This window comes from Pseudomonas sp. 8BK, assembly GCF_902506475.1.
Taxonomy (GTDB): domain Bacteria; phylum Pseudomonadota; class Gammaproteobacteria; order Pseudomonadales; family Pseudomonadaceae; genus Aquipseudomonas; species Aquipseudomonas anguilliseptica.
The window spans coordinates 285,506-1,190,616 of sequence record NZ_LR733252.1 but is presented as its reverse complement, the minus strand read 5'-3'; the positions used below and the strand labels follow the sequence as shown (position 1 = coordinate 1,190,616).

Annotated in this window: 812 protein-coding genes, 15 tRNA genes, 1 other RNA gene, 6 pseudogenes and 3 riboswitches (2 of these 837 running past the window's edge); of the genes and pseudogenes, 412 read left to right on the top strand and 422 right to left on the bottom strand. The window is 61.4% G+C overall.

Annotation, left to right across the window (positions count from 1 at the left end):
- The 3 genes in view from nuoM to ACIN8IBEIGE_RS05395 are tightly spaced (at most 24 nt apart) and all read left to right on the top strand, a layout consistent with a single transcriptional unit that may run on beyond the window.
- Window positions 1-1,362, top strand: partial view of an NADH-quinone oxidoreductase subunit M gene (gene nuoM, locus ACIN8IBEIGE_RS05405; RefSeq protein WP_160013752.1) — the 3' portion only. The gene continues 168 nt to the left of window position 1, outside the view; only the last 1,362 of its 1,530 coding nucleotides appear in the window; the start codon falls outside the window, past its left edge; the stop codon is at window positions 1,360-1,362.
- A gap of 7 nt (window positions 1,363-1,369) precedes the next feature.
- Window positions 1,370-2,845, top strand: coding sequence for an NADH-quinone oxidoreductase subunit NuoN (gene nuoN, locus ACIN8IBEIGE_RS05400; protein ID WP_160013751.1), 1,476 nt, complete (start codon window positions 1,370-1,372; stop codon window positions 2,843-2,845).
- Between the two features lie 24 nt (window positions 2,846-2,869).
- Complete coding sequence (locus tag ACIN8IBEIGE_RS05395) at window positions 2,870-3,721, top strand: SDR family oxidoreductase (protein ID WP_160013750.1); 852 nt, start codon at window positions 2,870-2,872, stop codon at window positions 3,719-3,721.
- A gap of 19 nt (window positions 3,722-3,740) precedes the next feature.
- Here the strand turns inward: ACIN8IBEIGE_RS05395 and ACIN8IBEIGE_RS05390 are convergent, their stop codons facing one another.
- The 6 genes from ACIN8IBEIGE_RS05390 to ACIN8IBEIGE_RS05365 all read right to left on the bottom strand — a co-directional run bounded on the left by ACIN8IBEIGE_RS05390 (window position 3,741) and on the right by ACIN8IBEIGE_RS05365 (window position 9,132).
- On the bottom strand, window positions 3,741-4,475 hold the full coding sequence (locus tag ACIN8IBEIGE_RS05390; protein WP_160013749.1) for a hypothetical protein: 735 nt from the start codon (window positions 4,473-4,475) through the stop codon (window positions 3,741-3,743).
- Window positions 4,476-4,523: 48 nt separating this feature from the next.
- Complete coding sequence (locus ACIN8IBEIGE_RS05385; protein ID WP_090250570.1) at window positions 4,524-4,904, bottom strand: RidA family protein; 381 nt, start codon at window positions 4,902-4,904, stop codon at window positions 4,524-4,526.
- A 147-nt stretch (window positions 4,905-5,051) separates the two neighbouring features.
- Window positions 5,052-7,160 (bottom strand): bifunctional GTP diphosphokinase/guanosine-3',5'-bis pyrophosphate 3'-pyrophosphohydrolase, encoded by a 2,109-nt coding sequence (spoT, locus tag ACIN8IBEIGE_RS05380; RefSeq protein ID WP_160013748.1) that lies wholly within the window; start codon window positions 7,158-7,160, stop codon window positions 5,052-5,054.
- A gap of 60 nt (window positions 7,161-7,220) precedes the next feature.
- Window positions 7,221-7,484: a DNA-directed RNA polymerase subunit omega gene (rpoZ, locus tag ACIN8IBEIGE_RS05375; protein ID WP_090250565.1), complete on the bottom strand. Its 264-nt coding sequence runs from the start codon at window positions 7,482-7,484 to the stop codon at window positions 7,221-7,223.
- Between the two features lie 114 nt (window positions 7,485-7,598).
- A complete protein-coding gene (gmk, locus tag ACIN8IBEIGE_RS05370) occupies window positions 7,599-8,219 on the bottom strand; it encodes a guanylate kinase (protein WP_090379740.1) in 621 nt (206 codons plus the stop codon).
- A 49-nt stretch (window positions 8,220-8,268) separates the two neighbouring features.
- Window positions 8,269-9,132 carry a YicC/YloC family endoribonuclease gene (locus ACIN8IBEIGE_RS05365; RefSeq protein WP_160013747.1) on the bottom strand — a complete coding sequence of 288 codons (864 nt, stop codon included), beginning with the start codon at window positions 9,130-9,132 and terminating at the stop codon, window positions 8,269-8,271.
- A gap of 142 nt (window positions 9,133-9,274) precedes the next feature.
- On the opposite strand from ACIN8IBEIGE_RS05365, the gene rph reads away from it, so the two are divergent.
- On the top strand, window positions 9,275-9,997 hold the full coding sequence (gene rph, locus ACIN8IBEIGE_RS05360; protein WP_090379746.1) for a ribonuclease PH: 723 nt from the start codon (window positions 9,275-9,277) through the stop codon (window positions 9,995-9,997).
- Window positions 9,998-10,037: 40 nt separating this feature from the next.
- On the top strand, window positions 10,038-10,409 hold the full coding sequence (locus ACIN8IBEIGE_RS05355) for a DUF4870 domain-containing protein (protein ID WP_160013746.1): 372 nt from the start codon (window positions 10,038-10,040) through the stop codon (window positions 10,407-10,409).
- 138 nt (window positions 10,410-10,547) lie between these two features.
- On the opposite strand, the gene ACIN8IBEIGE_RS05350 is transcribed toward ACIN8IBEIGE_RS05355, so the two are convergent.
- On the bottom strand, window positions 10,548-11,327 hold the full coding sequence (locus ACIN8IBEIGE_RS05350; RefSeq protein ID WP_160013745.1) for an exodeoxyribonuclease III: 780 nt from the start codon (window positions 11,325-11,327) through the stop codon (window positions 10,548-10,550).
- Between the two features lie 93 nt (window positions 11,328-11,420).
- On the opposite strand from ACIN8IBEIGE_RS05350, the gene pyrE reads away from it, so the two are divergent.
- Window positions 11,421-12,062, top strand: a complete 642-nt coding sequence (gene pyrE / locus ACIN8IBEIGE_RS05345) for an orotate phosphoribosyltransferase (protein WP_160013744.1) — start codon at window positions 11,421-11,423, stop codon at window positions 12,060-12,062.
- 24 nt (window positions 12,063-12,086) lie between these two features.
- The gene (locus tag ACIN8IBEIGE_RS05340) at window positions 12,087-12,680 is read left to right on the top strand and encodes a DUF4124 domain-containing protein (RefSeq protein ID WP_160013743.1); all 594 of its coding nucleotides are present in this window, start codon (window positions 12,087-12,089) and stop codon (window positions 12,678-12,680) included.
- A 2-nt stretch (window positions 12,681-12,682) separates the two neighbouring features.
- Here ACIN8IBEIGE_RS05340 and ACIN8IBEIGE_RS05335 read toward each other — a convergent pair whose 3' ends face one another.
- The 5 genes from ACIN8IBEIGE_RS05335 to coaBC form a co-directional block, all read right to left on the bottom strand.
- Complete coding sequence (locus ACIN8IBEIGE_RS05335; RefSeq protein WP_160013742.1) at window positions 12,683-13,129, bottom strand: thioesterase family protein; 447 nt, start codon at window positions 13,127-13,129, stop codon at window positions 12,683-12,685.
- Window positions 13,130-13,401: 272 nt separating this feature from the next.
- On the bottom strand, window positions 13,402-14,307 hold the full coding sequence (argB, locus tag ACIN8IBEIGE_RS05330) for an acetylglutamate kinase (protein WP_160013741.1): 906 nt from the start codon (window positions 14,305-14,307) through the stop codon (window positions 13,402-13,404).
- A gap of 31 nt (window positions 14,308-14,338) precedes the next feature.
- Window positions 14,339-16,936, bottom strand: a complete 2,598-nt coding sequence (locus tag ACIN8IBEIGE_RS21120; protein WP_160013740.1) for a phosphomannomutase/phosphoglucomutase — start codon at window positions 16,934-16,936, stop codon at window positions 14,339-14,341.
- Between the two features lie 44 nt (window positions 16,937-16,980).
- Window positions 16,981-17,436: a dUTP diphosphatase gene (gene dut, locus ACIN8IBEIGE_RS05320; RefSeq protein ID WP_160013739.1), complete on the bottom strand. Its 456-nt coding sequence runs from the start codon at window positions 17,434-17,436 to the stop codon at window positions 16,981-16,983.
- Window positions 17,437-17,462: 26 nt separating this feature from the next.
- Entirely contained in the window at window positions 17,463-18,671 is a 1,209-nt protein-coding gene (coaBC, locus tag ACIN8IBEIGE_RS05315) for a bifunctional phosphopantothenoylcysteine decarboxylase/phosphopantothenate--cysteine ligase CoaBC (RefSeq protein ID WP_160013738.1), read from the bottom strand.
- Window positions 18,672-18,861: 190 nt separating this feature from the next.
- Between coaBC and radC the strand changes: the two genes are divergently transcribed.
- Entirely contained in the window at window positions 18,862-19,536 is a 675-nt protein-coding gene (radC, locus tag ACIN8IBEIGE_RS05310) for a DNA repair protein RadC (RefSeq protein ID WP_160013737.1), read from the top strand.
- Here radC and ACIN8IBEIGE_RS05305 read toward each other — a convergent pair.
- Window positions 19,533-21,122: an ABC transporter substrate-binding protein gene (locus tag ACIN8IBEIGE_RS05305; RefSeq protein ID WP_160013736.1), complete on the bottom strand. Its 1,590-nt coding sequence runs from the start codon at window positions 21,120-21,122 to the stop codon at window positions 19,533-19,535. The two genes, radC and ACIN8IBEIGE_RS05305, sit on opposite strands and share 4 nt — an antisense overlap.
- 346 nt (window positions 21,123-21,468) lie before the next feature.
- On the opposite strand from ACIN8IBEIGE_RS05305, the gene rpmB reads away from it, so the two are divergent.
- Both rpmB and rpmG read left to right on the top strand, forming a co-directional pair.
- Window positions 21,469-21,705, top strand: a complete 237-nt coding sequence (gene rpmB, locus ACIN8IBEIGE_RS05300; protein ID WP_090240685.1) for a 50S ribosomal protein L28 — start codon at window positions 21,469-21,471, stop codon at window positions 21,703-21,705.
- Window positions 21,706-21,715: 10 nt separating this feature from the next.
- Entirely contained in the window at window positions 21,716-21,871 is a 156-nt protein-coding gene (gene rpmG, locus ACIN8IBEIGE_RS05295) for a 50S ribosomal protein L33 (protein ID WP_007894709.1), read from the top strand.
- 191 nt (window positions 21,872-22,062) lie between these two features.
- Here rpmG and ACIN8IBEIGE_RS05290 read toward each other — a convergent pair whose 3' ends face one another.
- Window positions 22,063-22,428 carry a cupin domain-containing protein gene (locus ACIN8IBEIGE_RS05290; RefSeq protein WP_160013735.1) on the bottom strand — a complete coding sequence of 122 codons (366 nt, stop codon included), beginning with the start codon at window positions 22,426-22,428 and terminating at the stop codon, window positions 22,063-22,065.
- A gap of 261 nt (window positions 22,429-22,689) precedes the next feature.
- On the opposite strand from ACIN8IBEIGE_RS05290, the gene ACIN8IBEIGE_RS05285 reads away from it, so the two are divergent.
- A complete protein-coding gene (locus tag ACIN8IBEIGE_RS05285; RefSeq protein WP_160013734.1) occupies window positions 22,690-24,183 on the top strand; it encodes an aldehyde dehydrogenase in 1,494 nt (497 codons plus the stop codon).
- Between the two features lie 151 nt (window positions 24,184-24,334).
- On the top strand, window positions 24,335-25,483 hold the full coding sequence (locus ACIN8IBEIGE_RS05280) for an MFS transporter (protein ID WP_160013733.1): 1,149 nt from the start codon (window positions 24,335-24,337) through the stop codon (window positions 25,481-25,483).
- Here ACIN8IBEIGE_RS05280 and ACIN8IBEIGE_RS05275 read toward each other — a convergent pair.
- A complete protein-coding gene (locus ACIN8IBEIGE_RS05275; RefSeq protein WP_160013732.1) occupies window positions 25,473-26,930 on the bottom strand; it encodes a PLP-dependent aminotransferase family protein in 1,458 nt (485 codons plus the stop codon). The genes ACIN8IBEIGE_RS05280 and ACIN8IBEIGE_RS05275 overlap by 11 nt on opposite strands.
- Before the next feature lie 178 nt (window positions 26,931-27,108).
- On the opposite strand from ACIN8IBEIGE_RS05275, the gene ACIN8IBEIGE_RS05270 reads away from it, so the two are divergent.
- Entirely contained in the window at window positions 27,109-27,354 is a 246-nt protein-coding gene (locus tag ACIN8IBEIGE_RS05270) for a DUF1127 domain-containing protein (protein ID WP_160013731.1), read from the top strand.
- Between the two features lie 202 nt (window positions 27,355-27,556).
- Here ACIN8IBEIGE_RS05270 and ACIN8IBEIGE_RS05265 read toward each other — a convergent pair whose 3' ends face one another.
- The gene (locus ACIN8IBEIGE_RS05265; RefSeq protein WP_160013730.1) at window positions 27,557-28,870 is read right to left on the bottom strand and encodes an FAD-binding oxidoreductase; all 1,314 of its coding nucleotides are present in this window, start codon (window positions 28,868-28,870) and stop codon (window positions 27,557-27,559) included.
- 175 nt (window positions 28,871-29,045) lie between these two features.
- Between ACIN8IBEIGE_RS05265 and ACIN8IBEIGE_RS05260 the strand changes: the two genes are divergently transcribed.
- The gene (locus ACIN8IBEIGE_RS05260) at window positions 29,046-29,399 is read left to right on the top strand and encodes a YkgJ family cysteine cluster protein (RefSeq protein WP_160013729.1); all 354 of its coding nucleotides are present in this window, start codon (window positions 29,046-29,048) and stop codon (window positions 29,397-29,399) included.
- 120 nt (window positions 29,400-29,519) lie between these two features.
- On the opposite strand, the gene dadR is transcribed toward ACIN8IBEIGE_RS05260, so the two are convergent.
- Window positions 29,520-30,008, bottom strand: a complete 489-nt coding sequence (gene dadR / locus ACIN8IBEIGE_RS05255; protein WP_090250512.1) for a transcriptional regulator DadR — start codon at window positions 30,006-30,008, stop codon at window positions 29,520-29,522.
- Window positions 30,009-30,163: 155 nt separating this feature from the next.
- On the opposite strand from dadR, the gene dadA reads away from it, so the two are divergent.
- The 5 genes from dadA (at window position 30,164) to ACIN8IBEIGE_RS05230 (ending at window position 34,153) form a co-directional block, all read left to right on the top strand.
- The gene (gene dadA / locus ACIN8IBEIGE_RS05250; protein WP_160013728.1) at window positions 30,164-31,462 is read left to right on the top strand and encodes a D-amino acid dehydrogenase; all 1,299 of its coding nucleotides are present in this window, start codon (window positions 30,164-30,166) and stop codon (window positions 31,460-31,462) included.
- Entirely contained in the window at window positions 31,437-31,787 is a 351-nt protein-coding gene (locus ACIN8IBEIGE_RS05245) for a RidA family protein (RefSeq protein ID WP_160013727.1), read from the top strand. Before dadA ends, ACIN8IBEIGE_RS05245 begins: the two co-directional genes overlap by 26 nt.
- Before the next feature lie 89 nt (window positions 31,788-31,876).
- Window positions 31,877-32,950 carry an alanine racemase gene (alr, locus tag ACIN8IBEIGE_RS05240; RefSeq protein WP_160013726.1) on the top strand — a complete coding sequence of 358 codons (1,074 nt, stop codon included), beginning with the start codon at window positions 31,877-31,879 and terminating at the stop codon, window positions 32,948-32,950.
- Window positions 32,951-33,052: 102 nt separating this feature from the next.
- The gene (locus ACIN8IBEIGE_RS05235) at window positions 33,053-33,601 is read left to right on the top strand and encodes a cupin domain-containing protein (RefSeq protein WP_090250501.1); all 549 of its coding nucleotides are present in this window, start codon (window positions 33,053-33,055) and stop codon (window positions 33,599-33,601) included.
- Between the two features lie 129 nt (window positions 33,602-33,730).
- Window positions 33,731-34,153, top strand: a complete 423-nt coding sequence (locus ACIN8IBEIGE_RS05230; protein WP_090379812.1) for a cytochrome c5 family protein — start codon at window positions 33,731-33,733, stop codon at window positions 34,151-34,153.
- A gap of 84 nt (window positions 34,154-34,237) precedes the next feature.
- On the opposite strand, the gene ACIN8IBEIGE_RS05225 is transcribed toward ACIN8IBEIGE_RS05230, so the two are convergent.
- Both ACIN8IBEIGE_RS05225 and rep read right to left on the bottom strand, forming a co-directional pair.
- Window positions 34,238-34,810: a xanthine phosphoribosyltransferase gene (locus ACIN8IBEIGE_RS05225; protein ID WP_160013725.1), complete on the bottom strand. Its 573-nt coding sequence runs from the start codon at window positions 34,808-34,810 to the stop codon at window positions 34,238-34,240.
- Window positions 34,811-34,928: 118 nt separating this feature from the next.
- Window positions 34,929-36,938 carry a DNA helicase Rep gene (gene rep, locus ACIN8IBEIGE_RS05220; protein ID WP_160013724.1) on the bottom strand — a complete coding sequence of 670 codons (2,010 nt, stop codon included), beginning with the start codon at window positions 36,936-36,938 and terminating at the stop codon, window positions 34,929-34,931.
- Between the two features lie 266 nt (window positions 36,939-37,204).
- Between rep and ACIN8IBEIGE_RS05215 the strand changes: the two genes are divergently transcribed.
- Window positions 37,205-38,878, top strand: coding sequence for a bifunctional diguanylate cyclase/phosphodiesterase (locus ACIN8IBEIGE_RS05215; protein ID WP_160013723.1), 1,674 nt, complete (start codon window positions 37,205-37,207; stop codon window positions 38,876-38,878).
- A gap of 57 nt (window positions 38,879-38,935) precedes the next feature.
- On the opposite strand, the gene pbpG is transcribed toward ACIN8IBEIGE_RS05215, so the two are convergent.
- The gene (pbpG, locus tag ACIN8IBEIGE_RS05210) at window positions 38,936-39,853 is read right to left on the bottom strand and encodes a D-alanyl-D-alanine endopeptidase (RefSeq protein ID WP_160013722.1); all 918 of its coding nucleotides are present in this window, start codon (window positions 39,851-39,853) and stop codon (window positions 38,936-38,938) included.
- 142 nt (window positions 39,854-39,995) lie between these two features.
- Between pbpG and chrA the strand changes: the two genes are divergently transcribed.
- On the top strand, window positions 39,996-41,339 hold the full coding sequence (gene chrA / locus ACIN8IBEIGE_RS05205) for a chromate efflux transporter (RefSeq protein WP_160013721.1): 1,344 nt from the start codon (window positions 39,996-39,998) through the stop codon (window positions 41,337-41,339).
- Between the two features lie 72 nt (window positions 41,340-41,411).
- On the opposite strand, the gene ACIN8IBEIGE_RS05200 is transcribed toward chrA, so the two are convergent.
- The 9 genes from ACIN8IBEIGE_RS05200 to dibA all read right to left on the bottom strand — a co-directional run bounded on the left by ACIN8IBEIGE_RS05200 (window position 41,412) and on the right by dibA (window position 55,168).
- On the bottom strand, window positions 41,412-42,758 hold the full coding sequence (locus ACIN8IBEIGE_RS05200; protein ID WP_178124386.1) for a glutamine synthetase family protein: 1,347 nt from the start codon (window positions 42,756-42,758) through the stop codon (window positions 41,412-41,414).
- A gap of 23 nt (window positions 42,759-42,781) precedes the next feature.
- Entirely contained in the window at window positions 42,782-43,339 is a 558-nt protein-coding gene (locus tag ACIN8IBEIGE_RS05195; protein WP_160013719.1) for a helix-turn-helix domain-containing protein, read from the bottom strand.
- Window positions 43,340-43,350: 11 nt separating this feature from the next.
- A complete protein-coding gene (locus ACIN8IBEIGE_RS05190; protein ID WP_160013718.1) occupies window positions 43,351-44,640 on the bottom strand; it encodes an FAD-binding oxidoreductase in 1,290 nt (429 codons plus the stop codon).
- A gap of 85 nt (window positions 44,641-44,725) precedes the next feature.
- Entirely contained in the window at window positions 44,726-45,181 is a 456-nt protein-coding gene (locus ACIN8IBEIGE_RS05185) for a GNAT family N-acetyltransferase (RefSeq protein WP_160013717.1), read from the bottom strand.
- A gap of 8 nt (window positions 45,182-45,189) precedes the next feature.
- Window positions 45,190-46,842, bottom strand: coding sequence for a diguanylate cyclase (locus ACIN8IBEIGE_RS05180; protein WP_160013716.1), 1,653 nt, complete (start codon window positions 46,840-46,842; stop codon window positions 45,190-45,192).
- Window positions 46,835-47,221 carry a response regulator gene (locus ACIN8IBEIGE_RS05175; protein ID WP_160013715.1) on the bottom strand — a complete coding sequence of 129 codons (387 nt, stop codon included), beginning with the start codon at window positions 47,219-47,221 and terminating at the stop codon, window positions 46,835-46,837. Before ACIN8IBEIGE_RS05175 ends, ACIN8IBEIGE_RS05180 begins: the two co-directional genes overlap by 8 nt.
- The gene (locus ACIN8IBEIGE_RS05170; protein ID WP_256665037.1) at window positions 47,214-51,695 is read right to left on the bottom strand and encodes a PAS domain S-box protein; all 4,482 of its coding nucleotides are present in this window, start codon (window positions 51,693-51,695) and stop codon (window positions 47,214-47,216) included. The genes ACIN8IBEIGE_RS05175 and ACIN8IBEIGE_RS05170 overlap by 8 nt, the downstream gene beginning before the upstream one ends.
- Before the next feature lie 40 nt (window positions 51,696-51,735).
- A complete protein-coding gene (locus tag ACIN8IBEIGE_RS05165; protein WP_160013714.1) occupies window positions 51,736-52,869 on the bottom strand; it encodes an HDOD domain-containing protein in 1,134 nt (377 codons plus the stop codon).
- A gap of 10 nt (window positions 52,870-52,879) precedes the next feature.
- Window positions 52,880-55,168: a phosphodiesterase DibA gene (dibA, locus tag ACIN8IBEIGE_RS05160; RefSeq protein WP_160013713.1), complete on the bottom strand. Its 2,289-nt coding sequence runs from the start codon at window positions 55,166-55,168 to the stop codon at window positions 52,880-52,882.
- Window positions 55,169-55,336: 168 nt separating this feature from the next.
- Between dibA and desA the strand changes: the two genes are divergently transcribed.
- A complete protein-coding gene (gene desA, locus ACIN8IBEIGE_RS05155) occupies window positions 55,337-56,524 on the top strand; it encodes a delta-9 fatty acid desaturase DesA (RefSeq protein WP_160013712.1) in 1,188 nt (395 codons plus the stop codon).
- Between the two features lie 161 nt (window positions 56,525-56,685).
- On the top strand, window positions 56,686-57,657 hold the full coding sequence (locus ACIN8IBEIGE_RS05150) for a sensor domain-containing diguanylate cyclase (RefSeq protein ID WP_160013711.1): 972 nt from the start codon (window positions 56,686-56,688) through the stop codon (window positions 57,655-57,657).
- A gap of 78 nt (window positions 57,658-57,735) precedes the next feature.
- Here the strand turns inward: ACIN8IBEIGE_RS05150 and ACIN8IBEIGE_RS05145 are convergent, their stop codons facing one another.
- Entirely contained in the window at window positions 57,736-57,903 is a 168-nt protein-coding gene (locus ACIN8IBEIGE_RS05145; protein ID WP_160013710.1) for a hypothetical protein, read from the bottom strand.
- A 230-nt stretch (window positions 57,904-58,133) separates the two neighbouring features.
- On the opposite strand from ACIN8IBEIGE_RS05145, the gene ACIN8IBEIGE_RS05140 reads away from it, so the two are divergent.
- From ACIN8IBEIGE_RS05140 to ACIN8IBEIGE_RS21110, 8 genes and pseudogenes are all read left to right on the top strand, one after another.
- A complete protein-coding gene (locus ACIN8IBEIGE_RS05140) occupies window positions 58,134-59,396 on the top strand; it encodes an OprD family porin (RefSeq protein ID WP_160013709.1) in 1,263 nt (420 codons plus the stop codon).
- Between the two features lie 177 nt (window positions 59,397-59,573).
- Window positions 59,574-59,900, top strand: coding sequence for a helix-turn-helix transcriptional regulator (locus ACIN8IBEIGE_RS05135; RefSeq protein WP_090379987.1), 327 nt, complete (start codon window positions 59,574-59,576; stop codon window positions 59,898-59,900).
- Window positions 59,897-60,328 (top strand): YeeE/YedE family protein, encoded by a 432-nt coding sequence (locus ACIN8IBEIGE_RS05130; protein WP_160013708.1) that lies wholly within the window; start codon window positions 59,897-59,899, stop codon window positions 60,326-60,328. Before ACIN8IBEIGE_RS05135 ends, ACIN8IBEIGE_RS05130 begins: the two co-directional genes overlap by 4 nt.
- Window positions 60,329-60,330: 2 nt before the next feature.
- Window positions 60,331-60,747 (top strand): DUF6691 family protein, encoded by a 417-nt coding sequence (locus ACIN8IBEIGE_RS05125; protein ID WP_160013707.1) that lies wholly within the window; start codon window positions 60,331-60,333, stop codon window positions 60,745-60,747.
- A 38-nt stretch (window positions 60,748-60,785) separates the two neighbouring features.
- On the top strand, window positions 60,786-61,649 hold the full coding sequence (locus ACIN8IBEIGE_RS05120) for an MBL fold metallo-hydrolase (RefSeq protein WP_160013706.1): 864 nt from the start codon (window positions 60,786-60,788) through the stop codon (window positions 61,647-61,649).
- Entirely contained in the window at window positions 61,639-63,360 is a 1,722-nt protein-coding gene (locus tag ACIN8IBEIGE_RS05115; RefSeq protein ID WP_160013705.1) for a SulP family inorganic anion transporter, read from the top strand. Before ACIN8IBEIGE_RS05120 ends, ACIN8IBEIGE_RS05115 begins: the two co-directional genes overlap by 11 nt.
- A 106-nt stretch (window positions 63,361-63,466) precedes the next feature.
- Window positions 63,467-64,243 (top strand): annotated as a pseudogene (locus ACIN8IBEIGE_RS21115) (PAS domain-containing protein); the annotation flags it as partial.
- Window positions 64,244-64,342: 99 nt separating this feature from the next.
- Window positions 64,343-64,783 carry a methyl-accepting chemotaxis protein gene (locus ACIN8IBEIGE_RS21110; RefSeq protein ID WP_372240003.1) on the top strand — a complete coding sequence of 147 codons (441 nt, stop codon included), beginning with the start codon at window positions 64,343-64,345 and terminating at the stop codon, window positions 64,781-64,783.
- 104 nt (window positions 64,784-64,887) lie between these two features.
- Here ACIN8IBEIGE_RS21110 and aguA read toward each other — a convergent pair whose 3' ends face one another.
- From aguA to ACIN8IBEIGE_RS05085, 5 genes are all read right to left on the bottom strand, one after another.
- On the bottom strand, window positions 64,888-65,994 hold the full coding sequence (gene aguA / locus ACIN8IBEIGE_RS05105) for an agmatine deiminase (RefSeq protein WP_160013703.1): 1,107 nt from the start codon (window positions 65,992-65,994) through the stop codon (window positions 64,888-64,890).
- A gap of 74 nt (window positions 65,995-66,068) precedes the next feature.
- Window positions 66,069-66,950 (bottom strand): N-carbamoylputrescine amidase, encoded by an 882-nt coding sequence (aguB, locus tag ACIN8IBEIGE_RS05100; RefSeq protein WP_160013702.1) that lies wholly within the window; start codon window positions 66,948-66,950, stop codon window positions 66,069-66,071.
- A 301-nt stretch (window positions 66,951-67,251) separates the two neighbouring features.
- On the bottom strand, window positions 67,252-67,461 hold the full coding sequence (rmf, locus tag ACIN8IBEIGE_RS05095; RefSeq protein WP_090380019.1) for a ribosome modulation factor: 210 nt from the start codon (window positions 67,459-67,461) through the stop codon (window positions 67,252-67,254).
- 150 nt (window positions 67,462-67,611) lie between these two features.
- Window positions 67,612-69,192 carry a glutamate--cysteine ligase gene (gene gshA, locus ACIN8IBEIGE_RS05090; protein WP_160013701.1) on the bottom strand — a complete coding sequence of 527 codons (1,581 nt, stop codon included), beginning with the start codon at window positions 69,190-69,192 and terminating at the stop codon, window positions 67,612-67,614.
- 208 nt (window positions 69,193-69,400) lie between these two features.
- Window positions 69,401-71,740, bottom strand: a complete 2,340-nt coding sequence (locus ACIN8IBEIGE_RS05085; RefSeq protein WP_160013700.1) for a Tex family protein — start codon at window positions 71,738-71,740, stop codon at window positions 69,401-69,403.
- 225 nt (window positions 71,741-71,965) lie between these two features.
- Here ACIN8IBEIGE_RS05085 and ompR point away from each other — a divergent pair, with 225 nt between their 5' ends.
- The 3 genes from ompR to ACIN8IBEIGE_RS05070 all read left to right on the top strand — a co-directional run bounded on the left by ompR (window position 71,966) and on the right by ACIN8IBEIGE_RS05070 (window position 77,962).
- Window positions 71,966-72,700 (top strand): two-component system response regulator OmpR, encoded by a 735-nt coding sequence (gene ompR / locus ACIN8IBEIGE_RS05080; protein ID WP_160013699.1) that lies wholly within the window; start codon window positions 71,966-71,968, stop codon window positions 72,698-72,700.
- Window positions 72,701-72,795: 95 nt separating this feature from the next.
- A complete protein-coding gene (locus ACIN8IBEIGE_RS05075) occupies window positions 72,796-74,109 on the top strand; it encodes an ATP-binding protein (RefSeq protein ID WP_160013698.1) in 1,314 nt (437 codons plus the stop codon).
- 67 nt (window positions 74,110-74,176) lie between these two features.
- Window positions 74,177-77,962 (top strand): EAL domain-containing protein, encoded by a 3,786-nt coding sequence (locus ACIN8IBEIGE_RS05070; protein WP_160013697.1) that lies wholly within the window; start codon window positions 74,177-74,179, stop codon window positions 77,960-77,962.
- Window positions 77,963-77,965: 3 nt separating this feature from the next.
- Here ACIN8IBEIGE_RS05070 and rimK read toward each other — a convergent pair whose 3' ends face one another.
- Both rimK and ACIN8IBEIGE_RS05060 read right to left on the bottom strand, forming a co-directional pair.
- Window positions 77,966-78,871, bottom strand: coding sequence for a 30S ribosomal protein S6--L-glutamate ligase (rimK, locus tag ACIN8IBEIGE_RS05065; protein ID WP_090380038.1), 906 nt, complete (start codon window positions 78,869-78,871; stop codon window positions 77,966-77,968).
- Window positions 78,868-79,302, bottom strand: coding sequence for an ATP-dependent zinc protease (locus ACIN8IBEIGE_RS05060; protein ID WP_256665262.1), 435 nt, complete (start codon window positions 79,300-79,302; stop codon window positions 78,868-78,870). The genes rimK and ACIN8IBEIGE_RS05060 overlap by 4 nt, the downstream gene beginning before the upstream one ends.
- Window positions 79,303-79,434: 132 nt before the next feature.
- Here ACIN8IBEIGE_RS05060 and ACIN8IBEIGE_RS05055 point away from each other — a divergent pair, with 132 nt between their 5' ends.
- Window positions 79,435-79,866 carry an RNA-binding S4 domain-containing protein gene (locus ACIN8IBEIGE_RS05055; RefSeq protein WP_160013695.1) on the top strand — a complete coding sequence of 144 codons (432 nt, stop codon included), beginning with the start codon at window positions 79,435-79,437 and terminating at the stop codon, window positions 79,864-79,866.
- Between the two features lie 53 nt (window positions 79,867-79,919).
- Here ACIN8IBEIGE_RS05055 and ACIN8IBEIGE_RS05050 read toward each other — a convergent pair whose 3' ends face one another.
- On the bottom strand, window positions 79,920-80,714 hold the full coding sequence (locus ACIN8IBEIGE_RS05050; RefSeq protein WP_160013694.1) for a phosphatase PAP2 family protein: 795 nt from the start codon (window positions 80,712-80,714) through the stop codon (window positions 79,920-79,922).
- Window positions 80,715-80,930: 216 nt separating this feature from the next.
- Here ACIN8IBEIGE_RS05050 and hslO point away from each other — a divergent pair, with 216 nt between their 5' ends.
- From hslO to ACIN8IBEIGE_RS05035, 3 genes are all read left to right on the top strand, one after another.
- Complete coding sequence (gene hslO / locus ACIN8IBEIGE_RS05045) at window positions 80,931-81,818, top strand: Hsp33 family molecular chaperone HslO (RefSeq protein WP_160013693.1); 888 nt, start codon at window positions 80,931-80,933, stop codon at window positions 81,816-81,818.
- Between the two features lie 159 nt (window positions 81,819-81,977).
- On the top strand, window positions 81,978-83,519 hold the full coding sequence (locus tag ACIN8IBEIGE_RS05040; protein ID WP_160013692.1) for a phosphoenolpyruvate carboxykinase: 1,542 nt from the start codon (window positions 81,978-81,980) through the stop codon (window positions 83,517-83,519).
- Between the two features lie 702 nt (window positions 83,520-84,221).
- Window positions 84,222-86,141, top strand: a complete 1,920-nt coding sequence (locus ACIN8IBEIGE_RS05035) for an ATP-dependent DNA helicase RecQ (protein ID WP_160013691.1) — start codon at window positions 84,222-84,224, stop codon at window positions 86,139-86,141.
- A gap of 21 nt (window positions 86,142-86,162) precedes the next feature.
- Here the strand turns inward: ACIN8IBEIGE_RS05035 and ACIN8IBEIGE_RS05030 are convergent, their stop codons facing one another.
- Window positions 86,163-86,906 carry a helix-turn-helix transcriptional regulator gene (locus tag ACIN8IBEIGE_RS05030; RefSeq protein WP_160013690.1) on the bottom strand — a complete coding sequence of 248 codons (744 nt, stop codon included), beginning with the start codon at window positions 86,904-86,906 and terminating at the stop codon, window positions 86,163-86,165.
- A 74-nt stretch (window positions 86,907-86,980) separates the two neighbouring features.
- Between ACIN8IBEIGE_RS05030 and ACIN8IBEIGE_RS05025 the strand changes: the two genes are divergently transcribed.
- Window positions 86,981-87,328: an NIPSNAP family protein gene (locus ACIN8IBEIGE_RS05025; RefSeq protein ID WP_160013689.1), complete on the top strand. Its 348-nt coding sequence runs from the start codon at window positions 86,981-86,983 to the stop codon at window positions 87,326-87,328.
- On the top strand, window positions 87,325-87,675 hold the full coding sequence (locus ACIN8IBEIGE_RS05020) for an antibiotic biosynthesis monooxygenase (protein WP_160013688.1): 351 nt from the start codon (window positions 87,325-87,327) through the stop codon (window positions 87,673-87,675). The genes ACIN8IBEIGE_RS05025 and ACIN8IBEIGE_RS05020 overlap by 4 nt, the downstream gene beginning before the upstream one ends.
- A 34-nt stretch (window positions 87,676-87,709) precedes the next feature.
- Here the strand turns inward: ACIN8IBEIGE_RS05020 and ACIN8IBEIGE_RS05015 are convergent, their stop codons facing one another.
- The 6 genes from ACIN8IBEIGE_RS05015 to ACIN8IBEIGE_RS04990 are packed head-to-tail and all read right to left on the bottom strand — an operon-like array spanning window position 87,710 to window position 92,630.
- Complete coding sequence (locus ACIN8IBEIGE_RS05015; protein WP_160013687.1) at window positions 87,710-88,147, bottom strand: nucleoside deaminase; 438 nt, start codon at window positions 88,145-88,147, stop codon at window positions 87,710-87,712.
- A 28-nt stretch (window positions 88,148-88,175) separates the two neighbouring features.
- A complete protein-coding gene (locus tag ACIN8IBEIGE_RS05010) occupies window positions 88,176-88,799 on the bottom strand; it encodes an ABC-type transport auxiliary lipoprotein family protein (protein WP_160013686.1) in 624 nt (207 codons plus the stop codon).
- Entirely contained in the window at window positions 88,796-89,713 is a 918-nt protein-coding gene (locus ACIN8IBEIGE_RS05005) for an MlaD family protein (protein WP_160013685.1), read from the bottom strand. Before ACIN8IBEIGE_RS05005 ends, ACIN8IBEIGE_RS05010 begins: the two co-directional genes overlap by 4 nt.
- A complete protein-coding gene (locus ACIN8IBEIGE_RS05000) occupies window positions 89,714-90,502 on the bottom strand; it encodes an ABC transporter ATP-binding protein (RefSeq protein WP_160013684.1) in 789 nt (262 codons plus the stop codon).
- The gene (locus tag ACIN8IBEIGE_RS04995) at window positions 90,499-91,644 is read right to left on the bottom strand and encodes an ABC transporter permease (protein ID WP_160013683.1); all 1,146 of its coding nucleotides are present in this window, start codon (window positions 91,642-91,644) and stop codon (window positions 90,499-90,501) included. Before ACIN8IBEIGE_RS04995 ends, ACIN8IBEIGE_RS05000 begins: the two co-directional genes overlap by 4 nt.
- A 59-nt stretch (window positions 91,645-91,703) precedes the next feature.
- Window positions 91,704-92,630, bottom strand: coding sequence for an exopolyphosphatase (locus tag ACIN8IBEIGE_RS04990; RefSeq protein WP_160013682.1), 927 nt, complete (start codon window positions 92,628-92,630; stop codon window positions 91,704-91,706).
- 191 nt (window positions 92,631-92,821) lie between these two features.
- Here ACIN8IBEIGE_RS04990 and ACIN8IBEIGE_RS04985 point away from each other — a divergent pair, with 191 nt between their 5' ends.
- Window positions 92,822-93,163: a cupin domain-containing protein gene (locus tag ACIN8IBEIGE_RS04985; protein WP_160013681.1), complete on the top strand. Its 342-nt coding sequence runs from the start codon at window positions 92,822-92,824 to the stop codon at window positions 93,161-93,163.
- Window positions 93,164-93,195: 32 nt separating this feature from the next.
- Here the strand turns inward: ACIN8IBEIGE_RS04985 and ACIN8IBEIGE_RS04980 are convergent, their stop codons facing one another.
- Window positions 93,196-93,849: a DUF3313 domain-containing protein gene (locus ACIN8IBEIGE_RS04980; RefSeq protein ID WP_160013680.1), complete on the bottom strand. Its 654-nt coding sequence runs from the start codon at window positions 93,847-93,849 to the stop codon at window positions 93,196-93,198.
- 77 nt (window positions 93,850-93,926) lie between these two features.
- Window positions 93,927-94,886, bottom strand: a complete 960-nt coding sequence (locus ACIN8IBEIGE_RS04975) for a class I SAM-dependent methyltransferase (RefSeq protein WP_160013679.1) — start codon at window positions 94,884-94,886, stop codon at window positions 93,927-93,929.
- A 152-nt stretch (window positions 94,887-95,038) separates the two neighbouring features.
- On the opposite strand from ACIN8IBEIGE_RS04975, the gene ACIN8IBEIGE_RS04970 reads away from it, so the two are divergent.
- The 4 genes from ACIN8IBEIGE_RS04970 (at window position 95,039) to ACIN8IBEIGE_RS04955 (ending at window position 98,380) form a co-directional block, all read left to right on the top strand.
- Window positions 95,039-95,641 carry a nitroreductase family protein gene (locus tag ACIN8IBEIGE_RS04970; protein WP_160013678.1) on the top strand — a complete coding sequence of 201 codons (603 nt, stop codon included), beginning with the start codon at window positions 95,039-95,041 and terminating at the stop codon, window positions 95,639-95,641.
- A 174-nt stretch (window positions 95,642-95,815) separates the two neighbouring features.
- Window positions 95,816-97,306 (top strand): NAD(P)/FAD-dependent oxidoreductase, encoded by a 1,491-nt coding sequence (locus tag ACIN8IBEIGE_RS04965; protein WP_160013677.1) that lies wholly within the window; start codon window positions 95,816-95,818, stop codon window positions 97,304-97,306.
- A 181-nt stretch (window positions 97,307-97,487) separates the two neighbouring features.
- Window positions 97,488-97,658: a hypothetical protein gene (locus ACIN8IBEIGE_RS04960; RefSeq protein WP_178124327.1), complete on the top strand. Its 171-nt coding sequence runs from the start codon at window positions 97,488-97,490 to the stop codon at window positions 97,656-97,658.
- Window positions 97,659-97,876: 218 nt separating this feature from the next.
- Complete coding sequence (locus tag ACIN8IBEIGE_RS04955) at window positions 97,877-98,380, top strand: hypothetical protein (RefSeq protein WP_160013676.1); 504 nt, start codon at window positions 97,877-97,879, stop codon at window positions 98,378-98,380.
- On the opposite strand, the gene ACIN8IBEIGE_RS04950 is transcribed toward ACIN8IBEIGE_RS04955, so the two are convergent.
- From ACIN8IBEIGE_RS04950 to ACIN8IBEIGE_RS04940, 3 genes are all read right to left on the bottom strand, one after another.
- Window positions 98,337-100,739 carry a bifunctional diguanylate cyclase/phosphodiesterase gene (locus tag ACIN8IBEIGE_RS04950; protein WP_160013675.1) on the bottom strand — a complete coding sequence of 801 codons (2,403 nt, stop codon included), beginning with the start codon at window positions 100,737-100,739 and terminating at the stop codon, window positions 98,337-98,339. The genes ACIN8IBEIGE_RS04955 and ACIN8IBEIGE_RS04950 overlap by 44 nt on opposite strands.
- The gene (locus ACIN8IBEIGE_RS04945; RefSeq protein ID WP_160013674.1) at window positions 100,736-101,380 is read right to left on the bottom strand and encodes a methylamine utilization protein; all 645 of its coding nucleotides are present in this window, start codon (window positions 101,378-101,380) and stop codon (window positions 100,736-100,738) included. The genes ACIN8IBEIGE_RS04950 and ACIN8IBEIGE_RS04945 overlap by 4 nt, the downstream gene beginning before the upstream one ends.
- 68 nt (window positions 101,381-101,448) lie before the next feature.
- Window positions 101,449-102,348 carry a LysR family transcriptional regulator gene (locus ACIN8IBEIGE_RS04940; RefSeq protein WP_160016310.1) on the bottom strand — a complete coding sequence of 300 codons (900 nt, stop codon included), beginning with the start codon at window positions 102,346-102,348 and terminating at the stop codon, window positions 101,449-101,451.
- Window positions 102,349-102,468: 120 nt separating this feature from the next.
- Here ACIN8IBEIGE_RS04940 and ACIN8IBEIGE_RS04935 point away from each other — a divergent pair, with 120 nt between their 5' ends.
- The 4 genes from ACIN8IBEIGE_RS04935 (at window position 102,469) to ACIN8IBEIGE_RS04920 (ending at window position 107,289) form a co-directional block, all read left to right on the top strand.
- Complete coding sequence (locus ACIN8IBEIGE_RS04935) at window positions 102,469-103,722, top strand: 3-hydroxyacyl-CoA dehydrogenase (protein ID WP_160013673.1); 1,254 nt, start codon at window positions 102,469-102,471, stop codon at window positions 103,720-103,722.
- Window positions 103,719-105,509 carry an acyl-CoA dehydrogenase C-terminal domain-containing protein gene (locus tag ACIN8IBEIGE_RS04930; protein WP_160013672.1) on the top strand — a complete coding sequence of 597 codons (1,791 nt, stop codon included), beginning with the start codon at window positions 103,719-103,721 and terminating at the stop codon, window positions 105,507-105,509. Before ACIN8IBEIGE_RS04935 ends, ACIN8IBEIGE_RS04930 begins: the two co-directional genes overlap by 4 nt.
- Window positions 105,510-105,579: 70 nt before the next feature.
- A complete protein-coding gene (locus ACIN8IBEIGE_RS04925) occupies window positions 105,580-106,743 on the top strand; it encodes an iron-containing alcohol dehydrogenase (protein ID WP_160013671.1) in 1,164 nt (387 codons plus the stop codon).
- Between the two features lie 102 nt (window positions 106,744-106,845).
- Window positions 106,846-107,289, top strand: coding sequence for a thioesterase family protein (locus tag ACIN8IBEIGE_RS04920; RefSeq protein WP_160013670.1), 444 nt, complete (start codon window positions 106,846-106,848; stop codon window positions 107,287-107,289).
- A gap of 86 nt (window positions 107,290-107,375) precedes the next feature.
- Here the strand turns inward: ACIN8IBEIGE_RS04920 and ACIN8IBEIGE_RS04915 are convergent, their stop codons facing one another.
- From ACIN8IBEIGE_RS04915 to ACIN8IBEIGE_RS04900, 4 genes are all read right to left on the bottom strand, one after another.
- Window positions 107,376-107,801 (bottom strand): glycine zipper domain-containing protein, encoded by a 426-nt coding sequence (locus tag ACIN8IBEIGE_RS04915; protein ID WP_160013669.1) that lies wholly within the window; start codon window positions 107,799-107,801, stop codon window positions 107,376-107,378.
- A gap of 144 nt (window positions 107,802-107,945) precedes the next feature.
- Window positions 107,946-110,267, bottom strand: coding sequence for an FdhF/YdeP family oxidoreductase (locus ACIN8IBEIGE_RS04910; RefSeq protein WP_160013668.1), 2,322 nt, complete (start codon window positions 110,265-110,267; stop codon window positions 107,946-107,948).
- Window positions 110,264-111,109: a formate dehydrogenase accessory sulfurtransferase FdhD gene (fdhD, locus tag ACIN8IBEIGE_RS04905; RefSeq protein ID WP_160013667.1), complete on the bottom strand. Its 846-nt coding sequence runs from the start codon at window positions 111,107-111,109 to the stop codon at window positions 110,264-110,266. The genes ACIN8IBEIGE_RS04910 and fdhD overlap by 4 nt, the downstream gene beginning before the upstream one ends.
- A gap of 120 nt (window positions 111,110-111,229) precedes the next feature.
- Window positions 111,230-112,123, bottom strand: coding sequence for a LysR family transcriptional regulator (locus ACIN8IBEIGE_RS04900; RefSeq protein WP_160013666.1), 894 nt, complete (start codon window positions 112,121-112,123; stop codon window positions 111,230-111,232).
- 193 nt (window positions 112,124-112,316) lie between these two features.
- Between ACIN8IBEIGE_RS04900 and lysM the strand changes: the two genes are divergently transcribed.
- Window positions 112,317-112,754 (top strand): peptidoglycan-binding protein LysM, encoded by a 438-nt coding sequence (lysM, locus tag ACIN8IBEIGE_RS04895; protein ID WP_160013665.1) that lies wholly within the window; start codon window positions 112,317-112,319, stop codon window positions 112,752-112,754.
- A 62-nt stretch (window positions 112,755-112,816) separates the two neighbouring features.
- Here lysM and yrfG read toward each other — a convergent pair whose 3' ends face one another.
- A complete protein-coding gene (gene yrfG, locus ACIN8IBEIGE_RS04890) occupies window positions 112,817-113,491 on the bottom strand; it encodes a GMP/IMP nucleotidase (RefSeq protein ID WP_160013664.1) in 675 nt (224 codons plus the stop codon).
- A 133-nt stretch (window positions 113,492-113,624) separates the two neighbouring features.
- Here yrfG and nudE point away from each other — a divergent pair, with 133 nt between their 5' ends.
- Together nudE and cysQ are read left to right on the top strand one after the other, a co-directional pair.
- On the top strand, window positions 113,625-114,191 hold the full coding sequence (gene nudE, locus ACIN8IBEIGE_RS04885) for an ADP compounds hydrolase NudE (protein ID WP_160013663.1): 567 nt from the start codon (window positions 113,625-113,627) through the stop codon (window positions 114,189-114,191).
- Complete coding sequence (gene cysQ / locus ACIN8IBEIGE_RS04880) at window positions 114,188-115,021, top strand: 3'(2'),5'-bisphosphate nucleotidase CysQ (protein ID WP_160013662.1); 834 nt, start codon at window positions 114,188-114,190, stop codon at window positions 115,019-115,021. The genes nudE and cysQ overlap by 4 nt, the downstream gene beginning before the upstream one ends.
- Before the next feature lie 43 nt (window positions 115,022-115,064).
- Here cysQ and ACIN8IBEIGE_RS04875 read toward each other — a convergent pair whose 3' ends face one another.
- Window positions 115,065-116,975, bottom strand: coding sequence for a beta-ketoacyl synthase (locus ACIN8IBEIGE_RS04875; protein ID WP_160013661.1), 1,911 nt, complete (start codon window positions 116,973-116,975; stop codon window positions 115,065-115,067).
- Window positions 116,976-117,217: 242 nt separating this feature from the next.
- On the opposite strand from ACIN8IBEIGE_RS04875, the gene ACIN8IBEIGE_RS04870 reads away from it, so the two are divergent.
- The 9 genes from ACIN8IBEIGE_RS04870 (at window position 117,218) to ACIN8IBEIGE_RS04830 (ending at window position 131,028) form a co-directional block, all read left to right on the top strand.
- Complete coding sequence (locus ACIN8IBEIGE_RS04870) at window positions 117,218-118,867, top strand: acyl-CoA synthetase (protein WP_160013660.1); 1,650 nt, start codon at window positions 117,218-117,220, stop codon at window positions 118,865-118,867.
- Window positions 118,868-119,005: 138 nt separating this feature from the next.
- Window positions 119,006-120,007, top strand: coding sequence for an extracellular solute-binding protein (locus ACIN8IBEIGE_RS04865; RefSeq protein WP_160013659.1), 1,002 nt, complete (start codon window positions 119,006-119,008; stop codon window positions 120,005-120,007).
- Between the two features lie 121 nt (window positions 120,008-120,128).
- On the top strand, window positions 120,129-121,745 hold the full coding sequence (locus ACIN8IBEIGE_RS04860) for an iron ABC transporter permease (RefSeq protein WP_160013658.1): 1,617 nt from the start codon (window positions 120,129-120,131) through the stop codon (window positions 121,743-121,745).
- Between the two features lie 195 nt (window positions 121,746-121,940).
- The gene (gcvT, locus tag ACIN8IBEIGE_RS04855) at window positions 121,941-123,023 is read left to right on the top strand and encodes a glycine cleavage system aminomethyltransferase GcvT (protein WP_160013657.1); all 1,083 of its coding nucleotides are present in this window, start codon (window positions 121,941-121,943) and stop codon (window positions 123,021-123,023) included.
- A 143-nt stretch (window positions 123,024-123,166) separates the two neighbouring features.
- Window positions 123,167-123,556: a glycine cleavage system protein GcvH gene (gcvH, locus tag ACIN8IBEIGE_RS04850; protein WP_090380154.1), complete on the top strand. Its 390-nt coding sequence runs from the start codon at window positions 123,167-123,169 to the stop codon at window positions 123,554-123,556.
- A 329-nt stretch (window positions 123,557-123,885) separates the two neighbouring features.
- On the top strand, window positions 123,886-126,201 hold the full coding sequence (locus tag ACIN8IBEIGE_RS04845; protein ID WP_160013656.1) for an Orn/Lys/Arg decarboxylase N-terminal domain-containing protein: 2,316 nt from the start codon (window positions 123,886-123,888) through the stop codon (window positions 126,199-126,201).
- Window positions 126,202-126,373: 172 nt separating this feature from the next.
- Window positions 126,374-128,674, top strand: a complete 2,301-nt coding sequence (locus tag ACIN8IBEIGE_RS04840; RefSeq protein WP_160013655.1) for an Orn/Lys/Arg decarboxylase N-terminal domain-containing protein — start codon at window positions 126,374-126,376, stop codon at window positions 128,672-128,674.
- 74 nt (window positions 128,675-128,748) lie between these two features.
- Window positions 128,749-130,077 (top strand): putrescine-ornithine antiporter, encoded by a 1,329-nt coding sequence (gene potE, locus ACIN8IBEIGE_RS04835; protein WP_160013654.1) that lies wholly within the window; start codon window positions 128,749-128,751, stop codon window positions 130,075-130,077.
- A gap of 45 nt (window positions 130,078-130,122) precedes the next feature.
- A complete protein-coding gene (locus ACIN8IBEIGE_RS04830) occupies window positions 130,123-131,028 on the top strand; it encodes an amino acid ABC transporter substrate-binding protein (protein WP_160013653.1) in 906 nt (301 codons plus the stop codon).
- A gap of 75 nt (window positions 131,029-131,103) precedes the next feature.
- On the opposite strand, the gene ACIN8IBEIGE_RS04825 is transcribed toward ACIN8IBEIGE_RS04830, so the two are convergent.
- From ACIN8IBEIGE_RS04825 to ACIN8IBEIGE_RS04805, 5 genes are all read right to left on the bottom strand, one after another.
- Window positions 131,104-131,412 (bottom strand): EthD family reductase, encoded by a 309-nt coding sequence (locus tag ACIN8IBEIGE_RS04825; RefSeq protein WP_160013652.1) that lies wholly within the window; start codon window positions 131,410-131,412, stop codon window positions 131,104-131,106.
- A gap of 35 nt (window positions 131,413-131,447) precedes the next feature.
- Window positions 131,448-132,731, bottom strand: coding sequence for a triacylglycerol lipase (locus tag ACIN8IBEIGE_RS04820; RefSeq protein ID WP_160013651.1), 1,284 nt, complete (start codon window positions 132,729-132,731; stop codon window positions 131,448-131,450).
- Window positions 132,732-132,749: 18 nt separating this feature from the next.
- The gene (locus ACIN8IBEIGE_RS04815; RefSeq protein ID WP_090380170.1) at window positions 132,750-133,205 is read right to left on the bottom strand and encodes an NfeD family protein; all 456 of its coding nucleotides are present in this window, start codon (window positions 133,203-133,205) and stop codon (window positions 132,750-132,752) included.
- A 3-nt stretch (window positions 133,206-133,208) separates the two neighbouring features.
- On the bottom strand, window positions 133,209-134,129 hold the full coding sequence (locus tag ACIN8IBEIGE_RS04810; protein WP_090380173.1) for an SPFH domain-containing protein: 921 nt from the start codon (window positions 134,127-134,129) through the stop codon (window positions 133,209-133,211).
- A 124-nt stretch (window positions 134,130-134,253) separates the two neighbouring features.
- Window positions 134,254-135,840 (bottom strand): murein L,D-transpeptidase, encoded by a 1,587-nt coding sequence (locus ACIN8IBEIGE_RS04805; protein ID WP_160013650.1) that lies wholly within the window; start codon window positions 135,838-135,840, stop codon window positions 134,254-134,256.
- 128 nt (window positions 135,841-135,968) lie between these two features.
- On the opposite strand from ACIN8IBEIGE_RS04805, the gene ACIN8IBEIGE_RS04800 reads away from it, so the two are divergent.
- The gene (locus ACIN8IBEIGE_RS04800) at window positions 135,969-136,688 is read left to right on the top strand and encodes a murein L,D-transpeptidase catalytic domain family protein (RefSeq protein ID WP_160013649.1); all 720 of its coding nucleotides are present in this window, start codon (window positions 135,969-135,971) and stop codon (window positions 136,686-136,688) included.
- Window positions 136,689-136,702: 14 nt separating this feature from the next.
- Here the strand turns inward: ACIN8IBEIGE_RS04800 and ACIN8IBEIGE_RS04795 are convergent, their stop codons facing one another.
- Together ACIN8IBEIGE_RS04795 and rpiA are read right to left on the bottom strand one after the other, a co-directional pair.
- Complete coding sequence (locus tag ACIN8IBEIGE_RS04795) at window positions 136,703-138,487, bottom strand: GspE/PulE family protein (RefSeq protein WP_160013648.1); 1,785 nt, start codon at window positions 138,485-138,487, stop codon at window positions 136,703-136,705.
- Between the two features lie 117 nt (window positions 138,488-138,604).
- Window positions 138,605-139,279: a ribose-5-phosphate isomerase RpiA gene (gene rpiA / locus ACIN8IBEIGE_RS04790; RefSeq protein WP_090250294.1), complete on the bottom strand. Its 675-nt coding sequence runs from the start codon at window positions 139,277-139,279 to the stop codon at window positions 138,605-138,607.
- Between the two features lie 156 nt (window positions 139,280-139,435).
- Between rpiA and ilvA the strand changes: the two genes are divergently transcribed.
- Together ilvA and ACIN8IBEIGE_RS04780 are read left to right on the top strand one after the other, a co-directional pair.
- Window positions 139,436-140,950, top strand: coding sequence for a threonine ammonia-lyase, biosynthetic (ilvA, locus tag ACIN8IBEIGE_RS04785; protein WP_160013647.1), 1,515 nt, complete (start codon window positions 139,436-139,438; stop codon window positions 140,948-140,950).
- A gap of 18 nt (window positions 140,951-140,968) precedes the next feature.
- Entirely contained in the window at window positions 140,969-141,409 is a 441-nt protein-coding gene (locus ACIN8IBEIGE_RS04780) for a DUF2269 family protein (RefSeq protein ID WP_160013646.1), read from the top strand.
- 56 nt (window positions 141,410-141,465) lie between these two features.
- Here ACIN8IBEIGE_RS04780 and ACIN8IBEIGE_RS04775 read toward each other — a convergent pair whose 3' ends face one another.
- Window positions 141,466-142,119, bottom strand: coding sequence for an HAD family phosphatase (locus ACIN8IBEIGE_RS04775; protein WP_160013645.1), 654 nt, complete (start codon window positions 142,117-142,119; stop codon window positions 141,466-141,468).
- 144 nt (window positions 142,120-142,263) lie between these two features.
- Between ACIN8IBEIGE_RS04775 and ACIN8IBEIGE_RS04770 the strand changes: the two genes are divergently transcribed.
- Genes ACIN8IBEIGE_RS04770 through ACIN8IBEIGE_RS04760 form a run of 3 tightly spaced genes read left to right on the top strand, consistent with a single transcriptional unit; the run spans window position 142,264 to window position 145,915 of the window.
- The gene (locus tag ACIN8IBEIGE_RS04770) at window positions 142,264-142,743 is read left to right on the top strand and encodes an RNA pyrophosphohydrolase (protein ID WP_090380193.1); all 480 of its coding nucleotides are present in this window, start codon (window positions 142,264-142,266) and stop codon (window positions 142,741-142,743) included.
- Window positions 142,744-142,761: 18 nt separating this feature from the next.
- On the top strand, window positions 142,762-145,041 hold the full coding sequence (gene ptsP, locus ACIN8IBEIGE_RS04765; RefSeq protein WP_160013644.1) for a phosphoenolpyruvate--protein phosphotransferase: 2,280 nt from the start codon (window positions 142,762-142,764) through the stop codon (window positions 145,039-145,041).
- Between the two features lie 37 nt (window positions 145,042-145,078).
- Window positions 145,079-145,915: a hypothetical protein gene (locus ACIN8IBEIGE_RS04760; RefSeq protein WP_160013643.1), complete on the top strand. Its 837-nt coding sequence runs from the start codon at window positions 145,079-145,081 to the stop codon at window positions 145,913-145,915.
- 15 nt (window positions 145,916-145,930) lie between these two features.
- Here ACIN8IBEIGE_RS04760 and ACIN8IBEIGE_RS04755 read toward each other — a convergent pair whose 3' ends face one another.
- Both ACIN8IBEIGE_RS04755 and ACIN8IBEIGE_RS04750 read right to left on the bottom strand, forming a co-directional pair.
- The gene (locus ACIN8IBEIGE_RS04755) at window positions 145,931-146,677 is read right to left on the bottom strand and encodes an NRDE family protein (RefSeq protein WP_160013642.1); all 747 of its coding nucleotides are present in this window, start codon (window positions 146,675-146,677) and stop codon (window positions 145,931-145,933) included.
- Window positions 146,678-146,680: 3 nt separating this feature from the next.
- A complete protein-coding gene (locus ACIN8IBEIGE_RS04750; RefSeq protein WP_160013641.1) occupies window positions 146,681-147,049 on the bottom strand; it encodes a hypothetical protein in 369 nt (122 codons plus the stop codon).
- Between the two features lie 122 nt (window positions 147,050-147,171).
- On the opposite strand from ACIN8IBEIGE_RS04750, the gene ACIN8IBEIGE_RS04745 reads away from it, so the two are divergent.
- Genes ACIN8IBEIGE_RS04745 through ACIN8IBEIGE_RS04735 form a run of 3 tightly spaced genes read left to right on the top strand, consistent with a single transcriptional unit; the run spans window position 147,172 to window position 149,559 of the window.
- Window positions 147,172-147,954, top strand: coding sequence for a sulfite exporter TauE/SafE family protein (locus ACIN8IBEIGE_RS04745; protein ID WP_090380206.1), 783 nt, complete (start codon window positions 147,172-147,174; stop codon window positions 147,952-147,954).
- 10 nt (window positions 147,955-147,964) lie between these two features.
- Window positions 147,965-148,768: a prolipoprotein diacylglyceryl transferase gene (gene lgt, locus ACIN8IBEIGE_RS04740; protein ID WP_160013640.1), complete on the top strand. Its 804-nt coding sequence runs from the start codon at window positions 147,965-147,967 to the stop codon at window positions 148,766-148,768.
- A complete protein-coding gene (locus ACIN8IBEIGE_RS04735) occupies window positions 148,765-149,559 on the top strand; it encodes a thymidylate synthase (protein ID WP_160013639.1) in 795 nt (264 codons plus the stop codon). The genes lgt and ACIN8IBEIGE_RS04735 overlap by 4 nt, the downstream gene beginning before the upstream one ends.
- A 104-nt stretch (window positions 149,560-149,663) precedes the next feature.
- Here the strand turns inward: ACIN8IBEIGE_RS04735 and ACIN8IBEIGE_RS04730 are convergent, their stop codons facing one another.
- Both ACIN8IBEIGE_RS04730 and ACIN8IBEIGE_RS04725 read right to left on the bottom strand, forming a co-directional pair.
- Complete coding sequence (locus ACIN8IBEIGE_RS04730; RefSeq protein WP_160013638.1) at window positions 149,664-151,031, bottom strand: GTPase/DUF3482 domain-containing protein; 1,368 nt, start codon at window positions 151,029-151,031, stop codon at window positions 149,664-149,666.
- A complete protein-coding gene (locus ACIN8IBEIGE_RS04725; RefSeq protein WP_256665035.1) occupies window positions 151,024-152,418 on the bottom strand; it encodes a DUF2868 domain-containing protein in 1,395 nt (464 codons plus the stop codon). The genes ACIN8IBEIGE_RS04730 and ACIN8IBEIGE_RS04725 overlap by 8 nt, the downstream gene beginning before the upstream one ends.
- A 171-nt stretch (window positions 152,419-152,589) precedes the next feature.
- Here ACIN8IBEIGE_RS04725 and ACIN8IBEIGE_RS04720 point away from each other — a divergent pair, with 171 nt between their 5' ends.
- The 3 genes from ACIN8IBEIGE_RS04720 to ACIN8IBEIGE_RS04710 all read left to right on the top strand — a co-directional run bounded on the left by ACIN8IBEIGE_RS04720 (window position 152,590) and on the right by ACIN8IBEIGE_RS04710 (window position 155,162).
- A complete protein-coding gene (locus tag ACIN8IBEIGE_RS04720) occupies window positions 152,590-153,765 on the top strand; it encodes a diguanylate cyclase (RefSeq protein ID WP_160013637.1) in 1,176 nt (391 codons plus the stop codon).
- A 71-nt stretch (window positions 153,766-153,836) separates the two neighbouring features.
- Window positions 153,837-154,349 carry a dihydrofolate reductase gene (locus ACIN8IBEIGE_RS04715; RefSeq protein ID WP_178124326.1) on the top strand — a complete coding sequence of 171 codons (513 nt, stop codon included), beginning with the start codon at window positions 153,837-153,839 and terminating at the stop codon, window positions 154,347-154,349.
- Window positions 154,350-154,514: 165 nt separating this feature from the next.
- Entirely contained in the window at window positions 154,515-155,162 is a 648-nt protein-coding gene (locus ACIN8IBEIGE_RS04710) for a YitT family protein (protein WP_160013636.1), read from the top strand.
- A gap of 49 nt (window positions 155,163-155,211) precedes the next feature.
- Here the strand turns inward: ACIN8IBEIGE_RS04710 and ilvD are convergent, their stop codons facing one another.
- The gene (gene ilvD, locus ACIN8IBEIGE_RS04705; protein ID WP_160013635.1) at window positions 155,212-157,059 is read right to left on the bottom strand and encodes a dihydroxy-acid dehydratase; all 1,848 of its coding nucleotides are present in this window, start codon (window positions 157,057-157,059) and stop codon (window positions 155,212-155,214) included.
- A 439-nt stretch (window positions 157,060-157,498) separates the two neighbouring features.
- On the opposite strand from ilvD, the gene ACIN8IBEIGE_RS04700 reads away from it, so the two are divergent.
- Window positions 157,499-159,529, top strand: a complete 2,031-nt coding sequence (locus ACIN8IBEIGE_RS04700; RefSeq protein WP_160013634.1) for a hemopexin repeat-containing protein — start codon at window positions 157,499-157,501, stop codon at window positions 159,527-159,529.
- 36 nt (window positions 159,530-159,565) lie between these two features.
- On the opposite strand, the gene ACIN8IBEIGE_RS04695 is transcribed toward ACIN8IBEIGE_RS04700, so the two are convergent.
- The 5 genes from ACIN8IBEIGE_RS04695 to ACIN8IBEIGE_RS04675 all read right to left on the bottom strand — a co-directional run bounded on the left by ACIN8IBEIGE_RS04695 (window position 159,566) and on the right by ACIN8IBEIGE_RS04675 (window position 165,412).
- Complete coding sequence (locus ACIN8IBEIGE_RS04695) at window positions 159,566-160,417, bottom strand: ABC transporter permease (RefSeq protein WP_160013633.1); 852 nt, start codon at window positions 160,415-160,417, stop codon at window positions 159,566-159,568.
- A 10-nt stretch (window positions 160,418-160,427) separates the two neighbouring features.
- A complete protein-coding gene (locus tag ACIN8IBEIGE_RS04690) occupies window positions 160,428-161,660 on the bottom strand; it encodes an ABC transporter permease (protein WP_160013632.1) in 1,233 nt (410 codons plus the stop codon).
- Window positions 161,661-161,714: 54 nt separating this feature from the next.
- The gene (locus ACIN8IBEIGE_RS04685) at window positions 161,715-162,788 is read right to left on the bottom strand and encodes an ABC transporter substrate-binding protein (protein WP_160013631.1); all 1,074 of its coding nucleotides are present in this window, start codon (window positions 162,786-162,788) and stop codon (window positions 161,715-161,717) included.
- Window positions 162,789-162,825: 37 nt separating this feature from the next.
- Entirely contained in the window at window positions 162,826-163,941 is a 1,116-nt protein-coding gene (locus tag ACIN8IBEIGE_RS04680; RefSeq protein ID WP_160013630.1) for an ABC transporter ATP-binding protein, read from the bottom strand.
- A gap of 274 nt (window positions 163,942-164,215) precedes the next feature.
- Window positions 164,216-165,412, bottom strand: coding sequence for a class I SAM-dependent rRNA methyltransferase (locus ACIN8IBEIGE_RS04675; protein ID WP_160013629.1), 1,197 nt, complete (start codon window positions 165,410-165,412; stop codon window positions 164,216-164,218).
- Between the two features lie 185 nt (window positions 165,413-165,597).
- Between ACIN8IBEIGE_RS04675 and ACIN8IBEIGE_RS04670 the strand changes: the two genes are divergently transcribed.
- The 4 genes from ACIN8IBEIGE_RS04670 to ACIN8IBEIGE_RS04655 all read left to right on the top strand — a co-directional run bounded on the left by ACIN8IBEIGE_RS04670 (window position 165,598) and on the right by ACIN8IBEIGE_RS04655 (window position 168,382).
- Window positions 165,598-166,410 (top strand): HDOD domain-containing protein, encoded by an 813-nt coding sequence (locus ACIN8IBEIGE_RS04670; protein WP_178124385.1) that lies wholly within the window; start codon window positions 165,598-165,600, stop codon window positions 166,408-166,410.
- Window positions 166,411-166,493: 83 nt separating this feature from the next.
- Window positions 166,494-167,306, top strand: coding sequence for a bifunctional DNA-formamidopyrimidine glycosylase/DNA-(apurinic or apyrimidinic site) lyase (gene mutM, locus ACIN8IBEIGE_RS04665; RefSeq protein ID WP_160013627.1), 813 nt, complete (start codon window positions 166,494-166,496; stop codon window positions 167,304-167,306).
- An 82-nt stretch (window positions 167,307-167,388) separates the two neighbouring features.
- On the top strand, window positions 167,389-167,967 hold the full coding sequence (locus tag ACIN8IBEIGE_RS04660; RefSeq protein WP_160013626.1) for a lysophospholipid acyltransferase family protein: 579 nt from the start codon (window positions 167,389-167,391) through the stop codon (window positions 167,965-167,967).
- A 76-nt stretch (window positions 167,968-168,043) separates the two neighbouring features.
- Window positions 168,044-168,382, top strand: coding sequence for a multidrug transporter (locus ACIN8IBEIGE_RS04655; RefSeq protein ID WP_160013625.1), 339 nt, complete (start codon window positions 168,044-168,046; stop codon window positions 168,380-168,382).
- Between the two features lie 83 nt (window positions 168,383-168,465).
- On the opposite strand, the gene ggt is transcribed toward ACIN8IBEIGE_RS04655, so the two are convergent.
- From ggt to ACIN8IBEIGE_RS04620, 7 genes are all read right to left on the bottom strand, one after another.
- A complete protein-coding gene (gene ggt / locus ACIN8IBEIGE_RS04650) occupies window positions 168,466-170,178 on the bottom strand; it encodes a gamma-glutamyltransferase (RefSeq protein WP_160013624.1) in 1,713 nt (570 codons plus the stop codon).
- On the bottom strand, window positions 170,175-170,426 hold the full coding sequence (locus tag ACIN8IBEIGE_RS04645) for a YfhL family 4Fe-4S dicluster ferredoxin (RefSeq protein WP_090250215.1): 252 nt from the start codon (window positions 170,424-170,426) through the stop codon (window positions 170,175-170,177). Before ACIN8IBEIGE_RS04645 ends, ggt begins: the two co-directional genes overlap by 4 nt.
- A 114-nt stretch (window positions 170,427-170,540) precedes the next feature.
- A complete protein-coding gene (gene coaD, locus ACIN8IBEIGE_RS04640; protein ID WP_160013623.1) occupies window positions 170,541-171,020 on the bottom strand; it encodes a pantetheine-phosphate adenylyltransferase in 480 nt (159 codons plus the stop codon).
- A 78-nt stretch (window positions 171,021-171,098) separates the two neighbouring features.
- A complete protein-coding gene (locus ACIN8IBEIGE_RS04635; RefSeq protein ID WP_256665033.1) occupies window positions 171,099-171,482 on the bottom strand; it encodes a phosphopantetheine adenylyltransferase in 384 nt (127 codons plus the stop codon).
- Window positions 171,483-171,501: 19 nt separating this feature from the next.
- The gene (locus ACIN8IBEIGE_RS04630) at window positions 171,502-173,094 is read right to left on the bottom strand and encodes a GMC family oxidoreductase (protein WP_160013622.1); all 1,593 of its coding nucleotides are present in this window, start codon (window positions 173,092-173,094) and stop codon (window positions 171,502-171,504) included.
- Between the two features lie 230 nt (window positions 173,095-173,324).
- A complete protein-coding gene (locus ACIN8IBEIGE_RS04625) occupies window positions 173,325-173,870 on the bottom strand; it encodes a twin-arginine translocation pathway signal protein (protein ID WP_160013621.1) in 546 nt (181 codons plus the stop codon).
- A 62-nt stretch (window positions 173,871-173,932) separates the two neighbouring features.
- Window positions 173,933-175,375, bottom strand: coding sequence for a coniferyl aldehyde dehydrogenase (locus ACIN8IBEIGE_RS04620; protein ID WP_160013620.1), 1,443 nt, complete (start codon window positions 175,373-175,375; stop codon window positions 173,933-173,935).
- Window positions 175,376-175,611: 236 nt separating this feature from the next.
- Here ACIN8IBEIGE_RS04620 and ACIN8IBEIGE_RS04615 point away from each other — a divergent pair, with 236 nt between their 5' ends.
- From ACIN8IBEIGE_RS04615 to ACIN8IBEIGE_RS04595, 5 genes and pseudogenes are all read left to right on the top strand, one after another.
- Entirely contained in the window at window positions 175,612-176,271 is a 660-nt protein-coding gene (locus ACIN8IBEIGE_RS04615; protein WP_090380273.1) for a TetR/AcrR family transcriptional regulator, read from the top strand.
- 176 nt (window positions 176,272-176,447) lie between these two features.
- Window positions 176,448-177,740, top strand: coding sequence for an HlyD family secretion protein (locus ACIN8IBEIGE_RS04610; RefSeq protein ID WP_160013619.1), 1,293 nt, complete (start codon window positions 176,448-176,450; stop codon window positions 177,738-177,740).
- Between the two features lie 64 nt (window positions 177,741-177,804).
- Window positions 177,805-178,055: pseudogene (locus ACIN8IBEIGE_RS04605) on the top strand (LuxR C-terminal-related transcriptional regulator).
- A 189-nt stretch (window positions 178,056-178,244) separates the two neighbouring features.
- Window positions 178,245-179,330 (top strand): pitrilysin family protein, encoded by a 1,086-nt coding sequence (locus ACIN8IBEIGE_RS04600; protein WP_160013617.1) that lies wholly within the window; start codon window positions 178,245-178,247, stop codon window positions 179,328-179,330.
- Window positions 179,331-179,381: 51 nt separating this feature from the next.
- Complete coding sequence (locus tag ACIN8IBEIGE_RS04595) at window positions 179,382-179,525, top strand: hypothetical protein (RefSeq protein ID WP_160013616.1); 144 nt, start codon at window positions 179,382-179,384, stop codon at window positions 179,523-179,525.
- Between the two features lie 220 nt (window positions 179,526-179,745).
- Here ACIN8IBEIGE_RS04595 and ACIN8IBEIGE_RS04590 read toward each other — a convergent pair.
- Both ACIN8IBEIGE_RS04590 and ACIN8IBEIGE_RS04585 read right to left on the bottom strand, forming a co-directional pair.
- Window positions 179,746-179,819 (bottom strand) — tRNA-Arg (locus ACIN8IBEIGE_RS04590).
- A 72-nt stretch (window positions 179,820-179,891) separates the two neighbouring features.
- A tRNA-Arg gene (locus ACIN8IBEIGE_RS04585) sits at window positions 179,892-179,968 on the bottom strand.
- A gap of 172 nt (window positions 179,969-180,140) precedes the next feature.
- Between ACIN8IBEIGE_RS04585 and ACIN8IBEIGE_RS21105 the strand changes: the two genes are divergently transcribed.
- Both ACIN8IBEIGE_RS21105 and ACIN8IBEIGE_RS04565 read left to right on the top strand, forming a co-directional pair.
- The gene (locus tag ACIN8IBEIGE_RS21105; protein ID WP_160013615.1) at window positions 180,141-184,049 is read left to right on the top strand and encodes a cadherin-like domain-containing protein; all 3,909 of its coding nucleotides are present in this window, start codon (window positions 180,141-180,143) and stop codon (window positions 184,047-184,049) included.
- 72 nt (window positions 184,050-184,121) lie between these two features.
- Window positions 184,122-184,460 carry a tryptophan synthase subunit beta gene (locus ACIN8IBEIGE_RS04565; protein ID WP_090387759.1) on the top strand — a complete coding sequence of 113 codons (339 nt, stop codon included), beginning with the start codon at window positions 184,122-184,124 and terminating at the stop codon, window positions 184,458-184,460.
- Window positions 184,461-184,547: 87 nt separating this feature from the next.
- On the opposite strand, the gene lapD is transcribed toward ACIN8IBEIGE_RS04565, so the two are convergent.
- The gene (lapD, locus tag ACIN8IBEIGE_RS04560) at window positions 184,548-186,482 is read right to left on the bottom strand and encodes a cyclic di-GMP receptor LapD (protein WP_160013614.1); all 1,935 of its coding nucleotides are present in this window, start codon (window positions 186,480-186,482) and stop codon (window positions 184,548-184,550) included.
- 374 nt (window positions 186,483-186,856) lie between these two features.
- Between lapD and ACIN8IBEIGE_RS04555 the strand changes: the two genes are divergently transcribed.
- Window positions 186,857-187,495 carry a potassium channel family protein gene (locus ACIN8IBEIGE_RS04555; protein WP_178124325.1) on the top strand — a complete coding sequence of 213 codons (639 nt, stop codon included), beginning with the start codon at window positions 186,857-186,859 and terminating at the stop codon, window positions 187,493-187,495.
- Between the two features lie 14 nt (window positions 187,496-187,509).
- Here ACIN8IBEIGE_RS04555 and ACIN8IBEIGE_RS04550 read toward each other — a convergent pair whose 3' ends face one another.
- On the bottom strand, window positions 187,510-187,761 hold the full coding sequence (locus ACIN8IBEIGE_RS04550) for a DUF1145 domain-containing protein (RefSeq protein ID WP_160013613.1): 252 nt from the start codon (window positions 187,759-187,761) through the stop codon (window positions 187,510-187,512).
- A gap of 97 nt (window positions 187,762-187,858) precedes the next feature.
- Window positions 187,859-189,646: an alkyl/aryl-sulfatase gene (locus ACIN8IBEIGE_RS04545; protein WP_160013612.1), complete on the bottom strand. Its 1,788-nt coding sequence runs from the start codon at window positions 189,644-189,646 to the stop codon at window positions 187,859-187,861.
- Between the two features lie 97 nt (window positions 189,647-189,743).
- On the opposite strand from ACIN8IBEIGE_RS04545, the gene ACIN8IBEIGE_RS04540 reads away from it, so the two are divergent.
- Window positions 189,744-190,670, top strand: coding sequence for a LysR family transcriptional regulator (locus tag ACIN8IBEIGE_RS04540; protein WP_160013611.1), 927 nt, complete (start codon window positions 189,744-189,746; stop codon window positions 190,668-190,670).
- A gap of 18 nt (window positions 190,671-190,688) precedes the next feature.
- Here ACIN8IBEIGE_RS04540 and ACIN8IBEIGE_RS04535 read toward each other — a convergent pair whose 3' ends face one another.
- A complete protein-coding gene (locus ACIN8IBEIGE_RS04535; RefSeq protein ID WP_160013610.1) occupies window positions 190,689-191,135 on the bottom strand; it encodes a hypothetical protein in 447 nt (148 codons plus the stop codon).
- Window positions 191,136-191,383: 248 nt separating this feature from the next.
- Window positions 191,384-191,508: riboswitch (guanidine-I (ykkC/yxkD leader) on the top strand.
- A 54-nt stretch (window positions 191,509-191,562) separates the two neighbouring features.
- Between ACIN8IBEIGE_RS04535 and ACIN8IBEIGE_RS04530 the strand changes: the two genes are divergently transcribed.
- From ACIN8IBEIGE_RS04530 to ACIN8IBEIGE_RS04475, 12 genes are all read left to right on the top strand, one after another.
- The gene (locus ACIN8IBEIGE_RS04530; RefSeq protein ID WP_160013609.1) at window positions 191,563-192,639 is read left to right on the top strand and encodes a putative urea ABC transporter substrate-binding protein; all 1,077 of its coding nucleotides are present in this window, start codon (window positions 191,563-191,565) and stop codon (window positions 192,637-192,639) included.
- Window positions 192,640-192,815: 176 nt separating this feature from the next.
- Window positions 192,816-192,923: riboswitch (guanidine-I (ykkC/yxkD leader) on the top strand.
- Window positions 192,924-192,989: 66 nt separating this feature from the next.
- Window positions 192,990-194,057 carry a putative urea ABC transporter substrate-binding protein gene (locus ACIN8IBEIGE_RS04525; protein WP_160013608.1) on the top strand — a complete coding sequence of 356 codons (1,068 nt, stop codon included), beginning with the start codon at window positions 192,990-192,992 and terminating at the stop codon, window positions 194,055-194,057.
- A gap of 79 nt (window positions 194,058-194,136) precedes the next feature.
- On the top strand, window positions 194,137-194,952 hold the full coding sequence (locus ACIN8IBEIGE_RS04520; protein WP_160013607.1) for an ABC transporter permease: 816 nt from the start codon (window positions 194,137-194,139) through the stop codon (window positions 194,950-194,952).
- The gene (locus ACIN8IBEIGE_RS04515) at window positions 194,949-195,734 is read left to right on the top strand and encodes an ABC transporter ATP-binding protein (protein WP_160013606.1); all 786 of its coding nucleotides are present in this window, start codon (window positions 194,949-194,951) and stop codon (window positions 195,732-195,734) included. The genes ACIN8IBEIGE_RS04520 and ACIN8IBEIGE_RS04515 overlap by 4 nt, the downstream gene beginning before the upstream one ends.
- A gap of 2 nt (window positions 195,735-195,736) precedes the next feature.
- The gene (locus ACIN8IBEIGE_RS04510; protein WP_160013605.1) at window positions 195,737-196,465 is read left to right on the top strand and encodes an urea amidolyase associated protein UAAP1; all 729 of its coding nucleotides are present in this window, start codon (window positions 195,737-195,739) and stop codon (window positions 196,463-196,465) included.
- 11 nt (window positions 196,466-196,476) lie between these two features.
- Window positions 196,477-197,112, top strand: a complete 636-nt coding sequence (locus tag ACIN8IBEIGE_RS04505; protein WP_160013604.1) for an urea amidolyase associated protein UAAP2 — start codon at window positions 196,477-196,479, stop codon at window positions 197,110-197,112.
- 158 nt (window positions 197,113-197,270) lie between these two features.
- Window positions 197,271-200,918 carry an urea carboxylase gene (gene uca, locus ACIN8IBEIGE_RS04500; RefSeq protein WP_160013603.1) on the top strand — a complete coding sequence of 1,216 codons (3,648 nt, stop codon included), beginning with the start codon at window positions 197,271-197,273 and terminating at the stop codon, window positions 200,916-200,918.
- Window positions 200,919-201,137: 219 nt separating this feature from the next.
- On the top strand, window positions 201,138-202,610 hold the full coding sequence (locus ACIN8IBEIGE_RS04495; RefSeq protein WP_160013602.1) for a sensor domain-containing diguanylate cyclase: 1,473 nt from the start codon (window positions 201,138-201,140) through the stop codon (window positions 202,608-202,610).
- Window positions 202,607-202,822 carry a cysteine-rich CWC family protein gene (locus ACIN8IBEIGE_RS04490; RefSeq protein WP_160013601.1) on the top strand — a complete coding sequence of 72 codons (216 nt, stop codon included), beginning with the start codon at window positions 202,607-202,609 and terminating at the stop codon, window positions 202,820-202,822. Before ACIN8IBEIGE_RS04495 ends, ACIN8IBEIGE_RS04490 begins: the two co-directional genes overlap by 4 nt.
- Before the next feature lie 2 nt (window positions 202,823-202,824).
- The gene (locus tag ACIN8IBEIGE_RS04485) at window positions 202,825-203,517 is read left to right on the top strand and encodes a pseudouridine synthase (RefSeq protein WP_160013600.1); all 693 of its coding nucleotides are present in this window, start codon (window positions 202,825-202,827) and stop codon (window positions 203,515-203,517) included.
- Window positions 203,518-203,918: 401 nt separating this feature from the next.
- Window positions 203,919-204,803, top strand: coding sequence for an alpha/beta fold hydrolase (locus ACIN8IBEIGE_RS04480; protein WP_160013599.1), 885 nt, complete (start codon window positions 203,919-203,921; stop codon window positions 204,801-204,803).
- A 95-nt stretch (window positions 204,804-204,898) separates the two neighbouring features.
- Window positions 204,899-204,972: transfer RNA gene (locus ACIN8IBEIGE_RS04475), tRNA-Gly, on the top strand.
- 195 nt (window positions 204,973-205,167) lie between these two features.
- On the opposite strand, the gene ACIN8IBEIGE_RS04470 is transcribed toward ACIN8IBEIGE_RS04475, so the two are convergent.
- Window positions 205,168-205,242 (bottom strand) — tRNA-Arg (locus ACIN8IBEIGE_RS04470).
- Window positions 205,243-205,376: 134 nt separating this feature from the next.
- Between ACIN8IBEIGE_RS04470 and ACIN8IBEIGE_RS04465 the strand changes: the two genes are divergently transcribed.
- Complete coding sequence (locus ACIN8IBEIGE_RS04465) at window positions 205,377-205,856, top strand: GNAT family N-acetyltransferase (protein WP_160013598.1); 480 nt, start codon at window positions 205,377-205,379, stop codon at window positions 205,854-205,856.
- A 142-nt stretch (window positions 205,857-205,998) separates the two neighbouring features.
- On the opposite strand, the gene ACIN8IBEIGE_RS04460 is transcribed toward ACIN8IBEIGE_RS04465, so the two are convergent.
- Window positions 205,999-207,051, bottom strand: coding sequence for a Glu/Leu/Phe/Val dehydrogenase dimerization domain-containing protein (locus tag ACIN8IBEIGE_RS04460; RefSeq protein ID WP_160013597.1), 1,053 nt, complete (start codon window positions 207,049-207,051; stop codon window positions 205,999-206,001).
- Between the two features lie 221 nt (window positions 207,052-207,272).
- Entirely contained in the window at window positions 207,273-210,740 is a 3,468-nt protein-coding gene (locus ACIN8IBEIGE_RS04455; RefSeq protein ID WP_160013596.1) for an indolepyruvate ferredoxin oxidoreductase family protein, read from the bottom strand.
- 201 nt (window positions 210,741-210,941) lie between these two features.
- Between ACIN8IBEIGE_RS04455 and ACIN8IBEIGE_RS04450 the strand changes: the two genes are divergently transcribed.
- Window positions 210,942-211,409 (top strand): Lrp/AsnC family transcriptional regulator, encoded by a 468-nt coding sequence (locus ACIN8IBEIGE_RS04450; RefSeq protein ID WP_160013595.1) that lies wholly within the window; start codon window positions 210,942-210,944, stop codon window positions 211,407-211,409.
- A gap of 95 nt (window positions 211,410-211,504) precedes the next feature.
- Here the strand turns inward: ACIN8IBEIGE_RS04450 and phnP are convergent, their stop codons facing one another.
- The 13 genes from phnP to phnC form a co-directional block, all read right to left on the bottom strand.
- A complete protein-coding gene (gene phnP / locus ACIN8IBEIGE_RS04445; protein WP_160013594.1) occupies window positions 211,505-212,269 on the bottom strand; it encodes a phosphonate metabolism protein PhnP in 765 nt (254 codons plus the stop codon).
- Window positions 212,260-212,898, bottom strand: coding sequence for a phosphonate metabolism protein/1,5-bisphosphokinase (PRPP-forming) PhnN (gene phnN, locus ACIN8IBEIGE_RS04440; RefSeq protein ID WP_160013593.1), 639 nt, complete (start codon window positions 212,896-212,898; stop codon window positions 212,260-212,262). The genes phnP and phnN overlap by 10 nt, the downstream gene beginning before the upstream one ends.
- Window positions 212,898-214,043, bottom strand: coding sequence for an alpha-D-ribose 1-methylphosphonate 5-triphosphate diphosphatase (locus ACIN8IBEIGE_RS04435; protein ID WP_160013592.1), 1,146 nt, complete (start codon window positions 214,041-214,043; stop codon window positions 212,898-212,900). Before ACIN8IBEIGE_RS04435 ends, phnN begins: the two co-directional genes overlap by 1 nt.
- Window positions 214,033-214,746: a phosphonate C-P lyase system protein PhnL gene (gene phnL / locus ACIN8IBEIGE_RS04430; protein ID WP_160013591.1), complete on the bottom strand. Its 714-nt coding sequence runs from the start codon at window positions 214,744-214,746 to the stop codon at window positions 214,033-214,035. The genes ACIN8IBEIGE_RS04435 and phnL overlap by 11 nt, the downstream gene beginning before the upstream one ends.
- Window positions 214,747-214,877: 131 nt before the next feature.
- Window positions 214,878-215,687, bottom strand: a complete 810-nt coding sequence (gene phnK / locus ACIN8IBEIGE_RS04425; protein ID WP_160013590.1) for a phosphonate C-P lyase system protein PhnK — start codon at window positions 215,685-215,687, stop codon at window positions 214,878-214,880.
- The gene (locus tag ACIN8IBEIGE_RS04420; protein WP_160013589.1) at window positions 215,684-216,562 is read right to left on the bottom strand and encodes an alpha-D-ribose 1-methylphosphonate 5-phosphate C-P-lyase PhnJ; all 879 of its coding nucleotides are present in this window, start codon (window positions 216,560-216,562) and stop codon (window positions 215,684-215,686) included. Before ACIN8IBEIGE_RS04420 ends, phnK begins: the two co-directional genes overlap by 4 nt.
- Window positions 216,559-217,650: a carbon-phosphorus lyase complex subunit PhnI gene (locus ACIN8IBEIGE_RS04415; protein WP_160013588.1), complete on the bottom strand. Its 1,092-nt coding sequence runs from the start codon at window positions 217,648-217,650 to the stop codon at window positions 216,559-216,561. Before ACIN8IBEIGE_RS04415 ends, ACIN8IBEIGE_RS04420 begins: the two co-directional genes overlap by 4 nt.
- Window positions 217,650-218,261: a phosphonate C-P lyase system protein PhnH gene (gene phnH, locus ACIN8IBEIGE_RS04410; RefSeq protein ID WP_160013587.1), complete on the bottom strand. Its 612-nt coding sequence runs from the start codon at window positions 218,259-218,261 to the stop codon at window positions 217,650-217,652. Before phnH ends, ACIN8IBEIGE_RS04415 begins: the two co-directional genes overlap by 1 nt.
- Window positions 218,261-218,737: a phosphonate C-P lyase system protein PhnG gene (gene phnG / locus ACIN8IBEIGE_RS04405; RefSeq protein WP_160013586.1), complete on the bottom strand. Its 477-nt coding sequence runs from the start codon at window positions 218,735-218,737 to the stop codon at window positions 218,261-218,263. The genes phnH and phnG overlap by 1 nt, the downstream gene beginning before the upstream one ends.
- 13 nt (window positions 218,738-218,750) lie before the next feature.
- Window positions 218,751-219,455, bottom strand: coding sequence for a phosphonate metabolism transcriptional regulator PhnF (gene phnF / locus ACIN8IBEIGE_RS04400; RefSeq protein ID WP_160013585.1), 705 nt, complete (start codon window positions 219,453-219,455; stop codon window positions 218,751-218,753).
- 36 nt (window positions 219,456-219,491) lie between these two features.
- The gene (gene phnE, locus ACIN8IBEIGE_RS04395) at window positions 219,492-220,286 is read right to left on the bottom strand and encodes a phosphonate ABC transporter, permease protein PhnE (RefSeq protein ID WP_160013584.1); all 795 of its coding nucleotides are present in this window, start codon (window positions 220,284-220,286) and stop codon (window positions 219,492-219,494) included.
- A 66-nt stretch (window positions 220,287-220,352) separates the two neighbouring features.
- Window positions 220,353-221,357, bottom strand: coding sequence for a phosphonate ABC transporter substrate-binding protein (gene phnD / locus ACIN8IBEIGE_RS04390; RefSeq protein ID WP_160013583.1), 1,005 nt, complete (start codon window positions 221,355-221,357; stop codon window positions 220,353-220,355).
- A 56-nt stretch (window positions 221,358-221,413) separates the two neighbouring features.
- Entirely contained in the window at window positions 221,414-222,250 is an 837-nt protein-coding gene (phnC, locus tag ACIN8IBEIGE_RS04385) for a phosphonate ABC transporter ATP-binding protein (RefSeq protein WP_160013582.1), read from the bottom strand.
- A 393-nt stretch (window positions 222,251-222,643) separates the two neighbouring features.
- Here phnC and ACIN8IBEIGE_RS04380 point away from each other — a divergent pair, with 393 nt between their 5' ends.
- Window positions 222,644-222,961 (top strand): Arc family DNA-binding protein, encoded by a 318-nt coding sequence (locus tag ACIN8IBEIGE_RS04380; RefSeq protein ID WP_160013581.1) that lies wholly within the window; start codon window positions 222,644-222,646, stop codon window positions 222,959-222,961.
- A 167-nt stretch (window positions 222,962-223,128) separates the two neighbouring features.
- Here the strand turns inward: ACIN8IBEIGE_RS04380 and ACIN8IBEIGE_RS04375 are convergent, their stop codons facing one another.
- The 4 genes from ACIN8IBEIGE_RS04375 to mgtE all read right to left on the bottom strand — a co-directional run bounded on the left by ACIN8IBEIGE_RS04375 (window position 223,129) and on the right by mgtE (window position 227,947).
- Window positions 223,129-224,265 (bottom strand): sodium ion-translocating decarboxylase subunit beta, encoded by a 1,137-nt coding sequence (locus ACIN8IBEIGE_RS04375; RefSeq protein WP_090382955.1) that lies wholly within the window; start codon window positions 224,263-224,265, stop codon window positions 223,129-223,131.
- A gap of 12 nt (window positions 224,266-224,277) precedes the next feature.
- Window positions 224,278-226,053 (bottom strand): sodium-extruding oxaloacetate decarboxylase subunit alpha, encoded by a 1,776-nt coding sequence (gene oadA, locus ACIN8IBEIGE_RS04370; protein WP_160013580.1) that lies wholly within the window; start codon window positions 226,051-226,053, stop codon window positions 224,278-224,280.
- Between the two features lie 25 nt (window positions 226,054-226,078).
- The gene (locus ACIN8IBEIGE_RS04365; RefSeq protein ID WP_090382939.1) at window positions 226,079-226,330 is read right to left on the bottom strand and encodes an OadG family protein; all 252 of its coding nucleotides are present in this window, start codon (window positions 226,328-226,330) and stop codon (window positions 226,079-226,081) included.
- A 174-nt stretch (window positions 226,331-226,504) separates the two neighbouring features.
- Complete coding sequence (gene mgtE / locus ACIN8IBEIGE_RS04360) at window positions 226,505-227,947, bottom strand: magnesium transporter (RefSeq protein WP_160013579.1); 1,443 nt, start codon at window positions 227,945-227,947, stop codon at window positions 226,505-226,507.
- Between the two features lie 322 nt (window positions 227,948-228,269).
- Here mgtE and ACIN8IBEIGE_RS04355 point away from each other — a divergent pair, with 322 nt between their 5' ends.
- On the top strand, window positions 228,270-228,785 hold the full coding sequence (locus ACIN8IBEIGE_RS04355; RefSeq protein ID WP_160013578.1) for a DUF4124 domain-containing protein: 516 nt from the start codon (window positions 228,270-228,272) through the stop codon (window positions 228,783-228,785).
- 102 nt (window positions 228,786-228,887) lie between these two features.
- Here ACIN8IBEIGE_RS04355 and ACIN8IBEIGE_RS04350 read toward each other — a convergent pair.
- The 16 genes from ACIN8IBEIGE_RS04350 to ACIN8IBEIGE_RS04275 all read right to left on the bottom strand — a co-directional run bounded on the left by ACIN8IBEIGE_RS04350 (window position 228,888) and on the right by ACIN8IBEIGE_RS04275 (window position 245,131).
- A tRNA-Arg gene (locus tag ACIN8IBEIGE_RS04350) sits at window positions 228,888-228,964 on the bottom strand.
- A gap of 72 nt (window positions 228,965-229,036) precedes the next feature.
- Window positions 229,037-229,113: transfer RNA gene (locus ACIN8IBEIGE_RS04345), tRNA-Arg, on the bottom strand.
- A gap of 53 nt (window positions 229,114-229,166) precedes the next feature.
- Window positions 229,167-229,257: transfer RNA gene (locus ACIN8IBEIGE_RS04340), tRNA-Ser, on the bottom strand.
- Between the two features lie 62 nt (window positions 229,258-229,319).
- Window positions 229,320-229,505 (bottom strand): carbon storage regulator CsrA, encoded by a 186-nt coding sequence (gene csrA / locus ACIN8IBEIGE_RS04335; RefSeq protein WP_025165378.1) that lies wholly within the window; start codon window positions 229,503-229,505, stop codon window positions 229,320-229,322.
- Between the two features lie 188 nt (window positions 229,506-229,693).
- Window positions 229,694-230,932 (bottom strand): aspartate kinase, encoded by a 1,239-nt coding sequence (locus ACIN8IBEIGE_RS04330; protein WP_160013577.1) that lies wholly within the window; start codon window positions 230,930-230,932, stop codon window positions 229,694-229,696.
- Between the two features lie 114 nt (window positions 230,933-231,046).
- Window positions 231,047-233,671: an alanine--tRNA ligase gene (gene alaS, locus ACIN8IBEIGE_RS04325; protein ID WP_160013576.1), complete on the bottom strand. Its 2,625-nt coding sequence runs from the start codon at window positions 233,669-233,671 to the stop codon at window positions 231,047-231,049.
- 121 nt (window positions 233,672-233,792) lie between these two features.
- Window positions 233,793-234,797, bottom strand: a complete 1,005-nt coding sequence (ltaE, locus tag ACIN8IBEIGE_RS04320; protein WP_160013575.1) for a low-specificity L-threonine aldolase — start codon at window positions 234,795-234,797, stop codon at window positions 233,793-233,795.
- 174 nt (window positions 234,798-234,971) lie between these two features.
- The gene (gene astE / locus ACIN8IBEIGE_RS04315) at window positions 234,972-235,982 is read right to left on the bottom strand and encodes a succinylglutamate desuccinylase (protein ID WP_160013574.1); all 1,011 of its coding nucleotides are present in this window, start codon (window positions 235,980-235,982) and stop codon (window positions 234,972-234,974) included.
- Between the two features lie 10 nt (window positions 235,983-235,992).
- Complete coding sequence (locus tag ACIN8IBEIGE_RS04310; RefSeq protein WP_160013573.1) at window positions 235,993-236,280, bottom strand: topoisomerase II; 288 nt, start codon at window positions 236,278-236,280, stop codon at window positions 235,993-235,995.
- Between the two features lie 16 nt (window positions 236,281-236,296).
- Window positions 236,297-237,646, bottom strand: coding sequence for an N-succinylarginine dihydrolase (astB, locus tag ACIN8IBEIGE_RS04305; protein WP_160013572.1), 1,350 nt, complete (start codon window positions 237,644-237,646; stop codon window positions 236,297-236,299).
- Window positions 237,643-239,106 (bottom strand): succinylglutamate-semialdehyde dehydrogenase, encoded by a 1,464-nt coding sequence (gene astD / locus ACIN8IBEIGE_RS04300; protein ID WP_160013571.1) that lies wholly within the window; start codon window positions 239,104-239,106, stop codon window positions 237,643-237,645. Before astD ends, astB begins: the two co-directional genes overlap by 4 nt.
- Window positions 239,107-239,181: 75 nt before the next feature.
- A complete protein-coding gene (astA, locus tag ACIN8IBEIGE_RS04295; RefSeq protein ID WP_160013570.1) occupies window positions 239,182-240,198 on the bottom strand; it encodes an arginine N-succinyltransferase in 1,017 nt (338 codons plus the stop codon).
- 11 nt (window positions 240,199-240,209) lie between these two features.
- Window positions 240,210-241,226: an arginine/ornithine succinyltransferase subunit alpha gene (aruF, locus tag ACIN8IBEIGE_RS04290; protein ID WP_090382898.1), complete on the bottom strand. Its 1,017-nt coding sequence runs from the start codon at window positions 241,224-241,226 to the stop codon at window positions 240,210-240,212.
- A 173-nt stretch (window positions 241,227-241,399) separates the two neighbouring features.
- Window positions 241,400-242,620, bottom strand: coding sequence for an aspartate aminotransferase family protein (locus tag ACIN8IBEIGE_RS04285; protein ID WP_160013569.1), 1,221 nt, complete (start codon window positions 242,618-242,620; stop codon window positions 241,400-241,402).
- Window positions 242,621-242,887: 267 nt separating this feature from the next.
- Window positions 242,888-244,090 (bottom strand): patatin-like phospholipase family protein, encoded by a 1,203-nt coding sequence (locus tag ACIN8IBEIGE_RS04280; RefSeq protein WP_160013568.1) that lies wholly within the window; start codon window positions 244,088-244,090, stop codon window positions 242,888-242,890.
- Window positions 244,091-244,204: 114 nt separating this feature from the next.
- Window positions 244,205-245,131, bottom strand: coding sequence for a lipid A biosynthesis lauroyl acyltransferase (locus ACIN8IBEIGE_RS04275; RefSeq protein WP_160013567.1), 927 nt, complete (start codon window positions 245,129-245,131; stop codon window positions 244,205-244,207).
- A 158-nt stretch (window positions 245,132-245,289) separates the two neighbouring features.
- Between ACIN8IBEIGE_RS04275 and minC the strand changes: the two genes are divergently transcribed.
- The 5 genes from minC to ACIN8IBEIGE_RS04250 all read left to right on the top strand — a co-directional run bounded on the left by minC (window position 245,290) and on the right by ACIN8IBEIGE_RS04250 (window position 248,462).
- Window positions 245,290-246,015 carry a septum site-determining protein MinC gene (gene minC / locus ACIN8IBEIGE_RS04270; RefSeq protein WP_160013566.1) on the top strand — a complete coding sequence of 242 codons (726 nt, stop codon included), beginning with the start codon at window positions 245,290-245,292 and terminating at the stop codon, window positions 246,013-246,015.
- Between the two features lie 101 nt (window positions 246,016-246,116).
- On the top strand, window positions 246,117-246,932 hold the full coding sequence (gene minD / locus ACIN8IBEIGE_RS04265; RefSeq protein WP_090251774.1) for a septum site-determining protein MinD: 816 nt from the start codon (window positions 246,117-246,119) through the stop codon (window positions 246,930-246,932).
- Window positions 246,929-247,183 carry a cell division topological specificity factor MinE gene (gene minE, locus ACIN8IBEIGE_RS04260; protein ID WP_025165363.1) on the top strand — a complete coding sequence of 85 codons (255 nt, stop codon included), beginning with the start codon at window positions 246,929-246,931 and terminating at the stop codon, window positions 247,181-247,183. Before minD ends, minE begins: the two co-directional genes overlap by 4 nt.
- Window positions 247,184-247,239: 56 nt before the next feature.
- Complete coding sequence (locus tag ACIN8IBEIGE_RS04255; RefSeq protein WP_160013565.1) at window positions 247,240-247,875, top strand: RluA family pseudouridine synthase; 636 nt, start codon at window positions 247,240-247,242, stop codon at window positions 247,873-247,875.
- A gap of 11 nt (window positions 247,876-247,886) precedes the next feature.
- Window positions 247,887-248,462 (top strand): trans-aconitate 2-methyltransferase, encoded by a 576-nt coding sequence (locus tag ACIN8IBEIGE_RS04250; protein ID WP_160013564.1) that lies wholly within the window; start codon window positions 247,887-247,889, stop codon window positions 248,460-248,462.
- Window positions 248,463-248,483: 21 nt separating this feature from the next.
- Here the strand turns inward: ACIN8IBEIGE_RS04250 and ACIN8IBEIGE_RS04245 are convergent, their stop codons facing one another.
- Both ACIN8IBEIGE_RS04245 and ACIN8IBEIGE_RS04240 read right to left on the bottom strand, forming a co-directional pair.
- Window positions 248,484-250,085, bottom strand: a complete 1,602-nt coding sequence (locus ACIN8IBEIGE_RS04245) for an ATP-binding protein (RefSeq protein ID WP_160013563.1) — start codon at window positions 250,083-250,085, stop codon at window positions 248,484-248,486.
- Between the two features lie 10 nt (window positions 250,086-250,095).
- Window positions 250,096-250,818 carry a response regulator gene (locus tag ACIN8IBEIGE_RS04240; RefSeq protein WP_160013562.1) on the bottom strand — a complete coding sequence of 241 codons (723 nt, stop codon included), beginning with the start codon at window positions 250,816-250,818 and terminating at the stop codon, window positions 250,096-250,098.
- Between the two features lie 717 nt (window positions 250,819-251,535).
- Between ACIN8IBEIGE_RS04240 and ACIN8IBEIGE_RS04235 the strand changes: the two genes are divergently transcribed.
- From ACIN8IBEIGE_RS04235 to ACIN8IBEIGE_RS04220, 4 genes are all read left to right on the top strand, one after another.
- Window positions 251,536-254,445, top strand: a complete 2,910-nt coding sequence (locus ACIN8IBEIGE_RS04235) for a ribonucleoside-diphosphate reductase subunit alpha (RefSeq protein ID WP_160013561.1) — start codon at window positions 251,536-251,538, stop codon at window positions 254,443-254,445.
- 378 nt (window positions 254,446-254,823) lie between these two features.
- Complete coding sequence (locus tag ACIN8IBEIGE_RS04230) at window positions 254,824-256,074, top strand: ribonucleotide-diphosphate reductase subunit beta (protein WP_160013560.1); 1,251 nt, start codon at window positions 254,824-254,826, stop codon at window positions 256,072-256,074.
- Window positions 256,075-256,188: 114 nt separating this feature from the next.
- Window positions 256,189-256,896, top strand: a complete 708-nt coding sequence (locus tag ACIN8IBEIGE_RS04225; protein WP_160013559.1) for a cyclodeaminase/cyclohydrolase family protein — start codon at window positions 256,189-256,191, stop codon at window positions 256,894-256,896.
- Between the two features lie 639 nt (window positions 256,897-257,535).
- Entirely contained in the window at window positions 257,536-257,937 is a 402-nt protein-coding gene (locus ACIN8IBEIGE_RS04220; protein ID WP_160013558.1) for a hypothetical protein, read from the top strand.
- A gap of 744 nt (window positions 257,938-258,681) precedes the next feature.
- Here the strand turns inward: ACIN8IBEIGE_RS04220 and ACIN8IBEIGE_RS04215 are convergent.
- Both ACIN8IBEIGE_RS04215 and ACIN8IBEIGE_RS04210 read right to left on the bottom strand, forming a co-directional pair.
- Window positions 258,682-258,906: an osmotically-inducible lipoprotein B gene (locus ACIN8IBEIGE_RS04215; RefSeq protein WP_160013557.1), complete on the bottom strand. Its 225-nt coding sequence runs from the start codon at window positions 258,904-258,906 to the stop codon at window positions 258,682-258,684.
- Window positions 258,907-259,107: 201 nt separating this feature from the next.
- Window positions 259,108-260,007 carry a LysR substrate-binding domain-containing protein gene (locus ACIN8IBEIGE_RS04210; protein ID WP_160013556.1) on the bottom strand — a complete coding sequence of 300 codons (900 nt, stop codon included), beginning with the start codon at window positions 260,005-260,007 and terminating at the stop codon, window positions 259,108-259,110.
- Between the two features lie 118 nt (window positions 260,008-260,125).
- Between ACIN8IBEIGE_RS04210 and ACIN8IBEIGE_RS04205 the strand changes: the two genes are divergently transcribed.
- Window positions 260,126-260,827, top strand: coding sequence for an FMN-dependent NADH-azoreductase (locus tag ACIN8IBEIGE_RS04205; protein ID WP_160013555.1), 702 nt, complete (start codon window positions 260,126-260,128; stop codon window positions 260,825-260,827).
- Between the two features lie 390 nt (window positions 260,828-261,217).
- Entirely contained in the window at window positions 261,218-262,603 is a 1,386-nt protein-coding gene (locus ACIN8IBEIGE_RS04200) for an FAD-binding oxidoreductase (RefSeq protein WP_160013554.1), read from the top strand.
- A 75-nt stretch (window positions 262,604-262,678) separates the two neighbouring features.
- Here ACIN8IBEIGE_RS04200 and ACIN8IBEIGE_RS04195 read toward each other — a convergent pair whose 3' ends face one another.
- On the bottom strand, window positions 262,679-263,422 hold the full coding sequence (locus ACIN8IBEIGE_RS04195; RefSeq protein WP_160013553.1) for a class I SAM-dependent methyltransferase: 744 nt from the start codon (window positions 263,420-263,422) through the stop codon (window positions 262,679-262,681).
- Window positions 263,423-263,592: 170 nt separating this feature from the next.
- Here ACIN8IBEIGE_RS04195 and ACIN8IBEIGE_RS04190 point away from each other — a divergent pair, with 170 nt between their 5' ends.
- The 3 genes from ACIN8IBEIGE_RS04190 (at window position 263,593) to eco (ending at window position 266,439) form a co-directional block, all read left to right on the top strand.
- Complete coding sequence (locus ACIN8IBEIGE_RS04190) at window positions 263,593-264,279, top strand: GNAT family N-acetyltransferase (protein WP_160013552.1); 687 nt, start codon at window positions 263,593-263,595, stop codon at window positions 264,277-264,279.
- A gap of 139 nt (window positions 264,280-264,418) precedes the next feature.
- Entirely contained in the window at window positions 264,419-265,762 is a 1,344-nt protein-coding gene (locus tag ACIN8IBEIGE_RS04185) for a sensor domain-containing diguanylate cyclase (RefSeq protein ID WP_160013551.1), read from the top strand.
- A gap of 200 nt (window positions 265,763-265,962) precedes the next feature.
- Window positions 265,963-266,439: a serine protease inhibitor ecotin gene (gene eco, locus ACIN8IBEIGE_RS04180; protein ID WP_160013550.1), complete on the top strand. Its 477-nt coding sequence runs from the start codon at window positions 265,963-265,965 to the stop codon at window positions 266,437-266,439.
- A 47-nt stretch (window positions 266,440-266,486) separates the two neighbouring features.
- Here the strand turns inward: eco and ACIN8IBEIGE_RS04175 are convergent, their stop codons facing one another.
- Window positions 266,487-267,461 carry a cyclase family protein gene (locus ACIN8IBEIGE_RS04175; RefSeq protein WP_160013549.1) on the bottom strand — a complete coding sequence of 325 codons (975 nt, stop codon included), beginning with the start codon at window positions 267,459-267,461 and terminating at the stop codon, window positions 266,487-266,489.
- Between the two features lie 123 nt (window positions 267,462-267,584).
- Between ACIN8IBEIGE_RS04175 and ACIN8IBEIGE_RS04170 the strand changes: the two genes are divergently transcribed.
- Complete coding sequence (locus ACIN8IBEIGE_RS04170) at window positions 267,585-268,496, top strand: LysR family transcriptional regulator (protein ID WP_160013548.1); 912 nt, start codon at window positions 267,585-267,587, stop codon at window positions 268,494-268,496.
- Window positions 268,497-268,856: 360 nt separating this feature from the next.
- On the opposite strand, the gene ACIN8IBEIGE_RS04165 is transcribed toward ACIN8IBEIGE_RS04170, so the two are convergent.
- A complete protein-coding gene (locus ACIN8IBEIGE_RS04165) occupies window positions 268,857-269,162 on the bottom strand; it encodes a putative quinol monooxygenase (RefSeq protein ID WP_160013547.1) in 306 nt (101 codons plus the stop codon).
- Window positions 269,163-269,315: 153 nt separating this feature from the next.
- On the opposite strand from ACIN8IBEIGE_RS04165, the gene ACIN8IBEIGE_RS04160 reads away from it, so the two are divergent.
- Window positions 269,316-269,897, top strand: a complete 582-nt coding sequence (locus ACIN8IBEIGE_RS04160) for an NAD(P)H-dependent oxidoreductase (RefSeq protein ID WP_160013546.1) — start codon at window positions 269,316-269,318, stop codon at window positions 269,895-269,897.
- Between the two features lie 10 nt (window positions 269,898-269,907).
- On the opposite strand, the gene ACIN8IBEIGE_RS04155 is transcribed toward ACIN8IBEIGE_RS04160, so the two are convergent.
- Window positions 269,908-270,417: a DUF2938 domain-containing protein gene (locus tag ACIN8IBEIGE_RS04155; protein ID WP_160013545.1), complete on the bottom strand. Its 510-nt coding sequence runs from the start codon at window positions 270,415-270,417 to the stop codon at window positions 269,908-269,910.
- A 72-nt stretch (window positions 270,418-270,489) separates the two neighbouring features.
- Here ACIN8IBEIGE_RS04155 and ACIN8IBEIGE_RS04150 point away from each other — a divergent pair, with 72 nt between their 5' ends.
- From ACIN8IBEIGE_RS04150 to ACIN8IBEIGE_RS04135, 4 genes are all read left to right on the top strand, one after another.
- A complete protein-coding gene (locus ACIN8IBEIGE_RS04150; RefSeq protein ID WP_160013544.1) occupies window positions 270,490-270,915 on the top strand; it encodes a helix-turn-helix domain-containing protein in 426 nt (141 codons plus the stop codon).
- A 253-nt stretch (window positions 270,916-271,168) separates the two neighbouring features.
- Entirely contained in the window at window positions 271,169-273,289 is a 2,121-nt protein-coding gene (locus ACIN8IBEIGE_RS04145; protein ID WP_160013543.1) for a hypothetical protein, read from the top strand.
- Window positions 273,290-273,364: 75 nt separating this feature from the next.
- A complete protein-coding gene (locus ACIN8IBEIGE_RS04140) occupies window positions 273,365-273,664 on the top strand; it encodes a hypothetical protein (protein ID WP_090382794.1) in 300 nt (99 codons plus the stop codon).
- Window positions 273,665-273,730: 66 nt separating this feature from the next.
- Window positions 273,731-276,520, top strand: a complete 2,790-nt coding sequence (locus tag ACIN8IBEIGE_RS04135) for a hypothetical protein (RefSeq protein ID WP_160013542.1) — start codon at window positions 273,731-273,733, stop codon at window positions 276,518-276,520.
- Between the two features lie 7 nt (window positions 276,521-276,527).
- Here ACIN8IBEIGE_RS04135 and ACIN8IBEIGE_RS04130 read toward each other — a convergent pair whose 3' ends face one another.
- From ACIN8IBEIGE_RS04130 to ACIN8IBEIGE_RS04090, 9 genes are all read right to left on the bottom strand, one after another.
- Window positions 276,528-277,379 (bottom strand): CAP domain-containing protein, encoded by an 852-nt coding sequence (locus ACIN8IBEIGE_RS04130; protein WP_160013541.1) that lies wholly within the window; start codon window positions 277,377-277,379, stop codon window positions 276,528-276,530.
- A 140-nt stretch (window positions 277,380-277,519) separates the two neighbouring features.
- Window positions 277,520-277,990, bottom strand: a complete 471-nt coding sequence (locus tag ACIN8IBEIGE_RS04125; protein ID WP_160013540.1) for a hypothetical protein — start codon at window positions 277,988-277,990, stop codon at window positions 277,520-277,522.
- 255 nt (window positions 277,991-278,245) lie between these two features.
- The gene (locus ACIN8IBEIGE_RS04120; RefSeq protein WP_090375279.1) at window positions 278,246-278,659 is read right to left on the bottom strand and encodes an HPF/RaiA family ribosome-associated protein; all 414 of its coding nucleotides are present in this window, start codon (window positions 278,657-278,659) and stop codon (window positions 278,246-278,248) included.
- 172 nt (window positions 278,660-278,831) lie between these two features.
- A complete protein-coding gene (locus tag ACIN8IBEIGE_RS04115; protein WP_160013539.1) occupies window positions 278,832-279,260 on the bottom strand; it encodes a nuclear transport factor 2 family protein in 429 nt (142 codons plus the stop codon).
- Between the two features lie 17 nt (window positions 279,261-279,277).
- A complete protein-coding gene (locus tag ACIN8IBEIGE_RS04110) occupies window positions 279,278-280,063 on the bottom strand; it encodes a DUF899 domain-containing protein (RefSeq protein ID WP_160013538.1) in 786 nt (261 codons plus the stop codon).
- 48 nt (window positions 280,064-280,111) lie between these two features.
- A complete protein-coding gene (locus ACIN8IBEIGE_RS04105; protein WP_160013537.1) occupies window positions 280,112-280,456 on the bottom strand; it encodes a YciI family protein in 345 nt (114 codons plus the stop codon).
- 134 nt (window positions 280,457-280,590) lie between these two features.
- Window positions 280,591-281,820: an RNA polymerase sigma factor gene (locus ACIN8IBEIGE_RS04100; RefSeq protein WP_160013536.1), complete on the bottom strand. Its 1,230-nt coding sequence runs from the start codon at window positions 281,818-281,820 to the stop codon at window positions 280,591-280,593.
- Between the two features lie 159 nt (window positions 281,821-281,979).
- Window positions 281,980-282,741 (bottom strand): ABC transporter permease, encoded by a 762-nt coding sequence (locus ACIN8IBEIGE_RS04095; protein WP_160013535.1) that lies wholly within the window; start codon window positions 282,739-282,741, stop codon window positions 281,980-281,982.
- Entirely contained in the window at window positions 282,738-283,667 is a 930-nt protein-coding gene (locus ACIN8IBEIGE_RS04090) for an ABC transporter ATP-binding protein (protein ID WP_160013534.1), read from the bottom strand. Before ACIN8IBEIGE_RS04090 ends, ACIN8IBEIGE_RS04095 begins: the two co-directional genes overlap by 4 nt.
- A 160-nt stretch (window positions 283,668-283,827) precedes the next feature.
- Here ACIN8IBEIGE_RS04090 and ACIN8IBEIGE_RS04085 point away from each other — a divergent pair, with 160 nt between their 5' ends.
- Window positions 283,828-284,127 carry an I78 family peptidase inhibitor gene (locus tag ACIN8IBEIGE_RS04085; protein WP_160013533.1) on the top strand — a complete coding sequence of 100 codons (300 nt, stop codon included), beginning with the start codon at window positions 283,828-283,830 and terminating at the stop codon, window positions 284,125-284,127.
- A 41-nt stretch (window positions 284,128-284,168) separates the two neighbouring features.
- Here the strand turns inward: ACIN8IBEIGE_RS04085 and ACIN8IBEIGE_RS04080 are convergent, their stop codons facing one another.
- Complete coding sequence (locus ACIN8IBEIGE_RS04080) at window positions 284,169-285,995, bottom strand: long-chain-acyl-CoA synthetase (RefSeq protein ID WP_160013532.1); 1,827 nt, start codon at window positions 285,993-285,995, stop codon at window positions 284,169-284,171.
- A gap of 158 nt (window positions 285,996-286,153) precedes the next feature.
- On the opposite strand from ACIN8IBEIGE_RS04080, the gene ACIN8IBEIGE_RS04075 reads away from it, so the two are divergent.
- Window positions 286,154-287,221 (top strand): AraC family transcriptional regulator, encoded by a 1,068-nt coding sequence (locus ACIN8IBEIGE_RS04075; protein WP_160013531.1) that lies wholly within the window; start codon window positions 286,154-286,156, stop codon window positions 287,219-287,221.
- Between the two features lie 21 nt (window positions 287,222-287,242).
- The gene (locus ACIN8IBEIGE_RS04070; protein ID WP_160013530.1) at window positions 287,243-288,781 is read left to right on the top strand and encodes a sigma-54-dependent transcriptional regulator; all 1,539 of its coding nucleotides are present in this window, start codon (window positions 287,243-287,245) and stop codon (window positions 288,779-288,781) included.
- 9 nt (window positions 288,782-288,790) lie between these two features.
- Here ACIN8IBEIGE_RS04070 and ACIN8IBEIGE_RS04065 read toward each other — a convergent pair whose 3' ends face one another.
- The 7 genes from ACIN8IBEIGE_RS04065 to ACIN8IBEIGE_RS04035 form a co-directional block, all read right to left on the bottom strand.
- A complete protein-coding gene (locus ACIN8IBEIGE_RS04065; RefSeq protein WP_160013529.1) occupies window positions 288,791-289,558 on the bottom strand; it encodes a crotonase/enoyl-CoA hydratase family protein in 768 nt (255 codons plus the stop codon).
- Between the two features lie 108 nt (window positions 289,559-289,666).
- Entirely contained in the window at window positions 289,667-290,578 is a 912-nt protein-coding gene (locus ACIN8IBEIGE_RS04060) for an SDR family oxidoreductase (protein ID WP_160013528.1), read from the bottom strand.
- 107 nt (window positions 290,579-290,685) lie between these two features.
- Window positions 290,686-291,216, bottom strand: coding sequence for a DUF1569 domain-containing protein (locus ACIN8IBEIGE_RS04055; RefSeq protein ID WP_160013527.1), 531 nt, complete (start codon window positions 291,214-291,216; stop codon window positions 290,686-290,688).
- On the bottom strand, window positions 291,195-292,100 hold the full coding sequence (locus tag ACIN8IBEIGE_RS04050) for an alpha/beta fold hydrolase (protein ID WP_160013526.1): 906 nt from the start codon (window positions 292,098-292,100) through the stop codon (window positions 291,195-291,197). Before ACIN8IBEIGE_RS04050 ends, ACIN8IBEIGE_RS04055 begins: the two co-directional genes overlap by 22 nt.
- Window positions 292,097-292,879 carry a class II aldolase/adducin family protein gene (locus ACIN8IBEIGE_RS04045; RefSeq protein WP_160013525.1) on the bottom strand — a complete coding sequence of 261 codons (783 nt, stop codon included), beginning with the start codon at window positions 292,877-292,879 and terminating at the stop codon, window positions 292,097-292,099. The genes ACIN8IBEIGE_RS04050 and ACIN8IBEIGE_RS04045 overlap by 4 nt, the downstream gene beginning before the upstream one ends.
- Before the next feature lie 99 nt (window positions 292,880-292,978).
- Window positions 292,979-293,446: a cupin domain-containing protein gene (locus ACIN8IBEIGE_RS04040; protein ID WP_160013524.1), complete on the bottom strand. Its 468-nt coding sequence runs from the start codon at window positions 293,444-293,446 to the stop codon at window positions 292,979-292,981.
- The gene (locus ACIN8IBEIGE_RS04035) at window positions 293,446-293,898 is read right to left on the bottom strand and encodes a flavodoxin (RefSeq protein WP_160013523.1); all 453 of its coding nucleotides are present in this window, start codon (window positions 293,896-293,898) and stop codon (window positions 293,446-293,448) included. Before ACIN8IBEIGE_RS04035 ends, ACIN8IBEIGE_RS04040 begins: the two co-directional genes overlap by 1 nt.
- Before the next feature lie 112 nt (window positions 293,899-294,010).
- Between ACIN8IBEIGE_RS04035 and ACIN8IBEIGE_RS04030 the strand changes: the two genes are divergently transcribed.
- A complete protein-coding gene (locus ACIN8IBEIGE_RS04030; protein WP_090375320.1) occupies window positions 294,011-294,472 on the top strand; it encodes a PAS domain-containing protein in 462 nt (153 codons plus the stop codon).
- Window positions 294,473-294,523: 51 nt separating this feature from the next.
- Window positions 294,524-295,135 (top strand): PilZ domain-containing protein, encoded by a 612-nt coding sequence (locus ACIN8IBEIGE_RS04025; RefSeq protein WP_160013522.1) that lies wholly within the window; start codon window positions 294,524-294,526, stop codon window positions 295,133-295,135.
- Window positions 295,136-295,285: 150 nt separating this feature from the next.
- Here ACIN8IBEIGE_RS04025 and ACIN8IBEIGE_RS04020 read toward each other — a convergent pair whose 3' ends face one another.
- On the bottom strand, window positions 295,286-297,064 hold the full coding sequence (locus ACIN8IBEIGE_RS04020) for an acyl-CoA dehydrogenase C-terminal domain-containing protein (RefSeq protein WP_160013521.1): 1,779 nt from the start codon (window positions 297,062-297,064) through the stop codon (window positions 295,286-295,288).
- Between the two features lie 208 nt (window positions 297,065-297,272).
- Window positions 297,273-298,226, bottom strand: a complete 954-nt coding sequence (locus tag ACIN8IBEIGE_RS04015) for a MerR family transcriptional regulator (RefSeq protein WP_160013520.1) — start codon at window positions 298,224-298,226, stop codon at window positions 297,273-297,275.
- A gap of 91 nt (window positions 298,227-298,317) precedes the next feature.
- Between ACIN8IBEIGE_RS04015 and ACIN8IBEIGE_RS04010 the strand changes: the two genes are divergently transcribed.
- Entirely contained in the window at window positions 298,318-298,743 is a 426-nt protein-coding gene (locus tag ACIN8IBEIGE_RS04010; RefSeq protein WP_160013519.1) for a thiol-disulfide oxidoreductase DCC family protein, read from the top strand.
- Window positions 298,744-298,747: 4 nt separating this feature from the next.
- On the opposite strand, the gene ACIN8IBEIGE_RS04005 is transcribed toward ACIN8IBEIGE_RS04010, so the two are convergent.
- Window positions 298,748-299,044, bottom strand: coding sequence for a hypothetical protein (locus tag ACIN8IBEIGE_RS04005; protein WP_160013518.1), 297 nt, complete (start codon window positions 299,042-299,044; stop codon window positions 298,748-298,750).
- Between the two features lie 265 nt (window positions 299,045-299,309).
- Between ACIN8IBEIGE_RS04005 and folM the strand changes: the two genes are divergently transcribed.
- The 6 genes from folM (at window position 299,310) to ACIN8IBEIGE_RS03975 (ending at window position 302,481) form a co-directional block, all read left to right on the top strand.
- Complete coding sequence (gene folM / locus ACIN8IBEIGE_RS04000; RefSeq protein ID WP_160013517.1) at window positions 299,310-300,020, top strand: dihydromonapterin reductase; 711 nt, start codon at window positions 299,310-299,312, stop codon at window positions 300,018-300,020.
- A gap of 22 nt (window positions 300,021-300,042) precedes the next feature.
- On the top strand, window positions 300,043-300,603 hold the full coding sequence (gene folE / locus ACIN8IBEIGE_RS03995; RefSeq protein WP_160013516.1) for a GTP cyclohydrolase I FolE: 561 nt from the start codon (window positions 300,043-300,045) through the stop codon (window positions 300,601-300,603).
- Entirely contained in the window at window positions 300,603-300,974 is a 372-nt protein-coding gene (gene folX / locus ACIN8IBEIGE_RS03990; protein WP_090375336.1) for a dihydroneopterin triphosphate 2'-epimerase, read from the top strand. Before folE ends, folX begins: the two co-directional genes overlap by 1 nt.
- Before the next feature lie 99 nt (window positions 300,975-301,073).
- Window positions 301,074-301,364, top strand: coding sequence for a DUF1244 domain-containing protein (locus tag ACIN8IBEIGE_RS03985; protein ID WP_160013515.1), 291 nt, complete (start codon window positions 301,074-301,076; stop codon window positions 301,362-301,364).
- Window positions 301,364-301,708, top strand: a complete 345-nt coding sequence (locus ACIN8IBEIGE_RS03980; protein WP_090375341.1) for a HopJ type III effector protein — start codon at window positions 301,364-301,366, stop codon at window positions 301,706-301,708. The genes ACIN8IBEIGE_RS03985 and ACIN8IBEIGE_RS03980 overlap by 1 nt, the downstream gene beginning before the upstream one ends.
- 185 nt (window positions 301,709-301,893) lie before the next feature.
- The gene (locus ACIN8IBEIGE_RS03975; RefSeq protein ID WP_090375343.1) at window positions 301,894-302,481 is read left to right on the top strand and encodes a putative glycolipid-binding domain-containing protein; all 588 of its coding nucleotides are present in this window, start codon (window positions 301,894-301,896) and stop codon (window positions 302,479-302,481) included.
- 183 nt (window positions 302,482-302,664) lie between these two features.
- Here the strand turns inward: ACIN8IBEIGE_RS03975 and trxB are convergent, their stop codons facing one another.
- Entirely contained in the window at window positions 302,665-303,612 is a 948-nt protein-coding gene (gene trxB / locus ACIN8IBEIGE_RS03970) for a thioredoxin-disulfide reductase (protein ID WP_160013514.1), read from the bottom strand.
- 268 nt (window positions 303,613-303,880) lie between these two features.
- Between trxB and cysZ the strand changes: the two genes are divergently transcribed.
- Window positions 303,881-304,633 (top strand): sulfate transporter CysZ, encoded by a 753-nt coding sequence (gene cysZ, locus ACIN8IBEIGE_RS03965; RefSeq protein WP_160013513.1) that lies wholly within the window; start codon window positions 303,881-303,883, stop codon window positions 304,631-304,633.
- Window positions 304,634-304,637: 4 nt separating this feature from the next.
- Here the strand turns inward: cysZ and ACIN8IBEIGE_RS03960 are convergent, their stop codons facing one another.
- A complete protein-coding gene (locus ACIN8IBEIGE_RS03960; protein WP_160013512.1) occupies window positions 304,638-305,759 on the bottom strand; it encodes an SRPBCC family protein in 1,122 nt (373 codons plus the stop codon).
- Window positions 305,760-305,841: 82 nt separating this feature from the next.
- Here ACIN8IBEIGE_RS03960 and ACIN8IBEIGE_RS03955 point away from each other — a divergent pair, with 82 nt between their 5' ends.
- Together ACIN8IBEIGE_RS03955 and ACIN8IBEIGE_RS03950 are read left to right on the top strand one after the other, a co-directional pair.
- Window positions 305,842-306,744: a LysR family transcriptional regulator gene (locus tag ACIN8IBEIGE_RS03955; RefSeq protein WP_160013511.1), complete on the top strand. Its 903-nt coding sequence runs from the start codon at window positions 305,842-305,844 to the stop codon at window positions 306,742-306,744.
- Between the two features lie 58 nt (window positions 306,745-306,802).
- Entirely contained in the window at window positions 306,803-307,981 is a 1,179-nt protein-coding gene (locus tag ACIN8IBEIGE_RS03950; RefSeq protein WP_178124324.1) for a glycosyltransferase family 1 protein, read from the top strand.
- A gap of 22 nt (window positions 307,982-308,003) precedes the next feature.
- Here the strand turns inward: ACIN8IBEIGE_RS03950 and sfsA are convergent, their stop codons facing one another.
- Both sfsA and ACIN8IBEIGE_RS03940 read right to left on the bottom strand, forming a co-directional pair.
- A complete protein-coding gene (gene sfsA, locus ACIN8IBEIGE_RS03945) occupies window positions 308,004-308,711 on the bottom strand; it encodes a DNA/RNA nuclease SfsA (protein ID WP_160013510.1) in 708 nt (235 codons plus the stop codon).
- A complete protein-coding gene (locus ACIN8IBEIGE_RS03940; protein ID WP_160013509.1) occupies window positions 308,701-309,882 on the bottom strand; it encodes a pyridoxal phosphate-dependent aminotransferase in 1,182 nt (393 codons plus the stop codon). The genes sfsA and ACIN8IBEIGE_RS03940 overlap by 11 nt, the downstream gene beginning before the upstream one ends.
- 196 nt (window positions 309,883-310,078) lie before the next feature.
- Between ACIN8IBEIGE_RS03940 and dksA the strand changes: the two genes are divergently transcribed.
- A complete protein-coding gene (dksA, locus tag ACIN8IBEIGE_RS03935) occupies window positions 310,079-310,522 on the top strand; it encodes an RNA polymerase-binding protein DksA (RefSeq protein ID WP_090251641.1) in 444 nt (147 codons plus the stop codon).
- A gap of 60 nt (window positions 310,523-310,582) precedes the next feature.
- Complete coding sequence (gene gluQRS / locus ACIN8IBEIGE_RS03930; RefSeq protein WP_160013508.1) at window positions 310,583-311,470, top strand: tRNA glutamyl-Q(34) synthetase GluQRS; 888 nt, start codon at window positions 310,583-310,585, stop codon at window positions 311,468-311,470.
- Between the two features lie 33 nt (window positions 311,471-311,503).
- Here gluQRS and ACIN8IBEIGE_RS03925 read toward each other — a convergent pair whose 3' ends face one another.
- Window positions 311,504-311,866: a winged helix-turn-helix domain-containing protein gene (locus tag ACIN8IBEIGE_RS03925; RefSeq protein ID WP_160013507.1), complete on the bottom strand. Its 363-nt coding sequence runs from the start codon at window positions 311,864-311,866 to the stop codon at window positions 311,504-311,506.
- A gap of 16 nt (window positions 311,867-311,882) precedes the next feature.
- Complete coding sequence (pgm, locus tag ACIN8IBEIGE_RS03920; RefSeq protein ID WP_160013506.1) at window positions 311,883-313,535, bottom strand: phosphoglucomutase (alpha-D-glucose-1,6-bisphosphate-dependent); 1,653 nt, start codon at window positions 313,533-313,535, stop codon at window positions 311,883-311,885.
- 128 nt (window positions 313,536-313,663) lie between these two features.
- On the opposite strand from pgm, the gene ACIN8IBEIGE_RS03915 reads away from it, so the two are divergent.
- A complete protein-coding gene (locus ACIN8IBEIGE_RS03915; RefSeq protein WP_160013505.1) occupies window positions 313,664-314,197 on the top strand; it encodes a hypothetical protein in 534 nt (177 codons plus the stop codon).
- A 33-nt stretch (window positions 314,198-314,230) separates the two neighbouring features.
- Here the strand turns inward: ACIN8IBEIGE_RS03915 and ACIN8IBEIGE_RS03910 are convergent, their stop codons facing one another.
- The 3 genes from ACIN8IBEIGE_RS03910 to ACIN8IBEIGE_RS03900 are packed head-to-tail and all read right to left on the bottom strand — an operon-like array spanning window position 314,231 to window position 316,190.
- Window positions 314,231-314,464: an anti-sigma factor gene (locus ACIN8IBEIGE_RS03910; RefSeq protein ID WP_160013504.1), complete on the bottom strand. Its 234-nt coding sequence runs from the start codon at window positions 314,462-314,464 to the stop codon at window positions 314,231-314,233.
- The gene (locus tag ACIN8IBEIGE_RS03905; RefSeq protein ID WP_160013503.1) at window positions 314,458-315,069 is read right to left on the bottom strand and encodes an RNA polymerase sigma factor; all 612 of its coding nucleotides are present in this window, start codon (window positions 315,067-315,069) and stop codon (window positions 314,458-314,460) included. Before ACIN8IBEIGE_RS03905 ends, ACIN8IBEIGE_RS03910 begins: the two co-directional genes overlap by 7 nt.
- Window positions 315,069-316,190 (bottom strand): beta-ketoacyl-ACP synthase III, encoded by a 1,122-nt coding sequence (locus ACIN8IBEIGE_RS03900; RefSeq protein WP_160016304.1) that lies wholly within the window; start codon window positions 316,188-316,190, stop codon window positions 315,069-315,071. Before ACIN8IBEIGE_RS03900 ends, ACIN8IBEIGE_RS03905 begins: the two co-directional genes overlap by 1 nt.
- A gap of 355 nt (window positions 316,191-316,545) precedes the next feature.
- Between ACIN8IBEIGE_RS03900 and ACIN8IBEIGE_RS03895 the strand changes: the two genes are divergently transcribed.
- The 7 genes from ACIN8IBEIGE_RS03895 to ACIN8IBEIGE_RS03865 all read left to right on the top strand — a co-directional run bounded on the left by ACIN8IBEIGE_RS03895 (window position 316,546) and on the right by ACIN8IBEIGE_RS03865 (window position 322,215).
- On the top strand, window positions 316,546-317,619 hold the full coding sequence (locus ACIN8IBEIGE_RS03895; RefSeq protein WP_160013502.1) for a hypothetical protein: 1,074 nt from the start codon (window positions 316,546-316,548) through the stop codon (window positions 317,617-317,619).
- Window positions 317,620-317,767: 148 nt separating this feature from the next.
- Window positions 317,768-318,379 (top strand): LysE family translocator, encoded by a 612-nt coding sequence (locus ACIN8IBEIGE_RS03890; RefSeq protein ID WP_160013501.1) that lies wholly within the window; start codon window positions 317,768-317,770, stop codon window positions 318,377-318,379.
- Between the two features lie 29 nt (window positions 318,380-318,408).
- The gene (locus ACIN8IBEIGE_RS03885) at window positions 318,409-319,137 is read left to right on the top strand and encodes an ABC transporter substrate-binding protein (RefSeq protein WP_256665032.1); all 729 of its coding nucleotides are present in this window, start codon (window positions 318,409-318,411) and stop codon (window positions 319,135-319,137) included.
- A 91-nt stretch (window positions 319,138-319,228) separates the two neighbouring features.
- Window positions 319,229-319,654 carry a MarR family winged helix-turn-helix transcriptional regulator gene (locus ACIN8IBEIGE_RS03880; protein ID WP_178124323.1) on the top strand — a complete coding sequence of 142 codons (426 nt, stop codon included), beginning with the start codon at window positions 319,229-319,231 and terminating at the stop codon, window positions 319,652-319,654.
- A gap of 26 nt (window positions 319,655-319,680) precedes the next feature.
- Window positions 319,681-321,042 (top strand): MATE family efflux transporter, encoded by a 1,362-nt coding sequence (locus tag ACIN8IBEIGE_RS03875; protein WP_160013500.1) that lies wholly within the window; start codon window positions 319,681-319,683, stop codon window positions 321,040-321,042.
- A complete protein-coding gene (locus tag ACIN8IBEIGE_RS03870) occupies window positions 321,039-321,314 on the top strand; it encodes a hypothetical protein (RefSeq protein WP_160013499.1) in 276 nt (91 codons plus the stop codon). The genes ACIN8IBEIGE_RS03875 and ACIN8IBEIGE_RS03870 overlap by 4 nt, the downstream gene beginning before the upstream one ends.
- 118 nt (window positions 321,315-321,432) lie before the next feature.
- Window positions 321,433-322,215 carry an ABC transporter substrate-binding protein gene (locus tag ACIN8IBEIGE_RS03865; protein ID WP_160013498.1) on the top strand — a complete coding sequence of 261 codons (783 nt, stop codon included), beginning with the start codon at window positions 321,433-321,435 and terminating at the stop codon, window positions 322,213-322,215.
- A 302-nt stretch (window positions 322,216-322,517) separates the two neighbouring features.
- On the opposite strand, the gene ACIN8IBEIGE_RS03860 is transcribed toward ACIN8IBEIGE_RS03865, so the two are convergent.
- The 3 genes from ACIN8IBEIGE_RS03860 to ACIN8IBEIGE_RS03850 all read right to left on the bottom strand — a co-directional run bounded on the left by ACIN8IBEIGE_RS03860 (window position 322,518) and on the right by ACIN8IBEIGE_RS03850 (window position 327,119).
- Complete coding sequence (locus ACIN8IBEIGE_RS03860; protein ID WP_160013497.1) at window positions 322,518-324,866, bottom strand: M48 family metallopeptidase; 2,349 nt, start codon at window positions 324,864-324,866, stop codon at window positions 322,518-322,520.
- Between the two features lie 77 nt (window positions 324,867-324,943).
- On the bottom strand, window positions 324,944-326,278 hold the full coding sequence (locus tag ACIN8IBEIGE_RS03855) for an NAD(P)/FAD-dependent oxidoreductase (RefSeq protein ID WP_160013496.1): 1,335 nt from the start codon (window positions 326,276-326,278) through the stop codon (window positions 324,944-324,946).
- Between the two features lie 82 nt (window positions 326,279-326,360).
- Window positions 326,361-327,119 carry an SDR family NAD(P)-dependent oxidoreductase gene (locus tag ACIN8IBEIGE_RS03850; RefSeq protein WP_160013495.1) on the bottom strand — a complete coding sequence of 253 codons (759 nt, stop codon included), beginning with the start codon at window positions 327,117-327,119 and terminating at the stop codon, window positions 326,361-326,363.
- 140 nt (window positions 327,120-327,259) lie between these two features.
- Between ACIN8IBEIGE_RS03850 and ACIN8IBEIGE_RS03845 the strand changes: the two genes are divergently transcribed.
- A complete protein-coding gene (locus ACIN8IBEIGE_RS03845; protein WP_160013494.1) occupies window positions 327,260-328,162 on the top strand; it encodes a LysR family transcriptional regulator in 903 nt (300 codons plus the stop codon).
- A 25-nt stretch (window positions 328,163-328,187) separates the two neighbouring features.
- On the opposite strand, the gene ACIN8IBEIGE_RS03840 is transcribed toward ACIN8IBEIGE_RS03845, so the two are convergent.
- Both ACIN8IBEIGE_RS03840 and ACIN8IBEIGE_RS03835 read right to left on the bottom strand, forming a co-directional pair.
- Window positions 328,188-328,613 carry a 3-isopropylmalate dehydratase gene (locus ACIN8IBEIGE_RS03840; protein WP_090387586.1) on the bottom strand — a complete coding sequence of 142 codons (426 nt, stop codon included), beginning with the start codon at window positions 328,611-328,613 and terminating at the stop codon, window positions 328,188-328,190.
- A 127-nt stretch (window positions 328,614-328,740) separates the two neighbouring features.
- The gene (locus tag ACIN8IBEIGE_RS03835) at window positions 328,741-329,178 is read right to left on the bottom strand and encodes an HIT family protein (RefSeq protein ID WP_160013493.1); all 438 of its coding nucleotides are present in this window, start codon (window positions 329,176-329,178) and stop codon (window positions 328,741-328,743) included.
- A 134-nt stretch (window positions 329,179-329,312) separates the two neighbouring features.
- On the opposite strand from ACIN8IBEIGE_RS03835, the gene ACIN8IBEIGE_RS03830 reads away from it, so the two are divergent.
- Window positions 329,313-330,017: a glutathione binding-like protein gene (locus tag ACIN8IBEIGE_RS03830; protein ID WP_160013492.1), complete on the top strand. Its 705-nt coding sequence runs from the start codon at window positions 329,313-329,315 to the stop codon at window positions 330,015-330,017.
- A gap of 89 nt (window positions 330,018-330,106) precedes the next feature.
- Window positions 330,107-331,816, top strand: a complete 1,710-nt coding sequence (locus ACIN8IBEIGE_RS03825; RefSeq protein WP_160013491.1) for an amidase — start codon at window positions 330,107-330,109, stop codon at window positions 331,814-331,816.
- Window positions 331,817-332,003: 187 nt separating this feature from the next.
- Here the strand turns inward: ACIN8IBEIGE_RS03825 and ACIN8IBEIGE_RS03820 are convergent, their stop codons facing one another.
- The 3 genes from ACIN8IBEIGE_RS03820 to ACIN8IBEIGE_RS03810 all read right to left on the bottom strand — a co-directional run bounded on the left by ACIN8IBEIGE_RS03820 (window position 332,004) and on the right by ACIN8IBEIGE_RS03810 (window position 334,730).
- Window positions 332,004-332,699 (bottom strand): tRNA (adenine(22)-N(1))-methyltransferase TrmK, encoded by a 696-nt coding sequence (locus ACIN8IBEIGE_RS03820; RefSeq protein WP_306109726.1) that lies wholly within the window; start codon window positions 332,697-332,699, stop codon window positions 332,004-332,006.
- 229 nt (window positions 332,700-332,928) lie between these two features.
- The gene (locus ACIN8IBEIGE_RS03815; RefSeq protein ID WP_160013490.1) at window positions 332,929-334,005 is read right to left on the bottom strand and encodes an ATP-binding protein; all 1,077 of its coding nucleotides are present in this window, start codon (window positions 334,003-334,005) and stop codon (window positions 332,929-332,931) included.
- Window positions 334,002-334,730 carry a response regulator gene (locus ACIN8IBEIGE_RS03810; protein ID WP_160013489.1) on the bottom strand — a complete coding sequence of 243 codons (729 nt, stop codon included), beginning with the start codon at window positions 334,728-334,730 and terminating at the stop codon, window positions 334,002-334,004. The genes ACIN8IBEIGE_RS03815 and ACIN8IBEIGE_RS03810 overlap by 4 nt, the downstream gene beginning before the upstream one ends.
- Window positions 334,731-334,891: 161 nt before the next feature.
- Between ACIN8IBEIGE_RS03810 and ACIN8IBEIGE_RS03805 the strand changes: the two genes are divergently transcribed.
- From ACIN8IBEIGE_RS03805 to ACIN8IBEIGE_RS03785, 5 genes are all read left to right on the top strand, one after another.
- Window positions 334,892-336,046, top strand: coding sequence for an efflux RND transporter periplasmic adaptor subunit (locus ACIN8IBEIGE_RS03805; protein WP_160013488.1), 1,155 nt, complete (start codon window positions 334,892-334,894; stop codon window positions 336,044-336,046).
- A gap of 16 nt (window positions 336,047-336,062) precedes the next feature.
- Window positions 336,063-339,200, top strand: a complete 3,138-nt coding sequence (locus ACIN8IBEIGE_RS03800) for a multidrug efflux RND transporter permease subunit (protein WP_160013487.1) — start codon at window positions 336,063-336,065, stop codon at window positions 339,198-339,200.
- Entirely contained in the window at window positions 339,200-340,696 is a 1,497-nt protein-coding gene (locus ACIN8IBEIGE_RS03795; RefSeq protein ID WP_256665031.1) for an efflux transporter outer membrane subunit, read from the top strand. The genes ACIN8IBEIGE_RS03800 and ACIN8IBEIGE_RS03795 overlap by 1 nt, the downstream gene beginning before the upstream one ends.
- 159 nt (window positions 340,697-340,855) lie before the next feature.
- The gene (locus ACIN8IBEIGE_RS03790) at window positions 340,856-341,380 is read left to right on the top strand and encodes a GNAT family N-acetyltransferase (RefSeq protein WP_160013486.1); all 525 of its coding nucleotides are present in this window, start codon (window positions 340,856-340,858) and stop codon (window positions 341,378-341,380) included.
- Window positions 341,381-341,635: 255 nt separating this feature from the next.
- Window positions 341,636-341,962 carry a hypothetical protein gene (locus tag ACIN8IBEIGE_RS03785; protein ID WP_160013485.1) on the top strand — a complete coding sequence of 109 codons (327 nt, stop codon included), beginning with the start codon at window positions 341,636-341,638 and terminating at the stop codon, window positions 341,960-341,962.
- Window positions 341,963-342,056: 94 nt separating this feature from the next.
- On the opposite strand, the gene ACIN8IBEIGE_RS03780 is transcribed toward ACIN8IBEIGE_RS03785, so the two are convergent.
- Window positions 342,057-343,556 (bottom strand): PLP-dependent aminotransferase family protein, encoded by a 1,500-nt coding sequence (locus ACIN8IBEIGE_RS03780; RefSeq protein ID WP_160013484.1) that lies wholly within the window; start codon window positions 343,554-343,556, stop codon window positions 342,057-342,059.
- Window positions 343,557-343,680: 124 nt separating this feature from the next.
- On the opposite strand from ACIN8IBEIGE_RS03780, the gene ACIN8IBEIGE_RS03775 reads away from it, so the two are divergent.
- Entirely contained in the window at window positions 343,681-344,886 is a 1,206-nt protein-coding gene (locus ACIN8IBEIGE_RS03775; RefSeq protein WP_160013483.1) for an NAD(P)/FAD-dependent oxidoreductase, read from the top strand.
- Between the two features lie 302 nt (window positions 344,887-345,188).
- Window positions 345,189-347,825, top strand: coding sequence for a CHASE domain-containing protein (locus tag ACIN8IBEIGE_RS03770; protein ID WP_160013482.1), 2,637 nt, complete (start codon window positions 345,189-345,191; stop codon window positions 347,823-347,825).
- A 96-nt stretch (window positions 347,826-347,921) separates the two neighbouring features.
- Here the strand turns inward: ACIN8IBEIGE_RS03770 and hrpA are convergent, their stop codons facing one another.
- From hrpA to ACIN8IBEIGE_RS03725, 9 genes are all read right to left on the bottom strand, one after another.
- Window positions 347,922-351,971, bottom strand: a complete 4,050-nt coding sequence (hrpA, locus tag ACIN8IBEIGE_RS03765) for an ATP-dependent RNA helicase HrpA (protein WP_160016300.1) — start codon at window positions 351,969-351,971, stop codon at window positions 347,922-347,924.
- Window positions 351,972-352,105: 134 nt separating this feature from the next.
- Window positions 352,106-352,315: a cold-shock protein gene (locus ACIN8IBEIGE_RS03760; protein ID WP_090375586.1), complete on the bottom strand. Its 210-nt coding sequence runs from the start codon at window positions 352,313-352,315 to the stop codon at window positions 352,106-352,108.
- Window positions 352,316-352,553: 238 nt separating this feature from the next.
- Window positions 352,554-352,742, bottom strand: a complete 189-nt coding sequence (locus ACIN8IBEIGE_RS03755; protein WP_090251538.1) for a 4-oxalocrotonate tautomerase — start codon at window positions 352,740-352,742, stop codon at window positions 352,554-352,556.
- A 263-nt stretch (window positions 352,743-353,005) separates the two neighbouring features.
- Window positions 353,006-354,841 carry a Gldg family protein gene (locus tag ACIN8IBEIGE_RS03750; RefSeq protein WP_160013481.1) on the bottom strand — a complete coding sequence of 612 codons (1,836 nt, stop codon included), beginning with the start codon at window positions 354,839-354,841 and terminating at the stop codon, window positions 353,006-353,008.
- An 8-nt stretch (window positions 354,842-354,849) separates the two neighbouring features.
- Window positions 354,850-355,584, bottom strand: a complete 735-nt coding sequence (locus tag ACIN8IBEIGE_RS03745; protein WP_160013480.1) for an ABC transporter permease subunit — start codon at window positions 355,582-355,584, stop codon at window positions 354,850-354,852.
- Window positions 355,581-356,504, bottom strand: a complete 924-nt coding sequence (locus ACIN8IBEIGE_RS03740) for an ABC transporter ATP-binding protein (protein WP_160013479.1) — start codon at window positions 356,502-356,504, stop codon at window positions 355,581-355,583. The genes ACIN8IBEIGE_RS03745 and ACIN8IBEIGE_RS03740 overlap by 4 nt, the downstream gene beginning before the upstream one ends.
- Window positions 356,505-356,687: 183 nt before the next feature.
- The gene (locus ACIN8IBEIGE_RS03735) at window positions 356,688-357,857 is read right to left on the bottom strand and encodes an iron-containing alcohol dehydrogenase (protein ID WP_160013478.1); all 1,170 of its coding nucleotides are present in this window, start codon (window positions 357,855-357,857) and stop codon (window positions 356,688-356,690) included.
- 8 nt (window positions 357,858-357,865) lie between these two features.
- A complete protein-coding gene (locus ACIN8IBEIGE_RS03730) occupies window positions 357,866-359,254 on the bottom strand; it encodes an aldehyde dehydrogenase family protein (protein WP_160013477.1) in 1,389 nt (462 codons plus the stop codon).
- Between the two features lie 186 nt (window positions 359,255-359,440).
- Window positions 359,441-360,814 (bottom strand): glutamine synthetase family protein, encoded by a 1,374-nt coding sequence (locus ACIN8IBEIGE_RS03725; protein WP_160013476.1) that lies wholly within the window; start codon window positions 360,812-360,814, stop codon window positions 359,441-359,443.
- A 316-nt stretch (window positions 360,815-361,130) separates the two neighbouring features.
- On the opposite strand from ACIN8IBEIGE_RS03725, the gene ACIN8IBEIGE_RS03720 reads away from it, so the two are divergent.
- Window positions 361,131-361,937, top strand: a complete 807-nt coding sequence (locus tag ACIN8IBEIGE_RS03720) for an ABC transporter substrate-binding protein (RefSeq protein ID WP_160013475.1) — start codon at window positions 361,131-361,133, stop codon at window positions 361,935-361,937.
- A 77-nt stretch (window positions 361,938-362,014) separates the two neighbouring features.
- Here ACIN8IBEIGE_RS03720 and ACIN8IBEIGE_RS03715 read toward each other — a convergent pair whose 3' ends face one another.
- The 7 genes from ACIN8IBEIGE_RS03715 to ACIN8IBEIGE_RS03685 form a co-directional block, all read right to left on the bottom strand.
- Window positions 362,015-363,067 carry a TRAP transporter substrate-binding protein gene (locus tag ACIN8IBEIGE_RS03715; RefSeq protein ID WP_160013474.1) on the bottom strand — a complete coding sequence of 351 codons (1,053 nt, stop codon included), beginning with the start codon at window positions 363,065-363,067 and terminating at the stop codon, window positions 362,015-362,017.
- Window positions 363,068-363,276: 209 nt separating this feature from the next.
- Window positions 363,277-364,602, bottom strand: coding sequence for a TRAP transporter large permease subunit (locus ACIN8IBEIGE_RS03710; RefSeq protein WP_160013473.1), 1,326 nt, complete (start codon window positions 364,600-364,602; stop codon window positions 363,277-363,279).
- Complete coding sequence (locus ACIN8IBEIGE_RS03705; RefSeq protein WP_160013472.1) at window positions 364,602-365,108, bottom strand: TRAP transporter small permease subunit; 507 nt, start codon at window positions 365,106-365,108, stop codon at window positions 364,602-364,604. The genes ACIN8IBEIGE_RS03710 and ACIN8IBEIGE_RS03705 overlap by 1 nt, the downstream gene beginning before the upstream one ends.
- A 166-nt stretch (window positions 365,109-365,274) precedes the next feature.
- Window positions 365,275-366,222: an alpha/beta fold hydrolase gene (locus ACIN8IBEIGE_RS03700; RefSeq protein WP_160013471.1), complete on the bottom strand. Its 948-nt coding sequence runs from the start codon at window positions 366,220-366,222 to the stop codon at window positions 365,275-365,277.
- 552 nt (window positions 366,223-366,774) lie between these two features.
- A complete protein-coding gene (locus ACIN8IBEIGE_RS03695) occupies window positions 366,775-367,884 on the bottom strand; it encodes an NADH:flavin oxidoreductase (protein ID WP_160013470.1) in 1,110 nt (369 codons plus the stop codon).
- A 36-nt stretch (window positions 367,885-367,920) separates the two neighbouring features.
- A complete protein-coding gene (locus tag ACIN8IBEIGE_RS03690) occupies window positions 367,921-368,523 on the bottom strand; it encodes a TetR/AcrR family transcriptional regulator (RefSeq protein ID WP_178124322.1) in 603 nt (200 codons plus the stop codon).
- A gap of 164 nt (window positions 368,524-368,687) precedes the next feature.
- Complete coding sequence (locus ACIN8IBEIGE_RS03685; protein ID WP_160013469.1) at window positions 368,688-368,975, bottom strand: PA4642 family protein; 288 nt, start codon at window positions 368,973-368,975, stop codon at window positions 368,688-368,690.
- Between the two features lie 183 nt (window positions 368,976-369,158).
- Here ACIN8IBEIGE_RS03685 and dauA point away from each other — a divergent pair, with 183 nt between their 5' ends.
- Window positions 369,159-370,898 (top strand): C4-dicarboxylic acid transporter DauA, encoded by a 1,740-nt coding sequence (gene dauA / locus ACIN8IBEIGE_RS03680; RefSeq protein ID WP_256665027.1) that lies wholly within the window; start codon window positions 369,159-369,161, stop codon window positions 370,896-370,898.
- A gap of 41 nt (window positions 370,899-370,939) precedes the next feature.
- Here dauA and ACIN8IBEIGE_RS03675 read toward each other — a convergent pair whose 3' ends face one another.
- A complete protein-coding gene (locus tag ACIN8IBEIGE_RS03675; RefSeq protein ID WP_160013468.1) occupies window positions 370,940-371,497 on the bottom strand; it encodes a hypoxanthine-guanine phosphoribosyltransferase in 558 nt (185 codons plus the stop codon).
- A gap of 246 nt (window positions 371,498-371,743) precedes the next feature.
- On the opposite strand from ACIN8IBEIGE_RS03675, the gene upp reads away from it, so the two are divergent.
- Together upp and ACIN8IBEIGE_RS03665 are read left to right on the top strand one after the other, a co-directional pair.
- Window positions 371,744-372,382, top strand: coding sequence for a uracil phosphoribosyltransferase (upp, locus tag ACIN8IBEIGE_RS03670; RefSeq protein ID WP_160013467.1), 639 nt, complete (start codon window positions 371,744-371,746; stop codon window positions 372,380-372,382).
- Between the two features lie 2 nt (window positions 372,383-372,384).
- Window positions 372,385-373,653, top strand: a complete 1,269-nt coding sequence (locus ACIN8IBEIGE_RS03665; protein WP_160013466.1) for a uracil-xanthine permease family protein — start codon at window positions 372,385-372,387, stop codon at window positions 373,651-373,653.
- A 54-nt stretch (window positions 373,654-373,707) separates the two neighbouring features.
- On the opposite strand, the gene ACIN8IBEIGE_RS03660 is transcribed toward ACIN8IBEIGE_RS03665, so the two are convergent.
- From ACIN8IBEIGE_RS03660 to ACIN8IBEIGE_RS03650, 3 genes are all read right to left on the bottom strand, one after another.
- Window positions 373,708-375,039, bottom strand: coding sequence for an MFS transporter (locus tag ACIN8IBEIGE_RS03660; protein ID WP_160013465.1), 1,332 nt, complete (start codon window positions 375,037-375,039; stop codon window positions 373,708-373,710).
- Window positions 375,040-375,195: 156 nt separating this feature from the next.
- Window positions 375,196-376,218: a ferrochelatase gene (gene hemH / locus ACIN8IBEIGE_RS03655; RefSeq protein ID WP_160013464.1), complete on the bottom strand. Its 1,023-nt coding sequence runs from the start codon at window positions 376,216-376,218 to the stop codon at window positions 375,196-375,198.
- A 263-nt stretch (window positions 376,219-376,481) separates the two neighbouring features.
- The gene (locus ACIN8IBEIGE_RS03650) at window positions 376,482-377,396 is read right to left on the bottom strand and encodes a TIGR01777 family oxidoreductase (protein WP_160013463.1); all 915 of its coding nucleotides are present in this window, start codon (window positions 377,394-377,396) and stop codon (window positions 376,482-376,484) included.
- Between the two features lie 194 nt (window positions 377,397-377,590).
- Here ACIN8IBEIGE_RS03650 and ACIN8IBEIGE_RS03645 point away from each other — a divergent pair, with 194 nt between their 5' ends.
- The 12 genes from ACIN8IBEIGE_RS03645 to ACIN8IBEIGE_RS03590 all read left to right on the top strand — a co-directional run bounded on the left by ACIN8IBEIGE_RS03645 (window position 377,591) and on the right by ACIN8IBEIGE_RS03590 (window position 387,744).
- Entirely contained in the window at window positions 377,591-378,583 is a 993-nt protein-coding gene (locus ACIN8IBEIGE_RS03645; RefSeq protein WP_160013462.1) for an NAD(P)/FAD-dependent oxidoreductase, read from the top strand.
- Window positions 378,580-378,822, top strand: coding sequence for a TIGR02450 family Trp-rich protein (locus ACIN8IBEIGE_RS03640; protein ID WP_160013461.1), 243 nt, complete (start codon window positions 378,580-378,582; stop codon window positions 378,820-378,822). Before ACIN8IBEIGE_RS03645 ends, ACIN8IBEIGE_RS03640 begins: the two co-directional genes overlap by 4 nt.
- Before the next feature lie 124 nt (window positions 378,823-378,946).
- On the top strand, window positions 378,947-379,912 hold the full coding sequence (locus ACIN8IBEIGE_RS03635; protein ID WP_160013460.1) for a DUF523 and DUF1722 domain-containing protein: 966 nt from the start codon (window positions 378,947-378,949) through the stop codon (window positions 379,910-379,912).
- Complete coding sequence (locus ACIN8IBEIGE_RS03630) at window positions 379,909-380,847, top strand: MerR family transcriptional regulator (protein WP_160013459.1); 939 nt, start codon at window positions 379,909-379,911, stop codon at window positions 380,845-380,847. Before ACIN8IBEIGE_RS03635 ends, ACIN8IBEIGE_RS03630 begins: the two co-directional genes overlap by 4 nt.
- A gap of 14 nt (window positions 380,848-380,861) precedes the next feature.
- Window positions 380,862-382,301, top strand: coding sequence for a deoxyribodipyrimidine photo-lyase (gene phrB, locus ACIN8IBEIGE_RS03625; RefSeq protein ID WP_160016297.1), 1,440 nt, complete (start codon window positions 380,862-380,864; stop codon window positions 382,299-382,301).
- Window positions 382,298-382,720, top strand: coding sequence for a nuclear transport factor 2 family protein (locus ACIN8IBEIGE_RS03620; protein ID WP_090375640.1), 423 nt, complete (start codon window positions 382,298-382,300; stop codon window positions 382,718-382,720). The genes phrB and ACIN8IBEIGE_RS03620 overlap by 4 nt, the downstream gene beginning before the upstream one ends.
- Entirely contained in the window at window positions 382,717-383,496 is a 780-nt protein-coding gene (locus ACIN8IBEIGE_RS03615; RefSeq protein WP_160013458.1) for an SDR family oxidoreductase, read from the top strand. The genes ACIN8IBEIGE_RS03620 and ACIN8IBEIGE_RS03615 overlap by 4 nt, the downstream gene beginning before the upstream one ends.
- Window positions 383,493-384,740 (top strand): NAD(P)/FAD-dependent oxidoreductase, encoded by a 1,248-nt coding sequence (locus ACIN8IBEIGE_RS03610; protein WP_160013457.1) that lies wholly within the window; start codon window positions 383,493-383,495, stop codon window positions 384,738-384,740. The genes ACIN8IBEIGE_RS03615 and ACIN8IBEIGE_RS03610 overlap by 4 nt, the downstream gene beginning before the upstream one ends.
- Window positions 384,741-384,757: 17 nt before the next feature.
- Complete coding sequence (locus ACIN8IBEIGE_RS03605) at window positions 384,758-385,558, top strand: DUF1365 domain-containing protein (RefSeq protein ID WP_160016296.1); 801 nt, start codon at window positions 384,758-384,760, stop codon at window positions 385,556-385,558.
- A complete protein-coding gene (locus tag ACIN8IBEIGE_RS03600) occupies window positions 385,545-386,819 on the top strand; it encodes a cyclopropane-fatty-acyl-phospholipid synthase family protein (RefSeq protein ID WP_160013456.1) in 1,275 nt (424 codons plus the stop codon). The genes ACIN8IBEIGE_RS03605 and ACIN8IBEIGE_RS03600 overlap by 14 nt, the downstream gene beginning before the upstream one ends.
- Window positions 386,812-387,339 carry a DUF2878 domain-containing protein gene (locus ACIN8IBEIGE_RS03595; protein WP_160013455.1) on the top strand — a complete coding sequence of 176 codons (528 nt, stop codon included), beginning with the start codon at window positions 386,812-386,814 and terminating at the stop codon, window positions 387,337-387,339. The genes ACIN8IBEIGE_RS03600 and ACIN8IBEIGE_RS03595 overlap by 8 nt, the downstream gene beginning before the upstream one ends.
- A 93-nt stretch (window positions 387,340-387,432) precedes the next feature.
- Window positions 387,433-387,744 carry a YkgJ family cysteine cluster protein gene (locus ACIN8IBEIGE_RS03590; RefSeq protein WP_160013454.1) on the top strand — a complete coding sequence of 104 codons (312 nt, stop codon included), beginning with the start codon at window positions 387,433-387,435 and terminating at the stop codon, window positions 387,742-387,744.
- Between the two features lie 11 nt (window positions 387,745-387,755).
- Here ACIN8IBEIGE_RS03590 and rtcR read toward each other — a convergent pair whose 3' ends face one another.
- The gene (gene rtcR, locus ACIN8IBEIGE_RS03585) at window positions 387,756-389,366 is read right to left on the bottom strand and encodes an RNA repair transcriptional activator RtcR (protein WP_160013453.1); all 1,611 of its coding nucleotides are present in this window, start codon (window positions 389,364-389,366) and stop codon (window positions 387,756-387,758) included.
- Window positions 389,367-389,647: 281 nt separating this feature from the next.
- Here rtcR and ACIN8IBEIGE_RS03580 point away from each other — a divergent pair.
- The 7 genes from ACIN8IBEIGE_RS03580 to rtcA all read left to right on the top strand — a co-directional run bounded on the left by ACIN8IBEIGE_RS03580 (window position 389,648) and on the right by rtcA (window position 394,814).
- Window positions 389,648-389,720, top strand: a tRNA-OTHER gene (locus tag ACIN8IBEIGE_RS03580).
- Window positions 389,720-389,789, top strand: a tRNA-OTHER gene (locus tag ACIN8IBEIGE_RS03575). The genes ACIN8IBEIGE_RS03580 and ACIN8IBEIGE_RS03575 overlap by 1 nt, the downstream gene beginning before the upstream one ends.
- A gap of 259 nt (window positions 389,790-390,048) precedes the next feature.
- A complete protein-coding gene (locus ACIN8IBEIGE_RS03570) occupies window positions 390,049-391,194 on the top strand; it encodes a slipin family protein (protein WP_160013452.1) in 1,146 nt (381 codons plus the stop codon).
- A gap of 61 nt (window positions 391,195-391,255) precedes the next feature.
- Window positions 391,256-391,618 (top strand): zinc-ribbon domain-containing protein, encoded by a 363-nt coding sequence (locus ACIN8IBEIGE_RS03565; protein ID WP_160013451.1) that lies wholly within the window; start codon window positions 391,256-391,258, stop codon window positions 391,616-391,618.
- A gap of 48 nt (window positions 391,619-391,666) precedes the next feature.
- A complete protein-coding gene (locus ACIN8IBEIGE_RS03560; protein WP_160013450.1) occupies window positions 391,667-392,893 on the top strand; it encodes an RtcB family protein in 1,227 nt (408 codons plus the stop codon).
- A 38-nt stretch (window positions 392,894-392,931) separates the two neighbouring features.
- Window positions 392,932-393,732 (top strand): nucleotidyltransferase domain-containing protein, encoded by an 801-nt coding sequence (locus tag ACIN8IBEIGE_RS03555; RefSeq protein ID WP_160013449.1) that lies wholly within the window; start codon window positions 392,932-392,934, stop codon window positions 393,730-393,732.
- A 44-nt stretch (window positions 393,733-393,776) separates the two neighbouring features.
- The gene (gene rtcA, locus ACIN8IBEIGE_RS03550; protein WP_160013448.1) at window positions 393,777-394,814 is read left to right on the top strand and encodes an RNA 3'-terminal phosphate cyclase; all 1,038 of its coding nucleotides are present in this window, start codon (window positions 393,777-393,779) and stop codon (window positions 394,812-394,814) included.
- A gap of 51 nt (window positions 394,815-394,865) precedes the next feature.
- Here the strand turns inward: rtcA and ACIN8IBEIGE_RS03545 are convergent, their stop codons facing one another.
- The 6 genes from ACIN8IBEIGE_RS03545 to hemA form a co-directional block, all read right to left on the bottom strand.
- The gene (locus ACIN8IBEIGE_RS03545; RefSeq protein WP_160013447.1) at window positions 394,866-395,381 is read right to left on the bottom strand and encodes an acyloxyacyl hydrolase; all 516 of its coding nucleotides are present in this window, start codon (window positions 395,379-395,381) and stop codon (window positions 394,866-394,868) included.
- An 89-nt stretch (window positions 395,382-395,470) separates the two neighbouring features.
- Entirely contained in the window at window positions 395,471-396,268 is a 798-nt protein-coding gene (murI, locus tag ACIN8IBEIGE_RS03540) for a glutamate racemase (protein WP_256665026.1), read from the bottom strand.
- On the bottom strand, window positions 396,261-397,019 hold the full coding sequence (locus tag ACIN8IBEIGE_RS03535; RefSeq protein ID WP_160016295.1) for a molybdopterin-synthase adenylyltransferase MoeB: 759 nt from the start codon (window positions 397,017-397,019) through the stop codon (window positions 396,261-396,263). Before ACIN8IBEIGE_RS03535 ends, murI begins: the two co-directional genes overlap by 8 nt.
- A gap of 19 nt (window positions 397,020-397,038) precedes the next feature.
- On the bottom strand, window positions 397,039-397,872 hold the full coding sequence (gene prmC, locus ACIN8IBEIGE_RS03530; RefSeq protein WP_160013445.1) for a peptide chain release factor N(5)-glutamine methyltransferase: 834 nt from the start codon (window positions 397,870-397,872) through the stop codon (window positions 397,039-397,041).
- 133 nt (window positions 397,873-398,005) lie between these two features.
- A complete protein-coding gene (prfA, locus tag ACIN8IBEIGE_RS03525) occupies window positions 398,006-399,088 on the bottom strand; it encodes a peptide chain release factor 1 (protein WP_160013444.1) in 1,083 nt (360 codons plus the stop codon).
- 9 nt (window positions 399,089-399,097) lie between these two features.
- A complete protein-coding gene (gene hemA / locus ACIN8IBEIGE_RS03520) occupies window positions 399,098-400,393 on the bottom strand; it encodes a glutamyl-tRNA reductase (RefSeq protein WP_160013443.1) in 1,296 nt (431 codons plus the stop codon).
- 183 nt (window positions 400,394-400,576) lie between these two features.
- Here hemA and ACIN8IBEIGE_RS03515 point away from each other — a divergent pair, with 183 nt between their 5' ends.
- The 11 genes from ACIN8IBEIGE_RS03515 (at window position 400,577) to ACIN8IBEIGE_RS03465 (ending at window position 408,455) form a co-directional block, all read left to right on the top strand.
- Window positions 400,577-402,307 carry a tetratricopeptide repeat protein gene (locus tag ACIN8IBEIGE_RS03515; protein WP_160013442.1) on the top strand — a complete coding sequence of 577 codons (1,731 nt, stop codon included), beginning with the start codon at window positions 400,577-400,579 and terminating at the stop codon, window positions 402,305-402,307.
- On the top strand, window positions 402,307-402,924 hold the full coding sequence (lolB, locus tag ACIN8IBEIGE_RS03510; protein WP_160013441.1) for a lipoprotein insertase outer membrane protein LolB: 618 nt from the start codon (window positions 402,307-402,309) through the stop codon (window positions 402,922-402,924). Before ACIN8IBEIGE_RS03515 ends, lolB begins: the two co-directional genes overlap by 1 nt.
- Window positions 402,921-403,796: a 4-(cytidine 5'-diphospho)-2-C-methyl-D-erythritol kinase gene (ispE, locus tag ACIN8IBEIGE_RS03505; RefSeq protein WP_160013440.1), complete on the top strand. Its 876-nt coding sequence runs from the start codon at window positions 402,921-402,923 to the stop codon at window positions 403,794-403,796. The genes lolB and ispE overlap by 4 nt, the downstream gene beginning before the upstream one ends.
- Window positions 403,797-403,839: 43 nt before the next feature.
- Window positions 403,840-403,914: transfer RNA gene (locus ACIN8IBEIGE_RS03500), tRNA-Gln, on the top strand.
- 52 nt (window positions 403,915-403,966) lie between these two features.
- Window positions 403,967-404,041: transfer RNA gene (locus tag ACIN8IBEIGE_RS03495), tRNA-Gln, on the top strand.
- 45 nt (window positions 404,042-404,086) lie between these two features.
- Window positions 404,087-405,028, top strand: a complete 942-nt coding sequence (locus tag ACIN8IBEIGE_RS03490; RefSeq protein WP_090251437.1) for a ribose-phosphate pyrophosphokinase — start codon at window positions 404,087-404,089, stop codon at window positions 405,026-405,028.
- A 114-nt stretch (window positions 405,029-405,142) separates the two neighbouring features.
- Window positions 405,143-405,745 carry a 50S ribosomal protein L25/general stress protein Ctc gene (locus ACIN8IBEIGE_RS03485; protein WP_160013439.1) on the top strand — a complete coding sequence of 201 codons (603 nt, stop codon included), beginning with the start codon at window positions 405,143-405,145 and terminating at the stop codon, window positions 405,743-405,745.
- Between the two features lie 69 nt (window positions 405,746-405,814).
- Window positions 405,815-406,405, top strand: coding sequence for an aminoacyl-tRNA hydrolase (pth, locus tag ACIN8IBEIGE_RS03480; protein ID WP_160013438.1), 591 nt, complete (start codon window positions 405,815-405,817; stop codon window positions 406,403-406,405).
- Between the two features lie 33 nt (window positions 406,406-406,438).
- Window positions 406,439-407,539 carry a redox-regulated ATPase YchF gene (gene ychF, locus ACIN8IBEIGE_RS03475; RefSeq protein WP_160013437.1) on the top strand — a complete coding sequence of 367 codons (1,101 nt, stop codon included), beginning with the start codon at window positions 406,439-406,441 and terminating at the stop codon, window positions 407,537-407,539.
- A gap of 77 nt (window positions 407,540-407,616) precedes the next feature.
- A tRNA-Met gene (locus ACIN8IBEIGE_RS03470) sits at window positions 407,617-407,693 on the top strand.
- A gap of 96 nt (window positions 407,694-407,789) precedes the next feature.
- Window positions 407,790-408,455 carry a hypothetical protein gene (locus tag ACIN8IBEIGE_RS03465; protein ID WP_160013436.1) on the top strand — a complete coding sequence of 222 codons (666 nt, stop codon included), beginning with the start codon at window positions 407,790-407,792 and terminating at the stop codon, window positions 408,453-408,455.
- 460 nt (window positions 408,456-408,915) lie between these two features.
- Here the strand turns inward: ACIN8IBEIGE_RS03465 and ACIN8IBEIGE_RS03460 are convergent, their stop codons facing one another.
- From ACIN8IBEIGE_RS03460 to ACIN8IBEIGE_RS03405, 12 genes are all read right to left on the bottom strand, one after another.
- Complete coding sequence (locus tag ACIN8IBEIGE_RS03460; RefSeq protein ID WP_160013435.1) at window positions 408,916-409,815, bottom strand: DMT family transporter; 900 nt, start codon at window positions 409,813-409,815, stop codon at window positions 408,916-408,918.
- A 3-nt stretch (window positions 409,816-409,818) separates the two neighbouring features.
- Window positions 409,819-410,463 (bottom strand): carbonate dehydratase, encoded by a 645-nt coding sequence (gene can / locus ACIN8IBEIGE_RS03455; RefSeq protein WP_160013434.1) that lies wholly within the window; start codon window positions 410,461-410,463, stop codon window positions 409,819-409,821.
- Between the two features lie 102 nt (window positions 410,464-410,565).
- On the bottom strand, window positions 410,566-412,476 hold the full coding sequence (locus tag ACIN8IBEIGE_RS03450) for a bifunctional UDP-sugar hydrolase/5'-nucleotidase (protein ID WP_160013433.1): 1,911 nt from the start codon (window positions 412,474-412,476) through the stop codon (window positions 410,566-410,568).
- Between the two features lie 139 nt (window positions 412,477-412,615).
- On the bottom strand, window positions 412,616-413,068 hold the full coding sequence (rimI, locus tag ACIN8IBEIGE_RS03445; protein WP_160013432.1) for a ribosomal protein S18-alanine N-acetyltransferase: 453 nt from the start codon (window positions 413,066-413,068) through the stop codon (window positions 412,616-412,618).
- 57 nt (window positions 413,069-413,125) lie between these two features.
- The gene (locus tag ACIN8IBEIGE_RS03440) at window positions 413,126-413,944 is read right to left on the bottom strand and encodes an energy transducer TonB (protein ID WP_160013431.1); all 819 of its coding nucleotides are present in this window, start codon (window positions 413,942-413,944) and stop codon (window positions 413,126-413,128) included.
- Window positions 413,941-415,488 carry a 2-isopropylmalate synthase gene (locus ACIN8IBEIGE_RS03435; RefSeq protein ID WP_160013430.1) on the bottom strand — a complete coding sequence of 516 codons (1,548 nt, stop codon included), beginning with the start codon at window positions 415,486-415,488 and terminating at the stop codon, window positions 413,941-413,943. The genes ACIN8IBEIGE_RS03440 and ACIN8IBEIGE_RS03435 overlap by 4 nt, the downstream gene beginning before the upstream one ends.
- A 360-nt stretch (window positions 415,489-415,848) precedes the next feature.
- Window positions 415,849-417,093: a saccharopine dehydrogenase family protein gene (locus tag ACIN8IBEIGE_RS03430; RefSeq protein WP_160013429.1), complete on the bottom strand. Its 1,245-nt coding sequence runs from the start codon at window positions 417,091-417,093 to the stop codon at window positions 415,849-415,851.
- A gap of 136 nt (window positions 417,094-417,229) precedes the next feature.
- Window positions 417,230-418,327, bottom strand: a complete 1,098-nt coding sequence (locus ACIN8IBEIGE_RS03425) for a carboxynorspermidine decarboxylase (protein ID WP_160013428.1) — start codon at window positions 418,325-418,327, stop codon at window positions 417,230-417,232.
- A gap of 251 nt (window positions 418,328-418,578) precedes the next feature.
- A complete protein-coding gene (locus ACIN8IBEIGE_RS03420; RefSeq protein ID WP_160013427.1) occupies window positions 418,579-420,900 on the bottom strand; it encodes a DUF6160 family protein in 2,322 nt (773 codons plus the stop codon).
- Window positions 420,901-420,911: 11 nt separating this feature from the next.
- Window positions 420,912-421,511 (bottom strand): DUF6160 family protein, encoded by a 600-nt coding sequence (locus tag ACIN8IBEIGE_RS03415; protein ID WP_160013426.1) that lies wholly within the window; start codon window positions 421,509-421,511, stop codon window positions 420,912-420,914.
- Entirely contained in the window at window positions 421,501-422,544 is a 1,044-nt protein-coding gene (locus ACIN8IBEIGE_RS03410) for a hypothetical protein (RefSeq protein ID WP_160013425.1), read from the bottom strand. Before ACIN8IBEIGE_RS03410 ends, ACIN8IBEIGE_RS03415 begins: the two co-directional genes overlap by 11 nt.
- Before the next feature lies 1 nt (window position 422,545).
- Complete coding sequence (locus ACIN8IBEIGE_RS03405) at window positions 422,546-423,586, bottom strand: DUF6160 family protein (RefSeq protein ID WP_160013424.1); 1,041 nt, start codon at window positions 423,584-423,586, stop codon at window positions 422,546-422,548.
- Between the two features lie 270 nt (window positions 423,587-423,856).
- On the opposite strand from ACIN8IBEIGE_RS03405, the gene mksB reads away from it, so the two are divergent.
- From mksB to mksF, 3 genes and pseudogenes are all read left to right on the top strand, one after another.
- Window positions 423,857-425,107 (top strand): Mks condensin complex protein MksB, encoded by a 1,251-nt coding sequence (gene mksB / locus ACIN8IBEIGE_RS03400; RefSeq protein WP_160013423.1) that lies wholly within the window; start codon window positions 423,857-423,859, stop codon window positions 425,105-425,107.
- Entirely contained in the window at window positions 425,104-425,799 is a 696-nt protein-coding gene (gene mksE, locus ACIN8IBEIGE_RS03395; protein ID WP_160013422.1) for an Mks condensin complex protein MksE, read from the top strand. Before mksB ends, mksE begins: the two co-directional genes overlap by 4 nt.
- Window positions 425,796-428,646, top strand: a pseudogene (gene mksF / locus ACIN8IBEIGE_RS03390) (Mks condensin complex protein MksF); the annotation flags it as partial. The gene mksE and the pseudogene mksF, both read left to right, overlap by 4 nt.
- Window positions 428,647-428,682: 36 nt before the next feature.
- Here the strand turns inward: mksF and ACIN8IBEIGE_RS03385 are convergent.
- Genes ACIN8IBEIGE_RS03385 through ACIN8IBEIGE_RS03375 form a run of 3 tightly spaced genes read right to left on the bottom strand, consistent with a single transcriptional unit; the run spans window position 428,683 to window position 432,248 of the window.
- Window positions 428,683-430,986, bottom strand: a complete 2,304-nt coding sequence (locus ACIN8IBEIGE_RS03385) for a PqiB family protein (protein WP_160013420.1) — start codon at window positions 430,984-430,986, stop codon at window positions 428,683-428,685.
- Window positions 430,979-431,602 (bottom strand): paraquat-inducible protein A, encoded by a 624-nt coding sequence (locus ACIN8IBEIGE_RS03380; protein WP_160013419.1) that lies wholly within the window; start codon window positions 431,600-431,602, stop codon window positions 430,979-430,981. The genes ACIN8IBEIGE_RS03385 and ACIN8IBEIGE_RS03380 overlap by 8 nt, the downstream gene beginning before the upstream one ends.
- Window positions 431,589-432,248: a paraquat-inducible protein A gene (locus ACIN8IBEIGE_RS03375; RefSeq protein ID WP_160013418.1), complete on the bottom strand. Its 660-nt coding sequence runs from the start codon at window positions 432,246-432,248 to the stop codon at window positions 431,589-431,591. The genes ACIN8IBEIGE_RS03380 and ACIN8IBEIGE_RS03375 overlap by 14 nt, the downstream gene beginning before the upstream one ends.
- A 167-nt stretch (window positions 432,249-432,415) precedes the next feature.
- Between ACIN8IBEIGE_RS03375 and ACIN8IBEIGE_RS03370 the strand changes: the two genes are divergently transcribed.
- The 3 genes from ACIN8IBEIGE_RS03370 (at window position 432,416) to ACIN8IBEIGE_RS03360 (ending at window position 433,911) form a co-directional block, all read left to right on the top strand.
- The gene (locus tag ACIN8IBEIGE_RS03370) at window positions 432,416-432,592 is read left to right on the top strand and encodes an integrase core domain-containing protein (RefSeq protein ID WP_160013417.1); all 177 of its coding nucleotides are present in this window, start codon (window positions 432,416-432,418) and stop codon (window positions 432,590-432,592) included.
- A 420-nt stretch (window positions 432,593-433,012) separates the two neighbouring features.
- Window positions 433,013-433,225: a cold-shock protein gene (locus ACIN8IBEIGE_RS03365; protein WP_090248782.1), complete on the top strand. Its 213-nt coding sequence runs from the start codon at window positions 433,013-433,015 to the stop codon at window positions 433,223-433,225.
- Window positions 433,226-433,416: 191 nt separating this feature from the next.
- Complete coding sequence (locus ACIN8IBEIGE_RS03360; RefSeq protein WP_160013416.1) at window positions 433,417-433,911, top strand: RDD family protein; 495 nt, start codon at window positions 433,417-433,419, stop codon at window positions 433,909-433,911.
- A gap of 61 nt (window positions 433,912-433,972) precedes the next feature.
- On the opposite strand, the gene lptG is transcribed toward ACIN8IBEIGE_RS03360, so the two are convergent.
- Window positions 433,973-435,034, bottom strand: coding sequence for an LPS export ABC transporter permease LptG (gene lptG / locus ACIN8IBEIGE_RS03355; RefSeq protein ID WP_160013415.1), 1,062 nt, complete (start codon window positions 435,032-435,034; stop codon window positions 433,973-433,975).
- Window positions 435,027-436,148: an LPS export ABC transporter permease LptF gene (lptF, locus tag ACIN8IBEIGE_RS03350; RefSeq protein ID WP_090383466.1), complete on the bottom strand. Its 1,122-nt coding sequence runs from the start codon at window positions 436,146-436,148 to the stop codon at window positions 435,027-435,029. Before lptF ends, lptG begins: the two co-directional genes overlap by 8 nt.
- Window positions 436,149-436,291: 143 nt before the next feature.
- Between lptF and ACIN8IBEIGE_RS03345 the strand changes: the two genes are divergently transcribed.
- The 9 genes from ACIN8IBEIGE_RS03345 to rlmF all read left to right on the top strand — a co-directional run bounded on the left by ACIN8IBEIGE_RS03345 (window position 436,292) and on the right by rlmF (window position 447,032).
- Window positions 436,292-437,782 (top strand): leucyl aminopeptidase, encoded by a 1,491-nt coding sequence (locus tag ACIN8IBEIGE_RS03345; protein ID WP_160013414.1) that lies wholly within the window; start codon window positions 436,292-436,294, stop codon window positions 437,780-437,782.
- Between the two features lie 55 nt (window positions 437,783-437,837).
- Window positions 437,838-438,257 carry a DNA polymerase III subunit chi gene (locus ACIN8IBEIGE_RS03340; protein ID WP_160013413.1) on the top strand — a complete coding sequence of 140 codons (420 nt, stop codon included), beginning with the start codon at window positions 437,838-437,840 and terminating at the stop codon, window positions 438,255-438,257.
- Between the two features lie 195 nt (window positions 438,258-438,452).
- Window positions 438,453-438,857 carry a DNA polymerase III subunit chi gene (locus ACIN8IBEIGE_RS03335; protein ID WP_160013412.1) on the top strand — a complete coding sequence of 135 codons (405 nt, stop codon included), beginning with the start codon at window positions 438,453-438,455 and terminating at the stop codon, window positions 438,855-438,857.
- Window positions 438,858-438,963: 106 nt separating this feature from the next.
- A complete protein-coding gene (locus ACIN8IBEIGE_RS03330; RefSeq protein WP_160013411.1) occupies window positions 438,964-441,795 on the top strand; it encodes a valine--tRNA ligase in 2,832 nt (943 codons plus the stop codon).
- 136 nt (window positions 441,796-441,931) lie between these two features.
- Complete coding sequence (gene nhaC / locus ACIN8IBEIGE_RS03325; RefSeq protein ID WP_160013410.1) at window positions 441,932-443,395, top strand: Na+/H+ antiporter NhaC; 1,464 nt, start codon at window positions 441,932-441,934, stop codon at window positions 443,393-443,395.
- Window positions 443,396-443,606: 211 nt separating this feature from the next.
- Window positions 443,607-444,983, top strand: a complete 1,377-nt coding sequence (gene nhaD, locus ACIN8IBEIGE_RS03320; RefSeq protein WP_160013409.1) for a sodium:proton antiporter NhaD — start codon at window positions 443,607-443,609, stop codon at window positions 444,981-444,983.
- A gap of 54 nt (window positions 444,984-445,037) precedes the next feature.
- Window positions 445,038-445,334, top strand: coding sequence for a helix-turn-helix domain-containing protein (locus ACIN8IBEIGE_RS03315; RefSeq protein WP_160013408.1), 297 nt, complete (start codon window positions 445,038-445,040; stop codon window positions 445,332-445,334).
- Between the two features lie 15 nt (window positions 445,335-445,349).
- Window positions 445,350-445,913, top strand: coding sequence for a VTT domain-containing protein (locus ACIN8IBEIGE_RS03310; protein WP_160013407.1), 564 nt, complete (start codon window positions 445,350-445,352; stop codon window positions 445,911-445,913).
- 90 nt (window positions 445,914-446,003) lie between these two features.
- Complete coding sequence (gene rlmF / locus ACIN8IBEIGE_RS03305; protein WP_160013406.1) at window positions 446,004-447,032, top strand: 23S rRNA (adenine(1618)-N(6))-methyltransferase RlmF; 1,029 nt, start codon at window positions 446,004-446,006, stop codon at window positions 447,030-447,032.
- Between the two features lie 139 nt (window positions 447,033-447,171).
- On the opposite strand, the gene ACIN8IBEIGE_RS03300 is transcribed toward rlmF, so the two are convergent.
- Window positions 447,172-448,410: an SLC13 family permease gene (locus ACIN8IBEIGE_RS03300; protein WP_160013405.1), complete on the bottom strand. Its 1,239-nt coding sequence runs from the start codon at window positions 448,408-448,410 to the stop codon at window positions 447,172-447,174.
- A gap of 230 nt (window positions 448,411-448,640) precedes the next feature.
- The gene (locus ACIN8IBEIGE_RS03295) at window positions 448,641-450,008 is read right to left on the bottom strand and encodes a hypothetical protein (protein WP_160013404.1); all 1,368 of its coding nucleotides are present in this window, start codon (window positions 450,006-450,008) and stop codon (window positions 448,641-448,643) included.
- 172 nt (window positions 450,009-450,180) lie between these two features.
- Here ACIN8IBEIGE_RS03295 and ACIN8IBEIGE_RS03290 point away from each other — a divergent pair, with 172 nt between their 5' ends.
- Together ACIN8IBEIGE_RS03290 and ACIN8IBEIGE_RS03285 are read left to right on the top strand one after the other, a co-directional pair.
- On the top strand, window positions 450,181-450,975 hold the full coding sequence (locus ACIN8IBEIGE_RS03290; protein ID WP_160013403.1) for an ABC transporter substrate-binding protein: 795 nt from the start codon (window positions 450,181-450,183) through the stop codon (window positions 450,973-450,975).
- A gap of 121 nt (window positions 450,976-451,096) precedes the next feature.
- Window positions 451,097-452,239 (top strand): ABC transporter substrate-binding protein, encoded by a 1,143-nt coding sequence (locus ACIN8IBEIGE_RS03285; RefSeq protein WP_160013402.1) that lies wholly within the window; start codon window positions 451,097-451,099, stop codon window positions 452,237-452,239.
- Here ACIN8IBEIGE_RS03285 and ACIN8IBEIGE_RS03280 read toward each other — a convergent pair.
- The 5 genes from ACIN8IBEIGE_RS03280 to ACIN8IBEIGE_RS03260 form a co-directional block, all read right to left on the bottom strand.
- Window positions 452,236-453,522, bottom strand: a complete 1,287-nt coding sequence (locus ACIN8IBEIGE_RS03280) for an AarF/ABC1/UbiB kinase family protein (RefSeq protein WP_160013401.1) — start codon at window positions 453,520-453,522, stop codon at window positions 452,236-452,238. The two genes, ACIN8IBEIGE_RS03285 and ACIN8IBEIGE_RS03280, sit on opposite strands and share 4 nt — an antisense overlap.
- 69 nt (window positions 453,523-453,591) lie before the next feature.
- Window positions 453,592-454,383 carry an ABC transporter substrate-binding protein gene (locus tag ACIN8IBEIGE_RS03275; protein WP_178124321.1) on the bottom strand — a complete coding sequence of 264 codons (792 nt, stop codon included), beginning with the start codon at window positions 454,381-454,383 and terminating at the stop codon, window positions 453,592-453,594.
- A 271-nt stretch (window positions 454,384-454,654) separates the two neighbouring features.
- Window positions 454,655-458,089, bottom strand: a complete 3,435-nt coding sequence (locus tag ACIN8IBEIGE_RS03270; protein WP_160013400.1) for an SbcC/MukB-like Walker B domain-containing protein — start codon at window positions 458,087-458,089, stop codon at window positions 454,655-454,657.
- Window positions 458,086-459,306, bottom strand: a complete 1,221-nt coding sequence (gene sbcD, locus ACIN8IBEIGE_RS03265; RefSeq protein ID WP_160016293.1) for an exonuclease subunit SbcD — start codon at window positions 459,304-459,306, stop codon at window positions 458,086-458,088. The genes ACIN8IBEIGE_RS03270 and sbcD overlap by 4 nt, the downstream gene beginning before the upstream one ends.
- 8 nt (window positions 459,307-459,314) lie before the next feature.
- On the bottom strand, window positions 459,315-459,734 hold the full coding sequence (locus ACIN8IBEIGE_RS03260; protein ID WP_160013399.1) for an Lrp/AsnC family transcriptional regulator: 420 nt from the start codon (window positions 459,732-459,734) through the stop codon (window positions 459,315-459,317).
- A gap of 129 nt (window positions 459,735-459,863) precedes the next feature.
- Between ACIN8IBEIGE_RS03260 and yjeH the strand changes: the two genes are divergently transcribed.
- On the top strand, window positions 459,864-461,132 hold the full coding sequence (gene yjeH, locus ACIN8IBEIGE_RS03255; protein WP_160013398.1) for an L-methionine/branched-chain amino acid transporter: 1,269 nt from the start codon (window positions 459,864-459,866) through the stop codon (window positions 461,130-461,132).
- A 9-nt stretch (window positions 461,133-461,141) separates the two neighbouring features.
- Here yjeH and ACIN8IBEIGE_RS03250 read toward each other — a convergent pair whose 3' ends face one another.
- Window positions 461,142-461,990 carry a lipopolysaccharide kinase InaA family protein gene (locus ACIN8IBEIGE_RS03250; RefSeq protein WP_160013397.1) on the bottom strand — a complete coding sequence of 283 codons (849 nt, stop codon included), beginning with the start codon at window positions 461,988-461,990 and terminating at the stop codon, window positions 461,142-461,144.
- A 179-nt stretch (window positions 461,991-462,169) separates the two neighbouring features.
- On the opposite strand from ACIN8IBEIGE_RS03250, the gene ACIN8IBEIGE_RS03245 reads away from it, so the two are divergent.
- Entirely contained in the window at window positions 462,170-463,498 is a 1,329-nt protein-coding gene (locus ACIN8IBEIGE_RS03245) for a TAXI family TRAP transporter solute-binding subunit (protein ID WP_160013396.1), read from the top strand.
- Window positions 463,499-463,503: 5 nt separating this feature from the next.
- Here ACIN8IBEIGE_RS03245 and ACIN8IBEIGE_RS03240 read toward each other — a convergent pair whose 3' ends face one another.
- Together ACIN8IBEIGE_RS03240 and ACIN8IBEIGE_RS03235 are read right to left on the bottom strand one after the other, a co-directional pair.
- The gene (locus tag ACIN8IBEIGE_RS03240) at window positions 463,504-468,327 is read right to left on the bottom strand and encodes a C39 family peptidase (RefSeq protein WP_160013395.1); all 4,824 of its coding nucleotides are present in this window, start codon (window positions 468,325-468,327) and stop codon (window positions 463,504-463,506) included.
- A 401-nt stretch (window positions 468,328-468,728) separates the two neighbouring features.
- Window positions 468,729-470,339, bottom strand: coding sequence for a M28 family metallopeptidase (locus tag ACIN8IBEIGE_RS03235; protein WP_160013394.1), 1,611 nt, complete (start codon window positions 470,337-470,339; stop codon window positions 468,729-468,731).
- 379 nt (window positions 470,340-470,718) lie between these two features.
- Here ACIN8IBEIGE_RS03235 and yejK point away from each other — a divergent pair, with 379 nt between their 5' ends.
- Genes yejK through ACIN8IBEIGE_RS03220 form a run of 3 tightly spaced genes read left to right on the top strand, consistent with a single transcriptional unit; the run spans window position 470,719 to window position 472,911 of the window.
- Window positions 470,719-471,726, top strand: a complete 1,008-nt coding sequence (gene yejK / locus ACIN8IBEIGE_RS03230; RefSeq protein WP_160013393.1) for a nucleoid-associated protein YejK — start codon at window positions 470,719-470,721, stop codon at window positions 471,724-471,726.
- A 2-nt stretch (window positions 471,727-471,728) separates the two neighbouring features.
- Window positions 471,729-472,547 carry a PPK2 family polyphosphate kinase gene (locus ACIN8IBEIGE_RS03225; RefSeq protein WP_160013392.1) on the top strand — a complete coding sequence of 273 codons (819 nt, stop codon included), beginning with the start codon at window positions 471,729-471,731 and terminating at the stop codon, window positions 472,545-472,547.
- 46 nt (window positions 472,548-472,593) lie between these two features.
- Window positions 472,594-472,911: a glutaredoxin domain-containing protein gene (locus tag ACIN8IBEIGE_RS03220; RefSeq protein WP_160013391.1), complete on the top strand. Its 318-nt coding sequence runs from the start codon at window positions 472,594-472,596 to the stop codon at window positions 472,909-472,911.
- A 33-nt stretch (window positions 472,912-472,944) separates the two neighbouring features.
- Here ACIN8IBEIGE_RS03220 and ACIN8IBEIGE_RS03215 read toward each other — a convergent pair whose 3' ends face one another.
- The 3 genes from ACIN8IBEIGE_RS03215 to ACIN8IBEIGE_RS03205 all read right to left on the bottom strand — a co-directional run bounded on the left by ACIN8IBEIGE_RS03215 (window position 472,945) and on the right by ACIN8IBEIGE_RS03205 (window position 474,775).
- Window positions 472,945-473,880: a glutathione S-transferase family protein gene (locus ACIN8IBEIGE_RS03215; RefSeq protein WP_160013390.1), complete on the bottom strand. Its 936-nt coding sequence runs from the start codon at window positions 473,878-473,880 to the stop codon at window positions 472,945-472,947.
- Between the two features lie 66 nt (window positions 473,881-473,946).
- Window positions 473,947-474,267 carry a GIY-YIG nuclease family protein gene (locus ACIN8IBEIGE_RS03210; protein ID WP_160013389.1) on the bottom strand — a complete coding sequence of 107 codons (321 nt, stop codon included), beginning with the start codon at window positions 474,265-474,267 and terminating at the stop codon, window positions 473,947-473,949.
- A gap of 37 nt (window positions 474,268-474,304) precedes the next feature.
- Entirely contained in the window at window positions 474,305-474,775 is a 471-nt protein-coding gene (locus ACIN8IBEIGE_RS03205; RefSeq protein WP_160013388.1) for a nuclear transport factor 2 family protein, read from the bottom strand.
- Between the two features lie 119 nt (window positions 474,776-474,894).
- Between ACIN8IBEIGE_RS03205 and ACIN8IBEIGE_RS03200 the strand changes: the two genes are divergently transcribed.
- From ACIN8IBEIGE_RS03200 to ACIN8IBEIGE_RS03180, 5 genes are all read left to right on the top strand, one after another.
- On the top strand, window positions 474,895-475,842 hold the full coding sequence (locus tag ACIN8IBEIGE_RS03200) for a GlxA family transcriptional regulator (protein ID WP_160013387.1): 948 nt from the start codon (window positions 474,895-474,897) through the stop codon (window positions 475,840-475,842).
- Between the two features lie 99 nt (window positions 475,843-475,941).
- Complete coding sequence (locus ACIN8IBEIGE_RS03195) at window positions 475,942-476,895, top strand: ornithine cyclodeaminase family protein (protein ID WP_160013386.1); 954 nt, start codon at window positions 475,942-475,944, stop codon at window positions 476,893-476,895.
- Window positions 476,895-478,025 carry an FAD-binding oxidoreductase gene (locus ACIN8IBEIGE_RS03190; protein WP_160013385.1) on the top strand — a complete coding sequence of 377 codons (1,131 nt, stop codon included), beginning with the start codon at window positions 476,895-476,897 and terminating at the stop codon, window positions 478,023-478,025. The genes ACIN8IBEIGE_RS03195 and ACIN8IBEIGE_RS03190 overlap by 1 nt, the downstream gene beginning before the upstream one ends.
- A gap of 131 nt (window positions 478,026-478,156) precedes the next feature.
- Window positions 478,157-478,789 (top strand): transcriptional regulator, encoded by a 633-nt coding sequence (locus ACIN8IBEIGE_RS03185; protein WP_160013384.1) that lies wholly within the window; start codon window positions 478,157-478,159, stop codon window positions 478,787-478,789.
- A gap of 29 nt (window positions 478,790-478,818) precedes the next feature.
- Window positions 478,819-479,271, top strand: a complete 453-nt coding sequence (locus tag ACIN8IBEIGE_RS03180; RefSeq protein ID WP_160013383.1) for a hypothetical protein — start codon at window positions 478,819-478,821, stop codon at window positions 479,269-479,271.
- Window positions 479,272-479,290: 19 nt separating this feature from the next.
- Here the strand turns inward: ACIN8IBEIGE_RS03180 and ACIN8IBEIGE_RS03175 are convergent, their stop codons facing one another.
- The 7 genes from ACIN8IBEIGE_RS03175 to dmeF form a co-directional block, all read right to left on the bottom strand.
- Window positions 479,291-479,788, bottom strand: a complete 498-nt coding sequence (locus ACIN8IBEIGE_RS03175) for a hypothetical protein (protein WP_090376476.1) — start codon at window positions 479,786-479,788, stop codon at window positions 479,291-479,293.
- A 201-nt stretch (window positions 479,789-479,989) separates the two neighbouring features.
- Window positions 479,990-480,766, bottom strand: coding sequence for an ABC transporter substrate-binding protein (locus tag ACIN8IBEIGE_RS03170; RefSeq protein WP_160013382.1), 777 nt, complete (start codon window positions 480,764-480,766; stop codon window positions 479,990-479,992).
- Between the two features lie 277 nt (window positions 480,767-481,043).
- Window positions 481,044-481,502 (bottom strand): molybdopterin synthase catalytic subunit MoaE, encoded by a 459-nt coding sequence (moaE, locus tag ACIN8IBEIGE_RS03165; protein WP_160013381.1) that lies wholly within the window; start codon window positions 481,500-481,502, stop codon window positions 481,044-481,046.
- Between the two features lie 2 nt (window positions 481,503-481,504).
- A complete protein-coding gene (locus ACIN8IBEIGE_RS03160) occupies window positions 481,505-481,747 on the bottom strand; it encodes a MoaD/ThiS family protein (protein ID WP_160013380.1) in 243 nt (80 codons plus the stop codon).
- Window positions 481,744-482,220: a cyclic pyranopterin monophosphate synthase MoaC gene (moaC, locus tag ACIN8IBEIGE_RS03155; protein ID WP_160013379.1), complete on the bottom strand. Its 477-nt coding sequence runs from the start codon at window positions 482,218-482,220 to the stop codon at window positions 481,744-481,746. The genes ACIN8IBEIGE_RS03160 and moaC overlap by 4 nt, the downstream gene beginning before the upstream one ends.
- A gap of 144 nt (window positions 482,221-482,364) precedes the next feature.
- Window positions 482,365-483,756: a PhoH family protein gene (locus ACIN8IBEIGE_RS03150; protein WP_090376488.1), complete on the bottom strand. Its 1,392-nt coding sequence runs from the start codon at window positions 483,754-483,756 to the stop codon at window positions 482,365-482,367.
- A gap of 301 nt (window positions 483,757-484,057) precedes the next feature.
- Window positions 484,058-485,065, bottom strand: coding sequence for a CDF family Co(II)/Ni(II) efflux transporter DmeF (dmeF, locus tag ACIN8IBEIGE_RS03145; RefSeq protein ID WP_160013378.1), 1,008 nt, complete (start codon window positions 485,063-485,065; stop codon window positions 484,058-484,060).
- Window positions 485,066-485,203: 138 nt separating this feature from the next.
- Between dmeF and yaaA the strand changes: the two genes are divergently transcribed.
- The 16 genes and pseudogenes from yaaA (at window position 485,204) to ACIN8IBEIGE_RS03065 (ending at window position 504,639) form a co-directional block, all read left to right on the top strand.
- Window positions 485,204-485,983 (top strand): peroxide stress protein YaaA, encoded by a 780-nt coding sequence (gene yaaA, locus ACIN8IBEIGE_RS03140; RefSeq protein ID WP_160013377.1) that lies wholly within the window; start codon window positions 485,204-485,206, stop codon window positions 485,981-485,983.
- A 601-nt stretch (window positions 485,984-486,584) separates the two neighbouring features.
- Window positions 486,585-487,895, top strand: coding sequence for a nucleotide sugar dehydrogenase (locus tag ACIN8IBEIGE_RS03135; RefSeq protein ID WP_160013376.1), 1,311 nt, complete (start codon window positions 486,585-486,587; stop codon window positions 487,893-487,895).
- Window positions 487,896-487,976: 81 nt separating this feature from the next.
- On the top strand, window positions 487,977-489,464 hold the full coding sequence (alg8, locus tag ACIN8IBEIGE_RS03130) for a mannuronan synthase (protein ID WP_256665025.1): 1,488 nt from the start codon (window positions 487,977-487,979) through the stop codon (window positions 489,462-489,464).
- Window positions 489,465-489,498: 34 nt separating this feature from the next.
- Window positions 489,499-490,665 (top strand): alginate biosynthesis protein Alg44, encoded by a 1,167-nt coding sequence (locus ACIN8IBEIGE_RS03125; protein ID WP_160013374.1) that lies wholly within the window; start codon window positions 489,499-489,501, stop codon window positions 490,663-490,665.
- A gap of 11 nt (window positions 490,666-490,676) precedes the next feature.
- Window positions 490,677-492,062, top strand: a complete 1,386-nt coding sequence (gene algK, locus ACIN8IBEIGE_RS03120; protein WP_160013373.1) for an alginate biosynthesis TPR repeat lipoprotein AlgK — start codon at window positions 490,677-490,679, stop codon at window positions 492,060-492,062.
- Entirely contained in the window at window positions 492,059-493,561 is a 1,503-nt protein-coding gene (locus ACIN8IBEIGE_RS03115) for an alginate export family protein (RefSeq protein WP_160013372.1), read from the top strand. Before algK ends, ACIN8IBEIGE_RS03115 begins: the two co-directional genes overlap by 4 nt.
- A 12-nt stretch (window positions 493,562-493,573) precedes the next feature.
- A complete protein-coding gene (gene algG, locus ACIN8IBEIGE_RS03110; RefSeq protein ID WP_160013371.1) occupies window positions 493,574-495,163 on the top strand; it encodes a mannuronan 5-epimerase AlgG in 1,590 nt (529 codons plus the stop codon).
- An 11-nt stretch (window positions 495,164-495,174) separates the two neighbouring features.
- Window positions 495,175-496,599, top strand: a complete 1,425-nt coding sequence (locus ACIN8IBEIGE_RS03105; RefSeq protein WP_160013370.1) for an alginate O-acetyltransferase — start codon at window positions 495,175-495,177, stop codon at window positions 496,597-496,599.
- 17 nt (window positions 496,600-496,616) lie between these two features.
- Window positions 496,617-497,717, top strand: coding sequence for a mannuronate-specific alginate lyase (locus tag ACIN8IBEIGE_RS03100; protein WP_160013369.1), 1,101 nt, complete (start codon window positions 496,617-496,619; stop codon window positions 497,715-497,717).
- A 145-nt stretch (window positions 497,718-497,862) separates the two neighbouring features.
- Complete coding sequence (locus ACIN8IBEIGE_RS03095) at window positions 497,863-499,350, top strand: MBOAT family protein (RefSeq protein ID WP_160013368.1); 1,488 nt, start codon at window positions 497,863-497,865, stop codon at window positions 499,348-499,350.
- A gap of 11 nt (window positions 499,351-499,361) precedes the next feature.
- A complete protein-coding gene (locus ACIN8IBEIGE_RS03090; RefSeq protein ID WP_160013367.1) occupies window positions 499,362-500,504 on the top strand; it encodes an alginate O-acetyltransferase in 1,143 nt (380 codons plus the stop codon).
- Window positions 500,505-500,569: 65 nt separating this feature from the next.
- Window positions 500,570-501,214, top strand: coding sequence for an alginate O-acetyltransferase AlgF (locus tag ACIN8IBEIGE_RS03085; protein WP_160013366.1), 645 nt, complete (start codon window positions 500,570-500,572; stop codon window positions 501,212-501,214).
- A gap of 168 nt (window positions 501,215-501,382) precedes the next feature.
- Window positions 501,383-502,822 carry a mannose-1-phosphate guanylyltransferase/mannose-6-phosphate isomerase gene (locus ACIN8IBEIGE_RS03080; protein ID WP_160013365.1) on the top strand — a complete coding sequence of 480 codons (1,440 nt, stop codon included), beginning with the start codon at window positions 501,383-501,385 and terminating at the stop codon, window positions 502,820-502,822.
- A gap of 108 nt (window positions 502,823-502,930) precedes the next feature.
- Window positions 502,931-503,358 (top strand): annotated as a pseudogene (locus ACIN8IBEIGE_RS03075) (multidrug transporter).
- A gap of 34 nt (window positions 503,359-503,392) precedes the next feature.
- The gene (locus tag ACIN8IBEIGE_RS03070) at window positions 503,393-504,223 is read left to right on the top strand and encodes an SDR family oxidoreductase (protein ID WP_160013364.1); all 831 of its coding nucleotides are present in this window, start codon (window positions 503,393-503,395) and stop codon (window positions 504,221-504,223) included.
- A gap of 11 nt (window positions 504,224-504,234) precedes the next feature.
- Window positions 504,235-504,639 carry a hypothetical protein gene (locus ACIN8IBEIGE_RS03065; RefSeq protein ID WP_160013363.1) on the top strand — a complete coding sequence of 135 codons (405 nt, stop codon included), beginning with the start codon at window positions 504,235-504,237 and terminating at the stop codon, window positions 504,637-504,639.
- On the opposite strand, the gene ACIN8IBEIGE_RS03060 is transcribed toward ACIN8IBEIGE_RS03065, so the two are convergent.
- A complete protein-coding gene (locus ACIN8IBEIGE_RS03060) occupies window positions 504,636-506,633 on the bottom strand; it encodes a U32 family peptidase (protein WP_160013362.1) in 1,998 nt (665 codons plus the stop codon). The genes ACIN8IBEIGE_RS03065 and ACIN8IBEIGE_RS03060 overlap by 4 nt on opposite strands.
- Window positions 506,634-506,786: 153 nt before the next feature.
- On the opposite strand from ACIN8IBEIGE_RS03060, the gene ACIN8IBEIGE_RS03055 reads away from it, so the two are divergent.
- Window positions 506,787-509,156: a DNA polymerase II gene (locus ACIN8IBEIGE_RS03055; protein ID WP_160013361.1), complete on the top strand. Its 2,370-nt coding sequence runs from the start codon at window positions 506,787-506,789 to the stop codon at window positions 509,154-509,156.
- Between the two features lie 124 nt (window positions 509,157-509,280).
- Window positions 509,281-510,462: an AAA family ATPase gene (locus tag ACIN8IBEIGE_RS03050; protein ID WP_160013360.1), complete on the top strand. Its 1,182-nt coding sequence runs from the start codon at window positions 509,281-509,283 to the stop codon at window positions 510,460-510,462.
- A gap of 100 nt (window positions 510,463-510,562) precedes the next feature.
- On the opposite strand, the gene ACIN8IBEIGE_RS03045 is transcribed toward ACIN8IBEIGE_RS03050, so the two are convergent.
- The 5 genes from ACIN8IBEIGE_RS03045 to ACIN8IBEIGE_RS03025 form a co-directional block, all read right to left on the bottom strand.
- Window positions 510,563-511,462, bottom strand: coding sequence for a DMT family transporter (locus ACIN8IBEIGE_RS03045; protein ID WP_160013359.1), 900 nt, complete (start codon window positions 511,460-511,462; stop codon window positions 510,563-510,565).
- Window positions 511,463-511,705: 243 nt separating this feature from the next.
- Window positions 511,706-512,944, bottom strand: coding sequence for an organoarsenical effux MFS transporter ArsJ (arsJ, locus tag ACIN8IBEIGE_RS03040; RefSeq protein WP_160013358.1), 1,239 nt, complete (start codon window positions 512,942-512,944; stop codon window positions 511,706-511,708).
- Window positions 512,945-513,039: 95 nt separating this feature from the next.
- Window positions 513,040-514,044, bottom strand: coding sequence for an ArsJ-associated glyceraldehyde-3-phosphate dehydrogenase (locus tag ACIN8IBEIGE_RS03035; RefSeq protein ID WP_160013357.1), 1,005 nt, complete (start codon window positions 514,042-514,044; stop codon window positions 513,040-513,042).
- 24 nt (window positions 514,045-514,068) lie between these two features.
- Entirely contained in the window at window positions 514,069-514,395 is a 327-nt protein-coding gene (locus ACIN8IBEIGE_RS03030) for a YnfA family protein (RefSeq protein WP_160013356.1), read from the bottom strand.
- Between the two features lie 69 nt (window positions 514,396-514,464).
- A complete protein-coding gene (locus ACIN8IBEIGE_RS03025) occupies window positions 514,465-514,818 on the bottom strand; it encodes a metalloregulator ArsR/SmtB family transcription factor (RefSeq protein ID WP_160013355.1) in 354 nt (117 codons plus the stop codon).
- Window positions 514,819-515,061: 243 nt separating this feature from the next.
- On the opposite strand from ACIN8IBEIGE_RS03025, the gene ACIN8IBEIGE_RS03020 reads away from it, so the two are divergent.
- From ACIN8IBEIGE_RS03020 to ACIN8IBEIGE_RS03010, 3 genes are all read left to right on the top strand, one after another.
- Complete coding sequence (locus ACIN8IBEIGE_RS03020) at window positions 515,062-515,820, top strand: ABC transporter substrate-binding protein (protein ID WP_160013354.1); 759 nt, start codon at window positions 515,062-515,064, stop codon at window positions 515,818-515,820.
- A gap of 86 nt (window positions 515,821-515,906) precedes the next feature.
- On the top strand, window positions 515,907-516,785 hold the full coding sequence (locus tag ACIN8IBEIGE_RS03015) for a helix-turn-helix domain-containing protein (protein WP_160013353.1): 879 nt from the start codon (window positions 515,907-515,909) through the stop codon (window positions 516,783-516,785).
- Between the two features lie 175 nt (window positions 516,786-516,960).
- Window positions 516,961-519,597 carry a DEAD/DEAH box helicase gene (locus ACIN8IBEIGE_RS03010; RefSeq protein ID WP_160013352.1) on the top strand — a complete coding sequence of 879 codons (2,637 nt, stop codon included), beginning with the start codon at window positions 516,961-516,963 and terminating at the stop codon, window positions 519,595-519,597.
- A gap of 13 nt (window positions 519,598-519,610) precedes the next feature.
- On the opposite strand, the gene ACIN8IBEIGE_RS03005 is transcribed toward ACIN8IBEIGE_RS03010, so the two are convergent.
- From ACIN8IBEIGE_RS03005 to ACIN8IBEIGE_RS02975, 7 genes are all read right to left on the bottom strand, one after another.
- Complete coding sequence (locus ACIN8IBEIGE_RS03005) at window positions 519,611-520,117, bottom strand: phosphate-starvation-inducible protein PsiE (RefSeq protein WP_160013351.1); 507 nt, start codon at window positions 520,115-520,117, stop codon at window positions 519,611-519,613.
- A 120-nt stretch (window positions 520,118-520,237) separates the two neighbouring features.
- Window positions 520,238-520,558: a DUF3325 domain-containing protein gene (locus tag ACIN8IBEIGE_RS03000; protein WP_160013350.1), complete on the bottom strand. Its 321-nt coding sequence runs from the start codon at window positions 520,556-520,558 to the stop codon at window positions 520,238-520,240.
- Window positions 520,558-522,084 (bottom strand): PepSY domain-containing protein, encoded by a 1,527-nt coding sequence (locus ACIN8IBEIGE_RS02995; protein WP_160013349.1) that lies wholly within the window; start codon window positions 522,082-522,084, stop codon window positions 520,558-520,560. Before ACIN8IBEIGE_RS02995 ends, ACIN8IBEIGE_RS03000 begins: the two co-directional genes overlap by 1 nt.
- Window positions 522,081-522,389 carry a DUF3649 domain-containing protein gene (locus tag ACIN8IBEIGE_RS02990; protein ID WP_160013348.1) on the bottom strand — a complete coding sequence of 103 codons (309 nt, stop codon included), beginning with the start codon at window positions 522,387-522,389 and terminating at the stop codon, window positions 522,081-522,083. Before ACIN8IBEIGE_RS02990 ends, ACIN8IBEIGE_RS02995 begins: the two co-directional genes overlap by 4 nt.
- The gene (locus ACIN8IBEIGE_RS02985; protein WP_160013347.1) at window positions 522,379-524,907 is read right to left on the bottom strand and encodes a TonB-dependent siderophore receptor; all 2,529 of its coding nucleotides are present in this window, start codon (window positions 524,905-524,907) and stop codon (window positions 522,379-522,381) included. The genes ACIN8IBEIGE_RS02990 and ACIN8IBEIGE_RS02985 overlap by 11 nt, the downstream gene beginning before the upstream one ends.
- Window positions 524,908-524,992: 85 nt before the next feature.
- Window positions 524,993-525,937, bottom strand: coding sequence for a FecR domain-containing protein (locus ACIN8IBEIGE_RS02980; protein WP_160013346.1), 945 nt, complete (start codon window positions 525,935-525,937; stop codon window positions 524,993-524,995).
- A complete protein-coding gene (locus tag ACIN8IBEIGE_RS02975; RefSeq protein ID WP_160013345.1) occupies window positions 525,934-526,440 on the bottom strand; it encodes a sigma-70 family RNA polymerase sigma factor in 507 nt (168 codons plus the stop codon). The genes ACIN8IBEIGE_RS02980 and ACIN8IBEIGE_RS02975 overlap by 4 nt, the downstream gene beginning before the upstream one ends.
- A gap of 219 nt (window positions 526,441-526,659) precedes the next feature.
- On the opposite strand from ACIN8IBEIGE_RS02975, the gene ACIN8IBEIGE_RS02970 reads away from it, so the two are divergent.
- Window positions 526,660-526,920, top strand: coding sequence for a YebG family protein (locus ACIN8IBEIGE_RS02970; protein ID WP_090380848.1), 261 nt, complete (start codon window positions 526,660-526,662; stop codon window positions 526,918-526,920).
- A 161-nt stretch (window positions 526,921-527,081) separates the two neighbouring features.
- On the opposite strand, the gene ACIN8IBEIGE_RS02965 is transcribed toward ACIN8IBEIGE_RS02970, so the two are convergent.
- Both ACIN8IBEIGE_RS02965 and ACIN8IBEIGE_RS02960 read right to left on the bottom strand, forming a co-directional pair.
- The gene (locus tag ACIN8IBEIGE_RS02965) at window positions 527,082-528,101 is read right to left on the bottom strand and encodes a Glu/Leu/Phe/Val dehydrogenase dimerization domain-containing protein (protein WP_160013344.1); all 1,020 of its coding nucleotides are present in this window, start codon (window positions 528,099-528,101) and stop codon (window positions 527,082-527,084) included.
- A gap of 66 nt (window positions 528,102-528,167) precedes the next feature.
- The gene (locus tag ACIN8IBEIGE_RS02960; protein ID WP_160013343.1) at window positions 528,168-528,896 is read right to left on the bottom strand and encodes a hypothetical protein; all 729 of its coding nucleotides are present in this window, start codon (window positions 528,894-528,896) and stop codon (window positions 528,168-528,170) included.
- Window positions 528,897-529,009: 113 nt separating this feature from the next.
- On the opposite strand from ACIN8IBEIGE_RS02960, the gene ACIN8IBEIGE_RS02955 reads away from it, so the two are divergent.
- Window positions 529,010-529,813, top strand: coding sequence for a transglutaminase family protein (locus ACIN8IBEIGE_RS02955; protein WP_160013342.1), 804 nt, complete (start codon window positions 529,010-529,012; stop codon window positions 529,811-529,813).
- Between the two features lie 47 nt (window positions 529,814-529,860).
- Here the strand turns inward: ACIN8IBEIGE_RS02955 and ACIN8IBEIGE_RS02950 are convergent, their stop codons facing one another.
- The 3 genes from ACIN8IBEIGE_RS02950 to ACIN8IBEIGE_RS02940 form a co-directional block, all read right to left on the bottom strand.
- A complete protein-coding gene (locus tag ACIN8IBEIGE_RS02950; protein ID WP_160013341.1) occupies window positions 529,861-532,398 on the bottom strand; it encodes a LuxR C-terminal-related transcriptional regulator in 2,538 nt (845 codons plus the stop codon).
- 156 nt (window positions 532,399-532,554) lie between these two features.
- Complete coding sequence (locus ACIN8IBEIGE_RS02945; protein WP_160013340.1) at window positions 532,555-533,925, bottom strand: DUF1329 domain-containing protein; 1,371 nt, start codon at window positions 533,923-533,925, stop codon at window positions 532,555-532,557.
- Window positions 533,926-533,954: 29 nt separating this feature from the next.
- Window positions 533,955-535,706 carry a DUF1302 domain-containing protein gene (locus ACIN8IBEIGE_RS02940; RefSeq protein ID WP_160013339.1) on the bottom strand — a complete coding sequence of 584 codons (1,752 nt, stop codon included), beginning with the start codon at window positions 535,704-535,706 and terminating at the stop codon, window positions 533,955-533,957.
- Window positions 535,707-536,275: 569 nt separating this feature from the next.
- Between ACIN8IBEIGE_RS02940 and gcvH (ACIN8IBEIGE_RS02935) the strand changes: the two genes are divergently transcribed.
- The 5 genes from gcvH (ACIN8IBEIGE_RS02935) (at window position 536,276) to gcvT (ACIN8IBEIGE_RS02915) (ending at window position 543,575) form a co-directional block, all read left to right on the top strand.
- Window positions 536,276-536,659, top strand: coding sequence for a glycine cleavage system protein GcvH (gcvH, locus tag ACIN8IBEIGE_RS02935; RefSeq protein WP_160013338.1), 384 nt, complete (start codon window positions 536,276-536,278; stop codon window positions 536,657-536,659).
- A 9-nt stretch (window positions 536,660-536,668) separates the two neighbouring features.
- Complete coding sequence (gene gcvP / locus ACIN8IBEIGE_RS02930) at window positions 536,669-539,521, top strand: aminomethyl-transferring glycine dehydrogenase (protein WP_160013337.1); 2,853 nt, start codon at window positions 536,669-536,671, stop codon at window positions 539,519-539,521.
- 118 nt (window positions 539,522-539,639) lie between these two features.
- Window positions 539,640-540,893 (top strand): serine hydroxymethyltransferase, encoded by a 1,254-nt coding sequence (glyA, locus tag ACIN8IBEIGE_RS02925; protein ID WP_160013336.1) that lies wholly within the window; start codon window positions 539,640-539,642, stop codon window positions 540,891-540,893.
- Window positions 540,894-540,992: 99 nt separating this feature from the next.
- The gene (locus tag ACIN8IBEIGE_RS02920; protein ID WP_160013335.1) at window positions 540,993-542,369 is read left to right on the top strand and encodes an L-serine ammonia-lyase; all 1,377 of its coding nucleotides are present in this window, start codon (window positions 540,993-540,995) and stop codon (window positions 542,367-542,369) included.
- Between the two features lie 81 nt (window positions 542,370-542,450).
- The gene (gene gcvT, locus ACIN8IBEIGE_RS02915; protein ID WP_160013334.1) at window positions 542,451-543,575 is read left to right on the top strand and encodes a glycine cleavage system aminomethyltransferase GcvT; all 1,125 of its coding nucleotides are present in this window, start codon (window positions 542,451-542,453) and stop codon (window positions 543,573-543,575) included.
- 51 nt (window positions 543,576-543,626) lie between these two features.
- Here the strand turns inward: gcvT (ACIN8IBEIGE_RS02915) and ACIN8IBEIGE_RS02910 are convergent, their stop codons facing one another.
- The gene (locus tag ACIN8IBEIGE_RS02910; protein ID WP_160013333.1) at window positions 543,627-544,760 is read right to left on the bottom strand and encodes a M14-type cytosolic carboxypeptidase; all 1,134 of its coding nucleotides are present in this window, start codon (window positions 544,758-544,760) and stop codon (window positions 543,627-543,629) included.
- Window positions 544,761-545,000: 240 nt separating this feature from the next.
- Between ACIN8IBEIGE_RS02910 and ACIN8IBEIGE_RS02905 the strand changes: the two genes are divergently transcribed.
- Window positions 545,001-545,546 carry a tetratricopeptide repeat protein gene (locus ACIN8IBEIGE_RS02905; RefSeq protein WP_160013332.1) on the top strand — a complete coding sequence of 182 codons (546 nt, stop codon included), beginning with the start codon at window positions 545,001-545,003 and terminating at the stop codon, window positions 545,544-545,546.
- Between the two features lie 9 nt (window positions 545,547-545,555).
- On the opposite strand, the gene ACIN8IBEIGE_RS02900 is transcribed toward ACIN8IBEIGE_RS02905, so the two are convergent.
- Window positions 545,556-545,852, bottom strand: coding sequence for a hypothetical protein (locus ACIN8IBEIGE_RS02900; RefSeq protein WP_160013331.1), 297 nt, complete (start codon window positions 545,850-545,852; stop codon window positions 545,556-545,558).
- Between the two features lie 352 nt (window positions 545,853-546,204).
- On the opposite strand from ACIN8IBEIGE_RS02900, the gene ACIN8IBEIGE_RS02895 reads away from it, so the two are divergent.
- Window positions 546,205-546,960 (top strand): ABC transporter substrate-binding protein, encoded by a 756-nt coding sequence (locus ACIN8IBEIGE_RS02895; RefSeq protein WP_256665023.1) that lies wholly within the window; start codon window positions 546,205-546,207, stop codon window positions 546,958-546,960.
- Between the two features lie 243 nt (window positions 546,961-547,203).
- Complete coding sequence (locus ACIN8IBEIGE_RS02890) at window positions 547,204-547,416, top strand: hypothetical protein (protein ID WP_160016291.1); 213 nt, start codon at window positions 547,204-547,206, stop codon at window positions 547,414-547,416.
- Between the two features lie 57 nt (window positions 547,417-547,473).
- Here ACIN8IBEIGE_RS02890 and ACIN8IBEIGE_RS02885 read toward each other — a convergent pair whose 3' ends face one another.
- Window positions 547,474-548,973 carry a helicase HerA-like domain-containing protein gene (locus ACIN8IBEIGE_RS02885; RefSeq protein WP_160013330.1) on the bottom strand — a complete coding sequence of 500 codons (1,500 nt, stop codon included), beginning with the start codon at window positions 548,971-548,973 and terminating at the stop codon, window positions 547,474-547,476.
- A gap of 128 nt (window positions 548,974-549,101) precedes the next feature.
- Here ACIN8IBEIGE_RS02885 and ACIN8IBEIGE_RS02880 point away from each other — a divergent pair, with 128 nt between their 5' ends.
- Window positions 549,102-550,979: a methyl-accepting chemotaxis protein gene (locus tag ACIN8IBEIGE_RS02880; protein WP_160013329.1), complete on the top strand. Its 1,878-nt coding sequence runs from the start codon at window positions 549,102-549,104 to the stop codon at window positions 550,977-550,979.
- Window positions 550,980-551,022: 43 nt separating this feature from the next.
- Here ACIN8IBEIGE_RS02880 and ACIN8IBEIGE_RS02875 read toward each other — a convergent pair whose 3' ends face one another.
- The 3 genes from ACIN8IBEIGE_RS02875 to purU are packed head-to-tail and all read right to left on the bottom strand — an operon-like array spanning window position 551,023 to window position 552,558.
- Window positions 551,023-551,208 carry a hypothetical protein gene (locus ACIN8IBEIGE_RS02875; protein WP_160013328.1) on the bottom strand — a complete coding sequence of 62 codons (186 nt, stop codon included), beginning with the start codon at window positions 551,206-551,208 and terminating at the stop codon, window positions 551,023-551,025.
- 27 nt (window positions 551,209-551,235) lie between these two features.
- Window positions 551,236-551,661, bottom strand: coding sequence for a CBS domain-containing protein (locus tag ACIN8IBEIGE_RS02870; RefSeq protein ID WP_160013327.1), 426 nt, complete (start codon window positions 551,659-551,661; stop codon window positions 551,236-551,238).
- A 45-nt stretch (window positions 551,662-551,706) separates the two neighbouring features.
- Window positions 551,707-552,558: a formyltetrahydrofolate deformylase gene (purU, locus tag ACIN8IBEIGE_RS02865; protein WP_160013326.1), complete on the bottom strand. Its 852-nt coding sequence runs from the start codon at window positions 552,556-552,558 to the stop codon at window positions 551,707-551,709.
- 301 nt (window positions 552,559-552,859) lie between these two features.
- Between purU and mvaT the strand changes: the two genes are divergently transcribed.
- Window positions 552,860-553,234 carry a histone-like nucleoid-structuring protein MvaT gene (gene mvaT / locus ACIN8IBEIGE_RS02860; protein ID WP_160013325.1) on the top strand — a complete coding sequence of 125 codons (375 nt, stop codon included), beginning with the start codon at window positions 552,860-552,862 and terminating at the stop codon, window positions 553,232-553,234.
- 103 nt (window positions 553,235-553,337) lie between these two features.
- Here mvaT and sbcB read toward each other — a convergent pair whose 3' ends face one another.
- Window positions 553,338-554,768 (bottom strand): exodeoxyribonuclease I, encoded by a 1,431-nt coding sequence (sbcB, locus tag ACIN8IBEIGE_RS02855; protein WP_160016290.1) that lies wholly within the window; start codon window positions 554,766-554,768, stop codon window positions 553,338-553,340.
- Window positions 554,769-554,938: 170 nt separating this feature from the next.
- Here sbcB and ACIN8IBEIGE_RS02850 point away from each other — a divergent pair, with 170 nt between their 5' ends.
- The 7 genes from ACIN8IBEIGE_RS02850 to ACIN8IBEIGE_RS02820 all read left to right on the top strand — a co-directional run bounded on the left by ACIN8IBEIGE_RS02850 (window position 554,939) and on the right by ACIN8IBEIGE_RS02820 (window position 562,773).
- On the top strand, window positions 554,939-555,700 hold the full coding sequence (locus ACIN8IBEIGE_RS02850) for a hypothetical protein (RefSeq protein ID WP_160013324.1): 762 nt from the start codon (window positions 554,939-554,941) through the stop codon (window positions 555,698-555,700).
- Between the two features lie 90 nt (window positions 555,701-555,790).
- Window positions 555,791-556,513 (top strand): RDD family protein, encoded by a 723-nt coding sequence (locus ACIN8IBEIGE_RS02845; protein ID WP_160013323.1) that lies wholly within the window; start codon window positions 555,791-555,793, stop codon window positions 556,511-556,513.
- Window positions 556,510-557,490 (top strand): stage II sporulation protein M, encoded by a 981-nt coding sequence (locus ACIN8IBEIGE_RS02840; protein WP_160013322.1) that lies wholly within the window; start codon window positions 556,510-556,512, stop codon window positions 557,488-557,490. The genes ACIN8IBEIGE_RS02845 and ACIN8IBEIGE_RS02840 overlap by 4 nt, the downstream gene beginning before the upstream one ends.
- A complete protein-coding gene (locus ACIN8IBEIGE_RS02835; protein WP_160013321.1) occupies window positions 557,477-559,054 on the top strand; it encodes a DUF4129 domain-containing protein in 1,578 nt (525 codons plus the stop codon). The genes ACIN8IBEIGE_RS02840 and ACIN8IBEIGE_RS02835 overlap by 14 nt, the downstream gene beginning before the upstream one ends.
- A complete protein-coding gene (locus ACIN8IBEIGE_RS02830; protein WP_160013320.1) occupies window positions 559,051-560,298 on the top strand; it encodes a DUF4350 domain-containing protein in 1,248 nt (415 codons plus the stop codon). Before ACIN8IBEIGE_RS02835 ends, ACIN8IBEIGE_RS02830 begins: the two co-directional genes overlap by 4 nt.
- Window positions 560,295-561,401 carry a MoxR family ATPase gene (locus ACIN8IBEIGE_RS02825; protein WP_160013319.1) on the top strand — a complete coding sequence of 369 codons (1,107 nt, stop codon included), beginning with the start codon at window positions 560,295-560,297 and terminating at the stop codon, window positions 561,399-561,401. Before ACIN8IBEIGE_RS02830 ends, ACIN8IBEIGE_RS02825 begins: the two co-directional genes overlap by 4 nt.
- Window positions 561,402-561,441: 40 nt before the next feature.
- Window positions 561,442-562,773, top strand: coding sequence for a DUF58 domain-containing protein (locus ACIN8IBEIGE_RS02820; protein ID WP_160013318.1), 1,332 nt, complete (start codon window positions 561,442-561,444; stop codon window positions 562,771-562,773).
- A 125-nt stretch (window positions 562,774-562,898) separates the two neighbouring features.
- On the opposite strand, the gene ACIN8IBEIGE_RS02815 is transcribed toward ACIN8IBEIGE_RS02820, so the two are convergent.
- The 3 genes from ACIN8IBEIGE_RS02815 to ACIN8IBEIGE_RS02805 form a co-directional block, all read right to left on the bottom strand.
- Window positions 562,899-563,636 (bottom strand): nitroreductase family protein, encoded by a 738-nt coding sequence (locus ACIN8IBEIGE_RS02815; RefSeq protein WP_160013317.1) that lies wholly within the window; start codon window positions 563,634-563,636, stop codon window positions 562,899-562,901.
- 96 nt (window positions 563,637-563,732) lie between these two features.
- Window positions 563,733-564,215, bottom strand: a complete 483-nt coding sequence (locus ACIN8IBEIGE_RS02810; RefSeq protein WP_160013316.1) for a glutathione peroxidase — start codon at window positions 564,213-564,215, stop codon at window positions 563,733-563,735.
- A 223-nt stretch (window positions 564,216-564,438) separates the two neighbouring features.
- Window positions 564,439-564,924, bottom strand: coding sequence for a peptidylprolyl isomerase (locus ACIN8IBEIGE_RS02805; protein WP_160013315.1), 486 nt, complete (start codon window positions 564,922-564,924; stop codon window positions 564,439-564,441).
- Between ACIN8IBEIGE_RS02805 and ACIN8IBEIGE_RS02800 the strand changes: the two genes are divergently transcribed.
- The 4 genes from ACIN8IBEIGE_RS02800 to ACIN8IBEIGE_RS02785 all read left to right on the top strand — a co-directional run bounded on the left by ACIN8IBEIGE_RS02800 (window position 564,893) and on the right by ACIN8IBEIGE_RS02785 (window position 569,717).
- Window positions 564,893-565,264 carry a DUF3565 domain-containing protein gene (locus tag ACIN8IBEIGE_RS02800; protein ID WP_160013314.1) on the top strand — a complete coding sequence of 124 codons (372 nt, stop codon included), beginning with the start codon at window positions 564,893-564,895 and terminating at the stop codon, window positions 565,262-565,264. The two genes, ACIN8IBEIGE_RS02805 and ACIN8IBEIGE_RS02800, sit on opposite strands and share 32 nt — an antisense overlap.
- The gene (locus ACIN8IBEIGE_RS02795) at window positions 565,265-566,452 is read left to right on the top strand and encodes an acetate kinase (protein ID WP_160013313.1); all 1,188 of its coding nucleotides are present in this window, start codon (window positions 565,265-565,267) and stop codon (window positions 566,450-566,452) included.
- A 27-nt stretch (window positions 566,453-566,479) separates the two neighbouring features.
- Complete coding sequence (gene pta / locus ACIN8IBEIGE_RS02790; RefSeq protein ID WP_160013312.1) at window positions 566,480-568,573, top strand: phosphate acetyltransferase; 2,094 nt, start codon at window positions 566,480-566,482, stop codon at window positions 568,571-568,573.
- Window positions 568,574-568,811: 238 nt separating this feature from the next.
- Window positions 568,812-569,717, top strand: a complete 906-nt coding sequence (locus ACIN8IBEIGE_RS02785) for an acyltransferase (protein ID WP_160013311.1) — start codon at window positions 568,812-568,814, stop codon at window positions 569,715-569,717.
- A 28-nt stretch (window positions 569,718-569,745) separates the two neighbouring features.
- Here ACIN8IBEIGE_RS02785 and ACIN8IBEIGE_RS02780 read toward each other — a convergent pair whose 3' ends face one another.
- The 5 genes from ACIN8IBEIGE_RS02780 to ACIN8IBEIGE_RS02760 form a co-directional block, all read right to left on the bottom strand.
- The gene (locus ACIN8IBEIGE_RS02780) at window positions 569,746-571,896 is read right to left on the bottom strand and encodes an EAL domain-containing protein (RefSeq protein WP_160013310.1); all 2,151 of its coding nucleotides are present in this window, start codon (window positions 571,894-571,896) and stop codon (window positions 569,746-569,748) included.
- Window positions 571,897-571,967: 71 nt separating this feature from the next.
- Window positions 571,968-575,750 (bottom strand): response regulator, encoded by a 3,783-nt coding sequence (locus ACIN8IBEIGE_RS02775; RefSeq protein WP_160013309.1) that lies wholly within the window; start codon window positions 575,748-575,750, stop codon window positions 571,968-571,970.
- Window positions 575,751-575,926: 176 nt separating this feature from the next.
- Window positions 575,927-576,583, bottom strand: a complete 657-nt coding sequence (locus ACIN8IBEIGE_RS02770; RefSeq protein ID WP_090376438.1) for an OmpA family protein — start codon at window positions 576,581-576,583, stop codon at window positions 575,927-575,929.
- A gap of 112 nt (window positions 576,584-576,695) precedes the next feature.
- A complete protein-coding gene (locus ACIN8IBEIGE_RS02765; protein WP_160013308.1) occupies window positions 576,696-577,343 on the bottom strand; it encodes an MBL fold metallo-hydrolase in 648 nt (215 codons plus the stop codon).
- Window positions 577,344-577,345: 2 nt separating this feature from the next.
- Window positions 577,346-578,365, bottom strand: a complete 1,020-nt coding sequence (locus ACIN8IBEIGE_RS02760) for an AraC family transcriptional regulator (protein WP_160013307.1) — start codon at window positions 578,363-578,365, stop codon at window positions 577,346-577,348.
- A gap of 391 nt (window positions 578,366-578,756) precedes the next feature.
- Here ACIN8IBEIGE_RS02760 and ACIN8IBEIGE_RS02755 point away from each other — a divergent pair, with 391 nt between their 5' ends.
- The gene (locus ACIN8IBEIGE_RS02755) at window positions 578,757-579,596 is read left to right on the top strand and encodes a metal-dependent hydrolase (RefSeq protein WP_160013306.1); all 840 of its coding nucleotides are present in this window, start codon (window positions 578,757-578,759) and stop codon (window positions 579,594-579,596) included.
- A gap of 108 nt (window positions 579,597-579,704) precedes the next feature.
- Here ACIN8IBEIGE_RS02755 and ACIN8IBEIGE_RS02750 read toward each other — a convergent pair whose 3' ends face one another.
- Both ACIN8IBEIGE_RS02750 and ACIN8IBEIGE_RS02745 read right to left on the bottom strand, forming a co-directional pair.
- Window positions 579,705-580,646: an alpha/beta fold hydrolase gene (locus tag ACIN8IBEIGE_RS02750; RefSeq protein WP_160013305.1), complete on the bottom strand. Its 942-nt coding sequence runs from the start codon at window positions 580,644-580,646 to the stop codon at window positions 579,705-579,707.
- A 79-nt stretch (window positions 580,647-580,725) separates the two neighbouring features.
- Window positions 580,726-581,406 carry a TetR/AcrR family transcriptional regulator gene (locus ACIN8IBEIGE_RS02745; protein ID WP_160013304.1) on the bottom strand — a complete coding sequence of 227 codons (681 nt, stop codon included), beginning with the start codon at window positions 581,404-581,406 and terminating at the stop codon, window positions 580,726-580,728.
- Window positions 581,407-581,490: 84 nt separating this feature from the next.
- On the opposite strand from ACIN8IBEIGE_RS02745, the gene ACIN8IBEIGE_RS02740 reads away from it, so the two are divergent.
- On the top strand, window positions 581,491-582,360 hold the full coding sequence (locus tag ACIN8IBEIGE_RS02740; protein ID WP_160013303.1) for a hypothetical protein: 870 nt from the start codon (window positions 581,491-581,493) through the stop codon (window positions 582,358-582,360).
- On the opposite strand, the gene ACIN8IBEIGE_RS02735 is transcribed toward ACIN8IBEIGE_RS02740, so the two are convergent.
- From ACIN8IBEIGE_RS02735 to ACIN8IBEIGE_RS02720, 4 genes are all read right to left on the bottom strand, one after another.
- On the bottom strand, window positions 582,349-585,072 hold the full coding sequence (locus tag ACIN8IBEIGE_RS02735) for a LuxR C-terminal-related transcriptional regulator (RefSeq protein WP_160013302.1): 2,724 nt from the start codon (window positions 585,070-585,072) through the stop codon (window positions 582,349-582,351). The two genes, ACIN8IBEIGE_RS02740 and ACIN8IBEIGE_RS02735, sit on opposite strands and share 12 nt — an antisense overlap.
- A gap of 280 nt (window positions 585,073-585,352) precedes the next feature.
- Window positions 585,353-586,720: a DUF1329 domain-containing protein gene (locus ACIN8IBEIGE_RS02730; RefSeq protein WP_160013301.1), complete on the bottom strand. Its 1,368-nt coding sequence runs from the start codon at window positions 586,718-586,720 to the stop codon at window positions 585,353-585,355.
- 35 nt (window positions 586,721-586,755) lie between these two features.
- On the bottom strand, window positions 586,756-588,753 hold the full coding sequence (locus ACIN8IBEIGE_RS02725) for a DUF1302 domain-containing protein (RefSeq protein WP_160013300.1): 1,998 nt from the start codon (window positions 588,751-588,753) through the stop codon (window positions 586,756-586,758).
- Between the two features lie 370 nt (window positions 588,754-589,123).
- Complete coding sequence (locus ACIN8IBEIGE_RS02720; protein WP_160013299.1) at window positions 589,124-590,806, bottom strand: fatty acid--CoA ligase; 1,683 nt, start codon at window positions 590,804-590,806, stop codon at window positions 589,124-589,126.
- A 182-nt stretch (window positions 590,807-590,988) separates the two neighbouring features.
- Here ACIN8IBEIGE_RS02720 and ACIN8IBEIGE_RS02715 point away from each other — a divergent pair, with 182 nt between their 5' ends.
- Entirely contained in the window at window positions 590,989-592,164 is a 1,176-nt protein-coding gene (locus ACIN8IBEIGE_RS02715) for an acetyl-CoA C-acyltransferase (protein ID WP_160013298.1), read from the top strand.
- Window positions 592,165-592,239: 75 nt separating this feature from the next.
- Here the strand turns inward: ACIN8IBEIGE_RS02715 and ACIN8IBEIGE_RS02710 are convergent, their stop codons facing one another.
- The 6 genes from ACIN8IBEIGE_RS02710 to ACIN8IBEIGE_RS02685 form a co-directional block, all read right to left on the bottom strand.
- Entirely contained in the window at window positions 592,240-592,851 is a 612-nt protein-coding gene (locus tag ACIN8IBEIGE_RS02710; RefSeq protein WP_160013297.1) for a DUF2846 domain-containing protein, read from the bottom strand.
- A 90-nt stretch (window positions 592,852-592,941) separates the two neighbouring features.
- Window positions 592,942-594,099: a phosphatidylserine/phosphatidylglycerophosphate/cardiolipin synthase family protein gene (locus tag ACIN8IBEIGE_RS02705; protein WP_160013296.1), complete on the bottom strand. Its 1,158-nt coding sequence runs from the start codon at window positions 594,097-594,099 to the stop codon at window positions 592,942-592,944.
- Window positions 594,100-594,221: 122 nt separating this feature from the next.
- A complete protein-coding gene (locus tag ACIN8IBEIGE_RS02700; protein ID WP_160013295.1) occupies window positions 594,222-594,554 on the bottom strand; it encodes an amidase in 333 nt (110 codons plus the stop codon).
- Window positions 594,551-595,675 carry a serine hydrolase gene (locus tag ACIN8IBEIGE_RS02695; protein WP_160013294.1) on the bottom strand — a complete coding sequence of 375 codons (1,125 nt, stop codon included), beginning with the start codon at window positions 595,673-595,675 and terminating at the stop codon, window positions 594,551-594,553. Before ACIN8IBEIGE_RS02695 ends, ACIN8IBEIGE_RS02700 begins: the two co-directional genes overlap by 4 nt.
- A gap of 253 nt (window positions 595,676-595,928) precedes the next feature.
- Entirely contained in the window at window positions 595,929-596,714 is a 786-nt protein-coding gene (locus ACIN8IBEIGE_RS02690) for an MBL fold metallo-hydrolase (protein WP_160013293.1), read from the bottom strand.
- An 87-nt stretch (window positions 596,715-596,801) separates the two neighbouring features.
- Window positions 596,802-597,689 carry an acyl-CoA dehydrogenase family protein gene (locus tag ACIN8IBEIGE_RS02685; RefSeq protein ID WP_160013292.1) on the bottom strand — a complete coding sequence of 296 codons (888 nt, stop codon included), beginning with the start codon at window positions 597,687-597,689 and terminating at the stop codon, window positions 596,802-596,804.
- A gap of 148 nt (window positions 597,690-597,837) precedes the next feature.
- Between ACIN8IBEIGE_RS02685 and olsB the strand changes: the two genes are divergently transcribed.
- From olsB to ACIN8IBEIGE_RS02640, 9 genes are all read left to right on the top strand, one after another.
- On the top strand, window positions 597,838-598,587 hold the full coding sequence (gene olsB, locus ACIN8IBEIGE_RS02680; RefSeq protein ID WP_160013291.1) for an L-ornithine N(alpha)-acyltransferase: 750 nt from the start codon (window positions 597,838-597,840) through the stop codon (window positions 598,585-598,587).
- A 196-nt stretch (window positions 598,588-598,783) separates the two neighbouring features.
- Complete coding sequence (locus ACIN8IBEIGE_RS02675) at window positions 598,784-599,557, top strand: 1-acyl-sn-glycerol-3-phosphate acyltransferase (protein ID WP_160013290.1); 774 nt, start codon at window positions 598,784-598,786, stop codon at window positions 599,555-599,557.
- 238 nt (window positions 599,558-599,795) lie between these two features.
- Window positions 599,796-600,467, top strand: coding sequence for a helix-turn-helix domain-containing protein (locus ACIN8IBEIGE_RS02670; RefSeq protein ID WP_256665022.1), 672 nt, complete (start codon window positions 599,796-599,798; stop codon window positions 600,465-600,467).
- Window positions 600,468-600,500: 33 nt separating this feature from the next.
- Complete coding sequence (locus ACIN8IBEIGE_RS02665) at window positions 600,501-601,316, top strand: sterol desaturase family protein (protein WP_160013288.1); 816 nt, start codon at window positions 600,501-600,503, stop codon at window positions 601,314-601,316.
- A 259-nt stretch (window positions 601,317-601,575) separates the two neighbouring features.
- Window positions 601,576-601,872, top strand: coding sequence for a hypothetical protein (locus tag ACIN8IBEIGE_RS02660; protein ID WP_160013287.1), 297 nt, complete (start codon window positions 601,576-601,578; stop codon window positions 601,870-601,872).
- Window positions 601,873-601,989: 117 nt separating this feature from the next.
- On the top strand, window positions 601,990-603,144 hold the full coding sequence (locus tag ACIN8IBEIGE_RS02655) for a hypothetical protein (RefSeq protein WP_160013286.1): 1,155 nt from the start codon (window positions 601,990-601,992) through the stop codon (window positions 603,142-603,144).
- A gap of 131 nt (window positions 603,145-603,275) precedes the next feature.
- Window positions 603,276-604,451: a hypothetical protein gene (locus tag ACIN8IBEIGE_RS02650; RefSeq protein WP_178124320.1), complete on the top strand. Its 1,176-nt coding sequence runs from the start codon at window positions 603,276-603,278 to the stop codon at window positions 604,449-604,451.
- A 41-nt stretch (window positions 604,452-604,492) separates the two neighbouring features.
- Window positions 604,493-604,861 (top strand): DUF3703 domain-containing protein, encoded by a 369-nt coding sequence (locus ACIN8IBEIGE_RS02645; protein ID WP_160013285.1) that lies wholly within the window; start codon window positions 604,493-604,495, stop codon window positions 604,859-604,861.
- Window positions 604,862-604,943: 82 nt separating this feature from the next.
- Window positions 604,944-605,582, top strand: coding sequence for a hypothetical protein (locus ACIN8IBEIGE_RS02640; RefSeq protein WP_160013284.1), 639 nt, complete (start codon window positions 604,944-604,946; stop codon window positions 605,580-605,582).
- 83 nt (window positions 605,583-605,665) lie between these two features.
- Here ACIN8IBEIGE_RS02640 and ACIN8IBEIGE_RS02635 read toward each other — a convergent pair whose 3' ends face one another.
- A complete protein-coding gene (locus tag ACIN8IBEIGE_RS02635) occupies window positions 605,666-606,250 on the bottom strand; it encodes an ACP phosphodiesterase (protein WP_160013283.1) in 585 nt (194 codons plus the stop codon).
- Window positions 606,251-606,377: 127 nt separating this feature from the next.
- Between ACIN8IBEIGE_RS02635 and ACIN8IBEIGE_RS02630 the strand changes: the two genes are divergently transcribed.
- Genes ACIN8IBEIGE_RS02630 through ACIN8IBEIGE_RS02620 form a run of 3 tightly spaced genes read left to right on the top strand, consistent with a single transcriptional unit; the run spans window position 606,378 to window position 608,953 of the window.
- Entirely contained in the window at window positions 606,378-606,680 is a 303-nt protein-coding gene (locus tag ACIN8IBEIGE_RS02630) for a helix-turn-helix transcriptional regulator (protein ID WP_160013282.1), read from the top strand.
- A gap of 39 nt (window positions 606,681-606,719) precedes the next feature.
- On the top strand, window positions 606,720-607,886 hold the full coding sequence (locus tag ACIN8IBEIGE_RS02625; protein WP_160013281.1) for an MFS transporter: 1,167 nt from the start codon (window positions 606,720-606,722) through the stop codon (window positions 607,884-607,886).
- Window positions 607,887-607,903: 17 nt separating this feature from the next.
- Window positions 607,904-608,953 (top strand): alkene reductase, encoded by a 1,050-nt coding sequence (locus tag ACIN8IBEIGE_RS02620; protein WP_160013280.1) that lies wholly within the window; start codon window positions 607,904-607,906, stop codon window positions 608,951-608,953.
- A 169-nt stretch (window positions 608,954-609,122) separates the two neighbouring features.
- On the opposite strand, the gene ACIN8IBEIGE_RS02615 is transcribed toward ACIN8IBEIGE_RS02620, so the two are convergent.
- On the bottom strand, window positions 609,123-609,968 hold the full coding sequence (locus tag ACIN8IBEIGE_RS02615) for an ATPase (RefSeq protein ID WP_160013279.1): 846 nt from the start codon (window positions 609,966-609,968) through the stop codon (window positions 609,123-609,125).
- Between the two features lie 391 nt (window positions 609,969-610,359).
- Here ACIN8IBEIGE_RS02615 and ACIN8IBEIGE_RS02610 point away from each other — a divergent pair, with 391 nt between their 5' ends.
- On the top strand, window positions 610,360-610,671 hold the full coding sequence (locus ACIN8IBEIGE_RS02610; RefSeq protein WP_090382581.1) for a hypothetical protein: 312 nt from the start codon (window positions 610,360-610,362) through the stop codon (window positions 610,669-610,671).
- A gap of 17 nt (window positions 610,672-610,688) precedes the next feature.
- Here the strand turns inward: ACIN8IBEIGE_RS02610 and ACIN8IBEIGE_RS02605 are convergent, their stop codons facing one another.
- A complete protein-coding gene (locus ACIN8IBEIGE_RS02605; RefSeq protein ID WP_160013278.1) occupies window positions 610,689-611,681 on the bottom strand; it encodes an NAD(P)-dependent oxidoreductase in 993 nt (330 codons plus the stop codon).
- A 168-nt stretch (window positions 611,682-611,849) separates the two neighbouring features.
- Between ACIN8IBEIGE_RS02605 and ACIN8IBEIGE_RS02600 the strand changes: the two genes are divergently transcribed.
- Window positions 611,850-612,905: a trans-acting enoyl reductase family protein gene (locus tag ACIN8IBEIGE_RS02600; RefSeq protein WP_160013277.1), complete on the top strand. Its 1,056-nt coding sequence runs from the start codon at window positions 611,850-611,852 to the stop codon at window positions 612,903-612,905.
- Here the strand turns inward: ACIN8IBEIGE_RS02600 and ACIN8IBEIGE_RS02595 are convergent.
- Window positions 612,895-613,800, bottom strand: a complete 906-nt coding sequence (locus ACIN8IBEIGE_RS02595) for a LysR family transcriptional regulator ArgP (protein ID WP_256665259.1) — start codon at window positions 613,798-613,800, stop codon at window positions 612,895-612,897. The genes ACIN8IBEIGE_RS02600 and ACIN8IBEIGE_RS02595 overlap by 11 nt on opposite strands.
- A gap of 89 nt (window positions 613,801-613,889) precedes the next feature.
- On the opposite strand from ACIN8IBEIGE_RS02595, the gene ACIN8IBEIGE_RS02590 reads away from it, so the two are divergent.
- The 3 genes from ACIN8IBEIGE_RS02590 to ACIN8IBEIGE_RS02580 all read left to right on the top strand — a co-directional run bounded on the left by ACIN8IBEIGE_RS02590 (window position 613,890) and on the right by ACIN8IBEIGE_RS02580 (window position 615,678).
- Window positions 613,890-614,291, top strand: coding sequence for an ACT domain-containing protein (locus ACIN8IBEIGE_RS02590; protein ID WP_160013275.1), 402 nt, complete (start codon window positions 613,890-613,892; stop codon window positions 614,289-614,291).
- Between the two features lie 5 nt (window positions 614,292-614,296).
- Window positions 614,297-614,908: a LysE/ArgO family amino acid transporter gene (locus ACIN8IBEIGE_RS02585; protein ID WP_160013274.1), complete on the top strand. Its 612-nt coding sequence runs from the start codon at window positions 614,297-614,299 to the stop codon at window positions 614,906-614,908.
- A gap of 188 nt (window positions 614,909-615,096) precedes the next feature.
- Window positions 615,097-615,678, top strand: a complete 582-nt coding sequence (locus ACIN8IBEIGE_RS02580) for a superoxide dismutase (protein ID WP_090249029.1) — start codon at window positions 615,097-615,099, stop codon at window positions 615,676-615,678.
- A 64-nt stretch (window positions 615,679-615,742) separates the two neighbouring features.
- Here the strand turns inward: ACIN8IBEIGE_RS02580 and ACIN8IBEIGE_RS02575 are convergent, their stop codons facing one another.
- Both ACIN8IBEIGE_RS02575 and ACIN8IBEIGE_RS02570 read right to left on the bottom strand, forming a co-directional pair.
- Window positions 615,743-616,387, bottom strand: coding sequence for a hypothetical protein (locus ACIN8IBEIGE_RS02575; protein WP_160013273.1), 645 nt, complete (start codon window positions 616,385-616,387; stop codon window positions 615,743-615,745).
- A gap of 1 nt (window position 616,388) precedes the next feature.
- Window positions 616,389-617,684 (bottom strand): ammonium transporter, encoded by a 1,296-nt coding sequence (locus tag ACIN8IBEIGE_RS02570; RefSeq protein ID WP_160013272.1) that lies wholly within the window; start codon window positions 617,682-617,684, stop codon window positions 616,389-616,391.
- A gap of 333 nt (window positions 617,685-618,017) precedes the next feature.
- Between ACIN8IBEIGE_RS02570 and ACIN8IBEIGE_RS02565 the strand changes: the two genes are divergently transcribed.
- Complete coding sequence (locus tag ACIN8IBEIGE_RS02565; protein ID WP_160013271.1) at window positions 618,018-620,081, top strand: bifunctional diguanylate cyclase/phosphodiesterase; 2,064 nt, start codon at window positions 618,018-618,020, stop codon at window positions 620,079-620,081.
- Between the two features lie 59 nt (window positions 620,082-620,140).
- On the opposite strand, the gene ACIN8IBEIGE_RS02560 is transcribed toward ACIN8IBEIGE_RS02565, so the two are convergent.
- Together ACIN8IBEIGE_RS02560 and ACIN8IBEIGE_RS02555 are read right to left on the bottom strand one after the other, a co-directional pair.
- Complete coding sequence (locus ACIN8IBEIGE_RS02560; RefSeq protein WP_160013270.1) at window positions 620,141-621,037, bottom strand: GIDE domain-containing protein; 897 nt, start codon at window positions 621,035-621,037, stop codon at window positions 620,141-620,143.
- A 3-nt stretch (window positions 621,038-621,040) separates the two neighbouring features.
- Entirely contained in the window at window positions 621,041-621,613 is a 573-nt protein-coding gene (locus ACIN8IBEIGE_RS02555) for a LemA family protein (RefSeq protein WP_160013269.1), read from the bottom strand.
- Between the two features lie 201 nt (window positions 621,614-621,814).
- Here ACIN8IBEIGE_RS02555 and ACIN8IBEIGE_RS02550 point away from each other — a divergent pair, with 201 nt between their 5' ends.
- The 7 genes from ACIN8IBEIGE_RS02550 (at window position 621,815) to ACIN8IBEIGE_RS02520 (ending at window position 633,331) form a co-directional block, all read left to right on the top strand.
- Window positions 621,815-623,149: an imelysin family protein gene (locus ACIN8IBEIGE_RS02550; protein ID WP_160013268.1), complete on the top strand. Its 1,335-nt coding sequence runs from the start codon at window positions 621,815-621,817 to the stop codon at window positions 623,147-623,149.
- A 362-nt stretch (window positions 623,150-623,511) separates the two neighbouring features.
- Window positions 623,512-624,927, top strand: coding sequence for a di-heme oxidoredictase family protein (locus ACIN8IBEIGE_RS02545; RefSeq protein ID WP_160013267.1), 1,416 nt, complete (start codon window positions 623,512-623,514; stop codon window positions 624,925-624,927).
- 10 nt (window positions 624,928-624,937) lie between these two features.
- Entirely contained in the window at window positions 624,938-625,999 is a 1,062-nt protein-coding gene (locus ACIN8IBEIGE_RS02540; protein ID WP_160013266.1) for an imelysin family protein, read from the top strand.
- A gap of 9 nt (window positions 626,000-626,008) precedes the next feature.
- Window positions 626,009-627,118, top strand: a complete 1,110-nt coding sequence (locus ACIN8IBEIGE_RS02535) for a DUF1513 domain-containing protein (protein WP_178124383.1) — start codon at window positions 626,009-626,011, stop codon at window positions 627,116-627,118.
- 676 nt (window positions 627,119-627,794) lie between these two features.
- Window positions 627,795-628,937 (top strand): methyl-accepting chemotaxis protein, encoded by a 1,143-nt coding sequence (locus tag ACIN8IBEIGE_RS02530; protein ID WP_372240002.1) that lies wholly within the window; start codon window positions 627,795-627,797, stop codon window positions 628,935-628,937.
- 189 nt (window positions 628,938-629,126) lie between these two features.
- Window positions 629,127-630,257 (top strand): efflux RND transporter periplasmic adaptor subunit, encoded by a 1,131-nt coding sequence (locus tag ACIN8IBEIGE_RS02525; RefSeq protein WP_160013263.1) that lies wholly within the window; start codon window positions 629,127-629,129, stop codon window positions 630,255-630,257.
- A gap of 26 nt (window positions 630,258-630,283) precedes the next feature.
- Window positions 630,284-633,331: a multidrug efflux RND transporter permease subunit gene (locus tag ACIN8IBEIGE_RS02520; protein WP_160013262.1), complete on the top strand. Its 3,048-nt coding sequence runs from the start codon at window positions 630,284-630,286 to the stop codon at window positions 633,329-633,331.
- Window positions 633,332-633,389: 58 nt separating this feature from the next.
- Here ACIN8IBEIGE_RS02520 and ACIN8IBEIGE_RS02515 read toward each other — a convergent pair whose 3' ends face one another.
- The 5 genes from ACIN8IBEIGE_RS02515 to ACIN8IBEIGE_RS02495 all read right to left on the bottom strand — a co-directional run bounded on the left by ACIN8IBEIGE_RS02515 (window position 633,390) and on the right by ACIN8IBEIGE_RS02495 (window position 637,690).
- A complete protein-coding gene (locus ACIN8IBEIGE_RS02515; protein ID WP_090382500.1) occupies window positions 633,390-633,614 on the bottom strand; it encodes a hypothetical protein in 225 nt (74 codons plus the stop codon).
- Window positions 633,615-634,210: 596 nt separating this feature from the next.
- On the bottom strand, window positions 634,211-635,854 hold the full coding sequence (groL, locus tag ACIN8IBEIGE_RS02510) for a chaperonin GroEL (protein WP_160013261.1): 1,644 nt from the start codon (window positions 635,852-635,854) through the stop codon (window positions 634,211-634,213).
- A gap of 59 nt (window positions 635,855-635,913) precedes the next feature.
- Window positions 635,914-636,207, bottom strand: coding sequence for a co-chaperone GroES (locus ACIN8IBEIGE_RS02505; RefSeq protein WP_090249058.1), 294 nt, complete (start codon window positions 636,205-636,207; stop codon window positions 635,914-635,916).
- A 223-nt stretch (window positions 636,208-636,430) separates the two neighbouring features.
- A complete protein-coding gene (locus tag ACIN8IBEIGE_RS02500; RefSeq protein WP_160013260.1) occupies window positions 636,431-636,895 on the bottom strand; it encodes an FxsA family protein in 465 nt (154 codons plus the stop codon).
- Window positions 636,896-636,958: 63 nt separating this feature from the next.
- Entirely contained in the window at window positions 636,959-637,690 is a 732-nt protein-coding gene (locus tag ACIN8IBEIGE_RS02495; protein ID WP_160013259.1) for a HugZ family protein, read from the bottom strand.
- A 93-nt stretch (window positions 637,691-637,783) separates the two neighbouring features.
- Here ACIN8IBEIGE_RS02495 and ACIN8IBEIGE_RS02490 point away from each other — a divergent pair, with 93 nt between their 5' ends.
- On the top strand, window positions 637,784-638,542 hold the full coding sequence (locus ACIN8IBEIGE_RS02490; RefSeq protein WP_090382479.1) for an SDR family oxidoreductase: 759 nt from the start codon (window positions 637,784-637,786) through the stop codon (window positions 638,540-638,542).
- A gap of 295 nt (window positions 638,543-638,837) precedes the next feature.
- Here ACIN8IBEIGE_RS02490 and ACIN8IBEIGE_RS02485 read toward each other — a convergent pair whose 3' ends face one another.
- Window positions 638,838-639,842, bottom strand: coding sequence for a DUF481 domain-containing protein (locus ACIN8IBEIGE_RS02485; RefSeq protein WP_160013258.1), 1,005 nt, complete (start codon window positions 639,840-639,842; stop codon window positions 638,838-638,840).
- A 110-nt stretch (window positions 639,843-639,952) separates the two neighbouring features.
- Window positions 639,953-640,951, bottom strand: a complete 999-nt coding sequence (locus tag ACIN8IBEIGE_RS02480; protein ID WP_160013257.1) for a DUF481 domain-containing protein — start codon at window positions 640,949-640,951, stop codon at window positions 639,953-639,955.
- A gap of 1 nt (window position 640,952) precedes the next feature.
- Here ACIN8IBEIGE_RS02480 and ACIN8IBEIGE_RS02475 point away from each other — a divergent pair, with 1 nt between their 5' ends.
- The 3 genes from ACIN8IBEIGE_RS02475 to ACIN8IBEIGE_RS02465 are packed head-to-tail and all read left to right on the top strand — an operon-like array spanning window position 640,953 to window position 643,710.
- Window positions 640,953-641,342, top strand: a complete 390-nt coding sequence (locus ACIN8IBEIGE_RS02475) for an MGMT family protein (RefSeq protein ID WP_160013256.1) — start codon at window positions 640,953-640,955, stop codon at window positions 641,340-641,342.
- A 43-nt stretch (window positions 641,343-641,385) separates the two neighbouring features.
- On the top strand, window positions 641,386-642,933 hold the full coding sequence (locus tag ACIN8IBEIGE_RS02470; protein WP_160013255.1) for an AmpG family muropeptide MFS transporter: 1,548 nt from the start codon (window positions 641,386-641,388) through the stop codon (window positions 642,931-642,933).
- 51 nt (window positions 642,934-642,984) lie between these two features.
- Window positions 642,985-643,710, top strand: a complete 726-nt coding sequence (locus tag ACIN8IBEIGE_RS02465; protein ID WP_160013254.1) for a lipopolysaccharide kinase InaA family protein — start codon at window positions 642,985-642,987, stop codon at window positions 643,708-643,710.
- 12 nt (window positions 643,711-643,722) lie between these two features.
- Here the strand turns inward: ACIN8IBEIGE_RS02465 and ACIN8IBEIGE_RS02460 are convergent, their stop codons facing one another.
- Entirely contained in the window at window positions 643,723-644,556 is an 834-nt protein-coding gene (locus ACIN8IBEIGE_RS02460) for a mechanosensitive ion channel family protein (protein WP_090382456.1), read from the bottom strand.
- A 112-nt stretch (window positions 644,557-644,668) separates the two neighbouring features.
- Window positions 644,669-645,148, bottom strand: a complete 480-nt coding sequence (locus ACIN8IBEIGE_RS02455) for a YajQ family cyclic di-GMP-binding protein (protein WP_090382450.1) — start codon at window positions 645,146-645,148, stop codon at window positions 644,669-644,671.
- Window positions 645,149-645,290: 142 nt separating this feature from the next.
- On the opposite strand from ACIN8IBEIGE_RS02455, the pseudogene ACIN8IBEIGE_RS02450 reads away from it, so the two are divergent.
- The 4 genes and pseudogenes from ACIN8IBEIGE_RS02450 to ACIN8IBEIGE_RS02435 form a co-directional block, all read left to right on the top strand.
- Window positions 645,291-646,167, top strand: a pseudogene (locus ACIN8IBEIGE_RS02450) (response regulator); the annotation flags it as partial.
- A gap of 110 nt (window positions 646,168-646,277) precedes the next feature.
- The gene (locus ACIN8IBEIGE_RS02445; protein WP_160013252.1) at window positions 646,278-647,186 is read left to right on the top strand and encodes a putative 2-dehydropantoate 2-reductase; all 909 of its coding nucleotides are present in this window, start codon (window positions 646,278-646,280) and stop codon (window positions 647,184-647,186) included.
- A gap of 45 nt (window positions 647,187-647,231) precedes the next feature.
- A complete protein-coding gene (locus ACIN8IBEIGE_RS02440; RefSeq protein ID WP_160013251.1) occupies window positions 647,232-649,250 on the top strand; it encodes an ATP-binding protein in 2,019 nt (672 codons plus the stop codon).
- A 2-nt stretch (window positions 649,251-649,252) separates the two neighbouring features.
- Entirely contained in the window at window positions 649,253-649,837 is a 585-nt protein-coding gene (locus ACIN8IBEIGE_RS02435; RefSeq protein WP_160013250.1) for a cob(I)yrinic acid a,c-diamide adenosyltransferase, read from the top strand.
- A gap of 39 nt (window positions 649,838-649,876) precedes the next feature.
- Here ACIN8IBEIGE_RS02435 and ACIN8IBEIGE_RS02430 read toward each other — a convergent pair whose 3' ends face one another.
- From ACIN8IBEIGE_RS02430 to ACIN8IBEIGE_RS02400, 7 genes are all read right to left on the bottom strand, one after another.
- Window positions 649,877-650,770: an RluA family pseudouridine synthase gene (locus ACIN8IBEIGE_RS02430; protein ID WP_160013249.1), complete on the bottom strand. Its 894-nt coding sequence runs from the start codon at window positions 650,768-650,770 to the stop codon at window positions 649,877-649,879.
- 54 nt (window positions 650,771-650,824) lie between these two features.
- Window positions 650,825-651,925: an HPP family protein gene (locus tag ACIN8IBEIGE_RS02425; protein WP_256665258.1), complete on the bottom strand. Its 1,101-nt coding sequence runs from the start codon at window positions 651,923-651,925 to the stop codon at window positions 650,825-650,827.
- A 69-nt stretch (window positions 651,926-651,994) separates the two neighbouring features.
- Complete coding sequence (locus ACIN8IBEIGE_RS02420) at window positions 651,995-652,936, bottom strand: Nudix family hydrolase (protein ID WP_160013248.1); 942 nt, start codon at window positions 652,934-652,936, stop codon at window positions 651,995-651,997.
- Window positions 652,933-653,565: a glutathione S-transferase family protein gene (locus tag ACIN8IBEIGE_RS02415; RefSeq protein WP_160013247.1), complete on the bottom strand. Its 633-nt coding sequence runs from the start codon at window positions 653,563-653,565 to the stop codon at window positions 652,933-652,935. Before ACIN8IBEIGE_RS02415 ends, ACIN8IBEIGE_RS02420 begins: the two co-directional genes overlap by 4 nt.
- Before the next feature lie 126 nt (window positions 653,566-653,691).
- Complete coding sequence (gene argJ / locus ACIN8IBEIGE_RS02410) at window positions 653,692-654,909, bottom strand: bifunctional glutamate N-acetyltransferase/amino-acid acetyltransferase ArgJ (protein ID WP_160013246.1); 1,218 nt, start codon at window positions 654,907-654,909, stop codon at window positions 653,692-653,694.
- A 137-nt stretch (window positions 654,910-655,046) separates the two neighbouring features.
- Window positions 655,047-657,779 (bottom strand): preprotein translocase subunit SecA, encoded by a 2,733-nt coding sequence (gene secA / locus ACIN8IBEIGE_RS02405; protein WP_160013245.1) that lies wholly within the window; start codon window positions 657,777-657,779, stop codon window positions 655,047-655,049.
- Between the two features lie 117 nt (window positions 657,780-657,896).
- Window positions 657,897-658,823, bottom strand: coding sequence for a M23 family metallopeptidase (locus tag ACIN8IBEIGE_RS02400; RefSeq protein ID WP_160013244.1), 927 nt, complete (start codon window positions 658,821-658,823; stop codon window positions 657,897-657,899).
- A gap of 81 nt (window positions 658,824-658,904) precedes the next feature.
- On the opposite strand from ACIN8IBEIGE_RS02400, the gene ACIN8IBEIGE_RS02395 reads away from it, so the two are divergent.
- Window positions 658,905-659,360: a DUF721 domain-containing protein gene (locus ACIN8IBEIGE_RS02395; RefSeq protein ID WP_090382381.1), complete on the top strand. Its 456-nt coding sequence runs from the start codon at window positions 658,905-658,907 to the stop codon at window positions 659,358-659,360.
- Window positions 659,361-659,443: 83 nt separating this feature from the next.
- Here the strand turns inward: ACIN8IBEIGE_RS02395 and lpxC are convergent, their stop codons facing one another.
- From lpxC to rsmI, 18 genes are all read right to left on the bottom strand, one after another.
- The gene (gene lpxC, locus ACIN8IBEIGE_RS02390; RefSeq protein ID WP_090382376.1) at window positions 659,444-660,355 is read right to left on the bottom strand and encodes a UDP-3-O-acyl-N-acetylglucosamine deacetylase; all 912 of its coding nucleotides are present in this window, start codon (window positions 660,353-660,355) and stop codon (window positions 659,444-659,446) included.
- Between the two features lie 112 nt (window positions 660,356-660,467).
- Window positions 660,468-661,655 carry a cell division protein FtsZ gene (gene ftsZ / locus ACIN8IBEIGE_RS02385; protein ID WP_160013243.1) on the bottom strand — a complete coding sequence of 396 codons (1,188 nt, stop codon included), beginning with the start codon at window positions 661,653-661,655 and terminating at the stop codon, window positions 660,468-660,470.
- A gap of 43 nt (window positions 661,656-661,698) precedes the next feature.
- Entirely contained in the window at window positions 661,699-662,946 is a 1,248-nt protein-coding gene (gene ftsA, locus ACIN8IBEIGE_RS02380; RefSeq protein ID WP_160013242.1) for a cell division protein FtsA, read from the bottom strand.
- Between the two features lie 20 nt (window positions 662,947-662,966).
- Window positions 662,967-663,842, bottom strand: coding sequence for a cell division protein FtsQ/DivIB (locus ACIN8IBEIGE_RS02375; RefSeq protein WP_160013241.1), 876 nt, complete (start codon window positions 663,840-663,842; stop codon window positions 662,967-662,969).
- A gap of 3 nt (window positions 663,843-663,845) precedes the next feature.
- Window positions 663,846-664,796, bottom strand: a complete 951-nt coding sequence (locus tag ACIN8IBEIGE_RS02370) for a D-alanine--D-alanine ligase (RefSeq protein WP_160013240.1) — start codon at window positions 664,794-664,796, stop codon at window positions 663,846-663,848.
- Window positions 664,793-666,202: a UDP-N-acetylmuramate--L-alanine ligase gene (murC, locus tag ACIN8IBEIGE_RS02365; RefSeq protein ID WP_218579712.1), complete on the bottom strand. Its 1,410-nt coding sequence runs from the start codon at window positions 666,200-666,202 to the stop codon at window positions 664,793-664,795. The genes ACIN8IBEIGE_RS02370 and murC overlap by 4 nt, the downstream gene beginning before the upstream one ends.
- Window positions 666,203-666,236: 34 nt before the next feature.
- The gene (murG, locus tag ACIN8IBEIGE_RS02360) at window positions 666,237-667,307 is read right to left on the bottom strand and encodes an undecaprenyldiphospho-muramoylpentapeptide beta-N-acetylglucosaminyltransferase (protein WP_160013238.1); all 1,071 of its coding nucleotides are present in this window, start codon (window positions 667,305-667,307) and stop codon (window positions 666,237-666,239) included.
- Window positions 667,297-668,523 carry a putative lipid II flippase FtsW gene (gene ftsW / locus ACIN8IBEIGE_RS02355; RefSeq protein WP_160016288.1) on the bottom strand — a complete coding sequence of 409 codons (1,227 nt, stop codon included), beginning with the start codon at window positions 668,521-668,523 and terminating at the stop codon, window positions 667,297-667,299. Before ftsW ends, murG begins: the two co-directional genes overlap by 11 nt.
- Window positions 668,523-669,869: a UDP-N-acetylmuramoyl-L-alanine--D-glutamate ligase gene (gene murD / locus ACIN8IBEIGE_RS02350; protein WP_160013237.1), complete on the bottom strand. Its 1,347-nt coding sequence runs from the start codon at window positions 669,867-669,869 to the stop codon at window positions 668,523-668,525. Before murD ends, ftsW begins: the two co-directional genes overlap by 1 nt.
- Before the next feature lie 7 nt (window positions 669,870-669,876).
- Entirely contained in the window at window positions 669,877-670,959 is a 1,083-nt protein-coding gene (gene mraY / locus ACIN8IBEIGE_RS02345) for a phospho-N-acetylmuramoyl-pentapeptide-transferase (protein WP_160013236.1), read from the bottom strand.
- Window positions 670,959-672,329, bottom strand: coding sequence for a UDP-N-acetylmuramoyl-tripeptide--D-alanyl-D-alanine ligase (gene murF / locus ACIN8IBEIGE_RS02340; protein WP_160013235.1), 1,371 nt, complete (start codon window positions 672,327-672,329; stop codon window positions 670,959-670,961). The genes mraY and murF overlap by 1 nt, the downstream gene beginning before the upstream one ends.
- Window positions 672,322-673,785: a UDP-N-acetylmuramoyl-L-alanyl-D-glutamate--2,6-diaminopimelate ligase gene (locus ACIN8IBEIGE_RS02335; RefSeq protein ID WP_160013234.1), complete on the bottom strand. Its 1,464-nt coding sequence runs from the start codon at window positions 673,783-673,785 to the stop codon at window positions 672,322-672,324. Before ACIN8IBEIGE_RS02335 ends, murF begins: the two co-directional genes overlap by 8 nt.
- The gene (locus ACIN8IBEIGE_RS02330) at window positions 673,785-675,527 is read right to left on the bottom strand and encodes a peptidoglycan D,D-transpeptidase FtsI family protein (protein ID WP_372239978.1); all 1,743 of its coding nucleotides are present in this window, start codon (window positions 675,525-675,527) and stop codon (window positions 673,785-673,787) included. Before ACIN8IBEIGE_RS02330 ends, ACIN8IBEIGE_RS02335 begins: the two co-directional genes overlap by 1 nt.
- Window positions 675,524-675,817: a cell division protein FtsL gene (gene ftsL, locus ACIN8IBEIGE_RS02325; protein WP_160013233.1), complete on the bottom strand. Its 294-nt coding sequence runs from the start codon at window positions 675,815-675,817 to the stop codon at window positions 675,524-675,526. The genes ACIN8IBEIGE_RS02330 and ftsL overlap by 4 nt, the downstream gene beginning before the upstream one ends.
- The gene (rsmH, locus tag ACIN8IBEIGE_RS02320; protein WP_178124319.1) at window positions 675,814-676,755 is read right to left on the bottom strand and encodes a 16S rRNA (cytosine(1402)-N(4))-methyltransferase RsmH; all 942 of its coding nucleotides are present in this window, start codon (window positions 676,753-676,755) and stop codon (window positions 675,814-675,816) included. Before rsmH ends, ftsL begins: the two co-directional genes overlap by 4 nt.
- 2 nt (window positions 676,756-676,757) lie before the next feature.
- Window positions 676,758-677,213, bottom strand: a complete 456-nt coding sequence (gene mraZ / locus ACIN8IBEIGE_RS02315; protein ID WP_090249128.1) for a division/cell wall cluster transcriptional repressor MraZ — start codon at window positions 677,211-677,213, stop codon at window positions 676,758-676,760.
- Window positions 677,214-677,521: 308 nt separating this feature from the next.
- An RNA gene (rnpB, locus tag ACIN8IBEIGE_RS02310) (RNase P RNA component class A) lies at window positions 677,522-677,880 on the bottom strand.
- A gap of 41 nt (window positions 677,881-677,921) precedes the next feature.
- Complete coding sequence (gene rsmI, locus ACIN8IBEIGE_RS02305; protein ID WP_160013231.1) at window positions 677,922-678,794, bottom strand: 16S rRNA (cytidine(1402)-2'-O)-methyltransferase; 873 nt, start codon at window positions 678,792-678,794, stop codon at window positions 677,922-677,924.
- A 125-nt stretch (window positions 678,795-678,919) separates the two neighbouring features.
- On the opposite strand from rsmI, the gene ACIN8IBEIGE_RS02300 reads away from it, so the two are divergent.
- The 4 genes from ACIN8IBEIGE_RS02300 to ACIN8IBEIGE_RS02285 are packed head-to-tail and all read left to right on the top strand — an operon-like array spanning window position 678,920 to window position 682,256.
- Window positions 678,920-680,731 (top strand): penicillin-binding protein activator, encoded by a 1,812-nt coding sequence (locus ACIN8IBEIGE_RS02300; RefSeq protein ID WP_160013230.1) that lies wholly within the window; start codon window positions 678,920-678,922, stop codon window positions 680,729-680,731.
- Window positions 680,728-681,102, top strand: a complete 375-nt coding sequence (locus tag ACIN8IBEIGE_RS02295) for a YraN family protein (RefSeq protein WP_178124318.1) — start codon at window positions 680,728-680,730, stop codon at window positions 681,100-681,102. The genes ACIN8IBEIGE_RS02300 and ACIN8IBEIGE_RS02295 overlap by 4 nt, the downstream gene beginning before the upstream one ends.
- 30 nt (window positions 681,103-681,132) lie before the next feature.
- A complete protein-coding gene (locus ACIN8IBEIGE_RS02290) occupies window positions 681,133-681,726 on the top strand; it encodes a phosphoheptose isomerase (protein WP_090249136.1) in 594 nt (197 codons plus the stop codon).
- On the top strand, window positions 681,723-682,256 hold the full coding sequence (locus ACIN8IBEIGE_RS02285) for a BON domain-containing protein (protein ID WP_160013229.1): 534 nt from the start codon (window positions 681,723-681,725) through the stop codon (window positions 682,254-682,256). Before ACIN8IBEIGE_RS02290 ends, ACIN8IBEIGE_RS02285 begins: the two co-directional genes overlap by 4 nt.
- 66 nt (window positions 682,257-682,322) lie before the next feature.
- Here the strand turns inward: ACIN8IBEIGE_RS02285 and ACIN8IBEIGE_RS02280 are convergent, their stop codons facing one another.
- From ACIN8IBEIGE_RS02280 to rplM, 7 genes are all read right to left on the bottom strand, one after another.
- Window positions 682,323-682,736 carry a ClpXP protease specificity-enhancing factor gene (locus tag ACIN8IBEIGE_RS02280; protein WP_160013228.1) on the bottom strand — a complete coding sequence of 138 codons (414 nt, stop codon included), beginning with the start codon at window positions 682,734-682,736 and terminating at the stop codon, window positions 682,323-682,325.
- A 15-nt stretch (window positions 682,737-682,751) separates the two neighbouring features.
- Window positions 682,752-683,369: a glutathione S-transferase N-terminal domain-containing protein gene (locus ACIN8IBEIGE_RS02275; protein ID WP_160013227.1), complete on the bottom strand. Its 618-nt coding sequence runs from the start codon at window positions 683,367-683,369 to the stop codon at window positions 682,752-682,754.
- Window positions 683,370-683,458: 89 nt separating this feature from the next.
- Window positions 683,459-684,238, bottom strand: a complete 780-nt coding sequence (locus ACIN8IBEIGE_RS02270) for a cytochrome c1 (RefSeq protein WP_160013226.1) — start codon at window positions 684,236-684,238, stop codon at window positions 683,459-683,461.
- Window positions 684,238-685,449 carry a cytochrome bc complex cytochrome b subunit gene (locus tag ACIN8IBEIGE_RS02265; RefSeq protein ID WP_160016285.1) on the bottom strand — a complete coding sequence of 404 codons (1,212 nt, stop codon included), beginning with the start codon at window positions 685,447-685,449 and terminating at the stop codon, window positions 684,238-684,240. The genes ACIN8IBEIGE_RS02270 and ACIN8IBEIGE_RS02265 overlap by 1 nt, the downstream gene beginning before the upstream one ends.
- The gene (gene petA, locus ACIN8IBEIGE_RS02260) at window positions 685,449-686,042 is read right to left on the bottom strand and encodes a ubiquinol-cytochrome c reductase iron-sulfur subunit (RefSeq protein ID WP_090382265.1); all 594 of its coding nucleotides are present in this window, start codon (window positions 686,040-686,042) and stop codon (window positions 685,449-685,451) included. Before petA ends, ACIN8IBEIGE_RS02265 begins: the two co-directional genes overlap by 1 nt.
- Window positions 686,043-686,300: 258 nt before the next feature.
- Entirely contained in the window at window positions 686,301-686,693 is a 393-nt protein-coding gene (gene rpsI / locus ACIN8IBEIGE_RS02255; RefSeq protein WP_090382259.1) for a 30S ribosomal protein S9, read from the bottom strand.
- Between the two features lie 14 nt (window positions 686,694-686,707).
- Window positions 686,708-687,136 (bottom strand): 50S ribosomal protein L13, encoded by a 429-nt coding sequence (rplM, locus tag ACIN8IBEIGE_RS02250; RefSeq protein ID WP_090382254.1) that lies wholly within the window; start codon window positions 687,134-687,136, stop codon window positions 686,708-686,710.
- Between the two features lie 247 nt (window positions 687,137-687,383).
- Here rplM and ACIN8IBEIGE_RS02245 point away from each other — a divergent pair, with 247 nt between their 5' ends.
- A complete protein-coding gene (locus tag ACIN8IBEIGE_RS02245; RefSeq protein ID WP_160013225.1) occupies window positions 687,384-688,421 on the top strand; it encodes an NADP(H)-dependent aldo-keto reductase in 1,038 nt (345 codons plus the stop codon).
- 59 nt (window positions 688,422-688,480) lie between these two features.
- On the opposite strand, the gene ACIN8IBEIGE_RS02240 is transcribed toward ACIN8IBEIGE_RS02245, so the two are convergent.
- Window positions 688,481-689,617: an acyl-CoA dehydrogenase family protein gene (locus tag ACIN8IBEIGE_RS02240; protein WP_160013224.1), complete on the bottom strand. Its 1,137-nt coding sequence runs from the start codon at window positions 689,615-689,617 to the stop codon at window positions 688,481-688,483.
- Between the two features lie 239 nt (window positions 689,618-689,856).
- Here ACIN8IBEIGE_RS02240 and ACIN8IBEIGE_RS02235 point away from each other — a divergent pair, with 239 nt between their 5' ends.
- A complete protein-coding gene (locus tag ACIN8IBEIGE_RS02235; RefSeq protein WP_178124382.1) occupies window positions 689,857-690,762 on the top strand; it encodes a GlxA family transcriptional regulator in 906 nt (301 codons plus the stop codon).
- Between the two features lie 119 nt (window positions 690,763-690,881).
- Window positions 690,882-691,847, top strand: coding sequence for a hypothetical protein (locus ACIN8IBEIGE_RS02230; RefSeq protein WP_090382012.1), 966 nt, complete (start codon window positions 690,882-690,884; stop codon window positions 691,845-691,847).
- A gap of 60 nt (window positions 691,848-691,907) precedes the next feature.
- On the opposite strand, the gene ACIN8IBEIGE_RS02225 is transcribed toward ACIN8IBEIGE_RS02230, so the two are convergent.
- Window positions 691,908-692,534 carry a PolC-type DNA polymerase III gene (locus ACIN8IBEIGE_RS02225; RefSeq protein WP_160013222.1) on the bottom strand — a complete coding sequence of 209 codons (627 nt, stop codon included), beginning with the start codon at window positions 692,532-692,534 and terminating at the stop codon, window positions 691,908-691,910.
- Between the two features lie 3 nt (window positions 692,535-692,537).
- The gene (locus ACIN8IBEIGE_RS02220) at window positions 692,538-693,017 is read right to left on the bottom strand and encodes an NYN domain-containing protein (RefSeq protein WP_160013221.1); all 480 of its coding nucleotides are present in this window, start codon (window positions 693,015-693,017) and stop codon (window positions 692,538-692,540) included.
- A 90-nt stretch (window positions 693,018-693,107) separates the two neighbouring features.
- Between ACIN8IBEIGE_RS02220 and ACIN8IBEIGE_RS02215 the strand changes: the two genes are divergently transcribed.
- From ACIN8IBEIGE_RS02215 to ACIN8IBEIGE_RS02205, 3 genes are read left to right on the top strand one after another with little or no spacing between them, the layout of a single operon-like run.
- Window positions 693,108-693,701 (top strand): cysteine hydrolase family protein, encoded by a 594-nt coding sequence (locus ACIN8IBEIGE_RS02215; RefSeq protein WP_160013220.1) that lies wholly within the window; start codon window positions 693,108-693,110, stop codon window positions 693,699-693,701.
- A gap of 34 nt (window positions 693,702-693,735) precedes the next feature.
- Window positions 693,736-694,398 (top strand): YciC family protein, encoded by a 663-nt coding sequence (locus tag ACIN8IBEIGE_RS02210; protein WP_160013219.1) that lies wholly within the window; start codon window positions 693,736-693,738, stop codon window positions 694,396-694,398.
- Window positions 694,399-694,428: 30 nt separating this feature from the next.
- Window positions 694,429-694,863: a VOC family protein gene (locus ACIN8IBEIGE_RS02205; RefSeq protein ID WP_160013218.1), complete on the top strand. Its 435-nt coding sequence runs from the start codon at window positions 694,429-694,431 to the stop codon at window positions 694,861-694,863.
- A 19-nt stretch (window positions 694,864-694,882) separates the two neighbouring features.
- Here the strand turns inward: ACIN8IBEIGE_RS02205 and ACIN8IBEIGE_RS02200 are convergent, their stop codons facing one another.
- From ACIN8IBEIGE_RS02200 to ACIN8IBEIGE_RS02190, 3 genes are read right to left on the bottom strand one after another with little or no spacing between them, the layout of a single operon-like run.
- Window positions 694,883-695,629 (bottom strand): ABC transporter substrate-binding protein, encoded by a 747-nt coding sequence (locus tag ACIN8IBEIGE_RS02200; protein WP_160013217.1) that lies wholly within the window; start codon window positions 695,627-695,629, stop codon window positions 694,883-694,885.
- Window positions 695,629-696,474 (bottom strand): SDR family oxidoreductase, encoded by an 846-nt coding sequence (locus tag ACIN8IBEIGE_RS02195; RefSeq protein ID WP_160013216.1) that lies wholly within the window; start codon window positions 696,472-696,474, stop codon window positions 695,629-695,631. Before ACIN8IBEIGE_RS02195 ends, ACIN8IBEIGE_RS02200 begins: the two co-directional genes overlap by 1 nt.
- A 36-nt stretch (window positions 696,475-696,510) precedes the next feature.
- Window positions 696,511-696,750 (bottom strand): CDGSH iron-sulfur domain-containing protein, encoded by a 240-nt coding sequence (locus ACIN8IBEIGE_RS02190; protein WP_090381968.1) that lies wholly within the window; start codon window positions 696,748-696,750, stop codon window positions 696,511-696,513.
- A 101-nt stretch (window positions 696,751-696,851) separates the two neighbouring features.
- On the opposite strand from ACIN8IBEIGE_RS02190, the gene ACIN8IBEIGE_RS02185 reads away from it, so the two are divergent.
- Window positions 696,852-697,943 (top strand): endonuclease/exonuclease/phosphatase family protein, encoded by a 1,092-nt coding sequence (locus tag ACIN8IBEIGE_RS02185; RefSeq protein ID WP_160013215.1) that lies wholly within the window; start codon window positions 696,852-696,854, stop codon window positions 697,941-697,943.
- A gap of 109 nt (window positions 697,944-698,052) precedes the next feature.
- Window positions 698,053-698,796: an ABC transporter substrate-binding protein gene (locus ACIN8IBEIGE_RS02180; protein ID WP_160013214.1), complete on the top strand. Its 744-nt coding sequence runs from the start codon at window positions 698,053-698,055 to the stop codon at window positions 698,794-698,796.
- 3 nt (window positions 698,797-698,799) lie between these two features.
- On the opposite strand, the gene hrpB is transcribed toward ACIN8IBEIGE_RS02180, so the two are convergent.
- Entirely contained in the window at window positions 698,800-701,334 is a 2,535-nt protein-coding gene (hrpB, locus tag ACIN8IBEIGE_RS02175) for an ATP-dependent helicase HrpB (protein WP_160013213.1), read from the bottom strand.
- Window positions 701,335-701,499: 165 nt separating this feature from the next.
- Between hrpB and ACIN8IBEIGE_RS02170 the strand changes: the two genes are divergently transcribed.
- From ACIN8IBEIGE_RS02170 to ACIN8IBEIGE_RS02150, 5 genes are all read left to right on the top strand, one after another.
- Window positions 701,500-701,919: a polyribonucleotide nucleotidyltransferase gene (locus ACIN8IBEIGE_RS02170; protein ID WP_160013212.1), complete on the top strand. Its 420-nt coding sequence runs from the start codon at window positions 701,500-701,502 to the stop codon at window positions 701,917-701,919.
- Between the two features lie 119 nt (window positions 701,920-702,038).
- Window positions 702,039-702,899, top strand: a complete 861-nt coding sequence (locus ACIN8IBEIGE_RS02165; RefSeq protein WP_160016284.1) for a cation diffusion facilitator family transporter — start codon at window positions 702,039-702,041, stop codon at window positions 702,897-702,899.
- Between the two features lie 430 nt (window positions 702,900-703,329).
- Complete coding sequence (locus tag ACIN8IBEIGE_RS02160) at window positions 703,330-703,809, top strand: Lrp/AsnC family transcriptional regulator (RefSeq protein ID WP_090381951.1); 480 nt, start codon at window positions 703,330-703,332, stop codon at window positions 703,807-703,809.
- Between the two features lie 139 nt (window positions 703,810-703,948).
- Window positions 703,949-704,167 (top strand): DUF2788 domain-containing protein, encoded by a 219-nt coding sequence (locus ACIN8IBEIGE_RS02155; protein WP_090381947.1) that lies wholly within the window; start codon window positions 703,949-703,951, stop codon window positions 704,165-704,167.
- Window positions 704,168-704,252: 85 nt separating this feature from the next.
- Window positions 704,253-704,645, top strand: coding sequence for a globin (locus ACIN8IBEIGE_RS02150; RefSeq protein ID WP_160013211.1), 393 nt, complete (start codon window positions 704,253-704,255; stop codon window positions 704,643-704,645).
- Here the strand turns inward: ACIN8IBEIGE_RS02150 and ACIN8IBEIGE_RS02145 are convergent, their stop codons facing one another.
- The gene (locus ACIN8IBEIGE_RS02145; RefSeq protein WP_178124381.1) at window positions 704,646-705,215 is read right to left on the bottom strand and encodes a pseudouridine synthase; all 570 of its coding nucleotides are present in this window, start codon (window positions 705,213-705,215) and stop codon (window positions 704,646-704,648) included.
- Window positions 705,216-705,419: 204 nt separating this feature from the next.
- Between ACIN8IBEIGE_RS02145 and ACIN8IBEIGE_RS02140 the strand changes: the two genes are divergently transcribed.
- Window positions 705,420-706,454 (top strand): NAD(P)-dependent alcohol dehydrogenase, encoded by a 1,035-nt coding sequence (locus ACIN8IBEIGE_RS02140; RefSeq protein ID WP_160013209.1) that lies wholly within the window; start codon window positions 705,420-705,422, stop codon window positions 706,452-706,454.
- 49 nt (window positions 706,455-706,503) lie between these two features.
- Here ACIN8IBEIGE_RS02140 and ACIN8IBEIGE_RS02135 read toward each other — a convergent pair whose 3' ends face one another.
- From ACIN8IBEIGE_RS02135 to ACIN8IBEIGE_RS02115, 5 genes are all read right to left on the bottom strand, one after another.
- Entirely contained in the window at window positions 706,504-708,168 is a 1,665-nt protein-coding gene (locus ACIN8IBEIGE_RS02135; RefSeq protein ID WP_160013208.1) for an amidohydrolase, read from the bottom strand.
- A 294-nt stretch (window positions 708,169-708,462) separates the two neighbouring features.
- Entirely contained in the window at window positions 708,463-709,587 is a 1,125-nt protein-coding gene (locus ACIN8IBEIGE_RS02130; protein ID WP_160013207.1) for an agmatine/peptidylarginine deiminase, read from the bottom strand.
- A 264-nt stretch (window positions 709,588-709,851) separates the two neighbouring features.
- Window positions 709,852-710,961: an extracellular solute-binding protein gene (locus tag ACIN8IBEIGE_RS02125; RefSeq protein WP_160013206.1), complete on the bottom strand. Its 1,110-nt coding sequence runs from the start codon at window positions 710,959-710,961 to the stop codon at window positions 709,852-709,854.
- A 2-nt stretch (window positions 710,962-710,963) separates the two neighbouring features.
- Window positions 710,964-711,872: an N-carbamoylputrescine amidase gene (aguB, locus tag ACIN8IBEIGE_RS02120; RefSeq protein WP_160013205.1), complete on the bottom strand. Its 909-nt coding sequence runs from the start codon at window positions 711,870-711,872 to the stop codon at window positions 710,964-710,966.
- A gap of 4 nt (window positions 711,873-711,876) precedes the next feature.
- Window positions 711,877-712,929 (bottom strand): agmatine/peptidylarginine deiminase, encoded by a 1,053-nt coding sequence (locus ACIN8IBEIGE_RS02115; RefSeq protein WP_160013204.1) that lies wholly within the window; start codon window positions 712,927-712,929, stop codon window positions 711,877-711,879.
- Window positions 712,930-713,062: 133 nt separating this feature from the next.
- Here ACIN8IBEIGE_RS02115 and ACIN8IBEIGE_RS02110 point away from each other — a divergent pair, with 133 nt between their 5' ends.
- The gene (locus tag ACIN8IBEIGE_RS02110) at window positions 713,063-713,938 is read left to right on the top strand and encodes a LysR substrate-binding domain-containing protein (RefSeq protein WP_160013203.1); all 876 of its coding nucleotides are present in this window, start codon (window positions 713,063-713,065) and stop codon (window positions 713,936-713,938) included.
- A gap of 77 nt (window positions 713,939-714,015) precedes the next feature.
- On the opposite strand, the gene amn is transcribed toward ACIN8IBEIGE_RS02110, so the two are convergent.
- Both amn and ACIN8IBEIGE_RS02100 read right to left on the bottom strand, forming a co-directional pair.
- Entirely contained in the window at window positions 714,016-715,488 is a 1,473-nt protein-coding gene (gene amn / locus ACIN8IBEIGE_RS02105; protein ID WP_160013202.1) for an AMP nucleosidase, read from the bottom strand.
- 83 nt (window positions 715,489-715,571) lie between these two features.
- Window positions 715,572-715,898 (bottom strand): DUF3703 domain-containing protein, encoded by a 327-nt coding sequence (locus ACIN8IBEIGE_RS02100; protein ID WP_160013201.1) that lies wholly within the window; start codon window positions 715,896-715,898, stop codon window positions 715,572-715,574.
- Between the two features lie 106 nt (window positions 715,899-716,004).
- Between ACIN8IBEIGE_RS02100 and ACIN8IBEIGE_RS02095 the strand changes: the two genes are divergently transcribed.
- Complete coding sequence (locus ACIN8IBEIGE_RS02095) at window positions 716,005-716,745, top strand: hypothetical protein (RefSeq protein WP_160013200.1); 741 nt, start codon at window positions 716,005-716,007, stop codon at window positions 716,743-716,745.
- A 4-nt stretch (window positions 716,746-716,749) separates the two neighbouring features.
- On the opposite strand, the gene ACIN8IBEIGE_RS02090 is transcribed toward ACIN8IBEIGE_RS02095, so the two are convergent.
- The 5 genes from ACIN8IBEIGE_RS02090 to ACIN8IBEIGE_RS02070 all read right to left on the bottom strand — a co-directional run bounded on the left by ACIN8IBEIGE_RS02090 (window position 716,750) and on the right by ACIN8IBEIGE_RS02070 (window position 722,990).
- Entirely contained in the window at window positions 716,750-717,430 is a 681-nt protein-coding gene (locus ACIN8IBEIGE_RS02090) for an energy-coupling factor ABC transporter permease (RefSeq protein ID WP_160013199.1), read from the bottom strand.
- 54 nt (window positions 717,431-717,484) lie between these two features.
- Window positions 717,485-717,689: riboswitch (cobalamin riboswitch) on the bottom strand.
- Between the two features lie 32 nt (window positions 717,690-717,721).
- On the bottom strand, window positions 717,722-718,177 hold the full coding sequence (locus tag ACIN8IBEIGE_RS02085; protein WP_160013198.1) for a PaaI family thioesterase: 456 nt from the start codon (window positions 718,175-718,177) through the stop codon (window positions 717,722-717,724).
- A gap of 9 nt (window positions 718,178-718,186) precedes the next feature.
- Complete coding sequence (locus ACIN8IBEIGE_RS02080; RefSeq protein ID WP_160013197.1) at window positions 718,187-719,839, bottom strand: acyl-CoA dehydrogenase family protein; 1,653 nt, start codon at window positions 719,837-719,839, stop codon at window positions 718,187-718,189.
- Window positions 719,836-720,489: a TetR/AcrR family transcriptional regulator gene (locus ACIN8IBEIGE_RS02075; protein ID WP_160013196.1), complete on the bottom strand. Its 654-nt coding sequence runs from the start codon at window positions 720,487-720,489 to the stop codon at window positions 719,836-719,838. Before ACIN8IBEIGE_RS02075 ends, ACIN8IBEIGE_RS02080 begins: the two co-directional genes overlap by 4 nt.
- A gap of 119 nt (window positions 720,490-720,608) precedes the next feature.
- Complete coding sequence (locus ACIN8IBEIGE_RS02070) at window positions 720,609-722,990, bottom strand: hybrid sensor histidine kinase/response regulator (protein WP_160013195.1); 2,382 nt, start codon at window positions 722,988-722,990, stop codon at window positions 720,609-720,611.
- A gap of 247 nt (window positions 722,991-723,237) precedes the next feature.
- Here ACIN8IBEIGE_RS02070 and ACIN8IBEIGE_RS02065 point away from each other — a divergent pair, with 247 nt between their 5' ends.
- The 5 genes from ACIN8IBEIGE_RS02065 to ACIN8IBEIGE_RS02045 all read left to right on the top strand — a co-directional run bounded on the left by ACIN8IBEIGE_RS02065 (window position 723,238) and on the right by ACIN8IBEIGE_RS02045 (window position 727,314).
- Window positions 723,238-724,032, top strand: coding sequence for a hydroxymethylpyrimidine/phosphomethylpyrimidine kinase (locus tag ACIN8IBEIGE_RS02065; RefSeq protein ID WP_090381880.1), 795 nt, complete (start codon window positions 723,238-723,240; stop codon window positions 724,030-724,032).
- A gap of 13 nt (window positions 724,033-724,045) precedes the next feature.
- Entirely contained in the window at window positions 724,046-724,672 is a 627-nt protein-coding gene (gene thiE, locus ACIN8IBEIGE_RS02060; RefSeq protein WP_160013194.1) for a thiamine phosphate synthase, read from the top strand.
- A 52-nt stretch (window positions 724,673-724,724) separates the two neighbouring features.
- Window positions 724,725-726,014 carry a glutamate-1-semialdehyde 2,1-aminomutase gene (hemL, locus tag ACIN8IBEIGE_RS02055; RefSeq protein WP_160013193.1) on the top strand — a complete coding sequence of 430 codons (1,290 nt, stop codon included), beginning with the start codon at window positions 724,725-724,727 and terminating at the stop codon, window positions 726,012-726,014.
- Window positions 726,014-726,670, top strand: a complete 657-nt coding sequence (locus tag ACIN8IBEIGE_RS02050; protein WP_160013192.1) for a hypothetical protein — start codon at window positions 726,014-726,016, stop codon at window positions 726,668-726,670. The genes hemL and ACIN8IBEIGE_RS02050 overlap by 1 nt, the downstream gene beginning before the upstream one ends.
- Before the next feature lie 92 nt (window positions 726,671-726,762).
- A complete protein-coding gene (locus ACIN8IBEIGE_RS02045) occupies window positions 726,763-727,314 on the top strand; it encodes a tetratricopeptide repeat protein (protein ID WP_090381856.1) in 552 nt (183 codons plus the stop codon).
- 27 nt (window positions 727,315-727,341) lie between these two features.
- Here ACIN8IBEIGE_RS02045 and ACIN8IBEIGE_RS02040 read toward each other — a convergent pair whose 3' ends face one another.
- Window positions 727,342-727,665, bottom strand: a complete 324-nt coding sequence (locus ACIN8IBEIGE_RS02040) for a DUF1820 family protein (protein ID WP_090249225.1) — start codon at window positions 727,663-727,665, stop codon at window positions 727,342-727,344.
- Between the two features lie 135 nt (window positions 727,666-727,800).
- Here ACIN8IBEIGE_RS02040 and miaB point away from each other — a divergent pair, with 135 nt between their 5' ends.
- The 5 genes from miaB (at window position 727,801) to lnt (ending at window position 733,213) form a co-directional block, all read left to right on the top strand.
- Complete coding sequence (miaB, locus tag ACIN8IBEIGE_RS02035) at window positions 727,801-729,144, top strand: tRNA (N6-isopentenyl adenosine(37)-C2)-methylthiotransferase MiaB (RefSeq protein ID WP_160013191.1); 1,344 nt, start codon at window positions 727,801-727,803, stop codon at window positions 729,142-729,144.
- Window positions 729,145-729,232: 88 nt separating this feature from the next.
- Window positions 729,233-730,237, top strand: coding sequence for a PhoH family protein (locus tag ACIN8IBEIGE_RS02030; RefSeq protein ID WP_090381845.1), 1,005 nt, complete (start codon window positions 729,233-729,235; stop codon window positions 730,235-730,237).
- Window positions 730,230-730,703, top strand: coding sequence for an rRNA maturation RNase YbeY (gene ybeY, locus ACIN8IBEIGE_RS02025; RefSeq protein WP_160013190.1), 474 nt, complete (start codon window positions 730,230-730,232; stop codon window positions 730,701-730,703). Before ACIN8IBEIGE_RS02030 ends, ybeY begins: the two co-directional genes overlap by 8 nt.
- Before the next feature lie 50 nt (window positions 730,704-730,753).
- Window positions 730,754-731,593: an HlyC/CorC family transporter gene (locus ACIN8IBEIGE_RS02020; protein ID WP_090249233.1), complete on the top strand. Its 840-nt coding sequence runs from the start codon at window positions 730,754-730,756 to the stop codon at window positions 731,591-731,593.
- 99 nt (window positions 731,594-731,692) lie between these two features.
- Window positions 731,693-733,213 (top strand): apolipoprotein N-acyltransferase, encoded by a 1,521-nt coding sequence (gene lnt / locus ACIN8IBEIGE_RS02015; protein WP_160013189.1) that lies wholly within the window; start codon window positions 731,693-731,695, stop codon window positions 733,211-733,213.
- Here lnt and ACIN8IBEIGE_RS02010 read toward each other — a convergent pair.
- The 5 genes from ACIN8IBEIGE_RS02010 to ACIN8IBEIGE_RS01990 form a co-directional block, all read right to left on the bottom strand.
- Window positions 733,210-734,112, bottom strand: coding sequence for a biotin-dependent carboxyltransferase family protein (locus tag ACIN8IBEIGE_RS02010; RefSeq protein WP_160013188.1), 903 nt, complete (start codon window positions 734,110-734,112; stop codon window positions 733,210-733,212). The genes lnt and ACIN8IBEIGE_RS02010 overlap by 4 nt on opposite strands.
- Window positions 734,112-734,786: a 5-oxoprolinase subunit PxpB gene (gene pxpB, locus ACIN8IBEIGE_RS02005; RefSeq protein WP_160013187.1), complete on the bottom strand. Its 675-nt coding sequence runs from the start codon at window positions 734,784-734,786 to the stop codon at window positions 734,112-734,114. The genes ACIN8IBEIGE_RS02010 and pxpB overlap by 1 nt, the downstream gene beginning before the upstream one ends.
- Entirely contained in the window at window positions 734,783-735,526 is a 744-nt protein-coding gene (locus ACIN8IBEIGE_RS02000) for a 5-oxoprolinase subunit PxpA (protein WP_160013186.1), read from the bottom strand. The genes pxpB and ACIN8IBEIGE_RS02000 overlap by 4 nt, the downstream gene beginning before the upstream one ends.
- Window positions 735,527-735,574: 48 nt before the next feature.
- A complete protein-coding gene (locus ACIN8IBEIGE_RS01995; protein WP_160013185.1) occupies window positions 735,575-738,097 on the bottom strand; it encodes a sulfite reductase flavoprotein subunit alpha in 2,523 nt (840 codons plus the stop codon).
- A 270-nt stretch (window positions 738,098-738,367) separates the two neighbouring features.
- A complete protein-coding gene (locus ACIN8IBEIGE_RS01990) occupies window positions 738,368-740,485 on the bottom strand; it encodes a TonB-dependent receptor (protein WP_160013184.1) in 2,118 nt (705 codons plus the stop codon).
- Window positions 740,486-740,789: 304 nt separating this feature from the next.
- Here ACIN8IBEIGE_RS01990 and ACIN8IBEIGE_RS01985 point away from each other — a divergent pair, with 304 nt between their 5' ends.
- From ACIN8IBEIGE_RS01985 to ACIN8IBEIGE_RS01970, 4 genes are all read left to right on the top strand, one after another.
- On the top strand, window positions 740,790-741,389 hold the full coding sequence (locus ACIN8IBEIGE_RS01985) for a PepSY-associated TM helix domain-containing protein (RefSeq protein ID WP_160013183.1): 600 nt from the start codon (window positions 740,790-740,792) through the stop codon (window positions 741,387-741,389).
- A gap of 10 nt (window positions 741,390-741,399) precedes the next feature.
- Window positions 741,400-741,912, top strand: coding sequence for a DUF2271 domain-containing protein (locus tag ACIN8IBEIGE_RS01980; RefSeq protein ID WP_160013182.1), 513 nt, complete (start codon window positions 741,400-741,402; stop codon window positions 741,910-741,912).
- Window positions 741,913-741,944: 32 nt separating this feature from the next.
- Window positions 741,945-742,820, top strand: coding sequence for a DUF4198 domain-containing protein (locus tag ACIN8IBEIGE_RS01975; RefSeq protein WP_160013181.1), 876 nt, complete (start codon window positions 741,945-741,947; stop codon window positions 742,818-742,820).
- 64 nt (window positions 742,821-742,884) lie between these two features.
- Entirely contained in the window at window positions 742,885-744,435 is a 1,551-nt protein-coding gene (locus ACIN8IBEIGE_RS01970) for a sulfite reductase subunit alpha (RefSeq protein ID WP_256665020.1), read from the top strand.
- 330 nt (window positions 744,436-744,765) lie between these two features.
- Here the strand turns inward: ACIN8IBEIGE_RS01970 and ACIN8IBEIGE_RS01965 are convergent, their stop codons facing one another.
- The 4 genes from ACIN8IBEIGE_RS01965 to ACIN8IBEIGE_RS01950 form a co-directional block, all read right to left on the bottom strand.
- Window positions 744,766-746,988, bottom strand: coding sequence for a TonB-dependent siderophore receptor (locus tag ACIN8IBEIGE_RS01965; protein WP_160016282.1), 2,223 nt, complete (start codon window positions 746,986-746,988; stop codon window positions 744,766-744,768).
- Between the two features lie 89 nt (window positions 746,989-747,077).
- Window positions 747,078-748,196 (bottom strand): alpha-hydroxy acid oxidase, encoded by a 1,119-nt coding sequence (locus ACIN8IBEIGE_RS01960; protein ID WP_372240001.1) that lies wholly within the window; start codon window positions 748,194-748,196, stop codon window positions 747,078-747,080.
- A 5-nt stretch (window positions 748,197-748,201) separates the two neighbouring features.
- Entirely contained in the window at window positions 748,202-748,882 is a 681-nt protein-coding gene (locus ACIN8IBEIGE_RS01955; protein ID WP_160013179.1) for a Fe2+-dependent dioxygenase, read from the bottom strand.
- A gap of 201 nt (window positions 748,883-749,083) precedes the next feature.
- Entirely contained in the window at window positions 749,084-750,247 is a 1,164-nt protein-coding gene (locus ACIN8IBEIGE_RS01950) for a type III PLP-dependent enzyme (RefSeq protein ID WP_090381815.1), read from the bottom strand.
- A 483-nt stretch (window positions 750,248-750,730) separates the two neighbouring features.
- Here ACIN8IBEIGE_RS01950 and ACIN8IBEIGE_RS01945 point away from each other — a divergent pair, with 483 nt between their 5' ends.
- Window positions 750,731-752,314: a peptide chain release factor 3 gene (locus ACIN8IBEIGE_RS01945; protein ID WP_160013178.1), complete on the top strand. Its 1,584-nt coding sequence runs from the start codon at window positions 750,731-750,733 to the stop codon at window positions 752,312-752,314.
- A gap of 46 nt (window positions 752,315-752,360) precedes the next feature.
- Here ACIN8IBEIGE_RS01945 and ACIN8IBEIGE_RS01940 read toward each other — a convergent pair whose 3' ends face one another.
- Window positions 752,361-753,578: a hypothetical protein gene (locus tag ACIN8IBEIGE_RS01940; RefSeq protein ID WP_160013177.1), complete on the bottom strand. Its 1,218-nt coding sequence runs from the start codon at window positions 753,576-753,578 to the stop codon at window positions 752,361-752,363.
- Window positions 753,579-753,707: 129 nt separating this feature from the next.
- On the opposite strand from ACIN8IBEIGE_RS01940, the gene ACIN8IBEIGE_RS01935 reads away from it, so the two are divergent.
- Both ACIN8IBEIGE_RS01935 and ACIN8IBEIGE_RS01930 read left to right on the top strand, forming a co-directional pair.
- Window positions 753,708-754,025, top strand: a complete 318-nt coding sequence (locus tag ACIN8IBEIGE_RS01935; protein ID WP_160013176.1) for a hypothetical protein — start codon at window positions 753,708-753,710, stop codon at window positions 754,023-754,025.
- A 10-nt stretch (window positions 754,026-754,035) separates the two neighbouring features.
- A complete protein-coding gene (locus ACIN8IBEIGE_RS01930) occupies window positions 754,036-754,827 on the top strand; it encodes a TatD family hydrolase (protein WP_160013175.1) in 792 nt (263 codons plus the stop codon).
- A gap of 61 nt (window positions 754,828-754,888) precedes the next feature.
- On the opposite strand, the gene ACIN8IBEIGE_RS21100 is transcribed toward ACIN8IBEIGE_RS01930, so the two are convergent.
- The gene (locus ACIN8IBEIGE_RS21100) at window positions 754,889-755,593 is read right to left on the bottom strand and encodes a methyl-accepting chemotaxis protein (protein ID WP_372240000.1); all 705 of its coding nucleotides are present in this window, start codon (window positions 755,591-755,593) and stop codon (window positions 754,889-754,891) included.
- 153 nt (window positions 755,594-755,746) lie between these two features.
- Window positions 755,747-755,950 (bottom strand): annotated as a pseudogene (locus ACIN8IBEIGE_RS21095) (HAMP domain-containing protein); the annotation flags it as partial.
- 1,188 nt (window positions 755,951-757,138) lie between these two features.
- Here ACIN8IBEIGE_RS21095 and ACIN8IBEIGE_RS01920 point away from each other — a divergent pair.
- Window positions 757,139-758,041 (top strand): ROK family protein, encoded by a 903-nt coding sequence (locus tag ACIN8IBEIGE_RS01920; RefSeq protein WP_160013173.1) that lies wholly within the window; start codon window positions 757,139-757,141, stop codon window positions 758,039-758,041.
- On the opposite strand, the gene ampE is transcribed toward ACIN8IBEIGE_RS01920, so the two are convergent.
- The 3 genes from ampE to ACIN8IBEIGE_RS01905 form a co-directional block, all read right to left on the bottom strand.
- Entirely contained in the window at window positions 758,034-758,870 is an 837-nt protein-coding gene (ampE, locus tag ACIN8IBEIGE_RS01915; RefSeq protein WP_160013172.1) for a regulatory signaling modulator protein AmpE, read from the bottom strand. The two genes, ACIN8IBEIGE_RS01920 and ampE, sit on opposite strands and share 8 nt — an antisense overlap.
- Window positions 758,867-759,430: a 1,6-anhydro-N-acetylmuramyl-L-alanine amidase AmpD gene (gene ampD / locus ACIN8IBEIGE_RS01910; RefSeq protein ID WP_160013171.1), complete on the bottom strand. Its 564-nt coding sequence runs from the start codon at window positions 759,428-759,430 to the stop codon at window positions 758,867-758,869. Before ampD ends, ampE begins: the two co-directional genes overlap by 4 nt.
- Window positions 759,431-759,730: 300 nt before the next feature.
- Complete coding sequence (locus tag ACIN8IBEIGE_RS01905; protein ID WP_160013170.1) at window positions 759,731-762,046, bottom strand: DUF1631 domain-containing protein; 2,316 nt, start codon at window positions 762,044-762,046, stop codon at window positions 759,731-759,733.
- A 364-nt stretch (window positions 762,047-762,410) separates the two neighbouring features.
- Here ACIN8IBEIGE_RS01905 and nadC point away from each other — a divergent pair, with 364 nt between their 5' ends.
- Entirely contained in the window at window positions 762,411-763,259 is an 849-nt protein-coding gene (gene nadC / locus ACIN8IBEIGE_RS01900) for a carboxylating nicotinate-nucleotide diphosphorylase (protein ID WP_160013169.1), read from the top strand.
- Window positions 763,260-763,288: 29 nt separating this feature from the next.
- Here nadC and ACIN8IBEIGE_RS01895 read toward each other — a convergent pair whose 3' ends face one another.
- Window positions 763,289-765,001 (bottom strand): PglL family O-oligosaccharyltransferase, encoded by a 1,713-nt coding sequence (locus ACIN8IBEIGE_RS01895; RefSeq protein WP_160013168.1) that lies wholly within the window; start codon window positions 764,999-765,001, stop codon window positions 763,289-763,291.
- Between the two features lie 78 nt (window positions 765,002-765,079).
- Complete coding sequence (locus ACIN8IBEIGE_RS01890) at window positions 765,080-765,553, bottom strand: pilin (protein ID WP_160013167.1); 474 nt, start codon at window positions 765,551-765,553, stop codon at window positions 765,080-765,082.
- A 220-nt stretch (window positions 765,554-765,773) separates the two neighbouring features.
- Here ACIN8IBEIGE_RS01890 and pilB point away from each other — a divergent pair, with 220 nt between their 5' ends.
- From pilB to yacG, 5 genes are all read left to right on the top strand, one after another.
- Window positions 765,774-767,477, top strand: coding sequence for a type IV-A pilus assembly ATPase PilB (pilB, locus tag ACIN8IBEIGE_RS01885; protein WP_160013166.1), 1,704 nt, complete (start codon window positions 765,774-765,776; stop codon window positions 767,475-767,477).
- A gap of 3 nt (window positions 767,478-767,480) precedes the next feature.
- Window positions 767,481-768,698, top strand: coding sequence for a type II secretion system F family protein (locus ACIN8IBEIGE_RS01880; protein ID WP_160013165.1), 1,218 nt, complete (start codon window positions 767,481-767,483; stop codon window positions 768,696-768,698).
- Between the two features lie 3 nt (window positions 768,699-768,701).
- Window positions 768,702-769,571: an A24 family peptidase gene (locus ACIN8IBEIGE_RS01875; RefSeq protein ID WP_160013164.1), complete on the top strand. Its 870-nt coding sequence runs from the start codon at window positions 768,702-768,704 to the stop codon at window positions 769,569-769,571.
- A 248-nt stretch (window positions 769,572-769,819) separates the two neighbouring features.
- On the top strand, window positions 769,820-770,434 hold the full coding sequence (gene coaE / locus ACIN8IBEIGE_RS01870) for a dephospho-CoA kinase (protein ID WP_160013163.1): 615 nt from the start codon (window positions 769,820-769,822) through the stop codon (window positions 770,432-770,434).
- A complete protein-coding gene (yacG, locus tag ACIN8IBEIGE_RS01865) occupies window positions 770,431-770,631 on the top strand; it encodes a DNA gyrase inhibitor YacG (protein ID WP_160013162.1) in 201 nt (66 codons plus the stop codon). Before coaE ends, yacG begins: the two co-directional genes overlap by 4 nt.
- 3 nt (window positions 770,632-770,634) lie before the next feature.
- Here yacG and ACIN8IBEIGE_RS01860 read toward each other — a convergent pair whose 3' ends face one another.
- Window positions 770,635-770,850, bottom strand: a complete 216-nt coding sequence (locus ACIN8IBEIGE_RS01860) for a hypothetical protein (RefSeq protein ID WP_160013161.1) — start codon at window positions 770,848-770,850, stop codon at window positions 770,635-770,637.
- Between the two features lie 104 nt (window positions 770,851-770,954).
- The gene (locus ACIN8IBEIGE_RS01855) at window positions 770,955-771,644 is read right to left on the bottom strand and encodes an energy-coupling factor ABC transporter permease (RefSeq protein WP_160013160.1); all 690 of its coding nucleotides are present in this window, start codon (window positions 771,642-771,644) and stop codon (window positions 770,955-770,957) included.
- A gap of 133 nt (window positions 771,645-771,777) precedes the next feature.
- Between ACIN8IBEIGE_RS01855 and ACIN8IBEIGE_RS01850 the strand changes: the two genes are divergently transcribed.
- From ACIN8IBEIGE_RS01850 to ACIN8IBEIGE_RS01835, 4 genes are all read left to right on the top strand, one after another.
- Window positions 771,778-772,407, top strand: a complete 630-nt coding sequence (locus ACIN8IBEIGE_RS01850) for a DUF1780 domain-containing protein (RefSeq protein ID WP_160013159.1) — start codon at window positions 771,778-771,780, stop codon at window positions 772,405-772,407.
- Window positions 772,404-772,898, top strand: a complete 495-nt coding sequence (locus ACIN8IBEIGE_RS01845) for an MOSC domain-containing protein (RefSeq protein WP_160013158.1) — start codon at window positions 772,404-772,406, stop codon at window positions 772,896-772,898. Before ACIN8IBEIGE_RS01850 ends, ACIN8IBEIGE_RS01845 begins: the two co-directional genes overlap by 4 nt.
- An 81-nt stretch (window positions 772,899-772,979) precedes the next feature.
- Window positions 772,980-773,153 (top strand): DUF3094 family protein, encoded by a 174-nt coding sequence (locus ACIN8IBEIGE_RS01840; protein WP_160013157.1) that lies wholly within the window; start codon window positions 772,980-772,982, stop codon window positions 773,151-773,153.
- A gap of 63 nt (window positions 773,154-773,216) precedes the next feature.
- Window positions 773,217-774,518 (top strand): NAD(P)/FAD-dependent oxidoreductase, encoded by a 1,302-nt coding sequence (locus tag ACIN8IBEIGE_RS01835; protein WP_160013156.1) that lies wholly within the window; start codon window positions 773,217-773,219, stop codon window positions 774,516-774,518.
- Between the two features lie 129 nt (window positions 774,519-774,647).
- Here ACIN8IBEIGE_RS01835 and ACIN8IBEIGE_RS01830 read toward each other — a convergent pair.
- The 3 genes from ACIN8IBEIGE_RS01830 to ACIN8IBEIGE_RS01820 form a co-directional block, all read right to left on the bottom strand.
- Window positions 774,648-774,723, bottom strand: a tRNA-Lys gene (locus tag ACIN8IBEIGE_RS01830).
- A gap of 5 nt (window positions 774,724-774,728) precedes the next feature.
- Window positions 774,729-774,805 (bottom strand) — tRNA-Pro (locus ACIN8IBEIGE_RS01825).
- 9 nt (window positions 774,806-774,814) lie between these two features.
- Window positions 774,815-774,890, bottom strand: a tRNA-Asn gene (locus ACIN8IBEIGE_RS01820).
- Window positions 774,891-775,102: 212 nt separating this feature from the next.
- On the opposite strand from ACIN8IBEIGE_RS01820, the gene ACIN8IBEIGE_RS01815 reads away from it, so the two are divergent.
- Together ACIN8IBEIGE_RS01815 and ACIN8IBEIGE_RS01810 are read left to right on the top strand one after the other, a co-directional pair.
- A complete protein-coding gene (locus tag ACIN8IBEIGE_RS01815; protein WP_160013155.1) occupies window positions 775,103-777,457 on the top strand; it encodes a DUF1631 domain-containing protein in 2,355 nt (784 codons plus the stop codon).
- 9 nt (window positions 777,458-777,466) lie between these two features.
- Complete coding sequence (locus ACIN8IBEIGE_RS01810) at window positions 777,467-777,802, top strand: PilZ domain-containing protein (RefSeq protein WP_160013154.1); 336 nt, start codon at window positions 777,467-777,469, stop codon at window positions 777,800-777,802.
- Between the two features lie 83 nt (window positions 777,803-777,885).
- Here the strand turns inward: ACIN8IBEIGE_RS01810 and clpB are convergent, their stop codons facing one another.
- The 3 genes from clpB to rluD form a co-directional block, all read right to left on the bottom strand.
- A complete protein-coding gene (gene clpB / locus ACIN8IBEIGE_RS01805; RefSeq protein ID WP_160013153.1) occupies window positions 777,886-780,450 on the bottom strand; it encodes an ATP-dependent chaperone ClpB in 2,565 nt (854 codons plus the stop codon).
- A gap of 165 nt (window positions 780,451-780,615) precedes the next feature.
- The gene (gene pgeF, locus ACIN8IBEIGE_RS01800) at window positions 780,616-781,341 is read right to left on the bottom strand and encodes a peptidoglycan editing factor PgeF (protein ID WP_160013152.1); all 726 of its coding nucleotides are present in this window, start codon (window positions 781,339-781,341) and stop codon (window positions 780,616-780,618) included.
- A gap of 47 nt (window positions 781,342-781,388) precedes the next feature.
- Entirely contained in the window at window positions 781,389-782,363 is a 975-nt protein-coding gene (gene rluD / locus ACIN8IBEIGE_RS01795) for a 23S rRNA pseudouridine(1911/1915/1917) synthase RluD (protein ID WP_090251260.1), read from the bottom strand.
- A gap of 147 nt (window positions 782,364-782,510) precedes the next feature.
- On the opposite strand from rluD, the gene ACIN8IBEIGE_RS01790 reads away from it, so the two are divergent.
- From ACIN8IBEIGE_RS01790 to ACIN8IBEIGE_RS01775, 4 genes are all read left to right on the top strand, one after another.
- Window positions 782,511-783,494 carry an outer membrane protein assembly factor BamD gene (locus tag ACIN8IBEIGE_RS01790; RefSeq protein ID WP_160013151.1) on the top strand — a complete coding sequence of 328 codons (984 nt, stop codon included), beginning with the start codon at window positions 782,511-782,513 and terminating at the stop codon, window positions 783,492-783,494.
- Window positions 783,495-783,706: 212 nt separating this feature from the next.
- A complete protein-coding gene (locus ACIN8IBEIGE_RS01785; RefSeq protein ID WP_160013150.1) occupies window positions 783,707-783,952 on the top strand; it encodes a PP0621 family protein in 246 nt (81 codons plus the stop codon).
- Entirely contained in the window at window positions 783,942-785,531 is a 1,590-nt protein-coding gene (locus ACIN8IBEIGE_RS01780) for a PAS domain-containing sensor histidine kinase (protein ID WP_160013149.1), read from the top strand. Before ACIN8IBEIGE_RS01785 ends, ACIN8IBEIGE_RS01780 begins: the two co-directional genes overlap by 11 nt.
- A 2-nt stretch (window positions 785,532-785,533) precedes the next feature.
- Complete coding sequence (locus ACIN8IBEIGE_RS01775; RefSeq protein ID WP_160013148.1) at window positions 785,534-786,871, top strand: sigma-54 dependent transcriptional regulator; 1,338 nt, start codon at window positions 785,534-785,536, stop codon at window positions 786,869-786,871.
- Between the two features lie 56 nt (window positions 786,872-786,927).
- On the opposite strand, the gene thiO is transcribed toward ACIN8IBEIGE_RS01775, so the two are convergent.
- Window positions 786,928-788,040 (bottom strand): glycine oxidase ThiO, encoded by a 1,113-nt coding sequence (gene thiO / locus ACIN8IBEIGE_RS01770; protein WP_372239977.1) that lies wholly within the window; start codon window positions 788,038-788,040, stop codon window positions 786,928-786,930.
- Window positions 788,041-788,145: 105 nt separating this feature from the next.
- Between thiO and ACIN8IBEIGE_RS01765 the strand changes: the two genes are divergently transcribed.
- The 8 genes from ACIN8IBEIGE_RS01765 (at window position 788,146) to ACIN8IBEIGE_RS01730 (ending at window position 796,994) form a co-directional block, all read left to right on the top strand.
- Window positions 788,146-788,688: a GspH/FimT family protein gene (locus tag ACIN8IBEIGE_RS01765; RefSeq protein WP_160013146.1), complete on the top strand. Its 543-nt coding sequence runs from the start codon at window positions 788,146-788,148 to the stop codon at window positions 788,686-788,688.
- Between the two features lie 78 nt (window positions 788,689-788,766).
- Window positions 788,767-789,291 (top strand): GspH/FimT family pseudopilin, encoded by a 525-nt coding sequence (locus ACIN8IBEIGE_RS20885; protein WP_160013145.1) that lies wholly within the window; start codon window positions 788,767-788,769, stop codon window positions 789,289-789,291.
- Window positions 789,292-789,305: 14 nt separating this feature from the next.
- Window positions 789,306-789,869 (top strand): type IV pilus modification protein PilV, encoded by a 564-nt coding sequence (pilV, locus tag ACIN8IBEIGE_RS01755; protein ID WP_160013144.1) that lies wholly within the window; start codon window positions 789,306-789,308, stop codon window positions 789,867-789,869.
- Window positions 789,866-790,690: a PilW family protein gene (locus ACIN8IBEIGE_RS01750; protein WP_160013143.1), complete on the top strand. Its 825-nt coding sequence runs from the start codon at window positions 789,866-789,868 to the stop codon at window positions 790,688-790,690. The genes pilV and ACIN8IBEIGE_RS01750 overlap by 4 nt, the downstream gene beginning before the upstream one ends.
- Before the next feature lie 10 nt (window positions 790,691-790,700).
- Window positions 790,701-791,234 (top strand): PilX N-terminal domain-containing pilus assembly protein, encoded by a 534-nt coding sequence (locus tag ACIN8IBEIGE_RS01745; protein ID WP_160013142.1) that lies wholly within the window; start codon window positions 790,701-790,703, stop codon window positions 791,232-791,234.
- A gap of 10 nt (window positions 791,235-791,244) precedes the next feature.
- Entirely contained in the window at window positions 791,245-791,577 is a 333-nt protein-coding gene (locus ACIN8IBEIGE_RS01740) for a hypothetical protein (RefSeq protein WP_160013141.1), read from the top strand.
- A 21-nt stretch (window positions 791,578-791,598) separates the two neighbouring features.
- Window positions 791,599-796,563, top strand: a complete 4,965-nt coding sequence (locus ACIN8IBEIGE_RS01735; protein WP_160013140.1) for a pilus assembly protein — start codon at window positions 791,599-791,601, stop codon at window positions 796,561-796,563.
- Window positions 796,563-796,994, top strand: a complete 432-nt coding sequence (locus ACIN8IBEIGE_RS01730; RefSeq protein ID WP_160013139.1) for a type IV pilin protein — start codon at window positions 796,563-796,565, stop codon at window positions 796,992-796,994. The genes ACIN8IBEIGE_RS01735 and ACIN8IBEIGE_RS01730 overlap by 1 nt, the downstream gene beginning before the upstream one ends.
- Before the next feature lie 55 nt (window positions 796,995-797,049).
- On the opposite strand, the gene ispH is transcribed toward ACIN8IBEIGE_RS01730, so the two are convergent.
- The 6 genes from ispH to murJ all read right to left on the bottom strand — a co-directional run bounded on the left by ispH (window position 797,050) and on the right by murJ (window position 804,510).
- Window positions 797,050-797,997 (bottom strand): 4-hydroxy-3-methylbut-2-enyl diphosphate reductase, encoded by a 948-nt coding sequence (gene ispH, locus ACIN8IBEIGE_RS01725; RefSeq protein WP_160013138.1) that lies wholly within the window; start codon window positions 797,995-797,997, stop codon window positions 797,050-797,052.
- 137 nt (window positions 797,998-798,134) lie between these two features.
- Window positions 798,135-798,572, bottom strand: coding sequence for an FKBP-type peptidyl-prolyl cis-trans isomerase (fkpB, locus tag ACIN8IBEIGE_RS01720; protein WP_160013137.1), 438 nt, complete (start codon window positions 798,570-798,572; stop codon window positions 798,135-798,137).
- Complete coding sequence (lspA, locus tag ACIN8IBEIGE_RS01715) at window positions 798,569-799,075, bottom strand: signal peptidase II (protein WP_160016281.1); 507 nt, start codon at window positions 799,073-799,075, stop codon at window positions 798,569-798,571. Before lspA ends, fkpB begins: the two co-directional genes overlap by 4 nt.
- A gap of 7 nt (window positions 799,076-799,082) precedes the next feature.
- The gene (ileS, locus tag ACIN8IBEIGE_RS01710; protein ID WP_160013136.1) at window positions 799,083-801,914 is read right to left on the bottom strand and encodes an isoleucine--tRNA ligase; all 2,832 of its coding nucleotides are present in this window, start codon (window positions 801,912-801,914) and stop codon (window positions 799,083-799,085) included.
- Between the two features lie 48 nt (window positions 801,915-801,962).
- Window positions 801,963-802,889, bottom strand: coding sequence for a bifunctional riboflavin kinase/FAD synthetase (ribF, locus tag ACIN8IBEIGE_RS01705; protein ID WP_178124317.1), 927 nt, complete (start codon window positions 802,887-802,889; stop codon window positions 801,963-801,965).
- Window positions 802,890-802,965: 76 nt separating this feature from the next.
- Window positions 802,966-804,510 carry a murein biosynthesis integral membrane protein MurJ gene (gene murJ, locus ACIN8IBEIGE_RS01700; RefSeq protein ID WP_160013134.1) on the bottom strand — a complete coding sequence of 515 codons (1,545 nt, stop codon included), beginning with the start codon at window positions 804,508-804,510 and terminating at the stop codon, window positions 802,966-802,968.
- Window positions 804,511-804,687: 177 nt separating this feature from the next.
- On the opposite strand from murJ, the gene rpsT reads away from it, so the two are divergent.
- Complete coding sequence (gene rpsT / locus ACIN8IBEIGE_RS01695; protein ID WP_160013133.1) at window positions 804,688-804,966, top strand: 30S ribosomal protein S20; 279 nt, start codon at window positions 804,688-804,690, stop codon at window positions 804,964-804,966.
- Window positions 804,967-805,120: 154 nt separating this feature from the next.
- On the opposite strand, the gene ACIN8IBEIGE_RS01690 is transcribed toward rpsT, so the two are convergent.
- The 5 genes from ACIN8IBEIGE_RS01690 to rplU all read right to left on the bottom strand — a co-directional run bounded on the left by ACIN8IBEIGE_RS01690 (window position 805,121) and on the right by rplU (window position 808,790).
- Window positions 805,121-805,585: a CreA family protein gene (locus ACIN8IBEIGE_RS01690; RefSeq protein WP_160013132.1), complete on the bottom strand. Its 465-nt coding sequence runs from the start codon at window positions 805,583-805,585 to the stop codon at window positions 805,121-805,123.
- A gap of 10 nt (window positions 805,586-805,595) precedes the next feature.
- A complete protein-coding gene (gene proB, locus ACIN8IBEIGE_RS01685; protein WP_160013131.1) occupies window positions 805,596-806,714 on the bottom strand; it encodes a glutamate 5-kinase in 1,119 nt (372 codons plus the stop codon).
- Between the two features lie 68 nt (window positions 806,715-806,782).
- Window positions 806,783-808,006 carry an Obg family GTPase CgtA gene (gene cgtA, locus ACIN8IBEIGE_RS01680; protein ID WP_160013130.1) on the bottom strand — a complete coding sequence of 408 codons (1,224 nt, stop codon included), beginning with the start codon at window positions 808,004-808,006 and terminating at the stop codon, window positions 806,783-806,785.
- A gap of 175 nt (window positions 808,007-808,181) precedes the next feature.
- Window positions 808,182-808,439, bottom strand: coding sequence for a 50S ribosomal protein L27 (gene rpmA, locus ACIN8IBEIGE_RS01675; protein WP_085584170.1), 258 nt, complete (start codon window positions 808,437-808,439; stop codon window positions 808,182-808,184).
- Between the two features lie 39 nt (window positions 808,440-808,478).
- The gene (gene rplU, locus ACIN8IBEIGE_RS01670) at window positions 808,479-808,790 is read right to left on the bottom strand and encodes a 50S ribosomal protein L21 (protein ID WP_160013129.1); all 312 of its coding nucleotides are present in this window, start codon (window positions 808,788-808,790) and stop codon (window positions 808,479-808,481) included.
- 260 nt (window positions 808,791-809,050) lie between these two features.
- On the opposite strand from rplU, the gene ACIN8IBEIGE_RS01665 reads away from it, so the two are divergent.
- Complete coding sequence (locus tag ACIN8IBEIGE_RS01665) at window positions 809,051-810,019, top strand: polyprenyl synthetase family protein (RefSeq protein WP_160013128.1); 969 nt, start codon at window positions 809,051-809,053, stop codon at window positions 810,017-810,019.
- A 156-nt stretch (window positions 810,020-810,175) separates the two neighbouring features.
- Entirely contained in the window at window positions 810,176-810,403 is a 228-nt protein-coding gene (locus ACIN8IBEIGE_RS01660; protein WP_090249418.1) for a hypothetical protein, read from the top strand.
- 319 nt (window positions 810,404-810,722) lie between these two features.
- On the opposite strand, the gene ACIN8IBEIGE_RS01655 is transcribed toward ACIN8IBEIGE_RS01660, so the two are convergent.
- From ACIN8IBEIGE_RS01655 to ettA, 9 genes are all read right to left on the bottom strand, one after another.
- Window positions 810,723-811,340 carry an FKBP-type peptidyl-prolyl cis-trans isomerase gene (locus tag ACIN8IBEIGE_RS01655; protein ID WP_160013127.1) on the bottom strand — a complete coding sequence of 206 codons (618 nt, stop codon included), beginning with the start codon at window positions 811,338-811,340 and terminating at the stop codon, window positions 810,723-810,725.
- A 61-nt stretch (window positions 811,341-811,401) separates the two neighbouring features.
- The gene (locus tag ACIN8IBEIGE_RS01650) at window positions 811,402-811,548 is read right to left on the bottom strand and encodes a DUF2256 domain-containing protein (RefSeq protein WP_160013126.1); all 147 of its coding nucleotides are present in this window, start codon (window positions 811,546-811,548) and stop codon (window positions 811,402-811,404) included.
- On the bottom strand, window positions 811,545-813,080 hold the full coding sequence (locus ACIN8IBEIGE_RS01645; RefSeq protein WP_160013125.1) for a cryptochrome/photolyase family protein: 1,536 nt from the start codon (window positions 813,078-813,080) through the stop codon (window positions 811,545-811,547). Before ACIN8IBEIGE_RS01645 ends, ACIN8IBEIGE_RS01650 begins: the two co-directional genes overlap by 4 nt.
- Before the next feature lie 11 nt (window positions 813,081-813,091).
- Window positions 813,092-813,397: a DUF6482 family protein gene (locus ACIN8IBEIGE_RS01640; protein WP_160013124.1), complete on the bottom strand. Its 306-nt coding sequence runs from the start codon at window positions 813,395-813,397 to the stop codon at window positions 813,092-813,094.
- Between the two features lie 141 nt (window positions 813,398-813,538).
- A complete protein-coding gene (locus ACIN8IBEIGE_RS01635; RefSeq protein ID WP_160013123.1) occupies window positions 813,539-814,036 on the bottom strand; it encodes a TIGR00645 family protein in 498 nt (165 codons plus the stop codon).
- A 202-nt stretch (window positions 814,037-814,238) separates the two neighbouring features.
- Window positions 814,239-814,580: a hypothetical protein gene (locus tag ACIN8IBEIGE_RS01630; protein ID WP_160013122.1), complete on the bottom strand. Its 342-nt coding sequence runs from the start codon at window positions 814,578-814,580 to the stop codon at window positions 814,239-814,241.
- Window positions 814,581-814,778: 198 nt separating this feature from the next.
- Window positions 814,779-817,241: a Lon protease family protein gene (locus ACIN8IBEIGE_RS01625; RefSeq protein WP_160013121.1), complete on the bottom strand. Its 2,463-nt coding sequence runs from the start codon at window positions 817,239-817,241 to the stop codon at window positions 814,779-814,781.
- 122 nt (window positions 817,242-817,363) lie between these two features.
- A complete protein-coding gene (locus ACIN8IBEIGE_RS01620) occupies window positions 817,364-817,696 on the bottom strand; it encodes a TraR/DksA C4-type zinc finger protein (RefSeq protein ID WP_160013120.1) in 333 nt (110 codons plus the stop codon).
- Between the two features lie 185 nt (window positions 817,697-817,881).
- On the bottom strand, window positions 817,882-819,549 hold the full coding sequence (ettA, locus tag ACIN8IBEIGE_RS01615) for an energy-dependent translational throttle protein EttA (RefSeq protein WP_090249445.1): 1,668 nt from the start codon (window positions 819,547-819,549) through the stop codon (window positions 817,882-817,884).
- 350 nt (window positions 819,550-819,899) lie between these two features.
- Between ettA and ACIN8IBEIGE_RS01610 the strand changes: the two genes are divergently transcribed.
- The 3 genes from ACIN8IBEIGE_RS01610 (at window position 819,900) to ACIN8IBEIGE_RS01600 (ending at window position 825,974) form a co-directional block, all read left to right on the top strand.
- Complete coding sequence (locus ACIN8IBEIGE_RS01610; RefSeq protein ID WP_160013119.1) at window positions 819,900-824,087, top strand: EAL domain-containing protein; 4,188 nt, start codon at window positions 819,900-819,902, stop codon at window positions 824,085-824,087.
- A gap of 125 nt (window positions 824,088-824,212) precedes the next feature.
- Window positions 824,213-825,466: a serine hydroxymethyltransferase gene (gene glyA / locus ACIN8IBEIGE_RS01605; RefSeq protein ID WP_160013118.1), complete on the top strand. Its 1,254-nt coding sequence runs from the start codon at window positions 824,213-824,215 to the stop codon at window positions 825,464-825,466.
- Window positions 825,467-825,602: 136 nt separating this feature from the next.
- Window positions 825,603-825,974 carry a PilZ domain-containing protein gene (locus ACIN8IBEIGE_RS01600; protein WP_160013117.1) on the top strand — a complete coding sequence of 124 codons (372 nt, stop codon included), beginning with the start codon at window positions 825,603-825,605 and terminating at the stop codon, window positions 825,972-825,974.
- A 187-nt stretch (window positions 825,975-826,161) separates the two neighbouring features.
- Here ACIN8IBEIGE_RS01600 and radA read toward each other — a convergent pair whose 3' ends face one another.
- The 3 genes from radA to ACIN8IBEIGE_RS01585 form a co-directional block, all read right to left on the bottom strand.
- Complete coding sequence (radA, locus tag ACIN8IBEIGE_RS01595) at window positions 826,162-827,526, bottom strand: DNA repair protein RadA (protein ID WP_160013116.1); 1,365 nt, start codon at window positions 827,524-827,526, stop codon at window positions 826,162-826,164.
- 68 nt (window positions 827,527-827,594) lie between these two features.
- Window positions 827,595-827,873 carry a YdcH family protein gene (locus ACIN8IBEIGE_RS01590; protein WP_160013115.1) on the bottom strand — a complete coding sequence of 93 codons (279 nt, stop codon included), beginning with the start codon at window positions 827,871-827,873 and terminating at the stop codon, window positions 827,595-827,597.
- An 84-nt stretch (window positions 827,874-827,957) separates the two neighbouring features.
- Window positions 827,958-828,200 (bottom strand): YdcH family protein, encoded by a 243-nt coding sequence (locus tag ACIN8IBEIGE_RS01585; protein ID WP_160013114.1) that lies wholly within the window; start codon window positions 828,198-828,200, stop codon window positions 827,958-827,960.
- A 137-nt stretch (window positions 828,201-828,337) separates the two neighbouring features.
- Here ACIN8IBEIGE_RS01585 and ACIN8IBEIGE_RS01580 point away from each other — a divergent pair, with 137 nt between their 5' ends.
- Both ACIN8IBEIGE_RS01580 and mscL read left to right on the top strand, forming a co-directional pair.
- The gene (locus ACIN8IBEIGE_RS01580; protein ID WP_160013113.1) at window positions 828,338-828,841 is read left to right on the top strand and encodes an EAL domain-containing protein; all 504 of its coding nucleotides are present in this window, start codon (window positions 828,338-828,340) and stop codon (window positions 828,839-828,841) included.
- Window positions 828,842-828,901: 60 nt separating this feature from the next.
- Window positions 828,902-829,315: a large-conductance mechanosensitive channel protein MscL gene (gene mscL, locus ACIN8IBEIGE_RS01575; RefSeq protein ID WP_160013112.1), complete on the top strand. Its 414-nt coding sequence runs from the start codon at window positions 828,902-828,904 to the stop codon at window positions 829,313-829,315.
- 58 nt (window positions 829,316-829,373) lie between these two features.
- Here the strand turns inward: mscL and ACIN8IBEIGE_RS01570 are convergent, their stop codons facing one another.
- Both ACIN8IBEIGE_RS01570 and ACIN8IBEIGE_RS01565 read right to left on the bottom strand, forming a co-directional pair.
- Window positions 829,374-830,147 carry a ferredoxin--NADP reductase gene (locus tag ACIN8IBEIGE_RS01570; protein ID WP_160013111.1) on the bottom strand — a complete coding sequence of 258 codons (774 nt, stop codon included), beginning with the start codon at window positions 830,145-830,147 and terminating at the stop codon, window positions 829,374-829,376.
- 288 nt (window positions 830,148-830,435) lie between these two features.
- A complete protein-coding gene (locus ACIN8IBEIGE_RS01565) occupies window positions 830,436-831,431 on the bottom strand; it encodes a DctP family TRAP transporter solute-binding subunit (protein WP_160013110.1) in 996 nt (331 codons plus the stop codon).
- 377 nt (window positions 831,432-831,808) lie between these two features.
- On the opposite strand from ACIN8IBEIGE_RS01565, the gene ACIN8IBEIGE_RS01560 reads away from it, so the two are divergent.
- Together ACIN8IBEIGE_RS01560 and ACIN8IBEIGE_RS01555 are read left to right on the top strand one after the other, a co-directional pair.
- Window positions 831,809-832,933 carry a class I SAM-dependent methyltransferase gene (locus ACIN8IBEIGE_RS01560; RefSeq protein WP_160013109.1) on the top strand — a complete coding sequence of 375 codons (1,125 nt, stop codon included), beginning with the start codon at window positions 831,809-831,811 and terminating at the stop codon, window positions 832,931-832,933.
- A gap of 57 nt (window positions 832,934-832,990) precedes the next feature.
- Entirely contained in the window at window positions 832,991-833,509 is a 519-nt protein-coding gene (locus ACIN8IBEIGE_RS01555; protein ID WP_160013108.1) for a GNAT family N-acetyltransferase, read from the top strand.
- A 102-nt stretch (window positions 833,510-833,611) separates the two neighbouring features.
- On the opposite strand, the gene ACIN8IBEIGE_RS01550 is transcribed toward ACIN8IBEIGE_RS01555, so the two are convergent.
- From ACIN8IBEIGE_RS01550 to ACIN8IBEIGE_RS01515, 8 genes are all read right to left on the bottom strand, one after another.
- The gene (locus ACIN8IBEIGE_RS01550) at window positions 833,612-833,755 is read right to left on the bottom strand and encodes a DUF2474 domain-containing protein (protein ID WP_160013107.1); all 144 of its coding nucleotides are present in this window, start codon (window positions 833,753-833,755) and stop codon (window positions 833,612-833,614) included.
- A gap of 222 nt (window positions 833,756-833,977) precedes the next feature.
- A complete protein-coding gene (cydB, locus tag ACIN8IBEIGE_RS01545) occupies window positions 833,978-834,985 on the bottom strand; it encodes a cytochrome d ubiquinol oxidase subunit II (protein ID WP_160013106.1) in 1,008 nt (335 codons plus the stop codon).
- Window positions 834,986-834,987: 2 nt separating this feature from the next.
- Window positions 834,988-836,427, bottom strand: a complete 1,440-nt coding sequence (locus tag ACIN8IBEIGE_RS01540) for a cytochrome ubiquinol oxidase subunit I (RefSeq protein ID WP_160013105.1) — start codon at window positions 836,425-836,427, stop codon at window positions 834,988-834,990.
- Between the two features lie 237 nt (window positions 836,428-836,664).
- Window positions 836,665-837,231, bottom strand: coding sequence for an NTP transferase domain-containing protein (locus ACIN8IBEIGE_RS01535; protein WP_160013104.1), 567 nt, complete (start codon window positions 837,229-837,231; stop codon window positions 836,665-836,667).
- Between the two features lies 1 nt (window position 837,232).
- On the bottom strand, window positions 837,233-838,204 hold the full coding sequence (locus tag ACIN8IBEIGE_RS01530; protein WP_160013103.1) for an XdhC family protein: 972 nt from the start codon (window positions 838,202-838,204) through the stop codon (window positions 837,233-837,235).
- A gap of 16 nt (window positions 838,205-838,220) precedes the next feature.
- Complete coding sequence (locus tag ACIN8IBEIGE_RS01525; RefSeq protein WP_160013102.1) at window positions 838,221-839,429, bottom strand: cytochrome c; 1,209 nt, start codon at window positions 839,427-839,429, stop codon at window positions 838,221-838,223.
- 2 nt (window positions 839,430-839,431) lie between these two features.
- Window positions 839,432-839,971: a (2Fe-2S)-binding protein gene (locus ACIN8IBEIGE_RS01520; RefSeq protein ID WP_160013101.1), complete on the bottom strand. Its 540-nt coding sequence runs from the start codon at window positions 839,969-839,971 to the stop codon at window positions 839,432-839,434.
- On the bottom strand, window positions 839,964-842,792 hold the full coding sequence (locus ACIN8IBEIGE_RS01515) for a xanthine dehydrogenase family protein molybdopterin-binding subunit (protein ID WP_160013100.1): 2,829 nt from the start codon (window positions 842,790-842,792) through the stop codon (window positions 839,964-839,966). The genes ACIN8IBEIGE_RS01520 and ACIN8IBEIGE_RS01515 overlap by 8 nt, the downstream gene beginning before the upstream one ends.
- Window positions 842,793-843,064: 272 nt before the next feature.
- Here ACIN8IBEIGE_RS01515 and ACIN8IBEIGE_RS01510 point away from each other — a divergent pair, with 272 nt between their 5' ends.
- Window positions 843,065-844,291 carry an MFS transporter gene (locus ACIN8IBEIGE_RS01510; protein ID WP_160013099.1) on the top strand — a complete coding sequence of 409 codons (1,227 nt, stop codon included), beginning with the start codon at window positions 843,065-843,067 and terminating at the stop codon, window positions 844,289-844,291.
- On the opposite strand, the gene ACIN8IBEIGE_RS01505 is transcribed toward ACIN8IBEIGE_RS01510, so the two are convergent.
- Entirely contained in the window at window positions 844,288-844,842 is a 555-nt protein-coding gene (locus tag ACIN8IBEIGE_RS01505; protein WP_160013098.1) for a DJ-1 family glyoxalase III, read from the bottom strand. The two genes, ACIN8IBEIGE_RS01510 and ACIN8IBEIGE_RS01505, sit on opposite strands and share 4 nt — an antisense overlap.
- A 185-nt stretch (window positions 844,843-845,027) precedes the next feature.
- Between ACIN8IBEIGE_RS01505 and ACIN8IBEIGE_RS01500 the strand changes: the two genes are divergently transcribed.
- Window positions 845,028-846,320 (top strand): NCS2 family permease, encoded by a 1,293-nt coding sequence (locus ACIN8IBEIGE_RS01500; RefSeq protein WP_160013097.1) that lies wholly within the window; start codon window positions 845,028-845,030, stop codon window positions 846,318-846,320.
- 73 nt (window positions 846,321-846,393) lie between these two features.
- Complete coding sequence (gene trmA / locus ACIN8IBEIGE_RS01495) at window positions 846,394-847,482, top strand: tRNA (uridine(54)-C5)-methyltransferase TrmA (RefSeq protein WP_160013096.1); 1,089 nt, start codon at window positions 846,394-846,396, stop codon at window positions 847,480-847,482.
- A 2-nt stretch (window positions 847,483-847,484) separates the two neighbouring features.
- Here the strand turns inward: trmA and ACIN8IBEIGE_RS01490 are convergent, their stop codons facing one another.
- Complete coding sequence (locus ACIN8IBEIGE_RS01490) at window positions 847,485-847,871, bottom strand: DUF4345 domain-containing protein (protein WP_160013095.1); 387 nt, start codon at window positions 847,869-847,871, stop codon at window positions 847,485-847,487.
- Between the two features lie 126 nt (window positions 847,872-847,997).
- On the opposite strand from ACIN8IBEIGE_RS01490, the gene ACIN8IBEIGE_RS01485 reads away from it, so the two are divergent.
- From ACIN8IBEIGE_RS01485 to ACIN8IBEIGE_RS01475, 3 genes are read left to right on the top strand one after another with little or no spacing between them, the layout of a single operon-like run.
- Window positions 847,998-848,435, top strand: coding sequence for a DUF411 domain-containing protein (locus ACIN8IBEIGE_RS01485; protein ID WP_160013094.1), 438 nt, complete (start codon window positions 847,998-848,000; stop codon window positions 848,433-848,435).
- Window positions 848,436-848,450: 15 nt separating this feature from the next.
- Window positions 848,451-849,323 (top strand): PhzF family phenazine biosynthesis protein, encoded by an 873-nt coding sequence (locus ACIN8IBEIGE_RS01480; RefSeq protein WP_160013093.1) that lies wholly within the window; start codon window positions 848,451-848,453, stop codon window positions 849,321-849,323.
- 53 nt (window positions 849,324-849,376) lie between these two features.
- Entirely contained in the window at window positions 849,377-850,246 is an 870-nt protein-coding gene (locus ACIN8IBEIGE_RS01475) for a neutral zinc metallopeptidase (protein WP_160013092.1), read from the top strand.
- 195 nt (window positions 850,247-850,441) lie between these two features.
- On the opposite strand, the gene ACIN8IBEIGE_RS01470 is transcribed toward ACIN8IBEIGE_RS01475, so the two are convergent.
- Window positions 850,442-851,329 (bottom strand): PA4780 family RIO1-like protein kinase, encoded by an 888-nt coding sequence (locus tag ACIN8IBEIGE_RS01470; RefSeq protein WP_160013091.1) that lies wholly within the window; start codon window positions 851,327-851,329, stop codon window positions 850,442-850,444.
- 347 nt (window positions 851,330-851,676) lie between these two features.
- On the opposite strand from ACIN8IBEIGE_RS01470, the gene ACIN8IBEIGE_RS01465 reads away from it, so the two are divergent.
- Window positions 851,677-852,081, top strand: coding sequence for a DUF2218 domain-containing protein (locus ACIN8IBEIGE_RS01465; protein ID WP_306109725.1), 405 nt, complete (start codon window positions 851,677-851,679; stop codon window positions 852,079-852,081).
- A 3-nt stretch (window positions 852,082-852,084) separates the two neighbouring features.
- Here ACIN8IBEIGE_RS01465 and ACIN8IBEIGE_RS01460 read toward each other — a convergent pair whose 3' ends face one another.
- Window positions 852,085-852,975, bottom strand: a complete 891-nt coding sequence (locus tag ACIN8IBEIGE_RS01460; protein WP_160013090.1) for a LysR family transcriptional regulator — start codon at window positions 852,973-852,975, stop codon at window positions 852,085-852,087.
- 101 nt (window positions 852,976-853,076) lie between these two features.
- On the opposite strand from ACIN8IBEIGE_RS01460, the gene ACIN8IBEIGE_RS01455 reads away from it, so the two are divergent.
- Both ACIN8IBEIGE_RS01455 and ACIN8IBEIGE_RS01450 read left to right on the top strand, forming a co-directional pair.
- Entirely contained in the window at window positions 853,077-853,718 is a 642-nt protein-coding gene (locus tag ACIN8IBEIGE_RS01455; protein WP_160013089.1) for an NAD(P)-dependent oxidoreductase, read from the top strand.
- Window positions 853,719-853,743: 25 nt separating this feature from the next.
- A complete protein-coding gene (locus tag ACIN8IBEIGE_RS01450; protein WP_090376619.1) occupies window positions 853,744-854,025 on the top strand; it encodes a DUF2218 domain-containing protein in 282 nt (93 codons plus the stop codon).
- Here ACIN8IBEIGE_RS01450 and ACIN8IBEIGE_RS01445 read toward each other — a convergent pair whose 3' ends face one another.
- Window positions 854,026-855,213, bottom strand: a complete 1,188-nt coding sequence (locus tag ACIN8IBEIGE_RS01445; protein WP_160013088.1) for an HD domain-containing phosphohydrolase — start codon at window positions 855,211-855,213, stop codon at window positions 854,026-854,028.
- A 13-nt stretch (window positions 855,214-855,226) separates the two neighbouring features.
- Complete coding sequence (locus ACIN8IBEIGE_RS01440; RefSeq protein WP_160013087.1) at window positions 855,227-858,733, bottom strand: response regulator; 3,507 nt, start codon at window positions 858,731-858,733, stop codon at window positions 855,227-855,229.
- Window positions 858,734-858,855: 122 nt separating this feature from the next.
- On the opposite strand from ACIN8IBEIGE_RS01440, the gene ada reads away from it, so the two are divergent.
- Window positions 858,856-859,893, top strand: coding sequence for a bifunctional DNA-binding transcriptional regulator/O6-methylguanine-DNA methyltransferase Ada (gene ada, locus ACIN8IBEIGE_RS01435; RefSeq protein WP_160013086.1), 1,038 nt, complete (start codon window positions 858,856-858,858; stop codon window positions 859,891-859,893).
- 198 nt (window positions 859,894-860,091) lie between these two features.
- Here the strand turns inward: ada and ACIN8IBEIGE_RS01430 are convergent, their stop codons facing one another.
- On the bottom strand, window positions 860,092-861,372 hold the full coding sequence (locus tag ACIN8IBEIGE_RS01430) for an acetyl-CoA C-acetyltransferase (RefSeq protein WP_160013085.1): 1,281 nt from the start codon (window positions 861,370-861,372) through the stop codon (window positions 860,092-860,094).
- Window positions 861,373-861,554: 182 nt separating this feature from the next.
- Between ACIN8IBEIGE_RS01430 and ACIN8IBEIGE_RS01425 the strand changes: the two genes are divergently transcribed.
- Window positions 861,555-862,910, top strand: a complete 1,356-nt coding sequence (locus ACIN8IBEIGE_RS01425; RefSeq protein ID WP_160013084.1) for a 3-oxoacyl-ACP reductase — start codon at window positions 861,555-861,557, stop codon at window positions 862,908-862,910.
- A gap of 166 nt (window positions 862,911-863,076) precedes the next feature.
- On the opposite strand, the gene speA is transcribed toward ACIN8IBEIGE_RS01425, so the two are convergent.
- From speA to ACIN8IBEIGE_RS01400, 5 genes are all read right to left on the bottom strand, one after another.
- Window positions 863,077-864,990 carry an arginine decarboxylase gene (gene speA, locus ACIN8IBEIGE_RS01420; RefSeq protein WP_160013083.1) on the bottom strand — a complete coding sequence of 638 codons (1,914 nt, stop codon included), beginning with the start codon at window positions 864,988-864,990 and terminating at the stop codon, window positions 863,077-863,079.
- A 124-nt stretch (window positions 864,991-865,114) separates the two neighbouring features.
- Window positions 865,115-865,486 (bottom strand): translation initiation factor Sui1, encoded by a 372-nt coding sequence (locus tag ACIN8IBEIGE_RS01415; RefSeq protein WP_090376637.1) that lies wholly within the window; start codon window positions 865,484-865,486, stop codon window positions 865,115-865,117.
- Between the two features lie 19 nt (window positions 865,487-865,505).
- A complete protein-coding gene (locus tag ACIN8IBEIGE_RS01410; protein ID WP_090376640.1) occupies window positions 865,506-865,697 on the bottom strand; it encodes a hypothetical protein in 192 nt (63 codons plus the stop codon).
- 60 nt (window positions 865,698-865,757) lie between these two features.
- Window positions 865,758-866,294 (bottom strand): NUDIX hydrolase, encoded by a 537-nt coding sequence (locus ACIN8IBEIGE_RS01405; RefSeq protein WP_160013082.1) that lies wholly within the window; start codon window positions 866,292-866,294, stop codon window positions 865,758-865,760.
- A gap of 3 nt (window positions 866,295-866,297) precedes the next feature.
- Complete coding sequence (locus tag ACIN8IBEIGE_RS01400; protein WP_160013081.1) at window positions 866,298-867,371, bottom strand: DUF2333 family protein; 1,074 nt, start codon at window positions 867,369-867,371, stop codon at window positions 866,298-866,300.
- A gap of 308 nt (window positions 867,372-867,679) precedes the next feature.
- Between ACIN8IBEIGE_RS01400 and ACIN8IBEIGE_RS01395 the strand changes: the two genes are divergently transcribed.
- From ACIN8IBEIGE_RS01395 to ureC, 29 genes are all read left to right on the top strand, one after another.
- On the top strand, window positions 867,680-869,299 hold the full coding sequence (locus ACIN8IBEIGE_RS01395; RefSeq protein ID WP_160013080.1) for a diguanylate cyclase: 1,620 nt from the start codon (window positions 867,680-867,682) through the stop codon (window positions 869,297-869,299).
- A gap of 164 nt (window positions 869,300-869,463) precedes the next feature.
- A complete protein-coding gene (locus ACIN8IBEIGE_RS01390; protein WP_160013079.1) occupies window positions 869,464-871,428 on the top strand; it encodes a methyl-accepting chemotaxis protein in 1,965 nt (654 codons plus the stop codon).
- A 126-nt stretch (window positions 871,429-871,554) separates the two neighbouring features.
- Window positions 871,555-873,294 (top strand): protein-disulfide reductase DsbD, encoded by a 1,740-nt coding sequence (locus ACIN8IBEIGE_RS01385; protein ID WP_160013078.1) that lies wholly within the window; start codon window positions 871,555-871,557, stop codon window positions 873,292-873,294.
- A 120-nt stretch (window positions 873,295-873,414) separates the two neighbouring features.
- A complete protein-coding gene (aroQ, locus tag ACIN8IBEIGE_RS01380; protein ID WP_160013077.1) occupies window positions 873,415-873,864 on the top strand; it encodes a type II 3-dehydroquinate dehydratase in 450 nt (149 codons plus the stop codon).
- A gap of 22 nt (window positions 873,865-873,886) precedes the next feature.
- Window positions 873,887-874,348, top strand: a complete 462-nt coding sequence (gene accB / locus ACIN8IBEIGE_RS01375) for an acetyl-CoA carboxylase biotin carboxyl carrier protein (protein ID WP_160013076.1) — start codon at window positions 873,887-873,889, stop codon at window positions 874,346-874,348.
- 17 nt (window positions 874,349-874,365) lie between these two features.
- Window positions 874,366-875,715: an acetyl-CoA carboxylase biotin carboxylase subunit gene (gene accC, locus ACIN8IBEIGE_RS01370; RefSeq protein ID WP_160013075.1), complete on the top strand. Its 1,350-nt coding sequence runs from the start codon at window positions 874,366-874,368 to the stop codon at window positions 875,713-875,715.
- Between the two features lie 264 nt (window positions 875,716-875,979).
- Window positions 875,980-876,858: a 50S ribosomal protein L11 methyltransferase gene (prmA, locus tag ACIN8IBEIGE_RS01365; RefSeq protein WP_160013074.1), complete on the top strand. Its 879-nt coding sequence runs from the start codon at window positions 875,980-875,982 to the stop codon at window positions 876,856-876,858.
- 76 nt (window positions 876,859-876,934) lie between these two features.
- Window positions 876,935-878,275 (top strand): DUF3426 domain-containing protein, encoded by a 1,341-nt coding sequence (locus tag ACIN8IBEIGE_RS01360; protein ID WP_160013073.1) that lies wholly within the window; start codon window positions 876,935-876,937, stop codon window positions 878,273-878,275.
- A gap of 179 nt (window positions 878,276-878,454) precedes the next feature.
- Window positions 878,455-879,453: a tRNA dihydrouridine synthase DusB gene (gene dusB / locus ACIN8IBEIGE_RS01355; RefSeq protein WP_160013072.1), complete on the top strand. Its 999-nt coding sequence runs from the start codon at window positions 878,455-878,457 to the stop codon at window positions 879,451-879,453.
- Window positions 879,450-879,770 (top strand): DNA-binding transcriptional regulator Fis, encoded by a 321-nt coding sequence (fis, locus tag ACIN8IBEIGE_RS01350; RefSeq protein WP_160013071.1) that lies wholly within the window; start codon window positions 879,450-879,452, stop codon window positions 879,768-879,770. The genes dusB and fis overlap by 4 nt, the downstream gene beginning before the upstream one ends.
- Window positions 879,771-879,844: 74 nt before the next feature.
- Complete coding sequence (gene purH / locus ACIN8IBEIGE_RS01345) at window positions 879,845-881,452, top strand: bifunctional phosphoribosylaminoimidazolecarboxamide formyltransferase/IMP cyclohydrolase (RefSeq protein ID WP_160013070.1); 1,608 nt, start codon at window positions 879,845-879,847, stop codon at window positions 881,450-881,452.
- Window positions 881,453-881,567: 115 nt separating this feature from the next.
- Window positions 881,568-882,857 (top strand): phosphoribosylamine--glycine ligase, encoded by a 1,290-nt coding sequence (gene purD / locus ACIN8IBEIGE_RS01340; RefSeq protein ID WP_160013069.1) that lies wholly within the window; start codon window positions 881,568-881,570, stop codon window positions 882,855-882,857.
- 113 nt (window positions 882,858-882,970) lie between these two features.
- Window positions 882,971-885,751, top strand: coding sequence for a hybrid sensor histidine kinase/response regulator (locus tag ACIN8IBEIGE_RS01335; protein WP_218579694.1), 2,781 nt, complete (start codon window positions 882,971-882,973; stop codon window positions 885,749-885,751).
- Between the two features lie 71 nt (window positions 885,752-885,822).
- Window positions 885,823-886,419, top strand: coding sequence for a MarC family protein (locus tag ACIN8IBEIGE_RS01330; protein ID WP_160013068.1), 597 nt, complete (start codon window positions 885,823-885,825; stop codon window positions 886,417-886,419).
- Between the two features lie 189 nt (window positions 886,420-886,608).
- Window positions 886,609-888,417, top strand: a complete 1,809-nt coding sequence (gene atzF, locus ACIN8IBEIGE_RS01325; RefSeq protein WP_178124316.1) for an allophanate hydrolase — start codon at window positions 886,609-886,611, stop codon at window positions 888,415-888,417.
- A 14-nt stretch (window positions 888,418-888,431) separates the two neighbouring features.
- On the top strand, window positions 888,432-892,061 hold the full coding sequence (gene uca, locus ACIN8IBEIGE_RS01320) for an urea carboxylase (protein WP_160013066.1): 3,630 nt from the start codon (window positions 888,432-888,434) through the stop codon (window positions 892,059-892,061).
- A 1-nt stretch (window position 892,062) separates the two neighbouring features.
- Window positions 892,063-892,794 (top strand): GntR family transcriptional regulator, encoded by a 732-nt coding sequence (locus ACIN8IBEIGE_RS01315; protein ID WP_160013065.1) that lies wholly within the window; start codon window positions 892,063-892,065, stop codon window positions 892,792-892,794.
- Window positions 892,795-892,890: 96 nt separating this feature from the next.
- Entirely contained in the window at window positions 892,891-894,156 is a 1,266-nt protein-coding gene (urtA, locus tag ACIN8IBEIGE_RS01310; protein WP_160013064.1) for an urea ABC transporter substrate-binding protein, read from the top strand.
- Window positions 894,157-894,269: 113 nt separating this feature from the next.
- Window positions 894,270-895,841: an urea ABC transporter permease subunit UrtB gene (gene urtB, locus ACIN8IBEIGE_RS01305; RefSeq protein ID WP_160013063.1), complete on the top strand. Its 1,572-nt coding sequence runs from the start codon at window positions 894,270-894,272 to the stop codon at window positions 895,839-895,841.
- Window positions 895,841-896,932 carry an urea ABC transporter permease subunit UrtC gene (urtC, locus tag ACIN8IBEIGE_RS01300; protein WP_160013062.1) on the top strand — a complete coding sequence of 364 codons (1,092 nt, stop codon included), beginning with the start codon at window positions 895,841-895,843 and terminating at the stop codon, window positions 896,930-896,932. The genes urtB and urtC overlap by 1 nt, the downstream gene beginning before the upstream one ends.
- Window positions 896,932-897,783, top strand: a complete 852-nt coding sequence (urtD, locus tag ACIN8IBEIGE_RS01295; RefSeq protein WP_160013061.1) for an urea ABC transporter ATP-binding protein UrtD — start codon at window positions 896,932-896,934, stop codon at window positions 897,781-897,783. Before urtC ends, urtD begins: the two co-directional genes overlap by 1 nt.
- A gap of 96 nt (window positions 897,784-897,879) precedes the next feature.
- A complete protein-coding gene (gene urtE / locus ACIN8IBEIGE_RS01290) occupies window positions 897,880-898,578 on the top strand; it encodes an urea ABC transporter ATP-binding subunit UrtE (protein ID WP_160013060.1) in 699 nt (232 codons plus the stop codon).
- A gap of 63 nt (window positions 898,579-898,641) precedes the next feature.
- Complete coding sequence (locus ACIN8IBEIGE_RS01285; RefSeq protein ID WP_160013059.1) at window positions 898,642-899,058, top strand: hypothetical protein; 417 nt, start codon at window positions 898,642-898,644, stop codon at window positions 899,056-899,058.
- Window positions 899,055-899,888, top strand: coding sequence for an urease accessory protein UreD (locus ACIN8IBEIGE_RS01280; protein ID WP_160013058.1), 834 nt, complete (start codon window positions 899,055-899,057; stop codon window positions 899,886-899,888). Before ACIN8IBEIGE_RS01285 ends, ACIN8IBEIGE_RS01280 begins: the two co-directional genes overlap by 4 nt.
- Before the next feature lie 3 nt (window positions 899,889-899,891).
- Complete coding sequence (gene ureA, locus ACIN8IBEIGE_RS01275; protein WP_160013057.1) at window positions 899,892-900,194, top strand: urease subunit gamma; 303 nt, start codon at window positions 899,892-899,894, stop codon at window positions 900,192-900,194.
- A 151-nt stretch (window positions 900,195-900,345) separates the two neighbouring features.
- On the top strand, window positions 900,346-900,858 hold the full coding sequence (locus ACIN8IBEIGE_RS01270; protein ID WP_160013056.1) for a GNAT family N-acetyltransferase: 513 nt from the start codon (window positions 900,346-900,348) through the stop codon (window positions 900,856-900,858).
- Window positions 900,858-901,388 (top strand): GNAT family N-acetyltransferase, encoded by a 531-nt coding sequence (locus ACIN8IBEIGE_RS01265; protein ID WP_160013055.1) that lies wholly within the window; start codon window positions 900,858-900,860, stop codon window positions 901,386-901,388. The genes ACIN8IBEIGE_RS01270 and ACIN8IBEIGE_RS01265 overlap by 1 nt, the downstream gene beginning before the upstream one ends.
- Complete coding sequence (locus ACIN8IBEIGE_RS01260) at window positions 901,385-901,693, top strand: urease subunit beta (RefSeq protein WP_160013054.1); 309 nt, start codon at window positions 901,385-901,387, stop codon at window positions 901,691-901,693. The genes ACIN8IBEIGE_RS01265 and ACIN8IBEIGE_RS01260 overlap by 4 nt, the downstream gene beginning before the upstream one ends.
- Window positions 901,694-901,794: 101 nt before the next feature.
- A complete protein-coding gene (gene ureC / locus ACIN8IBEIGE_RS01255; RefSeq protein WP_160013053.1) occupies window positions 901,795-903,495 on the top strand; it encodes an urease subunit alpha in 1,701 nt (566 codons plus the stop codon).
- A gap of 22 nt (window positions 903,496-903,517) precedes the next feature.
- On the opposite strand, the gene ACIN8IBEIGE_RS01250 is transcribed toward ureC, so the two are convergent.
- The 3 genes from ACIN8IBEIGE_RS01250 to ACIN8IBEIGE_RS01240 all read right to left on the bottom strand — a co-directional run.
- The gene (locus ACIN8IBEIGE_RS01250) at window positions 903,518-903,784 is read right to left on the bottom strand and encodes a DksA/TraR family C4-type zinc finger protein (protein WP_160013052.1); all 267 of its coding nucleotides are present in this window, start codon (window positions 903,782-903,784) and stop codon (window positions 903,518-903,520) included.
- 74 nt (window positions 903,785-903,858) lie between these two features.
- Window positions 903,859-904,722 (bottom strand): oxaloacetate decarboxylase, encoded by an 864-nt coding sequence (locus ACIN8IBEIGE_RS01245; protein WP_160013051.1) that lies wholly within the window; start codon window positions 904,720-904,722, stop codon window positions 903,859-903,861.
- 130 nt (window positions 904,723-904,852) lie between these two features.
- A protein-coding gene (locus ACIN8IBEIGE_RS01240) for a type II secretion system F family protein (RefSeq protein ID WP_160013050.1) crosses the window boundary here: on the bottom strand, window positions 904,853-905,111 show its 3' portion. 740 nt of this gene lie beyond the right edge of the window; 259 of the gene's 999 nt are visible here — the last part of the coding sequence; its start codon lies beyond the right edge, outside the window — the gene reads right to left on this strand; its stop codon occupies window positions 904,853-904,855.

Sequence of the window (905,111 nt, the reverse complement as noted above, 5' to 3'; positions counted from 1 at the left end):
GCGCCAGGCGCTGCGCCGCAGTGGGCGGCGGAGTTCCAAGTGCCGTGGGTCGAGCGCTTCGGCATAAGCGTGCACCTGGCGCTGGATGGCCTGTCGGTGCTGATGATCAGCCTCACCGGTCTGCTCGGTGTGCTCTCGGTAATGTGCTCGTGGAACGAGATCCAGAACCGCGTCGGCTTCTTCCACCTCAACCTGATGTGGATTCTCGGCGGCGTGGTCGGCGTGTTTCTCGCGGTCGACCTGTTCCTGTTCTTCTTCTTCTGGGAAATGATGCTGGTGCCGATGTATTTCCTCATCGCGCTCTGGGGTCATAGCGGCAGTGATGGCAAGACGCGCATCACTGCCGCCACTAAGTTCTTTATCTTCACCCAGGCCAGCGGCCTGATCATGCTGCTGGCGATCCTCGGCCTGGTATTCGTGCATTTCGATCAGACCGGTGTGCTCACTTTCAACTACGCCGATCTGCTGAAAACCGAGCTGGCGCCGGGCACCGAGTACATCCTGATGCTCGGCTTCTTTATCGCCTTTGCGGTGAAGTTTCCGGTGGTGCCGTTCCACTCCTGGCTGCCCGATGCCCACGCTCAGGCACCAACCGCCGGCTCCGTGGACCTGGCCGGTATCCTGCTGAAAACTGCAGCCTACGGCCTGATGCGCTTTGCCCTGCCATTGTTCCCCAACGCCTCGGCAGAGTTTGCGCCAATCGCCCAGTGGCTCGGCGTGTTCGCCATCATCTATGGCGCTCTGTTGTCGTTCGCGCAGACCGACATCAAGCGCCTGGTGGCCTACTCCAGCGTGTCGCATATGGGCTTTGTGCTGATCGCGATTTACTCGGCCAGCGAGATCGCCTTGCAGGGCGCTGTGGTGCAGATGATGGCCCACGGCCTATCCGCAGCGGCGCTGTTTATCCTTTGCGGCCAGCTGTATGAGCGTCTGCACACCCGCGACATGCGCGAGATGGGCGGGATCTGGGCACGCATGCCCTGGCTGCCGGCGATCAGCCTGTTCTTCGCTGCTGCTGCCCTGGGCTTGCCAGGTACCGGTAACTTCGTGGGTGAATTCCTGATTCTGATCGGCAGCTTCCAGAGCGCGCCATGGGTCACCGTATTGGCCGCCACCGGTCTGGTGTTCGGCTCGGTCTACTCGCTGATCATGATTCACCGCGCCTACTTCGGCCCGGCCAAGGCGGACACTGCCTTGCCTGGCCTGCAGCTGCGCGAGCTGAGCATGGTGCTGGGCCTGGCTGTGCTGCTGATCCTGCTCGGCGTCTACCCGCAGCCGGTGCTCGACACCTCTGCAGCCAGCATGCAAGGCGTGCAGCAATGGCTGGGTAGTGCAATCAATCAACCTGTTCCGGCCCGGTAAGTAGCGTATGGAATTCACGACTCAACACTTTATTGCGCTGCTGCCGCTGCTGATCACCAGTGCCACCATCGTGCTGGTGATGCTGGCGATTGCCTGGAAGCGCAATCACGCCATGACCTTCGGCCTCTCGGTGCTGGGCCTCAACCTGGCCCTGCTGTCGCTGTTGCCGGCTCTGGAGGTGACACCGATCGAGGTCACACCGCTGTTGCTGGTGGATAAATTCGCCTGCTACTACATGGCCCTGGTGCTGGCGGCGACCCTGGCCTGTGTGACGCTGATTCACGCCTACCTGGGCGGTGAGTCCGGCAAAGGTTACCCGGGCAACCGCGAAGAGCTGTACCTGCTGATGCTGCTGTCTGCCGCTGGCGGTCTGGTGCTGGTCAGCGCGCAACATCTGGCGGGCCTGTTTATCGGCCTGGAACTGCTGTCGGTGCCGACCTACGGCATGATTGCCTACGCCTTCTTCAACAAGCGTTCGCTGGAAGCCGGCATCAAGTACATGGTGCTGTCCGCCGCAGGCTCGGCATTTCTGCTGTTCGGCATGGCGCTGCTGTATGCCGAGTCGGGCAGCCTGACCTTCGCCGGTATCGGTGCCAAGCTGGCCGCCGATGGCCTGCCGAGCATGCTGGCGCAGATTGGCGTAGGCATGATGCTGATCGGTCTGGCGTTCAAACTGTCGCTGGTGCCGTTCCACCTGTGGACGCCAGACGTCTATGAAGGTGCGCCGGCACCGGTGGCCGCCTTCCTGGCTACGGCCAGCAAAGTTGCGGTGTTTGCCGTGCTGCTGCGCCTGTATCAGGTCTCGCCAGCGGCTGCCGGCGGCTGGCTGAATGACCTGCTGACGCTGATTGCGATTGCCTCGATCATCTTTGGCAACCTGCTGGCGCTGCTGCAGAACAACCTCAAGCGTCTGCTCGGTTATTCCTCCATCGCGCACTTCGGTTACCTGCTGGTGGCGTTGATCGCCAGCAAGGGCCTGGCCGTGGAAGCGGTTGGCGTTTACCTGGCCACCTATGTGCTGACCAGCCTGGGTGCGTTCGGCGTGATCACTTTGATGTCGACGCCCTACAGCGGCCGTGATGCCGATGCCCTGTACGAATACCGTGGGCTGTTCTGGCGCCGTCCGTACCTGACCGCTGTGCTGACCGTGATGATGTTGTCGCTGGCCGGCATTCCGCTGACGGCCGGGTTTATCGGCAAGTTCTACGTGGTTGCTGCCGGTGTGCAATCGCAGCAATGGTGGCTGCTGGCCGCTCTGGTGCTCGGTAGCGCCATTGGCGTGTTCTATTACCTGCGGGTGATGGTCACCCTGTTTATGCTCGAGCCGAACCTGCGTCGCCACGATGCACCCTTCAACTGGGCGCAGCGTGCTGGCGGCATGATGCTGCTGTTCGTTGCCGTGCTGGCGTTCTTCCTCGGTGTGTATCCACAGCCGCTATTGGAGCTGGTGCAACAGGCCAGCTTGGTGGCACTGTTGCCCTGATGAATAACCAGGGAATACGCAACGATGAGTAAGACACTGATGATCGCCGGCTGTGGCGATGTCGGCAGCCGTCTGGGTCAGCAGCTAAGCGCTGCAGGCTGGACGGTGTATGGCCTGCGCCGCAGCGTGGCACTGCTGCCACAGGGTATTCGCCCGGTGGCCGGTGATCTGTATGCCGATGCCTGCCCGGCGGCCTGGCCGAGTGAGCCGCTGGATTACCTGGTGTATTGCGCGGCCGCCACCGAACACGACGAGGCCGGCTATCGCGCCGCCTATGTCGACGGTCTGCGCCGCGTGCTTGGCTGGTTGGCGCAACAGGGTCAGCGGCCCAAGCGCCTGCTGTTTGTCTCCAGCAGTGGCGTATATGGTCAACAGCTCGGTGAGTGGGTGGATGAAGCCTCCCCAGCAGAAGCCGATAGCTACTCCGGGCGGATCATGCGTGAGGCCGAGCAGCTGGCACTAAACAGCGGGCTGCCTGCCAGCCTGGTACGCCTCACCGGCATCTACGGCCCAGGCCGCGAATGGTTGCTCAAGCAGGTGCGCCAAGGCTATCGCGTGGTCAGCGAGCCGCCGCTGTACGGCAACCGCATCCATGTCGATGACGCGGCGGGGCTACTGGCCTATCTGCTGCAGGCCGATGCCCGTGGTGTGGCGCTGGATGACTGCTATATCGGCGTCGACGATCAGCCGGCGCCGCTGCATGAGGTGGTGGCCTGGTTGCGCGAGCAGCTGAATGTCAGTCATTGGTCCGAGCAGTCGACGGTGCGCCGTTCGGGCAGCAAGCGTTGCACTAACGCCCGCGCCCGTGCTCTGGGCTGGGCACCGCAGCACCCGAGCTACCGCGAGGGTTACCGGGCGATTCTGCAGCAGTTGTAGCTTGGCGTTTTGCGCGGGTTTAGCGTTTGACCAGCAGCCAGCGCTGCTGGCCTTTGTAGTAGCTGGGCATTTCATCGATCTGTGAGCGGTTGAGCGCTTCGAAGACGCGCAATTGGTCGCCGTCACGCTCGAACAGCCAGCTTTGCCCCTGGTCGCCCAGTTGCAGCCAGAGGCTGTCGAACTCGCCGCTCATGGCCGCACAGTCACCTGCCAGACACAACGCATAACGCTCCGCGCCTGGCAGCCCCTGCAGGCTGCCATCAGCCTGGAACAGCACCAGGCCGCCTTCGCCCAGGCCTTCCTTGATCAGCCAGGTGCCGCCCAGGTAAGCGCTGTACAGCGCCTGCTCGAAGCTGCTCCCCGGTGGCGCCAGTAGGCCGGGCGCTGCGGGTGCGCGGACAAAGCGCTGCTCCGGCCAGGTATCGCTTTGCGCTTGAATCAGCTCATTGCCGCTGAGGCTCAGGTTTTCCTGAAAATCACCGTAGAACTGCACGCGCAGCTGGCCGTTGGCCTGGCGCTCGAAGCTGCCTTCGCCGCGCTCGAAACCATTGCTGAAGCTGGCCAGCTGGCGCTGGTTGTCGAGTTGCCATTCCAGATTGGGGCCGTAGGCCAGCAGGGCTTCGCGCAGGTTGCCGCTGTCCACGGCCGCGTCAATGGCGGCCTGGTTGATCCAGGTGCCGCTGGGGTCGTGTGAAGGGCTGGCGCAACCGCTGAGCAGGACGCCGGTGAGCAAAGCAACAAACAGGCAACGCATGCGGCGTCCTCAAGAGGGATGGGCGGGGCAGCAGCCCCGCCGAGGGGCTTATTCGAGAACCAGAATAGCGTCCATTTCCACCTGCGAGCCGCGTGGCAGTGCGGCTACGCCGATGGCTGCGCGGGCCGGGTAGGGCTGCTCGAAGTAACGGCCCATGACTTCATTGACCTTGGCGAAATGCGACAGATCGGTGAGGAAGATGTTCAGCTTGACGATGTCCTTGAACGAGCCGCCAGCCGCTTCGGCCACGGCCTTGAGGTTCTCGAATACCTGCACGGTCTGGGCTTCGAATCCTTCCACCAGTTCCATGGTTTTCGGGTCCAGCGGGATCTGCCCGGACATGTACACGGTGTTGCCTGCCTTGATCGCCTGGGAGTAGGTGCCGATTGCGGCTGGGGCCTTGTCGCTGGTGATAACGCTCTTGCTCATGGGAACTCCTGTAAAGCTGATGTGGAGGAACACTGCAGCGCAAATGGGCGCGCTGCCAGTTAGATTGCCTAGGTTGGGTGAAAGCCACAGCGGCTGTCAAAGTACAGCTGGCGGTTGATTGCGCTGTGCAACTTTTGTGTTGGTGGATCAGGCGCGCGCGCGGGTAATGCGGATCACCCCGGTGAGGGCGCGCAGTTTCTTGATCACCCGGGCCAGGTGTACGCGGTCATGTACGCTGACGACCAGCTGCACGACGCTGATGCGGCCATCACGCTCGTCCATGCTGATTTTCTCGATGTTGCCATCGGCGGCATTCACGCTGCCGGCGAGCAGGGCAATCAGGCCGCGTTGATGTTCCAGTTCGACACGCAGTTCGACATTGAATTCGCCGGTAACGTCCTTGGCCCACGACAGCTGGATGCATTTTTCCGGGTTGTGGCGAATTTCGCCGATGTTCTTGCAGCTTTCCAGGTGCACCACCATGCCCTTGCCGGCGGACAAATGGCCGACAATCGGGTCGCCTGGAATCGGCGTACAGCATTTGGCGTAGCTCAGCACCAGGCCTTCGGTGCCACGGATGGCCAGTGGGCCTTCGCTGCTCGGCAGCGCCTCGTTGCTGTCGCTGAGCAGGCGACGCGCGACCACGTAGGCCATACGGTTACCCAGGCCGATGTCTTCCAAAAGGTCTTCGATGACCTCCTGATGGTATTCGGCCAACACAGCCTTAATGCGTTCGGGCGAGAGTTTGTCGATACGGCTGTCGAAGCCGGCCAGTACTTTATTCAGCAGGCGCTCACCGAGGCTGATGGACTCTGAGCGGCGCTGCAGCTTCAGGGCATGGCGAATGTGGGTGCGCGCTTTGCCGGTGACCACGAAACTCAACCAGGCCGGATTCGGGCGTGCCCCTGGCGCGGTGACGATCTCGACAGTTGAGCCGCTTTCCAGTGCCTGCGACAGCGGTGCCAGACGGCGGTTGATGCGGCAGGCAATGCAGGTGTTGCCCACATCGGTGTGCACGGCGTAGGCAAAGTCGACCGCCGTGGAACCTTTTGGCAGCTCCATGATGCGGCCCTTGGGCGTGAACACGTAGACCTCGTCGGGGAACAGGTCGATCTTCACACTCTCGATAAATTCCAGCGAGTTGCCGGCGCGTTGCTGCATCTCCAGCACGCCCTTGACCCACTGCCGCGCGCGGGCGTGGCTGCCCTTGGGCTGGTCTTCCTCGTTGGATTTGTACAGCCAGTGTGCGGCAATGCCGTTGTTGGCCAACTCTTCCATCTCGCGGGTACGGATCTGGATCTCGATCGGTACGCCGTGCATGCCGAACAGCGTGGTGTGCAGCGACTGGTAGCCGTTGGCCTTGGGGATCGCGATGTAATCCTTGAAGCGCCCCGGCAGGGGTTTGTACAGGTTGTGCACGGCGCCGAGCACGCGGTAACAGGTGTCGACCTTGTCGACCACGATGCGGAAGGCGTAGACGTCCATGATTTCGTTGAACGCCCGGCGCTTGCCACGCATCTTCTGGTAGATGCCGTAGAGGTGCTTCTCACGGCCCATTACCTCGCCTTCCATGCCTTCACGGGCCAGGCAGTGGGTGATCGACTCTTCGATCTTGTTGACGATTTCCTTGCGGTTGCCCCGAGCCCGCTTGACCGCTGTGCGGATGCGCTCGGAGCGCATCGGGTGCATGGCCTTGAAGCCCAGGTCTTCGAACTCGATGCGCATGCTGTGCATGCCCAGGCGGTTGGCAATCGGTGCGTAGATTTCCAGGGTTTCCTTGGCAATGCGTCGGCGTTTTTCGCCGGACAGCACTTCCAGGGTGCGCATGTTGTGCAGGCGGTCGGCCAGCTTGACCAGAATCACCCGGATATCACGGGCCATGGCCATGGCCATTTTCTGGAAGTTTTCGGCCTGGGCCTCGGCTTTGGTCTCGAAGTTCATCTGGGTCAGTTTGCTGACCCCATCGACCAGTTCCGCCACGGATTCGCCGAATTGGGCGTCCAGAGCTTCTTTGGCGATACCGGTGTCTTCGATCACGTCATGCAGCATCGCGGCCATCAGGCTCTGATGGTCCATGTGCATGTCTGCCAGGATGCTCGCCACCGCCAGAGGATGAGTGACGTAGGCTTCGCCGCTGCGGCGGCGTTGGCCGTCGTGGGCTTGTTCGGCGTAGAAATAAGCGCGGCGAACCAGGTTGACCTGGTCGCCGTCGAGGTAGGTCGAAAGTCTGTCGGCGAGGGCGTCTATGCTCGGCATGGGCGTACCCCTTGCCGATTCAGATGACCCTGCGCCTGACGACGTCGACCCGGCATAGGCTTACAGAGGCTCGTTAGCCTCTTCCTCGAATGCAGCAAACAGAGGTTCTTCTTCGACGATATCGTCTTGCGCGATGACGTCGTAGCTCATCAGGCCAGCAGCGATTTCGCGCAGCGCGACTACGGTCGGCTTGTCATTTTCCCAAGCCAGCTTCGGCTCTTTGCCACCGGTAGCCAGTTGGCGCGAGCGCTTGGTAGCGAGCATGACCAGCTCGAAGCGGTTATCAACGTGATCCAGGCAATCTTCGACGGTAACGCGGGCCATGGTGTTCCTCGTAGCAAATGCGTAATAGAGCTGGGCCCAAATGGGCGAGCGGACTGGATAGTCTAAAAAATCACCAGCATTAAGGGAAGCTTTGATTTGCCGCAGCGTGATAAGTCAGACCAGTAACTCGCTGAGCAAACCGCTGTGGCGTTGCTGTTGTGGGCCTTGCAGCAGCTGATTGGCGCGGAAAATCGCCTTCAGATCGCTCAGCGCGTGGGCGAAGTCATCGTTGATCAGCAGGTAGTCGTATTCGACGTAGTGGCTCATCTCGCTGACGGCTTCACGCATGCGTCGCTCGATGATCTCGCCGCTGTCCTGGCCGCGGTTGGTCAGACGGTGGCGCAGCGCTTCCTGGGTCGGCGGCAGAATAAAGATGGATTTGGCTTCCGGCATCAGTCGGCGTACCTGCTGCGCGCCTTGCCAGTCGATCTCCAGAATCAGGTCGAAGCCGTCGCGGAGGGTCTGTTTGACCCATTCCTGCGAGGTGCCATAGAGGTTACCGAAGACTTCCGCGTGTTCGAGGAATTCGGTCTTATCGAGCATGGCGTGGAATTGCTCGCGACTGACGAAGTGGTAGTTCACCCCGTCTACCTCGCCTGGGCGCATGGCGCGCGTGGTGTGCGAGACCGACACGCGGATCTGCGCTTCGCTGTCGATCAGCGCCTTGACCAGGCTGGTCTTGCCCGCGCCGGATGGGGCGGAAACGATATAGAGGGTGCCGGTGGTTATGCTCATGGATCAATCCTGAAACGCGTTGTTCGAAGAGTAGCAGTAGCGGTTTGCCTTACTCGATGTTCTGCACTTGTTCGCGCATCTGCTCGATCAGCACTTTCAGGTTTACCGCCGCCTGGGTGCTGCGGGTGTCGAAGGCCTTGGAGCCAAGGGTGTTGGCTTCGCGGTTGAGTTCCTGCATCAGGAAGTCCAGGCGCCGGCCGGCTTGCCCTCCGGTTTTCAGCACGCGTCGCACTTCACTGACGTGGGTGCTGAGGCGATCCAGCTCTTCGGCCACATCGCTTTTCTGCGCCAGAATCACCAGCTCTTGCTCCAGGCGCTGCGGGTCGAGTTCGGCCTGCATCTCGGCACAGCGGTCGAGAATTTTCTGGCGTTGTCCGGCAAGCATCTGCGGTACCAGTTCGCGTAGGGCGGCCACCTGTTCGAGGATGCTGTCCAGGCGCTCATTGAGCAGCTTGGCCAACTCTGCGCCCTCGCGTTCGCGGCCTTTCTTCAGCTCGGTCAACGCTTCGTTGAACAGTGCCAGAGCACTCTGGTTCAGGGCTTGCGGGTCGGCAGCATCGGCTACCAGTACGCCAGGCCAGCCAAGCACTTCCAGCGGGTTGAGCGCGGCGGGCTGCTTGATCAGGCCAGCCACGCTTTCGGCGGCGGCGACCAGTTGCGCGGCGCGTTCCAGGTCAACTTGCAGGGCTTTACCAGCATTGTCGTCACTGAAGCGCAGGGTGCACTCGACTTTGCCGCGCGACAGGCCATTGCGCAGTGCTTCGCGCACCGCGCCTTCGAGGTCACGAAAGCTTTCCGGCAGGCGCAGGTGGGGTTCCAGGTAGCGATGGTTGACCGAGCGCAGCTCCCAGCTCAGGGTGCCGTTGGCTCCGGCCTGCTCGGCGCGGGCGAAGGCGGTCATGCTGTGGATCATGGGGCGAACCTCGCGAAAAGTCGGAACGAAAGGCGCAGGATTGTAGCGCAGTGCGTCGGTCGCTCCCAATTCGGCACACCCGCTACGGGCTTACGGCCCTATAATGCCGGGCAGATTTTTTATTCAGAGCAGGAATTCCTAGATGAAACGTCCTAGTGGCCGCGCCGCCGATCAGTTGCGCTCGATTCGCATCACCCGCAACTACACCAAGCATGCCGAGGGTTCGGTGCTGGTGGAGTTTGGCGATACCAAAGTGATTTGCACGGTCAGTGTCGAGTCGGGTGTTCCGCGCTTTCTCAAAGGCCAGGGCCAGGGTTGGTTGACCGCGGAGTACGGCATGCTGCCGCGTGCCACTGGTGACCGTAACCAGCGTGAAGCCAGCCGTGGCAAGCAGGGCGGCCGCACCCTGGAAATTCAGCGCCTGATCGGCCGTTCGCTGCGCGCCGCGCTGGATATGTCTAAGCTGGGCGAGAACACCCTGTATGTCGATTGCGATGTGATCCAGGCGGATGGTGGCACGCGCACCGCATCTATCACCGGCGCTATGGTGGCGGTGATAGATGCGCTGAAAGTGATCAAGAAGCGTGGCGGCCTGAAGGGTGGCGATCCGCTCAAGCAGATGATTGCCGCCGTATCGGTGGGCATGTATCAGGGCGAGCCAGTGCTGGATCTGGACTATCTGGAAGACTCCGCGGCCGAAACCGATCTCAACGTGGTGATGACCAGCACCGGTGGCTTTATCGAAGTGCAGGGCACTGCCGAAGGTGCGCCGTTCCAGCCGGCCGAACTGAACGCCATGCTGGCGTTGGCGCAGAAGGGCATGACTGAGCTGTTCGAACTGCAGCAAGCGGCTCTGGCTGACTGATTGAGCTGTATTACAAGTCTGTAACGCAAGGAGAAGCACCATGAGCGACGAGTCCCAAGCGCCACAGCCGGTTCCCGGCCCTGAAGCCCGCCAGTGGGCGATGTTCTGCCACTTTGCTGCCTTTCTCGGGCTGGTGATTCCCTTTGGCAACCTGCTTGGGCCGTTGATCGTCTGGCAGATCAAGAAGGACCTGGATCCGTTCGTCGATGCGCAGGGCAAGGAAGCGCTGAACTTCCAGATCAGCGTGGCCCTGGCCGCACTGCTGTGCTTTCTGCTGATGGTCGTCGTCGTGGGCTTTCCGCTGCTGGTGCTGGTCAGCATTGCGGCGCTGGTTCTGACCATCATTGCCGGGATCAAGGCCAATGAAGGCCAGGCTTACCGTTACCCCTTTGCTTGGCGCTTGGTGAAATAAGCGTTGCGCAGACAGCAAAAGATCGCCGGAAGCGATTGTTAGCGTCGCATCGCAACGGCCTCCGCAGGGTGGCGGCCAGGGATGGCAGAGCATAAAAAAGCCGGCGCTTAGCCGGCTTTTTTATGCTCTGTTATCAGGCTATACGCTGAGTATCCAGTCGTAATCGACGATCAGCGGCGCATGCTGCGAGAAGCGTGGCTGACGAGGCAGGCGGGCGCTGCGGATGCTGCGACGCATGCCGGGCGTGAGCAACTGATAGTCGAAGCGATAGCCGAGGTTGAGCAGTTCGGCCTGCTCGCTGTCCGGCCACCAGCTGAACTGGTCGCCTTCACGGCTGACTTCGCGCAGCGCATCGACATAGCCCATGGTGCCGATCACTTCATCCAGCCAGGCGCGCTCCGGTGCAAGGAAGCCTGGTGATTGTTGGCAGTCGCGCCAGTTCTTCACGTCGAGCTTCTGATGTGCCACATAGAACGAGCCGCAATAGATGTACTCGCGGCGCTTGCGGCGCTGCTTGTCCAAATAATGGGTGAAGTCGTCCATAAACTTGAATTTCTGATTCAAGCTTTCATCACCCTGCTGCCCCGAAGGCATCAGCATGGTGGCAATACTTACTTTGTCGAAATCGGCCTGCAGGTAGCGCCCATAGCGATCGGCCATTTCAAAGCCGAGGCCACTGATTACCGCCTTGGGTTGCAACCGCGAATACAGCGCCACGCCACCTTGGCTTGGCACTTCTGCATCGCAGGCATAGAGGAAATAGCCATCCAGTTGGAGGGCTTGGTCGTCCAGTTCAAAGGCGGAGGCGCGGGTGTCCTGCAGGCAGATGACGTCGGCATTCTGTGCTTGCAGCCAACTGAGCAAACCGCGCTCGACTGCAGCATGAATACCATTCACGTTCACACTGATGATCCGCATAAATGGCCCCCAAAATCACGTGCGTGTATGATACCCGAGCTCACCTCTATTAGCTAAATTACCTAGTAAATCCGTGCTGTCCGGGGCTTTTTAATGCAAGCGTATCAACGCGACTTCATCCGTTTTGCCATCGAGCGTGGGGTTCTGCGCTTTGGTCAGTTCACCCTGAAATCCGGGCGTATCAGTCCTTATTTCTTCAATGCCGGGCTGTTTGACAGCGGTTTGGCCCTGGCCCAGCTCGGGCGTTTCTATGCGGCGGCCGTGGTGGACAGCGGTATCGAATTCGATGTGCTGTTTGGCCCGGCCTATAAGGGTATTCCCCTGGCGGCGACCACCGCAGTGGCGCTGGCTGAGCATCATCAGCGTGATATGCCCTGGTGCTTCAACCGCAAGGAAGCCAAGGATCACGGCGAAGGTGGCACCCTGGTAGGGGCGCCGCTGGCGGGTCGTGTACTGATCATCGATGACGTGATTACCGCTGGCACGGCGATTCGTGAAGTGATGCAGATCATCCAGGCCCAGGGCGCGCAAGCCGCCGGAGTGCTGATCGCGTTGAACCGTCAGGAACGCGGTAAAGGTGAGCTGTCGGCGATTCAGGAAGTCGAGCGCGACTATGGCATGCCAGTGGTGAGCATTGTGTCACTCGAACAGGTACTGGAATATCTGGCAGAGGATGCTGAACTCAAGCAGTATCTGCCAGCGGTAGAAGCTTACCGCGCTGAATACGGAATCTAACCTGCCGATTAAGGTGCTGTATCGATGCATAGACCTGCCCTGACCTGCTGTTCGCTGTTGCTAGGCCTACTGCTGCCGGTTGTGGCGGGTGCGGCTGAGTTGTACCGCTACGTCGATGACAAGGGTGTCACGGTGCTTAGTCGTCAGGGTGTGCCGCCGGAGCACATCAGCAAAGGCTATGAAGTGCTGAATGATCAGGGGCGAGTGATTCAGGTGATCCCGCCTGCACCGAGCCCTGAGGAGATGAAGCGCATTCTTGCCGAAAAGGCCCGCGCCAGCTCTGATGCACAGCTACTGCGGCTGTACAGTACGCCGGACGACGTCGAGCGTGCACGTGAGCGTAAGCTGGCCGAGCTGGATGGTCTGATTGGGGTGGCACGCGGTAACCTGCAGTCGGTGCGTACGCAGCAGGCCAACCTGCAGAGTCAGGCCGCCGACCACGAGCGCGCTGGACGTGCGGTGCCTGCGCATTTGCTGGCGCAGATCGATAACCAGAAAGCCGAACAGGTGCGCCTCAAGGGCGACATCCAGCGCTATCAGGCGGCGCGCAAAGAGGCGGACAGCAGCTTCAATGCTGACCGTGATCGGCTCAAGGAGTTGCTGGGCCGTAACCAGTAGCCTTATTGCTCAGGCGCGCAGCGCTCAAAGGCCAGAGTTTTCTCCCTCAACCATGCCGGTAGCGGACTGCTGCTGCGGCTTGTGCCGTCCGCGTGTACGTAAATCACTTCGCCGGCGGTCAGTGCCAGCTCGCCGCACCAGATGCCCATGGCAAAGCTCAGGCTGGAGCGGCCAAGGCGGGCGACTCGAATACCGATTTGCAGCTGATCATCAAAACGTGCGGGTGCTAGGTATTCCAGTACGGTCTTGATTGCGAAGAAGTCACTGCCGTCACGGCTCAGGTCATCCGGATAGCGAATGCCCAGGGCGCGAAAGTATTCGGTGATGGCGACATCGGCATAGGTCAGGTAGTGACCGTTGAACACGATGCTCTGCGGATCCACTTCGGCCCAGCGCACGCGCAGCGTGTGGAAAAAACTGAAGGCTTCGCGGGAAGGTACGGTTGGCATGCGGTACACCTCTGGCTGGCAGTGTAGGTTCACTGAGCTTCGGTGTTGCGGCGGCCTGCTGCAAGAGTTGCAGCAGGCTATCAGGCGGCTGAATCAGCCAGGATTACCCGGCTGATTCGCTTATGGATGCTTAGAAGCTATTTACGATCTTGCGAGCTAGAGCCATACAAGGCAAAAACAGGCGAGGAAGCGGAGTTTACTGGTGTAAATGAGTATTCCGAGCCTGTTTTTAACGTAGTAGGGCCGACGCGCAGCAGATCGTAAACAGGTTCTCAGTGGCGCTTGCGGTTGCAGATCAGGGTACCCACACCACTGTCGGTGAAGATTTCCAGTAGCACGGCGTTCGGTACGCGACCGTCGATGATATGGGCGCTGGTCACCCCGCCTTGCACCGCTTCCAGGGCGCAGCGGATCTTCGGCAGCATGCCGCCGTAGATGGTGCCATCGGCGATCAGGCTGTCGACCTGTTCGGTGGTCAGGCCGGTGAGCACCTGGCCTTGTTTGTCCATCAGTCCGGCGATATTGGTCAGCAACATCAGCTTCTCGGCCTTCAGGGCTTCGGCGACCTTGCCGGCCACCAGGTCGGCGTTGATGTTGTACGACTCGCCGTCCGGACCGACGCCAATCGGTGCGATTACCGGAATAAAGTCGCCTTTGACCAGCATGTTCAGCAGGTCGATGTTGACCCCGGTGACTTCGCCGACATGGCCGATATCGATGATTTCAGGCTGGGTCATCTCCGGCGTCTGCCGGGTTACGGTAAGTTTTTTCGCGCGGATCAGCTGGGCGTCTTTGCCGGTCAGGCCGATGGCGCTGCCGCCGTGCTGGTTAATCAGGTTGACGATGCTTTTGTTGACCTGGCCGCCGAGGACCATTTCCACCACGTCCATGGTCGCGGTATCGGTGACGCGCATGCCGTCGACAAAGTGGCTTTCGATGGACAGGCGCTTGAGCAGATCACCGATCTGCGGGCCACCGCCATGCACCACCACCGGGTTGATGCCAACCGCTTTCATCAGCACGATGTCGCGAGCGAAGCCTTGCTTGAGCTCTTCACTTTCCATGGCGTTGCCGCCGTATTTGATTACCAGCGTCTTGCCGACGAAGCGGCGGATATACGGCAGCGCTTCGGACAGTACCTTGGCGACGTTGGTGGCAGCATCACGTTCGAGGGTCATGCAGGGCTCCAGTAGACAATTCGCTAATCAATCAGAACGGCAGGTCGAGGTCGGGCACCGCGCTGTACAGCTGGGCGCGGAAGACTTCCTTGATCCGTTCAAGTTCTTCTTCAGTTTCCGCCTCGAAGCGCAATACCAGCACCGGTGTAGTGTTGGAAGCGCGCACCAGGCCCCAGCCTTTGGGGTAGTCGACGCGCACGCCATCGAGGTTGGTGATATTGCCTTCACCCCATACGCCGTCGCGCTGCAGGCGTTCGATGATGCTGAACTTGCTCTGCTCGGTGACCTGGAGATTGATTTCCGGGGTGGCAATGTCGTTGGGGAAGGCGCTGAACACGTGTTCGGCGTCGCGGCGATCCTGGCTGAGGATTTCCAGCAGGCGCGCGGCGGCATAGATGCCATCGTCAAAGCCAAACCAGCGTTCCTTGAAGAAGATATGCCCGCTCATCTCGCCGGCCAGCAGCGCGCCGGTTTCCTTCATTTTTTTCTTGATCAGCGAGTGACCGGTTTTCCACATCACCGGACGGCCGCCGTAGCCGCTGATCAGCGGGGTCAGGCGGCGCGTGCATTTGACGTCGAAGATGATGTCGGCGCCGGGGTTGCGTGACACCACGTCCTTGGCGAATAGCATCAGCAGACGGTCCGGATAGACAACGGTGCCGGTATTGGTCACCACACCGACGCGGTCGCCGTCGCCATCGAAGGCCAGGCCGATGTCGGCTTTCTCGCTTTTCACCTTGGCGATCAGGTCCACCAGATTTTCCGGTTTGCCGGGGTCCGGGTGATGGTTGGGGAAGTTGCCGTCGACTTCGCAGTACAACGGAATGACCGAGCAGCCCAGCGCCTCGATCAATTGCGGGGCGATCACTCCGGCCACGCCGTTGCCACAATCGACTACCACGCGCATGGGCTTGGCCATGGCGATATCGTCGCGGATCTGCTTGAAGTAGCGTTCCAGCACATCAACCTGTTCGACCGTGCCGACACCGCTGGCCAGGTCGTTGTTGTCGATGCGTGTTTTCAGGGCCTGGATCTGTTCGTTGGCCAGGGTGTCGCCGGCGATGACGATCTTGAAGCCGTTGTAGTCGCGCGGGTTATGGCTGCCAGTGAGCATCACTGCTGATTTACCAGTGAGGATATGCCCGGCGTAATACACCACGGGCGTTGGCACCATACCGACATCGCTGACGTTACAACCGCAGTCGAGCAGGCCCTGGATCAACTGCTGCGCAAGCTCTGGACCGGACAGGCGACCGTCGCGGCCGACGGCGATGTTCGGCTCGCCCTGGGCCAGGCTCTGCGAGCCGATGGCGCGGCCGATCCAGTAGGCGGTTTCGGCGTTTAGGGTGCGGCCGACCACGCCGCGAATGTCGTAGGCGCGGAAGATATCGGCGGGCAGCTTGGGCGCTTTCGTCTGCACGGGAGCTGGCGCCGGCTCATCGAGGCCAAGCAGGTCCTGATCTTCGTCGAGAATATCGATGTCGAGGATGTCGGTGTCCTGAAACAGTGGGTCGACCATGGCGCTGGCAGGCGTCTGCATGGCGGCGACTCCTGGATTGGCTGCACCTGCATTGGCCGTCGGGGCGGCGGCCTGTTCAGTGGCGCGGCGCGGTATGCGTGCGAGGTTCTGCGCGAGGATATCCAGGGCGGGCAGGCTCAGGCTAAAGGCTTTGACGGCCTTGCCTGCGCTCAGCTCCTTGAGCATCTGCCCCAGTTGCAGCACGTCGTCACGCAGGTGACGTTGCAGGCTGCTCTGCAGCAGGTAGAGGCCGGCAATTGCACCAGCCAGGGCCAGCAGCCCGGCGATGGCCAGTAGCAGCGGCGAGAATACCGGGTTGGTCAGTGACGGGCCGGGGGTAAAGCTGACTGTCCAGTTGGGGTTGCCGGTGCTAAATGCTTGCGCGGTGCCTTGCGCGTCGCCGCGTTGGGCGAGGACCTGGGCCGCGGTGTTGTTGAACTGCTGGATCAGCTGGATCTGGCCGATTTCGGCGGGCATCACCGGCAGACTGGCGAGCAGGCGCTCCAGGTCCACGGCCAGCAGCAGCGTGCCATGCAGCGGCTCACCTTCGCTCAGGCGCAGCGGTGCGGCGCTATACACCAGCCAGCGTTGGCCAACTTTGTAGGCCTCCGGTGCGGGCGTCTGGCCGTTTTCTGCACGGCGCAGCATGTCCAGTGCGGCGAAGTTCATCGGCGCGCTGCGGCCCATGTCCTGCACCGCCTGGCCGCGGGCGTTGAGGTGCGCGTCGACCACCCCGTGCCAGTAAGTGAGATTGCGTTCGGCGTTGCGGATCTGATTGATGTCCTGACTTTGCAGGGCTTGTAGCAGTTGCGGGTTGCGTGCGGCTGCTTGGGTGTCGGCGCTCAGTTGCTGCAGGGCTTTCTGCAACACGGTCGCCTGACCGCCACCCCAGGCTTGGCTGAGTTGCTGCAGCTGCTGTTGGTAGGCGCTGTTGAGCGGCCCGAACCAGAGCAGCGCGCCGGCCAGAATGATGCCGACTAACGCCGCCAGCACACCTGGCAACAGGGCATTGGGGCTGTTCTTGGCCGCTTTGGCGGCGGGGGCACTGGTCAATTGGGCGCTGGCGGTTACTCCGTCAGCGTCCTTGGCCGTGCGCTTGAAGAGTTTCATGCAGCGTCTCCTCGGCAATTCATTCTGGAATTAGATTAAGGCAATCAATGGCTACCGGAGTGGCCGAAGCCGCCTGCGCCGCGTTGGCTCTCATCAAACTGTTCAACCAGCTCGAAATGCGCCTGTACCACCGGTACCAGAATCAGTTGCGCGATACGCTCGCCGATGGCGACGGTGAAGGCGCTCTGCCCACGGTTCCAGCAGGACACCATCAATTCGCCCTGGTAGTCCGAGTCGATCAGGCCGACGAGGTTCCCCAGAACGATGCCATGTTTGTGACCCAGGCCCGAGCGCGGCAGGATCATTGCGGCCAGGCCGGGGTCGCCGATGTAGATGGACAGGCCGGTGGGGATCAGTACGGTTTGCCCTGGTTCCAGCACCAGATCCTGCTTGAGCATGGCACGCAGGTCGAGGCCGGCGGAGCCTGGCGTGGCGTAGTGCGGCAGGGGAAATTCGGTGCCCAGGCGCGGGTCGAGGATCTTGGCTTGTAAGGCGTGCATATCGGACTCGGTTCGGTAAGTGGGTGTCAGCAGTTGGCCATACGATCGGCAATAAAGCTCACCAGCTGACGGGCAATCTTGCTTTTGCTGGTCTGGGCGAAGCTGCTTTGTTGAAGTTCACGGTCGATGATGGTGATGGCGTTTTCTTCGCTGTTAAAGCCGATGCTGGGATTGGCCACGTCATTGGCGACGATCAGGTCGAGATTCTTGTCACGCAACTTGCGCGAGGCGTACTCCAGCAGATTCTCGGTTTCGGCGGCAAAGCCGACGCTGAACGGGCGATCAGAGCGCCCCGCCAGGGTGGCGAGAATATCCGGGTTGCGCACCATTTGCAGGAGCAGGCCATCACCACTGGTGGGGTCTTTTTTCAATTTGTGCTGGGCGACCACTTCCGGGCGGTAATCAGCCACGGCGGCCGCGGCGATCAGCAGGTCGCAGGGCATTGCGGCTTCACAGGCGGCAAGCATGTCGCGGGCGCTGGTTACGTTGATGCGGGTGACGCGCTCGGGGGTTGGCAGGTGCACCGGGCCGCTGATCAGGGTGACCTTGGCCCCCGCTTCGGCAGCGGCTTCGGCGAGGGCAAAGCCCATCTTGCCGGAGCTGTGGTTGGTGATGTAGCGCACCGGATCAATATTTTCCTGGGTCGGGCCGGCGGTGATCAGCACATGCTTGCCGGTCAGTGCCTGATGCTGGAAGCAGTCGGCGGCACATTGCACCAGTTGCTCGGCTTCGAGCATACGGCCCAGGCCGACATCGCCGCAGGCCTGGCTGCCGGCGGCAGGGCCGAACAGGTGCAGGCCGCGTTGGCTCAGCAGTTGGGCATTGGCCTGGGTCGCCGGGTCGCGCCACATGGCCTGGTTCATCGCGGGTGCCAATGCCACAGGCGCATCGGTGGCCAGTACCAGTGTGGTCAGCAGGTCATCCGCGACGCCTTGGGCCAGGCGGGCCATCAGGTCGGCAGTGGCGGGGGCGATCAGCACCAGATCAGCCCAGCGCGCCAGCTCGATATGACCCATCGCGGCTTCGGCTTCGGGGTCAAGCAGGTCGAGGTGTACCGGATGCCCGGAGAGGGCCTGGAGGGTCAGCGGGGTGATGAATTCGCGACCACCTTTGGTCATGACCACGCGCACGTCGGCGTCCTGGTCCTTGAGTCGGCGAATCAGCTCGGCACTCTTATACGCGGCAATACCGCCGCCCACGCCAACAATGATGCGTTTCCGATACAGCCGCTGCATAGGCCTGCCTTTTATAGAGATGGATATACACCGCGACGCTGACACCTCCCCAGGTCAGGCGCCGCGCAAAAGTTGGGCTACGATAGCACAAGGGTTGTATGCGAGTAGCGCTGCCAAGTGCTTGCCTGGCTTGGCTTTGCGCGCGCTGGCGTGGCGCGTTGTCGCGCCTTTTAGCACACATGGAGGTGTGATGAGTATTCGTGATTGGCCTGCGGCAGAGCGCCCGCGGGAAAAGTTGCTGGCACAGGGCGCAGTCACCCTGACCGACGCGGAGTTGCTGGCGATTTTCTTGCGCACCGGGGTGGCCGGGCAAAGCGCGGTCGATCTGGCGCGTCATCTGTTGAGGGATTTCGGCAGTCTACGGGCCTTGTTGCAGGCGGATCTGCCCTCGTTCAGCCAGCGCCTGGGCCTGGGGCCGGCCAAGTTCGCCCAGTTGCAGGCGGTGCTGGAGATGGCGCGTCGTCATCTGGCCGAGCAGCTGCGCCGGGATTCGGCGCTGGAAAGCCCGCAAGCTGTGCGTGATTACCTGAAGGCGCTGCTGCGCCATGAGCCGCATGAGGTATTTGGCTGTTTGTTTCTCGATGCCAAGCACCGTGTGCTGGCGTTCGAGGCGCTGTTTCATGGCTCCATCGACAGTGCCAGTGTCTACCCTCGACAGGTGGTCAAGCGCGCCTTGGTGCACAACGCGGCGGCACTGATTCTGACCCATAACCATCCGTCCGGTGTTGCCGAGCCCAGCCAGGCGGATCGGGTGCTGACCCGTCGCCTGAAAGAGGCGCTGGAGCTGGTGGATGTGCGCGTACTCGACCACTTTATCGTTGGCGACGGTGAGCCGCTGTCGATGGCCGAGTACGGCTGGCTTTAAGGGTTCAAACGCACTTTGGAAAAGTCCTGGCGACCGAACGGACTGACCTGATAACCCTCGACCTGCTTGCGCGTCAGCGCATAGGCGGTCGGGTGGGCCAGTGGCAGCCACAGCGCCTGCTGCTGAATGATCTGCTGCGCTTCCTTATATATCCGGCTGCGCTGCGCCTGGTCGCTGGTGCGTTTGCCGTCGGCGATCAGCTTGTCCAGTTGCGGGTTGCAATAACGGGCGAAGTTCAGCCCGGACTCAAGCGAGGCGCAGGCAAATTGCGGGGTGAGGAAGTTGTCCGGGTCACCGTTGTCGCCGGCCCAGCCCATGAATAGCAGGTCATGTTCGCCGGCCTTGGCGCGGCGAATCAGCTCGCCCCATTCAATCACGCGAATTTCCGCCTTGATGCCGACCTTGCCCAAGTCAGCCTGCAGCAGTTGTGCGCCCAGGCTCGGGTTAGGGTTGAGCACGCTACCGGTGGGGCGGGTCCAGATGGTGGTGCTGAAACCATCGGCCAGACCGGCGGACTTGAGCAGTTCGCGGGCTTTCTCAGGGTTGTACGGGTAACCGGGCAGTTCGCTGGCGTAACTCCAGGTATTGGGCGGGTAGGGGCCGTTAGCCGCTTCGGCGCTGTTCTCGAATACCGCCTTGAGGTAGCTGGCTTTGTCGAAGGCCAGGTTGATTGCCTGGCGCACGGTGGGTTGGGCCAGTGGCGGGTGCTGGCTGTTAATGCCGACGAAGGCGGTCATAAAGGCGGCGGTATGTGCACTCTTTAGCGTGTTGTCGCTGCTGATGGCCTGCACATCCTGTGGTTTGGGTGACAGGGCGATATGGCACTCGCCGCGGCGCAGCTTCTGCAGGCGCACGTTGGCGTCCGGGGTAATTGCGAAGATCAGGTTGTCCACCGCAGGTTTGCCGGCGAAGTAGCTCGGGTTGGCGCTGTAGCGCACGCTGGCGTCTTTCTGAAAACGCTTGAAAACGAACGGGCCGCTGCCAATCGGCTGGCTGTTGAGCGCTTGCGGGGTGCCGGCCTTCAGCAGTTGCGCGGCATATTCGGCGGAATAAATAGAGGCGAAGCCCATGCTCAGGGTGGCGAGAAAAGTGGCGTCCGGGCGGTTGAGGGTGAAACGCAGGCTGTGTGCGCCGATCTTGTCGATGCTTTTGATCAGGCTTGGCAGCTGCATCGACTGCGCGTGGGGATAGCCGCTGGGCGCAACCTTGTGCCACGGATGGGTCGGGTCGAGCATGCGCTGAAAGCTGAATAGCACGTCATCGGCATTCAGCGGGCGGCTGGGAGTGAAATAGTCGGTTTGATGAAACTGCACGTCCGGACGCAGGGTGAAGCTGTAGCTCAGGCCATCCGGGCTGACCTCCCAGGCCAGCGCCAGACTCGGCTGCAACGTGCCGCTGACAGCATCGAAATCCACCAGGCGGTTCATCAATACGTCAGCCGAGGCGTTGGTGGTGGTCAGCGAGTTGTACTGCACCACGTCGAAACCATCCGGGCTGGCTTCTGTACAGACGCTGAGCGTGTTGGCCTGGGCCAGGGCGGGAGCCAGTAGCGGGGCGAGCAGCAGCGGTAGGGTGGCAAGACGCATGGCAAACTCCTGACAAGGTGGATGCGCGGACGAAGGTCTTACCCTAGGCCATTATCCGGCGGCGGGGCAATCAGGTCTTGGCGACGAGCGGTCGATCTGCGCTGTTGCCGCCACCGGCCGGCCTGGGCGCCGGAATTGCGAGTTGGTCTTTGCCGGGTAAAGTACGGTTAACCTTGTTGCGCTGGGGGCTTTCTGGTATAAAGCAGCGCTCTTTTGTAGGGGCCCGGTTCTTGCGCTTTCAGGTACGGCCGGTAAGACCCTCGAGATACGCGGCGCTAAGCGCCAAGATTGAATATTAGCGGCCAACCCATGCCGGGTTGGGCATGTGGTTTTAGAGGGCTGAGGCATGTCGAGAGTCTGTCAAGTTACCGGTAAGGGTCCGGTAACCGGGAATAACATTTCCCACGCAAACAACAAAACCCGTCGTCGTTTCCTGCCGAACCTGCAGCATCACCGCTTCTGGGTCGAGTCTGAGAACCGTTTCGTGCGTCTGCGCGTTTCTGCCAAAGGCATGCGTTGCATCGACAAGCGTGGTATTGACGTCGTTCTGTCCGAGCTGCGTGCTCGCGGCGAAAAGGTTTAAGGGGAAAGTCATGCGTGAATTGATCCGTTTGATCTCGAGTGCCGGTACTGGTCACTTCTACACTACCGACAAAAACAAGCGCACCACTCCGGACAAAATCGAAATCAAAAAATTCGATCCGGTTGTGCGTAAGCACGTGATCTACAAGGAAGGCAAGATCAAGTAATTGATCTGGCTCCTTGCCGAAAAAGCCCGCCTATATGGCGGGCTTTTTCTTGCCCGTGATTCAGCCCTGGCAGCTCGGGTGGCAGAGATGGCTGCGGCTTTGGGTATTACATGGTCGTGGTTGGCCGCTGCGAAACCCAGGCAATAAAAAGCCCGCGCAAGGCGGGCGAAGGGGTGACGCATGAATGGCGATCAGTTGCTGGCTTGCTCGAAGATCACATAGACCTTGCGGCAGGGCTCCAGCACTTCCCAGGTGCCAGAGAAGCCGGCCGGGATCACGAAACGGTCGCCGGCGCGCAGGGTCTTGGCGTTGCCATCCTTGTCGCGCAGTACCGAGACGCCTTGCAGAATTTCGCAGTACTCGTGTTCGGTGTAGTTGATGGTCCAGTGGCCGATGCCGCCTTCCCAGATCCCCGTATTGAACTGCCCACACGGGCTGCCGTAGTGGTTGCGCACACTTTGCTCGGGGTCACCCTTGAGGACTTTTTCCGCCGCTGGACGATAGTGCTCCGGGGCGGTGGTGGCGGTGGCGAAGTCGACAATCTGTTCGATGTTCATAAGCGGGTCCGGTTGGGGATGTGCGCCTGTTCTGGCCAGGCTTGTTGTCGGTTGGGGTGGAAGTTTTCGCAGTCTATGTTTAATAAAGCACACATAACAAGGCGGCTTTGCCAGTTTTTGTAAAAAATATTGGAAGTGTGCAGGCCTCTGGTTTAGTGTTGCCGGCAGGATTGGGTAAGCATGTTCTTGCTGCCCATGCAGAATAATTGACAGCGCGTGCGGCAGACCTGCGGCGCTTTACTAGCGATAGAGGATGTAGCAATGACTAGCCTGACTCGTGCCGACTGGGAGCAGCGCGCCAACAACCTGAAGATCGAGGGCCGCGCCTTCGTGCATGGCGAGTACCGCGCCGCTGTTTCTGGGGCCACCTTTGAGTGCATCAGCCCGGTTGACGGTCGCCTGCTCGGCCTGGTGGCCAGCTGTGATCTGGCCGATGCCGAGCTGGCTGTGGCGGATGCCCGCGCCACTTTCGAGTCTGGCGTGTGGTCGCGTATGGCCCCAGCGCAGCGCAAGCGCGTGATGATCCGTTTTGCCGATCTGATGGATGAGCATGCTGAAGAGCTGGCGCTGCTGGAAACCCTGGATATGGGTAAGCCGATCAGCGACTCCCTGGGCGTTGATGTGCCGGGTGCCTCCCGTGCGATTCGCTGGAGCGGCGAAGCGGTCGACAAGATCTATGACGAAGTGGCCGCCACCCCGCACGATGAGCTGGGCCTGGTGACCCGTGAGCCGGTTGGCGTGGTTGCCGCCATCGTGCCGTGGAACTTCCCGATGATCATGACCTGCTGGAAGCTCGGGCCGGCGTTGTCTACGGGTAACTCGGTGATCGTCAAACCGTCCGAGAAGTCGCCCCTGACTGCGTTGCGTCTGGCGCAGCTGGCACTTGAAGCGGGCATTCCGGCTGGCGTGCTCAACGTGCTGCCAGGCTACGGTCACACCGTTGGTAAGGCGCTGGCGCTGCATATGGATGTCGACACCCTGGTGTTCACCGGATCGACCAAGATTGCCAAGCAGCTGATGATCTACGCCGGCGAATCCAACATGAAACGCGTCTGGCTGGAAGCAGGCGGCAAGAGCGCGAATATCGTCTTCGCCGATGCACCAGACCTCAAGGCCGCGGCCGAGGCTGCTGCTGCCGCGATCTGCTTCAATCAGGGCGAGATGTGCACCGCCGGTTCGCGTCTGCTGGTGGAGCGCTCGATCAAAGATCAATTCATGCCGATGGTGCTGGAAGCCATGCAGGACTGGAAAGCCGGCCACTCTCTTGACCCGGATACCAAGGTCGGTGCGCTGGTCGATGCCGGTCACCTGAATGCCGTGCTCGGCTACATCGACGCCGGCCACAAGGATCAGGCCAAGCTGCTTTGCGGCGGCAAGCGCACCCTGGAAGAGACCGGCGGCCAGTACGTTGAACCGACCATCTTCGATGACGCGCACAACGCCATGCGCATCGCTCAGGAAGAGATCTTTGGCCCAGTGTTGACCGTCATTCCGTTCGATAGCACCGAGGAAGCCATTCAGATCGCCAACGACAGCATCTACGGTCTGGCGGCTGCCATCTGGACCAGTAACTTGTCCAAGGCGCACCTGGCTGCCAAGGCGCTGCGTGTCGGCAGTATGTGGGTCAACCAGTATGACGGCGGCGACATGACCGCGCCGTTCGGTGGCTTCAAGCAGTCGGGCAATGGCCGCGACAAGTCGCTGCATGCCTTCGATAAGTACACCGAGATCAAGGCGACCTGGATCAAGCTGTAACGCTGCATAACGGGCGGCGGTAGCTGCCTGAAGGTCCGCCCTCCGGGGCCGGCTCGAAGAGGGCCACACCTGCGGCCGGGTTCCTATGGAGCCCGGCCGTTTTGCATCTGTGCAGCGGGTGCCGCGCGGGCCAGGGAATGGAGTGAGAAGAATGAACTGGATGACCTATTTCGCCGTCAGCGCGGCGGTGGTGATCGTCGGGTTGGCGCTGGGCGTGACGCTGCCGCTGGTGTCGTTTCGCCTTGAGTCGTGGGGCTACGGCCCCTTTGCCATTGGTGTGATGGCCGGTATGCCGGCGATTGGTGTGCTGGTCGGGGCGCGCCTTACGGGGCGCCTGGCCGGCTGGTTTGGCACGCCGCAGACGCTGCGCCTGTGTTTGCTGGCCAGCGCCGCGTCGGTTGCGCTGCTGAGTGTGATGCCGAGTTATCCGCTGTGGCTGTTGCTGCGCCTGCTGATTGGTATCTCCTTGACCGTGGTGTTTGTGCTCGGCGAAAGCTGGATCAACCAGTTGGTCGAGGACCGCCTGCGTGGCCGTCTGGTGGCGCTGTATGGCACCGGCTTTGCGCTCAGCCAGCTGTGCGGACCGCTGCTGCTGACCCTGCTGGGTACGGAAAGTGACCGCGGCTTCTGGTTCTCTGCCGCGCTGCTGGTGGGCGGTAGCCTGCTGCTGTTGGGCCGCGATGGAGCGCCCAAGGTCGATGCGCAGAGTGCGTCCGGGCGCGGCATTCTGGCGTTTTGCCGCTCTTCACCGGCGATTGCCTGGGCTGTGGTGCTGTTTGCCGGGTTCGAAGCCATGGTGCTGACCTTGCTGCCGGTGTACCTGGTGCGCGAAGGTTTTGCCCAGCAGCTGGCGTTGATCATGGTCAGCGTGGTGGTAGTCGGCGATGCGGCGCTGCAGTTGCCGATTGGCTGGATGGCCGACCGGGTGCCCCGGCAGATGCTGTTCCGCTGCTGTGGGGTGGTATTGCTGCTGTCGAGCCTGAGCATTCCCGCATTGCTGCACACGCCGCTGATCTGGGCGGTGCTGGTGCTGTTCGGCGCCAGCGCAGGCGGCCTGTACACCCTGTCGCTGATTTTGGTGGGGCAGCGCTACCGCGACGATGCGTTGGTGCGGGCCAACTCGCATATCGCCCTGCTCTGGGGCGCGGGCTGCCTGCTCGGGCCGCTGTCGACCGGCGCCGCCAGCCAGTGGGTCAGCGGCCATGCGCTGCCGATCCTGATGGCGATTGGCGCGGCGCTGTTTGTCTGGCTGGCGTTTCAGCGCGGTGCATTTAGCGAGGTGGCAGCCATCAAGGCGTGAGCGCAACCTCTTCGCCGTTATGCACCAGCTGCTGCTCGGCCAGCAGGTCGGCCACGCATTCGCCCACCTGGCGAATCGCCTGTTCCAGCGCAGGGGTGGGTTGGCCGGCGTAGTTGATGCGCAGGCAATTGCGGTATTTGCCGGCGGCGGAAAAGATGCTGCCAGGCGCGATCTGGATATTGTGTGGCTGCAGCACGCGGTTCAGGCGCTGGCTGTCAAAGCCTTGTGGCAGCTCCAGCCACAGCATAAAGCCGCCCTGGGGCCGGCTGACGCGTGTTCCAGCGGGGAAGTAGCGGCTGACCCAGTCGATCATGCAGTCGCGGTTGCGCGCGTACTGGCTGCGCATGCGGCGTAGATGCGGCTCGTAATGACCGCTGGCGATAAATTCGGCCAGGGCCAGTTGTGGCAGCTGTGCGGCCATGCCGGTGCTCATGTATTTGAGGTGCAGCACCTGTTGCAGGTAGCGGCCCGGGGCAATCCAGCCGGCCCGCAGGCCGGGTGCCAGGGTCTTGGAAAACGAGCTGCAGAACAGCACGCGGCCATCCTCGTCGAATGATTTGATGCTGCGCGGGCGTGGGTAGCTGTAGGCCAGCTCACCGTAGACGTCATCCTCAATAATCGCCACGTCATAGCGCTGCGCCAGGGCCAGCAGGGCGCGCTTGTCGGCCTCCGGCATGATGTAGCCGAGCGGGTTGTTGCAGTTGGGGGTGAGCTGAATGGCCTTGATCGGCCATTGTTCCAGCGCGAGCTCCAGTGCCTCCAGACTAATGCCGGTGAGCGGGTCGGTGGGCAGCTCCAGGGCCTTCATGCCGTAGCCCTTGAGTGCCTGCATCACGCCATGAAAGCTCGGTGAATCCACGGCCACGATGTCGCCAGGCTCGCACACGGCGCGAATCGCTACGGACAGGGCCTCGTGGCAGCCGGTGGTGGTGACGATTTCTTCAATGGCAATCTGGCAGCCAGAATCGAGCATCAGGCGTGACAGTTGTGCGCGCAGGCCTGGGTCACCATACAGGCTGCCATAGCTCAGCTCCTTGACCTCCTGGCGGCGGCTCATGCGTGACAGGGTGCGCAGCAGCGGTTTCAGGGTTGGGCTGCTGATATCCGGCATGCCGCGCCCCAGTTGCAGCACATCACCGCCAGGCGGTCGGCTGATCAGTTCGAGCACCTGGTCCCACTGGGAAATATCCACCGGCCGCTGGGCGGCGCGGCTGACCATCGGCAGCGCCGGCTGCTGGCGCGCTTGGGGCACAAAGTAGCCGGACTTGGGCTTGGGTGTGGCCAGGCCCTGATCCTCCAGGTGGCGATAGGCCTGTTGCACCGTGCTCAGGCTGACGCCATGTTCCAGGCTGAGGGCGCGCACAGAGGGCAGGCGATCACCGGGGCGATACAGGCCCTGTTCAATACGGGCGCCGAGCAACTCGGCCAGGTTGACGTAAAGCGTCATAACAGTTGCCTCGTAATTTCTCTGTGTGCCGCACCAAGCCAGTACAGATAGGCGATAAATCCACCATTCAGAGCCTGGTTTCGGAAATCTGTATGGATTTAAAAATATATTTTTGAATCTGTCATGCTTATCCTGCGTCACTCATCATGCTCTCCAGGCTTACGGGCAGGAGAAGGTGATGAACGGATTGAGTGATGTCAGGCTGACAATGAAATCAGGCGAACTGCAGCAGGAGTCCGTGGGGAGACATCTGTATGCTCAAACGGATAAAGCGAAGCCAACTGTAGGCCGCTGGAGCGCATTCTGGCTGCGCCTGACCACTCGTCGGGCGCTATTGAGGCTGACTGATGAGCAGCTCAAAGATATCGGCTTGAGCCGCGCGCAGGCCCAGCGCGAGGCGCTGCAGCCGTTCTGGAAGCTGTGAGGGGGATGCGCAAACGCTCAGAGTCTGCTTAGGATTCTGCGAGTTAGAGTCCTGAAAGGCAAAACAGGTGTACGAGCCGTACATGAGCACTACTCGCTTCGCTCGCCCTTCGGGCCGCGCTAAAGCGCGTTAGCCGCAAGCGGCTTGCCGAGCCTGTTTTTAACGCAGTAGGGCCGGCGCGCAGCAGAACATAAGCAGATTCTCAGACCAGCTCTTTCATCCGATGCCAGAGCATGCCTAGGGCTAGCAGCGGCGAGCGCAGGTGTTTGCCGCCAGGGAAGGTCATGTGGGGCACCTTGGCGAACAGGTCGAAGCCGCTGCTGGCCTGGCCGGCGATGGCCTCGCCGAGCAGCTTGCCAGCCAGGTGCGTGGCGTTGACGCCATGGCCCGAGTAGGCCTGGGCGTAATACACGTTGGGTTGTTCCTTGAGACGGCCGATCTGCGGCAGGCGGTTAGCACCGATGCCGATCATGCCGCCCCACTGGTAGTCGATCTTCACGTCTTTCAGGTGCGGGAAGACTTCCAGCATTTTTGGCCGCATATAGCCGGCGATGTCTGCAGGATCTCGACCTGAATAGTGGCAGGCGCCGCCGAACAGCAGGCGCCGGTCGGCGGACAGGCGGTAATAATCCAGGGCTACACGCTGGTCACACAGCGCCATATTCTGCGGAATGATTGCCCGCGCTTCGGCTTCGGACAGCGGCTCGGTGGCGATCACGTAGCTGCCGGCGGGCAGCACCTTGCCGCCCAGGTTGCTGTTCAGTCCATTCAGGTAAGCGTTGCAGCCGAGCACCAGGGTAGCGGCGCGCACCACGCCTTGGGCGGTGTGCACCTTGACCTCGCTGCCATAGTCGATGCGCGTCACTGCCGAGTTCTCGAACAGCTGCACGCCCAGGCTCTGCGCCGCTGCGGCTTCGCCTAGGGCCAGGTTGAGCGGGTGCAGGTGGCCGGAACCCATATCGATCATGCCGCCGACGTAGCGGTTGGAGCCGACTACTTCATGCATTTGCTCCGGTTGCAGCAGGCGCATTTCATGGCGATAACCCAGCTGTTTGAGTTCGGCCATGTCTTCGGCGAAGTCGGCGAGGTGGCTGGGTTTGTTGGCCAGGTCGCAGTAGCCCCAGGTCAGGTCGCAATCGATATTGAACTGCTCGATGCGCTGGCGGACGATTTCCACCGCTTCCAGACCCATCAGTTTCAGTTCGCGCACGCCCTGCGCGCCAATCACCGAATCAAATTGCTCAACGCCATGGCCGACGCCGCGAATCAGCTGGCCGCCGTTGCGCCCACTGGCGCCCCAGCCAATCTTGTGCGCTTCCAGCAGCACCACCGAGAGGCCTTTCTGCGCCAGCTCAATGGCCGTGTTGAGGCCGGAAAAACCGCCACCGACAATGCACACATCGGCACGCAACTCACCGCCCAGGGCGGGGTAGTCGAGTTGGCGATTGGCGCTGGCGGCGTAATAGGAGTTGGCGTGCTGGCTGTTGTGCACCGGCTGGTGAACGCGGGCGTTCATGTGTGGAATCCTGATTATTGTGTTTGGAAAATTTTACGAAGCATAAGCGCGAGATTTGCCAAACGCCAAGAGGCAATCGTGAAATAAGCGGATTTTCGTCGGTTAGCCCTGGCTCCTGCCGCGATTCAACCCTGGGCGCGGTTACTATGCTGGCCTGTGTTTCAGGATCCCGCCCATGAGTTGCACCAACCGCAAGATCGACCAGCTGCGTTTGCAGATTCCCAGTTTCGCCTGCGTGCCGGGTTGCCACGATTGCTGCGGCCCGGTCACCGCGTCATCCGAGGAAATGGCGCGGCTGCCGGTGAAGAGCGATGCTGAGCATGACGCCGCGCTGGCCGAGTACAACTGTGTGCATCTTGGTCCGCAAGGCTGCACGGTGTATGACCAGCGCCCGCTGATCTGTCGGCTTTTCGGCACCACGCCGAGCCTGCCGTGCCCGCGCGGCCAAGGGCCGGAGCAGCTGACCGAACCGGGAGTGGAGCAGCGGGTACACCAGCTGATTGCGACTACCCGCCAGGTGCTGGTGTAGGGTGGGTTGAGCGTAGCGAAGCCCAACAGGGAGTGCGCAGCGCCCCGCCCGATTGTCTTGTTTATACCTCGTTGGGCTTCGTCGCAGGCTTCTCAACCCAACCTACTTGCAGCTTTACCCTTAGTCAGCAATCGGCAGGCTCAGGCTCTCTTTCACTTCTTCCATGACGATGTAGCTCTTCGACTCGCGCACGTGCGGCAGCTTGAGCAGGATATCGCCGAGCAGCTTGCGGTAGCTGGCCATTTCGTTGATTCGCGCCTTCACCAGGTAGTCGAAGTCACCGGACACCAGGTGGCACTCGAGTACGTGGGGCAGCTTGAGTACCGCGCGGCGGAACTCCTCGAAGGTGTCGCCGGACTTGTAGTCCAGGCTGATCTCGACAAACACCAGCAGGCTGGCCTTGAGCTGCTGCGGGTTGAGCCGGGCGTGGTAGCCCATGATGATCCCTTCGCGCTCCAGGCGGCGGACTCGCTCGGTACAGGGCGTGGTCGACAGGCCGACCCGCTCGCCCAGCTCGGTAAAGCTGATGCGCCCATCTTCCTGCAGGATGCGCAGGATATTGCGGTCGATCTTGTCCAGTTCGCGGCGGCTCTGATGCTGGGTGCGCACGGTGGATACCCCTCTAGATAAGGCGATATTGCCAAGAATTGTCGCCAAATATAGCCATTTATATAGTGAAAAGCACTGGTGATCTCTTCCTATACTGCGCTTAATTGTGATCTCAGGAATTATCCGTCGCGCATTGTCGCGGCGAGGAGCGTGTCATGCGGGTTCTGGTTCTCGGCAGCGGTGTGATTGGTACAGCCAGTGCGTATTACCTGGCGCGTCAGGGTTTTGAAGTGGTGGTGGTCGACCGGCAGCACGCCCCGGCCATGGAAACCAGCTTCGCCAACGCCGGCCAGGTGTCACCTGGCTACGCCTCGCCGTGGGCGGCGCCGGGCGTGCCGTTGAAAGCCATCAAGTGGCTGCTGCAAAAACATGCACCGCTGGCGATCAAGGCCACCGCTGATATCGACCAGTACCTGTGGATGGCGCAGATGCTGCGCAACTGCACTGCCAGCCGTTATGCGGTGAACAAGGAGCGCATGGTGCGTCTGTCCGAGTACAGCCGCGACTGCCTCGACGAATTGCGCGCCGAGACCGGCATCGCCTATGAAGGCCGCAGCCTGGGCACCACCCAGCTGTTTCGCACCCAGGCGCAACTGGATAACGCGGCGAAAGACATTGCCGTACTCAAACAATCCGGCGTGCCCTATGAGCTGCTCGACCGCGCCGGCATTGCCCGCGTTGAACCGGCTCTGGCGGCGGTCACCGACAAGCTGGCAGGCGCGCTGCGTCTACCGAATGACCAGACCGGCGATTGCCAGCTGTTCACCAGCAAGCTGGCCGAGATGGCCAAGGCGCTGGGTGTGGAATTCCGTTTCGGGCAGAACATCCAGCGCATTGACGCCGTCGGCGATCGGGTCAATGGCGTGTGGATCGATGGCAAGCTGGAAACCGCCGATCGCTACGTGCTGGCCCTCGGCAGTTTCAGCCCGCAATTGCTCAAGCCGCTGGGCATCAAGGCGCCGGTGTACCCGCTCAAGGGTTACTCGCTGACTGTGCCGATCACCAATGCGGCGATGGCGCCCACCTCGACCATCCTCGATGAAACCTACAAGGTGGCGATCACCCGTTTCGACAACCGTATCCGCGTCGGCGGCATGGCTGAGATTGCCGGCTTTGATCTGAGCCTCAACCCGCGTCGCCGCGCCACCCTGGAAATGATCACTGCCGATCTCTACCCGCAGGGCGGAGATCTGCGCCAGGCCGAATTCTGGACTGGCCTGCGTCCAGCCACTCCGGACGGCACGCCGATTGTTGGTGCTACCGGCTTGCGCAATTTGTTCCTCAACACCGGTCACGGCACACTGGGCTGGACCATGGCCTGCGGCTCCGGTCGCCTGCTTGCCGACCTGATGGCGAAAAAGCGTCCGCAGATCAGCGCCGAAGGTCTGGATATTTCCCGTTATAGCCGTTCCCAGGAGAGTCATAAGCATGTCAGTACAGCGCCTGCACACTGAAAGCCGTTACAGCGAAATCGTCATCCACAACAGCACGGTCTACCTGGCCGGCCAGCTGGCGGATGACTACAGCGGCGATATCGTGCAGCAAACCCGTGAAACCCTGGCCAACACCGATCGTATGCTGGCCGAGGCCGGTAGTGACAAGTCGAAGATCCTTTCCGTGACCATCTACCTGAAGGACATGGAGCGCGATTACGCCGGGCTTAATCAGGTCTGGGATGCCTGGGTCGCGCCAGGCGCGGCGCCTGCACGGGCCTGTGTCGAGGCGAAGATGTACAAGCCTGAGGTGCTGGTGGAAATGATGATCGTGGCCGCCCTGTAAATCGGCCGATCCCGTTTGCGATAAGTGTTTGCCCGGCCATCACACCGGGCTTTTTTATAGTCTGAAAACTGCTGATAGCCGAGAACGTCATGCGTCCTGCCCGCGCCCTGATCGACCTGCAAGCCCTGCGTCATAACTACCAACTGGCCCGTGAAGTCAGCGGCGCGCGCGCCCTGGCGGTGATCAAGGCGGATGCCTACGGCCATGGCGCGGTGCGTTGTGCCCAGGCGTTGCAGGAACAGGCCGATGGTTTTGCCGTGGCCTGTATCGAGGAAGCGCTGCAGCTGCGCGAGGCCGGTATTCGTGGGCCGATCCTGTTGCTGGAGGGCTTTTTCGAGGCCGACGAGTTACCGCTGATCGAGCAGCACGAATTGTGGTGCGTGGTGCATTCGCTGTGGCAGCTTGAAGCGATTGAGCGCAGCGCTGGGCGCGGCCCGCTGACGGTCTGGTTGAAGCTGGACAGCGGCATGCACCGGGTCGGCCTGCATCCGGCCGATTACCAGGCGGCCTATCAGCGCCTGCTGGCCAGCGGCAAGGTGGCGAAGATTGTGCTGATGAGCCATTTCGCTCGTGCCGACGAGCTGGATTGCCCGCGCAGTACTGAACAGTTGGCGGTTTTTCAGCAGGCGCGGCAGGGCATTGTCGCCGAGGTCAGCCTGCGCAATTCGCCTGCCGTATTGGGCTGGCCGAGCGTGCCGAGCGACTGGGTGCGCCCCGGCATCATGCTCTACGGTGCGACCCCATTCGAACAGGCGCAGGCCGTGGCGGCACGGTTGCAGCCGGTGATGACCCTGGAATCGAAGATCATCAGCGTGCGCGAACTGCCGGCCGGCGAGCCGGTGGGCTATGGCGCGCGCTTTGTCAGCGAGCGGCCGACCCGCGTCGGTGTGGTCGCCATGGGCTATGCCGACGGCTACCCACGTCATGCGCCGACCGGTACGCCAGTGGCGGTGGACGGCCAGCTGACCCGCCTGATCGGCCGCGTGTCGATGGACATGCTCACCGTCGATTTGACCGATCTGCCGCAAGCAGGCCTGGGCAGTCGGGTCGAACTCTGGGGCAAACAGGTGCTGGCCAGCGACGTGGCCACCCAGGCGGGCAGCATTCCCTATCAGCTTTTCTGCAACCTGCGGAGGGCGCCGCTGCTCTACCTCGGGGACTAACAGTCGCGCTGTAGACGAGTTTGAACGCGAGTGTTGTAAATTCTGAACGCTATGCCATGATACGGCGACTTTTCCGTATCTATCCCAAGGGGGACTCCAGCATTGGACGTCGGTGTACGACTGCAATCCATTCGCAAACTCAAAGGCCTTTCCCAGCGTGAACTCGCCAAACGGGCGGGCGTCACCAATAGCACCATTTCGATGATCGAGAAGAACAGCGTAAGCCCTTCGATCAGTTCGTTGAAAAAGGTGTTGGCGGGTATCCCCATGTCGCTGGTGGAGTTCTTCTCCCTGGATGTGGAGCAGGATAGCCAGGCCCAGGTGGTCTATCGCGCCGCCGAACTCACCGATATCTGCAGCGGGGCCATCACCATGAAGCTGGTAGGCAAGGCGCATCCGAGCCGAGCCATTTCCTTCCTTGATGAAACCTACCCCAGCGGCACCGACACCGGCGACGAAATGTACGCCCACGAAGGTGAAGAGGCCGGCATGCTGGTCGAAGGCAAGCTGGAGCTGACCGTGGGCGACGAGGTATTTATCCTTGAACCGGGCGACAGCTACTACTTCGAGAGCAGCAAGCCGCACCGTTTCCGTAATCCGTTCGAGCAGCCGGCACGCCTGATCAGTGCCACCACGCCGGCAAATTTCTAACGGCCAGGCCAGGCCGCTAATAACCCTGCGACAATATGGGTTGTTTCGGCGGCCGCGGCTTGCCGTTATACTGTCGCCCGCTCGCGAAACCGTGGCCGCGAGCGTGACTAGCCACGAAGAGGGTGTACCGTGAACCTGATTAAAAAGCTCCTGGTAGCACCGGCTACCGTATTGGCCCTGTGGGCAGTGACTGCTCAAGCCACGACCGACGAAGCTATTGCCGAGCGACTGAAGCCGGTTGGCCAAGTCTGTGTGATGGGCGAAGAATGCAAGGGCGTGGGTGCTGTAGCAGCCACAACCGGCGGCGCTGCGCGTACTGCTGATGACATCATTGCCAAGCACTGCGGTGCCTGCCATACCCCGGGTATTCTGGGTGCGCCGAAAATTGGCGACACAGCTGCCTGGAAAGAGCGCGCTGATCACCAGGGCGGCCTCGACGGCATCCTGGCCAAGGCAATCTCCGGTATCAACGCCATGCCGCCAAAAGGCACCTGCGCTGATTGCTCGGACGACGAGCTGCGTGAAGCGATTCAAAAGATGTCCGGCCTGTAATACGCCTGACGCTGCTGTAAAAAAGCCGCCTATTCAGGCGGCTTTTTTGTGCACAGGAGAAACTGTGGCAGCCGCCAGTGGCGCTTAGTCGATAAAGCTGACCTGACCATCCTTGAGTGAATCGATGCGCGCCAGCGACTCGACCCGGTAGCCCTGAGCATCCAGTTCGGCGCGGCCGCGCTGGAAGGACTTCTCGATCACTACGCCAATGCCGGCAATACTCGCACCGGCCTGGCCGATCAGGTCGATCAGGGCGCGGGCGGCATGGCCGTTGGCCAGGAAGTCGTCGATCAGCAGCACATGATCCTTGGCGTTCAGGTGCTTGGCCGAAATGGCCAGGGTGCTTTCGGTCTGCTTGGTGAAGGAAAACACCTTGGAGATGTACAGGTCGTCCTTGAGTGTCAGCGACTGGTACTTGCGCGCGAAGATTACAGGCACGCCCAGCTCCAGGCCGGCCATCACTGCCGGGGCAATGCCCGAGGCCTCGATGGTGACGATCTTGGTGATGCCCTGGGCGGCAAAGCGCTGGGCAAATTCGTGGCCGATCTGCTGCATCAGCGCCGGGTCGATCTGGTGATTGAGAAAGGCATCGACCTTGAGTACGTGCTCCGAGAGCACGGTGCCTTCCTCGCGAATTTTCTGTTTTAGCGCTTCCACGCGGTTACCCTCGTCGTTCTTTCTGATGCCCGGTCTGTGCCGGGATGTAATGGTGCAGCGTAGCGCGGATGCAGGAGGTGACGAAATACGTCTGTCTGCGCCCGCGCGCTGTTGCCGGTTATTTCTTCAACATGGCGCGCATATTGGCCAGTGCCGAGTTGCCGGTGGCGGCCTTGACCTCGGGCGCGGCGTCTTCCAGACCTTCCCAGACCAGGTCCTCGGGTGGCAGTTCATCGAGGAAACGGCTCGGTGAGCAGTCGATGATCTCGCCGTACTGTTTGCGCTTGGCGGCGAAGGTCATGGTCAGGTTGCGCTTGGCGCGGGTGATGCCGACATAGGCCAGACGGCGCTCTTCCTCGACCGTATCGGCTTCGATGCTGGAGCGGTGCGGGAGAATTTCTTCTTCTACGCCGAGGATATACACCGACGGATATTCCAGTCCCTTGGACGCGTGCAGGGTCATCATCTGCACGCCTTCGGCGCCTTCCTCTTCTTCCTGCTGGCGTTCGAGCATGTCGCGCAGCACCAACTTGCCGATGGCGTCCTCGATGGTCATGTCGCCGTCTTCGTCGCGCTCCAGAGTGTTCTTCAGCGCTTCGACGAGGAACCAGACGTTGCCCATGCGCGCGTCGGCGACCTTGTCGCTGGAGGCGTTCTGGCGCAGCCAGTTTTCGTAGTCGATGTCCATGACCATGCTGCGGATCGCCGCAATCGGATCGTTCTGCGCACATTCCTGGCGTACCCGGTCCATCCACGTGGTAAAGCGTGCTAGGCGTTCGGTGTAGCGCGCGTCCAGCTGCTCGCCGAGGCCGATCTCGCCGGCGGCAGCGTACATGCTGATCTTGCGGCTGGTGGCGTAGTTGCCGAGCTTTTCCAGGGTGGTCGAGCCGATCTCGCGGCGCGGTACGTTGATCACGCGCAGGAAGGCGTTGTCATCGTCCGGGTTGACCAGCAGGCGGAAGTAGCTCATCAGGTCCTTCACCTCCTGGCGGGCGAAGAAGCTGGTGCCGCCCGACAAGCGATAGGGAATCTGATGGTGCTGCAGTTTCAGCTCCATCAGCTTGGCCTGGTAGTTGCCGCGATAGAGGATGGCGTAATCGCTGTAAGGGCGCTGGGTGCGCAAGTGCTCGGTGAGGATTTCCAGGGCCACCCGTTCGCACTCGGCGTCTTCGTTGCGGCAACGGATCACGCGGATCTCGTCGCCCATGCCCATCTCGCTCCACAGCTGTTTCTCAAAGGCATGCGGGTTGTTGGCAATGAGGATGTTGGCGCATTTGAGAATGCGGCTGGTGGAGCGGTAGTTCTGCTCGAGCATCACCACCTTCAGCGAGGGGTAGTCCTCTTTGAGCAGCATCAGGTTTTCCGGGCGCGCGCCGCGCCAGGCGTAGATCGACTGGTCGTCGTCGCCAACCACGGTGAACTGGTTGCGCATGCCCACCAGCATCTTTACCAGCAGGTATTGGCTGGCGTTGGTGTCCTGATATTCGTCGACCAGCAGGTAGCGGATGCGGTTCTGCCATTTTTCCAGGATGTCGGCGTGCTCCTGGAACAGCACCACCGGCAGCAGGATCAGGTCGTTGAAGTCCACTGCGTTGTACGCGCGTAGGGTGCGCTGGTAGTGCAGATAGACGATGGCGGCGGTCTGTTCCTTGGGGTTGCGCGCGCCTGCCAGCGCCTGCTCGGGCAGGATCAGGTCATTCTTCCAGCTGTCGATGTAGTTCTTGATCTCATCCGCACCATCATCACCGGCATATTCCTTCTGCATAATGTCGGTTAGCAGGGCCTTGATATCGCCATCATCGAAGATCGAAAAGCCCGGCTTATAGCCCAGGCGGGCGTATTCTTTGCGGATGATGTTCATGCCCAGGTTGTGGAAGGTCGACACCGTCAGGCCCCGGGCTTCGGGGCCCTTGAGCAGGGTGCCGACGCGCTCTTTCATTTCCCGCGCGGCCTTGTTGGTAAAGGTCATGGCGACAATGTGGCGGGCCTGGATGCCGCAGTTTTGTACCAGGTGGGCGATCTTGCGGGTAATCACGCTGGTTTTGCCGGAGCCTGCGCCGGCGAGCACCAAAAGTGGGCCGCCGACATAGTTCACGGCTTCCTGCTGCCGGGGGTTCAGTCGGGACATGGAATCAATCGTCAGGCGGAATGGGCGCGCATTTTAACAGGCCTGGCACTTTCTGCCGTGACCATCTGGAAGTGTGTTGCAGTGCACATAATGGCAAACAGCCAGGCTTGGTTAATTTTGCTAATCCAGTACTCTGGTGCCACTTTCGGGTCTTTGCCATGCCGCAGGGCGCGCGCCACTGACACAAGGATGTGCGTGATTAGACGTCGATTACGACGCATCCGAGCGGGTTCAATGCTCTTTATTTGTGCAGTGGGGGAAGTTTTTTGTCCGCGTTCGTCGAACCATTACGGTTGCTTTTGCTGGCGGAAACTCCAGGCTGGGCGCAGTTGCTGCGCGAGCGCCTGAGTGCGCTCGGCAGTGGTTATGCGCTGATCACCGCACCGTCCTGGGAGGCAGCCAGCGCGCTGTTCGATAAACCCAGCAACGCCCTGCTCCTGACCACCGCGAAATACCTGCCTGCCTCCGGGCGCTGTTCCCTGCCGATTGTCCTGCTGCTGGATGCCGAGCCTGAAGCCGAGCCCGAGGGCGTGTGCGACTGGCTGGTACGCGACCAACTCAGTACTGAAGTACTGCGCCGTTGTCTGCGCTATGCGCGCGAACAGGGCAACCTGAAGGACACCCTGCTCCGCCTGGCCGAACAGGATGCCCTCACCGGCATTGCCAACCGGCAGGGCTTTCAGACCCTGCTTGCCGCGCGTCTGGCTGAATATGAAGGTCGCGGCCTGACCCTCGGCCATCTCGACCTGGACAACTTTCGTCACGCCAACGATGCCCTTGGCTATCAGGGCGGTGACAGCCTGATTCTGCAAGTAGTGGCGCGGATCAAGGCGCAGCTGCAGGCCGGCGATCAGGTGGCCCGGTTGGGCAGCGATGAGTTTGCCTTGCTGCTCGACAGCCGCCGCGATCCGCAACGTGCCGAACGGCTGGCCGCGCAGATTACCGAAGCCCTCGGCGAGCCGTACTGGATCGACGGTGAAAGCCTGCTGATCGGCTGCAGTCTGGGCCTGGCCCACTCTCGTGCCGAAGGCAGCGCTGACCCACTGATGTGGCACGCACATATCGCCATGCAACAGGCCAAGAGCCAGCAGGGCTGCACTTTTCATATCTATGACGAACGGATCAATCGCAGCGCCCGCAACCAGGCCGACCTGGAAAGCGAGCTGCGCCGCGCCCTACGACGTGATGAGCTGGAGCTGCATTATCAGCCGCGTCTGTGCCTGCAGAGCGGGCGCATCGTCGGCCTGGAGGCGCTGGTGCGCTGGCGCCATAGCGAGCATGGCCTGCTGGCCCCCAACGAATTTGTACCGCTGGCCGAGGAAAGCGGGTTGATCGTGCCGCTCGGCTACTGGGTGATCAGCCGTGCCCTGCGCGATATGCAGTGGTTACGTGGGCGTGGCCTGCCGGCGCTGCATATGGCGATCAACCTGTCATTCCGCCAGTTCCAGGACAGCCAGTTGCTGCCGACCCTCAGTCGCCTGATCGAAGAGCGTGGCGTCGATGCGCAGTGGCTGGAGTTCGAGCTGACCGAAACCGCCGTAATGCGCCGTAGTGATCAGGTGCAGCAGACCATGCTGGCCCTCGGTCGCCTCGGCGTGCGCTTCTCGCTGGACGACTTTGGCACCGGTTTCTCTTCTTTCGTGCACCTGAACAACCTGCCGATCACCTTGCTGAAGATCGACAAAAGCTTTGTCGGCGGCATGAGCGAGCGTGCGGAAAATCGGCAACTGGTGCGGGCGATGATCAACCTGGCGCACAACCTCAACTTGCAGGTGGTCGGCGAGGGCGTGGAAAACGCCGAGCAGTTGGCGCTGCTGCGTCAGTACGGCTGCGACCAAGTGCAGGGCTACCTGATCAGCAAGGCTTTGCCGCTCCCCGAGCTGGCGCGCTTTCTGGTGTTTGGCATGCGCCAGCCTCTGTTCGGGCTGAATAACAGCTGAGCCGCTCGCTGATGCCAAAAGGCCCGCACTTGCTGCGGGCCTTTCTGTTTTACGGGGTTACTGCGCGGTCTTGCCTTGGGCTTGGGCCTGGCGCTGCGCCAGTTTCTGCTGGCGGTAGCTGATGGCCGCCGGCGGCACTGCAGTGACCTTGCCGGTTTCTAGCCAGCGCTTGAGGCGGTTGGCGTCGGCCATATGGGTGTATTTGCCGAAGGCATCCAACACCACGAAGGCCACCGGGCGGTTATTCATCACGGTATTCATCACCAGGCAGCGACCCGCTTCGCCGGTGTAGCCGGTCTTGCTCAGCTGCACGCTCCAGCCGGGCTTGCGCACCAGGTTGTTGGTATTGCGAAAACCCAGGGTGTAGTTAGGCTTGCGGAACGCCTGGGTCTTCTCCGCGGTGGTGCTGAACTGGCTGATCAGTGGGTACTGCCGCGCGGCCTTGAGCATCAGCACCAGGTCGCGGGCGTTGGAGACGTTGTGTTCCGACAGCCCGGTGGGTTCGACAAAGCGCGAATGCTTCATGCCCAGGGCGCGGGCCTTGGCGTTCATCGCCGTGACAAAGGCCGCGTGGCCACCCGGATAGTGGTGCGCCAGGCTGGCTGCGGCGCGGTTTTCCGAAGCCATCAGGGCCAACAGGAGCATGTCGCGGCGGCTCAGCTCGCTGCCCACGCGCACACGGGAGAACACGCCGCGCAGGTCATGGGTGTCGCGAATCATGATCGGCAGCACCTGATCCAGCGGCAGTTTGGCGTCAAGGGTGACCATGGCTGTCATCAGCTTGGTCACCGAGGCAATCGGCACCACGCTGTCGGCGTTGCGCTCGTAGAGCACCTGATTGGTCTGCAGATCGACCAGCAGGGCGCTGCCGGCGGCCAGATCCTGTTGTTTGGCGGGGGCGGCCTGGGTGTTCGATGCAACTACAACGCAGCTGCAGATCAGCAGCAGGCTTACTATCGAATGGCGGATTTTCACAGGGAGCTTCACGGGCAGGTTGGAGGGAGGGCGCTGCACTGCCAAGTATACGGAAATCCGCGCGGCGGCTTGAGTGGGCGGGCTTAAATCGTCATGCGCTCGCGCTATAGTGCGACCGCGTTTATTGCCATGAGTTGCCCGCATGTCCGAATCGTCTGCTCCACCTGCGCCGCCCGCTGTCAGCCTGGGTGAAGCCTTCTGGTTCTGGCTCAAACTGGGGCTGATCAGCTTCGGCGGGCCGGCTGGGCAAATTGCGATCATGCATCAGGAGTTGGTGGAGAAGCGCCGCTGGCTGTCCGAGCGGCGTTTTCTGCATGCGCTGAACTACTGCATGCTGCTGCCGGGGCCGGAGGCGCAGCAGTTGGCCACCTATATCGGCTGGCTGCTGCACCGTACCTGGGGTGGGGTAATTGCCGGGGTGCTGTTCGTGCTGCCGTCGCTGTTTATCCTGATCGGCCTGTCCTGGCTGTATATCGCTTATGGCGATGTGCCGCTGGTGGCGGGGATTTTTTACGGGATCAAACCGGCGGTGACCGCCATCGTGATGCAGGCGGCTTGGCGCATCGGCTCACGGGCGCTGAAGAACAACTGGCTGTGGGGCATCGCTGGCGCGTCCTTTGTCGCCATCTTTGCCTTCAATCTGCCGTTTCCCTTGATCGTGATTGGCGCGGCGCTGCTCGGCTATTGCGGTGGTCGGCTGTTGCCGCAGCAGTTCAGCCTGGGTGGTGGACATGCGGCGGCCAGCCATTCCTACGGTCCGGCGCTGATCGATGATGACAGCCCGCCGTTGGCGCATACACGTTTTCGCGCCCCGCGCCTGGCGCTGTTGCTGCTGGTCGGCGCGCTGCTCTGGCTGCTACCGATGGGCCTGCTGACCTGGCTGTACGGCTGGGACGGTACGCTGACACAGATGGCCTGGTTCTTTACCAAGGCAGCGCTGCTGACCTTTGGCGGCGCCTATGCGGTGCTGCCGTATGTCTACCAGGACGCTATTGGTCATTACGGTTGGCTGACGCCGACGCAGATGATTGATGGCCTGGCCCTAGGCGAAACCACGCCGGGGCCGCTGATCATGGTGGTGGCGTTTGTGGCCTTTGTCGGCGCTTATCTGCAGCCGATGTTTGGCGGCGATTCGGGCTTTGTCAGCGGCGCAGTGGCGGCGGCGCTGGTCACCTGGTTTACCTTTCTGCCGTCCTTTCTGTTCATTCTCGCCGGCGGACCGCTGGTGGAATCGACCCATGGCGAGCTGACATTCACCGCACCGCTGACCGCAATTACTGCGGCCGTAGTGGGGGTGATTCTGAATCTGGCACTGTTCTTTGCCTACCACGTGCTCTGGCCGCAGGGCTTTGCCGGCAGCTTCGACTGGCCGTCGGCGCTGCTGGCCGTGGCAGCGGCGCTGGCGCTGTTGCGCTTCAAGCGTGGGGTGATGGAGGTGCTGCTGGTGTCGGCGCTGGCCGGGTTGGCGGTGTATCTGCTGCGTTGAAGTCGCGCGCCCGCTGCCAAGGCAACGGGCGCGCGGAGCAGTTACGGTTTACAGGTAGTTTTCAACGACCTGTTACATAAACCAGCGGTACTCCCGCGCACTCACTTCCTGCATAAAGGCCAGGTGATCCTGGCGCTTGTTCTCGCAATAGACCATCACGAACTCACTGCCCAGGCCCTGGTTGACTACCGGGTGGTCGCGCATGGCACTGACCGCGCCGAGCATGTCCTGGGGAAAGTCGATGCCGCTCTGGCGGTTCTCGTTGAGCGGTGCGATGGGTTCCCTGCCGGCATCCAGGCCATGTTCCATACCGGTGAGGATCGCCGCCAGCACCAGATAAGGGTTGGCGTCGGCGCCGGCCAGGCGGTGTTCGATGCGCAGGTTTTTACCGTCCGATTCGGGAATACGGATACACGCATCGCGGTCCTCGAAGCCCCAGCTGGCGCGGCTGGCGGCGTTGACCATAGCGCCATAGCGGCGGAAGGCGTTGTGGTTGGCGGCGAAGATCGGCATGCAGTGCGGCAGCAACTCCAGGCAGCCGGCCACCGCATGGCGCAGCGGGCGCTGCTTATCGGCGGCCAGCAGGTTGTTACCTGCGTCGTCGTACAGGCTGACGTGCACATGCATGCCGCTGCCCGGCGCGTGCAGGTAGGGCTTGCTCATAAAGCTGGCGCGCTGGCCGTGCTTGAGCGCCACACCGCGGGTGCTGCGACAGAACAGGGCGGCCCAGTCGGCGGCGCGCAGACCGTCGTCACAATGGCCGAAGTTGATCTCGAACTGGCCGGGGCCGAGTTCGGCTGTAATCACATTGGCGTCCACGCCCTGTTCATTGGCAGCGTCGACGATCTCGTGCAGCACATCGGCGAAGCGCGACAGCCGTTCGATATGCATATTCGGCTGGTCGTCGGCATCGTCGCACAGCGGGTCGCGGGGGAACTGCGGCAGGCCGTCCTGCAGCTTGCGGTCGAACAGGTAGAACTCCAGTTCGAACGCCACCACCGGGCGGATGCCTCGCGCTTCCAAGCGTTTGAGCACGCGGGCGAGCACTTCACGGGGCTCGAATTCGATCGGTGCTTCAGTGCCATCGGAGCTGATCAGCATCTGCGCCAGCGGCTGGTTTTCCCAGCGCACCGGTTTGAGCGTGCCAGGGATCAGCCGGCGCGGCGCGTCCGGGTCGCCGTCGTTGAAGCAGTAATCACCAATCGGGTGCAGGCCGCCCTGCACGCCGAGCAGCACGCAGTTCTGCGGGATTTTCAGCGGGCTGCCGGCGGCGACCTTCTCCAGCATCTCGATGGGGTAGCGCTTGCCGTAGAAATGTCCGGGAATATCCAGACTGATCAGGTCGACATAACGCACCTCGGGGTGGGCGCTGCGGAAGGCGCGGACTTCGCTGAGCAGGTCGGGGAATGCTGTTGTTATTGTCATGGTGGTATCTGCGCGGATCAGGTGAAGATCCAGAGCACTCGTGTGGGTAAGTCGGTGAGGTTGGCGTAGCGAAATTGCGCGTGCGGCGGCAGCTGGAAGCTGTCATTCGGGCCGAGGGTGACCGGCTCGGCAGCGTCGCCGTACCAGATCGTCAGCTCGCCTTCGAGGACAAAGCCGCCCTGTTCGGAGCTGTCGTTCAAATGTCCATCGCCGCTGGTGGCGCCAGGATCCAAACGGCTTTCGAGCATGGAGAAACCGCCCGACATGGTCGGCGAGGCCAATACATCGGTGATGCCGCCGGCGTAGTACAGCGTGCGGCGCTCGCCGGGGCGGGTGACCCAGGGCACGGCACGCGGCTTGCTCAGGCTGTAGAAATAGGTGGTCGGCACGCCGAGGCTTTCGCTGATGGCGGTGAGGTCGGCCACAGTCGGGCGCGACAGGCCGCGTTCAACCTGAGAAAGAAAGCCCACCGAGCGGTCGATGCGTGCGGCCAGCTCACCCAGGGTGAGGTTCTTATGCTTGCGCAGGTCGCGGATTAGGATCGCCAGGCCTTCGATTTCTTCCTGCATGTCCATGGGCACCTTCCTTAAATAACGTCACGCAGGCGATACCAGGCCTTGCCCACGGCCTCGATGGGCGCAGCGAGCAGATCGCCGCCGGGGAAGCGCGGGTTGCTCAGGCCCTGGTACAACTCGAGCAGCTCGCTGTCGCCGAGGATCGCGTCGCTGACCGCGCGGGCGGCGGCCAGGGTCGGCAGGATGCCGTGGCCGGAGAAGCCTTGTAGCCAGTACTTCTGAGCGCTGCGGCCGACGTCCGGGGTGCGGTGCATGGTGCAGTCGATATGCCCGCCCCAGCCATAGTCGATCTGCACGCCGCGCAGTTGCGGGAACACCCGCTCCAGATATGGCCGGGTGGCTGCCGGCACGTCCGCCGGAATACCGCCGAGGTAGGTGCAGCCACCGCCGAACAGCAGGCGATTGTCCGGGGTGACGCGGAAATAGTCCGGTACGAACTGGTTATCGATGGCGCAGGTGCCGCGTGGGAACAGCGAGCGCGCCAGCTGAGGGTCCAGTGGCGCAGTGGCGACCTGGTAGGAACCGACCGGCAGCAGGCGCTTCGACAGTTGTGGATCGAGCTTGTCGATATAGGCGTTGCAGGCCAGTACCAGCAGATCGCTGCGAATCTCGCCGTGTTCGGTGCGTGCCAGATAACCGTCTGCCGTTTCTTGATAGTTCAGCGCCTTGCTCTGCTCGAAGATCTTGCCGCCGGCTTTCTCGAAGGCATCGGCCAGACCCTGGGCCAGTTTCAGCGGGTTGAGGTGGGCGGCGCCGCTGTCATGCAGGGCAGCCAGGTAACGCGGGCTGGCGATCCACTGCGGCAGTTCGTCCTTGGGGATGAAACTCAGCTGCGTATAGCCGTATTTCTGCTCGGCTTCTTCCAGGCTTTCCTGCAGCTGGCGCACGCGGCGTGGCAGCACGGCGGTGTAGATCGCGCCGGTGCGGTAGTCGATATCAAAGTTGTGCCGTTCGGGCAGTTCGCGCATTTCCTCGGCGGCCCAGACCATGCTGTCCCACAGGCGGCGGGCGCGTTCCAGGCCGAGGGCCTTCTCGAACGGCGGCATATCGCAGGACCAGCCCGGCAGCGCCTGACCACCGTTGCGCCCGGAGGCTGCCCAGGCCAGGCGACTGGCTTCCAGCAGCACCACCTTCTTGCCCGCCAGGGCCAGGCGCAGCGCCGTGTGCAGCCCGCTGAAACCGCCACCGATAATCAGCACCTCACACTGCAACGCTTCCTGCAGGCGCGGCCGCAGCGGGATCGGACCCGGATAGGTGCCAGCGTAGTAGGTGCCGATATGCTGGGCGGATTGTCTGAACATGGCGCGCCTCATGAAATTCTATTTAGTTAATTTCATGAAAATCTACGTGATAAATTTCATAAAGCCAAGCGAGAAGACACCTGAACTAGCCGAAGTCGATAGCCAGACGCAGGCGATCCCTATGCTGCAGGCCCTGTTCGAATAGTGGCTCGGGGTAGTGTTGCAGGAAGTAATCCGGTTCGACCGCGTACACTCGAAGGCCGGCTCGCTGGTAGAAGGTCAGCTGGTGGCCGAAGCTGCCGGTGGCGACTTCCAGGCGTGTAGCGCCCAACTGCCTGGCGCTGTGCAGAGCATGTTGCAGCAGCTGTGTGCCGATGCCCAGGGCCTGGCAGTTCGGTGCGACGGCGATATTCATCAGCTCCAGCGTGCCGAGGCTGCGCGCCTGCAGCACATAGGCGCCGACAGTCACGCCATTCTGTTGCGCGTGGTAGCAATGGCCGGTTGCCAGGTAGGCCTGTACATGCGGCAGATGCGGATCGGCTTCCAGCAGCAGGTCCATGGGTAGCTGCGCGGCGTCGCAGGCGCGAATATCCAGGCTCATGGTCAGCTTCAGCGCACCTGATTGCGGCCGTTGTGTTTGGCCTCGTACAACGCGCGGTCGGCCTTATCCAGCAGGTCGTCGGCACTCGCCGGGGCGTCTTCGGTGGAGGCGATGCCAGCGCTCAGGGTGACCGAGAACTGCTGGCCATGGGCGATAAAGTGCAACTCGGCAAAGCGCTGGCGGATTTCATCGAGAATACGCAGCGCCTGGTCGGACGGGCAGTCCGGCAGTACCACGAGGAATTCTTCGCCACCGTAGCGGCCCAGGCTGTCGATGCGCCTCAGGCGTTGGCGCAGCAGGTTGGCCAGGGCGCGAATCACGTTGTCACCGGCGGCATGGCCGTAGCTGTCGTTGACCTTCTTGAAGAAGTCGATATCCAGCATCGCCACGCTGGCCGGTTTGCCGCTGCGCTGCGCGCGCTCCAGTTCGACCGCTGCCTGCTCCTTGATATCGGCGTGCTTGAGCAGCCCGGTGAGGCTGTCGCGCGCCAGCGCATTGCTCAGCAGGCGCGCGCGCTGGGCGCGGGAGAACACGGCGGCGACCAGGGCATTGTCGGAAATCGGTTTGGTGACGAAGTCATCGCCGGCCTTGATCAGTGCGTTCATCTGCCGGTTGATATCGGTTTCTGCCGACAGGTAGATGATCGGCACGCGCAGCCAGTCGTCGTTCATGCGGATGATCTGCGCCAGCTCTGGGCCGGTGCAACCGGGCATGCTGACGTCCAGCAGGACTACCTCGGGGTTAAAGCTGCGCATGCTGGCGAAGATGTCGGCGGGCTCGTGAAGCATCTCCACCAGCATATTGGCGCCGCGCAGAATCAGGCTGAAACGGCTGGCCAGCTCGAGGTCGTCGTCGATGATCAGCACCCGATACGGCTCGCCCTGTTGCTGGGCGAAGCAGCGCTCCAGGCGGTTCTCCAGTTGCGGAATGTCCACCGGCTTGGTGAAAAAGCCCATGGCGCCAACACGCACGGCTTCCAGGTAGGTGGCGAAATCGTCCTGGGTGGTGATCACCAGCAGCGGCAGCGGTTCGTCCAGGCGCTGTTGCAGACTGGCGGCATATCCCAGGCCGGTGAGGCTTTCGTCGGGCAGGTTAACGTCGACGATCAGCGCATCGGGCAGTTGCTCTTGCAGCGCGGCGTCGAGCTCGCTGATGCGGCTGAAGTGCTCGGCGTGATAGCCGAAATTGTTCAGCGTCAGGCGCATGTTTTCGCCAATCGACAACTGGTCTTCGAGGATATAGATGCGCCGCGCGCTGCTGTTCGGCCGCGGCGGCTTGACCGTGCGGGTAGCGGTTTCCTGACTACGTTCGGCCTGAAACTGTTGGCGTGCGAGTTGCTGCAGGCTGCGGCTGAAGTCCTGCAGGCTCTGTTGTTCCTGCTGCAGGGTTTCCAGCCACTGATCGGCTTCCAGTTCCAGCTCGCGGGCGCGCTGGCCGAGGCTGCTGAAGCCGAAGGTGCCAGCGGCGCCGGCCAGCTTGTGCAATTGGTCGCGCAGGCTTTGCAGGTGCTGCAGCTGCTCCTGCGGGTCGGCGGCGTGCAACAGGCGTTCGGCGTTCTGTGCGAGGGCGGGCAGTTCTACCTGCAGGCGCACGGCGAAGGCATTGCTCAACTGCTGCAGATGTTGCTGCAGTTCATCGGCGGTGTTTTTGCCTTTACTCATGGGCCAGGCTCCAGATCTTGCGCACCTGCGCGGCCAGCTGCATGGGGTCGAAGGGTTTGATGATCACATCGCGGGCGCCGAGGCTGCGGTAATGGGCGATTTCCGTCGGTTGCACCTTGGCGGTCATAAAGGCCACTGGCACCTGGTTGATGTCGATCAGCTGGGCGATCTGCGCCAGGGTTTGCGGGCCGTCCATGTCCGGCATCATCACATCCAGCAGGATAAAGTCCGGAGCAAAGCCCTGCAGTTGATCCAGCGCGTCCCGACCGGATGAGCAGCTGAGCACCTGAAAGCCGCCCACCGCTTCGAGCGCCAGCTTGGCTACGGCCTGGATCGATGGATCGTCTTCCACGTGCAGGATGCGTTGCAACTCAGGCATGCCGATTTTCCTCGGGGCTGGCGGGCGATTCGGGCGTCGTCTCTAGGGCCAGGGTAGCCAGTTCGAACCAGAAAGTCGCGCCGTGACCGGGGCTGGAGTGGAAACCGATCTTTCCGCCTATGCGTTCGATGATTTCCTTGCTGATCGCCAGGCCCAGGCCGGTGCCGCCTTTCTGCCGGGTATCGGTGGCGTCGGCCTGGGAGAATTTGCTGAAAATCCGCGCCTGGAAATTTTCCGGCACACCGGGGCCGTGGTCGGTCACGCTGACGCGGACAAGCGCGTCGTGTTGCTCTACTCGCACTTCCACGGTCTGCCCCTGGGGCGAGAACTTCGCCGCATTTGACAGCAGGTTGGCCAGTACCTGGGCCAGACGCAGTTTGTCGACGCGCACGCGGGCCTGGGTCGGCGGGCCTTGTAGCTGCAGTTGCACCTGGTAGTGGCTGGCGTATGGCTGGTTTTCTTCGATGGCCTGTTCCAATAGTGGTTGCAGCGCCTCATCGTGCAGCTCGAAGAGCATCTTGCCGGCCACCAGCTTTTCCATATCGAGCAGGTCGTTGATCAGCAGGTTGAGGCGTTGGCTGTTGTCCTGGGCGATCTGCAGCATCTGCTGAATAGCCTCAGGTACTTCGCCCAGCGCGCCACCATTGATCAGGCCAAGCGAGCCTGAGATGGCGGTGAGCGGGGTGCGCAGTTCGTGGCTGACGGTGGAAACGAATTCGTTTTTCATTCGCTCGATGCGTTTGCGCTCTTCGATATCCCGGATTACCGCGATAAAACGCCGCTCGCCCTGGTGGCTGATCTGCGAGATGGCCAGCTCGATGGCGAACGTCTCGCCATTGCTGCGCATGGCGGTCAGTTCGATGTCCTTGCCGAGCATCTGCTGGATGCCGGTTTTCAGGAAGTGGCTGAGGTAGCGTGCGCGCATCGAGCGTTGTGGTTCGGGCAACAGCAAGGTCGCGCGGTGCCCGGACACCTCCAGGTGGCTGTAGCCGAAGATGCGCTCGGCAGCGTGGTTGAAGGTTTCGATATAGCCCTGCTGATCGATGGTGATAATCGCGTCGAGCACGTTGTCGAGCAGGGCGCGCAGGTAGTCCTCGCGTTCCCTAATGGCCATTTCTGAAGCGATACGCTCGTTGAAGTCCTGAATCTGCACCACGAAGTGCACCGGCCTATCGTCGCTGTCGCGTACCAGCGATACGCTCATCAGTACCCAGATGATCCGCCTCTGGCTGTCCAGGTAGCGCTTCTCCATCTGGTAGGTGCTGATCTCGCCGGCCAGCAGCTCTTCAATATGCTGCAGGTCGGCTTCCAGGTCGTCGGGGTGGGTGATCTGCTGGAAGTCGCTGCACAGTAACTGCTCGCGGCTGTAGCCGAGCATTTCACAGAGTTGATCATTAACTTCCAGCCACTGCCCTTGCAGCGAGACCAGAGCCATGCCCTGAGGCGCCAGGCTGAACGCGTTGCTGAAGCGCTGCTGGCTAAGGCGCAGCTGATCTTCCACTGCCTTGCGGTCGCTGATGTCCCAGATAAAGCCGGAAATCCATTGCAGTTCGCCGTGGCTGTCGTATTCGCCGCGGCCCTTTTCCCGTACCCAGACGCTATGGCCGTTGGCATGCAGCAGGCGGTAGGTCAGCTCGAAGGATTCCTGGCGCTCGATAGCAGCTACTGCGCGGTAGGTAATGGGCAGGTCGTCGGGATGCACCACGCTGGAAAAGCTGCGTACGCGGTTGTTGATAAAATCGCTGGCCGGGTAGCCGCTGAGCGCTTGAATTTCTTCACTGAGGTAGCTCATCGACCAGTCGGCATCGTTGCGGCAGCGGTACACCGCGCCTGGCAGACTGCTGACCAGGCCACGGAAACGACTTTCGCTTTTTTGCAGGGCGCGGGTGGTCTGCTGCAGGTCGTTGATGTCGCTGGCGATGCCCAGATAACCGGTGATCACCCCTTCGGCATTCCGCATGGCGCTGACGGTGAGGTTGACGATGCGTTGCTCGCCGTTTTTGCGCCGGTAGGTCCACTGGCGGGTTTCCGGCTCGCCCAGGTCGGGGAGGCGAGTAAACACCGCAAAACCGCTGACTTCAGTGCCGAACTGATGACTTAGTTGCTGACCACGCTCCTGTATTTCCTCGGCCAAGTGGAACAGCGCCGGGCTGTGCCGACCGATCACTTCTGCGCTGCGATAACCCAGCAGGCGTTCGGCGCCGGAATTGAACAGGGTGATCAGGCCGTCGCAGTCGCTGGTGATGATCGCCACGCCGGTGGCCGAGTCGAGCACCGCTTGCAGGAAGCGGCGTGCCTCTCGCGTCTGCTCTTCATGGCGCATGCGCTCCAGGGTGGCGCCGACCCAGCGGGCGAACAGGCGTATGAATTCTTCGTCGGCATCGTCAAATGCTGTGCTGCGCACTTCGCTTGAGGCAAAGCACAGGGTGCCGAAGCGCTTGCCAGCGACCCAGATGCTGGTGCCGATATAGCTTTCCAGGGCGAACAGTGGGTAGCAGGGGTGAGCGGCATGTTCGCTTTGGCCCATGGCTGCAATGGCCAGCACATCGTTGCTGCGCAGGGTGATGCTGCAATAGGTGTCGCCGAGGGTAAAGCACTGGCCGTCCTGCAGGGTATCGGGCGGCGACACCTGCACCCTGACCTGGTAGGTGTCCGCGTCGATCTGACTGATGATGCCGATCGGCATGCCATAGAACTCGGCGCCCAACTGCAGGGCTTGGCGCAGTTGCTCGTGGGTGCTCAGTTTCGGCAGTGCGGCAATCTCGTTGAGCGCGCGCAGGGCTGCCTGCTGGCGCTGCATGCGCTGCTGGGTCTGCGTGCGCTGGGTATCGCGACGCAAGGCTTCAAGTAACTGGCCGAGGGTGGTCAGCAGCGGTTGCAGTTGGGCGGCGAACTGTTCGTCGTAGCCGCCTGCGCGATTGGCCAGGCCGAGCATGCCGCGCAGCTCGCCGTTGGCGTGAATGGGCAGGCCGACAAACGCCTGCAAGGGCGGATGCCCCGGCGGCAGACCGGCGCTGTGCGGGTGATTGCCTGGGTCGTTGCTGATCAGCATCTGACCGCTGCGGATCACCTGGCCGAACAGGGTGTCGAGGTTGCGAAATTCCAGGCCCTGCGGCGCATGGGCGGCATAGAAGGCGCGGCTTTGTGCGTCCCAGGCGATATTGCTGATGGCGAAGGTGCGCAGAAAAGGTGCTCCGGCCTCGTCATGGCGGATTTCCCCGACAAAGCCGAACTGACTGGCGCTGACCTCGAGAATCCGCCCGAGCAGTGTGTCGAAAGCCTCGCGCTGGTTGTCCGCGTTGATATAGGCCGCCTGGGTCTGGGTAATCAATGCCAGCAACTGGCGCGACTCTTCGGATTGCTGGTGCTTGTTTTGCAGCTCGGCGTGGTGGCGGCGCATGACCAGTTGGCTGCTGTGCCTTGTGGCCTGCAACAGCAACAGCAAGAGCATTTCCGCGGCGAGCCAGGCCAGCAGCCACTTGATTACCAGCCAGCGCTTGTCGCGCTGGTGCAGGTTGTACAGCGCGGTGACATCGCGCCAGGTCAGCGCCAGTAGCGGGCTGTCGATAATGGCAGGATCAGCCTGGTAGCCGTTCAAATACACCTGGTTGAGCAGGTAGGTGCGGCCTTGATCGTCGAGTAGCTTGAAGGTATTGCCTGCCTCGGGGTCTGGCAGGCGATGTTGTGCTTGCCAGCGCTGCACCTGAACCTGGGAATAACCTGCCAGGTGCCATTGATTGCGCTTTGTAACCGGTGCGCGCAAAGTTTCACCGCTACTGCCTGGCGCCCGTAGTTGGCGCTTGATCAGTAAGGCCACCCCTGCATCCAGTTCGCGATCCAGTTGTTGCAGGTTGCTCAGCACATCCAGGCTCACCTCCAGCGCGCCGACACTCAGCAGGCCTGCTGGGCTTTCCACCTGCAGGGGCACGATGGCGCGCATGCTCAGGTTGTCGCCACTGGTCGCCAGGCCTGCAGTTGCCACCCCATAGTTCAGGCTGTCGAGCAGCATGGGTCGCTGTGCAGCAGGGAAGTCAGCAAACCACTGCGGTTTATGCACCCGCAGCAGCACCTCGGCTGTAGGCGCCAGATGCACATACAGGGCGAATGGGCGGATGCCTTGCAGGTTGCGCCAGCGCGGGGCGATGCGGGTGTACAGCTGGTTGCGGATGGCACTCAGGCTGTGTGTGTCTGTCGGATCATTGCTTTGCAGCGCATAGGCCTGGCGCACCAGCTCGACCAGCCAGGAGTCGGCGGCAATAGTTTCGGCCAGCAGCTGCGCCTGTTGCTGCAGCTCCTGCTGGCTGTTGCGCAGGGTCAGGCTTTGCAGTTCATGCTGCTTGGCGATTTGCAGGTTCCACAGGGTTTCCCGCTCATTCAGGGCAAAGCCGCCGAGCACGCTGAAAAACAGCGCCAGGCCCAGGCTGCCGAGGCCGACGATCCAGTGGATGGTGTTGGGTTTGAATGGCTTAAGCATCCATCCGCTCCATCGCCTGGCTAGGCATGCAGAACGTCACTCAGCTCAGCCCCGCCAGTCGGCGCAGGCGCGCCAGCTCAGGGTCATCAGGTGCGCTGTTGAGTTCGCAGGCGGCCAGGCGCATGAGGATGTTCTCGCGTTTGACGTTGTTGGTCGGCAGGTTGTAGCACGCGCCGATCAGCTCGCGCAGCTGCATTGGCAAGTGCCATTGGGCCTTGATGCTGATGGCAAAAGGGCTGCTGAACTGATCGAGTGCCTGCATAACCTGGGCCTCGCTAAAGCTTTGCCCGCTGTCCTGCCACACCTGCGCCAGATACAGCACACAAAGCTCGCCCATGCGATGCAACAGGGCGGCGGTATGGAAGGGGGCAGGGTCCATGGCGCACTGGCGGGCGAGGTGGGTGCTGCGTTCGATCAGCTGTTCGGTACTGTCCAGGTGCGCCTGGGCAAACAGGCGCAGCAGGGCGTTATCCAGCGCGCTGCATTGGCGTAGAGCCAGGCCCAGCGCCAGGTTGAGGCTGTTGATCGCGCCGAGTTTGTGCAGCGCCTCAAGTAGATTGGTGCAGGGTTTTCCGACTTGGTTGTAGGCACTGCTGTTGGCAACGGCGAGCAGGCGCGCGCTAAGTGCTGGGTCGTGCTGCCACTCGCTGGCCAGCTCGCGCAGGTCGATCTGTTCGCCCTTGAAGCTTTGCAGCAGACGATCACGTACATGTGCCTTGAGTGGTAATTGCAAGGCGCTGCTGGGCAGGCTACGCAGGTGGTCGAGCAGGTCGTGCTGGATGTTGCTGGCCTGGGACGGCTGCTCGTCGTTGTCTGCGGGTAGTAGGGTTGCCAGGCTGGCGGCGACATGCGCGGCCTGGAAGGGTTTGCTGATAAAGGCGCTGATTTTCAGGGCACGCACGGCCAGTACGCTGGCGCGGTCGGAGCGGCCGGTAATCACCACCAGTGGCGTGCTGCTGTTGTCACGGCGTACCTGCTCGAGCAGTCGGGTGCCGGGGCCATCCGGCAGGTTCCAGTCGCAGATGACCATGTCGGCCGGGCGCTGCTGCCATTCGCGCAGGGCCGCGCTGACGTTGTCCAGGCATACCACCTGGCAGCAGGGGCGCAGGCTGAGGACGATCTGTTTGAGCAGATCGGCAATCCAGCTGTCGTCTTCCAGAATCATGATCCGCATACGGGGTGCCTTAGTTCGTGGTTGCGGCGTTTAGAGCCAAGTGTGTGGTCAGCTGCTCTGCAGGTTGCGGACGGCCGAAATAATAGCCCTGGGCGTGGTCGCAGCCGAGTTGCTGGAGCAGTTCGACCTGTTCGAGCTGTTCAATTCCTTCTGCCAGCACCTTGAGGCCCATGCTGTGGCCGAGGGCGATCACCGCGCGGGTGATGGCTATATCATCCTGATCATGCGGCAGGCCGCTGACAAAGCTCTGGTCGAGTTTGAGTTTGTGTACCGGCAGACGCTTGAGGCGCGCCAGGGAGCTGTAGCCGGTGCCGAAGTCATCGATGGCCAGGCGGATACCGAGGGCGCGCAGGCGTTCGAGCAAGGCCAGCGCTGCGTCGGGGTTTTCCATCACCGCGCTTTCGGTGACTTCCAGCTCCAGGTGCGCCGGGGCGAGGCCGGTATCGCGCAGCACCTCGGCCACCCGCAGGTCGAGCTCACCACGGCTGAACAGACGGCTGGAGACATTCACCGCGACAAACCTCAGCTTATGTCCGGCGATTTGCCAGGCGACCATCTGCCGGCAACTCTGTTCCAGCACCCAGGCGTCGATGGCGCCGATCAATCCGGTTTCTTCGGCAATCGGGATAAATTCGCCAGGCGCCACCAGCCCGCGTTGCGGATGCTGCCAGCGCACCAGGGCTTCGACGCCGATCATCTCTTGGCTGCGCAGGCAGATCAGTGGCTGGTAATGGACGCGCAGTTCCTGATGATCCAGGGCATGGCGCAGGGCGCTGGCCAGCTCGACGCGTTGGCGCGCGTGTTCGGTCAGTTCCTGGCTGTAGAAGGCATAGCTTTCGCGGCCGCTGTTTTTTGCCTTGAACAGCGCGGAGTCTGCGTTGCGCAGTACTTGGCCAACATCACTGGCCTCTCTGGGGTACAGGCTGATGCCGATACTGGCGGTGATAAACAGCTCCTGCTGGTTGGTTTTGAAGGGCTGGATCAGGCAGGCCTGTAGACGCTGGGCAATCACTGCCGCCTGTTCGGCGCTGCTGCAGCTTTCATCGAGCAGGCCAAACTCGTCGCCGCCCAGGCGCGCGAGCGTCATGCGTTTGCCGAGCTGTTGGCTAAGGCGCTCGCCGACGTCCTTGAGCAGCAAATCGCCGATGGTGTGGCCGAGGCTTTCGTTGATGTGCTTGAAGTGGTCGAGGTCGATCAACAGCACCGCACCACTCAGCTCATCGTGCTTGGCACGTTCGAGGGCGCGTTCGACACGTTCGGTGAACAGCAGGCGGTTGGGCAGGTTGCTTAACGGGTCGTGATGCGCCAGGTAATCCAGCTCGCGTTGTGAGCGTTTTAGCGCGCTGATATCGGAGAACACCGCGACGTAGTGGCTGATTTCGCCCAGTTCATCGTGGATCACCCGGATGCATTGCCACTGCGGGTAAATCTCGCCGCTCTTGCGCCGGTTCCACACCTCGCCACTCCAGGCTCCGCGGCTTTGCAGGGCATTCCACAGACTTTCATAGAAGCCTTTATCGTGCCGCCCGGATTTCAGCATGCTCGGTGACTGGCCGAGAATCTCTTCCTGGCTGTAACCGGTGATGCGACTAAAGGCCGGGTTGCAGTGGACGATGCGCTGCTGCGCATCGGTGACCAGTACACCTTCCTGGGTGGCATCGAATACTGCTGCCGCCTGGCGCAGGCTGTCTTCGTCCTTGCGCCGCTGGGTGATGTCGCTGGCGGTACCGATCAGGCGTTCGGCCTGGTCGTGATCGTCGAGCAATAGGCGGCCACGTGACTGAATCCAGCGGTAGCTGCCGTCCTCATGCCGCAGGCGATAGTTGACCTCGTAAGGCGCCGGGTTGCGCGCGGCCAGGCGCTGCTCCAGGTTGCTGTCGAAACTGGCGCGGTCATCGGCGTGCAGGCGTTGCAGCCAGTGTTGTGGGTCTGTGCCCAGGGCGTCGGGAGGCAGGCCGAGCAGAGCCGCATAACCAGGGGAGAAATACAGCGTCTGGGTCTGCAGATCCCAGTCCCATATACCGTCTTTGGCCGCTTCCAGTGCCTGATGCAGGCGCTTCTCGCTGCGCTGCAAGGCTTGATGCGTCTGGCGCTGCTGCGCGTGGTGGGTGCGCAGCACGGCGTACAGCAGGCCTGCGGTAAGCAGCACAAACGCCAGCCCCTTGAACAGTTGCGCGCGTTCCAGTTGCGGCAGCGACAGGCCGAGGGCGACCAGCAAGCCGTCGCTGAATAGCACCCAGAGAACAGCGGCCAGCATATAGCTGAGAGTCAGGCGCCAAGCGCCTTGTGGTGCATTCATGGGGTTTAAGTCAGTCCTTTGTCTAAGACCGGCAGTATAGATGCTGATAAGGGGGCGGCATTCTTATGCAAAAGACCAACTGGTTTTCTGATCCTGGTCAGGGATAATGGCTGGCGACGTGTGCTAACAATGAGCGGCGTCTTTCCTTCTGCACGAGGCACACGATCCATGTGGTACAACGGTTTTCTTGACCTGTCGATCTGGCAGTTGATCGCGGTCACCCTGCTGATGACGCACGTGACCATCGTCAGCGTCACGGTCTATCTGCATCGCTACTCGGCGCACCGCGCTCTCGAATTGCACCCGGCGCTGAAACACTTCTTCCGCTTCTGGCTGTGGCTGACCACGGCGCAGAACACTCGCGAGTGGACCGCGATTCACCGTAAGCACCATGCCAAATGCGAAACCGTCGATGACCCGCACAGCCCGGTGATCAAGGGCCTGAGCACCGTACTGCGCAAGGGTGCGGAGCTGTACCGCGAAGAAGCGCAGAACCCGGAAACCCTGCGCATCTACGGCAAGAACTGCCCCGAAGACTGGATCGAGCGCAACCTCTACTCGCGCTTCCCTGTTGGCGGCGTGGCGCTTATGGGGGCCATCGACCTGGCCCTGTTTGGCGCTGCCGGCATCACCATCTGGGCAATCCAGATGATGTGGATTCCGGTGTGGGCGGCGGGCGTGATCAACGGTCTCGGCCATGCTGTCGGCTATCGCAACTTCGAGTGCCGCGATGCGGCGACCAATCTGCTGCCCTGGGGCATCCTGATCGGCGGCGAAGAGCTGCATAACAACCACCACACCTACCCGAACTCGGCCAAGCTGTCGGTGAAGAAGTGGGAATTCGACATGGGCTGGTTCTGGATCAAGCTGTTCAGCCTGTTCGGTCTGGCTCAGGTGCAGCGTGTTGCACCCATCGCCCATCGCGTCGAAGGCAAGCGCAGCCTGGACATGGACACCGCCATGGCCATTCTCAACAACCGTTTCCAGATCATGGCGCAGTACCGCAAGCTGGTGATTGCACCACTGGTGCAGCAGGAGCTGGCCAAGGCCGATGCCTCGGTGCGCCATCATTTCCATCGCGCCAAGCGTTTGTTGTCGCGTGAGCCGAGCCTGCTCGATGAAGGCCACCAGGCGCGTATCCAGCGCATGCTGGAGCAGAGCCAGGCGCTCAAGGTGATTTACGAGAAGCGCCTGGCCCTGCAGCAGATCTGGGTGAAAACCAGCGCCAATGGCCACGACATGCTTGAGGCCATCAAGCACTGGGTCAGTGATGCCGAAGCCAGCGGTATTCAGTCGCTGCGCGAGTTTGCCGAGCAGCTGAAAACCTACTCGTTGCGTCCAGCAGGGGCCATCTAACGCCTGCGCTGTTGCTCAAGCCCGCCACTCGGCGGGCTTTTGCTATCTGAGTTGCGCCTGGCGGTTGTCGCGGCGTGATGATGCAAGTGCCTCCCGCCCCTTGTTTATTTCTGGCGTATGCTTCAGCCATTGCCCGGTAACTGAGTGCAATGGCGATGGCTATGGATGAAGTCAGCAGGCAGCAGCTCGAACAGGAAGAATTGACCCTGGCGCTGTTGCATACCCGCGCCGAGGTGGCGCGCCTGCAGGAGCGCGAGCAGTTGTTCAGCACCTTGCTGGGCAGCGTCAATGCAGTGCTCTGGGCGTTTGATTGGGATGCCAAGCGAGTGATTTACGTCAGCCCAGCCTACGAGCGGGTTTTCGGGCGCTCCGCCGCGCTGCTGCTGGCAGGTTATGAAGAGTGGCGCAGCAGCATCTACCCCGATGACCTGGATTACGCCGCCGAAAGCTTTGCCCAGGTGCTGGAAACCGGTGCGGTCGAAGCCCGCGAATACCGCATCATCCGTGGCGACGGCCAACTGCGCTGGCTTAGCGACAAGTGTTTTGTCAGCCGCGAAAGCTCGCCGGGCAAGCCGCATATCATCGTCGGCATCGCCGAAGACATCACCGAGAAGAAGCAGCTGGAAGGCGAGTTACACCGCCTGGCCACCACCGATGTGCTGACCCAGAGTAGTAACCGTCGGCACTTCTTCGAATGCGCCCAGCGCGAGTTCGAGCAAGCCCGTGAATATGGCAGCCCGTTGGCCTTTCTGCTGCTCGACCTCGACGATTTCAAGCAGATCAATGATCGTTATGGCCACCAGATGGGCGATCAGGTGTTGCAGCGTCTGGCCTACAGCGGTGCTACCACCTTGCGCCGGGGGGATCTGTTCGGGCGCATCGGCGGTGAGGAATTTGCGGCGCTGTTTCCACGCTGCGAGCCGGAACTGGCCGAGCAGATTGCCGAGCGTCTGCAGCGCGAGGCGCGCCGCCTGAGTTTCAGTCACGAGGGCAGCACTTTCGGCGTGACCCTGAGCCAGGGCCTGACCAGCCTGCGCCCTGAAGATGCCAGCCTGGATGCTCTGTATGCACGCGCCGATGCCGCGATGTACCGAGCCAAACGCCAGGGCAAAAATCAGATCGTGGTGGATTGATCACGCACGGGCATGCCGTGGGTTTGGGGTGCTGGCGATAACCCGCCTTTTGGCTTTTTGCTATCGGCAAAAAACCGCTTATTGCTTCTTTGTCAGGCCTGCAAAGACCTCGTCATAAATTTGTAAAACCTTGTAATAGATGCATCGGCGAGCTGTTTTGGGCAGCTGGCACAGTATCTGCGTAGGGCTCAGCGCATAACGGCCGGGATGATCGGCCGACAATAAAAATGAAGAGACCTGCGCCATGATTTTTACCTGTCCGCTGCTATGTCCTCATTTCCCAGCTCGCGCTGACTGCCTTCACGCGATCACCTGATTTCGCTTATTGCACGGCCGGCCCTGGCTGCGGCAGCTGTTCGCCTGCCCGGTGTCTGGCCCTGCAATAACTCCCCGAATTCGGTGCGCGCCTGCCGCTTCATAGGCTGAAGACAGTACCCGCGCCGATGTGCAACCCACACACAACTGGAGAACACATAATGAGAAAGACCTCCCTGGCCCTGGCCGTTGCTGCCAGTACCCTGGGCTTGTCCCTGAGCCAAGTCGCCCATGCCGACTTTATTGGCGACAGCAAAGCCAGCCTCGAAGCGCGTAACTTCTACTACAACCGCGACTTCCGTGAAGACGCGGGTCCGCACAAGTCCGAAGAGTGGGCTCAAGGTTTTATCCTGCGCGCTGAGTCGGGCTTCACCGAAGGCACCGTCGGTTTCGGTCTCGACGCCATCGGCATGCTCGGCTTCAAGCTGGACTCGGGAGATGGCACTGCAGGTAGTGGTCTGCTGGTTCCGGATCGTTCGTCCAAGGGCTCCCAAGACAACTACTCCGGTCTGGCTGTAGCGGCCAAGGCCAAGGTTTCCAAAAGCACTCTGCGCGTCGGCCAGATGCAGTTCAAGAACCAGGCGATCGCCTCCAGCGATAGCCGCCTGCTGCCGCAAATTTTCCGCGGCGGTAACCTGGTATCCCAGGAAATTGATGGTCTGACCCTGGATGCGGGTTACCTTGATGAGGTCAACAACCGCAACTCGCAAGACTACGAAGACATGACCCTGAATACCTACTCCTTGAGCGGTATCCAAATCAAGGGTGGTGCCGTCAACCAGTCCAACGAGTTCGTCTTTGCTGGCGGTAACTACAAACTCACCAAGGATCTGACGGCGGGTTATTACTATTCCAATCTGGAAGACCTGTACAAACAGCATTCCTTCAATCTGGTGCATGTACTGCCGCTGGGCGACAAGCAGAGCCTGAAGACCGACGTGCGCTATGCTCGCTCCACCGATGACGGCCTGAGCAATGTCGATAACAAGGCATTCGGCGCGATGGTGACCTATGCCCTGAGCGGTCATAAATTTGGCCTCGGCTACCAGAAGATGAGTGGTGACACCGGTTTCGCCTATGTCGGTGGTACTGATCCGTTCCTGGTCAACTACGTGCAGATTGGCAACTTCGCTGCCAAGGACGAGAAGTCCTACCAAGCGCGTTATGACTTCGACTTTGCTTCTGTTGGCGTGCCTGGTTTGACCTTTATGACGCGCTTCCTGTCGGGCGACAACATCGACCGCGGTCGCAACGTTTCTGAGGGTAAAGAGCGTGAGCGCAACACCGAGCTGATGTACGTATTCCAAGAAGGCGCCCTGAAGAACCTGGGTGTGCGCTGGCGTAATGCGACCATGCGCAACAACTTTGGTCGCGACCTCGACGAAAACCGTCTGATCGTCAGCTACACCCTGCCACTGCTCTGATTGTGGCGGTTTCAGGCTGAGCTGTTGCATCCAGCCCAGCCTGAGTAGCAAACCAAACCCGGACTCTGTTCCGGGTTTTTTATTGCCTGCGATTGACCTCTGTGCGGTGACTGGGCGGTGCTTGCTATTCAATATACAAAAGAATAGATTGTTTTTATCTTAATTGAGCCGCTTGCCATGACGCTTGAACACCCTCCGCTCGATATCCAGCAACTGCGCGCCAATGCCGATGCGGCGGGGCAGTTGCTCAAGGCCCTGGGCAATCCGGATCGGCTGCTATTGCTGTGTCAGCTCTCTCAGGGCGAACGCAATGTCAGCGAGCTGGAAACCCTGCTGGGTATTCAGCAGCCGACGCTGTCGCAGCAGCTGGCGGTGCTGCGCCGTGAAGGGCTGGTGGCGACCCGTCGTGAGGGTAAGCAGATCTATTACTGCATCAGCAGCCCGGCGGCGCTGGCGGTGATCAACACCCTGTATCAGCTGTTCTGCGCCGGTGAGCAACGATGAGTATCGATTGGTACAACTTCACGCCCTGGAGCGCCCTGGCGGGTGGCGCATTGATCGGCCTGGCCGCCAGTCTGTTCGTTGTGATGAATGGCCGGGTGGCCGGTATCAGCGGCCTGCTCGGCAGTGTGTTGGAGCGCGGTGAAGGCTGGGGCGAGAAGGGCCTGTTTCTGCTGGGCGTGCTGCTCGCGCCGCTGCTCTGGCAGCTGTTTAGTCGCCTGCCCGAGATTCAGATTGACAGCGGCTGGCTGGCGCTGACGGTTGCCGGTCTGCTGGTCGGTGTCGGCACCCGCTATGGCGCGGGCTGCACCAGCGGTCATGGCGTCTGTGGTTTGTCACGGCTGTCACTACGCTCTCTGGCGGCCACCTTGAGTTTTATGGCCGCCGGTTTCGTTACGGTGTTTGTCCTGCGTCATCTGCTGGGGTCTTGAGCATGCGCAAACTATTGGCCTTTCTCGCCGGTGTGACCTTTGGCATCGGCCTGCTTAGCGCCGGCATGGCCAACCCGACCAAGGTGCTGGCGTTTCTCGATCTGGCAGGCGCCTGGGACCCATCGCTGGCCCTGGTGATGGTGGCGGCGATTGGCGTGGCATTTCTGCCGTTCAATTGGGCGCGCGCGCAGCGCAGCAGTCTGCTCGGTGCGCCGATGCAGTTGCCGGGCAAGCGTAAGCTGGATCGGCGGTTGATCGGTGGCAGCCTGTTGTTCGGTATCGGCTGGGGGATTGCCGGCATCTGTCCGGGGCCGGCCGTGGCGCTTCTGCTCACCGGGCGCTGGCAGGTGCTGCTGTTCATGGCGGCCATGCTGGCGGGCATGGTTGTGTTTGCTGCGCTGGAACGCCGGCGCGGGTAATTGATGATCGGAATATCACTTTCACAGCAGGAGCTGCCATGTCACCGTTGATTCAGGCCTTTTTCGACCCTGCCACCTCGACCTACAGCTATGTCGTCAGTGACCCGGCCACCGCGCAGTGCGCCATTATCGATTCGGTGCTGGATTACGATGCGGCGGCCGGGCGCACCGCTACCACCAGTGCCGACCGTCTGATCACCTACGTGCGCGAGCAGGGCCTGAGCGTGCAATGGTTGCTGGAGACCCATGTGCATGCCGATCACCTGTCTGCTGCGCCCTATCTCAAGGCTGTCTTGGGTGGGCAATTGGCAATCGGTGAGCAGATCCGCGTGGTGCAGAACACCTTCGGCCAGTTGTTCAATGCTGGTAGCGAATTCGCCGTTGATGGCCGCCAGTTCGATCAGTTGTTCCGCGATGAACAGGTGTTTCAGCTCGGCTCGCTAAATGCCCGCGCCCTGCATACCCCTGGGCATACCCCAGCCTGTATGACTTACCTGATCGGCGATGCGGCGTTTGTCGGCGACACCCTGTTTATGCCGGATTACGGCACCGCGCGCTGCGACTTTCCCGGTGGCGATGCGCGGGCGTTGTACCGTTCGATTAGCCGGCTGTTTGCCCTGCCCGATAGTACCCAATTGTTCATGTGCCACGATTACCTGGCGCCGGGGCGTGAGCAGCATCGCTACCAGAGCACCGTAGCCGAGCAGCGCGCGCATAACGTGCATGTGCACCAGGGCGTCGACGAGGAGGCCTTTGTCGCCATGCGCCAGACCCGCGATGCCAGCCTGAGCATGCCGGCGCTGATACTGCCCTCGGTGCAGGTGAATATGCGTGCGGGCCATCTGCCGCCCGCCGAAGACAATGGTGTGCGTTACCTCAAGGTGCCGCTGAATGTTTTCTAGGTGGACGCTGCTGACTACCTTGCGTCGTTACGACCGCGATCAGGCTGGCCGCGATCTGCTCGCCGCCTGCCTGGTCTGTCTGCTGCTGGTGCCACAGGCGTTGGCCTATGCGCAGCTGGCCGGGTTGCCGGCGGTGGCGGGGTTATACGCGAGCATTCTGCCGCTGGTGGTGTATGCCTTGATCGGCGCCAGTCCGGGCGTGGCACTGTCGTTCGGCCCGGTGGCGGTGCTCTCGCTGATGACTGCCGCGGCCTTGGCCCCGGTGGCGGCCGCCGGTACTGCGGCGTATCTGGCCGCGGCCACCACCTTGACCCTGTTGGTCGGCGTGTTACTGCTGCTGATGGGGCTGCTGCGGATGGGCTTTGTCGCCAACTTTCTCAGCCATCCGGTGATTTCCGGCTTTGTCAGCGGCTCGGCGCTGCTGATTGCGGTTAGCCAGTTCAAACATTTACTCGGGATCTCCGCAGACGGGCTGACCCTGCCGCAGGTGTTGCCCGCGCTGTATGCGCAGCTGCCGGCGCTGCACCTGCCAACGCTGCTGTTGGGGCTGGGCAGCCTGGCGCTGCTGCTGGTGCTGCGTAACCTGGGCATGTTCGGTATGCCTGAGGCACTGGCGCTGCGTATCAGGCAGTTGAGTGCGTTGCTGCTGATGCTGTTGGCGATGGCCCTGGGCGCGGCGCTGCAGCTGGAAGTTTATGGCGTGCGGGTGGTTGGCACGGTGGCCGCGGGTCTACCGCCACTGGAGCTGCCTGGCCTGGAGCTGGGCTTGCTGCGCGAGTTGCTGCCGGCGGCCGTGTTGATTGCCCTGGTGGGGTTTGTCGAGTCGGTGTCCATCGCCCAGAGTCAGGCGATGCGCAAGCGCCAGTCGATTAGCCCTGATCAGGAATTGCTCGGCCAGGGTGCAGCCAACATCGCTGCCGCCTGCAGTGGCGGTATGCCGGTCGCCGCAAGTTTTTCGCGCTCGGCGCTGGCGTTGCAAAGCAATGTAGCCACGCCGTTGGTCGGCATATTTGCTGCCGGCTTGATGCTGGCGGCGGTTCTGGGGCTGGCGCCGTTGCTGCAGCACCTGCCACAAGCAGTGTTGGCCGCGAGCATTATTGTCGCGGTAGTGGGGCTGATTGATGTATCCGGCCTGCGCCGCACCTGGCGCTACTCGCCGCAGGAAGGCATGGCGCAGCTGGCAACGCTGGTCGGCGTGCTGTTGTACGGTGTTGAGGCAGGCATTCTGCTCGGTGTAAGTCTGTCGCTACTGTTGTTTCTCTGGCGTACCAGCCGGCCGCATATGGCGGTGGTCGGCCAGCTGCCCGGCAGCGAGCACTTTCGCAATGTCGAGCGCTATCAGGTCGTGGAAAGCCCCAGCGTGCTGTCGCTGCGGGTCGATGAAAGCCTGTACTTCCCCAATGCGCGGTTTTTGGAAGAGCGTATCGGCGCGCTGATCGCCAAACGTTCAAACGTGCGCCATCTGGTGCTGATGTGCTCTGGAGTCAACCAGATTGATGCCAGCGCCCTGGATACTCTGGAAGCTATTGGCGAGCGCTTGCACAGCGCTGGCGTGCAGCTGCACCTGGCAGAAGTGAAGGGGCCGGTGATGGATCGGCTGCAGCGTTCGGATTTTCTGCAACGCTTTGGCGGGCAGGTATTTGTCAGCCAGTACCAGGCTTTGCGCACGCTGGATGAAGAAAGTACGGCGCGGGCTATGCGAGTGCAGTGAATCTGAGCTAAACGTTAAGCACCGCGTGCCGATACGCTGGTTGGTTCAGGGATGAATAGATTGCCGTGTGCCCTGAGCAAATATTGCCCTTTCTGAGGCGCTTCATATGTTCGGATCAAAGGCTCACAGTGAACTACAGCAGTGCCAGGTACAGCTGGCAGCCAGCCAGCAGGTAATCGGGGCCATCCGACAAACCTTCGCCGTGATCGAGTTCACCGCCCAGGGCGAGATACTCGATGCCAACCCGCCATTTCTCGCAACCATGGGCTATCGCCTGGAAGATATCCGCGGCCAGCATCACCGCATGTTCTGCAGCAAGGAGCAGGTGGCCAGTCCGGCCTACGCGCAATTCTGGCGACGCCTAGCCGATGGTGAGAGCTTCAGTGACCGCTATATGCGTATTGCCAAAGGCGGCCGTGAGATCTGGCTGGAGGCCAGCTACCTGCCGGTACGCAATGCCGAGGGGCAGGTGATCAAAGTGATCAAGCTGGCCGCCGACATCACTGAGCGCATGCACGTTGAGCACCAGCATGATAGTTACCTGAAGGCGATCAATCGTTCGACGGCGGTGATCGAGTTCAATCTGGCCGGTGAGGTGCAGGATGCCAATGAGAACTTCCTCAGCACCATGGGCTATCGCCTGGAGGAAGTGCGTGGCGTGCATCACCGCCAATTCTGCACCCATGAGGAGGCGGCGAGTGATGATTATCGGCGCTTCTGGCAGCTTCTGAACCAGGGCGAGTTTGTTTCCGATCGCTTCAAACGCGTGACCAAAAGTGGTCGTGTGGTGTGGCTGCGCGCCACTTATAACCCCCTATATGACGCGACTGGTCGGTTATATGGGGTGGTCAAGTTTGCCAGTGACATCACCAACCAGGTGGAGCATCGCGAGGCCGAATCCGCTGCTGCCCAGCTGGCTTTTGTTATCGCCCGGGAAACCGATGAAAGCGCGATAAAGGGCGCCGAAACGGTCGAAGAAACCATGCAGGTGGTGCGCGGCATTGCCGCTGAGTTGACGCATGTTTCCGAGAATATTGGCGCTTTGAGCACTCAGTCCGAGCGTATCAGCAGCATTGTTCAGGTTATTCGTGGCATCGCCGAGCAGACCAATCTGCTGGCCCTCAATGCGGCCATCGAAGCTGCCCGTGCAGGCGAGCAGGGACGCGGTTTTGCCGTGGTGGCTGACGAGGTGCGCAACCTGGCGGCCCGCACCAGTCAGGCGACGGTCGAGATCAACGACGTGGTGCGTCTCAACCATGACCTGGCGCTGAAGGCGGTCAGTGGCATGGATGGCAGCAAGCAGAAAACGGAACAGGGTGTGTTATTGGCCAACAAGGCGGGTGAGGTGATGCTGGAAATCCGCGATGAGGCGCAGCGCGTGGTGGATGCCATTGGGCAATTTACCCAGGCCATGCAGGACTAGGAACCTGTTTACCATCTGCAGCATGTCGGCCATTCGGCGCTAGCTCGCGCGATCGTAAACAGGTTTTGCCTAACGCCCAGCCCTCAGCTGGCAGGGCTTAGTCCTTAGCGTTTCTGCGCTGCAGGTTGCTGCTGGGTGATGCAGTGAATATTGCCGCCGCCCAACAGAATTTCCCGGCCCGGCACCATTACCACGCGGTGTGCGGGGAACAGGCGACGCAGGATGGCTTCAGCCTCGGCATCCTTGGGATCGTCGAACTTGGGCGCAATGATGCCGCCGTTGACGATCAGGAAGTTGACGTAGGAGCCAGCCAGGCGGATCGATGGATCGCGCTCCTGGGTTCCGGCCACCAGATCCACCCCCGCACACTCTTCATCGCTGGCATACAGCGGGCCGGGTATCGGCATCTTGTGCACGATCAGTTGCCGGCCCTTGGCATCCCGAGCGTTTTCCAGCACGCGCATGGCCGCCTGACAGCGCGGGTAGTTAGGGTCCGCGGCATCGTCGGTCCAGGCCAGCAGCACTTCACCGGGGCGCACGTAGCAGCAGAAGTTGTCGACGTGGCCGTCGGTCTCGTCGTTGAACAGGCCGTCCGGCAGCCAGATCACGCTGTCGATGGCCAGGTGATCAGCCAGGTACTGCTCGATCTGCTCGCGGTTCAGGTGCGGGTTGCGGTTGGGGTTGAGCAGGCATTCCTCGGTAGTGATCAGGGTGCCTTCACCGTCGACATGGATCGAGCCGCCTTCGAGGATCAGCTCATCGGTGCGATAACGCGCGCAACCTTCGAGCTGCAGAATCTTGCGCGCCACCTGATCATCACGCACCCAGTTGGCATACAGCCCGCCATTCAGGCCGCCCCAGGCGTTGAACGCCCAGTCCACGCCGCGTACTTCGCCGCTGTTATTAGTGACGAAGGTCGGCCCGGTGTCGCGCACCCAGGCGTCGTCGGTGGTGATCTCCACCATGCGGATATTGGCGTGGGCCAGGCGCTCACTGGCGTTTTCATACTGGCCGGCGGACACGCACACGGTCACCGGTTCGAACTCGGCAATCGCCCTGGCTACTGCAGTGAACGCGGCTTGCGCAGGCTTGCCGCCCAGGCGCCAGTTATCCGGGCGCTCGGGCCAGACCATCCAGGTCTGGCTGTGGCTTTCCCACTCGGCAGGCATGCGGAAGCCGTCGGCGCGTGGGGTAGTCGTCAGGGTTGTCATAGGGTCACCAAAACATTGAGCGGGACGGATGGGTATTAACGCAGTGCGTCGCAACCCACCTTACAGGGGCGTTTTTACTCGGAGGCCAGATGGCCGTCGAGGGTTTTTAGCGGGCTATAGAGGTTGGGCCGACGGTCACGGAAGCTGCCCCAGGCGCTGCGGATATGCTCCAGCTGATCCAGATCGAAGCTGTGCATCAGTACCGCTTCGTCGGTTTCGTTGGCTTCCTGCACCTTGGCGCCGAACTGGTCGGCAATAAACGACGAGCCATAGAAGTTGATGTGGTAATCGCCCTGATCTTCACGGCCGATGCGGTTGCTGGCGATCAGCGGCATCAGGTTAGCGCCGGCATGGCCCTGCTGTACGCGTTGCCAGTGGTCGCGTGAGCTGATGCTCGGGTCATGCGGCTCGCTGCCGATGGCGGTCGGGTAGAACAGAATCTCGGCACCCAGCAGTGCCATGCTGCGCGCGCACTCGGGGAACCACTGGTCCCAGCAGATGCCCACGCCGATCTTGGCGTAGCGCGTATTCCATACCTTGAAGCCGGTGTCGCCGGGGTTGAAGTAGTACTTCTCGTGGTAGCCCGGGCCGTCCGGGATATGACTTTTCCGATAAATCCCGAGGTTGCTGCCGTCGGCGTCGATGATCGCAATGCTGTTGAAGCGCGCGCGGCCGGCCAGCTCGTAGAAGCTGATCGGCAGGACCACTTGCAATTCCTTGGCGATTTTCTGGAAGTGCAGGATCGCCGGGTTGCTCTCGGCCGGGGTGGCCAGTTGCAGGTAGTCCGGGTTGGGCTTCTGGCAGAAGTACGGCGCCTCGAACAGCTCTTGCAGCAGGATGATCTGTGCGCCCTTGCCGGCGGCCTGACGCACCAGCCGCTCAGCGTTGGCGAGATTCGCGGCGGTGTCCCAGGAACAGGTCATCTGGGTGGCGGCGACGGTAACGATACGGGGCATGGTTTTAGCACCTCAAGAGCAGTTGGGGCGGTCATCTGACACTAGCAGAGGCCGGCGACTGTGCCATGCCTCGCGGACGAGTCATGGCAGTGGATGGCCTATTTATATCCGATAAAAATCGACATTAAAAGCAAAAAATAAGATGTCGAGTGGTATTTAATCGACTTATATCGAATAAAAATCGGATTAAGTCGCTGCGGAAAAGCAAGCGCCGATCAAAGGCAAGGTAATACGCCGTCACGCAGGCTGACGTGCTGCGGGCGAGGAAGAGTTTCAGAGGGGGGTTGGGTAAGGCGAGGGGTCAGGCGCTGTAGCGTTTGTGCAGCTCGAATTGCTCGTGGCCGTCGTCCCAGCCGGCTTCCCAGGCGGCGATCAGCACATCGGCAGCGAGTCTGCGCGGGGCGTTGGTCTGTCCGGTCAGCCCTGCCATGTAGCCCTGTTGGTAAGCCTTGTTGAGGCTTTCCAGGCTCCAGTGCTGGTCATCTTCCGTGTTGAGGTCGGCGCAGGCCATGGCGGCAGCTCGCAGTGGATTTACCCATGCAATGCTAGCCGTATCACCCGGACAGGGCTGCGCCGCTGATCCCGCTTTTGCCACCGCTGGCGGTTTATGTGATGCAGTTGGCGAAATGCCGGCTGCATGCGAGCCGGCATTTTTCGGGGGTTAGACCGCGTGGGCCAGGATGCTGGCCTGATAGGCTGCGGCAAAACTGTCGAAATCGCCTTCTTCCTGGGCTTCCAGTTCCGCTTGGTCCTGCAGCGATTGCGCAGCGCTGGCCTCGAAGGCCGCTTGCTGTTCGGCGCTCAAGGGCTGGCTGCGGAAGTACTCGGCGTGCAGCTTGCTCTGATGCAGGGCGAACTCGGTAAAGCTCAGGCCCTGTTGCAGTTGCGCCAACACCTGGGCGGACGGAGTCAGGCTGGGATCGCCAACCTTGGCCTGTTGCGCCTGCAAGGCCAGGCTATGGGCGTTGTTGCCGTGGTTCTGGTCGAGCAGCTCGGCCAGCGGGCGAATCTGCTCCAGCAACTCGTCAGCCCAGGCCTGCAGCACCACCGGCTGGCCATTGCGCTGCAGCTGCAGGCCCGGCCGGCGACCTTCCTTGACCACGGCCAGGAAGTTGTCGGTGCAGGCATGGCATTCGCCGCTTTCCAGCAGCGGACTGTCGGCCAGCGCGCAGAACAGCAGGAAGGCGTCGAGGAAGCGCGACTCGATCAGATCGATACCCAGAGGCAGGAACGGGTTGATATCCAGGCAGCGCACTTCAACGTACTGCACGCCACGGGCCATCAGTGCCTGAATCGGCCGCTCGCCGCTGTAGGTCACACGTTTCGGGCGGATATTCGAGTAGTACTCGTTCTCGATCTGCAGGATGTTGGTATTGAGTTGCAGCCACTCGTCGTTCTTCTTCGCGCCGATCTCCACGTAGGGCGGGTAGGGCGTACCGACCGCCTGGCGCAGGCTGTCGGTGTAGCTGGCCAGATCGTTGTAACAAGGCGTAAGGCCGGCCTGAGCGGTGCTCTGATAACCCAGATCGCTCATGCGCAGGCTAGTGGCGTAGGGCAGGTAGAGGGTTTCTGCGTCCAGTTCCTGCAACTGATGCGGGCGGCCGCGCATAAAGCCCTTGTGCAGCGCCGGTGAGGCACCGAACAGGTACATCAGCAGCCAGCTGTAGCGGCGGAAGTTGCGGATCAGCGCGATATAGCGCGCCGACTGGTAATCGCGTGCGCTGCGCGTATCGCCTTCGGCCTGTTGTTGCAGCTGCCACAGGGCATCCGGCAGGGAGAAGTTGTAGTGGATGCCGGCAATGCACTGCATGGTCTTGCCGTAACGCAGGGCCAGGCCTTTGCGGTAGACGTACTTGAGTTCGCCGATATGCGAGCTGCCATAACGGGCGATCGGAATCGTCTCCTCGTCCGGCAGGGCGCAGGGCATCGACGGGCTCCACAGGTATTCGCCGTTCAGTTTGCTGTAGGCGAAGCGGTGGATCTGTTCGAGATCGGCCAGGGTCGCCGCCGGATCAGCCTCGGCTGGAGTGATAAATTCCAGCAGCGATTCGGAATAGTCGGTGGTGATCTGCGCGTGAGTCAGCGCCGAGCCGAGGGCGGCCGGGTGCGGCGTGAGGGCCAGTTGGCCGTCGCCATCGACGCGCAGGCATTCGCGCTCGATACCGTGCAGGCATTGGGAAAGCAGGGAGAGGTTGGCGCGCTCGCCAAGCTGGGCCAGGCGGCGGTTTAACAGGTCGCTCAAGATTGCATTCCTTCACGCATCGGTCGCCTCAATATGGGGACGACACGCATGCTCTACAAGGGGGCGAGAAAACCGCTTGCGGCGGCCGATAGCGCTTTATAACCCGGCGCGGGTGAAGAAGGTTATAGCTGGGCGCTGTGGTTTTGCGTCAGGGCGACGCGGCAGGGGATGGCCCACGGACATTGCGCCTATGTCCGTGGGCGTTGGCTTATTTCTTCAGTTGCTTGGCATTGGCAAACAGTGCCGCCATGCCGCCGTTGGCCGGTGCGGGCTTGTCCTGGCTGGAGTGGCGCTCGCTGCGCGGCGCATTGCCGGCCGGCTTGCCGCCACGTGCACCGCCGCGGGATTGCCCGCCACGCGTCCCTTCGATCTTCTCGCCGGGGGTGTCGCCCATGCGCATCGACAGGGCAATGCGGTTACGCGGGATGTCGACTTCCATGACCTTGACCTTGACCACGTCGCCGGCCTTGACCGCTTCGTGCGGGTCCTTGATGAACTTCTCCGACAGCGCCGAGATATGCACCAGACCGTCCTGGTGCACGCCGATATCGACGAAGGCGCCGAAGTTGGTCACGTTGGTCACCACGCCTTCGAGCATCATCCCCAGCTTGAGGTCGTTGAGGGTTTCCACGCCTTCCTGGAATTCGGCAGTCTTGAACTCCGGGCGCGGGTCGCGGCCGGGCTTTTCCAGCTCACTCAAGATATCGCCGATGGTCACCAGGCCGAACTTGTCATCGGTGAACTGCTTCGGATCGAGGCGCTTGAGGAAGCTCGAGTCACCGATCAGCGAGCGGATATCGCGGCCGGTGTCGGCAGCGATGCGCTGTACCAGCGGGTAGGTTTCCGGGTGCACGGCGGAAGCATCAAGCGGGTTGCTGCTGTTCATCACGCGCAGGAAGCCGGCGGCCTGTTCGAAAGTCTTGTCGCCCAGGCGCGGCACTTTGAGCAGGTCGGCGCGGCTGTTGAACGCGCCGTTGGCGTCGCGGAAGGCGACGATATTCTGCGCCAGGGTCGCATTCAGCCCGGAGATGCGCGCGAGTAGGGCGGCGGAAGCGGTGTTCACATCGACGCCGACGGCGTTTACGCAGTCCTCGACCACCGCATCCAGCGAGCGTGCCAGCTTGAGCTGGGAGACGTCGTGCTGGTACTGGCCGACGCCGATGGATTTCGGGTCGATCTTCACCAGCTCGGCCAGCGGATCCTGCAGGCGACGGGCGATGGACACCGCGCCGCGCAGCGACACGTCCATGTCCGGGAATTCCTTGGCGGCCAGCTCGGACGCCGAGTACACCGAGGCGCCGGCCTCGGACACCATGACCTTGGTCAGCTTCAGGCCGGGTACGGCTTTGATCAGGTCGGCGGCTAGCTTGTCGGTCTCGCGGCTGGCGGTGCCGTTGCCGATGGAGATCAGGTCGACACTGTGTTTGGCGCACAGCTTGGCAAGGATCGCCAGGGTGCCGTCCCAGTCGTTGCGCGGGGCATGCGGGTAGACGGTGGCGGTTTCCAGCACCTTGCCGGTGGCATCGACTACAGCCACTTTGCAGCCGGTGCGCAGGCCCGGGTCGAGTGCCAGGGTGGCGCGTGGGCCGGCCGGTGCGGCCAGCAGCAGGTCGTGCAGGTTACGGGCGAACACGTTGATCGCCTCGTCTTCGGCGGCTTCGCGCAGTTCGCCGAACAGGTCGGTTTCCAGGTGGGTGTAAAGCTTGACCTTCCAGGTCCAGCGCACTACTTCGCCCAGCCACTTATCGGCGGCGCGGCCACGGGCGCTGATGCCGAAGCGCTCGCCGATCATGCCTTCGCAGGGGTGCATGGCCCCTGGGATTTCCTCGCCGACTTTCAGGCTGGCGCTGAGAATGCCTTCATTGCGCCCGCGGAAAATCGCCAAAGCGCGGTGCGAGGGTGCGCCCTTGAGCTTCTCGTCGTGCTCGAAGTAGTCGCGGAACTTGGCACCTTCGTTTTCTTTGCCAGCGACCACGCGGGCACTGAGGATGGCGTTGTCCTTGAGGTAGCTGCGCAGGCTGGCCAGCAGGTTGGCGTCTTCGGCGAAGCGTTCCATAAGAATGTACTTGGCGCCTTCGAGCACGGCCTTGACGTCGGCAAAGCCCTTTTCGGCGTCGATAAAACGCTCGGCTTCGCTCTCGGGATTAAGCTCGGGGTTGTTAAACAGTGCGTCGGCCAGTTCGCCGAGGCCGGCTTCCAGGGCGATCTGGCCCTTGGTGCGGCGCTTCTGCTTGAACGGCAGGTAGAGGTCTTCCAGGCGGGTCTTGGTGTCGGCCAGGTTGATGTCGCGGCTCAGTTCCGGGGTCAGCTTGCCCTGTTCCTCGATGCTGGCGAGGATGCTGGCGCGGCGCTCGTCGAGTTCGCGCAGGTAGCGCAGGCGCTCTTCCAGGGTGCGCAGCTGGGTGTCATCCAGGCTGCCGGTGACCTCTTTGCGGTAGCGCGCGATAAACGGCACGGTAGAGCCTTCGTCGAGCAGCGCCACGGCGGCGGCGACCTGTTGCGGGCGTACGCCCAGTTCTTCGGCGATGCGGTTGTTGATGCTGAGCATAGAAAAAGCTACCCACACGGAAACGAAAAACCGGCCACGCAGAGCACGGGCCAGACACGAAAGCCGCGCATTATAAACACTGACCGGCAGCGCGCCGGGAACCAGTCGGGGAAAAATCTGCTAACAATGGACCACACGCCGGCTACGGCTCCTGAGCCATAATGCCGGCCATTGCACACTGCCAGCGCGCCCGCGCCCGGCAGATGCCCGGACAAGGAGCCCTGAATGAGCAGCACTGCACTTCCAGCTGAAGGCGAAAAAATCCTCATCGTTGACGACGACGCGCGCCTGCGTCGCCTGCTTGAGCGCTTCTTCGACGAGCAGGGCTACCGCGTGCGTGCGGTGGAAAACGTCGAGCAGATGGACCGCCTGCTGGCCCGCGAACTGTTCAATCTGGTGGTTCTCGACCTGATGCTGCCGGGCGAGGATGGTTTGTCTGCCTGCCGCCGTCTGCGTGAGGCGAACAATCAGGTGCCGATCATCATGCTCACCGCCAAAGGCGATGAGGCCAGCCGTATCCAGGGCCTGGAACTGGGTGCCGACGATTACCTGGCCAAGCCGTTCAACCCGCGCGAGCTGCTGGCACGGATCAAGGCCGTGCTGCGTCGCCAGGCGCCGGTAGTGCCAGGCGCGCCGGGCAGCGAAGACGAGAGCGTGAGTTTCGGCGACTACGAACTGTCCCTGGCCACCCGCGAACTGAAGAAGGCTGACGAGGTACATATGCTCACCACCGGTGAGTTCGCTGTGCTCAAGGCGCTGGTGCAGCACGCCCGCGAGCCGCTGACCCGCGACAAGCTGATGAATCTGGCCCGTGGCCGCGAGTGGGACGCGCTGGAGCGCTCCATCGACGTGCAGATTTCCCGTCTGCGCCGCTTGATCGAACCCGATCCGTCCAAACCGCGCTATATCCAGACGGTCTGGGGCGTGGGTTATGTGTTTGTGCCGGATGGCAATAAGTAACTGCCGTAGGGTGGATGACGCTTTATTCATCCACCTCTGTTTCTGCTCGGTGGATCGATGAGGCGCGATCCACCCTACGACCACATCGAGTCACCATGAAAACCCCTCTCTGGTTCCCGCAAAGCTTTTTCGCCCGCACGCTGTGGCTGGTGCTGATCGTGGTGCTGTTCTCCAAGGCGCTGACCCTGGTTTATCTGATGATGAACGAAGACGTGCTGGTCGACCGCCAATACAGCCACGGCGCCGCGCTGACCCTGCGTGCCTATTGGGCGGCGGACCCGGAAGATCGTGCCACCATCGCCGAAGCGGCCGGGCTCAAGCGCGTGCCGCATGAGCAGGTGCCGGCCACCGAGCAGCATTGGCCGTATAGCGAGATTTTTGCCCGGCAGATGCAGACTGAGCTGGGCCCGGATACCGAAGTGCGGGTGCGGGCCAAGAGCCCGCCAGCGCTCTGGGTGCATGCGCCGGCGCTGGGCGATGACTGGCTGCGGGTGCCGTTGTACCCGCATCCGTTGCGGGGCCAGCGGATCTGGAGTGTGCTGGGCTGGTTCCTGGCGATCGGCCTGTTGTCGACGGCGGCGGCGTGGATTTTCGTACGCCAGCTCAGCGCACCGCTCAAGCGCCTGGTATTTGCCGCCCGGCAGATCGGCAAGGGGCGCAGCGTGCGCCTGCCAGTGGGTGATACGCCGAGCGAGATGGCCGAGGTCTACCGCGCCTTCAATCAGATGGCCGAAGACGTCGAGCAGGCCGCCCGCGAACGTGAGCTGATGCTCGCCGGGGTGTCGCATGACCTGCGTACGCCGTTGACCCGCCTGCGCCTGTCCCTGGAGTTTCTGCACACCGATTCGGAGCTGACCGAAGATATGGTGCGCGATATCGAGGACATGGACGCGATCCTTGATCAGTTCCTCGCGTTTATCCGTGATGGTCGTGATGAGCCATTGGAGCAGCTTGATCTGCTCGAACTGATCCGTGAAGTGGTCGCGCCCTACAACCAGAAGCAGGAAATGGTCCGCCTGTGCCTGGAAGCGGTACCGCCTTTCCCGCTGCGTCGGGTATCGCTCAAACGGTTGCTGGTCAATCTGATCGAAAACGCCCTGCGCTACGGCGGCAATGCGGTTGAGGTGGCGGTTTCCCTGTCCGGCGATCACGGCGCGCCTTATGTGGTGCTGAGCGTGCTGGATCGCGGTGCGGGCATTGATCCGGCCGAACTGGGCAGCATCTTCAACCCCTTTATCCGTGGCGACCGCGCCCGTGGCGGGCAGGGTGCCGGCTTGGGCTTGGCCATCGTCAAGCGCATCGCCGCCTTGCACGGTGGCAGCGTTGAATTGCGCAACCGCAGCGGCGGCGGCCTGGAAGCACGGGTTTGCCTGCCGTTGGGGCTGCTGTTGCCGCGCGACGCGGTCTAGAGGGCACTGGCATACTGTCATCACTGCGCTGAACTATGCTTTATCAGCGCGATGACATGAGGTCAGCATGCCTGCCGTTCCCCACCGCCTCTCACCATGGACCTGGTTGCTGCCGCTGCCACTGTTCCATCTGGCTACCTGGCTTTCCTTGGCGACGCAGTTCACCGACGGGGCGGCGCTGTGGTATCCGCCGTTTGCCCTGGCGCTGGTGTTTGCCCTGTGGTGGGGCCCGCGGGTGCTGTTGGCGGTGTACCTCAATGCCATGCTGTCGATCCCGCTCTGGGGCCTGGAATGGCAGTGGGCGCCGCTCTATGCCCTGCCGGAAACCCTCGGTATAGCGCTGGCCTGGTTGTTGCTGCGGCAGCGGCCGTTTGATCCGGCCCTGCCCGACCTCAGCCATTTGCTGCGCTTTATGCTGCTTGGCGTACTGCTGCCGACTGTTCCCATGGCGCTGGGAGTGCAGGGCAATCTATGGCTGCTCGGCCACGCGCCGCTGGAGGATCTGCCCTCGGGCAGCATGACGTTGTGGCTGGCCGATAGCCTCACTGCCCTGGCCATTGCCATCCCCTTGTTGGTTTACCTGACGCCCTGGTTGCGCCGGCGTGGCTGGCTGGCTGCGCCGCTGCTCAGCGGTTGCGAGCAGGTGCCCGAGGTGTTGCGCCAGCTGCCGCCCTGGCCACTGCTGATGCTGCTGTTGATCGGCATGCCGGGGTTGTTAGGTGTGTTGCCGCTGACCCTTAATCTGCCGCTGATTGGCGTGATGATGCTGGGTCTGGCGCTGGTCTGGGGCTTTGCCGGCGGCCTGTGTGGTGCGGTGCTCAGTGTGTTGATGGTGCTGATCCTGCCGCTGCTGAGTGGTCTGGTGAACAGTGCCGGTTGGCTTGATCCACAGCGCATGGAACTGCACTTCAGCGTGCTGCTATTCATGCTCGCCACCCTGCTGGTGGGGCGCAGCCTGAGTGATCTGCGCCAGGCCCTGGCGCGCAGTGCGCAGATGCAGCAGCAACTGGCCCTGGCCAACCTGGCGCTGGAGGCCAGTCCGCTGGGGGTCATCATTGCCGATGCGCGCCAGCCGGCGTTGCCGCTGATCTACTGCAACCCGGCGTTCGAGCAGATTACCGGCTACAGCCGCGAGGAGACCCTGGGCAACAACTGGAACTTCCTCCTGCGTGATGACCAGCAGCAACAGGGCTTGAGCCGCTTGCAGCAGGCGGTTCGCGAGGGCATGGGCTGTGATGTGGTGCTGCGTAACTACCGCAAGGACGGCCAGCAGTTCTGGAACGAATTTACTCTGGCACCGATGCGTGACGACCAGGGCATCAGCCATTTTGTCGCCCTGCAGAGCGATGTCACCGCCCGCGAGCAACTGGCCACCCAGGTGCGTTCGCAGAGCGACGAGCTGCTCAAGCAGAGTTATCTGTTCAGCCAGACCGAGCACATCGCCAATCTCGGCGGCTGGGTGCTGAACATGCCAGAGCAGGATATGGACTGGAGCGCCGGTTGCTTTCGCATCTACGAACTGGACCCGAAAAACGGTACGCCTGACCTCAATGCTGCATTGAACTATCTAGATGCAGCGGGCCGGGCACTGGCTGAGCAAGTGCTGCAGCAACTGATTGATGGTCTGGAGCAATTCGATATCGAAGTGCGCCTGCTGACCGCCAAAGGCAAGGCGCGTTGGGTGCGTATTCGTGGTATGACCGAGCGCGATGGGGCCGTATTGGTAAGGGTTTATGGTGCGCTGCAGGATGTCAGCGCGCGCAAGTTCGCCGAACAACAACTGCGCGAGCGGGATGAGCGTCTGCGCCTATTCTTCGAGGCGCCGCTGATCGGCATGGCCCTGACCAACCCGAACTTTGCCTGGGAGGAGGTCAACCACAAGCTGTGCAGCATTCTCGGGCGTTCGCGCGAACAGTTGCTGGCGTCGAGCTGGGAAGAGCTGTCGCTGGACGACGACCTGCACAATGAACTGCCGCTGCTCGATCAAGTGCTCAGCGGCCTGCGTGAAGGCTTTGAGCTGGAAAAGCGCTTTCGCCGCGCCGACGACAGCCTGGTGCATACCCGCGTCAGCCTGCGCGCGGTGCGCCACAGTACCGGCCGGGTGCGCATGTTTCTGCTGCTGGTCGAAGACATCAGCGAGCGCCTGCAGGCGGAGGCGCGCTACCGCACCATCGTCGAGAATGCGCCCGAGGCGATCATGCTGTTCGACCTGCATGGCACGCTGGTCGAGTGCAATGACAACGCCCTACGTTTGCTGCGTTACAGCCGCGAGGAAATCGCCAGCAAGCGTGTGTTTGACCTGAGTCCCAGCAAGCAGGCGGACGGCCAGCTGACTAGCGAACTTGGCCAGGTCTATCTGCAGCGGGCGCTGGCCGGTGAAGCGCCGGTATTTGACTGGTTGCACCGCGATAGCAAGGGCCGGCAGATCCCCTGCGAGGTGCGTCTGGTGCGCATGCCCGGCGAGCCGGTGTTGATTCGTTGCAGCATCACCGATATTTCCGAGCGTCAGCGTTATCAGCGTGAGATCGAGCGCCTGGCGTTCAGCGACGAACTCACTGGTCTGCCCAATCGGCGCTTGCTGCTCGACCGTCTGCAGCACGCGATGGACCGCGAACAGCGCGAAAACACTCTGGGCGCGCTGCTGTTTATCGACCTCGATCACTTCAAGACGGTCAACGACAGCCTCGGTCATCTGGTCGGTGATGGTCTTTTGCGTGAGGTCACCGCGCGACTGGCCAGCGACCTGCGCGCTGAAGACACCCTGGCGCGGATGGGGGGCGACGAGTTCGTGGTGCTGCTCGAGGGGCTTGACAGCAACCCGCAGCTGGCGGCAGAAGCGGCCGCCGTTACGGCGGAAAAACTGCTGAAAAGTCTGGTTGGCACCTGCTGGATCGACGGCCATGAGCTGTCGATCAGCGCCAGTATCGGTATTGCCTTGCATCCGTTCGGCAGCCAGGTGGCTGCTGATGTGCTGAAACAGGCGGATACCGCCATGTACCGGGCCAAGCAGGGCGGACGCAATGCCTTGCACTTCTTCGCCCCGGAGATGCAGGCGGCCATCGATCAGCGCTTGCAGATGCAGAGCGAGTTGCGTCAGGCGGTGCAGCGCAACCAGCTGTACCTGGTGTTTCAGCCGCAACTGGCGCTGGCCACCGAACGCATTGCCGGCGCGGAAGTGCTGCTGCGCTGGGTGCATCCGGAGCGCGGTGAAGTGATGCCCGGCGACTTTATCCCGCTGGCTGAAGAAACCGGCTTGATCGAGGAGCTCGGTGCCTGGGTACTGGAGCAGGCCTGCGCTGCTCTGGCGCGCTGGTTACCGCAGTGGCCGCAGCTGGTGCTGGCGGTCAATCTCAGCCCGCGCGAGCTGCGCCAGCGCAGTTGTGTGGCGCGCATCAGTGAGTGCCTGCAACGCCATCAGGTACCTGCCACGGCGCTGGAGCTGGAAATCACCGAAGGCGTACTGCTGGAGGAAGTCGAGCAGTGCATCAGCAATATGCAGGCGCTCAAGGCATTGGGGGTGCGTTTCGCCATCGACGACTTCGGTACCGGCTATTCCTCGCTGACCTACCTCAAGCGTCTGCCGCTGGATCGGTTGAAGATCGACCGCAGCTTTACCTGGGACATGGACGGTGAAGACGGCAGTGGCCTGATGCTGGTGCAGACCATCCTGGTGATCGCCCGCAACCTGGGGCTGGAGTGCGTGGCCGAAGGCATCGAAAGCCAGTGGCAACTCGACTGCCTGCGCCAGCATGGTTGTTCGCTGGGGCAGGGCTATCACTTTAGTCGGCCGCTAAAGGAAGCGGATCTTCAGGCCTGGATGCAGCAGCATCAGGACCCTCCGCCACTTGTGTGAGGCTCAGCCCTTGCCCTTGGTACGCGTCAGATGCGGGCCGCTGTTTTTCTCCAGATGCTGAATCACCAGGCTGGCAACATCTTTACCAGTGGTGGTTTCAATGCCTTCCAGGCCCGGCGATGAGTTGACCTCCATCACCAGCGGGCCATGGTTGGAGCGCAGGATATCCACCCCGGCCACGCTCAGTCCCATCACCTTGGCTGCGCGGATGGCGGTCATGCGTTCTTCCGGGGTGATCTTGATCAGGCTGGCGCTGCCGCCACGGTGCAGGTTGGAGCGGAATTCGCCGGGCTTGGCCTGACGTTTCATCGCCGCAATCACCTTGTCGCCGACCACAAAGCAGCGGATATCCGCACCGCCGGCTTCCTTGATGTATTCCTGCACCATGATGTCCTGCTTGAGGCCCATAAAGGCCTCGATCACCGACTCGGCGGCGGTCGCCGTTTCACACAGCACCACGCCGATGCCCTGGGTGCCTTCCAGCACCTTGATCACCAGCGGCGCGCCATTGACCATGTCGATCAGGTCGGCGATGTCATCCGGGGAGTGGGCGAAACCGGTCACCGGCAGGCCGATGCCGCGACGTGAGAGCAATTGCAGCGAGCGCAGCTTGTCCCGCGAGCGAGCAATGGCCACCGACTCGTTAAGCGGGAATACGCCCATCATCTCGAACTGGCGCAGCACCGCGCAGCCGTAAAACGTCACCGACGCGCCAATCCGCGGGATGACCGCATCGAAGCCTTCCAGCGGTTTGCCGCGGTAGTGAATCTGCGGCTTGTGGCTGGCAATGTTCATATAGGCACGCAGGGTGTCGATCACCACCATCTCGTGGCCCCGCAGTTGCCCGGCTTCGACCAGGCGGCGGGTGGAATACAGGCGCGGGTTGCGCGACAGCACGGCGATCTTCATTGGTCACCAGAAGGGTCAGCAAGGGTGGGTTTGTTTTGTACGTAGGTCAGTGCGGGGTTGACCAGCAACTGCCCGGCAATCAGCGCCTTGGAACCAAGCAGCACGCGGTAGCGCATGGTCTTGCGGCAGGTCAGGGTGAACTCCACCGGCCATTCGCGCTCGCCCAGGGTCAGGGTGGTGCGAATCACGTAGCGCGACTGGGTATGGCCGTTGGAGCTTTTGATGGTCTTTACCGACACCAGCGGTGCTTCGCAGCGGTGGCGGCGTTGCACCAGAGTGCCCAGGTGCGCAGTAAAACGTACCCAGGGTTCGCCATCGCGGTCGAACGGCTGGATTTCGCTGGCGTGCAGGCTGGAGGTGCTGGCCCCGGTATCAATTTTGGCGCGCAGGCCGACCATGCCCAGCTCCGGCAGGTTGATCCATTCACGCAGGCCGATTACGCCAAGTTGGTCAAACGTCTTCAAAGGGCAGTTCCGGGCTATTTGCGGGCATTCTAGTTGGCCCTTATGACAACTGCATCAGGCAAAATGTCCGCCTGCACAGCAGGTATCAACGGGGATCAGATGAGCGATAAAGACGACGACAAGGTGCGCCTGGATAAATGGCTATGGGCCGCGCGCTTTTATAAAACCCGCGCCCTGGCTAAGGCGGCGATTGAAGGCGGCAAGGTGCACCACCGTGGTGAGCGTTGCAAACCTGGCAAGGAACCGAAAATTGGCGATATCTATGTGATTCGCACGGGTTTCGAGGAGCGCAGCGTGGTGGTGCAGGCGCTTTCCGTGGTGCGTCGAAGCGCGCCAGAGGCGCAGACGCTGTATGCCGAAACGGCAGAAAGCATCGCGTGCCGCGAACAGGCGGCAGTGCAGCGCAAGGCCGGGGCCCTGGGCATGCAGACCGATGGCCGGCCAAGCAAGAAGCAGCGCCGGCAGATTCACGACTTTAATGAGCGGCAGGATGGCGGCTTGCGCCATCCCTGGGCTGACGACGAGTTCTAGGCTGTGCATCGCCACCGCCTTGCTCAGCGGCGCAGCACCTCCAGCTGCGTACGCTAGCGGCCGCTGATAACGCTTAGTCGGCCCAGCAATGGCAGCTTGGCCAGGTTCTTGAGTAGCGGCTGGGTAACATTCTCCAGCCATTCGCTGGTTTTGTAGGCAAACGGGGTGAAACAGGCCCAGGCCAAGCCCAACAGGGCGAGGAATACGCCGCCTACCAAAGCGTCCGAGGCCCAGTGTGCGCCCGCTACCAGGCGCGGCAGCATAAAGATAATGGCCATGCTCCAGACCAGCAGCAGGCGCCAGTTGCGCGCGAAAAAGCTCAGAAAAAACGCCCAGATCAGCAGCACCGATGCGTGATCGCCGGGGAAGCTACGTGTGGCGCTGTCTTTCATATCCCAGCGCTCTTCCCAGGTTGGGAACAGTTCAGTCAGGCGCGCTGCACCTTCCACCACCAGGGAGGCGCTCGGGCGCTGCCAACCCATCAGTTTGACCAGCTCGGCGAAACCGACGCGAAACAGCAGCATCACGATCAGCGCCGCGAGAAAGGCATACAGCGCCTTGCGCACCTGGGCGCCGCTGAACACTAGATCGGCCTTGAGCATCACGGCCAGCATCAGCACGCCAACCCCCATGTCGACCGGACGCATGCTGCCGATCGCCCAGGTTTGCGCCCACAGGCCGGCGCTGTGCACGGGTTCGTTGAGCAGGGCAAACAGCTGCAGATCAAATTGATCCCACAGCGCGCGACTGGGCGCCCAGAGCCAGCTGGCGAGCAGCAGCAGGGCGACAATATGGCAGGCAACCAGCGGACGGATACGCCACTGGTCGTTGATAAAGGAAGGGTTCATGCAGTGGCATCCTTGTCATCTGTAAGGGATTAAGGCGGCGGGCATGCTAGGTATTCTGTCTTCTGATTGCAAAGATTCGCGCTGCCTTTTGTCGGCAACTGTGACTCGGGTTGGTATCGATAGCTTCCGCCCGCAACGCTGATAGATAAGAGGCGCTTGGTCGGACGGGCGTTTGCGCCTAAAATCGCGGGCCGAATCACATTCAGTGAAGTTGGCATGTCTGATTTTTCCCAACGCTTCTTGTTCGACGACAGCGATATCCGTGGCGAACTGGTCGGTCTGACCGACAGCTACAGCCATGTGCTGGCCAAACACACCTACCCGCAACCGGTCGCCCAACTGCTGGGTGAACTGCTGGCCGCTGCCTCGCTGCTGATCGGCACGCTGAAATTCGAAGGCCTGCTGATCCTCCAGGCGCGTTCTTCCGGTGCCGTACCCTTGCTGATGGTCGAATGCTCCAGCGAAGGTGAGCTACGCGGTATCGCCCGTTACCATGCCGAACAGATCACTGCTGATGCCAACCTGCGCGAGTTGATGCCCGATGGCGTGCTGGCCATGACCGTCGACCCGAAATCCGGGCAGCGTTATCAGGGTATCGTCGATCTAGAAGGGGAAACCCTGGCCGATTGCCTGACCAATTATTTCGCCACCTCCGAACAGTTGCCCACCCGCTTCTGGCTTAGCGCTGATGGCCAGCGCGCGCGCGGCCTGCTGCTGCAGCAGCTGCCGGCCGACCGTCTGAAGGAAGCCGATGAGCGTGAAGCCAGCTGGCAGCATGCCATGGCCCTGGCCGACACCTTGAAGGCCGAGGAACTGCTCGGTCTGGATAACGAAACCCTGCTGCACCGTCTGTATCACCAGGAAGCACTGCGTCTGTTTGACCCGCGCGCCTTGCAGTTCCGCTGCAGCTGCTCGCGTGAGCGCTCCAGCCGTGCGCTGATCAGCCTCGGCCAGGCTGACGCTGAGGCACTGGTGCAGGAGCATGGCGGCAGTGTGGAAATCGATTGCCAGTTCTGTAACGAACGCTACCTGTTCGATGCGGCGGATGTGCTGCAACTGTTTATCGATGGCAGCACCGATGCGCCGTCAGACACGCGCCACTAGGGCGCGCGGCTCTAAATCGAGGCGCGGAGAACTGATCAGAGGCTGCACCCGCAGCTAAATTTTTCTGGCATAATCCGCGCACTTTTTCGCTGTAGTAGTGCTCCACTTTCTACTACAAAACGTTCGGAAGACTCGGCCACGTGGCCGACGGGGACCCACATGACGCAAGCCAACAACGCCGTGTACACCGACATCAGCGCTGCCCAACTGGTCGAAGAAGCCCTTCGTCGCGGTGAAGGCGAGCTGGCCGCCAACGGCTCGCTGGTCGTACGCACAGGCCATCGCACTGGTCGTTCGCCGGCTGATCGCTTCATCGTGCAAGAGCCGAGCACCGAGGCGAAAATCGCCTGGGGCGCAATCAACCGTCCGTTCCCGGCTGACAAGTTCGATGCCCTGTGGGATCGCGTACAGGCGTTCTCCGACGCGCAGGACAGCTTCGTGTCCTACGTTCATGTAGGTTCTGCCGACGCGCACTACCTGCCGGTCAAGATGACCACTGCCACCGCTTGGCAGAACCTGTTCGGCCGTTGCCTGTTTATCAACCCGGAGCAGTACAACCCGGCCGGCAAAGACGAGTGGCAAGTGCTCAACGTCGCCAACTTCGAGTGCGTACCGGAGCGTGACGGCACCAACTCCGACGGCTGCGTGATCCTCAACTTCGCCGCCAAGAAGGTCCTGATCGCCGGCATGCGTTACGCCGGTGAAATGAAGAAAGCCATGTTCAGCGTGCAGAACTTCCTGCTGCCTGAGGCCGACGTGCTGCCGATGCACTGCGCCGCCAACATCGGTGAAGAAGGCGACGTGACCCTGTTCTTCGGTCTGTCCGGCACCGGCAAGACCACCCTGTCCGCCGACGAAAGCCGCTATCTGATCGGCGACGACGAGCACGGTTGGGGCGTGGGCGTGGTGTTCAACATCGAAGGCGGTTGCTATGCCAAGTGCATCGACCTGTCCGAGAAGAACGAGCCGGTGATCTGGAAAGCCATCCAGTTCGGCGCCGTGCTGGAAAACGTCGTTCTCGATGAAAACCGCGTACCGAACTACGCCGACGACAGCCTGACCCAGAACAGCCGCGCGGCTTACCCGCTGGAGCTGGTTGAGAAGCGCAGCGAGAAGAACCTCGGCGGCGAGCCGAACGCGGTGATCTTCCTCACCTGCGACCTGACTGGCGTACTGCCGCCGGTGTCGATCCTCAACGAAGAGCAAGCGGCTTACCACTTCCTCTCCGGTTACACCGCGCTGGTCGGTTCCACCGAAATGGGCAGCGGCGGCGGCATCAAGTCGACCTTCTCCACCTGCTTCGGCGCGCCGTTCTTCCCGCGTCCGGCTGGCGAGTACGCTGAGCTGTTGATCAAGCGTATCCGCGGCTTCGGCTCCAAGGTCTACCTGGTCAACACCGGCTGGACCGGCGGTGGCTACGGCGTGGGCAAGCGCTTCAATATCCCGACCACCCGTGGCGTGATTGCAGCGATCCAGAGCGGCGCGCTGATTGGCACCGAAACCGAGCTGCTGCCAATCATCAACCTGAGCGTGCCGAAGTCGGTACCGGGCGTGGAAACCAACCTGCTCAACCCACGTAACACCTGGGAAGACAAAAACGCCTACGACGAAGCCGCCAAAGGCCTGGCCGGTCTGTTCATCGACAACTTCAAGAAGTTCGATGTGTCCGACGCCATCCGCAACGCCGGCCCGCAACTCTAAGTTGTAAGCGTCGTACTGAAAAAACCGCCTTGATTGGCGGTTTTTTTATGCATGGGAAATTGCAGAGATAGCCTGTAGGAGGCGCTTTGCATGTGCGATAAGAAACGGAAAAGCCGCCCGGAGGCGGCTTTGGGTGCGTATCTGCCAGCAGATCAGGCACGTTTGCGAGTGTTACGCGTTGCATTCTTGCTCAGGTGGCCGCTCTGCACGGCCTTAGCTGTTGCTGTATGGCTGTCTCGGGCCACAGCGCTAACGGGGTTGGCAACTCAGGCGATTTCCAGAGCCTTTGTCTGCGACTGTCGACTTCAGCATGACTGGCGAGTGCCAGGTAGGTATCGATATGTCGCGGTTGAGCACTGGCGCTTTCGAATTGCATAACGGCGTTAGGTCTATGGTTTGGCACAACTCACGGCGAACCTGAGTTTTCCGCCAGACTGCGCATCGGCCTGTGGTTCGCATCAGCTACTCCGGTTCCGCCGGGGTCTTTGCTGCGCGGCCATCTGGCCTGGGTGGTGAGCGATCTAGTGGATAACCGGCAAGCTGCCGCTAAAACCAGATACCTGCATACTCATCTCCTTTTTTGTTGGCATGGTTTGAATGTACGCCTGTGTTGCCCATGGTGTTAGTTGGATTGGCAATAGCGGCGCGGCCTGTAGGAATTAATCATTGTTTACCGCTGCGGCGGTCAATGGAGTGACAGCCATGAGTACCCTGGAACGTGTGTTCGGCTTCAAGCAATTGCGCCCCGGTCAGGAGCGTGTGGTCACGGCCGTACTGGCCGGACGTTCGGCGGCGGCGATCTTTCCCACCGGTTCGGGCAAGTCGTTGTGTTATCAGCTGCCGGCGTTGCATCTGCCGCACCTGACCCTGGTGGTCTCGCCCTTGCTGGCGCTGATGCAGGATCAGCTGGCGTTTCTGCATGGCCGTGGCATCAGCGCCGCCAGTATCGATTCGGCGCAAAGCCGTGAGGAGGCCAGTGCGGTGATGGCGCGGGCGAAATCCGGCGAGCTGAAGATTCTGATGATCTCGGTCGAGCGTCTGAAGAACGAGCGTTTCCGCAACTTTATCGCCCAGGTGCCGATTTCCCTGCTGGTGATCGACGAGGCCCACTGCATCTCCGAATGGGGCCATAACTTCCGTCCGGACTATCTCAAGCTGCCGGACTATCAGCGCCAGTTCGGCATCCCGCAGGTGCTGCTGCTCACTGCCACGGCCACGCCGCCGGTGATTGCCGATATGCAGCAGAAGTTCGCCATCGCTGCCGATGATGTGGTCACCACAGGTTTCTACCGCGCCAACCTCAACCTGCTGGTCGAGCCCGTCAGCGGCGCCGACAAGCAGCACCGCCTGGAGCAGTGGCTGGGCGCCAAGGCCGGGCAGCCGAGCATCGTTTACGTGACTCAACAGAAGACCGCTGAACAAGTAGCCGCGCGCCTGAGCCAGCGCGGCCTTGCCGCCAGCGCCTACCACGCCGGCATGGCTTCTGATGCGCGCGAGGCGATTCAGCGACAATTTATGGCCGGGACTATCACCTGCATCGTCGCCACCATTGCCTTCGGTATGGGCATCGACAAGGCCGATATCCGTAATGTGCTGCACTTCGACCTGCCGAAATCCATCGAGAATTACAGCCAGGAAATCGGCCGCGCCGGCCGCGATGGCCAGCCGTCGGATTGTCTGGTGCTGGCCAATCGCGACAGCCTCAACGTGTTGGAAAACTTCGTCTACGGCGATACGCCGGAGTTGGACGGCATTCGTTGTGTGCTCGATAAGCTGCTGAGTGAGTGTGATAACGGCGAATGGGAGCTGATGCTCAACCAGCTGTCCGAGCACAGTAATATTCGTCAGCTGCCGCTGAAAACCCTACTGGTGCAGTTGGAACTACACGGCATCATCGCTCCGCGTTATGCCTATTTCGCCGAATATCGCTTCAAATTTCTCCTTGATCCCGAAGCGCTGCTGGAGAAGTTCGAGGGCGAGCGGCGGCAGTTTGTCGAGGCATTGATCAGCACCTCGCAGCGCGCACGCACCTGGTGCACCGTGGATTTCGAGCAGCTCTACCAGCAACACCAGGCTGAGCGCGGCCGGGTGATCAAGGCCCTGGATTACTTCCAGGAAAAGGGCTGGGTGGAGCTGGAAAGCAAGCAGATGACCGAGGTGTATGCGTTGCTTGAGCCGGGTTTCGATCCGGCAGCCTTGAGCGTCGAACTGCATGGCTATTTCAGCCAGCAGGAAGCCAGTGAAATCAGTCGGATTCATGCCATGCTCGCGCTGTTTGCCAGCGAGCAGTGCCTGAGCCAACGCTTGGCCGCCTATTTCGGTGACGCCAATGCGCCGCAACAATGCGGGCATTGTTCGGTGTGCCGTGGGCAGGTCGCCCGTTTGCCCGAGCCGCCAGCGTTGCCTCCGTTGGTGGAGCTGGATATGCAGGCGCTCTGTGACGGTTTTATGCGCAAACATCAGGAGCTCAAAGGCAGCGAGCCAAGCGCCGAGTGCCTGACGCGTTTTCTCTGCGGCATCAGCGTGCCGCTGTTTACCAAGCTCAAGGCGCGTCAGCTTGGCGGTTTTGCCGCGCTGGAAGACTATCCCTACGCCGAGGTGCGTAGCTGCCTTCAGGGCTAGGAAAGATTGCTGCGGCGGCTGTTAAGCGAGCGCATCCAGCGTTGTGGTTTCGCTATCGGCGGGGTGGCTGAGCGGCTCGTCAGGCGATGGTTGGAACCAGGCGCGGAATGACCGCTCACCGGCCGCAGTGAATGCCACCACGCGCGAGTCGGCCACGCACTTGGCCCAGCCAAGTTCCTGAATGCGCACAAACAGCGCGGCGCCGAGCGCGCCTGCCAGATGGTGGCGGCGTTCGCTCCAATCCAGGCAGGCCCGGGAGAATGAGCGGCGTTGCAGGGCCAGGGCGTCGGGGTCGATACCAATCTGGCGAAACCACTGGCGCCCGCTGTTGGTGAGCGCTGGCCCGGCGTCCAGCTGTTGCAGCAGCTCGCGGCGCAGCAGTCCCTCATAGGCGAGCACACCCAGTTCACCGGCCAGGTGGTCGTAGCAGACCCGCGCGCGGCGCAAGGCCAGGTCACGTGGTCCGGTGCGTGGCAGCGGCGGTCCGGCGTGCAAGGCGAGGCCCATCATCGACTCAAGCAGTTGTGCGATTTCCCGGCCTGCCAGGCGGAAGTAGCGATGCCGGCCCTGCTGGTCGACGCTGAGCAGGCCGGCGTCGAGCAATTTTCCCAGGTGCGAGCTGATGGTCTGTTTGGTCACGCCGGCGATATCGGCCAGCTCGGTAGCGGTCAGCGCGCGATCAGCCATCAGTGCGGACAGCACCGCGGCGCGGGCGTTGTCACCGAGCAGGGCGGCGATACGGGTGATGTTGGGGCCTTCGATCATGGTTCGATGCTAGTCGAACCATATGGCAGCGGCAATTGGCTAAGGTCTGAGCCACCAACCAGAGGAGTGAACCCATGCAAATCACCTGTGTAATCCGCTATGAAATCGACCCGTTTCAGCGCGCCGCCTTCAAGGAATATGCGGAGAACTGGGGGCGCATTATTCCGCGTTGCGGCGGCCAGCTGTTTGGCTACTTCCTGCCGCATGAGGGCAGCAACTATGTGGCCTGGGGCTTGATCGGCTTTGCCAGCCTGGCCGCTTACGAGGCCTATCGGGCGCGGCTCAAAGATGATCCAGAGGGGCGCGCCAACTTCGCCATGGCGCAACAGATGCGCTTTATCCTGCGTGAAGAGCGCTCCTTCGTAGAAGGCGTCGAGGGCACCCTGGGCGCTCAGCCTGGCTTCTCGAGGGGTGCAGCATGATCGCAGTGATCTTCGAGGTGCAGCCCCAGGTTGGCCGGGAGTCGGAGTATCTGGACACGGCTGCGGCGATCCGTGAGCAACTCGAACAGGTGGATGGCTTTATCTCGGTGGAGCGTTTTGCCAGCCTCTCCCAGCCGGGCAAGCTGCTGTCGTTGTCGTTCTGGCGGGACGAAGCGGCGGTCAAGCGCTGGCGCACCCTGGAGGTGCATCGCCATGCCCAGGCCGCCGGGCGGGGTGGCGTGTTCGCCGACTACCGGCTGCGGGTGGCCGAGGTGGTGCGCGACTATGGCCTGCATGAGCGCGACCAGGCGCCGAGCGACTCACGCCGGGTGCATGATCCGCTGTAACTGCCAGGGCTCGGCTGGGGGGGCCGGGTTGGGATTACTCGCCGATATCCTCGTTCCACAGCGTCGGCTGGGCGGCGATAAAGTTCTGCATCAGGTGCAGGCATTCGCTGTTGTGCAGCACATCGAGCTGCACGCCGCGCTCGCGCAGCAGGGCTTCTTCGCCGAGAAAGGTCTGGTTCTCGCCGATGATCACCTTGGGGATGCCGTACAACAGGATCGCCCCGCTGCACATCGCGCAGGGCGAGAGGGTGGTATAGAGCACCGACTCGCGGTAGGTCTGCGCGCTCTGCCGGCCGGCGTTTTCCAGGGCGTCCATTTCACCATGGCGGATGGCGCTGCCTTGTTGTACCCGGCGGTTGTGGCCGCGGCCGATAATCTGGCCGTTATGCACCAGTACCGACCCGATCGGGATGCCGCCCTCGGCCAGGCCCTGGCGGGCTTCGTCGATGGCCGCTTGCATAAACTTATCCATGGTTCACCCCTCGCTATAACAACTCAATTCACTGCTGCTGTGCCGCTTGTCCTTGTTGCAGGGTCCACTCCAGCACATCGCGGGCCAACTGGTCGCCGGCCTGGCCGAAGGCGTTGACCACCGCTGGCACCGAGGTGTCGCTGGCTGCCTGGCTGACTTCGAAACGCCGGCTGGCGAGGATGCGCAGGCTGCCGCTCTGCACCAGGCGCGCCTCGAACAGGATGCGTGCGGCCGGGCGGCCGTCTTGGTATTCGCTGTGGAAGGCGCGCAGGTCGCCGTCCAGCTCCAGATCGGCCTGCAGGCGGCTTTCATCGCTGCTCACCGCCTTGAGGCGGCCGTCGTCGAGGAAAGCATCGATCAGCCGGTCGCGCAGCAGCAGTGGCGCGCGGTCACTCCAGCGTACACCCTGGTAGGCGCTGATCTGGTCGCCCGGTGGCAATACGGCAATTCGCGTGCTGTCGAGTAACTGGCTGCTGTAGGGCTTGTTCACCCGCAGCGCCCAGTCAGCGCTGGTGTCATGGCTGGGCAGGCTGTTGGCGGGTAGGCGGTAGATGCTCAGCACCTGGCTTTTCGGCAAGACCGAGCAGGCGGTCAGGCTGCCGACCAGCAGCAGGGCGGCGAGCAGGGCGGCGAGCAGGCGAAGACGACTCATGGTTGAAACTCCTTGATGGTGTCGCTGCGCAGCAGGTAGCCGGCCGGGTCTTCCTCCAGGCGACGGGCGAAGGAGCGCAGGGCGCTGAGGGTTTCGCGCAGTTCGATAATGGTCGGACCCAGCTCGCCGATGCCTTGCATGCCGCCGTCGAGGGCGGCGCGGTTGTCGCTGAGCAGGCGCTCGACGTTGCTACTGCTGCGCTCCAGCGAGGTCAGCAGCCGGTTGGCGCTGTCCATCGCTTCGCGGCCCTGGCCACTGAGCAGCTGATTGGCGTTGCGCATCAGGTTGGCGGCTTCCTGACTGGCGCTGCTCATCTGTTGCAGTGCCGTGCGCAGCTCGTCGCGCTGTTCGGCAACGCTGGCGCTGGTCTGTTCGATGTTTTCCAGGGTGCGCGAGATGCTCCCGATATTGTCGCGGGAGAACAGCTGGTTGGCGCGGTTGAGCAGGCGTGTGACGCTGAGTACCAGGTCTTCGCCATTGGACATCAGCCTTGAGAGCGGTGAGCGGTCGGCGATGATTTCTGCGCGCTGATCGCCCTTGCTGATCAGCATGGGGCTTTCCGGTGAGCCACTGTGCAGCTGGATCAGCGCCGCGCCGGTGATCCCGGTGATCGACAGGCGGGCACGGGTGTCTTCCTTGATTGGCGTATTGGCGTTGACGCGGATATGTGCGCGGACCTTGCGCGGGTCTTGCGGGTCGAGGCGCAGACTGATCACATCGCCGACCTTGATCCCGCTGTATTGCACGGCGCTACCCTGGGATAGGCCGCTGACGGCCTCGGTGAAAATCACATCGTAATCGTTGAGCTCCTGGTCCGAACTGGCTTTGCTCAGCCACAGGGCAAAGCCCAGTGCGGCGGCGACCATCAGCACGGTAAACAGGCCAATCAACACGTGGTGCGCACGCGGTTCCATTCAGTTGCTCCCTGGCGCGCCGCTGGCGGCCTGTTCGGCTGCGCGTCCGCGCGGGCCGTGAAAATACTCGTGAATCCAAGGGTTGTTGGTGGCGGCCACAACGTCCAGGCGGTCGGCCACCAGCACGCGTTTTTCCGCCAGCACGGCCACCCGATCGCAGATGGTGTAGAGCGTGTCCAGGTCATGGGTAACCAGGAATACGCTGAGGCCCAAGGCGTCGCGCAGGGTCAGAATCAGTTGGTCGAAGGCCGCCGCGCCAATCGGGTCGAGCCCGGCGGTAGGCTCGTCGAGAAACAGGATGTCTGGCTCCAGGGCCAGTGCGCGAGCCAGTGCGGCGCGCTTGATCATGCCACCGGACAGTTCCGTCGGGTACTTGTCGCCGGCTTCGCGCGGCAGGCCGACCAGGGCCAGTTTGACTTGCGCCAGGCGCTCGGCGGCCGGGCGCTTGAGGCCGGCATGTTCAAGCAGCGGCAGAGCGATGTTTTCGGTCACCGTCAGCGAGGAAAACAGCGCGCCACGCTGATACAGCACACCGAACCGCCGCTCCAGTTGCGAGCGCTGTTCGGGCGGCAGGCTCAGCAGCTCCTTGCCGAACACCCGCACGGTGCCGGAGTTGGCGCGGCGCAGGCCGAGGATGCTGCGCAGCAGCACCGATTTGCCGGTGCCCGAGCCGCCGACCACGCCAAGTACTTCGCCGCGGTACAGATCCAGCGCCAGGTCCTGGTGCACGGTCTGCGTGCCGAAACGGTTGACCAGGTTGCGTACTTCAATGATCGCTTCGCCCGTCACCAGCCCATCTCCATCAGGAACAGCGCGGCCAGGGCGTCGAGCACGATCACCACGAAAATCGACTGGACCACGCTGGAGGTGGTGCGCTCGCCAACCGACTGCGCGCTGCCGGTAACCTTGAAGCCTTCCAGGCAGCCGATCACGGCAATCAGGAAGGCAAATATCGGCGCCTTGGCCATGCCCACGACAAAGTGCTTGAGGGCGATATTTTCCTGCAGCATGGCCAGGTACATGGTGGGTGAGATATCCAGACTCAGGGCGCAGACCACCGCGCCGCCTAGGATGCCGCTGAGCATGGCGATAAAGGTGAGGATCGGCAGGGCGATCAGCAGGGCGAACACCCGTGGCAGCACCAGCAGCTCCATGGGGCTTAGGCCCAGGGTGCGGATGGCGTCGATTTCCTCGTTGGCCTTCATCGAGCCGATCTGCGCGGTAAAGGCGCTGGCGGTGCGCCCAGCCATCAGAATGGCGGTGAGCAGCACGCCGAACTCTCGCAAGAAGGAGAACGCAACCAGATCGACCGTATAGATGCTCGCGCCAAAATCGGCCAGCACCGTGGCGCCGAGAAAGGCCACCACGGCGCCAACCAGAAAAGTCAGCAGGGCGACGATGGGCACGGCATTCAGGCCGCTCTGCTGCAGGTGCGCAACCAGCGAGGTGATGCGCCAGCGGCTGGGGCGCAGGAGGATGGCGAACATCGTCGCCAGGGTCATGCCGATAAAACCGAGCAGCGCCACGGCCTGCTGCCAGAGTTCTTCTATAGCCTGGCCGATCTGCCCGAAGAATTCGCGCCAGGCCGGGATGCGTTTGGTTGGCAGGGCATCGCCAGCGTCGGCAATTGCGCTGCCTACCGCTTGCAGCAATGCACGGCGCTCGCTGGCCAGGCCGGGTGCATCCTTGGCCAGTTGCGCTAGGCGCTGGCTGCCGAGCAATTCCACCAACAGCGCGGCGCCAGCGGTATCCAGTGCGCCAAGGCCTTGCAGGTCGATACTGGCGGCGCTGCTCAAGGTGCCGCGCAGCGCCAGTACTTCGGCTTCCAGGCTGGCGTAGTGAGGCAGCGTCCAGTCGCCGCCGATGCGCAAGCCAGAGGGCGCATCCGTGCGGCTGGATTCAAGCGGCGTAATAAAGGGGGCTGTGCTCATGGCCACAGCTTAACCTTCTAGTCGAGGCTACGCCCAGTCTGCCTAGGGCTTATTGCGGCCTAACCGTCTGCGGTGATTTCAGCAATCAGCTCACGCAGCGCTGCTTCGGCGTCCTCGTTGGCCACCTGGCAGGTGCCGGCATTGGCATGACCGCCGCCGTTGTAGCTCAGGCACAGTTCGCCGACATTGGTATTGGAGCTGCGGTCGAGGATTGATTTGCCGATGGCGAACACAGTGTTCTGCTGCTTAACGCCCCACATCACGTGGATCGAGATATTGCACTGCGGATACAGCGCATAGATGACGAAGCGGTTGACCGCGTAGATCGTCTCTTCGTTGCGCAGATCGAGCACCACCAGGTTGTGATAGACCGTGGCGCAGCGCTGGATCTGCGCCTTGGCTTCGCGCTGGTGCTCCAGGTACAGCGCCACACGCTCATCGACATCCGGCAGTTCGAGAATTTCCGCGATGCCGTGGGTCTGGCAGAAGTCGATCAACTGCATCATCAGTTGGTAGTTGGAAATGCGGAAGTCGCGGAAGCGCCCGAGGCCGGTGCGTGCATCCATGATAAAGCTCAGCAGTTCCCAGCCCTGCGGGTCGAGGATGTCGTCGCGGCTGAATTGCGCGGCATCGGCCTTGTCCACGGCCTCCATCATCTCGTCCCAGTCGCGCGGGAAGGCGTCGTGGCCGCCGTAATGCTTCCACACGACCCGCGCCGCCGAAGGGGCATCGGCATCAATCAGGTGATTACTCGCTGGCTGGTTGCGGATGGTTTCGCTGAGGTGGTGGTCGAAGGCCAGGTGGCAGCCAGGTACATAGGGCAGGTTGGTGGTTATGTCATTGCTGGTGATCGCCACTTTGCCGTCCTGCATGTCCTTGGGGTGGACGAAGAGGATGTCGTCGATCAGGTTGAGGTGTTTGAGCAGGGCGGCGCACACCAGGCCGTCAAAATCACTGCGGGTGACCAAGCGGTAAAGACTGGACATAAAGCATCTCCGGATCGGGCAAGCGGCGGGAATAAACCAACAGGCCCCCTTCAAAGTAGCACGCAGTTTGCCCATCAGCCTGGGCGAAGGAGCTGCGTTTCCAGGCAGTTGCAGGTCGACCTCAGGACAGTCCCGGCAAGGTGGCGGTTCTAGGCTGGCGCTTGTTGTTCTACCGACCTCAGGAGCCACCCATGTCATCGATTACCGTACTGCGTGATACCCAGCCGACTCCGCTGCTGGATGCCTGCAAGTGGACGCGCATCGCCGGCGAGCCGCATACCGTTAACCTGAACGCCTACACCTCTGAGGACGGCAGCAAGATCATGGGCACCTGGATCTGCACACCCGGCAAATGGCAGGTGGCCTATGAAAAATGGGAGTACTGCCACTTCCAGGAGGGGTATTGCATCATCACTCCGGAAGGTCAGGCGCCGATTCACCTGCGCGCCGGCGATATTTTTATCGTCGAGCCCGGGATGAAGGGCACCTGGGAGGTGGTCGAGACCGTGCGCAAATACTTTGTCTTTGCCTGAGCCCTGAGCCCTGAGCCCTGAGCCCTCAGGCCTTAGGGCTTGAAGTTACGCGCATCCTTGGCCCACTCATCCAGCGCCGGCTTGATGTCTTTTAGGCTCAGTTGGGTGCTGTCGTTCTCCAGTTGCAGGCCATGGCCCTTGCGCACCACGCGGGTCATCGGCTGGCTGTTGCGGCCGTCGATGGCTTCCAGCTCGACATAAATACTGCTGTTGAGGTCGCGGGTGCCGGCGGCGGTGCTGGCGGCTGCGGCTACCAGGGCAATTGGCACCACTTCATAGATTTTCAGCCCTTCCGGCGACAGGTTGACCGCGGTGATTGCCGAGCGCAGTACCAGGGTGTCGCGATCGGCATATTCGACAACCTTCAGTCGTCCAGCCAGTTCAAGGCGCATGGCCTGCTGCAGGTAGAGGGCGATTTCGTCCAGGGTCTGCTGACTGACCTGTGCAGTTGCGGTGGGTGCAGGGTAGAACACCGGCCTCTCTACCAGCACCGAGCGGTAGTTGTCCGGTTTGAAATCCGGCGACACCCAGCGCATCACAGGCGCGCCGCTGGCCGACTGTGCCGGCTGCAGTTGTGAGTAGTCACTGAGGAAGCCCGAATACTGCGACGGTTGCGTGGTGTCGCTGGCGCAAGCGGCCAGTAACAGGGTGGCGGACAGGGCAAGGCCAAGGGTTTTCAGCGTCATTGCAATGATCTCGCTAGAGGTGGTCGCCTAACTGTAGACCAGTTTGCAATAGGCCATGCTCTGCCCTGGCGAGCCCTCTAAATCGGATTCTGCGGGGCTTGTGCGCGGCTAAATACCAAAGCCTTGAGGGCGCTGTCCGGTTGGCTGTCGGGAAACTCCGGCGGGTTTTCCAGGCGTTCGCTGAAGTGCAGGCTGGGTGCTTCAGCGGCCATGGTCTGGATCAGGTAATCCGGGCCGATTTCCGGCTCGTTACTGCAGGCCAGCACCACTCCGTTCGTACTCAGCAGCTCGGGTAGGCGGCGCAGCACCTTGGGGTAGTCCTTGCTCAACACAAAGCTGCCACGCTGGAACGACGGCGGGTCGATGATGATCAGGTCATAGGGGCCGTACTTGCCTACCTTGCCCCAGGACTTGAACAGGTCGTGGCCGAGAAACACCACCTGGCTGAGATCGTGCTGGTTCAGCCGATGATTATCGCGCCCCCGGCTAAGCGCGGCCCTGGCCATATCCAGATTGACCACCTGGCGCGCGCCCCCGGCCAGTGCGGCCACGGAAAATCCGCAGGTGTAGGCGAACAGGTTGAGCACGCGTTTGCCCGCCGCCTGGGCTTGTACCCATTGACGGCCATAACGCATATCGAGAAACAGCCCACTGTTCTGCTTTTTTCCCAGGTCGAGGCGGTAGTGCAGGCCGTGCTCGCAGATATCCCAGTGCTCAACCGCTTCGCCGAGCAGCCACTGCGTCGGGCTCTCCGGCAGGTAGCGCTGCTGCAGCAACAGGCTGTGTGCACCGCTGTGCTGCCAGACGGCGGATTGCCCGAGGTCGAGCAGCATCTGCTGTAACGCAGCCAGTTCGGCATCGCTTACCGGCTTGAACAGCGCCACTAGCAGCACGCCTTGCAGCCAGTCCACGGTGATCTGCTCCAGCCCAGGCCAGCAGCGGCCACGGCCGTGAAACAGGCGACGGGTTTCACTGGGCGGTGCAGTCAGGGCGTCAAACAGCTGTTGCTGGAGGGTGAGCAGGGCGTCTGGGGTCATGGGCTGTGGTCAGTTTGGCGAGGCGGCGATTTTAACAGGCGACCGCCTAGAATCGTCTTTGTCGATCATTGTTATCGGCAAAGGCGTTTGGCGTTACGCCTGGCAAGTGCCTAGCATTACCCTCTTTCACACCCTGCATATAAGGAATGCCTATGTACATCGATGAAGCCATCCGCAGTCGCCGCGCCGTCAAAGGTTATGACCCGACCTTTACCCTGAGTGATGCCGAGAAGGATGAACTGCTGCAACTGGCGCTGCTGGCCCCGTCGGCGTTCAACCTGCAGCATGTCCGCCTGGTCGAAGTCAGCGATCCGGCACTGCGTCAGCAACTGCGCGAAGTGGCCTGGGGCCAGGCGCAGGTGACCGATGCCTCGATGCTGGTGGTGGTGTGCGCGCAACTCGACAGCTGGCAGCAGAATGTCGGTCGTGTCTGGGAAGGTGCACCGCAAGAAGTGCAGGCTTATATGGCCGGCGCCATCGACACTTACTACCGCGACAAACCGCAGGTGCAGCGTGATGAAACCATGCGCAGCTGCGGTCTGATGGCACAGACCCTGATGCTCGCCGCACGCGGCAAGGGCCTGGATTCCTGCCCGATGGACGGCTTTGATTTCGATGCGGTGGGCAAGTTGATCAACCTGCCTGAAAACCATGTGATCGCCCTGATGGTCGCCGTCGGCAAGAAGACCATTGAACCCAAGCCGCGTATCGGCAAGCTGCCGTACAACGAAGTGGTGTTGCGCAACCGCTTCTGATTGCCAGGCAGATGGTTGCGCGCTTCGGTCATTTTTCAACTATCACTGTGGTCAGCCTGCGCCTGATCACACCACTAAAGGTTGGATGACAAACGCGTTCTAGGGGGGGAATCTGGCGGGCATACGGGGGCTACACATGCCCCGCAGCCATAAGAAGAAGCCTGAGGAGCCCCCATGTCTGCCGAACATCTGGATGTATTGATCATTGGTGCCGGTCTGTCCGGCATCGGTGCTGCCTACCACCTGATGAAGCACTGCCCCGGCAAGCGCTTCGCCATCCTCGAAGGCCGCGCAGCATTGGGCGGCACCTGGGATCTGTTCCGCTATCCGGGCATTCGCTCCGACTCGGACATGTTCACCCTCGGTTATAACTTCAAACCCTGGACCAACCCGCTGGCGATTGCCGACGGCCCGTCGATCCGCAGCTACATCGAGGAAACGGCCGAGGAAAACGGTATTCAGGAAAAGATCCGCTTTCAGCACAAGGTGCTCAAGGCCGACTGGTGCAGCGAGCGCGCCACCTGGACCTTGCAGGTGCAGCGTGGTGATGAACCGGAGCCGATCAAGCTGAGCTGTCAGCACCTGCTGATGTGCACCGGCTATTACCGTTACGAAGCGGGCTACACCCCCGAGTTCAAAGGTCGCGAACAGTTCCAGGGCGACTTTATCCATCCGCAGCTGTGGCCGGAAAACTTCGACTACAGTGGCAAGAACGTGGTGGTGATCGGCAGCGGCGCGACGGCCGTGACCCTGGTGCCGGCGATGACCGACAAGGCCAAGCACGTGACCATGCTGCAACGCTCGCCGACCTATGTGGTGAGCCTGCCGCAGGGTGATCCGATCTCTGATGTGCTGCGCAAGTTCTTGCCGGAAACCTGGGTCTATCGTCTGGCGCGCACCCGTCAGGTGGCGATACAGCTGGGTTTCTACAAGCTCGCCAAGGCCTTCCCCAACCTGGTGCGCAAGGCGTTGCTGGGACTGGCTCGGCATCAGCTGGGTAAGGATTTCGACATGCGCCACTTCAGCCCGCGCTACAAACCCTGGGATGAGCGGGTCTGTGCGGTACCCAATGGCGATCTGTTCAAGGTGCTGCGCAATGGCAAGGCCTCGGTGGTGACCGAGCATATCGACAGCTTTACCGCCAAGGGTATCCGCCTGAAGTCCGGTAAGGAGCTGCCGGCGGATGTGATCATCAGCGCCACGGGTCTGGAGTTGCAGCTGTTTGGCGGCATGCAGGTGGCGGTCGATGGCGTGCCCTTCGATGCAGCCAAGAGCATGGGCTATCGCGGCATCATGCTGCGCGATCTGCCCAATACCGCTGTGGTGCTGGGCTACACCAACGCCAGCTGGACGCTCAAGGCGGACCTTTCCAGCGAATACTTCTGCCGCCTGATCAACCATATGGATGCCAACGGCATGCGCCAGTGCACCCCGCGCGACACGGCTCGGCAGGTCAAGAATGCGCCGTTCCTTGATCTCGCCTCCGGCTATATCAAACGCGCTGCTGACAAGATCCCCAGCCAGGGGGATCGTGCGCCGTGGAAGCTCTACCAGAACTACCTACTGGACCTGGCGCTGCTGCGTTACGGCAAGGTTGAGGACGGATATCTGGAGTTCAGCTCACCGCATGTCGGCGAATCTGCCAGCACAGCCACAGCGGTCTAAACTGCAAAACAATGTAAGCCAAACGCTATAGCTGCTTGGCGCGTTATGCCTACAGAGATGTGGCCATTTGCCGCTTTAGAAGCAGGCACAGGGCCACTATGCTTTTGTGACAGATTTCACGGATGAACGGGCCGGTATACCTGGCTGCTGTCGCAAAGGAGTCCTCTAGAGGATGAAAAGAATGGAATCGCTTCAGCAAGAGCAACGCTACCTGCCAGAGCTGCGGGCACATATAGACAAACTGCTGGCCAAAGGCTGGGTGATCGCCGAGCGTAGCCCGCTGACCCTGCAGTCCGGGCGCAAGACCTATATGGTTATGCACGGCATGTTGATTGGCGATAACGCGTTTTAACCTGCGCCCCACCGTTTTCCCGGGCCGCTGCTGATCAAGATGATCGGCAGCGGCCTTTTTTGTGCGCGTTGAATTGTTCAGGCACCTAGTGGCGACAGCTATGCCTGTACCGCGAGCACTGTTGGCATGGGTAAGGCGGGCTATGCCTGAATCTGTAATAACGCCGGACAATCAGACTCTACTGGTCGGATCACTGGAAAAGTCTAAGGGAGCGGGGCATGCGGGTTCTGCTTGGTTTGTCGTTGTTTACCCTGTTGTTGAGCGGTTGCGGCAGTTCGCATTTCACCCATATGAGCCTGCCGGTATTGCCGGGTTGGTACAACGGTGAGCAGGTGTACTACCTGACCACCGATATTTCGGATGCGCAGATGGCGACAGTGATGCAGGCCAACTACGTGCCGCGACTGGCCAATGCGTTGCCCGAGATGCCAGGGCCGCACCCGTTGGCTACTTATGATCGGGTCTACAAATTTGTTGATGACAGCCAGGCCAGCGTGTTCCCGTCCATCCCGCTGCCGTTAGGTGGGGATAACCAGGACACGGCCTACAGCCCGTTGTGGCATGTCTATGAGGCGCGCTGGTTGAGTGCTACGCCAGGCAGCCCGTTGCGTTCGGCTGATGCCGTGTTGCAAGCGCAGGAGCAAGGCTTGGTCAGTGTGAGAGCCAGTGGGATTATTGTTAATTGCCCGGTGGTAGCGGTTGGCGAGCAGCGCCTTCAGTAGGTGTAGCGGGCAAATGCCACTGGCAGTTCTCCAGCCAGCTGGCAAACGCGTTGGGTGGCAGCGGTTTGCTGAGCAAGTAGCCCTGGGCGATATCGCAACCGAGCTGGTCGAGACGGTCGAGAATGGCCTCGGTTTCCACCCCTTCGGCGACGATCTTCAGGCCCATGTTGTGGCCCAGTTCGATGGTCGAGCGGACGATGATGTCGTCATCGGGATTGCTCAGCAGGTCAAGCACGAAGGACTTGTCGATCTTCAGCTCATGCACCGGCAGACGCTTGAGTTGGGCCATGCTTGAGTAACCTGTGCCGTAGTCGTCGATCGACAGTCTCACGCCCAATTCGCACAATTCCTGCAACTGGCCCATGGCCAGTTCCGGGTCGGCCATCACCGCGCTTTCGGTGATTTCCACAATCAGGGCCGATGGCGGCACGCCATGCTCGGCCAGTTGTGCGGCGATAAAGCCGGCAAAACCGGGATCGGCCAGGTCCAGTGCAGAGATATTGATCGCGGTCTTCAGTTCCAGCCCCTGTTCCTGCCAGGCGCGACTCTGCGTCACCGCGGTGCGCACCACCCAGCGGGTCAGGGCGCAGACGTTGCCGGTCTGTTCGGCCAGGGGGATAAATTCGTCCGGCGGAATAAACCCATGCACTGGGTGAATCCAGCGCACCAGGCACTCCACGCCATACAGGCTGCGCGCGCGGATATTCAGTTTCGGTTGGAAATACAGACTGAGCTGGCCGCCTTCTACCGCGCCTTTCAGCTCGCTCATCAGCGCCAGGCGCAGCAGGCTGTGACGATCCAGCTCCGGGCGGTAGAGGGCGTAGGGCGAGCGCTGCTGCTTGCCCAGGTACATCGCCACCTCGGCGTGTTGCAGCAGGCTGCCAGCACTTTCGCCGTGATCCGGATACAGGGCGATGCCAATCGTGGCGTTGAGGGTCATGCTGATGCCGCGTACGGCGAATGGCTCATGCAGGGCGGCGCGGTAATGCTCGGCGGCAGGGATCAGCCAGCCGGGCTGGCAGGGGCTGATCAGCAGGGCAAACTCGTCACCGCCGAGGCGCGCCAGTTGCTCGCCTGGCCGCAGCAGCGCCTGCAGGCGTGCGGCGAGCTGGCAAAGCAGCTGGTCGCCAGCGTCGTGGCCGAGGGTATCGTTAAGGTCCTTGAAGTTGTCTAGGTCCATCAGCAGCACGGCGACGCCTGCGCCTGGCGGGCACTGCGTCAGGGCCTGTTGCAGCTCGGCGACAAAACGGTTGCGGTTGGCCAGTTCGGTCAGCGGGTCGCGGTAAGCGAGAAAGCTGATGGTGGTTTCGCGTTCGGCAATGCCTTGTTGCATGGCGACGAACTCGCGGGCGAGCAAGCCGACCTCACCGCTGGCCTGAGTCGCCGGCACTTGCATAGCCACCTGATAGTCGCCGCTGGCGATGCGTCGCACGTTGTCGACCATCTGACTCAGTGGCCGGCTGACGGTATTGGCAATCCACAGGGCGCCGAGGCCCGCCAGTAGCAGGGCGATGGCAAAGATGGCTGCCAGCTGCCATTGCAGTGGCTGGTAATCAGCCAGCTCGGCGGCCAGCGAGCGCATCAGGAGTACCTGCAGTTCGCTACTGGTGTTCACCAGCGGTGCACGCAGGGCGACCTGTTCCAAACCCTGTAATTCAAAGCGAAATACCCCTTCGGCATTCGTCAGTAATTGGCCGGCCAGTTCAGCCCTTGGCAGCGCCTGCAGGTTGCTGGCGAGTACGCGGTATTGTCCGGGACTGCCGTCGAGCAGCGCGACATCGGCGCCGCTCAGGCGTGCCAGCTGTGCCGTGGCTTGATCATCCAGTTCAAAAGCCATTAGCAGCCAGCCCATCAGGTTGGGGCGTGGGGCGAAGATTGGTGTGGCGTTGATATGCAGTACCCGCTCGCCAAATACCACCAAGCGCTCTTTGCTCTGTGCATCGTCTGCGTCGAGCAGGTCATTCCAGGGCAATTGCGCGCCTGGCAACAGTTCGCCACTGGTGCCCGCCAGAATCAGCCCCTCGGGCGCACTGACCAGGGCAAAGCTGGCCTGGCTGCGTGACGCGAACGATTCCAGTGCGGCGGACAGCGATTGCGCTTCCTGCTGGGGACTGGCGATCAGGTCGGCGATTTCACCGAGCAGGGTGAAGTCCTTGGCGATCAGATCAGCCATGGCGCTTTGCGCCTGACGCCGGCTCTGCAGTTCGTTACTTAGCACCGCATGGGCGAAGTTCAGTTGCCCGGCCACCTGGCTCAGGGTGTGCTGATAGGTGGAGCGGTAAACCAGTGCCAGTAGCAGCATCATCACCGCCAGCAACAGCAGCAGAAAGAAGCCGAGAATCTTGCCGCGCAGGGTCATGGCACGTAGCCGCCTTTACCCTGTGGACGCATGGTCGGCGCTTTTGGCCGTGGGTCGCGTCTCAGCATGCCGCTCAGCTTCCAGGTCAACGTGCCGTCACCGGGTACGGCGCGGCTCAGGGCCTCCTGTGGGTCGGCGATGCGCGGGTGCCAGAGCTGCAGGGTTTGTCCGGCGGTGGCATCGAATTGCAGAAGGGCCTTGCCCTGCTTGTCGGTCTGGGCGAACCAGGGGGTGTCGAGCACCAGGATAAAACCGAGCATCCAGTCGTGGATATTGCAGCCCAGGGTGACCAGACCAGGTTGGTCGAAGCGCATCTCCTGTGGCGCTGCCTTCTGCTGGTGCAGGCGCAGTTCGAAGCGCTTGGCCGGCGAGAAGGAATAGACGTGGTGGTTGATCGGGTCGGAGTTGGGAAAGCTCACCGTGGTGCCGACCTGCACCGGCAGAACATAGGGGGTGAATTGGCGCTTTTTCTGGTCCATCACCGCAGTGGCAGGTTGGCTTTTCGCCGGGCCGGGTTCGATCCACAGCACGGCGTCGCTGAGCGGTTTGCCCTGATTATCGAGCAGCACGATCTGCAGATCCTGGGCCTGCGCCAGTGTGCCCAGCAGCACCAACAGCAGTGCCAAAGCCGATTTCAGCATGATCGATTCCCCAAGACCGCACGACAGTAGCCGTCAGTATAGGAAGGCTTTGTTCGGCTGCCGGGTGATCAGTGCTGATTGATCTGCTGGATCTGTTCAATTAGCCAATGTAGCGCCGGGTCGCGCTGGCGCTGGGCCAGGCTGACGATTTCCAGGTGAAACGGGCCAAGGGCGAACGGCAGCTCGAACAGTTGCAGTGGCAGCAGGCGGGCGAAGTGGCGCGCCAGTTGGGTCGGCAGCACGGCGGCCAGCTCACTGTCGGCGACAATATGTGCGGCCTGCAGGTAGTTGGGCGTGGTGTAGAGAATCTGCCGACATAGGCCCTGTTCGCCCAGCCATTGGTCGACCATGCCGCGGGTCTGGCCACCATGTACCCACAGATGACGCAGTTGCAGAAAGGTTGCTAGATCCATGGGGCCACTGGCTAGGGGATGCTCGCGACGTAGGGCCAGTTGCAGGGTTTCGCTCATCCAGTGCTGGCGGGCAAAGCGCGCGGGGATGTCCTCGAAGCGCCCCAGCACCAGATCCAGCTCGCCCTTGTCCAGCGCCTCGGCCGGCAGGCTGGGGCTCAGGTGGCGGATGTCGATGCGCATGCCGGGGGCCTGCTGGCTGAGTTGTTCAAGCAGGCGTGGCATGCAGATCAGCTCGACATAGTCGGTGACGGCGATGCTGAAGTGCTGGCGGCTGCTGGCAGGGTCGAATACGTCGCCGGCACTGAGGCTCTGTTCCAGTTGCTGCAGTGCCGCGCGGATCGGCGTTTCCAGCGCCTGGGCGCGTGGCGTGGGCTGCATGCTGCGGCCCACCCGCACCAGCAGCGGGTCATCGAGCAGTTCGCGCAGGCGATTCAGCGCGTTGCTCACCGCCGGCTGGCTCAAGGCCAGACGCTCGGCCGCGCGGGAAACGTTCTGCTCACGCATCAATGCGTCGAACACGCGCAGCAGGTTGAGATCGAAGGTCGAGAAATTCATCTGCTGAATACGACTTATCACAAGACTAAATTTCAAAAATAGTAGCGCCTTGCTTAAGGTGGCTGGCGAATTTTCTTTGCAGCACAGGCATTTCATTCGGCACCAACTAGAGGAGTGGGCATGAGCAAGGCATTCGAGGTTCGACAGGCCGCCGTGATCGGCGCGGGCACCATGGGCCGGGGTATCGTCATGAGCCTGGCCAACGCCGGCATTCAGGTGCTGTGGCTGGACAACAACCCGCAGATGCTCGAGCAAGCCATGCAGGTGGTGGCCGAGACCAATGCCCATAACCTCAAGCTGGGGCGGATCAGCGCCGAGCAGTCGGCCGCCCGCCTGGCCTGCGTCACCCCGGTGGGTGACTACGCCGCGCTGGCCGATGCCGATCTGGTAATTGAGGCGGTGTACGAGAACCTCGAACTCAAGCAGCAGATCTTCCGCACACTCGACGCCACCCTGAAGCCTGGCGCGATCCTCGCCAGCAATACCTCGGCGCTGGATATCGATGCGATTGCCGCCGTCACGGCGCGCCCGCAGGACGTGCTCGGTCTGCATTTCTTCAGCCCGGCGCACATCATGAAGCTGCTGGAAATCGTCCGTGGCGCAAAAACCGCCCCAGCGGTGCTGGACGCAGCTGTGACCCTGGGTCAGCGCATTGGCAAGGTCAGCGTGGTGGCGGGCAACTGCGACGGTTTTATCGGCAACCGCATGCTGCACACCTATGTACGCGAGGCGCGCATGCTGTTGCTCGAAGGCACCTATCCGCATCAGGTGGACGCCGCGCTGCAGGGCTTTGGTTTCGCCATGGGCCCGTTCCGCATGTACGACGTGGTGGGTATCGACCTGGAGTGGCGTGCCCGCGAGCTGGCCGGCAAGGGACAGGATGATCCGGCGGTGCAGGTGGATAACCGCCTGTGCGGCCTCGGCCGGTTCGGCCAGAAGGCGCGCATGGGCTATTACCGCTACGCCGAAGGCAGCCGCCAGGCCGAGCATGACCCTGAGGTGGATGCGCTGGTGCTGCAGGTGTCCGAGCAACTGGGGTTCACGCGCCGCGAGATTGGCCCCGAGGAAATCCTCGAACGCTGCTTGCTGGCGCTGGTCAACGAGGGGGCAAAGATTCTTGAAGAGAATATCGCCGCCAACAGCCACGACATCGATCTGGTCTACCTCAATGGCTACGGTTTCCCGGCCGACAAGGGTGGGCCGATGAACTGGGCGGACAGCCAGGGTGTGGCGGCGATTCATGACCGCTTGAAGGCGCTGCAGGCGGCGTTCGGTGAGCACTGGCTGCCGGCACGCCTGATTGAAAAACTGGCCAGCAGCGGCCAGCGCTTTGCCGACGTGCGGGTATCCGACATGCAGGAGGGCCGGGTATGAGTTATCAGGCCCCGCTGCGCGATATGCGCTTTGTGCTGCACGAACTGTTCGATATCAGCGGCCACTGCGAGCTGCTCGGCAACGGCCTTGACCGCGAGCTGATCGACGGCGTGCTGGAAGAGGGCGCGCGTTACGCCGCCGAGGTGGTCGCGCCGCTGAATCGCCACAGCGATGAGCAGGGCTGCCAGCTCAGTGATGGCCAGGTGCGCACGCCGGACGGCTTTGTCGAGGCCTATCAGCAATATGTCGATAACGGCTGGGCGAGCATGACCGGGCCGAGCGCGTACGGCGGTCAGGCGCTGCCGCAGATGCTCGCGTGCAACTTCCACGAGATGCTGATGGGCGCTTCGCTGTCATTCCGCGTGTATTCCGGGCTGACCGAAGGCGCGGTGCTGGCGCTGTACAAACATGGCAGCGAAACGCTGAAAGCCACCTACCTGCACAAGCTGGTGAGCGGCCAATGGACCGGCACCATGTGCCTCACCGAGCCGCAGGCCGGCACCGATTTGGCCCTGCTGCGCACCAAGGCCGAGCCGCAGGCGGACGGCAGCTTCAAGGTCAGCGGCAGCAAAATCTTTATCAGCGGCGGCGAGCAGGACCTGTCGGAAAACATCATCCACCTGGTGCTGGCGCGTCTGCCGGATGCGCCGGCCGGGGTGAAGGGCATCAGCCTGCTGCTGGTGCCGAAATTTATCGCTGCGGCCGATGGCACACCGGGCGAGCGCAACGCGCTGTCCTGCGGGGCCATCGAGCACAAGATGGGTATCAAGGGCGCGTCCACCTGCGTGATGAACTTCGACGGCGCCACCGGCTGGCTGATCGGGGAAGCCAACCAAGGCCTGGCCTGCATGTTCACCATGATGAATGACGCGCGCTTTCAGGTCGGTTTGCAGGGCTTGGGGATAGGTGAAGCGGCCTTCCAGGGTGCGCTGCGCTATGCCCGCGAGCGTTTGCAATCCCGCGCGCTGAGTGGGCCTGCCGAGCCAAGCAAGGCGGCCGACCCGATCATCGTTCACCCCGATGTGCGGCGCATGCTGCTGACGCAGAAGAGCCTGGTCGAAGGCAGCCGCATGCTCGCCGTCTACTGCGCGCGCCAGCTTGATCTGGAACATGCTCACCCGGACGCCGCCGCGCGCAAGGCCGCCGGCAAGCGCGCGGCACTGCTGATCCCGATCGTCAAAGCCTTCTTCACCGATATGGGCCAGGAGGTCGCCAGCCATGCGGTGCAGGTGTACGGCGGCCACGGTTTTATCCGCGAGTGGGGTATCGAGCAGCTGATGCGCGACAGTCGCATTACCCAGCTGTATGAGGGCACCAACGGCATTCAGGCGCTGGACTATATCCGCCGCAAGGTGCTCGGCGACGGCGGTGCCGAACTGTCGGCGTTGCAGGCCGAGTTCAGCGCGCTGTGTGATGCCCAGGTTGGGCGTCCGGCATTGGCCGAGATGGCCAAGAGCGTGCAGACGCGTCTGGGCGAGTGGCGCGAGCTGAGCAGCGCAGTGATTGCCGCCAGCCAGCGCGATGTGCAGGAGATCGGCGCGGTGTCGGTGGATTTCCTCCAGTATTCGGCCTATGTGCTGCTGGCCGGTTTCTGGCTGCAGGCGGCGGCGCGGGCACAGGATGCGCTGGAGAAGGGTAGTGGCGAAGCCGCGTTCTACCAGGCCAAGCTGCAGTGCGCCGACTTCTACCTGCGTCGGGTGTTGCCACGGGCCAGCGCCCATCGCGAGTCCCTGCTGGGCGGTGCCGACTGCCTGATGGCCATGGATGAGGCGAGTTTCGCCTTCTGACCGAAAGGCGTAGCGTGGGCACCAGCCACGCTGCTGCGCGCGCCAAAAATTACAACAAGAGGACCACCCCATGCTGCCCTTTAGCTTTGCCACCACGGCGCAGATTCTCTGCGAGATCGGTGCGTCCCGGCGTCTGGCCGAGCTGTGCCGTGAGCGCGGCGCGCAACGGGTGCTGATCGTCACCGATCCGGGCATCAGCAAGCTCGGCCTGCTGGACGAGGTGCTGCCAGGTTTTGCCCGCACCGAGCTGACCGTCGAGGTGTTCGATCAGGTGGTCGCCGACCCACCCGAGGCCATTCTGCTGGCAGCGGTTGAACAGGCTCGGGCGCTCAAGGCGCAGCTGATCATTGGTTTTGGTGGCGGCAGTTCGATGGACGTGGCCAAGCTGGTGGCGCTGCTGGCGCATCCCGAGTGCAGCCAGGCTTTGGCGCAGATGTATGGCGTTGGCAATGCCCGTGGGCAGCGCCTGCCGCTGATTCTGGTGCCGACCACCGCCGGTACCGGTTCGGAAGTCACGCAGATTTCCATCATCACTACCGGTGAAACCACCAAGATGGGTGTGGTTTCGCCGCTGCTGCTGCCGGACCTGGCCCTGCTCGATGCCGAGCTGACCCTCGGCTTGCCGCCGGCGGTGACTGCCGCCACCGGAATCGACGCCATGGTGCACGCCATCGAGGCCTACACCAGTGTGTTGAAAAAGAACCCGTTGTCCGACCTGCTGGCCCGCGAAGCGCTGCGCCTGCTGGCGGGTAATCTGGATAAGGTGGTGCATGACGGTTCTGACCGTGAGGCGCGTCAGGCCATGCTGCTGGGCTCCTGCCTGGCCGGCCAGGCCTTTGCCAATGCGCCGGTGGCAGCGGTGCATGCGCTGGCCTATCCGCTGGGCGGGCATTTCCATATTCCCCACGGCCTGAGTAACGCCTTGGTGCTGCCGCATGTGTTGGGCTTCAACGCCAATGCGGCCGCGCCGCTGTATGCCGAGCTGGCACCGCTGGTGCTGGGCGATCAGCTGCGTGCAGGTAGTGCGTTGCAGCAGACCGAGCAGTTGATCGGCGCACTGGCCGACTTCAGCGTACGCAGCGGCCTGCCTACGCGCCTGCGTGATGCCGGTGTGCCGCAAGACATGCTGCCGACCCTGGCCCGCGACGCCATGCAGCAACAGCGCCTGCTGGTGAACAACCCGCGGGAAATGACTGAGGCCCATGCCTTGGCTATCTATCAAGTCGCCTATTGACCGCGTTTCGCGGCTAAAGCCCCTCCCACGGAGTACCGCGCGCTTGTGGGAGGGGCTTTAGCCGCGACGCTTGCCGAATCTCGCCCATTACAAGGATTACCGATGAGCCAACCCCAACACCTGCGCGGCGATTACCGGCATTTCCAGCCGATCACCACGCGCTGGCATGACAACGACGTCTACGGCCACGTCAACAACGTCACCTACTACAGCTTCTTCGACAGCGCGGTGAACACCTACCTGATCGAAGTCGGCGGCCTGGATATTCATAACGGTGAGGTGGTGGGCTTTGTCGTCAGCTCAAGCTGCGATTACTTCGCCTCGATTGCCTTCCCCGAGCGTATCGAGATCGGCCTGCGGGTCGGCAAGCTGGGCAACAGTTCGGTGCAGTACGAGCTGGCGGTGTTCAAGGCTGGTGAAGATGAGGCCTGCGCCGCCGGGCGCTTTGTGCATGTCTTCGTCGACCGCAGCAGCAACCGCCCGGTGAGCATTCCCGAGAACCTGCGGGCGGCGCTGACGGTGCTGCTGGTGGAACCGACTGCGTAGCGGCACTTGAGTGGCGTGCCGTCAGGCGCTCCCACATAAACAAGAAAGCCGCTGTTAGGCGGCTTTTTGCTGTCAGCATTCGGCACTTAGCGGTGTTTGTGCTTTTTATACTTCTTGTGTTTCTTGCCGTGGTAATGGCCGCGATCACGTTCGCTGCCACCGGCGTATTCATTGGCCAGCGCGCCACCGGCCGCGCCGCCGAGGCCCGCGCCGATGGTTGAACCGGTGCTGCCGCCGACCTTGTTGCCGAGTACCGAGCCTCCGGCCGCGCCGAGGCCACCGCCTAGGGCTGCTTCGGTCTTGTTGCCGTCGCGGGCGGTAATCACCCCGCCGGCTGCACCACCTAAGCCTGCGCCAATCGCCGCGCCGGTGCTGCCACCGACCTGTTGACCGATCACGTTACCCAGGGCGCCACCAATACCGCCGCCGATGGCGACCTTGCCGGTATCGCCCGCGAGGGCCAGGGGCGAAGCCAGGGCGCTGAATAGCAGCGCAGAAACTAATGTACGCATACGGCAGACCTTCTCGACTAAATGGGTGTGCGGAGCTAGGCCTTTGTTTCTAAAGGATGATTTGTCCGCGCACAGTCTTAGAGGGCGGTTTGCCGAAAAATTCCCTGCCGCTGGTCGCCGTTGTGATCCTTGCCACAGATCCGTTCAAAGAATGCGCTCAGCGGCCTGATGAGCGTATAGGCGAATCGCCACGTATTTTGAGGTCGGGGTAAAGCTGCCCGTACCGAAACTCTGCAGCGGCACTAGCGGGTTGGCTTCCGGGTAGTAGGCGGCGGCCTGGCCGGCAGGTATGTCGAAGGCCAGCAGGGTAAAGCCCTCGACCTTGCGCTCGATGCCGTCATCCCAGATCGACTGGATGTCGACCTGCTGTCCCGGTTGAAAGCCCAGGCGCAGAATGTCGGCTTCGTTGGCAAACAACACCTGACGCTGGCCCCTGACTCCACGGTAGCGGTCGTCCAGGCCATAGATGGTGGTGTTGTACTGATCATGAGAGCGCAACGTCTGCAGGATCAGGTCCGGCGTTTGCCCGCTGCTACGCACTTGCGGCGGCAGCAGGTCGGCAGGCAGTGGGTTGGCCTTGAAATTGGCCTTGTGGCTGGCGGTAAGCCAGCGTCGTTCGGCAGCGGCGTTGCCCAGGTAGAAGCCACCGGGGTGTTGTAGGCGCTGGTTGAAGTCGCTGAAGCCGGGAATAGTCTCGGCAATCAGCTCGCGGATGCGCCGGTAATCGGCAATCAGTGCGTCCCAGTCGACCGGATGGTTGCCCAGGGTGGCCTTGGCGATACCGGCAATGATCGCCGGCTCCGAACGCATTTGCGCCGACAGTGGTTCGAGTTGGCCGTAAGAGGCGTGGATCATGCTGAACGAGTCTTCCACGGTCACCGCTTGCGGGCCGCCGGCTTGCAGGTCGATGTCGGTGCGGCCCAGGCACGGCAGAATCAGCGCGTTGGCTCCGGTGGTCAGGTGGCTGCGGTTGAGCTTGGTGCTGATCTGCACGGTCAGCGCGCAACGGCTCAGGGCGGCATGGCTGCGCGGACTGTCCGGAGTGGCTTGGGCGAAGTTGCCGCCCAGACCGATAAACACCTTGGCCTTACCGTCGAGCATAGCGTTGATCGCCTCGACGGTGTTGTGGCCCTGCGCGCGCGGCACTTGGAAGTCAAAGCGCTGCTCCAGCGCATCGAGAAAGGCCGCCGACGGGCGCTCATTGATGCCCATGGTGCGATCGCCCTGCACGTTGCTGTGGCCGCGCACCGGGCACAGGCCGGCACCGGGCCGCCCAAGGTTGCCGCGCAGCAGCTGCAGGTTGACGATTTCCTGAATGGTCGCCACCGAGTTGTGGTGCTGGGTGATGCCCATGGCCCAGCAGATGATCACCCGCTCGGCACGGCGGTAGAGCAGGGCGGCATGCTGCAACTCATCCAGGCTCAGGCCGGATTGCTCGACCAGCGATTCCCAGCTGCTGGCATCCAGCAACGCCAGGTAGGCATCCACGCCATTCGTATGTTCAGCGATAAAGGCCAGGTCGAACACCGCCGGCTCGTCCTGGGCCAGCGCTTCGCGGTGCCACTGCAACAGGAACTTGGCCATGCCGCGCAGGGCGGCTAAATCACCACCCAGGGCTGGGCGGAAGAACGCGGTGTTCAACGGTTCAGAGCTGTTGCTGAGCATTTCCAGGGCGTGCTGCGGATGCTGGAAACGTTCCAGGCCGCGCTCCTTCAGCGGGTTAAAGCACACCACCTGCGCGCCGCGTTTGACCGCCTCACGCAGCGGTTCGAGCATGCGCGGGTGGTTGGTGCCGGGGTTCTGCCCAAGCACGAAGATCGCATCGCTGTGCTCGAAGTCGGCGAAGGTCACGCTGCCCTTGCCTACACCGACGCTCTGCCCGAGGGCCACGCCGCTGGCTTCGTGGCACATGTTCGAACAATCGGGAAAGTTGTTGCTGCCAAAGGCGCGAACGAACAGTTGATACAGGTAGGCCGCTTCGTTGCTGGCGCGGCCGGAAGTGTAGAACTCGGCCTGGTTGGGGCTTTCAAGCGCCTGCAGATGCTCGGCGATCAGGGCGAAGGCGGCGCCCCAGCTGATCGGCCGGTAGTGATCGCTGGCAGCGTCATACCGCATCGGTTCGGTCAGGCGGCCCTGGTATTCGAGCCAGTAATCGCTTTGCTCGCGTAGCTGGCTGACGCTGTAACGGGCGAAGAAGGCCGCGTCCACGCGGCGCTTGGTGGCTTCCCAGTTGACCGCCTTGGCGCCGTTCTCGCAGAACTTGATCCGCCCGTCTTCCGGCGAGTCGCCCCAGGCGCAGCCGGGGCAGTCGAAGCCGCCATGCTGATTGGTCTTGAGCAGGGCGCGGAGGTTCTTGAACGGCTGCTTACTGTCCAGCCAGAAGTGCGTCACGCTGCGCAGCGCACCCCAGCCGGCGGCTGCGCCTTTGTACGGTTGATAGCGTGGATTGATCGGTTGCAGGCTCATGACTGGGCGACTCCGGGCGCGGCTGCTGGGCTGTAGACCCGTGGCGCGCTCTGCTGGGGAATATGGATCAGATTGAGGTTGTGCTGGCGCGCCCATTGCACGCTCAGGCTGGTCGGTGCCGACAGGCTGACCAGGGTGCCAATACCGGCGCGCAGCGCCTTGTGAATCAGCTCCAGGCTGCAGCGGCTGGTGACCACGGCAAATCCCTGGCGCGGGTCTTCACCGTCGCGATGGAGGGCGCCGAGCAGCTTGTCGAGGGCGTTATGCCGGCCGATATCCTCGCGGCACAGGCGGATCTGCCCTTGAGCATCGACAAACAGCGCGGCATGTACTGCGCCGCTATGGCGGGCCATGGTCTGTACGGTATGAATGCGCTGACGCAGGCCCTGCAGATGGGCCGCCGCGGGCAACGAACTGGGCGCCAGGCTTTGCAGCTGCGGTAGGGCCTGTTCCAGCGCCTCGACCCCACACAGGCCGCAGCCGCTGTTGCCGGCCAGGGTGCGGCGCTGCTGCTTGAGTGCCCAGAAGGCGCGGTTGCTGACCTGCACCTCTGCACTAATGGCGCTGTCATGCTGCTGCAGGCGGATATCGTAGATATCATCGAAGCTATCGATCAGGCCGGCACTCAGGCTGAAACCGTAGATAAAGTCCTCAAGGTCGCTGGGCGAAACCATCATCACGCTGTGGCTGATGCCGTTGTAGCTGATTGCCAGTGCCGCTTCTGTGGCCAGCGCTGCAGTGCCATCCTGCTGTGCGTCCGCCAGTTCGACATAGCTGTAAGTGGGCGCTGGCAGCAGTACTGGGGCGGTATCTTTGATGGTGGCAGGGACGTGACGTGGCATGGACTGGCTTCCCGGCAGAGAGGCAATAGCGCCAGCCTAGGCCGCTGTGCCGGGTGCGTCTAATCGCTGTTACTGATCTTGCAATCGACGCTGTCTATCAAGGCTTCAAGTCTGGGCCTTTCAGCCTGTATCAGCGGCTAATAGCTTGTGCGTTTCGGCAAAGCAGGCCTCGGCCAGGGCCGAGCGCGGCGCACTGCGGCGCAGGATCAGGCCCAGCGGGGCGAGGGTGTGGGCGTCTTCGATGGGCGTCAGCGCCAGGTGTTCGGTGAACTCGGCCAGGCCGCCGTTGAGCGGCATGATCGCGCAACACAGCCCGGCGCTGACTGCTTGCAGCAATTGATGCACGGCATCGGTTTCCAGCCGTGGATTGGGCGTCAGACCACGGGAGCGAAAGCTGTGGTCGATCGACTGGCGAAAATGCATGCCGGCCGAGAGCAGGCCCAGCGGCAGGTCGATCAGGCTTTCCCAGCGCAGCGCCGGGCGGGTGAACTGAAAATGCCGGCGGTCATACAACAGACCCATGCGCGTTTCGGCCAGCTCCAGGCTGTCGAAATGCTCAGGGTTGAGGCGGTCGAGATACGACAGGCCAAGGTCGAGCTGATTACGCCCGAGGCGTTCGAGAATCTCCTCGCTGCTCAATGCAAATAACTGAAAGCGCAGCCCAGGATGCTGCTCGGCGAAAAACTGCACCAGGCGCATCGGATCAAACCCGGCCAGCGGCACTACACCCAGGCGCAGGGTGCCGACCAGCTGGCCACGGCAGGCGGCCGCTTCGGCATACAGGCCATCGTGGGCGGCCATCAGGCTGCGTGCCCAGGCGAGAATGCGCTCGCCTTCGGCACTGAACCCTTCAAAGCGCTGGCCACGCCGCACCAGCTCCAGGTCCAGTTCATCTTCCAGCTGACGCAGGCGCATCGACAGGGTCGGCTGGGTGATATGGCAGCGCGCCGCGGCCTGGCCGAAGTGGCGAGTTTCATCCAGAGCGATGAGGAATTTCAGCTGTTTGATATCCATGCTCAATCCTGCAATGTCCTGGGTTGCGCCGATTCTAGCAGGACGTGAAACGCTTCCTGGCGCTGAATACGGCCTATGGCGCGGCCTGCAGCGACAGCGCAGGGTGTGGCACCTTTGTCACGAATCAGGGTCTAGACTTCTGGCTCCGGGCAGCACCGCCCGGTCACTTTCCAAGGAATCACGAGGAAGCCTTATGAGTCTGTTTGCCTTTGTCAAAGAAGCCGGTACCAAACTCTGGGAGTCGCTGGTTGGCCAGGAGGCCCAGGCGGCCGAGTCGCTGACGGCGCACGTTGCCAAGGTGGGTTTGGGTAATCCGAATATTCAGGTCAGCGTCGAAGGTGAGAAAGTCATCGCCCGCGGTGAAGTTGCCAGCCAGGAAGAGAAGGAGAAAATTCTCCTGGCCCTGGGTAACGTCGCCGGTGTGGCCGAAGTGGAAGACCATATCAGCGTGGCCACGCCGGCACCGGCGGCGCGCTTTGTCACAGTGAAGAAGGGCGACACCCTGAGCGCGATTGCCAAGGCCGAATACGGCAACGCCAATGCCTATCCGAAAATCTTTGAAGCCAACAAGCCGATGCTCAGCCACCCGGACAAAATCTATCCGGGTCAGGTGCTGCGTATTCCAGAGTAGAGCGCCATTGTGGGAGGGGCTTGAGCCGCGACTGCCGCGGTTAATGCTCCTCCCACCAATCATCATTTGCTCCCATCCAGGTTGCGCAACAACTCCCGATAATCCTCCACGGCGGCAAACTCCTCGGTGTCCTTCGGCCCCGCCTGGCTATCGGGCTGGCGCACGGCGAGCAGCTGGCCGACGCCAAAGCGCCCGGCGCTGCGCAGGATCGGCAGGCTGTCATCGATAAACAAGCTACGCGCAGGCGTGAAGCTGATGTCCTGTTGCAGGGCGTGCCAGAACTGCTGGTCTTCCTTGGGGAAGCCATAGTCGTGGGAACTGATCAGCCGGTCGAAGTAGGGCGCCAGTTCGATACGCTCCAGCTTCAACGACAGCGAATCGCGGTGTGCGTTGGTGATCAGCACCACCTGCTTGCCGGCGTGGCGCAGGGCCTGGATAAAGGTGTCGGCGTCCGGGCGCAGGGCGATCAGGTGTGCCACCTCGCGCTTGAGGTCGCGAATCGACAGGTTCAGCTCGCGGCTCCAGAAATCCGTGCAGTACCAGTTGAGCGTGCCGGCGTGCTGGCGAAACAGCGGTAGTAGCTCGGCCTCGGCCAGCGCGCGGCTGATGCCGTGGTGCTCGGCATAACGCTGCGGCAGGTGCTGCAACCAGAAGTGGTTGTCGAAGTGCAGGTCGAGCAGGGTGCCGTCCATATCCAGCAGGACGGTGTCGATGGCGTTCCAGGGCAAGGCAGGCATGCGCAGTTCTTCTGGCTGATGCGCAGGCGGTCGCGATTTGCGCCTTGGGCGTCGTGATCGCGCAATCTCCTACGCAGATAATAGGAAAAGCCGCGTTATGATAACCCGCTATGTCCTGCCCAGGAGCCGCCCCATGCGTCAGAAACCCACTGTACTCGCTCGCGAAATCGTCGCCAGCAGCCGCCTGTTCCGCGTTGAGGAGCTGCAACTGCGCTTCAGCAACGGCGTAGAGCGCACCTATGAGCGGTTGGTGGGCAAGGGCGCAGGTTATGGCGCGGTGATGGTGGTGGCGATGGTCGATGACGAGCACGCCCTGCTGGTCGAGGAATACTGCGGCGGCACCGATGACTATCAGCTGTCGCTGCCCAAAGGGCTGATCGAACCCGGTGAGGACGTATTGGTGGCGGCCAACCGCGAGTTGAAGGAAGAAGCCGGTTTTGGTGCGCGCCAGCTTGAGCTGCTGGCCGAGCTGAGCCTGTCGCCGGGCTATATGAGCCAGAAGATTCAGGTGGTACTGGCCTCGGATCTTTATGAAGAACGCCTGCCCGGCGATGAGCCGGAGCCGATGCGCGTCGACCAGACCAGCCTGCGCGAGCTGTCGAGTCTGATCCAGCATCCGCAATTTACCGAAGGTCGCGCCCTGGCTGCGTTGTACCTGGCCCGCGATGTACTGACTCAGCGTGGCATCTTCAAACTATGAGCCAAGCCATAAGCCATCCACTGATCCCCGCTGTGATTGAACTGGTGCGCCAGGCCGGCGCGGCGACGCTGCCGTTCTGGCGCGCCGATGTGACAGTGAATGAAAAAGCTGATGCGTCGCCGGTGACCGCCGCCGATCTGGCCGCGCACCATATTCTTAACGATGGCCTGTTGGCTCTGGCGCCTGATATTCCGGTGCTGTCTGAAGAGGCGGCCGATATTGCCCTGAGCGAGCGTGGGAAGTGGAGCCGCTGGTGGCTGGTCGATCCGCTGGATGGCACCAAGGAATTTATCGCCGGCTCCGAGGAGTTCACCGTTAACGTCGCGCTAATCGAGCAGGGCCGCGTGGTCTTCGGTGTAGTTGGCATTCCGGCCACCGGTCAGTGTTATTACGGTGGTTTCGGTCTGGGCGCCTGGCGAGAGGATAAAGCGGGCAAGGCTGAGCCGATCAGCGTGCGTCTGGCCCCGCAGGAGGCCTTTACCCTGGTAGCCAGCCGTCGTCATTCCAGCCCAGCGCAGGAGGCGCTGCTGGCCGGCTTGAGTGAGCGCTTTGGTGATCTGCAACTGGCCAGTGTCGGCAGCTCGCTGAAGTTCTGCCAGCTGGCCGAAGGCAATGCCGATTGCTACCCGCGCCTGGCGCCGACCTCGCAGTGGGATACCGCCGCGGCGCAGGGTGTGCTGGAAGGGGCGGGTGGTGAAGTGCTGACGCTCAAGGGCGAGGCGCTGACCTATGAGGCGCGCGAATCCTTGCTTAACCCGTACTTTCTGGCCTTGCCATCGGCTGCTGCCTGGCGCGCCGAGCTGATTCAGCTGGCGCGTGCGTTGGATTAAGCCCGTAGGATGGGTTAGCCGCAGGCCAACCCATCACTGGTGCTCAGTCGAGCATATCGCCGTAGCGTTCATCCTTCTTGAACAGCAGCGGCTGGGCAAAGCCCGGCACCTTGATCTGCTCGCAGTTGATCTCGATCTGCTGGTCGTCGATCAGGTCGTTACCGAAGTTGTAAATGATCCCCAGATCCCCCAGCAGCGCCTTCGCGTCGTAGACCTGGGCGGCAGTGCGCGTGGCTTCGCGGCGTTGCCGGTAGGCGGCAAAGGCCGCTTCGCCGTGGCGCTTGCGCAGCATACGTTCGGCTACATGCGGCGCCAGCAGCAGGGCGCTGGCGTTGTTGCCGCCAAAACCCTTGGAGTTGATAAAGCAGACGTCGAGTTGCTCGGGCGCGCGGGCGCGGTCAGTGGTGGCGAAGCTTAGGTGCTGCTGCTGCACGTCGTCGGCCACCGCGTCGATGGTCTTGATGCCGGGGATGATGCCGTACTTGAAACTGCCCAGGGCGGAGATCACCTGGTCGCCACTGGCGGTGGCCAGGGAATGGCCAACAAAGGCTTTCACTGCAGTGACCGGCCACTGCTCAATGGCAAAGGCGCTGGCGATGCGGTCGAGGATTTCCGATTCGGTCACTCGGTTGGCCGGGGTGCTGGAGCCGTGGGCATGCACGAAGCTGCGCTCGCGCACCGCGTCGATGCCCAGCAGTTGCACGGCGCTGGCCACGGCCTTGGCCACGGTCAGGTAGTTGCCCGGGCCGGGGGCAGAAATGGATTTCTTGAAGCCGTCGGCGTTGATAAATACATCCGGCACCGCGCCGTGGATATCTGCGCCCAGCTCCAGGGCCAGGGCGTCGTCCATCAGCACGACGAACTGGCAGGCTTCAGCCAGGGTAAAGCCGCAGTTTTCGCCAAACGGGCGGCTGGCGCGACGGAAGTCCACCGCATCCTTGCCTTCGATCTGCCGCAGGCCATCTTCAGTGGCCAACGCGCCCATGGCGCCGTAACCCTCGATGCACTCCTGATTAATTGGCGCTTCGCTGCTGCCGATGATAACTACCCGCGCTTTGCCATTGGCAATCTGTTCGATGCCCTTCTGCAGGTTATAGAGGAAGGTGGCGCAGGCGCCGGTGATGGCGCCGGTGGTGCCTACGCTGCCCAGCACATAGGCGTTGATAAAGTCCGCCGACATGGTGTTCAGGCCCAGGGCCAGTTGCTTGGCGGTGACGCGGCCGCCTTTGAGGCGCGACTGCATCAGGCCGCCGAAGCCGTTTTCGTCAAGCTGGCTCATGATGCAGCTGGAGAACACCGCGACTTCGTCGGGGGCCACGTGCTGCATGATGGTTTGCCAATCGATGCCGGTGGCGCGCAGCGCATCGGTGACGCCGGCGATGGTCATGGCCAGACCGCGCGGATGGAAGCGCGCGTTGTACAACTCGCTCGGCTCGAAGCCTGTGGGCAGCTGGCCGGCAGATTTCACCGGCAGGGCGCGGTAGCTGTCGACCTTGAATTCGCAGTTGTCGTGCAGGGTCACCAGCACTTCGCTGGCGTTCAGCTCGTCCACCGTCCAGTCGCTCGGTAGCGGCTCGGGCAGGTGTTTGCGCAGGGTGATAAAGCTCAGCGGCTGACCGGCGGTGGCGCTGATATCGATGGTTTTTTGCCAGTGCGCGGCGTCGACATCCAGGTGCTGCTTCTCGATGCGGCGCACCAGGGTCGAGGCGAGAATCTGCTCGGCGAAGCGACTGTCGATCTCGGCCAGGCTCAGGATATTGCCTGCGTCATCCTGATAGCCGCCATCAACTACCTTGACCAACCTCATCATCACCGCCAGGCCGGCGAGGGTCTGCTGGCGCGCCGGCGTGTCCATCGACTCGATTACGGTACGGCGGAAACCGTGGTGGAAGGAGCTGCGCCCGGCCGCGTTATAGCCACCAAAACCAACGATCACAGGTAAACGTGAAGTCACTCGATAACTCCTTGAAAAGAGGGCGCCAGACAAACCGAGATAAAGCTATGAAGGCTTGTCACACAGGCTGAAGCGCTCTGCGGCAGTTATTACGCCGCGATCAAGCGCCCAGCATGGCTGTTCGGATGCCTATGCTGACGTGATTGCTGACTTGTAAGTCACGGTTTCGACCAAGGTAGCGCATCGCAAAAACCTTACGGCTGCTATGGTCTCTGCGCACAACGCCCAGCTGGAGAACAACAATGCACAGCGTCAATCCCTACGAATACGGCATGCCCCGCGATGCGGCTAATTTTCAGGCGCTCAGCCCGTTGAGCTTTCTTGAGCGCGCCGCCAGCGTCTATCCGCAACGCCTGGCGCTGATCAATGGCAGCCTGCGCCAGACCTGGGGTGAAACCTACAGCCGCAGTATTCGTCTGGCCTCGGCCCTGGCCCAACGCGGCATTGGCCTGGGCGACACGGTGGCGGTGATCGCGCCCAACGGCCCGGCGATGTTCGAAGCGCACTTCGGCGTGCCGATGTGTGGCGCGGTGCTGAATGCCATCAACACCCGCCTGGATGCCGAAGCCATCGCCTTTATCCTGCAGCACGGCGAGGCCAAGGTGCTGCTGGTGGACAAGGAGTTCGGCGAGCTGGCCCAGCGCGTGGTCGGCCACTTACCGCAGCCGCCGCTGGTGATCGGCATTGACGACCCGGAATATGCCGATGGTCTACTGATCGGCCAGTTGGAGTACGAGGCGCTGCTGGCCGAAGGCGACCCAGGCTATGCCTGGCAGTTGCCGGCGGACGAGTGGCAGGCGATCTCCCTCAATTACACCTCCGGCACCACCGGCAACCCCAAGGGCGTGGTCTATCACCACCGCGGTGCGCACTTGAATGCCTTGTCCAATGCCATGTGCTGGGACATGAGCCGCTTCCCGGTGTACCTGTGGACGCTGCCGATGTTCCACTGCAATGGCTGGTGCTTCCCCTGGGCGCTGGCCGCCTATGTTGGGGTCAACGTGTGCCTGCGCCACGTGCGTGCCGAAGCCATCTACCCGGCGATTGCCGAGCACGGCGTCGACCATTTCTGCGGTGCGCCCATCGTGCTGAATATGCTGGCCAATGCCGATGACGCCCTAAAAGCCCTAAAGACCCAGCCGGTCAAAGTACTGACCGCCGGCGCCGCGCCACCCGCTGCGGTGATCGAAGCCATGGAAGCCCTGGCGTTTCGCGTCACCCACGTTTACGGCCTGACCGAAACCTACGGCCCCAGCGTGGCTTGCGAGTGGAAAAGCGAATGGGACAGCGAAACCCCTGAGCAGCGCGCCCGCCTGAAATCCCGCCAGGGCGTGCGTGCTCCGCTGCTCGACGGCCTGATGGTGGCCGACCCGGATACCCTGCAACCGGTGCCGAAAGATGGCCAAACCATCGGCGAGATCATGATGCGCGGCAACGTGGTGATGAAGGGCTACCTGAAGAACCCCTCCGCTACCGCTGAGGCCTTTGCCGGCGGCTGGTTCCACTCCGGCGATCTGGCGGTGTGGCATGCCGATGGTTATGTCGAGATCAAGGATCGCAGCAAGGACATCATCATCTCCGGTGGCGAAAACATCTCCTCCATCGAGGTGGAAGACGTGCTGTATCGCCATCCGCAGATCCTTGAAGCCGCCGTAGTGGCCATGGCCCACGCCAAATGGGGCGAAACCCCCTGCGCCTTCGTCACTCTCAAGCCGGGTGCCGAATTGACGGCCGAGGAAGTGATCGCCTTCTGTCAGCAGCGCATGGCGCGCTTCAAGGTGCCGGGCTGCGTAGTGTTTACCAGTCTGCCAAAGACCAGCACCGGCAAGGTGCAGAAGTTTGTCTTGCGTGAGCAAGCCAAGCAGTTGGCCGCACAGCAGGCGGTGGCCTGACGTTCCGGCTTCAGCCCACGATGCATGGCGTGGGCTGAAGACACTTGTTACAGGTTTAAATGGATAACGAGTTGAGAACCTAAATGCCATTCACTAGTATTTGGCACCTTAACTCGTCTATACCAAGAGGCATTCTCCATGCAGGTAAGCAAAGGCTTGTTCGCCGCACTCTCTCTCACCGCGTTGGCCAGCACTGCGCAGGCCGCCGATGAAGTGGTGGTTTATTCCTCGCGTATCGACGAGCTGATCAAGCCGGTATTCGACGCCTACACCGCGAAAACCGGGGTCAAGGTCAAGTTCATCACGGATAAAGAAGCGCCGCTGATCGCCCGCCTGAAAGCCGAAGGTGCCAACACTCCGGCTGACCTGCTGATCACCGTCGATGCTGGCAACCTTTGGCAAGCCGAGCAGGAAGGCGTGCTGCAGCCAACTAAGTCCGAGCTGATTAACGCCAATATCCCCGCGCAGTACCGCTCCAGCACCGACAGCTGGACCGGCCTGTCGCTGCGCGCGCGGACCATCTTCTATTCCACCGAGCGGGTTAAACCGAGCGAGCTGAGCACCTACGAAGCCCTGGCTGACAAAAACTGGGAAGGCCGCCTGTGCCTGCGTACCAGCAAGAAGGTCTACAACCAGTCGCTGACCGCCACCCTGATCGAAACCCATGGCGCGGCCAAGACCGAAGAAATCGTCAAGGGTTGGGTCAACAACCTGGCCACCGACGTATTTGCCGATGACACCGCGCTGCTGCAGGCCATCGACGCTGGTCAGTGCGATGTGGGCATCACCAACACCTATTACTACGGCCGCCTGCACCAGCAGCAGCCTGACCTGAAAGTGAAGCCATACTGGCCGAACCAGAACGACCGTGGCGTGCACGTCAACCTGGCCGGTGCCGGTGTGACCAAGCACGCGCCAAACGCCGAAGCCGCGCGCAAGCTGCTGGAGTGGATGACCACCGAAGAGGCGCAGACCATCTTCGCCGGCGTCAACCAGGAGTTCCCGGCCAATCCGGCGGTCGCACCGTCCAAGGAAGTTGCTGCTTGGGGCAGCTTCAAGGCTGACTCGATCGCCACCGAAGTGGCCGGCAAGCGTCAGGCCGAAGCGACCATGCTGATGGACCGCGCTGGCTGGAACTGAGCCAGGGCTAAGCCGCAGGTGGAAAAGCCGTCACGGTTTTCCACCCTGCAACGCGCTGGCTTTATACTGCCGACGCCCCGCCTTTGCGGGGCGTTGTCTTTTCCGCTGTAGAGGACTCTGCGTGGCCCATCCTGCCCAGCGCCGCTGGTATCCCATCGTCTTTGCCGTTGCCTTGCTGGTGCTGCTACCGCTGAGCGTGCTGATGTTCAGCTGGCACGAGGTCGACCAGCAGATTTGGGCGCACCTGTGGCAAACCCAGTTGCCGCGTCTGCTCGGCAATACCCTGGTGCTGGTGCTCGGCGTGGGCGTGGGTGTGACGCTGCTTGGCGTCAGCCTGGCCTGGCTCACCAGCCTCTGCGAGTTCCCCGGGCGACGCTGGCTGGACTGGGCGCTGATGCTGCCGTTTGCCATTCCGGCTTATGTGCTGGCGTTCGTGTTCGTTGGCCTGCTGGATTTCGCCGGCCCGTTGCAGACCCTGCTGCGCGAGTGGTTCGGCAGCGCTGTGCGCTTTCCCCGGGTGCGCTCCACCGGCGGGGTGATCATCGTTCTGGTGCTGGTGTTCTACCCCTACGTCTACCTGCTTGCACGCAATGCCTTTCTGGCCCAGGGCAAAGGGTTGATGGAAGCGGCGCGGGTACTTGGTCTGAGCCCCTGGCGGGCGTTCTGGCGCGTCGCCTTGCCGATGGCGCGACCGGCGATTGGTGCGGGCCTGGCCCTGGCGATCATGGAAACCCTGGCGGATTTCGGTGCGGTGGCGGTGTTCAACTTCGACACCTTTACCACGGCGATCTACAAGACCTGGTACAGCTTCTACAGCCTGACGAGCGCCACCCAGCTGGCCAGCCTGCTGCTGCTGGCGGTGATGCTGGTGCTCTACGGCGAACGCCGCGCCCGTGGTGCGGTACGCCCGGTGAATGAGCGGCCGCGCGGCAAGGCGCTGTATCACCTCAAGGGCGGCAAGGCGCTGGCCGCCAGTGCCTGGTGCGGCCTGGTGTTCGCCTGCGGCTTTGTCATCCCGCTGCTGCAGCTGATCGTCTGGTTCTGGCAGCGCGGCCGTTTCGATCTGGATGAGCGCTACAGCGCCTTGATTCTGCATACCTTGTATCTGGGCGCGATGGCGGCGCTGATCACCGTCAGCGTGGCTTTGCTGCTGGCGTTCTCTCGCCGTTTGACCCCGACCCGTTTGATGCGCGGCACCGTCGGTGTGGCCAATCTCGGTTATGCCTTGCCGGGTTCGATGCTGGCGGTGGCGATCATGCTGGCGTTCAGTTACCTGGACCGCGAGCTGGTGATTCCGCTGTCCAGCTGGCTGGGTGGTGCAGGCAAGCCGGTGCTGCTCGGCAGTCTGTCGGCGTTGCTGCTGGCCTATATGATCCGCTTTATGGCGGTGGCCTACGGCCCACTGGAAAACAGCCTGGCGCGTATTCGCCCCTCCTTGCCGGAAGCCTCGCGCAGCCTGGGTGTCGGCGGTGTTGGGTTGTTCTGCAAGGTCTATCTGCCCCTGCTGGTGCCGGGTGCGCTGTCGGCAGCGCTGCTGGTGTTTGTCGATGTGCTCAAGGAAATGCCCGCCACCCTGTTGATGCGTCCGTTCGGTTGGGACACGTTATCGGTGCGAGTATTTGAAATGACCAGCGAAGGCGAGTGGGCGCGCGCCTCACTGCCGGCCCTGACTCTGGTACTGGTCGGCCTGCTGCCGGTGATTCTGCTGATCCGCCGTTCGGCGCGGCGCCACGGGTAGAGTGGGTTAGCTGCGTAGCGGCGTAACCCGCCAGGCTCCTTCAGTACAGCCAAGACCAAGATGACCGCCCCCGGTGTTGCGGCTACAATGCGCGCCATTCGCAGCGGCCGATCATCTTGATAGCCCGTGCCAGTGCCCGATTATGTGGGCTCAGCCAGGTTGCCGCTGCACTGCCCAGCCCGCAAGGAGACACTTATGGGACAGCGCACACCGCTTTATGACCTGCACCTCGCTTTGGGTGCCAAGATGGTCGACTTCGGCGGTTGGGACATGCCGTTGCACTATGGCTCGCAGGTCGAGGAGCACCATCAGGTGCGTCGCGACTGCGGGGTGTTCGATGTGTCGCACATGACCGTGGTGGATGTCAGTGGCAGCCAGGCCAAGGCCTACCTGCAACACCTGCTGGCCAACGACATCGAGCGCCTGCAAAGCATCGGTAAAGCCCTCTACAGTGGCATGCTCAACGAGCAGGGCGGGGTGGTGGATGATTTGATTGTCTACCTCACCGACTTCGGTTACCGCGTGGTGGTGAATGCCTCGACCCGCGACAAGGACCTGGCCTGGATGCGCCTGCAGAGCGTCGATTTTGACGTGCAGCTGCAAGAGCGTGCCGAACTGGCGATGCTGGCGATTCAAGGCCCCCAGGCACGCAGCAAGACTGCCGAGCTGGTCAGCCAGTCCCGCGCCAACCTGATTCAGAGCCTCAAGCCCTTCGAAGGCCAGCCCGATGGCGAGTGGTTTATCGCCCGCACCGGCTACACCGGCGAAGACGGTCTGGAAATCATGCTGCCGGCCAGCGAAGTGGTGGCTTTCCTCAATGAACTGGTCGGTGCCGGGATTTCCCCGATTGGTCTTGGCGCGCGCGACACCCTGCGCCTGGAAGCCGGGATGAACCTGTACGGCCAGGACATGGACGAAAGTGTGACCCCGCTGGCCGCCAATATGGCCTGGACCATCGCCTGGGAGCCGGCCAGCCGTGGTTTCGTTGGCCGTGCCGCGCTGCAAAAGCAGAAGGCCGAAGGTGTCGCCTCCAAGCTCGTCGGTCTGGTGCTGGAAGAGCGCGGCGTGCTGCGTGCGCATCAGGTGGTGCGGGTTGAAGGGGTGGGCGAAGGCGAGATCACCAGCGGCAGCTTCTCGCCGACCCTGGGCAAATCCATCGCCCTGGCCCGCGTCCCGGCTGCGACCCAGGAGCGTGCCGAGGTGGAGATTCGCGGCAAGTGGTACCCGGTGCGAGTGGTCAAACCGACCTTCGTGCGTAACGGCAAGGCGCTTATCTAAGCCTTGAGCTGGCCATGGATGGTCGAGAACGCCCCGGTTTGTAACGGTGCGTCAGGTTTTTAAAGACTTTCTTTCGGTATGGCCAAGGCCTGCTAAATTTCCATGACGGCGTGGTCGCCGTCATGTCAGATGAGGAACGACACATGAGCAATATCCCCGCCGATCTGCGTTACGCCGCCAGCCACGAGTGGGCGCGCCTGGAAGCCGATGGCAGCGTTACCGTTGGCATTTCCGATCACGCTCAGGAAGCCCTGGGTGATGTGGTGTTCATCGAGCTGCCGGAAGTCGGCAAGACCCTGAATGCCGGTCAGGAAGCCGGGGTGGTGGAATCGGTCAAGGCCGCGTCCGACATCTATGCACCGGTCTCCGGTGAAGTGATCGCGATCAACGACGGCCTGGCCGACAGCCCCGAAAGCGTCAACAGCGATCCGTACGGCAGCTGGTTCTTCAAGCTCAAGCCGAGCGACGCCAGCGAGCTGGACAAGCTGCTGGATGCGACCGCTTACAAGGCCGCCGCTGACAGCGACGCCTAAGCCTCCCGCTTAGCTGCAAAACAACGCCCCGCATTGCGGGGCGTTGTTGTTTCTGCGTCGTTGTCTGTCGCAGGTAATGGCACTGTGCCGCTCTAGCACGGCGATTCGCCGCACCCTGCTGTTTGTTCGGTCAGAAAATTTGCGCGGCCCGCGATGCTGACTAGGCTGTTGATCCATGTCACGAGATGTTTCCCCATTCGGCGCATAGTGGGGTGAGCGGGCATGCACCAATTCCCCGGTTTCTATGCACTAACCCCTGCACGGTTATAGGGTGCCAGGGTATGGACCGTGCGACTGCGTTTGCGCACAAGGACGATGGAGGCAGGTTGATGATTGGACGAACCAACAAACCCCTGAAAATGCGCGTGCTGATGGTCGACGACGACCTCGGCAGCCCCGCCAGCATGCGTGGGCGCGTGCTCAACGAACTGGTCGACGAATTTGCCAGCCGCAATGCCGAACTGATCAAGGCCACTTCCTATGAGGATGGGTTGGCGGCGGTGATGTCCGATGCAGCGCTGCATTGCATCTGCGTCGATTGGACTCTGGGCAAGAATGACGACAGCTCCCACGCCCAGGCTCTGCAGTTGCTGCGCAGCATTCGCCAGCGCAACGAAAACGTCCCGGTATTTCTGATGGCCGACCGTAATGCCAAGAAGAGCATCACGGTGGAGGCCATGGGTCTGGCCGACGAGTTCGTCTGGATGCTCGAAGACACCGCGCCCTTTGTGGTCGGTCGGGTGATTGCCGCGATCAACCGCTACCTTGAGCACCTGCTGCCGCCATTCACCGATGCACTGCTGCGCTACACCATGAAGGATGAGCACTCCTGGGCCGCGCCGGGGCATCAGGGCGGGATTGCCTTTACCAAGTCGCCGGTGGGCCGGGTGTTCTTCGACTTCTTCGGGGAAAACCTGTTTCGCACTGACAGCGGTATCGAGCGCGGCAGCCTCGGTTCAGTGCTCGACCACAGCGGCCCGGTGGCAGACTCCGAAGCCTATGTGGCGCGGATCTTCGGTGCCCACGCCAGCTACTCGGTACTCAACGGCACCTCGGGCTCCAACCGGGCGATCTTTATGGCCTGCGTCGGTGAAAACCAGTTCGCCCTGTGCGACCGCAATTGCCACAAATCCATCGAGCAGGGCCTGGTACTGACTGGCGGCCTGCCGCTGTATATGACGCCGACACGCAACCGCTACGGGATTATCGGCCCACTGCTGCCCGCGCAGTTCGATGCACAGCGCATCGAGACCGCCATCGCCAACCATCCGTTGCGTGCCCAGGCCAAGGGCAGCAAGCCCGTGTATGCCGTGGTCACCAATTGCACCTATGACGGCATGTGCCTGCACGCCGAACGCGCCGAGGGCATGCTGGCGCAAAGCAGCGAACGCATTCACTTCGATGAGGCCTGGTACGGCTACGCGCGTTTCAATTCGCTGTACCAGGGGCGTTACGCCATGCGTGGCGACCCGGCCAGCCACCCGACCGACGGCCCGACGGTATTTGCCACTCACTCGACCCACAAGCTGCTGGCGGCGCTGTCGCAGTCCTCGTTTATCCATATTCGCAACGGCCGTAGCCCGGTCGAGCACAGTCGCTTCAACGAGTCCTTCGTGATTCAGGCCAGTACCTCGCCGTTGTATGCGTTGTTCGCCTCCAACGAGGTGGGCGCGGCGATGATGGACGGCAACGGCGGCTATAGCCTGACCCAGGATTCGCTGCGCGAGGCGGTGGATTTCCGCCAGGCGCTGGCACGCACCCACCGCGAGTTTGCCAGCCGTGGTGACTGGTTCTTCCAGCCGTGGAACGCGCAGCAGGTCTGCGATAGCAAAACCGGCAAGACGGTTGATTTTGCCGACGCCGATGCCGAGCAACTGGCCAGCGATCCTGCCTGCTGGGAGCTGGAGCCAGGCGCCGAGTGGCATGGTTTCGCGGGCCTGGAAAAAGGCTGGTGCATGCTCGACCCGATCAAGGTCGGCATCATGGTGCCGGGCATGGGCGTCGACGGTCAGCTGTTGGCGGAGGGCATCCCCGCGCCAATCCTCGGTGCCTTTCTCTACCGCAACAACATCGTGCCGTCGCGCATCACCGATTTTATGGTGCTGTGCCTGTTCAGCATCGGTGTGACCAAGGGCAAGTGGGGCACGCTGATCAATGTGCTGCTGGCCTTTAAACGCCACTACGACAGCAATGCTCCGCTGCAGCGGGTGCTGCCTGATCTGCTCGCCCAGGCGCCTGAGCGCTACCGCGGCATGGGCCTGCGTGACCTCAGCAGCGAGATGTTCGAGTACATGCGCAGCAGCCGCATGGACGCTCTGCAGGCCGAAGCCTTCGGCAATTTGCCGTTGATCGAAACAACCCCGCGCGCTGCGTTCCAGGCGCTGCAAACCGGCGAGGTCGAGCTGTTGCCGCTGCAACAGGCGGCGGGGCGGGTTACCGGGGTTGGCATCATGCCATATCCACCGGGTATCCCGATTGTCATGCCCGGCGAGAACCTTGGTCCGCTGGATGGCCCATGGATTCGTTATATCCAGGCCCTGCAGGATTGGGGCAAGCATTTCCCCGGTTTCGAGAAAGAGGTAGAGGGCGCCGTGCATCAGGACGGCGGTTACCACTTCTGGTGCCTCAAGCGCACAGGCTGTTGAAAAACGCTAGCGAGGCAGTCAGCGCAAGGCAAAAACAGACGAAAAAGCGGAGTTTACGAGTTGTAAATGAGCATTTTTGAGTCTGTTTTTAACGCCGCGATGGCAACGCAGGTAGTTTTTCAACAGCCTGCTAAGGCTTGGCACCCATCAGGTCTATTACAAGGAGTTCATCATGAGTCACGCCAAAGTGCCGTTGCCGGCATCCCTCGCTCAGCGTTACCCGGTGCTGATTGTGGTCAACACCCTGGAGCACCCGGACAGCATCGTTCTGCGCAGCGCCGAGGCGGTGGGTCGGGCCTTGCAGCAGCATGGCCTGGAGGTTGAGCGGGTCAGCTCGCTGGATGACGCGGAAATCGCCTTTCGCGCCGACCCAGCCTATTGCTGCGTCATTCTCGGTTGGGGCTTGTGTGAGGAAAACCTGCCGCTAGCGCTGCACCTGATTCAGTTGATCCGCCAGCGTACCGCACAGCTGCCGATCATGCTTGGCATGAGCCAGGCGCATCAGAGCCGCGTGCCTCTGGAGTTTGTCGAAAATATCGACGGCTTTATCTGGCAGCCGGAAGACAGCCCGGAGTTTGTCGCCGGCCGTATCGAAGCCGCTGCCCGGCGCTACCTGAACAGCATCCTGCCGCCATTTTTCGGCGCTTTGGTGAACTTCGCCGACACCCATGAATACTCCTGGCACACCCCTGGGCATACCGGCGGCACCGCCTTTATGAAAACCGCAGTGGGGCGCAGTTTTCTCGACTTCTACGGCGAGCAGATGCTGCGCTCCGACCTCAGCGTGTCGGTGGGTGAGCTGGGCTCGCTGAATGATCACTCCGGGCCTATTGCCGAGGCGGAAAAGAATGCCGCGCGGGTGTTTGGCGCCGATTACACCTTCTTCTCGGTCGGCGGCAGTTCAGCCAGCAACGAGATCGTCCTGCACTCTGCAGTCACCGATGGCGATGCGGTGCTGGTCGATCGCAACTGCCACAAGTCGCTGAACTACGCGCTGAATATGTCCGGTGCGGTGCCGCTGTACCTGCGGCCACGGCGTAACGCACGCGGGCTGATCGGCCCGGTGCCACGCAGCGAGCTGATGCCCGAGGCGGTGGCGCAGAAAATCGCCGAAAGTCCGCTGATGACCGACAAACAGGCCCGTCCAGTACTGGCGGTGCTGACCAACTCGACCTACGACGGCCTCTGCTACAACGTGCAGACCACCACCCGCGAACTGAGCCAGAGCGTCGAGCGGATTCACTACGACGAAGCCTGGTATGCCTACGCGCGCTTCAATCCGCTGTATGAAGGCCGCTACGGCATGCACCGTGGCGAACGGCATGCCGATGACGCCACGGTGACCGTTACCCACTCGACCCACAAACTGCTGGCGGCGCTGTCGCAGGCCTCGATGATCCATATCCGTTCGGGCAAGGTGCCGGTCAAGCCGGCGCTGTTCAACGAGGCGTTCATGATGCACACCTCGACCTCGCCGCAGTACAGCATCATCGCCTCCACCGATGTGTCGGCGAAGATGATGGATGATGCCGGCGAGTACCTCACCGATGAGTCCATCGGCGAAGCCATCGCCTTTCGTCAGGCCATGGTGCGCCTGGGTAATGAGGTGCGTAAGCGCAAACCGCAGGATTGGTGGTTTGGCGTGTGGCAACCGGATGAGGTCAACGGCGTGCCCTTTGCCGACCTCGACCCGCAGACCTTGCGTCAGGGCGATACCTGGGTGCTCAAGCCGAACGCCAGCTGGCATGGCTTCGGCGACCTGGGCCGTGATTACTGCATGCTCGACCCGATCAAGGTCACCGTGCTGACCCCAGGGCAGACCCTGGAAGGGCAGATGGAGGCCAGCGGCATTCCGGCGCCGCTGGTGTCGTCGTTCCTTGCCAGCCGCGGCATCGTGGTGGAAAAGACTGAGCCGTATTCGATTCTGCTGTTGTTCAGCCTGGGCGTAACCAAGGGCAAGTGGGGTTCGCTGGTTGCCGGGCTGATGGAGTTCAAGAAGCACTACGACAGCAACGCCTCGCTGGAATTGGTGATGCCTGAGCTGGTCGCCAACCACGGCGAACGCTACGCCGGCATGGGCCTCAAGGATCTGGCCGACGCCATGCACCAGGACATGCTCGCCTCCAAGCTGCTGCACAACATTGACGCCGCCTTCAGCCTGCTGCCGGATGTGGTGAGTTCGCCGCGCGAGACCTACGCCAAGCTGGTCAAGGGCCAGATCGAGCAGATCGCCGTGCGCGACATGCTGAACCGCACCGTGGCTGTGCAGGTGGTGCCGTATCCGCCGGGCATTCCGCTGATGATGCCGGGCGAAAAGGCTGGCGCGGACAAGCAGGCGATCATCGATTACCTGCTGGCGATGGAGCTGTTCGACAGCCACTTCCCCGGTTTCGAGCACGACAACCATGGCGTCGAGATTGAGCGCGATGGCCAGGGTGGGCTGACGTACAGGGTCTATGTGGTCAAACAGTAACCCTTAGCCACTCCCGGCCGGCAGCCTTGGCTGCTGGTTGCGGCCAGTGCCACGCACAGAACAAGGAGAGGTCGATGGCTGAGTCAAGCAAGAAGATGAGCCTGGTGGGGCTCACCACCCTGGTGGCGGTCAATATGATGGGCTCCGGCATCATCATGTTGCCGTCGAGCATGGCCCAGTTGGGCGCTGTTTCGCTGCTGTCGTGGATCATCACGGCAGTCGGCTCCATGGCCATTGCCTACTGTTTCGCCCAGTGCGGCATCTACTGCCACCGCTCGGGCGGTATGTCGGCCTATACCGAGGAAGCGCACGGCAAGTCGGCGTTCTTTCTCTGCTCGTTTCTGTATTTCCTTTCGCTGGCCATCGGCAACGTGGCCATCGGTATTTCTGCGGTGGGCTATCTCACGCCGTTCTTCCCCTGGTTGGGCAGTGGCGCGATTCCGCTGTTTGTCGGCACGGTCGGGCTGATCTGGCTGACCACAGTGGCCAATTTCGGCGGCCCGCATATCACCGGCAAGATCGGCGCAATCACCGTCTGGGGGGTGATCATTCCGGTGGCGGGGCTCAGTGTGATCGGCTGGTTCTGGTTTGACCCTGCGGTGTTGAAGGATGCCTGGAACCCGCACAGCCTGAAGATCAGCGATGCCATTGCGCAGAGTATTCCGCTGACCCTGTGGGCCTTCCTCGGCATGGAGTCGGCGGCGCAGAACTCCGATGCGGTGGAAAATCCCGAGCGCAATGTGCCGTTGGCCTGCCTGTTCGGCACCCTTGGCGCGGCGGTGGTGTATGTGCTGTCGACCACGGTGATTCAGGGCATTGTGCCGAATGCCGAGCTGGCCAACTCCAGCGCACCCTTTGCCTATGTCTATGCGCAGATGTTCAACCCCTTTGTCGGCAACATCATCATGGGCCTGGCCGTCATGGCCTGTATCGGCTCGCTGCTGGGCTGGCAGTTCACTTTGGCGCAAACCGCCAAGGTCACGGCGGATCAGGGCATGTTCCTCAAACTGTTCGGCAAGGTGACGGCGGCCAATGCACCGGTGATCGGCATGATCGTGTGCGGGGTGCTGCAAACTCTGTTGGCGCTTTCGACCATCTCGCCGAACGCCAGCGCGCAGTTCAGCAAGTTGGTCAATCTGGCGGCCGTTACCAACCTGATTCCCTATGTCACGGCGCTCTCCGGCTTGCTGGTGATCATGTACAAGGCCCGCGTCAGCGCGGCGATCTATACCCGCAACGTGGTGGTGCTGATGGTGGCGATGGTTTATTGCTTCTACGCCCTGTATGCCTCGGGCAAGGATGCGGTGTTCGGCGCGATGCTGGTGCTGGCGCTGGGCTACCTGCTGTACGGCTTTATCGCCAAGCGCTTTGTCGCTGAGCAGCCCGCGTCTGGTAAGGCGTGAGTATGAAAGCGGACTGCCAAGCCATCTGAATCTGGGGATATAGACATGAACGGACAACTGCTAAAACCCATCAATCTGCTGCTGGCCTGCCTGCTCGCTATGCCGCTGTTGGCTGGCGCCAGTACGCTGGAACGCGTGCGCAGCAGCAACAGCCTGACCCTCGGTTACCTGCCGGATATCGCGCCCTTCAGCAGCCAGCAGGACGGCCAGCCCAGCGGCTATGCCATCGAACTGTGCGAGCAGGTTGCCGCGCATATTAAATCCGAGCTGGGTCTGGCCGATCTGCAGGTGCGTTACCAGGCGTTGGAGGAGGCCGAGAGCATCGCCGCGGTCAGCGCGGGCAGCATCGACATTCTCTGCTCGCCGACCCTGGAAACGCTGACAGAGCGCAAGGCGGTGAGCTTCTCGCTGCCGATCTACACCGCCGGCCTTGCCGCACTGGTGCGTGAGGATGCCTCGCCGGCGCTGATCAATGTGCTTAACGGCAAGGTGGCGCACAGTGGCCCGACCTGGCGAGCCACCATCAACCGCGGCCTGGCCAATCATACCTATGCGGTAACCGAGGGCGGCGCGACCGAAGCCTGGGTGCGTCAGCAGCAGAACCAGCTGGGCGTGGTTGCCACTCTGGTGACGGTCGTCAACCCGGAGCAGGGCGTGCAACTGGTGGCGGATGGCAAGGCCGATGCGTTCTTTTCTGAGCGCATCCTGCTGCAGAACTACCTGGCCAAGAACAAGGATGCCAGCGAGATGAGGGTGCTGGAGCGCATTTACGAATTCGCCCCGGTGGCCATGGCCCTGGCCCGTGATGATGAAGACCTGCGCCTGTTGGTGGATACCGCGCTGAGTGAAAGCTACCGTTCCGGCGAGCTGGAGAAAATCTACCGCCGCCACCTGGGTGAGCCGGGTGAGATGGTCAAGGTGTTGTTCAAGGTCTACGCATTGCCGCGATAACGGATGCATTGGCGTGGTGTAACAAGGCCGCCAATGGGCGGCCTTGTTGCGGGGTATTGGCGTCTGCGTGTCGCACTAGATGAGCACTTCATCAATCTGCAGCAGTGGCTGGATATCGGTGAAGTTGGCGATGTCGCCGATGATGGTTGGGCCGTGTTGCGCCAACGTCGCCTGAAACGCTTCAACCGAGCTTATCCAGATATTCGCCAGGCAGATGAACGCCGCCGGTGCGCCATCCGGTGTCGCTAGGCCCTTGCGTACCTGGCTGTTGAGGCAGTTGCCGGCGAGCAGGCGAGTGACCATGGGGATGTGCTGTTCGAGGTAATAGCTGAAGTCGAAGCGGGCACCGGCTGTCTGTGGGTAAGCGATGGACACGCAGTACATGATGGCTCTCCTGTTATGCAGGTGTGCGGTAGCGGTCAGGTATCGTTCGCGGGTTTGCAGCCGTGAGCGGGTAGGCTGCTTAGGGCCCGCTCAAGTAAGGCATGGCTGCGTCTGCTGTTGAGGATGCTGGTATGGGTTTCGTCGAGCAGGTACAGGCGTTCAGCTTCATCCTGGGCGGCGGCACGCAGTGCGCTGGCCAGGGGCACTGTGCCGTCATTCGGATTGGGCAGCATGCGTGTGTTGCCGGCATAGCTGACCAGCAGCCATTGGCGCATATGCGTCGGCAGCGGCGTGGCAAACAGGCGTTGCAGGTAAGGGCTGCCCGGCGCCATATCGCGCCACACTGGAATATCCAGCGGCACGTCACGCACTCCGCTAGCCGCCGAGGGGTGGCCATCCCAGGGTGTCGACAACGTGATAAACAGGCAGAGGCGTTGGTTGTCATCCGCGCTCAACAGCTGCACGGCACGCCGCGCCACCAGGCCGCCCATGCTGTGGGCAAACACATGCAGACGCGGCGGTGTGTGGCGCAACTGCAGATCACGGATGGCGACGCTGAGCATATAGGCGCTGTTGCTTAGCGGCAGGCCGCTGGGGAAGTGGTAGAGCACCAGCTGATAACGCTGCAGGTCGAGGTTTGCGGCCAGTGCCTGCCAGACGCGCGGCGAGGAGTTGATGCCGTGGACCAGAACGATCGGTTCCTTGTGCTTATCCCAGGGCGCGAGCAGGTACAGGCCATAGCCCAGTTCGCGCATAAAGGTCAGTGGTTGCCAGGCTCCCATGCGCACATTTTTATCGTTGAAGCGCGGGTCGTCGAAGCTTACCGGCTGCAGGTAATTGCTCTGCATGCGCGGTTGTTCGTGGTACAGCACCTCCAGGCTGAGATCCAGCGCAGGGGCTTGCTGCAGGTCACTGGGAGTAAGGCGTAGCGGGTTGAGCTGACTGAGGCGCGCACGCTCATCCGGCTCTGGCTGCACGCTAAGAGGTGCGCTCTGGGCATTGCTCAGCCAGTGGCGGGGCTCGTCGTTGTCGAGGATAAAGTTGCCGTTGCGGTCATCGAAACCCAGCAACTGGTAAGCGGCCGGCGCGGCGGTGAAGTAAAAGGTCTCGCCGGGGGCGGCGATACGGTAGGCGATCAGTTTGCTGTCCGCATCAAGCAGCGCGACCAGCGCGCTGCGGCCGGAGTCCGAGACTTGCAGCTGGCCGGGGATCAGCAGCAGCTCCTGGCGGGCCTGCTGCATTTCCTTATCCAGTTTCAGCAGGCTGCAGCCGCTGCTGAGCAGCAGCGCAGCGGCCAGTAACACGGGCCATCCGCTCATCCGGCCACCTCAAGGGGCTTAACTTGCTTGCTCGGCCTCAACTCGCAACAGCACGCCATCCTGCCCCACCACCCGCACAGGCGTGCCGGCTGGTAGATCAGCGCCGATGACCAGCCACAGGCTGTCGCCGGCCTTGATCTTGCCACGTCCGCCGCTGATCGCTTCGTGCAGCACAAAGGTGCGGCCGACGAATTCGCTACCGCGCTGGTTCAGCCCAGGCTGGTCGGAAGGCTTGGCTGCACTGCGCTGACGTTGCCACCAGAACACTGCCGTGAGTATCGAGAGCAGGCCGAACAGAATGAACTGCGCAGCCCAGGGCAGGCCGGGGAAGATAAAGGTCAGCAGGCCGACGCTGGCGGCGGCCAGGCCGATCCACAGCAGATAGCCGCCGGCACCGAACACTTCGAGGATCAGCAGCAGGGTGCCGAACGCCAGCCAGTTCCAGTACGACAGGTGCTGTAAAAAGTCCCACATGGTTTAACCCTTCTTCTCGCCGAAGGTGGCTTTGACAATTTCGCTGATACCGCCGACTGCGCCGATCACCTGGCTGGCTTCCAGCGGCATCAGGATGACTTTGCTGTTATTGGCGCTGGCCAGTTGGCCGAGGGCTTCGATGTATTTCTGCGCGACGAAGTAGTTGACTGCCTGTACGTTGCCCTGGGCGATGGCTTCGGAAACCATGCGCGTGGCTTCGGCTTCTGCCTGGGCGGCACGTTCGCGCGCTTCGGCTTCGAGGAAGGCCGCCTGGCGCTGGCCTTCGGCCTTGAGGATATCGCCCTGCTTCTGCCCTTCGGCAGTGAGAATGGCAGCGGCGCGCAGGCCTTCGGCTTCGAGAATCTGTGCACGCTTGATCCGTTCGGCTTTCATCTGCCCGGACATGGCGGCCATAAGGTCGGCGGGCGGGCTGATGTCCTTGATTTCGATCCGGGTGATCTTGATGCCCCATGGCGCGGTGGCTTCATCGACGGTGCGCAGCAGGCGTTCGTTGATGGCGTCGCGCTGGCCGAGCATGGCATCCAGCTCCATGGAGCCAAGCACGGTACGGATATTGGTCATCACCAGGTTGCGGATGGCGTGTTCGAGGTTGTTGACCTCGTAAGCCGCCTGGGCCGAGTTGATGATCTGGAAGAAGCAGATGGCGTCGATCTGCACTGTGGCGTTATCGGCGGTGATGACTTCCTGTGGCGGAATATCCAGCACGTTTTCCATCACATTGAGCTTGCGGCCGATCTTGTCCATGACCGGTACGATGATGTTCAGACCTGGCTTGAGGGTGTTGGTGTAGCGGCCGAAGCGCTCGACTGTCCACTCGAAGCCCTGCGGCACGACCTTGAAGCCCATAAAGACGATGGCGACGGCGAGGCCGACAAAGAGAAAAATGACGCTGCCGATTTCCATGTGATGTAGCTCCTTGGCGGTTTTTAGTCTGCGGATTAGCTGTTCAGGTATCTAAGCACAGTTGGCATTGGCGCTGCTGTCGATGGCGTTGCAGAGTGTGCCGATCAACGGTCATGGCTGCCGATCAGTGCACGTTTGGCGCGAGGGCTTTTATCAGGCGCACGTCGCGCGCATAGATGTCCGGGTAGTAGCGCAGGGCCCCGTCCTTGCTGGCTTCGACCGTCCAGTAGGCAATCAGCAGCGGTGCCGGATGTTGCAGACGGTATTGCTGGGTTTCGCCGCTGGCGATACGCGTCTGCACGCTGCTCAGCTCATCCGGAGTGAGCAGCCAGGCGAGCAGGGTGTCGACGGCCTCGACCCGTACACAGCCCGAGCTGAACGCACGTGGGGCTTTGCTGAACAGCTGCTGGCTGGGAGTGTCATGCAGATAGACCGCAAATGGATTGTCAAAGCGCACAGCGACGCGGCCAAGCGGGTTATGGCTACCGGCGGACTGGCGCAGGCGGATTGCCCCGGGGCTTTCCCAGTCGATGCTCTGCGGGTCGAGCAGGTTGCCGTCGCGGTCGAGCACGCTCATCTGGTGGCGCTCCAGGTAGCTGATGTCGTCACGAATGGCAGGCAGTTTGTCTTCGCGCAGAATAGTCGGCGGCACGGTCCAGGTCGGATTGAGGGTTAGCCGCACGATGCTGGAGGCGAGCAGCGGCGTTTGTCGTTCGGCACGGCCGACCTGGGTGCGCGTGCGCCAGAGCAGCTGGTTATTGCGTCGCACCTGAATTTCAGCGGCTGCGACATTGATCAGCACTTCGGCATCGCCCATTGCGTCGGCCAGCCAGCGCAGGCGCTCAAGGTTGGCGCGCAGCTGCTCGCGGCGCAGCTGTGGGCTGATATTCAGCTCGGTCAGGCTAGCGGGGCCGAGAATGCCATCCGGGTTGAGACCGTGATCGCGTTGAAAATTCTCCAGGGCGCTTTGCGTGGACAGATCATACGTGCTGCCCAGTTCTTCTTGCGGTGCAGCCAGGTAGCCCTGGGCGATCAGTCGTGCGCGCAATACTGGCAGTCGCGCATCCTTGCCGCCGGGCTTTAGCAGTGCGCCACTGGCGAGCGTTGCCCATTCCTGTAGCGGCTGTAGGCGTTGTTGCGCATAGGCGCTGCGTAGCCGCTGGTATTGCACGGTGGCCGGCCGTGCGCTGGCAAAGGCCAGGGATGGTGTGTGCAAATGCAGCAGGGCCAGTGAGAGAGTCGCCAGCTGCGGGTCTGGGTTGGTATGCCCTGGTGCCTGCCACAGTGGCTCTAGGCGTTGTTGCAGCAGGCGGCCGCGACGTAGATGCAGCAGGGCTTGCAGGTAGCTGTGGCTGGTCAGCAATTCCGCACACTCGCGCTGCTCGGCGAAACTTTCCGCGACCAGGCTGGGCAGCAGATAGTCGTTGGGCTGCAGACCGTCATCTTCCAATTGCGCCAGCTGCTCGCGTAATTGCAGCAGTTGTTCGCTGTTCTGCCAGGCCGGTTGGCCGTCGCGTTGCGCATAAAAAGCCTGCAGCAGGCGTTGAGCATTCTCGTCTAGGCTTGTCGGTAATGCGCTGCAGTGCTGCGTCAACTGAGCCAGCAATGGGCGCAGGTCGGCGCTGGTGGCAAAGGACGCATCGGTGGCATTGGCGACCAATGGCAGGGTGAGCAGGGCGGCGCTCAGGTAAAGTGTGCGTTTTTTGAACAATCTACTGCTCCAGTCCTTGGCTCTGAATAGAATCCCGCACGTGGGATTTAACACAAAAAGTATAGACAGGCCGTAGTTGGATCTTGTGACAGGGCGTCCTGGGGTCAGTACCTTGAGGTATTTGCGCAATGTTTGGACGTCTTGGCAGGTTCTGCCTGATCGGTTTTTGGCTTTCTTGCATGCCCTTGTCGGTGACTGCAACCGAGCAGGGTGCCTTGCTCAGGGATCTGGCGCGGATTGCGCCTGGGCTCAATCAACAGGCGCTGCAGCATGCGCTGGCGGCCATGCAGTGTGCGGTCAATCATGGCGCTGATCCGGCGCGTCGTCTCGCCGTAATCGATTATTCGCGGCCTTCCACCGAACGGCGTTTGTGGATCTTTGATCTGCAGCGCAAGCGTCTGCTATTGCGCGATTATGTCGCCCACGGGCGCAAGTCCGGGGATAACTTTGCCGAGGCGTTTTCCAATCGTCTGGGCAGCCACCAATCCAGTCTTGGGCTGTTCCGCACGGCGGAAAGCTACCGCGGCAAGCATGGTTATTCCCTGCGCATGGACGGCCTGGAACCGGGGTTGAATGACCTGGCCCGCGAGCGTGCCATCGTGATTCACGGTGCGGGCTATGTGAACCCGCTCTGGGTGGCGAAACATGGCCGTATCGGCCGTAGCCTGGGTTGCCCGGCGGTGCGTCCCGAAGTGGCGCGCATGGTGGTCGATCAGCTAAAGGGCGGACAGTTTCTCTTCGCCTGGCACTCCAATCAGCGCTTGCTGCAAGCCTCGGCCTATTTGCAGTGCAAGCCGCAGCGGGTCGCCAGCATTCTCGCTCGCCAGCAGCGCCTGCCCAGAAGCTGAGGTGTCTAGCGGCGTTATTTCTGCTCGCTCTGCGGGGTTACCCGCAGCACTTCCTCGATGGTGGTCAGGCCGGCGGCAACCTTCTGCGCGCCGGACAGGCGCAGGCTGCGCATGCCTTCCTTGAACGCGTGCCGACGTAGCGCGATCAGGTCGGTGTCGGCGGTAATCAGCGGTTTCATCGCGTCATTGATCAGCATGATTTCATACACCCCGGCGCGGCCACGGTAGCCGGTGTCGCGGCATTCCAGGCAACCGACGGCGCTGCAGGCCTGAGTCGGCAGCGGCGCACTCCAGGGTTTGGTCAGGCTTTGCCAGCCGTCTTCATCCAATGCCTGGGGGGCCTTGCAGTGCGGGCATAGGGTGCGCACCAGGCGCTGGGCCATCACCCCGAGCAGGGTGGCCTTGAGCAGGTAATGCGGCACGCCCAGTTCCAGCAAGCGGGTGATGGCGCTGGGCGCATCGTTGGTGTGCAGGGTGGACAGCACCAGGTGCCCGGTGAGCGCGGCCTGGATCGCCATCTCGGCGGTTTCCAGATCGCGGATTTCGCCGACCATGATGATGTCCGGGTCCTGGCGCATCAGCGCACGTACGCCGCTGGCGAAGGTCAGGTCGATATTGCTCTGAACCTGCATCTGGTTGAACGCGCCCTCGATCATTTCGATCGGGTCTTCGATGGTGCAGACGTTGACCTCTTGAGTCGCCAACTGCTTGAGCGTGGTGTACAGCGTGGTGGTCTTGCCCGAGCCGGTAGGACCGGTAACCAGGATGATGCCGTTGGGCTGGCTGGTCATGCTCTGCCAACGTTTCAGGTCGTCGGCAGAGAAACCCAGCTGATCGAAGCTTTTCAGCAGCACTTCCGGGTCGAAGATCCGCATCACCATCTTCTCGCCGAAGGCGGTGGGCAGGGTCGACAGGCGCAGCTCGACTTCACCTCCGTCCGGGGTCTTGGTCTTCACCCGGCCGTCCTGCGGCTTGCGCTTTTCTGCGACGTTCATCCGCCCCAGGCTTTTCAGGCGGCTGACTACCGCCATGGTCACCTGCGGCGGGAACTGATAGACCGTGTGCAGTACGCCGTCGATGCGAAAACGCACGCTGCCCTGCTCGCGGCGCGGTTCGATATGGATATCACTGGCACGCTGGGTAAAGGCGTACTGGAACAGCCAGTCGACGATATTGACGATATGCGCGTCGTTGGCATCGGGCTCTTGGTCCTGGGCGCCGAGATTAAGCAGTTGCTCGAAGTTGCCGGCCCCGCTGATTTTCATATCACCGGCCGAGGCTCCGCTGACCGACTTGGCCAGGCGGTAGAACTCTACGGTAAAGCGCTGAATCTCCGTCGGGCTGGCCACCACGCGCTTGATTGGGCGCTTAAGCACGTGGATCAGGTTGGCTTCCCAGCTGTGCACCAGCGGTTGGCTGCTGGCGATGGTTACGCTGTCGTTGTCCACCGCCACGGCAAGAATCTTGTGGCGCTGGGCGAAGGCGTAAGACATCAGCGGGGTGACGGCGGCGACATCAATCTTCAGTGGGTCAATTCGTAAATATGGCTGCCCGGATTGTTCCGCCAACCAGACGGTCAGGTCTTCTAGGTCAAGCTTCTTGCCGGGTTTTTTCAGGTCGTCGAGTTGTTGGGCCGCGAGAAATTCCAGCGGGTGCTGCTTATTGTTGACCGCGCTGCGGCGGATCGTCAGACATTGTTCGGCATTGTCCTGATTGGTCCGACCCTGGGCGACCAGTTCACGCAGCAGATCAGCGAGTTCCAGCTGGCGATCATGGGCGGACGAGACGAATGCGGACATAAAACTCCCTGACGATCCTGATAACTAAGCAATATCAGCAGCATGACGCCAAGGGCGCGAGCTGTCTGCCGACTTGATCCATTTTTGCACAGCCGCCAGCCCTTGCCGTTACGAATGTCAGGCGCGCTTGAGGGTTTTCACGCCTTCTGCGGTGCCAAGTAGCAGCAGGTCAGCCGGTCGTGCGGCGAACAGGCCGTTGGTGACCACGCCGACGATGGCGTTGATCTGGCTTTCCAGCTCCACCGGGTTGGTGATCGACAGGTTGAACACGTCGAGGATGATATTGCCGTTATCGGTCACCACGCCTTCGCGGTACACCGGATCGCCACCAAGTTTGACCAGCTGGCGCGCCACATGGCTACGCGCCATCGGGATGACTTCTACTGGCAGGGGGAAGGCGCCCAGCACGGGCACCAGTTTGCTGGCGTCGGCAATGCAGATAAAGGTCTGCGCCACGGCTGCGACGATTTTCTCGCGGGTCAGGGCCGCGCCGCCGCCCTTGATCAGGTTGAGGTGTTCATCGCTCTCGTCGGCGCCGTCGACATAGAACTCCAGGTCGCTGACGGTGTTCAGCTCATACACCGGGATACCGTGGCCCTTGAGGCGTGCGGCGGTGGCCTCGGAGCTGGCGACTGCGCCATCGAATTCCATTTTGTGTTTGGCCAGGGCGTCGATAAAGCAGTTGGCGGTGGAGCCGGTGCCGACTCCGATCACACTCTTGGCGTCGAGTTTGGGGAGAATAAAGTCGACGGCAGCCTGGGCTACGGCTTGCTTGAGTTGATCCTGATTCATCATGGGGCCTGGCGTGGGAGTAAGGAGGCGCGAATTATAGCGCGGCTGCGCCGCCAGCGGACCTGGGCCGGGAAAACCCCGCAGCTAATATGGTCGTTCGGCGCGCCCCTGGGGTAGACTCGCGAACTCCCTGAAAAGCCGCCTGCGATGCCCGCCATGCTCGAACAGTACGTCAAGAAGATCCTTACCTCGCGCGTCTATGACGTGGCGGTGGAAACCCCGCTGCAAGCCGCCAACCAGCTTTCCGAGCGCCTGGGTAACCAGATTCTGCTCAAGCGTGAAGACCTGCAGCCGGTGTACTCGTTCAAGATTCGTGGCGCTTACAACAAGTTGGCGCAGCTCTCCGCTGAAGAGCAGGCGCGCGGTGTTGTTACCGCCTCCGCTGGCAACCATGCCCAGGGCCTGGCACTGGCGGCCAAGGTGCTGGGGGTCAAGGCGACCATCGTGATGCCCAAGACCACCCCGGAGATCAAGGTCCAGGGCGTGCGCTCACGCGGCGGCAAGGTGGTGCTGCACGGTGACAGCTTCCCCGAGGCGCTGGCTTATTCGCTGAAGCTGGTCGATGAGAAGGGCTATATCTATATCCACCCTTACGATGATTCGCACACCATCGCCGGCCAGGGCACTGTGGCCATGGAAATCCTCCGTCAGCAGCCGGGGGCAATCGACGCGATCTTCGTGCCGGTGGGCGGCGGCGGGCTGATTGCGGGTATCGCCGCCTACGTGAAATACCTGCGGCCGGAGATCAAGGTCATTGGCGTTGAGCCGGACGATTCCAACTGCCTGCAGGCCGCCATGGCCGCTGGCGAGCGCGTGGTATTGCCGCAGGTTGGGCTGTTTGCCGATGGCGTGGCGGTGGCGCAGATCGGCGAGCACACCTTTGCTGTGTGCAAGGACCATGTCGATGAAGTGATCACCGTCAGCACCGATGAAATCTGTGCGGCGATCAAGGACATTTACGACGACACTCGCTCGATCACCGAACCGGCCGGCGCGCTGAGTGTGGCCGGGATCAAGAAGTACGTTGAACGCGAAGGCTGCAGTGGGCGCGTGCTGGTCGGTATCGACTCGGGTGCCAACGTTAACTTCGACCGCCTGCGCCACGTCGCCGAACGCGCCGAGCTGGGTGAGAAGCGTGAAGCGATCATCGCCGTGACCATCCCTGAGCAACCCGGCAGCTTCAAGGCATTCTGCGAGGCGATCGGCAAGCGGCAGATCACCGAGTTCAATTACCGCTACCACGAAGATAAAGAGGCGCACATCTTTGTTGGCGTGCAGACCCACCCGGAAAACGACCCGCGTGCGGTGCTGGTGCAGGGCCTGCGTGACCAGGGTTTCCCGGTGCTGGACCTGACCGAAAATGAGCTGGCCAAGTTGCATATCCGTCATATGGTCGGCGGTCATGCCGCAGCTGTGCCGGATGAGTGCGTGTATCGCTTCGAATTTCCCGAGCGCCCAGGTGCACTGTTCAATTTCTTACAGAAGTTGGGTGGTCGCTGGAATATCTCGATGTTCCATTACCGTAACCACGGCGCTGCCGATGGTCGTGTGGTGGCGGGCCTGCAAGTGCCACAGGCAGAACGTCACCTCGTACCGGCGGCGCTGGAAGCCATCGGCTACCCCTATTGGGACGAAAGTGATAACCCCGCATACAAACTCTTTTTAGGCTAATCGGCAGGAACTGAATCGATGGAACACTACTCACTGCTGAAAATTCTCCACAGTGCTCCGGGCGTGCTGTTGTTGCTGGGCGTGCTGGCGCACGTGTTTATGCTGTGGAAGGCATCGCGTGGCGGCGATAGCGCGGTGCTGCAGCGCAAGCTCAAACGCACCCGGCTGATCAGCTTGCCGGTATTCGCTCTGCTGGCTCTGAGCTTGCCGATCAGCGGTTGGTGGCTGGTCAATCTGGCGGGTTTCCCGCTGGGCCAGACTTGGTTGCTGGCCAGCAGTGTGCTGTTCGCCGTGCTGGTGTTGTTCGGCTTGCTGCTCAATGGTCGCCTGGCGGCCTGGCAGGCATTGGGCGATAGTCCTGCGCCGATCAAACTGCTGCGCTTCTGTGCGGTGTATACCGGGCTGATTGTGTTGCTGTTGTTGCTGATCATGGGCCTGATGGGTGCCAAACCGGCCTGAACAGCGCTCAAATAAAAACGCCGCCTGATCAGGCGGCGTTTTTTATGGTGGCGGATTTAGCGTAGCGAGATCACTGGCCAGCCGCGCTGTTCGGCTTCGGCGCGCAGCTTCGGGTCGGGATCGACGGCGAAGGGGTGGGTGACTTGCTCCAACAGTGGCAGGTCGTTCATTGAGTCGCTGTAGAAGTAGCTGTCATCAAGGTTCAGGCCGCTTTCCGCCAGCCAGCGGTTAAGGCGGGTGACCTTGCCTTCTTTGAAGCACGGCACGTCGGTGGTGCGTCCGGTGTAACGGCCGTCTGCCATTTCGCATTCGGTGGCCAGCAGAGTGTCGACGCCCAGGCGTGCGGCAATCGGTGCGGTGACGAAGCGATTGGTGGCGGTGATGATCAGCAGTTTGTCGCCGGCGTTGCGGTGTTCGGCGAGCAGCGCTTCACCCTTGGCGAGGATGATGGGTTCGACGCAATCGCGCATAAACTCGCGGTGCCACTGCTCCAACTGAGCCATTTCCGTGCGACCGAGGATTTCCAGGCTGAAATTCAGGTAGTCGGTGATGTTCAGGCGGCCGGCCAGGTAGTCCTGATAGAAGTCATCGTTGCGCGCCTTGTAGGCGATGCCATCGAGGATGCCGCGTTCACACAGGTAATCGCCCCAGGCGTGGTCGCTGTCGCCACCGAGCAGGGTGTTGTCGAGATCGAATAAAGCCAAACGCACGGGAGCACCTTTGATTGCCAGCTACAAAAGGCGGCCAGAATAACGGCTTTTATAGGTCATTCCTATTACGCGCCCCGCTCGCGTTGCTGCTGCCGCGGCCTTTGTGGAACAATGCCGAAACATGCGTTTACGAGGTTGTGCGCCGTGATCGATCCTGATGGTTTTCGCCCGAATGTCGGCATCATTCTGACCAATGATGTCGGCCAGGTGCTGTGGGCGCGTCGGATAAACCAGGACGCTTGGCAGTTCCCGCAGGGCGGGATCAATGACCATGAGTCGCCGGAAGAAGCGCTGTACCGCGAATTGAATGAAGAAGTAGGCCTTGAACAGCAGGATGTGAAAATTCTCGCCTGCACCCGGGGCTGGTTGCGTTATCGTCTGCCCCAGCGCCTGGTGCGCACGCACAGCCAACCGTTGTGCATCGGGCAGAAACAGAAGTGGTTCCTCCTGCGTTTGACTGGCGATGAGAACCGCGTGCGCATGGACCTGACCGGTAAGCCGGAGTTCGACGGCTGGCGCTGGGTCAGTTACTGGTACCCGCTGGGCCAGGTGGTGACATTCAAGCGCGAGGTTTACCGTCGCGCCCTCAAGGAACTCGCTCCGCGCCTTTTGGCGCGCGACTGACACAGGCTAGAGCCAAGCATGCTCAATACGCTGCGCAAGATTGTCCAGGAAGTAAATGCCGCCAAGGACCTCAAGGCGGCGCTGGGCATTATCGTGCAGCGAGTACGCGAGGCCATGGGCAGCCAGGTCTGCTCGGTCTACCTGCTCGACCCGGAAAGCAATCGCTTTGTGCTGATGGCTACCGAGGGCTTGAACAAGAAAGCCATCGGCAAGGTCAGCATGGCGCCCAACGAGGGGCTGGTCGGTCTGGTTGGCACCCGCGAAGAGCCGCTCAACCTCGAGCACGCCTCCGAACACCCGCGCTACCGCTACTTTGCCGAGACCGGTGAGGAGCGTTACGCCTCATTTCTCGGTGCGCCGATCATTCACCACCGCAAGGTGATGGGTGTATTGGTCATCCAGCAGAAAGAACAGCGCCAGTTCGACGAGGGTGAAGAAGCCTTCCTGGTGACCATGAGTGCCCAGCTTGCCGGGGTTATCGCGCATGCCGAGGCCACGGGCTCGATCCGCGGGTTGGGTCGGCAGGGCAAGGGTATTCAGGAAGCCAAGTTCATCGGCGTCCCAGGCTCGCCCGGCGCGGCCGTGGGCACGGCGGTGGTGGTCTTGCCGCCGGCCGATCTGGAAGTAGTGCCGGATAAGGCGGTCGACGACATTGCCGCCGAGCTGACCCTGTTCAATAACGCCCTGGAAGGCGTGCGCAGCGATATGCGCGCGCTGTCGGCGAAGATGGCCACCCAGCTGCGCCCGGAAGAGCGCGCGCTGTTCGACGTCTACCTGATGATGCTGGAAGACGCTGCCCTGGGTAACGAGGTGGTCAAGGTCATCCGCACCGGCCAGTGGGCTCAGGGCGCGCTGCGTCAGGTGATTGGCGAGCACATCAATCGTTTTGAACTGATGGACGACGCCTACCTGCGCGAACGCGCCAGCGACGTCAAGGACCTCGGCCGGCGCCTGTTGGCCTATCTGCAACAGGCGCGTCAGCAGACTCTGGTGTACCCGGACAACTGCATTCTGGTCAGCGAAGAGCTGTCGCCGGCGATGCTTGGCGAAGTGCCGGAAGGCAAGCTGGTCGGTCTGGTCTCGGTGCAAGGCTCGGGCAACTCGCATGTGGCGATCTTCGCGCGCGCCATGGGTATTCCTACGGTGATGGGCGTAGTCGATCTGCCGTATTCGAAAATCGATGGCATTCAGCTGATCGTCGACGGTTACCACGGTGAGGTCTTCACCAACCCCAGCGACGTGTTGCGCAAGCAATACGCCGAAGTGGTCGAGGAAGAGCGCCAGCTGGCTCAGGGCCTCGACGCACTGCGTGCCTTGCCCTGCGAAACCCTCGACGGCCACCGCATGCCGTTGTGGGTCAACACCGGTCTGCTCGCCGATGTAAAACGTGCCCAGGAGCGCGGTGCCGAAGGTGTTGGCCTGTATCGCACCGAAGTGCCCTTTATGATCAAGGAGCGCTTCCCCAGCGAGAAGGAACAGCTGGCGATTTATCGCGAGCAGCTGGCCGCTTTCCACCCACTGCCGGTGACCATGCGCAGCCTGGATATCGGCGGTGACAAGGCGCTGAGCTATTTCCCGATCAAGGAAGACAACCCCTTCCTCGGCTGGCGCGGCATCCGCGTCACCCTCGACCACCCGGAAATCTTCCTGGTGCAGACCCGCGCGATGCTCAAGGCCAGCGAAGGGCTGAACAACCTGCGCATCCTGTTGCCGATGATTTCCGGCATTCAAGAGCTGGAAGAAGCGCTGCACTTGATTCACCGCGCCTGGGGCGAAGTGCGTGACGAAGGCACCGACGTGCCGCTGCCACCGGTCGGCGTGATGATCGAGATTCCGGCGGCGGTCTATCAGGTGCGCGAGCTGGCACGCCAGGTCGACTTCCTCTCGGTCGGCTCGAATGACCTGACCCAATACCTGTTGGCCGTGGACCGTAACAATCCGCGCGTCGCCGACCTCTACGACTTCCTCCACCCGGCGGTGCTGCAAGCGCTGCGCCTGGTGGTGGCCGGCGCCCATGCCGAAGGCAAGCCGGTGAGTATCTGCGGCGAGATGGCCGGTGACCCGGCATGCGCCGTGTTGCTGATGGCCATGGGCTTCGACGGCCTGTCGATGAACGCCACCAACCTGCCCAAGGTGAAGTGGTTGCTACGCCAGATCAGCATGGGCAAGGCCCAGGAATTGCTCGACCAGGTGATGAGCATCGACAACCCGCAGGTGATCCACAGTACCCTGCAACTGGCCCTGCGTAACCTCGGTCTGGGCCGGATGATCAATCCGGCGTCGGATATCCAGGCGTGAGTGCACGCCGCTCGTGCTGAACCTCGCGGATAACTTTATGCAGCTGCGCCAACTCGCTACGCTGCGCTTGTCAGCGGCCAGCGCACTGGTCTGTCAGGGCCAGAATCTGTGGGTGCTAGCTGACGATGCGCTGGTGCTGCAGCGCTACAAGCTGAATGGCGACTGGCAGGCCGAGCTTGCGCTGCTGCCAGGTGAGTTGCCCACCGACGCCAAGCAGCGCAAGCGTTCTAAACCTGATTTCGAAGCACTGTTGTCATTGCCAGGCGACTGCCTGTTGGCTCTGGGCTCGGGCTCCACTGAGCGCCGCTGTCGCGGTTGTCTGGTTGAGGCCGACACTGTGCGGGTTATCGACCTCAGCCCCTTGTACCAGGCGCTCGCTGGGCACTTTCAGGACCTGAATATTGAAGGCAGCGTGATCTACCGCGGACAGTTACTGCTGGCGCAGCGCGGCAATGGTCGTGGCCGAGAAAATGCTCTGGTGCTGCTCGACCTGGCCCAGGTGCTGCGCGATCTGCAGGATGGACAACTGAGCACCGCCGCATTGCAGCGAATTGCGCCGCTGCAATTACCGGAGCTGGACGGTGTGCCACTGAGTCTCACCGACCTCAGCGTGGCGCCCGGTGGCGCGCTGTATTTCACGGCATCGGCAGAGGCTACCGACTCCAGCTACCTGGACGGAGCCTGCGTCGGCAGCGTGCTCGGACGGCTCGATGCGCAGCTGGCTATCGTCGAGCTGAGCCGCCTGACGCCCGTGGTGAAGATCGAAGGGTTGGCCTTTCAGGCCGATGGTCGGCCGCTGCTGGTGGCCGATGCCGACGATCCGACGATTGCCTCGCCGCTGTTTACCCTTGACCGGTTCAGCGAATCTGCCTGAGGCGACTGAACGGCGTCAGCACTGCAAAACCACTTCGCCCAAACAGTTGCCATTGCTGCCGAACGTGCGCTCGGCCAGCACGCGGCTGCCGTCGGCATTGACGATCAATGCAGTACTGGCGCGGGTGCCGTAGGTGACGCTGGCAATAAATATGCTGGACAGCAGGCGTTCGCCGGTCAGGCCGATGCCGGTCTGTGGCAGCTCAGCGTCCGCCGCGCGGGTGGGGTCGGCCAACAGCTTGAGCAGCATCTGTGGATGCGGCTGATGCAAGCCGTTGTGCAGTGCCTGCTTGGCCCGTTGCAGCTTGGGCCATGGCGTGTCCAAATCGGCATTCGACAGGCCGTGTACGCCTTCCGCTAGCGGCTTGGCACGTCCGTTGAGGGAATTGAAGTGCCAGAGTTGCTGGCTGTCACCGAGCAGCAGGTTGAAGCCGCTGTAGTGGCGGCGCTGCTCGTGCAGGTGATGCAGAAAGTCTTCGATGCTGTGGCTGCCGGCGAGAAAGGCCACCGGCAACTCGCCCCGCGAGCGGCCGCCTTGAGCCTGGCCGGGGTCACGAATATTGGTCAGGGCGGCAAAGCGCCCGTCAGGGCCGACGCCAAGCCAGGTGCCGCCGGCCTGCAGATCGCGTCCGGCGATCACGCCTGGCACATCGGGCCATTCGGCCAGCGGTTGGCTGGGGCGTTCATAGAATTCATCGCGGTTGGCGGCCAGCAGCAGCGGCTGGGCATGGCCCGGTCGCCAGGCCAGGACGATCAGGCACATGAGTTAGCTCCTTAACTTGGCCAGCACGCCGGCGTTGTCCAGTTCGTGGCCCAGGTGTAGGCGCACCTTGCGCGCGCCGCAGCCGAGGCCGAGTTCCAGCAAGATGCGCTCTTCGACCTGTGACAGGCCGCCTTCCAGGCGCTCCAGCGGTTGAATCAGCAGTTGTGGCGGTCGGCTCAGGCGCAGAAAACGCTTGGGCAGGATTTCCTCGACGCCGCGCTGCAGCAGTTGCTGCGCCGCCGCAAAATCCGCTACCAGCAGACGCTGGTTGCTGAATGCCGGGTCGGCCTGCAGGTGCAGCACGCGGCCACTTTGCAGATGCGTCAGGTGCATCTGATTGCAGCTCAGCTTCAGGTACAGGGTCGGGCGCATGTTGGTCTATTCCACAGGCGATGGAAGGCACTTTACGCAAAGCCAGGGCGGACATCCATCGCCCAAAGTAGAGTCCGGCCCTGTGCATCCGTTACCATGCCGGATTGTTTGCGGGGGTGCTGATGGAACTGCTGCTGTATTTGGTCCTTGGGGCTGCAGCTGGAACGCTTGCCGGGTTATTTGGCGTGGGTGGCGGCATTATCATCGTGCCGGTGCTGGTCCTGAGTTTTGCTGCACAGGGCTTTGATCCGGTGATTCTGACGCATCTGGCAGTGGGCACTTCGCTGGCGACCATTATCTTCACCTCGATCAATTCGGTGCTTGAGCATCAGCGTAAAGGCGCGGTGCTGTGGCCGGTATTTGCCTGGATGACCCTGGGGATTCTGCTGGGCGCGGGGCTAGGCGCAATCACTGCGGCGGCGATTCAGGGGCCATTGCTGCAAAAGATCATCGGCGTGTTCGCAATTATTATTGCCGTGCAGATGGCCCTGGAACTGAAACCCAAAGCCAGCCGCACTGTCCCAGGCAAGCCAGCACTGACCCTGGCCGGTGGCGTGATTGGTTGGGCTTCGGCGATTTTCGGGATTGGTGGCGGTTCGCTGACGGTGCCGTTTCTGACCTGGCGCAGCGTGCCTATGCAGCAGGCGGTGGCTACTTCTTCGGCTTGTGGCTTGCCGATTGCCATAGCCAGTGCCCTGAGTTTTATCTGGCTGGGCTGGGATAAACCCGCGCTGCCGGAGTGGAGTCTGGGTTTTGTCTACCTGCCGGCGCTGCTGGGGATTGCGATTCCCAGCATGTACTTTGCCCGCGTTGGCGCACGCCTGGCGCACAAGCTGTCGCCGCGCCTGCTCAAGCGTCTGTTTGCCCTGCTGCTGTTTAGCGTGGGCTTAAGTTTCCTGATCTAAGGAGTTTTTGATGCTGCCTTACCCGCAGATCGACCCGGTTGCACTGGCCCTTGGCCCGCTGAAAATCCATTGGTACGGCCTGATGTACCTGATCGGCATCGGCGGCGCCTGGTGGCTGGCCTCGCGCCGGGTCAACGCCTTTGCGCCGACCTGGAACAAGGAGAAACTCTCCGACCTGGTGTTCTGGGTGGCCATGGGGGTGATCCTCGGTGGCCGTCTCGGTTATGTGCTGTTTTACGATCTGGCCGCCTATATCGCTGAGCCGGTGCGCATGCTGCGTATCTGGGAAGGCGGTATGTCGTTCCACGGCGGCTTGATCGGCGTAATGCTCGCTACCTGGTGGTTTGGCAAGCGCAACAACAAGAGTTTCTTCGAACTGATGGACTTTATCGCGCCGCTGGTGCCGATCGGCCTGGGTGCCGGGCGTATCGGCAACTTTATCAATGCCGAACTGTGGGGCAAGGCCACCGACGTGCCGTGGGCGATGATCTTCCCCACCGATCCGCAGCAACTGGCGCGCCACCCTTCGCAGCTGTACCAGTTCGCTCTGGAAGGTGTGGCGCTGTTCGCCATCCTCTGGTTCTACTCGCGCAAACCGCGGCCGACCATGGCCGTGTCCGGCATGTTTGCCATGTGCTACGGGATCTTCCGCTTTATCGTTGAATTCGTCCGCGTACCGGATGCCCAGCTCGGTTACCTGGCCGGCGGCTGGCTGACCATGGGCCAGATCCTCTGCGTGCCGATGATCCTCGGCGGCCTGGGTCTGATTGCCTACGCCTACAAACGCCAGGCGGCGCAGGAGGCCGTACAATGAAACAGTACCTCGACCTGATGCGCCTGGTGCGCGAGACCGGCACCTTCAAGCAGGACCGTACCGGCACCGGCACCTACAGCATTTTTGCCCATCAGATGCGCTTCAACCTGGCCGACGGCTTCCCGCTGGTGACCACCAAGAAGTGCCACCTGAAGTCCATCATTCACGAGCTGCTGTGGTTCCTCCAGGGCGACACCAACATCAAATACCTGAAGGACAACGGCGTGCGCATCTGGGACGAGTGGGCCGACGAAAACGGCGACCTCGGACCAGTTTATGGCTACCAGTGGCGCAGCTGGCCGGCGCCGAACGGCGAGTCGATCGACCAGATCAGCAAGCTGATCGAGATGATCAAGAACAACCCGGACTCGCGCCGTTTGATCGTCTCGGCCTGGAACCCGGCACTGGTTGAGCAGATGGCCCTGCCGCCGTGCCACGCGCTGTTCCAGTTCTACGTGGCTGACGGCAAGCTCAGCTGCCAGCTGTACCAGCGCTCGGCGGATATATTCCTCGGTGTGCCGTTCAACATTGCCAGCTACGCCTTGCTGACGCTGATGGTGGCCCAGGTCTGCGGCCTGCAACCAGGTGACTTTATCTGGACCGGCGGCGACTGCCACCTGTACGCCAACCATATCGAGCAAACCGATCTGCAGCTGAGCCGCGAGCCGCTGCCGCTGCCGACCATGAAGCTCAACCCCGAGGTGAAAGACCTGTTGGCCTTCAAGTTCGAAGATTTCGAGCTGGTCGGTTATCAGGCGCATCCGCATATCCCGGCGCCTGTTGCGGTCTGATCTGCGCTGTTTGATTCGCAGCTAAAGCGGAGCGCCGCCCGGCCCTTCCCACGGATAGATGCTGTCCATGTGGGAGGGGCTTTAGCCGCGACATCTGAAAACGGCTAGAGCAATTCTGCCGCCAACTGCTGCACCTGCTCCTGGCGCTCGCCGTCTTCCAGTTGTGCATTGGGGTTAAGCGATGACCATTCCGGGTGGGCGCGGGCCTTGTGCAGGGCGTCCGGCAGTTTGCCTTCGCGCCAGCTGGTGTCCTGTGGGGTACTCAGCTTGATTGCCTCGACCGCAGCATGGCCACGGGCTTCCAGCGCTTGCAGTAACAGCTGCTGACGCAGGGCGAGCAGGCGCAGCACGGCGTCGTCCAGGGTGAGCTCGCGCTGGCCCTTGAGTTTGCCTTTCAGCCGCGCGCCATAGCCGCGCAGGGTCTGTGCGCTGCCGCCGAGCACGGCGCCGATAAGCGCCGCCGCGCCCAGAGTAATGCCGCCCACCAGCAGATCGACGCCTACGCCGGTGGCCGCGCCTGCCGCCATGCCGCCGCCGATATTGATGCCGAGCTGTTTGAGGGTTTCCGGGTTGAACAGGTCGTCGCCCCAACGGCCGTCGAGCAATGGCAGTTCGCCGGCCTTGGCGTCGTCCTGACGGAAGGCATACAAACGCAGTAGGCCTTCCACGCAGCGTTGTTCGCGTTGCCGGATAGTCTGATGCAGGTCGCGGATGGCGCTCTGTTCAAGCACCGCATGCGCGGCCACGCTACGGCGGCAGGCGGCGCAGTCCAGCAGCAGTTCGGCGATCAGGCGCGCGCCGCTGCTCTTGCGTAATTGGCGTTGCGCCAGGTGATCGTCAATTAGTCGCTGCAGTTGTGCTCGGGCCTTTTCCTGCAGCAGCGCCAGGCTGTCGTACAGGCGCCGCTCGCCATCCAGCGGCGGTGCGACGCTGTCGAAACACACCAGGGCATGCAGGCCGAGGCGGGCGAGGGCATCGCGCCAGTCCTGCTCGCGGTGTTGGCTGCTGCTGACGAAATTCAGTACGGGCAGCAAAGGCCGGCCGCACATGGCCAGCACGGCCAGTTCATCCCGGTACTTGGCCAGCACCGGTTCGCGCGCATCGATCACATAGAGTCCGGCGTTCGAGGCCAGCAGCTGGCGCAGTACCTTGGCCTCCTGCTCGAAACGCTGGCGCGCTTCGCTGCCGTCGAGAAAGCGCGTCAGCCGCGCAGGGCCATCCAGGCGTTCGCCGGGGCGGTCCAGGCGTTCCAGATAATCCAGCAGGGCGATGGCGTCTTCCAGGCCGGGGGTGTCGTACAGCTCCAGCAGCGCCTCGCCGTCCACCGACAGCCGTGCGCCTTCGACGTGGCGGGTGGTGCTGGGGCGATGGGACACCTCGCCGAAGCCGACGTCGCGGGTCAGCGTGCGCAGCAGCGAGGTCTTGCCGACATTGGTGTGGCCGACCACGGCCAGCGCGAGGGCTTTAGTCATGGCCATGCTCCAGCCAGCTAAACGGCGCACTGTCGCTGTAGCTCAGCTGCAGTTGCTCCAGTGCATGGTGCCAGTCGCCCAGGCGCGCGCTGTCGAGGGCTTCACCGGGTGGCGGTGGCAGTAACCAGATCCGTGTGGCGGCTGCGCTGCGCGCCAGTTCACCGAGCAGTGCCAGGCTGCCACGATCCGGCGAGCGGCGTGGGTCACAGGCAATCAGCAGGCGTGCCGGCGGGAAGCGGTTGAGCTGGTCGAGCAGCTGGTTGCGCTGTTCGCGGCTGTCGACCACCCCGGCATCGCCGACGTTCTTGGGTAAAGCGGGTGGCCAGCTACGTTGTGGATCCAGCTCGACTGCTACCAGCAGCGCGCCGTGACTTTCTTCAGCCTGGCTGCCGGCCTGCGGTTGGTGCAGTTGCGCCGGCGCGGCGTCGCACACGCCGAGGCGTTCGCTGCTCGGTTGCAGGCGCTCGCGCAGCAGGCTGTAGCCCGGCAGGCTGAGGTCCAGGCTCAGCGCCGCGTAGTCCCGGCGCCATCGCCATAGGCAGAGCAGCAATAGGCCCAGGCGCGGCAGTATGCCGTAGACCACAAGCACGCCCACCAGCCAGCCGGCCCAGCTTAGCCGCGCGCTTTCGTTGGCCAGGGCGCTGTCGCCGCTGGCGCGGATCAGTTCAGCATCCGGCAGGCTGAAGCCGAGCAGCGCCGGCAGGCTGCCGATGGCCTGAGTCATCGCGATAAAGCTGTCGCCGCCGAGCAGGGTGCTTTCCCAGACAAAGCCGTAACGGCGGGTGGCCAACAGGGCCAGCAAGGTCAGGAGTGCGGTAAGCAACGTCAGCAGCCAGAAGCCCTGCACCAGCACGCCCAGGCCCCAACGACTGAGGCGCTGACGTTGCAACATCAGCAGCAGGGCAGGGGCCAGTTGGGCGGCCTGGGCATCGCGGGCCAGCTTGGCGCTCAGCCATAACCACAGATGGCCGAGGGCGCCGGCGCTGTCACGGCTTAGCAGCAGCCCCAGCGCCCAAACCAGCAGCAGAAGCAGGTTCAGCCCGAGCAGGCTGCCCAGGGCCCAGAACACATTGACCGGACGCAAACCATCGCCCAAAGCAGCCACTGCCAAGCCACTGCCGCTGAGGATGGCCAGCAGTACCAGCAGCAACCCGGCCAGCCGTGCGCCCTGTAGCCAGTGCTGCAGCGCCTGCACCTGGCCGTCGCGTTCGCCCAGCAGCCAGGCGCGGGTCTGGATGCGTTCGCCGAGTGCGCCGCCTTTGGCCTGGGCGCGGCGGTTGGCTTCGCTGTCCTCCAGCGGACCGGCATGTTCCTCGCGCAGGCGGATGGTTTCACTGAGCCAGAGGCGCTGCAGGCGGCTGGGCGTGGGTTTATCGAGTGGGCTCACGCGGTGTTCCATAAACGAGTGGAAACCAGAGCATAACCGCAGCAGCTTGCACATGGCACAGCGGCGCACGCGTGTACTCCTGTGGCCAGTCCGGCTAGGCTGTGGCCAGCGGGTTGCCGAGTGCTTCGCTCAGCCGCCTCTGCACGCATAACAATAAAAGCGAGTGCCATCGTGAAGTTACCGCACCTTGAGTGGGTCAGTCAGGATTCGCCGTACCTGCGTCAGCATCAGCAGGGCTTTCGCGCGCTGAGTTTTGACGATGAGCTGGAGCAGGCGTTCAAGCGTTATCACGCCAACGTGTTCCTGCGCCGTATGCGCTGGTCATTGCTGGTGGCCACGCTGCTGGCGTTGCTGTTTGTCCTGCTGGATGCGATCAATCTGCCGGACCCGCTGCGCGGTCGCATACTCGCCCTGCGCCTTGGGGTAATCCAGCCGATGCTGTTGCTGGCCTGGCTGGCCACCTACCGACCGGGCTTGCGTGATCATCTGCAGCTGATCGGCGGCATCGTGGCGTTGCTCTCCGGCCTGGCTGTGGCGGGAATCATCGGCCTGGCCCGCTATCACGGTTTTGCGTTGCCCTATGAGGGCATCATCCTGGTCACGGTGTTCTTCTACTTCCTTACGGGGCTGCGCTTTACCACGGCCGTGCTGTGCGGCTGGTGGACTCTCGTGGCATATCTGGCGGTGGAGTTGAGCGTTGGTCTGGCGGGCGAGACGCTGCTGAACAATGCCTTGTTTCTCGCCCTGGCCAACATCATCGGTTCGGTGGGCTGCTACTCACTCGAATATGCCACGCGGCAGAATTTCCTCGCCCATGGCCTGCTGCAGGACTTGGCCGAGAAAGACTTCCTCACTGGGCTGCTCAATCGCCGCGCCTTTACCGAGCGTGCCGAACGTAGCTGGCGTCAGGCACAACGGGAAAAACAGGCGCTGGGCGTGGTGATGATGGATGTCGACTTCTTCAAGCGTTACAACGACCACTATGGCCACGCGGCCGGTGATGAGGCGTTGCGCCAGGTGGCGCGGGTGGTCGGCGAGTATGCCCGGCGGCCGCTGGATTGCGCGGCGCGTTATGGCGGTGAAGAGTTTGTCGGCGTCTGGTATGGCCTGGAGGAAGCGCAACTGCTGGCGATTCTGCAGGACATTCGCAGCGCCATCGAAGCCCTGGGTCTGACGCATGCTCACTCGGATGCCGCCGGCGTGGTCACGCTGAGCATCGGCATGGCCTACCTCACCCCGCAGCCGCATCAGAGCCTGGTCGATGCCTTGCGCCTGGCAGATGTCGCGCTCTACCTGGCCAAGGAGCAGGGGCGCAACCGTGTGGTGGGTAAGCGCCAGGATGGGTAAGCGAGCTGAACGGTGAACCGGTTCTGAGGGAAGGCTTCAATGATCGCCACGCAGGCGGTATTCTCGCGCCTATGAAAAATCCCCTGCCTCTCTGCATGATCGCCGCCCTCGCGGAAAACCGCGTGATCGGCCGCGATAACCAACTGCCCTGGCATCTGCCGGCGGACCTCAAGCACTTCAAGGCGCTGACCTTGGGCAAGCCGATCATCATGGGCCGCAAGACCTGGGATTCCCTCGGCCGGCCCTTGCCGGGCCGACTTAATCTGGTGGTCAGCCGTCAGCTTGGTTTGCAACTGGAGGGCGCGGAAGTGTTCGCCAGTCTCGACGCCGCACTGGAGCGTGCCGAGGTCTGGGCGCGCGAGGAAGATGCCGAGGAGCTGATGCTGATCGGCGGCGCGCAGCTGTACGAGCTGGGCCTGGCTCAGGCCGAACGCCTGTACCTGACCCGCGTAGGCATCAGCCCCCAGGGCGATGCCTATTTCCCCGAAGTGGCCGAGGCTGACTGGCACCTGTCTTCCGCCATCGAACACATGGAGGGTCTGGAAACCCCCGGCTACGTGTTTGAGGTGTGGGATCGCAAATAGCCCGTCCGGGCTGAGTTTTCCCGCGCTGCATTGATCTCCGCCAGGGTGGGCGCCGCTACGGCGTGTCACCCTGCGCGTCATTGTTGTGCAGCGTTAATCCATGCAAGGCGTGTCTTGCTGGCCGCTACGCTGTCTATGTCGTTTGCCCTCTACAGGTTGTTCCCCATGCATGACGCTGATACCGATCACGCCGAGCCGGATCGTATTGCCGCGATCTTTATTCGCCACCCCCTCTGGGAAGATGGCCTGGCGCTGCTGCTGGGCACCGCCATGGTGGCGCTGGGGATTACCCTCTACAGCCAGGCGGGCTTGCTCACGGGCGGCACCGTGGGCTTGGCTTTTCTGATGAAGTACCTGCTCGGCTGGCCCTTCGGTGTGGTGTTCTTTCTGCTCAACCTGCCGTTCTATGCCCTGGCCATCTGGCGCATGGGCTGGCCGTTCACCCTGCGCACCTTCTGCGCGGTGGGGATGGTCTCGCTGCTGGCTGAATTGACGCCGCAGTGGATCGGCTTCACTCACCTCAACGTGATTTATGCCGCGCTGTTTGGTGGCTTTGCCATGGGCCTGGGGCTGCTGATGCTGTTCCGCCACCGCGCCAGCCTCGGCGGGGTGAATATCCTCGCGCTGTACCTGCAGGAGCGTTTCGGCCTGCGCGCCGGCAAGGTGCAGATGGGCATCGATGTGCTGATCGTGCTGGGCGCGGTCATGGTCGTACCGCTGGACAAGGTGGCGCTGTCGATCCTCGGCGCACTGGCGCTGAATATGGTGTTGGCGATCAACCACCGCGCCGGGCGTTATATGGGCGTTAGCTGAAAACAAAAAAGCCCGGCACTCAGCCGGGCTTTTGTTTACAGCGACTGGCTTAGGGCACCAGTTTTTCCAGTAACGCCTTGTCGCGCACCGCGCCCTTGTCGGCGCTGGTGGCGAGCAGGGCGTAGGCCTTGAGCGCTGTGGTGACTTTGCGCGGGCGTACTTCCACCGGCTTCCAGCCTTTCTTGTCCTGTTCCACGCGGCGTGCGGCCAGCTCTTCATCGCTGATCAGCAGGTTGATCGAGCGCTCGTGGATATTGATCAGGATCTTGTCGCCTTCGCGCACCAGGCCGATGGCACCGCCCGCGGCGGCTTCCGGCGAGGCGTGGCCGATCGACAGGCCCGAGGTGCCGCCGGAGAAGCGGCCGTCGGTGAGCAGGGCGCAGGCTTTGCCCAGGCCCTTGGACTTCAGATAAGAAGTCGGATAGAGCATTTCCTGCATGCCCGGGCCGCCTTTCGGGCCTTCGTAGCGGATGATGACGATATCGCCGGCCTGCACTTCGTCGGCGAGGATGCCGCGCACGGCGCTGTCCTGGCTTTCGAAAATTTTCGCGCTGCCTTCGAAGACATGGATGGACTCATCCACACCGGCGGTTTTCACCACGCAGCCGTCGAGGGCGATATTGCCGTAGAGCACGGCCAGGCCGCCTTCTTGCGAGTACGCATGCTCGACGCTGCGGATGCAGCCGTTTTCACGGTCGTTATCCACGGTGTCCCAGCGGGTGCTCTGGCTGAATGCGGTCTGCGTCGGGATGCCGGCCGGGCCTGCACGGAAGAAGGTATGTACGGCTTCATCGTCGGTCTGGGTGATGTCCCATTTGGCAATGGCCTCGGCCATGGTCTTGCTGTGTACGGTCGGCAGGTCGGTGTGCAGCAGGCCGCCACGGGCCAGCGAGCCGAGGATGGAGAAGATGCCACCAGCGCGGTGCACGTCTTCCATATGGTACTTCTGGATGTTCGGCGCGACTTTGCACAGCTGCGGAACCTTGCGCGACAGGCGGTCGATATCGCGCAGGTCGAAATCGACTTCGCCTTCCTGGGCGGCGGCCAGCAGGTGCAGGATGGTGTTGGTTGAACCACCCATGGCGATGTCCAGAGTCATGGCGTTCTCGAACGCCTTGAAGTTGGCGATGCTGCGCGGCAGCACCGAGGCGTCACCTTCGCCGTAGTAGCGTTTGCACAGCTCGACGGCTGTGCGCCCGGCTTGCAGGAACAGCTGTTCGCGGTCGCTGTGGGTGGCCAGGGTCGAACCGTTACCCGGCAGGGCCAGGCCCAAGGCTTCCATCAGGCAGTTCATCGAGTTGGCGGTAAACATGCCGGAGCAGCTGCCGCAGGTCGGGCAGGCGCTGCGCTCGTACTCGGCGACTTTTTCGTCACTGGCCGAATCGTCGGCGGCGATGACCATGGCGTCGACCAAGTCCAGACCGTGGCTGGCCAGCTTGGTTTTACCGGCTTCCATCGGCCCGCCGGAAACGAAGATCACCGGGATATTCAGGCGCAACGAGGCCAGTAGCATGCCGGGGGTGATCTTGTCGCAGTTGGAGATACAGACAATGGCGTCGGCGCAGTGGGCGTTGACCATGTACTCGACGGAGTCGGCGATGATCTCGCGGCTCGGCAGCGAATAGAGCATACCGTCGTGGCCCATGGCGATGCCGTCGTCGACCGCGATGGTGTTGAATTCCTTGGCCACGCCGCCGTGTTTCTCGATCTCGCGGGCAACCAGCTGGCCCATGTCCTTCAGGTGCACGTGGCCGGGCACGAACTGGGTGAAGGAGTTGGCGATGGCGATGATCGGCTTCTTGAAGTCTTCGTCCTTCATCCCTGTGGCGCGCCACAGGGCGCGAGCGCCGGCCATATTGCGGCCGTGGGTGGAGGTCTTCGAGCGGTAGTCAGGCATGGCGGTCAATCCTGCAAAGGCTATTCAGGTCACGCATGCACAGGCGATAACGCTGTGCGGGCAACGGGCTGTTGATGCGTATGTTGAGCCGGGTTCAGGCCCAAGGCAAACGCAAGTGCGCATTTGTCGGGCCGGGGCGCTGCCTGGCGCGGGGTGGGCGCTGGCGTGGCTGGGCTACAAGTCCGCCTAGGATATGGCAGGAGAATGCCGATTCTAATCGCAGGTTCCTCGGGGCGAAAGGCCAGGTGGTGGCGCGGTGCGCGCAGGGGCAAGCATTTCTGTGCGCGGGCGCGCGAAAGACCGCTCGGTCATCAAAGATTCATCGGCATCGCCGCGGCTGTCATGTCTGCGCAATCAGGACGCGCTGGTATAGGCCAGCGTGAGGCAAGCCTGCCGTCTGTCTCGGCCAACCTTATCTACAACAATCTAAGGAAGCGACATGACTGCAACGAAAACCGTGGGGGGCCTATTGGCGTTTACCGCCGCCAGCCTGCTGACCGCCCAGGCCGAAGCCGGCAACAACAAGGTGCTGTTCTTTGGCATCGATGGCTTTAAGGCCGATGCCATTGCAAGTGCGCACATGGTCAACCTGGAGCGTTTGATTGCCGATGGCGTGTACACCGACGGCGGTTGGGCACCGGATACCTCGATGAGTGGTCCCGGCTGGTCAACCCTATTTATGGGGGTGGAGCGCGACAAGCACGGGGTGCGTGACAACAGCTTTGCCGGCAAGAAATACGGCCAGTATCCGCACTTTCTCAGTCTGATCGAGCAGCGTAAACCGCAGCTGGTTACTGCCTATGCCTACAACTGGGAGCCCCTGTACAGCCAGATGCAACCACAGGCTGACCTCAAGTTTGACGGCCCGGAAGCCAACGACCCGGTGTTGTTCGCCCAGGCCGAAGACTGGCTGCGTAACCGTGCCGACCTCGATGTGCTCAGCACTTATTTCTATGGCGTCGACGAGGCTGGCCACGGCTATGGCTTTCATTCCGATACGCCACAGTACATCCAGGCCATGGACCGTGCCGACGCCGAGCTTGGTCGGCTTTTGCAGGCCATTGAGGCGCGGCCCAGCTACGCTGAGGAAAACTGGCTGATCATCGTAAGCACTGACCACGGTGGCTCCAGCACCGGGCATGGCGGCAACCGCCCGGAGCACCGTAAGGTCGCGGTGGTGATGAGCGGTGCCGGGATTCCGGCCCTAGGGCGCAACACGCTGCGTGAACCGCTGCGCCAGGTCGATGTGCTGCCGACGCTGTTCGAGCACCTAGGGGTGTCGACTCAGGGGTTGGATCTCGACGGCCGCTCGCGGCTACACCCACAAGCCCGCACATTCGCCTTCGGTCAGAACCTTCTGGGCAACCCGGGCGCCGAGTACGGTGTGGCCCACAGCGACCTCGACTATGACCCTGACATCGCCGGTTGGACCAAGGGTGGCCTACAGACGGTGATGCACTACGGTGCGCGCGCAGAGCTGCCGAGTGGCCAGGGGCAGTTGTTCGTCGGTCAGGGCAAGGGTTCGCTGACCCAGCGCATCGAACTGCCGGCCGACGCCGCAGGGAGACCGTTCCTGCTCAATGCGCAACTGGGCGCCAGCGCAGGCAGCCGCCATGACGCTCGGGTACTGTTGCGTTTTCGCAGCGAGCAGAAACGCAGTTCGCTGTACTGGAATGACGACACTGGGTATTTCTTCGCCGGTGATCAGTACTACCGCTATAACTACCGCAGCGACCGTGTCGATCCGGGTTATCCCAAGTCGATTGCCGGCAATTGGATCGGTCTCGATGGTTTCGCCGGCGGCGCCCGCGATATCGATGCGGCGTTCAACGCCGGCAACGGTAAGGCCTACTTCTTCAAGGGCGAGCAGTATGTGCGCTTCGATATCGCCAATGATCGGGTCGACAGTGGCTACCCGAAGCCAATCGTAGGTAACTGGCCAGGGCTTGAGCGTCTGGCGGGTGGCGCGCGCGACCTCGACGACGTGCTTGAGGTCAACGGTTCCAAGCTGTATTTTTTCAAGGACGGCGAGTATGTGCGCTATAACTTGAGCCTGGGCGACAAAGCTGACAAGAACTATCCGCTGAGCCTCTCCGGAGCTACTTGGTCCGGGGTGCAGCAGTGGCCGCTGGGCATCAGTGCGGCGGTCAAGCGCAACAGTGGCGTGGCTTATCTGTTCAATGGCGGCGAATACATCCGCTACAACCTGATTACCGATAAGGCCGAGAGCGGCTACCCCAAGGCGGTGACCGCCAGCACCTGGCCCGGGCTAGATGCGTTCCGCGACGGCGGGCGTTTTTTCGCCACTGAGCCGTTGAGTGCTGCCGAGCGGGACGGCCAGTTGCTCAGCCGTGAGCTCTACGGCAGCGTGCCGGCCGGGGCGACTTCGGTGGAAGTAGAGCTGCGCTTCGAGACGTCGGGCAGTAACGGCTTTCCCTTCGCCGATGAACTCAGCCTGCGGATCTACTGAGACGAGGCCCCGGCAACCTGGGTTGTCGGGGCCTACTTATAGCTCTTCGATACCGCGCATGCGTTCGGCGCGGCGGCGCAACAGTTCGATGGTCACCAGCAGGGCGATGGACACCAGAATCAGCAGGGTGGCAATGGCCAGGATGCTCGGGTTGATCTGCTCGCGCAGGCCCGAGAACATCTGCCGGGGGATGGTGCGTTGCTGTGGACCGGCCATAAACAGGATCACCACCACCTCGTCGAACGAGGTGATAAAGGCGAACAGCGCGCCGGAAATCACCCCAGGACGGATCAGCGGCATGATGATGTCGAAGAACACTCGCAGCGGCGTGGCGCCCAGGTTCAGCGCGGCGCGGGCCAGGCTGTAGTCGAAGCCGGTGAGGGTGGCGGTGACGGTGATGATCACGAACGGCGTGCCCAGGGCCGCGTGGGCGATGATCACCCCGAGGTAGTTGCCGGCCAGGCCCAGGTCCGAATAGAAGAAGAACATCCCGGCGGCGGTGATGATCAGCGGCACGATCATCGGCGACAGCAGCAGTGCGGTGATCAGCCGGCGCGCGGGCATGTCGTCGCGGGCCAGGCCGACTGCCGCGCAGGTGCCGAGCACGGTGGCGATCAGGGTGGCGAAGATGCCGATCAGAAAGCTGTTTTTGATCGCCAGCAGCCACTTGTCGTCACTGAAGATGGCGCTGTACCAGCGCAGCGAATAGGCCTCGGGCTGCAGGGTGAGCATGCCTTCGGTAAAACTGAAGAACGGCTCGGTGTTGAACGACAGCGGCACGATGACCAGGATCGGCAGGATCAGAAACAGCAGCACCAGCCAGGAGCTGGTCTTCAGCAGCCAGGCCCCGAGGTGATGCCAGAAGCCGTAGTAGGCGGGAATCTTCATCGTCTGTTCCTTAACCTAGCTTGATATTGCTGGCACCGACAAAGCGGTCGTACAGCCAGTACAGCAGCAGGATCAGTCCGAGCAGCAGGGAGCCCAGCGCGGCGGCCAGTTCCCAGTTGTTCGAGCGCTGCATATGGAAGGCGATGATGTTGCTGATCATCTGCCCGTCGGTGCCGCCGACCAGTGCTGGGGTGATGTAGTAGCCGACCGAGATGATAAATACCAGCAGCGCACCGGCGCTCAGGCCCGGCAGGGTCATCGGGAAGTAGATGCGCGCAAAGGCCGGAATCGGTCGTGCACCCAGTGACAGCGCCGCGCGCAGATAGCTGGGGTCGATGCCGCGCATCACGCTGTACAGCGGCAGGATCATAAACGGCAAGAGAATATGGGTCATCGCCACCACGGTGGCGAACGAGGTGTAGAGCATCTCGATGGGTTGGCCGATCACGCCGATGCCGAGCAGGAAGGAGTTGATCACCCCGTTGGTCTGCAGCAGGGCGATCCAGGCCGTAGTGCGTACCAGCAATGAGGTCCAGAACGGCAGCAGAACCAGCACCAGCAGCAGGTTGGCGCGGTTTTCCGGCAGGCCGGCCAGGTAGTAGGCCAGTGGGTAGCCGAGCAGCGCGCAGAAAAGCGTGATGACCAGCGCCATGCTCAGGGTCTTGCTGTACAGCTGCAGGTAGATCTGTGTGTCTTCGCGCACCTGAATACCCTGCTCGGGATGCAGTTCCAGGTCGAGTGCAGTCAGGTAGTAGTCATAGGTATAGGGTTTGCCCGCGCGCTGGATGGCATACCAGATTTGCGGCTTGCTCCAGTTGCGGTGCGACTTGAGCAGGATCTCGGCGCCTTGTTGCGTCAGTTGCTCGTCATTCAGGCGTGAGACTTTGCGGGCGGTGGATTTGACCACGCTGGACATGCCCGCCGAGGCGCGGTTGAACTCTTCGGCCAGTTTGCCGGACTGGCGCTCTTTGGCCAGGCCATGCAGCTCCTGGGCGAACACGCTCAGGGTTTTCTCATCAGGAATCGTTTTGCCGTCCCAGCGTTGCAGCTCGCTCAGGGTCAGCGGAATCAGGGCGGCCACCGTCGGGTGGTGAACGCTGCGCCAGAGCATGCTGGCAATCGGTGCGACGAAGGTCAGCAGGATAAACACCAGCAGCGGTACGACAAACAGAAAGGCGGTGAGGCGTTTCTTGTTGCGGGCGTTGGAGGCTTGGCTGGCTTCGGTAGACGTGAGGGAGGACAAGGCGTTACTCCGAAAATCCTGACCCCTCTCCCGCAGGAGAGGGGTCATGGCGGGTTACTTCAACAGCCACTCGTTGAATTTTTCACCGAGGGATTCGCCGTAGTCAGCCCAGAAGTCCGAACCGGCCTGGATGCCTTTGCTCAGGTGAGCAGTCGGCAGGTGCGGTGCGGCGCTCTGGTCAGCCAGTGGCATGGAGGATTTGCGGGTTGGGCCGTAGGCCACGTCCGGCATGCCGGCCAGTGGAGTGGAGCCGGTGGCGTAGGCAATAAATTTCAGTGCCAGGTCCTTTTTCGGCGAGCCTTTGACGATGGCCCAGGCATCAAGATCGTAGACGTGGCCGTCCCAGACGATGACGAAGGGTTTTTTCTCCTGGCGGATGGCGTCATAGAAACGGCCATTGGCCGACTGCACCAGCACCGCGCCGCCATCGTTGAGCAGTTGTGGCGCCTGCGACCAGGAGTCGAACCAGACGATGTCCTGCTTGATGGTGTCCAGCTTGGCAAAGGCACGGGCCTGGCCTTCCGGGGTCGACAGCACGTCATAGACTTCGCCCGGCGGCACGCCGTCAGCCAGCAAAGCCCACTCCATGTTCACCTGCGGACGTTTGCGCATGGCGCGCTTGCCGGGGATTTTGCTGGTGTCGAAGAAGTCAGCGATGCTCGCGGCTTTGGTGCCCCCGATGGTTTTCTCGTTGTAGGCGAAGACCACCGACCAGACGATATTGCCGACTGCGCACTCGCTGGCTAGGGCTTCGGGAATAAAGTCTTTAGCGGCCGGAACGCCGTCGATACCGGCCGGCAGGATGTCGCGCGGGATGCTTTCCAGCAGACCTTCGGAGCAGGCGCGCTCAAGGTCGATGACCTCGAAGTCGACCACGTCCCACTGAATATTGCCGGACTCGACCTGGGCTTTGATCTCGGCCACACCGCCGGTGTAATCCTCGAACAGGACCTTGTTGCCGGTGTCTTTCATAAACGGGTCGATCACGTGTTTCTGCTGGGCTGCGCCGTAGGCACCGCCCCATGACACGACTGTCAGGGTTTCCTCGGCGCTGGCGGCGAAACTTGCTGTGCCTAGCGCGGCGGCGAGGGCGAAGGTGGAAAAGCGGGTGGTCAGTGTTCTAGCCATTGCTGTGCTCCATTGCTTCTGCTTCTAGTTATCAGGGTCAGGTTGGTGTGACGACTGGGCGATCCAGTGCCTGGCTGTCTTGCGGCAGCCAGGCAAGGGCTACTTCTTCCTTGGCACTGAGTTGCGGGGCGCTGCTGTCATTCATGTTCTTCACCACCAGCTCGGTGCCGTCAGCGGTCTCGAAGTGGTAACGGATGTATTCGCCGACGTAATGCCGGGTGACGAACCGCGCCATCACCTGATTGCCGGTGCTGCCAAGACGCTCGGTAAAACTGAGCTTTTCCGGGCGAATGGACACGGTGGTGGGCTGGCCGATCTCGGTGCAGTTGGCTTTCAGGGTGCTGACCAGGCCGCCATCCTCCAGGCGCACCTGCACGCTGTCCGCGCCAACGCTTTCGATCACGCCCTTGAGCTTGTTGCTCTCGCCGATAAAATCGGCGACGAACAGGTTGGCCGGGCGCTCGTAGAGCACATGGGGCGGCGCGCATTGCTGGACAATGCCGTTGTTGAATACGGCGATGCGGTCGCTCATGGTCAGCGCTTCGGTCTGGTCGTGGGTCACGTAGATCACGGTAAAGCCGAGCTGCTCGTGCAGGCGCTTGATCTCGAACTGCATCTGCTCGCGCAGCTTCTTGTCGAGGGCGCCGAGGGGTTCATCCATCAGTACGATGTCGGGGGCGAAGATCAGCGCGCGGGCCAGGGCCACGCGTTGGCGCTGGCCGCCGGAAAGCTGGCCAGGGAAGCGGTTGCCGAAATCCAGCAGCTCGACCAGTGACAGGTATTCGTCGACCTTGGCGCGAATCACCTCTTTGGGCTGTTTGCGGATCTTCAGCGGGTAGGCGAGGTTTTCGCGCAGGGTCATGTGTGGGAACAGTGCGTACTGCTGGAATACCATGCCGATATTGCGCTGGTAGGGAGCGATGCTGGTGACTGAGCGGCCGTTGATCAGGATCTCGCCGCTGGTCACGTCCTCGAACCCGGCGAGCATCATCAGGCAGGTGGTTTTACCCGAGCCGGACGGGCCGAGCAGGGTGATAAATTCGCCCTTGGCCACATCCAGGTTGAAATCCTTGACCACCAGATTCTTGTGGTCGTAAGTCTTCTTAACGTTGGTGAATTGCAGGAACGGTTTGTCCCCAGCCAGGTCAGCCATACCCCTCCCCAAATGTGCTCTGAACAGACAGCAGCTTGTGGCCGTTATCTGAATACTTGAATTCACGCGCCCGCTTCTATGCTGTAACGGGTACTTGTTTGAATGTTCAAGTTACGCAAGCACTGTGCCAGTCCGCTGTGGCTCATCGCGGGCGCTGCAGTGCTGGGGGTAAGCCTAGCCCAGGCGCGGGGTTGCGCCAGGCGGGTGTGGGAAGTGGTAACAGCGCGGGAGAGAAAGAAGCACCTGCCGACACGCACTCGGCAGGTGCAGGTGCTCAACTGTTGGGCAGCAAACGCACGGTCAGGCTCTTGATATAGCGGGTTTCATTGATGGCCGGGTGTACTGGATGATCCGGGCCCTGGGCACCACGTTCGAGCAGCTGGATATTGCGATCCAGATGGCGTGCGCTGGTCAGCAGGATGTTCTGCAGGTTGTCTTCTTCCAGGTGCATGGAGCAACTGGCGCTGATCAGGATGCCGTCCTTGTTGAGCAGGCGCATGGCCTGCTCGTTTAGGCGGCGGTAGGCACCTTCACCGTTTTTCAGGTCTTTCTTGCGTTTGATGAAGGCGGGAGGGTCGGCGACGATCACGTCGAAGCGTTCTTCGGCGGATTTCAGCTGTTTCAGCGCCTCGAACACATCACCTTCGACACAGGCGACCTGATCGGTCAGGCCGTTCAGCGCGGCGTTGCGCTCTACGCCGTCGAGGGCAAAGCCGGAAGCGTCCACACACATCACGTCACTGGCGCCGAAGGCTGCAGCCTGCACACCCCAGCCGCCGATGTAGCTGAACAGATCGAGTACGCGCTTGCCCTTGACGTAAGGCGCCAGGCGCGCGCGGTTCATGCGGTGGTCATAGAACCAGCCGGTTTTCTGGCCTTCGATCACCGGGGCTTCGAACTTCACCCCGTTTTCTTCCAGGGCGACCCACTCCGGCACCACGCCAAAGGGGGTTTCCACATAACGCGCCAGGCCTTCGGCATCGCGGGCGGCGGAATCATTCTTGAGCAGGATGCCGCTGGGCTTGCACACCTGGATCAGCGCGGCGAGTACGTCATCCTTGTGTCGCTCCATGGTGGCGGAGGCCAGCTGCACCACCAGGATGTCGAAGAAACGGTCGACCACCAAGCCTGGCAGCAGGTCGGAGTCGCCGTACACCAGGCGGTAGCAGGGCTTGTCGAACAGCCGTTCACGCAGTGACAGGCAGACGTTGAGGCGGTGCACCAGCAGCGACTTGTCCAGCACATGTTTGACATCGCGCGACAGCAGGCGCGCGCAGATCAGGTTGTTCGGGCTCATCGCGACGACACCCAGCGGTTTGCCGCCGGCAGCTTCGAGCACCGCTTGATCGCCGGCAGCAAAACCACTCAACGGTGTGGCGGCCACGTCGATTTCGTTGCTGTAGACCCACAGGTGGCCGGCGCGCAGGCGTCGATCGGCATTGGCTTTCAGGCGCAGGCTGGGCAGGGACATGCTGGGGACTCCGAAAAAAGAGCGGAATTATAGCGGGTTCGCCGGCCTTACGGCGGTTACAAAAGTCGCCTGTGGAAGTGCTGGTGGTTTAGCTAGACTGTGCATCACTTCTCATATCGGTTGTTCCCGTCATGTCTCAAGAGCTTTCCGCCGAATATATCCAGCAAGTGCTGCAGGGCATCAGCGTGCCGCCGCAGCCGCAGATCATGGTGGATTTGCAGATGGAACAGGTGATGCCGAGCCCGGATCTGCGCGCCATCGCCAAGCTGATCGGTCAGGACCCTGGCCTGTCCGGCGCGCTGCTGAAACTGGTGAATTCGCCGTTCTTCGGTCTGACCAATCGCATCGCCTCGATCCAGCAGGCGGTCAACCTGCTGGGCTGCAACACGGTGATCAACCTGATCAATGCGCAGTCGATCCGCGGCGAGCTGACCGATGAGGCCATCGTCACCCTCAACCGTTTCTGGGACACCGCCCAGGATGTGGCGATGACCTGCCTGACCCTGGCCAAACGCATCGGTTATCACTCGCCGGACGAGGCCTACACCCTCGGCCTGTTCCACAATTGCGGCATTCCGCTGATGCTCAAGCGCTTCCCCAATTACATGACCGTGCTGGAAGAGGCCTACGCCAGCGCCACCGGCGAGCGCCGCGTGGTGGATACAGAGAATCGCCTGCTCAATACCAATCATGCGGTGATCGGCTACTTCACTGCCAAGTCGTGGAACCTGCCGCTGCACCTGTGCGAAGCCATTGCCAGCCACCACAACGCCCTGGCGATTTTTACCGAGGACGCCAGCCGCGATGCACAGCTGAAAACCCTGCTGGCAATTCTGAAGATGGCCGAGCACATCTGTGAAAGCCATCTGGTGCTGGGTAATCAGCCGGACGACCATGAGTGGCAGAGCATCGAGCAGCTGGTGCTGGAGTATGTCGGGCTATCGGGGTATGACTTCGAGAATCTGCGCGAAAGCATTCGCGATATGGGGGCGAGTTAGCAGCCGGCTGGCCTGTCTCGTCGCCCCTGGGACATTCCTGCTAAGGTAGGCGCCCGCTCGAATTGCTCAGCTGACTATTCGCTATGCCAGAACTTCCTGAAGTAGAAACCACTCGCCGCGGTATCGCCCCATTCCTTGAAGGCCAGCGCGTCAGCCGGGTGATCGTACGCGAGCGCCGCCTGCGCTGGCCGATCCCCGAAGATCTGGATATTCAGCTATCCGGGCAGCGTATCGAGTGCGTTGAACGGCGCGCCAAGTACCTGCTGATCAAGGCCGAAACCGGCAGCTTGATCAGCCACCTGGGTATGTCCGGTAGCCTGCGACTGGTCGAAGCGGGTTTGCCGGCGGCCAAGCATGAACATGTGGATATCGAGCTGGAGTCCGGTCTGGCCCTGCGCTACACCGATCCGCGGCGCTTCGGTGCACTACTGTGGAGCACTGAGCCGTTGAGCCATGTGCTGCTCAGCAAACTGGGGCCGGAGCCGTTGACCGAACTGTTCGATGGCGAGCGATTGTTCCAGCTGTCCCGTGGCCGGGCCATGGCGATCAAGCCCTTTATCATGGACAACGCCGTGGTGGTCGGGGTGGGTAATATTTACGCGAGCGAAGCGCTGTTTGCTGCGGGTATCGACCCGCGGCGTGAGGCCGGCTCGGTGTTGCGGGCGCGTTATGTGAAACTGGCGGACGAGATCAAGCGCATCCTCGCCCATGCCATCGAGCGCGGCGGCACCACCCTGCGTGACTTTGTCGGTGGCGATGGTCAGCCGGGCTATTTCCAGCAGGAGCTGTTTGTCTATGGGCGCGGCGGTGAGTTCTGCAAGCACTGCGGCAGCACCCTGCGTGAGGTCAAACTAGGCCAGCGCGCCAGCGTGTATTGTCCGCGCTGCCAACGCTAAGGATTTGTCGTCGGGCTAGATTTGCCCGTCATACGCTGATGACTGAACCGTTTACACAATAATAAGAACGACCGAGGTATTGATGTTCGGTAACTATCTGCACCGCAATCCTCTGGCCGAATGGGTTGGCCGCGTGGTACTGAAACTGATGGGTTGGCGTATCGAGGGCGAGCTGCCGAAACTCGACAAATTTGTGGTGATCGGTGCGCACCACACGTCTAACTGGGACTTTGTAATCTTTATCGCAGTGAAGTTTGTGCTGCGTCTGAATGCCCGCTGGTTTGGCAAACACACGATATTTAATTGGCCGTTTGGCGGACTGATGCGGTTGTGGGGCGGCATTCCGATATACCGCGAGCGTCAGGGCAATACGGTTGAGCAGGCGGTGCAGGCCTTTAGTGAGCATCGGCAATTTATGCTGATCCTCTCGCCGGAAGGTACGCGCAAAAAGGTCGAACGCTGGAAAATGGGCTTCTATCACATCGCTCTAGGTGCCGGCGTGCCCATCGTGCTGGGCGCTCTGGACTACCAGAATCGACGTGTATTTATCGGCCCGACTTTTATGCCTAGCGGGGATGAAGCTGCCGATCTCGAGGCGATTCTTGCGTTTTTTCGACCCTTTATTCCGAAAAAACCTGAATATGCCTTTTATGGCGATTGACGGCCGTCACGCTGACAATTACCAATGCGCTGTTATAGTTAGATCTACCGCCTCCTAATAGCTGAAGGATCGCCCCATGAAACTGTTCCGCTCAACCGCTGCTGCTCTGGCGTTGACCACTGGCCTGCTGGCGCTGCCGGCTTATGCTGACGTAGCGCAGCAGAACACTAGCGGCGACCCTCTTTATACTGCTAACGCACCCAAAGCCTATTCAATGATTGGCGATCTGCTGATTGCACGACCGTTACTGATCGGGGCAACTGCCATCGGTGCTGTGGCATTTGTGGTGAGCCTGCCGTTTACGGCTGCAGGTGGCAATATTGGTGAGGCTGGTCATGCACTGGTTGTGGAACCAGGCAAAGAAGCTTTTGTGCGCTGCCTGGGCTGCACCACTAGCGGCTATAAGCAGAACTGATTGTTTTTATATTTTTCCGGGCTGTCGTGCTGTTTGCTTTGACAGCCCTGAGAAGTTCTCGTCTGGCGCATCGGTGATCAGCATCATTGCGGTGCGACTGGTGTGACCACCGCAGTACCGATCCCGCGCGGATCGCTTGCGGCTGCAACCTTCCCGTCTTGTTTGTTCCAGTACAGCACCTGCTGATTGCCGTATTGCCGGCCTGTTGCTTTCAATTGATGCCCAAGTGCCTCTAATGCTGCAATTTCTGCTGGGCCGAAAGCGTTCGGCTCATGCTCGATCAAGTCTGGGCGAAACTGGTGGTGGTAGCGTGCCGCGCTGGGCCAGCGCTCGATCGGTTGCTGATCCAGATACTCCAGCATCGCCAGTAGCACCATGCTGGGTATTCGGCTGCCGCCCGGCGTGCCGAAGCTGGCGAAGCCTTTAGCGCTTTCTATAAAGCTTGGGCTCATGCTCGATAGCGGCCGTTTGCCGGCGGCGATGCTATTGGCCTGGCTGCCGCTCAGGCCGTAGGCATTACTGCCTTGTATGTCGGCGGCAAAGTCATCCATTTCATTGTTCAGCAGCACCCCGGTGCCGGGCGCAGTAAATGCTGCACCGAACGGCAGGTTGACTGACAGGGTGGCCGCCACCGCATTGCCCTCGCTGTCGAGCACCGAGAAATGGGTGGTGTGGTCGCCTTCCTGCCAGGTTTTACTGGGCGGCAGACTATCACTCGGCGTGGCGCGCTGCGGGTCGATACTGCCGGCCAGCTGTTTCAGGTACGCGGGGGCCAGCAGTTGTTGCGCAGGATTGCGAACAAAGTCGGGGTCGCCTAATAGGCCGCGATCCCGGTAGGCGCGCCGCAGGGTTTCGACGACAAAATGAGTGCGCTGCACTCGGTTTGCTTGCTGCCAGGGCAGTTGCTGCAGGATCAGCAGGCTCTGCCCCAGGGCGATACCACCTGCAGATGGCGGGGGCGCGCTGATTAGTTCACGGCCTTGATCAAGTGATACGCGCAGCGGCTGGCGTTCAGCGATGCGGTAGTCGGCCAGGTCCTTGAGGGTCCAGATGCCGCCTGCATCGCGTACGGCCTTGACCATCTGCTCCGCCACCGCGCCGGCATAGAAACCTTGACGGCCCTGACTGCCCAGCTGTTCGAAGGTGCGCGCCAGCTCCGGCTGGCGCAGCAGGCCAAACTCCTCGGGTATTTCGCCTTTATCGAGGAAGATCCGTGCGGTTTCAGGGTCGTCGCGCATGGCCGCTAAGCGCCAACCCGCGCGTTCGCGGTAGACCCGGTCGATGCTCACGCCGCTGCTGGCCAGGCGGATTGCCGGAGCCAGTGAGTCGCGCAATGGCAGGCGGCCGAAGCGCTCGGCCAGCTCGACCAGTGCGGCCGGCAGGCCGGGAATGGCAGCGGCCTGTGCGCCATTCAGCGACAGGTCTTTGCGGATCTCGCCGTCGACCCGGTATAGGTCGGCATGGGCGGCTTGCGGGGCGCGCTCGCGGGCATCAAGAAAACGGTAGTTCGGCGAGTCGCCGGCTTCGCGCAGCAGAAAGAAACCACCGCCGCCCAGCCCGGAGCCATAGGGTTCGACCACCGCAAGCGCTGCGCTGATGGCCACTGCAGCGTCAAAGGCGTTGCCGCCCAGAGCTAGGGTTTCCTGGCCCGCCACAGTGGCGGCGGGGTGTGCGGTGGCAATGGCGATGCGTTCAGGCTGGGCCGCGGCATGCAACTCAAGGGCGCAGAGTAGAGCAAGCGCACCAAGCAAGGTGCGCCAGGGGTGATGGCCGCGGATCAGGCGGCCGGTCTTCATGCTTTACCGGTAATGATCAGGTACTTCTGCATCAACTCATCCTTGCTCTCGACATTGTTCTCATCGAGCGGGATGCAATCGACCGGACAAACCTGCTGGCACTGCGGCTCGTCATAGTGGCCGACGCATTCGGTACACAGGTTGGGGTCGATCTCGTAGATTTCTTCGCCTTGGGAAATCGCAGCGTTCGGGCATTCGGGTTCGCAGACGTCGCAGTTGATGCAGTCGTCGGTGATGATCAGGGACATGACAGAACCACTCCTGCTGCCGCTCTGGAGCGCAGCCTAGATGTGTGCAGAAAGACTATGGAACGAATTGTGCCGCATCGGGGCCGCGCATGCACGCGGCCTGGCGCTAATGGCTTAGCGCTTGAAACGTTCGGTCAGCGCGGCGGCCACGGCCGGGTGCACGAAATTGGAGATGTCACCGCCCAGTGCGGCGATTTCGCGCACCAGCGTCGAAGAGATGAACGAGTATTTCTCCGACGGGGTCAGGAACAGGCTTTCCACGTCCGGAGCCAGCTGGCGGTTCATATTGGCCAGTTGGAATTCGTATTCGAAGTCGGATACCGCGCGCAGGCCGCGCAGAAACACGTTCGCGCCCTGTTCCTTGGCGAAGTGTGCCAGCAGGGTGGAAAAGCCGACTACTTCAACGTTGGGCAGGTGTTGGGTGACTTCCCGGGCCAGCTCGACGCGTTGTTCCAGGCTGAACAGCGGGTTCTTCTTCGGGCTGGCCGCTACCGCAATGATCACGCTGTCGAACAGCCGTGCGGCACGCTCGACCAGGTCGCCGTGCCCCTTGGTGATGGGGTCGAAGGTGCCTGGGTATAACACTCGATTCATCGTGACGTCCTGGCGGATCCGTTGGGGAGTCGGATGGTAGCGCAGCAAGGCACTGCGGCCAAGTCGGTGCGTTTGGTCTCAGGTTCTGTTGCGGGCCAGAAAAACCAGCAAGGCAGCGATCACCAGGCAGGCCAGCGCTACCCAGTCGGCGAGTACCACCCGGCGTAGCGCCTCGTTGTAGCCGGGAGTGCTCCAGGCCAGGTAAAGAAAGCTCAGCACGCTAAGCAGTCCGCCGGTCAGGGCGATGGGCTGCAGTGTCGAGCGGAACGCTGCGTAGACCAGCAAGGCGCCGAGCAGGCCAAACAGCACGGCGCGACTGCGCATCAGCAAAAGCAGGTTGGGCTCCTGGAAGGTCAGGCCGTAGAGTTGCGCTAGGCGTTCAGCGCCTAAGACGCCGCTGAGCGGCAGCAAGTGAATGATGCCGGCGATGATCAGCAGCACGGAAACCACTTTCTGCAGCATGGACAGGCTCCCGGGTGGTCTAGGCGTGCAGCCGCTCAGCCAATTGGCTGGCCAGCTTGGCCGTCAGCCCATAGATCGACAGCTGCGGGTTGGCGCCGATGCTGGTGGGGAATAGCGAACCGTCATGGATCGACAGGTTGCTCAGCTGGTGGTGGCGACCCAGGCTGTCGGTGACGGCCTGCTGCGGGTCTTCACCCATGGCGCAACCGCCCATGACGTGGGCACTGCCGAGGCGGGTGCGGTACAGCTCCAGGCTGAGGTTGTCGATCAGGCTTTTCGCTTCGGCCAGGGTTTTCACATAGCCGGCATCGGCATGCAGCGGCAGCACCGCCTTAGCCCCGGCGGCAAACTGAATCTCGGCCATGGTATGGAAGGCGCGGCGCACGCCGTCCCAGGTGTAGTCGGTCATCTGGTAGTCGAGCACCGGGCTGCCGTCGCCGCGCAGTTCCACCGTGCCTTCGGCGCTGTCCGGGTGGAAGCCGTCACGCAGCAGGGCGAGCATTACGTTGGTATTGGGCAGTTGCTCCATGCGCATGGCGTTGTCGATACCGAAGCGGCCGAGCAGGGTGGCCGTCAGCGCCGGCTGCAGCGGCGGGACTTCGAGCTTGTAGGACAGGCGCCCAGCGGTGCCGTCATCCCACTGGAAATGGTCGGAGTAGATGGACTGCGGCGCGCCGTAGAAGGGGTTGATCACCTGATCGAACAAGGCCGCCGAGAAGTTCACCAGGTGCAAGAAGGTGCGCTTGCCGGTGCGCTGGTGCGGGTCCGGTGCATTCGAGCGCAGGAGAATTCCCGGTGTGTTGATGCCGCCACCGGACAGTACGTAATGCTTGGCCTTGACCGTGATCTTGCGGCCATTGGGGGCGACGCTACGCTCATCCATGCCGAGGCATTCGATGCCCGTGACCTGGTCACCGTCGATTAACAAGCGTTCGGCGCGGGCCAGGTAGAGCAGCTCGCCGCCTTTATCCAGAGTGGTCGGGATTGTGGTGACCAGCATCGACTGCTTGGCGTTGGTCGGGCAGCCCAGGCCGCAGTAACCGAGGTTCCAGCAGCCGCGCACGTTGCGCGGAATCGTCTGCCACTCGTAACCGAGCTTGTCGCAGCCGCGGCTGATTACCGCGTTATTGGCATTCGGCGGCACAACCCAGGGCGCGACGCCCAGGCGCTGTTCCATCTGCTCGAACCAGGGCGCCATTTCTTCAGGGCTGTGGCCTTTTACGCCATGCTCCTTGGCCCAGTGCTCCAGGGTTGGCGCGGGTGTGCGAAAGCTCGAGGTCCAGTTGATCAGCGTGGTGCCGCCAACCGCGCGGCCTTGCATGATGGTGATGGCGCCATCCTTGCTCATGCGGCCGATGCCTTCCTGATAGAGGCTGGCGTAGGCCTTGTCTTCGAGCATCTTGAAATCGTCGCTGGTCTTCAGCGGGCCTTCCTCGATCAGCAGCACCTTGAAGCCGGCCGCGCTGAGGATTTCTGCGGTGGTGCCGCCGCCGGCGCCGCTGCCGACGATGGCCACGTCGGCCTCCAGGGTCAGATCGCTGTCCAGGTGCGAGCCGTTATAGGTCTTCCAGCCACGGGCCAAGCCCTCTTTGAAACTATCCGGTACAGGCATTTAAGGTGATCTCAGGCGAATTCTTATTAGAGTTCAGTGGTTCCGCTAATTGACGATCTCGCGAGCTAGAGCCAGGCAAGGCAAAAATGTCCGAGGAGGCGGAATGTACTTTTGTACATGAGCACTACTCGTTTAACTCGCCCTTGCGGGCCGCCCTTCGGGCGTTCGGTGACAAGTCACCGTCCGAGGCCATTTTTAACGCGGCATGGCCGACGCGCAGCAGATCGTGGTCAAACAGTCGGAGGGCCGGGGTAGCCGCAGTGCACCCAGGACTCGGCTCGGCTATACCAGCTCATCATCACCAGTTGCAGCAGCGAGGCGTGGCCCATCTTCAGCAGGCCGATGGAGCTGTCTTGCCAGCGGTCGAGAAACGCCTGTACATCGGCGCTCGAAGCGTTTTCCCAGCTGCCCCAGACGCCAGTCAGCGGGCCTCGGGTGATTGGCATGGCCAACACGTCGAACAGCTGCACGGTCAGCTTGAGCAGTTCCGGTGACAGGTGGCTAAGACTGTAATCGAGGTTGGCGAGGGTGCCCGCCACGGCTTGTGGCATCTTCTCGGCCGTGACCGCGCCAGTCAGCATCACCGGGATCAGGGCATTGAGAAACGCCAGGTCGGACTCGCGGATCACCGCAAAGCCGGCTTTCGGTGTGCTCGCCGAGCAGCCGCTGAGGCTGGCCGTCAGCCCGGCGGTGGCGAGAAATGCCGAGCCCATCAGGCCAATCTTGAGCAGGCCGCGCCGCGACAGGCCGGGGGCTGCGAGAGTGCTGTCGTGCATTGTTGTGATCACTCAAACAGGCTGAAGCAGGAGCGGGTTAGCCCGCTCCTGCTGAGAAAGGGTTAGCGAACGAAGAGTTTGTACACCAGCTTCTGGATCGACTTGCCGTATGGCGGGTAGATCAGCTTGGCGGCGTTCAGGCGCTGCTTGATAAACACGCCCTTGGCCTTGCTGAAGGTCAGGAAGCCTTCGTGGCCATGGTAATGGCCCATGCCGGATGGGCCGACGCCGCCGAATGGCATGTCGTCCTGGGCCACGTGCAGCAGGGTGTCGTTAAGGCACACGCCGCCCGAATGAGTCTCGTGCAGCACGCGCTGCTGCTCACTCTTGTCGTAGCCGAAGTAATACAACGCCAGTGGCCGGTCGCGCTCGTTGATAAAGGCCAAGGCGTCTTCCAGCTTGTCATAGGGGATGATCGGCAATAGCGGGCCGAAGATCTCGTCCTGCATCACCTTCATCTCATCCGTCACGTTCAGCAGCACGGCCTGCGGCATGCGCCGGCCCTGGGCTTCGGGGTACAGCGGAATGATGGTCGCGCCCTTGCTTTCGGCGTCCTGCAGGTAGCCAGTGAGGCGTTGCTGCTGGCGCTCGTTGATGATCGCGGTGTAATCCGGGTTGTCCTTGAGTTGCGGGTAGAAGCTCTGCACCGCGTTGCGATAAGCCTCGACAAAGCCCTCTACGCGGTCTTTCGGCACCAGTACGTAATCCGGTGCGACGCAGGTCTGGCCGGCGTTCATGGTCTTGCCGAAGGCGATGCGCTCGGCGGCGTCGCTCAGCGGTACGTCGGCACTGACAATGGCCGGCGACTTGCCGCCCAGCTCCAGGGTCACCGGGGTCAGGTTGTCGGCGGCGGCGCGCATCACGTGTTTGCCAATGCTGGTGGCGCCGGTGAACAGCAGGTGGTCGAACGGCAGTTTGGAGAACGCCATGCCGACTTCCGCCTCGCCCAGCACCACGGTTACCAGATCTTCGGGGAAGACCTTTGCCAGCAGATCCTTGACCAGCTGTGAGGTGGCCGGGGTCGATTCGCTCATCTTGATCATCACCCGGTTGCCGGCAGACAGCGCGCCGACCAGCGGACCGATGGCGAGAAACAGCGGGTAGTTCCACGGCACGATCACCCCGACCACGCCCAGCGGCTGGTAGATCACCTTGGCCGAGGCCGGCATAAATTGCATGCCAACGCTGCGTCGCGAAGGTTTCATCCATTTCTTGATGCGTTTGCTCGCGTAATGGATGCCATGCAGGCTGGGCATCAGCTCGGCGAGCAGGGTTTCGTCGGCGCTGCGGTTGCTGAAGTCCTGGGAGATCGCCTGGATCAGCTGCTCTTGAGAGTCGGTGAGTAGCTGGGTAAGAACTTTCAGCCACTGAATGCGCTGTTCCGCCGAAGGCATCGGGTTGGCCTTGAATGCCTGGCGCTGCCGGGCAAAGCTGCTCTCCAGCTGGCTGAGCTGCTGTTGGCTGCGTTGCAGGCTTTGTTCTAGGTAAGCGACGTCGGCGACCATGGTGTAACTCCTCGGCATTCCAGCAATGCAGTGCGTCAGCTGAGCTGAGGTCGCTGCAGAAAAGGTGTGCTGGATTTTTAGAGCAATTGCTCTAATCTGTCAAATAGCATGACGCTGTCAGCCGACGGATGCAGCCCAACGAAAAGTTAGCGCATGTTTCCGCGGCTTTTTCCGGTAACACTTCTGATCGTTCTGCCTGTACCTTTGCCGGGCTTTTGAGCCGAGATCGAGTTGCTATGTCAGCCCCACTGAAAACCCGCGAACGTATTATTCAGGAGAGCCTGGCGCTGTTTAACGCTCAGGGTGAGCGCAGTGTCACGACCAACCATATCGCCGCGCACCTGGGGATTTCACCGGGCAACCTGTACTACCACTTCCGTAACAAGCAGGCGATCATCGCCGAGCTGTTTAGCCTCTACGAAAGCCAGGTAGACACTTTTCTGCGTCGCCCCGAAGGCCGCGCGCTGACTGTGCAGGACAAGACCTTCTATCTGGAAGCGCTGCTCGCTGCCATGTGGCACTACCGCTTTCTGCACCGCGATCTGGAGCACCTGCTCGATAGCGACGCCGAGCTGGCTGAGCGCTACAAACTGTTCTCGCAGCGCTGCCTACAGCGCGCGCAGGGCATTTATCAGGGCTTTGTCGAGGCCGGCATCCTGCTGATGAATGCGCCGCAGATCGAGGCGCTGACCCTCAACAGCTGGATCATCATGACCTCCTGGGTGCGCTTTCTCTGCACCACCCGCGGCAACCCCGGCGACCTCAGTCAAGAGATGCTGCGCCGTGGCATCTACCAGGTGCTGACGCTGGAGGGCGGCTATATCGCCCCGCAAGCGCGCGAGGCTGTAGAGGCGCTGTACGCCAAACTGCATGTGCCGCTAGAGCAGGTGATCTAACTAGTGCTGAGAACTGCCAGCATTGGGCACGATGGGATGACACTTTTTAGATATTTTGTTATCACTCCATCAGGTCTTAAGATATAAATAAATTCTATTTGTTTTTGAGATGTATTATCGTTCGCGCCGCGTCGTAGAGCGCTCCAATCGCGATAATTCACAAAAAGCCTTTCCCAATGTCTACCTCTTCAACGGATGAAGTCCCCCTGTTTCGCCCTGAGGCGCTGGCCGCCAAAGGTGCACAGCGTTTCGGTAGTGTCCTTATTCACCAGCCCTGGGGCTATAGCTTGGCCGCTATCCTTGCGGGTGTATTGGTTCTTCTAGTTGTTGCGTTTGCTTTTTTCGGCACCTACACCCGCAAAGCCACGATCAACGGTCTGCTCATGCCAGAAAGGGGTATGTTGCGTTTGACAGCTCCTGGTCCTGGCATTCTTAGCGATGTCCGGGTTGTCGAGGGGCGGTCGGTCGAGGCAGGGGAGGCGTTGTTCATTCTTTCTGGCGAGCGGCTTTCCGCAGCAGGGGGAACCCAGAAGCTGATTTCGCAGCAACTGAGCCAGCGTCTGCTTTTGCTGGAGCGCAATCGCTCATTGGCGGATGAGCGTCTGGCAGTGCAGTTGCGCATGCTCGATAGTCGTCTGGCAACCATCGCTAGTGAACTGTCTCAGTTCAGCGAAGAGTTACGTCTGCTGGAGCGCCGCGGGGAACTGGCCAATGCCCATCTGGGGAGGCAGCAGGAGCTGGTCGATGCGGGGTTTATCTCTGTCGCTCAACTGCAACAAGCTGAGGCAGAGCTACTTACCCTACAAGGTCAACAACAAAGTATTCAGCGTGCCCGTGCCAGTTTACAGCGAGAGCGTACCGAATTGATGGCTCAACGCCAGGATGTCGAGTTGCACCACCGCAGCGAAATGAGCGAAATCGACAACGGAATTGCGCTGATCAGGCAGGAACAGGCGGAAAGCGATGCGCGTGCTGAATTGGTCAGTGTCGCCCCCTTTGCTGGAACGTTGACGGGGCTGAGTGTTCAGCCAGGTCAGCAGGTGGCGGCAGGTGCATTGCTGGCCAGTTTGATTCCGCAAGGCGCTACCTTGATTGCCCATCTTTATGCCGCACCACGGCAAGCGGGTTTTATTGAGCCAGGACAGCCTGTCCTGATGCGCTACGCAGCCTACCCCTATCAGAAGTTCGGCATGGCCCGTGGTCGGGTGGTCGATGTAGCGAAAAGCCCGTATGCGGCGCAGGAGTTGCCTGCGCATATCGTCAGCGCTATTCAGGGTGTGGGGGCACCCAGCGAGCTGTTCTATCGCGTCACGGTCGCGCTCGACTCGCCAAGCATGGATGTCTATGGCAATGCACAGCTACTGCAGGCCGGCATGCTGTTGGAGGCAGATGTCGTACAGGATAAGCGTAGGCTCTACGAGTGGGCGTTGGAACCGCTGTATTCCGTCACGGGGAAAATGCAGGAGTGAAGGGGCTCTCCAGATCAATACATGTGAAGCAAATAACTAGAAGAACGAATGGAGTGGTGTAAGCATGACGAAGCGAGAACGGGAAGTTCTGCATCTGTTGGCCATGGGGAAAACCAACAAACAAATCGCGCTCGAGCTGAATATCAGTGATTTTACCGTGCGCGATCATGTCTCTTCGCTGCTGCGCAAGCAGGGCGTCACTAGCCGCATGCAGCTGATTGCCATGCAGGCCCAGCAACTTGGGGTGGTATAGCTGCCCCCCCCCCTACATCCCCCTACATCTGTCGGGTTTTCGGTCATCACACGCACAGCTAGTATGCGCGCCGCTTGGTATAGGCCAGCTCTAATGATATTTATCCAGGTAGCCACTGGTATCTGTATTTCTATAGATCATTTATGTTAGCGGCGCGGTATTTCATGCTGGCGTGGGCTTTGCTGTGCTGCGCAGTCACGCCGCTTATGGCGGATAACCGGGGGCTCGAACGAATTGGCGAGCTAGACGGTGTGAGCGAATATCGTCTGGCCAACGGTTTGCGTGCGATTCTGGCGCCTGATGCCAAGAGCACGGCTATTGCCTTCAACATGATTTATCTCACGGGTTCTCTGGATGGCCCGCAAGGCCAGGGCGGCACTGCGCATCTGCTGGAGCACCTGCTCTTCAAGGACACGGCGACGGTGCCGGGAGCGCAGCTGATCGAAGGGCTTAGCCAGCGTGGTATCAAGTTCAACGCTACCACCAGTTTTGATCGCACCCATTATATGGCCTTTCTAGCCGCCGATGCCGACAAGCTGAACCATCTGTTGGCACTTGAGGCTGATCGCATGTTCAGCGCGCGGCTCGATCAAGCGGATTTGCAGGCTGAAATCGAAGTGGTAGTGCGTGAACTGGAGCTGGCTCAGGACAATCCGCTTAGCGCGCTAGGGCAGCAGATGTTTGCCGCCACCACCCCGGGGCAGGGCTTGGGTCGTCCCGTACTGGGTTCGCGCGAGGAACTGACGAATATCGGCGTGGAACAGTTACGTGCGTTCTACCGGGAGCACTATCGGCCCGACAACGCGGTAATCGTGATTACCGGCAAGTTTGATAGCAAGCAAACGTTGGCAGCTATCAAACAGCATTTTACCCCTCTGGCAACACTGGCTGGCATCGCGGAGAAACAGCCGCTAGCTGTTCCCGTGCTGGATAAGCCGGTAACAGCTCAGCTTAAGCGCGGTGACAATGAGTGGTTGGCGCTCGCATATCCGCTGCCGGCTGCCTCTGATCAGGCCAACAGCAAGAAGGTCGATAGCGCCACCCTGTATATCGCCGAGCACTTGCAGGGGCGTAGTCAGATGGTCTCTCGCTTGAGTAGGCGTGTGCGCGAGCAGGAGGGTCTTACTTATGGCATCAAGTCCTCGATGAAAATTGCCACCTTTGATGACGCTAGCTGGTTGATGATTCAAACTGGCTACCCTCTGGGCGACGGTCCCAGAGTTGCTGACATGGCCAGGGAAGAGCTGCAGCGGTTGATCGAAGACGGTATTACCGAGCAGGAACTGCACTATGCCAAGCAAACCATTCTGCATGAGCGACAACTGGCCGTTGCCTAGGAACAGAGTGTTCTTTCATGGTTGCCGCGCCAGCTATATGAAGGCATCACCATGCAGTCTTGGGTGGGGCGTAATAATGCATTCGCGGCGGTAACTGTCGAGCAAGTTAATGCAGTGATGCTGCGTTACTTTGGTCTGGATAACTTCGTTGAAGTGCTGGCTGATGTAGAGGGGCTTGGGAGTAGCGCCGTCTAACTATTCGCGCATGGTGATGTTAGGTGTGGTGAGGTAGGGTAAGTGTTTTAGTCTGTTAGTTTCTGTAGTTGGATTATGCGTTTGGCTGTTTTGTATGTTTAGGTTGGTCGTTCTGTGTATATAGATTTGCAATTCACTTCGGGGCTTGGAGAGTGGTAATTGTAAGTTTTAAGTAGCTCTTGGTGTTAAGAGCGTTTTTATTGGCATGCCCCCCCCCNGGTGCACTCAGGAGGATTCGAACCTCCGACCGCTCGGTTCGTAGCCGAGTACTCTATCCAGCTGAGCTATGAGTGCATATGGCGCTTTTTAACCAGATCACCGCTGGCTGAAACAAAATGGCCTGCATCGCTGCAAGCCATTCCGATTTGGTGCACTCAGGAGGATTCGAACCTCCGACCGCTCGGTTCGTAGCCGAGTACTCTATCCAGCTGAGCTATGAGTGCATATGGCGCTTTTTAACCAGATCACCGCTGGCTGAAACAAAATGGCCTGCATCGCTGCAAGCCATTCCGATTTGGTGCACTCAGGANCGCCGGCAGCGACTACACCGCCACCCTGACCAATGCCAGCTTCAGCAATGGCGTCACCTATGACCCGGCCACCGGCCAGGTCACCGTGCCGGCCGGCGTCACCGGCTTTACCGTCAGCGTGCCAACCCTCACCGACACCGTCACCGCTGAGCCGGTGGAAACCGTCACCCTGACCATCGGTGGCCAGACTGGTAATGGTGGCATTATTGATGTCAACCAAGCACCTGTTGCGTCCCCTTCCATCGCGACAGGTGCAGAAGATCAACTTCTCACATTAACTTGGACCAACTTCGGCGTCAGTGATGTCGACTCTGCCTCTTCCAACCTTGCCGTTGTGATCACTGAACTACCTAGCAATGGCACTCTGCAGTACCAATTGAGTAACGGCTCTTGGGCGTCCGTGACCCAGAACCAAACTGTCAGCAAAACCGATGTCGATGCAGGCAAATTACGCTTTACACCTGATACGAATGAATCAGGCATTGATGCTTTTGGCGGCTCTGGGGTCGGCAATCAGCAGGCTGATTACGCTCATATCGGCTTCCGCCCTACCGATGGCACCAACCTTGGGGGTACCGCCACACTCACCATCGATATAACACCGACGGCTGACATACCTGCGCTCAACCTGAACGATCAGCTCAACCTGCCCGACGGCAGCGGCTTGCTGGTTCAAACCTGGACAGGTCTGCCACTCGGTACAAACGGAAACGGCGCAAATCCGAACGACCTACAGTCGGTTATTGATCAGGCTGGCGCCCCTAGTGGCACCGCGACCCTGAGCGATGTAAACAATAGTGGCGTCGCAGCTGGTACAGCCAGCAAAGTTTCCGGCCTGATTTACCTAGAAGCTGGCCAGACCTACACCTTCAGTGGCGTTGGTGACGACAGCATCCGCGTTGTGGTCGGCGGCAACAATGTGGCTCAGGCTACTTGGAGCCCTGGCAGCGGTCAGTTCAATGGCAGCTTTACGCCAGCTAGCAGTGGCTATTACACCCTGGGCATCTACCACCATAACCAGAGCGGCCCGGGTAGTTATGATGTAAACGTATCGGTCAATGGTGGGGCGGCACAGAACCTCAGCAGTACAAACTTTGATCTGTTCCCCAATAGCAGCGCAATTACAGATCAGGGCGTACGCCTGAGCGATCTGCAAACCGACTTAAGCGGCAGCTTCTACCGTCCATTTAGCATCAACGAAGGCAATGAGGACAGTTCGATTCCTCTGTCCAGCATCACTGCCGGCCTGGTAGATACCGATGGTTCCGAAACACTAGTAATTAACATCGCAGGATTGCCAGAAGGCGCAATCCTTAGCGATGGCACACGTGTCTTTACCGCGTCGGCAGGCAATACTATTGCCGATGTCAGCGGCTGGACGCTCAATAATCTGTCGCTCACCCCACCACAAAACTTCAATGGCACACTCAACCTCAGCGTGACAGCCACTGCCACTGAGCAGGCCAATGGTGACCAAGCCATCGCCACACAGAACCTGGTGGTAACCGTACACCCGGTTAATGACGCGCCGTCTGCTGCAAATGTTGCACTTACCGGAAGCGAAGATACGGCGCTGAGCCTGGGCTGGGGTCAGTTTGATGCCCAGGATGTCGACAATACAGCCGCCGAACTGTCCATCGTGATCAACTCCCTGCCCAGCACCGGCACCCTGCAGTACAACGCTGGCAGTGGATGGACCAACGTAAGTCAAGGGCAGTCCTTTACCCAGGCGGAAATCGCGGCGGGCCAATTGCGTTATGTGCCGCAGACGAATGCGTCAGGCGACAACGACACAGCATTCTCCTACCAGGTCAGCGATGGCAGTCTGCTTAGCCCACCGGCAACAGTCAGTATCAGTATTAGCCCTGTAGTGGATGCACCATTACTGCAGGCCTCGGTAAGCACCGCGCAGATCGGCATGACTCAATTGTTCCTGAGTACTTTCGACTCGACGCCGAGCATGCCGACCAACCAGAACTTCTACAGTAGTGCCGATGGTTGGACCCCAGGTACAGGTGCCACAACGATCGAGGTACGCGACGCAACGCAAAACAGCTCGAGTGAGCAAGGCTATAGCGGCACCCGCTATGTAGAACTCAACAGTGCTACCTCTTTTGACAACACGCCTAGCATCAGTCGGACTGTTGCTACAGAAGCAGGTAGTTTTTACACCCTCAGCTTCCAATACACACCACGCCCTGGCTATGGTGCTGATGTCAACGTTTTCGAAGTTCTGGTCGATGGCCAGGTAGTGGGGACCTTCTCTGCTAATGGATTAGGGCTGAGCACAACCAGCTGGCGTGAAGGCAGTGTTAACTTCATTGGCACTGGCGCAAATCAGACCATCGAGCTGCGTGAAACATCTAGCTCTGACCAGGCTGATGGTCGTGGCATGTTCCTCGACAACATTGCTTTAAGTACTGCCAGTCAATACAGTTACGACATCAGTGTTGATGCGCGCTTGACCGACACTGACGGCAGCGAAAGTCTGCAGGTTATTATTGATGGTGTACCGGTTGGCAGTGTTTTGCAGAACAGCAGCGGCTCACTTGTAGCCAACGGTAATGGCCAGTACATCCTCAACAGCAACCAACTGATTGGGCTCAAGCTCGTAAGTAACCAAGACCTTCACAATGTTCAGCTAAACATTCAGGCGGTCAGTACGGAAAATGCTACGAGCGAGAGCGTCTCGCGTAGTACGCAGCTGATGATCAATAGCGTCGAAGCAAGTGACAACTTCGCCCAGGCTGTAGTTTCTCTAAGAACCAGTGAAGCCTCTTCGCAGAGCAATCTGACAGCCAGTGACGCACGCAATGGCGGTGCAACAGAAACAGCAGGGGCATTCTTCACCGTATCTGGTGGTAGCGCCACACTTGCGTTCAATACAGCCTTTAACAGCAACAATTCCAATAGCGACACCTTCCAATTCCGTCTACAACAGTGGAATGGCTCATCTTGGAGTACACCTAGCTATCAAACCCTGAATGCCGGTTCCAGCCCAATCAGTGGCTTAGTTGATGGCGCCACCTACCGCCTACAGATTCGCGTGCAGGACAACAGTAACAACAGTTCGAATGCGAGCGTGACGCTGAGCAATCTCGTCCTGACCACCACGCTAACCAACCCGGTAACCGAAGTATCAGCCACCGCCGGAAATGTTCTCACCGATAGCAACAACTATCTGCAGAGCAGCGACAACTGGGGGGCAATCGATGCGCTAGGTGCCGAAGGTGCAGTTATTACGTCGGTCAACGTAAATGGGATCAACAGCACCGTTGCCGCGACGGGTAACACTCTGATTGCCGGTCAGTTCGGCACCTTGAGCATTGCCGCCAATGGCAGCTACACCTACACCCCCACCGCTAATATGAGCAATCTTGGGAAAACGGACACCTTCACTTACACCCTGACACAGCCGGACGGTGATACGGCCAGCGCCAACTTGGTCGTTGCTATTGCCAACTCACCTTACAGCGCACCAAACCTAGTGACGGGCAACGGCACCATAAACGGTTCCGCCGGTAGCGATTTACTAATTGGTAATCATGAAGGTGACCTACTACTCGGCGGTGGCGGCAATGACCGTCTTGAGGGTGGTGCAGGCCACGACCGCCTGATTGGTGGCACCGGCAATGACATTCTGTTGGGTGGTAAGGGGGCCGATACTTTCGTCTGGCAAACAGGCCATACCGGCCAGGATGTAATCAAGGACTTCAATGTCGGTGAAGGTGACCGCATTGATCTGCATGATCTACTGCAAGGCGAGAATGACGTCAATATTCTCAATTACTTGCGCGTCGACACCGCGACATCCACCTTGTTGATAAGCAGCACCGGAGTACTAGATGCCAGCGGCAGCAACGCAGACGTGACTATAAAGTTGGAAAACGGTGGCAACCCGGTGAATATCAACCCTGGCAATCTCAGCCAGGCTGATCTGGTCAACTCGCTGATTGCCGGTGCCGACCCACTGATCAAAATCGACCATAACTGATGACCGCAACCCCGCTACCATAAGGAAGCGGGGTTGTTTATTCAGGGCGGCCAACAAGGCAAGGAGCGGTCGATGTTGTATGTAAAGCGGGATGCCTGGGGCAATTTGCAGCAGGTTGAGGCAGCGCCTTTCGAGGGTATGGATGGTGAGCTCCTGGCGGATAGCCAGGAAGCTGAAGCCTGGTATGCCAATCAAACGGTAGAAAGCAGCCTGCTGCAGCTCAAGCAGAGTGACCTGGACATGATCCGGGTACTGGAAGACTTGATTACCGTACTGATCCGCAAGGGTGTGGTACGTATTACTGATCTACCAGAAGCAGCACAGGGCAAGCTGGTCGGCCGTAGCAAGGCACGAGACGCCTTGGGTGGCTTGCATCGACTGATCAACGACGATGAGTCGGAGCTGATCTAACCCTGAGTGGGCCAGCTATTCAGAGCTGTTGCCGCGTCGGTCTAGGAGCAGTTCGCGGACAAGTCCGCTCCTAGAAGGCTGATAGCGCTAGCGCCAAGGTCCCGGCTCACCAAATAGACGCCCCTGTACGCCGTTGATAGCCATGGCGCGCAGTACCTGCCACTCCCCTTCGGTTTCAACTCGTTCGGCAATCAGTGGCAGATCTATGCTGTTAGCTGCACGCTGCATGGCTTCGATAAACAGGCGCTTGTCGTTTTCCTGGTCGATATCGCGGATATAGCTGCCATCGACTTTGAGGTAACCGAGGCCAAGCTTGGCCAGGTTGCCGATCATGCTGAAGCGCCCACCAAAGTGCTGCAAACCGAGGCCAAAACCCAGGCTGTGCAGACGCTGGGTCAAGCTTTCCAACGCGGCCTGATCAGGCAACTGATCTTCATCCAGCTCCAGGGTCAGGCGCGGCCCCAGCTGCCTGTATTGCTGCAACAGGGCATACAGCTCCGCCAGCGCCTGCGGTTCACGCAGGGTACTGCCAGACAGGCTCAACGCAACAGCAGCCTGATGACTTTGCAGTTGCGTCAACACCAGACCGAGCATGGCCCGATCCAGTCTCGCCGCCCAACCGAAACGCTCCACCCAGGGCAGAAAACGCCCGGCGGGAATCACCCCACCCTGCTCATCAATTACCCGCGCCAACACTTTGTGGTGCAGCACCCGCGCGGGCTCGTCGGCAGCCACCACCGGCTGGAAGAACAATTGAATGCGGCCCCGCTCCAGCGCTTGATCCAGCAGGTTGTACCAACTTTGCCTCTCGTCCACGGCCAGCACCTGCTCGGCCAATTCATTGAACGCCCAACTCGGCTGCGCCTGACAGGCGGCAAGAGCCAGAGCCGCATCCAACGCGCGATACAGCTCGTCTTCGGCCGCGCCTGGGGCAAAGCTGGTCAAACCGATGTGGGCCACAGGCAAACAGTCGCTGGCACCGGTCTGCTGCAGGCTGTGCAGACTCTGCTCAAGCTGCTCGGCCAGTTGTTGGACTTCACTACGGGCAAGACCCGGTGCCAGTAGAGCGAACTCACCACCACGGTTACGCGCTAGTACAAAACGCCCCCGACTGAGCTGCTGCAGTTGCTCGGCGATGCTGACCAGCAACTGATCGGTACGTTGGCCGCCTAAACGCTGATTAAGGCCGCTTAGGTCATTAACCCGCAGCAACAGCAGGTAACCGCTACAGGCCTGCTCCTCAACGTTGAGCCGCGCATGCAGCTGCAAATCGAAATAGCGCCGGTTGGCCAGCCCGGTCAGGCTGTCCTGATAGGCTTCGGCACGCAGCACTTCGCTGCGCGCGGCTTCCTCGGCAAACAATGCCTTGAGCTTGCCAACCATCTGGTTCATGGCGTTGACCACCCGGCGAAACTCGGGGGTTTTCGGCAGTTCCGGCAGGCTGAGGAATTCGCGACGGGCAATTGCATTGGACTGCGCAACCATATACTCCAGTGGGCGCAGCTGACGCTTGAGCAGCAGCACACCCAGAGCAATACACAGCACGCCGCTGAGGGTCAGCCACAGTAGATTGCCCAGAGTGCTCTGCCAGAGCTTACCGACGGCAAACAGTGGATGGCTGATCACCTGCACCTGCGCGGCTTGCCGCCAGCCGTCACTGACAATCGCATCACCCTGTGCGGCCTCCAGATCCACCAGTTGGGCAAACCATTGCGGCGCTTCGCCGCTGACCGGAACGCCGCTGCGCTCGACTAACAGCTCGCCAGTGGCAGGATCGGTCACACGAATGCTTTCAAAGTAGCCACTGTCGAAAATCGAGCTGACCATCAACTCGATCATCGCGGTGTCGTTGACATGCGGGCTGAGCGACAAGCCCAGTGCCGTGGCGGCATCCTGGGCATGGGCACGCAGTTGGTTGACCTGTTGCTCGCGCGAGCTCTCGACGCTGACCAGAAAACTGCCGGTGAAATTCACCAACATCAGCACACAGATGGCGATAAACAACTGCTTGAACAACGACATCAACCACTCCTGTCGGGTGGCCTTCGATAAAAGCCAGTTTCCCGAATATTTTCCTGCAAACGTGGCTCAGGCCACAGTTGTTGAGGATCAGCCAGCGGCTCGTTTACACGTTGTCGACATAGCGGCGACTGATGCGGACAGCCATGGTCTTGATCTCACCGCCGCGGATACACCAACATTGTCAGCAAAGCCGCAGAGTAGAACCTACCAAGTCGGAAGCGAGGGCGATATTCAACAGGAAAGTTGGTCCACAACCCCTAATAGCGGGCGTAATGGTGAGGGCCAGGAGGGCAAAATACAATCACCGAAGCGCCATGCTAGACACCGCTAGGCTGGCATGTTCAGACTGCAAAATATGTTTTGGAGAACGCTAGGTGCTCAACACTTTTTTGCTGCATTACCGCTTGCGTCTACTGTTCTTCGCCAGCCTGTTGTTGACCTGCATTATGGGCTGGCCAAAGCTGGCGCTATGGCCGGAATGGGGAGCCTTATTGTTGCTGGTGTTAGCAGGCATAAATACCCTGCGCCACAAGCGGCTCTTTATGGCCTTGCTACTCGTCTTGGGGCTGACCAATCTGTTGCTATTAGCCTTGGAGAAACTGGTCAACCTGCCCGCACCGTTAAGCGACGGCCTGGGCCTGGTGGTGTTCTACCTGGCGATGATGGCCTCGCTGTTTCACCGAGTGATCCACGAGCGACCGGTTACCAGCGAGCTGATCTACGGTCTACTAGCCCTATACCTGCAACTAGCAATGGCATTTGCCATGGCCTACCAGGTGATCAATGGTTTTGTGCCTGAGGCGTTCTGGAATGCCCACGGCGCGTTGCACCTGCATGACTTCGTCTACTACAGCCTGGTTACCCTGACTACGGTGGGCTATGGAGACATCCACGCTCTGGCACCCGCCGCTCGTCTGCTGGCAGGCGCTGAGGCGGTAGCCGGGGTGATGTTTATCGCCATTGCCGTGGCCCGCAGCCTAATGCTGATGAGCGACAGTGACGAGGAGGTCTAACAGGTGAATACGGATCAGGCCTTGGCCAAACTCTGCAAATGAACAAAACCAAACAGCAGCACCTGCACCCGCTGCAACCAGGGCTGCGGCTGGCCGACCAGGCGCGCCTTGAACAGTAGCATCTCGCCGAGGTGCGCCAGCAGCATGCCGCCGGCAATCAGGTTGACCGCCAGATACCAACCCTCGCCCATGGGGTAGAGCAGGTTGAGCAGCGCCAGCAACCAGAATGCGGCCAGCGCGCCTTTGGCGAATATCAGAACGGGCATACATCACTCCTTAATCAGGTGAAAAACCGGATTAGTCTGCCCTGATAGCACCTCAAGCGCGTCCGCACTTTGGTCGGGTTCGGTGACGCAGCAGCACTCAGCGCAGCGTCAGGGCAATCGGCTCATCGCTGAAATCGAAGCAGCCGAGAAAGGTCTTGATCTCCAGCAGACTGCCATCGACCTTTACATCGCCCAGCAGCGCGCCCTTGAGCAGGCCGTTCTCGCCACTCATCACAGTGTCCAGGTACGTCTTGTCGAGGGTCAGTTTAAGGGTGGTGCCCTCGGGGATGCCCTGGTGCAACTGCACCACACCGCGGCGCACTTCCAGCGCCCACTGCTCGCCGATATCCGGGAAGCTGAAGCCCAGGGTCAGCTCAACATCATTGGCCTTGTCCGGATCGACACGGGTAATCCAGTTCTGCAGGAAGATCCGCGCCGGAAAGTTTTGCAGCATATCCGCCGAGAGAAACGCGCTGCGCATGCTCACGGCCATCTGCTGGACATCCTCACCAGCCAGCTTGCCCTCCAGCTCCATGGCGCTCATCAGGTACCAGTTACGCCAGTTGATATTCATGCTGGCGTAGCCCAGCTTACGGAAGCTGCGCGCCTTGATATCACGCGCCAGCTTGTCCTCTTTGTCCGCCTGAATGGCGTAGCTGGAAAGCTCGGCGGCCCATTGGTAATCGCCTTTGAGGTAGGCGTCACCGGCGGCCAGCAGCAGTTTTTCCCGCCCCCCCATCAAGGCGATCAACCGCTCTGCCTTGTCTTTCGGCGGCAACGGATCGAGGGCCACCGGGTCACCCTGGAACCAGCCCAGGTAGCCGTTGTAGATCTGCCGCACGCTGTGTTTCACCGTGCCGTAATACTCGCGCAGGTAAGGCGTGTAGCCGGCCAGATGCGGCGGCAGTTTGACCTTCTCGACCAGCTCGTCCGGAGTCAGCCCCTTGTTCATCCAGCGCACGGTCTGGTCATGGATAAAAGCGATGCCGTCGCGGGTCATGCGCAGCACTTCCTCGACCTTATCCTGGCCGCTGACCGGGCGGCCGTGCAGCGGCACCATATGCTCGGCTTTGTAGGCGCGCAGCCTGTCCAGGCTCTCGACCCACACCACCGGGTCGCGGAACTTGGTACCGCGCAGGGTGTGGATATTCGGCAGCGTCGGTCCCTGCTCCACCTCGGCGCTGATCAGCACGCGGTTGTCCGGCAGGTAGACGGTGATTTCGTCTGGCGCTTCGCTGGGCACATGCAAAAACTGCAGATCCAGGCCGGCGATACGGGTGTCGAGCTTGTCCTTGAAGGTCAGGGTCGGCGCGATAAAGGTCGAAGCCTCGACCTTGGCCAGCGGGCCGATCCCGGCGTTCATCTGCTCGTGGTCACTGTCCGGCAGGCCGGCGCCGAAGCTGTAGCCGGAACGCACCGAGAGAATCGGCCCGACCAACGCGCCCTGGGCCACCACATTGGCCAACAGGGTTTCGTGGGCGATGATCTGCACCTCGCCGCTGCGCACCTGCTCTTCCGTGACAAAAGCCTTTACGCCGTTGATATGGTCCGGATGGAAGTGGGTGTAGACCACAGCCTTGACCGGCTTGTCGCTGATCTTGCGGAACTCGGCCATGATCTTGCGCGAGGCGCTGACCGCTTCGCCGGTGTCGATAATGATCAGCCCTTCCGGCGCCTCGATCATCGCCACGTTACCCAGCTGCCAGCCAACCGCCGAATAGACGTTGCCGGCCACCTGGTAGACCTTCTGCGCGAAGTGCTGGGTGTGCTCGGCCAGCTCCGGGTGGATCGAGGCTTTGATCTGCTCTTCCGGCAAGGCCGCATGGCCGGCCATGGGTAACGCCAGGCTCAGCAGCACGGCGGCAGTTCGATTAAGTGAAAACATGCGAAGGCGCTCATTGTTATTGGCAGTGCTGGAAGATTGGCCAAACGAAGTCAATAATTCCAATGCATTCCAAACTAAATAGCGATGCATTACACGCATGAATGACCTTCGCCAGCTCCGCCACTTTGTCGCCCTCGCCGAACACGGCCATTTCGCCCGCGCCGCCGAAGCCGTGCACCTCAGTCAGCCAGCCCTAAGCCGTAGCATCCAGGCGCTGGAAGCCAGCCTCGGCTGCAGCCTGGTCGACCGACACAGCCGCGGTATCAGCCTGACCACCCACGGCCAGCTGGTACTGGAACATGCTCAACGCCTGCTGGCCGGCAGTCGCGCGCTGAAGAATGCCGTCAGCCAGCTGGGTAATCTGCAAACCGGTGAACTGCGTCTGGGCACCGGTCCCTACCCGGCCGCGCGCCTGGTGCCACGAGCGCTGGGACGCATGGCGCAGCGTTACCCACGGGTGCGGATCAATCTGCAGATTGGCAACTGGCTGGAACTGCGCAGCAGCCTGCTGGATGACGCCCTGGAGTTGTTTGTCGCCGATAGCCGCGAGCTGCTTGATGACCCCACGCTGTGCATCGAGCCACTGCACCGCCACAGCGGCGTACTGTTCTGCCGCCCCGGGCACCCACTGCTGGAGCAACCGACGCTGCGTATGCACGATCTGCTCGACTACCCCATTGCCGGCACCCAGCTACCGCAGGCGGTCGAGCAGAACCTGCGCGCACTCAGCGACCGTGAACAGCCGCTGAGTATTCAGTGCGACAACTTTATGGTGCTCAAAGCCCTGGTGGCCGACAGCGACGTGCTAAGCATGGCGCCCTGGGATGTGGTGGCTGAGGATATCCAGACCGGACGCCTGGCCCGGCTGCCGCTGGAAGCAGGTGCATTGACCGAGCAATCCGCCTACGCCCTGATCAGCCGCGCGGGGCATAGTCTGTCTCCAGCGGCGCAGGCCATGCGGGAAGAGATACTGGCCGAAGATCGCCTCTTCGGCCGTCAGCTTGAAGGCGCGCCGAATTCGTAGCGCATCTGGGAATAGTGGTCAGTTGCGCTGCCGCTCCCAACCCTTACGCTCATCGCGCCGGTCATCACCTCGGCGCTCTCCACGCCATTGTGCATCGTGACGCTGCGCGCGCTGCTGATGGTTGCGGTAATGGTCACGGCGGCCATCCCAGCCAGCCTGCGGTTGCACAACGCGGTAGTCATGGCGCTTCTGGTATTTGTGCGTTTGGTAATGGCGCGGCTGCGGGGCCGGCACGTAATAGCGCGATGGGTGACGGTGATCATCGTAGCGTCGCCCGTCATGCTGGTGAGCCTTGTAGCGTTGCGGCTGCGGCACCACATAAACCGGGTAGCGTTGTACCTGATAGTAGGTATTCGAATGGCCGCGATCATAACCACGGTGGCCATAACCACTACCGTCGCCATAGACCGCGCAACCGCTTAAAGTCAAAACCAACAACGCCAGCAGCATGGATTTGTATGACATGGCGGCCTCCTTCGACCGCGGGTGCGGCAACGACCGTTGTCGCTGCCAGGGATTGCTCCCAATGAATAGACAACGGCGCAGGCCATCCAGTGCGCAGCAGCTGCTCTGCAGATTTCATGACAAATTATTTCAGCACTGATACTGCCTTCGCTTCGGCTTACACGCGCCAACCTGGCACAGTCCTCGCTTAACGTTCTGCGCATAAAGGAAATGCGTACGGCGGCAAGCAGCTTGCAGCCAGACAATCTGCAATGGTCGACTAGGGTTCCGGTTCGCTGAGCAAGCCTGCAGCGAATGGCTGGTCCGAGAGTCGACGACCTCACGCAGTGGCCACGGCCATGGGGTTACACGGCGGGATAAAAGCCCGGGAGAACGCACAGCACCGCTGTTCGCTTTCCTGTTCCCGCTGACTGACCCGAGGTTACCCATGCCCCTACGCACCTTGCTCGCCCGCCTGACTGCCACCTGCCTGCTCGCCGCCCTGCTGCTGCAACCGGCCCATGCTGCGAGTGAGCCGAAAACCTTCAAGCTGTGCTGGTCGATCTTCGCCGGCTGGATGCCCTGGGGCTATGCCGCCAGCGAAGGCATCGTCAACAAGTGGGCCGAGCAGTACGGCATCCGCGTCGACGTCAGCGAGGTGCCGGATTACGTCGGCTCCATCGAGCGTTACAGCGCCGGTGAGTTCGATGCCTGCTCGATGACCAATATGGATGCGCTGACCATCCCAGCCGCTGCCGGCGTGGACTCCACCGCGCTGATCATCGGTGACTTCTCCAACGGCGCCGATGCCATTCTGCTGCGCGGCCCGGGCCTGACGCTGAAAGACCTCAAGGGCAAGACCGTGCTGCTGGTGGAGAACTCGGTGTCGCACTACCTGCTCAGCCGCGCCCTGGAATGGGCCCTGCTCACGCCTGCGGATGTGACCATTGAACACGTGTCGGACACGCAGATTGCCGAGGCCTTTCTCGCCGGCCAGGGCGATGCGGTAATCACCTGGAACCCGATCCTGGCCAAGATCAAGCAGCAGACCCAGGTCAGCCAGGTATTCAGCTCCAACCTGATTCCCGGCGAGATCGTCGACCTCACCGTGGTCAACAGCAAGGTCCTCGCCGCCCACCCGGAACTGGGTAAGGCGCTGACCGGCGCCTGGTTCGAAACCCAGCGCCTGATGGGCATGCCCACCGATGCGGGGAGAACTGCGCGAGCCAAGATGGCCAGCGCCGCCGGCACCACGCCGGAAGATTTCAGCCAGCAACTCGACACCCTGCGCTCGTTCTACTCGCCGCGTTACGCCCTGGCCTTTGCCCGCGCCAACAAGATGCCCGAGCTGATGCAGCGGGTCGCCCAGTTCGCCGACCAGCAGAAGCTGCTCGGCAACGACGGCAAGGGCCTGGACAAGCTGGGTATCGCCTTCAGTGGTGAACGTAGCCTGGGCAATGCCGACAACATCCTGCTGCGCTTCGATGGCCGCTATATGCAGATGGCCGCCGACAAGCAACTTTGATCTGACGCCCCGCAATGCAGCACAGCCGCTGCATTGCGCACAGCCAGGGCGCACAAACCAGGCCTGGTGTCAGCAGAAACCCCGTGCCAGCGGGCTAGTTCAAGCTGGCACGATGCTCGCAATACCCAACTCGTGCAGGAACAACCCGCTGTGGCGGGATCGCGGCACCACAACTTGCAATAGCTGACTAGGGTTCCGATCCGCGTTCCGATGAATACGGGTGACTGGTCCGAGAGTTGGCGACCTCCTTCGAGGTTACACGGCGGGATAAAAGCCCGGGAGAACGCGCCCCACCCGTGGGGAAACCGCCGCGCACTCCTGCCCGTCTTTCTCGAACTGGAGGCTCCACCATGCGTAAGACCCGTCTGTGTTCAGTACTCGCCGCCGGCCTGGCCGCCGCCATCAGCCTCAATAGCCACGCCGCGCCGAAAACCGACTTCAGCGTCTGCTGGACCATCTACGCCGGCTGGATGCCGTGGGAATACGGCGAGGCCTCCGGCATCGTCGACAAGTGGGCGAAAAAGTACGACATCAACATCGATGTGGTGCAGATCAACGATTACGTCGAGTCGATCAACCAGTACAGCGCAGGCCAGTTCGACGGCTGCACCATGACCAATATGGATGCCCTGACCATTCCGGCCGCTGGCGGCGTGGACAGCACCGCGCTGATCATCGGCGACTTCTCCAACGGCAACGACGGCGTCGTGCTTAAAGGCGAGAAGAAGACCCTGGGTGACCTCAAGGGCCAGAACGTCAACCTGGTCGAGCTGTCCGTTTCCCACTACCTGCTGGCCCGCGGCCTGGAAAAAGCCGGCCTCAGTGAGAAAGACCTGAAAGTGGTGAATACCTCCGACGCCGACCTGGTCGCGGCTTTCGCCACCAGCGACGTCAATGCGGTGACCACCTGGAACCCCCTGCTGGCCGAGATCGAAGCCACACCGAACGTAACCAAGGTGTTCGACTCCAGCCAGATTCCCGGGGAGATCATCGACCTGATGGTGGTCAACAGCGACACACTCAAGGACAACCCGGCCTTCGGCAAAGCCCTGACCGGCGCCTGGTACGAGATCATGGCCACCATGAGTGCCGACACGCCAGCCGGCATTGCCGCCCGCGAACATATGGCCAAGGCCTCCGGCACCGACCTGAGCGGCTACGAGGCGCAACTGGCGGCGACCAAGATGTTCTACACCGCCAAGGAAGCCGTGGCCTTCGCCACCAGCCCGAAACTGCCGGCGACCATGACCAAGGTGGCCGAGTTCTCCTTCGCCCACGGTTTGCTCGGCGAGGGGGCGCAAAGCGCCGATGCCATCGGCATGAGCTTCGCCAACAGCGTGGTCACCGGCGACACCGGCAACCTCAAGCTGCGCTTCGACCCGAGCTATATGCAGATGGCGGCGGACGGCACGCTCTGAGACCCGTAGGGTGCGCCATGCGCACCCACTCCAACGAGTACCGATGGTGCGCCCGGCGCACCCTACGCAGAGACTCCCTATGCGTCTGATCAACCGACATCCGGATCGCGGCGGCCGCCTGCTGCTGATCCTGTTGCCCTTCGCCCTGCTACTGTTCGCCTACTTCACTGGCTCGACAGCACGTCTGGCGGACAACCCCAACGACAAGCTGCTGCCCAGCGCCAGCCAGATGGCCGGTACCGTCGAGCGCCTGGCCTTCACCGAGGACAAGCGCAGCGGCGAGTACCTGTTCTGGCAGGACAGCGCCGCCAGCCTGGCTCGCCTCGGCATGGGTATCGGCATCGCCGCCCTGGTCGGCCTGTGCCTGGGGATAGCAGCTGGCATTTTGCCGCTGTTTCGTGCGCCACTGTCGCCATTGCTCACCGTGCTGTCGATGGTGCCACCGCTGGCGATTCTGCCGATTCTGTTTATCGTTTTCGGCCTCGGCGAACTATCCAAGGTGATGCTGATCGTGATCGGCATCACCCCTGTGCTGGCCCGAGACCTGGAACAGCGCGCCCGCGAAATTCCGCAGGAAATCCTGATCAAGGCGCAGACCCTCGGCGCCAGCACCTGGACCCTGATCCTGCGTGTGGTGCTGCCGCAGTTGTTGCCGCGCCTGCTGATCGCCCTGCGCCTGGTGCTCGGCTCGGCCTGGCTGTTCCTCATTGCCGCCGAAGCCATCGCATCCACCGACGGCCTCGGCTACCGCATCTTCCTCGTGCGCCGCTACATGGCGATGGACGTGATCCTGCCCTACGTGGTGTGGATCACCCTGCTTGCCTGGCTGATGGACCTGGGCCTGCGCCAGACCACTCGCCTGCTCTTTCCCTGGTATGAAGGAGCCAAGGCATGAAGCCCTTCATCGAAGTCAAAAATGTCTGGCAGGAGTACGGCGATCAGGTCGTGCTCGAGCGTTTGAACCTGATCATCAACGAGGGCGAGTTCTGCACCCTGGTCGGTGCCTCCGGCTGCGGAAAGTCGACCTTTCTGCGCCTGCTGCTGGGCCAGGAACGCGCCAGCCGTGGCGAGATTCTGCTTGGCGGCCAGCCACTGGCTGGCGAGCCGGATAGCAGCCGCGGCGTGGTGTTCCAGCGCTACTCGGTGTTCCCCCACCTGTCGGTTCTGGACAACGTCGCCATCGGTCTGGAGCTGCCGCGCTCGCCCCTGCTCGGCCGCCTGTTCGGCAACGCCAAGCGCGAGGCCCGTGCCCAGGCCGAAGTGATGTTGCGCAAGGTCGGCCTCGGCCATGCCCTGGACAAATACCCCAGCCAGCTGTCCGGTGGCATGCAGCAACGCCTGGCCATCGCCCAGGCGCTGATCATGAAGCCCCGCGTGTTGCTGCTCGACGAGCCCTTCGGCGCCCTCGACCCGGGCATTCGCAAGGACATGCACGCCCTGCTGCTGGAGCTGTGGAACGAAACCAAGCTGACCGTGTTCATGGTCACTCATGATCTGAGCGAGGGCTTCAGCCTTGGCACCCGCCTGCTGGTGTTCGACAAGACCCGCATCGACCCGCATGCGCCGAACGCCTTCGGCGCGCGCATCACCTATGACATTCCGCTCAACAGCGAGCGCCGCGCCCAGTTGCCGGCGCAACTCGCCAAGCGCCTGCAACCCGACACCCAAGGAGCCTGAGCATGACGGCCTCTCTCGCCCTGCGCCCGACCCTGTACGAAGAGCTCGTACCGGGCGGCGGCCATACCTCGTTCGTCCTCAAGCGCGGCCAGCTGCTGCGCATCACCGATCTCGAAGGCGACGCCAATGTCAGCCTGCTGCTGCTCAGCGCCGCCGAGAAAAGCGAACGCCTGAACCTGCCGGACACCCTCAAGTGCCAGCACACCGCCAAGCTCACCGCCGGCCACTGCCTGTACTCGGATATGGGCCGCGTACTCGCCGCCATCACCGCCGACACCTGCGGCTGGCACGACAGCTTCGGCGGCGTGCTCAACGCACAGGAAGTCGCCGAGAAGTACGGCGCCGGCCGCTACCAGGAACTGCGCAACGGTTTCTTCCGCAACGGCGTGGACAACCTGCTGGTGGAAATGGGCAAGTGGAACCTCAACCTGCAGGACCTGCTGATGGCGCTCAACCTGTTCAGCAAGGTGACGGTCGATGGCGACGGCCGCTTCCACTTCGAGCCGGGCAACTCCAAGGCCGGCGACTACATCGAGCTGTACGCACCGATGGACACCTTGGTGGTACTCACCGCCCTGCAACACCCCATGGATCCGAATCCCGAGTACGCGCCCAAGCCGGTGCAACTGAGCTGGAGCAAGGTCGAGAGCGACGGCATCAGCGTGCTGTGCCGCACCTCGCGCCCGGAGAACGGTCGCGGCTTCCACAACACCGAACGGCTTTATATCTGAGGGCTGCCAGCATGACTCTTACCCATAGCGACAAGCACCCCGAAGCCGCCGTCTACCGCCACGAAATCCCGGCCGGCGAGCCGTTTCTCTGCGAAGTCAAAGCCGGACAGACCGTGCGCCTGCTCGACCTGGAAGGCAACCAGGCAGTCGACACCCTGTTCTTCTCGGCCCGCAACCCGCGCGAGCGCTACGACCCGCAACGCACCCTGCGCAAGCAGAACAGCGTGTACCTGACCACCGGCACCATCCTCTACTCCAACCTGGGCAACCCGTTGCTGACCATCAGCGCCGACACCTGCGGCCGCCACGACACCCTCGGCGGCGCCTGCGCCCAGGAGAGCAACACGGTCAGATACGCCCTCGACAAACGCTACATGCACAGCTGCCGTGACAACTTCCTGCGCGCCAGCTTGCACGACGGCCGCCTGGAGAAGCGCGACATCGGCGCCAACATCAACTTCTTCATGAACGTGCCGGTGACACCCGAAGGCGGCTTGACCTTCGAGGACGGCATCTCGGCGCCGGGCAAATATGTGGAGTTGGCGGCGCATATGGACGTGATCGTGCTGATCTCCAACTGCCCGCAGCTGAACAACCCCTGCAATGGCTGGAACCCGACGCCTGCCGAGGTGCTGATCTGGAACTGAGCTCGTGGGAGCGGCTTTAGCCGCGATGCTTTCGCGCGGTCCTGCTTCGCGGCTAGAGCCGCTCCCACGCGCAACCTACCGATTTATCCACCCCGGACGACCGTGGTGCAGACCGAATAGCAGCGGGACGGCCCGCCAACCCTTTCGAGGGCAAGCAGATGTTCGACAAACTCCTGATCGCCAACCGCGGCGCCATTGCCTGCCGCATCCTGCGCACCCTGCGTCAGCTCGACGTCAAGGGCGTGGCCGTGTACTCCGAAGCCGACGCCGCCAGCCTGCATATCCAGCAGGCCGATGAGGCCTTCAGCCTCGGCGAGGGTCCGGCCGCCGGCACCTATCTGGTGGTCGACAAGATCCTCGCCGTCGCCAAGCAGACCGGTGCAAAAGCCATCCACCCCGGCTACGGCTTCCTCTCCGAAAACGCGGCGTTTGCCGAAGCCTGCGAAGCCGCCGGCATCGCCTTTGTCGGCCCGACGCCCGAGCAGCTGCGAGTATTCGGCCTGAAGCACACCGCCAGGGCACTCGCGAAACAGCATGGCGTGCCGATGCTGGAAGGTACCGAGCTGCTGGAAAACCTCGACGCCGCGCTGGTCGCAGGCGAAGAGGTCGGCTACCCGGTGATGCTGAAAAGCACCGCCGGTGGTGGCGGCATCGGCATGCGCGTGTGCAACAGCGCGGCCGAACTCGCCGACGCCTTCGAGGCGGTCAAGCGCCTGGGGCAGAACAACTTCAGCGACAGCGGCGTATTTATCGAGAAGTACATCCAGCGCGCCCGCCACCTTGAAGTGCAGGTATTTGGCGACGGCGCCGGAGAAGTGCTGGCCCTGGGCGTGCGCGACTGCTCGGTACAGCGACGCAACCAGAAGGTGCTGGAAGAAACCCCGGCGCCCAACCTGCCGGCCGGCATGGCCGACGAGCTGTGCGCGGCGGCGATCAAGCTGGCCAAGGCGGTCAGCTACCGCAGCGCCGGCACCGTGGAGTTCGTCTACGACAGCGAGGCCGAGCGCTTCTACTTCCTCGAAGTGAACACCCGCCTGCAGGTCGAGCACGGGGTCACCGAACAGGTGTGGGGCGCCGACCTGGTGCGCTGGATGATCGAACTGGCGGCCGGCGACCTGGCCCCGCTCAGCCAGCTGGCCAAGGGCCTGAAACCCAGCGGCCATGCCATCCAGGCGCGCCTGTACGCCGAAGACCCGGGCCGCGACTTCCAGCCGAGCCCCGGCCTGCTCACCGCCGTCGAATTCCCCAAGGCCGATGGCAAGAGCCTGCGCATAGACACCTGGGTCGAAGCCGGCTGCGAGATTCCGCCCTACTTCGACCCGATGATCGCCAAGGTCATCACCTGGAAGCCAACCCGCGAAGAAGCCAGCGCCGCGCTGAACCAGGCCCTGGCCGACACCCTGCTGTACGGCGTGGAAACCAACAGCCAGTACCTGCGGCAAATCCTGGTCGATGCGCCCTTCGCCAGCGGCTCGCCCTGGACCCGCTGCCTGGAAAACCTGACCTACCAGGCACACACCGTCGAAGTGCTGTCCGCCGGCACCCAGACCACGGTGCAGGACTTCCCCGGCCGCCTCGGTTACTGGGCCGTCGGCGTGCCGCCATCGGGGCCGATGGACGACCGCGCCCTGCGCCTGGGCAACCGCCTGCTGGGCAATGACGAAGGCGCCGCCGGCCTGGAAATCACCATGAGCGGCCCGCTGCTGCGCTTCAACACCGATGCAGTGGTAGCCGTGACCGGCGCGGAAATCCCCGTCACGCTCGATGGTGTTGCGCAGCCGCTGAACACCGCCCTGCTGATCAAGGCCGGCAGCACCCTGAGCCTCGGCACCATCGCCGGTTCTGGCGCGCGCGCCTATCTCACCCTGCGCGGCGGCCTGCAGGTGCCCGAGTACCTGGGCAGCAAGAGCACCTTCACCCTCGGCCAGTTCGGCGGCCACGGCGGCCGCGCCCTGCGTGCCGGCGATGTGCTGCATATCCCAGAATTGAGAAATCTGGAGTCCGGCGCGCAACTGCCCGCCGCACTGTGCACCGCCCTGCCCGCCGTGCGCGAAATCCGCGTGATCTACGGCCCGCACGGCGCGCCGGAATACTTCACCCCGGCCTATATCGACACCTTCCTCGCCACCGACTGGGAAGTGCACTTCAACTCCAGCCGCACCGGCGTGCGCCTGATTGGCCCGAAACCGGAGTGGGTGCGCGACAGCGGCGGCGAAGCCGGCCTGCACCCGTCGAATATCCACGACAATCCGTACGCGATTGGAGCCGTGGACTTTACCGGCGATATGCCGGTGATCCTCGGCCCGGATGGCCCGAGCCTGGGCGGCTTCGTCTGCCCGGTGACCATCATCGAGGCCGACCTGTGGCAGCTCGGCCAGCTCAAGGCTGGTGACAAGCTGCGTTTCATGCCCGTAAGCATCGAAGTCGCACGGCAACTGGCCAAAACGAAAAATCTCGAGTGCGCCGATCTCTGTGGGAGGGGCTTTAGCCGCGACCCAAGCAGCACTGATGTCGCGGCTAAAGCCCCTCCCACAAAAGCCACGACCTCCCACACCTCGCCCATCGTCCTCGACATTGGCGAAGCCGACAAACGCCTGGTCGCCCGCCTCTCCGGCGACACCCACCTGCTGCTGGAAATCGGCCAACCGGAGCTGGACCTGGTGCTGCGTTTCCGCGGCCACGCGCTGATGCAGGCGCTGGAAGGATTGAACCTTAACGGTGTGATCGACCTGACTCCGGGTATCCGCTCGCTGCAGGTGCATTACCAGCCGGAAACCCTGGCCCTTAGCGATCTGCTCGGCATCGTCGCTGGCGAATGGGACGCGGTGTGCGCCGCACAGGACCTGCGCGTGCCGTCGCGCATCGTTCATCTGCCGCTGTCCTGGGACGACCCGGCCTGCCAGCTGGCGATCGAGAAATATATGACCACGGTGCGCAAGGACGCGCCCTGGTGCCCGAGCAATCTGGAATTTATTCGCCGCATCAACGACCTGCCCAATCTCGATGAGGTGTACAGAACGGTCTTTGAAGCCAGCTATCTGGTGATGGGCCTGGGCGACGTCTACCTCGGCGCGCCTGTGGCCACGCCGCTCGATCCGCGCCATCGACTGGTCACCACCAAGTACAACCCGGCGCGCACCTGGACCGCGGAAAACTCGGTGGGCATCGGCGGCGCCTATATGTGCGTGTACGGCATGGAAGGCCCCGGCGGCTACCAGTTCGTCGGCCGTACCCTGCAGATGTGGAACCGCTACCGTGAAGTCGCGGCCTTCGACGGCAAGCCCTGGCTACTGCGCTTCTTCGACCAGATCCGCTTTTACCCGGTCTCGGCCGAGGAGCTGCTGCAGATCCGCCGCGACTTCCCGCTCGGCCGCTTTGATCTGCGTATCGAGCACAGCGAACTGGCCCTGGCCGACTATCAGGACTTTCTCGCCAAGGAAGCCGAAGGCATCGACGCCTTCCGCACCCAGCAGCGCGCCGCCTTCGACGCCGAGCGCCAGCGCTGGATCGAGTCCGGCCGGGCGCAATACGACAGTGAAGAAGTGGCACCCGAACTGGGCGATGACGCGCCGCTCGGCGCCGGCCAGCATTCGATCGACAGCCATATCGCCGGCAACCTCTGGCAGGTGCAGGTCGAAGCCGGCAGTACGGTCAAAGCCGGCGACGTGCTGGTGATTCTTGAGTCGATGAAGATGGAAATCCCTCTGCTCGCCCCTGTCGCCGGAACGGTACGCGAGGTGCGCGTACAACCCGGCTCGCCGGTACGCGCCGGGCAGAGCGTGGTGGTGCTGGAAGAGGCTCAGTAGAGGTAGGGTGGATGACGCTTCACCCATCCACCAACTGCGGCCTGATGGTGGATGAGAAAAGCGTCATCCACCCTATGCGCTGCCAACACGTTAGCGGTCAGTCGCGGCTAAAGCCCCTTGCACATGACTGAGGCCATACGGCCAGCGCTCCATGTTTCAGCAGCGCCGGCCGTTGCCGAAGGCTACAATGCGGCGATTATTTAACCAGCAGAGCCTTGCATGCCTCACAAATCCCCCCTGGCCCGGCAATGGTCCTTGATTGCGCTGCTGCTGGTTCTGCTCGGCTGTGGCTTCCTTGCCACCTCCCTGGCCAGTTACTACACCGCTCTGGATTCGATCCGCGCCGGCATCATCAACACCGAACTGCCGCTGACCTCGGATAACGTCTACTCGGAAATCCAGAAGGACCTAGTTCGGCCCATCCTGATTTCCTCGATGATGTCCCGCGACACCTACGTGCGCGACTGGGTGCTGGGCGGCGAGAAGGACCCCGAGCAGATCACCCGCTATCTGCGCGAGGTGCAGGAGCATTACGCCACGGTCACCAGCTTCTTCGTCTCCGAGAAAACCCACACCTACTACCAGGCCAAGGGCGTGCTCAAGCAGGTCAAGCAAGACCAGTCGCGTGATAACTGGTATTTCCGCGTGCGCGACATGCAGACCCCGTACGAGATCAATGTCGACGTCGACATGGCCAACGACGACCGCATGACCGTGTTTATCAACTACAAGGTGTTCGATTACCAGCAGCGCTTTATCGGCGCCACCGGCGTCGGCCTGACCGTGGATGCCGTGGTCAAACTGATCGACACCTACCAGCAGCGCTATGAGCGCAGCGTGTTCTTCGTCGACACCAATGGCCTGCTGGTACTCACCGGCGCCAGCGGCGGGCCGATGGGCGCGCGGGTTGGCCAGTCGCTCAGTGAAATCCCGGGTCTGGAAGAGCTGCAGGCCAAGCTGCCGCATCCGCAAAGTGGCGACTTCGAGTACAAGGAACACGGCCGCGACCACTTCCTCAATGTGCGCTTTATCCCCGAGCTGAACTGGTACCTATTTGTCGACAAGCATGAGGACGGAGCGGTCGCCGGCATCCGCAAGTCGCTGTACCTCAATCTGCTGATCTGCCTGGTGGTCACCGTTATTGTCATCAGCCTGGTGAGCCTGGTGCTGCGCCGCTATCAACGGCGCATCAGCGCCCTGGCCACCACCGACCTGCTCACTGAGCTGCCCAACCGCCGTGGCTTTGACCTGCTGGCCAACCAGGCCGTGCAGGAAGCCCGGCGCAGCCCAAGCGCGCTATGCGCCCTGATGCTCGACCTGGACAACTTCAAACAACTTAACGACAGCCACGGCCATATGGCCGGTGATGAAGTGCTGCGCCGCTTTGCCAGCAACCTGCGCAGCACCGTGCGCCAGTCCGACATCATCTGCCGCTGGGGTGGCGAGGAATTTATTTTGCTGCTCAAGGACACCACGCCCGAGCAAGCCCGCGAGCTGGGCGAGAAAATCCGCCAGCAAACCGAGCAAAGCAGCATCAGCTTCAACGGCGCGCAGCTGCGCATCACCACCAGCATCGGCCTGGCGCAACTGCATGCCGATGAATCCCTGGAGCAGCTGATCACCCGCGCCGACCGCGCCCTGTACCGCGCCAAACAGAGCGGCCGCAACCGCCTGTGTGAAGAAATTGCATGAATGCTGACACCAGCCGCTGCCCCTGCTGTGGGCAGCTTAACCAGTGCGCCCAAGCTGGCGCCGACGCGCCAGTGAGCGAGTGCTGGTGTTTTAGCGTACCCATCGATGACGATCAGCTGGCCAAACTGCCGCCCGAACAGCGCAACCGCAGCTGCCTGTGTCCACGCTGCGCCCAGGGCTTGCCGCCCGAGACGCAGCCAGCAGCTGATTAGCCATGCGCCTCGACCGTTTTCTCAGCAACCTGCCCCAGCTCAATCGCCAAGCCGCCCGCCAACTGCTGGCCAGCGGCCGCGTACGAGTGGACGGCGCGGTGGTTTGCGATGGCCTGTGCGAAGTCAGCCAGTTCAGCCGCATCGAGGTCGATAGCGAGCTGCTGCAAGCCGGCAAAGCCGCACGCTACTTTATGCTGCACAAACCCATCGGCGTGGTCAGCGCCACCGAACATGAGCAACACCGCACCGTGCTGGATTTGCTTGAGGAGCCGGACAAAGCCGATCTGCACCTGGCAGGCCGTCTGGACCTGAACACCAGCGGCCTGCTGCTGATCACTAACGACGGCCAATGGTCACGCCGCCTCACCGAGCCGCGCAGCCGTCTGGGCAAGGTCTACCGCGTCGAGACCGAACAGCCGATCAGCTCTGAATACATTGAGGTGTTCGCCCGTGGCCTGTACTTCGCCTATGAAGACCTCACCACCCTGCCCGCCGAGCTGGTCATTCTCGATAGCCACAGCGCCCTGCTGACTCTGCACGAAGGCCGTTATCATCAGGTCAAGCGCATGTTTGGCCACTTCCAAAACAAGGTCATCGGCCTGCATCGCCTAAGCATGGGCGCCATCCAACTCGACCCGCAGCTGGCACCCGGCCAGTACCGCACCCTGACGACAGCGGAAATCGCCTGTTTCTAAGACAGCCCGTGCTCAAGTCACATGCTTAGCTAGCTAACCGACAAACGGTTGTTCGATATCCCAATATTCACTTGCGCCAGCAGGAACACGGCTGTTTAAATCGAACCACAAGGTCTTATCGTGACTTAACAGTCACGAAAGCCGTCTAAGCGTTCCATCGGTTACTTGCGCGTTGCGCGAAATGGGTTCCTGCCTGGTCAAAGACGCCACTCCACACCTGCTAAAAGGTCGTGGACGGATGCTCTATTTCAGCCCTAACTGATTGAAAATAAATAACTTATAAAATCCTCCAGCCTGACATCTTGTTGTCACGTCCAGGCGCTTTCCTGACTGTCCTACTTAGCCCGGTTCAACGGCCCAGCCGTTTTGCCATGCCCATTTTTGCGCCAGGAGGAAACGACATGAAGCCAGCCATCGCTGTCGTCGATATTCACAGGACGTTCAAGGTACACACGGAGTTTTACGCCAACCCCAGCGCACGCAAGACCATCATCCTGATCAACGGTTCGCTGGCCACCACCGCCGCCTTTGCGCAAACCATCAAGTACCTGCAGCCGCAGTTCAATGTGGTGCTTTACGATCAGCCCTACGCTGGCCAGTCCAAACCGCACAACAGCCATAGCCGGCCCATCAGCAAGGAAGATGAAGCCGCCATCCTGCTCGAGCTGATCGAACAGTTTCAGGTCGACTATCTGCTGTCGTTCTCCTGGGGCGGCGTCGCCGCCATGCTGGCCCTGGCGCAACGCCCGGCGCGTATAGAAAAGGCGGTGATCACCTCCTTCTCGCCGCTGCTCAACGCGCCGATGCTCGACTATCTGGAAAAAGGCATGACCTACCTGCATGCCATAGACGGCGAAAAGGTCGGTCATCTGGTCAACAGCACCATCGGCAAATACCTGCCCTCGCTGTTCAAGCGCTACAACCATCGTCATATCAGCAGCCTCGACAGCCACGAGTACCTGCAGATGCACGCGCACATCAACCAGGTGGTGCACATGGACAACCACTGTCAGATGGACTGTCTGGCGGGCATCGACATCCCGCTGCTGTTTATCAACGGCGAGCACGACGAATACACCTCGCCGGATGACGTGCGCCTGTTTGCGGAGCACCTGAGCGACTGCCAGTTCGCCATCATCAACAACGCCGGGCACTTTCTCGATATGGAGCACAAGAAGGCCTGGCTGCAGAGTCAGGCCGTGATGCTGGGCTTCCTGCAGGCCCCGGCACGCAACAGCTCCAGCTACCGCCCACAGCACGACCAGCACCACGCGATAGCCGTATGACGCACCGTCACGCCCCAAGCCTGCAGCGCGTCAGTACAGATAGCCGCGCTGCAGGCTTCATTTCAGCCAAGACTTCCGGTATAAAGGCACCCGCTGCGGGCGTCGTATAGTGGTAATACCCTAGCTTCCCAAGCTAGAGCTGTGGGTTCGATTCCCATCGCCCGCTCCAAATCGCAATTTTTAAAGCCCTGATTTCTAACAAGATTTCGGGGCTTTTTGCTTTCAGGGTCAAAGGGACGCACGTAGGCCAAAGCGAAAGCAGCACTTGGCTGAACGAGATAACCCATTGAAAAACGAAGTAAGCGCTTAATAGCACAAACACACCATCAGGCATTTGTTAACAACCCTGACGTGCTGCAGTAGATGGCGTTCCCAACTGGATTCGAACCAGTATCTAGCCCTTAGGAGGGGCTTATTCTATCCATTGAACTATGGGAACCGAGGCTGGATAGACGGGCCACCAGCGGGCGGCATCTTAGCGAGGCTGAGCGGTTTTGTCATGCCGCTGCCATCATCTCGGCGCCATACTGCCAACTGACTGCCAACCGGCTGTCATAAGGAGAGGAGATCGCCATGCGCCCCGCTGCTTCGCATCATCTGCCGGATTCGCCGTTTGCCGATTTTCACCTGCGTGCGGTCAGCGTTAACGATGCTGCTGCCCTGGCGGCCTTACTGCAGCAGCTCGCGCCTGATGAGCCGCGTGCCGATGCCAAGCTGCTGGCTTTGCTTCTGAACGAGCTGCCGGTGAGCCGTGTGGTACTGGTGGCCGAACGTGACGGCAAGTTGCTCGGCACCTGCACGATCAATTTGATTGAGCACCTGGCGCACAATTTTGCCCGCTCGGCGATTCTGGAAGATGTGGTGGTGGATACTGAGGCGCGCGGCCTGGGGATTGGCCAGGCGCTGATGGCCAAAGCCATCGAACGCGCCCGCGCCTGGGGTTGTTACAAGGTGGCGCTGTCCAGCAGCCAGAGCCGTGAGGCCGCCCATGCTTTTTATGCCAACCTGGGGTTTAAGCCGCATGGGATTAGTTTGGCGCTGATACTGGACTAAGCAGCTGTCAAAGGCCTTTGTAGCGGCGGCGACTCCTAGTCCATGCTGGCGAATCGCCGTTGACCTGAAAGCATCGCGGGCATGGCCCGCTCCTACACATTGTGTAAAACGTGCCAGTAGTGCGGGCTACGTTTAGCTGTTTTTAACGTCCAAACCGCTCTTCAGCTAATTGATCAGCGATTTCTACGGTGGTTTTGCTCGCTGCATCGGCGCGTTGGAAGATCTGTTCCAGAGTCTCGCCGATGCCTTCGATATGCGCTTTGAGCTGCGCGGCGCTGCCGCCGGTGCGTTCGTAGCAGACATCGATAATGCCGCCGGCATTGATCGCGTAATCGGGCGCGTACAGGCACTCGTTACGACGCAGGGTTTCCGCCAGGCTGGCATCGGCCAGCTGGTTGTTGGCGGCCCCGGCGATAATCGGCGCACGCAGGGCTTCCAGGGTTTGCTGGTTGATAATGCCGCCCATGGCGCACGGCGCGAATACATCCACATCCAGGCCGAAAATTGCCTGCTGACTGACGGCTGTTGCGCCCAGTTGCTCGACCGCGCGACGCACATTGGCTTCGACGATGTCGGTGACCCACAGCTCGGCCCCGGCAGCTTTCAGCTGACGCGCCAGGTCGAAGCCTACTTGCCCTACCCCCTGGATCGCGACTTTCAGACCGTGCAAGTCATCACGGCCCAGGCGGTGTTTGACCGCAGTCTGAATGCCGATAAACACCCCGTAAGCGGTAGACGGTGACGGATCGCCATTGCGCGTGCCGCCAGCGAAGGCTTCGCGCAGCTCGGCGCCGGATACGTGGCGGGTGCGTTCGGCCATGATCTGCATTTCCGCCACGCCAGTGCCGGAGTCGGCGGCGGTGATATAACGGCCGCCGAGGCTGTCGACAAAATCACCCATAGCCTGGAACAGCGCCGTGCTCTTGCCGGTATGCGGCTCACCGATGATCACCGCTTTGCCGCCGCCCAGCGGCAAGTTGGCCAGGGCCGATTTATAGGTCATACCGCGCGACAGGCGCAGCACATCGCGTAGCGCTTCATCGTCATTGGCGTAGGGCCACATGCGGCAACCGCCAAGAGCTGGGCCAAGGTTGCTGTTGTGAATGGCGATTATCGCCTTCAGGCCGCTGGCCTTGTCGTGGCCGTAGACCACCTGCTCGTGGTGGTCGAAATCGATATGGGAAAACACGGACATAGGTGCCTCATTTTTTTGTTGTAAGAGGTCGCCCACTCCCGGTTAAGGGAGTGGGTGATGGTTATAAGCGTCAGGGGTGAGAGCCTGCTCACGATCTCGCGAGCTAGAGCGAGACAAGGCAAAAACAGCCGAGGAAGCGGAGTTTACGGAGCTGTAAATGAGCATTCCGAGGCTGTTTTTAACGCCGTATCGCCGACGCACAGCAGATCGTGGGCAGGCTCTCAAGCGGCCGGTTCGAACAGCTGCACGGCCTGAATTTCGCTGACCAGCATGCGCGCCTTGAGCTGGCTGCTCTGCTCGCGCACCTTGGCCAGGCTGCGTTCCTTGACGTGGCCATAGCCGCGAATCTGCTCCGGCAGCTCGGCCAGGGCCAGCGCGGTGCGGTAGTTGTCGGCGTTGAGTTCCTTGAGCAGGTAGTCCAGATCCTGCTCGTAGTCGTCGATCAGCTGCAGCTCAAGCCGGCGCTCGGCGCTGTAGCCGAACAGGTCCAGCGGCGTGCCACGCAGAAACTTGAACTTGGCCAGTACGCCGAAGGCCTTGAGCATCCAGGCGCCGAACTGACGCTTGCGCGGCTCACCGGCGCTGGCATCCGGCTTGCTGAGCCAGGACGGTGCCAGGTGGAATTCCAGGCGGTAATCGCCGCTGAACTGTGCTTCCAGCTGGCGGATAAAACTACCGTCGCTGTACAGCCGTGCCACTTCGTACTCGTCCTTGTAGGCCAGCAGTTTGAAGTAATAGCACGCCACTGCCTTGCTCAGGGCTTGGTCAGCGCTCTTGTCGACCTGCTGCACCCGCGCCACCTGCTCGCGGTAGCGCTCGGCGTAGGCGGCGTTCTGGTAGGCGGTCAGGCGCACCACGCGGTCCGCGATGATGTCTTCCAGAGTCTGGCAATGCGGCGCTTCGATCACGTCTGGCTTGGCCAGACGCTCCACGGCGACAGCGTCATGGGCAGCACGACGGCCCCAGAGGAATGCCTGCTGATTGAGCTGCACGGCCACGCCGTTAAGCTCGATGGCCTTGTTGATGGCTTCGGCGGACACCGGCACCAGGCCTTTCTGGTAAGCGAAACCGAGCATAAACAGGTTGGTGGCGATGCTGTCGCCGAGCAGGCGGGTAGCCAGGCGGCTGGCATCGACAAAGTGGGTTTTGCTCGCGCCCACTGCCTCAATCAGTGCCTCACGCATTGCTACGCCGGGTACCTGGGCATCGGGGTTGCGGGTGAATTCGGCGGTGGCGGCTTCATGGCTGTTGACCACCGCATGGGCGATCTTGTCATTCAGTTTGGCCAGGGCCTCTTCACTGGCCGACACCACCAGATCGCAACCCAGCAGCAGATCGGTTTCCCCGGCGGCAATGCGCACGGCGAAGATGTCGTCCTGCTTGGCGGCAACGCGGATATGGGTGATCACCGGGCCGAACTTCTGCGCCAGGCCAGCCTGATCGAGTACGCTGCAGCCCTTGCCTTCGATATGCGCGGCCATGCCGAGCAACGCGCCGACTGTGGTGACGCCGCTGCCGCCGACACCCGGCAGGAGGATATTCCAGGGGCGATCCAGCGCCGGTTGGCGCGGCTCCGGCAAGGCGATAAATAGCGCGCCCAGGCCAACTGCCGTGGGTTTGCGCAGGCTGCCGCCGTGCACGGTGACAAAGCTTGGGCAGAAGCCTTCAACGCAGCTGAAATCCTTGTTGCAGGAATTCTGGTCGATCTCACGCTTGCGCCCCAGTTCGGTTTCCAGCGGCAGCACTGACAGGCAGTTGGACTTGACGCTGCAATCGCCGCAACCCTCGCACACCGCAGGGTTGATAAAGGCGCGCTTCTGCGGATCAACCAGCTTGCCGCGTTTGCGCCGACGACGCTTCTCGGTGGCGCAGGTCTGGTCGTAGATGATCACCGAGCAGCCCTTGAATTCGCGCAACTCGCGCTGCACGGCATCCAGATCGCGGCGATGGTGGAAGGTGACGATGGGCGCGAAAGTGTTGCGGGTCGGGTATTTCTCCGGCTCATCGGTGACCAGGGCGATGCGCTTCACCCCTTCGGCATACACCTGCTGGCTCAGTTGATCGACGCGCAGTTCACCGTCGATGGGCTGGCCGCCGGTCATGGCCACGGCGTCGTTGTAGAGAATTTTGTAGGTGATATTCACCCCGGCGGCCACGGCCGCACGCAGGGCCAGCTGGCCGGAGTGGAAGTAGGTGCCGTCGCCGAGGTTCTGGAAGATATGCGGGGTGTCGGTAAACGGCGCCTGGCCGATCCAGGTCGCGCCCTCGCCGCCCATCTGGGTAAAGGTGTCGGTATTGCGGTCCATCCACTGGGTCATGTAATGGCAACCAATACCGCCTTGGGCACGGCTGCCTTCCGGCAGTTTGGTCGAGGTGTTGTGCGGGCAGCCGGAGCAGAAATGCGGAGTGCGCACGGTGTGATGCTTAGGCGCAGCCAACGAGGCTTCCTTGGCCGCGAGGAAGGCCAGGCGCTCCTCGATCTGCGGGCTGCTGTAGATCGGCGCGAGGCGCTTGGCGATGGCGCGGGCGATCATTGCCGGGGTCAGCTCGGAGAGATTCGGCAGCAGCGAATGGCCAGCCTCATCGAACTCGCCGACCACCACCGGGCGCTTACCCACCGGCCAGTTGTACAGCTGACCGGTGAGCTGGTCTTCGATGATGCTGCGTTTCTCCTCGACCACCAGAATCTCGTCCAGGCCTTCGGCGAATTCATGCACCGACACCGGCTCCAGCGGCCAGCTCATGCCGACCTTGAGTACGCGCAGGCCGACCTGGGCGCACAGCGCTTCATCCAGACCAAGGTCATCCAGGGCTTGGCGCACGTCGAGATAGGACTTGCCGGTGGTAATAATGCCCAGACGCGGGTTGGGCGAATCGAGCTTGATCTGGTTGAGGTTGTTGGCCAGCGCAAAGGCACGGGCGGCGTAGATCTTGTAGGTATTGAGGCGCGCCTCCTGAGCCAGGGGCGGGTCCGGCCAGCGGATATACACGCCGTCTTCCGGCAGCTGGAAATCCTCGGGAATCTTCACCTGCATGCGCAGCGGATCGACATCCACCACGGCGGAAGAATCGACGTTTTCGGCGATGGTTTTCAGCGCCACCCAGCAACCGCTGTAACGCGAAAGCTCCCAGCCGATGATCCCGTAATCGAGAATCTCCTGAACGTTGGCCGGATTCAGCACCGGAATCGAGGCGGCGATAAACGCATGCTCGCTCTGGTTGGCAATGCTCGAGGATTTGCAGCCATGGTCGTCGCCGGCCAGCAGCAGCACGCCACCATGCTCGGAAACGCCGGCCGAGTTGCCGTGCTTGAACACATCACCGCAACGGTCCACACCCGGGCCTTTGCCGTACCACATGGCGAACACGCCGTCGTAACGCGCGCCAGGGAACAGGCTGGTCTGCTGGCTGCCCCACACAGCGGTGGCGGCCAACTCTTCGTTGACACCCGGCTGGAAGTGGATGTGATTGTCTTTGAGGTATTGCTTGGCGTCCCACAGGCTCTTGTCCAGGTTGCCCAGCGGCGAGCCACGGTAACCGGAAATAAAGCACGCGGTATTCAGGCCATGAGCTGCGTCGCGTTGCTTCTGCAGCATGGGCAGACGGGTCAGTGCCTGGGTGCCGGTCAGGTAGAGGTGACCGGTAGCAAGGCGGTACTTGTCATCCAGGCGGATCTCGGCCAGAGACATGGTGGTGCTCCTGTTATTTTTATCGAGAGCTGGGTTGGCAACGGTTAATGCCACCCTTGTTAAGCCTAGTGCGGGATCACCGCACTAGGCGCATAGCCAAGAATATGAATGGAGCGCACGGCTTTTTTATTTCTTTTTGCTGGCCGTTTTACAGATACTGCGCATGATTAATCCAACAAGAACAAAAAATTCGGAACAGTCATGCAAGAAAAACTCAGCCCCATCGACCGCAAGATTCTTCGCCTGCTGCAACACAACGCCGACCTCTCCGCCGCCGAGATCGCCGAGAAGGTGGAGTTGTCACAATCGCCCTGCTGGCGGCGGATTCATCGCATGCAGGTAGACGGCATCATCGAGCGCAAGGTGGCCCTGCTCAGCCACAAGCAACTGGGCTTCAGCATCACCGTGTTTGTCGATATCAAGCTGTCGGCGCACGGGCGCAGCAACTTGGAAGAGTTTGAGCAGGCGGTGGTCGGGTACCCCGAGGTGCTGGAGTGCTTCACCATGGCCGGCGGCTCGGACTACCTGCTCAAGGTCGTGGCCAAGGACATCGCCAGCTACGAACGCTTTCTGCGCGACCACCTGCTGCAACGCCCGCACGTACACGAAGCGCACTCGCATATCGCCATGAGCGAGGTGAAACGCACCACCGAGTTGCCGCTGGACTGAAAATGGCTTGAAGATTGCGAAGGGGCCGGGCGGCGCTCCGCTTTAACCGCGATCGCTGAACAACAGCAAGCCCCTCGCACAAAAGCGCTGGCCGCTCATAGCACTCGCCCATCAAAGGCCAGACTTACGCCGGCCGGCAAGGCATCGGGGTTATCCAGCAGCCAGGCATCGAAGCTATGGCCGATATGGGTCAGCACGGTTGCCCTGGGCTGCAGCCTCTCGACCACCTCCAGCGCACGGGTCAGGTCGTTGTGATTGCGCGGGGCGATGGGTTGCGGCGCGGTGGAGCAATCCAGCACCAGCAGATCCAGCGGCTGTTGGCGCAGCACCTCGGCGCTGGCGTCCGGCACGCCGAGGGTGTCGGTGAGGTAGGCAATACGCCTGCGCTCTCCATTTACCTCTGGGCCCTCCAGCAAGTAGCCAAAGGTCAGTTTCGAGTGATTAAGCGGCAGCGCCGTGACGCTGAGTTCACCCAACTGCCGCTGCTCGAAGGGCGCGAATGGCTGGCTGAAATCGAGAATGCCGGGGTGCTTGTACAAATCGGCCAGGCCTTGCAGATCATCTGGGCCATGCACCGGAATAATCAGCCCCTGCCCCCAGCGCAGGTGCAGCAAACCCTGGGCGTGGTCGGCGTGGTAATGGGTTTGCAGGATGCCGCTCAGGCTATGGGGCGGAAAGCGCTCACAGAGATCGGTCAGGCCCGAGTCGATCAGCCAGCGCTGCGCGCCACATTCGATCAGCGCGCAACAGGGGCCACGGCGCCGCGCGGGATAAACCCGCGCGCTGTCGCAGGCCGCGCAGCTGCAGTTGTATACCGGCACCTGACGCGCATCGCCGGTGCCAAGCAGGGTCAGGCGCATGCGCGGGCATCGCTAAGCAGTTGCAGCAGCTGGGTGACGGTCTGGTCGAGCGGGCCGGAGTTATCCAAAACAATGGTGCTCTCAACTGGTGCTGCCGTGGGAGGGGCTTCAGCCGCGACCGTCGCCGCTAAAGCGCCTCCCACAGACGCAACTCCTACAGCCCGAGGGATGGCCGATACAAAGTAGCGGCTGCGCGCCAGGCGGGCTTCGATCTGCTCGGCGCTTTCCCGACCGCGCGCTTGCAGGCGCTGGCGCAGGGCTGCTTCATCCACCTGCAGCAGGATCGCCAGCAATTCGGGATAACGCTCGCGCGCCTTAGGCAGATAGCCGCGCGAGCCATTGACCAGCACATCCTGCCCCGCCGCCAGCCAGTCATTGATCTGCCGGGGAATGCCATAGGCCAGGCCGTTGGCGCGCCAGCTCAGGGCAAAGGCACCGGCGGCCTCCTGCTGGTCGAATTCGGCCGGCGACACGCCAATGGCGTCCTCGCCCACCGCTTCCGCCGAGCGGGTGATGATCCGCCGGGCGGTCACACAACCCTGTTCGGCCAGACGCTCGCGCGCGGCATTCAGCAGGCTGTCCTTGCCCGAGCCCGAAGGCCCCATCAGATAGATCAACCGGCCACTCATCAGAACACCCTTTTCGCTTGTCGCCAGACTTGCTGGATCACCGCCTGGCCCCCGTGCACCTGCGCCTGCACCAGGTCAGCACGCAGACCGACGCGGATTTCACCGCGATCATGCAGCCCCGCCGCCTGTGCCGGCACGCGGCTGACGGTGGCAATCGCTCGCGGCAGATCATAGCCGTTATCCTGCCCGGCCAGCAGCAAAGCGGCCTGCAGCAGGCTGGCCGGGTAGTAGTCACTGGAGAGGATATCCAGTACACCCTGCTGAGCCAGTTCGGCGGCGGCGATATTGCCGGAGTGCGAACCGCCACGAACGATATTCGGCGCGCCCATCAGCACCTTCAGACCCAGCTCGTGGCTGGCTTTGGCCGCCTCCAGAGTGGTGGGGAATTCGGCGATGGACATGCCGAAGCCGGCCGACTCCTGAACATGGGCCAGGGTGGCGTCATCGTGGCTGGCCACGGAAATACCGCGGGCCTGGCAATCGGCAACGATGCTGCGACGCTGACGGTCGCTGTACTGCCGCGAGTTGCCCACCTGCTCGACGATAAAGGCATCCATCTCCGCAGCACTGAGATGGTACTTGCCCATGTAGTACTCGCGGTATTTGTCTTCCTTGGCGAACTGGCGCTGGCCCGGCGCGTGATCCATCACCGAGACCAGTTGTACCAGCGGGTGCTCGACCAGATCGCGAAACACCGAGAGAGTCTCCGGGTGGCAGACCTCGCAGCGCAGGTGCAGGCGGTGATCGGCGCGCAGATGCCCGGCCGCTGCCGCTGAAGCAATCGCCTCGAGCATCGCCGGCAGTTGCTGCATGCGTTTGCCACGCGGGTTGACGTCGCCAATTGCCAGTGCATCGAACACCGTGGTGATGCCCGCCGAGGCAATCTGCGCATCATGGGTCAGCACCGCCGAGGCCGAGGGCCAATCCACCCCCGGCCGAGGGCTCATGTATTTTTCCAGGTTGTCGGTGTGCAGCTCGACCAAGCCGGGCAGCAGGTAATCACCGTTCAAATTCTGCGCCTGGGGCAAGCCGCTAACGCCCTCTTCCACCTGGGCGATCAGGCCGTCATGCAGCACCAGGGTGCCGACAAACTCCTGTTCGGCGGTGACGATCCGCGCGTTGGTAAGAATCTGTTCAACCGGCATATACATACTCCTGCTGCGCCGCAGCGCTCATATCAAGGTAACGATCGGCCACTGCCTCACGGGCGGCGCGGTCGTGGAAGATGCCGATCAGCGCGCTACCGGCGGCCTTGGCTTCATCGATCAGTTCCAGCACCACCTGGCGGTTGGCGTCGTCCAGGGAGGCGGTGGGTTCGTCCAGCAGTATCAACGGCCAGGCGACCATAAAGCCGCGGGCGATATTCACCCGCTGCTGCTCGCCGCCGGAGAAGGTGCCGGGGGCGAGCTGCCACAACGCCTGGGGAATATTCAGCCGGCTGAGCAGGCTTTTCGCCCGCGCTTCGGCATCGGCCTTGCTCCAGCCACGGGCCAGGGCCGGTTCCATCACAACATCCAAGGTCGACACACGGGGAATCACCCGCAGAAACTGACTGACATAGCCCAGGGTCTGCCGGCGCACCGCCAGCACCTGGCGTGGTTCTGCGCCAACCAACTCAACCCAGGCGCCGTTGTGCAACACGCGAATGCTGCCGCCAGCGGCCAGGTAGTTGCCGTACAGGGTGCGCAGCAAGGTCGACTTGCCAGCACCGGATTGACCGTGCAGCACCAGGCACTCGCCGGCGCGCACGCTGAAATGCAGCCCGCTCAACACATTCAGCACCACGCCGTGCTGCTGATGCAGGGTGAAGGTCTTGCTGAGGCCGGAGACCTCGATAAGCGTATTCATATAAACCTCGAACTACGTACGACCGGATGTGATCCGGCGCGAGAGTCGTTTCGTAGGGTGGATGGCGCTTTATCCATCCACCATGGCAACACCTCGGTGGATGAAAACAGCGTCATCCACCCTACCCAGCGTCAGGGTTGAAGCACCGACGACACCAGCAACTGCGAATAGGGATGCTGCGGGTCATCGAGAATCTGATCGGTGAGACCGGCCTCGACCACATGGGAGCGGCGCATCACCATCAGCCGGTCCGCCAGCAAGCGCGCCACCGCCAGGTCGTGGGTGACGATCACCACCGCCAGGTCCAGTTCGCGCACCAGGCCGCGCAGCAGGTCGAGCAGGCGCGCCTGCACCGACACGTCGAGGCCACCGGTGGGCTCGTCCATAAAGATCAGCCGTGGGCTGGAAACCAGGTTGCGGGCGATCTGCAAGCGCTGCTGCATGCCGCCGGAGAAGGTGCGCGGCAGGTCGTCGATGCGTAGCGGGTCGATCTCCACCTGTTTCAGCCAGTCGATGCCGGCCGCGCGCAGTTCGCCGTAATGGCGCACGCCCTGGGCCATCAGCCGTTCGCCGATATTGGCCCCGGCAGACACGCCCATGCGCAGGCCGTCACGCGGGTTCTGCTCGACAAAGCCCCACTCGGTACGCAGCAAGGTGCGTCGCTGCGCTTCGCTGGCGCTGTACAGATCGAGCCAGTTGCCGGCCGTGTCGCGGTAACTGACTGCGCCGCGATCCGGCGGGCAGCGCCCGGACAGCAGGCTGAGCAGGGTCGACTTGCCCGAGCCGGACTCACCGACGATGCCCAGCACCTCGCCCGGGTACAGATCGAACGACACGCCCTGGCAGCCCTTTTCCGGGCCGTACAGACGGGTCAGGTCACGCACGCTAAACAGCGGCTGCGCCGTGTCTGTATGCAGGTGCAATTTTTCGGCAGCACTCATTGCGCGCCCTCCTGTTCAAGGTCACGGCGTTGCATGCAGTAATCGGTGTCGGAACAGACAAAGCGTTTGCTGCCGGCGTCGTCGACAATCAGCTCGTCCAGATAAGAGTCGTGGCTGCCACAGAAGGCGCAGCATTCGTCCCAGCGCTGGATCTCGAAAGGGTGATCTTCGAAGTCCAAGCTCACCACCCGGGTGTAGGGCGGCACGGCATACAGGCGTTTTTCGCGGCCCGCGCCGAACAGCATCAGCGCCGGGCTCATGTGCAGCTTGGGGTTGTCGAATTTGGGGATCGGTGACGGGTCCATCACGTAGCGCTCATCCACCGTCACCGGGTAGGCGTAGCTGGTGGCGATATGACCGAAGGTGGCAATGTCCTCGTACAGTTTCACGTGCATCACACCGTAATCTTCCAGCGCGTGCATGGTGCGGGTCTCGGTTTCCGAAGGCTCGATAAAGCGCAGCGGCTCAGGGATCGGTACCTGGTAAACCATGATCTGATCGCCGCTCAGCGCGGTTTCCGGGATGCGGTGGCGGGTCTGAATCACCGTCGCCTCGGGCGTGCGCGTGGTGGTTTTAACCCCGGCCGTACGGGCGAAGAAGCGGCGGATCGACACCGCATTGGTGGTGTCATCCGCGCCCTGGTCGATCACTTTGAGCACATCGTCAGCGCCGAGAATCGCCGCAGTCAGCTGCATGCCACCGGTGCCCCAGCCATAGGGCAGCGGCATCTCGCGACCACCGAACGGCACCTGATAGCCGGGAATTGCCACGGCCTTGAGCAGGCCACGGCGGATCATGCGTTTGGTTTGCTCATCGAGGTAGGCAAAGTTGTAGCCAACCTCAGTTGCATATTGTGTTTGGGCCTGGGCATTCATGCGCGTTGCTCCTCGGCGGCGGGCTGCTCGCTGGCCTGCTTGCGCAGTTTGCGGATCAGCTCCAGCTCGGATTGGAAGTCGACGTAGTGCGGCAATTTCAGGTGCGAGACGAAGCCGGCGGCCTCGACGTTGTCGCAGTGCATCAGCACGAACTCCTCCTGCTGCGCCGGGCCTTCGACCTCTTCGTTGTACTCGCCCGCACGCAGCGAACGGTCAACCAGGGCCATGCCCATGGCCTTGCGCTCGGCATAGCCGAAGGCCAGGCCGTAACCGCGGGTGAACTGCGCCTGCTCGGCACTCTCGCCAACGAACTGGTTGACCATCTCGCACTCGGTCACTTCGATATCACCCAGCGGTACGGCAAAACCGAGTTCTTCCGGCTCCAACCAGACCTCGACCTCGCCGATGCGGATCTCCCCGGCAAAGGGGTGATTGCGGCCGTAACCGCGCTGGGTGGAATAGCCCAGCGCCAGCAGGAAGCCTTCATCGCCTCGGGCCAGAGCCTGCAAGCGCTGGGCGCGGCTGACAGGGAAATCCAGCGGCTCGCGGGTGATATCCGGCACCGCTAAACCATCATCGACCTCGCGGGCCATCAGCCCTTCGTCGGCGAGAAAATCCAGCACCCGCGGGCACGGCGACAGTTCAGCCTGTGGATCGACCTGCGGGCCTGGTTGCTCACCTTCGGCCAATAGCGCGAAATCCAGCAGGCGGTGGCTGTAGTCGAAGGTCGGGCCGAGCAGCTGGCCGCCGGGCAGGTCCTTGAAGGTGGCCGAGATGCGCCGGCTCAGCTGCATCTGCGTGGTCTCCAGTGCGGCGCTGGCACCAAAGCGCGGCAGCGTGGTGCGGTAGGCGCGCAGCAGGAAGATCGCTTCCATCAAGTCACCGGCCGCCTGCTTGATCGCCAGGGCAGCCAACTGCGGGTCGTACAGTGAGCCTTCGCTCATCACCCGGGCGACCGCCAGGGGCATCTGCTCGCGCACCTGCTCCACGCTCAGCTCTGGGATGGAAGTATCACCACGGCGCTTTTTCGCCAGCAGTAAATGGGCATTGTCGATGGCGCGTTCGCCACCTTTGACGGCGACGTACATCAGGCAGCCTCCTCGGCGTTGAGCAGCACACGGGTGCTGCGCGGCAGGCCGATGACCTGCTCACCAGCAGCGAAGAAGGCATCCAGGCCACGGGGAAACGCGCTGCGCGCCTGGCGCTGCTGCCAGAACGCCGCCGGCAGCGGTAGCTCGACGCTGCGTACGTCCTTGATGCCCGGCCCACGCCAGCGCAGCGCGTCGCCATTGCTGAGGGCGTCGAGCTGGATCAACAAGGTGCAGGACTGGTCCGGGTAGCGCTCGCTGCCATTGTCGAAGGCCGACAGGTCCGTCAGCTCGCTTGCATCGAGCAGGGCAAATAGCGCCAACTCACGCTCGGCGACAATCGGGCAGCCGCAGTGAAAGGCCAGGTTGGCGCGGATCGCCGGGGTGTCGAAACGCGGCGCAAGCCACAGCGGCGTGTCGCCATCGAGAAACGCCAGGCACAGGGCGTAAGTGGCCGGATGCAGGCTTTCCAGGGCCAGGGCACGGTTCAGCGGTTGTACCAGGCCTGGCTCGGCCAGCGCCTTGAGGGCGCTGCGAAAGCTGGTTTGCGCATCCAGCACCGGGTCATTGAAGGCCGGTTGCAGCCATTGCGAGCTATTCGCCGCGTTCATCAGTCTTCTCCTCGGACCAGGGTAAAAAACTCCACCTGGGTGGTGGCGGTTTCGGCGGCCTTGGCCGCCTGTTGGGCACGCTGTGCAGCGACTAGGGGCTCGATCAGCCGGCTCTGCCAGTGAGCCTGCTCGGCACCCTGCAAGTGCGCATCGGCCAGAGCTGCCAGCTCGGCGTGCTGCTTGTCGCGGCCGGCCACATAGCTGTAACCGGTGCGGCCATCGGCCAGGCGCACCACGCAGCGGGTCACGCTCATCTCGCCGAGGTTGAACGGGCTGCCGGTGCCGCCCATGCGCCCACGCACCAGGCACATGCCAATTTCCGGGGCACGGATCAGGCGGTAATCCGCTTCTTTCAACACCGATTCATAGGTCGCCAGCTGGCCGCCGGCGCGGGCGAGTACACCCATCCAGCGCTGGCGAATGGCGATCTGCGGATCGCTGTGCAGCAGGTTGCTTTGCGGTCGTGCGCGGTTCATCAACGAGCCTCCATCAAAGGGCGAGCTGGTACTGGAAACGGTCGGCGCGGCTGGTCGATAACGACAGCTCCACCGGCCGCCCGGCCAGATCGCGGGAAAGGGTTTGCACACTCAACAGCGGTGCATGTTTGGGCATCAGCAGCCGTGCGGCCTCGTCACGGCTGGGCAGGCGTGCGCCAATCAGGCTGAAGGTGCGGGTCAATGGCAGGCCGCGCTGACTGAGGTACTGGCGCAGCGAGCCTCCCTGGTAGTCGGCCAGCAACTCGGCGTATTTGGTGCTGAAGGCATGGCGAATCAGGCTGACGGGCTGACCTTCAATCAGGCGCAAAGTACTCAGCTCCAGTAACTGCGCAGCACTGGGCAGTTGCAGGTACTCACGCTCTTCGCAGCTGGCCGGGCGCAGGCGGCTTTCCAGCAGCTGTGCCTCGACTTTGTGACCAAGCGCCGAAAGCGAGGCGCTGTAGGCGCTACCGGCCTGCATCGGGTAGACCATGGGTTTAGCCAGCACCCGCGTACCCTTGCCCTGCTGGCGCAGCAGGCGGCCTTCGAGCACCAGCTCATCCACGGCGCGTCGCAGGGTGTGGCGGTTGACGGCAAAACGCGCGGCCAGCTGCACCTCGGCCGGCAGGTAATCGCCGGGGCTCATGCGCTGCAGCTCATCACGCAGCACGGCAGCCAGTTCGCGGTACAGCGGCTCAGGTTGTCTAGACAAGTGCATGGCTAATAAAGGGCATCCGCAGATGCCCGTTCTCCGTCAGATGAATTGTTTACGCAGGCGCTGCGAAATGATGTCCAGCAGGCTGACCACGAGGATGATCACAATCAGCAGGGCGCAGGTCTGGGCGAACTGGAAGCCGCGAATCGCTTCCCAGAGAATCACCCCGATACCGCCGGCGCCGACCATGCCGACCACGGTTGCCGAGCGCACGTTGGATTCGAAGCGATACAGCGAGTAGGAAATCCACAACGGCAGAACCTGCGGAATCACCCCGTAGATGACTTCCTGCAGCGCGCTGGCACCGGTGGCGCGTACGCCTTCAACCGGGCCCGGATCGATGGCTTCGACCGCCTCCGCAAAGAGTTTGGCCAGCACCCCGGTGGTGCCGATAAACAGCGCCAGCACCCCGGCGAATGGACCCAGGCCAACGGCCACCACGAAGAGCATGGCGAAGACCATTTCATTGATCGAACGGCAGGCGTCCATCACTCGACGAATCGGCTGGTAGACCCACCACGGCACGATGTTTTCCGAGCAGAGAATGCCCAGCGGGATAGCCAGAACTATCGCCAGCACCGTGCCCCACAGGGCGATCTGCACGGTGACGATCATCTCCTTGAGGTACAGCTCCCAGTTGCTGAAATCGGGCGGAAAGAAGTCCGCGGCAAAGGTCGCCATATTGCTGGAGTCGCGGATCAGCGCCAGCGGATTCATCTCCGCGCCCTGCCAGGACCAGGCCAACACAACGAAGAACAGCCCCCAGCCGATCAGCTGCAGCCAGGAACTCTTGGCGATCAGGTCGGGCGTGGGTGCGGTGGTCAAAGTGGTCATAACAACATCTCGAATCAAGCGGCAGAAGAAAACGACCCGCCGTGGGCGGCGGGTCGAGAACTGCGATTAACCAGCGCTGGCAGGGCTCTGCTTGGCGATTTCAGCCATGCGCTTTTCCAGCTTGGCCAGCTCGGCATCCAGCTCTTTGAGCTGAGCCTGCTTGTCAGCAGCATTGAGCTTGTCGTTGTTGGCCACTTCGGTGCGCTTCTTGAACAGTTCCAGCTGGCGAATCGGCAGCAGCTGATCGTCATCGGAAGCCTTGAACTTGGCCCACTGCAGACCAGCCAGGACTTTCTGCTCGGCCGGCTCGTCGCCGTAGGTCATAAAGAATTCGCGCAGCTTGTTCTTGGTGGCGTCATCCAGGTTCTTGCGCCATACCATCGGATCGGACGGGATCAGCGGCGAGGTCCAGATCACCTTCAGCTGAGCGGCCTTGTCCGGCGCAGTCACTTGCAGACGCTCCATGCCTTCGCTGTTGAAGGTGCCGACATCGACCTGCTTGTTGGCTACCGACAGCGCGTTGACTTCGTGGCTGCCATTGAGCGCGCGCTTGAAGATCTTGTTGGCGTCGGCATTGTTTTGCGCGAACACGTAGTAGCCCGGTACCAGATAGCCCGAGGTGGAATTCGGGTCACCGTTGGCAAAGGTCAGGCTCGAAGCGTTTTTCAGCATGTCTTCGATCGAACTGATCGGGCTGTCCTTGTGCGCCACCATCAGGCTGTAATAGCCCTGAGTGCCGTTGGCGGCAACGGTCTGGGCGAAGATCTGCCCATTGGCACGGTCCACTGCTTCCATCGCAGCCTTGTTGCCGTACCAAGCCATGTCGACCTTGTCGAAACGCATACCCTGGATGATCCCTGCATAGTCAGGGGCGAAGAAGGCTTTGATCTTCAGGCCGGTCTGCTCGCTCATGTCCGCGAGGAAGGGATCCCACATGGTTTTGAGGTTCTGCGAGGACTCGGTGGAAATGATGCCGAAATTGATTTCCTGCTCAGCAGCCTGGGCAGCACCCAGAACCGAACCGGCCAGCAACGTGGACGCGGCGAGAACGCGACTGATACGTTTGAACATGCAAAGCACTCCTAGTGCAGATGGACATACAGGGGTTGGCATAACAGGCAAGCGGCTCAGGCCTTGGCCAGAGCCAGCGGAACTTTCGGGGTACGCGCACGGCGCGGCTTCTCTGCGTTTTGCGGCTCTGCTATGAGCTCGGCCCCGTACAAATCGTTAAGGAAGTTGGGATGCAGCTCGGCGGCGGCGCCGTCGTAATGAATACGCCCCGCTTTCAACGCCACGGCGCGCCGGCAATAGCGCATGGCGTAATCGACCTGATGCAGGGTGACCACCACGGTGGTGCCGTCTTCGCGGTTGATGTCGGCCAGAATCTGCATGACCTTGCGCGCTGATTCGGGGTCGAGCGAGGCAATCGGCTCATCAGCCAGAATCACCTTGGCCCGTTGACACAGGGCACGGGCAATCGCTACGCGCTGCTGCTGCCCACCGGATAGAGTCGAGGCGCGCTGCTGCGCCAGATCAGCCAGACCGACACGGGCCAATGCCTGCAATGCGCGCTGTTTTTCTTCGGCATTGAACAGGCCGACGGTGCCTCGCCAACGCGGCATGCGCCCCAGGCAGCCGAGCAGCACGTTCTGCAGCACACTGAGACGGCCAACCAGATTGAACTGCTGGAAGATGTAGCCGATATCGGCACGCAGGCGACGCACTTCGCCATTCAGACTGCCATTGGCCTGCACCTCACGACCCAGCACCTGAATGCTGCCACCGCCGCTGCGGTCACAGCAGGCCAGGCCGGCCACGTGGCGCAGTAGGGTCGACTTGCCGGAGCCTGAAGCGCCGATCAACGCCACCATTTCACCGGGATCTACGGACAGCGCCAGATCAAACAGCGCCTGTTTGCGGCCGAACGTCTTGTTCAGGCTCTCAACCCGGATCACTGCGCTCATGGAATGCCTCCTTTTTATTAGCGGTTACACCGCGGCTGACAGCCGCCTTCTGGTGTAGACCAAGGTAGGCAAATCCTGTGTCAGGCCGATTAATGGGCCGTGACACTTACGTGACCATTGCTTGAAGTTTTTTCTACGCGATAGTGAATTTCCTTGCTTTTTGCACAGCACGGCGCATTTCTGATGACTGGTGCTGGCATAACGCCTTTACTCGCCGCAAAATGCGACACGTCATTGACGTCAATTTATCGACCTATTGACTATAGAGTCACATGCGATTTAAGCGGCTTTCTGGCTGAACGGTTAGTGCTAAAGGTGGTCAAACCGGTGACAATCCTATAGCCCATTGCCAGTATCGCTTTCCTGAACTAACCGGTTTAATGTACGCGCCCTATGAAACCAGCACTCTATTCCAGCCGCACCGCTGACAAATTCGTAGTTCGTCTGCCCGATGGCATGCGCGAACGTATTGCGGATGTCGCACGCAACCATCACCGCAGCATGAACTCGGAGATCATTGCTCGCCTCGAGCAAAGCATGCTCCAGGAAAGCGCTCTGGGTGACGACCTCAACATGCGCCTGGACAGCCCAGATCTGTCCTTGCACGAGCGTGAGCTGCTGCAACGCTTCCGCCAGCTGTCACGCCGTCAGCAGAATGCCCTGGTGGCATTGATTGCTCACGATGCCGAGATGACAGCCGAAGAAGCCTGACTGCACTGCACAACGAAAAAACCGGCCTAGGCCGGTTTTTTTGCTGCCATTAAAAAATGGCCTGGAGCCATTTCTAACGCTGCACCGCGTCGGCCTGCAAGATGGCCATCAGGGATGGCAGGCCATAAAAAACCGCCCTTAAGGCGGCTTTTTATGGCTCGTGTTAATTAGCCAACAAAGCTGAGCAACACACCCGCGGCCACGGCCGAGCCAATCACCCCAGCCACGTTCGGGCCCATGGCATGCATCAGCAGGAAGTTCTGTGGGTTGGCTTCCAGCCCGACCTTGTTCGACACCCGCGCCGCCATCGGCACCGCAGACACACCAGCCGAACCAATCAACGGGTTGATCTTGTTCTTACTGAACAGGTTCATCAGCTTGGCCATCAGCACACCAGCTGCCGTACCAGCACAGAACGCCACCATACCCAGACTGAGGATGCCTAGCGTCTTCAACTGCAAGAAGGAATCGGCAGAGAGCTTCGAGCCCACAGTCAGGCCAAGGAAGATGGTGACGATATTGATCAGCGCATTACGCGAGGTATCAGCCAGACGCTCAACCACGCCGGCCTCACGCAGCAGGTTACCGAGGGCGAACATGCCGATCAGCGGCGCAGCATCCGGCAACAGCATGCCGATCAGCAGGCACAACACAATCGGGAAGATGATCTTCTCGGCCTGACCCACAGGGCGCAGCTGCTGCATGACTATGGCGCGCTCCTCCTTGGTGGTCAGTGCACGCATAATCGGCGGTTGAATCAACGGCACCAGCGCCATATAGGCATAGGCCGCCACCGCAATCGGGCCGAGCAGATGCGGGGCCAGCTTGGAGGTCACGAAAATCGAGGTCGGGCCGTCGGCACCGCCGATGATGGCGATGGATGCAGCTTCCTTGAGGGTGAACTCAAGCCCTGGAATACCCAGGGCGGTGATCGCCAACGCACCCATCAGAGTACCGAAGATGCCGAACTGCGCCGCCGCACCAAGCAACAGGGTTTTCGGATTAGCCAGCATCGGACCAAAGTCGGTCATGGCGCCGACGCCGAGGAAAATCAGCAACGGGAAGATACTGGTGGGTAGACCCACCTCGTAGATCATATGCAGGAAGCCCGCCCCCTCGGCCATATTAGCCACCGGGATGTTGGCCAGCAGGCCGCCAAAACCAATCGGCAACAGCAGCAGAGGCTCAAAGCCCTTCTTGATCGCCAGGTAGATCAGCAGAATGCACACCGCGATCATAAACAGCTGACCGACCTCAACGTGATACAGGCCGGTGCTCTGCCAAAGTTTGAGGAGCTTATCCATTACTGCGCTCCCTCAACCGATGGTCAGCAGACTGTCGCCCACCGCCACCGCATCACCGACCTTGACGTTGACCGCAGCAATGGTGCCGGCCTTGAACGCACGAATCTCGGTTTCCATCTTCATGGCTTCGAGAATGATCACCAGCTGCCCCTCTTCCACCGCCTGGCCTGGCTGCACCAACACCTTGAAGATGTTGCCAGCCAGCGGGGCACTCTGCGGTTCGCCAACACCAACGGGGGCAGCTACCACCGCAGCCGAATTAGCACCGCCACCGACAGCCTTCAGCCCTTCGATGTCGCCACCTTCGTTGACCTGCACCACATAGGACTTGCCGCCCACTTCAACGGTGTAGACCTCAGGCTTGCCGGCTTCACGAGCTGGCGCTTCCTTGCCGGTCGGCGCCGGCTCGAACGCCGCCGGGTTACCGCGATTTTCCAGAAACTTCAGGCCGATCTGCGGGAACAGCGCGTAGGTCAGCACGTCGTCGATTTCGTCAACGGCGAGTTTGATACCTTTCTCGCTGGCAATGCCCTTGAGCTCGGCAGTCAGCTTGTCCATCTCGGCTTCAAGTAGATCGGCCGGACGGCAAGTAACGGCCTCAGCACCATCGAGCACACGCGCCTGCAGCTCTTTATTGAAAGGCGCCGGCGCTGCACCGTATTCACCCTTCAGAATGCCGGCGGTTTCCTTGGTGATCGACTTGTAGCGCTCACCGGTGAGCACGTTGATCACTGCCTGGGTGCCGACGATCTGCGAGGTTGGCGTTACCAACGGGATAAAGCCGAGGTCTTCGCGTACGCGCGGAATCTCAGCCAACACTTCGTCGAATTTGTCCTGGGCGCCCTGCTCTTTCAGCTGGCCTTCCATATTGGTCAGCATGCCACCCGGCACCTGGGCAACCAGGATGCGCGAATCGACACCCTTGAGGTTGCCCTCGAACTTGGCGTACTTCTTCCGCACTTCACGGAAGTAGGCGGCAATTTCTTCGAGCAGCTCCAAGTTAAGCCCGGTATCGCGCTCAGTGCCCTGGAACATCGCCACTACAGACTCAGTCGGCGAATGGCCATAGGTCATCGACAGCGAGGAAATAGCGGTGTCGACATTGTCGATGCCGGCTTCCACGGCCTTGAGAATGGCCACAGACGACAAACCTGCCGTGGCATGGCACTGCATATGAATCGGGATCGACAGGGTCGCCTTCAGGCGCGTCACCAGCTCAAACGCGGTGTAAGGCGTAAGAATACCGGCCATGTCCTTGATCGCCACCGAGTCAGCGCCCATGTCTTCGATCTGCTTGGCCAGATCAACCCACATTTCCAGGGTATGCACCGGACTGGTGGTGTAGGAAATGGTGCCCTGGGCATGCTTGCCCAGTTGCTTGACCGCCTTGAGGGCAGTTTGCAGGTTGCGCGGGTCGTTCATCGCATCGAATACGCGGAACACATCGACACCATTGAAGGCGGCGCGCTCGACGAATTTTTCCACCACATCATCGGCGTAGTGGCGATAACCCAACAGGTTCTGTCCGCGCAGCAGCATCTGCTGGCGGGTGTTGGGCATGGCCTTTTTCAGCTCGCGAATGCGGTGCCATGGGTCTTCACCCAGGTAACGGATGCACGCATCAAAGGTCGCGCCCCCCCAGGATTCCACAGACCAGAAGCCAACCTGATCGAGCTTGGGCGCGATCGGCAGCATGTCTTCCAGGCGCACACGGGTGGCCAGGATCGACTGGTGGGCGTCACGCAGCACCACATCAGTAATTCCGAGTGCTTTCTTTACGGCAGTCATACAGATGCTCCCTGTCGAACCTGGCTCACCCGCGGCGGGCGCGGTGCTGGTGAATAGCGGATTGGATAGCGGCTAGCACATCAGCGCTCGGCTCGTCGGAGGCCGGCTTGACTGCTGATGGCACAGATACGGGAATGGGTGTTTTCGCGGCAAAGCACTCGATAACCCACGACATCACGCGGATCATCAGCACCAATAGCATCAGGAATAGAAATACGGTGCCCAGGCCGAACAGCATGAGCTCGACACCCTCGAGGAGGAGTTCACTAGGGGTCATCTTGGCTCCATTACCAGCTACGTATGAGCTGCGTTAATTATTAGATAGGAGCGCCCGGGAGCTGATCCCGGGCAAAGCTGGCGAACCTTAGCGTGAAACGAGCGTTTGAAGCAAACCCAGTGCAGCCTAATGAGACATTTTCTGTAGAGAAAGCGTCATCAGCCCGGCAGGCTGCTAGAGCAGGAACAAACTGGCCAAACCGAGGAAGATAAAGAAACCACCACTATCGGTCACCGCCGTGATCATCACACTGGCGCCTAAGGCTGGGTCACGTCCCATACGCACCAGCGTCATAGGGATCAGCACCCCCATCAGCGCCGCCAGCAGCAGGTTCAGCACCATCGCAGCCGTCATCACCACGCCCAGCGACCAGCTGTCATAGAGCAGGTAGGCCACCACGCCGATCACCCCCCCCCAGACGATACCGTTGACCAACCCCACACCCAGCTCCTTGCGAATCAGCCGCGAGGTATTGCCGGTGCTGACCTGATCCAGCGCCATGGCGCGCACGATCATGGTGATGGTCTGGTTACCCGAGTTACCACCTATACCCGCAACAATCGGCATCAGCGCAGCCAGGGCGACCAGCTTCTCGATGGAGTCTTCGAACAGACCAATCACCCTCGACGCCATAAAGGCAGTAACCAGGTTGATCGCCAACCAGGCCCAACGGTTGCGCAGGGATTTCCACACCGAGGCGAAGATGTCCTCCTCCTCGCGCAGACCGGCCATATTGAGGACTTCGCTTTCGCTTTCCTCACGGATCAGATCGACCATCTCATCGATGGTCAAACGGCCGATCAACTTGCCGTTCTTGTCCACCACGGGCGAAGAGATCAGGTCATAACGTTCGAACGCCTGTGCAGCGTCGTAGCCGTCTTCATCCGGGTGAAAACTTACCGGATCGGTGGCCATGACTTCGCTGACCAGCTTCTCCGGGTCATTGACCAGCAGGCGCTTGACCGGCAGCACGCCCTTGAGCACACCGTCGTAATCGACCACAAACAGTTTGTCGGTGTGCCCCGGCAGCTCCTTGAGGCGGCGCAGGTAGCGCAACACCACCTCCAGGCTGACATCTTCGCGAATGGTGACCATCTCGAAGTCCATCAGCGCACCGACCTGATCCTCCTCGTAGGACAACGCCGAGCGCACACGCTCACGCTGCTGCGCATCAAGGCTTTCCATCAGCTCATGCACGACATCGCGCGGCAGCTCGGAGGCCAGGTCGGCCAGCTCGTCGGCATCCATGTCCCTCGCGGCCGCGAGAATTTCATGGTCATCCATGTCCGCAAGCAGGGTTTCACGCACCGCGTCAGACACTTCGAGGAGGATGTCGCCGTCGCGCTCAACCTTGACCAGCTGCCAGACCGTCAGGCGGTCATCAAGCGGCAAGGCTTCGAGGATATGGGCAACGTCGGCGGAGTGCAGCTCATCGAGCTTGCGTTGCAATTCGGCGAGGTTCTGCCGATGCACCAGGCTTTCCACCCGATCGTGATGCTGGCCTTCCTGACGATGAGTCAGGTCTTCGACCAGCTTGTGCCGATGCAACAGCTCGACCACCTGGGCCAGGCGATTTTGCAGGCTTTCTTGCGGCTTTTTTGCTTCTACTTCAGTCATGGCGCGCTCCACCCCCAGCGGCAGCGCACGCCACGGAGGGTCAATCAGTCAATACGTGATTGCACAATCGAGATTCTGAGTAACTACTGGGTAAGTCCATGGTGGTTTTCCACAAGCCCCGGCGGGGCTGACGCGGCGAATGATACCACCGCCCAGGCGCTTTGCATGTGACAAAAACAATCCTAGAACAAGCGCTTGCACGACAAACTTAAGCGCGCTTGCACATCTGTAACTGCGACGTGCCTGGCACAGGCAAAGGCACGCCTGGCGCAGACAAAGGTATCGACTACCCTTGCACATGGACCGTCACGGAGGACGCACCATGCATGGACTGCACTGCGCAGCTTTCTGCGCCATTCTGCTTTGCCCCCTACCCACACTCAGCTCAACCGTATTTCGCTGTGAAGACGCCAAAGGCCACATCACATTCACCCGCCAAGGTTGCCCCGACGAACACAGCCAAAGCCTGCAGCAGGCCTACAACCCCACACCCGGCAGCGGCAAACCGGTGCCATTGGCCAAACCGCGCAAGGCCAGCCGCGAGAGCAAGAAGAAAGATGAACATAAGCTGACAGTGATCGGCACTAAGCAGGACGGCTGCGGCAATCACCTCAGCAGCAGCGAGCGGCGCGCCGCCATCATCAAGCAGCAGATACGCCTGGGCATGAGCCGCAGCGACGTCGAGAGCAGCCTCGGCAAGCCTGACAAGGTCACCGAACAGAACGGCCAGACGCGCTACGTTTACCAGGGCAAGAAAGGCAACAAGCGCAACGTCAGCTTCGATGAAGCCGGCTGCGTCAAAGGCAAGGACAAACGAAAATCGGCGAGCAAAAAATGACCGACAGCCACTTTTAACGTCGTACAGCGACAACCCGCCGGGTCGCAACGATAAATGGCAAGCAATAAAAAAGGGCCTGCATCGCTGCAGGCCCTTCTTGTTTGGTGCACTCAGGAGGATTCGAACCTCCGACCGCTCGGTTCGTAGCCGAGTACTCTATCCAGCTGAGCTATGAGTGCATATGGCGCTTTTTAACCAGATCACCGCTGGCTGAAACAAAATGGCCTGCATCGCTGCAAGCCATTCCGATTTGGTGCACTCAGGAGGATTCGAACCTCCGACCGCTCGGTTCGTAGCCGAGTACTCTATCCAGCTGAGCTATGAGTGCATGTAACGCTTGCACTGCAGACTTTCAACACCAACGCCTACAGCACTAAATAATGGCGGAGAAGGGGGGATTCGAACCCCCGACACCCTTTTGAGATGTACTCCCTTAGCAGGGGAGCGCCTTCGGCCACTCGGCCACCTCTCCGCAACACGGGGCGCATGATAACCATGTTTTCCCCGTTTGCAAAGCCAAAATTTCGATAAAAATTAGTGGCTTGGTTCTTCGCCTTTCTCTTTCTGGATGCGCTGGTAAATTTCTTCACGGTGCACGGCAACCTCTTTCGGCGCGTTAACGCCAATGCGCACCTGATTACCTTTAACGCCCAACACGGTGACAGTGACCTCGTCACCCACCATCAGGGTCTCTCCGACCCGGCGAGTCAGAATCAGCATTCCTTTCTCCTTACGGATATCAGTTCAGGACAACAGCAGTCTGCAAAAAAGAAAATGATGGCAGCCCCGAACATCTCAAGCAGAGCCTTCACCCAAGTATTGACCAGTGTGAGCAGAAAGAAAGTTCCCACTCATGCCAACCAAAAAGACAAAAGGCGCGGGATAAACCGCGCCTTTCGGATAATGCCTCAGTCGCCCTGACGGGCCGGGGCATCCAGTTCAAAAGCAGTGTGCAGGGCGCGCACCGCCAACTCCAGATATTTCTCTTCGATCACCACAGAGACTTTGATCTCCGAGGTGGAGATCATCTGGATATTGATGTTTTCCTTGGCCAGCGCCTCGAACATGCGGCTGGCAACACCTGCGTGGGAACGCATGCCAACGCCGACGATGGACACCTTGGCAATCTTGGTGTCGCCAATCACTTCACGCGCACCCAACTCGCGAGCAGTGTTCTCCAGCACCTGCTGCGCCGCACTGTAGTCATTGCGGTGCACGGTGAAGGTGAAATCGGTGGTGTTATCGTGCGCAACGTTCTGCACGATCATGTCCACTTCGATGTTCGCAGCACTGATCGGACCGAGAATTTTGAACGCCACGCCCGGGATGTCCGGTACGCCACGGATGGTCAGCTTGGCTTCGTCGCGGTTAAAAGCGATGCCGGAGATGATCGGCTGTTCCATGGATTCCTCTTCATCAAGGGTAATGAGGGTGCCCGGCCCCTCTTGGAAGCTGTGCAGCACGCGCAGCGGGACGTTGTACTTGCCGGCGAATTCCACCGAGCGAATCTGCAGCACCTTGGAACCGAGACTGGCCATTTCCAGCATCTCTTCGAAGGTGATTTTTTCCAGACGCTGAGCCTGCGGCACCACACGCGGATCGGTGGTGTAGACACCATCGACGTCGGTGTAGATCTGGCACTCATTGGCCTTCAGCGCAGCGGCCAACGCCACACCCGTGGTATCGGAACCGCCACGACCGAGGGTGGTGATATTGCCGTGCTCGTCGACACCCTGGAAACCCGCAACCACCACTACACGACCGGCCTTGAGGTCGGCACGCAGTTTCTGGTCATCGATCTGCAGGATGCGCGCTTTGTTGTGTGCACTGTCAGTCAGGATGCGTACCTGGTTGCCGGTATAGGACACCGCCGGCACGCCAAGCTTGATCAGCGCCATGGCCAGCAGGGCAATCGTCACCTGCTCGCCGGTAGAGACCATCACGTCGAGTTCACGCGGTACCGGCTGACCATCACTGACCTGTTTGGCCAGATCGATCAGGCGATTGGTTTCACCGCTCATGGCGGAAACCACAACCACAATGTCATCGCCGTTTTCGCGGAATTTCTTCACCTTCGCGGCCACCTGCTGAATACGCTCAACAGTGCCGACGGAGGTGCCGCCAAATTTCTGTACGATCAAAGCCATTTCAAAGCCGCCTCAGCCCGTGAAGGGCGCCCATTAAACAGATAACTCAATAGCCTGCCAAGGCCCGCCGGGCGTATACCGGGCCCTGGTCTTTGCACTCAAGCAATCAGGTACTTACAGACCTTGCTCGGCAAAGGAGACGGCCAACGCCAGCGCACCATCGAGGGCCGCCGCATCAACGCCGCCGCCTTGCGCCATGTCCGGACGACCACCACCCTTGCCACCGACGGCCGCAGCCGCCTGCTTCATCAACTCGCCGGCCTTCAGCTTGGCGGTCAGGTCCTGGGTCACACCGGCCACCAGGACGACCTTGTCATCCTGCACGCCGCCGAGCAGGATCACCGCACTGCCCAACTTGTTCTTCAGCTGATCGACCATCGCCAGCAGCGCCTTGCCGTCCAGACCGTCGAGACGCGCCGTCAGCACCTTGATGCCTTTGACGTCGACAGCCGAACCCGCCAGGTCATTACCTGCCGCACTGGCGGCCTTGGCCTTGAGCTGCTCGAGCTCTTTTTCCAGCTGACGGTTGCGCTCCAGCACACCGACCAGCTTGTCCAGCAGGTTGTCGCGACTGCCCTTGACCAGCGCGGCGGCTTCTTTCAGCTGCTCTTCGGCGCCATTCAGGTAGGCAAAGGCTGCTGCGCCGGTACTCGCTTCAATTCGACGCACGCCAGCCGCCACACCGCTTTCGCTGATAATTTTGAACAGACCGATATCACCGGTGCGCTTGACGTGAGTACCGCCGCACAGCTCAACGGAGAAATCGCCGCCCATGCTCAACACGCGAACCTGATCGCCGTATTTCTCACCGAACAGCGCCATGGCCCCCTTGGCCTTGGCAGTTTCGATATCGGTTTCCAGGGTTTCCACTTCGCTGTTAGCGCGCACTTCGCGGTTGACGATGGCCTCCAGCTCTTTCAGCTGCGCGGCAGTGATCGCCTCGAAGTGGCTGAAGTCAAAACGCAGACGCTGGCTGTCGACCAGCGAGCCCTTCTGGGTCACGTGCTCGCCCAGTACCTGACGCAGCGCGGCGTGCAGCAGGTGAGTGGCCGAGTGATTGAGCGCAGTGGCCTGACGCACACTGGCGTCAACTTCGGCCTTGAGCGAAGTACCGACGCTCAAGCCGCCTTTGACCGCAACGCCGTGGTGCAGGAATGCGCCGCCAGCCTTGGTGGTATCACGCACATCGAAACGCACACCAGCACCTTCAAGGAAGCCGCAGTCACCGACCTGACCACCGGATTCTGCATAGAACGGCGTCTGGTCGAGGACGACTACGCCCTCCTCGCCTTCACCCAGGCTGTCGACGGCCTGGCCGGCCTTGAACAACGCAATGATCTTGCCGCTGCCACTGGTGCCCTGGTAGCCGAGGAACGCAGTGTCGCTGTCGACCTTGACCAGGCTGTTGTAGTCCATGCCGAAAGCACTGGCAGAACGGGCGCGCTCGCGCTGCGCCTGCATTTCGCGCTCGAAACCTTCTTCATCCAGAGTCAGCTCACGCTCACGGGCGATGTCGCCGGTGAGGTCCATCGGAAAGCCGAAGGTGTCGTACAACTTGAAGATCACATCGCCCGGAATGACGGAGCCTTTGAGCCCGGCCAGGTCCTGCTCGAGGATCTTCAGGCCCTGCTCCAGGGTCTTGGCAAACTGCTCTTCTTCAGTTTTCAGCACGCGCTCGATATGCGCCTGCTGCTGTTTCAGCTCAGGGAAGGCATCGCCCATCTCGGCCACCAGCGCGGCAACGATCTGGTAGAAGAAGCTGCCCTTGGCACCCAGCTTGTTACCGTGGCGGCAGGCGCGGCGAATGATGCGGCGCAGCACGTAGCCACGACCTTCGTTTGACGGGGTGACGCCGTCGGCGATCAGGAAGCCGCAGGAACGGATGTGGTCAGCCACCACCTTCAGCGAAGCCTGGCCCTCGTTGACGCAACCGATAGCCTGAGCAGCTGCATTCAGCAGACTCTGGAACAGGTCGATCTCGTAGTTCGAGTTGACGTGCTGCAGCACGGCGCTGACACGCTCCAGACCCATGCCAGTGTCCACGCTCGGTGCCGGCAGCGGATGCAGCACACCGTCTGCGGTGCGGTTGAACTGCATAAAGACGTTGTTCCAGATCTCAATGTAACGATCACCGTCTTCTTCTGGCGAGCCGGGTGGGCCACCCCAGATATGCTCGCCGTGGTCGAAGAAAATCTCGGTGCACGGGCCGCACGGGCCGGTGTCGCCCATGGTCCAGAAGTTGTCGGACGCATACGGTGCGCCTTTGTTGTCGCCGATGCGGATCATGCGTTCGGCCGGAACGCCGATTTCCTTGTTCCAGATGTCATAGGCTTCGTCGTCTGTGGCGTAGACGGTGACCCAGAGTTTTTCCTTGGGCAGGTTCAGCCAGTTTTCGCCGGTGAGGAACTCCCAGGCGAAGTGAATGGCGTCGCGCTTGAAATAGTCGCCAAAGCTGAAGTTGCCGAGCATTTCGAAAAAAGTGTGGTGACGCGCGGTGTAACCGACGTTTTCCAGGTCGTTGTGCTTGCCGCCGGCACGCACGCACTTCTGGCTGGTGGCGGCGCGGGTGTAGGCGCGCTTTTCCAGGCCGAGGAAGCAATCCTTGAACTGGTTCATCCCCGCATTGGTGAACAGCAGGGTCGGGTCATTACCCGGAATCAGGGAGCTGGAGGCGACACGGGTGTGTCCCTTCTGTTCGAAGAAGCTGAGGAAGGCTTCACGGATTTCTGCGCTTTTCATAGGAATCTTCCAAAAACCAGCGGCCACGACAAAGCCGGCAAAGGGCCGCATTATATCGGGCCTGCGCTAGGGGGCTAGTGCCTTTATTGATAGAGAGCGACTATTCATCGCTCCAAGACAATCAACTCCGGCGAAATTCGGCGAAAGCTGCCACCACCTGATCGATATCCGCAGCGGCAATATCCAAATGCGTGACCATGCGCAGCCGCGGCGCAGCAGTGAGCTTGATCCCGCGCTCGGCGCAGAAGGCCTTCAGCGGGCCGGCCTGTTCACCCACCTGGGCGTAGACCATATTGGTCTGCACCGGCTCCACCGCATAACCCAGCTCACGCAAGCCTGCGGCCAAACGCTCGGCATTGGCATGATCCTCAGCCAAGCGCGAAACCTGATACTGCAGCGCATACAAACCGGCCGCCGCGAGCATACCGGCTTGACGCATGCCGCCGCCGACCATTTTGCGCAGCCGCCGCGCCTTACCGATCAACTCGGCTGAGCCGCACAGCACCGAGCCAATCGGTGCGCCAAGGCCCTTGGACAGGCACACCGAGACCGAATCGAAGTATTGAGTGATTTCCCGCGCAGGCACGCCCAGCTTGACCGCCGCGTTATACAAACGCGCGCCGTCGAGATGCAGAGCCAAGCCACGTCGCGTGCACAACTCACGCGCCGCCTGCAGATAAGCCTGCGGCAGTACCTTGCCCTGCATGGTGTTTTCCAGTGCCAGCAGGCGGGTGCGGGCGAAGTGGAAGTCATCCTGTTTGATTGCTGCTTCAACCTTGGCCAGATCCAGCGAGCCATCGGCTTCGCCCTCGATCGGCTGCGGCTGGATCGAGCCCAGCACCGCCGCGCCGCCGCCTTCGTACTTATAGGTATGCGCCTGCTGACCGACGATATATTCGTCACCGCGTGCGCAGTGGGCCATCAGCCCGAGCAGGTTACTCATGGTACCGGTGGGTACAAACAGCGCTGCCTCGAAGCCCAGCTCGGCGGCCAGAAACTGCTCCAGGTGATTGACCGTGGGGTCTTCGCCATACACGTCATCGCCCAGTTCGGCGGCCTGCATGGCCTCGCGCATACCAGGGGTCGGCTGGGTGACGGTGTCGCTGCGCAGGTCGATAACGGGCATGGCGGGCAGTCCTTAATGGGGCTAAAGCCCGATGCTAAAGCGCGCCACATAGGCAAACAAGGTACAGATCAGGTAAGAAAACGCAGGACAGATGTGTAGGGTGGATGACGCCTTTTTCATCCACCTTGCGTGCATCAATTGGCGGATGGATAAAGCGCCATCCACCCTACTGGATCAAGCCAGCTGCACATCTTCGGCCGGGACGATCAGGATACCGGCGCGCAGGCCGTTCTTGACCTTGGGATTGGGGAAGATGATGCGGGCACCCGGCTCATCCACCACCCAGCGGGTATCGGCCAGATCCTCGGCCAACAGGTAGCCAAGTGGCAATTCACTGAAGTTCTCGATATCCGCCGGCAGGTGCAGCTTGAAGGCGTCGCTGTGTTTGATCACCTCGCGCGCTACGGCAAATAACTTCAGCTCGCCCAGATCATCAGCGGCACCTTCTGGCTCGCGGCCCTCGATCAGCGCCCGCAAATGCTGCTCAAGCAGATCAAGGTTGACCAGTTCGTTCTGCCCGAACGGCCGTGCCTTGCCCAGTTCCAGGGTGAAGGCCTCCGCACCCAGCTGGGTATAGGTGTAGGCGCTGAAGGTGATCGAACTCTTGTTGTGCAGCAGCACCGCTTCGATTCCGGCTGCGCTCAAGCGCGCCAGTTCGCGCTGGCTGCGCGGACGGCCTTCCTGAAAGGGATAGAGGGCGAACTGTTCGATCTTCGACGCGCGAATCGCGGTGTGCAGGTCGTAATGCAGACGGGTGCGATCCGGCTTGCTGAAGAAGGTTGCAGCCAGATGCTCCAGATCACAGGCGCGCAACGCTTCCGCGCCGGTGTGCTGATCGTGGCGGCCGTTGAACAAGCGGTTGATGTCCTGCTCGATATAACGCTCACCGCTGCGCATGGCAGCGGGGTTACCGAACAGAAAGAGAATGCGCGCGCGCGGTTTCAGCTGGTTGCGAGCGATGCCTTGCAGCAGGCGGTCGAGCAATTCAATCGGCGCGGTTTCGTTGCCATGGATGCCGGCAGACAGCAGCAGATCCAGGCCATTGTCGCTGGCCACCGGCGGCGTTATTTCCAATGCGCCTTCGGCCAGCCAACGCAAACGCGTGCCCTCGGGGGTCAGCTGAATCTTCGCTGCCGGTTCGTGGCCGGCGAGGGTCAGTTCAAGCAGTTTGCCGAGGGCAAGCATGGGCGTTTCCTCAATCGTGATTACAATCTGGGCCATGCACATGGCCGTCTTCATCCGCCAGATCGGCCGATTCCATTTCCAGCTCCAGGCTGACCAGGTTGGTGGCCAGTGGGCGCAGCAGCAGGTTGGCGTATTCGGTGTCGCCCTCCTCCACATCCACGCCAATCATCAGCTGGCCATTACCAACCTGCTGAATCCAGATTTCCTTGCCCTGCCAGACCACGGCAAACCGCGTGCAGGAGGTTTCCAGCTGGGTGCCATCGGTGTCTTCGAGGATCAGTTGCAGGGCGTCGGACATGGTAATAAGTACTCAATCAAGCTAATTGGAATGGATAAACCGCGCCCAGTTTAAGGATCTGCGTCAGTTCGTCCAAGGCCGTACGACATTCATTGAGCAATTGTGGGTCAGCCAGGTCGTTTTCGCTCAGGCGATCACGGTAGTGCTTGTCGACCCAGACGCTGAGGCTGTCATGCAGGGTCGGGGTCATGATCACGCCTTGATTGACCGCCGCCAGCTCGTGCTCCTTGAGCGCCACGCGCAAGCGCAGGCATGCCGGGCCACCGCCATTCTGCATGCTCTGCTTGAGGTCGAATACCTTGACCTCGCGGATCGGCCCGTTACCGCTGGTCAGCTGCTCCAGGTAGCGCCAGACGTTGGCGTTGTTGCGACATTCCTCCGGCACGATCAGCAGCATGCTGCCATCGGCGCGAGTCAACAGCTGGCTGTTGAACAGGTAGGACTTGACCGCATCCTCCACCGTCACCGCATCACGCGGTACGCACACAGCCTGGAAGTTGCCGCCACGGCGGGCGAGCTTGTCGCTCAGTTCAGCCAGCACCTTGTCGGTGTCGAGAAAGGCGTCCTGGTGATAGAACAACACCTCGCCATTGCCCACCGCGATCACATCGTTGTGGAACACGCCCTGATCAATCACCGCAGGCGTTTGCTGGGCGTAAACCACGCCCTCATCGCTCAGACCGTGCAGACGGGCAACCGCCTGCGAGGCCTCCAGAGTCTGCCGCGCCGGGTAACGTTGCGGCGCCGGGAAGCGGCTGTCAAAGGCGCTGCGACCGAACACGAAGAACTCCACACCGGCATCGCCGTAGCCTTTGCAGAAGCGCGTGTGGTTGGCCGCGCCTTCATCGCCGAACTGACCGACTGCCGGCAGCGCGGCGTGGTGAGCGAAGTGCTGCTCATTGGCGAACATGGCGCCGAGTACCCGACTGGTGGTCGGGTGCTCGATCGAACGGTGGAATTTGCAGTTGAGGTTGGCGGCGGTGAAATGCACACGACCATCGGCCGTATCGGCACTCGGGCTGACGGTGCAGGCGTTGGCCGTCCACATACTGGACGCCGAGCAGCTGGCGACCAGCAGCGGCATGGCGTTTTTCGCGGCCTTCTGGACCACCTGGGCGTCGGTCCCGGTAAAACCCAGGCTGCGCAGCACGGCGACATTCGGGCGTTCCTGCGGGGCCAGCACGCCCTGCTTGAAGCCCATCTCCATCAAAGCCTTCATCTTGGCCAGGCCCTGCTTGGCCGCTTCTTTCGGGTTAGACGCAGCCTGACTGTTGCTCTGCGAGGCGACGTTGCCATAGGACAGGCCGCCGTAGTTGTGAGTCGGCCCGACCAGACCGTCAAAATTCACTTCAAATGAGTTGCTCACAGACTTACTCCGGGGGTCAGGGTGGCAGGCAGGCTTAGGCTCTCGGATTCCAGCGAGGCCACCGGGTAGGCGCAGTAATCGGCCGCGTAATAGGCACTGGCGCGGTGGTTGCCGGAGGCGCCCACACCGCCGAATGGCGCAGTACTGGCGGCGCCGGTCAGCTGTTTGTTCCAGTTGACGATACCGGCGCGGCTCTGCAGCCAGAACTGCTCGTAGCGCGCCTTGGAGTCGGACAGCAGGCCAGCAGCCAGGCCGTACTGGGTGTTGTTGGCCTCAACGATGGCCGCATCGAAATCGGCGTAGCGAATCACCTGCAGTAACGGACCGAAGAACTCTTCATCCGGACGATTGGCGACTTCGGTCACATCAATGATACCTGGGGTGAGCAAGGCGGCGCCTTGCAACGGCTGGGTCATTTCCAGCAGCGGTTTGGCGCCCTGGGTCAGCAGATGCTGCTGAGCCTTGATCAGGTGCTGCGCGGCGGCCAGGGAAATCACCGAACCCATGAAGGGCGCAGGCTGGGCGTCGAAACTGCCAACCTTGATGCTTGCAGCCACTTCCACCAGACGCTCCAGCAGGCTGTCGCCCCACGCCCCTTGCGGTACCAGCAGGCGACGGGCACAGGTGCAGCGCTGGCCGGCGGATATAAACGCCGACTGAATAATGGTGTACACCGCTGCATTGAGATCAGCGACCTGATCAACCAGCAGCGGGTTGTTGCCGCCCATTTCCAGGGCGAGGATCTTGTCCGGACGGCCGGCGAACTGGTTGTGCAGCAGGTTGCCGGTGTTGCTGGAGCCGGTGAAGAACAGCCCGTCGATGCCGTCATGCGCAGCCAAAGCCACACCAGTATCGCGCGCGCCCTGCACCAGGTTGAGCACGCCTGCCGGCAAGCCGGCTTCGATCCAGCATTTAACGGTCAGCTCGGCGACTTTCGGCGTCAGCTCGCTGGGTTTGAACACCACGCAATTGCCCGCCAGCAGCGCCGGCACGATATGACCGTTAGGCAGGTGACCGGGGAAGTTGTACGGACCAAACACCGCAACCACACCATGCGGTTTGTGCCGCAGCACGGCGGTGGCGTCGGCCAGTGGCCCGCTCTTCTCACCGGTGCGCTCGCGGTAGCTCTGGATGGAGATGGCGACCTTGTTGACCATGCTGGTGACTTCGGTGGCGGTTTCCCACAGCGGCTTGCCGGTCTCTTCACCGATGCAGTGGCCCAGGGCATCGGCATGGCTTTTCAGGGTGGCGGCAAACTGCTCGAGCACGGCGATGCGCTCATCCAGCGAACGCGAGGCCCAAGCCGGGAATGCAGCGCGCGCGGCCTGCACGGCGGCGTCAACCTGCGCAACACTGGCCGCCTGACCTTGCCAGATAGCTTCCTGGCTGACCGGGTTGAGCGATTCCAGGGCTTCGCCCTGACCTGCGTGCCAGGCACCGGCAATGTAATGAGTGCTCATCTTGTTTTATCACTCCCAGCAAGGTATCGACCCGACTTGCGCCGGATCAGCAAATAGAAACAACGGCGCTCGACTTTAGCCGCGAGCAGAAACCGCGACCGCTCGCACCTGATCGCCCGCCGACAGCCGTAGACGCTTGGCGGTCTGCGCGTCGACCACCAGGGTGCCGGCGGCCAGACGTGCCGGCGCTGCGGTAATCCGGCAGTCTTCGCGCTTGCGGTTGTGGATCAGAAACTGCGGGGCGTCATCACCTGGGGTGCCGACGGCCAACACCAGCACCTGACTGTCCTGCACGGCACGAATTTTTGCAGTCTCGGCCTCGATGGCCGGGCCGGCGTCGAAGATGTCGACATAGCCCTGGTAGCTGAACCCCTCGCCCTTGAGCATGGCCAGCGCCGGCTCGGTGTCCGGGTGCACGCGGCCGATGATGTTGCGCGCATCCTCCGAGAGGAAGCAGGTATAGAGCGGAAACTTGGGCATCAGCTCGGCGATAAAAGCCTTGTTGCCCACCCCGGTAAGGTAGTCGGCCTGGCAGAACTCCATCTTGAAGAAGTGCCGCCCCAGGCTTTCCCAGAACGGTGAACGGCCCTGCTCATCGGACATGCCGCGCATCTCGGCAATCACCTTGTCGCCGAACAGCTCGCGGAATTCGGCAATAAACAGAAAGCGCGCCTTCGACAACAGCCGGCCATTCAGGCCACTGCGCTGGTCACTGCGCAAAAACAGCGAGCACAGCTCGGAGTTGCCGGTCAGGTCGTTGGCCAGAAACAGCGTGGGCACCTGCCGGTGGATGTTCAGCTCCTGCGAGGCGCTGACGGTCAGGCCGACCCGGTAGTTGTACCAGGGCTCGCGCAGGCCAACGGCACCGGCGACGGCGGAGATACCGACTACCTCGCCGTTGTCGTCTTCGAGCACGAACAGGTAGTCGGCATCGGCACGCGCGGCTTCGCCACGGAAGGTTTTCTCGGCCCAGCCAACGCGGTGCGCCAGGCGCTCCTCATTGGCGGGCAGCGTAGTCAAACCAGCGCCGGTACTGCGCGCCAGTTGAAACAGGGCCGGCAGATCGGCGCTGCGGACGGGACGAACGATCATGCGCTAACTCCTTAAACCGCAACCAGGCGTACGCTGACGCCTTCGCCGACGCCCAAGGCCTCGGCGGCCGCAACACTCAAGGTGACCGGCTTACCCGGCACCCAATCCAGCTCCGCGACAATCGCGCGGAAATCCTGCAGCTGGCCGTTGCTGACCAGGTACGGCCGCCCGCCTTTGCCAGGCTCGCCGATGCGCACCGGCACCACTCGGCTCTGGGCAATCGAGCGGATACCCGAGGTGCGCGCGTGCAGGGTCGGGCCGCCATCGAAGATATCGATGTAATGGTCAGTCTCGAAACCTTCACGCATCAGAATGTCGAAGCTGATCTGCGCCCGAGGATGCACCTGGCCCATGGCTTCTTGCGCCTCATCCGGCAGCAGCGGCACGTAGATCGGGTAATGCGGCATCAGCTCTGCGAGGAAGGTGCGGCTTTTCAGACCACACAGGCGCTCGGCCTCGGTGTAGTTCATGTCGAAGAAGTTACGCCCCACGGCATCCCAGAACGGCGAATCACCGGCCTCGTCGCTGTAGCCGACAATCTCCACCACCAGCGCATCGGCAAAGCGCTCCGGGTGGTTGGCGAGAAACAGCAGGCGACCGCGCGAATTGAGTTCCGACCAGGCGGTGTTCACCAGCGGCCGCTCGACGTAGAAGCTGGTCAGCAGGCTGTTACCGGTGAGGTCGTGGCACAGCGAGAGCACGTGGATCTTGTTATGGATCTTCAGCTCACGGGAGTTGTGCACAAAGGTTTCGTTACGGAAGCTGTAGAACGGCTCGGAGTAGCCGGCCGAAGCAACGATACCGGAGCAGCCAACCAGGCGGCCGCTCTCGCTGTCTTCGAGAACGAAGAAGTAGCTTTCTTCACCGTTGAAGCTGACTTCGGCGGAAAACGAGGCCTCCGAGGCAGCAATCTTTTCGCGCAAACGATCGGCATCGTCCGGCAGTGAAGTCACACCAACCGGGCTGTCCGCGGCGAGACGCTGCACTTCAGTGAGGTCGGCCATTTGCGCGGGGCGCATCACCAGCATGGTGCCACTCCTTTTGATAAAAGCTCCAAGCAGCCCAACGCGGACGGCTCAGAGAAAACCGCAACACAACTGCGGCACACACAGAGACAGGCTTCCTTGCTGTTAGCTCAACCCATCCGTGGGTCGAGCAAGCGCAGCCTGACCCGCCGTATAACGGCAGGCCAGGCCGGCAATCAGGCTTGGGTCAGCTTGGCCACGGCACGCTCGAAACGCGCCAGACCCTCATCGATATCGGCGTCTTCCACCACCAGGCTCGGGGCGAAGCGCACCACATCCGGGCTGGCCTGCAGCACCATCACGCCTTCCACGGCAGCGGCGTCGAGAATCGCCTTGGCCTTGCCTTTCCAGGCATCGGACAGCACAGCACCGATCAGCAGACCGAGACCGCGTACTTCGCTGAACACGCCGTACTGCTGACCGATCTGCTCCAGCTTGGTTTTGAAGCGCAGATGCTTGGCCTTCACCCCGTTGAGTACTTCAGGGGTGTTGATGGTATCGATCACCGCCTCACCCACCGCACAGGCCAGCGGGTTACCGCCGTAAGTGGTGCCGTGAGTGCCGACTGCCAGGTGCTTGGCCAGCTCGCTAGTGGTGAGCATGGCGCCAATCGGGAAACCGCCGCCCAGGCTCTTGGCGCTGGAGAGAATGTCCGGGGTCACGCCGTAATGCTGATAGGCGAACAGCGCACCACTACGCCCCATGCCGCTCTGCACTTCGTCGAATACCAGCAGCGCATTGTGCTTGTCGCATAGCTCACGGGCCGCTTGCAGGTAAGCCAGGTCAGCCGGCAACACGCCGCCCTCACCCTGAATCGGCTCCAGCACCACGGCGCAGGTCTTATCGGATACCGCGGCCTTCAGCGCCTCGATGTCGTTATACGGAATGTGGCTGATGCCCTGAATCTTCGGGCCGAAACCGTCGGAATACTTCGGCTGGCCGCCGACGCTGACGGTAAACAGGGTGCGACCATGGAAACTGTTGGTCGCAGCGATGATCTCGCACTTGTCTTCGCCGTACTTATCAAACGCCACGCGACGGGCCAGCTTGAAGGCGGCCTCGTTGGCTTCGGCGCCGGAGTTACAGAAGAACACGCGCTCGGCGAAGGTGACGCCGATCAGCTTCTTGGCCAGGCGCAAGGCCGGCTCGTTGGTGAACACGTTGGATACGTGCCAGAGGTTGCCGGCCTGCTCGGTGAGCGCCTTGACCAGCGCCGGATGGGCGTGACCCAGCACGTTGACGGCAATACCGCCGGCAAAGTCGATCAGCTCGCGACCGCTCTGATCCCACACGCGCGAACCGGCGCCACGTACTGGAATAAAAGCAGCGGGTGCGTAGTTGGGCACCATCACCTGGTCGAAATCGGCGCGTTGCACCGGGTCGTGCTGAACGGACATCTGAGCTCTCCTAACGAGGAACACCTGCATTCAATAGCAGGCGATGTGAAGGATTGTAGGGACTGATCCGGGGCTGGCATTGCCGCCATGCGACAACTTCTTATAGCGCCAACCCGAGGAAATCCGCTGCTTTCGCAAATGCGACAGAAAGCATCGGGAAGGCGCAGTTTAAATGCAGCCACCCGCCTTGGCGCGGTTTTCTCGGCCACGCGGAAAAGGAATTTGGCCGCGCAGGCGGCCGGGATCAAACGATAGGTGACGGCCTGGCTAGGCGGTTACCGGAATCACTGCCGGTACCGGCGGACTGTCCAGACAGAGAAACTCGATCAGGCGGGCTTTCTGCGTCATGGCGTCCTGATAACCCAGCTCAATCAGCTCGTTGCAGTAACCCGGCTCGAACAGCAGGTAACTTAGCACCCCTGCCCCGCTGGCTTTGGTTGCCCCTGGCCCACGCAAGAAAAGACGCAGAGCCCTGGGCAGCTCATGGCGATGGCGCGCGGCGATCAGGTCCAGCGGCTGGCTGGGAGAAATCACCAGCACATCCACCGGTTTGAGGCCCAAACCACGTGGATGGCTTTCGGCGGGAATCAACCTGCCCATCTGGTTAAGCCGCTCAAGCAATTCAATATCGCTTTCCAGGCTGTCAATAAAGGTGCTGTTGAGCATATGCCCGCTGATCTGCGCCAGGCTCGGCGGCCGGCTGTGCTGCGGCCGCACTACCGGCAGCTGAGCCTGCGGCCCGGCCGGATTGCCACTGACCCCAACCACCAGCACCCGCGTCGCACCCAAATGCAGAGCCGGGCTAATCGGCGCGGACTGGCGCACCGCACCGTCGCCGAAGTATTCACGGTTGATCTTTACCGGCGGAAATATCAACGGAATCGAGGCACTGGCCAGCAGGTGCTCAAGGGCCAGGCGGGTTGGCACACCGACCCGACGATGGCGGAACCAGGGATCGATAGTGGCGCGGCCTTGATAGAAGGTCACCGCCTGACCGGTTTCATAACCGAATGCAGTCACCGCCACTGCGCGCAATTGACGATGGCGCACGGCCGCGGCGATCCCACTAAAATCCAGCTCGCGCCCGAGCAGATCGGCCAGCGGCGAACTGTCGAGCAGCGCCACCGGCACCTGGCCGCCCAGCCCGAGCAAGCTGTGGCCAATAAAGCGACTGGCCTGGCGCAACACGCCCGGCCAATCACTGCGGTATACCTGATGAGTATGAAAACCCTGCCAGACGCTGGTCAGCCGGCGCACCGCTTCGGTGAAGTGCAACGCGCCGCAGGCCAACCCCACCGCATTGATCGCACCGGCCGAAGTACCGACGATAACCGGAAAGGGATTGTGCGCGGCGTTGGGCAGCAAGTCGGCAATCGCCGACAACACGCCAACCTGATAGGCCGCCCGCGCGCCACCGCCTGAGAGAATCAGCCCGGTGACCGGCTTATTGGTTGAAGCAGTGTGCGGCATAGGCTGTTTCCTATTGTGTTTAAGCCAGTATAGGAGCCAGCCTGGCGCACACGGAACAGCTCAACGCCAAGAAACCTCACTTCAGCGCAACAACCCGCCAATTGGATGGCGGCTCTAACGTTTCTTCTTATAGAGCTTCGGCTCGCCTTCGGGGCGCGTCTTGAAGCGTCGGTGCGCCCAAAGGTATTGCTCAGGACACTGGCTGATCGCCTGCTCGATCCACTGATTGACCCGCAGGCAGTCGGCCTCTTCGCTGTCAGTGGGGAAGTCCGCCAGCGGTGGATGAATCACCAGACGATAGCCCTGGCCATCGGGCAAACGCTGCTGGGTAAAAGGAATCACCTGAGCACGCCCCATACGGGCGAACTTGCTGGTGGCGGTGACGGTGGCCGCCGGCACACCGAAGAGCGGCACAAACACACTGCGCTGGGCGCCGTAATCCTGATCCGGTGCATACCAGACCACCCCACCGGCGCGCAGCAGCTTGAGCATGCCGCGCACGTCGTCACGACCAATCACCCCGAGCAGACGCTGCTCGCGGCCGCGACGCTGCATGTAGTCGAACAGCGGATTCTTGTGCGGGCGGTACATGCCGTACATGTTCTGCGCCATGCCGAGCAGGCCGCCGCCCATTTCCAGGGTGGTGAAATGCAGCGCCATAAGGATCACGCCCTGGCCGTCGGCCTCGGCCTGACGCAGATGCTCCAGGCCTTCGATGCTGCCCAGGCGACGCAGGCGCTCGGCGGGCCACCACCAGGCGATAGCCATTTCAAAGAAGGTAATTCCGGTGGAAGCGAAGTTTTCCTTTAATAGCGCTTCGCGCTCGGCGACTGGCATCTGCGGGAAACACAGTTCCAGATTGCGCGCGGCAATCTTGCGCCGCGAACTGGCCAGGCGGTACATCACCCCACCCAGGCAGCGCCCCATCCACAACAGCACCTTATAAGGCAGCTGAGCGACCAGCCACAGCAGGCCCAAGCCCAACCACAACAGCCAGAAACGCGGATGCAGGAAATAAGTGCGAAATACTGGGCGATCCATAACACAGGTCCAAGGCACGCAATAAAGCGCGGCATTCTATCAGGAGTTTGTCTGCCGCCTGGTTTCGCGGCGCGCAACTTGCGAGCGCGCGGCGTTCTCGCTATAAGTCCGGCTTACTTTTCCCCCAGTTCCTAAATAAGGGCCGTATCAGGCAGACCATGAGCCAAGCTGATCTCCTCGAGCAAGACCCCGTATTCCAGCTTAAAGGCAGCATGCTGGCCATCACCGTGATGGAGCTGGCGCACAACGACCTCGCCCGCCTCGACCAGCAGCTCAGCGAAAAAGTCGCCCAGGCCCCAGCCTTCTTCAGCAACACCCCGCTGGTACTGGCCCTGGACAAGCTGCCGGAAGGCGAAGGCGGACTGGATCTGGCCGAGCTTATGGCGGTCTGCCGCAAGCACGGCCTGCGTACCCTGGCGATCCGCGCCAACCGTGAAGCCGATATCGCCGCCGCCGAAGCGCTGGACTTGCCCGTACTACCACCCTCCGGCGCGCGTGAACGCTTGATCGACCTGGCCCCGCCAAAGCCGGAAAAGCCCGCCGAACCCGAGTTCAAGCCGAGCAAAATCATCACCAGCCCAGTACGCGGCGGCCAACAGGTATATGCCCAGGGCGGCGACCTGATCGTCCTGGCCCCGGTCAGCGCCGGCGCGGAACTTCTCGCCGACGGCAACATCCATGTTTACGCACCGATGCGCGGCCGAGCACTGGCCGGCATCAAGGGCAATCTCAAGGCACGGATTTTCTGCCAGCAGATGGGCGCCGAACTGCTCTCCATCGCCGGCCAATACAAGGTGGCCGAAGACTTGCGCCGTGACCCGCTCTGGGGCGAAGCGGTGCATGTCAGCCTGTCGGGTGACGTGTTGAACATCACCCGCCTTTAACGGATACTGCCGCCACTTTTCAAGGACACAGACAGGGCACCCGGAAGCCTGAGATAGGCCACGGAAACCTGCGTTTTTTCTACATTTTGGGGTGAATCACCTTGGCCAAGATCCTCGTTGTTACGTCCGGCAAAGGTGGCGTCGGTAAAACCACCACCAGCGCTGCCATCGGTACCGGCCTCGCCCTGCGCGGGCACAAGACTGTCATCGTCGATTTTGACGTCGGCCTGCGTAACCTTGACCTGATCATGGGCTGCGAACGCCGCGTGGTGTACGACTTCGTCAACGTGGTCAACGGCGAAGCAACCCTCACCCAGGCCCTGATCAAAGACAAGCGCCTGGAAAATCTCTACGTACTGGCTGCAAGCCAGACCCGTGACAAGGATGCCCTGACTCAGGAAGGCGTCGAGAAAATCATCAACGAGCTGCGCGAAAACTTCGAATACGTGGTCTGCGACTCGCCGGCCGGTATCGAGAAAGGCGCGCACCTGGCCATGTACTTCGCCGATGAAGCGATTGTCGTGACCAACCCGGAAGTCTCCTCGGTACGCGACTCCGACCGCATGCTCGGCCTGCTGGCGAGCAAATCGCGCCGCGCCGAGAAAGGCGAAGAGCCGATCAAGGAACACCTGCTGCTGACCCGCTACAACCCTGAGCGCGTGGTCAAAGGCGAAATGCTTGGCGTTGAAGACGTCGAAGAAATCCTCGCCATCCGCCTGCTCGGCGTGATTCCTGAATCGCAAGCCGTACTCAAGGCCTCGAACCAGGGCGTGCCGGTGATCCTCGATGACCAGAGCGATGCAGGCCAGGCCTACAGCGACGCGGTTGACCGTCTGCTGGGCAAGGAAGTGGCACATCGGTTCCTCGATGTGCAGAAGAAGGGATTCATGCAACGCCTGTTTGGAGGTCGTGAATGAACATTTTTGACTTCTTTCGTGAGCGCAAGAAAGAAACCACCGCGTCCATTGCGAAAGAGCGTCTGCAAATCATCGTCGCCCACGAGCGCGGCCAGCGCAGCCAGCCGGACTACCTGCCGGCCCTGCAGCAAGAGTTGGTCGAGGTGATCCGCAAGTACGTGAACATCGACTCGGATCAAGTACAGGTTGCACTGGAAAATCAGGGCAGCTGTTCCATTCTGGAACTTAACATCACGCTCCCCGACCGTTGATTGGTTGAGAGCATGCAACGGCGGCCCAGGCCGCCGTTTCTATTTGTGGAAAGCCCATGCCACTGTCGAATGTCGAAATTCTCCACCAGGACGCCGCCCTGCTGGTGATCAACAAGCCCACCCTGCTGCTCTCAGTGCCCGGCCGCGCAGAGGACAACCGCGATTGCCTGGTCACCCGCCTGCAGGAAAACGGCTACCCGGAAGCGCGCATCGTCCATCGCCTGGACTGGGAAACCTCGGGGATCATCGTCCTGGCGCGCGACGCCGACAGCCACCGCGAGCTGTCGCGGCAGTTTCACGACCGCGAAACCGAGAAGGCCTACACCGCACTGTGCTGGGGCCAACCCGAGCTGGACAGCGGCAGCATCGACCTGCCGCTGCGCTACGACCCGCCGACCAAGCCGCGCCACGTGGTCGACCATGAACTGGGCAAACATGCCCTGACCTACTGGAAGGTGCTGGAACGCCACGCAGAGCATTGCCGCGTCGAGCTGACGCCGATCACCGGCCGCTCGCACCAGCTGCGCGTGCATATGCTGTCCATCGGCCACCCACTGCTTGGTGACGGCCTGTATGCCCACGAACAAGCCCTGGCCGCCTACCCGCGCCTGTGCCTGCATGCCAGCATGCTCAGCCTGAGCCACCCACAAACGGGCGAACGCATGCGCTTCGAGTGCCCGGCACCGTTCTAAGGACAGATCGCGTGGATAAGAACCGCTTCTACGCCGCCACCCAAGGGGCCCCTGCCCAACCCACCTTGCTGCGCGCCCTCGACTGCTGGCAACAGCCCCCTGGCTTGGCGCTGGATCTTGGCTGCGGCGCAGGGCGCGACACCCTCGAACTACTGCGCCGTGGCTGGCAGGTTGTAGCGATTGATAATGAACCTCAGGCACTCGAGTGCCTGCACGCGCAAGTACCGACCGAGCACCGGGAAGCGCTGGAATCCCATTGCGCCGCGTTTGAACACTTCAAGCTCCCCACTGCCAGCTTGATCAACAGCAGCTTCGCCCTACCGTTCTGCCCACCCGAGGCCTTCGCGCAGCTCTGGCAACGCATAAGCGACGCGCTTCTCGACGGCGGATTGTTTGCCGGGCACTTCTTTGGCGAGCACGATGACTGGGCCAACAGCCCACAACTGACCATTCACAGCCGCGCACACGTGCAGGACCTGCTGTACGGCTGGGAAATCATCGAACTGGAAGAGATCGACCGAAGCGGAAAAACCGCAGTCGGTCGCAGCAAACACTGGCATCTGTTTTCTGTAGTCGCCCGCCGCTGACCCATCGCCTCGCGCTGGCGGCTAGCCCTGCTTACGCGGCCAGATCAGACTAAAACAGGCGCCGCCCAGCTCCTCGCTGCGACTGATCTGCGCGCGGCCGCCGTGCCAGTAGGTAATCCGCCGCACGATGGAGAGGCCCAGACCATGCCCGCCCGAGGCGCGCGTGCGGCTGTCGTCCAGGCGCAGGAAGGGTGTAAAGATGCGCTCCCAGGCCTCTTCTGGCACGCCGGGGCCGTCATCTTCGACATCCAGGCGGCAACGCTGCTGGCCCACCTGATAACTCACCCGCACCCGTGATTCGGCATGGCGCATGGCGTTGCTTACCAGATTCTGCAGAGCGCGATGCAGGTAGCGCAGCTCGGCGTCAACGCCGGCGCCGCCGCCATCCAGGGCATCGCGTGAAGGGCCATGCTCGACCCGCACACTGGCGCGCAGCGGCGCCAGCTCGGTGATCACCTGATCGATCAGCTCGCCCAGATCGACCTGCTGGAAGTTCAGCGCCGGCGAGCCCTGCTCCAGGCGCGCGTAAGTGAGCATCTCGTCGACCAGCTTGTCGAGGTCCTGGATATCGCTGTCCATGCCCTCCATATATTTACGCCGCGCCGCATCGGTTTCCGCGTCGCCAATCATTTCCAGGCCGAAGCGCAAGCGTGCCACCGGCGTGCGCAGCTCATGGGACACCGCACGGACCATCTCACGCTGAATACTCAAGGAGCGCTGCAGGTGCTCGGCCATGGCGTTGAAGGCCGCCGCCAAACGCCCCACCGAATCACTGCCGCGGGTTGGCACACGAGCATCCAGCCGACCGCTGGCGATGCGCGTGGCGGCGCCTTCCAGGTCGCTCAGGCGCTGCTCCAGAGGCCGCACCAGCAGATAGACCATCAAACCTATCAGACTCAGGCCCAGCGCACCGATCAACACCAGCCACTGCGCGGGGTACGGGTTCATCTGGTACAGCGGGCCGATTTCCAGCACCCAGGGCGTATCGACGATGCCGGAGAACACATGAATGCTGTCGCCGCCCCGACCCAGGGCCATCACCGTATCGCCCTCGTCCACGCGGCGGCGCTGATCAGGGTCGAGGTCGGCCTGATCGAGGCGCACCAGGCGCAAGTCGAAACCGAACTGTTTGTCCTTTTTCAAAGCGGCCAGCCGGCGCGGCTGTTCATCCCAGGGATAACGCACCAGCTCATCGATCAGCAGAAAGCTGGTGGCGCGGGCCAGCTGCTCGCTGACCTGCTGCACATCGGCGATCAGCAGCAACGGCTTCCCGCCCAACTGACTAAAGATGCGCGCCTCGTGCGGGCCAGTCTGCTGCACCAGCACCTGACCGCGGCGCAGGCTGTTGCGTGCGCCGCTGTCCAGCCCGGCGCTTTCCAGCGCCTCGACGCGCAGCGGAATACCGAGCAAACGCCCCCACACCGTCACCGCGCGGCGCCGCTCGATATCCACCATGGGTGAGAGGTTATCGGCCATCAGGCGGAAGGTACCCTGAGCCAGGCGCTCACGGTATTGATCGACCCGCACTTCGTTGAGCAGCTGCAGCGCGCCGACACCGAGCAGCGCAACAAGCACCAGCACGGCGAGCATGCCGCCGTAGATGCGCAGGAAGATCGAGTTCATCGCAGTGAATTCATGTCAGCGCTTCAGCCGCTTCGGCAACAAACAGATAGCCCTTGCTGCGCACGGTCTTGATCAGCCGCGGGTGCATCGGGTCGTCACCGATTTTCGGGCGGATGCGAGAAATGCGCACGTCGATGGAACGGTCCTGACCGTCGTACTCGATGCCGCGCAATGCGTTGAAAATTTCCTCGCGCGAGAGAATCCGCCCGGCATTGGAGGTCAGCAGCCACAGCAGGTCGAATTCGGCGCTGGTCAGCTCGATGCCCTGCTCACCCAGCCAGGCTTCACGCATGGCGCTGTCGATCACCAGCGGGCCGAACTGCAGACGCCGGCGCTCGCCAGGGGCCTGGGCCTCACTGCCTTCATGACGGCGCAGCAGCGCACGGATGCGCGCCAGCAACACGCGCGGGCGCACCGGTTTGCAGACATAATCGTCCGCCCCCATTTCCAGGCCCAGCACCTGGTCCATATCGTCGGTACGCGCAGTGAGCATCAGGATCGGCCCCTCGTATTGCCCGCGCACCTTGCGGCAGATCGACAGGCCGTCTTCGCCGGGCAGCATCAGGTCGAGAATCACCAGATCGGGCTGCTCCTGCAGAATCCGCGCGGCGGCCTGCGCGCCATCCATCTCGATGGACACGTTGAGGCCGTTGCCCTGCAGGTACTCACGGGTCAACTCGGCCAGGCGCTGGTCGTCTTCGACAATAAGGATGTGCCACGACTGCTGCTCCACAACGGACTCCTGACAACATGAAAACGGCCGGCATTGTATCAATGCCCCGGGCACTGCATAGCGCATGCCATATTTCTGTAAAAACACTAGATGTAGTATCGACCTGAGAGATAGGCCACGTCTGGGTAACCCGTGGAAAAAGCCTGATCAACACCGACGAACGGTACACCCCAGCAAGCATGCGGGCTTGCCGCCAATCGCGCGGTTTAACCCACAATTCACCCACAAGTTATCCACAGGTTGTTCTTGCGCTATCGCCTTGCAATACCCCAGATAGCGCATTATCTTGTATGCCAATCGCGCGACACCCACCACATGTTGGGTTTAGCCTGGCAACCGGACACAAGAAGAATGACTCGCACACGGCCTGATCCCAGCCCGTCACCGGTCGCCTGAAAGACCTTTGCTATACGCCTGCTCTACCGCAGCAGGCCGCACTTCAGCGCAGCGCTCGGCGCGCCTGAAAAAGAATAAAGCGCCAACCGCACACGCGGTTGCACCACTAGATGTAGTAGTTGAGGCGCAAAAACGCCTTGACGTGTGACTTTTGAGCCAGGAGGGCGCTTTAGTCGTACCTTCCCTGCCCAATTTGCAAGTCCCCGTGTGCCCAGCCTCAGGCTGTGCCCATGGCATTGATGAAATGGAATGAACAAGCGTTCTTTGCAGTGATCGACAGTTAAAGCGTCCATCTAACAAATACAGAACATGGAGATCTTCATGCACACCGACACCTCCCGCGAGAACCCGCAGGCCAATGCGCCGCAGGCCACCGATGACAACCAGAGCCTGAACGCCACCGCGCCGGGTCAACTGCGTGTGATCAAGCGTAACGGCACCGTGGTGCCCTACACCGATGACAAGATCACCGTTGCCATCACCAAGGCCTTTCTCGCAGTTGAAGGCGGCACCGCAGCCGCTTCGTCGCGTATCCATGAAACTGTCGAGCGCCTGACCGAGCAGGTCACCGCCACCTTCAAGCGCCGCATGCCGTCCGGCGGTACCATCCATATCGAGGAAATCCAGGACCAGGTCGAACTGGCCCTGATGCGCGCCGGCGAGCAAAAAGTCGCCCGCGACTACGTGATCTACCGCGAAGCCCAGGCCAATAAGCGCAAGAACGCTAGCGCCGGTGAAGTTGCCCAGCCACACCCAAGCATTCGTGTTACCCACACCGACGGCAGCGTTGCGCCGCTGGACATGGGCCGCCTCAACACCATCGTCACCGAAGCCTGCGAAGGCCTGGCCGAAGTCGATGGCGAGCTGATCCAGAAAGAAACCCTGAAGAACCTCTACGACGGCGTAGCACAAAGCGACGTCAGCACCGCCCTGGTGATGACCGCGCGCACCCTGGTTGAGCGTGAGCCGAACTACAGCTACGTCACTGCCCGCCTGCTGATGGACAACATCCGCGCCGAAGGCCTGGGCTTCCTCGGTGTCGCCACCAGCGCCACCCACCACGAAATGAGCGAGCTGTACGCCAAGGCGCTGCCGGCTTACATCGCCAAGGGTATCGAGTTCGAACTGCTCAACCCGGTGCTGGCCAGCTTCGACCTGGAAAAACTCGGCAAGGCGATCAACCACGAGCGCGATCAGCAGTTCACCTACCTGGGCCTGCAGACCCTCTACGACCGCTACTTCATCCACAAGGACGGCACCCGCTTCGAACTGCCGCAAGTGTTCTTCATGCGTGTGGCCATGGGCCTGGCGATTGAAGAGAAGCAGAAAGAAGACCGCGCCATCGAGTTCTACAACCTGCTCTCAAGCTTCGACTACATGGCCTCGACGCCGACCCTGTTCAACGCCGGCACCCTGCGTCCGCAGCTGTCGTCGTGCTACCTGACCACCGTGCCGGATGATCTGTCGGGCATCTACGGCGCCATCCACGACAACGCCATGCTGTCCAAATTTGCCGGCGGCCTGGGCAACGACTGGACTCCTGTGCGCTCGCTGGGTGCCTACATCAAGGGCACCAACGGCAAGTCGCAAGGCGTCGTCCCCTTCCTTAAAGTGGTCAACGACACCGCTGTTGCAGTTAACCAGGGCGGCAAGCGCAAAGGCGCAGTCTGTGCCTACCTGGAAACCTGGCACATGGACATCGAAGAGTTCATCGAGCTGCGCAAGAACACCGGTGACGACCGTCGCCGCACCCACGACATGAACACCGCCAACTGGATCCCGGACCTGTTCATGAAGCGCGTGTTCGACGATGGCCAGTGGACCCTGTTCAGCCCGAGCGAAGTGCCGGACCTGCACGACCTCACCGGTAAAGCCTTCGAAGAGCGCTACGAGTACTACGAAGCCCTGACCCAGTACGGCGGCAAGATCAAGCTGTTCAAGACCATCCAGGCCAAAGACCTGTGGCGCAAGATGCTCAGCATGCTGTTCGAAACCGGCCACCCATGGCTGACCTTCAAGGACCCATGCAACCTGCGCAGCCCGCAGCAGCACGTGGGCGTGGTGCACAGCTCGAACCTGTGCACCGAGATCACCCTGAACACCAACGCCGACGAAATCGCCGTGTGCAACCTGGGTTCCGTGAACCTGCCGAACCACATCGTCGACGGCAAGCTGGACACCGCCAAGCTGGAAAAGACCATCAAGGTCGCTGTGCGCATGCTCGATAACGTTATCGACATCAACTACTACAGCGTGCCGCAGGCGAAGAACTCCAACTTCAAGCACCGTCCAGTGGGCCTCGGCATCATGGGCTTCCAGGACGCCCTGTACCTGCAGCACATCCCGTACGGCTCCGACGCCGCCGTGGAATTTGCCGACAAGTCGATGGAAGCGGTCAGCTACTACGCCATCCAGGCTTCCTGTGACTTGGCCGACGAGCGCGGCAGCTACTCCACCTTCGACGGTTCGCTGTGGAGCAAGGGCATCCTGCCGCTCGACTCGCAGCAGATCCTGATCGAGCAGCGCGGCCAGAAGTACATCGACGTTGACCTCAACGAAACCCTGGACTGGGCGCCAGTACGTGCCCGTGTACAGAAAGGCATCCGCAACTCGAACATCATGGCCATCGCCCCGACCGCGACCATCGCCAACATCACCGGCGTGTCGCAGTCGATCGAACCGACCTACCAGAACCTCTATGTGAAATCGAACCTGTCCGGCGAATTCACCGTGATCAACCCGTACCTGGTGCGCGACCTCAAAGCCCGCGGCCTGTGGGACTCGGTAATGATCAACGACCTGAAGTACTACGACGGTTCCGTGCAGCAGATCGAGCGCATCCCGCAAGAGCTGAAAGACCTCTACGCCACCGCATTCGAAGTCGACACCAAGTGGATCGTCGATGCCGCCAGCCGTCGCCAAAAGTGGATCGACCAGGCACAGTCGCTGAACCTGTACATCGCCGGCGCTTCCGGTAAGAAGCTCGACGTGACCTACCGCATGGCTTGGTACCGTGGCCTGAAAACCACCTACTACCTCCGTGCCCTGGCCGCGACCAGCACCGAGAAGTCCACCATCAACACCGGCAAGCTCAACGCCGTGTCCAGTGGTGGCAACGATGGCCTGAGCGCAGCACCGGCCAAGGCCCCGGAAGTGGAAATGAGCGCAGGCCCAGCTCCAGTACCAAAGGCTTGTGCGATCGACGAACCAGACTGCGAAGCCTGCCAATAGTGTTCGGCAACGCGCGGATCTGAGCGGAATTCGCGGCGTTACCTGCCGGAGTGGCCCCCATCACGTACATGCGTACGCTCAGGGGCTCCACTCCAGCAGGTGCCTTGCGACTACTCACTCAGCTACACGCTTGAACGTCGAGCAAAGAGCACAAGCAACACAGCTGTATCGGGAGAGGGCTAGACAACACCGCCCTCCCCACTTATTACCACCCCCCGCCCTACCCGGCGCGGGCTTCGGGGTAACGGCCAATCACTAGAGCCACCCCGACCAGCGGTACCCGTTTTGCCCTTGCGCGCTGTACGCAACGGAACACAATAAAGACTGTATATCCACACAGGTCGGTTATTTCACCGGCCCGCAAGCAGGAGCCAAGCCATGCTGAGCTGGGATGAATTTGACAAGGAAGACGGCGCCGACGCCGTAGTAGCCAACAAAGCCGCTGCCCACATGGCAGACATGAGCATCGACAAACTCGACCAGGTTGGCGGTGCCGCTGCTGTTGAAGCCCGCGCCGTGGCCAGCGATGACAGCGCCGCTGTCGCTCGCGCCAAAGCCTCGCTCGACCAACTCGACATCGCCGAAGGCCTGGCCGAGCTGGAAGGCACAGCCGCCCGTGTAGCCGTCGACGAAAAACGCATGATCAACTGCCGCGCCGACCTCAACCAGCTCGTACCCTTCAAGTACGACTGGGCTTGGCAGAAGTATCTGGATGGTTGCGCCAACCACTGGATGCCGCAGGAAGTGAACATGAACGCGGACATCGCGTTGTGGAAAACCCCGGACGGCCTGACCGACGACGAGCGCCGCATCGTCATGCGCAACCTCGGCTTCTTCTCCACCGCCGACAGCCTGGTTGCCAACAACCTCGCCCTGGCCGTGTACCGCCTGATCACCAACCCGGAGTGCCGCCAGTACATCCTGCGCCAGACCTTCGAAGAGGCGATCCACACCCATGCCTACCAGTACTGCATCGAATCGCTGGGCATGGATGAAGGCGCGATCTTCAACATGTACCACGAGATTCCATCGGTCGCGAAGAAAGCCAGCTGGGGCCTCAAGTACACCCGCTCGATCTCCGACCCGACCTTCAACACCGGCACGGTCGAGACCGACAAAGAACTGCTGCGCAACCTGATCGCCTACTACTGCGTACTGGAAGGCATCTTCTTCTATTGCGGCTTCACCCAGATCCTCTCCATGGGTCGCCGCAACAAGATGACCGGCGTGGCCGAGCAGTTCCAGTACATCCTGCGTGACGAGTCCATGCACTTGAACTTCGGCATCGACGTGATCAACCAGATCAAGATCGAAAACCCGCACCTGTGGGATGCCCAGCTCAAAGACGAAGCCACCCAGATGATTCTCCAGGGCACCCAACTGGAAATCGAATACGCACGCGACACCATGCCGCGCGGCGTACTGGGCATGAACGCAGCGATGATGGAGGACTACCTCAAATTTATCGCCAACCGTCGTCTGACCCAGATTGGTTTGAAGGAAGAGTACCCAGGTACATCTAACCCGTTCCCATGGATGTCGGAAATCATGGACCTGAAGAAAGAGAAGAACTTCTTCGAGACGCGGGTTATTGAGTATCAGACGGGTGGAGCGTTGAGCTGGGATTGATTCCAGTCACTCACTGAGAGATTAAGAGCGCTTTACCTGAAATGGATGTTTGGGGTAGCGATCAGCAAGATCAAAAGCCCCGCCTAGTGCGGGGCTTTTTTGAGGTCACGTACTATGCAACAGCACGAACTAGCTCATGCGGACGGCTCACTACTTGAACGTCCAACCAACCAGCTCCTGAATGATTTTGGTGCCGGCCGGGCCTCCCCTGGCTCCGGCAGTGCAGCAGCATTGCTTGGGCTTCTTTCTGCAAAAATGATTACTACGGTTTGCGATATAAGCCTTCGAAAACGGGAGCGTGCCACCAACCACAAAGACTTCGAATTCATTTCAAAAACCGTCAGAGAAGAGCTCGAGCCAAGACTCAAATTCCTGTTCGAAGCTGACGCAAAAGATTTTGAAAAAGTCATTCGTCTTCGCGTCGAAAGAGACAAATGTAATGACCCGCAGGAGAAGTCAAAACTTAGTAAGGACTCTCTGGACTTACTCCAAACAGCCACAGACTACACTTTCGAGATTGCCGACATATCCATTCGACTCATGGGCTTTGGCATCTTTGCATTCGAAAATGGCTGGCATGCAATCCGCGGTGATTCGGGCGTTGCGATTAGTGCAGCCATGTCCAGCGTCATGTCTTCAATTTTCATTGCAAATCTGAACCTAAAGACATTAAAGCGCCGTAACTACGCCTCACTTAATCTCAAGCGTTGCCAGGCCCTTCATAATTCTCTGAACGAACTGCAGACAAAAGCCTTCTCTTGTGTGACCACCATCAGCTCAGAGTCTCTTGAATCTATTCAACTAGAACTTCAAGAAAGTTGATTTTGATCGTTCCTGCGCTCTGCGTGGGAACGCTGCAGGTGAAGCAGAAAAGAGGGCATATTTATTTTCTCCGTCGCCCGCTTTTACTGGTTTCGGCCTTACGCCGAGTTACTTTCTCTTTGCTTGTGCAAAGAGAAAGTAACCAAAGAGAAAGCACACCCCACATCCGGGTTTCGCTACGCTCAACTTCCCTCGCTCCGGCACTGTTCCGAGGGTCGTCACGGTGGGCCATCCCTGGCCCATCGTTCCTCGTTTGGCATCCATGCCAAACGCCCCTCTCCACAGCACCTCCACTCGGCCTCCTGACGGGATTCAGGGACCGCGTTGCCTAGGCGATTTGTGGAGGACAGAGCGAACAGCAAAAGCAGAGCGTGAACGCAAAAGCATCGCGGCCGTGGGGCGCTCCTACAGAACCGACTGGTATCCGTAGATTTGGAGGATGGGTTGAGCGCAGCGATACCCATCACAAAGCTGCGTGCCGACGGCCGTTGGCGAGGCTGGACTATCACGCTGACACTAGACACCTGAGATAAACCATTATCGGCATCGATGTTTACCATCAGCTCAATGAAGTTCTCTTAAAAAACCTCGGGCGTACCATCTGCTCCATCAACCAATAACACCCCGGAGCACACCATCATGAAACGCCAACTCATCCTCAGCTTTGCTTTCTCTGTACTGGCAGCCAACGTTTTTGCTGCTTCCTCTGCTCAACCAGTGGTCGCTGAAGGTGGTTCCGACCGCCTGATCGACAACCGCGTTGCCGAAGGTGGTTCTGACCGTCTGATCGAAAGCCGCGTCGCCGAAGGTGGCTCTGACCGCCTGATCGACAACCGCGTCGCCGAAGGTGGCTCTGACCGTCTGATCGAAAACCGCGTTGCCGAAGGTGGCTCTGACCGCCTGATCGAAAACCGCGTTGCCGAAGGTGGTTCTGACCGTCTGATCGAGAATCGCGTTGCCGAAGGTGGTTCTGACCGTCTGATCGAAAGCCGCGTCGCCGAAGGTGGCTCTGACCGTCTGATCGAAAGCCGCGTCGCCTAAGGTAACTCCGACTGTCTGATCGAGAACCCCGCATGACTACATCGGAACTGCTGCCAGAAAGAAAGCCGGCCCAATCAGCCGGCTTTTTTTCGCGTGCGCGATTTGACCGTCCCCACGCTCCGAAAAACAATCGGGGACACGACTTTCCGTTAACCGCTATTACGAGTTTCGCCCTTACGGCGAGTGACTTTCTCTTTACTCGCTCCGGCCTCCTGACGGGATTCGGGGACCGCGTTGTTTGGGCGATTTGTGGAAGGCAGAGCGAAAGGCAAAAGCAGAGCAACAGCAGAAGCATCGCGGGCAAGGCCGCCCCTACAGGTTCGGCGGACATTCGTAGGATGGGTTGAGCGCAGCGATACCCATCAACCAGGCCATTACCCAACCGCATGGGTATCGCTCTGCTCCACCCATCCTACGCCGCGCTGGTTTGCGTCAACAATCTCCCAGACGACGCCAAACGCCCCATCAGCAGGCCGAGCGGAATCGTTGCGTAAGGGGTTGAGCGGCATGGATGCCGCGAGAGCCGCGATGGGCCGGGGATGGCCCTTCGCGGCGGGCCCCTGGAGCAATGATGGAACGAGGGAAGTCGAGCGCAGCGAGACCCGGATGAAAGGGGCAAGGCTTTTTGCTTACTTTTGGGGCGTCTGCCAAAAGTGAACCGCCGTAAGGGCGGAACCGTTCGAGCAGACAATACATAAGCGACGGATTCACGCAGAAAGCCTCACGGCCATCACGCGGCTCGCGTTATTTCTTTTTCTTATCGTCCTTGCCAACTTCGTGACCAATCACCCCGCCTACGGCAGCCCCGACGCCAGTGCACAGCACACCACCGCATAACAGGTGACCGGCTGCGCCACCAATCACTGCACCGCCAGCGGTGGTCTTGTCCTGATGGGACATATTCGAGCAACCACTCAGGCCCAGGGTGGAAAGCAGGATGCCGGTAAACAGCAGCTTGGAAATACTCATGTGCGTGACTCCAATGCGTCGCCTTATGAAATGCTCTGGCGAATTGCCCGATTCCATAGAGGACGAAAGGCCAGTGTGTGCTTATTGCTGGCTGGCGTCCGAGTTATATCGTCTCCCGGCCAAATCGCCTCGATTTGGCCGCGAGTAACCCGGATAACCGCCGCAACGGCGGATGCATAAAGCGTCATTCACCCGACAGGGCTACAGCGTACACAGCCCCCCCGGCACCGCCATCACCCAATCCCGCACCGCCCGAATGGTCGGATCGTGCTTACGGCTTTCCGGGTACACCAGAAAGAACGGCTTGCCTTCCAGCTCCGGGCCGAAGGGCTGTACCAGCCGCCCTTCCCTCAGCTCATCCTCAATCAGTTGCCGGCTCATCAGCGCCACTCCCTGCGCGCCGATGGCGGCCGAGACGGCGTGGGTCTCGTCGGAGAACACCAGCCCGGCGCTGATATCCAGCCCCGGCACCTTGGCCTGCTTCTGCCACGCGGCCCAATCGATCGGCGAAGAAACCACAGCTTGATTGCGGAAGTGAATCAGTGAGTGCTTGGGCAGCTCGGCGGCATCGTGCAAGCCGAGATGCGGGCTGCAGGCAGGGATAAAGCTGTTGTCGAACAGCTTCTCCGCCACCAGCCCCGGCCAGCGGCCGTCGCCATAACGGATGGCGATATCCGCGGTAACGCCATCCAGCGCCACCGGCTCATGCGAGGCGTGGATGCGCAGGTCGATATCCGGATGGGCGTCGCGCAGCATGCACACCCAGGACAGCAGCCAGCGCACCGCCACGGCAGGCGTGGTGCTGAGTGTTATAGCCTGGCGACAGGGAACCGCGCTAAGGCGCATCGCCGTGGCGCTGATGCTGTCGAAGGCACTTTCCAGCACCTGCTGCAGCTCGCGCCCCTGGGCGGTCAGTTCCAGCTGGCGCGGCTTGCGCAGAAATAGCGCGACCCCGAGCGACTCTTCCAGGGCGCGAATCTGATGGCTGATCGCCGTGGCCGTTACCGAGAGTTCTTCGGCCGCCTGCTTGGCGCTCTGGTGGCGCGCAGCCGCTTCAAAGGCGCGCAAGGCAGAAAGCGAAGGTAACCAGCGCTGCGCCATAGATGAATCTCCCTCATCCATACCTGAAAATAATCGTCGTTTGTCGCCCGCTTTAGCTGGGCTTAGCCTGAGTCTGCTGCGAATAACAGATGAATTCAACTTCGAAAGGAGACTCGACATGCCACATATCCTGCACCTGGACGCCAGCGCCCGCCCCGGCCTCGCCGGCAAGGATCAACACGGCTCGCACAGCCGCAACCTCACTCAGCGCTTTGTCAGCCAGTGGCTGGCCAGGCGTGGGCAGGACAGCCTCACCTACCGCGACATCGGCCAGAACCCACCGTCATTTATCAGCCATGACTGGATCGCCGCCGCCTTTACTCCGGCCGAGCAGCGTGAGCCGTGGATGCAGGAAACCCTGGCCGAGAGCGACCTGCTGGTCGATGAGCTGCTGGCGGCAGATGTGCTGCTGATCGGCGCGCCGCTCTACAACTTCGGCATGCCGGCCGCGCTCAAGGCGTGGATCGACCAGATCGTGCGTGCCGGCAGAACCGTGGATATCAATGAAGGCAATCCGCTCGACCCTTACGTGCCGCTGCTGGCCGACCGGCCACGGCATGCGGTGATCCTCTCGGCCCGAGGCGGTATCGGCTTTGGCGTGGGGGGCGAGATGGCGCATATGAACCACCTGGAACCCAACCTGATCACCGCACTCGGTTTTATCGGCATTACCCAGGTGCACCAGATCGCCATCGAGGGTCAGGAAGTCGGCGGGGAACTGCTGGCCGAGTCGGTGGCTCAAGCCCTGAGTCAGGTCGATGCCTTGGTGCTGAAGCTGCAGCGAGCGCTGCAGGTAAACCGCACGCCAGAGCTGGCCTGAACACCAACGGCCTGCGCCACGGCGGCTGCCTTGTAGGGTGGACAACGCGAAGCTTGTCCACCTTGATGACCAACACCACCGCTGGCGACCACCACTGACAACGCTTTTGCTTTTCAACCCGCAAACACACAGACGAGACAAAACTCCTCATCTGGGGGCCGAAGCGCAGCGATCCAAGCATTACCAGAGAACAAAACCGAAGCAGTGTATGTACGCAAGGCTAAACAAGAGCACCGTGGTCAAGCTTTCCTACATATTCAATTAGCACTCGCAGGATTGGCTAAGGAACAATAGAGGACAACCCACCCTTGATAACGTCTATTTGAGCACCTAAGCGAAACTCTAAGCTGCTCAGATTATTCGTTTATCTACCGCGAACAAGGAAGCTCCATGCGCATAGCCCCCATCCTTATCTTGCTCCTCTGCCAGTCCGCACACGCCGCCCAAACCGTCAACGACATCAGCGGCATGAATCCCATCGAGGTGGCGCAGGTACTGGCGCCAACTGAGTTGGAGCAAGTCGTCGAGGCAGTGCGCGGGCATCCTGGTCCCATTGCCATTGGCGGCGGGCGCTTCAGCATGGGTGGGCAGACCGCCACCGAACACGCACTACAAGTCGACATGCGGCGCTTCAATCGAGTGCTGGAGTTTTCCGCAGAGCGCCGGGAAATTCGTGTGCAGGCCGGTATCACCTGGCGCGAAGTGCTCGACTACATCGACCCCCACGGCCTTTCACCACAGATCATGCAGTCCTACGCCAATTTCACCGTTGGCGGCGCCCTCAGCGTCAACGCCCATGGCCGCTATGTCGGCCAGGGTCCGCTAGTACTCGGGGTGCGCTCATTGCGCCTGGTGCTGGCCGACGGCCAAGTGGTGGAAGCCAGCCCGACGCACAACAGCGAACTGTTCTATGGCGCTATCGGCGGCTATGGCGGGCTCGGCGTTATCGTTGAAGCCACCCTGCCGCTGGTGGAGAACAGCAAGTTGGTACGCCAAACGCAACTGATGCCATTGAGCGAATATGCGCAGTTCTTCGCCACTCAGGTACGCGGCAACCCGGATATGGTGATGCATAACGGCATCCTTTATACCGACGATTACGACAGTGTCCGTGCGGTGTCCTACCTTCGTACGGATGCACCGCTGACAGTCGCAGAACGCCTGGTGCCGACCGACCGCGACTACAAAGCAAAGCGTGCCGCGCTGGCAGTGGCCAGCAGCAAGGGCGGCGCGAAAATGCGTGAAAACCTGGTCGACCCGCTGCTGCTCAACAGCCCCCAGGTGCAATGGCGCAACCACAAAGCAAGCCTGGATGTGCGCGAGCTGCAACCCATTTCCGGATCCGACTACAGCTATGTACTACAGGAGTATTTCGTCCCCGAAGCCCAACTGCAGCGCTTTGTAATGGGGATGAAGGATGTGCTTAAACAGCACAAGGTCAAAGTCGCCAACATCTCCATCCGCCATGCCAAAGCCGACCCTGGCACCTTGCTGGCCTGGGCGCGCGGCGACACTTTCGCCCTGGTGCTCTACTACCGCCAAGGCGTTTCACCCAGTGAACGCGCCATTGTCACTGACTGGACGCGACAACTGATCGACCTGGTCATTGCCCATCAAGGCAGCTACTACCTGCCCTATCAAATCCACGCCAGCCGCGAACAATTTCTCGCAGCCTACCCTCGCGCCAAAGAATTTTTCGCCTTGAAAAAGCGCGTAGACCCAACCAATAAATTCCGTAACAAACTATGGGATGCGTACTACCGTCAGGCCGAGTAGCCCTCGTTATATAAGCCTTCGGCTTTGTGGGATGGGCAACGCAAAGCTTGCCCACCGGCGCTGTGGATCAACCCGCTAAATCTTTACGCAGGCAAAAATCGCATTCCCCGAAAGCCCATCCCACGGGATAAGTTTCTGGTAGTCATGCTCAAACACATGCACGTCAAAGTACGGCTGCAACAGCGCCTGCAACTCAACAAAGCCCACCGCCACCATTGGATGCTCGTCGTGCCACACCAGGGTGTGCTCGGCGGTGGCCTTTTCAATGCGCAGGCGCAAGACCTGCGTCTCGCCTTCGCCGGCGTAATGCCAGCCGGAACTGAAGGTGAAGTGGCCATCAGCGTAGTGGGCGCTGTGCGCGGCAAACAGGCTGTTGTCGATTTTGCCCTTGTCGACCACGTTAAAGCAGAACAGCCCATCGACTGCGAGCGCCGCATGGGCACTGGCGATGCAGGCTTTCAGCCGTTCGATACCGCCGCTGTAATGAATGGAATAGAGGAAGCAGGTGATCAGGTCCAGCGGCTCACTCACGGTGAAACCGCACATGTCCTGCAAGGCAAAGTGCGCCTGCGGGCAGCGTACGGCGGCCTTGTCCAGCATCGGTTGGTTAATGTCGAGCCCGCTGCTGATATAGCCAGCATCGATAAGGTGCCGCACATGCGGTCCCGTGCCACAGGCCAGATCGAGGTGGCGGCTGCCGGCGTTGCCAAACAGCTGCTGCAGCCGGTGGATACAGTGGCTTTGCGCCTGGTAGTCGATATCCGCGCACATCAGGTCGTAATAATCAGACAGGTCGGTATAGAGGGCATTAACGGACATGGTGACCTGATGATGGGTGAGCGGCTTTGCCGGGCGCGCATCATAGCCCAAGCCAAGCCAGCGCCGTTCAGCTCCTGCCAGGTGACGCGCAGCAAGGATCGATCCCGCAGGCGTTACAATGCCGCCCACGCCGACCGCCCAATCGCGCATGCCCCGGAGCCAGACTGACGATGTTCACCCTTGTACACCTGGACACCCCACCACCCGAATCACTGAACAGCCAGGTGCTGCAGATGGTGGTGGACTACCTCAGCGACATCAGCCCGGTGTCACTGACGCCCAGCAACCCGCTCTACCAGCTGTACCAGTACGTGATTGGCTACGAGATGCACCTGTACCTGCAGGCCATGGACAGTGCCATCGCCAGCAGCGCGCGGTTGATTCTCGCCCTGAGTGATCAGGACCCGTCCCAGGTGCTGGGCTTTGCCCTGTACCTGCCGACCAAGGATGCTCCCGACGCCTGCACCCTGGCTTATATGGCTGTGCAGGCCAGCCAGCGTCGGCACGGGATTGCCCGCGCCATGCTGCAACAGATGGTTGCTCGTCACCCGCATGCCGAACTGGCGTGCGTGGCAGGCAAGGTCGCGACCTTCGAGGCCATGGGCTTTCAGGTGCTGGCCGCGCGCGGGCCGCAGGTGCTGATGGGCACCCGCAACTACAGCGCGAACGGCATGCTGGCGGTGCAGGACCTCGCGCCGATCTTCCAGTCCACGGAAGTCCGGCAGATTCACGCCTACCTGCTCAAGCAGCACGGCAAGCGGGCCATGAGCGACGCGGAGAAACAGCGCGACCGCCTGCTCGACCAGCTGGCCCAGCAAGCGCAGACGCTGGTACGCGAGCGCCTGATCGTGCATTGAGCGCAGCATGCCTGTGCTGCCGTACACAAACCGCACGCTGAAGCGAGCCACACACAAAACGCCGATGACCGCTAACTCACGCGCCAGGAACAGCCATAGCGCTAGCGAACCGCGCAGACAGGGCAGTATATTCAGCGCCATGACATCAAATCGCCACCCGCCCCACGACAAGCTACTGGATCTGCTGCTGGACGTTGTCTGCGTAGTGGATAAGGACGGCCGCTTTCTGTCCGTCAGCGCGGCCTGCGAGCGGGTTTTCGGTTATCGGCCCGACGAAATGCTTGGCCGCACTGCCTTTGAATTGATGCACCCGGACGACCGCGACGCCAGCCGGGCGCTGGTACAGCGCATCAATTCGGGCCAACCCTCGCACGATCATGAAAACCGTTATATCCATAAAGACGGCCACATCGTGCACATCATGTGGTCTGCCCAATGGCTTGAGGCCGAGCAAGTACGGGTCGGGGTGGCGCGGGATATCACTGCGCGCAAGCGTGCCGAAGCGATGCAGGCGGCGCTGTATGCGGTATCGGAAGCGGCTCACGCGGTTGGCGATCTGCACAAGCTCTATAGTCGAGTGCACGAGGTGCTGGGGTCGTTGCTGCCCGCCACGCACTTTTCTGTCGCGTTATACGACGCAGCGAATGACCAGCTGAGCGTTGCCTATCACGTTGATCCCTCAACCCCGTCGCCGTCACCCATGCCGCCGAGCACCACCACCGCCCATGGCGAGGTTATCCGCCGCGCTGAAGCGCTGTTGCTAACCCCTGAAGCAATCAATCAGCATGCTCTCGACTGGCTGGGTGCGCCGCTGATTTCAGGCACCCAGACCCTCGGCGCGCTGGTGCTGCAGCACTACTCCGGGGGCGTGCGTTACACCGAACAGGACAAGGCGCTGCTGCAATTTGTGGCGAGCCAGCTGGCAGCGGCCATAGAGCGCAAGCGCACGCACACTCGCCTGGAGTTTCTTGCACAGTACGACCAACTGACCGAGCTGCCCAACCGCACGCTGTTCCTTGACCGCTTGCGCAGTGCGCTGCAGCGGGCAAAAAGAGACGCCTTACAGCTGGCGGTGCTGTATCTCGACATGGATCACTTCAAGCAGATCAACGATACCTTCGGCCACACCACCGGCGACCTGCTGCTGCAGGAAGTCGCGCGGCGCCTGCGCCAGTGTGTGCGTGAGTCCGACACGGTGGGCCGGTTGGGCGGCGACGAGTTCGCGGTGATCGTCGACAACATCGGCCGCCAGGAAGATGCCACCCTGGTGGCCGAGAAGATGATTGTCGCCCTCAGCGCGCCCTACCTGCTGGATGGGCACCGCTTGATAAGTGCGCCAAGCCTGGGGATCGCGCTGTACCCCGGCCACGGCCAGACGGAGCTGCAGCTGGTGCGCTGCGCCGATGAAGCCATGTATGTGGCCAAACGCAGTGGCGGCAAACGCTACGTGGTCGCCGCACAGCCGCTCACGGACGCTGACTGACGGCCTGATGCGCGCGGTGCGGCAGGTGTCCGCAGCTGACGACAATGGGCTCGCCCCCCAGTAGCCGGGGGGATTTGCCTGGCCGAGGAACTTCACCTCTGCGCAACAGTCAGTTGGCTGCGCTGCCAACCCGGCACCACTGCTCAACCCATGCAGTGCTCAACGGACGGCCCACAAGGCCCACAAACCAAGGACTTTTTATGACCTCGCCGAAACTGCCCCTGTTCGTTCTCGCCTGCGCCCTGCCCCTGACCGCTTGCGCCGCCACCCCGGAATCACTCAAGCCTTACCCGGCAGCCGCCGAAGGCTATCACCGCCATGTGATCGAGCTGCCGGCGCAGGCCAATGAGGCCGAGCACAAGGTCGAACTGATCGCCGGCAAAACCCTGGAGGTGGACTGCAACCAGCAGCGCCTCGGCGGCCAGTGGCAGGAGAAAACCGTTGAAGGCTGGGGCTACAACTACTACGAGCTGGGTCAGGTCGGCCCGGCGATAAGCACCCTGATGGCCTGCCCCGACAACAGCCGCAAGCAGGCGTTTGTCCCGGTGGGCGGCGAACCCCTGCTGGTGCGTTACAACAGCAAGCTGCCGCTGGTGATCTACGCCCCGGCCGATGTGCAGGTGCGCTACCGCATCTGGTCCGCTGCCCCGGATAGCCTGGCAGCCGAGCAGTACTGAGTCATCGCCCATCCAGGCCAGCCTGTTACAGGCTGGCCTGCTGGCCTTCACTGGATCGGCAGGGCAATCGGGCGCATCGGTGAGCCATCGGCGCCCTTGAGCCGCAGCGGCGTGCCAAACCAGGCGAACTGGTAGACCTGATCGGCGGCCAGGCTTTCCAGGTTGACGTTCTGCATGATCGGCACGCCCTTGATCGACAGCATGGAGCTGTGCACCGGAATCCAGTTGTCCTTCTCCTGGGACGGCCACACGTCGGTGCTGATGTTGTCCACCCCGATCACCACCGCACCGGCATCGGCGAGAAAGTCGGCGGCTTCGCGGGTCAGCCCCGGAGTGTTGTGCATATAGCGCTCGGCCTCGCGGAACCACTGCATGCGCCCGGTGCGCACCATCACCACGTCGCCGCTTTCCAGGGTCACGCCCTGGGTTCGGGCGGTGTTGCGCAGGTCCTCGACGCTGATGCCATAGGACTCGGGCAGCACCTCGACGCCCTTGTAGCGGGCCACATCCAGCAGCACGCCGCGGGCGATGATCGGCGGATACTTCTCCACCCCGGCCTTGTGCCAGCCGCGATCACCCAGGTTGTCGGCGGCCGAATAGCCGTTGAAGATCTTGCCGTTGAGGCCGAAGTGAGACAGCGCGTCGATATGGGTACCGGTGTGCACGTACATGGAGATGGCCGAACCGGAGTAGCTGATCTGGCTGTTCTTCTCCTTGCCCAGGCCATTGGGGTCGTCAACGATGGTGCCCTGTGGGGTGTGCACGTTCCAGATCTGATAGCGCGGTTGGCCGAGGAAGTAGTAGCTGGGCATGCCGACGAAGTATTCGACGCTGAGGTCATAGACCTTGCCGCTGCTGATGCGCTGCACCACTTTGAGGACCGACTCGGGGGTGATACGGTTCAGCGCGCCGATTTCGTCCTGGCTACCCCAGGGGCTCTTGCCGACCTGTTCAGTCTGGGCCGCCTGGGCCAGACCATTGAGACTCAGGGCCAAGCCCAGACCAAGCATCAGGTGTTTCATGGATCAGACTCCGTAAAAAAGGTTCGAGCACAGGTTACGGAGTGGGCCAGGGTGAAAAAACGGCCAAGGTGCGAAAGCATTTTTCGCGTCTCGTGAATAATCAGGCCAAGGGAGAGCCGATTGATGGACAGGTTGCAGGCCATGCACTGCTTCGTACGCGTGGTGAAACGCGGCAGTTTTTCAGCCGCTGCCGAAGAGCTGGGCTACGCCAACGCCACCGTCAGCAAATACGTGCGCCAACTGGAGCAGTGGACCCAGCAGCGGCTGCTGCAGCGCAGCACCCGCAGCCTGCAACTGACCGAAGCCGGCCAGACGTTCTATGACTACTGCCTGCGTATCGAGCAGGAAACCCAGGCCCTGGAAGACCAGCTTGAACGCGACCAGGTGGCCGGCCGCCTGGTGGTGTCGGCGCCGATCTCCCTGACCCTGAAATTGCTGGGCCCGGCGCTGCTGGAATTCCAGCAGCAACATGCGAACCTGCATCTGGAAATGCGCCTGAGCGACCAGGCAGTAGATCTGGTGCGCGACGGCATCGACCTGGCCCTGCGCGGCAGTGCCGAACTGCTCGACTCAAGCCTGATTGCCACCATGGTGATGCCCCTGCCCCGCGTGCTGGTGGCCAGCCCCGCCTACCTTGCCAAACATGGCACGCCTCACCACCCGGAGGATTTGAGCCAGCACCCGTGCCTGGTTTACAGCCGTGGTAGCGAGGCGGCCACCTGGGTGTTCAACGCAGGCGAACAGGTGCACAGCGTGCGGGTACGCGGCCCGCTGACCGTGGATAACAGCCTGCTGTTGATCCAGGCGCTGCTCAGGGATCAGGGCCTGGGCCTCGTCCCCCGCGCCCTGATAGAGGACGAACTGGCCAGTGGCGCACTGCTCGCCCTGATGAGTGACTGGCAGCCCGAAGGCCGCAGCCTGCATGCGCTCTACCCCAATCGCCAGTACCTGCCGCGACGGGTCAGTGCGTTGATCGAGTTTCTCAAACAGCGCTTCGCCGTGGCTCAGGGCACGCCAAACAGCGCCGTCCAGTAGATCCTCGCGGGTGACTGCCGCACTGGCGGGCGGTGGTGTCGGCCAACTGATCAGCTGCGCAGCAGTAAGCGCAAGCCACCAATCCAGCCAGACGCTAGGGTCTGTTGCCGTTTCGTTCGCGGTCGCGCCGGAGCCTGTTTTAGCGCGAGGCAAGGCACGAGACACGAAGTTTGGTTGTTCCAAATGAGTGTCGAGAAACGCAGTATCGCGCTAAAACAGGCCCGGCCCTCTGGGTTGCGCACAAAATCTCGCCAGGCTAGGCGGAGGACTTGGCAAGGGAACAACCATTACCTGCGTCCTCCGCCTAGCCTGGCGAGATTTTGCGCAGCAACGCGGCGCGCGTCGAAATGGCAACAGACCCTAGGCTGCAGAGCTGAGCATCTCGACCTCGCGAATCTCGAAATCACTGCGCAGGTACTCCATGCGCCGCTCATGGAACTGGCGCATATGCGGCAAGCCACTATGGATGGCCAGATGCTCCCGTGACTGCCAGACCTCATAGAAGATAAACAGCGTCGGGTCCTGGCTATCACGCAGCATGTGATAGGCGATGCAGCCCGCCTCGGCGCGGCTCGGCTCGACATAGGCACGAAACAGCGCCTCGAACTCGGCGGCCTTTTCCGGGCGGATGTGGGCGTGCAGGATAAATCCGTATTGGTCAGCCATCTTGGGCTCCTGGCAGGGTGGATTTATTTACCCTACAACAGCCAACCCCAGACCATTCATGCATTTCAGTCACAAGTAATTTGCCCGCCAGCGGCTATTTCTCCCCGCCCATGCGCCCTAGCATGCCGCCATCCATTTACCGAGGATCATGCCATGAAGAACATCCTGCTACTCAACGGCGGCAAACAGTTCGCCCACTCCGACGGCCGCTACAACACCACCCTGCACAACACCGCGCTGGCCTTTCTCGACCGCGCCGGCTTCGACCTCAAGCACAGCCATATCGACAGCGGCTACGACGTCGCCGAGGAAGTGCAGAAATTCCTCTGGGCCGACGTGATCATCTACCAGATGCCCGGCTGGTGGATGGGCGCCCCCTGGACGGTGAAGATGTACATCGATGAGGTGTTTACCGAAGGCCACGGCAGCCTCTACGCCAGCGACGGTCGCACTCGCTCGGACGCCTCGCAGAAATACGGCAGCGGCGGCCTGATCCAGGGCAAGCAATACATGCTGTCACTGACCTGGAACGCACCGCAGCAAGCCTTCGACGACCCGACCGACTTCTTTGAAGGCAAAGGCGTGGACGCCGTCTACTTGCCCTTCCACAAGGCCAATCAGTTCCTCGGCATGCGCGCCCTGCCGACCTTCCTCTGCGTCGACGTGATGAAGCGCCCTGCCATCGAGGCCGATATTCTGCGCTACGAGCAGCATCTGGCGCAGGTGCTGGGCTAAGCAGCCGACCTTAGCGGCAGAGGGGCAAAGCCAACAGCTGCGCCCCAAGCCAGCCGGCCAGGTACACACCCAGGCCGAATACCAGATGGGTGAGCAGCGCACGCAACCTGACCTGCCAGGGATTGGCCATACGCGAGGCCGCCAACCCCATGCCGAACCCCGGCTGCATCAGCAGCAACGGCGCTGCCACACTGATGACACCGAGCAGCAGCGCCGGTAGCAGCGTCGGCCGACACAACCACTGCGGACCTACCAACAGCACAAACAGGCCGACGAAGGCCACGCCGATCAGGTAATGGCTGCACCAGCCCAGCAGCCGCTCGCCACTCACGGGTTGTGCCTTGCCGATGGCCGCATGCTGGAAACGGCCATGACGCATATGCCCCAGCCAGCGGCCGACCAGGGCGTAGTCCAGCGAGGCAATGCCGAACCAGCGCCGCCGCGCCAGCGCCCAGGCGTCCATCAGCAGCGTTGCGCCCACGCCCACCAACAGCACGTAGAGAATCAATTGACTGTTCATATCCACCTCTTTTGCTTTGTCTGAAAGGCTGTTTTCATAAGCCTGCCAGTTCAAGCTAACTTGAGGTCAAGGATGAAAGAGATGGATATCGGCAAAGTCTCGCGCTGGTCCGGTTTGCCGGCGTCGACCCTGCGCTATTACGAAGAGAAAGGCCTGATCCGCTCCATCGGCCGCAACGGCCTCAAGCGCGTGTTCAGTGAATCGGTGATCCAGCGCCTGGCGCTGATCGCCCTCGGCCGTGAAGCAGGGTTTTCCCTGGATGAAATTGCCACCATGCTCGCCGCAGGCAGTCAGCCAGCAATTGACCGCGCGCAACTGCAAGCCAAGGCCGACGAACTGGACCGCAGCATCAAACGCCTCAGCGCCATCCGCGACGGCCTGCGCCATACGGCGTCCTGCCCGGCAGACAACCACCTGGAGTGCCCGAAGTTCCAGCAACTGATGAACCTGACCGCCCGCACCACAGCCAGGAGCCGGGTTCATCCGCCGATCAAGTAAACGGCCGACAGGCACGCGCCATAGCCAAACGCCAGCATCCGTTCGTCTTGCCGCATAGCTTGCCGGATGGACGGCACCTCAGATTGAAAAACGCCGTCCCATACTGATTTCCCTCATGTGCTTCGCGCTGTGTGCATGAGCTCAACCACATGGATATCAATCCAAGGGTGACGTGCCACAGCAGTGCAGTAGCTCGCGCAGTAAGAAGTTTTACGGGCAGGGTGCGCCCCTTGTTGAATAGGAGTGTTCAGCAATGTCGCATCTGCCTGAAAGTTCGAAAATCCCGCCCATGCCCGACCTGCTTCCGCCCAGCGCAGAAGATGGCCCCGGCCTTAGCAACGCCAACATCAATAACGCCAATCTGGCGATCAACCCCAACCTGCAGCTGCAGCCCGGACAGATTGTCTTCCCGCAGTTGCGCAGCCTGCGGGCTGGCTGCTGGCTGCTCAACTACAAGCCCAGTGGTGCGCCACTGGTATCGTATGACGGCACGCTACGGGTCGAGTCGCACAGCGAGGGCCGCACGGCCAGTGGCGATCTGTATCAGCGCCCGGTGATCTTCCTGCCACTGCCCATCACCTCGCCTATCCCGCTGCAAAACACCCTCAAGCCCAATGTCAGCCTGACACCAAGGCCCATTCTGCTGGCGGGGCCAAATCCGGCGTCGGGCATCCCGATTCTGCCGCGCTCGCGCTACCGCTATTACGTGCGAGTGACGACCTTGCCGGAGTATTTCTATCTGGGTAACAGCTTCAGCCTGGGCTTCCAGCTGTATCGCTTCACCGCGCCCAATAGCTGGGTGCTGGAAAGCACGCTGACTGCGCAGATGGTGCGCATGACCGGGCCAGCGGGCTTTCCGTCACCGTCGGACTATGCCGAGGGCGATGTGAAAAACGCCGCCAATGTGGTGGTCGGTCGCCTGACCATGGGCTGGCTATCCACCTACCTGCGTCGCTGCACGGTGGAGATCGACACCGTCAACGGTTCCGAGCGGCCCACCAACAGCGGCATCGGCCATACCTGGACCAGCCTGATGGACGCGGTGGGCTGGCAAACCACGGTGCACCTCAGCGACACCAATGTCGCCGAGCCCAGCGGCAACTCCTGGTCCAATGCGGAAATGCACGCGGCCATGCTGGCGCGGCGCGCGGTGATCAACCTCGACAGCGAGTGGCGTTATCACGTGCTGGCGGTGAAGAACATCGACTCCACGCCTCGCGGAATCATGTACGACAACGGCGGCACCGACTCCAACAACGTGCCACGCGAGGGGGTGGGAATTGCCTCGCACTGGACCATTTCCGCCGGCTGGGGCACGGTCAGCGGTCAGCGCTTTGGCACGGCGGCGGCGCCCTACTTCCGCACGGCGGTCCATGAGCTGGGACATGCCATGGGCCTTTACCACAACTCGGCGGACTTCGGCTTTATGTGCACCAGCGATGTGATCGCGGCTGCCGGTACGCCTGCCACGCCGTTCCCGAGCAATATCCAGTGGTCCTTCCACCCGGATAACCTCAAGCAGCTGCGTCACTACCCTGACCCCTTCGTGCGTCCAGGTTCGGTCGCTTTCGGCGGTGCCTCCACCGCTACCCCGAGCATCTCGCCGACGGATCTGGAAGCCGACGTGCTGGGTCTGGATCTGAAGATCACTCCGCTGCTCAGCGAACTGCCGTTGGGAGCACCGGTGCGCATCGGCGTCACCCTGCGCAACCATGGCGATCAACCGCTCCTGGTGCCAGCAAGCCTGAGCCTGAAAAGCGAGAGCGTCAGCGGCAGCGTGACCGACCCATCGGGCAACGTGCGGACCTTCCGCACCATCATCCACTGCATCGAAGACTCGCCGTTCAAGGTGCTTGAACCCGGCGAGCAGATCGAGGAGTCGATGACCCTGATGCGCGGCGCCGAAGGTGCGTTGTTCGGTGTATCGGGCATCCATCAGGTGCAGGTCGAGGTGCATTGGGAAGTCGACGGCATGCTTGCCCATCTGGCGGACAGCGCCAGTGTGATGGTCACCGCTGCCGTCGACGCCAATCACGCGGAAGCCGCGCACAAGGTGCTCAGCACCCCGGACGCCCATCTGGTGCTGGCCATTGGTGGTGATCACCTGACTGACGGCATCGCGGCGATCCAGGCGGCGTTGGACTCTCCGGTACTCAAACCGCACTTTGCCGCCATCGAGACCAAGCGCCTGGCCAGTCGTTTTATGAAGCGCAAACCAGACGCCAAAGCGGCTACGGCGCTGCTCGATTACGACACGGTGATGAGCGGCAGCGAGCATGACAAGCTCGAACGTTTGCTCGGCGACGCAGGCGGCAGTTTGCCGAAGACCAGCAAGGCCAAGGCCAAGCCAGTCCGGCTGACCAGCGCCAAATAGTGCACACGCAGTAAACCGGAATGCGCGGGGCCCATGCCCTGCGCACTCCTAAGCAGCACAAGCAGGAGAATCAGAATGGACTTGCATGAGGCACAACTGCCAGGCAACTGGCACAAGAACAGTCAGGAACAATGCGCCGCCGGGTATGCCGCGCACCTGCATCTGCAGAGCAATGGACTGTATGTCGGCAGCAGCGAGCCCGCCGGCAGCTTCACCTGGTGGGACCAGGGCACCTGGGCGCTGCAGGGCCCCGGCAAGCTGGCCATTTCTACCGCCAACGACGAAGTCGTCACCTACACCTACAGCCTCAGTGACGGCACCCTGACCTTTACCGACCCTGCGGGCTGCCGGTTCAGCTATCGCCGGGCGCCCTGAACGGAGCATGCCGTGCAGAGGCACGGCCCCTGGCAAGAGCCTTTTACGCATCGCCAAGGAGGCACCATGTCTGGCTCAATTGTTCCTCCCACAGTGTTTTTCGACCTGGGCGACACCCTGACGTTTACCGGCCCCGGCGGCGTACGAATGCGTTATGCCGACTGCCTGGATTGTCTACAAGTGCTCAAGGCACGTGGCTATCGCCTCGGTCTGCTATCCAATCAGGCAGCCGGCACCAGCGTGGCCACTGTGCTGGCAACGCTCACCTCACTGCATCTGGCCCGCTATATCGAGCCGGCGCTGATCACCCTGTCCAGCGAACTGCCGGGCAACCTCGGCAAGCCGGCACAGGCGATCTTCGACCTGGCGCTGAGCAAGGCGCAGCACAGCGCGGCCAGTGAACGGGCGATCTTTATTACCGAGAACCTGGCCCATGTACAGGCAGCCCGCAGCTATGGCTGGCGCGCCATTCTCAAGCGCAACAGCGGCAGCTGCGTGGCCAGCGAAGGCGAATGCGTCAGCGGTCTGGCCGCTTTGCTAAGCAAACTACCGCCACTGGCTGCGCCAAACAGCAGCCTGGCCCTGGCACCGCCGCCCAAGTTGGTCGATGGTCTGTGGGCAGTGCCTATGGATATCGTGCGGATCGACGCCAGCCTGCTGTTCGATGCCGCCACCCAGCAGATCAGCGGCGACGCCACCCTGGCGTTTCGCCTCGGCAAACACGCTGGCTGCCCGATCTTCGACCTGCGCCAGAGCGTCACCGGCGTGTGGCTGGATGGCGTGGTGGTTGCGCCAGCCGATGTTGCCAGCCATGACTTCGGCGGTGGCGCCAATGCCAATCTGCGCGTGCTCAACCGGGTGCTGGATGCAGGTAGCAGCCACAGCCTGCGCCTGACCTATGCGGTCGGTGTGCCACAGGCCTCGATGACCGGTTCCTATCTGCCGCAGATCGTCTGGAGCGCGGGCCCGCGACTGGCATTCAACTTCGGTTTTACCGACCTGGGCGCGGGGCGTTATCTGGAAGCCTTTGTGCCGGCCAACCTGATTCATGATCAGTTCGAACTAAGCCTGCAACTGCGCCTCACAGGTACCGCCGTGGCGCATACACCGATCAGCAATGGCACCCTCAACGTGCTGGGCACCAACCACTGGCGCATCGACTTTCCCGCGCGTTTCAGCGCCCTGTCGCCACTGCTGGAGCTGCGTGCCAGCGACAGCCTGCAGAGCACCACGGTGAATACCGTGCTACCGGTATCCGGCAGTAATGTCGCGATCACCACCTGGAAGCTCACCAGCAACCCCGCCAATCTGCTTAACCAGGCCAATGCCATCGCCGGCTTTCTCGCTGACAACGAAAACAGCTCCGGGCGCTATATCCACGGCAACCGCTTTACCGCCTTTATCCATCAGGGCGGCATGGAATACGACGGCGGTACCACCACCAGCACCGGCCCACTACGCCACGAAACCTTTCACAGCTGGTGGGCGCGCGGGCTGAAGCCGGCCAGCCAGGCCGACGCCTGGTTCGATGAAGCCTGGACCACCTACCACGACAACGGCGCGGCGGGCGTGCAACCGTTCAACTTCGCCGAAGCGGCACTGGCGTTGTGCCCGCGCAACCCATGGGTGCGGGTTACCCACGGTTCCTCCTACGGGGCTGGCGAACGCTTCTGGAAAGGCATGGCTGGCTTGCTCGGTGCCGCCCCGCTGGGTGACCTGATGCGCAGCTTCTACCTGGCGCGTTACCCGCAGCCGGTCAAAACCGAAGAGCTGGAGTGCTTTCTACTGGCCCGGGGCGGCAATCCAACCTGCGTGGATGCCTTCCACCGCTTCGTCTACGGCCTGCCCGATCCGACGCCACTGCCAGATGTCTGGCTGCGCGACGATGCCGCCGATCCCGGCGCCAACAACTGGAGCGGACGCTTTTGGGATTCACCGGATCTGTGGATTCGCAACCGCGATGACGATGGCCTGGAACATCAGAACCTCGAGTTCGGTCAGGACAACTGGATTCACGCCCGCGTGCGCAACCGCAGCGCCACGGCCAGCGCACGGCATCTGCTGGTGAGTTTCAATATCAAGCAGTACGCCGGTAGCCAGTTCGTCTATCCAGCCGATTTCCTCCCGGCAGTCACGGCAGCCGCGGATTTCGATCTGGGCCCCGGCGAGACGCGCATCGTCAAGGCGCGCCTGCCACGCAGTGCAATACCGCCGGTGGGCAGCCACCCTTGCCTGCTGGCCGCGCTGTTCAGCCGTTTCGATCATCCACTAGCCGGGCGCCATGTGTGGCAGCAGAACAACCTGGCGCAGAAGAACCTCAGCGTGATCGATCTGGCCCCCAACCTGTGGATTGTGTTGCCCTTTATGGCCACCAGCCTGCGCGCCCGGCAGACACGCAGTGTGCTATTCGAACTGCTGCGCCCCAAGGGGCTGGAAACGCTACAAGCCAGCCTGCTGCTGGATAAACGCGCGCTGGCGCCCACGCTCAAGACCAGTGCCCTGCGTTTGCCAGAACTGGCAGACAAATCAATTGCCAAAGCAAAACCTACGGCTGATAACGCACTGGATTGCGCCAGCCACGCCTGTGCGGCAATGCCAAGCACCGATCAGCTATTGACCAGCAAGACCCCGGAGCGACTCGCCGAGACGTTTCCTAACGCACTGGAGCTGAAATTTGCCAAGGGTAAACAGGCGCAGCTGCCAATCGTGCTACGCCCGCTGGAGTCGCAACGACTGGGGCTGCGCGTCACGGTGCCGGCAGACGCCAGGCGCGGCAGCAGCTTTACCCTCGACTTGGTGCAGCGGGAGAACGGCAAGATAGTCGGCGGCGTGGCGCTGCGCATCAATGTGCGCTGAGCCCGGGTTACGGCGCACCAAACAGCGCCGTCCAGTAGATCCCCGCGTCGCTCTTCGGATCGTTGGCGTAGGCGGCGCCCAGTTCGCTGAATTGCGGGTTCATCAGGTTGGCGCAGTGGCCGGGGCTGGCCAGCCAGCCGGCGAGCACTTTGCTCGCGGTGTCCAGGCCGGCGGCGATGTTTTCACCGACGCGCTGGCCGCTGTAGCCGGCCAGCTCCGCACGGTCGCCGGGGGTGCGGCCGTCAGGGTCCTGGTGATCGAAGAAGTTGCCGTTGGCCATGGCCCGGCTGTGGGCTTCGGCGGTGCTGCCCAGGGTGGCATTCCACACCAGCGGCGCGGCGGCGGCAAAGGCCTGGCTGCCGCACTGACGTGCAGTACTGCGCGCACTGTTGAGCTGCTCAAGCAGCTTCTGCCCTTCCGCCTGCCAGTCGCCCAGGCGTGCCGCCAACAGCGGCCGGGCCAGCAGAATGCGCCACTCACGCCCCTGCTGATTAACGCCGATATCGACAAACTGCGGATCGAGCACGATCTTGCAGAAGCTCTCCTGCAGCACTTTCAGCGCCGCCGCCGCATCACGTGGGCCAGACAGGCTGATAGCCTGCACGTTGACCATCGGATAGCCCGCCGCACTCATCGCCTGCTGCAAGTCCCCCGAGCGCCCCACCGGCTGCACCAGACGCGGATCGGCCGTCAGCGGCGGCAGCTCGGCGGAAGCCTGATCGCCACAGCGCTGCACTTCGCTGCGGTAGCTGTTGATCAACCCGACTAGCTGCGCATCCTCGGCGGCCTGCGCACCCGCAGTGCACAACAGCCCCAACCCCAGAACGGCGAACGCCCGAACAAATTCCTTGCTAGCCATAAATCCCCTCGACCTGAGCATGCCTATGCGGTGTGCCCACAACTGTGTTCGGGTGATCTTGGCGTACCTCGCGCGCTGAAACCAGCCCAATGCGCAGGCAGCGCAGCAGGGCCGACGCGCAGCAGATCCGAGACGGCTTCTTAGACGTAGATGCTGACGCCGCCCCTGGCCTGCAACCAGTCGCGGTAGGTGGTCAGCGAGTCGGTCTGCTGGTCGCCGTTGTAGCCAACAAAGCTGTCGGTCTTGTCCAGGCCGGCATCGACCAACTTATTGATCTGCGCCAGCAGCTTGGCGGCGTCCTCGCGGTCCAGTTCGGCGACATCCGGCAGGGCAATTTTCGAGGTCTCGCTCTCAGGCTCGGCCACCGGGCGAAAGCGATCACTGGCAATCGCGTTGCTCGCGCCGCTGCTCTCGGCGTGCATCGCACGCAGCAGGCCACCACGGCTGTTGGCCACCATACCACTGGCAAAGCGACGAATCTCCGCAAGCGGGTCTGGCGCGCTGGTACTCGGTTTATCCGTACTGCTACCACTGCCGGCAGCAGCGGTGCTGGGTTTGACGGTGTTGGCAAAGTAGCTCGCCAGCGGCGAGTTGTTGGAAATACTGGTCATGGCGAATCCCTGCATAGGTCAGCTGGCAGGCATTTCTGCAGAATATGGGCCAACCACCTGCAGGCCAGTAAATATGCGGCTTACCACCCATTCCGTCATACGCGAGGAGGCAGCGCGTTGCCGCTCCGGGCCGGCTATTGCCGCCGCAGGCATACAGCCTGGCCCCTGAAACGACAGCGCCCCCGCAGAAAACTACGGGGGCGCATGTAGTGGGTCGATAAGCAGCCAGTCTGGCCGGCTGCCCTTGGCGTTTATTTAGACGGCGCGCAGACGTTCCTCGGCGAGGAAGTCCTCTTGCAACAGAGCGTCCCGACCAGGGATATCGTTCGCCTCGTCGGCGTGCAGTGGCGTGACGCGCTTGCTGCGCAGCTTGCCGAATTGATGCTCAAGGGCGTGGTGCAGTTTTTCGATGGAGCCGTCGATGGCCTGCTCCAGTGACTCGGCCTTGTGGGTGACGGAAATAGGTTGCAGGCCCTTTGGCCGCGCTTCGATCTGGCAGCGCTTGTCGTGCGCGCCGGCTTTGGCGCCGTTGTCGTCATGCAGATGGACAACGATGCGGGTCAACTCGTCATCGAAGCGCTCCAGCTTGCTGGCAACACTGGCACTCACCCACTCAACCAGACGAGCACTGCCTTCGATGTGGTTATCGCTGTGAACTTGGATTTGCATAAAGCTTTCCTTCTTCAACTGTTCGCGAAAGCGTCGCCTACCAAGGCGACAACTCCAGCCTACGCCACTACGCCCCCCTTTAGGCAAGCACTAAGACGTTGGTCGTAGCCACAAATCTGCAACGCGCCCTCCTGCAATTCGCTACACCCCTTGTGCCCCGTGAGTTGCAAGGCTAGGGCTGCAAATCAAACAAAACTTTTCCGCTTTCCATATCGCACGGCATGGAGAAATGCTCGTGGCCGATCAGCCATTGCCCGCCCTGCCGGCGGAAACACTGGCTGACGCGCATCCAGCTGCTGTGCATTTCGCCCTTGTCATCGCTGCCGCCACAGTGGAACAGGTAGTGCACCACGGCCAACTCATCACTGAGCAGAAAGCTCGGCTTATGGATCTCGAACAAGCCCGGGCCGGGACACATTTCCATGCAGGCCTGCCAATGCGCCTGATAGGCCGCGCGGCCCTGAAACCGCAGCGGGCCGATGGCGTCGTAGGCCACTACATCCTCGGCGTAATGGCTCATGATACTGCTGACATCCTTGCTGCGGCAGGCCGCGGCCCAGGAGTCCAGTTGCTGTTGAATCTGCGCTTGGGCGTTGCTCATGGTTGTGCTCCTTGTGCTTATTTCTGGGTCGAGGCGCAGCAGGCATGCGCCGCTGCCGGTTGCAGATATTCGTCGTGCAGGCGGGTCCAGTGCATGCCCTTGCCCTCTAGATCGGGCATACCGTCCCAGCCTTCACCGCGACCGAAGGGCGTGAGGTCGAGGTAGTGAAAGCTGCTCATCAACATTTCCAGACCACGGCCATAACTGGAGTAGCAGTGATAGACCTGCGCGCCATCACGCAGAAATACGCTGACGCCAGGCTGCTCGCCCTGCACGTGATAATTCAGGCCCAGGCGCTCCAACTCAGCCTTGTCACGGTAGTTGTACTCGACCGGAGCGATCTGCTCGTCAGTCGTGGCGTGGTAGTCGTAGTTGAACGCGCTACCCAGCGAGGAATACCAGGGCAGGCTCCAACCCATGCGCCGCTGAAACGCCTGCAGATCGGCCAATGGCGCGCGGGAAACCAGCACCAGGGTGGTGTCGCGGGCATGCAGATGAGCCTGGTGGCCGACATTGTCGACCAGGCAGGAACAACCGTCGCAGCCCTCGCCGCGCTCCATGTGGTACATGAAGTGGTAGACGATCAGCTGACTGCGCCCGGCGAACAGATCGGCCAAACCCAGCTCACCCTCCAGCCCCTGAAAACGGTAATCGGCCTCGACCTTGACCATCGGCAGCTGGCGGCGCTCGGCGTTGAGCGCATCGCGCTGCTGGGTCAGCGCCTTTTCTTTGGCCAGCAAAGCCTTGCGGGCAAGCAGCCACTGCTCACGGCTGGCAATCTTGGGGTATTCAGGACGACTCATGGGCAGTGCTCCTTTTCCGTTGTTTTACCAACTCGGGCAGCGTGCGTTCTAGACCTGCAGCTCGCGTACCGGGCGGACCTCCACACAACCGACACGCGCCGCCGGAATATGCCCGGCCAACTGGATCGCTTCATTCAGGTCGCGGGCTTCCACCAGATAGAAGCCCGCCAACTGCTCCTTGGTTTCGGCAAACGGGCCGTCGATGATCGACAGCTTGCCGCCACGCATGCGCACCGTGGTGGCAGTCTGCACCGACTCCAACGCTTCGGCGGCGAGCATGCGGCCGCTTTCTGCTACCGACTCGGCATAGGCGAAACACTCCTCGTCACGCGGGCTGTCGGGTGAGTTATGCAGTTCATGCTCGTTGCTGTAGACCAGGCACAGGTATTTCATGACGTTCTCCGGTGGTGTGGCGCGGTTACTGACTAATCGAATGGTGCGACGCTGAATCGACAGCGCCGTAGAAAATATTTTCAGGCCCGACCAACGGTAGCCAAGCTGCGCTTATACGCCAGGCGGATGGCGACTTAGCCGGTCGGCAACTCGTCCAGGCGCATCTGCAGAAACTGCCGATCCGCGCCCTGCTGCGCCAGTTGCAATGCCCGCAGATAGGCCTCACGGGCAGGCGCCACGCGGCCCAGACGACGATTGAGGTCGGCGCGGGCAGCATGGGCCAGGTGGTAATCGGCCAGTTCGCCGCTGACCAGCAATGTGTCGACCAGCGCCAGACCGGCCTCCGGCCCGTGCTGCATGGCCACCGCCACGGCGCGATTAAGCGCGATTACCGGCGACGGATTCAGGCGCAGCAAAGCATCGTAGAGCCCGACGATCTGCGCCCAGTCGGTCTGCTCGGCGCTGGCGGCCTCGGCATGTACGGCGGCAATCGCCGCTTGCAGGGTGTAGGCGCCGAAGCGCCGCGAATGCAGGGCCTGCAGCACCAGGGTGTCGCCTTCGGCGATCAATGCGCGGTCCCACTGGCGACGGTCCTGCGCCTCCAGCAGCACCACTTCACCGCTGGCCGAGCTGCGCGCACTGCGCCGCGACTCGTGCAGCAGCATCAGCGCCAGCAGGCCCTGCACTTCCGGCTCGGGCAACAGCTCCAGCAGCAGGCGCGCCAGACGGATGGCTTCATCGGACAGGTGCGCGCGGGTCAGCGAATCGCCGGAGCTGGCGAAATAGCCTTCGTTGAACACTAGGTAGATCACCCGCAGCACGGCGTCCAGGCGCTCGGGCAGCTCGCTGCGTCCGGGCACTTCATAGGGAATGCGCGCATCGCGAATCTTCGCCTTGGCGCGCACGATGCGCTGCGCCAGGGTGGCAGGCGTGGTGAGGAAAGCGCGGGCAATTTCCTCGGTGCCCAGGTCACAGACTTCACGCAGGGTCAGGGCCACCTGGGCATCGCTGGCCAGCGCCGGGTGACAACAGGTGAAGATCAGGCGCAGGCGGTCGTCTTCAAGCAACTCGCCTTCGTCCAACGGCGCGTCATCGGCCAACTCAAGGTGGTCATCCAGCGGCTGGAAACGCCGCTGCCGGCGCAGGTTGTCGATGGCCTTGAAGCGCCCCGCCGATACCAGCCAGGCGCGCGGATTGGCCGGCACACCGCTCTGCGGCCACTGCTCCATGGCCGCGCGAAAGGCTTCGTGCAGCCCCTCTTCGGCCAGATCGAAGTCACCCAGCAGGCGGATCAGAGTGGCCAGCACGCGGCGCGACTCATCGAGGTAGAGCTGCGCCAACTGGGCCTGCCAAGCCGTATCCATCACGCCTCCCGCTAACCGAGTTATGTAGGGTGGATGATGCTGTGTTCATCCAACATCGCGGTTGGTGGATGGGTCAATCGTCGGCTACGCGCCCCGATCCACCCTACGAAGTTGTAGGCCTTACGAGTAAACATAGGTTCTACCGCACTCAACTATCCGTCAGCTTTTCAAGCGATAACCGGTTTTGAAGATAAAACCCACGGCCAAAATGCACAGCAGCAGAAAGCCGAGAATCATCGCCAGACTGAACACCACGTTAACGTCGGAAACACCGTAGAAACTCCAGCGAAATGCACTGATCAGGTACACCACCGGGTTGAACAAGGTCACCGTCTGCCACACCGGCGGCAGCATGCTGATCGAGTAAAAGCTGCCACCGAGGAACGTCAGCGGCGTGACGATCAGCGCTGGCACCACCTGCAACTTCTCCCAGCCATCGGCCCACACGCCGATGATGAAACCAAACAGGCTGAAGGTCAGCGCGGTCAGCACCAGAAACGCCAGCATCCACAGCGGATGGAGAATCTCGAAGTCCACGAACAGTCGCGCGGTAATCAGGATCACCAGACCGAGAATGATCGACTTGGTGGCTGCTGCGCCGACATAGCCAATGAGGATTTCCAGATAGGACACCGGTGCTGACAGCAGCTCGTAGATGCTCCCCGAATACTTGGGCATGTAGATGCCGAACGAGGCGTTGGAAATACTCTCGGTGAGCAGCGCCAGCATGATCAGCCCCGGCACGATAAACGCGCCATAACTGACGCCCTGCACCTGGGTCATGCTCGAACCGATGGCCGAACCGAACACCACGAAATACAGCGAGGTGCTGATCACCGGGGTGGCGATGCTTTGCAACAAGGTGCGCCAGGTGCGCGCCAGTTCGAACAGGTAGATGGCCTTGATGGCATAGAAATTCATGCACGTGTCCCTTTTACCAATTCGACAAAAATCTCTTCCAGTGAACTCTGGCTGGACTGCAAATCCTTGAAGTCGATGCCGTGCTGGGCCAGGTCCTTGAGCAGTTCGGCGATGCCGGTGTGCTCGCTCTGGGTATCGAAGGTAAACACCAGCGCGCGGCCCTCGTCGTTCAGCTCCAGCGGGTAACGCGCCAGCTCGGCGGGGATGCTCGCCAGGGGCTGTTGCAGCTGCAAAGTCAGCTGTTTCTTGCCGAGCTTGTGCATCAGCGCCTGCTTGTCTTCCACCAGAATGATCCGGCCCTTGCTGATCACCCCGATGCGGTCGGCCATTTCCTCGGCCTCTTCGATGTAGTGGGTGGTGAGGATGATGGTCACACCGCGCTCACGCAGACGCCGCACCATGTTCCACATATCGCGGCGCAGCTCGACATCGACGCCGGCGGTAGGCTCGTCGAGAAACAGAATCTGCGGCTCGTGGGAGAGCGCCTTGGCGATCATCACCCGGCGCTTCATGCCGCCGGACAGCTCGAAAATCTTCGCGTCGCGCTTTTCCCACAGCGACAGGTCCTTGAGCAGTTGCTCCAGATAGGCCGGATCAGGCTTCTTGCCGAACAGGCCACGGCTGAATTTCACCGTCGCCCAGACGGTTTCGAACACATCACTGACCAGCTCCTGGGGCACCAGGCCGATCTGTGAGCGCGAGGCGCGGTAGTCCTTGATGATGTCCTTGCCGCCCACCAGCACCCGCCCGCCGCCTGGGTTGACGATGCCGCAGATAATGCTGATCAGCGTGGTCTTGCCCGCGCCGTTGGGGCCGAGCAAGGCAAAGATTTCGCCGGGGCGAATATCCAGGTTGATGTCCTGCAGGGCCGGGTGGCCACTGGCGTAGGTCTTGCTCAGCTGTTGAATCGAGATCACCGCTTGCACAGAACCTCCTGCTCTGGGGAAAAGCGCAATTGTAGGGAAGTTGGCCGGACTTGCGGAAATGCTGATGCAGTAACCTGACTGATTGACCCGCCCGACGTTGAGCGACAACGGATGCGGCTGCTAGGCTGACCCGAGTTTTATGCAGACAAGGAAATCGATCATGGCTCTTCGTCACGCCCTCACCAGCCTCAGCCTGCTGACCCTGCTGGCCGGTTGCAGCTCACAGCCGCCCGCCCAGCAAGCCGCCGAAATCAACGGCGACTGCGATGTCGAGCAGGTTCACGGCGTACTCGGCCAGACCGCCAGCAGCGAGCTGATCGAGCAGGTGCAACAGCAGGCCAACGCCAAGACCCTGCGCGTGCTCGCCCCCGGCGACGCCGCGACCATGGATTACAACCCGCAGCGCCTGAACATCGATATCGATGAAAGCGAAGTGATCATCCGCCTGACCTGCGGTTAAACGCCCCTGACACGCGAAAGCGCGTGCCAGGGTATTGAGCCTCAGTATCGATAGTTACCGGCGGCGATGGCCATCTGTAACTCGCGGGTCAGCGGTACGTAGCGATCAGTACCTGGCAGCCAGGCATACAGCGGATCGCTGCAGCGGTCGAGGTCGTAGGCCTGCTCCTTTAACGGCGCTTTCTTGTGCTTGAAGGTGCCAGTGGTTTCCATTTCGGCACTCAAACGCAAGAACAGCGGCACGGCGTAGGCCGGCAGTTCCTGGCGCAAGTGCGTATGCAGGGCCTGGAAATCAAAATCCTCCGGCGCACAGGCCAGACGGATGCAGGCCATGCCGGCGCGGCCGTTGGTGTTGGCCACCTCGACACCATAGACCACGGTTTCGCTGACCCCTTCCACGCCATCCAGCACCGCTTCGACCTGAGTAGTGGAGACGTTTTCGCCCTTCCAGCGGAAGGTATCGCCCAGGCGATCGACAAACTGCGCGTGGCGAAAGCCCATGTCGCGCATCAGGTCGCCGGTGTTGAACCAGGCATCACCCGGCTCGAACACATCACGCAGGATGCAGCGCTCGGTGTCGCGCGCATTGGTGTAACCATGGAACGGCGACTTGTCGGTGATCTTGCCCAGCAGCAGGCCCGCCTCGCCCTTGGTCACCCTTTGCAGGTGGCCGTTCTCGCGCAGCGGTGCCTCACGCTCCTGATCGTAGCGGACGATGGCGTAGGGATAAGGCGAGAAGCCCACGGTGTTGTCGAGATTGAGCAGGTTGGTAAAACCGATGTTGCCCTCGCTGGAGGCATACAACTCGACCACCCGTTCGACCGCGAAGCGCTGCTTGAACGCCTGCCAGATGCTCGGGCGCAGGCCATTGCCGACCATCACGCGGATCGGGTTGGCGGCGTCGCTGGCGCGCGCTGGCTGGTCGAGCAGGTAGCGGCACAGCTCGCCGACATAGCCGAAGGCGGTCGCACGGTGCTGCTGCACTTCATCCCAGAAACGGCTGGCGCTGAACTTGCGCACCATGATCAATGCCGCCTGGCCGGCCAGTACCGAGCCCCAGCACACCACCATGGCGGTGCCGTGATAGAACGGCAGGCTGACGTACATGCGATCCTCGCGGCCTAGGCGTACAGCTGCGAAACCGAAGGCCCCGTAGCCCTTCATAAAACGCCCGTGGTTGAACACCACGGCTTTCGGTAGGCCGGTGGTGCCGGAGGTGTAGATATAGAAACAGGGATCGTCGGCACGTACTGGACGCTCCAGCAGCGGCGCATCAACGGGATAGTCCTGCAGCGCAGCGGCCGGGTGCTGCCAGCCTGCGGGCGCCTCGCCGGGGTCGCGCCAGGTTGGCCGGTCGGCAAAGTAGTGACAGGCATCGGCAGGCAGCGCCACCTCGGCGGCGATTTCCGTGAAGGCGTCTTGCAACTCTTCGCCCACCAGCACCATACGCGGCGTTGCCAGGCTGATGCTGTGGGCCAGCACGCGGCCGCGCTGGCTACTGTTGATCAACGCGCTGACCGCGCCGAGCTTGGCGCAGGCGACCACCCCGGCGAGCAGCTCGAAGCGGTTCTCGAACATCAGCGCCACGCTGTCGCCCTGGCGCAGGCCGTGAGCACGCAGGTAGTGCGCCAGCTGGTTGGCCCAGCGGTCGAACTCGGCGTAACTGAGTTGTTCGTCGCCCTGAATCAAGGCCACGCCGTTTGGATTGTCACGGGCCGCCGACTCGATACAACTGGCCAGGCTGACGGGGTAATCGCCACGGCTGCGGTTGCCAATATGCAGCCCCTTGACGATAGCGGGCAGGTCGACCAGCAGACGGGGCAAGCGTGACAGCAGGCGGGGCAAGGTGATCAGGTCAGCATGACTCATGGTGCAGGACTCCAGGCGGTGCGAAGCACTCGATGTTGTTTGCCGGTCAATCTAGTCGCTCGCTGCTGTGCGTTTAATAGCCAGAGGTTGCATCACTGTGGCAATTTGTCTCACCAGCGGCGCACAATCGAGCGACCCTGGTTGGAGAAGGACGCACCATGCCACTGGCCCACACACCTAGCGCAACCGCGTCACAGTTACTTGATCTGTACCTGTCACTGCAGGGCTTCGGCCTGGCCGGCCCGGATGATCTGGACGAATTGGGCGTCGAGCTGGAGCAGTTGAAAAACCTGGAGATGCGCGTCCCGGTGCGCTGGGCCTTGCAGCTCTGGCAACGCGCGGCCAGCCGTGGCGCGCGTGCGGAAATCGGCCTGCTGGTCGGCCAGCAGCGCGGCCTGCACACCCGCGGACCGGTTGCCCATCTGGCCGCGCAGAGCGCCACGCTGGGTGAGGCCATCGAACTGTTTCGCCGCTATATCCCGGTGATGAGTGAGGGCGAAAGCCTACGGGTTGAATCCTTTGCCGGGCGGGTGCGTATCCACTTTCTGTTCAATGCGCCGCTGCTCGGCTACCCCGTCGTCAGCGAGCACAGCCTCAGTTCTGCACTGTGCTGGGCGCGTCAGCTCACGGGGGTGCGCCTGGTGCCGCAGGCTGTGGGGTTTCGTCATGCGCCACTGGCGCCCCCAGCGATCTATCGCCAGGTGTTCGGGGTATCGCCACGTTTTGCCGAGGCCTTCGATTACCTCGACCTGCTGGAAAGTGATCTACAGCTCGCGGTGCTGGGGGCCAATGCCTATCTCAAGGACCTGATGCAGCAACGCGTGAGTGCCATGCAGGCCCAGCTGCCAACGCAGCGCAGCACCCGCTTGCAGGTGCTGCAGCTGATCGAGCAGAACCTGCTCAGCGGCGATCTGTCGGCAGACGGTGTAGCGCGGCACCTGGCCATCAGCCGGCAAACCCTGCACCGCCACCTGCGTGAAGAAGGCTGCTGCTTCTCTGAACTGTTGGCCCTGGTGCGCCGCCAACACGCGCTGCAGCGTCTGCAGCAGCCCGCTTGCCGGGTCGAGGCGCTGAGCCGCGAACTGGGCTTCAGCGAACCCAGTGCCTTCTACAAAGCCTTCAAAAGCTGGTTTGGCCTGTCGCCGAAAGCCTACCGACAACAGGCTACTGGCGACTCGACAGATTTAACTAAGGCAGACAGACCGGGCATACTGGCGCACCTGTAAACCAGTCGGCCGCCCGTTCCCATGCGTATTCACGTCACCTTTATCGACCGCGTTGGCATCACCCAGGAAGTGCTGGCGCTGCTCGGTGGGCGCAATCTCAACCTGGATGCGGTGGAGATGGTGCCGCCGAACGTGTATATCGACGCGCCGACCCTGAGCCCCGCAGTGCTCGACGAACTGCGCGAGGCGCTGTTCAAGGTGCACGGTGTGCAGGCGGTGACCATTGTCGACATCCTCCCCGGCCAGCGCCGCCACCTGCAGCTCGACGCCCTGCTTGCGGCGATGACCGATCCGGTACTGGCGGTCGACAGCCAGGGCCGCGTGCTGTTGGCCAACCCGGCGCTGATTGAGCTGTGTGGCCAGCAGCCCGAGGGTCTGGGCATTGGCGAGCTGTTCGCCGACAGCCAGCTGGAAGTGGAGCTGCTCGACCAGGGCTTTCGTCTGCCGATGCGTGAAGTCACCCTCAAGGGCCAGGCGTTGCTGCTGGATGCGCAACCCATTACCGAGGGCGTCGACGGTAGCGCCCGGCACCTGGCCGGTGGCCTGCTCAGCCTGTACGCACCGAGTCGCATCGGCGAACGCCTGGCGGCGCTGCACCACGATCACGCAGAGGGCTTTGATTCGTTGCTCGGTGACTCCGCGCCGATCCGCAGTCTGAAAACCCGTGCCCAGCGCGTCGCCACCCTCGATGCGCCGCTGCTGATCCAGGGCGAAACCGGCACCGGCAAAGAGCTGGTGGCGCGCGCCTGCCACGCCATCAGCACGCGGCGCACCGCGCCGTTTCTCGCGCTCAACTGTGCGGCATTGCCGGAGAACCTCGCCGAAAGCGAGCTGTTCGGCTACGCCCCTGGCGCCTTTACCGGCGCCCAGCGCGGCGGCAAGCCGGGGCTGCTGGAGCTGGCCAACCAGGGCACAGTGTTTCTCGATGAAATCGGCGAGATGTCGCCGTATCTCCAGGCCAAGCTGCTGCGCTTTCTCAGCGACGGCAGCTTTCGCCGGGTCGGCGGGCAGAGCGAGGTCAGGGTCAATGTGCGCATCCTCAGCGCCACCCACCGCAACCTGGAAAAGATGGTCAGCGAAGGTGCGTTCCGCGAAGACCTGTTCTATCGCCTCAACGTGCTCAACCTGGAAGTACCGCCGTTACGCGAGCGCGGCCAGGACATTCTGTTGCTGGCGCGACACTTTATGCAGCAGGCCTGCGCGCAGATCCAGCGCCTGCCCTGCCGCCTGACACCGGACACCTACCCGGCGCTGCTGGGCAACCGCTGGCCGGGCAATGTGCGTCAGTTGCAGAACGTGATCTTTCGCGCGGCGGCGATCTGCGAAAGCAATCTGGTGCAGATCGATGATCTGGATATCGCCGGCACCGCCGTAGCCGCGCAACAGGCCGACGGCGAAGTCAGCAGCCTGGAAGCCGCCGTGGCCGAGTTCGAAAAAGCCCTGCTGGAAAAGCTCTACCCCAGCCACCCCTCGACCCGACAACTGGCGACCCGCCTGCACACCTCGCACAGCGCAATCGCCATGCGCCTACGCAAATACGGGATTCCGGGTAAGCCGTAAACGCGTGACTCAGAAGGTGCCGTGCCGCCCCGTACCAGCCTTGAAGCGCTGTGCGCCGGCCTGGGTTTCACCGCTGGCGACCACCGCCATACCGCCGACAAACTCGCTGGCCATGGCCTGGGTAAACGGCAAATCCCACTGCGCATAAGCGCTGGCGCGATCAGCCAGCATGCAGCGTTGCGGGAAGCCGGCAATCTCCAGCGCCAACTGCTGGGCGGCAGCTAACGCACTGCCGGCGGCGACCACCCGGTTGACCAGGCCCATGCTCAGCGCTTCCTCGGCCAATACCGGGCGACCGGTGAGAATCAGGTCCAGCGCGCGGCCCTGGCCGATAATCCGTGGCAAACGTACGGTGCCGCCGTCGATCAAGGGCACGCCAAAACGCCGGCAAAACACCCCGAGCACCGCGTTATCGGCCATCACCCGCAAGTCGGCGAGCAGCGCCAACTCCAGGCCGCCAGCTACCGCATGGCCTTCGATGGCAGCAATCAGCGGTTTGCTCAGCTGCATGCGACTCGGCCCCATCGGCCCGTCACCCTCGGTTTCCAGGCGATTGGCACGCTCAGCGCCTGCGGCCACCGCACCCAGATCAGCGCCGGCGCAGAAGGTGCCGCCCGCCCCAGTCAACACCGCCACCCGCGCCTGCTCGTCGGATTCAAAAGCCCGCAATGCGCTGGCCAGCGCCTCGGCCGTGGGCCGATCAACCGCGTTGCGCACCTCGGTGCGGTTGATGGTCAGGGTGGTTACGGGGCCGTTCTTTTCGATGATGACGCGCATGTCCTGCTCCCTAAAAAGCCGAAGGCCGGCATTTAGCCGGCCTTCACCTTAAAGCCCTGTGCGGTGGAAATCAGCCTACTGACCGATCTCCCCGCCAGAGTGGCGCAATCAGAGGGCGAACTTCTGCAGGTTGGCCATCATCTCTTTCATCGCTTCGATATTGTCCTTCGGATGGGCGGCGCCCTCGAAGTCGCAGATCTGCGCGAAATTGGCCGCCACGTCTTCCGGGCTGAAGCCTTCACGCGGATCGAAACCGGCACCCAGGCTGCGCTCCCAGCGCACTTTGCCCATCCAGCCGCCGCCGACTTCGAACAGGCCGGAGGTTTCTTCGCAGGCATTGCTCGCCAGGTACACCACCAACGGGCTGACCAGCTCAGGCTTGAGCTGCTCGAACACCTGCGGCGGGATCAACCCTTCGGTCATGCGCGTGCCGCCGGTAGGGGCAATGGCGTTGACCAGGATGTTGTTCTTGCGCCCTTCGAGGGCCAGGGTGCGGGTCAGGCCGTACAGGCCGAGCTTGGCCATGCCGTAGTTGGACTGGCCGAAGTTGCCGTAAATACCCGAAGTGGACGCGGTGAAAATCACCCGGCCATAACCCTGCTCACGCATATGCGGCCAGGCGGCGCGGGTGACCTTGTAGGCACCCTCGACGTGCACCTTGTAAACCAGGTCCCAGTCGGCGTCTTCCATCTTGTGGAAGGTCTTGTCACGCAGGATGCCGGCGTTATTCACCACCACATCGATGCGGCCAAAGGTGTCCAGGGCGCACTGCACGATCTTCTCGCCATCTGTTACCGAGTCATGGTTGGCAACGGCGGTGCCGCCCGCAGCGCGGATTTCCTCGACCACCTTGTCCGCCGCCGAGGCATTGGCGCCTTCACCGTGGGTGCTGCCGCCCAGATCGTTGACCACCACCTTGGCGCCATGCTTTGCGAACAGCAGCGCATGGGCGCGGCCCAGGCCGCCGCCAGCCCCGGTGACGATTACAACCTGATCTTGAAAACGGATGGCGTCGCTCATGCAGCATTCCTCGGCAGATTAACAATGCCCTGAGTGTCCAGCAGACGCGCACTGGTCACAATAGATACGAGCAGCGCTGAATGGTGCGCAATAAAGCAGCGGGATAGTCAGGCTGGGCGGATCAGGCTCAAGTGGTTATACAGATGCAATACATGCGCCTGGGCATAGTCGGCATGGCTAAGCGCGCCGTAGGCAAAATGCGGCTGCAACTCGCCCTGATACGCGGCGAAGTCTGCAAACGCCTGCTGCAAACGCTGCAGCGCCTGGACCTGACTGGACGGTGAGTTCAAAGCTGCAGCGCCGGGAATGGCCTCACTCAGAGGATGTCGCATCGCCCCGCGCGCGGCAAAGACGCTGAACGCCAGCGGGCCGACACTGCTGCGAAACCAGGCAGGCTTGAGCTCGGGATACCCACTGATGGAGTACTCGATGCTCTGCGCGCAATGGTTGAACACTTCGGCCGGGCTCCAGCCTTTAAGGCTCAACAGCGGTTGATCGACCAAGCCGGCCAGCACCTGCTGCGCGCCCTCCAGGCTCAAGGCAGCGGGTGCCTCGCCGCAGGGCAATGCCCAGAAGCCGGCACCCAGAGCCGCCACACCACCGAGGGCGGCACCTTTCAGGACTGTGCGTCGTTGCATCGTTTGGCCTCCAGCCGTTGACGAAATTGCAGGTAATGCGTCAGCACCTGATCCGGTGCCTCGGTCTGCGGATAATGACCAGTGCCCTCCAGCAGCACAGTGTCTGGCTTGGCAATCAGCTCACGGTAACGCGCCACCATATGCGCCCCGGAAATTGGGTCGACTGCACCGTCGATCACCCGCATCGGCACCGCCGTAGCCTGCATCGCCGCCACCCAACGGTCACGGTTAACGCGGCGCTCGGGCATATAGCGGATCAAGCGATGCATCACCGCCGGACCGTTATTCGCGGCAATCAGGCTCCAGAAGCCATCCAGCTCACCGGCGCTCGGTTGAGTGTGCGGGCCAAACACCTGGGCAAAACTCTGCGCCAGCTTCTGCCGACTGAACAGCCGGCCAACCAGCGGGCCGATGGGGCTGAGCAGCAGCTTCTGCACCAGCACCGGATGGTGAGTTTCCGGAAACAACCCGCCATTGAGAAACACGCAACTGGCGAGCTGCACGCGTCCGTCCTGATGCCGCGCCAGCAGCTCTTGCGCCACGCTGTCGCCATAGTCATGGGCCAGTACATGCAGCGGTTTATCCACGCCCAGGTGCGCCAGCAGCGCCTGTTGCAGATCGGCCTGCTCCAGCAGGCTGTAGGCATGCCCACGCGGTTTGGCCGAGTCGCCAAAGCCGAGCATGTCACAGGCTATCACCTGATAGCGCTCCGCCAGCGCAGCCCACAGGTAGTGCCAATCCCAACTGGCAGTGGGAAAACCGTGAATCAGCAACAACGGCTCACCCTGCCCGGCCGTCCAGTAGCGGATGGCATGGCCGTTAAAGCTGAAGGTCTGCCCCGCGCTGCGCCAATCCGCCAGGGCAATCCCTGGCAGCGCCGTCATGCTGCGTAACCTGGCATCTGTTGATCCAGCTTGCGCAGCAGTGCCGGCCACGGCAGTGCGCCGCCCATGCCCTGCGGGCTTTTCATCACGCCGGCGATCATCGCCCGGGCGCCATCAAGAATCTGTTGCGGGATATGGATCAGCTCTGCCCCGCCGCTCTGCGCCATCACCTGAATCTCGCAGGCGCGCTGCAGGGTGAACATGCCGAGGAAGGCATCGGCGATGCTGCCGAAGGCGGTGAGCAGGCCGTGGTTAGGCAGGATCATGAAATTCTTGTCGCCCAGATCCGCCTGCAGGCGCGACTTCTCGTCATGGTTAAGCGCCACGCCTTCATAGCCGTGGTAGGCCAGGCTGGCGAGAACGAACAGCGACTGCTGCGACAGCGGCAACAAACCCTGTTTCTGCGCCGACACGGCGATGCCCGCCGGGGTGTGGATATGCAGCACACACCCGACGTCGTGACGCACCTCATGCACGGCGCTGTGGATGGTGTAGCCGGCCGGGTTGATATCGAACGGGCTGTCCATCAGCTTTTTACCGGAGAGGTCGATCTTCACCAGGCTCGAGGCGGTGATCTCATGGAACATCAGGCCATAGGGGTTGATCAGGAAATCTTCAGTGCCGGGAATCTTCGCCGAGATATGGGTGAAGATCAGATCATCCCAGCCATACAGGGCAATCAGTCGGTAGCAGGCGGCCAGGTCCACCCGCGCCTGCCACTCGGCGGCGGAAACCTGATCCTTGAGGCTGACAACAGGCAGTGCGTGGGCAACGGTCATGGTGGATTCCTCGGCTTTTGTTATTAAAGTGCCCAGGAGTCTAGCGAGGGATGCCGCAAAGGTGAGTCGCTCTGGCGGCCAGCGTGGTGGCCTTGCAGGTCAAACCAGCTCGGGATGCAGCTGCGCCAGCAGGGGCCAGTCGCGTTGGGCCTCAAGGTTATCACTGAGCAGCTGGAAGCCGGCAAAGTCGAAACCCGGCGTCACCGTGCAGCCCACCAGGGTAAAAGCCCCGGTGCTGCGCGCCGCCTGCCAGGCATGTGCCGGTACCAGGCGCTGCGGCAGTTGGCCAACAGTCACCGGGCCAAGACGAGCACAGCGCACCGCATCGGGCTGCTCGGCCAGCAGCAACTCCAGCGGCGCGCCTTCATAGAAGTGCCAAAGCTCGTCGGCATCCACCCGGTGCCAGCGGCTGACCGCGCCGGCGGGGAGCAGAAAGATGATCGCCGTGCCGCACAGGCGGCCGCCGTCCAGCTGCGCTGACGACTCATACAGACGGCGGTAATAACCACCTTCCGGATGCGCCTGCAGTTGCAGCGCCGTGATCAGCTCCTGAGCGCGCGGGTGCATCAGCCTTGCAACGCCACGATAAAGTCCGCCAGCCAGGGCTCGGCGTCGGTTTCCGGGGTCACGCTTTCGCTGCTGTCCAGGCGCAGCATCGGCTGCACTTCACGAATGCCCAGCTCGGCATACAGCTCGCGCACCAGCTCGCCGCCGCCGCAGAAGGTATCGCCGTAGCTGGAGTCGCCGAGGGCAATCACCCCACCCGGCAAGCCGTTCCAGGCCGGCAGATGATCACGGATGGCGTAGTACAGTGGCTGCAGGTTATCCGGTAATTCGCCCATGCCGGTGGTCGAGGTCACCGCCAGAAAGGCTTCGGGCGCAAAGGCCTGAATATCTGCCAGGCTGGCGCACGGGTTGTGCCAGGCCTCATGGCCGGCGGCCTTGAGCAGACGCTCGGCGTGGCGGGCAACTTCCTCGGCGGTGCCGTACACCGAGCCGGAAAGAATGGCGATTTTCATGCAGAACTCCGAAACAGTCAGAACCAAATCGATAAGCCCGGCATTATGCCGCAAGTAGACAGCCCGCCCGGATGTTTTAGAATGCAGCCGACATAGCCTGGGAAATCGCCTCATGATCAACGCCAAACTGCTGCAACTGGTGATCAACGCCTCCAACGACGGCATCGTGGTGGCCGAACAGGAAGGCGACGACAACATCCTGATCTATGCCAATCCCGCCTTCGAAAAGCTCACTGGCTACACCAGTGAAGACATCCTCTATCAGGATTGCCGCTTCCTCCAGGCCGACGACCGCGACCAGCCGGGCCTGGCCGCCATCCGCGAAGCGGTGAAGAACCATCGCCCATGTCGGCAGATCATCCGCAACTACCGCAAGGACGGCAGCCCGTTCTGGAACGAGCTGTCGATCACCCCGGTGGTCAATGACGCCGACCAGCTGACCTACTACATCGGCATCCAGAAGAACGTCACCGAACAGGTCGAGGCCCAGGAGCGGGTCAAGCAACTGGAAGCCGAACTGGCCACCCTCAAGGCTGAGCTGGCGCGCTTACAGGCGACGACCGGCAGTAACTAATCCTCAAAGCAGCGGTCACAACAGCTCCAGAGCCCGATGTAGACCGCTTCCATGCAAGAACAGGCACTTCTGACCCAGGCAGAACTGGCGTTTATCCGCCAGCTGCATCAGCCCGGCCCAGCCGAACAGCGCAGCCAACCGCACCTGTCGATGGACATTGCCAAGCAGCTCAGCGAACTGCTCTCGCACTACACCGCCAATGAACCGCTGAGCCTGCACGCGCATATCGCCAATCAGCACCTGACCTTCGACCTGCACCTTAACCAGGATGAGCAGAACACGCCCTATTTGCAGCTCAGCGCTCCGCAGATTTTCGATGAAGGCGAGATCAACCGCGCCTGGCGCTCGCCCCTGCCCGAGCCGTTGCCGCTGCACACGCCAAGTGCGCAGCCGAGCGGTCTGTGGATTCATCAGCTGTCGATGAATGGTGCGTTGATCGAACATCGGGCACGGCGCAAAGCTCCCAAGCGCTTTCATCTGGTGTTGCCGGTAGACGAGCACACGCCGATTGCCGTGACTGGGGTTTTTGTCCGTGAAACCGAAGGCGGCCTGCTGGCCTACCAGCTGCACACCCTCGACCCGCAAAGTGACGAGCAGCTGCGCCGGTTTATCTACCAGCAACACCTGCAACAGGAACAACGACTGCATGCCGGGCGCCGCTAAGGCCAGCGACAGACGTTGAGCAAATCCCAGACAAAAAAAGACCCGCATTCAGGCAGGCCTAAAGTGCAGGCAAAACGCCTGCAGCAGGGATAAAAAAATCCGATAACCGAAAATGGGCGGAACTTGTGGCTATCGGATTGCGCAGTCGTTTTAGGCAGCAAATTCCTCATCACTGAAAGCCATCAGGGTATCTTTGCCGGCCTTGACCTCAGCCAGCAGGCTGTCGGTTTCAGTCAGAATGCGCGCCATAAAGAAGTCGGCAGACTTCAGCTTGGCGCCGTAGAACAGGGCTTCCGTGCTGCCGGCCGCCAACTTGGCCTTGGCTACCGCAGCCATGCGCGCCCACATCCAGGCCAGACTGGTCAGGGCAAACAGACGCAGATACGGCGTTGCAGCCGCACCGGCCTGCTCGGGGTCTTTCATCCCCTCGCTAGCGATCCACAGCGTGGCCTGCTGCAACTGCTTGAGCGCAGCAGCTACTGCAGCCACATGCTCAGCCTCGGCGCTGGCCTTGAGCCAACCTTCAATCAGGGCAAAGTAACTACGCACTGCACGTCCGCCACCCAGACCCAGCTTGCGGCCGACTAGGTCAAGCGCCTGAATACCGTTAGTGCCTTCGTAGATACGGGTAATCCGTGAATCACGCACCAGCTGCTCGATGCCCCAGTCTTCGGTGAAGCCGGAACCGCCGAGCACCTGCAAGCCTTCGTTGGCACAGTTGAAGCCCTCATCGGTGAGGAAGGCCTTCACCACCGGTGTCAGCAACTGCACCAGGTCATCGGCCTGCTCGCGCACTGCTGGGTCTTCGTGATCATGCGCAACGTCTTCATGCAGGCCGGTGAAATAGGCCAGCGCGCGGCAACCTTCGATCATCACCTTCTGACGCAGCAACATGCGCCGTACATCCGGATGCACGATGATCGGGTCGGCCGGCTTATCCGCCGCTTTCGGGCCGGATAACGAGCGGCTCTGCAAGCGCTCCTTGGCAAATCCGAGGCTGACCTGATAGGCACTTTCGGCAATACCGAGGCCCTGCATGCCGACCATCAGGCGCGCCGAATTCATCATGGTGAACATGCACTTGAGGCCCTTGTTCGGCTCACCGATCAGCCAACCTTGGGCACCTTCGAAATTCATTACGCAGGTGGCAGAGCCCTTGATGCCCATCTTGTGCTCCAAGCCGCCGCAGAAAGCAGGGTTGCGGCTGCCGTCCTCAAGAATCTTGGGCACCAGGAACAGCGAAATACCTTTCACGCTATCCGGTGCATCGGGCAGCTTGGCCAGTACCAGATGCAGGATGTTGTCAGCCAGATCGTGCTCACCACCGGTGATCCAGATCTTGGTGCCGCTGATGGCATAACTGCCGTCAGCCTGCGCTACGGCACGGGTGCGGATCAGGCCCAGGTCGGTGCCACACTGCGGCTCGGTCAGGCACATGGTGCCTGTCCACTCGCCACTGATCAGTTTCGGCAGATAGCGCTCTTGCAACTCACGAGCACCGTGAGCGGTCAACGCGTTAATCGCGCCGTGGGTCAGCCCCGGATACATGCCCAGCGACAGGTTCGCCGAGCAAACCATCTCCTCAACCATCATGTTCAGCACATGGGGCAGGCCCTGGCCGCCAAACTCAGGCGAGCACGCCTGTGCGGTCCAGCCGCCTTCGGCGAATTGCTGATAGGCTGCACGATAGCCATCCGGGGTTTTTACCGATTTGCTCTGCGGATCGTAGGCGCAGCCTTGCTTGTCGCCTGACCCATTCAATGGGGCCAGCACGTTTTCCGCCAGCTTGGCGGCTTCTTCCAGAATGGCGCCACCGAGGTCGTTTCCGAACTCGCGCTGGCTAGGCAGCGACTGCAGGGTGGCATAAGCGTCGAGCACCTCGTCAAAAACGAAACGCATATCGCGAAGGGGTGCGCGGTATTGGGTCATGTTGCTCAGTCCTCAAGCTGTACAAGCGAATTTAAGCTATACACAAACAATCAATGTATAGGTTTTGTATAGCCTAAAGACCCAGATAGCAAGCAATTTTCTGTACAAGATGTACAACTAATCGGAATCAGCAACAAATTGCAGGCAGGCAAAAGCGCAGTTGCCATAACGGCGACTGCGCTTATTCAGGCGTGCTTAATAGAAGAAATCAGGTATCCAGGTGGCCAGCCAGAAACTGCTGCAGGCGGCGCTGCATCAGGCGACCTTCGTTACCCAGGCAGGCAATCGGCGAACCGCTGAGGCTTTCCTCGGCCAGATCGGCACCATCGCCGGCCATCACCAGCGGACAATCCAGCGCCAGCGCCAGACGTGAGAGCACCTTGGGCAAGTCATCGCTGGGCGGCTGATTGGAGAACAGCACCAGTGCCTGGGGCTGCATTTTTTCACAGATCAGGGTCAGCTCTTCCAGCGGCTGGCCTAGCCCGAGCACGCTGACAGCGGTGTCGGCACTGCTCAGCAGCAATCCGGCAACCAGCAGCTCCAGTTCGCGGCAATGGCCCGGCAAGGCCGCCAGCAGTACACGTTCCTCAACCTGGGCGCGCAGCACCTGCAGGCGCTGCAAGGTACGGGCACGCAGAAAGGTATCGAGAAACAGCCACTCGCTGGTCTGGCCGTATTCGTCCTGACGCAGCAGCAGCTCCTGCCACAGCGGCATGAGGATGTCCTGGAACACCACCGGCAGCGGGTAGCTGGAGAAAATCTGGCCGTACAGCCGATCCAGGCGCAACTCGTCGAAGGCACTGATGGCGCGGCGCAGTTGGGCTTGCCACTCACCCCACTCGCTGGCGCTGACCTCTTCATAAACCGGAGAACTGGCAGATTTTATCGAGCTGCTTTTGGCCAGAATCTTGCCAACCTTGCTCACGGCCACACCGCGCTCGATCCACGCCAGAATGCTGCGCACCGACTCGATATCCACCTGCGAATACAGGCGATGACCGCTGTCGGTGCGGGTTGGCTGGATCAGCCCATAGCGCCGTTCCCAGGCCCGCAGGGTGACTGGATTGACGCCGGTCAGGCGCGCCACTTCACGAATAGGAAAGAGCTCTTCCTGCTTGAGGGCACTCGAAACGAGGGACGCAGTACCAACGTGATCGGACATGGGCGCAGGTATCACAGAAAAAATGTTGCCCGCATTGTAACTCAGCTATTTTCGGCATACTTTGTACAAAACCTATACAAAGAGTTAAACCATGAACAAGCAACCGCACTGGCCTCTTACCCTCTACTACGATGGCGATTGCCCACTGTGTGCGCGCGAAATCCAACTGCTGCGTCAGCGTGCCGATGTGCAGCGTCTGTGCCTGGTCGATATCGGCCTCGATGACTTTCATCCCGAATCCGTCGGCCACAGCCGAGAAACCCTGCAGAACCGCCTGCATGCACGCTTCGCCGATGGCCAATGGGTGACCGGCCTGGATGCCACGCTGTGGAGTTGGAGCGCTGCCGGCCTTGAGCGCTGGGTCACTCCATTGACCTGGCCAGCATTACGGCCTCTGCTGGAGCTGGGTTATCGACTTTTCTGCCGGTTACGCCCGCACCTTGACTGGCTGCCTCACCCGAACGCCAGCCGGCGCTGCAGAAACGCCGCCTGCACTGTCAGCAGAAAGTCGCGATAAGCCATCAGTACAGCTTGATCCACAACCCCGGATCAGGCTCAAGCAACGTGGGGCGAGCAATAATTTCATCGTGGCTTTCCGGCTGCAGCAACAACATCTGCCGCACTCCGCAACGGCGCAGGCGCGCCTTGAGTAATGCCAATCCAGGCCACAGCGCACGCCCCGACGCATGCTCCAGCGTGCGCACGTCGCCAGCCTTGCTGACCACCTGCACCTTGTAGCCACTGCAGCGCAGGGTGAGCACCTCAACATGGCGCACCTGCCCACACAGCACTGCAATGCTCAACTGCCAAGGCTTCATAACGGCACACACCTGTACAATAAAACCAATTTTGTACATGACAAAAACAATTTTATTAAGCCCGCCTGTAGAAAAAATACCGATACAGCTCAATGAAATAGGCTAAATGACCTGAAACAGACCAGTACCCTCACGGGGCGCATGGTTGTACAAAGATTGTTGCTGGTATAACTTTACCCCTGGTTCAGTCGAGGTCACGCCCTACTGGTCAGGTAACCCGGCGCAGCGTCGCTGAACCCACCCTTTTCTTTCTGCCGAGTCGAGCATGAGCGCTAGCGCCGCCCCCATCCTGATAACCGGAGCCAGCCAGCGCATTGGCCTGTACTGCGCCGAACGCCTGCTGGATGACGGTCATGCAGTGATCATCACCTACCGCAGCGAGCGCGACGGCATCGAGACACTCAGGCAACGCGGCGCGCTGGCCCTACAGGCGGACTTTGCCAGCGAAGCCGGCATTCTGGCGTTTATCGAGCAACTCAAAGCACACACCGACAGCCTGCGCGCCATCGTGCACAACGCCTCCGACTGGCTGGTGGAAACACCTGGCGAGGAAGCCGCAGCCTTTCAGCAGCTGTTCAGCGTGCACATGCTCGCGCCTTACCTGATCAACCTGCATTGTCAGCCGCTGCTGGCGCGCTCAACCCCGGCCGATATCGTCCATATCAGCGATGACGTGGCCCGTAAAGGCAGCGCCAACCGGCCGGCCTATTGTGCCAGCAAGGCTGGGCTGGACAGCCTGACGCTGTCGTTTGCCGCACGCTTCGCCCCGCAGATCAAGGTCAACGGCATCGCCCCCGCGCTGATCCTGTTTAACCCGGACGACGACGCCAATTACCGCAGCAAAACCCTGAATAAATCGGCACTGGGCATCGAACCCGGGCCTCAAGTGATCTACCAGAGCTTGCGCTACCTGCTCGACAACCCTTACGTCACCGGTACCACACTGACTGTCAACGGCGGCCGCCATCTCAAATGAGCCTGGCCGCGAGGACCTTGCAATGACTCCAGAACTGCCCAACCACTATCGCGAGATCCTGCTCGGCGTTGGTGAAGACCCCGAACGCGAAGGCCTGCTGGACACGCCCAAGCGTGCCGCCAAGGCCATGCAGTACCTGTGCAACGGCTACCACAAGAGCCTGGAGGAAGTGGTCAACGGCGCGCTGTTCGAGTCGGATAACGACGAGATGGTGATCGTCCGCGATATCGAGCTGTACTCGCTGTGCGAGCATCACATGCTGCCGTTTATCGGCAAGGCTCATGTGGCCTATATCCCCACCGGCAAGGTGCTTGGCCTGTCGAAGGTCGCGCGCATCGTCGACATGTTCGCGCGGCGCCTGCAGATCCAGGAAAACCTCACCAAGCAGATCGCCGACGCGATCCAGCAGGTCACCAACGCCGCCGGCGTAGCCGTAGTGATCGAAGCCAAGCATATGTGCATGATGATGCGCGGCGTGGAGAAGCAGAACTCGGTAATGACCTCCTCGGTGATGCTTGGAGCCTTCCGTGAATCCTGCAACACTCGCCACGAATTCCTGCAACTGATCGGACGGAGCAAGTAATGCCGCGACTGGAACCTGGGATGGCGCGCATCCGCGTCAAAGACCTGCGCCTGCGCACCTACATCGGCATCAAGGAAGAGGAGATCAACAACAAGCAGGACGTGTTGATCAACCTGACCATCCTCTATCCCGCAGTGGAAGCGGTGCGTGATAACGATATCGACCACGCACTCAACTACCGCACCATCACCAAGGCAGTGATTCGCCACGTCGAAGAAAACCGCTTCGCCCTGCTGGAACGCATGACCCAGGAGATTCTCGACCTGGTAATGGCCAACCCGGACGTTCGCTACGCCGAAGTTGAAGTCGACAAACTGCACGCCCTGCGCTTTGCCGAGTCAGTATCGATCACCCTCGCCGGGCACCGTTAGTCGATTCCCGGTGTGCCCTGCGCCGGGTCGTTGCCGCCAGACGGGCATGCTCTTATCATCGCCGCCACGCACTCCCGCCTGCCTTTAGAGAGCATTGCCATGACCGAGCAAGAACGCCTCGAACTTGAAGCCGCCGCCTTTCGCAGCCTGGTGCAACACCTGCGTTCGCGCCCCGACGTGCAGAACATCGACATGATGAATCTCGCCGGTTTCTGCCGTAACTGCCTGTCCAAATGGTTCAAGGCCGCCGCCGACGATATCGGTGTGGCCATCACCCCGGATGAGGCCCGCGAAGAGGTCTACGGCATGCCGTATGCCGAGTGGAAAGCCAAATACCAGAAGGAAGCCAGCGCCGAGCAGCAGGCAGCCTTCAGCAAAGGGAAAAAGTAATGAGCGACCTCAACGACTTTCGCGCCAAGCTGCGCAGCGAACACTTCACCTTCGCCGAAACCCTGGCGTTTATTGCCGAGCACTACCAGTACCAGCCCAGCGCCTTCAGCAATGGCACCGTGCACAACCCTACTGGGCAGAACGAAGGCTCATGCAAAACCCTCGGCCTGGCCCTGCTCGAAGGTCTGAGCCTGGAAGAAACCCTGCTGTGCTTTGGCGAGCACTACCGCAGCGTATTGGCCACTCCGAGCGGCAGTGATCACGGCAATATCCGCGCACTGATGGACACCGGCCTGGCTGGCGTACGTTTCGAGCAGCCGTCGCTGCAGCGCAACAACCTGTAATCACACGCTTGAGCTAACGAGCAAGAACTTGCGCAACTGTCGGCAAAAGCTGACAGACATCACAGTTGAATCCCCCTATGCTGCGCGCCATTACTTGAACGAGAACACCAGGGAAGGTGCTCCGTGCTGCGTCATGGCCGCGCTTCCCCGGTTTCTCCAACCCTACCTGGCTTGGAGTCGCTTAGATGCAGCAGACCTTGGTATGGAAACCATGGCACAACCCCGGCGTGGAAAACCTGCGCCTGAACATCGATGAACACGGCATCAACGCCACCAGTCATCTGATGCAGAGCCTGCAGGGCCACAGCATCGCCGCCACCTACGTGCTCAACTGCGACCCACGCTGGCGCTTTCGCCGCCTGTGGCTGAAGGTCGACAACCATGGCCAACGCAGCCTCAACCTCAAGCGCGACATCCGTGGCAACTGGTTCCACAACGGCGAACCACGCCCGGACCTCAGCGAATGCCAGCAGGTGATGCTCTCCGAATCGCCCTTCACCCACACTCCTGCTCTGCAGCGCTGCGCCCTGGAAACCGGGCAGAGCGAACTGCTGCAAGTCGCCTATGTCGACCTGCTGACGCTCAAGGTGGAAGCACGCAGCCAGCGCTACCAGCGCCTGCGCGAAGAAGGCGGCAGAACCCTGTACCGCAGCGAAGCGCAGGGCAAAAAGAGCAGCGAACTGACCGTCGATGAACACGCTCTGCTGGTCAAAGCCAGCGATCAGTTTCTGCGCATGAGTTCGCGGGACTTGAAGCTCAATACCTGGGTCTGAGAAGCCACCGCTGATGTGGGAGGGGCTTTAGCCGCGACAAACCACAAAAACTCGCCGCTAAAGCGCCTCCTACGAAGCCCTCATCGCCCGTACAGATGCTTTCCTCGGACACATAAAAATGCCGCCGACCTGATCCCGGTCGGCGGCATTGCGGTTCACATCAAGGCCTTTGCACTCTCAGGCTTATTGACCGTCGAGATAACGCTCAACATCCAGCGCCGCCATGCACCCGGCACCGGCCGAGGTGACCGCCTGGCGGTAAACGTGGTCGGCTACATCACCGGCAGCAAATACGCCGGGAATACTGGTGGCCGTGGCATTGCCCTCGCGGCCACCGTTGACCACCAGATAGCCATCTTTGAGCGCCAGCTGGCCCTCGAACAACGAGGTGTTCGGCGTATGGCCGATGGCGACGAACAGACCGTCAACGCTCAGCTCGTCAAAGCTGCCATCGTTGTTCTTCACCCGCACACCGGTCACGCCCATGTTGTTGCCGAGCACTTCATCCACCTCGGCATTCAGCTTGAGCACGATCTTGCCTTCGGCGACCCGCGCCTGCAGCTTGTCCTGCAGAATTTTCTCGGCGCGGAAGGTTTCCCGGCGGTGTACCAGGGTCACCTGGCTGGCAATATTGGCCAGGTACAGCGCCTCTTCCACAGCGGTGTTGCCGCCACCGACCACCGCGACCTCGCGGTTGCGGTAGAAGAAACCATCGCAGGTGGCGCACGCGGAAACGCCCTTGCCCATAAAACGTTCTTCACTGGGCAAGCCCAGGTAACGGGCGCTAGCCCCAGTGGCGATGATCAACGCATCGCAGCTGTAGGTGCCGCTGTCACCGACCAGGGTGAACGGCTTGCCGGCCAGGTCCACAGCATTGATATGGTCATAGACGATTTCCGTCTCGAAGCGCTCGGCATGTTCCTGCATGCGCTGCATCAGCGCCGGCCCGGTCAGGCCATGCACATCACCTGGCCAGTTATCCACCTCGGTGGTGGTGGTCAGCTGGCCGCCAGCCTGCAGCCCGGTAATCAGCAGGGGCTTGAGGTTGGCCCGCGCGGCGTAGACAGCAGCGCTATAGCCGGCAGGGCCGGAGCCCAGAATGATCACACGAGCATGACGATTGGCAGACATCAGCAACTCCACCCGGCAGCGCCGGCAGCAATAAAAAGGGACTTCCGGGAGTACCTAGGGGAAGGCAGTAAGGTCAGAAGCCCCGCAAAGGGATGACGCGCAGCCTATGCCCGCCCCGCGCATGGCGGAAATATGCTTTGCCAATGCCTTGCATAGGCAAGCGCTATAACACCGGCCGACAATCGTTAGCGCCCGTTGCAGAGGCTTTCACCTGCCACACAAAGCCGGTAAGGTCGGCGCGACTTCAACCTCGCGGAGACTCCCACCCATGCCTGCTCCCGTACTGACCGGCCCGCAATACCTCAGCGAAGGCCTGAAACTGGTCCTGAGCCCCGGCCTGCGGCTGTTTGTGCTGCTGCCCCTGACGATCAATTTGATCCTTTTCATTGGCCTGATTTACCTGGCCATGCAGCAGTTCGGTGGCTGGGTCGACACCTTTATGCCCAGCCTGCCGAGCTGGCTGGGCTTTCTCGAATACATACTGTGGCCACTGTTTGTAGTGCTGGTACTGCTGATGGTGTTCTTCACCTTCACCCTGCTGGCCAATATCATCGCGGCGCCGTTTAACGGCTTTCTCGCGGAGAAGGTCGAAGTGGTGGTACGCGGGCAGGATGATTTTCCGCCGTTCAGCTGGGCCGAGCTGATGGCCATGGTACCGCGCACCCTGGGCCGCGAGCTGCGCAAGCTGGGCTACTTTCTGCCGCGCGCCATTGGCCTGCTGATCCTCAGTTTTATCCCGGTAGTCAATCTGATCGCCGCACCGCTGTGGCTGCTGTTTGGCGTGTGGATGATGGCGATTCAGTACATCGACTACCCGGCGGACAACAACAAGATGAGCTGGCAGGACATGCTCGCCTGGTTGCGTGAAAAACGCTGGCAGAGCCTGGGCTTTGGCGGTATCACCTACGCTGCGCTGTTGGTGCCAGGGCTGAATATCCTGATGATGCCGGCAGCCGTGGCCGGCGCCACGGTGTTCTGGGTGCGTGAACGCCAGGAGCAGGCGCTCACGTCCACGTCCTAAGTCATCACCCCGCAGGCTGGCTGCACTCAAGCACCGCGCGCAGCGCCTGCATCGAGGCCAGGGATTCGCGCTCGATGCGCCGGCTTAGCAGCAGGCGGTTGGCCAGACGCATCAGCACACCGTCGAAACCGTATTCCAGGGTGCGCACGAACTCGCAACCGCCCTCCACTTCCAGGCACTCGTAGGTCAGCAGCAGCCCCAGGCCGTGATCGCCACGGGCGCTGGCTTGCCAGCGGCGTGCCGGTTGATAGTCGAGCACATCCCAGCACAGATGGCCGGCGCGGCCACCAGCGTGGATATCTTCCTCAAACACGTCACCCACAAGCAGTACACCATCGCGGCCGTAGATATGTAACGACGACGGATGCCATTCGGGCCAGTGAATGGGGGCGGCGGCATAACTCAGCACCTCGTCCGCAGGGCGGGCGATATGCACGCGATGCTGCTGGCGGTTCTGCTGATAGGTCGGCTCAGGCTCCCAATGCAGGGTGCCGTACAGCCAGTCCATCAGCGGATGAACGATGCCGAAGTTGCGCGAATGCATCAGCTCACGGCGATGGTGCAGCGCATGCAAACGACGCATCTGACGAATCCACGGCAGGCTCGAAACCGGGTGTTCGTCTGGCAGATGCTCGCACGCGTGCACCACCTCGTAGCTCATATACCCCAGCAGCATGCTGCCGGCGAACAGCGCGGCCAGGTTGCCGTCGATAGCCGCCAGCACCCACCAGATACCCAGCAGCGGCAGACTGTAGAGCACGATCAGCCAGGCCGGAAAGAGGATCACCCGCCAGTCGCGCGGCGTCTCGTAACGCATCTGGCCTTCGACGAAAAAGCTGTGGTGATCGCCGGTGTGGCGCTTGTAGAACAGCTGGCCGAAGCGCGTCTTGTGGTGCCCCAGGCGCTTGTGCACCTGGTACTCGCCCCAGCTGAAGAACACCAGAGTCAGCGGTACCAGCAGCCACTGCCAGAGAGCCACCGCATCCAGGGTGCGCCACAGCAGGCTGATGCAGGTCAGGCCGTAGGCCAGCACAAAGCCGGCATGCAGCCAGGGGTTGTACAGCGGGTGGATGGCATCCCGATAACGTGTGCGGAAAGCCTGGGCATTGTCGTTGTTATAGGCCACGGCATGACTCCTGTGCGGATTGACAGCAGTCTAGGCGCGGTCAGATCATTCGAATAATGGATATTTGAAAAGAGCATTATTCTTGATTACGAATTTGCGCCAACTCGACCTCAACCTACTGCTGGTCTTCGATGCGCTGATGCAGGAGGGTAACCTGACCCGCGCCGCCGAGCGCCTGCACCTGAGCCAGTCGACGGTGAGCAACGCCCTGGCCCGCCTGCGCCAGCAACTGGGTGAAGAGCTGTTCCTGCGTACCGCCCGCGGCATGACGCCCACCGCACGCGCACAGGCCCTGTATGTGCCGGTACGTCAGGCGCTGCGCCTGCTGCAGACCGGCCTGGGCCCGGCCGAGCCGTTTGATCCGCAAACCCCGTACGCCTTCAGCCTGTCGCTTAACGACTACGCGCAAGCCGCGCTGCTGCCCATGTTGCAGGCGCATTTGGCGCGCAGCGCCGCTCAGGTCGAGCTGCTGGTGCAAGCCGATGATGCCGACAGTCTGGTGCAGCGCCTGGAAAGCGGTGCGCTGGACCTGGCCATCGACTACCTGCACTTCGATTCGCCTGACCTGCATTACGCGCCGCTGCGCGAAGAGCCTCTGGTGGCTATCGGCCGCGCCGGACACCCGGCCTTCGCCGGCGGGCTGAGCCTGGAGAATTACCAACAGGCGCGGCATATCACGGTAACGCCGCGCGCCGGGCGTGGTTCGCCACTGGAAATCGTCCTCGGCTCGGCCAGGGTGCGCCGGCAGGCGGCGCTGCATCTGCCCAACTACCTGCCGATCCCGGCCATCGTTGCTCAGACCGACCTGCTCGGCACCGTGCCCGCGCGCCTGGCCGAAGCCTTCGCTCCGGTGCATGCGCTGGAAATCGCGCCGCTGCCCTTCGATATGCCGCCGGTGCAGGTCAGCCTGATCTGGCATCAGCAGCAGCACCTCGACCCGGCGCATGCCTGGCTGCGTCAGCAGTTGATCGAACTGCTCGACTGAAATACAAACGCAATCAAAGCGTCACAGTCATTACATAGCGGCAGCGGACACTGCCGTCATGAGCACAGCTTCCCTGCATATCGCGCTGATCAGCGAAACCTTCCCGCCGGAAATCAACGGCGTGGCCAATACCCTCGGGCGCCTGGTCGACGGCCTGCGCGGCCATGGCCATCGCGTGCAACTGGTACGCCCGCGACAAAACGTCGACCCGCGCGGCGCGGTCGATCAGGATTTACTGCTGACCCGCGGCTGGCCGCTGCCCGGCTACCCCGGTTTGCAGTGGGGTCAGTCGTCGATGCACAAACTGCTGCGCAACTGGCAACGGCAGCGCCCGGATGTGTTGTATATCGCCACCGAAGGGCCGCTGGGCCTGTCCGCCCTGCGCGCCGCGCGGCACCTGCAGATCCCGGTGGTCAGCGGTTTTCACACCAACTTCCAGCAATACACCGGGCATTACGGCTTTGGCCTGCTAACCCGCCTGCTGACCAATTACCTGCGCTGGTTCCATAACCGCTCGCAGATGACCCTGGTGCCCAGCGTCAGCCAGCAGATCGAACTGCAACGCCGTGGCTTCGACAATCTGGAACTGCTCTCGCGGGGCGTCGACAGCCAGCTGTTCCACCCGGCCAAACGCTGTGCGGCTTTGCGCGAGCGCTGGGGCCTGGCGGAACAGGACATCGCCATCTTGCATGTCGGCCGCCTGGCCGCAGAAAAGAACCTGGCCCTACTTAGCAAGAGCTTTCAGGCGCTGCAACAGGCGCACCCGCAACGGCGGCTGAAACTGATTCTGGTCGGCGATGGCCCGCAGCGCGCCAACCTCCAGCAGCAACTGCCGGAGGCGGTTTTCTGCGGCCTGCAGCGCGGTGAAGAACTGGCCGCGCATTACGCTTCGGGCGACCTGTTTGTGTTTCCCAGCCTGTCGGAAACCTTCGGCAATGTGGTGCTCGAAGCCCTGGCCTCAGGGCTTGGCGTGGTGGCGTTTGATCAAGCGGCAGCGGCGCAGCATATCCGCCACGGGCATAACGGCGCGTTGGCGGTGGCAGAGGACGAACAAGGCTTTATCGACGCCGCCAGCTGGCTGCTCACCGACCACGAGGGCCTGCGCCGGGTGCGCCTGAATGCCCGGCTGCATGCTTCACGCCAGGGTTGGCCGGCGATTGTCGAGCTGTTCGAGCAGCATCTGCGCAACGCCATGCAGCCTGTGCAAGCGTTACCGGCCGGCAGAACGCAGCATTGAAGAGGGGCGGACAGGCCCGTTCCTACAACCGCACATCCAGACGCTTGATCAGCTGCACACCCTGAGCGCTAATCGCCGCGCCGTAAGCCAGCACTTCCACACCGGCGCTCACCGCCTCACGCAAAGCAGCGGCGTAGGCCGGGTCGATTTCTTCGGCCGGGCGCACCGCGTCGATGTCCGTCAGGTTCACGCAATACAACTGCACCGCGCGAATGCCCTCACGGGCCAGTGCCGCCAGTTCACGCAGGTGTTTGCTGCCGCGCTCGGTGCGCGCATCGGGAAAGGCGGCGACACGGCTATCGGCAAACCCCAGAGTTACGCTCTTGACCTCGACAAACGCCACGCCTGTGGGGTAGTCCAAACGGAAATCGATCCGGCTGCGTTCCTGACCATAAGGCACTTCGCGCCTGAGGCTGGTAAAACCGTTCAGCTCGCTGATCAGCCCGGCGCGCAACGCTTCCTCCACCAGGGCATTGGCGCGCCCTGTGTTGATCACCGCCAAACGGCCGTGCGGCGTTTCGCCGATCTCCCAGCTGCCCGGCAGCTTGCGCTTGGGGTCGTTACTGCGACTGAACCAGATGCGCGCGCCCTCACTCATGCAGTTGAGCATCGAGCCAGTATTGGCGCAGTGGATAGTCAGCAGCTCACCGCTGGCGGTCTCGATATCAGCGAGAAAGCGCTTGTAGCGACGCAGCAGGCGCCCTTCTTCCAGTGGCGGATCAAACTGCATGGGGCTTCCAGCTGTTCAAACCACGTTTGATGCGATCCACCGCCTGCTGCAGACGCGGCAAATCCTGGGTGTAGGCAAAACGCACATGCTGCGCGGCCTGGTAGCGGCCGAAATCCAGGCCAGGGGTAAAGGCCACATGCTCGGTTTCCAGAAAGTGCTGGCAAAAGGCAAAGGCATCACCGCCGAAGGCGCTGATATCGGCATATAAATAGAAGGCGCCTTCCGGCTCCACGGCGATCTTGAAGCCCAACTCACGCAACGCCGGCAGGAGGAAGTCGCGGCGGCGCTGAAACGCGTGGCGGCGCTGTTCGAGAATCTCCAGGGTCTGCGGCTGAAAACAGGCCAGCGCGGCATGCTGAGCCATGCTCGGCGCGCTGATATAGAGGTTCTGCGCCAGCTTCTCCAGCTCCGGCACCGCAGCTGGTGGCGCCACCAGCCAGCCCAGACGCCAGCCAGTCATGCCGAAATATTTGGAAAAACTGTTGAGCACGAAAGCCTCGTCGTCCACTTCCAGCACGCTGGCAGCGTCCACGCCATAGGTCAGGCCGTGGTAGATCTCATCCACCACCAGATGCCCGCCGCGCGCTTTCAGCGCCTGGGACAGCCCGCCCAGCTCGTCGCGGCTAAGCAAGGTGCCGGTCGGGTTGGCCGGGGATGCCACCAACGCACCAACGCTATCCTGGTCCCAATAGCGCTCGATCAGCTCGGGCGTCAGCTGATAACGCACATCCGGGCCAACCGGAACCAGCTGCGCCGCGCCTTCGACCAGGCGCAGAAAGTGGCGATTGCAAGGGTAACCGGGGTCGGCCAGCAGCCAGTGCTTGCCGGGGTCAACCAACAGGCTGGTGGCCAGCAGCAAGGCGCCCGAGCCGCCCGGGGTGATCAGAATGCGCTGCGGGTCGATATCCAGACCGTAACGCTGGCCATAGAAACTGGAAATCGCCTCACGCAGGGCCGGCAGGCCACGCGCAGCGGTGTAACGGGTGTGGCCATCGGCCAGGGCCGCCTGCCCGGCGGCGACAATCGGCGCGGCAGTGGTGAAGTCCGGCTCGCCGATTTCCAGGTGGATCACATCATGGCCGTCGGCCTGCAACTGATTGGCCCGGGCCAGCAGCGCCATCACGTGAAAAGGTTCTATGGCGCGGCTGCGCGCACTGTAGGACTGGGCCATGGGACTGCCTTGGTCTGGATTAAGCCGCGGATTCTAAAGCATACCCGGCGCAGCTTCGACAACCGGGAGTGGCGCAGGCCGAGTTGTTCTGGTAAGTTCGCCCGCTTGCAGCCGCAGGGCCGCTTCTACCCAAGGTAGGATCGGCAAGGGACACCGTCCTGCGCAGTGGATTAGAGAGAGTGAGAGGCGGTCATCCATGCCCACCAAAGCAAAAGCAAAAAGCAGCCAACTGACTCGTGGTTTTGAGCCCTATAAAGAAACAAAGGGCGAGGAATACATGGGTGAGCCGATGCGCGCCCACTTCACCGGCATCCTCAACAAGTGGAAGCTGGAATTGATGCAGGAAGTTGATCGTACTGTGCACCACATGCAGGACGAAGCAGCCAACTTCCCCGATCCAGCGGACCGCGCCAGCCAGGAAGAAGAATTCAGCCTGGAACTGCGTGCCCGTGATCGCGAGCGCAAGCTGATCAAGAAGATCGACGAAACCCTGCAACTGATCGAAGACAACGACTACGGCTGGTGCGATTCCTGTGGCGTCGAAATCGGCATCCGCCGACTGGAAGCCCGCCCCACCGCCACCCTGTGCATCGATTGCAAGACGCTGGCGGAAATCAAGGAAAAGCAGATCGGTTCCTGATCTGACCCAGAGGGTGCTTCGGCACCCTCTGTTGTTTCTGCCTCCCTGTGTGCGCTACAGATGAACACGCCCGCCTATATCGGCCGCTTCGCCCCCACCCCTAGCGGTTATCTGCACTTCGGCTCACTGGTCGCAGCTCTTGCGTCCTACCTTGATGCGCGCGCGGTAAACGGCCGCTGGCTGCTGCGCATGGAAGACCTCGACCCACCACGGGAAGTCGCCGGGGCTCAGGCCGGGATTCTCAGCACCCTGGAAAGCTATGGCTTCGAATGGGATGGCGAGCTGGTACGCCAGAGTGAGCGTCACGGCGAGTACACCGCCCTGGTCGAACGCCTGCTCAGCCAGGGCCTGGCCTACGCCTGCACCTGCTCACGCAAGCAGCTGGAAAGCACTCAAGGCATCTACCCCGGCACCTGCCGCAATGCCGGCCACGGCTTTACAGATGCCGCCATTCGCCTGCGCGTGCCGGAGCTGAGCTACCACTTTGTCGACCGCGTGCAGGGTGATTACCGCCAGCACCTGGGCCGCGAGGTCGGCGACTTTGTGATTCGCCGTCGCGATGGCCTGTATGCCTACCAACTGGCGGTGGTGCTCGACGATGCCTGGCAGGGCGTGACCGATGTGGTACGTGGCGCCGACCTGCTCGACTCCACCCCGCGCCAGCTGTATCTGCAGGAGCTGCTCGGCCTCTCGCAACCGCGCTACCTGCATGTGCCGCTGATCATCCAGCCGGATGGCCACAAGCTGGGCAAATCCTACCGCTCGCCACCGCTACCGGCCGACCAGGCCACGCCACTGCTGATTCGCGCCCTGCGTGCGCTTGGCCAGCAGTTGCCGGACGGCGCCAGCCATGGCCAGCCTGCTGAACTGCTGCGCTGGGCCAGTCAGCACTGGGACGCTACACGTATTCCGCACAGCCTGACGCTAGCCGAAGCGCAATTGCGCTGATCAGCCAGTACTCGATAAGCACCGTAATCGGGTTCAGCTGTCAGTTGGCGGGGCATCAGCCAAAAAATCGGCCAACTCATCGCAACCACTCTGCACCGCCGCCAGCGCCTGCGCGCAGAGCGCCCGATAGCGCTGCAGAACCTGTTCACCGGTTTCAGTCAATTGCGTGCCGCCACCGTGTTTGCCGCCGGCCAGGGTGCTGACCAGCGGCTGCCGGAAACTGCGGTTCATGGTTTCCACCAAGAGCCATGCACGCCGATAGGACATGCCCATGGCGCGCGCAGCCCCGCTGATCGAGCCGTGCAGAGCAATCGCCTCAAGCAGATCCGCCTTGCCGGGCCCGAGCGCGATGTCAGTGCCGTTATGCAGGCGAATTTTCAGATCGAGGCGATACATAGGCATGCTCACGGGGTTATGGCGCAACCAAGGCCGCATCGACGATCTGCTGCGCCTCACTGAAGATGCGCTGCAGATGCGCCTCATCACGGTAGCTCTCGGCGTAGATCTTGTAGATATCCTCGGTGCCGGATGGCCGCGCGGCGAACCAGCCGCCTTCGCTGATCACCTTGATGCCGCCAATCGCCGCGCCATTGCCCGGCGCCTTGTCGAGCACCTGAATGATGGCGTCGCCAGCCAGTTCACGGTTACTGATCTGCGCTGGGGAGAGTTTGCCCAGGACCTTCTTCTGCGCCGCTGTAGCCGGCGCATCGACGCGGTCGGCATAGATGGCGCCGAACTCGTTGCTCAGGCCCTGATACAGCTCGCCAGGGTCACGCCCGCTTACGGCGGTCATCTCTGCGGCCAGGAGGGCCAGGGCGATACCGTCCTTATCGGTGGTCCAAACCCGGCCATCACGGCGCAGAAAGGTCGCCCCAGCGCTCTCCTCGCCGCCGAAACCCAGCGAGCCGTCGAACAGGCCGCCGGCAAACCATTTGAAGCCCACCGGCACTTCCTGCAGCGGGCGACCCAGGCGCGCGGCGACGCGATCAATCATTGCGCTGCTGACCAGGGTTTTGCCCACCGCTGCTGTGGCGCTCCACTGCGGGCGATGCTGGAACAGGTAATCGATGGCCACACTGAGGAAGTGGTTGGCCGGCAGCAGGCCGACGCTTGGCGCGACGATGCCGTGGCGGTCGTAGTCGGTGTCGCAGGCAAAGGCGATGTCGTAGCCGTTCTTCAGGCCAATCAGGCGCTGCATGGCATGACTGGAGGACGGATCCATGCGGATCTGCCCGTCCCAGTCCAGGCTCATAAAGGCGAACTGCGGATCGATAATCTCGCTCACCACGCCCAGATTGAGGCCGTACTGCTCGGCGATGCGACCCCAGTAATGCACCCCGGCGCCGCCCAACGGATCGACGCCCAGGCGCAGTCCAGCGGCGCGGATCGGCGCGAAGTCGATGACATTGCCCAGGTCATTCACATAGCTGCCGAGGTAATCGTATGCCTGCACATTGGCCGCCTGCCGCGCCTGCGCCAGGGGCATGCGCTTGACCTCGCGCAGGCCGCCTTCGAGCAGCGCATTGGCGCGATTTTGCACCCAGGTGGTGATATCGCTGTCGGCCGGTCCGCCGTTGCAGGGGTTGTACTTGAAGCCGCCGCTGTCCGGTGGGTTGTGCGAGGGAGTAATGACGATGCCGTCGGCCAGGCCCGAACTGCGGCCCTGGTTGTGCACCAGAATGGCCTGACTGACCGCCGGCGTCGGGGTGAACTCACCGCCCGCGGAGATCAGGGTCTGCACGCCATTGGCCGCCAGCACTTCAATTGCGCTGTCCAACGCCGGCGCCGACAGCGCATGGGTATCGGCACCGATAAACAGCGGGCCGCTGATGCCTTGACTGCTGCGGTAATCACAGATCGCCTGACTGATCGCCAGCACATGCGCCTGGTTGAAGCTGTGCACCAGGGAGCTGCCACGATGCCCGGAAGTGCCAAACGCCACCCGCTGGCTGGCTACACTGGGATCCGGCTGCAGGTCGTAATAGGCCGCCAGCAGCGCGACGATGTCGGTCAACAGGGAAACAGGAGCCGGCTGACCGGCCAGAGGGTGGACATGTGCGCTCACAAACACTCCTGGAAGATGGAACCCAGTAAAAGTGCGCAAGCTTAACAGGCCATGCCGCGTAAACGCAGCGCGACACGGCCATTTCCGGCTATCCTTGCCGGCCTCTTTTATGCCGCAGGATGACCCCAATGAAAGCCCAGCTCGAAGAATTGATCAGCAAAATAAGCTCGGGCTGCATGCTGCCGGAAGAAGTCGCGCGCATCGCCGATGAGGCCGCCCAGGCCTACGCCGACCCGCAGGCGTTTCTCGTAGCCAACCCGGACATCAATTTCGACGACAGTTTCCCGATTCCGCTGGGCGAATGGGTGGTGATCGGCAGCCTGCCGGAAACCGTGCTGTTCCAGGCAGACAGCTATGACGAACTGTTCCAACAGATCACCGAGTCGTTTGGCCCTGAGGTGAGCTTTGTGCTCAAACCCAAACAGCTGGTGAAAGTCGAGCCACTGAAAGCGCTGAACCGCATCCAGGTGCAACTGTCCAGCCTGTCACCGGAAACCAAGGGTTATGTCTTGCTGGATTTCAGCGAGCCGCTGGATGACGAGCTGCAAGCCGTACTGGTGTACAGCACAGACTTGGCGCGGGTGATGGAGCTGGCGGTGGAGGTCGGCATCTACGCTGCACCAGCCTATGAAGCGCTAAAAGCCGCACAAGACGCCGAGTAAAACCGGCAGTGAGCCAGGCCAGTGGCCTGGCGATCAGGAATGATTACGACGCAACTCGGCCAGCTTGGCGGCCAAGGCATCCAGCTCGGCGCTTTGCCCGGGCGGCAGTTGGCGCAGCACCGCCTGGCTCAGGCGCATCTGTTTGATAAACCGCCGGCAGTGCTGACACATGGCCAGGTGCAGGCGTACTGACATGCGCGAACGCAGGCCGAGCTGACCATCGAGAAACTCGCTGGAGCGGGCCACCAATTCCTTGCAACTCAACATTGGCCGGTCTCCTCAAAATGCTCCAGGGTGGCAAATACCTTGAGCCGTGCACGGTGCAGTAGCACCCGCACATTGGAGAGCGAGACCTGCAAAAGATTACAGATCTCCTCCAACTCCAGCCCTTCGCGCTCACGCAGGTGCAACACGCTGCCCTGCAGCTCGGACAGACTGGCCAGGGTTTTCTCCAGGCATTCGCGCAATTCGCCCTCGGTGAGCAGGGCTTCCGGGGAGTCGTGATGCCAGGCATGCGGCGCCAGCAGCCAGTGGCCATCGCCACTGAAACGCTCATCACCGATGCTGCCGTGGGGCGAGGGAATGTCGTCGAGCAGCACTTCACGGCGATTGCCCTTGAGGCGGGTTTTCGCGGTATTGGCGGTGATGGTCAGCAGCCAGGTCTTCAGGCTGGAGCGCGCCTGAAAGCCATCGAGGCTGCGCACCACAGCCAGCCAGGCGTCCTGCACCACTTCATCGGCATTACGGCTGCCGACAATGGCAAAGGCCACCGCGCGCATTGCCCCCTGATAGGTAGCAACCAGTTCGCGGTAGGCCTTCTGTTCACCTGTACGCAGACGCGTCAGCAGCGCCTGATCAGCTGGGTAATCCATCAATGCTTACGCAGGATCACGCTACCAATCGAGTAGCCCGCACCGAACGAGCTGAGCACACCCAGGGCGCCGCTCGGCAGGTCTTCCTGGTATTTGTGCAGGGCGATGACCGAACCGGCCGAGCTGGTGTTGGCGTAGGTGTCGAGAATTACTGGCGCTTCGCCTGGCTCGGCATCACGGCCGAGCAGCTTGCGCGCGATCAGCAGGTTCATGTTGAGATTGGCCTGGTGCAGCCAGAAGCGCTTCACATCGCCGACGTTCAGCTTGTTTTCGGCCAGGTGTGCGGCAATCAGCTCGGCAACCATCGGGCAGACATCCTTGAACACCTTGCGGCCTTCCTGGACGAACAGCTTGTCGCGTGCACCAACACCCTCTTCCGCACAGCGGTTGAGGAAGCCGAAGTTGTTGCGGATGTTGTTGCTGAACTGGGTGATCAGCTTGGTGCCGACGATATCGAACTGGTAGTTCGAGGTGGCCTGGTCGGCGCGCTCGATGATCACCGCCGTGGCGGCGTCACCGAAGATAAAGTGGCTGTCGCGGTCACGGAAGTTCAGGTGGCCGGTGCAGATTTCCGGGTTAACCATCAGAATCGCGCGGGCCTGGCCCAGCTGAACGCTGTTGGCCGCCGCCTGGATGCCGAAGGTGGCCGAGGAACACGCCACGTTCATGTCGTAACCGAAACCCTGGATGCCCAGTGCGGCCTGCACTTCAATCGCCACAGCCGGGTAGGCGCGCTGCAGGTTGGAGCAGGCCACGATCACCCCGTCGATATCGGCGGCGGTCTTGCCGGCACGGGCCATGGCGTCCTTGGCGGCGCCGACGGCCATCTCACAGAGAATGCCCCAGTCTTCATTGCTGCGCTCCGGCAGGCGCGGCGCCATGCGCTTGGGGTCGAGGATGCCGGCCTTGTCCATGACAAAACGGCTCTTGATGCCCGAGGCTTTTTCGATAAAGCCGCTGCTCGACTCGCTCAGCGCTTCGACTTCACCGCTGGCGATGGCCGCGGCGTTGTCGGCATTGAATTGCTGGACGAAGGCGTTGAACGACTCGACCAACTCATCGTTGGAAATACTGTTTGCCGGGGTATAGAGGCCGGTACCACTGATCACGACGTTATGCACAGTCATTCCTCTTTGTTCTTCGCCGCAGGCAGCGGCCAATTAGGCAATACGCCCAGGGCAGGCTAGGCCATGGGCAAAAAAACGGCTGACAGGCTCAGCAAACTCGATCCATGAAACGTCCTGTTACGAGCCACGGAGTTTGCCACAGCCTGGGGTGTTTCGTCCGCTCAGCACGTCAGGCCATGCACAACAAAGCTGCCGGCTATTGAGGCAAAGATGCTCATAACGTGGAGCAAGACACATCGCGCAAGAACCCATGAACAGGCGGCTGGGTGGCCTCACCCGTCCGGGTGATGGATGATTGTCGGACAATCTATATGCTCGCCTTTCCCTAATAACAAGAAAGGTTTTCGCCATGCGCAAGCTGCTGCTATTGCTGGTGCTGAGTTTTACCTCCCTGAGCCAGGCTGCCGTGGGCGTGTTCCCCGATAGCACCTTCCAGAATCTCGACCACGGCCTGTATTGGTTCGGTTACGGCGACAGCTGGCAGAAAGCTGTGCCCGGCCAGAGCAATGCCTACTACGTGGCCAGCAAACCGACATTGATCTATATCCACGGCTGGCAGAATGGCGCCACCCAGAAGAAAAACCGCGAAACCTTCAACCGCAAGGATGCTGGCGGCCCAGACCTGGATCTGGCCCACGCCTGGCTGGCCGCCGGTTACAACGTCGGCGTGCTGTATTGGAACCAATTTGCCGATGAAGGTGAAGTGAAGGATGCCGAGGCCAAGATCTGGACCGCCAGTGGCCCACGCTCCATGCGCTGGCGCAACAGCAGCGGCGCTTACACCACAGGCCCAAGCCAATCCGCCAGCGACCTGCTGTTCAACAGCTACAAAGCCAACCTCGCCGGTTACAGCGGCAGCCATATCCGTATTGCAGGGCACTCACTGGGCAACCAGATGGCCATCGTACTGACCAAGAAAATCAGCGATGCCGTCACTGCCGGCACAGTTAATAGCAAGCTGCTGCCCAAACGCGTCGCCCTGCTCGACCCGTTCTACTCCAACAACGCGAAAAGCTACCTGGGCAACAAGTGGGTCGGCGAAGTCTGTCGCAGCTATGTCAGCGCGCTGAAAACCAAAGGGGTGATCTTCGAGACCTACCGCACCTCCGGGGCTAGCAGCAGCGGGTTTATCGGCGACAGCAACAGCGGGCTGATGAACATGACCGCCTTCAGCGAACTCAAGCCCTGGTACTTCAACGCCACGCAACTGACCGAGAAGCACAATGCGGCGGTCTGGCACTACCTGTGGTCGTTTAGTAGCAACCCGCCGCTGATCAGCGGCACCAGCAACCAGGCCGCTTCGGCGAAAACCAGTGATAGCCGCATCGCTGCCCTGATGAATGGCAGCAAGAAACTGGTCCACGACCAAGGCGCCTACACCAAGGAACCGTCCGACGATAACTTCAAGGAAGCCAACCGCTGATAACGACGGCCCTGCCTTCACTGGCAGGGTCGTTACTTAGGCATATCCGTCGCTGCGACCTAAGGCGGCTTGACTATCCAGTCACAGCATGAAAAAACAGAGGCACGCAGGCTATGCCCTGCACTCTCCCGCTTCTGGATACTGTTTTATGGCTCTGCATACCTGGCTGATCTTTCTTACGGCAGTATTGGGTCTGTCGCTCACTCCTGGCCCCAATGGCCTGCTCGCGCTCAGCCATGGCGCCTTGTACGGCCATCGCAAAACCCTGTTTACCGTCAGTGGCGGGGTGCTGGGTTTTACCCTGCTGATGGCCTTGTCGATGCTCGGTATCGGCACCCTACTGCAAGCCTCGGCGCAGGCTCTGACCATCCTCAAATGGCTCGGTGGCGCCTACCTGATCTGGCTCGGCATTCAACTCTGGCGCGCCCCGCCGCTGCACCTTGCAATGGCCGAGAAAGCCAGCGAGACCAGCCCTTTCAAGCTGTTTCGCCAAGGCCTGCTGTCAGCCATTTCCAACCCAAAAGTGATCCTGTTTTTCGGCGCGTTTCTGCCGCAGTTTCTCGACCCGCGCGGTGACCTCTGGCTGCAGTTCGCCATCATGGCGCTGACCTTCGCGGTGGTCGAAGGCAGCGTCGAATACCTGCTGGCACGCATGGCCCACCGCGTTCGCCCCTGGCTACAGCGCACTGGCAAAGGCTTCAACCGCTGCTGCGGCGGGATGTTTGCACTGATGGGCGCCGCCCTGCCAATGACCCGCTGAAGCGTCTACAGCGCAAAGGATCTGCCCTGGTGTCCAAGCTGTTGCCTGCCCTGCTGTTGCTCACCCTGAGCAGCGCATCACTTGCCACCGAGCGGGCGCTGCGCTTCTCGATCAATGACAGCTGGGCCATGCCCATGGTGCGTATCGAAGACGGCAAGGCAGTGGAAGGCATTCTGCTCGACCTGCAACAGCGTATGGCCGCCAAGGTTGGGCGCAAAGCCGAACTGCTGGTAATGCCGCGCATGCGCGTGCAACAGGCGCTGGATACCGGAGAGATCGATGTGCGTTGCTACGTCAGCCCGAACTGGGTCAACAGTGGCCACTATCAATATATCTGGAGCCTGCCCTTTATGACCCAACGTGATGTGCTGGCAGGTGTCACTCCCGAAAAGCTGGAGCCCGAGCAACTGCTCAATGAGCGCCTGGGCACCGTTCTCGGCTTCACCTATCCGCGCCTGGAGCCGCTGTTCAGCAGCGGCCAGATCCAGCGTGAAGACGCCCGTACACAGGATCAAGTCCTGCTCAAACTTAGCGCCCGACGCTACCGCTACGCCATCAGCAACGAACTCTCGCTGCACTGGTTCAACCGCCACCAAGCGCCCGGGGAGAAACTGCACCACCTGAGCGAAGTGGCTACCGATCCCATCGCCTGCATTGTCCGCGATGCCCCGGATGTCCCGACCATGGCCCTGCTACGCGCCATGGTGCAGATGAAACAGGCTGGCGAATTCGACGAAATACTCGCCCGCTATCGCTGACCTCAACCCCTACGCACGCGCCGCCGATCGCCCACAGTTTGCCACTCTCAAAATAGTTAGTTAGTCTAACGAAATATAGAGGAGAGCAAACATGCCCATCACTGACAGCCTTAAACGCCTGCAATGGCACATGTGGCATCACTGGCGGCAGTACGCCCAGCACAGCGGCAGCATGGAGCTGAGCAACAGCGAGCTGGACTACCTGTATGCCCTGATGTCTGCCGAAAACGGCCTGCGCCTGACCGAACTGGCCGAACGGATGAATGTCAGCAAAGCCAGCGCCAGTGCCATGGCCAGCAAGCTGGAAGCACGCGGTTACCTGCAGCGCCTGCCTTGCAGTGAAGACGGCCGCGCCATGCGCCTGCTGGCCACGGCCAAATCCAATGCGCTGGAACAGGAAGAGCGTGATGTCTACGTGCAAACCGCCGCCAGCCTTGAACAAAACCTCAGCCCTGAAGAAATGCAGCAGCTGAGCCTGTTGCTCGCCAAAGCCTGCCAGACCCTCGAAATCGGCTGACCCAGCCGTTTACCCGTGAACCTCTTATGAACAACAGTCAAAGCATCACCCGCACCTTCTGGCGCTACAGCATCCCGGCCATCGCCGCCTTGATGATCAGTGGCCTGTACATGGTCGTCGACGGCATCTTTATCGGCCACGCCATGGGTGCCACCGGTTTATCGGCGATCAATATGGCCTGGCCACTGTCAGGGGTGATGCTGGCCATCGGCATGATGATCGGCATGGGCGGCGGTGCTCAATGCTCCCTGGCCCAGGGCGCGGCGCAGTGGCCGCAAGCACGCGGCTACCTGGCCCAGGCACTCTGGCTGCTGGTTCTCTTGGGCATCCCTACAGGCGTGCTGGTGGTGCTGGTCGGCCCATCCTTCATGGCTCTCCAAGGCGCCGAGAATGACTTGGCGCAACTGGGCAATGACTACCTGCGAGTGATTGGCTGGTCCGCGCCCTTGGTGTTCGGTTCCATCGCCCTGCCCCTGCTGGTACGCAACCTGGGCGCACCGCGTCTGGCGACCTTGGCCATGCTGGTGGGCGCGCTCGCCAACGTGGCACTGGACTACCTGTTTATCATCGTCTGGCAATGGGGGTTGCATGGCGCCGCCCTGGCCACGGTGATGGGCGAAAGCCTATCGGTGCTGATCTGCCTGGGCTTTATCTGCAGCCGGCACAATCCGCTGCAAATGCCCCTGGCCGCCTGCACCTTCAACCTGCGCAAAAGCCTGGACATCCTCACCACCGGCTTTTCCAGCATGCTGATGTACCTCTACATGAGCCTGGTGGTGGTGCTGCACAACCTGCTGTTTATGCACTACGGCAGCCCTTTGCAGGTGGCTGCCTACGCCATCGCCGGCTACCTGATGGCCTTCTACTACATGTTTGCCGAAGGCGTGTGCGGCGGCATGCAACCTTTGGTCAGCTACTTCTACGGTGCCCGCGAGCCGGACAAAGTACGCCGTGTGCTGCGCCTGGGCCTGCTCACGGCAGTGGGCAGCGGCGTGCTGATGACTGCAGCACTGTTGCTCCTGCCCAGGCTGTTTGCCGGGATTTTCAGCGGCAGCGACCACACCCTGCTGGACGCCAGCGTGCTGGGCCTGCGCCTGCACCTGTTCGCCATGTTCCTCGATGGCTTTATCATTCTGGCGGCGAGCTTCTTCCAGGCCATGGGCCAGGCCCGCTACGCCACCCTGGTGACGGTGGGCAATATGCTGATCCAGCTGCCCTTCCTCGCGCTGATGCCACTGCTGCTGGGGCTTAACGGCGTATGGCTGGCCCTGCCGCTGTCCAACGTCTGCCTGAGCCTGGTGGTGATCTGGATGCTGCGGCGCCAGTTGCAACAGCTGAAAACGCTCGACAGCCCACCCCTCAATCCACCCCAGGAACAAGCGCAATGACCGAGGCCCAAGAAGAACAACTCTGCGTACTGCTGGAAGACGCACAACAGCAGCTCTTGGCGGAGATCGACAAGGCGCTTCTGGCCTGCAGTACAGCGCTCGACCACGCCGCCCGCACCGCCGGCCTGCACAACGCGCAAGACCCAGTAGTCGACCCGCAATACCTGTATGCCGTGCTGCACCAGCACTGCTTTGAAAAACTGCATCAAGGCGATGCCGAAGTGGCCAGATTCGTTGCGGATAACCAGAACGCGCTGGCAGAGCAGCTGTAATCGCGATAGTCGGGAGGGTGCTAACAGCGCAATCATGGGCAGATCATTAACCGCCCTCTCAGGGTCTCAACTACGCTAATAACACTCAAATCGCCATCAGCTGCATGGGAGGTCTTACATGCGCATTAGCCTGGCACTTCTTGCCCTTAGCGTCGCCATCAACGCCCACGCCACACAATCGCCGGTGCAAATCTGCCTGGGCGACAGCTACGAGTGGCCGCCCTACAGCTTCTGGGAGCGGGTCAACGGCGAACCTGAGCAAAGCCGGCTGACCGGCTACTCGGCCACCCTGGTGCTCAAGGCGCTGGAAAACCTCGGACTGGATTACCGCATCCACTACATGCCATGGGCTCGCGCGCAACAGGAGCTGGCTGACTTCGCCAGCAAAGGCCGCTGCGAAATGACCTGGGACGCCAGCTTCAACAGCACCCGCGCGGGCTTTCTCTATTACAGCGTGCCGCTCTACAAAACCCGCCTGGGACTGTTCTACTCACGCAAACGCTTTGCCGAGCCGCCGCAACTGACGCTGCCCGACGACTTACGCCAACTCAAGGTCTGCGGCGTGATCGGTTTCAATTACCAACCCTATGGCATCGACTGGCCCCTGGAACGGCTGCCAACCATTCAGCAGAACCTCGAAATGCTCGACCGCCAGCGCTGCGACTTCTTCCCCAGCGAGATCGAACCCCTGCTCGGCGGCATTACCATCGGCACCTACAGCGATCCGGGGCAGCTCACGCCTCTGCCACTACCGCAACAGAAGACCTTCTACTTAATGGTCAGCAAAGGCTCACCCCGCGCCCACGAGCTGATCAACCGACTTAACCAGATCATCATCGAGCAACAGGAAAATGGTGAGGCGCAGCGTCTGCTGGAGCGTTTTTTGCCGGGGATGCAGTAAATCCAAGACACGGAGAACAACGCCACAGCTGCCATGGCCGCGCCTGGCAAGCAGCGCCCTGGGCGAAACCCTCAAGGCCGAAGAGGAATACCAGGCGCTGAGTAGCGACTACGCCGGCTCCGAAGCCGCCTATCGCTACGCTGTACTGCTGCGCAGCCTGGGCCGCCAACGTGAAGCGCGTGAAATGCAGCAATAGATCCAGGCCTACACCCGCCGCGCTGCCAGGCACTACCGCACATTGCACAAGGAATGGCTTGAGCTCAGCCAGCAGGAGCTACGCAGTCTGCAACAGAACTGACGACTCAAACCGCCTGGGTAACCTTGAGCACCAGCCGAATGCCGCGCAGCCCCTGCTCGCGCTCACGCTGCAAGGCGTAGCTGGCCAGTTCAGCCATGGCCCGGCGATGCACATAGGCCAGGCTGTCGATCAGCGTTGCGCTATTGCGCAGGAACTCGACCGGCTCGCCGGCCTGGGCATTCAGTCGTGGACAACGCAGACGCAGGTAACCGCCCAGAGTGCTGCCATCGAGCAGGGTCTGTGGAAGCTGATCCGCCGCTTTGAGCAAGCGCAGTGCCAGATCCTGATACCGCGACATGGCGTCCTGGCTCAAACGCTCAGTCAGGCTGTCGGGAGTCTGCTGATGCCAATCCAGAAAGCGTTCGGCCAGCTCACGGGCCTCCAGCAGGCGCGCGTAGTCGACATATAGCCGGCTTAGCTGCAATGCCAATCGGGCCGTTTCACGCAGCGCCGTGGTTGCACCCGCCAGGCTCAGCTCCAGGCGGCGCCGGTATAACGAAGCGGCCTGAAGCAACTGCAGCTGCGCAGGGGTCTTACCGGCGTCAATCTGCTGATACAACGGCAGGTGCTTGCTGGCATCAAACGCCTCGTTGTCACTGAGCCGCGAATTCACGCCATTGCGCTGCAACTCGCCACACCAGGCCAGCGCCACGCGCTGCTCTTCCTGGGTTTCAGCCTGAATCCAGGCTTGGGTGATTTCCGGAGACAGGCGCCGCAACTCATCAATCACAGCTTGCCAGCCCAGCGTGGCATGGGCCGCCTGAACCGGCTGGTGCAGGGCCAGCCAGGGCAGATTGCACCATTGCCGGCCTGTCCACTCCCAGAGCTGATCAAGCGCCTCTTCACGCTGGGCGCTGATCTGAAAGATCTGCTGGCTGTCCTGTAACTGCTGCTCGTCATAGTCCAGGCCCAGCTCCGCGTAGTAAGCCTCGGTGACACTCTGACAATGCTCGGCGAAGTGCTCGAACAGAACGGCTGCCGGGCGGGCGTCATGCAAGTAACCGGGCGCCTGCAGGGCTTCACTGTGCTGGATACGCGCCAGATCGGCAGGATGCGTGTGCCAGTAGCGGGTACTGCCCTCGTCGAGGCTTCGCTCCATCTGCTGCCGAATGGCCTGGCTCATGCTGGCGGTCTTTTCGGCAGTGGCGTGCGGCATGTCGCGCAGCAAACGGCGCTCGCGCCAGGTACGGGCATTCTGCTGATCCACTTCACGCCAGGCCCAGGACAACGAACGCAGCTGCAAGGCACTGCCACGAAACGCCGCACTCCCAGCCAGTAGGCTCTCGTAGCGGTCGGCGTCGAACTCCATCTGCCGCGACAGCGAGCGGGACAGGCGAAAGCTCAGCCAGAAACAGCCACGCATCAGCAACCGCGACAGCTCGATTCCTTGCTGCGCCACCCAGATGGCCAGCTGCAGAATCCACCAAGGATCATTTTCCAGCCATTCCTGCAGGCGATCATCCCAAGGGTCGCGGCTATTACTGCGCACTTCCAGCCAGGCATTGACCGAGTTGACCAGGAAGTTACAGCGCATGCCCAGACGCTGAGCAAAGTGGCCAAACTCGTGCCCCAGCACACCGACAAACTGCTGCACGCTCATCCCGGCAACCAGTGGCATGCCGATGGTCAGCACCTTGCGGCCAGAGAAGAATCCGCTCCAACCACTCTCGAAATGCACGCTGGCATTTACTTCATTGGACAGCTGCACCGCCACCGGTGGGCGCAGCCCAATCGCCTGACACAACTGGTTGATCACCAATTGCAAGCGCGGCTCGCAGGCCAGGTCCAGCTCCAGCGGTTCATCACCATGCTGGCTGGGTAGAAAAAACGGTCGAGCCATAAACAGCAGCAAAATGCTGCCACTGATGGCCGGTACGCCATAAATGCAAAGCAGCAACCAGATATTGCGCAAGCCGCCGAGGTATTCGTGGATATGCATCAGGTACCAGGCAAGCCCCACCCCCAGGCCAATCACCAACCCCGCATAAAACGTCGGTACCAGCAGGCAGCAGAGCGTCACCAGAAACAGCTGCAAGGCGTAAGCCGGGCTGGGTCGGGCGCGCTTAAGACCCTTCTGGGCCAAGTCCTGCAAAACTGTCAGAGGGTCGACCGCCGCAGGCACAGGCGCAGCCACTTCCTCGACTGCAACAGCCAGGCCCGCCTGCTGCAACCGACTGCGCCAGCGCTCGGCACTGGGCTGATCCAGACCACTTTTGACCACCCGGCGCGCCGGCGGCAACAGGGCCTTCACCTGGGCCTCGGAGAACTTCAGCTGCGTCTGTAGATGCTGAGCAATCTGCTCAGGCGTAAACCCGGGCAATGCCCGACCACTCAGCACAACACGGAACGACACGGCGATCCCTCGCAACAAATTGAAATGGGTGAGCAGATTAACAAAGCGTGCAGCACTCGCGACCTGTCGCACATGGTTCAAGTCACCGACAGCTGCGCAGTATTTGGGGAGATCGCACGTTTATCTAGCCCCTGCTCATCAGGCTGACCATTCCAGACCTGCAAAGGCTGTTCGGTACCACTCAGCAACCAACCACTGCGCCCACCCACCAGAGTGCTGACCGCATGCGCACGGCCAAATGAATTGTGCCGCGCCAGCAACAGCACGCTGTCACGCAGCCAGGCCAGGCTGCGGCTGTGGGATTGGAACAGCGGGGTAAGCAGGCGACTGGCTTGACGGTAATAACGTAAGTGATCACGCCGACTGCTGGCATAGGCGACGAATACCGCAGACCAGTCGCAGTCCATCTGTGTGCTCTGTGCGGTAACGGCTGCGGAGAGAGCCGCCGCATCCACCAGGGCCATATTCGCGCCCTGGCCCAGTTGCGGGCTCATGGCGTGGGCGCAGTCGCCGATGGCGATGACCCGGCCGTCATGCCACTGCTGCATGCGCACATCGGCATACACCGCCTGGCTCAGTTGTTCGGGGCGTTCGATCAGTTCAACAAAGGGTTCGGCAGCGCTGCCGGCCAGTTGCAGCACCTGGGTTTTCCAGGCAGCCAAGCCGGCTTCACGCCAGGCGTCAAACTGCGCCACCGGCAGGCTCCAGAACAGGCTGCTCAGGGCTTGCTCGCGGTTCAGGTGGGTACGCCCGGTGGGCATGATGCCGAACATCTGCGCACAGTCGCGGTACCACTGACGCAGGTCCGTGGCCTCCGGCGCGTTTGGCGATGAAGTCGGGGTCGGCACAATGCTCCACAGCGCGCCCCAGGGGTAAGGCTGCAGCCACTGTTTGACCTGCATCTGCCCACGCAAGGCCGAGCGCACGCCATCGGCCAGCACCAGCGCGGCGAACTCGCCGAATGGCTGCTCGACGCCCTGTTCGTCCTGGCGATACAGCTGCACATGGCTGCCGTACTGGCTGAAACGACTGATATGCACGCCGGTTTCAATTTGCACCCCAGCCTGCCGCGCGGCATTGAGCAACGCCGTGAGCAGCACGCTGCGATGAATGCCCATGCCGAAACTACCGGGCTGCCAGTGCGCATAACGGGTATCGAGAATCACCCGGCCCTTGGCCGAGGTGCCATACAAACGGCTGACCGCAGCCCCCAGGCCGCTGCACTCGGCAAACAGTCCCAGTTGCTGCAAAACCGCCAGTCCCGAAGGCTGCAACAACACCCCGGCACCCACTGGCTGCAGTTCCGGCACTCGCTCCAGCAGGCGCACGCTGAAACGCTGGCGGACGAGGAACAACGCCGTGGCCAAACCCGCCGTACCGGCCCCGACAATGGCAATCGGCAATCCCTTCACGACCCGTCTCCGTTATTAAACCGAGCGGATTCTACGCCTCTGCCAGATAAACACAGCCAGCCCCATCACAGGATGAACAGCGTCAAAGGAACATGCCGCCCGAGGCTTCAATCCGCTGCCCGGTAATCCAGCGGCCACCGTCGCTTAGCAGCATGGCAATCGCGCCGCCAATATCGTCCGGCAGGCCGACCCGGCCCAGAGCCGTGTTAGCGGCGATAAAAGCGTTGACCTGGCTGTTGTCGCGCACCACGCCGCCCCCAAAGTCGGTCTCGATAGCGCCAGGGGCCAGCACGTTGACACTGATACCGCGCGGTCCCAGCTCCTTGGCCAGGTAGCGCGTCCACACCTCGATGCCGCCCTTCATCGCCGCATAGGCGGCATAACCCGGCAGGCTGAAACGCGCCAGGCCGGTGGAAATATTGACGATGCGGCCCTGCTCGGCGATCAGCGGCAGCAGCTGCTGAGTAAGGAAAAACGGCCCCTTGAGCTGGATATTCACCAGTTGATCAAACTGCGCCTCAGTGGTTTCGGCAAAGCTGGCGTGGATGCCGATACCGGCATTGTTGATCAGAAAGTCGAAATCATGGCGACCGAAGGTGCCATGCAAGCCGGCCGCCACTGCGTCGGCAAACGCGGCAAAGCTGCTGCTCTGGCTGACATCCAGTTGCAGCATCAGCGCACGCGCGCCGAGTTGTTCGACCTCAACCGCCAGGCTCTGCGCATCAGCCGCCTGGCTGTGATAAGTGCCGATGATGTCGATGCCCTGCGCCGCCAGATGCAGGGCGGTGTTGCGCCCCAGGCCGCGGCTTGCGCCAGTGATCAGTGCGATTTTACGGGTCATGTGCGTGCTCCTTCAGTTGGCTAACAGTGCAGTGGTTGCAATCAGTGAGCACAGGTTATTGCTCGTACTGAGCTGGATAAACTCAGCGAAATTGAAAACACTGATCATCAATCACGAACAATTTAGTGGAGCGCCCGCCCATGAACACCCTGGAACTGCTGCGCACCTTTGTCCGCGTCAGCGAGCTGGCCAGTTTTACCCAGGCCGCCGACAGCCTTGGGCTGCCCAGGTCGAGCGTGTCGCAGCAGGTGCAAAGCCTGGAAGCCTTGCTCGGCACACGTTTGCTGCACCGCACCACGCGCAAGGTGCAGCCAACCCAGGATGGCCTGGTTCTGTATGAACGCAGCAAGGACATGCTGGCCAATATGGAAGAGTTGGAAAACCTGTTCCGCCAGGACGGCGCGCAGCTTAGCGGCCGCCTACGCATCGACATGCCCACTGGCCTGGCGCGGCGCTTGGTGGCACCTCGGCTGGGAGAATTTACCGCGCAGCATCCCGGCATCGAACTGGAGATCAGCAGCAGTGATCGACGCGTAGACCTGGTGCGTGAAGGCTTCGACTGCGTGCTGCGCATCGGTGTGGTCAACGAACCCAATCTGATCGTCCGCCCGCTCGGCCAGTTGCCCATGGTCAACTGCGCCAGCAGCGCCTACCTGGCGCGCTACGGCACCCCGCAGAGCCTCGATGACTTGGCTGAACATCGACTGATCCACTACGTGCCGGTACTCGGCAGCCGCTCAAGCGGTTTTGAATACCAGGCCGACGGCGCGCTGCAACAGCTGCCGATGGCGGGGAATGTCACGGTAAATAACGTCGATGCCTATGAAGGCGCGTGCCTGGGCGGGCTGGGAATTATCCAGGCTCCACTGCTCGGCGTTAGCGAGTTGCTGACCAGCGGGCAGCTGCACAGCCTGTTGCCGGATTACCTGCCACCGCCCATGCCGATCAGCCTGCTCTACGCCCAGCGCCGTCATCAGCCGCAGCGGGTACGGGCATTGATGCAGTGGCTGGAAGCGTTGCTGGCCGAGCACACCGGCGCCTGACGGGCAGGCACCGGTTTCTTGCGCGTTACTGAGTCACCGGGAGGATGTCGAAACCCTTGCGGTTATCGCTGACGATACGGAAGTTCTGCTGCGAGCCCGGCTCAACCTTCACCGCCAGCTCACGGCGCAGGCGGCCCATGCCGCACAGGGTGTCGTCCATCTCGTCGATACCGATGCTCAGCACCCGCGTGCCAACCGGCACCTGAAAACGCACCTGCTCACCCACGCCGATGCGCGCGGCCACCTTGCGGTCGACCAGCACAGCCACATAGCAGCCGCCGCCCATGCCGCCGAAGTCGCGATTGACCTGCAACTCTCCACCCTGCCCCAGCGGCGCCTGATAGCCCAGCAAACGGTCCGCCGGCACAGGTTTGACATCCTCTGGCGCGGGCTTCCAGGACGAACAGCCGGCCAACAGCAACAGCGGTAAAACGGCACAAGTCAATCGCATATGACGCATGGAAGCCCTCCATGGGCGCAGAAAACAGCAAAGGGAAACAGCCAAAACGGCTTGAGTATTGCCCCTGGCGCAGCCGGCCTCAAGTACAGACTGATGCGCCGCCGCAACCTGGCATTGATCAACCAGCAATACGTTTGAGCAAACGCGTCTGCAACGCCGCCAGCTCTTCCGGGGTCGCCTTGCCACCGGCATGTACGCTGAGCGCTTCGCCGGCGTAGCGCGGCACGATATGCATATGAATGTGGAACACCGTCTGCCCGGCAGGTGCGCCATTGAACTGCGCCACCTGCACCCCGGCAGGCTCCAGCTCGTCGACGATCACCCCAGTCAGCTTCTGCACCACGGCCATCACCTTGCTCAGGCTGTCGCTGTCGATTTCCAGAATATTGCGCGCCGCCGAGCGCTTGGGGATCACCAGGGTATGGCCAAAGGACTGCGGAAACACATCGAGGAAGGCCAGCACATCCTCATCCTCGTAGAGCTTGTAGCAAGGGGCTTCGCCGCGGATGATCTGGGCAAAGATATTCTGGGTGTCGTATTCGCCGTGCAGGCTCATCAGTGTTCTCCAGTGAGCTGGGGTTGAGATGGCCCAACCATACCGATTTCTGTGCGCGGGGAAAAACCTGCAACCTGACCAAATGGCCAATCACCGTTATCCTGCGCCTTTCGCCACCTTAATCCGGAGCGCCCATGTCAGATCTTTCCGTTTACCCAATTACGCAAAAATGGCCTGCCCAGCACCCAGAGCGCCTGCAGCTCTATTCGCTGCCCACGCCCAACGGCGTGAAAGCCTCGATCATGTTGGAAGAGATTGGCCTGGCCTATGAGCCGCACCTGGTCAGCTTCGACACCAACGATCAGCTCAGCGAAGAATTCCTCTCGCTCAACCCGAACAACAAGATCCCGGCGATCCTCGACCCCAACGGCCCGGGCGGTAAACCGCTGGCGTTGTTCGAGTCCGGGGCGATACTGATCTACCTGGCAGAAAAGACCGGCCAGCTCTTGGCCGAAGACGCCGCCACGCGCTACGAAACCCTGCAGTGGCTGATGTGGCAGATGGGCGGCATCGGCCCGATGTTCGGCCAGCTGGGCTTCTTCCATAAATTCGCCGGCAAGGACTACCCGGACAAACGCCCGCGCGACCGTTACGTCGCCGAATCCCAGCGCCTGCTCGGCGTTCTCGAACAACGCCTGCAAGGCCGCAGCTGGATCATGGGCGAGGACTACAGCATCGCCGATATCGCCGTGTTCCCCTGGGTGCGAAACCTAGTGGGTTTCTACGAAGCCGGTGAACTGGTGGAATTCGAACGTTTCAGCAATGTGCAGCGGGTGCTGCAAGCCTTTGTCGCTCGCCCGGCGGTGATCAAGGGCTTGGCCACCCCGGCACGCGGCTAAAATAGACACCAGCAACCTGTTCAACGCGTACACAACAGCGCCACGAGAACTGATATGAACAATGCTCTTCAACAGCCAGCGGTGACAGCATGATCGAGGTAACCGAGCTTTCCATTGCCGAACTGCGCGCCGCGCTCGAAGCCGGCCAGACCACGGCGGTCGAACTGGTACAGGCCTACCTCGCCCGCATCGATGCCTACGACGCTGCCAGCACGCCGACCCGACTCAATGCCGTGGTGGTGCGCAACCCCGACGCGCTCAAGGAAGCCCAGGCTGCCGATGAACGCCGCGCCCGCGGTGCAACACTTGGCCCGCTGGACGGCATTCCCTACACCGCCAAGGACAGCTACCTGGTCAAGGGCCTGACCGCCGCCTCCGGCAGCCCGGCCTTCAAGGACCTGGTCGCCTATCGCGATGCCTTTACCGTCGAGCGTCTGCGCGGCGCCGGGGCCATCTGCCTGGGCAAAACCAATATGCCGCCCATGGCTAACGGCGGCATGCAGCGCGGTGTCTACGGCCGTGCGGAAAGCCCATACAACGCTGACTACCTCACCGCCCCCTTCGCCTCGGGCTCATCCAACGGTGCTGGTACGGCCACTGCCGCCAGCTTTGCCGCTTTTGGCCTGGCCGAAGAAACCTGGTCCAGCGGTCGCGGCCCGGCCTCGAACAATGGCCTGTGCGCCTACACGCCATCGCGCGGGGTGATTTCGGTGCGCGGCAACTGGCCGCTGACGCCGACCATGGACGTGGTCGTGCCCTATGCCCGGACCATGGCCGACCTACTCGAAATACTCGACATCGTGGTCGCCGACGACCCGGACAGTCGTGGTGATCTGTGGCGCCTGCAGCCCTGGGTAGCGATCCCAAAAGCCTCCGATATACGTCCAGCCGCCTATGTCGACCTGGCGGCCAAGGCCGATGCTCTGGCCGGCAAACGCTTTGGCGTGCCGCGCATGTTTATCAACCAGGATGACGCCGCCGGCACCAGCGAGAACCCCGGCATCGGCGGCCCAACTGGCCAGCGCATTCACACTCGGCCTTCAGTTATTGCGCTCTGGGAGCAGGCACGCAAGGCGCTGGAAGCCGCCGGTGCCGAAGTGATCGAAGTCGACTTCCCGCTGGTCTCCAACTGCGAAGGCGACCGCCCCGGCGCGCCGACCGTTTATAACCGTGGCATCGTCACCCCGGAGTTCCTCCACGACGAGTTGTGGGAGCTGAGCGGCTGGGCCTTTGACGACTTCCTGCGTGCCAATGGTGACCCCAAGCTAAACACGCTGGCCGATGTCGACGGCCCGCAGATTTTCCCCCACGACCCCGGCACCCTGCCCAATCGCGAAGGCGACCTGGCCGCTGGCATGGACGAATACGTCAATATGGCCAAGCGCGGCCTGAAGACTTGGGAGCAGATCGAAACCTTGCCCGACGGCCTGCGCGGCCTAGAGAAAACCCGCAAGCTCGACCTAGAAGACTGGATGGACAACCTCGGCCTCGACGCCGTGCTGTTCCCCACCGTCGCCGACGTCGGCCCGGCGGATGCCGACGTCAATCCCGCGTCTGCGGATATCGCTTGGAGCAACGGCGTCTGGGTGGCCAACGGCAACCTGGCGATCCGTCATCTGGGCGTGCCCACCGTCACCGTGCCGATGGGCGTGATGGCCGACATCGGCATGCCGATCGGCCTGACCTTCGCCGGCCGCGCCTATGACGACTCCGCCCTGCTGCGCTTTGCCGCCGCATTCGAGTCCACCGGCTCGAAGCGCCTGGTGCCGCCGCGTACGCCGCCGCTGTCGCGCGGTTAACAGCACGACGGGATTGGCGCGCAAGGCGTCAATCCCGTTTTCGTTGTTTAGATAACAGCATGGCAATCGCTGCGCTCAACCCATCCTACCTAGCCAGCCCCCCACAACAGCAGGAAATGGCCAGAGCCTGCCTGTCTGCCCGATAAATAAATCTGCCCCCATCTCTCCAGCCCGCAGCGCCGCCGGCTTACGCCAGCAGCTCAGTAATCCACTGCGTCTGTTGCGCGACCTTCTGCACTTTCTTCTCTGGCACCCCTTGCCGCGCCTGAGCGAAGTCGGCCAGGGTCTGCTGCTTCAGGCGCAGCAGACGTTGCCACTTGGCCAGGAACGCCGGGCTGCGCGCCTGCATCTGCAGCGGGCCAAAGTACAACTCCTCGGCGCTATAGGTCACAGGTCCAGAACGTTCGGCCACAATAATCTCGTAGGCAAAGCGATTCTCCCGCAGCACTTCCTCACAGAGGATGCGGTAGCCATTTTCCATCAGCCATTGCCGCAGCGGCTGCTCGCCGCCGTTGGGCTGCAGAATCAAACGCTCCTGACCACTCAGGCGCGCCTTACCGCTGTCGAGGATGTCGCGAATCCGCTCGCCGCCCATCCCGCAGATGCTGATCGCCGTGATGGCATCGCCCGCCTCAATCGCCGCCAAACCATCGGCCAGACGCACACTGATGCGTTGGCCCAGGTCGCTTTCACGCACGCTACGTTCAGCCGCGTGGAACGGCGTCAACGCCACCTCCCCCGCCACTGCAGCCTCGATAGCACCACGGCGCATCAACGCCACCGGCAGATAGGCGTGATCCGAGCCAATATCAGCCAGGCGTGCCCCTGCCGGCACATGCGCCGCCACACGCTCCAGGCGCATAGACAATGTCTGCTCGTTCAACCCCAGCCCCTTCTCAGCCTTGACGTCCGACCATTAAGCCGAATCGGGGCGCGATTCTGTCGAGCAATGCCGTATATGGCAAATCGCGGCGACCAGCGCTATGCATCCGCCCCGAGCCTAGGTGTCAGGGGAGTACTAATAACGAAACTTAGTGATGGGCTGTTATCGACCCAAAGTGGCCTGTCATGACAGGCAGAAATCGGCCAAAAGCGGGCATTGGGTTAAGAGGCTATGTCTGAGCAACCGGATTGCTTACCGGCCAAGAAATAATGAACAAGCTTCCCGCTCCAGAGGCCTGGCATATCGCATGACCACCATGAGCCTCTGCGATGGCTTTGACCACCGCTAGCCCTAGGCCGCTGCCGCCGCTCTTGCGCGAGCGCGAGGGGTCGCCACGACGAAAGGCCTCGAAGATGTCGGCGGCCAGTGCGCTGTCGATGCCGGGGCCGTCGTCTGCCACGCTCAGTTGGCAGTTGTCGCCGACCTGTTGCAGGCGTACTCGCAAGTTGCCTGGATCGGCATGGCGCAGGGCGTTTTCCAGCAGCGCCATGAGGGCCTGGCGGATGCGCAGCGCATCGCACTCCACCAGCAAGTTGGCGTCCAGTTGGTTATGCAGTTGAAAGCCCTTGGCGGTCAGGGGTGCGGCGAAGGCCTGCAATACATTGCTCAATTCATCTGCGAGGCGCACGCTGGTCCGTTGAATTTCCAGATGGCCGCTGTCCTTGAGGCTCAGTACGCGCAGGTCTTCGATCAAACGGTTGAGTCCCTCCACTTGGCGCAGTAGTCCCTCGAATAGCTCACTGCTGGGGTCGAATACGCCTTCCGCCAGGCCCTGCAGGCGCCCGCGCAGAATGGTCACTGGCGTGCGCAGTTCGTGGGCGATGGCGGCGTTCCAGAATTCGCGCTCGCGGGTCATGCTTTGCAGGCGCTCAGCCATGGCGTTGAAGTCGCGCACGAGTTGCGCCGTCTCGCCCATGGCTTTTTCGTCAAGCGGTGCGCGGGCCGTGAGGTTGCCCTGTGCTACTTCACGCAGGCTGTGCGCCACCGAGTTCAGCGGGGTGATCAGGCGCCGTGACAGGCGAATGGCGACGAACACCGATAAGCCCAGTGCGGCGACGATGGTGCAGCCGATCCAGATCATCTCTACCCGTGAGGGTATCCAGGTTTCGGAGATGCTATTCGGCATGTAAGCCACGGCGATGGCATAGAACACCGAAGAGCCGAACACGGCGATGAAGATGATGCCCAGCGCCATTACCGCCAGAGACTGGATGAACTGCCGGCGCAGGCCCGGTGTCGGTTTCATGGTTCGACGCCGAAGCGATAGCCCACGCCCCAGACGCTGGCCGGCACGCCCTGGATATCCAGGGCTTCGAGCTTCTTGCGCAGTTTGCTGACGTGGCTGTCCACGGTGCGCTCCTGGGTGTCGCCTTCAGGCAAACAGGTTTCCAGCAGTTCGGCACGGCTGAACGCGCGTTTTGGCGCGCGCATCAGGCAGGCCAGCAGCTTGAATTCGGTCAGGGTCAGGTCCAGCGTGTGTTGCTGGCCATCACGCTGCACGCTGGCTTCGTGGCTGTCCAGGTCGATCTGGAATGCGCCGACGCGCAGTATCTGCGTGGCGGCAGGCGCGCTGCTCCGTGTGCGCCGCAGTACCGCTTGCACCCGCGCCACTACCTCGGACGGGTTGAAAGGTTTGACCACGTAGTCGTCGGCGCCCAGGCGCAGGCCCATCAGCTTGTCGATGTCCTGATCGAGTGCCGTGAGCATGATCACCGGGGTGTCGCCGCGGGAGCGGATTTCGCTGAGCACCTTCCAACCATCGAGCACGGGCATCTGCACGTCGAGCAGTAACAAGTCCGGCTTGAGCGTCTGGTGCAGGGCCAATGCCTGCTGGCCGTCGCTGGCGTGTTGAGTACGCAGACCGCTGCGTTGCAGGTAGGCGATGAGGATATCGGCGATCTCGGCCTCGTCCTCGGCGATCAGTACCAGTGCCGGGGTGGCAGTGCGGGTGCGCGCGTGGAGATCGGTCATGGGCTGGCTCGCAGACGGTGGCGCTGAATGTTATCGCGGCCTCCATGCTTTCTCCACAAAGCCTCGAATCATTCGCAACAGCGCTGTTCCAGACTGCAGCCTCGATCAGCTCCCGGTCGTCATCAGGTCTTCCGGGCGTAGCGTGTAACGAGGAGTGGGTTATGGGCAGTAAATACCGGCAACTGAGCCTCGTGCTCGCAGTAATTGCCGTATTGGCACTGGCAGGGTGTGATTCGGCACCCGAGCAAGCCGAAGCACCGGCGCCGCTGCAGGTGTCGGTGATGACATTGGTGCCGTACGAACTGGCGATCAGCGAGGTTCTGCCTGCGCGTGTGGCTGCCGTGCGCAGCGCCGAGATTCGTGCACAGATTGGCGGCATCGTGCAACGCCGCCTGTTCGAGCAGGGCGCCGAGATCGAGGCCGGTGCCGTGTTGTTCCAGATCAATCCGGCGCCGTTCCAAACCGAAGTTGATAGTGCTGCCGCAGCTTTACAGCGTGCCGAGGCAGTTTTGGCACGGTCACGGGTACAGGTCGAGCGCTTGACGCGGCTGGTGCAGGCCGAGGCAGTCAGCCGCCAGGTGTACGACGATGCCGTGGCGCAGCGTGAGCAGGCCGCCGCCGATGTGGCCCAGGCCAGGGCGACGCTGGCACGGCGCAAGCTAGATTTGCAGTTCGCCAGCGTCGAGGCACCGATTACCGGGCGCATCGACCAGGCGCTGGTCAGCGAAGGCGCGCTGGTGTCGCCCACCGATACCACGCCCATGGCGCGCATCCAGCAGATCGACCAGGTGTACGTCGACGTGCGCCAGTCCGCTTCGGTGCTGGACGCGCTGCGGCAGCAGGCAGGTTCGGCGACGCCGGAGTTGAGCGTCGACATCCTCGGCAGCGACGGCAAGTCGCTGGGTATGCGCGGGCGCATCCTGTTCTCTGGCATCGAAGTGGATGCCGGCACCGGCGACGTGCTGCTGCGCGTGCTGGTGGACAACCCGCAACGCCGCCTGCTGCCCGGCCTCTACGTGCAGGCGCGGATTCTCCGTGCACATTACCCAGCCGCCCTCAGCGTGCCGCAGCAGGCAGTGACCCGTACGGCAGGTCAGGCCAACGTGTGGCTGGTGGATGCCCAGGGCCAGGTCCAGTCGGTGCCTATCGAGGTCGGTGAACTGGTCGAGGGCCGTTACCGTGTGGTGTCCGGGCTCAGCGCCGGGCAGCAGGTGGTGATCGAGGGCATCGAGCGTCTGAGCCCCGCCGCCCAGGTCGCCACGCGCCCCTGGCAGCCCGCAGTCACCCGCGAACAACTCAGCGCCGCCGCGCGCTGACTCCGGAGAAGCCCTCATGCCGCAGTTCTTTATCAACCGGCCGGTGTTTGCCTGGGTCATCGCCCTGTTCATCGTGCTGGTCGGCGTCATCGCCATCCCGCAGTTGCCCATTGCCCGCTACCCCTCGGTGGCGCCGCCGTCGGTGACCATCTATGCCGCCTATCCGGGGGCCTCCCCGCAGACGCTCAACGACTCGGTGGTAAGCCTGGTCGAGCGTGAGCTATCGGGGGTGAAGAACTTGCTGTACTTCGAGTCCTCGGTGGACACCTCAGGTAGCGCGCAGATCACCGCAACCTTTAAGCCGGGCACCGATGCGGAGCTGGCCCAGGTGGACGTACAGAACCGCATCAAGGCGGTCGAGTCGCGCCTGCCCCAGGCCGTGCGGCAGAGCGGCCTGCAGGTGGAATCCGCCGCCTCGGGATTTCTGATGATGGTCGGCCTGACCTCGCCCAACGGCCAGTTCGATGAAGTCGCACTGAATGACTACCTGGCGCGCAACATCGTTCAGGAGTTGCGCCGCATCGATGGTGTGGGGCGCGTGCAACTGTTTGGCGCCGAGCAGGCCATGCGCGTCTGGGTCGACCCGAACAAACTCAGCGCCTATGGCCTGACCATGAATGAACTGGCCCAGGCCATCGAGCAGCAGAACGCGTCGATTGCCCCCGGGCGGATTGGCGACGAGCCGGCGTTGCCAGGCCAGCGCCTGACCGTGCCGCTGACCGTGCAGGGGCAACTGACCACGCCCGAGCAGTTCGCCGCCGTCGTCCTGCGCGCCGGTGCCGATGGCGCCAAGGTGGTGCTCGGTGATGTGGCACGGGTCGAGCTGGGCGCGCAGTCCTACGGTTTCTCCAACCGCGAGAACGGCGTGGCAGCGACCAGTGCCGCCATCCAGCTGTCGCCAGGCGCCAATGCCGTGCGCACCGCATCAAAGGTGCGCGAGCGCCTGGCCGAGCTGGCGCCGAGCATGCCGGCGGGCATGGCCTACTCGGTGCCGTTCGACACCGCGCCCTTCGTCAAGGTGTCCATCGAGAAGGTGATCTACACCCTGTTCGAGGCCATGGCGCTGGTGTTTCTGGTGATGTTCGTGTTCCTGCAGAACCTGCGCTACACGCTGATTCCGGCCATCGTCGCGCCCATCGCGCTGCTCGGCACCTTCGCGGTGATGCTGCTGGCCGGTTTCTCGATCAACTCGCTGACCATGTTCGGCATGGTGCTGGCCATCGGCATCATCGTCGACGACGCCATCGTGGTGGTGGAGAACGTCGAGCGGCTGATGGCCACTCAGGGCCTGTCGCCGAAAGAGGCGACCCGGCAGGCGATGCGGGAGATCACCGGCGCGGTGATCGGTATCACCCTGGTGCTCACCGCCGTGTTCATCCCCATGGCCTTCGGCAGTGGCTCGGTGGGGGTGATCTACCAGCAGTTCACCCTGTCGATGGCGGTGTCGATCCTGTTCTCGGCCTTCCTTGCGCTGAGCCTGACGCCGGCGCTATGCGCCACGCTGCTGCGTCCGGTGAGCGCGGATCATCATGAAAAACGCGGCTTCTTCGGTGTCTTCAACCGGGGCTTCGAGCGCCTCACGGCGAGCTATGGGGCGCGGGTGGCGCGCCTGGTCGGGCGTAGCGGGCGGATGATGGTGGCCTTCGCCGTGCTCTGCGCGGTACTGGCCGTCGCTGCCGCGCAGTTGCCGTCGGCTTTTTTGCCCGAGGAGGATCAGGGCTACTTCATGACCTCCATCCAGTTGCCCACCGGTGCTACCAGCGAGCGCACGCTGGACGTGGTCAAGGCCTACGAGGCGCATGTTGCCTCGCGTCCGGGCCTGGATGCGAACATGGTGGTGCTAGGCTTCAGCTTCGCCGGCTCCGGCCCCAACGCGGCCATGGCCTTTACCATGCTCAAGGACTGGGATCAGCGTGAGGGTGCCACGGCCGCCGAAGAGGCCGCGCTTGCGCAGCAGGCCATGGCCGATAACGTCGAAGGCACGGTGATGAGCCTGATGCCGCCGGCCATCGACGAACTGGGCACATCCTCGGGCTTCACCCTGTTCCTGCAGGACCGCGCCAATCGTGGCGAGGCCGCGCTGCTGGCGGGGCAAGCACAACTCCTGGAACTGGCGGCGCAGAGTACGGTAGTCAGCGATGTCTACCCCGATGGTCTGCCACCTGGCGAGAGCATCCGCCTGGAGATCGACCGGCAGAAGGCCGAGGCCATGGGCCTGTCGTTCGCGGCGGTGAGCAGCACGCTGTCGGCGGCCATGGGCTCGCTGTACGTCAACGACTTCCCCAATGCCGGACGCATGCAGCAGGTCATTCTGCAGGCCGACGCCTCGGCGCGCATGCAACTGGACGACGTGCTCGGCTTGCGCGTGCGCAACGCCAGCGGCGGCATGGTGGCGCTGCGTGAGGTTGTAACGCCGGTGTGGAGCGAGTCGCCGCAGCAGATGATGCGCTTCCAGGGCTTTCCCGCCGTGCGTATTGCCGGTGGCGCGACGGCTGGCGTGTCCAGCGGCGCGGCGATGGCCGAGATGGAGCGCCTGGTGGCGCAGTTGCCGCAGGGCTTCGCCCTGGCCTGGACCGGGCAGTCGCTGCAAGAGCAACAGTCGGCGGCGCAGGCGCCCTTGCTGATGCTGCTCTCGGCGCTGGTGGTGTTCCTGGTGCTGGCGGCGCTGTACGAGAGCTGGTCGATCCCGCTGTCGGTGATGCTGGTGGTGCCGCTGGGCCTGCTCGGTGCGGTAGCCGCTGTGATGCTGCGCGGCATGCCCAACGACCTGTTCTTCAAGGTGGGGATGATCACCATCATCGGCCTGTCGGCGAAGAATGCCATTCTCATCGTCGAGTTCGCCCGCCAGTTGCATGGCGAGGGGCGCACGTTGATCGACGCTGCCGTGACCGCCGCGCGCCTGCGCCTGCGGCCGATCCTGATGACCTCGCTAGCCTTCACCCTCGGCGTGGTGCCGCTGATGCTCGCTTCTGGCGCCAGCGCGGAAACCCAGCACGCCATCGGCACCGGGGTCTTTGGCGGCATGCTCAGTGGCACCTTGCTGGCGGTGTTCTTCGTGCCGGCCTTTTTTGTGTTCGTGATTGGCACGCAGGAGCGTTTCAGCGCCTGGCGTGCGCAACGCCGTGTTGTTGCGGCACCTCAGGAGAATCGTTGATGCGCCTGTTACTGATCCTACCGTTGCTCGGCTGCCTGAGCGCCTGCTCGCTGACGCCGACCCTGGAGCGACCAGTCGCACCGGTGCCGACGAGTTTTCCTGTGGCCGCTGCCGCACCGGCCTCGACGCTGCCGGCCAGTGCCCTGGGCTGGCGCGCGATGTTCGGCGATCTGCGCCTGCAACGGCTGGTCGACCTCGCGCTGGCCAATAACCGCGACCTGCGTCTAGCCACCCTCAACGTCGAGGCGGCGCAAGCGCAGGCAAATATCCAGCGCGCCGCGCGCCTGCCGGCCGTGGGGTTGGAGGGAGCAGGCAGCCGTGAACGCACCCTGAGCAGCGACTCGAATGGCCAGGCCAGCCGCGAGGTGAGCCAGCAGACCGGCGTGAACGTCGCCCTCAGCGCCTTCGAGCTGGACCTGTTCGGCCGTATGCGGGCGCTCTCCGATGCAGCGTTCGCGCGCTACCTGGCCAGCGAGCAGGGCCGCGATGCGGCGCAGATCGCCCTGGTCGGTGCGGTGGCCGAGGCCTACTTCGCCCAGCGCCTGGCCGACGAGCAACTGCAGCTCACCGAACGCACCCTGGCTGACTGGCAGCAGTCGCTGGCACTGGCGCGTCTGCTCAAACAAGCCGAGCAGAGCAGCAGCCTGGACGTGGCCCAGGCCGAAGGGCAGGTGGCCCTGGCTGAAGCCGATCTCGAGGCACGCCGGCGGGCCCTGGCGCAGGCGAACAACGCCCTGCAACTGCTGGTGGGTAGCGAGCTGCCGGGCGATCTGCCGGCCGCATTGCCGCTAGAGCGCCAATCGGTGATCGCGCAACTACCGGCCGGGTTGCCGGCCGACCTGTTGCTGAATCGGCCGGATTTGCGCCAGGCCGAGCAGATGCTGATTGCCGCCAATGCCGATATCGGAGCGGCGCGCGCGGCGTTCCTCCCGCAGATTTCCCTGACCGCGTCGTTCGGCTATGCCAGCACCTCGCTCGGCAGTTTGTTCGACCCGGTCGGACAGGTCTGGCGTTTCGCTCCACAGATTTCCCAGCCGCTGTTTCAGGGCGGGCGCCTGCGCGCCGAACTGCGCCTGGCCGAAGTGCGCAAATCCGAAGCGGTCGCGCAGTACGAGCGCGCCATCCAGACCGCCTTCCGCGAGGTGGCAGACGCCCTGGCGGGAACCGCTACCTTCGACCGCCAGATCGAGGCGCAACTGCGCGCGGTGAGCGCCGCAGAAAGGCGCCTACAACTGTCCGACCTGCGTTACCGCGCAGGCGTCGATGGCCGTCTGGAGCTGCTCGACGCACAGCGCCAGTTGCAGGCCGCACGGCAGACGCTGCTAGAGTTACGGCGTGAAGAAATTTCCAACCAAGTGGCGCTGTACAAGTCCCTCGGCGGCGGCCTGCATGAGCGCGATCTTTCGGAGGTTGTCGCTGTCAGAGCGGCTCAGGCCCCTCAGTATCGGTCTGGAGGTGTCGTCCATTACGGTCATGGGTTCGGTGAAAGCCAATAAGGGCGGTGCGGCGGGCTCGCTGGAAGCCAATGCGTACGAGTTGGGCACAGGCCTCGGGATCACCTTCTTCGGCGTATTCGTGTTCATTATATTTAGCCGCACGATCTTACTAACAGTGGATCTTGCGAAACCACCAGCAGAACGTTCGAGGATTCCAGAATGATCAAACTCCTGAAGGCTGACGTAGGCACACTCAGCGAGTTTAAAACTGCTCTCCAGGACTCGTTCCGAGTGGCGGCAGAAGCTGACTTAGGTCAGCCGCTTGAAGAGCCCATTCCTTCTGATGCGGACATAGAGCAGTCCATCGCTGTTGATGGAGCGGCTACCTACTGGATCATGGCGAACGATCAGCGTGTCGGTGGCGCAGTTTTGGTAATTGATGAAATGAGCAATCTAAACTCACTGTCCTTCTTCTTCATTTCAACCAGCCAGCAGAGTCGCGGGCTAGGGCTGCAAGCCTGGAAAGCAATCGAGAACGAGTATCCAAACACCAAGGTCTGGGAAACCGTCACCCCATATTTTGAGAAACGAAACATTCACTTTTATGTAAATAGGTGTGGCTTCAAAATTGTTGAGTTCTACAACAAGTTTCATCCGGATCCAAACCAAGTTCCGGTTCAGGTCCATCAAGAAGTGGAGGACAATGAGATGTTCAGATTTATGAAGGTTATGCGTCACAAGTAACTTCTCACCCAATCCTTAAACGGCTGCTTCTGGCCGACTGCGGCCTATCGAGTATTTATCTACCAACCTGCCCAGCAACTGTCACGGCGAAGTGAAATCCAGGATCAGAGCGTTACCACGCGCAACTGCGCAGGCTTGGACATGGCGCCACTATTCGGACTTTCCCATAACTCTGCTGCGACACAACGATAAGCAGTTGGCGTGCTAACCGAACCGTGTAGAATCCCGCGCCCCGAAAATGCAGGAGACAACACGTTGGCTATTCACTACACCGCGTCCGCGGAAAATGTCGCATGTGGACGCACCGGCTCGAACCTGAGCAGCACCCAGGATGTCACTCAGGTTTCATGCAAGCTGTGTCTGCGCAGCGTTGAAAAAGGCACTGCCGAACCTGTCCGTAAAACCCCAAGTCTTGCTGAACTCAGAGCCGCCGCAAAAGCTGCAAAGGCCGCTGCCGCCGCAGCTGAGCTGGTAAAACCAACCGCCACGCTGAAACCTCGCGCCGAATGGCAGCAACGCCTTGAACAACTGCCGGGTAGAAACCGCATCCCGCGTGGGATGGCTCGGCAGGTATTTGTTTAAACGCGGCAAACCTCGAGCGAGCGCCAACGGCCGCGCAGCCTCACCAGCAACCAGTAGCGCCCACCTGGTCGGTTAACGTCAGCTTCGCACGGCCTTATTGCTTCAAGGCCGCAGCAACTGCCTTGGCGGCATCCTCAATAGCGCGCTCATCGTAGGGCGCAAAACCCAGCACCAGCCCCGGTTCTCGGGGCTGCACGCAGTAGCGCGCCAGCGGCAGGGTATCGATACCGGCAGCCTGCAGGCGGGCAAACGCAGCCTGTTCGTTGTCCATCTGCAGGTTACAGGTGATATCCAGCCCAGCGCGGATCTCCGGTACATCGATCAACCCCTGCCAATGCCGCTGCGCCGACTCGGCGAAAGCCTCGGCGCGTGCGGCGTAGACCTTGCGCATGCGCCGTACATGGCGGTCGAAATGCCCTTCATGGATAAAGTCGGCCAACACCGCTTGCGACAGGCTGTTGGCGTGGCGAGACATCAGCGCGGCAGCGCGGGTGAAGCTCTCCAGCAGGTGCGCCGGCAATACCAGATAGGCCAGGCGGATGGAGGGAAACAGCAGCTTGCTGAAGGTACCGGCGAGGATCACCGACTGCTCCGCCGCCGGCATCGAGCGCAGCGCCGGAATCGGCTTGGCGATAAAGCGGTATTCGCTGTCGTAGTCGTCCTCGAAGATATAGCTGCCGTGCTGCGCCGCCCACTGCAGCAGGGCTAAACGCCGTGCGGGTGACAATTCACTGCCCAGCGGCGCCTGGCGTGACGGCGTGACATAGGCCAGCCGGGCATCGGGAGCTAAACGCACGCCTTCCTCCACCTGCATACCAAAGGCATCGACCGGCACATCCACGCGCGTCACGCCCGACACATCGATCAGCTGACGCGCACCGGGGTAACCGGGGTCTTCCATCCACACCTGGGAATCACCCGGTGCCAACAGGCGCAGGCACAGGTCGAGCCCCTGCTGCACGCTGTTGAGTACCAAGATGCGTTCGGCGGGCACCTGCACACCACGGGCGATGGCCAGGTAGCCGGCGATGGCTTCACGCAGCGCCGGCAAGCCGCCGGGTTCCGAATCAAGCAGGATAGACATCCGCGAGGCGCGCAGCTGCTGGATATGCAGCTTGCGCCACAGGTCGACCGGAAACGCCTGAACATCGCCCCGATGCGGGAAGAACGGGCGCAACCCCAACGCCTGCGGACGCCGCGCAAATACTGGCGTAATCGCGTCCAGGCGTTCGACCCACGGCGTGGCCGGCGGCGTGCGCGGTGCCTCTTGCGTCGCCACGACCTTGCGCCGCACATAGCCGGCGTTAAGCGTGGCATCCGGCAGCACCTGGCAAACCCGCGTGCCGCTGCCGCTCTGCGCCTCAACATAGCCCTCGGACAACAGTTGCTGATAAGCCGCCTGGGCCGTGCCCCGCGCCAACTTGTAATGCTCGGCCAGCGCGCGCGTGCTGGGCAGCTTGCTGCCAGCCGGCAGGCGGCCGCCGAGAATGGCGCCGCGCAGCGCCTCATACAACCAACGCTGCAGGCTGACGCCCGGCTCGGGTGTGCCCAATGGCAGGAAGACCACCTGCGGAGGCAATTTTTCAGCGAACATGGCCGCTCCAAAGTGGATCAATTAGTTGTAGCAAGAATGGCCCAACACCCTGATCCAAGCCAGAGGCAGAATCACTCCCGTCGTCAGCCAACAGCCTTTCTCTTCACTACGGGAACCTACCAACATGAAACAGCAAATCCTGATCATCGGTGCCGGCTTTGCCGGCATGTGGAGTGCACTCAGCGCCGTGCGCCTGCTCGATCAACAACAGCGCCTGGACATCGATGTCACCCTGCTTGCGCCCCAGGCAGAGCTACGCGTGCGTCCACGCTTTTATGAACCCGACCTGGCCAGCACCGTTGCCCCGCTAGGCCCGCTGTTCGAGGCCGTGGGTGTGCGCTTCGTCCAGGGCAGTGCCACGCAGATTGATGCCGCGAGCAAGCGCGTCAGCTACCGCGACGCGTCGGGTGTCGAGGCCGAGTTGAACTATGACCGTCTGATCCTCGCGTCCGGCAGCCAGGTGGCGCGCCCAGCACTGGAAGGTATCGAACGCTTTACCTTCGATGTCGACAGCCTGGAGTCGGCGCAGCGTCTCGACGTTCATCTGCAGGGACTGGCGCAGCAGCCGGAGAGCGCGGCGCGCAACACCGTGGTGGTGGTCGGCGGCGGCTTCACCGGCATCGAAACCGCCAGCGAAATGCCGGCACGCCTGCGCGCCATCCTCGGCGACAAAACAGATGTTCGCGTGATCGTGGTGGATAGGGCCAAGCAGGTTGGCGCGGCCATGGGCGAGGCAATCGCCGAGGTCGTCGCCGCAGCCAGCGACAGCCTGGGCGTCACCTGGCGGCTCTGCAGCCCAGTGTCCAAGGTCACTGAGCACGGCGTACAGCTGAGCAACGGCGAACGCATTGCCGCCAGCACGGTGATCTTTGCCGTGGGGGTAAACGCCTCGCCACTAACCCGGCAGATCAACGGCGAACGCGACGCGCATGGCCGCCTGCACGTTGATCGCAACCTCAAGGTGCTCGGCCAGGACGCCATTTATGCCACCGGCGACACCGCCTATGCGGCCGTGGACGATCAGGGCAATCACGCCTTGATGAGCTGCCAACACGCCATCGCCCTGGGTCGCTCGGCCGGCAATAACGCCGCAGCGGATTTGCTTGGTGTTGCGCCGATTGCCTATAGCCAGCCCAAGTACGTGACGTGCCTGGACCTGGGCGGCTGGGGCGCGGTGTTTACCGAAGGCTGGGAGCGCAAGGTGTTGCTGACCGGCCAGGAAGGCAAGGCACTGAAAACCCAGATCAACACCCAGTGGATCTACCCGCCACAGGCTGATCGGGCAATAGCCCTGGCGGCGGCCGATCCGTTGATCCCAGTGGTTGCTTAATCCCTTCCCGCCAAGGCCTGGGCGACGCAGCGCGGTATTGGCGGGCGCACCGGCCACCCAGTGAAAATGGCCATATCTGCTACCGCCCACGCCACAGTGGGCCTGGCCCTCGCGGCCAAACCAGTGCCGCGCGGTTGAAACAGCAACCGGCAGGAGGACGCACAAGCGGTAACCGGACGCAGGAACAGAAAGCATCAATCGCCAATCCAGGAAAAGCCAGGCCTGCTTAACTGCAATACATCCTCGCACCGACAAGACTGTGCAGACCCTAGGCTAACTCGCTTCAGGAGCCGCTTATCTTGATGCCACCCCAACGGTTTCCCAACCTGCCCCTGGCGGTAAAAATCATCCTGCTGACTCTGGCCTATGTTCTGGCCGGCCGCCTGGCGTTGCTGTTGGCTATTCCGCCAGGCTTTGCCAGCGCCATTTTTCCACCCGTGGGTATTGCCCTGGCGGCTGTACTGATCTGGGGTTATCCACTGCTACTCGGAGTTTTTCTCGGCTCGCTGCTGCTTAATCTGAGTATTGGCTTTAGCAGCTTCGAGGCGCTCAACCTCAGGGGCCTGCTGATCGCCGCCGGCATCGCTCTGGGCACCTCGCTGCAAAGCCTGCTCGGCAGCTGGCTGATTCGCCGCCTTGTGGGCTTTCCCAACGCCCTGACCGATGAGCGCAGCATTTTTCGGCTGCTGCTGCTCGGCGGACCACTGGCCTGCCTGCTCAGCGCCTGTGTCGGTACGGGGGTGCTGTATGCCAGCGAGGTCATCAGTGCCACCGAACTACCCTTCAGCTGGTGGACCTGGTGGGTAGGCGACAGCATCGGCGTACTGATCGCCACCCCACTGATGTTTATCGCCTTTGCCCAGCCGCGGGCGCTCTGGCGCAGCCGCGTCGGCAACGTGGGCCTGCCCTTGCTGATCAGTTGCGCGATCATGATGCTGATTTTTATCCGCTCCAGCGAAGCCGAACAAAACAACCTCAACCAGCGTTTCCACGAGCAGGCCAAGCTGATGAGCCTGACCCTGCAATCGCGCCTGGACCTTTACGCCAAGGCGGCGCAGTCGATCGAGCGTTTTTTCAGCGCCTCCCAGGAGGTTACGCGGGAGGAGTTCGCCCAGTTCGTCGCCAACCTGCCGCAAACCTATCCAGGCATTACCGCCCTGGGCTGGGATCGCCAGATTGCCGGCAGCGAGCGCGCTGACTACGAAGCGGCGCTCGCCGCGCAAGGCTTCCCCGGGGTGCGCATCAGCCAGCACGACGAGAGCGGCGCGCAGGTGCCTGCTGAGCCGCGCGACAGCTATGTGCCCATCACCTATGTCGAGCCCCTGGCCGATAACGCAAATATCCTCGGTTTTGATATCGCCAGCGACCCGCTGCGCCGGCGCGCTCTGGACCAGGCTCGCGATAGCGCCCAGGCCACCATGACCGCACCGATCAGCCTGGTGCAGGACGCCCAGGCGCAACCTGGGGTGCTGATCTTCTATCCGGTGTACCAGGGCGCCGAGCCACCCGCCCTGCAGCAGCGCGCCAGTGAGGTACGCGGGTATGCGGTGGCAGTAATCCGTATTAGCGACCTGATCGATAGCGCCCTAGGCGTCTACCCCGCCGAGAGTTTTCAACTGCACCTGGAGGATGTCACTGAAACCAGTGCGCAGTCCTTGTATGGCCAGGCCAGCAGTGATCTGCCCGCCTATGCCAAGGCGCTGGTCTGGCAGGAGCGCTTCCAAGTGGCCGGGCGCAGCCTGCAATTGACGATCGCTCCGAGCATCAGCCTGTTGCAGCGCAACCACGGTCTGCAATCCTGGGTGGTGCTGGCTGGCGGCTTGTTGCTGTGCAGCCTGCTCGGTGGCTTTCTGCTGGCCATGACCGGGCGCGCCGCGCAGATCAGTCAACAGGTCGAACAACGCACCCGGGAGCTGAGCGCCATTCTGGAGAACACCGCCGAAGGCATCCTGATCTTTGACGCCCAGGGCCGGATCGAACGCAGCAACCCGGCCAGCAGCCGTCTGTTCGGCCATGATGCCGAGGCCCTGGGCCAGCGCCGCATCGGCCAGCTGATCCCGACGCTGTATACAGACAGCGACAGCGCCCTGGCGGACAAGCTGGACAAGCCCCTGGAGGTTGGCGGCGAGCACGCCAATGGCCAGCCACTGGAACTGGAAATCACCCTGAGCAGCTATGAACTGCCCGGCCGCCATCTGTATGTCGGCATGCTGCGCGACATCAGCGCACGCAAACAGGTCGAGCGTCTTAAAAGAGAGTTTATCTCCACCGTCAGCCACGAACTGCGCACGCCGCTGACCTCGATCAAGGGCTCGCTTGGTCTGTTGATCGGCACTGCGTTAGACGAGCTGCCGCCGCAAGTACAGGAGCTGGTACGCATCGCGCAGAGCAACTCGGAGCGTTTGATCAATCTGGTCAACGACATCCTCGATATCGAGAAGCTGGAGTTCGGCCAGGTCGGCATCCACCTCAGCCGTTGTGAACTGCGCCCGCTGCTGCGCGAGGCACTGGCAAACAACCAGGGCTATGCCGACAATTTCGCCGTGTGCCTGCAACTGGATGACAGCGCGCTACCGGAACAGACCCTGGTCGAGGTCGACAGCCTGCGGTTGCAGCAGGTGCTGAGTAACCTGATTTCCAATGCGGTGAAGTTTTCCGCGCCCCAGGGCCAGGTCGAGATCAGCGCCCAGATAGTCGACGACCAGGTGCGGGTGCAGGTACGCGACCACGGCCCGGGCATCGCCGAGGAATTCCGCGCGCGCATCTTCCAGAAATTCGCCCAGGCCGATGGCTCCGACGGTCGCCGCCGTGGCGGCACCGGCCTGGGCCTGAGCATCTGCAAGACGCTGATTGAGCGCATGCACGGGCAGATCGGCTACAGCAGCGTGGTCGGCGCAGGCAGCACCTTCTACTTCACCCTGCCGCTGATCGAGGCCTAATACCGGCTGTTGAAAAACTGCCTGCTAATACCGGCCGCTGCCGGCATGGCTATCGCTGCGCTAAAGCCATGCTACGCCTGCGCGAGGGTGCCGGGCCTATGCCTCCACCGCACTCCACTGCTTGCTCAGGCGCTTATCCGACACCGGCAGCTTGGTGCCCAGCTGCTGGGCAAACAGTGACACGCGGTACTCCTCCAGCAGCCAGCGGTACAGCACCAGCTGCGGGTCGCGTTTGCCTTCCTGGCTGTGTTTACCCAGGCGCGCCTGGTACTGCTCCCAGTAGCCCGCCAGCTCGCCGCTCCACACGCGGTCGCGTTGCACCTGGCCGGCAATCTTGTCCAGGCGCTGCTCAATGGCCTTGAGATAACGCGGCACTTCCTTCAGCCACTGCGCCGGGGTTTCGCGGACAAAACCGGGGTAGACCAGGTTGCTCAGCTGCAGCTTGATGTCGTTCAGCGCCATGGCCTGGGCCAGGTCGATCTTGCCCTTGAAGCGTTTCTGCAAGCCGTGCCACAGCTTGAGAATCTCCAGGCACAGCTTGGCCAGGCGTTCAGCCTCACCAGTCCAGTCGCCGCGCTTGCGCTCGGCCAGGGCCGCCAGACCAGCACCGTCGCGCGGCAAGGGCTCGCAGCCGTCGAGGATGCAACTGTCGAGGCTGGCCAGCAGAATATCTTCAACCAGCGCATCGACCCGGCCCATGTCGCGATAGAGCAGCGCCAGCTCGGTCAGCCCGGGCAGTTTGCCGCGCAGGAACTTGGCCTGCTCACTCAACTGCTGCAACAGCAAGCGCTGCAGGGCCCGGCGATGCTGGAACTCGGCTTCGGCCAGGGTCGGGAAGCGCCCTTCCTTGACCACACCCGCCTCCTCCACCAGCGCCGGGTAGACGGTCATGGACAGGCCAGCGACCTGCTGCTGAGTCTTCGCCGCCACTTCATTAAAGGCCTTGGCCTCGACCGGCTGCTGGCTCTTGGCGGTTTTCGGCAGGGCCAGGCCGGCCTGGGTCGCTTCGCTGAAACGCGCGGTCAGCTCAGCCAGATCGCGGCCTTCACCGAGGGGTTTGCCCTGGTTGTCGACCACCTCGATATTCATCCGTAGATGGCCTTCAAGCTGCGCAGCGGATTCGGCCCAGGCCTCGTCGCTGACCCGCGTGCCAGTCATGCGCGTCAGCTCGCGGCCCAGGGCTTCGGGCAGGCTGCCGTCGGCAAAGCTGATCTTGCTCAGCGCCGCGCCGACAAAGTCCGGCACCGGTACAAAGTTCTTGCGCAGCGCCTTGGGCAGGCCGCGTACCAGGGCCATGCATTTGGCCTCCAGCAACCCCGGCACCAACCATTCCAGGCGCTCGGGCGGCAGTTGCGGCAACAGCGGCGCGGGCACGCGCAGGGTCACGCCGTCACGTGGGTGGTTGGGTTCGAAGTGATAGCTAAGCGGCAGGGTCAGCTCGCCCAGGCGCAGGGTATCCGGGTACTGGGCGGCGGTGACTTCCTTGGCATCACGGGCGAGCACATCCTCTTCGCGCATAAGCAGCAGCTGCGAGTTCTTCGCGCTTTCCGTCTTGTACCAGCTGTCGAAGGTGGCGCTCTGGTAGATAGTCGCCGGCAGACGCGCCTCGTAGTAGGCGAACAGGGTTTCCTCGTCGGCGAGAATGTCGCGACGGCGGGCCTTGGCTTCCAGCTCGTCGAGTTTTTCCAGCAGCTGACGGTTGGCCATCAGGCACTTGGCGCGCGAGTTGATCTCGCCCCCCACAAGACCCTCGCGGATAAACAGCTCGCGCGAGGCCACGGGATCAATCGGACCAAAATGCACCGCACGGCGGCCGACCACGATCAGGCCGTAGAGGCTGATCTGTTCATAGGCCACCACCTGGCCGCGCTTCTTCTCCCAGTGCGGTTCCAGGTGGTTTTTCTTGATCAGGTGGCCGGCCAGCGGTTCGATCCAGTCCGGCTCGATCTTCGCCACCATGCGCGCAAACAGCTTGGTGGTTTCCACCAGTTCGGCGGTCATCAGCCAGCTGGGCTTCTTGCGGCCGATCACCGAGGACGGATGCACCCAGAAGCGCCGCTGACGGGCGCCGAGGTAGTCGCCGTCTTCGGTTTTCTGGCCGATCTGGCTGAGCAGGCCGGCGAGAATCGCCTTGTGCACAGCGGCGTAGCCTTTGGCGCGCTGGGCGGCCTGGTCTTTCTCGGCCAGCTCTTTTTCTTTCTGCACAGCGGAGAGCTGTGGTGCGGCATTGCGGCGATCCTGAGTAGCCGGCGTCTGCTCGTTAGCCCGCGGCGCGTTTTTACCGGCATCACTCGCCGGTTTGCCGAGCTGCAAATCACGGGTAATCAGCACCAACTGACGGTGCGCGTCGCGCCATTCGCGCAGGCGTAAGTAGTTGAGGAAGTTCTTCCGGCACCAGCTGCGCAGTGCGCTTGAACCCAAAGCCTGGCGCTGATCTTCAAAGCCGCGCCACAGGTTGATCAGCGCGGCGAAGTCGGAATCCACATCCTTCCACTGCGCATGGGCCTGATCAGCGGCCTGCTGGCGGTCGGACGGACGCTCGCGCACATCCTGCACCGACAAGGCGCTGGCGATAATCAGGATTTCCTCAAGGCTGCCCTGTTTGGCGCCTTCGAGCACCATACGGCCTAACCGGGGATCAACAGGCAGGCGCGCCAGCTGGCGGCCCAACGGCGTCAGTTGTCCTTCGCGGCTGACCGCCGAGAGCTCCTGCAGCAGATTGAAACCGTCGCTGATGGCCTTGCCATCCGGCGGCTCGATAAAGGGGAAAGCGTCGATCTCACCGAGGCGCAGATGGAGCATCTGCAGAATCACCGCCGCCAGGTTGGTACGCAGGATTTCCGGATCGGTAAAGGCCGGGCGACCGTTGAAATCCTCCTCACTGTATAAGCGAATGCAGATACCCGGCTCGACCCGCCCGCAGCGGCCCTTGCGCTGGTTGGCGCTGGCCTGGCTGATGGCCTCAATCGGCAGGCGCTGCACTTTGGCGCGGTAGCTGTAGCGGCTGATGCGCGCCGTACCGCTGTCGATCACATAACGGATGCCCGGCACAGTCAGCGAGGTTTCCGCGACGTTGGTGGCGAGCACTATTTTGCGCGCGCCCATGGGTGCAAAAATCTTCTGCTGCTCGGCCGGGGTCAGCCGCGCATACAGCGGCAGCACTTCGGTCAGGCGCAGGTTGGCTTTGCGCAGCACCTCGGCGGCATCGCGAATCTCGCGCTCACCGGGCAGGAACACCAGAATGTCGCCAGGGCGCTTGCCTTCGGCTTTTTCAAAGGCGCTGATTTCATCCAGGGCAGCGAGAATCGCCTGATCGACCGACAGGTCTTCTTCGACGCGGTTGCCGTCTTCGTCCTGCTCGGCGGCCAGCGGCCGGTACCAGGTCTCCACCGGGAAGGTGCGGCCAGACACTTCAACAATCGGCGCACCGCCGAAGTGCTCGGAGAAGCGCTGCAGGTCGATAGTCGCCGAAGTGATGATCAGCTTCAGGTCAGGGCGGCGCACCAGCAGGGTTTTCAGAAAGCCCAGCAGGAAGTCGATGTTCAGGCTGCGTTCGTGGGCTTCGTCGACGATGATGGTGTCGTACTTTTCCAGGTAACGGTCGTGCTGGGTCTCGGCCAGCAGGATGCCGTCGGTCATCAGCTTGATCAGGCTGCGCTCGTTGCTCTGGTCCTCGAAACGCACCTGATAACCGACCAGTTCGCCCAGCGGGGTGCCGATTTCCTCCGCCACCCGGGTCGCCACGCTACGTGCCGCCAAACGACGCGGCTGGGTGTGACCGATCAAGCCATGCACACCTCGCCCCAGTTCCAGACAGATTTTCGGCAACTGGGTGGTTTTGCCTGAACCGGTTTCCCCGGCGATCACCACCACCTGGTGCATGGCGATGGCAGCCTTGATCTCTTCTCGCTTGGCGGCAATCGGAAGCGCATCGTCGTAACGCATCACCGGCACGCTACGCCGGCGCGCCTCAACCTTGGCACGCGATGCCTCGAAGCGCTGCAGCCACTGCGCCAGCTTGGCTTCGTCCACCGGCGTCTGCTTGCGCAGCTCATGCAACTGGCGGCGCAGGCGATGACGGTCGCCCAGCAGGGTCTGATCGAGGTTTTTCAGCAGTTGGTCAACGGCGGGCGTGGCGTCGGTCATCGGGTAATCGCGGGGTGGGGTCAAGGGGAAGAGCAGGAAGGCGGCGATTGTCGCATTTTTGCCTAGGGGAAAACGACCGAAGGGCAGAAAGCAAAAAGCCCATCGGCGATGGGCTTTTTGCGAGGGTATGGACTTTAGAGCGCTGACACGTCGTCAGCCTGCAAGCCCTTTTGCCCCTGGGTCACGGCGAACTCGACCTTCTGCCCTTCGAGCAGGGTGCGATGGCCTTCGCCACGGATCGCACGGAAATGCACGAACACGTCCGCGCCGCTCTCGCGCTGAATAAAGCCATAACCCTTGGAATCATTGAACCACTTGACGGTGCCTGTCTCGCGCTCAGCCATTACCTGTATCTCCAGCGTGCAGTTTTTATTGTGTGGCGCGGCCTGCAGGCGAGTGCCCGGCCATCACCGAAGGCCGAGTATAAAACAGCGTTTATGACTGAAAAGCACTTTTTACAGAAAGGCTGCAGGCCATACAGGACAAGCTATGCAGCGATATTCATAAGGTGGAAAAACTGGCGCAGGATGGGCCAGCCGCGCAGCGGCGTAACCCATCACCAATAGCCGAGGTAAAAGCCGGCTAGTCGCGCTCAGACCACATCACGCCACCGGTGGCCCAGTCGCCTTTTTTCACTTCCTCGAAGATCACATCCACCGCGCTGGCATCGCAGCCAAGCACCTTGGTCGACGCGTCGGTCAGGGCTTTGGCGTACTCGCGTTTGATCTCATCGCTGCGGCCTTCGAATATCTTGACCAGGAGGGTAGGCATCTAATTAATCCTCATAACAGGTACAACAGGACTGGTTAGATCGGTCACGGCGATCCGTTTGGCGCATTGGCGCGGGGAGCATTATGGCGTGAGTTGCGGGTTTTGGCTGCACTGCACGGAAGCGCTGAGATACCTGTAGGAGGCGCTTTAGCGGCGAGCTTTTGATCGCTCTTGTCGCGGCTAAAGCCCCTCCCACATGGCCCATACGAAAGCCCCAAAAACAAAGGGCCGCATCAAGCGGCCCTTTGCAGGTACAGACAGGATTAGCCGTGACGGCGCCGACGCCACAACCACAGCGCCAACACGCCGAGAGTCAGCAACAGCGGCACCAGGGCGATATTGAGGAACTTGAGCGTGCTGCCCAGGGCCTCGATGTCGGCATTCAGCTGGTAGCGCACGTCGCGCAGCTCCTTGCGGATCGCCAACTTCTGCTGCACAAACTGCTGCACCGCGGCCTGCTGCTCCGGGGTCAGCTCCAGGGCTTTGCTCGGGTCATCGCTCTGCTGCAGGGCCGCGAGCTTCTGCTCGGTATCGGCCAGCTGGGTTTGCAGGGCCTGTTCCTTCTCGCGGAACTTGACCTCGGCCTCACGCTGAATCGCGTCCACCACCTCGAACGGACGGGTGAAGCGCCCGCGCGAACGCACACTGATCAGCGCTTCTGAGCCGGCCAGATTGTCCAATGCGTTGATCGCAAAACCGGCGTTGTCCGCCCAGGGCTGCGGAATACGCTGACCGAAGAAGTCCTGCACCTGCACCCACATGCGGTCGGTAAGCATGTCGGTGTCGGCGACAACGATCACGTTGATGTTGTCGGCCTGCTTGAGGCCATCCTTCTGCCCTTCGATCCCGTCCGGGAACGCGGTTTGCGCCGGGCCGCTGATACGCGCGGCCAAGGTGTAACGCTCACCGGTGGGCTTGAGTTCGCGGATCAGCTCTTCCGGGTTGGCCAGCATACCGAAGCGTTTGGCATCAAACGGCATGGCGTACTGCGAGCTGCGCACCAGCGGGATGAACTGGGTTTTCGCGCCGTCCAGCGGCTCCAGCATGCCGGCGGTGGCCACCGTGATGGTTTCCAGCGAAGCGGTGCTGATGTCGTCCTTGTCCAAGGCGTTCTTCGGCAGGCTCAGCCAAGCGGCGTGACGCACCGGGCGCTGGCCTTGGCCCATGCTCACCGACATGGCGTAGGAGCCGTCGCCCAGCACCTGATCCGGCACCATGCGCAAGCCCCAGGCCTTGAACAGCGCCGGCAGATCGGAGGCTTTGTCGATGACCATCTCACCGGGCATTTCGGCCTGGGTATCGGCCTCGCTGAACGGGTCGACGAAGGTCAGCAACTTGCCGCCGCGCAGGACGAACTGGTCAATCGCATACAGGGTCTGCTCAGGCAGCTGCTTGGGATGAATCAGCAGCAGCACCGAGACCTTTTCCGGGATCAGGTCGACGTCGCGCTTGAGGCTTTCGATCTGGAACAGCTGACGAATTTCCTCGATCAGCATCCAGGCCGGCGTCGGCTGCCGCGCGGCCATGTCGAAACCACCGTTGACCTGCAAGCCAGACAGCACGCCGACCACCGGCCGCTCAGGCTTGGCCAGGCTCTGCACCAGACGGCTGAGTTCGTATTCGAGGAACTCTTCCTGATCGAGGGCGAAGAACGGAATCACCTGGGTCTGGCCTTCGGCATTCTTGCCGGCCAGACCGAAGTAGATCGAGTCGCCGCCCTGCTGCAGTGGAATGCCCTGCAGACCGAATTCGGCGGCCTTGTCTTCGTCTTCGGAGAACGGTGCCGGGTCGATGATCGTCAGCTTGAGTTTGTCACCGGCTTCGCGCTGGTAAGCCTTGAGCATTTCCTCAACGCGCTTGGCATAAGTACGCAGCGCCGGCAGGTCCTTGGTGGCGGTGTCGGAATAGAAGAAGTTCAGCTCCACCGGTTCGTCCAGCTCGGCAAGAATCTGCTCGGTGCCGCTGGAGAGGGTGTAGAGCTTATGCTCGGTCAGATCCAGACGTACGCCGCTAAGGCTGACGCTGGAGAACAGGTTGAAGGCGAGAAACGCCAGGGCAATGAGTGCAAGCCCGGCGCTGGAAACCATCAGCTTTTTCATGGGCGGCCTCAGTCAGCTTTCTTCAGGTCGATTACCACCGCCGTCGCCGCCAACCAGGCGGCAATCAGGGTGAGGAAATACAGCAGGTCGCGCAGGTCGATCACGCCCTTGCTGATCGCATCGAAACGGGTCAGGAAGCTCAGCGAAGCCACGGCATCCACCAGCCACTGCGGCGCCCAGCCACTGAAACCGTCGAGCACCATGGGGAAGCCACTGACGATAAACAGGAAGCACACGCTGACCGCCAGGATAAAGGCGATCACCTGGTTCTTCGCCAGCGCCGACATGCACGAGCCAATCGCCAGGTAGGCGCCGGCCAGCAGCCAGCTGCCGATATAGCCGGTGATGATCGCACCGTTATCCGGCTCACCCAGGTAGTTGACGGTGATGATCATCGGGAAGGTCAGCAGCAGCGCTAAACCGGCAAAGGCCCAGGCGGCGAGAAACTTGCCAGTGACCGCATCGAAACGGGTGATCGGCAGGGTCATCAGCAGCTCGATGGTGCCGCTCTTGCGCTCCTCGGCCCACAGACGCATGGCAATCGCCGGCACCAGAAACAGGTACAGCCAGGGGTGGAAGTTGAAGAACGGCGCCAGGTTGGCCTGGCCGTTCTCGAAGAAACCGCCCAGGTAGAAGGTGAACACCCCGGACAGCACCAGGAAGATCAGGATAAACACATAGGCCAGCGGCGTGGCGAAGTAGCTCGCCAGCTCGCGCTTGAAGACTACCGACAGCTGACTCATACCACCTCCCCACGGGTCAGGCTGCGGAACACTTCGTCCAGCCGCCCGCGTTCAACATTCAATTCCTTGACCTGCCAACCGCGCGCGGCGATCAACGCATTGACCTGCGGGAAGATCACCTCCCCCGGTTTGGCGAGGATGCTCAGGCTGTTTTCCAGGGCGTTTTCTTCCACCCCGGCCACGCCTGGCAGCGCAGCCAGTGCAGCCTGGTCCAGCGGCTCGGCAGCCACCAGGGTGACGGCCTGGTGATAGCGCGAGCGGCTTTCCAGCTCCAACGGCGTGCCATCGGCCAGCAGCTTGCCGTGGGCGATCACCACGGCGCGGGTGCACACGGCAGAGACTTCTTCGAGGATGTGGGTGGAGATGATCACGATCTTGTCGTGGGCCAGGCTCTGGATTAGTTTGCGCACCTGGTGCTTCTGATTCGGGTCGAGGCCATCGGTGGGCTCATCGAGAATCAGCACCTTGGGGTCATGCAAAATCGCCTGGGCCAGGCCCACGCGGCGCTTAAAGCCTTTCGACAGGGTCTCAATCGACTGCTCAAGTACGGCTTCCAGCTCAACCTGAGCCACCGCCTTGGCCACCCGTTCACGTTTCTCGGCGCCCTTGAAACCGCGCACCTCGGCAATAAATTCGAGGAAGCTGCGCACGGTCATATCGCCGTAGCACGGCGCGCCTTCGGGCAGGTAACCAATCTGCCGCTGGGCTTTGAGGGTGTCTTTCTGGATATCGAAACCGAGAATACTGGCGCTGCCTGATGTCGGCGCCAGAAAGCCGGTGAGCATCTTCATTGTGGTGGATTTGCCGGCGCCGTTGGGGCCGAGAAAGCCCAGCACTTCACCGGGCTGAACACTGAAGGACAGGTCGTCGACAGCCGTGTGCTGCGCAAAACGCTTGGTTAGGTTTTTTATTTCGATCATGGCCTCTCACCGTTGCGGTAACAGGCCCTGCTTGCAGCCGGGCAGGCGCAAGCCGGGCGCGCTTAAATGCCGGGGGAATATAAGGAGTCACCCGCAGGCAGCGCAAGCCAAGAACCCAGGAGTCATGTATCTGTTCGCTACAGCGCCGTTCGCCCACGCGAGCAGCGCTGTTAAAGCCAGAGATTAGAGGGTGCCACGCAGGGCTTTTTCAAAAAGCTGACTGTATTGCGCAGCGGTAAAGGCAATCGGGTTGGTGCCGGCCGACGGGTCAACCTCAGCCATCTGCCCGACCTGTTCGATACGCGTGTCATCAATGCCAATCTCGCCCAGGCTGTGCGGGATACCGACCTGCTCACGCAGCGCCATCACCCACTCCAGCACACCGCTGAAACCGGGTTTGCCCAGATTCAGGTAGCGCGCCATTTTCTCCATCTGCGGCTCGATGCGTGCACGGTTGGCCACCAGCACGTAAGGCATCAGCACCGCATTGAGCAGGCCATGGTGCGCGTCGTACAGCGCACCGAGCGGATGGGCCAAAGCATGCATGGCGCCCAGGCCGCGCTGGAATGCGGTGGCACCCATGCTGGAGGCCACCAGCATCTGCAAACGCGCTTCGACATCACTGCCCTGCGCCACCGCGCGCGGCAGGTAGTGCTGCACCAGGCGCATGCCTTCCAGGGCGATGCCTTCGGCCATGGGGTGAAACAGCGGTGAGCAGAACGCCTCCAGGTTATGCGACAGCGCATCCATACCGGTGGCCGCGGTGATCTTGGCCGGCAGACCGAGGGTCAGCTCCGGGTCGAGAATCACCAGCGCCGGCAACATGCGCGCGTGGAAGATGATGCGTTTTATATGCGCAGCATCATCGGTGATCACCGAGGCGCGGCCGACTTCCGAACCAGTGCCAGCAGTAGTCGGCACCGCCACCACCGGGGCCATACCGGCGACATTGACGCGGTTACAGTTGTCACCGATGTCTTCGAAATCCCACAACGGCCGGTCCTGGCCGACCATCAGGGCGATGGCCTTGCCGGCATCCAGCGCTGAACCGCCGCCAAAGGCGATCACCCCGTCATGCTTGCCGGCCTTGAATGCGGCCACCCCGTCCATCACGTTGTGCCCAGTGGGGTTGCCCTTGATGCCATGAAACAACCCGGCCTTGAGGCCATCATCACGGCAGTGCAACAGCGCGCGATCAATCATCGGCAATGCGGCCAGGCCAGGGTCGGTGACCAGCAGCGGCGCGCTCATGCCCAGTTGCCGACAGGCAGCCGCCAGCTCGCTGATGCGGCCGACGCCGACGCGCACCGAGGTCGGGTAATTCCAGTTCATGCGGTAGTGATTCAGGTCCATGGCGCGCCTCACAGCTGGGTCTTGAAATGGAAGGATTTCGGCCGGGTGACGTGCTCGAAGCCGACGCTGGACAGGGTGCAGCCGCGTCCGGAGTTCTTCACCCCGGTCCAGGCCAGCGCCGGGTCGAGGTAGTCGCAGCGGTTAAGAAACACCGTGCCCGCCTCCACCCGCTCGGCCAGGGCCATGGCGGCATCGACGTCACGGCTGAAAATCGCCGCCGTCAGGCCAAACTCGCTGTCGTTCATCAGAGCCAGGGCTTCTTCGTCATCCTTGACCTTCTGGATGCCCACCACGGGGCCGAAGGATTCTTCGGTCATCACCCGCATGCCGTGGTGCACATTGGTCAGCACCTGCGGCGCCAGGTACTGCGAGCCGGGATGGTCCAGGGCAAAGTCGGCCGGCACCAAGTGCGCGGTGGCGCCCTGCGCGATGGCCTCGTGGATCTGCCCACGGACGAAATCCGCCGCCTCGGCACGCACCAGTGGGCCAAGGGTGGTGTCCGGGTCATCGGAACGACCTAGCTTGTATTGTTTGACCAGCGCCACCGCCTGCTCGACGAAGGTGTCATACAGCGATTCGTGCACATAGATGCGCTCGATACCGCAGCAGGATTGCCCGGAGTTGAAGAACGCGCCGTCTATTGTGGTTTCCACCGCGTGGGCCAGGTCGGCGTCGGCGCGCACATAGGCCGGGTCCTTGCCGCCCAGTTCCAGGCCGATGCTGAGAAAGCGTCCCACCGCCACCCGCTCAACCATGGTGCCGCCGGGCACTGAACCGGTGAAGGCGACGTGGGCGATGGTTGGCGCCTGGATCAGCGCCTCGGTTTCACCGTGACTCAGGTGCAGGTACTGGAACACTCCGTCCGGCAAGCCGGCCTCGCTGAAGGCTTCGACCATGCGTTCGGCGCACAGCGGGGTTTGCGCCGAGTGCTTGAGCAGCACCGCATTACCGGCCAGCAGCGCCGGCATCACCGCGTTCACCGCCGTCAGGTAGGGGTAGTTCCACGGCGCGATCACCAGCGCCACGCCCAGCGGTTCACGGCGGATAAAGCGAATAAACCCGGGCTTTTCCGGCACCTGGATATCCGCCAGCGCCTGCTCGGCGATATCTGCCATATAGCTGGCACGCTCGACAAAGCCGCGCACCTCGCCTGCGGCATAGCGGATCGGCCGACCCATCATCCAGCACAGCTCTTCAGCCAGCTGAGTTTCCTTGGCGGCGAAGGCAGCAATCGCCTTGCGGCCGATGGCGATGCGCTCGGCCAGCGGAGTGGTCTTCCAGGCCTGCTGCGCCAACTCGGCCTTGGCCAAAGCCGCCTGAATTTCAGGGTTGGAAGCCAGATGGCGCTCGACATACATCGAGCCATCGATGGGGGAAATGCATTGCAGTTTGCTCATTGCTTGCACCTTAAAATCCTGTCGCGAACAACAGGTAGGTCTGCTGTATATCTACAGGCCTGGACCTCGTAGGGTGGATGGCGCTTTACCCATCCACCTATACGCTGGTGGATGAAAACAGCGTCATCCACCCTACCCAGCGCCTCTAGCCCCTGTGTCTATTGGCACCTGCGGCAAAGCAGGGCATCAGATGATTTCGAAGTAGCGATCCAGTTCCCAGTCGCTGACATGCCGGCGGTATTCGCGCTCTTCCCACTCGCGGCTGGCGGCAAAGTGCTCGACAAACTCGTCGCCAAACAGCTCCCGCGCTGCCATCGAAGCCTTCAGCCGTTGCGCCGCATCCCACAGGGTGCGCGGCAGGGCCAGCTCTTCCGGGTGCTTCATGGCGTAGGCGTTACCCACCACCGGCTCGGTTGGCTCCCACTGCTGCATCACCCCGTACAGGCCAGAGCCAAGCGCCACCGAGAGGGCCAGAAACGGATTGCCGTCGGCGGCGCCGAGGCGATATTCCTGACGCTGGGACTTGTCACTGCCGGGAATGACGCGCAGCGCAGCGGTGCGGTTTTCCACGCCCCAGGTGGCATCGGTGGGCGCCCAGAACCCAGGGATCAGCCGCCGATAGCTGTTCAGCGTTGGCGCCACCATGCACAGAAATTCCGGCATCAGGCGCTGCTGGCCGGCAAGGAAGTGGCGCTGAATCTTGCTCATATTGTGCGCCTGGCTCGGGTCATAGAACGCCGATTTGCCGCTGGCGAGATCGCGCAGGGATACATGGATATGCCCGCTCTGCCCCGGATATTTGCCCGACCACTTGGCCATAAAGGTGGCCATCAGGCCGTTGCGCTGGGCCAGCACCTTCATAAAGGTCTTGAACAGCGCGCCCTTGTCGGCGGCGTCTTCGGCGCGGTCATAGGCGATGGCGGCTTCGAGCACGCCGGGGCCGGTTTCGGTGTGCAGGCCTTCGATGGGAAAGTCCATGCGCTCGGCCATTTCGAGGATCTCGTGGTACAGCTCGGCGTGTACCGAGTTGCGAATCATCGAGTAGCCGAACCAGTCCGGGGTGAAGGGCTTGAGGTTGCGAAAGCCTTTCTCGCGGGCCGACTCCGGGGTTTCATCGAACATGAAGAACTCGTATTCCAGCGCCGCGAACGCATCAAAGCCCATAGCCTTGCTGCGCTCGACCACCCGGCGCAGGGTGCCGCGCGGGCAGACCTTCTCGGCCGCCTCGGCAAACTCGCAGATAAATAGCAGCATGCCGTTTTCAAAGGGTAAATCGCGGCAGGTATGTGGCAGCACGCGCACCGGGGCATCGGGGTAACCGGTGTGCCAACCGGTGTACTGGGCGTTGTCGTAGAGCTGGTCCTTCACGTCCCAGCCGAGCACCACATCGCAGAAGGCAAAGCCGCTGTCGAGAGCAGAGAAGAACTTGCTGCGGCTGAGGTATTTGCCACGCATCACCCCATCGTTATCGAACACCCCGACCTTGATATGGCTAAGGCCACGCTCTTCGACAATGCGCTTGGCATCCTGAACGGTTTTCACGTCTCGCGGATTGAGCATAAATGCACCTGTCTCTTGTTGTTATGGCTGACTTCCGGTGTCAATCCTGCAGGCAACAACAGCATCTCAAGCGCATCCCCACAATCACCACACAACGCGCCCTGACACTACCCACGCCTGTTAGAACACCCGGCAAAAAGCTTCATCAGTGTGGTACAGGTTTGCCAAGTTGGCTGGGCAATTAAGCAAAACAAGCGGCAAGCGTTGCATCACAGGTGACGGCAGGTACTGCTCTGCTGTAAAAGCACAGATCATCACCCGCCGAACACCTGACTGCATGCGCCAAGTGGCCGCCAGAAGCCATACCGGAGACTGTTTGAACCCGATGCCCCGCACCCTGCCAGCGCCCGGCCAGACTCGGCATCGCGCAGCAATTACCGCCGCCCTGGTACTGGCACTAGCTACCTGGCTCGCGCCTACAACCTGCCTGGCGCGTGACTGGCTGATCTATACCCACAGCCTGGATAGCCAAGCCGTGCTGATCGACGGCCAGTTACGCGGACGCGAACATGCCGGCAAGCGGGCGTTCTTTCTTGAGCTGGTGCGCGAGCTGCTGGCCGATATGGCCGAGCCGCTGCCAATCCAGGAAGTGCCCTTGGCGCGTGGTCTGGCGCAACTGCAACAGCGTGACGATGTGGTGCTCTTCAACCTTGGCAAAACTCCGGAGCGCCTGCCGCTGGCGCACTGGGTCGGGCCCATCTGGGAAGAGACAGACTGGCTCTACGAAAACACCCTGCACCCCACCGGCATCCAGAGTCTGCGCGACGCCAAGAGCTTGCCAGTGTGCGTGCTCAACGGCAGCTCCCATGACGAACGCCTGACAGCTATGGGGTTCTCGCAGCTAAAGCGCAACAACGCTTACAGCACCTGCTTCGGCATGCTCGCAGCAGGCCGGATCGCGCTGGTTGCCTCGGCGGACTCAGGGCTGGCGCAGAGGCTGCGCGAGGCAGGAGTCGCGGCCAACAAGGTACGCCCAAGCGCCGTGCAGCTGGGCCGTGATGAAGGCTTTATCGCCCTGTCACGCAGCATGCCGGAGCAGGACATCGCGCGCTGGCGAGCGGCTTTACAGCGCGTGCAGCAGGATGGCCGCTTCCTGGCTCTACAGAATCGCTACGCGCACTGACAGAGCCGCCTGCCCGCCGCGCAAAAAAACACGCCCGCATCTTGCGCTGCGGGCGTGAGGTGTAGCGACCCCAGGTGCTAGCCGCGATAGGGCGCGCCGGCCTTGGCCATGAGTGCGTTGTACTTCTTGAAGATCTCCACCACCCGCGCGCAACGTGGGCTGGTTTTGGCGATTTCATCCCAGAACTTCAGCGCCTCGGCTTCCACCGTGGCCCACTCCTCGGCCGGAATGGAGGTCAGTTGTAGCTTGCCACCCTCGACCCGCAGCTGCGCTTCACCACCCCAGTACCAGTGCTGACGGTAGTAGTTAGAGCTGTCCATGCACAGTTTAAACAGGGTTTTCAGGTGCTCGGGCACTTCGTTCCATTTGTCCGAGTTGGCGAAGTAGGAGCCGCACCAGGCACCGGAGATATTGTTGGTGAGGAAGTACTTGGTCACGTTGGCCCAACCGACGGTGTAGTCCTCGGTGATACCGGACCAGGCGATGCCGTCCAGCTCGCCGGTCTGCATGGCCACCTCGACATCTTCCCAGGGCAGGGTTACCGGAATCACGCCGAAACGGGTAAGGAACTTGCCAGCCGTAGGAAAGGTAAAAATGCGCTTGCCCTTGAGCTGCTCAAGCTTGGTGATCGGCTCCACCGTGGCGAAGTGGCACGGGTCCCAGGCGCCAGCGCCGAGCCAGGTCACACCTTTGACTTCGCCATAGGCCTCGGCCCAGATTTCATTGAGCCCGTACTGGTTGAACAGCACAGGAATGTCCAGGCTGTAACGGGTGGCAAAGGGGAAGTAACCACCGAACACAGAGATATCCACGGGCGCGGCAATGGAGTCGTCATCGCTCTGTACGGCATCGATGGTGCCCTTCTGCATGGCGCGGAACAGCTCGCCGGTGGGCACCAGCTGGTCGGCGTAATACAGCTGGATTTCCATCTCGCCATTGGCGGCCTTGTTGAAGGCATCGATGGAGGGTTTGATCACATGTTCGCCCAAGGCGGCACCGGCATAGGTCTGCAGGCGCCAGACGATTTTCTTCGGCTCGGCGGCATAGATATGCGCCGAACCCAATGCCGTTGCCCCTGCTGCCCCGGTGGCCACCGCGGCGGTTTTCAGAAAACTGCGTCTCGTACTCATGCTGTTATCTCCAGGCTTGTCGATTCAGATGGCATACAACCGCACTGCCTGGCCCACGGGGCACTGGCAGGGTTTTCAGAGGGGCAACCTGCACCTGATGACTCAAAAGCCCTTGAGGATTGCGTACGGCATAAGCGGCGCTACGCCGCAGCAATCCTCACTGGCTTTATCGGTACGACTGCGCTGGCCTACAGCTGAAATTCATGTGCTCACCTGCCGTAATGCCACTGCGGCAGCCACAGGGCGATCTGCGGGAAAACCATGACCAGCACCAGCGCCAGGACCATGATCAGCACGAATGGGGTAACCGACACATAGATGTCGCGCAACGAGACTTCCGGCGGAGCCATGGCGCGCATCAGGAACAGGTTGTAGCCGAAGGGCGGGGTCATATAGGCGATCTGGCAGGTGATGGTGTAGAGCACGCCATACCAGACCAGATCGAAGCCCAGAGCACCGACCAGCGGAATATACAAAGGGGCGACGATCACCAGCATGGCGGTGTCATCGAGGAACATGCCCATGAGGATGAACGACAGCTGCATCAGGATCAGCACCTGCCAGGGCCCAAGACCAAGGCTTTCGAGAAAGAACGCCTCGATTGCCTTGACCGCGCCGAGGCCGTCAAACACCGCGCCGAAGCACAAGGCGGCGAGGATGATCCACATAAACATGCAGCTGATGCCGAGCGTCTTGCGCAGGGTTTCTTCCATCACACTGCGGGTCAAACGGCCTTTGATCAACGCCATCAGGGTGGCTGCCGCTGCGCCCACCGCCGAGCTTTCCACCAGGCTGGTGATGCCCATCAGAAACAGGCCGGTCATGCAGAAAAAAATAAACAGCGGCGCAACCCCAGCCTTGAGCAGCAACAGCTTCTCGCGCCGGCTGATCTGCCCGCGCTCCTCTGCAGATAAGGCCGGCCCCAGTTCTGGCTGCAAACGGCAACGCACGGCGATATAGAGGATAAACAGCGCCGCCATCAGCAGACCGGGAAACACCCCAGCCAGCCACAGCTGGCCGACCGGCTGGCGGGCAATCATGCCGTACAGCACCAGCACCACACTGGGTGGAATCAGAATACCGAGGGAGCTGCCGGCCTGAATCACCCCGGTGACCATGATCTTGTCGTAGCCACGACGCAACAGCTCCGGCAAAGCAATGCTCGCACCGATGGCCATGCCCGCCACGCTGAGGCCATTCATCGCTGAGATCGCCACCATCAGGCCGATGGTGCCGATAGCCAGGCCACCATTGAGCGGCCCCATCCAGACGTGGAACATCTTGTAGAGGTCTTCGGCCAGCCCCGATTCGGAGAGCATGTAGCCCATAAATACGAACAACGGCAGAGTCAGCAGCGGGTACCACTTCATCAATTTCATGGCCGCGCTGAAGGCCATTTCCGAACCGCCGTCGCCCCACAACAGCAGCGCCGCCACCACCGCGACAAAACCGATCGCGCCAAATACCCGCTTGCCGGTAAGCAGCAGCAACATCATCGAGGAGAACATCAGCACGGCTATCAACTCGTAATCCATTACAGCGGTTCCCCCCGCGCGGCGGCGATGTCCTTGAACAGGGTGGCAATGGCCTGCAGCAGCATCAGGGCGATGCCGATGCACATGATGATCTTGATCGGCGCCATGGGGGGCGACCAGGCCGAGTAGCTGGTTTCGCTGTACTCAAGGGCGTACTGGGTCGAAGAAATACCGCCGTAGAGCAGGAACACCAGGTAGAAAATCAGAAAGCCGATGGTGATCGCATCGATGATCGCGCGGGCCCGTGGCGACCAGCGGCTGTAGAACAGGTCCATACGCACATGGGCATCGAGCTGCATGGAATAGGCGCCACCAAGCAGGAAGTAGGCGACCATCAGAAACTGCGCCGACTCCAGCGTCCAGGCGGCGGGCATAAAGAAGGTTTTAGTGATTGAGGAATAGAGCAGCACGCCGAGAATGGCGAAGATCAGGTACATGGCGAAGCGCCCGACAACGCGGTTGAGCGCCTCCACTGCGTGCACAAACAGCCTGATGGCCTTGGGCATACTGCACCTGCCGAATAATTGTTATTCCGAGAGCCTAGACCAAGATGGCGCAAAGCCAACCAGCGCTGACAGCGTTAGCACAAAGCACGCCAGCTCTTTTACGCGGCCAATCTCTCTCGAAATATCAGCAGCTTAGTGCGCAGGAAAAAGCTGCGGTAGACCCCGACTAGCCCTCTAGAAAGCCCATCAGCACCGCCACGGTGCGTGCCGGCTCCTCTTCTTGGGGCACATGGCCCAGGTCGTCGAACAGCACCAGACGGCTGCCCTTGATATCGCGCTTGAAGCGCTCGGCATTAACCGGTGGAATCAACTCATCGCGACCACCCCAGATAATCAGCGTCGGCACCTTGAGTTCGGCGATACGCGTGTAGCTCTGCCCCGCTTCGGCCTGGATAAAGCGCTGACGCAAGGCTTCACGATTGCCGGCGCGCAGGGTCAGCTCGTAGTAGCGGTCGATCAGCTCATCGCTGACCTTGTCCGGATCGCCGTAGACGTTGCGGATGCTTGCCTCGATCATCTGCCGGGGCAGCAGATTGGCCATCAGTGGCGCTAGCGCGGGAATCTGCGCCAGACGAAAACCGATGGGCATGGAGGTGGCGTTGCGCGGATAACCGGCGGCATCCACCAGCACCAGCCGTTCAACACGCTGCGGATAGTCCAGGGCAAATTGCCAGGCCAGTTGCCCGCCAAAACTGTTGCCCGCCACCACCGCACGCGGCACCTGCAACTGATCCAGCACATGGCCGAGAAAGGCGCTGTAGTGGGCCATGCGGTAATCGCCATCGGGGAATGGCCCGGTCAAGCCAAAGCCCGGCAAATCAAGACTGATCACCCGACGTTTGGCCTGCAACGCTGCCACCCAGCCTTCCCAGGTGTGCAGGCTAGCCGAGGTGCCGTGCAGCAACACGATCGGCGTGGGGTCATCGCGTGGGCCCTGATCGCGCAGGTGCACCAGCATGCCGTCAACCGCGACAAACTGCGACGGTGGCAAAGCCCAGCGCGGCTTGAGGTCCGCCACGGGGCGATCCGGCGCCCAGTTCCAGGCGACTGCAGCGGCCAGGCTGATCAGCACCAACAGGACAACGGATACGGATATCTGCACAGCACGCTTCATGGTCGATACCTGATGACGGCGCACTGGCAATACTAGCCAACGAGGCACAGCTTGCCTGCAGAGCGCCGGATATCAATCGACACAAGCGGCCGATACCGGACGAAAAAGCTATGTAGCCATTGCGAGTTGTGAGGCGATAAGCCGTAGGTTGGTGTTGAGCGCAGCGAAGCCCAACGAGACAGGCCGCTGCATGTCTCGTTGGGCTTCGTCGCGTTGCTCCTCAACCCAACCTACCCATGCCCCCTGCGGACGAAAAAAAGCCCCGATGTGCCGGGGCTTGAGGAGTGTTGCGCCGTTTTTGCGGCGCACACGATAAAACGGGTATCTAGAATCTGTTTCGGATCTCGCGAGCTAGAGCGAGACAAGGCGCTACGTAGTAACAGCCTCCGGCTGGTCAAAACGCGGCGAGGAAGCGGAGTGTACGAGCTGTACATGAGCATTACTCGTTTCACTCGCCCTTCGGGTCGCGCTGAAGCGCGTTAGCCGCAAGCGGCATTCCGAGTCTGTTTTTAACGCCGTATCGCCGACGCGCAGCAGATTCGAGATAGGTTCTTAGACCAGGCTGGTCAACGCCTCACGGCTGAACGGCAGAATATCCTGCTCGCGGCCATCGCGTACTTTTACCGCCCAATCCGGGTCGACCAGCAGCGCGCGGCCTACAGCCACCAGGTCGAACTCCTGCTTGCTCAGACGTTCCAGCAGGTTTTCCAGGCTGGCCGGCTGGGCCACTTTGTCGGTGTTGACCATAAATTGCAGGAACTCGCCGTCCAGGCCGACGCTGCCGACGGTGATGGTCGGCTTGCCGGTGAGCTTGCGCGTCCAGCCGGCCAGGTTCAGCTCGGAGCCGTCGAACTCCGGCTCCCAGAAACGACGGGTCGAGCAGTGGAAGATGTCCACGCCGGCGTCGCTCAGCGGCTTGAGGAATGCTCCCAGCTCTTCCGGGGTCTGCACCAGGCGGGCGGTGTAGTCCTGCTGCTTCCACTGCGAGAAGCGGAAGATGATCGGGAAATCCGGCCCTACGGCAGCACGCACGGCCTGGATCAGCTCGTTGGCAAAGCGCGAACGCTGCGCCAGGTCACCGCCGTATTCATCGGTGCGCTGATTGCTGCCAGCCCAGAAGAACTGGTCGATCAGGTAACCGTGGGCGCCGTGGATTTCCACGCCGTCCATGCCGATGGCCTTGGCATCCTTGGCGGCTTGGGCGAAGGCGGCGATCACGTCCTTGATATCGTCCTGGGTCATGCCGTGCACAACCACATTGCCCTCTTTAATCTTTTCGCTCGGGCCGTAGCCTGGGACGCTGGCGTCCGGCTCGGTGCCCAGCTTGCGCACATTGCCCACGTGCCACAGTTGCGGAACGATCTTGCCGCCTTCGGCGTGTACCGCTTCGACCACTTTCTTCCAACCGGCCAGAGCATCTTCACCGTAGAAACGCGGCACATTCGGGTAACCGTTGGAGGCCTTGTGACCGACGGTGGTGCCTTCGGTAACGATCAGGCCAACGCCGGCAGCCGCGCGGCGACGGTAGTACTCGATGACCTTGCTATTCGGTACGCCGCCTGGGGAGAAGGAACGGGTCATCGGCGCCATGACCACACGGGTCGGCAGCTCCAGGTTGCCCAGGCTAAAGGGTTGGAACAGTGCTTTAACGGGATCGGTCATCATCATTCCTCGGGGCGCTTGGAGCAGCGCAACTGGTTAAACGGGGGAAGCCTGCAACAACAGCTGCAAACGGTGGATAAAGTCAGTCAGGGCGCGGGTGTTGTTGGCCACCTTGAGCCGGGTCAGCGCGCCTTGCCAGGCATTGGCGATAAAGCTCGCCAGGTTGCGGCAATCTTCATCGGCTGCCAGCTCGCCTGCGGCCTGCGCCTGTTCCAGACAGGCCTGCAGAATGTCCGCCGAGGTTTGCAGAATTGCATCAACCTGCACGCCCAGAGCCGGCGACAGCTCGGCCATCTCGAAGCTCAGGCTGCCAATAAAGCAGTGGTATTCCAGGCGCTCCTGGCGCGCGAAGTGTTCCACCAGCTCGGCGTAGTAACCGAGGATGCGTTCGCGCGGGCTCAACGCTGGGTTGCTCAGGGCTTCGGCATAACGCGCCAGGCGCGGCTGATAGACCCGCTGCAAGGCCTGCAAGGCAAAGTCTTCCTTGCTGGCGAAGTAGTGATAAAAGGAGCCTTTCGGCACCCCCGCCGCCTGGACGATTTCCTGCACACCGGCGCCGTGATAACCACGACGGGTCATCACCTCGGCGCCTTTGGCGAGGATCAGGTCACGCTTGTCGAGTCGAATGCTGGAGTTCATGCCGGCAAGAATATGACCGGTCGTCTCGCCTCGCCCAGCACTATTGATTTGCGTGATTATTGGCAAGAAGTAGCGCGGGTTTTAGACACGACAAAGCCGCGAACAGGTCGCGGCTTTGTGGGCAGGCGTGAGCCTTAATCAGCGCTGTACGCGCTGACTCGACGTCAGCCGCGAGCGGCTTTGATTACGTCGATGTAGGGTTCAGCAAAGCGTTGATCCTGGATCAGCGCGATAAAGTCATTGCCCTGGGCATCCTTGGCATTCAGGTCGTAGCCGGCGGCAACGAAGAAGCCAACAAAGCGCTCGAAGTCGTCGATACGCAGGCCACGGTAGGCCTTGACCAGCTTGTGCAGCGACGGCGGCGTGGCATCGGCCGGTTCTACGCCGAGGAACAGCTTGATCGGCTCGTCACCAATCTCTTCGCCAATCACCTGTTTCTTGTCTTTACGCATCACTCACTCCAGCTAACCAGGCCACACGGGGCCGGCAGTGTACCTCCGGGGCGGGTAACGGCTCAACGGATGCCGGACAACCACACGGTTTAACACGCGCTGAGGCTGGCGCACAGCCGACTTAGGTCAACACTGCACGCCGGGGCCGCCCCTTATACTGCGCCTATTGAGTTGGGAGTCATTATGTCGCTGCCCTTACCGCCGCTGTTCTCCGCCTGGCGCCAGACTTTGCGCGCCGGCTACGGCTGGAAAAACCTGCGCAGCGACCTGAGCGCCGGTTTAACGGTGGGCATTATCGCCATTCCGCTGGCCATGGCCCTGGCGATTGCCGTCGGAGTGGCGCCGCAGCACGGTCTGTATACGGTGCTGGTGGCCGGTACGCTGATCGCCCTGTTTGGCGGCTCACGTTTCAACGTCTCCGGGCCGACCGCCGCCTTTGTGGTGATTCTGTTGCCGGTCACCCAGCAATTCGGCCTCGGCGGACTGCTGCTGTGCACCCTGATGGCGGGTGCAATTCTGATAACCCTCGGACTGATGCGCGCCGGGCGGCTGATCGAATTTATCCCCTATCCAGTCACGCTGGGTTTTACCGCCGGTATCGGCATCGTCATCGCCACCCTGCAGATCAAGGACCTGTTCGGCCTGCAGCTCAGCAGCCAGCCGAACAACTACATCGAACAACTCAACGGCCTTATACAGGCCCTGCCCAGCTTGCAACTGGGCGACAGCCTGATGGCATTGGTCTGCCTTGCGGTATTGCTGATCTGGCCGCGCTGGGTGCCAAAAATACCGGGGCATCTGGTGGCACTGACGATCGGCGCGCTGCTCGGGCTACTGCTGGAAAGCCTGCAGATTCCCGTGGCGACCCTTGGCGAACGCTTCAGCTACAGCCTGGATGGCGTTGAGCACCCGGGTATTCCGCCGTTTCTGCCGAGCTTTATCTGGCCCTGGCACTTACCGGGTGCCGATGGCCAGCCACTGGTGGTGAGCTTCGAGTTGTTTCGCCAACTGCTGGCCCCGGCCTTTGCCATCGCCATGCTCGGGGCCATCGAGTCGCTGCTGTGCGCCGTGGTTGCCGATGGCATGACCGGCAGCAAGCACGACCCCAATGGCGAGTTGATCGGCCAGGGCATCGGTAATCTGGTTGCGCCGCTGTTCGGCGGGATCACCGCCACCGCCGCAATTGCCCGCAGTGCCGCCAACGTGCGCGCCGGAGCTTACTCGCCACTGGCCGCAATGACCCACGCCGGCGTGGTGCTGATCGCCATTTTGTTTCTCGCGCCTCTGTTCAGCTACCTGCCGATGGCCGCACTGGCGGCTTTGCTACTGGTAGTGGCGTGGAACATGAGCGAGCCGCGGCACGTGCAACATACCCTGCGTATCGCGCCACGCAGTGATGTGCTGGTGCTGCTGACCTGCCTGATTCTCACCGTGCTGTTCGATATGGTGCTGGCGGTGGGCGTCGGCCTGCTGCTGGCAGCCGGGTTGTTTATCAAACGCATGAGCGACCTGACCGATACCGAAGCGCTGCCCAAGCACTTCCACCAGGCGCTGAGTGACCTGCCCGAACACGTGCTGGCCTATGCCATTCGCGGGCCGCTGTTCTTCGGCGCAGCGGAAAAAGCCCTCAGCGTGCTCAGGCGCTTTACCCCAGGGGTGAAGGTGGTGATCGTCGATATCAGCGCCGTGCCGCTGCTGGATATGACCGCCATCGCCGCACTGGACAATGTGCTGCGCGACTACCGCGAGCAGCACGTCGCCCTGGTACTCAGCGGGCCCACGCCACAGGTGCGCCTGCAATTGCGCCGCGCCGGCATCGTGCGCATTGAAGGTGAGTTGGCTTATGTACGCGATCTGGCCCAAGCCAGAGAGAAAGCGTTGCGCTGGCTAGCGCCCAAGACCGATGGGGAATCAGCACCGTAGGGTGGATAACGCGCAGCTTATCCACCCTGCCGTAACAGCGCTTACAGCCCTTTAACCGCGTAGATACCCGGCGCATTACGCCAGTAGCCTTTGTAATCCATGCCATAGCCAAACACATAGCGGTCAACGCAGGACATGCCGACGTAATCGGCTTTCAGGTCCGGGCGTGCTTTGCGGTCGTGGGTTTTGTCTACCAACACGGCAATGCGCACGTTCTTGGCGCCGGCGTGACGGAAAAAGTCGATGATTGCACCGAGGGTGTGCCCTTCATCGAGGATGTCGTCGATGATCAGCACGTCGCGGTCAATAAAGGAGATTTCCGGTTTGGCCTTCCAGAACAGCTCGCCGCCGCTGGTTTCATTGCGGTAGCGGGTAGCGTGCAGGTAGGACAACTCCAGCGGGAAGTTGAGCTTGGGCAGCAGCTTGCCGGAGAAGATCAGCCCGCCGTTCATCACGCAGAACACCACAGGGTTGCTGTCGGCCATCTCGCTGTTGATGGCGGCCGCCATGGTGTCGATGGCCACCTCAACCTCGGCATTGCTGTGCAGGCAATCGGCTTCGGCCATGACTTGGCGGATATGCGCGAGATCGACGGACATGCTGTTTCCTCTTGGGAGCGGGACGGTCAGACCAGAAAGCTGATCGATGCGTCAAAATAAAAGCCGGCAAAGGTACGCATCTGCGCCATGCAGAGCAAGCCCCGGCAGACCAACTGCGGCAATTGCCCGCAAGCGGCGACACGTTAGCCGCTATTTAGCGACATTAGGCCATCTTGGCCCAGCACTTGGCATAGCCAATGCTTTAATCTAACGCAATTTTTCGCCCGTCCTGCCGGAGACCCCGCCATGCCCATCCTCGAGATCCGCCACCCGCTGATCCGCCACAAACTCGGCCTGATGCGCCGCGCCGATATCAGCACGAAGAATTTTCGTGAACTGGCCCAGGAAGTCGGCGCGCTGCTGACTTACGAGGCGACCAAGGATCTGCCGTTGGAAGACTGCGAGATAGAAGGCTGGTGCGGCACCGTAAAGGTGGAAAAAATCTCCGGCAAGAAAATTACCGTGGTACCGATCCTGCGCGCCGGCATCGGCATGCTCGAAGGCGTGCTCAGCCTGATCCCAGGCGCCAAGGTCAGCGCCGTGGGCGTGGCGCGCAACGAGGAAACCCTGCAAGCGCACACCTACTTGGAAAAACTGGTGCCGGAAATCGACGAGCGCCTGGCGATGATCATCGACCCGATGCTCGCCACCGGCGGCTCGATGGTCGCCACCATCGACCTGCTGAAGAAAGCCGGCTGCAAGGAAATCCGCGCCATGGTGCTGGTGGCTGCGCCAGAAGGCATCAAGGTGGTCAACGACGCACACCCGGACGTGACCATTTACACCGCCTCCATCGACCAGCACCTGAACGAACACGGCTACATCATTCCCGGCCTCGGTGATGCCGGCGACAAAATCTTCGGCACCAAACAGAAGGACGCCTGAGCATGCAGGACGAATACACCGATCCACTCTGGCGCCAGGGCATTTCCGGCGCGCAGATGCTGTTTGTAGCCTTCGGCGCCCTGGTGCTGATGCCGCTGATCACCGGCATGGACCCCAACGTGGCACTGTTCACCGCCGGTATCGGCACCCTGCTGTTCCAACTGGTAACCGGACGTCAGGTGCCGGTATTCCTGGCCTCCAGCTTCGCCTTTATCGCACCGATTCTCGCCGCCAAAGGCGAGTTTGGCCTGCCGGCCGTGCTCGGCGGCATCGTCGCCTCGGGCCTGGTGTATATCCTGCTCAGCGCGGTGGTACGGGTTAAGGGCGCTGGTTTTATCGACCGCCTGTTGCCGCCGGTAGTCATCGCGCCGGTGATCATTTCCATCGGCCTGGCGCTGTCGCCTGTAGCGGTGAACATGGCCATGGGCAAGGCCGGCGATGGCAGCGCGCAGTTGGTGCCGTATGAAACCGCCATGCTGATTTCCATGTCAGCGTTGATCACCACCGTACTGGTCGCCGCCATGGGCCGCGGCCTGCTGCGCCTGGTGCCGATCCTTGCGGGGATCATTGTTGGCTGCATCGTCGCGGCGTTCTGCGGAGTCATCGACACCAGCAATATCGCCGCCGCACCCTGGCTGGCGATTCCGGCATTCGTAGCGCCGGAGCTGCATTGGGGCGCGATCCTGTACATCGTCCCGGTGGCGCTGGCACCGGCCATCGAGCACATCGGCGGCGTAGTGGCGATCGGCAGCGTGACCGGCAAGAACTTTATCAAGAAGCCCGGCCTGCACCGCACCCTGCTCGGCGACGGCCTGGCCACCTCGGCAGCAGGCCTGTTCGGCGGCCCGCCCAACACCACCTACGCGGAAGTCACCGGCGCGGTGATGCTGACCAAAAACTACAACCCGAAGATCATGACCTGGGCGGCCTGCTTCGCCATCGGCCTGGCCTTTGTTGGCAAGTTCGGCACCGCGCTGCAGAGCATTCCCGTACCGGTCATGGGCGGCATTCTCTGCCTGCTGTTCGGCTCCATCGCGGTGGTCGGTTTGAACACTCTGATCCGCCATCAGGTCGACCTGTCCGAGGCACGCAACCTGATTATCGTCTCGGTGACCCTGGTGTTCGGCATAGGCGGCATGGTGATCGGCAACAGCGACTTTGCCCTGTCCGGCATCTCGCTGTGCGCCATCTGCGCCCTGGTACTCAACCTGGTGCTGCCGGGTGGCCAAGGCTGGCGCAGCAAAACCGTGCTGGAAGAGCCGGATTTGTAAAACACGCTCACTAAAAAGCCCCGCAAGTGCGGGGCTTTTTCATTCTTGCGTGCCTCAGGCCGGATTGGCCGACCACTGCTGCAAGCGCACCACGCTCTCGCGGTAAGGCTTGAGACTCATGCTCAGCAGCACAATCGAACTGAACACGGCGATGCTGGTGACGACAAGCAGCGAGTAACGCAGCGCCATGTCATCGGCAAATACGTAATCGGTCACCAGGGCCACCGCCGTCGGGCCGATGCCCAAGCCAATCAGGGTGATCACGAACAGGTAGATGGCCGACGCCTGGCCGCGCATCGAGTTGGGCATGATCTCCTGGATTGCTGCCGGCGCCACGCCGAACGGCATGCTCAGGAAGAACACCGTCGGTGCCATCAGCACAGCGGCCCATACAGCGCTATCCATCAACGGAAAGGCCAGCACGCACGGCACGGCGCCGAAAGCGGCATACAGACCAACACGCATATTGGCGTCGCTGCTGCCGCGTTTGGCCATCCAGTCGGCCAGACGACCACCGAAGACGATACCCAGACAGCCAAACACCGCCACAATGCTGCCGTAAACGATGCCGACCTGGCCGGCGTCCCAGCCGTAGGTGCGGATAAAGAAAGTCGGCACCCACGCCGCGCTGCCGTAACCGGCAAACGCCAGGCCGGCAAAGCCGAAGTTGTGGCATAGCACCGTACGCCGGTTGGATCGGATATAGCGACCGACATCCGCCAGCGGCACCGCCACCCCGGCACCCACGCCGCGCCGTACTGGCTCCTTGACCGCCAGCATCAGCAGGGTAAACAGCACCCCGGCCGCGCCGAGAATCAGGAAGATCAGCTGCCACGGGCGTACTTCACCGAATACCGGCAACACTACATCGCCCTGTGCCGAGGCAAACTGAATCACCAGACCGCCGAGCAGAAAGGCCAGACCTGAGCCGAGGTAAACCCCCATGGAATACACGCTGATCGCGGTAGCACGGCGCTCGGCCGGAAAGCTGTCGGCAATCAGCGAATAGGCCGCAGGTGACAGCGCCGCCTCGCCGACACCGACGCCGATACGGCAGAGCAGAAATTGCCAGTACAGCTTGGCCATGCCGCAGGCAGCGGTGGCCGCACTCCAGAACAGCACGCCGATGGCGATCAGCCCACGACGGCTCTTGGTATCGGCCAAACGGCCCAGGGGAATACCGCAGACGGTGTAGAACAGCGCAAACGACAGGCCCATCAGCAGGCTCATCTGCGTATCACTGATCATCAGGTCACGGCGGATCGGACCAACCAATAGGTTGAGAATCTGCCGATCGATAAACGACAGCACGTACGCCACCATCAGGATGGCGACAGTCACCCAGGCACGGGTGGAAGAGGGATAGCCGTTATTGTTGTTGAGCACTGGCAGTCTCCTCGGCACCGTTGGTGCGGTGCACGACGGTTGAAAGAGCTGCCAGCTTAGGCCGAGTTGCAGGGCGCTGAGTATCGCCCGTAGGTGTTATCAGTCAGGCGAATGCGCGGCATCCTTTTGGGCGAATAACCGTCACAGCATATTTCCCTAAAGCTGCAGCGGCGCACGTTCGCTGAGGGTTTTCAGGGCAGCCACCCAGCTGGGATGATCATTCAGACACGGCACCAGCTGCAGGCTCTCGCCGCCGGCTTCGACAAACTGCTCGCGGCCACGGTCGCCAATTTCCTCCAGGGTTTCGATGCAATCGGCGACAAAAGCCGGGCACATCACCAGCAACTTCTTCACGCCCTGCTTGGCCAGCTCGTCGAGACGCGTCTCGGTGTAGGGCTCGATCCACTTGGCCCGGCCCAGGCGCGACTGGAACGACACCGACCACTGCTCGGGCTTGAGCCCCATGCGCTCGGCGAACAACTCGGCGCTGCGCAGGCACTGGGCACGGTAACAGCTGGCGAGCACCTCGGGCGAAGCGCTACGGCAGCAATCGGCACCTTTCAGGCAATGGTTGCTGGGATCGAGCTTGTGCAGGTGGCGTTCCGGCAGGCCGTGAAAGCTCAGCAGCAGGTGGTCAAAATCCTGCTCCAGGTAAGGCTTGGCGCTATCGACCAGAGCATCCAGGTATTCCGGCTGATCATAGAACGGCGGCAGGATGGAAAAGCGGATTGGCAGTTGCTGCTCACGCACCACCCGCCGCGCCTCTTCGATCACCGTGGTGGTGGTGCTGTCAGCAAATTGCGGGTACAGCGGCGCCAGGGTGACCTGTTTGATGCCCTGAGCGGCCAGGCGGGTCAGCACGGTTTGCAGCGACGGCTCGCCGTAGCGCATGGCCAGCTCCACCGGGCCGTGGGTCCAGGACGCCTTCATCGCCTGATGCAGACGCTTGCTCAGCACCACCAACGGCGAGCCCTCCTCCCACCAGATCGAGGCATAGGCATGCGCCGACGCCGCCGGACGCTTGATCAGAATCAGCGAAACCAGCAGACGCCGCAGCGGCCAGGGCAGATCGACGACATAGGAATCCATCAGAAACTGGTTGAGGTAGCGGCGCACATCGGCCACGTCAGTGGAGGCCGGCGAGCCCAGGTTTACCAACAGCAAGGCGTGATCGGTCATGCAAAGTCCTAGGGTCTGTTAACGTTTCGCTGCGAGCCGCGTTGCTGCGCCAAATTGCGCCAGGCAAGGCGCGGGGCGCCGACAATGGTGTTCCCTTGCCAAGCCCCGCAACGCCGCCTGGCACAATTTGCCGCGCAACCCGAAGGGCCGGGCCTGTTTTTACGCGATGCTGCGTTTCTCGTCACTCACTTGGAACAACCAAACTTCGTGACTCGTGCCTTGCCTCGCGTAAAAACGGGCTCCGGCGCGGCCGCAGCGAAACGTCAACAGACCCTATCTGGTTGGCCCAGCAAGTCCGCCAGAGCCACATCCAAATGAGTAAAACGAAAACTGAAACCAGCCTCCTGCAAGCGCGTCGGCACCGCGCGCTGGCCACCGAGCAGCAGCACCGACAGCTCGCCGAGCAGCATACGCAGGGCAAAGGCCGGGGCCGGCATAAAGGCCGGCCGATGCAGCTCACGGCCCAAGGCCTGGCTGAAGGCGCGGTTACGCTCAGGCGTCGGCGCGCAGGCATTATAAGGACCGCGCGCCGAGTCCTGCTGCAGGAGAAAATCAATCAGAGCGATTTGATCACTGAGATGAATCCACGGCATCCACTGCCGGCCATTGCCCAGCGGGCCGCCCAACCCGAGTTTGAACGGCAGCAACAGACGCTTGAGCAGCCCGCCATCACGGGCCAGCACCAGTCCGGTGCGCAGCAATACCACGCGGATGCCAAAATCCTCGGCGCGCTGGGCAGTTTCTTCCCAGGCGCCGCACAGCTGCGCGGCGAAATCCTCACTCACCGGCGGCGAATCTTCATGTAACTCGCGCTCGCCACCGTCGCCATACCAGCCTACCGCCGAGCCGGACAAAAGCATCTGCGGCTTATCCGCGCGGCTCTCCAGCCAGGCCAGTAATTGTTCGGTCAGACCAATCCGACTGGCCCATAGCAACGCTTTACGCTTGCGCGTCCAGGGCCGGTCGGCAATCGGCGCGCCGGCCAGATTGACCACAGCATCCAGCGGTTCTTCGCCCAGCTCATCGAGCCGGCCAATACCACGCACCGCATCGCCACACAGGGCCGCGACCTGCTCGGGCCTGCGGCTCCACACGGTTAATTGGTGACCTTGCTGCAACCAGTGGCGGCACAACGCCCGCCCGATCAAACCGGTTCCGCCTGTCAGAAGAATGTGCATGACAACGCCCTCGCATGACCTTTGCATAGTTGCTAACAATCGACGGATTAATGCCGTTTGTGGCTTCAATCCGGCTGCAGGTTGTCTTAACTATAGGAAGGCAGGATCGACTCCGGCATAGCTTATACATCAAAACAATATTGTATAGCTTTTGTCTAAAGCGTAGCCTAACGCTTGAAAACACGAGGTAGACCATGACCGCTCTACACCCCATCGCCATCATCGGCACCGGCATCGCCGGGCTGTCTGCCGCACAGGCGCTGCATGCCGCCGGGCACCCGGTGCAACTGTTCGACAAGAGCCGCGGCAGTGGCGGCCGCATGGCCAGCAAGCGCAGCGATGCCGGCGCACTGGACCTTGGTGCGCAATACTTCACCGCCCGCGACCGTCGCTTTGTCGAGGTGGTGCAGCAGTGGCAAGCTCGTGGCTGGGTCGCCGAATGGACACCCAGCCTCTACAACTTCAATAACGGCCAGCTCAGCGCCTCGCCGGATGAACAGGTACGCTGGGTCGGCAGCCCGCGCATGAGTGCGATCACCCGCGCCATGCTCGGTGCATTGCCGGTGAGCTTCTCCTGCCGCATCACCGAAGTGTTTCGCGGTGAACAGCACTGGCACCTGCAAGATGCCGAAGGCAATAACCACGGCCCGTTCAGCCATGTGATTGTCGCCACGCCGGCACCGCAAGCCACGGCACTGCTCTCCAGCGTGCCGAAACTGGCTGGCGCCGCCGCCAGCGTGGCCATGGACGCAACCTGGGCGGTGGCCCTGGCCTTTGCCAACCCGCTGGAAACCCGCGTCGAAGGCTGCTTTGTGCAGGACAGCCCGCTCGACTGGCTGGCACGTAACCGCAGCAAGCCGGGCCGCGACACCCAACTCGACACCTGGGTGCTGCATGCCAGCAGCCAGTGGACTAAGCAGCACCTGGACATGCCCAAGGAAGCGGTGATCGAACACCTGCTCGGCGCCTTCGCCGAACTGATCGGCTGCGCCGTGCCCGCTCCGGCCTTCAGTCTGGCGCACCGCTGGCTCTACGCCCGCCCCGCCAGCGCGCACCAATGGGGTGTACTGGCCGATGCCGACCTGGGCATCTATGCCTGTGGCGACTGGTGCCTGTCCGGTCGGGTTGAAGGCGCTTGGCTTAGCGGCCAGGAAGCGGCGCGGCGCTTGCTCGAACACCTGCAATGAGCATTCAAGCCCACGCACCAGCCAAGCATCGACTCAATCCGCGCAAACTGCTGCTGTCGAAATGGACAGCAGCGCAACCGAAAAATCGCGAGAAGCATTTCCTCGTCACCGAGCTGTTCTGCGACGAAGACGGTACGGTGCTGCAGATCGAGTTGCAGGCTGTACTCAACCAACGCTGCCAACGCCTGGACTGGCGCGCACTGGAAAACCCCGAGCACTGGCGCATGGGCTGGAAGTAACAGACCCACACACAAAACCATACAGTAGTTGTACAAAAATATTGACTTGTACAATTATAAACCTATGATGAACTCAAGTTGTACATCTACCAAGATCTGTACAAGTCGTCATCAGAGGTTGCCCATGACCCCATCGAACATCACCACCGGCAAACCCAAACTGGGCATCAGTGCCTGCCTGCTGGGCTCCGAAGTGCGCTACAACGGCGGCCACAAGGAATCGCGCCTGTGCAGCCGCACCCTCAGCGAGTATTTCGACTTCGCCCCGCTGTGCCCGGAAGTGGCCATTGGCATGGGCATCCCGCGTGAACCGATCCGCCTGGTTGGCGACCCGCAAGCGCCGCGCGCCGTGGGCACGGTCAGGCGCGAGGTGGATGTCACCGAGCCCCTGGCTGCCTATGGCGAGCGCATGGCCGGTGAGCTGACGGATATCTGCGGCTATATCTTTATGCAGCAGTCGCCGTCCTGCGGCCTGCATCGGGTCAAGGTCTATCAGGACAACGGCCGGCCCAGCGAGCCTGGCCGTGGCATCTTCGCCCAGGCCTTCTGCGCCAAGCACCCCAACCTGCCTGTGGAAGAAGACGGCCGCCTCAACGACCCGATCCTGCGCGAAAACTTTATTACCCGCGTGTTTGCCTATTCCGAGTGGCAACAGCTGCTGCGCGACGGCCTGACCCGCAAAAGCCTGATCGGCTTCCACTCACGTTACAAATACCTGCTGATGGCTACCAATCCGCTGCAATACAAACTGCTCGGGCGGATGCTCGGCAACCTTGGCCAAAACGATCTGAACGAGCTGGCCCCGCGTTATTTCAGCGAACTGATGAGCGCGCTGAAAAGCTGCGCCACCCGCCGCACCCACAGCAATGTCTTGCAGCACCTCAGCGGCTACCTCAAGCAAGCGCTGAGCAGTGACGAAAAACAGGAAATGCAGCAACTGATCGGCCAGTACCGTCATGGAGTGGTGCCGCTGGTGGTGCCCATGACCTTACTCAAACACCACTTTCGCCGTCACCCGGACACCTATATTGCGCAGCAGGTCTACCTGCAGCCGCACCCGGAAAAACTCAGCCTGCGAAACGCCCTATGAGCCTGGAGCCAACCAGTACAGGCGCCGCCGACGATTACCAGGCGGCGATTGCCCAGGGCTTTATGCCGATCCGTGATGTAGCGCGCATCACCGGGGTCAATGCCGTAACCCTGCGCGCCTGGGAACGCCGCTATGGTCTGATCGTGCCGCACCGCACGCCCAAGGGCCATCGCCTGTATGCCGATGAGCATGTGCTGCGCATCCAGGCGATTCTCACCTGGCTTAATCGCGGCGTCTCGGTCAGCCAGGTCAAGGGCCTGCTGCGCTCCAATCAGCCGGCCTTTGCCGAGGCCAGCTCACAGTGGGAAAGCAAGCGCCAGCAGTTGCAGGAAGCCATCTGCAACCTCAACGAGCGGCGTGTGGATGAGTGTTTCAACAGCGAACTGGCGCTCTACCCACCGCATACCCTGTGCCAGCAACTGCTGCTGCCGCTGCTGAGTGATCTGGAGCTGCGCTGGCGCAACCAGTTCGGCGCCCAGGCCGAGCGGGTGTTCTTCTACTCCTGGCTGCGCAGCAAGCTCGGTGCGCGCCTGTACCACAACAACCGCCAGTGCAGCGGCGCGCCGCTGCTGCTGATCAACGCCTCGGACCTGCAGATGGCCCCCGGCCTGTGGCTCACCGCCTGGCTGGCGAGCAGCGCCGGCTGCCCGGTGGAAGTCTTCGACTGGCCACTGCCACCGACCGAACTGGCCCTGGCGGTCGAGCATATTCAGCCGCGTGCAGTGCTGCTGTATTCCAGCCAGGCGCTGAACAGCACCCACCTGCAGCGCCTGCTCGGCGGTTATGACTGCCCCTGCCTACTGGTCGGCCAGGTGGTGCAGATCCACGCCGAAGAATTACTCGCCATTACCGCGCAGAACACCGAACTGAGCCTGGCCGCTGACCCGCTGGCCGCGCTGCATAACCTTACCGACCTCAACCTGCTGCATAGCTGATGGGAAATAACATGCTGCAATTGATCTGGTTTCGTACCGACCTGCGCGCGCAGGACAACAGCGCCCTGACCGCCGCCATGAGCAGCGGCCCGACCGTGGCGCTGTACCTGCTCAGCCCCGGCCAGTGGCTGAACCACGATGATGCGCCGAGCAAGGTCGATTTCTGGCTGCGCAACCTCAAAGAGCTGGCCACTGAGCTGGGCAAACTCAATGTGCCGCTGCTGGTAAGGGAGGCCGATCACTGGAGCGCCGCGCCGCAGGTGATCGGTGAACTGTGCCAGCAGCTGCAGATCGGCACGGTGCAGGTCAACGAAGAGTACGGCGTGCATGAAACCCGTCGCGACCAGGCCGTAGCGAAAACGCTTGATGGTTTGGGGATAAATTTTCGCAGCCATCTGGATCAGCTGTTCTTCAAACCCGGCAGCGTGCTGACCAAATCCGGCGGTTACTTTCAGGTCTACAGCCAGTTCCGCAAGGTCTGCTATCAGCGTCTGCACACTGCCCTGCCGGCTCTGATAACCACACCCAAGGCACAGGCGCCGCTGGCGATCCAAAGCGATGCCATTGCTGAACAAGTTACAGGCTTCGCCTTGCCAGCTGTAGAACTGCGTGAGTTGTGGCCAGCCGGTGAAGCCGAGGCCGCGCGGCGTCTGGATGATTTTGCCGCGCAGCAGATCGACTTCTACCAGAGCGCCCGCGACTTTCCTGCGCAACCCGGCACCAGCCAGCTCTCCGCCTACCTAGCCGCCGGGGTGATCTCGCCGCGCCAGTGCCTGCATGCGGCCTTGCAGGCCAACCAGGGCGAGTTCGACAGCGGCAATCTCGGGGTCATCACCTGGATCAACGAGCTGCTCTGGCGTGAGTTCTACAAGCACATCCTAGTGGGCTACCCCCGCGTCTCGATGCACCGCGCCTTCCGCGCGGAAACCGAGGCCGTGGCCTGGCGCGATGCGCCGCTGGAGCTGAAAGCCTGGCAGGAAGGCCGCACCGGCTTCCCGATTGTCGATGCGGCCATGCGCCAGCTACTGGCCACCGGCTGGATGCACAACCGCCTGCGCATGATTGTGGCGATGTTTCTGACCAAAAATCTGCTGATCGACTGGCGCGAAGGCGAGCGTTTCTTTATGCGTCACCTGATCGATGGCGACTTGGCGGCGAACAACGGCGGCTGGCAGTGGAGTTCGTCTACCGGCACTGATTCGGCACCGTACTTCCGCATTTTCAACCCGCTGAGCCAGTCGCAGAAATTCGACCCGTATGGGCGTTTTATACGCCAGTGGCTGCCCGAGCTGGTCGGCCTGAACAAGACCAATATCCATAACCCGACGGCCATCGGCGGGCTGTTCGGCATTGCCGATTACCCCACGCCGATTGTCGACCTGAGCAAGAGCCGCACACGCGCCCTCGCCGCATTCAAGAGCCTGCCGCACTTTGCCGGCGAGGAGGCCCTGTGAGCGACTTTCTGCGCCAGTTTGCCCAGGGCTTTGCCGGGCTGAACAAGGACAACCTCGACCGTCTGGGCCAGCTCTACAGCGACGATGCATTGTTCTGCGACCCGCTGCATGAAGTACGTGGCCTGACCAATATGCAGCGCTACTTCGGCGAGATGTACGCCAACGTCAGCGAATTGCGCTTCGACTTCTACGGCTTTGATCAGGTACGCGACGGTGAAGGCTACCTGCGCTGGACCATGAGTTACCGCCACCCGCGCCTGGCCGGCGGGCAGCTGATCCGCGTGGAAGGCTGCTCGCACCTGCTGTGGCACGACAAGGTCTATCGCCACCGCGACTATTTCGACGCCGGCAACCTGCTCTACGAGCACCTGCCCTTACTCGGCTCGGCAATTCGCTGGCTGAAACGGAGGTTGGCATGAACGCGAACGCACGGCGTATCTGGCTCACCGGCGCCAGCAGTGGCATCGGCGCCGCCCTGGCCGAACAACTGCTCAAACAGGGTCACCGCCTAGCCCTCAGCGCCCGCAGCCTTGAACCGCTGCAGGCGCTGGCCAAACGCTACCCGCTGCAAGTGCTGGTGGTCGCCGGCGACCTCGGCGATGCCTCCCAGGTACGTGCCATCGGTGAGCACATTACCCAGGTCTGGGGCGCGCTGGATTGCGCCATCCTCAACGCTGGCACCTGCGAATATGTCGAGGTCAGCGCCTTCGAGGCCGCCATGGTCGAACGGGTGATGCGTGCCAACCTGCTCTCGGCCAGCTACTGCATCGAAGCCGCCCTGCCCCTGCTGCGTCTGGGCAATCGTCCGCACCTGGTCGGCGTCGGCAGCTCGGTAACCTTTATGCCGCTACCGCGCGCCGAAGCCTACGGCGCCTCCAAGGCCGCCATGCGCTACCTGCTGGAAGCCCTGCGCATCGACCTGCATGGCGAAAACATTGCCGTCACCCTGGTCAGCCCCGGCTTTGTCGACACCCCACTGACGCAGAAAAACGACTTTCCCATGCCCATGCGCTGGCCGGTGGACAAAGCCGCTCGCTATATCGCCGAACATTTGCAGCAGCAGCCGTTTGAAATCAGTTTCCCCGGCCCCTTTATCGCCATGCTCAAGCTGCTCGGTCATCTGCCCAAGCGCTTGCAGGTGGCCATTGGCGCCCGTATGGCCCGCACTGAAGCCACGACCAAGGACCGCTCATGAAAATCTCCATTATCGGCAGTGGTATCGCCGGTTTGACCAGCGCCTACCTGCTCAACCGTCGCCACGACATCAGGGTCTTTGAGGCCAGCGACTGGATCGGCGGACACACCCATACCGTGGATGTCCAGGTCGATGGTCAGCGTTATGCCGTGGACACCGGTTTTATCGTGTTCAACGATTGGACCTACCCGAACTTTATCCGCCTGCTCAGCCAGCTCGGCGTTGGTTTCAAGGACACCGAGATGAGCTTCTCGGTCAGCGATCCGCTAAGCGGCGTGGAATACAACGGCCACAACCTCAACACCTTGTTCGCCCAACGCAGCAACCTGGTGTCGGCAAAATTCTGGGGCATGGTGCGCGACATCCTGCGCTTCAACCGCGAGGCGCTGAATGACCTTAACCAGCAGCGCATCGCCAACGATATGACCCTGGGTGATTACCTCCAGACCAATGGCTACAGCCAGCGCTTTATCCAGCATTACATCGTGCCCATGGGTGCGGCGATCTGGTCGATGTCGCTGAACGACATGCTTGGTTTTCCGCTGCAGTTCTTCGTGCGCTTCTTCAAGAACCACGGCCTGCTGTCGGTCAGTGACCGCCCGCAGTGGTGTGTGATCGAGGGCGGTTCCAGCAGCTATGTCGCACCGCTGACAGAATCCTTCAAGCAGCATATCCGCCTCAACTGCGCAGTGACCCGGGTCGAGCGCAATGCCCTGGGCGTTACCCTGCACAGCGCCGCCGGCAGTGAACACTTCGACAAGGTGATATTCGCCTGCCACAGCGATCAGGCCCTGGCGCTGCTGGCCGAGCCCACTCGGGTCGAGAAGGAAATCCTCGGCGCGCTGCCCTATGCCGACAATGATGTGGTGCTGCACACCGACACCCGCTTGCTGCCGCAACGGCCACGGGCCTGGGCCAGCTGGAACTATCGCCTCGGCGGCCCGGGCAGCCAAGCTGCCGCCGTCACCTATGACATGAATATCCTGCAGGGTATTCAGAGCGACACCACCTTCTGCGTCAGCCTGAACCAGACCGCCGCCATCGACCCGAACAAGATCCTCGCGCGCTACACCTACGCCCACCCGCAATACAGCCTGGCCGGCATGGCTGCGCAGGCGCGCTGGGAAGAGCTGCTCGGTGCCAACCACAGCTATTTCTGCGGCGCCTACTGGGCCAATGGCTTCCACGAAGATGGCGTGGTCAGCGCGCTGCGCGTGGCCCGTGAATTCGGTGAGGCACTGTAGTGAACAGCCCAACGGCACTGAACAGCGCCCTGTATAGCGGCTGGGTGCAGCACCGGCGGTTTGCGCCGCGGCTGCACAACTTCCGCTATCGCATGGGCCTGCTCTACCTCGACCTGAGCGAGCAGGAGGCGGTGCTCGCGCTGTCGCCCCTGGCCGGACGTGGCCACTTCGTGCCTTTTGCCTTTCGCGAGACCGATTACCTGCCGCAGTTCACCGGGACCGGTACCCGCTTGATCGATGCAGTACGCCAGCGCGTGACAGAGGCTCTTGGCCGCACGCCACTGGGCCGCATCTGCCTGCTGACCCAGCCGCGCAGTTGGGGGTTGAGTTTCAACCCGGCGAGTTTCTTCTACTGCCATGAGGCCGATGGTCGCCTGGCGGCGATTCTCTGCGAGGTGAGCAACACGCCTTTCCGCGAGCGTTACCACTATGTGCTGCCGGCCGATGGCGAGGGGCACCAGCACGTCGCCGTGGCCAAGGCATTTCACGTCTCGCCGTTTCTGCCGCGCGAGCTGGAGTACCGCATGAGCTTCAGCCCGGCCGGTGAGCGCCTGGGCATTCATATGGCTGACTGGCAGGGCGAGGAAAAACTCTTCGACGCCAGCCTCAGCCTGCAACGCATTGAACTCAACCGCGCCAGCCTGCACCGCTACCTGCTGCAGTTCCCCTGGATGACCGGCAAGACCCTAGCCGCCATCTACTGGCAGGCCCTGCGTCTGCTGCTCAAACGTATTCCCCTGTTCACCCATCGGGCCGCTGAAGGTGATTTCCGCGTCGCCCGCCCCGCATCAAAGGAAGTCCCCCATGAAAAGCTCTAGCCTGACCTCCGCCAAACATGTGGTGCGCGCCGGCAGCGGCATTGGTGCCAGCCTGCTGCGCCGTGCGGTATTACGCCAGCTGAAACAGCTGCGCCATGGCCAACTGGTGATCATTGAAGGTGACGAACGCATGGAGTTCGGCGATGCCCACTCCAGCCTCAGCGCCGAGATCCGGGTGCAGGATGGTGCCGTCTGGGGGCTGGTGGCCGGCAATGGTTCGATCGGCTCGGGCGAGGCCTATATCCACGGTTACTGGACCACCCCGGACCTGACCGCAGTGATCCGCGTGTTCGTCAGCAACCTGGAGGTGCTCGACGCCATGGAAAGCGGTCTGGCCCAACTTGGCCGCCCGCTGATCCAGGGCCTGCACTGGCTCAACCGCAACACCCGCAAGGGCTCGCGCAAGAACATCTCGGCGCATTACGACCTGGGTAACGACCTGTTCGAGCAGTTTCTCGATCCAACCATGATGTACTCGGCGGCGATGTTCCAGAGTGCCGATGACAGCCTGGAGCAGGCGCAGCTGAACAAGCTCGAACGCATCTGCCAGAAGCTGGCTCTGAAACCTAGCGACCACCTGCTGGAAATCGGCACCGGCTGGGGCAACATGGCGATCTACGCCGCCACCCACTACGGCTGCAAGGTCACCACCACCACCCTGTCGCGCGAGCAGTTCGCCTATACCCAGCAGCGCATTGCCGAACAGGGCCTGCAGGGGCAGATCACCCTGCTGCTGGAGGACTACCGCGACCTGGCCGGCCAGTACGACAAGCTGGTGTCAATCGAGATGATCGAAGCGGTTGGCCATCGCTTCCTGCCCACCTATTTCGAGCAATGCGCCAGCCTGCTCAAACCCGACGGTCTGATGCTGCTGCAGGCCATCACCATCCGCGACCAGCGCTATGAGCAGGCGAAAAATGCCGTGGACTTTATCCAGCGCTATATCTTCCCCGGCGGCGCACTGCCCTCGGTGAACAAGATGCTGGAAATCATCAGCGCCAAGACCGATATGAACCTGCACCATATGGAAGATTTCGGCCTGCACTACGCCCGCACCCTGCGCATCTGGCACGACAACCTGCGTCTGGCGCGACACAAGCTGGAGCAGCAGGGCTACGACGATTACTTCTTTCGCCTGTGGGAGTTCTACCTGTGCTATTGCGAGGGCGGCTTTATCGAGCGCACCATCGGCACCGCGCAATTGCTGCTGGCTAAACCGGCGGCCCGTCCTGCTCCGCTACTGGGAAATCTCAATGCCTAAATTGATCGTCAACACCCTGCTATTTCAGCTCGGCTGGTTCGCCTGCGTGTTTGGCGGCGACAGCCTGTGGCTGCTGATTGTCGCAGCGGTGCTGGCGGTGCATCTGCTGTGGACCAGCAGCTGGGCGGCGGAAGGCAAGCTGCTGATCAGCGTGTTCCTCGCCGGCAGCGCGCTGGACAGTTTTCTGCTCAACCTCGGCGTATTCGACTTCGGCGAGCCACGCACGCTGATACCGCTGTGGCTGGCCAGCCTGTGGCTGCTGCTGGCCACCACGCTCAACCACTGCCTGGCCTGGACCGCACAACCCTGGTGGCGCGGCAGCCTGCTGGGCGCCATCGCCGCACCGCTGTCCTATTACGGCGGCGCGCAGATTGCCGGCGTCGGCCTGCCCTACGGCACCTGGCAAAGCCTGCTGCTGATCGGCTTCATCTGGGCACTGGTGATGCCCGTGCTGCACGGCTTTGCCAAGCTCTATCGCAGCCAGTACGAACAGCGCCTGCGCACACGCCAGTCGGCTTAACAGCTCGGCTCATCGCCAGATGGATGAATAACAGCAGCCACCCTATGTCGGCAGCAGACGCCGCAAGAACACCGATGACGTACACTGCGCGGCATGAGTCAGAACATCCCCCATACCCAACTCGCGGATAAGCCCGCAGTCAGCTGCAGCAACTGCGCGGCCTGCTGCTGTCAGCTGGAAGTCATGCTGATCACCGACACCGGCGTGCCGCCCCGCTATATCGACACCGATGACTGGGGCGGCGAAGTCATGCTGCGCCTCGACGACGGCTGGTGCGCAGCACTGGACCGCGACAGCATGCGCTGCACCATCTACGAGGTGCGCCCACTGATTTGCCGCGAATTCGAAACCGCCTCCCCCGAATGCCTGGACGAGCGTAAAAGCATGAACAGAATCTACCGCTAGCGGTATTGCCGTTACAACGCCCGCACCGCCTGCCAATCCAGCCCAAAACGCGCCAGGTATTTACGCAGCCGATCCGCATCGTTTGGCTGGCTTTTGCCCTGGCGCGATTGCGCAAATAGCTGGCGCCCTGCATCCGACAGGCTGGCGGCTTCGCGACACAACGCCACCACCCCTGGCAATTGCAACTGATCGAACAGATCCAGCGCCTGCCAGCGCTCGCCCAGCAGGCGCTCCAGCTCCTGTTGCATGCCTGTCTTGGCCAGCCCTTTGCCGCTCCAGGCGCTTTGCAGACGCAGAATTTCATCCTCCACCAGGGCCTCGTCGATCCGCCCGCTATCGGCCAGGGTGGCCATACGGGTGATCGAGGCCGACAGTTCGCGGAAGTTGCCGCTCCAGGTCGCCTCGCGGCTGCTGGCGAAGGCCAGGTAACGCTGCCGCGCCTGCAGATTGAAACGCACTTGGCGACCCTGCTCGCGGGCATAGCGCTCGAGTTCGAACTCCAGGTTCGGCTCGATATCCTCACGCCGCCCGGCCAGGCCCGGCAGTTCAAAGGTCCAGAGGTTGATGCGGGCGAACAGGTCCTCGCGAAACAGCCCCTGCTGCACCCGCTCGCGCAGGTCGCGGTGGGTGCCGGCGATCAACAGAAAGTCGCTCTCGACCTCCTTGTCGCTGCCCAGGGGGAAAAAGCGCTTTTCCTCGATGGCCTTGAGCAGCATGGCCTGCTCGTCCGGCCCCAACTCGCCGATTTCATCGAGAAACAGCATGCCGCCATCGGCCGCGCGCAACAGCCCTTCGCGCGCGTTCTGCGCGCCGGTAAAGGCGCCCTTGCTATGGCCGAACAGCGCCGACACGGCGCCGTCACCGCGCAGGGTGGCGCAGTTGACCTCGACGAAACGCCCCTGCAGCAGATGCCGGGCGCGCTTGAGTTCATAGATGCGTCGGGCCAGAAACGACTTGCCCGAGCCCGTCGGGCCGACCAGCAGCATTGGCGCGCGCGAACGCACCGCCACCCGTTCAATCTGCTCGATGCTGCGGTTGAACGCGGGGTTGCGCGTGGCGATACCGGATTTGAGAAACGCCAGGGTTTCCTGCTGCTCGCGACGAAAGCGCGTGGCAATACCGTCGTACCGTGACAGATCAAGGTCGATCAGGGTGCAGGTGCCGCTGTGCGTGGCCTCCTCTGCGCGGCGCCCCGGCGATGTCTGCGCCAGCCGCGCCGGCAGGTAGCGCGCCTCGGTCAGGAGGAACCAGCAGATCTGCGCGACGTGGGTGCCGGTGGTGATATGCACCAGGTAATCCTCGCGCTCGGTATCGAAGGCATAGCTGCTGACAAACTCATGCAGCGCGCCGTAGACCTCCTGAAAATCCCAGGGATCACGCAGGGCCATGGCATGCAAACACACCTCGGTTTCCGGCGAGACCGCAGCGATATCGTCGCGTATACGCCCAGCCAGCCCGGCGTCGCGCGGGCTGTGGATCAGTTCGAGGCGGTCAATCAGCAAATCCTGCTGCTGACACAGACCAACGCTGGGCCGCCACTTGCTCCAGCGATTGGCACCCTTGCCAACTCTATCCAGGGTGGCACCGACAAAGCCGATGGCAACGGTTTTCTTAGCAAACATGCTTATACCAAAAGATAAATAGCGATAACAAAATATAGCAATGCAAGCAGCCAAACCCGAACAGATTTTATCTCCAGCTCAACAATTAAAATATTTCCCTTATAAATTAATAACTTATAAAAATATTTCGTCAGCCTGAATATTCTGGCACGCCCCTCGCTATATCCCTCTCGACCACAGCGCCAGGCAGGCCAACGGGTCGGGAGTCATATCCCGCCGGTGCAGGGATCCACCTTCGGGTTCGGATGCCCCGTATGCCGCCACCGCAACGCTCGGTCACTGGCTCGGTAGCTCAGTCGGATAGAGCAATCCTCCTCGGAGGATCGGTCGCAGGTTCGAGTCCTGCCCGAGCCATTTCGATAGCTCAGTCGGATAGAGCGGTCTTCTTCGGAAGACTTGTCGCGGGTTCGATTCCCGCTCGAAAAATGCCCTCTCACGGCAGCTACACCGCAGCACCGCAGTAACCGTTGGCGTGGCAGAGACGTTTCGCTGCCGCCGCCGATCCGCCCGGCCTCGTGCTCGAGCGGCGGGCAGAGTCAGCGTCGGGCCAAGGCAGGCCTTACGACCAGGACGGTCGCGACCCACGCTCACCCCGCCACCCCAGTACGGACGCCCGGCGGATCGGCGAACGCCAACACCAATAAGCAGATACCGATAAGAAATAACGAAAAAGGAATTAACGATGAACATGTTCAAACGCTTAGTGGTGAAAAAGAACGAGCGCGCAATGCTGTACGCCGAAGGCGATTTCCAGACCATTCTGGAGCCCGGCCTGTACCGCCGTTTCGATCCGCGCAACCGCCTGAGCGTTGAAGTGTTCAGCCTGAACTGCCCGCGCTTTGAACACCGCCTGACCGGTTACCTGCGCAAAGAGCAGCCGGCACTGATCGAGCGCCACTTCGAGCGTTTCGATACCGCCGAGCACGAGGCAGGCCTGCGCTACGAGGACGGCATGCTGGTAGAAATATTGCCGCCCGGTAGCCGTCGCCTGTACTGGAAGGGCCAGAACGAACAACGCCTGGAGCGCATCGATCTGAGCCAGGAGTACCGCTTGAACGCCGCACTGGTCGCCCTGCTCACCCAACCCGGCCTGCGCAGCCAAGCCTTGCAAGGCCTGGACGCAGTGTTGCTGACCCAGGTTCCGGCGTTTCAGGTCGGCGTACTCAAGGTCAATGGCGAAGTGATCGAACTGTTGCCGGCCGGCCACTACGGCTTCTGGCGCTTCAACCGGCAGATCAACGTCGAGTTGGTGGATATACGGATTCAGGCCCTAGAAGTCAGCGGTCAGGAAATCCTCACCCGCGACAAGATCAGCCTGCGCCTGAACCTCGCGGCCAACTGGCACTACAGCGACGTGTTGCTGGCCCATTCGCGCCTGGCCACACCCCAGGAGCACCTGTATCGCGAGCTGCAATTCGGCCTGCGCGCAGCGGTGGGCACCCGCACCCTGGACGAACTGCTGGAGAACAAGCAGTTGATCGACGAGGCAGTGAGCAGCCACCTCGCCGCCAAGCTGCCCGGATGCGGTCTGGAGGTCAGCAGCCTGGGCGTGCGCGACATCATCCTGCCCGGCGAGATGAAAGCCTTGCTGGCCCAGGTGGTAGCAGCGGAGAAAGCGGCCCAGGCCAACGTGATCCGCCGCCGCGAGGAAACCTCGGCGACGCGCTCGCTGCTCAACACCGCCAAGGTGATGGAAGACAACCCGACGGCCCTGCGCCTGAAGGAGCTGGAAACCCTGGAGCGGGTGGCCGAGCGCATCGACCGGATTTCCGTGTTCGGTGGGCTGGATCAGGTGCTTAACGGCCTGGTGAGCCTGGCCCCGAAATAACAGCACCGCCGGCCTACCGAGGCAGGCGGCCTGCACAGAAGATGCAAGGATAGGCAGCATTATGAAAAGCGGAAAACAACGCCGCCGGGAAATCAAAACGGCTCGCCGGTTGCGGGCCACCAAGGCGCAGCAAGACCTGATCGAACATCTGCCGCTGGGCTTTAGCCCAACCGCAGCAATAGCGGTCAACCCAGCGTTGCTGGCGTCCTACAACAGCTACGGCGAGCCGTTATTTCTCGCCCATGGCTGGTATCAGGATCAGCCGTTTCGTTGCATCGACTGCGGTAAGGACGAAGTCTGGACCGCCGCACAGCAACGCTGGTGGTACGAAGTGGTACAAGGCTCGGTATACGCCCACGCGGTACGCTGCCGACCCTGCCGCCTGATCCGCCGCCTGGCTGGCCGCGCTCAGCCAACACGTTAAATGCGCACGGCCCTATAGCCGGCACTTATTGAATACAGAGACAAGACAATGAAAGACACAAGCTACCAACTTCTGGAAGTCGCGGGCGGCAAGCCGATCAAGCTCTGGACCCAGGGCGTGCCGGTGGAAACCGAGGCGCAGCAGCAGCTGATCAACACCGCCAAGCTGCCGTTTATCTTCAAACACCTGGCGGTGATGCCGGACGTGCACCTGGGTAAGGGGTCGACCATCGGCAGCGTGATCCCCACCCTTGGTGCGGTGATCCCCGCCGCAGTGGGCGTGGATATCGGCTGCGGAATGATGGCTGCGCGCACCTCGCTGACCGCCAGTGATCTGCCAGATAACCTCAGCGGACTGCGCGATGCCATCGAGCGCGCTGTGCCTCACGGCCGTACCAATACCCGCGCAGGCCGCGATAAAGGCGCCTGGGAAAACGTACCTACCGCCACCGATCAGGCCTGGGCGAACCTGGCCGGGCGCTTCAAGCTGATCACCGATAAACAGCCGCGACTGGAAAAAACCAACAACCGTAAACACCTGGGAACCCTGGGCACCGGCAACCACTTTATCGAGGTATGCCTGGACGAGGCGCAGCGCGTCTGGTTCATGTTGCACAGCGGTTCGCGCGGCGTGGGTAACGCCATCGGCAGCCTGTATATCGAACTGGCCAAGGCCGATATGCGCCAGCACATTGCCAACCTGCCGGATAAGGACCTGGCCTACTTCGAAGAAGGCAGCCAGCACTATCAGGACTATGTGGAGGCCGTGGGCTGGGCCCAAGACTTCGCCCGGCAGAACCGCGAACTGATGATGCAGGCAGTGATAGCCGCGGCGCGCCAGGTGATCGGCAAGCCGTTCGAGGCCAACCTGCAGGCGGTCAACTGCCACCACAACTATGTGCAGAAGGAGCGGCATTTCGGCGAAGACGTGCTGATCACCCGCAAGGGCGCGGTCTCGGCGCAAAAGGGCGAACTGGGCATCATCCCCGGTTCCATGGGCGCGAAGAGCTTTATCGTTCGCGGCCTGGGCAACCAGGAAGCGTTCAGCTCCTGCAGCCACGGCGCCGGCCGGGTGATGAGCCGTACCCAGGCGAAGAAACAGTTCAGCCTGGACGACCAGATCCGCGCCACCGCCCATGTGGAATGCCGCAAAGACCTCGACGTGATCGACGAGATCCCCATGGCCTACAAGGACATCGAAAAAGTCATGCACGCCCAGCGCGAGCTGGTGGAAGTGGTCCACACCCTGCGTCAGGTGGTGTGCGTTAAAGGATAAGGGGCCGGTCGCCCCGTTTGCTTAGAAGGAAACAACAGATGGACCTGCATCAACAGCGCCACCCGCTCTCGGCAGCAATGCGCGAGTGGGTGCTGCGCGAGCTGAAAGCAATAGAAGCGCAGCACAACGTCACCGTGCTCTACGCCTGCGAGTCGGGTAGCCGTGCCTGGGGCTTTGCCTCGCCGGACAGCGACTATGACGTGCGCTTCGTCTATGTGCAGCGCCAGACTTGGTACCTGCGCGTGGACGCGCCGCGCGATGTGATCGAGCGGCCGTTGAGCGACGAGCTGGATATAGGCGGTTGGGAGCTGCGTAAAACCCTGCAGTTGCTGCGCAAATCCAACCCCACGCTGCTGGAGTGGCTGGACTCGCCGCTGGTTTACCGCAGCGAGCCGGGCGCCGCCGAGCAGTTGCGCGAGCTGGCCGAGCAGTTCTACTGCCCGACCGCGGCGCGTCACCACTACCTGTCGATGGCCAAGAAGAACTTTCGCGGCTACCTGCAGGACGAGCAGGTGCGCTTCAAAAAGTACCTCTATGTGCTGCGCCCGCTACTGGCCGTACGCTGGATCGACCAAGGCCTGGGCCGGCCACCGATGACCTTCGCCGCGCTGCTCGACGCCACCGTGCGCGACCCTGCCCTGCTGGCGGAAATCGATGCTCTGCTGACGCTCAAGCGCCAGGTGGTGGAGTCGACCTATGGCCCGCGCCGTGAAGCGATCCATGGGTTTATCGAGCAGGCTTTGCAGCAAGCCGAAATGCAGCCGGCACTGCCCAAGGCGGGCGGCGACACGGCCGACCTTGACCGCTATCTGAGCGAGACGGTGCTGCGCTATTCGTAACCCGGGCGCGTGAATGCCCGCCCTGTCTAATTTGGATCAGAAGTATGCAAACGGAATTTTTGGAACTGGACGGCGCCATCGGTGGTGGCCAGGTACTGCGCAGCGCGCTAAGCCTGTCGATGGTAAGCGGGCGGCCGTTTCGCATCGTCAATATTCGCGCCCAGCGCAGTCGGCCGGGCTTGTTGCGTCAGCACCTGACCGCTGTGCTGGCGGCGGCCGAGGTCTGTGACGCGCAAATCGAAGGGGCGCAGTTGGGCTCAATGAGCCTGAGTTTTCGCCCTGGTGCAATCAAGGCCGGCGACTACAGCTTCAGCATCGGCACGGCCGGTAGCTGCACCCTGGTGCTGCAGACGCTGCTGCCGGCCTTGCTGCTCGCCCCCGAGAACAGCCGCCTGCGGATCAGCGGCGGCACTCATAACCCGGCCGCGCCGCCGAGCGATTTTCTCCAGCAGGCCTGGTTGCCGCTGCTGCGGCGCATGGGCGCACAGCTGGAATTGACCCTCCTGCGCCATGGCTTCGCACCGGCCGGCGGCGGGCAGTTGGAGCTGCATGTGCAACCCGGACAACTGCAGCCGCTGCATCTAGAAACGCGCGGCGCCGTGCTCGATCAACAAGCTCGCTGCCTGCTGGCCGGTGTGCCCGGCCATGTCGGCGCAAGGGAATTGGAACGCTTGGCCAAACGCCTGAAACTGCCGGAAGAGGCGCTGCATTTTGTCCACCTGCCGCAAGAGCACGGCCCGGGTAACGCATTGCTGCTGGAAGTACGCTGCGAACATGTCAGCGAGCTGTTCGCAGCCTTCGGTCAGCCGCGGCTACGCGCCGAGAACGTCGCCGATCAGGTGGCGAAACAGGCCCGCGATTGGCTAGGCAGCGATACGGCAGTAGCCGAGCACCTGGCCGATCAGTTGCTGCTGCCCATGGCCTTGGCCGGCGGCGGCAGCTTTACCACGCCGCGGCGCACCGCGCATTTGGACAGCAATATCCAGGTGATCGAATCCTTTATGCCGGTACGTATCCACTGTGAAACCCTCGGGCCGGAGCGAATACGAGTCAGTTTGCTGGCTGCCGCCCCAATCAACTGACAAACCAATAAAAAGCCGGGTAACAACCCGGCTTTTTAACAGCTCAAACCGCTAGAAACTCATGCGGTAATGCAGGCTATAGCTCTCAACCCCGTCGTTAGGCTGCTTAAGCCCGGCGTTGGAGTAATGCAGGGCGCGCAGGCCAACCTCCTGCCCAGCGAAACGCACACCAAAACCGATGCGGTCTTCGAACTGGAAAGACGAGCCCAGATCGTTGTCTTCCAGCTCGGTGCTGCTGAACGCGGCAATGCCGATCCCGGCTTCGATATAGGGTTTGAAGCGCTCGCCAGCAAACTCGTAAACAAACACCGGGCTCAGCGAAAGGCTGTGGTTGCTGGAGGCTTCATCCCCATCCCAGTAGGTGTACGCCGCATCCCAGTAACCGGTCAGGCGACCGACGTCACTGGCAAGCCAGCTCTGCTTGAAATCAAGCTGGGTGCCCAGACGGTAGGTCATGGTCGAGTCGCCCGTCTGGCCGACCGCCACACTTAGATCCATCGCCTGCACGGCACCCACCTGCCCCCAAGCCAAGGCCGCCAGCGCAGCCAAGGTCACGACTTTTCTCATGGTAATAATCCTTATCCACCCAAGTAGAAGTTTGCTGACACTGCCTGAGAGTATAAAAATCTTTAGCTGCAGAGAAAGCCGACTTACGGCTAAACAGTGCTGGGCAGACCGCTGACCAGCGCCGCTTCGCCCCAGAGCAACGGCAACACCCGCTGCATGGCTGCGGGATCGCCGCTCGACCAGAACTGCGCAGGCTGCGCCGGGCCGCTGGCCAGTAAATCATGGTAAGTCAGCAGGCGCTGAACCTGCCGCGCCACCGCGGCCCCAGTGTCGATCAGGCTGATCGAATCCGGCACCAGGCTGCGCAGCAGCGGCTTGATAAAGGGGTAATGGGTGCAACCGAGAATCAGCGTATCGCAGCCTTCAGCCAGTAGCGGCGCGACAAAGCCCTGCAGCAACTCGCGAGTGGCGGCGCTATCCAACTCACCGGCTTCAATACGCTCAACCAATCCCGGACAGGGCTGAGTAATCACCCGCACATCGCTGGCAAACCGGTCGAGTAGCGCGGCGAATTTGGCGCTTTTCAGCGTGCCAGTGGTGGCCAGCACACCCACCACGCCGGATTGCGTCGCAGCCGCCGCAGGCTTGACCGCCGGCTCCATGCCCACCAAGGGCAGCTGCGGGTACAACTCACGCAACTCGGCCACCCCCGCCACCGTGGCGGTGTTGCAGGCCAGCACCAGCGCTTTGGCGCCCTGGCTGAGGAGAAACTCGGCCAGCACCCGGCAACGCTCGCGGATAAATTCCGGGCTCTTTTCGCCGTAGGGCACATGACCACTGTCGGCCACATAGAGCAGCGACTCATTTGGCAGCAACGCGCGAATCTCGCCCAGCACCGACAAACCGCCGACGCCGGAATCGAATACGCCAATCGGCGCGTTACTCACCGCAGGCCACCCCACATACACTGCAGCCCGGATCACGTTTGGCCCGCAGTTCACGGAACCGGCTGCCGAGCGCATCGATCAACAGCAAGCGGCCAACCAAGGGTTCACCAAACTGTGCCAGCAGCTTCAAGGCTTCCAGCGCTTGCAGGCTGCCAACCAGCCCCACCAACGGCCCGACTACGCCGGCTTCGCTGCACGTCAGCTCGTCTTCGCTGCCGTGACCGTAGATGCAGTGATAGCACGGGCTGTCATCACGGCGAGGGTCGAATACCGACAGCTGGCCTTCCAGGCGGATCGCCGCGCCACTGACCAACGGCACCTTGGCCGCTACGCACGCGGCGTTGACCGCTTCGCGGGTGCCGAAGTTGTCCGAGCAATCCAGCACCAGGTCCACCGCTGCCACGGCGCTGGCCAGGGAGTCGCTGTCCAGGCCCTGGCGGTGTGCTTGCAGGCGCAGCTGTGGATTGATCGCCAGCAGACGCTGGCTCGCCGAATCGACCTTGCTCTGACCGATGCTGGACGTATCGTGAGCGATCTGTCGTTGCAGATTGGTCAGGTCGACCGTATCGAAGTCCGCCAGGTGCAACTCGCCCACCCCGGCAGCAGCCAGGTACAGCGCCACCGGCGAGCCCAGGCCACCGAGACCGATGATCAGCGCGCGGCTGTTTTTCAGGCGCAGCTGGCCGGCGATATCGATCTGTTGCAGCAGGATCTGCCGGCTGTAGCGCAGCAGCTCCTCGTCATTCAGCATGTCGTGCGGACTCATGGCATCACTCATTATCGAAGCGTCCCAGACTGATGCGCTCATGGCCGCCGAGGTCACGCCGGCTTTCTACCGCGCTAAAGCCGCGCGCGCTAAGCAGCTCGCGCACCACTGCCGCCTGATCGAAGCCGTGTTCCAGCAGCAACCAGCCGCCCACTTCAAGATAGTCCGGCGCCTGTTGGATGATCAGGCGGATATCATCAAGACCGTCCGCACCCGCCACCAGGGCACTGCTCGGCTCGAAGCGCACATCGCCTTCAGCAAGGTGACGGTCATCGGCAGCGATATAAGGCGGATTGCTGACGATTAGCTGAAAGCGCTGGCCAACCAGGGCACTAAACCAGTGGCTTTCAGCAAAATTGGCATTGCTCAGTTTAAGCCGTGCGCGATTGCGTTCGGCCAGGGCCACCGCCTCAGGCACACGGTCCACACCGGTCAGCAGCCAGGCTGGACGCTCGCTGGCCAACGCCAGGGCAATCGCGCCGGTTCCTGTACCCAGGTCCAGCAGCGCGGCAGGCGTGACCGGCAACAACGCCAGCACGGTCTCCACTAGCAATTCGGTATCCGGACGAGGAATCAGGGTATGCGCCGCGACCTCCAGCTCCAGGCTCCAGAAACCCTGCTGCCCGAGGATGTAGGCCACCGGCTCACCGGCCTGACGACGAACGAGCGCGGCCTGATAACGCTCAAGCTGCTCAGCCTCAAGTTCGCGCTCCGGCCAGGTGCGCAGATAGCTGCGCGACGTGCCCAGGGCATGGGCGAGCAATAGCTCAGCGTCCAGACGCGGGGTAGGCGAGTCGGGGAGTTCGGCAGCGTTGAGCAGAGAGTCGATGGTGGGCATATTTCTCTCGTAGGGTGGATCGGGGCGCGCAGCTCGCGCTTTATCGATCCACCGCAGACCTCTGGTGGATGAAAAAAGCGTCATCCACCCTACGTGGTACATGGCGTAGGGTGCGCCGTGCGCAGCGCAGGACTCAATCGCCCAGCGCGGCCAGCTGATCGGCCTGATATTCGACCAGCAGCGGCTCGATAATCGCCTCGACGCCGCCGGCAATCACCTCATTAAGCGAATACAGGGTCAGGTTGATGCGGTGATCGGTGACCCGCCCTTGCGGAAAGTTGTAGGTGCGGATGCGTTCGGAGCGGTCACCGGAACCCACCAGTAGTTTGCGTGAGTCGGAAATTTCCTTGTGCGCGGCGGCTTCCTGCTGGTCCTTGAGTTTCGCCGCGAGCCAGGCCATGGCCTTGGCGCGGTTCTTGTGCTGTGAACGCTCTTCCTGACATTCCACCACGGTGCCGGTGGGGATGTGGGTGATGCGGATCGCCGAGTCGGTGGTATTGACGTGCTGACCGCCCGCACCGGAACTGCGGTAGGTGTCCACGCGCAAATCGGCCGGATTGATGTCGATGGCCATTTGCTCATCCGGTTCAGGCAGCACCGCGACGGTACAGGCTGAGGTGTGAATACGGCCCTGGGATTCAGTTTCCGGCACGCGCTGCACGCGGTGCGCGCCGGATTCGAACTTGAGCTTGCCGTAGACGTTGTCGCCCTCGACCCGAGCAATTACTTCCTTATAACCGCCATGCTCGCCTTCGCTGGCCGACAGCACCTCGACGCGCCAGCCCTGCTTCTCGGCATAACGCGAGTACATGCGGAACAGGTCACCGGAGAAGATCGCCGCCTCGTCGCCACCGGTGCCGGCACGCACTTCGAGGAACACGTTACGACCGTCGTTGGGGTCTTTCGGCAACAGCATGCGCTGCAGCGTGGCTTCCAGTTCGATCAATTGCGCCTTGGCTTCGGCGACTTCTTCCTCGGCCATTTCACGCATGTCCGGGTCGCTGTCCTTGAGCAGCGCCTGCGCGCCTTCCAGATCCGCCTGCACTTTACGGAAGCTGCTAAACGCCTGATACACCGGCTCAAGCTCGGCGTATTCCTTGGAATAGGCGCGAAACTGCGTCTGGTTGCTGATTACCTCAGCATCACCGAGCAGCGCAGTCAGCTCTTCGAAACGATCCTGCAACAGGTCGAGTTTATTGATCAGTGACGCTTTCATTGCAGACCTTTATTGGTTGACCGAGCCGCTATGGGTCGAAGCAGGCGGCGCGCCCTCGTCGAGGGCAAACAGCTCCTGAGCCACGCCCAGCGCATCGACGCGGCCGTCAGCAGAGAATTTTTTCAGCTGCACGCTGGGCGCATGCAGCAGCTTGTTGGTCAGGCCGCGGGCCAGCAACGCCAGCACATCCTCAGCCGAACTGCCGTTGTTGAGCAGACGCAGAGCCTTGCTCAGCTCCTCGTCACGCAAGCGCTCGGCTTGCTGACGGTAGGCCTTGAGCACATCCACCGCCGCCAGCTCGCGCAGGCGCTGCATAAAGTCGCGGGCACCGACGCTGACCAGCTCTTCGGCGGCCTGGGCCGCGCCTTGACGGCTTTTGAGGTTCTCCGCGATCACCTCATGCAGGTCATCCACGGTGTAGAGGTAGACGTCATCCAGCTCGCCGACTTCCGGCTCGATATCGCGCGGCACGGCGATGTCGACCATAAAGATCGGCTTGTGCTTGCGCTGCTTCAGCGCCCGCTCGACCGCGCCCTTGCCGAGAATCGGCAGCTGGCTGGCAGTGGAGCTGATCACGATATCGCTGTTGACCAATTCATCAGGGATTTCCGACAGCAGCACGGCATGCGCGCCGAACTGCTCGGCCAGGCTGCTGGCGCGCTCCAGTGTACGATTGGCGACGACAATACGTTTGATGCCCTGATCATGCAGGTGACGTGCGACCAGGCTGATGGTCTCGCCGGCACCGATCAGCAGCGCCTGACTGCGGTGCAAGTCGGCGAAAATCTGCTTGGCCAGGCTGACGGCGGCAAAAGCCACGGATACCGGGTTCTCGCCAATCGCGGTATCGGTGCGCACGGTCTTGGCAGTGCTGAAAGTGGCCTGAAACAGCCGCCCGAGCAGCGGGCCAAGGGTGCCGGCCTCACGGGCGACGGCAAACGCCGACTTCATCTGGCCGAGAATCTGCGGCTCGCCCAGCACCATGGAGTCCAGCCCCGAGGCCACGCGCATCATATGGCGCACGGCGTCGTCGTCGGCATGGATATAGGCGCAGGCACGCAGTTCTTCGAGGCTCAAGCGATGGTAGTCGGCCAGCCAGGCCAGCACTTCGTCGGCGCTCAACTGGTCCTGCTCGAGGTACAGCTCACTGCGGTTGCAGGTCGAAAGAATCGCCGCCTCCCGGCTGCTGGTGCGCTGACACAGCTGCTGCAATGCCTCAACCAACTGCTCAGGAGTGAAAGCCACGCGTTCGCGGACGTCCACCGAGGCGGTCTTGTGGTTGATACCGAGGGCAATAAAGGCCATGCACGTCGCTGACAGGGAGTGGAAGCCGGCAATTGTCCTACTTCGGCAAAGCGAGAACAACCACTGCGGCCTATTGTCCCAATAGCCAGGTTCATCTCTTAATCCGCATCATTGCAGCCCATGGGCTTGCCCCAACGCTTGTGTCATGATGCCCAAACCGCAGGTTGGCCACATACTCTTCCTATGAATAGATCCTTCGCGTTGCTGACTGCCGCTGCCTTTTTAAGCGGCTGCCAGACTTTTGCCCCCTCTGCCCCGGATGGCACGCCACCGGTGGAGGATCCCGCTGTTGTCGCCCCAGAAACCCAGCCGCAGGTTTACCGCAATTTCAGCCAGGAAACCCTGCTGTCGCTGCTGATCGCGGAACTGGCGGGCCAACGCAACCGCTTCGACATTGCCCTGGAAAACTATGTAGAACAGGCCAATGCCACCCAGGATGCTGGCGTCGCCGAGCGCGGTTTTCGTATAGCCGAGTACCTCGGCGCCGAGCAGCCTGCACTGGAAACCAGCCTGCTGTGGGCCAAGACCGCCCCCGAAAATATCGACGCGCAGCGCGCCGCTGCCGTGCAGCTGGCCCGCGCCGGCCGCTATGACGAATCCATGACCTTTATGGAGCAGGTACTGCAGCGTCAGGGCGATACGCATTTCGACTTCCTCGCCCTATCCGCTGCTGAAACCGACCCGGATACTCGCGCCGGCCTGCTGCAAAGCTTCAACCGCTTGCAATCGAAATACCCGGACAACAGCCAGCTGCAATTTGGCAAAGCCCTGTTGCTGCAACAGGATGGCCAACAGCAGAAAGCCCTGGAGCTGCTGGAGCAACAACCCAGCAAAGATCGCCCCATCGCCTCAATCCTGCTGCATGCCCGCCTGCTGCAAAGCCTTGAGCGCAACGACGACGCTCTGCCACTGCTGGAAAAAGGCATTGAGCAGCACCCGGACGACAAGCGCCTGCGCCTGACCTACGCGCGCCTGCTGGTGGCCGAAGACCGCCTGGATGAAGCCAAGGGTGAGTTTGCCTCGCTGTTGCAGCAACACCCCAGCGACGACGACCTGCGCTTCTCCCTGGCGCTGGTCTGCCTGGAAGCCAAAGCCTGGAAGGAGGCGATTGTCTACCTGGAAGAACTGGTCGAGCGTGGCAGCCACAGCGAAGCGGCGCACTACAACCTGGCCCGCGCCTACGAAGAACTGGATGACATCCCCAGCGCACTGATCGAATACGCCTTGGTTGGCCCCGGCAATGACTACCTGCCCGCCCAGGCCCGCCAGAGCGATCTGCTGTTTAAGGCGCAACGTGCTGATGAAGCCTCCGAGCGCCTGCGCCAGGCCCGCGAAAGCCAGCCTGACTACGCCATCCAGCTTTACCTGATCGAAGCCGAGGCCTGGTCTAAGCAACAGGACACTGAGCGCGCCTGGCAGCTGATCCAGCAGGCCCTGGAACAGTTCCCGGAAGACCTCAACCTGCTCTACACCCGCGCCATGCTCGCGGAAAAACGCGACAACCTTGCCCTGCTGGAGCAGGACCTGCGCTTTATTCTCGAGCGCGAGCCAGACAACGCCATGGCCCTCAACGCCCTGGGCTACACCCTGGCCGACCGCACCACACGTTATGCGGAGGCCAAACAGCTGATCGAGCAAGCGCACCAGCTCAACCCGGAAGACCCGGCGATTCTCGACAGCCTCGGCTGGGTAAATTACCGCCTGGGCAACCTGGATGAGGCTGAGCGCCTGCTGCGCCAAGCGTTGCAGGCATTTCCCGACCACGAAGTCGCCGCCCACTTGGGTGAAGTGCTGTGGGCACAAGGAAAACAGAAAGAAGCGCGCAAACTCTGGCGTGAAGCCCTGAAACAGCAACCCGACAGCACTATTCTGCGTAGCACCCTGCTGCGCCTGACCGGAGCAGAGACACTCTGATGCTTGCGCGCCACCTGATAGTTTTCAGCCTGATTACATTACTTGCAGGCTGCGCCGGCCTGACCTCCCGCGAAGCCCTTGAGGGCCAGGGCGATGCGCAAAGCTGGCAGACCCACAAGCAGCAGATCAGCCGCCTGGACGCCTGGCAGATCAACGGCAAAGTCGGCATCCGCGCACCGAAAGACTCCGGTAGTGGCACCCTGTTCTGGCTGCAACGCCAGGATTACTACGACATCCGCCTGTCCGGCCCACTGGGTCGCAGCGCTGCACGCTTGACCGGCCGCCCTGGCGCCATCCAGCTGGAGGTGGCCAATCAGGGCCGCTACCAGGCCGAATCGCCGGAACAACTACTGCAAGACCAGCTCGGACTGAACCTGCCGGTTTCGCACCTGCTCTGGTGGATTCGTGGCCTGCCCTCCCCCGACAGCAAAAGCCGCCTGAACCTCGACAGCCACAGCCACCTGGCGCAACTGAGCCAGGACGGCTGGCACGTCGAGTACCTGAGTTATGCCGAGCAGAATGGTTTTTGGCTACCAGAGCGCATCAAGCTCAGCGGTTTTGATCTGCAAGTCACCCTGGTGATCAAGGACTGGCAGCCACGCCAGCTCGGCCAATGAGCGCTCCTGCAATTCCCGCTGTTGCCGAATTGATTCTGCCGGCGCCGGCCAAGCTCAACCTGATGCTGCACATCCTCGGCCGCCGTGCCGACGGCTATCACGAGCTGCAAACGCTGTTTCAGTTTCTCGACTTCGGCGATGAGCTGGGCTTCGCCCTGCGCACCGACGGTGAGATTCACCTGCATACACCCATCGACGGCGTACCCCACGACAGCAATCTGATCGTGCGTGCTGCGCGTCTACTGCAACAGCACGCGAACTGCACACTGGGTGCCGACATCTGGCTGGACAAGCGCCTGCCCATGGGCGGCGGCATCGGTGGTGGCAGCTCAGATGCCGCCACCACCCTGCTCGGCCTCAACTACCTGTGGCAGCTGAATTGCAGCGAAGACCAACTGACCACTCTGGGCTTGAGCCTCGGGGCAGACGTGCCGGTATTCGTGCGCGGCCACGCGGCCTTTGCCGAAGGTGTGGGTGAAAAGTTGCAACCGGTCACCCTGAGCGAACCCTGGTTTCTTGTCGCGATTCCGCAAGTACTTGTCAGCACAGCGGAAATTTTCTCCGACCCCGAGTTGACACGGGATACGCCGCCCATTAAAGTTCGCAGCCTTCTTGAGGGGGGTGGTCGTAATGACTGCCAGCCGGTGGTCACGAAGCGTTATCCAGAAGTTCGTAACGCTTTGATCTTGTTGAACAAATTTGTTCCAACCAGATTAACCGGCACTGGAGCTTGTGTGTTTGGGAGCTTCCCAAACCAGGACGATGCTGATAAAGTCGCCCGCCAACTTCCAGCCACTTTGCCAAGTTTTATTGCCCAAGGCCGTAACATCTCGATGTTGCACCGCAAGCTAGAAACATTGGTCAGGAAGTGAATGTCCGCTTTTAGTAATTAAGAGCACAGAGTTGTACGGTAATAGGGGCGTCGCCAAGCGGTAAGGCACCAGGTTTTGATCCTGGCATGCGTTGGTTCGAATCCAGCCGCCCCTGCCATTTCCGCCCTGGAGCGGATACACAACTCAAAGCATTCGGTTACACAGAATACAGGGGCGTCGCCAAGCGGTAAGGCACCAGGTTTTGATCCTGGCATGCGTTGGTTCGAATCCAGCCGCCCCTGCCATTTCTGTACTCATCCAGGTATACCCCCAGCCGGCAGGTACTGCGCGTGTCCAAGATGATGGTTTTTACGGGGAACGCTAACCCCGATCTGGCGCGACGTATCGTACGTCAGCTGCACATTCCCCTCGGTGATGCTTCTGTCGGTAAGTTCTCCGACGGCGAGATCATGATTGAAATCAACGAAAACGTCCGCGGTAAAGACGTCTTCCTGATTCAACCGACGTGCGCGCCAACCAACGATAACCTGATGGAACTGGTAGTGATGGCCGATGCCTTCCGCCGCTCCTCAGCAACCCGAATTACTGCAGTTATCCCCTACTTCGGCTATGCCCGCCAGGATCGCCGCCCGCGCTCCGCTCGCGTGGCAATCAGTGCCAAAGTTGTGGCTGACATGCTCACCGTTGTAGGCATCGACCGGGTTTTGACCGTCGACCTGCACGCGGATCAGATCCAGGGCTTCTTCGATATCCCGGTAGATAACATCTACGGTTCCCCCGTACTGGTGGACGACATCGAAGATCAGCGCTTTGAGAACCTGATGATTGTCTCCCCGGACATTGGCGGCGTGGTGCGTGCTCGCGCTGTGGCCAAGTCCCTGGGTGTTGACCTGGCGATCATCGACAAGCGCCGCGAGAAAGCCAACCACTCTGAAGTGATGCATATCATCGGTGATGTTGAAGGCCGCACCTGTATCCTGGTCGACGACATGGTGGATACCGCCGGCACCCTGTGCCACGCCGCCAAAGCGCTGAAAGAACATGGCGCCTCGAAAGTCTTCGCCTACGCCACGCACGCTGTATTGTCTGGCCGCGCAATCGAAAACATTGAAAAATCCGTACTCGACGAGCTGGTGGTGACCAACACCATCCCGCTGTCCGCTGCGGCGCAATCCTGTTCGCGTATTCGCCAACTGGACATCGCCCCGGTAGTCGCTGAAGCGGTTCGCCGCATCAGCAATGAAGAATCGATCAGCGCGATGTTCCGTTAATTCGGCACACGCCCTGAGCGCAAACGCCCTGCCCTGATGGCATGGCTTTTCAACCAACCGTCCCGTCGCTGGTCGCAAGCGTAACGGACGGTTTGGTTATTTTGGAGAAGTGAAATGACTGAATTTGCCCTGAATGCCGAAGTGCGTTCCGACCTGGGGAAAGGTGCGAGCCGCCGCCTGCGTCGTAACGTTGCCATGGTTCCTGCCGTAATTTACGGTGGCGAAAAAGCCCCACAATCGATCAGCCTGCTGGCCAAGGAACTGGCCAAACTGCTGGAAAACGAAGCAGCCTACAGCCACGTGCTGAGCCTGAACGTAGCAGGCAGCAACGAAAGCGTGATCATCAAAGCCCTGCAGCGCCATCCAGCCAAAGGCTATGTGCTGCATGCTGACTTCGTTCGCGTAGTCGCTGGCCAGAAACTGACCGCTATCGTTCCCCTGCACTTCATCAACCAAGAAACTTCGGTTGGCGTGAAGCAGCAAGGCGGCGAAGTCTCCCACGTTCTGTCGGAAGTAGAAGTTTCCTGCCTGCCGAAAGACCTGCCGGAATTCATCGAAGTCGACATGGCTGCCGTTGAAGTGGGTCAGATCGTTCACCTGGCTGACCTGAAACTGCCGAAAGGCGTTGAGCTGGTTGCACTGGCTCACGGTAACGACCTGGCCGTGGCTAACATCCACGCCTCCCGCGTTGCTAAAGACGAAGGCGCTGCCGAGTAATCCTCGCAGTGTCGGAAACCAGCTCGGCATGCGATTCTGCCGAGCTATTTCCACAAAAGGGCTCCTGACATGACTGCCGTACAACTGATCGTTGGCCTGGGTAACCCCGGCCCTGAATACGACCAGACTCGGCATAATGCAGGAGCCCTTTTCGTTGAGCGCCTGGCTGACAGCCAGCGCATCAACCTGAGCCTCGACAAAAAGTATTTTGGCCTGGTTGGCAAATTCAGCCATCAAGGCCGCGACGTTCGCCTGCTGATCCCCACCACCTTTATGAACCGCAGCGGCCAGGCCGTAGCGGCATTGGCGAATTTCTTCCGCATCCCGCCGGAAGCCATTCTGGTGGCGCACGACGAACTCGACATGCCCCCCGGCGTCGCCAAACTCAAACAGGGCGGCGGGCACGGCGGACATAACGGGCTGCGCGACATCATCGCCCAGCTCGGCAATCAGAACAGTTTTTACCGCCTGCGGCTTGGCATCGGCCATCCAGGGCACAGCAGCATGGTCTCCAACTTCGTCCTCGGCCGCGCACCACGCAGCGAACAGGACCTGCTGGACACCAGCATCGATTTTGCCCTGGGCAGCCTGCCGGAAATACTCGCAGGTGACTGGAGCAAGGCCATGCACAAGCTGCACAGCCAGAAAGCCTCCTCCTAACTCTTTACCGCCATTCGCGCGAGGGATAACACCATGGGATTCAACTGCGGCATCGTCGGCCTGCCCAACGTCGGCAAGTCCACCCTGTTCAACGCCCTCACCAAATCCGGTATTGCGGCCGAGAACTTTCCGTTCTGCACCATTGAACCGAACAGCGGCATCGTGCCGATGCCCGACCCGCGCCTCGCGGCGCTGGCAGCCATCGTCAACCCCAAACGCATCCTGCCGACCACCATGGAGTTCGTCGACATCGCCGGCCTGGTAGAAGGCGCATCAAAGGGTGAAGGCCTGGGCAACAAGTTCCTCGCCAACATTCGCGAAACCGACGCAATCGCCCACGTAGTGCGCTGCTTCCAAGACGACAACGTTATTCACGTGGCCAACAGCGTCGACCCCAAGCGCGATATCGAAATCATCGACCTCGAGCTGATCTTCGCCGACCTCGACAGCTGCGAAAAACAACTGCAAAAGACCACTCGTAATGCCAAGGGCGGCGACAAAGAAGCTGTTGCACAGAAAGCCCTGCTGGAAAAGCTCATCCCCCACTTCAGCGAAGGCAAGCCAGCGCGCACCTTGATGAAGACTTTGGGTGACGACGAGAAGCAACTGATACGCGGTTTCCACCTGCTCACCAGCAAGCCGGTGATGTACATCGCCAACGTCGCCGAAGACGGTTTTGAGAACAATCCACTGCTCGACATCGTCCAAGCCATTGCCGACGCCGAAGGCGCTCCCGTGGTGCCGGTATGCAACAAGATCGAAGCAGAAATCGCCGAGCTGGATGATGGCGAAGAAAAAGACATGTTCCTCGAAGCCCTAGGCCTCGAAGAACCCGGTCTGAACCGAGTAATTCGCGCGGGCTACGAACTGCTCAACCTGCAGACCTACTTCACCGCCGGAGTCGAAGAAGTCCGCGCCTGGACCGTTCGCGTCGGCGCCACCGCCCCACAGGCCGCTGGCGTGATCCACACCGACTTCGAAAAAGGCTTTATCCGCGCCGAAGTCATCGCCTACAACGACTTCATCCAGTACAAGGGCGAAGCCGGCACCAAAGAAGCCGGAAAATGGCGCCTGGAAGGCAAGGACTACATCGTTAAAGACGGCGACGTCATGCATTTCCGCTTTAACGTGTAAGCGCTTGATCGCGCGCAGAAATTTTCACGCAACAGGGTTGACACCCAACCCCAAGACGCGAATAATGCGCGCCACTCGGCTACGTAGCTCAGCTGGTTAGAGCATAGCATTCATAATGCTGGGGTCCGGGGTTCAAGTCCCTGCGTAGCCACCAAACAAAACAAGGGTTTACCGAAAGGTAAGCCCTTTTTTGTTTGCGCCAGTGACTACAAAGTGACTACGGCGTGCCTACAAGTGGAATGGAAGCCAAATGAGATACCTGAAAGCAGCCTTGCTCGGTGCAGCGTTATTCGCAGCAAGCCTCACGATCTACGACAGACTCCCTCTGCAATACAAACACCTCATTTCTAACTGGTACAACCGGATCGGAACGCCTCACTACGTCGAAGCGCCAGATCTCTATTCAGAGCGTGACCAAGCATCGGTTATCAGCGACATGCAGGCACGCGGCCACAAACTGAAGTGTTATGGCAACCTGGGTGATCGCGAGCGGGTTGATAAGAATGACGACTACGTATGCTTCGCTCATATCAGTACCGCCTACAACATGCCGGCTCGGTTGGTAACTTTCTTCTTTTCGAAAAGAAAGCTAAACCATGTACGCATCGAGTTTGCGAGCAGAAGCTTTGATGACTTACAGGCCTACCTATCTAAAAGCCTTGAAGCCTATCCACGTATGGATAAGAGCAAATGGGCAAGATTCGAAAAGGGACTGATGGTTTGGAGAGTAAAAGAGGGTGTACTGATGGCTTCTGCAGAGAAAGACCAAGGAAGAAACCCAATTATTTTATGGAGTAGCCACACCAGCTTCCAAAGCAAAAACCCCGGAAGGGAATGCCCTACACCGCCGCCAAATACGCCAATGTTTAAGTCAATAGTTGAAAGTGAGGACTATATAATCTGGTGTTCGCTCTGAGCCAAAGGCGATAGGCGCAGGGCAGACACCAAACGTATAAACAACAGAAGCTCATAAGTTGCCGCTATAGCGAAAGGCTTACACGCGCTTACTGCAATCGCCTCTGTTAGCACTTGCTCCCTGAATCTAATCTACACACATCAACTGAAGCGCAGGAAGCGCTCAGGATCAAGGATGATCGGCCATGGCCTAGGAGGCTTCTGACAGGACGTCAGAATGGTCTTGAAGAAACCCGCTTCGGCGGGTTTTTTGTTGCCTCTTCAAATTGCATCAGGCCGAGTTCTGATTGCCCGCCAACAAAGCCAACGGCGAGAAGGTCAAAGCCGTGACGAAGTGACCCGGGGCCAGGTGCGAATAGCGCATCGTCATCTTGATATCGCCATGCCCAAGGATTTTTCTGCAACGCCAGGATGCTCCCGCATAGGCCGGGGATGTCTACCAGAGCGAGGTACTCCACCGCTTAACGACGCAGCTGCGTCCCCAGCAGCAAACCCGCAAAGATCAACGCAGCGCCGAACCAGTGGTAGCTTTGCAAGCCCTCCCCCAACAGCAGCCAACCCAATACGGCGGTAAATACCGGCATCAAGTAGTTGGAAAGTGCCGCCTTGGCAGCGCCGAGTATGCGGATGGCATGGTTCCAGGCCAGATAAGCGAGCAGTGAGGCGAAGAGGGCGGTATAGCCGATGGCAGCCAGGTTGTGCGGCGTCACGCTGAAGTATGCGCCCTGGGCCAGTTCATGCAAGTAGAACGGCAGAATCAGCGGTACGCCCAGCAGCATCAGCACGCCGAGCAAGGCCAGTGGCGGAATCGGCAGCAGGTGAGCCGACCAGCGTCGTAACAGCAATGAGTAGAGCGCCCAGTCGGCCACCGCCAACAGCATGATCAGGTCGCCCCGATTGAACGCCAGGCCGCTGAGGCTTGCCCAGCTGCCTTTGCTGATCAGCACCAGCAGTCCGCCTGCGGCCACCGCCATGCCCCACCAGGCGCGCCGGTGCGGCCACTCGCCGAGCAGCAGGCCGGCGCCGATAAAGGTCATCAACGGCAGGCAGGTATTGACCAGGGTGATATTTATCGCTGCGGTGGTTTGCGCGGCGGCGTAGAGCAGGCTGTTGTAGCCCGCGATACCAATGCCGGCGAGCACCAGCAAACGCCAGCCGGCCGCACGCAGTGCCACGCGGTGCTGCCACAGCGGTTTGGCCACGAAGGGCAGCAGTAGAACCAGCGCCAGGCTCCAGCGCCAGAATGACAGGGCAAACGGCGGGATTTCGCCGGCAAACGCCCGCGCCACCAGGGCATTGCCGGACCAGCACAGCGTCGCCAGCAGCAAACCGGCCAGCGCGATACGCACGGAGGACTGCATGCCTCAGCTCTGCCCGAGGGGGCGCAGGCGGTATTGCGGTGGCAGCTGCTCCATGCCACTGACGGTGACGTTAAGGTTCTTCCAGCGGCCATCCTTGATGCCGTAAATACAGCCATGCACCGCCAGCGGTTGGCCACGATGCCAGGCGTTCTGCACGATGGTGGTGTGGCTGACGTTCGCCACTTGTTGGATCACGTTGAGTTCACACAGACGATCGACCTGCTCCTCCTCGCTGGGCAACTGCGCCAGGTGTTCGCGGTGCTCGTAGTAGAGGTCGCGAATGCTGCGCAGCCAACCGTCGATCAGGCCGAACTGGGTGTCCTGCATGGATGCGCGCACGCCGCCACAGCCGTAATGGCCGGTGACCAGGATATGTTTGACCTTGAGCACATCGACCGCGTACTGGATCACCGACAGGCAGTTGAGGTCGGTGTGCAGCACCACGTTGGCGACGTTGCGATGGACGAACAGATCGCCCGGCAGCAGGCCGACAATCTCATTGGCCGGCACCCGCGCATCGGAGCAGCCGATCCACAGGTACTCGGGCACCTGCTGCTGGGCCAGCTTGGCGAAGAACTCGGGATCTTCTTCCTTGATCGCTTCGGCCCAACGCGCGTTGTTGTCGAAGAGGTGCTGTAGATCGCTCATGCTTCACTCCCGGATTCGTCGATGCGCACCATAGGAGCGCCACGGGCTTTTGACAAGCAAGGGTTAGTCGCCGTCACAGCAAACGGGCGACAGCGAACTTGATCAGGCGCGGCGGCGCCGCAACAACCAGAAAATCAGCAGCACGCCCGCCAATAGCACCAGGCTCACGCCCCATTGCAGCGGCCCGGCATAGCGGTACAGCTCGGCCGGCTGCAGACTGGGCACACGCAGCATGCGTTGCTCGGCGGCCGCGCCCTGGGTCGGGATATCAGCCAGGCCGTCGCCGTCCAGATCGGGCAGACCGCGAATATGGTCGAGCAGGCCCTGCCACTCTTTATATTCCTGCACACCAGACTGCTGCGGATCAGCATCGATGATCGCATCCTTGATCGCCGCCAGTGGCCGGCCCTCGGCATCCTTGGGCTGCACACTGAGCAGGCCCTTGGCCAGGTCGTTGACCAGCCAGGTGAAACTGCCGACATAGCTGGTAGCGCCGATGCTGTAGAGCCGCTGATCTGCCAGGTCCAGCGGCGTATAACCCTTGATCGGGTCGCCCAGTTCAATCCGGCTGACCCGATCAAACGGCACGCGCCAGGGGTTGTAACTGAAGCGCAGGCCTGACACGCGCGGGTAATAGCTTTTGCTTTCACGCACCTGATAGGCCAGCAGCAGCACCTCGAGCAGGTTCTTCAACTCCTGCCCGCTGACATACACCTTGATCAGCGGATAACCCGGTGCATCATCCAGCTCACCGACGCCCAGCGGAGCGATGCGGAACAGGTCGGACACCGCCTGCACGCCATACCGGCCCATGATCAGGTTGTCGCGGATAGTGCCGTTGCCAGTAAATGACACATCACTGCCCGTCGCGTGGCGCAGCGCGTCGGTAACCAGATTGCCGAGAATCGGATCGTCATGGGCGCGGCTCAGGGTCTTGTCGACCTTGGCCAGCGGCTGATCGAAGGCATATCCCTTGGGCGTCAGCATCTGCGCGCTGACCACCTGTTTGAAGTCCTCGACCTGGGCAGTCACCGCAGCGCTGCCCGCAATCTGGTCATTGATCGGGTGCAGCTGGTAATCGATAACCTGCGGCTTGCCGTCGGCTGGTAAACGCATGCGCAGCTCGCCCAGGTGCTGAATTTCGGAGCCGGCCTGCATCACGGGCGTGCGCCCATTGACCAGTACAGGCTGCGCCAGGGCCGTATGCGAGTGACCACCAACGACGATATCGATGCCCGGCACCTGCTCAACCAGCTCGACCTCCTCACCGCGCCAGCTACCGTCCTCCTGCTGCACCACGCCCATGTGCGAGAGCAGAATCACCACCTCGGCGCCCTCCTCGCGTAACTTGGCAACCATGGCCTGAGCGGTCGCGACCGGATCGGCAAACACCGCTGGCTTGATCATCGGGCTGACCGCCACGGCGTTGTTACCGAGCAGGCCGAACAGACCAAAGCGGATGCCACCCTTGTCGATCAGTTTGTACGACGCAATACGCCCAGCCTCGTAGTGCGCCTGCAGGCTGTCGTCTTCCTTGCGCTCGGGGTCAAAGCCGAGGTTACTCGACAGCAAAGGCATCAGCGCATCGCCCTTGATCTTGAATGCCGAGCTGATCATCGCGGCCAAGCCGGCCGGACGAAAATCGAACTCGTGGTTACCCAGGGTCGCGGCGTCGTAACCCAGTTCGGTCATCAAGCGCAGCTCGCCGCCGGTTTCGCGGGTCACGGTATGAAACAGCGTGCCCATGCTGAAATCGCCGCCGTCGAGCAACAGCACCGGTTGTTCGCCAGCAGCGGCGCGGCGCTGTTCCAGCAAAGTAGCCAGGCGCGCGACACCGCCGACGGTGTCGTCATCGCCGGTGGTAGCGGGGGAATATTCGTTGTTCGGGCCAAAGCCGAGCAGGCGTGACTGCCAGTCGTTGGTGTGCAGGATGGTAAAGCTGCGTTCGGCACTTAAGGCCTGAGCGGCGGTGAATAGGCAGAACACCGCAAGCAACGAAGCAGACAGGCGCATGACAGATCCTTAGGGCAATGGGCCGAACACTGCTGCCGCTGGGCAGCGCACGCCAGTATGCGACAAGCCCTGAGTCAGGTCAGCGGCGAATAACGCCGTGGGCGGTAGCCAATCGGGTCAGCAGCGGCTGGACAAGAGACTAGTCGAACAGCGGGCAGACCATTACCAGGGCGTCTTCACGACCACCGACGGCTGGGTAGTAGTCGCGGCGCTGGCCGACCTCATTAAAGCCGTAGCGCTCATACAAGCGGTACGCCACCTGATTGCTCGCGCGCACCTCCAAAAAGCAGTCATTGGCGCCCTGCTGTTGGGCCTGCTGCATCAGGTGTTCGAGCAGTTTCAAGCCCAGGCCGCGGCCCTGGCTTTCCGCCTTGACGGTGATGTTGAGCAGATGCGCTTCGTCCATGATGATCTGGATAACGCCGTGACCGACCTGCTGCTCACCTTCAAACATCACCCAGCAGTTGTAGGAGGTCAGGCTGTCGGTAAAGATACCGCGCGTCCAGGGATGGCTGAACGCGGCGTATTCGATTTTCAGCACCGCGTCGATATCCGTCGCAGTCATCGGGCGGAAGCTGATTGCATCACTCATTCAGGTTGACTCGGCAAGCAGGAGAAACCTCGGCCAAACGGCCGGGAAAAGGTGTATTCAATTGTCGGCCAACCAGCGCTGACGCACGCGGCGCATGGCCTGCCACAGCTCGCGCTTGCGCTCGGGCTCATCCATCAGCAACTCCAGGCCCGGTAGCGCCCAGGCAGCGCCCAGCCCCTCGACCTGCAACTCCCGGTTATAGGCGTCGGCAGTGGCCTCACCGGCAAAGCGAATAGCCGGCAAGCCTACCAGCCACAGACAGCTGCAGGGCTCTTGCTCTTCCAGCCGCGCGCCGACAAAACTCTGCACATATTCCAGCGCCGCTTGCGGCCCCTGATCGATCTGCCCACGCACCAGCAGCGGCCAGCGCACCGGCTCGCCAATCAGTTGTGGGCTGTCCGGCAGACCGGCGGCGCGCAGCAGATCCTTGAGCAACAGATAAGCCGGATCGCGCCCTTGCAACGGCTCGCCAGTGGGCAGCTCGACCAGCACCGCACAGGCACCAGCACGCAGCAATTGCAGGCCAAAACGCGGTGGCGCGACGGGCGTTGGCGGCGCCACCTGTGTTTCGGCGTCGGCGGCAACGGCTTCAGCCTTGGCCATACGCCCCTGAGGCGCCGGGCGTGGCACTTCGATCTTAGGCCGAGGGGCAGGCGCAGCTACGGGCGTTTCGGCAAGTGGCGCCTCATAGGCTGGCGCCGCTTCAGCAAGCGCCTGTGGCGCGGCAGCAGCCACCTCCGGCTCAGGCGCGGACTCAACCAGCGGTTGCAGCAATTCCGGGCGCGAAGGTGCTGCAAACGGCAGCTCTACACGCGGCAGCCAACTGGCTACCTGCATGGCGCTCAGGTAGGCACGACGGCGCAGTTCTGCAATCAAACGTCAGCCGCCTGTGGGTGAGCCTTCTGCCCGGCCTGCATCAGGTTCAGTGCGTTGATATAGGCCTTGGCCGACGCCACCAGAATGTCGGTGTCGGCGCCATTGCCGTTGACGATGCGCCCGCCCTTCTCCAAACGTACGGTCACCTCGCCTTGCGAATCGGTGCCTTGGGTGATGGCGTTGACCGAATACAACTGCAGGTTGGCCTCCGAGCTGGCGATCGACTCAATGGCCTTGAAGGTCGCATCCACCGGCCCCGAGCCCTGGGCATTGGCGCTGTGTTCGGCGCCGTCAATGCTGACCACCACCTGCGCCTGGGGCACTTCACCGGTCTTGCTGGCTACATCCAGGGTAATCAGCTTGAAATGCTCCGGGGCCTCTTCGGCCAACGTATCGGACACCAGGGCCTGCAGGTCTTCATCGAAGATTTCGTGCTTCTTGTCCGCCAGATCCTTGAAACGGGCGAAGGCGGCATTCAGCTCAGCTTCACCTGCTAGGACGATACCCAGCTCATCCAGGCGCGAGCGGAAAGCGTTGCGCCCGCTCAATTTGCCCAGCGACAACTTGTTGGTGTGCCAACCAACCGACTGGGCAGACATGATCTCGTAGGTTTCACGGTGCTTGAGCACGCCGTCCTGGTGAATACCCGACTCGTGGGCGAAGGCGTTAGCACCGACAATGGCCTTGTTCGGCTGTACCGGGAAGCCGGTGATGCCAGAGACCATGCGCGAGGTGCTAAGAATGTGCGGAGTGTCGATGCGTGTATGCACGCCAAGCAGGTCTTCGCGGGTCTTGATCGCCATGACGATCTCTTCCAGCGCGGCGTTACCGGCACGCTCACCCAAGCCATTGATGGTGCACTCGACCTGACGCGCGCCCGCGACAACGGCAGCCAGGGAGTTGGCCACGGCCAGACCCAAATCGTTGTGGCAATGCACGGAGAACACTGCCTTGTCGGCGTTGGGCACGCGGTTGAGCAACTGGCGAATGGTCTCGGCATACTGGTGCGGAATCGCATAGCCGACGGTGTCGGGGATATTGATGGTGCGCGCGCCGGCGTCGATGGCCGCTTCAATGATGCGGCAGAGGAAATCGATTTCCGAACGACCGGCGTCCTCGCAGGAGAATTCGACATCACTGCACAGGTTGCGCGCCCGCTTGATCGCATGCACGGCCTGCTCGACCACCTGATCCGGCTGCATGCGCAGCTTGTGCTGCATATGGATCGGGCTAGTGGCGATAAACGTGTGGATACGCCCCGAGTTGGCACCCTTGAGCGCTTCTGCGGCTCGGTCGATATCCGCGTCCAGCGCCCGCGACAGGCTGCACACGGTGCTGTCCTTGATGCTTTCGGCAATGGCTTTGACTGCGGCGAAGTCGCCCGGGCTGGCGATGGCGAAACCGGCCTCGATCACGTCAACACGTAAACGCTCCAGAGCCTTGGCGATGCGCAGCTTTTCTTCACCGGTCATCGACGCGCCGGGGCTCTGCTCGCCGTCACGCAGGGTGGTATCGAAAATAATGACGCGGTCGTTGCTGCTCATGCTGGTATCCTCACGGAGTCGCCGGAGCACGCACCCAACATTGGAGCGCGTGTCGATAAGGGCTGATTGTCGCGTGAAATGCCACGGGCGGGAAGCGCGGCGCGTATCGATGCCGCGTCGCGCTAAAGCCCCTCCCACGGGCCAGAAAGCAAAACGCCCACCAAAATGGCGGGCGTTAGGCTGATTGAGCGAGCTAGAGCCAGGCTAGGCGAAAGTGCGCGAGGACGCGAGGACGCGGAGTTTACTGCTGTAAATGAGCAGTACTCGCTCCGCTCGCCCTTCGGGCCGGCCTAAAGACCGTTCGGTGGCAAGCCACCGTCCGAGCGCACTTTCAACGACGCATGGTCGACGCACAGCCAATCAGAGGGTTTGATCCCAGGGACGGTCGCCGTTGGCGTCCTTGATCCGGGTCGGCAGGCCCATCACGTCCAGCAGCTTGAGGAACGGCTCAGCCGGCAGCTGTTCAACGTTGGCCATGCGCGCCACATCCCAGTCGCCACGCGCAACCAGCAGGGCTGCCGCGACCGGCGGTACGCCAGCGGTGTAGGAAATGCCCTGACTGTCGGTTTCCACATAGGCATCTTTGTGGTCGGCAACGTTGTAGATAAACAGCTCGGTCGGCTTGCCGTCTTTGGTGCCTTTGACCAGGTCACCGATGCAGGTCTTGCCGCTGTAGCCCGGCGCCAGCGAAGCGGGGTCCGGCAGTACGGCCTTGACCACTTTCAACGGCACGACTTCCAGGCCTTCGGCGGTTTTCACTGGCTGCTCGGACAGCAGGCCGAGGTTTTTCAGCACGGTAAACACGTTGATGTAGTGCTCGCCGAAGCTCATCCAGAAGCGCACATTGGGCACGTTCAGATGTTTGGACAGGGAATGCACTTCGTCATGCCCGGTCAGGTACAGATTCTGTTCGCCGACCACCGGCAGGTCGTCGGTGCGTTTGACTTCAAACATTGTGTTGCTGGTCCACTGGCTGTTCTGCCAGCTCCAGACTTGGCCGGTGAATTCGCGGAAGTTGATTTCCGGATCGAAATTGGTGGCGAAGTACTTGCCATGGGAACCGGCGTTGACGTCGAGGATGTCGATCGACTCGATGCTGTCGAAGTACTGTTGCTGCGCCAATGCAGCGTAGGCATTGACTACACCTGGGTCGAAACCGACGCCGAGGATGGCAGTCACGCCCTTGTCCTGGCATTCGGCCAGGTGCTTCCACTCGTAGTTACCGTACCAAGGCGGCGTTTCGCAGATCTTGCCCGGTTCTTCGTGGATGGCGGTGTCGAGGTAGGCGGCGCCGGTATCGATGCAGGCGCGCAGCACCGACATATTGAGAAAGGCCGAACCCACGTTGATCACGATCTGCGATTCGGTTTCGCGGATCAAAGCTTTGGTTGCTTCAATATCCAGCGCATTGAGGGCATAAGCCTGGATTTCGGCCGGCTGCTTCAAGCTGCCTTTGGCCTTTACGCTGTCGATGATGGCCTGGCATTTGGAGATGTTGCGCGACGCGATAGCAATGCGACCCAATTCGTCGTTGTGCTGCGCGCACTTGTGGGCCACCACCTTGGCGACACCTCCTGCACCAATGATCAGAACATTCTTCTTCAATTGTTTCACCTCCTGGGTACTGCGTTTAAGAGACAGATGTTGCGGTGCTACAAACAGGTAGGGTGGACGGCGCTTTACCCGTCCACCACTTGGCGATCACGTTGGTGGATGAGAAAAACGCCATCCACCCTACGGATCAGCTCAGGCTGGACAGGTAATCCTCAAAGCCAAATTCGCGAACCACCTCGACGCTGCCGTCGAGCTGCTTGACCGCGATGGACGGCATCTTCAGGCCGTTGAACCAGTTCTTCTTGACCATGGTGTAACCGGCCGCATCGATAAACGACAGGCGATCGCCGATCTGCAGCGGCTTGTCGAACTGGTACTCGCCAAAGATGTCGCCAGCCAGGCAGGACTTGCCGCACACCATGTAGGTGTACTCACCGCTACACGGTTCCATCTTGGCGTTAAGACGGTAGATCAGCAGATCGAGCATGTGCGCCTCGATCGAGCTGTCGACCACAGCCAGATGCTTGCCGTTGTAGAGAGTGTCGAGCACCGTGACTTCCAGGGAGGAACTCAGGGTGATCGCCGCTTCGCCCGGCTCCAGGTAGACCTGCACACCGAAGCGCTCGGAGAAGGCCTTGAGCCGCGCGCAGAACTGGTCCAGCGGATAGCCTTCGCCGGTGAAGTGAATGCCGCCCCCCAGACTGACCCACTCGGCCTGTTCCAGCAGATGACCGAAGCGTTCCTCGATGGTGCTCAGCATCTGGTCGAACAGCTCGAAGCTGCCGTTCTCGCAGTTGTTGTGGAACATAAAGCCGCTGATTTTATTCATCACCGCGGCGATCTTTTCCGGATCCCACTCGCCCAGGCGGCTGAACGGGCGGGCCGGGTCGGCCAGCAGGTAATCGGAGCTGCTCACCTGCGGGTTAACGCGCAGGCCACGGATGGTGCCTTCGGAAGCCTCGGCGAAGCGCTCGAGCTGGCCGATGGAGTTGAAGATGATCTTGTCGCAGTTGGCGAGCATCTCAGGAATTTCATCATCCGCCCAGGCCACGCTGTAGGCGTGGGTTTCGCCAGCGAACTTCTGCCGACCGAGCTTCAACTCGTACAGCGAGCTGGACGTGGTGCCGTCCATATACTGCTGCATCAGGTCGAACACCGACCAGGTGGCGAAGCACTTGAGCGCCAGCAGTGCCTTGGCACCGGAGTGCTCGCGTACGTAGGCGATCTTCTCCAGATTGCCCAGCAGCTTCTGTTTGTCGATCAGGTAGTAAGGCGTTTTGATCATGGCGCTGCCCCTGCAAGGTCGGCTAACGGGAAGCCAACAGGCTCCCCCCAAAAAAGTGGAGGCGAATTGTGCCGACAACCGGCACATATCGAAAGGGCAACGGGGATATTTCCTCGATTCAGCGACCATTGGCGGCGATTGGGCGCGCAATGGAAGCCCCCAGCACATGCCATAGTGCGCCAGCAGAATGACCAACAAGGATGACAGGAGCATGACGGCATAGAGCGCCTGCGCGGCGCTGATGCGGGGGCTCAGTTGATCGGCGTGGCCGTCAGGTTGGCGCGAATATCGGCGTTCTGCAGTTTGACCCCATACATCGAGGTCACCGCACCGCCGGTGGGGTGAACGTGCTGAATCCGGTCGATATTCACTTCCTTGAAGTGCACTCGGCCGTTGACCGCAAAGCCCAGTGGGTCGGGGCTAACCGGCGTACAACCGGTGCCCGTCTTGCTGCACACCTTGGTCGGTGCCACGTCCAGATTGAGGTCCACATTGAAGCCATAGTCGTTAGCGTTAGGATTCGCCGGATTGCCGTCAGAGGTGTGGAAGTTATCCACCACCAGTTGGCTGCCAGTGCCGTTCACCCCGTTGACCCGCCCGGTTTCGATAATGATCTGGTTACGTTTCTCATTGTTCGACACAGCATTGGCCGGGTTACCGGAGCCATCACGGACAAAGACGTTTTTCAGCTTGACCGAAATCCCCTCGTCGCCGCGATCCTCCCAGCGCCCGCCACTGGCCACACATGCCGCTGACGTGCCACCGCTACCGCCGACGCACAATGCACCGGCGCCGCCCGAGCTGATGGCCAGGATCGAACCCTGCTCATAACGCTTAAGCACCAAGCGACCAATGCTACTGCCGGTCTGCCGGTCACCCCAGCGCACGTCGTTCACATCCAGCTTGGACCAGTACGTGCCCTTACGCAGCTCGACGCCGTTGTTGCTGATATCCAGCGAACCTTCGCGGTAATGCATGTCATAGCTGCTGCCCGACAGCCACAGGCCACGACCATTTTCATCCACGGTAATCGCCGCGTTGGCCTCGGTAATATAGAAGTCGGCGTTGTAGCGCAGCCCATCACCAACGGCACCGCCAGCGCGCAGAGTGACCTGGCCGTTGAGGGTGAAATCATAGGCCGGGAAAATTTCCATCAGCACCAGCAACTCGGTGCCACCCTGCAAAGGCGCGTCGGCACCACCCACGCGCAAACCATCGAAGCTGTAGCTACCGACGACATTCTTGAAACCCAGGCGCATACCGTCGAAATGACCGTTGTAGCCGCCGCTGTTTATATCGCTGTTGCTGCCGGCATAGCAGCTCGTGCTCACGCCGGCGGCGCAGCTTTTGGTCAGATCAAAGGTAAACTGACCGGTACCGTGGGTCCGCAGGCCGCTGAACCACATGGTGTTGCCGTTATCGGTGAGTGCCAACGAGCTGTCGACCATATTCCAGCTGAGGTCAGCGCGGATGCCTTTCTGCCCGGAGTTGGGGTCACCGCCCGGACGCAGTTTCAGCCAATTCTGCCGAGCACCCTGGTCAAGAAAACTCAAATCCACCGCCAGGCCACCGAGTTTCTGATTGCTCGGGTTGCCCATAATCAGGCCGCCCAGGGTGGCGTTGAACTTGAGGTCCTGAAAGGCCACTTTGGCATAACTACCCACACCGTCCTGTTCCAGATCCAGAGTCAGCCCTGAATTGCTGATCAGGCTGCCGGCAAAATTCTCGGCGCGCAGAATGCCTTCGTCCTGGTACTGGAACAGGCTGTTGGCGATAGTGATATTCGGCTTGATCCGCAAGCCCTCGCCACTGGCGCCGCCACCCGCAATGCTGATGCTGCCGCCCAGGCGCAAATCCATGTTCAGCTTGCCGAAGCTGCGTTGTGCATCCACGTCACGCAGATCGGGGGTACCCGGCGTCACCGCCACACCGGCAGTTGGGTCGCCATGGGCCAGGTCCAGACCGATACCGGCAATCGAGCCGACAAAACGCGAAGTGCCAAGGTCCAGCTTGATTTCCTGGCCGCTGCCGCCGCTGACGATGTCCAGGTACGCGTTGTTCAGGTAAGTATCGAACGACAGGCCTTTGACGATCAGGTCAAAGCCATTGTCACGGTAATAAAAGGTTGCCGCACTCAACGACAGCTGGCTGTCATCCACGCTGAAACCGCTGACACCACTGGCCCCACCGCCACTCAATTTGAGGCTGGCGCCCAGGGTGAAGAACGCACGGAAAGCACCAAAGCTTTTGCTGCTACCGGCCAGCTCGATATTGTCGATGCTCAGCACCTGAGCACTGCCGCTGTGCTGCACCTGCAGCTGATTACCCACCACATCCAGTGTGGTGGTCGAGCTGCTGCCTGCCGCTTGCGGCGTACCGCTGACGCCCTTGAGGCTGAGGGTCTGACCATCCTGTTTGTAGTCAATGCTGCCGGCAGACCAGCCAGCGCCCGAGGTTTGCAGACTGATACCGTCGCGTCCGCTGACGGACGACAACGCCTGATCATCCAGCGCTTGCATGGCCTGCGTCAGCGGACTGAGAACTGCGAGCAACAACAGCGAATGACGGTGCATGGCCCTGCTCCTCAATTCTGCGGAAAGATCAGCACGTTGCCCTGCATACGGATGGTGCCGTCGATCTTCGCCGAGAAGATATTGGTCTGCTGGTACGACGGATTACCGCCATTGGCCACGCTCAGGGACTTGTTCTGCCAGCCACCTTGATTAGCCACACCAAAAGCAAAGCTGCCGTCCTTGAATTTCACCTCGCTGGGCAGCCCAAACTCCAATACGTCCTGATTGAAGGTCGCGCCATCACCGCCAAAGCCATCATCAATGGTGCGAGTGCGCAGGGTCAGCCCCTCAAAACTGAAGATACCTTTCATATTGTCCAGCACATACCAGCCGCCATCGGACTCGCTGCGCACGGCGACACGCAAGCCACAATGCTCCACCGCACTGGCGCCCGGGGTGGCGCAGCTGCGCTGATCGGCACTCCAGGTTGCCGGGTTGTTATTCAGCGGCAGGCTCCAGAGCACACCCCCCTCTTTGTTGATGCTGAACTCACCGGACAGATAAACCCCACCCTGGCCGTTGAGCTGGCTCAGGGCCTCGTCATCCAGGGCCTGCATTTCGGCCAGGGCAGGCAGGCTGAGCAGGCACAGTGCAAGGCATCTAGAGATCACGGCTGGTCACCTTCAGATAGTTAAAGCTCAGGCCACGGATCTCGCTCTGGCCAAAGTTGTAGCCCCCGGTCGGGGTTTGCCCGTAGCCAGGACGAGTGCCGCCAAAGTTGAGGTTACCGATCACCAGGTTGGTACGCGGCGCATTGGCGTAGAAATCCGCGGCCAGGGCATTGCGCTGGGCCTGGGTGGTGCCAGCCGCCACAGGATTGGGCAACTCCAAGACAAACTGGCCATTACTGGTGACGTCGAACAGCAGCGGCTGGCTCTTGCCGTAGCCCAGCGAGATAGTGGCAAAGGCGTTGGTCAGGTAGGCCGTGCGCGCGGCCTGCTCGGCCGTGGTCGCACAGTTGGCGGCACCGGCCGCGCAGGACATCAACTCCAGGCTCTTGGCAAAAATATTCACCCGCGCTTCGCCCACCAACTGCGCCCGCGAATCATCGCCCCACAGGCGCAGGTAGGAGCCGTCCATCACCAGCTCGGCGATATCGATATTGAGGATATCGGTACGCCCGGCAGCCACCTGGAAATCGAAGCGAATGCCCATATCCACACGGCCCTCTGGACGGGTGGAGCAGTTATTGCCAGCAGCGGCGAAACCACTGATACAGGCATTACCGCCGGCACCAATCAAGCGCTCGGGAAAATTAAGCTGCAGCACGCTGACATTGTTCGGCGTGGTCTGTACCCAGGTGCCATCATCACGCAGGCTGCGCAAGTCCTCACCCTTGGCCAGGCCCAGGGTAAAGGGATGATCGAGACGGCCAATGGTCACCGGGTTGAGCACTGCGCCCTTGTTGCTACCCGTGGCGCCTAGGTAAAACTCCTTGACCGAGATCGGCACGTTCTGCCCGCTGACATTATTGATATCGTTGATGGTGATGGCGGCCTGATTTGCGTCGAACAACACACCATCGAGAACAAAGCCGATACCAGCGCCTTGCACCGCAGACAGCTCGTCGTCCTCCAGGGCGACCATTTCGCCATGAGCCTGGGTGACTCCCAGAAGCAACAACACCGATAGCCACTTGCTCATGTCAGCACCCCCTATCTGCGGTACCGAAGCAGGTGTCCTGCCGCGGGATACCGTTAAAGGCTTCCTGGAAACTGGTATTGATCGCGGCTGTGCCGTCGGCATTACGCGGGATATTCATAAAGGCGCCAGCCAGGGCGGTGATAAACTTGCCGGCATCCTGCTGGTCGCGCCATTGCACATTCTGGCTCTGCATGGACAGGAACACGCCTTTGGCTGCACTGGCAAACTGCTGGCTGTTATTGGGATCAAGCTGGCCAATCGGGAAGCTGCCATAGTTGGCCAAGGGGAAGCAGGTCTGGGTGCTAAGCAACTCACAGTTGCCCGAAGAAAACAGGCTCAGCAGAAAATTGTCAAAGCCGGAGCCCGAAGGGATCGACAGTTTCTGTCCATCCACCATCCCGATCATCGTGGCGCGCACCGGGTCGGCGTCCCCCCCGCCATTGACCAGCTGAGCCTGAGCGCTGAAATCGCTGTTGGCATAGGCGCCCCCCACCAATCCCTTGGCCCCCGCACAAATCAGGTCATACCAGGCGCAACTCATCTGGGTGGCCAAGTAATTGCCCTTGCCGTAGAGATCCACGGCGATATTACCGGTCATGCGGTTGATATCCCCGGACAGATAGCCCTGGGCCTCGCTAAAGCCCAAACGCACCCCCACTACTTTGTTGCCCGAATAGGCCAGCTCAAGAAAAGGGTTCTTGATCAGAAAGGGATTGACCTGGCCAGTGGCGTCATTGACCGTACCCAAGGCGAAGTTGTTGATGTCGATATCAGCGGTATTGGCCGCCTCGCCAGCCCGTGAATACAGGCCCAGCTGCAACTTCTTGATATTGAGCTGGGCCGCCATATCCATACCAAAGTTGATCCGGGTAAAGTTCAGCCCATTGGCGCTGTCGGTGGTCAGGTTGATAAATGCCTGACCGGTGATATCCGACAGTTCACTATCCTCCAGCTCCACCATGCTCGCCTGGACGGCAGTGCTGACAAGGGCCGCACAGATGCAGGCGAGGACAGTCTTGGCAAGGCGAAAAGGCGGGCGCATGGCATAGTCCTTTATTGTTATAAGTGCCGCAGCTCAGAGGCCGACAGCCTTGACTAGCACTATAAAAAGGCTGTCGCCCCAGTGTGCCAACCCATAGTCGAGAAATCCTGTATAAAACGACGCTAGAAAAGTGTCAGCCTCCGCCCACTGTTACCCATAGTCACACCAGACGTTACCCCCGCTTGGAGCGATAACCGGCACTCAAGTCTTGCCCTCTGCTTGCAGTACAATCGGCGTTTTTTGCGAAAAGCCCGCGGAGCGGATGCCCCGATGATTGATCCCAAGCGCGTACTGCGCGCCCTTGCCGAACACTGGACGTTGCTGGAGCCGCTGTGCGAGCGCTTCGATGCTGGCACCCTGAGCCTGGTGGAGCTGCGTAATCAGCTGGCCGCGCAGTTGCCCGAAGGCACGCCCACCGATGTCACCGCCCTGCTCGATCAGTGGATCCGCCTGGATATCCTGGTGCCGGTGGCCAAGAGCCCCAATCGCTTCGAGCTGAATGCGCAGATTCACGACTTCCTCGCCTACCTGCGCCGCGAACACCGCCTGGGCCTGTGCCTGGAGATCGAAGCCTATCTGCGCCACCTGGAGCGCCTGGCCGGCTATATCAAGGATGCCTTCGAGGTGCGCGATGCCGCCGACCTGGCGCGCCAGCTGCGTTTACTCGATATGCGTGTGCGCGATGTATTGAAGAAGCTGGCCAACGACGAACAGGCGCTGGTCGCGGTAGCCGAGCGAGCCAAGACCAGCGACCGGCAGATTCCGCTGCGTCAGCGCTACGCCGAGGTGCTGGCCACCTGGGACGAATACGTCGAGCCGATGATCCAGCTGGTGGCCGCCGACGGTGCCTTCGAACAGGGCGTGTACCGCGTCGAACACGTGCTGCTGCGCCTGCTCGGCGAGCAACAGCGTCTCGGTCAACTGGTGGATGACGACCTGCTGCTGCGCACCCATGCGCGCATTCTGGAAATGCAGACCACCGCCCAGCTGACCCTGCGCCGCGCCCGCGAGCTGCTGCTGCCGCTGCGTGAAGAAGCGCGCCGGCACAACGCCGTGACCCGTGGCGCCGCCCTGGCCCTGGCGACGATTCGCAAGAAGGGACTGGACGCCGTGCCGCAGGCCTCCATGCCGCTGTTCAGCCGCCCGCAAAGCACCTTTCTCGGCACCGCGTCGCAGGTCGAGGCCTACGTGTATGCCCTGGCGCGCTTCGAGCCCAAGCCGGCGCAGTTCCCCAAGGCCCACAGCGGCCGCAAGGGCGAAGCCCCACGCGCACCACGCACCGCACGGGAGATGATCGAGCGCTGCGAACAGGCCCTGCCGCTGCCGGACCTGATGGTCTGGCTGCTGGAACAGGAGCCCGAAGGCGCCACCGACGAATTGCTCTACTGGTTCTCGCGCCTGTCCCGCGATGGCCGTTTCCAGCGCGAGCGCCTGGAGCGCCGCGACTACCTCACCCGCGAGCATCAGGTCAGCCTGAGCTCCTTTGCCCTGATCAAGCCGGCCGGGACCACCGCCCTATGAATATCGACCTGAAAGAACTGACCCAGCTCGCACCGATCTTCCGCGAGCTGTTCAAGGGCTACCACATCAGCCGCAGCAACCCGGAGCTCTACACCCAGCTGGCCGGCCAGCAGGACCAGTACCGAGGCCTATTCAAGGCCCTGGGCTATGAACTGACCTGCGACAGCCGTGGCTTCTACTATTTCGTGCCTGAACAGATGGGCGCGCAGGTCAACAAGACCGCCCAGCGCCTGGCGTTGTTTACCTTTATCCTCGTTGAACATTTGGCGGACCAAGGCCGCGACCCGCTGGCCGTACTCGACGGCGGCAGCCTGGGCCGTGACGAGCTGCCGGCGCTGCTGGAGAAGTACAAGGATCTGTTCCTCCAGGCCGAAGTCACCACCCAGGATGAACTGGAAGAGAAAGTCATGCGCCGCCTGACCCAGCTGGGCTTTGCCAGTGAAGACAACGGCATCTACCGCTTCCTCGCACCGATGCACCGCTTCCTCGACGTGTGCCTCTCCGTGCAGCAGGACCGTGACCTCGCCGCCACCCTGCACAGCGCCCTGCCGCTGCCGACGCCAGTGCTGCTGGATGAAGGGGCCGAAGACGAAATCATCAGCCTCAGAGAACCAGAAACTAACGAGTCCGAAGAAGACGACCTGGCCCGCGCCATGGCCGAAGAACGTGCCGCCCAGGAGATGGATGCATGAGCCAGGAACGCTACGGCATCCGCCGCTTCGCCCTACTGAATACCGCCGGCTACAGCCTCGGCCTGTTCCCGCTGGAAAACCCGCTGTCGGTTTACGGCGCCAACAACCTGGGCAAATCCGCTTCGATCAATGCCCTGCAGTTCCCTATCCTGGCGCGCATGTCGGATATGAGCTTCGGCAAGTACAGCCTGGAGCAATCGCGCAAGTTCTACTTCGCCAGCGACACCAGCTATATCCTCGTCGAAGTCGCCCTGCCTCATGGCCCCCATGTGATCGGCGTGGCCGGCCGCGGGCCGGGCGGCGGCTTCGGCCACCAGTTCTTCGCCTACCAGGGCACCTTGGACCTGGAGCACTACCAGAAAAACGGCACCTGCCTGCGTCAACGCGAGCTGTTCAACGCGCTGGAACGCGAAGGCATCAAGGCCTACGAGCTGAAACCCGAAGAGCTGCGCCGCCTGCTGGTCGGTGGGCATACTTCGATTCCGCTGGACCTGACCCTGATCCCGCTGCGCTCCACCAGCGAGCAGAGCCTGAAAACCTTCCGCGCGCTGTTTATCAACCTGCTGCATATGCGTGAGATCACCGCCGCCAAGCTTAAGCAGCTGTTCCTCGATGCCTTCGAGCACAGCTTGCGCTCGGGTAGCGTCGACTATATCGCCGCTACCGAAGAAGCCTTCCGCGATGTGCGGCGCATGGAACAGGACTACCAAGCCCTGGTGACCGCCGGCCCGCTGATTGAAGCCCTGGCCGCCGGTGTGGCCCAGCGCGAGCTGCTGCGCGGCAAGTTGCACCGCCTGTCGCCGCTGCTCGATTCACTGCTCGGCACCTGGCAGGACTACGCCGGCGCGCGCCGCGAAGAGTTGGTGATCCAGGCCGAACACTACCGTGGCGAGCAGGACGGTCTGCAGCAGGAGCAACGCGGCGGCACTCAAGAACTGATGCGCATGGAGCGCGAAATCAGCGAAATCCAGCGTTGGCTCGGTGAGCTGTCGGTGCTAAAAAATCGCTTTGCCCTGGTTACCGATGCCAAGGTGCTGGAAGAACAGCTGCTGGCCGCCAAGGATGCCCACGACGAGCTGGCCGGTGCCCTGGCGCAGTCGCGGCAATTCTCCGCCGAGGACCTGGACGAGCGCCTGCGCGACCTGGAAAAACGCCTGAAGTCGGTCAAGCAGCAACTCGAACACGCCGACAACAACAGCTACTCACGCCTGCGCGAAGAGTTCAGCCAGCAAGATGTCGATCGTCTGATGCGCCTGTTCAATGGCCAGCTGTTCAGCCTGCCGCTGGGCGAGAAAGGCATTCAGGTTGCCGACGGCGATGCCTGGGTCAAATCCCTGGAAAGCATTCTCGACCGCTTCAAGGGTGAGCACTTCGAAGTACCCGGCCTGAGCATCGACCTCAGCCATATCGAACCACCGGCCCTGCAAGCCCTGGCCGACCGCGCCGCTTTGCGCGACCAGAAAGACCGCCTGGATCGCGAATACAAACAGCTGAAAACCCAGCAGGCAGTGGCGTCAGACCGCGCCGCGAGCAAGGCCCAAGCTGAGCAGTTCTACCAGGCCGTGCTGGATGCACAGAAAGCCCTGGAGGACTTCCGCCGCAGCCAAACCCTTGCGGTTGAAGAGCCGCAGAAACTGGAGCAACTGGCTCAACTGGAAGCCGCTCAGGACGAACTCAAGCGCGCCGCAGATGCCTTTACCGAGCGCGTTCAACAGCTCTCCGCCAAGCTGCAATTGGTTGGCCGTCAGCTCGCCGATCTGGAAGCCAAGGAGCGCACTCTGGAAGATGCCCTGCGCCGCCGCCAGCTGCTGCCGGCCAACCTGCCGTTCGGCACACCCTTTACCGACCCGGTGGACGACAGCCTGGACAACCTGCTGCCGCTGCTTAACGACTACCAGGACGCCTGGCAGGGCCTGCAACGCATCGACGGGCAGATCGAGGCGTTGTACGCGCAGGTACGCCTGAAAGGCGTGGCCAAGTTCGACAGCGAAGATGACGTCGAACGTCGTCTGCACCTGCTGGTCAATGCCTACGCCCACCGCCAGGACGAAGCCATTACCCTGGCCAAGGCACGCCGTGCCGCGGTCACCGACATCGCCCGCACCCTGCGCAATATCCGCAGCGACTACGACAATCTGGAACACCAGCTGGCGCTGTTCAACCGCGAGATCAACAAGCGCCAGGTGTCTAACCTGGAAAGCTTCCGCATCGTTTTGGCCCCCAATAAAGACGCGCTCAAGCATATCGACCAGATCATCCACAGCGCCGGTCAATACGAAGAAGGCGAAACCCTCTCGGTGTTCGACCTGCAGCAGAGCAGCGAACAGGACAGCAAGAACGAGGAAGCCAAGGAATACCTGGCGCGCCTGGTCGCTGCCAACCATAACCAGCTGGGCTTGAAGGACCTGTTCGAACTGGCCTTCGAGATCACCAAGGTGCATGGCCAGCCGGTGATCCACACCGACATCGATGGCGCGGCGTCGAACGGCACCACCATGACCATCAAGGCGCTGACCAACATGTACCTGCTGCTGCACCTGATGGACCGCGACCAGGCCGGCAAGGTGCGCTTGCCTTACTACCTGGACGAGGCGGCGGATATCGATGAGAAGAACCAGCAGGCACTGATCGAAACCAGTCTGCAGCTGGGCTTTGTACCGATTCTCGCCTCGGTAAAGCCGCAGGTCTCAGCTCACGTGGCCATCGACCTGGAAGGCGGCAGCGGGCCGAATGGCATCTATATCGACGAAGCGGATTGGAAATATATCCAGCGCCGTGACAGCGCCAAGAGCAAGGCAGAAACCACAACCGCAGCAACCGAGCCCGCCTGACGCAGGCTCACCCGCCATAAAGCACAAGGGCCGCAATTGCGGCCCTTGTCAGTTATTTCTCCAGCGAGATCTTCGGCGCCCAGCGTAACCACTCTTCCTTGACCTCGTCATACAGGGCAAAGGTCTGTCCTGGCTGCGCTGGTCCGCCCATCTGCGGATTATCCGGCGAGGCGAAGGCGATGCCGCCTTCAAGCAAAGCCTCCAGCGACTCGGTACGCACCTTCACCCCGCTGAACAGCCCAGCATCCACGCCAATACCGCTGGCATTCCAGAAGCGGCTGCCGCTGCGTACCAACGGCGCATAACGCGGCTCAATCAGGATATGGATCAGCACGCGATCCGAAGTCGGCCCCAGCTCGAAATCGGTGACCTTGCCCACCGGCACCTCACGGTAACTGACCACCACACCCGGTTTGATCGAACCACGCCGCGCGGCACTCAACACCAGACGCAGGCCCTGCTCACGGGCATTGGCTTTAGGCGGTGCTTCGGCAGCCGTAAAGTTCATCTGCGCAGCGCCCTTCTGATTCGAGGGCTGCACTTCCAGATACTGGCCAGTGACCAGAGTTTCCAGGTTGGCGGCGCGGGTCAGGCTGACCTCGGGCTTGACCACCCAGAACTGTGTACCGACCCGGGCAATCTGCTGCGTCGCCTGAGTGATCCGCGCATACAGAATCACCGCCTGCAGATCATCCGTCAGTTCGATGCGCTCCACTTTACCAACGTCCAGGCCCTTGTAGCGAATCGCCGTGCCTGGGCTGAGACCGTCGCCGCTGGGCACCCGAATAGTCAGCTCTACACCTTTCTGCAACGCCACTTCCTGGCTGCTGTGCAGGCTGAAGCGCTCAACCCGCTTATTGCCTTTGGGGGCATTGGGATTCGGGGTTTCAAAGGCAATGCCACCTGCCAGCAAGGTCTGCAATGATTCGCTCTTGACCTCAACGCCGGACAGTCCGCCCTTCAGCGTAATGCCGCTGGCATTCCAGAAGCGCGTGCTGCTGTTTACCAGATGCGCATGCTCAGGCTCGATGTGCACGCCAAAGGCCACCTGCTTGTCATCACGCGACAGCTGAAAACTCTGCACCGTACCGACTTTGACCTGCTTGAACAGGACCGGGCTGCCTACCTCCAGAGAACCGCGTGTGTCGCTGAACAACACCAGATGCAAACCCGGCGCTGACAGGTCGAGCGGCGGGGCTTTGGCTCTGGCGACAAAATCACGCAGCGGAGGATTGCCGGCGTCGCCCGGCCGGATGGCGATGTAGTTGCCCTTAACCAGCGCCTCCAATCCGGTTATCCCAGCCAGGGAAATCGATGGTTTGACCACCCAGAAATCGGTGCCTTCAACCAGGTAGTCTTCGGTGCGAGGGTCGAGCATCAATTCCACCCGTGCGCCACTGAGATCCTGATCAACCTTGAAGGTCTTCATATGACCGACCTGGATACCCTTGTACATCACCGGCGTGCGACCGGGCTCCAGGCCTTCAAACTCATGCAGCTTGAGCGATACGCGAATACCGGCCTGTGCGCTGTCGAAGTCTTCATACAGGCGAAATGGCAGGCTCGGGTCAGTCGGCGGGCTATCTTTGCGGTGTTCAGGCGTAGCGAAGGCAATTCCGCCCGCGACAATGCTCGCCAAAGATTCGGTGCGTACTTTCACTCCAGATAAACCGGCATCGATAGAGACGCCGCTGGCATTCCAGAAACGCGTGTGTTTGCGCACCAGAGAGGCAAACACGGGCTCAATAAACACCTTCACCTCAATCAGGTTCTGCTCCTCAACCAAGGCATAACTTTTCACCCGGCCCACCTGGATCTGCTTGTAAAACACCGGGCTGTCCCGATTGAGCGAGCCAAGCCGCTCGGCCTTGAGGGTCAGGTGCAAACCAGGCGCGGTGTCGGCCAAGGGTGGTGGCTCACTCAGCGCAGTGAATTTACGTGTAGGCTCGCCATCACCAGGACTGGCTGTGATGTAGTTACCCGACACCAGGGTTTCCAACCCGGTGATGCCCGCCAGCGAAACGCTCGGCTTGACCAGCCAGAAGCGAGTATTGGTACGCAGATGCTGCTCAACCCGCTTATCCATTTCCAGGGTCGCACGCACACCACGCCGCTCGCCGCTGTCATCCAGCTCCAGAGCCGTGACCTTGCCAATCGGCATGCCTTTGAAGATCACTTCAGTCTTGCCCGGCTGAATGCCATCACCGCTGGCGAACATCACCTGAATCTCGATACCTGCTTCGTTATAGGCACGCCAACCCAGCCAACCACCAATCAGTAACGCAATCAGCGGCAATACCCAGATAGCCGACCAGTTCGAAGCAGGGCGCGCTTTAGCCAATGGCAAATCATTCATGGTGGTCATCCAAGTCCGTGTTATCCCAAATCAAGCGGGGGTCGAAAGTTAAAGCAGCCAGCATGGTCAGCACCACCACACTGGCAAACGCGGTCGCGCCGTAGCCGGGAACAATGCTCGCCAAACTGCCGAAGTTAACCACCGCCACCAGGATCGCGATGACAAAAATATCCAGCATCGACCAGCGCCCGATCCATTCAATAAAGCGGTACATCAACACGCGCTGACGCGCCGACATCGGTTGATGGCGCTGCACCGAATACAGCAGCAGGGCAATGCCAACCAGCTTGAACGTCGGCACCGCAATACTGGCGATAAATACCACCGCGGCAATCGGCAGCATGCCGTAGTTCACCAACTCGATAACCCCCGACATGATGGTGTCGGACTGGCCCTTGCCCAGCGAGTTGACCGTCATGATCGGCAGCAGGTTGGCCGGGATATACAGCACTGCCGCCGTCAGCAATAACGCCCAGGTACGTATCAGACTGTTGGGACGGCGCGCATGCAAGTGTCCGCCGCAGCGCGTGCAGAATTGCTTGTCGCTGTCCGGCTGCAGCGGATTGAGTTGATGACATTCATGGCAAATCAATAACCCGGCATCAATCGCCCGCATGCGCATCCTCTCCCGACAAGGCTTCCCAGATCTGATGGGGCGACATTGTCACCTCCAGCCAGACCTGAACCAGTAACAGCGCGACAAAACACAGCAGCCCCAGGCCAATGCTCAACTCGGCCAGATCGACCAGTTTCACAATCGCCACCAGGATGCCCATCAGGTAGACCTCAAGCATCCCCCACTCACGCATATGGTGATAAATGCGATAAAGCAGTAAGCCATAACCGCGGCCGATATCCAGGCGGATACTCAGCAGCACGGCAAACTGACACAACAGCTTGAGCAGTGGCACCGCCATGCTGCAGAGAAAGACCACCACGGCCACGCTCTGCATGCCGCTGTTATACAACCCGAGCACGCCCGTCCAGACGGTGTCCTCAGTCGCCTGCCCGAGCAGATTGAGTTGCATGATCGGCAAGAAGTTGGCTGGGATATACAACAACAAAGCCGCAATCACCAACGCCATGCTGCGGCGCACGACCTGTGCACGATGGGTATACAACTCATAGCCACAGCGCGGGCATTCGACCCGCTCACCTGCAGCAGCTTCAGGCTTGCGCAGCAACAGATCGCACTCATGACAGGCAATCAGCTGCTTAAGCTCAAGTTCGGAAAGTGGTTCAGAACCTGCCGGCTCGGCCATAGAAGAACCCTGATTAAAGTGCGCTTAGGCATCATAGCCACGCGCCGTTTAGTTGCCTATCAGAGGCGCACCTGCGCCTGGTTTGTTTTCACGGCGCAAAGTAAAACCCCCGACCAGTTTCCTGATCGGGGGTTTTGGTATAGGTGCTTGACGATGACCTACTCTCAATGGAGCGTTTCTTCAGAAGCCTGAAAACGGAGTGGATGCCAGAGCATGGCTATACCAGCCAAGGACAAGCTGAGGCTGATGTGCTGCGTTACCTGACGGATTACTACAACCATCAGCGGCCACACGGTTACAACGGATACAGAACGCCAGCGGAAACTGAATCACTGGCCGGATAAACCTAAACCAGTGTCCAGTTTTCGTTGACCACAACACCCCCGGCACCATAAAATCGAAAAAAGGCCTTGAGACTCAAGGCCTTTTTTATTGCCCGCAATAAAGCTACAGCACGCCAAAACAACGCTCAGACACAACCCTTACCCATCCGCCACAGGCCCGCAGAGCGCACGCACGAGACGCCGAGCAAAACACCTACAACCCAGCAACGGCATGCCCTGCAGGGGCTTGGCATTTGCCAGGAAGTTAGCGTAGAGTTTGCCCACTGTGTTTGCATGGGTCGCCGAAAATCGTGACCTGATGCAGTAGATCATCTAGATCCGCTACATCCCGCTCGACGTCGCATACCGCCTTGCAACCAGTATTCAGTCCCTCATGTCGAGTAGCGGCTGTCATCAACTCAAGGTTCAAGGAAATACACCATGTCGAATCGTCAGAACGGTACCGTCAAGTGGTTTAACGACGAGAAAGGTTTTGGTTTTATCACTCCAGAAAGCGGTCCGGATCTGTTCGTACACTTCCGCGCGATCCAAGGCAACGGCTTCAAGAGCCTGAAAGAAGGCCAAAAAGTCAGCTTTATCGCTGTGCAAGGCCAGAAAGGCATGCAGGCTGACGAAGTGCAAATCCAGGAGTAATCCTGCCGCTTTGAAGAACCCCTGATGGCAACATCGGGGTTTTTTTATGTCCTGCCATCCATGGCGGCCACCCTTCGAGCCGTCGCTACGCGACGCTGAAAATCACTCCTGGTCATTTTTATGGTCGAGCATTCCCACGAATGCCGTATTGTTGCCGCCATTCTGCTAGCCGATTGAGTAACGAGCCGTCCATGCCGAAACACCTACTGCGCCCGCAGGGTGAATTCCCCAGCGCGGGATTGATCCGCCGCCTCGCCGCGATGTTTTATGACTTTCTGCTGTGCATCGCCTTGCTGATCGTCGTGACCTTTATCTACAAGTTGATCCTGATGGGTTTCTACGGAGAGGCGCAACTCAAACAGATGTCCGACGCGGGCGCATTAGATGGCGACCCCCTGCTCTCGACTGTGCTGTTTCTCAGCCTGTTTGGCTTCTTCGCCAAATTCTGGACGCACAACGGCCAGACCCTGGGCATGCAGGTGTGGGGCCTACGTATCCAGAACAGCGACGGTACAGCGATCAGCATATGGCAAGCATTGCTGCGCTTTCTGGTCGCCATTGGTTCCTGGCTACTGCTGGGCCTGGGCTTTTTCTGGGTGCTTTGGGATAAAGAAAAGCGCAGCTGGCATGACATCTACTCGGACAGCCAGGTGATTCAGCTGCCGAAGAATATCCACAAGAAGTAACCAACAGGCATGAAAAAGCCGGCGTACACACTGGGTGCACGCCGGCTTTTTTACGCCTGAATCAACCTGCGCGGCGTAGCAACCAGACGCCGGCCAGCGCGCAGATACCGGCAGGAATCAAGACCGCCAGCAACGGCGAGAAGCCGAACACCAGGCTCGACGGGCCGAGCAGATCCTGGCTGATCTTGAACACAAAGCCCACCAGCACACCAGTAAATACGCGCTGCCCCAGGGTTACCGAGCGTAGCGGGCCGAAGATAAAGGAGATCGCCATCAGCACCAGCGCAGCCGTTACCAACGGCTGCAGCACCTTGGTCCAGAACGACAACCAGTACTGGCTGTTATTCAGCCCCTGCTCGGCCAGATAATGGATGTAATTCCACAGACCGGTCATCGACAGCGCGTCCGGCGCCAACACCACGGTGCCAAGCAGCTGTGGCGTCAATTCAACATCCCAGCGCTCACTACCCTGCTTAATGACCTCACTGCTACGCTCACGGAAGTGCGTGGTTGTAACATCTTCCAGCTGCCAGTGATCGCCCTGATACTGCGCACGTCGCGCGAAGCTGGATGACTGCATGCGCTTGTGTTCATCGAAGCGGTAGCGAGTAACGCCCAGCAGCACGCCACTGGGCTGCACGGCGTTGATATGCACATATTCCTGCCCCTGGCGATGCCACAGACCGCGCTTGGCGCTTTGCGCCTCACCGCCGCCCTGAGCCATGGCACGACTGGCCTGAGCCTGGTTTTCACTATAGGGCGCGAGGTACTCACCAATCAGCACACCGACCAGCATCAGCACCAGCATCGGCTTCATGACTGCCCAGACAATCCGACCGATCGACACCCCGGCCGCACGCATGATGGTCAGCTCGCTATTGCTGGCTAGCGAGCCCAAGCCGATCAGGCAGCCAATCAGCGCGGCCATTGGCAGCATTTCATAAATGCGTCGCGGTGCCGTCAGCAGTACATAACCGAGGGCATCAAGCAGGCTGTAGTTGTCCTGGACATCGCCCAGCTCGTCGATAAAGGCAAACAACAGCGCCAGGCCAACAATGATCCCCAGCACGGCAAGGATGGCGACAAACACCTGCACGCCAATGTAACGATCCAACTTAACCACGGGCCACCTCCTGTGCCACACGACGGGCCGCCCAGCGCAAACGCAGCGACTCCCAATAAAGCAGCAGTAGCCCGATCAATACGAACACCCCATGCACCCACCACAAGCCAAGCGCTGCGGGGATTTTCTCTTTATCCAAGGCGCCACGCGCGCCAATCAGCAATGCCAGGTAAGCCATATAAAGCAGAATGGCTGGCAACAGTTTGAGGAAGCGCCCCTGGCGTGGATTAACTCGCGACAGCGGCACAGCCAGCAGGGTGACCACGAACACCAGCACCGGGATCGACAAGCGCCACTGCAGCTCGGACTGCATGCGCGGCTTGTCGCTGCCAATCAGCTCGCGCGTCGGCATCGCCTCGCGGTCGGTGACCTCCACCGCCACTTCTGGCTTGGGCAGCAGCACACCGTACGTGTCGTATTTGATTGCGCGGTAATCGGCCTGACCCGGATTGCCGTCATAGCGGTAACCATTCTCCAGAATCAGGTAGCGGCTGCCATCGGCCTGGATCTCCTGACGACCGGACTCGGCCACCAGCACGGAGATGCCGCGCTCCTTATCACCCTGGCTGGACAGCTGCTTCTCGGAGATAAACACCCCAGACAACTCCCCCCGATCCTCGGACAACTCCTCGGTATAGGTCACCCGCGAGCCGTTTTTCATCGATTGAAAACGCCCCGGCACCAGAGTATCGAGCTCAGTCATGGCGCTCTGCTGATTGAGAATCCGCGCCACATGCTCAACGCCTTGCGGAGCCAGGCCCAGGCTCAACCAGCCAGCCAGCAAGGCCACCAAGGCCGCCGGAGCCAGGCTGTAAGCAAACAAGCGCTGCTGGCTCATGCCGGTGGCCGAGAGCACAGTCATCTCGCTGTCCAGGTACATCCGCCCATAGGCCAGGAGAAAGCCGAGGAATAGCGCCAATGGCAGAATCAACTGCAGGAAGCCGGGCACCCGGTACGCCATGATCATCAGCAGCACTCCAGGGTCGAGCAGACCCTGCGCCGCCTGGGCCAGGTAACGGATAAAGCGACCACTCATAATGATGACCAACAGCACCGCGCTCACGGCGCTCAAGGTCAACAACACTTCACGGGACAGATAACGGAAGACGATCAAACCAGACACTCCAGGGTTGTCAGGCTCAGGCGGCTAAGATCAAACTAGCCGCACTGCTTGCCGGCTCGCCCAACTGGCGAACCATCGAAAAATAGCCGGCATTATCCTGCAATACTGACGCCTTGTCTTGGGGACACCACGTAATGGAATTTATTGTTAAAAGCGCGCGCCCAGAAACACTAAAAACCGCCACCCTGGTTATCCCTGTTGCTGAGGGCAAAAAACTCGGCGAAATCGCCAAGGCCATCGACACCGCCAGCGCAGGTGCAATCAGTGCTCTGCTCAAACGCGGCGACCTGGCCGGCAAGGTCGGCCAGACCCTGCTGGTGCACAATCTGCCGAACCTCAAGGCCGAACGCGTGCTGCTGGTCGGCACCGGTAAAGACAGCGAATTGTCTGACCGCCAACTGCGCAAATTGATCACCAGCGTTTACAGCAGCCTGAAAAATCTCGGCGGCAGTGATGCGGTGCTGGCGCTCGACGAGCTGCAAGTCAAAGGCCGCGGCAGCTACGGCAAAACCCGTCTGATAGTGGAAAGCCTGGCCGATGCCGGCTACTGCTTCGACCGCTTCAAAAGCCAGAAGGCCGAAGCCGGCGCGCTGAAAAAACTTACCCTGCTCACGGGAAAAGCCTGCCTGACCGACGCCGAGCGCGCCAGCACGCACGCCCAGGCGATTGCCGCCGGCATGGCCTTTACCAAGGACCTCGGCAACCTACCGCCGAACCTCTGCCACCCGAGCTATCTCGCCGAAGAAGCGAAGAACCTGGGCAAGGCCTACAAAAATCTGAAAGTCGAAATCCTTGATGAGAAAAAACTCAAGGAACTCGGTGCCGGCGCCTTCCTGGCCGTGGCCCAGGGCAGCGACCAACCGCCACGGATGATCGTCATGCAGTACCAGGGCGGCAAAAAATCTGAGAAACCCTACGCCCTGGTCGGCAAAGGCATCACCTTCGACACTGGCGGTATCAGTATTAAGCCGGCGGCCGGCATGGATGAGATGAAGTACGACATGTGCGGCGCTGCCAGCGTATTCGGCACCCTCAAGGCCGTGCTGGAGCTGCAACTGCCGATCAACCTGGTGTGCCTGCTGGCCTGCGCCGAGAACATGCCGAGCGGCGGCGCCACCCGCCCAGGCGATATCGTCACCACCATGAGCGGGCAGACTGTGGAAATCCTCAACACCGACGCCGAAGGCCGCCTGGTGCTGTGCGACACCCTGACGTATGCAGAACGCTTCAAGCCGCAGGCGGTGATCGACATCGCCACCCTCACCGGCGCCTGCATCGTGGCCCTGGGCAGCAATGTGTCCGGCTTGATGGGTAACAATGACGAACTGGTGCAGCAGATCCTCGGCGCTGGCCTGACCGCCGACGACCGCGCCTGGCAGCTGCCGTTGTATGACGAGTACCAGGAGCAGCTGGATAGTCCGTTTGCCGACATCGCCAATATCGGCGGGCCGAAAGCCGGCACCATCACCGCTGGCTGCTTCCTCTCGCGCTTTGCCAAAAACTTCCACTGGGCGCACCTGGATATCGCCGGTACGGCCTGGATCAGCGGCGGTAAAGACAAAGGCGCAACCGGTCGTCCGGTGCCAATGCTGACCCAATACCTGCTGGATCGCGCCAAGGCCTGACTACCCTGTAGCCCGGACTGCATCCAGGCTACGCCTTTCCATACGCGGAATCGCAATGCCCCGAATAGAGTTTTACGTCCTTTCTTCCGCCATACCGGCCGACCGTCTGCGTGCGGCCTGCCAGTTGGCGATGAAAGCCTGGCGCGCCGGTATGCCGGTTTTTTTGCGCGGCAGCAATGCAGCGCAGTGCAGCGAGGTGGATGAACTGCTGTGGCGCTTCAAAGCGGAAAGCTTTGTGCCACACAGCCTCTACGAAGAAGACGCCCAAGCACCGGTAGTTATCGGCCTGGACGAAGTGCCCACCAGCGCGCAGGGCGTGCTGATCAACCTGGGCAACACGCTTTCGCCGCAAGTCGAGCACTTCAGCCGGGTGATTGAAATCGTCAACCAGGAGCCCGATCGACTGACCGCCTGCCGGGAGAATTTCCGCAGCTACCGGCAGCGCGGGTATGATCCAAAACGAGTCGAACTCTAGCAGGCCGTTGAAAAACCGCCTGCGTTGGCAATACTGCGTTAAAAGCGGCCTCGGAATACTCATTTACAACACGTAAACTCGTGTGCGAGCCCAGTCCGCTTCCTCGGCGCTTTGATCAGCCGAAGGCTGTTACTAATGTAGCGCCTTGTCTTGCCTGCCTCGCCTACGCTTTTCAACCGCCTGCTAGTTGCAAATATGGACACCCCAAAACCGCCGCAAAAACCCGCCCAACTGCTGAACGACCTGGAGTCGATCCGCCAATTGCTGGGCGATGAAAACCTCGAACCACCGCTGCTGGTCGACTCCCTCGACCCGGATAGCATCCCCTTGCTTTCGGATATCGTTACCCCGCCACCCAGCGTGGCAGCGATAGCGCCAGCACCTGCGCCCAAGCCAGCGGTTGCGCAAACCCTGCGTGAAACCGTCAGCCAGAGCGTCAACCGCGACAGCGAACTGAACCGGCTGGACAGTGAACTGCGCGCTGCGGCCCAGTTGATCCTGCAGGATGTGATCGACGATTTCGTACCGCAGATCGAGGCCGAGCTGAAACGCCGCCTGGATGCGCGCCTGACTCGCTTGCTGCCGCCGCGTCGGCCATAACCACGCCCACCAGTCAGCCGTACCGCGCGCGCCCTTACGTCATACAGGCCATCCCCGCTATACTTGCCGGCTTTTCCGTCTAGCCGTCATAAGGGTCCCGCCGCGCATGGACAAGACCTACCAGCCGCACGCCATTGAAACCGCCCTGTATCAGAACTGGGAAGCGAACAACTATTTCGCCCCGCAGGGTTCGGGCGAGCCCTACAGCATCATGATCCCGCCGCCGAACGTCACCGGCAGCCTGCACATGGGCCATGGCTTCAACAACTCGATCATGGACTGCCTGATCCGCTTCCGCCGCATGCAGGGCCGCAACACCCTGTGGCAGCCGGGCACCGACCACGCGGGCATCGCCACCCAGATGGTGGTCGAGCGCCAGCTTGCTGCTGAAGGTGTCGGCCGCCACGACCTGGGCCGCGAGAAGTTCCTGGAGAAGGTCTGGGAGTGGAAGGAACAGTCCGGCGGCACCATCACCCGGCAGATCCGTCGCCTGGGCTCCTCGGTGGACTGGTCGCGCGAGCGCTTTACCATGGACGAGGGCCTGTCCGAAGCGGTTAAAGAAGCCTTTGTGCGCCTGCACCAGGATGGCCTGATCTACCGCGGCAAGCGCCTGGTCAACTGGGACACCAAGTTCCACACCGCCATCTCCGACCTCGAAGTGGAAAACCACGACGAGAAAGGCCACCTGTGGAACCTGCGCTACCCGCTGGCCGACGGCAACCAGACCGCCGACGGCAAGGACTACCTGATCGTCGCCACCACCCGCCCGGAAACCATGCTCGGCGACAGCGCCGTGGCCGTGCACCCGGAAGACGAGCGTTACAAGGCCCTGATCGGCACCTTCGTCGAGCTGCCGCTGGTGGGCCGCCGTATCCCGATCATCGCCGACGATTACTGCGACCCCGAGTTCGGCACCGGCTGCGTGAAGATCACCCCGGCCCACGACTTCAACGACTACGAAGTCGGCAAGCGCCACAACCTGCCGCTGCTGAATATCTTCGACAAGGATGCCCAGGTTCTCGCCAAGGCTCAGGTGTTCAACATCGACGGTAGCGTCAACGCCGAGATCGACGGCAGCCTGCCGGCCGAATACGCCGGCTTGGACCGTTTCGTCGCCCGCAAGCAGATCGTTGCCGCCTTCGAGGCCGCCGGCCTGCTGCAGAGCATCGACGACCACGCCCTGAAAGTGCCGAAGGGCGACCGCTCCGGCACCGTCATCGAGCCCTGGCTGACCGACCAGTGGTACGTCTCCACCAAGCCGCTGGCCGAGAAAGCCATCGCCGTGGTCGAGAGTGGCGAGATCCAGTTCGTGCCCAAGCAGTACGAGAACATGTACTTCAGCTGGATGCGCGACATCCAGGACTGGTGCATCAGCCGTCAGCTGTGGTGGGGCCACCGCATCCCGGCCTGGTACGACGACGCCGGCAACGTGTATGTCGGCCGCGACGAAGCGGAAGTCCGCACCAAGCACAACCTGGGCGACGCGCCGCTGCGCCAGGACGAAGACGTGCTCGACACCTGGTTCAGCTCCGGTCTGTGGACCTTCTCCACCCTCGGCTGGCCGCAGCAGACCGACTTCCTCAAGACCTTCCACCCCACCGACGTGCTGGTCACCGGTTTCGATATCATCTTCTTCTGGGTCGCCCGGATGATCATGCTGTCCACCCACCTGACCGGGCAGATCCCGTTCAAGACCGTGTACGTGCACGGTCTGGTGCGCGACGGCCAGGGCCAGAAGATGTCCAAGTCCAAGGGCAACGTGCTCGACCCGCTGGATATCGTCGACGGCATCGAGCTGGACGCCCTGCTGGAGAAACGCACCAGCGGCATGATGCAGCCCAAACTGGCCGAGAAGATCGCCAAGCAGACCCGCGCCGAGTTCCCCGAGGGCATCGCCGCCTACGGTACCGACGCCCTGCGCTTCACCAACCTGGCGCTGGCCTCCACCGGCCGTGACATCAAGTTCGACATGGGCCGCGTCGAGGGCTACCGCAACTTCTGCAACAAGATCTGGAACGCCGCCAACTTCGTACTGGAAAACACCGACGGCCAGGACACCGGCGTCAATGGCGAGCCGGTTGAGTTGTCCTCGGTGGACCGCTGGATCATTTCTGCCCTGCAGCGCACCGAAGCAGACGTCACCCGCCACCTCGACGCCTTCCGCTTCGACCTGGCCGCGCAAACGCTGTACGAGTTCATCTGGGACGAGTACTGCGCCTGGTACCTGGAGCTGGTCAAGCCGGTGCTGTGGGACGAGAACGCACCCATCGAGCGCCAGCGCGGCACCCGCCGTACGCTGGTGCGTGTGCTGGAAGTGGCGCTGCGTCTGGCCCACCCCTTTATGCCCTTTATCACCGAAGAAATCTGGCAGCGCATCAAGGCGCAGGCGGGCGTCAGCGGCGACACCATCATGCTGCAGGCCTGGCCAGTGGCAAACGAGAGCCGCATCGATGCTGCGGCCGAAGGCGATATCGAGTGGGTCAAGCAGCTGATGCTCGGCCTGCGGCAAATCCGTGGCGAGATGAAAATCTCCATGGCCAAGCGCATCGACATCATCCTGGCCAACGCCAGTGACGAAGACCGCCGCCGTCTGGCCGACAACGCGCCGCTGCTGAACAAGCTGGCCAAGCTGGAATCGGTACGCGTACTGAGCGCCTCCGAAGAAGCGCCGATGTCCGCTACCGCTCTGGTTGGCGATATGCAGGTGCTGGTGCCAATGGCCGGGCTGATCGACAAGGACGCCGAACTGGCGCGCCTGGACAAGGAAATCGCCCGTCTCGACGGCGAGGTCAAGCGCGTCGGCGGCAAGCTGAGCAATGAAGGCTTCGTCGCCAAGGCCCCGGCCGAAGTGCTCGATAAAGAGCGCGCCAAACTGGCCGAAGCCGAGCAAGCCCTGAGCAAGATGGTTGAGCAGCGCGGCAAGATCGCCGCACTCTGATCCACTGGTAACACCCGTAGCCCGCGCCCTAATCGGCGCGGGTTTCTTTTTTGTAGGAGGGGTTCAGCCGCGAGCTTTAACAGAAAAGTCGCGACTGAAGCCCCTCCCACGGCTCACCTGATTTACCGGTACACCCATGACTGATACACGCTCCCCTTCCCTGCTTGATGCCCTGCTGCCGATTGGCGTGCTGGTGGTGTTGCTGGGTCTCTCCGTTTACCTGTATGGCGACAGTTCCTCCAGCGGGCCGAACCAGATCGCACTGATGTGTGCGGCCTTTGTCGCCGGCCTGGTCGGCCTGAAGAACGGCCTACAGTGGGCGCAGATCGAAGAAGGCATCCTCGCTGGCATCCATATGGCGATGAAGGCCAACCTGATTCTGCTGGCAGTCGGCGCCCTGATCGGCACCTGGATTCTCGCCGGCACTGTGCCGACCATGATCTGGCTCGGCCTCAAGCTGATCTCTGCAGAGTACTTCTACGTAACCAGCTGCCTGATCTGCGCCCTCACCGCGCTGTCCATCGGCAGCTCCTGGACGGTTGCCGGCACCCTGGGCATCGGCCTGATGGGTGTGGCCGCCGGCCTGGGCCTGGACCCGGCGATTACCGCCGGGGCGATCATTTCCGGCGCCTACTTTGGCGACAAACTCTCGCCGCTGTCAGACACCACCAACCTGGCACCCGCTGCAGCCGGAGCGGATCTGTTTGCGCACATTCGCCTGATGCTGCGCACCACGGTGCCGGCCCTGTTGATTGCCCTGGTGCTGTTCTTTATCCTCGGCCAGCAGGCCAGTGCCAGCCATGACACCGCACGCATCGCCGAGGTGCTGACGGCGCTGGAAGCTCAGTTCAGCCTGGGCTGGCACCTGTTGCTGCCGGTGGCGCTGCTGCTGTTTCTCGCCGTGCGCCAGTGGGCGGCCTTTCCGGCGGTGTTTGTCGCCGCGCTGCTTGGCGGCATCTTTGCCGTGGTCTTTCAGCCCGAGGTAATGGCCCGCCTGGCCGATCCAGCCGCCGGCAGTCTGGCACCGCTGAAAACTGTGTGGAGCGCATTGTTCGCCGGCTACGAGTCAAACAGCGGCAACCCCGCGCTGGACGGTCTGCTGTCCAAAGGCGGCATGGCCAGCATGCTCACCACCGTGTGGCTGATCATCTGCGCCATGTGCTTTGGCGGCGTGCTGGAAAAACTCGGCCTGCTGCAGCGCCTGCTGCAAAGCACCCTGCACCTGGCAAAAAGCACCAGCAGCCTGATCGCCAGCACCATTGCCACCACCATCGGCACCAATATCATCACCGCCGACCAGTACATCGCCCTGGTCCTGCCGGGCCGCATGTACCGCGCCGAGTATGAAAAACGCGGGCTGGCACCGGTCAACCTGTCGCGCGCCCTGGAAGACGGCGGCACCCTGACCTCGGTGCTGGTGCCGTGGAACACCTGCGGCGCTTATATGGCCGCGACCCTCGGCGTGGCGACCCTGAGTTACCTGCCGTACTGCTTCTTCAACCTGCTGATGCCACTACTGGCAATCTCTTTGGCCTTTATCTTCCCGCCGCAGGCCATCATGCCTGCCCACGCCGAACGCGACGACCTGTCGCAGGCCTGAGCCGAAACCCGCCCGCGACTGCGTATCCCGCGCAGTTCGGGCGCGTCAGCGCTAACCCATCAGTCAGAAAACGCCGGCGCAAGTCGCAGGCAGACTCGCTGGCGATAAATACCCTCCCAATTTCCGAGTATTTCAGGCATCTTCGTCGACGCATCAAAAGCCTCCGGCACCTCTAATTCAATAAAAAAGCCCTGCAAATGGAATTCTGACCATGTATGCGTTGATGGCATTGATCTTTGTCCTCGGTTACCTGTGCATCGCTCTCGAACACCCGCTGAAAATCGATAAAGCCGCGTCAGCCATCCTCACCGCGGTGATCTGCTGGACCCTGCTGGTACTGGGTGCGGACAGCATCCTGCCGTTGATCGGCGCCGCTACCGCCGGCGCCAGTGGTAATGACCATCACGTCACCGAAGAGCTGCGCCATCATCTGGGTGAAATTTCCGAGATACTGTTCTTCCTCATGGGGGCCATGACCATCGTCGAGCTGATCGATGCCCATGAAGGTTTCAAGGTCATCACCGACCGTATTCGTACCAACAAGCGCGTCACCCTGCTCTGGGTGGTGGCGCTGATCACCTTCTTCCTCTCGGCCGTACTGGACAACCTGACCACCACCATCGTCATGGTTTCGCTGCTGCGCAAACTGGTGGCTGACCAGAAAGAGCGCTGGTTCTACGTCGGTATCGTGGTCATCGCGGCCAACTCCGGTGGTGCCTGGTCACCCATCGGTGACGTGACCACCACCATGCTGTGGATCGGCAACCAGGTCACCACCAGTGGCATCATCGCCAATCTGTTTATCCCCAGTGTGGTCTGTCTGCTGGTGCCGCTGCTGGTACTGAGCATGGTCATGAAGGGCGAAATCCAGCGCCCGCAGCTCAGCGAATCGGATGAGGAACGTCGCGACCCGACCACACCGTTCGAACGCAATCTGGTATTTATCCTCGGCATCGGCGCACTGGTGTTTGTGCCGATCTTCAAGACCGTGACCCACCTGCCGCCCTATATGGGCATCCTCTTCGGCCTGGGCGTGCTCTGGGTGGTTACCGAGGTGATTCACCGCGGCAAGAACGACGAAGACAAGCACCCGCTGTCGGTGGTTGGCGTCCTGCGGCGCATCGATACCACCAGCGTACTGTTCTTCCTGGGCATCCTACTGGCGGTCTCCAGCCTGGCCACCGCCGGCCACCTGACCCAGGTCGCCGTCGCGCTGCGTGAAAGCCTGGGTAATGTGTATGCGATCAATATCGCTATCGGCCTGCTGTCGTCGGTGGTCGATAACGTGCCGCTGGTAGCCGGCGCCATGAAGATGTACCCACTGGTCACCCCAGAGGCGCTGGCACTGGCCGGTGCTGACACCGCCTGGCTGAACAACTTCCAGGTCAACGGCACCTTCTGGGAAATGCTGGCCTACTGCGCAGGCACCGGCGGCAGCTGCCTGATCATCGGCTCGGCGGCCGGCGTTGCGGCGATGGGCATGGAGAAGATCAACTTTATCTGGTACCTGAAGAAGATCAGCCTGCTGGCCTTCCTCGGCTACATTTCAGGAGCCGCGACCTATATCGCGATTGCCACCCTGAGCTGACCGTCAATCAGGCCGTGCGCCTCCGGCGCACTGCATCACGCCAGGTATATGCCCATGGATGTCAGCAAAACCCGCAGCAGTTTCTACCGCCGTCTGTACGTGGCCTGGCTGATCGACAGCGGCACCGCCACCAACGTGCCTACATTGATGGACGCCACCGGCATGCCCCGGCGCACCGCCCAGGACACCTTGAACGCCCTGGCCGAGCTGGATATCGATTGCGCCTTCGCCCAGCAAAGCGGTGAGCGTAATAACGCCGGGCACTATGAGATTCGTGACTGGGGCGCGATCAATCCACAGTGGATTGCCGCCAACCTGGCGCAGATAAAAGCCGTACTCGGCTACCCCTGAAGCCACGAGGCCGTCATGCGCAGTTCCTCCCGCCTGCTGCTGGTCATCCTGTTCCTGCTGGGCCTGTTCGTGCTGTTCGAAACCCTGGGCATACGCGCGCAGTTCAACCTCGACGCCTTGCAGGCGCTGCTCCTGATGCACCCGGTCGTCGGCCTGCTGTTGTTTACCCTGCTATTTGCTCTGGGCAATCTGATCCAGATTCCCGGCTGGGTATTTCTCGCCGCTGCGGTGCTGGCCCTGGGACGGGTATATGGCGGCGTCGTCACCTATATCGCGGCCTGCGTGTCCTGCACCGTCACCTACATCGCCATTCGCTATCTGGGCGGAAACGCCCTGCGTGAGCTGGACAACCCACTGGCGCAACGTCTGTTAAACGGCCTTGATCGCCACCCACTGGCCAGCATCATCAGTCTGCGCATACTGTTTCAGACCGTGCCGGCGTTGAACTACGCGCTAGCCTTATCTGGCGTGCGCTTTCGCATCTACCTGCTCGGCACCCTGCTCGGCCTGCCGCTACCCATTGCCTTGTACTGCGTGTTCTTCGACTACCTGGCCATGCTGCTCAATATTGCCCACTAGGGCCGACCTTCAGCGTTTACCTCCAGTCAGCAAGCAACCTGCGCCCAGCTGTGGGAAAATCCCGCGCCCCAAGCCTTAGATTCGCCTGCCATGTCCTTGCCGCCGAAACGTCCCAGCCGTAAACCTGCCGCACCGCGCACTGCGCCCAGTAAACCTGTGGCCAGCCCGGCCGATGCGACCAAGGGCCAGTTGCACCCACGCAATCGCCACCAGGGCCGTTATGACTTTCCCGCGCTGATCAAGGCCAGCCCGGAGCTGGCGGCCTTCGTGATCATCAACCCCTATGGCAAGGAGAGCATCGACTTCGCCAACCCGGCGGCGGTCAAGGTGTTCAATCGTGCGCTGCTCAAGCAGTTCTATGGCATCACGCACTGGGATATTCCGGCGGACTATCTATGCCCGCCAATTCCGGGGCGTGCCGATTACCTGCATTGTCTGGCCGACCTGCTGGCCGCCAGCAATGGCGGCGAGATCCCACGCGGGGCCAGGGTGCGTGCGCTGGATATTGGCGTCGGGGCCAACTGCATCTACCCGCTGCTGGGTCACCGCGAATACGCCTGGCAGTTTCTCGGCTCGGACATCGCCGCCAGCGCCATCGCCTCGGCCAAAACCATCGTGCAGGCCAATCCGGGTTTGAGTGAGGCGATTGAGTTGCGCCAGCAGCGCGACAGCGCACGTATCTTCCAGGGTTTGCTGCAAGCCGAAGAGCGTTTCGACCTGACGCTGTGCAACCCGCCCTTCCATGCCAGTGCGGAAGAAGCCAGCAGCGGCAGCAAACGCAAATGGCGCAACCTCGGCAAGCTCGACCCCAAACGCAAACTGCCAGTGCTGAACTTCGGCGGTCAGGCGGCAGAGTTGTGGTGCAAGGGCGGTGAAGCGGCGTTTGTCAGCCAACTGGTCAAGGAAAGCGCCGAGATTGGCCAGCAGGTACTGTGGTTCAGCAGCCTGATTTCCAAGGCCGGTAACCTGCCGGGCGTATACAGCGCACTGAAGAAGGCCGGCGCGCTACAGGTGCAGACTGTGGAGATGGCTCAGGGGCAGAAGCAGAGCCGCTTTGTTGCCTGGACCTTTCAGACGGCGGAACAGCAGCAGGCCTGGCGCAAAGCCCGCTGGTCGTAGGCTGGCAATGCGATGGCACGGCGAACGTAGGTTGGGTTGAGGAGCAACGCGACGAAGCCCAACAGGGTATGCCGGTACACGTTGGACTTCGCTGCGCTCAGCACCAACCTACCAGTTACACGTAACGGCCATATCCCATCTACCAGGGCAGCCAGCCGCCCAATGCCAGCCATAGCCCAGCCACGCCCATGCTTAGCAGGGTTACCGGCACGCCGCTGCGGGCAAAATCGATAAAACTCAGCGGCACGCCCTGACGCCGCGCGCTTTCGGCGACGATCAGATTCACCACGCTGCCGATCAGCAGCAGGTTGCCGGCCAGCGTCGACATGATCGCCAAGCCCACCAGCAAGGCCTCGCCGGCCTCCGGCAACACGCCCAACAGCAACATCACATAGGGCACATTGCCAATCAGGTTGCCGGCCAGCAGCGACAAGCTCGCCAGGGTGATCACCCCATGGGGTAACAGGCCCAAATCGGCCAGATTGCCGGCCAGAGCGGCGACCTGCGGCAGGCCCATCGCCGCGCCCGTCACGGTGAACAACCCGGCAAACAGCAGCAACAGGTTCCAGTCGACCTTCTGCACATAGTCGCGGCTGTCCACCCGCCGCGACAGCATCACCAGCACCGCAATCAACAGGGCGGAAATCTCCCGCGGCATGCTGGTGGAAAACAGCCCGAGCAGCACCAGGCTGGCCAGCAGCGGTTTCAGGTAACTGCGCGCGCCATAAATGTGCTGCACCGGGGTTTCCGCCTGCACCGCCGGCTTGGCCGTACCCCAGCGTTTGCGCCACTGCAGCCAGATCACCGCATAGGTGATGGCTAACGCCGCCAGTGCCGGTGGGCCGGCAATCCAGGTGTAGGACCAGAAATCCAGGCCACCAGCCTGGCCAATCAGGATGTTCTGCGGATTACCGATCAGGCTGGCGCTGGAGCCGGCATTGCACGACAGCGCCAATGCCAGGAGAAACGGCCGCGGGTCGAGGCCACGGGCCAGCAGGCTGTGGCACAGCAGCGGAGTCAGAGCGAAGGCGACGATATCATTGACCAGCAACGCCGACAGCACACCGCCCAACAGGACCACCCCCAGCAGCAACAGCACCGGCTGCTCGGCATAGTGGCTGAGTTGCTGGTTAAGCCAGGCGTACACACCAGAGAAGTCGAACTGCGCACTGATCAGCATCAGCGCCAACAGCAGCAACAGCGCGCCGGCATCCAGATGGCTGGCTGCCTCGCTGGGTGTCTGCGCACCACTGACCAGCAACAACACCGCCGCGCAGCCGGCAATCCAGCTGCGATCAACGCGCAGGCCACGGATGCCCCCTGCGGCCATGCCCAGGTAGGTCAATACAAACAGAATCGATACGACCCAAACGGTCATGCCAGCCATCCCCTCATGCCCGCGCGATTGCGCTGCAGCACTCTAAAGGGCGTGAGGCTGACGGGGAACTGGCCGCAAAGAAAAAAGCGCCAAGCGCAATTTTCAACACCGCGCAACGACGGCCCGAAGGGTGGCCGCCGCGGATGGCAGCCCATAAAAAGCCGGCGCGACGGCCGGCTTGTTTGCTACTCGGGCAGACGCAGGCAGCGCGCCTGACCACAACAGGCGTATTACTTGAGCAATTCGAACACCGCCACGTTGCCGCTCTTCTCCAGGCCGGTGACCAGGAAATGCCGCCCCTCACGCTCAACATGAGCCAACCCTTCCGGCGCCAGGTTGCCGGAGCCTGCGCCTTCACCGGCACCCACGACCTGCAACACCTTAGGTTGCTCGGCCTGGTCAAGGTCGATCAGGGCCAGGGCATCGGCGCGCTCCAGGGTCGCCACCGCCAGACGTTTGCCGAAGGCATCGAAACTCACCACACCTTCCGGCTCGCTGCCCTTGTTGGGACTGCGTGCATCCGGGTAAACACCAGCCTGAGCGGCCATATCATCCAGCTGGCTGCCGGTATCACCGAGCAGCTTGCCGCTCATGGCATCGAACACACTGACAGTGCGTCCACCACCGCTGGGCAGGCCAGCCTTGGTCTTGGCGATTTTCGGGTCGGTATCACCTTCGTCGGCGCTAACCAGGTAACGGCCATCGGCGCTCACCGCCAGGGCATCCGGCTCGCGCAGGGCAAACAGCTCGGCCGCCGGGGTGTATTTTCCGTCATCGACGATATCCGCGGCATGGCGCACGGTACCCAGACCAAACACCTTGTCCAGCTTGCCTTGCAGCACATCAACCACCGCAATCGCGTTGTTCTCTTGCAGGCTGACGTAGGCACGCGCACCGTCCGGGCTGAAGGTCACGTATTCCGGCTCGATATGCTCGGGGCTGGTGCCGAACGGCACTTTCAACTCTTCGCCGTCGATCACCCGCTCCAGCAGACGCTTGTGCTCAGCCTGGGTCGCGCCCTCAACATCTTTCAGGTCCGGCAGGGTGATCAGGCTGTGCTTGGCCGCCGCCACGCCGCCACTCAGGTCGATCAGACTGATCGAGCCTTCACCGCTGCGAAAACCCTCGCCGTCACGCACATAGCCTTCACCTTCGTTGGCCACCACGATGAAGTCGCCATTGGGCGAAAACGCCAGGCTGTCAGGCCAGATACCAATTTCAACGGTATTAAGTAGCTTGCCATCGGCCACCGAACGCAACTCGACACGACCGTTTTTCAGGCCATCGCTATTGCGAATACACACGGCAAACAGGTCTTCGCTGGGGTGGAAAATTACCGAGGTGATTTCCCCCGTGCCGGCTGCCACCAGGTTATGCCGGGCAATGCGCTTGAGCCCCTTGGCCGCATCCAGCTGCAGCACATCGACCAAGCCTTCGGCGCTATTGGACACAATCACGCGCATGCTCGAAACCTGCGCGCTGACAATTTCAGTGCCGGCAGCGAAGCCGCTCTCGTACAGCGCCAGGGGTTTAAGCTCAAGAGCAGAGGCCAATGGAGCCAGGGCAAACAGCGCGCAAAGTGTAGGGATTCGCAGCACAGCAACTATCCTTATGCAGAAACATGGGGATTGAACAAATCCGCAGCAGTCTTCACCCGCACGATGACGTTTTAATGAAGTATTAATGGCGTTTTATCTGCGTCTGCGCAGTGGTATTACTAGGCCATAAATACATGCAGGCGATATTCCCGGTTGTCACTAAGGGGCTTTAATGAAGTGGAAAAACCTGTTCGTCGCGTTCTGCCTGCTGCTGGGGCTGCCCGCGCAATCCAGCGAACAGCCAGAACTGAAGATCAGCGTTGGCGACTGGCCGCCTTATTTGTCCAGCGACTTACAACACAACGGGGTGATTGCCCACCTGATCAGCGACCTGCTCGCCGATGAGGGCTATCGCGTCACGTTCCAGTTTCTACCCTGGCCACGGGCCTATGCAGCCGCGGCTGCAGGCCGCTTTGACGGCACTGCGGTATGGATGCACAAGACCGAGCGCGAGGCGGACTTTCTGTTCAGCGCGCCATTGCTCGATGAACAGTTCGTGTTCTTTCACCTGAAAAGCCTACCCTTTGACTGGCAACGCTTTGACGACCTCACCGGCATGACCCTCGGCGGCGGCCTGGAATACAGCTACGGCCCACAGTTCGATGCCTTTCTCGCCGAGAACAAGGTGAAGATCGAGCGCGTTTCAAACGACCAGCAGAACTTCGAGAAGCTGCTCAAGGAGCGCGTGGTGCTCTACCCGCAGGAGATGAACGTCGGTTACGCCGCCCTGCGCAGCCACTTCAGCGCGGCAGATCAGGCCAAGATCACCCATCACCCGAAGCCGCTGCTGGTCAATCTGAGCTACCTGATGCTGCCGAAAAACCTGGAAGGCAGTCCGGCGCTGCTCGATCGCTTCAATAAGCGCCTGCAGCTCTACCGTGACAGTGGCCGTTATCAGCGTTATTTCGATGATCTACAGCAAGGCAAGTACCAGCAGGTGCCGTCAGCATCACCCACAGACGAGTAAAAGCCGGTCTTTTATGCACAACTGACTAGAGTGTTTTAGAGAATCACATGCACACCCAGAATAAGAAAAAATGGACGAGCGGACCCTACAGTGGCCCGCGATCATGGCAAGGAGCGTATCGATGACCTCTCGACAGCTGCTGCGTGGCCTGGTGATCAGCTGCCTGCTGATACCGGGTTTTGCCAGCGCAGCGGAGCCCGGCCTGAGCACGGATGAAGTGCGGATCGGCATGGTCAACGCACAGAGCGGCCCGGCGGCAGCCCTGGGTCTGGGCATGCTCAATGGCGCTCAGGCCTACTTCAAACGCGTCAACGCCGAAGGCGGGGTACATGGCAGACGTATCCACTTGCTCAGCCGGGACGATGGCTATGAGCCCAGCCAAACCGCCGCGCATACCCGCAGCCTGTTGCAAACCCAGCAGGTGTTCGCCCTGCTCGGCTATGTCGGCACGCCCACCTCACGCGCCGCCGTGCCGCTGGCGCTGCGCGCGCAAGTGCCTTACCTGTTCCCCTTTACCGGCGCCGAGTTTCTGCGTACACCGGCCAAACCCGGGGTATTCAATATTCGCGCGTCCTACATTGAGGAAACCGAGCAACTGGTCGAGCGCATGACCCAGGACCTCAAGCTGAGCAAGATCGCCATCCTGATGCAGGACGACTCCTTCGGTGAGTCGGTCAAGGGCGGACTCAACGGCGCGCTGGTCAAGCGCGAGCTGAAAATTCATGCGCAGGCGCGTATCCAGCGCAACTCGCTGGACGTGGCCGAGGCCATCAAGGCCCTGCAGCGCACCCAGCCGGAAGCGGTGTTCTTTGTCGGCACTTACAGGCAACTGGCGGCCTCGATCAAACAGGCGAAAGCGCTGGGCTTCAATACACGCTTTGTCAGCGTGTCGTTTATCGGCACCGAGGGGTTTATCCGTGAGATCGGCAGTGACGGCGATGGGGTTTATATATCCCAGGTGGTGCCCTCACCTGACGACAGCTCGCTGGCGCTGGTGCGCGCCTATCAGGCCGATATGCAGCCCGGCGATTTTGACCATGCTTCGCTGGAGGGTTATATCGGCGCTGCGGTGTTTACTCAGGCATTGCGCAAAGCCGGCGCTGAGCCTACACGCGAGACGTTTCTCGATGCACTGGAACACCTCGACACAGACCTCGGCGGTTTCAAGGTGGCATTCTCACGCCGCCAGCACCAGGGCTCCAACGCAGTCTTCCTGACCCGCATCGAAAACGGCCAGGCCATACCCGTTACCAGCATGCGCTAACGCCCGGCCAGCTGTACCTGCAACAGATCGGCCACCGGCAGCGCGACACCGAGGCGGCTGAGGTTCCAGTAATGCCCTTCCAGCGTGCGATTGACCAGCAAGGTGGCCGGTGCGGGTTGTAGGCTGCCCAATGCGCCCAGCACATCGGGCAACAGCCGCTGCACCTGCTCATGCAGCGGCGTGGCAGCAAAGTCCCAGTGCACGCCTGGCTGCAACAGCGGCCCGAGCAAGCCATGCAGCTGACGGTACAAGCCATAGGGCGTGGTGGATTGCGGCTGGCGTGTACCGAGCGCCTGGAAGGCCTTTTCCAACTGCTCGCCGTCGCGGGCCTGCAACGCCTTGTAAGTTTGCACATAGGCCGCCAGTAACGGCGCGGGCAGCGCCCGCACACAGCCGAAGTCATACACCACCAGCTCTCCGGCTGCGGTGTAGGCGAAATTGCCCGGATGCGGATCGGCATGCAGCAGGCCCAGCTCAAAGGCCTGGGCACTCAGCCAGCGCACCAGGGTCAGGGCCAGACGCTCACGCACTTCGGCACTGGCCCGGCTAACCTCGGCAAACGGCAAGCCGGCCTCCTCGCTTAGCGCCAGTACACCGGGGCGGCACAGATCTTCCTGCGGCTGCGGCAGACGCAAGCCCGGCCAATCGGAGAAATACGCGCGAAAGTCCTGCAGACGGCGCATCTCCGTCGGGTAATCCAGCTCAGCTGCGATCACCGCTGCCAGTTCCTGGTACAAGCCTTCCAGCTGTTCGGCAGGCGCGCGGAACAAGCGCCCCAGCGGCAACAAACGACGCAGCTGGCGCAGATCCGCCTGGCAGATCTCGGCGATACCCGGGTATTGCACTTTCAGCACCAGCGCCCGGCCATCTGCCGCTATCGCGCGATGCACCTGGCCCAAGGAGGCGGCGGCAAAGGGTTGCTCGTCGATCTGCTGGAAAAACTGCCCGAGGTCCGCGCCATACACCTGTTGCAGGTGTTCGCGCAGCGCGCTGAAGGGCAAGGCCGGCACACGGTTCTGCAACGAGGCCAGTGCCAGAGCCACCGGCTCAGGCAGCACACCCTGCCACTGTGAGGCCATTTGCCCCAGCTTGAGCACCGGGCCTTTCATCTCGCCCAGCACATCCGTGAGCAGATCGCCCACCGGCTGCCAATCAATCCCGCTGCGCCCAGGACGCAGACGCTGCCCCAGCACGCTGCCGCCGATGCGCGTGGCCGTACCGGCCAAGGTCAGAAAGCGCCCAAGCGCAGAGGCAGACGGTGGAGCGGCGGGAGGCTTAGCCATGCGGCAATACTCATCGAGGCGAAGCACGATCATGCGCCTGCCCTTAACAGGCTCCAAGCATTAACCGACTCAGGGCTGAGAGCGTGCCAGAAAATCCCGCACCTGCTGCCGATACGTCACCGACTCGCGCTGACGCTCAATTTCATCCCAGATACGCGCGGCATACGCAGGGTTAGCCGCCACATAGGCGTTGGACAGCATCAGGTAGTAAGCCTTCTCTTCCAGCGGCAGCTTGACCTTTTCCAGCCGCGCCGCCAGCTCAGGATTGCTCTGCAGCACAAAGTCGCCGCGCAGGCTCTGCAGCGCCGCCGCTTCGATGCGCTTATGGCTAAGCATCTGCAACAGCGCCAGCGGATCACGGCTGGTTTCATCAACCTCGGCGCCCTGGGCGCGAATAAAGTCGACAATCGAAAAGCCGCTCAGGGAGCCAACCCGCCCCTGCAACTGGCGAAACTCTTCGCCGTTCCAGCTCACAGGGCTGCCCTTACGCCGGTACAGGGCGTAGATCGAGGTGTGCAGCCGTTTGCGCTCATCCAGGCGGCCATCGGCATCCTGCGGGTAACGGCCGAGAAGCAGACGCTCCTCCTTGAAGCTGGAGGCAAAAGCGCCGTCATAGGTGCCTTGAGCCATGCCAGACAAACAGCGCTTCCAGGGCACGGCAACGAAGCTGAACTGCAGCGGCAAGCTCTCGTCGACCAGCCGTAGCAGCTGCAGGTTGAGCCCGCTGCCATCGGTCATTACCCAGGGGTAGGAGTTTTGATCCTCATAACAGAGGATCAAGGCATCGGCCGAACGTGGGGCCGCATGGGCCTCAACAACCAGACAACAGCAGCACAGCAGGCAGATCAACAGCTTGGCCAAGGCAATGCTCCGAGACAGTGAAAGCGTCGTTCCCTGAGGGCGAGTGCGGCTTCCTGCGCGCTAGGAGCCTGTCGGACTTAACCGTTCGTAGCGAGGGAAAGCCCGGCTTGAGGCAGTTTTGCTGGTTTTCCGAGGCGAATAGCTGGCTATTTAACGAGGGAAAGCAGCAAAAATGACCAAATCCGGCTTTGCCACAGTAGAACAGTGTTAAGTCCGACAGGCTCCTAGGTTTCAGTATAGGTAGGCATAGCCCAAGCAACGCTGGCGCAGATCAATTGTCCCGTGCATTCACCGCAAAGCGCTTATCCAGGCCGCTATAACCCATGCCGACGCCCTTGTGCACTTTCAGCTGCACCGGGATGCGTTCCTTGAGCGCCTCGACGTGGCTGATCACACCGATCATTTTGCCGCTGGCATTGAGGTTATCCAAGGCGTCCAGAGCGACCTCCAGGGTTTCACCGTCCAACGTGCCGAAGCCTTCGTCGAGAAACAGCGAGTCGATGCTGGTCTTGTGGCTGACCAGATCGGACAGCGCCAGGGCCAGGGCCAGACTGACCAGAAAGCTCTCGCCGCCGGACAAGGTCTTGGTGTCGCGCGCCGCATCGGCCTGCCAGGTGTCGATCACCTCCAGCTCCAACTCGCCGCTGCTGCGCCGCGCCAACTGGTAGCGGCCATGCAAACGTTCGAGCTGCTGATTGGCCAGGTAGACCAGATGATCGAGGGTCAGGCCCTGGGCAAACTTGCGGTATTTGGCGCCATCGGCCGAGCCGATCAGGCTGTTGAGCTGCTGCCATAGATCGTATTCGCCCTGCTTGGCTTGGATCTCGGCAAACAGGCTCTGCTGGCCCTGCCTGCGAGCGTCGTCACCCTGCAGTTGGGCGCGGATCTCGCCCTGGCGCTCACTCAGGGTTTTCAGCTGAGCGTTGAGAGACTGCAACTGTTCATCAAGCTGCTCAAGGCTCAGCACGCTGTGCGGTAGCGCCTGCAATTGCTCAAGATGCCGAGTGCTGGACAGCATCAGTGCCTGGGCTTCGGCCAGCGCCTTGTCCACACGCTGCTTGAGGGCTGTCAGTTGCGCCTGCTGCTCAGGATCAAGCAGCGCCACCTGGTAGCTGGCTTCATCGGCAAAGGGGCTGAGGGCCAGCGCGTCGATCCAGGCTTGCTGTTGCCGATGCAGACCCGCCTGCGCCTGGCTGAGCAGTTCATTGTGGGTCTGCTGTTTGCCCTGCCAGCTACTTAGTGCTTGCACAGCGTCGTCGTAGCCCTGCTGCGCAGCCGCCAGACGTTCGCGGGCATCCGCCACCTGCGGCAGCTCCGGCAAGGCAGGCAACGGCTGCTGATGTAACCGCTGCTGCCAGAGGTCGGCTACTTCCTGGCTGCTGCTCAGACCATGCAGTTCATCACGCAGACGCTCCTGCAGCTCCGCCAGTTGCTGCTGATGCTGCTGCCACTGCGCCCATTCCTCCTCGCGCTGCTGCAGCCAGCTATCACCTTGCTCCGGCAGGCTGTAACCGAATTGCGCCAAGGCTGCGCCCAGTTGCTCCTGCTGCTGTTGCTGCTGTTGCTGCAGATGTTGCAACTGCTTGGCGATGTCTTGCTGCTGACGCTGTTGCTGCTCCTGTTTGCTGAGCAGCACTGCCTGCTCGGTGCGCTGCTGTTGCAGGCTACCCTGCACCTGCTGGTTGGCGGTACGGGCGCTATCCAGAGCGACCTTACATTCTTCAAGCTGGCTCAGGCGCACCTGCAACTGCTGCGCCTGTTCTGCATGGGTCTGCATGGCAGCCTTGAGCGCGGCGGCGCCCGCCAGTTGCTGGCCCAGTAGTTCGGTTTGTTGCTGCCAGAGAACGGCCTGCTGCTGACGTTCCTGCTCGACCCGCTGCACCTGCACCTGTTGCTGCTCGATACGTTCATTCAAGGTGGCGACAGTGCTGCGCAGGCCTTCGCCCTGCTCGCCCAGGGCTTTCAACTGCTCGCGCTTGAGTTCCAGCGCAGAGAGCGTGGCCGAGCTGTCCAGCGCCTGGTAAGCCGCCACGGCCGGATGCTCCTGGGAGCCACACAGCGGGCAGGCCTGCTCAGGCTGTAGCTGGGCGCGGTATTGCTCCAGAGCCTGAATGCGCTGTTCCTGCAATAACAGGGTTTCCTTGTCGCGCACCTGCTGCTGCAGATCACGGTACTGCTCGCGCAGGCTGACCAGCGCCTGTTCCTGCTGGGCCTTGTGCTGTTGCTGCTCCAGCATGGCATCGCTCAGTTGCCCGGCCTGCCTGGCCAGTTCCTGACGATGCTGAGCAATCTGCTCCAGACGCTGCAACACGTGACCCTGCTCCAGCAAGCGCTGCCAGTGCTCACGCAAGACGGCTTCGGCTTCCCCGGCCAGCAGTTGCTCAAGCGCCGCTTGCTGCTCACGCTCACGGGCCTCTGCAACCAGCAGTGCCGCCTCGGCCTGCTGCAACTGGGCCTGCAGGCTCTGTATCTGCTGCGCCAACTGCGCCGCATCAGCCTGCTCTTGCTGCTGCCTATTCAACTGCTCGGTGACAGCGTTGCCCAACTGCTGCCGCGCAGTCAGTTGCTCACGCCAGATACCCAGTTGCACACCCAACTGAGCGCGCTGCGGGTGCTGCGCCAACTGCGCCTGCACGCTCTGCTGCTGGTTAACGAGCTGGCCAATACGCAACTGCCTGAGCGCTACCAACTGCTGGCTGAACTGACTGGCCAGCCACAGTTGCTGGGCCATCTGCTCGGTGGCCTGCTGCTGGGCAATGGTGATGTTGTTCAACTCATCCTGCCGTTGCGCCAACAGTTGCTGGGCCTGCTGCCAGGCCTGATGAGCGGGCTGCAGACGCAGTGCCGGCGCGCAGTCTGCAAGCTGCTGCAATTGCACTTGTGCATCCTGCCAGGCGTGTTGCGCCTGCTGTTCTTGGGCCTGGGCCTGTTGATGCTGACTATGCGCCTTGCTCAGGTCGAGAACATGTTGGCGTTGCTGCTGGCAACTCTGTTGCTGGCCGTTGAGCAACACTTCCTGCTCAGCCAGTTGCGTGACTTCATCCTGCAGTGCCTGGCGCTGCTCCGCATTAAGCAGCTCCACCCCTTCGGCCCTGGCACGTAGCTGGTCGAGTGAGTTTTTTACCTCGCGGGTCTGCTCAAACACCCGCTGGGATATCTGCCCGTAGATATCGGTGCCGGTCAGCTCTTCCAGCAGCTCGGCGCGCTGGTTGGCACCCGCTTCGAGAAAGGCGGCGAAACCGCCCTGGGCCAGCAGCATGGACTTGGTAAAGCGCTCGAAATCCAGGCCCGTGAGGCGCTCGGTTTCGCGCAGTTTTTCGTTGATCTTGTCGGTGACGATCTGCCCGCTGGCTTCGGCCAGTTCGACCTTGGGCGCTTGCAGCGCGCCATCAGCCTTGTCGCGGGCGCGGCGCTGGCTCCAGAAGGCGCGATAGCCAACGCCCTTGACCTCGAACTCGACCTCGGCCAGACAGTCGGCGGTGTGCCGGCTCATCAGTTCATTGGCACTGGCCGACACCGTACTCATGCGCGGCGTGCGGTGATACAGGGCCAGGCAGATGGCGTCGAGCAGCGTGGTCTTGCCCGCCCCGGTCGGCCCGGTGATGGCAAACAGGCCGTTGTCCTTGAAGGGTTCGGCGCGAAATTCGATCTTCCACTCGCCTTTCAGCGAATTAAGGTTTTTCAGACGCAGGCTAAGGATCCTCATGCCTCGCCCTCGCGCAGCTCACTGACCACCTGCTGATACAGCCCAAGCAGACGCTGTTGCTCGGCGTCGTCCAGGCTTTCGCTGCTTAGGCGTTGGGCGAACACATCCTCAACACTTAGCTCATCCAGGGTTTCTTTGGCCTGGCCCTGCAGGCCGGCCACTGCATTGCCACGCTCGCGGCGAATGCGCAGCACTTCCACCGGTAGCCCCTCACACAGCGCAGCGATACGCAGCTGCAAGTCGCTCAGGTAATCGTCGCTGCCGACCAACACTTCCAGCCATACCGGCTGCTCGGTGCTGCCCTGTTTAGACGCATCCTGAATGGCGGTTTCCAGCTCTTTAAGCGAGCCGCACAACGACAGCAACGGCTGAAAACGCGGCACCGGCAGCGCGCTGATCTGCCGCAAGCCGCTGCTATCCAGCTCCACCAGCAGCACTTCTTTCTGCTGCTTAGCCTCATCGAAACTCAGCGCAATCGGCGAGCCGCAGTAGCGGATATGCTCCAGACCGCCGACCTTCTGCGGCCGATGGATATGCCCCAGGGCGATATAGGCCGCAGGCGGAAAGGCGCTGGTGGGAAAGGCCTCCAGGCTGCCGACATAAATTTCACGCACCGAATCGCTGGCGCTGGCGCCCACAGTGGTGAGATGCCCCGTGGCGATAATCGGCAGCTCGCCGCCCAGCTCGGCACGCTTGGCCTCGGCCAGGGCATAGAGCGCCTGGTAGTGCTGTTGGATCGCCTGCTGCAGGGACTGCTGCTTGTCCTGGGCACTCTGTCCGGCCTGGCTGTGCAGCACATCGCGCGGGCGGATAAAGGGAATACCGCAGAGCACCGCCCCGGGCGAACCATCGCGCCGATGCAGCACCAGCAGCTGTTCATCCAGCTGCTCGCAGACGCCGGGAATCACCCGCGTACCCAATTGCGCCAGCAGGGTCTTGCTCTCGCCGAGCATGGCCACCGAATCATGGTTACCGCCGAGCACCACCAGCTCGCAGCCGGTGCCACGCAACTCGACGATAAAGCGGTTGTACTGCTCGCGGGCATAGCTGGGCGGCGCGCCGGTGTCGAAGATATCGCCGGCAATCAGCACGGCATCGATTGCATAGGTGCGCACCTGCTCAATCAGCCAGGCGCAAAAGGCCTGGTGCTCGGCCTGGCGGGTCTTGCCCATAAAGTGCTGGCCGAGGTGCCAGTCGGAGCTATGCAGAATGCGTATGGACTGAGTCAAAAGGCCCAATCCTTGACCACCATATGGGTCTTCACTTTCTGCATGCCGGGGAAGTTTTCGATCTCGCCGCGAATCTCGCTCAGGCGCTGCATTGAGGCGGCCTCGATAACCACCAGCATATCGGTCTCGCCGCTGATGCCACTGCAGCGGCGCACCTCGGGGTAGACACGCATCAGCTCAACATAGTGCTCGCAGCGCCCGCCCTGGTAGAACAGCTCCAGATAGGCCTTGATCGCCGCCTCACCAGGCAGCGCCACCTGGGCGTGATAGCCGCCGATCACACCACTGTGTTCCAGCTGACGAATCCGCTCGCTGACCGCCGAACGCGACAGGTTGACCTCGCGGGCGATCTGGCTGACGGGTAAACGCGCATCGGCGCGTAACAGGGCGAGTATCTGCTGATCGAACTTGTCCACGGCAACTCTCAGGCAAAAAGCAATTTGACGGCCAATTCCGTCATTCTGCCGGGCAACGCCGACACTTCTACGGCGGTGTTTTGCAGGGACGCGCCCTACCATAGCCGGCAAAACGCCAGAGCATACAACATGAGCCGTCTGAACCCGGAATTGGGCCTACTGCAAGGCATTGGCCTGCTGAGTACCTCGCTACTGGGCACCGGGATTTTTGTAATTCCGGCACTCGCCGCCACCGCTGCCGGCGAGGCATCACTGTGGGCCTGGATGCTGCTGATCGCCCTGGTGCTGCCGGTGGCTTTTACCTTTGCCCAGCTGGGTCGCCACTACCCCCATGCCGGCGGCGCGCCGCATCTAATCGGCCGCGCTTTCGGTGCGCGGATGGAACGCCTAAGCGCCCTACTGTTTCTCGCCGTGCTGCCGGTGGGTTTACCAGCGGCGCTGAATATCGCCAGCGGCTTCTGGCAGGCGCTGTTCGATCTTAGCCGCGGCCAAGCCCTAGCGATCCAGTTGGCTACCCTCGCAGCCATGCTGTTGCTCGGCCAGCGCCCGGCCAAGGCTAGCGGGATGATTCAAGGGGCGATTGCCGTGGCGATTATCGCCACCATTGCGCTGATCTGGTGGGTCGGTGATCTGCCCGCCCCCAGCCAGCCGCTGCTGCCGCCAATTAGCGGCTCTTGGCATCTACTGCCGGCGGCGCTGGGGGTGATGTTTTGGTGTTTTGTCGGCATTGAGGCCTTTACCCATATGGGCGAAGAGTTCAAGAACCCCGAGCGCGACTTCCCCCTGGCGTTGCTGTTTGGCGTGCTGTTGGCCGGCCTGGTGTACTGGGCCTGTTCGGTGGCGGTGCTGAACCTGCATAGCTACGGCGACGTCACAGCAGATGCCGCATCGCTGCCGCGTATGCTCGACCTGCTGCTGGGCGAGCATGCACGCTGGATCGCCGCCACTGTGGGCTATCTGGCCTGCTTCGCCTCGATGAACGTCTATATGCAGGGCTTCGCCCGGCTGATCTGGAGCCTGGCCGACGAAGGCAAACTGCCGGCTGCCCTGGCCCAACGCAACCACCACGGCGTACCGGCCCGCGCCCTGCTGTGGGTGATTCTCAGCTGCGCCCTGTGCGCCAGCCTGGCTCAGTGGCTCAATTTGACCGTGGACGACCTGATTCGCTACGCCAATGGCAACTTCGTTGTGATTTACCTGCTGAGCATGGCCGCAGGCGTAGCGCTGCTGCGCGGTATCTGGCGTTGGCTGGCCGCATTCAGTTGCCTGCTCTGCGCCCTGGTGCTGCTGATGCTGGGCATGGATGCCGGGTATGCCCTGGGTTTGCTGGTGGTGCTCGGGTTACTCGATCGCTGGCGCGAACAGCGCAGCATGCGCCTGCTTGCTGGGCAGAGTTGAAATGGCGGGTTAACCGCGCAGCTGCAAATTACCTGTCAAAAGCAGGTCACGGCGCTTCTTGCGGCTGATTTGCTGATGTTTGCACAGCGAATAAACGCGTTCAAAGCCCACACGATCAATCCCGGGATACTGGTCCAGAGCGGCATACACCAAGTGGTCATAACGGGCTTCGTCAATATGCTCTTGAACCAGACGCAAGAACAGGAAGGCGAACTGGAAACCCAAGGCCTCCGACCAGTATGGCGGATGGCCGATATAACAGTTCTCGAGGTCGACCACCTTCATCGCATCCAGACGCTGCGGATCAAGCATGATATTGCCCGCCCACAGATCAAGGTGACAGACATGCTTTTCATGCAGCTCACGAATCAGGGCAAAAGCCCCCTGCAAGAATGGTTCAATCTGCATCTGCGGCTGGCTCAGCCAAAACTTGCCATCGACATAGCCGTCGAGCATGTCACTGATCAGGAACAGTTCGCGTACAGGCCTTACGCCAATACGGCGGTAACCGAAGCCACGTAGCTGCGGCACAGGCGCACCTTGGCGCCAAGCACTCGCACTGTTAATTAATTCGGCAATTGGCCAATCATAGCCACCTATACGACGCTGCATACCAAGGGTCACACGCAGTCGTGAGGGCAAGCTCTCTAGCTCTACCGTTTTGACAAAAAAACGTGAAGTCGCGCCACTCATGCAGCCGGAAATACTCCTGCGCAACTCACCGCTGTCGCGTTGCGCTAGTAGCGCGGAAATAGGTTTTAAGATGTCCGTAGCACCGTCGTCATCTAGGTGCAACGTCAAATCGCCACTGACAACGGTATGCGGAAAATCTTGCTTATAGGGTTTTAGGTAGCGCATCCCAGCGTCCGATTAATTTTTCGTGGCGCGAAACTATCGACTCAGTGCCCGAGTCTCAACTTGTTTTTCACACTTTTTTTACATTTCAGATGAACGCGACTGCATCGCATGCCGGTACAACCCTCCAACACTTAAGTCATTGTGGCTATCCTCAGCCAAGCTAACGACAAGGACTGACCATGCGCCGCATTCTCCATGATCTGAAAATCCTGATCCTCACCAACCTGTGGATAGTACCGGTGCTGGCTGGGCTGGTTGGCGCGCTGTTCTATTTCGCCGCGCCGCCGCCGCCAATGCATGCGCGCATGGCGACCGGTGCCGTGGGTGGTGGCTATCATGCATTTGGCGAGCGCCTGCAGGCGGAGCTGGAACTGCAGGGCTTTAGCCTGGAGCTGGTTGAGAGCGCCGGCTCCGAAGACAACCTGGGCAAACTCGGCAGCGGTGAAGTGGAGCTGGCACTGGTACAGAGCGGCCAGGAGCTGACTCTAAGCGCCGAGGCTCGCGGCAAGCTTAATGGCCTGGGCGTGATGTACCGCGAACCGTTGTGGCTGTTTCTCGGTGACAAGGTCAAATTCGAACGCCTGAGCGATCTGATGAAACTGCGCCTGGCGGTTGGCTCGCAGGGCAGCGGCACCCAGGCGGTGACTGCAGCATTGTTCGCCGCCAATCGGATCGAACCGCCGCAGTACCCCAAGCGCTGGCAACAACTGGGCGGCAGTCGCGCCGCCGATGCGCTGATTGCCGGCAAACTGGATGCCGCTTTTTTTGTCGGCCCGGCGGAAAACGCACTGATTCAGCGCCTGGCAGCCGAGCCCAAAGTGCGTCTAGTCAGTCTGCGCCGCACCGAAGCCTACCTGGCCCGCCTGCCCTACCTCAGCCGCCTGCAAGTCGGCGAAGGCATGCTCGACATGCAACACAATACCCCGGATCAAGACATCGTTACCCTTGGCCCGGTCGCCACCCTGGTGGCCGGCGAAGAGTTTCATCCTTCGCTAACCCCACTGATCCTCGAAGCGGCAAAAACCGTGTTGAAGAATGGCAGCCTGCTCGACCCCGCCGGCAGCTACCCAACCAAGCCGCCACTGTCACTAAACACCCTGAGCGAGGCCGAGTACTACTACGACAAGGGCCTGCCCATTCTGCAGCGCTACCTGCCGTTTCGCATCGCCTCGCTGGCCGACCGCTATATCATTCTGGCCATCCCGCTGCTGGTGCTGTTGTTCCCGCTGTTCAAGGCCATCGGCCCGATCTACCAGTGGCGCATCCGCGCACGCATCTACCGCTGGTACAAACACCTGCGCGAAATCGACCAGCAGCTGTACAAGGGCAAACTGCCAAGCGACCTGGACGCCGAAATCGCTCGCCTGGAACGCCTGGAAGACGAACTGGCGCGGGTCGAAGTGCCGCTGTCCTACTCCAGCGAGTTGTATGAGCTGCATATACACCTGCGCTATGTGGTTGAGCGGCTTCACGGCCTCAAAGCGAAGAACAAAGCCGCACCCGAGTAAGTACGTTATTCGAAACGGAGTTGTAGGTAGCGCCATGGCGCCAGCAGTACATGGGTGTACCGCCCAAATGCCAGGCGGTAAGCCAGGTCGCGCCGCAAGCGACGATAAGCGCTGTGGCTACCACCTCGGGCAACCGCTTTGGCCGTCGAAAAGTAGCGCACAGCTCTCGCGCTATCGCCGTGCTCAACTGCTTCGGCATAACCATCCAGCATGTGCTGCATGCAGGCGAAATAAGGGCGTAGCTGCGCCTCTTGATAACGTGATTGCCACACACGAAGCGCTTGCATGTCTGTTTGTCTTGCAGCATCTGCGGCTAGCCAGATCATCGCTTCATGATTCTCAGGCATCTGTTCAAGCGACCTGTGCGACACGGCTGCAGCCAACTCATCACGCCCCGTTGCGCGCAACCCCAAAGCCAGATTATTCAGCCCCCAGGCTGGGATGTCGGTACGCTGTTTCCAATCTGTAAGCCAATAAAGCATCGACGAGTACAGTCCCTGGCTCGCCAATGCATAACTGGCCATTCCCCAGATCATTCCATCATTGCGTATCGCCTCACGACAGGTTTGCAACGTACGAATCAGCAGACTGTTGGCATTCTCACGCTCAGCCAACAAATCCAACATGGCATGCTTGGCCGCATGCTTGGGATCATTGAGCAGTAGCCTGCTAAAACCTTTCCACAGTGAACCGGGTAGCCAGCGGGCATCTTCGTGCTTTAACCAGAAAAGCGCAGCGGCATGGTGTAACGCGCCCTCAGCAGCAGCCTTTTCTACAATGGGCCACAACTCTGGGTCACGTGCTGGCGCGACAAACCGTTTGAGTACATCAGCCCAGACGCCTGCGTTATCGTCATTTCGGCATAAAGGCTCAAGCGCCCGCTGTTTAAGTGGCCGATCACTGTGTGCCTGAGCGAAGTCCAATACCCTTATAAGAGTCGGAGGCTGAGAAGCGTTAGGCGCCTCCAATAGACGCGCCAACACAGCCCGGCAATCATCCACACGGCCATACTTCAGCTGCAGATCGAACTCATTGAGACCGGCAAAGGTGTAACCGGGATCGAGACGGAAGGCTTGTGAAAACGACAGTAGCGCCTGTTCGCTCTGCTCATTGAGCAATAACGCATGCCCAAGAAAACCATGGGAAATCGCCAGTTTTGGCTCCAAACGCACCATTTCTCTGGCTGATTCCACGTAGGCCGAGTAGTGCCCCGCGCTATCTTGCCAGTCCGCAAGCTCACGCCAGGCGTCAAAGCTGTTCCTGTGGCGCACCAGCAACTGGCGCAACGCCTCCATCGCAACGTCGTGCTTACCGCTGTTATAGGTCGCTCTAGGCCCGAAAACCGCCAATTCAACCGGCGTTGCGCCTCCCCAGCATGGTGCGGCCAACAACTCATGCAACTCGTCAAACCGCTCAGACTTCAGCAGCAGATCCAAGAGCTTTTCGTGCGCACCACGGTGGCGCGAGTTGAATCTCAACGCCTCACGCAAGGCGCCTTCACGCCCAGCTGCATCCTGTTCGTGCTCAGCCAGCGCTAGCCAGGCATCCGCATCACCGGCACGCAACTTGACCAACTCATGAGCCAGACGCAGTGGTCGCCCGGCATCATCCAGAGCAACACTGTAACGCCCTAACTGATTCCATACCCAGGCGTTACCTGGTTCATCGCGCAGAATCCGTTCGGCTTCCAGAACAGCCTCACCGTATGCCTCGCGCTCGCCCTGCACATAACTCAGGTAAGCACGCAACTCATGGTTATCGGGGGTTCGGCTAAGTACACGGTTTAACAAGGCTTCAGCTTCGGCCAGGTTATCGCCCTCATCCAGCAGGCTTTCCACATAGAGACGAACAGTCGGCGTCCACAAGGGGTTGATGCGGAAGCTTTCTTGCAGCGTCGCGCGACACTCACTGTATTGCTCATGATTCTTCTGCAGCTGGGCACGCTCCAGGGCCAAACGAGGCATCAGTGGAAAACGCTCAACCGCTGATTGCAAAAGCGCCTCGGCCTGCTCGACATGCCCGTCCAAAGCCTGTTGCCGAGCCACTACCACCCACAGCTGCCAAAGATCAGGACGCTGGCGCAGAGCCTCGCCAAGCTGTTCAAGCAGTACCTGCCGATCGAGGCGTTTCTGGGCCTGTTGCTGATAAGCCATCCAGCCTTCACCAAAAGTCACTTGCCGAACTAGCTCGGCATGGACGTAATCCAAAGACTGCAGCACGTCATCCTGGCCCGCGCAGGTGTCGAGCAACATATTGCTGGCGTATTCATTGTCAGCACTGCGCTGTAACGCCTCGCGGAAGGCTTCCTGAGCCTCTTCACGCTGTCCAGCCTGCAGCAGCACAAAGCCATGCGTGGAATGGCAGTAGGTATCTTGTGGGTCAATCACCAATACTTGCCTGCATAGGCTTAGGGCCTCTTCACTGCGGCCCAGTCGAGCGAGCACCACAGCCAATTCGCGTAATGCCCAGGCGTTTTGTGGGTGGCTGTACAGAAGGCGGCGCAAGGCTGCCTCGGTGGCTTCGAGGGAGCGCCGCTGTGCCCGCTCGACAGCGAACTCGGCGATGCCTGCATGGTGCTCAAAACGTTGAGCAAGCGCTTCCACATAAGCATCAACAGCCTCTTCCCCCGCAGACTGCCGCAATAACTGTGCATACAGGCGATGCAGCGACAGGTTCAGTGGATCAAGCTCGGCAGCCTCCTGACACCAGAGCAGAGCCTGTTGAATATCACCGCCACTGCGCTGGCTGTAGATGACCGCGGCACGCAGCCAGGCCCCACGCCGGCTTAAGGTCTCTGCCCGCAGTAGCAGTTGGTAGTTCAGCTCAAGCTCACCACTACGCCCATAAAAATCGGCCAATCCAAGCAACAGTTCAGGATCATTCGGACGTACCTGAAGCGCCTGTTCCAGCACATCACGAGCGCCATGCGCATCCCCAACCTCTTCAAGGCATTCGCTGAGCGTGATACTGGGGCCAGCAGCCAGAGCACCTAACTGCTGATGACGTTGACGTAAAAAGTGCATCCCCTCTTCAGTCCACCCCAAGCAACGCAGGGCGCGGAAGTACTGGTTGCTGTATCCCTCGTTGGCGGCATGCAGGCAGGCGGCAAACCGATACAGCTCGCAGGATTGCTCACGCATGCCCTCCCCCCAACGCAAGCTGGCCAGCGCATTCCATGCTGGGGCCTGCCCCGGTGCCTGGCGCAAGGCCTGGTTGAGCAAGTACTGCACGGTCGCGCCCTGGCCACCGCCATCGCCTAGCAAATTGGCATACCGCACCACGATCAACGGGTCACTCCAGCGCGCCTGACAGTACTGCTCCAGCCATGCCCGTTGCACCCCGCGCGACTGCAGCATACTCAGCGAACTGGCCTTGGAAAGAATCAGGTTGGAATCATCCGGGAAGTGTTGCAGCAGCGCCTCAGTGGCTTCGAGTACCTGCATCTCTCGGCCGTCATACCAAGCCAATGCACGCTGCGCCTGAAAATACAGACGATGCTCTGGTGCAGTGGCCTGCAACTCTGCCAATGTTCTTAACGCATCCTCTCGACGATGTACTTCCAATGCACAGAGCAGTCGGTAGTAGTTATCCCACTGGTGGCGTTCAGGGAACTCCAGCCCCTCCAATCGATAGGCCTGATCGGCGGGCAGCAACACCATGCCACGTGGACCCGAGGCGCGTTGCGTAGCAAACAGGCTCTCTGCCAGACACTCACCAAACTGCGCCTGGCCAGGATCTCGAATCAACAAGGTACCGCGCGGCTGGTCGTAGCCGACCACTGCCTGCAGGTGGCCGCTGCCGGTGTATTGCACGGAAAGGGTAAAAGGCAGCCCGCGATCAATCAGCTCGCAACTGGTCGCCCAGTCAGCGGTAAATTCACGCACCAGCCAGCCATTGCGCTCAGCCCATGCGCGCTCGGCCTGGTATGAGGTACCGTCGTAACAGATCTCTTCGGCGACCTCTAGATGAGCAACCGGCCGCCCCCAGAATGCAGAAAGCGCTGTCAACGTCGCCGGAGCGCAAGTCATATGGTGCTGCCGGACAAAACTCACAGGTAACAGGCAGCGCCGACCTTGCGGTGCCTGCAGATGTTCAGCGACCTTGCTGTAAAAGGGGCCTCCGGCCTGCCCAGCGAGTTCCCCGGCCTCTGCATAAGCACCACGTAGACTCGCCATATCGCAGCGCCTGCCGGCATACCAGCGCGCCAGGCCTTTTTCCAGCAAGGGCGACAATGCCTCGGCACGTGCCAGCCAGTGCCCGGCCTCGTCCAACTCATCGACTTCGATCAGCAGATCCACCAGCTGAGCGCACAGGCCACTGCTTTCCGATGCAGCAGCACCGCTGCGCAGGCGTTCCAGCGCCTGCTTCTCACGGTTGAGTTGCACCTCCAGCATTGCCGCCTGAATCAGCGCAGGCCGCGAGCCTGGCGTCAGGCGCAGGGCCTGCTCACAACAATCAAGCGCCTCAGAAAAACGATCCTCCTGCTCAAGACAATAGGCACGCTCCACTAACAGCCAAGGATCTTGCGGCGCCAGAGCCAGAGCTCGCTCGCTGCATGCGGCACTGCGAGTAAAGTCACGCAACAACGCAAATAGATAGGCAGAAAAGGAAAGCCACTCCGCATGTAGCGCCGGGTTCTCCGGCACCCAACTGCCAAACTGCTGAAGAAAACTCCACGCGCGAAACTGCCCTCGACGAGCAAGAAGAAAGCGGGCATAGCGCAGACGTGTTTCGGCCGCCTCTGGGTAACGTCGATAGCCCAGATAAGCCAGGGCATCCGCCAAACGCGGTGCGCCAAGATGAGCAGAAAGACGTGAGGCCATGACCATGGCAGCAGCTCCCCGCCATTGCCGGTAGTCCCCATGACGAATTGCAAGCTTATGAGCCTGCTGAAAAAGCCCCTGATCAATTAGCGCCTCAAGTTGCGCTAGCTGCTCGGGAGTAAGAAAGGTGGTACTGATAAGAGTGGAAGACATCGGACCCGTCCTTGGCCTTAGAAAACTTTTTCGCCACTCTAAGTAGCAATCTGCAGCGTTTCAAGCCAGGGGTAAGCCGGAACCGCACTTCACGCAACTTTGCCACGAACGGTCATTTTTCACGTAATTACGCTTCACTTCATTTGCTGTGATCAACTACGGCGAAACCGCTCCTAGAGAAGTGTGCCCGCACTGACCGCACAAAGAAAACCCCGCCAGAGCTCAGCTCTGGCGGGGTTTTGCATTTCAGCCGATCACTTGATCCAGTGTTTACCCCAGTGCGTGATGTCGTAGCTCTGCACACTACGCGCCACGCTCTTCTCGGCCTTGGCGGCTTCGATCTGATCATCGACCACTTTGGTGGAGAACGACAGCCAGCTGGTCACAAAGGCCATCGCATCGCCATTGATCTCCAGGGCACGCTGGGCGATGTTATTCAGGTCATCGCAACTGGCGTGGTAGCACGGATCAAGCGCGATCCCCGCCGTACCGCCATAAAGGTTCGCCTGCTCAGGCGTTTTCAGTACCTCTGCTCCCGTGAACAAGCCGCCAAAGGCGATGCCATCCTGGAAAAATTGCGCGTAATCCGAACGGAAGGTGATCTCATCGCCTTCTGAAGGCAGACCACGCAGTTTGTAATACTCCTCGAACAGTTTTTCGATGGCTGCCGAACCGGGTGGGCCTTGCAGACCGAATGCAGAACCGTCGCCGTCATAGATGAAGTAGGCAAAGTTGGGCGAAGCAATCATGTCGAAGTTCAAGTACGCCTTGATCTTGCTCTTCTGTTCGGCCGGCAGCTGGCTGACATAGTAAGTCGAACCAACCAACCCCGACTCCTCAGCCCCCCACCAGGCGAAGCGCAGCTTGTTCTTCGGCCGCACTTTCTGCAGCTGCAACGCCAGCTCCAGCAACGCGGCACTGCCTGATGCGTTGTCGTTGATGCCCGCTCCCTCGTACACGGAGTCGAGGTGAGCCCCGGCCATCACCACATTATTGGCATTGCCGTGGCGGCTCTCGGCGATAAGGTTGAAGGTCTGCGTACGCTCGCGCACCACGTCAGCCAGCATGCGCACCTGGGTCTCTGCGCTCTGCGCCAGGCCAACGCCGACATCGTAGGTGGCGAAGAACACCGGAACACCGCCGGCATAGCTGTCACCAAGAGTAGCGTTGAGCAGGCCCTTGCGGTCCTCGGTATCGCCCTGGTTGAAGATGATCACCCCTGAGGCTCCGGCCGCAGCGGCGTTCTCCGCTTTCAGCTGGAAGTTACAGGCGCCGCGCTGCAGCAAGGCGATAGAACCAGAGGGGAAGTCGACAAAGTCCTCCGCCTCACAACCACTGCTGGACAGGTTGCCAGCGCCAAGCGCGATATCCACCGCCGCCACTGGCGCACTGACGTCCCCGTCTTCGGTTTGCGACAGGTAGGTGAAATCCACATCCCACTCATACACCGCCGGCGTCGGCGCCAAGGCCTGCAGCTCGCCGGGCCCTTGTGGGTAATAGGCGGTGAAGGGGAATGGCTGAACCTCTACGCGATAGCCGGCACTTTCCAGGGTGGATTTCACGTAGTCGATCGAGCGCTGATAACCCGGCAAACCTGCAGCCCGATTGCCACCATTGGCCTGGGCAATGTCCTTGAACATCTGCAAGTGAGTGGAGGTGTTGCTCGCCTGCATACAGCGCGGCAACCCCAGTGTAGTGCTGTTGAGCAGGCCGAAACGACATTCCAGAGGACCCAAGCGAGTCGGGCTCCAAAACGCATTGAACAGCTGGCTGCTACTTTTGTTCGACTCTGCGAGCACCTCGCCCGAGATCGCCGCCAGTAGGCTTGCCACTATTAAGCCGCTTTTCACAATCTTGTTATGCATGCTGCCTCCAATCCATATATGGAGTTTTTTAGGTGCGGCGGCGCTTGTGACACTGCCGCGATACGTCCCTTTACTGCGTCGTGTGGACGCTACATAACCTAGACGTGGATATTCATCTTCGCGAACCGGTATCTACAATTTTCTTGAAAATAAGAACTTATCGACGAATATGGGAGCAATTGGCCAGCATCGAACGTTTTACCAATCTGACAGCAATAATGGGCTCCAAGGCGCGAACGACCCAGGGCGTTCAGCTGACGGATGGAGAGAAACCTGTACTCAGGTAAACTCTGCGCACATTTTCTAGATCGGCTCCGCGTTGGCCTCGCCAACGCCCCAGGAGCCATCCCCCCTGCGACTGAATTGAAGACCTAGCCCCATGCCGATCCGCCATTGCATCGTCCACCTGATCGACAAGAAGCCTGATGGCACCCCCGCCGTGCTGCATGCTCGCGACACCGAGCTGGCTGCCTCGCAAGCCATCGAGAACATGCTCGCCGACCTCAACGAGAGCTATAACGCCAAGCAGGGCAAGGCCTGGGGCTTTTTCCATGAAGAATCCGGGGCCTACCCGTTCAGCGGCTGGCTGAAGCGCTACCTGGACGATGAACAAGACTTCACCGCCTTCAGCCGCCAGGCGGTCGAGCAGCTGCAGAAGCTGATGGAGGAGTCCAATCTGTCCACCGGCGGCCATGTCCTGTTTGCCCACTATCAGCAGGGCATGACCGATTACCTGGCCATCGCCTTGCTGCACCACAGCGAAGGCGTGGCGGTGAACGATGCGCTGGACGTGACCCCGGCCAAGCACCTGGACCTGGGCCAGCTGCACCTGGCGGCGCGGATCAATATTTCCGAGTGGCGCAACAACGCCCACTCCAAGCAGTACATCTCGTTTATCAAGGGCAAGAATGGTAAGAAGGTCTCGGAATACTTCCGCGACTTTATCGGCTGCCAGGAAGGCGTCGACGGCCCCGGCGAAACCCGCACCCTGCTGAAAGCCTTCAGCGACTTCGTGGAAAGCGAAGACCTGCCGGAAGAGCAGGCCCGCGAGAAGACCAAGACCCTGGTCAGCTATGCCGCAAACCAGGCCAAACAAGGCGAGCCCATCACCCTCGACGAGCTATCGGGACTGATCGACGAAGAGCGGCCCAAGGCCTTCTTTGAGCATATCCGCAACAAGGATTACGGCATGGCCCCGGAGTTTCCGGCGGACAAACGCACCCTCAGCCAGTTCCAGCGCTTTACCGGGCGCGCCGAAGGTTTGTCGATCAGCTTCGAGGCGCACCTGCTCGGCTCGAAAATCGAGTACGACGAAGGCACTGACACCCTGGTGATCCGCAACCTGCCGACGCAGCTCACCGATCAGCTTAAGCGCCGCAAAAACTAAGCATGAGCCGCCTTCCGGATAGCCTGCTGGATGCCTGCCGCTGTAATCCGGCAGCACCCTTCACCCAGGATCCGGCACGCGATTTCGGCCTGAACAAGCAGGCGGCGCAGCTAGCCCTGGCCGAACTGCGGCCCTGGCTCAACCAGCAGCAGCGCATGCTCTGGGCCAATCGGCGTAATGCCCTGCTGCTGATCCTGCAAGGCACCGACTGCTCCGGGAAGGATGGCGTGATTCGCCGGGTGATCAGCAGCTTCGATCCCCAGGGTCTGCGCATCCACAGTTTTCAGAAACCCGATGCCTGCGAACAGCGCCATGACTTTCTCTGGCGCTACCTGCGGCGTTTGCCAGGGCTGGGCCTGCTCGGGGTATTCAACCGCAGTTACTACGAAGGGCTGATCAGCGATCCGCTGGATGGCCTGTGCAGTGCCGCCGAACTCCCTGCGCGCCAACAGGCCATTCACGCCTTCGAGACGCAGTTGCTCAGCCAGTCGATTCAGCCGCTGAAATGCTTTTTGCAGCTATCCCGAGATGAACAAAAGCGCCGCCTGCAGGAGCGCCTGGAACACCCGCATAAACGCTGGAAACTGCACAGCAGCGACCTGCAGTCCTATCGCGAATTCGAGCTACGCCAACAGCGCTGGGCCGAACAGCTAAGCGCCAGCCACAGCGAGGCAGCGCCCTGGTATGTGATTCCGGCAGATCATCGCTGGCTGCGCGACTGGCTGGTGGCCAGCCTGTTGGCCCGCGAGCTGGAACGGCTAAAACTGGACTGGCCGGATACCCCGCCGCCGTTCAGTCTGGAAGAATTGCAGCGCAGTTAGCCCACGACTCACTAAACCATCAATAGAAGAAGGCAAAGGAACGCCCATGAAGAAAGTCATCCTGCTGCTCAGCGCCTTGGCACTGTTCCAGCACTGGGACACTGTGCAACGCTGGTTTCAACCAACGCTGGCAGACCGGCCAGGCGAAGTGGTGTTATATGCCACGCAATGGTGCGGCTACTGCGCGAAAACCCGCGAGCAACTGGCGCAGGACCAGATTGCCTACCGGGAAATCGATATCGAGAAAGACCCTGCCGGTCAGGCGACCTTCAAGGCCCTGGGTGGGCGCGGCGTACCCTTGCTGGATATCAAGGGCACGCTGATTCATGGCTATGACCCGCAGGCGATGCGCGCCGCCTACTGAAAAACCGGCGCACAACAGAGCGTCAACAGACGCTTACAACGCCTGGATGGCAAAACCAAAGCGTGGGAAATGCACATGCACGGTGCCAGCGCGCGGGTCCTCGCGGCGCAGAATCAATTCTTCAACACCGGCGAATACGAGCTCGCCCTCCACCGGGTCGACACCGTAATCGGTGGCGGCAATCTGCACCCGCTGACCGACCGCAAAGCCGTTAGGCTCGACGAACGGCTCGTCAGGAAGAGCCGCCGGCGTCGCGGCACGGGCGATGGCGATAGCGTCATCTGCGCTCAGTGCACTGGACGCTCCGTGACCGAAGCCCAGCACGCGGCCGAGCCAGGCGCTGACATTTGGATAGGCGTCGACCAGCGGCGCGGTCACCGGGGTGCCTTTGAGGAACCACAAACAGTGGGCCAGGGAAAAATCAGCAATCGACGGCTCACCGAACAGATAATCGCCCTCCTCACGCGCCAGTTGCTGCTCCACCCGCGCCATCAGCGACGGCCAGTTGTGCTTGGCAACCTCCACCGGCAAACGCGTGGCGCTACCGCCACTGAACAACCCGGCACGGTCGGCGACAAAGGCCTTGACCGCCTCCGGCGGCAGCTTGCCGAAACGCACGGCGACGGACTCTGGCTGAAAAACCAGGCTCACCGCATGCTGAAAAATCTGCGAATCGACCCACTGGGCAAAGCTTGCCGCGACGAATTCCTGGCCCTCCGGGAACAACGCAGGGGTCGCTTTCTCGGCGTCCAGGCGACGGGCAATCAGCGCGGTATCACAATAGATATCGGCCCCCACCTGCAGCACCGGAGTCTTGCGGTAGCCACCAGTCAGCGCCATTAGATCGGGCTTGGGCATGATTCGCGGAATATCCACCGAGCGCCAGGACAGCTGCTTGAAGCCCAGCATCAGGCGCGCCTTCTCGGCAAACGGTGAGGCATCGTAATGGTGCAGGATCAACTCGTGCATAACAGGCTCCGCAAGGGGTCAGGTAAACCAGCAGCTTAACCGTGCAAGCCGTGGCGGCCTACCCGCTTAGCCTGATGGCGCGTTATCAGCTAGAGCGATAACAGGCGCGGTCGCCACCAGGGCCTCCTTGGCCAACTTGCTCATTGCCTTGACCGACCGCTCACGGCGCAACGCATCGCCTTTGCCGGCACAGGGTTCGATGTACACCAGCGCCTGCGCCGGGCTGGAGTGGAAGAAGCGTGCACCTTTACCGCTCTGGTGTTTGGCAAAGCGCTTGTGCGGATCGTCGCTGATACCGCAGTACAACGCGCCATTGGCAGCCCGCACTAGGTAGACAAACCAGGGCTTGCCGGCAGGTATTTCAGGCACAGAAGAGGAGTCAGGCATCAGTTAAATCGGCAGGCAATAAGCAAGGTCGCCGAGCTTAACGGCTCTTCTGGAAGGCAGCCAACCCTTTACCAGCCTGCTGGCGAATGGCGTTCTGCACAAACGGCGCCCAGCCCAGCAGGCGACCTTTGAGGCCCAGCGCCTGGCCGGCCCAGCGCCACAGGTCGAAGTGATCACGGTGCTCGCAAATCTTGCCATCACGGAAGCGGAAGTTGGCCTCGATATGGTTGACCACCTGATTACCGGTCTGGCTAAAGGTATAGGTCGCCACCCAACGCGCCTTGCCAGAGTGATCATCCGCCGCCACGCCATCAAAGGTCAGGGAAAACCCCTGGGCCTTGGCACAGAGCATGCGCCACATATCACCAGCCGCCGTACCACGTAGATCGGTAAACACCGGGTCGCTGAACTGCACATCCTCGCTGTAACAGCTGGCCATGGTCTCGGCATCCAACTGCTGGAAGGCCTGGTAGAAGCGGGTAATCAGCGCGGCGTTGGGATGGGTCATGGGACGAACTCCGGTAGGGAACGTGCGAGCAGTATTGTCGCTAAAACGCCGCCGCGCGATTGGCGCAAAAGACATACTTGTGTCAATAATCGCCAAAATCCATCAAAACTGAGCACCTCATGCTGAAAATTGCCCTGTTCGTCTGCCCACAAACTGTGTGTTCCAGCCTGAGCATGGCCATGGACGCTTTTGTCCTGGCCAACCGCCTGGCCGAGCAACGACTGTTCGAGCTGCAGCGCGTAAGCCTGGATGGGCACGCGGTCGATCTGGGCTTTGCACAGATTCAGGTGGATGGCGACCTGAGCCTGGCCGAGGATGCCGACCTGATTCTGCTCGCCGCCAGCGGCAGCGCCATCGACAGCAGCTTGGCCGACAACGCCGCCCTACTGCCCTGGCTGGCGCAGCGCCCCCCGCACCAGCAATTGGCCAGCCTATGCAGTAGCGCATTTCTCCTGGCCGCTGCGGGCGTGCTCGACGGGCGCCGCGCCACTACTCACTGGGCGCTGGCGGCTCAATTCCGCCAGCGTTTCCCACAGGTCAATCTGCAGATCGAGCAACTGGTCTGCGAAGACGGCAACCTGCTCAGCTCCGGTGGCGCGCATGCCGGGCTCGACCTGTGCCTGCATCTGATCGCCCAGCATGGCGGCGACAACCTGGCCCAGCAGGTGGCCAATGCCATGGTCTTCGACAGCCAGCGCGGCCTGCAGTCGCGCTTTGCCCCGCTGCTGCCAGCGCACACCAGCGATGACCAACTCACACCCGTGTTGCAGTGGATGCAACGTCACCATGGCGAAAATATCGACCTCAACCGCTTGGCCGCTCAGGCCAATTGCTCATCGCGCACCCTGTTGCGGCGCTTCAAGGCCAGCACCGGGCTAACGCCCAACGATTATCTGCAGCGGGTACGCATCAGCGCCGCACAGCGCGCCCTGCGCAGCTCGGCCTCACTGGAGCAGATCGCCGCACAGGTCGGTTACGCCGACCGTGCCACCTTTGCCAAGCTGTTCAAGCAGCTCTGCGGGGAAAGCCCTGGAGCATTTCGCAAGCGCCTGCGTCAACCAGACTAAACGTCGCCGCAACGTATCAAGATGCCGCGCCAGTGCTTGTCGAAAAAGACCATAAAGTCCAAAATGGAATTAATTGTTTAACTTGTTGCGGAGCCGCCCATGTCGACCACCCCTTATGTGCTGGATAAAAGCGCAGCCGAACAGCTGCTGGCCCAGGTCGATGTACACCAGGCCATGGTCACCATGTTCCGCGAGCTGGCCGCCGGTAATGCGGTGCAGCCGGCGCAGCAACTGGTGGAATTTCCCGCTGGCGGCGGCGACTTTATCAACTACCTCGGCGTGCTCGCAGGCGCGGGGGTGTACGGGGTAAAGACCTCGCCCTATATCGTCCGCGAGCAAGGCCCGCTGATTACCGCCTGGACCCTGCTGATGTCGATGCAGACCGGCCAGCCGTTGCTGCTGTGCGATGCCGGCAGCCTGACCACCGCGCGCACCGCCGCCACCACCGCAGTGGCCGTTGATGCCCTGGCTGCGCCCGAAGCCAGCCGCCTTGCGGTGATCGGCAGCGGCGCCGTGGCGCAAGCGCATGTGCATTACGTCAAGCAGCTACGGCCCTGGCAGAGCATCCGCCTCTACTCGCCAAGCCTGGCCGGCAAAACCGGCGCGCTGCTGCTCAAGCTGCAGCAACTCGACCCACGCATCCAGCTGTGCGCCAGCCAGGCAGACGCCATTCGCGATGCCGACGTGGTGATGCTCTGCACCTCATCGGCGAAACCATTGCTCGACCCCAGCGAGCTGGATAAACCGGCGCTGATCACCTCGATCAGCACCAACGCGCCGCGCGCCCATGAGGTAACGCCCGCCAGTCTGCTGAACATGGATGTCTACTGCGACTACCGCGCCACCACCCCGAACAGCGCCGGGGAAATGCTCCTGGCCAGCCGTCTGGGCTGGAACAGTGCCGACATCCTCGGTGATCTGGCCGAGCTCGTCAGCGCTAAGGCCGTGCGCCCGGATTACCGCCGCTCGGTGTTTTTCCGCTCCATCGGCCTGGGCCTGGAAGATGTCGCCCTGGCCCACGCGTTGTACCAGCTCAAGCAGGAGACCTGCTGATGTACCAGGCCGACTTCCTGATCATCGGTGCCGGTATCGCCGGCGCTTCCACCGGTTACTTTCTTGCAGCCCACGGCAAAACCATCCTGTTGGAGCGCGAGCAGCTGCCGGGTTACCACTCCACCGGCCGCTCCGCCGCGCTCTACACCGTGGCCTACGGCACGCCGCAGGTGCGCGCCCTGACCGCCGCCAGCCGCGCGTTCTATGACGCCCCGCCGGCCGGTTTTGCCGAACACCCGCTGCTGACCCCACGCGGCGAGCTGGTGGTGGACTTCACCGGCGATGCCGAAGAATTGCAGCGCCAGTTCGCCAGCGGCCAAGCCAGCGTACCGGAAATGCGTCTACTGACTGCCGACGAAGCCTGCGCCCTGGTGCCGGTGCTGCGCCGCGACAAGGTGCAAGCCGCCATGCTCGACCCCAGCGCCGCCGATATCGACACCGACGCCCTGCACCAGGGCTACCTGCGCGGCATTCGCCAGCAGGGCGGGGAAATTCACAGCCACTGCGCAGTGCTGCGCATCCAGCGCGACGGCGACGCCTGGCGGGTGGACTGCAGCAGCGGACAATACCGCGCCAAGACGCTGATCAATGCCGCCGGCGGCTGGTGCGACCAGATCGCCGCCCTGGCCGGTGTAGTGCCCATCGGCTTGGTCCCCAAACGTCGTGCGGCCTTTACCTTTAGCGGGCCGGAAGGCATCGACTGCCATGCCTGGCCCTGCGTGGTCAGCCTGGACGAGTCCTTCTACTTCAAGCCCGATGCCGGCCTGCTGCTTGGCTCGCCCGCCAACGCCGACCCGGTCGAGCCTCATGATGTACAGCCGGAAGAACTGGATATCGCCCTGGGCATCTACCAGATCGAGGAGCACACCAGCCTGAGCATTCGTCGCCCGGCGCACACCTGGGCCGGCCTGCGCTCCTTTGTCGCCGATGGCGATCTGGTCGGTGGTTTCGACCCGCAGGTGGCAGGCTTCTTCTGGGTCGCCGCCCAAGGCGGTTATGGCATTCAGACCTCGGCGGCCATGGGCATGGCCTGCGCCGCCCTGGCCCGTGGTGAACCGTTGCCCGAACACTTGCAACAGTTTGGTTTAACCGAGGCCATGCTATCGCCGGCTCGCCTGGTAGGCCGTTGAAAAACTACCTGCGTGGCCATCGCGGCGTTAAAAACAGGCTGCACCAATAGCTGCGCGCAGCGCCCAAGGATGACGCCTCGGGCGCTTTGCGGCACACTTCCAACGCCTCCCAAGCCCGAAGAGTTAGTCGCATGACGCCGCCCCGCCCTGCCCCCGAGCTGGACAACTACCGCACCATCGCCGACGCCATCGCTACGCTGTTCTTCCCCCACGCCGAAGTGGTGCTGCACGACCTGCGCACGCAGAAGGTCGACTACATCGCCAACAACATCTCCAAACGCGTGATCGGCGATGACGCGGCGCTGGAAGACATGCTCAGCGGCGACGTCGACGAGCGCAGCATCGGCCCTTATGAAAAGCTCAACTGGGATGGTCAGAAGATTCGTTCGGTCAGCAGCGTGCTGCGCGACGCCAGCGGCACCCCTATCGCGGTGCTATGCATCAACCTGAATATCTCGCTGTTCGAGACCGCCAAGCAGGCGCTGGATCTGTTTCTCTCTTCCAGCAAACTGGTGCCGCAGCCCGACGCGCTGTTCCGCGACGACTGGCAGGAGCGCATCAACACCTTCCTGCACAGCTGGCTACGCCAGCGCCAGCTTGGCCTCAACCTGCTGACCCGCGACCATAAACGCGAGCTGGTCGAAGCGCTGCACGCTGAAGGCGCCTTCAAAGGCAAAAGCGCCGCCAACTACGTAGCCAACGTACTGAATATGGGCCGCGCGACGGTGTACAAACACCTGAAAGAGATCAAGGGCGAGGGCTGAGCCCGCTCATCCGGCAAGGACTGCCAGACATGCAACGCTTTCTCGGTTTTATCCTCGCAACCATCCAGACGCTGGGCATTCCCTTGGTTGCTGGGCTGTTTATCTGCGCCGTTACCGGCGAACTGCGCAACCAGCGCCTCACGCTGGAATGGCCATTTTTAATCGATGTCGATTACCCGCTGCTGGAAATCCTGCTGCACTCGCTGCCCAGCATCTTGCTCTACGCCGCCCTCAGCAGAGTGCTGAAAAGTCGCCGCTGGCGGGCGGCCTGCTTTGTACTACTGGCTATGCTTGCGGCCTATTTCAGCTGCGTGGTTTTCGCCCAGGCCTTTGGTAATACCTGGACGCAGTCAGCAATTTTCATCGCCCTGTTTCTCGGGCGCCTGCATCTGCTTGCAATCGCTCTACTACCTGGCCTGCTGCTGTGGTGGCTTATTGATTTACTCGGCACGCAGATACGCGGACGCCTGTCGCAGGCGTGAGCCGGTCACGCCTTTGCAACTAAGTACGGGCGCCTGGAATGCCGCGAGCGTTTTTCTTCTGCAGAATCATTGATGCTTCGTTATAGGCATGCTGGAAGGCGTCGCTGCCGATCCACTCCACGGCGGTATCTTCGTCTTCATCGTGGAAGATCCCGCGATAGACAATCAGCAGCCCCATCATAAAGTCCGTGGCCGCGTCCTCCGCTTCCTCCGCGACCACCAACTCCAACACCGGGTATTGCAGGAATATCAGGCACATTGCTAACAGACTGATGCCTTCGCCGACCTTCATCGCCTGGAACAGGTCGTCGAAGTGCGCCGGATCGAAACCGTTCTCTTCGATGTCTTTGAAATCGAAGGTGCTCAGGTCGATTTCCACATCATCGAACGGCTCGTTGATCAGCGGATTGGCCAGCAATGGGTGAACAACATTGGTCTTGAGCTTGCCCGAACGGTTCTGCTTAGCCTTGGTTTTGGCTCGTTGGGCACGTTTTTGCTGTTTATCAGGGGAAGCCATAGAGGCGCGTTCCTTATTCGAGGCTGCCATTTAGAATTCTTGCGCAGGGCGGGGGCTCTGCCGCGAAGCTTACCCCGACCAGGCTCAGCCACAACAATAACTGGCTGGACGCCATTTAATGTTGGAGCAACTGGGTGTATCCAAGCACACATAAGCAGCAAAAAGCCGCGCACTGCGCGGCTTTCTTTATCCCCGACTGAATCAGTCGCCGTATATATCGAAGGTGAAGTACCGGTCCTGAATCTTCTGGTACTCGCCGCTGGCGCGAATCGCCTGGATAGCGGCATTCAGCTTGCCGAGCAGTTCAGCGTCGCCCCTGCGCACAGCGATGCCGGCACCTTCACCAAAGTACTTCGGATCAGTAAACGCCGGGCCAACGAAGGCGAAGCCCTTGCCGTTGTCGGTTTTCAGAAAGCCTTCATCCACCGGAATGGCGTCGGCCAGGGTGCCGTCCAGACGCGCGGAAATCAGGTCCAGGTAGATCTCGTTCTGCGAGCTGTAGCGCACCACTTCAACCCCTTGCGCGGCCAGCACTTCGCTGGCGAAACGGTCGGTGGTGGTCGAGCGCTGCACGCCGATGCGCTTGCCTTTTAGGTTGCTGAAATCGGCGGCGACCTCACTGCCGGCCTTCATTACCAGGCGCGCCGGGCTGTAGTAGTACTTGCCGGTGAAATCCACCGATTTGCGCCGGTCATCGGTGATGGTCATGGACGACAGAATGGCATCGACCTTCTTCACCTTGAGCGAGGGGATCAGGCCATCGAACTCCTGTTCGACCCATTGGCAGTCGGTCTTCATTTCGGCGCACAGGGCGTTGCCGATATCCACATCAAAACCGGCGATCTGCCCGCTGGCTTCTTTATAGGCAAACGGTGGATACGCAGCCTCGATACCCAGGCGCAAGGGTTTGTCTGCGGCGAACAGACTGGAGGTGATCAAACTCAGGGCGATGCCGCCCGCCAGGACGATTTTCTTCATGCTGTGGATTCCTGCTAAGGGAGGGACAGGCCCACGCCGCCTGGCATCACTGCGCAGTGCGAGCGGGCAACGACGGTTGCTGCAAGACAGAAGAAAGACGCGTCAGGTTTGCACCTGAGCGAGAAGCGATGGCTGGGTAGCACGCATGGACGGGTCATATGCCAGTCTCGATTTATACTTTAAATTCCATATTGGACTTATATGTACAAATCGTCAACCGGGCAAAAGCCATCACTGCGACTGAAATATCAGCACAGGCGACGCATGCACAATGCGCTTAAGGTTGTTGTTTCCAGCGCTCAGCTGCAGCCTGGTCGGAGCAGCGCCCTTCGACCCAGCGCGGGCCTTCGGCGGTGTCTTCCTTCTTCCAGAACGGCGCGCGGGTTTTCAGATAATCCATGACGAAGTTACAGGCATCGAAGGCTGCCTGGCGGTGAGCACTGGTGGTGCCGACGAAGACGATTGGCTCGCCGGGCTCCAGGCGACCGATGCGGTGGATGATCTCGATACCCAGCAGCGGCCAGCGCTGGGCGGCCTCCTCGGCAATCTTGCTCAGGGCTTTTTCGGTCATGCCGGGAAAGTGTTCGAGAAACATGCCGCCGACTTCGCGCCCTTCGTTGAAGTCGCGCACATAGCCGACAAAGCTGACCACCGCGCCGATACCCAGGTTGGCGGCATGCAGGGCGTTAAGCTCAACGCCCGGATCGAAGGGTTGCGACTGGACGCGGATGGCCATACTCAGCCTCCGGTGACGGTAGGGAAAAACGCCACTTCATCGCCGGCCGCCAATGGCTCATCCAAGCTGCAAAGCTCCTGATTGCGCGCACACATCAGGTTCTGTTCGGCCAGCACATCCCACACCCCGCCGCGACTCAGCAGGTGCTGGCGCAGTTGATCGAGGCTGGCGAACTCACCACTCAGCTGCTCACCATCCAGGCCGAGGGCTTCGCGGTAACGGGCGAAATACTGCACGCGGATCATGCTTCGTCCTCGGCCTTGAAGTGGCCACTTTTGCCGCCGACCTTCTCCAGCAGGCGCACGCTTTCGATCACCATGCCGCGATCCACCGCCTTACACATGTCATAGATGGTCAGCGCGGCAACACTAGCTGCGGTCAGGGCTTCCATTTCCACGCCGGTCTGCCCGGTCAGCTTGCAGCGCGCGGTGATGCGCACGGCATCCGCGCCTTCAGGCGTCAGTTCGACCTTGACGCTGGTGAGCATCAGCGGGTGGCACAGCGGAATCAGATCGCAGGTTTTCTTCGCCGCCTGAATGCCGGCGATACGTGCCACGGCGAACACATCGCCTTTGGGGTGATCGCCCTGGGCAATCATCTGCAGGGTTTGCGGGCGCATGCGCACCCGGGCTTCAGCCACGGCTTCACGGACGGTCAGGGCTTTATCGCTGACATCGACCATGTTGGCGCGGCCTTGGGAATCGAGATGGGTTAACACGGACAGGCTCCAGGCAAGTGTCCGACGATTGTAAACCCACGGGTCAGGTTTCGGCACCCGTGAATGCCAGGGGATTCAGACGGGAGGTTACGGCGACACCCGGCCCAGCAGCCATGACGGCCTGCTGGGCGAGCGTGATAAGGGTTACATATGGGTTTCGGCGTACTCGGCGAGGATCGAGCGCGGCACACCTTGCAGGGTGATATGCACGCCATGCTCGAAGTCTTTGAAGCGCTCCGTCAGGTAGGTCAGGCCCGAACTGGGCGCCGACAGATAAGGCGTATCGATCTGCGCCAGGTTACCCAGGCACACCACTTTCGAACCGCTGCCGGCACGGGTGATGATGGTTTTCATCTGGTGCGGGGTCAGGTTCTGGCATTCGTCGATCAGGATCAGGCTCTGCTGGAAGCTACGGCCACGGATGTAGTTGAGGGATTTGAACTGCAGCGGGACCTTTTGCAGGATGTAGTCGACGCTGCCATGGGTGTTCTCGTCGTCCATATGCAGGGCTTCGAGGTTGTCGGTAATCGCGCCAAGCCAGGGTTCCATCTTCTCGGCTTCGGTGCCGGGCAGAAAGCCGATCTCCTGATCCAGCCCCTGCACGCTACGGGTGGCGATAATGCGCCGATAACGCTTGCTGACCATGGTCTGTTCGATGGCCGCCGCCAGGGCCAGGATGGTTTTACCGGAACCGGCCGCGCCGGACAGGTTGACCAGGTGAATGTCCGGATCTAGCAAGGCAAACAGCGCCAGTGACTGGTAAATATCCCGCGGGCGCAGGCCCCAGGCCTCCTGGTGCATCAAGGGTTCCTGGTGCATGTCGAGGATCAGCAGTTCGCCGTGCTTGATGCCCTTGATCCAGCCAACAAAACCCTGCTCGTCGATGATGAACTCGTTGACGTGCACCGCCGGCAGGTTGTCGGTGAGTTGTACGCGGTGCCAGGTACGGCCGTGATCCTGACGGGTTTCCACCTTGTTCACGCGGTCCCAGAAGGAGCCGTCCATGTTGTGATAGCCCTGCGACAGCAAGGAGACGTCGTCGACCAGTTGGTCGGTGTGGTAATCCTCGGAATCGATGCCACAAGCGCGCGCCTTCAGGCGCATGTTGATGTCTTTGGTCACCAGCACCACGTTGAGACCGGGGCGGCGGGACTTCAGCTCGACCAGCTGGTTGATGATCTTGTTGTCGTTGAGGTCCTCCGGCAGCCAGGTGACCGGGCTGGCGCTCTTGCTCATAAGGATTGAGAGAAACCCACAAGGGCCGCTCTTGTCACGCTGGATAGCTACGCCGTGCTCCACCTCTTCCGGGTTGGCGCTGCCGAGAATCTTGTCGATCAGACGAATGGCTTGGCGGCACTCGGCGGCCACGCCCTGTTTGCCGGTTTTAAGCTTGTCCAGTTCCTCCAGTACGGTCATGGGAATTGCAACGTGGTGCTCCTGAAAATTCAGCAGCGCGTTGGGGTCGTGGATCAGCACATTGGTGTCGAGGGCGTACAGGGTTGGGGCGGTGGGCTTGGAGCGTCCGTGGTCATCCATACTCGGTCACCTTCTTGTAGTAGCCAAGCAACGCAGGGGCGAGTCTGCGCCGCGGAGGGGCCGTCGACTCCTCAGTGCCGGGGCTGAGAAGGCTGCAAAAAGGTGAGGGCCAATGGCCGCCACCTGTCTGCAGGGTTCGGCGGTCTTGCCTTTTAGATACTCCAATTCAGATGACAGAAAAACGTATTTTTTGAGTTTTTCAGGTTTATTTATCGGAGCGACAAATAGCGCTTGGCGCACCACGCAAGCGCCGTTAAAGTCGGAAGTCCCACTGGCTTTCGAGCCAGGCAGATTTTTCCATTCAGCCCCGCTCCACCCTGTGCTCATCGGCACAGCGATTGACCTCCACGGTCACATGCACCAGCTCCGCAATCCCCGCCAGCCGAGCCTTGTAGCGATCCGCCGAGCCGTCACCATGGGTCACCACGCTGACAATGCAGGCGAACTGCGCCCGGCCAACGCGCCATAGGTGCAGGTCGGCCAGCTCAGTGTCTGCCTCCTCGGCCAAGGCGCTGCGCACGCGCTCGACCACCGGACTGTCCATCTCGCGATCGAGCAACACCTTGCCGGTTTCGATCAGCAACCCCTTGGCCCACACCGCGATGATCACCGCACCGATCACGCCCATCAGCGGGTCGAGCCAATCCCAGCCCAGCAGCAAGCCGCCCAACAGCGCGACAATAGCCGCCACCGAGGTCAGCGCATCGGCTAGTACATGGATAAAGGCGGCGTGGCGATTAAGATCCTTGCCCGCAGGCGCTACAGCGTGATCGTGATCGTGATCGTGATCGTGATCGTGATCGGCATGAGCATGCTCTGCGGCGTGGCTATGGCCTTGCCCATGTGCGTGATCATGGCTATCACGCAGCAGCCAGGCAGAAGTCAGGTTGACCAACAGGCCAACGACGGCGACCCACAGCGCCATATCAAAGGTGATCACCTGGGGCTGCCACAGCCGCCACAGCGACTCGAACGCCAGCATCGCCACTACAACCAACAACATCAGCGAACTGGCAAACCCCGCCAGCACCTCGACCTTCCAGGTGCCAAAGGCAAAGCGTGGGTCCTGGGCATAGCGCCGCGCCAGCAGGTAGGCCAGCGCAGTCAGACCGATGGCGAGCATATGCGAAGCCATATGCCAGCCATCGGCGAGCAAGGCCATGGAGTTGAATGCATAGCCGGCGACAATTTCCACCAGCATGGTCCCCCCGGTCAGCGCGGCAACCCGCCAGGCCTGGCGTTCTGCGGTGGTTTCCAGCGGGCGATAATCGTGGGACGGTTCCCAGCGCGAATGATTGCAGGCGGTCATGACAGCTCCTTGAGAGATCGACCTGGGCAAACTACAACCCCGTGGCGGCCCCTGGGTCAAGCGCCTCAATCGGCCTTATAGGTAGTCTCAAGCGCCGGCAGCTTCTAGAATCGCCGCAGACTTTCAGGAGCACAGCTTATGTTGATGGTGATTTCCCCGGCCAAGACCCTCGATTACGAGACGCCGCCTGCGACCCCGCGCTTTACCCAGCCCGAACACCTCGACCACGCCCAGGACCTGATCCAGCAACTGCGCGACTTCACCCCGGCGCAGATCGCCGAGCTGATGCACCTCTCGGATAAACTCGCCGGCCTGAATGCTGCGCGTTTCGGCAGCTGGGAACGGCCGTTCAATCCGTCCAACGCCAAGCAGGCGCTGCTGGCGTTCAAGGGCGACGTGTACACCGGGCTTAACGCCGAGGATTTCAGCGAAGCCGACTTCGATTTCGCGCAAACCCACCTGCGCATGCTTTCCGGCCTGTACGGCGTACTGCGCCCGCTCGACCTGATGCAGCCCTACCGCCTGGAAATGGGTACCAAACTGGCTAACCCGCGCGGCAAGGATCTCTATGCCTTCTGGGGCGAGCGCATCAGCGGCTGGTTGAATGAGGCGCTGGCCGCTCAGGGCGACGATGTGCTGCTCAACCTGGCGTCCAACGAATACTTCAGCGCGGTGAAACGCAAGACGCTGAATGCGCGGATCATCGACACCGAGTTCAAGGACCTGAAGAACGGTCAGTACAAGATCATCAGTTTCTACGCGAAAAAAGCCCGTGGCCTGATGGCACGTTATGTCATCAAGGAGCGCCTGACCGATCCGGCCGGCCTCAAGGATTTCACCTATGAGGGCTACCGCTTTTCGGCCGAAAACTCGAAAACCGACACCCTGGTTTTCCTTCGCGACCATCCCCAAGATTAACCTCCCGCCTCCCCTGCGGGCCCGTAAACGGCCCGCCTCCCGCTATTTGTCGCCGTCGCCACGACCTAATCAAACAGTCAGCTTTATCAAGTTGAAACTTCTCCATGGAACTTTTTCGCGCCTATAAACACCGCGCGAGTTACTCGCCACACAACTGCAACGTGCTATCAAAGTGCAACTACCAAGCAGTTCTCATTTCATTGCAAAAGATGACGAACGGCAGGAACCATCATAAAAACATCGGACTCATAGCGAACACGATGTTTTTCTTCATGTAACTTCCGCATGAATATATCTGCGATTAATCCCGGCCCATTGTCCGGCGCATAAGTTCACCCGCAAGAAAGTTACGAAAAATCCAAGGAGGAACTATCAACTTTTTCACGACTCACTGAAAAACCTCATGCCAGAGCCTACCAAGCCACTGGCAAGACAATTAGAACGGGCGTGCATGCTATACAGCCCGACGCCGGCAACGGCTTTAAGTTGCCAACCAACTCTTATGCCTGGATTAGCTCAGCACTTACTCGTGCAGAACTAACGAACAACTGTGGCCAATAACCACTACTTGATTACTTAATAAATGAACGAGGTAAATGCGATGCGAATTAGCATCTTCGGTTTAGGTTATGTCGGGGCAGTATGTGCAGGTTGTTTATCGGCGCGCGGTCACCAAGTGATCGGCGTGGATGTTTCCGCCAGCAAGATTGATCTGATTAACAATGGCAAATCGCCAATAGTCGAACCGGGCCTGGAAGAACTGCTGCAACAGGGGCTGGCTTCGGGAAATTTGCGCGGCACCACCGATGTGACCGATGCAGTGCTGAACAGCGATGTGTCATTTATCTGCGTGGGCACGCCGAGCAAAAAGAACGGAGATCTGGAGCTCAATTACATAGAGGGTGTATGCCGCGAAATCGGTCTGGCCATGCGCGACAAAATCGAACGGCATACTGTGGTGGTACGTAGCACTGTGCTACCGGGCACTGCCAAGAACGTGGTACTGCCGATCTTGCAGGACTGTTCGGGCAAGCAGGCCGGGGTCGACTTCGGCCTGGCGGTAAACCCAGAGTTTTTGCGCGAAAGCACCGCGATCAAGGATTACGACTTCCCGCCCATGACGGTGATCGGTGAACTGGATCAGGCCTCAGGCGACCTGCTGGAAAGCATCTACAGCGAGCTGGATGCGCCGATCATCCGCAAGAGCATCGATGTCGCCGAGATGATCAAGTACACCTGCAACGTCTGGCACGCCACCAAGGTCACCTTCGCCAACGAGATCGGCAATATCGCCAAGGCGGCCGGCGTCGACGGCCGCGATGTGATGGAGGTGATCTGCCAGGACCACAAGCTCAACCTCTCCAAGTACTACATGAAGCCCGGCTTCGCCTTTGGCGGCTCGTGCCTGCCCAAGGATGTGCGCGCCCTGTCCTACCGCGCCGGGACCATGGATGTCGATGCACCGTTGATTGGCTCGCTGATGCGCAGCAACGCCATCCAGGTGCAAAACGCCTTCGACATCATCGCCAGCTACGACAAACGCAAGGTGGCCCTGCTCGGCTTGAGCTTCAAAGCCGGCACCGATGACCTGCGTGAAAGTCCGCTGGTGGAGCTGGCGGAAATGCTGATCGGCAAGGGTTATGACCTGAGCATCTTCGACCGCAACGTCGAGTACGCCCGCGTCTACGGGGCGAACAAGGACTACATCGAGTCGAAGATCCCCCACGTGTCCTCGCTGCTGAGCAGTGACTTCGATGCCGTGGTGGATAACGCCGACATCATCGTGCTGGGCAACGGCGACATGCACTTTGCCCCCCTGGCGCAGCAGACCCTGCACGGCAAACACGTGGTCGACCTGGTGGGCTTTATGCCGACGGCATCGCGCGCCGGCAGCGAAGGCATCTGCTGGTAAAGGTTGCAGCCGTGAGCTGAAGCAAGCCCTGGGCGGCCAAGCGCCGCTCAGGGCTACCTGGCACAGACGATGGATATGTTTATGCAAACCCACACGCTGAAAAGCGGCCTCAACCAGGCCGCTGGCTGGCTGTTCTACTTATCACTGCTGATGCTGCTGGCGCTGGCATTGCCCAGGAGCGTGTTCGACCCCGAGTCGCGCGACTACCTGTTGTTGATCGGCGCAGTCGGTATCTGGCGCTACTCCATGGGTGCCATGCATTTCGTGCGCGGCATGCTGTTTCTCTATCTGGTGTTCCCTTACTACCGGCGCAAGATCGCCAAGCTCGGCAAATCCGCTGACCCTTCCCAGGTGTTTCTGCTGGTCACCAGCTTCCGCATCGACGCCCTGACCACCGCCCAGGTGTACCGCTCGGTCATCCGCGAAGCAATTGACTGCGGCTACCCGACCACAGTGGTCTGCTCCATTGTCGAGCTTTCCGATGAGCTGCTGGTGAAGAACCTCTGGGCGCAGATGCAGCCACCGGAGCAGGTCACCCTGGACTTCGTGCGCATTCCCGGCACAGGCAAACGAGATGGCCTGGCCTATGGCTTTCGCGCCATCTCGCGGCAAATGCCGGATGCCGATGCGGTAGTGGCGGTGATCGATGGCGACACTGTGCTCGGCGCAGGGGTGGTGCGTAAAACCGTGCCCTGGTTCAAGTTGTTCGCCAATGTCGGCGGCCTCACCACCAATGAGTTCTGCGAGGTGCGCGGCAGCTATGTGATGAGCGAATGGCACAAGCTGCGCTTCGCCCAGCGTCACCTGAACATGTGCTCGATGGCCCTGAGCAAACGTGTGCTGACCATGACCGGGCGTATGTCGGTATTCCGCGCCGAAGTGGTGACTGACCCGGCGTTTATCGCCGATGTGGAAAGCGATCACCTCGACCACTGGCGCCTGGGTCGCTTCCAGTTTCTCACTGGCGATGACAAATCCAGCTGGTACAGCCTGATGCGCCTGGGCTACGACACCTTCTACGTGCCGGATGCGGCGATCAATACGGTCGAGCATCCGCCGGAAAAGAGCTTTATCAAGGCCAGCCGCAAACTGATGTTCCGCTGGTATGGCAACAACTTGCGGCAGAACGCCCGCGCCCTGCGCCTTGGCATGCAGCGCCTGGGTGGCTTCACCAGCCTGGTGCTGTTCGATCAGCGCGTGTCGATGTGGACCAGCCTGCTCGGCCTGAGCGTGGCGATTATCGCCAGCCTCAAATACGGCCTCGGGTTCTTCCTGGCCTACCTGCTGTGGATCGGCCTGACCCGACTGATTCTGACCCTGCTGCTCAGCGTCACCGGGCACCACATCGGCCCGGCCTACCCACTGATTCTCTATTACAACCAGATCGTCGGCGCGCTGGTGAAGATCTACGTGTTCTTCCGTCTCGACCAGCAATCCTGGACCCGTCAGAACACCAAGCTTGATCGCGGCCTGGTGAGCTTTCAGCGCTGGTTCAACACCTGGTCCTCACGGGCCATGACCTTCTCTGCCGCCAGTCTATTCGTCGCCACCCTGCTGGTGCTGGTGTGACGAACGCGCCCCTTTTGAACAGGAATTTGCAAGCATGAATACAGCCGTCAACGTCAACGTGGTGCATGAGTCCGAAGCCCAGCGCCAGCATGCGCGGGTGAAGATCCCGGCCCAGGTGCACTACCTGAACAAGAGCCGTGAGCGTGTCGAGTTACAGCTCTGCGATATCTCGGCAGGTGGTTTCAGCGTGATCGACAACCAGCAGGCGATGCAGATCGGTGATTTCCACAAAGGCCGCCTGCAATTCAAGCTCGACAGCTTCAACCTGGGTATCGACATCGAGTTTCAGGTGCGCTCGGTGGACAGCGACAGCAAGCGCATCGGCTGTCAGCTGCACAACCTCAAGCCACGCGAGCAGGCCACCCTGCGCCACCTGATCAGCGCCTACCTGGGCGGTGAGCTGGTCAGCGCCGGCGACCTGCTGAGCACCTTGCAACGCGACAACTTCACCAAGGCGCGCAAGAACACCAGTAGCAATGCAGGCATGGGGGTATTGGGCCGCCTAAAAGCCGTAACGTTCAGCCTGGCAATTTTTCTGGTTGGTCTGGCCGCCTTCGGTTTTATCTTCAAGTCGGTGTATGGCCTGTACTTCGTCACGCATGCCCAGTCAGCTCTGGTCAACGTGCCCAGTCTGCAGGTCACCATGCCGCGTGAAGGCACGGTGCAGAGCCTGATTGGCGCAGATGGCAGCGTGGCCAAAGGCGCGCCGATCGCCTCATTCTCCGCCAGCATGCTGGAGATGCTCAAAGGCCACCTGAACGACGAGCAGCTGAGCCCGGCCAACATCGAAAGCCTGTTTGGCAAACAGGTCAAGGGCACCCTGACCAGCCCCTGCGACTGCCAGGTGGCACGTCAGCTGGTGGCCGACGGCCAGTTCGCCAGCAAGGGCGATGTGATCTTCGAACTGGTGCCACAAAACACCCGCGCCACGGTGTTGGCGAGCTTCCCTTACCGCAACTTTGCCCAGGCCCGTATCGGCAGCCGCGCCAGCTTTATGGTCGCCGGCGAAGAGACCCCGCGCTACGGCAAGATCGTCAGCAGCAGCCTGCATGAAGGTGGCCTGGCAGCGGATATCCGCGTGGTGATCGAACCCGAGCAGACCCTGAGCAGCAAGCTCGCTGGGCAACCGGTGGAAGTGCTGCTCGACCGCGGCCCGTCGCTCGACTGGATGATCGACAAAGCCCTGGCGGCTGGTCTCTGAGGAGCAGGCGCATGTCGAACCGCAACGCCCGTCCGCTGGCCACGCCCCTGCTCACGCTCACCCTGGCGCTGGGCCTGAGCGCCTGCGCCAACCTGCCTGACCAGCGTCTGGCCGTGGAAGCGCTGAAGCAGGGCGACCACGCCACCGCCGAGCAGCACTTCCGCCAGCTGGCCGAGCTGGGCTATGTCGACGCGCAAATCGGCCTGGCCGACCTGCAACTGGCCAGCGGCTCCGCAGACGGCCTGGAGCAAGCCGAGCAGACCTACCGCAGCGCCCTCGATGGCTCGCCACGGGCGCAGGCGCGGCTGGGCAAATTGCTCGCCCGCAAACCCGCCGCCAGCCCTGCCGAACGCCACGAAGCCGCGCAATTACTGGAGCAGGCCTTCGCAGCGGGAGAACCCGGCAGCCTGCTACCGCTGGTGATGCTGTACCTGCAATACCCACAGGATTATCCCGATATGAACGTACAACAACGCCTCACCACCTGGCGCCAACAAGGCCATAACCAGGCCGATCTGGCGCAGATCCTGCTGTACCGCAGCCAGGGCAACTACGACCAGCACCTGGATGAGATCGAACAGATCTGCCAGGGCCTGATCAGCCAGGCCGATGTCTGCTATGTCGAGCTGGCCACCGTGTACCAGAAGCAAGGCAAGAGCAAACAGCAGAAGGCCCTGATCCAACGCCTGATGGCCGGTTACCACAGCACGGCGATCCCTGCGCAACGGGTGGATGCCGTGGCCCAGGTGCTGACCGACGCCGAACTCGGCAAGCCGGACGAAAGCCAAGCGCAAGAGATGCTCGAAGCCATTGCGCCGAACTACCCCGCCGCCTGGGTCAGCCTGGCGCGCCTGCTGTACGACTACCCGGCCCTGGGTGATATCGAGCAGATGCTCGCCTACCTCGAACAAGGCCGCGCCGCCGCCCTGCCGCGTGCCGAGCTACTGCTCGGGCGCCTGTACTACGAAGGCAAGCTGCTGCCGCAAGACCCGCACAAAGCCGAAGAGCACCTGCGCAAGGCCGCGCCCAGCGAACCCAGCGCCAATTACTTTCTCGGCCAGATCTACCTGCGCGGCTACCTGGGCGACATCTACCCGCAACAGGCCCTCGATCACCTGCTCAGCGCCGCGCGCAACGGCCAGATCAACGCCGACTTCGCCCTCGCGCAGATGTATTCACAGGGCAAAGGCATCCAGCCAGACCCGGTCAATGCCTTTGTCTTCAGCCAGCTGGCCCTGCCGAAAAACACCCCGCAGGTTCACGAGCTGGCGCGCAGCAGCGAACAGCAACTGAGCCCCAGCGAACGCGCCAGGGCCAGCAAGCTGCTGGCCGATGAGCGTCAGTTGCGCGGCACAGCCTGGCAAGCGCAAACCACGGCACAGGTGCTTAACCCATGACGCGCCTTGCCTTGCTAGAGCTCAACCCGATCAGCCTCGGTATTGGCCTGTCCATGCTCTGCGCCAGCTCCGCCTGGGCCGTGCAGATGGATGCCAAACACTTCGGTGCCGACGTCAAGATCACCGTGCAATCGGAAGAAGACCGCGACCTCGGCACCCGCGGCGGCGGCGACGCCAACGGCATGGCCCTCGACCTGCGGCCCTGGCTGCGCGCGCAACGGGGTGACTGGAGTGCCTTCGCCATGGGCCAGGCGGTAATGGCCAGCGACATCATCCAGACCGATACCCTGGAGTCGTCCGCAGACCAGCCGGAATCTGCCCAGACCGATGGCCGCACCCGCAAGAAGAACTACCTGGCCCTGCGCGAATTCTGGGTCGACTACGCAGGGCTCACCGACTACCCCGGCGAACACCTGCGCCTGGGTCGCCAACGCCTGCACAACGAAGACGGACAATGGCGCGACAGCAATATCGAAGCGCTGAACTGGACCTTCGACACCACCCTGCTGCAGGCCAGCCTGGGCGCGGCCCAACGCTTCAGTGAGTACCGCACCGACCTCGACGAACTGGCCCCGGAAGACGAAGACCGCCTGCACCTGTACGGCGATATCGCCGCTCAGTGGCAGCCAGGGCACTGGCTCGGTTTTCGCGCGCATCACTCACGCGACGACGGCTCGCTGGCCGACCCCAATCAGCCCATCGACGCCCTGGACAAACGCGCCAACGGCAACCTCACCTGGCTGGGCCTGCATGCGCACAGCGATGCGTACAACTTTCGCAACCAGCAGCGCCTCAACTACTGGGCCAGCCTCACCTCGCTGACGGGCGAGCGCAACAGCCTCAACAGCAGCCTGGATGACAGCGTTGCCGGCGGTCAGAACAGCACTCATCTGAATGCCTGGGCCACCGACCTGGGCTTGCGTCTGCGCCTTGATCGCCACTGGCAGATTGGTGCGGCCTACGCCCGTGGCAGTGGCGGCGGCGATGCAGACGGCACGGGTAACGACAACTACCGGCAGACTGGCCTGCACAGCAACCGCTCCACCTTTACCGGCACCCGTAGCAGTGTGCAGCGCTTCGGCGAGGCCTTCCGCGGCGAGCTGAGCAACCTGCAGGCCGCCACCCTGTTCGGCTCCTGGCAATTGGCCGACGACTACGACGCCAGCCTGGTCTACCACCACTTCTGGCGCGTCGACGCGCACCAGCAGATCGGCCGCAGCGGTATCAACGCGCGCTTCGATGACCCACTCGCCGATCTCAGCCCAGCCCCGCAAGTAGCCCTGGTGGACGGTGAGAAGGCGCTCGGCCAGGAGTTGGATCTGGTTGTCACCAAGTACTTCAAACAAGGCCTGCTGCCTGCGGCGATGAGCGAAGCCATCGACGAGCCCGCCGCGCTGGTGCGTTTGCGCGGCGGCGTATTCAAACCCGGCGACGCCTACGGCAGTGACACCGATTCGCTGATGCATCGTGCCTTTATCGATGTCATCTGGAAATTCTAAGGACCCCGCGCCATGACGCCACGCCCCAGCACACTCAAACGCGCCATCGGCATTGCCCTGCTGTGCAGCGGCCTGCTGCTCGGCGCGCTGCAACCGGCCGCGCCCTGGATAGCCACGGCAGCGGCAGGCGAAGCCCAGCAAACAGTCAAACCGACGCAGAACTACACGGTAACCAGCGCGCCCATCGCCGAATTGCACCTGGACCCACCGCAGCTGCCCGACCTCAGCGGCTACACCACCGCTGCTGTGAAAGCCAAGATCCAGCACACCCCCGGCGGCAAGGTGGTGGTGCGGCGCATGCTGCAGCAGGATACGCTGAAGGACTTTATTGGCGGCAACGAGCGTATACGCGAGTGGGTCACGCGGCAGAACGGCATGCCCCATGCGATCTTTATCGAAGGCGGCTATGTGACGCCCAAGGATCTCGCGCGCAGCCTACCGGACAATCAGTTCAGCGAAGTTGAGCCGGGCGTCTACCTGGCGCGCCTGCCCATCGTGGTGGCGCAGGGCGCGACCCTGCACGTGGGCAAAGACACCCAGGAGCTGCGCCTGTCCCAGGAGCGCGGCAGCTTTATGGTCAATGACGGTCAGCTGTTTTTCACCGAAACCAAACTCACCGCCTGGCGCGAAGCCGACAACGCCCCGGCGAGCTTTCGCAGCGCCGATGAGTTCCGCCCCTTTCTGGTCTCTTGGGGCGGCAGCGAGCTGTATATCGCCGCCAGCGTCTTCACCAGTCTGGGTTACAACACCAGCAAGTCCTACGGCGTCAGCATCACCCAGTACACCCCCGGCATGCAGGCCCGCCTGAAACGCCCGGAACCGACTGGCTGGCTGATTGATTCGGAGTTCGTCGACCACTGGTACGGCTTCTACTGCTATGAAGCCGAAAACGTGGTGATCAAGGGCAACACCTACCGCGACAACATCGTCTACGGCATCGACCCGCACGACCGTTCCCACGGACTGATCATCGCTGAGAACACCGTGCACGGCACCCAGAAGAAGCACGGCATCATCATCTCCCGCGAGGTCGACAACAGCTGGATCATCAATAACAAGAGCTATGACAACAAGCTCTCCGGCATCGTTATCGACCGTAACAGCGTGAACAACCTGGTGGCCTACAACCAGGTGTATGGCAATCATGCGGACGGCATCACCCTCTATGAAAGCTCGGACAACCTGCTCTGGGGCAACCAGGTCCTGAACAATGCCCGCCACGGCATTCGCCTGCGCAACAGCACCAACATTCGTCTGTACGAGAACGTCGCCGCGGCCAACGGCCTGACCGGCGTCTATGGGCACATCAAGGACCTCTCCGACACCGACCGCAATATCCAACTCGACCCCTTCGACACCGAGGTCTCGATGATCGTGGTCGGCGGCACCCTGGCGGCCAACGGTTCCGGCCCGCTGTCCATCGACTCGCCACTGTCGGTTGAGCTGTACCGCGTGGAAATGCTCGCGCCGAGCAAAAGCATCGGCATCAGTTTCAGCGGCATCCTCGGTGAAAAGCAGGAAGAAATCCTCGACCTGATGGTGCGCCGCCAACTGGCCGTGCTGATCGACCCCGTGGAACGCCAGGCCGAACTCCAGGATTGAGGAACGACAACGTGAACACACAGCCTTTCAAATTCCGCCAACTGGCCCTTGCCTGCACCCTGCTGGGTGCCACCGCTGCCGTACAGGCCGAGCCGCAGTACCAGGTGCAACGGGTCGGTCCACTGTGCCCCGCCGCCCAGGACCCCAGCCAGTACAACAGCAAATACCTGAGTTTTTTCACCGCCCTAGTGCAGGGCGAAGGTGACTGGCTGTTTCGCAGCCGTTATGACCTGCGCACCGATTTTGGCACCACGCCCGCCGGCTACCGGCAGTTCAAGCGCCTGCGTGATGCGCTCAAGCGCAAAGGCGTGGAATTGCTGATCGTCTATCAACCGACGCGCGGCCTGGTCAACCGGGAAAAACTCACAGCAGAGGAAAAGGCCAGGTTCAACTTCGAGCTGGCCAAGCAGAACTACCTCAAGGCCATCGCAAGCTTTCGCCAGGCCGGCATCTGGACCCCCGACCTGTCGCCGCTGTTCGATGAACAGGGCGTGGACACCGACTACTACTTCAAGGCCGACCACCACTGGACGCCCGCCGGAGCCGAGCGCACCGCCAAACTGGTAGCCGCAACGCTCAAGGAAATCCCCGGGTTCGACGCCATTCCCCAGCAGCAGTTTGAAAGCAACATTACCGGCCTGCTGCCCAAGGCCGGCACCCTGCACAAGACCGCTGCCCACTTCTGCGGTACCAGCTACGCCACCGAATACGTGCCGCGTTTCGAGACCGCGATACAGGGCGAGGCCGACAGCGACAGCCTGTTCGGCGACGAAGCCGACCCGCAGATTGCCCTGGTCGGCACCAGCAACAGCGGCCCGGCATACAACTTCGCCGGTTTTCTGCAGCAGCACAGCGGCGCCGAAGTGCTCAACCGCTCAGTCAGTGGCGGCGGCTTCGACAGCGCTCTGCTGCAGTACATGACCAGCCAGGAATTTCACGACAACCCACCGCAGATTCTGATCTGGGAGTTCGCCACCCATTACGACCTCGCGCAGCAAAGTTTCTACCGCCAGGCCGTGCCGCTGGTGGACAACGGCTGCGAGGGGCGCAAGGCGGTGATGAAGAACAAGGTCACCCTCAAGCCAGGCGCCAATCAGGTGCTGGTCAACGGTGAGCACAGCCCACTGCAGGACCTGCGTGGCGGTGACTACCAGATCGACCTGACCTTCAGCGATCCCAGCGTGCATCGGGCCCAGGCCACCCTCTGGTACCTCACCGGGCGGCGCGAGAACTTCAAGCTCGAACAGAGCGACCGCGCCCCTACCGACGGCCGCTACGTCTTCGAACTGCGCAACGACGCCGACTGGGCCGACCTCAACCTGCTCGCCCTGGACATCCGCAGCCCGGAAGACATGCCGGCCAACCTCAGCGTCGAAGCCACGCTGTGCAAGCGCCCCAGCGCTACCGACAGCACCCTCACGGCGCGTGCTCGATGAACCGCCCAGGAGCTTTGATGCCACGCCCCAGCTGGATCCTCGCGCCCTGCCTACTCGGCGTGGCCCTGTGCAGCCAAACGCTGCTGGCTGCCAGCCTGGTGCCGCCGCCGGGCTATTACGCGCCCGTGTCGGTTACCGCGAAAAAGGCCCAAGCCTGCCCGGCGACGCCGTCGCCCTACACCGACAAGCTGGTATTTCGCAGCAAGTACGAAGGCTCGGGCAAGGCTCGCGCCACCCTTAATCTCGATTCAGAAAGGGCCTTTCGCCACAAAACCGCCGCCATCACCGAGCTGGAGCGCGGGGTCAGCCAGCAGGTCACCCAGTACCTGCGCGATGGCCAGCCGGCGCAGCTCACCTGCGCGCTGCAGTGGCTGAACGACTGGGCCGAAGCCGACGCCCTGCTCAGCAGCGAGTACAACCACACCGGTAAATCGGTGCGCAAATGGGCACTGGGCAGCCTGGCCTCGGCCTACCTGCGCCTGAAGTTTTCCGCGTCGCAGCCACTGGCCGCTTATACGCCGCAAACCCAGCGCATCGAAGCCTGGTTCAGCACACTGGCCGAGCACACCGTGCAGGACTGGAGCGACCTGCCGCTGAAAAAGATCAACAACCACAGCTACTGGTCCGCCTGGTCGGTGATGGCCACCGCCATCGCCACCGATCGCCGCGACCTGTTCGACTGGGCCGTGGCGCAGTTTCGCATCGGCGCCAACCAGGTCGATGCCGACGGCTACCTGCCCAACGAGCTGAAACGCAGCCAGCGCGCCCTGGCCTACCACAACTACAGCCTGCCGCCGCTGGTGATGATCGCCGCCTTCGCCCAGGCCAACGGCGTCGACCTGCGCGCAGAAAACCACGGCGCCCTACAGCGTCTGGCCGAACGGGTGCTGAGCGGCGCGGATGACCCGGACGACTTCGCCCGCAAAACCGGTGAGAAACAGGACATGGACGAGCTGAAAAAACCCAACAAATACGCCTGGCTCGCGCCCTATTGCACGCTCTACCGCTGCTCGGCCAACGCCGAGGACTACAAGGCGCAGATGGGCCCGTTCAACACCTTCCGCCTCGGCGGCAACGTCAGCCAGCTATTCGAACCCAAGCACGCCAAAGGCAGCTGATTCGCGTAGCGGGCTAAGCGTTTAGCCCAGACGCGACTACGTCGGTAAACCCGTCCGCTGACGGGGTGAAACAAGTCTCTCGCTCGCGGGGGGAAAGGGGGGCTTGCGAGCCCCGGAAGAGTGGCTACTCAACGGAGATCTACGGATGGTGTTTTCATCCAACGTATTCCTGTTCCTGTTTCTGCCGATTTTTCTCGGCCTGTACTACCTGAGCAGTAATCGCTATCGCAACCTGCTGATCCTGATCGGCAGCTACGCCTTCTATGCCTGGTGGCGGGTGGATTTCCTCCTGCTGTTTGTCGCAGTCACCCTGTGGAATTACATCTTCGGCCTGCGTATCTATCAGGCGGGTGTCAGGTCCAAGGCGGCGCAGCGCTGGGTGCTGTGGGGGATCGTCGGCAACCTGGCGACTCTGGGCTATTTCAAGTACGCCAACTTCGGTGTGGCGAACATCAACAAGGTGATGGAAGCGGCCGGCCTGGAGCCGTTCCTGCTGACCCATGTGATCCTGCCGATCGGTATTTCCTTCTATATATTCCAGTCGCTCAGCTACCTGATCGACGTGTACCGCGGCGACACCAAACCCACAGAAAACCTGATCAACTTCGCCGCCTTTATCGCCCTGTTCCCGCAGCTGATTGCCGGGCCCGTGCTGCGCTACAAGGATCTGGCCGACCAGTTCACCGAGCGCAGCCACAGCCTCGACAAATTCAGCGAAGGCGCCACGCGCTTTATGCAGGGCTTCGTCAAGAAGGTGTTTATCGCCGACAGCCTGGCACCGCTGGTTGACCATATCTTCGCCCTGCAGAACCCCAGCACCGGCGACGCCTGGCTGGGCATGCTGGCCTACACCGCGCAGCTGTATTTCGACTTCTCCGGCTACAGCGACATGGCCATAGGCCTGGGTCTGATGATGGGTTTCCGCTTTATGGAAAACTTCAACCAGCCCTATATCAGTCAATCGATCACCGAGTTCTGGCGCCGCTGGCACATCAGCCTGTCCACCTGGCTGCGCGACTACCTCTACGTGCCGCTGGGCGGCAACCGTGGCGGCACCTTCAACACCTACCGCAACCTGTTTCTGACCATGCTGCTGGGCGGCTTCTGGCACGGCGCCAACTGGACGTTCCTGCTCTGGGGGGCGTGGCACGGCATGTGGCTGGCCATCGAGCGAGCGCTGGGGGTGAACGCCGCACCCACGCTGATCAACCCGCTGAAGTGGCTGTTCACTTTCCTCCTAGTGATGCTCGGCTGGGTGATCTTCCGCGCCGAGAACCTCGACGTGGCCTGGCGCATGTACAGCGCCCTGTTCAGCCCGGCGATGTTCAGCAGCCAGGCCTGGACATTGAGTGAGCTGAACCGCGCCAGCATCAGTGATCTGCAGATCGCCACCCTGCTGCTGGCCTACGCGGTGATGGCCTTCTGCGGCCTGCGCCAGTTCTACCGCCAGCGTGCGGCAAGCGCTGGCAACGGCCTGCTACCCAGCAGCGGCGCACTGCTGCTGACGCCTGCCGACGCGAGTATCGCCCTGCCCCGTTACCTGATGCGCGGCGCCTTGCTGCTGTTGTTCTGCGCCTCGCTGCTCAAGCTCTCGGCGCAAAGCTACTCGCCGTTTCTGTACTTCCAGTTCTGAGGAGGCCGACCATGACGCGCCCGTTACGCACACTCTATGTCGCGCTGTTTATCGGCGTGCTGGGCCTGCTGTTTGCCTGGTCCATGCGCTCGGTACTGAGTTATCAGCTACCCAAGCAGTTCAGCATCATCGACGGTGGCCTGGCGAAGACCTTCGAAAGCCATTACGACGAGCACTTCCCGATCAAAACCCTCGGCACCAGCCTGTGGGCCGGCCTGGACTATCTGCTGTTCAACGAAGGCCGCCCAGGCGTACAGATAGGCGAGCAGGGTTGGCTGTACTCGAGTGAGGAGTTCAAAGCAGAGGTCGACGGCGCCCAACAGGTGCGCGACAACCTGGCGCTGATCAAGGGTGTACGCGATGAACTGGCGCAGCGCGACGTGCTGTTACTGCTGGCCATCGTGCCGAGCAAGTCGCGGCTGTACCCGGAGTTTGTCGGTGACAACCTCACCAGCAGCTTGCGCCAGGGGCTTTACCAACACTTCCTCAACGAGGTGCGCGCCGCCGATATTGCCGCGCCGGATCTGCTCAGCACCTTGCAGGCCGGCAAAGCCAGCGGCGCCATGTTCCTGCGTACCGACACCCATTGGACGCCAGAAGGCGCAGACCTGGTAGCCCAGCAACTGAGCAGCACGCTCAAACGCGCCATCAGCCTGGCGGGCGAGCCGCAGGTGTTTGTCACCCAAACCAGTCCGGCAAAGCCCTACCCCGGTGACCTCACCCGCTTTCTGCCGCTGGAACCGCTGTTCGGCCACCTGCTGCCGCCCCCCGATCAGCTGCGCCGCCACACAACCCTGGCCGCCGAGCAAGCCTCAGGGGCTGATGCGTTGTTCAGCGACAGCGAAATGCCGGTGGCGCTGGTTGGCACCAGCTACAGCGCCAACCCCGCCTGGAATTTTGCCGGGGCGCTGCGCCAGCACCTGCAACGCGACCTCAGCAACCACGCCGAAGATGGCCAGGGCCCATTGGTACCGATGCTCAAGTACCTGCAAAGCGACGAGCTGAAGGATGCCCCACCGCAGCTGGTGATCTGGGAGTTTCCCGAACGTTACCTGCCCATGAGCAACGACCTCAGCGCCTTCGATGCGCAGTGGTTAAGCGCCCTCAAACACCCCAGCGGCAACCGCCGCCTGGCCGCCAGCGACAGGCGTTAAAGCCTGTCGCCGCAACTGCGGTACTGCGTACCGCTTTGTTAACTCATCCACAGGGAGTTCTACCCATGCACAGACCCACCTCAACCTTCGGAATGTTCTATGCCTGCGCGCTGGCCCTGAGTCTCACCAGCCTCACTGCCACTGCGGGCGAAGGCGGCCTGTACGCGCCAACCGCCCCCAAGGGCTCGACCTTTATCCGCGGCTACAACGCCAGTAATAACGAACAAAACTTCAGCGTCGGCAACACCGAGCTCAGCGACATCGCGCCGTTGGCCTCCAGTGACTTCAGCTTTCTTCCGGCCGGCAGCTACAGCGCCCAGGTCGGCAGCAGCAGCCTGCCGGTAAAACTCGAAGCCGAGCAGTTCTACACCCTGGTCAGCCAGGTCGGCGAACCGCCCAAGCTGGTGGCCGAGGCGCCCTTCAACAACAAGCGCAAGGCATTGCTGCGGGTGCAAAACCTCGCGGACAGCACCCTCAGCCTGAAAACCGCCGACGGCAAACCGGTGGTCGACCCCGTAGCGCCGGACGCCAACGGCCAACGCGAAGTCAACCCGGTCAAGGTCAGCCTGGCGCTGTTCGACGGCGAGCGCAAAGTCAGCGACCTCAAACCCGTCACCCTGACCCGTGGCGAAGTGGTGTGTCTGTACATCACCGGCAGCGGCAAGGCGCTCTCGCCGGTGTGGGTCAAGCGTCCGGCGCGAACTGAATAACCCCTGACAAGTACAAGTGCTGGCAATGACCGGCACAGCAAAGCAGCGCCTGCAGTGGCAGGCGTTTTGGAGTGATCCCCCAGTGCCGTTTATCAGCCTGGGCAACAGGGTATAACCGGTCACGGCCGGCCGCCCAACCAAACCAAAAGTGCTTTAGGAGTACATGCAATGATTCCAGTAATTCTCTCCGGCGGCAGCGGTTCACGACTCTGGCCGCTCTCGCGCAAGCAGTATCCCAAGCAGTTTCTCGCACTCACCGGCAGCGACACGCTGTTCCAGCAAACCATCAAGCGTTTGCGCTTCCCCGGCATGCAGGCGCCGGTACTGGTGTGCAACCTGGAGCACCGCTTTATCGTCCAGGAACAGCTCAACAGCCAGCAGCTGGAAACCCAGACCATCCTGCTTGAGCCCTTCGGCCGCAACACCGCGCCGGCCGTAGCCATCGCCGCCATGCAGCTGCTCGCCGAGGGCCGCGATGAACTGCTGCTGATCCTCCCTGCCGACCATGTACTGACCGATCAACAGGCCTTCCAGAGCGCCTTGCAACTCGCCAGCCGCGCGGCGGAAAAAGGCGAAATGATGCTGTTCGGCATCCCCGCCAGTCGCCCGGAAACCGGCTATGGCTATATCAAGTCAGTGGCAGACCCGGCCTTGCCCGAAGGCATCATCCGCGTTGCGCAATTTGTCGAAAAACCTGACGAGGACCGTGCCCGCGAGTTTGTTGCCAGCGGCGACTACTACTGGAACAGCGGCATGTTTCTGTTCCGCGCCAGCCGTTACCTCGAAGAGCTGAAAAAGCACGATGCCGACATCTATGACACCTGCCTGCTGGCACTTGAGCGCAGCCAGATCGATGGCAGCCAGGTGACCATCGATGCCGCCACCTTCGCCTGCTGCCCGGACAATTCCATCGACTACACGGTGATGGAAAAAACCACCCGCGCCTGCGTAGTACCACTGGATGCAGGTTGGAACGATGTTGGCAGTTGGTCCTCGATCTGGGACGTACACCCCAAGGACGCCCAAGGCAACGTGCTGTCCGGCGATGTAGTAGTGCATGACAGCCACAACTGCCTGGTGCACGGCAACGGCAAGCTGGTCTCGGTGATCGGCGTGCAGGACATCGTGGTGGTGGAAACCAAGGACGCCACCATGATCGTGCACAAGGACCGCGTGCAGGACGTCAAGGCCATGGTCAACCAGCTTGATGCCGACGAGCGCAGCGAAACCCAGAACCACTGTCAGGTCTATCGCCCGTGGGGCTCCTATGACTCGGTGGACATGGGCGGGCGCTTCCAGGTCAAGCACATCACGGTCAACCCCGGCGCCACCCTCTCCCTGCAGATGCACCACCACCGCGCTGAGCACTGGATCGTGGTATCCGGCACCGCCGAGGTGACCTGCGATGACAAGGTGTTCCTGCTCACCGAAAACCAGTCCACCTACATCCCCATGACCTCGGTGCACCGTCTGAGCAACCCCGGCAAGATCCCCCTGGAGATCATCGAAGTGCAATCGGGCAGTTACCTGGGTGAGGACGATATCCAGCGTCTGGATGATGTCTACGGCCGCAGCCAGACCGCCAAGCTGAGTCTCGCAGCCGGTTGATGCACAACCGCCAGCCCTGCACATGGGCTGGCGGGCCAAAGCATGTACCCAGCCGCCCGGCCTTGTGTAGGATGAACGTCTGTTTATCGACCAAGGCCATCTATCCCCATGTTATTCGGTGCAATCCTGGTACTGAGCTGGCTGATCTTGCTGATCCGCTACCCGAGCAAGGCCCTGCCGATCTCTCTCGGCGCGCTGATCGGCCTGGGCCTGGTCGCCAGCTGGCCCACCTCGAGTTACGCCTCGACTACGCGCCGGACCGCTGCCCGGCAGATCGTCCGCTGGTCCTGAACCTGAAGAACGGCAGCGAAGCCGCACTGCTTGAGCTGCATTGGCAGATCGCCGCCTACCGCCCCGGCGACAGCATCAACCTGGCCGAGCGCCTGTATGAAACCCCGCGGTACAGCGGCCCTGGCGAATTGCTGCCCGGCGCCGACTGGCAAACCTGCTTGCCCTTGCCAACCCTGCGCAGCGGTTACCGCGCCAGTACGCTGGAGTTTCGCGCCGAGCGCCTGCAAGGCAGCTTTAGCCGCTGATATTTGCCCCCATTAGAACGACAAGGAAAGCCGCATGACCCAGCCCAGCGTACTGATCACCGGATGTTCCAGCGGTATTGGCCGCGCCCTGGCCGAGGTGTTTCAACAAGCCGGTTATCAGGTCTGGGCCACCGCGCGCAAAGCCGAAGACCTCTCAGCACTGAGCGAAGCGGGCTTTCACGCCGTGCAACTGGACGTCAACGATGGTCTGGGGCTGGGCCAACTGGCAGAACGCCTGAAAGCCGAAATTGGCTGCCTCGATGTGCTGATCAACAATGCCGGCTACGGTGCCATGGGCCCGCTGCTCGATGGCGGCGTCGAAGCCATGCGCAAGCAATTCGAAACCAACGTGTTCTCGCTGATCGGCGTAACCCGCGCGCTGTTCCCGCTGCTGCGGCAGAACAAGGGCCTGGTGGTGAATATCGGCAGCGTCTCGGGTGTGCTGGTCACCCCCTTCGCTGGCGCCTACTGTGCTTCCAAGGCCGCCGTGCATGCACTGACCGATGCCCTGCGCCTGGAGCTGGCGCCCTTCGCCATCGAGGTGATGGAAGTGCAGCCCGGCGCCATTGCCTCCAGCTTCGGCGCCAACGCCAGCCAGCAGGCCGAGCAGCTGATCGACGAAGCCTCGCCCTGGTGGCCGATCCGCGACGGCATCCGTGCCCGCGCCAACGCCTCGCAGGACAACCCCACCCCCTCCAGCCACTTTGCCCGTAACCTGCTTGCCGCCGTGCAAAGCAAACCCCGGCCAAACCTGGTGCGCCTGGGCAATGGCAGCCGCAGCATGCCGCTGATCGCTGCCCTGCTGCCTAAGCGGCTGCTCGAAGCCGTACTGAAAAAACGCTTCGGCCTAAACCGCAGCCTCTAGGAGCACACCCCATGCGCGAACCAAGCCCCAACAGCGTTCCGGTCACCCGCCTGGCCCTGGCTGGTGTGCTGGCGGTGATCGCGCTCAACCTGCTGCTGCGCACCTGGGTCAAACTCGGCGGGCCACTCGCGACCCTGCTGATTGCCAGCGTCGTGGCCGCGGGCATGGCCCTGTGGTTTATCTGGCGCAACCAACGCCGTCCCCGGCAAGGCGAACGTCGCCGCCTGCTAGCGCTCTACGGCGGCATCCTGGCCCTGCTTTATCTGGGGCTACTGGCGATGATGACGTTGCAGGACGAACCCAGCCCCATGGGGCTGCTGATCTTTGGCCTGCATTATTTCTGTTATCCGCTAATGGCCTGGCTGTTGTTCGCGGAGCGCTTTGGCAAACCGCAGGACGAGCCCCGCTCGCCCTAGCGTTTGATGGTCTTGAGCAAATCTTCCGGGGTGATATAACCCACCGCGCCGCCCTTGCTCTGGGCGCTGCCCGGCTGCGGCTGATGCAGGATATGACCCTTCATCTTGCCGATGATATGCATCTCGCAGGGCTTGCAGTCGAACTTCAGGGTCAGCACTTCATCCTGATGGATCAGCTGCATGTCCGACACCTTGGTGCGCACGCCGGTAACGCCCTTGGCCTGCTTGGGGCAGAGGTTGAAGGAGAAGCGCAGGCAATGCTTAGTGATCATCACCGGTACATCACCCGCCTCTTCGTGGGCCTCGTAGGCGGCGTCGATCAGTTGCACACCGTAACGCTTGTAGAAGGTGCGGGCCTTGTCGTTGTAGACGTTGGCGAGGAAGGTCAGGTGCGATTCCGGGTACACCGGCGGCGGCACGCTGACCGGCTTGCGCCCGCCACGCGGGTGAGCGGCGACGCGGGCCTGGGTCAGCGCCTCGATGGCTTCGCGGCGCAGGGCCTTGAGTTGCGAGCCGGGGATAAAGGGCACGACCTCGCAATCGATCTGCGCGCCGCTGCTGTAGTAGATGGTGGTACCCAGCTTGCTCAGGCCATCGGCCAGTTGTTCACGGGCCTGTTCGGCATCCTTGGCGGCGGCGAACGGGCCGGCTAGGCTGACGCTGGCACTGATGCCGTCAGCGCTGGTGACGCTCAGGTTCAACTGCTCGCCCTGCATGGCGAGCTGCCAGCTGACCGCAATCCGTCGCTCGGATGAGGTCTTGAGCAGGGCCTGCTGCCAGTTATGGTCGAGGTTGCGATTGAGCGGATGCTGCGGGCGCACGCGGTGCATGGCCTCGGGCATCTCATTGGGCTCGACGCGGTAGCGGTAGCGCTTCGCGCCGTCTTCCTCGAACTCGCCTTTAAGCTCGGCGATATTCGCACGAAAACCCACCACTTCGCGCTTGATCAGCACGTTAAGGCCATCGCCGTTGGACAGCGGCGTATCGGTGACGGCAATCAGATCACGCTTGCCGACTTTCTCCACATAGCCAACAGAGAGCCCGGTAAAGGTCGGCGAGTCGAACGCACCGATGTCCACCTTGCGGTCGGTGACGAAGTAATCGGTGCTGCCACGGTGGAAGGTCTTGTCGGTGTCCGGGGTGAAGAAGTGCTCGGTACGGCCGCTGGACGCGCGGGCCAGGTGCGGGCGCTGTTCGAGAATCGCATCCAGCTCGCGGCGGTAATGCGCGGTGATGTTCTTCACGTAGCTCATGTCCTTGTAGCGCCCTTCGATCTTGAACGAGCGCACGCCGGCATCGACCAGATGAATCAGGTTGTCGGTCTGGTTGTTGTCCTTCATCGACAGCAGGTGCTTGTCAAACGCCACCACGCGGCCCTGATCGTCTTTCAGGGTGTATGGCAGGCGGCAGGCTTGCGAGCAGTCACCACGGTTGGCGCTGCGGCCGGTCTGCGCGTGGGAGATGTTGCACTGCCCGGAGAACGCCACACAGAGCGCGCCGTGGATAAAGAACTCCACCGCCGAATCGACGTTGCGGCAGATGTTGTTGATCTCTTGCAGATTCAGTTCGCGGGCCAGCACCAGCTGGGAGAAGCCGGCGTTATCAAGGAAGCGGGCTTTCTCCAGGGTGCGGATATCGCACTGGGTACTGGCATGGATCTCGATCGGCGGCAGGTCCATTTCCATCACGCCCATGTCCTGCACGATCAGCGCATCGATGCCCGCCTCGTAGAGCTGCCAGATCATCTGCCGCGCCGGCTCCAGCTCATCCTCATGCAGGATGGTGTTGAGGGTGACAAACACCCGCGCATGGAACAGGTGGGCAAACTGCACCAGCTCGGCAATATCGGCCACGCTGTTGCTGGCGTTGTGCCGCGCCCCAAAGCCTGGGCCGCCGATATACACGGCATCGGCGCCGTGCAGAATGGCTTCCTTGGCAATCGCGGTATCGCGCGCCGGGCTTAACAGTTCGAGGTGGTGCTTGGGCAGGGACATGGTCTGGGTATCGGGCAGTCAATCAGGCCGAGCATTTTACTCGGAATAGCCGATTTGTCTGTGCCCGCTTGGCAGTCGCCAGAGCACTGTATAGGCATACAGACAAAAGCCCGCGTAGAATTGGCCGATCAAAAATGATGTGAGAGCAACGCGGTGGACTTACAACAGGGCTTTCTGCTGACCCGACACTGGCGTGATACGCCGGCCGGCACGCAGGTGGAGTTCTGGTTGGCCACCGACCACGGTCCGCGCCTGCTGCGTCTGCCACTGCAAACCTCGGTGGCATTTATTCCGGCTGGGCAACGCGAGCAGGCGCAGGCGCTGCTGGCGGGCAAACGCGGTGTCGAGCTGCGGCCGCTGGGCCTCAAGGACTTTCACCTGCGCCCGGTGCTGGGGCTGTATTGCCAGCAGCATCACCAGCTGATCGACATCAGCAAGCTGCTGCGCCGCGCCGGCGTCGAGGTGTATGAGGCCGATGTACGCCCGCCCGAGCGCTACCTGATGGAACGCTTTATCACCGCGCCCGTGCAGTTCACCGGCACGCCCGATATGGCCAAGCCGGCCCTGCTGCTGGAGGCGCAGATCAAGCCCTGTGAGGATTACCGCCCGACGCTCAAGCTGGCCTCGCTGGACATCGAAACCAATGCCTTTGGTGAGCTGTACTCCATCGCCATTGAAGGCTGCGGCCAGCGCAACGTGTATATGCTCGGCCGTACGCCGGAACAGCCGCCAGCGGTGGATTTTCAGCTGGAGTACTGCGCCAGCCGTGGCGAGCTGCTCGAATGCCTGAACCAGTGGATGGCTGAACATGATCCTGATGCTCTTATCGGCTGGAACCTGGTGCAGTTCGACCTGCGTATGCTGCACGAACACGCGCGCAACCTGGCCATCCCCCTGCGTTTGGGCCGCGATGGCAGCGAGATGCAGTGGCGCGAGCACGGCAGCGGTAACGGCCACTTCTTTGCCGACGCGGCCGGCCGCTTGATCATCGACGGTATCGAGGCGCTGCGCTCGGCAACCTGGAGCTTCCCCTCGTTCAGCCTGGAGAACGTCGCGCAAAGCCTGCTCGGCGAAGGCAAGGATATCTCCACGCCCTACCAGCGCATGGACGAAATCGACCGCATGTTCCGCGAAGACAAACCGGCCCTGGCGCGCTACAACCTGCGCGACTGCGAGCTGGTCACGCGGATCTTCGCCAAGACCGCGATCCTCGACTTTCTGCTGGAACGCGCCACGGTCACCGGCCTGCCGGCTGATCGCAACGGCGGCTCGGTGGCGGCCTTCGAGCACCTGTATATGCCGCTGATGCACCGCCGTGGCTTTGTCGCGCCGAACCTCGGCGACAACCCGCCGCAAGCCAGCCCAGGCGGTTTTGTTATGGAATCGCAGCCGGGGCTGTATGAGTCTGTGCTGGTGCTGGATTACAAGAGCCTGTATCCGTCGATTATCCGCAGCTTTCTGATCGACCCGGTGGGGCTGATCGAAGGCCTGCGTCAACCGGACGACGCGCATTCGGTGCCAGGCTTTCGCGGGGCGCGTTTCTCCCGTACTCAGCACTGCCTGCCGGCGATTGTCGAGCGGGTGTGGCAGGGCCGTGAGGCCGCCAAGCGCGAGCACAACGCACCGCTGTCGCAAGCGCTGAAGATCATCATGAACGCCTTCTACGGCGTGCTCGGCTCCAGTGGCTGCCGCTTCTTCGACACGCGCCTGGCCTCCTCCATCACCCTGCGCGGCCACGAGATCATGGCCCGCACCCGTGCGCTGATCGAGGCCGAGGGTTATGCAGTGATCTACGGCGACACCGACTCCACCTTCGTCTGGCTTAAACGCCCCCATGGGGAGGAAGACGCAGCACAGATTGGCCGCGCGCTGGTGGCCAAGGTCAATGCCTGGTGGCGTGAGCATCTAAAAGATAAGTACGGCCTGGAAAGTGCCCTGGAGCTGCAGTTCGAAACCCACTACCGGCGCTTTCTGATGCCGACCATCCGAGGTACCGAGGAAGGCAGCAAGAAGCGCTACGCCGGCCTGGTCAGCCAGGCCGACGGCAGCCACAAGATGGTCTTCAAGGGCCTGGAAACCGTGCGCAGCGACTGGTCGCCGCTGGCCCAGCAGTTCCAGCGCGAGCTGTATGAGCGCATCTTTCTCGGACAGCCCTATCAGGACTATGTGCGTGACTACGTCAGCCGCACCCTGAATGGCGAACTGGACGAGCTGCTGGTTTACCGCAAGCGCCTGCGCCGCCTGCTCACCGATTACGAACGCAACGTACCGCCCCATGTGCGCGCCGCGCGCCTGGCCGATGAGTTCAACGCCGCGCACGGCCGCCCGCTGCAATACCAGCGTGGCGGCTGGATCAGCTATGTGATCACCAGCGCCGGCCCACAACCTCTGGAAGCACGCAGCGCCGTCATCGACTACGACCACTACCTGAGCCGCCAACTGCAACCGGTGGCTGACGCCATCCTGCCGTTTGTCGAGGATGATTTCGCCACGCTGATCGGCGGGCAGTTGGGGTTATTTTGAACGCTCTTGTAGGGTGGATGGCGCTTTACCCATCCACCATTCACGGCCTCACTGGTGGATAAAAAGAGCGTCATCCACCCTACATGCTGCCAGCATCCATTAATCAATCGTCAGGACGACACCCATGCTGCACACCCTTGCCGTCGCCAACTACCGCTCAATCAATAATCTGGTGCTGCCATTGGGCCGGCTCAATCTGGTCACCGGGGCCAATGGCAGCGGCAAATCCAACCTCTATCGCGCCCTGCGCCTGCTCGCGGAAACCGCGCAGGGCGGCGTGGTCAATGCCCTGGCCCGTGAGGGCGGGCTGGACTCAACCTTCTGGGCCGGGCCGGAAACCCTCAGCCGGCGCATGCTCAGCGGCGAGGTGCCGGTACAGGGCGGCCCGCGCAAGGAGGTCAGGCGCCTGCGCCTGGGTTTTGCCGGTGATGATTTCAGCTATGCCATTTCCCTCGGGCTGCCGGAGTCCAACTCCGGCGAGAGTCGCGATATTCCCAGTGCCTTCGCCCTGGACCCCGAGATCAAGCGCGAATGCATCTGGGCCGGAGGCAGCTTTCGCCCCGCCTCGCTGCTGGTGGATCGCGCCGGACCGATGGTGCGTATGCGCGAGGGGCGCAACTGGCAGGTGATGGCCCAGCATCTGCCGAGCTTCGACAGCCTGTATGAGCAGATCGGCAATGATCCCGCCTGCCCGGAAGTCTCCCACCTGCGCGAACATATCCGCCGCTGGCGCTTCTACGATCACTTTCGCAGCGATGCCGAAGCGTCCGCGCGCCAACCGCAGCTGGGTACCCGTACGCCGGTTTTGCATCACGACGGTCGTGACTTGGCGGCAGCGTTACAGACCATTCGCGAAATCGGCGATGCCGCTGCACTGGATGCAGCCATCAGCGACGCCTTCCCCGGTACTCGTCTGCGCATCGACTTTCAGCAAGGCGGGCGCTTTGTCGTGGAGTTACGCCAGGAGGGCTTGCTAAGACCGTTGTCGGCCAGCGAACTGTCGGACGGCACCCTGCGCTACCTGCTGCTGGTCGCCGCCCTACTCACGCCAAGGCCACCCTCACTGATGGTGCTGAACGAACCGGAAACCAGCCTGCACCCGGATCTGCTGCCCGCCCTCGGCCGGCTGATTATCGCCGCCTCGCAACATACCCAGGTGTGGGTGGTGTCCCACGCCAGCCGGTTGATCGCCACTCTGGAACAGCACCCCGAGTGCAACGCCATCGTCCTGGAAAAACAGCTGGGACAAACTGTAATCCAGGGCCAGGGCATGCTCGATGAACCAGCTTGGAAGTGGCCGAGTTAACCCTTGGCGGCCAGGGCCGTTCGTGGGGTGGAAGACGCTTCACCCATCCACCCGCTACGATCCGATGGTGGATGATAAAAGCGTCATCCACCCTACGCGTCTAGGCCTCGCGCGCCACGGCTATCGGTATGGCTTTGGGTTTACGGAATACCAGCACGTTACCGAGCATCACCAGCAGCAGGCCGAATAGCGCCGGCGCGGTCCACTGGTAGCCCTCGGCAAACACCGAGATATTCAGCGCGACCACCGGGAACAGCACGGTGCAGTAAGCCGCGCGCTCCGGCCCCATGCGCCCGACTAGCGTCAGGTAGGCGGTAAAGCCGATCACCGAGCCGGGAATCGCCAGGTACAGCAAGGTGCCGATATAACGGGTGTTCCACTCGAAGCCGAACGGCGTGCCACTGACCAGACAGATCGCCACCAGCATCAGCGCGCCATACAGCATGCCCCAGGCGTTGGTGGTCAGCGGTTTGAGCCCGGCCTTCTGCTGCAGACTGGAGAGCATATTGCCGGCGGAGAAGCACAGGGTACCGAGCAATGCCAAGCCGATGCCCAGCAGGGTTTCATGGCTGGCTTCCTGCCCGGCCAGTTCCGGCCAGAACAACAGCGCCAGGCCGCCAAGGCCCAGCGCGCCACCGGCCAGCACATTGGCGGCGATCTGCTGCTTGAAGAACAGCCGCGCATTGAGCGCATTCCACAACGTGGCAGTGGAGAAAATCACCGCCACCAGGCCGCTGGGGATCCACTGGCTGGCGGTGTAGAAGCACATAAAGTTCAGGCAGAACAGACACAGGCCCTGCACCAGGCAGATCAGCTGACCGCGCGTGTCGAGTTTCTGCAGGCGGCCGCTCAGCAGCAGGATGGCGAACAGCACTGCCGCGGCCAGGGCAAAGCGATAGGCAATGGAGGCGGCAATTGCCACCTCGCCCAATTGCAGTTTGAGGGCGATCCAGGTGGTGCCCCAGATCAGTACGGTAAGCAGATAGAGCGACAGATTCATCAACAGACTCCCGGTAGATGGTTGAGAGTCTGCGCCTGATCAGCCCTGGCGCTCTTGCATAAACTTGCGCTTTTTAGGGTCTACCATCTTTGGCGGCCACACTGCTGGCCGTCGCAGCGCAACGCTAAAAAAGCCGATACCAGTTGAGTGCCATAAGCGGGGCAGGTTGGCGTTGAGCGCAGCGAAGCCCAACAGAAATCGGCACACACCGTTGGGCTTCTGCGCTGCGCGCCTCAACCCAACCTACCTGTCAACCTCCTTTGAATGCCTAGGCAAACCAATGGAAATCACTGCCGCCAGCAGGACAAAAGCCGAGGACACCCACAGGCAGGCTTGCAGGCCATAGGCCTGATAAACCCAGCCCGAGAGCAGCGTGCCGATCAGCCGGCCGAGGGCGTTGGACATGTAATAGAAGCCAACATCCAGCGACACGCCGTCTGCCTTGGCGTAGCTGACGATCAGGTAGCTGTGCAATGAGGAGTTCACCGCAAACAGCGCGCCAAACAGCAGCAGTCCGCCGAGCAAGACCCACTGCGCGGATAAATCACTGTTCAGACCCAGGGCAATTGCGGCGGGCAACCCTGCCAGCACGGCAGCCCAGGCGAATGCCGCGCGGCCATCCGGCAACTGGCCGCTGCCCTTGCCACTGAACCTACTGGTGAGCGCTGGGGCGAAGGACTGCACCATGCCGTAGCCGATCACCCAGGCGGCGAGAAAGCCGCCGACCAACCAGAAATCCCAGCCAAAACTGCTTGCCAGGTACACCGGCAACGCCACCACAAACCACACATCGCGGGCGCCGAACAGGAAAAGCCGCGCGGCCGAAAGCAGGTTGATCGCCCGGCTCTTGGACAGCATGTCGCGAAACTTCGGCTTGGCTTTCGCCTTGCCTAGATCCTTCTTCAGCAGCAACAGACTGGCCAGCCAGATCAGCGCCAGCACGGCGGCCATGGCCAATACCGCACCGGTAAAGCCGAGCAGCGCCAGCAACGCGCCGCCCATAAAGAAACCCACGCCCTTGAGCGCATTCTTCGAGCCGGTAAGGATCGCCACCCACTTGTACAAAGTTCCCTGCTGACTGTCCGGCACCAGCAGCTTGATCGAGCTCTTCGCGCTCATCTTGTTCAAGTCTTTGGCGATACCGGACAAGGCCTGGGCGCCCATCACCCAGGGGATGGTCAGCCAGGCCGCAGGCACCGTGAGCATCAGCAAGGCCGCCACCTGCAGGCCCAGGCCGATATTCATGGTGCGATTAAGCCCCAGCCGTGCGCCCAGGTAGCCACCGACCAGGTTGGTGACCACGCCGAAAATCTCATAGAACAGAAACAGCGCAGCGATCTGCAGCGGCGTGTAACCCAGGCTATGAAAATGCAGCACCACCAACATGCGCAGCGCGCCGTCGGTCAGGGTGAAAGCCCAGTAGTTGCCGGTGACCAGCAGGTATTGGCGCACTTCGGGGCCTAGGCGGGATAAGGCGTGCATGTGCTGATCTCCTGATCAGACCGTAGGGTGGATGGTGCTTTACCCATCCACCAGATAACCAAGGTGGATGAAAAAGGCGTCATCCACCCTACGGATCAATCGGCTGCACTCACCATCCGCGCCAATTCCACCGCGCGGTTGGCGTAGCCCCATTCGTTGTCGTACCAGGCGTAGAGCTTCACCTGGGTGCCGCCCACCACCATGGTCGACAGCGCATCGATAATCGAGGAGCGTGGATCGGTGCGGTAGTCGATGGATACGAGCGGACGTTCCTCATAACCAAGAATCCCGGCCAGCGGCCCGTCAGCGGCAGCTTTCAGCAGTGCGTTGACTTCCTCCACAGTAGTGGCGCGCTCCACTTCAAATACGCAATCGGTCAGCGAGGCGTTGGCCAGCGGTACGCGTACAGCGTGGCCATTCAGCTTGCCGCTCAGCTCGGGGAAGATCTCGGCAATCGCCGTGGCCGAACCGGTGCTGGTGGGAATCAGGCTCATGCCGCTGGCGCGGGCGCGACGCAGGTCCTTGTGCGGCGTATCGAGGATGCTCTGGGTGTTGGTCAGGTCGTGGATGGTGGTGATCGAGCCGTGGCGAATACCGAGGCTCTCGTGGATCACCTTGACCACCGGAGCCAGGCAGTTGGTGGTGCAGGACGCCGCCGTGACGATGCGGTGCTGCGCCGGGTCGAACAGCTGCTGGTTAACGCCCATGACGATATTCAGCGCGCCCGGCTCTTTTACCGGCGCACAAACCACCACGCGCTTTACGCCTTGATCGAGATAGGCCTGTAGCACGGCGACGGTTTTCATTTTGCCGCTGGCCTCGATCACCAGATCGCAGCCGCTCCAGTCGGTATCGGCGATGGTCTTGTTGGCCGTGACCTGGATACGTTTGCCGTCAATCAGGATGCACTCGCCCTCACTGCTCGCCTCGTGCTGCCAGCGGCCGTGCACCGAGTCGAAATTCAGCAGATGCGCGTGAGTCGGCGCATCGCCGGCCGGATCATTGATCTGCACAAACTCCAGTTCCGGCCAGCCCCAGGCCGCACGCAGCGCCAGACGACCGATACGACCAAAACCGTTGATACCTACCTTGATAGCCATGGACAGACTCTCTCGTTGAACGGATTAAATATTGCGCGGCGCAAACATGATGATCGCCATACCGAGCATGGCCACAGCCGCGCCCAGCAGGTCCCAGTGGGTCGGACGGATGCCATCCACCAGCCATAGCCAGACAATGGCGGTGGCCACATAGACCCCGCCATAAGCGGCATACACCCGCCCGGCGGCGGTGGGGTGCAGGGTCAGCAGCCAGGCGAACAGCGCCAGCGCGGCGGCGGCCGGCACCAGCAGCCAGATGCTCTTGCCCTGCTTGAGCCACAGGTACGGCAGGTAGCAGCCGATGATCTCGGCCAATGCAGTCAGGGCGAACAGCCCAAGGGTGTTGAGCATGCTCACCTCTGATGGTTGAAAGACAACGGGGGACTAAGTAGAACAGGCGACATCCGGCGCATCTCCTGCTCAGCCACAGTTCAACGGGCGTGCGGGGCGGTTACGCATACCCTGCAAACGCTGGCTGTCAAGCGACAGCGATGGCGCATCCGCCACCAGCAACTGCGCCAATAGTGGCGTAACCCAATCAGGCAGTTGGGGGTGCAGGCGGTAATACACCCACTGACCGGCACGCCGATCCGCCAGCAACCCGCTGCTGCGCAATAACGCTAGGTGGCGGGAAATCTTCGGCTGACTCTCATCCAGAGCCGCAGTCAGCTCACAGACACACAGCTCACCTTCACTCACCAGCAGCTGAATCAGGCGCACGCGGGTTTCATCGGCCAGGGCTTTGAACAACTCAGTCGGTGTTATCGGCAGCACATCTTAAATTCCATATATACGAATTCTCGAATATACATTGACCAGTGTGCCCACCGTCAAGCGCCCCCGAGTGGCAACCGAGGCCACAAGGGCTAACAAGCCATCTGCACAGCCATGCGCCGAGTGGTCTATCGCACCATTCGACAGCCCTTGCCGGGCAAGCTAGCGTCAATAACGAAGGGGCCGCTGCGGCTCCTGGTGCACCACCGGTCTGACCGGCATCTGTAACCTGAGGTACGCCGCATGTTTTCTCGCCTGGGCAACGCGCTTGCGCTGGTTTTCCTCTGTTTGCTCGCGCCGTCGGTACTGCATGCCGAAGCCAAGTGGGAGTCGCTGGACTTCATCACCGAAGAATTCCCGCCCTACAACTACACCGAAAGCGGCATCGCCCGCGGCATTACTGTGGACATCCTGCTGGAGGCGGCCGCCAGCGCCGGCCTGCCCATCGAGCGCCGGGATATTCGCTCACTGCCCTGGGCCCGCGGTTACCAGATGGCACGCAAGGGCCCCGGCGTACTGCTGTTCTCCATGACCCGCACCGATGAGCGCGGCCCGCAGTTCAAGTGGGTCGGGCCGATCTTGCCCAGCCGCATCGTGCTATTAGCGCGCAAGGATCGCCAGCTACAGATCAAGCAACCGGCAGATCTCAGCACGCACCGCATCGGCGTGATTCGCGATGATGTCGGCCATCACCTGCTTAACAGTCTTGGCATCAGCGACAACCAGCTGCAGATCTCTGCCAGCGCGATTCAGCTGGCCAACCTGCTGCATAACAGCCGCATCGACCTGTGGGCCTATGATGAGACCACCGCCTACTGGTTTATCCGCAACCTGGACATGCACAGCCACGACTTCACCCCAGTGCATGTGCTCAAGGAAAGCGCCATGTATTACGCCTTCAGCCTGGATACCGACGCGGTGCAGCTCACCCGCCTGCAGAACAGCCTGAATGCGCTCAAGCTGCAGCCGCGCTACCTGGAAATCCTCGACAGCTACAAATAGCCCCAGCTTGCATAATCTTGCGCTTTTCTGCCTGCGGGGGCTGGCACGCGGGCATGTCCGGCGTAGCATGGCGCGACGGAGGATTTATGTCGCAACTTGAGCACCTACAGGTTTTCCAGAGCATGCACAGCTCGCCCAACACCCGCCTGCACCGTAGTGCCGAGCTGGGTGACGGGCTGGCAGCAGCCGTGTGGAGCAACCGCCATGATGCCCGCGACTACGAAGCCCCCAGCCATCACACTCTCTCCTGCTACCTGGCCGGCGGCACCGGCACCTTCCGCCGCGAAAGCCCACAAAGCAAAGGCGCGCCGAACAAGCTGTGCATCCTCCCGGCGGGGCATCAGTCGGAGTGGGTGATCAACGGTGAAATCCAGCTGGCCCACCTGTACATCAACCAGGAGCAGTTCGCCCTGGCGGCCGTCAACCTGCTGGACCGTGAACCACGGGAACTGGAACTGCGCGAAGGCACCTTTCTCGATGACCCACAGCAGGCCCAGCGTTTTCGCCAGCTCAGCCAGCTGGATTGGCAGGAGCCGGCCGAGCGCCTGCTCAGTAGCAGCCTGGCCCACGGCCTGATCAACCACACGTTGCTGTCCCAGGTGGGCCGCCGCGAAGGCCTGCGCCTGACCGGCGGCCTGGGCCCCAGCCAGCGCCGCCGAGTGCGCGATTTTATCCAGGCCAACCTCAGTGAGCCGCTGAGCCTGGGGCAACTGGCCAGTTTGTGTGCGCTCTCCGAATACCACTTCGCGCGGATGTTCCAGCTCAGCTTCGGCCTGCCGCCGCACCGCTATGTGCTAGCGCAGCGCCTGCGCCATGGCCAGCAACTGCTGCAACACAGCACGCTGGCACTGGCTGAAGTGGCCATGGCCTGCGGCTTTGCCAGCGCCAGCCACTTCAACAACCGTTTCCGCCAGGCCTTCAGCGCCACGCCGGGGCAATACCGCGCCGCCCTGCAACGCCCCTGACCCCACGCCAAGCAGCATCAACCCGCCGCATACCCGTCTATCAGACAACGCAGCTTGCGCCCCCTAAGCCTGAAAACAGCCTGCTAATCCCACGCAGGCTGTGCAAGAATCATCGGCTGCCTTCGAGAAAGCTGCCCATGCCACGCTTCATCCACTCGCCCGCCCGGTGCCACTGATGGCCCTCGACATCCTGCATCTGCGCCAGGAAGACTGGCGCGCGGAATTCGGCGTGGGCGATCTGCAGCGCGGCCAAGGCTATGCCGCACAGGGTCGCAGCCGTTTGCTCAGCCTCAAGGACAACACCCTGCTGGCCAGCTGCCGTGGCTCCGGTGCGCAAACCTATCAACAGCGCATCACCCTGCACCCTTACGGCCAGGGCTGGGGCGTGACCGGCCATTGCAGTTGCCCGGTGGGCTTCAATTGCAAACACGTGGCCAGCGCCCTGCTCACGCTGCAAACCCAGCAGGAACAGGGCGTCGATCTGTCGCCGCTGATCGTCAGCAACCCGCAGGTTCGAGAAGAATGCCTGGAGAATCTGCAACCGGCGCCGGTGCTGAGCCTCGGCAGCCTCGTGCGCGTGCACTTCGATGCGCGCAAGGGCCGCATGCAGGAGCAGACCCAACACCGCGCCGCCCTGGCCTTCGCCTACCAGGGCCACCTGGCCTCCGGCAAACAGGGCAAAGACCTGCTGATCAAACAGGGCCCCGGCCTCAGCCTGCGCATCGTGCGCGACCTCAGCGCTGAAACCCAACTGCGCAAGCGCCTGGAGCAAACCGGCCTGCAAGTGGCCCTGCGACAGAGCGAAGCGCTGCCGGAAAGCGCCGGCGAAGCCTACGAGCAGCCCAACGAGGCCGCCTGGCTGCTGTTTGTCCGCGAGCAATTGCCGCTGTTGCGTGAAGAGGGTTGGCAGATCCGCATGCAACCGGACTTCCAGTTCAACCTGACACCGGTAGATGACTGGTACGCCGAAGTTGAGGAAGACCCCGAGCAGAACTGGTTCGATCTGGAACTGGGTATCGAGGTAGAAGGCCAACGCATCAGCCTGCTGCCGATTCTGCTGCAAGCCATCCGCCGCGCACCCTGGCTGCTCAATGGCGAAGCGCTGAACAAGCGCGATGACGATGAGGTGCTGCTGGTCAGCCTGCCGCACAACCACAAGCGCGTGGCCCTGCCGCTGGCGCGACTGAAACCGCTGCTGGCAACCCTGGGCGAGCTGTTCGTGCGTGAACCGGGCGAGTCCAACCAGCGCCTGCGCCTGTCGCGCCTAGATGCCGCACGGCTGAATCACCTGCAAGAAGGCCCGGCAGTCAGCTGGCAAGGCGGCGACCAGCTGCGCGACTTCGCCAAACGCCTACAGCGCCTGGACAGCGTCCCCCTGCAAGTGCCGTCGGGCCTGCAAGCGGAGCTCCGGCCCTATCAACTGCAAGGGCTGGCCTGGATGCAGGGCCTGGCCGAGCTGGAGGTCGGCGGCCTGTTGGCCGATGACATGGGCCTGGGCAAAACCCTGCAGACCCTCGGCCATATCCTCTGCGAGTTCAACGCCGGGCGTTTGCAGCAGCCAGCGCTGATCGTCATGCCCACCAGCCTGATACCCAACTGGCAGGATGAAGCCGCGCGCTTTACCCCGCAGCTCAAGGTACTGGCGCTGCATGGGCCGAAGCGCCGCGCGCTGTTCAAGCAGATCGACGAGCACCAGATCATCCTGACCACCTACGCCCTGCTGCCGCGCGACCTCAAGGCACTGGCCGCCTACCGCTATCGCCTTCTGATTCTCGACGAGGCGCAGAACATCAAGAACCCGCGCAGCAAGGCCGCCGTCGCTGCCGGGCAACTGCAGGCCGGGCAACGCCTGTGCCTGACCGGCACACCGCTGGAAAATCACCTGGGCGAGCTGTGGTCGCTGTTCAACTTTCTGATGCCTGGCTGGCTCGGCGACAGTAAAAGCTTTACCCGCGACTACCGCACGCCGATTGAAAAGAACGCCAACCAGCAGCGCCTGGCGCACCTCACCGGACGGATCAAGCCCTTTGTCCTGCGCCGCACCAAGGAGCAGGTGGCCAGCGAGCTGCCGCCGAAAACCGAAATCACCCACTGGGTCGAACTCAGCGCGGCGCAGCGTGACCGTTACGAAACTCTGCGCCTGGCCATGGACCAGAAGGTCCGCGCGGAAATCGCCCGTCAGGGTCTGGCACGCAGCCAGATCGTGATTCTCGAGGCGCTGCTGCGCCTGCGGCAGGCCTGCTGCGACCTGCGCCTGCTCGGCGAAGACGGCGACAGCAGCCTGACCAGCGCGGACTCCGGCAAGCTCAGCGGCCTGCTGGAAATGCTTGAAGAACTGTTTGCCGAAGGTCGGCGGGTGCTGCTGTTCTCGCAGTTCACCTCGATGCTGGCGTTGATCGAAGCCGAGCTGAAAACACGCAATATCCCCTACGCCAAGCTTACCGGCAGCACCCAGGATCGCCGAACCCCGGTGCAGCAGTTCCAGGCTGGCGAACTGCCGATCTTCCTGATCAGCCTGAAAGCCGGTGGCGCAGGCCTGAACCTGACCGCCGCCGATACGGTGATCCACTTCGACCCCTGGTGGAACCCGGCCGCCGAAGCACAGGCCAGCGACCGCGCCTACCGCATCGGCCAGGACAAGCCGGTGTTCGTCTACAAACTGATCGCCCGTGGCAGCGTGGAAGAGAAGATCCAGCAGCTGCAACAGGCCAAAGCCAACCTGGCCCGCGGTGTGCTGGAAGGCGGCAGCCAGACCCAGCTGCAGCTCAGCGAAGACGATCTGCAGGCGCTGTTTGCGCCATTAAGCGACTGACTGGATCTGTACCTTAGTCATCACTCTGCGCATCATCACGTTCTGCTGCTTCATCTGCCGGATTGGTCTTTTTCCGCGGCCCGTCAGCCTGCACCGCTGGAAAGCGCGACGAGGCATAGCGCACCACAAAGATCGCCACCGCCAGCAGCAGGATAGCCCCGGAGACCATCACCACACCCATGTCGGGTTTATGGTTGTGCGAGATGTCGGAAATCATCAGGCGGGTCAGCGCGGTAATCGCCACATAGATCATGAAGCGGATCGGCATATGGTTGGTCTTGAAATAGATCCCCACCATCGCCGCTAACTCGAGGTAGATAAACAGCAACAGGATGTCATCGACTGTGATGTGGCCCTTCTCCAGCATGCCAATAAAGGCCATCACTGCCGCCCAGGCCGTGATCGCGCCGATGGCGAACAGCGCCAGGTAGTGGAACGCCTCCATCAACAGATTGCCCAGCGACTCCGCCACGCCATGCACCTGTTGCCGTGTACGGTTTGCCCAGTTGTCGTTGCTCACTCATCATCCCCTTCAGTCTGCTTAGCTGTTGTGTGCATTTGTTTAGCGAGGCAAAGCCCAGGCCAAGAGTGATACAGATGCATGCCACTTGGTATAGGACACAGCATGCGCAACAAAGCACTAGAGCACTAGCAAGGTCGCAACCAATGGCAACCCCGCCGCCAGTGGCAACACCCAGCCACTGCGCCAGGCCAGCAGTACAACCAAACCAACAGCCGCCAGTAACAACTGGCACAGCCAAAGGACCAGGCCGATTTCCAGACCGCGGTCTACCACGCAACAACCCAGTGCAAGCACCATCGCCATGCCGGCTAGCCCACGCAGCAGGCGCTGACGCCAACGGGACACGACAGCACGCAATAGCCGTTGGTGATGCCGTGGTTGCGACAGGCACACTGCACTCAGCGCCAGGTAACTCAGGGCAAAGCTCAGCCACAGCATCAGCTCGGCTCCTCTGCTGTCACACCAATTTTTCCCCGGCCCTCGGCCGCCTCAAGAGGGCGCAGACGCCAGGCCAGGCCGGCACACACCAGGCCGGCGAACAACAGCGTCAGATCGATACCAGCCAGCGCCCAATCATCGCGACCGAGGCTGGCCAACAAATGACCATTGTCCGTACTCCAGCCATTGAGCAGCGGCAAACCCAACGCCAATACTGACGCCACGATCCATAGCAGCCGGGCCATACGCCGTGGTTGCCCGCGCCACAGCAGCGCCAACACGGCCACCAGCAACCAGCTCAGAACGAATACCCAGGCTTCAGCACTGACGCGCCATTCCAGGCTTTGCGACAGCAGACGATTAGCCCATAGCAACGCCAAGCTGGCCAAGGGCAGGCCGGCGAACACCGTCGTATTAAGCAGCCGTACACAGCCAACCGCGACACCACTACGGGCTTCACGCTTGGCCAGCCAGACCCGCAAACCGCCCACCAGCATGGCGCAGCCACACAGCCCCAGCAGTAGATAGAGCAGGCGTACCAGGCTGTCACCGAACTGCGCCATATGCAGGCCGGTCAGCCAGTTGTAGACGCGGTAGCCCGTGGCGGCCTGCTGACGGTGAAGCAGCTCGCCGGTGGCGGCGTCGTAACTCAGGGTGTCCAGCGGTGCGGCAATCCGCGAACGATCGTAACGCCGCACAGCCACCACGGCGGAGGCATCGGCGGGATGCTCGATATTCAACCAGCCTGGCTCGCCACCGCCCCAACGCTGCCGCGCATCGGCAAGCAGCGCATCCAGTGACACCGCCCTGCTAGCCGGCTGGTTTAGCTCGTCACGGTGATAGCTGCCCGCCACCTCACCGAAGAAGTGCTCGATATCACCCTGATAAGCCACCTGAGCACCTGCCGGCATATAAGAGGCGACAAAGATCACCAGACCGCTATAGGCCATCAACAGATGAAAGGGCAACCCCAGCACGCCGAACAGGTTGTGCGCATCCAGCCAGGCGCGCTGGGTATTGGCCTGCGGCCTGAGGGTAAACATATCCTTGAAGATGCGCCGATGCAGTATCACCCCGGAGACCAGCGCCACCAGCATAAACATGCCGGCCAGGCCGACTATGTACATGCCTGGCAAACCGGCCTGCAGGTTGTAATGCAGGGTGAAGAAGAACTCGCCGCCGAGGGTATCGGCCATCGGCTCGCGGCCATCGGGAGCGAATAGTCGCCGCTGCTGCTCGTCACCGTTATTAGGCACCCAGATCAAGCGCCAGAATGGCTCGCGAGCGGTCGGCGGATGGATCCAGGTCGCATGCAGCGGCTCACTGACGTTCTGCGCCAGCCAGTCACGCAACTGATCGGCGCTCAGGGTGTTTTCTTGCGACACATGCAGCGCCGGGCGCATCCAGCGCTCCAGCTCCTTGTCGAAGCAGGCGATGCTGCCGGTGAAGATAATCACGTAGAGCAGCCAGCTCGGCAGCAACCCGCCCCAGGTGTGCAGGCCCGCCATGGCCTGACGCAACTTCATGGCCGCATCCCGAACTGCCCCGCCAACAGCACGGCCAGGCCAAGCAGCCCTGTAGCACCCAGCAGACCGCCCCAGGCGCGCCAGGCGCTGGCCGCGGCAAATACATAAAGCACCGCGGCGGTCCAGACGGCAAAGCTCGCCAGGCTGGCGAAGACCACCCGATCGGCGCGAGCCAGGGGCAGATAGACAGCTGCAAACGCCGTCAGCGCGTAGGCCAGGCCATAGCCGCCAAACAACGCCGCCAGCACGCGCGAGGCAATCCCCCAGCGCGTCCCGCGGCTGCCTGAATACGCCTTACCAGGCATAGCTGACACTGGCGATCAGGTTGCGGCGGTTGCCGTACCAGCAGTAGTAATCGCAGGTGGCGACGTACTCCTTGTCGCCAAGGTTGTTGGCGTTGAGCTGCAGGGTCACATCGTTCAACTGGTAGCTGAGCATGGCGTCGTAGAGGCTGTAGGACGGCACACGCAGCGCATCGGTCTCGCGGTTGTCGCCATAGCTCTCGCCGGTATAGCGCGCCCCTGCCCCCACCTTCAGCCCCGTCAACGGCCCCTGGAAGGCATAGGTGGCCCACAGCGAAGCCATGCGCTCGGCTACCTGCGAGGGGGTTTTGCCCTGTTCTTGCAGCACCGTGGTCTTGCGAGTTTGCGCGTCGAGCAGGGTCAGCGAACCGACCAGACTGAGGTTGTCGCTGAGATCGGCGCTGGCCTCGAACTCCAGGCCACGGCTGCGCACCTCCCCCAGCTGGGTGCGGGTACCGGCGACGGTATTCTTGCGCACGTTCTGCTGGGTCAGCTCGAACAGCGCCAGGTTGAAGGCCCCGGCAAAGCCTGCGGGCTGGTACTTCAATCCCAGCTCCAGTTGCTCACCACTTTCCGGCTGGTAAGGCTCGCCGGTGCTGATGTTGATATCCGCCACCGGCAGGAAAAACTCCGAGTAGCTGACATAAGGCGTCAGGCCGTTGTCGGCCAGGTAAGCCGCCCCCGCCGTCCAGGTGAACTCCTCATCGCGGATGCTCTTGTGAACGCCAGTGCTGCGGTTATCCAGATCGGAACGCGCGTTATCGAAACGACCGCCGAGCAGCAGCACCCAGCGCTCATCCAGCTTCAGCTGCTCCTGCAGGTAGAACCCCAGCTGGTCGGCACGGGTGCGCTTATCCTGCAGGTCCTGCGGCCCGAGCACGGCCAGTGTCGCGGGGTTGAGCAGCGTAGTGCTGGCGGCGTAGCTGGGCTGGTAGATATTCAACGGTTCACGGATCAAGGGGTCAGCGGCAAAACCCTTTTCGTTGATATTCAACTGCTGATAATCGACCCCGAGCAGAAAGGTGTTTTCAACCCCCGCGCCCTGCCAGTAATTGACCAGACGATTGTCCAGCGACAGGTTGTCGGCCCTGCCATCGGTATAGGTCAGGCCGCGCATCACCTTCTGCCGGCTGGGGTCGTTAAGGTCCGGGTACTGCGCGCTGACAAGGCCGAACGCCATCGCCAGTGGAATGCTGAACTGCTTGGCTGTTGCGGCGGCTGCGCTATTGAGCACGTCGATGGCATGCCCTGCGTAATACATCTGACGCAAGTCGACATTCAGCTCGCCGTAGCGGAAGTTCTGCTGAAAGTCCCAGGCATCGCTTAAGCGGTAATTCAGCTCATAACCCAGCGTCGCCTGAGTGCGGTCGAACTTCTCATAGGCGGGGTTGCCCAGCGCGGTTTCATCGTCGATCTGCCCATTGACGCTTCCGATCAGGCTGCCCTCGGCCGGCAGAAACTGCAGCTGTGGGTCGGCGTTGTCCTTCTGTACGCTGGCCAGCAGGGTCAGCGAGGTGTCGGCGTTGAAATTCAGGGTCAGCGAAGGCGCCAACAACAGGCGCTCACTGCCAACATCATCCACCTGGGTGCCGCTGTCACGAGACAGCCCGACCACGCGGTAGAGCACATCACCCTGCTCATCCAACTTGCCGCCCACATCCAGGTGCACCTGCTTGCGCTGGAAGCTACCGTACTGCACCCCGACTTCATTCTTCTGCTCCAGTGTCGGCCGCTTGCTCTGCAGGTTGATCACTCCGCCCGGCGTGGCCTGACCGTACAACACCGAGGATGCCCCCTTGAGCACTTCAACCCGCTCCAGGCTGTACGGGTCGACCTGCCAGCTGTAGAAGCCGCTGGAATAGACGCGCACGCCATCCTGAAACAGACCGTTATTGGCCTGCTTGAAGCCGCGCAGAATAAACCAGTCCTGCTTGTTGTCCTCACCGAAGTAACCGGCCTGGATACCCGCCGAATAACGCAGCGCATCGCTGATGCTGACGACATTGCGATCATCCATCTGCTGCTGCGTCACCACCGACACCGAACGCGGCGTTTCATGCAGGGCGGTGTTGGTTTTGCTTGCACTGCGGCTGTTACGCGCCACATAGCCACGGTCTTCGCCGACCGGGCTGTCCAGCTCGCCGATCACACTGGCGCTAGGCAACTGCAGGGTGCCGGTAGTGGTGAGGCGTTGCAGGCGATAGCTGCCATCAGCCGCCATGACCGCCTGCAGGCCTGAACCACCAAGCAGTACGGCAAAACCCTCGGTGGCGCTGTAGTCACCCTGCAGGCCGGCGCTCTGCCGGCCTGCCGTCAGTGAAGGATCGAAACTCAATAACACGCCCGCCTGGCGGGCAAACCGAGTCAGGGCAGTTTCCAAATCACCGGCTTCGATTTGATAACGCTGCGCAGCCGGTTCGGCCCAGGCCAGCACTGGACTCAACAACGGCAAAGCCAGAGCAAAAGCAGCGGCGCGTATGGCGCAAGCCAGGGGTTTAGGACGAATTGCAACGGCGGGCATGACGACTCCTTCGGCAAGCATTCAAGTGATGACTGCCAAGGAGGCCGAACCAGCGCAAAAAACCTGCAAAAAATAATTTAGGCTTTTAGGCAGGCACTACCGTGACCCAGTAACGGCTGCGATAAACCACCTTAACCGGCAGCGTTTGACTCAAGGCGCGCAATGTCCGGTCGCTGTCCGCCAGGGGGAACACGCCGGAAATACGCAGTGCGGCCACCGCAGGGTCGCAGCGCAGGACACCGCTGCGCTGGCGCTCCAGTTCGCCAACAAACTGCGCCAAAGGCATCTGCTGCGCGACCAGCACACCGTCCACCCAACTGCTGCGCAGCTCATCTGCAGCCCCGCGCTCAGAGATGCCCTGGGCATCGAACTGTACTCGCTGCCCCGCCCCGAACCGCTGGCTGGGCGCCGCACGCGGGCGCACCTGCACCACACCGGCATAGACCTCGAGCATGCAGCTGGCCCCGTTGTCCCGCAGAAGCAGACGCGCCTGCTGCGCCTGCAGCACACCCTGTTCAGTACTCAGTAGCCAGGGCTCGGCTTGAGTACTCGCAAGACTGCTGAGCAGCAACTCACCGCGATACAGGCGGATCAAGTGCCGTTCGGCGCTGTAATCGATATCCAGCGCCGTCGCGCTGTTCAGGTGCAAGGTCGCCCCATCCGCCAAGCTCAGCCTGCGCCGCTCGCCAACGGCGGTACGCTGCTCAGCCAGCAGCGGTTGCCAGGGTTGCCACTGCTGCCCCAGCAACACGATGCCGCTGGCGGTACCGAACCAGGCCAGGTGCTTGAGCGCTCGCCGCCTGGCCGGATCGACCACAGGCTGACGCAGCGTGGCCTGCCCCAGTTGCGCCGGCACGCCGGCAAAACGCTGACCTATGACCTCAAGGCGCTGCCAAGCCTGTTCATGTTGGGGCGCCTGCTGACGCCAATGCAGGCAGCTCTGCGCGTCGTCGGCACTGGCCTCGCCGGAAACCAGACGCACCCGCCAGGCAATAGCCTGCTCGACCACCTCATCGGTCAGTACAGTCATGGGTACAGCGCCTTGTAACAATGGCTGAAGGCCTGGGTCATGTACTGCTGGATCGAGCTGACCGACAAGCCCAGACGCTCGGCGATCTGTGCATAACCCAGGCCCTCGAGCTGGGACAGCAGGAAGGCCTCACGCACCCGCGGCTTGAGGCCGTCGAGCAGGCGGTCAATTTCGATCAGCGTTTCCATGACCAGCACCTGCCGCTCAGGTGACGGCATCTCTGCCTCCGGCAAATGGCGCAGGGCCTCAAGATAGGCCATTTCCAGGTCACTGCGGCGGTAATGGTCGATCAGCAAACCACGGGCAATGCTGGCCAGGAATGCCCTGGGCTCGCGCACCTCCATGGGTGCGCGCTGGTTGAGTAAGCGCACGAAGGTGTCCTGCGCCAGGTCAGCCGCATTATCCGGGCAACCCAGGCGCTGCCTGAGCCAGCCGAGCAGCCAGCTGTGATGACCGCGATACAGACCCGAAAAGACGTGAAGATGATCGACTGGTGCCGCCACGGCATGCTCTGGAATTTTGCCAAGAAATTAAATGCGAATATATTTCATTTGATACCAAGTGTCACTTAGGCGAATACAGCAATGTCTCGGAAATAGGTTATGTTGCGAGCCGGCATGGCAATTGCTGCTGTTCAAAATGGTGCGAGTTCTTTATGCTCGCAAACCTGTATAAATAAACAGTTAAATTTAACCATCAGCGTGAAGGCGTAGAGGTGATGAATGGCCGTCGAAGTGGTGTACCGCAGCAGCCGGGATTTGGAGCGTTTGTTTATGGATAAAGCCGAAGCCGACCGTCATGACAAAATGCTCGAACTGGCCGAGCTGCTCACCGAGGTGCTGCAGAAAGCCGTGCCATCGTTGAATGAAGCCCAGGGTGAAGAGCTGGGCATCTACATGGCGAAGAACCGTGAGATCTTCGCCAAGGCGTTCAAGAACCAGCCCGACGCCTTGAGTGAACTGAGCGAACCTGCTGCCGAGTAAAGCTCGCAGCGATAAACAAAACCCCAGTCAATAACTGGGGTTTTGTGTTTCTGGTCAATATCAACTGCGCCGTGGGAGGCGCTTTAGCGGCGAGCTTTTAATCGCCGGTTTGTGATCGCAGGATCGCGGCCAATGCCCCTCCCACATAGTGGTGCGCTTGTTCAGCCATATAACAAGCGCTCGGCAATCGCATCGGCGACCCTTGCCGGTGAGCGCTTATCGGCCTGGGCATGGCCAAATATCTCGGTCAGCCGCCGGCTGATCTGCGTCAGGTGCGCGGTGATTGCCACCAGACTTTCCCCCTGATGCTTCAGCGCCACGTAGATCAGACCGCCCGCATTGATCACGTAATCCGGCGCATAGAGAATCCCCCGCGCCTGCAAGCTGTCGGAAATATCGGCACTGGCCAATTGGTTGTTCGCCGCCCCTGCCACTGCCGAACAACGCAGCTGACCGACACTCGCGCTGTTTAGCACACCGCCCAACCCGCACGGCGCGAGGATGTCGCACGGCGTGGCGAGCAGGGCTTCGCTGGCCACCGGCCGCGCACCCAGCTGCTCGACCGCCAGTTGTACGCGGCCATGATCCAGATCGCTGACCAGCAGCTCGGCACCCGCAGCATGCAGTTGCTCGGCCAGCGCATAACCGACATTACCCAGCCCCTGAATCGCCACCCGCAAACCTTCCAGGTTGTCACTGCCGAGGCGCGCCAGGGCGGTGGCGCGAATACCGGTAAACACGCCCAACGCCGTGTGCGGTGACGGATCACCCTCGGCCGTGGTGCTGGTGACATGCTGGGTGTGCTGGGCGATGCAGTCCATATCGACACTGGAGGTACCGCTGTCCATGGCGGTGATGTAGCGGCCGTTAAGGGTTTCGATAAACCGTCCGAAGGCTTCAAACAGCGCGCCGCGATTATCGACATGCGCGGGACGGATAATCACCGCTTTGCCGCCGCCCTGTTGTAGGCCGGCCAACGCTGCCTTGTAGCTCATGCCTTTGGCCAGACGCAGCACATCTTCAATAGCGCTTTGCGTGTCGGCATAGGGTAGATAACGGCAGCCGCCCAACGCAGGCCCCAGTCGACTGTTGTGAATGGCGATCATGGCCTGCAGACCGGTCAGCGGGTCCACGGCGAAGTGCAGCGACTCCAGCCGGGCGGTTTCCATCATGGCGAACATGCTGTGGCTCCCGTACTGATTTGCAGATCAGTATAGGCGCCGCACTCAATAACAAGCCCCCGGCGATCAGTTAACCAGCAAGGTGACGATCTGCTCGCTGTAACGGCTGATCACAAAGGGCAATGAGCGCTCACGGTAGCCAAGCAACGGCCGCTCGATGTAATTCCAGATCACCCGTACCTGCTCCAGCTTGCCGCGCTGATCGGCGTTTTCACCCGTGGACTGTTGCAGTTGCTCAAGACCTTGGCTGAACGTTTGAGCCAGAACATCAACGGGTTCATGTAAGTCCTGCACACTGTCATAAACCGCAGAACCGGAATCAAAGCTGGCAGCCTCGCGAACATATTCAGCGGCAATTTGCTGCATCAATACAGCCTGACGTAGGTCCATCGTGGCTGGGCTATTCACCAACTGAACCTGATGCTGCCGGATGAATTGCAACAGGCCATGGGCACTCTGTGACAGCTCATCGAGCGCATAAAAGTCAATGTCGCCGTTTATTTGGGCACAACTCAACAACGCAGTCTGAAAGCGCTGTGCGTGAGGCAGAAGGTTGGCTAGCGACTCATCGCTCTGCACTTGCATTAAACGCTGAAAATTTTCCACTTCAGCCTGCAGGCGAAGCTGTACTTCGGCAGCCCCCTGCTCAAGCCGCAATAGATGGAAAAGGGTTAGCAGCCGGTAGGTTGATAGTTCTTGGGCCAACAGTTTCTCTTGCGGGGTTTGCGCAGCACTTAGCAGGGGACTGAACAGCATTATCAGCGTCAGGGCATAGTGCCGTATGGCGGCAGACATCCTTGATTTCCTTATTCAGAGACACAGACAACACCATGGCATAGCGCAGACGCGGCAATGTACTGGACGAAGGTTAGGCGCTTGACTACAAAGCACAGACACGGGAGATGAATATGACCCCACGCGCCGCCTGCCTTGCCTGCCTGGAGCAGAACCCGCCTGCACTGTTCGAGGCGGCGCTGTGGATTGCCGCGGAACACCAGCCCACGCTGCAACCGGCCGAAGTGCTGCAACGCCTCAACGGTCTGCAGCAGCAGGTCAGCCAGGGCTTACCCAATCTGCCGCTGCAGGAACTGGCGCAACCGCTGCTGCGCCGGTTGAGTGAGCTGGATTTTCATGAAGACGACGAACGCCCGCTACGGCCAAGGGCCGCGCTGCTGGATCAGCTGTTGCTACGCCGCCGCGGCCAGCCGCTTTCCCTGGCCCTGCTCGCCCTGGAACTGGCCAGGCGCTTGGCGATTCCGCTCCAGGGAGTGAACTTTCCCGGGCATTTCCTGCTGCGCGTACCGGGTGCCGATCATCTACTCGACCCGTGCAGCGGCCGCCGGCTGTATACCCGCGAGTGCCGCGAGCTGTTGCAGCGCCACTTAGGCCCGACTGCCGAATTAAACGCCAGCCAGCTGCAGCCTTGCGACGCGCGCAGCATGTTGCAGCGTCTGTCACGCAACCTGCGGCAACTGCATCAACTGGATGATGACCCGCTGGCCGCGCTGCGCGATGCCGAGCGCGTGCTGCTGCTCGGCACACCGACCTTGCATGACCACCTGGCCCGCGCGGAGATTTATCAATTACTCGATTGCCCACAGGGCGAGCGCTTCGACCTGCAATGCGCCCTGCTGCTCAGCGATGACCCGGCGCAGCACCTGCAACTCAGCCAACGCCTGCGCCAGCTCAGCGCCAGCCCGGCGCTGCACTAGGGTCTGCTGCCGTTTCGGCGCGGCCGCGAACGAAACGGCAACAGACCCTAAAAAAAGCCCAACGCCTTGGCCTTGGCCACCGCCTGAGTGCGCCGCGCCACCCCCAGTTTGCCGTTGATCCGCCGTGCGTGGGTCTTGACCGTATGCAGGGAAATAAACAGCTGTTCGGCCACTTCCTGATTGGACAGCCCCTGGGCGATCAAGCCAAGTACCGCCAGTTCGCGACTGCTTAGTGCATTGGCGCTGGCAGGCACAGCATTCGTCGCGCCATCAACCTGGCTGGCGACGCGAAACCACGGACGCAGATAACCCAGGCGCCGCTGCAGCGCCTGGCCAGTCTGGCGGGCCTGTTCGGCGCCCACCTTATCGTCACAGGCTGCGCAGGCGTCGGCATAGCTCAGCCACAAGTCGCTGACCAATGCCTGCCGGCCCTGGCCTGCCACCTGCTCCAGCAACTGCCGCAGGGGCTCGCGTACATCTTCGCCCTGCACACGATCCAGCTGCAGCAATAGCGCCTTGAATCGAGGGATAAGCTCGGGGAAATTTGGCGTCGGCAGCACGGCTTTAACCCGCTGCGCATAACCCAATACCCGCGTCGCTGCGACGCGCGCCCGCGCATAGTGGCCCTGGGCAATCCACAGATGACTGCTGGCCAGCAACAGGGTACCGCGGTACAGGGTTTCATTGACGCGCTGACGCTGCATCTGCCGTTCGGCCTGCCCAAGGTGCGCAAAGGCTGTGGCCATATCGCCCTGCCCCATCGCCAACTCGGCCAGACCGAGGTAGCCATGAAACGCACCTGGATCGCCGCAGGCGAGGGCATGCTCAAGCCCGCGCTGCAGCGCTGCCTGCGCTTCATCCGCACGGTTCTGGCGCAGCTGCAGACGCCCCAGGCGCAGCTCAAGCCGCGCCAGCACCGGCGTGTTGCGCAAGGCGGTCGGCGCAGTTGCCGTCAGCACCCGCTGCAGCAGCGCTTCGGCACGGGCAAATTCACCGCGCGTTTCCAGCAACAAGGCGTGATCCAGCTCCAGCAGGGCTTCAAACACTGGGTTGCCATGCAGGCGTGCCTGTTTCAAGGCTTCAAAACTGAGTTTCTGTGCCACCTCCAGCTGACCTTCGCCAATGGCCACCAGGGTCAATGCCGAACGGCACAGCAACGCCTGCGACCACGCACTTTGCGGCAGCCCCTGCAGGGCATCATGCAGGTGGGCGCGAGCATCCACGGCACAAACTCGGCCATAGGCAATGATGCCCTGGATGGCTTGCCAGTGAGCGAACAGCTCACGGGTTCGCGCGCCATCGCTGCGCGGCTGAAAACGTGCCAGCTGATTGATACAGACCTGCGCCTCATCCAGACGGCCGACCAGCAGCAACACCCAGGCGTTGAGCAGAATCAGCCGCGGCGTACTGCACAGCAGGCTGTCCGGTAGCTCGCTGCGCCAACGCAGAATCAGCGCCAGGTCCTGACCTTGCAGCACCTGTTCTTCGGTAAAACGCTCAAGAAAACTACCGGCCACGTCCGGTTGCCCGGCCAGCAAGGCATGCTCCACCGCTGCGCGAATATCACCATGGTTGGCAAACCACTGACTGGCATGCACATGCAATGCGCTGCACGGCAGGTGTTGCGCCTGCCGCTGCAGCAAACGGGCCAGCGGTGGGAACAGCACATACCAGCCCTTGGCCGCGTCCAGTTCCTGAATAAACACGCCGCGCTCGATCAGCGCGCGTAACCACTGCGCGCCCTCGCCCACACCAAACAGGTGCTCACACAGCGCCGGGTTGAAGCGCGGCAATTGGGCCAGCTGCTGGAGCATCTGCAACAGCTCATCCGGCAACCCTTGCAACACTTCGCGCTCGACATACTCAGCAAGCAGTTGGTCATGCTCACCCTCCTGCGGCGCGCCCAGTACAGTCGGCTCGGCCTGAGCTGCCAGCAGACGCAGGCGCAAGGCCGCCGGCCAGCCCTGGGTCAACTCATGCAGATCGTGCGCCCAGGCACTGCGGGTTGGGTCCAGCTGCTGCAGCCAGGCCAGCACTTCCGCTTCGCTGAAGGCCAGTTCGCTGGCGCCCAGCTCAAGCAGTTCGCCCTCCAACAACAGGCGCGAAAGGTTGCATGCCGGGCGCCGGCGACTCCCCAGCCACCAGCAGATACCAGGCGGGGTGATCATCAGCAGTTGATTGAGGAAACCATCGAAGGCGTGATTCGGCTGCGCCGGGTAGTCATTGAGCATGATCCACAGCAGCCGCAACTCCTGCGCCAGGGTCGCCAGCAGCTCGCCACTACTGAGGTCTGCGGGGTAGTCGAGCAGCTTGCTGAGCTGCTGAGCCAGTTGCTCGGCGCACAGATCTTCGCCAGCGCAGGTCAGCCAGAGCAGACGATAATCGGCCGGGCACTCACGGGCGCAGTCGGCCAGCAACACGGTTTTGCCAAAGCCAGCCGGGCCAACCAGCAAACGCAGGCGGCAGTCGTGCGCCAGCAGCCGCTGTTGCACTGATAGCCGGGAGATATGCCCAGGCGGCGGGCGCTGCACGCTGCCACAGGACGACGCTGCGGCGCTTTGCGGGAAAGGCGCTAATGCGTTCATGACGGCTCGATTTATTGTTCTTGCAGGAACCGGATCCTTACAGGCTAAACCTCCATGCCTATCGCTCACAGCTCTATCACGACAGGTGATGGCGGGCGATAAAAAAGGCGGCCCGCAGGCCGCCCAATTACGGAGTAACACGTGCAGGTTATTGGCCTAGCGAACGCCGGAGCTGCGCAGTGCGGCTGGCGTGTAGTCGGCGGCGGTGGCTTTGAAACCAAAGTTATACGCCGACTTCTCTTCGTTTTTCATGCCCAGTGCCAGGTAACGACCGGCCACCAGGTCATACAGCGCCTCAAGGGTGTAGCCCGGCACTTGATGGTTGTAGTAGTGCTGCGCATGACCTTCGGCAACACGCCAAAGCTGACCACGGCCATCGTAATGATCGACCAGCGCTATCTGCCAGCTGTCCTCATCGACATACATGTGACGCTTGGCATAGATATGCCGCTCACCGCTCTTCAGCGTGGCAACCACTTCCCAAACCCGGTGCAACTCGTAACGAGTCAGGTCCTGATTGATATGCCCGGCCTTGATCACGTCGTCGTACTTCAGTGACGGCGAATCAAGCTTGTAGCTGTTGTAGGGGATATACATCTCCTTCTTGCCGACCAGTTGCCAGTCGTAACGATCTGGCGCCCCGGAGAACAGGTCGAAGTTGTCGGCGGTACGCATACCATCGGCGGCAGTACCTGGGCCGTCATAGGCCACCTGCGGAGCGCGGCGCACGCGGCGCTGACCGGCGTTGTAGATCCACGCCAGGCGCGGCTCCTTGACCTGGTCGATGGTCTCGTGAACCAGCAGCACGTTACCGGCCAAGCGCGACGGTGCAGTCACTCGCTGCTTGAAATACAGCAAGACATTGCTGCCTTTGGCCGGATCAAGATCGGGCATATCCGCCGGGAAGGCCACTTCATCTTCGAACTTGACCAGGCTGTAGGAGCCATTGGTCTGCGGCGTCGCCTGAGTCACCACGCGGCGGGTGTTACCGCCACGGTAACGGGTGATGTGGTTCCAGATCACCTCAACGCCTGTCTTGGGAATGGGAAAGGCGTAGTAACGGCTGGCATTGAAGTTCTGCAGGCCGTTACCACCGTCTACGGGCGTGGTATTGACCGCACTGACCTTGGCCGCATCGGCAATCGCTGCAGGCACGGAGGTGGTTCGATGCGAAGGGTAAACCGGGATCTTGTAGCTATCCGCGTAGCGCTTGAGCATGGCCATCTGACCGGCTGACAATTTGTCTTTGTACTGCTCGGCATTGGCTGCGGTAATCGTAAAAAGAGGTTGCTCACCAGCATAGGGGTCAGCGAGGAACCCCTTGCCATCGACAGCCGCCGCACTGGTAGACAGACCACCATCCCAGGCAGGGATACTGCCATCGGCATTGCCAGCCATTTCCCCGCCCAGCGGCGTCAGGCTGGTACCCAACTGAGCCGCTTCTTGTTCAGAGACTGCGGCCATCACGCTGCTGGCTAACAAAGTCAGCAGCAGCGCACCAGCTTGCAGGATTCTTGTATTTTTCATGGTGTACGGATCCTTTTGCACTGCGTTGATCAGAAGTTCACACCAAAGCTCAGGGCAACAAAGTCACGGTCGACGTTGGTGTTGTAATCACCACCAAAGAAGTCGGTGTAACTGAGGCTGGCGTTATAGGTGTTCTGGTAGTCAGCGTTCAGGCCCAGGCTCACCGCCTTACTGCTCTCGCTGAAGTTGGGGCCATAACCATCGACGTCATGCGACCAGGCAATGCTCGGCGTCAGATTGACCCCGGCGAAAACGTTGCTGTATTCGGCACTGGCCCGTAGGCGGTAGCCCCAGGAGCTGCTGGTGAAGAAGCCGTCGTCATTACATTGATCAGGGTTGGCGGTATTCACCCCTGCGGTACAGGTCGTATTGGGGGTGAGCTGGCCAATGCCATAGACAGGATCGCGGCCGAAGCGCAGCTCACCGAGATCATCACTGATACCACTGACATGGTTGTAACCCACCTCACCCAGCAGAGTCAGGCGACTTGCCCCCAGCACCCGGTCGAAAAACTGCACCGCCGTGACTTGCGCCTGGGTCACCGGCTTGCGCACGTAACCGGACACTTCCTCGCCCACGGCATTGCGGCCATGACCACTGGTGAATACCGGTGAAAAACCCTGGCGCAGAGATGCAAAGGTCATGTCAGTGGAGTTGATGCCGATCGGCATGTTTGGCCGATAACTAAGTTCACCCGACAACGCCGTGCCATCGATGTTGGTCTGGAAACTGACGCCATACAGGCGGATATCTTCCGGATACTCCAGAAAGTAGCGGGCAGCCTGTGGTGCCCCGGTGCCAACAATGATGCTGCCGTTCGGGGTACGACTGTGGTAATTCATCGCGTACAGGCCGAACTCGGTGTCATTCAACGACTCGGCAAACCAGCGCAGGGCAACGCCAAACTGACCGCTGTCACGCGCATCACGATCACCCGCGCGCGGAATGAAGACGGGGTTGCCCGGCGCACCGGTGTTGTTTGACGCGTCCGGCGCGACATCAGCCCCGGCGACAACCAGGCGGTCATTACAGCCATCGGCGGCCGTGTCGCTGGGCGCGAAGAACGTTCCGCAGTTATCGATAACGGTCTGGTCCCACTCCAGCTGGTAGAACGCCTCCATGCTGACGGTGTCGGTCAAGCTCTGCGACACATAGAGCATGTTGACCGGAATCAGCCCTTCCTTGATCTCCGCGCCAGGCCGGCGGAACGCTGCAGCATCCACGGGGTTGATCGAGTTGATCGAGTTACCGATAAAAGTACTCTCACCCCAGCTGACCACTTGCTTACCGACTCGCACACTGCCCGGCATGCTGCCCAGGTTGTAGTTGTGGTAGATGAAGGCATCGAGAATTTCCGCACCGGAGGCCTGTGCCGCCGTCTTGCGGTTGTGGTCGTCGATGTCATACAGCAGACGGCTTTCGTCCTTGGTCTCGAAGTCGTACCAATACTTGCCGCGAATAAACACGCCGGTATCGCCGTACTTCAATTCAAGGTCGTGAATGCCTTTGAAAATCTTCGAAAAGGTTTCGCCTTTCTTGAAGTTCAGGCGCCCGTCATCGTTGGTCTGAGAAGACGCCTTGCCGCCATTACGTGTACCGATAAAGTCCGGATCGGCACCGCGCACGCTCCAACTGGCCCCCACAGAAAGCGATGAGTCGAACTGCGCCTCGACCTCACCGATATTGAATGTAATAGCCTGGACAGGCGCGACACAGCCAACAGCAATGGCAATCGCCAAAACGCTGGGCTGGAAGATGGCATGTCTTGTTCTTGTTCTCATGCGGCTCTCCTGGAAAGCGGGTTTCGTGTTGAGGCTCCACGCTACTCAGCCGTCTTGAGCGGGATAAGCGCCCGAAAGAGGTATTTGCCCTGTCAGCCGAAAGAGTGAATACGCCTCTGGAAAGCCGCTCTGCAGCCGGCCCATCGACCCGTTCAATGGCGCTTTATAGGGCGGGTGAATGGCCCTGGCGGTTCAGCAGAGAGATTGGCCGCTATCGGCAGAGCAATCCTGGCGCCTTACAGCATCAGCACCGGAGTTGATCACGGACTCCGCCAACACATGTATTGAACTAAATACACCGTAATGAAAACGACACAAAACATTCAGCCCGCGACGCTAGAGCCTTTGCGCTGTGCCTTATGGATGAATCGATCATGCGCGTATCGAAATCGCTACAATCGCTATAAAAACCAGCACTTAAAAAAAACTTAAGTTGTTGTTTTTATTGATAAAAACAACAATGGCACCACCCTTGCTATGGTCTTTTCACCTTCCGCTCGTGCCCAGCACGTGCGTCCAGCACATCGCCCCCAACAGAAAGGGCGAGTCACCACCCTTGAGGAGTTCACATGAGCGAATTGCGTTTTACCGTTGAGCACGAATGGCTGCGTCAGGATGCCGATGGTCTGGTTACTGTGGGCATCACCGCCTATGCCCAGGAAGCCCTGGGTGACGTGGTATTCGTCCAGCTGCCGGAAGCCCAGAGCTACGTTGAAGGCGCTGAAGTGGCCGTGCTGGAATCGGTAAAAGCGGCGAGCAATATCGCCATGCCGCTGGACGGTGAGGTGGTTGAGGTCAATGGCGAGCTAGAATCCAGCCCTGAGCTGGTCAACGAAGATCCCCTGGGCAAGGGTTGGTTCTTCCGTTTCCGTCCGGCCAATGCCAGCGCGGTAGCCGACCTGCTCGACCAGGCCGCCTACGAGCGCCTGCTCAACGCCAATGCTGATGCCTGAGAGATTGCAATGACCAAGCTGACCACCCAGAACGAATTTGTCGCCCGCCATATCGGCCCACGTGACGCCGATACTGCGGCCATGCTCGAACTGCTCGGCTACGCCAGCATCGACGCGCTGACCGATAACGTCATCCCCGAGAGCATCAAAGGCACCAGCGTGCTGGGTGCTCAGCCAGGCCTGTCGGAAGCCGACGCCCTGGCCAAGATCAAGACCATCGCGGCCAAGAACCAGCAGTTCAAGACCTATATCGGTCAGGGCTACTACGGCACCCTGACGCCGAGCCCGATCCTGCGCAACCTGCTGGAAAACCCGGCCTGGTACACCGCCTATACCCCATACCAGCCAGAGATTTCCCAGGGCCGTTTGGAATCCTTGCTGAACTTCCAGACCCTGATCAGCGACCTTACCGGTATGCAGATCGCCAACGCATCCTTGCTGGATGAGGCCACCGCCGCCGCCGAAGCCATGACCTTCTGCAAGCGCCTGTCGAAGAACAAGGCCAGCAACGCCTTCTTCGCATCCATGCATTGCCACCCGCAGACCCTCGACGTGCTGCGCACCCGTGCCGAGCCGCTGGGCATTGAAGTGGTCATCGGCGACGAAGCCGCCATCACTGACGCCAGCGCCTACTTCGGTGCGCTGCTGCAATACCCGGCGAGCAATGGCGACATCTTCGACTACCGCGAACTGGTTGAGCGCTTCCACGCCGCCAACGCCCTGGTAGCCGTAGCTGCCGACCTGCTGGCCCTGACCCTGCTCACCGCGCCGGGCGAATTCGGTGCCGACGTGGCCCTGGGCAGCGCGCAGCGCTTCGGTGTGCCGCTGGGCTTCGGTGGCCCGCACGCTGCCTACTTTGCCACCCGCGACGCATTCAAGCGCGACATGCCGGGCCGCCTGGTCGGCATGTCGATCGACCGTTTCGGCAAGCCGGCCCTGCGCCTGGCCATGCAGACTCGCGAGCAGCATATCCGCCGCGAGAAGGCCACCAGTAATATCTGTACCGCCCAGGTGCTTCTGGCCAACATCGCCAGCATGTACGCCGTGTACCACGGCCCGAAAGGCCTGGTGCAAATCGCTCAGCGCGTGCACCAGTTCACCGCGATTCTGGCCAAGGGCCTGCGCGCCCTGGGTTACAGCGTTGAACAGGAGTTCTTCTTCGACACCCTGACCCTGGCCACCGCCGGCAAAACCGCTGCCCTGCACGCCGCTGCACGCAAGGCCGGGATCAACCTGCGCGAAATCGATGGCGAGCGCCTGGGCCTGTCCCTGGATGAAACCACCGACCAGGCGGCCATCGAAGCGCTGCTGGCGGTCTTCGCCGAAGGCAAAGCTGTTCCAGCCTTCGCAGAATTGGCTGCCGGCGTAATCGCCCAGCTGCCAAAAGGCCTGCTGCGCGAAAGCGAAATCCTCAGCCACCCCGTGTTCAATCGCTACCACAGCGAAACCGAGCTGATGCGCTACCTGCGCAAGCTGGCCGACAAGGACCTGGCGCTGGACCGCAGCATGATCCCGCTGGGCTCCTGCACCATGAAGCTCAACGCCGCCAGCGAAATGATCCCGGTGACCTGGGCCGAGTTCGGCAACCTGCACCCCTTTGCCCCGGTCGAACAGAGCCAGGGTTACAGCCAGCTGACCACTGAACTGGAAGCCATGCTCTGCGCAGCCACCGGTTACGACGGCATCTCCCTGCAGCCGAACGCCGGCTCCCAGGGCGAGTACGCCGGCCTCTTGGCCATTCGCGCTTACCACCTGAGCCGCGGCGATGATCAGCGCGATATCTGCCTGATCCCGCAATCGGCCCACGGCACTAACCCAGCGACCGCCAGCATGGCCGGTATGCGCGTGGTGGTGACTGCCTGCGACAGCAGTGGCAACGTCGATATTGCCGACCTCAAGGCCAAGGCCGAAGAGCACAAAGACCGCCTCGCGGCGCTGATGATTACCTACCCGTCGACCCACGGTGTGTTCGAGGAAGGCATCCGCGAGATCTGCCAGATCATTCACGACAACGGCGGCCAGGTGTATATCGACGGCGCCAACATGAACGCAATGGTCGGCCTGTGTGCCCCGGGCAAGTTCGGCGGCGACGTCTCGCACCTGAACCTGCACAAGACCTTCTGCATCCCGCACGGCGGTGGTGGCCCAGGCGTCGGCCCGATTGGCGTGAAAGCGCACCTGATTCCGTTCCTGCCTGGCCACGGCCATATGGCCCGTAAAGAAGGTGCAGTCAGCGCCGCGCCATTCGGCAGCGCCAGCATCCTGCCAATCACCTGGATGTATATCAGCATGATGGGCGGCGAAGGCCTCAAGCGCGCTTCGCAAATGGCCATCCTGAATGCCAACTACATCGCCCGCCGTCTGGAAGAGCACTACCCCGTGCTGTATTCGGGCAGCAACGGCCTGGTGGCGCACGAGTGCATCCTCGACATCCGTCCGATCAAGGACAGCAGCGGCATCAGCGTTGACGACGTGGCCAAGCGCCTGATCGACTTCGGCTTCCACGCCCCGACCATGTCCTTCCCGGTCGCCGGCACCCTGATGATCGAGCCGACCGAAAGCGAATCCAAGGAAGAACTGGACCGCTTCTGCGACGCCATGATCGCCATCCGCAACGAGATTCGTGCGGTGGAAGCCGGCCAGTTGGATGCCAACGACAACCCGCTGAAAAACGCCCCGCACACCGCCCTGGAACTGACTGGCGAGTGGACTCACGGCTACAGCCGCGAGCAGGCCGTATACCCAGTGGCCAGCCTGATCGAGGCCAAGTACTGGCCGCCGGTCGGCCGCGTGGACAACGTGTTCGGCGACCGCAACCTGATCTGCGCCTGCCCGTCCATCGAGGCGTACCAGGACGCGTGATAACAGCCCGCGGCCCGGAACGCATCCGGGCCGCGGGACTGCTTTCTCCCCAATTTTCGACTCACCTCTACCCGAGGCGGGTTAGCTGCACCTCATATAAAAACCAGAGGGCCTCACCATGTTCAGCAAGCACGACCAACTGCAAGGCTACGATGATGCCCTGCTCGCCGCGATCAACGCCGAAGAGCAGCGCCAGGAAGACCATATCGAGCTGATTGCTTCGGAAAACTACTGCAGCCAGCGCGTCATGCAGGCCCAGGGCAGCGGGCTGACCAACAAGTACGCCGAAGGCTACCCGGCTAAGCGCTACTACGGCGGTTGTGAGCATGTCGACAAGGTCGAGACGCTGGCCATCGAGCGCGCCAAGCAGCTGTTCGGCGCCGACTACGCCAACGTGCAGCCGCACTCCGGCTCCTCGGCCAATAGCGCGGTGTACCTGGCCCTGCTCAATGCCGGCGATACCCTCCTCGGCATGAGCCTGGCCCACGGCGGCCACCTGACCCACGGGGCCAAGGTGTCGTCCTCCGGCAAGCTGTACAACGCGGTGCAGTACGGCATCGACGAGAACGGCCTGATCGATTACGCCGAGGTTGAGCGCCTGGCCGTCGAACATAAGCCGAAGATGATCGTCGCCGGTTTCTCCGCTTATTCGCGCACCCTGGATTTCGCCCGTTTCCGCGCCATCGCCGACAAGGTTGGTGCACTGCTGTTTGTCGATATGGCCCACGTCGCCGGCCTGGTCGCAGCTGGCCTGTACCCCAATCCGCTTCCTTTCGCCGATGTGGTCACCACCACAACGCACAAGACCCTGCGCGGCCCACGTGGCGGTTTGATCCTGGCCAAGGCCAACGAAGAGATCGAGAAGAAGCTTAACTCCGCGGTGTTCCCTGGCAGCCAGGGCGGCCCGCTGATGCATGTGATCGCAGCCAAGGCCGTGTGCTTCAAGGAAGCGTTGGAGCCTGGCTTCAAGACCTACCAGCAGCAGGTGGTCGACAACGCCCAGGCGATGGCCGAAGTGTTCGTTGCGCGAGGTTTTGATGTGGTCTCCGGCGGCACCGACAACCACCTGATGCTGGTCAGCCTGATCAAGCAGGGCCTCACCGGCAAGGCGGCGGACGCGGCACTGGGTGCGGCGCATATCACGGTAAACAAGAACGCCGTGCCGAATGACCCGCAGTCGCCGTTTGTCACCTCCGGCGTCCGCATCGGCACCCCGGCAGTCACCACCCGCGGCTTCAAGCAGGGCGAGTGCCGCACCCTGGCCGGCTGGATCTGCGACATCCTCGACGACTTGGAAAACCCGGCGGTAATTGAGCGCGTTCGTGGTCAGGTGGCGGCTCTATGCGCCAGCTTCCCGGTCTACGCTGACTAGGACGGCACGCAGTTTTTGCCACTAGCGGCGCGGTTATCCCGCGCGCTGTATCAACGCCGCCTCACAAGGGCGGCAGCAAAACACGCAGTCGGAGCAAACATGTCACTTAGCGTTTTTGACCTCTTCAAGATCGGCATTGGCCCGTCCAGCTCGCATACGGTCGGCCCGATGTTGGCCGCCGTACGCTTTGCTGAAGGCCTGCGCCGCGATCAACTGCTGGCCACAACCGACAGCGTCAAAGTAGAGTTGTACGGCTCACTCGGTGCCACCGGCAAAGGTCACGGCAGCGATAAAGCCGTGCTGCTCGGCCTGGAAGGCGAACAGCCGGACAGCGTCGACACCAGTAACGTCGACGCCCGCCTGGCGGCGATTCGCAGCAGCGGTGAACTCAACCTGCTCGGCGAAAAACCCATCCGTTTTGTCGAGAAACAGCACCTGGCGATGATCCGCAAGCCGCTGCCCTTTCACCCCAACGGCATGATCTTTCGCGCCTTCGACGCCGCCGGCTTGCAGATCCGCTCACGCGAGTATTACTCGGTAGGCGGCGGCTTCGTTGTCGATGAGCAGGCCGCCGGGGCCGACCGCATTGTCGAAGACACGACTGCTCTGCAATACCCCTTTACTACTGGCAAACAGCTGCTGGCGCACTGCGCCGAACACAACCTGTCGATCAGCCAGGTGATGCTGGCCAACGAGGCGGCCTGGCGGCCGGAAGCCGAGACCCGCGCGCGCCTGCTGCATATCTGGCAAGTGATGCAGGATTGCGTCGAAGCCGGTTGTCGCAACGAAGGCATCATGCCCGGCGGGCTCAAGGTCAAACGCCGCGCCGCCGCCCTGCACCGCCAGCTGTGCAAGCACCCGGAAGCCAGCCTGCGCGATGCGTTGAGCGTGCTCGACTGGGTCAACCTCTATGCCTTGGCGGTGAACGAGGAAAACGCCAGCGGCGGGCGCGTGGTCACTGCCCCGACCAATGGCGCGGCCGGTATCGTGCCGGCGGTGTTGCATTACTACAGCCGCTTTATCCCCAGCTCCAACGACGACGGCGTGGTGCGCTTTCTCCTAACCGCCGCGGCCATCGGCATCCTCTATAAGGAAAACGCCTCGATCTCCGGGGCCGAAGTCGGCTGCCAGGGCGAGGTCGGCGTGGCCTGTTCGATGGCCGCAGGCGCCTTGTGCGAAGTGCTCGGCGGCAGCGTCAACCAGGTGGAGAACGCCGCCGAAATCGGCATGGAACATAACCTCGGGCTGACCTGCGACCCTATTGGTGGGCTGGTGCAGGTGCCCTGCATCGAGCGCAACGCCATGGGCTCGGTGAAGGCGATCAATGCCGCACGCATGGCCCTGCGCGGCGACGGTCAGCATTTCGTGTCGCTAGACAAGGTAATCCGCACCATGCGCCAGACCGGCGCCGACATGAACAACAAGTACAAGGAAACCGCCCGCGGCGGCCTGGCCGTGAATATTGTCGAATGCTGACACGGCATCCCATACAGCCTGTAGGCAAGACGCTTTTAGCTCGCGCCTATACAAACAACCTTTACCGACATGGAGAACCGCATGACCACTGAAACCCTGGCGAAAACCCCGCTACATGCCCTGCATCTCGAACTGGGCGCGCGCATGGTGCCGTTCGCCGGCTACGACATGCCGGTGCAGTACCCGCTCGGGGTGATGAAGGAACACCTGCACACCCGCGAAGCTGCCGGCCTGTTCGACGTCTCGCACATGGGCCAGATTGTCCTGCGTGGTGCAAATGCCGCCAAGGCACTGGAAACCCTGGTGCCGGTAGACATCGTCGACCTGCCCGTGGGCATGCAGCGCTACGCCATGTTCACAGATGACAACGGCGGTATCCTCGACGACCTGATGGTCGCCAACCTGGGTAACGACACGCTGTTCCTGGTGGTCAACGCCGCCTGCAAGGACCAGGATCTGGCTCACCTGCAAAAACATATTGGCAGCCAATGCGAGATCGAAAGCCTGTTCGAGGCACGCGCACTGTTGGCGCTGCAAGGCCCGCAAGCCGTCGATGTGCTGGCGCGCCTGGCACCTGAAGTGGCGAAGATGACCTTTATGCAATTCGCCCCAGTGCGTCTGCTCGGCGTCGATTGCTACGTCAGCCGCTCCGGCTACACCGGCGAAGACGGCTTCGAAATCTCGGTACCGTGTGAGCACACCGAAACCCTGGCGCGCAGCCTGCTGGCCGAACCGGAAGTAGCCGCCATCGGCCTTGGCGCCCGCGACTCGCTGCGTCTGGAAGCCGGCCTGTGCCTGTATGGCCACGACATGAGCACCAGCACCACACCGATCGAAGCCAGCCTGCTGTGGGCCATGTCCAAGCCACGCCGCGCCGATGGCGCCCGGGCTGGCGGCTTCCCCGGTGCAGAACGAATCTTCGCCCAGCAACAACAAGGCGTTGCCAGCAAGCGCGTCGGCCTGCTGCCGCAGGAGCGTGTACCGGTGCGTGAAGGCGCAGAAATCGTCGATGCCGATGGCAATGTGATCGGCACCGTATGCAGCGGCGGCTTCGGCCCAACCCTGGCTGCGCCGGTAGCCATGGGCTATGTGCAGAACAGCCATATCGCCCTGGATACCGAGGTATGGGCCATGGTGCGCGGCAAACGCGTGGCGATGAAAGTGGCCAAGACCCCGTTTGTGCCACAGCGCTACTACCGAGGCTAAAGAGACCTTAGCGACAATCCTGGCGGGCAGCCCCTGCCCGCCAGCGCCCTGTTATTCGCGCAGCTGCCCGACCATGGCGGCTGCCACACTCAGTACATCCTTGCCCAACTGCATCGAACGCGCACTACTCCAGCCGGTCTGCGGGTTGGGACGGTCGTCGTGATCCTTGAACGGCATTTCGATGGTAAAGGCCAGGCAATCAAACTCCATGCCCACCGCGTTGCAGGCCAGGCTGGTGTTGGCCTGGCCGAACTGATCGGGCGTGTAGCCGAAGGTGGTCTGGAATTCGGCACCGTTATCGATCAGCAACTGCTTGAACTGGTTTTCCAGACGTTGCAGGCGCGGGCTATAGCTGGGGTTGCCTTCACAGCCGGCGACAAACACGTGAGGAATTTCCTCATCACCGTGGATATCCAAAAACAGATCGACGCCAACGGTGCGCATCTGCTGCTGGACGAAATACACCTCGGGGCTGTCCGTCTCACTCGCCGACTGCCAGGCGCGATTAAGGTCACACCCAGCGACATTGGTACGCAGATGGCCACGGAAGGCGCCGTCCGGATTCATGTTCGGCACCAGGTACAGATCGGCCTGCTCCAACAGCGTATTCAGCTCGGCATCATCGCGGCTCTGCAGACGCTCAAGCAGCCCCTGCATAAACCACTCGGCCATATGCTCGCCGGGATGCTGCTGGGCGATCAGCCAGATTTTGCGCTGTGCCTGTGGATTGCGGCTGATGCGCAGCAACTCGATGGGCCGGCCTTCAATGCTCTTGCCTGTGGCAAACAGCTCGGCGCCCGCCAAACGCTGCGCATCCTCGATCAACTGGCTATGGCGCTCGCGGCTGTAGGGCTCGAAATAGGCGAACCAGATCTGCCCGTGCTGCGGCTCGATGTCGAACTTCAGCGCGCCCTCTTCAAAGCGGCTGGGCACCCGAAACCAGTCGCGCTGATCGTAAGAGGCCACGGCGTGGTAACCGCTCCAGGCATTCTTGTACGACGACTGCCCGGCATTGACCAGGCTGAAGCCGTAACGCTGCCCAGGCTGCAAGCCCTCGACCTTGAAGTGGAACCACTGGAAATGCCTACTGTTGAGGTCCGGACGAATCGCCAGCTGCACCTGCTGTGGGTTGATGGCGTCGATGACCTCAATATTGCCGCTGTCGAAGTTGGAGCTGATCTGCATGGATACCTCGAAGGCCTGGGTTCGCGGAGAAGCGCGGAGATGACCAAGAATCGCAGCTCTGGCGCGCGGGCGAAACGCTGCAGGCGACAAACTGATATGGATTCTGCAACCTGCACGGGACGATCAATGCAGCCAACAGCTCGACCTCCGCGCAACTTGCATGCGAGGCTGCAATCTGCTGTTTACTCGCTACAGGCTCGACGTAACGTTCAACGTCAACTCAAGGGAGCAGAAACGCGCATGAACATTGCCCCACTACACCACCGCCCACTGTTGTTTCTGCTCTGCGCAAGCCTGCTGCTGGGCGGCTGCGCCAACCAAGCGGAACAAAGTCAGACCGAACAGCCCACCCAACAAGCAGATGCCCCCCGCGAAAACAGCGCCGCCGAGGCCAACCTGCGCAGCCAGGCCAACCGTGGCGATCTCGACAGCCAGTTCCAGCTCGGCAGCCTGTACTTCGTCGGCAAGCCGAACAAGGACCTCAAGCAGGCCGAATACTGGTGGAAGCTCGCCGCCGACAAGGGACACGCCATGGCCGCCGTCAGCCTGGCCTACCTGTACACCGGCCGCGACAACCCTGACTTCAACAACCCACAGCAGATGCTCAAGTACCTCAACCAGTCCGCCGCTGGCGGCAACCCGATGGCCCAGCACATCCTCGGCAGCCTCTACCTACGCGGCGAACAAGGCGTACCGCTGGACGCAAATCAGGCCCGGCGCCTGTTCACCAGCGCCTGCCAGCAGAATTACAGTGCTAGTTGCACAGCACTGCAGGAGATGCCCTGAAACCTCGACTCAGGTTTCGATGGACTTGCTCGCAGCCTGGTCATCCGGCTTAGTCTGCGGCTGCTCGGATTGCTGTGGCTCAGCCTCTTCAACGGGCTTGCCCAGCCACTCATTGGTTGATTGCTGCACCTCGTCCACCTGCTTGTTGAGCTCTTTCACGGTTTCATCAACCGCCTCGCGCGCAACATCCACAACGACCTGCTCGGCCTTTTCAACGAGCTTCTGCGCCGATTGTTCAGCCGCTTCGCAACCAACCAGGCCGATCAGCAACAGCCCCAGCCCACCCATTTGCATCGACTTACGCATAACGTTCTCCATAGCAGCCATTAACGGCCTGATTTGCGGGCGTGCCCCAGTAGCCACCACCTTGATTGATCAACCGAGCTAATCAACTGCACAAATGGACTTACCAGTGCGGGCGCAAATGTAGGGAGACATGCGGGTTTACTCAATTGCTTAGAGTTTGCAAGGTATTACCAAGCAGGCAGGCCCAACATTGGCAGTGAAAATACGCTGAACAAAACCAGTCCCACCCCAGCAAGCGTCAACAAGTGCTAGGCACACACACTCACACAAGGTTAATAATCCAACCATTGCAATTAGCCACCCCCAGGCAATACAGCGTCTGCAGCGTTCATCGCAACTAAAGGATTAAGTCGTGTTGTTACGCCATGCCCTGCTCACACTGATCGCCTTGATTGCTTCCCGTAATTCGGCGGCTGAGAACCTGCATTTTGTAACCGAGGAGTTCCCACCCTTCAGTTACTCGCGCGGTGCAACTGCCAGCGGCGCACTGCCGGAGATAGTCGAAGCCACCTGCCGCACCTTGCAGTGGCAATGCCATATTGAAGTACTGCCTTGGCGCCGTGCCCTGCAGCAGGCCGAAGAGGGTGAAGTGGATGGCATTTTCACCGTGATTCAATCTCCCGCACGGCGCCAGGCATTCCGTATTACGCCGATGCTGGTGACCTCCGGCTACGACTTCTACACCCTGCGTTCAAGCGACTTCCACTACAGTCAGCCAGGCGATTTGCAAGGCCGCCAGGTCGGCGTGTACGGCCCGTCAGGCACCTCATTCGTACTGCAGGAAAGCCTGAAGAACACAGCGGATGTCGAAGTTAAACTGGTGACCAACAACCATCGCCTGCTGTTGATGCTCACCGCTGGGCGCTTTGGTGAGCGAGGTGTCGTTGTACTTAATCGCGATGTAGCCCGCCACTTGATTGAGCATGAATATCTCTACGCGCTGCGTAACGCCGGGCATTTGACGTCAATTTCATACGGCATTGGTTTTTCCCGCAAGAAAGTCACGCCTGCACAGTTTCAGGCATTCAATCGCGGGCTGAGAACGTTGCGCAATAACGGCCAGCTTGCAACCATTGTGCAACGTTACGGTCTACAACCTGCCAACTAAGCAGGCTGGACATTTAACTTGGCTTCGCCATAATTGCCGAGCGCAGCCTAATTAACCCTTTAACAAATCTGACAACTCGTTCAGATCATCCACAATTAAAGGGTAAACCAGCGCGGCAATAGTCATTGAAACTATTCGCTACGCTTACTAAATGCGCGAGCTAAAACTGTTTGGCCGTCTCAGGTGCCCAGGCCATATGCCTGGCATCCAGCCAATATTCTGTTCAAGACCATGGGTAACTACGTGACGAAAGACGAACTGCGCGCCGAACTCGAGCGCCAGGCGCAGCGTTACAAGGATGTATACGGCGGGGAAGTGATTACCTACGCCGCTCAACCGGACCCCGAGCGCAAGCCGTGGCGCAAGAAGGCTAACCTTCTCGACCAAGCGTTTGAAAAAGAGCTGGTAAAAATCGAAAAAGAGCTGCAAGCCAAGGCAGACGAGGCGTCTGGCTGACGCCGCGCAGCCCTGATGCCAGATACCTGGCCATCCCTGATCGGGATGGCCACTGGTTCAACGTCCCTTGCCCCCCATCAGCGACCCCAGCAGACCACGCACCAGTTGCCGGCCGATCTGATTGGCGGCTTGGCGCATGGCCGTTTTCACCACCTGACTGGCCAGACCGCCAAGCAGCTCACCCGCTGCGCTACCAATACCGCCGCCAGACTCGACCTTCTTGTTCGCGGCGCTAGGTTTACTTGGCTCTGCCTGTTGGGCGGCCTGCTCAGCGCGGGCGGTCAGCAATTCATAGGCAGACTCACGATCGATTGGCTTGTCGTAGCGGCCACGCAACGGCGACTGCTGAATCAAGGCCACGCGCTCGGCCTCACTCAGTGGCCCAATACGTGACTGTGGTGGCGCCACGGCTACACGCTGAACCATAGCCGGCGTGCCTTTGGCTTCCAGCGTGCCAACCAGGGCTTCACCGATACCCAGCTCGGTAAGCACCGTCAACGTGTCGATAGCCGGATTGGGCCGAAAGCCATCGGCCACCGCACGCAGCGACTTCTGCTCTTTGGCGGTAAAAGCGCGCAGGCCGTGCTGGATGCGCAAACCAAGCTGCGCCAACACATCATCCGGCAGGTCGCCTGGCGATTGGGTGACGAAATACACTCCCACACCTTTCGAGCGGATCAACCGCACCACCTGCTCCAGGCGCTCCTGCAAGGCCTTCGGGGTGTCGGCAAACAGCAAGTGCGCTTCATCGAAGAACAGCGCCAGCAAAGGCTTGTCGGCATCACCACGCTCTGGCAACTGCTCGAACAGCTCGGCCAGCAGCCAGAGCAGGAAGGTTGCATAGACCTTCGGTGCCTCGTGCACCAGGCGACTGGCGTCGAGCAGGTGAATGCGTCCGCGACCATCGCGATCTGGATGCAGAATGTCTTCCAGCTGCAACGCCGGCTCACCAAACAGCGCATCTGCACCCTGCTGTTCCAGGCCCGCCAATTTGCGCAGCAGGGCTTGCGATGACGTAGCGGTAAATAGCGCGCTGTCTTCACCCAGCACTTCAGGATGACTTTTCAGGTGTGCCAACAGCGCCTTGAGATCTTTCAGATCAAGCAGCAGCAGACCTTCGCGGTCCGCTACCTTAAACGCGGCATAGAGTGCCGCTTGCTGACTGTCGGTCAGCTCCAGCAGCGCACCGAGCAGCAAAGGCCCCATCTCACTCAGGGTGGTACGCAGTGGGTGGCCGCTCTTGCCGTGCACATCCCACAGGGTTACCGGATAGGCCATCGGCTGATGATTGAGCCAGGGCATGCTGGCGATGCGCTCGGCCACTTTGCCTTGCGGCGCACCGGCAGCCCCCAGGCCACAGAGATCCCCCTTCACGTCCGCGGCAAACACTGCCACACCGGCATCACTGAAAGTTTCGATCAAGCGCTGCAGGGTCACCGTTTTGCCAGTGCCCGTGGCGCCGGCAATCAGCCCATGTCGATTGGCCAGACGCAATGCCTGCCCCACCGACAGCCCCTGAAGATCGGCCCCCACAACAAACTGATCGGTTTGCGCCATCTTGTTATCTCCGTGGTTAAAGCTTTACTGCAATTAAGCCGACATAGTCAGCATCGCCGCACGTCGGTGGTGCCATTGCCTTACATCAGCCCAAGACTGATGCCAGAACTTACCGGACGCAAGAAGCCATGACCAACAACCTGAAGTTCAGCCACAAGATTCTGCTCGCCGCCTCACTGGTGGTGATCGCCGCATTCTCACTGTTCACCCTGTACAACGATTACCTGCAGCGCAACGCCATCCGCGATGATCTGGAAAGCTATCTACAAGAAATGGGCAATGTCACCGCCAGCAATATTTCCAACTGGCTGTCGGGGCGCATCCTGCTGGTCGAAAACGTTGCTCAATCGGTCGCCCGCGACTCTTCCGGCGATGCCCTGACCGGGCTTCTGGAGCAGAAAGTTCTGACTTCCACCTTCGCCTTTACCTACCTGGGCAGCGCCGATGGCAGCTTCACCATGCGCCCGGACGAGGACATGCCGGATGGTTATGACCCACGCCAGCGCCCCTGGTACAAGGACGCCATGGCCGCAGGCGGCAGCACCCTCACCGAGCCCTATGTTGATGCTGCCACCAGCGAACTGATCATCACCATCGCCACGCCCGCCAAAGCTGCCGGAGTGGTTGGTGGCGACCTGAGCCTCAACACCCTCGTCGACATCATTAACTCACTGGACTTTGCCGGCATGGGCTATGCCTTTCTGGTCAGCGCTGATGGCAAGATCCTAGTTCACCCGGACAAGTCTCTGGTGATGAAAAATCTCAGCGAGGTCTATCCACAGAACACCCCACGGATCAGCGGCGAGTTCAGTGAAGTGGAGCTCAATGGCGAACCCCGTATCCTTACCTTCGCCCCGGTCAAAGGCCTGCCTTCGGTGAGCTGGCATGTCGGCCTGTCCATCGATCAAGCCAAAGCCTATTCGATGCTCAGCGAATTCCGCGCCTCGGCTATCGTCGCCACAATCATCGCAGTGGTGCTGATCATGCTGCTGCTGAGCATGCTGATCAGCGTGTTGATGCAACCTCTGAACGTCATGGGTAAAGCCATGGAGGACATCGCCCAGGGCGAGGGTGACCTGACCAAACGCCTGACCATTCAATCCAACGACGAGTTTGGCCGTCTGGCCAGCGCGTTCAACCAGTTTGTCGAACGTATCCATAGCTCGATCCGCGAAGTGTCATCCGCCACCAGCCAGGTCAACGAAGTAGCCAAGCTGGTGGTCGGCGCCTCCAACTCGTCGATGATCAACTCCGATGAACAAGCCAGCCGTACCAACAGTGTGGCTGCGGCGATCAACGAACTGGGCGCCGCCGCCCAGGAGATCGCACGCAACGCCGCCGACGCCTCGAATCAAGCCTCCGATGCACGTCACCTGGCTGAAGACGGTCGCCAGGTTGTGGAAAAAACCATCCAGGCGATGAATGAGCTGTCCGGCAAGATCAGCGCCTCCTGCAGCAATATCGAAACCCTCAACAGTAAAACGGTAAATATTGGACAGATTCTTGAGGTGATCAAAAGCATCTCCCAGCAAACCAACCTGCTGGCGCTCAACGCAGCCATCGAAGCCGCCCGCGCCGGTGAAGCCGGCCGTGGCTTCGCCGTGGTCGCCGATGAAGTTCGCAACCTGGCCCACCGCACCCAGGAGTCAGCCCAGGAAATCGAGAAGATGATCGAGGAGTTGCAGGTCGGCTCCCGCGAGTCGGTCACCACCATGACCGAAAGTCAGCGTTACAGCGAAGAAAGCGTGGAGATCGCCAACCAGGCCGGTGCACGCCTGAGCAGCGTGACCGAGCGCATCGGCGAGATCGACGGCATGAACCAGTCAGTGGCCACCGCCACCGAGGAGCAGACTTCGGTTATCGAATCGCTGAACGTCGACATCACCGAAATCAACACCCTCAATCAGGAAGGCGTGGAAAACCTCAATGCCACTCTGCGCGCCTGTGGCGATCTGGAGCAACAGGCCAGCCGCCTCAAGCAACTGGTCGACAGCTTCCGCATTTAACAAATGTGACAACCAAACGGGGCGCTCTGTGAGCGCCCCGTTTTTATTTCTGCTTGTCGCTATTCGCTGGCGGCTGTTCGTCCTGCTGCAATTGCCGCCACAGCTCAGCAGCGTCGGCAAACTCGGTACCGTTCTCGGGAGTCAACGCCTGTGGATCATAGCGCTGCGTACAGCCCTCCCCGAGCACCGGTGGCGCACTGGAGGTTCCACGCGCAAGCGGATCTGTCATAACACCTCCCATGTACTTCGCCGGTCTTCAATTAAGCGCCAGGTGACCTTCATCATGCTGGGCGAACTCCTTGACCGCACGCAGTACATCACTGCGGCTGACCTGCCCGATCAGGCGGCCTTCTTCAACCACAGGTAAACGCCGACGCCGGCCGCGCAAAAAACGCTCGGAGATTTCGATAATGTCCGCCTCAGGTGAAATCACTTCCACCTCAGTGGTCATATAGGCACTGACATCCCCACCCGCCGACTCGTAATAAGCCCCGGAGAGAATGCCGCGCAAGCAATCGCCCTCCGACAACAAGCCCACCAGATGCCCTTGCCCATCGACCACCGGCGCGCCGGAAATACGGTGTTCGAGCAACCGATTGATCGCGGTGAACAGGTTCATTTCAGGACGGAAAGTCACCAGATTGCGGGTCATGTAATCACGTACTTTGATTGACTTGAGCATCAGTAAAGCCCTCTTTCTGTACTGAACCGAACCGCAACATGCACCTCAGTCGAACACCACTGTCTTGTTATCGTGCACCAGCACTCGGTCCTCTAAGTGATAGCGTAGACCACGCGACAGCACCATCTTCTCGACGTCCTTACCCAGGCGCACCATCTCTTCGATGCTGTCGCGGTGGCTAACGCGCACCACGTCCTGCTCAATGATCGGCCCAGCGTCCAGCTCCTCGGTCACGTAGTGCGAGGTCGCGCCAATCAGCTTGACCCCACGCAGCGATGCTTGGTGATACGGCTTGGCCCCGACAAACGACGGCAGAAAGCTGTGATGAATATTGATCACCCGCTGGGAGAACTCGGCACAAAGTGGCGCAGGCAAGATCTGCATATAGCGCGCCAACACAATCACGTCAGCCGCATGGGCTTTAACCAGGCGCGACACTTCATCAAATGCCGGCTGTTTATCCTGCGAGTTGACCGGTACGTGAAAGTACGGAATGTCATGCCACTCAACCATGCTGCGCAGGTCATCGTGATTGGAAATCACGCAGGGAATATCGCAATCCAGCTCGGCGCTGTGCCAGCGGTGCAGCAAATCGGCCAGGCAGTGCGACTCGCGACTGGCCATCAGCACTACACGCTTCTTTACCGCCGAATCAGTAACTCGCCACTCCATGGAAAACTCACGGGCAATCGGCGCAAACGCCTGACGGAAACCATCCAGATCAAATGGCAGCGAGTCGGCGCGAATCTCGTGGCGCATAAAGAACCAGCCACTCTGATTATCCGAGTGGTGGCTCGCTTCGGTAATCCAACCGTTGTAAGTGGCCAGAAAGTTACTGACCTTGGCCACAATCCCGACCCGATCCGGACAGGCAATAACCAATCGAAAAGTACGCATCAACGGCTCCAGCGCTCAGATAAAGTCGGCCATTCTAGTCACAGCCAGAAAAAACTGCAGTACTCAAGCAGCGCTTGCCAGCGCAGCAATAACGCAAGATCGAACAGTTGCAGCCAGGCAAATAGCGCAAACACCACCGTCATAACTGGCAAATAACCAAACCTGTACAACAGAACACGTACTCAACTAGTTACTTAACAATACAATTCATAAAAAATACCGACAAAGCGGTTTACTTGTGAAAAGTGCCTGACTACTATTGCTATCACTTAGTCGCCAATCCCAAATACAGGTACCCAACATGTCGTTGATCAACGAATACCGCGCCACTGAAGAAGCCATCAAAGAACTGCAAGATCGCCTGAAAAATCTGTCGCAAGACGACAAACTGAAAAAAGAACTGGAATTCGAAGGCAAACTGCGCGCACTGATGGGTGAATACCAGAAATCGCTGCGCGACATCATTGCCATGCTTGACCCAGACGCTAAAGGCAGCAAAGCAACCCGCACCACCAAGCCCGCTGGCACCAAGCGCGCGCGTAAAGTTAAGCAGTACAAAAACCCGAACACCGGCGAAGTTATCGAAACCAAAGGCGGCAACCACAAAACTCTGAAAGAGTGGAAAGCCAAGTGGGGCGGTGACGTCGTTGAAGGCTGGGCAACCCTACTGGGCTAAGCCTGCCGCTTAAGCACCACAAGCTTCAAACAAAAACGCCAGCGATGCTGGCGTTTTTTATGAGCGCTGTTTCAACAACGCACTCAGCTTTTACCCTCACAAATTACAGGGCATAACGCTGACGTAACTGTTCTACATAATCACGCCACTCCAGCAAAACAGCTTGCTGCTGCACACCAATATCAGGAAGTACTGCGGCAAGGGCCTGATTGAACTGTTCGAGCGTATTCGGTGCCCCGTATTCAGGCTGACTCAAACGCTGTTGGCAGAATGTTCGCCAACGCTGTTGCTCTTGCGCATTCAGCGTCGCGGCGAAGTTGCGCGCACGGTAACGGAACAACAACTCAGGCAAACGTTCATCATCAAATGACCAAACAGATTCTGCCAAGCGCTGCGGCTCGGCACGCCGAACCTGTTCGCACAAACGGCGATCACGATCACCAATAAAACCATCGTATAACTGCTGCTCAGGATCTTGATTAGCGGCAAACTGCTCATCGGCATATACCTGCGCAAGTTTTTCCTGCCACACCCCGGGATTGCTGCGCAATTGTTCAGCCTGTGCTTGATAAGCCGGCACATCGAGCTGCAGACGCTGAATGTCCTCGGCGCGCAATACCTTCATCGGCGCAACGACCGGACAACGGTTGATGTGCAGCAACTTCAGCGGTATCGGCAACTCGCCGTCGGCCAATTGATCGCGACGGGTGTACAGACGCGTTCGCAATATCTCGGCCGACTCGTTGAGCAGCGGCGATATATCGACCTGCAGGTCACAAACAATCAACGCATTGCGGTTACGCGGATGCCAAGCCAACGGCAAGACCACCGCCAGGTAATGCCGAGCACCAGCATAACGCCCGGAGATATGCACCAATGGCTGCAACAGGCGTATTTGATCCTGCACGCGCTGCTTACTGCGCAGCTGATACAGGTAGTCATAGAGTTTGCGCTGTTTGCTACGCAGCAAGCGCGCCAGGGCAATGGTCGCACGCACGTCGGACAACGCGTCGTGGGCCTGACCGTGTGCAATGCCGTTGGCAGCGGTCAGACGCTCCAGTTTGAGCGTCACCCGGCCTTCGTCTTCTGGCCAGACGATGCCTTCCGGACGCAATGCATAGGCCGTACGCACCAGATCGATCAGATCCCAGCGACTATTGCCGCCCTGCCATTCGCGGGCATAGGGATCGAAGAAGTTGCGGTACAGGCTGTAGCGTGTCACTTCATCATCAAAACGCAGGCTGTTGTAGCCCACCCCGCAGGTGCCTGGCTGCGACAGCTCGGCATGCACACGACTCATAAACTCGACTTCATCCAGGCCATGCTGCGCCAGCTTGCTCGGGGTAATCCCGGTCACCAGACAGGCTGCCGGATGCGGCAGGATGTCGTCGCTGGGCCGGCAGTAGATGTTCAGCGGCTCAGCAATTTCATTGAGGTCTTCATCGGTGCGAATCCCCGCCACCTGCAGCGGCCGGTCGCGCCGTGGATCAATACCGGTGGTTTCGTAGTCGTACCAAAAGAGGCTGGAAGTCACTGTCATGTCCTGATGCTGGGGCGCTGGCAGTCTACCACCACGCCAGCATCACGCAGACAAGCGCAGAACCTTGCACCAGCGCACGCCCCACGTGGGGTCTGCGCCTTGTAGGGCGCCCTGGCTGCGACTAAAGTGGGAAGCTCGATTAACCACTCGTACAAGGACGCCCCATGAGTGAGATCAACCCCAGCAATCCCTACGCCGCACCTGCCAGTGCGCTGCAGGAAGCGCCACGCGACAGCCAGGTGCCAAGCATCGAAGAAGCGCTGAGCCGTGGCTATGACTTCAACATCAGCGACCTGCTCAGCGAAGCCTGGCAACGGGTAAAAGGCACAAAAGGCATCATCATCGGTGGCTTTCTGGTGTTCTACGCTGTGCTGCTCGCGGCGTCCTTTCTTATTGGCGGCTTTTTCGGCCTGCTGGGTGTAGTCAGCGACAGTCCGATGCTCACGGTCGTGGCAGAACTGGTCATCGGCATTCTGGCCTCGGCCCTGGCTTATCCCTTTATGGCGGGGATCAACATGATCGGCATCCGTCGCGCCGCCAACCAGCCAATCAGCTTCAATGACATTTTCAGTCACTTCGGCCGCACCGTGCCGCTGGTGATTACCGCGATTATCAGCATGCTGCTGATCTACCTCGGCATGTTCCTGCTGATCATTCCCGGTCTGTACCTGGCCATCGCCTATATGCTGGCTATCCCACTGGTGGTTGAGCGCGGTCTGACGCCGTGGCAAGCCCTGGAAACTTCGCGCAAAGCGATTACCCAGCGCTGGCTCAAGGTCTTCGGCCTGTTCATGCTGCTCGGTCTGATCACGCTCGTCAGCGCAATCCCGCTGGGTATCGGCCTGGTCTGGAGCATTCCGCTGTTTGTCATTGCTATGGGCGTGCTCTATCGCACCATCTTCGGTGTATTACCTGCGCCGCAATAATCCTTACTAAATACCGGTTCAGCTCACTGAGCCGGTTGCTTCCCTGCCTGCTGCTAGCTAGCATCGGGCTTTCCTCGACGCAGTCTGCCGATGTCGCCCACACCAACCCCTGCTTCAATCGCCACACGCCCGCTGCTGGATACCCGCTATAAAGTGGAAACACCGGAAGGTATCGACCTGATCCTGCGTCCAGCCGGTCTAGTGCCGCGCGCGCTGGCATTCAGTATTGACCTGCTGATTCGCGGTGCGCTGCTCGGCGTATTGTTTACCGTACTAGCGTTGCTCGGCCAGTTCGGTATGGGCCTGGGCACCATCCTGCTGTTTCTGGTGACCTGGTGGTACATGGTGCTGTTTGAAGTGCTCAACCAGGGTCGCTCGCCCGGCAAACAGATGATGGGGCTGCGGGTTATTCATGATGACGGCACACCAATTGGCTGGGCCGCCTCGCTCACGCGCAACCTGCTGCGTTTCGTCGACATCCTGCCGTTTGGCTACACCCTGGGCATTCTCAGCTGCCTGAATCACCCAGCGTTCAAGCGCCTCGGCGATATCGCCGCCGGCACCCTGGTGGTGTATCGCGATAACGCCCCGACAGCACCCGAGCTACCGCAAGCCGAGCCCATCCGTGCACCGTTCAGCATGAGCCTGAGTGAACAACGTGCCCTGCTCAGCTTTGCCGAGCGGGCGCAGAGCCTATCCAGTGCACGGCGACAGGAGCTCGCGAGCATCCTTGCCGAGCCTCTGCAGGTGCCGGCCGAGCAGGCCGAACAGCAAATCCACGGGATTGCCCGTGGCTTGTTGGGGCCGACATGAAACAGAGCCTGTTTGAACACCAGCACCAGGCCGAGTGGCAAGCCTTCAATGCGCAGCTCGAAGCCCTTGAGCGCAGCAAGGCCGACAGCCAGCAATGCAAGGCCTTTGCGGCCAACTACCGCAGCCTGTGCCAGCACCTGGCCCTGGCGCAGAGCCGTGGCTATAGCAGCCACCTGATTGAGCAGTTGCAGCTGCTGGCCATGCGTGGCCACCAGCAGTTTTATCGCCACCGCAGCCCTCTGGGAGCGCAACTGCTCGGGTTTATCCTGGCCGGATTTCCACGCCTGGTTCGCGCCGAATGGCGTTTTGTCGTGGCCGCGAGCCTGTTGTTCTTTGGCAGCCTGCTGCTGATGGGCACGCTGGTGTATCACTTCCCCGACTTGGTCTACGGGGTCATGGCGCCAGACCAGGTTGGCGAGATGGAAAAAATGTACGACCCCGATGCCAGGCGCATCGGCCGCTTCAGCGAGCGCGACTCCGGCGATGACTGGATGATGTTCGGCTACTACATCATGAACAACATCGGCATTGCCTTTCAGACCTTTGCCAGCGGCCTGCTGTTTGGCCTCGGCAGCCTGTTCTTTCTGCTATTCAACGGGCTGATGATTGGCGCTGTGGCCGGCCATCTGACGCAGATCGGCTACGGTGAAACCTTCTGGTCGTTCGTCATCGGTCACGGCTCTTTCGAGCTCACTGCGATTGCCCTGGCCGGCGCTGCAGGCCTGAAGCTCGGCTGGGCGCTGCTGGTCCCCGGGCGCCTACCACGCGGCGAGGCTCTGCGCGTAGCGGCTGGCAGCAGCGTGCGGCTGGTCGGCGGGGTGATCGTGTTTCTCCTGCTGGCGGCGTTTATCGAGGCCTACTGGTCATCCATGGACCTGGCCAGCCCCGCGATCAAATACGCAGTCGGCGCTGCACTCTGGTTGCTGGTACTGGCTTATCTGCTGTTGGCTGGCCGAGGTGTGCATGCGCCTGACTGATGCCAGCGTCGCCATCCGCCCCCGTAGCGCCTGGGAAGCCGTCGACCTCGGCGTATTGCTGGCCAAACAGCATGCCGGCGTATTGATGCTCAGTTGGGCATTGGTAACCGTGCCGATTTTCGCCCTGCTGTGCCTGCTGCTGTGGGATTACCCGAGCATCGCGGTGCTGATTTTCTGGTGGTTGAAACCGGCCTTTGAGCGCCTGCCGCTGTATATCCTCTCGCATGCCCTGTTCGGTGCCACGCCGAGCCTCAAACAGGCACTGAAAGCCCTGCCCGGCCTGCTCAAACCGCAACTGCTGGCCAGCCTGACCTGGCGCCGGCTAAGCCCCACACGCAGTTTCGACCTGCCGGTGATGCAGCTCGAAGGCCTGTCCGGCAAGGCACGCAGCCAGCGCCTGATCGTCCTCGGCCAGCGCGATGCGGGCGGCGCCAGCTGGCTCACCATCGTCGGCGTACACCTGGAAATGGCGCTGTGGTTCGGCATCATCAGCTTTATCTACATGCTGCTGCCGGCGCAGATGGAGCTGGACTGGACCTGGGACAGCCTGATCAATGCGGCGTCTGGCGAGTGGCTGTGGCTGGAGCATCTGTCCAACCTGACCTACGTCCTGCTGCTGATTCTCTGGGAGCCGATCTACGTCGCCTGCGGCTTCACCCTCTACCTGAACCGCCGTACCGCCCTGGAAGCCTGGGACATCGAGCTGGTCTTCCGCCAACTACGCCAGCGCCTGACGGGCGTGGCCTATGCCCTGCTGCTGGGCTGCGGCGTACTGCTAATGCAGGTGCCACACAGTGCCATGGCCGCCGCATCCATAAGCAGCTGCCCGCTGCCGATTGAAGACCCCATGGGGCCAGAGGCCGAGCGCCTGCTCAAGCAGCCACTGACCAGTGCCGAAGCGCAAAAAAGCATCGGCCAGCTGCTCGATCAGCCGCCCTTCGAACACCGCGAAACAGTTACCCGCTGGCGTCTCGGCGAAGAGCCCAAGGAATCGAGCGAGGAAGACGCCAAGGCCCTGATCGAACTGCTGGAGAAGTTCTTCAAACTTACCGAGTTCTGGAAAAGCGTCGACGCCGTGGCGCTGTTCTTCGAGGTACTGCTATGGGCGGTGCTGTTCAGCCTGATCGCCTGGCTGCTGTGGCGCTACCGCGACTGGCTGAGCGCCTTTGCCGGACGCCTGCGCTTGCCGCAAGGGCGCACCTATCAACAACCAGAACAGCTGTTCGGCCTGGAAGTGGCACCACAAAGCCTGCCAGCGGATATCCCCGGTGAAGTGGAACGACTCTGGGATGAACAGCCACGCGCCGCCCTCGGCTTGCTTTACCGCGCCCTGCTCAGCCGCATGTTGCACGAACAACGCCTGCCGCTGAAAAGCTCGCACACCGAAGCAGAAGTGCTGCAACTGGTTCAGGCGCTGCAGCAGAAAGACCTCAGCCACTTCAGCCAGGCCCTGACCCGCCACTGGCAGAACCTCGCCTACGGCCATCGCCTGCCGCCAGCTGCGCTCAAGCAGGGCCTGTGTAATGCCTGGCGCCGTCTGTTCGAACAGGGAGCGCAGGCATGAACCGGCGTCTCCAGTTCCTTCTCGGTGCCGGCCTGTTGCTGGTGCTCGGCCTACTCGGCATCTACCTGCTGGGCAAACTCACGCCCTATGAGGAAACCCTCGAACACGGCCCCGCACCCGAGGCCCGGGCCAACCCTTACCTCGCCGCCGAACATTTCCTGCGCAAACAGGGCCTGCAGATACAGCGCGCCGATGGCCTGGAGGTCATGAAAGACCTGCCAAGCGCCGGGCAAACCCTGCTGCTGCTCGGCGACCGCAACCGCATGACGCCCAAGCAGGCCGAACGCTTGCTGGCCTGGGCGGCCAAGGGCGGCCACCTGCTGTTTGTTGCCGAACGGTTGTGGGATGAAGATGAAGGCAAAAGCGGCGACCTGCTGCTCGACAGCCTGGGCATCCAGCAATACGAGAGCGAAGAGCTTGACGAGGACGCCAGCGAAGCAGCGGAAGAAGACGCAGCTGCAGAGGACACGGCCGACGCTGAGCCGCAAGCCGAACCGCAGGCTGAGGCAGAAGCAACCACAGATTCAGACAATGCCTATCCGGAGCTGACCCAGCTGTATCTGGAAAACGAAGAGGCGCCGGCCTACTTCAACTTCGACACCGACTTTCACCTCTACGATTCCGAGAACCGTGCCCACGCCTGGGCCAACAGCGACGCCGCCACCCACCTGCTGCAGCTCTACCATGGCGATGGCCTGATCAGCGTGGTCAGCGACAGCTGGATCTGGCAGAACCAGAGCATCGGCGAATACGACAACGCCTGGCTGCTCTGGTACATGACCCAAGACAGCCAGGTCACCCTGCTCTACCGCGCCGACCGCGATGACCTGTTCAGCCTGCTGCTCGAACACTTCCCCCAGGCGCTGGTCACCCTGGCGCTGTTGCTGGCATTCGGCCTATGGCACTTGGGCATGCGCCAGGGCCCACTGCTGTTGCCCGCCAGCCGCAATCGCCGGCAGCTGCAGGAACACCTGCGCGGCAGCGCCGACTTCCTCCTGCGCCACAACGGCCAGCACAGCCTGCTGCAAGGCTTGCAGCATGATATTCAGCGCCGCGCCCGCCATCGTCACCCCGGTTTCGAACGCCTCGCCGTGGCCGAGCAGTGGCAGGTGCTTAGCCGCCTGACCCGCCAGCCGTCCAGCGTTATCAGCCAAGCCATGCGACCGTTACCCAAGCAGCGACTGGCCGCCGCCGACTTCACCCGCCAGGTCGCCAACCTGCAAACCCTCAGGAATGCCCTATGACGAGCGAACACACCCCCGAACAGCCGGACAGCGACACCCAATCAGCCCCTGTCGCCGCTGAAACCGTCGAAGCTGCTGCCGCCGAAACGCCTGTACCGGCCCCAGCACCAGCTACCCCGGCAGCCGCCGCGGCGAATCCGAATGCGCAGCGCCAACGTGCCAGCCAGTTGGCTCAGGCGCTACGCGCCGAATTGCAAAAAGCCCTTATCGGCCAGACGTCGGTGATCGACGACGTGCTCAGCGCCCTGATTGCCGGCGGCCATGTGCTGGTCGAAGGCGTTCCCGGCCTTGGCAAAACCCTGCTAGTGCGCGCCCTGGCGCGCTGCTTTGGCGGCGAGTTCGCACGCATCCAGTTCACCCCGGATCTGATGCCCAGCGACGTCACCGGTCACGCCGTGTACGACCTGCAAAGTGAGCAGTTCAAGCTGCGCAAGGGCCCGGTATTCACCAACCTGCTGCTGGCGGATGAAATCAACCGAGCGCCGGCCAAGACCCAGGCCGCGCTGCTGGAAGTCATGCAGGAACGCCAGGTCACCCTGGAAGGCCGCGCCCTGAATGTACCGCTGCCGTTTATGGTGCTGGCCACGCAGAACCCGATCGAACAGGAAGGCACCTACCCGCTGCCGGAAGCCGAACTTGACCGCTTTATGCTCAAGCTGCGCATGGATTACCCCGAGCAGAGCGAAGAGCTGAACATGGTTCGCCAGGTGGCGCGTTCGAGCAAAGCCGACATGCTCGAAGTCACCCCCCTGCGCACCTTGTTACAGGCCCGCGATGTGCTTGCGCTGCAGAAGATTGCCAGTGACCTGCCGATTGATGAGCAGGTGCTCGACTACGCCGTGCGTATCGCCCGCGCCACTCGCACCTGGCCGGGCCTAGCCATCGGTGCCGGGCCACGCGCCTCGATTGCCCTGGTACGCTGCGGCCGCGCCCGCGCGCTGCTGCGCGGTGGCGATTTCGTATTGCCGGATGACATCAAGGGCTGCGCCCTGGCCGTACTGCGCCACCGCGTGCGGCTGTCGCCGGAGTTGGATATCGAAGGCCTGTCGGTGGATCAGGTGCTGCAGCAGCTGCTCGATCAGGTTCCGGCACCGCGCCTATGACCCGTCCCTGGCAAAAGCCCGCATTGAAAGGCATACCTGCATGAAGCCCTCACGCGCGCTGCTGGCGCTGCTCGCCGGTCTGTTCGTGCTCGGTATCACCCTGGGCATCTGCAGCGCCCTGGGCATTGCCGTGCCGCGCAGCTTCACGCCGATTTACTGGGGCATGCTGCTGGTGCTGCTCGGCCTGACACTGATCGACGCCCTGCTGCTGCGCCAAGTACCTTCGCCGCGCATCGAACGCCAGCTACCCGGCAACCTGCCGCTTGGACGCTGGAGCGACGTGCGGCTGAGCCTGCACCACAATTACACCCGTGCGCTGCAGGTGGAGGTGTTCGACCATCTGCCCGGCGATATGGCCTTCGAGCACCTGCCGCTCAAGGTTGATCTGCACCCGGGCGAACAGACCCAGGTCAGCTACCGCGTACGCCCACTGCTGCGCGGGCATTTCCATTTCCCGCAGTGCGAAGTCAGCCTGCCCAGCCCCATGGGCCTGTGGCGCGCCCGGCGCTATCTGCCCGTAGCTGGTGAAACCCGCGTCTACCCGGATTTCGCCCGCCTGTACGGCGCGCAACTGATGGCGGTGGATGACTGGCTTAGCCAGCTGGGCGTACGCCAGCAGCAACGCCGCGGCCTGGGGCAGGAATTTCACCAACTGCGCGAATTTCGCGACGGCGATACCCTGCGGCAGATCGACTGGAAGGCCACTGCACGCAAACGCACGCCGATTGCCCGCGAGTATCAGGACGAGCGCGACCAGCAGATCGTCTTCCTGCTCGACTGCGGCCGACGCATGCGCAGCCAGGATGGCGAGCTGTCGCATTTCGATCACGCCCTTAACGCCTCGCTGCTGCTCAGCTACGTGGCATTGCGCCAGGGCGATGCGGTGGGTCTATCGACCTTTGCCGGCGAGCAGAACCGCTTCCTCGCCCCGGTCAAAGGCCAGGCGCAGCTGAATGTGCTGCTTAATGCGCTGTACGACCTGCGCAGCACCCAGCAGCCGGCGGACTTCACCGCCGCCGTGGAAAACCTGCTCAGCCGTCAGCGCCGCCGCGCCCTGGTGGTGCTGGTGACCAACCTGCGTGATGAAGATGATCAGGCCCTGCTCGGCGCGGTCAAACGCCTGAGCCGCCAACACCGCGTACTGGTCGCCAGCCTGCGTGAAGAAGTGCTGGATACCCTGCGCCACACCCCTGTGCAGGACCTCTCCAGCGCCCTGGACTATTGCGGCACCCTGGACTACCTGAATGCCCGCGCTGGCCTTCACGAACGCCTGATTGCCCACAAGGTGCCGGTGCTGGATGCACGGCCGAGCGAGCTGGGGCCGCAGCTGGTGAGCAGTTATCTGGCCTGGAAAAAGGCCGGCGTTCTCTAGCATTGGCTAATGCCAACGCCGACGTAGGTTGGTGTTGAGCGCAGCGAAGCCCAACAGGCATTGGCGTGTCTCGTTGGGCCTCGTCGCGTTGCTCCTCTGGCCACACGCCCCGACCCAACCTACGGCTATAGCCACGTCACATGCTGCTCCAACGGAAAGCGCAAACGCGGGTTGTATACGCCCTTCTCGTCCTGCTTGCCCACCGCCAGCAGCATGATCGGTAACGCCTGGCGCGGGATATCCAGGGTCTTGCGCAGACGTACCTCATCAAAACCTTCCATCGGGCAGGTGGCATAGCCATGGCTCTGGAAGGCCAGCATCAGGTTCTGCGCCGCCAGCGCCGTGGATTTCACCGCCCAGATGCGCATCTGCGCCTGACTGTTGGGCGCGCGCATCAGCGGCTTGCGCCAGGCCGCCACGCGCAGCAGCTGACGCTTGAACAGCCCCAGCAGACCGAATGGCCCCTGGTTGTACTGAAAGGGGGCGGTCTTGCTGTAGAAGCTGCGAATCCGCGCTGGCACTTGCGGTTCCGGCCAATAGTCGATGATGTTCTGGCAGGCCTGTTTCCAGGTGTCCGGGCGCGCCAACACGGCAATGATCAGCGGCGCCTTGGCGGCATTCTGGCTCATGCACACCGGATGCAGCCGGGCCAGCAACGCCGGGTCGCGAATCACCTGAAAACTCCAGGGTTGCAGGTTGCAGGAGTTGGGTGCGAGCACCGCCAGCTCCAGGCAATCACGCACCACAGCCTCAGGCACCGGCTCGGCAGTAAAACGGCGCACCGCACGGCGACGCTCGATCAGCTCCCGCAGCGCGGCGGGGCTAGCGGGAGAAATGGCGGTGTCGGAGGGAAACAGGCTCATCTGGGGCATCCTCGGCAGGTTGCCCGATTAAGCCGCGATGCCGCGTGCTGAACAAGCGGCTGCGGTGGATAGTCCGCAGCCTTGGCGCAAATGGCCTTAGCCCAAGGCCTTCTCGATAGCCTGAATGATGCTTGGATCATCCGGCGTGGTGCGTGGCGAGAAGCGCGCCAGGACGCGGCCGTCGTGACCGACGAGGAATTTCTCGAAATTCCAGGTGATATCACCTGGAAACTCGGCACCCTCGCCTGCCAGCAGGCGATACAGCGGATGGCGCTCCGGCCCATTCACCTCAAGCTTGCTGCCCAATGGGAAGGTCACACCGTAGTTAAGGCTGCAAAACTCGCGAATGGCTTCCTCACTGTCGGGCTCCTGCTCGGCAAACTGGTTGCACGGCAGGCCCAGCACGCTGAAGCCCTGATTCTTGTATTGCTGATAGAGCTTTTCCAAACCGGCGTACTGCGGCGTCAGGCCGCACTTGGAGGCGACATTGACCACCAACACCACCTGCCCCTTGAAGGGTGCCAGCGGCAGCTCTTGGCCATCCAGTGCACGCAGGTTGAGGTCGTGAAAGGCACTCATGGCTAACTCCTTGAGAACACACAGGTTACGTGTAGCGGACAAGAAATGGCCGGGAGCCATTTTTAACGTCGCACCGCGACGGCCCGCAGGGTGACCGCCAAGGATGGCGGGTCATAAAAAAGGCGCCTATCTGAAGGCGCCTTTCTTCTGTTGCAGCTTAGCAGCCGGGCCAGCGGTTGATACGACCATAAGTCGACTCGCGGCCGTGGCATAAGGCTAAACCTTAGTGGTGGTGACCACCTTCACCGTGGATATGGCCATGCGCAACTTCTTCTTCGTTGGCATCACGCACGCTGACAACCTTGACCTTGAAGTGCAGACGCTGGCCAGCCAGTGGGTGGTTGCCGTCAACGATCACGTCGTCGCCGTCCAGTTCACGGATGGTGACGATCTGCATGCCGCCGTCTGGACCGGATGCGTGGAACTGCATGCCAACTTCCAGCTCGTCCACACCTTCGAACATCGAACGGTTGAGGGTGGCGACCAGCTCGGCGCTGTATTCGCCGTAGGCGTCTTCCGGCTCGACTGCAACTTCCAGCTCGTCGCCAGCTTGTTTGCCCAGCAGGGCTTTTTCCAGGCCGCCGATGATGTTGCCGGCACCGTGCAGATAAGCCAGCGGCGCGCCGCCTGCGGAACTGTCGATCACCTCACCGGCATCGTTAGTCAGGGTATAGTCGATGGAGACGGCCTTATTGGCGGCGATCAGCATGGGGCGAGACCTTTTGCTTAGAAATAAAGAACGGCCAAGTTTACCCAAGGGCACGCGCGAAAGCGAACCGGACACAGACGGACGGCCAAGCGCGGCCTCAGTGCGGGTGCTTGATTTTCGTCAGGATGAACACGGCCATTGGGTGGCAGTATTGTCCTGCGGCCATACTCAGCATCTGCGCCACCAGCCGCCCTGGCAGAATCGTGCGTGGGTGCTGGATGCTCAACAACGCCAGGCGCATCTGGGTGAACCTTTCCTCTGCGGCTGGTGCGCGGCTGAAAATGGCGCACTCGAGGCGATGACAGAACGCCCGAACCAAGATTTGAACAAGGAGCGGTAAATGCCTGCACGCAATATTCTGGTGATCAACTGCGGCAGTTCATCAATCAAGTTTGCCCTGATCAATGAAGCGCAAGATGCCTTTATCCTCAGCGGCCTGGCCGAGCGCCTGGGCAGCCCGGATGCCCAAGTCCACTGGCAACAAGGCGACAACAAAGACAGCCTGATTCTGCCCCATGCCGATCACCGCACCGCCCTCGCCCAGGTATTTCCCCTGGTGCAGGCCGCTGCGGGTGGCCAACTGCACGGTATTGGCCACCGTGTGGTGCATGGCGGCGAACATTTCACCGCGGCCTGCCGCCTGGATGCGTTAAGTCTTGCGGCGATTCGCGCCACCGCACCACTGGCGCCACTGCATAACCCGGCCAATCTGCTGGGCATCGAGGCGGCGATCAAGCTGTTCCCCGACCTGACTCAAGTGGCCGTGTTCGATACGGCCTTTCACCAGACCCTTCCCGAACACGCCTACCGCTATGCCCTGCCCGAGCACCTGTACCGAGAACACGGTGTACGCCGTTATGGCTTCCACGGCACCAGCCACCGTTTTGTCAGCCAGCGCGCCGCAGCAATGGCCGGGCTACCGGTCAATGCCAGCAGCTGGCTGGTGGCACACCTGGGCAATGGCTGCTCGACCTGCGCCATCGTCGATGGGCAAAGCCGCGACACCAGCATGGGCCTGACGCCATTGGAAGGCGTGGTGATGGGTACGCGCAGCGGCGATGTCGACCCCAATCTGCACAGCCATCTGGCACGCACACTGGGCTGGAGCCTGGAGCAGATCGAAACCATGCTCAATAAAGACAGCGGCCTGCAGGGCCTCTCCGGCCTGTCCAACGACATGCGCACCCTGGAGCAGGCCCGCGAACAAGGCCATGCCGGCGCCACCCTGGCCATTGAGGTGTTCTGCTACCGCCTGGCCAAATCCCTGGCTGCCATGAGCTGCGCCCTGCCGCAACTCGACGGCCTGGTCTTTACCGGCGGCATTGGCGAGAACTCGGCGCTGATTCGCCGCCAGACCGTCACGCACCTGAAATTGCTCAACCTGGCCCTCGACGAGCAGGCCAACGCCCGCACCGTGCGCGGCGCGGCCGGACCGATCCAGGCGCACGGGCACCCGCGCGTGCTGGTCGTACCGACCAATGAAGAACGACAGATTGCCCTCGACACCCTGGCGCTACTTGAAGCCTGATCGTCACCTGACTACTACGGAGCGCGAATGCACACTTTCTTTATTGCCCCCACCGGTTTCGGTGTCGGCCTTACCTCAATCAGCCTGGGCCTGGTCGGCGCCCTTGAGCGCGCCGGCCTCAAGGTCGGCTTTTTCAAGCCCATCGCCCAACCGCATCAGGGCGATTTGGGCCCAGAGCGTTCCAGCGAGCTGATCGCCCGTACCCATGGCCTGCACTCACCAAAACCGCTGGCTCTGGCCCATGTCGAACGCATGCTTGGCGACGGCCAGCTGGATGAACTGCTGGAAGAAATCATCAGCCTCTATCAGCAAGCCGCTGCAGGCAAGGACGTGGTGATCGTCGAAGGCATGGTGCCGACGCGCCAGGCCAGTTACGCCGCGCGGGTCAATTTTCACCTGGCCAAGAGCCTCGATGCCGAGGTGATTCTGGTCTCCGCGCCGGAACAGGAAAGCCTCAGCGAACTGAGCGATCGGGTGGAAATCCAGGCCCAGCTGTTTGGTGGGCCGAAAGACGAGAAAGTGCTCGGTGTGATCCTCAACAAGGTCCGCAGCGACGATGGCACCGAAGCCTTCGCCAGTCGCCTGAAAGAACTCTCGCCATTGCTCAAGGGCGATGACTTCCGCCTGCTCGGCTGCATCCCCTGGCAGGACGAACTGAATGCGCCGCGTACACGCGACATCGCCGACCTGCTTGGCGCGCGGGTACTGAATGCCGGCGATTACGAGCAGCGGCGCATGCTGAAAATCGTGCTCTGCGCGCGCGCCGTGGCCAACACCGTGCAACTGCTTAAACCCGGCACGCTGGTGGTGACGCCAGGGGATCGCGACGACATCATCCTCGCCGCCAGCCTGGCCGCGATGAACGGCATGCCGCTGGCCGGTCTGCTGCTGTGCAGCGACTTTGCTCCCGACCCGCGGATCATGGAACTGTGCCGAGGTGCCTTGCAGGGCGGCTTGCCAGTGATGACGGTCAGCACCGGCTCCTACGACACCGCAACCAATCTCAACCGCCTGAACAAGGAAATCCCGGTCGACGACAAGGAGCGCGCAGAGACAGTCGCCGACTTCGTCGCCAGCCATATCGACCACGAATGGCTGTTCGCCCGCTGTGGCACGCCGCGCGAGCTGCGCATGTCACCGCCGGCGTTCCGCTATCAGCTGGTGCAGCGCGCCAAGGCGGCGAACAAGCGCATCGTCTTGCCGGAAGGCAGCGAGCCGCGCACCGTGCAGGCCGCCGCCATCTGCCAGGCGCGCGGCATTGCCCGCTGCGTACTGCTAGCCAAGCCGGAGGATGTTCACGCGGTGGCCCACGCCCACGGTATCGAACTGCCGGAAGGGCTGGAAATCCTCGACCCGGACCTGATTCGCGAACGCTATGTCGAGCCCATGGTCGAGTTGCGCAAGGGCAAAGGGCTGAACGCGCCGATGGCCGCCGCACAGCTGGAAGACACCGTGGTGCTGGGCACCATGATGCTGGCCCTGGATGAAGTCGACGGCCTGGTGTCCGGGGCGATCAACACCACTGCCAACACCATCCGCCCCGCCCTGCAGCTGATCAAAACTGCACCGGGCTACAAGCTGGTGTCGTCGGTGTTCTTTATGCTGCTGCCCGACCAGGTGCTGGTTTACGGTGATTGCGCGGTAAACCCCGACCCGACGGCAGTGGAACTGGCGGAAATCGCCCTGCAAAGCGCGGCCTCGGCCAGCGCCTTCGGTATCACCCCACGGGTGGCGATGCTCAGCTACTCCACCGGTGATTCCGGCAGCGGCGAAGAAGTCGAAAAAGTCCGCGAAGCCACCCGCCTGGCAAAGACCATAGACCCACAACTGCTGCTCGATGGCCCGCTGCAATACGACGCGGCGGCAATTGAAAGTGTCGGCCGACAGAAAGCCCCCGGCAGCCCGGTCGCCGGCCGTGCCACCGTATTTATCTTCCCTGACCTGAATACCGGCAATACCACTTACAAGGCGGTACAACGCAGCGCCGATTGCGTCAGCGTCGGGCCGATGCTGCAGGGCCTGCGTAAACCGGTAAATGACCTGTCGCGCGGGGCACTGGTCGATGACATCGTCTACACCATCGCCCTGACCGCGATTCAGGCCGCCAACCTGCCGCAGTAATGCACAGCCAAGGCCGCTCAGCGGCGGCCCTGGCCAGAAAAGCGCTAAAAATCCGCGAAACGCGGCGATCACCAACGTTTCGAAAGGCTTGCAGTTCGATGCACAGGCGTTAACCTGTGCGCCGACCGATCTGTGGTGGAAAACCACAGGCGTAGATAAGTCGGGGACCAAGCCGCTTGAGCGCCACAGCAGTGGCCCGCAACCAGCCTGGCCCCATTTTCTGGAGGCACCTGCCCCAATGCTGCATTTCCTGCCTGCTCCACTGCGCGGCCTGTTTGCCGGCCTGATGCTCGCCCTGAATACCCTGATCTGCTGCTGGCCGCTGTTTGCCGTGGCCTTGCTCAAACTGCTGCTGCCCATTCCAGTGATCCAGCGTGGATTGCGCTTTGTCATGCATGGGATTGCCGAGTTCTGGATCAGTACCAACAAGTTCTGGATGAACCTGGTTGGCCGCACGCATTGGGATGTGGCGGGCCTAAGCGGCTTCGACAAACAGCATTCCTACCTGGTGACCAGCAACCACCAGAGCTGGGTGGATATTCTGGTGCTGCAATACCAGCTCAACCAGCGCATGCCGCTGCTGAAGTTCTTCCTCAAGCAGGAGCTGATCTGGGTGCCGGTGATTGGCCTGTGCTGGTGGGCGCTGGAATTCCCGTTTATGAAGCGCTTCAGCAAGGAATACCTGGCCAAGCACCCGGAAAAACGCGGCCAGGACCTGGCCACCACGCGCAAGGCCTGCGAGCGCTACAAGACCAACCCGGTGTCAGTGTTCAACTTCCTGGAAGGCACGCGCCTGTCGCCGGCCAAGCACGCGCAACAGCAATCACCGTTCAAGCATCTGCTCAAACCCAAGGCCGGCGGTATTGCCTTTGTGCTGGATGCCATGGGGGAGCAATTGCATAGTCTGGTCAACGTCACCATCCATTACCCACAGGGCACCCCCGGTTTCTGGGATCTGCTGTGCGGGCGAGTTGAGCAGGTGGTGGTGCGCTTCGATCAACTGCAGATTCCCAAGGAATTCATCGGCGGCAACTACGATCAGGACGAAGCCTACCGCCTGCAGTTCCAGCAGTGGGTCAACCAGCTGTGGCTGGACAAGGATGCGCAGCTCGACGAGCTGAAGCAGCGCTATCCCGCGCGCTAAGCCGCTATCGCCGATACCTCAAGCCCGCCTAGCCTGCGGGCTTTTCATTGCGTAACGGCAAATTGTGCCAATCCAGCTGTGCGGGGAAGGTGTTGATCTGCTCGGCGTCTAGCCCCGGCGCGACTAGAAAGCCCTGCATGATTGCGCAGTTGTGCGCCGCCAGCCAATCACGCTGAGCCATGGTTTCCACACCCTCGGCGATCACTTCCAACCCCAGATTGCGGCCCAGATCGATGATGGTGCTGACCACCGCAGCGTCACGCGGCGACTCGAGCATATTGGAGATAAACAGGCGATCAACCTTCAGCGTATCCAGTTCGAAATGACGCAGGTAAGCCAGCGATGAATAACCGGTGCCGAAATCATCGATGGCGATTTTCACCCCGAGCTTACGCAACTGACGCAGCTGTTCCTGACTGGCTTGCAGATCCTGCATCAGTGCGCTTTCGGTGACTTCCACTTCCAGTTGCCGAGGGTTCAACTGGTGCTCTTCAAGCACTCGGCGCAGGTCATCGACCAGCTGCGGCATACCGAACTGCACCGGGCTGACATTCAGGCTGAGCACCAGTTCGTTGCCGAAGTGCTGACTCAGCTGTTGGCACTTTTCGATCCCAGCCTGGAAGATCCAGCCGCCCAGGCGGTTGATCAGACGTGTCTCCTCCAGCAGCGGAATAAACACCCCCGGCGCCACGGTGCCGGCAACCCGATGCTGCCAACGCAACAACGCTTCGAAGCCACGCAGGCGTCCGCTCTCCAGGTAAATCTGCGGCTGGTAGACCAGGACGAAATCATCATTCTCGATGGCGTTGCGCAGGCTTTCCTCAAGCATCAACCGTGAGCGCGCACGGCCATTCATTTCCGGAGAGAAGAAGCGGTATTGCTGACGACCGGTGCGTTTGGCCTCGTACATGGCCATGTCAGCGGCGCGCAGCAAGCCTTCCACGGTTTGCCCGCACTCGGGGAAACAGGCAATCCCCACACTCGCGCCCAAAGTCACCTCAATACCGTCGAGGTTATGTCGCACCGACACCTGCTCGATCAGTTTCTCGGCGATACGCGCGGCGTCTTCCGGGTGTTCCAGGCTGTCGAGCAAGGCAGTGAACTCATCGCCACCAATCCGCGCCAGGCTGTCATAGGGGCGCAGGCTGGTCTTGAGCTGCTCGCCAACCAGTTTGAGCAAGCGGTCGCCCACGTCGTGACCGAGGGAGTCATTGATGCGTTTGAAGCCATCTAGATCGAGATAGAGCACCGCCATACGCTGGCCGCTGCGTTCGATCCGCGACAACGCCGACTCCAGCGCCTGATAGAAGCCACGCCGGTTGAGTAGGCCAGTCAGGGCATCAGTAATCGCCTGTGACTCCAGTTGCTGATGCAGGTGGCGCACAACCGACATATCCAGCGCCATCACCACCATGGCGTGCTGCAGGCGCGGCAGGGGAGAACAGGAAAGCGCCACCGGCACCTGCCCGCCGTTCAGCGTGCGCAGGTTGGCGTCATGCAGGCGATAGGCCTCGCCGCGCCGCCACTTCAGGTAGAACTCGGACAACCGCCAGTCGCTGGTCACTTGCGGGCTGACCAGATAGGAGAGCATTTCACTGCCTTCCAGATCACTGATCGAGCCTTCAAGCATGCGTGCCATGGCCGGGTTGGCGAAGTTGATGCGGCCATCTTCACCCACCACCATGATGCCTTCGGCGGCGTTGTCCAACACCGAGGCGTTGAACGCCCGGGCGGTGTCCAGCTGCTGGGTCAACTGCAGCAGCTCGCTGCGGTTGCGCTCATGTTCGAGCAAGGCGTGAATCTTGTGGCGCAATACGCTGGGGTCGAACGGCTTGAGCATAAAATCCACTGCACCGGTGGCGTAACCCTTGATCACCGAATCCTGGGTCTGCGCGATGGCAGATACGAAAATGATCGGGGTAAAGCGGGTACGGGGGTTGCCACGCATCAGTCGCGCGACCTCAAAACCATCCATGTGCGGCATCTGCACATCCAGCAGTACCAGGCCAACGTCCTCTTCGAGCATGCACTGCAGAGCCGTTTCGCCCGAGTCGACACAGCGCAGTTGCCAGTCCCCCTCCTCTAGCAGAGCCTGCATGGCCACCAGGTTTTCCGGGCGGTCATCCACGACTAGCAGAATCTGCGTGCTGGCCACGCTCTTCAGCTGTACCTGTGCCATATATCCTCCCTTATCCCTGGCGAGCGCCTTGCGACTCCTGTTGCGATTGAGGTTAGCAGGCCGCAGCAAAACTACTGCGGCGCTGCGGCGGATGCCCCGAACGAGTCCGTGTGCGGGTCGGCAGTGGCCAGCCAGCGCACCAGCAGCTCAAGCAAAGCCTCGCGACTGACCGGTTTGGCCAGGTAGTCATCGGCGCCAGCGGTGATGCATTTTTCTCGGTCGCCTTTCATCGCATGGGCGGTCAGGGCGATGATCGGGATACTGCAACCGTGCTCGGTCTTGAGTAGCCGAGTGGCGGTGTAGCCATCCATGGTCGGCATGGCCATGTCCATCAGGATCAGGTCGAAGGGTTCGCGCTCGTAACAGTTGATGGCCTCCTGGCCATCCTTGGCCGGACTTATGATCAGCCCGACTTCATCGAGCAGGGCCGTCAGGGCGTAGACATTGCGCACGTCATCATCGACCAGCAGCACGCGCCGGCCCTCCAGCGGATTGTTGATTCTCGAGGCTCCCGCCCGCGCGGGGTCGCGCACACTGCCCAGAAAGCCCTGCACCGCCTCGCTCAGCTCATGCATGTTCTCGCCGTGTTTATGCACCACCACTGCGCTGTAACGGCGCAGGCGCTGCAGGGTCTGGCGGGTGACATCGACACCGGTATTGATCACCACCCGCGTACCATTCAGCGGGCGCTGTCGATTGAGGGTTTCCAGCAGTTCAAAGCCGTCCTGATCAGGCAGGTCAAGGTCTATCACCAAGGCGTTGAACATGCCGCCGGCGTAGGCCTGCTGCGCCTCATCGGCGCGCGCGCAGGCCTGCACATCAAAGCCCAGCTGCTGCAGGTGCTCACGGTAATGTTCGCGCTCAACCTCGACATCCTCGACCAGCAGCAGTCGCTGGGCGGGCGACTGGTCAAGCTGCTGCAGATCGACAAAGACCTGCTCAAGGTCTTCCCGTTGAATCGGCTTAACCAGGTAACGCGTACCGTCATCGTTCCAGTCTGCCGGTTGCGGTACGCAAGAGATGATATGCACCGGCGTGCTGCGGTAGCTGGCCTGGCTGCGCAGGCGGCGGAACAGCTGCCAGCCGCTGATATCCGGCAGCAGAATATCCAGGATCACCGCACTGAACCGCTCGCTTTGCAGCAGGTTGAGCGCCTGCACCCCGGAGCGGCAATGCACGCAAGCAAAGCCATGGGCATGCGCCTCTTCGGCCAGTACCGCAGCAAAATTCACATCATCTTCAACAATCAACACCGCCGGGCCTTCACCGCTACGTTGCGGTGCATCTGCGGCCGGCTCTGCATGCTCCTGAATCTGAGCCTGAGCCTGAGCCTGAGCCACCACCCGCACCGGCAGCTGTACGGTAAAGCAGCTGCCTTCACCCAGCGCACTTTGCAGGCTGATCTCGCCATCCATCGCCAACACCAGTTGGCGGGTAATCGCCAGCCCCAGCCCGGTGCCACCAAAGCGCCGGCTGGTGGAACCGTCGATCTGCTGGAAGGCTTGGAAAATCTGCTCATGCTGCTCGGCAGGTATACCTATACCGCTGTCACGCACACTGAAGTTGAGCAGTTCATGGCCCTCCTCCGGCTCGCCACTGGCGCAGGATACGGTCAGGCTGACTTCGCCGTGCTCGGTGAACTTCAGCGCGTTGGACAGTAGGTTGCGCAGAATCTGCTGCAGGCGGATGCGATCTGTGTGAATCACCCGCGGTACCCCGGCCTCCAGTTGCGTGTGCAGGCGCAGGCCCTTGATCTCGGCCATCGGCCGCAGGCTGGCATCCAGCTCGACCAGCACATCTTGCATGTTCAGCGGCTCGAGCTTGAGCTGCATACGCCCGGACTCGACCTTAGCCAGATCGAGCACATCGTTGATCAACTGCAGCAGATCACTGCCGGCCCGGTGCACGATATCGGCATGCTTGGCCTGTTTCTCGGTCAAATTGCCGGCACTGTTCAGGCGCAGCTGGTCGCTGAGAATCAGGATACTGTTGAGCGGCGTGCGCAGCTCGTGGGACATATTGGCGAGAAATTCCGACTTGTAGCGATTGGCCAGAATCAGCTGCTCGGCCTGGTCGCGCAGGCGCTGCTCGGCCGCCTTGCGCTCGCTGATATCGATGATCACCGCCTGCACCAGGGCATCTTCACCACCACGGATCGGCGACAGCCCCACCTCCAGGGGAATCTGCCGGCCATCACGGTGCTGGCCGAACAGCTCGCGGTTATTGCCCATGCGCCGTGGTTCCGGGCTCTTCTGATAGCCCTGACGCATCGGCACATGGCTGCCGCGCAGGGCCGTGGGCAGCAAAATCTCCACCGGCTGGGCGAGCAGCGCCTCACGGCCATAGCCAAACAGTTGCTCGGTCTGACGGTTGACCATGGCGATACAGCCTTTGTTGTCGACCAGCACGATGGCATTGGGCGACGCCTCGACCACCAGGCGAAAGCGTTCTTCAGCGCCCTTGCGCGCGCGCAGGTCAATCAGGTTGATCAGGTAATTGACCCCACCGGAGTCGCCCAGCACGCTCAGGCTCAGAGCCACCGGAATTTCCTCGCCGAGATCACGGCGCGCCAAGTATTCGTTGGATCGCTCGGAGGTGTCGTGATCGATGGCCAGGGCACTGAGCTGCTCGACACTCGGCAAAAAGCGTTTGACCCGTTCACCGACCAAGCTCTCGGGGGTCGAGTCGAGCAGATCGGCGGCGCTGCGGTTGGCCATCTCGATCCGCCCCTGGGCGTTGCACAACAAGGTCGCCACCGGCAACTGCTCGACCAGCAGACGGAACCGCTCCTCTCGCTCACGCAGTTTGTCGGTGGCCAGGTGGTTGGCGTGCATCTCACGCTCACGCAAATACAAGTAGCCACCGACCAGCAAGGCCAGCAGGGTCGCAGCCACCAGGCCGATCCATAAACTGATACCGCTACGGCTGGAGAAGGCCGCCTCATAGGCGGGTGTACTGGTTACCTGTAGCACCCAGTTGCGTCCATACAAGGGTAATTCCAGCTCATGCTGAAATCGTGGCTGCGGGGAAACACCCTGCACCTCGGCGCTTAACAGCGGGGTTTGCAGGGCCTGCTGATCCTTGATCACCACATCGAAGCGCTGACTTTGCGCACCGAGAATGCCTTCCATCAGCTCATGGCTGCGAAACGCCCCATGCACCACGCCAAGCAAGGCAGCGCGGCGCTCCTCGGCCGTGCTCTGCGGCATGCCAGGCAGGTACACTGGCAGAAACAGCAGTACCCCGCCCTGCACATTGGCCTCGGTTTCCTGGCGCAGAGTAACGGGGGCACTGAGAATCGCCTGGCCCGTGTTGATGGCCTGTTCCACTGCTGCCCGGCGCACGTCTTCGCTGAGCAGGTCAAAACCCAACACCCGACGGTTACGCCAGTCCAGCGGGCTGATGTAGTCGATCAACAGATAGTGCTCACGTGCCCCCGTGGGGAATGCCCGGTAGTCGGCACGCCCTTGGCTCTGCTGGGTAGCCAGAAAGGCATCAAGCTGCTCCGCGCGCAGATAACGCGACCACGCCAGGCCGAGGATGCCGGGGTAGCGGTCCTGCAACTGCAGCTGATCGATGGCGCGGTCCCACTCGGTCAGGGACACATGATCACTGCCGGTCATCAACCCGGAAACACCGCGCAGTACCATTTCATAGGCACGCATACGGCTTTTCACCCGTTGGCCGATGTCCTGCGCTTCCAGCTCGAAACGCTGCTGGCTCTGCTCACGCTCACGTTGCTCGAAGACCTGCCATTGCCAGACGATCAAGGCCCCCAGGCCAAGCGACAAGGCCAGGGTGACCCACAACGGCAGCCAGGGTTTACGCGAAGTAGAAGCAGGCCTGTCGTCCATGATTGCTCCAGTTGTCGTCCATGTCCGGCGCAGGCAGCGCGCCGATGCAGCAGGGTTATAGGAACCACTGCCAGCAGTCTAGTCAGGATTTGAACGACCGGCCGCCCCTAAATTGCAGGTATAAAAAAGCCGCGTATTCGTGCGAATACGCGGCTTTATATGACGACGCCTTACGGTTACAGCGGACGCAGGTTGATTTCTACCCGGCGGTTCTGCGCACGGCCTGCTTCATTGGCATTGCTGGCAATCGGCTGACTCGGCCCCGCGCCGTAGGACGACAAACGCGAAGCCGGAACACCATTGGCGCTCAGGTAAGAGGCAACACTTTGTGCACGACGGTTGGAAAGGTTCTGGTTCAACTCGAACGAGCCTGTGCTGTCAGTATGGCCGACGATATCCACACCGTTCTTGTTGAACTCCTTGAATACGGTGACCAGCGAATTGAGGGTTGGGTAGAAGCCGCTGGAAATATCCGCCGAGTTGCTGGCGAAGGTGATGTTGCCTGGCATGATCAGCTTCAGGTCATCACCATTTCGCTGTACCTGCACGCCAGTGCCTTGCAGGGTCTGGCGCAACTTGGCTTCCTGAGTATCAACGTAATAGCCGTAACCGCCACCGGCCGCACCACCGACTGCCGCGCCAATCAAAGCGCCTTTTGCGCGGTCTTTCTTGCTGGAAGTAGCTGCACCGATTACCGCACCAGTAACTGCGCCAACACCACCGTAGATGCCCGCTTTGCCTGCCTCGCGTTCACCGGTATAGGGGTTGGTGGTACAGCCGGCGAGTACGCCAAGACCGAGGGTAACAACAGCCAGATTTCGCCACAGCTTCATGCGTACTTCCTTTGAATATCGGATCGGGACAGGTTTGCACCTGAGTTTTCGAGCCCGAGACATAGCTAAAGTTCATTTTCAGAGGTGATTGAGCAGGCAAACACATGGCCTGCTAGGCGCGGATAAACGGGTTATCACGCATTTCATCACCGAGGCGCGTATCGGCGCCATGGCCGGTCACCACGGTGGCGTCCTCGTCCAGGCTGTACAGCCGCTGCTTGATCGAGCGCTCAATGGTCGGGTAATCGCCGCCCCACAAGTCGGTGCGACCGATACCACGTTTGAACAGGGTGTCGCCGGCAATCAGCAGCTTGTCCTGGGGGAACCAGAAGCTCATCGAACCCGGAGTATGCCCTGGCGTGTGCAGGGCCACGCCGCAACCGCAGGCCAGCTCCTCGTCATCGCTCAACCACTGATCCGGTGCCGGCACCGGCGTATAGGGCACGCCGAACATGCGGCACTGCATTTCCAGGTTGTCCCAGAGGAACTGATCCTCCTTGTGCAGATGCAGGGTCGCGCCGGTTTTCTCCTTCATCTGCCCCGAGGCGAGGAAGTGATCCAGGTGGGCATGGGTGTGAATGATGCTCACCACCTTCAGCCCGTGGGCCTCCAGACGCGCCATGATCAGCTCGGGATTGCCACCCGGATCGACCACGATGGCCTTCTTGGTTACAGGGTCACCGATGATTGTGCAGTTGCACTGCAACGGGCCGACGGGGAAGGTTTCACGAATCAGGGTCGGGGTTACAGCAGAACTCATGGTTATTCCTCAGCGCGGTAATCGCTGGGCAGTTTACCCGTCCATTTCTTGAACGCACGGCGAAAATTCGACGGGTCGCTGAAACCCAGCAGGTAGGCAATCTCGTAGAGCGGCAAGTGGGTGGTGGTGAGGTATTGCAGGGCCAGGCTCTTGCGCACTTCATCGAGCACTTGCTGGTAACTGGTGCCCATATTCGACAGGTGCCGGCGCAGGCTGCGGCCACTGGTGTGCAAGGCTTCAGCGGCGCTGGCCAGGTCGGGAAAGTCGCCTGGGCGCGCCAGCAGCAAGCGGCGCACGCGGGTCAGCAGGCCGTCCTGCACATCCAGACTGGCCAACAACGCTTCGCATTGCTGCTCACACATCTGCACCGTGGCCGGGTTGGCCAGGGCCATGGGTCGGTCCAGATAGCTGATCGGCATGCTCAGACGGTGATAAGGCTGTTCAAACGCCACCGCCACGCCAAACAGCCGCTCGTAGCGCTCGGCATAATGCGGCGCGGCATGGGCAAAGCCCACCTCCACCTCCTGCAAGCGCTCGCCCACCAGAAAGCGTGCGATGGTGTAGAGGCTGGTCAGCAAACCTTCGGCGGCGAAGCGACTGAGCGGGCCCAGCGGCATGGTTTCGCTGGCGCGCAGTTCGATCCGCGCGCCCAGCTCGACCATTTCCAGTTCATAGGTCAGGCCCAGTACACGGTAATACTTGAGGGCGAACTGCATGGCCTTGCCCAGGTTGGCGCTGGACAGCACCGCATAACCGAGGATGCCGTGGGTCGAGACATTCAACCGCTGGCCCAGCAGCAGGCCCAGCGCCGGCTCGTCACACAGACGCAGAGCGCTGCTGGTGAGTTGGGTGAAATCAATAAAAGACAGCCGTCCCTGCGGGTTGCCCAGCACTTCGGGGCGCACCCGCGCCTCGGCAAACAGCTGCGCCCGCGGCACGCCCAACTCCTCGACCAAGTCGAGCAAGGCGGCAGCGTAGGCGACAGGAACCAGTTCGGCGGAGAAATTCAATGATGGCTTCATGGGCTTCTTATTATCTGGCCAGATATGACCACTGGCAGCGACGATAACCCCGTTCGACAAAAGCCGACAAGGGCATCCCTGCACCGCAGTGCCAAGTCAGTCGCCTGCGTAGTATATGCGAAGGCTTTGGCCATACTCAGGACTCGGGCAGCCGATCACCACGACCGAAGGTTGGGCGCACGCCGGGCACTGCTGCTTCTCTCGCCTCGGCAAGAGCTCTAGTCCGCAGGGTTGGCAATTCAGCCCGTTGAATTGGCAAGTCGCAGAGCCTGGTACATTCGTACAACATTGGCCACATATGACCGAAACATTGGCTGTTGTGAACCTTTGCCGAGCCGCCTGGTGAATCCATAGTGAGACCACGCTTCAGTCACAGACTCAGGGAGTCAGCATGGTTAGCACTACCCCGGAAGGTTTGCAGATTCGTCCACGGCATATGGATTTCGATTTCCCCAATCCGCTGCCACGGCACTGGCACAGCGGTGATGCCTTCAAGACTCATTTGTTTGATGCCATGTCGGTGCTGTTCCCCGATGGCGAGCGTTTCTTTATCGACTCGGTGCGACACTTCCGCGACCAGATCGATGACTCGGTGCTGAAAGAGCAGATCCGTGGCTTTATCGGTCAGGAAGGCCACCACAGCCGCGAGCACCTGGAATACAGCAATCGCCTGCGTGACCTGGGTTACAACATCACCCGCATCGAAAAACGCGCCCAGGCGCGGATTCGCTACACCCAGAAGAAGTTCTCGCCGCAAAGGCAACTGGCGGCCACCGCCGCGCTGGAACACATCACTGCGATCATGGCCGATGGCCTGCTCAAGGACCCTAAACATCTGGAAGGCGCCCACCCCACCATGGTGCGCCTGTGGCGCTGGCACGCGCTGGAGGAAACCGAGCACAAGGCGGTGGCCTTCGACGTGTACAACCAAGTTTGCGGCAGCCGTAAACTGCTGCGTCGGGCGATGATCATGGGCACCTTCTTCTTCGTGCTCGATACCACTCGCGGCCTGGCGCATATGCTCAAACAGGACGGCCTGCTGTGGAACTGGCGCGTGTGGCGCGACGGCATTCAGTGGATGTGGGGCAAGGAAGGCGTGTTCCGCCCGCTGATCAGCACCTATCGCGATTTCTTCAAACCCAACTTTCACCCCTGGGAGCACAACAACCTGGAGTTGCTCTACCAGACCCGTACGGAGTTCGATCTGCCTGTACAAAGCCAGGCGGCCTGAACCGGACACTGCAACCAAACAACAAGGGAGCCAGATGGCTCCCTTTTTTATTCTTCTGTTGTTCACCGATTGCGACGGCTGTTGCCGCCGCAATCGGCTTCTGTTCGATCAGCCCTGAAGAAAACGCAGGGCATCAGCTGCGCTTTGCTGGGGGATTTCTTCCATCGGAATATGCCCAACGCCCGGGTAGGTTTTCACCTGAATGCCCGGCAGATCGCGCTGCCACAGCGGCACGTGCTTCGGTGAAATCCAGCGATCACGCTCACCCCACAGCAGCAGCGTCGGCGCCTGAATCTGCGCCACCCGCGCCGGCGTGGTGTGCAGCTCGTCCTTGTTGACCTTGAGCAGCACGCGGAAGATAGCCATCATCGCCCGGCGATTACCCGGTCGCCGCGTCAGATCGTTGTAGCGATCCACCACACCCGGCTTGATCCGCGCAGGCTCGCCGTAGACTTCCTTGATGCCCTGGGCGATCAACGCGCGCGGCATCCACAGCGGCATGGCCACGGTGGCACCGGGTAAAGCAGCGGCGGCAATCATCCAAGGCACCTTGTGCATGTGATAACCGGCCGGGTCGATCAACACCAGCTTCTCCACTCGCTGCGGCTGCGCCAGGGCAAAATTCCAGGCGATATAGCCGCCCAGGGAATTGCCAACAATCGAGGCTTTATTCACGCCTAGATAGTCGAGCAACAGACCGAACACCTTGATCATCCGCTCGGCGGAATACACACCATCGCGAGCCGGACCGGTGAGGCCGAAGCCCGGCACATCGAAACGAATCACCCGGTAATCAGCGGAAAAGGCTGGCAACCAGTCATCCCAGGTGTGCAGCGAGGCGACTACGCCGTGGATCAAGACCAGCACCGGTTTGTCGCGGCTGCCCTCGTCGCGGTAGTGCAGGTTGAAGCCGTCGAGTTCGATATAACGCGAGCCATTGGCGGCGTTGCCATAGCGCGCCTTGAGGCGCTCCAGCGGCAGGGCGCCGAAGCCCAGACGGGCAAGACCGGCCGCCAGCGGTGGCGTCAGCGGGAGACTGGAAGCAGACATGCAGGCACCTCTAGATTGTTGTTATGAGAAAGACACATCCGGGATATCAGAGCATGTACGCCCAGAGCTGACGCCTAACCTAGGTTGAGCCGGACGCAGGACACAGCGAGGCGATCAGCAGCTCACTGAGCACACGCTTGGCCTGTTCGATCTCTTCGCGTTTGACGGCGCGGCCAAGCAGCTCCAGCGAGGCCGCTTCCATGGCCCAGATCAGCGCACGGTAGGTCAGTGGGTCCGCCGCGCGGGTCGCGCCATGCAGACGCTCGGCCAGCAACCGCGCCATCTCCGTGTGCGCACGCTGCCGGTGTGCTGCCAGCGGGGAATCGGCACGCAGGGCCTCTTCCTGCATCAGGCGGATAATCGGCCCGACCGCCAGGTGATAGTCGAAGTAGCGCCCGACCATGCCCTCTAACCAGGCCTGTGGGCTGCCGGCGATGCTCTGCATTTCACTGAAGCGCGACAGCAGCAGGGATACCGCCGTCTGGTAGATGCCTTCGAGCACCTGCATCTTGTTCTCGAAGTATTTGTAGAAGGTGCGCCGCGACACATTGGCCGCCGCCAGCAGGTCATTCACCGTGGTGTCCGCCAAGCCCTTGCGGGCAAATACCGGAATTGCCGCCAGCTGAATATTGGTGCGCTGTAGATGGCCGATCAGCGGCCCGTCGCCGTCCTGTTCCTGCTGCTGGGCTACGGCACCGTAACCGCCGAGGTCTTCGAATACCGCACGAACGGCACCCAATTCTGCCAACGCCTGCTGCATCGCACACTTCCCAACCAAGGCGCGGGTGACGCGAGCCGCCAAGCTGGTTACGCTGGGCCACGCCTACTCCGCAGGATTGTTCTTGTGCCGCACACGCTACCATCACGCCGTACCCTACCGCTGGCCATCCTTTTGCTGGTTCTGCTTGCGCCCGTACAGGCCACCGAGCTGTTCTACCTTGGGCAGAAGATCCCGGACATCCACAAACCCTGGAACAGCGCCGACTACCAGCAACTGCTGGAGGCGCTGAGCAAGGTCGACAGCACTCAGCTCAACGCCCTGCCCCGCCGCAGCGGCGAGTTCACCGGGCCGATCTACCAGCGCATGGTCAGCGAAGAGAATTTCCGCCCGCAGCTGAATATCTACGCACCGCTTGAACTACGGCAGAACGAGGCCCGCGAAGCGCTGTTTCGCCTCAAGGAGTTGATGCGCCTGTATTTTGATTTTCGCGCCGTGCAACAGCCCTATGCCGCCGAAGCACTGGGCTTGATGAGTTATTCGCTACGCCAGCAAGCCGTGCTGTTCACCCTGACCACCGAATTCTGGATGACCCTATCGGAAAGCGAGCAAAGCAACCCGGTGCGCCTGCAAGGCCTGCATGAAACCAAGGCGGCGGCGGCCATGCTCACCTCCAGCGCCCTGGACTATCTGGGCCTGACCAAACAGTTTGGCCGCGAAGAACTGGTGCTTTACAGCGCCGAACTGAGCAAGCAGCTGCCCGAGCTGTTTATCCATTTGAGCGGGGAGGTGCGTGAAACCCTGTTGCAACGCGTCGAACAACTGGCGCAGCAGCATGCTTATACCGAGGTGCAGAAAAACATGCGCGAACTGCAGCCGGTGCTGCTAAGCATTCAGCAGGATGTACAAGCCAAGCTGGCAAACGCGGCGGCGCAACCACGCAAAGCACCTGCGCGCAGCCTGGATCTATCGGTGCCGGCGGAGTCAGCGCAGTAGGCCGAGGCTCTTGGCCCGCGCCACCGCCTGGGTACGCCGCTCCACACCGAGTTTACTGTTGATGTGACGGGCGTGGGTTTTCACCGTGTGCAGGGAGATAAACAGGCTGTCGCTGATCTCCTGGTTGGAGCAACCTTGGGCGATCAGTTGCAGTACGGCCAATTCCCGCGAGCTGAGGGCATCGACCACAGCGGCATAATCGTCCTGACTGACCAGCGACTGCGCCTGCGGCAGATGCTGTTGCAAGGCTTCGATCAGCGGGCTGGCGTCCTGCCCCAGCAACTGCTCTCGCAGCCATTCGGGCTGTCGCGTCAGCAGGCCATGGAACGGCAGCAAGCCACCGCCTGCCGCCGCTTGCAGGGCGCTGCGCAATTGTTGCTGCGCTTCGCGTTCGCGCCCGGCGTCACGCAGCAATTCTGTCAGCTGCATCTGCGCAATCACCCCCAGCAGTTGACCGCCCGCGTTCTGCGCCAGCTGACTCAAGCCGCGCAAACGCCGCTCGGCCTGCTCATCCTCGCCCTGCAAACGCTCATATGTAGCCAGATGCAGCTGCACATGCAACGGCAGCTGTGGATGAAACTCCGGCGCGGCGGCCGCCTGCTCGCCGCCATAGGCATCCAGCAAACGACTCAGCCAGACACCGGCCAGCTCGGTTTGCCCCTGACGCAGCCACAGCTCGCATTTGGTCAGGGTGATCATCGCCAGGTAATAGATCGGCGGAATGTCCCAGATATGCATCAGCCGCTCGGCCTCGGCCAGCTGAGCAAAGGCCTCCGGCAGGTTGCCGCAGCGTCCTTCCAGGCTGGCCAACACGCAGTAACCGATCAGCACGCTGATGTCTCGGCAACCACGCGCCTCGGCAATCCCGGCCAACAGACGCTGGCGGGCCTGTTCTGGTTGCAGGCGCAGACTCAGCAGATAGCCTTCGTAGAGGGTCAACCGTCCGCGTGCGGCGTACTGCCGCTGGGCCGGTAGCTTGGCCAGGCGCTGCTGGCCCTGACGCACCTCATCCAGCGCACGCAGCACTTCGCCACGGGCTTGCAACACTCGCGCGCGGTCGTAATGAGCCAGGGCTTCGAACAACGGATTACCGACCCGCTGTGCCAGCTCCAACGCCTCGCGATTAAGCCCACGCGCCCGCCACAGATCACCATGCACAATCGCCAGGTTGGCCAGGCTGGACAGACACATCAGACGCTGCCCATAACGGTCCTGCGGCAAGCAGCTCAGCGCTTCACTGCAATAGGCCTGAGCCTTGGCACTGTCGCCGCGACCGCGGGCAATCACCCCGCTCAGCGCCAGCCACTGGGCCAGCAAGCCTTCCTGCTCACTGCGCTCACGGGCCGGCAGAAAGCGCCCCAGTTCAGCCAGCAGTTCTTCGGCGGCATCCAGTTGACAGGCCAGCGCCAGCGCCCAACCGTAGAGCAGAATCAGGCGTGGCGTGCTGGTCAGCAGGCTGTCCGGCAAGTCCATCTTCCAGCGCAGCAAGGTGGCGACATTCTGCTCGGCCAGCAATTGTTCTTCGGAAAGGTTTTGCACCAGATTCGCCGCCACATCCGGCTGGCCCGCGCGCAACGCCTGCTCGATGGCTTCATCCAACAGGCCCTCCGCGCTGAACCAGCGACACGCGCGCAAATGCAGGCCGGGAGTAGGCTGCGGCCGGCTACGGAGCAGGTCGGAAAACAGGTGGTGATAGCGAAACCATTTGCCCTGCTCATCCAGCGGCACCAGAAATACCTGATGCGCCTGCAGATGACGGAGAATCGCGGCGCTGCCATGGGCATCACGCAGGGCATCACACAGCTCGGCGCAGAAGCGCTCCTGGCTGGCCGTCTCATAGAGAAAGGCCTGCACGTCAGCCGGCTGGCGTTCGATCACTTCTTCAAGCAGGTAATCATGAATCAGCCCATCACCACCCTGCAACAACGCCGGTAACGCCGCTGACTCCTGCGCCTCACTGGCGGCCAGCGACCACAAGCGCAGCCCCGCGACCCAGCCCTCACTGCGTTGCAACAGCGCGGCCAGCGCATCTGCCGACAGCTCGGCACCCTGCAAGCGGAGCAACGCAGTGCTTTCAGCATCGGTCAGACGCAGATCCTGCTCATGCAACTCCAACAACTGACGCGACAGGCGCAAACGCGCCAGGTGCCAGTCCGGACGCTGACGGCTGGTCACCAGAATCAGCAGACCGGCCGGCAGATGGTTGAGAAAAAACTGCAGACAACGATCCAGCACTGCGCCCTGCGCCAGGTGATAGTCATCCAGCACCAGCAACAAAGGCTGCTGCGGATCGAGGCACACAGCCAGCTCATCGAGCAGGCCATCAAGCCACTCCTCAAAGGCAAACGGCTGATGCCGTTGACGCAGGCGCAACAGGCCCAGCGCGTCCTGCCCCACGCCAGGGAAGAACTGCTGCAGCCCGCTGAGCAAGCGTTCAAGAAACCGCCCCGGATCACTGTCACGCGAACTCAGGCCCAACCACAGGCTTTGCCACTGCTCCGGCAGGTGCTCGCAGAACTCGATGGCCAGTGAACTCTTGCCAAACCCGGCCGGCGCACTGACCAGCAACAGACGCCCAGCCAAACCACCCAGTAGCCGTTCGCACAAGCGTGGGCGCGGCACATAGCTGGCAGGTAAAGGCGGCCGATAGAAGTGCCCGCCCAGTACGTTGGGCGAGGCTACCAAGCCAGGAATGCGGGACAGATCAGTCATCAGCCGGTTTCTTGTAGTAGTCAGGCAGAGGCACTACCAATGCCCCGCAGCCTAGCGCCTTGACTCGCGCATTTGAAGCCCTTGCTGCCATCAGGAAGCAAACTGCAATGATTGCTCATCCATCTGCCGCATGGTGCTTGGCGCGCGCGAAGCAAACTGACGACTTATAGCGGCATACCAGCAAAGGCTGATCGCACTACCGGACAGACCATCAAACTGAATCTCTATGCATAAAAAAACCGGCCACAAGGGCCGGTTCTTTATGCAGCGTGACTCAGGTTTAGCGTACGCCAGCCTGGCGCAGGGCAGCTGGGGTGTAATCGCTTTCCTTGGCCGGGTAGTCGAACTGGTAAGCGCTCTTCTCTTCGTTCTTCATGCCCAGAGCCAGGTAACGACCGGACAGCAGGTCATACAGGGTCTCTACGCTGTACCACGGCACTTGTTTGTCGTAGTAGTACTGAGCATGGGCTTCAGCCACACGCCACAGGGTACCGCGACCGTCGTAATGGTCGATGGCAGCAGCTTGCCAGGTGTCTTCATCGAGGTAGAAGTCACGTTTGGCATAGATATGACGCTCGCCCGATTTCAGGGTTGCGGTCACGTGCCATACGCGGTGCAGCTCGTAACGAGTCAGGTCCTGGTTGATGTGGCCAGCCTTGATGATCTGGTCATACTTCAGCTTCGGCGAGTCCAGACGGTAGCTGTTGTAAGGAATGTAGATTTCCTTCTTGCCGTTGAGCTTCCACTCGTAACGGTCAGGAGCACCGTTGTACATGTCGAAGTTGTCGGACGTACGCAGACCGTCAGCGGCGGTACCTGGACCGTCATACGACACCTGCGGAGCACGACGCACACGACGCTGACCGGCGTTGTACAGCCAAGCCAGACGCGGCTCTTTCACCTGGTTGAGGGTTTCGTGAACCAGCAGCACGTTACCTGCCAGACGCGAAGGAGCGGTTACGCGCTGTTTGAAGTAGAACAGTACGTTGCTTGGCTTGCTGGTATCGGCATCCTTCAGCGCACCACGGAAGGTGAACTCATCCTGGAAGTAAACCAGGCTGTAGGAGCCATTCGGCTGTGGAGTTGCCTGGGTTACCAGACGCTTCACGCTGCCACCACGGTAGCGGGTGATGTGGTTCCAGATCGCTTCCAGGCCGTCTTTCGGAATCGGGAAGGGGTTAGCCTGCTCGAAGTTCTCCAGACCGTTGCCGCCTTCGACCATCTTGGTGTTGACTGCGTTGTTCTTCGCAGCCGCCAGGATAAAGTCCGGCATGCTCGCCGTACGATGAGTAGCGAACACCGGCATTTTGTAGCTTTCCGGATAACGCTTGAACATCGCCAACTGGCCAGGGGTCAGCTTGTCTTTGTACTGATCCACGTTTTGCGCGGTGATAGTGAACAGCGGCTGCTCGCTCGGGAACGGATCAGAAAGGAAACCCGCGCTATCAGCAGTACCGGCGCTGGCTGGCAGACCGCCAGTCCAGGCTGGGATCGAACCATCTGCATTGCCCGCCATTTCCGCACCGATTGGTGTCAGCGTAGTACCCAGTTTGGCAGCTTCATCCGGCGATACCGCCGCCATCACACCGCTGGCCAGCAGCGAAAGCGTCAGGGCGCCGGTTTGCAGCAGACTTTTTGTTGTTTTCATAGTCATAGTCGTCCTCAAAAATCTCGTCCGCTTACTTAGAAGTTCACGCCAAAGCTGAGCGCAACAAAGTCGCGGTCAATTGAAGTGTTGTATTTACCGCCGAAGAAATCGGTGTAAGCCAGGCTGGCGGTGTAGGTGTTCTGGTAGTCAGCATCCAGACCCAGGCTGACGGCCTTGGCACCTTCAGTGAACAGGCCATTTGGGCCGTAGCCGTCAACGTCATGCGACCAGGAAACACTTGGCTTCAGGTTTACACCGGCGAATACGTCCGGGTAATCCCAGATGGCGCGAGCACGGTAGCCCCAGGCAGTGCTGGTTACAAAACCGTCGTCTTCGCAGTACTTGCTGACATTCTCCGCATTGGCACTACCCAGCGTCGAAACGTTCAAACCGATACACGCTGGGAAAACACCACCGGCGGCTGCGCCATTGACGTCATAGTTACCAGGCAACGCACCTGGACCGTAGATTGGGTCACGGCCGTAACGCAGCTCACTACTGTCTTCAAGACCACCTACATGTACTACACCTACTTCACCGACCAGAGTTAGGCGGCTAGCCCCCATAACCTGATCGAAGAAGTGGGTAAAGGTAGTCTGGAACTGAGTGATTTCTTTACGGTTATAACCGTTTGCAACAGCCCCTGCAGAAGAGTCGAGAAGAGACACATTGTTAATGCCGCTCGCAACAAAACCCGCACCAACGTTAGCCAGTTGACCCAGTGGTTTCAGGCCTGCATACAACACATCTGTTGTGTTGATTTGCACTGGTGCATTAGGACGATAGCTCACTTCGCCGGCCCATGAGGTACCAGTAGGCAGAGTAGTTGCGAAGCTTAAGCCGTAGAGTTTGATATCTTCCGGATACTCCATGAAATAGCTACCAGAACCCGCAGCAGCGAGAGGCGCCAGGCTAGCGCGAGTAGCAATCAAGCCTCCACCACCAGGACCCGCCAGAATATATTGGCGGATAGCTGCATAATCGGCTGCATCGCCCGCCTGACCACTGAAGACAGGAGTACGGCTGTGATAATTCATAAAGTAAGCACCGAACTCGGTGTCTAGAGGCTCAAACAAATAACGGAATGCAAGACCAAACTGGCCGTCATCATCCGGATCTTTGTCTCCGCTCCGCTGAACGATCACCCCTTCATCAGGAGTACCCCATTGGGTACCTAGGTTGCGAAGCGCAGTAACCTGAGCATTGGTAAGGGCGACGCCTAGGGGGGCCAGCGCCGTACGCAGAGCACTCTCGGTGCGTAAAACGGCAAGGTTGTTGTCGCAGCCATCAGCAACAATATCCGGCTGAGCGAAGAAAGTGCTGCAGTTATCAGCAACCGTCTGATCCCACTCCAACTGGTAGAAAGCCTCCATGGAGAGGTTTTCGGTCAAGCTCTGCGCAACATAGAACATATTGACCGGAATCAAACCTTCTTTGACTTCAGCACCTGGGCGACGGAATGCAGCAGCATCAACTGGGTTGATCGAATTGATGCTGTTCTGAATAAAGGTACTTTCACCCCAGCTTACAACTTGCTTACCCAGACGCACCGAGCCTGGTTGATCGGCGATGTCATAGTTGTGATAAACAAAGGCATCGAGAATTTGCGCGCCCGAAGACTGGGCAGCGGTTTTACGATGACTATCGTCAATATTTTTAAATTGGCGACTCTCATCCTTCAATTCGAAGTCGTACCAGTATTTTCCACGAACAAATACGCCGGTATCACCGTACTTCAATTCAAGATCATGGGTACCTTTAAAAATCTTGGAGAAGGTTTCGCCCTTTTTGAAGTTCCGATGAGAGTCATCCGAAGTCTGCGAAAGACCGTCACCACCGTTATTAACACCAATCAGATCCGGATCTGCTCCACGCACCGACCAGCTGGCACCAACCGACAGGGACGAGTCGAACTGACCTTCGATTTCACCGATATTGAAAGTAACGCCGAAAGCAGGTGCGGCGAGGGTGGATGCGAGGCTGACGGCCAATGGCAGTTTTGCCAGGCGCCAGGTTTGTTTTGTTTTTGTCATCGACGCTACTCCATGTGTTTTTTGTTATGGATGGTGCGGACTATAGCCAGCGGGTACTTCTGCTTGATCCCTCTAAAGTGTGATTTGCAGCCCCCAGGCACTCTGGCTCGCAGGTTTCGGCGTGTTTGGCACGGCCGGCAGAGCCAAGAATGGCTTGGAATGAGCAATTAGCAAGCCAAACGCTTGTTTGACTGACCAGTCACCAAAAGCGACCTGGCTTGGCGAAAACTGAACAGTCCATATCGTTACGCAAACCACCTCTATAAATTCCTGCTGGAACGCCTGAAAGCCTTTAACCACCTGGCTTTAGCGGCATTGAAGGCAAACGCGCCAACGGGCGAGGTTTGCGCCGCGCCCGCACCTCAGAGCTTTAGACAGTTGACAGAAATGGGCTGCCAGAGGCTTGCCACTGAACGATATCCAGGCGAATGCGTTTCTTATCCAGCTTGCCGACGCTGGTCTTGGGAACTTCGGTAACAAGGGCAATCTGCGAGGGTATCGCCCACTTGTTGATGCTGCCCTGATCGACAAAAGGCTTGAGGTGTTCCTTGAGGCCCTTGGCATCCAGGCTCTGGCCTTCGCGCAAGACCAACAGGGCAAACGGCCGCTCGCCCCACTGCGGATCGACCACACCCACCACTGCCACTTCACGCACAGCAGGATGACGGCTGATCAGATCTTCCAGCTCCAGGGAGGAAATCCACTCGCCACCGGTCTTTATCACGTCCTTGATGCGGTCGCGGATATCGATAAAGCCGAAGTCGTCGATGGTCGCCACGTCACCGGTGTGCAGCCAGCCGTGTTCCCACAGCTCAGCGCCCTTCTCCGGCTCGCGGAAGTAGCCCTGAGTCAACCACGGTGCACGCAACACCAGCTCGCCCTGGCTTTCGCCATCGGCCGGTAACAGGGTGCCATCGGCGGACATGATCGCCGCCTCCACCAGCGGCACCGGCACGCCGGCCTTGATCCGGTAGGTGGTGCGTTCATCTTCGCTGCCGGCCATCAGCTCATCGTTGATATGCGCGCAGGAGATCAGCGGGCAGGTTTCCGACATGCCGTAGGCGGCGGTCAACTGGATGCCGCGGCCCTTGGCGGCCTCATAAAGCGAACGATTGAGCGCGCTGCCGCCGATAATCATTTTAAGGCCACCAAAGTCGTGGCCCTGAGCACCTGGGGCAGCCAATACCATCTGCAGAATGGTCGGCACACAGTGGGAGAAGGTCACCTTCTCCTCTTTGATCAGGCGGCAGAGCATGTCTGGCTCATAACGGCCGGGATAAACCTGCTTGATCCCAAGCATGGTGGCCACGTATGGGATGCCCCAGGCGTGCACGTGAAACATCGGGGTAATCGGCATATACACATCGTTGGTGCCCAGCAGGCGAATGCTGTCCAGGCTGCCCAGCACGCTGGCTTCGGCCATGGTGTGCAGCACCAGCTGGCGATGGCTGAAATACACACCCTTGGGGTTACCGGTGGTACCAGTGGTGTAGAAGGTGGTGGCGACCGAGTTTTCGTCAAAATCCGGGAAGTCGTAACGCGGGCTGGCGGCGGCCAGCAGGTTTTCGTATTCACCGACCAGGCCGCCCAGGTCGGCGGTTTTCTCGGCTGCATCGGTGAGCAGAATGGTCTTCTCCACCGTGGTCAGCTGGCTTTCGATACCCTTGTACAGCGGCACAAACTCGCTGTTGACCAGCACGAACTTATCGTCGGCATGGTTCATGGTGTAGAGAATCTGATCGGCCGATAGGCGGATGTTGATGGTATGCAGCACCGCGCCGATCATCGGAATGGCGAACATGCACTCCAGGTAACGGTGGCTGTCCCAATCCATCACGGCCACAGTGTCACCGGCCTTGACCCCAGCTTCGGTGAGCACATTGGCCAGGCGCGCCACACGTTCGTTGAGGGTCGCGTAGCTGTAACGCAGTTGATCGCGGTAGACGATTTCGCGGGTTTTCTCGTAACGAATGCCCGACAGCAGCAGGCGCTTGATCAACAGCGGCGCTTGGTGTGCATTGTCGGCGGGAGCAATCAGGCGGGTCTGCAGCATGGCGGTACCTATTGTTGGTTTTTTCAGTGCGGCCAATCTAGAGCCCCCGCCGCCGGCTCAAATCAGCCCAAAGAATGATTTTTCGTGTGACTCTTTGGGCATTTTTAGTCACGCAGTAGAATCGGTGGCTCGCATCCGATGTGTTTGGCCCACGATCTACTACAAAAACGAGGAATTTTCTGATGTCCGATATCGTCATCGTCAGCGGCGCGCGTACGCCGATGGGTGGTTTTCAAGGCAGCCTGTCGAGCATTGCCGCGGTTGATCTGGGTGCGGCGGCTATTCGCGCTGCGGTCGAGCGCGCCGGTGTTGCGCCTGCCGACGTACAGGAAGTGATCATGGGCTGCGTACTGCCTGCCGGCCTCAAACAGGGCCCGGCCCGCCAGGCGTCGCTGAACGCCGGCCTGCCCGCCGCTACCGGTTGCACCACGATCAACAAGCTGTGCGGTTCGGGTATGAAAGCGGTGATGATGGCGTTTGATTCGCTCAAGGCCGGCAGCAATAACGTGATGATTGCCGGTGGCATGGAGAGCATGTCCAACGCGCCCTACATCATGACCAAGGCCCGCGCGGGCCTGCGTATGGGCCACGGTGAGATCAAGGACCACATGTTCCTCGACGGCCTAGAAGATGCGCGCACCGGCCGCCTGATGGGCTCCTTCGCCCAGGAAACCGCTGACCAGTACGGCATCACCCGTGAGCAGATGGACGCCTACGCCATCGAGTCGCTGAAACGCGCCCAAGCCGCCATCGCCAGCGGTGCGCTGGATGCGGAAATCGTCCCGATCACCGTCAGCGGCCGCAAGGGCGATGTCGTGGTCAAGGATGACGAACAGCCGCTGAACGCCAACCTGGAGAAAATTCCAGGTCTGAAGCCGGCCTTCCGCAAGGACGGCAGCATCACGGCGGCCAACGCCAGCTCGATCTCCGACGGCGCCTCGGCGCTGCTGCTGATGACTGCCGAAGAAGCCGCCAAGCGTGGCCTCAAGCCACTGGCGAAGATTGTCGCCCACGCCACCCAGAGCCAGGACCCAAGCGAGTTCACCATCGCGCCGATTGGCTCGATCACTAACCTGCTGAAGAAAACCGGTTGGGACAAGGCTGACGTTGACCTGTACGAGATCAACGAAGCCTTCGCCATGGTCACCATGCTGGCCATCCGTGAGCATGGCCTGGATCACGCCAAGGTCAACGTCTACGGCGGCGCCTGCGCCCAAGGCCACCCGGTCGGCTCCACCGGCTCGCGAATCATCCTGACCCTGATCAACGCACTGAAAAACACCGGCGGCAAACGCGGCGTCGCCTCGTTGTGCATCGGTGGCGGCGAGGCCACTGCTGTAGCGGTTGAGCTGATTTAAAAGGATCGATGCATGGCCGCAATGGCCATGTTAAAGCCGCAGTAACGGGCCAGCCTTGCGCTGGCCCGTTGCGTTTTAGATGCCGATTTTGTCCAGCGACTTGCCAACCTTGCGCCAGAAGCTGCGCTGCATGCGCTCGGTTTCGCCACTGGCGGCAATCCGTTCGAAAGGCTGAATCTCCCGGGTGGCACCGATTTCCGCGTCCGCCACCGCCTTGGATACCAGTTGCAGTGGACCATCGCCCTGGCTGGACGCCTGCTCATTGACTGGCGGCGGGTTGAGCTCGTCATAGCGCAGGTAGTAGATACCACCAGCTTCGGCATCCAGAGTGAAGCTGCTGATCAGGGTGAAGTCCAGCGGGCCGTCAGCGAAGAAGGTCCAGTGCGTGCCAAACAGCGGCCGACGCATCTCCAGCTGGTAACTGGCGATATCGAACTCCAGCACCATATAGGCATTGCTCGGCAGGCTGCCGATACGCGCGTTGTTCAGAAACAGCGCAGGCGCCTCCAGCTCCTGGTCTGCCCAGTCGCTTTGCGGGCGGTAAAGGTAAACCAGCGCGTGGTTGTCATCACTGAGCACGTGCTCACGAAACGCTTCGCCCTCGGTCTCCCCAAAAAATGCCCCTGGGGTCGAGCAACCACTCAAGGCGACCAACAACAGCACTGCAAGCCAGGGCAGACCACGCATCGACAGCATCCTTATTTGAGTTATGTGCCGAGCATAGCCGCGCCCTGCTCGCCCCACACCAGACAAAAGTGCGGGCGGAAAAAGTGCGGGTCAGCGACGACGATCGAGCAGGTTGACCAGCAACTGATCCAGCGCGCCCCAGATGGATTGCTGCACGCGCCGCCACCAGGGTCGCGCGCGCCAATCGGCCAGGGTGATTTCCTGGCTATCGGCAAAGTCCGCCTGAAAGCTTGCCGCCACGCTGGCGGTAAACTGCGGGTCCAGCGCTTCGAGGTTGGCGTCCAGGTTGAAGCGCAGGTTCCAGTGGTCGAAGTTGCAGGAACCGACGCTGACCCAGTCATCCACCAACACCATCTTCAGGTGCAGAAAGCGCGGCTGATACTCGAAGATGCGTACCCCGGCCTTGAGCAGGCTGGCGTAGTAGCGCTGGCCAGCAAAGCGCACCGGCGGATGATCGGTATTCTGTCCGGCCAGCAACAGATGCACCTCGACGCCACGCCTGGCGGCTTGACGCAGGGTGCGGCGCACGCGCCAGGTCGGCAGAAAATAGGGCGTCGCCAGCCAGATACGCTGCTTGGAGCCGCGCAGTGCGCGCACCAGCGAAAGCAGGATGTCGCGATATTGCGAAGCATCGGCAAAGGCCACACGGCCCAAGCCCTGGCCCAATGCAGGCAATGCCGGCAGGTTTTTCAGGCGCAGAGGCATACGCGGGCGCCAGGCGATCCAGGCCTGACTCGCCTGCCACTGGCGTTCAAACAACTGCTGCCAGTCGGCCACCAGTGGCCCGCTGATTTCCACCATAACCTCATGCCAACGGCTGCTGTCTTGCTCCGGCTGCCAGAATTCATCGGTCGCGCCAGTACCGCCGACAAAGGCAAATTGTCCATCGACCAGTAGAAGCTTGCGGTGATCACGATGAAAGTTGCGTACACCATGCTTCCAGCGCAGTGGGTTGTACCACTGCACCTGCACGCCGGCGGCCTGCAGCAGCTGCCGATCCGCAGCATGCAAACCCTGCGCACCAAAGGCATCCAGCAGACAACGCACCACGACGCCACGCTGGGCAGCCGCGCACAACGACGCCAGCAAGGCGCGCCCGCAGGTTCCGCTTTCCACCAGATAGAGTTCCAGCTCGACCTGGCGCTGCGCGGCGTCGATGCGCGCCAGCATCTGCACAAAGAACTGCGGCCCATCGATCAGCAAGGTCAGTGCATTACCGCGTCGCCAGGGAAAGACGTTATGCGGCATGACCGTTCACGCGGCGGTTGACTCTGCGCATTGCGGCTCACGCATGGGAAATGGAGTCGCCACCATAGCCGCCCGGCAGGGCCTTGCAAACCCTGCCGAGCGATCAGCCAGACGCAGCCCTGTTACGGCAGCGGCACGGCCTGTGGTAATAGCTGACAGCCCTGACGCGGGCCCAGCCATTGCGCGCTCTGGGTGCTGCCCAGGCCACGCGCGGTCACGCGCTTGTTGGCTTGATCATCGAAGAAGCCGGAGAGCGAAACATACTGCGCCACATACGCTTCGCAGTAGTCGGCCGGGTTGTTCGCCACATAGCGGCACGAACAATACTCCTTGGCCGAGTAAGCGCCGATGATGCCAGGGAAGGCTTGCAGGTGTGCGCGATTCTGCCAGGCCAGGACGGCGAGCAGCAGCGCAATCAGCAACAACAGGCTGCTGAACGGACGACGACGAATCATGGCTGCACCTCATCGGCCAACGCGGCGAGAACCAGCTTGAGAAAATGGTTGCGATCAAAGCTGCCATCGCGGTCATCGGCGTAGCGCACGATCACCAAGTTTTCGCTGGCAATCACATACAACCCCTGCCCCCAGTGCCCGGACGCCACCAGAGTGTCTTCCGGCGCATCCGGCCACGGCCTGCTCGCACCGGCTACCGCCGCGTTCAGCCACCATTGGCCACCGGGCACTGCCTCACCCGGCTTTTCGGCCTGCGGTTGGTAGCTGGCAAACGGCGTGCGATTGAAGTCGACCCAGGCCTTGGGCAACAACTGCTGCTCGCCCCAACGGCCATCGCGCTGCATCAGCAGGCCGACACGAGCCAGGTCGTGGGCGCTCATATAAGCGTAGGAAGAACCGACAAAAGTGCCGGCGGCATCGCGCTCCCAGACTGCGGTGGTGATCCCCAGCGGATCGAACAGTGCGGTCCAGGGGTAATCAGCGTAAGCCGCCTCGCCCACCATGTTCTTCAAGGCGGCGGCCAGCACGTTGGTATCGCCGCTGGAATAGCGGAAGCGCGCCCCCGGTTCGGCATCGGCGCTATGCGCCGCGGTAAACGCCGCCATATCACTGCGACCACGGGTGTAGAGCATCGCCACCACCGAGGACTTCAGTGGCGCGTATTCATAATCTTCCTGCCAGTCCAGGCCCGAGGCCCAGTTGAGCAAGTGGCCAACCTTGACCTGCGGGTGTGCAGCAAACGGCGGGTAGTAATCAGCCACCGGCGCATCCAGACGGAAGCGGCCCTGGCCGTAGGCCACGCCCATCGTAGTAGCCAACAGGCTCTTGGCCATCGACCAGGTCAGGTGTGGCGTGGTAGCAGTGGTCGGTGCGGCATAGCGCTCATAGACCACCTGGCCATCGCGGATCACCAGCAGGGCATCAGTGCGTACGCCTTTGCGGGTGGCGTCGTCGCGGGCGGGAAAGGCGTAGCTTTCCAGCTCGCTGAGGGCGGCGCTCGGCGCAGCCAGCTGACTGTCCCAGTCGCTGCCAGGCCAGTTCTCGGCCTGCGCCGTAGCGCTGCCCAGAGCGAAGACGCACGCCAGCATCAGCCGCCGCGCGGGAAAGGGAGTGAAGGACATGGAGCCGCCTCTGCTGGGATCGAAGGCGGCACCCTAGCATGCTGCCGATGACGACAAATAGCGCCGAACACGCCGCTTTAGCCGGCAATTCGGCGCGAAAAGTCAGTACGGAAGGAATCTATTTAAAGTCTCGCGAGCTAGAGTCCTGCAAGGTAAAAACAGGCGAGGAAGCGGAGTGTACTTTTGTACATGAGCATTCCGAGCCTGTTTTTAACGCCGCAGGGCCGACGCGCAGCAGACTTCATGTAGGTTCTTATTTCGGCAGGCGGTAATCCTCCGGCCCCATCAGATCCATACCGCACTCCAGGTTCTCGATCCAGTAGAGGAAGGCATTGATCATTTCTGCGCCGACAAAGGGCCGGCCGTGCTGCGGCACAATCATCGCCACATCCATCTCGCGGACCATCGCCGCCCATAGGCGGCAGGCCTTGTTGCCAGCCATGTAGCGCCGGTGAAAACCGAGCATGTTCGGCACATGGTTGACGAAGTCCGTCACCGGGTGTGCGTCATCGACCATCGAGGCGCCCATGTCACCGGAAAACAGAATTTTGCTCACCGGGTCATACAACTGGAAGTTGCCCACCGAGTGGAGAAAATGCGCCGGGACCGCCTTGAGCGTGCATTTGCCAAGGCTGAAGGATTGGCCACGGTCCGGCAGCGCGATAATCCGGTCAAAGGTGTTGATGCCACGGCTGAGTGCCAGGTAATTGGCCGTCAGGTGCGGCAGAAAGCGCGCCCAGAGTTTGGAGCAGATCACCCGTGCGCGGGTGTGCAGCAACCATTTATCCAGCGAGGCGATGATGTCCGGGTCCTGGTGCGAGGCAAAGATGTAAGTCAGGTCCTGTACCGGAATGTGCTTGGACAGCTCCAATGACAGCGGCGTGTAGGTCAGGTCACCGCCCGGATCGAGCAGCAGGTACTGCTCGTTGTCGGTGATCAGAAACTGGTTGGACTGCACGCCCTCCCCGCTGACCAGGTCATCGAACATCATGCATTGATGCTCGCCGTTATCGAACAGCACTATGGGCTCGCGTCGCATGGCAGGCTCTCTCCCGAAAGCCCGCGAGCTTACTGGCGCAGCACCTCAGCCTTACTGATCTGGATCAAGCCGGCACGTCATGCCGAGTTAAAGGTTGATGCCAAGCACCGCCTGCGCCTTGTGCAAACGTTTGCTGCGCGCGCTGCCAGCAATCGCCAGCAGGCCTTTGTCGCGTTGCCAGAGCTGCGCCCAGTGCGCATCGCCGGCAGCAAAGGCGTTGTCCAGATCACTGCGCAGGCTGTCGAACTGAGCAAACAGCCCGGCCAGCAGCAGATGACTGCCCGCCGCACTCGGGCATTGCCGAGCCACTTCCGCGCAACCGGCCAACAGACCAAGCAAGCGCAACTGCAGGGCCTGCGGCCAGGCCGACTCCTGCCCCACGCCAAACAGCCAGGCCGTCAGCGCTGCCAACACATGGGTGTCTTCCAATGTGCGGAAGGGTTTTACGTAGGCATCCCAACCGTCACCGGGCAGCCGCTCGCAATGCGCGCCTTGTAGATGCAGACGGCCATGGCTGACATCCGGCATCAGCGGCAATGCAGGCAGTGTCTCGATCTGCACCCCCGGCGCGCCATTGCGCACCACCCCAAGCGCAAGCTGCACCGGCGCGCCGTCGGTTTCCTCGCGAGCGGCTACCAGCAACCAGTCGGCGGAATCGGCGGCGGTGACGAAATCCTTACGGCCATTGAGGGTCAGCGCGGCGATCCGCGTACTCATGTCCACCGGACGGGTACTGCGGTTCTCGGTTACACACAGCGCGCCCAAGGTCCAGGGCGCGGCCGGCCAGAGTGCGCGTAACGCGCCTTGATAGCCGGAGAGAAACGCCAGCCCCGGCGTCGCGGCCAACCGGCCACCGAGCAGGGCCAGCTGCAACGGCGTTGGGTTGCCGATGCGCTCGAGCAGGCTGGCGTACCACTCCTCCAGCCCCGCGACCGGCAGACGCGCTTGCAGGCTCAACAGCTGTTGCCAAGGCATGCATTACTCCTTATTGGAATTATCGAAGTCACTGTCACACAAGCATCACCAAAGATTCACGGAGGTGACACCGCCGCTACCTAGCCTGAGCTTGCCCAACAAGATCGACCGGCTGCAAGGCAAAAAGCCGGCTAATGGAGATGACGGCATGACCCAGATGGCACTTAAAGCTACTCCCGCTCGCCGCCTGCAGGCCGAGCGTTTGCAAGGCGCTGCCGCCCTACGCGAAGCCCAGGCACTGCGCTTTCGCGTATTCAGCGCCGAATTCGATGCCAAGCTCAAGGGTGCCGAACTGGGCCTGGACATGGATGACTACGACATTCACTGCCAACACATCGGCGTGCGTGACCTGGGCAGCGGTGAGCTGGTGGCCACCACCCGCCTGCTCGACCACCGCGCGGCCGCCAGCCTGGGACGCTTCTACAGCGAAGAAGAATTCAGCCTGCACGGCCTGCCGCACCTCGAAGGGCCGGTGCTGGAAATCGGCCGCACCTGCGTCGACGCAGCCTACCGCAACGGTGCGACCATCGCCGTGCTCTGGGGCGAATTGGCCGAAGTGCTCAACCAAGGTGGTTACCGCTACCTGATGGGCTGCGCCAGCATCTCCATGCAGGACGGTGGCATCCAGGCCCAGGCGATCATGCAGCGCCTGCGTGAACGCTACCTGTGCACCGAGCACTTGCGCGCCGAGCCGAAAACCCCGCTGCCGGCGCTGGATGTGCCGGGCAACGTGATCGCCGAAATGCCGCCGCTGCTCAAGGCCTATATGCGCCTGGGCGCGAAGATCTGCGGCGAGCCGTGCTGGGATCAGGATTTCCAGGTCGCCGACGTGTTTATCCTGCTCAAGCGTGACGAGCTGTGCCCGCGCTACGCCCGGCACTTCAAGGCGGCCGTGTAGGTTGGGCTGAGCGCAGCGATGCCCAACGGACGATGTCCGTCTGACATCGACGTGCACCGGTCATCGCTTGTTGGGCTTCGTCGCTGCGCTTCTCAACCCAACCTACACACTAACAGCAGATCGGAGCAGAGTTGCACAAATCGCCGGCACTCTGTAGACAGTGCCGGCGTTTGTGTTTTTGCAGCGAGAGAGTTCGATGAAGAAAGTGCGTTTGTACCTGCGCCTGACGCGCCTGCTATTGGTGATCAGCCTCGGTACCCTGCTGGCGGCGGGCATCACCCTGCTCGAACGCCTGGTGCGGCATGACCTGATGCCAACTCGCCAACGTCTGACTCGCTGGTTTCTCGCGCGCCTGGCCGGGGCGCTGCCATTCCGCTTGCAGGTACGGGGCGAGCTGCCGCGTCAGCCGATGCTGTGGGTCAGCAACCATGTGTCCTGGACCGATATTCCGCTGCTCGGCATGCTCACTCCGCTGTCCTTCCTGTCCAAGGCTGAGGTGCGCACCTGGCCGGTGGCCGGCTGGCTGGCGCACAAGGCCGGCACCCTGTTTATTCGCCGGGGTTCGGGTGATAGCGGCCTGCTCAGCCAGCAGCTGGGCAACCACTTGCAACGCGGGCGTAACCTGCTGATCTTCCCCGAAGGCACCACCACCGATGGGCTGGGCCTGCGTACCTTCCACGGCCGCTTGCTGAGCAGCGCGATCGACAGCGGCGTATCAGTACAGCCAGTGGCCATCCGCTACCTGCGCGACGGCAAGCCTTGTAGCGTTGCGCCGTTTATTGGTGACGACGACATGCTCTCGCATCTGCTGCGCCTGCTAAGCAGTGAGCTGAGTGAAGTGCAGATCCAGCTGCTGCCACCAATTGCCAGCAGCGAGCTGAACCGCAACGCCCTGGCCCGCGCTGCGCAGCAAGCAATCAACGAAGCGCTGTTTGGTAGCACAGTTGCACCCGCCTCCAAGTGCGCCTGATTGGGCCTTGCGCAACCGTTTGTGGCTGAGAAAATCCCCTCGCAGTTGATGGCACAGATCTACTGCGCTTTGGCCGCGGTCGCTGCTTCGGTAGACAGTATCCCTCGGCAACAGCCATGCTTTGCCACACCCACCGCCGTGCCCGTCCGCCATGTTCACGAGCCAACTACTTATTGGTGACGCCTGTTTCATCGTCAGAGCGCACTCATTACCTAACGGTTACAACCAGCGACCCGGTATGACTCTGCTGGTGGCGTCAGGTCGTTTACCTCTTGAGCTGGAAATCGAAGGGCAGCCGGTAACTGCAGCGGGTTGGTTATTGGCCCCTGAACTTCGCCGTCGTTTCACCCATCCGCAGCCCCACATCAGCATCACCATCGAGCCGGGCCACGCCACTTACTCTCGCCTCTTAGCATGGACCCGACGGAGCCCGCTCAAATATCAGCAGCTGGACGATCCCGCCGTCATTGCGGAACTGGCGGCCATTGTCGACCAGGGTAATTTGGCGTCTTGCCTGAATCGCCTACTCGAGCGCTATCAGCAACCGCTTTCAACGCCAAACCCCAGGCTTGATTACCTGCTGTCACTGATTGATGAAGCGGATGCGGAGAGCACCGCAGAAGGCATCTGGCAGCTGTTTCGCCAGCGCTATCCGAGTACCCAGGCGCACTGCTCGCACTGGCTTCAGGGGTGTCTGGGGATTCCGCTGCGCAAGCTATTGCTCTGGCGCAAGATGCGCCGTGCCGTGGATATGCTCAGCGACGCCAAGCCGTTGACCGAGATCGCCCATGCCGCCGGATTTGCCGACTCAGCCCACCTTTCGCGAATCTGCCTGCGCACCTTTGGCCTGAACCCCTCACAGGCCAACGACCACAAAATCCTTCAAGCCCGTCGCCTGCCAGCCAACTGAAACTGACCACCTCAAATCTTGAGGTAGGCCGTTATGGCACATATGGATGTCTTGGTCGTCAGTGGTCTATTGATTGCTCTCGCCGCCCTGGAGCTTCTCGCAGGACGCCTGCTAACTCGGCGTCAGCCGGATGAGCTGATCGTCGATGTCGTCAGCCTGGCACAGTTCGTATTGCTGATTAAGCCGGCAATCATCGCCAGCGCAGCCCTGTTGCTTGGCGCACTCATGCCCAATCAAGCCGGCACGCTGTCCGCCACGCCTCTCTGGCTAGCAGTGCTGCTGGTCATCCTGCCAGCCGATTTTCTGCATTACTGGTATCACCGGCTGGGGCATACGTTACCCGTCATGTGGCGCATGCACCGCACCCATCACACAGCAACCGCCATGAGCATCAGCGTGGCCTACCGGGAAAACTGGCGCTGGTTTCTGTTTATGCCGGACATCTGGTACGCCGGAATAATGGTGTATCTGGGGCTTGGTGAGGCGGTGCTGATTAGTCATCTGATTTTTGGCTGCGCCAATGTGCTGATCCACAGCGCCTTTGCCTGGGACAGGGTGCTGTATCGCAAACGCTGGCTGGCCCCATTGGCCTGGGTACTGGAGCGTGTGGTGCAGCTTCCCAGCACGCACCGCGCACACCATGCGGAACTGGACGAGCATGGCAATCCGCCCCACCACAACTTTGCCCAGCTGTTGTTCATCTGGGACACCGTGTTCGGCACAGCTCGCTTCCCCCGAGATCGCTACCCCACACGCTACGGTATCCCGAAAGATCCTGGCGATCCCTGGTATGTCCAGTTGTGGTGGCCACTTCTGCGCTCCGATAAACACGACAGCGATTACCACTGATTTTAAGAACACAACCTGCGTGCAACTTAGGGAAAAGCAATCTGATTATTGAGGAGGTGACACATCACGCAAGCACAGCACGGGATGTGTTGCCCTAGATCATTACTAGGAAGCAACCCTCACCGTGAATAAGGCTTATGCATAACAACCTATTGATAGACACACACGCAACCCATAAAACAGCGCAGTCAATTCCAGCGACAGGTCGTACTGTGTATTTGACTCGCCAAACACCACTAATAATGAGTGAGTAACCAACATGCGTTCAACTTTGAGGTTCATCATTTCCGCCGCCTTGATTGCGACCGTAGCAGGCTGTTCTTCAATAGCCGCAAACACCAATATGCTTAGCGACGATCAGTTATTATCAAAGTCTGCCGGGGGGCTCGGCTATTCACCCAGCGACCTCCAACTCTTAGATAAACGGGTGAGTGGCACGGAAACCTACGCCACTCTAAAAGCCAGAGACGGCAAGGAATACACCTGCATTATAAATGGGGGGAATTTGTTGAGTTTTGGCATGACCAACCCAGCAATCTGCCAACCAAGACGGTAAGTCCAACAAGCCGGTCTAAAAGCCGGCTTCAAGCCATTAAATATATATACGCAGCATTGCAATAGGCACTCTGGCACCTACTGCCTATATACATCCCGACAAACATGGAGTTTCGTCATGAGTAAAGGTTGCAGACTGGCAGGTCTCTGCTTGCTTACCGCTTTGAGTAATCCTACTTACGCAGGATGGGTCTTGTTTCACCAGCAGGGAGAGACGGGCAAGCGCGAAGCCTACTTTGCCGAAATCACCCGCATTGCCGAGCGGACCGAAATAGACAGCATGATGGGCGCTACCAGTATCTGGGAATTGCCAGTCATGGTTGTCCATGAAGCGGCTGCCGCACCAGAGTGGAGCGAGCTAAAACTGCAGTTTGAATGCCAGAGCAAGCCATACCGCTCATCGGCCAGCGTTGATGGCTGGAATGACCCGGTAAATATGCGCATCGCCGCGCGCAGCTACACCGTACCAAGAGTCGATTTATCCAACCGACCGTTGCCAGAAACCCAGTGGGCCAAGGACAACCGCGTGCCCATGATCAAGGCGCAGAAATTCGCCTGCCAGGAAGAAGTTGTGCGCAACGCTTTGCAGGTGTCCATCGCTCACGGTCAATTCGACGTAAACCGTTTCAATACTGAGCTGCAGAAAATCGGCCTTGTTGAACCCGTGCATCCGCTTGAAGCCAAGACCGCTATCGACCTGCTGGACCTGAGCTGGAATGTGCTCTGGAAAGGCAGTAAGCGCCCAGATCCATCCGGACTCTGGGTGAAGAAACTCAGCCCACAAGAAAAAGCCCGTAACGAGGCCCAGTACGCCGCCATCCAGAAAAAAATGGATGACGCTGTGCAAAAGACGGATCAGAAATACCTGCCCACGGTGAAGAAGATGCAGGCCGAACACGCGTTTGTAGAGGCTGCTGCCAAGGTGCGTAGCAATCGTTCGCTCAGCAAAATGGAATCCTCGGCGTTAATGGTCTGGCTGGCCCGCGAAGAGACAGAGGTGAGCGCAAAGATGGGAGCACCTGCCATCACTCAGTCCGGTAACCTGAAGCTCCTTGGCTATGGCCAGTCTTTTGACAACACATCGGCGATGATGCATGTGCCTAGCGGTCAGGTTTTCGAACAAGGCGTACGTACAAGTTGTGAAGCGCAGTTTGTGATGTTGCAGGACAAACAGAATACCTGGCGCGTTGCCGATATCCGCATCGCGGGCGCGTCAAATCAAATAAGTATTAACTCATGCGAGGACTTGCTGACCACACCGGATACTCCATGAACCTGTCTTTAGTAATTAACTTTCGGCGACAAGCATTGCTTTCGCATGCTCGGCAGAGTCGAAACACTTATATTAACAAGCCACTACAGCCAGCCAGAACACACCTAGCCCTCATATAAAATGGTGTCTTTATGCAAAATAATCCCAGGTTGAATTTCTTCATCACATGGAAACTCATGATCTTCGCCCTGCTCACTGGTGTCGCAACTACTTCATCCGCACAGAGCTTCAAGGATTACAGCATCACTCGCTCGAACTTGGGCGCGTGGATGCTGCGAGTCAACCCCGCACAACCTGGCTTGAACTGCGCAATACGATTTATTCCAGTGAAGCGCGACTCATCTCAGCTGGCAATTTTCGGACCAACTGCGAGCAACCCAAACTCTACAGTTCTATTTTCTGGCCCATCAGTTCCGCGCAGAAGTAGTCCAGATGTTGTTGACTTGAAATTAAGTCAGCGCGAGGTACTTGAGACAACTTCTCTCAAGGGTCAATTATTACCACCCTCAGAGGGAACGTCGGGAGGGCACGTGGCTGTCCAAGTGGCTGATGTCGGCCAACTGTTATCGTCAATGCGCGATAGTGAGAAGGAGATGACACTCTGGATGGGAGGAGACTTCATCGGAAACAGAGAGATAATCTACCAACTGGATTACGACGGCTTAAATAAAGCAAAGAAAGAAATGCTCAACTGTATCGCCGGCAGAGAAATCTCAGGCCTGACCATGGATGAGGCTTTGGCAGAAGTTCGACCACTTGGTAACTCAACCATTGCCGGCAGTGCTTTTTATAAAGGAGGGTTACTCGCCAAGAAACAGTATCCGCCGAAGGGCAGCAGTGCAGTCAGCTTAATATGGATGAATGATGATTTCAAAGCTTGGTACGAACAGATTAAACGCGATAAAAAAATGCCCGACACAATGCCGGAACATATCGCCAAGAACTTTATGTCAACCGTGATAACTGATGACAAAGGCGGTTTTAAATTCACACGCCTTCCTGCTGGGGAGTACATGCTCCTGGCCAGCTTCTCATATGAGCAGGAAGTTACGCGATCTGAGATGATTGGTCAGATGCATGTTTTTGCAGGTAATCAGCATATCGGCACGCAGGATCATATGGCGTACTGGTGGGAAATCGTAAAAGAGCCAACAACCTTTCAGAAAACGGTAGCCATAAAGAATGATGGTGACACATTAGATGTAGCACTTGATAAGTCATTGACCATGTGCTTTTTGTTTGTTTCTGATGCACTTCAACTTAGATCAACACACATCGCTAAACCACCCAAGCCACGCACTGTTTAAAATGTGCCAGACCAAGCGCTTCAGCTATCGCAGGAGGCTTTATGCAACGTACCTTTACACAGAAAATAGCTCCATATGTTAATGCCGAGCTGGCAAATTCTAAACATGCGAACTCAATAGGCGACTCTCGATTAGAGTTCACATATCTCGAGCGCGCTCACGTACTTGGGCAAGAGTCTACATTCTTGCATGTTAAAGTTCACTTACTGATGCTGGCCTGGGCGTTGCGCAATATTTTAACTAGAGAAGTCATCGGTCAGATTATTCGTACCCTTGGAGCTTTGCTAGTAACGCCATTAGGCTTGGTGCCACTAGGCAACACAGGCGGCGCCAATGTCAGCCCATTTGAAAAGATGGCAATTGATCCGGAGCTGGCGGCGCTGATTAAAAAGGCCAAAACCGGAAAATAACAATACACACTCACAATACCCTTTACGTTGCTGCGCTTTGCAACGGCAGCGCTCTGCGTTATCTCTACTGGGGGAAGATTCGGTGGTTCATACGCTGCATCGCCTATCTGCGTGCCTTATTGGTAGTTTTATTACAATTCACTTGTTCAATCACCTGCTGGCCCTCGGCAGCATTGATGCACACATTAGCTTTATGACGTACTTTCGACAGTTCTACCGGATTCCGGTTATAGAGGCGCTACTGCTGAGCGGTATTCTTTTTCAGGTCGGTTCAGGATTACGACTCATCAAAAACAGGTGGGGCGAGCGGCGAGGTTTCTATGCAAGGCTTCAGGCTATTTCCGGTGGTTACCTGGCTTTCTTCCTTATTAATCACATTGCTGCGGTTTTATTCGGGCGGACCTTGCACGGCCTAGATACAAATTTCTATTTTGCTGCGGCGGGCTTGCACATCTCACCCTTTCAGCTGTTCTTTGTGCCGTATTACTACTTGGCCGTACTGGCGATATTTGCCCATGTGGCTTGCGCACTGCATTGGTTATCACGTGAGCGCTTAACCTTAGAAAAACGCAACCGCCTTGGTTTTTTGATTATTGCAATCGGCGCTTTACTATCACTGTTCATCACCCTCGCAATGGCAGGTGTTTTTTATCCAGTGGAGATACCGACGCAATACGCGGACTTTTATGGAAACAGTCCTGAGACAGCAACAGGCCCTTGATCACATCGAAGAGGCCGCCCGCTTATGCGTTGCAACACTCGACAACAGAAACAGCAATAACAGGTGAAAAAGAGCCAGGCCGCCTAACCGCCTAGCCCACGCTCGCGAGTAACGAAGTCCTGCAACTCGGGATAGAACTGGCGAAAATCCTCCAGCAGCGGCTGATAAAGCCGCTCCAGCTCGGCGGCACCGCCGGCCAGCATGCCCGGCCGCGAAAGCCGCCGATCAATCCCCGCGACCACCTGCTCCAGCACGGCAAACTCGCGGTAACTGCCCAGCCAGTCCTGCGCGGCCATGCGCGGCGCAATACGTGCCAGGCGCTCGGGTAAGTGTGGCTCGGCGGCCAGCACCTGATACACCCGCCCAGTAAAATGCGGCAGCGGCTCGGCGGCATAGTCGCCCCAATTCAGCGCCAGGCAGTGATCGAAAAACACATCCAGCAAGATGCCGCTGTAGCGTCGCCGCTCTAGGGCGAAGCGCGCCCGTGCCTGCGCTTGCAGCGGGTGGCTGTCGGTGAATACATCGATGCGTCGATGCAGGCGGATGGCCGCTTCGATATCCGCCGGCCACTGCCCAGCCAGCGGCCCTTTGACGAAATCGCCATACAGACTGCCGAGCAGCTGTGCCGGCGCGTCGCCGCCGAGATGTAAGTGCGCGAGGTAATTCATGGCCACAGCTTACACATCAGCCGCCATGATGATGACTATCGCCACGAACGATCTGTATATCGCCAGAAGCCGATATAGAGTTCGCCCCATCGCGATATGGCGTTACCGCACACAGGGGATACCCCGCATGCAACTCGACATCGATGAAGTGATCAAGGCCCTGGCCCACCCGGTGCGGCGTGACATCCTGCATTGGCTGAAAGACCCGCAGGCGTATTTCGCTGACCAGGATCACCCGCTGGAGATCGGTGTGTGCGCCGGCAAGATCGATCAGCGCACCGGGCTGTCGCAATCAACAGTCTCCGCGCACCTGGCAACCCTGCAGCGCGCCGGCCTGATTAGCAGCAAGAAGGTTGGCCAGTGGAACTTCTTCAAGCGCAATGAAGAGACCATCCAGGCGTTCCTCAACCACATGAACCAAGCGCTCTAAAACCCTTTTTCATTTCACCCTTTTTCAGGAGCTGACGGCATGCCTGCAGCGCTTCTCGTCCTCGCTTTGTCCGCGTTTGCCATCGGCACCACGGAATTCGTCATTATGGGCCTGCTGCCGGAAGTCGCCGGCGACCTTGGCGTGTCGATTCCCGGCGCCGGCTGGCTGGTGACCGGTTACGCCCTCGGTGTGGCCATCGGCGCGCCCTTTATGGCCCTGGCCACCGCCAGCTGGCCGCGCAAAGCGTCACTGCTGACGCTGATGGGCATTTTTATCGCCGGCAACCTGTTCTGCGCCCTGGCCAGTGATTATCAGATGCTGATGCTCGCCCGGGTGATCACCGCCCTCTGCCATGGTGCGTTCTTCGGCATCGGCTCGGTGGTTGCCGCCAGCCTGGTGCCGGCCAATCGCCGCGCCTCGGCGGTGGCGTTGATGTTTACCGGGCTGACCCTGGCCAACGTGCTGGGCGTGCCACTGGGCACCGCCCTCGGTCAGTACGCTGGCTGGCGCTCGACCTTCTGGGCCGTGACCCTGATTGGCGTGATTGCCCTGATCGGCCTGTGGCGCGTACTGCCCAACAAAACCGATGAGGCCAAGGCCGACTTCGCCAGCGAAGTGCGCGCCCTGCGTGGTGCCGGCCTGTGGCTGGCGCTGAGCACCACGGTGCTGTTCTCCGCGGCGATGTTTGCCCTGTTCACCTATATCGCCCCGCTGCTTGGTGAAGTCACGGGCGTGTCGCCCAACGGCGTGACCTGGACCCTGCTGCTGATTGGCCTCGGCCTGACGTTGGGTAACGTGCTCGGCGGGCGCCTGGCCGACCGCAGCCTGAAGGCCACCCTGGTCGGCGTATTCGTCGCCATGGCGGTGATCTCCACCCTGTTCAGCTGGACCAGCCAGGCACTGATCCCCGCCGAAATCACCCTGTTCCTCTGGGCCACCGCCGCCTTCGCAGCGGTGCCGGCCTTGCAGGTCAATGTGGTGGCCTTTGGCAGCGGTGCACCGAACCTGGTGTCGACCCTGAATATTGGCGCTTTCAACCTCGGTAACGCCCTCGGCGCCTGGGTGGGCGGCCTGGTGATTGCCGAAGGTTTCGGCCTGACCCGCGTGCCCCTCGCTGCTGCCGCCCTGGCTGTACTGGCGCTGCTGGCCACCCTGCTGACTTTCAGTACCCGTAGCCCTGAACCACAACTTGCACTCAACGAATAACCTGAGAGGACCGTCCCATGACTACGCTTTTCGACCCGATCCAAATTGGCGACCTGCAACTCAACAACCGCATCATCATGGCTCCGCTGACCCGCTGCCGCGCCGATGAGGGCCGCGTGCCCAATGCGCTGATGGCCGAGTACTACGTACAACGCGCCAGCGCCGGGTTGATCATCAGTGAAGCCACCTCCGTAACCCCAATGGGCGTCGGCTACCCAGACACCCCCGGCATCTGGTCGGCTGATCAGGTACGCGGCTGGAGCAATATCACCAAGGCTGTGCACGCAGCAGGCGGCAAGATCGTCCTGCAGCTGTGGCACGTTGGGCGCATTTCCGACCCGATCTACCTGAACGGTCAACTGCCGGTCGCGCCGAGCGCCATCCAGCCGGCGGGCCACGTCAGCCTGGTGCGCCCGATGAAGGACTTCGTCACCCCACGCGCCCTGGAAACCGAAGAAGTTGCTGATATCGTCGAGGCCTATCGCCAAGGCGCGGAAAACGCCAAAGCCGCCGGTTTTGATGGCGTGGAAATCCACGGCGCGAACGGTTACCTGCTCGACCAGTTCCTGCAGAGCAGCACCAACCAGCGCAGCGACCGTTATGGCGGCAACCTGGAAAACCGCGCACGCCTGCTGCTGGAAGTCACCGATGCGGCAATCGAAGTCTGGGGCGCTGGCCGCGTTGGCGTACACCTGTCGCCACGGGCTGACCTCCACGATATGGGCGACGCCAACCGCGCCGAAACCTTCACCTACGTGGCGCAGGAGCTGGGCAAACGCGGCATCGCCTTTGTCTGCGCCCGTGAGCAGGAGGCCGACGACAGCCTGTCACCTAGTCTGAAACAAGCCTTCGGCGGCGTATTTATCGCCAACGAACGCTTCACCAAGGATCAGGCCAATGCCTGGCTGGCTGAAGGCAAGGCCGATGCAGTGGCCTTCGGCGTGCCGTTTATCGCCAATCCGGACCTGCCGGCGCGCCTGGCGCAGGATGCCGAGCTGAATGCGCCACACCCGGAAACCTTCTACAGCCAAGGCCCGGTCGGCTACCTCGACTACCCAACGCTGTAAGCCTGAGGCTGCCGCTCTATCGTAGGAGGGGCTGGGCGACATTCCGCTTTAGCCGCGATAGCGTTATCAAACGTTCGCCGCTAAAGCACCTTCCACAGAGGCTCGCCAGAGGTTTAAACGCTTCAAAAAAGAAGCCCGCCAATTGGCGGGCTTTTTCGTTGCGACTTACTCAGCGTGCGTCGATCTGCTGCTGCAAATTCTGCACCTGCGCCTGCAGGGTGCTGATGTTACGGGTCATCTGCGCGCGGAAGGCATCGAACTCAGCCGTACTGCTGCCAGCGGTACCGGTTTCCAGATCGCTTTTCAGCACCAGCAGGTCCTGCTCGACACGAGCAATGGCCTGATTGGGGTTGCCCTGCTTCTTCAGCGCATCAAGTTCGCCGCTCAACCCGGCAAGTTTCTCGTCGAGTTTGCTTTGCCCGGCCAGCGTGCTTTTCAGGGTGGCTTGCTCATTTTTCAGCACCGCTTGCTCGGCACTCAGCTTGTTAAGGATGGCTTCCAGCTTTTCGCCACCGCTTTCCTGCCCCTTCAGTTGCGCCGCCAATTGCTCGAGGCGTTTGCTCTGCTCACTCTGCTGGCTGCTGGCGCCCTGCTGCTGCTTGCTCAGCTCGGCCAGTTTGCTTTCCAGCTGCTTGACCTGCAGTTTCAGCGCTTCACTGCCGCTGGTGACCGACGACTCGGTGGCCACTACCTTGCCGGAAATGTCCTGAATACGCCCGGCGGCTTCCTCGCTGATACGCGCGAAACTCTCCTGAGTGGCGACCAGTTGCTGCTCCATCAGGCTGATCTGCTGAAAGCTCCACCAGCCGAGCCCGCCCAGGGCGATCATCAAGGCGCCAACCAGCGCCCAGAGTGGGCCGGTACTGGCCGACTTCACCGGTGCAGCACTCGCCGCACGGCCATAGCTGCTGCCGCGTGCCGGCTCTGGGTGATCCGTCTGATAGTCATCGTGATCACGCTGATCAGCCCGCAGGCTGGGCACGTGATCGAGTTCGTCGTGGGCATCGTTACGCATGGGTCAACCTTCAAGAAAGCGCGGGGTGAGGAGCCTGTCGGGCTTAACACTGCTCGGCGGCGGAAAAGCCCGACAGGCTCCAAGCAAATTGCCGCGCAGTATAACGGTTCGCGCGCAGCGCTTCAGTGTCGCGCCATGCCAGTGCGAAACGCACCGACGAAGGGCACGGCACAGGCCATCGACTCGCTGCAGGCCGCACAGTTCCACAGAGTGTGAACTGGTATGCGCTTTGCACTTGTCTATTTGCGACGTCATCGCGGCACCAGGGAGCAAAGGTGTTGCAGGCGCGATCCGCACGCGGGAAACACGGCGAGACCAGGCCGGTGGCATTGCGGCTGGGTGACACCCAGCCCACTTGCCCACTTGTAATAGCTAGGGGGGGGAAAGATCCATGGAGCTGAACAGAGAAGTACTGGATTGCATGATGAGCCTGCGCCGCAGGTTGCGCGAAGAACTGACGGTGGACATCCGCATGAGCCAGCCTGATGCGATCAACAGCATGCTCAGCGCCTGCCTCACCTCAAGCAGTGAGGAAACCCGGCAACTGGGGCAACTGCTGGCCCAATACAGCGACCGTCCCTTCGGCGAGCCCGCGACCACACCACGTATGCAGGCCGGACACCCGCTGCTGGTGGAAGAAAGCGCGCATCGCCCACCCAGCGCCTCGGTGCGCATGTATCGCGGGCAGCGCGTCTACGCCTGAAACCTGTTTACCCGTAATCAGCTCGGATGATGCGCCTGCCACCAGGCGCAGAACTCATCCAGAGCGCTCCACAGGCTGGCCTTGGGTTCGTACTCCAGATACTGCTGCGCGCGGCTGATATCCAGGGAGAAATCCTTGGCCATCACCGCCACACCCAGGCGAAACAGCGTCGGCTCCGGGCGACCGGGGAGCAGCTTGCACACGCCCTCATTCAGCGCCGCAGCACCATAGGCCAGGCCATAGGGCAGATGGCGAGTGACCGGCGGCAGGTCGAGTTTGCGCAGCACATAATTGACCACGTCCCACAGCGGCACTGGCGCGCCATTGCTGATGTTGTAGACCTGCCCCAGCGCCGGCCCGGCAGCCAGCAGGCAGCTCATCAGCGCTTCGTTGAGGTTGTGCACGCTGGTGAAATCGACCTTGTTCAGGCCGTTGCCGATGATCGACAAGCGCCCTTTGCGCTGCATATTGATCAGCCGCGGGAAGATGCTGGTGTCGCCTGCGCCGGTGACAAAGCGCGGACGCAGCGCCAGCACTTCCAGACCGAATTCCTGGGCGGCAAACACCTGCTGCTCGGCGAGGAACTTGGTTTTGCCATAGTGATCGGAAAAACGTTTGGGCAGCTGTTCTTCACGCAGGCCGACATGCGCCTGGCCATCGAAGTACACCGACGGCGAAGACAGGTGCACCAGACGCCGCACCTTCTGCTTGAGGCAAGCGTCGACCACGTTTTCGGTGACCGTGACGTTGGCCTGGTGGAAGTCCTCGTAACGCCCCCACACACCAACCGCGCCGGCGCAGTGCACCACCGCCTCAACATCCCGGCACAGCTGCTGCACCAGCTCCGGGTCGGACAGATCACCCTGGACAAACTCCGCGCCACGCGCACACAGGTGCTCAACGCCCTCGGCACGCCGCCCATTGACCCGCACACTCAGGCCCTGCTCAAGGGCAAAACGGGCGAAACGCCCACCGATAAAACCGCTGGCTCCGGTTACCAGAATCTTCATTGTCGCCCCCTTTGCCGTGATTGCAGGCCACTCTAGCAGCGCACGCTGGGTGCTGCCGTGGCATTGCAAGCCAGAACAACGACCGCACACACCCTGCGATAGGCAACAGCGCCGCCCACAGCGGCTAAGCTGCCAGGCGCAAACCTAATAACAACCAAGGAGCATGGGATGTCGACGCACTGGATGATTTACGGCGCCAACGGCTACACCGGCCACCTGATCGCAGCCGAAGCCAAGCGCCAGGGCCTCACGCCCATTCTCGCCGGACGCAACCCGGCTGCGGTGCACGCCCTGGGCAGCCTGCTCGGCCTGGAATGCCGGATATTCGATATCCAACAACTGGATCGTGCCAAGGAAGCGCTGGCGGATGTCGCCGTGGTTGCCCACTGCGCAGGGCCGTTTTCCGCCACCAGCGCACCAATGCTGGAGGCCTGCCTGGCCAGCGCCACCCACTATGTCGATATCACTGGCGAGATCAGCGTGTTCGAAGCGGCCCATCAGCGTGATCAGCAGGCCCGCGAGCTGGGCGTGGTGGTCTGCCCCGGTGTGGGCTTCGATGTGATCCCCAGTGATTGCCTGGCCGCCTGCCTGCACCAGGCCCTGCCCGATGCCACACACCTGGCGCTGGGTTTTGACAGTGGCAGCGGGCTGTCGCCCGGTACCGCAAAAACCTCGGTGGAAGGCCTGAAGTTTGGCGGCAAGGTACGCCGTGCAGGAGTGATCACCGATGTGCCACTGGGCTATAAGCGCCGCGCCATCAACTTTGGCCGCGGTGAAAAGCCGGCGGTGACGATCCCTTGGGGCGATGTGTCCACCGCCTACCACTCCACCGGCATCGACAATATCGAGGTGTACCTGCCCACGCCGACGGCAGCCGCCATCGTGATGCGCCTGATCGACCCGCTGCGCGCCCTGCTGGGCCTGAATGCGTTGCAGAACTGGCTCAAGCGGCTGATCGAAAAACGCGTCAGCGGCCCGGACGAAGCCAGTCGCGCTCGTCAGCGCACCTGGTTGTGGGGCGAGGCGCGCAATGCAGCCGGTGAGATAAAAACCGCGCGCCTGGAAACCGCCAACGGCTATGACGTCACCGTGCACGGCGCCTTGCTGAGCGTGCGGCACTTACTCGATTACAGCGGCCCCGGCGGCTACTTCACCCCCAGCAAGCTGCTTGGCGAACGCTGCGTGGAACAGCTGCCGGACTCGGGCAAGGTGGTTATTTCCTGAGCGTTACCAGGCTTTGGCCTGCGGCCTGGGTCAGGTAGCGCGTCAGCTGATTAAGCAGCTCACCGCCATTGCGCCAATGGTGCCAGTACAGCGGCACATCGATTGGCCGGTCGCTGATCAACTCGACCAGCTCGCCACGGGCCGTTTCCTGCTGCACCTGCAGTTCTGGGATCAAACCCCAACCAAACCCGGCCTGCGCCAGACGGATAAAGCCCTCGGATGACGGGCACAGGTGATGGGCAAACCCGCCTTCCACGCCGAGGCCAGACAGGTAGCGGTGCTGCAACAGATCATCCGGGCCGAAGACGATGGCAGGTGCATGGGCCAGCGCGTGTGCCGTCACACCTGTTGGAAAATGCCGGGCAATAAACGCCGGGCTGGCCATGGCGCGATAACGCATCGCCCCCAGCAATACAACCCGTGCACCAGCTACCGGGCGCTCGCTGGCACATACACAAGCGGCGACTTCACCGGCGCGCATGCGCTTGAGGCCAACCTCCTGATCCTCCACCACCAGATCCAGCAGCAAGCGCTGTTCGGTGCAGAACGCGCCTACAGCGCCAGCCCACCAGGTGGCCAGGCTATCGGCATTCAGGGCAATACGCAGGCGCTCCGGCAAACCGCCCTCATCCAGCCCCGGCACCTGCGCCTGAATATCACGTTCCAGCAAACGCACCTGTTGCACATGGTTAAGCAGACGCCGACCGATTTCCGTGGGCGCCGGCGGCACCGCACGCACCAGCACCGGCTGACCGACGCGCGCCTCGAGCAGTTTGATCCGCTGCGACACCGCCGACTGCGACAAACCCAGCACCTGCGCCGCCCGTTCGAAGCCAGCCTGCTCGACAACCGCAGCCAAAGCGGCGAGTAGTTTGTAATCCAACAAAATGAGAATTCCTAATGAGAGATCAGGATTATTGGTTTCTCTTATATACCCGGCCGCAGCAGACTGACCAGCATCACCACTCGAAACAGGCAAACCACATGGCCGGCGAAACCTCACTGACCACCTTACTGCGCAGCATGAGCCCACAGCTGAACGAGGGCGCTTACGTGTTCTGCTGTTTAAGCGATGCCTCGCAACTGAAGGGCATACAACCGCTGGGCAGCTTTCAGGAAGCCGAAGGCCTCACGGTGATCCTGCCGCGCCAGCAGGCCGAACAACTGGGTTTGCATTACAGCTACGAGGCCGCCTGGCTGACGCTGCACGTGCATTCAGCTTTAGAAGCAGTCGGTTTGACGGCCGCCGTCGCCAGCGCACTGGCGCACGCAGGGATCAGCTGCAACGTGATCGCTGGTTTCTATCACGACCACCTGTTCGTCGCCCACGCCGATGGGCCGCGCGCGCTGGCCGTCCTACAACAGCTCAGCGAGCAGGCGGAGTAACCGCTATGTGGCAGAGCTATAGCAATGGCTTACTGATCGCCGCCGGGCTGATCATTGCCCTCGGTTCGCAGAATGCCTTCGTGTTGGCGCAAAGCCTGCGCCGCGAACATCACCTGCCGGTGGCGCTGCTCTGTGTGGTTTGCGATGCCCTGCTGGTGGCAGCCGGAGTCTTTGGCCTGGCCGCCGTATTGGCACAAAACCCGCTGCTGCTGGGCGTGGCGCGCTGGGGCGGCGCGGCTTTTCTGCTCTGGTATGGCGCCCAGGCTCTGCTACGGGCCAGCCGCCCGCAGGCCATGGGCTACAGCGCCGACAGCGGCCCGCGCTCACGCAAGGCCGTGCTGCTGGCGGCCCTGGCGGTGACCTTGCTCAATCCGCATGTGTACCTCGATACAGTCCTGCTGATCGGCTCACTCGGCGCCCAACAGCCGGTGCCCGGCGCCTATGCCCTGGGTGCGGCCAGCGCTTCACTGCTCTGGTTCTTCTGCCTGGCTATGGGCGCGGCCTGGCTCGCACCCTGGCTGGCGCGCCCGAGCACCTGGCGCTTTATCGACCTGAGCGTGGCGCTGATGATGTTCAGTATTGCCTGGCAGTTGCTCAGCGGCAGCCAAGTAGGCTGAAACCGCACTGCCGCAGGCCGGCGCAGAGCGCGCCAAGTTGGTTTTCCACACAGTTGCCGCGTGTTTAAGGCGCAGGGCCGGTGCTATGATTCAGGGCTTGCGGCGCAAAGAGATAACTCACGCCGCTGAGATAGCCGCCCGTGATCGGCTTCGCGCACACCGCACCTGACCTGATTAGGAGATAGACAATGGCTTTCGAATTGCCGCCGCTGCCCTACGCACATGACGCTCTGCAGCCGCACATTTCCAAGGAAACCTTGGAATTCCACCACGACAAGCACCACAACACCTATGTCGTGAACCTGAACAACCTGGTCCCAGGCACCGAGTTCGAAGGCAAAACCCTGGAAGAAATCGTCAAGACTTCTTCGGGCGGCATCTTCAACAACGCCGCTCAGGTCTGGAACCACACCTTCTACTGGAACTGCCTGGCGCCTAACGCCGGTGGCCAGCCGACTGGCGCCCTGGCTGACGCGATCAACGCGGCCTTCGGCTCCTTCGACAAGTTCAAGGAAGAGTTCAGCAAAGTTTCCATCGGCACCTTCGGTTCCGGCTGGGGCTGGCTGGTGAAGAAGGCTGACGGCTCCCTGGCTCTGGCCAGCACCATCGGCGCCGGCTGCCCGCTGACCAGCGGCGACACCCCGCTGCTGACCTGCGACGTCTGGGAACACGCCTACTACATCGACTACCGCAACCTGCGTCCGAAATATGTTGAGGCGTTCTGGAACCTGGTCAACTGGGACTTCGTAGCGAAAAACTACGCTGCCTAAGTACCTGCGTTACCCACAAGAAACCCGGCCCAGTGCCGGGTTTCTTGTTATGTGGATACATGCTTTAGAGCAGCTTGCGCGGGGGAAACGCCAGGTGCAGCGCCTCCACCTGCTGCACGGCCTGACTCAGACGTTGATCGGCGATGACCGGCCCCAGGTACTCGCACAGGCCGATATACAACAGGTTGAGCAATTGCCGTAATTGCTCAAGGCCCAAGCCGGCTGGTTCCAGCGCAGCGTCCTGCTCCAGCCAGTCACGCACCAGCAGGCGCTGCTCGTTAGCCGCGCTCAACCCGGCAAGATTGCCCGCAGCGAAACGCCGCAAACGCGGTACCAACTCGGCCTCCAGCTCATTCAACAGCACCCGACTCAGCGCCTCGAAGGTATGCCTTGCCTGGCTATCCGGGCCAACCCGTAGCGGCGCCGCCATGCCCATCCGCTGCCTCCAGCTGTGCAACAGCGGCTCCGGGTCGGGCAGCAAGGCCGACAGCGGTCCGGTCAGCGCGCCCACCAGTTCGCGGTAGAGCTTGGCGCGCTCCAGTTTGCGTTCAGTGGTCGCGGCCACTTCGCCGAGAAACTCATTGAGGGCGAACGGTGGTTTATCGGCGTATTTGCTTTCCCAGAGCGCCAACAAGGCCAACAGTTCATCCTCGGCAAAGTGTCCGGCCAGCCCGGTGTAGATCGCCCGCCGGCGAGTTGTCAGAGTCATCTCATACCCTCCTCGACAGGTCGTTACTGTCGAAGGTCACGGCCAGGTTGAACTCGGGATAGCCCACCTCCGCATGCTCGGCATAATCCAGGCCGCGCTGCTCATGCTGGGTGGAGGTACGCAGGCCGAGGGTTTTCGCCAGCAACAGATAGAGCATCAGCGCCAGCGGAAAGGCCCAGACAAACGCCACACCGGCGCCGAGCAACTGCACACCGACCCGCGACCAGTTGAACAGGTCGCCACTGAAGAACAGCCCGGCCGCCGCCGTACCCCAGACACCGGCAAAGCCATGCACTGGCACCGCGCCAACTACATCATCCAGCTGCCAGCGCTCCAGCAGGCGCATACCGAACACCACCACAAAACCGGATACCAGCCCGGTCAGCAGGGCAAACAGCGGCGACATACTCGCGCAACCGGCGGTGATACCGACCAAACCGCCGAGCGAACCGTTCACCGTAGTGGTCAGCAGCACCGGGCTGGAGGTACTGCGCTGCGCCAGAAATGCGCCCAGCGCTCCGGCCGATGCAGCCAGATGGGTATTCAGGGCAATCAGGCCGAGGCTGACATTTATCTCCAGACTGCTGCCGGCGTTAAAGCCAAACCAACCGACCCAGAGAATAAAACCGCCCAGCGCGACCAAGCTGAGGTTGTGCCCAGGAATGCTGCGCGGCGTGCCATCTGCAGCAAAGCGGCCCAGACGCGGCCCCAGCACCAAAATGCCGGCCAGCGCACACCAGGCGCCGATGCTATGCACCACGGTCGAACCGGCGAAGTCGATAAAGCCCAAGGCCGCCAACCAACCTTGGCCGCCATAGATGCCGCTCCACACCCAGCTGCCGAACACCGGGTAGATAAACCCGCTGATCACCACCGCGCCAATCAAGTAGGCCGAATAGCGTGTGCGCTCGGCCATGGCGCCACTGGCGATGGTCGCTGCCGTGGCGGCGAACATCATCTGAAACAGCAGAAAGGTGAAATCCCAGGGCTCGCCGGTATGCGGCGCGAAATGGCTCATGCCGAACCAGCCGGTGATATTGCTGCCGAACATCAGACCGAAGCCCAGCAGCCAGAAGGTGATGCCACCGACGCAGCCGTCCATGTAATTTTTCATCATCACATTGACCGCATTCTTTGCCCGCGACATGCCGCTTTCCAGCAAGGCAAAGCCGGCCTGCATAAAGAACACCAGCACGCTGGCCAACACCAGCCAGGCCGTGTTGAGAACCTCATCGCTGGCCGCCTGCGCCAGTGGTGAAATCAACAGTGCAGCTACCCCTAACAGTCGAGTTTTCATCGCAGCGTCCCCCATGAAGGTGAGTAGAGGGGGCGTCGCAACTCTCATGCCAAACAAAAAAATAGCTGGGTGCCAATATTAACGTTGCCTAGCAACAGCCCAAAAGGTGGCCGCCAGGCCTGGCAGACCATAAAAAACCGCCCAACGGCGCTCAAGCCGCAAGCAACTCGCACCGACACAGTGCAGGCGGGCAACACAGCTGCCTGCAGTCGCGCCATCGCCGCGCAGATAATTTGTTCGACAAACTTTGGTAATGGCCCTTTGACTGCAAGCGCGACTTTGCCAATACTCACTAGCGTCTGACGCCGAAGGCCTCGAACAAGGAACCGTCATTTGAAGCTGGAACTCAAAAACAGCTTGTCACTCAAGTTGCTCCGCGTGGTGCTGCTATCAGCGCTGATCGTCGGCGTGGTCTTGAGTCTTGCGCAGATTGTTTTCGACGTTTACAAAACACGTCAGGCAGTCGCCAACGACGCGCACCGTATTCTTGGCATGTTCCGCGACCCGTCCACCCAGGCGGTCTACAGCCTGGATCGGGAAATGGGCATGCAGGTGATCGAAGGCCTGTTCCAACATGAGTCGGTGCGCATGGCCGCCATCGGCCACCCCAATGAACCGATGCTGGCGGAGAAAGCCCGAGAGCAGGTCGATATCCCCACGCGCTGGCTGACCGACCCGATCCTTGGCAAAGAACAGAATTTCACCACCCAGCTGGTAGGCCGCGGCCCCTACAGCGAATACTACGGCGACCTCAGTATCACCCTCGACACGGCCCCCTACGGCGAAAGCTTTGTCACCAACTCAGTCATCATCTTTATCTCCGGCGTGCTGCGTGCCCTGGCCATGGGTTTGGTGCTGTACCTGGTCTACCACTGGCTGCTGACCAAACCGCTGTCGAAGATCATTGAGCACCTGACCAATATCAACCCGGATCGCCCCAGCGAGCACAAGCTGCCGATGCTCAAGGGCAACGAGAAGAATGAACTGGGGCTGTGGATCAATACCGCCAACCAGCTGCTCTCCTCCATCGAACGCAACACCCACCTGCGCCGCGAAGCGGAAAACAGCCTGCTGCGCATGGCTCAGTACGATTTCCTTACCGGCCTGCCGAACCGTCAGCAGCTGCAACAGCAACTCGATCAGATTCTTGAAGACGCCGGGCGCCTAAACCGGCGAGTGGCGGTGCTCTGCGTAGGCCTGGATGACTTCAAAGGAATCAACGAACAGTTCAGTTATCAGACCGGCGACCAACTGCTGCTGGCCCTGTCCGACCGTTTGCGCAGCCACAGTGGCCGCCTCGGCGCTCTGGCCCGCTTAGGTGGTGATCAGTTCGCCCTGGTGCAGGCCGATATCGAGCAGCCTTACGAGGCCGCCGAGCTGGCGCAGAGCGTACTCGACGACCTCGACAACCCGTTTATGCTCGACCAGCAGCAAGTGCGCCTACGCGCCACCATCGGCATCACCCTGTTCCCGGAGGATGGCGACAGCACCGAGAAGCTGCTGCAGAAAGCCGAGCAGACCATGACGCTGGCCAAGAGTCGGTCACGCAACCGGTACCAGTTCTATATCGCCAGCGTCGACAGCGAAATGCGCCGCCGTCGTGAGCTGGAAAAAGACCTGCGCGACGCCCTGGCGCTGAATCAGCTGCACCTGGTCTACCAGCCGCAGGTCGACTACCGCGACCACAGCGTGGTCGGCGTCGAAGCGCTGCTGCGTTGGCAGCATCCACAGCACGGTTTTGTACCGCCGGATCTGTTTATCCCGCTGGCCGAGCAGAACGGCACCATCATCCCGATTGGCGAATGGATTCTCGACCAGACCTGCCGTCAGCTGCGCGAATGGCACGACCAGGGCTTCACCGAGCTACGCATGGCGGTCAACCTGTCCACCGTGCAGCTACACCACGCTGAGCTGCCACGAGTGGTCAACAACCTGATGCAAGTCTATCGCCTGCCGCTGCGCAGCCTGGAGCTGGAAGTCACCGAAACCGGCCTGATGGAAGACATCAACACCGCTGCACAACACCTGCTCAGCCTGCGTCGCTCCGGTGCGCTGATCGCGATTGATGACTTCGGTACCGGCTACTCCTCGCTGAGCTATCTGAAAAGCCTGCCGCTGGACAAGATCAAGATCGACAAGAGCTTCGTTCAGGACCTGCTGGAAGACGAAGACGACGCAACCATCGTGCGTGCCATCATCCAGCTGGGTAAGAGCCTGGGCATGCAGGTCATCGCCGAGGGCGTGGAAACCGTCGAGCAAGAGGCCTATATCATCGCCCAGGGCTGTAACGAGGGTCAGGGTTACCTGTACAGCAAGCCGCTGCCGGCACGCGAACTGACGACCTACCTGAAGCAAGCCCGGCGACTGAACAGCGCCGCCAATCCCGCCACTCTCTGACGCCAGACGCCTACGAAAAAGCCCGCCAATTGGCGGGCTTTTTTATGCGGACACTTTACCTAGAAGCTGTTGATACCCAGTAACCAGGCCGCTGCCAACGCGCCGGCCAGACACAGCACGACACCGCCAGCCGCCTGCCAGTAGAACTGACGCACCAGCTCATCCTCACCGGCGCAGGAGAGAATAAACGGCTGGGCTTCTCGCGGCTTGCTCAGGTGATGCTGCACCGGCAGGGTGCTTTGCTGGCGATGCCGGTCTTCGGCCTCCAGGCTTGCGGCCAGCTGTACCCGCTGCCATTCACGCTCATCCAGCTGACCATTGCCGTCGCTGTCGAAGCGCTGCAGCAGGCCGCCAAAGTCGCTCTTCCACTCGCGAATCACCACACCTTGAGCAGCCGATAGATCCAGGCCCTGGCGACCGCCGCCGCTGCTGCGAAAATCGCCAATGGCGTACAGTGGCTGACCGGCATGCAAACGTTCCTCGGTATAGCGGTAGCGCTCATCGTTGCTGAACAGCGCACGCCAACCGGTTTTCGCCGCGCCCAGAGGGTGGCGCAGGCTGCCTTTCCAGACTTCACGGGTCAGTGGCCGCACCTGAGCGCCACGCGGGTCAATCAGACAACTGCCGGTGCTGTCGTCGAGTCGCAGCAACGCCTCACTGCTGCCGCTTTCCAGCGTGCGCCAGCTGCGTTTCTTGCCGCTTGAGGTGTATTCCTCGATCTTGTAACGCCACCACAGGCACGGCGTATTGGTCAGCGGGCCGAGCAGCTGTGGCTCGGTGCTGTCATGCAGTACGCCATAAAACTCAACATAGCCCTGAGCTGCCGAACGAATCTTCGAGGTCGGCGTATCGAGCAGATGCCGCGCCTGGGAGAAGCGCCGCAAGAACCACCATGCCCCGCCCGCACTGACCGCCACACTGCAGGCCAGCCCAACAACCTGTCCTTGAATATCCACGGCTTAGCCAAACAGCGATTTGAGATCGACGTCGGCTTTTTCACCCTCGCTGAACTCCAGCAGCGCGGCCTCTTTGAAGGCAAAGGCACGAGCAATGATCACATCGGGAAACTGCTCGATGCGCACGTTGTTCAGGTTAACCGCCTCGTTGTAGAGCTCGCGGCGGTCGGCAATACCGTTTTCCAGGCCGCTGATACGCTGCTGCAGGTGTTGGAAGCTCTCATTGGCTTTCAGCTCCGGGTAGTTCTCCGCCAAGGCGAACAACTGACCCAGGCCGACGCGCAGGCCCGTCTCGGCCTTGCCCAGGGCATTCATGTCACCTTTGGCCTGGGCGCTGGAAACCGCCTGACGCGCAGCAATCACTGCTTCCAGAGTGCCGCGCTCGTGCTGCATGTACTGCTTGCAGGTTTCCACCAGCTTGGGCAGCTCCTCATGGCGCTGCTTGAGCATTACGTCGATATTCGACCAGGCCTTGCTCACGCCATGCTTCAAACGCACCAGCGCGTTGTAGAGCACCACGGCATACGCCGCGAGCAGGACCAACAACACAATGACGACAACACTGGTAAGGCTCATGCGGAACTCCTGAGTGGTTCTTGAAGGCAGCTGTGCTGGCATTTTAGCCCTAGCGAATTGCCCGATCGCAGACTTTGCCCACAGCTCGCAGTGAAAAAGCTGCATTGACCCTTTGCGCAAAATGAAAATCTTTCGCATTATGTTTCGGTTTTTTGTACCCGCTTGCGTGGGTGCCCACTCTCACCAGCAAAGGATTCCGCCATGCTCCGTATGCCCCTGGCCTCTGCCAGCCTGCTCGCCATCGCCATCTCACTCGCCGGTTGCGGTGAAGACAAAGCGCCCGCCACCCAAGCTGCCGCACCTGCCGCCAGCAGCGCCAGCGCCCCGGTAGCTGCCACCAGCCAAGTCGATGAAGCGGCCAGCAAAGCGGTGGTCAGCCACTACGCCGACCTGGCCCTGGCCGTATTCAGCGATGCCGCCAGCACCGGAAAAACCTTGCAAGTTGCCATCGATGCCCTGCTCGCCAACCCGAATGACGACACTCTGAAAACCGCCCGCGAAGCCTGGCTGGCAGCCCGTGTGCCTTACATGCAGAGCGAAGTGTTTCGCTTCGGCAACGCCGTGGTCGACGACTGGGAAGGCCAGCTGAACGCCTGGCCACTGGACGAAGGCCTGATCGACTACGTCGCCAAGGATTACCAACACGCTCTGGGCAACCCAGGCGCCAGCGCCAACATCATCGCCAATACCGAACTGCAGGTCGGCGAAGACAAGCTCGACGTCACCACCATCACCCCGGAACTGCTGGCCAGCCTGAATGAGCTGGGCGGTTCCGAAGCCAACGTCGCCACCGGTTACCACGCCATCGAGTTCCTGCTCTGGGGCCAGGACCTCAACGGCACCAATCCAGGCGCCGGCGAGCGTCCAGCCAGCGATTTCGTCGTGGGTGAAGGTGCCACTGGCGGTAACAACGAGCGCCGCCGCGCCTTTATCAAAGCCGCCGCCGACCTGCTGGTCAGCGACCTTGATGCGATGGTTGTGCAGTGGCAAGCCGGTAAGACCGACAACTACCGCGCCACGCTGGAAGCCGACACCGCTGAAAACGGCCTGCGCAAGATGCTCTTCGGCATGGGTAGCCTGTCACTCGGCGAGCTGGCCGGCGAGCGCATGAAGGTCGCGCTGGAAGCCAATTCCACCGAAGACGAGCATGACTGCTTCAGCGACAACACCCACAACTCGCACTTCTACAACGGCAAAGGTATTCGCAACGTCTACCTGGGCGAGTACAAGAAGGTCGATGGCACCACTCTGACCGGCCCAAGCCTGTCGTCGCTGGTAGCCAAGGTTGACGCCGCCGCTGACAGCGCCCTGAAAGCCGATCTCGAAGCCACCGAAGGCAAACTGCAGGCGCTGGTCGACAGTGCCAACAATGGTAAGCACTTCGATCAGCTGATCGCCGCCGACAACGCCGAAGGCCAGCAGATTGTTCGTGACGCCATCGCCGCACTGGTCAAGCAGACCGGCGCAATCGAGCAGGCCGCTGGCAAGCTGGGTATCAGTGATCTCAACCCGGATACCGCTGACCACAGCTTCTAACTTGCTTCGACTCACGAAGTCCTAGCTTGTAGTGATGAAAAAGCCGCGACTCCTTATCCGAGTCGCGGCTTTTTTACACCAGCCTTTTTATGGCGAGACTGATGTGGGAGGGACTTCAGCCGCGACAAGCACCGCCGAAAGCTCGCCGCGGAAGCGCTTCCCACAGTGGATCGCTGGCTGGCCCCGATCACGGCCAAGCACGCCCCTACAGGGCCGAAATCGCCGGCAACAGTCAGCTCGGATATAGCCTTTTTTGGCACCCTGCGACCTTTGACCACCATCGATAATGCAAATCTGTCTTATTTAAAACGGGGCGGGCTGTTAAGATCGGCCGCCTGTTTTTCTGTTGCGGATGTCCTTTCATGTTTGCGCCGCATCGCGTTGCGCTGCTGCTGGCCTTGAGCCTGAGCTTGGCCGCCTGCGATACCCCCCCACAATTCACCCAAGCCGAGCCCGGCGAAGCCCTGTCCGCCGGCAGCGCCACCGTACGCAAGGCAGATCAGAACGCCTTCTCCCTGCCGTCAGCCAACCTGTCGCCTTCGCGCCGCCTGGATTTCAGCGTCGGCAACAGCTTCTTCCGCAATCCCTGGGTCACCGCGCCGGCCACCACTACCGCGCGTGACGGCCTCGGCCCGCTGTTCAACACCAACGCCTGCCAGAACTGCCATATCAAGGACGGCCGTGGTCATCCGCCAGCGCCTGATGCGCTCAGCTCGGTGTCGATGCTGGTACGCCTGTCGATTCCTGCCGGCAGCGAACATGCCGAGATTATCCAGCGCCTCGGCGTACTGGCTGAACCCACCTACGGCGGTCAGCTGCAGGACATGGCCAACCCCGGCGTCGCGCCTGAAGGCAAGGTACGCGTCAGCTACAACACGCAGCGGGTCAGCTTGGCCGATGGTCAGCAGGTCGAGCTGCGCAAGCCCAGCCTGGAAATCAGCCAACTCGGGTATGGCGCCCTGCATCCCGACACGCTGTTCTCCGCGCGTATTGCCCCGCCGATGATCGGCCTCGGTCTGCTCGAAGCGATTCCTGAAGCGGCCATCCTGGCCAATGCCGACCCCGAAGACAGCAATGGCGATGGCATCTCCGGGCGCGCCAACCAGGTCTGGGACCGCGAGCAACAACGCACAGTGCTTGGTCGCTTTGGCTGGAAGGCCGGACAACCGACGCTCAACCAGCAGAATGCCGAAGCCTTTGCCAACGACATGGGCCTGACCAGCACGCTGGTGGCCCATGACAACTGCACAGCAGCGCAGACCGACTGCCGCAGCGCGCCCCATGGCGGCGAGCCAGAGGTCAGCGACACCATCCTCGCCAGTGTGCTGTTCTATACCCGCAACCTCGGCGTACCGGCACGGCGCGGCGCCGATACCCCGCAGGTGCTCGCCGGCAAAAACCTGTTCTACCAGGCCGGTTGCCAGGGCTGCCATACCCCGCAATTCACCACCGCCAGTGACGCCGCCGAACCTGAACTGACCAATCAGCTGATTCGCCCCTACAGCGACCTGCTGCTGCATGACATGGGTGAAGGCCTGGCTGACAACCGCCCGGAATTTCTCGCAGGCGGCCGTGAATGGCGCACCCCGCCACTCTGGGGCATCGGCCTGACTGAAACAGTCAACGGTCACAGCCAGTTCCTGCATGACGGCCGCGCGCGCAACCTGCTGGAGGCCATCCTCTGGCACGGCGGCGAGGCCGAGGCGGCCAAGCAGCAGGTCATGACTTTCAATGCCGACGAGCGTAGCGCGCTCTTGGCTTTCCTGAATTCGTTGTAAGGAGCCGCAGATGATCCGCTCACCCCTCTCGCTCGCCCTGCTCAGCCTCACGCTCACTGCCTGCAGCCCAAGCGATCCGCAGCAGCAGGTCAGCCGCGCGCTCACCGATGGCGTGTTGCTGCCAATCTACAGCGCCTGGAGCGAAGCCGACCGCCAGCTTGCCGTTAGCGGTCAGGCCTTCTGCGCCGGCCAACAGAATCTCGTCGAGGCCCGCCAGGCCTTTGCCAGCGCGCAAAGCGCCTGGGCCGCCGTGCAACCGGTGGCCTTCGGCCCGCTGGCAGAGGGCAACCGCGCCTGGCAGGTGCAGTTCTGGCCAGACAAGAAGAACCTGGTAGCACGTCAGGTTGAAGCGCTGGTCAACAGCAAACCCGAGCTGACCCCGGCCGACCTGGATAAATCCAGCGTAGTGGTGCAAGGCCTCACCGCCTATGAGTACCTGCTGTTCGACCCTGCTATCGACCTGAGCGTCGCCGAACAGAAAGCCCGCTACTGCCCGCTGATCGTTGCCATCGGTCAGCACCAGCAAGTACTGGCTGCTGATGTGCTGAGCCAGTGGCAAGCCAAAGACGGTATGGCCACGCTGCTCAAGGACTTCCCCAACGCCCGCTACGCCGAAGCCCCGGAAGCGGTGGCCGAGCTGCTGCGCACCCAGGTCAGCGCCATCGACGGGCTGAAGAAGAAACTCGGCACGCCACTCGGCCGTCAGAGCAAAGGCCAGCCGCAGCCCTATCAGGCCGAAGCCTGGCGCAGCAAGGCTAGCCTGGCCAACCTCGCCGCCAGTCTGGCCAGTGCCGAACGCATCTGGCTGGGCGCCGAACAGGATGGCATCCAGGCGCTGCTTGGCAGTGATCAAGACGCACTGAAACAACGCATCGACGCCGCCTACAGCGACACCCGTCAACGCCTGGCCGCCGCCCAGCGCCCGCTCGGCGAACTGCTCAGCGACGAAGCCGGGCGTGCCGAGGTCAATGCCTTGTACGACAGCCTGAATGTGCTGCATCGCCTGCATGAATCCGAACTGGCCAAGACCCTGGGCATCCAGCTGGGCTTTAACGCCCATGACGGCGACTAAAGCATGCAGATCAATCGCCGCGCCTTTCTAGGGCTGAGCATCGCTGCTGTTGCCGCCACGGCAGCGGCCGCCGGCACTTATGGTGGCTGGACGCTGATGCACAGCGGCGCCCAGCCGCTGCTGCTGTCGGCGCGCAACGACAGCGCTGGCAAGCACTTCGCGGTGGGTTACCGGCTGGATGGCAGCCAGGTGTTTGCCACCCAGGTCAGCGAGCGCTGCCACGATGTGATCGGCCATCCGTTTTTGCCTATGGCGCTGTTTGTCGGCCGTCGCCCGAGCACCCAGAGCTACTTGATCGACACCCGCGACGGCCGTCTGCTGCAGACCCTGAATTCGCCCAAGCAGCGCCATTTCTACGGCCACGCGGTGTTCCACAAGGACGGCGAATGGCTGTACGCCACCGAGAACGACACCTCCGACCCCGGTCGCGGCGTACTCGGTGTCTATCGCCTGCAAGGTGAACAGCTACTGCGCAGCAGCGAACTGTCGACCCACGGCATCGGCCCGCACCAGCTGCTCTGGCTGCCAGACGGTGAAACCCTGGCCGTAGCCAACGGCGGCATCCGCACCGAGGCCGATAGCCGGGTGGAAATGAACCTCGACGCCATGGACTCCAGCCTGGTGCTGCTGCGCCGTGACGGCAGCCTGATCAGTCGGGAGCAGCTGCCCGAACGGATGAACAGCGTGCGCCATATGGCCGTGGCCAGCGACGGCACCCTGGTCACCGGCCAGCAATATATGGGCGAGATCAGCGATGTGGTGCCGCTCTTGGCGATCAAACGCCCTGGCCAGCCCTTCCAGCACTTTCCGGTAGCCGATGCGCAGCGCCAGCTGATGAACCAGTACACCGCCAGCGTGGCGATCCACAGCGAGCTGCGCCTGCTGGCGTTGACTGCTCCCCGCGGCAACCGGGTGTTTATCTGGGATCTGGACAGCGCCGAGCTGCGCCTGGATGCGCCCCTGGCCGACTGCGCCGGCGTTGGCGCGGTAGCCGACGGTTTTGTGGTCAGCAGTGGCGTTGGCCGTTGCCGCCTGTATGACTGCCGCAGCCCCCAGATCAGCAGCAAGCCCCTGCAGCTACCTGCCGGCCTGTGGGACAACCACCTGCGCCTGGCCTAGACCGCCCCACCGCTGAATCTATAACACGCCTGCGGCACGTTAAAGAACGCTGCCGCAGAGCCGATCTATACTCCTAGCGAGCCGCTGCTTCTCGGCAATCCGGCCCAGCTGATACCAGTCGATAGGGATCTTCGCAGTTAGGGCGCGCTCAGCGTCACTGGCATCCCGCCTTCCACACTCAGGGGTATCACCCATGTTTCTGCAAAAATCTTTGCGCGCGCAAATTCTCGCTCTGCTCGGCGGCAGCCTAGCGCTGATTCTGGTCACGGCACTGGCCTGTTTCAGTTTCCTCTCCAGCGGCATGCAGGCCTACCGTGGCCTGCTTGAGGGTCCGTTGGAGGCCTCGACGCTGATCGACTCGACCAACCTGAACTTCAAGACCCAGGTACAGGAGTGGAAGAACGTGCTGCTGCGGGGCAGCGACAAAGCTCAGCTGGACAAATACTGGAGCCAGTTCGAAGCGCAGGAACGCAAGGTGCAGGACCTACTGGGCAAATTGAGCGAGCTGACCGGCGACGACCGTGCGCTAAAAACCAAGGTCGATACGTTGCGCAGCGAACACCAGGCGCTTGGCGCCAACTACCGCAAGGGTCGCGATGCCTTTGTCGCTGCCGGCGGTGACGCGGCGGTCGGCGACAAGGCGGTCTCCGGCATTGACCGCAACACCACCCAGCAGATGGAGGCCCTGGCCAGCGAACTGCACCAACAGAGCCTGGATCAGGCCAGCCTGATCAATGCCTCGGCCGACCGCACCATCACCCTCGGTACCCTGCTGATGCTCGGCGCCACCGTGGTCATTGCCCTGTTCAGCCTCTGGTTGATCAACCGCAACCTGATCAACCCGATTCGCGAGCTGATCGAACATATCGCGCAACTTAGCCGAGGCAACTTCGGCCAGCACGTAGACGCCACGCGTCAGGACGAGCTGGGGAAACTCGCCGTGGCCGCAAATATCCTGCGCGACTTCCTCGCCGACACCTTTACCCGCCTGAAACGCAGCACGGCGGATCTGGATACCGCCAGCGGCGAGCTCAACTCCATCGCCACACTGATGGCCCAAGGCACTCGCGAGCAGTTCTCGCGCACCGATCAGGTCGCTACGGCCATGCATGAAATGTCCGCCACCGCCCAAGAAGTCGCGCGCCACGCAGCCGAAGCCGCCGGCGCGGCCGATGCGGCCGACAGCGCTGCGCGCCAGGGCGAGACGGTGATGCAGGCGACCATCAAAACCATCACCGATATTCGCGGAGAGATCAGTAACACCTCTGAGGTGATTCGCCGCCTGGAAGCCGACAGCGGGCGCATCGGCAAGGTGCTGGAAGTGATTCGCGGCATCGCCGAACAGACCAACCTGCTCGCGCTTAACGCGGCCATCGAAGCGGCGCGTGCCGGCGAACAGGGCCGCGGTTTTGCCGTGGTGGCCGATGAAGTGCGCACCCTGGCGCAGCGCACCGCCGAATCCACGGCGGAAATCCACCAGATTATCGACACTGTGCAAACCGGCGCGGTCAATGCGGTGCGCGCCATCGAAAGTGGCCAGACCCGCAGCGAGGCCGGGGTAACCCAGGTCACCGAGGCCGGAGCCACCCTGCAACTGATCACCAGCGCAGTGGAGGCGATTCGCGATATGAACCGGCAGATCGCCACCGCCGCCGAAGAGCAGACCTCGGTGGCCGAAGACATCTCGCGCAACCTCACCGAAATCACCGCCATCGCCACCGCCAATCAGGAGAACGTGGAGCGCACCGAGAGCGCCGGGCAAAACCTGCAAATCCTCTCCGGACAACTCAACGAAGTGACCCAGCGTCTGAGCGCTTGATCGGCGCAACGCAACACACAAAATGCCAGCACATGCTGGCATTTTGCTTTAAAAACACTTGATCAACCTGGCAACTTTTGCACCGCAATCTTTTGCAAATGCGAATCTTTGACAGGCCACGGCGAGGGGTCTAATGTGCCCCTCTTGCCTATTCCCAGGCCCTCATCCGCTTTGCCAAGGAACCGGAATATGTTGCTTCGCCGCATGCTGATCATGCTCGGCGCAGTACTCGTCGTGGTACTCGCCCTCGCCGCCTACAAAGGCTTTTCCATCTACCAACAAGTGCAGATGTTCTCGGCACCGCAGCCGGCCATCAGCATTGATGCCGCGACAGCAGAAGAACAGCCGTGGCAGGGTCGCCTGCCAGCCATCGGCACACTCAAGGCCTTCCAGGGTGTAGACCTGACCGTGGAGGTCGGCGGCACCGTGCAGCAGGTGCTGTTCCGCTCCGGCGAACAGGTCACCCTGCAGCAGCCACTGATCCAGATGGACAGCGATGTCGAGCAGGCCAGCCTGGGCACTGCGCAGGCCGAACTGGGCCTGGCCCGCGTGGAGTACGAGCGCGGTCGTAGCCTGGTCACCCGCCAGAGCATCTCGAAAAGCGAGTTCGACCGCCTCTCCGCCAGCCTGCAGAAGGCCAATGCCAGCGTCGCCCAGCTGCAGGCACAACTGGCGAAGAAGCGCATCCTTGCGCCCTTTGCCGGCACTATCGGCATCCGTCAGGTGGATGTCGGTGACTACCTGGCCTCCGGCACCACCATTGCCACTCTGCAGGACCTGAGCAAACTCTACGTCGACTTCTTCCTGCCCGAACAGGCGGTGCCCAAACTGGCCATTGGCGAGCGCGTGCGCTTCAGCGTGGCGGCTTACCCAAACGAGGTGTTCGAAGGCGAAATCGCTGCGATCAACCCCAAGGTCGAGGACACCACCCGCAACGTGCAGGTGCGCGCCATGCTGGCCAACCCGGAGAGCAAACTGCTGCCCGGCATGTTCGCCAACCTGGAAGTGCTGTTGCCCGGCGAGCAGAACCTGATCGTGGTACCGGAAACTGCCATCACCTACACCCTCTACGGCAACTCGGTGTACGTGATCGGCGAGAAGAAGGGCGAGGACGGCCAGGTGGTCAAAGATGACAAAGGCCAGGCTGAACTGGTGGTCGAGCGCCGTTTCGTCGAAACCGGCGAACGCCGCGACGGTCAGGTGGTGATTCTCAAAGGCCTGCAGGCCGGTGAACAGGTGGTATCCGCCGGCCAGCTGAAGCTGGATAACGGTGCCCACGTCAGCATCGCCAACGCGCAGGCCAAGCCGAGCGACGAGTAATCGCGCAGGCGTAAAGGAACTTATTTATGGCTTTTACTGATCCCTTTATCCGTCGCCCGGTATTGGCGACCGTGGTCAGTCTGTTGATCATCCTGCTTGGCTTCCAGGCATTCAGCAAACTGACCATCCGCCAGTACCCGCAGATGGAAAACGCCCTGATCACGGTGACCACGGCTTACCCCGGGGCCAACGCCGAGACCATTCAGGGCTATATCACCCAGCCGCTGCAACAGAGCCTGGCCAGCGCCGACGGTATCGACTACATGACCTCGGTCAGCCGGCAGAACGTGTCGATCATCTCGATCTATGCGCGTATCGGCGCCAATAGCGACCGTTTGTTCACCGAACTGCTGGCCAAGGCCAACGAGGTGAAGAACCAGCTGCCGCAGGACGCCGAAGACCCGGTACTGAGCAAGGAAGCCGCCGACTCCACGGCGCTGATGTACATCAGCTTCTACAGCCAGGAACTGAGCAACCCGCAGATCACCGACTACCTGTCGCGGGTGATCCAGCCCAAGCTGGCCACTCTGCCCGGCATGGCCGAGGCCGAGATTCTCGGCAATCAGGTGTTCGCCATGCGCCTGTGGCTCGACCCGGTGAAGATGGGCGCCTACGGCGTGACCGCCGGCGACGTCAACGACGCCGTGCGCAAGTACAACTTCCTCGCTGCTGCGGGTGAAGTAAAAGGCGAGTACGTGGTCACCAGCATCAACGCCGAAACCGACCTGAAGTCGGCCGAGGCCTTTGCTGCCATCCCGCTGAAGACCGTGGGCGACAGCCGCGTGCTGATCCGCGATGTGGCGCGGGTGGAAATGGGCGCGGAAAGCTACGACTCGATCAGCTCCTTCGATGGCACCCCCTCGGTGTACATCGCCATCAAGGGCACGCCGGGGGCCAACCCGCTGGACGTGATCAAGGAAGTGCGCAAGGTCATGCCAGACCTGGAAGCACAGCTGCCACCCAACCTGAAAGTTTCCATCGCCTACGACGCCACGCTGTTTATCCAGGCGTCCATCGACGAAGTGGTGAAGACCCTCGGCGAAGCGGTGCTGATCGTCATCGTCGTAGTGTTCCTGTTCCTCGGCGCGTTCCGCTCGGTGCTGATCCCGGTGATCACCATCCCGCTGTCGATGATCGGCGTGATGTTCTTTATGCAGCTGATGGGCTACTCGATCAACCTGCTGACTCTGCTGGCCATGGTGCTGGCCATCGGCCTGGTGGTGGACGATGCCATCGTCGTCGTGGAAAACATCCACCGGCATATCGAGGAAGGCAAAACACCGTTCGATGCGGCCATCGAGGGTGCGCGGGAGATCGCCGTGCCGGTGGTTTCGATGACCATCACCCTGGCGGCGGTGTACGCGCCTATCGGCTTCCTCGAGGGCCTTACGGGCGCACTGTTCAAGGAATTTGCCCTGACCCTGGCCGGCGCGGTGATCATCTCCGGTATCGTCGCCCTGACCCTGTCACCGATGATGTGCGCCAAGCTGCTGCGTCATGAAGAGAACCCATCGGGCCTGGCGCACAAGCTCGACCAGATCTTCGACAATCTCAAGCAACGTTATCAGCGCGCCCTGCACGGCACCCTGGATACCCGCCCGGTGGTCCTGGTGTTTGCGGTGATCGTCATGTGCCTGATCCCGGTGCTGCTCAAGTTCACCAAAAGTGAACTGGCCCCGGAAGAAGATCAGGGCATCATCTTTATGATGGCCAGCGCGCCGCAACCGACCAACCTGGAGTACCTGAACAAGTACACCGATGAGTTCGTGACCATCTTCAAGGAGTTCCCCGAGTACTACTCCTCGTTCCAGATCAACGGCTTCAACGGTGTGCAATCGGGTATTGGCGGCTTTCTGATGACGCCGTGGAACGAGCGCGAACGCACCCAGATGGAGATTCTGCCGGAGGTGCAAGGGCGCCTGTCGCAGATCGCCGGCCTGCAGATCTTCGGCTTCAACCTGCCGTCCCTGCCGGGTACCGGTGAGGGTTTGCCGTTCCAGTTCGTGATCAACACGCCGAACGATTACCAGTCGCTGCTGCAAGTGACTGAGCGGGTCAAGCAACGCGCGGTTGAATCCGGCAAGTTCGCCTTCCTCGACGTCGACCTGGCCTTCGACAAGCCGGAAGTGGTGGTGGAAATCGACCGCGAGAAAGCCGCACAGATGGGTGTGTCGATGGAAGACCTCGGCCTGACCCTGGCCAGCCTGCTTGGTGAAGGCGAGATCAACCGCTTCACCATCGACGGGCGCAGCTACAAGGTGATTGCCCAGGTCGAACGCGCCTACCGCGATAACCCGGAGTGGCTCGGCAGCTACTACGTGAAGAGCGAAAGCGGCGCGATGCTGGCCCTGTCGACGCTGGTCAAGGTCAGCGACCGCGCGCGGCCGACCCAGCTCAACCAGTTCCAACAGCTCAACTCGGCGATCATCCAGGGCGTACCAATCGTCAGCATGGGTGAAGCCGTCGAGACGGTGACGCAGATCATGCGCGAGGAAGCCCCGGCCGGTTACGCCTACGACTTCGCCGGTGCGTCGCGCCAGCTGGTGCAGGAAGGCAACGCGCTGTACATAACCTTCGGTCTGGCCCTGGCGCTGATCTTCCTGGTGCTGGCGGCACAATTCGAGAGCTTCCGCGACCCGCTGGTGATCATGGTCACGGTGCCGCTGTCGATCTGTGGTGCGTTGATTCCGCTGTTCCTCGGTCTGTCGAGCATGAACATCTACACCCAGGTGGGCCTGGTGACGCTGATCGGTCTGATCACCAAACACGGCATTCTGATCGTCGAGTTCGCCAACCAGCTACGCCGTGAGAAAGGCCTGTCGCGTCGAGAAGCGGTCGAAGAGGCGGCGGCAATTCGCCTGCGTCCGGTGCTGATGACCACCGCGGCGATGGTCTTCGGCATGGTGCCGCTGATCCTGGCCACCGGCGCCGGTGCGGTTAGCCGCTTCGACATCGGCCTGGTAATCGCCACCGGTATGTCGATTGGCACGCTGTTTACCCTGTTCGTGCTGCCCTGCGTGTACAGCCTGCTGGCGCAGCCCGATGCACCAGCGACAACGGCCAAGGCCCACTAACAAAAAAGCCCTGCAGTGCAGGGCTTTTTTCTATCTGTCGATCACCCACCGAACAGGCTCAACCTTGTGACCGAGCACCTTGGGACAGGCTGAACATAAACAGCAGCAGGTCGTGATCCGGCTTGAGCGCCTCGGCCGTTCGTGCCTGGGGTGGCAACGGGCAGTAGCCGCGCTCATTGAGGGTGATGACCTGGGGGCTGGCTTCCTGCCAGGCCGCCGCCGCGAGCGAGGCCACGCTGAGCGCGGTCACCAGGAACAAACCTCGTGCGATTTCTAGCTTCATCACTGCAACCTCTTGATAGCGCTGCCAAACGCTGTTTGTAGACCCTAGATCACTGATAACCGCAGTGTCGCGCTTTGCGACCAGCGGTCGTTACTGCCGGACTCTACCGGCAACTCCATCCAGATCATCCTGATCCACAAGCAAGCCATTTAGCTGGCCAGGCTTCGAGCTACGTTTGCACCAATGGTTCAATACGCGAACAAACCAAGGATTGGGTCCGTATCAGCGCACCCGAAGGTAACAACCCAAAAGTCACTTAATTGCCCAATTGCATCAATGTGGTGCGAGATAGAACCTGCGGTTTTAAAACAGCCACAGGCAAAACCGTAACTGGCACAACCTCCAGCCACACGACAAAAGCGGCGTGGTAGAGCACATCCAGGTGAGGTCAACACACGAAGCGGCAATGCTGAACAGCAGCACGGCGCAAATTGACAGGCTCCAGTCCGGGAGCACGCATCACACAAAGCAATTGGCGTACCGCTTTGCCGCGAGGGACTGTTATAGCCGAGAGAAATGAAAACCCCGTGACAGGCACGGGGTTTTCTTTACAGCGTACAGGTCATCTGGCGATGGCCTGTGGGAGCCGGGCAGGCTTACATCATGCCGCCCATGCCACCCATGCCGCCCATGTCTGGCATACCGCCAGCGGCCGGCTTGTCTTCAGCCACTTCGGCGATCATCGCTTCGGTGGTGATCATCAGGCTGCCGATCGAAGCTGCAGCTTGCAGCGCCGAGCGGGTGACCTTGGCCGGATCAAGAATACCCATCTCGATCATGTCGCCGTAGGTGTCGGTAGCGGCGTTGAAGCCGTAGTTGCCCGAACCCTGCTTGACCTTGTCGACCACAACGCTTGGCTCGCCGCCAGCGTTGGAAACGATCTGACGCAGCGGTGCTTCAACAGCACGACGCAGCAGAGCGATACCCACGTCCTGATCGGCGTTGTCGCCTTTCAGCTCGCTGATTGCCTGCAAAGCGCGAACCAGAGCCACGCCACCGCCAGGTACCACACCTTCTTCAACGGCTGCGCGGGTCGCGTGCAGGGCGTCGTCAACGCGGGCTTTCTTCTCTTTCATTTCAACTTCGGTGCCGGCACCGACCTTGATCACCGCAACACCGCCAGCCAGTTTGGCCAGACGCTCTTGCAGCTTCTCTTTGTCGTAGTCGGACGTGGTGTCTTCAACCTGCTTACGGATCTGCGCAACGCGCGACTCGATATCAGTCTGCTGACCTGCACCATCGATGATGGTGGTGTTTTCTTTGCTCAGGATCACGCGCTTGGCGTTACCCAGGTGCTCCAGGGTAGCGCTTTCCAGGCTCAGACCGATCTCTTCGGAGATTACGGTACCGCCAGTCAGAACAGCGATGTCCTGCAGCATGGCCTTGCGACGGTCGCCGAAGCCCGGTGCTTTAACAGCAGCGACTTTAACGATGCCACGCATGTTGTTCACAACCAGAGTCGCCAGGGCTTCACCTTCAACGTCTTCGGCCACGATCAACAGCGGACGACCGGACTTGGCTACAGCTTCCAGAACTGGCAGCAGTTCGCGGATGTTGGAGATCTTCTTGTCAACCAGCAGGATCAGCGGGCCGTCGAGCTCGGCAACCATGGTGTCCGGCTTGTTGATGAAGTACGGGGACAGGTAGCCACGGTCGAACTGCATGCCTTCAACAACCGACAGTTCGTTTTCCAGGCCCGAGCCTTCTTCAACGGTGATCACGCCTTCTTTACCGACTTTTTCCATGGCTTCGGCAATGATTTCGCCGATGGAGCTGTCGGAGTTAGCGGAGATCGAACCTACCTGAGCGATGGCCTTGGTGTCCGCGCATGGCTTGGACAGTTTCTTCAGCTCAGCAACGATGGCGAGGGTTGCCTTGTCGATGCCGCGCTTCAGATCCATCGGATTCATGCCGGCAGCGACGGCTTTCAGGCCTTCGTTGACGATGGCTTGAGCCAGAACGGTGGCGGTGGTGGTGCCGTCGCCAGCGTCATCGTTAGCACGGGAAGCCACGTCTTTAACCAGCTGCGCGCCCATGTTCTCGAAGCGATCTTTCAGCTCGATTTCTTTGGCAACGGAAACGCCGTCTTTAGTGATGGTCGGAGCGCCGTAGCTCTTCTCGATGATCACGTTACGGCCTTTCGGGCCGAGGGTAGCTTTTACCGCGTCAGCCAGAACGTTGACACCAGTCAGCATTTTCTTGCGGGCGGAATCGCCGAATTTAACTTCTTTAGCAGCCATGATGGTTATTCCTTGATTCGTTCAAATAGAGCGGAATTCGTAGCGACGGTGCGCTGAAATCAACCTTCAACGACAGCGAGGATTTCGCTCTCGCTCATTACCAGCAGGTCTTCGCCGTCAACCTTGATGGTGTTGCTGCCGGAGTAAGGGCCAAACACCACTTTGTCGCCGACTTTAACGGCCAGGGCACGCACTTCACCGTTGTCCAGCACGCGGCCAGTGCCGACAGCGAGGATTTCACCGCTGTTGGCTTTCTCGGCAGCGGAACCTGGCAGCACGATGCCGCCTGCGGTTTTCTTTTCTTCTTCGCTGCGACGGATTACGACGCGGTCATGCAGAGGACGAAGCTTCATTGTCGATCTCTCCCAATAGGTGGTTTACAGCGGCCGGTGTATGCACCGGCGGGTTAGCAAAGTCCGGCGAGGCCGGTAGCGCTACGCCAGGCGCAGCGCTGAAGTCTGATCTGCCGATACGACAGAAAACCTTGCGGTGACCGCTACATAAGGGCGCACAAGGGGATTTCAAGGGCAGAGGGTGAAATTTTTAATATGTGGACGCCTTTTTACGAGCCGCAAATCAGTCGCGGCGTTCGTATTCGCCTTCCAGCACATTGGGTTGGCCTGCACCCGACCGAGCGTGCCCGGAGCGTGCGGCCTGATCGTCGAAAAAGGCACGTTGACGCATGGCCTGCTCCGCGGCACGCAGGCGCACCTTGTTGACCAGCAGACGGCGGGTGAAGGGGATCAGGCAGAACACACCGAAGATGTCGCTGATAAAACCCGGCAGCAGCAGTAAACCACCACCAACGGCGATCAGCAGGCCTTCGAGCATTTCCTGCTCAGGCAACTCACCGCGCGCCAGCTTTTCCCTTGCGCGCCAGGCGGTGGCAACGCCGGCTACACGCAGCAAAACACTGCCGAGAATGGCAGTGCCGATGACCAGCAGCAGTGTCGGCAACACGCCGATGGAGCTACCCACCTGAATCAGCAGGGCCAGCTCGATGATCGGAAACAGTAAAAACAGAAACAGAAAAGCACGCATCAAAGGTTCCTTAACGGAAGATCAGCTTCCAGTAAGTGTGAAGTATGGGGTGTCGAGCTGAATTCAAGCTGAAGCCTGACCATCGGCCGGCCAGATCTCGGCGCGGGCCAGTGCTACCAAGGCCTGGCGCACCTCCAGCGGACTGTTACAGGATGTTGGAAAGGCCAGCCAATACAGGCTCTGGCCAATACGCAGGTGGAAACCTTCGCTGTCGATACCGACCAGTTCGGCCGGCGTATGGCTGGGCAACCCGGCCAACTCGACATAGTGGGCGATGGCTGCGGTATGATCGCTGTTCATATGTTCGAGCATGCTGATTTCAGCATCGCCGGCAAAGGGATTGGCCAGCGCCACCTGTTCCAGCCAGTGAATCGCGCCAAAACCACCGATATAGCGCCAGCGCACCGGTTCCAGCCGCCAGAAGTCGAAATCATGCGCCTGGTGATAGCCGCGCGAATCGGGGAAATAGCGGTAATAGCGCTGCGCCGCCGCTGCAATCTGTTCCTCGTCATCCAATTGTCGTGCTTGCGCGAGCAAAGTAAGACGTCCGACCGCCTGCACATCCTCCGCCCCGCGCTCGCCCACCAGCAGCGAACATTTACCGTCTTGTTTGAGGTTATGGGTGTGCTGAGCGATGCGGCTGATCAGAATCAGCGGATAACCGTCAACATCCAGGCAATAGGGCACCACTGATCCGAAAGGGAAACCCGGCATGGCCTTGGAATGGGTGCTGAGCACACCCCGGTATTCCTTGAGCAGCAATTCTCGGGCATGCTTGCCGGCTTTCACGCTCACCTTATGACTCCTTGCATAGAATCCGTCACAGAACGGCAGGCGCCTAGATTAACCGCCGGCAAGGCCACACGACACCATTTGAGGGGACACGCGATGCAACTTAAAGACAAAGTCATCATCATCACTGGCGGCTGTCAGGGCCTGGGCCGCGCCATGGCCGAATACCTGGCGGAAAAAGGCGCCAAGCTGGCACTGGTCGACCTGAACCAGGAAAAACTCGACGAAGCCGTGGCCGCCTGCAAGGCGCTGGGTGTGGAAGCGCGCGCCTACCTGTGCAACGTCGCCAATGAAGAACAAGTGACCCAGACCGTGGCCCAGGTGGCCGAAGACTTTGGCGCGATCAACGGCCTGGTGAACAACGCCGGTATCCTGCGTGATGGCCTGACCATCAAGGTCAAGGACGGCGAAATCACCAAGCTAAGCCTGGCGCAGTGGCAATCGGTGATCGACGTCAACCTGACCGGCGTGTTCCTCTGCACCCGTGAAGTGGCGGCGAAGATGATCGAGCTGAAGAACGAAGGCGCGATCATCAACATCTCCTCGATCTCCCGCGCCGGCAACATCGGTCAGGCCAACTACTCCGCCGCCAAGGCCGGTGTAGCCGCTGACACCGTGGTCTGGGCCAAGGAGCTGGCGCGTTACGGCATCCGCGTTGCCGGCGTAGCGCCGGGCTTTATCGAAACCGAAATGGTCGCCAGCATGAAACCGGAAGCGCTGGAGCGCATGACTTCGGTTATCCCGCTTCGCCGCATGGGCAAACCGGCCGAGATCGCTCACTCGGTGGCTTACATCCTGGAAAACGACTATTACACCGGTCGCGTTCTGGAGCTGGATGGCGGCCTGCGGTTGTAATCCGCTAGATCGAGCACTCCACAAAAAAGCCCCGCAAACGCGGGGCTTTTTTGCTCTTAACTTTTCAAGATCTAGCGAGCTAGAGAGCAGCAAGGCGCTACGCCAGTAACAGCCTCCGGCTGGACAAAACGGCGAGGAAGCGGACTGGGCTCGCACACGAGTGTACTTTTGTACATGAGCATTACTCGTTTCACTCGCCCTTCGGGCCGCGCCAAAGCGCGTTAGCCGCAAGCGGCTTACCGAGCCTGTTATTAACGCCGCGGGGCCGACGCGCAGCAGATCGACGGCCCAACACTTACCAGCCGACGCCAAAACCCAGGCTGTAACGGGTTTCATCCAGCTCGCCTTCTGCACCGCTGACCAGATCCTTCTCGGCCTTCATATTCAACGAGGCCCAGTCGGTCAGCTTGTAGCGCAGGCCCACGGCGGCATCCAGGGTGTAGTCAGCAGCGTTGGCCAGCGGTTTGCCCACTTCGCCATCACTGAACAGCTCAACACTCTTGCCGACCAGGTAACGGTTGTAATCCCACTTCATGCTGACGGCATAGAAGTTGTCGCTCTCACCATTGGCATATTCGTAGTCGGTACGGTTAAGCAGGCCGGCCACGGAGAAGGCGCCCAACTCGTTGTCCCAGAACTGATAACCGGGACCGGTACCTACAGTGCGCTGGCGCTCAAGCTCTTCGACCATGTCGCGCTTGTACTCCAGGCGGCCTTGCCAGAACCAATGCTCGGTCAGAAAGCGGTCAAGCGCGTACTCCACGCCCCAGTTATCCGTGGTGATCAGGTCATCCTGAAATTCGCGGTTGTAGTCCGCTTGCGCGTTATGCCGCCATAGGCCATGGCGCGCCTGAGTCTTGAGGCTGACGTCGTAGTCGTCGGTGTCACGCTCGGCACGTTTGTAATCCAGCGAGGCGTCGATATTGCCCTTCCAGATAAAGTCCTCAACCAAGGGCTTGGGTTTGAGGATCTGCTTGATGCTGGCCAACTCGATGGTCTTGGGCACACCACCGTTGGCAAGGGTCACCTTGCCCGATTCGGCCGAGTGCAGGGACTTGGCGCGTTCACCAGCGATGGCATTTTCCTTGATCAGCAGCTCCTGATCGCTTTCCAGGGTTGCAATCTTGCTCCAGTCGAGGGCAATCGCACCGCCGTAATCGGTCGCCAGCAACAGCTTGCCACCGTCGTAGAACTTGATCTTGCCGGTCAGGCGGTCGCCGTTCTTCAGCCAGACGGTATCCGCCAACGCGGAGGTAGCAGCCACAGAAAGGGCCAGGCACAGCAGGTTTCTGGAAAACATAGGGATGGTTTATCTACTTCGGGTGCGCGGAAGGTCGCGCATTATCCGTACGCACGACGCCAGAGCAAGCACTGACCGACAGAATTACCGCGAGTTCACCATGGCGTGCCCTACCAGCCGACCCCTACACCCAACAGATAGCGGCGCTCACTGCTGGTTTGCCCGAGCCCACGCGCCTGATCCAGCTCATACAGCAGCGACAGGCGCGCCCAATCTGTCAGGCGATAGCGCAGGCCTATTTCACTGTCGAGCACGTAGTCAATTTCTTCTATCGCCGGTAATTGCAGCTCGGCCGTGCTGTAAAGCTCCAGACGGGTGCCCCATAGCAGACGCTTGTAATCCAAGGCAAGCGAGTAGGTATTGAATGCGCGCTCAGCTTCACCGGACTCTATTTGCAGGCGATTGAACTGACCGATCACATCCAGTCGGCCCAGTTCGTTATCCCAGAAGCGATAACCCGGCCCGGTTCCCAGCGAGCGCTGGCGAGTAAAAAAGGTAAACTCATCCTCATCCTGCTCGGCCCCCACCCGCCAGAACCAGTGATCCGTGATAAAGCGATCGAGGTCGTATTCCAGCTGCCAGTTGTCGGCGGTCTTCGCGTCATTCTTGACCTTGCGCTCCAGTTCGCCGGCCAACACGTGACGCCAGCGCCCGTGCTCCACACGCGTATTGCCTTTGACCTTCCACTCATCGGTGTCGTTATCGTCACGCTTCATATCCAGCTTGGCGTCCAGATTGCCCTCCCAGAAGCGGTCCTGTAGTACCGGGCGCGGTGGGATCAGACGCTTGATGCTGGATAGCGGCACGGTCTGTGTGTTGTCACTGACCACCCGCACCATGCCCTTGCCGGCGGCTTCCAGCTGGTTACTGTGCTCGCTGTCGAGGCCCTGGCGGCGCATCAGCAAGGGTTTCTCCGAGCGCAGGGTGTCGATATCCTTCCAGGCAATCAGCACCTGGCCGGCGTACTTGGTTTTCAAGGCCAGTTTGCCGCCATCGAGCAGAACTATCTCACCGCTCAGACGGTCACCATTGTTCAACCACACCGTGTCCGCCCACGCAGGCGTGGCCAGAGCAAGAACCAGAGAGCACAACAGAGTACGTAGCAGCATGATGGGAAAGCCGGATAACGAGCCAAAACAGGTGCCGAAGCATGCCGCGCCAGGCCAACCAACAGCAAGCCAGGTTGAGCGCCGTACGGCACTTTATGCGGTGCTGGCACAGATTCCGGCCGGCTGCGTGGTGAGTTACGGCCAACTGGCTGCATACGCAGGTCTGGGTCGAGCCGCGCGCTGGGTCGGGCGCACCCTCAGCCAGCTGCCAGACGGCAGCACCCTGCCCTGGCACCGGGTAATTGCTGCCGGTGGCCGCCTCAGTTTGCCTGCTGGAAGCCTGTCCGGCGCGGAACAGCGCAGCCGTCTACGTGAGGAAGGCGTGCAAATCCATAACGATCGGGTGGATATGCCGCGCTATGGCTGGCGCCCAATGGAGCACAGCGGTTAGAGTGCGCCCTTTATTAGGTCAAAATCAGGCTGAAACTCGCTCAATGCCCCGTAAAAGCTGGCGTGATGCCATTGCTGCTTACTCCAGCCCCTCGACACTGGTGCTGTTGCTTCTAGGGTTCGCCGCTGGCCTGCCCTATATGCTGGTGTTCTCCACCCTTTCGGTCTGGTTGCGCGAAGCCGGAGTGGCTCGCGACACCATTGGTTTTGCCAGCCTGATCGGCCTGGCCTACGCCTTTAAATGGGTCTGGTCGCCGCTGCTTGACCAGTGGCGCCTGCCGCTGCTGGGCAAGCTGGGCCGCCGCCGCTCCTGGCTGGTGCTATCACAGATTCTGATCGCCATCGGCCTCGCCGGCATGGCCCTGTGCGACCCACAAACCCACCTGACCTGGCTGATTTCCCTGGCGGTACTGGTGGCATTTGCCTCGGCCACCCAGGACATCGCCGTCGATGCCTACCGCCTGGAAATCGTCGACGACACCCGCCAGGCCGCGCTGGCTGCCAGCTATATGGCCGGCTACCGGGTCGCCGCCCTGCTGGCTACCGCCGGCGCGCTGTATTTCGCCGAAGGCTTTGGTTCCACCGCCCTGCTCTATCAGCACGGCGCATGGGCCGGTACCTACCTGCTGTTTGCCCTGCTGATGTTGCCCGGCCTGCTCACCAGCCTGTGGATGCGCGAGCCGGATGTGCCACTGCGAACGCAACTGGCCGCTGCGCGTTATGGCTTCAGCCACCAGATCGCCTCGGTACTGGTACTGATTGTGTTGCTGGTATCGGTACCGGCGATGTTTACCCAGTTCTATCACACCGACTTTGCCAGCGTGATCAACGGCGAGGCGAGCATGCTCGACCTGCTACTGGAAGACCGCGCCTTCCTGCGCGCCCTGCTCTACACCATCCTCACCAGCCTGTGCCTGTCCACCATGGGCCGCCGCGGCCTGGCACCGGTGCTGACTCCGGTCAACGACTTTATCGTGCGCTACCGCTGGCAGGCCTTTCTGCTGCTCGGGCTGATCGCCACCTACCGCATGTCGGACACCGTGATGGGCGTGATGGCCAACGTGTTCTACATCGACCAGGGTTTTACCAAGGATCAGATCGCCAGCGTCAGCAAGCTGTTCGGCCTGGTGATGACCCTTATTGGTGCAGGTTTTGGCGGCCTGCTGATTGTGCGTTTCGGTATTCTGCCGATCCTGTTTATCGGTGGCGCCGCCTCGGCGGCGACCAACCTGCTGTTCCTTATGCTTACCGGCATGGGCGCAGACCTGCAGATGCTGATCGTGACCATTTCCGCCGACAACTTCAGCGCCGGTCTGGCCACAGCGGCATTTGTCGCCTACTTGTCGAGCCTGACCAACCTGAAGTTCTCCGCCACCCAGTACGCCCTACTCAGCTCGATCATGCTGCTACTGCCACGGCTGATTGGTGGTTACTCAGGAGTGATGGTGGAGAAATTCGGTTACGCCGATTTTTTCCTGATTACCGCCTTGCTGGGTATTCCGACGCTGCTACTGATCATTCTGCAATGGCGCCGCGAACGGCCTCAGGCTTGTGATGCCAACGCGATTAACACCGCAGAGCAGCCTGACTGAACAAACTGGCAAGAGTCTTGCTCTATCCTGCTATTCGCAAAAGGGCAGACCATGACCGTAGCATTCAGTAACGTCAGCAGTTTATTTAGCCCCGCCAACCTCGAGAGCTGGTGGCAGATCCAGGGAGAATGGGTCGAAGAGCCCAATGACCGCCGCGGCGGCCACAGCGGCGTTCAGCGCATCTGGAAGGACGATACGCTGCTCTATGCCAAACGTCAGACCGGGCATATCCACCGCAGCCTGCTCCATCCCTTTGGCCGCCCCACCGTGTTACGCGAACGCGATGCACTGCTCGGCGCTCGCAAAGCGGGAGTAACCGTCCCGGAGATCATCTACTGCGCGGCGGAACATAACGCCCAGGGCTGGCGCGCCTTGTTAGTGACCAAAGCACTGGACGGCTTTCAACCTATTGATGAATGGTATGCAGGCAATGGCCGCGAGCGGTACGGCGAAGCACTGCACCAACAATTGCTGCAGAAAGTAGCGCAAAGCCTGGCGAGTTTGCATACCGCGCGCTGGCAACACGGCTGCCTCTACATCAAACATATCTTTGTGCGCATCAGCGGCGAAGGACAGACGCTGACTCCCGAGGTAGCACTGCTCGACCTCGAGAAATGCCGCCGTCGTCTGACCAGCAAGCAGGCTGCGTTGCACGACATGTTACAACTGCGGCGCCATTCGCCCTGGGATCAGGCCGATTGGCAAAGCCTGATCGGCCATTACCAGCGTGCGATGGGCCGCAATTTCAAAACGCTCTATAACGCCACAACTCGCTAACTCGGCGCTCCGTCAGGCAGTGGATTGCTGCACCAGATGCACCACCCGCTGCGGGAATGGGATGCCGATGCCGGCCTCAGTCAAACGCTCCTTGGCCTGCTCGGTGAAAGCGAAAGTGACCGGCCAGAAATCCGGCGTCGCCACCCAGATGCGCAGTGACAGGTTGATCGCGCTATCACCCAAGCCGGTAACAAACACCACAGGCGCCGGATCCTGGCGCACCCGCGGGTCCCTGGCGATATCCAGCAACACCTCGCGGGCTTGCTTGATGTCGCTTGAGTAATCGATGCCCAGATTGATATCGACACGCCGCGTGGATTCACGCGAATAATTGGTGATATGGCCGTTCGACAGGCTGCCATTGGGCACAATCACCACCTTGTTGTCTGCGGTTTTCAGCGTGGTATGGAAAATCTGGATGCTGTCGACACTGCCCGAAACGCCCTGCGCCTCAATCCAGTCGCCAGCACGAAACGGGCGAAACAGCATGATCAATACTCCACCAGCGAAGTTCGCCAGGCTGCCCTGCAAGGCCAGGCCGATAGCCAAACCGGCAGCACCGATCACCGCTATAAAGGAAGTGGTTTCCACGCCGATCATCGAAGCCACGCTGACCAGCAGCAGCACTTTCAGCACGATACCGACCAGGCTGCAGATAAAGCTGCTCAGCGCGCGGTCGACCTGACGCATATTGAGCAAGCGGCCAATGCTGCCGGTGAGTTTGCTGATCAGCCACCAACCGATCAGCATGGTGATCAAGGCCAGGGTCAGCTTGCCGCTGTATTCGAGCACCACAGGCAGCCAGGCTTCTGACATCTTCACCAGTTGTTCGACGTTCATATCCATCTGTTAATCCTTGTAAACCTTTGAAAATAAAACGCCACGGCAAGCCGTGGCGGTTTTACTGCACCAACACCGTTGCGACGCCTGTACGGCGGCAAGGTTCAACTCCTACGCATCAATCGCGAAAATTGTTGAACTGCAACGGCATGCCGAAGTCCTTGGCACGCAGGGCAGCAATCGCTTCCTGCAGGTCATCGCGCTTCTTGCCGGTAATACGCACCTGCTCCCCCTGAATGGCAGCCTGCACCTTGAGTTTGATGTCCTTGATATGCGCGACGATCTTCTTCGCCAGGTCTTTTTCGATCCCTTCACGCAGGATCACTTCCTGCTTGACGCTCTTGCCCGACGCGTAGGCGTCCTTGAATTCCAGGCACTGCACGTCAATCTTGCGCTTGACCAGACAGAGCTTGAGAATCTCAACCATCTGCTCCAACTGAAAATCCGCATCAGCTGTCAGGTTGACAGTCAGCTCTTTCAGCTCAAAGCTACCTTTACCGCGTAGGTCATAACGGCGATCCAGCTCTTTGATAGCGCTGTCGATGGCGTTGGTAACTTCATGTTTGTCCAACTCGGACACCACGTCGAACGAGGGCATGGGCTTACTCCAGATAGACGGCGCGCCCTGCATCACGAACGGGACACGCCTAGCTTGACGGTAAAAAAACCCGGCCATTATATAGCGGTAGCAACACACACTGCCCGGCGAAGTATCGGGCCCACGTGATTTCCCCCTAGCGAGCCTGCCCATGCCGAACCCCCACCTGAGCATTTTGGTCGTCGATGACGCCAAGTTCTCCAGCGCCATGATCGGGCGCGCCCTGACCCAGGCGGGCTATCAAGACCTCCGTTTTGCCAGCAGCGCCGCCGAAGCCATCAGCCTGCTGGAACAACGCCCGGCCAGCGTCCTGCTCGCCGACTGGCTGATGCCGGAGATGAACGGCCTGGAGCTGACCGTGCAGGTGCGCCAGTTCGATGAAATGGCCCACCACTACACCTACGTCATCCTGCTCACCGGCAAGGAAGGCGAAAACGTATTGGGTGAAGCCTTCGACAGCGGTGTCGATGACTTCATCAGCAAGGCCGCAATGAACGAGCAACTGGTGCCGCGCGTCTATGCCGCCGATCGTCTGTGCAACACCCTGCAGCGCCTGTTGCAGGAAAACCGCCTGCTCACCGAAAACATCGCCAGCCTGGAACAGCGCAACCTGATCGACCCGCTCACTGGTCTGGGTAACACCCGTTACTTGCACCAGAAAATGCTCGATAGCCTGCGCCAGGTCGAATCCCGCGGTGGCGCGCTGTGCTATCTGATGATTGGCCTGCAGGGCATGCATGAGCTGCACCAGCGGCATGGCGACACCTTCTACAACGAGCTGCTTACTGGCGTAGCACGGCGCCTGCAACAACTGGTGCGGCCACTGGATGTTCTGGTACGCCTGGATGAGTGTCACTTCGGCCTGATTACCTTGCTGGCCGATCTGCATGAATGCTCGCCCAGCAGCTTCAAGCGCCTGCATGAAGGCATCAACCTCAAGGCGTTCAAGACCAGCGAAGGCTTTATCAGCCTCAAGGCAGGTATCAGCCTGGTGGGTCTGGATGCAAAAGGCCTACCCATTACCCCGGACCAGATTACCGACCATGCCACCCGGATACTGCCCGAATCACACAAGACCGGACTGGTGACCGCCCTGCGCCTGTCCTTGCCGCAGTAACCCGCGCCTCGCATGTGGCATATCCTCGGCGCCGGCAGCCTTGGCACCCTGTGGGCTACGCGTCTGGCGCGAGCCGGCCTGCCGGTGCAGCTGATCCTGCGCGATTCGTCGCGCCTGCACAGCTATCAACAGGCCGGCGGGCTGACCCTGATTGAGCAGGGCCAGCCACAGCAGTACCCCATCTGCGCGCAAACACCCGATGATCCCCAGCCGATCCAGCGCCTGCTGCTCGCCTGCAAGGCTTATGACGCCGCAGCAGCCGTAAGCCAACTGGCGCCACGCCTGGCGCCTGGCGCCGAAATCCTGCTGCTGCAAAATGGCCTGGGCAGCCAGGACGAAGTCGCTCGCGTAGCGCCCCAGGCGCGCTGCATCTTTGCTTCCAGCACCGAAGGCGCGTTTCGTCAGGCGGACTTTCAGGTGGTGTTTGCCGGCCACGGCCATACCTGGCTCGGCGACCCACTGGATCTGCATCCATCCGCCTGGCTGGACGACTTGCGCCAGGCCGGCATTGTTCACGACTGGAGCCTGGATATCCTCAGCCGTCTGTGGCGCAAGCTGGCGCTGAACTGCGCGATCAACCCGCTGACCGTCTTGCACGACTGCCGCAATGGCGGGCTGCGTGAACACCCGGCGCAGGTCGCCTGCCTGTGCAGCGAACTGAGCGAGTTGCTGCACAGCAGTGGCCACAGCGCCGCCGCCGAAGACCTGCATAACGAAGTGCAACGGGTAATCCGGGCCACCGCGGCCAACTATTCCTCCATGCATCAGGATGTCAGCCAGGGCCGCCGCACGGAAATTGCCTACCTGCTGGGTTACGCCTGCCACGCCGCGCAACGCCACCAACTGGTGCTGCCACATCTACAGGCGCTGCACAGACAACTGCTGGCCCACCTTGATGCACGCGGATTGCCCAGCCACTGAGCGGCGCGTTAACCTGCCCGCACTTCCGCCACCGCGACAGCCGCCATGCCTCTGCGTCAGAGCCTCGAAAACCTACCGGTCGGCCGCAAACTGCTGGTCGCGCTGCTGGCCTTGCTCGCCACCGTGCTGCTGGTGGCCAACCTGGCCTTTATCAGCGCGGCCTACTGGATCTCCCAAGAAAGTGTGGCACCCCAGGCCCTGCATACCCTCGGCCGGCTGATTGCCAGCCCACCACTAAGCAAGGAAGCGCTGAGCTCCCCTGCTGCCGCCGAAGCCCTGCTCCGCCGCCTGGATGACTACGCGCCGCTGCGTGCGGCCGTGATCTATGACGCCAAAGGCCTGAACCTGGCACAGCTGCAGCGCGGCACCAGACTGCAGCTGCCGCAGCGTGTCGAAGAGGTCGAGTCCTGGCGCCACAGCGAGTTTCGCCTCAACCAGCTGGTCGAACTGCCGCAGGCCACGGGCAACTCCGGCCATCTGCTGCTGGTAGCTTCCAGCGAACTGCCGGGGGTGTTCTACACCGGCACACTGACCGCCAGCCTGGTGATTCTGGCCTTGAGTGTAGTGCTCTGGCTGATCGTCTCGCGTCAGGTACGCCGCCTGATCACGCGGCCGATCCGCCGTCTGGAAGAACTCTCGCGCCAGGTCACCCGTGAAGAGAACTACGCCCTGCGCGCGCGCCGCGGCAACCGCGACGAGATCGGCAGCCTGGCCGATGCCTTCAACACCATGCTGGTACGTATCGAAGCCCGCGAGCAGCAGCTCAAGCGCGCTCGTGACGACGCTCAGGAAGCCTTCGACCAGGCTCAGCACCTGGCCGAGGAAACCCGCCATTCCAACCGCAAACTGGAACTGGAAGTGCAGGTGCGCAGCAAGATCGAGAAGAAACTTACTGGTTTTCAGAAGTACCTCAACAGCATCATCGACTCCATGCCGTCGGCGCTGATTGCCCTCGATGAACAGCTCTACGTCACCCAGTGGAATCAGGAAGCCAGCAGCCTCTCCGGCACCCGCCTGGACGAAGCGCTGAACCAGCCGATCTTCCTCGCCTTCCCGCCGCTCAAGCCCTACCTGCCGCAGCTAAGACGCACCGTCGAGCAGCATCAGGTGGAAAAGATCGAGCGGGTCACCTGGGGCAGCAACGAGCAACCGCGCCACTTTGCCCTGACCTTCTATCCACTGACAGGCAGCAGTGGTCGTGGCGTGGTGATCCGTATCGACGACATCACCCAGCGCCTCAACCTGGAAGAAATGATGGTGCAATCGGAGAAGATGCTCTCGGTCGGGGGCCTGGCCGCCGGCATGGCGCACGAGATCAACAATCCCCTGGGCGCCATCCTGCACAACGTGCAGAACATCCGCCGACGCCTGTCGCCCGAGCTGGAAAAGAACCGTGAACAGGCCGCACAGGCCGGCATCTGCCTGGAAGCCATCGACCGCTACCTCAACGCCCGGGAAATCCCGCGCCTGCTCGACGGCATCCAGCAGGCCGGCAGCCGTGCGGCGAAGATCGTCAGCCATATGCTCAATTTCAGCCGCCGCAGTGACCGCCAACTGGCGCCGTGCCAGCTGCCGGCGCTGGTTGATCAGGCAGTCGAAATCGCCAGCAATGACTTCGACCTGACCGAGAGTTTCGACTTCAAGAGCCTGACCATTCAGCGCGAGTTTGCCGCCGATCTCCCCCCCGTACCGGCCACCGCCAACGAACTGGAACAGGTATTGCTCAACCTGCTGAAGAATGCTGCCCAGGCCATCCACCAGCGCGACGACAACACAACACCGGGGCAGATCACCCTGCGCGTACGCCTGGCGCCGCCCTGGGCGGAAATCCAGGTGGAAGACAATGGCGTCGGCATGCCCGAATCGGTGCGCAAACGCATTTTCGAGCCGTTCTTCACCACCAAGGAAGTCGGCCAGGGCACGGGGCTCGGCCTATCGGTGTCCTATTTCATCATCACCAATAACCACAAAGGGCAGATGGAAGTGCAGTCCAAAGCCGGCCAGGGCACCTGCTTCACCCTGCGCCTGCCCATGACTACCGCCACACCTGACACAGGTCTCTGAACATGGGTTACCGCCTCTCGAAAATCTACACCCGCACCGGCGATGCCGGCGAAACCGGCCTGGCCGATGGCCGACGCGTGACCAAGGACCACCCACGGGTGGATGCCATGGGCGAAGTGGACACGCTGAACAGCCATATCGGCCTGCTGCTGGCAGACCTTGCCGAACAGCACGCCCAGTGCCCGGGGCTGGGCGAGATTATCGACGTGCTCGCGCCCTGCCAGCACCGCCTGTTCGACCTTGGCGGTGAACTGGCGATGCCCGAGTACCAGGCCCTGCAGACGCCGGAAATCGAGCGACTGGAAGCCGCTATAGACCGCTGGAACGAAGAGGTCGGGCCACTGGAGAATTTCATCCTGCCCGGTGGCTCGCGCCTGATCGCCCAGGCGCATGTATGCCGCAGCCTGGCCCGCAGCGCCGAGCGCCGCTGCCAGCACCTGAACGCCGTGGAGCCGATTCGCGGCGTCGGCCTGGCCTATGTCAACCGCCTGTCAGACCTGCTGTTTGTCGCCGCGCGGCTGATCGCCAAACGTCAGGGGATAGCTGAAGTGCTCTGGCAGGCGGCAGCCAAAGAGCCACAAAACTAAGCCTGTAGACGCGCAGGGTGGATAACGCTGTTTTCGCCTTCAGAGCAGACTGAGCTGGCTTTCGAAGCTACGCCGCTCGCCGCTTAGCGGGTCGATAAAGCTCAGCCCACGGGCCAGCAACTTAAGCGGTTTGCTGTAGTCATCCGCTGCATCGGGCGCATCGGTGACCTCGGGGTAGAACGGGTCATTGAGAATCGGCGCGCCCAGTGCGGCCAAATGCACGCGCAGCTGATGCTTCTTGCCGGTGACCGGATACAACCGGTACAGCCAGTGTTCGCCCAGACGCTGGGCGACCTCGATACGGGTTTCCGTATTGGCCTCCCCGGCCACTTCCTGCATGCGGAAAAACGGCTCGGCGCCCTCCAGCCGCGTGGCCCGCAGCAACGGAAAGTCCAGCTGTGGCAGGGCCGCCGCCAGCGCCTCGTAGCACTTGTCCATCTGCCGCAGGCGAAACAGCGCCTGGTACTGACCACGACTCTGCCGATTGGTGGAAAACAGCACCAGGCCGGCGGTGTGCCGATCAATCCGGTGCAGCGGCACCAGATCGGCATTGCCCAGACGCTTGGCCAAGCGCGCCTGCAAGGTCTGCTCGACGTATTCGCCGGCCGGCATCACCGGCAGGAAATGCGGTTTGTCAGCCACCAGCAAATGTTCATCGACATGCAGCACGGTTTCTTCGAAAGGAATCGGCGTCTCCGCCGGAACCTCGCGAAAGTAATGCACTTTGAGCCCTTCACGGTAAGCCGAGGCCATGTCGAACGGCTGCCCCTGCGCGTCCAGCACCCGGCCACGGGCGATCCGCTCCTGCCACACCGCCGGAGCAATCGCCGGGAAGTGCGCACACAGGCACTCGAACACCGTCGCCCAGTTGCCACGCGGCAGATGCAGGGTACTGGGGCGCATATTCGACGGGGAACGGGCTTCTACAGACATGAACACTCTCAACAACCAGGCAGCGGAAGGACACAGGATACCCCAGCCCCGCGCTTAACCTGCGCCCGACGCAGCCCCCTGCAATGACATGCGAAACAGCGCCGCCAGCAGATCTGACTGGCTGACGATGCCCAGCAACTGACGCTGGTCATCGACGACGGGCAGTCGATGCACATCGCTATCCGTGAGCATCTGCAGCAGGTAGGTCACCGGCCAGTCGGCGCGACAGGTCGGCGCCTGGCGCTGCATACATTGACTGACCGCCTGCGTATCGGCTTCGGCCAGCAACAGGTCATGCAGGCTGAGCATGCCCTGCAACTCACCCTGCCGATTGAGTACCGGCATGGCGCTCAGCCGATGCTCATGCAGACTCACACGCGCCTCGGCAAGGCTGGCGTGCTCCGTCAGCGTCTGCACATCGCGGGACATGATGTCGCCACAGCGCACCTCACCAAAGCGCCGCTGATAAGCTCGCGCTTCGGTTTGCAGGAGAATCTCTTCCAGGTCTTCGCGGGAAATATCGAGCAACTCGCCACGCGCCTTGAGCACCGCGTCCAGATCTGCCGGGGTGAAGCCCAGACGATCACGGGGGATCGGGTCACGGGTCTTGTGCACATTGCCATGCTCAAGTGGGCGGTGCGGGTATTGCCGGCGCAAGGCGTTATTGAACAGCAGCGCGATCAGCAGCAGACCAACAGAGTTCAGCCCCACCGGGTAGAGGGCAAAGTGGTAACCCAGCTGGGCCACTTCTGGTCCGGCCAGCACCGCTGTCAGCGCCACCGCACCTCCCGGTGGATGCAGACAGCGCAAGGCAAACATTCCGGCAATCGCCAAGCCGCCCGCCAGCGCGGCCACCCATGCGTCGTGACCGAGCCAGGTGGCGCAGGTCACCCCAATCAGCGCGGAAAACAGGTTGCCGGCGAGAACCGACCAGGGCTGCGCCAGAGGGCTGGCCGGCACGGCGAAAAGCAGCACCGCAGACGCACCCATAGGTGCAATCAGCCAGGGGCTGGCACTGCCCAGCACCTCATGACAAAGCCAACCACTGAACAGCAGTCCCAGCACCGCGCCGACACAGCTCAGCGCCCGTTCATTCAGACTGACCGCCATGGGCGCAGGCCAGAAGCCCTTCAACCACGCCTTGATGCTTTGCACCGTCAACCGCTCACCTGTAACGCACCATTTGAGGGCGTGACTATAACGCCCTTTACTCGCAGGCGGCAGTTACTCCGGCCAGAACGCGCGAATCCCCGCCACGCCCTGAGCCCCGACCTGCCAGGCGCGCTCTGCATCAGCCGGGGTAACGCCGCCAAGCAAGTAGGCCGGCTGATTGAAGCCCTGCAACAGCTCGGCAACCTGCGTCCAACCCAGCGGCTGCGCATCGGGATGAGTCTGAGTCGGCTGCACAGGTGACAGGGTGATGAAATCCACGCCCATCTGCGTGGCCAGCTCCAACTCCTGCGCACCATGGCAGGAAGCCGCCAGCCAGCGCTGCGCCGGAAATGGCCGACCGCCAGCACTCAAATCACGCAACTGCTGCGCCGTCAGGTGCCAGCCGGCAGCGGGAAAGTCGCCCAGCCACTCCAACGGTCCCTTGAGCATCAGCTGCGCCTTGCCCGCGCAGAGGCCAAGGGCATCCACGGCAATGTCGCGATACTGCGCATCGAACATCGCCGGAGCGCGCAGTTGCAGCAGACGAATGCCACTCTTCAGGGCAGCCTGGATACCGCGCAGCAGCTCGGGCCCGCTCAGTCCCTCGGGGGTAATCAGATAACGCTCGGGCAAACGTGCGGCCGCGACAATCGGTCGATTGGCGGCGGGAAACTCATAATCGCCCAACTGCCGAGGGCTGACCCAGGCCAGCGGTTGACCTTCAGCGCCATGGGGCTCACCGGTAAAGGCCGAGACCTCCCAGACATCCAGCAGCACCTGCTTGTCCGGGTAATCGTGGCGCACCTGAATCAGCGGCCGTGCAGCGCTTGGGCGGATGCCTAGCTCCTCTTCCAGCTCACGGGCCAGGGCCGCCTGCACCGTTTCGTCGGCCTCGATCTTGCCGCCAGGAAACTCCCAGAGGCCGCCCTGGTGCTTATCATCAGGACGCTTGGCGAGCAGTATCTGCCCATCCACACCGCGAATAACTGCTGCGGCCACATGAATACGTTTCACGCCAAATGTTCCTCCTGGGCAGCTTGGTACCAGCGCTGAAACGCCGGCCACTGATAGATCGTCTCGACATAGGCGGCAGCCTCTGCCGGCAGCGCCACCTGATAACCGCGCAGACGCGCCGCCACCGGGGCAAAGAAGGCATCGGCCAAAGTCGGCCGGCCAAACAGGAAGCCGCCTTCCTTTCCAAAGCGCTGCCGGCACTCGGCCCACAGCGCACAGATGCGCTGAATATCGGCTACGACATCGGCCGGTATCGTCGCCAACGCCTGATTGCGCTTGAGATCCATCGGCAGATGGCTGCGTAGGGCGACAAAGCCGCTGTGCATCTCGGCGCAGGCACTGCGTGCCAGAGCGCGAGCCGCCCGGGCTTGCGGCCACAACTGGGCAGCGGGAAAGCACTCGGCCAGGTATTCACCAATCGCCAGGGAATCCCAGATGGCGCCATCATCGCTGATCAGCAGCGGCACCTTGCCGGTCGGCGAGTGCTGCAGAATCCGCGCGCGAGTATCAGGCCGGTTCAGGGTAATCAACTGTTCGGTATAGGGCGCGCCGCTCAGCTCCAGGGCCAGCGCCGCACGCAGCGACCAGGACGAATAGGTTTTGTCGCCGATAACCAGAGTAAGTGACATGGGCTGCGCTCGCTGCGGGAAGGTCGAATGACCTTAAAAGGCGACTGGCGCAATAGCAAATTCCCGTTGCTCATGGGGGCATGAACAACGGGAATGCGGGTCGTCAAACAGCCGGTACGTGACGGATCAGGTGCGGTACTCGGCGTTGATCTTCACGTACTCGTGGGACAGATCGGTGGTCCAGATCGTCTCACTACAACCACCGCGGCCCAGCTCGATGCGGATGGTGATCTCTTCCTTGGCCATTACCGCCGCGCCCTGCTCTTCGGTGTAGCTGGCGGCGCGGCAACCACGACTGGCGATGCACACGTCACCGAGGAATACGTCGATCAGGCTGACATCCAGCTGCGCCACGCCAGCGCGGCCCACGGCGGCGAGAATGCGCCCCCAGTTCGGGTCGGAAGCAAACAGTGCGGTCTTGATCAGCGGCGAATGGGCTACGGCATAACCGACGTCCAGGCACTCCTGATGGGTTGCACCGCCATTGACCTGCACGGTGACGAACTTGGTCGCGCCTTCACCGTCGCGCACGATGGCCTGGGCCACGTCCATGCACACGCCAAACACCGCTTCCTTGAGTTTGGCGAACAGGTCGCCGCTGGCCTGGCTGATTTCCGGCAAGGCGGCCTTGCCGGTGGCGATCAGCATGCAGCAGTCGTTGGTCGAGGTATCGCCGTCGATGGTGATGCGGTTGAACGACTTGTTCGCCGCATCGCGCAGCAGGTCTTGCAGCACGGCCTGGGCGACCTTGGCGTCGGTGGCGATATAACCGAGCATGGTCGCCATGTTCGGTTTGATCATCCCAGCGCCCTTACTGATGCCGGTCACGGTGACGGTGACGCCATCGTGGACAAACTGGCGGCTGGCGCCCTTGGGCAGGGTGTCAGTGGTCATGATGCCGGTGGCGGCTTCGGCCCAGTGCTTCTCGGACAAGTCGTCGAGAGCCGCCTGCAACGCCCCTTCGATCTTCTCGACCGGCAGCGGCTCACCAATCACCCCGGTGGAGAACGGCAGCACAGCGCCTTCATCCACACCAGCCAGCTGAGCCAGAGCAGCACAAGTGCGCGTGGCATTCTGCAGGCCAGGCTCGCCGGTGCCGGCGTTGGCATTACCGGTATTGGTCAGCAGGTAACGCACGCTGCCCAGCACACGTTTCTTGGCCAGAATCACCGGCGCGGCGCAGAACGCATTGAGGGTGAACACACCCGCTACGCTGGAGCCTTCGGCACATCGCATCACTACCACATCCTTGCGCCCTGGGCGCTTGATGCCCGCCGAAGCGATGCCCAGTTCGAAACCTGGAACCGGGTGCAGGGTAGACAACGGGCCAAGACCAACAGCCATAGAGAACGCTCCTTGAGGTGGTAGGACTGATTGCGATGGTAAAACGCCGCGAGCGGTCAGACCGTTCGCGGCGTTAATCAAGCTGGGCCAAGCATAGCCAACTTCACTGTCGGCTCAACCCGCTCTACACGGACTGTTTAACTAACCTGGCCGTGGCAGTGCTTGTACTTCTTGCCGGAACCACAGGGGCACGGCTCGTTGCGGCCGATCTTCGGCTCGGTGCGCACCGGCGCCACGGCAACCGCTACATCACCCTCTTCTTCTGCGGCTTGCGGCATCAGCGCCGAGGCTTCGGCGTGCTGGAACTGCATGCGCTCGGCCAATGCTTCGGCCTCACGACGCAGGCGAGCCTCTTCTTCAGCCGGGTCTTCACGGCGCACCTGCACATGCGACAGCACGCGGATGGTGTCGCGCTTGATCGAATCCAGCAGTTCCTGGAACAGGGTGAAAGACTCGCGCTTGTATTCCTGCTTGGGGTTCTTCTGCGCATAGCCGCGCAGGTGAATACCGTGACGCAGGTGATCCATGGTCGACAGGTGGTCTTTCCACAGGTCGTCGAGGACACGCAGCAGAATCTGCTTCTCGAAAGTGCGCAGGGCTTCGGCGCTGGCTTCGTTCTCTTTCTCGTTGTACGCGTTGACCAGCTCTTCAAGAATCCGTGCACGCAGGGTCTCTTCGTACAGCTTGTGGTCATCATCGAGCCACTGCTGAATCGGCAGACGCAGGTTGAAGCTGCTGTACAGCGTTTCTTCCAGGCCGGCGATATCCCACTGCTCAGGCAGCGATTGCGGAGCAATATGCTGGTTGATGGTGTGATCCAGCACTTCCTGACGGAACTCGGCAATGGTTTCGCCGATGTTGTCGGCAGCTAGCAGCGTGTTGCGCATGTGATAGATCACTTTGCGCTGCTCGTTGGCCACGTCGTCGAATTCCAGCAGCTGCTTACGCATGTCGAAGTTACGCCCTTCAACCTTGCGCTGGGCTTTTTCGATGGCGTTGCTGACCATGCGGTGTTCGATGGCTTCACCGGACTGCATGCCCAGGGCCTTCATAAAGTTCTTCACCCGATCCGAGGCAAAGATGCGCATCAGGCTGTCTTCCAGCGACAGGTAGAAACGGCTGGAACCCGGGTCACCCTGACGGCCGGCACGACCACGTAGCTGGTTATCGATACGACGCGATTCGTGACGCTCGGAGGCGATCACATGCAGACCGCCCGACTCGATCACCTGCTGATGACGCTTCTGCCAATCGGCCTTGATCTGCGCGATCTGCTCAGGTGTGGCGTTTTCCAGGCTGGCCACTTCAACTTCCCAGTTGCCGCCCAGCAGGATGTCGGTACCGCGACCGGCCATGTTGGTGGCAATGGTCAGCGCGCCAGGGCGACCGGCCTGGGCAATGATTTCCGCTTCCTTCTCGTGAAACTTGGCGTTAAGCACCTTGTGCTCGATGCCTTCCTGATTGAGCAGCTTGGACATGTGCTCGGAGGTTTCGATGGTGGCCGTGCCGACCAGCACCGGACGCCCCAGGGCCATGCTTTCCTTGATGTCGGTGACGATGGCGGCGTACTTCTCGTCCGCGGTCAGGTAGACCAGGTCGTTGAAGTCCTTACGCGCCAACGCACGATTGGTCGGAATGACGATCACTGCCAGACCGTAAATCTGATGGAACTCGAACGCTTCGGTATCCGCTGTACCGGTCATGCCGGACAGTTTGGTGTAAAGACGGAAGTAGTTCTGGAAGGTGGTCGAGGCCAGGGTCTGGCTCTCGGCCTGAATCGGCAGGCCTTCTTTGGCTTCGATTGCCTGGTGCAGGCCTTCAGACAGACGACGACCGGGCATGGTGCGGCCGGTGTGTTCGTCGATCAGCAGCACCTGATTGTTCTGCACGATGTATTCAACGTTGCGGTTGAACAACTTGTGCGCACGCAGGCCCGAATAGACGTGGGTCAGCAGACCCAAATTATGCGCCGAATACAGGCTCTCGCCCTCGGCCAGCAAGCCGACTTCGGTGAGCATCTCTTCAACGTACTGGTGGCCCGCTTCGTTCAGCTCGACCTGGCGCGCCTTCTCGTCGACCTTGTAGTGGCCTTCCTGGGTGACCACGCCTTCCTCTTCCTCAACGTGCAGTTTGAGGCGCGGGATCAGCTTGTTGATCTCGGTGTACAGGCGCGAACTGTCTTCGGCCTGGCCGGAGATGATCAGCGGGGTGCGCGCTTCGTCGATCAGAATGGAGTCAACTTCGTCGATCACGGCGAAATTCAGCTCGCGCTGGAATTTTTCTTCCAGGCTGAAGGCCATGTTGTCGCGCAGGTAATCGAAACCGAATTCGTTGTTGGTGCCGTAGGTGATATCGGCGGCGTAGGCTTCGCGCTTCTCTTCCGGCGGCATAAAGGGGGTAACGATACCCACGCTCATTCCGAGGAACTCATACAGCGGACGCATCCAGTTGGCGTCGCGACGGGCCAGGTAATCGTTGACCGTGACCACGTGCACGCCCTTGCCGGACAGCGCATTGAGGTACACCGCCAGGGTTGCCACCAGGGTCTTACCCTCGCCGGTGCGCATCTCGGCGATCTTGCCTTCGTGCAGGGTCATACCACCGATCAGCTGCACATCGAAGTGGCGCATGCCCATGACGCGCTTACCAGCTTCACGGCACACGGCAAAGGCTTCCGGAAGAAGCTGGTCGAGGATTTCGCCTTTGGCCAGACGGGCTTTGAACTCCTCCGTCTTGGCACGCAGTTGCTCATCGGAAAGGGCAAGCATCTGCTCCTCGAAGGCATTGACGGCTTGTACCGCCTTGAGCATGCGTTTGACTTCACGCTCGTTCTTGCTTCCAAAGAGTTTTTTCAACAAAGGCGCAAACATATCGACAGGATCTTCCAGGCGTATGGATTGAGGGCGGCTGAACAGCGACCCATGCAGCCTTTATGGCTGCGTGCGAAGGGGGCATTCTACCCGGAAACGCAAACGAGGAAAGCGGCGTTATTCGACGTCGTTGACCCGAGCTATATAGCTGGCCGGATTAACTACTCGGCCATCCTTGGTTACCTCGAAGTGCACATGGTAACCACTGGCACGACCGCTGCGACCGACCTTGGCAATGGTCTGGCCGCGCTGCACAAGATCACCAATCTGCACGATATTCTGCTTGTTGTGCGCATACAGCGTTGTATAGCCATCGGCATGACTGACCTCTATCACATTGCCATAGCCCGATTTGACCCCGGAAAAGCTCACCACGCCAGCAGCGACAGCGACCACATCACTGCCCGGCTTGGCAGCAAAATCGACACCTTTATGCTGGGTTTTGCGCCCGGTCAGTGGGTGCACGCGGCGACCGAATGGCGAGGACATATAGCCATGCCGCACCGGCATGCCGGAGAGGTACTCGGCTTCACTCAACTGGCGGTCACCAATCAACTGCTCAAGCACCTCCAGCAACTGCTCGCGACTGTCCAGACGCAGGCTCAGCTGATCCAGCTCATCCATAAAAGGTGGCGGTGCATAAGCCGCATCGCCCAAGGCATCTTCCGCACCACCCTGGCCAACGTTAAGCGAAAAATCGAATTCACTGGCATCCAGATCAGCCAGCTCGGTCAGGCGTGCGCCCAGCGCATCCAGGCGAGTCAGACGCGCCTGCAGCTCGGCCACGTGCACAGCGAATGCATCCAGCTGGCGCTGCGCATCCAGACGCACAGCCCCCACCTCGGCACGCTGTTCATCCAGTACCTGATTGATTTTCGAGTCATCCTGAACCGCAACCGTGGCCGGAGCCCACCAGGCCCCCACAGCAACACCGCTGGCCAATGCCGCGCCGAGTGCCAGCAGCAACGCCAGCAACAACCAACGCAGATCCAGACTGAGTGAACGTGCGGCACCGTGATGCCGACTAAGTAGAATGATGTGCACGGCCTTCCCCTAATGGTGAAGCGTCAGTTGGCAGCAGCGATTCTGCTACCATGGCGGCTCCACTTTTTCAGGCGTCCTGCCATGACTTTTCGTCCTTTGCCGGCCCGGGCTCCCGCCGCGCTGTTGCGCGAAGCGAAACCCCTGAAGGCGCTGTTCAATCAAGCGCAACGCATTGATCGTCTGCAGCACTTACTGGAAAGCCAGCTGCAACCTGCTGCTCGCGAACACTGCCATGTGGCGTCATGGCGCGAGGGTTGCCTGTTGCTGATAATCACCGACGGCCACTGGGCCACGCGCCTGCGCTATCAACAAAAACGCTTGTTGAAACAGCTGCAGGCACTCGAAGAATTCGCGACCTTAACGAAGATTCTGTTCAAGGTGCAACCTCCGACTGCCGAAAGGCGTGCGCCGGGTCGCACAATCAGCCTATCCAACAGCGCCGCAGAAAACATCCAAGCCACCGCCGACGGCATCAGCGACCCCAAACTACGTGCGGCCCTGGAGCGCCTCGCCAAGCACGGCAAGGCCAGTGAGTAAGCGCACGGATGGCCGCTAAAATTTAGGCAAAAAAGAGGCCACCCGAAGGTGGCCTCAAAAAGCAAAGTAAGGAGGGTATTGCGTTACACGGCCGCAACCGGGCGCATGTAAGAGATTGGCGCGGTATTGGGATCGTCAAAGGTGACGACTTCCCATGCATCAGGCTGCTCGATCAGGGTGCGCAGCAGGCGATTATTCAACGCATGCCCCGATTTGAACCCCTTGAACTCACCAATCAGGCTGTTACCCAGCAGGTAAAGGTCACCGATTGCATCGAGAATCTTGTGTTTGACGAACTCGTCCTCGTACCGCAGGCCGTCTTCGTTCAACACGCGGAACTCATCTACCACGATGGCGTTATCTACGCTGCCGCCGAGTGCCAGGTTCTGTGAACGCAGGAACTCGATATCACGCATAAAACCAAAGGTGCGGGCGCGACTGACTTCCTTCACAAACGAGGTGCTAGAAAAGTCCACGCTGGCCGACTGGGTGCGATTGCGGAACACCGGATGATCGAAATCGATCTCGAAGGTCACCTTGAACCCCTCGAAGGGCACGAAGGTGGCGCGCTTGTCGCCCTCTTCAACTGTCACTTCACGAAGGATGCGGATGAACTGCTTGTGGGCGTCCTGCTCTTGCAAACCAGCAGATTGAATCAGGAATACAAAGGGACCCGCACTGCCATCCATGATCGGTACTTCGGACGCGGAGAGCTCGACGTAGGCGTTATCGATGCCCAGGCCAGCCATGGCCGAAAGCAGGTGCTCTACCGTATCCACCTTGACATCACCATTGACCAACGTGGTCGACATGGTGGTTTCACCAACATTACCTGCGCGCGCGGGAATTTCCACGACAGGGTTCAAGTCGGTACGACGGAACACGATACCGGTGTCCACGGGTGCCGGCTTCAGGGTCAGGTATACCTTTTCCCCGGAATGCAGGCCGACGCCAGTGGCGCGGATAATGTTCTTCAGGGTGCGTTGTCTGATCATGGCTTTGGCCGCTATAGCACTAGTTGCGAATTGTTTTCAACAATGGCCGGCGATGATAGCAGAACCGGCCTTTGCTGAACACCAATCACCCCAATACTCCTGATACATTTCATCAATCGGCCTGACGACGCAGGAACGCCGGGATATCCAGGTAATCCAGGTCATCCTGTGGGTTCAGCTTGGCCGCAGTGGCAGCGCCGCTGTGGCTTTGACGCTGAACGGTCGGACGCTCGTAGTCCTTGTAATTGACGCTCTGCTCGGCGCGCGCCGGAGCTGCTGCGTTGCTGCCAGTGCTGGCAGAAACTTGCACAGTATTGTCGATAACCTTGACCGGCTTCTCGATACGCGCACCCAGACCAGTGGCAACTACAGTGACGTGCAGCTCGTCGCGCATGTCCGGATCGATCACGGTGCCGACCTTGACGGTGGCGTGCTCGGAGGCGAACTGCTCGATGATGTTACCCACATCGGAGTACTCACCCAGGGACAGGTCAGGACCGGCAGTGATGTTCACCAGGATGCCGCGCGCACCTTGCAGGTTGACATCTTCCAGCAGCGGGTTGCGGATCGCCGCTTCGGTGGCTTCACGTGCACGGTTCGGACCGCTGGCGCAGCCAGTGCCCATCATCGCCATGCCCATTTCGCTCATCACGGTTTTCACGTCGGCGAAGTCGACGTTGATCATGCCCGGACGCTTGATGATGTCGGAGATACCGCGCACGGCACCGGCCAGCACATCGTCAGCCTTGGCGAAAGCCGACAGCAGGCTGGCGTCCTTACCGAGGATGGTCAGCAGTTTTTCGTTCGGAATAGTAATCAGCGAGTCGACGCTTTCCGACAGCGCACGAATACCCTCTTCGGCAATAGTCATGCGCTTCTTGCCTTCGAACGGGAACGGGCGGGTCACCACCGCAACGGTGAGGATGCCCATTTCCTTGGCCACTTGAGCAATGACTGGGGCTGCACCGGTACCGGTACCGCCACCCATGCCGGTGGTGATAAAGACCATATCGGTGCCTTGCAGCACTTCAGCGATACGCTCGCGATCTTCCATGGCAGCCTGGCGGCCGACTTCTGGATTGGCACCCGCGCCGAGGCCCTTGGTCACCGCAGTGCCCAATTGCAGTACGGTACGTGCGCCGATGTTTTTCAGTGCCTGTGCATCCGTGTTGGCGCAGATGAACTCAACGCCTTCAATGTTGTTTTTCGCCATGTGATTGACCGCATTACCGCCGCCGCCGCCCACGCCGATGACCTTGATGACTGCACTTGCTGGTGCGCTGTCTACGAGTTCAAACATTTTCCCTCTCCTTTACTTTCTAGTTGTAACGCCTACTGCAAAATCAGAAATTGCCCTGGACCCAGCGTTTCAGCCGTTCCAGCACAGGTTGTTTGGGTTCATCGCTGTAGCTGCCAAGCGCAGACATGGAGATGCCGTCGGTCTGCTTCTGCAGCCCATACAGCAACAGGCCCACGCTTGTGGAATAAATCGGGTTGCGCACCACATCGGCCAGGCCCTTGACGCCCTGGGGCATGCCCAGGCGAACCGGCATATGGAAAATCTCTTCGGCCAGTTCCACCGCGCCTTCCATCTTCGCCGTACCGCCGGTGAGGACGATGCCCGCCGGGATCAGGTCTTCGTAGCCACTGCGGCGCAGTTCGGCCTGGATCAGGGTGAACAGCTCGTCGTAACGCGGCTCGACCACTTCGGCCAGAGACTGGCGCGACAGGTCACGCGGCGGACGATCACCAACGCTCGGCACCTTGATGGTTTCGCCAGCACCGGCCAGTTTGGCCAGCGCACAGGCGTAGCGGATCTTGATTTCTTCGGCGTACTGGGTCGGCGTACGCAGAGCCATGGCGATGTCGTTGGTGACCTGATCACCAGCAATCGGGATTACCGCGGTGTGGCGGATCGCGCCTTCGGTGAAGATGCAGATGTCGGTAGTGCCGCCGCCGATGTCCACCAGGCACACGCCCAGCTCTTTCTCGTCGTCGGTCAGCACCGCATAAGCCGAGGCCAGCTGCTCAAGAATGATGTCGTCGACTTCCAGGCCGCAGCGACGCACACACTTCTCGATATTCTGCGCGGCATTTACGGCGCAGGTGACCACATGCACCTTGGCTTCCAGACGCACGCCGGACATGCCCAGCGGTTCACGCACGCCTTCCTGGTTATCGATCACGTAATCCTGCGGCAGAGTGTGCAGCACGCGCTGGTCTGCCGGGATGGCTACGGCCTGGGCAGCGTCGAGTACTCGTTCGAGGTCGGCCGGGCTGACTTCACGATCGCGGATAGCGACGATGCCGTGGCTGTTGAGGCTGCGGATATGGTTGCCGGCCACGCCGACGAAGGCCGAGTGGATACGGCAGCCGGCCATCAGCTGCGCTTCTTCAACAGCGCGCTGAATCGACTGCACGGTGGATTCGATATTCACCACCACGCCCTTTTTCAGGCCGCGCGACGGATGGGTGCCGATGCCGACGATTTCCAGCTGGCCGTCCCCATTCACTTCACCAACCAGCGCCACCACCTTGGAGGTACCGATGTCGAGGCCGACGATCATCTTGCCGCTCTGCACGTTTGCCATGGCTCTTGCCTTCTCCTGATTCACTGCACGACAGCGGTTGGTGCCGCCGTGGGCGCTACCGGCTCACGCCATGCCACGGCCAGGCCGTTGGCATAACGCAGATCGATCCGCGCGATATTCGCTTGTTGCTCTTTCAGGGCCTTGTCATAAATGGCCGTGAAGCGCCGCATTTTTTCCACCAGATGGTCACGCCCCAGCAGCAGTTCGATGCCCTGCCCGGTGGAGAGAAACCAGCTGCCGCGCTCACGCAACTCCAGGCGCGCCACGGAAAAGCCCATGGGTCGCAGCATCTGGCTGAGCACCTGGTATTGCTGCATTACCTGCTGCTGCGCACGCTTGGGGCCATACAGCTGCGGCAGGTGTGGGTAATTCGCCAGTTCCAGCGGCGCGAACGCCTCGCCCTGGTTGTTCAGCAGTGCCTCATCGCCCCAGCGGGCAATCGGCAATTGTTCTTCCAGACGCACCACCAACTGATCCGGCCATACGCGGCGCACCTGGGCGCTGGCGATCCACGGCATCAGCTCCAGCTCACGGCGCAGGCTGAGCAGGTCAACCTTGAAGAAGCTCGCGCTGGCATAGGGCGCAATCCGCTGCTGCACAGCCTGCTGATTGACGTAGCTGAGGTCGCCTTCGACGCTGATCCGCGCAATTGACTGATCGGCATAGGGCAACGCGCGCAACGACAGCTCATAGGTGCCGTAGCCCAACGCCAGCAGCAACAGCGGCCAGGTCAGGCGCTTCAGCCAGCTGCCCATACCTGTGAAACGGGCTTTCGGCAGGCTCATGCGCAGGCTGATCGGTTCCTTGGCCACCAAACGGCTGGCGCCGCGCTGCGCAGGCTTGCCGCGCACGGGAGCGCGGTTCGAGCCTGGCTGGTGACGCAAGGTGGCCGTCATGACTTAACCCCGTGCCTCAAGGCTGTCGGCCAGAATCGCCAACACCAGTTGTTGAAAATCCAGACCCGCAGCACGAGCCGCCATCGGCACCAGGCTGTGATCGGTCATGCCCGGCACGGTGTTGACTTCCAGCAGCCAGAACTTGCCGTCGGCGTCTTGCATCACGTCGGCGCGGGCCCAGCCCTGGGTGCCGACCGCTTCACAGGCACGGGCGGTGAGGTCTTTCAGCTCGGCTTCCTTCTCCGCCGAGAGGCCGCACGGAATGCGGTACTGGGTGTCATTGGCCAGGTACTTGGCGTCGTAGTCGTAGAAGCTGTGCGGCGTGCCCAAAGCAATCGGCGGCAACACCTGGCCACGCAGCATGGCGATGGTGAACTCGGGGCCGGCGATCATCTGCTCGACCAGCACCTGCGAGTCGTAACGGCTGGCGTCCTTCCAGGCGGCGATCAGCGCGTCGACATCGCCCACCTTGGCCATACCAATGCTCGAGCCCTCATGGGCCGGCTTGACGAACAGCGGGAAACCTAGTTCGGCAGCCGCCGCATGGCAATCAGCTTCACAAGCCAGCGCAGCGTGGGCCGGGGTCGGCAGGCCGAGGCTCAGCCACACGCGCTTGGTGCGTAGCTTGTCCATGGCCAGCGCCGAAGCCAGGATGCCGCTGCCGGTGTAAGGAATCCCCGCGCATTCGAGCAGGCCCTGCATCGAGCCGTCTTCGCCACCACGGCCGTGCAGCACGATAAAGGCGCGATCGATTTTCTCGGCCGTCAGGCGCTGCAGCAAGTCATCACCCGCGTCGATGCCGAACGCATCCACGCCCGCGTCCAACAGCGCTTGCAGTACGGCATTGCCGGACTTCAGCGAGACTTCACGCTCGGCGCTCTTGCCGCCGAACAACACGGCCACACGCCCGAAGGCGCTGACCGGAAATTGTGATTGCAGACTGGCAGCACTCATTTCGTCTTACCTTCAGCTGCCGCGAACAGCGGACTTTGCAACAGTTGCGGAGCCAGGCCGCCGATATCGCCGGCACCTTGGCAGAGAAGAATGTCGCCAGCGCGTAGCAGCGGCTTGACGATGGGTGCGAGGTCCACACCGCGCTCGATATAGATCGGGTCGAGCTGGCCGCGCTGACGGATGCTGTGGCACAGGTTGCGGCTGTCGGCACCCGGAATCGGCGCTTCACCGGCCGGGTAGACTTCCATCAGCAACAGCACCTGGGCATCACCGAGCACCTGCACGAAATCGTCATACAGGTCGCGGGTGCGGCTGAAGCGGTGCGGCTGATAGACCATCACCAGGCGGCGCTCCGGCCAACCACCACGCACGGCCTTGATCACCGCCGCGACTTCACGCGGGTGGTGGCCGTAATCGTCGACCAGCATCACGCTGCCGCCATCCACCGGCAGTTCGCCGTAAACCTGAAAGCGTCGACCCACACCCTGGAAGCCCGACAGGCCCTGAACGATGGCTTCATCGCTGATGCCTTCGTCGCTGGCGATGGCGATGGTAGCCAGGGCGTTCAGCACGTTGTGGTTGCCCGGCATGTTCACCGATACATCCAGCGGCTCGCGGTCGCGGCGCAGCACGGTGAAGAAGGTTTGCATGCCCTGTTGGCGCACATTGATTGCACGCACATCGGCGCCCTCGTCAAAGCCGTAGGTCACGGTCGGACGGGCCACCTGCGGCAGAATTTCGCGCACGATCGGGTCGTCCACACACATCACCGCCAGACCGTAGAACGGCAGGTTGTGGAGGAACTCGATGAAGGTTTTCTTCAACTTGTTGAAGTCGCCGCCATAGGTGCTCATGTGGTCCATGTCGATATTGGTGACCACCGAGACCATCGGCTGCAGGTGCAGGAAGCTGGCGTCACTCTCATCGGCTTCGGCGATCAGGTAACGGCTGCTGCCCAGCTGGGCGTTGGTGCCGGCAGCATTCAGCCGGCCACCGATGACGAACGTCGGGTCCAGGCCGCCAGCAGCGAACACCGAGGCCAGCAGGCTGGTGGTGGTGGTCTTGCCATGGGTGCCAGCCACGGCAATGCCGTGGCGGTAGCGCATCAGCTCGGCGAGCATCTCGGCGCGCGGCACCACCGGGATGCGACGCTCAAGGGCCGTGGCAACCTCTGGGTTGCTGGTATTTACCGCGCTGGAGACCACCAGCACATCGGCCTGTTCAGCGTTCTCGGCACGATGGCCGATAAAGATCTGCGCGCCGAAGGTTTCCAGGCGCTCGGTCACGGCCGAGGCCTTGAGGTCGGAGCCGGAGACTTCATAACCCAGGTTGAGCAGCACTTCGGCGATACCGCACATGCCGGCACCACCGATGCCAACGAAGTGGATACGGCGAATGCGGCGCATCCGGCGGATTTCCGAACGTGCAGCGGCGGGAGACTTAGCCACGGGCCACCTCCAGGCAGATATCGACAACGGTGCAGGTTGCATCGGGCTTGGCCAGGCGACGAGCCGTCTGCGCCATTTGAGTAAGTTGTTCGGGGTGCATCAAAACCTCGGTCAGCTGCGCGGCCAGCTTGGCGGCGTCAGTGGAACGTTGTGGCAGCAGTACGGCAGCGCCGGCACTGGCCAGATAATCGGCATTGCGGGTCTGGTGATCGTCGATCGCGTGCGGCAGCGGCAACAGGAACGCCGGCAGGCCGGCGGCGGCCAGCTCGCTGACGGTCAGCGCGCCGGACCGGCACACCACCAGGTCGGCCCAGGCGTAGGCCCGCGCCATGTCCTTAATAAACGGCGCAACGGTCGCTTCGACGCCAACCGCGGCATAGCGTTCAGTGGTAATTGCATCATGTTGCTTGCCGGCCTGATGGAAGACTTCAGGGCGCAGCTCAGCCGCCACCAGCGCCAGGGCTTCAGGCAGCAATTTGTTCAGCGGTTCGGCGCCCAGGCTGCCGCCCAGCACCAGCAAACGCGGCTGGCGATTGCGCAGCGAATCACGCGGGGTTTCCAGGAACAGCTCTTCACGCACCGGGTTGCCGGTGGTACGGCGCTTGGCGCTGTTGCCGAAGGTATTCGGGAAGGCTTCGCAGACGCGGCTGGCGAATGGCACCAGGCTACGGTTGGCAGTACCGGCCACGGCATTCTGCTCGTGGATAATCAGCGGCGCGCCACTCATCCGCGCTGCCAGGCCGCCGGGGCCAGTGACATACCCCCCCATGCCCAGCACACACACTGGCTGCAGCTCGCGCATCACCTTGCGCGCCTGGAACAGCGCCTTGAGCAGCTGGAACGGTGCTTTCAGCAGCGACAGCTTGCCCTTGCCACGCAGGCCAGTGACATCGATCAGATGCAGTGGCAGACCAGACGCCGGCACCAGTTCATTCTCAATACCACGCGGCGTACCCAGCCAATGCACGCTGTAACCACGCGCCTTGAACTCGCGGGCGCAGGCCAGCGCCGGGAATACATGCCCACCGGTGCCACCGGCCATGATCAGCACATTACCGCGCATGCTGAACCTCCTCGGCGGACTGGCCTTCGAAGAAATCTGATTCCTTGAAGTCGACATCCTCGCTGCCCAGCTGGGTGCGCCGCTCCCACTCGATACGCAACAACAACGCCAGACTGACGCAGCAGATCACCAGCGAGCTGCCGCCGTAGCTGAGGAATGGCAGGGTCAGGCCCTTGGTCGGCAGCAGGCCAACGTTCACGCCGATATTGATCAGCACCTGGCCGATCCATAGAAAAGCCAGGCCGTAGGCCACATAGGCCGAGAAAAACTGCTTGGCCTTCTCCGCCCACAGGCCGATATACAGGGCGCGCACGCTAACGAAAACGAACAGGGCGACGGTGATCAGTGCGCCAACCATGCCCAGCTCTTCGGCCAGCACGGCAAACACGAAGTCGGTATGCGCCTCCGGCAGGTAGAACTGCTTCTGCACGCTGTTACCCAGACCGACGCCGAACCACTCGCCACGACCGAAGGCAATCAGCGCCTGGCTCAATTGATAACCGGCACCGTACTGGTCCGCCCAGGGGTCGACAAAGTTGGTCAGGCGCTCCAGGCGATAGGCCTGACTGGTCATCACCAGCACACCAAGGCCGAGTACGCAGGCCGCCAGCGGAATAAAGCGCAACAGGTTGACCCCGCCGAGGAACAGCATGGCGATGGCCGCGCCAACCAGTACCACAGTGGCACCGAAGTCCGGCTCGGCAAGCAGCAGCGCAGCAATCGGGCCCAGTACCAGCATCGGTTTGATAAAGCCGGTGAGCTTCTCACGAACCTCTTCCTGACGACGCACCAGGTAGGCGGCGATAAACATCACACTAAACAGTTTGGCCAACTCGGACGGCTGCAGGTTGAACACGCCCAGGCCGATCCAGCGCTTGGCACCGTTGACCTCACGGCCAATGCCCGGCAGCAGTACCAGAATCAGCAACACCACCGCCGCCAACAGCAGCATGCCGCTGTAACGCTGCCACAGCGCCATCGGCACCATCAGGGTTGCCAGTGCAGCAACGGTACCAATGGCCAGATAAATCAGGTGACGGATCATGTGATACAGCGGGTTACCCGACTGCACAGCTGCCACTTCCGAAGAGGCCGAGGCAATCATCACCAGGCCCAAGCCGAGCAGCGCCAGACAACCGGCCAACAGCGGGAAATCCAGGTCGATACCGCGACGGGTATGCAGCGGCGAAGGGGCGGCGAGCAGACGGGCAAGCATCATTGCAACCCCTCCACTGCCTGGGCGAACAGACGCCCACGCTCTTCAAAATTCTTGAACATGTCCAGGCTGGCGCAGGCCGGCGACAGCAGCACTGCATCGCCCTGTTCAGCCAGCTCGGCGGCACGTTGTACAGCCTCTTCCAGGGTCTTGACCCGGACCAGCGGGGCGGTATCGCCCAGTGCCTCAGCCAGCAACTCGGCATCACGGCCAAGCAGCACCACGGCGCGGCAGAACTTGCCGACTGGTGCCTTCAGCGCCGAGAAATCCGCACCCTTGCCATCGCCCCCAGCGATCAGCACCAGCTTGCCGCTGATATCCGCGCCCAAGCCTTCGATGGCAGCCAGCGCGGCACCGACGTTGGTGGCCTTGGAGTCGTCGTAGTAGCTCACGGCATTACGCTCGCCAACCCATTGGCAGCGATGCGGCAGGCCAGCGAACTGCTTGAGGGTGGCCAACATCGGCTCGAACGGCAGGCCCACGGCATGGCCCAGAGCCAGCGCTGCGAGGGCGTTGGACTGGTTGTGTGTACCACGAATCTTCAGTTCACGCACCGGCAGCAGCGCAGCGAACTGGTACGCCAGGGATTTCTCGCCATCTTCTTCAAGCAAACCGAAACGCTTGAAGTCCGGTTTGCCCAGACCGAAGTACCAGCATGGCAGTTGATCGGCCACCAGCGGACGCGACAACGCATCGTCGCGGTTCACCACCACCTGCCGCGCGCCGCGGAAGATACGGTGCTTGGCCAGGTGATAGGCCGGCAGATCGGCGTAGCGATCCATGTGGTCTTCGCTGATATTCAGGCAGGTCGCCACTTCAGCGTTGAGCTGGTCGGTGGTTTCCAGCTGGAAGCTCGACAGCTCCATGACATACAGCTCGATCTCATCATTCAGCAGATCCAGCGCCGGGGTGCCCAGATTGCCACCGACGGCGACCTTCTTGCCGGCCGCTGCGGCCATCTCTCCGACCAGGGTGGTCACCGTGCTTTTGGCGTTGGAACCGGTGATCGCCACGATCGGTGCCTTGGCATAACGGGCGAACAGGTCGATATCACCTGACAGCTTGACCCCGCGCGCAGCGGCAGCCTGCAGCGCCGGGGTGGCGATGGCCAGACCCGGGCTTACCAGCAACTCGCTGGCGCGGCAGAGGAACTCCACATCCAGCTCGCCACAACGCACTTCCACCTGCGGGAATTGCTCGCGCAAGGTGGCGAGCTCCGGCGGGTTGGCACGGGTGTCGACCACAGCAAACGGCAGGCCCTGACGCGCGAGGAAGCGCACCAGGGACATGCCGCTCTTGCCGAGGCCGACAACGATGCGGAAGTGGTCAGAAGCGATCAGGGTCATGGGTTCCTCAACGCAGTTTCAAGGTGGCAAGGCCGATCAGCACCAGAATCACGGTGATGATCCAGAAGCGCACGATTACGCGCGGCTCGGGCCAGCCTTTCAGTTCAAAGTGGTGATGGATCGGCGCCATGCGGAACACGCGCTTGCCGGTCAGCTTGAAGCTGGCAACCTGAATGATCACCGACAGGGTTTCCACCACGAAGATGCCGCCCATGATGAACAGCACCACTTCCTGGCGAACGATCACCGCGATGGTGCCCAGGGCCGCGCCCAAGGCCAGCGCACCGACATCACCCATAAATACTTGCGCCGGGTAGGTGTTGAACCAGAGAAAACCGAGGCCAGCACCGACCAGGGCGGCGCAGAACACGATCAGCTCACCCGCACCCGGCACGTAGGGAATAAACAGGTATTCGGCGAACTTCACGTTACCCGACAGGTAGCAGAAGATCCCCAGCGCGCCGCCGACCATCACGGTGGGCAGAATGGCCAGGCCATCGAGGCCGTCAGTCAGGTTGACCGCGTTGCTCGAGCCGACGATCACAAAGTAGGTCAGCACCACGAAGCCCAGACCCAGTTCCAGACCGAAATCCTTGAGCATCGGCAGGATCAGGGTGGTTTCCACCGGGCTTTGTGCGGTCATATAAAGGAACAGGGCTGCCCCCAGACCGAACACCGACTGCCAGAAGTACTTCCAGCGGCTTGGCAGGCCCCGCGAGTTCTTTTCGATCACCTTGCGGTAATCGTCGACCCAGCCGATGGCACCAAACAGCAGGGTGACGGCCAACACCACCCAGACATAGCGGTTGGACAGGTCAGCCCAGAGCAGGGTGCTGACGGCGATGGCCGAGAGAATCAGCGCACCGCCCATGGTCGGCGTGCCCTTTTTCGACAGGTGCGACTGCGGGCCATCGTTGCGTACCGCCTGGCCGATCTGGCGGATCTGCAGAGTGCGGATCATCCATGGGCCGAGCCACAACGACAGCGCCAGCGCGGTGAGCACGCCGAGGATGCCGCGCAGTGTCAGGTACTGAAACACTGCGAAACCCTTGTGGAACTGTTGCAGGTATTCCGCCAGCAGCAGCAGCATTAGTGAATCTCCCCGGATGTGCCACACAGTGCCGCGACGACTTTTTCCATTGCCGCACTGCGTGAACCTTTAATTAGAAGGGTGGTGTCGCCCTGCTCGCCTTGCAGCGCAGCAATCAGGCTGGCCTGGTCGGCAAAATGCCGAGCCGCCGCGCCAAACTCAGCCACTGCGTAAGCCATCAGCGGGCCGACGGCATACAGCGCGTCAACCTTGCCAACGGCATAACTGCCGACCTGGCGATGGCCTTGCTCGGCCCATTCGCCCAACTCGCCGATATCGCCCAGCACCAGCACGCGGCGACCCGGGAAGCCGGCGAGGATATCGATGGCTGCACAGACGGATGCCGGATTGGCGTTGTAGCTGTCGTCGATAACCCGCAGGCCGTTCGCTGCGATCTGCGCAACGGCGCGCCCCTTGACCGGCTGCAGGCTTTCCAGCCCGGCCTTGATCGCCGCAGGGGCCAGGCCCAGCGCCTGGGCAGCAGCCGCAGCCGCCAGGGCATTGGCGACGTTGTGCTCGCCGAGCAGATTGAGCTGAATACGTGCCTGACCGCTGGCGCAGTGCAGGGTAAAGGCTGAGCAGCCACGGGCATCGCGAGCAAGTTCGCTGGCATAAACCTCAGCAGCCGGATTGCGCAGAGCGAAACTGCTGACCGCACGGCCCTGGGCGCGCTGCTGCCAGATAGCAAAGGCGCTGTCGTCGAGGTTGAGCACGGCCACGCCGCTGTCGCTCAGGCCTTCGAGGATTTCGCCCTTGGCTTCGACAATCTTTTCCGGGCCGCCAAACTCGCCGACATGAGCGTTACCGGCATTGTTGATGACGGCCACCTGCGGCTGGGTCAGGCCGACGGTGTAGGCGATTTCGCCGACATGGTTGGCGCCCAGTTCGATCACTGCAGCGACATGCTCAGGCGCCAGCTCCAGCAGGGTCAGCGGCGCACCAAGGTCATTATTGAGGTTGCCACGAGTCGCCAGTACCGGGCCCTGCAGGCCTTCACGCAGGATGCTGGCGAGCATTTCTTTCACGGTGGTCTTGCCGCTGGAGCCGGTAATGGCGACCAGTGGCGCGGTGAACGCCTGACGATTCAGCGCGCCCAGCTGGCCGAGGGCCAGACGGGTATCGGCGACCAGCAGTTGCGGCAGCGGCGCGTTCGCCACTTCACGCTCAACCAGGGCCGCCACTGCGCCTTTGCCGGCGACTTCAGCCAGGTAGTCATGGCCATCGAAGCGCGGACCGGCCAGGGCGACAAACAGTTGACCCGGCTGAATCGCGCGGCTGTCGCTGCTGACTGCGCTGAATGCCACGTCCGCACCGATCACCCGGGCAGCCAATGAGGCAGCCACTTCGCTCAACCGCAGAGGCTTAAGCATGCGCCACCTCCCATGCCGCCAAAGCGTTAGCCGCCTCGACCAGGTCGGAGAACGGCTGACGCACGCCGTTGATTTCCTGATAGTCCTCATGCCCCTTGCCGGCCAGGACCAGCACGTCATCGGCACTGGCAGCGGCAATCAACTGGGCAATCGCCAAGCCACGACCATGAACGAATTGCACGGACTCTGGCGCGGCAAAACCGGCGCGAATATCGCTGAAAATCTGTGCAGGTACTTCGGTGCGCGGGTTGTCATCGGTCACCAGCACGCCATCGGCCAGACGCTCAACTACCGCAGCCATCAGCGGGCGCTTACCACTGTCGCGATCACCGCCACAGCCGAACAGGCACAGCAAACGACCTTTGACGTGCGGGCGCAGGGCTTCAAGAACTTTTTCCAAGGCATCCGGTGTGTGTGCGTAATCCACCACCACCAGCGGCTTTTTACCGCCGCCCAGGCGCTGCATACGGCCAATCGGGCCCTGTAGCTGTGGCAGCACCTTGAGAATTTCATCCAGCGGGTAATCCAGACCGAGCAGCGCACCGACCACTGCCAGCAGGTTGCTCAGGTTGAAGCGACCAAGCAGCGAGCTGCGCAGGCTGCCTTCACCACGCGGGGTGACCAAGGTCGCGCGTACGCCCTGCTCGTCGAACTGTGCGTCGCGGCAATACAGGTAGGCGTCAGCGTCGATCAGGCTGTAACTGAGCAGGCGCGACTCGTGCTCGGCAGCAGCCAGCTCACGCCCAAAGGCGTCGTCCAGATTGAGCACGCGGCAACGCAGGCCCGACCAGGCAAACAACGCGGCTTTCGCCTCAGCATACGCCTGCATCGAACCGTGGTAATCCAGGTGATCGCGCGACAGATTGGTCAGTACCGCCACATCGAACGCCAGGGCCGCGACGCGCCCCTGATGCAGACCGTGGGACGACACCTCCATGGCCACGGCACGGGCACCGGCGTTTTTCATGTCAGCCAGGGTCGCCTGCACGCCTATCGGGTCTGGTGTGGTGTGACGCCCTTGCTCCAGCGCGCCATAGAAACCATTACCCAGAGTGCCGACGATGCCGCAGCGCTCGCCAAGCAGATCCAGTGCCTGAGCCAGTAGCTGACTGACGCTGGTTTTGCCATTGGTGCCAGTGATACCAATCAGGTGCAGGCCACGGCTTGGCTCCCCATAGAAGCGTCCGGCAATTGCCGACAACTGATTAGCCAGGCCTTTGAGCGCAACCAGCTCGGCACTGTGCGCGGTCATCACAGCGGCGCCTTCGGCTTCATAGGCCACGGCGGCAGCACCACGGGCAACCGCATCAGCGATATGCACGCGGCCATCCTGCTGGGTGCCAGGTACGGCCAGAAACAGGTCACCCGGACGCACCTTGCGGCTGTCCAGGGTCAATTCACGAATCAGAGTCGAGCTGGCGGCTTCAGGCAGCAACTGATTAAGGGGCATGGGCATCAGATACGCCCTCCTTTAAGAGGATCAACGGCTGCAGTTTCAACTTTGACCGGCTCAGGTGGCGGCAGGTTGTCCGGGGCGACGTTCATCAGCCGCAGCGCACCGGCCATGACCTTGCCAAATACCGGCGCGGAAACCAGGCCGCCGTAGTAACCACCTTCGCTCGGCTCATCAATCATGATCACGGCGGCGATACGCGGGTTATCAATGGGCGCAACACCGGCAAAAAAGGACCGGTAGGCCTTGTCGACATAGCCCTTGCTGCCGCCAGTCGCGGCTTTACGTGCAGTGCCGCTCTTGCCACCGACGTGGTAGCCCGGCACCTTGGCACGCGCACCACCGCCACCCGGCTCTTCAACCACGGACTGGAGCATGCCAAGCACGGTTTTGGCGATCTGCTGGTCAATCACCTGGGTAGTAACCGGCTGGCGATCCAGGCGCACCATCGACAGGTTTACGTTCTTGCCGTCATTGGCCAACACCGAGTAGGCATGCGCCAGCTGCACGGCGGTCACCGAAAGGCCGTAGCCGTAAGCCAGGGTAGCGGTCTCGGCCTGCTTCCAGACGCGATAGTTGGGCAGATTACCGACCCGCTCGCCGGGAAAGCTCAGGCCCGTGTCCTGGCCCAGGCCGACTTGCTGCATCACAGCGTAAATCGGCTCGGCGCCGATATCGAAAGCCACCTTGCTGATGCCGACGTTGCTCGACTTCATCAGAATCTGAGTCAGGTTGAGCACGCCGCCGCGCGACACGTCACGAATGGTGTAACGGCCGATACGCAGGCTACCTGGCGCGGTGTCCACGGTCATTTCCGGGGTCCAGCGGCCAGAACCGAGGGCGGCGGCAATGGAGAACGGCTTGACGGTCGAACCAGGCTCGAACACATCGATCATCGCCCGGTTGCGCATGGCAGCCGGCTGCAGGTTGCGACGGTTGTTCGGGTTGTAGGTCGGCTGGTTGACCATGGCCAACACTTCACCGGTCTGCACGTCGAGCAGCACCAGGCTGCCGGCCTTGGCGCCGAACTCGGTAACGGCGTTGCGCAGTTCACGGTGGGCCAGGTATTGCAGGCGCAGGTCAATCGACAATGCCAAGGCCTTACCGGCCTTGGCATTCTGTGCAACCTGGACGTCCTTGATCAGCCGTCCGCGCCGATCCTTGAGTACCTGACGCTTGCCTGGCACGCCGGCCAACCAATCCTCGAAGGCCAGTTCCATGCCTTCACGGCCGCGGTCATCGATGTCGGTAAAGCCCACCACATGGGCGGCCACCTCGCCAGCCGGATAGAAGCGACGGAATTCTTCGATGCCGTACACGCCTGGTACTTTCAGATCGAGAATGCGCTGGCCCTGCTCAGGCGTCAGGCCGCGCACCAGGTACATAAATTCGCGCTCGGCATTGGCCTGCAAGCGCACGCTGAAGGCTTTTGGCTCTTGACCCAAGGCGGCCGCCAGCTCATTCCACTTGGCCTTGCCGCTCTGCAGTTCCTTGCCATTGGCCCACAAAGTGGTCACCGGCGTGCTGACGGCCAAAGGTTCGCCATTGCGGTCGGTAATCAGCCCACGGTGCGCCGGAATCGGGATATGGCGCACGCTGCGCGCGTCGCCATGGGCCTGCAGGAAGCTCTGATCGAACACTTGCAGATCGACAATACGCCAGGCAATCGCGCCCACCATGAGTGCCAACAGCAGCAGCACCAGGCGGAAACGCCACGGATAGAGCGCGCCTTCAAGCCCCATCATGGCGCCACCATGCGTACTTCGGCGGCATCCGGGATACGCATGCTCAGGCGTTCAGATGCCAGGGTTTCGATACGGTTATGCGCGGTCCAGGTGCTCTGCTCAAGGATCAGCCTCCCCCATTCAGCCTGCGCCTTGTCGCGCACGCTGAGTTCGGCATACAGCTTATTAAGCAGTTGACGGTTCCAGTGCGCGCTGTAGGAAACCCCTACCGCAGATACCAGCACAGCCACAAACAGCAGCAGCATCAGCAAGCTGCCGCCGGGCAATGGCTTGGCGAAGGGCGCGCTCATCGCACTTTCTCGGCAATGCGCATCACGGCGCTGCGCGAACGCGGATTGGCCGCAAGCTCGGCCTCGGAAGCAAACACTGGCTTGCCAATCAGTTTCAGGCGCGGTTCGAAAGCTTTCGGGATGATCGGCAGATCACGCGGCAGCTTGTCCACCTCACCCTTGGCATGCTTGCGCATAAAGAGTTTGACGATGCGGTCTTCCAACGAATGGAAGCTGATCACCACCAGACGGCCGCCCACTTCGAGGTTTTCCAATGCAGCGTCGAGGCCGCTCTCCAGATCACCCAGCTCGTTGTTGATATAGATGCGCAGCCCTTGGAAGGCGCGAGTCGCCGGATTCTTGCCCTTCTCCCAGGCCGGGTTGGCAATAGTCAGCACCTGAGCCAGATCAGCGGTACGGGTAAACGGCTGCTCGGCGCGACGCAGCACCACGGCACGGGCCATGCGCTTGGCGAAGCGCTCTTCACCGTATTCCTTGAATACTCGAGCGATTTCTTCTTCGGCTGCGCTGGCAATGAAGTCTGCCGCGCTGACCCCAGCATCCGGATTCATGCGCATATCCAGCGGGCCGTCGCTCATAAAGCTGAAGCCGCGCTCGGCGTCATCCAGCTGCGGCGAGGACACGCCGAGATCGAGCAGAATGCCGCTGACCTGGCCGCATAGAGCGCGTTGCGCCAGCTCGTCGGCCAGCTCGGCAAAGCTGCGCTGCACAACGACAAAGCGGCCGTCTTCGGCCGCCAGCGCATTCCCTGTCGCGATTGCCAGGGGATCTTTGTCAAACCCTAGCAAGCGACCATCTGGCCCGAGCTTTTCCAGGATCAGCCGACTATGCCCGCCGCGCCCGAAGGTGCCATCCAGGTAGCAACCATTCGCGCGCACAGCCAGCCCTTCGACAGCCTCGTCGAGTAGCACAGTGATGTGGCGGAAATTGCTGGTCATGGTCACAGGATCAGGTCACGTAGGTCGTCGGACAGAGCACCCGGTTGCTTGATCGCGGCCAGATCAGCATCGGCCACAGCATTCCAGGCATCTTCATCCCACAGTTGGAATTTATTGAGCTGGCCGACCAGCATCGCGCGCTTGTCCAGCTTGGCGTACTCGCGCAGACGTGGTGGCACCAGGAAACGACCACTGGCATCCAGCTCAAGGTCAACAGCGTTGCCAATCAGCAAGCGCTGCAGGCGGCGGTTTTCTTCGCGGAAGGAGGCGAGTTCACGGAGCTTGGCTTCAATCAGCTCCCACTCGGACAGTGGATAGACGCAGAGGCACGGATCGATGGCATCAATCGTGACGATGAGCTGGCCGGCGCAACGCGACACAAGCTCGTCCCGATACCGACTTGGCATCGCGAGTCGCCCCTTGGCGTCGAGACTGATGGCGTTTGCTCCGCGAAACACGATCGCGCTACCCCTTTTTATTGGCTATCCATGCCTAAGAAACCCACTTTGTGCCACTTCCTACCACTCGCGCACACTATAGGAACGCACGCCCCCCACCGTCAAGGCACGCTTGGCGGGAAAAATCCTTATAGAACGGCGATTTAGCGAACTTTGAGAGGGGCAAAACGGAGAAATAGCGCGAAGAAATGGATATAAAAATGAGCGAACACAGCACGCTGAAACACGAAGTTAAAGTAATTTGTTAAGAGTAAGATTTTTTCGGTCTTAGAAAGGAGGCGAAACAGTGAAGCGGATAAATGAGGAAGGTGGAGAGTCGATCTGTAAGCCGGGTTCTGTCGAGGACAGTCATTCCTCTACGACGTACATCACTGCACGCCTTTAGCAACCTACCCGGTTCCAGCGCGGGCCACGCCAATGGAACCCTATTTGGTCTTGCTCCGAGTGGGGTTTGCCTAGCCACGAACTGTTACCAGTCGCGCGGTGCGCTCTTACCGCACCTTTTCACCCTTACCGGCACCGAAGCGCTTAGGCGGTTATTTTCTGTGGCACTTTCCGTAGGCTCACGCCTCCCAGGCGTTACCTGGCACTCCGCCCTATGGAGCCCGGACTTTCCTCCCCCGCATTACGCAGAACGCAACACGGCAGCGACTGTCCGATCGACTCTCCGCGGGCAAGGTTAACGGCCCGCGCCCCATAGAACAAGGTTTAAACGTCTTTCTGCTGCTCCAGCGCCACCTGATAGAGCAGGTTCTTGCGCACCCCAGTGATCTCCGCCGCCAGCGCTGCCGCGCGTTTCAGCGGCATTTCCGCCAAGAGCAGATTCAACACGCGCATGGCTTTGGCACTGACAGCCTCCTCGCCTTCCGGCGCCTGCCAACCCGCGACCAGCACCACACATTCGCCGCGCTGCTGATTACTGTCGCCAGCCACCCAGGCGACCAACTCGGAGAGCGGCATACCCTTTAGCGTCTCGAAGGTCTTGGTCAGTTCGCGCGCCAGCAGCGCCGGACGCTGTTCACCAAACACCGCCTGCATATCCTGCAGGCACTCAAGAATGCGGTGCGGCGCCTCGTAGAAGATCAGCGTGCGCGGCTCTTCCTTTACCAGCTCAAGCCGAGCGCGCCGCCCTGCTGCCTTGGCGGGCAGAAATCCCTCGAAAATAAAGCGATCCGACGGCAAGCCAGCAGCCGACAGTGCCGCAATCAGCGCACACGCGCCCGGCACTGGAACCACTGCAATGCCAGCAGCACGCGCCTGACGAACCAGGTGATAGCCTGGGTCGGAAATCAGCGGCGTACCCGCGTCAGAGATCAACGCCACATCGTCGCCCGCCAGCAACCGCGCGAGAAAGCGCCCCCCTTGATCGCGCTCATTGTGCTCATGACAGGCAGCCAGCGGTGTACCGATGCCAAAGTGCTGCATCAGCCGCGCGGAATGACGGGTATCTTCTGCGGCGATCAGGGCCACGCTGCGCAGGATAGTCAGCGCGCGCGCACTGATGTCATCCAGGTTACCAATCGGCGTTGCCACCACATAAAGACTGCCTAAAGGCGAATTCGCAGCAGCGGAAGTGGTCACAGCACAGGCCTCTCAAAATCAGCAAAGCGCGCATTGTAGCCCGTTTCCAACCTTCAACATCGCGTCACCCGGCGGGCTTGGGTACAATTCGACGCTCAATTTGATCAAGTATCAGGAACGCTTACATGATCGCCTGCCTGCGCCCACTCTCCATCCTCTGCCTTGCCGGCTTGCTCGCCGCCTGCGCCAGCCAGCCCTCATCGACCCTGGGCGAGCTGCCACGCACACCGCAAGCCAGCATCGAACAACTGCTGCAGCAAGCGGCCGAAAGCCCCGCAGAGCAAGCCGCGGCCCTGCGCTTGTCGGCGGCAGACCTGGCCTATAAACAGAAGGATTTGGCCCGCGCCAGCAGCATTCTGGAGCAAGTACAACTGGAAAGCCTGAAACCGGCCCAGCAGATATACGCCAGCACCCTGCACGCTGAACTGGACATGAGCCACAGCAAACCCAAGGCCGCCCTGCGCGCCCTCAGCCACCCGAGCATGGAACGTCTCGGCGAGCTGCCTATTGAACAGCAGGTACGCAGCCAACTGGTACGTGCCAACGCCCTGCAAGCCACCGGACAGACCCTGGCCGCCGCTCGCGAACGCGCCTATATCGCCCCATTACTCAATGGTGCCAATGCCACCGACAACCAGGAAGCCATCTGGGCACAGGTTTCCAGCCTGCCACAACGCGAATTACAAGCCAGCGGCGACGCTGACCTCGACGGCTGGCTGGAGCTGGCCCGCGCATCCAAGAGCGCCGGCACGCTGGAACAGCAGCAACGCGCTATCGATGCCTGGGTTGCAGCCAACCCGCAACACCCTGCCGCACAACAACTGCCGCAGGCGCTGGTCGAGCTGAAAAAGCTGTCCAGTCAACCACTGACCGAGATCGCCCTGCTACTACCACAAGATGGCCAACTGGCCAGCGTGGCTCGCGCCCTGCGCGACGGTTTCCTGGCCGCGCACTACCAGGCGCAGCAAGCCGGACAGAACCCTCCGAATATTCAGATTTTCGATAGTTCACGCATCGGCTCGATGGACGCCTTCTACACCCAAGCCCAGGCCGCCGGCGTGCAACTGGTGATCGGCCCTCTGGAAAAGAACCTGGTCAGCCAGCTGAGCAGCCGCGAACAGCTACCCATCACAACCCTGGCCCTGAACTACAGCGAAGGCAGCCAGGAAGGCCCGGCGCAACTGTTCCAGTTCGGCCTCGCCGCCGAAGATGAGGCCCGCGAGGCCGCTCGCCGCGCCTGGGCCGACGGCATGCGCCGCGCCGTAGCGCTGGTACCCAACGGTGAATGGGGTGATCGCGTACTCGCGGCCTTCCGCCAGAGCTGGCAAGCCCAGGGCGGTACCCTGATTGCAGCAGAACATGTTGATCAGCCCGTAGAACTGGCCCGACAGATCGCCGACCTGTTCCAGCTGCGCGAAAGCGAAACGCGCAGCAAGCGCCTGCGAAACACCCTAGGCACCTCGGTAGCCGCCGCGCCGTCGCGCCGTCGCGATGTCGACTTCATCTTCCTCGCCGCCACGCCACAACAGGCCCAACAGATCAAGCCAACCCTGGCCTTCCAATACGCCGGCGATGTACCGGTATATGCCACTTCACACCTGTTTACCGGCACCTACAACCAGGCACAGTACATCGACCTCAACGGCATCATGTTCTGTGAAACCCCTTGGCTGCTGAACGTCAACGACCCACTGCGCCAGCAAGCCAGCACGCAATGGCCACAGGCCGGTGGCAGCCTCGGCCGTCTGTATGCCATGGGCGCCGACGCCTACCAGCTGGCACCACGCCTGAACCAACTCAAAGCCTTGCCCGAGACTCGCCTGCAGGGCCTGTCCGGCAACCTGAGCCTGAACCCGAGCCAGCGCATCGAGCGCCAGCTGCCTTGGGCCGAGTTCCGTGATGGCCAGGTACAACCGCTGCCCGACAGTATCAATTGAGCGAGCGCATTAGCACGCAACAACGCGGAGACGCTGCCGAAGCCCAGGCACGGCAGCATCTCGAACAACACGGCCTGCGCCTGCTGGCACAGAACTGGCGCTGCCGTCTCGGCGAGCTCGATCTGGTCATGCTCGACGCCGATACAGTAGTATTCGTAGAAGTTCGCTATCGGCGCCATAGCGCCTGGGGCGGCGCAGCAGAGAGCGTGGATGCACGCAAACGTGAGAAACTCAGCCGCGCCGCTCAGCACTTCCTGCAACAAGAATCACGCTGGGCCAAGTACCCATGCCGTTTTGATGTGATTGCCATAAACGCCGACAGCCAAGCCCCCGCGCAACTGGACTGGATTCAAAACGCCTTTGATACCTGAACAGAAGCCACACTGAAGGTTATATCTCCAATGGACATGCAAGCCCGTATTCGCCACCTGTTCCAAGCCAGTATTGAAACCAAGCAGCAGGCCATGGAAGTGCTCATCCCCTTTATCGAGCAAGGCAGCCAGGCCATGGTTCAGGCACTGCTCAGCGAGGGCAAGATCCTCTCCTGCGGCAACGGCGGCTCAGCCGGCGATGCCCAGCACTTTTCTTCCGAGCTGCTCAACCGCTTCGAGCGCGAGCGCCCGAGCCTGCCGGCCATCGCCTTGACCACTGACAGCTCGACCATCACCTCGATCGCCAACGATTACAGCTACAACGAGGTGTTCTCCAAGCAAATTCGCGCCCTCGGCCAACCGGGCGACGTGCTGCTGGCGATTTCCACCAGCGGCAATTCAGCCAACGTGATTCAAGCCATCCAGGCCGCTCACGACCGTGAGATGACCGTGGTCGCCCTCACCGGCCGCGATGGCGGCGGCATGGCTTCACTATTGCTGCCGGAAGACGTGGAGATCCGCGTACCCTCGAAAGTCACCGCACGCATTCAGGAAGTTCACCTGCTGGCCATCCACTGCCTGTGCGACCTGATCGACAGCCAACTGTTTGGGAGTGAAGAATGACCCGCTCACCGCTGATCCTTGCCGCCCTTGCCTTGACACTCACCCTGGCCGGCTGCGGCAACCGCAGCGTCGGCAACAAGATCGACGACCAGTTCATCCCCTCGGAAGTCAGCTCCAGTGTTGCCCGCGCGCATATCGACCTGAGCAGCCCGACGTCACACATCGTCGTCACCAGCTACAACGGCGTCGTCCTGCTGGCCGGCCAGACACCACGCAACGAGCTCAAGAGCATGGCCGAACAGGCCGCCCGCCGCGTCAACAACGTAAAGAAGGTGCACAACGAACTGCAGGTTCTGCAGCCCACTTCGCTGCTGGTGCGCAGCAATGACTCGCTACTGACCAGCCGCATCAAGACTCAGATGCTCGCCGACAGCACCGTGCCAGGCTCGCGCATCAAGGTGGTCACCGAGAACGGCATCGTCTATATGCTCGGCCTGGTGTCGCGCGCCGAAGCCACTCACGCCACCAACCTGGTGCAAAGCGTGTCTGGCGTACAGAAAATAGTGAAGCTGTTTCAGTACACCAACTGACAACTTCAACAAACCGCCCGTGCGGCGACCATAAAAAAGGCGATCTTCGGATCGCCTTTTTTATATTTACTTGACTACTTTCAGACTGGGCCTGCCACTGGGGCGTGGCGGCTCATCATCCGGAGGGCTCTGCTCATCGGGCTCTTCGATCTCATCACCATCCAGCATCGGCGACTCCGCATCAAACACCATGCCCTGACCGTTCTCCCGCGCATAGATCGCCAGCACGGCAGCCGCAGGGATATACAGGCTTTGCGGCACCCCGGCAAAGCGCCCCTCGAAGCTCACCGCCTCGTTATCCATATGCAGATGACGCACGGCAGTCGGCGAGACATTCAGGACAATCTGCCCATCACTGGCAAAACCGGCAGGCACCTGCACGCCGGTAAACTCGGCATTGACCAGCAGGTGCGGGGTGCAGTCGCTGTCCACGATCCACTCATAGAGGGCACGAACCAGATAAGGACGACTCGACTTCATCACTACCTCCTCGGGTTAACGCATATCACGTTCGACAGGCGACAGACTGGCCTGGAACGCTTCACGAGCAAACTGGCGCTCCATATAGTCCAGCAACGGCTTAGCCGGCTTTGGCAACTCTATCCCCAGAATCGGCAAACGCCAAAGAATCGGCAACAGGCAACAATCCACCAGGCTCAATTCCTCACTGAGGAAGTACGCCTTGTCAGCAAATAGCGGCGATACGCCTGTCAGGCTCTCGCGCAGCTCTTTGCGCGCCAGGGCACGGGCCGGCTCTTTGCTGCGCGGATCAAGAATCAGGTCCACCTGCGCGCACCAGTCACGCTGGATGCGATGAATCAGCAAACGGCTGTTGGCGCGGGCTACCGGGTATACCGGCAGCAATGGCGGATGTGGGTAGCGCTCATCCAGGTATTCCATCACCACGGTCGACTCATACAGAGCCAAATCGCGATCCACCAGGGTCGGCAGACTGGCGTAGGGATTAACCTCCAGCAGCTTGGCCGGGTAACGGTCCTTTTCGACACTGATGATATCGGCGCTGACACCCTTCTCGGCGAGCACAATGCGTACGCGGTGGGAATAGTGGTCGGCGGGGTCGGAGTAACAGGCCAACCGATTGGTCACGCCCATGGCGGTCCTCCTCGCTTATAGAGTTATGTGAAGCAGAAAGACCTGCGCGCCCAAAGGGGCGCGCAGGTCAACAACGGAGATACAGCGGATTAATGCACGTCCTTCCAGTACTCGCGCTTGAGCAGATAGGCGAATACGAAGAAGAAGGCAAGATACAGCAGAACGTAGGTACCGATGCGCTGACTTTTCAACTTGACCGGGTTGGCCGAGTACGCAAGGAAGGTCACAAGGTTCTGGATCTTCTCGTCAAACTCTTCAGTGCTCAGCTGGCCGGTCTTCGGCTCAACAGTCAGCTGGTCACAGGCCTCGTGAGTGATCGGCGTACCGGTCAGTGGATCGAACAGCTTCTTGCCGTCTTCAACCACTTGCACCTGCTTGCAACCAATCACCTGCTTACCCTGCAGACCGACCAAAACGTTCGGCATGCCGACGTTCGGGAAGACCTTATTGTTGGCACCCAGCGGACGAGTTGGATCGTCATAGAAGGTACGCAGGTAGGTGTACAGCCAGTCATTACCACGCACACGCGCAACCAGGGTCAGGTCCGGCGGCGCAGCACCAAACCAGGCCTTTGCGTCAGCCGGCTTCATACCGATGTTCATGTGCTCGCCAATCTTCGCGCCAGTGAACACCAGATTCTCCAGCATGACTTCATGCGGAACGCCAATGTCATCAGCAACACGCTCATAGCGCTGGTATTGCGCCGAGTGGCAGCCCATGCAGTAGTTGGCGAACGTACGCGCGCCATCCTGCAGAGCCACTTTATCAGTCAGATCAATATCCACTTTATCCAGTGGGTAACCACTGCCAGCGCCCAAAGCCAGCGCCGGCATTGCAGCGATTACGAGTGCAGCAAATAGCTTCTTCATTAGCCAGTCACCCTTTCCGGAACCGGTTTGGTCTTCTCGTGTTTGGTATAGAACGGCATCAGGATGAAGTACGCGAAGTACAGGAAGGTACACACCTGCGACAGCAGCGTACGACCTGGGGTTGGCGACAATACGCCCAACACGCCAAGGATCACGAAGGACACGCAGAAAATCAGCAGCCAGATCTTGCTCATCCAGCCCTTGTAGCGCATCGACTTGACCGGGCTACGGTCCAGCCACGGCAGCACGAACAGCACCGCAATCGCCGCACCCATGGCAATTACACCCAGCAACTTGTCCGGCACCGCACGCAGAATCGCGTAGAACGGGGTGAAGTACCAAACCGGGGCAATGTGCTCAGGCGTCTTGAACGGGTTGGCCGCTTCGAAGTTCGGCTTCTCGAGGAAGTAACCACCCATTTCCGGGAAGAAGAAGATCACGAAACAGAAGATAAACAGGAACACCACGACACCGACGATATCTTTCACGGTGTAGTAAGGGTGGAAGGCGATGCCGTCGAGCGGAATGCCATTCTCGTCCTTATTCTTCTTGATATCGACGCCGTCCGGGTTGTTCGAACCGACTTCATGCAGCGCCAGGATGTGCAGCACTACCAGGCCCAGAATCACGATCGGCAGAGCCACTACATGCAGGGCGAAGAAGCGATTCAGGGTGATCCCAGAAATCAGGTAGTCACCACGGATCCACTGAGTCAGATCCGCACCGATCACCGGAATGGCACCGAACAGCGAAATGATCACCTGGGCGCCCCAGTAGGACATCTGCCCCCATGGCAGCAGGTAACCCATAAAGGCCTCTGCCATCAGCATCAGATAGATCAGCATGCCGAAGATCCACACCAGCTCACGCGGCTTCTGGTAAGAGCCGTAGAGCAGACCGCGGAACATGTGCAGGTAGACCACCACGAAGAACGCCGAAGCACCGGTGGAGTGCAGGTAGCGCAGGATCCAGCCGTATTCGACATCACGCATGATGTATTCGACCGAAGCAAACGCCTGCTCAGCCGATGGGGTGTAGCTCATGGTCAGCCAGACGCCGGTAACGATCTGATTGACCAATACCAGCAGTGCCAGGGAGCCGAAGAAGTAGAAGAAATTGAAGTTCTTTGGGGCGTAGTACTTGGACAGATGGTCTTCCCACATCTTGGTCGCGGGAAAGCGCGCATCGACCCATTCCATGAATTTACTCATCATGCTTGCTCCTGATCCACACCGATGATGATTACATCATCCGACTCGTATGTGTGCGGCGGCACCGGCAGGTTCAAGGGTGCAGGCTGAGCCTTGTACACACGACCTGCGAGGTCGTAGCGCGAACCGTGGCATGGGCAGAAATAGCCACCGACCCACTCAGCACCGAGGTCTGCAGGCGCCACTTCCGGACGGAAGGATGGCGCGCAACCCAGGTGGGTACACAGGCCTACCAGCAGCAGCACTTCCGGCTTGATCGAACGGGTTTTCGGATCGACATAACTCGGCTGCTCGGAGGACTTGGAGTCGAAGTCAGCAAGCTGACCTTCGATTTTCACCAGGTTACTGAGAATTTCCTCGGTACGGCGCACGATAAACACCGGCTGCCCCCGCCACTCGGCAACCATCTGCTGGCCAGGCTCGATCTTGCTGACGTTCACCTTTACAGGTGCTCCGGCAGCTTTAGCCTTGGCGCTTGGGAACCAGGACCCTACGAACGGGACCGCGGCACCCACCGCTCCTGCAGCGCCCACCACAGAGGTGGCCGCTACCAGAAAGCGACGCCGGCCTGCATTCACGCCGTCATTGCTCATTCAGTCGTCTCCCATCAGCTTTATGGCCTGTTGGTCAGGCCTATACTAGGTAAAAATCGAGTCGCGCAAAAAATTTGCCAAATGGTAAAGAAAAGCCCCTCTACTGACAAGGTAATTACCCTGACAGAGCGGACGCAACCCCTTACAAATCAGGGCATTCACGGATGCGGCATGATGCCGCAGAGCAAATAGGCGCCCATAAAAAACGCCCAGCTCCGAAAGGAAACTGGGCGTTTTTTTGTGAACGCTGGTAGCGAATTAACGCTTGGAGTACTGCGGACGCTTACGCGCTTTACGCAGACCAACCTTCTTACGCTCAACTTCACGGGCATCGCGAGTCACGAAGCCAGCTTTACGCAGTGCAGGACGCAGAGCTTCGTCATAGTCCATCAGGGCGCGAGTGATGCCGTGGCGGATTGCGCCAGCCTGACCACTTACACCGCCACCGATAACGGTAACGAAGATATCGAACTTCTCGGTCATCTCAACCAGTTCCAGCGGCTGACGAACTACCATGCGGGCAGTTTCACGACCGAAGAAACCGTCAAGAGAGCGGTTGTTGATGGAGATTTTTCCAGTGCCCGCACGCAGGAAAACGCGAGCGGTTGCAGTCTTGCGACGGCCAGTGCCGTAATTTTGAGTCGCCGACATAATGAACTATTCCGTTAAATCTTCAGTTCTTGGGGCTGCTGAGCAGTGTGCGGATGGGCAGCGCCCGCGTACACCTTCAGCTTACGGTACATGTCGCGACCCAGCGGATTCTTCGGCAGCATGCCTTTCACCGCAGTCTCGATCACACGCTCAGGAGCTTTAGCGATCAGCTTTTCGAAGTTGATCGACTTGATGCCGCCCGGGAAACCGGAGTGGGAGTAGTACATCTTGTCAGTGGTTTTGGCACCAGTAACGCGAATCTGCTCAGCGTTGATGATCACGATGTAGTCACCGGTATCGACGTGCGGAGTGTATTCAGGCTTGTGCTTGCCACGCAGACGGCTTGCAACTTCGGTAGCCAGACGACCCAGGGTCTGACCTGCAGCGTCGACGACAAACCAGTCGCGCTTAACTGTTTCCGGTTTAGCAGTAAAAGTTTTCATTCTTTATAGCCTCAGGGGCCGCCCTGATAAATAAGACGGCGGATCTTACTGAATAGTGCGTACTTTGACAAGGTCAAAGGCAGCCGAAAACAGGCGCTATCGGGGGCTCGGGTCAGCGCGTCCGTAATACGGCAAGATTCTTCGGCAGGCGGCGCATCACTTCCACTGCAGAAAGAGGTGCGCAATTATGCAGATTGCGCGGAAAATTTCAACACGATTATGCCAACCGGTTTTTAAGGAGCTTGCAATGGATTACCGCCAACTCGGCCGCACCGATCTCAAGGTCAGCAGTCTGTGCCTGGGCACCATGACCTGGGGCGAACAGAACAGCTCTAGCGAGGGCTTCGCCCAGATCGAACGCGCCAAGGCCTACGGGGTAAATTTCATCGATACCGCCGAGATGTACCCGGTACCGCCGCGCGCCGAGACCTACAGCAAGACCGAACAGATCATCGGTGACTACTTCAAACAGCGCGGTGATCGTGCTGACTGGGTGCTGGCCAGCAAGATTGCCGGCCCCGGCAATGGCGTCGGTTATATCCGCGACGGCCAGCTCAAACACAACCGCGCACATATCGTTGCAGCGCTGGATGCCAGCCTCAAACGCCTGCAGACCGACTGGATCGACCTCTACCAGCTGCACTGGCCGGAACGCCCAACGAATTACTTCGGCCAGCTCGGTTATCGCCACCAAGAAAGCGATTCCACGCCACTGGAAGAAACCCTGGAAGCCTTGGACGAGCAGGTCAAGGCCGGCAAGATTCGCCATATCGGCCTGTCCAATGAAACGCCCTGGGGCACCATGAAATTCCTGCAGCTGGCCGAACAACACGGCTGGCCGCGCAGCGTATCGATCCAGAACCCCTACAACCTGCTCAACCGCAGCTTCGAAGTGGGCCTGGCGGAAATCGCTATCCGCGAACAATGCGGCCTGCTGGCTTACTCGCCCCTGGCGTTTGGCATGCTCAGCGGCAAATACGGGAACGGCGCACGCCCGGCCGGGGCCCGCATCAGTCTGTTCAGCCGCTTCTCGCGTTACACCAACCCGGAGTCGGAAAACGCATGCGCACGCTATGTCGCGCTAGCGCGTGAACATGGCCTGGATCCGGCACAGATGGCCTTGGCCTTTGTTACTGCACAACCCTTTGTAACCAGCAACATCATCGGCGCGACCAGCCTGGAGCAACTGGACAGCAACCTGGCCAGCAGTGAACTGAAACTCTCTGCCGAGGTACTGGCTGGTATCGAGGCGATTCACAAAGCCCAGCCCAACCCAGCCCCCTAATCAGTGCGCGAGACATAAAAAGCCCGGCAATAGCCGGGCCTTTTTTATTCAGCGTCCGATCACAGCGAGCGGGCGATGATCTCTTTCATGATCTCGTTAGTGCCGGCGTAGATGCGCTGCACCCGCGCATCAGCCCAGGCACGGGCCACCGGGTACTCCCACATATAGCCGTAGCCACCGTGCAGCTGCACACACTCATCAAGCACCTTGCACTGCAGGTCTGTACCCCAGTACTTGAGCATGGCGGCGGTCGGCACATCTAGCTTCTTATTCAGGTGCAATTCCAGGCAGCGATCAACAAACACCCGACCCACCTGAATCTCTGTGGCCATCTCGGCCAATTTGAAGCGGGTATTCTGAAAGTCACCAATTGCCTTGCCGAATGCCTTGCGCTCGCGGGTGTACTCCAGGGTCCACTGCAGCGCCGCTTCCGCCGAGGACAGCGCACCGATACCAACGGTCAGACGCTCCTGCGGCAGCTCCTGCATTAGGTAGGCGAAGCCCATACCGGCCTGACCCAGCAGATTTTCCTTGGGCACGCGCACGTCCTGGAAGAACAGCTCGGAGGTGTCCTGAGCCTTCATACCTACTTTCTCCAGGCGCTTGCCCTTGGAGAAACCGGGGGTGTTGGCTTCAACCAAAAACAGGCTGGTGCCCTTAGCGCCGGCCTTCGGATCGGTCTTGGCCACCACGATCACCAGGTCGGCGAGAAAACCATTGGTGATAAAGGTCTTCGAGCCGTTGATCACATACTCGTCGCCATCCAGCACGGCAGTGGTTTTCACCCCCTGCAGATCGGAGCCGGCACCGGGCTCGGTCATGGCAATGGCGGTGACCATCTCGCCGGATACCAGCTTGGGCAGGTAATGCTGCTTCTGCGCTTCGCTGCCGTAATGCAGGATGTAGGGCGCGACGATGTCCGAATGCAGGGAGAAACCGATGCCGGTCAGACCAAGACGCCCAACCTCCTCGATCACCACGGTGCTGTAGAGAAAATCCGCGGCCATGCCACCGTACTCTTCCGGGATATGCGAGCAGAGCATCCCCGCCTCCCCCGCCTTGCTCCACAGCGCGCGATCGATGTGGCCATCCTTCTCCCACTGGTGGTGAAAGGGCACGGCTTCCTGCTCAAGAAACTTGCGCACGCTGTCGCGAAACTGTTCGTGTTCGGAGCTGAAAATCGTTCTTGGGATCATGGCAACACCTGCTTGAAGAGCGGTTTTAAAGTGGCCTCGACTTTAGCCAAGCAAACGCTTGGTCACACTGGACACAAGCGCCAAAAAATAAGACGATCCAGCCAGCTCATGACCACTTAGCCTTAATAAGAACACTATCTATGCCGAACCCGTCACCAGCGCCGCTGCACCGCGTCAGCATTCTTGCCACCGAGGGGGTGTTTGCCTCGACCCTGATGCAAGCCAAGGACTTCTTTCATATGGCCAGCCTGCGCTATGGCAAGCAGCAAGGCCTGGGCCTGACACCGACCTTCGAAATCCATCTGGTCAGCCCTGACGGCCAACCAGTGCGCAGCTTCAGTGATGTGCTGATTCCGGTCGACGGCGCACTGGAAGATGCCGACGTGATTATCCTGCCGGCCTTCTGGGACGACTTCGATGCGCTCTGCCAGCGCCACCCGCAGGTGCTCAGCTGGCTGAAACAGCGCCATGCCGCCGGCAGCGCGATCTGTGGCGAGGCCACCGGGGTGTTCTGGATGGCCCAGGCCGGCCTGCTCGATGGCAAGGAAGCGACCACCTACTGGCGCTTCTTCAACGAGTTCGCCGAGCGCTTCCCCAAGGTGCTGCTCAATCAGGAAAAGCACCTGTCGGATGCCGACAACCTGTACTGCGCAGGCGGTGTCACCTCGGCCTGCGACCTTTACATCTACCTGATCGAACGATTCTGCGGTGCCAGCGTGGCACAGGGCGTGGCCCGAGACATCCTTTATGAAGTGCAGCGCAACTACGCCCCCGGGCGCATTGGCTTTGGCGGGCAGAAACTGCACCACGACATGACCATCCTGCAAATCCAGCAATGGCTGGAGGACCATTTTGCCGACAAGTTCCGCTTCGAGGATGTGGCCCGCGAACACGGCATGAGCATCCGCAACTTTATGCGCCGTTTCCAGACGGCCACTGGCGATAAACCGCTGCACTACCTGCAGCGCCTGCGCATCGAAACCGCCAAGGGTCTGCTCAGCGCCACCCGCAAAAGCATCAAGACCATCAGCTATGAAGTGGGTTACGACGATGCCAGCTTCTTCGCGCGGCTGTTTCGTCAGCACACGGAACTGTCACCCAACCAGTACCGCCGGCAGTTCCAGCACAAGGACAGCCATGCTTAAGGTCGGCGCGAGCACGTACCCGGCGTACTGAAAACCCGCGCAACTCATCCTTGGATGGGTGGGGCGCGGGCGGCAGCACTTTATGATCGACGCATACTTACAACAATCAGGTCATCGCCATGCGCCGCACACTTATTGCCTTACTTGCCGCCTGCAGCTTCAGCGCTGTCGCCGCCGACAACTGGAAGCCCTTCCCCTACGACCAAAGCGCCTATGACTATTCGGGCGACAAGCTGCGCCAAGCCTGGCCGCAACTGACGCGCGGCTTTGGTACTGACTACCCCTTCCCCGACGCCGACTGGGTTGTGACCATGGCCACAACCCACCCTCAGGCACTGGAAAAGACCGTGCTGGCCAATACCGGCTTTACCGGCAAACCGGAAGAAGCCGAGCTCTACGCCGCAAAACTGCAGGACGTCTGGCGCCTGGTGTTTCGCGGCGACTTTGCCGAAGCCAAGCAACAGGGTCTGGCCCTCGGGGTTGGCGGGCAGATCCCAGCAATGTTCGCGCAGGTAATCTACGCCATGTTTCTAGTGCCAGAGCAGGAAGAGAAGCACCGCCTGCTGGAAGAAGTAATCACCTACACCGACCAGGCCGGCGAGCTGGTCCAGGCCGACGTGGCCGCACAGTTCGGCCGCGTCTATGCCAAGGCCCGCCTGGGCGAGGAACTGTCAGTGCCGGTGGTACTCAAGCGCGGCTACACCTCGCAGATCCCCAACGAACTCAAGGCCCTGCTGGCCAAGCATCCGCGGCAGCCGTTCGCCCTGGCCCTGTATGGCGGCTATGAGGCCGGGGTAATTCGCAAGGTAGGCAAGATGGTCGGACGCATGACCTATGGCGTCAGCGCCGACAATATGGAGAAGTACTTCAGCCGCAGCTTCCAGGCCCAGGACGATCTGCCCATCGGCCATTACGAATACGCCAACGCCCTGACCTACGTGTACGGCGACGACGAACAAGCCAAGGCCCTGCAACACCTCAAGCGCGCCGTAGCAATCAAACCGATCAATGCCATGGAAGCATTGGAAGTAGCTCACGCGCAGAAAATGCTCGCCCAGTACGAGCAGAAGCTGGCGCAGAACTGAGTACGCCTGAAACGCAAAAAGGCTGCCTGCGGGCAGCCTTTTTATTGCAGCTGGCGTCTGCTAACTGAATGCGTGAGCGCGGATTTTCTGCAACGCCAGCGACATCTTCGCCGCCGGTACCCGCTGCAGGTTGCACAGCAGCTCGTGGGTAATCTCGGCAATGCCGTGCCGTTCACGCAGCAGCGCCGTCATAAAGCAAGTCAGATTAGCCGCCATCTCCGCATCGGCCAGCGCCCGGTGCGCCTTGCCTGTATCGGGCAGGCCAAGCCACTGGTTGAGATTGCCCAGCTTGTGGCTGGGCGCCATAGGCAACAGACGTCGCGACAACAGCAAGGAACAGGCAAACGGCTGCACGCGCTGGCGACGAATCAGCGCCAGTTCGGCATCCCAGAACTTCTGGTCGAAACTGGCGTTATGCGCCAACAGCGGGCGCTCGCCGACAAACTCCGCCACCTCCTGCATCACCTGCGCAGCAGGCGGCGCGGTACGCAGCATGGCGTTACTGATGCCAGTGAGCTGTTCGATAAACGGCGGCACCCAGGCGCCGCTATTCATCAGGCTCTGATAGCGCGCAACGATCTGCCCGCCCTCAACGATCACCACGCCGATCTCGGTGGCGCGCGCCTGCTGGGCCGGCGACATGCCGGTGGTTTCAAAGTCGAGTACGGCGATGGAATCGGCAAGCATTGATCAGTTTCTCAGCAGCAGGCTGCCTTCAATCGGCACGTAGCGGCTGGCCGCGCGCACCAGCGATTGCGCGGTCAGCCCTGGCACGCCATAGGCCACCGCCTCGACACCATAACTGCCACGAATCTTGTCCAGCAGCAGGTCGAAGTCACCATCACCAGAGGCCAGCACCACCTCATCCACTCGTGGCGCAGCGTCCATGATGTCGATGGTGATACCGACATCCCAATCACCCTTGGCCGAACCGTCGCTGCGCTGGATAAAGGGTTTGAGTTTTACGGTAAACCCGAGGTTGCGCAGGATCTGCTGAAACTGCTGCTGCTTCTGGTCACCGCGGTCGATGGCGTAGGCATAGGCTTCGACAATCTGTCCATACTGGCTGATATCGGCCCACAGCGCGGCATAGTTGAAATGACAACCATAGGCCTGACGCACGGTGTAATAGAGGTTCTGTACATCGGCGAATACGGCGATCTTCTTCACCGGTAATCCTCATCATGCGGCTGACGGGCAGAAAGCCCTCAGGTTAAAGTCAGCGCGCAGTATGCCAGCCCATAGCCAAGGACGGTCGAAATGCATCCAAACCCTGCCAATACGCGAGAAACCCCAGCACTGCTGATTATCGATATGCAGCAAGGCATCCAGCGCGTCAGCACGCCGCGCAACAACCCTGGCGCCGAAGCCTGCATCGCTCAGCTACTGGAATACTGGCGCAGTGCGGGCCTGCCGCTGGTGCATATCCGCCATATTTCACGCCAGGCCGACTCGGTGTTTGCCCCAGGGCAACGTGGCGCGTTATTCCAACCGGAACTGGCGCCACAGGCTACCGAGCAGGTGTTCGAGAAGAACGTGACCGACGCTTTTATCCATAGTGGCCTTGAACGCTGGTTACATGCTCGCAACATTCGCCGTGTGGTGATCGTCGGGGTGGCCAGTGAAAACTCAGTTGAAGCCACCGCGCGCAGTGCCAGCAATCTGGGCTATATCACCCAAGTGGTGGCAGATGCCTGCTACACCTTCGACAAGACTGACTACTACGGACAGCTACGCAGCGCCGATGAGGTGCACGCCATGGCCATGGCGAACTTGCGTGATGAGTATGCCGAGGTGCTAACCAGCACCGATCTGCTTGCCGCATTACTGGGTGCGGCAAGCAGGATCAGCTAGAGTGCGAGCCTGAATTCGAGTCCAACCTGCCCCTATGAATATGCTCTCCGCTTTACGCGACTCCTGGTATTTCTTCAGTCATAACCTGGCGGCGATTGCCCGCCTGTGCCTACCGTTGATCGTGCTCGAAGGTTTGTTGCTGCAGCAGGTCACCAGCCTGGTGGCTGCCGAATCCGCCACTCTCTGGCGCCTGCTCGCCGGTTTGCTGTTCTACCCGTTATATAGCGCAGCGCTGATCCTGTTTCTCGATGCACGCAGCCAGGGCCTGCAGCCGCGAGCCCTCGACCTGCTGGCTGCCAGCCTGCGCCTGTGGCCAAGTTTTGCGCTGCTGGCGGGCCTCACTACGTTGGCGATTCTGCTCGGCGCTTCGCTGTTCGTGCTGCCGGGAATCTGGCTGATGGTCAAACTGGCGTTTGCCGAATATCTGTTGGTATTGCGCGGCCTGAGCCCGATGAAGGCGCTGCACGATAGCTTCCAACTGAGTAACGGTTACTTCTGGCCCATGCTCGGCTGCATCCTGATTGTCATGCTGCCGCTGTGGTTGCTGGATGGCTGGAGTCAGTCCAACGCAATCCTCGCCGACAACGCCCTGGCCAGCCTGCTGCTGGACTGCGCAAGCCGCTTTTTACAACTATTCTCAAGCGTAGTGCTGTTTCGTCTATTTATGCTGCGCAGCGCCCAGCCCGAAGTCGAGTGAACGCCAGCGACACCCAAGGAGGACAGAGCCATGGCTGATGCCAACCCGAGCATCCTTTCGCACATCTCCATCGGCACCAACCAATTCGACAAGGCCACCGCCTTCTACGATCAGGTTCTCGCCACCCTCGGCTGCAAGCGCGTACTCGACCACCCTGGTGCCGTCGCCTATGGCCGCGAATACCCGGAGTTCTGGGTGCAGACGCCGATAAACGGCAAACCAGCAAGCATCGGCAATGGCAGCCACTTTGGCTTTGTCGCGGCGAACAAGGCCGCCGTGCATGACTTCTACCAGGCCGCCCTGGAAGCTGGCGCCAGCGATGAAGGCGCCCCCGGCCCACGCGCTGAATACGGTGAGCCCTATTACGGCTGCTTTGTCCGTGACCTCGACGGACACAAGATCGAGGCGGCGTTCTGGGATCTGGAAATGATCTACGAGGTGTATATCGAGTCCCACGAGCATTGATGGCTGAGGCCGGTAAAGCTCAAGGCGCGATGGACTGATAACGCTGCGCCGCTTTGGTGATCCAGCCTTCGGCCTGCATCTGCGCCAAGGCCTCGGTCACCTGCCGATACTCTGCCTGCAAGGCGCGCTGGCGAGAGAAACCGATATACAAATCCGTGCGCGCCTCGGGTTGAAACACCGCCTTGACGATACGGCCATTCCAGCGCGCATCGCGCAACTCATAGTCGACCTGGCAATCGGTGCCGATCACCGCTTGCAGACGCCCGCGCACCAGCATTTCCAGCAGCTGGTTTTCTGTGTTGACCGCGGTTTTACGCAGCTGCTGATCCGAATCAAAGGGCTCGAAGTACGCGGACTCCAGCACATGACCAATCGTCAGACTGGCCAACTGGCTATAGCTCTGCAGCGCCTTGGCCTGCGCCGGCAATGCATAAAAGCGCGGCGCACAGGCGTAGTACGGCTGCGGCAGGTAATGGATATAGCCTTCCCGCTCAGGGGTTTTCGCCAGCCCGGTCATCAAGTCGGCCTTGCCGTTCTGCAGCGCCGCCAGACCGCGCGCCCAAGGTGCGCGCTGCACCTCGAAGCGCAGCCCGGTGCGCTGGCTGAGCTGATCAAGCAAGTCGATATCCAACCCGCTCAGCGCCCCATCGCCCTCCTGTATACGAAAAGGCGGCCAGATATCGGTCATCACCAACAGCGCAGGCGGCTCCTCGGCCTGCAGCGGCGCGCCGAACAACAGCAGCAGAGCAAGCCATGCGCGACGCATCAGGAACGTCCTGCACGCTGCGGCTTCAAGCCGGACAGACGCGGCAACAGCACCCGTTCGAACAGCCGTGGGAAGAATCGCGCCAGCACCCGCGCGCGCCAGTCGACATTGGACAGCACCAGCAGCCGACGACGCTTCAAGGCACCGTGGTAGATCGCCTCGGCAACATCCTGCGGCGAGGCCACTTTGCCCATCGCCAGTGGTGGTTGCGCCGCCACCGAACCATCGCCAACCAGGGCATTCTTGCGCAGATCGGTGGCGGTAAAGCCAGGACACACCAGCATCACATTGACCCCGGAGCCTTTAAGCTCATAACGCAGGGTTTCAAACAACCCATGCAGGGCATGCTTGCTGGAGTTGTATGCGCTGCGGTAAAGCAGCGGGGCGAAGCCTGACAGCGAGCTGAGCACGATGATCTGCCCACTGCGGGCAATCAGGCTGGGCAGTGCGGCCTTGGTGCAGTGCAGCGCGCCAAAATAGTTGACCGCCATGATCCGCTGGAACACTGCCAGCTCAGTGTCGGCAAAGCTGCTGCGGTGGGTAATGCCGGCGTTGTTGACCAACACATCAATGCCACCGAAACGCTCGACGGTCAGCGCCATCGCCCGCTCCACCGCTGTGGCATCGGCCACATCGCAGAGCACGCCGAGGGCCTCGGCGTTGTGGTGATCGGCCAGGTGCTGCACCAGGCTGTCGAGCGCCTGCTGCTGCAGATCGAAGATCACCAGGCGCGCGCCCGCCTGCGCCAAACGCATGGCCAACGCCCGGCCGATTCCGGCGCAGCCGCCCGTAATCACCACAACCTTGCGGTCGAACACCTTGTTGGCGAACACCTTGCGATACATAACCTGTCTCCGACCCAGTTACTGCTAAAGCCGTTACTACAACCTGTTATGGCTACCATCGCAACAGGGCGGCGTCTGCGTGTGTTTGCAGCCACAGAAGTACAGGGTGGCGTCCTCGTCCGCGTGGTATTTCAGTGGGGTAAAACCGCTGCCTTTATGCTTGCCGTCGCAGAAAGGCTGCGCAGCGCTCAGTCCGCAGCGGCACCAGAAGTAGTCGTTGCCGGCAGTGACCGCAACCGCATAGGGGCTACGCTGGGCAATCGTTGGGCTATTCATATGACCTCCTGGAGCACCCGAGCAAGGCGCCGCAACATCGGCATCGCCACGCTTCTCCGGTATGCTCCCTCAGCATAGTCCACCCGCTGGCGAGCCTGTTTATGCCCCTGCCCCGACTTCTACGCCTCTCCCTGCTCATCCTCGCCAGCCTGCTCTGCGTGCTGGCCGCGCTGATCTACAGCCTGACCTGGCACCCAGCCGCCCGGGAAGCCGCCCCGGTGAGTTGCCAGACCAATGCGCCGCAACTGCAACCGGGTCAGGCACTGAAAGTGATGACCTGGAACATCCAATACCTGGCCGGCAAGCGCTATGTCTTCTGGTACGACCTGGCAGACGGCAGCGGCCCCGATCAACGCCCCAGCGCAGAAGACCTGGCGTTTACCCTGGATGAAGTGGCGCGCATTCTGCGTGACGAACAACCCGATATCGTGCTGCTGCAGGAGTTGCACAACGGCGCCAAGGCCACGGACTACCAGAACCAGCTGGCGCTGCTGCACGAGCGTCTGAGCGACCTCTACCCGTGCAGCAGTCAGGCCTATTACTGGAAGGCCGCATTGGTGCCGCACCCACAGATTCTCGGCAGCGTCGGCATGCAACTGGGCACCCTCAGCCGTTTTCAGATATCCCGCGCCGAACGCCTGCAACTGCCGCTGATGCCCGCCGACCCGATCAGCCGCCAGTTCAACCTCAAGCGTGCCCTGCTGGTCAGCCATCTGCCGGTACGTGGTGGCGGCGAGCTGGTTGCCATCAACACCCACCTGGATGCCTTCGCCCAAGGCAATGACACCATGCAACGCCAGGTGGCCATGACCAGCAGCCTGCTCGATCAGCTCCAGGCCGACGGCACGCCCTGGGTTATTGGCGGTGACTTCAATCTGCTACCGCCCGGCCAGTACCAGCGCCTGCCTGCAGGCCAGCGCAGCTGGTACAGCCCCAACAGCGAGTTGCAGCAACTGGCCGAACGCTACCCCATGGTGCCCAGTCTGGAGCAGGCCAACGGTGCCGAACAGGCGCGCTGGTATACCCATTACCCCAACGATCCAGCAGTGCGTGGCCCGGATCGCACCCTCGACTACCTGTTCCACAGCCCACAGCTGACGCTACTCGACAGCCAGGTACGCCAGCACGATAGCCTGGGCATTTCCGACCACCTGCCGGTGCTCGCCCGTCTGCTGCTGCCGATGCCCGATTAAGCTTTTTCGGCGAGCCACTGGACAAAACTGCCGGCAGTTAGCCATGCTCGCCAAATGTGACATTTTTATAACGAAAAGACGGCAGATAGCCGCAGTACATACCCATTTGATGCCACGACTCCTTCTCCTCGCGCTGGCTGCAGCCCTGTACTGCAGCACCAGCCTCGCCGCTCCCGCCGATGATCAGCGACCATTGGTGCAGGTGGGTTATTACGAATTCCCACCCTATTCCTACACCGACAGCCAAGGCCGCTCGAAGGGCGCCATACTGCAACTGAGCAAGCGCCTGCTGGATCATGCGGGCTACCGCGCCCAGCTGCGCTCCTACCCTAGCGCGCGACTGTACAACGCCCTGCAGGATGGCAGCGTGCAGGTCTGGCCAGGCGCACCGGGCAAAATCGAACTGCGCGAGCACACCCTGGAGACCAATACCCTGCTGGGCGAGATCGTGCTCAACCTGTATTTCCGCCGCGACACCCTGATGCCTCGCCTGCCGGATGATCTCAAGGGCCGTGGGGTAATCATGATCAGCGGCTACACCTACTGGCAGCCGATCAATGAAATGCTCAACGACCCGCAACTGGCTGTAGAGCAACACCGTACCGGCACCCATACCGCTGCCCTGGAAATGCTCCAGCGTCGCCGCGGCGATTTTCTCCTCGACTACCAGACCCCGGTGGAGCAGGCACGCAGACGCCTGGGCATGTACGAACTGCCGTATGTGGAGCTGCAGCGCATCCCACTGAAGCTGATCGTGTCCAGTAAAGCACCCGGCGCCGAAGCACTGCGCGATGCACTGGATCGTGCCTATGCCGAGCTGCAGGCTGCTGGCGAAGACCTGCGCCTGCCCTGAGGCCTACTTGCGCGGTTTGGCCCGCGCGGTGGGTTCGGCGATCAGCGGATCATCCGGCCAGTAGTGCTTCGGATAGCGCCCCTTGAGGTCCTTCTTCACTTCGGCATAGGTGCTGCGCCAGAAATTGGCCAAATCCTGCGTCACCTGCACCGGGCGCCGAGCGGGTGACAGCAGGTGCAGCTTGACCACCTGACGACCGCCGGCAATGCGCGGCGTATCGGCCAGACCGAACAGCTCCTGCAGACGCACCGCCAACACCGGCGGCTGTTCGCTGTAATCCAGGCTGACGCGTGAACCCGATGGCACCTGCACGCTACGCGGCGCCAGCTCATCCAGGCGCTGCGGCAGCGGCCAGGGCAACAGGTTCAGCAGCAGGCTGGGCAAATCCAGATTGGCGAAGTGACTGAGCCGGGTGACGTTATCCAGGTAGGGCTGCAGCCAGCTTTCCAGAGTCGCCAGCAAGGCGGCATCGCTGACATCCGGCCATTCGCTGGCGTCCTTGCTGGCCAGATCCAGCGTGCGCAGCAACGCCACCCGCGCCTGCCACTGGCGTAACTCCGGCGTCCAGGGCAACAGCGCCAGGCCCTTGCGCCGTACCAGGCCGAGCATGGCGCGGCTGCGTTGCTGTGCATCGAGCCCGATCAACGCCTCGCGTGACAGCACCAGCTCACCGACCTTGCGCTGGCGTTCGGCGCGCAGGGCGCCTTCGCGCTCATCCCAATCCAGCACCTCCAGTGTGCTGAGCTGCTCGGCCAGCACACCCTCGAACAGCTGCGGTTCCAGTTCGGCGGCCAGATAGATGCGCTCTTCGCGCTGGCCCTGGCGACTGCCCAAGTCTGCCACCACCAGCCAGCGGTGTTTCATCAGACCATCGACCTCGGCAAACAGCGCCGCCCGTCCGTTGGCCAGGCGGTATTCCGCGCCGCCGTCACGCCGCTGCTGGGCGATCCGGTCCGGGTAGGCAAACGCCAGCAAGGCGCCCAGCCAGCGCGGATGTTCGGGATCACTGACGGCCTGCGGGCTGGGTCGGCGCTTGAGATAACCCTGAAACTGCCGGGCCAGTTGCCGGGCACGTTGTACCCCGCCCTGGCTGCCGCGCGCGCCGCGTGACTCACCCGCCAGCAGGGCCAACCGGCTGTGCAGATCAGCCCCCGCGCCACGCAGAATGTCGCGTTCGCCGAGCAAGGCTGCCAGATCGCAAGCGAGTGCACCCAAGCCCAGCTCCTGACCACGCAGCAGCAGGTGGGCGATACGCGGATGAGTCGGCAGTTCGGCCATGGCCTGACCGTGAGCGGTCAGTTTGCCCAGCGCATCCACCGCGCCCAATCGCACCAACAGTTCCAAAGCCTGGGCATAGGTGGATGCAGGTGGCGGATCGAGCCAGACCAGCTCGGCCGGCTGCACACCCCAGCGCACCAGTTGCAAGGCCAGGCCGGCGAGGTCGGCCTGGAGCATTTCCGCCGTGCCGTAGGCCGCCAACTGCTCATGCTGCGCCTGCGACCACAGCCGATAGCAGACGCCCGGTTGCAAGCGCCCGGCGCGGCCGCTGCGCTGAGTGGCCGAGGCGCGAGAAATACGCTGAGTATCCAGGCGGGTCATTCCACTGTTCGGGTCAAAGCGCGGCACCCGTGCCAGACCGGCATCGATCACCACCCGCACGCCCTCGATGGTCAGGCTGGTTTCGGCAATATTGGTCGCCAGCACCACCTTGCGCAGGCCCGCTGGAGCGGGCTCGATGGCGGCGCGCTGGGCGCTGAGGTCCAGTTCGCCATGCAGCGGGCAGAGTAGAATGTCGCGACGCCCGGCCAGGGATTCGGCCAGCTGCTCATTGACCCGGCGAATCTCCGCCTGCCCCGGTAGGAACACCAGCAGGCTGCCCGGCTCATCGGCCAGCGCCTGTAACACACACTGCAGCACCTTGGGTTCAAGCCACTCGCCCGCCTGCCAGGGCGCGCCCCAGCGGATATCCACCGGGAACATGCGTCCTTCGCTGCGCAGAACCGGGGCATTTCCGAGCAACCCCGCCAGGCGCTCGCCTTCCAGGGTCGCCGACATCAGCAACACCTTCAGTGGCTGTTCGCCGGAGTCGGCGCTGCGAAACATCGTCCGGCCATTGAGAGTCAACGCCAGCGCCAGGTCAGCGTCCAAACTCCGTTCGTGGAACTCATCGAAGATCACCAGGCCGACACCTTCCAATGCCGGATCATCCTGCAGCCGCCGCGCCAGAATGCCTTCGGTGACCACTTCGATACGGGTACGCGGACCGACCTTGCTATCCAGGCGGATGCGATAACCGACGGTTTCCCCCACCGCCTCGCCCAGCTCGCTGGCCAGGCGCTCCGCCGCCGCCCGCGCCGCCAGCCGCCGCGGCTCAAGCATGATGATGGTCTGCCCGGCCAGCCAGGGCTGGGTCAGCAGCGCCAGCGGCACACGGGTGGTCTTGCCGGCACCGGGCGGCGCTTCCAGCACCGCTTCGTCACGCAGGGCAAGGGCCTGACACAGCTCAGGCAGCAGCACATCGATTGGCAGGGAATTCATGCGGGCTCCATTCAAGGCGCAGGATTATAACGGCGAACCGCTGGGCCATTGGCGCTGTCTGACCTGTCAGATATGGCTACGCGAAATAGCACTGGCAGCGCCTGAACAGCGGTATTGCAATACAGGCATTGGTATAGTTGCGCCACTTTTCCATGGAGATGTTCAATGCGCACCCAAACCCGCGTTATCGGTGGCCTTCTCGTCGCCACCCTACTCACCCAACTGAGCGCATGCGGCACCCTGTTCTTTCCGGATCGCCGCGGCCAGATCGAAGGCCGTATCGACCCAGTGGTCGCCGGGCTCAACGCCATCGGTATTCTGTTTTATGTAATCCCGGGGCTGATCGCCTTTGGTATCGACTTCGCCAGTGGTGCGATCTATCTGCCCGGCGGCCTGACCTCACAGGTGGATCCGCAAGACCTGCAGAATGTGGTGGATGCCGACGGCAAGGTCGACCCGCTCAAGCTCAAGGCGCTGATCGAAGTACAGACGGGCCATAGCCTGCCTCTGGATGACCCGCGCCTGATCCAGCACAGCGGCAGCGCCGAGCAACTCGCGGCCTACGGCCTGCGTCCGGCAGCCTGACCCGCAACGAAGAAGCCCGCTACCCCAGCGGGCTTTTTCATATTTCGCGCTAGCCTTGGCAATATCGACGTTCTTAATTCGGATACCCCGTGAAAACACTGCCCCACCACGCCCGCCTGATGCGCCTGGCGACCTTCGCCGCGTTGTCGGCTGCGCTCATTCTGGCATTGGCTAAAGCGATTGCCTGGTGGCTCAGCGGCTCGGTCAGCCTGCTGGCGGGGCTGACGGATTCGCTGCTCGATGGCGCCGCCTCACTGCTCAACCTGATTGCCGTGCACTACGCCCTGCGCCCAGCCGATGAGGATCACCGCTACGGCCATGGTAAGGCCGAGGCCCTGGCTGGCCTTGGCCAGGCGCTGTTTATCGGCGCCAGCGCCGTGCTGGTGGGTAGCCACGCGATTGATCGCCTGCTCAATCCGCAACCGCTTGGCGCACCGGCCCTGGGCATCGCGGTGATGCTGCTGTCGCTGGCGGTGACCATTGCCCTGCTGCTGTTCCAGAGCCATGTGGTCAAGCTGACCGGCTCCACCGCAATTCGCGCCGACTCGCTGCACTATCGCTCGGACCTGCTGCTCAACAGCAGCATCCTCCTGGCGTTGCTGCTGGCCAGTTACGGTTGGCCGCAACTGGATGCCATCTTCGGTATCGGCATTGCGCTGTATATCTTCTGGAGCGCCATCAGCATTGTCCGCGAAGCAGCGACCGTGCTGATGGATCAGGAGCTCGACCCGCAGATCAGCGCGCAGATGCACAGCCTGGCCTGCGCAGTGCCCGGCGTACTGGGCGTGCATGACTTGCGCACGCGCCTCTCTGGCACCCACTGGTTCGTCCAGCTGCATGTGGAGTTGCCAAGTGAGCTGAGCCTGTTGCATGCGCACGGCCTGTGCGAGCAGGTTGAAGCGGCGATCCGCAGCGAGTTCCCCCGTGCCGAAGTACTGGTGCATGCCGACCCGAGCAGCGTGGTAAAGCACGCGCGCTAGCGGGTAAGGAGCATCGCGACGAAGCCCAACGAGGCATGCCATGAGCGGCCGGGCTTAGCTACGCTCTACGCCAACCTACGAGTTGGCGCCTGATACGAGCCAATGGAACACGGACACAAAAAAGGGGAAGGCCTGCAGGCCTTCCCCTTTTTTGTGTCCGTCATTATGGCGATGGTAACGCCTTTTCTTCGCCTGCCTGGTTGGGCAGTGCGAACCCGGGTGCCGTGACGATCCGGTGGGATCGGCGGCGACCGCTCACCTGATTGGGCGAAGCGGCTGGACGTGTCGTCCGGGCCTTGAAGTTGAGGTAAAGCTTACGCCTGACGACGCAGTGAAAGATTGCGAACATTGCTGAAATACCCGCCACTTGCGCAATTAATCACTACAGGCGCATCATCCTGCACAATCTAATAACGAAAGCATGGCAAAGATGAACAGACTTGATCGTTATGACCTGAATATCCTCGCCGAACTGCAGCGCGACGCCACCCTGTCCAACCAGGAGCTGGCCGAACGCATCGGCCTGTCGCCTTCGCCCTGCTCGCGGCGGGTCAAACAACTGGAAGATGATGGCTATATCCTTGGCCAGGTCGCCCTGCTCGACCGCAAGCAGCTCGGCCTGACGCTGACCGCCTACGTGCTGATCGGCATGGACAAGCACACCCCTGAGCGTTTCGAGCATTTTCAGGAAGAAATCCGCAAATGCCCGCAAGTGCTCGAATGCTGCCTGGTCACCGGGATGGACGCGGACTACCAACTCAAGGTGGTGGTACCGGACATGGATCACTACCAGAAACTGCTGCTGGGCACCTTGACCCGTATCGAGGGCGTTTCCAGCGTGCGCTCCAGCTTCGTACTGCAGCAGATTCTCTCCAGCACCCAGCTGCCGTTGCAGCATCTGCGCGGCTGATCGCCGCACCCTCGTCATGCGCGACTGGCAGGGCCAGCCCCGGCGCGTATAATCGCGCCCCTCTGGCGAGCGTCACTGCGTCCGCCTACGCATCGATTGTCGGCACCCAGCCGAACACCTGCAGGTTCACGAGGCCCGAATGGAAACCGAACAGTTCGAATCGCTGATGATGTACGCGCTGGTCGGCGGGCTGATGGTGTTTATGTTCTTCATCATCTGGGACCTGGCAAAAACCTCCAAAGCCGGCCGCCTGGGTACTGCGATCCTGTTCCTCGGCCTGGGCCTGTGCTTGTTCGCCTTCCTGGCCAAGCCGATCATCACCTACATCATCGAAGTAAGTCGCGGCATCCACGGCTGATAAAGCTGCCCGCGCCGACTACTGCACGCCCAGCCGCATCCAACCGCGCTAGAATGCGGTTTTCCGCCGTTCCCCAGGAGTATTCATGTCCCCCACCGACCGGGTGATGCAGAGCTATGGCCGCTGCTGCGCCAGCCCTGATTTCTTCGACAATTTCTACCAGCACTTCCTCGCCAGCTCACCCGAGGTGCGCGAGAAGTTCGCCAATACCGAGATGAACGGGCAAAAGCTGCTGCTACGTCAGGGCATTCTCAACCTGGTGATGCATGCGCGCGGCATGCCTGACACCAAGCTACGCGCCCTGGGCTGCAGCCACTCCCGCGCCGCCATGGACATTCGCCCTGAGCTGTATGTGCTGTGGCAGCAAGCACTGCTGCAGACCATCGGCGAGCATGACCAGCAGTACTGCAACGAAACCCGCAGCGCCTGGAATGAGGTGCTGGATAAAGGCATCGCGGTGATCAAAGCCGGCTACTGATCAACCCAGCCGGGCCGGCACTTCGCGCCACTGCCCCGGCTGCAAATCATCCAGACTGAACGGGCCGATACGCACGCGCACCAGGCGCAGCGTCGGCAGTCCCACCGCCGCCGTCATACGCCGCACCTGACGGTTGCGCCCCTCACGAATCACCAGCTCCAGCCAGGCCGTCGGGATGCTTTTGCGAAAGCGTACTGGCGGGTTGCGCGCCCACAACTGCGGCTCATCCAGTAAGCGCGCTTCGGCCGGCAAGGTCGGGCCGTCATTCAATTGCACGCCCTCACGCAGCTGCTGCAATTGCACCTCGTTCGGTTCGCCCTCCACCTGCACCCAATAGGTTTTCGCCAATTTGTGCTTGGGGTCGGCGATACGCGCCTGCAGGCCGCCGTCATTGGTCAGCAACAGCAGGCCTTCGCTGTCACGATCCAGCCGGCCAGCCGGATAGACGCCAGGCACATCGACAAAATCTTTGAGGGTGGCGCGGCCCTGCTCGTCATTGAACTGGGTGAGTACGTCGAAGGGCTTGTTCAGCAACAGCAACCGTGGCTCGGCGGGTGGCGCCTTGGCCACACGGCGCACGGCAGGTTTGCCGCTGTGCGAACGTGGGGATGCAGGGCGAGGTGGACGCGACATAGGTGATCCAGCAACAGGTTACGAGGCGGCCAGTGTAACCGAGGCCAAGGTTGGACTATCAGGCTGAGTGATCGGCGCAGCCTGCAACGGTGTAGCGGGCTATGCTGGCAAGGTTGTGTTTCCCGCCCCGAGGCCATTGTTATGAGTTCGTCCGAATCCATCGTCGACACCTTCACCGGCTGGGCTGCCAAAGCCCCCGGCGCCCCCCTCGAACCGCATAGTTATGACCCCGGCCCGCTGGGCGCCGAAGAGGTCGAAGTCGCCGTGGAATACTGCGGCATCTGTCACTCCGACCAGTCGATGATCGACAACGAATGGGGCAATGCGCGCTACCCCTTTATCCCCGGCCATGAGGTGGTCGGCACCGTAGTGCGCCTCGGCCCGCAGGCCCGCGGCCTCAAGCTCGGCCAGCGGGTAGGCATCGGCTGGTACAAGGGCAGCTGCATGCATTGCAGCTCGTGCATGGAAGGCTCGCACCAGCTGTGCGGCACAGTAAAACCGACGATTGTCGGCAGCAACGGCGGTTTCGCCGACCGCTTGCGCAGCCACTGGGCCTGGGCCGTGCCGCTACCGGACGGCCTCGATCCAGCACTGGTCGGCCCGCTGTTCTGCGCCGGCTCCACGGTGTTCAGCCCGCTGCTGGATTTCGATGTGAAACCCACCGACAAGGTCGGCGTGGTCGGCATCGGCGGCCTCGGTCACCTGGCGCTGGGTTTCCTCAATGCCTGGGGCTGCGAAGTCACCGCCTTCACCTCGTCCTTGAGCAAACAGGAAGAAGCCAAACGCCTGGGCGCACACAAGGTGGTGGCATCGACCGACAGCGCGGCACTCAAGGCCATTGCCGGCAGCCTGGATTTTCTCCTGGTTACCGCCAGCGCCGACCTGGACTGGAACGCCATGCTCGGCACGCTGAAGGGCAAAGGCCGGCTGCACTTTGTCGGCATCGTGCCCAGCGCGATCCCGGTGCATGTGTTCAACCTGATCCCCAAGCAGAAGAGCCTGTCTGGCTCGCCGGTGGGCTCCCCCAGCAACATGGCCACCATGCTGGAGTTCTGCGCGCGCCATCAGATCCTGCCGCAGGTCGAGCACTTTCCCATGAGCAAGGTCAACGAGGCCATCGATCATCTGCGTGCAGGTAAAGCGCGCTACCGAGTGGTGCTGGACGCCAGTTGCTGATGGTGGTTGTGCCCGTACCAGAGAGCAGTGCGGGCACAACCCTAGGCGGTCAAAAATTCTTATCGCGATAGGTTTCTTCGCCACCCAACAAGGTCCAAAGCACCTTGGCCTGACCGACTTGCTTAATTGGCAAGTCGAAGATGTTCTGGTCGAGCACCACGAGATCGGCTTGCTTACCCACTTCCAGCGAGCCGGTGTCCTTTTCTTGGCGCAGGGTATAGGCCGCATCCAGGGTGTAGGCCTTCACCGCCGCCTCCAAACTAGGAAGACTGCGCCCACCTAAGCTCAGGGCGTTCTGCATGATGCCTAATGGCGAAACCGGATTTACGTCCCAGTCAGAGCTGAGGGTTACTCGGGCACCGGTGTCATAAAGTTCACGCATGGGCAGCATCGCGTAGGCGCGATCGCCAATCATCGGCTCGTTGCTCTTAAGAAACGAGGGCTGGAAATATGGGCTCGGCTGAAAGTCTGCGATGACGCCCAGCTGCTTGAAGCGCGAAATGTCCTGCTTAGCCACAAGTTCGACGTGAGTAATCCGATGACGGCCCTGGCCGCCAGTGGCGTCAATGGCGTCCAACGCATCGCTGACAGCCTGGTCGCCGATGGCATGGGCATGCATATCGAAACCGGCTTTGGCCAGTTCGCGGCTGTAGCGTTCGAGGCGTCCCGGGCTGAAGTAGTACAGGCCTTTTGGCTCAACCCCCGGCAGACTCTGGTTATAGGCCTGCTGCAGGCGTGCGGTAGTGTTGTGAATAATGCCATCGACATAAAACTTGATCTGCGTGACACGTAGCAGGCTGTCGGCGGAACCCGGGTCATACAGGCTTTTCAGCTCTGCCAACTGCTCCTCGTCATCCAGTGTCGGGTAAGCCCACAGACCCAGCGTGGTGCGCGCGGTCAACTCGTCTTTCTCCGCCGCACGCCGCCAGGCTTCCATATGACCGCGCCGCCAGAACACACGTGCATCGGCTACCGACGTGATGCCGTTCTTGGCCAGCTCATCCTGCCCGGCGAGCACCGCCTGATAGTAAATATCCGCCAATGCTCTGGACGGCGGCAGAGCCTTGTCCAGCGCCAGGTCACCGGCGTTGTCCAGCAACAGGCCGGTGGCATGTCCAGCCTCATCACGCAGAATCACACCACCCTCCGGATTCTCGGTCTCATCATCAATACCGGCCATTTCGAGTGCCTTGGAGTTGAGCCAGTAGGAGTGCGAGGTTTCTTCCATGATCGCCACAGGCCGATCTGTAATGATGCTGTCCAACAGTTCACGCGGGGTTTGCTCTTCATCCAACAAACTGTGCACTGAAAAGCCCCAGCCCAATAACCACTCACCATCATCCTTCTCGTTGCATGCCTGGAGCTCTTCAAGCCATTGCGCGGCATCATCCTGCGGAGAAACCTGGCAATCGCCCTGAGCGTCAGAGGAGGCATCCAGTACATGGGCATGGGTGTCCTGGAATCCGGGCAGCACCAGGCGCCCTTCGAGATCGACAACTTCGGTTTGATCATCGACATACTCGGCGACGTCATCGTCATCCCCGATAGCAACAATGCTGCCCTCGTCGTCGATCACCAGGGCACTGGCCCAGGGTTGCGCATCATTGACGGTGTAGATCTTGCCGTTATGCAGCAATGTGGCACCGGGCTCGGCAGCAACGGCGAGGCTGCTGCCTAACAGTAAAAGAGCAAAAATGAATGACGCTACACGCATGCAAAGTACCTTGTTAAAGATGCCGGTTCAGCGGCGTTTATGTTCAGTAAAGAACAGATAAGGAGCGCTCACTCAGCGAATGCAGCAATGCGGATAACTGAACGTGGCGACATCGGCTAACAGCCTCTAGCGCCAACTGCAGCGTGGCCTCCGGTATGCTCAGCGCCATAACCCCAGAAATAAAAACAGCCATGTCGCGGCGAAAACCCGTCGGCACTGACGGCAAGCAGCACCTGCACACCACCACGACACAGCCAAATAGGGGCTACGCAAAACCCCTTATGGAGAAAACACTCAGACCACCGGCATGTTCTTGGTCACGCAGTGGATACCACCGCCGCCACCGGCAATCGGGTCGATATTCACCTGCACCACCACGCGCCCCGGATACAGCTTGGCCAGCAGGTCCTTGGCGAACTTGTCGGCAGCGCTGTCGCCAAACTGCGGCACGATTACCGCGCCGTTGATCGGCAGGTAGTTGATATAACCGGGGGCGAAGTCCGGATTGTTGCGGGTGTAGACGTTGCTGCGTTTCTTCAGGGGTGGCGGCAGGGTGTGCACCACCAGCTTGGTGCCATCGGCATCGGTGGCGTTCTTGAGGATTTCCAGGTGGGTACGAGTCACCGCGTAGTCGTAGGACTTGGGGTCGTTGTCGAGGTTGGCGATCACCACGCCCTTGGAAGCGAAGCGCGCGTAGAAATCGACGTGGGCATCGGTGATGTCCTTGCCCTTGATCCCCGGCAGCCAGATGATCTTGCGCAGGCCTAGGTTGGCCTTGAGCTCGGCCTCGATCTGCGCGCGGCTCATACCCGGGTTGCGATTATTGTTGACCCAGCAGCTCTCGGTGATGATCGCCGTGCCGTGGCCATCCACCTCGATGCCGCCGCCCTCGCCGGTCAGCTGGCTGCCGATATAGCTGGCATAGGTTTCGTAGCTCAGGGTGTCGGCGACCTGGGTGTCGTTGCTCGCGCGCTGCTTGCCGCCCCAACCGTTGAAGTTGAAGTCGACCAGACCGCGCCCGCCCTGACCGTCGACCACGAAGCAGCCGCCGTAGTCGCGCACCCAGATATCGTCCAGCGGCATGGTCAGGAACTTGATGTTCGTGGTGCCGCACTTGCTCTTGGCCAGGCTCAGCTGATTGGCACGGCACAGCACGGTCACCGGCTGGTACTTGGCAATGGTCTTGGCCAACAGTGCGATGCAGTTGTTCACCGGCGTCGCCCAATCATCCCAGATCGCCGTGGAGGCGGCGAAGGCCAGGAATATCCGCTCCTGCAGCTCGTTCTCGTCCGGCATGTGCCAGCTGTTGCCCAGCGCGGCCCGCACCTTCGGCGCACTCAGGCCGATGCCCATGGAAGCGACGGCACCCAGACTTGCGGCGACCGTCAGTTGTTTGATGAAGTCACGACGTGTAGACATGGTTCTGCACCCTCTCTTTTTTATGATGGATACCCGCCGGTCAACGCCCTTCGCAGCGTCCGGCCACAGCCTCCCTGGCGTGCTGCTCCTGGCCGCCACAGGCGGTTGCAACGCGTTGCTCTTACTCTGCGGTCGGGCCTTTGTTTGTACTCGCCTGCTGCCCCGCCTTTTCGCCAGCCAGCCCCCTCCTGACCGCGCAGGGAGCGCGGCAGTTGGCAAGTGCTGGGGCTGACGAGTGCTGTTGGAAACAACCGGGCGAGAGGCCTAGAGATCGGTCTTGAAGGTGCTCCAGGTGCGCATACGTGCGCGCATGTCGCGCTGCGGGATGTCATTGCCAGGAATCAGTCGTGCGTAGGTGGCTTCATCGGCATAGATATCCGGGTTGTTGCGCATGTCTTCGGCCACCATCGGCCGGGCCTTGGCACTGGACGTTGGATAACCGGTGGCATTGCTGATCGCCGCCATGTTCTCCGGACGCATGATGAAGTTGATCAATGCGTAGGCATATTCCGGGTGCTGGGCATCGGCCGGGATGGCCATGGTGTCCATCCAGATGGTGCTGCCCTGCACCGGGATGCGGTAGCCAAAGGTCCGCCCCGCTTTTGCCTCATCCGCCGTGCGCTGGGCCTGGGTCATGTCGCCGCTGTAGCCGAGCGACAGGCAGATTTCGCCATTGACCAGCTGGGTGACCGGCTGCGACTGGAACTTGCGGATATAGGGCTTGATGCTTTTCAGCAGCGCCAGCGCCTCGGCCAGGTCTTCTGCCTTGCCACTGCGCGGCTCGTGTCCGAGGTAGTTGAGCACCACGGCCAGCACTTCGTCCGGCGAGTCGATCATGGAGATGCCGCAGTCGGCGAACTTGGCGGCCAGCTCCGGTTGGAACAGCATGTCCAGGCTATTGACCGGAGCCTGAGGCATGCGCTGCTCGATCATCTGGGTGTTGTAGGTCAGGCCGATCGAACCCCAGGTGTAAGGCACCGTGGCATGCCGCGAGTAAGGGTACTGAGTCTGCAGGTTGCGCAGGCCCGGCTCGATGTCATCCAGGTGCTCGAGCTTGGACGTGTCCAGCTTCTGCAATGCACCGGCACGCATCAGCCGCTCGGCCACGGTGTCGCCCGGGAAGATCAAGTCATAGCCGCTGCGCCCGGCCATCATCTTGGCTTCCAGCGTCTCGCTGCCTTCCATGACGTCGTAGATCACCCGGATACCGGTTTCCTGGGTGAAGTTGCTCAGGGTATCGGCGGCGAAATAGTCGGCCCAGTTGTACAGGCGCAGGGTCTTTTCCTCGGCCTGACCCCAGGCCTGACCCCAGGCCTGGGCACAGCCCAGGGCGAAGCTCAGCGAGCCGATCAGTAAGGCGTTACCAGGTTTCATCGTCAGACTCCTTGGTGATTCCAGCGCACGTGGGTTTGTCGACCGTCCAGGCCCAGCAGCGGGCCGTACATTTCCGGGCGACGATCGCGGTAGATGCCCCAAGTCAGGCGTTCCTCGCGCATGGCCGCGAGATCCAGCTCGCGCACCAGCACGCCGCTGCTGTCGCGGTCGGCCTCGGCGAGCAACTTGCCCTTGTGGTCGGTGATAAAGGACGAGCCGTAGAAGCGCATCGAAAGCGCCGGGTCGCCGGTCGCCACCTCGTGGCCGACGCGGTTGGCGGCGATCACCGGCATTATGTTGGCGGCGGCATGGCCGCGCTGGGTCAGTTGCCAGTGATCGCGCGAATCCAGCGTTTGCGCCCCCGGCTCGGAGCCGATAGCGGTGGGGAACAGCAGCACTTCGGCACCTTGCAGGGCCAGGCAGCGCGCGGTCTCGGGGAACCACTGATCCCAGCAGATGGCCACGCCGACGCGACCAAAGGCGGTGTCCCAGACGCGGAAGCCGCTGTCACCGGGGCTGAAGTATTCCTTCTCCTGATAGCCGATGGCGTTGGGGATATGGGTCTTGCGATAGACCCCGAGCAGACGGCCATCGGCATCGGCCACGCTCAGCGAGTTGAAGTAGGCGTTGCCGGCCTTCTCGAACCAGGAGAGCGGCAGGACCACGCCCAGCTCGCCGGCCAGCGTGGCGAAGCGCTTGAGCACCTGGCTCTGGCCGTATTCCTCGGCCAGAGCCAGGTGCTTATGATCCTGTTCGATGCAGAAATACGGGGTGGCGAACAGCTCCTGCAAGAGGATCAGTTGCGCGCCCTTGGCAGCGGCCTCGCGCACCAGGCGCTCGGCCTGGTCGAGGTTCTGCTCAAGGTTCCAGCTGCAGGCGAACTGGATGGTGGCGACGGTCAGCTTGCTCATGCCCTCACCCCTTCAACGGCCAGGCCGGCTGTTGCTGGGTGATGCAATGCACCCCGCCGCCGCCATGGGCCAGCTGGTTGATCTGCACCGGTACCACTTCGCGGCCCGGGAAGGCCATGCGCAGGGTTGCCGCGGCCTCCTCGTCGGCGGCGATGCCGTAGGCCGGCATGATGATCGCGCCGTTACAGATGTAGAAGTTGGTGTAGGAGGCGCAGAACACCTCGGCTTCGGTGTCCACCGCATCGGTGGCCTCGAACAGCTCGAGCATCTCGAATTTGCGCCCACGAGCGTCGGTGGCCAACTCCAGGGCGCGGCGGTTTTCACGCACCACCTCGGCATACACCGAGGATTGGTCGCGGGTGGCGTCCACCAGCAGCGCGCCGGGTTTGGCGAAGGCACACACGCCATCGATATGGCCATCGGTCATATCGCCGGTGACGTACTGCGGATCGCCCGGCAGCCAGATGGTCTTCTTCACGCCCAGCAGGCGGGCGAAGATCTCTTCCATCTCGGCCTTGTTTATCCCCGGATTGCGGTTGGGGTTGAGCAGCACCGATTCGGTGGTGATCAGGGTGCCGTCGCCATCGACGTGAATGGCACCGCCTTCATTGGAGAGCGGCGTGCCGAAGCAGTCCAGCCCCAAGCCGTTGAGAATGCGCCGGGCCAGGCCCTCGTCCAGATCATGCTCGGACTTGCCGCCCCAGGCGTTGAAACGCCAGCTAACCCCGGCCAGCCCCAGTTGCGGATGGCAGACAAAGCTCGGCCCGGAGTCGCGGCACCAGCTGTCGTTGACGGCCAGTTCGATCAGCTCGATGTTGGCCCCGCACAGCGTACGAGCACGCAGCGCCGCGGACGGATCGACCACCATCTTTACCGGCTCGAAGCGCGCAATGGCGTTGGCCACCCGGGCGAAGTCGACCTGTACCTCGGCCAGGGTCACGCCCCAAGCGGATTCCCACAGCCCCTGGTTGTGCGGCCAGACCATCCAGGTGGCGGCGTGCGGGACCCATTCGGCGGGCATGAACCAAGCGTTTTCTGCGACTGCGTTATGCTGCATACAAGTGCCTTCAGTTAAGTCTTTGTTATCACTGAAAACCGCGAATGCGGTGATGACTTGCATGCTAGACCTGTAAAAATGCTGCGACTAACGATAGATTTTGCACAAATATGATTAGCAGGACTTATCAATCATGCTCAAGCACTGGCCCCCGCTAAACGCCCTGCGCGGCTTCGAAGCCGCCGCCCGCCTGGGCAGCTTCCACAGGGCCGCCGAGGAGCTGCACCTCACCCAGTCGGCAATCAGCCAGCAGATTCGCAGCCTGGAAAGCTTTCTCGAACAGCCGTTGTTTTTCAGGAGCGGGCGCAGTGTGGCGCTCACCGATGCCGGACATGACCTGCTCAGCACCACCCAGTCACTGCTACAGCAACTCGCGGTCGGCATCCGCCGTCTGGAGCAGTACCGCAAGCCCAACCAACTGGTGGTCAACACCACACCAGCCTTCGCTCGCCACTGGCTGGTGCCGCGCCTGGGCGAATTTCATCGCCTGCACCCGGCAATCGACCTGTGGTTGTTCACCAGCGATGAGGTGCCGGACATGGCCACTCAGACCATCGACATTGCCGTGCGTGACGACCTCACCGCCCAGGCCGAGTGCAGCTTTCGCGTGCTGCTGGAAGACCGCCTCTATCCAGCAGCCCACCCCAGCCTGCTGGCACAACAACCAGACGAGCGCTGCACCCTGCATGGCGAACGGGAGATGGATTGGAGCCACTGGGCAGTACAAGGCGGGCAGGATGTAGGCCAGCAGAGCAACGGACTTAACTTCTCCGACCCAGGCCTGCTGCTGGATGCCGCCAGCCAAGGCCTGGGCATTGCCCTGGTCAGCCAATTGCTGGCTAACCAAGCTCGGCGTAGCGGCCTACTGCAACCGCTGGCGGAACAGACAGTGCGTGGCCCCAACTGGGCCTGGTTGGTGCACCGCGACAGCGAAAACGACCCGCTAACACGCAGCTTTTGCGCTTGGCTGGAAAACGCCCTGAACTGCAGCGCAGCAAGCAAAGCGTAGGTTGGGTTGAGCCTGCGAAGCCCAACAGGAAACGCTCACTAGCTGTTGGGCTTCGACGCTACGCGCCTCAACCCAACCTACCGGAACGGCGGCTCATCAAAACTGCGCAACTTGCGCGAGTGCAGCGAGTTGAGCTGGTTGCGCATCAGTTCCAGCGCGGTGATGCCGATATGCAGGTGCTGGGTGACCGCGCGTTCGTAGAAGGCACCGGCCGCGCCCGGCAGTTTGATCTCGCTGTGCAGCGGTTTGTCCGAGACGCACAGCAGCGTGCCGTAAGGCACTCGCAGACGATAACCTTGGGCGGCGATGGTGCCGCTTTCCATATCCACCGCCACGGCGCGCGACAGGTTGATCAGCGGTCGCTCCTGGGCCCAGCGCAGTTCCCAGTTGCGGTCGTCGTAGGTCAGCACAGTGCCGGTACGCAGGCGCTTCTTCAGCTCATCGCCCTCTTCACCGGTCACCAGCTTGGCCGCTTCCTGCAACGCCTGCTGCACCTCGGCCAGGGCCGGCAGCGGGATATGCGGCGGCAGCACACGGTCGAGAATGCCGTCACGGCGCATATAGGCGTGAGCCAGCACGTAGTCGCCGATGGTCTGCGACTGACGCAGGCCGCCGCAGTGGCCGATCATCAGCCAGCAATGCGGGCGCAGCACCGCCAGGTGGTCGGTGATGTTCTTGGCGTTGGATGGGCCGACGCCGATATTGACCAGGGTGATGCCATGGCCGTCGTCGGCCTGCAGGTGATAGGCCGGCATCTGGTAGCGGTGCCAGATGACGTTCTCGATAATCGCCTGCATCTCGCCTTCGGCCATGCCGCGCTCGATCACCACGTTGCCCGGCAGCACCATGCGGGTGAAGCGCGACTCACCCACCAGCATGTCCAGACCATGGCGAATAAATTGGTCGACGTAGCGGTGGTAGTTGGTCAGCAGAATCCACGGCTGCACATGCCGCCAGTCGCTGCCGGTGTAGTGCACCAGGCGGCGCAGGGAGAAATCCACCCGCGCCGCATCGAACAGCGCCAGCGGCAGTGGGTCGGTGTTTTCCCAGTCGTACAGACCATCGGCGGTGCCGTCGGTGGCGGCGGACAGGTCGGTGCTGGGGAACACCCGTGCCAATTCGGCGGCAGTGACCCCGGAGCCAGCCAGCTCATCGCCCTGCTCGACCACGTACGGATAAGGAATGTTCTGCTGGCTGATACCCACTTCCACGCGCACGGTGAAGTCGTTCATCAACGGGCGCAGCTGCTCCAGCAGGTATTTGCGAAACGCCGCCGGGTGGGTCACGGTGACGCTGTAAGTGCCGGGCACCTGCACCTTGGCATAGGCGCGCACGGTGGTTGGCACCTCGCCCTGGCACAGGTAGATCAGGCGCAGCTCCGGGTAGCGAAAACGCGACTGCTCCTCGGCATCCGGCTTGATACGTTCCTTGAGATAGCGCTTGAGCGCCTGACTCAAGCCCGTGGTCGCCTGCAGGTGCAGGGCGGCCAGACGATCCACCGCTTCTTCAGCGGTGTTGGCGACAATAAAATCATCGGAACAAGGGTTCACAAGGCACCTTCCTGGCTGATCGGAATGGCTCTATCTTGCCCTGATCCGCCGCGCTTGCGATAGCGCGACGTTATCCGCGCAGGCTACTTGAGCAGCGCTTGCAGATCCACGGGCACAGCCTGTGGGGTCAGCGGGCCGACGCGCCGGGTGCCCGGATTACCCAGGGGATAAAACCCCAGCAGCGACCCCAGGCTACCGGGGATGCGCAACAGTTGTGCCAGCCCCTCGGCCCAGTCTCGCTGGCGCCAGGCCCAGGCGAACATCCATAGATGGCTGCGCAGGTGTTCGCTGAAATAGCGCTGACCGAGAATATGCGCCCGCTCCAGATGGCGCAGCTCGGCAGCAGGATCAGTGCCGCGCAGAGCGCGGGCCAGTTGGTATTCCTGCCAGAAGGCTTGTTCACGGGTCATGGCAACGCTCCTTTTTAAGCTGCGTCGCAGTCTGCAAGTGCGGGGCGGCCCCCAGGTCAAGCATCCGTTGCTAATCTTCTGTCAGCCAATTGCCTAAGGAACACTCATGCCGCGCGCCCTGCTCACCCTTGCGCTCTGTCTGTTACCCAGTTTTCTGCTGGCAGATAGCCTGGATGGCCATTACCTGACCACGCTGGATGGCCAGCCAGCCGAAATGCACCTGCGCAGCCAGGGCAAACAGGTCACGGGGGAGTATGTGGAAGGTGGCAGGTTGCGCCTGCAGATCAGTGGCAGCTTTGACGGCCAGTTGCTCAGCGCGCAGATCAGCGAAGCGCAGTCCGGGCAGCTGATTGCCAATATGAATGCCACTTACGCCAATGGCATGCTTAACGCCCATATTGCCGCACGCAACCCGACGACTGGGGCAACCCTGGAACGCAAGGCGCTGTTCCACCGGCAGAGCTTGAGTGCAGTAGCCGCTCAAGCAAGTAGCCCAAGCAGCAGCGCCACACGCGACCCGGCACTGATCGGTACTTGGGTACACGAGAAGATCATCAACAGCGGCGGCGCCAACTTCGCCTCTATGACCACTCAGATGATTTTGCAACTGCAGGGCGACGGCAGCGTTTCACAATGGACACGCAGTGTGGCAGGTGGCGCCGACTGGAACTACAACAGCCCTGGCGAGCTGCAATACAGCGGCCGCTGGCAGAGTAACAACGGCCTGTTGGAAGTGCAGATGCAGGGCCGCAGTGACTATCAGCCCGCCGCCTACTATCGCTTCAGTGACCAGTACCTGGTCACTGAGAGCAATACCGGCAAGCTGATCTGGCAGCGTCGCCAGTAATCAATCAGGCCGGTTGATGCAGGCGCGAGTTGAACAACGGCCCACGGCTATACGCGGACAGCGCCTTGGCAGCGGCCAACACACCCAGATCGACCAGCGGCTCGATCAGGATCACGCTCATATAGGCCAGGCCAAAACTGCCCACGGCCGCCAGGTTCTCGCCGGAGAAGCCGTTGCCGTAGAACGCCCAGAAGCCGACCCAGGCGACGATGCCGCCCTGATAGGCCGTCGACAGCGCCAGCGCCTGCTTGTAGGAAAGGTCCACATAGGCAGTACCCGGCGCGATAATGCGCTTGGCCAGCACACTGATAGCCCACAGCGGCACCAGCAGCGTAGTGACGTTCATGCCGTATTGCGGCAGGTCAAACTGAGCGAACAGCAGCCCCTGCAGGAGCAGGCCGAGCGCCAGACCAACAGCCGTAGCACCGGCGCCGAACAGCAGCAGCAGGGTCGAACCGAGGATCAGATGCACCTCGGAAACCCCGACCGCGTGGTGCGGAAATACTTCAAAGAAGCAGAACACCAGAGCAGTGGTCAGCACGCTGCGTAATGCCAGGGCGGCAGCGCCGCCATTGTCACGCACGCTGTCGAGCGCAAGCTTGGCGCAAAGGCCAAAGGCACCTGCGGCGGTTGCATAGCTGAGGAAGATTTTGGCGCCAGTAACGACTTCTGGTTCGATGTGCATAGAGATTCCTGTACCGCGCCCACCGCGCGATGATCCGGATTGAGGGGATGGGCATAAACGCCCGGCTTCGATGGCAGGTCTCCTGGCTCACGGCTTGACACTGCGCCCGCCTTCCCGACCTTGCAGTCAGTGGCATCTGGGCTTCGCTCACCGTTTACAGTTGCGGGGGCAGCCAGGGCATTGGCGACGTGCGCTTCACCCTGTTCCCTTTTCATCCAGCCGCATCACACGGGCTGGAACCATCGGCGGCCACCTTACCCGGCGGCCGCGAGAAATGACAGAGCCCGACGTTTACCGCGCAGGCAAACCAACGGACTGGGTAGCGCCTGACGCCGTATGACGCAAGCAGGTGAAGACGCCATTGGCAGTTGCGCACAGCAGCCCATGAGCATCGTGCAGCGTGGCCTGCACCGCGGCCTCTCGACCTTCGCGCTGCTGCACGCAGGCCTCGGTACGTAGCGGCAAAGCCGCAAGGCCAATCGGGCGCAGGTAATTCACCTGCAGGCTGGCGGTCACGTAGACCTCCTCGGCACTGGCCTGCGAATACACCGCCAACCCCAACGCCGCATCGAACAGCGTGGCGGTATAGCCGCCATGCACACCGCCAAGCGGATTGAAGTGCACGGCCGGCGGCTGACTGCTGAAGCTCGCCACCCCGGCTGCGGCCTGCAGCTGGGAGATACCGTAATCCGCAGCAATATCGCCGGTCAGCCAGACCTTTAACCGTTCAAACAGACTGCCATGCATGTTCAGGCCTCAGATCAGGTGCGGCGTACTGCGCGCCACCAGCGCTTCGACATTCACCCCACGCGGCAGGGTGCCGTAGACCCGCCCGCCCTGACCACCCAGACGACTGGCGATAAAGGCATCGGAAACCTCGGCATTCCCCGCTTCCAGCAGCAGCTTGGCCTGCAGCGCCAGGGCCACATCTTCGGTGAGCTGACGGGCGCGGTACTGGATATCGGCGGTGTCACGGAAATCTACCTGCAGTTGCGCAATATGGGCTTTCAGCAGCGCATCGCCGTGACCGTCGCCGAGCTCATGGAACAGCGCATCAAGCACGCCCGGCTCCTTAGACAGCGCGCGCAGCACGTCCAGGCACTGCACGTTGCCCGAACCTTCCCAGGTCGAGTTGACCGGTGCTTCGCGGTACAGCCTTGGGAGGATGGTGTCCTCGACATACCCGGCACCGCCCATGCACTCGGCGGCCTCGTTGATCATGGCCGGCGCGCGTTTGCAGATCCAATACTTACCCACGGCGGTGACCAGGCGAGCGAACTTGTCTTCCTGCTCATCGTGCGGGTTATCCAGCGCCTTGCCCATGCGCATGGTCAGCGCCAGCGCCGCTTCGCTTTCCAGGGCCAGGTCAGCCAGCACGTTCTGCATCAGCGGCTGCTCGCTGAGCACCCGGCCACCGACCTGGCGATGCGCGCAGTGGTGCGCGGCCTGGCTCAGGGCCTGACGCATCAGCGCGCTGGAGCCGATCATGCAGTCGAAGCGGGTCAGCGCGACCATTTCGATAATGGTCGGCACACCACGGCCTTCCTCGCCAACCATCCAGGCCAGCGCGCCGCGAAACTCCACTTCACTGGAGGCGTTCGACCAGTTGCCCAGCTTGTTTTTCAGACGCTGGATATAGAACTCGTTGCGCGTGCCGTCCGGGCGGTGGCGCGGCAGCAGAAAGCAGGTCAGCCCCTTGTCGGTATACGCCAGGGTCAGGAAGGCATCGCACATCGGCGCCGAGCAGAACCACTTGTGACCGACCAGCTCATAGGCCTGGCCCGGGCCACCGAGGCCAACCGGGTAGGCGCGCGTGGTGTTGGCACGCACGTCGGTGCCGCCCTGCTTCTCGGTCATGGCCATGCCGATGGTCGCACCGGTTTTCTGCTCAATCGGCAGATTGCGCGGGTCGTATTGAGTCGAGAGGATTTTCGGTAGCCACTTCTCGGCCACATCGGCCTGCAGCTTGAGCGCCGGCACGCTGGCGAAGGTCATGGTCAGCGGGCAACCGCTACCGGCCTCGGCCTGGCTGTGCAGGTAGCTCATGGCGGCGCGCGCCACCTGGGCGCCCGCGCGCGGATCGGTCCAGGGCATGGACGGCAGGCCGTGTTCAATGGCCGCACTCATCAGTTGGTGATAGGCCGGGTGAAACTCCACCAGATCGGCACGATGGCCATAGCGGTCATGGCTCTTGAACACCGGCTTGTTTTCGTTGGCGAGAAAGCCTGCGGCCATCAACTCGCCGCCCGCCAGGCCGCCATACACATCCAAGCGCTGCTCGGCCCAGCCGCCGCCGAAACGCTTGGTCCACTCCTGCAGCGGCAGGTCAACGCGGTACAGGTTCGCGCCATCCAGTGGCGGCACCTGATTGAACACTTCATGGGTTTCGGCGTGTTGGCTGGCATTCATGGCTGAGGCTCCTCTGCAGGCAATTTGGCGCCCACGGCGCGTAGACAAAAGGTGGTCAGGGCCTGGCTGACTTCAGCCAGGCTGGGGGCGGGATAACCGGCTTCGCGGGCAGCACGTGCTGGCGGCGATAACGGCCCGACCAGGGCTTCGGCAATGGCGCCGACCAGGCAGGCAGCAATCAGGTTGATCAGCTGCACGTGGAACTGACCAGCGGCCACGCCCTCCTGCAACAGCTCGACAAACAGCTCGGCGTAGGCTTCACGGTAGAGCAGGCGCTGTTCATCGACTTGCGCATCGACCGGCTCGGCGATCAGGGCGAAGGCCAGCCGCCGGCTGTCCCAGGCGCGCGCGGCAAAGCGCTCCAGCCCGGCAGCCAGACGCTGCACCGGGCTACCCGCCCCACGTACGATGGCGGCCAGAGCATCGACCTCGCGCTGGCTGGCCACGGCAAACACTTCCGCCGCCAGTTCGCCCTTGTTCTGCACATGGCGGTACAGGCTGCCGGTGGCAATGCCGACATCCTCAGCCAGCGCCTGCATGGTCAGCGCGGCAAAGCCGCCTTCGGCCACCCGCGCCAAGGCAGCGCTGATGATCCGTTCGCGCAGCGCCTGATCGCGGTCGATACGCAGTGCAGTGGTGCGATAGGCCATGGTCTGAATCCTGATTCACTATTGCTCAAGTGAATCAGGATTCAGAGTTTGACTAAAGGGCGATTCCGGGCACAACAGCGGGCATATTGGCCAGCTGCTGGCGTATACAACTCATGCGGTCAGGACTCGCGACAGAGCACCCAGTCGTGCAATAGATTGCGCAGCTGCTCGAACTTCACCGGTTTGGCCAGGTAATCGCTCATCCCAGCGGCCAGGCAGCGCTCGCGGTCGCCGCTGTGGCTGTGGGCGGTGATCGCCAGCACCGGCAGCAGCTGGCAGCCGGGCAGATTGCGCAGCGCCCGACAGGTGGCAAAACCGTCCATGACCGGCATCTGGCAATCCAGCAGCACCGCGTCGATGGTTTCGTTACGCAGCACCTCAAGGGCCTCAGCGCCGTTATCAGCGGTGCGCACCTGATAGCCCAGCTTGAGCAGCATGCCGCGGGTCACCAGCTGGTTGATCGCGTTGTCCTCGACGATCAGTACCGTGCACTGCTCCGGCGCGCGCAGCGCCGGACCGGCGGCGCGCAGCACGACGGCGGCTGGAGTGGTCATCTGCACCGGCAAGGCCAGCGGCAGCTCCAGACGGAAACAGCTGCCCTGCCCTGGCTGGGATTCATGGCTGAGATCACCGCCGAGCAGATCGACCAGTTGCCGGCAGATCGCCAGACCAATGCCCAGGCCGCCGTACTCGCGGGTCATCGAGCCGTCCAGTTGCTGGAAGCGCTGATACAGCTTGCCGTCGGCAGGCACCGCGAAACCCACACCGCTGTCGATCACCTCGATACGCAGCGGCAGAATATCGCTGGCCGCACCGCCACGACTGACGCGTACCCGCACTTCGCCATGCTGGGTGAACTTGATGGCGTTATCCAGCAGGCAGTTGAGGCTTTGCACCAGCTTGCTGGCGTCGCCCTCAAGGGTGTCGGGCAGGCTGTCATCCAGCTCAAGCACAAAGCGCAGGCCCTTTTCTTCGGCGCGCGGGGCGTACTGCGCACGCAAGCCATCGAACAGGCCGCGCAAGCTGAACGGTTCGCGCCGTGGGTACAGGCGCCCAGCCTGCAGCTCGGTGAGGGCGAGGATGTCATTGACCATGCGCATCATGTCGCGGGCCGAGCCCGCTGCCGTGCGCTGGTAATGCGCCAGCTCGCCGTCGAGCTCAAGCATCTGCATCAGTTCCAGCGAACCGATCACCCCGTTCATCGGCGTGCGCAGCTCGTGGGTGACGGTAGCAAGGAATTCATCCTTGAGGCGGTTGCTGTTGGCCAGTTCCTGGTTGAAGGCTTCAAGTTTGAGCCCGGCCTCCTGCAGGATGCGCGTGCGCTCCTCCTTCATCGCATTGATGCGGTCGGCCAGGGCCAACGAGAGCAGACCCACTTCCAGCGCAGAACCGATCTGGCTGGCGTACATGGTGAGGAACATGTTGGGCAAGTAGCCCAGCACCATCAGCGTATTGATCATTCCGCCGGCGAGAAAGGCGGTCCAGGCGATGATGAAATAACGCGCCACGCGCATGCCGCGCATCCAGGCGAGGATGCCAGCGCTGAAGATCACCACGGTAAAGCCCAATGCCAGGTAGGTGGCCAGACGCAGCGACAGGGCGTAACTGGCCGTCAGCGCCAGCGTCATCACCAACACGCCCGAGGCCATCATCAGCAACAGGGCGCGGTCGACCCAGGGACTGTGCTCGGCGGTATGCAGAAAGCTGCGGGCGAACTGACAACCAAACAACGCCGCCGCACCAATCAGGAAGGGCGTCGCAGCGTTCGCCCACCAGGGGCTGTTGGGCCAAAAGTACTCGATGGCTGCGCCGTTGACCGACAGCTGATAGAAGCCGAACGAGGCGATATAGAGGATGTAATACAGGTAGCTGGTGTCGCGTACGCTGAGGAAGATAAACAGGTTGTAGATCAGCATCACCAGCAGTACGCCGTAGATGATGCCCAGCACATAGATGCGCGCCGGTTGTTCTTCCAGGTAGGCGTTGGGCGCCCAGAGGGTCAGCGGTGCCTGGATCGAGCCCTGACTTTCCAGGCGCAAATAGACGCTTTGCTGCTGCGCCGGCGGCAATTGCAGTTCGAACACATAGTTGTGCTGTTTGATCTCACGGCTGGAGAACGGCAAGGCATCGCCGGTGTGCTGGCTCATCTGGTAGCGCCCCTGCGCATCGGGCAGATACAGCTGCACATGATCGAGCGGTGGATAGGCCAGTTCCAGCAACCAGGGCCGTGTGCCTGTTGCCCGCTGCGGGCGGTATTCCAGATCCAGGCGCAACCAGAACACCGAGCGCGAATAACCGGCGTTCAGTACACCCTTGTCATGCTGACGGAAACTGGCTTGCAGGGCCGGCGAGGTGATGTCTTCAATGCTGGCATCGCCACGCACATCCTCAAACACCGACATAGCCTTGCCGAGCGGCAGGCTGCGGGTGTTTTCGTCAAAAACCAATGCCCCGGCCAACCCTGGCACCAGCATGAAGAAACAGAGAAGGATGTAGTGCATGCAACTCAGCCAGAGTAAGCCGGCAACGCCTAGGTAGCGTTGCTAGCAGCGGTGTATTTGGATGCTGGCACTCTAGCATAGGCCCTTGCGCCAGAGCCCCAGGAAAAACCTGAACTGTATTGAGATTTTTGCCCTTCGCAGGTTGAAGCAACAGCCCGGTGTCGACATGCGACAGATCGTCCGGCCGGCTGGCTTTCCTGGCGTTGCGGGGTCTGCAAGCCGTGGTTTGGTGGTAAGCTCGCGCACCATGAAAACGCCTACCTCTCGCCCCGTAGTGCTGTGCCTGTCCGGTCATGACCCCAGTGGTGGTGCCGGCCTGCAAGCCGATATCGAAGCCCTGCTCGCCCAAGGCTGTCACGCCGCTCCTACCGTGACCGCGCTGACCGTGCAGGACACAGTCAACGTTTCCGACTTCCGCGTGCTCGACCGCGACTGGGTCTTGGCCCAGGCCAATGCGGTGATCAATGACCTGCCGGTTGAAGCCGTAAAGCTGGGCATGCTCGGCTCGGTCGAGATGGTCGAAACCGTACTGGAAATCATGCAACGCCTCCCGGGTATTCCGCTGGTCTGCGACCCGGTGCTGCGTGCCGGTGGCGGCGGCGCATTGGGCAAGGACGAAGTCGGCTATGCCATGCGCGAGCGTTTGTTCGCCGTCTCGACCATCGCCACGCCGAATCTGCCGGAAGCGCGCATCCTCGCCGAACTGCCGGATGGCACGGCCGATGAGTGCGCCGACAAATTGCTGCCCTATATCCAGCACCTGCTGATCACCGGCGGTCATGGCGATGAGCACGAAGTGCACAACCGTCTCTATAGTCGTGACGGCAGCCGCCACACCTTTACCTGCCAGCGCCTGCCCGGCAGCTACCACGGCTCCGGCTGCACCCTGGCCAGCACCCTGGCCGGTCGCCTGGCATTGGGCCAGGAACTGGTCAGCGCCGTGCAGTTCGCCCTTGATTACACCTGGCGCACCCTGCGCGACGCCGAACAGCCTGGCCATGGCCAGTACATTCCGCGCCGCCTGCCGCTAGACCTCTCTTGATGGAGCGTTTGCGATGAAACTGCGTGGCCTGTATGCCATCACCGATAGCGAATTGCTCAAAGGCAGACTGCTGCCCTACGTCGAGGCTGCACTCAAGGGCGGCGCGACATTGCTGCAATACCGCGACAAATCCACCGATGACGCCCGCCGCCTGCGCGAGGCCGAGACCCTGCGCGAGTTGTGCAACCGCTATGGTGCCGCGCTGATCATCAATGACGACGCCGAATTGGCCGCCCGCTTGGGTGTCGGCCTGCATCTGGGGCAAGGCGATGGTTCGCTGTCCGCCGCCCGCGCCCTGCTTGGCCGCCAGTCCATCATCGGCGGCACCTGCCACGCCCAGCTGGAGCTGGCCGAAGCCGCCGCCAAGGAAGGCGCCAGCTATGTCGCCTTCGGCCGCTTCTTCAACTCCACCACCAAGCCCGGCGCACCGGCGGCGGATGTCGAGCTACTGGCGGCGGCGAAAACCAAGGTCAACCTGCCGATTGTTGCCATTGGCGGCGTGACTCTGGATAACGCCCCCGAGCTGATTGCCCACGGCGCCAGCATGGTTGCCGTGGTACACGGCCTGTTTGGCGCCGACTCGGCTGCTGAAGTCGAGCGCCGCGCCCGCGCCTTTAGCGCCCTGTTCACATCTAACTAACGATTAAGGGGCGGCCCGGCTCGCCCCAACTCCCAGCTTGAGAGGCCCTGCCATGTCCCGTTCCGAAACCCTCTTCGCCAACGCGCAGAAGCACATCCCAGGTGGCGTCAACTCGCCGGTGCGCGCCTTCAAAAGCGTCGGTGGCACTCCGCTGTTCTTCAAGCACGCCGAAGGTGCCTACGTCACTGATGAAGACGACAAGCGCTACGTGGATTACGTCGGCTCCTGGGGCCCGATGATCCTCGGCCACAGCCACCCGGATGTGCTCGACGCAGTACGCAACCAGTTGCAACACGGCCTGTCCTACGGCGCACCGACCGCCATGGAAACCGAGATGGCGGATCTGGTGTGCAGCCTGGTGCCGTCGATGGACATGGTGCGCATGGTCAGCTCCGGCACCGAGGCGACCATGAGCGCCATCCGCCTGGCCCGTGGTTACACCGGCCGCGACAACATCATCAAGTTCGAAGGCTGCTACCACGGCCACTCCGACAGCCTGCTGGTAAAAGCCGGCTCCGGCCTGCTGACCCAGGGCGTGCCGAGCTCGGCCGGTGTACCGGCAGACTTCGCCAAGCACACCCTGACCCTGCCCTTCAACGACCTGGCCGCGGTTGAGCAGATGCTCAGCGAAGTCGGCTCCACCGTCGCCTGTATCATCGTCGAGCCGGTGGCCGGCAATATGAACTGCGTGCCGCCGGCACCGGGCTACCTTCAAGGCCTGCGCGAACAGTGCGACAAACATGGCGTGGTGCTGATCTTCGATGAAGTGATGACCGGTTTCCGCGTCGCCCTCGGCGGCGCCCAGGCGTATTACGACGTCACCCCGGACCTGACCACTTTCGGCAAGATCATCGGCGGCGGTATGCCAGTCGGCTGTTTTGGCGGCAAGCGCGAAATCATGCATTGCATCGCCCCACTCGGCCCGGTGTACCAGGCCGGCACCCTGTCGGGTAACCCGCTGGCCATGGCCGCCGGCCTGACCACTTTGCGCCTGATCAAACGCCCAGGCTTCCATGCCGAACTGACCGACTACACCAGCCGCATGCTGCAAGGCCTGCAGGACCGTGCCGATGCGGCCGGCATCCCATTTGTCACCACTCAAGCGGGCGGCATGTTCGGCCTGTACTTCAGCGGTGCCGACGATATCGTCACCTTTGATGATGTGATGGCCAGCGATGCCGAGCGTTTCAAACGCTTCTTCCACCTGATGCTGGCTGGCGGCGTGTACCTGGCACCAAGCGCCTTCGAGGCCGGCTTCACCTCCATCGCCCACGGCGATGCCGAGTTGAAAATCACTCTGGACGCTGCTGAGCGCGCCTTTGCCGAGCTGAAGAGCGCCTGATGCAGTACAGCACCGCCTTTAGCGACGCTGTTCTGGCACTGGCCTGCCTGGCCTGCGCAATAGTCATCGGCAAAGCCCGCAAGCACTATGGCGAGGCCGATCAGCCGGCGCTGTTCTGCGCGCTGCTGGGGTTTCTCCTGCCGGCCGCAGCAGCGGCCGTCGGCGTGGTTCGCTTCGGCATCGATCCTAGCGCTCAGGCCGCACACCTGTGGTTAAGCCAGGCCAGCAGCTTTCTCGGCCTGCCGTTGCTCGGCGCCGCCGCACTGGCCTTGGGTCGCGGCTGGCAGTGGAGCCGCGCCAACTGGGGGCGTATCTTGCTCGGCTTGTGCGCGTTCTTCGAACTGTTCCGGCAGATGAACCAGCTGGAGGATTACCGTCTGTTGCTCAACCTGGCGACCCTGCTGCTGATCCTCTACGCCGGCGCCGTGCAATGGCCCAAGCGCGCACCTTTGGCAGCGGCGATTGCGGTGGTCGGGCTATTTCTGCTGGCCGGCCTGGGCGTCGGCACTCAGGGCTTTATCGGTTCGATACGCAGGGTTGACCTGTTCCATGCCCTGCTGACGCCGGCCTACCCGCTACTGGCCTGGTTGCTGTTGAGCCTGCCCGGTAGCGCGAAAGGTGGCCGCACGGAAGAAAACCCGGTAAAGACTTTGTAAGAACGGCGCTGCTTATTTCATAATGTGACCGCTGCCGCGTCCCGGCGGCCAGGCACATCGCCTGTTGTGCATCCCGAGGTAAACGGATTTTCATGAAACGCACCGGCCGCACCCTGTCCCTGGGCTGCCTGTTGCTCCTGCTGCCACTGCTCGCCTCAGCGAGCGGCAACTCCTTGCTGATCCCCGCGCTTGGCAGCTGCTCACTCAACACCGCCCCCGAAGAACTGCCCGCCGCCCTTGAGGCCTGCGAGCAGGCCGCGCTCAATGGTGACCTGCAGGCGGAGTTCGAGCTGGGCGAGTTCTATTACGACGGCAAACGTGTCGAACGCGATCTAGGCCAGGCGCTGAAATGGTTCGAACAGGCCTCGCTGCAAGGCCATGCACAATCGCAATACCGCCTGGGCATGATGTTCTTCCGTGGCGAAGGCGTGCCGGCAAACGCCGTGCAGGCTTATATCGTGCTGAAGATGGCGGCCGTGAACGGCTCGGACGAAGCCATGGACAGCGCCGACCTGATCGCCGCGCAGATGCCCCGCGATGAACTGGAAATCGCCAGCCAGGTGCTCGGGCAGATATTCCGCAACTACCTGCTGGAGTTGCAGAACGCCGACACCCTCACCTCGCCGTTCGCCCCGCTGCCCTGATTCAACGCAGGCACCGCTAAGACCGTTTTACTTATCCGGCATCGGCATGGGGAACGGCATAACATTGCCGCCGCCCTTGGCTTCGCTGATCTTCGGCGTGCCCAGGCGCTCGACTTCGTCGATGCGGATAATCGCGTGCATGGGGATAAAGCTGCGCACCACACCGTCAAACTGCGCCTTGAGCTTTTCCTCGCTGGGATCGACGACCACCTGGGTGCGCTCGCCGAAGACGAATTCCTCTACTTCCAGGAAGCCCCACAGATCGCTTTGAAAGATCTGCTTGGCGTACATCTCATACACCTGACCCTGGTTGAGGAAAATCACCTTGTAGATGGGTTCGCGCTTGCTCATGGTTATGCAGTTCGTACCGAGGGGCTAATTGAAAGGGCGCGGATCATAGCATAGCCGCCTAGCAGCCAATGCTAGGAACCCTGGCGCGAGCTCCCTATAATGCGCGGTTCTTCGAATCACCCTTTTTGAGCGCGCATGACCAAGAAGCTTTATATCGAAACCCACGGTTGCCAGATGAACGAGTACGACAGCTCGCGCATGATCGACCTGTTGGGCGAACATCAAGCCCTGGAAGTCACCGAGAAGGCGGCAGACGCTGACATCATCCTGCTCAACACCTGCTCGATCCGTGAAAAAGCCCAGGACAAGGTGTTCTCGCAACTCGGCCGCTGGCAAAAGCTGAAGATTGCCAACCCGGACCTGGTGATCGGTGTCGGCGGCTGCGTGGCCAGCCAGGAAGGCGCAGCGATTCGTGATCGCGCGCCCTACGTCGACGTGGTCTTCGGCCCGCAGACCCTGCACCGCCTGCCGGAAATGATCGACGCCGCGCGTAGCACCAAGATCGCCCAAGTCGACATCAGCTTCCCCGAGATCGAGAAATTCGACCGCCTACCCGAACCGCGCGTCGATGGCCCCAGCGCCTATGTGTCGGTGATGGAAGGCTGCAGCAAGTACTGCACCTTCTGCGTGGTGCCTTACACTCGCGGCGAAGAAGTCAGCAGGCCGATGGCCGATGTGCTCGGCGAGATCATCCACCTGGCCGAACACGGCGTGCGTGAAATCACCCTGCTCGGGCAGAACGTCAACGGCTACCGTGGCGCCACCCAGAATGGGCAGATCGCCGACTTCGCCGAACTGCTCTACGCCGTGGCCGCCATCGATGGCATCGACCGCATTCGCTACACCACCAGCCATCCGCTGGAATTCTCCGATGCGCTGATCCAGGCCCACGCTGAGATACCCGAGTTGGTGAAATACCTGCACCTGCCGGTGCAATCGGGCTCCGACCGCATTCTCGCGGCGATGAAGCGCAACCACACCGCACTCGAATACAAATCGCGCATTCGCAAGCTGCGTGCCGCCGTGCCGGACATCCTGATCAGCTCGGACTTTATCGTCGGTTTCCCCGGGGAAACCGAGAAGGACTTCGAGCAGACCATGAAGCTGGTCGAGGATGTCGGTTTCGACTTCTGCTATTCATTCGTCTACAGCGCGCGCCCCGGCACCCCGGCGGCCGACCTGCCTGATGACACCCCGCTGGAGCTGAAAAAGCAGCGCCTGGCGTTGCTGCAACACCGCATCACCCAGCAGGGTTTCGAGAACAGCCGACGCATGGCCGGCACCGTGCAGCGCATTCTGGTCAACGATTACTCGAAGAAGGATCCCGGCATGCTCCAGGGCCGTACCGAGAGCAACCGGGTGGTCAACTTCCGCAGCGATAACCCGCGCCTGATCGGCCAGTTCGTCGACGTGCATATCGACGAAGCCATGCCCAACTCGCTGCGCGGCACGCTGATCAACGAAACCGTCTGCAACTAAAGCCGCAGCGGCCCGAGCTTCCCCCTCGCGGCCGCTAGCGCTATTCTTCGTTTCACTACCCCAGCCGACTGGCGGCCATCACACGACCTTGAACGCACCCATAGAACCACTCCGCTTTATCCTTGAACCCTTTGAGGCTCGCCGCTTCGCTAACCTGTGCGGCCAATTTGATGAACACCTGCGTCTGATCGAACAGCGCCTGGGCATCGAATTGCGCAACCGCGGCAACCAGTTCGAACTGATCGGCACCGCCGGCCAGACCCGCGCCGCCGAACAGCTGCTGCGTCGCCTCTACCGCGAAGCCGAAAACACCGAACTGTCGCCCGATCTGGTGCACCTGTTTCTGCAGGAGTCCGGCATCGAGGAAATGAGTAACCCGACCGTCGAAGCCAGCGTCGCCCTGCGCACCCGCAAAGGCATGATTCGCCCGCGCGGCGCCAATCAGCAGCGCTACGTCAAAGCCATCCTCGACCACGACATCAATTTCGGCATCGGTCCGGCCGGCACAGGTAAAACCTACCTGGCCGTGGCCTGCGCCGTGGATGCGCTGGAGCGCGAGCAGATCCGCCGCATCCTGCTGGTGCGCCCGGCAGTCGAAGCCGGCGAGAAGCTCGGTTTCCTGCCTGGCGACCTGTCGCAGAAGATCGACCCCTACCTGCGCCCGCTGTACGACGCACTCTACGAGATGCTCGGTTTCGAGCAGGTGGCCAAGCTGATCGAGAAACAGGTGATCGAAGTCGCGCCGTTGGCCTATATGCGCGGTCGCACGCTGAACAACAGCTTTATCATCCTCGACGAAAGCCAGAACACCACACTGGAACAGATGAAGATGTTCCTCACCCGCATCGGCTTCGGCTCGACAGCGGTGATTACCGGCGATATTACCCAGGTCGACCTGCCGCGCGGCACCAAAAGCGGCCTGACCCACGTCATCGACGTGCTGCGTGACGTCCCGGGCATCAGTTTCACCCACTTCAAGCCCAAGGACGTGGTGCGCCACCCGCTGGTGCAGCGCATCGTCGAAGCCTACGAGCGCTACGACAACCGCATGCACGGCAAGCTGGATGACGAGCAGGATGAGCGCAATGCTTGAGCTTGACCTGCAGATCGCCAGCGACGCCGCGACCCTACCGAGCGAGGCGCAGTTTCGCGCCTGGTGCGAGATTGCCCTGCGCCAGCGCAGCGCCGACTCCGAGCTGACCATTCGCCTGGTCGACGAAGCCGAGGGCCGCGAGCTCAATCACACCTGGCGACATAAGGATTACGCCACCAACGTACTATCCTTCCCTGCCGATGTACCGGACGAGGTGGGCGGCATTCCGCTGCTGGATATCCCGCTGCTCGGTGATCTGGTGATCTGCGTGCCGGTGGTTGAGCGCGAAGCCCAGGAACAGGCGAAAACCAGCGAAGCGCATTGGGCGCACCTAGTGATCCACGGCTGCTTGCACCTGCTCGGCTACGACCACATCGAGGATGAAGAAGCCGAAGAGATGGAAGCGCTGGAACGAGAATTGCTGGCTGAGTTGGGACATCCCGACCCTTACGCCGACCACGAATAATATCCCTCTACAACCCAACTGAAATTACAAAAGGTTCCTGAGTAACCACCATGAGCGAAGACCGATCGAGCAACGAGCAGAAGTCCTGGTTTAACAGACTGACCCAGGCTTTTGCTCATGAGCCGAAAAACCGCAAGGAATTGCTGGAAGTGCTGCGCGAAGCGCATCAGAACAAGCTGCTCGACAGCGAAGCACTGGCCATCGTTGAAGGTGCAATTCAGGTCGCCGACCTGCAGGTTCGCGACATTATGGTGCCGCGCTCACAGATGATGAGCATCAAGGCCAACCAGACGCCCAAGGAATTTCTGCCCTCGATCATCGAAGCGGCGCACTCGCGCTACCCCGTGGTCGGTGAGAGCCTCGACGATGTGGTCGGCATTCTCCTGGCCAAGGATCTGCTGCCGCTGATCCTCTCGGGCGAACAGCCCAACTTCAACATCAAGGACCTGCTGCGCCCGGCCACCTTCGTGCCCGAGTCCAAGCGCCTCAATGTGCTGCTGCGCGAGTTCCGCGCCAACCACAACCACATGGCCGTGGTGATCGATGAGTACGGCGGCGTCGCCGGCCTGGTGACCATCGAGGACGTGCTGGAGCAGATCGTCGGCGATATCGAGGACGAGCACGACGTGGAAGAAGACAGCTACGTCAAACCGCTGCCCTCCGGCGACTTTCTGGTCAAGGCGCTGACGCCGATCGAAAGCTTCAACGAAGCCTTCGATACCGAATTCTCCGATGACGAATTCGACACCGTCGGCGGCCTGGTGATGAGCGCTTTCGGCCACCTGCCCAAGCGCAACGAAGTCACCCAGATTGGCGAATTCCGCTTCCGCGTACTCAACGCCGACAGCCGCCGCATCCATCTGCTGCGTCTGAGCCCGGTTAGTAACTGACAGCCACCGGCCACCTCCAGGGTGGCCGGTTCGCAATACTTCCCCCGTCTGCCCTCCCGCTTTACCCTTGCGCCACCTCAATCCAAGGACCTGCATGCAATGCACTGGATAACCCGACCTGGCTGGCCCGGCAACCTGATCGCGCTGCTCGCTGGCGCTATCACGCCCCTGGCGCTGGCGCCTTATGACCTGTGGCCGCTGGCCATCCTCTCCATCGCCCTGTTCTACCTCGGCCTGCGTGACCTCACGCCGCGTCAGGCGGTGCTGCGCGGCTGGAGTTATGGCTTTGGCCTGTTCGCTGCCGGCACCAGCTGGGTGTACGTGAGCATCCACGATTACGGCGCGGCCTCGCCGCCCCTGGCAGTGTTTCTGACCCTGCTGTTTGTCGGCGGCCTCGGTCTGCTGTTCGCCCTCAGCGCCTGGGTCTGGACACGCTGGTTACGCAGGGTCGAAGCGCCGCTGGCCGATGCCTTGGCCTTTGCTGCCCTGTGGCTGGCGCAGGAAGCCTTCCGCAGCTGGTTTCTCACCGGCTTCCCCTGGCTGTACGCCGGTTACAGCCAGCTGGATGGCCCGCTGGCCGGGCTGGCCCCGGTGGGCGGCGTGTGGCTGCTGTCCTTTGCCTTGGCACTAAGCGCCGCGCTGCTGGTGAATCTGGCGCAACTGCGCACGCGCAAGGCGTTTCTCGCCATAGGCGTGGTGCTGTTAATCGCCCCGTGGATCGCCGGTATCGCTCTCAAGGGCCACGCCTGGACCCAACCGCTGGGCGAGCCGCTGAGCGTGTCGGCCATGCAGGGCAATATCGAACAGAACATGAAGTGGGACCCCGAGCAGCTCAACGCGCAGCTGGCGCTGTACCGCGACATGACCTTCAGCGCCAAGCCGACCGACCTGATCGTCTGGCCGGAAACCGCCATTCCGGTGCTCAAGGACCGCGCTCAGGGCTACCTGGGCATGATCAATCGCTTCGCCAATGAACGGAATGCCGCGCTGATTACCGGCGTGCCGATTCGCCAAAGCAACGAGCGTGGCGAGCAGCGCTACTACAACGGCATCAGCGTGGTTGGCCAGGGCAGCGGCGATTACCTCAAGCAGAAGCTGGTGCCGTTTGGTGAATACGTGCCGCTGCAGGACCTGCTGCGCGGGCTGATCGCCTTCTTCGACCTGCCGATGTCCGACTTCGCCCGCGGCTCCGCTGAGCAGAGCCTGCTGCAGGCCAAGGGCCATTCGATTGCCGCGTTTATCTGCTACGAAGTGGTCTACCCGGAGTTTTCCGCGGGCCTCGCGGCGCAGAGCGACCTGCTGCTGACCATCAGCAACGACACCTGGTTTGGCCGCTCCATCGGCCCGCTGCAACACTTGCAGATGGCGCAGATGCGCGCCCTGGAAGGCGGCCGCTGGATGATCCGCGCGACCAACAACGGCGTCACCGCGCTGATCGACCCGCAAGGCCAGATCACCACGCAACTGCCGCAGTTCGAACAGGCGGTGCTCTACGGCCAGGTGCAACCGATGCAGGGGCTCACGCCTTACCTGTACTGGCGTGGTTGGCCCATGCTGATCATCTGTCTGCTGTTATTTGCCTGGGCATTACTCGCCAGCCGTATGGCCAAGACCCTTTAACGACGAAAGAAGCGGTAGAACTCGCGCAGCTCAGCCTGCGCGTCGCCGATGCTCACCGGGGTGAAGCGCAGCGGATGGTGCGCCGGGCATTGCGCCAGGCGCCCCTGATCGAGCGGATGCAGCCAACCGAGCAGCGGGTAACCGCCCATGCTCTGGTGGTCGGCCTGGAGGATGATCGGCTGACCATCCGGCGGCACCTGAATCGCCCCCCGGCCAACCCCCAATGACCATTGCCGCACGGGCGGCTGCACGGCCTCGCCGAGCAGCCGCGCGCCCATGCGGTCGGAGTGCGGGCTGAGCTGCCAGGTCTGAGCGAAAAAGCCCTGCAACTGATCTTCCTCGAAACTCGCCGCATCGCCGCCGGTAATCACCCGCAGCAAGGGTTTGCAGCGGTAATCCGGCAGATAGGGCCAGGGCACGCTGATGCCGCGGGTGAAATGCGCAGGCCGACAAGCCAACAGATCCCCTGCCTGCACCGCCTGCCCCAGCCCTTCGCGCAGCTGCACACTGACGCTGCCCAACAGCGGCGCCGCAATAAAACCGCCGGCCACGGCCAGATAGGCGCGCTGACCGCTGCGGGCAAAGCCCAGGCGCAACAGCTGCCCTTTGCGCAGCGGCAAGCGTGTCCACAACGACTGCGGCTGATCATCCACGCTCAGCGGCACCTGGGCACCGCAAACCGCCACCCAGGTGTCGACCTCGACCTGCAGCTCGAGGCCGCCCAAGGCGATTTCCAGCAGCGGCGTGCCCCAGGGATTGTTCAGCAGATGATTGGCCCAGGCAGCGCCATGCCAATCCAGCGGTCCAGCCGGCGATACGCCCAGGTGTTGCCAGCCGCGTCGCCCAGCATCCTGCAACAGGCTTTGCGGCCCTGGTTTGAGCACCCGTAGGCCGCTCATCACTGGCCGCCTTCGCGGATAAAGTCGCGCTCATCGATGCTGCGAAAACGCACCCGATCCCCCAGAGCCAGCGGACAGGGCGGCGTGCGCGCGGCGTCGAACAGCGACCAGGGACAACGGCCGATCAGATGCCAGCCACCGGGCGAGCTATGTGGATAGATCGCCGTTTGCCGCTCGGCAATCGCCAGACTCCCGGCCGGTACGGCGATACGCGGGGTGGCGCGACGCGGCAAGGCCAGGCGCGCGTCCAGTTCGCCGAGGTAGGCAAAGCCCGGGGCAAAACCAATCGCGCCAACGCGATACTCGCTCGCCGCATGCAGTTCGATTACCTGAGCACGGCTCAGCTGACACAGCTGGGCGACCTCGGCGAGGTCTTCACCGTTATACAGAATGGGGATTTCATGCAGCCTTCCGGCCTGCGCGACAAAGGGTTCGGCCAGCCAGCACTCCAGCAGCGGCTTGAGCCGCTCGGCCAGTTGCAGGTGATCGGTACGCATCAGGTCGTAGTGCAATAACAGGCTGGTCCAGCCCGGCACCAGATCGGTCAGCACCTCACCCAGCTCAAACCGGATGCGCTCGGCCAGCAGGGCGATCCGTTGCGGCAGCTGCGCATCCGGTTGCTCAGCCAGCACCAGCAACAGCGCTTCGGCACCGGCCGGTTCGAGGCGGATCATAGGGCGTCCAGGCTGGCCCGCAAACGCCGCAGCACGGCCAGGGAGTCGGCGTTATCACCATGCACGCAGAGGCTGTCGGCGCGCAGCTGCAGCGGCTTACCATCAATATCGGCAAACGGCTCACCGCGGGCAATCGCCAGGGCCTGCTGAAAAATCCGCTGCGGATCATGGTGCACCGCGCCGCTCAAGCGCCGTGGCGCCAACTGCCCGTCGGCCAGGTAGGCGCGGTCGGCAAAGGCCTCGAACATCAACGGCACATCGGCGGCATCGGCCAGGCGCAGTTCGCGGCTGTTATCGGCCAGCGCCAGCACCATCAGCGGCAAGCCCTTGCGGTAACTGGCGCAGGCCTCCAGCACCGCGTTGAACAGCGCATCGTCACGCACCAGATCGTTGTACAACGCGCCATGCGGTTTGACGTAGGCCAACTGGGTGCCTGCCGCACGGCAGAAGGCCTCCAGCGCGCCAAGCTGATACAGCACCAGCGCGGTAACCTCCTCCGGCGAGCAGGCGATATGCCGGCGGCCGAAGCCGAGCAAATCCGGGTAAGCCGGGTGCGCACCAATGCTCACCCCATGCTGCACCGCCAGGGCGACGGTGCGTTGCATGGTCAGCGGGTCGGAGGCATGAAAGCCGCACGCCAGATTGGCCTGATCAACCAGCGGCATCGCATGCACGTCATCGCCCATGCGCCACACGCCGAAGCTTTCACCCATATCGCAGTTCAGCAGGATTTTTTTCATGCCGACAAGCTTAGTGGTGCATTGCCGTGGCGGGAAGCCTGGGCCGGATCAATACACGTCACGGCGATATCGGCCCTCTTCGCGCAGCCTGTTGACGGCGGCGTCCCCGAGCAACTCATGCAACACCGCATCCACCCCAGCGGCCATGCCATCGAGGCTGCCGCAGACGTAGATGGCGGCGCCCTCCGTCAGCCACTCATGCAGCTGCTCGGCGGATTCCCGCAGACGATCCTGCACATAGACCTTGGCGACCTGATCGCGGGAGAAGGCCAAATCCAAGCGTGCCAACTCGCCTGAGGCCAGCCAGCCCTGCAGCTGCGCCTGGCAGTAGAAGTCATGCGCGGCGTTGCGCTCGCCGAACAGCAGCCAGTTTTGCCGATGCCCGGCGATGATCCGCGCTTTGAGCAGGCTGCGCAGCCCGGCCAGGCCGGTGCCATTGCTGATCAAGATCAGCGGTCGATCATCGTCGGGGGCATGGAAGGCGCTGTTACGCCGCACCCGCGCCAGCAACTGACCATGCAGCGCTGCACCTTCGGTCAGCCAGCCGGAACCGAGGCCCAGCGAGCCGTCGGCATGCCGCTGCTGACGCACGATCAGCTCCAGCTCGCCGTCGCTGGGCAAGGAGGCGATGGAGTATTCGCGCGCAGCCAACGGCACCAGCGCATCGAGCAAAGCCTGTGCATGCAGGCCGACCAGATGGGTGAACGGCTCGGGTAGCTGTTTGCCGCGCAGCGCCTGCTGCAACGACTGCGTCAGGCCATCGAGGTTGACCGTTTGTCGTCCATCCACAGCATGAGCCTGCAACCAGGCCTGCACGGCGGCGTCGCTGTGGCGCGGCGGCACTTCGAGAATATCGCCGGCATTCCAGTCAACCGGCTGTTCAGCACGCAATGCCAGCAGATAGGTCGGTGCGCCCTGGCTGCCGGGGTTAAGCCGTTCGCGGCGCGTCAGGGTCCACAGGCCGTGGGGCGTTTCGCCCTGGTGCAGCGGCTGGGCGCCTGTCAGCTCACCGAGCTGACGCTGCCAACTGGCCAGCGCCGTCGCGTCGGCGGCATCTACCTGCACGGCATCAAATAGGCTGCGCGCCCCCTGCCGCGCCAACCAGTCCTGCACCCGCAGGGCAAAGCCGCAGTAGTGCTGATACTGGCGGTCACCCAAGGCGAGCATGGCGTAGCGCAACCGTGGCAGATCCAGAGCCTGGCCGAGCAGCTTGCGCTCGAAGCCGCGCGCACTGTCCGGCGCCTCGCCATCACCAAAGGTGCTGAGCACGAACAGCGCGTTGTGCGCCTGACGCAGCATCTGCTCGTTAAGTTTGGCCAAGGGCTGCACGCTGACGGCCAGGCCGGCGGATTGCAACTGGCCAGCGGTTTGCCAGGCCAGCTGTTCGGCAAAACCGCTCTGACTGGCAAAGCCGATCAACCAACCCTCGCCCTGCCCTGCGCTCGGCTGTAGTGCACCTCGCGCCTGCAGCATTGCGCGCTTCTTGCGCCGGCGGTCGAGGTAGAGCAACCAGCCGGTGATGGCGAACAGCGGCATGCTCAGGCTGGCGAGCATCATCAGGATGCGTCCGGGCAGACCGAAGTAACTGCCCACGTGCAGGGCATATATGCTGGTCAGCAGCTGATCACCAAAGGCCTGCTGGTCATAGCGTTTGTGCTGTTTCACCGCGCCGCTTTGGGCATCCAGGCTGAGCGAGTTGAAGGCGCGTTCATGGGGCGCGTCTTCACGCATGTAGAACACCGTCACCGGCTGCTTGGCCGTGGTCGGCAAGCGCAGGCTGTAGCCGCTCAGCTGCGGCCCGGCGGCTTGCTGCAGGCCGGCCCAGAGCGCCGGGAAATTCACCTCTGGAACGGCTCCAGCAGCTGGCCGGCCGCCGCGCTTGCGCTGCTCGCCAGCAGGTTCGCTGGTCAGCAGCGCAGTCAGTCCTTCGCGGTACCAGTCGTAGGACCAATACAGCCCGGTCAGCGCCGCGCACAGGTAGAACGCCAGGCACCAGGTGCCGGCCACTGCATGCAGATCCCAATTGAATGCGCGACCACGCTTGGCCCAGTCCAGGCTTAGCCAGACGCGCCAGTTCAAGGCCTGACGCGGCCAGCGCAGGTACAACCCGGAGAGACAGAAGAAGATCAGCGCCAAGGTGCTGGCGGCGGTGATCTGCTTGCCATACTCGCCCATGGCAAGAAAGCGATGCAGATCCACCATCAGGTCGAAAAAGCGCTGACCACTCGGCTCGCCCAACAGCTCGCCGGTGTAGGGATCGAAATAGCGGGACTCACCACGGCGCTCGCCCGCAGGCGGTGCGAAACCTACTCGCCCGGCGTGCTCGGCATCCGCCTCCACATTCAGGCGCACCACGCGCTGCTGGCTGGCGGCCTCGATACGCGGCACCAGCACGTCAGGCGCCAGCACGCCGCTGGCGCGCACTTCAACCTGCAACACCTCGGGGTTAAACGCGCGCAACAATTCGTCCTGAAACGAATACGCCGCACCGGTCACGCCCATCAGCGCCAGCACCAGCCCGGCCGTGATGCCGAAAAACCAGTGCAGTTGGAAGAGGATTTTCTTCAGCATTTTTCCGACTCAGTAACTGCCCGGTCTGGGCTCGCCCGACCGGGCGCAATAAGCGCAAAAGCCCATGGTTAGCACCTGTTTACGCTCTCGCGAGTGAGAGCCCTGCAAGGCGCTACGTTAGTAACAGCCTCCGGCTGGTCAAAGCGGCGAGGAAGCGGAATGTACTTTTGTACATAAGCATTACCCGCCCTACGGGTCGCGCTAAGCGCGTTAGCCGCAGCGGCTTGCCGAGCCGGTTTCTATGATGCGCAGCAGATCGTCTGCAGCTTCTTAGAAACTGAGCCGATAACCCAGGGTCACAGTGCGCCCACGGCCCATAAACATCTGATCGTCACGCTTGCTGGCAGCCTGGGCGTAGTAGCTCAGGTACTCCTCGTTCAGCAGGTTCTCGATGCCCAGGCTGGCTTCGCCGACCGGCAGGCGATAGCCGAGCGAGGCGTCGACCAGGCTGTAGCCGTCGAAGTCCAGATCCGGGTCGTCAAAGCCACGGCTAACGTAGTGATTGGCCTGCAAACGGGTATTCAGCTTGTCGGTCCAGTTGGCCTGCCAGCTGATGCCGTAACGGTCCGGGGAGATGTTGGCACCATCCAGATCGGTATCGACCTTGCCGTCGCCGTCGGTATCGGACTGACCATTGATCTGGGCATAGGTGGCCTGCAGGCGATGCACCGGATTGATCTGCCAGCCGGCCGTGGCCTCGATACCGTCGATTTCGCTGCGCTCGCGACGAACCTGGAAGGTCCCGCCGACATTCTCCAGACGCGCCCCCAAGTCGGCATTGGATTCGTAATAGCCGATCTCCGCATCGAACGGACCATGGTTGAAACGCAGGCCGATCTCGCGGTTGTCGGTGACGATCGGCTGCAGGTCAAGAAAGCTGTCGACGCTCATGCCCGGCTGGTTGATCGCCCGCAGCACGCGGCCAACATCCGGCATGCCGAAACCTTCGGAGTAGTTGGCATAGAGCTGCGCCCAGTCGGTGAGCTGAAACACCAGGCCGGTGTTGAACAGGGTTTCCTCGAACGTAGGGCTGCCGCCCTCGACACTGACCCCGCCGCGCGGCGTGGTAGTCGACGCGATCGTGTGGAAGCTGCCAACCTCCAGCTCGGCATATTCGTGACGTACCCCGGCGTGCAGGGTGAGACGCTCGTGAGCACGAATTTCCGCCTGCAGAAAGGGCGCCAGGTTGCGGAAGCGAGTTTCCGGTACCCACTCACGGCCAGTGGCGATCAGCATCTGGCTGGTGGTGTCCTGCAGCACGTCGAGGCCGCCGGTAAGCATCAGATGGTTATCAAACAGGCCATCGCGGCTCAGGCTGAACTTGCCGCCATATTTGTCCGACTCGTTCTGCGATTGATCAAACAGGGTGCCGACCGGCGCAATCGAGGCATCCTGGAAAGACGCCAGGCTGTTGCCGCCAAACCGCCCGCGGAAGCGCTGACTGTAGAGCTGCGCGCTCAGGCGATTGCCGTACAGGTCGTCATGTTTGTAGCTCAGGCTGGTGGCCAGTACCTCGTTCTGCGGCGCTTCACCCGGCGGACTGCCCTTACGTGAGGTGGCCGGGGTACCCGCGGCGCGATTGCCCGGCACATTGACGTACTCGTGCTCACCCTCGATCTGGAAGCGATTGACCATAAGTTCCAGGTTCTGCTCGGCGTCGAACCAGTAACCGAGCTTGAGCAGCAGGTCGCTGCTGACCGAGTTCATGATATCGCCCTGGGTGTCGTCGACGCCGATCAGCGTGCCGTCGGCATCGTAGGACATGCCGCGGGTCTGCCAGCTGGCGGCGGCCAGGTAGTCCCAGCTGCCCTCGTTGCCTTCAACCCGGTAGTCCAGCTTGTAGCCCAGGCCGGCGGACTCATAGTCAGTCGGCGCGTCAAAGCTGACCCCGGCATGCTGCTTGAGCGTACCGCCCCGGGGGCGACGGGTGACGTAGTTGATGATCCCGCCAGTGGCGCCCAGGCCGTGCTCGGCGCTGGCACCGTGGATCACCTCAATGCGCTCGACCATCGCCATATCGATGGTGTAACCGTCACGGGAGCTGTCGCGCAGCGGCGTGGATTGCGGCACGCCATCGATCAGCACCAGCGCCGAACGGCCGCGGAAAGTCTCGCCAGCGCTGCTCATCTTCTGTCGGCTCGGCGAATAGGACGGAATTAGGTTGCTGAGGATCTGGCCGTGATCGGAAGTGATCGCCAGTTGCTGCTCGATCTGTTCGCGGCTGATCACGGTGATCTTCTGTGGCGTCTTGCCCGCCTCGCTCTTGGCACGGGTGGCACTGATGGTGACCGCCTCCAGTTCAACCGCCTCTTGCGCAAATACAGCAGCACCCGGCAAAGCGAGACAGGCCAGGGAAATGCTCAGACAAAGGGGAGAACGGTAGAACACAGGGGCGGCCTCTTGAGGAATTGCGCAGGGAACGCATCAGGGGCGCGCACAATACATTAATTGCGAATAGCTTGCATTAGCGCTTGTATCAAGCTATCAACGCGCGTAATACGCCGAACCGCCGCTCTTGGTTCGTAGCCACGATAAAAGCGCGAGACGCCTCAACGCTCGCCATAAGCGTGGCGGATGTGGGGCGTGACATGATCGACGCTTTACCGAGAATGTATAGCCTTTGTAAATATTTAGTATTTGCATCCCAGCCTTTATAGAATCGCCCTCCTGTTCCCCTTATCACGCGAATCCTATGAACGGCTCCCTCTGGCTCGGCACCCTGCGCCAATGGCACTGGATCAGTTCGGCACTGTGCCTGGCCGGCATGCTGCTGTTTGCCGTCACCGGCATCACCCTCAACCATGCCGCGCAGATCGAGGCCAAGCCGCAGGTGATCAGCCATCAGGCGCAATTGCCCGAGGCGCTGCAGGCCGTGTTGCAAGACAAACAGCCAAGCCAGGGGTTGCCGCTGGATCTGCGCCAGTGGCTGGAAGCGGAGCTGGCGATTCGCCTGGATGGCCGCAACGCCGAATGGTCGGATGGCGAGTTGTATATCGGTCTACCGCGCCCTGGCGGCGATGCCTGGTTGAGCCTGGATATCGAATCCGGCGCACTGGAGTTCGAATCCACCGACCGCGGCTGGATCGCCTACCTGAATGACCTGCACAAGGGCCGCAACACCGGCAGCGCGTGGGCCTGGTTTATCGACATATTTGCCGTGCTCTGCGTGGTGTTCAGCCTCAGCGGCCTGCTGTTGCTGCAACGCTACGCCGGCAACCGCCCCAGCACCTGGCCGATGCTCGGCCTGGGCCTGGTACTCCCTGTTCTGCTGGCTCTGCTGTTTATTCACTAAGGACATCGTTATGCCAAAACGCTTGCTGTTGCCCCTGTGCGCCCTGTTGAGCACCCCGGTGCTGGCTGCCGACGTGCAGCTTGAGGTGGAAATCCCGCGCCTGCAGGTGGCCGAGTACCACCGCCCCTACGTGGCCATCTGGCTGGAGCAACCGGACCAGAAACATGTCGCCAACCTGGCGGTGTGGTACGACCAGAAGCTCAAGGACAAGGAAGGCGAGAAGTGGCTCAAAGACCTGCGCCAATGGTGGCGGCGCAGCGGCCGCAGCCTGCAGATGCCGGTTGATGGCGTCAGCGGTGCAACCCGCGCAGTGGGCACACAGAGCCTGAGCTTCAGCAGCAACGATGCCCCCTTCAAGCAGTTACCCGCTGGCGAATACCGCGTGGTGGTGGAAGCCGCCCGTGAAGTGGGTGGCCGCGAACTGCTGCGCCTGCCGTTCACCTGGCCACCCAAGCAAGCCGCCAACCACAGCGCTCAGGGCAGTAGCGAGCTGGGCCATATCAACCTGCACCTGACGCCTTGAACCTCAGCCCCCACTTATTAAGGAAGACCGCCATGCACTCACTCGTAAAATGGACCGCCCTGACCCTGGCCATCTGCCTGCCGCTGTCCGCCCAGGCCCACCGCGCCTGGATGCTGCCTTCTGCCACCGTACTCTCTGGTGAAGATCCGTGGATCACCGTCGACGTCGCCGTGTCGAATGACCTGTTCTACTTCGAGCACTTCCCGCTGCGTATTCAGGGCATCGGCAACCTCGACAACGCACACGCTGGCGGCCCACCGGGCATGCGCCCGCGCCCGGCCGCCGCGCTGCAACTGTTCGCTCCGGATGGCAGCGCCGCAAAAGCCGAGAACGGCAGCATTGGCCGTTACCGCAGCACCTTCGACATGCACCTGACCCAGAAAGGCACCTACAAACTGGCCATCGCCAACAGCGGCCTGTTCGCCAGCTGGAAAGAAGGCCAGGAACACAAGCGCTGGATGGGCAAGGCCGAGGACTTCGCCAAGCAGGTACCGGCAGGCGCCGCCGAGCTGAAAGTGGCGCAGAACAACAGCCGCATGGAAGTCTTCGTCACCTCCGGCAACCCGACCACTACGGTGCTGAAAACCACCGGCGCGGGCCTGGAGCTGGCCCCGATTACCCACCCCAATGATCTGTTCGCCGGTGAAGCGGCCGAGTTCACCCTGCTGCTCGACGGCAAGCCAGCCGCCGGCGTGGACGTCAGCGTGATCCCCGGTGGCAACCGCTATCGCGACGACCTGGGCGAGATCAAAACCACCAGTGACGCCGACGGCAAGATCAGCATCACCTGGCCGAACGCCGGTATGTACTGGCTGGAAGCCGAACTGAGCAGCAAGGACGGCGTCACTGCCCCAGCCACCGAACGCCGCGCCTCCTACAGCGCGACCCTGGAAGTACTGGCGCCCTGATGCCAGCCCGAACGCTGTCGCCGCCCGGCGACAGCGCTTCCCTCCTCTTAGCTGACGACTCGACTTGATCACCGCCTCGCGACTTCACGCCCTGCGCCACTGGCCCCTGCCGACCTGCCTGTTACTGGCCGGCCTGCTGCTCTGGCTGCAACCGGCGCGTGAACTCAGCGCCGCACTGATCAGCGTGACCTATCTCGCCCTGTGCCTGCACTACTGCTGGCCACAGCGCCGTCTTTCATCCGGCCAGATCGACGAACTGCTGATTGCCTACGCCAGCCAAGGCGGCCAGGCGCAGCAACTGGCCGAGCGCAGCTGCGCGCAATTGCGCGACAGCGGCATGTCAGCGCGCTGCATCGCCCTCAACCAACTTGGCAGTGCCCAGTTGGCAACCCTTGAACGCCTGCTGCTGGTGGTCAGCACCTACGGCGACGGTGAGGCACCGGACAACGCCGCACGCTTCGAACGCGTGCTGCAAAGCCTGCCAGTCCTGCCGCAGCTGCACTTCGCCATTCTGGCCCTGGGCGACAGCAGCTACCCGCAGTTCTGCGCCTTCGGCCAGCGCCTGCAACAGCGCCTGCAGACACTTAAAGCGCAGCCGCTGTTCGACCTGCTGTGCGTCGACAACCTCGATGCCGGCACCCTGCGCCACTGGCAGCAACAGCTTGGCCACCTCAGTGGCAACAGCGATTTTGTCGACTGGCAGCCGGCGCACTATCGCCCTTGGCAACTGACGCAGCGCCACTGCCTCAACCCCGGCAGCAGCGGCGCCCCGATCTTCCAGCTGCGCCTGAGCAGCAGCGAGGACGTCGAGTGGCACGCTGGCGATATTGTCGAGATAGGCCCACGGCATGCGCAGCAGCGCGTCAACGCCTGCCTGCAGCAACTCGGTCTTGATCCGCAGCAGCGCGTAGCTGATGGCCAGTTGCTGAGCGATGCCCTGAGCCAGCGCCACCTGCCGACAACCCGGCCAGATGACGGCGACATAGCGCAGTGGTTTGCCACACTGACGCCCCTGCCACACCGCGAATATTCAATTGCCTCATGCCGCAGCAGTGGCAGCCTCGACCTGCTGGTACGCCTGCAGCACCAGGCTGACGGCAGCCCCGGACTGGGCTCCGGCTGGCTGTGCCAGCATGCCGACATTGGCGGCCAGATCGACCTGCGTATCCGCCGCAACCCCGGCTTTCATGGCCCGGACGCCACAACGCCGCTGATTCTGATTGGCAGCGGCAGCGGCCTCGCCGGCCTGCGCGCGCACCTGCAGGAACGCGCCGCCAATCCACGCTCACGCAACTGGCTGCTGTTTGGCGAACGCCACGCCGCCCACGACGCCCTGCTGATCGACGAGCTACGCGCCTGGCAACACAGCGGCCACCTCGAACGCCTCGACCTCACCTATTCGCGTGACGGCAACCCGCAGCACTATGTGCAGGACGCCCTGCGCGAAGCCGCCAGCACCTTGCACGCCTGGCTGGCCGACGGCGCAGCCATTTACCTGTGCGGCAGCCTCGACGGCATGGGCCGCGACGTCGACGCCTGCCTGCGTCAACTGCTGGGGGATGAGCCGCTGGAAGCCCTCAGTCAGAACGGTCGTTATCGGCGCGACCTGTACTGAAAAAGCACGAGCAGCTGGATCAGACACCTCCCGCCCCAGCGCTGCGAACAACCGATATAGAAGTAGGTCGCTATCGTCCACGCTGCGGCACACTATTCCAGGCTTAGGTCAGCAGCGCCGTCAGCCCCCCCCCCTGCTGAAGCGCCCCTGTTGCACAACATGCGCGTGCTCTCTACTCGCTGACAGCCCGCGCCGCCAAGGTCGAAGCAGCCCGACAATATCCCTTTTACCTCCAGGTCACCGGACAAAAGAAAACCCCGGGTACTGCAAGCAGCACCCGGGGTTTCAAGTACAGCGCCGACGACCTCGCCAGCGCATTTCAATGGCCTGTTAGAAGCTATAAGTAGCCGACAGCACCGCCGAGCGACCGTCGCCATACTCGATGGCCGAGGAGCGCGCATCGGTACCCGGAGTCTGGCGCACCCGCTCCACATAGTCCTGATCGAACAGGTTGTTGAGGTTCAACTGCAACTCCAGGTTGTTGTTCAGCTGATAGCCGACCATGGCGTTATGCAACCAGTAGGCATCCAGCTTGGCGCGGCTGCTGGTGCTGACATTGCGCTCGCTGACATAGCGGGCGCCGTAACCCAGGGTCCAGCCAGCCGGCAACTCGTAGGAGGTCCATAGGTTGAACGAGCGTGGCGGTGTATTGGCCAGCGCCTGACCTTCACGAGCGGTCCCAGCGGCAGTATCTGCGGCCTTGAGGGTTTCGCTGTCGAGGAAGGTGTAGTTGGCGAACACGTCCCACTGCTCGGTGATATGACCGGTCACGCCCAGCTCGACACCCTGCACGCGCTGCTCGCCGGCCAGTTGGCTGCTGCCGTCAGCCATGGTCTCCCGAGCGTTGGTTTTCTCGACGCGGAACACCGCGGCATCCAGTTCCAGGCGACGGTCGAACAGTTCCCACTTGGTGCCCAGTTCCCAGGTCTTGTTTTTCTCCGGAGACAGGTCGGCGGTGTCCTCACTGATACCGCTGCCAGTGGTGGCAAGGAACTCGGCCGTGGGGTTGAACGAAGTGCCGTAGGCCACATAGATGCGTCCATTTTCGGCCGGCTTGTAGACCAGGCCGACGCGGCCGCTGAACATCTCGTCGCGGGTGCCGAGCTTAGTCAGGGTACCGGCTGGCAGCGCGACGTTCTTGTACTCGCCATCGATCCAGTCGTAACGCAGACCAAGGTTCAGGTCCCATTCGGGCGCCAGGGCGATGGTGTCAAAGACATACAGCGCCTGGTTCTCCAGCTGAGTCGAGGTGTCGGCGGTGCGGGTCTTGTTGATTGGGCCATCCCAGTAACCTGGCGGGTTGCTGAGCTCATAACCATCAGCCGGATAGAGTGCATTGCCCAGGCCATGGTTGTAGGTGACGCGCTCGTAGTTCTCACGGGAGATCTCGACACCGGCCGCCAGGCTGTGCGCCAGACCGAAGGTGTCGAAATCGGCACTCAGGTTGGTCTGGTTGATCCACAGCTCGCTGTTGACGTCACGACCATAGGCCTGGGGCCCGGCCGGCCTGTAGTTGCCCGATGGCACGCCAGTGGTGTTGGCGTGAGCGGCCGAGATCACCGTATTGCGGTCGATCTGGCTGTAGCGGGTCAGGTTCTGCAGGCTGAGGTTGTCGTTGAAGCGGTGCTCCAGCTTGATGGTAAAGGAATCGGTTTCGATCTCGTCCTTGTCCAGATTGCTGAAGCCGAAGTAGTCGTCACGGTCGACACCGGCAAGCTTCTTGCCGTCCAGTGCAGGCACACCGTAATCGGGCAGGATGTCATCGCTCTGGTGGAAGTAGCTCAGGGTCAGACGCGTATCTTCACTCAGGCCCAGGGCCAGGGAAGGCGCGAACCCCCAACGCTCGCGGTCGATCTTGTCACGGCCGGGCACATCGTTCTCATGCACCATCAGGTTCAGACGCATGGCACTGTCGGTACCAATGCCGTCCAGGGTCTGGTTGGAATCCAGAGTCAGGCGGTGGTAGTTATCGGTGCCCAGGCTGCCGCCGATACGGGTGAAATCGCGACCCAGAGGCTGCTTGGTGACCTGGTTGATGCTGCCGCCGGTGGTGCCGCTGCCGCCGAACACCGAGTTGGGGCCCTTGATGACCTCTACCGCCTCGATATTGAAGGTGTCAGTGCGGTTGGTTTGGGTGCTGTCGCGCAGACCATCGATCTGCATATTGGCGTTGGCGCCGAAGCCGCGGATGTTGATGCTGTCACCCGAGCCACCACCGCCCTCACCGGCGGTGAAGGTGATGCCGGAGACATTCGACAGCACCTGGCGCAAGCTCAGGGCCTGTTGTTCTTCAATCACCTTCTGCGGTACCACGCTGATGGTCTGCGGGGTATCGAGCAATGGCGCAGTGTACTTGGGCGAAGCCGAGGTCTCGGTCTTGTAGCCTTCTGCCTGTTGGCCCTTGACCGTTACGCTACCCAGCTCAACCGGCGTCCTTGCCTTTTGCGGTGCTTGTTCAGCAGCCACACCAGCGCCCGCCCAGGACGCGATTACCAGACCAATGGCCGAAGCCAGAAGACGACGCTGCGGCAGGTTGCCGGCTTGTTTGCCCATACCCATGAGAACCACCCCAGATCAAAACGAGGCGTGATTCTATTTGATAATCAATATCAATCAATAGGGATTTAAACTTTTGTTTCCATTTAGTTCCGTTCAGCTCCGAATATTTCCCGCAGGCAGTGCACCCCAATACTGGCCAGATCACGGCAACCGGTCAGCGCCATGGCCACTTCCAGCTCTGCACGCAGCAGTTGCACCACATGCGCCACCCCGCTGGCCCCAGCGGCAGCCAGACCGTAGACATAGGGCCGCCCGACCAATACGGCGTCGGCACCCAGAGCCAGGGCCTTGAACACATCCGTACCGCGGCGAATACCGCCATCGAGCAGCAGCGGTACGCGCCCTTGCACTGCGGCGGCGATTTCCGCCAGCACTTCGATGGTCGCTGGCTGGCCGTCCAGCGTTCGCCCGCCATGGTTGGAGACGATGATGCCATCGACACCCTCAGCCACCGCGCGCTGCGCATCTTCGGCAGTCATCACGCCCTTGAGCAGGATCGGCAGGCGCGTCAATGAACGCAGCCATTGCACATCGGCCCAGCCAGGCGCTGCCGCCATTAACGCACCGCCGAGCAACAGGCCACCGCTAGGCGGCGCACTCTCGCGCAGCGGCTGCATGCCGCGCAGATTGACCGCCTCGATGCCCTCGGGCAGATAGAAACCGGCACGCTGTTCACGGTTGCGCACGCCATTGACCGGCGCATCCACCGTCAACACCAGCGCCTGATAACCCGCTACTTCGGCGCGCCTGACCAGCGCTTCAGTAAAAGCCCGATCCGGTTGGATATACAGCTGAAACCACAGCGGGTTATGCGCCTGCTCAGCCACCGCCTCAAGCGATACGCTAGCCTGAGTGCTCAGCACCATGCCGGCCTGTACCGCCGAGGCCGCCAGTACCGTGGCCAGCTCGCCATCTGTATGGGCCAAGCGCTGATACGCCACCGGAGCGAGGAAGATCGGGTGAGCGAATGCCTGGCCGAACAGCTGCAGATGGGTATTGCCGCCACTCAGATCAGCCAACACCCGCGTGCGCAGGCGAATGCGCTGAAACGCCGCCTGATTCTCCGCTAGGGTCAGCTCATCAGCCGCACCACCGGCGATATAGGCCCAGGCCTGGGCACTCATGCGCTCGCAGGCCAGGTGCTCATAATCCGCCACGGCAGCAACACTTGGCGGAATCTGCGTCAGTTTTGGCAACGGCATGTCGGTCATGTATTGGCCCACTGGCGCAGCAGGTTGTGATAAACCCCGGTCAGACGGGCCAGTTCGGCGCTCTCCGGCACCTCAAGGGTCAGCGCCTGTACTGCCCGATCCAGCTCCAGCAACAAGCCGCGCTGGGTGTCATCGCGCACCAAGCTCTGAATCCAGAAGAACGCCGCATAGCGCGTGCCACGGGTTACCGGGTTGACGCGGTGCAGGCTGCTGCCGGGATACAGCACCAGATGCCCGGCCGGCAACTTGACGCTGTGACTGCCGTAGCTGTCCTCGACCACCAGCTCACCACCGTCGTACTCATCCGGATCACTGAAGAACAAGGTGGCCGACAGGTCGCTGCGCACCCGATGCGGCGTGCCCGGCACGCTGAAAATCGCGTTATCGATATGGTTACCGTAGGTGCCACCATCGCTGTAGCGGTTGAAGCGCGGTGGCAGCACCTTCAGCGGCAAGGCGGCCGAGACGAACTGCGGGTGGTTGCCCAGGCGCTGCACGATAAAGTCGCCGACCTGCACTACCAGCGGGTCATCCTGCGCCAGCTGCTGGTTGGCCTTAGTCTTGAGCGCCTGGTGACCTGCTGTCAGCCGGCCATCCTGCCAGCTGGCCTGTTCGAAGGCCTGACGGCATTCAGCGACCTGCTCGGGCGTCAGCACATCGGCAATGTTCAACATCATGATTCACTCTCCTCGCCGGCCGCCTCAAGCGCCCGCCACCAAACAACTGCGAATGATTCTAAATAGCTGAAGCGCACTATGACAGCGCCGCGCGCGCAATCCATTGATCCAGGCCTGCGGCGCAGTAAAACGTTGCTGCAGAAACAAACAAGGCGCTCGTTTGCACGAGCGCCTTGTTGGGTCAGCGGTAACGCGCAGGGGTTACAGGTAGAACGACTTCAGCGGCGGGAAGCCGTTGAATTCCACGGCGCTGTAGCTGGTGGTGTAGGCACCGGTGGACAGCCAGTACAGACGGTCACCAATGGCTAGGTTGAGTGGCAGGCCGTATTTGTAGTTCTCGTACATGATGTCGGCGCTGTCGCAGGTTGGGCCGGCGATCACCACTTCTTCCACTTCGCCTTTCTTCTCGGTCCAGATCGGGAACTTGATCGACTCGTCCATGGTTTCGATCAGACCGCTGAACTTGCCCACATCCACGTAGACCCAGCGCTCGACGGCGGTACGCGACTTGCGCGCCACTAGCACCACTTCGCTGACCAGAATGCCGGCGTTGGCGATCAGCGAACGGCCCGGCTCGAGGATGATCTCCGGCAGGTCGTCGCCGAAGTCTTCCTTAAGGAAGCGGATGATTTCCTCGGCGTAGGTTTCCAGGCTGTTGGTGCGGGTGATGTAGTTGGCCGGGAAGCCGCCGCCCATGTTGATCAACTTGAGGACAATGCCGTCTTCTTCTTTCAGGCGCTCGAAGATCACCTTGACCTTGGCAATCGCCGCATCCCACACCGAGATGTCACGCTGCTGCGAACCGACGTGGAAGGAGATGCCGTAAGGCACCAGCCCCAGGTCGCGGGCGAGGATCAGCAAGTCCATGGCCATGTCAGTCTGGCAACCGAATTTGCGCGATAGTGGCCAGTCAGCGGTGGTCGAGCCTTCGGTGAGGATGCGCACATAGACTTTCGCGCCCGGTGCGGCCTTGGCGATATTGCGCAGGTCGGCTTCCGAGTCGGTGGCGAACAGGCGCACGCCCTTCTCGAAGAAGTAGCGAATATCCTTGGATTTCTTGATGGTGTTGCCGTAGCTGATGCGATCAGGCGTCACACCACGGCTGAGCACTTTATCCAGCTCGTAGATCGAGGCGATATCGAAGCTGGAACCCTTTTCCTTGAGCAGGTCGATGATCTCGACCGCCGGGTTGGCCTTGACCGCGTAATACACCTTGGCGAATTCGAACCCGGCGCGCAGGTCGTCGTAGGCCTGGCTGATGATCGAGGTATCGATCAGCACAAAGGGGGTTTCCTGGGTATCAGCGAAGGCCTTCATGCGCTGAAAAGTTGCGGGTGCGTAATAGTCTTCGACCTTGATCGACATGCTCGGACTCCAGTTGGCAGAACCAGTTAAAACGCATTCAGCAGATGAGCCGGCATTAGCGCCACTCACCCACCATTCAGGGAGACCTGGCGGCTAACCCGCACAGGCAGAACGTCTGATCAGTTTCCCCACTTTGGTTCGCCTACTTCACAAGGCATGTCGCCGAGGATTACCCGCATCGGAGCAACCTCTCGTCGTCAGTACTTGAGCCGGATGGATCGTTGCCAGCATGGACGTTCGGGCGCGAACTTTAGGGCCATGGGGGGCTGAGATCAATCAAAAATGCCGTACTTTTGCTCCTCTTTGTCGCCTTATTGATTGATCGTTTTATATTCAAAACAAAACGTTATGAAATGCTGCACAACGCGCTAAAAACCAGCGGTTTTCTCCCCTGACTACAGGTCGCCGCGCGCGCTGACGTTTACCGTTATAATCGCCGCCTTTTTTGACAGACCGACTATTCAGTCGATGGGTTCCCGCACAATGACCATCCAGGCCACCGAAGTCGGCAAACGCCGCACGTTCGCGATCATTTCCCACCCCGACGCCGGTAAAACCACCATTACCGAAAAGTTGCTGCTGATGGGCAAGGCAATCGCCGTGGCAGGTACGGTGAAGTCGCGTAAATCCGACCGTCATGCCACGTCCGACTGGATGGAGATGGAGAAGCAGCGCGGCATTTCCATCACCACCTCGGTGATGCAGTTCCCCTACCGCGAGCACATGATCAACCTGCTCGACACCCCCGGTCACGAAGACTTCTCGGAAGACACCTACCGCACCCTGACTGCGGTGGACAGCGCGCTGATGGTGCTCGATGGAGGTAAGGGCGTTGAGCCACGCACCATCGCCCTGATGGATGTATGCCGTCTGCGCGACACGCCGATTGTCAGCTTCGTCAACAAACTCGACCGTGATATCCGCGACCCGATCGAGCTGCTCGACGAGATCGAGGCGGTACTCAAGATCAAGGCCGCGCCCATTACCTGGCCGATCGGTTGCTACCGCGACTTCAAGGGTGTGTACCACCTTAAAGGCGACTACATCATCGTCTACACCGCCGGTCATGGCCACGAACGCACCGAAACCAAGATCATCCAACACCTCGACTCGGATGAGGCTCGCGCCCACCTGGGTGATGAATACGACCGTTTCCTTGAGCAACTGGAGCTGGTGCAAGGCGCCTGCCACGAATTCGATCAAGACGAATTCATGAACGGCCAACTGACTCCGGTGTTCTTCGGCACCGCGCTGGGCAACTTCGGCGTCGACCATGTACTGGATGCGGTGGTCGACTGGGCACCCAAGCCGCTGGCACGGGTGGCCAACGAGCGCACCGTGGAACCGGTGGAAGAGAAGTTCTCAGGCTTCGTGTTCAAGATCCAGGCGAACATGGACCCCAAGCACCGCGACCGCATCGCCTTTATGCGCATCTGCTCGGGCAAGTACAGCCAGGGCATGAAAATGCGCCATGTGCGCACCGGCAAGGATGTGCGCATCGGCGACGCCCTGACCTTCTTCTCCAGCGAGCGTGAAATGCTGGCCGAGGCCTATGCCGGCGACATTATCGGCCTGCACAACCACGGCACCATCCAGATCGGCGACACCTTCACTGAAGGCGAGGCGCTGGGCTTCACCGGCATCCCGCACTTCGCCCCGGAGCTGTTCCGCCGCGTGCGCCTGAAAGACCCGCTGAAATCCAAGCAACTGCGCCAGGGTCTGCAGCAGCTGGCCGAAGAAGGCGCGACCCAGGTGTTCTTCCCCGAGCGCAGCAACGACATCATCCTCGGCGCGGTCGGTGTGCTGCAGTTCGACGTGGTCGCCAGTCGCCTGAAAGAGGAATACAAGGTGGAGTGCGCCTACGAACCGATCACCGTGTGGTCGGCGCGCTGGATCGAGTGCAGCGACAAGAAGAAGCTTGAGGAATTTTCCAATAAAGCGGTGGAAAACCTGGCCCTGGATGGCGGCGGTCACCTCACTTACTTGGCGCCGACCCGAGTCAACCTGAGCCTGATGGAAGAACGCTGGCCGGATGTGAAATTCCGCGCCACCCGCGAACACCACTAAAGGGCGTCAGCGGCGAGATCACGCCTCGCCGCTGGGCTGCTCCTGACTAAGCAGCCACCGGCTTGGCTAACACAATAATCGCCAGCGCCACCAACACCCCCGCCGCAAACCCCGCCGAGTGCCAACGCTGGCCACGTCGCCATGCTGCCAATGCTGCCTGCGATGCTTGCAAGCCGTAATAGATGACAAACATCTTCGAGGCATAGGTGATGATCTCGTAGATATTTGCCGTCCAGGTGATCGCAATTGCCACCAAGGCAGTGATCAGATTACCGACGCGTACCGGCAAACGCCGTTTCGATGACTCCGCCAGCAGCCCGCCAGCACCATTCATATCGGCGACCGCAGCGGATAACTGAGACGCCAGCGCGGTGAGAATCAGTAGTGGCGCAACCAGCAGCCCAAGCGGCCGCAGCAAGTCGATGATCGCCGTCTCACCGCCCTCGGGTGGCAACTGCCCGTTGAACAAGTTGGTAATCAACAACAAGAACGCCAGATAGATTGCGCAGGCGATCCACTGCGCCCAACGCATGCTGCGAATACGAGTAGTGGCGTCGTATTGGCTGCCGAGATAGCGCGAGGTTTCAAAACCCTGCACCAGAATTACCAGCCCCAGCAACACTTCGAGCTGCTGCATACCTTGCAGGTGCGCTTGCCCTGCCCAGCCGAGCGAGCCGTCCAGCAGCGCCGACAGATTAACCTGCGCCAGCATCACCACCAGCCCGCCGATCAGCGCCAGCTTCAAGGCCACCACCATCACCTCTAGCCGCTCCAGCCCGGCCAAGCCGCGCATCGCACCGAGCAGGCCAATACTGGCGATCACGATGGTGGCCACTACCCGCGTCCACATAGGGTCAACTACATCGCCCAGGCGCATACCAAACGCAGCGAAGAGATTGAGGTAGTAGGCCACTGAAACAAAATACGCCAGCGCCAATGCCAGCTCAGAAATCCGCTCCAAGCCAACCAGATAGCGCGGAGGATGGTCAGCCAGGCTTGGCTCAACATAACGAATGTTGTAACGAATGGCCGCACCAAACCAGTAGCTCAAGCCGCATAAAGCCAACATCGCCAAGCAGGCCAAAGGGCCAACGGCATGCGCGAGAATCGGCCCAGCCACCAGGAAGCCAGAGCCGATAATCGACGCTAACGGCGTTACGGTTGCGCGCCATCCTGGCGCGGCCATCAGGCGTGGCTGAAAGAGCAGGTAGGCTAACAGTAACGCTGCACCCACCAGCAGCATGTTGTTGAGGCTAAACATCATGTGCAGCAACCCGCGTGATTCGATGCAGCCGCATGCTGCAACCCTGAGCAAGGCCAAGCAAGCGCTGTTTGCTTCCCTGAACCACTCTGCTGGCTTAGGCTAGTGCCCTAACTTACAGGGAGTAACGTTATGCGCACACCGATCTTCACCCTCCTCTGCCTGCTCGCCACACACAGCCTCGCCGGCGTAGAAATCCGCCAATCTTATTGGTACGTGGAATTGACTTGCGAGGGCTATTCGCAATGCTTTGCAGCCAGTAATGGCAGCTACACGTCGAACCAAAGCTCGGCGCGACAATTTGACGATCAGATCAAAGCACAACGCTTTGCCGACAGCTTCACCAGCAGCATTAGCGATAAATCACCACGTATCGTGCAAGGCTCCGACAGCAAATGTGTGAGTGACGAAGAAGCGCATCGACTGAACCTCTCCAGCAACCGGTGCTAGCCCTGATGCCATGCGCCTGATCGACACCCACACCCACCTTGACTTCCCCGACTTCGATGCCGATCGCAGCGAGCTGCTGGCCCGCTGCCGCGATCTTGGCGTCGAGCACCTGGTGGTGCTGGGTGTACATCAGGTCAACTGGCAGCGGGTATGGGATCTGGTACAGACCGAAGATTGCCTGCACGCCGCCTTCGGCCTGCACCCGGTTTACCTGGATGAACATCGCCCTGAGCACCTGAGCCAGCTGCACGATTGGCTGACACGCTGCGCTGGCCACCCCAAGCTCTGTGCCGTGGGCGAGTTTGGCCTGGACTACTTTCTCGAACAGCTGGATCGCGAGCGGCAGCAGCAGCTGTTCGAGGCGCAGCTCAAATTGGCCATAGAGTTCAAACTACCAGCCCTGCTGCATGTACGCCGCGCCCATGCGGCGACCATCGCCACGCTAAAACGCCTCAAGCCACCACGTGGCGGCATCATCCATGCCTTTGCCGGCAGCACTGAAGAAGCCCGCGAATACCTCAAGCTCGGTTTCAAACTCGGCCTGGGCGGTGCACCGACCTGGCCGCAGGCGCTGCGGCTGCGCAAGGTGGTGGCGCAACTGCCGCTGGAGGCCATCGTGCTGGAAACCGACTCGCCCGACATGGCGCCCGCCATGCACCCCAACCAACGTAATAGCCCGGAATATCTGCCGGACATCTGCACAACCCTGGCCGAACTACGCGGTATCAGCGCGGATGAACTGGCCAGCACCAGCAGCCGCAACGCAGCCGAGTTGTTTGGCTGGGATACACCGACTGGCTGAGCCAAGCATTGCGAATAAAAAGCCCGCCAAGATGGCGGGCTTTTTCCTGACAGGTTGCTGATCAGACGCGGAACGCACCGATCAGCTGCTTCAAGCGTGCCACCAGCCCGGACAACTCGCGGCTGGCCTGTTCGGTCTGGCTGGCCCCTTCGGCGGTACGTTCACCGGCCTGGCTGATCTCGACGATGTTCTGGTCGATATCCTGCGCAACGGCAGTTTGCTCTTCGGCGGCAGTGGCGATCTGCTGGTTCTGATCGACGATCATGCCCACCGCCCCCAGGATGTTCTCCAGCGCCTGCTGCACCTTGCCCGATTCATTAACCGTAGTGTCGGCCATCTGGTGGCTGGCGTTCATCGCCTTGACCGCCGCGCCAACACCGTTTTGCAGCTTGGCGATCATCGACTCGATTTCTTCGGTGGACTGCTGCGTGCGCTTAGCTAGGTTACGCACCTCATCGGCCACCACGGCAAAGCCGCGCCCCTGTTCGCCGGCCCGCGCCGCTTCGATGGCTGCGTTGAGCGCGAGCAGATTGGTCTGTTCGGCAATACCCTTGATCACGTCCAGCACCTGGCTGATCGAAGCGCTATCGCTGGCCAGCTTGTTGATCACCGCTACCGACTGATCGATTTCTCCAGCCAGGCGTTGAATGCTGCCCACCTGGGACTCGACCAGCGCGCGACCGCTGACCGTTTCATCATTCACACTCTGCGCACTACCTACTGCCGCGGCCGCGCTGTGCGCCACTTCCTGGGCAGTGGCAGACATCTGATTCATTGCGGTGGCGATCAGGTCGATCTGTCCACGCTGACCGGCAACCGCCTGGTTACTTTCACCGGAGACCTGCTGCACGCGGTCCGCCTGGCGCTCAACCTCAACCACGGTCTGGCCCACGCGCTCAATCAACTGGTGGATCTTGCTCACCGTCTCATTGAACACCTGGCCTAGCTCGCCCAACTCATCCTGGCTCTGCGCCTTGAAGCTGACGGTCATATCACCAGCGGCCACCTGATTCATCACCTGGCCGAGTTTTTTCAGGGTGGTGCGGATCGACACGTAGAAGCCGCCGTACAGGTAGACGATCAGCAGGAACACCACCAGCAGGGCCGCTACCAGCAATACCATCTGTGTACGATTTCCCTCCAGGCGCACCTGCAGCTGCTTGTCGAGGAATACCAGCACCGCATCATTGAGCTGATAGGTCTGCTCCATGGCGCCGCTGATATCTGCGTAGAACTGCGCCCAGGGCGTATCCAGCGAATCGGCGATTACCACCTTGTCTTCAAACAGCACAGCAGTGCTTTTCAAGGTTTCCAGGCTGCTCGCGGCTTGGCTGGCGAGCTCTGTGCGGGCCTGCGCGCTGCTGTTGAGTGATGCCTGCAGGTTCAAGCCGTACTCGGCATGCAGCTTTTCCAGTTCCAGCAGCAGCTCGTCAAACGTGGTGCTGGCCGACGAATTGAGAAAACCCTGAGCCAGGGAGTAGGCGCCTACCGCACGCCCCTCGCTCAGCACTGCGGTAACCTTGGGCGTGTCCACGGTGACCAGTTCGATCATCTGTCGTACGGAGCCCTGGCGGTCCTGGCTCAAGCCCGCTTGCGCGGCGACCAGCTTGATAAACACCTGAGAGCTGCCCAGCAGTTTTTCCGCCAGAGCAATCTTGCCCTGCAGCGAAGTTTCGGCCTGCACCACGCCCAGCTCGGCAATCAACTGATCGCGCTTGCTGTTGAATTCCTCGATCTGCTCAGGCTCGCGCACTACTGCTGCCATGCCCTGCAGCGCCTCGCTGATGCCGCCTTGCAGCTTGACCAGACGCGCTTCAAGATCACCCGCCTGACCGGACTGACCGATCATCGCATTGACCTCGATAAGGTCGACGAAGTCTTCAAGATTGCGCCGCAGCGTCAGACTTTCACCGAGCAGATCAATGCTTTCGAGAGCCGCCTGGGTGCTGACAAACTGCCGATAGGAGTCACGCACCAGATAGAAGTTGGTGACCAGCATGGGCAGAAAGAACAGCACACTGATCAGACTGAACTTCATGCCGAAGCTGAGGCGATTCATTAGCGCGATGGCCGGATACAACACGGTCTTCACAGGACGTCTCCAGTTCTAATTATTGTCGTGCAAGGTTACAAAACGGCCGTGCAGAATCTCAAACGGCGGCTTGTATGTCCCTTGCTGCTCGACCTGCGGCATTTGCATCAACGGGGTAAATACGGGCAGATTAGCGTGACAAATATCACAAAATAACGATCGAGCATGGCGCCATGTATACCTCTTATCGACCCCAACCTCTGTAACTTAAGGTTAATGATGCGCACACCACTGAAGCTCGGCATTGATCTGGGTGGCAGCAAAGTCGAAATAATCGCACTGGAAAACGGCCAGCAAATCTTGCGCCGCCGAGCCCCAACGCCGCAGGGCGATTACCCGAAAACCGTCGCCCTGATTGCCAGCTTAGTTGAAGATTGCGAGCGCGAACTGAGCAGCCGTGGCAGCGTCGGTGTCGGCATCCCCGGCACCCGCTCCCCCGACCACGGGCGGATCAAGAATGCCAACTCGCAGTGCCTGATTGGCGAGGATCTGCAGGCCGATCTTGAGCAACGGCTACAGCGGCCAGTGCGCCTGGCCAATGACGCCGACTGCTTTGCTCTCTCGGAAGCCTGCGATGGTGCAGGCGAAGGGGCCCTGAGTGTTTTCGGGGTTATTCTCGGCACAGGCGTCGGTGGCGGGCTGGTCGTGCGCCAGCAACTGCTTAGCGGGCCGAATGCGATTGCCGGCGAATGGGGGCACAACCCGCTGCCCTGGCGACGTATTGAGGATGGCCCGAGCCGACGTTGTTATTGCGGCCAGGATGACTGCATCGAAACCTTTCTCAGCGGCCCTGGTTGGGCGGCGCGCAGCAATCTTGGCCTCGACGCAAGCGCCCAGGTAAGCGCCGCAGAGGCCGGCGATCCAGCCGCACGGCAGGCCGTCACCCGCTACTGCGACCAACTGGCGCGCGGCCTAGCGTCGGTGATCAACCTGATTGATCCGCATGTGATCGTGCTGGGAGGCGGTATGTCCAACTGCACGGCCCTCTACCCCCAGGTAGTGCCCCTGTTGCCGCGTTATGTGTTTTCCGATCAGGTCAACACGCGCCTGTTACAGGCCAAGCACGGCGACTCCAGCGGTGTACGCGGCGCGGCCTGGCTGTGGAACGATGACCTTATATAACCAAAGTCCATACGGCGAACACCGCATACCAGAACACCGCCGCGCGTACCAACAGCTGCCACAGTCCGTCCAGACTGCTGACACCGAGCTCGCCAATCACTGGCTCCGGCGTTTCCCCAGCAGCCCGTGCAGTAATGATCGCCAACTGCGCCGCGCTGATATCCCAACTGAGCAGCTCATGCAACAAGCTGCGACTGACGCCGGCGAAGTTACCTACCAGGGCAAAACTGGCGGCCAGCACACGCACCGGTAGCCAGTCGAAGCCATGACGCACCTGTACGGCAACTTCACGCAAGGCTGGCAAAGTGGCATGTTCGCCGGCCAGAGCGACCAGTCGATAGGCCAGGGCCGCCAAAGGCCCCAGCAACGCATACCAGAAGATCACCGCAAAGAAACTCTGGTAGGCCTGCCACACCAGATGCCCCTGTACGCGCTGCAGCAACTCGCCCTCTTCGTCCGCCTCCAGCGCCAGATCACGCCGCGCCACCAGATACGCGGCCTCGGCGTCCTCACGGCGCCAGCTATCGCGAAACGGCCCCAATGCCGCCAGTAAATCACCGCGGCCCAGGCTGTAAATCACCACCAACAGATGCACCGGCAACGCCAGCCAACCATAGGCCACAGGCTCCAACACCAGCAGAATCAGCCCCAGCGCCAAAAGTGGCAGCAGTACCAACAACGCCAACGCCAGCCAGGGCCGCTCAGCCCACTGCGGCTTGCTCTCAGTCGCAGCCAGCAAGCGCAGCCAGGGGCCATCGTGTTGAATGGGCTTACGCCAGGACGAGAACTTCTCGACCCACAGCACCAGCAATAGCACCAGAAAATTCATGTCAGCTCCTTGTCTTGCTGCAATGCCATGCGCACACGTTGCCAATCGAATGCCGGGCCAGGGTCGGTCTTGCGACCCGGGGCGATATCGCTATGGCCACAGATGCGCTCCAGAGTGATGGCCGGATAAGCCATCTGCAGCTGCCGGATCAGCTCAATCAGCGCCGCATACTGCGCAGCAGTGAACGGCAGATCATCCGTACCTTCAAGCTCAATACCTAAGGAAAAATCATTACAGTTTTCCCGTTCGGCAAACCGCGACACCCCGGCATGCCAGGCGCGCTCGTTACAGGAGACGAACTGCGTAACGGCGCCATCACGCTCAATAAAGAAATGTGCAGACACCTGCAGACTGGCAATACTGGCGAAATAAGGGTGCTCATCGGCATCCAGACAATTCTGAAAAAATGCCTGCACCTTGCCCGTGCCGAACTGCCCGGGCGGCAGGCTGATGTTATGGATAACCAACAGAGAAACTTCGCCCAGCGGCCTCTGATTGAAGTTCGGCGACGGGCAGTGCTGGATACCATCGCACCAGCCACTGGAAGGATCCAGCTGCATGAAAGACTCCTTAAACGAGCCACCACTCTAGCAGGCTGCTGAAAAACTACCTACGTTACCGATGTGTCGCTAAAAACTGGCCAAAAATGCTCATTTACAGCTCACAAACTCCACTTTTCGCCGTTTTGACCAGCAAAAGGCTGTTACTGGTGTAGCGCCTAGCCTCGACTATCTCGCCTACGCCTCTCAACGGCCTGCTAGTACAGAACTTGCTCAAGGCCAAGGGCGAATACGCAGAAGCAAAAACGCCGCCTGGGCAATACCCCGGCGGCGTTGTGGTAACGCATCAATTACAGGCGATCAAGCGCCCTTGAGTTTGCGCAGGTTGCCGATCACCGACTCCAGCGCCCGATCGAACAGCAGCGCATCATCGAGTAGGCGAATCGCGCCGCGGCGGAACTCCACGGCCAAGCCCATGCGGGTTTTCTCCAGCACCTTCATACCGGTACGGTTGACGAAGATGTACTTGCCAGTCGGCTTGATCACTGCCGCCAGCTTGCAACGCAGCTTGTGCTCTTCATCTTCCTGAAACTCGACCCAGCTGCCGACCCGCAGGTTATCGACCTGCAGCAGCGACTCATCGTCGTCCGGCAAGCTGGCCTCCGGCTCGGCGGCACGCAGCTCGCCAGGTGCCAGCAGAATGATTTCTTCAACCACCTCGACCATCGCCGGCTCTTCAACCGCTTCCGCAGCCGGAAGTTCCAGCAATGGCAACTCGATACCAGCCTCGGCTAAAGCCGCGCGCTGCGCTTCATCGATTTCAACAAGTGCAGGTGCATCATCTTGCGGATTTTCTTCCGGCAGGCTGCGCTTGAAGCGCTGGAAGGCCTGCACATGCAAGGCTTCCAGCTGGCTGAAGAATTCACCTGTGGAGAACGGATCAAAGGCCGCGCTGGCCATGCCTTCACGCAGCGCTTTAAGCAGCCCTGGCACCATCTCCAGCAGACGCATACGCGCTTCCGGCTCTTCGTGAAGCTCAACACTCCATACCAGATCATCCATGGTCGCCAACGCGGCCTGCCACTCCGCCGACTCAACGCCGTGCTTCAGACAGGTCAGCATCAGCACCTTGCTCCAGGCCTCCTGCAACAGACGCACCACCACTTCTGGCAGGGTCTTGCCGAGCAAGCGCTCATTCAGCGCCTGTTCGACTTCACGGCGTGCCAATGCAGCCTTAGCACTGCCCTCCTCGGCATCGCGGGTGCGCTGCTCAAGCAGCTCGCTGCGGCGGCGCTCATCGCCGGTGAAGGCCAGGAACTCGGCCAGCAGCTCGGAGAAGATCACCGGATCATCAACAAAGTCATTGAGCAGGCGTTGCACCACCTGCTCGATCTTCTGATACAAGCTGTCGCGCTGCGCATCGTCCTGCTCGCCCCAACCCAAGGCGGCTGAGGCGATTTCATTGAGCAAGCGGCGAGCCGGATGGCTGCCACGGCTGAAGAAGGTCTTGTCGATCACCGCCACTTTCAGCATCGGAATCTGCAAGCGGCCAATCAGCGCCTTGAGTGAATCCGGCAAGGTGCGGTCGTCGAGGATAAATTCAAACAACATCGACACCAGGTTGATAACGTCCTCATCAACCTCACCGACCACCCGCGCCTTACCGGCTTTAGCACTGGCACGAGTCAGTAAGCCTTCCAACTGCTCACGCAGATCAAAATCATCACTGACCTGCGCAGGCGCACGCTGCTGCATATGCGAAAGCAGGCGCATCAGGTCATTACTGGAGATCGGCATGGCATCAGCCGGGCGGTTGCGCCGCGGGATCACGGTGCCACGCGCTTGGGAGAGCAGCTCCTGCAGCGCGCCGAAGACTTCCTGCACACCCTCATCGGCAAATTCAGCCGAGAGTTCCGGTGATGCGTCCTGGCGAGCACCAGCAACCGATGCACTGGCACGCGAAGGGTTACGCCGCGCTGGTGCAGATTTAAGCTCAGGTAAAACTCCTGCTGCGATCAACGCCTGGTTAGCATCGGCATACAGCTGATCGAGGTCACTGAGTACGTACTTTTCGAACAGTTTAAGGATGATCAGCTTGACCCGGATCTCGACGCCCAAGCTGCTGCAGGCGTCAAGAAAGAATTCGCACAGACTGGTCGGCCCGATGGGATTGCTCTTGTCGTCCAGTTTTTTGCTGACCATGGCGTTAAAACGCGTAGTCAGGTGGCTGAGCGCAGCACCGTCACGGCTGACAACCTTGGCCACCATGGAGTCCAGAGCAACCGACTCTTCCAGCGCGTCGTTCTGCACCAGCGACAGGGTATCGAACGACACCGCATCCAAAGGCGCAGGCTTGCCGATTTCATATTGATTCAGGGTGGCGAAAGCCTCGAAGACCTTCTGCAGAAAACCACGCTCGATATTCTTGCGCTTCAAACGCAGATCGCGCATCGCCTCAAAAAAAGCGTTCTGCTCGGCATTGCTAGTGGCACGGTCGGCCATCTCGAACAGCGTATCGTCCGCATTGTCGAACAGCGCCTGCAACGCCGTTTTCAGCTGTTGCGCCGCTTTGTCACGCACATTTGTCAGCGCCACAGGCAGTCTTCCTACCGGCGAAGTGGGCGATTGCTCAGGGACCACCTTGCTCAGGTGAATCACATTCGCATCAGTCTTCATTGCGAGTCTCCTGCAGACTGCCCCTCTTGGGCGAACCGATCTGCACAGCGATCAACTGAGCGTCATCCGTAACGTCAAAGGCCTGGCGTCAACAATTCTAAAATGTAAAGCCATTATAGGGATGCGCGCGCGCATACCAAGCGGACTTTTCCTTCAGACATGACCCGCGTCACAGATGCAGCACCACAGCTTCCCAACGGTTACCTGCATACGACCAACGCAACACGTTATGCGTTGCAGCTGCACGCAGCTAACGAAGAACCTTCATCAGCATAGCCTTACAGCTGCCAGAGAGCAGCTGCAAACACTGCGCAAACAGCCATCAATCCCTATAATCGGCGCATTCTGCTGACTGGAGCTCATCATGCCTAACCTTATCCTCGCCGACCTCGCCAACGAAATCGAGGCCAACGTGCGCCGCGCACTGACAGAGGATATCGGCAGCGGCGACATCACCGCCCAACTGATCCCCGCCGAGCGCCTGGCGCACGCCAAGGTCATTACCCGCGAGTCCGCAGTCATCTGCGGCACCGCATGGGTCGACGCAGTATTTCGCCAACTCGACCCACGGGTGGCCGTACACTGGCATGTCCAAGACGGCCAGCGCGCCGAACCCAATCACGTACTGCTTGAACTGGAGGGCCCCGCGCGCGCACTGCTAAGCGGCGAACGCAGTGCGCTGAACTTTCTGCAGACACTCTCCGCTGTCGCCACCCGCTGCCAGTACTATGCCGACCTGGTGGAAGGCACCGCCGTCAAACTGCTCGACACCCGCAAAACCCTCCCTGGCCTGCGCCTAGCCCAGAAATACGCTGTGACCCAGGGCGGCTGCCACAACCACCGTATCGGCCTCTACGATGCCTTCCTGATAAAGGAAAACCATATCGCCGCCTGCGGCGGCATCGCCCAAGCCGTAGCGGCAGCCCACAAAATCGCACCTGGCAAGCCGGTGGAAGTTGAGGTGGAAAACTTGGAGGAACTACGCGAGGCATTGGGCGCAGGGGCCGACATCATCATGCTTGATGAGCTGGATTTGGATGAGATGCGCGAAGCAGTAACCCTCACCCAAGGGCAAGCCAAGCTGGAAGCCTCGGGCGGGGTAAATGAAAGCACCTTACAGGCGATTGCCGAAACCGGAGTGGACTATGTGTCGATTGGCACGCTGACTAAGGATGTTAAGGCTGTGGATTTGTCAATGCGACTCAGCCTATAGCTATTCAAAATAATAGAATGAGATAGCCTTTAGTTGCATTGCAGAGAGTTCTCAGTGGCCATTACCTGCAACAAGGGCTCTAACTGAGGATATTCAACACTGACCTGCTGCAAGGCCCGCATGCCTTCGTCATAATGCTTGTCACCATGTAACGCTCGTAAAACCCTCAGCTGCTCGCAGGCAGCTTCCAGCTGACCGTTTAGCCCAAGCGCTAATGAATAGCGAAACACGCTGGACGGATATGGATAGCGATGTGCAACTTTACGCATCCAAGCCAACTCCTCAGCGCTCATCCCCGCTCTTGCATATGTTCGGATAAACCGTAGAAGCTCTTGCAGTTGAGTCAGCACAACCACATTCGGAGCAGGCTGATTTGCCTTTAAAGACCCTATCCCTGAAGTTTCGAACCGCATTAAACGATGGTCTTCCTCGACAGTACGGTACTCATTCCACACCCACCCGAATAGACCTATAGAAAACAATACCACCCCACCAAGCAATATTTTTGGAAGAGCAAGTTTAGACTGAGGAAATTGCTCTCCCTCGACGGCGCCAAGCATCAACCCTAAAGGCAATAGAAAAAAAGCATATTCAAGCGGAAACTCTAAAAGCCCATGAACCAGTATTAAACCAGAGGCTAACAGGCAGAACAAACTCTCCGCACTCCTAGCGCGCCACCCTAGGCGCATCAACCAAAAAGAGAGACACAGAATAACCACCCCGCCCAACAGAGGTCCGTTCCACAGCAACAAATCCAACAAGAAATTATGACTATGCTCAACCATAATCGGAACGGGGTAATCCAACGAAATAGCGACCTGCGCAATGCTCACTTGATTCCACCCATAACCCCATACAGGACCACCTAACACAGCCTGCCAAAGCTGATACCACAGAGCCCAACGCTCCAAAGAGCGTGCACGCTCTAGCGGATCCAGGCTAAACAAATATAGCGACTCGGCAAGGAGTGGTAGCATAGCCACACACGCCCAATATAATACCAACCATGCAAAAAGAGAGCGTAGAGACAAGCGTGCACTATAGACACGCACCTTCCACGCCCAGAAAACAAAAATAGCGATACACCCTACCCACGGAGTTCTTGACTGGGCAAGGGCAATTCCAAAAACCAGAAAAACGGCCAATACCGAAGCCGAAAAGCGGCCAATAATATATTTTTCATAAAAATAAATAGTCGCAACCACTGCCAAACATAACAGCGTCGAAAAATTATTAGGCTGGGCCATATTGGCAAATGGGCGAGTTCCGCTTGGCAAATCAACAACCCAAATACTACCCGACAGCAAAAGCCACTGCCGCAGCGCTATCCAGACAGACAATACTCCAGAACACAAAAAAACAGCCGCAACCAGATTAATCATCGGCATACGTAGCATCGGCTCTCGCCCGAAACCATACCCCACCTGAAGCATCAAGGAAAAAGAAGCTATATAAACAGCCGCCACCCATGCATCACCGGAAAAATAAATCACACCCATCGCAAGCTGAAAGAGCGGTACAAGCGCTAGGAAAAAGAAAAATAAAACCGAATGAGCAACGAACACACCCCTCACACACAACAGATATATCAATACTAAAAGAATAGCCCCTAAAAAAGAAAGAAACTCTTGATAGGCAACAACCCAAGGGAAATAGTGGTTCGGCAGCACATATGACAAAGAAAACGCCGCAACAGAGAAAACAATTAAAAAAAACAGCCCCAGATGCACCCTATAAAACATAAAACCCTCACCAAAAAAGCACATACCCCGCCACAATAAAAAAGGAGGCTTTCGCCTCCTTTCTTAAAAACAAACAACTTAGTTCCCGCGGCAAGAACCCGGCAGATACTTTGGATCAACGGTCGTACCATCACCCGGCAACCCGCAAATCCAACGAGCAACAGAGCCGCCCGCGGCAGGTGCAGCACCAGCAGAATCAACTGGCTTCAAAGTAACCACACCACCGGTAGCACCAGCAGCAGTATTATTAATACCCTGGCTTGTTACAGTAACAATACCAGCTGCAGTTGTATTAATAGAAGCAACATACTGAGACGTGGACGATGCACTCTCGCAACCCCAATCACCAGCCCCCGGCAGACTGGTTGAGCTCTGTACAACTTCAGTAATGGTTGTACGGCAGGCAGAGGCCGCCAGGATCACTTCAGACATTTTGGCGCGAACGGTGTAATCCTGGTAAGCAGGCAGCGCAACGGCGGCCAGAATACCGATGATCGCAACCACGATCATCAATTCGATCAGGGTAAAACCTTTTTGCATTTGAGCTTTCATAAAGCATCTCCTAGTTATGTTCAGGTCAACGACCTCACCCTACCAAAGCATCCTTCATGCCAACTTCACAACACCCGCGCCATGCAAGCTCAGCACACCCACGGAGCACACCAATCAATGCCCACGGGCACTAACTGCCCTTTTTTGTCACCCTCCGGCTTTGCGTTTGGCACGCATCAATCAACTAGGCTATAAGGCAAGGATTGTTATGGAGCCTGCAATGAACGATAGCGTGTCCCTTACCGGTCTTGCCCGCCAGATGGTTCTGGCAGAACTACTGGATGAAAAAGCTGCCCAACAGGCGCAGAGCCAGGCCCAGCGCAACAAGCTGTCGCTGGTCACTTATCTGGTGCAGAACAAACTGGTTAAAAGTCGCGTGCTTGCTGAGCTTGCCTCCGAGCAGTTTGGCGTATCCTTCGTCGACCTGAATTCGATAGACAAAGAAAGCCAGCCCAAGGATCTAGTAACCGAAAAGCTGGTGCGCCAACACCGCGTGCTGCCGCTATGGCGTCGCGGCAACAAGCTATTTATCGCTGTTTCCGACCCCACCAATCACCAAGCTGTCACCGACATCCAGTTCAGCACCGGAATGAACACCGAAGCCATCCTGGTGGAAGACGACAAGCTTGGTGAGGCTATCGAAAAATTCTTCGACTCGACCACAAGTGGAATGGACGACCTGGGGGATATAGATCTCGACGGCCTGGATGTTGAAGCGGTCAGTGACGATGCGCAGGACAACGGGGACGGCAATGCTGCCGATGACGCGCCAGTAGTACGTTTTGTCAATAAGATGTTGCTGGATGCCATTAAAGGCGGCTCATCTGACCTACACTTTGAGCCCTACGAGAAGGCATATCGCGTACGCTTTCGCACAGACGGCATTCTGCATGAGATAGCTCGGCCGCCCATCCAGCTATCACCACGCATTTCTGCTCGATTGAAGGTTATGGCAGGCCTGGATATTTCCGAGCGCCGCAAGCCGCAGGATGGACGCATCAAAATGCGCATATCTAAAAGCAAATCAATCGACTTTCGTGTAAGCACCTGCCCAACCCTGTGGGGCGAAAAGATCGTAATGCGGATACTTGACTCCTCCAGCGCGCAGATGGGTATCGACGCACTCGGTTATGAAGAGTCGCAAAAAGAGCTCTATATGTCCGCCCTGAAGCAGCCACAGGGCATGATCCTGGTGACAGGCCCTACCGGCTCTGGCAAAACGGTCTCTCTCTATACAGGCCTGAATATCCTCAATACCGTTGACGTAAACATCTCCACCGCTGAAGACCCCGTGGAAATCAATCTGGAAGGCATCAACCAAGTCAACGTAAACCCCAAACAGGGCATGGATTTTACTGCCGCACTGAAGTCATTCCTGCGTCAGGACCCGGACATCATCATGGTCGGCGAGATTCGCGACCTGGATACCGCGTCCATCGCTATCAAAGCAGCGCAAACCGGCCACATGGTGATGTCCACGCTGCACACCAATAGCGCAGCAGAAACCCTGACTCGCCTGCGCAACATGGGCGTCCCCTCGTTCAACATCGCCACGTCGGTCAACCTGATCATTGCCCAGCGCTTGGCCCGTAAGCTCTGCAATAACTGCAAAAAGGAAATACAAGTCCCCCGCGAAACCCTGCTTGAAGAAGGCTTCCCAGAAAACAAGATCGGCACCTTTAAGATTTTCGAGCCTGCTGGCTGCGAAAACTGCAATGGCGGCTACAAAGGCCGTGTTGGAATTTATGAAGTGGTTAAAAACACGCCAGCCCTACAGCGGATTATCATGGAAGAAGGCAACTCTATTGATATCTCAACACAGATGCGCAAAGACGGCTTTAATGACCTGCGTACCTCAGCACTGCTGAAGGCCATGCAAGGCGTGACCAGCCTAGCAGAAGTGAACCGCGTGACTAAGGACTAACCGATGGCCGTTAAAGCGATAAAAACTAGCACCTTCGCGTGGGAAGGTACTGATAAAAAAGGCTCCAAGGTAAAAGGGGAAACCAGCGGCCAGAACCCTGCACTGATCAAGGCGCAGCTACGTAAGCAGGGTATAAACCCGACCAAAGTGCGCAAGAAGTCAGCCTCTCTGCTCAGCGCAGGAAAAAAGATCAAGCCGATGGACATTGCGCTGTTTGCTCGGCAGATGGCTACCATGATGAAGGCCGGTGTACCGTTACTGCAATCGTTTGAAATCATTGGCGAGGGATTGGACAACCCCAATATGCGCAAACTGGTTGATGATATCAAACAGCATGTAGCAGCCGGCAATAGTTTCGCAGCCTCACTGCGAACCCGACCAGAATATTTCGATGATTTGTTCTGCAATCTAGTCGATGCCGGCGAACAGGCTGGCGCACTCGAAGACCTATTAGATAGAGTCGCAACCTATAAAGAAAAGACCGAAGCGCTTAAAGCAAAAATCAAAAAAGCCATGAACTACCCAATAGCAGTAGTGGTAGTTGCCATTATTGTTTCCGCCATCCTTCTTATTAAAGTAGTACCACAGTTTGAGTCTGTTTTTGCTAACTTTGGCGCTGAGCTACCCGCTTTCACACAATTCGTCATCGGAATATCACAAGCACTTCAAAAGTGGTGGTTTATAATACTCATTGCTATGTTCGCAGCCCTTTTCACACTAGGCGAGACAAAAAAACGCTCTGAGAAATTCCGAAACTGGATTGACCGTACAGCCCTCAAAGCTCCAATCGTCGGAGACATTATTTATAAATCGTCTGTTGCACGCTATGCCCGCACCCTAGCAACGACCTTTGCCGCCGGCGTACCGCTAGTCGAGGCACTGGATTCGGTTGCGGGCGCCACAGGCAATATAGTGTTCAAATCAGCAGTCCAGAAAATTAAGCACGACGTGAGTTCTGGCATGCAGTTAAATTTCTCAATGCGCACAACTGGCGCCTTCCCTTCAATGGCGATTCAAATGACCGCTATTGGTGAAGAGTCCGGTGCCCTAGATATGATGCTAGATAAAGTAGCCAGCTACTATGAAGCAGAAGTAGACAATGCTGTCGATGGACTTACCAGCCTGATGGAACCTCTAATCATGTCGGTACTGGGCGTTCTAGTTGGCGGTCTAATCATCGCCATGTACCTTCCTATATTCCAACTAGGTGCCGTTGTTTAACCTATGTCAGTAATCGACTTTTTGGCCAGCCATGTGCTGGCCTTTGTTTTATGCGCACTAATGATCGGCCTACTGGTCGGCAGCTTCCTTAACGTGGTGGTTTATCGACTGCCAAAAATGATGCAGCGCGATTGGCGTGAGCAGGCACGTGAAATATTGGAACTGCCCGCCGAGCCTCAGACGACAACATTCAATCTGGTACTGCCCAACTCAAGCTGCCCGCACTGCTCCCATGAAATAAAGCCATGGGAAAACATTCCGGTCATCAGCTATCTGTTTTTGCGTGGCAAGTGTTCAAGCTGTAAAGCACCTATCAGTATGCGCTACCCACTGGTTGAGCTGGCCTGCGGGTTGTTGTCGGCGTTTATCGCCTGGCACTTCGGTTTTACCTGGCAGGCGGGAGCGATGTTGCTGCTGACCTGGGGCTTGCTGGCGATGAGCCTGATCGATGTCGATCATCAGTTGCTACCGGACTCGCTGGTGCTGCCACTGCTCTGGCTAGGGCTGATCGCCAATAGCTTTGGCCTATTTGCCAGCCTGCAAGATGCACTCTGGGGTGCGATTACCGGCTATTTGAGCCTGTGGTTGGTGTACTGGCTCTTCAAGCTGGTAACTGGCAAGGAAGGTATGGGCTATGGCGATTTCAAGTTACTGGCCATGCTCGGCGCCTGGGGTGGTTGGCAGGTGTTACCACTGACGATATTGTTGTCGTCGTTGGTTGGTGCGGTGCTGGGCTTGATCATGTTGCGCTTGCGTAACGCAGAAACTAGCACGCCTATACCTTTCGGTCCTTACCTGGCGATTGCCGGCTGGATTGCCTTGCTTTGGGGTGAGCAAATCACTTCCAGCTATCTGCAGATCGCCGGATTCTGATAAGCCACTGGCAATGGCAGGCACTGTAGCGGCCAGCGGATTAAACGCTGTCACAGCTAACCCCCTCCTGCAGACCAATAACTTAGCTCGGAAGCAATCCGAGCTACAGTTTTCGCCCCCCCAGCGAGCCTATGGATACCCCCATATCTTTCGCGGCCATGATCTGCTCCCTCCGCTCCTTCCGTTCGCCAGCAGCCAAGCTGCTGCACTACAATCGCGCCTTTGAATAACTGGCACGAGTGCGCATCTTGACCACAAAACCTTGGATTCTTGGTCTTACCGGCGGCATTGGTAGCGGCAAGAGCGCTGTCGCCCAACACTTTATCGACCTAGGCGTGCATCTGGTCGATGCCGACCATGCGGCGCGCTGGGTGGTTGAGCCTGGCAAGCCGGCGCTGGCCAAGATCGCCGAGCACTTCGGCAGCGATGTGTTGCAGGCCGACGGCCAGCTTGATCGCACAGCGCTGCGCAACCGGATTTTTGCCGATGCCAATGAGCGGCGCTGGCTCGAAGCGTTACTGCATCCGCTTATCGGCCAAGAAATCATCCAGTACCTGGCACGCGCAGAATCACCCTATGCCATTCTGGTTTCGCCATTGCTGGTTGAATCCGGCCAGCACAAATTGACCCAGCGCATACTGGTGGTAGACACGCCCGAGCAGCTGCAAGTGCAGCGCACCATGGCTCGTGACCAGAGTTCCAGCGAGCAGGTGCAGGCTATTCTCAAGGCCCAGGCCAGCCGTGAAGAACGCCTGCGCCACGCCCATGACGTGCTCCTTAATGATCAAGATTTGCCCTGGCTGCGAGCCGAAGTGGAGCGACTCCACACTTTTTACCTGAACCTACGTGGAGGCCAAGCATGAGTACGCCAACCTTAGTCGCCTGCCCTACCTGCAGCGCACCCGTCGAGTGGGGCCCGCAAAGCCCGAGCAGGCCCTTCTGTTCCGAGCGCTGCAAGCTGATTGACCTCGGCGCCTGGGCCTCGGAAGAGCATGCGATTCCCGGCAACCCACTGGAAGATGACCTGTTCTCTGGCGAGCTACCGCCGCGCGAGCACTGAGACTCAAGGCCGCATAAAGCTGTAGTCGCGATCATCATCCAGATTGTCAGCGAGAAACTGCAGCTCGGCGGCCAAATCCACCGCGCTGCGCCCAACCCGACTGCGCTCGACCACAGCACTGAGCAATGCCCTCAGCGCCATAGCCTGGTCAAAGCCCTGCGCGTCGACACCCTGCAAACTCTGCTCGATTACCTGCCTTGCCCATTGATGCACACCCATGTAACGCCCTCCCTATTGGTAGATGAAAGATCGCGCATAGGCGTTTGCGTAGCTTGATCTGAATCAAGCTACGCAACGCAATCGAAACGTTGAAGGGTGCGCCATCAGCGCGGCAGATCATCATCCTTCCAGGGCGCAGCCAGATAACGCGTACGATTGAAGGTCTCCAGCCAGTCTGGATAGAACACCACCAGCGCCGTTACCAGCATGCCGTTGATAAAGGCTTCGGGGAAAATCACCAGCCAGAGATAGCCGATGAAGTCCTCCAGCCAGGGCGGCATCGGGAACAACCCGTCCACCCAAAGCAAGGTGAAAGCAGCAGCGATACACAGCAATGCCGCCAGCGCAGCGGCGAAGAAGCCACTGCAGAAGATGTAAACGAACAGATTGCGCGGCTGCTTTTTCTCAACCCAGATCGCGCAGGCTTCGGTCACCCACACGGGTAACACCACCAGCAGCACACCGTTAACCCCAAGCGCGGCAAGATCCTGCTTACCCAGTGCAAGCAAACCCAGCTGGGCAATAAACCCCACCAGCATGGCCAACGGCCAGTCCAGCAATAAGGTGACCGCCGTCATGCCGATAAAGTGATAGGACAGACCCGAGTCGAAATCCCGACGCACCAGCCACAGCACAAACAGCGCCAGCGTCGTGCCGCCGAGCAGATGCTGACGGCGCAGATCACTGCACAGCTCGACCCAGGGCGCACGCCAGATCGCCCAGCACAGCAGTGGAAGATAGATCAGCCAACCCAGTATCTGACTGGTGGAAGACAGCAAGTGCGCGGCAATCATGCGGAACAATCCCCAAGCCATAGTGGCCAACTTGTGCAGTCTACAACCGCGGCCTTCAGCAACACATGATAAGTCCGCAACAACCGCCGCAGAGGGGTACCAACAACCCAAGTACGCAAGCTAAGCTGAGCCCATGGATGACTCAGACTACCTGCGCCTGCTGACGCATCAGGCCGAACAAGCCAACGCCTTCCTCTCTAACGCGCGCAAGTGGGAGCGCGAGCGCTGGGTTTGCCAGCGCCTGCTGCAAGCGCTGAACGTCAGCCACCGCCTGGATGAGTTCAGCGCCGCAGGCCATGAGCCGCCTGACGTGCTGTTCCGCGAGGCCAGCTTTGAAGTGTTCTTCGTCCTCGACGAGGGCCGCCGCCTGAATGATGAATGGCGCGCCGAACTGGAGCGGCGCCGCAGTGCGTTTTCCCTCAGTCAACTGGTACGCCGCGAAGCCAAGCCACGGCGTATCGCCGCAGCCGAACTACAACAACGGCTGACCCCAACCCTGCGCAAGAAAGCCCACAACTATAAAGAGCGCGGCCTTGATCTGGGCGAGCTGGACCTGCTCGCCTACGTCAACCTGAAGCGCGCCGTACCGGACTTCAACAGCCACTTTCCGCCGCCGACCGAGTTTCTCCGCCAGGGTTGGCGCTCGCTGTCACTGGTCGGCCCGACTTTTGCGCGCGTACTTTTCGCCCACCCGGACGCTCCGGACTTTCTGCGTAACAACCTCGGCCGCTCCGTACTCTTCGATGTGGGCATCAGCCTGTGAGCCCTTTGCACGAATTGCTCGCGGCCGTGCCGCAACAGGGCTGCGTGCGCTGGATTGGCGTGCGCCCCGCCTCGCGAGCAGAAATGATTGAGCTGGAGGCCGTCGAAGCGCGCCGCGAAGCCGGCCTCACCGGCGACCACAGCCGGCCAGGGCCGCGCAATGCCCGGCAGGTCACCCTGATCCAGTGGGAACACCTGGCAGTGATCAGCGCATTGATGGGCCGTCCAGCCGAACAGCCAATCAGCGCACCTGAACTACGGCGCAATATCGCCATCAGCGGCATCAACCTGTTCAGCCTCAAAGGCCGGCGTTTTCGCCTCGGCCAGGCGATTCTGGAAACCACGGGCTGGTGCCAACCCTGTGCAAAGCTGGAAGAACGCTTGGGCCTCGGCACCTTTCAAGCCATGCGCGGCCACGGCGGAATTACCGCACGCGTGCTGCAAGGGGGCATTATTCGCCTGAATGACACCCTGCGCGTTGAGCCTTTATAGGCCGCACGGCTAGAATGCCCAGCACTTCAGTCGGCAATCGATCCCATCAATTGCCAACCGGCCCCTTAATTCGAGGCACGTATGTCCAGTCGCCTGAACCCTGATGATCAAAAACGTGTCGAGCAGTACCTCAGCGCTCCACAGCATCAGGTCGAGCGCCAGCCGTTCAAGGTCTGGCGACTGTTGCTGATCATCGTGATCATCGTGATTGGCCTGGGTGTACTGAGCCGTCTTCTGAGTCGACTGGTGCTATGAGCTGCTTAGCGCTCGCCCACAACGACTCACCCCTTTTTCTTAAAAGCCTTGTGAGCGTGTCTGATGACTCATCAAATCGTAATTGTCGGCGGCGGCGCCGGCGGACTGGAGCTTGCTACCCGCCTGGGTAGAACCCTGGGTAAGCGCGGCCAGGCCAGGATCACCCTGGTCGACGCCAACCTGACACATATCTGGAAACCGCTGCTGCATGAAGTGGCCGCTGGCTCGCTTAACTCCTCCGGTGACGAACTCAACTACGTGGCGCAAGCCAAGTGGAATCACTTCGAGTTCCAGCTGGGCCGGATGTGCGACCTTAACCGCGCAGAAAAGCGTATCAGCCTGGCCGCGACCCTGGATGAGCAGGGCCAGGTGCTGATGCCTGCGCGCGAACTGAGTTACGATAGCCTGGTCATCGCCGTGGGCAGCACCACTAATGATTTCGGCACCGCCGGCGCCGCCGAGCACTGCCTGTTTCTCGACACCCGCGAGCAGGCCGAACGCTTCCATCATCAATTGCTCAGCCATTACCTTCGCGCCCATGCCAGCCAAGGTGCGGCAACAGAGCTGATCAACATCGCTATCGTCGGTGCCGGTGCCACGGGCGTTGAGCTAGCGGCCGAGTTGCACCACGCAGCGCGTGAACTGGCGGCCTACGGCCTGGATCGGATCAGCCCGGAAAACATGCGCATCACCCTGATCGAGGCCGGCCCGCGGGTATTGCCAGCCCTGCCGGAGCGCATTAGTCAGCCAGTGCACAAAACCCTGGAGAAGCTTGGCGTAACCGTACTTACCGGCGCAGCCGTCAGCCAGGTGACTCGCGAGGCGCTGCATACTGCGCAAGGCCAGGTTATTCCAGCCACCTTGAAAGTCTGGGCCGCAGGGATTCGCGCACCTGATTTCCTTAAAGAGCTGGACGGCCTGGAAAGCAATCGCATCAACCAGTTACAGGTGCGCCTGACGCTGCAGACCACCCTGGACGACAACATCTTTGCCTTCGGCGACTGCGCCGCCTGCCCACAACCCGGCAGCGAGGGCCGCAACGTGCCGCCCCGCGCACAAGCGGCGCACCAGCAAGCCTCGCTACTGGCCAAATCGCTGAAGCTGCGCATTGAAGGCAAAGCCCTGCCCGAGTATCGCTACCGCGATTACGGCTCACTGATCTCGCTGTCGACCTTCTCGGCGGTCGGCAACCTGATGGGTAACCTGACCGGCAGCGTGATGCTCGAAGGCTGGCTGGCCAGGATGTTCTACGTATCGCTCTACCGCATGCATCAGATCGCCCTGTATGGCGTAACCCGCACGCTACTGATGATGCTCGGCGACCGCATCGGCCGCAGCACTGAGCCGCGCCTTAAGCTGCATTAAGCACCCCGCAAGAGCGGGCCGTGGCCCGCTCTTGCATTTATTTAAGCGCCAGAACGGTTGCCGGCATAAATCGCGGGCAATAAAAAACCCGCACTAGGCGGGTTTTTTATCATTCAAGCATGCTTGAAATGGTGGGTCGTGTGGGATTCGAACCTACGACCAATTGGTTAAAAGCCAACTGCTCTACCAACTGAGCTAACGACCCAAAAATGGTCGGGGTAGGGGGATTCGAACTCCCGACATCCTGCTCCCAAAGCAGGCGCGCTACCGGACTGCGCTATACCCCGATGAAAGATTGGCTCCGCGACCAGGACTCGAACCTGGGACCCAATGATTAACAGTCATTTGCTCTACCGACTGAGCTATCGCGGAACTACTTGCTTCCTTTCTCAGAAACCGGAGTCGGTTGTTAAATCGTTTCCCGTGTCTGAGGCGCGCCATTTTACGTTTCCGCGCGCGCCTGTCAACCCCTTAAATTGCTTTTAGTACAATGATTTGCAGCTGCGTGAGCGGCTGCTATATCTTCCCTATGTCTGTATTCATTGCAGGACGCACCAGCCGCAAGGCTCCAGCCAGGAAAGTCCATGAGTAACCAGGGCACACCGCCAAATCTACCCGGCTCAGCGCAAACCTTAGCCAGCCGGGGCATCCAGCCGCGCTTCGGTGATCTGGTGCAAAGCTGTCGAAAACTGGTGATGAATCGCCTGGCCGAACACCTGACCGGGGTCTTCGCCCAAGTCGACGACACGTTGTTTGAGTGCGCCGAAAAAGCCGAGAACAACCAGGTACAAACCCTGTTCTTCGATAACATGCGCGAGATCCGTAGGCAGCGCCCGCAGATAGAACGCAGCTACCACCAGCAGATCGCACAGAACTTCTCCGACTTCCTCGAAGGCAAGCTCAAGCCGCCGCCCAGCGCCAGCGAACTGGACGCCGAGCACATGGCCCTGGTGCAGAACGAGGATTATGAAGAAAGCCTGCAAGTCACCAATATGGTCAGCCGGGTCAAGGCACGCTGCGCGCAGCCGCTGTTTGCTCTAGAGCAACGTCTGGCGCTGCTGAATAACGGCCAAAAACTCGTCGAGGACATCAACCCCTTCGGTCCGCAGATGATTGCCCAGGCGTTTCGCGACGCCCTGACCCCATGCCCGTTTCCGCTGCGTATAAAGGTCATCCTTTATGCGTTGTTTGACACGCACGTCATGCAGAGCCTGGACAGCATCTATGCCGCGCTGAATCAGCGCCTGATTGATGCCGGCGTACTGCCAAACCTGAAGTACACCGCACAGCGCAACAACCCGCCTGCACGCCCCAAGGCAACACCCGCTGCATCAGCCGAACACACGACCGAGAGCAGCACCAGCAGCCAGACGCAGGGCACTGCCGCTGCTACACAACCACCTGGGCAACCCTACAGCGCCGGCAGCACAGACTTGAGCGGCCCACCGCCGAGCGACCCGCAGGAGTTACTGGGCAGCCTGGCAACCTTGCTGGGTGAACATCGCCAACGCGATATTGACGCCCCACTGCTTGGCGGCACCCGCAGCATTGCCAGTTTCACCCCACGCGAGGCGACCAGCACCTATAGCGCCTCGGCCCTGCTGGATGCGCTCAACCGCATGCAGCAGCAATCGGCTAACGACCTGTCGCAGCGCCTGAGCCGCCCGCAGCAGGTAGAAGGCCTCAAGGCCGACCTGCAACAACAGCTGGAAGCCCACAGCGAGCTACCAGGTCAGCAGAAAGTTTCCGACCAGGAAGCCGACGTGATCGACCTGGTCGGCATGCTGTTCGACTTTATCCTTGACGACGACAACCTGCCGGACAGCTGCAAGACCACCCTGTCCCACCTGCACACGCCCTACCTTAAAGTGGCACTGCAGGACAAAGCGCTATTCACCCAGCATCATCACCCTGCCCGCCGCCTGCTCAACACCATGGCCCAGGCCGGCGTGCTGTATGGTGGCGAAGGCGATGAGCGCGGCCTGCTGGCCAAGATGCAGTGGGTAGTCGAGCGGGTTATCCATGATTTTTTTGGCGACCTGCAACTCTTTGAAGGTCTGCTGGACGAGTTCAACGAATTCGTTGCCACCCTCAGGCACAAGGTCGAGCTGCGTGAACGTCGTGCAGTGGAAGCAGCCAAAGGCCGCGACAAACTGCTTGGCGCGCGCCAGCACGCAGTAGAAGCGATCGCCAACAGCCTGAACAACCGCCAGCCGCCGACCATTATCCGTAACTTCCTCGAACTGACCTGGGCCGATGTGCTGGTATTCGTGTTGTTGCGCAACGGCGAACAGAGCCCGGAATGGCAGCGCGCCTGCGAAGCGGCTGAGCAGCTGGCCTGGAGCGGCACGCTACTCGATGAAGCAGACCGCGAGCGCCTGCAGAAACTGCGTGTGCCGCTACTCGAAGACCTGCGTAAGGGCCTGGAACTGCTCGGTGGTTACCACGAAGACGGCATCCGCCGCCTGCTGCAGGACCTGGTGGCCTGCCAACATGCCGTACAGGCCAAGCAGCCACAGGTGGCCGCCCAGCTCAAACCAACCCTGCCCGAGAGCCCACTGGGCGCCATGCTCGGTGAAGATGCCGCGCTGGCCACTCTGGCACCACGCGAATCAACACTCTCGACCCGCGCGCAGGCGCTGGCCAAAGAACTGGGGCATATCGAGTTCGGCACCTGGTTCGAGTTCGTCAATGGCGAGCAGGTGCGCACACTCAAGCTGTCCTGGTTCAGCCCAACAACCCGCAACTACATGTTTGTCGACCAGAGCGGCCAGCGCGTGGCAATCAAAGCGCTCACCCAGCTGGCCACTGAAATGGAACAAGGGCTGGCGCGCATCGTCACCCCCGAACGAGGTGCACCACTGGTGGACCGTGCCCTTACCGCCATTTACCGCGTGCTCCAGCGTTTTACCGGGCGCACGGCTGAGCCTCAAGAATAAGGAACTCCTATGGATGACGAACGTCGCCTGCACAGCCGACATAACGCCGACGTGCAACTGGAAGTCTTCGACTTACACACCGGGCAGCGCCTGGGCCGTGTGGTCGACCTGTCCGCCGATGGTTTCATGCTGTTCAGTGACACGCCGCTGACCGCAGACGAGTTGGTGGAGTGCCGTCTGGTCAGCGAACAGGTGGTTGAAGGCGTATGCGAAATAACCCTGGGGGCCGACTGCCTGTGGAGCCGCCCCGGTGCGGACGGCCAGCACTGCTGGGCAGGTTTTCACATTATTGACCTGGCAGAAGACCAGGCTGCAGCGCTGGAAGTCCTGCTCAAGCACCTGTAAATCCGCCGAATAAAAACACCCCGGCCAGCGCGAACTGAACCGGGGTGTTTTTAATTGTGCAGCGCTATTGCGGCCGACGGCGCTTAACCAAAGACGATTTCATCGCCCTCAACCTTGCCCGTCACGCTGCTGCCTGGAGCGAACTTGCCCGCCAGAATCAACTGCGCCAGGGGGTTCTCGATCCAACGCTGTACCGCACGCTTGAGCGGGCGCGCACCATAGACCGGGTCATAGCCGACGGCGATCAGCTTATCCAAGGCCTCGTCAGACAGCTCCAGGCTCAGCTCGCGCTCAGCCAGACGCTGACGCAAACGGCTCAGCTGGATCTGCGCAATACCGGCAATCTGATCACGGGCCAGCGGCTCGAAGATCACCACCTCATCAATCCGGTTGATAAATTCCGGACGGAAGTGCGTGCCTACCGCATCCATCACCGCCGCACGCTGCGCCTCGCGGTCCCCGACCAGCTCCTGAATCTGCGCAGAACCCAGGTTGGAGGTCATCACGACCACGGTGTTCTTGAAGTCCACGGTACGGCCGTGGCTATCGGTCAAACGGCCATCTTCCAGCACCTGCAACAGCACATTGAACACATCCGGGTGAGCTTTCTCCACCTCATCCAGGAGGATCACTGAATAGGGTTTGCGGCGTACCGCCTCGGTCAGATAACCGCCCTCTTCATAGCCGACATAGCCTGGCGGCGCGCCGATCAGCCGTGCCACGGAGTGCTTCTCCATGAATTCGGACATGTCGATACGCACCAGCGCTTCTTCTGTATCGAAGAGGAATTCGGCCAGCGCCTTGCACAGCTCGGTCTTGCCGACGCCGGTTGGGCCGAGAAAGAGGAACGATCCGCTCGGCCTATTCGGGTCGGCCAAACCAGCACGGGAGCGCCGCACCGCATTGGCCACGGCCACCACAGCTTCGTCCTGACCGATAACCCGCTGGTGCAGCAGGCCTTCCATTTTCAACAGCTTGTCACGCTCGCCTTCGAGCATCTTGCTCACAGGGATGCCGGTCCACTTCGACACCACTTCGGCGATTTCTTCCTCGGTGACCTTACTGCGCAGCAACTGGTTCTCGCTTTTACCGTGCTGATCGACCATCTGCAGGCTGCGCTCCAGATCGGGAATAATCCCGTACTGCAGCTCAGCCATACGATTCAGATCGCCCTTGCGCCGCGCGGCCTCAAGCTCCTGCCGAGCCTGTTCGATTTTCTGCTGGATCTGCGCGGAGCCTTGCACTTCGGCCTTTTCCGACTTCCAGATATCCTCCAGATCAGCGTACTCGCGCTCCAGCCGGGCAATGTCCTCATTGAGCTTGGCCAGGCGTTTGATCGCCGCTTCGTCGTCCTCCTTCTTCAGGGCCTGAGCCTCAACCTTGAGCTGAATCAGCCGGCGCTCCAGGCGGTCGAGCACTTCAGGCTTGGAATCGATCTCCATACGAATGCGGCTGGCCGCTTCGTCGATCAGATCGATGGCCTTGTCTGGCAACTGACGATCGGTGATATAGCGGTGCGACAGCTTGGCCGCAGCAATGATCGCACCGTCCGTGATGGCCACCTTGTGGTGCACCTCGTAGCGTTCTTTCAGCCCACGCAGGATGGCGATGGTGTCCTCTTCGCTCGGCTCGTCAACCAGTACTTTCTGGAAGCGCCGTTCCAGCGCGGCATCTTTCTCGATGTACTGGCGGTATTCGTTGAGCGTAGTCGCGCCGACACAGTGCAGCTCACCGCGCGCCAGGGAGGGCTTGAGCATATTGCCAGCGTCCATCGAACCTTCGCCTTTGCCGGCGCCGACCATGGTGTGCAGCTCGTCAATAAACAGGATGATTCGCCCTTCCTGCTTGCTCAACTCGTTGAGCACCGCCTTCAGCCGCTCCTCGAATTCACCACGGAACTTGGCACCCGCGATCAGCGCACCCATATCCAGCGACAACAGGCGCTTGTCCTTCAAGCCATCCGGCACTTCACCGTTGACGATGCGCTGGGCCAGGCCCTCGGCAATTGCCGTCTTGCCCACGCCGGGCTCACCAATCAGCACCGGGTTGTTCTTGGTACGGCGCTGCAACACCTGGATGGTGCGGCGGATTTCGTCGTCACGACCGATCACCGGATCGAGCTTGCCCTCTTCGGCGCGCTTGGTCAGGTCGACGGTGTATTTATCCAGGGCTTGCCGATTTTCCTCGACGTTCGGGTCATTGACCGCATCGCCACCGCGCAGATTGGTCACGGCGTTCTCCAGCGCTTTGCGGCTTACACCTTGACCGAGTAGCAGCTTGCCCAGCTTGGTGTTCTCATCCATTGCGGCCAGCAGCACCAACTCGCTGGAAATAAACTGGTCACCCTTCTGCTGCGACAGGCGATCGGCCTGATTGAGCAGACGCGCCAGATCCTGCGACAGGTTGACATCGCCGGATGGATTCTGGATTTTGCCCAGCTGATCCAGCTCTTTGCCCAGGGCCAGACGCAGGCTGTTGACATCAAAACCGACCTGCATCAGCAGCGGCTTGATCGAGCCGCCCTGCTGCTCGAGCAATGCCTGCATCAGGTGCAGCGGTTCAATGGCCGCATGATCAAGGCCAACGGCCAGGGATTGCGCATCGGAGAGCGCGAGTTGCAACTTGCTGGTTAAACGATCAATACGCATAAACGATCAGCCCTCGTGGTGATGGCAGGCCGGCGCACTGAATCGCGCCCAAACAGAAAGCCTGCGAGATGAAGAGTAGATGAGGCCGATTGTGCGGGTTTCAAGCCGAGTGGCGTTGACCTGAGTCATTTACCGCAGCAGTGCCACAGCGGCGGCACGCGAGGGTCAGTTGCCCAGCCAGATCAGGCTGGCAAAACGCCCGGCTTGTGCCGAACGGCGGTAGGAGAAGAAGCGTGGATCGTTGAAGGTGCAGAAATCGCCGCCGTAGACTGCCTCAACGCCGCAAGCGGCCAGGCGAATACGCGCCAGCTGGTAGATATCCGCCATAAATTTGCCCGCATTAATGCTGGGCTGAAATGCCGCTGCGGCCTGCGCATGCTGGCCAACAAAGGCTTCACGCACTTCCGCGCCCACCTCAAAGGCCTGCGCCCCAATTGCCGGCCCCAACCAGACCAGTACCTGATCTGCCGGCACCGCCAATTGATCCAGGGTGGCTTCAAGTACCCCGGCAGCCAGACCGCGCCAGCCGGCATGGGCTGCCGCAACACGAGTTCCGGCACGGTCACAGAACAGCGCGGGCAGGCAGTCGGCGGTCATTACCGTGCAGGCGATACCTGGCTTGCTCGTCCAACTGGCGTCGGCTTCAAGTACCAGAGCAGGATTGGCCTCAACCACCGCAACACCATGCACCTGCTGCAACCAGGCGGGCTTGCAGCCGAGCAGGCTGACCAAGCGCTGACGGTTTTTCAGCACGGCCTTTGGATCATCGCCAACATGCTCGCCCAGATTGCAACTGTCGAACGGGGCAACGCTGACACCACCACTGCGGGTGGTGACACTGGTCCTTACTCTGGCCGGTGCAGGCCATTGCGGCGTTAGCCAGTCGTGCATCCTGTCACCCTGCTCCCTGTTACCCACGCGTGTCAGCCAGATCCTTGTCAGCCGATAAAGGCTTCACGATCCTGACGCAGCAGCGTCAGCAGCCAGACAAAGTCATCCGGCAATGGCGACTGCCATTTCATCCGCTCACCGCTAATCGGATGGTCCAACTCCAAGAAACGCGCATGCAAGGCCTGGCGCGGAAACTCCTTGAGGGTCTGCACCATGCTCGGATTAGCGGCCGGCGGAATGCGGAAACGCCCGCCGTAGACAGGGTCGCCCACCAGCGGATAGCCAATATGGCTCATGTGCACGCGAATCTGGTGAGTGCGACCGGTTTCCAGCTTGACCCGCGCATGGGTATGCGAGCGGTAGCGCTCCAGCACGCGGTAATGGCTGACCGCCGGCTTGCCACCATCGCTGACCGCCATACGCTGGCGCTGCGAAGAACTGCGACCGATCGGCGCGTTGATCTTGCCACCGGACGTGATCACACCGATCACGATGCATTCGTAGATACGGCTGACCGAGCGTTTCTGCAGCTGGTCGACCAGGCGAGTCTGCGCTTCGATGGTCTTGGCCACCACCATCAGGCCAGTGGTGTCTTTATCCAGGCGGTGCACGATGCCGGCACGCGGCACGTTGATAATGTCCGGCACGTGGTGCAGCAAGGCGTTGAGCAAGGTGCCATCGGCATGCCCGGCAGCCGGGTGCACAACCAGACCAGCCGGTTTGTCGATGACCAGAATCTGCTCGTCTTCGTAGACGATGTTTAGCGCGATGTCCTGGGCAATCCACTCGCCCTGGGCTTCCTGCTCGGCGTTCAACGCCAGCAATGCACCGCCGTGGACGATGTCGCGCGGGCGCAACACCTCACCATCGACGGTCAGCAGACCCTCTTTGATCCAGGCAGACAGACGCGAACGCGAGTGCTCGGCGAACAGGAGTGCGGCGACTTGATCGAGGCGTTGACCACCCATTTCATAGGGCACCTCGGCGTTCAGTTCAATGATCTGCTTATTAATAGAGGACATGCTCGGCAACAGAGGGGGCATAGCTTTTGGTTTCGGCTACACGCTTGTGGTTAAATACGGCGTCTTTGCCCCAGGGGTACCGGGGGCGCTCATCATAACAGGACGGCTTTGCTCAAGACAGCCGCCGTCACAGGGACGCAAGCCGCCATGCAAGTGAAACACCTGCTGCTGATCGCAATCCTCGCCCTCACTGCCGCCTGCTCATCGAAGCCGGTGGTCGACGAAAATCTGAGCGAGACCGAACTCTACCAGCAGGCACAGGCCGACCTGGATAATAGTAGCTACACCAGCGCCGTCGCCAAGCTCAAGGCACTGGAGTCGCGCTATCCGTTCGGCCGTTATGCCGAGCAAGCGCAGCTGGAGCTGATCTACGCCTACTACAAGAACGTCGAGCCTGAAGCTGCCAAGTCCGCGGCCGATCGCTTTATCCGCCTGCACCCGCAGCACGCCAACGTCGATTACGCTTACTACCTCAAGGGCCTCGCGTCGTTTGACCAGGACCGTGGCCTGATCGCGCGCTTCGTCCCGCTGGACATGACCAAGCGCGACCCAGGCGCCGCCCGCGACTCGTACAACGAGTTCGCCCAGCTCACCAGCCGCTTCCCTACCAGCCGCTACGCACCAGACGCCAAGCAGCGCATGATCTACCTGCGCAACCTGCTGGCCGCCTACGAGATCCATGTGGCGCACTACTACCTGACCCGCAACGCCTACGTGGCAGCCGCCAACCGTGGTCGTTACGTGGTGGAAAACTTCCAGGAAACCCCAGCAGTCGGCGATGGCCTGGCAGTAATGACCGAAGCCTACCAGCGCCTGACCTTGGACGACCTGGCAGCCACCAGCCTGGAAACCCTCAAGCTCAACTATCCAGACCATCCAAGCCTGGTCGACGGTCAGTTCGTCCCACGCGAAGAAGAGGCAGACAGCCGTTCCTGGCTGGCCAAGGCCACGCTGGGCCTGATCGAAACCGACACCCCGCTGCCGCCGGGCGAAACCCGCGCCAGCCAGGACGTGATTCGCCAGTACGAAGATGCCGAAGAGCAGATTCCGGACGAACTCAAGACCGGCACCAGCGAGAATAAGCCAAGTCGCTCCTGGTTTAGCTATATGACTTTCGGTCTGTTCGACTAAGTCGACCAACGCAATTAAACAAGGGAGGCTCAATGCCTCCCTTTTTATTGGCCTGATGGCCAAACCTGCAACCGCACGCATGCTTACAGCCAAACACTAGGCGCCGCTTTAGCCCCATGCTTAGAAAAACAACACTCCGCGCACCGCTTCAACGCTGGGCGCACACAAACGGGTTAGCTAAACTGCCCGCTTACCGATAGAAAGAGAGCGCCATGGGCCTGTTCCGCTTACTGTTCTGGATTGCCATCATCGCAGCAGCCTTCTGGCTATGGCGACGCTTTACTCGGCCAGCAGCCCCACGCACCGAAGAGCGCAACACCAGCGCAGCTCCAACGCCCATGGTGCGCTGCGAGCATTGCGGCACCCATGTACCGCGCGACCATGCATTGGCAAAGGGCGAACAGTGGTTCTGCAGCCAGGCACACCTAGAACAAGGCCCACAATCCGGTGAACGCTGATTTCTCCCTGAGCGGGGAGCAAAGCTGGCGAATCCTGCGGCTCTATCACCTATACCGCCTGGTTATCGGCATTACCCTGGCGCTGCTGATTTCCAGCGACCTCGACGCCCAGCTGCTGGACATGATGCACCCGACGCTGTTTCGCAATGGCAGCTGGCTGTATCTGGCACTCAACGTCCTGATCATCGCCACCGTACGCCGCCCCAAGCGTCTGGCGCAGGTATTCAGCCTGGCCATGGTCGACGTGATTCTGCTCTCCGGCCTGTTCTATGCCGCCGGCGGCACACCCAGCGGCATCGGCAACCTGCTGATTGTTGCAGTGGCGATCGCCAATATCCTGTTGCGCGGACGTATCGGCCTACTGATTGCCGCAGTCGCCGCAACAGGCATGATCTACCTGACCTTCTACCTCAGCCTCAGTCGCCCGGCCGCTGCCGCACAATACGTGCAAGCCGGCGCACTTGGCGCGCTGTGCTTTGCCGCCGCACTGTTTGTGCAGGGGCTGACTCGCCGCCTGCAAGTTAGCGAAAGCCTGGCCGAGCAACGCGCTGCCGACGTGGCCAATCTGGAAGCACTCAACGCACTGATCCTGCAACGTATGCGCACCGGCATTCTGGTGCTGGATGAATTACACCGCGTACTACTGGCCAACCAGGGCGCCAACCACCTGCTGGGGCATGCCGATCTGACCGGCAAGATCCTCGACCCGCACTGCCCCGAGCTGATCAAGCGCATGCAGCAATGGTCGCACAACCCCAGCCTGCGCCCCGCCAGCCTACAAGCGGCACCCGACGGCCGAGTACTGCAGCCAAGCTTTATAGCCCTGCAACGCGGCGAGCATAAGCACACGCTGGTCTTCCTCGATGACATCTCGCAGATCGCGCAGCAGGCGCAACAGCTCAAGCTTGCCTCACTGGGCCGCTTGACAGCCGGTATCGCCCACGAGATTCGCAACCCGCTGGGGGCAATCAGCCACGCCGCACAACTGCTGCAGGAGTCGGAAGAACTGGAAGGCCCGGACCTACGCCTGGCGCAGATCATTCAGGATCACTCGCGGCGGATGAACCTGGTGATCGAGAACGTTCTGCAACTGTCGCGCCGGCGCCAGGCCGAACCACAACTGCTCGACCTGAAGTACTGGTTACACCGCTTCGCCAGCGAGTTCCGCAGCAGCGCCGCCCCCGGTCAGACGCTGCACCTGGAAACCAGCAGCGGCAGCATTCAAACACGCATGGACCCACACCAGCTCACCCAAGTACTGAGCAACCTGGTGGAAAACGGCCTGCGCTACAGCGCGCAGAAAAACAGGCACGGCCAGGTCTGGCTGAAGCTGTTCCGCGACCCGGAGAGCGAGCTGCCGGTACTCGAAGTGCTGGACGACGGCCCCGGCGTATCCGAAGAACAGCTGCACCATCTGTTCGAGCCCTTCTACACCACGGAAAACAAGGGCACCGGCCTGGGCCTGTATATTTCCCGCGAGCTGTGCGAAAGCAACCAGGCTCGCCTCGACTATAAACTTCGTGAAGGTGGCGGCAGCTGCCTGCGTATCACCTTCGCCCACCCGCGCAAACTGAGCTGACCATGACCCGCCAGAGAGCCTTGATCGTCGATGACGAACCCGATATTCGCGAACTCCTGGAAATCACTCTGGGACGTATGAAGCTCGATACCCGCAGCGCACGCAACGTCAAGGAAGCCCGCGAGTGGCTGGCCAAAGAACCCTTCGACCTGTGCCTTACCGACATGCGCCTGCCGGACGGCACCGGCCTGGAGCTGGTGCAACATATTCTGCTGCGCCACCCGCAAGTACCCGTGGCGATGATCACCGCTTATGGCAGCCTGGACACCGCAATCAACGCCTTGAAAGCTGGCGCATTCGACTTTCTTACCAAGCCGGTGGATCTCGGCCGCCTGCGTGAACTGGTCGCCGCCGCCTTGCGCCTGCGCAGCGCCGATGGCGAAGAGCTGCCGGTAGACAGCCGCCTGCTCGGCGACTCACCGCCGATGAAAGCCATGCGCAAACAGATTCTCAAGCTCGCCCGCAGCCAAGCCCCGGTGTATATCAGCGGCGAATCCGGCAGCGGCAAGGAGTTGGTCGCACGACTGATCCACGAGCAAGGCTCGCGCGGCGAGCAACCCTTTATCCCGGTCAACTGCGGTGCCATCCCCACCGAACTAATGGAAAGCGAGTTCTTCGGCCACAAGAAGGGCAGCTTTACGGGCGCCATCGAAGACAAGCAAGGCCTGTTTCAAGCGGCCAACGGCGGCACCCTGTTCCTTGATGAGGTCGCCGACCTGCCATTGCCGATGCAAGTTAAATTGCTACGCGCGATTCAGGAAAAAGCTGTACGCGCCGTCGGAGGCCAACAGGAGCTGATTGTCGATGTACGCATCCTCTGCGCCACTCACAAGGATCTGGCCGGCGAAGTCGCGGCGGGGCGCTTCCGCCAGGACTTGTACTACCGCCTCAACGTCATCGAACTACGCGTGCCCGCCCTGCGCGAACGCCGCGAAGACATCGCCCTGCTGGCCGAGATCATGCTCAAACGCCTGGCCGACGGCACTGGTCTCAGCCCAGCCAAGCTGGATGACGACGCGCTGGAGAAGCTCAAAAGCTACCGCTTTCCGGGCAACGTGCGCGAACTGGAGAACATGCTCGAGCGCGCCTACACCCTGTGCGAAGACGACCGCATCACCAGTAGCGACCTGCGCCTGGCAGACAGCGTGCCGATCAGCGAAAACGGCGAAGCCAACCTCGCGCAAATCGATAACCTAGAAGACTACCTGGAAGCCATCGAACGCAAACTGATCATGCAAGCCCTGGAAGAAACCCGCTGGAACCGCACCGCAGCTGCGCAACGCCTGGGCCTTAGCTTCCGTTCAATGCGCTATCGACTAAAGAAGCTCGGCATAGACTAAAGCGCGCATCAACTGCGGGCGAGGGGTTTAGCCGAGCCCCCCGCTCACTGGAATGCTCACCCCGTCGAAGCCAACCGCCCAGCAGGCGCATAAGGTGCCGGATCCACAATTGGCTCACGCCCCAGCATCAGATCCGCCAGCAACTGGCACGACGCCGGCGCCAGCACCAGCCCATTACGATAATGCCCGCAGTTCAACCACAAGCCTTCATGCCCCGGCACCGGCCCAATAAACGGAATGCCCTCAGGCGAACCAGGCCGCAGCCCCGCCCAATGCCCCACCACCTCGGCACCTGCCAGCGCCGGCAACAATTCAACAGCAGAAGCCTTTAAGCTGGCCAGCGCCTCGTCGGTCGGAGTTTTGTCGAACCCAGCATGCTCAAGGGTGCTGCCAATCAGAATATGGCCGTCACGCCGCGGAATCGCATAACGACCTTTGGCCAGCACAATGGCTGGGAGAAAGTCTTCGGCACACTTGTACAGAATCATCTGCCCCTTGACCGGCGCAACCGGCAACTCGATGCCAAGGGTTTTCATCAACTCCCCACTCCAGGCTCCGGCCGCAAGCACCACCTGATCGGCATGCATATCACCTTGTGCCGTATGCACACCCGTAACACGCCCACCCTCGCGAATAAACCCACTCACCACACAGCGCTCATGCAAGGTGACATTCGGCATCTGCTGCAACGCAGCGCGCAGCGCTTTGACCAAGCGCGGATTACGCACATTCGCCACATCCGCCATCTGCACCGCCCGCTCAAAGCCTTTAGCCAACGCAGGCACCGCTCTCTCTACCACCGCGACATCTTCACGCTGCAGCGGCCGCCCCTCACGCTGCGCCCAGGCGAGCGCTTCGGCTTCGTCCTCAAGATCAAGCCAATACAACCCAGTGACATACACCTCCGGATCAATCTTCGTCTGCGCCAGTAACTGCTCACCCAACCGCGGATAAAAATCCTGCGACCAATGCGCCAAAGCCGTTACCGCCGGGCTGTAGCGCCAAGGATAAAGCGGCGAGACAATCCCACCACCGGCCCAAGAAGACTCGCGCCCCACCTGTTCAGCAACATCTAGAACAGAAACATGGAATCCAACATTCGCTAGACGCAGAGCCGACAACAAGCCAATGACCCCAGCACCTACAACTACGACCCGACTCACGCTCACTCAATCTGACTCCAATCACCTACAACACAACACACCAAAGGCTACAGGCACATTAACTGCCAAAAACCACACTTAACCACTCAAACGACTCTTCAGGTGTTCAGGATGAACCCAAAAGCCGCATATGGATTATCGATTGCTGAAATCTTGTACACCCTAGCCATCATCTCGATACTTAGTATCGGCGCAACACACACTCAAGCGATGCTCAACAAACAGCGTCTTTACGATTCTCAGAGCAGCCTACACCTACTGATCCGACGCGCCCGCCATGACGCTCTCATCTCGCGAACACGCATAACCCTATGCGCACTAACGGAGACAGGCATCTGCAAACAAGACTGGACGGGCAGTATTAGCGCCTTCACAGATCACAATGGCAATCGTCAACTTGACTTAACTGAGCTGGAGTTTTCCAGAGTTGACCTTCACCCCAACCTCATTCTGGCCTGGAAAGGCATGAAACCCACCAATTCCATCCACTTCAGCCCAGTAGGGGTCACATTCGTCAGCAACGGCACATTCACCCTGTGCCTCCCTCAGCATAAGGAAACCGTAAAGCTAGTGATCAATAAACAAGGCCGTACACGCTCGGAGCTTACAACCCAAGCCTGCAAAGACGGAAAGACCACTCAACCGGACAATTGAACCAGCTATCACACCGCACTTGAGTAGACAGACTCATCTGAAGACTATGACGATGAAAGTTTCCCCAAGAGAGCTGTCATGCCAAGAGTCAAAGGGTTCACCCTCATCGAGCTGATGATCGCCATCGCCATTCTAGGCATTATCGTTGGCTTGGCGGCGCCAGCCATGAGCGATTTTGCAGTACGCCAGCGCGTTAGCGGACAAGCCAGCGAAATAATGCTGGCATTGGCTTTTGCCAGATCCGAAGCGGTTAAACAAAATAGAGAAGTCGTTATCCTGCCGGCCACAAATTCCGCTACCGGCTGGAGTGATGGCTGGTGCGTTGGTCTGGCCAGTGGTACCGACGCAATGAGCAATTGTGACGACCCAGATCGCCTTCGCGACTTTTCAGCATCTACCGGCGTAACTATCACCAGCGCATTCCTGGCGACATCACCACGCCTGACATTTCAGCGTGACGGCACCTGTTCACTCTGTGGCAGCAACCCGTTCAACATAACTTCAGCCAACCTTAAAGCAACGAGCACTGATGCGCGCTGTGTCAGTGTCACCCGTCAAGGTCGCGCAAGTCTGACCAAAATCACACGCGACGCCTCATGCTAACAAGGAAAACCAACATGCTTCTTGCGTCTAAAAATGAAGCTGGCAGCTCTATGATTGAGGTGCTGGTCACCTTATTGGTATTCACCGTTGGCATGCTCGGCCTTGCAGCCTTGCAACTCAACGCACTGCAAGGGTCTAGCGATAGCGCACAACGCTCACAGACTACTTGGCTACTTCAAGATATTGCTGAGCGAATCAGGGCTAACCCCGAAGGCACTGCAGCTGCCTATGAAACTGCCCCCGACTGCACCGCCCTACCAGCAAAGCGTTGTGCTGACTTTTACAACCCGGCCACGTCGGCAAAAGTCGCCGCCGCACAATGCAGCGCATCTGAAATGGCAGCATTTGATCACTGGGAATCCCGATGCAGCTATTCCGCCATTGCCACTTACAACACAATCAATGCCCGCTTCACCAGCCGCGATTTCATCAACGCACCAACTGGAGGTGCCAGTGTATCCATTGCAAACAACGGTAATGTTCTGACTCTGCAGGGTTTCTGGCTTGGCAAAGCCGATAACGCAAAAGGCACTGCTGACCAGAACTCGCAAACTACTGCAATGAGGATACAACGATGATCAGGCCTACTCAGCTACGGCGGCTGCAAATCGGCCTCTCCATTGTTGAACTAATGGTTGCATTGGCATTAGGCCTATTACTAATGACTGGCGTCATTCAGGTATTCCTCTCAAGCCGCCAGACCTATTCTGCCAATGAAGCCATGGGGCGCATGCAGGAAAACGGGCGCTTTGCCTTGGAGTTTATTGCCCGTAGCGCACGCCAGGCAGGTTATGTTGAGCCGATCTACATGTCAGGAAAACCTCTGCCACTAGTTCGCCCCGCATGCGCAGGACTGCCCGGCACTATTCCAACGACACTCTGCACAACCCAGGGCGCAGGCAGCGGATCCGACAGTGTCGGTTTCGTCATGCAACCTAGCGTTACTGATGGTGCCCGACGTGACTGCCTCGGCAACACAATTGCCGATGATGATGTACTGATCATCAACCATTTCGAAATTATTCCCGCAACAGGAACTCAACCAGCAGCGCTTGGCTGCCGCGCATACAAATTTAACGGAACAAACCCCGATGGTTGGACCTCAGGTCCTGCCGCGCAAGAACTCATTTCCGGGGTTGATAGCCTGCAAATCCTTTACGGCATTACCACTGCAGGGGACTCGCGCAGCGCAAACCAGTACGTATCGGCTGATCGTGTTACCGACTGGAACAAGGTGCGTGCGGTGCGCATCGCTGTACTGGCCAACTCAGTCGATAACCTGACGCCTGCACCCGCGAACCGCAACTTTGCCCTTCTTGACGCGGCACCACTTGCGATTGCAGATAATCGGGCTCGGCAAATCTTCACCACAACGATTCAGCTCAAAAATACCGACTGAGGCTACCCAAATGCGTCGACTTAATGTTCCAAAGCGCGTGCAACAGGGTGCGACCTTGATTGTGGCGCTGGTATTTTTGCTGGTACTGACCGTCGCAGGCGTAACTGCAATGCGTTTTTCAACATTTGAGGAGCGCATGGCCAGTAACACTCAGTTCCGCAACCAGGTTTTTCAACAAGCTCAAAGTGAAATTCGCGCACAGCTTCTGGCTTTCAATACTAACTTAGCCAACCGCGCCCCATTACTTGTTGCAATGGGAAAAAATGTCGCAGCTCGCGATGCCGCCGCACTTCTTGCTGACCCAAGCCTGAAGTCACTCCCCGCAACAGCACGAGAAGTTCAAGCACTGACTCCAAAAATGAATGCAACCGGCGACAATATCGCTTCAAACAACGTGCGCTATGTGCAAGAAGGCCCTTGTGATGACGGGTCCAGCGCAGAGAAATTCGTCTGTGTCCGCTTTGAAATGTCTGCTCGCGCCGAGACTGCAGGGGGAAGTTTCTCTTCCCAATCCCAAGGGCTAAGTTTCCAGAATAACAAATGAGGTTATAAGCATGAAAAATCTGATCATCTACTTACTTGCCGGCATGCTTTTAACCCTAACCGCTCATGCCGAAGAACAAAGCGATGAAGTATTGCTGGTTGTTATTGAAGCAGAAAAGTTCATGGTCAACTGGAGCCCATCTGGCGAAATACTGGGCCGCGCAATTGTTTACCGTTGCGCCGAATGTGCACCAGAAACTATGAGTTTTGGCCCACACACAGAACTCTACATCAATGAACAACCGCGCCCGATCAATGAGATCGGCAATAAAGTGGACTGGACCGGCCTCATTACCGTGACCAATAAAGAACCCACTAAAGTCATCAGATTCACGGCTTATTGATTGGCGCACGGGAGAATAAACATGAAAAACCTTAAACCACTCGCACTTGGTGCCAGCGCCTTTGTCTATAGCCTATTGACATTGCAAACAGCAATGGCTGACGACACCGAAATATACGTACCCAAAGATTTGCCTGCCGACCAGCAAGTTCGTCCAAACATCATGTTTGTGCTTGACTCTTCCGGCTCAATGGGCAGCGGCGTAGCCAACTCTGGAGGCAAAAACCGAAACCAAGTAATGCGTGACGTGGTAAAAAATCTAATCGACCAATTGAAGGCCAAGGAAGATGTCAACGTCGGCTTTATGCGTTATGACGGCAGTGACGGCGGCTATGTACTCAGTCCCGTCCAACGCCTGACAACAACAAATGCACAAACAATGAAAGACGTAGTAGACACCATCCCTGCAAGTGGGAATACACCGCTGCTGGAAACCTACTACGAGTCATACCTCTATATGACCGGACAAAACAGATTCTGGGGCGACAAGAGCGTTAAGGCCTCACGCAATGGCGAGACCTATAAATCACCAATCGAGCACAGCTGCCAGCAGTCACATATCATCTATCTAACTGATGGCGAGCCTACTGTCGACCAAGGCTCCAATGCAGCAGTTAAAACCCTTGTTACCAACAAGAATACTCTTTACCCAGCATCTAGCTGCGGTTCAGGCAACGGTCAATGCCTACCCCATTTAGCTGAATACATGGCTAATCAGGACCTGTTTCCGGCACCCGCGCCATTCGATGATCCAACCAACCGTAAGCAGTCAGTGACGTCACATTTCATTGGCTTCTCCGTAAACCTTGCACTGCTGAAAAACGCCGCTGAGGCGGGGGGCGGCAAGTACTACACCACAGGCGACGTATCTGGTCTAACTGACGCACTTAAAGCCATCGTTCAAGATATCAGCGCCGAAAACACCTCCTTCGCCACGCCTAGCGTTGCGGTAAGTGCATTCAACAACCTGGGTTTCCGTAACGACCTTTATTACGCCCTGTTCCGTCCTGCAGAAGGCGCAAACTGGCCAGGTAACGTGAAGCGCTACAAACTGTCCAAGGATGGAAGCGGCAACCCTTTGATTGTCGACAAAAATGGCAACGCCGCTATTGACGACACTACTGGCTTCTTCAGAAACAGCGCCTCCAGCTTTTGGTCCGTGGAAGATGGCAGTGATGTGGCCAAAGGTGGTGTGGCCGGCCGCCTACTCAACCCCGATACCCGAAAAATATTTACCTGGACAGCAGCTGACAGAACGCCAAGCGCCAGCGCAGGCGTTACAGGTTCTCAAGCCCTTGATATTGCTGCGCATCGCCTGATCACCGGCAATACAGCGGTAACGCAAGCAATGCTAGGGGCCAGCACCACCACATTACGCACCAACTTTATTAACTGGGCACGCGGAAAGAAAACTGATGGAACAAACCGACTTGCTATTGCTGACGTCCTACACAACGAACCAAAGCTGGTTGCTTATGTAACTGATGAAGACCTTGAGCGAGTAAATAATTCGCCTGCGACCTCAACCGAAAAACTATTTATGTTCTTCGGCTCCAACGAAGGTTTTATCCACGCGATAGATCCTACAACCGGTGACGAGAAGTTTGCATTTATCCCCAAAGAGCTGCTGGGTAACCCCGGAAATTATCTGAGCGATGCAAAAGGCTCATCCAATAAGAAATATGGCATGGATGGCCAGATCAACCTCTGGACTGAGTACCGCACGCCAACAGCAGACGATATCGCCAACAAAAAACGGACACTCAACAAAGCCTATCTCTATGCAGGTATGCGGCGTGGCGGCAGCAACTATTACTCACTCGACGTAACCAATATTGACGCCCCCGCCCTCAAGTGGCTGATTAAAGGTGCATACTCCGCAACACCCACTCCAGGTTTTGAAAAACTGGGGCTGACTTTCTCTGCGCCAAAGCTGGCCGACATCAAGATCAACGGCACTAAAACCAAGGTACTAATCTTTAGCGGCGGCTATGACAAAGAGCAAGACAACATAGGCACTAACGCCCCGAAAAATGACAGTATTGGTAATAGTCTGTTTATTGCAGATGCTGAAACCGGAAAACTTCTCTGGCGCGCCGGCAACACCGGCGACAGCAGCGCGACGCTGAATGTTGCCAACATGACCAACAGCATGCCGGCGGACCCAACTATCGTGGATATTAGTGGCGACGGCTTAGCCGACATCATTTATGTCTCAGACCTACGCGGCCAGGTATTCCGCTTTGATATCAACAACGCCAATACCAGCCTCACATCACTGGCTACTGGTGGACGGATTGCCAGCCTTGCCGGAGCAACTGCGGCTGACAACAGACGCTTCTTCAACTCCCCAGACGTAGCCTTGATCCGCGAGCGCGGCGGTAAAACTTATTTCACCATATCAATTGGTTCAGGTTTCCGTGAAAGCCCGCTTAATACCGAGACGGATGATCGCTTCTACGTGTTGCGCGACAGCAATGTCTTCAGTAAACCCACTACCTATACCACTATCGTAGAAAGTGACCTGATCAACGTAAGCGGGGTTAACCTCAGCGACACCGAATCAGCAGCCATTCTTGCGGAGATTGCCAAGCTTGAAGGACTTATGGCCTCGCTGAACCTAGCGCTGAGCACCGCTCAAGAAAACTTTGCCAGCTACAAAGCCGGTATCGGCCATACAGCCAAACAAAACGCAGCAATACAAGCGTTAAGTGACGCCAATGACAAGCAACGCGAAATCGATGAGATTCTCGGCAATGACCCTTACCTGCTTGAACATGTAAGCAATACACGCCACCAAAGCACTCTGCAGGACAGCCTGAAACTGGCACAGCAAACACTGAGCGAACTTGAGCAGTTGCGCTTGAATATTCAAGGCCAAGCAGATGCAGGCGATGTTGGCATTCTGGATGGTGAGCGCCTTGCGGCAGAGACCGCATTGACTGCCGCCATCGCAGCTTACAACCCGGCTCAAGTCACTGCCGACAATGATGCAGCAGCTGCTGCAACAGCTGAAGCGGATGCAGTAGCTGCCGAAACAACGGCAGCAGCAGACCAAGCCACTGCAGATGCTGCATTAATTACCAAAACCAATGCCGATCAGGCTGCTGCAGACGCCGTGATTGCAGCAACAGCAGCGGATGCTGCAAAGACAGCAGCAGATGCAGCTCTGGCAACAGCTACAGCAGATGCGGCGACCACCGCCACCACCAAAGCCAATGCGGCCACAGACCTCACCAACGCTCAAACCGACGTTACTAATAAACAAAATGATGTAACAGCTGCGCAGGCGGCTCTTGATGCGGCTCAAACCGACGTCGACAATAACCCTGGTGATCCCGGCTTTGAGGCAATACGAGACGCAGCACAAGTAGACCTTAATACTGCAGCAACAGCACTAACGGATGCACAAGCCGTAGAAGCTACCGCGGCAACTGCGCTGACGGCTGCAACAGCTGCGGATGACGTAGCACAAGCCGCATTTGCCACAGCAACTACTGCCGCCGCTGACGCAACAACTGCCAAAACAACTGCCGACGCATTAGTAGTCTCAACAGCCAATACCGCGACAACTGCAGCTAATGACCTGGCAGCCGCTAACACACAAGCAGCCAACACGGCCGCCACGGCAGCAGGTTTGCGTGCTACGGCAGATGCGGCACAGTCTGTAGCGACAGCATCAGCACTTGATGCTGCTACTAAACTGGCCGCCCGCGACACCGCACAGGCAGCGCGTGACGCCGCAACCCAAGCGCACGCAACTGCAGTAAAAAATGATGCTGATGCAAGTGCGATATCGGCTCAGCTCAGTCGTTTCACTGAACAGTATGACCGACTGGTTCAGCTGCAAATCTCGGTTGATAACTCTTTCGCCCAGATACAGACACTGGAAGCTGACCTTCTGGCAGCCAAGGCAGACCCAAACTTTGATGCCAATAACCTGCCTGCGCTGGAGGACGCACTGACGGCTGCTCGCACTGATTATGCAGCGCTAAATGCAGTCGCAACTCGCACCAACCTCAACACAGGTTCTCCGGCCAAAGCCACTGCACTGATAGATGCAGTGAAAGCGGCACTGGCACTGCCAGACCCAACTGATGTAGCCCTAGCGCTGCAAGCTGCCTTGGACATCTTGGTTGCCGACGCCGACTTTATTGACTTGCCGGCGGCAGGTAACCTAACGGTCAGCCAGCTGTTAGCTCGCGCCGAAGCTGCCAATGCCGCAGCCTTAAAAACTAAAGCAGATAATGAGACCACAACTGCGGCACTGGTAGCAGGCTTGGCCAGCCAGCGTGATGCTTTCAAGGCAAGCGGTGCGGCATTACAGCTTGAGGCGGATGCACTTGCCGCAACTGCTTATAACCCAGCCAGTGCATTGCTCTCGGCTACACAATTGGCTGCACTGCAAGCCCAGCTAGCACCAGCGGAGCCAACGTTCTTCGATGCATATCAATACTTGATCGATGCAGCGCTCGCCAACGCATCGAACACCGCGACCGGCCTGCCATATCTGCGCAATGCCATAAACGTCGAATACAGCAAATTGACTCCCGGCAATAGCTACACACCGAATGTCAATCTACTTGCGGCCAGTAAAGGGTTCTATCTGCGCCTCCCTAGAGGAGAAAAGGTACTCTCAACCTCTATATCCTTCCGTGGCGCACTGTTCTTCAGTACCTTTGCACCGCGCAACTCGAACACTGTTGCCACTTGTGGCTCGGATGTAGGGCGAGGCCGTACTTATGCCATGAGCCTATTGGATGCCAGTGCACTCTTCACCGAAACAGCTCCAGACGGCACGAAAACCCCAGTACGCAGCTTTGATCTGAAGCGCGCAGGCATTCCGCCAACCCCTTCGGTTATCCTCTCTGAAGGCGCACCTACAATTCTCACTGGCACCGAGATTTTGACCAACGAATGCGTTGAGGGTGTAGAAGCATGCCGCTCAGGTGATGCCGTCAAAGCAACATATTGGAGAGAAAATTAATGAAGGAAAAAGGCTTTAGCCTTATTGAGCTGATGATTGTGGTCGCGATAGTTGCCATTCTGGCAGCTATCGCCTACCCAAGTTATCAAAACTATGTCTTACGCACTGGGCGGGCAGACGGGCAAGCAAAAATGATGGAAATCATCCAGGCTCAGGAGCGGTTCTACTCACAGAACCAAACCTACACCACGAATCTGGGGGCCGGTGGGCTGGCTTATGGTGTAGCAGCAAATGCTTCCGTGCCATCAGCAGAAGGACGCTACACCATTCAGGCTGCGGCATGTGCCAACAGTACTATTGCACGCTGCGTCATATTGACCGCGACCCGTGTTGGTCCACAACTGCAAGATAATGAATGCGGCAACCTCACCATAGACAGCCGCGGCACAAAAGATAAAAGCGGAACGGGTACAGTTGCGACGTGCTGGTAAGCACAAAAGGCCGGGAATCCCGGCCTTTTTATTTCCTGCCAGTTACAGCAATAGTTTACTGGCGCGCAATAACCCGCAACTCCTTCGGCATCGAGAACGTTACATTCTCCGGCCGCCCCTGCAACTCTTGCGCACCTGTTGCGCCCCACTCACTTAACTGCTGAATAACGCTCTGCACCAGCACTTCAGGGGCTGATGCACCTGCGGTAATCCCAATACCCGCCACACCCGCAAACCACTCTTGCTTGAGGTCTTCTGCACCATCGATCAAGTAGGCTGGGGTACCCATGCGTTCGGCCAGTTCGCGCAGGCGGTTGGAGTTGGAGCTGTTGGGGCTACCGACAACCAGCAACACATCGCACTCGGCGGCGAGCTGTTTAACGGCATCCTGGCGGTTCTGGGTGGCGTAGCAGATGTCGTCTTTGCGCGGGCCGCCGATGGCGGGAAATTTGGCGCGCAGGGCGTCGATGACTTTGCTGGTATCGTCCATCGACAGGGTGGTCTGGGTGACAAAGGCTAAGGCTTCGGGATTGCGCACCTGTAGTTCGGCGACATCCGCTTCGTCCTCAACCAGATAGATGGTGCCGCCGTTGCTGGCGTCGTACTGACCCATGGTGCCTTCTACTTCTGGGTGGCCTTCATGGCCGATCAATATGCATTCGCGCCCTTCGCGGCTGTAGCGCACCACTTCCATATGCACTTTGGTGACCAGCGGGCAGGTGGCGTCGAAGATCTTCAGACCACGGCGTTCGGCCTCGTTACGCACAGCCTGGGAGACGCCGTGGGCGCTGAAGATAACGATAACGTCATCAGGAATCTGATCCAGCTCTTCGACAAATACGGCGCCGCGCGAACGCAGGTCTTCGACCACAAACTTGTTGTGCACCACTTCATGGCGCACATAGATGGGTGGCCCGAAGACTTCCAGCGCGCGGTTGACGATTTCAATGGCGCGGTCGACACCGGCACAGAAGCCACGGGGATTGGCGAGTTTAATATGCATGGCGAATATCTCGACGGAAGACCTTGCGGGCTAGTGTACGGCGCGGCCGCACGCACTGGGAAAGCAATCTGTATAAGCCGCCGTGATCGCGAGGATCAAGCAAGACGAAAGCCGCCCCCACAGGAACGAGCTAGGCCTTAGAGCGCTTTGACCTCAATAATCTCCACGTCAAAGCTCAGCGCTTTGCCGGCCAGCGGGTGGTTGAAGTCGATAGTTACCTGGTTATCGTCAAAGGCTTTGACCACGCCCGGCAACTCAGCATTGGCAGCGTCGTTGAAGATCACCAGCAGGCCTTCCGACAGCTCCATATCCTGAAACTGGCTGCGCGGCATGACCTGAATATTCTGCGGATTACCCTGACCGAAGCCCTGCTCTGGACTGATCGACAGACTGCGCTTGTCGCCCGCTTTCAAACCATAAATGGCTTGCTCAAAACCTGGTAGCAGGTTGCCGTCGCCGACCTTGAAGGTGGCAGGCTTTTTATCGAAGGTACTGTCCACTACATCGCCGTTGTCCAGCTTGAGGGCGAAATGCAGGGTCACTTCCCTGTCCGGACCGATACGCACGTCAGTCATTTGCCTGTTTCTCCGGACTTTTCACTTTTGAACATATCCAGCGCCAGCAGGATGGCACCGCCGGTAATCGCCATATCGGCCACATTGAAGGCCGGGAAGTACCACTGCTGATGCCAGTGCAGCAGGATAAAGTCGACCACGTGGCCAAACACCACGCGATCCACCAGATTGCCCAGGGCGCCACCCAGAACTAACGCCAAAGCCATCGCCAGCCAGGTTTCATCTGGCTTGAGGCGTTTGAGCCAAACCACCAGCACTGCGCTGACCACCACGGCAATTGCGGCGAAGAACCAGCGCTGCCAGCCGGCGGCATCGGCCAGGAAGCTGAATGCCGCACCGGTGTTGTAAGCCAGGGTCCAGCTGAAGTAGTCGGGGATGATCACGATCTGCTGGTACATGCTCAGGTTGTTGTCGAACCAGAACTTGCTCGCCTGATCGACTACAAACACCAGCAGGCTCAGCCACAACCAGGCCAAACGCCCGAAACGACTGGCGTTAGGCATTCCGTTATCACGCATAGTGACGAACCTCACCTGCGCCTTCGATATTGTCCACGCAACGACCACAGATTTCCGGATGCGCGGGGTTCACCCCAACGTCCTCGCGGTGATGCCAGCAACGGCCGCACTTGGCGTGACCGGACTTCAACACTTTCAGCTTGAGCCCGGCGACTTCGGTTTCCACGGCATCGCTTGGCGCGCTGGCGAGCGGCGCCAGGCTGGCGGTGGAGGTGATCAGCACAAAGCGCAGTTCGTTACCGAGCTTGTTCAGATCGGCGATCAGGCTGTCTTCAGCGTACAGGGTCACTTCAGCCTGCAGGTTGCCGCCAATGGCCTTGGCTGCGCGCAGGTTTTCCATCTCCTTGTTTACCGCGACCTTGACCGCCATCACGCGCTCCCAGAACGCACGATCCAGCTCGAAGCCCTCAGGCAGTTCACTCAGGCCTTGATACCAGCCATTGAGCATCACCGACTCGTTACGCGCACCCGGCAGGTATTCCCACAGCTCATCGGCGGTGAACGACAGCACCGGAGCGATCCAGCGCACCAGGGCTTCGGCGATATGGAACAGCGCGGTCTGGCAGGAGCGACGCGCCACGCTGTCGGCGGCGGTGGTGTACTGACGGTCCTTGATGATGTCGAGGTAGAAGCCGCCCAACTCCTGCACGCAGAAGTTGTGCACCTTCTGGTAAACGTTCCAGAAGCGGTAGCTGTCGTAGGCCTCCTCAATTTCGCGCTGCAGCAGCAAGGCGCGATCCACTGCCCAACGGTCCAGCACCAGCATGTCTTCCGCCGGCAGCAGGTGCTGCGCCGGGTCGAAGCCGCTGAGATTGGAGAGCAGGAAGCGTGCGGTGTTGCGGATACGCCGGTAGGAATCGGCGCTGCGCTGCAGGATGACCTTGGACACCGCCATCTCGCCGGAGTAGTCGGTGGACGACACCCACAGGCGCAGGATGTCGGCGCCCAGGCTGTCATTCACTTCCTGCGGGGCGACCACATTGCCCAGGGATTTGGACATCTTGCGGCCGTTCTCATCGACCACAAAACCGTGGGTCAGCAGCTCTTTGTACGGCGCGTGGCCGTCGATGGCTGCGCCCGTCAGCAGCGAGGAATGGAACCAGCCACGGTGCTGGTCGGAGCCTTCCAGATACAGGTCGGCACGCGGGCCGCTGGCATGGCCGAGGTTGTGCGAGCCGCGCAGCACGTGCCAGTGAGTGGTGCCGGAGTCGAACCAGACGTCCAGGGTGTCACTGATCTTGTCGTAGTCGACGGCTTCATCGCCGAGCAGCTCAGCAGCATCCAGCTTGAACCAGGCTTCGATGCCCTCTTGCTCGACACGCTTGGCCACCTCTTCCATCAGCTCGGCACTACGCGGATGCAGCTCACCCGTGGCCTTGTGCAGGAAGAACGGGATTGGCACACCCCAGTTGCGCTGACGCGAGATGCACCAGTCCGGACGCCCGGCAATCATGCTGTGCAGACGCGCCTGACCCCAAGCAGGGACGAACTGAGTTTGCTCGATGGCTGCCAGCGCGCGCTCACGCAGGGTGCCGCCCTCATTAGGCTGCTTGTCCATGCCGACGAACCACTGCGCGGTGGCGCGGTAGATCAGTGGGGTCTTGTGGCGCCAGCAATGCATGTAGCTGTGCTGGATGGCTTCGTGCTTGAGCAGCGCGCCGACCTCCTCCAGCTTGGCGACGATGGCCGGGTTGGCCTTCCAGATAAACTGGCCGCCAAAGAACGGCAGATCGCTGACATACACGCCATTGCTCTGCACCGGGCTGAGGATGTCGTCGTTGCTCATGCCGTAGCCTTTGCAGGAACGGAAGTCGTCCTCACCATAGGCCGGTGCCGAGTGCACCACGCCAGTGCCGGCACCCAGCTCAACGTACTCAGCCAGATAGACCGGAGCAAAGCGCTCATAGAACGGATGACGGAAGCGGATCAACTCCAGCGCCGCACCTGGCGCGCTGGCGATCACTTCGCCCTGCAGGCCATAACGGGCCAGGCAGCCTTCCACCAGCTCTTCAGCCAGCAGCAGCAGACGCTCGCCGGTATCGACCAGCGCATAGGTAAATTCAGGGTGGACGTTAAGCGCCTGGTTGGCCGGAATGGTCCACGGCGTGGTGGTCCAGATCACGATGGAAGCCGGCTTCGGCAAACTGGCCAGGCCAAACGCGGCGGCCAGCTTGTCGGCGTCTTCAACCAGGAAAGCGACGTCGATGGCGTCGGACTTCTTGTCCTGATACTCGACTTCGGCCTCAGCCAACGCCGAACCGCAATCGAAGCACCAGTTGACCGGCTTCAGGCCCTTGAACACAAAACCCTGTTTGACCATTTCGGCCAGCGCACGGATCTCGCCGGCCTCGTTGGCAAAGTCCATGGTCTTGTACGGGTTGTCCCAGTCGCCCAGTACACCGAGGCGAACGAAGTCGGCTTTCTGCCCTTCGATCTGCTCGCCGGCATAGGTGCGGCAGCGTTCGCGGGTCAGGTCGGATGGCTGATTCTTGCCGAAGGTGGTTTCCACCTTGTGCTCGATCGGCAGACCGTGACAGTCCCAGCCCGGCACATAGGGGGCGTCGAAGCCGGCCAGGGTCTTGGAACGGGTGATGATGTCCTTGAGGATCTTGTTGACCGCATGACCAATATGGATGCTGCCGTTGGCATAGGGCGGGCCGTCGTGCAGCACGAACTTCGGCCGGCCTTCGCCTTGCGCGCGCAGCTTCTGATACAGGCCAATCTCGTTCCAGCGCTGCAGAATCTGCGGCTCGCGCTGCGGCAGGCCGGCTTTCATCGGAAATTGGGTGTCAGGCAGATTCAGCGTGGCTTTGTAGTCGGTCATCTCAGGCTCTTCGTAAGCGATTGGCACCCAGCAGTTGAAACCGGGGGCTTAAACGCGCCAATGGGCACGGGCGGCAGCAATATCGGCAGCAATAGCCGTCTTCAATGCCTCAAGGGAGGCGAAACGCTGCTCATCGCGCAGCTTGTGGTGGAAAGCCACCGTCAAACGCCGGCCATATAAATCACCGGCAAAGTCCAGCAAATGCACTTCCAGATGAGCGCGGCCATCACCGGCCACACTCGGGCGCACACCAATGTTGGCCACACCTGGCCAGACTTGGCCGTCAATCTCGGTGCTGACCAGGTACACGCCCTTGAGCGGCACCCGCTTGCGCTTGAGCTGCACATTGGCAGTCGGCGCATTCAGCTGACGGCCCAGCTTCTGCCCATGCAACACCCGTCCGGCGATCTGGAAAGGCCGCCCAAGCAGGTGCTGCGCCAGGGCGAAATCACCGGCATCAAGGGCTTCACGCACCCGCGTACTGCTGACGCGAATACCGTCCAGTTCAACCGTGCTGGCAGCCTCGACGCTGAAGCCTTCACGCTCACCGGCCTCGGCCAGAAAGGCGAAGTCACCGGCGCGGTCACAGCCGAAGCGAAAGTCATCGCCCACTTCCAGATGCTGCACACCCAGGCCTTCAACCAACACGCGATGCACGAACTCGGAGGCGCTCAGCTCACGCAGGCGGCGGTTGAAGCTCAGACACAGCACCCGATCGACGCCTTCGGCAGCCAACAACGCCAGCTTGTCGCGCAAGCGGGCCAGGCGTGCCGGCGCTACATCAGGGGCAAAAAACTCACGCGGCTGCGGCTCGAAAATCAACACGCAACTGGGCACACCAAGCTCGGCGGAACGCTCACGCAAACGCGCCAAGATGGCCTGATGACCACGATGGACGCCGTCGAAATTACCGATAGTGGCGACACAGCCCCGATGCTGGGGCCGCAAGTTGTGTAGGCCTCGAACCAGCTGCATAACGCGCTTCTTGCTCATAAAGTGGCCGATTATACGCACACCGGGCAGCGGACAACAGGCGGCAAATCAGCTGCCTTCAGAGCGCACTGCGCCGGACGAAGTCCCGCAAGCGAAAGCCCAGCAGCGCCAACACGGCCAAATAGGCCAACATGCCCACACCAACCAACCCACCCAAGCGCAGCAAACGCCAGAGCATGGCGCCGTCCGCCCAGGCTGGCAGCTGCTGCATGGCCAGCAGCAACACGCCCACCATCGCCAGCAACGCCAACAACAGCTTACCGAGGAACAGCGCCCAGCCCGGCTGCGGCTGGAACATGTCGCGCTTGCGCAGCTGCCAGTACAACAACCCAGCATTCAGACAGGCGGCCAGACCAATAGCCAGCGCCAAGCCGGCATGAGCCAGGGGGATTACAAAGATAAACAGCACATTCATCGCCTGGGTCGCCAGCAGCGTCACCAGCCCGATACGTACCGGGGTCTTGATGTTCTGCTGGGCGTAGAAGGCCGGCGCAAGAATTTTCACCAGAATGATGCCAACCAAACCCAGCGAGTAGGCAATCAAGGCGCGCTGGGTCATCAAGGTATCGGCAGCGGTGAACTTGCCGTACTGGAACAGCGAGGCAATCAGCGGCTCGGAGATAATCGCCAACGCCACTGCACTGGGCAGCGCCAACACCAAACAAAGACGCAAGCCCCAATCGAGCAGCCTGGAATAGTCCTCGCGACTAGCGCCTGCATGGGTTTTCGACAAGGCCGGCAGCAAAATGGTGCCCAGCGCCACACCGAGCACGCCAGCCGGCAACTCCATCAAGCGATCGGCGTAATACATCCAGGACACGGAGCCTGCGACCAGAAAGGAGGCGAAGATGGTATTGATGATCAGCGAAATCTGGCTGACCGACACCCCGAAGATCGCAGGCCCCATCTGTTTCACCACACGCCACACGCCAGTGTCCTTGAGGTTCAGACGGGGCAGCACCAGCATGCCGATCTTGTGCAGATGCGGTAGCTGAAACAGCAGCTGCGCCAAGCCGCCCACCAGCACCGCCCAGCCCAGCGCCATGATCGGCGGGTCGAAGTAAGGCGTCAGAAACAGGGCGAAGACAATCATGCTGACGTTGAGCAGCGTCGGCACAAAGGCCGGCACCGAGAACCGGTTCCAGGTGTTGAGCACCGCCCCCGCCAGCGAGGACAGGGAGATCAGCAAGATATAAGGAAAGGTCACCCGCAGCAGGTCGGTGGTCAGCTCAAAGCGCTCCACCTCATCGGCGAAACCTGGGGCAGACGCCCAGACAATCCAGGGCGCAGCGAGAATGCCAATAAAAGTGACCAGCGCCAGTACCAGAGTCAGCAGCCCCGTCACATACGCCAGAAACGTGCGCGCTGCCTCATCGCCCTGCTGGGTTTTATATTCAGCCAGAATCGGCACAAAAGCTTGGGAAAACGCACCCTCGGCAAAAATACGGCGCAGCAGGTTTGGCAGCTTGAACGCCACTACAAAGGCATCCGAGGCCACGCCCGCACCGAAGGCACGAGCAATAATGGTGTCACGCACAAAGCCCAATACACGCGAAAGCATGGTCATGGAGCTGACGGCGGCCAACGACTTGAGCAAATTCATGTAGTATCCCGGCTCCGCAAACAAGCACTGGCGCGCAAAGGCGACGAGTGTAGCGATCTGCCGCTGGTCAGGCCAGCACAGGGAAAAGCCATCAGGCTTGACAGTACTCCCTCATATCGGCATGATTCGCGGCCTTATTTGTTTGTAACCCCCAGAATTTTTCCGAGGAGCTTGACGGTGGCCAATACACCTTCTGCCAAAAAACGCGCAAAACAGGCTGAGAAGCGTCGTAGCCATAACGCCAGCCAGCGCTCGATGGTTCGCACTTACATCAAGAACGTCGTTAAGGCTATCGAAGCCAAAGACGCAGCTCTTGCAGCTACCGCTTACACTCTGGCTGTGCCGGTAATCGACCGCATGGCCGATAAAGGCATCATCCACAAGAACAAAGCCGCTCGCCATAAGAGCCGCCTCAATGGCCACATCAAGGCCCTGAGCGCTACAGCAGCTGCCTAAGCTGTTTGCGACACGCTACTCGTTCTTGAAAAACCGGCTTAACCGCCGGTTTTTTATTGCCCGCAACAATTGCCAACACAGCCTGCAACGCCCAGAGGCAATCGCCACCGGCGGCAGGCCATAAAAAAGCCCGAATCACTTCGGGCTTTTTGCTTCAGGGCTTTTGCGGCCAGGGCAGAATCGGGATGGCGGTCACCGCATTCTGCGGACTACCCTCGATTACCCGATCGCTGTAGACCAGGTAAACCAGGGTATTGCGCTTCTGATCGAAAAACCGCACCACCTGCATGGTCTTGAACACCAGCGAGGTACGCTCACGAAACACCTCCTCGCCCTCCTTGAGCTTCTCCAGGAAGCTGATCGGCCCAACCTGGCGACAGGCAATCGACGCCTCGGCGCGATCCTCAGCCAACCCAAGACCACCTTTAACACCACCAGTCTTGGCCCGCGACAGGTAGCAAGTAACCCCCTCTACCTTGGGATCATCAAACGCCTCAACAACGATTTTGTCGTTCGGCCCCATAAATTTGAAAACCGTCGACACCTCACCAATCGGCTCGGCCAGCACCAACCCAGGCAACAGCACAAGCGCACCCAGCAATCCCTTTACGACTCGCATCAGCCTTCCCTCAAATCAGGATCAAATTATCCCGATGCACCAACTCGGGCTCATCAACATAACCCAGCAACCTCTCGATGGCATCCGACGACTGACCGATGATCTTCTGCGCTTCAAGCGCACTGTAGTTAGCCAGGCCGCGGGCAATCTCGCGACCATCCGCCGCCACACAGACCACCATCTCACCACGGCGAAAGCTGCCCTGCACGGCCTTCACGCCAACTGGCAACAAGCTCTTGGTGCCGGTCGCCAGCGCCTTGACTGCACCATCATCCAGCACCAGGGTACCACGGGTCTGCAGATGCCCAGCCAACCACTGCTTACGCGCCGCCAGCATGCCGCGCTCAGGCGCCAGCAGAGTCCCCAGGCGCTCGCCCGCCTTGAGCCTCGCCAACACCTGCTCAATGGCACCACCAACGATTACCGTATGAGCACCGGAACGCGCCGCCAGACGCGCCGCCCGCAGCTTGGTCTGCATACCGCCACGTCCGAGCGCACCACCCACACCACCCGCCACTGCATCCAGCGCCGGATCATCGGCGCGCGCCTCGAAAATCAGCTCGGCACCGGGGTTATGCCGCGGATCGGCGTTATACATGCCGTCGCGATCAGTAAGAATTACCAGCAGATCGGCCTCGACCAGATTGGCCACCAACGCCGCCAGAGTGTCGTTATCACCAAAGCGGATCTCATCGGTAACCACGGTGTCATTCTCATTGATCACCGGAACCACATCCAGATCCACCAGCGTGCGCAGCGTGCTACGCGCATTCAGGTAACGCTTGCGATCAGACAGATCGTCATGGGTCAGCAGAATCTGCGCCGTGCGCCGACCATGCTCGGCAAAGCTCGACTCCCACGCCTGAATCAGCACCATCTGGCCAATTGCTGCCGCCGCCTGCAGCTCATGCATGGCGCTCGGTCGCGCAACCCAGCCCAACTTGCTCATACCCGCCGCCACTGCACCGGAGGACACCAGCACCAGCTCAACACCCTGCTCACGCAGCGCGACCATCTGCCTAACCCACACCGCCATCGCCGCACGGTCCAGACCACGACCATCAGCGGTCAGCAGCGCACTGCCAATTTTCACTACCCAGCGCTGCGCACCGGTTACCTTGTCACGCATGATCTTCCAACCTTAGCCGCGACCTGTGATTACAAAAACGCCGCAATTAAGCGGCGTTTTGTAGTTGCTTAATCCCGGACGTAAATGATTTCCGGGCCATCATCTTCGTCTTCTTCATCCCAAAAGCTGTCGTCTTCATCGACATCACCGACGGCCTTGACCCCAGAACGACGCAGCGCGCGCTTATCGTCCAGCGCCTGCAGCTGAGCGCGCGCTTCGTCTTCGATGCGCGTATCCAGCTCGGCCAACTCGGCGGCGTACTCTGGATTTTCCTGGATGCGCTCAGCGCGCGCCTCAAGGAAGTCCATGATGTCATAACAGAGCTTCTCAGTGCCCTGGCGCGCCAGGGCAGAAATTACATAAACCGGCCCAGTCCACTCGATCCGCGCAACGATTTCAGCAATCCGCGCCTCCTGCTCTTCATCGAGCATCTGGTCAGCCTTGTTCAGCACCAGCCAGCGCTCACGCTCAGCCAATGACGGACTGAACTTGGTCAGCTCATCAATAATGGTGGCGGCCGACTCAGCCGGATCGGTCAGATCCAACGGCGCCATATCGACGAGATGCAGCAACAGACGGGTACGCGACAAGTGTTTGAGGAAGCGGATACCCAAGCCAGCACCATGGGAAGCCCCCTCGATCAGCCCCGGAATATCTGCGACCACAAAGTTTTTGTAGCGATCAACACTGACCACACCCAGATTTGGCACCAAAGTGGTAAAGGGGTAGTCAGCGACTTTGGGCTTGGCGGCCGATACGGAGCGAATAAAGGTGCTCTTGCCGGCATTCGGCAACCCCAGCAAACCAACATCGGCCAACACTTTCAATTCCAGCTTGAGGTCGCGCGACTCGCCCGGCTTACCCGGCGTGGTTTGGCGCGGCGCACGGTTGGTACTGGACTTGAAGCGAGTGTTACCCAGACCATGCCAACCACCCTGAGCCACCATCAAACGCTGGCCTGCGCGGACCAGGTCGCCAATCACTTCCTGAGTACTGGCATCGATCACCGTGGTACCAATCGGCACCGGCAGGATCAGGTCTTCACCCTTGGCACCGGTACAATCGGTGCTGCCACCCTTCTCGCCATTCTGCGCCTGGAAACGACGGGTATAGCGGTAGTCCACCAGGGTATTGAAGTTCTCGACTGCCTCGATATACACCGAGCCACCGTCACCACCATCACCACCGTTGGGACCGCCTTTCTCGATGAACTTTTCACGACGAAAAGCCATCATGCCGTTACCGCCGTCACCGGCTTTTACAAAAATCGATACTTCATCGACGAATTTCATTTTTACGCCTCCCGCAATCACGCGGGTCATCTAAACCAAGAAACACCAGGTTCTTGCAAAATTGACCTGCATTCAAATCGAACGCTAACACCCAGGACAGTTTGGCAAGAACCCCAAGAATACAGAAACAAAAAAGCCCCGTCGCAAGGACGGGGCTTTCCCAGCAGTCGCGCTATTAAGCCGCAACGACGCTCACGTAACGGCGGTTAAACGCGCCTTTTACTTCAAACTTGATCACGCCTTCGATTTTCGCGAAGAGGGTGTGATCCTTACCCATACCAACGCCGTAACCGGCATGGAACTGGGTGCCGCGCTGACGCACGATGATGTTGCCTGCTTTGATAGCCTGGCCGCCATACATCTTCACGCCAAGGCGTTTGGCTTCTGAGTCGCGACCGTTGCGGGTACTACCGCCAGCTTTTTTGTGTGCCATGAGTTCAATACTCCTATAAAGGGATCAGACCGAAACGAATCAGGCCTGGATACCGGTGATTTTGATCTCGGTGTACCACTGACGGTGGCCCTGGCGCTTCATGTGGTGCTTACGACGACGGAACTTGATGATGGTGACCTTGTCGTGACGGCCTTGAGCAACCACTTCAGCCACAACTTTGGCACCGTCAACAACCGGAGCGCCGATTTTTACGTCGTCGCCATTGCCGACCAGCAGAACACGGTCAAACGTCACAGCTGCGCCAGTGGCCAGCTCGAGCTTTTCGACCTTGAGGAATTCGCCTTCGGTGACTTTGTATTGCTTGCCACCAGTAACAATTACTGCGTACATGGTAAATCTCCGTTAATCCTGCTCACCCAGCGCTTTATAGGAATAAGTGTCGGCTGGCATGGCTGCTTGGGGCCTTCAAGGACACCCTTGCAATTGCGTAAGGCAGGGAAATACCCAGGGGGAAGTTCAGGGTGCGCGATTGTACGCAAGCAGCCAGCGCGACGCAAGGCCCTGGCACCCAGAGCCCCAGCCTCTTGCCTTGACAGCCCCTACCCTGCCCCCTAGCATGCCGCGCAACCCATGAGTAGCAGGTGCAAGCGATGCAACCCCAGGCTTTCTACCGCGTGGTGGCGGATGACTTTACCGCCGTCGACGGCATCATCCGCGCCCAACTGGTATCGCGCGTACCGCTCGTAGAGAAGATCGGCGACTATATTATCTCCGCTGGCGGTAAACGCCTGCGTCCGCTGCTGGTACTACTCAGTGGCAAGGCCTTGGGCATTGAAGGCGACAACCTGCGCCTGCTCGCTGCCACCATCGAATTTCTGCACACCGCCACCCTGCTGCATGACGACGTGGTAGACATGTCTGACATGCGCCGCGGCCGCAGCACCGCCAATGCCCAATGGGGTAATGCGCCAAGCGTACTGGTCGGCGACTTCCTTTATTCGCGCTCATTCGAAATGATGGTCGAACTCGGCTCCATGCCAGTGATGAAGATCCTGTCAAAGGCCACCCGGGTGATTGCCGAAGGCGAAGTGCTGCAGCTGTCGAAGATCCGCGACGCCAGCACCAGCGAAGAAACCTATATGGAAGTCATCCGCGGCAAAACCGCGATGCTCTTCGAGGCCTCGACCCATAGCGCCGCTGCACTGGCCGGCGCCAACGCTGAACAGAGCGAAGCCCTGCGCACCTTTGGCGATCACCTCGGCATAGCCTTCCAACTGGTCGACGACCTGCTCGACTACCGTGGCGATGCCGCCACCCTCGGCAAGAACGTCGGCGACGACCTGGCCGAAGGCAAGCCGACCCTGCCGCTGATCTACACCATGCGCGAAGGCACGCCCGAGCAGGCGGCCCTGGTACGCCAGGCGATCCAGAAAGGCGGCATCGAGAATCTGGAAAGCATTCGCAATGCCGTAGAAGCCGCCGGCGCGCTGGATTACACCGCCCGATTGGCTCGCGATTACGCCGAGCGCGCCATCACCTGTCTGGATGTGCTGCCCGCCAGCGAATACCGCGACGCACTGATCGAACTCAGCCGCTTTGCCGTAGCTCGCACGCACTAAGGCTTGCCAGAACAGACAAAAGCCCGCCCATATGGCGGGCTTTTTATTGCCTGCGGCCCACGGCGATTACACCAAGCGACGAAAGGCAGCGATTAATCCTTGCTATAAATATAATAAGAATTATTCTCATTTAACTACTTAAAAGGGAGATGAGTCATGACCTATCTGATCGATGCCTGGCTGGACCGCCCGCAGCCGTATCTACGCATTCTCAATCGCAATACCGGCGAAGTCTGCGCCCTGCTTAAGGAAGATGCGCTGGATGAACTGCGTGATCAGGGGGATCTGGATTTGCACGAACTGAACTCAAGCGAGCCGCTGGTGCTCAAGGAGTTGGTGCGCAATCTGTTTCTCTACTGCTACGCCCGGGCATTGCGCCCCTGACGGTCTGAGCTTAAACGCATCGCGGGCATGGCCCGCTCCTACAAGACTCCAGCGTCGCTGGCGTAGGAGCGGGCCATGCCCGCGATAGAAAGCTTCAGAGACTAAAGATCTCGCGAGCTAGAGTCCTACAAGGCGCTACGTTAGTAACAGCCTCCGGCTGGTCAAAACGGCGAAGAAGCGGAGTGTACTGTTGTACATGAGCATTACTCGCTTCGCTCGCCCCTTCGGGGCCGCACTGGCGTGCGTTAGCCGCTAGCGGCTTTCCGAGCCTGTTTTGAACGCAGTAGGGCCGACGCGCAGCAGATCGTGGAGCGATCTCTTAGAGAACGTCCAGCAGCTCCACGTCAAATACCAGCACGCTGTGCGGCGGGATGCTGCCCACGCCTTGCTCGCCGTAAGCCAGCTCGCTCGGTACATACAGACGCCATTTGCTGCCGGCGTTCATCAGTTGCAGGGCTTCGGTCCAGCCGGCGATCACGCCGCCAACCGGAAACTCAGCGGGCTGACCACGTTCGTAGGAGCTGTCGAACACAGTGCCGTCGATCAGGGTGCCGTGATAATGAGTACGCACGCTGTCGTCACGGGAAGGTTTGGCGCCTTCGCCTGCGGTCAGCACTTCGTACTGCAGGCCGGAAGCCAGCACGGTGATGCCGTCACGCTTGGCGTTCTCAGCCAGGAAGGCCAGACCAGCACCCGCAGCGGCTTCAGCCTTGGCGGCTGCTTCGGCTTGCATGATGTCGCGGATGACCTTGAAGCTGGCCGACAGCTCGGCTTCGCTAACACGGCTTGGCTGGCCGTTGAAGGCGTCAGTCAGGCCCGCCAGGATGGCGTCCAGGCTCACGCCCGGCGGTGGATTGTCGCGCAGCTGACCACCCAGTTGACGGCCGATGCCGTAGCTGACGCGAGTTTCGTCAGTCGAGAGATTGAGTTCGGACATAGCACTGCTCCGCTAGGGGCTAAAAAAGGTCGGCCAGCCTAGCACAAACCGCCTGTCCGCCCTACCCGCACGCCGCGCCTTGGCGATTACGCCGGCAGCGCTCGGAGCAGTACTTGACCTCATCCCAGCAGCGCGCCCATTTCTTGCGCCACGCGAAAGGCAAACCACACACCTGACAGGTCTTCACCGGCAGCTCAGCCTTTTTCACAGCGCCTCACCGGCATCCAGCCGCGCCAGTAACTGCTCGCCCCGCGCCCACAAGCCCTGCTGCTTGGCGTCACTCATCTTGTCCAAGCCGCGATAGATCATGCCCAGCCGATGGTTGCCGGACAGATGCTGGCGGTGGCGCATGAGGAAATGCCAGTACAGCGCATTGAACGGACAGGCCTGCTCACCCACGCTTTCCGTGACCTTGTAGGCACAGTCAGCACAGTAATTGGACATCCGTTTGATGTACTGACCACTGGCGCAATAGGGCTTGGAGCCCAGATAACCGCCATCGGCGTGCATGACCATGCCCAGAGTGTTGGGCAGCTCGACCCAGTCGAAGGCATCCATATACACGGCCAGGTACCAGTCGCAGACCTGGCTGGGTGTAATGCCGGCCAGCAGGGCGAAGTTGCCGGTGACCATCAGCCGCTGAATATGATGGGCATAGGCATGTTCCAGGGTCTGGCCGATGGCCTGACTCATGCATTTCATCCGGGTCTTTCCGGTCCAGTAAAACTCCGGCAGCGGCCGAGTGTTACCGAAGGCATTGCGCTCGGCGTACTCCGGCATATGCATCCAGTAAATGCCGCGCACGTATTCGCGCCAGCCGATCAGCTGACGAATAAAGCCCTCGGCGGCGTTCAGCGGCACCTGGCCACGCCAGTAGGCCGCCTCGACATCCGCACACAGCCGGCGCACATCCAGCAGGCCGATATTCAGCGCCGCGCTGATCCGTGCATGGAACAGATACGGCTCACCAATGGCCATGGCGTCCTGATAATCGCCAAAAGCCGGTAAGGCGAAATCGAGAAAGTGCTGCCACAGTGCCTCGGCCTCGGAATGGGTCACCGGGTAATCGAAAGACCCCAGGCTGCCGTAATGGTGACTGAAACGCTCGGCCACCTGCTTCAGCACGTTCCGGGTAATGGCGTCCGCCGGGAAACGCGCGGTCATCGGCGCCTTGATCTGTTTGGGCAGCGCCTTGCGGTTCTCCGCATCGAAGTTCCACGCACCGCCCACCGGCGTGCCGTCGCCATTGATCAATAAGCCAGTCTTGCGGCGCATCTCGCGATAGAAGAACTCCATGCGCAGTTGCTTACGCCCTTCGGCCCAATGGGCGAACTCATCACGAGCACAGATAAAGCGGCTATCGGCATGCCAGGTGATCGGCAAGCCGATAGCCTGCAGAGCCTGCTCCAGCCGCCACTCGCCGCATTCAGTGACGTGCGCCTCGGTTGCCTGCAACAGCCCAGCCCAGCGCTGCAACTCACCCGGCAGCGAGCCGCTGTTCTGCGCATCATCCAGTTTGACGTAATGCACGCACCAACCGCGCTCACGCAGTGCCTCGGCAAAGTGACGCATGGCACTGAAGATCAGCGCAATTTTCTGCGGATGGTGCGGCACATAGTCGGTTTCCGCCGCCACTTCAGCCAGCAGCACAGCATCCAGTAGCGGATCCAGTGCCTGCAGGCTGGGCAGATCGAAAGACAGCTGATCACCCAGTACCAGGGCAAGCCGGCGAGTAGCCATAGGTGGGGTCGTTACCAGGAAGAATTGAAGGAAATGGGCACGCGCAAAGTGTCCTGAGTGCCATCCTGCATACCGCACATTTCGTCATGCACCACCGCATGCACCAGGTGGAACGGTATGCGCGGCAAGTCATGCAGCAGGTCGCGTGCATGCTCGACCGAGCGCAGGTGCAGGGCCTTGCCATGGCCATCATTGAGCGGGTGGGCACGGCCGTCCATGTGCGCCTCCAGCAGATAGATGCCACCCTCGATAGAGATCAGGTTAAGTGCGTCGATATGCCCAGCGTGGGCGTGTAGCGACAAGTCTTGCAGATTCATGGCGATATCCTCGGGCAAGCAAAGCTATACAAAAATCTATACAAATACAATTTTTGTACAACACAGCAAAAGCACAAGGCCGAAAGCAAACCGCCCGTCCGTTTTGCAACGGCCGGGCGGCGAGGACACCTGAGGAGCGGATCAGCTCGATTCGTATTTGGTCAGCTTATCCAGATAACCCATGGCGAAGGCCGACAGCACGAAAGCCATGTGAATGATCACGTACCACATCAACTTGCTGTCAGGAATGTTCTGCGCATTCATAAATACTTTGAGCAGATGAATTGAGGAAATCGCCACGATGGAGGCCGCCACTTTCATCTTCAGCGAGCTGGAGTCCATCTTGCCCAGCCAGCTGAGCTTCTCGGTGCCCTCCTTGATATCCAGTTGAGACACGAAGTTCTCGTAACCGGAAATCATCACCATCACCAGCAGACCACCGACCAGCGCCATGTCGATCAGCGACAACAGCACCAGGATCAGATCCGCCTCTGCCATGGCAAAGACGTTAGGCAGGATGTGGAAGACTTCCTGAAAGAACTTCAGCGCCAGCGCCAACAGGGCCAGCGACAGTCCGAAATAGATCGGCGCCAGCAGCCAACGCGAGGCATACATGGCATTTTCGATAAAGCGTTCCATAAGGGCTCACTCAGGGTTCAAGACTGCCGGCGAGTATACCCAGCGCCTTCGCCCAGACAACCCTGGTGTATGGCAATCGATGACCGCTACGGTTATCCCCGGCAACTGTGGATAACCTTGTGGGCAGGCTCAGGATCAATGGCTGCAAGCCAGACCTCTGCTGGGCTTGCGACAGCTGGTCAAATACTCGGCAATTGCCCACTCAGGTTTCCGGCTGAAACTGGTAATCACCCAGATGATGGCCACGCTCACCGTTCAAACGGCGCAGCTCGGCCTGGATATGCAGGCGCCAGATCGGCACGTCGGCAGATTGCTCATAGCCCATACCCTGCAGGTTCTCGGCGATATCCGTGAGGATACTTTCGGCGGCGAAAGCCCCGTGGAACGGGCCCTGCGCCTTGATTGTGGAAGGCTGAGCACCGGCCATGCCGGCGGCGCAGATTAGCGTCCAGAGGCCATTGTTACCGGCCAGCGGCAACACCACGCATTCGATGCGAGTATCCAGGCCCAGACAGTGGCGAGTGAGATTGAGGCTGCGCGACATGGCGACGACCCTCTCAGGAGCAGGTCTTCAGCCTACACCCGAGCCACCGCCAGAGGGAAGCCAACAGTTATCCCCGCTTGCTGTGGATAACTGTGTGGATGAAGTGAGGAAAAGCCAGCCCGAGCCAGGCGCACGGGCTAGCGCGGCAATTCGCTCAGTGACTGACCAGCCACCGGACGAATTGTCGCAGCCGGGCGGTCATTCAGCCGCCGGCTTTTTCGCCCGTGGCTTCTTCTCCTTGGCCGCAGCAGCCGGTTCTTCCTTTTTCGACTCATCCTTGTCGTCGTCTTCCATGCCCATGGCGGCGATATCACGCAGGCGCTCAACCACGCGCGCATTGACGCTACCGGCGGGGAATTGCCCCTGCTCATTCGGTGAGCCGGCATCCGCGCCGACCAACAGGCTCAGCGCCTCATCGACCTGACGCACGGCATAGATATGGAACTGCCCGGCACGCACCGCCTGCAGCACCCGCTCATCCAGCATCAGGGTGGTGACGTTGGAGTGCGGAATGATCGCGCCCTGCTCGCCGGTCAGGCCGCGTGCTTCACAGAGGCGGAAGAAGCCTTCGATCTTCTCGTTGACGCCACCCACCGCCTGCACTTCACCGAACTGGTTGATCGAGCCGGTAATGGCGAAGCACTGCTTGAGCGGGGTGCGCGACAGGGCCGATATAAGCGTGCAGACCTCACCGAGGGAGGCGCTGTCGCCGTCGACATAGCCGTAGGACTGTTCCAGGGCGATGCTCGCGGAAATCTCCAGGGGGAATTCCTGGGCATAGCGGCTACCCAGGTAACCGGTAAGGATCATCACGCCCTTGGAGTGGATCGGCTGACCGAGATTCACCTCACGTTCGATGTCGACGATACCGCTGCCGCCCGGATACACCGTGGCGGAAATCCGTGCCGGTACACCGAAGGCCGAGTCGCCGACTTCCAGCACAGTCAGGCCGTTGCACTTGCCCACGGCTGCGCCGGCGGTGTCAATGAGGATAATCCCGGCCAGCATGTCATCGATAATCCGCGCCGAAACGCGGCCCGTGCGGGTGGCCTTGGCCTTTAACGCGCGCTCGATATGCCCGGCGTCGGTCACTTCATCACCGGCCAGGCTGCGGATAAAGTCGGCTTCGCTGACCAGTTGAAACAGATCACCAATACGCGCCGACAAGCGTCCCTGGTGCTCGGCCAGGCGCGCGCTGTAGGTCGCCACGCGCGCTACAGCAGCTGCGGTCAGCGGTGCCATGCCCTCTTCCGAGGTTCGGGTCTTCATCAGCTGGGCGAACTGCTCCAGGCTGTCGTCGGCCAGCGGAATGTCTTCATCGAAGTCGACCAAGACGCGGAACATCTCCTGGAAGTCCGGATCGAGGTCCTGCAACGTGTAATACAGCTGACGCGAACCGATGATCACTACCTTGAGGTGCAGCGGAATCATCTGCGGGGTCAGGGTCACGGTGGCAATGCGGCCGAGATCACCGAGTGGCGACTCCATCTTCAGCTGACGCGATTGCAGGGCACGCTTGAGCGCATCCCAGACAAACGGCTCGCCGAGCATCTTCTCCGCTTCAAGAATCAGGAAGCCGCCGTTTGCGCGGTGCAGCGCACCAGGGCGCAGCTGGCGGTAACTGGTGTAGAGCGCGCCCTGATCGGTGTTGTATTCGATACGGCCAAACAGGTTGTCGTAGGTCGGGTGCGGTTCGAACACCACCGGCGCGCCGCCCTGGGCGTGATGACCGACCACCAGGCTTGGGCAGTACTGCTCTTCGAGCAGCTTGCGGGTTTGTGCGTCGGCCTTTTCCACTTCGACCAGCTGATCGACCACAGTCTTCAGCAGGTTGACCTGTACCGCCTGCAGATACGCGCAGACACCGGCGTTTTCCGCGTATTTCTCCGACAGCGGCGCCAGCAGCGGCTGCAGGGCGATGGTGATGGTTTCTTCATTGAGCTGACGCAGCAGGTTGCTCGATTCGCGCTTCCACTGCGGCAGGCTGGCCAGCTCCTCGTTGAGGCGCTCTTCCAGGGTGGCGATATCGGCGTGGAAGCGTTCGCGCTCGGCTTCCGGCAACTGGGCGAACTCGGCCTCATCCAGCGCCTTGCCTTCAAGCATGGGGGTGAAGGCAATATTGCTGCTGTCACGATAAAGAGCGACGTTCTTTTCCAGCGACAACCGCTCAATCACATCCAGCGCCTGGTCGTAGCGCTTGTTGAAGGCGCGGTCGATGGCGTTCTTCTTCTGCTGGAACGAGGGGTGCTCAAACACCGCCGGGAAGGTTGCCAGCAGGTTATCGATCAGGCCGTTGATATCGGCGAGAAACTCGCCGGCGGTGCCAGACGGCAGCTCCAGCGCACGCGGCTCACGCGGCTCATCGAAGTGGTTGACGTAAACCCGGTCAGCCGGAGTCTCCAGGCGCTTGGCTTCAGCCTTGAGGTAGCGCTTGACGAAGGAGAAGCGGCCGGTGCCGGGTTCGCCCATGACAAACACGTTGTAACCGGGGCGCGGCATCGCCACGCCGAACTGCAGCGCTTCGACGGCGCGTTCCTGGCCCAATACGCCACGGAAGGGTTCCAGGTCTTCGGTATTGGTGAAGTTGAACTGCTCAGGGGAAAAGGGACGGGTAAGTGCTTCAGGTGCCAACCGCAAATGGGCTGCGACGGAGTCTGGCATTGGAAATCCTTGGACGGGGGCCTAGTGGAAATCATGGCCGCATCGGCCCGCATCCACAAGCCATAAGCTCAATCGCGCGCCTCTCCTTTCAGGCGTCAGAAGGCGAGCGCAACACCCTCGTGTCAGTTGGCCTGATCCTGCATATCGGCACAGGCCAGGCAATATTCGGCAGCAGGCATAGCCTGCAGGCGCGCCGGACTGATGGTTTCACCACAGCGCAGGCACACGCCGTAGCAGCCCTCAGCCAGGCGCAGCTTGGCAAGGCCAACCTGGCGCATGCCGTTTTCAGCTTCGGCCAGCAGGGCTTCCAGCACTTCATCGTTCTGCCGCTGCAGGGCCTGCTCGGCGAAATCCGGCGAGTGGCTGCGCGCCAGATCCTGGCGAATCGCGTGGGCACGCGCGCTGTACTCGTTCAGCAGGCTATAGAGTGCGGTGTGGGGGTCAAAGACAGACATGCTGATAGTCCTCGAAGGCTCAGCTGTAAGTGTGGTTCGTGCAGAGGTTTTTACACTGATGCCCGTCAGTAATTCTGCAACTTTTCTTCATCTATCAGACAAGGGCCACGGGCTATTGGGGGGCCCTCAGCACAGCAGCAATAAAAAACGGAGCCTTTCGGCTCCGTTCTTGTTTACAGCGTGGCTTATTGGGCCAGCTTCTTGTAGCGCACGCGGTGTGGCTGTGCCGCTGCGTCGCCGAGGCGTTTCTTGCGGTCGGCTTCGTACTCGGTGTAGTTGCCCTCGAAGAACTCGATGTGCGAGTCGTCTTCGTACGCCAGGATGTGGGTCGCCACGCGATCCAGGAACCAGCGATCGTGAGAGATAACAATGGCGGCGCCAGGGAAGTCGAGCAGTGCTTCTTCCAGCGAACGCAGGGTTTCCACGTCGAGGTCGTTGGACGGTTCGTCCAGCAGCAGCACGTTGGCACCCTCTTTCAGGGTCAGCGCCAGGTGCAGACGGCCACGCTCACCACCGGAGAGGTCCTTGACGAACTTCTGCTGGTCGCCGCCCTTGAAGTTGAAGCGACCGACGTAGGTGCGCGACGGCACTTCATAGTTGCCGATCTTGATCATGTCGGAACCGCCAGACACGGCTTCCCACACGGTCTTGCTGCCGTCGAGGTCGTCGCGGCTCTGATCAACGCAGGCCAGCTGCACGGTTTCGCCGATCTCGATGCTGCCCGAGTCCGGCTGCTCCTTGCCCATCAGCATGCGGAACAGGGTCGACTTACCGGCACCGTTACCGCCGATCACCCCGACGATAGCGCCCTTGGGCATGCTGAACGACAGGTTGTCGATCAGCGCGCGGTCGCCGTAGCCCTTGCTGACGTTGACGAAATCGATGACCTTGTCGCCCAGACGTGGGCCGACCGGGATATAAATCTCGTTGGTCTCGCTGCGCTTCTGGAATTCCTGCGACTGCATTTCTTCGAAACGCTGCAGACGCGCCTTGGACTTGGACTGACGGGCCTTGGCACCTTTGCGCACCCACTCCAACTCTTCCTTCATGGCCTTTTCATGGGCCGACTGCTGCTTGGATTCCTGAGCCAGACGGTCCGACTTGGCTTCCAGCCAACCGGAGTAGTTACCCTCGTACGGAATACCGGCACCGCGGTCGAGTTCGAGAATCCAGCCAGCAACGTTATCCAGGAAGTAACGGTCGTGGGTGATCGCCACCACGGTGCCCGGGAAGTCGTGCAGGAAGTGCTCCAGCCAGGCCACCGAATCGGCGTCCAGGTGGTTGGTCGGCTCGTCCAGCAGCAACATGTCGGGAGCCGACAGCAGCAGGCGGCACAGGGCCACGCGGCGCTTCTCGCCACCGGAGAGGTGCTCGACCTTGGCGTCCCAGGCCGGCAGGCGCAGGGCGTCGGCGGCGACTTCCAGCTGGCGCTCCAGGTTGTGGCCGTCGCTGGTCTGCAGGATGGCCTCCAGCTTGGCCTGTTCGGCGGCCAGCTTGTCGAAGTCGGCATCCGGCTCGGCGTAAGCGGCGTAGACCTGATCCAGACGCGCCTGGGCGTCCTTGATCTGGCTCACGGCCTCTTCCACCACTTCGCGCACGGTCTTGCTCGGGTCGAGCTGCGGCTCCTGCGGCAGGTAGCCGATATTCAGCTCCGGCATCGGGCGGGCTTCGCCATCGAACTCGGTGTCGACGCCGGCCATGATCTTCAGCAGGGTGGATTTACCCGAACCGTTGAGGCCGAGCACGCCGATCTTAGCGCCAGGGAAGAACGACAGGGAGATGTTCTTGAGGATTTCCCGCTTCGGCGGTACGACTTTGCCGAGCCGATGCATGGTGTAAACGTATTGAGCCATGATGACCTTGGTTCTGGGTTGAAACGAAAGAGAAGCCGCCAACTGATGCGTGCAGCCTGAGGCCACACGGCGGGGACGGAGCCGCCAGGCGCTACCTGCACAGCGTCGTTTGCACAGTCACGCGCGCGTGCGGCAAAGCTACCGGAATGCGCCGGACAGGGCAAACGACGCTCGTCGGCGGCGCTGGCACTTTGCCACGGTTATGGCATGCTAGCCGCCCCCTGCCTGCCGGCCATTCTGCGCACCCCAGGGACCAGCTAATCGCCGCTAAGCCCCCAGGATGTAAGTCGTTGCCAACAGTCACGCCCCCAACCACACCGCGTACACCTGGCGCTCCGCCGGCTGAGGCGATGCGTGGGCCGACCCGTGGCGCGCTGGTGATACTGGTGCTGAGCATGCTGGTGTTGCTGCTCTGGCAGCTGCGCCAGGAGTCTCAACAGTTGCTCGACAACCAGCGCCAGCTCGGCCTGGCCTACAGCTCGCAGCTGGCCAACCACTTGAGCCTGAACATGGCGCTCAAGGCCAGCGCTGGTCAGGCCCTATTACAACCCCATGTGTTGCCGCCAAACAACCCGGATGAGTTGGAAGAGCTGCTGCACACCCTGCGCGGCGTGTTCCCGACTCTGCGCAGCCTGGCCTGGATGAATGGCCAAGGCCGAATTATTGCCGACAGCCACGCCCCCACCGAAGACGCGCTGTACCTCGGCGAATTGCTGGCGCGCGGGCGCAGCGACAGTTTCTTCTACACCTTCAGTGCCAACGACAACGGCCGTATATACCTGCTGCTGCGGCATAACCCCGACAGCGCCGCCAGCGGCTTCTGGGTGCTGCGCCTGACCAATCAGGCGCTGACCAGCTGGCTGCATGAGCACCACCAAAGTCCACATCAATGGCAACTGGAAGATCGCAACGTACAGCGGGTGATTGCCAGCAACACGCCCCAGACACTCGGCGGCTCCTCGGTGGCCCCCCCGGTTACCGCCGAGAACCTCGACCAGAGCCTGCTGCAAACCCCGCTCAAGGGCAGCGACTGGCAGCTGCGCGCGCTGTTCAACGAGCGCAAGGTGCGCGCCCAGCAATTGCCGCAACAGGCCAGCAAGCTGCTGCTGTTTATCCTCTGCGCCACCCTGACGCTGCTGGCGCTGTATCGCCTGCTGAACGAGCAACGCAACCTGCACGCACTGAATACCGCCTCACGGCGCTCATTGCAGCAGGCCGCCAGCGTACTCGGCGCCATCGAAGAACGTGTACTGGTCACCGACAGCAACGGCCAGCTGCAATACCTCAACCCACAGGCCGAGGCGATGTTCGGTCTGAGTAACGACGAGGCGCGTGACTGGCATCTGCTCAAGCTGCTGCCGCGTCTGGACCCGCTGCTGCTGCATGACACCGCCCTGCACAACGACCTCGGCCCGGACCTGGTGGAAATCCAGCAGAACGGTGTCGCCCACCTCTACGACATCAGCCGCAGCGACTTGAGCGAAGACAACAAACGCACCGGTTTTGTCTGGGTGCTGCGCGATGTCACCGAAGAACAGCACGCCTCGCACGTGCTGCAGGAAACCCGCCGGCGCTACCAGGACATCTTCGACGGCACCGGCACGGCCCTCTGCGTACTCGACCTGGCCGAGCTGCAGCGCTATCTGCAACAGCAGCAACTGCGCAGCATGACCACCCTGCAACGCTGGCTGGACGAAGATCCGCAGCACCACAGCGAACTCTGCCAGCGCCTGCGCCTGACCGAGACCAACCAGGTGGCCCTGCAACTGCTCGGCGTCGACTCCAACCAGCAGGCTTGGCAGCATCTGTTCAACAGCGGCCCACTGCGCCCGGATGGCTTTCGCATGCAGCTGATCGGCGCCCTGCTCAGCGGTAGCGGTCAGCTGGAAATGGAACGCCAGATCCTTACCCCGCAGGGCTATGAACGGCATCTGTGGCTATTGTTGCGCTTGCCGGAAAGCATCGACGACCTGCAGGCCGTGACCCTCAGCATCAGCGACATCACCAACCGCAAGCGCATTGAAACCTCGCTGATCGAGCGCGAGCGTTTCTGGTCCGATGTGGTCAGCGCGGTGCCCGACACCATCTATGTGCACGACATCGCCGGCAAGCGGGTGATGTACAGCAACAACCACCTCGGCCCGCAGCTGGGCTATAGCAAGGCGGAAATACAACAGCTCGGCGAGCGCCTGTGGGAGAAGATCCTGCACCCCGATGATGTCGAGCTGTACCAGCGCATGCGCAATATCCAGCAGGTACAGGGCAACGGCCTGCTGATGCAGTTCGAGCTGCGCTGGCGACACCGCGATGGCAGCTGGCACTGGTTCGATATCCGCGAGCAGGCCCTGTCGCGCGACGCCAAAGGCCGGGTCAGCCGGCTGATCGGCGTGGCCAAGGACATCACCGAACAGATCACCCACAGCGAATCCCTGCGCACCAGCGAGCAGCGCTATCGCCTGCTGGCGGAAAGCATCAGCGACGTGATCTTCTCCACCGATGCCCAGCTGCAGCTCAACTACGTCAGCCCATCGGTGATGCCAGTGCTCGGTTATGACAGCGAGTGGGCGCTGACCAACGGCTTCCAGAGTCTGGCCACCAATCCGCGTCAGCTGAGCGGCTTCTACGCCCTGCTCGACCGTGTGCGCAACGCCCTTGGCGACCCGCAGCGGCTGGCCGAGCTGCGCGCCGAGTTTCTACCGCAGCTGTTCGTCTTCGATGCACTGCGCGCCGACGGCCAGAAGATTCCGGTGGAGCTGCGCCTGGTACCAATGTGGGATGACAGTGGGCGCTTCGAAGGCCTGCTCGGTGTCGGCCGCGACATCAGCCTGCAGCGCCGCGCGGAGAAAGACCTGCGCATGGCCGCCACGGTATTCGAACACTCCACCGCGGCGATTCTGGTCACCGATCCGGCAGGCTATATCGTTCAGGTCAACAATGCCTTCAGCCGGGTCAGCGGTTACAGCTCCAAACAGATTCTCGACCAGCTGCCGAGCATGCTCACCGCCGACACCCAGCAGGCCAGCCACCTGGCCTATGTGATCAAACAGCTCAACCAGCAGGGCAGCTGGGAAGGCGAGGTGTGGCTCAAGCGCAGAAGCGGCGAGAAGTTCCCGGCCTGGGTCGGCATCACCGCAGTCAAGGACGATGAAGGTGACCTGGTCAGCTACGTGTGCTTCTTCAGCGACATCAGCGAGCGCAAGGCCAGTGAACAGCGTATCCACCGCCTGGCCTACTACGACGCCCTGACCCAACTGCCCAACCGCACGCTGTTCCAGGACCGCCTGCACAGTGCCCTGCAGCATGGCGAGCGGCACCAGGAGTGGGTGGTGCTGATGTTCCTCGACCTCGACCGCTTCAAGCCGATCAACGATTCGCTCGGCCACGCCGCCGGCGATCGCATGCTCAAGGAAGTCGCGGTGCGCCTGTGCGCCTGCGTGGACAGTGACGACACCGTGGCGCGCATGGGGGGTGATGAGTTCACCCTGCTGCTGCAATCCCAGGCCCAGCGTGAAGGCGCGCTGACCCGCGCGATCCATGTTGGCGAGCAGATTCTCGCCAGCCTGGCGCAGCCATTTATTCTCGAAGGCCGCGAGTTCTTCGTCACCGCCAGTATCGGTATAGCCCTGAGCCCGCAGGACGGTAACGAGCTGAGCCAGCTGATGAAGAACGCCGACACGGCCATGTACCACGCCAAGGAACGCGGCAAGAACAACTTCCAGTTCTACCAGGCCGACATGAACGCCAGCGCCCTGCAGCGCCTGGAGCTGGAAAGCGACCTGCGCCACGCCCTCGAACAGGGCGAGTTCAAGCTGTATTACCAACCGCAGTTCTCCGGCGACGGCAAGCGCCTGACTGGTGCCGAAGCGCTGCTGCGCTGGCAGCATCCGCAGCGCGGTCTGGTGCCGCCGAATGACTTTATTCCGGTGCTCGAAGAGCTGGGCCTGGTGGTCCAGGTCGGCGACTGGGTGCTGCGCGAGTCCTGCCGGCAACTGGCCGAATGGCACGAGGCGAAGATTCGCGTACCGAAGATTTCGGTCAACCTCTCGGCCCGGCAGTTTGCCGAAGGCGACCTCGATCAGCGCATCGCCGAGATTCTCCAGCACAGCGGTATTCCCGCCGGCTGCCTGGAGCTGGAGCTGACCGAAAGCATTCTGATGGAAGACGTGGCCAACGCCATGCAGACGCTCAGCAGCCTGAAGAAACTCGGCGTGTTTATCGCCATCGACGATTTCGGCACCGGTTACAGCTCACTGAATTACCTCAAGCAGTTCCCCATCGACGTGCTGAAGATCGACCGCAGTTTTGTCGACGGCCTGCCCCACGGCGAGCAGGACGGGCAGATTGCCCGGGCGATCATCGCCATGGCCCACAGCCTGAACCTCACGGTAATCGCCGAAGGCGTGGAAACCCTGGCTCAGCTGGACTTCCTGCGCGGCCACGACTGCGACGAAGTACAGGGTTTCCTGCTCGGCAGACCAATGCCGGCGCACCAGTTCACCGCGCTGTTTACCGGCACCGCCCTGTTTATGCTGAGCTGAATCGTCGGCGTGCATGAGCCCCGCTTGTCCGTCAGATGACCACGCTTCATATGCCTGTTTAGTGCGGATGAGGTAGAATTCGCCCCCTCTTTCTACCGCCCAGCTGATTTTCTCAGGGGAATGCTATGTTCAGCCGTGATTTGACTATCGCCCGTTATGACGCCGAATTGTTTGCCGCGATGGAGCAAGAAGCCCAGCGCCAGGAACATCACATCGAGCTGATCGCCTCGGAGAACTACACCAGCCCAGCGGTGATGGAAGCCCAAGGCTCGGTACTGACCAATAAGTACGCAGAAGGCTATCCAGGCAAGCGTTACTACGGCGGTTGCGAATACGTCGACATCGTCGAGCAGCTGGCCATCGACCGTGCCAAGGAACTGTTCGGTGCCGACTACGCCAACGTTCAGCCGCACTCCGGCTCGCAAGCCAACAGCGCCGTGTATATGGCCCTGCTGGAAGCCGGTGACACCGTACTGGGCATGAGCCTGGCCCACGGCGGCCACCTGACCCACGGCGCCAGCGTCAGCTTCTCCGGCAAGATGTACAACGCCGTGCAGTACGGCATCACCGATGCCGGCCTGATTGACTACGACGAAGTCGAGCGCCTGGCCGTTGAGCACAAGCCGAAGATGATCATCGCCGGCTTCAGCGCCTACTCGCAGGTGCTGGACTTCCCACGTTTCCGCGCCATCGCCGACAAAGTCGGTGCCTACCTGTTCGTTGACATGGCCCACGTTGCCGGTCTGGTTGCTGCGGGCGTGTACCCGAACCCGGTGCCATTCGCCGACGTGGTCACCACCACCACACACAAAACCCTGCGCGGCCCACGCGGCGGCCTGATCCTCGCCCGTGCCAACGAAGCGCTGGAGAAGAAATTCAACTCCGCAGTATTCCCAGGCGGCCAAGGCGGCCCGCTGGAGCACGTAATCGCCGCCAAGGCCGTGTGCTTCAAGGAAGCCCTGCAGCCTGAGTTCAAGGCCTACCAGCAGCAAGTGATCAAGAACGCCCAGGCCATGGCCAGCGTGTTTATCGAAAACGGCTACGACGTGGTGTCCGGCGGTACTGAAAACCACCTGTTCCTGCTCAGCCTGATCAAGCAGGAGATCACCGGTAAAGACGCCGACGCCGCCCTGGGCCGCGCCTTTATCACCGTAAACAAGAACAGCGTGCCGAACGACCCACGTTCGCCGTTCGTCACCTCCGGCCTGCGTATCGGCACCCCAGCCGTGACCACTCGCGGCTTCAAGGAAGACGAGTGCCGCGCGCTGGCTGGCTGGATCTGCGAGATCCTCGCCAACCTGGGCAACGACGCTGTTGAAGCGCGCGTGCGCGAGCAAGTCAAAGCGGTCTGCGCCAAGTTCCCGGTTTACGGCAACTAATCAGCAACTGCTGCTAAAAAGCCCGCCTCCTGGCGGGCTTTTTTATATCTGCCGCGCCACCCTCAGCACAGATAAAACCAAGCCATCGTCAGCAGCCTTGGCTATAGTGGATAAAACCTCGCAGGAGTTTCTTTGCATGAGCGAAACAGCCAATGAGCGTCGGCGCTTTCACCGCATCGCTTTCGACGCCCCCACCGAGATAGTGCAAGGGGAACGGCGTTGGACGGTCGAGTTGCATGACGTATCGCTGAAAGGCCTGCTGATCAAGCGTCCCAATGGCTGGAATGGCGACCCAAATCAGCCATTCGAGGCCAATATCCAACTGGCCGACGACACCCGCGTACTCATGGAGGTGGTACTGACCCGCACCCAGTCGGATCTACTCGGCTTTGTTTGCCGGCATATCGACCTCGACTCGATCAGTCACCTGCGCCGCCTGGTGGAACTCAACCTCGGCGATGACAGCCTGCTGGAACGCGAACTCGCCGCCCTCGGCGAAGACGAATAAAAAAGGAGGCCTCGGCCTCCTTTTTTCATTCTGCCTGCGCGGATTTAGAACGTGTTTACGATTTCGCGAGCTAGAGCCAGACAAGGCAAAAACAGCCGAGGAAGCGCAGTTTACGAGCTGTAAATGAGCATTCCGAGGCTGTTTTTAACGCCGGATGGCCGACGCGCAGCAGATCGTAAACAGGTTCTTACTCGAACAACGCATCCAGCGCCTGCTCCAGCCGCGTGACGGCAATCACCTGCAGCCCCGGCGGCGGATCTTTCGGCGCATTACCCTTGGGCACGATGGCGCGCTTGAAGCCGTGCTTGGCTGCCTCCTTCAAACGCTCCTGACCACTAGGCACGGGGCGAATCTCGCCAGACAGGCCGACCTCGCCAAACACCAGCAGGTCATGCGGCAATGGCTTGTTGCGCAGGCTGGAAATCACCGCCGCCATCAGCGCCAGGTCCGATGCGGTTTCCAGCACCTTGACCCCGCCGACCACGTTGAGGAACACGTCCTGATCATAGGTCGGGATGCCGCCATGCCGATGCAGCACGGCCAGAAGCATGGCCAGGCGGTTCTGGTCCAGGCCCAGGGTGACACGGCGCGGATTGGCCATATGGCTGGTGTCGACCAGCGCCTGCACCTCCACCAGCATCGGCCGGGTGCCTTCCCAGGTGGCCATCACCACGCTGCCGGGGACTTCTTCCTGAGCGCGGGTAAGAAAGATCGCCGAGGGGTTGGTGACTTCTTTCAGGCCCTTGTCGGTCATGCCAAATACGCCCAGCTCGTTGATCGCGCCAAAGCGATTCTTCACCGCACGCAGCAGGCGCAGACGGCCGTCGGACTCGCCCTCGAAATACAGCACGGTGTCGACCATATGCTCGAGCACCCGCGGCCCGGCCAGCGCGCCCTCCTTGGTCACATGGCCGACCAGGAAGATCGCTGTACCGCTCTGCTTGGCAAAGCGCACCAGCAGCGCCGCACTTTCGCGCACCTGGGCGACGCCGCCAGGGGCCGACTGCAGCTGTTCGGTAAAGATGGTCTGGATCGAGTCGATCACCATCACCTTGGGCTTTTCCAGGCGCGCCGTGGCGATGATGCTTTCGATGCAGGTCTCGGTCATGACCTTGAGCTTGTCTTCCGGCAGGCCCAGGCGGCGGGCGCGCATGGCCACCTGCTGCTGGGATTCCTCGCCGGTGACATAGAGCGCGGGAAAGCGCGTGGCGATATTGCACAGGGTCTGCAACAGGATGGTCGACTTGCCAATACCCGGGTCGCCGCCGATCAGCACCACCGAGCCATCCACCAGACCGCCACCGAGCACCCGATCGAGTTCGCCGGAGGCGGTGGAAAAACGCGGCACTTCCTCGACGCTGACCTCGGCCAGGGTCTTGATCTGCGCCTGCTCGCCGGCCCAACCCGCGCGGCCACTGGGGGTGGCCGCATTGGCTTCGAGCAGGGTTTCGACCAGGGTATTCCAGGCGCCGCACTCGCCGCACTGGCCGGCCCATTTCGGGAAGGTGGCGCCGCACTCGGTGCAGCCATACATGCGCTTGGCCTTGGCCATGCCGGACTCCTATAAACGCTGAGCCCGGATCATACGAAATAGCTGGATATATTTACAGTCCCATGCAGCTATCCCTTGCAACCGTTACCACAGCCACAACACTGCCCGGCAGCGCGTTTTAGCCGGCGCGCGAGATCATCCTTGATGCCGACACGCTCCTGCTTGAGGGCAAGCAGCGCATCATCAGCCAGCAGCTCGCTGCCCGCCTCGATCCGGCAGATACGCTTATCCAGGCTTTCGTAGATGTCAGCCAGGCGGGCGAAGTCAGTATCGCCCTGGCGCAACTCATGCAGCGCGCCACGCAGTTCGGGGAAGTCCTTGATCAACGGATGGTGTTCAACATGCATGCGGGCATTCCTCTGGGATAGTCATTGCCTGCAGACTATCCCCTGAGCCGGGACCAGCACTTGACCCGGATCAACCCAGCGCCGCTATGGCATGTCGCGCAGCACGCCGGCCAATTCATCCTTGAGGCTGACGCGCTGCATCTTCAGGCCCAGCAGCAACATCTCATCCATGGCCACCCGACCGCTTTCCGCCTCATAGATACGCTTGTCGAGCTCTTCATACTCCTCGGCCAACCGGGCGAAATGCCCATCACTGGACAACAAGGCGTGCAGCTGCGTCTTGAACTCGGGAAACTCGCGGTGCAGCGGGTGATGTTCCAGTGGCATAACGGCATCCTCATGGCGGGCCTTCATTTGAGCCTAGCCCAGTCGCGCCGGCTCTGCCGAAACGCCTTGCAACACGGGCCTCAGGCGACTTCTGCTAGCGTTGCCCAAGCTTCAAACGCCATCAACGGGAACGGGTTATGAGTACAACATCAGGATGTTCGCCATGCCGTGATGGCCAGGGCCTGGACTTTCCCATCAGCATGGCCTTTCAGCCCATTATCAACCTGAGCACCGGGGCCATATTCGCCTACGAAGCGCTGGTGCGCGGCACAGCCGGTGAATCCGCCGGCAACCTGCTGAGCCAGCTCACCGCAGACAACCTCTACACGTTCGATCAGGCCTGCCGGGTTACCGCCCTGGAATGGGCGGCCAAGCTGCAGGTACCGGCCATGGTTTCGATCAACTTTATGCCCAACGCGGTGTACAAACCCGAGACCTGCATCCGCGCCACGCTGGCGGCGGCCAAGCGCTTCAACTTCCCGCTGCAGCGAATCATCTTCGAGGTCACCGAACAGGAGCAGGTACTGAACGTCGACCACCTCACCGGCATCCTGCGCGCTTACCGCAAGCAGGGCTTTATGACCGCCATCGATGACTTCGGCGCAGGCTATGCCGGGCTCAATACCCAGCCTGAGAAGTAGCTGGCAAGCGGCGCGCGCTGGATTACACTCAGCGCAACCTCACCTACCAGGGAACGCAGCATGAGCATACTCAGTGAATTCAAAGCCTTTGCCGTCAAAGGCAATGTGGTCGACATGGCCGTGGGCATCATCATCGGCGCGGCCTTCGGCAAGATCGTCTCGTCCTTTGTCGGTGACGTGGTAATGCCACCGCTGGGCGTGCTGATTGGCGGTGTGGACTTCACTGACCTGGCCATCACCCTGAAGGCTGCCGAAGGCGATCTGCCTGCTGTGGTGTTGGCCTACGGCAAGTTTATCCAGACCGTGCTCGACTTCCTGATCGTCGCATTCGCCATCTTTATGGGCATCAAGGTGCTCAACAAACTCAAGCGCGAAGAAGAAGCGACGCCCGCAGCCCCCGCGCCACCGACCAAGGATCAGGAACTGCTCAGCGAGATCCGCGATTTGCTCAAGGCACAGCAAGCCAAGGAGTAGCGCCCGGCGATAACGAATAAAGGCACCCTCGGGTGCCTTTTGTTTGGCGCAACAATCCCTACCAGTAGTTCTCCACCGCCACCTGCCCCGGCCGGCGGGTCAGACTGAGCTGCAGGTCACGCTGTTTCAGCAGCGCGCGAGTGTCATCGATCATCTGCGGGTTGCCGCAGATCATCAGCCGCGAATGCTCAGGTTCCAGACCAAGACCCGCCGCCCGCTCCAGCTCGCCACTGTCCAGCAAGCTGGTGATGCGCCCATGCAAACAACCGGGCACCTGCTCGCGAGTGACCAGGGGCAGATAGACAAAGCGCTCGGCGTATTCCTGCAAATGTTCCTGCTGCATCAGCCCGCGAATCAGCGGCTGATAGGCCAGTTCGCTGGCCGTGCGCGCGCTGTACACCAGCACCACGCGCTGAAAACGCTGCCACACCTCCAAGCCCTGCAGAATCGACAGAAAGGGCGCGAGCCCCGTGCCACTGGCCAGCAGCCAGAGGTCACGGCCATCGGCAAAGCGATCGAGGGTGAGAAAGCCCAGTGCCTGTTTTTCTACCAACAGGCTGTCGCCGACCTGCAGCCGACTCAGCTCGGAGGTGAACTCACCATCCGGCACAACGATGGAGAAGAACTCAAGAAACTCGTCATGGGGCGCCGAGACCATCGAATAGGCCCGCCAGACCACCGCTCCATCGGCCTTGGCTACGCCGAGACGGGCGAACTGCCCGGCCCGGAAGCGAAAGCCCGGATCACGCGTACAGCGCAGACTGAACAGGCTGGGCGACCAGACCTGAATAGCGGTCAGGGTTTGCTGGGTGAACTTGTCGTCACTGGTCATGCGAACACCGGGTTTACGCGGACTGCATAAACCCAGTGTGGCGCAACGCCGGTCGAACAAACACCGGCAAAACCTGGGGGCTATCATTTAACAGGTTGTTGAAAACGTAGGCGAGGCAGGCAAGACAAGGCAAAAACGGCCGAGAAACGCAGCGAAGCGAAGTAACAGCCAACGGCTGACCCGAAGGGTGAGCGCAGCAAATCAAGCGGAGTTTACTGGCTGTAAATGAGCATTCCGAGGCCGTTTCAAACGCCGTATTGCCAACGCAGGTAGTTTTTCAACGACCTGTTAGCGGCGGTTGACTGCCTGCGCAGCACGTAGCACATCGGCGCCGATTTCCGCTTCGTAGGTCTTCCACAGCGGGCTCAATGCCGTGCGCCAGGCGGCACGCTCATCGGCCGTAAGGGTGACTACTTGGGCATTGCCGGCGGCAATGATGCGCTCGCGATCATTGTTGTTCAGCGTTTCGGCATCCTTGTTCACCGCGAAGGACACTTCATCGATGATCGCTTCCAGCTCGGTGCGGGTCTTGTAGGGGATGCTGGTCCAGAACTCCTTGCTGCTGATCAGCATATAGCTCAGCGAGCCGTGGTTGAGCTCACTGATAAACGGCTGCACCGTGTCGACCTTCTGGCTGGCAATGTTCGACCAGGGACTTTCGGTGCCCTGGATGGTGCCAGCCTGCAGCGCCTTGAACGCCTCGGCGAACGGCATCTTCACGGTCTTGGCGCCGAGCTGGCCAAACTGTGCCTGCAACACCGACGAGGGCTGGATACGGAAGGCCAGATCCTTGGCATCCTCGGGCTTGCGCAGCTCGCGACTGGAGGTCAGCTGCTTCATGCCGTTGTTCCAGTAGGCCAGGCCATAGATGCCCTGGTTGGACATGGCGTGCAGCAGCTCGCGGCTCTTGTCACGCTTCTGGAAGCGCTTGACCGCCTCCAGGTCATCGAACAGAAACGGCAGGTCGAACACCTGCAATTGCTTGGTGTAAGCCTCAAACTTGGACAGCGAAGGGGCCAGCATCTGCACCTTGCCCTCGCGCAGCGCGGTGATCTCATCGCCATCACCAAACAACGTCGAGTTCGGGTAGACCTCAACCGCCACCTGACCGGCAAGGCGCTCTTCCACCAGCTTCTTGAACAACAGTGCACCCTTGCCCTTGGGGGTGTCCTCGGCCACCACATGGGAGAACTTGATCACGATGGGCGCCTTGCCTTCCGCCTGGGCCGGGCTTGTCGCGACCAGCAACGCAGTGAAGGTTAAAGACAACAGGGACTTGAACATGAACATACCTTTTTGCAAATAGAACGCCGTGAAGCCTGCATGGGCAGGCCTCATTGAGTAGGGGTGTGGGCTATGGATGATTCGCTGGACGCGGCAGAGTGCTGCGCGGTCCTGATCATCAGGCGCTACCAGATCGCAGCCGGGCGTAATGCTCGGGGCCTGGTTATTATTTGAATGCCGACCTTGCTGACTGACGGGTATCAGACACGACTGAGCAGATCCGCAAGGGGGCGGCATTCTTCGGTAAAGCCGCGCGCGGCACAACTGTGATTTGCTGAACTAGCTCTCAGTTCCGAGACTTTTCCGGCACTTGCACCGACAATAGCGACCAACTGCACTTTCTATCGCGCCCTTGCGGCCTGCCACCCGAGTTTTTCATGCCTGTGTTCAGCACTCCGTTCGCCCAACTCGACCTGCTTCGCCAACCCGACCAGCCCAACGAACCGCTGCAGGCCTTCGATGCCGCCGACGAATACCTGCTCAACCATCTGCATGAGCAAGAACTGCCGAACGGTGCGCGGGTATTGGTGCTGAATGACAGCTTCGGCGCCCTGGCCATTAGCCTGGCTGGGCAGGCGCAGGTGACCAGTAGTGGCGACTCACACCTCGGCCACCTGGGCTTGCAAGTCAATCTGCTGCGCAACCAGCAGCCGGCCGATGCCGTGACGTTTGTCCCAGCCAGTGCAGTCGCTCAGGGGCCGTTTGACGTGGTGCTGATTCGCGTCCCCAAGACCCTGGCGCTGCTGGAGGAACAACTGATTCGCCTGCACGGCCAGCTCGCCCCAAACGCGCAGGTGATTGCCGCGGCCATGATCAAACACCTGCCGCGCGCCGCCGGTGACCTGTTGGAGAAATATATCGGCCCGGTGCAGGCCTCGCTGGCGGTGAAAAAAGCCCGTCTGCTGTTTGCCACCCCAGAAGCCAAGCCTGCACCTGTATCGCCCTACCCGACGCGCTACAACCTGGAAAAACCCACTATCGAGCTGCTTAACCACGCCAATGTGTTCTGCCGTGAAGACCTGGATATCGGCACCCGCGCCTTTCTCCCGCACTTGCCCAAACACCTCAGCCGCGTGCGCGCGGCCGACCTCGGTTGCGGCAACGGCGTACTCGGCATTGCCTATGCCCTGGGCAGCCCGCAGGCCGAGCTGACGCTGGTCGATGAGTCCTATATGGCGGTGCAATCAGCCGAGGAAAACTGGCGTGCGGCGCTGGGGCAGCGCCCGGTCGAGATTCGCGCCGGCGACGGCCTGGCCGAACAGGCGGCTGATTCGCTGGACCTGGTGTTGTGCAACCCGCCCTTTCACCAGCAGCAGGTGGTCGGCGACTTTCTTGCCTGGCGCATGTTCCAACAGGCCTGCGCTGCGCTGGTAACCGGCGGCGAACTGTGGATCGTCGGCAACCGCCACCTGGGCTACCACGCCAAGTTGAAACGGCTGTTCCGGGGCGTCGAGCAGGTGGCGGCCACACCGAAGTTTGTGGTGCTTAAAGCGATCAAATAGAGGCGTGCCGTTATTCGTAGGGCGGTTTGCGGCCGCCAGCACAGGTGAGAACCATCCATGATCAACATCAGCAAAGCCACGCAGCAAGAACTGAGCGCAGCGTGCCTCAACGCAAGCTTCAGCGTGACGCAAGAGCTGCAGCCGTATTTCGTCGATGGTCGGTTTGGCTACAACATCGTCCCGGTCGAGCCCTATCAGAAATCCTACGAGGACGAAGAGGGAGACGATGAGGCCGGTGATAGCGAACTGTTTATCGCCCGCGTGGATGACAAGCCGGCCGGCGCGATAGAACTATCCGTGGCTTGGAACGGTTACACACGCATCGACAACATCCAGGTCGACCTTAGCCTTCGCCGGGCCGGGGTGGCGACGGCCCTGCTCCACCATGCCGTGGACTGGTGCCGAGCCCGCCAGCTGGTCGGCATCATGCTGGAGACACAGAGCAACAACGTGGGGGCCTGCAAGCTCTACGAGCGCTTCGGCTTTCACCTCGGCGGTTTCGATCTGCACTTGTACGGTGCCCTCTCCAGCTCTACAGAAATAGCGTTGTTCTGGTATTGGCACCCGGAGACCTGATTCTGCACGGCGCTCAGCCGTTCACCACGGAGCCACTATTGGCGCGCGGCGTGGCTCCGCGGCCAACCCCGCTCAATCAAGTCGACCACATGCGGCCTTCAATTACGGCGTGCCCATCCCCGCCGCTTGCATAAACAGGCGCAGCAGATAGGACACCGCCCCCAGGGCCAGCACGCTGCCGGCCCAGATCGCTACCAGCCAGCCGAGCCGCTGCCACAGCGGCTTTTTCTTATTGATGTCGTTCATCTTGCGACCTCAGAACCTATTCGAGGTCTCGCGAGCTAGAGCCATGCAAGGCGCTACGTTAGTAACAGCCTTCGGCTGGTCAAAGCAGGCGAGAGCTTTTGTACATGAGCATGACTCGTTTCACTCGCCCTTCGGGCCGCGCTAAAGCGCGTTAGCCGCAAGCGGCTTTCGAGCCGGCTTTTAACGCAGCAGGGCCGACGCGCAGCAGACCGGAGCCGAGCCTCAGTGATAGCCGTCTTCTTCAGTAACCTTGCCGCGAAACACGTAATAGCTCCAGGCGGTGTACATCAGGATAAAGGGGATAATGAACAGCGCCCCGACCAAGATAAAGCCCTGGCTCTGCGGCGGCGCCGCGGCGTCCCAGATGCTGATCGACGGCGGAATGATATGTGGCCACAGGCTGATACCCAAGCCGCTGTAGCCGAGGAAGATCAACGTCAGGGTCAGCAGAAACGGCGAGTAGTTGGCGTTACGCGCCACCGCGCGCAGCAACGCCCAGGTGCACAGCAACACCAGCAGCGGCACCGGCATAAACCAGAAGATATTCGGCAGGCTGAACCAGCGCTCGGCGATCTCGGCATGCGCCAACGGCGTCCACAGGCTGACGATACCGGTGACGCCGAGCAGGACGAACACCAGCGGCCGCGCCAGGTCGTGCATCTGCTGTTGCAGGCGGCCTTCGGTCTTCATGATCAGCCAGGTGCAGCCGAGCAAGGCGTAGGCGGCAATCAGCGCCAGGCCGCAGAACAGCGAGAACGGCGTGAGCCAGTCCAGCGCGCCGCCGGCATAGACCCGGTCGACCACCTTGAAGCCGTCGATATAAGCGCCCAGCGCCACGCCCTGAAAGAAGGTTGCGGTCAGTGAGCCGCCGATAAATGCCTTGTCCCAGATATGCCGTTTGGCCGCCTTGGCCTTGAAGCGGAACTCGAAGGCCACACCGCGGAAGATCAGCCCCAGCAGCATAAAGATCAGCGGCAGGTACAGCGCGCTGAGCACCACTGCGTAGGCCAGCGGAAAAGCCCCGAACAGCGCCGCGCCACCGAGCACCAGCCAGGTTTCGTTACCGTCCCAGACCGGTGCCACGGTGTTCATCATCACATCGCGTTCACCTTCGCTTTTGACGAAGGGAAAGAGGATGCCAATGCCTAGGTCGAAGCCGTCCATGACCACATACATCATCACCCCGAAGGCGATGATCACGGCCCAGATCAGCGAGAGATCAATGCCCATATTCAATTCCTCTCAGCCAACGAATCGGTTTCGCCTTCTTCCAGGCCCTCTTCGGGCGCGGACAGCGGACGCGACGGCGTGCGTTTCTGACCCGGGCCGCCCTCGGCGGTTTCCTTGCCTTCGTCGGTGATCGGGCCCTTGCGCACCAGGCGCATCATGTAGCTGATGCCGGCGCCAAACAGGGCGAAATACACCACCACAAACAGAATCAGGGTCAGGCTCATCTGCGCAAAACTGTGCCCGGACGAGGCATCAGCGGTGCGCATCAGCCCCTGGATGATCCATGGCTGCCGGCCGACCTCGGTGGTGTACCAGCCGGCGAGAATGGCAATAACCCCCGATGGGCCCATCCACACCGCCAGATGCAGGAACGGCCGGCTCTCGAACAACCTGCCGCGCGTACGCAGCCACAGGCCCCAGAGACCGGTAAGGATCATCAGCATGCCGATGCCAACCATGATCCGGAAGGTCCAGAACACGATGGTCGAGTTAGGCCGGTCTTCCTTGGCGAACTCCTTGAGCGCCGGCACCTGCTTGTCCAGGCTGTGGGTCAGGATCAGGCTGCCGAGCGCCGGAATTTCGATCTTGAAGCGGGTTTCTTCGGCGTCCATATCCGGCCAGCCGAACAGGATCAGCGGGGTTGGCTCATCACCGTGGTTTTCCCAGTGACCTTCAATGGCGGCGATCTTCGCCGGCTGATACTTGAGGGTATTCAGGCCGTGGAAGTCGCCAATCACCGCCTGGATCGGCGCCACGATCAACGCCATCCACATGGCCATCGAGAGCATCTTGCGAATCGCCGGATTGTCGCGGCCACGCAGCAAGTGCCAGGCCGCCGACGCGCCGACAAAGAAGGCGGTGGCAAGGAACGCCGCGGTGGCCATGTGCAGCAGGCGATAGGGAAACGAGGGGTTGAACACCACGGCCAACCAGTCCACCGGAATCACCCGGCCGTCGATGATCTCGAAGCCCTGCGGAGTGTGCATCCAGCTGTTGGAGGCGAGAATCCAGAAGGTCGAGATCAGCGTGCCGACCGCCACCATCACCGTGGAGAAGAAGTGCAGGCCTGGGCCGACGCGGTTCCAGCCGAACAGCATGACACCAAGAAAGCCCGCCTCAAGGAAGAACGCGGTGAGCACTTCATAGGTCAGCAGCGGCCCGGTGACCGCCCCGGCAAAGTCGGAGAACGCGCTCCAGTTGGTACCGAACTGGTAAGCCATGACCAGGCCGGAGACCACACCCATGCCGAAGTTGACCGCAAAGATCTTCGCCCAGAAGTGGTACAGGTCGCGGTACACCTCCTCCCCGGTCTTCAGCCACAGCCCTTCGAGCACCGCCAGATAACTGGCCAGGCCGATGGTGATGGCCGGAAAGATGATGTGAAAGGAGATGGTGAAAGCGAACTGGATTCGGGCGAGGTCGAGAGCCTCCAATCCAAACATGGCGTTTCCTCAGTCAGGTGATACGGGGCACGGCCACGGGCGCGCATGCCAGTCACAAGCAATCAGTCGGGGGATTATTGTTCTGGGTAGACAGCCATAAAGCTGGGCAAAACGCCCTCACAACCGCACGCCGAAGGTGTTGACGCGGGTCAAGATATGCACAAAGAGTAGCGCCTGACGAGGCAAAATCGGCTGTGGTCGATTGTCGCGCGACCTGCTGCCACAAGGGCTTGCACCCTATAGCAGCGCTTCTGGTCGATCCACATCGCGCAGTACGCCAGGGTCATCTACAACGATCCCCTGGCAGGCACCTGGATTGGCTTGCAGCAGGGCTCGCGCACCTTGATCACCGCGCAGGGTCTGCAACTGCGGCCAGAAGCTGCGGCCAAACAGCACCGGATGGCCGCGCTGTCCATCGTGCAGCGGGTAGACGATACGCTCGGCCGCCGCCTGACTGCACAGCAGCTGCAGGCTGTCGGCACTGACCCAGGGCATATCGCCGAGCAATACCGCGACAGCCTCGGCGTCGTGCCCAAGCAACGCACCTACGCCAGTAGCCAGGCTGTGGCCCATGCCCTGATCAGCCTCGCGGCAACGGATAACCCGGCACGCCGCTGGCAGCCCCAACGCCTGCGCATCGTCCTCGTCACGTAGCAGCACATGCACTTCAGCGAACACCTGCAACGCCCGCTCGGCACTGGCCGCCAGCAAACTGCGCCCGTCCGGCAAACGGGCCAGACGCTTGTCACTGCCAAAGCGCCGGCCACGCCCGGCCGCCAGCAACAGGGCCACGACGCGCGGCATGCTAGAGCGCATCGCGCGCCAGGCCGTTGCGGACCCGCAGGATGTCGGCGAGTACCGCGAGGGCAATTTCTGCCGGGGTCTTGCTGCCCAGGTTCAACCCGATAGGCGCGATGATCCGCGCCAGCGCAGCATCATCCAGGCCGCCAATCCGGCGCAGGCGCTCGAAACGTTTGGCGCTGGTCAGTCGCGAGCCCATCACACCGATATAAAAAGCCTCGGTGCGCACCGCTTCGATCATCGCCAGGTCATCGATACGCGGATCATGGGTCAGCGCTACCACGGCGGTGTCCGCATGGCAGCCGCCGCGGCGAATCACCTCGGACGGCAGCTCACGGCGGATCTCCACCCCTGGCAACTCGACGCCTTGCAGCACCTCCTCGCGCGGATCACAGAGCACCACCTCGAAGCCCAGGCCCTGAGCAAACTGCGCGCAGACCTGCGCCACCGAGGAGTAGCCCGCCAGCAACAAGCGCTGGGCAGCGCCAACGCGCACACGCAGCCGATTCGGCTGACGCTCCACCCGTGGTCCCTGCGTGTTATCGGCCAGCAGGCGGCGCTCGCCGCTGGGCATCGCCACTTCGCGGATCAGCCGGCGCTGGCCTGCCAAGGCGCTTTCCAGCTCACGCAGATGCGCCTGCACCGCGCAGTCGGCTGGCAGGTTTTCCACCAGCACGTCCAGCACGCCGCCGCAGGGCAGGCTGATCTGCGAGCGCGGGTCGCTGCCATCGCCATAACGCACCAGATGCACAGGTTGAGGAAAGGCGCCAGCGGCCAGACGCTCAAGAAACTCATCCTCGACGCAACCGCCGGACAACGAGCCGATCCATTCGCCCTCGGCCGTGGCAGCCAGCAGCGAACCCGGCGCGCGCGGCGCCGAGCCGTAGGTGCTCAGCACCGTGCACAGCCATACACGCTGTCCTGCGGCGGACCACTGCAGCGCCTGGCGGACGACCAGCAGATCAAGGTGCTGCATCAGACTTCACCCGGCCTCAATGGCCTTTCTCGCTACGCAACTGGCTGACCTGCTGCGGGCTTAGCTCGGCCGCCTGGCCGCCCCAGGTCTGGCGCAGGTAATGCAGCAGGTCGCGCAGCTGCCCGTCATCCAGTTTGTCGCTGAAGCCCGGCATCGGCTGCATGCGCTCGAAACCGGTGAACTGCTGCTCCTTGATGCCGTCATCGATCACCCGCAACAGATTGCGCGCATCGTTCAGGCGCAGGGTGGTGTTGCCATCCATCGCCACAGCCACATGCGGCACGCCCTCGCCCGCCACGCCATGGCATCCGGCGCAGAGGTTGAGGTAGTGCTGGCGGCCCTGCTGGGCGCTGTCATCGAGCTGCTCGAAGGCAATCGCGCTGACCTTGCGCGGCGCCGGCGGCTGATCGCCAAGCAGGTAGGTGGCCATGGCCTTGTGGTCGTCCAGCGGCAGATACTGGGTGCTGTGGTGCAGCACCGGGTACATCTCGTTGAACATCGAACCCTGGGCGCTGATGCCGTGCTTGAGGAAGGTCGCCAGGTCGTCGGTGCTCCAGCCGCGCTCGGCCAGGTCCTCGGCAAGCAGGCTCGGAGCCTCGTAACCGAGCAGCACGCCGCCCTGCAGACGCTGATCCTGCTGCAACGCGCCGAGGGCATTGCGCGGCGTGTGGCACTCACCGCAGTGGCCCAGGGCCTCGACCAGGTACTGGCCGCGCTGCCAGGTCTCGCTTTTGCCTTCAGCCGGCAGCAGTTGCACGCGGCTCTTGTAGAGCATGTTCCAGAAGCTCAGGCCGAAGCGCACATTGAACGGGAAGCTCAGGCTGGTTTGCGGGCTGGGTTTGGAGATCGGCTCCAGGCTCATCAGGTAGGCGTAGATGGCGTCGGAGTCTTCGCGCTTGAGCAGGTGATAGGAGGTGTAGGGCATGGCCGGATAGAGCTTGCTGCCATCACGCCGTTCACCTTCGGCCACTGCGCGGTAGAAGTCATCGGCGCTGTACTCGCCGATGCCGTACTGCTTGTCCGGGGTGATGTTGGTGCCGTAGATGGTGCCGAACGGCGATTCCAGCGGCAGGCCGCCGGCGTATTCGGCACCGCCTTCGACGCTGTGGCAGGCCACGCAGTCGGCGGCGCGCGCCAGGTACTTGCCGCGCTCAATCAGTTGCTTATCCGCCGCCTGGGCGGCCAACGGCAACAACAGGGCGGCAGCAATCAGAATGTTCTTCATGCTTAACCTTCCTTGACCAGGCCAAGAGACTCGACCACATCGCGCGCGGCGTTGTAGTAGCGCACGTAGCCGGTGCAGCGGCAGATGTGCTTGCCCAGGGCGTCTTCGATCTCGCCTTCCAGCTCGCTGCGTTTGACCGGCTGACGCTGGAGTTTTTCCACCAGCACGGTGGCGGCGTTGACGTAGCCCGGCGTGCAGTAGCTGCACTGGAAGGCAAACTGGTCGACGAACTGCTGCTGAATCGGGTTGAGCTGGCTGACTTCGCCCCGGGTATCACGCTTGGCGTGGCCCTCGATGGTGCGGATGCGCTTGCCGTCGAAGAAATGCGCGCCGGTGATGCAGGTGCGGATTTCCTCGCTGGTGCCGTCGGGCTTGTCGAGGATCGCCACACAGGCGTGACACACGCCCTGACCACAGCCCAGGCGCGAGCCAGTGAGGTTCAGGTATTCGTGGAGAAAGTCGATCATCATCAGGTCGTCGGCCACTTCCATCGGGCCGACCGCCTGGCTGTTGATAATCATGCTGAGCAGGCGCTTAGCCATGGAGGGCCTCCTTGATGCGGGCCGGAGTCAGGGGAAGGTCGCGCAGGCGCTTGCCGGTGGCGTGGGCCACGGCGTTGACGATGGCGCCGACCACCGGAATCATCACCACCTCGGCGATGCCCTTGGCCGGGTCGCTGGGTGATAGCGGCGGCAGAATCTCCGCGCTTTGCGACCACACCGCGCAGTCCTTGGCGCGCGGCAGTTGATAGCGGTTGAAGTTCCAGGTGCCGTCGCCGGGACCGCCTTCATACAGCGGCATTTCTTCCAGCAGCGCATGGCCGATACCCATGGCGATGCCGCCTTCGAGCTGACCCAGCACCAGTTCTTCGACGATCACCCGGCCGCATTCGAGCCAGGAGTGATGGTTGATCACCCGCGCCTCACCGTTGCCCTTGTTGACCTTGACCTCGACCAGGGTGGCCACCGGGCTGTAGTAGGTAACCATGGCGTTGTTCAGCTGAGTCACCGGGTACTTGATGCTGATGCGATCGAGCAGGTGGAAACCCTTGCGGTTCATCTGCGCTTTCTGCGCAGCGCTTGCACCGTCGCCGTATTTCACCGCCAGGGCATCCAGCGGCACTCGCTCGCGCTGGCCGTTGATCTCGAACTCGCCCTCAGCCCAGCTCCAGCGGTTGAAGCCGTGCACGCTGATGCCGGTGACCAAACCCAGTTCGTGGGCCTTGTGCGCCAGCAGCTTGAACGGAATCGGCGGCATGCCATCGGCGGTCAGCTTGCCGTCGACCCAGTGCGCGTTCTCGCGGCGCACCACATAAGGGTTGGCCAGCCCGCCATGCTCACCCCGGCCCCAGATGGCCAGGGCCGCCGGCCACAGGCCGTGGATAAACAGCAGGCGCGCGGCTTCACGGGTGGAGTGCCCGGTGTAGTAGGAGGAGTTGGTCGCCGACGACGGCGAGGCCAGCTTGCCGACCCAGCGCGGGTTGCGCAGCGCGGCGTCCTGCTCGGCCTGGCTGATGATGTAAGGGTTGCCACTGGTGGTCAGAGCCAGTTCGCTCCACTCGGTTTCGCCAGTCTTGATTTCATCGGCGGGCTGGCCGAGGTAATCAGCGACCAGCAGGGCCTGCGAGGTGGCCATGCCGGTGCCCATGTCGATGGCGATCTGGCGCAGGCTGACGCGGCCGTCAGCGCTGAACTCCAGGCTGGCCATCGGCGCTTCGGAGCCGGTACCGAAATCCTTCTGGCAGATGGCAAAGCCAACGCCGTAGAGGTTGTCCGGGTCTTCGGCATCGAAGCGCTGCTTGCGCTCAACGCGGTTCTTCCAGATTTCGTGCTGCGCGGCCTTGTCGAGGATTTCATCGAGGCGCAGAGCACCGGCCGGGATCGCGCCCTGGGTGTTCTTCATGCCGGACTGGAACACGTTCTTCTTGCGCAGCTCGATGGCATCGAGGTTCAGCCGCTCGGCCACTTCGTCCACCATCATCTCGGTGGCGGCCATGGTCTGCAGGGTGCCGTAACCACGCATCGAGCCGGCTTCCACGCCGCGCGAGTAATAGGCGGTGGCCGCCAGGTCGCTGCGCGGCAGGTAGTAGATCGATTGCGCTGCGGTGGCGCCGACTGCGGCCACCGAGGAGCTGTAGTTGGCGCGACCACCGCCGTCGACATCCATATGCGCGCGAAAGATCTGGAAGCTGTGATCCTGCTTGTTCACCGCCAACTGGTAATGCATGTCGAAGGGGTGACGCTTGATGCCGCTCTGGAACTGCTCGTAGCGGTCATTGGCCAGGCGCACCGGCACGCCGTCGCCGTAGATCGCGGCCAGGGCAGCGTAGAACACGTGGATGTTGTTGTCCTTGGAGCCGTAACCGACGGTGTAACCGGGGTGCATGCTGAGCTTTTTCACAGCGAACCGGGAGGGCGCGAGCATATGCGCGGTCTGCTCGGCCACTTCAAACGGGCACTGAGTGGCGACCACAAAATGCAGGGTGCCGCTGGCCACGTCGAACCAGCCATTGCCGTTGTCGGCTTCCAGCGCGGCCGGCTCGATGGACTGGGTGGTGAAGCGCTCATCGAACACCAGCCAGTCGCTCGGCGGGGTTTGCAGCTGGTTGAGCATCTGTTCGGCGTGGTACAGGCCCTGCTGAGTCAGGTCACCACTGACCTTGCCCTCGCCCCAGGCCGGCTTGCGGTTGTGGATCAGCGGAAACAGCATGCTGTCCTTGAGGCTGGAGAAGGTGTCCGGCTCGAACGGCGTGCTGCCGCCGACGCGCACGAAGCGGAAGCTGCCGTAGGGGTCGCTCTGGAACGCCGGCGCCTGCTCGCCGTAGCGGATCACCTTGTCGTTGAACTTGAGGATGTTCTTGGCCTGACGATAGCGCTCGAAGTCATGCCAGATCAGCAGTGCCACGGGATGGCCGATAAACATCGGCACCTGGCCTTCGGGCAGCAGCGGATCCAGGTTGTGGCCATCCGGAAAGCTGATGCCGTCGTTAACCAGGTCATTGGCGGTCACTACACGTTGCGGCTGCAACTCGGCCGGCAGTACCGACAGATCGAAACCCTGGTACAGCTGCTCGGTGCGCGTGGCCTTGAGCAGCAGCGCATGGCCTTGCTGCTGCGGCCAGCCGGGCATGTCCTTGGCGCGGATATCACGGGCAAACACCTTGGCCCCACAGGCCTTGGACACCCCATCGATACGCGCCACGGCCTTACCGCTGGCGTCATACCAGGGCTGCGGCATGGCGGTTACACGCTCTTCGAACAAGGCGGCAAACGCCTTGCTGCCCAGCGGGGCGAAACTGATGCCGATACCGGCGATGACGCTGCCTTGCAGAAAGGCGCGGCGGGACAACTCAGGAGTGGACATGTCCGTTCCTCGAGGCCAGAGCAGCCTGGCCATTTGCGTAAACAAAAGAGAGACAGGCGCGCCGCTTACAAGCACGGAGCATAATCAGCGTAGACGACAGATTTATTGACCTGAAAGTCAGATTCTACTCAAGTCATTGCCACAACAGAATAAAAACCTGCCTTTTCAGTCAGATAAGTTTGTTGCAGCGTCTCTAACGCGGGCTTCAGCATGCCGTCCGTACGGACGCATGCTAGGCTGCGCCTCCCGCCAGCCGTGCGAGTTGTTCGGCCATGTCTCAGCTTTTACGTCACCAGCGCCCATTCCTGGCCTTCTGGTTCGCCCGGGTATTCACCGCCAGCGGCTTCCAGATGATTACCGTGGCAATCGGCTGGCAGATGTATGCACTGACCGGCAGCGTGCTCGATCTCGGCCTGGTCGGGCTGATCGAATTTCTGCCGAAGATCCTGTTTATCCTGCTCACCGGGCATGTCGCCGATCGCTTCGACCGGCGCAAGGTGGCCGCACTCTGCCAGGGTGCACAAGGGCTGATTGCCCTGGGCCTGCTACTGGGCAGCAGCGCCGGCAGCATCAGCCGCGAAATGATCTTCGTGATTGCCTTTCTGCTCGGCACCGCCCGGGCGTTCGAGATGCCTACGACACAGGCCCTGCTGCCGAATATCGTCCCGCCGGGGCTGTTCCCCGCTGCCGTAGCCGCATCGGCTTCGGCCATGCAGGCCGCCACCATCGTTGCGCCAGCGTTGGGCGGCTTGCTCTACGCGCTCGGCACGCACTGGGTCTATGGCCCGGCCGTGCTGCTGTATGGCTGCGCCCTGAGCCTGATGCTCAGCCTGCCAGCACGTCAGTTGCCGCTGAAACAGAAAGTCTCGCTGGATTCGCTGCTGGCCGGTTTCCGCTTTATTCGCAGCCGCCCTGCCGTGTTCGGCGCGGTGTCGATGGACATGCTGGCCGTGCTGCTCAGTGGCGCCACCGCACTGCTGCCGGTGTTTGCCAAGGACATTCTGCTCACCGGGCCCTGGGGCCTCGGCCTGCTGCGTTCGGCGCCGGCGGTCGGCGCGCTGCTGATGTCACTGTGGCTGGCGCGCTTTCCCATCGAGCGACGGGTCGGCCCAGTGATGTTCAGCTCGGTGGCGATCTTCGGCGTGGCGACCATCGGCTTCGGCCTGTCCACCTCGCTGTGGTTCAGCCTGGCAGCGCTGGTGGTTCTGGGCGCGGCGGACATGATCAGCATGGTGATCCGTGGCGCCTTCGTGCAACTGCAAACCCCGGACGAGATGCGCGGCCGTGTCGGTGCGGTCAACGGCCTGTTTATCGGTGCGTCCAATCAGCTGGGGGATTTCCGCGCCGGGGTCAGCGCCGCCTGGTTCGGCACGGTGCCGGCGGTGCTGATTGGCGGTGTGGGCGCCATTCTGGTCACCGGGTTGTGGATCCGTCTGTTCCCCGAACTGGCCAAGCGTGACCATATGCACCCGCAAGGCCCAGAGCGAGCCAGCAACTAGCTGACCAACATGGCCTCGGCGACCTGCTGGCGCACGGCCTTGCCGCACAGCTGCTCGACCAGGGTCAAGGCAAACTCCAAGGCGGTGCCAGGGCCCTGGCTGGTGATGCAGTTGCCATCGACCACCACCGGCTGATCGACAAACACGCAACCGCTGAGGCGATCACTGAACGCCGGGTAGCAGGTCATGCGCCGCTGCCTGAGCACGCCGTATTGCTGCAGGGCCAGCGCGGGGGCCGCGCAAATGGCGGCAAACAGCTTGCCGGCCTTGGCCTGCTCACGCACCCGCTCGGCCAGTGGCTCGTGCTCGGCGAGGTGTTGTGCGCCTGCCATACCGCCGGGCAGCACGATCAGATCGAAGGGCTGGGCCAGCACATCCACCAGCATGGTGTCGGCGGTCAGGCGCGTGCCGCGGGCACAGGTGATCATCCGCCGGCTTTCGATGCTGGCGACTACCACTTCAACCTCGGCACGCCGCAGTACGTCAATCAGGGTCACGCACTCGAGGTCTTCGACACCATCGGCGACGCTGATCAGGGCCCGTGCAGTCATCGTTTCGCTCCTTGCAAATCAGGTACATAAACTGTCCGAGCGGTCATAAATTCACCCCTTCCGGACGAGCTGATATGATGCGCGCCTTTTTCCAGATCGCCAGCAAAAACATGCACCCACGCGTGGATGTGCTTTGCTTTCGGTTTGCATAAACACGGCAAAAAAGCCGTTACGGGGAGTGCCACATGCTGGAAAGACTGTTCCAACTCAAAGCCCACAACACCACGGTGCGCACCGAGATTCTGGCGGGGCTGACCACCTTCCTGACCATGGCCTACATCCTCTTCGTCAACCCCAACATGCTGGCCGAAACCGGTATGGACAAGGGTGCGGTATTCGTTGCCACCTGCCTGGCAGCGGCGCTTGGCTCGGCCATCATGGGCCTGCTGGCCAACTACCCGATTGCCCTGGCACCCGGCATGGGCCTCAACGCCTTCTTCACCTACACCGTGGTGCTGACCATGGGCTACACCTGGCAGACCGCGCTTGGTGCGGTGTTTCTCTCCGGTGCGATCTTCTTTCTGCTGTCGATCTTCAAGATCCGCGAGTGGATCATCAACAGTATCCCGCTGGCCCTGCGTTCGGGAATTGCGGCGGGTATCGGCCTGTTCCTGGCGATCATCGCACTGAAAAACGCCGGCATCGTGGTGGACAATCCGGCCACCCTGGTCGGCCTCGGTGACCTGAGCAAGGGCGGCCCGCTGCTGGCCTGCCTGGGCTTCTTCGTAATTGCCGCGCTGGCCTACCGCCGCGTCACCGGCTCGGTGATGATCGGCATCCTGCTGGTCACCGGCCTGTCGATCCTGTTCGGCCTGTCGCAGCTCAATGGCGTGGTGTCGATGCCACCGTCACTGACCCCGACCCTGATGCAGCTGGACATCATGGGCGCGCTGGATATCGGCCTGCTCAGCGTGATATTCGCCTTCCTCTTTGTTGACCTGTTCGACACCTCCGGCACCCTGGTCGGCGTGGCGCAGAAGGCCAACCTGCTGGACAAGGACGGCAAGATGCCCAAGCTCGGCCGCGCCCTGCTGGCCGACAGCACCGCGACCATGGCCGGCGCGGCGCTGGGCACCTCGACCACCACCAGCTATATCGAGTCCGCAGCAGGCATCAGTGCCGGCGGGCGTACCGGTCTGACCGCCTGCGTGGTGGCCATCCTGTTCCTTCTGGCGCTGTTTTTCGCCCCGCTGGCTGGCGCCGTACCGGCTTTCGCCACCGCACCGGCGCTGATGTTTGTTGCCGTACTGATGATGAGCAGCCTGGCGCAGATCGACTGGGACGACCTCACCGTCGCCGCACCCGTGGTGGTCGCTGCCTTGGCCATGCCGCTGACCTTCTCGATTGCCAACGGCATCGCCTTCGGCTTTATCGCCTGGACCCTGATCAAGCTGCTCGCCGGCCGCTGGCGCGACCTCAACCCGGCGCTGGTGGTGCTCACGGTGCTGTTTGCGATCAAACTGGCGTACTTCGCTTAATCGCGCAGCACGTCATCGTAGGAGCGGGCGAGGCCCGCTCCTACCCATTAACTGTAAAGATTTCGAGTAAACCATGAGCCGTTCCCAGTTCGATCCCGCCAACTATGCCGCCCAGCTTGCGGACAAGCAGCAGCGCCTGATCGAGCTGCTGGCGCCGTTCAACGCCCCTGCCCCTGAGGTGTTCGAATCGCCGCGCGAGCATTACCGCCTGCGCGCCGAATTCCGTCTGTGGCGTGAAGGCGAAGACCGCCACTACGCCATGTTCGAGGCCGGCGACAAGTTCACGCCGATTTTCTTCGAAGACTTCCCCATCGCCAGCGCGCAGATCAACGCCCTGATGCCACGCCTGAAAGCCGCCTGGCAGGCCAGTAGCGCCCTGAGTTTCAAGTTGTTCCAGGTCGAGTTTCTCACCACCCTGGCCGGCGATGGCCTGATTACCCTGTGCTACCACCGCCCACTGGATGCCGCTTGGCAAGCAGAAGCTGAAAAGCTCGCCACCGACCTGCAGGTCAGCATCATCGGCCGCTCCAAGGGCAAGCGCATCGTCATCGGCAAGGACTATGTCGAGGAAAAACTGCAGGTCGCCGGACGCACTTTCAGCTATCGCCAACCGGAGGGCGCGTTTACCCAGCCCAACGGCGAAGTGAACCAGAAGATGCTCACCTGGGCCTATGACGCGCTCGGCGAACGCTCGGACGATCTACTCGAGCTGTACTGCGGCAACGGCAACTTCACCCTGCCGCTGGCCACCCGCGTACGCAAGGTGCTGGCCACCGAGATCAGCAAGTCCTCGGTGAATGCCGCCTTGGCCAACCTGGCCGACAACGGCGTGGATAACGTCAGTTTGGTGCGCCTGTCCGCCGAGGAACTGACCGAAGCGCTGAATGAAGTGCGGCCGTTCCGCCGCCTGGCCGATATCGACCTGAAGAGTTACGACTTCGGCTGCGTATTCGTCGACCCGCCGCGTGCCGGCATGGACCCGGACACCTGCGAGCTGACCCGCCGCTTCGAGCGCATCCTGTACATCTCCTGCAACCCGGAGACCCTGGCCGCCAACATCGCCCAGCTCAACGACACCCACCAGGTGACGCGCTGCGCGCTGTTCGACCAGTTTCCCTACACCCACCATATGGAGTCGGGTGTGCTGCTGGAGCGCCGTTAAGCTTAAAGCCGCTGCAGCCCGCGCAGCGCCCAGAAACACAGCCCCGCCGATACCACTTCCAACAGCAGCGCGTAGAGATTGAAGGTCTGTTGCGCGCCGCCATCGAGCCACAATCCGCCAATCCGTGCCAAGGCCAGGGCGCTGTAGAGCAGCACCAGCAGGGTCAGCGCCGCTCGGGTCAAGTCCAGCCGGCTCAGCGACAGGCCGATAAACGCCGCCAGGCCCAGTTGCAGGCCGCCATAGAACGCCCGCATGTCGGTGGCCGCCGCTGGCGACATCAGCAGCATGCCGCTGAGATTGGCCATTTCATGGGGACGCACAAAATAGGCCAGCCCCAACCCTGCCAATGCCAACAGTTGAATCACCAGCACTATGCGTGCAAACAACATGGACACCCCCTCCCCCAGAAATCGAGCTCGCAGCATAAGCTGCGCCCGTCCGATTCGGAAATCGCCGGTGGTTAGCCACGGCCGCGCGGCGCTATGCTCAGCCTTTCACCTGCCAGGAGTCACCCCATGCGTCAGTTGTTTGTTGTTGCCGGGCTGCTGCTCAGCAACCTGAGTTTCGCCGCCGATGCCTTGACCATTGACGTACACCGCGATGCCAACTGCGGCTGCTGCAAGGCCTGGATCAGCCACCTGCAGGACAACGGTTTTAACGTGGTCGACCATGTCGAAACCGATATGAGTGCGCTCAAACAACGCCTGGGCGTGCCGCCGCGCCTGTCCTCCTGTCATACAGGGGTAATCAACGGCCAGTTTGTCGAAGGCCATGTACCGGCCGCCGACATCCTCAAACTGCGCCAGCAGCCCGACCTGCTCGGCGCGTCCGTACCCGGCATGCCGGCCGGCTCACCGGGTATGGAATACGGCAATGTACGCGACGCTTATCAGGTCATCGGCCTGGATAAGCAGGGCGCAGAGCGGGTGATCAGCGAATACCCGGCCCATTGATAGCAAGGAGCCCTTATGTCACCCGTGGTTTATTGGCAGCTCGATGTCTTCGCCGAACGACCGCTGGCCGGTAACGGCGTAGCAGTATTCCCCGATGCGCGCCAGCTGGATCCGGCCGTCATGCAGGCGCTGACCCGCGAGCTGCGCCAGTTCGAATCAATCTTTCTGCTACCCGGCAAAGACCCGCAGACTCAGGGCGCGCGAATCTTCACCATGGAAGAAGAACTGCCCTTCGCCGGCCATCCGATCCTCGGCGCCGCTGCCCTGCTGCACCATTTGCAGAGCGAAGACACACACGCCGAATGGACTCTAGAGCTGGCGGCCAAGAACGTGCGCTTGCTTACCCGTCGCCAGGAACGCGGTTTCTATGCGCAGATGGACCAGGGCGCAGCCGAATTTGGAGCGCAGCTCAGCCCCGCGCAAGCGCAGGTGATCGCCGAAGCCTTTAGCTTGAACAGCGCCCACCTGGATCACCGCTACCCAGCCAGGGTAATCAGCACCGGCCTGCCCTACCTGATTCTGCCAGTCAGCGCCCAGGGCTTGGCCCTGGCCCGGCAGCAGCGCATGCTGGATGCCGAGCTGGTGTCCCATGCTGCCGCCTTCGTTTTCCTGCTCGACATGGATAACCGCGAAGGGCGCACCTGGGATCCTTCGGGGGTTATCGAAGACATCGCAACCGGCAGCGCCGCTGGCCCGGTCGCGGCCTTCTTGGTGGAACACGGCCTGCACCGGCGTGCCGAACACTTCAGCCTCAATCAGGGACGTTTCCTCGGCCGTCCCAGCAGGCTGGATGTCTGCGTTGGTAGCGACGACCGGATCAGCGTGGGTGGCAGCGTGCAGTTGGTGGCACGCGCCGAGTTATGGGTAGAACCGCACGAACTCGCCTGAGTGCAGGATAGACAACGACGTTGCATGGCTGAAACAGACAAAGGGGCAGGACGATGCGCTGGAAACGCGGAAGACGCAGTGACAACGTAGTGGACGCACGCGGCAGCAGCCCCCGCATGGGCGGCGGCAAAGGGTTGACCCTCGGTGGAGTGGCCATCGTGGTGATCATCGGCCTGCTCAGCGGCCAGGACCCGATGCAGATTCTCGGCCAACTGGCCGGGCAAGCCCTGCAGGGCGGCTCGGTCAGCGCGCCGCAGAGCTCCACGCCTGCGACCAATGACGAGCAGTCGGAGTTCGTCCGCGCGGTGCTCGGCGATACCGAGGACACCTGGCGGGAAATCTTCCAGGGCGCCAACCGCCAGTACCGCGACCCGACCCTGGTACTGTTTCGCGGCGGGGTGAATTCTGCCTGCGGCTTTGCCAACTCGGCGGTCGGGCCCTTCTATTGCCCTGGCGATCAGCGGGTGTATATCGACCTGGCCTTCTTCCGCGAGCTGGAACAGCGCTTTGGCGCCGCCGGCGACTTTGCCCAGGCCTATGTGATTGCCCATGAAGTCGGCCACCACGTACAGACCCTGCTCGGCGTCTCGGCCAAGGTCAACGCCGCCCGCCAGCGCGGCGAGCGGGTGGAAGGTGCAACCGGGCTACTGGTACGCCAGGAACTGCAGGCTGACTGTCTGGCGGGCGTGTGGGCCTTCCATGGCCAGCGCCGGCATGACTGGCTGGAGCCTGGTGACATTGAAGAGGCGCTGAACGCCGCCAATGCCATCGGCGATGACCGCCTTCAGAAACAGGCACGCGGCCAGGTAGTGCCGGACTCCTTCACCCACGGCACCTCGGAGCAGCGCGTGCGCTGGTTCAAGACCGGTTTTGACGGGGGGGATGTCGGCCGCTGCGACACCTTCAAGGCTGCGCGGCTGTAGCCCTAAGCACGACCCGCAGCGTGGATGTCACTTCACTCATCCACCACTGCGCATCCGGATAGTGGATGAAAAAAGCGTCGGCTACGCGCCCCGATCCCCCCTGCAGACTGAACACTGGTAGTCACGGGCAACGGGCATAAAAAATGCCGCTCACCTGATCAGGTGAGCGGCATTTTTATCAGCAGCACGCGGTGCCTATTGTGCCCAAGGTGGTGGAGGCTCTTCGCCCTTGGGTTCGTCTTCGGCATTCAACAGCGCCTGGCGACGTGCTTCGTCGGCCAGCGCGGCCTTGATTTCGCGCATCACTGCGTCGATATCGGCTTCCTCTTCCGGATCATCGAATTCACCGGTCAGCGGGCTCTCCGGGGTCAGCTCACCGGCCTCATACAGCGCCCACATCTCCTTGGCGTACTTGGTGAACTTCAATTCCGGGGCAAACTGACCAAAGTATTCGGCCATGTTACGCACATCACGCTCAAGCATCTTGAACGCATGGTTGTTGCCAGCGGCGTCCACCGCCTGCGGCAGGTCGATAATTACCGGGCCGCCCGGATCAAGCAGCACGTTGAATTCCGACAGGTCGCCGTGCACCAGGCCGGCGCAGAGCATTTTCACCACTTCACGAATCATAAAGGCGTGGAATTCGCGGGCATCGTCCGGATGCAGGTCGACATCATTGAGGCGCGGAGCGGCATCGCCCTCGCCGTCATCGACCAGCTCCATCAGCAACACGCCCTCAAGGAAGTCATACGGCTTGGGCACCCGCACTCCGGCGTTAGCCAGACGGAACAAAGCCGCCACTTCAGCATTCTGCCAGGCGTCTTCCTGGCCCTTTCGACCGTACTTCGAGCCTTTGGCCATGGCCCGGGCATCACGGCTATTACGTACCTTGCGGCCTTCCTGGTACTCGGCAGCCTGACGGAAGCTGCGTTTGTTGGCCTCTTTGTAGACCTTGGCGACGCGCAACTCATCACCACAGCGCACCACATAGACAGCAGCTTCTTTGCCACTCATCAGCGGCCGTACCACTTCATCGACCAGCCCGGCCTCAACCAGCGGCTCAATACGTTTTGGCGTCTTCATCAGCTTTAATCAGGGGTCCTGTGTTGCCCAAGTCGTATCTGCCGCCCGTTATACGGCAATCTTTACGCAGCGCCCACCCTCCTGTCAGCAAGCCCCAGATTGCTGGGTATTACGCGATCCGGCCGGATATGCCGCAAACCGCTCAATCACGCAGCCTGGCAGCACTTTATGCACAAGAAAACCAAGCAAACCTGGCGTTACAAGCAAGCGCCCGATGCAACCAAAAGGGATTAAGCACTGTCCCATAGGCAACATAATTGCCAGTCGCTCATCCCTTAACGCACTGGACCTGAACTTTACCCCGCGAAGGCGCTTTGCCTGAGCCAGCAGTGATTGGGGAAATAACCATGAAACGCGCCCAATCTGGCACCAGCAGCATGACCCTGGCCCCTGCCCTCTACCCGCGCGACGCACTGGACAACCTAGCAGCCCAGCGCCATGCCCACCCCGGGCGCTGCAACGGCATCAGCGCGCCGTACATTGCCTCCAGCTATGTGGCCACCGCTACGCCAGCGCGCTATATCAGCCGCCTGTGTACGCAGTTCGCCCACAAGCTACCGGTGAGTTTCGATGAGCACCACGGGCGCATCGAGTTCACGTTCGGTCTCTCGCACTTGCATGCCGACCGAGCCGGCCTGCATATCACCGCGCTGAGCAACAACCCGCAAGACCTGGACAAGCTCAAGCATCTGATCGCCGCACACTTCGAGCGCTTTGCCTGGCAAGCCGAGCTCAGCCTCGACTGGCAATAGCAGTCAGGGCGCCAGCAGGTGCTGGCGTAGCGCCTCGATGGCATAGCGCACCTTGGCCGGTTGCGCATCGCGGCGCGGCGTCACCAGATAGATACCGAATGGCGGCATATGCCAGTGCGGCAGCAGCTCGCGCAGGCTGCCATTGGCCAACTCCTCGCGCACTTCCTGCTCAGGCTGCAGCGACACGCCCATACCCGCCAAGGTGAAATGCCGCACGGCGAGGATGTTGTTGCAGCCCACCCGGCTCTCCACCCGCAGCTTCTCGACCTGGGCATCCGGCCCATGCAGTTCCAGCAGATTGAACGCGTTATCGCCATGTAGGATCAGCCAGTCCAGACCGATCAAGTCTTGCGGATGATTGATCGGCGGCTTGCGCAGCAAATAGGCCGGTGCGGCGCAGAGCAGCATGCGCGAATCGCCGATATGCCGCGCCACCAGGCTGGAATCCTCCAGATTGCCGACGCGGATGGCCAGATCGATACGCTGTTCAATCAGATCGATTTGCTCATCATGAAAAAACAGCTTGAGGCTCAGGCCGCTGTGCGCCTGTAACAGCGGCGCCAGTGCCGCGCTAAGCCGCCTCCCGGAAAACCCCACCGGCGCGGCAATGCGCAGTTCGCCTACCGGCGCATCACGCAACTCGGCCAGACGCTGTTCAGCCTGCTGCGCCAGCGCCAGCACCTGGGCGCAGCTCTGATAAAAGGTCGCGCCTGCCTCGGTCAGGGTCAGCTTGCGCGTGGTGCGATGCAGCAGGCTGACCTGAGTGCTGTCTTCCAGTTTACGAATCTGCTGACTGACCGCTGACGCCGTCATCCCCAACACCTCGGCCGCCGCCACCATGGAGCCACGGTCGACCACGGTGGCGAACACGGCCATGCGCTTTAACTGCTCCATTCGTAAGCCCTGCTTAATAGTTAAAGCCTTTTTAGCCTATTTTTCTGCCCTTTACCCAACTGCGATTATCTACTCCACTTAATTCCAACTGGAGACACCCCATGAAACTCGCCCTGATCGGCGCCAGCGGCTTTGTTGGCGCAGCTGTTCTGCAAGAAGCCCTGGACCGTGGCCACCAGGTTAGCGGCATCGTCCGTGATCCCGCGAAACTGCCGCAGCACCCGGCGCTTACCGCCATGGCTGGCGATGCCTACAACGCCGACGCATTGGCCGCGCAGCTCAAGGGCCATGACGCGGTAATCCATGCATTCAACCCAGGCTGGGGCACTGCAGAAATTCGCCAGCGTTTTATCCAGGGCAGCCAGGCGATCATCGCCGCCACTAAACAAGCCGGCGTACAGCGCCTGCTGGTGGTCGGCGGCGCGGGCAGCCTGTATGTCGCCCCCAACCTGCAACTGATCGACACCCCGGACTTCCCCGCCGAATACAGGGAAGGCGCCGAAGGTGCGCGGCAGACCCTCAACCTGCTGAAAACTGAAACCGCGCTGGCCTGGAGCTTTACCTCACCACCCGCACTGTTGCAGCCGGGCGCGCGCAGCGGACAGTTCCGCATCGGCGGCGAGCAGTTGCTGATGAATGGCGACGCCCCTGCGCAGATCTCGGTGGCTGACCTCGCGGTGGCCATCATCGATGAGCTGGAGCGCCCGCAACACCTGCGCCAGCGTTTTACCGTCGGCTATTAAGCCGCCACTTGATCAGGAGAACCCCATGCAACTGAACGCCAGCGCCTATGTCGTCACGGATACACCGGCCCGCTATATCAGCCGGCTGTGCAAGCACTTCGCCCACAAGATTCCGGTGAGTTTCGATGAGCAGCAGGGGCGTATCGAGTTCGACAGCGGCCTGGCCTTGCTGCAGGCAGAGGCCGACGGCCTGCGCCTGAGCGTGCAAAGCGCCAGCAGCGAAGGCCTGGAAAGCCTGAAGAAGGTGGTGACCAGTCACTTCGAGCGCTTTGCCTGGCAAGCCGAGCTGAGCCTCGACTGGCAGTGATCAGCCAGCAGGCAGGGTCAGCTCGATGCTTTCGCCCAATGACTCATCCAGGCGCTGCAGCTCGGCATGAATCGCCGCCGCATCGTCGGCCAGGCGCTGAGCAATGTTGGCGAAGTCATCGGCGGCTTCGATAAAGGCCAGCACCACCGAGGGATCGAAGCGCGTACCACTGGCCGCGCTGATCTGCTTGAGCGCTTCGGCGTGGCTGCACGACGGCCGATACAGGTGGTGGCTGGTCAGTTCCTCATAGGCACCGACCACCGCCATCAACCTGGCCGTCAGTGGAATCTGCTCGCCCAGCAGGCCCTGCGGATAACCGCTGCCGTCCCAGCACTCATGCTGGCTATAGACGATATCGCGGGCATCGCGGAGAAAATCGGTGACGTTGCCCAGCTTGGCCTCGGCGGCAAGCAAGGCATCACGCCCGGCTTCGGTATGCCGATGCAGCAATTGCAGATCATCGCCCTGCAGCTGCTGGATCGGGTTGAGCAGGATGCGATCCGGCAGCACCAGTTTGCCAATGCCATGCAGCAGTGCCGACTTGCCCAGTTGAGTGATGCGTTCGCGGTTCAACTCATCGACCAGCGCCGGCTGCTGATGGGCCAGCGCTGTAGCCAGGGTGGTCATATAGGGCTCGATGCGCGCCAGGTGCTTGCCGCAAGGGTTGTCGCGCATGGCCGCAAGGCTGGCCATGGCCTCGATGGTGACCTCCTGCAGGCGCTGCATATCGCGGGTGCGGCGGCGCACTTCCAGCTCCAGGTATTCACTCTTGTCACGCAGGAAATCCGCGCTGGCCTTGAGCTGCAAATGCGCGTGTACGCGGGCGAGCACCAAGGGCGGGCTGATCGGTTTGGTGATGTAGTCCACCGCGCCGAGGTCAAAGCCGTGCTGCTCGTCAGCCACCTCGGTCTTGGCGGTGAGAAACACCACCGGAATATCCGCCGTGGCCGGGTTTAGCTTGAGCAGGCGGCAAACCTCGTAACCGTCCATCTCCGGCATCATGATGTCGAGCAGGATCAGATCCGGCTGCTGGCTGCCGGCGGCAATGCGCAGCGCCTTGACGCCACTGCTGGCGACCTTGACCCGGTAGCTGCCAAGCAGCAGTCCGCTCATCAGCTCAAGGTTTTCCGGGGTATCGTCCACCACCAGCACCAAGGGCTGATCCGGCCGGTCGAGTATGTTGTCCATCACCACTCCCCACTCATAGTCTCAGGTGCCGTTGCCCGGCGGCTGCTTGCAGCAGCGCCAGCGCCAGCTCGAAGTCAAACCCGCGCACCGCTGCAGCCAGCGCCGCGTATTCACTATTAAAGGCGCTGCGCAGCAGTTCGGCCTGCTCATCGAAGAGTTTTCCGGCGCGCGGATCGTCCTCGACGAACAGTCGCTGCAGCTGCCGGCACAGTTGCAGCAGCTGTTCGCTATCCACCGCCAGCAATTCGTGCGGCGGCTCGGCAGGCAATTGCCCGTTGATCGCCGCCACCAGGGCTTCCAGGCTCTGCTGCAACTCGGCCAGCAGGCCGTCCAGCTCATCGTGACGGGCATCCTTGATCGCGCTTTCCAGGGTCGCCGCCTGAGCCGCCAGGTCCGTCGCGCCGAGGTTGCCGGCCAGGCCCTTGAGGCTGTGGGCCAGGCGCTCGGCACTTTCCTGCTGATTGGCCGCCAGTGCGGCGCGCAGCTGCGCGGGAAAATCCGCCTGGCTGGCAGCGAACTTGCCGAGCAGGCGCTGATACAGCTCGGGCTTGCCGAGCACCCGGCGCAGGCCGCTGTCGACATCCACCCCCGGCAACTGCCAATCCATGGCCGTTTCGGCTACGCGGGGCGACTCAGCCAGCGACTCGGCCTGGGTCGGCATCCAGCGCGCCAGGGTATGCCACAGCTCGTTCGGCTCAATCGGCTTGCCCAGGTGATCGTTCATACCGGCGGCCAGACAGCGCTCACGGTCGGCCGGCATGGCGTTGGCCGTCATGGCGATAATCGGCAGCGCGGCAAAACGCGGCTCGCGGCGAATCGCCTCGGTGGTAGCGATGCCGTCCAGCACCGGCATCTGCATGTCCATCAGCACCAGGGCGTAATAACCGTCGGCATGGCTGCGCAGCAGCTCCAGGGCGATGCCGCCGTGCTCAGCCTGATCGATCTGCAAGCCGCTTTCCTGCAGCAGACCGCAGGCCACTTCGCGGTTCAGCTCGTTGTCTTCCACCAGCAACACACGCAATGAACCGAAATTGGGAATCTGCTCACCCACCGGCAAGCGCGCAAAGCCCTGCTCCGGCTCCACGCCAGCCAGGCTGCGGATCAGCGCGTCGAACAGTAGCGAGGGATTGAGCGGCTTGAGCAGCACATCCTCGACACCGACTTTCTCCGCGCCCAGCAGCACCTCCTCACGACAATGGGCAGTGACCATCAACAGGTGCGGTGGCGGTTGCAGATTGAGTTCGCGCACCCGGCGCAGGGTTTCAATGCCATCCATGCCAGGCATCTGCCAATCGACTAGCAGCACCTCGAACGGCTCACGTTGCAGGCTGGCCTGTTGCACCTGCTGCAAGGCGACCATGCCCGAGGCCACGGCCTCGACGCGAAAGCTCATGCTTTCCAGCATGTCGTGCAGCACCTGCCGCGCGCTGTCGTTGTCATCCACCACCAGCACCTTGCGCCCGCGCAGATCGGCCTGCGGCAGCAGTCGCTGGGTTTGCTGGCGAGCAATGCCCAGCGGCACGCGGCACCAGAACAGGCTGCCCTGCCCCGGCTGACTTTCGACCCCGACGCTGCCGCCCATGGCCTCGGCCAGGCTCTTGCAGATGGCCAGCCCCAGACCGGTGCCGCCGTATTTGCGCGTAGTCGAGCTGTCGGCCTGCTGGAAGGACTCGAACAGCCTACCCATCTGCTCAGGCGTCAGGCCGATACCGGTGTCGCGCACGCCAAGGTAGACCAGCACCTGCTCGGCGTCGCGCTGCTCGACGCGCAGGATCACCTCGACCTCGCCCTGCTCGGTGAACTTCACCGCATTGTTGGCGTAGTTGATCAGGATCTGCCCGAGGCGCAGCGGATCGCCGACCAGTTGCTGCGGCAGCTGCGGATCGAGGTTGAACACCAGTTCCAGGCCCTTGGCAGCGACCTTGTCGCCGATCAGGTTGGCGAGGTTTTCCAGCACCTGCTGCAAGTCAAAGTCGATGCGTTCGATGGTCAGCTTGCCGGCCTCGATCTTCGAGAAGTCGAGGATGTCATTGATGATCCCCAGCAGGTGCTGGCCGGATTGTTGAATCTTGCCCAGGTAATCGCGCTGGCGCGGATTCAGCTCGGTTTTCAGCGCCAGGTGCGACATGCCGATAATCGCGTTCATCGGCGTGCGGATTTCGTGACTCATATTGGCGAGAAAGTCCGATTTCAGCCGCGCCGCCTCTTCGGCCAGCTCCTTGGCCTCGGCCATGGCCTGTTCCGCCTGCTTGCGCGCGGTGATGTCGCGGCTGATACCCACCAACCCCAGCAACTGACCCTGCTCGTCATAGAAGGTGGTGCGCAATGTATCGAAGATCACCCGACGGCCATCCGGGTAGAGCGAATAGCCTTCGCTTTCAAACGGCTGCGCCTGGCTTCTGGCGATACGGTCATGCTCGGCGCGCGAGGCAGCCCAGGCCGGATCAAGCAGCGCCTCGTCACGCTGGCCCTGCACCGCCTCACTGGGGCGGCCGAATAGCGTGGCGCAGGCCTGGTTGATGCCGACATAACGGCCGTCGACATCCTTGAACCAGATTGGATCGGGAATCGCGTTGATCAACGCCAGCAAGGTGCTGCGCTGAAGGCTGGCTTCGGCCTCGGCACGCTGGCGCTCGGCAATCTGCACCGCTAGGCGGCGATTCCACACCAGCACGAAAATCACCAGCGCCAGCAGGCCGAGCAGATAAGGCCAGCCCACGGCCAGCAGGCGCCGCCAGTTGAATATGGTCAGCGGTGGCAGCCAGCGTTCCTTGATTGCCTCCTGCTCGGTGTCACTCAGGTCACTCATGGCCAGATTCAGCAGGTTCACCAGTTGCGGCCAGTCCGGGCGCACGGCAAAGCGAAACTCACTGCTGGACAGGCCGGTTTCGCCGCGCAGCTCGAGGTTGGTCAGGTTCAACTCGCGAATCAGGTAGCTGGCCACGATCATGTCGCCGACATAGGCATCGGCGCGGCCAGAAGACACCGCGCGCAGCGCCGCTTCGGTGTCGCCCACTTCGAGCAACTGCACGCCCTTGACCTGCTCGCGCAAGGCCTGCTGCAGCGCATAACCGCGCTCGATGGCCACCCGTTTGCCGGCCAGGTCACGCAGACGCTGCACCGCCAGTTCGCCGCGGGTAAAGATCAGGCTGCTGCTGGTCAGATAAGGATCGCTGAAGGCCATAAAGGCTTCACGTTCGGCGGTCTTGGCTACCGATGGCAGCAGGTCGACCTGGCCGCTGCGCAGGGCTTTCAGCGCGCTATCCCAGTCGTCCATCAGCACCGGCTCAAAGCGCAGCCCCAGGCGCTGACCGAGCAGCGCCAGGTAGTCGCCACTGAGGCCGCGATGCTGACCTTGCTTGTCCAGCACATCAAACGGCGGCCAGCCGCTACGTTCAATACCCACCCGAATCACCGCGTGTTCGGCGAGCCAGACACGCTGCTGTTCGTTCAGCGGCAGCGCCGCCACTGCCAAGGAGGGCAGCAGGCATAACAGCAACAGGCAGCAGAGGCGCGACATGGCGGCATCCTTGCGGACAATCAGGTGCTATTGAGCTTAGTCAGCAGTTTGAAAGTCAGATGTGGATTGGCAGACCACCAACCACAGCCGACAATCAGCCCATGTTTATTGAGGATCACGCCATGCTCGATGCCGACCGCTGCTGGCAAGCCGTATGCGACCGTGACGCCGCGCAGGATGGCCGCTTTGTGTTTGCCGTGCGCAGCACCGGTATCTATTGCCGCCCCAGTTGCCCGGCGCGGCGGCCCAAGCGCGAGAACGTGAGTTTCCATGTCGACGCTGACGCCGCAGCCGCTGCTGGCTTTCGCCCATGCAAACGCTGCTCGCCGCAAGGGCAGAGCCCGGCCGAACAACTGGATGCGCTGATCGTGGCTGCCTGTGAGTTACTTAATAACAGCGAGCAGCCACTACCCCTTGCCCAACTTGCCGCGCGCATTGGCCTGTCCGCCTCGCATCTGGCACGCGCCTTCAAGGCCCGCACCGGGCTGACGCCGAAAGCCTGGCACGAGACGCAACGCCGCGCGCGCCTGGAGCAACAGTTGCCAGCGGCAGGCAGCGTGCTGGATGCCGCACTGAACGCCGGTTACTCTGGCACCCGCGCGCTGTATCAGCAGCCAGCCGCCCTCAGCCCGGCACAACGGCGCAAGCAGGGGGCGGGCGAACAGCTGCGCTACTGCATCGCGCCCTGCCCGCTCGGCCACGTGCTGTTGGCCAGCAGTGGCAAAGGCATTTGCGCACTGCTGTTTGCTGACGACCCGGCGCTGCTGCTGAATGAATTGCAGCAACGCTTTGCCGCCGCCGAGTTGCAGCTGGATAACACCGGCCTGGGCGCGGAGTTGCACCAAGTTCTGGCGCAAATCCGTGAACCGCAACGTGCCGCCCAGTTACCGCTGGATATTCGCGGCACGGCGTTTCAGCAGCAGGTGTGGCGCGCCCTGCAACAGATTCCACTGGGACAGACAAGCAACTACGCCGAACTGGCCGAGCAACTGGGCAGCCACCCGCGCGCCGTGGCCCGCGCCTGCGCCAGCAACCCGCTGGGCCTGTTGGTGCCCTGCCACCGGGTGATTGCCAGCAACGGCAGCCTCAGTGGTTACCGCTGGGGCCTGGCGCGCAAGGCGGCGCTGCTGAAGGGCGAAGCCGATACCCAGGCGCAATAGCTGCGTAGGTTGGGTTGAGGAGCAACGCGACGAAGCCCAACGAGATATGCAGCGGTCTGTTGGGCTTCGCTGCGCTCAACACCAACCTACTTGCTCGAATGCTGAGATAAAAAAAGAGCGGCACCACTGCGTGGGCCGCTCCAAATCACGGAGTTGCATACATCAGCACCCGCACCGCGTGCGGATACCGCTGTTTGATTACTTTTCCAGGATTGCAGTCACACCTTGACCGCCAGCGGCGCAAATCGAGATCAACCCACGGCCTTCCTGCGCCACCGAGAGCAGCTTGGCTAGGTTCGCGACGATGCGCCCGCCGGTCGCAGCAAAGGGGTGACCAGCCGCCAGGGAACCGCCCTTGACGTTCATCTTGCTGCGGTCGATGGCACCCAGCGGCGCAGCCAGGCCCAGGCGGCTCTTGCAGTAGTCGGCGTCTTCCCAGGCCTTGAGGGTGCAGAGCACCTGGGCGGCGAAGGCTTCGTGGATTTCGTAGTAATCGAAGTCCTGCAGGCTCAGCTTGTTGCGCGCCAGCAGGCGCGGCACGGCGTAGGCCGGAGCCATCAGCAGGCCTTCCTTGCCCATGCCGACAAAGTCCACCGCGGCGGCTTCACCGTCCTTCCAGTAGGCCAGAATCGGCAGTCCACGGGCCTTGGCCCATTCTTCACTGGCCAGCAGCACCAGGGACGCGCCATCGGTCAGCGGCGTCGAGTTGGCGGCAGTCAGGGTGCCGCGCGGGCTGCGCTCGAAGCAGGGTTTGAGGGTGGCGAGCTTTTCCAGGCTGATGTCCGCGCGCAGGTTCTGGTCGCGGGTCAGGCCACGGAATGGAGTGAGCAGGTCGTCGTGCCAGCCTTCGGCGTAAGCGGCGGCGAGTTTCTGGTGACTGGCCACGGCCAATTGGTCCTGCTCGTCACGCGGGATGGCCCAGGTCTGCGCCATCAGCTCGCAATGCTCGCCCATCGACAGCCCCGTACGCGGCTCGCCGTTACGCGGAATGGCCGGAGCCAGGTGGCGTGGGCGAATCTGCAGCAGGCTCTTGATCTTCTCACCGGTAGTCTTGCCGCGGTTGGCTTGCAGAAGGATCTTGCGCAGCCCTTCGTTGACCCCGATTGGCGCGTCCGAGGTGGTGTCGACGCCGCCGGCAATACCGCACTCGATCTGCCCGAGGGCGATCTTGTTGGCCACCAGCAGTGCCGCTTCCAGGCCGGTGCCGCAGGCCTGCTGCAGATCATAGGCCGGAGTTTCCGGGGCCAGGCGCGAGCCGAGCACGCATTCACGGGTCAGGTTGAAGTCGCGCGAATGCTTGAGCACCGCACCAGCCACCACCTCGCCGAGGCGTTCGCCGTGCAGGTTGAAGCGCTCGACCAGACCATCCAGTGCACTGGTCAGCATCTCCTGGTTGCTCGCGGTGGCATACACGGTGTTGGAGCGGGCGAACGGAATACGGTTGCCACCAACAATGGCGACGCGGCGCGGCTGGGTCATGAATGACTCCTGAACAGGGAAGGGTCTAAGAACCGGTTCTACTAAGTGGTGCACAGGCTAGCTGGTTACCGCAGTGTGGCATTGGCCGCCTTGCCAGTGCAGCAGGCGGATGCGGTCAATTGCGCATTTCTGCGGCCTGCGTAGAGTGGGCGCACTTTTGATCCATGCGCAGGAGCCGCTCCATGTCCGACCGTTATCTCGCCTTTGCCAACTCCACGTCCGGGCGCCGTCTGGTCAGCGCACTCGGCCTGCCCGCGCCGCTGCTGCTGGAGCGCTGGATGGCCGGACGCAGCCGCCCGGTAGACGGCGCCCTCCTGCTGGGCGGTGAAGGCAGCCTGGCCAGCGCCGTACTGCCCTTCGCCCACAAGCTGACCGACGCCCTTTACGCCACGCGCGAAGGCCAGTTCGAGCTGCCGCGCTGGACCGCCGAACACGGCCCGAAACTCAAAGCACTGGTGTTTGATGCCAGCCATCTGACCCGTTTCGAGCAGTTGATCGAGCTACGCGACTTCTTCCAGCCGACCTTTAAAGGCCTGGGCAAATGCCCCCGCGTGGTGATCCTCGGCCGCGCCCCGGAATCGCTGAAAGACCCGATTGCCGCCAGCGTGCAACGCTCACTGGAAGGTTTTACCCGCTCGCTGGGCAAGGAAATCCGCCGTGGCGGCAACGTGCAGCTGATCTACGTCGGCAAAGGCGGCGAAGCGCAGCTGGAAGGCGCGCTGCGCTTCTTCCTCTCGCCGAAAAGCGCGTATGTCTCCGGCCAGGTGCTGCGCCTGAACGCCTGTGGCGAACAGGTCAAGGATTGGACTCGCCCACTGGCCGGCAAGAAGGCGCTGGTCACCGGCGCTTCGCGCGGCATCGGTGCGGCCATCGCGGAAACCCTGGCCCGAGACGGCGCCGAGGTGGTACTGCTGGACGTACCACCGGCCAAGGATGCCCTGGATGCCCTGGCCGCACGCCTGGGCGGACGAGGTCTGGCCCTGGACATCTGCGCCGAGGACGCCGCCGCGCAGCTGGTCGATGCCCTGCCGGACGGCATCGATATCGTTGTGCACAACGCCGGCATCACCCGCGACAAGACCCTGGCGAAGATGAGCGATGCGTTCTGGAACTCGGTGATCAACGTCAACCTCAGTGCCCCGCAAGTGCTGACCCAGGCCCTGCTGGACGCCGGCAAGCTGCACGACAACGGCCGCGTGGTGCTGATCGCCTCGATCAGCGGCATCGCCGGCAATCTGGGCCAAACCAACTACGCGGTGAGCAAGGCCGGGGTGATCGGTCTGGCCCAGGCCTGGGCACCGACACTGGCCAAGCGCGGCATCAGCATCAACGCCGTGGCACCGGGCTTTATCGAAACCCAGATGACCGCCGCCATCCCGCTGACCATCCGCGAAGCCGGCCGGAGGATGAACTCCATGGGCCAGGGTGGCCTGCCGCAGGACGTCGCCGAAGCCGTGGCCTGGTTCGCCCAGCCAGGCTCGGGCGCGGCCACCGCGCAAGTGCTGCGTGTCTGCGGGCAAAGCCTGCTCGGGGCATAAAACGCGCTGTTGTAGGGTGGATGCAATCCGGGGCGCTGTATTGTCGCCAAAATCCTTCCCGGATTACATCCGGGCTACGGCCTGCAACCCCCCGACAGCGTTTGATACGTGTTTGCACACAGCAAAAGGCCCCGACGTGCGGGGCCTTTTGCATTCAACTGTGAGCTTATGAGGACAGATAAGACGAACGGGTCAGCCCCAGACGCAACGCATCAAGGAACTGGGTGCGCTCGCGCGGGCTGATCTTGGCGCTGGCCACCTTATCGCGGTAGTGAGTCATCAACTCTTCGGGCGACAAGTGCACATAGCGCAGCATGTCCTCGATAGTGTCGTGGGTCTCGATACCGGCGTGGTACACGCTGCCATCGGCGTTCTGGTAGATGTTCACCGAGTCGGTGTCGCCGAACAGGTTGTGCATATCGCCCAAAATTTCCTGGTAGGCACCGACCAGGAAGATCCCCAGCAGATAGTCCTCACCTTCGCGTACTTCGTGCACCGGCAGGCTGGTCTCGATGCTTTGCTCATCGACGTACTGACGGATCTTGCCGTCCGAGTCGCAGGTCAGATCCTGCAGCACGGCGCGGCGCAGCGGCTCTTCGTCAAGGCGATTGAGCGGCAGAATCGGCAGCACCTGGCCGATGGCCCAGGTGTCCGGCAGACTCTGGAACACCGAGAAGTTGCAGATGTACTTGTCGGCGAGCTTGTCGTTGAGCTCGTCCAGCACCTGACGATGGGAGCGCTGACGGGCTTTGAGCGAATTGTGCAGGCGGCGGCACACGGCGAAGTAACACTGCTCGGCCAGGGCCTTGTCGGTCAGGCTGAGTTTGCCGTCGGCATACTGAGTGGCCACGTCGCTCATGTAGTGCGTGGCGCGCCAGTAGGTCTCGGTGACCATCTCGATATCGGTCGGGCCGAGCAGCTCAACCAGGTAACGCACGGTTTCCGGCAGGCTGGTGACGTCTTCGATCTTGGGGATCTCGTCATTGTGTTTTTCCACGTCAGTGACCTGCACCACCAGCATGGCGTGGTGCGCGGTCAGCGAGCGGCCGCTTTCCGAGAAGATATGCGGATGCGGCAGCTCCTGAGCATCACAGAACTCCTTGAGCATGCCGACCACCACGCCGGCGTAGTCGTCCATGTCGTAGTTGATCGAGCTGGCATTGCGCGAGTGGGTGCCGTCGTAATCCACACCCAGGCCACCACCGACATCGATGTGGTCAACCGGCAGGCCCAAGCCACGCAGCTCGCCGTAATAGCGGATGGCTTCCTTGAAACCGTGCTGGTAGTCGGACAGGTTGGCGATCTGCGAGCCCATATGGAAATGCAGCAGGCGGATGCCCTGGTCCAGCTTGGCCGCGCGGAAGCGTTCGACCACCGACAGCAGCTGCGCCGCCGACAGGCCGAACTTGGATTTCTCGCCGCCGGTATCGGCCCACTTGCTCGAGGCCAGCGAGGACAGACGCACACGCAGGCCGATCTGCGGCGCGACCTTGAGTTCGGCCGCCTCGTCGATCACCAGCTGCACTTCGGATTCTTTCTCGATGACGATAAATACGTTGTGGCCGAGCTTCTGCCCCATCAGGGCCAGCTTGATAAATTCGCGGTCTTTGTAACCGTTGCAGACGATGGTGCCGCCCTTCGGCGCCAGCGCCAGCACGGCCATCAGCTCAGGCTTGGAACCGGCTTCCAGGCCGATGGAGACGTTCTGTGTGGCGATGATGTTTTCCACCACCGCTTCCTGCTGATTGACCTTGATCGGGTACAGCGCGGTGTAACGGCTCTGGTATTCCAGGCGCGCGATATTGGCGTCGAAAGCACCGGTCAGCTGACGCACACGGTCCTGCAGAATATCCGGAAAACGCACCAGCAACGGCAATGACAAACCGCTGGAACGCAGCTCATCCAGCTGCTCGTAGAGGTCGATCGGCGTGCTTTGCGGGCCATTCGGGCGCACCTCGACACGGCCCTTGTCATTGATCGCGAAGTAACCCGCGCCCCAATGGCGAATGCCATAGACGCTGCGGCTGTCCGCTACGGTCCACTGGCTGCCGTCATCTTTACGTGTGCGTCGTGCAGACATCGATGTCTCCCTTGCTGGCGATAGTGGCCTTGGCACAGCCAAGACGCGTACAGATTAAAGTCTGGAAATGACGATTACTCAGCTGTGACCAAAGGCCAGCTGAGGAAGTTTAGAAAAGACTGGCTTAGCCGCCGGATTTCTTGGCTTTAAAGCCGTGCTTGATCAGCTCGGCAATCAGCAGCTCGACGTGGTCGCCCTGAATCTCGATCACCCCATCCTTGAGCGAACCGCCGCAGCCGCAGCGCTTTTTCAGTGCGCTGGCGAGGTCTTTCAGGGGCTCTTCGGCCAGAGGCACGCCGCTGATGCTGGTCACCGTCTTGCCGCCACGACCCTTGGTCTCACGGCGCACGCGGGCGATGCCATCCCCTTCGGGGATAAGCGTCTGCTTGCAGATACAGGCGTCCACCGGCTGGCTGCAGTCCGGGCAATGCCGGCCGCTATCGGTGGAATACACCAGGCCGCCGAGGGCGGCAAATGAGGAAGCTTTCTTGACCACCGGTTGGTCCTCGAAGGGGTCAGGATAGCGACTGGTCGACTGAGTGTTCGGAGTCGACCGCGAAGCCCCACTCTGGCAGGGGCAGCGCACCCTGGCGATACACGGCCAGGGCTTGAAGGCGGCGCAGTGTAACGGCAAAAGCCGCGACTGCTAAGTGTAAAAATGCGCCATTAATCGGCGGATTGGCGACGTTGTTCAGGATGCCGAACAAAACGTCTGGATATCCTGCACAAAGCCAGGGCTGACGCGGGGTTCGGCCAGTATCGAGGGTCTAGCGCGTGGCAGCCAGATAGCGCTGCAAGGCGGCCAGCGAATCGGGGCAATAGGGCAGGTGCTGGGTTTCGGCCAGCGCCTCGTCGATGGAGATAAACCGCGCCTTCAATACTTCCTCCGGCTGCAAACGCAACGGCGCATCGGACACCGCCGAGTAGGCCATGCACCACAGGCGGCTTTCCGGTGCGTCGTAGAGGAAGTGCGCATGCTCGACCAATTGCGCGTCGTCGATACCCAGCTCTTCAGCCAGCTCGCGCGCGGCCGATTCAGCGTAGCTCTCGCCTTCGAGCACCATGCCGCCGGCCGCCACATCCCAATAACCGGGATACAGCGCCTTGCTCAGGGTGCGACGGTGCACGCACAGCAGGCCGGCGCTGTTGAACAGCAGGATATAGGTGCCACGCCCGAGCAGATGCCGCGCACGCAGCTCACTGCGCAACACACCGCCGAGCGGACGATCTTCCTCGTCGACCCAGGCGATGCGCTCAGCATCAGAGGCGGCGCGGTGCGCCACCTCAGCTTCGGACCAGGCCACCGCTTAGCCCTGCGACAGCAGTTGGCGCAGGTCGATCAGCCCGGCATTGGCGCGCGAGATGTAGTTGGCCATCACCAGCGAGTGGTTAGCCAGCAGGCCATAACCGCTGCCATTGAGGATCATCGGGCTCCACAGGGTTTCCTGCGCGGCCTCCAGCTCACGGATAATCTGGCGCACGCTAACGGTGGCGTTCTTCTTCGCCAGCACATCGGCAAAATCCACCTCAATGGCGCGCAGCAAATGGGCCAACGCCCAGGCCTGGCCACGCGCTTCGTAGAACACGTTGTCAATCTGCAGCCATGGCGTTTCGTAATTCACACCTTCGACAAAATCGGCCTGGGCCACGCTATCGGCCAATGCCGGGTCGACCACTGCGGTATTCAAACGCACCTGACCGACACTGGCCGACAGACGCTGCGACAGCGAACCCAGACGCGTGGCGGCATCGCCCAGCCAGTTATTCAGGTTGTCGGCACGGGTATAGAACTGGGCATTGCCTTTGCTCGGGTCACCCAGGCGCTCGAGGTAACGGTCCAGCGATTTGATGCCTTCGGCGTACTCAGCCTCGGAGGCCGGCAGTGCCCAGCTTTTATGGTCGAAGTGGAAACGCGGCTCGGCCTTGGCCAGATCGGCGTCTTCGGTGGATTGCGACTGCGAACGGGTGAAGTCCTTGCGCAGCGCGCGGGACATATCACGCACCTGCACCAGCACACCAAACTCCCAGCTCGGCATGTTGTCGAGCCACAGCCCCGGTGGTGCCAGGTCGTTGGACAGGTAACCGCCCGGCTTATCGAGCAAGGTGCCAGCGACCTGCTTGAGGGTTTCCACCGTGGTGTAGCCATTCACCAGCTTGCGGCCGCCAGCCTGGGCGGCGCCCTCGGCACGCTGTTGCACGGAGAATTGCGCAGGCTCCTGGCTCCAGTACCAGCCCACCACCAGCGCCACAGCCAGGTAGAGCCCCAGCAGACCAGCGACCGTCCGCGTGACCAGGCTTCCTGTCGACTTACTCTGTGAGGTGGTGGCAGCACCTGCCGCGCCATCACGCGCTTCGGCAGTTCGGTTCTTCCAATCCAGCATGGCAATGTCCTTTTGTTACCCAAGTAGCAAACTCGCAACCGGACTGCACAACCCGGCCGCAGTTGGTTCGACCGCAACCCTTGAGTAGGGTTGCGCAACTGCCTTGCACTATAAGGGAAGCGCGGCCGACTGCGCAGCGGCGAACGGCAAACTTAGCGCCGGTTATGCCAATGGTGTATCTGTGATGCCATAGACAGAAGGCCGACGCCAATAGATCGACGGCACTCGCAATCATTCAAACGAGTGTTAGCATTGCTAGCACTAAGCCATCACCCGTAGCCACGCGCTGCGCCAACTGAAATTGGGCCATGATCGAGCAAGAAGACCCCAGCCGCGACCGCCTCAAGCAGCACTTCGCCCAGCGCGTGATCAATCAGGCGCGTCAGGTATTGGAAGTCTGGCAGCGCCTGCAGCGCAGCGAGTGGAACGAAGCCGGCATGGGCGAACTGCGCGAGGCGACGGAATTGCTGCAGCGCTACGCCGAACGCTTCGATCAGGCCGAGCACAGTCAGCTGGCCCAGGAAATCGGCAGTTGCCTGCAGCTGGTGGCCGACAACCGTGGCCGCCTCAATAGCGAGCTGATCAGCCAGCTCAACCAGCTGCTGCAGCGCCTGTCACGCACCGGCCTGCGCCACGGCGACCGTTTCGAGCAAACCGTGCTGCCGCCGCTGCGCAAACCGGTGTACCTCGCACTGCAGCATCTTGAGCGCGCCGAACAGCTGGTGCAGCGCCTGGAGTTCTTCGGGATGAACGCCATCGCCCTGGACAGCGCCAATGCATTTCGCAATGCCATGCGCGAGCGCCACCCGGCGGCGATCCTGATGGAAGTCGACTTCTCCGGGCCCGGTTGCGGCCTGCAGCTGGCAAAAAGCGTGCAGGAAGGTCTGGAACACCAGATTCCGCTGCTGTTCTTCAGCCAGGAAGACACCGACACCATGACCCGCCTGTCTGCGGTGCGCGCCGGTGGCCAGGAGTTCTTTACCGGTAGCCTGGATGCCTCGAACCTGTTCGAGCGCATCGAAGTGCTGACCCACGTGTCGCAGTACGAACCCTACAAGGTGCTGATCATCGACGACTCGCGGGCCCAGGCCACGCACACCGAGCGCGTGCTCAACAGCGCCGGCATCGTCACCCGCACCCTGATCGAGCCGATCCAGGCCATGAGCCATCTGGCCGATTTCCAGCCGGACCTGATCATCCTCGACATGTACATGCCCGAGTGCAATGGCCCGGAACTGGCCCAGGTGATCCGCCACAACGACCGCTATGTCAGCGTGCCGATCATCTACCTGTCCGCCGAAGACGACCTGGACAAGCAGCTCGATGCGATGAGCGAAGGCGGCGACGACTTCCTCACCAAGCCGATCAAGCCACGCCACCTGATCGCTACCGTACGCAACCGTGCAGCCCGCGCGCGCAGCCTCAAGGCGCGCATGGTGCGTGACAGCCTGACCGGCTTGTACAACCACACCCATACCCTGCAATTGCTCGAAGATGCACGCTTCCGTGCCGAACGCGACGGCCAGCCGCTGAGCTTTGCGATGATCGATATCGACTTCTTCAAGAAGGTCAACGACACCTACGGCCACCCCATGGGCGACCGGGTGATCAAAAGCCTGGCACTGTTTCTCAAGCAGCGTCTGCGCAAGAGCGACCATATCGGCCGTTACGGCGGCGAAGAGTTCGCCGTGGTGATGCCCGACACCGACGCCGAATCGGCCCGGCGGGTACTCGACGACATCCGCCAGCGCTTCGCGGAAATCCAGTATTCGGCGCAGCCGCATGACCTGTCCTGCACCTTCAGCTGCGGCATCGCCCAGCTGGCGCCGCAACTGGACGGCAAACTGCTCTCGCAACAAGCCGACCAGGCCCTGTATGTGGCCAAGCACGGCGGGCGTAATCAGGTAGCGATCTATCAGGGCGCCTGAGACGCGCCCTGATAGACCTGAGCCGCCAGCAACCACCCGGCAGAAAACTGTGACGCAGTCGGCGTCGTCATATTACGGTCACGAAAAAGCAATAAATTCTGAGGCTTAGCGCCGCCCTGACGCATCCGTCGGCGGCCGGAACCGTTCGTTGTCGGTCGAGCCCTATGCGCCTGAAATCCCTTACCAACCTCAACACCCTGCTGCTGGTCACCGTTTGCGTGGCCCTGGCCGTGACGCTCTGGTGGTCACAGCGCGCCCTGGAGCGCCCTTATCTGCTGATGGCACGCTACCTGAGCCTGTCCCAGCAGTTCCAGGGCGAGGCGGCGCAGAACATCAGCGCCTACCTGGAAAGCGGCGACGCCCTGCGCCACAGCGCTGCTCTGCAATCGCTGGACAGCCTCGAACAGGCCATGACTGAACTGCCCACGCAATTGGCGGCCAACCTGCGCCCCAGCCTCGCTGAACTCAAAGCTTTCAGTGCCAACGAGCTATTGGCCGCTGGCAAGCTCTCCGCCGACCCGCAAGGCCTGCTGTTACAAGCCGAGCGGGAAATGGACGCAGCGCTGGAGCAGCTCGCGCAATACGCCGACAGCGGCGAAGCCAATGCCGCCGTCGCTTATCGCAGCCCGCTGTTCAGCGCGGCGCGCCACCTCACCCGCCTGGCCCATGCCCGCGACAAGCTGGTGCGCAGCGGCCGCAGTGAGCTGGCCAGCGAAGTCGAACGCGAGCTGACAGCCCTGGGCAAGCAGGCACAGACCCTCAGCGACCTGCCGTTGCTCGGCGTGGCCGACGCCAGCCAGTCGTCCAGCAATTCGTTTGCTGACATGCTGGGCTTGGACGCCAGCAGCGAGAGCAGCGAGGCCGAAGACCGTGGCATTGCCCTCAAACGCGACCTGGCTAGCCTGATCAGCCGCTACCCGGCCGAACTGCAACGCACCCGTAATCTGATCGAACAACGCAGTACCCTGGCCAGCAGCACGCGCACGCAGATCGATCAGGTGCAGCAGGCGCTGGCCGAGCTGGAGCCCCTGGTACGCGCCGAGCACGGGCGCATCCAGGGTGAAGTGCAGCTGATCCTCGGCCTGATGATCGGTCTGATCCTGCTGATCGCGCTGATCATCGACACGATCCAGCGGCGCCTGACCCGCGTACTTGAGCGCCTGGTTCCAGCCCTGTCGGCATGGGCCGCCGGCGACTTCGCCAGTGACATCCAGCTCAATTCACGCACCCGCGAACTGCGTGATATCGAAGAGTCGCTGAACCGTCTGCGCGCCTATCTGGTCGACCTGGTCGGCACCATTCGCCGCCACGCCGAGCAGGTAGTCGGCTCCAGCCGCACCCTGGCCGACCTCAGCGGCGGCCTGCACAGCGGCGCCGAACGCCAGGCCGGCGACACCGCGCAGATCCGCGACGCCCTCGGCGAGCTGCAGGCCACCATCCAGCAGGTTGCCGGTGATGCCAGCCAAGCCGCCGATGCCAGCCGCGACGCCAACCGCGCGTTGGAACAGGGCCAGCAGGTAATTGGCCACAGCCTTACCGGCCTGCACTCGCTGGTTGATGAGGTGCAGGGCAACGCCCAGGCCATCGAACGCCTGGCCGAGGAAACCGCGACCATCGGCAACGTACTGACCGTCATTCGCGGCATCGCCGAGCAAACCAACCTGCTGGCGTTGAACGCCGCTATCGAAGCGGCACGGGCCGGCGAGCTGGGCCGCGGCTTTGCCGTGGTCGCCGATGAAGTGCGCTCGCTGTCACAGCGCACCAGCGGCGCTACCGCACAGATTCAGGAGCTGATCGGGCGCCTGCAACAGGCCGCACTGCAATCGGTACAAGCCATGCGCACCCAGGTCGAACACGCTGAAGCCACTGCCAGTCAAGCCGAAGCCGCCGATGGCGCGCTGGATGAAATCGTCGTGGCGATCCGTACCATCGCTAGCATGGCCGAGCGCATCGCCGATGCCACTGCCCAGCAGAGCGATGCAGTCAGCGAGATTCGCGGCCACAGCGAGCGTATTCATCAACTTGGCGGTGACAACCTGCAACGCATCGGCGAGGGTCGTCAGCAGGGCGAGCAGCTGCTGCAACTTGGCGGCCAACTGCATACAGCCGTGCAGGCGTTCAGGGTTTAACAGGCTGTGGGCGCGGCAATCTGTCGCGCACCATCCAGCCTCTAGACAAGACCGCTTACAGGCTAAGGCATGCGCGCTACCTTATGCCTCCGCTATGATGCGCGATTCCCGCATCACGAGCCTGCCATGCACCGTTTTCTCAGCCTGCTTCTACTCCTGGTCGTTCTGCCGGCCAGCGCCGGCCTGTTCGACAAGCCGCCCGTCCCCGCGCAATTCGGCGCGCCGCTGAACAACAGCGCGGACTTTCTGCCGGTACGCGAGGCGTTCAAGCTGAGCCTGATCAGCAGCTCCAGTGAGTCGGTGAAACTGCGTTTTGTCGCTGCCGAAGGTTATTACCTGTATCGACACCGCTTCAGTTTCAGCAGCGAGCCCGCCGATGTGAGCGTGGGCCAGGCCGTTCTGCCCGCAGGCAAGGCCAAGCACGACGAGTACTTCGGCGATGTCGAGGTGTATTACGAGGTGCTGGATGTCGAAGTGCCGGTCAACAACCCGTTTAACCACCCTTTTAGCCTGCACGTCAGCTATCAGGGCTGTGCAGACAAAGGTCTGTGCTATCCGCCGGAAACCGAAATTCTGGCAATTGGCGATGAACCGACGAGGTGGAACTGGACCGACCTGGCGCTGTTCTTTCTCGGCGGCCTGGCGCTGACCTTCACCCCCTGCGTGCTGCCAATGCTGCCAATCCTCACCGGCGTGGTGTTGCGTGGCCAGCCGGGCGGTATGCGCAGCCTGGTGCTGTCGCTGGCCTACGTGCTGCCGATGGCCTTGAGCTTTGCCATCCTCGGCGCGCTGATGGGCCTGTTCGGCGCAGAACTGAATCTGCAGGCACGCCTGCAGTCACCCTGGGTGCTGGTGCCCTTTGCGATCTTCTTCGCCCTGTTCGGCGCGGCCAGCCTGGGCTTTCTCGAACTGCGCCTGCCAGCCGCCATCGACGGCCCGCTACAGCGCCTGAGCCAACGCCTGCACGGCGGCACCATCTTTAGCGCTGCGGCGCTCGGCGTGCTGTCCAGCGTGCTGGTTTCACCCTGCGTCTCCGCACCACTGGCCGGCGCATTGCTGTATATCAGCGCCAGCGGCGACGCCCTCGGCGGCGGCCTCAAGCTGCTGGCGCTGGGCATGGGCATGGGCGCGCCACTGGTACTGTTTGCCGTCGGCGGAGGTGCACTCCTGCCAAAGTCCGGGCCCTGGATGCTCACCGTGCGCAACCTGTTCGGCGCACTGCTGATGGCCGTGGCGATCTGGCTGCTCGAGCGTGTGGTACCCGGCCCAGTCAGCCTGGCGCTGTGGGGCATGCTGGCTGCTGGCATCGCACTGTGGCTCGGCGCGCTGGAACTGACGCCGAAAACCCATCACCAGAAACTCGCCCAACTGCTCGGCCTACCCCTGCTGGTTTACGCCCTGGTGGCCTGGGTCGGTGCGCTGCAGGGGCAGGATGATCCGCTACGCCCGCTCGGTCGGTTGGTCAGTAGCGTAGAAGCGACGCAGCAGGTGCAATCCGGTCAATGGCAAACCATCACGACTCCCGCCGAGTTGGATACCGCTCTGCTCGCCGCAAAGAACAATGGCAAGCCACTGCTGCTCGACTGGTATGCCGACTGGTGCATCAGCTGCAAGGTGATCGAACGCGAGGTGCTCAACGCCCCGGAAGTCGGCCGCCAGCTGGGCGACTATCAGCTGGTGCGTTTCGACATCACCGAAAGCAATCCCGCGCAACGCGCTCTGCTCGACCGCTACCAGTTGTTCGGCCCACCGGCGATTCTGCTGTTCGACGCCAAGGGTGACGAATGGCTGGATTTGCGTGTCGTAGGTGAGGTGGATGCGGCGACCTTTGCTGCGCGCCTGAGCACCGCACGGGAACGTTTTTAACGCCCCGAGTCATATATTTGCCGCAATTTGCGGTCATCGTGTCGACTATTGCTGAGAACTGGACAGCCCCGCGCTGTCGCGGCATAGTCCTGCGCAGTAGAAAAACAAGGAAGCACCGCCATGGCGACCCTACTGGTATTGCACGGCCCCAACCTCAACCTGCTCGGCACCCGTGAGCCGGGCACCTACGGCGCCACTACCCTGGAGCAGATCAACCTCGACCTGGAGCGCCGGGCGCGCGAGGCAGGCCATCATCTGCTGTACCTGCAGAGCAATGCCGAGTACGAGCTGATTGACCGTATTCACGCCGCAAAAGGCGAAGGTGTCGACTTTATCCTGATCAATCCTGCCGCTTTTACTCACACCAGCGTCGCATTACGTGACGCATTGCTGGCAGTGAGCATCCCATTCATCGAAGTGCATTTGTCCAACGTGCACAAACGCGAAGCTTTCCGCCATCACTCCTACTTTTCAGATGTTGCGGTGGGAGTGATCTGCGGCCTTGGCGCCAGCGGTTATCGACTGGCCCTGGAGGCTGCACTCGAACAACTTGAACTTAAGCGCCCCTGACCTCACCGGGAGTTGAACCACTATGGATATTCGTAAAGTCAAAAAACTGATCGAGCTGCTGGAAGAATCCGGTATCGACGAGCTGGAGATTCGCGAAGGCGAAGAATCCGTGCGCATCAGCCGTCACAGCAAGCAGCCGGCCTTTATGCAACAGCCGGTGTATGCCCAGGCCCCGGCTCCGACCGCCGCGCCAGTGGCTGCAGCCCCGGTCGCAGCCGAAGCTGCTGCACCGGCTGCCGCCAAGCTGAATGGCACTGTGGTGCGCTCGCCGATGGTCGGCACCTTCTACCGCGCTTCCGGCCCTACTTCGGCCAACTTCGTCGAAGTGGGTTCGAGCGTGAAGAAAGGCGACATTCTCTGCATCGTTGAAGCGATGAAGATGATGAACCACATCGAGGCCGAAACCAGCGGCGTGATCGAATCCATCCTGGGCGAGAACGGTCAGCCGGTGGAATACGACCAGCCTCTGTTCACCATCGTTTGATCCACGGAGAGCCAGCGATGTTGGAAAAAGTTCTGATCGCCAACCGCGGCGAGATCGCCCTGCGCGTCTTGCGCGCCTGTAAAGAGCTGGGCATCAAGACCGTTGCGGTGCATTCCACCGCTGACCGCGAACTGATGCACCTGGGCCTGGCCGACGAGTCGGTGTGCATAGGCCCGGCCTCTGGCGCGCTGTCCTACCTGAATATTCCGGCGATCATCAGCGCAGCTGAAGTCACCGGCGCTACCGCCATTCACCCGGGCTACGGCTTCCTCGCGGAAAACGCCGACTTCGCCGAGCAGGTGGAAAACTCCGGTTTTGCCTTTATTGGCCCGAAAGCCGAGACCATCCGCCTGATGGGCGACAAGGTCTCGGCCAAGGACGCCATGAAACGCGCCGGTGTACCGGTCGTGCCTGGCTCCGACGGCCCACTGCCGGAAGACGAGGAAACCGCCCTGGCGATTGCCCGTGAGGTCGGTTACCCGGTGATCATCAAAGCCGCTGGCGGCGGCGGTGGTCGCGGCATGCGCGTGGTGTACAAGGAAGAAGACCTGATCAAATCGGCCAAGCTGACCCGCAGCGAAGCTGGCTCGGTGTTCGGCAACCCGATGGTCTATCTGGAGAAGTTCCTCGGCAACCCGCGCCACGTGGAAGTCCAGGTCATCTCTGACGGCCAGGGCAATGCCATCCACCTGGGCGACCGTGACTGCTCGCTGCAGCGCCGCCACCAGAAGGTACTGGAAGAAGCGCCGGCACCGGGCATCGATGAAAAGGCCCGCGCCGAAGTGCTACAACGCTGCGTCGATGCCTGCATCGAGATCGGCTACCGTGGCGCTGGCACCTTCGAGTTCCTCTACGAAGACGGTCGTTTCTACTTTATCGAGATGAACACCCGCGTTCAGGTGGAGCATCCGGTATCGGAAATGGTCACCGGCATCGACATCGTCAAGGAGATGCTCAGCATCGCCGCTGGCAACAAGCTGTCGTTCAAGCAGAGTGACGTGGTGATTCGCGGCCATTCGCTGGAGTGCCGGATCAACGCCGAAGACCCGGACAATTTCATGCCCTGCCCTGGCAAGGTCAAGCACTTCCACGCGCCAGGCGGCAATGGCGTACGGATGGACTCGCACCTGTACAGCGGCTACAGCGTACCGCCGCACTACGACTCGCTGATCGGCAAGATCATTACCTATGGCAAGGACCGCGACGAGGCCATGGCCCGTATGCGCAACGCCCTGGACGAGATCGTCGTTGACGGCATCAAGACCAACGTGCCCCTGCACCGCGATCTGGTCCGTGATAAAGGCTTCTGCAAAGGCGGCGTGAATATCCACTATCTAGAGAAAAAACTGGGTATGGATAAGCACTAAGCCCTATGACCTGCTGCGCGTCGGCGGCACTGCGTTAAAAACGGCTGAGGAATGCTCATTTACAGACGTAAACTCCGCTTCCCCGGCCGTTTTTGCCTTGTCCCGCTCTAGCTCGCGATGTCATGACTGAAATGATAAACAAAGGCTGCCATTCGGCAGCCTTTGTCGTTTCTGTCGACCGCCAGCGGTGGCAGCCGTACCACCGCTTCAAGTAAGCTGCGCGCCAATTTGCGCCATCCCGCCACAACGCTCACGAGGTTTCCCATGCCCTGGTTACAAGTCCGTCTCGCCATCACCCCGGAGCAGGCGGAAACCTACGAGGACGCGCTGCTGGAAGTCGGCGCCGTCTCGGTGACCTTTATGGATGCCGAAGATCAGCCGATTTTTGAGCCGGACCTGGGCACCACACCACTGTGGTCGCACACCCACCTGCTCGCCTTGTTTGAAGCCGATACCGACGCCAACGCGGTATTTGCCCACCTGCAGCTGCTGACCGGTGCCGAATTGCCGGAGCACCAGGCCGAAGTGATCGCCGATCAGGACTGGGAACGCAGCTGGATGGATGGTTTCCACCCGACGCGCTTCGGCCAACGTCTGTGGATTGTTCCCAGCTGGCACGCCGCACCGGAGCCGGAGGCAGTCAACCTGCTGCTCGACCCGGGCCTGGCCTTTGGCACCGGCACCCACCCGACTACCGCGTTGTGCCTGGAATGGCTGGATGGCCAACACCTGCAGGATTGCAGCGTGATCGATTTCGGTTGTGGCTCGGGCATCCTGGCGATTGCCGCCTTGTTGCTCGGCGCACCGCAAGCAGTTGGTACCGATATCGATATCCAGGCCCTCGAAGCCTCACGCGACAATGCCCAGCGCAATAGCATCGACGACGCGCGCTTCCCGCTTTACCTGCCTGAAGACATGCCGCAACAACCTGCGGACGTCGTCGTGGCCAATATCCTCGCCGGCCCACTGGTGACACTGGCGCCGCAGATCACCAGCCTGGTCAAGCCCGGCGGGCGCCTGGCACTGTCGGGCATCCTTGCCGAGCAGGCCGAAGAGGTGCGCGCCGCCTACAACGACGCCTTTATCCTCGACCCGACTGCCGATAAAGACGGCTGGGTACGGATCAGTGGCGTACGCCGCTAACCGCCCCAGCGCGCACAGCTGCTGCATTGCCAAGTACTTGCGTTAGACTAGCCGCCTCGTTTAGCCGGATCGCCGCATGACCCAGAGCTTCGTCACCCAGTGCCCCCATTGCCGCACCAGCTTTCGCGTGAACCTCGCGCAGCTGGGCGCAGCCCATGGTGCCGTGCGCTGCGGAGCCTGCCTGCATGTGTTCAATGCCGCGCAACAGCTGCGCGAGCAGGGCCAGCAACTGCCGCCACCTGCGGCACCAGCCGCCGCACCAGCACCAGCACCAGCACCACAGCCCAGCAAACCGCCTGCGCCGCCAGCACCGCCGCAAGCAGTGCCCAGCGCGCGCCCTGCAATACCAGCCGCGCCGACCAGCAGCAAAGCCAGCGACACACTGTGGATTCACGACGACCTGGATCTCGACAGCCTCGATCTGGATGAAGAACTGGCCAAGCTCGAAGCCCAGGAACAGCAACTGTCCAAGCAGTTCCTGGCGATTGATAGCGCACCGAAATATAACGAAGGTTTTCTAACGCCCGAGCCGGTTGAGCACGACCCGCACGACGAGCGCTGGGCCGAAGCCCTGCTGCAGGACGAACTGAGCAAGCCAGCTGCCAGGCTGAGCGTCAAACCTCAGCCACTGACACCGCCAGCACGCTTGGTTCCACCCGCTCCCGCAACACCAGAACCAGTCAACGAGCCCGATGACGAGCCGCCGCTTGACCTCAACAGCCTTGACCGCCGCCACTCCGAGCCGGAAATCGAGCACATTGAACTACATGCCGAGCGCGAGCCATTTGGCGCGCCGGCAGACAGCCCGCGCGATGAAGCACCGGCCGTAATGGCGCGGAAAAAGACCGCGCGCAGCGAGCCCGAATTGCGAGACGAGCACCTGTTCGAGCTGGATGACGAGCCACTGCAGCTGGACTGGCAACAGCCGAAGAAACCCTGGGGCCGCTGGATCGGCTGGGGCCTACTGAATCTGCTGGGGGCTGCCGCACTGGCTGGCCAGTACGTGATGTATCACTTCAATGAATTGGCGCGCCAGGATCAATACCGCCCCTGGTTCGAGCAACTCTGCCCGGCGGTCGGCTGCCAATTGCCCTCCAAGGTCGACATCACTCAGGTCAAGAGCAGCAACCTGGTGGTGCGCAGCCACCCGGAATTCAGCGGCGCCCTGGTGGTCGACGCCATCCTTTACAACCGCGCGGCGTTCTCCCAGCCCTTCCCGCTGCTGGAAATGCGCTTTGCCGACATCAACGGCCAGCTTCTCGCCAGCCGCCGCTTCAAGCCCAGCGAATACCTTGCTGGCGAGCTGGCCGGCAACGCGGAAATGCCGCCGCAGACGCCTATTCACATCTCCCTGGACATCCTCGACCCAGGCACCCAGGCGGTGAACTACAGCCTGAGTTTTCACTCGCCGGAATAGGCTGCACCCAGCGGATTGCTTGAAAATCCGCCGCAACCAAACCCTTCGCGATAAGCCCAGAGCTGTTCAGAATTTGTTCAAAACAGCCTTTCTCCGGTCATCCAGAGCGGGTATCATGCCCACCCTTTTTCGCACTCTCCTATTTGTTCAACAGCAGGTCTCTTGAGCAGGGAAGCCCTATGTCGGCGCTACGTATCGGCCCCTACACATTGCCAAACTCGCTGATTCTCGCCCCGATGGCGGGGGTCACTGACCAGCCGTTTCGACAGCTGTGCAAGCGTATGGGCGCGGGCCTGGTGGTGTCGGAAATGGTCACCAGCGATGTGCGCCTGTGGAACACCCGCAAGTCGAGTCTGCGCATGATGCACAGCGGTGATCCAGAACCCCGCTCGGTACAGATCGCCGGTGGCGATCCCGAGATGCTTGCCGAAGCGGCGCGACGCAACGTGGAAATGGGCGCGCAGATTATCGACATCAATATGGGCTGCCCGGCCAAGAAGGTCTGCAACAAGGCCGCCGGTTCCGCCCTATTGAAAGACGAAGTGTTAGTTCACGAGATTCTTCAGGCTGTGGTCGCCGCCGTGGATGTGCCGGTGACCCTGAAGATCCGCACCGGCTGGGACCGCGAGAACAAAAACGGCACCACCGTGGCGAAAATCGCCGAAGACAGCGGCATTGTCGCCTTGGCTGTACACGGCCGCACTCGCGCCGACCTGTATATGGGCGAAGCCGAGTACGAGACCATCGCCGCGATCAAGCAGGCGGTGTCGATTCCGGTGCTGGCCAACGGCGATATCGACTCGCCGCAAAAGGCCAAGGCCGTATTGGCTGCCACTGGCGCCGATGGCCTGCTGATTGGCCGCGCGGCTCAGGGCCGGCCGTGGATATTCCGTGAAATCGAGCACTACCTGCGGACCGGCGAGCAGTTGCCGGCGCCGAGCCTGGGCGAGGTGGAACGCATTCTGCTTGAACATCTGGCAGCCCTGCACGCCTTCTATGGCGATGTGATGGGCGTGCGGATTGCCCGCAAACATGTCAGCTGGTATCTCGCAACCTTGCCGGGCGCCAAGGAGTTTCGCGCCCAATTCAATCGTCTGGACAGTACGGACGCGCAGTGCACCAACGTTCGCGAGTTTTTCAGCGAACGTCATAACAATGGAGAAGGGGTGGCCGCATGACGATGTTGACTGAGACCTTAGAGAGTGGAATGGCTCCCGTGAGTGACAACAGCAGTTTGAAGCAGCATCTCAATACGCCAAGCGAAGAGGGGCAGACCCTGCGCGGCAGCGTTGAGAAGGCTCTGCACAATTATTTCGCCCATCTTGAGGGCGCAGACGTCAGTGACGTGTACAACCTGGTGCTCACCGAAGTGGAAGCGCCGCTGCTGGAAACCGTGATGAATTACGTCAAGGGCAACCAGACCAAGGCCTCCGAGCTGCTCGGCCTTAATCGTGGCACCCTGCGCAAGAAGCTCAAGCAATACGACCTGCTGTAACCCTGAACTCCCGAAAATGGCGGCCCACATGAGCCGCCTTTTTTGCTGATATCCCCGCTCTGATGGATTCTGAAATGACCGACCAGACCACCCGCCTCCCCGTTCGCCGTGCCTTGATCAGCGTTTCCGACAAGACCGGCATCCTCGAGTTTGCCCGCGAGCTCGTCGCCCTGAATGTGGAAATTCTCTCCACTGGCGGCACTTACAAGCTGCTCAAGGACAACGGCATCGCCGCCGTGGAAGTGGCCGACTACACCGGCTTCCCGGAAATGATGGACGGTCGCGTCAAGACCCTGCACCCGAAGATCCACGGCGGCATCCTTGGCCGTCGCGCCATCGACGGCGCAGTAATGGACGAGCACGGTATCAAGCCGATCGACCTGGTCGCGGTCAACCTCTACCCCTTCGCAGCCACTGTAGCCAAGCCGGGTTGTGACCTGGCCGACGCCATCGAGAACATCGACATCGGCGGCCCGACCATGGTCCGCTCTGCCGCGAAGAACCATAAAGACGTGGCCATCGTGGTCAACGCCAGCGACTACGCCGACATCGTCGATAGCCTCAAGGCCGGCGGCCTGAGCTACGCTCAGCGCTTCGACCTGGCCCTCAAGGCCTTCGAGCATACCGCCGCCTACGACGGCATGATCGCCAACTACCTGGGCACCATCGACCAGAGCCGCGACACCCTCTCCACCGAAGAGCGCGGCGCCTTCCCGCGTACCTTCAACAGCCAGTTCATCAAGGCCCAGGAAATGCGCTACGGCGAGAACCCGCACCAGAGCGCAGCGTTCTACGTGGAAGCACAGAAGGGCGAGACGAGCGTCGCCAGCGCCATCCAGCTACAGGGCAAGGAACTGTCGTTCAACAACGTCGCAGACACCGACGCCGCGCTGGAATGTGTGAAGAGCTTCGTCAAACCGGCCTGTGTCATCGTCAAGCACGCCAACCCGTGCGGCGTGGCCGTGGCCCTGGACAGCGAAGGCGGCATCCGCCAGGCCTATGAACTGGCCTACGCCACTGACACTGAATCCGCGTTTGGCGGCATCATCGCCTTCAACCGTGAACTGGACGGCGAAACAGCGAAAGCTATCGTCGAGCGCCAGTTCGTCGAAGTGATCATCGCCCCGAAAATTTCCCAGGCCGCCCGCGATGTCGTCGCCGCCAAGGCCAACGTACGCCTGCTGGAGTGCGGCGAGTGGCCGGCCGAACGCAGCGCTGGCTGGGACTTCAAGCGCGTCAACGGCGGCCTGCTGGTGCAGAGCCGCGACATTGGCATGATCAAGGCGGAAGACCTGAAGATCGTCACCCAGCGCGCACCGAGCGAGCAGGAAATCCATGACCTGATCTTCGCCTGGAAAGTGGCCAAGTTCGTCAAATCCAACGCAATTGTTTACGCCAAGGGCCGCCAGACCATCGGCGTCGGCGCCGGCCAGATGAGCCGCGTCAACTCTGCCCGTATCGCCGCGATCAAGGCCGAGCACGCAGGCCTGCAGGTTGCCGGCTCGGTAATGGCCTCCGACGCCTTCTTCCCGTTCCGCGATGGCCTGGACAACGCGGCGGCCAATGGCATCACTGCGGTGATCCAGCCGGGTGGTTCGATGCGCGATGCCGAAGTGATTGCTGCTGCCGACGAAGCGGGTATTGCGATGGTGTTTACCGGCATGCGCCACTTCCGTCATTGATTGGCTGGTGGATGGCTGCGGCCATCCACCCTACTTCGTACCGATTTCGTAGGGTGGATAGCGCTTTTTCTATCCACCAACCGGGCTACCAGCCCGCCTCCACAAGGAGATAAAGATGAACGTGCTGATCATTGGCAGCGGCGGTCGTGAACACGCCCTGGCCTGGAAAGTGGCGCAGGACAAACGTGTCGAGAAGGTCTTCGTTGCCCCGGGCAACGCTGGCACCGCCACCGAAGCTAAATGCGAGAACGTCGCCATCGACGTACTGGCCATTGAGCAACTGGCCGACTTCGCCGAGAAGAATGTGCAGCTGACCATAGTTGGGCCAGAAGCGCCGCTGGTGAAGGGCGTGGTCGACCTGTTCCGCGCGCGCAAGCTGGACATCTTTGGCCCCACCGCCGCCGCCGCCCAGCTGGAAGGCTCCAAGGCCTTCACCAAGGACTTCCTGGCGCGCCACAACATTCCCACCGCCGACTACCAGAACTTCACCGAAGTCGAGCCGGCCCTGGCCTATCTGCGCGAGAAAGGCGCACCGATCGTGATCAAGGCCGACGGCCTCGCCGCCGGTAAAGGCGTGATCGTCGCCATGACCCTGACAGAAGCCGAAGACGCCGTGCGCGACATGCTGTCCGGCAACGCCTTCGGCGACGCCGGCGCCCGCGTGGTGATCGAGGAGTTCCTCGATGGCGAAGAAGCCAGCTTTATCGTCATGGTCGACGGCGAAAATGTGCTGCCGATGGCCACCAGCCAGGACCACAAGCGCGTCGGCGACGGCGACAGCGGCCCGAACACAGGCGGCATGGGCGCTTACTCGCCGGCCCCGGTGGTCACAGCCGAGGTGCACCAGCGCGTAATGGACGAAGTCATCTACCCGACCGTGCGTGGCATGGCCAGCGAAGGCAACGTCTACACCGGTTTCCTCTACGCAGGACTGATGATCGACAAGGCTGGCAAGCCCAAAGTTATCGAGTTCAACTGCCGCTTCGGCGACCCAGAAACCCAGCCGATCATGTGCCGCCTGGAATCCTCTCTGGTGCTGCTGGTCGAAGCCGCATTGGCCAAGGCGCTGGACAAGGTCGAAGCCACCTGGGATCCGCGCCCGACTGTAGGCGTAGTGATCGCTGCTGGTGGTTACCCGGCCGATTACGCCAAGGGCGATGTGATCGAAGGTCTGGATGCAGCCGCACAATTGGAGGGCAAAGTCTTCCATGCAGGCACCGCGCTGAAGGACGGCCAGATCGTCACCGCAGGTGGCCGTGTACTCTGCGCCACCGCCATCGGTCGTACGGTTGAAGAAGCTCAGCAGCAGGCCTATCGCCTGGCCGAGAAGATTCGCTGGAACGGTAGCTTTTACCGCAACGATATCGGTTACCGCGCCATTGCCCGCGAACGCGGGGATAAGTGAAGGTAAATAAAGGGTAAAACACGACAAAGGTGGCCAATTGGCCACCTTTGTCATATTTCCCTCGCGAACAGCTTGGCTATAATCCGACCACTTATTACTGAAGGGACTTCACTGTGCGCCGGCTGAGGATTGCCACTTACCTGCTACTCAGCACGCTGCTGATGGCGCTCACCGTAGCGTCGGCTCAGGCAGGGGCGCAGGCATCCTGGTCAAGCCTTACCGACCCGAGTGCCGATCTGCAACTCAATGATGTAAGCAGCCCCGAGCGCCAGGCACAGTTCCGCCCCACCGATCTCACCCAGCTTTACACCCCCGGCGGCAACAGCGCGCTATGGCTGCATCACCGCATGCCGGCCAACACCGATGCGCAGATGCTGCGAGTATTCGCGCCCTACCTGGCCTACCTCGACCTCTACGTGCTGCAAGGCAATACGCTGATCGAGCAAGCGCACACCGGCAGCAACCTGCCGTTTTCCAGCCGCCCCCTGGCCAGCCGCGACTTCCTCCTGCCACTGCCCAAAGCCGAACAGCCGCTGGATATCTACCTGCGCCTGGCCTCGGAACATTCACTGCGCCCCAGCATTACCCTGCAAAGCGCGCAAGCCATGGTCGCCGATGACAACCGCCCGCTGCTGTTCGGCCTGCTGCTCGGCTGCCTCGGCATGCTGGTGGCCTACAACCTGGTGCGCTTTGCCTACACCCGGGCCGTGAGCGGCCTGTGGCTGGCAGCCACCCAGGTCTGCCAGCTGGTGGCGGTGGTCAGCCTGCTTGGGATCAGCACGCCCTGGCTCAGCGAATGGCAAAGCCTGCAGCCACAGATCGCCAACCTGTCGATGCTGCTGGCCGCACTCTGTGCCCTGTGTTTTACCGCCAGCTTTTTCCACAAGGTCTGCCCGAGCACGCCGCTGAACCACCTGCTCACCGGCGAAGTGGTGGTCATTAGCCTGGTTTGCGTGGCCCTGCTGGTGGCAACCAATCTGCAGTTCAATCAGCTGGTCTACCTGCTCAACGCCGTCGCCGGCCTGAGCATCCTCATGGTTGCATTGACACACTGGCGCCATGGCTACAAGCCGGCACGGCTGTTCAGCCTGGCGGCGCTGCTGTTCTGTGCAGCCTTTATCTGCGCCCTGCCAATCCTGTTCGGCTACTGGGCGGTGCAGAGTGAGTGGATGGCTTACGGCCTGCTCGCCGTCACCGCCGTCAGCGGTTTTATCCTCAGTATGGCCTTGAGCGAGCGACAGCGACGCATCATGCAGGACCAGTTCAGCACCAGCCGCGCCCTCGCCGCCAGCTCCGCCGAATTGAAAGCCAAGGCGGAATTTCTTGCCAAGATCAGCCACGAAATCCGCACCCCGATGAATGGCGTGCTGGGTATGACCGAGCTGTTGCTCGGCACCCCGCTGTCCGCCAAGCAACGTGACTACGTACAGACCATCCACAGCTCGGGCAACGAGCTGCTTACCCTGATCAACGAAATCCTCGATATCTCCAAGCTCGAATCCGGGCAGATCGAGCTGGATGACGTGCAGTTTGACCTCAACGCGCTGATCGAAGACTGCCTAGATATCTTCCGCGCCAAGGCCGAACAGCAGAAGGTCGAGCTGATCAGCTTTATGCAGCCGCAAGTGCCACGGGTGATCAGCGGTGACCCCACCCGCCTGCGCCAGACTCTGCTGAGCCTGCTGGATAACGCCTTTAAACAGACCGATGAAGGCGAAATTCTTCTGGTCGTGGCCCTCGACACCAATACCGAGCAGCCGCGCCTGCGCATCGCCGTGCAGGACAGCGGCAAGCCGCTGGATGCCAGCGAGCGCGATGCGCTGCTGAATGCCGAACTGCACAGCAAGGACTTCCTTGCCGCGACCAAACTCGGTGGCCGCCTTGGCCTGATCATCGCCCGCCAGCTAGTGCGCTTAATGGAAGGCGAGTTCGGCATCCAGAGCGGCGGCAGCCAGGGTTCGACCCTGTGGCTGACCCTGCCCCTGGACGCTACACGCCTGGAGCAACCTACCGCCGACCTCGACACCTCGCTGCAAGGCGCGCGCCTGCTGGTGGTGGATGACAACGACACCTGCCGCAAGGTTCTGGTGCAGCAGTGCAGCGCCTGGGGCATGCAGGTCAGTGCCGTACCGTCGGGCAAGGAAGCCATGGCCCTGCTGCGCACCAAGGCGCATCTGCGCGAATACTTCGATGCAGTGCTGCTCGATCAGGACATGCCCGGCATGACCGGCATGCAGCTGGCCGCTCGGATCAAGGAAGACGCCAACCTCAATCACGACATTCTGGTGATCATGCTCACCGGCATCAGCAATGCGCCAAGCAAGATCATCGCGCGCAACGCCGGGATCAAACGCATCCTGGCCAAACCGGTGGCTGGCTACACCCTGAAGACCACCCTGGCCGATGAACTGGCGCAGCGCGGCAAGGGCGACTCACCGATGTTCAACCCGGCACCACAGAGCACACCACTGAACGTGCCCAATGACTTCCGCATCCTGGTGGCCGAGGACAACACCATCTCCACCAAGGTGATCCGCGGCATGCTCGGCAAGCTCAACCTGCAGCCCGACACCGCCAGCAATGGCGAAGAGGCTCTCAGCGCAATGAAGGCCCAGCAGTACGACCTGGTGCTGATGGACTGCGAAATGCCGGTGCTCGACGGCTTTTCCGCCACCGAGCAGCTGCGTGCCTGGGAAACCGCCGAACAGCGCGCACGCACCCCAGTGGTCGCGCTTACCGCGCATATCCTCAATGAGCACAAGGAGCGCGCGCGCCAAGTCGGTATGGACGGGCACATGTCCAAACCGGTGGAAATGTCGCAACTGCGCGAGCTGATCGAACACTGGGTTGCCGAACGGGAAATCCGCCGCCAACGCGACGCCCTGCCGTCCTGAGCAGGGTTGATTGCCCGGCAACCGATACACGCTTACCCTGCCACCCTTCTTTATCGAGACGAGTCCTTTCCATGGCGTCCGCGCTGTTCAGCCTGTATTTGAAACTGCTGGTGCTCTATAGCCCGTTCTTCGTGCTGTCGTGTTTTATTGGCCTGAGCCGTGGTTACACGGTCAAGGAGCGCAAGCGCCTGGCCTGGAAGGTCGCCGCCGGCGTGCTGATCGCCAGCGTGCTGCTGTACCTGTTCGGCAAACACATCTTTACCCTGTTTGGCATCACCATCGACGCCTTCCGCATCGGTGCCGGCAGCGTGCTGTTTATCTCGGCCCTCGGCATGGCCCAGGGCAAATCGGCGGTGCAGAGCGACAACGTGCAACAGGACGTGACCATCGTGCCGCTGACCATCCCGCTCACCGTCGGCCCCGGCACCATCGGTGCGCTGCTGCTGATGGGTGCCAGCCAGCCGGACTGGGGCGACAAGGCCGTGGCCGTGCTGGGCATAGCCCTGGCCAGCCTCACAGTGGGCGTGGTGCTGTACCTGTCCAACCAGTTCGAGCGCCTGCTCGGCGACCAGGGCCTGCAGATTGTCAGCCGTCTGATGGGCCTGTTCGTTTGCGCGCTGGCCGCGCAGATCATCTTTACCGGGGTAAAGAACTACCTGGTGCTGTAATTTCATCCGGGCTACGCCGCTGCACCATCCGCTTGCAGCGCGGCCCCAGCACGGTGCAGCGCACCTCTCTCATCCCGCCGCCCGCAGCGCCAGAATCAAGCTAAGCACTTGAAATAGAAGTATTTATAAAAACTGGCATCCTCATTGCTCTAGCGATTCCAACTTGGATACAAGATGGAATCTCGAAGCATGTCCAACGCACCGATCGCTTTCACCCTCGCGCAATGGCAACAGGCCTACCGTGACGGCCAATCCCCTGCCGAACTGCTGCACGCCCTGCGCCTGGAACTGCGCACCGATGACAGCGCCTGGATCGTCCTGGCCAGCGAAGCTCAGCTCAACAGCCAACTCGATACGGTGTCAGCGCGGCTCGATGCGGCCAACGGCGAGCTAAGCACGCTGCCGCTGTACGGCGTGCCCTTCGCCATCAAGGACAACATCGACGCCGCCGGCTGGCCCACCACCGCGGCCTGCCCCGAGTTCGCCTACAGCGCCGCCGCCGACGCCACAGTCGTCGCTCGCCTGCGTGCCGCCGGCGCCATCCTCATTGGCAAGACCAACCTCGACCAGTTCGCCACCGGCCTGGTCGGCACCCGCTCGCCCCACGGCGCAGTAAGCAACAGCTTCAACCCGGACTACGTCAGCGGCGGCTCCAGCTCCGGCTCGGCCAGCGTAGTGGCGCGCGGCCTGGTGCCCTTCGCGCTGGGCACCGACACCGCTGGCTCCGGCCGCGTGCCGGCCGGCTTCAACAATATCGTCGGGCTCAAGCCGACCAAGGGCTGGCTGCCGAATACCGGCCTGGTGCCGGCCTGCAGGACCCTGGACTGCATCTCGGTATTTGCCCTGACCGTGGCCGATGCCCAGAGCATCGCGCAGATCGCCGGCGGCTACGACAGTGCCGATCCCTACAGCCGCAAGAACCCCTCCAGCGCCAAGGTCGGCATGCCTGCCAAACCGCGCCTGGCAGTGCCGTCCAACCCCGAGTTCTTCGGCGACGTACAGAACCAGGCGGTATTCGAACAGACCCTGGGCAAACTGCGCGAACTCGGTGCCGAGCTGGTGGAGATCGACTTCGCCCCCTTCCAGCAACTGGCCGAGCAGCTCTACTACGGCTCCTGGGTCGCCGAGCGCACCGTCGCCGTCGAAGGCGTGAACCCCGAACATATCAATCCGGTGGTGCGCGGCATCGTCGAGAACGGCCATAAGTACAGCGCCTGCGATGCCTACAAGGCCGAGTACATTCGCGCCGAGCTGAGTCGCGTCATCAACGACGTCCTGGCCGGCTTCGATGCCCTGGTGGTGCCAACCTCGCCGACCATTCGCAGCCTCGCCGAGATGGAGCAGGAGCCAGTGCTGTTCAACAGCCAGTTCGGCAGCTACACCAACTTCACCAACCTCGCCGACCTCTCCGCCCTGGCCGTGCCCGCCGGCTTTCGCGAAGACGGCCTGCCGGCCGGCATCACCCTGATCGCGCCGGCCTGGCACGACCAGGCACTGGCCGCCCTCGGCCAGCGCTGGCAGCAGGCGCTCGCCCTGCCGCTGGGAGCCACCGGCAAGCCGCTGCCGGCGCAAACCGCCAACGACAAGCCAGCCCCCGGCTGCGTGCGCGTGGCGGTGGTTGGCGCGCACCTGACCGGCATGCCGCTGAACTTCCAGCTCACCACTCGCGATGCCGTGCTGGTCGAGCAGACCACCAGCACCGCCAGCTACCGCCTCTATGCCCTGCCCGGCACCGTGCCGCCCAAACCGGGCCTGGCGCGGGTCGCCGAGGACGGCGCCGAGATCATCGTCGAGCTGTGGGACATGCCGCAGGCGCGCTTCGGCGAATTCGTCGCCGAGATCCCGCCGCCGCTGGGCATCGGCAACCTGGAGCTGGCCGACGGTCGCTGGGTCAAGGGTTTCATCTGCGAGCCCTACGCGCTGGATGGCGCGCGCGATATCACCAGCTTCGGTGGCTGGCGCGCCTATATCGCCAGCCTGCGAGCCGCCAAGAACTAAGGAAGGGATAACCCATGTTCCATACCGTACTGATCGCAAACAGAGGCGAGATCGCCGTCCGCGCCATCCGCACGCTCAAACGCCTTGGGGTCAAAAGCGTCGCTGTTTACTCCGACGCCGACCGCAATGCCCAACACGTACGCGACGCCGATATCGCCATCGCCCTGGGTGGCGACAAGCCGGCCGACAGTTACCTGCGTATCGACAAGATACTCGCCGCCGCGCAGGAAACCGGTGCCCAGGCGATCTACCCCGGCTATGGCTTCCTTTCGGAAAGCGCCGAGTTCGCCGATGCCTGCGAAGCCGCGGGGATCGCCTTCATTGGCCCGACCGGCGAGCAGATTCGCGAGTTCGGTCTCAAGCACCGCGCCCGTGAACTGGCCGCCCAGGCCCAGGTGCCGATGGCACCGGGCACCGGCCTGCTGCAGAGCCTGGAAGAAGCGCTGAGCGCCGCTGCAAGCATCGGCTATCCGGTGATGCTCAAGACCACCGCAGGCGGTGGCGGCATCGGCCTGACCCGCTGCAGCGATGCCGCTGCGCTGGAAAGCACCTACGAAAGCGTCAAGCGCATGGGCGAGCAGTTCTTCAGCGATGCCGGGGTATTCCTCGAGCGTTTCGTCGATCAGGCGCGGCATGTCGAGGTACAGATTTTTGGCGACGGTGCCGGGCGCGTTGCCGCACTCGGCGAGCGCGACTGCTCGCTGCAGCGGCGCAACCAGAAGGTGGTCGAGGAGACCCCGGCGCCGAACCTGCCGCAGGCCACCCGCGAGCGTTTGCATGCCGCAGCCGTACAGCTCGGCGAGTCGGTGAACTACCGCAGCGCCGGCACCGTGGAATTCATCTACGACGCCGCCCACGACGACTTCTACTTCCTCGAAGTGAACACCCGCCTGCAGGTCGAGCACCCGGTCACCGAGATGGTTACCGGCCTGGATCTGATCGAGTGCATGCTGCGCGTGGCCGCAGGCGATGCGCTGGACTGGCCCGCACTTGACCGCGCCCCGCAAGGTGCCGCCATCGAAGTGCGGATCTACGCCGAAGACCCGTTGAAGAATTTCCAGCCCAGCCCGGGCGTGCTCACCGATGTGCACTTCCCCGCCGACGTACGCGTCGACGGCTGGGTCAGCACCGGCAGCGAGGTCTCGGCCTTCTACGACCCGATGATCGCCAAGCTGATCGTCCATGCCAACACCCGCGCGGAGGCCATCGCCAAGCTGCAAAAAGCCTTGGGCGAAACCCGCCTGCACGGCATCGCCAGCAACCTCGACTACCTGCGCCAGGTGGTGGCCGATGAGCGCTTCGCCACAGGCCAGGTATGGACGCGCCTGCTCGACAGCTTCACGTTCAAGGCCAGCGTCATCGAAGTACTGGAGCCCGGCACCTATTCCAGCGTGCAGGATTACCCCGGCCGCCTCGGCTACTGGGATATCGGCGTGCCGCCGTCCGGGCCGATGGACGACTTCGCCTTCCGCCTGGCCAACCGTATCGTCGGCAACGTAGCTGAAGCGGCCGGCCTGGAATTTACCCTGCAAGGCCCGACGCTGCGCTTTCACAGCGATGCGCTGATCGCCCTGACCGGCGCCGACTGCCCGGCCACCCTGGACGAGGCGCCAGTGGCCTACTGGCAGCCAGTCGTGGTCAAGGCCGGTCAGGTGCTCAAGCTGGGCCGCGCGCTCAGCGGCTGCCGCACCTATCTGGCCGTGCGCAATGGCCTGGACGTACCGCTGTACCTGGGCAGCCGCTCCACCTTCGCCCTTGGCCAGTTCGGCGGGCATGCCGGGCGCACCCTGCGTACCGCCGACATGCTGGCCATCTCCCAGCCCGAGTTGCCGGCCTGCACCACGCCTGCGCCGGTCGCCCCGCCACAGGCGGCGCACCCGAGCCTGATCCCCAGCTACGGCACCACCTGGAACATCGGCGTGCTGTATGGCCCGCACGGCGCGCCGGACTTCTTCACCGCCGATGCCATCGAGGAGTTCTTCGCCGCCGAATGGGAGGTGCACTACAACTCCAACCGTCTCGGCGTGCGTCTGAGCGGCCCTAAACCGAGCTGGGCACGTGCCGACGGCGGCGAAGCCGGCCTGCACCCATCCAACGTGCATGACTGCGAATACGCCATCGGCTCGATCAACTTCACCGGCGACTTCCCGGTGATCCTGACCAAGGACGGTCCCAGCCTCGGTGGTTTCGTCTGCCCGGTGACCATCGCCAAGGGCGAGCTGTGGAAGGTCGGCCAGGTCAAGCCCGGCGACAAGCTGCGCTTCCACCCCATCGGTTTCCAGCAGGCGCAGAGCCTGGAGCAGGCGCAACTGGGCAGCATCGAAGCCCTGGCGGCGATCAGCGCGGTGACCCTGCCGGCGCCGTCGCTGCAACCAGACGCCACGGTTTCCGCCACCGTGCTGGCCGAGCTGCCGGCCGAGGGCAGCCGCCCGCGGGCGGTGTATCGCCAGGCGGGTGATGCCTACATCCTGCTGGAATATGGCGACAACGTTCTGGATCTGGCCCTGCGCCTGCGCGTGCACCTGCTGATGGAAGCGCTCAAGGCCGAACCGCTGCGCGGCCTGGAAGAACTCGCCCCTGGCGTGCGCTCGCTGCAACTGCGCTACGACAGCCGCGTGCTGCACCAGCGCACCCTGCTCGACCACCTGCTGCGCCTGGAGCGCCAGCTCGGTGATGTCGCCGAACTCAAGGTGCCGACCCGTATCGTCCATCTGCCCATGGCCTTCGAGGACAGCGCCACCCTCGCCGCTGTCGAGCGCTACCGCGAAACCGTGCGCAGCGAGGCGCCCTGGCTGCCGAACAACGTCGACTTCATCCAGCGCGCCAATGGCCTGGAAAGCCGCGAGCAGGTGCGCGACATCCTGTTCGACGCCAGCTACCTGATTCTCGGCCTCGGCGACGTCTACCTCGACGCGCCCTGCGCCGTGCCACTGGACCCACGCCATCGCCTGCTCAGCTCCAAGTACAACCCGGCGCGCACCTTCACCGCCGAAGGCACCGTGGGCATCGGCGGCATGTACATGTGCATCTACGGCATGGACTCGCCCGGCGGCTATCAACTGGTCGGTCGCACCCTGCCGATCTGGAACAAGTACGTGAAGAACGCCCAGTTCGAGAATGGCCAGCCCTGGCTGCTGCGCTTCTTCGATCAGGTGCGCTTCTACCCGGTCGGCGAGGCCGAGCTGTATGCATTCCGCGAAGCCTTCCGCGAGGGCCGCGCGCAGGTGCGCATCGAGCACAGCGAGTTCGACTTTGCCGAGTACCAGCGCTTTCTCGACGCCAACGCAGGCAGCATTCAAGCCTTCCAGAACCAGCAGAAGGCCGCCTTCGACGCCGAAGTGCAGCTGTGGCGTGACGACGACCCAAGCGAGGCCGCCGTACTGATCAACGGTCCGGATGAAGATGGCGACAACGACGGCCATATGGTCAACGCCGAGATGAGCGGCAGCGTATGGAAGGTGCTGGTCGAGCCCGGTCAGCAGGTGGAAGCCGGCACGCCGCTGCTGGTGGTCGAGGCGATGAAAATGGAACTGGCGGTAACCGCACCGGTGGCCGGCACGGTCAAGTCGTTGCGCTGCGCACCCGGCAAGGCGGTTACCCCTGGCGATGCGCTGCTGTTGCTCGCCCCCACCGAGGCGGCCTGAAATGCAGCTGCTCAGCGCGTCCGCACCTGGCAAGGAGCGCCCGGAGAACCTCGCCGAGCGCATCTACCTGCAGCTCAAGGACGACATCTTCGAGTTCCGCCTGCTGCCGGGTGATCGCTTTTCCGAGGGCGAGATCGCCGAGCGCATGGCGGTCAGCCGTACGCCGGTGCGCCAGGCGCTGTATCGCCTGCAGCGCGAGGACTATTTGCAGGTGTATTTCCGCAGCGGCTGGCAGGTCAAGCCGTTCGACTTCGCGCATTTCGAGGAGCTGTACGAAGTGCGCATCGTCCTAGAACTGGAAGCCGTACGGCGTTTGTGCGCACGCGCCCAAGACGAGCACTGCACTGCCCTGGAGCAACTCAAGCGCACCTGGTTGGTGCAACCCGAACAGCGTTTGCAGGACGGCCGCGAAGTATCGCGCCTGGATGAGCGTTTTCACTGCCAGTTGGTGGAAGCCGCAGGCAACCGCGAGATGGCCCGTCTGCATGCCGAGGTCAGCGAGAAAATCCGCATTATCAGGCGCTTGGACTTCACCCAGAGCCCGCGCGTGGCGGCCACTTATGAGGAACACGGACAAATACTCGGGGCGATTCTGTCGCGCCGGTGCGAAGAGGCACAGCTATTGCTCAAGACCCATATAGAGGTCAGCAAGGCGGAAGTGCGCAAGATCACCCTGCACATGCTGCACAGCGCGCGTCAGCGCGCCATGCCAGCACCAGAGGTGAAGACCTGAAGTGAAGACCCAGGGCCCATGCCCTGTTTCAACTGCCAGACAAACAACTAAAAACCAGCAGCTCAAACACTTAAGTTCGTCAATGGAGATCGCACCATGCAACGTCGCAATCTGATCAAGGCCTTTACCCTCACCGCTTCCATCGCCGCCATGGGCATGACCTGGACCGTACAGGCCGCCGAGACCATCAAGGTCGGCATCCTGCACTCGCTGTCCGGCACCATGGCCATCTCGGAAACTTCGCTGAAAGACATGGCGCTGATGACCATCGACGAGATCAACGCCAAGGGCGGCGTGAACGGCAAACAACTGGAAGCCGTGGTGGTTGACCCCGCCTCCAACTGGCCGCTGTTCGCCGAGAAAGGCCGCCAGCTGCTGACCCAGGACAAGGTCGACGTGGTGTTCGGCTGCTGGACCAGCGTGTCGCGCAAATCCGTACTGCCGGTGTTTGAAGAGCTCAACGGCCTGCTGTTCTACCCGGTGCAGTACGAAGGCGAAGAGATGTCGCCGAACGTCTTCTACACCGGCGCTGCGCCAAACCAGCAGGCCATTCCAGCGGTCGAGTACCTGATGAGCGAAGACGGCGGCGCGGCCAAGCGCTACTTCCTGCTCGGCACCGACTACGTCTACCCGCGCACCACCAACAAGATCCTGCGCGCCTTCCTGATCAGCAAGGGCGTAGCTGAAAAAGACATCGAAGAGGTCTACACCCCGTTCGGTCACAGCGACTATCAAACCATCGTCGCCAACATCAAGAAGTTCTCCGCGGGCGGCAAGACTGCGGTGATCTCCACCGTCAACGGCGACTCCAACGTGCCGTTCTACAAGGAGCTGGCCAACCAGGGCCTGGAAGCCACCGACGTGCCGGTCGTGGCCTTCTCCGTGGGTGAAGAAGAACTGCGCGGCATCGACACCAAACCACTGGTCGGCCACCTGGCGGCGTGGAACTACTTCCAGTCGGTAGAGAACCCGGTAAACAGCGAATTCGTCGCCAAGTGGAAGGCCTACGCCAAAGCCAAGAACCTGCCAGGTGCCGACAAGGCCGTAACCAACGACCCGATGGAAGCCACCTACGTCGGCATCCACATGTGGGCCCAGGCCGTGGAAAAAGCCGGCACCACCGATGTCGATAAAGTGCGCACCGCCCTTTACGGCCAGACCTTCGCCGCACCGAGCGGCTACACCCTGACCATGGACAAGACCAACCACCACCTGCACAAGCCGGTAATGATCGGTGAAATCCAGGAAGACGGGCAGTTCTCGGTGGTCTGGGAAACCAGCAGCCCGGTCCGCGCCCAGCCGTGGAGCCCGTTCATCGAAGGCAACGACAAGAAGCCGGATTACGCGGTCAAGTCGAACTAAGCACCTGTCAGTAAGCCCGGATGTATGCCGGGAACGCCCTGCCCGGAATACATCCGGGCCAAGGCTTACCAGCCGCCGCGCCCACGCGGCTGGTACTCCCAAAGGACTGCCCTATGCCCACTGCCTTTACCCGAATTCTGCTGAGCCTGCTGTTGTTGCTGCCGCTAGCCGCGCACGCCGGTGACGCCCAGGACTTTGTCGCCGCCAACCCAGCAAAGCAGGCCAGCCTGCTGGAACGCTGGTCCGCCGCCCCCGATGCCGCGCGCCTGCCGCTGCTCGAAGCCCTGCAACAAGGTCGCGTCGCCGCCGACAGCAGTAAAACCGCCTTTATCGAAGTAAGTGGCGCTTATCAACCCGCCGAAGGCGACGCTGTGCCCACTGAAACACCACGCAAACTGCGCCTGAACAACCGCCTGCGCGGCCTGATCGCCACTGCGGTGGCCAGCCACCAGCTGCTGGTCGATGACCCGGCGCTGCGCCTGGCTGCCGCCCAGCAACTGCAAAAGAGTGCCAAACCGGCGCAGCTGCAGCTGCTTAACGCCCAGGTTGCCAGCGAAATCGATGATGCCGTGCGCGATGCCCTGACGCTGGCCCTGGCCAACCTGCAGCTGGTCGACAGCGATCTGGCCGTACGCCTAGCCGCCGTGCGCCTGCTCGGTGAAACCGGTGATCCGCTGGCCCGCACCCGCCTGGAAGCCCTGCTCGACCCGGCCGTAGAAAGCGACCCAACGGTACGCACCGCCGCCGAAACCAGCCTGGCTCAGGTCAAGCGCAAACTGCTGATCGGTGAGCTGCTCGGCCAGGCCTTCAGCGGCCTGTCGCTCGGTTCGATCCTGCTGCTCGCCGCGCTGGGCCTGGCCATCACCTTCGGCCTGCTCGGGGTGATCAATATGGCCCACGGCGAGATGCTGATGCTCGGTGCCTACTCCACCTATATGGTGCAAATCACCTTCCAGAAGCTGGCGCCCGACTACCTCGCGCTCTACCCGCTCGCCGCACTGCCAGTGGCGTTCTTCGTCACCGCCGCCATCGGCATGGCGCTAGAGCGCACGGTAATCCGCCACCTCTACGGTCGCCCGCTGGAAACCCTGCTGGCCACCTGGGGCATCAGCCTGATTCTGATCCAGCTGGTGCGGGTGATCTTCGGCGCGCAGAACGTCGAAGTGGCCAACCCCTACTGGCTGTCCGGTGGCATTCAGGTGCTGCCGAACCTGGTGCTGCCGTACAACCGCATCGTGATCATCGGCTTCGCCCTGTTTGTAGTGGTGCTGACCTGGCTGCTGCTGAACAAGACCCGCCTCGGCCTTAACGTGCGTGCCGTGACGCAGAACCGCAATATGGCCGCCTGCTGCGGCGTGCCGACCGGCCGGGTGGACATGCTGGCGTTTGGTTTGGGCTCAGGTATCGCAGGCCTCGGCGGCGTGGCCCTGAGCCAGATCGGCAACGTCGGCCCCGACCTCGGCCAGAGCTACATCATCGACTCCTTCCTGGTGGTGGTGCTCGGCGGCGTCGGCCAGCTCGCCGGCAGCGTGATGGCCGCCTTCGGCCTGGGCATCGCCAACAAGATTCTCGAACCGCAGATCGGTGCCGTGCTCGGCAAGATCCTTATCCTCGCGCTGATCATTCTGTTTATTCAGAAGCGCCCGCAAGGTCTGTTTGCTTTGAAAGGACGGGTGATCGACTGATGACTATGCCACTCAACCAAACGTTGCTGGCCCGCGCCAGCGCCAAGCTTGGCCCGCAAGCCTCCATGGCCATCGGCTTGCTGGTACTCGCCGTGCTGCTGGCTATGCCTCTGCTGCACCTGCTGCCGGCGGAGCACGCCCTGCATGTTTCGGCCTATAGCCTGACCCTGGTCGGCAAGATTCTCTGCTACGCCATAGTCGCACTGGCGCTCGATCTGGTGTGGGGTTACGCCGGCCTGCTGTCGCTCGGCCACGGCCTGTTCTTTGCCCTCGGCGGTTACGCCATGGGTATGTACCTGATGCGCGAAGCGGCCGGCGACGGCCTGCCGGCGTTTATGAGTTTCCTCGCCTGGACCGAACTGCCCTGGTACTGGTACGGCACCAGCAACTTCCTCTGGGCGCTGTGTCTGGTGGTGCTGGCCCCTGGGTTGCTGGCGCTGGTGTTCGGCTTCTTCGCCTTCCGTTCGCGGATCAAGGGCGTGTACTTCTCGATCATGACCCAGGCGCTGACCTTCGCCGGCATGCTGCTGTTCTTTCGCAACGAAACCGGCTTTGGCGGCAACAACGGCTTTACCAACTTCCGCACCATTCTCGGCTTCGATATCACCTCGGCGCACACCCGCGCGGTGCTGTTCTTCGCCACGGTGGTGTTGCTGGTGGCCAGCCTGTACCTGGGCTGGCGACTGGCACGCAGCAAGTTCGGCCGGGTGCTCACCGCGCTGCGTGATGCGGAAAACCGCCTGATGTTCTGCGGCTACGACCCGCGCGGCTACAAGCTGTTTATCTGGGTGCTCAGCGCCGTGCTGTGCGGCCTGGCTGGCGCCTTGTATGTGCCGCAGGTGGGCATCATCAACCCCAGCGAAATGTCGCCGACCAACTCCATCGAAGCGGCTGTCTGGGTGGCCCTCGGTGGGCGCGGCACGCTGATCGGCCCGCTGCTCGGCGCAGGCTTGGTCAACGGTATGAAGAGCTGGTTTACCGTGGCCTTTCCCGAGTACTGGCTGTTCGCCCTGGGCTTTCTGTTTATCGTCGTGACGCTGTTCCTGCCGAAAGGCGTGATCGGCTTGTTACGTAAAAAAGGAGAGCAATGATGCGCGCCACTCCGGTCCCCGAATTTATGCTCGAACCCGCCTATGATCCGGCCGGCAGCGGCCGTGATGCGATTGGTGCCAGCACCCTGGCCAGCAAGGGCCTGAACGTCCGTCACGGCACCATCCTGACCCTGGAAGACATCAACGTCAGCTTCGATGGTTTCAAGGCCCTGACCAACCTGACGCTGTATATCGGCGTCGGTGAACTGCGCTGCATCATCGGCCCCAACGGTGCCGGCAAGACCACCATGATGGACGTGATCACCGGCAAGACTCGCCCAGACAACGGCGTCGCCTACTTCGGTGAAACCCTCGACCTGACCCAGATGAGCGAAGTGGAAATCGCCCAGTCCGGCATCGGCCGCAAGTTCCAGAAGCCGACTGTGTTCGAGGCGCTGAGCGTGTTCGAAAACCTCGAGCTGGCGCAGAAAACCAACAAGTCGGTGTGGGCCAGCCTGCGCGCCAAACTCAGCGGCGAGCAGAAAGACCGCATCGATGAAGTGCTGCAGACGATCAAGCTCGACGCCTCACGCAATCGCCCCGCCGGGCTGTTGTCGCACGGGCAGAAACAGTTTCTCGAGATCGGCATGCTGCTGGTGCAGGACCCGCAACTGTTGCTGCTGGATGAGCCGGTGGCGGGCATGACCGACGCCGAAACCGAGTTCACCGCCGAGCTGTTCAAGTCGCTGGCACGCAAGCATTCGCTGATGGTGGTGGAGCACGACATGGGCTTTGTCGGCAGCATTGCCGACCACGTCACCGTGCTGCACCAGGGCAGCGTGCTGGCCGAAGGCTCATTGGAACAGGTGCAGAACGATGAGCGGGTGATCGAGGTGTATCTCGGCCGCTAGAACGTAGGGTGGATGACGCTTTTCTCATCCACCACAGCCACTGCACGGTGGATCGATAAAGCGCGATCCACCCTACGCATAAACAAGGACATCGACATGCTGCAAGTTGAGCAACTGCATCAGTACTACGGCGGCAGCCATATCCTCCGGGGTCTGTCGTTCGACGTGAAGGTCGGCGAAGTCACCTGCCTGCTCGGGCGTAACGGCGTGGGCAAGACCACATTGCTGAAATGCCTGATGGGCCTGATCCCCGCAAAGGAAGGCGCGGTGAAGTGGGAAGGCCAGCCCATCACCGCCTTCAAACCGCACCAGCGCGTGCACGCCGGCATCGCCTACGTGCCCCAGGGCCGGGAGATCTTTGGCCGCCTGACCGTGGAAGAAAACCTGCTGATGGGCCTGTCACGCTTTCCCGGCAGCGAAGCCAAGGTGGTGCCGGAATTTATCTACGAGCTGTTCCCGGTGCTGCGCGAGATGAAGCAACGTCGTGGTGGCGACCTCTCCGGCGGCCAGCAGCAACAGCTGGCCATCGGCCGCGCGCTGGCGAGCAAACCGCGCCTGCTGATCCTCGACGAGCCCACCGAAGGCATTCAGCCTTCGGTGATCAAGGAGATCGGCGTGGTGATCAAGAAGCTCGCCGAGCGTGGAGATATGGCTATTTTGCTGGTCGAGCAGTTCTATGACTTTGCCGCCGAGTTGGCCGACCAGTATCTGGTGATGAGCCGGGGCGAAATCGTTCAGCAGGGCCGTGGCGAGACCATGGAAGCCGATGGCGTGCGCGGCTTGGTTGCCATCTGAATGACGACGCTGGCACTGCACTTTGCGCATAATCAGGCTTTCGCCCACGGACTCGAGGCTCCGATGTTTGCCCTGCGTCACGCCCTGCTCCCGCTCACTGCACTGACGGGCATAGTTCTGCTGATCTGGGCCGGCAGCCAGCCGGACTACTGGATGCTGCGCGCCCTGCCCGCCGGCAGCGAACTGCCCTACCCGCTAAAACCGGTGCTGATTTTCTGCGCCGTCGTCCTGGCCGAATGCGGCCTGCTACTGGCGATACTGCGTCCGCGCTCCTATTGCCGTTCCTGGGGCCGTGCGCTGTGCGCCTGCCTGCTGGCCATCGGCCTGGCGCTATTCTGGCTGCAAGGTGCGCTGCATGCACCGCCCTACTACGGCATGCACCTGCAATGGTGGTTGGCGGTCAGCCTTGGGCTGGTTCTGCTAAGTGTTTACTCCGCCGTGCAAGCCTGGCGCCAACGGCGCAACCGGGTGAAGGCATGAACGCACCCGTCGCCGTCTTCACCCCCAGCTGGCACGCCGAGCTGGAGCTGGGTTATGGCCGCGACGGTGACTGCACACGGCCGACCTTGCGCCGGCATAAAGGCCCGCTGCGGGTGCAGAGGCACCTGTACGCCGAAGGGCCCGAGGTGTGTCAGCACATCATCGTCCACCCGCCCGGCGGCATCGCCGGCGGTGATCGCCTGGATATTTCAGCCAAGGTCGACAGCAACGCCTGGGCGCAATTGACCAGTCCCGGTGCAGCCAAGTGGTTCCGCGCCGCCGGCCCGGCGTACCAAAGCCTCAAGCTGCGCGTCGAAGCCGGTGCCACCCTGGAATGGCTGCCGCAGGAAACCATTGTCTACGCCGCCGCACAGGCGGAACTGACCACCGAGATCGACCTGCACGGCGATGCCAAGCTGCTCTACTGGGACATCGTTGCCCTCGGCCGTCCGGCCAGCGGTGAACGCTTCGATGCCGGCCACTTCCAGGCCCAGCTGAATATCCGCCGCGACGGCCAGCTGATCTGGCACGAACGTCAGCGCGTGGTCGGTGGTGATGGCCTGCTCGACTCACCGATCGGCCTGGCGGGCAAACCGGTGTTTGCCACCCTGCTGATCAGCGGTGAAATCGACAGCGACCTGCTGGAGCACTGCCGCAACCTGAGCACAGCGGTGCGCGGCGATCTGAGCCAATTACCCGGCCTGCTGGTGGCCCGCTGCCTGGCGAGCGAGGCTCTGCACGCACGCGCCTGGCTGATTGCCCTCTGGCAGCTATTGCGCCCGGCCCTGCTCGGCCGCACGGCCGTCCCCCCAAGAATCTGGAGCACCTGAACGATGGACCTGACCCCCCGCGAAAAAGACAAACTGCTGATCTTCACCGCCGGCCTGGTGGCCGAACGCCGCCTGGTCCGTGGGGTAAAGCTCAACTACCCGGAAGCCATGGCCTATATCTCCGCCGCGCTGCTGGAAGGCGCCCGTAATGGCCAGACCGTGGCCGAGCTGATGCACTTCGGCACCACCCTGCTGACTCGCGATCAGGTGATGGAAGGCATCGCGGAGATGATCCCGGAGATTCAGGTCGAAGCGACCTTTCCTGACGGTACCAAGCTGGTCACCGTCCATCAGCCGATCGCCTAAGGAACCCATCCAATGTCTACTGCGCTTGCCCATGCTGCGTTGCAAGTTGGCTCGGATTGCTCATTGACAGGCGTCAACTGCGCATCCTCGCCAACTTGCGCCTTGCCTGAGCTGCGCTCGCTACGACCTTGAATGGATTCCTGGAAAACACATGATTATCCAAGACGCTACCGCCGCCGACCTGCCTGCCATCCTGGCCATCTACAACGATGCCGTGCAGCACACCACGGCGATCTGGAACGAAACCCTGGTCGACCTGGGCAACCGCCAGGCCTGGCTAAATGAACGCACCGCGGCCGGCTTTCCGGTGCTGGTGGCCCACAGCGACACGGGCGAGGTGCTCGGCTATGCCAGCTACGGCACCTGGCGCGCCATTGAAGGCTTTCGCCACACCGTTGAGCACTCGGTGTATGTACGCAGCGACCAACGCGGTCAGGGACTCGGCCCGTTGCTCATGCACGCCTTGATCGAACGCGCGCAAGCAGCCGGCCTGCACGTGATGGTCGCCGCCATCGAGAGCGGCAACAGCGCCTCGATCCGCCTGCACGAGCGCCTCGGTTTCGTCACCACCGGCCAGATGCCCCAGGTCGGCCGCAAGTTCGGCCGCTGGCTGGACCTCACCTTTATGCAGCTGATGCTTCACCCCGAAAGGAGTGAAGCCTGATGCTGAGCATTGAGCGCCTCGACGCAGCTGACTTTGAGCCTTATCGCCAGGGCCTGCGGGCCCTGCTGCTCGACTCCGTGGCACATGGCGCCTCGGTGGGCTTTCTCGCCGACCTCGATGCTGACGCAGCCAATGCCTATTTCGACCAGGTACTGGCCGGCATACATGACGGCACCCACCTGCTCTGGCTGGCCCGTGAGCAGGACCAGGTGCTGGGCAGCGTGCAACTGGTGCTGTGCCAGAAACCTAATGGCCTCAACCGCGCCGAAGTGCAGAAGCTACTGGTACACAGCAACGCCCGCCGCCGAGGCATCGCCAACAGCCTGATGCAGCGCCTGGAAGGTGAAGCAGCCGAGCGGCAACGCGGTTTGCTGTACCTGGACACCGAAGCCGGCAGCGATGCCGAAGCCTTCTATCAGGCACTTGGCTACAGCTGCATCGGCGGGCTACCCGACTATGCCTGTGGCCCTGACGGCCAATACCGAGCAAACGCCATCTACTACAAAACCTTGTCGAGGCCACAGCCATGATTCCCGGCGAATACCAGATTCAGGACGGCGAAATCGAGCTTAATGCCGGCCGTCGCACGATCAGTTTGAGCGTGGCCAACAGCGGCGACCGGCCCATCCAGGTCGGCTCGCACTATCACTTCTTCGAAACCAATGACGCGCTGACCTTTGACCGCAGCGCCGCACGCGGTATGCGCCTGAATATCCCGGCCGGCACTGCAGTGCGCTTCGAGCCGGGGCAGAGCCGCGAAGTGGAACTGGTCGAGCTGGCCGGCCATCGACGCGTGTTCGGCTTTGCCGGACGGGTGATGGGCGAACTGGATTAAGCGCACCCACAGGGAAATTCGTTCACCTGTAGGAGCGGGCTTGCCCGCGAAAGTGAGCGCAGCGAACGATTGCAAACCCAATTGAATCTGAAGGCGAACCCATGAAAATCTCCCGCCAAGCCTATGCCGATATGTTCGGCCCCACCGTCGGCGACAAGGTGCGCCTGGCCGACACCGAGCTGTGGATCGAAGTGGAGCAGGACTTCACCAGCTATGGCGAGGAAGTGAAGTTCGGCGGCGGCAAGGTGATCCGCGACGGCATGGGCCAGGGTCAACTGTGTGCAGCGGATGTGGTCGATACCCTGATCACCAACGCGCTGATCATCGACCACTGGGGCATCGTCAAGGCCGACGTAGGCCTCAAGGACGGCCGCATCGCCGCCATCGGCAAGGCCGGCAACCCGGATATCCAGCCCGACGTGACCATCGCCATCGGTGCCGGCACCGAGGTAATCGCCGGCGAGGGCATGATCCTCACGGCGGGCGGTATCGACACCCATATCCACTTTATCTGCCCGCAGCAGATCGAAGAGGCGTTGATGAGTGGGGTGACCACCATGATCGGCGGCGGCACCGGGCCGGCCACCGGCACCAACGCCACCACCTGCACCTCGGGGCCCTGGCATATGGCGCGCATGCTGCAGGCCGCCGACGCCTTCCCGATGAACCTGGGTTTTACCGGCAAGGGCAATGCCAGCTTGCCGGAGCCGCTGATCGAGCAGGTCAAGGCCGGCGCCATCGGCCTCAAACTGCACGAAGACTGGGGCACCACTCCAGCGGCCATCGACAACTGCCTGAGCGTGGCCGACCAGTACGACGTGCAGGTGGCGATCCACACCGACACGCTGAACGAGTCCGGCTTCGTCGAAACCACCCTCGGCGCGTTCAAGGGCCGCACCATTCACACCTATCACACCGAAGGTGCCGGCGGCGGCCATGCGCCTGACATTATCAAGGCCTGCGGCTTTCCTAATGTTCTGCCCAGCTCGACCAATCCGACCCGACCGTTCACCAAGAACACCATCGATGAACACCTGGACATGCTGATGGTCTGCCACCACCTCGACCCGAGCATTGCCGAGGACGTGGCCTTCGCCGAGAGCCGCATCCGCCGTGAAACCATCGCCGCCGAGGACATCCTGCATGACCTCGGCGCCTTCTCGATGATCAGCTCCGACAGCCAGGCCATGGGCCGGGTTGGCGAGGTGATCACGCGCACCTGGCAGACCGCAGACAAGATGCACAAGCAACGCGGCCCGCTGGACGGCGACGGCCCGGGCAACAGCAACTTCCGGGTCAAACGCTATATCGCCAAATACACCATCAACCCGGCGATCACCCACGGCATCAGCCATGAAGTGGGTTCGATTGAAGTGGGCAAGTGGGCCGATCTGGTGCTCTGGCGCCCGGCGTTCTTTGGGGTCAAGCCGACGCTGATTTTGAAAGGCGGGGCGATTGCCGCCAGCCTGATGGGCGACGCCAATGCCTCGATCCCGACGCCGCAACCGGTGCATTACCGGCCGATGTTCGCCAGCTACGGCGGTAGCCGGCATGCCACCAGCATCACCTTTATCAGCCAGGCCGCGCTTGCTGCAGGTGTACCTGAGCAGCTGGGACTGAAGAAGAAGATCGGTGTGGTCAAAGGCTGCCGCGAAGTGCAGAAGACCGACTTGATCCACAACGATTACCTGCCAAATATCGAAGTCGATCCGCAGAACTATCAGGTCAAGGCCGATGGCCAGCTGCTCTGGTGCGAGCCGGCGGATGTACTGCCAATGGCGCAGCGCTATTTCCTGTTCTAAACCCAACAGGAGCGAGGCAGCCTCAGCGCAGCTGACTGTCCTTGCTGCCCCGGCGGTTATAGCCGCTGAACTTGGCCTGCTCCCTGTCGTGCTCGGTCTGGCAGGCCACGCACAGGTGCACGCCGGGGATGGCGTTGCGCCGCGCCTCGGGAATCACCGCGTCGCACTCCTCGCAGTGGCTCAGGCTCTCGCCTTTCGGCAGTTGGCTGCGAGCACGCTGGATGGCGTCCTCGATGCTGCTGTCGATCTGCTCCTGTACCGCACCATCAGTTGCCCAACCACCGGCCATCGCGATTACCCTCCGCTGTGTATGCCTCTAGATATGCGCCGTCTGTGGGCGAATCTCAAGCACGCGTGGTCGCCCTACTCCTTGACCTCCATAAACTCGCGGGCCCAAACGATATAGTCCTCGGGTTGGGTGTAGGTGTGGGTCAACTCGGTGGCACTGAGGTCGCAGGCATCGACGCCGCGCTGCTCACGCAGGCAGTCGTAAGTGGCCTTGATCGCCGCGAAATAAGCCGCATGGCCGTTGACCACTATGCGCACACCGAGGCTGGCCAGACGGGCGTTGTCACGCAGCTTGGGGTTGCCATAGGTGACCAGCATCAGCGGAATACTCAGGGCGGCGGCGATCTGTTCCAGGTGGGCAAAATCCTCGACCCCAACCAGGCAGATGGCATCAGCGCCGGCCGCCTGATAGGCCTGGGTACGGCGAACCACCTCACTGACATCCAGCACGCCGGCATGGGTGCGAGCGATGATCGCCAGGTCTGGATCAACCCGTGCTTCCAGGGCCGCGCGGATTTTGCCGACACCTTCGTCGATGCTGATCAGGTCGGTCGATTTGCGGCCGAATTGCGCCGGCAGCAGCGTGTCTTCGATGGTCAGCGCAGCAATACCGGCGCGCTCCAGTTCCACCACGGTGCGCATTACGTTGAGCGCATTGCCATAGCCGTGGTCAGCATCGGCTATGACCGGCAGGCGGCTGACGCGGCCAATCCGCGTGGCCTGCTCGACAAACTCACTGAGGGTGATCAGGGCGAAATCCGGTGCGGCCAATACTTGTAGTGAAGCTACAGAACCACCCAAGATGCCCACTTCAAAGCCCAGGTCGGCGGCAATTCGAGCAGCCATAGGGTCGAACACAGAAGCGGTGTGATAGCAGCTATTCGAAGCAAGAAGCGCACGAAATTGCGCGCGAAGGTCGTGATGCGAGGTTCTTTGCATGGGGTGCACCATCGGTCATGGTCAATTCTGAGCAAGGGATTATGTAGCAAAACTACAAAACCCGTCATGTAGTAAAACTACATAGTCGACCAGTAACCTTGCGCCCGCCTTTCAGTTCACCTGCCGCGCACTAACCCAAGTCCGCAGGCAAGCGTGGACCAAAGCCGCCACCGGTGAGCAGCCCATAGGCCATCCACAGCATCACCCCGGCATACAGCACGCGGGGTAGCCAGGTGGCCAGCTGTTCGGTCAGGCTATCCAGCTTCTGGGTTTCCACCTCGGCATAGTTGAGCAGGCTGGCCGGTAAGGCGCCACTGGCCTCCCCCGTACAAATCAGCCCAAGGGCCAACCCTTGCCCGGGGAAATCCACACTGGCCAACGCCTGCGCC

Bases quoted from the DNA above. Each gene is read 5' to 3' on its own strand.
- nuoN (WP_160013751.1), top strand. From the start codon at position 1,370: ATGGAATTCACGACTCAACACTTTATTGCGCTGCTGCCGCTGCTGATC.
- ACIN8IBEIGE_RS05395 (WP_160013750.1), top strand. From the start codon at position 2,870: ATGAGTAAGACACTGATGATCGCCGGCTGTGGCGATGTCGGCAGCCGT.
- ACIN8IBEIGE_RS05390 (WP_160013749.1), bottom strand. From the start codon at position 4,475: ATGCGTTGCCTGTTTGTTGCTTTGCTCACCGGCGTCCTGCTCAGCGGT.
- ACIN8IBEIGE_RS05385 (WP_090250570.1), bottom strand. From the start codon at position 4,904: ATGAGCAAGAGCGTTATCACCAGCGACAAGGCCCCAGCCGCAATCGGC.
- spoT (WP_160013748.1), bottom strand. From the start codon at position 7,160: ATGCCGAGCATAGACGCCCTCGCCGACAGACTTTCGACCTACCTCGAC.
- rpoZ (WP_090250565.1), bottom strand. From the start codon at position 7,484: ATGGCCCGCGTTACCGTCGAAGATTGCCTGGATCACGTTGATAACCGC.
- gmk (WP_090379740.1), bottom strand. From the start codon at position 8,219: ATGAGCATAACCACCGGCACCCTCTATATCGTTTCCGCCCCATCCGGC.
- ACIN8IBEIGE_RS05365 (WP_160013747.1), bottom strand. From the start codon at position 9,132: ATGATCCACAGCATGACCGCCTTCGCCCGCGCCGAGCAGGCCGGAGCC.
- rph (WP_090379746.1), top strand. From the start codon at position 9,275: ATGAAACGTCCTAGTGGCCGCGCCGCCGATCAGTTGCGCTCGATTCGC.
- ACIN8IBEIGE_RS05355 (WP_160013746.1), top strand. From the start codon at position 10,038: ATGAGCGACGAGTCCCAAGCGCCACAGCCGGTTCCCGGCCCTGAAGCC.
- ACIN8IBEIGE_RS05350 (WP_160013745.1), bottom strand. From the start codon at position 11,327: ATGCGGATCATCAGTGTGAACGTGAATGGTATTCATGCTGCAGTCGAG.
- pyrE (WP_160013744.1), top strand. From the start codon at position 11,421: ATGCAAGCGTATCAACGCGACTTCATCCGTTTTGCCATCGAGCGTGGG.
- ACIN8IBEIGE_RS05340 (WP_160013743.1), top strand. From the start codon at position 12,087: ATGCATAGACCTGCCCTGACCTGCTGTTCGCTGTTGCTAGGCCTACTG.
- ACIN8IBEIGE_RS05335 (WP_160013742.1), bottom strand. From the start codon at position 13,129: ATGCCAACCGTACCTTCCCGCGAAGCCTTCAGTTTTTTCCACACGCTG.
- argB (WP_160013741.1), bottom strand. From the start codon at position 14,307: ATGACCCTCGAACGTGATGCTGCCACCAACGTCGCCAAGGTACTGTCC.
- ACIN8IBEIGE_RS21120 (WP_160013740.1), bottom strand. From the start codon at position 16,936: ATGAAACTCTTCAAGCGCACGGCCAAGGACGCTGACGGAGTAACCGCC.
- dut (WP_160013739.1), bottom strand. From the start codon at position 17,436: ATGCACGCCTTACAAGCCAAGATCCTCGACCCGCGCCTGGGCACCGAA.
- coaBC (WP_160013738.1), bottom strand. From the start codon at position 18,671: ATGCAGCGGCTGTATCGGAAACGCATCATTGTTGGCGTGGGCGGCGGT.
- radC (WP_160013737.1), top strand. From the start codon at position 18,862: ATGAGTATTCGTGATTGGCCTGCGGCAGAGCGCCCGCGGGAAAAGTTG.
- ACIN8IBEIGE_RS05305 (WP_160013736.1), bottom strand. From the start codon at position 21,122: ATGCGTCTTGCCACCCTACCGCTGCTGCTCGCCCCGCTACTGGCTCCC.
- rpmB (WP_090240685.1), top strand. From the start codon at position 21,469: ATGTCGAGAGTCTGTCAAGTTACCGGTAAGGGTCCGGTAACCGGGAAT.
- rpmG (WP_007894709.1), top strand. From the start codon at position 21,716: ATGCGTGAATTGATCCGTTTGATCTCGAGTGCCGGTACTGGTCACTTC.
- ACIN8IBEIGE_RS05290 (WP_160013735.1), bottom strand. From the start codon at position 22,428: ATGAACATCGAACAGATTGTCGACTTCGCCACCGCCACCACCGCCCCG.
- ACIN8IBEIGE_RS05285 (WP_160013734.1), top strand. From the start codon at position 22,690: ATGACTAGCCTGACTCGTGCCGACTGGGAGCAGCGCGCCAACAACCTG.
- ACIN8IBEIGE_RS05280 (WP_160013733.1), top strand. From the start codon at position 24,335: ATGAACTGGATGACCTATTTCGCCGTCAGCGCGGCGGTGGTGATCGTC.
- ACIN8IBEIGE_RS05275 (WP_160013732.1), bottom strand. From the start codon at position 26,930: ATGACGCTTTACGTCAACCTGGCCGAGTTGCTCGGCGCCCGTATTGAA.
- ACIN8IBEIGE_RS05270 (WP_160013731.1), top strand. From the start codon at position 27,109: ATGAACGGATTGAGTGATGTCAGGCTGACAATGAAATCAGGCGAACTG.
- ACIN8IBEIGE_RS05265 (WP_160013730.1), bottom strand. From the start codon at position 28,870: ATGAACGCCCGCGTTCACCAGCCGGTGCACAACAGCCAGCACGCCAAC.
- ACIN8IBEIGE_RS05260 (WP_160013729.1), top strand. From the start codon at position 29,046: ATGAGTTGCACCAACCGCAAGATCGACCAGCTGCGTTTGCAGATTCCC.
- dadA (WP_160013728.1), top strand. From the start codon at position 30,164: ATGCGGGTTCTGGTTCTCGGCAGCGGTGTGATTGGTACAGCCAGTGCG.
- ACIN8IBEIGE_RS05245 (WP_160013727.1), top strand. From the start codon at position 31,437: ATGTCAGTACAGCGCCTGCACACTGAAAGCCGTTACAGCGAAATCGTC.
- alr (WP_160013726.1), top strand. From the start codon at position 31,877: ATGCGTCCTGCCCGCGCCCTGATCGACCTGCAAGCCCTGCGTCATAAC.
- rep (WP_160013724.1), bottom strand. From the start codon at position 36,938: ATGTCCCGACTGAACCCCCGGCAGCAGGAAGCCGTGAACTATGTCGGC.
- chrA (WP_160013721.1), top strand. From the start codon at position 39,996: ATGTCCGAATCGTCTGCTCCACCTGCGCCGCCCGCTGTCAGCCTGGGT.
- ACIN8IBEIGE_RS05195 (WP_160013719.1), bottom strand. From the start codon at position 43,339: ATGGACATGCAGGAAGAAATCGAAGGCCTGGCGATCCTAATCCGCGAC.
- ACIN8IBEIGE_RS05190 (WP_160013718.1), bottom strand. From the start codon at position 44,640: ATGTTCAGACAATCCGCCCAGCATATCGGCACCTACTACGCTGGCACC.
- ACIN8IBEIGE_RS05185 (WP_160013717.1), bottom strand. From the start codon at position 45,181: ATGAGCCTGGATATTCGCGCCTGCGACGCCGCGCAGCTACCCATGGAC.
- ACIN8IBEIGE_RS05180 (WP_160013716.1), bottom strand. From the start codon at position 46,842: ATGAGTAAAGGCAAAAACACCGCCGATGAACTGCAGCAACATCTGCAG.
- ACIN8IBEIGE_RS05175 (WP_160013715.1), bottom strand. From the start codon at position 47,221: ATGCCTGAGTTGCAACGCATCCTGCACGTGGAAGACGATCCATCGATC.
- ACIN8IBEIGE_RS05170 (WP_256665037.1), bottom strand. From the start codon at position 51,695: ATGCTTAAGCCATTCAAACCCAACACCATCCACTGGATCGTCGGCCTC.
- ACIN8IBEIGE_RS05165 (WP_160013714.1), bottom strand. From the start codon at position 52,869: ATGCGGATCATGATTCTGGAAGACGACAGCTGGATTGCCGATCTGCTC.
- dibA (WP_160013713.1), bottom strand. From the start codon at position 55,168: ATGAATGCACCACAAGGCGCTTGGCGCCTGACTCTCAGCTATATGCTG.
- desA (WP_160013712.1), top strand. From the start codon at position 55,337: ATGTGGTACAACGGTTTTCTTGACCTGTCGATCTGGCAGTTGATCGCG.
- ACIN8IBEIGE_RS05150 (WP_160013711.1), top strand. From the start codon at position 56,686: ATGGATGAAGTCAGCAGGCAGCAGCTCGAACAGGAAGAATTGACCCTG.
- ACIN8IBEIGE_RS05145 (WP_160013710.1), bottom strand. From the start codon at position 57,903: ATGGCGCAGGTCTCTTCATTTTTATTGTCGGCCGATCATCCCGGCCGT.
- ACIN8IBEIGE_RS05140 (WP_160013709.1), top strand. From the start codon at position 58,134: ATGAGAAAGACCTCCCTGGCCCTGGCCGTTGCTGCCAGTACCCTGGGC.
- ACIN8IBEIGE_RS05135 (WP_090379987.1), top strand. From the start codon at position 59,574: ATGACGCTTGAACACCCTCCGCTCGATATCCAGCAACTGCGCGCCAAT.
- ACIN8IBEIGE_RS05130 (WP_160013708.1), top strand. From the start codon at position 59,897: ATGAGTATCGATTGGTACAACTTCACGCCCTGGAGCGCCCTGGCGGGT.
- ACIN8IBEIGE_RS05125 (WP_160013707.1), top strand. From the start codon at position 60,331: ATGCGCAAACTATTGGCCTTTCTCGCCGGTGTGACCTTTGGCATCGGC.
- ACIN8IBEIGE_RS05120 (WP_160013706.1), top strand. From the start codon at position 60,786: ATGTCACCGTTGATTCAGGCCTTTTTCGACCCTGCCACCTCGACCTAC.
- ACIN8IBEIGE_RS05115 (WP_160013705.1), top strand. From the start codon at position 61,639: ATGTTTTCTAGGTGGACGCTGCTGACTACCTTGCGTCGTTACGACCGC.
- ACIN8IBEIGE_RS21110 (WP_372240003.1), top strand. From the start codon at position 64,343: ATGCAGGTGGTGCGCGGCATTGCCGCTGAGTTGACGCATGTTTCCGAG.
- aguA (WP_160013703.1), bottom strand. From the start codon at position 65,994: ATGACAACCCTGACGACTACCCCACGCGCCGACGGCTTCCGCATGCCT.
- aguB (WP_160013702.1), bottom strand. From the start codon at position 66,950: ATGCCCCGTATCGTTACCGTCGCCGCCACCCAGATGACCTGTTCCTGG.
- rmf (WP_090380019.1), bottom strand. From the start codon at position 67,461: ATGGCCTGCGCCGACCTCAACACGGAAGATGACCAGCACTGGAGCCTG.
- ACIN8IBEIGE_RS05085 (WP_160013700.1), bottom strand. From the start codon at position 71,740: ATGCTCAGCATCAACAACCGCATCGCCGAAGAACTGGGCGTACGCCCG.
- ompR (WP_160013699.1), top strand. From the start codon at position 71,966: ATGAGCAGCACTGCACTTCCAGCTGAAGGCGAAAAAATCCTCATCGTT.
- ACIN8IBEIGE_RS05075 (WP_160013698.1), top strand. From the start codon at position 72,796: ATGAAAACCCCTCTCTGGTTCCCGCAAAGCTTTTTCGCCCGCACGCTG.
- ACIN8IBEIGE_RS05070 (WP_160013697.1), top strand. From the start codon at position 74,177: ATGCCTGCCGTTCCCCACCGCCTCTCACCATGGACCTGGTTGCTGCCG.
- rimK (WP_090380038.1), bottom strand. From the start codon at position 78,871: ATGAAGATCGCCGTGCTGTCGCGCAACCCGCGCCTGTATTCCACCCGC.
- ACIN8IBEIGE_RS05055 (WP_160013695.1), top strand. From the start codon at position 79,435: ATGAGCGATAAAGACGACGACAAGGTGCGCCTGGATAAATGGCTATGG.
- ACIN8IBEIGE_RS05050 (WP_160013694.1), bottom strand. From the start codon at position 80,714: ATGAACCCTTCCTTTATCAACGACCAGTGGCGTATCCGTCCGCTGGTT.
- hslO (WP_160013693.1), top strand. From the start codon at position 80,931: ATGTCTGATTTTTCCCAACGCTTCTTGTTCGACGACAGCGATATCCGT.
- ACIN8IBEIGE_RS05040 (WP_160013692.1), top strand. From the start codon at position 81,978: ATGACGCAAGCCAACAACGCCGTGTACACCGACATCAGCGCTGCCCAA.
- ACIN8IBEIGE_RS05035 (WP_160013691.1), top strand. From the start codon at position 84,222: ATGAGTACCCTGGAACGTGTGTTCGGCTTCAAGCAATTGCGCCCCGGT.
- ACIN8IBEIGE_RS05030 (WP_160013690.1), bottom strand. From the start codon at position 86,906: ATGATCGAAGGCCCCAACATCACCCGTATCGCCGCCCTGCTCGGTGAC.
- ACIN8IBEIGE_RS05025 (WP_160013689.1), top strand. From the start codon at position 86,981: ATGCAAATCACCTGTGTAATCCGCTATGAAATCGACCCGTTTCAGCGC.
- ACIN8IBEIGE_RS05020 (WP_160013688.1), top strand. From the start codon at position 87,325: ATGATCGCAGTGATCTTCGAGGTGCAGCCCCAGGTTGGCCGGGAGTCG.
- ACIN8IBEIGE_RS05015 (WP_160013687.1), bottom strand. From the start codon at position 88,147: ATGGATAAGTTTATGCAAGCGGCCATCGACGAAGCCCGCCAGGGCCTG.
- ACIN8IBEIGE_RS05010 (WP_160013686.1), bottom strand. From the start codon at position 88,799: ATGAGTCGTCTTCGCCTGCTCGCCGCCCTGCTCGCCGCCCTGCTGCTG.
- ACIN8IBEIGE_RS05005 (WP_160013685.1), bottom strand. From the start codon at position 89,713: ATGGAACCGCGTGCGCACCACGTGTTGATTGGCCTGTTTACCGTGCTG.
- ACIN8IBEIGE_RS04995 (WP_160013683.1), bottom strand. From the start codon at position 91,644: ATGAGCACAGCCCCCTTTATTACGCCGCTTGAATCCAGCCGCACGGAT.
- ACIN8IBEIGE_RS04990 (WP_160013682.1), bottom strand. From the start codon at position 92,630: ATGTCCAGTCTTTACCGCTTGGTCACCCGCAGTGATTTTGACGGCCTG.
- ACIN8IBEIGE_RS04985 (WP_160013681.1), top strand. From the start codon at position 92,822: ATGTCATCGATTACCGTACTGCGTGATACCCAGCCGACTCCGCTGCTG.
- ACIN8IBEIGE_RS04980 (WP_160013680.1), bottom strand. From the start codon at position 93,849: ATGACGCTGAAAACCCTTGGCCTTGCCCTGTCCGCCACCCTGTTACTG.
- ACIN8IBEIGE_RS04975 (WP_160013679.1), bottom strand. From the start codon at position 94,886: ATGACCCCAGACGCCCTGCTCACCCTCCAGCAACAGCTGTTTGACGCC.
- ACIN8IBEIGE_RS04970 (WP_160013678.1), top strand. From the start codon at position 95,039: ATGTACATCGATGAAGCCATCCGCAGTCGCCGCGCCGTCAAAGGTTAT.
- ACIN8IBEIGE_RS04965 (WP_160013677.1), top strand. From the start codon at position 95,816: ATGTCTGCCGAACATCTGGATGTATTGATCATTGGTGCCGGTCTGTCC.
- ACIN8IBEIGE_RS04960 (WP_178124327.1), top strand. From the start codon at position 97,488: ATGGAATCGCTTCAGCAAGAGCAACGCTACCTGCCAGAGCTGCGGGCA.
- ACIN8IBEIGE_RS04955 (WP_160013676.1), top strand. From the start codon at position 97,877: ATGCGGGTTCTGCTTGGTTTGTCGTTGTTTACCCTGTTGTTGAGCGGT.
- ACIN8IBEIGE_RS04950 (WP_160013675.1), bottom strand. From the start codon at position 100,739: ATGACCCTGCGCGGCAAGATTCTCGGCTTCTTTCTGCTGCTGTTGCTG.
- ACIN8IBEIGE_RS04945 (WP_160013674.1), bottom strand. From the start codon at position 101,380: ATGCTGAAATCGGCTTTGGCACTGCTGTTGGTGCTGCTGGGCACACTG.
- ACIN8IBEIGE_RS04940 (WP_160016310.1), bottom strand. From the start codon at position 102,348: ATGAATTTCTCGACCTTCGATCTCAACCTGCTGCGCGTGTTCGACGCA.
- ACIN8IBEIGE_RS04935 (WP_160013673.1), top strand. From the start codon at position 102,469: ATGAGCAAGGCATTCGAGGTTCGACAGGCCGCCGTGATCGGCGCGGGC.
- ACIN8IBEIGE_RS04930 (WP_160013672.1), top strand. From the start codon at position 103,719: ATGAGTTATCAGGCCCCGCTGCGCGATATGCGCTTTGTGCTGCACGAA.
- ACIN8IBEIGE_RS04925 (WP_160013671.1), top strand. From the start codon at position 105,580: ATGCTGCCCTTTAGCTTTGCCACCACGGCGCAGATTCTCTGCGAGATC.
- ACIN8IBEIGE_RS04920 (WP_160013670.1), top strand. From the start codon at position 106,846: ATGAGCCAACCCCAACACCTGCGCGGCGATTACCGGCATTTCCAGCCG.
- ACIN8IBEIGE_RS04915 (WP_160013669.1), bottom strand. From the start codon at position 107,801: ATGCGTACATTAGTTTCTGCGCTGCTATTCAGCGCCCTGGCTTCGCCC.
- ACIN8IBEIGE_RS04910 (WP_160013668.1), bottom strand. From the start codon at position 110,267: ATGAGCCTGCAACCGATCAATCCACGCTATCAACCGTACAAAGGCGCA.
- fdhD (WP_160013667.1), bottom strand. From the start codon at position 111,109: ATGCCACGTCACGTCCCTGCCACCATCAAAGATACCGCCCCAGTACTG.
- ACIN8IBEIGE_RS04900 (WP_160013666.1), bottom strand. From the start codon at position 112,123: ATGGATATCAAACAGCTGAAATTCCTCATCGCTCTGGATGAAACTCGC.
- lysM (WP_160013665.1), top strand. From the start codon at position 112,317: ATGAGTCTGTTTGCCTTTGTCAAAGAAGCCGGTACCAAACTCTGGGAG.
- yrfG (WP_160013664.1), bottom strand. From the start codon at position 113,491: ATGCCTGCCTTGCCCTGGAACGCCATCGACACCGTCCTGCTGGATATG.
- nudE (WP_160013663.1), top strand. From the start codon at position 113,625: ATGCGTCAGAAACCCACTGTACTCGCTCGCGAAATCGTCGCCAGCAGC.
- cysQ (WP_160013662.1), top strand. From the start codon at position 114,188: ATGAGCCAAGCCATAAGCCATCCACTGATCCCCGCTGTGATTGAACTG.
- ACIN8IBEIGE_RS04870 (WP_160013660.1), top strand. From the start codon at position 117,218: ATGCACAGCGTCAATCCCTACGAATACGGCATGCCCCGCGATGCGGCT.
- ACIN8IBEIGE_RS04865 (WP_160013659.1), top strand. From the start codon at position 119,006: ATGCAGGTAAGCAAAGGCTTGTTCGCCGCACTCTCTCTCACCGCGTTG.
- gcvT (WP_160013657.1), top strand. From the start codon at position 121,941: ATGGGACAGCGCACACCGCTTTATGACCTGCACCTCGCTTTGGGTGCC.
- gcvH (WP_090380154.1), top strand. From the start codon at position 123,167: ATGAGCAATATCCCCGCCGATCTGCGTTACGCCGCCAGCCACGAGTGG.
- ACIN8IBEIGE_RS04845 (WP_160013656.1), top strand. From the start codon at position 123,886: ATGATTGGACGAACCAACAAACCCCTGAAAATGCGCGTGCTGATGGTC.
- ACIN8IBEIGE_RS04840 (WP_160013655.1), top strand. From the start codon at position 126,374: ATGAGTCACGCCAAAGTGCCGTTGCCGGCATCCCTCGCTCAGCGTTAC.
- potE (WP_160013654.1), top strand. From the start codon at position 128,749: ATGGCTGAGTCAAGCAAGAAGATGAGCCTGGTGGGGCTCACCACCCTG.
- ACIN8IBEIGE_RS04830 (WP_160013653.1), top strand. From the start codon at position 130,123: ATGAACGGACAACTGCTAAAACCCATCAATCTGCTGCTGGCCTGCCTG.
- ACIN8IBEIGE_RS04825 (WP_160013652.1), bottom strand. From the start codon at position 131,412: ATGTACTGCGTGTCCATCGCTTACCCACAGACAGCCGGTGCCCGCTTC.
- ACIN8IBEIGE_RS04820 (WP_160013651.1), bottom strand. From the start codon at position 132,731: ATGAGCGGATGGCCCGTGTTACTGGCCGCTGCGCTGCTGCTCAGCAGC.
- ACIN8IBEIGE_RS04815 (WP_090380170.1), bottom strand. From the start codon at position 133,205: ATGTGGGACTTTTTACAGCACCTGTCGTACTGGAACTGGCTGGCGTTC.
- ACIN8IBEIGE_RS04810 (WP_090380173.1), bottom strand. From the start codon at position 134,129: ATGGAAATCGGCAGCGTCATTTTTCTCTTTGTCGGCCTCGCCGTCGCC.
- ACIN8IBEIGE_RS04800 (WP_160013649.1), top strand. From the start codon at position 135,969: ATGTTTGGACGTCTTGGCAGGTTCTGCCTGATCGGTTTTTGGCTTTCT.
- ACIN8IBEIGE_RS04795 (WP_160013648.1), bottom strand. From the start codon at position 138,487: ATGTCCGCATTCGTCTCGTCCGCCCATGATCGCCAGCTGGAACTCGCT.
- rpiA (WP_090250294.1), bottom strand. From the start codon at position 139,279: ATGAATCAGGATCAACTCAAGCAAGCCGTAGCCCAGGCTGCCGTCGAC.
- ilvA (WP_160013647.1), top strand. From the start codon at position 139,436: ATGCTCGAACAGTACGTCAAGAAGATCCTTACCTCGCGCGTCTATGAC.
- ACIN8IBEIGE_RS04780 (WP_160013646.1), top strand. From the start codon at position 140,969: ATGGAACACTACTCACTGCTGAAAATTCTCCACAGTGCTCCGGGCGTG.
- ptsP (WP_160013644.1), top strand. From the start codon at position 142,762: ATGCTCAATACGCTGCGCAAGATTGTCCAGGAAGTAAATGCCGCCAAG.
- ACIN8IBEIGE_RS04760 (WP_160013643.1), top strand. From the start codon at position 145,079: ATGCAGCTGCGCCAACTCGCTACGCTGCGCTTGTCAGCGGCCAGCGCA.
- ACIN8IBEIGE_RS04755 (WP_160013642.1), bottom strand. From the start codon at position 146,677: ATGTGCCTGATCGTCCTGGCCTGGCGACCGGGCCATGCCCAGCCGCTG.
- ACIN8IBEIGE_RS04750 (WP_160013641.1), bottom strand. From the start codon at position 147,049: ATGCGCCCGACCCTGTACCTGAAGCTGAGCTGCAATCAGATGCACCTG.
- ACIN8IBEIGE_RS04745 (WP_090380206.1), top strand. From the start codon at position 147,172: ATGGAACTGCTGCTGTATTTGGTCCTTGGGGCTGCAGCTGGAACGCTT.
- lgt (WP_160013640.1), top strand. From the start codon at position 147,965: ATGCTGCCTTACCCGCAGATCGACCCGGTTGCACTGGCCCTTGGCCCG.
- ACIN8IBEIGE_RS04735 (WP_160013639.1), top strand. From the start codon at position 148,765: ATGAAACAGTACCTCGACCTGATGCGCCTGGTGCGCGAGACCGGCACC.
- ACIN8IBEIGE_RS04730 (WP_160013638.1), bottom strand. From the start codon at position 151,031: ATGACTAAAGCCCTCGCGCTGGCCGTGGTCGGCCACACCAATGTCGGC.
- ACIN8IBEIGE_RS04715 (WP_178124326.1), top strand. From the start codon at position 153,837: ATGAAAAATCCCCTGCCTCTCTGCATGATCGCCGCCCTCGCGGAAAAC.
- ACIN8IBEIGE_RS04710 (WP_160013636.1), top strand. From the start codon at position 154,515: ATGCATGACGCTGATACCGATCACGCCGAGCCGGATCGTATTGCCGCG.
- ilvD (WP_160013635.1), bottom strand. From the start codon at position 157,059: ATGCCTGACTACCGCTCGAAGACCTCCACCCACGGCCGCAATATGGCC.
- ACIN8IBEIGE_RS04700 (WP_160013634.1), top strand. From the start codon at position 157,499: ATGACTGCAACGAAAACCGTGGGGGGCCTATTGGCGTTTACCGCCGCC.
- ACIN8IBEIGE_RS04695 (WP_160013633.1), bottom strand. From the start codon at position 160,417: ATGAAGATTCCCGCCTACTACGGCTTCTGGCATCACCTCGGGGCCTGG.
- ACIN8IBEIGE_RS04685 (WP_160013631.1), bottom strand. From the start codon at position 162,788: ATGGCTAGAACACTGACCACCCGCTTTTCCACCTTCGCCCTCGCCGCC.
- ACIN8IBEIGE_RS04680 (WP_160013630.1), bottom strand. From the start codon at position 163,941: ATGGCTGACCTGGCTGGGGACAAACCGTTCCTGCAATTCACCAACGTT.
- ACIN8IBEIGE_RS04675 (WP_160013629.1), bottom strand. From the start codon at position 165,412: ATGTCCCTGCCCAGCCTGCGCCTGAAAGCCAATGCCGATCGACGCCTG.
- mutM (WP_160013627.1), top strand. From the start codon at position 166,494: ATGCCAGAACTTCCTGAAGTAGAAACCACTCGCCGCGGTATCGCCCCA.
- ACIN8IBEIGE_RS04660 (WP_160013626.1), top strand. From the start codon at position 167,389: ATGTTCGGTAACTATCTGCACCGCAATCCTCTGGCCGAATGGGTTGGC.
- ACIN8IBEIGE_RS04655 (WP_160013625.1), top strand. From the start codon at position 168,044: ATGAAACTGTTCCGCTCAACCGCTGCTGCTCTGGCGTTGACCACTGGC.
- ggt (WP_160013624.1), bottom strand. From the start codon at position 170,178: ATGAAGACCGGCCGCCTGATCCGCGGCCATCACCCCTGGCGCACCTTG.
- ACIN8IBEIGE_RS04645 (WP_090250215.1), bottom strand. From the start codon at position 170,426: ATGTCCCTGATCATCACCGACGACTGCATCAACTGCGACGTCTGCGAA.
- coaD (WP_160013623.1), bottom strand. From the start codon at position 171,020: ATGAATCGAGTGTTATACCCAGGCACCTTCGACCCCATCACCAAGGGG.
- ACIN8IBEIGE_RS04635 (WP_256665033.1), bottom strand. From the start codon at position 171,482: ATGCTGCAGAAAGTGGTTTCCGTGCTGCTGATCATCGCCGGCATCATT.
- ACIN8IBEIGE_RS04630 (WP_160013622.1), bottom strand. From the start codon at position 173,094: ATGCCTGTACCGGATAGTTTCAAAGAGGGCTTGGCCCGTGGCTGGAAG.
- ACIN8IBEIGE_RS04625 (WP_160013621.1), bottom strand. From the start codon at position 173,870: ATGCACGACAGCACTCTCGCAGCCCCCGGCCTGTCGCGGCGCGGCCTG.
- ACIN8IBEIGE_RS04620 (WP_160013620.1), bottom strand. From the start codon at position 175,375: ATGGTCGCCGACGTCGCTTACCTAGAACAAAGCCTGCAACGCAGCCAA.
- ACIN8IBEIGE_RS04615 (WP_090380273.1), top strand. From the start codon at position 175,612: ATGTCAGCCCCACTGAAAACCCGCGAACGTATTATTCAGGAGAGCCTG.
- ACIN8IBEIGE_RS04610 (WP_160013619.1), top strand. From the start codon at position 176,448: ATGTCTACCTCTTCAACGGATGAAGTCCCCCTGTTTCGCCCTGAGGCG.
- ACIN8IBEIGE_RS04595 (WP_160013616.1), top strand. From the start codon at position 179,382: ATGCAGTCTTGGGTGGGGCGTAATAATGCATTCGCGGCGGTAACTGTC.
- ACIN8IBEIGE_RS04565 (WP_090387759.1), top strand. From the start codon at position 184,122: ATGTTGTATGTAAAGCGGGATGCCTGGGGCAATTTGCAGCAGGTTGAG.
- lapD (WP_160013614.1), bottom strand. From the start codon at position 186,482: ATGTCGTTGTTCAAGCAGTTGTTTATCGCCATCTGTGTGCTGATGTTG.
- ACIN8IBEIGE_RS04550 (WP_160013613.1), bottom strand. From the start codon at position 187,761: ATGCCCGTTCTGATATTCGCCAAAGGCGCGCTGGCCGCATTCTGGTTG.
- ACIN8IBEIGE_RS04545 (WP_160013612.1), bottom strand. From the start codon at position 189,646: ATGTTTTCACTTAATCGAACTGCCGCCGTGCTGCTGAGCCTGGCGTTA.
- ACIN8IBEIGE_RS04540 (WP_160013611.1), top strand. From the start codon at position 189,744: ATGAATGACCTTCGCCAGCTCCGCCACTTTGTCGCCCTCGCCGAACAC.
- ACIN8IBEIGE_RS04535 (WP_160013610.1), bottom strand. From the start codon at position 191,135: ATGTCATACAAATCCATGCTGCTGGCGTTGTTGGTTTTGACTTTAAGC.
- ACIN8IBEIGE_RS04530 (WP_160013609.1), top strand. From the start codon at position 191,563: ATGCCCCTACGCACCTTGCTCGCCCGCCTGACTGCCACCTGCCTGCTC.
- ACIN8IBEIGE_RS04525 (WP_160013608.1), top strand. From the start codon at position 192,990: ATGCGTAAGACCCGTCTGTGTTCAGTACTCGCCGCCGGCCTGGCCGCC.
- ACIN8IBEIGE_RS04520 (WP_160013607.1), top strand. From the start codon at position 194,137: ATGCGTCTGATCAACCGACATCCGGATCGCGGCGGCCGCCTGCTGCTG.
- ACIN8IBEIGE_RS04515 (WP_160013606.1), top strand. From the start codon at position 194,949: ATGAAGCCCTTCATCGAAGTCAAAAATGTCTGGCAGGAGTACGGCGAT.
- ACIN8IBEIGE_RS04510 (WP_160013605.1), top strand. From the start codon at position 195,737: ATGACGGCCTCTCTCGCCCTGCGCCCGACCCTGTACGAAGAGCTCGTA.
- ACIN8IBEIGE_RS04505 (WP_160013604.1), top strand. From the start codon at position 196,477: ATGACTCTTACCCATAGCGACAAGCACCCCGAAGCCGCCGTCTACCGC.
- uca (WP_160013603.1), top strand. From the start codon at position 197,271: ATGTTCGACAAACTCCTGATCGCCAACCGCGGCGCCATTGCCTGCCGC.
- ACIN8IBEIGE_RS04495 (WP_160013602.1), top strand. From the start codon at position 201,138: ATGCCTCACAAATCCCCCCTGGCCCGGCAATGGTCCTTGATTGCGCTG.
- ACIN8IBEIGE_RS04490 (WP_160013601.1), top strand. From the start codon at position 202,607: ATGAATGCTGACACCAGCCGCTGCCCCTGCTGTGGGCAGCTTAACCAG.
- ACIN8IBEIGE_RS04485 (WP_160013600.1), top strand. From the start codon at position 202,825: ATGCGCCTCGACCGTTTTCTCAGCAACCTGCCCCAGCTCAATCGCCAA.
- ACIN8IBEIGE_RS04480 (WP_160013599.1), top strand. From the start codon at position 203,919: ATGAAGCCAGCCATCGCTGTCGTCGATATTCACAGGACGTTCAAGGTA.
- ACIN8IBEIGE_RS04465 (WP_160013598.1), top strand. From the start codon at position 205,377: ATGCGCCCCGCTGCTTCGCATCATCTGCCGGATTCGCCGTTTGCCGAT.
- ACIN8IBEIGE_RS04460 (WP_160013597.1), bottom strand. From the start codon at position 207,051: ATGTCCGTGTTTTCCCATATCGATTTCGACCACCACGAGCAGGTGGTC.
- ACIN8IBEIGE_RS04455 (WP_160013596.1), bottom strand. From the start codon at position 210,740: ATGTCTCTGGCCGAGATCCGCCTGGATGACAAGTACCGCCTTGCTACC.
- ACIN8IBEIGE_RS04450 (WP_160013595.1), top strand. From the start codon at position 210,942: ATGCAAGAAAAACTCAGCCCCATCGACCGCAAGATTCTTCGCCTGCTG.
- phnP (WP_160013594.1), bottom strand. From the start codon at position 212,269: ATGCGCCTGACCCTGCTTGGCACCGGCGATGCGCGTCAGGTGCCGGTA.
- phnN (WP_160013593.1), bottom strand. From the start codon at position 212,898: ATGAGTGGCCGGTTGATCTATCTGATGGGGCCTTCGGGCTCGGGCAAG.
- ACIN8IBEIGE_RS04435 (WP_160013592.1), bottom strand. From the start codon at position 214,043: ATGCCGGTTGAACAGATTCTTACCAACGCGCGGATCGTCACCGCCGAA.
- phnL (WP_160013591.1), bottom strand. From the start codon at position 214,746: ATGAATACGCTTATCGAGGTCTCCGGCCTCAGCAAGACCTTCACCCTG.
- phnK (WP_160013590.1), bottom strand. From the start codon at position 215,687: ATGAGTGCTGCCGAAAAATTGCACCTGCATACAGACACGGCGCAGCCG.
- ACIN8IBEIGE_RS04420 (WP_160013589.1), bottom strand. From the start codon at position 216,562: ATGAATGCCCAGGCCCAAACACAATATGCAACTGAGGTTGGCTACAAC.
- ACIN8IBEIGE_RS04415 (WP_160013588.1), bottom strand. From the start codon at position 217,650: ATGTACGTCGCCGTCAAAGGTGGCGAACGCGCCATCGACAATGCCCAT.
- phnH (WP_160013587.1), bottom strand. From the start codon at position 218,261: ATGAACGCGGCGAATAGCTCGCAATGGCTGCAACCGGCCTTCAATGAC.
- phnG (WP_160013586.1), bottom strand. From the start codon at position 218,737: ATGAACCGCGCACGACCGCAAAGCAACCTGCTGCACAGCGATCCGCAG.
- phnF (WP_160013585.1), bottom strand. From the start codon at position 219,455: ATGCACTTGTCTAGACAACCTGAGCCGCTGTACCGCGAACTGGCTGCC.
- phnE (WP_160013584.1), bottom strand. From the start codon at position 220,286: ATGACCACTTTGACCACCGCACCCACGCCCGACCTGATCGCCAAGAGT.
- phnD (WP_160013583.1), bottom strand. From the start codon at position 221,357: ATGTTCAAACGTATCAGTCGCGTTCTCGCCGCGTCCACGTTGCTGGCC.
- phnC (WP_160013582.1), bottom strand. From the start codon at position 222,250: ATGAGCGCAGTGATCCGGGTTGAGAGCCTGAACAAGACGTTCGGCCGC.
- ACIN8IBEIGE_RS04380 (WP_160013581.1), top strand. From the start codon at position 222,644: ATGAAACCAGCACTCTATTCCAGCCGCACCGCTGACAAATTCGTAGTT.
- ACIN8IBEIGE_RS04375 (WP_090382955.1), bottom strand. From the start codon at position 224,265: ATGGATAAGCTCCTCAAACTTTGGCAGAGCACCGGCCTGTATCACGTT.
- oadA (WP_160013580.1), bottom strand. From the start codon at position 226,053: ATGACTGCCGTAAAGAAAGCACTCGGAATTACTGATGTGGTGCTGCGT.
- ACIN8IBEIGE_RS04365 (WP_090382939.1), bottom strand. From the start codon at position 226,330: ATGACCCCTAGTGAACTCCTCCTCGAGGGTGTCGAGCTCATGCTGTTC.
- mgtE (WP_160013579.1), bottom strand. From the start codon at position 227,947: ATGACTGAAGTAGAAGCAAAAAAGCCGCAAGAAAGCCTGCAAAATCGC.
- ACIN8IBEIGE_RS04355 (WP_160013578.1), top strand. From the start codon at position 228,270: ATGCATGGACTGCACTGCGCAGCTTTCTGCGCCATTCTGCTTTGCCCC.
- csrA (WP_025165378.1), bottom strand. From the start codon at position 229,505: ATGCTGATTCTGACTCGCCGGGTCGGAGAGACCCTGATGGTGGGTGAC.
- ACIN8IBEIGE_RS04330 (WP_160013577.1), bottom strand. From the start codon at position 230,932: ATGGCTTTGATCGTACAGAAATTTGGCGGCACCTCCGTCGGCACTGTT.
- alaS (WP_160013576.1), bottom strand. From the start codon at position 233,671: ATGAAAAGCGCAGAAATCCGTGAAGCCTTCCTCAGCTTCTTCGAACAG.
- ltaE (WP_160013575.1), bottom strand. From the start codon at position 234,797: ATGCCCGTTATCGACCTGCGCAGCGACACCGTCACCCAGCCGACCCCT.
- astE (WP_160013574.1), bottom strand. From the start codon at position 235,982: ATGCTTGCCCTCGGCAAACTGCTTGAACTGACCCTCGCCGGCCACGAA.
- ACIN8IBEIGE_RS04310 (WP_160013573.1), bottom strand. From the start codon at position 236,280: ATGTCCGACGCCCTGCAACTGATCCTCGAAGACACCGATGGCACCCAG.
- astD (WP_160013571.1), bottom strand. From the start codon at position 239,106: ATGAGCACTCATTACATTGCCGGTGCCTGGCACGCAGGTCAGGGCGAA.
- astA (WP_160013570.1), bottom strand. From the start codon at position 240,198: ATGATCGTTCGTCCCGTCCGCAGCGCCGATCTGCCGGCCCTGTTTCAA.
- aruF (WP_090382898.1), bottom strand. From the start codon at position 241,226: ATGCTGGTGATGCGCCCCGCGCAAATGGCCGACCTCACTGAAGTGCAG.
- ACIN8IBEIGE_RS04285 (WP_160013569.1), bottom strand. From the start codon at position 242,620: ATGTCCGTTCAGCACGACCCGGTGCAACGCGCCGATTTCGACCAGGTG.
- ACIN8IBEIGE_RS04280 (WP_160013568.1), bottom strand. From the start codon at position 244,090: ATGCCGCACACTGCTTCAACCAATAAGCCGGTCACCGGGCTGATTCTC.
- ACIN8IBEIGE_RS04275 (WP_160013567.1), bottom strand. From the start codon at position 245,131: ATGGATCGCCCAGTATTTCGCACTTATTTCCTGCATCCGCGTTTCTGG.
- minC (WP_160013566.1), top strand. From the start codon at position 245,290: ATGAGCCAAGCTGATCTCCTCGAGCAAGACCCCGTATTCCAGCTTAAA.
- minE (WP_025165363.1), top strand. From the start codon at position 246,929: ATGAACATTTTTGACTTCTTTCGTGAGCGCAAGAAAGAAACCACCGCG.
- ACIN8IBEIGE_RS04255 (WP_160013565.1), top strand. From the start codon at position 247,240: ATGCCACTGTCGAATGTCGAAATTCTCCACCAGGACGCCGCCCTGCTG.
- ACIN8IBEIGE_RS04245 (WP_160013563.1), bottom strand. From the start codon at position 250,085: ATGAACTCGATCTTCCTGCGCATCTACGGCGGCATGCTCGCCGTGCTG.
- ACIN8IBEIGE_RS04235 (WP_160013561.1), top strand. From the start codon at position 251,536: ATGCACACCGACACCTCCCGCGAGAACCCGCAGGCCAATGCGCCGCAG.
- ACIN8IBEIGE_RS04230 (WP_160013560.1), top strand. From the start codon at position 254,824: ATGCTGAGCTGGGATGAATTTGACAAGGAAGACGGCGCCGACGCCGTA.
- ACIN8IBEIGE_RS04225 (WP_160013559.1), top strand. From the start codon at position 256,189: ATGCAACAGCACGAACTAGCTCATGCGGACGGCTCACTACTTGAACGT.
- ACIN8IBEIGE_RS04220 (WP_160013558.1), top strand. From the start codon at position 257,536: ATGAAACGCCAACTCATCCTCAGCTTTGCTTTCTCTGTACTGGCAGCC.
- ACIN8IBEIGE_RS04215 (WP_160013557.1), bottom strand. From the start codon at position 258,906: ATGAGTATTTCCAAGCTGCTGTTTACCGGCATCCTGCTTTCCACCCTG.
- ACIN8IBEIGE_RS04210 (WP_160013556.1), bottom strand. From the start codon at position 260,007: ATGGCGCAGCGCTGGTTACCTTCGCTTTCTGCCTTGCGCGCCTTTGAA.
- ACIN8IBEIGE_RS04205 (WP_160013555.1), top strand. From the start codon at position 260,126: ATGCCACATATCCTGCACCTGGACGCCAGCGCCCGCCCCGGCCTCGCC.
- ACIN8IBEIGE_RS04200 (WP_160013554.1), top strand. From the start codon at position 261,218: ATGCGCATAGCCCCCATCCTTATCTTGCTCCTCTGCCAGTCCGCACAC.
- ACIN8IBEIGE_RS04195 (WP_160013553.1), bottom strand. From the start codon at position 263,422: ATGTCCGTTAATGCCCTCTATACCGACCTGTCTGATTATTACGACCTG.
- ACIN8IBEIGE_RS04190 (WP_160013552.1), top strand. From the start codon at position 263,593: ATGTTCACCCTTGTACACCTGGACACCCCACCACCCGAATCACTGAAC.
- ACIN8IBEIGE_RS04185 (WP_160013551.1), top strand. From the start codon at position 264,419: ATGACATCAAATCGCCACCCGCCCCACGACAAGCTACTGGATCTGCTG.
- eco (WP_160013550.1), top strand. From the start codon at position 265,963: ATGACCTCGCCGAAACTGCCCCTGTTCGTTCTCGCCTGCGCCCTGCCC.
- ACIN8IBEIGE_RS04175 (WP_160013549.1), bottom strand. From the start codon at position 267,461: ATGAAACACCTGATGCTTGGTCTGGGCTTGGCCCTGAGTCTCAATGGT.
- ACIN8IBEIGE_RS04170 (WP_160013548.1), top strand. From the start codon at position 267,585: ATGGACAGGTTGCAGGCCATGCACTGCTTCGTACGCGTGGTGAAACGC.
- ACIN8IBEIGE_RS04165 (WP_160013547.1), bottom strand. From the start codon at position 269,162: ATGGCTGACCAATACGGATTTATCCTGCACGCCCACATCCGCCCGGAA.
- ACIN8IBEIGE_RS04160 (WP_160013546.1), top strand. From the start codon at position 269,316: ATGAAGAACATCCTGCTACTCAACGGCGGCAAACAGTTCGCCCACTCC.
- ACIN8IBEIGE_RS04155 (WP_160013545.1), bottom strand. From the start codon at position 270,417: ATGAACAGTCAATTGATTCTCTACGTGCTGTTGGTGGGCGTGGGCGCA.
- ACIN8IBEIGE_RS04150 (WP_160013544.1), top strand. From the start codon at position 270,490: ATGAAAGAGATGGATATCGGCAAAGTCTCGCGCTGGTCCGGTTTGCCG.
- ACIN8IBEIGE_RS04145 (WP_160013543.1), top strand. From the start codon at position 271,169: ATGTCGCATCTGCCTGAAAGTTCGAAAATCCCGCCCATGCCCGACCTG.
- ACIN8IBEIGE_RS04140 (WP_090382794.1), top strand. From the start codon at position 273,365: ATGGACTTGCATGAGGCACAACTGCCAGGCAACTGGCACAAGAACAGT.
- ACIN8IBEIGE_RS04135 (WP_160013542.1), top strand. From the start codon at position 273,731: ATGTCTGGCTCAATTGTTCCTCCCACAGTGTTTTTCGACCTGGGCGAC.
- ACIN8IBEIGE_RS04130 (WP_160013541.1), bottom strand. From the start codon at position 277,379: ATGGCTAGCAAGGAATTTGTTCGGGCGTTCGCCGTTCTGGGGTTGGGG.
- ACIN8IBEIGE_RS04125 (WP_160013540.1), bottom strand. From the start codon at position 277,990: ATGACCAGTATTTCCAACAACTCGCCGCTGGCGAGCTACTTTGCCAAC.
- ACIN8IBEIGE_RS04120 (WP_090375279.1), bottom strand. From the start codon at position 278,659: ATGCAAATCCAAGTTCACAGCGATAACCACATCGAAGGCAGTGCTCGT.
- ACIN8IBEIGE_RS04115 (WP_160013539.1), bottom strand. From the start codon at position 279,260: ATGAGCAACGCCCAAGCGCAGATTCAACAGCAACTGGACTCCTGGGCC.
- ACIN8IBEIGE_RS04110 (WP_160013538.1), bottom strand. From the start codon at position 280,063: ATGAGTCGTCCTGAATACCCCAAGATTGCCAGCCGTGAGCAGTGGCTG.
- ACIN8IBEIGE_RS04105 (WP_160013537.1), bottom strand. From the start codon at position 280,456: ATGAAATACCTGTGCCTGGTCTACAGCAACGAGCATGAACTGCATAAC.
- ACIN8IBEIGE_RS04100 (WP_160013536.1), bottom strand. From the start codon at position 281,820: ATGGATACGGCTTGGCAGGCCCAGTTGGCGCAGCTCTACCTCGATGAG.
- ACIN8IBEIGE_RS04095 (WP_160013535.1), bottom strand. From the start codon at position 282,741: ATGAATTTCTATGCCATCAAGGCCATCTACCTGTTCGAACTGGCGCGC.
- ACIN8IBEIGE_RS04085 (WP_160013533.1), top strand. From the start codon at position 283,828: ATGGCTCTTCGTCACGCCCTCACCAGCCTCAGCCTGCTGACCCTGCTG.
- ACIN8IBEIGE_RS04080 (WP_160013532.1), bottom strand. From the start codon at position 285,995: ATGAGTCATGCTGACCTGATCACCTTGCCCCGCCTGCTGTCACGCTTG.
- ACIN8IBEIGE_RS04075 (WP_160013531.1), top strand. From the start codon at position 286,154: ATGCCACTGGCCCACACACCTAGCGCAACCGCGTCACAGTTACTTGAT.
- ACIN8IBEIGE_RS04070 (WP_160013530.1), top strand. From the start codon at position 287,243: ATGCGTATTCACGTCACCTTTATCGACCGCGTTGGCATCACCCAGGAA.
- ACIN8IBEIGE_RS04065 (WP_160013529.1), bottom strand. From the start codon at position 289,558: ATGCGCGTCATCATCGAAAAGAACGGCCCCGTAACCACCCTGACCATC.
- ACIN8IBEIGE_RS04060 (WP_160013528.1), bottom strand. From the start codon at position 290,578: ATGAGCGACGCCATCCGTTTTCAAGATCAGGTTGTAATCGTCACCGGG.
- ACIN8IBEIGE_RS04055 (WP_160013527.1), bottom strand. From the start codon at position 291,216: ATGCAACGACGCACAGTCCTGAAAGGTGCCGCCCTCGGTGGTGTGGCG.
- ACIN8IBEIGE_RS04050 (WP_160013526.1), bottom strand. From the start codon at position 292,100: ATGACGGCGCTGCCAGGGATTGCCCTGGCGGATTGGCGCAGCGCGGGG.
- ACIN8IBEIGE_RS04045 (WP_160013525.1), bottom strand. From the start codon at position 292,879: ATGACCGTTGCCCACGCACTGCCTGTTGTCAGCCTCAAGGATCAGGTT.
- ACIN8IBEIGE_RS04040 (WP_160013524.1), bottom strand. From the start codon at position 293,446: ATGCACCCGCGCGCTCAGGAGCTGATCACGGCGCTGCAACTGCAGGCG.
- ACIN8IBEIGE_RS04035 (WP_160013523.1), bottom strand. From the start codon at position 293,898: ATGAAAATCGCCATTCTTTCCGGCTCGGTGTACGGCACCGCCGAGGAA.
- ACIN8IBEIGE_RS04030 (WP_090375320.1), top strand. From the start codon at position 294,011: ATGATCAACGCCAAACTGCTGCAACTGGTGATCAACGCCTCCAACGAC.
- ACIN8IBEIGE_RS04025 (WP_160013522.1), top strand. From the start codon at position 294,524: ATGCAAGAACAGGCACTTCTGACCCAGGCAGAACTGGCGTTTATCCGC.
- ACIN8IBEIGE_RS04020 (WP_160013521.1), bottom strand. From the start codon at position 297,064: ATGACCCAATACCGCGCACCCCTTCGCGATATGCGTTTCGTTTTTGAC.
- ACIN8IBEIGE_RS04015 (WP_160013520.1), bottom strand. From the start codon at position 298,226: ATGTCCGATCACGTTGGTACTGCGTCCCTCGTTTCGAGTGCCCTCAAG.
- ACIN8IBEIGE_RS04010 (WP_160013519.1), top strand. From the start codon at position 298,318: ATGAACAAGCAACCGCACTGGCCTCTTACCCTCTACTACGATGGCGAT.
- ACIN8IBEIGE_RS04005 (WP_160013518.1), bottom strand. From the start codon at position 299,044: ATGAAGCCTTGGCAGTTGAGCATTGCAGTGCTGTGTGGGCAGGTGCGC.
- folM (WP_160013517.1), top strand. From the start codon at position 299,310: ATGAGCGCTAGCGCCGCCCCCATCCTGATAACCGGAGCCAGCCAGCGC.
- folE (WP_160013516.1), top strand. From the start codon at position 300,043: ATGACTCCAGAACTGCCCAACCACTATCGCGAGATCCTGCTCGGCGTT.
- folX (WP_090375336.1), top strand. From the start codon at position 300,603: ATGCCGCGACTGGAACCTGGGATGGCGCGCATCCGCGTCAAAGACCTG.
- ACIN8IBEIGE_RS03985 (WP_160013515.1), top strand. From the start codon at position 301,074: ATGACCGAGCAAGAACGCCTCGAACTTGAAGCCGCCGCCTTTCGCAGC.
- ACIN8IBEIGE_RS03980 (WP_090375341.1), top strand. From the start codon at position 301,364: ATGAGCGACCTCAACGACTTTCGCGCCAAGCTGCGCAGCGAACACTTC.
- ACIN8IBEIGE_RS03975 (WP_090375343.1), top strand. From the start codon at position 301,894: ATGCAGCAGACCTTGGTATGGAAACCATGGCACAACCCCGGCGTGGAA.
- trxB (WP_160013514.1), bottom strand. From the start codon at position 303,612: ATGTCTGCCAATCGTCATGCTCGTGTGATCATTCTGGGCTCCGGCCCT.
- cysZ (WP_160013513.1), top strand. From the start codon at position 303,881: ATGCCTGCTCCCGTACTGACCGGCCCGCAATACCTCAGCGAAGGCCTG.
- ACIN8IBEIGE_RS03950 (WP_178124324.1), top strand. From the start codon at position 306,803: ATGAGCACAGCTTCCCTGCATATCGCGCTGATCAGCGAAACCTTCCCG.
- sfsA (WP_160013510.1), bottom strand. From the start codon at position 308,711: ATGCAGTTTGATCCGCCACTGGAAGAAGGGCGCCTGCTGCGTCGCTAC.
- ACIN8IBEIGE_RS03940 (WP_160013509.1), bottom strand. From the start codon at position 309,882: ATGGCCCAGTCCTACAGTGCGCGCAGCCGCGCCATAGAACCTTTTCAC.
- dksA (WP_090251641.1), top strand. From the start codon at position 310,079: ATGCCCACCAAAGCAAAAGCAAAAAGCAGCCAACTGACTCGTGGTTTT.
- gluQRS (WP_160013508.1), top strand. From the start codon at position 310,583: ATGAACACGCCCGCCTATATCGGCCGCTTCGCCCCCACCCCTAGCGGT.
- ACIN8IBEIGE_RS03925 (WP_160013507.1), bottom strand. From the start codon at position 311,866: ATGTATCGCCTCGATCTGAAAATTCGCCTGCATAACGGCACTGACATC.
- ACIN8IBEIGE_RS03915 (WP_160013505.1), top strand. From the start codon at position 313,664: ATGAAAGCCCAGCTCGAAGAATTGATCAGCAAAATAAGCTCGGGCTGC.
- ACIN8IBEIGE_RS03910 (WP_160013504.1), bottom strand. From the start codon at position 314,464: ATGTTGAGTTGCAAGGAATTGGTGGCCCGCTCCAGCGAGTTTCTCGAT.
- ACIN8IBEIGE_RS03905 (WP_160013503.1), bottom strand. From the start codon at position 315,069: ATGGATTACCCAGCTGATCAGGCGCTGCTGACGCGTCTGCGTACAGGT.
- ACIN8IBEIGE_RS03895 (WP_160013502.1), top strand. From the start codon at position 316,546: ATGCGCAAGCTGCTGCTATTGCTGGTGCTGAGTTTTACCTCCCTGAGC.
- ACIN8IBEIGE_RS03890 (WP_160013501.1), top strand. From the start codon at position 317,768: ATGGCTCTGCATACCTGGCTGATCTTTCTTACGGCAGTATTGGGTCTG.
- ACIN8IBEIGE_RS03880 (WP_178124323.1), top strand. From the start codon at position 319,229: ATGCCCATCACTGACAGCCTTAAACGCCTGCAATGGCACATGTGGCAT.
- ACIN8IBEIGE_RS03875 (WP_160013500.1), top strand. From the start codon at position 319,681: ATGAACAACAGTCAAAGCATCACCCGCACCTTCTGGCGCTACAGCATC.
- ACIN8IBEIGE_RS03870 (WP_160013499.1), top strand. From the start codon at position 321,039: ATGACCGAGGCCCAAGAAGAACAACTCTGCGTACTGCTGGAAGACGCA.
- ACIN8IBEIGE_RS03865 (WP_160013498.1), top strand. From the start codon at position 321,433: ATGCGCATTAGCCTGGCACTTCTTGCCCTTAGCGTCGCCATCAACGCC.
- ACIN8IBEIGE_RS03850 (WP_160013495.1), bottom strand. From the start codon at position 327,119: ATGACCCGTAAAATCGCACTGATCACTGGCGCAAGCCGCGGCCTGGGG.
- ACIN8IBEIGE_RS03845 (WP_160013494.1), top strand. From the start codon at position 327,260: ATGAACACCCTGGAACTGCTGCGCACCTTTGTCCGCGTCAGCGAGCTG.
- ACIN8IBEIGE_RS03840 (WP_090387586.1), bottom strand. From the start codon at position 328,613: ATGCGATTGACTTGTGCCGTTTTACCGCTGTTGCTGTTGGCCGGCTGT.
- ACIN8IBEIGE_RS03835 (WP_160013493.1), bottom strand. From the start codon at position 329,178: ATGAGCCTGCACGGCGAATACGACACCCAGAATATCTTTGCCCAGATC.
- ACIN8IBEIGE_RS03830 (WP_160013492.1), top strand. From the start codon at position 329,313: ATGTCAGATCTTTCCGTTTACCCAATTACGCAAAAATGGCCTGCCCAG.
- ACIN8IBEIGE_RS03825 (WP_160013491.1), top strand. From the start codon at position 330,107: ATGATCGAGGTAACCGAGCTTTCCATTGCCGAACTGCGCGCCGCGCTC.
- ACIN8IBEIGE_RS03815 (WP_160013490.1), bottom strand. From the start codon at position 334,005: ATGAAACCGACACCGGGCCTGCGCCGGCAGTTCATCCAGTCTCTGGCG.
- ACIN8IBEIGE_RS03810 (WP_160013489.1), bottom strand. From the start codon at position 334,730: ATGACCGATCTCCACGCGCGCACCCGCACTGCCACCCCGGCACTGGTA.
- ACIN8IBEIGE_RS03805 (WP_160013488.1), top strand. From the start codon at position 334,892: ATGGGCAGTAAATACCGGCAACTGAGCCTCGTGCTCGCAGTAATTGCC.
- ACIN8IBEIGE_RS03800 (WP_160013487.1), top strand. From the start codon at position 336,063: ATGCCGCAGTTCTTTATCAACCGGCCGGTGTTTGCCTGGGTCATCGCC.
- ACIN8IBEIGE_RS03795 (WP_256665031.1), top strand. From the start codon at position 339,200: ATGCGCCTGTTACTGATCCTACCGTTGCTCGGCTGCCTGAGCGCCTGC.
- ACIN8IBEIGE_RS03790 (WP_160013486.1), top strand. From the start codon at position 340,856: ATGATCAAACTCCTGAAGGCTGACGTAGGCACACTCAGCGAGTTTAAA.
- ACIN8IBEIGE_RS03780 (WP_160013484.1), bottom strand. From the start codon at position 343,556: ATGTTCGCTGAAAAATTGCCTCCGCAGGTGGTCTTCCTGCCATTGGGC.
- ACIN8IBEIGE_RS03775 (WP_160013483.1), top strand. From the start codon at position 343,681: ATGAAACAGCAAATCCTGATCATCGGTGCCGGCTTTGCCGGCATGTGG.
- ACIN8IBEIGE_RS03770 (WP_160013482.1), top strand. From the start codon at position 345,189: ATGCCACCCCAACGGTTTCCCAACCTGCCCCTGGCGGTAAAAATCATC.
- hrpA (WP_160016300.1), bottom strand. From the start codon at position 351,971: ATGACCGACGCCACGCCCGCCGTTGACCAACTGCTGAAAAACCTCGAT.
- ACIN8IBEIGE_RS03760 (WP_090375586.1), bottom strand. From the start codon at position 352,315: ATGGCTGAGCGCGAGACAGGCACCGTCAAGTGGTTCAATGATTCCAAG.
- ACIN8IBEIGE_RS03755 (WP_090251538.1), bottom strand. From the start codon at position 352,742: ATGCCTACCCTCCTGGTCAAGATATTCGAAGGCCGCAGCGATGAGATC.
- ACIN8IBEIGE_RS03750 (WP_160013481.1), bottom strand. From the start codon at position 354,841: ATGAAAAAGCTGATGGTTTCCAGCGCCGGGCTTGCACTCATTGCCCTG.
- ACIN8IBEIGE_RS03745 (WP_160013480.1), bottom strand. From the start codon at position 355,584: ATGAGTCAGCTGTCGGTAGTCTTCAAGCGCGAGCTGGCGAGCTACTTC.
- ACIN8IBEIGE_RS03740 (WP_160013479.1), bottom strand. From the start codon at position 356,504: ATGATCGAAATAAAAAACCTAACCAAGCGTTTTGCGCAGCACACGGCT.
- ACIN8IBEIGE_RS03735 (WP_160013478.1), bottom strand. From the start codon at position 357,857: ATGGACCTGAATCACTACCGCATGAACTGGAATTACCCGACCTCGGTG.
- ACIN8IBEIGE_RS03730 (WP_160013477.1), bottom strand. From the start codon at position 359,254: ATGAGCAAACTGCAATGCATTTCCCCCATCGATGGCTCGATGTATGTC.
- ACIN8IBEIGE_RS03725 (WP_160013476.1), bottom strand. From the start codon at position 360,814: ATGCTCAATCCGCGAGACGTGAAAACCGTTCAGGATGCCAAGCGCATT.
- ACIN8IBEIGE_RS03715 (WP_160013474.1), bottom strand. From the start codon at position 363,067: ATGAGTACGAGACGCAGTTTTCTGAAAACCGCCGCGGTGGCCACCGGG.
- ACIN8IBEIGE_RS03710 (WP_160013473.1), bottom strand. From the start codon at position 364,602: ATGGATTACGAGTTGATAGCCGTGCTGATGTTCTCCTCGATGATGTTG.
- ACIN8IBEIGE_RS03705 (WP_160013472.1), bottom strand. From the start codon at position 365,108: ATGCCCAAGGCCATCAGGCTGTTTGTGCACGCAGTGGAGGCGCTCAAC.
- ACIN8IBEIGE_RS03700 (WP_160013471.1), bottom strand. From the start codon at position 366,222: ATGAAGCGTGCTGTGCAGATATCCGTATCCGTTGTCCTGTTGGTGCTG.
- ACIN8IBEIGE_RS03695 (WP_160013470.1), bottom strand. From the start codon at position 367,884: ATGACCGATCCCGTTAAAGCACTGTTCCAACCCTTTAGCCTGGGCAAC.
- ACIN8IBEIGE_RS03690 (WP_178124322.1), bottom strand. From the start codon at position 368,523: ATGAACTCCAGCATTCGACTCGACAAGCGTGACCTGATCCTCGCCAAA.
- ACIN8IBEIGE_RS03685 (WP_160013469.1), bottom strand. From the start codon at position 368,975: ATGCGTAAAGACAAGAAACAGGTGATTGGCGAAGAGATTGGTGACGAG.
- dauA (WP_256665027.1), top strand. From the start codon at position 369,159: ATGTCGCTGCCCTTACCGCCGCTGTTCTCCGCCTGGCGCCAGACTTTG.
- ACIN8IBEIGE_RS03675 (WP_160013468.1), bottom strand. From the start codon at position 371,497: ATGTCCGTCGATCTCGCGCATATCCGCCAAGTCATGGCCGAAGCCGAT.
- upp (WP_160013467.1), top strand. From the start codon at position 371,744: ATGCCCATCCTCGAGATCCGCCACCCGCTGATCCGCCACAAACTCGGC.
- ACIN8IBEIGE_RS03665 (WP_160013466.1), top strand. From the start codon at position 372,385: ATGCAGGACGAATACACCGATCCACTCTGGCGCCAGGGCATTTCCGGC.
- hemH (WP_160013464.1), bottom strand. From the start codon at position 376,218: ATGACCGATCACGCCTTGCTGTTGGTAAACCTGGGCTCGCCGGCCTCC.
- ACIN8IBEIGE_RS03650 (WP_160013463.1), bottom strand. From the start codon at position 377,396: ATGCACATTCTTCTGACAGGCGGAACCGGTTTGATCGGGCGGGCGTTG.
- ACIN8IBEIGE_RS03645 (WP_160013462.1), top strand. From the start codon at position 377,591: ATGACCGCTCTACACCCCATCGCCATCATCGGCACCGGCATCGCCGGG.
- ACIN8IBEIGE_RS03640 (WP_160013461.1), top strand. From the start codon at position 378,580: ATGAGCATTCAAGCCCACGCACCAGCCAAGCATCGACTCAATCCGCGC.
- ACIN8IBEIGE_RS03635 (WP_160013460.1), top strand. From the start codon at position 378,947: ATGACCCCATCGAACATCACCACCGGCAAACCCAAACTGGGCATCAGT.
- ACIN8IBEIGE_RS03630 (WP_160013459.1), top strand. From the start codon at position 379,909: ATGAGCCTGGAGCCAACCAGTACAGGCGCCGCCGACGATTACCAGGCG.
- ACIN8IBEIGE_RS03615 (WP_160013458.1), top strand. From the start codon at position 382,717: ATGAACGCGAACGCACGGCGTATCTGGCTCACCGGCGCCAGCAGTGGC.
- ACIN8IBEIGE_RS03610 (WP_160013457.1), top strand. From the start codon at position 383,493: ATGAAAATCTCCATTATCGGCAGTGGTATCGCCGGTTTGACCAGCGCC.
- ACIN8IBEIGE_RS03600 (WP_160013456.1), top strand. From the start codon at position 385,545: ATGAAAAGCTCTAGCCTGACCTCCGCCAAACATGTGGTGCGCGCCGGC.
- ACIN8IBEIGE_RS03595 (WP_160013455.1), top strand. From the start codon at position 386,812: ATGCCTAAATTGATCGTCAACACCCTGCTATTTCAGCTCGGCTGGTTC.
- ACIN8IBEIGE_RS03590 (WP_160013454.1), top strand. From the start codon at position 387,433: ATGAGTCAGAACATCCCCCATACCCAACTCGCGGATAAGCCCGCAGTC.
- rtcR (WP_160013453.1), bottom strand. From the start codon at position 389,366: ATGTTTGCTAAGAAAACCGTTGCCATCGGCTTTGTCGGTGCCACCCTG.
- ACIN8IBEIGE_RS03570 (WP_160013452.1), top strand. From the start codon at position 390,049: ATGAACATGTTCAAACGCTTAGTGGTGAAAAAGAACGAGCGCGCAATG.
- ACIN8IBEIGE_RS03565 (WP_160013451.1), top strand. From the start codon at position 391,256: ATGAAAAGCGGAAAACAACGCCGCCGGGAAATCAAAACGGCTCGCCGG.
- ACIN8IBEIGE_RS03560 (WP_160013450.1), top strand. From the start codon at position 391,667: ATGAAAGACACAAGCTACCAACTTCTGGAAGTCGCGGGCGGCAAGCCG.
- ACIN8IBEIGE_RS03555 (WP_160013449.1), top strand. From the start codon at position 392,932: ATGGACCTGCATCAACAGCGCCACCCGCTCTCGGCAGCAATGCGCGAG.
- rtcA (WP_160013448.1), top strand. From the start codon at position 393,777: ATGCAAACGGAATTTTTGGAACTGGACGGCGCCATCGGTGGTGGCCAG.
- ACIN8IBEIGE_RS03545 (WP_160013447.1), bottom strand. From the start codon at position 395,381: ATGAGAAAAGTCGTGACCTTGGCTGCGCTGGCGGCCTTGGCTTGGGGG.
- ACIN8IBEIGE_RS03535 (WP_160016295.1), bottom strand. From the start codon at position 397,019: ATGCTGAATGACGAGGAGCTGCTGCGCTACAGCCGGCAGATCCTGCTG.
- prmC (WP_160013445.1), bottom strand. From the start codon at position 397,872: ATGCCCACCATCGACTCTCTGCTCAACGCTGCCGAACTCCCCGACTCG.
- prfA (WP_160013444.1), bottom strand. From the start codon at position 399,088: ATGAAAGCGTCACTGATCAATAAACTCGACCTGTTGCAGGATCGTTTC.
- hemA (WP_160013443.1), bottom strand. From the start codon at position 400,393: ATGGCCTTTATTGCCCTCGGTATCAACCACAAGACCGCCTCGGTGGAC.
- ACIN8IBEIGE_RS03515 (WP_160013442.1), top strand. From the start codon at position 400,577: ATGAATAGATCCTTCGCGTTGCTGACTGCCGCTGCCTTTTTAAGCGGC.
- lolB (WP_160013441.1), top strand. From the start codon at position 402,307: ATGCTTGCGCGCCACCTGATAGTTTTCAGCCTGATTACATTACTTGCA.
- ispE (WP_160013440.1), top strand. From the start codon at position 402,921: ATGAGCGCTCCTGCAATTCCCGCTGTTGCCGAATTGATTCTGCCGGCG.
- ACIN8IBEIGE_RS03485 (WP_160013439.1), top strand. From the start codon at position 405,143: ATGACTGAATTTGCCCTGAATGCCGAAGTGCGTTCCGACCTGGGGAAA.
- pth (WP_160013438.1), top strand. From the start codon at position 405,815: ATGACTGCCGTACAACTGATCGTTGGCCTGGGTAACCCCGGCCCTGAA.
- ychF (WP_160013437.1), top strand. From the start codon at position 406,439: ATGGGATTCAACTGCGGCATCGTCGGCCTGCCCAACGTCGGCAAGTCC.
- ACIN8IBEIGE_RS03465 (WP_160013436.1), top strand. From the start codon at position 407,790: ATGAGATACCTGAAAGCAGCCTTGCTCGGTGCAGCGTTATTCGCAGCA.
- ACIN8IBEIGE_RS03460 (WP_160013435.1), bottom strand. From the start codon at position 409,815: ATGCAGTCCTCCGTGCGTATCGCGCTGGCCGGTTTGCTGCTGGCGACG.
- can (WP_160013434.1), bottom strand. From the start codon at position 410,463: ATGAGCGATCTACAGCACCTCTTCGACAACAACGCGCGTTGGGCCGAA.
- ACIN8IBEIGE_RS03450 (WP_160013433.1), bottom strand. From the start codon at position 412,476: ATGCGCCTGTCTGCTTCGTTGCTTGCGGTGTTCTGCCTATTCACCGCC.
- rimI (WP_160013432.1), bottom strand. From the start codon at position 413,068: ATGAGTGATGCAATCAGCTTCCGCCCGATGACTGCGACGGATATCGAC.
- ACIN8IBEIGE_RS03435 (WP_160013430.1), bottom strand. From the start codon at position 415,488: ATGAGCAGCAACGACCGCGTCATTATTTTCGATACCACCCTGCGTGAC.
- ACIN8IBEIGE_RS03425 (WP_160013428.1), bottom strand. From the start codon at position 418,327: ATGATCAAAACGCCTTACTACCTGATCGACAAACAGAAGCTGCTGGGC.
- ACIN8IBEIGE_RS03420 (WP_160013427.1), bottom strand. From the start codon at position 420,900: ATGCACCGTCATTCGCTGTTGTTGCTCGCAGTTCTCAGTCCGCTGACG.
- ACIN8IBEIGE_RS03410 (WP_160013425.1), bottom strand. From the start codon at position 422,544: ATGAGCAAGTGGCTATCGGTGTTGTTGCTTCTGGGAGTCACCCAGGCT.
- ACIN8IBEIGE_RS03405 (WP_160013424.1), bottom strand. From the start codon at position 423,586: ATGCGCCCGCCTTTTCGCCTTGCCAAGACTGTCCTCGCCTGCATCTGT.
- mksB (WP_160013423.1), top strand. From the start codon at position 423,857: ATGATTGATCCCAAGCGCGTACTGCGCGCCCTTGCCGAACACTGGACG.
- mksE (WP_160013422.1), top strand. From the start codon at position 425,104: ATGAATATCGACCTGAAAGAACTGACCCAGCTCGCACCGATCTTCCGC.
- ACIN8IBEIGE_RS03385 (WP_160013420.1), bottom strand. From the start codon at position 430,986: ATGAATGATTTGCCATTGGCTAAAGCGCGCCCTGCTTCGAACTGGTCG.
- ACIN8IBEIGE_RS03380 (WP_160013419.1), bottom strand. From the start codon at position 431,602: ATGCGGGCGATTGATGCCGGGTTATTGATTTGCCATGAATGTCATCAA.
- ACIN8IBEIGE_RS03375 (WP_160013418.1), bottom strand. From the start codon at position 432,248: ATGGCCGAGCCGGCAGGTTCTGAACCACTTTCCGAACTTGAGCTTAAG.
- ACIN8IBEIGE_RS03370 (WP_160013417.1), top strand. From the start codon at position 432,416: ATGGAGCGTTTCTTCAGAAGCCTGAAAACGGAGTGGATGCCAGAGCAT.
- ACIN8IBEIGE_RS03365 (WP_090248782.1), top strand. From the start codon at position 433,013: ATGTCGAATCGTCAGAACGGTACCGTCAAGTGGTTTAACGACGAGAAA.
- ACIN8IBEIGE_RS03360 (WP_160013416.1), top strand. From the start codon at position 433,417: ATGCCGAAACACCTACTGCGCCCGCAGGGTGAATTCCCCAGCGCGGGA.
- ACIN8IBEIGE_RS03345 (WP_160013414.1), top strand. From the start codon at position 436,292: ATGGAATTTATTGTTAAAAGCGCGCGCCCAGAAACACTAAAAACCGCC.
- ACIN8IBEIGE_RS03340 (WP_160013413.1), top strand. From the start codon at position 437,838: ATGCCCCGAATAGAGTTTTACGTCCTTTCTTCCGCCATACCGGCCGAC.
- ACIN8IBEIGE_RS03335 (WP_160013412.1), top strand. From the start codon at position 438,453: ATGGACACCCCAAAACCGCCGCAAAAACCCGCCCAACTGCTGAACGAC.
- ACIN8IBEIGE_RS03330 (WP_160013411.1), top strand. From the start codon at position 438,964: ATGGACAAGACCTACCAGCCGCACGCCATTGAAACCGCCCTGTATCAG.
- nhaC (WP_160013410.1), top strand. From the start codon at position 441,932: ATGACTGATACACGCTCCCCTTCCCTGCTTGATGCCCTGCTGCCGATT.
- nhaD (WP_160013409.1), top strand. From the start codon at position 443,607: ATGTATGCGTTGATGGCATTGATCTTTGTCCTCGGTTACCTGTGCATC.
- ACIN8IBEIGE_RS03315 (WP_160013408.1), top strand. From the start codon at position 445,038: ATGGATGTCAGCAAAACCCGCAGCAGTTTCTACCGCCGTCTGTACGTG.
- ACIN8IBEIGE_RS03310 (WP_160013407.1), top strand. From the start codon at position 445,350: ATGCGCAGTTCCTCCCGCCTGCTGCTGGTCATCCTGTTCCTGCTGGGC.
- rlmF (WP_160013406.1), top strand. From the start codon at position 446,004: ATGTCCTTGCCGCCGAAACGTCCCAGCCGTAAACCTGCCGCACCGCGC.
- ACIN8IBEIGE_RS03300 (WP_160013405.1), bottom strand. From the start codon at position 448,410: ATGACCGTTTGGGTCGTATCGATTCTGTTTGTATTGACCTACCTGGGC.
- ACIN8IBEIGE_RS03290 (WP_160013403.1), top strand. From the start codon at position 450,181: ATGAAGTGGAAAAACCTGTTCGTCGCGTTCTGCCTGCTGCTGGGGCTG.
- ACIN8IBEIGE_RS03285 (WP_160013402.1), top strand. From the start codon at position 451,097: ATGACCTCTCGACAGCTGCTGCGTGGCCTGGTGATCAGCTGCCTGCTG.
- ACIN8IBEIGE_RS03280 (WP_160013401.1), bottom strand. From the start codon at position 453,522: ATGGCTAAGCCTCCCGCCGCTCCACCGTCTGCCTCTGCGCTTGGGCGC.
- ACIN8IBEIGE_RS03270 (WP_160013400.1), bottom strand. From the start codon at position 458,089: ATGAGGATCCTTAGCCTGCGTCTGAAAAACCTTAATTCGCTGAAAGGC.
- yjeH (WP_160013398.1), top strand. From the start codon at position 459,864: ATGAGCCGTCTGAACCCGGAATTGGGCCTACTGCAAGGCATTGGCCTG.
- ACIN8IBEIGE_RS03250 (WP_160013397.1), bottom strand. From the start codon at position 461,990: ATGCGCTACCTAAAACCCTATAAGCAAGATTTTCCGCATACCGTTGTC.
- ACIN8IBEIGE_RS03245 (WP_160013396.1), top strand. From the start codon at position 462,170: ATGCGCCGCATTCTCCATGATCTGAAAATCCTGATCCTCACCAACCTG.
- ACIN8IBEIGE_RS03240 (WP_160013395.1), bottom strand. From the start codon at position 468,327: ATGGTCATGGCCTCACGTCTTTCTGCTCATCTTGGCGCACCGCGTTTG.
- ACIN8IBEIGE_RS03235 (WP_160013394.1), bottom strand. From the start codon at position 470,339: ATGCATAACAAGATTGTGAAAAGCGGCTTAATAGTGGCAAGCCTACTG.
- yejK (WP_160013393.1), top strand. From the start codon at position 470,719: ATGCCGATCCGCCATTGCATCGTCCACCTGATCGACAAGAAGCCTGAT.
- ACIN8IBEIGE_RS03225 (WP_160013392.1), top strand. From the start codon at position 471,729: ATGAGCCGCCTTCCGGATAGCCTGCTGGATGCCTGCCGCTGTAATCCG.
- ACIN8IBEIGE_RS03220 (WP_160013391.1), top strand. From the start codon at position 472,594: ATGAAGAAAGTCATCCTGCTGCTCAGCGCCTTGGCACTGTTCCAGCAC.
- ACIN8IBEIGE_RS03215 (WP_160013390.1), bottom strand. From the start codon at position 473,880: ATGCACGAGTTGATCCTGCACCATTACGATGCCTCACCGTTTGCCGAG.
- ACIN8IBEIGE_RS03210 (WP_160013389.1), bottom strand. From the start codon at position 474,267: ATGCCTGACTCCTCTTCTGTGCCTGAAATACCTGCCGGCAAGCCCTGG.
- ACIN8IBEIGE_RS03205 (WP_160013388.1), bottom strand. From the start codon at position 474,775: ATGACCCATCCCAACGCCGCGCTGATTACCCGCTTCTACCAGGCCTTC.
- ACIN8IBEIGE_RS03200 (WP_160013387.1), top strand. From the start codon at position 474,895: ATGCTGAAAATTGCCCTGTTCGTCTGCCCACAAACTGTGTGTTCCAGC.
- ACIN8IBEIGE_RS03195 (WP_160013386.1), top strand. From the start codon at position 475,942: ATGTCGACCACCCCTTATGTGCTGGATAAAAGCGCAGCCGAACAGCTG.
- ACIN8IBEIGE_RS03190 (WP_160013385.1), top strand. From the start codon at position 476,895: ATGTACCAGGCCGACTTCCTGATCATCGGTGCCGGTATCGCCGGCGCT.
- ACIN8IBEIGE_RS03185 (WP_160013384.1), top strand. From the start codon at position 478,157: ATGACGCCGCCCCGCCCTGCCCCCGAGCTGGACAACTACCGCACCATC.
- ACIN8IBEIGE_RS03180 (WP_160013383.1), top strand. From the start codon at position 478,819: ATGCAACGCTTTCTCGGTTTTATCCTCGCAACCATCCAGACGCTGGGC.
- ACIN8IBEIGE_RS03175 (WP_090376476.1), bottom strand. From the start codon at position 479,788: ATGGCTTCCCCTGATAAACAGCAAAAACGTGCCCAACGAGCCAAAACC.
- ACIN8IBEIGE_RS03170 (WP_160013382.1), bottom strand. From the start codon at position 480,766: ATGAAGAAAATCGTCCTGGCGGGCGGCATCGCCCTGAGTTTGATCACC.
- moaE (WP_160013381.1), bottom strand. From the start codon at position 481,502: ATGGCCATCCGCGTCCAGTCGCAACCCTTCGATCCGGGCGTTGAGCTT.
- ACIN8IBEIGE_RS03160 (WP_160013380.1), bottom strand. From the start codon at position 481,747: ATGATCCGCGTGCAGTATTTCGCCCGTTACCGCGAAGCCCTCGGCCTG.
- ACIN8IBEIGE_RS03150 (WP_090376488.1), bottom strand. From the start codon at position 483,756: ATGGATGACCACGGACGCTCCAAGCCCACCGCCCCAACCCTGTACGCC.
- dmeF (WP_160013378.1), bottom strand. From the start codon at position 485,065: ATGACCGCCTGCAATCATTCGCGCTGGGAACCGTCCCACGATTATCGC.
- yaaA (WP_160013377.1), top strand. From the start codon at position 485,204: ATGTTGATGGTGATTTCCCCGGCCAAGACCCTCGATTACGAGACGCCG.
- ACIN8IBEIGE_RS03135 (WP_160013376.1), top strand. From the start codon at position 486,585: ATGCGAATTAGCATCTTCGGTTTAGGTTATGTCGGGGCAGTATGTGCA.
- alg8 (WP_256665025.1), top strand. From the start codon at position 487,977: ATGCAAACCCACACGCTGAAAAGCGGCCTCAACCAGGCCGCTGGCTGG.
- ACIN8IBEIGE_RS03125 (WP_160013374.1), top strand. From the start codon at position 489,499: ATGAATACAGCCGTCAACGTCAACGTGGTGCATGAGTCCGAAGCCCAG.
- algK (WP_160013373.1), top strand. From the start codon at position 490,677: ATGTCGAACCGCAACGCCCGTCCGCTGGCCACGCCCCTGCTCACGCTC.
- ACIN8IBEIGE_RS03115 (WP_160013372.1), top strand. From the start codon at position 492,059: ATGACGCGCCTTGCCTTGCTAGAGCTCAACCCGATCAGCCTCGGTATT.
- algG (WP_160013371.1), top strand. From the start codon at position 493,574: ATGACGCCACGCCCCAGCACACTCAAACGCGCCATCGGCATTGCCCTG.
- ACIN8IBEIGE_RS03100 (WP_160013369.1), top strand. From the start codon at position 496,617: ATGCCACGCCCCAGCTGGATCCTCGCGCCCTGCCTACTCGGCGTGGCC.
- ACIN8IBEIGE_RS03095 (WP_160013368.1), top strand. From the start codon at position 497,863: ATGGTGTTTTCATCCAACGTATTCCTGTTCCTGTTTCTGCCGATTTTT.
- ACIN8IBEIGE_RS03090 (WP_160013367.1), top strand. From the start codon at position 499,362: ATGACGCGCCCGTTACGCACACTCTATGTCGCGCTGTTTATCGGCGTG.
- ACIN8IBEIGE_RS03085 (WP_160013366.1), top strand. From the start codon at position 500,570: ATGCACAGACCCACCTCAACCTTCGGAATGTTCTATGCCTGCGCGCTG.
- ACIN8IBEIGE_RS03080 (WP_160013365.1), top strand. From the start codon at position 501,383: ATGATTCCAGTAATTCTCTCCGGCGGCAGCGGTTCACGACTCTGGCCG.
- ACIN8IBEIGE_RS03070 (WP_160013364.1), top strand. From the start codon at position 503,393: ATGACCCAGCCCAGCGTACTGATCACCGGATGTTCCAGCGGTATTGGC.
- ACIN8IBEIGE_RS03065 (WP_160013363.1), top strand. From the start codon at position 504,235: ATGCGCGAACCAAGCCCCAACAGCGTTCCGGTCACCCGCCTGGCCCTG.
- ACIN8IBEIGE_RS03060 (WP_160013362.1), bottom strand. From the start codon at position 506,633: ATGTCCCTGCCCAAGCACCACCTCGAACTGTTAAGCCCGGCGCGCGAT.
- ACIN8IBEIGE_RS03050 (WP_160013360.1), top strand. From the start codon at position 509,281: ATGCTGCACACCCTTGCCGTCGCCAACTACCGCTCAATCAATAATCTG.
- ACIN8IBEIGE_RS03045 (WP_160013359.1), bottom strand. From the start codon at position 511,462: ATGAATCTGTCGCTCTATCTGCTTACCGTACTGATCTGGGGCACCACC.
- arsJ (WP_160013358.1), bottom strand. From the start codon at position 512,944: ATGCACGCCTTATCCCGCCTAGGCCCCGAAGTGCGCCAATACCTGCTG.
- ACIN8IBEIGE_RS03035 (WP_160013357.1), bottom strand. From the start codon at position 514,044: ATGGCTATCAAGGTAGGTATCAACGGTTTTGGTCGTATCGGTCGTCTG.
- ACIN8IBEIGE_RS03030 (WP_160013356.1), bottom strand. From the start codon at position 514,395: ATGCTCAACACCCTTGGGCTGTTCGCCCTGACTGCATTGGCCGAGATC.
- ACIN8IBEIGE_RS03020 (WP_160013354.1), top strand. From the start codon at position 515,062: ATGTTTTCTCGCCTGGGCAACGCGCTTGCGCTGGTTTTCCTCTGTTTG.
- ACIN8IBEIGE_RS03015 (WP_160013353.1), top strand. From the start codon at position 515,907: ATGTCGCAACTTGAGCACCTACAGGTTTTCCAGAGCATGCACAGCTCG.
- ACIN8IBEIGE_RS03010 (WP_160013352.1), top strand. From the start codon at position 516,961: ATGGCCCTCGACATCCTGCATCTGCGCCAGGAAGACTGGCGCGCGGAA.
- ACIN8IBEIGE_RS03000 (WP_160013350.1), bottom strand. From the start codon at position 520,558: ATGCTGTGGCTGAGCTTTGCCCTGAGTTACCTGGCGCTGAGTGCAGTG.
- ACIN8IBEIGE_RS02995 (WP_160013349.1), bottom strand. From the start codon at position 522,084: ATGAAGTTGCGTCAGGCCATGGCGGGCCTGCACACCTGGGGCGGGTTG.
- ACIN8IBEIGE_RS02990 (WP_160013348.1), bottom strand. From the start codon at position 522,389: ATGCCTGGTAAGGCGTATTCAGGCAGCCGCGGGACGCGCTGGGGGATT.
- ACIN8IBEIGE_RS02985 (WP_160013347.1), bottom strand. From the start codon at position 524,907: ATGCCCGCCGTTGCAATTCGTCCTAAACCCCTGGCTTGCGCCATACGC.
- ACIN8IBEIGE_RS02980 (WP_160013346.1), bottom strand. From the start codon at position 525,937: ATGACTGTACTGACCGATGAGGTGGTCGAGCAGGCTATTGCCTGGCGG.
- ACIN8IBEIGE_RS02970 (WP_090380848.1), top strand. From the start codon at position 526,660: ATGGCCGTCGAAGTGGTGTACCGCAGCAGCCGGGATTTGGAGCGTTTG.
- ACIN8IBEIGE_RS02965 (WP_160013344.1), bottom strand. From the start codon at position 528,101: ATGTTCGCCATGATGGAAACCGCCCGGCTGGAGTCGCTGCACTTCGCC.
- ACIN8IBEIGE_RS02960 (WP_160013343.1), bottom strand. From the start codon at position 528,896: ATGTCTGCCGCCATACGGCACTATGCCCTGACGCTGATAATGCTGTTC.
- ACIN8IBEIGE_RS02955 (WP_160013342.1), top strand. From the start codon at position 529,010: ATGACCCCACGCGCCGCCTGCCTTGCCTGCCTGGAGCAGAACCCGCCT.
- ACIN8IBEIGE_RS02950 (WP_160013341.1), bottom strand. From the start codon at position 532,398: ATGAACGCATTAGCGCCTTTCCCGCAAAGCGCCGCAGCGTCGTCCTGT.
- ACIN8IBEIGE_RS02945 (WP_160013340.1), bottom strand. From the start codon at position 533,925: ATGAAAAATACAAGAATCCTGCAAGCTGGTGCGCTGCTGCTGACTTTG.
- ACIN8IBEIGE_RS02940 (WP_160013339.1), bottom strand. From the start codon at position 535,706: ATGAGAACAAGAACAAGACATGCCATCTTCCAGCCCAGCGTTTTGGCG.
- gcvH (WP_160013338.1), top strand. From the start codon at position 536,276: ATGAGCGAATTGCGTTTTACCGTTGAGCACGAATGGCTGCGTCAGGAT.
- gcvP (WP_160013337.1), top strand. From the start codon at position 536,669: ATGACCAAGCTGACCACCCAGAACGAATTTGTCGCCCGCCATATCGGC.
- glyA (WP_160013336.1), top strand. From the start codon at position 539,640: ATGTTCAGCAAGCACGACCAACTGCAAGGCTACGATGATGCCCTGCTC.
- ACIN8IBEIGE_RS02920 (WP_160013335.1), top strand. From the start codon at position 540,993: ATGTCACTTAGCGTTTTTGACCTCTTCAAGATCGGCATTGGCCCGTCC.
- gcvT (WP_160013334.1), top strand. From the start codon at position 542,451: ATGACCACTGAAACCCTGGCGAAAACCCCGCTACATGCCCTGCATCTC.
- ACIN8IBEIGE_RS02910 (WP_160013333.1), bottom strand. From the start codon at position 544,760: ATGCAGATCAGCTCCAACTTCGACAGCGGCAATATTGAGGTCATCGAC.
- ACIN8IBEIGE_RS02905 (WP_160013332.1), top strand. From the start codon at position 545,001: ATGAACATTGCCCCACTACACCACCGCCCACTGTTGTTTCTGCTCTGC.
- ACIN8IBEIGE_RS02900 (WP_160013331.1), bottom strand. From the start codon at position 545,852: ATGCGTAAGTCGATGCAAATGGGTGGGCTGGGGCTGTTGCTGATCGGC.
- ACIN8IBEIGE_RS02885 (WP_160013330.1), bottom strand. From the start codon at position 548,973: ATGGCGCAAACCGATCAGTTTGTTGTGGGGGCCGATCTTCAGGGGCTG.
- ACIN8IBEIGE_RS02880 (WP_160013329.1), top strand. From the start codon at position 549,102: ATGACCAACAACCTGAAGTTCAGCCACAAGATTCTGCTCGCCGCCTCA.
- ACIN8IBEIGE_RS02875 (WP_160013328.1), bottom strand. From the start codon at position 551,208: ATGACAGATCCGCTTGCGCGTGGAACCTCCAGTGCGCCACCGGTGCTC.
- ACIN8IBEIGE_RS02870 (WP_160013327.1), bottom strand. From the start codon at position 551,661: ATGCTCAAGTCAATCAAAGTACGTGATTACATGACCCGCAATCTGGTG.
- purU (WP_160013326.1), bottom strand. From the start codon at position 552,558: ATGCGTACTTTTCGATTGGTTATTGCCTGTCCGGATCGGGTCGGGATT.
- mvaT (WP_160013325.1), top strand. From the start codon at position 552,860: ATGTCGTTGATCAACGAATACCGCGCCACTGAAGAAGCCATCAAAGAA.
- ACIN8IBEIGE_RS02850 (WP_160013324.1), top strand. From the start codon at position 554,939: ATGAGTGAGATCAACCCCAGCAATCCCTACGCCGCACCTGCCAGTGCG.
- ACIN8IBEIGE_RS02845 (WP_160013323.1), top strand. From the start codon at position 555,791: ATGTCGCCCACACCAACCCCTGCTTCAATCGCCACACGCCCGCTGCTG.
- ACIN8IBEIGE_RS02840 (WP_160013322.1), top strand. From the start codon at position 556,510: ATGAAACAGAGCCTGTTTGAACACCAGCACCAGGCCGAGTGGCAAGCC.
- ACIN8IBEIGE_RS02835 (WP_160013321.1), top strand. From the start codon at position 557,477: ATGCGCCTGACTGATGCCAGCGTCGCCATCCGCCCCCGTAGCGCCTGG.
- ACIN8IBEIGE_RS02830 (WP_160013320.1), top strand. From the start codon at position 559,051: ATGAACCGGCGTCTCCAGTTCCTTCTCGGTGCCGGCCTGTTGCTGGTG.
- ACIN8IBEIGE_RS02825 (WP_160013319.1), top strand. From the start codon at position 560,295: ATGACGAGCGAACACACCCCCGAACAGCCGGACAGCGACACCCAATCA.
- ACIN8IBEIGE_RS02820 (WP_160013318.1), top strand. From the start codon at position 561,442: ATGAAGCCCTCACGCGCGCTGCTGGCGCTGCTCGCCGGTCTGTTCGTG.
- ACIN8IBEIGE_RS02815 (WP_160013317.1), bottom strand. From the start codon at position 563,636: ATGAGCCTGTTTCCCTCCGACACCGCCATTTCTCCCGCTAGCCCCGCC.
- ACIN8IBEIGE_RS02810 (WP_160013316.1), bottom strand. From the start codon at position 564,215: ATGAGTGCCTTTCACGACCTCAACCTGCGTGCACTGGATGGCCAAGAG.
- ACIN8IBEIGE_RS02800 (WP_160013314.1), top strand. From the start codon at position 564,893: ATGGAGACGGCCTTATTGGCGGCGATCAGCATGGGGCGAGACCTTTTG.
- ACIN8IBEIGE_RS02805 (WP_160013315.1), bottom strand. From the start codon at position 564,924: ATGCTGATCGCCGCCAATAAGGCCGTCTCCATCGACTATACCCTGACT.
- ACIN8IBEIGE_RS02795 (WP_160013313.1), top strand. From the start codon at position 565,265: ATGCCTGCACGCAATATTCTGGTGATCAACTGCGGCAGTTCATCAATC.
- pta (WP_160013312.1), top strand. From the start codon at position 566,480: ATGCACACTTTCTTTATTGCCCCCACCGGTTTCGGTGTCGGCCTTACC.
- ACIN8IBEIGE_RS02785 (WP_160013311.1), top strand. From the start codon at position 568,812: ATGCTGCATTTCCTGCCTGCTCCACTGCGCGGCCTGTTTGCCGGCCTG.
- ACIN8IBEIGE_RS02780 (WP_160013310.1), bottom strand. From the start codon at position 571,896: ATGGCACAGGTACAGCTGAAGAGCGTGGCCAGCACGCAGATTCTGCTA.
- ACIN8IBEIGE_RS02775 (WP_160013309.1), bottom strand. From the start codon at position 575,750: ATGGACGACAGGCCTGCTTCTACTTCGCGTAAACCCTGGCTGCCGTTG.
- ACIN8IBEIGE_RS02770 (WP_090376438.1), bottom strand. From the start codon at position 576,583: ATGAAGCTGTGGCGAAATCTGGCTGTTGTTACCCTCGGTCTTGGCGTA.
- ACIN8IBEIGE_RS02765 (WP_160013308.1), bottom strand. From the start codon at position 577,343: ATGAGTTCTGCTGTAACCCCGACCCTGATTCGTGAAACCTTCCCCGTC.
- ACIN8IBEIGE_RS02760 (WP_160013307.1), bottom strand. From the start codon at position 578,365: ATGAAGCCATCATTGAATTTCTCCGCCGAACTGGTTCCTGTCGCCTAC.
- ACIN8IBEIGE_RS02755 (WP_160013306.1), top strand. From the start codon at position 578,757: ATGGTTAGCACTACCCCGGAAGGTTTGCAGATTCGTCCACGGCATATG.
- ACIN8IBEIGE_RS02750 (WP_160013305.1), bottom strand. From the start codon at position 580,646: ATGTCTGCTTCCAGTCTCCCGCTGACGCCACCGCTGGCGGCCGGTCTT.
- ACIN8IBEIGE_RS02745 (WP_160013304.1), bottom strand. From the start codon at position 581,406: ATGCAGCAGGCGTTGGCAGAATTGGGTGCCGTTCGTGCGGTATTCGAA.
- ACIN8IBEIGE_RS02735 (WP_160013302.1), bottom strand. From the start codon at position 585,072: ATGACTGATCTGTCCCGCATTCCTGGCTTGGTAGCCTCGCCCAACGTA.
- ACIN8IBEIGE_RS02730 (WP_160013301.1), bottom strand. From the start codon at position 586,720: ATGAAAACAACAAAAAGTCTGCTGCAAACCGGCGCCCTGACGCTTTCG.
- ACIN8IBEIGE_RS02725 (WP_160013300.1), bottom strand. From the start codon at position 588,753: ATGACAAAAACAAAACAAACCTGGCGCCTGGCAAAACTGCCATTGGCC.
- ACIN8IBEIGE_RS02720 (WP_160013299.1), bottom strand. From the start codon at position 590,806: ATGCTGCAGACCCGCCTGATTGCTCCCGCCGACAATGCACACCAAGCG.
- ACIN8IBEIGE_RS02715 (WP_160013298.1), top strand. From the start codon at position 590,989: ATGTCCGATATCGTCATCGTCAGCGGCGCGCGTACGCCGATGGGTGGT.
- ACIN8IBEIGE_RS02710 (WP_160013297.1), bottom strand. From the start codon at position 592,851: ATGCGTGGTCTGCCCTGGCTTGCAGTGCTGTTGTTGGTCGCCTTGAGT.
- ACIN8IBEIGE_RS02705 (WP_160013296.1), bottom strand. From the start codon at position 594,099: ATGCCGCATAACGTCTTTCCCTGGCGACGCGGTAATGCACTGACCTTG.
- ACIN8IBEIGE_RS02700 (WP_160013295.1), bottom strand. From the start codon at position 594,554: ATGATTCGTCGTCGTCCGTTCAGCAGCCTGTTGTTGCTGATTGCGCTG.
- ACIN8IBEIGE_RS02695 (WP_160013294.1), bottom strand. From the start codon at position 595,675: ATGTCCTTCACTCCCTTTCCCGCGCGGCGGCTGATGCTGGCGTGCGTC.
- ACIN8IBEIGE_RS02690 (WP_160013293.1), bottom strand. From the start codon at position 596,714: ATGCGACGCGAGCCCATAGTGCTGTTCGATAACGGCGAGCATCAATGC.
- ACIN8IBEIGE_RS02685 (WP_160013292.1), bottom strand. From the start codon at position 597,689: ATGCCTTGGCAACAGCTGTTGAGCCTGCAAGCGCGTCTGCCGGTCGCG.
- olsB (WP_160013291.1), top strand. From the start codon at position 597,838: ATGACCCAGATGGCACTTAAAGCTACTCCCGCTCGCCGCCTGCAGGCC.
- ACIN8IBEIGE_RS02675 (WP_160013290.1), top strand. From the start codon at position 598,784: ATGAAGAAAGTGCGTTTGTACCTGCGCCTGACGCGCCTGCTATTGGTG.
- ACIN8IBEIGE_RS02670 (WP_256665022.1), top strand. From the start codon at position 599,796: ATGACTCTGCTGGTGGCGTCAGGTCGTTTACCTCTTGAGCTGGAAATC.
- ACIN8IBEIGE_RS02665 (WP_160013288.1), top strand. From the start codon at position 600,501: ATGGCACATATGGATGTCTTGGTCGTCAGTGGTCTATTGATTGCTCTC.
- ACIN8IBEIGE_RS02660 (WP_160013287.1), top strand. From the start codon at position 601,576: ATGCGTTCAACTTTGAGGTTCATCATTTCCGCCGCCTTGATTGCGACC.
- ACIN8IBEIGE_RS02655 (WP_160013286.1), top strand. From the start codon at position 601,990: ATGAGTAAAGGTTGCAGACTGGCAGGTCTCTGCTTGCTTACCGCTTTG.
- ACIN8IBEIGE_RS02650 (WP_178124320.1), top strand. From the start codon at position 603,276: ATGCAAAATAATCCCAGGTTGAATTTCTTCATCACATGGAAACTCATG.
- ACIN8IBEIGE_RS02645 (WP_160013285.1), top strand. From the start codon at position 604,493: ATGCAACGTACCTTTACACAGAAAATAGCTCCATATGTTAATGCCGAG.
- ACIN8IBEIGE_RS02635 (WP_160013283.1), bottom strand. From the start codon at position 606,250: ATGAATTACCTCGCGCACTTACATCTCGGCGGCGACGCGCCGGCACAG.
- ACIN8IBEIGE_RS02630 (WP_160013282.1), top strand. From the start codon at position 606,378: ATGCAACTCGACATCGATGAAGTGATCAAGGCCCTGGCCCACCCGGTG.
- ACIN8IBEIGE_RS02625 (WP_160013281.1), top strand. From the start codon at position 606,720: ATGCCTGCAGCGCTTCTCGTCCTCGCTTTGTCCGCGTTTGCCATCGGC.
- ACIN8IBEIGE_RS02620 (WP_160013280.1), top strand. From the start codon at position 607,904: ATGACTACGCTTTTCGACCCGATCCAAATTGGCGACCTGCAACTCAAC.
- ACIN8IBEIGE_RS02615 (WP_160013279.1), bottom strand. From the start codon at position 609,968: ATGCGTAACGATGCCCACGACGAACTCGATCACGTGCCCAGCCTGCGG.
- ACIN8IBEIGE_RS02610 (WP_090382581.1), top strand. From the start codon at position 610,360: ATGGAGCTGAACAGAGAAGTACTGGATTGCATGATGAGCCTGCGCCGC.
- ACIN8IBEIGE_RS02605 (WP_160013278.1), bottom strand. From the start codon at position 611,681: ATGAAGATTCTGGTAACCGGAGCCAGCGGTTTTATCGGTGGGCGTTTC.
- ACIN8IBEIGE_RS02600 (WP_160013277.1), top strand. From the start codon at position 611,850: ATGTCGACGCACTGGATGATTTACGGCGCCAACGGCTACACCGGCCAC.
- ACIN8IBEIGE_RS02590 (WP_160013275.1), top strand. From the start codon at position 613,890: ATGGCCGGCGAAACCTCACTGACCACCTTACTGCGCAGCATGAGCCCA.
- ACIN8IBEIGE_RS02585 (WP_160013274.1), top strand. From the start codon at position 614,297: ATGTGGCAGAGCTATAGCAATGGCTTACTGATCGCCGCCGGGCTGATC.
- ACIN8IBEIGE_RS02580 (WP_090249029.1), top strand. From the start codon at position 615,097: ATGGCTTTCGAATTGCCGCCGCTGCCCTACGCACATGACGCTCTGCAG.
- ACIN8IBEIGE_RS02575 (WP_160013273.1), bottom strand. From the start codon at position 616,387: ATGACTCTGACAACTCGCCGGCGGGCGATCTACACCGGGCTGGCCGGA.
- ACIN8IBEIGE_RS02570 (WP_160013272.1), bottom strand. From the start codon at position 617,684: ATGAAAACTCGACTGTTAGGGGTAGCTGCACTGTTGATTTCACCACTG.
- ACIN8IBEIGE_RS02555 (WP_160013269.1), bottom strand. From the start codon at position 621,613: ATGAGCCTTACCAGTGTTGTCGTCATTGTGTTGTTGGTCCTGCTCGCG.
- ACIN8IBEIGE_RS02550 (WP_160013268.1), top strand. From the start codon at position 621,815: ATGCTCCGTATGCCCCTGGCCTCTGCCAGCCTGCTCGCCATCGCCATC.
- ACIN8IBEIGE_RS02545 (WP_160013267.1), top strand. From the start codon at position 623,512: ATGTTTGCGCCGCATCGCGTTGCGCTGCTGCTGGCCTTGAGCCTGAGC.
- ACIN8IBEIGE_RS02540 (WP_160013266.1), top strand. From the start codon at position 624,938: ATGATCCGCTCACCCCTCTCGCTCGCCCTGCTCAGCCTCACGCTCACT.
- ACIN8IBEIGE_RS02530 (WP_372240002.1), top strand. From the start codon at position 627,795: ATGGAGGCCCTGGCCAGCGAACTGCACCAACAGAGCCTGGATCAGGCC.
- ACIN8IBEIGE_RS02525 (WP_160013263.1), top strand. From the start codon at position 629,127: ATGTTGCTTCGCCGCATGCTGATCATGCTCGGCGCAGTACTCGTCGTG.
- ACIN8IBEIGE_RS02520 (WP_160013262.1), top strand. From the start codon at position 630,284: ATGGCTTTTACTGATCCCTTTATCCGTCGCCCGGTATTGGCGACCGTG.
- ACIN8IBEIGE_RS02515 (WP_090382500.1), bottom strand. From the start codon at position 633,614: ATGAAGCTAGAAATCGCACGAGGTTTGTTCCTGGTGACCGCGCTCAGC.
- groL (WP_160013261.1), bottom strand. From the start codon at position 635,854: ATGGCTGCTAAAGAAGTTAAATTCGGCGATTCCGCCCGCAAGAAAATG.
- ACIN8IBEIGE_RS02505 (WP_090249058.1), bottom strand. From the start codon at position 636,207: ATGAAGCTTCGTCCTCTGCATGACCGCGTCGTAATCCGTCGCAGCGAA.
- ACIN8IBEIGE_RS02500 (WP_160013260.1), bottom strand. From the start codon at position 636,895: ATGCGTGCTTTTCTGTTTCTGTTTTTACTGTTTCCGATCATCGAGCTG.
- ACIN8IBEIGE_RS02490 (WP_090382479.1), top strand. From the start codon at position 637,784: ATGCAACTTAAAGACAAAGTCATCATCATCACTGGCGGCTGTCAGGGC.
- ACIN8IBEIGE_RS02485 (WP_160013258.1), bottom strand. From the start codon at position 639,842: ATGTTTTCCAGAAACCTGCTGTGCCTGGCCCTTTCTGTGGCTGCTACC.
- ACIN8IBEIGE_RS02480 (WP_160013257.1), bottom strand. From the start codon at position 640,951: ATGCTGCTACGTACTCTGTTGTGCTCTCTGGTTCTTGCTCTGGCCACG.
- ACIN8IBEIGE_RS02475 (WP_160013256.1), top strand. From the start codon at position 640,953: ATGGGAAAGCCGGATAACGAGCCAAAACAGGTGCCGAAGCATGCCGCG.
- ACIN8IBEIGE_RS02470 (WP_160013255.1), top strand. From the start codon at position 641,386: ATGCCCCGTAAAAGCTGGCGTGATGCCATTGCTGCTTACTCCAGCCCC.
- ACIN8IBEIGE_RS02465 (WP_160013254.1), top strand. From the start codon at position 642,985: ATGACCGTAGCATTCAGTAACGTCAGCAGTTTATTTAGCCCCGCCAAC.
- ACIN8IBEIGE_RS02460 (WP_090382456.1), bottom strand. From the start codon at position 644,556: ATGGATATGAACGTCGAACAACTGGTGAAGATGTCAGAAGCCTGGCTG.
- ACIN8IBEIGE_RS02455 (WP_090382450.1), bottom strand. From the start codon at position 645,148: ATGCCCTCGTTCGACGTGGTGTCCGAGTTGGACAAACATGAAGTTACC.
- ACIN8IBEIGE_RS02445 (WP_160013252.1), top strand. From the start codon at position 646,278: ATGTGGCATATCCTCGGCGCCGGCAGCCTTGGCACCCTGTGGGCTACG.
- ACIN8IBEIGE_RS02440 (WP_160013251.1), top strand. From the start codon at position 647,232: ATGCCTCTGCGTCAGAGCCTCGAAAACCTACCGGTCGGCCGCAAACTG.
- ACIN8IBEIGE_RS02435 (WP_160013250.1), top strand. From the start codon at position 649,253: ATGGGTTACCGCCTCTCGAAAATCTACACCCGCACCGGCGATGCCGGC.
- ACIN8IBEIGE_RS02430 (WP_160013249.1), bottom strand. From the start codon at position 650,770: ATGTCTGTAGAAGCCCGTTCCCCGTCGAATATGCGCCCCAGTACCCTG.
- ACIN8IBEIGE_RS02415 (WP_160013247.1), bottom strand. From the start codon at position 653,565: ATGTCACTTACTCTGGTTATCGGCGACAAAACCTATTCGTCCTGGTCG.
- argJ (WP_160013246.1), bottom strand. From the start codon at position 654,909: ATGGCTGTTGGTCTTGGCCCGTTGTCTACCCTGCACCCGGTTCCAGGT.
- secA (WP_160013245.1), bottom strand. From the start codon at position 657,779: ATGTTTGCGCCTTTGTTGAAAAAACTCTTTGGAAGCAAGAACGAGCGT.
- ACIN8IBEIGE_RS02395 (WP_090382381.1), top strand. From the start codon at position 658,905: ATGACTTTTCGTCCTTTGCCGGCCCGGGCTCCCGCCGCGCTGTTGCGC.
- lpxC (WP_090382376.1), bottom strand. From the start codon at position 660,355: ATGATCAGACAACGCACCCTGAAGAACATTATCCGCGCCACTGGCGTC.
- ftsZ (WP_160013243.1), bottom strand. From the start codon at position 661,655: ATGTTTGAACTCGTAGACAGCGCACCAGCAAGTGCAGTCATCAAGGTC.
- ftsA (WP_160013242.1), bottom strand. From the start codon at position 662,946: ATGGCAAACGTGCAGAGCGGCAAGATGATCGTCGGCCTCGACATCGGT.
- ACIN8IBEIGE_RS02375 (WP_160013241.1), bottom strand. From the start codon at position 663,842: ATGACGGCCACCTTGCGTCACCAGCCAGGCTCGAACCGCGCTCCCGTG.
- ACIN8IBEIGE_RS02370 (WP_160013240.1), bottom strand. From the start codon at position 664,796: ATGAGTGCTGCCAGTCTGCAATCACAATTTCCGGTCAGCGCCTTCGGG.
- murC (WP_218579712.1), bottom strand. From the start codon at position 666,202: ATGCGCCGCATTCGCCGTATCCACTTCGTTGGCATCGGTGGTGCCGGC.
- murG (WP_160013238.1), bottom strand. From the start codon at position 667,307: ATGCGCGGTAATGTGCTGATCATGGCCGGTGGCACCGGTGGGCATGTA.
- ftsW (WP_160016288.1), bottom strand. From the start codon at position 668,523: ATGCTTGCCCGTCTGCTCGCCGCCCCTTCGCCGCTGCATACCCGTCGC.
- murD (WP_160013237.1), bottom strand. From the start codon at position 669,869: ATGACCCTGATCGCTTCTGACCACTTCCGCATCGTTGTCGGCCTCGGC.
- mraY (WP_160013236.1), bottom strand. From the start codon at position 670,959: ATGCTGCTGCTGCTGGCGGAATACCTGCAACAGTTCCACAAGGGTTTC.
- murF (WP_160013235.1), bottom strand. From the start codon at position 672,329: ATGCTTAAGCCTCTGCGGTTGAGCGAAGTGGCTGCCTCATTGGCTGCC.
- ACIN8IBEIGE_RS02335 (WP_160013234.1), bottom strand. From the start codon at position 673,785: ATGCCCATGCCCCTTAATCAGTTGCTGCCTGAAGCCGCCAGCTCGACT.
- ACIN8IBEIGE_RS02330 (WP_372239978.1), bottom strand. From the start codon at position 675,527: ATGATGGGGCTTGAAGGCGCGCTCTATCCGTGGCGTTTCCGCCTGGTG.
- ftsL (WP_160013233.1), bottom strand. From the start codon at position 675,817: ATGAGCGCGCCCTTCGCCAAGCCATTGCCCGGCGGCAGCTTGCTGATG.
- rsmH (WP_178124319.1), bottom strand. From the start codon at position 676,755: ATGACCAGCAATTTCCGCCACATCACTGTGCTACTCGACGAGGCTGTC.
- ACIN8IBEIGE_RS02300 (WP_160013230.1), top strand. From the start codon at position 678,920: ATGATCGCCTGCCTGCGCCCACTCTCCATCCTCTGCCTTGCCGGCTTG.
- ACIN8IBEIGE_RS02290 (WP_090249136.1), top strand. From the start codon at position 681,133: ATGGACATGCAAGCCCGTATTCGCCACCTGTTCCAAGCCAGTATTGAA.
- ACIN8IBEIGE_RS02285 (WP_160013229.1), top strand. From the start codon at position 681,723: ATGACCCGCTCACCGCTGATCCTTGCCGCCCTTGCCTTGACACTCACC.
- ACIN8IBEIGE_RS02280 (WP_160013228.1), bottom strand. From the start codon at position 682,736: ATGAAGTCGAGTCGTCCTTATCTGGTTCGTGCCCTCTATGAGTGGATC.
- ACIN8IBEIGE_RS02275 (WP_160013227.1), bottom strand. From the start codon at position 683,369: ATGGGCGTGACCAATCGGTTGGCCTGTTACTCCGACCCCGCCGACCAC.
- ACIN8IBEIGE_RS02270 (WP_160013226.1), bottom strand. From the start codon at position 684,238: ATGAAGAAGCTATTTGCTGCACTCGTAATCGCTGCAATGCCGGCGCTG.
- ACIN8IBEIGE_RS02265 (WP_160016285.1), bottom strand. From the start codon at position 685,449: ATGAGTAAATTCATGGAATGGGTCGATGCGCGCTTTCCCGCGACCAAG.
- petA (WP_090382265.1), bottom strand. From the start codon at position 686,042: ATGAGCAATGACGGCGTGAATGCAGGCCGGCGTCGCTTTCTGGTAGCG.
- rpsI (WP_090382259.1), bottom strand. From the start codon at position 686,693: ATGTCGGCGACTCAAAATTACGGCACTGGCCGTCGCAAGACTGCAACC.
- rplM (WP_090382254.1), bottom strand. From the start codon at position 687,136: ATGAAAACTTTTACTGCTAAACCGGAAACAGTTAAGCGCGACTGGTTT.
- ACIN8IBEIGE_RS02245 (WP_160013225.1), top strand. From the start codon at position 687,384: ATGGATTACCGCCAACTCGGCCGCACCGATCTCAAGGTCAGCAGTCTG.
- ACIN8IBEIGE_RS02240 (WP_160013224.1), bottom strand. From the start codon at position 689,617: ATGATCCCAAGAACGATTTTCAGCTCCGAACACGAACAGTTTCGCGAC.
- ACIN8IBEIGE_RS02235 (WP_178124382.1), top strand. From the start codon at position 689,857: ATGGCCAGCCTGCGCTATGGCAAGCAGCAAGGCCTGGGCCTGACACCG.
- ACIN8IBEIGE_RS02230 (WP_090382012.1), top strand. From the start codon at position 690,882: ATGCGCCGCACACTTATTGCCTTACTTGCCGCCTGCAGCTTCAGCGCT.
- ACIN8IBEIGE_RS02225 (WP_160013222.1), bottom strand. From the start codon at position 692,534: ATGCTTGCCGATTCCATCGCCGTACTCGACTTTGAAACCACCGGCATG.
- ACIN8IBEIGE_RS02215 (WP_160013220.1), top strand. From the start codon at position 693,108: ATGCATCCAAACCCTGCCAATACGCGAGAAACCCCAGCACTGCTGATT.
- ACIN8IBEIGE_RS02210 (WP_160013219.1), top strand. From the start codon at position 693,736: ATGAATATGCTCTCCGCTTTACGCGACTCCTGGTATTTCTTCAGTCAT.
- ACIN8IBEIGE_RS02205 (WP_160013218.1), top strand. From the start codon at position 694,429: ATGGCTGATGCCAACCCGAGCATCCTTTCGCACATCTCCATCGGCACC.
- ACIN8IBEIGE_RS02200 (WP_160013217.1), bottom strand. From the start codon at position 695,629: ATGCGTCGCGCATGGCTTGCTCTGCTGCTGTTGTTCGGCGCGCCGCTG.
- ACIN8IBEIGE_RS02195 (WP_160013216.1), bottom strand. From the start codon at position 696,474: ATGTATCGCAAGGTGTTCGCCAACAAGGTGTTCGACCGCAAGGTTGTG.
- ACIN8IBEIGE_RS02190 (WP_090381968.1), bottom strand. From the start codon at position 696,750: ATGAATAGCCCAACGATTGCCCAGCGTAGCCCCTATGCGGTTGCGGTC.
- ACIN8IBEIGE_RS02185 (WP_160013215.1), top strand. From the start codon at position 696,852: ATGCCCCTGCCCCGACTTCTACGCCTCTCCCTGCTCATCCTCGCCAGC.
- ACIN8IBEIGE_RS02180 (WP_160013214.1), top strand. From the start codon at position 698,053: ATGCCACGACTCCTTCTCCTCGCGCTGGCTGCAGCCCTGTACTGCAGC.
- hrpB (WP_160013213.1), bottom strand. From the start codon at position 701,334: ATGAATTCCCTGCCAATCGATGTGCTGCTGCCTGAGCTGTGTCAGGCC.
- ACIN8IBEIGE_RS02170 (WP_160013212.1), top strand. From the start codon at position 701,500: ATGCGCACCCAAACCCGCGTTATCGGTGGCCTTCTCGTCGCCACCCTA.
- ACIN8IBEIGE_RS02165 (WP_160016284.1), top strand. From the start codon at position 702,039: ATGCGCCTGGCGACCTTCGCCGCGTTGTCGGCTGCGCTCATTCTGGCA.
- ACIN8IBEIGE_RS02160 (WP_090381951.1), top strand. From the start codon at position 703,330: ATGAACAGACTTGATCGTTATGACCTGAATATCCTCGCCGAACTGCAG.
- ACIN8IBEIGE_RS02155 (WP_090381947.1), top strand. From the start codon at position 703,949: ATGGAAACCGAACAGTTCGAATCGCTGATGATGTACGCGCTGGTCGGC.
- ACIN8IBEIGE_RS02150 (WP_160013211.1), top strand. From the start codon at position 704,253: ATGTCCCCCACCGACCGGGTGATGCAGAGCTATGGCCGCTGCTGCGCC.
- ACIN8IBEIGE_RS02140 (WP_160013209.1), top strand. From the start codon at position 705,420: ATGAGTTCGTCCGAATCCATCGTCGACACCTTCACCGGCTGGGCTGCC.
- ACIN8IBEIGE_RS02135 (WP_160013208.1), bottom strand. From the start codon at position 708,168: ATGCGTGTAGCGTCATTCATTTTTGCTCTTTTACTGTTAGGCAGCAGC.
- ACIN8IBEIGE_RS02130 (WP_160013207.1), bottom strand. From the start codon at position 709,587: ATGTCTACACGTCGTGACTTCATCAAACAACTGACGGTCGCCGCAAGT.
- ACIN8IBEIGE_RS02125 (WP_160013206.1), bottom strand. From the start codon at position 710,961: ATGAAACCTGGTAACGCCTTACTGATCGGCTCGCTGAGCTTCGCCCTG.
- aguB (WP_160013205.1), bottom strand. From the start codon at position 711,872: ATGAGCAAGCTGACCGTCGCCACCATCCAGTTCGCCTGCAGCTGGAAC.
- ACIN8IBEIGE_RS02115 (WP_160013204.1), bottom strand. From the start codon at position 712,929: ATGCAGCATAACGCAGTCGCAGAAAACGCTTGGTTCATGCCCGCCGAA.
- ACIN8IBEIGE_RS02110 (WP_160013203.1), top strand. From the start codon at position 713,063: ATGCTCAAGCACTGGCCCCCGCTAAACGCCCTGCGCGGCTTCGAAGCC.
- ACIN8IBEIGE_RS02100 (WP_160013201.1), bottom strand. From the start codon at position 715,898: ATGACCCGTGAACAAGCCTTCTGGCAGGAATACCAACTGGCCCGCGCT.
- ACIN8IBEIGE_RS02095 (WP_160013200.1), top strand. From the start codon at position 716,005: ATGCCGCGCGCCCTGCTCACCCTTGCGCTCTGTCTGTTACCCAGTTTT.
- ACIN8IBEIGE_RS02090 (WP_160013199.1), bottom strand. From the start codon at position 717,430: ATGCACATCGAACCAGAAGTCGTTACTGGCGCCAAAATCTTCCTCAGC.
- ACIN8IBEIGE_RS02085 (WP_160013198.1), bottom strand. From the start codon at position 718,177: ATGCATGGCAGTCTGTTTGAACGGTTAAAGGTCTGGCTGACCGGCGAT.
- ACIN8IBEIGE_RS02080 (WP_160013197.1), bottom strand. From the start codon at position 719,839: ATGAATGCCAGCCAACACGCCGAAACCCATGAAGTGTTCAATCAGGTG.
- ACIN8IBEIGE_RS02075 (WP_160013196.1), bottom strand. From the start codon at position 720,489: ATGGCCTATCGCACCACTGCACTGCGTATCGACCGCGATCAGGCGCTG.
- ACIN8IBEIGE_RS02070 (WP_160013195.1), bottom strand. From the start codon at position 722,990: ATGCACTACATCCTTCTCTGTTTCTTCATGCTGGTGCCAGGGTTGGCC.
- ACIN8IBEIGE_RS02065 (WP_090381880.1), top strand. From the start codon at position 723,238: ATGAAAACGCCTACCTCTCGCCCCGTAGTGCTGTGCCTGTCCGGTCAT.
- thiE (WP_160013194.1), top strand. From the start codon at position 724,046: ATGAAACTGCGTGGCCTGTATGCCATCACCGATAGCGAATTGCTCAAA.
- hemL (WP_160013193.1), top strand. From the start codon at position 724,725: ATGTCCCGTTCCGAAACCCTCTTCGCCAACGCGCAGAAGCACATCCCA.
- ACIN8IBEIGE_RS02050 (WP_160013192.1), top strand. From the start codon at position 726,014: ATGCAGTACAGCACCGCCTTTAGCGACGCTGTTCTGGCACTGGCCTGC.
- ACIN8IBEIGE_RS02045 (WP_090381856.1), top strand. From the start codon at position 726,763: ATGAAACGCACCGGCCGCACCCTGTCCCTGGGCTGCCTGTTGCTCCTG.
- ACIN8IBEIGE_RS02040 (WP_090249225.1), bottom strand. From the start codon at position 727,665: ATGAGCAAGCGCGAACCCATCTACAAGGTGATTTTCCTCAACCAGGGT.
- miaB (WP_160013191.1), top strand. From the start codon at position 727,801: ATGACCAAGAAGCTTTATATCGAAACCCACGGTTGCCAGATGAACGAG.
- ybeY (WP_160013190.1), top strand. From the start codon at position 730,230: ATGCTTGAGCTTGACCTGCAGATCGCCAGCGACGCCGCGACCCTACCG.
- ACIN8IBEIGE_RS02020 (WP_090249233.1), top strand. From the start codon at position 730,754: ATGAGCGAAGACCGATCGAGCAACGAGCAGAAGTCCTGGTTTAACAGA.
- lnt (WP_160013189.1), top strand. From the start codon at position 731,693: ATGCACTGGATAACCCGACCTGGCTGGCCCGGCAACCTGATCGCGCTG.
- ACIN8IBEIGE_RS02010 (WP_160013188.1), bottom strand. From the start codon at position 734,112: ATGAGCGGCCTACGGGTGCTCAAACCAGGGCCGCAAAGCCTGTTGCAG.
- pxpB (WP_160013187.1), bottom strand. From the start codon at position 734,786: ATGATCCGCCTCGAACCGGCCGGTGCCGAAGCGCTGTTGCTGGTGCTG.
- ACIN8IBEIGE_RS02000 (WP_160013186.1), bottom strand. From the start codon at position 735,526: ATGAAAAAAATCCTGCTGAACTGCGATATGGGTGAAAGCTTCGGCGTG.
- ACIN8IBEIGE_RS01995 (WP_160013185.1), bottom strand. From the start codon at position 738,097: ATGCTGAAGAAAATCCTCTTCCAACTGCACTGGTTTTTCGGCATCACG.
- ACIN8IBEIGE_RS01985 (WP_160013183.1), top strand. From the start codon at position 740,790: ATGAACGGCTCCCTCTGGCTCGGCACCCTGCGCCAATGGCACTGGATC.
- ACIN8IBEIGE_RS01980 (WP_160013182.1), top strand. From the start codon at position 741,400: ATGCCAAAACGCTTGCTGTTGCCCCTGTGCGCCCTGTTGAGCACCCCG.
- ACIN8IBEIGE_RS01975 (WP_160013181.1), top strand. From the start codon at position 741,945: ATGCACTCACTCGTAAAATGGACCGCCCTGACCCTGGCCATCTGCCTG.
- ACIN8IBEIGE_RS01965 (WP_160016282.1), bottom strand. From the start codon at position 746,988: ATGGGCAAACAAGCCGGCAACCTGCCGCAGCGTCGTCTTCTGGCTTCG.
- ACIN8IBEIGE_RS01960 (WP_372240001.1), bottom strand. From the start codon at position 748,196: ATGCCGTTGCCAAAACTGACGCAGATTCCGCCAAGTGTTGCTGCCGTG.
- ACIN8IBEIGE_RS01955 (WP_160013179.1), bottom strand. From the start codon at position 748,882: ATGATGTTGAACATTGCCGATGTGCTGACGCCCGAGCAGGTCGCTGAA.
- ACIN8IBEIGE_RS01950 (WP_090381815.1), bottom strand. From the start codon at position 750,247: ATGTCGATCAAGGTCGAAGACTATTACGCACCCGCAACTTTTCAGCGC.
- ACIN8IBEIGE_RS01945 (WP_160013178.1), top strand. From the start codon at position 750,731: ATGACCATCCAGGCCACCGAAGTCGGCAAACGCCGCACGTTCGCGATC.
- ACIN8IBEIGE_RS01940 (WP_160013177.1), bottom strand. From the start codon at position 753,578: ATGATGTTTAGCCTCAACAACATGCTGCTGGTGGGTGCAGCGTTACTG.
- ACIN8IBEIGE_RS01935 (WP_160013176.1), top strand. From the start codon at position 753,708: ATGCGCACACCGATCTTCACCCTCCTCTGCCTGCTCGCCACACACAGC.
- ACIN8IBEIGE_RS01930 (WP_160013175.1), top strand. From the start codon at position 754,036: ATGCGCCTGATCGACACCCACACCCACCTTGACTTCCCCGACTTCGAT.
- ACIN8IBEIGE_RS21100 (WP_372240000.1), bottom strand. From the start codon at position 755,593: ATGTCTGCCACTGCCCAGGAAGTGGCGCACAGCGCGGCCGCGGCAGTA.
- ACIN8IBEIGE_RS01920 (WP_160013173.1), top strand. From the start codon at position 757,139: ATGCGCACACCACTGAAGCTCGGCATTGATCTGGGTGGCAGCAAAGTC.
- ampE (WP_160013172.1), bottom strand. From the start codon at position 758,870: ATGAATTTTCTGGTGCTATTGCTGGTGCTGTGGGTCGAGAAGTTCTCG.
- ampD (WP_160013171.1), bottom strand. From the start codon at position 759,430: ATGCAGCTGGATCCTTCCAGTGGCTGGTGCGATGGTATCCAGCACTGC.
- ACIN8IBEIGE_RS01905 (WP_160013170.1), bottom strand. From the start codon at position 762,046: ATGAAGACTGATGCGAATGTGATTCACCTGAGCAAGGTGGTCCCTGAG.
- nadC (WP_160013169.1), top strand. From the start codon at position 762,411: ATGCCTAACCTTATCCTCGCCGACCTCGCCAACGAAATCGAGGCCAAC.
- ACIN8IBEIGE_RS01895 (WP_160013168.1), bottom strand. From the start codon at position 765,001: ATGTTTTATAGGGTGCATCTGGGGCTGTTTTTTTTAATTGTTTTCTCT.
- ACIN8IBEIGE_RS01890 (WP_160013167.1), bottom strand. From the start codon at position 765,553: ATGAAAGCTCAAATGCAAAAAGGTTTTACCCTGATCGAATTGATGATC.
- pilB (WP_160013166.1), top strand. From the start codon at position 765,774: ATGAACGATAGCGTGTCCCTTACCGGTCTTGCCCGCCAGATGGTTCTG.
- ACIN8IBEIGE_RS01880 (WP_160013165.1), top strand. From the start codon at position 767,481: ATGGCCGTTAAAGCGATAAAAACTAGCACCTTCGCGTGGGAAGGTACT.
- ACIN8IBEIGE_RS01875 (WP_160013164.1), top strand. From the start codon at position 768,702: ATGTCAGTAATCGACTTTTTGGCCAGCCATGTGCTGGCCTTTGTTTTA.
- yacG (WP_160013162.1), top strand. From the start codon at position 770,431: ATGAGTACGCCAACCTTAGTCGCCTGCCCTACCTGCAGCGCACCCGTC.
- ACIN8IBEIGE_RS01860 (WP_160013161.1), bottom strand. From the start codon at position 770,850: ATGGGTGTGCATCAATGGGCAAGGCAGGTAATCGAGCAGAGTTTGCAG.
- ACIN8IBEIGE_RS01855 (WP_160013160.1), bottom strand. From the start codon at position 771,644: ATGATTGCCGCGCACTTGCTGTCTTCCACCAGTCAGATACTGGGTTGG.
- ACIN8IBEIGE_RS01850 (WP_160013159.1), top strand. From the start codon at position 771,778: ATGGATGACTCAGACTACCTGCGCCTGCTGACGCATCAGGCCGAACAA.
- ACIN8IBEIGE_RS01840 (WP_160013157.1), top strand. From the start codon at position 772,980: ATGTCCAGTCGCCTGAACCCTGATGATCAAAAACGTGTCGAGCAGTAC.
- ACIN8IBEIGE_RS01835 (WP_160013156.1), top strand. From the start codon at position 773,217: ATGACTCATCAAATCGTAATTGTCGGCGGCGGCGCCGGCGGACTGGAG.
- ACIN8IBEIGE_RS01815 (WP_160013155.1), top strand. From the start codon at position 775,103: ATGAGTAACCAGGGCACACCGCCAAATCTACCCGGCTCAGCGCAAACC.
- ACIN8IBEIGE_RS01810 (WP_160013154.1), top strand. From the start codon at position 777,467: ATGGATGACGAACGTCGCCTGCACAGCCGACATAACGCCGACGTGCAA.
- clpB (WP_160013153.1), bottom strand. From the start codon at position 780,450: ATGCGTATTGATCGTTTAACCAGCAAGTTGCAACTCGCGCTCTCCGAT.
- pgeF (WP_160013152.1), bottom strand. From the start codon at position 781,341: ATGCACGACTGGCTAACGCCGCAATGGCCTGCACCGGCCAGAGTAAGG.
- rluD (WP_090251260.1), bottom strand. From the start codon at position 782,363: ATGTCCTCTATTAATAAGCAGATCATTGAACTGAACGCCGAGGTGCCC.
- ACIN8IBEIGE_RS01790 (WP_160013151.1), top strand. From the start codon at position 782,511: ATGCAAGTGAAACACCTGCTGCTGATCGCAATCCTCGCCCTCACTGCC.
- ACIN8IBEIGE_RS01785 (WP_160013150.1), top strand. From the start codon at position 783,707: ATGGGCCTGTTCCGCTTACTGTTCTGGATTGCCATCATCGCAGCAGCC.
- ACIN8IBEIGE_RS01775 (WP_160013148.1), top strand. From the start codon at position 785,534: ATGACCCGCCAGAGAGCCTTGATCGTCGATGACGAACCCGATATTCGC.
- ACIN8IBEIGE_RS01765 (WP_160013146.1), top strand. From the start codon at position 788,146: ATGAACCCAAAAGCCGCATATGGATTATCGATTGCTGAAATCTTGTAC.
- ACIN8IBEIGE_RS20885 (WP_160013145.1), top strand. From the start codon at position 788,767: ATGCCAAGAGTCAAAGGGTTCACCCTCATCGAGCTGATGATCGCCATC.
- pilV (WP_160013144.1), top strand. From the start codon at position 789,306: ATGCTTCTTGCGTCTAAAAATGAAGCTGGCAGCTCTATGATTGAGGTG.
- ACIN8IBEIGE_RS01750 (WP_160013143.1), top strand. From the start codon at position 789,866: ATGATCAGGCCTACTCAGCTACGGCGGCTGCAAATCGGCCTCTCCATT.
- ACIN8IBEIGE_RS01745 (WP_160013142.1), top strand. From the start codon at position 790,701: ATGCGTCGACTTAATGTTCCAAAGCGCGTGCAACAGGGTGCGACCTTG.
- ACIN8IBEIGE_RS01740 (WP_160013141.1), top strand. From the start codon at position 791,245: ATGAAAAATCTGATCATCTACTTACTTGCCGGCATGCTTTTAACCCTA.
- ACIN8IBEIGE_RS01735 (WP_160013140.1), top strand. From the start codon at position 791,599: ATGAAAAACCTTAAACCACTCGCACTTGGTGCCAGCGCCTTTGTCTAT.
- ACIN8IBEIGE_RS01730 (WP_160013139.1), top strand. From the start codon at position 796,563: ATGAAGGAAAAAGGCTTTAGCCTTATTGAGCTGATGATTGTGGTCGCG.
- ispH (WP_160013138.1), bottom strand. From the start codon at position 797,997: ATGCATATTAAACTCGCCAATCCCCGTGGCTTCTGTGCCGGTGTCGAC.
- fkpB (WP_160013137.1), bottom strand. From the start codon at position 798,572: ATGACTGACGTGCGTATCGGTCCGGACAGGGAAGTGACCCTGCATTTC.
- lspA (WP_160016281.1), bottom strand. From the start codon at position 799,075: ATGCCTAACGCCAGTCGTTTCGGGCGTTTGGCCTGGTTGTGGCTGAGC.
- ileS (WP_160013136.1), bottom strand. From the start codon at position 801,914: ATGACCGACTACAAAGCCACGCTGAATCTGCCTGACACCCAATTTCCG.
- ribF (WP_178124317.1), bottom strand. From the start codon at position 802,889: ATGCAGCTGGTTCGAGGCCTACACAACTTGCGGCCCCAGCATCGGGGC.
- murJ (WP_160013134.1), bottom strand. From the start codon at position 804,510: ATGAATTTGCTCAAGTCGTTGGCCGCCGTCAGCTCCATGACCATGCTT.
- ACIN8IBEIGE_RS01690 (WP_160013132.1), bottom strand. From the start codon at position 805,585: ATGCGAGTCGTAAAGGGATTGCTGGGTGCGCTTGTGCTGTTGCCTGGG.
- proB (WP_160013131.1), bottom strand. From the start codon at position 806,714: ATGCGTGACAAGGTAACCGGTGCGCAGCGCTGGGTAGTGAAAATTGGC.
- cgtA (WP_160013130.1), bottom strand. From the start codon at position 808,006: ATGAAATTCGTCGATGAAGTATCGATTTTTGTAAAAGCCGGTGACGGC.
- rpmA (WP_085584170.1), bottom strand. From the start codon at position 808,439: ATGGCACACAAAAAAGCTGGCGGTAGTACCCGCAACGGTCGCGACTCA.
- rplU (WP_160013129.1), bottom strand. From the start codon at position 808,790: ATGTACGCAGTAATTGTTACTGGTGGCAAGCAATACAAAGTCACCGAA.
- ACIN8IBEIGE_RS01665 (WP_160013128.1), top strand. From the start codon at position 809,051: ATGCAACCCCAGGCTTTCTACCGCGTGGTGGCGGATGACTTTACCGCC.
- ACIN8IBEIGE_RS01660 (WP_090249418.1), top strand. From the start codon at position 810,176: ATGACCTATCTGATCGATGCCTGGCTGGACCGCCCGCAGCCGTATCTA.
- ACIN8IBEIGE_RS01655 (WP_160013127.1), bottom strand. From the start codon at position 811,340: ATGTCCGAACTCAATCTCTCGACTGACGAAACTCGCGTCAGCTACGGC.
- ACIN8IBEIGE_RS01645 (WP_160013125.1), bottom strand. From the start codon at position 813,080: ATGGCTACTCGCCGGCTTGCCCTGGTACTGGGTGATCAGCTGTCTTTC.
- ACIN8IBEIGE_RS01640 (WP_160013124.1), bottom strand. From the start codon at position 813,397: ATGAATCTGCAAGACTTGTCGCTACACGCCCACGCTGGGCATATCGAC.
- ACIN8IBEIGE_RS01635 (WP_160013123.1), bottom strand. From the start codon at position 814,036: ATGGAACGCTTTATCGAAAATGCCATGTATGCCTCGCGTTGGCTGCTG.
- ACIN8IBEIGE_RS01630 (WP_160013122.1), bottom strand. From the start codon at position 814,580: ATGTCGCGCAGCCTCAATCTCACTCGCCACTGTCTGGGCCTGGATACT.
- ACIN8IBEIGE_RS01625 (WP_160013121.1), bottom strand. From the start codon at position 817,241: ATGCCAGACTCCGTCGCAGCCCATTTGCGGTTGGCACCTGAAGCACTT.
- ACIN8IBEIGE_RS01620 (WP_160013120.1), bottom strand. From the start codon at position 817,696: ATGTCTGTCTTTGACCCCCACACCGCACTCTATAGCCTGCTGAACGAG.
- ettA (WP_090249445.1), bottom strand. From the start codon at position 819,549: ATGGCTCAATACGTTTACACCATGCATCGGCTCGGCAAAGTCGTACCG.
- ACIN8IBEIGE_RS01610 (WP_160013119.1), top strand. From the start codon at position 819,900: ATGCGTGGGCCGACCCGTGGCGCGCTGGTGATACTGGTGCTGAGCATG.
- glyA (WP_160013118.1), top strand. From the start codon at position 824,213: ATGTTCAGCCGTGATTTGACTATCGCCCGTTATGACGCCGAATTGTTT.
- ACIN8IBEIGE_RS01600 (WP_160013117.1), top strand. From the start codon at position 825,603: ATGAGCGAAACAGCCAATGAGCGTCGGCGCTTTCACCGCATCGCTTTC.
- radA (WP_160013116.1), bottom strand. From the start codon at position 827,526: ATGGCCAAGGCCAAGCGCATGTATGGCTGCACCGAGTGCGGCGCCACC.
- ACIN8IBEIGE_RS01590 (WP_160013115.1), bottom strand. From the start codon at position 827,873: ATGCATGTTGAACACCATCCGTTGATCAAGGACTTCCCCGAACTGCGT.
- ACIN8IBEIGE_RS01585 (WP_160013114.1), bottom strand. From the start codon at position 828,200: ATGCCACTGGAACATCACCCGCTGCACCGCGAGTTTCCCGAGTTCAAG.
- ACIN8IBEIGE_RS01580 (WP_160013113.1), top strand. From the start codon at position 828,338: ATGAGTACAACATCAGGATGTTCGCCATGCCGTGATGGCCAGGGCCTG.
- mscL (WP_160013112.1), top strand. From the start codon at position 828,902: ATGAGCATACTCAGTGAATTCAAAGCCTTTGCCGTCAAAGGCAATGTG.
- ACIN8IBEIGE_RS01570 (WP_160013111.1), bottom strand. From the start codon at position 830,147: ATGACCAGTGACGACAAGTTCACCCAGCAAACCCTGACCGCTATTCAG.
- ACIN8IBEIGE_RS01565 (WP_160013110.1), bottom strand. From the start codon at position 831,431: ATGTTCAAGTCCCTGTTGTCTTTAACCTTCACTGCGTTGCTGGTCGCG.
- ACIN8IBEIGE_RS01560 (WP_160013109.1), top strand. From the start codon at position 831,809: ATGCCTGTGTTCAGCACTCCGTTCGCCCAACTCGACCTGCTTCGCCAA.
- ACIN8IBEIGE_RS01555 (WP_160013108.1), top strand. From the start codon at position 832,991: ATGATCAACATCAGCAAAGCCACGCAGCAAGAACTGAGCGCAGCGTGC.
- ACIN8IBEIGE_RS01550 (WP_160013107.1), bottom strand. From the start codon at position 833,755: ATGAACGACATCAATAAGAAAAAGCCGCTGTGGCAGCGGCTCGGCTGG.
- cydB (WP_160013106.1), bottom strand. From the start codon at position 834,985: ATGGGCATTGATCTCTCGCTGATCTGGGCCGTGATCATCGCCTTCGGG.
- ACIN8IBEIGE_RS01540 (WP_160013105.1), bottom strand. From the start codon at position 836,427: ATGTTTGGATTGGAGGCTCTCGACCTCGCCCGAATCCAGTTCGCTTTC.
- ACIN8IBEIGE_RS01535 (WP_160013104.1), bottom strand. From the start codon at position 837,231: ATGCCGCGCGTCGTGGCCCTGTTGCTGGCGGCCGGGCGTGGCCGGCGC.
- ACIN8IBEIGE_RS01530 (WP_160013103.1), bottom strand. From the start codon at position 838,204: ATGCAGCACCTTGATCTGCTGGTCGTCCGCCAGGCGCTGCAGTGGTCC.
- ACIN8IBEIGE_RS01525 (WP_160013102.1), bottom strand. From the start codon at position 839,429: ATGAAGAACATTCTGATTGCTGCCGCCCTGTTGTTGCCGTTGGCCGCC.
- ACIN8IBEIGE_RS01520 (WP_160013101.1), bottom strand. From the start codon at position 839,971: ATGGCTAAGCGCCTGCTCAGCATGATTATCAACAGCCAGGCGGTCGGC.
- ACIN8IBEIGE_RS01515 (WP_160013100.1), bottom strand. From the start codon at position 842,792: ATGTCCACTCCTGAGTTGTCCCGCCGCGCCTTTCTGCAAGGCAGCGTC.
- ACIN8IBEIGE_RS01510 (WP_160013099.1), top strand. From the start codon at position 843,065: ATGTCTCAGCTTTTACGTCACCAGCGCCCATTCCTGGCCTTCTGGTTC.
- ACIN8IBEIGE_RS01505 (WP_160013098.1), bottom strand. From the start codon at position 844,842: ATGACTGCACGGGCCCTGATCAGCGTCGCCGATGGTGTCGAAGACCTC.
- ACIN8IBEIGE_RS01500 (WP_160013097.1), top strand. From the start codon at position 845,028: ATGCTGGAAAGACTGTTCCAACTCAAAGCCCACAACACCACGGTGCGC.
- trmA (WP_160013096.1), top strand. From the start codon at position 846,394: ATGAGCCGTTCCCAGTTCGATCCCGCCAACTATGCCGCCCAGCTTGCG.
- ACIN8IBEIGE_RS01490 (WP_160013095.1), bottom strand. From the start codon at position 847,871: ATGTTGTTTGCACGCATAGTGCTGGTGATTCAACTGTTGGCATTGGCA.
- ACIN8IBEIGE_RS01485 (WP_160013094.1), top strand. From the start codon at position 847,998: ATGCGTCAGTTGTTTGTTGTTGCCGGGCTGCTGCTCAGCAACCTGAGT.
- ACIN8IBEIGE_RS01480 (WP_160013093.1), top strand. From the start codon at position 848,451: ATGTCACCCGTGGTTTATTGGCAGCTCGATGTCTTCGCCGAACGACCG.
- ACIN8IBEIGE_RS01475 (WP_160013092.1), top strand. From the start codon at position 849,377: ATGCGCTGGAAACGCGGAAGACGCAGTGACAACGTAGTGGACGCACGC.
- ACIN8IBEIGE_RS01470 (WP_160013091.1), bottom strand. From the start codon at position 851,329: ATGAAGACGCCAAAACGTATTGAGCCGCTGGTTGAGGCCGGGCTGGTC.
- ACIN8IBEIGE_RS01465 (WP_306109725.1), top strand. From the start codon at position 851,677: ATGAAACGCGCCCAATCTGGCACCAGCAGCATGACCCTGGCCCCTGCC.
- ACIN8IBEIGE_RS01460 (WP_160013090.1), bottom strand. From the start codon at position 852,975: ATGGAGCAGTTAAAGCGCATGGCCGTGTTCGCCACCGTGGTCGACCGT.
- ACIN8IBEIGE_RS01455 (WP_160013089.1), top strand. From the start codon at position 853,077: ATGAAACTCGCCCTGATCGGCGCCAGCGGCTTTGTTGGCGCAGCTGTT.
- ACIN8IBEIGE_RS01450 (WP_090376619.1), top strand. From the start codon at position 853,744: ATGCAACTGAACGCCAGCGCCTATGTCGTCACGGATACACCGGCCCGC.
- ACIN8IBEIGE_RS01445 (WP_160013088.1), bottom strand. From the start codon at position 855,213: ATGGACAACATACTCGACCGGCCGGATCAGCCCTTGGTGCTGGTGGTG.
- ACIN8IBEIGE_RS01440 (WP_160013087.1), bottom strand. From the start codon at position 858,733: ATGTCGCGCCTCTGCTGCCTGTTGCTGTTATGCCTGCTGCCCTCCTTG.
- ada (WP_160013086.1), top strand. From the start codon at position 858,856: ATGCTCGATGCCGACCGCTGCTGGCAAGCCGTATGCGACCGTGACGCC.
- ACIN8IBEIGE_RS01430 (WP_160013085.1), bottom strand. From the start codon at position 861,372: ATGACCCAGCCGCGCCGCGTCGCCATTGTTGGTGGCAACCGTATTCCG.
- ACIN8IBEIGE_RS01425 (WP_160013084.1), top strand. From the start codon at position 861,555: ATGTCCGACCGTTATCTCGCCTTTGCCAACTCCACGTCCGGGCGCCGT.
- speA (WP_160013083.1), bottom strand. From the start codon at position 864,990: ATGTCTGCACGACGCACACGTAAAGATGACGGCAGCCAGTGGACCGTA.
- ACIN8IBEIGE_RS01400 (WP_160013081.1), bottom strand. From the start codon at position 867,371: ATGCTGGATTGGAAGAACCGAACTGCCGAAGCGCGTGATGGCGCGGCA.
- ACIN8IBEIGE_RS01395 (WP_160013080.1), top strand. From the start codon at position 867,680: ATGATCGAGCAAGAAGACCCCAGCCGCGACCGCCTCAAGCAGCACTTC.
- ACIN8IBEIGE_RS01390 (WP_160013079.1), top strand. From the start codon at position 869,464: ATGCGCCTGAAATCCCTTACCAACCTCAACACCCTGCTGCTGGTCACC.
- ACIN8IBEIGE_RS01385 (WP_160013078.1), top strand. From the start codon at position 871,555: ATGCACCGTTTTCTCAGCCTGCTTCTACTCCTGGTCGTTCTGCCGGCC.
- aroQ (WP_160013077.1), top strand. From the start codon at position 873,415: ATGGCGACCCTACTGGTATTGCACGGCCCCAACCTCAACCTGCTCGGC.
- accB (WP_160013076.1), top strand. From the start codon at position 873,887: ATGGATATTCGTAAAGTCAAAAAACTGATCGAGCTGCTGGAAGAATCC.
- accC (WP_160013075.1), top strand. From the start codon at position 874,366: ATGTTGGAAAAAGTTCTGATCGCCAACCGCGGCGAGATCGCCCTGCGC.
- prmA (WP_160013074.1), top strand. From the start codon at position 875,980: ATGCCCTGGTTACAAGTCCGTCTCGCCATCACCCCGGAGCAGGCGGAA.
- ACIN8IBEIGE_RS01360 (WP_160013073.1), top strand. From the start codon at position 876,935: ATGACCCAGAGCTTCGTCACCCAGTGCCCCCATTGCCGCACCAGCTTT.
- dusB (WP_160013072.1), top strand. From the start codon at position 878,455: ATGTCGGCGCTACGTATCGGCCCCTACACATTGCCAAACTCGCTGATT.
- fis (WP_160013071.1), top strand. From the start codon at position 879,450: ATGACGATGTTGACTGAGACCTTAGAGAGTGGAATGGCTCCCGTGAGT.
- purH (WP_160013070.1), top strand. From the start codon at position 879,845: ATGACCGACCAGACCACCCGCCTCCCCGTTCGCCGTGCCTTGATCAGC.
- purD (WP_160013069.1), top strand. From the start codon at position 881,568: ATGAACGTGCTGATCATTGGCAGCGGCGGTCGTGAACACGCCCTGGCC.
- ACIN8IBEIGE_RS01330 (WP_160013068.1), top strand. From the start codon at position 885,823: ATGGCGTCCGCGCTGTTCAGCCTGTATTTGAAACTGCTGGTGCTCTAT.
- atzF (WP_178124316.1), top strand. From the start codon at position 886,609: ATGTCCAACGCACCGATCGCTTTCACCCTCGCGCAATGGCAACAGGCC.
- uca (WP_160013066.1), top strand. From the start codon at position 888,432: ATGTTCCATACCGTACTGATCGCAAACAGAGGCGAGATCGCCGTCCGC.
- ACIN8IBEIGE_RS01315 (WP_160013065.1), top strand. From the start codon at position 892,063: ATGCAGCTGCTCAGCGCGTCCGCACCTGGCAAGGAGCGCCCGGAGAAC.
- urtA (WP_160013064.1), top strand. From the start codon at position 892,891: ATGCAACGTCGCAATCTGATCAAGGCCTTTACCCTCACCGCTTCCATC.
- urtB (WP_160013063.1), top strand. From the start codon at position 894,270: ATGCCCACTGCCTTTACCCGAATTCTGCTGAGCCTGCTGTTGTTGCTG.
- urtC (WP_160013062.1), top strand. From the start codon at position 895,841: ATGACTATGCCACTCAACCAAACGTTGCTGGCCCGCGCCAGCGCCAAG.
- urtD (WP_160013061.1), top strand. From the start codon at position 896,932: ATGCGCGCCACTCCGGTCCCCGAATTTATGCTCGAACCCGCCTATGAT.
- urtE (WP_160013060.1), top strand. From the start codon at position 897,880: ATGCTGCAAGTTGAGCAACTGCATCAGTACTACGGCGGCAGCCATATC.
- ACIN8IBEIGE_RS01285 (WP_160013059.1), top strand. From the start codon at position 898,642: ATGTTTGCCCTGCGTCACGCCCTGCTCCCGCTCACTGCACTGACGGGC.
- ACIN8IBEIGE_RS01280 (WP_160013058.1), top strand. From the start codon at position 899,055: ATGAACGCACCCGTCGCCGTCTTCACCCCCAGCTGGCACGCCGAGCTG.
- ureA (WP_160013057.1), top strand. From the start codon at position 899,892: ATGGACCTGACCCCCCGCGAAAAAGACAAACTGCTGATCTTCACCGCC.
- ACIN8IBEIGE_RS01270 (WP_160013056.1), top strand. From the start codon at position 900,346: ATGATTATCCAAGACGCTACCGCCGCCGACCTGCCTGCCATCCTGGCC.
- ACIN8IBEIGE_RS01265 (WP_160013055.1), top strand. From the start codon at position 900,858: ATGCTGAGCATTGAGCGCCTCGACGCAGCTGACTTTGAGCCTTATCGC.
- ACIN8IBEIGE_RS01260 (WP_160013054.1), top strand. From the start codon at position 901,385: ATGATTCCCGGCGAATACCAGATTCAGGACGGCGAAATCGAGCTTAAT.
- ureC (WP_160013053.1), top strand. From the start codon at position 901,795: ATGAAAATCTCCCGCCAAGCCTATGCCGATATGTTCGGCCCCACCGTC.
- ACIN8IBEIGE_RS01250 (WP_160013052.1), bottom strand. From the start codon at position 903,784: ATGGCCGGTGGTTGGGCAACTGATGGTGCGGTACAGGAGCAGATCGAC.
- ACIN8IBEIGE_RS01245 (WP_160013051.1), bottom strand. From the start codon at position 904,722: ATGCAAAGAACCTCGCATCACGACCTTCGCGCGCAATTTCGTGCGCTT.